The sequence below is a fragment of the Achromobacter sp. KK8 genome (assembly GCF_054188005.1).
This window is the reverse complement of record NZ_CM135178.1, coordinates 1,341,497-2,246,822: the sequence shown is the minus strand read 5'-3', so window position 1 is coordinate 2,246,822 and position 905,326 is coordinate 1,341,497. Positions and strand designations below refer to the sequence as shown.

Here is a 905,326-nt window from a genome sequence, read left to right as displayed (position 1 = left end):
TTGGTTTCAAGCGACACTGCGACCACCGCGCGCGGCCTTGGCGCGCAGCATTTCCTCCATGCGCGCGGCGGCCGGCGACAGGTGGCGGCCAGCCAGCCGGGTGATGCCCAGCTCGCGCTCGATGCGCGGCCGGGCCAGCGGCACGAAAACCAGACCAGGCGAATCCGGCGGCACCCCCAACCGCGCCAGCACCGTCACGCCCACGCCGCGCTCCAGCATCGCCAACAGCGACATCATGTTCGACACGAACACCTGGCGCTCCATCATGAATGCGGCCTGCGGATGGTCCGCCAATTGGCGATGGGCCACCGTGCCCACCAGCGGCAGCCCGGCGATCTCGCGCCAGGTCACGGACTTGCGCCCCGCCAGGGGATGGCCGCGATGGCAGACCAGCCCGAATGCGTCGCGCAGCAGCGGCTCGAACGCCAGCCGCCGGTCGCGCAGCACCGGGCTGCACACCCCCAGTTCCACCTCGCCCGCCAGCACCATGCGTTCCACGCCCTCCGAGTTGTCGTCGAACAGGCGCAGCGCCACCGCCGGATAGCGCTCGCGATAGGCCGCCACCAGCTCGGGCAACCAGTGCATCGCGACCGTCGCCACCGAGGCCATGGTCAGGGTGCCGGCCTCGTTGCCGGCCAGCCCCGCCAACGTGCCGGCCACGCGATCATGGTGCTCGACCAGCTCGCGCGCCAGCGGCAGGCAGTCCTGGCCGAAACGCGTCAGCGCGTTGCCATTGCCGCGCTCGAACAGCGGCTGGCCCAGGCGTTGCTCCATTTCGCGGATCGACAGCGACAGCGCCGGCTGCGAGCGGAACGCGCGCGCGGCGGCGGCGCGAAAGCTGCGCAATTCGGCCACCAGCAGGAAGTGGCGGTAGTGCGCAATGGAAAGTTCGGGCAAGGCGGGCATCGGAACACCTGATTTGATGAACTTATCAAATCATAGGAAAAATAAAGTTTTCTCATCATAGGGCGGCACTTAACATGGCCGCAATGACTACCGCGACTCTCTCCCCCGCCCGCGCCCAGGCCGTCGATCCGCTCGACTTCAGCCTCGCCGACCGGCTGCCCGCCCGCGCTGCCGGCCAGGGCCGGCTGCTGACCGCCGCCGCGCCCAACGGCAGGCCCGGCCTGCTGCTCGTGCCCGGCGCCTATCACGGCGCCTGGTGCTACGCGCACTATCTGGACCATTTCGCCCGCGCCGGCCTGGCCTGCGCCGCCATCGACCTGCGCGGCCACGGCCCCTTGCCGCAGCCGCCCGGCTTCGTCGACACGGGCATCGCCGACCTGGCCGCCGACGTCGTCAGCGCGCTCGACCTGCTGGACGCGCCCACCGTCGTGGTGGGCCACAGCATGGGCGCCCTGCCCGCGCTGCTGGCCGCCAGCCAACGCCGCGTTGCCGGCGTGGTGCTGATGGCGCCGTCGCCGCCCGCCAACCTGCCCGGCGCGATGGGCCTGCCGCCGGTGCCCGCCGACGCCGTGCGCGCCGCGCCCGCCGCCAGCGAGATCCGCGCCCGCTTCCTGGCCACCACGCCAACACGCGACGTCAGCGCCGTCACCCAACGCCTGAATCCGGAAAGCCCGCGCGTGCTCAACGACCGCTACCTGCTGCGCGTGCCCGTCGACCCCGCCGCCATTGCCGCTCCCGGGCTGTGCCTGGAGGCAGGCCTGGACACCCACGACCGCCATCCCCCCGGCCAGGACCACGCCATCGCGCGCCTGTTCGGCTTTTCCCACGCCGTCCTCGCCGGACAACCCCATTGCATGATGTACGGCGACCAATGGCAGGTTGGCGCGGACGCGATCCTCGACTGGTATCGCCAGCAGTTCGGCTGACCCGCGACGGCCGCCCACGCCGGACACCATCGACATCCGCCAACGAACCCCAAGCAGATCCACCCGGCCCGCGCTCAGCGCGCCATGACACACCCCGCAAGCCATAGAACATGACGGCGCCACCGCCGCCCCAGGAGACAAGCATGACCCTCACCGCCCTCGCGCCCCGCGCCTTCCTGCGCCATGCGCTCGCCGCCGCCAGCCTGCTGCTGGCCGCCACCACGCACGCCGCCGGCTGGCCCGAGAAACCCATCACGCTGATCGTGCCATCCGCCGCCGGCGGCGCCGCCGACCTCACCGCCCGCACCTTCGCCCAGTTCCTGGGCAAGCAGACCGGCCAGACCGTCATCGTCGAAGACCGCCCCGGCGCCGGCGGCATCGTCGGCACCAACGCCGCCAGGAACGCCGCCGCCGACGGCTACACCTTCCTCTTGTCCACCAACTCGACCCACGCCGCCAACCAGTTCCTCTACAAGCGCCTGCCCTACGACGCGCAAAAGGACTTCGCGCAGGTCGGCATGCTCGGCACCTTCGGCACCGTCGGCATCGTCGCCCCCGACAGCCCCTATCGCACCGTGCCGGAACTGGTGGAGTACGCCAGGAAGCATCCCGGCGAAGTCTTCTTCGGCTACTACAGCTCGTCCTCGCAAGTGCCGTCCGAACTCTTCAAGCAACGCGCCGGCATCAACATCGGCGCCGCCGGCTACAAGAACATCACCCAGATCATCACCGACCTGCGCGGCAAGCAGATCGGCTTCGCCTTCGTCGACTACCTGACCGCCATGGGCCAGATCGACGGCAAGGGCCTCACCCCCCTGGCCGTCACCGCCGCCCAGCGCCACCCCGCCTGGCCCGACGTCCCCACCATGTCGACCTACTACCCCGACTTCGTCGTCGCCGGCTGGCTCGGCATCTCCGCCCCCGCCGGCACCCCGCCCGACATCGTCGCCAAGATGAACGCCGCCACCCAGGCCGCCGTCAACGACCCCGCCACCGCCGACAAACTCCGCGCCCTCGGCCTGACCCCCGAAGCCATGGACACCGCCCGCTTCGACACCTTCGTCAAGGAAGACACCGCCCGCTGGAAGGAATGGATCAAGATCTCCGGCATCCAGCCGCAGTAACCGCCCACTGCAAATAAAGAAACGCCCTCTATATATAGAGGGCGTCGCAATATAGAGACCATCAAAAGATCGCGCCCATCGAATCAAGCGCGATGACGCAGGATTCACCAGCCCCTCCCATCACGATCGCGCCGCGCCATTGCCCCCCGAGCAACGCCTCTCTCCAGCAGCGCGCAGCGTCCGCCGCCTCGACGCAAGACACCCAAATGCCAAAAAGCAGCCGCCCGCGCGGCCGCTTTTTTGGCGACCCCGCAAGATCCTCCCTCCCCCCCAGATTGACGGCAAAAACGCCAAGCACACAACTCGCCCCAAAGCCCGGCCGTTAAGTCTCATCAAAAGCGGGAGCCGGGGCAGGCGGGGGATGGCGGGGCGTGTAGATGCGCCCGACGGAATCTGAAGGAACAGCCGAAGGCTGTGACGAAGATGAGGAAGGGGCAGTCCGGAGCGAACGCTCCGGACCGCAATCGTAGCCCCGCCATCCCCCGCCTGCCCCGGCTCCCGCGACTAAAGAACCCCACCCCCCGCAAGCAAATAAAGAAGCCCCCTACAAAGGCAACTTCAACTCATGCTTGATCTCCCGCAACGCCACAATCGTCCGCGTCTGCCGAATCCCCGGCATATTGAACAAGAACCGATGCAGAAACCGGTCATAAGCCTCCGGACTCTCCACAAGAATCTTGAGCAGAAAATCCGAATCCCCCGTCACCGCATAGCATTCGAGAATCTCCGGCGCATCCCGCACCGACCGCTCGAAGTTCTCCACCGTATTCGCCGAATGCCGCTCCAGGCTGATCTGCGCAAACATGCAACCCAGCCCCACCTTGCTGCGATCCACCTGCGCGCTGTAACCCTGGATCACGCCGCTGGCCTCCAGCGCCTTCACCCGCCGCCACACCGGCGCCGCCGATAGCCCCACCTTGTCCGACAGCTGCTGTGCCGAGGCCCGGCCATCCTCCTGCAGGGCCTTGAGGATGCCGATATCGGTCTTGTCCATCGTCTTGTCTCCTTTTTGGGTCGAAATTCCGCGAACACGAAATATTCATTGCGAATTATAGGGATAGCACGATCCGAAAACGCAATAAACCCGATGCCTCGCGAACCTATCATGGTGCCGACTACAGGAGCATTCATGATGGACGGCACCCCCGCCCCCGAGCCCGCGCTGGACCTCGACTACCAGCTCGCCGACAACCTCACCCGCCAGACCGGCCGCATCTTCCTGACCGGCACCCAGGCCCTGGTGCGCATCATGCTGACCCAGCGCCGCGTCGATCGCGAGCGCGGGCTGAACACCGCCGGCTTCGTCTCCGGCTACCGCGGCTCGCCCCTGGGCGGCGTCGACATGGCGATGTGGAAGGCGCAGAAGGCGCTCGACGCCAACCAGATCTCGTTCCTGCCCGGCATCAACGAAGACATGGCCGCCACCGCCGTCATGGGCACACAGCAGGCCGGCATGCGCGCCGACCGCAACGTCGATGGCGTCTTCGCCATGTGGTACGGCAAGGGCCCCGGCGTGGATCGCGCCGGCGATGCCCTGCACCACGGCAACGCCGCCGGCGCCTCGCGCCATGGCGGCGTGCTGGTGGTGGTGGGCGACGACCACACCGCCGTCTCCTCCTCCATCCCGCACGCCAGCGAGGCCTCGCTGATCGGCTGGCAGATGCCCATCGTGCACCCGGCCTCGATCGACGAATACGAAACCTTCGCCCTGTGGGGCTGGGCCCTGTCGCGCCACTCCGGCACCTGGGTCGCCTTCAAGGCCGTGTCCGAGACCATCGAGAGCGGCCACTCCTTCACGCCCGCGCCGGTGCGCAGCTACGACATGCCGGCCGATCCGGACCTGCCGCCGGAAGCGCTGGAATACTCCGCCCGCGACTTCCTGTCGCTGGCGGTCGAAACCCGCATGAACCTGCGCATGAAGGCGGTCGCCGCCTTCGCCCGCCGCCACAGCATCGACCGCCTCACCTGTCCGGCGCCCAAGGCCACCGTCGGCATCGTCACCGTCGGCAAGGCCCACCTGGACGCCATGGAAGCGCTGGCGCGCCTGGGCGTGGACACCGTCACCGCCAACGCGCCGGTGCGCATCTACAAGCCCGGCCTGACTTGGCCGCTGGACGCCGAACGCATGCTCGAGTTCGCGCGCGGCCTGTCGCACATCCTCGTGATCGAGGAAAAAGGCGCCGTGGTCGAGACCCAGCTCAAGGACCTGCTGTTCAACCTGCCCGAGCGCGCCACCGTGGTCGGCAAGAAGGGTTTCGACGGCGAGACGCTGGTGCCGTCCGCCGGCCAGCTGCGCCCGTCGCTGCTGGCGCGGCCGCTGGCCCAATGGCTGTCGCGCAGCGCCGGCCTGCAGCCCGGCGTCGACCTGGCCACCTTCGACTGCCAGGACATGCTGTCCAACGACGCCGACGGCATGCGCCGCCGGCCCTATTTCTGTTCCGGCTGTCCGCACAGCACCTCGACCAAGGTGCCCGAAGGCAGCCAGGCGCTGTCGGGCGTGGGTTGCCACTACATGGCCGCCTGGATGGACCGCGACACCGGCGGCCTGACCCAGATGGGCGGCGAAGGGGTCGACTGGATCGGCCTGTCGCGCTACACCAAGATGCCGCACATCTTCCAGAACATGGGGGAAGGCACCTATTACCACTCCGGCTACCTGGCGATCCGCCAGGCCGTGGCCGCCAAGGCCAACATCACCTACAAGATCCTGTTCAACGACGCCGTCGCCATGACCGGCGGCCAGCCGGTGGATGGGCCGATCTCGGTGCCGCAGATCTGCCAGCAGCTGCGCGGCGAGAACGTCGCCCGCATCGTCGTCACCAGCGACGAACCCGAGAAATACCAGGGCGTGGACCTGGGCGCCGGCATCAAGGTACACCACCGCCGCGACCTCGACGCGCTGCAACGCGAGCTGCGCGAGATCCCCGGCGTCACCGTGCTGATCCACGACCAGACCTGCGCCGCCGAAAAGCGCCGCCGCAGGAAGAAGAACCAGTTCCCCGACCCGGCCCGCCGCATGCTGATCAACAGCGCCGTGTGCGAAGGCTGCGGCGACTGCGGCGTGAAATCGAACTGCCTGTCGGTGGTGCCGCTGGAAACGCCCTACGGCCGCAAGCGCGCCATCGACCAGTCCAGCTGCAACAAGGACTATTCCTGCGCCGAAGGCTTCTGCCCCAGCTTCGTCTCGGTCATGGGCGGCAAGCCCAGAAAGAGCGCGGCGCCCAAGGCCGACCAGGAACGCCTGCAGCGCCTGATCCAGCAACTGCCGCTGCCGCAACCGCCGGCGCTGGAACGCCCTTACCGCCTGCTGGTGGCGGGCATGGGCGGCACCGGCGTCATCACCATCGGCGCCATCGTCTCGATGGCCGCGCACCTGGAAGGCCTGTCGGCCGCGGTGCTGGACCTGACGGGCCTGGCGCAGAAGGGCGGCACGGTCGTCAGCCACATCCGCCTGGCGCCCGCGGGCGCGGCCGCCGGCCCGGTGCGCCTGGACTGGCAGCAGGCCGACGCCGCCATCCTGTGCGATCCGGTCGCCGCCGTGGCGCCCGACTCGCTCGGCGCGCTGCGCCGCGGCCACACGCAGGTCACCGTCAACACCTACGTCGCCCCGGTGTCCGATTTCACCCGCAACCCGGACGCCGCCATGCGGCCGGAAGCGCTGCTGGCCAAGATCAGCCACGCCGCCGGCGACGAGCACACCGCCGCCATCGATGCGCACGAGGCCGCGCTGGCGCTGTTCGGCGACAGCATCCTGTCGAACATGTTCATGCTGGGCTACGCCTGGCAGCGCGGCTGCGTGCCGCTGTCGCAGGCCGCCATCAACCGCGCCATCGAACTGAATGGCGTCGCCGTGGCCGCCAACCGCGCGGCCTTCGACAGCGGCCGCCTGGCCGCGCACCAACCCGAAGCGCTGGAAGGCGCGCTGCGCCCGCGCGCCCAGGTGGTGCAACTGCATGTGCCGGAAACCTTCGAGCGCGCCGTGGCGCGCCGCGTCGAAGACCTGACCGCTTACCAGGACGCCGCCTACGCGCAGGCCTACCGCGAGGTGGTCGAACGCGTCGCCGCGCGCGAGCGCGAGCTGGCGCCCGACGCCAGGACGCCGCGCCTGGCCATGGCGGTGGCGCGCGGACTGTTCAAGTTGATGGCCTACAAGGACGAATATGAAGTCGCCCGCCTCTATACGAGCGAGGCCTTCCAGGCCCAGCTCAAGGGCCAGTTCGAGGGCGACTACAGCCTGCGCTTCCACATGGCGCCGCCGATCTTCGCGCGCAAGGACCCGCGCACCGGCGTACCGCGCAAGGTGATGCTGGGCCCGCGCACCATGACCGCGCTCAAGCTGCTGACTCGCTTCAAGCGCCTGCGCGGCACCTGGTTCGATCCGTTCGGCCACACCGCCGAACGCAAGATGGAGCGCGCGCTGGTGGGCGAGTACCGCCAGACCATAGACCAGTTGCTCGCAGGGTTGAACCGCGACAACCTGGCGCAAGCGGCTACAATCGCCGCCCTTGCAGAAACCATCCGCGGCTTCGGCCACGTGAAGGCTGCGAACGTCGAGAAGTACAGGACGGAGCTGGCCCGCTTGATGCAAAGCTATACGGCGCCTGCCCCGCGCGATGTACCCCTGCGGAAAACCGCATAAACACTCGCGCTGAGCGGCATTCTCCTGGGCGCGCCTTGCTAGGCGCGCCCAGTGCATTTAGTAACAATGTTTTGGGAACCTGATCCTATCTTCTTCTTGTAGCTGTCGTACTCGATCACTAGAATTAGTGTCCAACGAGGGGTGCTACACTACATCTTGTGGTCGCCTAACCGCTGATACTCGTCGGCCACGCCATGCGGATTCGTCCGTCCAAGCGTTGCGACCCCCTCAATAAGATCCAATTTCGTACCTGACATGACGTCGTCATGTCGCTATCTACGCGCTTTTCGCACAGGAGCTTCCATGCAGACTACGATCGCCTCTGTGACCCGGCCCTCGGCCGTGCCGCCCTCGCAAACCGATTCCCCTGCCGACGCCAACGGCGGGCAATGGGCCAGCTACAACATCATCCGCCGCAATGGCTCGGTGGTCGGGTTCGAACCCGGCAAGATCGCCATCGCCATGACCAAGGCCTTCCTGGCCGTCAACGGCGGCCAGGGCGCGGCCTCGGCCCGCGTGCGCGAGCTGGTTGAACAACTGACGACCCAGGCCGTCAACGCGCTGGTGCGCAACCGCCCCGGTGGCGGCACCTTCCATATCGAAGACATCCAGGACCAGGTCGAACTGGCCCTGATGCGCTCGGGCCAGCACGACGTCGCCCGCGCCTACGTGCTCTACCGCGAGAAGCGCACCCAGGAACGCGCCGCCGCCGCGGCCGCCGAAGGCCAGCAGAAGGTCGACGCCGTGCCGCAGGAAAACGTGCTGCACGTCACGGATGCGGGTGTCCGCCGTCCGCTGGACATCGCCGAACTGCGCGCCACCATCGTCGCCGCCGGTGAAGGCCTGGCCGAATTCATCGACTCCGAAGCCATCCTGAAGGAAACGGTCAAGAACCTGTACGACGGCATCCCCGTCGACGAAGTGTTCAAGTCCGCCATCCTGTCGGCGCGCGCGCTGGTCGAGAAGGACCCGGCCTACAGCCAGGTCACCGCCCGCCTGCTGCTGCACACGATCCGCAAGGAAGTGCTGGGCGAGGAAGTCTCGCAGGACGGCATGGCCGCCCGCTACGCCGAGTACTTCCCCACCTTCATCGCCCGCGGCATCGAAGGCGGCCTGCTGTCGCCCGACCTGGCCGGCTACGACCTGACCAAGCTGGGCAAGGCGCTGAACGCCAAGCGCGACCTGCAGTTCGGCTACCTCGGCCTGCAGACCCTGTACGACCGCTACTTCCTGCACATCCGCGGCACCCGCATCGAACTGCCGCAGGTGTTCTTCATGCGCGTGGCCATGGGCCTGGCGCTGCGCGAGACCGATCGCGAAGCCCGCGCCATCGAGTTCTACGAGATCCTGTCGTCGTTCGACTTCATGAGCTCGACCCCGACGCTGTTCAACTCGGGCACCCTGCACTCGCAGCTGTCGTCGTGCTACCTGACCACCGTCTCCGACGACCTGGAAGGCATCTACGACGCCATCAAGGAAAACGCCCTGCTGGCCAAGTACGCCGGCGGCCTGGGCAACGACTGGACCCCGGTGCGCGCGCTGCGCAGCCACATCAAGGGCACCAACGGCGAAAGCCAGGGCGTGGTCCCGTTCCTGAAGGTCGTCAACGACACCGCCGTGGCGGTGAACCAGGGCGGCAAGCGCAAGGGCGCGGTCTGCACCTACCTGGAATCGTGGCACCTGGACATCGAGGAATTCCTCGAACTGCGCAAGAACACCGGCGACGAGCGTCGTCGCACCCACGACATGAACACGGCGAACTGGATTCCCGACCTGTTCATGAAGCGCGTCATGGAAGGCGGCGAATGGACCCTGTTCTCGCCGTCCGACTGCCCCGACCTGCACGACAAGTACGGCAAGGCCTTCGAAGAAGCCTACGTCGGCTATGAAGCGCGCGTCGCCAGCGGCGACCTGAAGCTGTTCAAGAAGATGCCGGCGCTGACCCTGTGGCGCAAGATGCTGTCGATGCTGTTCGAAACCGGCCACCCGTGGATCACGTTCAAGGATCCGTGCAACATCCGTTCGCCGCAGCAGCACGTCGGTGTGGTCCACAGCTCGAACCTGTGCACCGAGATCACGCTGAACACCAACGAATCGGAAATCGCGGTTTGCAACCTGGGGTCGGTGAACCTGGTCGCGCACATGAAGCCGGCCGCTGGCGGCGGTTTCGAACTCGACCACGAGAAGATCAAGCGCACCGTCAGCATCGCCATGCGCATGCTCGACAACGTCATCGACATCAACTATTACGCCGTCGACAAGGCCCGCAACTCCAACGCGCGCCATCGCCCGGTGGGCATGGGCATCATGGGCTTCCAGGACTGCCTGCAGATGATGCGCGTGCCGTACGCATCGCAAGCCGCCGTTGAATTCGCCGACCGCTCGATGGAAGCGGTGTGCTATCACGCCTACTGGGCCTCGAGCCTGCTGGCCGAAGAACGTGGCCGCTATCAATCGTACGAAGGCTCGCTGTGGTCGCGTGGCATCCTGCCGCAAGACACGTTGAAGATGCTGCGTGACGAACGCGGTGGTCATGTCGAGGTCGATGAATCGAGCACCCTCGATTGGGATGCGTTGCGCGCGCGCATCAAACAACATGGCATGCGCAACTCCAATTGCATCGCAATCGCCCCAACCGCGACTATTTCCAATATCATTGGTGTATCTGCGTGCATCGAACCCACTTTCCAGAACTTGTACGTCAAATCGAATCTCTCCGGCGAGTTCACGGTCGTTAACGATTACCTCGTGCGTGACCTGAAGAAACTCGGTCTCTGGGACGAAGTCATGGTCGCCGACCTCAAGTACTTCGACGGCAGCCTGTCCCGCATCGATCGCGTACCTTCCGAACTCCGCGAACTCTACGCCACCGCGTTCGAAGTCGAACCGAGCTGGCTGGTGGAATGCGCCTCGCGTCGCCAGAAGTGGATCGATCAAGCCCAGTCGCTGAACATCTACATGGCCGGCGCCTCCGGCAAGAAGCTGGACGACACCTACAAGCTGGCCTGGAAGCGTGGCCTGAAGACGACCTATTACCTGCGTACCCTTGGCGCCACCAGCGCCGAGAAGTCGACGGGACGCGGCGGCGAACTGAACGCCGTCAGCGCTGGTGGCACTTCCGCCGCCGCCCCCGTGTCCGCTGCACCTGTTTTGCCGGAACCCGAAGTTCTCGGGGCGGTTTGCACCATGCGGCCGGGCGACCCCGGCTTCGAAGAGTGCGAAGCCTGCCAATAACCGCCTCCGGAGAATGAATCATGATTAATTGGGAAGACGACACCCTCGCCACGCAACCTGCACAAGCCCCCGCGCCCGCGGCGGGCGGGCAGGCTGCGCCCGAAGTCCGGGCGGCGACCGGCGTGTTCGGCGACACCGCCATGCCGACCCCGGCCGCGCCGCAGCATGCGGCCGGCCTGACGGCCAGCGGCAACGCCACCTCGCAACGCGTGAAGGTCGCCGACAAGCGCATCATCAACGGCCAGACCGACGTCAACCAGCTGGTGCCGTTCAAGTACAAGTGGGCATGGGAGAAATACCTGGCCACGTGCGCGAACCACTGGATGCCGCAAGAAATCAACATGTCGCGCGACATCGCCCTCTGGAAGAACCCGAACGGGCTCACCGAGGACGAACGCCGCATCGTCAAGCGCAACCTGGGTTTCTTCGTCACGGCCGACTCGCTGGCCGCGAACAACATCGTGCTGGGCACCTACCGCCACATCACGGCCCCCGAATGCCGCCAGTTCCTGCTGCGCCAGGCCTTCGAAGAAGCCATCCACACGCACGCCTATCAATACATCGTCGAAAGCCTGGATCTGGACGAAGCGGAGATCTTCAACGCTTACAACGAAGTGCCGTCCATCCGCGCCAAGGACGAGTTCCTGATTCCGTTCATCGACGCGATCGCGGACCCCAACTTCAAGACGGGCACGCCCGAAGCCGACCAGACGCTGCTGAAGTCGCTGATCGTCTTCGCTTGCCTGATGGAAGGCCTGTTCTTCTACGTTGGCTTCACGCAGATCCTGGCGCTGGGTCGCCAGAACAAGATGACCGGCGCGGCCGAGCAGTACATGTACATCCTGCGCGATGAATCCATGCACTGCAATTTCGGCATCGACCTGATCAACACCGTCAAACTGGAAAATCCGCATCTGTGGACGCCGGAATTCCGCGAAGAAATTCGAGAACTCTTCCGCAAAGCGGTCGAACTCGAATACGCTTACGCCGAAGACACGATGCCGCGCGGTGTGTTGGGCTTGAACGCTCCCATGTTCAAATCCTACCTGCGCTTCATCGCCAACCGTCGTTGCCAGCAAATCGGTATCGAACCGCTGTACCCGCAGGAAGAGAATCCCTTCCCGTGGATGGCGGAAATGATCGACCTTAAGAAGGAACGCAACTTTTTTGAAACTCGCGTGATCGAATACCAAACCGGTGGCACGCTGAGCTGGGAGTAACGCAGTTCGCCTTCGGGCCCGGCGCGGGCACGCTCTTGCAAGAGCGTCGCGTTCGCGCCAGGCCTTGAGGGCGATCTCCCAGGTCAGGGTGTTTTCGAACACGTAGAACAAGCGGTAGGCGGTCTGTGATCAGGCTGCCCACCGGCGCCATTTGAAATGGCTCGCGCCAAAGGAGCGGGGGCCATATCAAATGGCTGTGCCGAATTCATTAGCGCAAACCGTAGTAGCTGTTGCTCGCACAGAACAGCGGCATGCGCCGATGAATAGCCCGGGCACGGTTCGCCTTGTTGGCGGATCGGGGCACGGGTTTAAGTTCTGGGACCCCTGAACCTAAGGAGCATGACCATGGCAACAGCCAAGAAAGCCGTAAAGAAAGCGGTGAAGAAGCCCGCCGCCAAGAAGGCAGTAGCTAAGAAGGCCGCTCCGGCCAAGAAAGCTGCCGTCAAGAAGGTAGCCGTCAAGAAGGTCGCCGCCAAGAAGCCGGCGGTGAAGAAGGTTGCCGCCAAGAAGCCGGCCGCCAAGAAGGTCGCGAAGAAAGCGGTAGCCAAGAAGGCCGTCGCCAAGAAAGTCGCGGCCAAGAAGCCGGTAGCCAAGAAGGCAGCGGCCAAGAAGGTCGTCGCCAAGAAGGCGGTTGCCAAGAAGGCGGTTGCCAAGAAGGCCGTCGCCAAGAAAGCGGTAGCCAAGAAGGCCCCCGCCAAGAAAGCGGTTGCCAAGAAGGTCGTCGCCAAGAAAGCGGTAGCCAAGAAGGCCGTCGCCAAGAAGGCGGTTGCCAAGAAGGCCCCCGCCAAGAAGGCGGTTGCCAAGAAAGTCGTAGCCAAGAAGGCCCCGGCCGCCAAGAAGCCCGCTGCCAAGCCGGCTGCGAAGCCCGCCGCTGCCAAGAAGCCGGCTGCGAAGAAAGCCGCTCCGAAGAAGCCCGTCACGCCGCCGTCCACGGCAGCCGCTCCGGGCGCGAAGACCGCGCTGAACCCCGCCGCGTCGTGGCCGTTCCCGACGGGTGGCCGTCCGTAATCGGACCGGTCACAACGGCAGCAGTGCCTCAAACCGCCTGGCCTTGGCCAGGCGGTTTTTATTTCGGGCCGCCTGGCGCGCCTACCGCAAGAAAGAACGCCCGCTCGAGGGGCAGGACGCCACCGTTGCCGCATTGCCGTGAGACAATAAAAGCCGTCTTCATTAGGTAGATAGCGTCCATGCTCGGTGAAATCCTCCGCTTCCTGCTCGAAATCGCATTCACGCTGTTCGGCGCGGCCCTGATCGCCCGCGCCTGGATGCACGCGATACGGCTGCATCCCTTCAACCCGCTGGCGCGCGTCATCTACCAGGCCACCAATTGGCTGGTGCTGCCCCTGCGCAAGATCATTCCCGCGGGCAACAAGATCGACTGGACCAGCCTGGTGGCAACCTGGCTGTCGGCGCTGGTCTATCTGGTGTTGATCTGGCTGGTCGCCATCGGCGCGCTGATCCCGGCCGCATTGCTGCCTTCGGCCATGCTGTCGGCGCTGCTCATGGCGCTCAAGTGGGCCTTGAACCTGATCGTGTGGCTGACCCTGATCCAGGCAGTGCTGTCGTGGGTCAACCCGATGGCGCCCATGATGCCGCTGCTGCAGGCGCTGACGGCGCCGATGCTGGATCCCATCCGCCGGCTGCTGCCGCGCACCTCGATCGACTTTTCGCCCTTGGTACTGCTGATCGTGGCGCAGGTCCTCCTGATGGTCCTGGCGCGCCTGAGCTACGGCCTGATGGGCGTCTGAAAAAACGGAAACAGCCCGGCAATACCGCCCGGGCCATTTTCCGCCATGCGCCGCAACCGGCGCGCTACGCCGGAATCGCGGCGTAGATATCGATCAGCTTCTTGCGGTCGATCTTGTGGTTGTTCGACATGGGCAGCGCCACGCAGGCCACCAGCTCGGATGGAACCATGTAGGGCGGCAGGCGCTGCGCCAGCCGCTCCTTCCAACCCGACAGCGCATCCTGCTCAAGCAGGCAGGCATCATCCCGCCCCGCGGCCGTGCCGGCAACGAATCCAATCAGGCGCACCGCCGTGCCATCGGGCCGGCGCAGCACCGCGCAGGCGCCGCCCGCCACGCCCGGCAGACCATGCAAAGCCTCGTCGATCTCGGCCAGCTCGATGCGATAGCCGTTCAACTTGATCTGGTCATCCATGCGGCCACGGCAGAACAGCAGCCCGTCCGCGCCCAACTCACCCAGGTCACCGGTGCGAAAGCCGCGGCGGCCATCCTCGGCCACGAACAGCTTGGTCTCGTTCAGGTCCTGGCGGTTCAGGTAGCCGCGCATGACGTGGTCGCCGATGATGCAGATCTCGCCGTCCTGGATGCGCAGCTCGCAATCCGGCTTGGCATGGCCGACCGGCAACGGGTCGTGCATCGCCAGCACGGCATCGGTGATGGCGATCCAGGTGGTGGCAACGGTGGCCTCGGTCGGGCCATAGGTATTCAGGATGACCGCGTCCGGGAAACGCTGGCGCAGCTTCTTCGCCAGCGCGGCCGGCAGCGGCTCGCCGCAGAACAGGAAGGTGCGCAGCGTCGGCAGCGTGGCCGGCGAGAAGTCGCGGTTGGCCAGTTGCTGGTGCGCGAACGACGGCGTCGACACCCACACGCTTACGCCGTTCCGCGCCAGCCGGTCCATCCAGGTGGCGGCCGCGCCGATCTGTTCGCGGGAGTTCAGCACGCAAGTGCCGCCGGCGGCGAGCGTGGCGAACACCTCGTACATCGACAGGTCGAAGCTGAACGGCGCCTGGTTCATGAACACCGGCGCCTCGCCCAGGCCGAAGCTGCCCAGCATCCAGTCGCCCAGCAGGCCGACGCTTTCGCGGCCGATCTGCACGCCCTTGGGGTCGCCGGTGCTGCCGGACGTGAACATGACGTAGGCCAGGCCGCGCTCGGCCAGCTCGGCGCCCTCGCCCGGCTCGAAGCCCCCGGCCGCGGCGTCGTAGACGGCGGCGGCGCGCACGATCTCGACGATGCGGCGCAGGCGTTCCGGCGGGTAGATGGTATCGACCGGCACGAATGGCGCGCCGATCAGCAGCGCGCCAACCATGGCAACGAAGAACGACGCTTCCTTGTGGCCATAGATGGCCACCGGCACGTCCGGCGCGGCGCCGTGTTCGCGCGCCTGGGCGGCCCAGGCCTCGGCCTCCTCGCGCAGTTGCGCCCAGGTCAGGCTGCGGTCGGCGCCGACCACCGCGAGCGCGTCGGGCGCGCGCGCGGAGTCAATGAACTGGAAAGTCTTCAGGTCGAAACGCATGCCGAAACTCCCGGCGTCAGATGGGGCTGCGGCCGCTGAACACGTAGAGCGCCAGGGCGGCCAGGATCAGGGTGAGCACGCGTCCGAGGAAACGCATGACGGGCCGCGCCAGCGTGGCCTGCAGCGCCGGCCGGGTGCGGGCGGCGTTGATCAGCAGGTTGTGACCGACCGAATAGGCGCCGAACATCAGGCCGCTGACGATGTAGTGCACCGACAACCCGTTCCATACGCCCATGGCCAACAGCGTGGCGAAGATGCCGATGTTCTGCGCCGCCAGGCGGTGGCGCGAGAAGAACGAGGTCTTGCTCAGCGCCTTGTAGATCGGCATGAACACGACGTCGCGCAGCCATTCGGACAGGCTGATGTGCCAGCGGCGCCAGAAGTCCTGCGGATTCAGCGTCGCCAGCGGGTTGCGGAAGTTGATCGGCAGGGTGAAGCCGAACAGCATGCCGATGCCGATGGCCATGGTGGAATAGCCGGCGAAATCGAAGAACAGGTAGGCGCTGTAGAGCGAGGCGTTCAGCGCCACGCCGGTGAACGAATAATCGTGGGCGTCCAGGGTCGACAAGCCGTAGCGCCAGATCAGCTCGGCCAGGCCGAACTTCTGGATCACGCCCAGCATGATCAGTTCCAGGCCGGTCAGCCAGGTGTTCAGGTTGACGCCTTCATAGCCGCGCTTGAGGTCGGCCTGGAAATTGCGCCAGCGGTACATCGGGCCGGCCAGCAGCGTCAGGGGGAAGAACAGGTAGATGAAGTAGTCCAGTGGCGACACGCGCTCGTTGCGCGGCGCGAACAGCAGCACGTCGATGGCGCGGAAGGTGGCGAACGACAGGCCCAGCATCGCGCCCAGGTGCGACACGCCCGTCTTGACCAGCAGCAGCGGCGTCATGGTGATGACAACGGCCAGCCAGGTCGGGATGTAGTTGCGGCGCATGGCCCACAGCGCGCTGCCCGAGATGGCCAGCAGCGCGATGGGCTGGTAGGGACGCGCCCAGAACACCGCCATCCACACGCCCAGGCAGATCACGCCGATGATGTGGCGATAACCGATGCGCAGCGGCATGCCGACCGAACGGTATGCCAACAGGCCCAGCCCGCCGAACAAGGCGCCGCCGAAAAAGCTCAAACTTGCGAACAATTCCATGCTGCGGTCAGAACTGTTGATATTGGAATTCGACCTTGATAGGTCCGCCGCTGCCCGTGGTGGGCTGCGCCTGCAGCACGAACACCAGGATCACCCCGATATACAGGCACAGGTGCCAGAAGAAGCGCCGCCCCCAGGCCTTGGCCGCCTTGCGGGCGCCCTGCTTCTGGCCGGCTTCGCCTTGCGCCGCATCGGCGCCTGGAATGAGATTCATCGGGAAAAGTACTCCGCAATGCCCTGGTCCGCCATCGCCCAACCGAGTTCGGCCAGATGCATGTCATCGCGCACCATGCCCGGCTCGAAGGGAATGCTGTACATATCCAGGCAACCCATCTGGTAGCGCTGGCACATGCCGGTAATGGCGGCCACCACCGGATCGAAGCGTTCGACGTCGAGGATGAGCTTGGGATTGAACGGCTGGATCACGAAGTAGGCCTTGACCTTGCGCCGTTGCAACAGGGCCATGACACGCGACAGGTCGCCCAGCTCGGTGCGCGTGAGCGGATCGACGTCGGCGAACTCGTTTCGCGCCGGCGAATACAAGGGCGCCAGGTATTGCTTGTAGTAGTCGTCGCGCACGTCGTAGGGGTTGTTGCCGCCCAGCTGGTGTTCGACTTCGCGCGCTTCGTGCGTAAGGCGCGACCATTGGCCCGGGTTGAGCCGCGCCGACGAGGGCCATGTCACGAAGCGATGCGCGGGCACCGACAGCTTGCTGCGCGGACGATCTGGCGCGGGTTCCTTGCGCGCGTTCCACCACAGCGACAGCTTGTCCTTGAGCTCGGCAACCTGGCCGTTGGCGATCAGCCAGAGCAAGCCCCAGTTGGCGTTGTCGCTGATCCAGTTCTGCATCTGTTCGCGCGTGCTGGGCTTGTCCCAGAGACGATCCCAGACCGGGCCGGTGACGTGTTCGGCGAACGCGCTGCGAGGCAGCTGGCCGCCCGAGGCGAACCAGGCCGGCGACACCATGATCACCAGGCGCGTGTTGGGGGTCAGTGAATCCGCGACGGATTCCAGCACGCTGACGATGCCGTAGGACTGGAACATCGCGTGCCCATAGGCCAGCGTCGGTACCTTCAGTTCTTCGGGGAAGAAACGGTAGGGAACGAAGCGCAAGTCGTGGCTGGACAGCTCGGACGAACCCAGCACCACCAACGTGCCGTCGCTGAGCGCATTGCCCAGGCGATTCAGGTTGACGTGCTGCGTGCCCCAATCCGGCCCCAGGTTGGGCAGATAGTTGTTCTTGTCCGACGCCACCGTGGAAACGGGGCGGACAATCCGGGACAGTACGTCATCCGCGCCGCAAAAAGCCCCGTACGCCAGCGCCGCCGCCGTGATGGCGGCCGCGGCGTGGGACAGCAGGCGGGGATTACGAAAGATTGGCAGCGACATAGCCGGCGAGCGTGCGTACCGACTGCAGATGTTCGGCGATCTCGGGAGCCGGGATGCTGCAGCCGTACTCCGCCTCGACCGCCAGCGTGATATCCACGGCGGCGAGCGAATCGACCAGGCCGGTGGCAATCAGTTGCGTATCGGGAGTGACTTTCTTCATGACGATCGACTCGACGATCGCGCCGATCTTGGTGTGGAGTTCTTGCTCGGTGTGCATAGCTAGTACGGCGTTACATTGCCTCGTTGGCAAAAATCATCCCCGCCCCGAGTTTCTGGACGGCGAGTATATAGAAATCAGCTGAAAGTCGTCTGACAGATTTCAGCCTTCCGGAAGGAGTCGCCGATGCACTTGGTTACATCAAATTCACGCGGCGACTTCGTTCACGGGTGCCATCATGGCACTTCAACCGTTGAATCGCCATGAAACTTACAGACCAAATCGCTATAAATGGCTCGAAAAGGTAACGTCTTGGGGTAAATCCCGGGTGTTGCGTTGCAGCGGAGCGACAGAATCCCCTCCTCGCCTCGCTGACTGCCCTGTCCCCAGCCACCAAGGCGATTGTCCAGCCGCCCGCCGGAACGAAAAAAAGCCCGCATGCGCGGGCTTCGGGGGGTGGCAGGCGCCAGAAGGATTACATCGGCGTGACGCGGGTCGGACCGGCGCCGCTGATGACCTGCACACGCTGGCCGACGCTGATCGGCACATCGGCTTCCTGGGCCACGACGCGGGTTTCGCCGTTATCCAGGCGCACCGTGATTTCGTAGCCGGAATTCTTGCCAACCTGGTTTTCCACGGCATTGCCGGCCAGTGCGCCCAGGATGGCGCCGCCGACCGTGGCGATGGTACGGCCCGTGCCGCCACCGATGGCGTTACCTGCCACGCCACCCAGCGCGCCGCCAGCCAGCATGCCGACGCCGCTGGACTTGTCGTTCTGGATGACGATGGGGCGCACGCCCGTCACCGTGCCCGTGCGGACGATCTGTTCGCGCTGGGCTTGATCATAGCTATACACACCGCTGGACGCGCTGCGATTGGCGCAACCGCCCAGGACTGCCATCGAGGTCACGACGGCAGCCACGGCCAGCCACCGGCCGGTACGCGGCGTCAACAAGGAAAAGGTTTTGCTTTGGTTCATTTGGACTCCTCGATCGGGCACAGCCGACGATCTGATAATACTCCGCCCTACGGGGACGGCAGCCTAACGTGCAACACACTGAAACGCACCGCCACGGGCGGAAAACCAGCTTGCGAACCGGCCGCGGCGCTAAACCGCCACGGCCTGTTTTTGCCGGCTATTCGACCATTGCCACGCGGCCGGGTTCCCGCCGCAGCCGGATCGTCAACCCGAAACGGGCTCAGGCCGGCAGGTGGATGCCGTAGGTGGCGTGCAGCACGGCGTCGATCTCGGCGCGCGACGGGGCATGGTTCTGCGGACCGCGCGAGGCGATCTTGATGGCGCCCATGACGTTGCCCAGGCGGCAGCTGTCTTCCCAATTCCAGCCGCTGGTCAAGCCGTAGAGCAGGCCGCCCCGCTGGGCGTCGCCGCAGCCGGTGGGATCGACCACCTGGGTGGCGCGCACCGGTTCGATCTGGAAGCTCTTGCCTTCGGTCAGCAGCGTGGCGCCTTCGGCGCCGCGGGTGACGACCACCGCCTGCAAACCGGTGGCGATGTCCGCCATGCTGCGGCCCGTGCGCTGCTCGACCACGCCGGCCTCGTAATCGTTGACGGTCAGGGCCTGGGCCAGGCCGAGCATGCGTTCCAGGTCGGCGCCGTCGAACAGCGGCATGGCCTGGCCCAGGTCGAAGATGAAGGGGATGCCGCTGCGGTGCAGGCGTTCGGCGTGGGCGAACATGCCTTCCTTGGCATCCGGGGCGACGATGCCCCAGCTCGCCTTGGCATCGCTCAGGTCATTGCTGGCCGAGAACGACATGGCGCCCGGGTGGAACGCGGTGATCTGGTTGTCGTCCAGGTCCGTGGTGATGAAGCATTGCGCGGTGAACGTGCCCGGCACCACCTTGACGCGGCTCACGTCGATGCCCAGGCCGGTCAGGCGCTCGAGGTATTCACCGGCGTCCTCGCCCACGGTGGCCACCGGCACCGGCTTGCCGCCCAGCAGATTCATGTTGTAGGCAATGTTGCCGGAGCAACCGCCGTATTCCTTGCGCATGCTGGGCACCAGGAACGACACGCTCAGGGATTGGATGCGGTCGGCCAGGATGTGCTCTTTGAAGCGGCCTTCGAACACCGCGATGGTGTCGAACGCCATCGAACCGCAGACCAGAACGGGGGTCGCCATGAATGTCATCCTTCAAGGAAAGAACTTGTCGAGTTGATAGCCGTTGACTTGAACACCGGTCACTTCAATCGGCACGGAAATCTTCAGTTCGCCCGCCGGCCCGAAGGGGCCGCGCAGTTGTTCGGGCGTCAGGTAATTCTCGGGCATCAGCACGCGGCGCACCACCACCGTGTCCGACAAATCAGTCAGGTCCAGCACCAGCGCCGGCCAATGTTGCGGCTTGTCGTAGCGATTGCGCAGCACCAGGTTCAGCACCAGCCGCGTGCGGCCGTCATCGATGGCGGCCGCGCCCGTGGGCGGCTGTAACGACGACGAAGAGATGGCGATGCGCTCCAGGCGGCGCGCGTAACCGACCGTGCAGCCCAGCGGCTTGCAGGCGGCTTCGAGCGCCGGCCGCAGCACCGGCACGGAATTGGCAATGTCGATGCGGTACACGTACAGCAGCTGCAAGCCCAGCGCGAGCAGGCCGATCAGGCAGGCGTAGCCCCACAGCTTGCGCAGCAGGCCATGGCGCTCCTGGCGATCCTGGTCCAGGAATTCGGGCGGCGCGCGACCGACGTCGGTGGCGCTGGAATAGCGCGTGCGCGTGTCTCCCAGGATCGGCTCGGCGGCGCCGTCGAGGTCGCGCCTGTCGTCGGCGTCCTGGTCATCGTCATCGGGATGACGCAGGCCGATCTCATCGTCATCGCCGGGCGGCGTGGGCCGCGCGTCGTCACGCACCACGAATACCGGTTCGGCGGGCCGGGCATGGCGCGGCGCCTCGTGGTTCGCGCTGTCGCGCACCGCCACGATGGGCTCGTCGCGCGGCGCGGCCGGCGCCGGCCAGCGCGGCGGCGCATGGCTCAGGCGCGGTTCGTCGTCGTAGCGATCCAGGTCTTCATTTTCGTCTTCGTCATCGTCGCCCTCTTCCGCCAGCGCGGCGTCGGGTTCGATGCGGCGGCGGATGTCGTCGCGGCCGCGCAGCACGGCGGGCGGCACGGCGGACGCGAGAGGCCGGGGGGCCGGTTCATCGGTCGGCGCGACAGACGGGGTGGCGGCCGGGGACGCGCCGCTGGCTCCCGGATGAATGCCCGGCGAGGCGGGCTCATCGGGCAGGTCGTCCCAGGGCGCGACCTCGCGCGGTTCGACAGACGGACGCCGCACCGGCGGCGGCGCCCCGTCGGCGACAGGCGGCGCCGGCGGCGTCCCCAGGACCGGCGCGGCGATCGCCTGCGACGCGGCGGGCGCAGGCGCCGCGATTGGCGTGTTCGAAGCGGGAATGGCCGCGGCCGGCATGCCCGCGCCCGTCTCGGGCAGCAGGCAGGCGCGGCCGTCGAACACGGTGGCGCAGGCGCCGCAGCGCACCAGGCCGTTGCGGACCCGAAGCTGGTCGGGCACCACCTTGAACGATGTACCGCATTGCGGGCAGCGGGTGGTCAGGGCCATGGCGCGGGATCCTGCGGAACCGGGCTCAGGCCTTCTGGCCGTGCAGGCAGACCCAGCCATCACGGGCGCGCCAGACCGACATGGCGATCCAGGGCGCGTAGGCGGCGGCCACGTCCTCGGCCTGCCGTTCCAGCACGCCGGACAGCACCAGGTGGCCGCCGGCGGCCACGCGGCCGGCCAGCATGGGCGCCAGCACCTTGAGCGGGTTGGACAGGATGTTGGCCACCACGACCTCGAAGGTGCCGTCGGCCAGGCCGTCGGGCAGCATGGCCTGCAGCTCGACGTGGTTGACCTCGGCGTTGAAGACCGTGCTCTGCACCGCCTGGGCGTCGATATCGACGGCCTGGGTCGGGCCCGCGCCCAGCTTGCGCGCGGCAATCGCCAGGATGCCCGAGCCGCAGCCGTAGTCCAGCAGGGTCGCGCCCTTGGGCAGTTCGGCTTCCAGCCAGGCCAGGCACAGGTGCGTGGTCGGATGGCTGCCGGTGCCGAAGGCCAGGCCCGGATCGAGTTCGATGTGGATGGCGCCGTCCTCGGCGGCGGGCGTTTCCAGGCCCGGCACGTCCGGGCTGTCGCGGTGCCAGCTGGGTACGATCCAGAGGCGTTCGGCGATGTGGATGGGGCCGAACTGCGATTGCGTCAGGCGCACCCAGTCGGCGTCGGGCACGTCGCGCAGGCTCCAGCCGGCAAACAGCGCGGGATCGAGTTCGCCCGCCGCGGCGGCTTCTTCCATGATCTGCGCGGGATCGGCGCCGTCCGGCAGCAGGGCCACGACGCGGTTGCGTTCCCAGGCCTGCACGTCGGGTTCGGTGCCCGGCTCGCCGAACAGCGGACGCTCATCATCGGTGCCCAGGTCGGCATCCTCGACGGACACCGACAGCACGCCCGCCTCCAGCAACGCATCGGACAGGGCTTCGGCTTGCGCCTCCTGGCAGTGGAGCACGAGTTCACGCATGATGATTCTTCCATCTGGCCAACGGGCCGCGGCAAACGCCGCGGCCCGGTCAGCCGGTTAAGGCAGTAAAAGGGGGGCCTGAGCCCCCCTGCTATCGGCTGGTCAGGGACGCTGGGCCAGCTTGTTTTCCAGATAGTGGATGCTGGTGCCGCCTTCGACGAAGCGGGCATCCTGCAGCAGTTCGCGATGCAGCGGGATGTTGGTGGAAATGCCTTCCACCACCATTTCCGACAGCGCGGTGCGCATGCGCGCCAGCGCCTGGTCGCGCGTGTCGCCGTAGGTGATGACCTTGGCGATCATCGAATCATAGTTCGGCGGCACGAAGTAGCCGTTGAACGCGTGCGAATCGATGCGCACGCCCGGGCCGCCCGGCGTGTGCCAGTTGGTGATGCGGCCAGGGCTGGGCACGAAGCGGAACGGATCCTCGGCGTTGATGCGGCACTCGATCGCGTGGCCCTTGAAGGTGATGTCGCGCTGGCGCAGCGTGAACTTCTCGCCGGCGGCGATCAGGATCTGCTGCTGCACCAGGTCGACGCCGGTGATCAGCTCGGTGACCGGGTGTTCGACCTGGATGCGGGTGTTCATTTCAATGAAATAGAACTCGCCGTTTTCATACAGGAACTCGAACGTGCCCGCGCCACGGTAGCCCATCTTGCGGCAGGCGTCGGCGCAGCGGTCGCCGATGCGCTCGATCAGGCGGCGCGCGATGCCGGGGGCCGGCGCTTCCTCGATGACCTTCTGGTGGCGGCGCTGCATGGAGCAGTCGCGTTCGCCCAGCCACACGGCGTTGCGACCGCCGTCGGCCAGCACCTGGATTTCCACATGGCGCGGGTTCTCGAGGAACTTCTCCATATAGACTTCCGGGTTGTTGAACGCGGCGCCCGCTTCCGAACGCGTCATGGTGACGGCGTTCAGCAGCGCGGCCTCGGTGTACACCACGCGCATGCCACGGCCACCGCCGCCGCCGGCGGCCTTGATGATGACCGGATAACCGACTTCGCGCGCAACGCGGATGATTTCCTGCGGATCGTCGGGCAACGCGCCTTCGGAACCCGGCACCACCGGCACGCCGGCTTCGATCATGGCGCGCTTGGCGCTGACCTTGTCGCCCATCAGGCGGATCGTGTCGGGACGCGGGCCGATGAAGACGAAGCCGCTCTTTTCGACGCGATCGGCGAAGTCGGCATTTTCGGACAAGAACCCGTAACCCGGGTGGATTGCCTCGGAATCCGTGACTTCGGCCGCCGAAATGATGGCCGGCATGTTGAGGTAGCTTTCGCGCGACGGCGCGGGCCCGATGCACACGGATTCATCGGCCAGGCGCACGTACTTGGCTTCGCGGTCGGCCTCGGAGTGCACCACCACGGTCTTGATGCCCAGCTCGCGGCAGGCGCGCTGAATGCGCAGGGCGATTTCGCCCCGGTTGGCGATCAGGATTTTTTCGAACATTTTCAGCTATCAGCCAATGACGAACAGGGGTTGACCGTACTCGACGGGCTCGCCGTTTTCGACCAGGATTTCTTTGATGACGCCGGACTTGTCGGCTTCGATTTCATTGAGCAGCTTCATGGCTTCAATGATGCACAGCGGATCGCCTTCCTTGACCGACTGGCCCACGTCGATGAACGGCGCGGCGCCCGGGTTCGGCGAGCGGTAGAAGGTGCCGACCATCGGCGCCTTGACCACGTGGCCCTGGATCACCGGAGCGGCTTCGGCCGCGGCGGCGGCGGGCGCGGCCGGGGCGGCGGGCGCAACCGGGGCGACGGCGACGCCGGCTTCCGGCTGGTGGTAGGCCACCGGCTGCAGGGTCTGCGAGAACTTGACGATGCGAACCTTGCCTTCGCCTTCGGTGATTTCCAGCTCGGCGATGCCCGATTCAGCCACCAGGTCGATCAGGGTTTTGAGTTTTCGAAGGTCCATAGAAGCTGCTTCCCGAGATAGTGTCGGCAACGTCCCGGTCGTCGGGTCCGCGCCATATAAGATGTAAAAGCTGAGAGTTGGTGCGAGATCAATGCCGCACTGCGTAACGCAGAGCCGCTTCGTAACCGTCCGCGCCCAGGCCGCTGATGAGGCCTACCGCCAAGTCGGACAGGTATGAGTGATGCCTGAAGGGCTCTCGCTTATACAGGTTGGACAAATGTACTTCAATAAATGGGATCGCGACCCCGGCCAGCGCATCGCGGATCGCGACGCTGGTGTGCGTATATGCCGCCGCGTTGATGATGATGAAATCGGTGCCGTCTTGCCGGGCCGCCTGAATGCGGTCAACCAGCGCGCCTTCGTGATTGCCTTGCCACGCGCTCAGCGTGGCGCCCAAATCACCGGCCAGCCGCTCCAGGCCCTCGTTGATCTGGGACAGCGTGAGGCTGCCGTAGATGTGAGGTTCCCGGGTGCCGAGCAGGTTCAGATTCGGGCCATGCAATACCAGTATGTTTTGCGCCATGCGCTTGCCAATGAGTGGATTGCCAATTGTTGGCAAAACAGCCGATAAACCAGCTTTTTACGCCAATTCCTACTATTTGTCCAACAGACTTACGCCTTCAAACCAGAGAGCGTCCGGTCGAGGTCATCGGGCTGGATTTCACCCAATATCTTCCGGTTAATGCTGCCATCTGCGTTGAAAACAATGGTAAACGGCAGGCCGCCGCTCGGATTTCCCAGCTTGCGCAAGGTATCGATGGCGCCGGCGCCGATGACCCACAACGGATAGGAAACCTGTACTTTCTCGACAAATTTTTGCATGTTGGCGGCAGAATCCACGCCGATGCCGACAAACTTGATTTGCGGATATTTTTTCTGCAACGCGTCGAGTTCGGGCATTTCCTTGACGCAAGGCGCGCACCAGGTTGCCCAGAAATTGACCACGATGGGCTGGCCCTTCCAGGCGGCCAGCGACTGGGTCGCGCCGTTCAGGTCGGGCAATTGCAACTGCATCAGGGCGGCGACGGGATCCTCGGCGGCGGGCGCCGCGGGCTGGGGCTTGTTGCGGCCCAGCAGGGTGTAGCCACCCGCGACCGTGGCGGCCACGGCCACGGCGGCGGAAAGGAGTAGGCGTCGATTCATGGCGCGATCATAACCGTTGCGGCCGGTTTGCGCCGCCGCGGCCTGGACGACGCTTGACCGCTGCCTATATATACAATGCAGGCAGGAGATTTTTCAATGCATCTGCATATTCTTGGCATCTGCGGTACGTTCATGGGCGGCCTGGCGCTGATCGCGCGCGCCGCCGGCCACAAGGTCACGGGTTGCGACGCGGGCGTTTATCCGCCCATGAGCACCCAGTTGTCCGAACAGGGCATCGAGCTGATCGAGGGCTTCGGCCCCGAACAGATGGCCCTCAAGCCGGACCTGTACGTGATCGGCAACGTGGTCAGCCGCGGCAATCCGCTGATGGAAGCCATCCTGGAATCCGGCGCCCGCTACGTGTCGGGCCCGCAATGGCTGGGCGACAACATCCTGCCCGGCGCCCATGTGCTGGCGGTGGCCGGCACCCACGGCAAGACCACCACCAGTTCGATGCTGGCCTGGATCCTGGAAGTCGCGGGTCTCGCCCCCAACTTCCTGATCGGCGGCGTCGCGCCGGACCTGCACGTATCGGCGCGCTACGACCCCGCGCGCCGCCCCTTCGTGATCGAGGCGGATGAATACGACACGGCCTTCTTCGACAAGCGTTCGAAGTTCGTCCACTACCGCCCGCGCACCGCCGTCCTGAACAACCTGGAATACGATCACGCGGACATCTTCCCGGATCTGGCGGCCATCGAAACCCAATTCCACCACCTGGTACGCACCATCCCGGCTTCCGGCCGCATCATCCGCCCCGCCCACTCCGACGCGCTGGACCGGGTGATTGCGCGCGGATGCTGGTCCGAAACCGTCACGTTCGGCGCCGACGGCGCCTGGCAGGCCGACGCGCCCGATGCCGACGGCGCCTTCGAGGTGCGCTGCAATGGCGCCGCCGTGGGAACCGTGCGCTGGGCCCTGGGCGGCGAGCACAATCGCATGAACGCCCTGGCCGCGCTGGCCGCCGCCGAACACGCCGGCGTGCCGGCGGCCGAAGGCGTGGCGGCCCTGAGCCGTTTCGGCGGCGTGAAACGCCGCATGGAACTGCGCGGCACGGTCAACGGCGTCAAGGTCTACGACGACTTCGCCCACCACCCCACCGCCATCGCCACCACGGTGCAAGGCCTGCGTCGCCAGGTCGGCCCGGCCCGTATCCTGGCCGTGCTGGAACCGCGTTCCAACACCATGAAGCTGGGCGCCATGGCGGCCCGGCTGCCCGATTCCCTGCGCGACGCCGACCTGGTGTTCTGCTTCGGCGCCCGCGCCGGCAAGCACGCGCTGGGCTGGAACCCGGCCGAAGTGCTGGCGCCGCTGGGCGACCGCGCCTCCAGTTACGATGACATCGACGCCCTGGTGGCGGCCGTCGTGCAGGCCGCCCGGCCTGGCGACCAGGTGCTGGTGATGAGCAACGGCGGCTTCGGCGGCATCCACGGCAAGCTGTTGACGGCCCTGGAGGCGCGCGGCTGAAGGGCCGCGCCCCCGCCGCGCATCAGGCAGATCCCTCGGAAAGGCACGAAATGATCCTTTACCTGCACGGCTTTCGTTCCTCGCCGACGTCGTTCAAGGCCCGCATGATGGCCGACGCCATGGCCGCGCGCGGGAGGGAAGGCGATTGGGCCTGCCCGCAATTGCCGGCCAGCCCGCGCGAGGCCATCGATCTGGCGCTGGGCATCGCCCGCCAGCAACTGGCGCGTGCCACCGAGCCGCGCGCGCTGACCGTGGTCGGCTCGTCGCTGGGCGGTTTCTACGCGACCTGGCTGGCCGAGCAACTGGGTTGCAAGGCGGTGCTGCTCAACCCGGCGGTCGAGGCGGCGCGGGACCTGGCGACCCAGGTGGGCGAACACCGCATGTATCATTCCGACGCGCCATTCCAGTTCCTGCCCGAATACGTGGAGGAACTGGCCGCCCTGCACGTCAGCCGGATCAGCCAGCCGGACCGGTATTTCCTGGTGGCGGCGACCGGAGACGAGGTGCTGGACTGGCGCGAAATGCGTGACCGCTATGCGGGCTGCCGGCAGCGCATCGTGGCCGGCAGCGACCATGGCCTGTCGGATTTCGCCGACTGGATGCCCGAGGTGCTCGAATTCGCCCTTGGCTGCGCTCCAACCGACCCCAGATAACTCTCAACACTCTTTATATTGCTGCGCAAGGCGGCGCGTGCGCGCCGCCCAGGACGACCCTCACCATGTATGTGTTTTACGAAGACGACGGCAGCTTCAAGGCCGGCCATATCCTGTCCGAAACCGACGCCAGCCTCCAGGTGGAGTCGGAGTCGGGCAAGCGCAGCAAGATCAAGCGCGCCAATACGCTGTTCAATTTCGCCGCGCCCGAACCCGCCGCGCTGATGGCCCAGGCGGCCGCGCTGGCCGAAACCCTGGACCTGCAATTCCTGTGGGAATGCGCGCCCCAGGAGGAATTCGAGTCCCCGGCCCTGGCGGCCGACTATTTCGGCCACGCCCCCACCCCGGTCGAGCAGGCCGCCCTGTTGATGCGCCTGCATGGCGCGCCCGCCTATTTCCACCGCCGCGGCAAGGGCAGTTACCGCCCTGCCCCGCCCGACATCCTGGCCGCCGCCCTGGCCGCGCTGGAAAAGAAACAGCGCCAGGCCGAGCAGCAGCAGGAATGGGTGGACGAGATGGCCGCCGGCCGCCTGCCCGAGCCCATCGCCCAGGTCGCCGAATCGCTGTTGATCCGGCCCGACAAGAATTCGCAGCAATGGAAGGCGCTGGACGCCGCCTGCGCCAGGCTCGGCAAGAGCCCCGACCGCCTGTTGCTGGAACTGGGCGCCTGGCCGCACGCCCTGGCGCTGCACAAGCGCCGCTTCCTGGCGGTGAACTTTCCCCGGGGCCTGGCCTTTCCCGAGCTGGAACTGCCGCCGATCGACCGTGACCTGCCGCTGTCGGACGCCGAGATCTATTCGGTCGACGACGTCACCACCACCGAGATCGACGACGCCCTGTCGGTTTCCACCCTGCCCGACGGCAACCTGCGCGTCGGCATCCACGTGGCCGCGCCCGGCCTGACGGTGACGCGCGACAGCGAATTCGACAAGCTGGCGCGCGCGCGTCTGTCCACAGTCTACATGCCGGGCGACAAGATCCCGATGCAGCCCGACAACGTCATCAAGGCCTTCTCGCTGGACGCGGGCCGCGAGGTGCCGGTGCTGTCGCTGTACGTGGTGGCCAACCCGGAGACCGGCGAGGTCATCGAATCCGACACGCGCCTGGAGCGCGTGGTGGTGCGCGAAAACCTGCGCCACAACATGCTGGACGCCCAGGTCACCGAAGACAGCCTGAACGACACCTCCACTGACCTGCCCTACGGCCACTGGCTGCGCCCGCTGTGGAAGCTGGCGCAGGCCTTGTCGGCGCAGCGCGAGAACGTGCGCGGCAAGCCCGAGAACAATTCGCGGGTGGAGTACAGCTTCTACCTGGACGGCGACCCCGACGATCCCGACACCCCGGTGCGCCTGGTGCCGCGCCAGCGCAACGCGCCGCTGGACCGGATGGTGGCCGAGTACATGATCCTGGCCAACAACCTGTGGGGCGGCCTGCTGAACCAGCACGGCGTGCCGGGCATCTACCGCTCGCAACAGGCCGGCCGTGTGCGCATGAGCACCCAGGCGCTGCCGCACGAGGCCATCGGCGTGCCGCAGTACGCCTGGAGCACGTCGCCGCTGCGCCGCTATGTCGACCTGGTGAACCAGTGGCAACTGATCGCCGCCGTCGAGCACGGCGTCTCGGCGCGCCTGGTGGCTCCCTTCAAACCGCGCGACGCGGATCTGTTCGCGATCATCGGCGCGTTCGACGCGCAGTACGCGGCCTGGGCCGAGTTCCAGAGCGCGATGGAGCGCTACTGGTGCCTGCGCTGGCTCAAGCAGCACAACATCACCCGCACGGTCGCCCACGTGCTGCGCGAAGACCTGGTGCGCTTCGCCAACTGCCCGCTCGTCACCCGGATCGGGGGGATGCCCGAGCTGGAGCGCGGGACGGCGGTGGAGGTGGAGATTCTGGGGATGGATGAGTTGTCGCTGGAGCTGGATTGCCGGTATGTGGGGCAGGTGGGGCCGGCGGCTGAAGAGGCTGCTGCTTAGGGCGGCATTTGGCTTGTCGCTGGGTTGTTTCTGCTGGCGGCGGGGGGCTTTCTTAGGCCGCCCGTCTGGCAGGCGGCCCGGGCGGCGGGCGCCCACGATTGCGGTCCGGAGCGTTCGCTCCGGACTGGCCTCGGCGGCCCCCCCCTGCCTCATCCTCGTTGCCGCCTGCCGGCGGCTGCCTTCGGATTCCGTCGGGCGCATCGAGGTTGCCCGCCGCCCGGGCGGCCGCCCGCAACTTACGCGGTGTCTTGGCTTGGCGCGTTGGCGCTGCGCGCGGGTGACGGGTTGCTTGCTTGGGGTGCCGTCCAGTCGGGGGGAGGAGAGTGGCGGCGCGCGATGGGGGCTGGCGTGTGCGTGACGGGCTTGGCGCGCGCCTGATCTGAGGAAGAACGGCTGACGGGGAAGATGCTTGGCGATGCATCCCGGATTCCTCCAAGCGGAACACCTCTGGCATTGCCTCACCGATTCCTCCGCATCTCGCCCGACCTCCCCCTAAATGCCAAAACCGGCCGCCCGCGCGGCCGGTTTTGGCGGCCCCGCAAAATCTTCCGTCCCGACTAGATCTTCCACCAAAACGCCAAGCACACGATTCGCCCCCGCGCCGGTGAAGTGATCACGCTGTAGCCCGTGGCGTCGGCGGCCGGTGGGGCGCGGGGCGTGTAGATGCGCCCGAGGGAATCCGTAGGGAGCCGAAGGCGTACGAGGATGACGATGGGGCAGTCCGGAGCGAACGCTCCGGACCGCAATCGTAGCCCCGTGCCCCACCGGCCGCCGACGCCACGGGCGGCCAAAAGAACACCACTTCCCCCCCGACAGCGACAGCACCAAAGCCTCCCGTTAAACTCCCGAAAAAATCACAATCGATATCGGAGGACGGACATGCGCATTCTGCTGGTCGAGGACAACCTCGACCTGGGCGATGCCGTGGAGAGCAAACTGCGTTCGGCGGGCCATAGCGTACAGTGGGTGCGCGACGGCGTCGCCGCGCTGCGCTGGGGGCTGGACGAAACATGGGATGCGCTGGTGCTGGACATCAACCTGCCCGGCAAGGACGGCTTCAGCGTCATCCGCGAGTTACGCGCCGCCGGGCTGGAAGCGCCCGTGCTGGTCATGACCGCCCGTTCCGAAATCGAAGACAAGATCGACATGCTCGACCTGGGCGCCGACGACTATCTCGTCAAGCCCTTCGACCTGCGCGAACTCGAAGCGCGGCTGCGCGCCCTGCTGCGGCGCCCGGCCGGGCAGACCAGCAGCGTCACCGCCTACGGCAACCTGAGCCTGGATCTGGCCAATCGCCACGTCACGCTGGCCGGCGCGCCGCTGGAACTGGGCCGGCGCGAGTTCCGGCTGCTGGAGATCCTGCTGGGCAAGCTGGGCCAGACCGTGGCCAAGGAACGGCTCATGAACCAGCTGTTCGACCTGGACGACGGTTCCCTCAACGCGCTGGAACTGCTGATCTCGCGCCTGCGCAAGAAACTGGCCGGCGCCTCCATCGATATCGTCACCGTGCGCGGCGTCGGCTACCAGGCCCGCAGCCATGACCCTGCCTGACAGCTTCTCGATCCGCCGCCGCGTCTTCACGCTGGGCGCGGCATTGCTCGCCTGCGCGCTCATCGGGCTGGTGTTCTTCCTGCGCGACTATGCCCAACGCGCCGCCGAACAGGCCTTCGACCGGCTGCTGGCGGCGTCGGCGCTGACGATTGCCGGCTCCGTGCAGATCGAGGACAACGGCGTCACGGTCGAACCGCCGGTATCGTCGCTGGCCATGCTGTCGGGCAGCGAACGGGTGTTCTACGAAGCCCGCGCGTCCAACGGCCGGCTCATCACCGGCTATGCCGACCTGGCGCCCGGCCTGCCGCTGGCGCAGTCGGCCACGCCGGTGTTCGCCTATCTGCGCTATCACGATGAGCCGGTGCGCGTGGCCACGGTGGGACGGCTGGTGTCAGCCAGCCAGCACGCCGGCTGGGTCACCGTGCGCGTGGCCGAGACACTGGGCTCGCGCGAGGAGCTGGCCGACGAGATCCTGGGCCGCAGCGTGCTGCCGCTGATCGTGGTGTCGCTGGTCGCGCTGGGCTTGCTGTGGTTCGGCGTGCAGCGCGCCTTCGCGCCGCTGGCCGTGGTCGAAGGCGAATTGCGGCACCGGGCGCCGGATGACCTGGCGCCGCTGGTCACGCCGGTGCCGACCGAGGTGCGACGCCTGGTCGAGGCCCTGAACGCCTTCATGCAACGCCTGTCCGGCATCATGGACACTCTCAACACCCTGGTTGCCGATGCTGCGCACCAGGTGCGCACGCCGCTGGCCTCGCTGCGCGCCCAGGCCGAAGTGGCGCTGGACGAAACCGACCCCAAGCGCCTGCACGAGCGCCTGGGCCGCATCCACCAGAATGCCACCCACGCCAGCCAGCTCATCAACCAGCTGCTGATGGACGCCACCATCACGCACCGGCTGGGCAAGGGCGCGCGCGCGCCGGTGGGCGTGGCCGAGACCATCAACGAAACCCGGCGCCGCATCGGGCCGCTGGAGGCGCAGCGCCTGCGCATCGAGATCGCCCCCGAGGTGCGCCGTGCCCGCATCGCGGGCGATCGCGTGGCGCTGCGCGAGATGCTGCGCAACCTGGTGGACAATGCCCTGCGTTATGCGCCGCAGGGCAACGTCGACATCCAGGCGACGCCGGTGGCGGGGTATCGCGTGGCGCTGACGGTGTCCGACCGCGGCCCCGGCATCGCCGACGATGAAAAGGAAGCCGTGCAGCAACGCTTCACGCGCGGGCGCACCGGTGAATCGCAGCCTGGCTCCGGCCTCGGGCTGGCCATCGTGCGATCGGTCGCGGTAGCGCACGGCGGCTCGCTATGGCTGCAGGACCGGGCCGGCGGCGGCCTGTCGGCGCGCGTCATCCTGCCGCTGGCGCGCCCGCGGACGGGACGCGGGCTGGCGGGATGGATAGGCGTAGTCGGCGCGGCGTTCCTGCTGCTGTCCGCCGCGCCGGCAGACTTGCGCGCCGCCGAGGTCCCTGAGATCGTCACCCGCTATCCCGCGCCGCAGCCGTCATCGCGCGTGCTGACCATTGCCGGCCCCACCGACACACCAGTGGTGGCGCCGCTGATCCTCGGCTTCCAGGCGCAGCGGCCCGACGTCACCGTGGTCTACCGCGAGATGGGCAGCCGCGAACTGTACGAAGCGGCGATCGAGGACCGCCTCAAGGACGTGGACGTGCTGATGAGTTCGGCCTCGGACCTGCAGATCCGCCTGGCCAACGACGGCTACGCGCAGCGCTACACCTCTCCCTATGCCGCGCGGCTGCCATCGTGGGCGGTGTGGCGCAACGAGGTCTACGGCTTCACTTTCGAGCCGGCCGTGATCGTCTACAACCCCAAGCGCTACAGCGAAGCCACCGTGCCGCGCTCGCGCCAGGACCTGCTGCGCACGCTGGAGCAGGACCGCGCGCGCCTGCATGGCCGCGTCGGCACCTACGATATCTCGCGCAGCAGCGTGGGCTACCTGATGGCCGAGCAGGACGAGCTGGTGTCGTCGAACTTCTGGGGCCTGGCCAACGCCTTCGGCCAGGTCGGCGTGCGGCTGTCGGCCACCACCGCCGAACTGCTGGACGCCATCGAGAACGACGAGATGGACCTGGGCTACAACATCCTCGGATCGTACGCCCTGTCGCGCCAGGCGGCGGGCGCGAAGATCGGCGTGGTGTTCCCGCAGGACTACGTGCTGGTGCTGGCGCGCTCGGTGCTTATCGCGCGGCGCGCGCCCAACCCCGACCTGGGGCGCGCGCTGGTCGACTGGCTGCTGTCGCCTGCCGGCCAGCAGGTGGCGTCCAGCCACGCGGCGCTCGGCTCGATCATGGAGGACACGCCCGGCCGCTGGACTTCCGAGGCGGTGCTGGCGCGCTCGCAGGGCATCGTGCAGCCGGTGGTGCTGTCGCCGGCGTTGCTGGTGGGGCTGGACCAGCGGCGCCATTCGCGCTTCGTGCAGAACTGGATCCGGCTGGTCACCGACACGCCCGAACGGCCGTAGGACGCGGCGGCCCCGGACTCGCGCGCGGCAAGGCAGGCGAATGGCCGCCCCCAAAAGATCGGCCGCTTGCGCGAACACCGGGATTACCCCTACCCCGGCTGTCGCCCCATGACAGGACGACGACAGACGCCGAATCCTAAGATGGGCGCCAACAGGTCCATGCGCCTGTCGATACCAATTCCAAACGGAGACAAGACATGCTTGCCAAGTCCAGACTGGCGGCCGCCTGCGCCGCTGCATTCGTCATCGCCGCCGGCAGCGCCTACGCCCAGCAAGTGCCCGCGGGCTACCCGGCCGACTACCAGAAGATCCTCGACGGCGCCAAGAAGGAAGGCAAGGTCGTGATCTACTCGACCACCGACACCAAGGCGGCTGGCCCCATCATCAAGGGCTTCGAAGCGCTGTATCCCGGCGTCAAGGTCGAATACAACGACATGAACAGCACCGAGCTGTACAACCGCTACATCAGCGAGCAGGCGGCGGGCGGCAGCAGCGGCGACATCGTCTGGAGCTCGTCGATGGACTCGGCGCTCAAGCTGGCCACCGACTACGCGCTGCAGTACAAGTCGCCCGAGATCGGCAAGCTGCCGGCCTGGGCGGTGTGGAAGGATTCGGCCTACGGCACCACCTACGAACCGGCGGTGTTCATCTACAACAAGCGCCTGATCCCGGCCAACGAAGTGCCGACCACGCACGGCGCCCTGGCCAAGCTGATCGCCAGCCAGCCGGACAAGTTCAAGAACAAGGTCACCACCTACGACATCGAGAAGTCGGCCGTGGGCTTCATGCTGGCGGTGCAGGACAAAGCCAACGATCCCAAGTACTTCGAGACGCTCAAGGACATCGCCAAGGGCGGCCTGATCGTGCAGTCGTCCACCGGCACCATGATGGAACGCGTGTCGTCGGGCGAGAACCTGGTCGGCTACAACATCCTGGGCTCGTACGCCGAGACCCGCGCCAAGACCGATCCGTCGCTGGGCGTGGCCTACCCGACCGACTACGCGCTGGTGCTGTCGCGCGTGGCGTTCATCAGCAAGAAAGCCAAGAACCGCAACGCCGCCAAGCTGTGGATGGACTACCTGCTGTCGCAGAAGGGCCAGGAAATCATGGCCAACCAGGCCGACCTGGCGTCGGTCCGCGACGACATCGAAGGCGACAACGACGTTGACGGCATGACCAAGAAGCTGGGCGCCTCGCTCAAGCCGATCCCGGTCAACGAGACCCTGCTCGACTACCTGGAGCAGAACAAGCGCCTGCAGTTCATCAAGGACTGGCGCGCCGCCGCCGGCAAGTAAGGCTGTCGCCGGTACAGCCGGGGGCCGCGCGCCCCCGGCCGCAAGCACGCGGGCGGGCGCAGCACCGCCGCCCGCCAGGCCGCCCGCGGGCCGGGTGTTCATGGCCCACGGGCGCGGCCCGCGTCTATCGAGATAACAGGATTTCCCCATGCAGTCATTGCGCAGAAAATGGCAGTCCCTGCCACGCGGCGTGGTGGTGCTGATCACAGCCTTGGCCATCTACGTGCCGCTGTCGTTCATCATCATCCAGAGCTTTCTATCCGCGCCCTTCTTCACGCCGTCCAAGGTCTTCAGCCTGGACGCGTTCCGCTTCATCTTCGCGGACCCCGATTTCTACAAGGCGCTGAAAAGCGGCTTCATCCTGGCGTTCGGGCTGGCCATCATCGCCATTCCGCTGGGCGGCATGCTGGCGTTCCTGATGATCCGCACCGACCTGCCGGGCCGGCGCTGGATCGAACCGCTGATCCTGGTGCCGATCTTCGTGTCGCCAATGGTGCTGGGCTTCGGCTACGTGGTGGCGGCGGGCCCGGTCGGCTTCTTCTCGACCTGGGCGCAGAACATCCTGGGCTTCGTGCCCTGGAACGTCTATTCGCTGACCAGCATCGTCATCATCGCCGGCCTGACGCACGTGCCGCACGCCTACCTGTACATTTCGTCGGCGCTGCGCAGCATGGGCTCGGACGTCGAGGAGGCGGCCCGCGTCAGCGGCGCCTCGCCGCTGCGCGTGATGGTGTCGGTGAGCCTGCCGATGGTGCGGCCGGCCATGCTGTACGCCACCGTGCTGCTGTTCTTCCTGGGCCTGGAAGTGTTCGGCCTGGTGCTGGTGCTGGGTGACCCCGAAGGCAACCTGGTGCTGGCCACCTACCTGTACAAGTTGACCAACAAGCTCGGCATCCCCTCGTACCACCTGATGGCCGCGGTGGCCGTGGTGCTGATCTGCATGACGATTCCGCTGGTCATGCTGCAGCGCCGCCTGATGCGCACCGCCAACCGCTTCGTCACCGTCAAGGGCAAGGCCTCGCGCGCCCGTCCGCTGCCGCTGGGCAAGTGGCGCTGGGTGGCCGGCGGCGTGGTGGCGTTCTGGCTGCTGGTCACCATCGTGGTGCCGCTGCTGGGCGTGCTGCTGCGCGCCTTCGTGTCCAACTGGGGCATGGGCGTGTCGCTGTTCGACGTGCTGTCGCTGGACGCGTTCCGCACCGTGTTCTCGCAACCCAACCTGATGCGCGCGATCGTCAACTCGGTGGCCATCGGCGTGTTCGGCGGCGCGCTGGCGGTGATCTGCTACACCTTCGTCGGCCTGGCCATGCACCGCAAGCCGGACAACGTCACGCGCTTCATGGACTACAGCGTGCTGGTGCCGCGCGCCGTGCCCGGCCTGCTGGCGGGCCTGGCCTTCCTGTGGGTGTTCCTGTTCGTGCCGATGTGGCTGGACAACGCGCTGGACGCCGACCTGGGCGGCTGGCTGTCGGGACTGCCGTTCGCCGAGTGGGCGCGCGAGAACTTCGTCGAATGGCTGCGCGCCATGCGCAGCACCATTTTCAGCGTGTGGCTGGCCTACACGGTGGTGTGGATGGCCTACGGCCTGCGGCTGATCTCGTCGACGCTGCTGCAGGTCGGCCCCGAACTGGAAGAAGCCGCCCGCAGCGCCGGCGCGCGCCGCGGCCAGGTCACGCGCCACGTCACCGTGCCGCTGGCCAAGTACGGCCTGATCGGTTCGTGGCTGCTGATGTTCCTGATCTTCGAGCGTGAATACTCCACCGGCGTCTACCTGCTGTCGCCCGGCACCGAGACCATCGGCTCCATGCTGGTGTCGCTGTGGGCCTCGGGCGCCATCGACATCGTGGCCGCGCTTTCCTTCATCAATATCGTTCTGGTCGTGATCGGCCTGGGCATCGCCCTGCGATTCGGAGTCAAACTTCATGATTGAGCTTTCTGTAGAAGACCTGCACCTGGACTACGGCGACAACCCGGTGCTCAAGGGCGTGTCGATGCAACTGCGCCAGGGCGAAGTGGTGTCGCTGCTGGGCCCCTCGGGCAGCGGCAAGACCACCCTGCTGCGCGCCGTTGCCGGCCTGGAAGGCCCCAAGCGCGGCCGCATCACCATCGGCGATCGCACCGTCTACGACGGCGCGGCGCGCCAGGAGATCCCGGCCGAAGAGCGCAATCTCGGCCTGGTGTTCCAGTCGTATGCCCTGTGGCCGCACAAGACCGTGTTCGACAACGTCGCCTACCCGCTCAAGCTGCGCAAGGTGCCGTCGGGCGAAGTGCGCGAACGCGTGCAGGCGGTGCTGGACCAGCTCGGCCTGGGCAAACTGGGCCAGCGCCATCCGCACGCGCTGTCCGGCGGCCAGCAGCAGCGCGTGGCCATCGGCCGCGCCCTGGTGTACAGCCCGCCCGTGATCCTGCTGGACGAGCCGCTGTCCAACCTGGACGCCAAGCTGCGCGAGGAGGCCCGCGCCTTCCTGCGCGAGCTGATCATCCGCCTGGGCCTGTCGGCGTTGATGGTGACGCATGACCAGAGCGAAGCCATGGCGATTTCCGACCGCATCCTGCTGCTGAACAACGGCAAGATCGAGCAGCAGGGCACGCCGCAGGAGATGTACGGCGCGCCCAAGACCTTGTTCACCGCCGAGTTCATGGGCAGCAACAACCGCCTGGATGGCAAGGTCACCGAAGTGCGCGACGGCCGCGCCCGCATCGAGGGCCGCGGCTGGGCGCTGTGGGGCCAGGCCGGCGAAGGGGTGGCCGCGGGCCAGGACGCCACCGCCGTGATCCGGGTCGAACAGGTCCGCCTGGCGGACGATCCCGACGGCAACCACATCGACATGCCGCTGCTGACCAGCATGTACCTGGGCGACCGCTGGGAATACCTGTTCCGCACCCCCGACGCGGATCCGGCAAATACCCTGGCGCTGCGCGCCTACGGCCCCGAGGGCCGCGAACCCGGCCCCTGCCGCCTGGCGCTGCCGGCCGGCAAGGTGTGGGTGTTCCCGCGCCCGGCCAAGTAGGGTGACGGCGGCGGGCGGAGTGGCTCTACAATGCGTGCGTGCAACGCCTCGCTGACTCCCCCTTCCCGCTGAGCCGGCCGCTGCGGTGGCTGGGCGCGCCCGCCCAGCACTACCTGCGCATCGGCATCGCGATTTCGCTGTTGGTGCACGCCGGCGCGCTGGCGTGGCGCTTCGGCGCGCCCGCCCTGTCGCGCCCGCCGGCCACCAGCCTGGAAATCGTGCTGCTCAATGCGCGCAGCGAAACCCCGCCCGACACGCCGCGCGCCCAGGCGCAGAACCAGATGAGCGGCGGCGGCAACGCCGAACGCGGCCTGGCCACCACCCCGCTGCCCCAGACCGGCGCCTCGGCCGAGACCATCGTGCTCGAGGCCATGCGCAAGCGCCAGGTCCAGCTGGAGGCCGAGCAGACCCGCCTGATGACCCAGCTGCGGGCCGCCGACAAGGCCGGCGCCGAGCGCCAGGCCGTCAACCCCTGGCCAGACGGCAACGAGCGGGGCAAGGACGCCGAGGACCAGGCCAGCGTCATCCAGAACGCCCAGGTCGCCGCCTTGGCGGCCAAGGTCCAGCAATACAACGCCGAACCGCGCAAGCAGTTCGTGGCGCCCTCCGCCCAGGCCTCGCGCTACGCCGCCTACCTGGATGCCTGGCGCGCGCGCATCGAGGCGGTCGGCACCCAGCACTATCCCGACGAAGCCCGCGGCCGCATCTACGGTTCGCTGCGCATCACCGTATCGGTGCGGGCCGACGGCAGCATCGCCAATGTCGAGATCGACCAGCCGTCGCCGCACGCGGTGCTGAACCAGGCCGCCCGCCGCATCGTGCAACTGGCCGCGCCGTTTCCGCCGTTCCCGCCCGACATCGCGCGCGACACCGATGTGCTGGTCATCACCCGCACCTGGCATTTCGTCAACGACACCCTGGAAACCGAAGCCCCATGACCGAGGCGCCCCCTCTTGCCCGCTATGCCGTGATCGGCAACCCCATCGCGCACAGCCGTTCGCCCCAGATCCACGCCCTGTTTTCCCGCCAGACCGGCAAGCCGCTGCGCTATGAGCGCCTGCTGGCGCCGGTGGACGGCTTCACGGCGGCCGTGGCGGGGTTCGCCGCCGAGGGCGGCCTGGGGCTGAATGTAACGGTGCCGTTCAAGCAGGAAGCCTATGCCTTGGCATCGGGGCATCTGTCCAGCCGCGCGCGGCTGGCGGGCGCGGTCAATACCCTGTCCTGGCGCGACGGCGCCTGGCACGGGTGCAACACCGACGGCGTCGGCCTGGTTTCCGACCTGCTGCGCCTGGGCGTGCGCCTGAGCGGCGCCTCGGTGCTGCTGGTGGGCGCGGGCGGGGCCGCCCGCGGCGTGCTGCAACCGCTGGCGCAATCCGGTTGCGCCCGCATCCATATCGTCAACCGTACGGCTGCCCGCGCCCTGGAGCTGGCCGAAAGCTGGCGCGAGACGGGCGCCGAGCCGCAGACCCGCGTTACCGCCGGCGGCCTGCCCGATGCCGCCCTGCCCGGCGGCTGGAACCTGGTCGTCAACGCCACCGCGAGCGGGCTGCAGGACGCCGCCCCCGAGCTGCCCGCCGGCCTGTACGCCGAAGGCGCCGCCGCCTACGACATGATGTACGGCGCCCAGCCGACGGCGTTCATGCGCCAGGCGCGCCAGGATGGCGCCGCGCTGACGGCCGACGGCCTCGGCATGCTGGTCGGCCAGGCGGCCGAGAGTTTCTTCATCTGGCACGGGGTGCGGCCCGATCCCGCCCCGGTGCTGACGGCGCTGCGCGAGGCGCTCATGGCCGGGACCTGAGGGCATGGCCGCCCGCGGCAAGAGCGGCAAGCGCCGCTCCTGGTTCCGTATCATCACCGGCACGCTGATGGCGCTGGTGTGCGCGGTGCTGCTCTACCAGTTCTGGCTGTTCGGGCTGGTGGTCTGGTACAACTACCAGAACCCCGGCAGCAGCGCCATCATGCGCGAGGAACTGGCGCGCCTGCGCGACGGCAACCCCGATTTCCAGCTGAAGTACGAGTGGGTGCCCTATGACAAGATCAACCGCAACCTGAAGCGGGCGGTGGTGGCGTCCGAGGATTCCAACTTCACGGAACACGACGGCGTCGAGTGGGATGCCATCCGCAAGGCCTGGGAATACAACCAGAAACAGGAAGCGGCCGGACGCAGCAAGATGCGCGGCGGCTCGACCATCACCCAGCAGCTGGCCAAGAACCTGTTCCTGTCCAGCTCCCGCAGCTACCTGCGCAAGGGCCAGGAACTGGTGCTGACCTACATGATCGAACACGTCATGACCAAGGAACGCATCCTGGAGCTGTACCTGAATGTGGCGGAATGGGGCACCGGCGTGTTCGGCGCCCAGGCGGCCGCCAGGCATTATTTCAACGTGCCGGCGGCCAACCTGGGAGCCAGCCAGTCGGCCCGTCTGGCGGCCATGCTGCCCAATCCGCGCTTCTATGACAGCCACCGCAATTCCAACTACCTGAACTCGCGCGTGTACACCCTGACCCGGCGGATGCAGATGGTCGACATCCCCTGATACGGAAACCCGCCATCCGGACCGGTTCCCGCCCACCTTGGGCGGCCGGATTTGTTAAGCTTTCACGTTTACGCGCTCCTTCGTCCCTTACATGCGTACCGCCCGTCGCTACCTGGCCCGCGAGATCTATCGCTCTTGCGCAGTGGTCCTTATGGCCCTGCTGGGTCTTTTCACGTTCTTCGCACTGGTGGACGACCTGGACAACGTGGGTGACAAGTTCTCCATGATGGCCCTGCTGTACATGCAGGCGCTGGCCATCCCGACCCGACTTTACGACCTGCTGCCCATCGGCCTGCTGATCGGCGCCATCCTGGCCCTGGCCGGCCTGGCCCAGCGCAACGAGCTGGTGATCCTGCGGGTCTCGGGCGTCAGCGGCATGCGCCTGCTGCGCATGCTCTGGATCGTCACCATCCCGCTGATGATCGGGGCCGCCCTGCTGTCCGAGTACGTCACCCCCTGGGCCGAGATGAAATCCGGCGAGGCCAACCTGATGTTCCGCGGCAAGGCCGGCGGCGACCGCCTGAACAGCGGCTACTGGTTCAAGGAACCCACGGCCAACGGCGGCACCCGCATCATCAACATCGCCGCGCTGCAGGGCGACGGCCAGGTCACCGGCGTCACCCTCTACGAATTCAAGAAGGACCTGACGCTGTCGGTGCTGTCGACCGCGCCCAATGGCCTGTTCGCCCACGGCGACCTGGTCCTCAAGGACGTCTCGGAAACCCGCCTGGACGACAACGCCGCCGAAACGCTGGCCGACGCCCGTCCGCCCAAGAATCCCCCGGCGGTGGTGGTCAAGGTGCCCGAGCGCACGGTGGACACCACCCTGAGCGCGGAACGCCTGCTGGCGCGGGTCCTGACCCCCGAGCGCATGTCGATCGTGACGCTGCTGGACTATGTGGATTATTTGCGCAACAACCAGCTGCAATATGGTCGACAGGTGGTCGCCTTGTGGCGCAAACTGGCGTATCCGTTCACGTTGCTGGTGATGATCACCATCGCCGCCCCCATCGGCCTGATGCAGACGCGCCGTGGCGGCGTGGGCGCCAAGGTGTTCATCGGCATCCTGCTGGGCGTGGGCTTCTTCATGCTCAACCAGCTGGCGCTGAACGTAGGCATGCTGGGCAAGTGGCCGCCCTGGCTCACCGCCCTGGGGCCGAACATCGGCGCCATGGCCCTGGCGCTGGGCGCCATGAGCTACATGGAGTACCGCCACACCATCACCCGTATCGTCCAACAACGTTGGCCCTGGAGCAAGAGTCCCGCATGAACGGCAATATCTGGATGATCGGCGACGTGCAAGGTTGCTGCTCGCCGCTGGATCGCTTGCTGTCCCACCCCGAACTGGTCGGCGATCCGAAGTCGCGCTTCTGGTTCGCCGGAGACCTGGTCAACCGTGGCCCGCAATCGCTGGCGACCCTGCGCCGCATCATCGACCTGGGCGACCGCGCCACGGTGGTGCTGGGCAACCATGACCTGCACCTGCTGGCGGCCGCCGCGGGCGTGCGCAAGCCGTCCAAGTCGGACACGCTGGACGAGATCCTGCGGGCGCCGGATTCGGCCGACCTGATCGACTGGCTGCGCTCGCGGCCGCTGGCGCATTTCGAGCAGGACCACCTGATGGTGCACGCGGGCACGCTGGCCAAGTGGGACGTGGCCAAGACGCTGTCGCTGGCGGCCGAGGTGCAGGATGCGCTGCGCGGCCCGAACTGGCAGAAGGCGCTGCAGAAGATGTACGGCAACGAGCCGGCCACGTGGAAGGAAGACCACAAGGGCGGCAAGCGGATGCGGGTGATCATCAATGCGCTGACGCGCATCCGCCTGTGCACGCCGAATGGCCATATGGAGTTCGCGACCAAGGTGACGCCGGGCGCCTGGCCGGCGGGGCTGGTGCCGTGGTTCGACGTGCCGAACCGCGCGACGCGCAACGTGACGACGGTGTTCGGCCATTGGTCGACGCTGGGGCTGATGGTGCGGCCGGATGTGATCTGCCTGGATACGGGATGCGTATGGGGCGGGGCGTTGACGGCGTTGCGGTTGCAGGATCGGAAGCTGGTGCAGGTGAAGTGTTCGCAGTTTCAGGATCCGTTGGCTGAGTGATTGTGCTTGGTGGCGGTTTTTTTCTGCTGCTGCTTTGGGGTTTGGTGTTTTTTTGGCGTCGTCGTTGTGCTTCGTAGGTCGCCCCTCGGGCGGGCGGACCCGGTGGCGGGCGCCCACGATTGCGGTCCGGAGCGTTCGCTCCGGACTTGCCTAGGCGGCCCCCCCCTTCGTCATCCTCGTTGCCGCCTGCCGGCGGCTGCCTTCGGATTCCCTCGGGCGCATCGAGGTTGCCCGCCACCGGGTCCGCCCGCCCGAGGGGCTACGTGCGTCTAGGCTTGTCGCGCTGCTAGACCTGTGTGCAGGGAATGGAATCTGCGGGGCTGCCCATCGCGGCCGCGCGGGCGGCCACGATGGGCGTCTGTGCATTTGAAAGTGTTGCGGGTGCGCTGCGCGCTGGCGGCGAGCGGTTTTCTAATGATTCCGCACGTCAGGGGGAGGGGCGGTGGTGGTCGGCGCGGCATCAGGCATGTTGCGCGGGACGACCTCTCGCGCCGACCACAAACCGTCGTGATGCCAACAGGCTTTCAATAGCAAGCGATTCGGCCTCTCCCACACGCGAGAGCGCCATCACCCCGACGCAAGACGCCGTGTAAGCCGCAAAAGGCCGCCCGCGCGGCCGGCTTGCGGCGGGCCCCGCAAGACCCTCCTCTCCAGCTCCGACGTGCGCCAACACGCCAAGCACACCGCTCGCCCCAGAGACCGCCATTACGTCTCATCGCGAGCGCGTGGCGGGGTCGGTGGGGGATGGCGGGGCGTGTAGATGCGCCCGGCGGAAACCGTAGGGAGCCGAAGGCGGACGAGGTTGAGCCCGGGGTAGTCCGGAGCGAACGCTCCGGACCGCAATCGTAGCCCCGCCATCCCCCACCGACCCCGCCACGCGCGACTCAAGAACCCAACCCCAAGCGCAACACCCCATTCACCTCCGAATCTCAGCCAGAAACTTCCGCGCCCGCTCCGTCTCCGGCCGACCGAAAAACGCCTCCGGCCCAGCCACCTCCACAATCCGCCCCGCATCCATGAACCAGACCGTATCGGCCACCTCCCGCGCAAACCCCATCTCGTGCGTCACGCACACCATGGTCATGCCGTCGCGAGCCAGGCCCTTCATCACCTGCAGCACCTCGCCCACCATCTCGGGATCCAGCGCGCTGGTCGGCTCGTCGAACAGCATCACCGGCGGAATCATCGCCAGCGCCCGCGCGATCGCCACGCGTTGCTGCTGCCCGCCGGACAACTGCGCCGGATAGGCCTCGGCCTTGTGCGCCAGGCCAACGCGGTCGAGCAATTGCATCGCCCGTTCGCGCGCCTCTGGACGGCGGGCGCGTTTCAGTTGCAGCGGCGCCAGCATCAGGTTCTCCAGCACCGACAGGTGCGGAAACAGGTTGAACTGCTGGAATACGAAACCGATGTGGCTGCGCAGCGTGTCCAGGTGCACCTTGCCGCCGTAGATGTCCTGGCCATCGACCTCGATCACGCCCTTCTGGATAGGCTCCAATCGGTTCACGGTGCGAATCAGTGTCGACTTGCCCGATCCGGACGGGCCGCACACCACCACCACCTCGCCGCGGCGCACCTGCGCGGTCACGTCGGCCAGCGCCTGATAGTCGCCGTACCACTTCTGCACTTCGGAAAATCGGATCATGTCGGGACCACCTTGGGAACGGGTGCGCGGCCGGCGCGGCGGCTGCCGATGCGCTTTTCGGTCAGGTGCACCAGGGCGCTCAGGCCGAAATTCAGGATGAAATAAGTCAGCGCCAGCAACGCGAACACTTCGAACGGTTTGGTCAGCAGCACGCTGTTGATCTGGTTGGCGGCGTACGTCAGTTCCTGCACGCTGATCACGTAGGCCAGCGAGGTTTCCTTCACGGTCGAGACGAACTGGCTCAGCATGCTGGGCAGCATGTTGTAGAGCGCCTGCGGCAGAATCACCCGGCGCATGGTCTGCATGTACGACAGGCCGAGCGCGCGGCCGGCCTCCTGCTGGCCGGGGGGCAGCGCCTGGATGCCGGCGCGGATGATCTCGGCCAGGTAGGCGCTTTCGTAGCACACCAGCGCCACCACCATCGTCGTGGTGCCCGCCACCGGCCGGCCGATGATGAGCGGCACGAAGAAGTAGGCCCAGAAGATGAACATCAGCAGCGGCAGGCCGCGCACCAGGTACACCATGGCCGAGGCCGGCCAGCGCAGCGCCCGGTATGGGCTGATGCGGCCCAGCGCCAGCAGCACGCCGCAAGGCAGGGCCAGCGCCAGGCTGACGGCGGCCAGGCCCAGCGTCGCGGCCAGGCCGCCGATCGGGCCATGCGGGTACTGGCCGATGAGCAGCAGCAGCCAGTTGTCTTTGAGGATATCCCACATTCAATGGCCTCCCAGCGGACGGTAGCGCCGCTGCAGCAGCGCGCCGCCGCCCATGATCAGGAACGACAGCAGCAGGTAGATCGCCGTCACCACCGCGTAGGCCTCGAAGGTGCGGAACGTGTAGTTCTCGATCTCGCGGCCGGCGGCGGTCAGCTCGGCCACGCCGATGGCCATGGCCAGGCTGGTGTTCTTGACCAGCAGCAGCGTCTGGTTCAAGAGCGGCGGGATGGCGATGCGGAAGGCCTGCGGCAGCACCACGCAGCGCATGGTGCGCAGAAAACCGAGGCCCAGCGCGCGCGCCGCCTCGACCTGGCCCGGCGGGATGCCGCGCACCGCGCTGCGCAGGTCTTCGCAGACATAGGCCGACATCACCAGGCCGATGGCGATGCACGACAGGATGAACTCGCTGCCATGCGTGTTGAGCCAGTCGGTGGCGGCCTGTGGCAACAGGGCCGGCACGCCGAAATACCAGAACAGGATGTGCACCAGCATCGGCACGTTGCGATGGAAGGCCACGTACAGCGCGATCAACGCGTTGGCCACGGGCGAGCCCGTCAGGCGGATGACCGCCAGCAGGCTGCCCACCAGGAACGCCAGAATCCAGGCCAGTCCGGCCAGCGCCAGGGTGGTGACGAGCCCCCTGAGCAGCCAGGCCGGGTACTCCCCCTGGAAGATGGCGGAGAAGTCGAAGACGTAATGCATCGGCGAAGGCTCCGGCGCGCGCGGCGCGTCAACCCTTGATCGCTTCGATGCGGAAGTCGCGCTTCATGTTGAACGGGGTGCCGGCGCCGAACCACTTGTCGAAGATCTGCGTCGCCTTGCCCGAGGCTTCCAGGCCGTCCAGCACCTTGTTCACCTGGTTCAGCATCGCGGTATCGCCGCGGCGCACGCCCATGCCCCACGGCTCCACGAACAGCGCGGGTTCGAGGATCTTGGCCGGCACTGCGCTGCTCGCGGCCTGCTGCTTGAGCTTGACCAGCATCAGCTCGGAGCCGACAAAGCCGCTGACCTTGCCCTGCTGCAACGCCAGGAAGGCGCCGCTGGGGTCCTTGAAGGTCACCGGCTCGACGTTGGGGATGAACTTGCGCGCGCCTTGTTCCGACGACGAGCCGCGCACCGCGCTGACGCGCTTGCCGGCCAGGTCGGCGGGCGCCTTCAGGTCCTTGTCCGATTCACGCGCCAGCACCTTCTGCAGGCTCACGAAATGCTGGTGCGAATAGTCGATCTGCTGCGCCCGCTCGGGGCTCCAGCCCAGGTTGGCCGCGACCACGTCGACGCGGCCGGCGATCAGTTCGGTAATGCGGGCCTCGACCGCGATCAGCTTGAGTTCCAGCGGCACGCCCAGGCTGTCGGCCACCGCCTGGCACATGTCGACCTCGTAGCCGACGATGGCGCGGGTCTTGGGGTCCTGGAAGCTGAACGGTTCGGCCGTGCCCATGGTGCCGCAGATGAATTTGCCGCGCGCCTTGATGTCCTGCAACGTGTCCGCGTGGGCCGCGGGCGCCAGGGTGGCGGCCAGGCCGATGGCGGCCGCGCAGGTGATGATCCAGTGCTTCATGTCGATTCCCTTGAAATATAGGTATGGGTACTGCCAACAATGGCGGCCCCTGCGCGGGGCCGTCGGATTCAGGTCAGCCGGCCGCAGGCCTGGGCGATGCGGCGACAGCCTTCCTCGATGTTGTCCATCGAAGTGGCGAAGCTCAGGCGCAGGTAGGGCGACAGGCCGTAGGCCGTGCCGTCCAGCACCGCGACGCCGGCCTCGTCCAGCAGGAACATGACCACGTCCAGGTCGGTGCGCATCAACGCGCCGGCCGGCGTGCGTCGTCCCAACAGGCCCTCGACGTTGGGGTAGACGTAGAACGCGCCCTGCGGCCGCGGACAGCGGATGCCCGGCACCGCGTCCAGCAGCGTCACGATGCGGTCGCGGCGGGCGTGGAACACGGCGGCGGCCTCGCCAACGCAGGCCTGGTCGGCGCTCAATGCCACGCGCGCGGCGGCCTGGCTGATGGCGCTGACGCAGCTGGTGCTCTGCGAGATCAGCGTGGCCATGGCCTTGACCAGCGTCTTGGGGCCGCCGGCATAGCCCAGGCGCCAGCCGGTCATGGCGTAGGCCTTGGAAACGCCGTTGATCGTCAGCGTGCGGCTTGCCAGTTCCGGCGCGACGGCGGCCGGCGACGCATGGCGCGCGTCGCCGTAGGCCAGGTGTTCGTAGATTTCGTCGGTCATCAGCCAGACCTGGGGATGGCGCGCCAGCACGTCGGCCAGCGCGCGCAGTTCCGCCGCGCTGTACATCGCGCCGGTCGGATTGGATGGCGTATTCAACAGCAACCACTTGGTGCGCGGCGTGATGGCGCGTTCCAGCGCCTCGGGCGTGAGCTTGAAGCCGTCGGCCTCCGGGCACGCCACCACCACCGGCGTGCCGTCATTGACCAACACCATGTCGGGATACGAGACCCAGTACGGCGCGGGAATGATGACCTCGTCGCCGGCCTGCACGGTGGCGGCCAGCGCGGTATAGAGCAGTTGCTTGGCGCCCACGCCGACGATCAGTTCGTCAAGCGCGTAATCCAGCCCGTTCTCGCGCTGGAACTTGGCGCGCGCCGCTTCCAGCAGCGGCCGCGAGCCGGCCGACGCGGTGTAGCGGATGTCGCCGCTGTTCAGCGCATCGATGCCGGCCTGCACGATGTGCGGCGGTGTCGGCAGGTCTGGCTCGCCCACGGTGAAGTCGATGATGTCGCGCCCCTGCGCCCGCAATTGGTCCACCCGGGTCTTGGCCGCCATGCTGGGCGAAGGCTTGATGGCGCGGGCGCGCGCCGCCAGGAACTCCGTATCGGCGCCGTTCATGCCAGCCCCTTGGCGGCGAAGGCAGCCTGCATCCAGCTTTGCGTACGCGCGCCGGCGTCGATCTCGGCCATGATGCGCGCCTCCTTGTCGGCATGCGCGCGCGCCGCCGCGATCAGCGCAGGCGCCTCGTCGGCCGCGAAACTCACCAGGCCGTCCTCGTCGCCCACGACGATGTCGCCGGGGTGGATCACCTGGCCGCCGATGGACACGGGCACGTTGACCTCGCCCGGGCCGTCCTTGTAGGGGCCGCGGTGGATGTGGCCGCGCGCATAGCAGGGAAACGCGTCGGCCTCGAACGCACCGACGTCGCGAATGGCGCCGTCCACCACCACGCCGGCGCAGCCGTGCGCCTGCAGGTAGCGTTTCATGATCTCGCCCAGCACGGCGTTGGACAGGTCGCCGCCGGCGTCCACCACCAGCACGTGGCCGGGCTGCACCTGCATCATGGCCTTGTAGATCATCAGGTTATCGCCCGGCCGGGTCTTGACGGTGAGGGCGGTGCCGACCAGCTTGCCGGCGCGGTTGTAGCGATGCAGCCCGGCGATGCCTTCGCGGCGCGCCAGGTTGTCGCTGAGATGCGGCGTGACGATGCCGGCCAGCGCCTGCAGGATGGAGTCGGGGGCAACGGGAGCGGCCGGCAATATGCGCGTGCCGGTGATGAGGGTGGCCATGGCGGTCTGCGTAGTCCTGAATCGAATGAGTCAGACCGAATGGTCGGCGCTTTCGGCAATCCGAAAAAGGGATTAAATTTCCACGAACTTCATCCCTTTTAGGAATATAGGGGTTAGCCCTTATCGGAAATTTCGGAATGAATCAGACTGTCTCGCGGAACCCCGCATGCTGACCTTCAAACAGATCGAGGCGCTCTACTGGACCGTGCGCCTGGGCACGTTCTCGGCGTCGGCGCAGAAGCTGCACACCACCCAGTCGGCCATCACCAAGCGCATCCAGGAGCTGGAGGCGGACTTCGACGTGGCCCTGTTCGACCGCTCCGGGCACCGCGCCGAACTGACCGCGCGCGGCCACGAGGTCTATGCGCTGGCCGAGGAAATGCTGGGCCACCGCGACCGGCTGCTGGTGCGCCTGAAGGGCCAGCACACGCTGACCGGCACGTTCCGCTTCGGCATCACCGAGATCACCGCGATGACCTGGCTGCCGGCCCTGATCCGCCTGCTGCGCGCGCACTATCCGCGCATCACGCTGGAGCCGCATATCGACCTGGGCGCGGACCTGCAGAAGCGATTGCAGGCCGGGCAATTGGACATGGCATTCCTGCACGGCGAATTCGCCGAGCCCGGGCTGCAGGTCGTGGCGCTGCAGCGGCTGGAGTTCGCCTGGATGGGCAGCCCCGACATGATCGACCCGAGCCGTGTCTACACCCCCGCCGACATCGCCGCCCTGCCGCTGTTGCGGCAAAGCCGCGAGTCGGGCCTGAACATGATCTACGACGGCTGGCTCAAGCCCCATACGCCGGCCAGCAACATGTTCACCATCAACAGCCTGATCGCCATGGCGGGCCTGACCGCGGCCGGCTTCGGGGTGAGCTGCCTGCCGCGGGATTATTTCGCGGAGATGGTGAGCGCCAGGCAACTGGTGATAGCGCGGACCAGCACCGCGGCGCCGCAATCGGTGTACTGCGCGATGTACCGGAAGGGGGCTGATGATGCGTTTTGTGAGAGTGTGGCGGAGGTGGCGCGTAGTTGTTGTGATTTTTCTTCTAATGGGCGGCATTAAGGCGGGGGTTTTTTGTGTCGCGGGGTTGGGTTCTTGAGGCGCGCGTGGCGGGGTCGGTGGGGGATGGCGGGGCTACGATTGCGGTCCGGAGCGTTCGCTCCGGACTTCCCCGGGCTCAACCTCGTACGCCTTCGGCTCCCTACGGTTTCCGCCGGGCGCATCTACACGCCCCGCCATCCCCCACCGACCCCGCCACGCGCTCGCGATGAGACGTAATGGCGGTCTCTGGGGCGAGCGGTGTGCTTGGCGTGTTGGCGCACGTCGGAGCTGGAGAGGAGGGTCTTGCGGGGCCCGCCGCAAGCCGGCCGCGCGGGCGGCCTTTTGCGGCTTACGCGATGTCTTGCGTCGGGGTGATGGCGCTCTCGCGTGTGGGAGAGACCAAATCGTTTGCTAGTGAAAGCCCGTTGGCATCACAACGGTTTGTGGTCGGCGCGAGAGGTCGTCCCGCGCAACATGCCTTATGCCGCGCCGACCACCACCGCCCCTCCCCTTGACGTGCGGAATCATTAGAAAACTGCTCGTCACCGGCGCGCAGCGCACCCGCAACACTTTCAAATGCACAGACGCCCATCGTGGCCGCCCGCGCGGCCGCGATGGGCAGCCCTGTAGATTCCATTCCCTGCACACAGGTCTAGCAGCGCGACAAGCCTAGATACGCGTAGCCCCTCGGGCGGGCGGACCCGGTGGCGGGCAACCTCGATGCGCCCGACGGAATCCGAAGGAGTCGCCGAAGGCGAGGACGAGGATGAGGATGGGGCAGTCCGGAGCGAACGCTCCGGACCGCAATCGTGGGCGCCCGCCACCGGGTCCGCCCGACCGAGGGGCGACCTACGAAGCACAACGCCGACGCCAAGAAAAACACACAACCCGCCACAAGCAAGAATCACCCCCCCCAAGCCCGCAGCAACAAAAACCTCAAAGCACCGCCTGAATCGCATCCCGAGCCTGATGCGACAGTTCCAACCGCGTCGGCAACGTCCCATCGGCATGCTTCGCCGCCAATACCGGCAAGAACACCACCTCCACCGACAGCCCCGTCGTCCCCATCACCCGCCACAGATTCGCCACCAGCGTTTCCTCCCCCACGAACGCCGCGAAACCGCTGCGTTCGCCGTGTTGCAGGAAGCGCAGCGCCACCGGCTGGATCTCGACCGCCGCCGCGCGGGCCGGTTCGAACAGGCTGGCGTGGAACGGGCGCAGCGTGAAACCCTCGCTGGTCGTGCCTTCCGGGAACAGGCCCACCGCGTCGCCCAGCTTGAAGCGCGCCTGCATCGACTCGCCCATCGCGTGCACCGCGTGGCGTTGGCCGCGTTCGATGAACAGCGTGCCCGCGCCCGCCACCAGCCAGCCGATCACCGGCCAGCTGCGGATCTCGCTCTTGGCCACGAACGACGTTGCCCGCGCCGAATTCAGCACGAAGATGTCGATCCAGGAAACGTGGTTCGCCACCAGCAGTACTGGACCCGTCATGCGCGGCTCGCCCTTGAAGACGACCCGCAGGCCACAGGCCGCCATCAGGCAGCGCGACCAGGTTCGATTGAGCCAGGCCCGCGACTTCGGGCGCAGCAGCGGATACACCAGGCCCACGCACAGCAGGCCGAAGACGATCAACGGCACCACCAGCATCAGGCGAAGGACAAAGCGCAGCAGCTTCAAGCAGGGGTCTCCCAGGCCGGGTTGCCACCCACCAGGGTGGCGCGGACACGGCCGGGCAGCATCATACCCGCGAACGGCGTATGGCGGCTGTGGCTTTGCAGGGCGCCGGGCGCCACCAGCCATTCGGCCTCCAGGTCCACCAGGCACAGATCCGCGGGCGCGCCCACGCCCAGCTCGCCCAGGCCGGACAAGCCCGGCGACAGGCCACGCAGCACCGCTGCCGGCCCCGCGGTCACCCGGGCCAGCGCCTGCGTCAGCGGCAGGCGGCTGTCGCGGGCCCATTTCAGCGCCAGCGACAGCAGCAATTCCAGGCCCGTGGCGCCGGGTTGCGAATAGGGAAACGGCAGGGCCTTGCCCGCATCGTCCACCAGCGCGTGATCCGAGCACAGCGCCTCCACCAGCCCCTCGCGCAACGCCGCCTGGATCGCATCGCGGTCGCGCTGGCCGCGCAGCGGCGGGCGCAGGTGGAAATCGGTATTGAAATAACCGATGTCCACATCGGTCAGGTGCAGGCTGTTGGCCGAAACGTCCGCGCTGACCGGCAGTCCCTCGCGGCGCGCGGCGCGCAACAGTTCCAGGCCGCCGGCGGTCGACAGGCGCGACAGATGCACACGCGCGCCCGTGGCGCGTTGCAGCTCGAAAATCGTTTGCAGGGCCAGCACCTCGGCCTGCGGCGGCAGGCCCGGCAGGCCGAGACGGTCGGCGTAGGCGCCGGCGGCGACCACGGCGCCCTGCGCCAGCCATGGGTCCTGCGGCCGCAGCCACAATGCCAGGCCCAGCCCCGCGGCGTAGCGCATGGCGCCCCACAGCACCCGCGTATCGGCGATGCCGCACTCGCCCGGCGAGAACGCCAGGCAGCCCGCCTGCGCCAGCAGGCCCATTTCCGCCAGGGTTTCGCCGCGCAGGCCGACTGTCAACGCGCCGATCGGCAGCACCCGGCCGTGGCCGGACGGCGCTTCGCGCAGCAGCGCCTCGATCTTGGCCGGCTCGTCCAGCGGCGCGTCGGCATCCGGGGGGATGGCCAGCGTGGTTACGCCACCAGCCAGGGCGGCGCGCAACTCGGCGCTGGACAGGCGCGAGTCCGCCGGCGCGCCGCTGTCCTGGCGCAGCAGGCGCGCCGACAGGTCCACCAGGCCTGGCAACACGGCCAGGCCGGCCGCGTCGATGCGCCGGTCGGCCTGGAAGCCGTCCGGCGCCTGGCCGCTCGCGACCACGCGGCCGTGGGCAATGAACAGGTCTTGCTGGCCGTCGCGGCCGTGGGCCGGATCGATCAGGCGGCCGTTGGCGATGTGCAGCCTCATGCGGCGCCTCCTGCCAACACGCTCAGGGCGGCCAGGCGCAGATCGCGTTCGGATCGCGCCAGGCTGGCCTCGGTGTCGGGCAGGCCGGCGCCGATGTCGCCGTCGATCTCGATGCCGGGCGTCAAGCCGCCGGCGGGCAGCAGCAGGACGTCCGCTTTCGCCCCGGCCAGGCGGGCCGGCGTCAGTCCGCAGGCGGCCGTGTAGTCCCGGGCCGACGGCAGCAGCGCGCCGCTCATGCGTTCGGCGCGCAGCGGCAGCACGATCACGACATCGGCGTCGGTCAGGCATTCGCGCAGCGTGCCGCAGGCCCGTACGCCCAGTTGCGGCAGGCCATCGGGCAGCAGGGTGCGCGGCGCGGTGGCGCGCACTTCCGGCACGCCCAGCGTGGTCATGGCATGGATCAGGCTGCGAGCCACGGCGCTATGGCGAATGTCGCCCACCAGCGCCACGGCCAGGTTGGTCAGGTCGCGCTTGGCGCGCAGCATTACCTGCACCCGGGCAAGGGCCGGCAGCGGGTCGGCATGGGCGCCGTCGCCAGCGTTGATGATGCGCAGGCCCGGCGCCTGGGCGCCGGCGGCACAGACGGCCGCGCCGCTGGCGGGATGCCGCAGCACCAGGATGCCAGCCGGCAGGCCGGCGGCAACGGCGGCGGGCGACGGCGCGGCGGGAGCATGCGTCGAGGGCGGGTCCCCGGCGCCCACGCCATGGCCTCGATCCACGCCCGCATCGACGCCCGCGCTGCCCGCGAGTGGCACCGGCCGCAGGCCCAACTGGCCGGCGGCAGCCTCGAAACCCTGGCGCAGGTCGATGTCGCTGGCCGGCAGGCTCAGGAACAATGGCAAGTCGGCGGCGGGCGCGGCGGGCTGCGAGCCATCGGCAAAACGCGCCGCCATGTCGAGCAGCCGCTCGACATGGCGGCGCGGCAACCCTTCCGTGGTCAGCAGATGAATCAGTTCGCCACGGCGGTCGAGTTGCGGATTGAGCATGGGCGGGCCGGCGTCGGCGTCAAGGCGCCGGCGGCTTGTCCAGGTAGCGTTGCAGGATGACGGCCGCGGCCATGGCGTCGTCGGCCGCGTGCGTGCCAAGCAGGCGTTGCGCCTCCATGCTGGAGCCGCGCTCGTCGACCAGTTCCACCGCGACGCCGAAGCGGCCGTGCAGCTGATTGGCGAAGCGGCGGCAGCGCGCGGTGGCGGGCTGCTCGCCGCCATCGGCATCGAGCGCCAGGCCGACCACCACGCGATGCGGTTGCCATTCCCGCAGCAGCGCCTCGATGCGCGCGAAACGCACATCACGCACTTCGCTGAAGATGATTTCCAGCGGCCGCGCGTGGCGCGTCAGCGTATTGCCGATGGCCACGCCGATCTTCTTCTCGCCGAAGTCGAACGCCAGCAGGGTTTCTTCAGGCATGGCCCGCGTCGCCGGCCAGCATCACGGGATCGATGCCCAGCAGCTTGAGCGCGGCGGGGTAGCGATCCTCGGGCGGCACGTCGAAGATGATGTGGTCGTCGGCGCCGACCGACAGCCAGGCGTTCTGGCCCATCTCGCTTTCGAGCTGGCCGGCGCCCCAGCCGGCGTAGCCCAGCGTGACCAGCATGCGGGCCGGGCCGTTGCCGTCGGCCACGGCCTGCAGCACGTCGCGCGAGGTGGTCAGGGCCATGGCGCCCAGCTTGATGCTGGAGCTGTAGTCGCCGGCCGGCGCGTGCAGCACGAAGCCGCGGTCGGTCTGCACCGGGCCGCCGAAGAACACCAGCGTGTCCTTGACCGGGCCGATTTCCAGCGCCAGGTCGATGCGCTCGAACAGCGTGCCGAGCGTCAGGTCCGTGGGCCGGTTGATGACCAGGCCCAACGCGCCGCGTTCGGAGTGTTCGCAGATATAGATGACCGAGCCGGCCAGGCTGCCCTCGACCATGCCGGGCATGGCGATCAGGAACTGGTTGGCGAAGTTGGCGGCCTGCGTGGTGGTTTCTTCGTGGTGTTTTTCCGTCATGGCAACCCCTCTGTGGGTAGTCTGATAGAACCGGGGGCCCGCCGCACTGGCGTGGCCCGTCGGGAGCGCGGGGTGGACATGGCCTCCCCTCGTTGCAAGCCTTGGCGGAATACGTCGGCGCTGCGGATCAGATTTCCATCAGTTCGAAGTCCTCTTTGCGGGCGCCGCATTCAGGACAGACCCAGTTCGGCGGCACGTCTTCCCAGCGGGTGCCGGGCGCGATGCCTTCGTCGGGCAGGCCTGCCTCTTCGTCGTAGACCCAGCCACAAATCAGACACATCCAAGTACGCATAGTTCTCTCTTACATCAAATCCCTGCCGTCGTCCCCCCTACGGGGCAAAGGCGGGAGGCATCCATTAGAATGGGGACAATCTTACCGAAACCCAATAGGGGTTCCCCTGATTCTTCGCAATTGAGTCCGGGCACCCTTACTCTAGCGCTGTCCACGTGGCCCCCGTTACTCCCCCTCTCGTTTTGGTCTTCGGCCCGCTCGATCCTTCGGGCGCCGACGGCTTGCCCGCGGATGCCGTCACCTGCGCCCGCCTGGGCTGTCATGGCTTGGCGGCCGTCACGGCGCTGACCGTGCAGGATACCGCCGGCATCGAAGAAATCCATCCCGTGTCGCCCGACCTGCTCGACGACCAGGCCCGCTGCCTGCTCGAAGACATGTCGGTACAGGCGATCAAGGTGGGCGGACTATACACCGCCGAAACGGCAAGCGTGGCCGCCCAGGTAGCGGCCGATTACAGCCAGGTGCCGCTGGTGCTGCACCTGGGCCAGCGCGCCCAGGTGCCGGCCGACGCCGCCGACGAGGACGAGGCCGACGATCTGCTGGCAGCCGTTCTTGAGCTGGTGCTGCCGCAGACCGACCTGTTGATCGTCGAACACCTGCGCCTGGCGCAATGGCATGCCGACGGCGACATCGATATCGGGGACGCACCGTCGCCGATGCACGCCCTGGTGGCGGCCGGCGCCGAATGGGTGCTGGTGCTGGGCAGCCCGCAGCGGCCCGGCCACCATGCCAACGTGCTGCTCGGCCCCAACGGCCAGACCACCACCCTGCCGTGGCAGGCGCCCCCGGACCGCAACGGCGATGCCGGCGGCCTGGCGGCCACCGCCATCACCGCCCTGCTGGCGCGCGGCCTGGAAATGCCCGAGGCGGTGCGCCAGGGCCTGGCCCACGCCGACGCGGCGGTCGCCGCCAGCTTCCTGCCGGGCATGGGCCGGCGCATTCCCAACCGGATCCAACCGCAATGAAAGCCCTGCGTTTTCCCGCCGGCCTGTACGGCGTCACCCCCGAATGGGACGACACCGAGCGCCTGATGCGCGCGGTGCGCCAGGCCGCCGAGGGCGGCATGCGGGCGCTGCAACTGCGCCGCAAGGACGTGCCCGACGCGGTGCGCGCCGAGCAGGCGCGCGCCCTGGCGCCGCTGTGCCGCGAGCTGGGCGTGGTGTTCCTCATCAATGACGACTGGCGCCTGGCGCTGGAAGTCGGCGCCGACGGCGCCCATGTCGGCCGCGACGACGACAGCCTGGCCCGCATCCGCGCCGAGGCCGGCCCCGACCTGATCCTGGGCGGCTCCAGCTACGATGACCTGGCCCGCGCCCGCGAGCTGCTCGACGCCGGCGCCGACTACATCGCGTTCGGCGCCATGTTCGCCTCGCGCGTCAAGCCGGACACCGTGCGCGCGCCGCTGTCGGTCCTGACCGAGGCCCGCGCGCTGGTCGAGGAACGCGACGCGCCGCGCCCCGCGGTGGTCGCCATCGGCGGCATCACGCCCGAGAACGCGGCGCAGGTGGCCGCGGCCGGCGCCGACTCGATCGCCGTCATCACCGGCCTGTTCGAGGCGCCCGCCATCCGCGCCGCCGCCGCGGCCTGCGCCGCGCCCTACTCCATCAACCGCAACCTGAAGCCTTGATCGCCATGTCCCGTAACGCTCAGCTTTTCGAACGCGCCAGCCGCAGCATCCCCGGCGGCGTCAACTCGCCCGTGCGCGCCTTCCGCTCCGTGGGCGGCACGCCGCGCTTCATCAAGCGCGCGCAAGGCCCGTACGTGTGGGACGCGGAAGACAAGCAGTACATCGACTACGTCGGCTCGTGGGGCCCGGCCATCCTGGGCCATTCGCATCCGGACGTGGTGCGCGCGGTGCAGGAAGCGGCCGTCAATGGCCTGTCGTTCGGCGCCCCCACCGAGGCCGAGATCGAGCTGGCCGAGGTGCTGATCGCGCGCCTGCCGTCGCTGGAACAGGTGCGCCTGGTCAGCTCCGGCACCGAGGCCACCATGACGGCCATCCGCCTGGCGCGCGGCGCCACCGGCCGCAACAAGATCGTCAAATTCGAAGGCTGCTACCACGGCCACTCCGACAGCCTGCTGGTCAAGGCCGGCTCGGGCCTGCTGACCTTCGGCAACCCCAGCTCGGCGGGCGTGCCGCCCGAGTTCGTCTCGCACACGCTGACCCTGGAATACAACAACCTCGAAGCGGTGCGCGAGGCCTTCGCCCAGCACGGCGCCGACATCGCCTGCATCATCGTCGAGCCGATCGCCGGCAACATGAACCTGATCAAGCCGGCCGCCGGCTTCCTGGAAGGGCTGCGCGAGGTCTGCACGCAGCACGGCGCGCTGCTGATCTTCGACGAAGTCATGACCGGTTTCCGCGTCGGCCCGCAGGGCGTGCAGGGCCTGTCGGGCGTCAAGCCCGACCTGACCACGCTGGCCAAGGTGATCGGCGGCGGCATGCCGGTGGGCGCCTTCGGCGGCAGCGCCGAGATCATGAAACACATCGCGCCGCTGGGCGGCGTCTACCAGGCGGGCACGCTGTCGGGCAACCCGGTGGCCGTGGCCGCCGGCCTGGCCACGCTGCGCCTGATCGCCGCGCCCGGCTTCTACGACAAGCTGGCGGCGCAGACCGCCAAGCTGGCCCGGGGACTGCAGGAACGCGCCCGCGCCGCCGGCCTGGCGTTTTCGGCCGATTCGGTCGGCGGCATGTTCGGCATCTACTTCAGCGACAAGGTGCCGGCCACGTTCGCCGAGGTCTCGGCCTGCGATACGGCGCGCTTCAACCGCTTTTTCCACGCCATGCTGGACCACGGCGTGCATTTCGCGCCGTCGGCGTTCGAGGCCGGCTTCGTCTCGGCCACCCACGACGACGCCGTCATCCAGGCCACCCTGGATATCGCCGAGAAGGTCTTCGCGACGGTCTGAGCGCGGCGCGAAGCGCGCCGGCGGGTCCCGGCCTGCCGAACGCGCTGCAACACGCCCTGGCGGCCCTGGAAGGGCTTGCGGGGCGTTTTTGTATCCAGCCCTAGGGTGTCTTGTATTGCTGGTACAGCGCCGTGACGTTGCGCACGTACTGCTGGGTCTCGGCATAGGGCGGCACCGCGTCGTACTTGCGCACCGCGCCCTCGCCCGCGTTGTAGGCCGCCAGCGCCAGGTCCAGGCGGTTGGGATACTGGTCGATCAGGCGCCGCAGCAGGCTTGAACCCGCCTTCACGTTGGTGGCCGGATCCACCAGCGCCCGCTCGATGTCGTCCGACACCAGCAGGGTCGCCGCCGTCGCCGGCATCAGTTGCATCAGGCCCAGCGCCCCCTTGGGCGAGCGCGCATCGCTGCGGAACCCGGATTCCACCGCGATGACGGCGGTCAGCAAAGCCCGGTCCACGCCTGAATCCCTGGCTGCCTGCGCGATCAGTTCGTCATGCGCGGTGGACGGCGGCGCCGCCCGCCAACGGGCGGCGCGATCGCCCAGGGTCAGCAGGCTCGCGCCGTCACCCGCACGCGGTTCGCAGTCCAGGCAGACTTTGAGGCGGGAGCCGCGCAGCGCGGTGCGGACCTGGGCGCGCTTGTAATACTTGGCATAGCCATTGGGCACCTTCATGGCGCGCCAGACGCCGAACGGATCTTTGTAACGATAAATTTCTGCGGCGCTGGCGCCGCCGGCGGGCGCCAGCGCCGCCACCCCGGCCACCAGGGCCGCGATCACCAGGCCGGCCACGCGCCCACGACAGCGGCGCGGCCTGGCCGACGGGAAGGAAAAGGGGGATGACATGGCATCGAGGCTCCGGCGGCGTCCGGGGACGCGGGATCGAACGCCTATGCTGAGCCGCTGCGCGCGCTTTGTCGCTCCTGCCTATGGACTAGGACGCGCTGGCGTTGCGGTTCGAGCGCGCCCCGTGCCCCCAGCGACTCGAGCGGCAATCCGTCTGAAATAAGGGCCGGACCTACATCTTTTTATGCCCTCCAGCCCCCTTCTACTGCGCAGTAGCCCCGGATTCATGGGTTAACATGTCGCAATATTTCGTTTAATTACTAAATGAATGGAACCCGGCGCAGACCGCCGGGCGGGAGGCGGAGATGGGCGCAGACAACACGCTCCAGCTGGTGCTGGATGCCACTACCAACGTCCTGACGGCGATCTACACGCCGCCATCCGCCCCGGAGGGCGCCAACGCGCCCCCGGCCGCGCCGTCCGAAGGCGAATCGGCCGAAGCCTCGGACACCGTCATCGCCGCTCCGCTGGCCGCCACCCTGCCCAGCTGGGATGCCCTGGCCGCCCTGGCCACTGCCCAGGGCTGGTCGACGGAGGCGCTGGACAACCACGCCGTCATCGCCTTCATCGACCTGTGCCGCCACGCCGCCGAACCGGTCCAGGTGCCGGTGGGCAAGCTGATCGACGGTTCGTTCGACCTGGAAGTGGACGCGACCTGCATGTCCGCCTTGGTCACGCTGCATCCGCCCAAGGGCGGCAAGCCGGTGGCCCTGGCCGTGCTGCGCCAGGCCATCGCCGACCAGGGCATCGTCCACGGCGTGCTGGAAAAGGAACTGGCCGAAGCCGTCGAGCGCGGCGGCGCGCAGACCGTGCTGATCGCGCAAGGCACGCCGCCCACGCGCGGCACCCCGACCCGCTTCGAGAGCCTGCTGGACCGCCTGAAGCCGCGCGCGCAGGAAATCGACGAACTGGCCCAGATCGACTACCGCGACCTCGGCAGCCTGTTGCTGGTGACCCCGGGCATGCCGCTGATGCGCCGCATTCCGCCGCTGCCCGGCATCGACGGCTGCAACGTGCTGGGCCAGCCGGTGCTGCCGGATGAACTGCCCGACACGCCGTTCAATGCCGAGATGTCCGGCGTCGAGATCGATCCGGAAGACCCCAACCTGCTGCGCGCCGCCATCGCCGGCTCGCCCAAGCTGATCCACCAGGGCGCGCAGGTCAATCCGGTGGTCGAGGTCGACGCGGTCGACCTGTCCACCGGCAACATCAACTTCCAGGGTTCGCTGCAGGTGCGCGGCGACATCAGCGCCACCATGGAAGTGCGGGTGACCGGCGACGTGGTCGTCAACGGCACCATGGAGGCCGCGCTGGTCGAGGCCGGCGGCAACGTCACGGTCAAGGGCGGCATCATCGGCATGGCCGAGGCCGTGGCGGACGGCGCCGGTGGCGGGGCCGCCAACACTGCCGCGCGCACCGCCCACATCGTCTGTGGCGGCGAAGTGCGGGCCCGCTTCATCACCAACGCCATCATCAGCGCCGGCCAGAACGTGGAAGTGGAACGCGAGATCCGCCAGAGCAGCATCGCCGCCGGCGGCAGCGTCAACGTCGGCCCGCCCAATACCCAGCAGACCGCCATCACCGGCGGCCAGACCCGCGCCCTGCAATCGGTGCGCGCCGGCACCATCGGTTCGCCGGCGGGCGTGCCCACGCTGGTGCAGGCCGGCCTGGATCCGCATGCCGACATCAAGCGTTCGGCGCTGACGCGCAAGCGCCTGAAGATGAACGAGGAAAAGGCCAAGCTCGAACAGCTGCTGCTGTTCCTGCACGCCAACCCCGGACGCGCCGCCGGCGACGTGGTCGAGCGCGCCCGCAACACCCACACCAAGCTGGGCCGCGACCTGATCGAACTGGACGAGGAAGAAGCCCAGCTGATCCGCGACCTGCAGCCGCTGCATACGGCCACCATCATTGCCGCGCGGCGCTTTTGCGGCGGCACCAAGATCCAGGTGGGCAACCGCATGCAGGAATTCCTGGAAGACCAGGTGGGAGGCAAGGCCGCCCTGGAAGAAGGCGAGATCGTCATCCGCTGACGCGCGCCCCGCGGCCTGGCCGGCCCCCGGCATCACGCCCCGGCATCACGCCCCGGCGCCGCCCGGCCCGCGCCGGGATCGCGGCGCGATGCCGGCCATGCCCGCGCGGTCCGATCCCGCGTCCCTCCGGCCGGCAGCCCGCCTCAGGGCGCCAACTGCTTGAACCAGGCGCGCGGCGAAATGCCGCGGTCCGGCCCCAGGATCGAGAAACCGCCGTCCACCGGGATATCCACGCCCGTCATCCACGAGGCCGCGTCGGAGCAGGCGAAACACACCGCCGCTGCGATCTCCTCGCCCGAGCCGACCCGGCCCAGCGGATGGAAGTGCGCGCCGACCGCGTCGGCGGCTTCGCGCGAGCCGCCGGCCAGTTGTTCGACCGACGGCGACCAAGTCCAGGCCGGCGACACCGCCAGCACGCGGATGCCGGCCGGCGCCAGTTCCACGGCGAAGTTCTTGGTGATCTGCAGCAAGGCCGCCTTGGAGGCCGGATACAGCGCGCGCCCGGCCGCGCCGAACTTGCCGCCGGTGCTGCCCAGGTTGACCACCACGCCGCCGCGCGGCAGCAGCGGCGCCGCCATCTGCGTGAAGATCGCGGCCGACACCAGGTTGGTGTCGAGCGTGGCGTGCCATTCCTCGCGGCTGGAGGCCAGCCCGCGATCGTTGTACTGGCAGGCGTTGTTCACCAGGATGTCGACGCGGCCGAAGCGCGCCAGCGCGGCATTCAGGCAATGGCGGATCTGGTCGTCCTGGCCGATGTCGGTTTCGTGGAACAACGCGCGGTCGCCGATCTCGCCCGCCAGCGCCTGGCCGGCCTGGGCGTTGCGTCCCACCAGCACCACGTTGGAGCCGGCCGCCGCCAGCCCGCGCGCGATGTCGGCGCCCAGCCCCTGGGTGCTGCCGGTGACGATGGAGGTCTTGCCGGCCAAGCCGGGAAAGCCTGAGAAATCCATGAACAGTCCTTGATCAATGAGGCGAGGCAGCCCAGTGCATGGCCTGCGCCACCGAGCCGGTCTGCGCGATCAGCCGCATGCTGGCCAGCGAAGCGTCATGCACCGCCGGATCGGCCGAAGCGCAGGCGTCTTCGGCCACCATGACATTGAAACCGATATCCGCCGCATGCCGCACGGTGCCCTCGACCACCGAGTGGGTGGCCACGCCCGCCACCACCAGCCGGCGCGCGCCCAGCAGCCGCAGCGTCTCTTCCAGCGGCGTGCCGTAGAAGGCGCTGATGCGGGTGTGCTTGACCACGAATTCGCGCGGGCTGCCCGCCAGCGGTTGCAGGCCGTCGTAGAAGGCGCTGCCCCATTGCCCCTCGGCCACGGCGCCGATGCTGGCGACGTTGCGGAAGATATCGCAGTTGGGCAGCAGGTCGGCATAGTCGGGCCTGAAGGCGATGCGCACATGCACGATCGGCAGGCCATGGCTACGGGCGCCGTCGAGCAGGTCGGCGGCGCCGCGCAGCAGGCGCTGGCGCTCCGCGCCATCGGCGTCCAGCCCGACGCGGATCTTGCCTTCGGGATGCAGCACGTCGTTCTGGTAGTGCAGCGCCAGCACCGCGGCGTCGATCGCGCTCACACGAACACCTCGAACACGTCGTGCGCGTCGTCGCAGTTCACCAGGTCCACGCGCTTCATGCGGATGCGCCAGCCGTCGCCATCGGCGGCCAGCTTGTGGGTGTAGCGGCCGGCCAGCTGGCGCGGCTGGCGCTTGCGCCATTCGGTCATCTGGAACGCCGAGTGCACCACCAGGTTGCCGCCGGCGTCCATGCCCTCGACCTGCACCCCGCCCACCAGCCGCGCGCTGCGCGTGGGCGGCTGCTGCGACCAGTTGCGCGGGTGTTGCAGCCGGCGGATGCGCACGTCGCGCAGCATGCGGTCTTCCCAGAACAGCGAGATGTGGTCGTAGGGGCTGGACTGGCCCGGCTCGCGCGGCATCCAGTACATGCCGTCGTCGGTCCACAGCGACTGCCAGTCGTCGTAGCGGCGCTCGTCCAGCAGCCGCGCCTCGCGGTACAGGAACTGGGCGATGCGGTGATAGGCCTCGGCCGGCACGTCGGCCGGCGCCAGGTTGGCGGTGGATACGTCGAATTCCAGGTCTAGCAGCATGCGCCTTCTCCTTGGCCGTGGGCGGGCGCCACGGGACCGGCCTCCATGTAGTTTTTCCAGGCGCGGAACTGGTTGCGCATCGGCAGCTCGCTGGTGCCGTTGACCGACACCATGCCGTCGGCGTCGCTGCGGTCGGTGCCATGGTAGCGGTGCATGCTGACCCACTCGCCGCCACGGGTGGCGTTGCCTTCCTGGCAGCGGTTGTAGAGCTCGATGTCGTCCGGCATGACGTTGGACGACGGCGAATTGATGACGTTGGCGTACAGCATGGCGCGTTTGAACACGCCGTCCGGCGCGCCCTTGCAGCGGAACGTCTGGATCTCGATCAGGGTACGGTCGACGGCGATCGGCCGGATCACGCGGAACTGCTGGAACACCGTGTGCGGCGAGCCGCTGCCGTAGATGACGGTGTTGTGGCGGTTCATGCCGAGGATCTCGCGGGCGCGGTCGGCGCCGTAGGCCGCGGTCAGCGCTTCGAAATGGGCGCGCGACACCGGGTCGCGTTCAGCCGCGCCCGGGTTGAAGATGCCTTCCATGTAGCCGTGGCCGTTGTCGTAGGCGCGCAGCTCCAGCTTTTCCCAGAACTCGTAGGGCTCGCCGTTGCCGTCCATGATGTGCAGCTCGAACGGCATCTCGCCGATCTCCTTGGCTTCGTCGCGGGCGGCGGCGAAGGACGATTCGTGCGTCACGCGGGCGTGCATGGTGTCGTGCAGGTTCTCGTAGAACACCTTCCAGTTCGAGCGCTGCATCACGCGGAAGATGCCGCCGGCCACTTCCACTTCGCCCACCGGCGAGCGGTCGCACAGGTTGTCGATCGACGAGCGCACGCCGCCCAGGAATTCCGCCAGGCCCTGGCCGTCGCGCGCCTGGCTGGCGAAGACGAAGCCGCGATAGCTTTCCACGCGCGGCAGGCGGCGCATGGAGAAGCTGGGGTCGGTGGGATCGTAGGCGGTGCCTTCCAGCCCCTGCTTGAGCGGCACGCCGAGATGGCTGCCGTCGAGCTTGAAGGTCCAGGCGTGGTACGGGCAGCGGAAGAACTTGCCGACGCAGCCGTCGCCGTCGGCCACCACCTTGGCGCCCTTGTGCGGGCAGCGGTTGTACAGGACGTGCACGCGGCCGTCGCTGGCGCGCACCATCAGCACGTCCTGGTCGCCCAGGCGCGTGGTGTGATAGTCGCCCGTCTTGGGCACCTGGCTTTCGTGGCCGACGTAGACCCAGGCGCGGCCGTAGATGCGCTGCATCTCCAGTTCGAAGATCGCCGGGTCGGTGTACAGGGCGCGGTGCACGCTGTCGCCGCGCACCATCTCGCCCAATTGTTGATCGCTATACGGCATGGCGGTCTCCTACTTGTTCTCGCTGTCTTTCCAGCGCGCCATCAGGGTGTTGGAAGGCAGGGTCTCGTCCAGCAGCTTCTGCGCGGTCTCGCGGCCGGCCACCGGCAGGCCCTTGGGATCGAGCACGCCAATCTGCACCAGCACGCTGGCCTGGTCCCAGTAGATGTGTTCGTGGCAGAGCTTGTCGCCGCGGAACTTGACGATGGCCACCAGCGGGATCTCGACGTACTTGCCCGTGGGCGCGACGCCGGGCAGCAGCCAGTCGATCTCGGTGGTGTGAGTGAAGCAGAACAGCAGTTCGTCGACGATCTGCGTCGCGCCCACGGTGCGCGACAACGGCACCAGCCGGGTGTCGGGCGGATTGCTGTTGACGAAGTGGTGCTGATAGAAGCGCGACAGCTCGCGGTAGCCCACGCCGCCGGTCATGGTGGGGATGTGGTTGACGTACGGCTCGGCCACCATGGTGGCCATGGTCGCGGCCACGTCACGGGTGCCGAACTCGTACTCGCAGTGCTTGTCCCACAGATACGAATAATCGAACTGCGGCCCGATCACGCGTTGCAGCGCGGCCATGCTGCGCTGGTGCGCCATCAGCGCCGACGGCTTGTCATAGTGCGCGCCGCCGGTGCGGGCGAAGGCGTGGTCCATGCCGGGATACACGTACAGCTCGACGTTCGACTTGCCGCCCAGCGCCTCCAGGATGCGCTGGCGCGCCGGCGGCGGACAGAAGCCGTCCTTTTCGGCGATGTGCAGCACCAGCCGGCCGCGCAGGTTGGCGGCTTCTTCCAGGCTGTCCTCGATGCCCACGCCGTAGTAGCCGATGGCCACGTCGGCATCGGTGCGGCAGGCGGCCAGGTAGGCCAGCTTGCCGCCCAGGCAATAGCCCAGCACGCCGGCGCCGCCCTGCTGCTCGGGCAGGGCGCGCAGCGCCGCCAGGGTCGCGGCAATGTCCTTGACGCCCAGCTCGACATCGAAACGCTGATACAGCTCGAAGGCGCGCGGCATGTCGGCCGGGCCGTCGGTCAGCTGGATGCCGGGCTGCTGGCGCCAGAACAGGTCCGGCGCCAGCACCACGTAGCCCTCCTCGGCCAGCGCCTGCGCGGTGCGGCGCATGAAGTCGTTGATGCCGAATATCTCCTGGCACAGCACCAGCCCGGGTCCGTGGCCCGAGGCCGGCACGGCCAGGTAGGCGCTGAATGATTTGCCGTCGTGCGAGGCGATGGTCACCTCGCGCGTCGTGATGGTTGCGGTCATGCGTCTCTCCTTGATGCGTGCTGATGCGTGCGTCGCCTGCCTTACTTCATCTGGCAGGCGGCGGCGAACGGGTCGTGATACTGCGTCAGCACCGTGCCCGACAGCTTGTTGGCCAGCTTGCCGTCCGCGCCCTTGACGATGGTGCGCAGGTAGTAGTTCTGGATCGGGTACTGATTGCGATTGAACTTGAATTCGCCGCGCACCGACTTGAAATCAGCGCGGCGCAGGGCCGGGCGCAGCGCATCGGCGCCCAGCTTGCCGCCGGTCTGCCTGACCGCGCTGTCCAGCAGCATGGCGGCGTCGTAGCCCTGCGAGGCGTACAGCGTGGGGGTGCGGTTGTAGGTTTTCCTGAAGTCCTCGACGAACTTGCGGTTGGCCGGGTTGTCCAGGTCGGCCGCCCATTGCGACGAGTTATGCAGGCCTTCGATCGGCGCGCCCACCGCCGCGATCGTATCCTCGTCGCCCGAGAAGCCCGGCGCCAGCAGCGCGATCTCCTTGCCCAGGCCGGCGCCGTTGAACTGCTTGATGAAATTCACGCCCATGCCGCCGGGCAGAAAGAAAAACACGGCATCCGGCTTGCTGGCGCGCAGCCGCGTGATCTCGACGCCGTAGTCGAGCTGGCCGAGCTGGGTATAGATCTCTTCCGACAGACCGCCCTTGTACAGGCGCTTGAAGCCATTGAGCGACTCACGCCCGCCCGGATAATCCGGCGCGATCAGCGCCACCCGCTTGAAGCCCTGGTCGGCGGCGTACTTGCCCACCGCCGCCGGGATGTCCTCGTTCTGCCAGGCCACCGCGAAGAAATTCGGATTGCAACCCGCGCCGGCATAGTTCTCGGGCCCGGTATTGGTGCTGAGGTAGATAGTGCCCGACTGCAGGATGGCCGGCATCACCGGCAGCAGCACGTTGGAAAACACGATCCCCGTCATGACGTCGACCTTGTCGCGCTTGAGCAGCCGCTCGACCGCCTGGCGCCCGGCATCGGCCTTCTGCTGGTCATCGGCCACCACCACCTCGGCCGGCAGGCCGCCCAGCTTGCCGCCGGTATGCTGCAGCGCAAGATTGAAGCCGTCGCGGATCTCATTGCCCAGCGCCGCGCCCGGTCCAGACAGCGTGGTCAGCAGGCCGACCTTGATCTTGTCCGCCGCCGACGCGCCGCCGGCCGCCGTCATACAGCCCACCGCGACCAGCGCCGCCAGCGCGCGCCGGCGCCATAGTTTTCCGTTCATGAGCCACCCCGCAGGTATCCGCCGGCGCCGCCGGCGCAATGCTGACAGAATCCGTCTGCCGTCGGTACACCCAGCCACCGATGAAAACTGCCAGCTTACGCGCCACGGCGCCGCCTTCCAACAACCCCCAGCTTAGGACGGCCGGGCGCGCGGCTCTATCCGAATCGGCGCACGCCTATCCGGGATTCACTTAATTCCAAACGCTTGACGATTGCATTACGCTCGACGGCGATACGGGAGCGTTCCCGTCCCGGAGGCATCCATGCACGGCTGGTCCCGCATCGAGCTGGCGCCATTGCTCAAACGACGCGTCTTCAGTTCCACCCAGCCCGCCGAAACGCGCGAACGCGTCTCCGAAGCGCTCAAGGAACACCGCCTGACCTGGAAAGGCGGCCGCGTCGACGCCGAACTGAACCGCGCCCGCTTCGGCGCCCTGAGCGTCTGTACGCTGCGCTACGGCGCCGAAGTCCACATCGAACCCGACCGCCTGCAGGACTTCATGCTGGTGCAGGTGCCGCTGCGCGGCCGCGCCCGCATCGAATGCGGCACCGACTGCGTCGACGCCCACCCCGACTGCGCCGCCGTCATCGCCCCCAACCGCGCCCTGAAACTGCACTGGGAAGCCGGCTGCGAACAACTGCTGCTGAAGATCCCGCGCGGCAAGCTCGAAGCCATCGGCCACCGCATCTTCGGCGACGCCGCCGCCCGCCCCCTGGACTTCAGCCCCGCGCTACGCCTGGACACCCCCGTCGGCGCCGCCTGGCGCAGCATGATGACCAGCCTGATCCACCTGCTCCCCACCCTGGACGACGGCGCCCCAAGGCCCCCCGCCGCCTGGCTCGAACACCTGGAAGACACGCTCGTCCTGCACCTGCTCTACAACCAGCCCAACACCTGGCAACGCCACGCCGGACTGGCCCCCGCCCTGCCCCGCCGCATCACCCAGGCCGAAGCCTACATGCGCGCCCACCTGGCCGCCCCCCTGACCCTGACCGACATCGCCCGCGGCGCCGGCGCCAGCCCCAGCGCCCTCACCCGCCTGTTCCAGCAACATCGCGAAACCACCCCCATGCAGGCGCTACGCGTCCTGCGCCTGGACGCCGCCCGCGAAAAACTGCGACAAGGCGCCTGCGAAAGCGTGACCGAGGTCGCCGTCTCCGTAGGCATCAGCCACCTGGGCCGCTTCTCCGAGTATTACCGCGACCGCTTCGGCGAACTCCCCCGCGAAACTTTCCAGGCCCGCAGATGGGCCTGAAAATTCTGGCGCCATGCGCCAACCCTGCAGCCACAAGCGAAGAGTCACAAACGTAGTTAAACCAACACATATGTGATAAAGCGCCCCGCCCGCGAGCGCGCAGCGTCATCCGCCCCCGCAAGACACCACGTAAGCTTCAAAAGGCCGCCCGCGCGGCCGCCTTGAAGCGGGCCCCGCAAATCGCTCTGAACAAGAATTACCGCCGCTAAGATCGCCAAGAAACGCGTCCTCCCCGGCATCCGCCATTAATTCTTATCGTGAGCGGGTGACGGGGCAGGCGGGGGATGGCGGGGCGTGTAGATGCGCCCGACGGAATCTGAAGGAACAGCCGAAGGCTGTGACGAAGATGACGAAGGGGCAGTCCGGAGCGAAGGCTCCGGACCGCAATCGTAGCCCCGCCATCCCCCGCCTGCCCCGTCACCCGCGGCTAAAGAACCCCAACCCGGCGAAAATCCCCGCCAGGCTGGTCCACATTCAGCCCGGCACCACCGCAGTAACTTCAATCTCCACCTTGGCCCGATCCTCCACCAGATCCGCCACCTCCACCGCCGTCATCGCCGGAAAATGCCTCCCGATCAATTCACGATAATGCTTCCCGATCTCCGGATAAGCCGCCACATACGCATCCTTGTCCGTCACATACCACGTCATGCGCACGATATGCTCCGGCCTGGCCCCACCCTCGGCGAGAATCGCCACGATGTTCGCCAACGTCTGCCGCACCTGATCGGCCAGATCATCCGACTCGAACTGCTGCTGCCCGTTCCAGCCCACCTGCCCGCCCACGAACACCAGCTTGCTCCCCACCGTCATCTCGGTCAGGATCCCATTCGAATAGCCCCGCGGCGCCATCCAATCCGGCGGTTGCAGAATCTTCATAACGTCTCATCCTATTTTCAAAAAACAAACACCAGGGCGGCCCCCGCCGAACTCACTCGGCGGCAACCAGATAATCCTGCATGCGCTCGCGCAGATCCGCCGGCAACGGCATCGACTTCATCGTGCGCAGATCCACCGTCACGATCGTCAACGTCGCCGACAGCCGCAACTGCCCGTCCGGCCCCTCGAAGCGCACCAGCGCCTTGAACGACGCGCCGCCGATGCGCTGCACCTGCAGCGTCTGCCGCAGCTTCTCGTGCCAGCGGCTCGGCGCGCTGAAATCGCACGTCACCGACGCCATCGGCGTGCCGATATGGCGCTCCACGTGCAGCGCGTGGAATGGCAAGCCCATGCCCTTGTCGAACCACTCCTCGACAAAATCATTGATCATCTCGAAATAGCGCGGGTAGAAAACGATGCCCGCCGGATCGCAATGACGGAAGCGGACTTCAACCTGGCTGACGAACGGAGCTGCCATGGAATTTCCTTGATGCGGAATCAGGCCATCTTGCGCAGCGCGAAACGCTGCAGCTTGCCCGTCTCGGTGCGCGGCAGCGCGGAGACGAACTCGATGGCACGGGGATACTTGTAGGGCGCGATGTTGGCCTTGACGAACTGCTGCAGCGCCGCCACCAGCGCCTCGCTCGGCTCGAAGCCGGGCTTGAGCACCACGAACGCCTTGACCACCTGGCCGCGCTCGTCGTCGGGCGCGCCGACCACGCCGCATTCGGCCACCGCCTCGTGGCGCAGCAGCGCGTCCTCGACCTCCGGCCCGGCGATGTTGTAGCCGGCCGAGACAATCATGTCGTCGTTGCGCGCCTGGTAGAACAGATAGCCGTCATCGTCCTGCACGAACGTATCGCCCGGCAGGTTCCAACCCTTCTGCACGAAACGCCGCTGGCGCTCGTCGGCCAGGTAGCGGCAGCCGGTCGGCCCCTTGATCGCCAGGCGCCCCACCGTGCCATTGGGCACCGGGTTCATGTCGTCGTCCACGATCTGCGCGATGTAACCGGGCACCACGCGGCCGATGGCGCCGCGGCGCACCGACTCGGGCGGGCTGGACACGAACACGTGGATCATCTCGGTGCCGCCGATGCCGTCGATCATCTCGATGCCGCTGGCCTCCTTCCACAACTGGCGCGTCGCGTCGGGCAGGGCCTCGCCGGCCGACACGCTCTTCTTGAGCGAGGACAGGTCGAACTTGCCCACCAGCGCCGCCATCTGGCGGTAGAAAGTCGGAGCGGTGAAGACGATGGTGGCGCGAAAGTCCTGGATCAGCTGCAGCAGGCTTTCCGGCGTCAGGCGCTCGGCCAGCACGGTGCTGGCGCCGACCCGCAGCGGAAAGCACAGCAGGCCACCCAGGCCGAAGGTGAACGCCAGCGGCGGCGTGCCGCAGAAAATGTCGTCCGGACCCGGCTTGATGACATGCTTGGGAAACAGGTCGCACATCGCCAGCACATCGCGATGGAAATGCATGCAGCCCTTGGGCGCGCCGGTGGTGCCGCTGGTGAAGGCGATCAGGCAGACGTCATCGGCGGCGGTATCGCAGGCCGCAAAGTCGTCGGGCTTGGCCGCTGCCAGCGTGTCCAGCGCCTCGGGCGCCGTGTCGTTGAAATACACGATCTGCGCCAGCCCCGGACAATGGTGTTCGTGATCCGGCTGGGCGCAGAACTGCGCCTCGTCCTTCAGGCGCACGTCGCACAGCACCGCCTGGATCTGCGCCTTGTCGATGATCTGCTTGAGCTCCTTGGCGCGCAGCAGCGGCATGGTCGGCACCGTCACCAGACCGGCCTTGATGGCGGCCAGCCACGAAGCGGCCATCATCGGGTTGTTGGGACCGCGCAGCAGCAGGCGGTTGCCCGGCACCAGCTTCATGTCCTCGACCAGCACGCGCGCGATGCGGTTGGTCAGCGCGGCCAGCTCGCGGTAGGTCATGGTGGCCGGCTTGCCGTCCTGCGCCCAGCGCAGCGCGACGCGCTCGCCGTGGCCACGGCCGACCATGGCGTCCACCAGCTCCACCGCGCAATTGAAGCGCTTGGGATAGGCCACGTCGGGGCCGTCCAGCAGGAACTCGGGCCATTGTTCGCCCGGGGGCAGATTGTCCCGGGCGAAAGTGTCGATGTGGGCGGATACTTCCATGAAATTCCCCTTGCTGATGCGGTGTAGTTGACTGCCGAAAGCGGAAACTCGATGGTTTCTTCAGGCCTTCAGCAGTTCCCGGGCGATGATCAACTTCTGCACTTCGGTGGCGCCTTCGTAGATACGCAGCGCTCTGATTTCCCTGTAAAGCTTCTCCACCGGCATCCCCGACACCACGCCCGCGCCGCCGAACATCTGCAGCGCGCGGTCGATCACGCTCTGCGCCGATTCGGTGGCCGTCATCTTGGCCATGGCCGCTTCGCGCGTGGTGCGTTGTTTCTGCACGTCGCGCATCCACGCGGCGCGATACGTCAGCAGCGCCGAGGCGTCGATGGCCGTGGCCATGTCGCCCAGCGCCGCCTGCGTCAGTTGCAGGTCGGCCAGGGTCTGGCCGAACATGCGGCGCGACCTGGCGCGCGCCAGGCCTTCGTCCAGCGCGCGGCGCGCAAAGCCCAGCGCGGCGGCCGCCACCGAGGCGCGGAAGATGTCCAGCGTCATCATCGCCAGCTTGAAGCCCTGCCCCGCCTCGCCCAGCCGCTGCGACACCGGGATGCGGCAGTTGTCGAAGGTGATGGTGGCCAGCGGGTGCGGCGCGATCAGCTCGATGCGCTCCGAGATCTCGAAGCCCGGGGTGTCGGCATCCACCACGAAGGCGCTGATGCCGCGCGCGCCCGCCGCCTCGCCGGTGCGGGCGAACACGCAATAGAAGTCGGCGATGCCGCCATTGGAAATCCAGGTCTTGGCGCCGTTGAGCACGTAGTGATCGCCCTCCAGCCGGGCCTCGCAGGCCAGCGCGGCCACGTCCGAGCCGGCATCCGGCTCCGACAGCGCGAAGGCGGCGATCGCCTCGCCGCGGGCCACGCGCGGCAGGTAGCGCTGGCGCAGCGCGTCCGAACCCATCAGCGAGATCGCGCCGCTGCCCAGGCCCTGCATGGCGAAGGCGAAGTCGGCCAGGCCCTCGTGGCGCGCGAAGGTCTCGCGCAGGATGCAGACCGAACGCGAATCGACCTCGGGCAGCGCGCCGCCCCAGGCGCCGCCGGGGCCGCCCGCGACCGCGTAGCGCAGCCAGCCGGCCTGGCCCATGGCCTTGACCAGCTTGCGGCAGGCCGCATCGGCGTCGTGGTGGTCGACGTCTCCCAGGGCGCTTTCGCACCAGCCGTCCACCTCATGCGCCAGCTTGCGGTGGGCGTCGTCGAAAAAGGGCCAGTCCAGCCAGCTTGCGTCGCGCATCATCAGTTCCCCTCGAAGACCGGCTTCTGTTTGGCCACGAAGGCCTCGTAGGCGCGATGGAAATCGCGCGTCTGCATGCAGATGGCCTGGGCCTCGGCTTCGGCCTCGATGGCCTCGTCCACGCCCATGTTCCATTCCTGGTGCAGCAGTTTCTTGGTCACGCCGTGGGCGAAGGTGGGGCCCGCAGCCAACTGCGCGGCCAGCTTGGCGGCGGCCTCCATCAGCGCGTCGGACTCGTGCAGGGCGTTGAAGAAGCCCCAGCTGGCGCCTTCCTCGGCCGTCATGGCGCGGCCGGTGTACAGCAGTTCCGAGGCACGGCCCTGGCCGATCATGCGCGGCAGCAGCGTGCAGGCGCCCATGTCGGCGCCCGCCAGGCCCACCCGCGTGAACAGGAAGGCGGTGCGCGCGGCCGGCGTGCCCAGGCGCATGTCGGAGGCCAGCGCCACCATCGCGCCGGCGCCGGCGCAGACGCCGTCCACCGCCGCCACGATCGGCTGCGGGCAGGCGCGCATGGCCTTGACCAGGTCGCCCGTCATGCGGGTGAAGTCCAGCAGCTCGGGCATGCTCATCTTGGTCAGCGGCCCGATGATTTCATGCACGTCGCCGCCGGAGCAGAAGTTGCCGCCGGCGCCCGTCACCACCACCACCTTGATGTCGGTCGCGTACACCAGCGCGCGGAACAGGTCGCGCAGCTCGGCGTAGGAATCGAAGGTCAGCGGATTCTTGCGCTCGGGCCGGTTGAGCGTGATGGTGGCGACCTTGCCGTCGGCCGACACCTGCCACAGGAACGTCCGGGCCTGGTAGCCGGCCAGCGGGCGCTTGTGGTGCTTCATGGTGTGCTCTTCGGGCTGCGTGCTCATGGTGTCTCCGTTCTGGAATCTTAGGGGTGGGCGGGGGCTCAGCCGGTCATCACTTCGCCGCCGTCGACGGCGATGGCCTGGCCGTTGATGGACGACGAGGCCGGCAGCGCCAGCCAGGCGACCGTCTCGGCCACTTCCTCGGGCTGCACCAGGCGGCCCTGCGGATTGCGCTCGGCCAGCTTGGCGCGGGCGGCGTCCGGCGTCATGCCGGTCTTCTCGACGATATTGGCGACCGCGCCGCGCACGATGTCGGTCTCGGTATAGCCGGGGCAGACGGCGTTGACGGTGACGCCCTTCTGCGCCGTCTCCAGCGCCAGCGAGCGGGTCAGGCCGATCACGCCGTGCTTGGCCGCGCAGTAGGCGCTGACGTAGGCGTAGCCGATCAGGCCGGCGGTGCTGGCCACGTTGATGACGCGGCCCCACTTGGTGGCCAGCATGCCGGGCAAGGCCGCCTGGATGCAGTGGAAGGTGCCGGTCAGGTTGACCGCCAGCATCGACTGCCACAGCGCCGCGTCGGTGCGGTCGAAGCGCTGGCTGACGGCCTGGCCGGCGTTATTGACCAGCACCAGCACCGGACCCAGTTCGGCCTCGGCCTGGACAAAGGCCTGGCGCACCGAGGCCTCGTCGGCGATGTCGGCGCTGACCGCCTGCACCTGGCCCAGGCTGGCCAGGCTGTCGACGGCCGCCTCCAGCGCGCCGCCGTCGCGGCCCAGCAGCGTGACGCGGGCGCCGCGCGCCAGCAGCGCGCGGGCGCTGGCCAGGCCGATGCCGCGGGCGCCGCCCGTCACCAGCGCGTGGCGTCCGGCCAAGGGAAGGGAGGACGTGCTCATTTGATGTCCAGTTGCGCCATGGCGGCGGCGCGTTCGAAATTGGTTTCCAGCTGGCGCTTGCCGGCGAAGTACTGGCTCGGCCAGCTCACGTCACGATAGCCCACGCGGGCCGATTCGCGCAGCGTCCAGGAGGCGTCCGCCAGATGGGGACGGGCCAGCGCGCAGAGGTCGGCGCGGCCCGAGGCGATGATGCCGTTGGCGTGGTCGGCCTCGAAGATGGCGCCCACCGCGATGGTGGGGATGCCGGCCTCGTTGCGCACGCGGTCGGCGAACGGCGTCTGGAACATGCGGCCGTAGACCGGCTTTTCTTCCTTGCTGACCTGGCCCGACGAGCAGTCGATCATGTCGGCGCCAGCGGCCTTGAAGTGACGCGCGATCTCGACGGCGTCGTCGGGCGTGATGCCGCCCTCGACCCAGTCGCTGGCCGAGATCCGCACCGACATCGGCTTGTCCTCGGGCCAGACGGCGCGCACCGCGCGGAACACTTCCAGCGGGAAGCGCAGGCGGTTTTCCAGGCTGCCGCCGTATTCGTCGTCGCGCCGGTTGGTCAGCGGCGAGATGAAGCTGGACAGCAGGTAGCCGTGGGCGCAGTGCAGTTCGAGCCAGTCGAAACCGGCGGCCTGGGCGCGGCGCGCGGCGGCCACGAAGTTGTCGCGCACGTCGTCCATGTCGGCGCGCGTCATGGCGCGCGGCGTCTGCGACACGCCTTCGATGTACGGCAGGGCCGAGGCCGACAGCAGCGGCCAGTTGCCTTCGGCCAGCGGATGGTCGATCTTCTGCCAGCCCAACTGCGTCGAGCCCTTGCGGCCGGCATGGCCCAGCTGCACGCCGATGCGGGCGTCGCTGTTGCCGTGGACGAAGCCGACGATGCGGGCAAAGGCCTGCTGCTGCTCGTCGTTCCACAGCCCCGGGCACCCCGGGGTGATGCGGCCATCGGGCGAGACGCAGGTCATTTCCACCATCACCAGCCCGGCGCCGCCCATGGCGCGGGCGCCCAGGTGCACCAGGTGGAAGTCGCCCGGCACGCCGTCGGTGCAGGAATACATGGCCATCGGCGACACCAGGATGCGGTTCTTGAGCTTGACGCCGCGCGCCTGGTACGGCGTCAGCATGGGCAGCGGCGGCCGCTGGCCGGCCGGCGCCTGCGCGCCGGCGTGCTCGGCGATCCAGCGCTCGAAGCCTTCCAGCCAAGCCGGGTCGCGCAGCCGCAGGTTTTCGTGCGAAATGCGCTGCGAACGGGTCAACAGCGAATAGGCGAATTGTTCGGGTTCGAGTTCGGCGTAGCGCGCCACGTTCTCGAACCACTCGGTGGAGTTGCGGGCGGCATTCTGGATCTTCAGCACTTCGACGCTGCGCACTTCCTCGTAATGCTTCAGGCCGCGCTCGACGCTGCCTTCGGCGCCGCTCAGGCAGCGCGCCAGTTCGATGGCGTCTTCCAGCGCCAGCTTGGTGCCCGAGCCGATGGAGAAGTGCGCGGTATGCGCCGCGTCGCCCATCAGCACCACGGGCACGGCGCGCTTGCCGCGGCTGGTTTCCAGCTGGTTCCAGTGGACCCAGGTGTTGCAGATGACGCGCGGGAAGCGGATCCAGATGGCCGAGCCGCGCAGATGCGAAGCGTTGCTGACCAGGGGATTGCCGTCCAGCCAGGGCGCAAACAGTTTTTCGCAGTAGGCGATGCCTTCTTCCTGGCTCATCTGCTCGATGCCGGCGGCCTGCCAGGTTTCCTCGGGCGTTTCGACGATGAAGGTCGACATGCCGTCTTCGTAGCGGTAGGCATGCGCCTGGAACCAGCCATGCTCGGTCTGCACGAAGGCGAAAGTGAAGGCATCGAACACCTTCTTGGTGCCGAGCCAGACGAAGCGGCAGCGGCGCTGGTCGATATCGGGATGGAAGGTGTCGGCGTAGCGGGTGCGGACCTGGCTGTTGATGCCGTCGGAAGCGATGACCAGATCGGCGTCGTATTCGCGGGCGATGGCCTGGTCGTCCTGGACGAAGTTCTCGAATACCAGTTTGACGCCAACGTCTTCGCAACGCGCCTGCAGGATGTTGAGCAGCTTCTTGCGGCCGATGCCGATGAAGCCATGGCCGCCGCTGCGGATACTGCGGCCTTTGAAATGGATGTCGATGTCGTCCCAGTGGTTGAAGGCGTCACCGATGGTCTGGGCCGAAACCGGATCGGCTTCGCGCAGGTTCTGCATGGTGGCATCCGAGAACACCACGCCCCAGCCGAAGGTGTCATAGGGCCGGTTGCGCTCGATCACGGTGACTTCGTTGGCCGGGTCTTGCAGCTTCATGAGCAGACCGAAATAAAGGCCGGCGGGACCACCACCAATGCATACGATTTTCATTGCCGTAACGCTCCAAGAAGTGCGGCCCGGAAGCTTGGGGCGGGTCGCTGCTATTTTTAGGCCTTGATAGTTTAGGCTTGAAATATATACCTGGAATGGGAGGATCGCAAATGGGGGAAACGTGGGGGTGGATTTTGGGGACGGGCTTGGGGTGCTGGGGGGATTGGCAGTGGGGGTTGGCGTCGGTTGATCTTCGTAGGTCGCCCCTCGGTCGGGCGGACCCGATGGCGGGCGCCCACGATTGCGGTCCGGAGCGTTCGCTCCGGACTTCCCCTTCGTCATCCTCGTTGCCGCCTGCCGGCGGCTGCCTTCGGATTCCCTCGGGCGCATCGAGGTTGCCCGCCATCGGGTCCGCCCGCCCGAGGGGCTACGTGCGTCTAAGCTTGTCGCGCTGCTAGACCTGTGTGCGGGGAATGGAATCTGCGGGGCTGCCCATCGCGGCCGCGCGGGCGGCCACGATGGGCGTCTGTGCATTTGAACGTGTTGCGGGTGCGCTGCGCGCTGGCGGCGAGCGGTTTTCTAATGATTCCGCACGTCAGGGGGAGGGGCGGTGGTGGTCGGCGCGGCATAAGACATGTTGCGCGTGAAGACCTCTCGCGCCGACCAAAAACAGGCGTGGTGCGGGCGGTGTTTCATTGGCGCATGATTGCGATGTGCCCACGCAGCCAGGCTGCTCGTGCTGACTCGGCGGCATGTTACGCATGACGCGCCCTCCCGCCGACCACAAGCCGTCGGGATGCCAACAGACTATCAATAGCAAACGGTTCCGCCGTCCCCACACGCGAGAGCGTCATCATTCCGACGCAAGACATCGCGTAAGCCGCAAAAGGCCGCCCGCGCGGCCGGCTTGCGGTGGGCCCCGCAAGACCCTCCTCTCCAGCCCCGATGTGCGCCAACACGCCAAGCACACCGCTCGCCCCAGAGACCGTCATTACGTCTCATCGCGAGCGCGTGGCGGGGTCGGTGGGGGATGGCGGGGCGTGTAGATGCGCCCGGCGGAAACCGTAGGGAGCCGAAGGCGGACGAGGTTGAGCCCGGGGAAGTCCGGAGCGAACGCTCCGGACCGCAATCGTAGCCCCGCCATCCCCCAGCGACCCCGCCACGCGCGCCTTAAGAACTCCCCCCGCGAAAAAAGCAAACCGCTCACCCCCTAGCCCGCAGCCACTCCTCAAGATCCCCCGCCGGCAACGGCGGCGAAAACAGAAACCCCTGCCCCGCCGCGCACCCCTGCTCGATCAGGAAGCGCCGCTGCTCCTCATTCTCGATCCCCTCTGCCACCACCGGCAGGCTGAGGCTCTCCCCGATCCGGATCACCGCGCTCGTCAGCGCCCGGGCCGCGTCATCGCTCTCCAGCCCCTGGACGAAACTGCGGTCCAGCTTCAGTTCGTCCACGATCAAGCGCCGCAAATGCCCCAGGCTGGAATAGCCCGTGCCGAAATCGTCCATCGACAGGCGCACCCCCAGGCGGTGCAGCTCCGCGATCGTGCGCAGCGTGCCCGCCGTGGCGTCGAGCACCACGCCCTCGGTGATCTCCAGCATCAGGTCCGACGCCGCCAGCCCGAACTCGGCCAGCGTCGCCGCGATCATCCGCGGCAGGTTCAGGTTGTGGAAATTGGTCGCCGACAGGTTCACCGACACCGATGGCACCCGCAACCCGTTGTTGCGCCAGATCGACAGCTGCGAGCAAGCCTCGCGCACCGCCCAGTCGCCCAGGTCGCCGATCAGCCCGCACTCCTCGGCCAGCGGCACGAACCGGGCCGGCGAAATATCGCCCAGCGTCGGATGGCGCCAGCGGGCCAGCGCCTCCACGCCATACAGGCTGCCATTCTTCAGCCCCACCTGCGGCTGGTAGTGCAGCCGCAACGCGCGGCCCTCGAGCGCATCGCGCAATGCCGCTTCCAGCGCCAGGCGTTCCTGGGCCTGGCGGTTCATCTCGGCGCTGAAGAACGAAATGCGGTTGCGCCCGGCCGTCTTGGCCTGGTACATCGCCATGTCGGCGTGGCGCAGCAGCGTGTCCATGTCGCGGCCGTTCTCCGGGAACACGCTGATGCCGATGCTCACCGACGGATTGAGCGTGATGCCGCCCGCCACGAAGGGATGCGACAGCGACACCAGGATGTGCTCGGCGGCGGCCGTCAGGCGGCCATGCTCGAAATCGGGCATCAGCATCACGAACTCGTCGCCCGACAGGCGGCCGACAATATCCGTGGCGCGCGCCAGGCGGCGCAGGCGCTGGGCGATGTCGCGCAGCAGCGCGTCGCCGATGGGATGGCCGAGCGTGTCGTTGACCTGCTTGAAGCGGTCCAGGTCCAGGAACAGCACCGCCACGCGCTTGCGCTCGGGCTCGGCGCGGGCGATGGCCTGTTCGGCCTGGGCCAGCAGCAGGTTGCGGTTCGGCAGGCCGGTCAGTTCGTCGTAGAACGCCAGCTGGCGGATGCGGGCGCGGGCCTCTTCGCGCTCCAGCGCCAGCGCGCACAGGTACACGCATACGTCGACCAGGCGATGATGGAAATCGTCCGGCAGGCGGCGTTCGCGGAAGTAGAAGCCGAACGTGCCGATCACGCGACCGTCGCTCGACTTGATCGGCGAGGACCAGCAGGCCTTGATGTCCTCCGGCAGCGGCAAGTGGCGGTAGTTGTCCCACAGCGGGTCGGTGGCGATGTCGGGCACGATCACCGGGCGCCCCAGGAAGGCCGACGTGCCGCAGGCGCCCGCCTGCGGCCCGATGGCCTCGCCGTCCAGGGCGTCGGCGTAGGCGGGCGGCATGCTGGGCGCGGCCAGCGGGCGCAGCTTGCCGGCCTCGTCGACCCGCAGCACCGTGGCCGCGACCTCGGGCGCCAGGCGCTCGACCTCGCGACAGACCATGTTCATCACTTCCACCACCGAGGCCTCGTTGACCATGGCCTGCAGCACCCGCCGTTGCAGCACCTCGTGCACCTTGGTGGGCGTGATGTCGGTCAACACGTCGACGATGTTGACCAGCGATCCGCGTTCGTCGAACACGGAATTGGCCATGACCGACACCCATAGCGGCTTGCCGCCCCGGTCATACACCAGCACGTCCTTGTGATAGCCCTCGCGGCAGGCGATGCGGCGGTCCAGTTCCTCGCGCGTGCCGCCGTCGGGCCGGCCGCCGGCCAGCAGTTCGCCCAGCTCCTGCTCCAGCGCGTCGGCGCGCGAGAAGCCCAGCATGCGCTGGAAGCCGTCGTTGACGTAGACAATGCGGCCATCGCGGCCCGACACGGCCACGGCGTTGCCGGTTTCGTTGATGCCCAGCAGCAGCAGGCGGATTTCCTCCTGGCGCTCGGCGTCGGCGATGGACTTGCGCGAGATGACCGCGATGCGGCGGACCTCGCCGCTTTCGTCGCGCATCGGCAGATAAGTGGCCTCGATCCACACCGAGGTCCCGCTGCGCTTGCGATAGCGGCAGGTGCCCGAGAAGAACTCGCCACGACGCAGCCGCGCCCAGATCTGCTCGGCGCTGGCGATGCCCTTGCCTTCGTCCATGCTGTCGCACAGCAGGTCGTGGCGCAATCCGGCCACATCGGCGCGGGAATAGTCGAGCGCGGCCAGGAAGTTGTCGTTCGCGTTCAGGAGGGAGCCGGCGGCATCGAAGTCGAACAGCAGCAGTGCCCGGTCCATCGTCGCCAGATAGTTGCCCACCTGCCACGCGGCGCCCTGCGGGGCCACGCTCGAACCGCCTGGATGAGAATCAAGCATAAGGGGCTCCATACCGGAAGACAGCGGCTCCGGGTTCATTCAGCGCCGGGGGAATCCAAGTGCGACGCGGTCGCGTCCGTCCTGCTTGGCCAGGTACAAGGCCTGGTCCGCCCGGCTGAGCGTTTCTGAAAAGGTTTCTCCGAGCTGGTGATAGGCCATGCCGATGCTGACCGTCAGGCGCAGCACGTCGGCGCCGACATCGATGGCCAGGGCGCGCACCGCGCCGACCAGCCGGTCCATCACGCCCTGCGCCGTTTCCGGCGGCGTGGCCGGCAGCAGCACCAGGAATTCCTCGCCGCCCCAACGGCCGCACAGGTCGTATTCACGCACGCTGTGGCGCATCGCGCCGGCCAGCTCGACCAGGGCGCGGTCGCCGACTTCGTGGCCGTAGCGGTCGTTGACCGCCTTGAAGTGGTCGACGTCGAGCATGGCGACCACGAAAGCCTGGCCGCCGCGGGCCGCGCGCTGCACTTCCTGCTTGATCAGCTCCATCAGGGCGCGGCGGTTCAGCAATCCGGTCAGCGGATCGCGGCGCGACGTTTCTTCCAGCGTCGCGTTCAGGTCGCGCATCATGTTCTGGTAGTGGTCGGAGATGCGCGCAATCCGCGCCAGTCGCCGCAGCTGGCGGTCGAACTGCTCGCACAGCCCCATTTCGCGCTGGTGCGCCATGGACTGGTAGGCGTCCGACAGGTGCGTGATGCGTTCGATCCGCGACATCTGCTCGGCGGTGTGGCGCCACAGGTCCTGCAAGGCCTCGCGCAACGGATGCCCGGCGTAGGCAGGATCCGCCAGCAAGGCGGCGATGCGTTCGTCCAGCTCGGCGTTGCCGGGCTTCATTGGCGGCCGACGACCGAGAATGGGAAGGTGCAGTCTTCCTTGAATTCCTCGGCCAGCTCGCCGACGCGCTCGTTGCGCATGTCGTAGAACCAGGTCACGCTGACGCCGCGGCCCTTGGCGTGGGCGGCTTCCAGCAGGTCGAAGATGTCCATCACGGACTTGATGCTGCTGGTGTTCAGGTACAGCAGCTCCAGTTCCAGGTTGAGCGGCGCCGTGCCGTTGAGCAGGTAGGCTTCCACCCACTCGATGACGGGGCCGAACAGTTCGAAGGAATTCTCCGGGTAGGAGTCGCCGCGCATCGCCAGCACGCCGGCGGCGGCGTCGGCGGTGATGGCGGGCGTGGACTGGGTCCCGGGAATGTTCAGGTCTTTCATCAATAACTCCGAAAAGGGTCTATGGCTCGCGGGCGCGGTCAGATCACGACGCTCAGGCTGAAGAAGGCCCGGCCCTCGCCCGCCGCGGGCGTCAGGCTGGCTTCCAGCGGCGCGCCGGCGCGGCGGGCGATATCGATCAGGCCCAGCCCGGCGCCCGAGGCCACGCCGGGCGTGCGCGGCTTGTGCAGCTGGGCCTTGTATTCGGCCTTCAGGGCGGCCTTGTCCAGCGCGGCCAGCTGCTGGATGCGGGCCACCAGGTTGTGGCCGTCCTCGGCCTTGACCAGGTTGCCGGCGGAGACCACGTAGCGGCTCTCGTCGCGGCGGCCGATGACCACGGTGGCGGCGGCGTCGGCGTCGCCGTTCTGCGCGGCGTACTGGCGGATGTTCTGGATCATCTCGATATACACCGAGAACACGTCCATGGCTTCGGCCGGCCGCGCATGCTCGGCGTTCAGGTAGTTCTTCAGCGCATTGCCAATTTCCTCGATCAGGCTGCGGGAGATCGGCCCGTTGAAGCACAACAGCGTGCGATTCTGGTCGAACCGCTCGCCCAATGCGTAGAGATCGGAGGCATTCATGGGAGTTACCGCCCTGATAACGATTATTCGAAACGGAAAGACAGCAAGGTAATGTCGTCGCGCTGCGGCATCTCGCCCTGGTACCGGGCCAGGGCCTCGGTAAAGGCCGCCGCCTGGTCGGTTAACGGCTGCCGCGCGTGTCTCTTGAGCATTTCGGCGAAACGCGTGTTGCCGAAGCCGAAGCCATGCTCGCCGCCGGCCTGGTCCAGGAAGCCGTCGGTCGCCAGGTAATAGGTCCAACCCGGCTCCATGCGCAATTCGATGTTCTGGTAAGTCCCGATCCGCTTGTCGCCCAGCGCGCGCTTGCCCCCGGGCACTTCGCGCAGGGTCTCGCCGTCGCTGGCGTACAGGCTGATCTTGGCGCCGGCATACCGCAAGCTGCCGGATTGGCGGTCAATATATACCAGCCCCGCGTCCGTGTTGGTGGCCAGCGCCCGCGGCAGCTGGGCGTCGGCCAGCATGGCGCGGATGGCGCTGTCGGTGCGCGTCAGGATGCCGGCCGGATCGGCCGGGCCGGCCTCGGTGATCGCCAGGTCGATGGCGGCGCGCGCCAGCATGGTCATCAGCGCGCCCGGCACGCCGTGGCCGGCGCAGTCCATGATGCCCAGCAGGCAGTTGGCGCCGTCCGAGCGGAACACGTAGAAGTCGCCGCCGACCACGTCGCGCGGCTTCCACAGCACGAAGTGGTGGGCGCCAAGCGACTGCGTCAGCTGGCGGTCGGGCAGGATGGCGCGCTGGATCAGGCTGGCGTAGTCGATGGAATCGCCGATCTTCTTGTGCGCGGCGGCCATGGCGCGGTTGGCATCCTCCAGCTCGGAGGTGCGCTCGCGCACCTTGCTTTCGAGCTCGGCGGTGTGCTGGCGCACCTTGTCGGCCATGACGCCGAAGGCGCGGCTCAGGTCGCCGATCTCGTCCTGTCCGCCCGGCGGCAGGCGCACGTCGTAGCTGCCGTTGGCGATGGCGCGGGCCGATTGCTGCAGGCGGCGCAGCGGCCGCAGCATCAGGCGCTCGATGGCATAGCCGAAGCACAGCAGCAGGGCCGCGAACAGCAGCACCAGGCCGATGGCGGCCGGCCACAGCCAATCGGTGTCCAGCACCCGGGCCGCGCCCAGGTCGACCACCGTCAGCACGTGCCAGTGCAGCTCGGGCATGTAGGCCACCGACACCAGCTGGCGCACGCCGTCGATCGAGACCCAGGCCGACTGCACCGATTGCGGGTCCGCCTGGGCCGCATGCAATGCCGAGCGCAGTTCGTCGCGGCCGCTGCCGGGGTCGAGCAGGTTGAACACCATGCCGCGGCCGCTGGCCCCTTGCGTACCGCTGGCGCCCGAGTTGTAGGCGATCAGCGTCGGATCCATGTGCGCCTGAATCGCGCCATCCTCGTCGACGATGATGGGCGTCACGCCGGGCTGGCCGCTATTGACGAAGTCGCGCAGGAAGCCGCCCACGTCCAGGCCGGCGCCGGTCAGGCCGATGACCTTTTCGCCGTCGCGCACCTGCACGTTGATCCAGACCCGCGTGGTCTTGAGCTTGAGGTCCGGATTGACGTTGATGTTGTAGCGCGCGCCCGCCTTGAGCGAGTTGTAGAACCAGCCGTCGTCGGCCGCCTGGCGACTGAGCGTGTAGCGCGGCGCTTCCGACAGCGGCTGGTCGTCGTTGAAGTAGTAATGGCCGGTGGCGGCGCTGGCGATGAAATAGGCGCGGCCCAGCAGGTCGCGGCGGTAGCCGTCGGCCTCGCGGAAGAACAGTTCGCGCGCGGCCGGGTCGCTTTCATTGCGCAGCCAGCGGCGCGTGACCTCGCTGTCGGCCAGCCGCTGCGACAGCGCCAGCTCGCGCGACACCGGCGCCAGGATGCGCTGGCGGTTCAGCTGCGTGAAGTTGTCGGCGAAGGCGCGGCCGAAGTGATCGCGCACGCCGTCCAGCACCTGCCAGCCGATCAGCGCGGCCGGCGCCAGCGCGACCAGGCAGGCCAGCAACAGCGCCATCAATGATTTTTTGCGCAAACCCCATTTCGCCATGCGAAGTCTTCCCTGACAGCTTGTTAAGACGTGACGCATCCACGCGGTACGCACGGCGCGCTAAGTGTAGAGAACCACGGGATGAATGGAAACAGGCGTAAACACGCGGATTTGCCAAAGGTCAGCCTATTTCCGGCCGATCCGGACGAACCTCGCGTTTATTGCGTTTTATATCGAAAGAAACACCGCGGCCCGCGCCGCATTTGCGGCTTTCGCGCTACACGCCCAGGTAGCGTTCCCACAGGCCGCGGTCGGCATCGAGCGCCGCGGAGTCGCCCGTCCAGACCACCTTGCCGCGTTCCAGGATGACGTGGCGGTCGGCCAGGCTCAACAGGCGCTCGACGTACTTGTCGATCACCAGGATGGTCTGGCCGGCCTGGCGCAGGCGCGCCAGGCAGTTCCAGATCTCTTCGCGGATCTTGGGCGCCAGGCCCTCAGTGGCCTCGTCCAGGATCAAGAGGCGCGGGTTGGTGACCAGCGCGCGGCCGATGGCCAGCATCTGCTGCTCGCCGCCCGAGAGCTGGTTGCCCATGTTGCGGGCGCGCTCGCCCAGTCGCGGGAACAGTTCGAACACGCGCTCGGGCGTCCACGGCTCGCCGATGGCGGGATTGCGCGCGGCCACGAAGGCCGTCAGGTGCTCGCGCACCGTCAGGTTGGGAAAGCACTGGCGCCCCTCGGGCACGATGGCCATGCCGGTGCGGGCGATGCGGTCCGGGCTCCAGCCGCTGATGTCCTGGTCGGCGAAATGGATCCTGCCGCCGCGCAGCGGCAGCTGGCCGAACAGGGTGCGCAGCAGCGTGGTCTTGCCCATGCCGTTGCGGCCCAGCAGCGTCACCACCTGGCCCGCGCCGATCTGCAGGTCCACGCCGAAGAGCACCTGGCTGGCGCCGTAGCCGCTCTGGGCCGATTCAATGCTGAGCATCAGGCAGTCTCCTGGCGCGCGGGCGCCGTCTCGTCGTCACCCAGATAGGCCTGGCGCACGTCCGGGTTGGCGCGGATCTCGTCCGGCGTGCCGGTGGCGATCACGCGGCCGTAGACCAGCACCGAGATGCGGTCGGCCAGCCGGAACACCGCCTGCATGTCGTGCTCGACCAGCAGCATGGCGGCGCGGCCGCGCAGGGATTCGATCAGGTCGGTCAGGCGCAGGGTCTCGTCGGGCCCCATGCCGGCCATGGGTTCGTCCAGCAGCAGCACGCGCGGCCGCGCGGCCAGGGCCAGCGCGAACTCCACCTTGCGCTGTTCGCCATGCGGCAGGGTGCCGGCGGCGCGACCCAGCAGGCTGGCGTCGATGGCGCATTCGCGCGCCAGTTCGCGGGCCTGCTCGTACAGGGCCGACTCGGCGGCGCGCGGCTTCCAGAAGCGGAAACTGCTGCCGGCGTGGGCCTGCGCCGCCAGCACCAGGTTGTCGAGCACGCTGGACTGCTTGAAGATGTTGGTGATCTGGTACGAGCGCGACAGGCCCGCCGCCACGCGCTGGTGCGCGTTCATGGCGGTGACGTCGCGGCCGTCCACGGCCAGCGAACCGGAATCAGCCGCCAGCGTGCCGGACAGCAGGTGGATCAGGGTCGACTTGCCGGCGCCGTTGGGGCCGATCAGGGCGTGGATCTCGCCCGGGTTCAACGAAATCGAGACGTTGTCGGTGGCCACCAGCGCGCCGAAGCGGCGCACCAGGTTGCTGGCCTGCAGGGCGGGCGCCTGCGTGGGGGTATGCGTCTGGTTCATGATCCCGCCTTGCCGGTTTGCGTGGCGGCGCGACCGCCGAACAGCGGGCCGAGCAGGCCCACCAGGCCGCGCGGCGCGCCGAACACCACGCACAGCAGCAGCACGCCCAGGGGCAGGTGCCAGTATTCGGTCCACTGGCGCAGCACTTCCTCCAGCACCAGCATCACCACCGCGCCGGCCACGCCGCCGTAGCGCAGGCCGATGCCGCCCACCAGCACCATGATCAGCAGATTGGCCGACTGGGTCCAGTGCATCAGGCTGGGCGAGATGAACAGGTTGTGGTTGGCCAGCAGCGCGCCGGCCAGCCCGGCCACCGCGCCGCTGAGCGTGAAGGCCGTGAGCTTGATGCGGTAGACCGGATAGCCCATGGATTCCATGCGCGACTCGTTTTCACGGATGCCCTGCAGCGCGGTGCCGAAGCGCGACAGCGTCACCCGCCCGAACAGCCACATCATCACGGCGAAGATCACCAGCACCAGGTAGTAGAACGCCACGTCGTTGGCCAGGTCGATGCCCGGCAGCGACGAGTAGCCCGGCAGGTTCAGGCCGTCCTCGCCGCCGTACTGGCGCAGCGAGATGAAGATGTAGAACAGCATCTGCGCGAACGCCAGCGTGATCATGATGAAGTACACGCCACGGGTGCGCAGCGAGATCGCGCCGGTGATGAAGGCCAGCAGCGCCGCCAGCAGCATCGCCACCGGCCACGACACCAACGCCGAGGTCACGCCCGACATCGCCAGGATGCCGACCGCATAGGCGCCGGCGCCGAAGAAGGCCGCGTGGCCCAGCGCCACCATGCCGCCGTAGCCCAGGATCAGGTTCAGGCTGGTGGCGGCCAGCGCGTAGATCAGCACGCGGCGCACGAAGGAGATATAGAAATCCAGGCCCAGGGCCGGCGCCACCAGCGGGAACGCCGCCAGCACGGCCAGCAGGGCCAGGGTCCAGAGGATCGAAGCAGTCCGCATCATCAGCCTCGCGCCGGAAACAGGCCGGAAGGCCGGAACACCAGGACCGCCGCCATCAGCACGTAGATGGCGATGGCGGCCAGCGTCGGGCCGACGCTGGAGGCGACCGCGGGCGAGAACACCTGGCGCAGCAGCATCGGCAGGAAAGCGCGCCCGGCGGTGTCGACCATGCCCACCAGCAGCGCGCCGACGAAGGCGCCGCGGATCGAGCCGATGCCGCCGATGACGATGCACACCAGCACCAGGATCAGGATTTCCTCGCCCATGCCGACCTGCACCGAGGTGATCGGGCCCAGCAGCGCGCCGGCCACGGCCGCCAGCATGGCGCCCAGCACGAACACGCCCAGGAACAGCAGCGGCACGCGCACGCCCATCAGGGTGGCCATCTGGCGGTTCGAGGCGCCGGCACGCACCAGCACGCCGGCGCGGGTGCGCGTCACGAACCAGTACAGCCCGACGGCCGAGGCCACGCCGAAGACGATGATCATCAGGCGGTAGGCGGGATACAGCAGGTCGGGCAGCAGGCGCACCGGCCCGGACAGCAGCGCCGGCATGTTCAGCATGACCGGGGCCGGGCCCCAGATCATCTTGACCAGGTCATTGGCGATGAGGATGACGGCGTAGGTGCCCAGCACCTGCGCCAGGTGGTCGCGCAGCGCCAGGCGGCGGATCAGCGTCAGTTCCAGCGCCACCCCGACCAGGCCGGTGGCGACGGCGGCCACCAGCACGGCGGCGGTGAAGGACCCCGTGCGCTGCATGGTTTCGGCGGCGACATAGGCGCCTGCCATATAGAGCGAGCCGTGCGCCAGATTCATGATGTCCATGATGCCGAACACCAGGGTCAGCCCGGCCGCGATCAGAAACAACATCAACCCAAACTGCAGACCGTTCAGCAATTGCTCGACGATGAGCGTGAACGTCATGAAAAATCCCCTCTGCTGTAGACCCGCCCCCGCAGCGCTGCGCGCTTGCCCCTCAAGGGAGCGTCGCGACGGACCGGCGAAGCCGGATCCGCGCGACCCCGCGGGGCCGGGCTACATCGTGTAGCCGCGGCGCTTACGCGTCCCGCCGCCTTTTATAGTTTGCAGTCGCCGACGTAGACGTCCTGGTACTTGTCGAACACCTTGCCCACCAGCTTGTTGGTGATGCGGCCGTTGGCGTCCTTGTCGACCACGCGCAGGTAGTAGGCCTGGATCGGGTAGTGGTTCTTGCCGTAGGTGTAGCTGCCGCGCACCGAGGGGTAGTCGGCCTTGGCCAGCGCCTTGACGATGGCGTCGCGGTCGGAGGCCTTGCCGCCGGCCTGCTTGACGGCGGCGTCCATGGCCATGATGACGTCATACGCCTGGGCGGCGTACACCGACGGGTAGCGGCCGTTGTATTCCTTGCGGAAGGCCTCGACGAACGCCTTGTTCTGCGGCACGTCCAGGTCATGCGCCCACTGCGCCGTGTTGTACATGCCCAGCATCGGCTCGCCCACGGCCTGGATCACGTCCTCGTCGGCCGAGAAGCCCGGGCCGATCAGCTTGACGCTCTGCGACAGGCCGGCCGACACGAACTGCTTGACGAAGTTGATGCCCATGCCGCCCGGCAGGAAGATGTAGACCGCGTCCGGCTTGGCGGCGCGGATCTGGGCGATTTCGGCGGCGTAGTCGATCTGGCCCAGCTTGGTGTAGACCTCGTCGCCCGGGGCGGTCTTGTAGCCGCGCTTGAAGCCGGCCAGCGCGTCCTTGCCGGCCGGGTAGTCCGGGGCCATGATGAACATCTTCTTGAAGCCGCGGTCGGCCGCGACCTTGCCGGCGGCTTCGTGGAAGGCGTCGTTCTGGTAGGACGAACCGAACCAGTAGTTGTTGCACTGGGCGCCGGCGAACTGGCTAGGGCCCGGGTTGTTGGACAGGTACGGCACCTTGGCGGCGAACAGCGCGGGGCCGACGGCCAGCGCCACGTTCGAGCCGATCGGGCCGGTGAAGAAATCGACCTTGTCGCGCTGGATGTAGCGCGTCACCAGCTGGCGCGCCTGGTCCGGGTTGCCGCCCATGTCGGTCTGCAGGAATTCGGCGGGCTGGCCGCCCAGCTTGCTGCCCAGTTGCTTGATGGCCAGGTTGAAGCCGTCGCGGGCTTCGGCGCCCAGGGCCGAGAACGGGCCGGAAATGTCATTCGCGATGCCGACCTTGACCGGATCGGCATGCGCCAGTGCCGGAACCAACGCGGCGGCGGCAACGAGGGAAGTGATGAAACGCATGGTGGTGTGCTCCGTGCGCGAGCCGCGCAGAGGGTGTTTTTCTGGGATTGCGATTCGAAGGACTTCTATGCCCGGCCTGCCGGCCCGTTCAGGCGGCGCGTCAGACCGGCGCCCGCAGCAGCCGATCCCGTGGTACGGCAAGGGGAGAACTGGCGTGGTTCATAGTTTAGGTTTAAAGTATCCGGCAAAACAAGTCTAGGGTTTTTACCAGTGACTCACGAATACAGACCTCTCCACGCATTCCCGGTAACCTCCCGACCATGACAGACGCCCCCGACCTGGAATCCCGCGCCGCCCCCGACGATCACCACGCGCTGCGCCTGTGGCTGCGCATGCTGACCTGCGCCAATCTCATCGAAGGCGAGATCCGCAGCCGGCTGCGCAACGAATTCGACACCACCCTGCCCCGTTTCGACCTGATGGCGCAATTGCAGCGCGCCCCCAAGGGCATGAAGATGGGCGAATTGTCGCGCCACATGATGGTCACCAACGGCAATATTACCGGTATCACCGACCAACTCGAAAAAGAAGGCCTGGTGGTGCGCACCAAGGTCGAGTCCGATCGCCGCAGTTCGCTCATCAAGCTGACGCCGCAGGGCAGGAAGAGCTTCGCCAGGATGGCCCGGGCGCACGAGTCGTGGGTCAAGTCCATGTTCGGCGAACTGCCCGAAGGCAGCCGCAACGCGCTGTTCCAGGCGCTTGGCGAACTGAAGCTGCAGGTCATCGCCACCCGCTCGGCCAACGCCAAGGACTGAGCGGGTCCGAGCCGTGCCCGGCGCCGCAGGCCGACCGACGGCGCACCGGCGTCGCCCGGACGCGGCGCCAGCCTCAAAAAACGGCAACGCTTTGGCGCATAATTGCCGCCATGATTCCGGTATCTCTCCCTGGCGGTAATTATTACGTGCTGATGGCGGTCTCGCTGGCCTGCCTGTCCACGCTGCTGACCTGGCTGGCCGTCCTGGCCACCAGCCGCGGCGCCCGCCTCTGGCTGGGCGACCATCGCCGCGGCGGCACGATCCTGATGGCGCTGCTGGCCCTGGTCGGCGGCATCTTTCCCTACCAGCAACTGGGCCAGTGGCTGGCCGCCCAGCGCGACGCGCGCCTGGGCGCCAGCCTGAACCTGGTGCTGGCCCAGCCCACCCGGCTGGCCGGCGTCGACATGCCGACCGGCACGGCGCTGCGGCTGGCCACGCCCGGCGACCCGGCCTCGTTCGACCGCGCCACCTTCCCGGACGGCCAGCCGGCGACCGTGCAGGGCGTGCGCGCCACCCGCCTGTTCCATTACCCGGCCACCAGCCGCCAGCCCGAGAGCCTGTCCGTCGAGATCGACCGCGACCAGGCCCTGGACGGCTGGCTCTGCGCCCACGGGCACCGGGTCGAATTCGTCATGCAAGGCGGCCAGCCGCGCTTTTCCAGCTGCCACCTGGCCATCGGCAACAGCTTGAACCAGCAGCCGGTTCCGCCCGGCGCCTGGCTCAAGGTCGACGAGGCGGCGCGCGGCAGCGCCCCCGATCCCGCCAGCCCCGCGCCCCGCTGGCTGCTGCGCGCCGAAGGCAGCGAACCGCTGACGGTGGCCGGCATGCCGCTATTGAAAGTCGACATGACCCTGGATGCCCAGCGCCGCCTGCTGGCGTTCGAGGGCCTGCTGGGCCGCGAAAGCGCGCTGGGCGGCATCACCTACCCCACCGGCACCCGCATGCTGACGGCCGGCCCGCGGGTGCCCGGCGTGCAGCCCGGCGACCTGCTGTTCTCGCCCTCGCGCGGGCGCTCGGCGCGCCAGGCCGACGGCAAGGAAATCGCGGCCGGCATGTCGGTGCTGCAGGCGCCGGACGGCCGCGTGCGCGCCATCCTGTCCAACCGCGAGGCCGGCGTGCTGGACGTGGCCGCCATGCGCACCGCCCCCTGACAGCCGGCTTTCGGGCGGCCGCGGCCGGCTGTCGCAAAGCAGTGGGATAATACGAAGCTTTCCCCCGCGCGCCGCCTTGCCCTGGCGGCGATTCCGTCCTGCTCATTCATGAGACGAAGTCATGGCCGTTAACCTGCAGATCCCCTCCGAGTCCGAAATTTTCCCTGTTGCCGGCGTTGAAATCGGCGTCACCGAGGCCGGCATCCGCAAAGCCAACCGACGCGACCTGACCGTATTCCGCCTGGCCGAAGGCAGCAGCGTGGCCGGCGTGTTCACCCGCAACCGCTTCTGCGCCGCCCCCGTGCAGGTCTGCCAGGCCCACCTGGCCGACGGCGGCCCGATCCGCGCGCTGGTCATCAACACCGGCAACGCCAACGCCGGCACCGGCGCCGAGGGCCTGAAGAAGGCCCAGGACACCTGCGCCGAACTCGGCCGCCTGCTGGGCGTGCCCGCCGCCCAGGTGCTGCCGTTCTCGACCGGCGTGATCCTGGAGCCGCTGCCGCTGGACCGCCTGTTCGCCGGCCTGCCGGGCGCCATCGCCAACCTGGGCGCCGACCATTGGTCCAGCGCCGCGCACGGCATCATGACCACCGACACGCTGCCCAAGATCTCGTCGCGCCGCGTCCAGATCGGCGGCAAGACCGTCACCTTCACCGGCATCAGCAAGGGCGCCGGCATGATCCGCCCCAACATGGCGACCATGCTGAGCTTCCTGGCCACCGACGCCGGCATCGCCCAGCCGCTCTTGCGCAAGCTGGCGGTCGAGATCGCCGACGCCTCGTTCAACCGCATCACCGTGGACGGCGACACCTCCACCAATGACTCGTTCATCATCGTCGCCACCGGCAAGTCGGGCGTCGAGGTCAATGCCGAATCCGACGCCGCCTACGCCGCCGTGCGCGAGGCCCTGACCGCCGCCGCGCTGGAACTGGCGCAGAAGATCGTGCGCGACGCCGAAGGCGCCACCAAGTTCATGACCATCCGCGTGGAAGAGGCCGGCAACACCGAGGAAGCCCTCAAGGTGGCCTACGCCGTGGCCCATTCGCCGCTGGTCAAGACCGCCTTCTTCGCCTCGGACCCCAACCTGGGCCGCATCCTGGCCGCCGTGGGCTATGCCGGCATCGACGACCTGGACGTGTCGAAGATCCGCCTGTGGCTCGACGACGTGCTGGTGGCCAAGGACGGCGGCCGCAACCCGGCCTACCAGGAGGCCGATGGCCAGCGCGTGATGAAGCAGGCCGAGATCACCGTGCGCATCGCGCTGGGCCGCGGCCAGGTCAGCGACACCGTCTACACCTGCGATTTCTCGCACGAGTACGTGTCGATCAACGCCGACTACCGTTCCTGATCAAGACCCGCCATCCGCCCGGCTGACCCCGGGCGCGAAGCGACGGCGTTCAGTTGCGCGCCGGGCCTCGCGGGATGGCGGCAGCAATGAAATCCAGTGGCTGCGCCTTACCCATCGCCGGTCACTGCCCCCGGGGAATCCGTGGCACCACCGCGGTCCCCGGCAGGTGACAACCGTTGAGCGGCGCGCGTCCCCACGACGCCTTGCGGCGGGATACGCGCCCTCTTCTTCCGACGATGCCCGCGAATGCGACGCGGGCCCGGTGCCGGGCCCGCCCGTTCGCTCTTCCAGGATCACACCGTGACCGCGACCGAATTCACCACCCTCATCCAGCGCGCCGAGCGCGTCCTGGCCCAGCTCGAAGCCTGGCTGCCGCCCGCCCCTCCCGACATCGACTGGAACGCCCACGCGTTCCGCTGGCGCAAGCGCGGTTCGCGCGGCTGGCTCGACGCCGTGCGCCACGTGGCCCGCATCGAACTCGAAGACCTGCAGCACATCGAGCGCCAGAAGGGCATCATCGACCGCAACACCGTGCAGTTCATCGAGAAGAAGCCCGCCAACAACGTGCTCATGACCGGCGCCCGCGGCACCGGCAAGAGCTCGCTGGTCAAGGCCATGCTGGCGGCCTACGGCGACCGCGGCCTGCGCCTGATCGAGGTCGACAAGTCCGACCTGGGCGACCTGGCCGACATCGTCGAACTGGTGGCCGCGCGCCCCGAGCGCTTCATCGTGTTCTGCGACGACCTGTCGTTCGAGGAAGGCGAGGCCGGCTACAAGGCGCTCAAGTCCGTGCTGGACGGCTCGGTGGCCGCCTCGGGCGACAACGTGCTGATCTACGCCACCTCCAACCGGCGCCACCTGATGCCGGAATACATGAGCGAAAACCTGCAGGCCAAACACCAGCCCGACGGCGAGATCCACCCCGGCGAAACCGTCGAGGAGAAGATCTCGCTGTCCGAGCGCTTCGGCCTGTGGCTGTCGTTCTATCCCTTCAAGCAGGACGACTACCTCGATATCGTCTACCACTGGCTGCGCGAGCTGGGCTGCCCCGAAGCGCAGATCGAGCCCTCGCGCACCGAGGCCTTGCAGTGGACGATCGAGCGCGGTTCGCGCTCGGGACGCGTCGCCTATCAATTCGCCCGTGACTGGGCTGCCCGCCATGTCTGACAAAATCATCGATGTCGCCGCCGGCCTGATCCTGCGTCCGGACGGCATGCTGTTGCTGGGGCAACGCCCCGAAGGCAAGCCCTGGTCGGGCTGGTGGGAGCTGCCCGGCGGCAAGCTCGAACCCGGCGAGACCGTGCTGCAGGCGCTGGCGCGCGAGCTGCAGGAAGAGATCGGCATCCGCGTGACGCAATCTCGCCCGTGGGTGACCTACGTGCACGCCTACCCGCACACCACGGTGCGCCTGGCGTTCTGCCACGTCACCGGCTGGGAAGGCGAGCCGCGCAGCCTGGAGAACCAGCGCCTGGAATGGGTCGACCCGGCCAACGCCGCGTCCGTCGGCGACCTGCTGCCCGCCACCCTGCCGCCGCTGCGCTGGCTGCAGCTGCCGACCGCCTATGGCATCAGTTCGATCGGCTCGCGCGCCGGCCTGTCGGCGTTCCTGGGCCGGCTGGACGCGGCGCTGGCGCGGGGCGTCAGGCTGGTGCAACTGCGTGAACCGCAGTGGCCCGACGGCCCGGCCTCGGCCTCGCTGCACGAGGCGCTGCAGCAGATCGTCAAGCGCTGCCGTGCCGCCGGCGCCCGCGTGCTGGTCAACAGCGCCCATCCGGCCGCCTGGTGGCGCGAGGCCGACGGCGTGCACCTGCGCAGCGCCGACGCCGCAAGGCTGACCTCGCGCCCCGAATTGCGGGCAGGCGCCCTGGTCGGCGTCTCGGCGCACGACAACGCCCAGGTGGTGCATGCGCGCGAGCTGGGCGCGGACTTCGCCGTGCTCGGCCCGGTGCTGGACACGCCCTCTCACCCCGGCGCGCCGACGCTGGGCTGGGACGGCTTCGTCGCCGGCAACCGCGACGCCGGCATCCCGGTCTTCGCGCTCGGCGGGCAATCCACTCAGACCGTCTCGCAGGCCCTGCGCCACGGCGCGCACGGCATCGCCGGCATTCGCGGCCTGATCTGACGCGGACGGCGCAGGCAGGATCGCCGGTCCGCCGCCCTGCCCATGACCGGCGCGCCGCGCCGGTTTTTTACGTCCTAGGGAAACTCCCCCCTTGCCGCGAAAGGTGGCCAGGTCCTATCTTCGCTACTGATGTGACCACATGGTCACTTCGGATGGCCAGCTCGTCGAACGCGAGGCGGAGCAACGGGTTCAACATCCCGACGCCCGCTCGCTGGCGCCATCGCGCCGCCATCCCGCTTCATCGCTTTTGCTGCACCGTTTCTTTGTCGTCGATCCCACCACAAGGAAGTCCAGCATGCCCCAGCCCCTCCATCCCGATGGCCGCCCCAACCCGGTTCCGGCCGACGCCCAGCGTCGCGACTTCATCCTGCGCGGCGCCGCGGGCCTGGCCGGCGCGGCCGGGCTGGCGGCCGGCGGCTGGCCCCTGCGGGCGCTGGCACAGGCCGCCTCGCCGCTGACCTTCGCCTTCTGGCCCTGGGGCAGCGAGATCGTGCAACAGGGCGCCGCCCGCTTCACGCAGGAAAGCGGCGTGCCGGTGAATCTGTCGCCGATTCCCGGCGACTACGCCGCCGTGCTGGAAACCCAACTGGCCGCCAAGGCGCCGCTGGACATGTTCTATGCGCAGCGCGGCCAGGCCTCGCGCTGGTACGCGGCCGGCTGGATCCGCCCGATCGACGACATGCCCGGGCTGGCGGACATCCAGAAGCAGATGTTCCCCGGCATCGTCGAGGACGCCAAGGCCACCGACGGCCGCTACCTCGGCCTGACCTATTACAACGGCGGCCCCTACGCGCTGTTCCGCAACGAGAAGATGCTGGGCGAGGCGGGCTACGGGGGCACCGCCAACGCCGCCGACTACCCGCGGGACTGGGCCACGGTCGAAAAGCAGGCGCGCGAAATCAAGCAAAAAGGGTTGGCGCAGCACCCGATGCTGATGCCCTGGTACAACGCCTGGACCGGCCTGCCATGGGCCCTGATCGCGCAATGCTTCGCCGAGGGCGAGCGCTTCGTCGACGGCGAGCTGCGCGCGACCTTCGGCCCCGACACGCCGCTGACCAAGGTGCTGAGCGACTGGAAGCGCTGGTGGGACGATGAACTGGTGCAGCGCGCCGTGCTGACGTGGTCGGGCACCGAGACCTCCAGCTCCTGGATGAAGGGCCAGCACGCCTTCCACCTGAACATCGATTACTACAGCTTCAACTACAACGATCCCGCCAAGAGCCAGATCGCCGAATACTCCAGCTACAACCCGGTGGTGCCGGGCGCCACCCACGACACCGTGCTGGTGGGGCATGCGCTGTTGTGCATGTCGACACGCAAGCGCAGCGACGCCGAGCAGGCCGCGCTGTGGGAACTGGTGAAGTACTTCGGCTACCGCGACCGCGCCGGGCAACTGACCACGCACAAGAACTGGATCGCCAAGGCCAACCTGGAAGTGCCCTTTCCCGAGCTTTACCGCGATCCCGAAAGCCGCGCCGCCATCATGAAATGGATGTACCCGGCGCATCGGGAGCAGGTCTACCAATGGCTGTTCGAGGGGCGCGAGAAGGCCGTGGCCGCCAATATCCTGAAGGCCCCCTGGTACCAGGAATGGGATACCGGCATGCATGAGATGATCGCGCAGGACATGCTGATCAAGGGCACCCGCACGCCCGCGCAAGTGGCCACCGAGCTGCGCGCGCGCTGGGACGGCCTGTACAAGAAGTACGCCAAGATCCTCAAGCGGAGCTGATGACATGGCCAGCGTCTCCCTGCAAGGCATCGAGAAGTCATACACCCACTTCCAGGCGGTGCGCTCGCTCGACCTGGACATCCGCGACGGCGAATTCGTGGTGCTGCTGGGGCCGTCGGGCTGCGGCAAGACCACCACGCTGAACATGATCGCCGGCCTGGACACGCCCACCGGCGGCCAGATCCGCATCGACGACCGGCGCGTGGACCAGGTGCCGCCGCACCGGCGCAACGTGGCCATGGTGTTCCAGAGCATCGCGCTGTATCCGCACATGACGGTGCGCGAGAACATCGGCTTTCCGCTGCGCATGCAGAAGCTGCCGGCCGCCGAAGTGCGCGGCAAGGTCGAGCGGGCGGCCGCGCTGCTGCGGGTCGAATCGATGCTGGACCGCAAGCCCTACCAGCTGTCGGGCGGGCAGCGCCAGCGCGTGGCCATCGGCCGCGCGGTGGTGCGCGACCCCGACCTGTTCCTGTTCGACGAGCCGCTGTCCAGCCTGGACGCCAAGCTGCGCACCGACATGCGGGTCGAGCTCAAGCGCCTGCATCGCAGCCTGAACGCGACCTTCATCTACGTCACCCACGACCAGGTCGAGGCCATGACGCTGGCGGACCGCATCGCCGTCATGTCGGGCGGCAACCTGCTGCAGTTCGCCGACCCGGACACCATCTACCGTCGCCCCGCGACCATGGAAGTGGCGGACTTCATCGGCAACCCCGGCATGAACTTCCTGCGCGGCACGCTGGAAGCGCAAGACGGCGCGCCGGCGCTGCGCACCGCGGGCGGCGCCTATCCGCTGCCCGCCGCGCTGGCGGCCGCCGCGCGCCGGCTGCCGGCGGGCAGCCAGGCGGCGATCGGCATCCGCCCCGAGGCCATGGCGCCGGCGCCGCTGGCCGGCGACGGCTTGCTGCTGCAAGGCCAGGTGTGGGCGGTGGAGCCGGTCGGATCGGACCAGTTCGTCGACGTCATCACCGCCGGCGAGGACGGCCCGCGCCTGCGCGCCCGCCTGTCGCCGGAACGGCGCTACGAAGTCGGCGCGCCGATCGCGCTGGCGCTGCCCGCGGCCCGCCTCTACCTGTTCGACGCCGCCGGCCTGCGGGTCCATGGCGGCGAGGAGCCGCGCGCATGAGCGCCGCCAGCCTGCCGCGCGCGTCCCTGCCGCTGCCCGCGCGCGGCGGCAAGGAGATGTCGGACCTGGGCTTCGCGCTCACGGTGATCATCGCGGTGTACGCGCTCAACACCCTCATCATCGGCGTGCCGCTGGGCTATTCATTCTGGCTCAGCCTGCACGACACCAACGCGATACTGCGGACCCAGGAATTCGTCGGCGCCGACCTGTATGCCGAGGTGCTGTCCGACAGCGCCGTCACCGACGCCATCTGGCGCAGCCTGGGCTTCGTGGCGATGTGCGTGGCCGGCTCGTTCGTGGCAGCGCTGGGCATCGCCCTGGTACTGAACGAGGACATGCCGCTGCGCGGCCTGGTGCGCGGCCTGGCGTTGCTGCCGTGGGCCATGTCGCAGGTGGTGACGGCGACGGTGTTCTCGTTCCTGCTCAACCCCAGCTTCGGCGCGCTCACGGGACTGCTGGCGCCGCTCGGACTGGCCGGGCCGGGCACGGTGTGGCTGAGCAGCGACTGGGCCCTGTTCTGGGTGGCGCTGGCCTTCGTCTGGCACGTCGCGCCGCTGGGCAGCTTCTTCTACCTGGCGGCGCTGCAGACCATTCCGCGCGACCTGTACCGCGCCGCGCGGGTGGACGGCGCCGGTCCGCTGGCGCGCTTTCGCCACATCACGCTGCCGCACCTGAAGCACACCACGCTGATCGTGCTGGTGGTGATGACGGTGGAGGCCGTGCGCCAGTTCGACCTGCTGTTCTCGCTGACGCGCGGCGGGCCCGGCACGTCCACGCAGATCCTGCCGCTGCTGATCTTCCGCTACAACTTCGAGTTCTCGAAGTACGGCCTGGCCTCGGCCGCCGCGTTCCTGCTGACGGTGCTGTCGCTGCTGCTGGCCACCGCCTACTTCATGCTGATCCGCAAGAAGCGCCCGCAAGGAGGCAACCATGCGCAATGACGCGGCCCGCGTGGCCGGCGAAGGCTGGCGCCCCTGGCTGGTGGGCGCGGGCGTGGCCCTGGTGGCGTTCTGGTGCCTGTTCCCGCTGTACTGGACGCTGAAGGCCTCGTTCATGGACGAGTCGGCCATCATCATGGGCGTGGCGCACCATGCGGGCGGCTACACCTTCGAGAACTACCTGCGGGTGCTGGGCCTGTCCAGTTCCGATTCGATCTTCGGCGGCCAGACCCGCGCCATCATGGCCGGCTTCGTCAACAGCGCGCTGGTGGCGCTGCCGGCCGCGGCCGCCGGCACCGCCATCGCCACGCTGGCCGGCTATGTGCTGGGGCGCTTCGAGTTTCCGTTCAAGGGACCGCTGCTGTACGTGCTGCTGGCCTCGCGCACGCTGCCGCCGATCGCGCTGCTGATTCCTTACTACGTGTTCTTCGCCGCCATCGGCCTGGCCGGCAGCCTGTTCGGGCTGTGGATCGTCTACCTGACCGCCGTGATCCCGCTGCTGTCGTGGGTGCTGATGGGCTATTTCGCCTCGCTGCCGGTCGAGATCGAACGGGCCGCGCGCATGGACGGCTGCACCCGCTGGCAGATGCTGCGGCACGTGACGCTGCCGATGGCGCTGCCGGGCATCGCGGCGGCCTTCATCATCGCCTTCCTGGTGGGCTGGAACGACCTGCTGTTCGCCATCGTGCTGACCGGCGGCACCTCGGCGCAGACGCTGTCGGCGGCGCTGCTGGGCCTGTCGCCGCTGATGCCGGGCTTTCGCGCCGACCTGGGGCTGTTCGCCGCCGCCAGCATGCTGGCCGCCCTGCCGCCGCTGGCGCTGGCCATGCTGTTCCAGCGCTTCATCACCAACCTGAACATCGTCGATCCCGTGACGAGCAACACGGACTAGGAACCAGGCATGACCATCGGCATCGCGGCTTACGGACCGAACGCCGGCGCGGCGGTACGCGCCGCCGCCCTGGGCGCCGAGCTGCTGGGGCACGGCGCCATCGGCGGCTTCGCCGTGTTCGCGGTGCTGGACGAGCAGGGCCGCGCGCGGCACGCGACCGTCCAGCGCGGCGGCGTGACCGCGCTGGACCTGCCGCCGGATTGGCTGCGGGCGCGCCATGCCGCCCTGATCGAAAGCGGCCCCGACCGCCCCGAACCGCTGGCGCAGTTCCTGCCCGGCGCCGACGGGGTCGGCCTGGTGACCGGCCACCGCCTGCCCAACCGGCCCGGCGCCGACGGCGTGCCGCTGAACCAGGCCGTGCTGCGACGCCTGGCGGCGGGCGAGGCCGCGGGGGTCGCCGTGGCCGAGGTGCTGCGGGCCCATCCGGAAGTCGACGCCGGCCTGATCGCGCTGTCCGCGGCGGGCCAACTGGCCTGGGGCAACAGCGCCCGCGTGGCGCGCCGGCCCGACCAGGGACAGGCCTGGCGCGACGACGGCGCCTGCCGGCTGGCGGTCCTGCACAATTCGATCTTCCCCTGCCCGCCCCTGGCCGAGGCCATGGCCGATCTGGCCTGGCACCTGCTGGCCGGCGGCGTCGGCGCCTACCGCGCCCTGAGCCTGCGCGCGCCCGTGGCCATCAGCGCCGGCCCGCGCGACCGGGTGCTGGTGGACGACCGCCTGCGCGTCACCGGCATCGAACAGGCCGACCCGTCGCTGCCGGCGACGCGGCGGCGCGCCAATGCCGTCTACCTGGGCAGCGAAGTCTGGCAAGATGGCAGGCATATCGGCCATACCGTCAGCGAACTGGTTGTGGACATGGCCGACGGTCGGGTGTCCGGTCTGCCGGACCCCGCCCGCTCCCTCCTCATCATGAAGGAACCGGCCAATGTCCCGACGTGAGAATACCGAGCGCCAGATACTGCAGGCCCTGGAAGACCAGATCAAGGAAACCGGCATGGGCGGCGTGGGCATCAACGCCATCGCCAAGCGCGCCGGCGTCAGCAAGGAACTGATCTACCGCTATTTCGACGGCATGCCCGGCCTGATGCTGGCCTGGATGCAGGAACAGGACTTCTGGACCCGCAACCCCGGCCTGCTGGCGGCCGACGAATCCAGCCAGCGCAGCCCCGGCGAACTGGTGCTGTCGATGCTGCGCGCGCAGATCGACGCGCTGGCCGGCAACGAGACGCTGCGCGAGGTGCGGCGCTGGGAACTGATCGAACGCAACGAGGTATCCGCGCCGCTGGCCGAACGCCGCGAACGCGCCGCGCGCGGCTTCATCGACCGCGTCGACGGCCTGACCGACGACATGGACGCGCCCGCCGTGGTCAGCGTGATGCTGGCGGGCGTGCTGTACCTGATGCTGCGCGCCAAGACCGAAAGCCACTTCCTGGGCGTGCCGCTGCGCACGCAGGAAGGCTGGGACCGCATCAATGGCGCGCTCGAACACCTGGTCAAGCACGGCTTTCCCGACTCGCTCAACCAAGAATCCCTGGCCAACCTGGAAGCGCGCCGCAAGAAACCCCGGCCGCCCGCCGACACCGAGACCTGACACCCCCATGCCCGCGCAACCCGACCCGCAGGAATACGACCTCATCATCAGCGGCGGCCTGATCGCCGACGGCCTGGGCGGCCCCGCGCGCCGCGCCGACGTGGCGATCAACGGCGAACGCATCGCCGCCATCGGCGACGGCTCGGGCTGGCGGGCGCGGCGCCGCATCGACGCGAGCGGCCGGGTGGTGGCGCCGGGCTTCATCGACTGCCACACCCACGATGACCGCGCCCTGCTCGGCTCGCCGCTGATGCGGCCCAAGGTCAGCCAGGGCGTCACCACCGTGATCACCGGCAACTGCGGCATCAGCCTGGCGCCGGTGCACGCGCCCGGCGATACGGTGCCGCCCCCATTGAACCTGCTGGCGCAGCACACCGGCGAACTGTACGCCCGCATGCAAGACTACGCCGCGGCCCTCGACGCCAGCCCGGCGGCGGTCAACAGCCTGGCGCTGGTGGGCCATTCCAGCCTGCGGGTGTCGGCCATGGAGCGCCTGGACCGCCCCGCCGACAAGCGCGAGATCGCCGCCATGCGCCATGCGCTGGACCAGGCCATGGCCGCCGGCGCGGCGGGCCTGTCCACCGGCCTGTACTACCCCACCGCGATGCACGCCAGCACCGAAGAGGTGATCGGGGTGGCCGAGCCGCTGGCGTCCTGGCAGGGCCTGTACACCACCCACCTGCGCGACGAGGCCGACCACGTCTGCGATGCCATGGAAGAAGCCTTCCTGATCGGCCGCGCCGCCGACGTGCCGGCGATCCTGTCGCACCACAAGGTCACCGGCAAGCACAACCACGGCCGCACCGCCGAAACGCTGGCGCTGTTCGACCGCGCCCGCGCCGACCAGCCGCTGGGCATGGACGTCTACCCCTACGCCGCCTCGTCCACCATCCTGGAGCCGCGCCGCGTGCCGGCCGGCGAAAAGATCATCGTCACCTGGTCGCAGACGCGGCCCGAGATCCAGGGCGTGGACCTGCGCGAACTGGCGGCGCGCGAGGGCAAGGATCCGCAGCGCCTGGCCGAGGAACTGTCGCCCGGCGGCGCCATCTACTTCTCGATGGACGAGGACGACGTCAAGCGCGTCATCGGCCATGGCAGCGTGATGATCGGCTCCGACGGCCTGCCCCACGACCAGCGGCCGCATCCGCGCCTGTGGGGCGCGTTCTCGCGGGTGCTGGGGCGCTACGTGCGCGAGATGCGGGTGCTGGGCATGGAAGAGGCGATCCGCCGCATGACCAGCCTGACGGCGGCCCAGTTCGGCCTGCGCGACCGCGGCGTGCTGCGCGCCGGCTGTTATGCCGACGTGGTGGTGTTCGACCCGGCCGTGGTGGCCGACCTGGCCACCTTCGCCGAACCGCTGCAACCGTCCGCCGGCATCCAGGCGGTGCTGGTCAACGGCCAATTGGTGGAAGAAGGCGGCGCGGCCACCGGCGCCCGGCCCGGCCGCCTGCTGCGCGGCGCGGAACGCGCCGCGCCCGGTTTCGAGACGCCCGCCTGGGCTGCCTGAACCCCGCCATCCGGCGTCGTCGGCGCGCGCCGCCCCTTTTCCGGAGCATCATGCACACAATCGTCATCGGCGCGGGCGTGGTCGGCATGGCCACCGCCTACTACCTGCACCACGAAGGCCATCGGGTCAGCGTGGTCGACGCCAGCCCGGGCCCGGGCCTGGCCACCAGCCGGGCCAACGGCGCCCAGCTCAGCTACAGCTTCGTCGCGCCGCTGGCCGACCCCGCCGTGCTGCCCAAGCTGCCGGCCTGGCTGCTGGGGCGCGACACGCCGCTGCGCTGGCGGCCGCGGCTGGATCCGGCGCAATGGCGCTGGTGCCTGGACTTCCTGCGCGCCTGCACCCGCGGCAAGAGCCGCGCCACCACGCGCGAACTGCTGGCGCTGGGCCTCTACAGCCGTCAGTGCGTGCACGAGCTGGTCGGCCGCGAGCGGCCCGATTTCGATTTCAGTTCGCGCGGCAAGCTGCTGGTGTACCAGGACGCCGCCGCCTATGGCCGCGCGCTGGCGCAGATGGACTACCAGGCCACGCTCGGTTGCGAGCAGCGCGCGCTGGACCGCCAGGCCTGCCTGGACCTGGAGCCGGCGCTGGCCGACATCGGCGCCAGCATCGCCGGCGCCATCTACACGCCGACCGAGGATGCCGGCGACTGCCTGCGCCTGTGCACGGAACTGGAGCGGCTGCTGCGCGCCACGCCCGGCCCGGTGGACTTTCACTTCGACACGCCGGTCACGGCGCTGCGCGGCGAGAACGGCCGCATCGTCGCGCTGGACACGCCGCGGGGCGAGCTGCGGGCCGACAACTACGTGCTGGCCGGCGGCATCGGCGCCCAGGCGCTGGCGCGCCGCATCGGACTGGACCTGCGCATCTATCCGCTCAAGGGCTACAGCCTGACCTACACTCTGACGCCCGACAGCGTCGCGCCGATGTCGAGCATCAGCGATATCGGCCGCAAGGTCGTCTATGCGCGGCTGGGGCAGCGGCTGCGGGTCGCGGGCATGGTCGATATCGGCGCCGCCGATGCGGCCATCGACCGGCTGCGCACCGGCAGCCTGGAGGCGGACGTGGCGCGCTTCTTCCCGCGCCTGAATCCCGCTGGCGCGCCGCAGCCCTGGGCCGGCCTGCGCCCCGCGCGTCCCGATGGCAAGCCGCTGATCGGCGCCACGCCGTGGCGCAATCTGTGGCTGAACGCCGGGCATGGCGGCCTGGGTTTCACGCTGGCAGCGGGCAGCGCTCGGATGCTGGTGGACCTGATGCGCGGGCGCCGCCCCGCCGTCGATCCGGCGGCATTCGCGCTGGCCGCCTGAAGGCCCGTCCCGGCCTCGCACCGCCGGCGCTTCAGGCCGGCGCTTGCGGAAGATCGCGGCCGGCCTGGCCGCCTCAGTCCGCCTTGATGCCGCGGCTCTGGATCAGCTTGCCCCACTTGTCACGCTCCTTCACCTCGAAGGCCGCCAGATCCGCGCCGAACAGGTTGCCCGGGGTGGCGCCGCCTTGCGCCAGCGACTGCTTCAGGGCCGGCGATTGCAGCGCCTGCTTCATCGCCGCGATCAGCTTGTCGACCACCGGCGCCGGCGTGCCGCGCGGCGCATACAGGCCCGACCATGCGGTGACTTCGAAACCGGGCAGGCCGGCTTCGGCCATGGTGGGCAGGTCGGGCGCGGCGGGGCTGCGCTCGGCCGACGTGACCGCGATGCCCCGCAGGCGGTCGCCCGACTTGAGCGCGGCCATCGAGCTGGGCAGGTTGTCCATCAGGATGTCGACCTGGCCGCCGATCACCGCGGGAATCGCCGCCGACGAGCCCTTGAATGGCACGTGCAGCATCTGCAGGCCGGCCATCGACTCGAAATAGGCGCCGGTCAGGTGCACCGACGAACCGATGCCGGGCGAGGCGTAGGAATACTTGCCCGGGTCTTTCTTCACCGCGGCCATGACGTCCTGCAGCGTGCGCCACGGCGAGCCGGCCGCGACCGCCATCACGTTGGGCGTGGACGCGATCATGCCCAGCGGCACCAGGTCGGTGGCGGGATTGAAGCCGATGTTGCCGTAGAGGAACTGGTTGACGCTCTGGGTGCCGACCGAACCCAGCACGATGGTGTAGCCGTCCGGCTGGGCGCGGGCCGCGGCGGCCACGCCCAGGTTGCCGGCGGCGCCCGGCTTGTTCTCGACCACGATGGACTGGCCCAGCGCCGGCCGCATGTGCTCGGCGATGGTGCGCGCGAAGATATCGGTGGTGCCGCCGGGCGGGAACGGCACGATCAGCGTAATGGGCCGCTGCGGCCACGTTGCCGCGGCCGCCGGCGCGGCCATGCCTGCCGCCATCGCGATCACGCCGGCGCACGCCGCGGCTGCGCCGGTCCCTGCACGAAACAACCTGCCCATCCTCTTTCCCCTTCGTGTGAAGTGTTCGATTGATCAAACGGAATCGGGTGCATCGGTACTTCGCGGTTCGACGCGGCCGGCCTCGCCATGGGCGGGGTGTCGCATCGTGGGCTGACGCCCGACGTGACCGCACGGTCACTTTTTCCGCATTAGGAACCCGGGGCCCCGGCTTGTCAATCGGGAGAAGGAGGAGTCGGGCGTTATCCCTACTAAGGTTGGCTGGCCGGCTGCGCGCCGGCCCGCGCCACGCTCTGCCAGCCTCCGCCCAGCGCGACGATCAGGTTGACGCTGGCAATCAGGCGGTTGCCGTACAGGCTGAGCGCGCTGCGCTCATTGCTGAGCGCGGTGGCGTCGACCACCGCCACGCTCAAGTAATCGACCAGCCCGGCCTTGTACTGGTTCTGCATCAGCCGCAGCGATTCGCGCGCCGATTCCAATGCGCGGCGCTGCACCGTCTGTTCGTTTTCCATCACCCGCAGCTGGATCAGATAGTCCTCGACCTCGCGCAATCCTGTCAGCGCCGCCTGCCGGTACGCGGCCGCCTGCGCATCGTAGGATGCGCGCGCCTGCTCGACCTGCGCCTGGCGCGCGCCGCCATCGAAAATCGTCAACGCCAGCGCCGGCCCCAGCGACCAGAAGCGCGCCGGCGCGGTCAGCAGCTCGGCGAACTGGCCGTTGCGAAAGCCCCCGTCGGCGGACAGGGTCAGGCTGGGGAACCAGGCCGCCTGCGCCACGCCGATCTGCGCATTGGCGGCGGCGGCGCGGCGCTCGGCGGCAGCCACGTCGGGACGGCGCTCCAGCAGCTCGGACGGCAGGCCCACCGGAATCTGCGGCAGTTGCAGCGAGAACGGCGCCGGCGGCAGGCTGAAGCGCGACGGCGCCTGTCCCATCAGCACCGCGATGGCATGTTCGTACTGGCCGCGCTGCCAGTCCAGGTCGATCGACTGCGCGCGCGTGCTTTCGACCTGGGTGCGCGCCACCGCCACGTCCGACTGCCCCGCCACGCCAACGTTGTAGCGGTTCTGCGTCAGCTGCAGCGACTTCTCGTAGGCCGCCACGGTGGCGTCCAGCAGGCGCTTCTGCTCATCCAGCACGCGCAATTGCAGATAGGCCTGCACCAGGGCGGCCTGCGCGCTCAGGCGCGTGGCGGCCAGATCAGCCAGGCTGGCCGCGGCGCTGGCCTCGGAAGACTCGACGCTGCGGCGCACCCGCCCCCACACATCCAGTTCCCAACTGACGTTGCCGGTCAGCGAGTACTGGTTGGACACATTGCCGCCGCCGGCCGACGAGGACGACGAACCGTTGCCGCCGCCGCTGCCCGAGCGCGTCAGGCCGGCGCCCGCGCCCACCGTGGGGAAGAACCCGGCGCGCGCGCCACGCACCAGCCCCAACGCCTGCCGGTAGTTGGCCTCGGCCTGGGCGATGGTCTGGTTGGACGCATTCAGGTTGTCCACCAGTCCGTTGAGCGTGGCGTCGTCGTAGACGCGCCACCATTGTCCGCGGTCGACGTCGTCGCGCGGTTCGGCCCGCTTCCAGCCTGGCACCTCGACCTGTCCTTCCTTGTAGGCCGCGCCCACGTCCAGCGCGGGGCGCTGGTAGTCGGGGCCGACGGCGCAGGCGGCCAGCGCCGCGCACAGCGCCAGCGTCAGGCCGGCGCGCGGCAGGAATGCATGGGGGAAAAGCTTGGCGTTGCGGATCATGGTTGTTCTATCGAAGCGGCCCCGCCGCGCCGGGCGCGCCCGCGCGCGGCCCAGAGGCGGAAGCGGTCAAGGTAAAGATAGACCACGGGCGTGGTGTACAGCGTGAGAATCTGGCTCAGCACCAGCCCGCCCACGATGGTGATGCCCAGCGGCTGGCGCATCTCGACGCCGGCGCCGGTGGCCAGCACCAGCGGCAAGGCGCCGAATATGGCGGCCATGGTGGTCATCATGATGGGGCGGAACCGTGTCAGGCAGGCCTGGAAGATGGCTTCGCGCGGCGCCATGTGCTGGTTGCGCTCGGCCTCCAGCGCGAAGTCCACCATCATGATGGCGTTTTTCTTGACGATGCCGATCAGCAGGAACACCCCGATCAGCGCGATCAGCGTGAAATCGGTGCGCACCAGCAGCAGGGCCAGCAGCGCGCCCAGCCCGGCCGACGGCAGCGTCGACAGGATCGTCAGCGGATGCACGAAGCTCTCGTACAGGATGCCCAGCACGATGTACATCGTGACCAGCGCCGCCAGGATCAGCCAGGGCTGCTGCGCCAGCGTCTGCTGCAGCACCGCCGCCGTGCCCTGGAAGCCGGCCTGGATCTGATCCGACGGCAGGCCGATGCGCGCCACCGCCGCGTCGATGGCGGCGGTGGCCTGGCCCAGCGACACGCCCGGCGCCAGGCTGAACGACACCGTGTCGGCCACGAACAGGCCCTGATGCTGCACGCTCAGCGGCGCGTTGGCGTTCTCGAAGCGGGCGAAGGCCGCCATCGGCACCCGCGCGCCGGTCGAGGTGATGACCTCGACCTGCTTGAGCGACTCGATGTCCTGCGCGAACCTCTGGTCCACCCCCAGCACCACGTGGTACTGGTTCAGCGGTCCGTACATCACCGACACCTGCCGCTGGCTGAAGGAATTGTTCAGCACCGTGGAAATGGTGGCCATGCTCACGCCCAGCCGCGTGGCGGCATCGCGGTCGATCACCAGGTTGATCTCGCGGCCCTTGTCCTCGACGTCGGTATCGACGTCGGTGATCTCGGGAACCTTCGCCATGGCCTGCTGCACCTTGGGCATCCAGGCGCGCAGCAATTGCAGGTCGCCGGACATCAGGGTGTAGTCATACGAGCCCTGGCTCTGGCGGCCGCCGACCCGGATGTCCTGCTGCGCCACCAGGAACATGCGCGCGCCCGGCATGTTCTGCAACCGCGCCCGCAGCCGGTTGATGACCTGGTCGGCCGATACCTTGCGTTCCCCCAGCGGCTTGAGCTGGATCTGCATGAAGCTGCTATTGCTGCCGCCGCGGCCGCCCGCGTAACCGGTCATGCTCTGCACCGCCGGATCGGCCAGCACCACCTTGCGCAAAGCCTCCAGCTTGGGCACCGTGGCCTGGAACGAGGTGCCCTGGTCCACCCGGAAAAAGCCCAGCAGCTGGCCGGTGTCCTGCTGCGGGAAGAAGCCCTTGGGCACGACGGTGTACAGGTACACGTTCAGGCCGACCGCCGCCGCCAGCACCAGCATCATCAGGCGGCCATGCGCCAGCGCCCAGGCCAGGCTGCGGCGGTAACCGTCCTGCATCCAGTCGAAGCCGCGTTCCGCCCAGCGCGCCAGGCGGCCGGGCGGCTTCGGTTCCTTGGGCTCGGCCTTGAGCAGGCGCGCGCACATCATCGGCGTCAGCGTCAGCGACACCACCAGCGACACCATGATGGAGGCCGACAGCGTCACCGCGAATTCCCGGAACAGGCGTCCCGCCACCCCGCCCATCAGCAGGATCGGGATAAATACCGCCACCAGCGACAGGCTCATCGACAGCACCGTGAAGCCCACCTCGCGCGAGCCGCGCAGCGCCGCCCGCATCGGCGACATGCCGTTCTCGACGTGGCGCATGATGTTCTCCAGCACCACGATGGCGTCGTCCACCACGAAGCCGGTGGCCACGATCAGCGCCATCAGCGAAATGGTGTTGAGCGTGAACCCGCACAGATACATGATGCAGAAGGTGCCGATCAGCGACACCGGCACCGCGACGCTGGGAATGATGGCCGCGCGCCAGCGCCGCAGGAACAGCAACACCACCAGCACCACCAGGCCCACCGCGATGATCAGCGTCAGCTCGGCCTCGTGCAGCGAGGCGCGGATGCTGGGCGTGCGGTCCTGCGCCACGGTCAGCTGCACGTCGGCCGGCATCAGCGCCAGCAGCGTCGGCAGTTGCGCGCGCACCGCGTCCACGGTCTCGATGATGTTGGCGTCGGCCTGGCGCCGCACGATCATCAGGATCGCGTTGCGCTGGTTGTAGAAGCCGGTCTGGAACAGGTCCTCGACGGAGTCCTCGACCTTGGCCACGTCCGACACCCGCACCGGCGCGCCGTCGCGCCAGGCCACGATCAGCGGCCGGTATTGTTCGGCGCGGCTGAGCTGGTCGTTGACCATGATCTGCCAGTGGTACTGGTCATTCTCCAGCACGCCCTTGGGCCGGTTGGCGTTGGCATTGGCCAGCGCCGTGCGCACCTCGTCCAGCGACACGCCGCGATTGGCCAGCGCGCCCGGCAGCACGGTCACGCGCACCGCCGGCAGCGAACTGCCGCCCACCGTGACCTCGCCGACCCCGTCCACCTGCGACAGTTTCTGCGCCACGATGGTCGAGGCCAGGTCGTACATCTGGCCCTGGCTGAGCGTATCGGACGTCATCGCCAGCGTCATGATCGGCGCGTCCGACGGATTGGACTTGTGGTACGTGGGGTTGCTGCGCAGGCTGGTGGGCAGCAGCGAGCGGGCGGCATTGATGGCCGCCTGCACGTCGCGCGCGGCGCCGTTGATGTCGCGCGACAGGTCGAACTGCAGCGTCACGCGGGTCGAGCCCTGCGAGCTGCTGGAGGTCATCTCGGTCACGCCGGCGATGCTGCCCAGCGAACGCTCCAGCGGCGTGGCGACGCTGGACGCCATGGTCTCGGGGCTGGCGCCCGGCAGGCTGGCCGACACCGAGATGGTGGGAATGTCCATCTGCGGCAGCGGCGCCACCGGCAACAGGAAGAACGACAGCATGCCCGCCAGCACGACCGCCAGCGACAACAGCGTGGTCGCCACCGGCCGGACGATGAAGGGCGCCGACAGGATCACGGCGCGCTCCCGGCGCGCGCCTCGCGCATGCCGCGCCAGCGCCGCGACATGCGGTCGAACATCAGGTAGATCACGGGCGTGGTGAACAGCGTCAGCACCTGGCTCAGCAGCAGGCCGCCCACCATCACCAGGCCCAGCGGCTGGCGCAGCTCGGCGCCGGTGCCCGTGGACAGCATCAGCGGCAGCGCGCCGAACAACGCCGCCAGCGTGGTCATCAGGATCGGCCGGAAGCGCAGCAGCGCCGCCTCATGGATCGCCGCGCGCGGCGACAGGCCGCGCTTGCGCTCGGCGTCGAGCGCGAAGTCGATCATCATGATGGCGTTCTTCTTGACGATGCCGATCAGCAGGATGATGCCGATGATGCCGATCATGTCCAGCTCGGTGCCGCTGATCAGCAGCGCCAGCAGTGCCCCCACCCCGGCCGACGGCAGCGTCGACAGGATAGTGATCGGGTGGATATAGCTTTCGTACAGCACGCCCAGCACGATGTACATGGTGACGATGGCCGCCAGGATCAGCCACAGCGTGCTCGACAGCGAATTCTGGAACGCCAGCGCCGCCCCCTGGAAGCGCGTCTCGACGCTGGCCGGCATGCCGATCTCGGCCTCGGCCGCGGTGATTGCCTCGACCGCGGCCGACAGCGACGCGCCCGGCGCCAGGTTGAACGACACCGTCACCATCGGGAACTGGTCCAGCCGGTTCACCGCCAGCACCGTCTTGCCCTCGGTGATGCGGGCGATGGACGACAGCGGCACCTGCGCGCCGGTCGAGGTCGGCACGTGGATCTGCCCCAGCGCGGCCGGGTTCATCTGGAACTGCGGCTGCACCTCCAGCACCACGCGGTACTGGTTCGACTGGGTGAAGATGGTCGAAATCAGGCGCTGGCCGAACGCGTCGTACAGCGCCTCGTCCACCACGGAGGCGGTGATGCCCAGGCGCGAGGCGGCGTCGCGGTCGATCTCGACCCAGGTCTGCAGGCCGTCGTCCTGCAGGTCATCGGTCACGTCCTTCAGGCCCGGCACCTGGCGCAGCCGGTCGATCAGCTTGGGCGTCCATTCGCTCAGCACCTTCAGGTCCGGGTTGGACAGCGTCATCTGGTACTGCGTGCGGCTGACCCGGTCCTCGATGGTCAGGTCCTGCACCGGCTGCATGTAGACGGTCAGGCCGTCCTGCTTGCCGAAGGCTTGCTGCAGCCGCGCCATGACCGTGCGCAGGTCGCCGTTGCGCTCGGCCTGCGGCTTGAGCGCGATCTGCATGCGGCCGGCGCTGAGGGTGGCGTTGCTGCCGTCCACGCCGATGAAGGACGACACCGCCTGCACGTCCGGATCCTCCAGCGCCAGCCGCGCCGCCGCCTGCTGGCGCTCGGCCATGGCGGTGAACGAAATGGACTGCGGCGCCTGCGTGATGGCCTGGATCAGCCCGGTATCCTGCTGCGGGAAAAAGCCCTTGGGAACCAGGATGTACAACAGCACCGTCAGCGCGAAAGTGGCCAGGGCCACCAGCAACGTCAGCGGCTGGTGGCGCAGCACCTTCTGCAGCATGCGGTCGTAGGCGGCGATGGTGCGGTCGATGAAGGCGCCGGTGACCTGGTGAAAGCGCCCGTGCTTCTGCTCGGATTCGGCGCGCAGCAGGCGCGCGCACATCATCGGCGTCAGCGTCAGCGACACCACCAGCGAAATCAGGATCGACACCGCCAGCGTGATGGCGAATTCGCGGAACAGCCGCCCCACCACCTCGGTCATGAACAGCAGCGGGATCAGCACCGCGATCAGCGAGAAGGTCAGCGAGATCAACGTGAAGCCGATCTGCTGCGCGCCCTTGAGCGCGGCCTGCAGCGGCGTCTCGCCCTCTTCGATGTGGCGGGCGATGTTCTCGATCATGACGATGGCGTCGTCCACCACGAAGCCGGTGGCGATGGTCAGCGCCATCAGCGTCAGGTTGTTGATGGAGAAGCCGGCCAGGTACATGATGCCGAAGGTGCCCACCAGCGACAGCGGCACCACCACGCTGGGAATCAGCGTCGCGGTCAGGCTGCGCAGGAACACGAAGGTCACCATCACCACCAGCGCCACGGCCAGCAGCATCTCGAACTGCACGTCGGCCACCGAATCGCGGATGGTCTGCGTGCGGTCGGACACCACCGCCACGTCCAGCGTGGCCGGCAGCGCCGCGCGCAGCTGCGGCAGCAGCGCCTGGATGCGGTTGACCACGTCGATGACGTTGGCGCCGGGCTGGCGCTGGATGTTCAGCAGGATGGCCGGCTTGTCGCCGGCCCAGGCGGCCTGGCGCGTGTCCTCGGCGCCCTCGACCGCGCGCGCCACGTCCGACAGGCGCAGCGGCGCGTTGTTCTTGTAGGCGATGATCAGGTCGTTGTAGTCGGTGGGCGACTTGAGCTGGTCATTGGCGTTGATGGTGGTCGAGCGCAGCGGCCCGTCCAGGTTGCCCTTGGGCTGGTTGACGTTGGCGCCCACCACGGCGGCGCGCAGGTCGGTCAGCCCCAGGCCATTGGCCGCCAGCGCCTGCGGATTGACCTGCACCCGCACGGCCGGACGCTGCCCGCCCGCCACGCTCACCAGGCCCACGCCGGGGATCTGCGACAGCTTCTGCGCCACCCGCGTATCGACCAGGTCGCGCACCTGCGGCAGCGGCATGGTGGGCGAGGTGATGGCCAGCGTCAGCACCGCCGCGTCGGCCGGGTTGACCTTGTTGTAGGTCGGCGGCACCGGCAGGTCGCTTGGCAGCAGGTTGGATGCCGCGTTGATGGCGGCCTGCACCTGCTGCTCGGCCACGTCCAGCGGCAGCGTCAAGTTGAACTGCATGGTGATGACCGAGGCGCCGCCCGAACTGGTCGACGACATCTGGTTCAGGCCCGGCATCTGGCCAAACTGCCGTTCCAGCGGCGAGGTCACCAGCGACGTCATCACGTCCGGGCTGGCGCCCGGATACAGCGTGGTCACCTGGATGGTGGGGTAGTCGACTTCGGGCAGCGCCGACACCGGCAGCATGCGGTAAGCGATGAAGCCCGCGATCAGGATGGCCACCATCGACAGCGTGGTGGCCACGGGCCGCAGGATGAACAGGCGCGACGGGCTCACGGGGCGGCCCCTCGATCAGCGCGTGGCGGGCGTGGTGCCCGCCGGCGCGCCCCCGCCCAGCGACTTGTCCTTGGCGGCGGGGATCACCTCGTCGCCGCCCACCACCTCGACCTTGGCGCCGGCGCGCAGGCGGTCGGTACCCTCGGTGACGACGCGGTCGCCCGGCTGCAGGCCTTCGTTGACGGCCACCATGCCATTGTTGATGGCGCCCAGCTTGACCTGCCTGACCTGCACCGTGTTGTCCGGCTGCACCTGGAACACGAAGGCCCCGGCCGAACCCTGCTGCACCGCCGCCGTCGGGATCGCGGTCACGCCCTTGCGCGTCAGCACGTGCAGGCGCACGTTGACGAACTGGTTGGGAAACAGGGCGTCGTCCTGGTTGTCGAACCTGGCCTTGAGCTTGAGGGTGCCGGTGGTGACATCGATCTGGTTGTCCAGCGTCTCCAGCATGCCGGATGCGATGCGGCGGGTGTCGGCGCGGTCATAGGCTTCCACCGCCAGCGTGCGGCCCTCTGCCAGTTCGGCGCGCACTTCCGGCAATTGCGTCTCGGGCAGCGTGAACACCACCGAGATCGGCTGGGTCTGCGTGATCACCACCAGGCCGTTGGTGTCCGAACTGGACACCAGGTTGCCGCGGTCGACCTGGCGCAGGCCGAGGCGGCCGCTGATCGGCGCGGTGATGCGGGCGTAGTCCAGCTGCAGGCGGGCATTGTCGACATTGGCCTGGTCGCTCTTGATGGTGCCTTCGTATTGCCGCACCAGCGCGGCCTGGGTGTCGACCTGCTGCTTGGCGATCGAGTCCTGCTTGAACAGGGCCTGGTAGCGTTGCAGGTCGCGGCGCGCGTTTTCCAGCAGCGCCAGGTTCTGCATCTGGGTGCCGCGGGCCTGGTCCAGCGCCACCTGGAAGGCGCGCGGGTCGACCTGGGCAAGCAGGTCGCCGGCCTTGACCCGCTGCCCTTCCTGGAACGGCACGTCCACCAGTTCGCCGCTGACGCGGCTGCGCACCGTGACGGTGTTGTAGGCGGTGACGGTGCCGAGCGACTTGAGATAGATGTCGATGTCCTGCGTGACGGCGCTGGCCACCCGCACCGGCACCGCCATATTGGCCATCGCCGCGGCCATGTTGGGCCGCCCGCCCGCGCCCGGCCGTCCGCCGCCGGCGTTGCCTGGCGCGGTCGCGGGCCGCAGCGCCCACCAGGCGATGCCGGCCGCCACCAGCAAAAGCACCGCCAGCCCGATGATTCTGCGGCGGGTCCAGCGGGAAGGCGACGAAACGGGGCGGCTATCGGACATGGGAAACGGTTCCGGCACTGACGGAGAAAGCCGTATTGTGACCTAGACGGCCGACATTTCCGTCATTGACCGTTGCCGCTGAAATAGGCCGCAACAGGAATCGGGGCGGTATCGCCCCCCTGGCATTGCGCCAGGGTCAGGAGTTGCAGAGGGTCATCTGGAACGGGATGCTGCGGGCCACCTGCTGGGGCTTGAACTCGCCGTCCTGGGTCGAAAAGCGGATCCAGATCATGTACTTGTTGGCGCTGATCTCGGGGAACACGCCCTGGTCGGGGTCGATCCAGACGCGCAGCAGCTGGTATTGCTTGCCGCCCAGCATCTGCTGGTAAGCGCCCTGCTCGGCCACGATGTCGGCCTTGCGGCCGGATTCGCGCAACAGGCGCAGGGCCAGGGTCAGGCCGTCGTGCAGGGCAATGAAGGGCGCCAGCCAGGCCTGCAGGTCGGCGCAGCGCGCGGCCTCCGGCTTGTGCTGCCAGGCGTAGTACGACGGCATGTCGACCTGGGTGGCGCCGCCCGGCACCGACAGGCGGCCCCGCAGGCTGGTGAGCCATTCGTTCTCGCGCAGCGACTGGCCGGTCTTGCCGGGCGCCGCCAGGGCCGCCACCACTTTCTCGAGTTCGCGCAGCATGCCTTCGAGCGCGTCCTGCGCCACCCCGGGATGATCGCGCAACCCCACCAGCGCCACGCGCTGGCGTTCGAGATCCTGCAGCACCGCGCCTTTCACGTCGGTGCGTTCGCACACGTCGAGCAGATCGAACAGCGAACTGACCGCGACCTGGTGCTGCCGTGAATCCCCCTCGCGGGCAAAGAAGAACAACCTGTCGAACAGGTATTCAAGCCGCAGGTAAGCGCGAATGCGCTCATTGAAGGGATATTCGAAAACGATCACGCTGGTAAACAGGCCCATCGGAGGTCGGCCCGCGGGCCGAGATTATTCAGGGGTGCCGGCCAAGCCCGGGGCTTGCCGGCCCGTCGTGGCCGCCAGCGCCAGCCAGCGGTCATGCAGGGTCTTCGCCTGCGCGCGCAATTGTTCGGGTGATGTCGCGCCGCCATTGTCGATGACGTCGTCCGCGACTTCGAGCCGACTCGCCCGCGCAGCCTGTGCCGCCATGATACGCCGGATGGCTGAGTCCGTCAGCCCGCTGCGCGAACGCACGCGCGCCACCTGCGTTTCCGGATCGCAGTCGACCACGCAGATGCGGTCGACCCGGTCGCGCCAACGCGCGATCGACTCCACCAGCAGCGGCACCACGAATACCAGGTAATGCCCGTGAGCGGCCTCGGCCTGGCGCTCGGTTTCCTGGCCGATGACCGGGTGCAGCACGGCTTCGAGGCGCTGGCGCACCCGTGGATCGGCAAAGGCGCGTTCACGCATCCAGTCGCGGTCGAGCGCGCCGGCAGGCGTCAGGGCGCCGGGCCCGAACTCGCGCTCGATGGCCGGCATCGCGGCGCCGCCGGCCGCCGTCAGCGCGCGCGCAATCTCGTCGGTGTCGACGACCGCCGCGCCCCATTCGCCCAGCATGTCGGCCACGCGCGACTTGCCGGAGCCGATGCCGCCGGTCAAACCAATCTTGAACATAGTCTTCATCCCTCCGCGGCCCTGCCTCGGCCGGTTCCGCGCATCGCCTCCTGCCGGGCGGCGCTTCGCGCGCTCAGTGCAGCAACCATCCCAGGCCCTGCTCCCCGCCCAGCAGCAGCACGGCCACGCCCGCCAGCGCCAGATAGGGGCCGAACGGCAGCGCCTGTCCCCGGCTGGCGCGGCCAGTGAGCGTCAATGCGCCGCCGACCACCACCCCCGCCACCGACGCGGCGAGCAGCAGCATCGGCAAGGCGCCGACGCCGAACCACGCGCCCAGCGCCGCCAGCAGCTTGAAATCGCCAAAGCCCATGCCCTCGCGTCCGGTCAGCAGGCGGAATGCATGAAAGATAACCCACAGGAACACGTAGCCAGCCACCGCGCCCACCACCGCCATCGACAACGGCGTGAACGCGTCGAACAGATTCACCAGCAGCCCGGCCCAGGCCAGCGGCAGGGTGATCGCGTCGGGCAGCAGGGTCGTCTCCAGGTCTATCCAGGCCAGCGCCACCAGCGCCGCCGACAAGCCCATGGCGCACAGCGCGATCGGCGTGGCGCCGAAGCGCCAGGCGCAGGCGGCGAACAGGATGCAGGTCATCGACTCGATGGCCGGATAGCGCCAGCCGATCGGCGCGTGGCAGGCGGCGCAATGGCCCCGCAGCGCCAGCCAGCCCAGCAGCGGCAGGCGCCGCCAACCGGTGACCGGCGCCTGGCAGGCGGGGCAGTGGGCCGCGGGCGCCAGCAGGCCGTAAGCGGCGGCGGACCGCGGCTTGCCGGCCGCCTCCTGGCATTGCGCCTGCCACTCGTGCTCCATCATGCGCGGCAGACGATGGGTCAGGCGCGTCAGCCAGCCACCCGCGAACAGGCCGGCCAGCGCGGCCAGCGCGACGAACGGCGCCAGCGGCACGGGAAAGACGTGCCACAAGGTCGTCATCGGCGGTCCCTCGGCGGCCGTTGTCCGGCCTCGACGCCGGGGCGGCGGGCATGAGGCCAGGGGCCGTGTCGTAATTTGTGCATAAAGTGCCGGCAACGCCTTTCTGGGTGAGGGGGGATCGTATCGAATCTTCGCATAAGTGCGTAAAATCGGAGACAGACTCAACTTACGGATCAGCTGCCATGGCCGCGCGCGTCGAAATCCTTACCCGCCCCCGCAAACTCAGCATCATGGGGCTGCTGCTAGCGGGCACGGCGCTGGGGGCCGCGGGGTGTGCCCAGCAGCGCACCGAAGGCTATTACGATCCTCCCGTCGAAAGCACGGTCACGGACGCCCAGTACCAGGGGTCCGGCGCCGGCTACCGCACGGTGCTGCGGGCGCCGTCGCAGGTGCAGATCGCGCTCAAGCCCGACCAGAAAAAGACGCCGAGCCAGGCGGCCGCCGCGGCCCAGGGCGCCGCCACCACCGAAGACGGCCAGGCCGTGCCGGAAGGCGCCGACAGCGGCTCGGGTTCCTCCGGCGCGGCGCCGGCCCCCGTGGCGCCGGCCTCTGCCCAGAGCGCCGCGGCCAACAGCCTGGTGCCGCAACCGCAGACCTACATGGGCACCCTGCCGTGTTTCTCCCCCGCCATGCAGTGCACGGCGCAGCGCGTCACGCTGACGCTGGCACCCAATGGCCGCTGGCGCGGTCGCACGGCCTACCTGGAAAACGACCCCAAGAAGGCCGCGCCGGTGGTCGAGCAAGGTTGCTGGGACGCCACCGACGAACGCCCGCCCCGCGTCATCCTGCTCGACGGCCAGGGCAACGTGCGGGTCGAATTCGTCGTCGCCGCCAATAACGTGCTGCGCGTGCGCTCCGTCGCCGGCCAGACGCCGAACCTGAACTACAACCTGACCCGCCAGCCGGACCTCGATCCCATCGACGAGCTGGCCAAGGCCAAGGCGCCCCAGTGCCCCTGAACCCGGCCGGGCGGATCCGCCCGGCCTGAATCGAAGACCTGCCACCACAGGGCCCGCCGGACACTCCGTCCCCCGGGCCCTGTGCTTTTCGGTTGGCAGGAACGCCGCGCGCATGCTCCAGTCGAATGTAAGCGCCTACTTACTCCAAAACCCTTTGTTTATGAGATTCGCCGAGCAATCGGAGATGATCACATCGATCGGCGTGGCCGCCACCGCGTAGCCCGCGCCGGTTCGCGCCGGCTCCGCCGACGCCGCCGGCCCGGCCGGCGCCTGCCCCTCGCCCGGCGCGCCGCAGCCCGCCACCGGGGACAGGCCCTGCCGCGCGTAGGCGCACAGGCGGCACGCCAGCTGCATGGCGTTGCGCACCCCCAGCTTGGCGAAGATGCGGGCGCGATGCGCTTCGACGGTGCGCAATGAAATGGCCAGGTCGATCGCGATGACCTTGTTGGGCTCCCCCGCCGCGACGTAGGCGACGATCTCGCGCTCGCGCGGCGTCAGGGTGGCCAGGATGACAGGGAGATCGGGATGGGGGACGGGCATGGGACTCTATGTTCTGCAATGAAGACTTGCAGAGAGTCTGCCGTGCCGAGGCGGGCGGCGTAAGCTGGCAATTTTGCCAGGGGGCCGGGCGCGGCCCGGCGCAGCCAGCCCGGCGCGGCCTCAGGCCGTGTAGGACAGCTCCAGGTTGTCGATCAGGCGCGTCGCGCCCAGCTTGGCGGCGGCCAGCACCACCACCGGCTCGCCGGCCTGCAGGTCGGCGGCTTCCGGGCGCTTGAGGTCGCGCTGGCGGCGCAGGGCGATGTAATCCACCTTCCAGCCCCGATCGGCCAGGTGCCGGGCGGCATCGCGCTCCAGCGCGATGGCGTCGCGCTCGCCGGCCGCCAGGCGCTGGCCCACGTTCCGCAGCGCGGCATAGAGAGCCGGGGCCTCGGCGCGCTCGGCGTCGCTCAGGTAGCGGTTGCGCGAGGACAGCGCCAGGCCGTCGTCGGCGCGCACAGTCTCGTGCGCCAGCACTTCCACCGGCAGCTGGAACTGGCGGCACATGTTGCGCACCACCATCAACTGCTGGTAGTCCTTCTTGCCGAACACCGCCACCTTGGGCTGGACACAGGAGAACAGCTTGAGCACCACGGTGCTGACGCCGGCGAAGAAGCCGGGGCGGAACTCGCCTTCGAGGATGTCACCCAGGTCGTCCGGCGGCTGCACGCGGTAATTCTGCGGCTCGGGGTACATCTCGCGTTCGTTGGGCGCGAACAGCACGTAGACGTCGCGCTCGCGCTCGAGCTTCTCGATGTCGGCGGCCAGGGTGCGCGGGTATTGGTCGAAATCCTCGTTCGGCCCGAACTGCAGGCGGTTCACGAAGATGCTGGCGACCACCGGATCGCCGTGCTGGCGCGCCAGCTTCATCAGCGCCAGGTGGCCTTCGTGCAGGTTGCCCATGGTGGGCACGAACGAGACGCGGTTCTGGCCGCGCAGGTGATCGCGCAGTTCCTGGATGGTGTGGACGACTTTCAAGGGGAATCTCCGGGGTTGGGCGCACAGCCCGGGGGGAATCGGATCAGGCCGCGACCGCCGCGACGCTGGTGTAGGCCAGGCGCACGTAGATGGGCGCGTAGGGCTCGGCCTGGGTGATTTCCAGCAGCGACTCGCGCGCCAGTTCCAGCATGGCGATGAAGTGCACCACCACCACCGCGGCCGGCGCGCCTTCGCGCACCCGTTCCATGAACAGGTCGCCGAACTCCATGAAGCGCACGTCGTTCAGGCGCCGCAGGATATGCGTCATGTGATCGCGCACCGACAGCTGTTCGCGGGTGATGTGATGGTGCTGGTTGAGCTTGGCCCGCTTCATGATGTCGGCCCACGCGGCGCGCAGGTCGTCCACGCTGACGTCGGGCAGCATGCGCTCGACGCTCAGGTCGGCGACCGCGTGGCTGCTGACGAAGTCGCGGCCCAGCTGCGGCATGGCGTCGAGCTTCTGCGCGGCCAGCTTCATCTGTTCGTACTCGAGCAGGCGGCGCACCAGTTCGGCGCGCGGATCCTCGGGCTCTTCGCCGGTGTCGGTCTTCTTGACCGGCAGCAGCATGCGCGACTTGATCTCGATCAGCATGGCCGCCATCAGCAGGTATTCGGCGGCCAGTTCCAGGTTGTGGATGCGGATCTGCTCCACGTACGACAGGTACTGCCGGGTGACATCCGCCATGGGGATGTCCAGCACGTTGAAGTTCTGCTTGCGGATCAGGTACAGCAGCAGGTCCAGCGGCCCCTCGAAGGCCTCCAGGAACACCTCGAGCGCGTCCGGCGGGATGTACAGGTCCGTCGGCATCTGGAACAGCGGCTCGCCGTACAGGCGCGCGAAGGCGACGCTGTCAACGGTATCGGGCGTGCTGTCGACGGGCGGTTCCACTAGCGCGGCCAGGGCGTCGCCCGGGACGGAGGGGTTGTGGGCCATGGCTGCCGCAACGGTATCAGTCGGCCTGATACACGTACGGCTTTTGCGGCACGCGGGCCGCGCGGAAGCCTTCCAGCAGTTCCGCGTCCTGCGGCTTGTCCCAGAGACGGGCGCGGCCTTCACGCTGGCGCTCTTCGGTGCCAGGATGCGACTGCTTGTAGTCTTTCAGGAACTTGGTGATCTCGGATTCGTAGTTGGTCGCCATGGCACCAATTTCAGTGGGTTTCGGATGCCGCCAGTTTACTGCACCCGGGGCCGAGACCCGGCGTTACAATCTTCCAGGTCCCTCCGCCCTCCTCCGCCATGTCCGCAGAATCAGCAGCCGCAGCCAATCCCGCTCCTCCCTCGACCCCGGACGCGGCACGCGCGGCGCGCATGATTCCCTTCATCGTCGGCTGCGCGCTGTTCATGCAGATGCTGGACGCGACCGTGGTGGCGACCGCCCTGCCGGCCATGGCCCGGGCCCTGGGATCGACCCCGGTGCGGCTGAACGTGGCCATCACCTCCTACCTGCTGTCGGTGGCCGTGTTCGTGCCCGTCAGCGGCTGGGCCGCCGACCGCTACGGCGCGCGCCGCGTCTTCATCGCCGCCATCGGCCTGTTCACACTCAGTTCCGTGGCCTGCGCCCTGTCGCAGGACCTGCCGCAACTGGTCATCTCCCGCGTGGTGCAGGGCATGGCCGGGGCCATGATGGTGCCGGTGGGCCGCATCATCCTGCTGCGCACCGTGCCCAAGCAGGACCTGCTCAAAGCCATGTCGTTCCTGTCGATCCCGGCACTGCTGGGGCCGGTGATCGGGCCGCCGCTGGGCGGTTTCATGGTCACCTACATGTCGTGGCACTGGATCTTCCTGATCAACATCCCCATCGGCGTGCTCGGCATCGCGCTGGTGCTGCGCTACGTGGCCGAGATCAAGGAAGAATCGGCGCCGCGACTGGACTGGCTCGGCTTCCTGCTCAGCGCCGTGTGCCTGGCGACCCTGGTCAGCGGCTTCGAGGCCATCGGCCGCGACGTGATGCCGCTGCCGCTGCTGCTGGGCCTGATCGCGGTCGGCATCGCCTGCGGCCTGCTCTATGGCTGGCACGCGCGCCGCACCGAGCATCCCATCATCGACCTGGCGCTGATGCGCATCCCGACCTTCGCCATCTCGACGCTGGGCGGCAACCTGTGCCGCTTCGCGGTCGGCGCCACGCCCTTCCTGCTGGCCATGCTGCTGCAGGTGGGCTTCGGCCTGTCGCCGTTCTCGGCCGGCCTGATCACCTTCGCCAGCGCCGCCGGCGCGCTGCTGATGAAATTCGTCGCCACGCCCATCGTCAGGCATTTCGGCTTTCGCCGCGTGCTGACGGTGAACGCGGTGCTGACCGGCGCCTTCATCGTGGTCTGCGCCACGTTCACGCCGTCCACCCCGGTCTGGCTGATGATCGCCATCCTGCTGATCGGCGGCTTCTTCCGCTCGCTGCAGTTCACCGGCGTAAATACGCTAACCTATGCCGACATACCCCCGGCCAGGATGAGCCGCGCCAGCAGCTTCGCCGCCATGGCGCAGCAACTGGGCATCAGCCTGGGCGTGGGCGTGGCCGCGGTGACCCTGAACATCAGCATGACCCTGCGCGGGGCCGAAACGCTGGCGGTCGGCGACGTGATCGCCGGCTTCATCGTCATCGGCCTGATGTGCGCGGCTTCGGTCTTCTCCTTTAGACGCCTCGACCCGCTGGCCGGGGCACACCTGAACGGCGCCAAGAACAGTGACGACGAATGAATTTATCCTGGCCCTGGACCAGGGCACGACCAGCTCCCGCGCCATCGTGTTCGATCGCGACGGCGTGGTGCGCGGCATCGGCCAACGTGAATTCCGCCAGCACTACCCGCGGCCGGGCTGGGTCGAGCACGACCCCGGCGAAATCTGGCACAGCCAGCTGGACGTGGCGCGCGAGGCCTTGCGCAACGCCGCCGCCAGCGCCGCCGACGTAGCCGCCATCGGCATCACCAACCAGCGCGAAACCACCCTGATCTGGGAGCGCGCCAGCGGCCGCCCGCTGGCCCGCGCCATCGTCTGGCAGGACCGCCGCACCGCGCCCATGTGCGACCAGCTGCGCCAGGACGGCCACGCCGACTTCCTGCAATCGCGCACCGGGCTGGTGCTGGACGCCTATTTCTCGGGCACCAAGCTGGCCTGGCTGCTGGATCACGTGCCCGGCGCGCGCCAGAAGGCCGAGCGCGGCGAACTGGCCTTCGGCACCGTCGACACCTGGCTGATCTGGCAGTTGACCGGCGGCGCGGTGCACAGCACCGACCCCAGCAACGCCTCGCGCACCATGCTGTTCGACCTGCATACGCAGGACTGGAACGACGAAATCCTGGCGCTGCTCAACATCCCGCGTAGCGTGCTGCCATCCATCGCGCCCAGCAGCGCGGTGGTGGGCGAAGCCCTGCCCGAATGGCTGGGCGGCTCCATTCCCATCGCCGGCGTGGCCGGCGACCAGCAGGCCGCCACCTTCGGCCAGGCCTGCTTTGCGCCCGGCATGGCCAAGAACACCTACGGCACCGGCTGCTTCATGCTGATGAACGTGGGCGACAAACCGGTGCAGTCGCGCAACCACCTGCTGTCCACCGTCGGCTGGGGCATGCCCACCGCGGGCCAGGACGGTTGGCGTGCGGCCTACATGCTGGAAGGCGGCGTGTTTGTCGCCGGCGCCGCGGTGCAATGGCTGCGCGACGGCCTGGGCATCATCCAGCGCTCCGAGGAAATCGAATCGCTGGCCGCCAGCGTGGCCGACACCGACGACGTCTTCATGGTGCCGGCCTTCGCCGGCCTGGGCGCGCCGCACTGGGACCCCTACGCCCGCGGCACATTGGTCGGCCTGACGCGCGGCACCACCCGCGCCCACATCGCCCGCGCCACGCTCGAATCCATCGCGCTGCAGAGCGCCGAACTGCTGACCTGCATGAACGGCGACAGCGGCATCGCGCTGACCGAGCTTCGCGTGGACGGCGGCGCCGCCCGCAACGACCTGCTGATGCAGATGCAGGCCGACCTGCTGGGCGTGCCGGTGGTGCGCCCGCGGGTGCCGGAATCGACCGCGCTGGGCGCGGCCGGGCTGGCCGGCCTGGCGGTCGGCTTCTGGTCGGGGCAGGACGAGTTCGCCTCCAAGTGGCAGGCCGAGCGCACCTTCGAACCGGCCTGGCCGGACTCGGTGCGCGAGGCCCGCATGCGGCGCTGGCGCCAGGCGGTGGAACTGTCCAAGGGCTGGTCCAACACGGCCAAGTGATGGCCGGCCGGGCGGTCCTCGCCTCGCCCGCGCCAACGGCGGCTCACGGCCGCCGCGCCTGCGCCTGCATCACCCGCAACGCCATGCGATAGCCGGCGAACAGATAGAACGCATTGCTGTTCATCAGCAGCCACGCGCCGGCGCCGCCCAGCAGCGCGACCACCGGGCCGACCGCGCGCATGTCGCCCTGCGACCAGGCGATCAGGCCCAGCGCGCCGGCAGTGGCCAACGCCAGCGCGGTGCGCTTGAGCAGCACCAGCCCCAGGCTGTAGCCGCCCATGAACGCCACCACGCCGATCGCCAGCGCCAAGGCCGTGACGGCGCAGGCCAGCACCAGCGCGAAGGCGGCCAGGGCCGGCCCGGCCGGCCGCAGCAGCAGGCTCAACAGGCCGATGCCGACACCGATGCCGCCGACCATCGTCAATACGGCCAGCGCCAGCGGCGACCACAGCCCCGGCGGCGCGGCGCGCGCATCCATCTCGGCGACGAAGCGGTGCATGGCCGCTGACGTGTCCGGCGCGCCCGCCTCGTCCCGCAGCGCCGCCTCCAGCCGGCGGCATTGCGCGATCAGCGCATTCAGTCCGGGCCCGGATGGCGCCATTACAGCCTCGTCACGCCCGGCGCGTGTTCCGCCACCGTGTTGCGCAGCGCGGCCATCGCCTCCTGCACGGCGGTCGGCCTGAATGCGTCCTCGCGCCAGTACATGGCCACCGAGCCGAAGCCCGACAGGCGCACCGGGATGATGCGCATCGCCTTCATCTGCGTGAAGCGCAGCGCGGCGCGATGCGAGGCCACGCCGATCATGTCGCTGTTGTTGATCAGGGTGAGGTTGATGGTGACCGAATTGGATTCGACGTGATCGGCCGGCGGCGCCTGGCCGGCCGCCGCCAGCGCGGCGTCGACCGCGTTGCGGATCGGCGTGCCCTTGGGCCACAGGATCCAGCGGTACGACAGCAGTTCGGGCCAGCCAGGCTGCTCCAGCGCGAACAGGGGATGGCGCGGCCGCGCCACCAGGTGGATCGGCTCCAGGTACAGGGCCTCGAAGCGGATGGCCGGATCATGATGCTCGGGCGCCGAGCGGCCCACCACGATGTCCAGGTCGCCCTGCGCCAGTTGCGCCAGCAGGCGGTCGGTGGTGCCCTCCACCAGCTTCACGCGGGCCTGCGGCATGCGTTCGAGCAGCTTCATCACCGCCAGCGGCACCGTGTCCGACGCGGACGCGCCCGAGGCGCCGATCACCACCCGTCCGCCGCCGCCCTCGCGCAGCGCGGCCATGTCGGCGCTGGCGCGGTCCAGTTGCGCCTCGACCCGCTGCGCGTGCGCGATCAGCACGTCGCCATGCGGCGTGGGCCGCAGGCCGCGCGCATGGCGCTCGAACAGCGGCAGGCCGATGTCGTCCTCCAGATCCTTCAGCCATTTCGACAACCCCGGCTGGGTCGTGTTGAGCATCGCGGCCGAGTGGCTGATGTTGCGGGTCTGGGCCAGGCTGAGCAGCATTTTCAGGTTGCGCAGGCGCAACCGGTGAGTCCAGTCCATGGAGTCCCCTTTGGTCTCTTATCCATATAGTTATTGGTATGGATAATAAGATAATTTCATTTCAAAACACATAGCTCGTTACGCATAATCGTCTCCATATCAGGCCCCGCCGCGCCCGCCGCGTCGGGCCCACAGAAGCCGGCCCCGACGCTGGCCCCAGGAGACAGACATGCCCGACGGTCATCCCCCCGGCGCGGATCGCGCCGCCTATTACGCGCGCATCGCCCAGAAGCACATGGCCCCGCTGTGGGAGTCGCTGCACAACCTGGTGCCGCGCCAGCCCGCGCCGCGCTGCGTGCCAGCGATCTGGAAATACGACGAGGTGCGCGACGACGTGCTGGCCTCGGGCTCGCTCATCACCGCCGAGGAAGCCGTGCGGCGCGTGCTGATCCTGGAGAACCCGGGCCTGCCCGGCCAGGCCAGCATCACGCAGAGCCTGTACGCCGGCCTGCAACTGATCCTGCCGGGCGAGATCGCGCCCAGCCACCGCCACACCCAGTCGGCCCTGCGTTTCATCGTCGAAGGCCGCGGCGCCTACACCGCCGTCAACGGCGAGCGCACCACCATGCATCCGGGCGACTTCATCATCACGCCGTCCTGGACCTGGCACGACCACGGCAACGCCGAGACCGTCGACGGCGGCGAACCGGTGGTCTGGCTGGATGGCCTGGACATCCCGCTGCTGCGCTTCCTGGACGCCGGCTTCGCCGAGAACTATCCGTCCGCCACCCAGCCGGTCACGCGTCCCGAAGGCGACAGCATGGCGCGCTACGGCCACAACATGGCGCCGGTGCGCCACCGCGCCACCAGCGGCACCTCGCCGATCTTCAACTATCCCTACGAGCGCAGCCGCGAGGCGCTGGACGCGCTCTACCGCCATGGCGAGCTGGACCCCTGGGACGGCGTCAAGCTGCGCTACCTGAACCCGGCCACGGGCGGCTACCCCATGCCCACCATGGCCACCTTCATGCAGCTGCTGCCGGCCGGCTTCCAGGGCAAGGTCTATCGCAGCACCGATTCCACCGTCTACAGCGTGGTGGAAGGCCGCGGCATCGCCCGCGTCGGCGACGCCGAATTCCATTTCGGCCCGCGCGACGTGTTCGTGGCGCCGTCGTGGCAGCCGGTGCAGCTGGCGGCGCTGGAAGACGCCACTCTGTTCAGCTATTCCGACCGCCCGGTGCAGGACGCGCTGGGCCTGTGGCGCGAAGAACGCACCGCCTGAAGCGGGCGGGCCGCGGCGCCCGCCCTCCCCCTTTCCGTTCCGCCTTCAAAGGTTGATTCATGTCTTACGTGTTTGCTCCCGCCGACCCCGTCGCCGTGCCCGTCGCCGGCAGCCCGGATCGCTTCCCCGTGCGCCGCGTCTATTGCGTCGGCCGCAACTACGCCGCCCACGCCCGCGAGATGGGCTTCGATCCCGACCGCGAACCGCCCTTCTTCTTCTGCAAGCCGGCCGACGCCGTGGTGCCGGTGGCGCCGGACGCCACGCTGACGCTGCCCTATCCGTCCGAGACCGCCAACTTCCACTATGAAATCGAACTGGTGGCGGCCATCGGCAAGGGCGGCGCCAACATCGCGGTCGACGCCGCGCTGGAACACGTGTGGGGCTACGCCGTCGGCCTGGACATGACGCGCCGCGACCTGCAGATGAAGATGCGCGAAGCCGGCCGCCCGTGGGAACTGGGCAAGGCCTTCGACCAGAGCGCGCCGATCGGCCCGCTGGTGCCCGCCGCGCAGGCCGGCGACATCCACCGCGCCGGCATCTGGCTGCAGGTCAACGGCGCCGACAAGCAGCGCAGCGACATCGGCAAGCTGATCTGGTCGGTGGCCGAGACCATCGCCTACCTGTCCCGGTACTTCCGCCTGGAAGCCGGCGATCTGATCTATACCGGCACGCCCGAAGGCGTGGGCCCGGTGGTGCGCGGCGACACGATGGTCGGCGGCGTCGACGGCCTGGGCACGCTGAGCGTGCGGATCGCCTGAGGAAGCCCGCCCATGCAACTGCACAGCTTCTTCAACAGCTCCACCTCGTATCGCGTGCGCATCGCGCTGGCGCTCAAGGGCCTGCCGGTCGACATCGTGCCGGTGAACCTGCGCAAACAGGAGCAGCGCGCCGCCGACTACGTGGCGCGGAACCCGTCGGCCGGCGTGCCGCTGCTCACGGAAGGCGATTTCCAGCTGTCGCAATCGCTCGCCATCATCGACTACCTGGACGCTACGCACCCCGAGCCGCGCCTGATCCCGGCCGCGCCGCGCGAACGCGCGCGGGTGCTGGAACTGGCCAACGCCATCGCCTGCGACATCCACCCGGTCAACAACATGCGCATCCTGCGCTACCTGCAGGAAGAACTGGGCGCCACCGAGGCGCAGAAGAACGCCTGGTACCACCACTGGATCCGCGAAGGCCTGACCGCGGTCGAGGCGCTGCTGGCGCGCCATGGCGGCGGCGCCTATTGCTTCGGCGACGCGCCGACGCTGGCGGACTGCTGCGTGGTGCCGCAGGTGGCAAATGCCCAGCGCATGGGCTGCGACCTGTCGGCCTATCCGCGCCTGCTCGGCGTGTACGACCACTGCCTTGCGCAGCCGGCCTTCCAGCAGGCCGCGCCCGGCAACCAACCGGACTACATCAAGTGACCTCGCAAGCATCCCCGGGCCAGGAGCCCGACACCCAGGGCGCGCCGCTGCGCGAATACACCGATCCGGCCTACCGCCCGCTGTGCGCCAACCTGGCCGAGGTGCGCGCCAACATCGACCGCCTGGACGACCAGATCGTGCGCCTGATGGCCGAACGCGCCATGTACGTGAAGGATGCCGCGCGCTTCAAGCGCGACGCCTTCCAGGTCAGCGCGCCGGCGCGCCAGGCCGAGGTGTTCGAAAAAGTGCGGCGCCTGGCCGAGCGCCACAACCAGGGCTTCGAGAACCTGGACCAGGTGGTGGACGCGGCCTACCGCGCCATGGTGGCGGCCTTCATCGCCAACGAACAGACCTATTTCAACAATATGAAGATCGCGGGAGACAAGCATGCATAAGTCCTCAACCCTGGCGCGGGCGCGCACCGTCGCGGCGCGCGCGCTGGCGCTGGGGCTGATCGCGCTGGCGCCGTTGGGCCCGGCGCAGGCCGCCGACGCCTGGCCGTCGCAGCCGCTCAAGGCGCTGGTGCCGTTCGGTCCGGGATCCAGCCCCGACCAGGTGGCGCGCATCGTCGGCGAGAAGGCCGGCGCCATCCTCGGCCAGACCGTGGTGGTGGAGAACAAGCCGGGCGCCAGCGGCAACATCGGCACCTTCGCCATCGCCAACGCCAAGCCCGACGGCTACACCTTCGGCGTCTCGATCACCGGCCCGCTGGTGAACAACACGCTGCTGTTCGACAAGCTGCCCTACGCCCCCGCCACCGACCTGTCGCCGCTGACGCTGGCGGTGCACCAGCCGAACGTGCTGGTGGTGCCGGCCAACTCCGGCATCGACAACGTCGGCCAGTTGCTGGAAGCCCTCAAGAAGAACCCCGACAAGTACAACTTCCCCTCGCCCGGCGCCGGCACCGTTTCGCACCTGGCGGTGGAACTGCTGCTGCAGCGGATCGGCGCGCGCGCCACGCACGTGCCGTATCCGTCGTCGCCGGCCGCGCTGACCTCGCTGCTGTCGGGCGACACGCAGTTCGCCGCGCTGCCGCCGATCGCCGTCATGAGCATGGTCAAGGACGGCCGGCTGAAGGCGCTGGCCGTGACCTCGTCCAGGCGCTCCACGCTGCTGCCCGAGATCCCCACGCTGGCTGAAGTCGGCGTGCCCGGCATCGAGGGCTCGGCCTGGATCGGTTTCGTGATCTCGTCCAAGGTGCCTGCCGACATCCAGAAGAAGCTGTCGGACGCCTTGATCCAGGCGATCCGCGACCCCGAGGTGGTCAAGCGCCTACAGGCACAGTTCATGGACCCGGTCGGCGGCACGCCGGCCGAGTTCCGCGCCTACATGGACGATGAGCTCAAGCGCTGGGAACCGCTGATCACCAAGCTCGGCATCAAGGGCCAATAAGAAGGCCTGTGAACGGGCGGCCTCGCCGCCCGGCATTTCGCAACACAGCACGCAGTCAAGCAGGACAAGCAAGGAGACAAGGCATGACCCTCACCGAACCCGCCCGCCAGGTGCCGCTCTACGGCGAATACGACGTCGTCGTGCTGGGCGGCGGCCCCGCCGGCATCCTGGCGGCCGCCAGCGCCGCCCGCAACGGCGCCAGCGTGCTGCTGGTGGAACGCTATGGCTTTCTCGGCGGCATGGGCACGGCGGCGGGCGTCTCCAACTTCTGCGGCCTGCACGCCAATGTGCGCGGCGCCATCCGCCAGGTGGTGCATGGCATGACCGATGAACTGCTGGACCGCATGCGCGCGCTGGACGGCCTGAACGACCCGCACCTGATCCTGGGCAAGATCCACGCCCAGGCCTACGACATCGCCGCCTTCAAGTGCGCGGCCGACGGCATGGTGCAGGACAGCGGCGCACAAATCCTGTTCCACGCATTGGCCACCGGCCTGGCGCGCGACGCCGCCGGCAACGTCGACGCACTGTTCCTGGAGACCAAGTCCGGCCGCTTCGCGGTGCGCGGCAAGGTCTTCATCGACTGCTCGGGCGACGCCGACATCGCGCAATGGGGCGGCCTGCCGTTCGAAAAGGGCGACGCGCAGGGCCACATGCTCTACCCCACGCTGATGTTCAAGGTCGGCAACGTCGATGGCGCCCGCGCCCAGGAGGCCTGGAAGACCATCCCGCAGTTGATGGACCAGGCCGCCGCCAGCGGCGAATTCACCTTCCCGCGGCGCGGCGCCATCGTGCGGCCGCAAAAGCATGACTACGAATGGCGCGTCAACGTCACCCAGCTGGCCAACGCCGACGGCAGCGCGGCCGACGGCACCGACGCCGCCTCGCTCTCGGCCGGCGAGCTGGAAGGCCGCCGCCAGATCACCGAATACCTGAAGTTCCTGCGCGCCAAGGTGCCGGGCTTTGAGAACGCCTATGTGCTCGACATCGCGCCGCAGCTGGGCATCCGCGAGACCCGCCGCATCATCGGCGAGGCCATGCTGACCAAGGAAGACGTGCTGGGCTGCGCCGACTTCGAGGACAGCATCGGCGTGAACGGCTGGCCGCTGGAAATGCACACCGCCGGGGACGTGCAATGGCTGTGGCCGCCGATTCCGGAATCGCGCGGCTACAACCAGCTGCCGTTCCGCATGATGGTGCCGCGCCGCGGCCCGGGCGTGGCCGCCAACGTGCTGGTGGCCGGACGCTGCGCGTCGATGACGCACGAAGGCCAGTCGGCCGCGCGCGTCAGCGGCAGCTGCTTCGTCATGGGCGAGGCCGCCGGCACCGCGGCCGCCATGGCGCTGCGCGACGGCCACGCGCCTGCCGACGTGCCCGTGGCGGCGCTGCAGGCGCAACTGCAACGGCAAGGCGCCTTCCTCGGCCGCCAAGAGTGAACACGCAAGGAACCACGCAATGAACGCAACCCCCGCAAAGAACCCGCCCCAATCCGTCATCGTCGTGGGCGGCGGCATCGGCGGCCTGGCCGCGGCGCTGGCGCTGACGCGCCAGGGCATCGCGGTGCAGTTGCTGGAGCAGGCCGCGCACATCGGCGAGATCGGCGCCGGCATCCAGCTCGGCCCCAACGCCTTCGCCGCGCTCGATGCGCTGGGCGTGGGCCCCACGGCGCGCCAGCGCGCGGTCTTCACCGACCACATCATCATGATGGACGCGGTCGACGCGCGCGAAGTGGTGCGCATCGACACCGGCGCCGCCTTCCGCGAGCGTTTCGGCGGCCCCTACGCCGTGATCCACCGCGCCGACATCCACCTGTCCATCCTGGAAGCGGTGCAGCAGAACCCGCTGATCCGCTTTCGCACCTCGACCCAGATCGCCAGCGTCAAGCAGGACGAAAAACGCGTCGAGGTCACCGACACCGAAGGCAACCGCTACCAGGCCGACGCGGTGATCGGCGCCGACGGCGTCAAGTCGGTGATCCGCGAGCACCTGATCGGCGATCCGCCGCGCGTGACCGGCCACGTGGTCTACCGCGCCGTGGTCGAGCGCGACAACATGCCCGAGGAACTGCGCATCAACGCGCCGGTGCTGTGGGCCGGCCCGCACTGCCACCTGGTGCACTACCCGTTGCGCGGCGGCCAGCAATACAACCTGGTGGTGACCTTCCACAGCCGCGAACAGGAACAATGGGGCGTGCGCGAAGGCAGCAAGGAAGAGGTGCTGTCGTACTTCCAGGGCATCCACCCGCGCCCGCACCAGATGCTGGACCGCCCCACCTCCTGGAAGCGCTGGGCCACCGCCGACCGCGAGCCGGTCGAACAGTGGGGCCAGGGGCGCGTCACGATCCTGGGCGACGCCGCCCATCCCATGACGCAGTACATGGCCCAGGGCGCCTGCATGGCGCTGGAAGACGCGGTGACCTTGGGCGAGGCCGTCAAGCGCTGCGACCACGACCTGCAAGCCGCCTTCCGGCTGTACGAATCGGTGCGCATCCCGCGCAGCGCGCGCGTGGTCTGGTCGACCCGCGAAATGGGCAGGCTCTATCACGCGCGCGGTGTCGAACGCACCGTGCGCAACATGCTGTGGACCGGCCGCGGCCAGTCCCAGTTCTACGACGCGTTGCAGTGGCTCTACGGCTGGAAGGTGGAGAACTGTCTCGCGGGACCCATCCAGCCATAAAAAAAGCAGGCACAGGAGGAGACAACCATGACGACACGCATCACCCGCGGCGGCGCCGCGCTGCTGCTGGCACTGGCCGCCGGCGGCGTCCAGGCGCAGCAGAAACCCGTGGACATCGGCTTCATCGGCACGCTGTCCACCCCCGCCGGCTACATCGGCGAGGACGAACGCGACGCCTTCATGCTGGCGGTCAAGGAAGGCGGCGGCAAGCTGGGCGGGGTGCCGGTCAACGTGCGGGTCGAGGACGACGCGCTCAAGCCCGCCAACGCCAAGCAGATCGCCGACAAGATGGTGCAGGGCGGCGTGCGCCTCTTTACCGGCATCAATTTCTCCAACGTCATGGCCGCGGTCGGGCCGACCGTGCTCAACGCCGGCGGCTTCTACGTCAGCCTGAACGCCGGCCCCTCCAACTATGCCGGCAAGGCCTGCAACCCCAACTATTTCTCGGTGGCGTTCCAGAACGACTCGTACGCCGACACCGCCGGCATCGCCGCCAACGAACTGGGCGCCAAGCGCATCGTCGTCATGGCGCCCAACTACCAGGCCGGGCGCGACGCCGTGGCCGGCTTCAAGCGCACCTACAAGGGCGAGATCGCCGACGAGATCTACACCAAGCTCGAACAGGCCGACTTCTCGGTCGAGCTGGCGCGCATCCGCTCGCTCAACCCGGACGCCATCTTCCAGTTCCATCCGGGTGGCGCCGGCATCAACCTGACCAAGCAGTTCGCCAACTCCGGCCTGGCCGACAAGATCAAGATGATCACGCCCATCTACTCGATGGACGAACGCATGCTGGCCGCCACCGGCAACGCCGGCAAGGGCTTCTACCTGAGTTCGCTGTGGAGCGCCGACCTGGACAATCCGCAGAACAAGCACTTCGTCGAAGCCTTCACCAAGGCCTACAACCGCGCGCCCACCGCCTATGCGGCCCAGGCCTACGACACCGCCAACCTGATCGGCTCGGGCCTGAAGGCCGTGGGCGGCGATATCACCGGCAAGGCCGACGCCTTCCGCGAGGCGCTGCGCCGCGCCGATTTCCCCAGCGTGCGCGGCAAGTTCAAGTTCGGCCCCAACCAGCACCCGGTCCAGGACTGGTACCTGCTGCACATCGAGTCCGGGCCCGATGGCAAGCTGGTCTACAAGAACCTCAAGGTGATCGCCCGCGACCATACCGACGTGCACGCGGCCGACTGCAAGATGTAGCCTCCGGAGCCCGCCATGCTGATGTTCCTGGAACAGGTCCTGAACGGCCTGCAGTACAGCGCGCTGCTGTTCCTGTTGTCGGCCGGCCTGACGCTGGTGTTCGGCATCATGAACGTCATCAACCTGACGCACGGCTCGTTCTACATGGTGGGCGCGTTCTGCGCCGCCAGCGCGGCGGCGGCCACCGGCTCGTTCTTCGCGGCGTTGCTGGCCGCGTTGGCCGGCGCCGCGCTGTACGGGCTGGTGGTGGAGCTGCTGGTGATCCGCCATCTCTACCGCCGCGACCACCTGGACCAGGTGCTGGCCACGCTCGGGCTGACGCTGTTCACCAACGAGCTGGTCACGGTGCTGTTCGGCCGCAGCCCGCCGTTCATGGACATCCCGCCGTTCCTGGCCGGCTCGGTGGCGCTGCTGCCCGGCCTGAACTATCCGGTGATGCGGCTGGCCTTCATCGGCGCCGGCGTGCTGGTGGCGCTGGGCCTGTGGCTGCTGATCTCGCGCACCCGCGTCGGCATGCTGGTGCGCGCCGGCGCCGACGACGGCGAGATGGTGGACGCGCTGGGCGTGAACATCCAGCGTCTGTTCACCCTGATCTTCACGCTCGGCGCGCTGCTGTGCGGCTTCGCCGGCGTCATGGCGGCGCCGCTGCTGGCGGTGGAGATCGGCATGGGCGAACGCATCCTCATCACCACTTTCGTCGTCATCGTGGTCGGCGGCGTGGGCTCGGTGCGCGGCGCGCTGGCCGGTTCGCTGATGATCGGCATGACCGACGCGCTGGGCCGCGCCTACATCCCCTTCTGGATGTCGCGCCTGCTGCCGCCGCAGCTGTCGGACTCGGCCAGTTCCAGCCTGGTCTCGGCCAGCATCTACATCCTGATGGCCATCGTGCTGCTGTTCAAGCCGCGCGGCCTCGTGCCGGCGACTCGCTAGGAAACCCATGAGCCGAAAAACCCTCGTAAACCTGGCCGGGCTGGCGCTGTTCGCGCTGGTGCCGGCGCTGGCCTCGGCCACCGGCGAAGCCTTCCTGGTCAACCTGATGACCCGCTTCCTGATCTACGCCATCGCCGCCGTCAGCCTCGACCTGATCCTGGGCTACGGCGCCATGGTCAGCTTCGGCCACGCGGCCTTCTTCGGCCTGGGCGGCTACGTGATCGGCATCGCCGGCTACCACTTCGCGCAGGGCGACACGCTGTTCGGCTGGAGCGGCAGCCAGGCCGCGCTGGTCATGTGGCCGCTGGCCGTGGCTTGCGCCGCGCTGGCCGGGCTGGTGGTGGGCTTCCTGTCGCTGCGCACCGCGGGCGTGCAGTTCATCATGATCACGCTGGCCTTCGGCCAGATGCTGTACTTCATCCTGGTGGGGCTGGTGGTCTACGGCGGCGACGACGGCCTGTCGATCGACGCGCGCAACACGCTGCCCGGCCTGGATCTGAACGGACCGGTCACGTTCTACTACGTCTGCCTGGCGCTGCTGGCGGCATGGGTATTCCTGTGCCGGCGCATCGTCAACTCGCCCTTCGGCATGGCGCTGCAGAGCCTGCGGCAGAATCCGCGCCGCAGCACCGGGCTGGGCCTGGCGCCGCTGCGCTACCGCCTGACCGCCTTCGTGCTGTCGGCCGCCGGCGCCGGCCTGGCCGGCGCGCTGTGGGCCAACTACGCGCTGTTCGTCAGCCCCGACATGGCCGGCTGGCAGAAGTCCGGCGAGCTGATGGCCATGGTGATCCTGGGCGGCATGGGCTCGATCTTCGGGCCGGTGCTGGGCGTGGCCGTCTACCTGGGGCTGGAGCAACTGGCCACCGCCTGGACCGAGCACTGGATGCTGATCCTCGGCCCCGTGCTGGTGCTGGTGGTGCTGTTCGGCAAGCGCGGGGTCTATGGCTGGCTGACGGGAGGCGCGCACCATGACTGAACCGGCCAAGCTCGCCATCGAGGGCCTGCGGAAAGCCTTTGGCGCGGTCCGCGCCACCCAGGGCGTCGACCTGCAACTGCGGCCCGGCGAACTGCATGCATTGATCGGCCCCAACGGCGCCGGCAAGACCACGCTGCTGTCGCAGATCAGCGGCGAGATCCTGCCCGACGCCGGCCGCATCCTGCTCGACGGCCGCGACATCACCCGCCTGCCCGCGCACAAGCGGCCGGCGGCCGGGCTGGCGCGCTCGTTCCAGATCAGCCAGCTGTACCCGCAGTTCACCGCCGAAGACAACGTCGCCATGGCGGTGCAGGCGCGCAGCCCCGGCGGCTTCAACCTGTGGCGCAATGCGCGCCGCATGGCGCGCCTGCGCGAGCCGGCGCGCGCGGCCTTGGCTCGCGTGGGCCTGGCCGACCGCGCCGGCGTGCGCGTGTCGGCCCTGGCCCATGGCGAAAAACGGCAGCTGGAACTGGCCATGGCGCTATCGCTGGACGCCTCCGTGCTGTTGCTGGACGAACCCATGGCGGGCTTGGGCGCCGAGGAATCGCAGCGCATGACCGACCTGCTGCGCGAACTGAAAGGCCAGTACGCCATCCTGCTTGTCGAACACGACATGGACGCGGTGTTCGCGCTGGCCGACCGCATCACCGTGCTGGTCTACGGCAAGACCATCTTCACCGGCACGCCCGACGAGGTGCGCCGCCACCCCGACGTGCGCGCCGCCTATCTGGGCGAGGAGGAAGACTGATGCTGCAAGTCGCGCAACTGCAGGCCGGCTACGGCGCCAGCAAGGTGCTGTTCGGCGTCGACCTGGACATCGCGCCGCGCCAGGTGGTGTCGCTGATCGGCCGCAACGGCATGGGCAAGACCACCACCGTCAAGACGCTGATGGGCATGCTGCCGGCGCAGGGCGGCCAGGTGCTGCTGGACGGCCAGCCCATCACAGGCCTGGCGCCGCACCGCATTGCCCGGCTCGGCATCGGCCTGGTGCCCGAGGGCCGGCGTGTGTTCGGTTCGCTGTCGGTCGAGGAGAACCTGGTCGCCACCGCGCGCCAGGCCCGCCCCGGCTGGCACATCGATCGCGTGTTCGAGCTGTTTCCGCGCCTGAAGGAACGGCGCGGCCAGTCGGCCCGCACCCTGTCGGGCGGGGAACAGCAGATGCTAGCGGTGGGCCGCGCGCTGTTGATCAACCCGCGCCTGCTGATCCTGGACGAAGCCACCGAGGGCCTGGCGCCGCTGATCCGCCACGAGATCTGGAACTGCCTGCGGCGCCTGAAGGACGAAGGCCAGACCATCCTGGTGATCGACAAGAATCTGAAGGAAATGGCCACGCTGGTCGACCGCCACCACGTGCTGGAAAAAGGCCGGGTGGCCTGGCAGGGCACGCCCGCCGAACTGGCCGCGCAACCCGAACTGGCCCAGCGCTACCTGGGCGTGTGAGGCGCGCGGCCCTGGCCGCGGGGTTGACGGGCTCAGTCGCTCGATTCGCAGAAGGTCAGGCGGTTGCCGAACGGGTCGGTCACCTTCAGCAGCCGGCCCCAGGGCGCGTCCTCGACGCCGGGCCGCGCGTAGCCGTATTGCTTGCCGATCAGCTCGGCCTGGTAATCGTCGACGCCGGTGGCGCGCACGAAGATGGCCGCGCCCGGCGTGGCATCGCCGTAGTGCTCGCTCAGGTGCAGCACCAGCTCGCCGCGATGCACCTGCGCGTACAGCGGCAGGCCCGGTTCGAAGCGGTGTTCCCAGTCCCACTCGAAGCCGAGGAAATCCAGGTAGAACTCGCGCGCCTTGTCGACCGAAAAGATGCGCAGGATGGGAATGGCGGGGGACAAATGCATGATTCTGGCCTTAGTATGCGAGGGGTCGCGCCCGCGGACTTCCGAGCGTGCGCGCATCCCGCCAGCATAGATCAAACCGGTTGCCATGCCCGACGCCCAAGCCGCATCCTGGAAACACCTGCCTGCGCCGAAGAAGCGCGCCGCGCTGCCCTTTGAGGCCACCTACACGGCCGACCAGTACGCCCGTCTGCGGCAGGGCCGCATCCCGCGGGAAATGGAAGACAAGTGGTTCATCTATCTCGACGATGGCGTGCTGCGCTTTCATCGCAGCTGGACCGGCATCTGGATCTACGCGCTGCGGCTGGACGCCGCGGGCGACCAATGGCGCGCGCATGACGCCTGGGTCAACCGCGAGGCCGACCAGTACGGCTGCACCGACCTGGAAACCGACCGCAAGCTGCTGGCGCGGCTGGTGGACGGCCTGCTGGCCGCGCCGCGCGAATGATCGAACCGCGCGAATGAAGCGTGGATGCCGCCATCGCGCCGCCCAAAGGATACGCAGGGGGATGCGCCGCCCGACGGACAGGGGCGGCGTCAGGCCTGGCGCGTGCCCGACGGGACGCGCCAGACACGCCCGCCTCAGTTCAGGCTGGCGCCGGAGATCTTCACGATCTCCTGGTACTTGGCCTTTTCGTTCTTGACGAACTCGGCGAAGGCTTCGGGCGTCATGGGAGGCGCTTCCGAACCCATCGTCAGCAGGCGCTGCTTGACGTCGGGCTGCTGCATCGCTTCCGAGTAGGCCTTGTTCAGCTTGGCCACCACCGGCGCCGGCGTGCCACCGGTCGTGAAGACGCCGAACCAGGTGCCCAGGTCGAAGCCCTTGATGCCCGACTCTTCCACCGTCGGCACGTCGGCCAGCAGCGACGAACGCTTGGCGGTGGTCACGGCCAGCGCCTTCACCTTGCCGTCCTTGATCAGCGGCGCCGAGGCCGCCAGGTTGTCGAACATGAAGTCCGACTGGCCCGACAGCAGCGCCAATTGCGCCGGGGCCGCGCCCTGGTAGGGAATGTGCTCGACGTTGATGCCGGCGCGCGCCTTGAGCAGCTCGCCCGACAGGTGGCCAGCGCTGCCGTTGCCGCCCGAACCGTAGTTCAGCTTGCCCGGATTCTTCTTGGCGTACTCGATCAGGTCCGACAGCTTCTCGATCTTGTTCTTGGCGGCAAATTCGACGTTCATCACCAGCACGTTCGGCACCGACGCCACGATGGTGACCGGGGCGAAATCCTTCACCGGGTCATAGGGCAGGTTGGCGAACAGCCAGGGGTTGATGGCGTGGGTCGCGACGGCGCCCATCACCAGCGTGTAGCCGTCGGCCGGGGCCTTGGCCACCAGGTCGGCGCCAATGTTGCCGCCGGCGCCCGAGCGGTTTTCCACCACGACGGGTTGGCCGAGCGAGCCGCGCACCTTCTCGGCCAGCATGCGGGCCATGGTGTCGAGCGGGCCGCCGGGCGGGTAAGGCACCACGAAGCGCAGCGGCTTGGTGGGGAAATCGGTGGTCTGGGCCAGCGCGGGCGCGCCCAGGGTCAGCGTGGCGGCCAGGGCCGCGGCGCCGCCCAGCAGGACGCGGCGCATGGCGCCGCGGGGGGTCTGTTTCATCTGGTTTGCTCCTCTCATTGCATCGATGGCGGTCGGTAGCATACCGCAGCGGGGTGAACGGCGTAACAAAGGGATACCAGGAGAACCGAGCGCTTTTCCCGTGAACGGCGCGCCCCGGCCGACTGGAAACAACGTGCGCCGGCCACCCCGGCGTGCTCGGCGCCTTCCCTTTCGCGCCGCCTCGCCAACGGCCGGCGCCCAAAGAAAAGCCGCCTTCCAGGGAAGGCGGCTTCGGATCCGGGCGCGGCGGGCCGGAGCCCGCCCGGCCTCAATGCAGGATCTGGCTCAGGAACAGCTTGGTGCGCTCGTTCTGCGGATTGTCGAAGAACTCGTCCGGGCTGTTCTGTTCGATGATCTCGCCGCGGTCCATGAAGATGACGCGGTTGGCGACCTTGCGCGCGAAGCCCATTTCATGGGTCACGCACAGCATCGTCATGCCGCTCTCCTGGGCCAGGTTGACCATCACGTCCAGCACTTCCTTGACCATTTCCGGGTCCAGCGCCGAGGTCGGCTCATCGAACAGCATGATCTTGGGGCTCATGCACAGCGAACGGGCGATGGCCACGCGCTGCTGCTGGCCGCCCGAGAGCTGGCCGGGGAATTTCTTGGCCTGGTCCGGGATGCGCACGCGCTCCAGGTATTTCATGGCCGTGGCCTCGGCTTCGGCGCGCGGCTTCTTCAAGACCCACATCGGGCCCAGCGTCAGGTTCTCCAGCACCGTCAGGTGCGGGAACAGGTTGAAGTGCTGGAACACCATGCCGACGTCCTTGCGGATGGTCTCGATGTGCTTGAGGTCGTTGGTGAGCTCAGTGCCGTCCACGATGATGTGGCCTTTCTGGTGCTCTTCGAGCCGGTTGATGCAGCGGATCATGGTGGACTTGCCCGAGCCCGACGGCCCGCACACCACGATGCGCTCACCCGGCGCCACGTCCAGGTTGATGTTGCGCAGCACGTGGAACTGGCCGTACCACTTGTTCACGTCCTGCAGTCGAATGATGGCATCAGACATGCCTGTACTCCCGTAAATATCGCATTGCGGGTCCGCCGGTGGCGGACCCGCGGCAAGGTTCTAGCGTGCGTGGCCCGTGGCCAGGCGTTTTTCCAGCGCCTGGCTGTATTTGGACATGGAGAAGCAGAAGACGAAGTAGATCAGCGAGATGAACAGATACGCCTCCACCCCGAATCCGCGCCATGCCGCGTCGGACAGGGCCGCCTTGGCCGCCAGCGTCAGGTCGAAGATGCCGATGATCACCACCAGCGACGTGTCCTTGAACAGCGCGATGAAGATGCTGACCAGCGGCGGGATCACGATCTTGAGCGCCTGCGGCAGGATGATCTTGCGCATCTGCTGCCAGTAGTTCAGGCCGAGCGAGTCGGCGCCTTCGTACTGGCCCTTGGGGATCGCCTGCAGGCCGCCGCGCACCGTTTCGGCGATGTACGCGGCCGCGAACATGATGATCGCGATCTGCGCGCGCAGCAGCTTGTCGATGGAGAACCCTTCCGGCAGGAACAGCGGCAGCATCACCGACGACATGAACAGCAGGCTGATCAGCGGCACGCCGCGGATCAGCTCGATGTACACGACGCACAGCGCCTTGATGGCCGGCATCTTCGAGCGCCGGCCCAGGGCCAGCAGCACGCCGATCGGGAAGGCGAAGGCGATGCCGAACGTCGACAGGATCAACGTCAGCGGCAGGCCGCCCCAGCGCGCGTTCTCGACGTAGGTCAGGCCCAGCACGCCGCCCCACATCAGGATCGCCACGGCGGTCAGGCCGACGGTCCAGATGATGGCGAGCTTCCAGTTCCAGAAACGGCGGATGCCGCTGCACACGATCACCGCGACCAGGATGATGGTCGCGATCAGCGGCCGCCATTGCTCGTCGTACGGATAGGTGCCGAACAGGATCAGCCGGTGCTTTTCGATGATGAAGGCCCAGCAGGCCCCGCCCACCGAGGCGCGGCATTCCTGCGCGTTGGCGGCGGTGAAGTTGGCCTTGATGAAGGCCCACTCGACCAGCGCCGGCACCGACATCAACAGGAACCACGCCAGCAGCACCGTGATCAGGATGTTCAGCGGCGAGGAAAACAGGCGCGAGCGCAGCCACGCCCACGCGCCGACATGGGTCTTGGGCGGCGGCAGCCCTTCGCTGGGGGTATGCGTAGTGCTGCTCATATCAACGCTCCACCAGCGCAATGCGCTTGTTGTACCAGTTCATGAAGATCGAGATCGACAGGCTGACCGTGAGGTACGCGCCCATGATGATGAGAATGCCCTCGATGGCCTGCCCGGTCTGGTTCAGCGTGGTGTTGACCACCGACACGATGTCCGGATAGCCGATGGCCACGGCCAGCGAGCTGTTCTTGGTGAGGTTGAGGAACTGGCTGGTCATCGGCGGGATGATCACGCGCAGCGCCTGCGGCAGCACCACCAGGCGCAGCACCTGCTTGCGGCGCAGGCCCAGAGCCCCGGCCGCTTCCCATTGGCCATTGTTGACCGCCTGGATGCCCGAGCGCACCACTTCGGCGATGAAGGCCGAGGTGTAGATCACCAGGCCCGCCAGCAGCGCGGCGAACTCCGGCGACAGCGTCAGGCCGCCGCTGAAGTTGAAGCCCTTCAGTTCCGGCATGTCCAGCGTCAGCGAAGCGCCGCTGACCAGCCAGCCCACGATCGGCAAGCCGATCAGCAGGCCGATGGCGGCGCGGCCCAGCGGGAACACGTGGCCGGTGGCTTCCTGACGCTTCTTGCCCCAGTGGCCCAGGAACAGGATGGCGACGATGGCCAGGCCCAGGCCGGCCAGCATCCAGTCGAGCGAGTTGCCCTCCAGCGCCGGCACCTTCAGGCCGCGGTTGGAGATGAACACGCCCGGCAGCGGGTTGTGCGCCTGGCGCGGGCCGGGCATGTTCTCGGTGATCAGCGCATACCAGAAGAACAGCTGCAGCAGCAGCGGCACGTTGCGCATCACTTCGACGTAGACCGAGGTGATTTTGGCGACGAGCCAGTTCTTGGACAGCCGGCCGACGCCGATCAGCGTGCCGAGGATGGTCGCCAGCACGATGCCGAGCACGGCCACGCGCAGCGTGTTGAGCAGGCCCACCCAGATGGCGCGGCCATACGTGTCGGCGGGGGTATACGCGATGGGCGTTTCGCCGATGGCGAAGCCGGCCTCGCGTTGCAGGAAACCGAAGCCCGTGGCGATGTTGCGCACGGACAGGTTGTGAAGCGTGTTTGAAACCAGGAACCACACCGCCAGGGCGACGGCGGCCAGTGCGATCACTTGATAGACCACGGCGCGCACGCCGGGATCGTTCCAGTTCAGACGCCGGGGGGGTGCCGAAATCGGGGCGTTTTTATTGGGAGTCGTCATGAATGAATCTACAGAAGTCGGACACCGGGCAGCGGGGGCCTTGCGGCCCGCGCCGTCCACTCCTGCCGCCCGCTCGAAGGCGGGCTAGGCATGGCACGCGTCGCGCGCCATGCCGGGCAGCCGTGTGTTAGCGCACCGGCCAGCCGTACATCAAGCCACCTTGCTTGTAGCTGGCGTTCAGGCCGCGGTCCAGCTTCATCGCGCTGCTCTTGCCGAGCGTGGCTTCGAAGCTTTCGCCGTAGTTGCCGACCTGCTTGATGATGTTATAGCCCCACTTGTCGTCCACGCCCAGGTTCTTGCCCATGCCGGGGGTCACGCCCAGGATGCGCTGGATGTTGGGGTTGGTGCTCTTGGTCATTTCATCGACGTTCTTGGACGTGATGCCGTATTCCTCGGCTTCCAGCATCGCGTTCAGCGACCAGCGGACCACGTTGAACCACTGCTCGTCGCCCTGGCGCACCATGGGGCCCAGCGGCTCCTTGGAGAAGTCTTCCGGCAGGATGATGTACTTGTCCGGATTCTCCAGCGTGGTGCGGGTCGAGGCCAGCTGCGACTTGTCGGTCGTGAAGGCATCGCAACGGCCGGCCGAGAAGGCGCGGATGATTTCGTCGTACTTGTCGATCACGACGGGCTTGAATTCGATCTTCTGGCCACGGAACCAGTCGGCCAGGTTCAGCTCGGTGGTGGTGCCCGGCTGCACGCAGATGGTGGCGCCGTTCAGTTCCTTGGCGCTCTTGACGTTCAGGTCCTTGGAGACCATGACGCCCTGGCTGTCGTAGTAGTTCACGCCCACGCCGATCAGGCCCAGGGTGGTGTCGCGCGTCAGCGTGACGGTGGTATTGCGGGTCAGCACGTCCACCTCGCCCGATTGCAGGGCGGTGAAGCGCTGCTGCGTGTTCAGCGGCGTGACCTTGAACTTGCTGGCGTCGCCGAACATGGTGGCGGCGACGGCGCGGCACAGGTCCACGTCCAGGCCCTTGTATTCACCCTTGCTGTCCGCGATCGAGAATCCCGGAATGCCGGTCGAAACGCCGCATTGGACAAACCCTTTTTTCTTGACGTTATCGAAGGTCGCACCCGCATTGGCAGCCGCGGATGCAGCGAACAGGGCGGCGCCAATGGCAGCGAGTTTCAGTACTTTCATCGTGATCTCCGTAGGGGTGTAGCGAAGCCGAACGCAAGGCCGGGTTGGGCTTTACGCATGGGGCGGATGGTAGCGTCCGCAAAGCGGCCTCCGCATCCGGGAATTCCCTTGAAATATAGGGACACTGGATGAAATCAAACGGGGTTTTGAGATAAAAACGGGGACACTATTCCTGCCCTATAAACGTGTCCGGGCGGTCACTTCGTCCGATTCATTTCCGTCACATCGGGACACTTTTTCCGTCGCCGGCGCCACGCCGTTTTAGGCCAGCTTACTGTCCCCGAGTTACTATTGCGGCTTCATCCGACAGCCGCCATGATCGAATTCCAGCACGTCTTCAAATCGTATGGCCGCGGCCGCAATATCCTGGCCGACATCAACTTCCGCGTGAGCGCGGGAGAGTTCGTTTTCGTGTCGGGGCCGTCCGGCGCCGGCAAGTCCACCCTGCTCAAGCTGATCGGCGGCCTCGAGCCCGCCAGCCGCGGTTCGATCCAGGTCAACGGCCAGCGGCTCGACAAGCTGCCCGCCCGCGCCCGGCCCTACCTGCGCCGCGCCGTCGGCGTGATCCTGCAGGACACCCACCTGCTGTTCGACCGCAGCGCCTTTGAAAACGTGATGCTGCCGCTGGCGGTCACCGGCCATCCCTGGAATTCGGCCGCCTCGCGGGCCCGCGCGGCGCTGGACAAGGTCGGCCTGTCGGGCAAGGAAGACCTCAATCCCATCGAATTGTCGGGCGGCGAGCAGCAGCGCCTGGCGATCGCGCGCGCCATCGTCAACCGGCCCGCCATCCTGATCGCCGACGAACCCACCGCCAACCTCGACCACGACAACGCGCAGCGCATCATGAACGTGTTCCGCGACTTCAACCGCGTCGGCGTCACCACGCTGATCGCCTCGCACGACCAGGAACTCATGGCGCGCTACGCCACCCGCACCCTGCGCATCGACCCGGGACGGTTCGCCGACTCGCACGGCGCCGCCACGCCCCCGGCCGACGCCGGCCACGGCATCGCGGGAGAACCGGCATGAACGCCTGGCTGCGGCAGCATCGCTATGCCCTCATGGTCACCCTGCGCCGGCTGGTCAAGCAGCCGTTCTCGTCGCTCGCCAACCTGCTGGTGATGGCGCTGGCGCTGGCCCTGCCGCTGTTGGGCAGCGCCATCCTGGTGTCGGTGCAGCCGGTGGCGCGGCAGATGTCCGTCACCCCCGAGGTCACCGTCTTCATGCGGGTCGATGCGCCCGCCGGCGCCGCCGCCGACATCGCCAGGCGCATCCAGGGCGAATACGCCAGCGACGTGCGCGCGGTGCGCGTGGTCGGCCGCGACGACGCCCTGGCCGACCTGCGCGCCAATCCTGCCTGGCAACAGGCGCTGGCCGTGCTGCCCGGCAATCCGCTGCCCGACGCGGTGGTGGTGACGCTGGCCGACGGCGAAGACCTGGCCGGCCGCGCCGACAGGCTGGCGCAGGCCTGGAAACAATGGGACCAGGTCGACCTGGTGCAGCTGGACAGCGCCTGGGTCCAACGGCTCGAAGCCATCCTGCGCTTCGCCCGCATCGGCCTGGGCTTCCTGGCCGCCTGCGTGGCGGTGGTGGTGCTGGCCACGGTGTTCAACACGGTGCGCATGCAGGCCCTGTCGCAACGCGAGGAAATCGCCGTGGCGCGCCTGGTGGGCGCCACCGAGTCGTTCGTGCGGCGGCCCTTCCTGTACCTGGGCGCGCTGTCCGGCGCCCTGGCCTCGCTGTTGGCCATCGGCGTGGCGGCGGTGGCGCTGTCGCCGCTGAACAACGCCCTCCTCGGCCTGGCGCGCAGCTACGGGGCGGAATTCGCCCTGCATCTGCCCGGCGCGCCGGTGCTGCTGGCGGCCATCGTCGCCTCGGCCGCCCTGGGCGCGCTGTCGGCGCGCTGGTCCGTCACGCGCAGCACGCGATTCTGAAAAGGGCACCGGTCTTCGTCCGATTTTCCTGAAGACCGGCCTGCCTAAAGCCACGTATAGCCCCCCTTCGTCCCCGTGATCCGGGGAACGGCCGCGCCCGCCGTGGGTACGATGGCATCACCTGCTCGCCGCGGCCTTCTCTGGCCAGTGTTCGCATGGCGTCTGTCCCGTGTCACGGGCCGCCCTGCGGTCCCCGGGGGGCCGCGCCAGGAATGGCGCCGAAACGCCAGGCCGGCGGATAAACGGCCATATTTTCAGGGACATAACAAAGTTGCGGTTACACAGGTTTTCCCCCCATTACAGGCCAGATGTGCAAGAATAAAGCGACATTTTTCTACATATTTTGAAACGTTTATTGTTCCACCGAGCCCTGTCTTCGTGTCCCAATCGTTGTTCCTGCCCTTGATTACGCCCCATGGTCGCCCGTCTTGAAGCCCGCGCGACGCGCCATTATTTCGATAGCGCGTTCCAGTCCCAGGCGGTGAAAGTACTCCCCAACGAGTACTACGTCACCGACGAAGACATCATGATCTCGACCGTGCTGGGGTCGTGTGTGGCCGCCTGCATCCACGACCCCGTCACCGGGGTCGGCGGCATGAACCATTTCATGCTGCCCGAAGGCGACATGCAGTCGCCGGCCTCGGCCACCATGCGCTACGGCGCCTTCGCCATGGAAGTGCTGATCAACGAACTGCTCAAGGCCGGCGCGGTGCGCGACCGCCTCGAAGCCAAGGTGTTCGGCGGCGGCGCGGTGCTGTCGGCCATGCAGCAGATGAACATCGGCGAGCGCAACGGCCAGTTCGTGCTGAACTACCTGCGCACCGAAGGCATCCCGGTCAAGGCGCAGGACCTGGGCGACGTGCATGCGCGCCGCATCAACTATTTCCCGCGCGACGGCCGCGTGATGGTGCGCAAGATGGCGCCGCACCACCAGCGCGCCGAAGAAATCATCGCCAAGCGCGAACAGGCCGCCGCCGAGAGCGTGCAGGCCAAGACCCACAGCCCGCCGCGCGTTGAACGCTTCGCGCGGCCCGGCGTCGAACGCTTCGACCGGCCCGCGGCGCGCCCGGGCGTGGAGCGTTTCGATCGTCCCGGCGTCGAGCGTTTCGATCGTCCCGCCGCGCGTCCCGGCGTGGAACGGTTCGACACCGGCGTCACCCGCCGCCGCAAGCCGGAAACCGCCGGCGGCTGAGGCCGCGCCGCCTCAGCCCGCGCCGCCCGGGCGGCCGAAGCTGGCGCGGTATTGGCTGGGCGACACGCCCAGCCGCCGCTGGAACACCTCGCGCAGGTGGCGGGCATCGCGAAAGCCGCAATGAAAGGCCACGGTCTTGAGCGGCGCGGACTCGCGCTCCAGCCGCGCGCGGGCCGCATCCAGCCGCGCGCTCTCGACGAACTCCGCCGGCGTGACGCCGGCATCGCGCAGGAACACGCGCGCGAAATTGCGGCGGCTCATGTTGGCCACCGCCGCCAGCGCCGCCACGCCCAGGTCGTCGGCCAGATGGCCCAGCACGTGCTGCTGCACCTGCGCCACCGCCGACGTCTCTTCGACGAACGGCGTGAGGAAGGGGCTGAACTGCGACTGGCCGCCGGCGCGCTGCATGAACACCACCAGCCGCTTGGCCACGTTCAGCGCCACGTCGGGCCCGTGGTCCTGCGCCACCAGGGACAGCGCCAGGTCAATGCCGGCGGTCACGCCCGCCGAGGTGTGCAGCCGGCCATCCCGCACGTAGAGCCGGTCGGGCTCGACCCGCAGCTCCGGATAGCGCGCCGCCAGCGCCTGCGCATCGTTCCAGTGCGTGGTCACGATGGCGCCGGCAGGCAGGCCTGCCCGAGCCAACAGGAAGATACCGTTGCAGATCGCGCCGTAACGGCCGGCGCGCGCGCAGGCCGCGCGCAGCCAGGCCAGGCCTTCGTCCGGTTCGCGCGCCGCCGGCAGGTCCGGCCCGCCCGCAACCAGCAGCAGGTCGGGCGCCTCGTCGACCTCCGCGTAGTGACGCTGCGGGACCAGCAGCATGCCGTTGGAGCAGGGCACCGCGCCACGCGTCAGGCCGATCAGTTCCATCCGGTACTGGCTGGCGGGCAACAGGAAGCGGTTGGCCTCGGCGAACACGTCCAGCGGCCCGCTGACGTCCAGCGACTGCACGCCGGGAAAAACGAGAATGGCGACGGATTTCATGGGATCGGATAACCGGGAAGCCGACGCCGCGCGGCCGCGCGGCGCAGGCATGGCGACGGCGCGCCGCCAACACACGCTACCTTAGCGCAACGACAGCGGTGTCCACCGCGCTGTCCTTGCCTTGGCCGCAATCCGCGCCAGCGCGGCCGCCATCCGCCGCCACCGCCCGGGTTGGCCGCCGCGCGCGCCACCCTGGCCGCAATCCGCCCCATCCGCCGCTGGTCCGTGACCGCGGGCGCGCCCAGACTTTCCGTACCGCCCTTCCCGGGCTTGCCACGCAAGGAAACCGCCTCATGCACCCCCCTCATTCCGATCCCAGCGAACGCGTCGGCCCGGCCTTCTCGGTCGACGGCATGCTGCTGGCCCGCAACAAGACGCGCCAGGCCATCGAGGACATCGCCGCCCGCATCCGGCCCGGCATGATCGAGGAAGACGCCGTCGCCCTCGCCAAACAGACGTTGATCGACGCCGGAATGGCGCTCAGCTGGCATCCCACGCGGGTGCGCTTCGGCGCCAACACCATGAAGGCCATGCGCCAGGCCTCCACGCCCGGCGCGGTGCTGGGCGAACACGACATCTTCTTCCTCGACATCGCGCCGCGCCTGGACGCCTGGGAAGGCGATGGCGGCAAGAGCTATGTAGTGGGCGACGACGCGCGGCAGGCGCGCTGCGCCCGCGACGCCGAGGCGCTGTTCCATGACGTGCGCGGCGTCTGGCTGCGCCAGCGGCTGAGCGGCCAGGCGCTGTACGCCTACGCCGACCGCCAGGCGCGCGCCATGGGCTGGGAACTGAACTTCGACCTGCCCGGCCACCGCGTGTCCGACTTCCCGCACGCGGCGATCCACACCGGCTCTCTCGCCGACCTGGCCATCAGCCCGTCGGAGATGCGCTGGATCCTGGAAATCCACCTGCGCGACCCGCAGGGCCGCTATGGCGCGTTCTTCGAGGACATGCTGCTGGACGACGCCCACTATCCCGCGTGAAGGCCGCGCGGGGCACCGGCGCGCATGCGCCCGGCACCCGCGCGGCGGGCCCGACCGGCCGTCATGCGCCGCGCCGGCCGCCGTCCCGCCCCCCCGCCGTCCCACCCCGTTAGGCCGCCCGCGCGCCGCCGATCGACAGCACGCTGGCGGTGAAATCCTTGAGCAGGGCCTCGCGCCGCGCCGCGGCCTTTTCCATCGCCGCCTCCTTCACGTGGCCATAGCCGCGGATCTCCTCCGGCACGCTGGCCAGCGCCACGGCGCGATCCAGGTTGCCGCGATTGAGCTTGGACAGGATGGCGCTCAACGTCTCGCGGTACTCGCGCGCCAGCTCGCGCTCGGCGCGGCGCTCGCGGGTGTAGCCGAACGGATCGAAACGCGTGCCGCGCAGGCGCTTCATGCGCGCCAGCAGGCGGAACACCCGCAGCATGCCGGGGCCATAGGCCTTCTTGACCAGGTGGCCGTCGGCGCCGCGACGCGCGAACAGCGGCGGCGCCAGATGGAAGCGCAGCTTCCAGTCGCCCTCGAACTGCTCGCCGATGCGCTTGAGGAATTCCCCGTCCGTGTACAGGCGCGCCACCTCGTATTCGTCCTTGTAGGCCAGCAGCTTGAAGTAGTAGCGCGCCACCGCCAGCGCCAGGCGCTGGGTGCCGGTGGCCTCGTGCTCGGCGTGCGCCACCTTGTCCACCAGGTCGGTGTACAGCCTGGCGTAGGCGGCGTCCTGGTACTGCGTCAGGAACGCGCGGCGCGCCTCGACCACGCGCTCCAGTTCGCCGGCCGGTTTCTTCAGTTCCACCACCGGACTGGCCGCGCGCGGACGGCGGATCTCGATGATGCCGTCCGGATGCGCCGGCACGCCGCCATTGGCCAGAAGACGCGTGACGCCGGCCAGGTCATGCGCGGCGCGGCGCCCCCAGGCGAAGGCGGCCAGGTTGTTGGGCACCTGCTGGCCGTTCAGCTCGATGGCGCGCAGCAACGACTCGCGCGACAGCGGCAGCCAGCCCTTCTGGTAGGCGTAGCCCATCATCAGCGGATTGGAATAGATGGCGTCGCCCAGCAGCCCCACCGCCAGCGCCGACGCATCCACCGTGTGCAGGTTGTCCTTGCCGCAGGCGGCCTGCAGGTCGGCCGTCAGGTTGGCGCCTGGCAGCGTCCAGTCGGGGTTGGTCACGAACGCCGCGGTAGGCGCGGTGTCGCTGTTGAGCAGCGCGCGCGAGCGGCCCGGCCGCAGCCGCGCCATGGCGTCGGCGCTGGTGGCCACCACCAGGTCGCCGGCCAGCATCAGGTCGGCCTCGCCCATCGCCACGCGGGTGTTCATCAGGTGGTCCGGCGTCTGCGCCAGCACCACGTGCGAATACACCGCGCCGCCCTTCTGCGCCAGGCCGGCCATGTCCAGCACCGAACAGCCCTTGCCTTCCAGGTGCGCGGCCATGCCCAGCAACTGGCCGATGGTGACCACGCCGGTGCCGCCCACGCCGGCGATGAAGACGCCATAGGCCTGCGCCAACGCCGGCAACGCCGGTTGCGGCACGTCGTCGTCGACCGCGCCTTCCGGCGCCAGCGCGCGCGGCTTGCGCAGCTTGCCACCCTCCACCGTGACGAAGCTGGGGCAGAAGCCCTTCAGACAGGAGAAGTCCTTGTTGCAGCTGGACTGGTTGATGGCGCGCTTGCGCCCGAACTCGGTCTCCAGCGGCTCCACCGACAGGCAATGCGATTTCTGCGAACAGTCGCCACAGCCTTCGCACACGCGTTCGTTGATGACCACGCGCCGCGCCGGGTCGGGATAGGCGCCGCGCTTGCGGCGGCGGCGCTTCTCGGTGGCACAGGTCTGGTCGTAGATCAGTACCGACACGCCGGGGTGTTCGCGCAGTTCGCGCATCACCGCGTCCAGCTCGTCGCGATGCCTGACCGGCACGCCCGGCGCCATGCCGGCCATGCCCTGGTATTTCTCCGGCTCGTCGGTCACCACCACGATCTTGTCGATGCCCTCGGCCGCCACCTGGCGGCTGATCATCGGCACGCTGATGGGGCCGTCGACCGGCTGCCCGCCGGTCATGGCCACCGCGTCGTTGAACAGGATCTTGTAGGTGATCGGCGCCTTGGCCGCCACCGCCGCGCGGATCGCCAGCAGGCCCGAATGGAAGTAGGTGCCGTCGCCGAGGTTGGCGAACACGTGCTTTTCCTCGGTGAACGGCGCCTGCCCCAGCCACGGCACGCCCTCTCCGCCCATCTGCGTGTACACCTGCGTGTTGCGGCCCATCCAGGTCACCATGTAGTGGCAGCCGATGCCGGCCATGCCGCGCGAGCCTTCCGGCACCCGCGTCGAGGTATTGTGCGGACAGCCCGAACAGAACCACGGCTTGCGGTCTTCCACCACGCGCGGGCGCGCCAGCGCCTGTTCGCGATCGGCGATGAAGGCCAGCCGCGCCTCGATGCCGGCGCGCACGTCGGCCGGCAATTCGAAGCGCAACAGGCGCGCGGCGATGGCCTTGGCCACCATCGCCGGCGAAAACTCGTAGTGCGCCGGCAGCAACCAGTTGCCCTGCGGCACCGCCCATTCGCCGCCATCCTTGTCGTCGAACTTGCCGACCACGCGCGGGATCTTCTTGCCGCTGCCGATCCAGCTGAACAGTTCCTCCTTCAACTGGTATTCGAGCACCTGGCGCTTTTCCTCGACCACCAGGATCTCGTCCAGGCCATCGGCGAAGCGCGCCATGCCGGTGGACTCCAGCGGCCACACCATGCCAACCTTGAACAGCCGCAGGCCGATGCGCTGGCACACCGCCTCGCTCAGCCCCAGGTCGGACAGCGCCTGGCGCGTATCCAGGTAGGCCTTGCCCGAGGTCATGATGCCGAAGCGCGCGTCGCGCGCCGGCACCTGCCAGAGTTCGCGGTTCAGATTGTTGGCGCGGGCGTAGGCCAGCGCCGCGTACAGCTTGTAGTCCAGCAGCCGCGCCTCCTGCTGCAGGGGCGTGTCCGGGATGCGGATGTTAAGGCCGTCCGGCGGCAGCCGGAAATCCTCGGGCAGCACGATCTGCACGCGGTAGGGATCCACGTCCACCGAGGCCGACACCTCGACGATGTCGGTGATGCACTTCATGCCGACCCAGACGCCGGCATAGCGGCTCATGGCCCAGCCATGCAGGCCGTAGTCCAGCACCTCCTGCACGCTGGAGGGGAACAGCGCCGGGATCATGCAGGCCTTGAGAATGTGGTCGCTCTGGTGCGGCAGCGTCGACGACTTGGCCGGATGGTCGTCGCCGGCCACCACCAGCACGCCGCCGTGCGGCGAGGTGCCGGCGGCGTTGGCGTGCTTGAACACGTCGCCGCAGCGGTCCACGCCCGGCCCCTTGCCGTACCACATGCCGAACACACCGTCGTACTTGGCGCCGGGGAACAGGTTGACCTGCTGGGTGCCCCACACCGCGGTGGCCGCCAGGTCCTCGTTGATACCCGGCTGGAACTCGACATGGTGCGCCTTCAGGTACTTGGCCGCCTTCCACATGTTCTGGTCGACCCCGCCCAGCGGCGAGCCCCGGTAGCCCGACACGAACCCGGCCGTGTTCAGCCCCGCGCGCAGGTCGCGCAGCCGCTGCATCATCGGCAGGCGCACCAGGGCATGGATGCCGCTCATCCAGGCGCGGCCGCTTTCCAGGGTGTATTTGTCGTCCAGCTGGACAGATTCGAGCGCCGCGCGCAGCGCGGGCGTGAGGGGGGCATTCATGTCTACTCCGAGGGTCGTGGAACGCCCGCGGCGGCCAACGCACCACGCCCTCTTGAAGCGCATGCGGGCAAGCGGCGGGAGGTGAATTCCGGGCGCTCGATGCGCCTCTGTCCTACGGTTGTAACCGCTCGCCCCACCCCCGGCAATAGGGCGATGCGATAATTGTGGGCATGGACTTCGCCCCTCGCATCGTCGCCTGGCAGCGCCAGCACGGCCGCCACGATCTCCCCTGGCAGAACACCCGGGATCCCTACCGCATCTGGCTCTCCGAGATCATGCTGCAGCAGACGCAGGTGGCCACGGTGATCCCCTACTACGAGCGCTTCCTGCAGCGCTTTCCCGACGTGGCCGCGCTGGCCGCCGCCGCCCAGGAAGACGTGATGCCCTACTGGGCCGGCCTGGGCTACTACGCCCGCGCCCGCAACCTGCACCGCTGCGCCCAGGAGATCGCGCGCGACTGGAACGGCCGCTTCCCGCCCAGCGCCGAAGCCATCGCCACCCTGCCCGGCATCGGCCGCTCGACCGCCGCCGCCATCGCCGCCTTCGCCTATGGCGAGCGCTCGCCCATCCTGGACGGCAACGTCAAGCGCGTCTTCACCCGTCACTTCGGCATCGCCGGCGACCCCGCCAGGCGCGAGATCGAGCAGCGCCTGTGGGCCCTGGCCGACGCCCAGGTCGAGGCCGCGCCCGGCCTGGACATGGCCGCCTACACGCAGGGCCTGATGGACCTGGGCGCCACCCTCTGTACGCGCGGCAAGCCGGCCTGCGAGCGCTGCCCGGTCGCCGATACCTGTGTTGCCCGGCGCGAAGGCCGCCAGGCCGAACTGCCCACGCCCAAGGCGCGCAAGGCGATTCCGGAACGCGAGACCGCGATGCTGGTGCTGCAGCACCAGGGCGCGTTCCTGCTGCAGCAACGCCCCGAACCCGGTATCTGGGGCGGCCTCTGGAGCCTGCCCGAATTCGACGCCGCCGGCGACCCCCTGGCCGCCTCGCGCGCCCTCGGCCTGGACCCCGAACAGCGCTTCGAACTCGCCGCCTTCGCCCACACCTTCACCCACTACCGCCTGCACATCCGCCCCTGGTACGTGCCCGTGCGCAGCGCCTCGCTGCGCCAACCCACGCAATCCGAACGCTGGGTCACCCAGGCCGAACTCCCCGACACCGCCCTGCCCGCCCCCGTCAAGAAACTCCTGCTGGGCCTGATCGACGCCGGCCTCCCCGGCGACCTGCTGGCCAACAGCAAGTAGCGCCCTCCAACCGCCCCCCCCCCCCCGCGCGCAGCGTCACCACCCCGACGCCAGACACCCAAACGCCAAAGAAGGCCGCCCGCGCGGCCGCCTTTGGCGACCCCGCAAATCCTTTCCGCCCCGAAGATTGCTGGCAAGAACGCCAAGCACACCACCCGCCCCAACAGCCGCCGTTAAGTCACTCGCGCCTCAAGAACCCACTCGTCACGCATCCCCCAGCAGCATCACCAGCTTCAGGTCCAGGTGCGTCGCCAGGCGAAAGGTGATCTGCTGGAACGCCATCCGCCCGCGCCGCGGATGCGCGAACTCGCGCAGGCCGCCTTCGCGTTCGACGACGGCGTGCCGGTTCCACCAATGCGCGAACACGGGACTCTGCCGGTTCAGGGCGTCGATCAGCGCCAGCACCGCCGGCTCGTCCAGATGCGCGCCCGCGTCGGCCCGGAACTCGGCCACCACGCGCCGCGCGCGCTGCTCCCAGTCCACCACCAGTTCGCGCGCCGCCGGATCGAGAAAGATGTAGCGCAGCAGGTTCGGCTCCGGATCCCGGGTCGGCCAATCGTCGAATAGCTCGCGCAGCGGTTCATTACAGGCCAGCACGTTCCAGGCCCGGTCCAGTACGTAGGCCGGCGCGGTGATGGCGTCCACGCACTCGCGCAACGACCCGGGCGCCCCCATCGCATCGTCGCGCGCATGCTGCGGATCGGCACAGTCGGCCAGGTCGAACAGATAGGCCCGCTCGGCCCGCGCCAGCTGCAGCACCCCCGCGATGCGCGACCAGACCGACGGCGATACCGACACCTCGCGCCCCTGCTCGATCCAGGTGTACCAGGTGACGCTGATGCCGCACAGCTGCGCCACCTCTTCGCGCCTCAGCCCGGGCGTGCGGCGCCGCATGCCTTCGGGCAGGCCGGCCATCTGCGGCGTGATGCGCGAGCGGGCGCTGCGCACGAACTCGCCCAGCGCCTGGCGGCGCAGGCGGGAGCCTTCATGGCCGGCGGCGCCGGCTTGGGGGGAAGTGTTCATACCAGGATAAGAGAGGAACTTGTACGTGTATAAGCTGCGCCTATCTTACGCCCGTCCGCTGCAATGGCGCTCCGCTACGCCGGCAGGCGACCATGGGTCGGACCGGCATATCGACGAACGGCCCGGGCCGCGCTACGGTCGACCCTGTACAGAACGGCATCGAACCGACGACACCGCATCAACACGAAGGAGACACCCCCCATGCCCGCCCCCCAGACGTCCCCAAGCTGCCCGACCGTGACCGAAGCCGCGGCGCTTTTTCGCGATGGCCAGGTCACCAGCGAAGCCCTCACCCGGGCCTGCCTGGACCGCATCGCGGCCCGCCAGGACCTCAATGCCTTCATCACGGTGGACGCGGACGGCGCGCTGGCGCAGGCGCGGGCCGCCGATGCCGCGCGCGCCGGCGGACACACCGCCCGGCCGCTGGAAGGCGTGCCCGTGGCGATCAAGGACAACATCCACGTCGCGGGGCTGCCCAACACCGCCGGCACCCCGGCCCTGCGTGACTTCATCCCGGCCGAGGACGCCCCGATCGTGCGGCGCCTGCGCGAAGCCGGCGCCATCATCGTCGGCAAGACCCACATGCATGAACTGGCGTTCGGCGTTTCCGGCTACAACACGGCCTATCCCGGCCCGCGGGGCGCGGGCACGCGCAACGCCTATGACCCCGAACGCATCGCCGGGGGCTCGTCCTCGGGCAGCGGCGCGGCGGTGGGCGCGCGCCTGGTGCCGGCCGCGCTCGGCACCGACACGGGCGCCTCCGTTCGCCTGCCTGCCGCGCTCAATGGCGCCGTGGGCTTTCGGCCTTCGGTGGGCCGCTATGACGGTTCGGGCATCACGCCGATTTCGCATACCCGCGACACGCCCGGGCCCATCGCCAACGGCATGGCCGACATCGCGCTTCTGGATGCCGTGCTGACTGGCGACGACAGGCCGTTGCCAGCGCTGGACGCCGCCAGCCTGCGGCTGGGACTGCCCGGCTATTTCTGGCAGGACCTGGACCCGCAGGTGCAAGCCGTCGCCCAGGCCGCACTTGAGCGCCTGCGCGCGGCCGGCGTGACGCTGCTGCCGTTGGACATGCCCGGCCTGGAGGCCAGTAACGCCGCGACCGGCATGCCGCTGTGCCTGTACGAACAGAAGCCAGATCTCACCGCCTACCTGGCGCGCCACGAGGTCGGCGTCAGCTTCGAGGAATTGGTGGCGCGGATCTCCAGCCCCGACGTCAAGGCCATCTTCAACGACCTGGTCGTGCCGGGCGTGCTGCCCACGCCATCGGGCGAACTGCTGCCGCTGCAGCCACTGTACGACAGCGCCATCGCGGTCCATCGCGGCGCGCTCATCGACGTCTACCGCCGCGCGTTCGAGCAGCATGCGCTGCACGGGCTGCTGTTCCCCACGGTGCCGGTGCCGCCGCCGCTCGCCGCGCCCGAGGCCAGCAGCCTGGAGTCGTTCCTGCGGCTGGCGCGCAACGTCGACCCCGGCAGCAACGCGGGCCTGCCCGGCCTGAGCCTGCCCGCCGGCCTGTCGGACGACGGCCTGCCGATCGGATTGGAGGTGGATGGCCTGCCGGGCGAGGACCGCAAGATCCTCGCGGTCGGCGTGGCGCTGGAACCGTTGCTGGGCCGCCTGGCGCCGCCGCCAGCCTGATGCGCCTTTCGGCGCGGACGGCGGCCGCGTATCAGTCCTGGCCCGCGAGCATCGCGGCCAGGGTCGCCTCCAGCGCGCCGGCCACGCCCAGCGTGCGCAACGACTGCGCCGCCTGCGCCACCTCGCGCACGAAACGCTCGTCGCGGCCCAGGTCGCCGAACACGGCGGCCAGGGCTGTCATCTCGCGCGCCCAGGCCAGCGCGGCGGCCGGCCCCGGCGGCGCCTCGCGCGCCGCCTGCTCCGCCTGCGCCAACCGCTGCGCCAGCGTCTCGGCCAGCGGGTCATCGATGGGATAACGCCGTCCTGCCTGATCCACCCCGCGCAGGAAATGCAGCCAGCCGGCCAGCGCCAGCGCCAGCCCGGCGATCGGCCGGTCCGCCGCCAGCCGCGCCCGCACCGTGCCCAGCAGGCGCTGCGGCATCTTCTGCGACCCGTCCATGGCGATCTGCCGCGTCTGGTGCCTTAGCGCCGGATTGGCGTAGCGTTGCAACAGCCGCTCCTGGTAAGCCGCCAGGTCCAGGCCCGGCAGGGCCGGCAGGGTCGGCGCGATCTCGTTGCGCATCAGGTCGGCCAGATAGCGCCGCAACGCCGGCTGCGCCACGGCCTGGTCCACCGTGGCCCAGCCCGCCATCACCGACAGGTAGGCCAGCGCCGAATGCGCGCCGTTCACCATGCGCAGCTTGAGCGTCTCGAAAGGCGCCGCCTCCGTGGCGAAGCGCGCCCCGCCCGCGGCCCAGTCCGGCCGGCCGGCGGCAAAGCGATCTTCCACCACCCATTCCAGGAATGGCTCGGCCTGCACCGGCCAGGCGTCCATCATGCCCAGCGCCTGCGCCACGGCGGCGCGATCCTCATCGGTGGTGCGCGGCACGATGCGGTCCACCATCGCGCAGGGAAAGGCGCAGGCCTGGTCGATCCATTCCGCCAGCCTCGCGTCCACCTGCGAGGCGAAGGCCAGCACCAGGCCGCGCAGCAGGTGACCGTTGCCGGGCAGGTTGTCCAGCGACAGCAGCGTCACCGGTCCCAGGCCCGCCGCGCGCCGGCGCTGCAGCCCCCACACCAGGAAGCCGATAGTGCTGCGCGGCGCCAGGGGCTGCGCCAGATCGTGCGCGATGTCGGGGTGCGCCAGGTTCAGCGCGCCGCTGGCCGGATCGTGGCAATAGCCTTTTTCGGTCACGGTCAGGCTGACGATGCGCGTATACGGACTGGCGATGCGCGCCAGCACCGCCTGCGGATCCTCGGGCGCCACCAGCGTTTCCAGCAGGCAGCCGATCACGGCCAGCCGCGCTTGCGGCCGGCCCTCGGCGTCGGCGCTGCGCAGCGCCAGCGTGTACAGCCCGTCCTGCGGCGCCAGCGCGTCGCGGGTATCGGCCTGCCGCAGCGACACGCCGCAGATGCCCCAGCGCGGGTCGCCGCTGGCATGCAGGGCCGCCTCATTCACCGCCGCCAGGTGGCCGCGCGCGAACGCGCCCAGCCCCAGATGCACGATGCCGGCGCGCAGGGCGCCGCGGTCGTAGGCCGGCCGCGCCACGCCGGGCGCCAGCGCCTGCAGGCGCGCCGGATGCAGCCGGACGGCCGCCGGGGCTACCAGTTCCATAACGTGCCGTCCTGCTGCAGCCGGTTCACCGGCAGGTAAGCGCGCTTGTACGGATACTTGGCGGCCAGCTTCTCGTCGATGTCCACGCCGTGACCCGGCACATCGCCCGGATACAGCATGCCCTGCGAGAAGGTGTAGGCGTGCGGGAACACCGCGTCCGTCTCCTCGGTGTGGCGCATGTATTCCTGGATGCCGAAGTTCGGCACCCACAGGTCGAAATGCAGCGCCGCGCCCATGCACACCGGCGACAGGTCGGTGGCGCCATGGCAGCCGGTGCGCACCTGGTACAGCGAGGCCAGGTCGGCGATGCGGCGCAGGTGGGTGATGCCGCCGGCGTGCACCACGGTGGTCCGGATGTAGTCGATCAGCTGGTTCTGCACCAGGTCCTTGCAGTCCCAGATCGAGTTGAAGATCTCGCCCACCGCCAGCGGCGTGGTGGTGTGCTGGCGGATCAGGCGGAAGGCCTCCTGGTTCTCGGCCGGCGTGGCGTCCTCCATCCAGAACAGGCTGTACGGCTCCAGCGACTTGCCCAGGCGGCCGGCCTCGATCGGCGTCAGGCGGTGGTGCACGTCGTGCAGCAGGTGATGCTCGAAGCCGAGCTTTTCGCGGATGCGCTCGAACAGCTTGGGCGCATGTCGCAGGTACTTCTCGGTGGACCAGTCGTGCTCGCTGGGCAGATCGGCGTCGGCGGGTTCGTAGAACAGGTTGCCGCGGCCCACGCCGTAGACCTTGTCCAGCCCCGGCACGCCGCTCTGCGCGCGGATCGCGCGGTAGCCCATGTCGGCGTAGCGCAGCACTTCGTCGACGGTGTGCTCGATGTCGCTGCCGTTGGCGTGGCCGTAGACCATCACCCCGGTGCGGCTCTTGCCGCCCAGCAGCTGGTACAGCGGCAGGCCGGCGGCCTTGGCCTTCAGGTCCCACAGCGCGGTGTCGACCGCGGCGATGGCGGTCATGGTGACCGGGCCCCGGCGCCAGTAGGCGCCCTTGTACAGGTATTGCCAGATGTCCTCGATCTGGTGCGCGTCGCGGCCGATCAGGCAAGGCACCACGTGTTCGGTCAGGTAGGCCGCCACGGCCAGCTCGCGCCCGTTCAGGGTGGCATCGCCGATGCCGGTCAGGCCCTGGTCGGTCTCGATCTTCAGGGTCACGAAATTGCGGCCCGGCGAACAAACAATGACGCGTGCGTTCGTAATTTTCATCATGGATTCCGTGAAACGGGGGGGTGTTCAGCCTTCCCAGCCCAGGTGGCTGAGGAAGTCGCGGGTACGGGCGACCTGCGGGTTGTCGAAAATCTGCGCGGGCGGGCCCTGTTCCAGGATGGCGCCGTTCTCGAACACCACCACCCAGTTGGCCACGCGCCGCGCGAAACTCATTTCATGCGTGACCACGATCATGGTCATGCCTTCCTGCGCCAGCTTCTTCATGACGTTCAGCACCTCGCCCACGGTCTCGGGATCGAGCGCCGAGGTCGGCTCGTCGAACAGCATCACTTCCGGCTCCATCGCCAGCGCGCGGGCGATCGCCACGCGCTGCTGCTGGCCGCCGGACAGGTTGGCGGGGAAGTTGCCGGCCTTGTTGGCCAGGCCCACCTTCTCCAGCAGCGCCATGGCGCGGGCCCGCGCCTGCTCCGGCGCCATGCCGAGCACGGTGATCGGCCCCATGGCGACGTTGTCCAGCGCCGACTTGTGCGGGAACAGCTCGAAGCTCTGGAACACCATGCCCATGCGCTGGCGCACCTTGCGCACCTCGGACTCGGCCTCCGGCACCGCCACGCCGTCCAGCAGCACGCGGCCGCCGTCGATCTTCTCCAATGCGTTGGTGCAGCGCAGGAGCGTGGACTTGCCCGAGCCGGACGGGCCGATCAGGCACATCACCTCGCCCTTGTTGACCTGCAGCGAGACGTCGTTCAACGCCACGAAGTCGCCAAAGACCTTGCGCACGTGCTCGTACACCAGCACCGGCGGCTGGTCGGCGCCCTTGCGGGTGGCGGCCGATGCCGCGGCAGCGGTCGCTGCGGCAGGCGTTGCTGCGGCGGCCACCGCCGCGCCGGCCGTGTCGGCCGTTTGTTCCAGGATCATCTCGTTCACTCCTTGACTCCGTATTTGCGGTGGATCCAGTCGACCAGCTTGGCCTGCGGATAGCCCATCAGCCAATAGATCACCGCCATCGCGGTCAGCATTTCCAGCACGCGGAAGCTCTGCGCGCGCACCTGCATCGAGGCATAGGCCAGCTCGCTGACGGCGATCACCGACACCAGCGAGGTGTCCTTGAACAGCGAGATCCAGGTGCTGGCCAGCACCGGCAGGATGCGCCGCGCCGCCTGCGGCACCAGCACCTTGAACATGGCCTGGCGGCGCGACATGCCCATCGCCAGCGCCGCCTCCATCTGGCCCTTGCGGATCGAATTGATGCCGGCGCGGAAGGTCTCGGAGTTGTAGGCCGACACGTTCAGCACCAGCGCCACCAGCGCCGTGGTCACCGCCGAGAACTGCACGTCCAGCGCCATCGGCATGACGTAGAACGCCCAATAGATCACCAGGATCAGCGGCAGGTTGCGGAAGAACTCGACGATCGCCACCGCGACGCCGTTGGCCACGCGGTTCGACGACAGCCGCATCAGTGCCAGCACCATGCCGCCGGGTACCGCCAGCGCCATCGTCACCACCGTCAGCATCACGGTCATGGCCGCGCCCTGCAGCAGCACCTGGCGCGAGTCCCAGATAATTCCCCAGTCCAGATTCATGAGCGCCCCAGGTGTGCGTAGCGTTGGTACAGCCGGTCCACGCCGCGCGTCACCGGAAACAGGATCACGAAGTACGCCACGATCACCGCGGTGAACACCTCGATCGGCCGGTAGCTCTGCCCGGCGATGGTCTCGGCCTTGTGCATCAGCTCGGGCACCGCGATCACCGTGGCGATGGCGGTGTCCTTGATCGCCACCGTCAGCACCGAGCCGAAGGCCGGCAGCATGCGGATGGTGGCCTGCGGCAGGATGATCTTGCGCAGCGCCTGGGCCCGCGACATGCCGAGCGCCAGGCCGGCGCGCATCTGCCCCGGCCGCACCGACTCGATGCCGGCGCGGATCACCTCGGCCGAATAGGCCGCGATGTGCAGCGTCAACGCCACCAGCGCCGCCCAGAACGGCGCGAAGGTCACCCCGGCCAGCAGCGGGAAGGCGAAGTAGATCCACACCAGCACCACCAGCACCGGGATGGCGCGCATGCTGTCGATGTAGAACACCAGCAGCACCCGCAGCCAGCGCGGCCCGTACAGGCGCAGCAGCGCGATCACCAGGCCCAGCAGGATGCTGGAGACGGCCGTGACGGCGCTCAGCGCCACCGTGATGCCCAGGCCGCTGGCGAAGAAGCGCCAGTTATCGACGATGGGGGAAAAATCGAAGTCCATGCAATCTCCGTGCGATTCGCGAGCGCCGGGCTCAGAACGTCACCATCACTTTCATGGCCTGGCGCCGGTCCGCCGCCAGCGCGAAGGCCTCGTGCGCCTGGCGCGCCGGCACGGCGGCCGTCAGCAGCGGCGCCACGTCCACCAGGCCGCGGCCCAGGTAGTCGACCGCCCAGGCGTATTCATCGACGAAGCGGAAGCTGCCGATGACGTTCAGGCTCTTGACCATGATCTGGTTGAACGGGCACTGCTCGCTGCTGCCATTGAGCGTGCCCACCGTGACGATGGTGCCGCGCGGCCGCGTGGCGCGGATGCAGTTGGCCAGCCCGGCGTAGTTGCCGGAGGCCTCGAAGCACACATCGACCGTGCCCTTGCCCGCCGCCAGCTCGTCCAGCGCGCCCGGCTCGGCGGCGGCGTTGATGGTGCGCGTGGCGCCGACCTTGGCGCAGGTCGCCAGGGTCTGGTCCACGATGTCGACCACGATGACCTGGCTGGCGCCGGCCAGGCGCGCCGCCATCAGCACCAGCGCGCCGATCGGCCCGGCGCCCACCACCATCACCGTCTTGCCCAGCAGCGTGCCGGCGCTGCGCACCGCGTGCAGCGCCACCGCCAGCGGCTCGCCAAAGGCGGCCAGCTCGAACGACAGGCTGTCCGGCACAGGCACGCACTGTTTTTCCTGCACCACCACCTGCTCGCGCATCGCGCCCTGCATGTGCGGATAACGGCTGGCGCTGCCGAAGAAGAACACCGCCTCGCAGTGGTTGGAATCGCCCTGGCGGCAATAGCGGCACACGCCGCAGGTGCGCGCCGGATCCAGCGCCACGCGGTCGCCGGGCTTGACGGCGGTGACGGCCGAACCGACCTCCAGCACCTGGCCCGAGGCCTCGTGGCCCGGCGTCAGCGGTTCGCGGATGACGAAATCGCCGACCCGGCCGTGGCGGTAGTAATGCAGGTCCGAACCGCAGATGCCGACCGCCTTGACGCCGACGCGCACCTGCGTCGGGCCCAGCGGCTCGGGCGCCTGTTCCACCAGCCGCAGGTCCTCGGCCCCATGAATCGCGCAATTGAGCATGGTGTGTCCGCCTTACTTCAGGTTCTGCGTCATGCGGCGCTCTTCGGCCACCAGTTCGGGATGCATGCGCGCTTCCACCTTGCGCAGCCACTCCAGGTACACCGGCTGGTTCTTGGCCACGCCCATGCCCGCGTCGATCGCGAAGATCTTGCTGTCCTGGCAGTCGTTTTCCTTGGGGAACACGGCCAGGCCCTTGACCTTCCTGCTGATGTTCGGCCACAGCATGCGGTTCAGCGGCGCCACGTCGGAGCGGCCCGCCAGCACTTCCTCGATCGGCGCCACCGAACCCGAGTTGGTCACGCCGCGCAGCTTGGCCTTGGGGAAGTTCTCCAGCACCAGCGGCTCTTCGCCCGCGCCCGAGAAGTAGGCCATGGTGATGCCGGGCTGGTTGAAGTCCTCGACCTTGGTGGCGCTGGTGAACTTGGGGTTGGACGCCAGGCCGAACATGCAGACGCTGGTGTTCGAGAACGTGACGAAGTCGATGATCTTGGCGCGCTCGGCGTTCTGGTTCAGCGGCCCGATCATGATGTCCATCTGGTTGGCGATCAGCGCCGGCACCTTGGTCTCGTGGCTGACCTGCACCGGCACGATCTTCACGTCCAGCAGGCGCGCGAATTCCTTGCCCAGCAGCCATGACGAGCCCATCCAGGGCTCGCCCGAGCCGGTGGTGTTCTGCACCAGCCACGGCGGGTTGTTGACCACGCCCACGCGCAGCACGCCAGCCTTGCGGATGGCGTCGATGCGCGGGCTCTCGCCGGGCGCGGGCGGCGTCTGCGCCTGGGCGGTGGCGGCGCCGGCCAGCAGCAGAGCGGTGGCGGCGAAACGGGTGAGGAAGGACGGTTGCATTGCGGTCTCCTTGGAGGCAAGCCCGGCGGCGGACGCCGGATGCGGGCGCGCGAGGCCGCGGGCAGTCGCCCGGGCCGCGCGCCTTGCGCGGGTCGGTGAATCCAGTGGGGTGGGGAAAGGCCGGAGCGGCCTACGGGGTCTGTTCGATGATGCGCATTTCGTCGGCGTCCAGGCGCGTCTTCATGCCGGCGGCCACCTGCCGCAGCCAGGCCAGGTATTCGGGTTGGTTCTTGTCGATCGCCAGGCCCACCGGCGAGGCCTTTTCGGTGCTCTGCTGGCAGTTGGCCTCGGCGGGCAGCACGGCCAGGCCGCGCACCTTGCGGCTCAGGCCGACCCACGGCACGCGATTGATCGGCGCCGCGTCGGCGCGCTTGGCCATGATTTCCTCGATCGGCGCGGTGGCGCCCGAGTTGGCCACGGCGCGCAGCGTGGCGTTGGGAAAGCGCTGCTTGACCCAGGCTTCCTCGGCGCCGCCAGTGAAGTATGCGATGGTGACGCCGGGCCGGTTCAGGTCATCGACCGACCTGGCCGCGGCCAGTTTGGGATTGGAAGCCAGGCCGAACATGCAGACGCTGGTGGAGGAATACAGCACGAAGTCCACCACCTTCAAGCGTTCCGGCGTTTCGGCCAGCGGGCTGATGGTCATGTCGACCTGGTTGGCCGCCAGCACCGGCACCTTGGTTTCATGCGAGACCTGCACCGGCGTCAGCTTCACCCCCAGCAGGCGGGCGTATTCCTTGGCCAGCAGCCAGGCCGGGCCGCTCCAGCCCTCGCCGCCCTTGCCGGATACGTCCTGCAGCAGCCAGGGTGCGTTCTGCAGCACGCCGACGCGCAGCTCGCCGGCCTTGCGGATGGCATCGATACGCGCGCTCTGGCCCGCCGCGGGCGCTTCCTGCGCCATCGCCGGCGCCGCCAGCGCATAGGCCGCCAGCGCGCACGCCGACAGCATCGCCGCCGCCCTGTGCCAGGCGCGGCTCCCCTTGTTCCTTTGCTGCATCCTGTTGTCTCCTGATGTGTGTCGCCCGGTTCCGGGGCGCGGTATCTTCCGCGCTCAGCCGGGGGCCGCCTGCCGGTCCTGCCTTAAAGCCTGTTCACCGCCACCCCTGCGCGAACTCGCCGATCACGCGTTCGAGGTGATTGCGCATCGCCTGCCGCGCCCCATCCGCATCGCGCGCCACCAGCGCGCTGAAGATGCGCTGGTGATCTTCCTGCGAGGCCTGGCGCAATTCCTGCGTATGGAAATGCTGTTCGATCTTTTCCCAGATGGGGCCTTGCGCCTGGTCCCACATCGCCGTCACCGTGCCCAGCAGCACGCTGTTGCCGGTGGACTGCGCGATGTAGAGGTGGAAACGGCGGTCGGCCTCCTGGTTTTCTTCCTTGTGCATCATCTGCTCGCGCATGGTGGTCAGCGCCTCGAAGATGCGATCCAGGTCGGCATCGTTGCGGGTGCTGGCCGCCAGCGCGGCGATTTCCGATTCGACCAGGCAGCGCGCGCGCAGCAGTTCGAACGGCCCCGCGCCCGGCTCCTGCGCGGCCGGCAGCCGCGCCACGCCCGGACGCGGTTCACAGACATAGATGCCCGAGCCGCCGCGCACTTCCACCACGCCCTGCAGTTCCAGCGCGATGATGGCCTCGCGCAGCGAGGTGCGGCTGACGTCGAAGCGCTCGGCCAGCGCGCGCTCGGCCGGCAGGCGCTTGCCCACCGCGAACTCGCCCTGCGCGACCAGGGCCTGGATCTGCGCGGCCAGCCGCAGGTAGGCGCGGTCGGCCACCGGCTTGCTGGCGGGTTCCTCGGGCTTGGGGATCAGTTGTAGTGTCATGGCGTTGAAAGTGGTTGGACCAAATATTATGTGGTTTACCAATTTGGCACATCATGGTTTACCACTATCCATTTGGTAAACCGTCCGAATAAAACAAAGCGCCGCGCCGGACGAGCCGGGGCGGCGCTGGGGTGGCGCTGGGATGCCGGGCGGGCCCGGCGCGGCGACGGAAACCGCCTCAGCCCAGGTTCGGCGCCAGCGTGCGCTTCAGATCCTCGATGCTGCGGCCGCTGCGCGCGGCGTAGTCCTGCAACTGGTCTTCGCCGATGATGCCGACGTTGAAGTACTGCGACTGCGGATGGCTGAAGTAGAAGCCCGACACGCTCGAGGCCGGGAACATGGCGTAGCTGTCGGTCAGCATCATGCCGATGTCGGCGCCGTCCAGCACGCGGAACATGTCGGTCTTGACCACGTGTTCCGGGCAGGCCGGATAGCCCGGCGCCGGGCGGATGCCGACGTACTTCTCGGCGATCATGTCGTCGTTGGACAGCGCCTCGTGCGGCGCGTAGCCCCACAGGTCCTGGCGCACGCGGGCGTGCAGGCATTCGGCGAAGGCCTCGGCCAGGCGGTCGGCCAGCGACTTGAGCATGATGCCGGAATAGTCGTCCAGCGCCTTCTCGAACTCGGCTTCCTTTTTCTCGATGCCCAGGCCCGCCGTCACCGCGAACATGCCGATGTAGTCGAGCTTGCCGCTGGATTTGGGCGCGATGAAGTCCGACAGCGACTTGTTGCTGACGCCCTCGCGCTTGGCGCCCTGCTGGCGCAGGTTGCGGTAGGTGAACAGCACCTCGCTGCGGCTCTCGTCCTTGTAGACCTCGATGTCCTCGTCGTTGACGCTGTTGGCCGGGTAGAAACCGACCACGCCGTTCGCGGTCAGCCAGCGGCCCTCGACGATGCGCTTCATCATGGCCTGGCCGTCAGCGTAGACCTTGCGCGCCTGTTCGCCCACCACCTTGTCCTCCAGGATGGCCGGATACGGGCCGAACAGGCTCCAGGTCTGGAAGAACGGGCCCCAGTCCACGTACTTCGCGATCTCGGCCAGGTCGTAGCTCTTGAAGGTGCGGCGGCCGATGAACTTGGGGCGCGGCGGCGTGTAGCTGTCCCAGTCGATCCGCGGGCGCGAGGCGCGCGCCTCGGCCAGCGGCAGGATCGGCGTGGCCTTGCGGTTGGCGTGGCGGCGGCGCACGTCCTCGTATTCCTCGGCCAGCTCCGCCAGGTAGGCGTCCGCCTGGTCGGACATCAGGCTGGTGGCCACGCCCACCGAACGGCTGGCGTCCGGCACGTAGATCACCGGGCCTTCGTAGTTGGGCGCGATCTTCACGGCCGTGTGCACGCGGCTGGTGGTGGCGCCACCGATCATCAGCGGCACCTTGCGGCTGCGGAAATACTCGTCGCGCTGCATTTCCGAGGCGACGTAGGCCATCTCTTCCAGGCTGGGCGTGATCAGGCCGGACAGGCCGACGATGTCGGCGTTCTCTTCCTTGGCTTTCTCCAGGATCTGGGCGCAGGGCACCATCACGCCCATGTTCACCACTTCGAAGTTGTTGCACTGCAGGACCACCGAGACGATGTTCTTGCCGATGTCGTGCACGTCGCCCTTGACGGTGGCGATAACGATCTTGCCCTTGGCGCGCACGTCGCCGCCGGCGGCCGCGATCTGGCGCTTTTCCTCTTCGATGAAGGGGATCAGGTGGGCCACGGCCTGCTTCATCACGCGCGCCGACTTCACCACCTGCGGCAGGAACATCTTGCCGGCGCCGAACAGGTCGCCGACCACGTTCATGCCGTCCATCAGCGGGCCTTCGATCACCTCGATCGGACGGCCGCCGCGCGCGGCGATCTTCTGGCGCACCTCTTCGGTGTCCTCGACGATGAAGGCGGTGATACCGTGCACCAGCGCGTGCGACAGGCGCGCCTCGACTTCGGCATTGCGCCAGGCCAGGTCTTCTTCCTTCTTGGCGCCCGAGCCTTTCACGCTGTCGGCGAACTGCACCAGGCGCTCGGTCGGCGTGCGTTCGTCGGCCGGGTCGGTCTTGCCGACCGGCTCGGCGCGATCCAGCACCACGTCCTCGACCAGGTCGCGCAGCTTGGGATCCAGGTCGGCGTACACGCCCAACTGGCCGGCGTTGACGATGCCCATCGTCATGCCTTCCTTGACCGCGTAATACAGGAACACGGTGTGGATGGCCTCGCGCATCGGCTCGTTGCCGCGGAACGAGAAGCTCACGTTCGACACCCCGCCCGAAATGCGGGCGTGCGGCAGGTTCTCGCGGATCCAGCGCGTGCCTTCGATGAAATCGACGGCATAGTGGTTGTGCTCGTCGATGCCGGTGGCGACCGCGAACACGTTGGGATCGAAAATGATGTCTTCCGGCGGGAAGCCCTCTTCCTCGACCAGGATCTTGTAGGCGCGGCCGCAGATTTCCTTGCGGCGCTCCAGCGTGTCGGCCTGGCCCTGCTCGTCGAACGCCATCACCACCACCGCCGCGCCGTAGCGGCGGCACAGGCGGGCGTGGTGGCGGAACGGCTCCAGGCCTTCCTTCATGGAGATCGAGTTGACCACCGGCTTGCCCTGCACGCACTTCAGGCCGGTCTCGATCACGTCCCACTTGGAGCTGTCGATCATCACCGGCACGCGCGCGATGTCGGGCTCGGAGGCAATCAGGTTCAGGAAGCGGTGCATGCACGCCACCGAATCCAGCATGGCCTCGTCCATGTTGATGTCGATGATCTGCGCGCCGTTCTCGACCTGCTGGCGGGCCACCGCCAGCGCCTCGTCGTATTTCTCTTCGCGGATCAGGCGCGCGAACATCTTGCTGCCGGTGACGTTGGTGCGTTCGCCCACGTTCACGAACAGCGTGTCCTCGTCGATGTTCAGCGGCTCCAGGCCCGACAGGCGGGTCTTGACCGGGATCTCCGGCACCACCCGCGGCGTCAGCGCCGCGACCTTGTCGGCAATCGCGCGGATGTGGTCGGGCGTGGTGCCGCAGCAGCCACCGGACATGTTCACCAGCCCGGCGCGGGCGAATTCCTCCAGCAGCGCGGAAGTATCGGCCGGGGTCTCGTCGAAGCCGGTCTCGGCCATCGGGTTGGGCAGGCCGGCGTTGGGGTAGACGCAGACGTAGGTGTCGCAGATCTTGGACAGCTCGGCCACGTACGGGCGCATCAGCGCCGCGCCCAGCGCGCAGTTCAGGCCGATGGTGACCGGGCGCGCGTGGCGCACCGAGTTCCAGAAGGCCTCGACGGTCTGGCCCGACAGGATGCGGCCGGAGGCGTCGGTGACCGTGCCCGATATCATCACCGGCAGGCGGATGCCGCGCTGCTCGAACACTTCCTCGGCGGCGAAGATCGCCGCCTTGGCGTTGAGCGTGTCGAAGATGGTCTCGATCAGGACGATGTCGATGCCGCCGTCCAGCAGGCCATTGAGCTGTTCAACGTAGGCCACGCGCAGCTCTTCGAAGGTGACGTTGCGCGCGCCCGGGTCGTTCACGTCGGGCGAGATAGACGCCGTCTTGGGCTGCGGGCCGAGCGCGCCGGCCACGAAGCGCGGTTTGTCCGGCGTGCTGTACTGGTCACAGGCCTCGCGCGCCAGTTGCGCGGACACCAGGTTCAGTTCGTAGGCCAGTTCCGGCAGGTCGTAGTCGCCCTGCGCGATCGAGGTGGCGCCGAAGGTGTTGGTCTCGATGACGTCGGCGCCGGCCTCCAGGTACTGGCGGTGGATCTCGGAGATCACCTCCGGCCGCACCAGCGACAGCAGCTCGTTGTCGCCCTTGAGGTCCTTGCCATGGCCGGCGAAGCGCTCGCCGCGGAAATCGGCCTCGCCCAGCTTGTAGCGCTGGATCATCGTGCCCATGGCGCCGTCCAGGATCAGGATGCGCTGACCCAGCTGGCGGGCGAATTCGCCGCCGCGGGTGAAGCTCTCGGGCGGGTAAGGCAGGCGAGGATACGACACGTTCAGGTCCGAAAGGAGGAGGTTGGGCAACGAAGGCGGCCGGGCAAATGTCGCTAAAAAGCGATAAAGGCCTAAAAATCAACCCCTGATCGTAACAAAACGGGCCCTGTCTCGCCCTCCGGTGATACAGTTTCGGCCCCGAACCGGTGCTTTCGGCGCATCGGGACAGGCAAGAACGCAACACTTGCCGGTCCGCGTGCGAAAGGTAAACGGGAAACAGGAAGACGCCCACCGCGCCGCCCACGAGGCTGGCCGGCCGGGGCATCCAGCCTGTGCTGCCCCCGCAACGGTCCCCATGCGCGCGATGCGCCCATGGCAGCCCGATACCGGCCAGTTCGATCGCCAGGACACCCGTCCGGCGCCCGCTCCCCAGGGACGCGGCGTGGCCCCGGGCATCCTCCCCATCGTGATTGACCTGCGGGGTCGCGGGTCGCATCGAGGTCTTGTAGATGAAATCCCGCTCCATCCGGCGCTACGCCGGCGCCCTGCTCTGCTCCGCCCCGGCCCTGTCGGCCGCCCAGCAAGCCGCCACCCCCGCTCCCGAACTCGACACCGTCACCGTCACCGCCCAGCGCGTGCCCAGCGACGGCCGCACCTTGCCGGTGTCGATCTCGGTCATCACCGCCGAAGACATCGCCGCCAGCAGCGCCCGCACCATGCAGGACCTGCTGTCGACGCAGGCCGGCATCCACCTGATCAACAGCTCCGGCTCGGCGGACGGCGCCATGGTCGACCTGCGCGGCTTCGGCGTGACCGGCGCCAGCAACACGCTGATCATGATCGACGGCGTCAAGCAGAACCCCAACGACCTGTCCGCCCCCAACCTGGGCGTGGTGCCGCTGGACCAGGTCGAGCGCGTCGAGATCGTGCGCGGCAGCGGTTCGGTGCAATACGGCGGCGGCACCACCGGCGGCGTGATCAACATCATCACCCGCAAGGACTTCGCCAAGGAGCCGGTCACGGCTCGCGCCACCGCCACCTTCGGCAGCTACGGCCTGCGCCAGTACGACGCCGCCGTGGCCCTGAACAACCAGAAGGTCGGCGTCGACGCCTACATGCAGTCGCTGCACAGCGATGGCTACCGCGACAACAACGCCGAAACCCGCGAGGGCGGCGGCGGCGGCATCACCTTCCGCCATGCCGACGGTTCGATCCGCCTGTACGGCAACACCACCACGCAGCGCCTGGAACTGCCCGGCCCGCGCCAGATCAATCCGCTCACCGGCCTGAACCAGTACCAGGACGACCGCCGCGGCTCCAAGAACGACGCCGACTTCATCAAGTCCACGTCCACCACCATCGGTCTGCAACTCGAACAGGCGCTGGGCGTCGGCACACTCTACGCCGACCTGGCCAGCCGCAACAAAAAGCTGCACGGCCTGACCTATGCCTCGCCGAGCATGTTCGACAGCGGCGGCGACACGCTGCGCGACCAGAAGCTGGTGGAAAACAGCGCCAGCCTGCGCTACCGCCTGCCGATCAGCGGCGGCCACAGCGTCGTCTTCGGCGCCGACGCGCTGGAGTCCCGGACCACGGTCACGCAGGACGCGTACTACGACCCGATCCAATCCAGGATGCAGTCGCGCCAGCATCAGTACGGACTGTTCGCCGAAGGCCAGATCCGCGCCACCGAGAGCACCAACGTCACCATGGGCGTGCGGCGCCAGTATGCGTCGGACAAGCTGGAAATCCTGGCCGGCTCGGGCGGCAACCCCTCGGACAGCGGCCACCACCTGACTGCCTGGCAGTTGGGCGTGCGCCAGGATCTGAGCGACGGCTTCGGCGTGTACGGCAAGGTCGGCCGCAGCTTCCGCCTGGCCAACAGCGACGAATTGCTGTGGGTGCAGAACCCGCTGGCGCCGCAGACCTCCACCGACAAGGAACTGGGCGTGACCTGGCAATCGGAGCGCAGCAGCGCCCGCCTGTCGTGGTTCCGCTATGACCTGACCAACGAAATCCAGTACAACCCGCTGGCCGACATGTTCGGCGCCAACGTCAACCTGGACCCGACCCGGCGCCAGGGCATCGAACTGGAAGGCCATCACGAAATCGTCCGCGGCGTGACGCTGGACGCCAACGTGACCTGGATGGAGGCGCAATTCCGCTCGGGCACCTACAACGGCGTCGACCTGGCCGGCAAGACCGTGCCGATGGCGCCGAAGTGGCTGGCCAATGCCGGCGTGACCTGGCGTCCCACCGATGCGTTCCTGTGGAACGTGGCCGCGCAATACGTCGGCAAGTCGCGCCTGGACAACGACCAGGCCAACGAGTTCGACAAACAGCTGGACGCCTACGTGCTGTTCAACACCAAGGTCGCGTACAAATTCACCCGCAATATCGAAGGCGCGGTGGGCGTGAACAACATCCTGGACCGCAAGTACGCCACCTACGGCATCCGCAGCGGCAGCATGGGCGAAACGGGTCCGTACAACCTGTACCCCGCGCCCGGCCGCAACTTCTACGCTTCCCTCACGCTGCGCTACTGAGCGGCGATCCGATATAGTCGGCGTTGTTCCACGCCGACCGTATCGATGCCTCGCATGACCTTCGTCCGCGCCCTTCCGTTCGCCGTCCTGGGGCTGCTGTCCGGCCCCGGTCCGGCGGCGGCCGACACCCCTGCCGGCCCCCCTGCGGCGATCCACGCGCGCGACGATCGCGGCCGCGACCTGACCCTGGCGGCCCCGGCGCGGCGCGCGGTGACCCTCGCGCCGCACGCCACCGAGCTGGTCTACGCGGCCGGCGCCGGCGCCTACCTGGTCGCCACTATCCGGGGCAGCGACTATCCGCCCGCGGCCCGCGCCCTGCCGGTCATCGGCGACGGCACCCAGCCCGATCCCGAGCGCGTGGCCGCCGCCCGTCCCGACCTGGTCATCGCCTGGCAACCATCGGCCGCCGCGCCGCTGGCGCGCGTGATGGACAAGCTGGGCGTGCCGCTCTACTACAGCGACCCGCAGACGCTGGCGGCCATCCCCGACGCGGTCGAACGCCTGGGCGTGCTGTTCGGCACCGAGGCCCAGGCGGCGCCCGCCGCCCAGGCCCTGCGCGCGCGGCTCGACGCGCTGGCCGCGCGCTACGCCGGCCGCGCGCCGGTGCGCGTCTTCGTGCAGGCGGGCCTGGACCCGATCTACACCCTGAACCACGCCAGCATCGTCAGCGACGCGCTGCGCCTGTGCGGTGGCGTCAACGTCTTCGAGCAGGCGCCGGTCGTGGCCCCGCAGGTCGGCCTGGAAAGCGTGTTGGCGGCGCGGCCCGACGCGGTGCTGGCCGGCGTCACCACGCCCGCGGACACCGCCCGCAACCTGGCGGCCTGGCGCGCCATGGGCCTGCCGGCGGCGCTGGCCGGCCACGTCTACGGCATCGACGCCGACGCGCTGTACCGCCCCGGCCCGCGCCTGATCGACGCGGCCGAGCAGTTGTGCGCGGACCTGGACGGCCTGCGGGCGCGCTAGGGCCGGCGGCGCGAAAGCCCCCGCCCGGCGCGGGGCCGGCGCCATACCCCTGTCCGCGACCCGGTCATTCGCGCCCGTCCGTCGTGCGCGGCAAGCGCGATTTGTGGAACGCGCCAGCGTGGCCTTGGTCGCAGCCGCGCCGCGCCGTGCTTTATGATTCGCCTAACCGTGATCAACCCGTTGATCCCCGATGATCAGCCAGCCCCCGCGGGTCCCGCTGCGCGCGCCCGCTCTTTGAAGCACCGCCATGACCACTCAAGACACTCTCACCATCGCCGGCCGCGCCTATTCGTCGCGCCTGCTCGTCGGCACCGGCAAGTACAAGGATTTCGAACAGACCCGCGCGGCGCTGGACGCCAGCGGCACCGAGATCGTCACGGTCGCCATCCGCCGCACCAACATCGGCCAGAACCCGGGCGAGCCCAACCTGCTCGACTACGTGCCGATGTCCAAGTTCACGCTGCTGCCCAACACCGCCGGCTGCTACTCGGCCGACGACGCCGTGCGCACGCTGCGCCTGGCGCGCGAACTGCTGGACGGCCACGCCCTGGTCAAGCTGGAAGTGCTGGGCGACCCGCACACGCTGTTCCCCAACATGCCCGAGACCCTGAAGGCCACCAAGACCCTGGTCGACGAGGGCTTTCAGGTCATGGTCTATTGCACCGACGATCCCATCCAGTGCCGCATGCTCGAAGACATGGGCGCCGTGGCCGTGATGCCGCTGGCCTCGCTGATCGGCTCCGGCATGGGCATCCTGAATCCCTGGAACCTGCGCCTGATCATCGACCAGGCGCGCGTGCCGGTGGTGGTGGACGCCGGCGTGGGCACCGCCTCGGACGCCGCCATCGCCATGGAACTGGGTTGCGACGCCGTGCTGATGAACACCGCCATCGCCGCCGCGCGCGACCCGGTGCTGATGGCCAGCGCCATGAAGAAGGGCGTCGAGTCCGGCCGCGAGGCCTTCCTGGCCGGCCGCATGCCGAAAAAGCTCTACAGCGGCGCGCCCAGCTCGCCCACCGAGGGCTTGATCACCGCCGCGCCCGGCGCCGCCAAATGAGCAGCCGCCAGCCGGCCGCCAACGGCCGCCCGATCCCCAACGCGCTGACCATCGCCGGCGTCGACCCGTCCGGCGGCGCCGGCATCCTGGCCGACGTCAAGGCCATGAGCGCCCTGGGCGCCTATGGCTGCGCCGTCATCGCCGCGCTCACCGCGCAGAACACCCAGGGCGTCAGCGGCATCTCGCCGGTGCCGCCGGCCTTCGTCGGCCAGCAGATCGACACCCTGTTCGCCGACGTGCGCATCGACGCGGTCAAGATCGGCATGCTGGGCCAGCAGCCGGTGATCCAGGTGGTGGCCGAGAAGCTGGCCAAGTGGACCCCGGCCCACGTGGTGCTGGACCCGGTCATGGTGGCCAAGAGCGGCGACCTGCTGCTGGAACGCGACGCCGTCGGCGCCATGCGCGAAGCGCTGCTGCCGCAGGCCACGCTGCTCACCCCCAACCTGCCCGAGGCCGGCGTGCTGCTGGAAGAACGTCCGGTGGAAACGGTCAAGGAAATGCGACGGGTGGCCGAACGCCTGCGCAACAAGCTGGCGCATTCGGGCCAGCGCTGGGTCATGGTCAAGGGCGGCCACCTGCCCGGCAACGACACCATCGACCTGCTGCACGACGGCGACCGCATGATCGAGCTGCCCGGCCACCGCATCGAGACCGCCAACACCCATGGCACCGGCTGCACCCTGTCGGCCGCCCTGGCCGCGCTGCTGCCCCAGGTCGAGGACGTGCCCGAGGCCGCGCGCCGCGCCAAGGCCTACCTGACCGAAGCCATCCGCCACGCCGAGCGCCTGTCGGTCGGCTCCGGCCACGGTCCGGTGCATCACTTCCACGCCTGGTGGTGATACCGGCCGTCATTACGTCCGAAAGCGCCGCCCCGGCTGACGGTTTCCCGGGCCTGTAACCAGGCCGCGGGCCCGGCGGCGTCACAGGACGCTACGAATCGGTACAATGGTCAGTTGATTCCTCTGTTTTTTCTGACCGTCATGAACGCTTCGACCCTGCCCGACGTAGAACAAGCCCGCTTCAACATGGTGGAACAGCAGATCCGCCCCTGGGACGTCCTGGACGCCAACGTGCTGCAGGCGCTGTTCGATGTGCGCCGCGAACAGTTCGTTCCGCCGGCCCTGCGCGCCCTGGCGTTTTCCGACCTGGAACTGCCGCTGGAAATCAACGCGGTCAACACCCGCCAGACCATGCTCGCGCCCAAGGTCGAAGCCCGCCTGGCCCAGGACCTGCAACTGAGCAAGTCCGACTGCGTGCTGGAAATCGGCACCGGCTCCGGCTATCAGGCCGCGCTGCTGGGCTACCTGGCGCAACAGGTCACCTCGGTCGAGATCGACAGCCGCCTGGTCACGTTCGCGCAGCAGAACCTGCAGATGAACAACGTCACCAACGTCAAGGTCGAAACCGGCGACGGCCGCAACGGCTGGGGCTCCACCGAATACGACGCGATCCTGGTGACGGGTTCCGTGCCGGTCGTGCCGGACGCGCTCAAGTACCAGCTGCGCGTGGGCGGCCGCCTGGTCGTCGTCGTCGGCCAGGCCCCCGTCATGACGGCCTGTCGCATCACCCGCACCACCGCCGCCAGCTTCGAGACCGTCAATCTGTTCGAAACGGTCATCAAGCCCCTGCGCGGCGCCACGGTGTCGCAGTTCAAGTTCTGAGTTCCCAGGCGGGGCCCTTCGGCCCCGCCACGCCGGCCCGCCCGGCCACGGGCTCCCGCCCTGGATTCCCTGGAGCAGCACCCCTCCCCCTGACAGATCATGCGCGTCCGACTGCTTACGGCTTTACTGGTTTTTACCTCCGCCGCAAGTGTCGGCCCGTCTGCCGCGTGCGCGCAGAACCTGCTGCAGGTATGGCAATCCGCCCTGGGCAATGACCCGATCTACGCCGCGGCGCGCGCCAGCTACCGCGCCGGCCTCGAAAAAGAGCCGCAGGCGCGCGCCCTGCTGCTGCCCGAGGTCTCGGCCGGCGTCGGCGGCGCCTACCAGGAAACCCGCAGCACCCGCGGCCTGAGCATGGCCTACAGCGGCGGCCGCGGCGTCTGGGACCTGGCGCTGACCCAGCCGCTGTTCGACTGGGGCCGCTGGCAGAACTACGAGCAGTCCAAGCTCATCGTCGCCGACGTCGAAGTGCAATTGCAGCAGGCCTACCAGGACCTGCTGCTGCGCGTGGCCGACGCCTATTTCAACGTGCTGTACGCCCAGGACGCCCTGACCGCGACCGAGGCCGAGAAGGCCGCCGTGGCCGGCCAGCTGGAGTCGGCCAAGCGCAATTTCGAGCTGGGCAACGCCACCATCACCGACACCTACGAAGCGCAGGCGCGCTACGACCTGGTGGTGGCGCAGGAACTACGCCTGCAGAACGACCTGGACGTGCGCCGCGAGGAACTGGCCAAGATCATCGGCACGGCCCCTGGCGCGCTGGCCGAACTGCCGCCCGGGGTGCAATTGCCCGCGCCGCAGCCGGCTCGCGTGGCGGACTGGAGCAACCAGGCCGAATCCTCCAGTCTGGAGGTGCTGCGGGCGCAACTGATGACCCGCATCGCCGGACGCGAAATCCAGATCGCCAGGAGCGGCCACTACCCCACCCTGAACCTGCGCGCCACCAGCGGCAGCGCCAGCGATGCGGTGATGCGCAACGCCGCGCCGGGCAAGCCGATCGACAGCACCATCGGCGTGGTGCTGTCGATTCCGCTGTATTCGGGGGGTGGCGTGTCCTCGCAGGTCACGGAAAAAGTGCAGCTGGAACAGAAGGCGCGCCACGATTTCGAGGCGGCGCGGCGCCAGGCGGTGCAGGCCGCGCGCCAGTACTACACCGGCGTCACCAGCGGCCTGGCGCGCATCCAGGCGCTGGAGGCGGGCGAGAAATCCAGCCGCGCCGCGGTCGAAGCCAACCGCACGGGCTACGAAGTGGGCGTGCGCATCAACCTGGACGTGCTCAACGCCCAGCAGCAGCTCTACGCCACCCAGCGCGACCTGGCGCTGGCGCGCTACAGCACGGTGCTGTCGGGGCTGCGCCTGAAGGCCACCAGCGGCATCCTGGCCGAGTCCGACCTGGACGCCATCAACCGCCTGCTGCGCGAGCCGCGCTGAGCGCGGGCGCGGTCAGCTGCCCTGGATCTTCCTGACCAGCGCCGTGGTGGACCGCTCGAACTCGAACGGAATGGCCACCGCGCGGCCGCCCCAGGACTTGACCAGGGCGGTCTCGGGCAGTTTTTCCATGTCGTAGTCGCCGCCCTTGACGATCAGGTCCGGCTTGAGCTGGCCGATCAGGGCCTCGGGCGTGTCCTCGTGGAACGAGGTCACTACGGTGACGAAGCCCAGCGCCGCCAGCAGCGCGGCGCGGTCTTCCATGCGGTTCAGCGGGCGCTCGGCGCCCTTGCCCAGGCGGCGCACCGACTCATCGGTATTGACCGCCACGACCAGCGTCGCGCCCAGCTGGGCGGCCTGGTCCAGGTAGGTGGCGTGGCCCCGATGCAGGATGTCGAAGACGCCATTGGTGAACACCAGCGGCCGCGGCAGGCGGCCGGCGGCAACGGCGGCGACGCAGTCGTCGCGGGACAGGACTTTGGATTCGAAACGGGCGGCTGGCATGGCGCGATTGTACGACGGCGGCCGCGGCCGCCGTCATCGGTCATCGAACGCGCCCGGCCGGGGCCGGCGCGCGCCGCCGTGGCGCCCGATCAGGCGCCGGCCAGCACGATTTCCTTTTCCTTGGGCACCACCAGCGCCGTCATTTCCTTGCGGTAGCGGTTCAGGTCCTTGACCGTCTCGAAGCTGCGGTCCATCAGCTTGGACAGGATGTGCAGGATACGGGTGGCGACCTTCTGTTCCCAGATGCCGTCGAAGCGGATCTGGCTGTCCAGCCAATGCTCCAGCCAGCCCGGCTCGGGCAGGCGCGACTGCACCGTGTCGTTGGGGAACAGGTCCTTGTTGACGTGCAGGTTGGTCGGATGCAGCGCCTGCTGGGTGCGGCCGGCCGAGGCCATCAGCACGCCGATCTTGGAGAACGCCAGGCGCGCCTGGACGCTGGTGTCCTCGCCGCGGTTGTGCAGCGCGCGGCGCATGTATTGCAGGTAGGCGCCGGCATGGCGGGCCTCGTCCTGCGCCACGGTCTTGTAGATGGCCTTGATGACCGGCTCGGTGTGCCATTCGGCGGCGCGGCGGTACCAGTGGTTCAGGCGCACCTCGCCGCAGAAGTGCAGCATCAGCGTTTCCAGCTCGGGCGCGACGTCGAATTCGAAGCGCACGTTGTGCAGCTCTTCTTCCGTGGGCACCAGATCGGGACGGAAGCGGCGCAGGTATTCGATCAGCACCAGGGAATGCTTCTGTTCTTCGAAGAACCACACCGACATGAAGGCGCAGAAATCGCTGTCGCCGCGATTGTCGCGCAGGAACATCTCGGTGGCCGGCAGCGCGGCCCACTCGGTGATGGCGTTCATCTTGATCGTGTGCGCCTGCTCGTCCGAGAGCTTGCTGCGATCGAAGTCGCCCCAGGGAATATCGTGCGCCATGTTCCAGCGCACCGCTTCCATGGTCTTGAAGAGTTCAGGATAAAGCATGTTCTGCCCTTGTTTTCGTCCCGCCAGTGGGGCTATAGAAATTGATGAATGGCGCACGCACTTGCCGGCGTGACGCTGCACAAGTCTGCCCAGCGCTATTTTTCGCCGTCTCCCGCGAAGCTATGATGACCGTTTCATGAATGAAACATGACAGGGGATCGCACTTACACCATCGCGCCGCCTATCGGGTCAATGCCCACAACGCCACCCCGATCCCCAGGGCCAGCACGCCAACCAGCGCCGCGACCAGCCGGTTGCTCTGCTCCTGGGCCCGCCGCAACTGCGCCATCTCGGCCAGCAGGGCCGGCGAGAGATTCGGGCGGTTCAGGTGGTCGTGGACCAGCCTGGGAAGCGCGGGCAGCATCTGCGACCACTGCGCGGCTTCTTTCTCCAGGCTCTGCCGCAAGCCCTTGATTCCGACACGCTGGCGCATCCAGCGTTCCAGGTAGGGCTTGGCGGTCTTCCAGAGATCCAGGTTGGGGTCGAGCTGCCGCCCCAGGCCTTCGACGTTCAGCAACGTCTTCTGCAGCAGCACCAGCTGCGGCTGGATCTCCACATTGAACCGGCGCGAGGTCTGGAACAGGCGCAACAGCACCTGGCCCAGCGAAATCTCGGACAACGGCCGGTCAAAATAGGGTTCGCAGACGGCGCGCACCGCGCCCTCCAGTTCTTCCTCGCGCGTATCGGGCGGCACCCAGCCGGACTCGATGTGCAATTGCGCCACGCGGCGGTAGTCGCGGTGGAAGAAGGCCAGGAAGTTCTGCGCCAGGTAGTTCTTGTCGAATTCCGACAGCGAGCCGACGATGCCGAAGTCCAGGGCGATGTAGCTGCCCAGCGTCTCGGGCCGGTCGGACACGTAGATGTTGCCCGGGTGCATGTCGGCATGGAAGAAGCCGTCGGTGAACACCTGGGTGAAGAAGATCTCGACGCCGGTGCGCGCCAGGGTCGGGATGTCGATGCCGGCGGCGCGCATGCGCTCGACCTGGCCCACCGGCACGCCATACATGCGCTGCATGGTGAACACGGTGGACGCGGTGTATTCCCAGATCACCTCGGGCACCATCAGCATGTCGCCGCGGCCGGATTCCGGGCCGAAATTGCGGCGCAGCTGGCTGCAGTTGGAGGCCTCGCGCACCAGGTCGAGTTCGTCATGCAGGTACTTGTCGAACTCGGCCACCACCTCGCGCGGCTTGAGCCGGCGGCCATCGGCGCCCAGGCGCTCGATGATGCGGGCCACGATCTTGAGCAGCGACAGGTCTTTCTCGATGATGCTGAGCATGCCCGGGCGCAGCACCTTGACCGCCACCTCGCGGCCGTCGTGCAGCACCGCGAAGTGCACCTGGGCGATGGAGGCCGACGCCACCGGGTCGACCTGGAACTGCGCGAACAGCTTTTCGGGCGGCGCGCCCAGCGCGGCCTCGATGCAGGCGGCGGCCTGGGCCGACGGGAATGGCGGCACGCGGTCCTGCAGCAGCGCCAGCTCGTTGGCGATGTCGGCCGGGATCAGGTCGCGGCGGGTCGACAGCACCTGGCCGAACTTCACGAAGATCGGCCCCAGCGATTCCAGCGCCAGGCGCAGCCGCAGGCCGCGCGGCTTGCGCGGCCGGGTGCCCAGGCGGATGACGCGCAACAGGCAGGTGGCCAGCGGATGGTTCAGGCTGGAGAGCACCAGCTCGTCCAGGCCATAGCGCAGCGAAACCAGGATGATGCGGAACAGGCGCAGCAACGGGAACATGGGTCAGGCGCCCCGCTTGCCGGCGGCCGTGGCCAACCGCGATTGCAGGGCGGCGGCCGAGCGCGCCAGCGCGTCGGCGCGGGCGTTCAGCTCGGCCAGGTCCAGGCGCCATTGCTCCAGCGCCGGCCGGCCCAGCAACATGCCGTTTTCCTCGGCCAGGTATTCGGACACATTCTCGGCCAGGCGCTGGCCGGCCTGGCGCGCGCCGCCGGTCGCCGCGCGCAGGCCGCCGACGATGCGCAGCGCCGGAATGTCGCCGACCAGGCGGGCCAGGCTGTCCTCGGGGTCCCAGCGCAACTGCTTGGACAGGTCCGCCACCACCTGCGCCAGGGCCGCGTCACCGGAGATGTGCGTGGCCTCGGCGAAATCGGGGGTTTCGCCCCCCGCGCCCAGGCGCGGCAGCGGCAGCCTCTCGGGCGCCACCGTCAGGGTCACGTCGGGCACCACCGCCGCGTCGGCCTGGGCCGCCAGGCCCTCGCTGTCGATGGTCAGGCCCAGGGTGAATCCGCCCAGCGCGAAACGCACCGTCTTGCCGGCATGGCGGGCCAGGCGTTCGCGCGCCCAGTCTTCGCGCTTCAACAGGGCGTTGAGCGCGCCGACGGCCAGCCGTGCAGGAGTAGGCAGAAACGAAAAAGGCGACATGACGGTCCGCGGCCCCGCGGGCGGGGGTGACGAAGTTGATGGGTAAATCGGGAGTGTACCGGGTTGGATGGGGGTCTGTTACGGGAAGTCCGGGCGCCGTTTGCGCCGACGCATGGAAAAACCGGCCCTGAAGGGCCGGTTGTGGCGGACGGCCGCCTGGCCGCCCCGCTATCGGAAGAGAGACGCCGCCGCGATCAGCTGGCGTATTCGACCGGGATCTGCTGGATGCCGGCCAGCAGCCAGCCGCCGTTGGCGGGCTTGAACAGGTTCCAGACTTCCTCGAAGCGGAAGGCTTCGGCGCCCGGGGTCTCGCGCAGCATGCCCGAGAAGCGCACGCTGGCCAGGTGGCCGTCGGAAACCGTTTCGATGCCCAGCAGCTCGGCGTTCAGCAGCACCACTTCGGTCTTGTTGGGCGCGGCGCCGCGCTCGGCCAACTGCGGCTTGAGCTCGGTGATCAGGTCGTCGGTCAGGTAGTCGCGCAGGCGATCGGTGCTGCCGCTGTCCCACACGGCCTGGATGCGCACGAACTGCTCCTTGGCCTGCTTCAGGAAGTTGGGCGTATCGAAGTCGCCGGGCACGAACCAGTTGTTGTCGTCGCCTGCCTTGGGCAGCACCGCGGCCGGGGCGGCAGCGGCGGCTGCGACCGGCGCCGCGGCCGGGGCGGTCGGCTTCAGCGCTTCACGCCACATGGGCTGTTGCTGCGGCTGGCCGGGCGCGTTGTTGGCGCCACCGAAGGCACCCTGGGTGGCCGGACGCGGCGCGGCGCCGCGCAGGCGGCGGATGATGAACATCACGGCAAACACGACCAGGGCGATCAGCAGCGCGGACGACAGGAATTCGGCGAAAGCGCCCGACAGGCCCATGCTCGACAGCAGGGCGGCGATGCCCAGGCCGGCGGCGATGCCGGCGATGGGGCCCAGCCAGCGCGATGCGCCGCTCTTGGCGGCGGCACCCGCGGCACCGGCCGTGGCCGCGCCGGCGGCCGCCGGCGCCGCGGTGGCGCCCGCGGTGTTGCTGGCGGCGGTCGGCGGCGTGGTGGCCTGGCGCTGCTGGGTCACATTGGAGGATTGGCGGCCGACGCTGCTGCCGCCGCCGGCGCGGCGGGCTTCGGCGTCGAACGACGCCGTTACCAGCGCGGCGCCGGAAATGGCGATGAGCGCCGCGGCGACAAACCGCGAGAAACAGAATTTGGTCATGGATGTGCTCCCTCGTACCCGCGCCCCGCTGCCCCCGAGCAGCGGAAGGCCGCACGGATCGTGCGGTCCTTCAGCGCGACTTCCTTACAGTAATCTGAATGACGTAAGAATAACGGACAAGCCGCCGCCCCACAAGTTCCCCCGGGGCAACGGCAAGCCGAATCGGACCCAGCGCAATCAGGCCAGGCGCACGCCCTCGTGCAGGGCCGCGATGCCGGCCGTCAGGTTGAAGTACTGCACCCGCTCCAGGCCGGCGGTGCGCAGCATGTCGGCCAGGGTTTCCTGGTCGGGATGCATGCGGATGGATTCGGCCAGGTAGCGGTAGCTGGCCTCGTCCTTGGCCACCGTCTTGCCCAGCCAGGGCAGCACGTTGAAGGAATACCAGTCGTAGGCCGGCGCCAGCGGCTTGGCGATGCGGGAGAACTCCAGCACCAGCAGCTTGCCGCCCGGCTTGAGCACGCGGGTCATCTCGGCCAGGGCGCGATCCTTGTGGGTCATGTTGCGCAGCCCGAAAGCCACGCTGACGCGGTCGAAATAGCCCGTCGGGAACGGCAGGCGCTCGGCGTCACAGACGGCGGTGGGCACCAGCTGGCCGGCGTCGGCCAGGCGGTCGCGGCCGACGCGCAGCATGGAATCGTTGATATCGGTCAGCCAGACCTCGCCGGTGGGGCCGGCGCGCTTGGCGAAAGCCTTGGCCAGGTCGCCGGTGCCGCCCGCGATGTCCAGCACCTTCATGCCGGGGCGGATGGCGGCGCGGCCGATGGTGAAGGCCTTCCAGACGCGGTGCAGGCCGGCCGACATGAAATCGTTCATGATGTCGTAGCGCTGCGCCACCGAGTGGAAGACTTCGGCGACCTTGCGGGCTTTTTCGCTTTCCGGCACCGATTGGAAGCCGAAATGCGTCGATTGGGACGCGGAATCCGCGGAATGTTGCGATTCGGAGGGGTTTTGCATGGTGAATTCCCGATATATCGTCCAATGGTAGCCTATCGGGGCCCGCCGGATGCCGCCCGCGGGCGCGGGAAGGCGCCGTGCGGTCACATACCTGAAATATTGCGGCCATACTATCGCAATGTTCGCGCCGCGCCGGCGCTCCGAAGCGTGCCCTATCCGCCATGTCCAGCACCATCCTCGTCGTCGAAGACGAACCCGCCATCCAGGAACTGATCGCCGTCAACCTGTCCTTCGCCGGCCACAAAGTGCTGCGCGCCTTCGACGCCGACCAGGCCCAGACGCTGATCCGCGCCGAGCTGCCCGACCTGATCCTGCTGGACTGGATGCTGCCCGGCACCTCCGGCCTGGCCATGGCGCGCAAGCTGCGCAACGACGAGCGCACCCGCGCCGTCCCGGTCATCATGCTGACCGCCAAGGGTTCCGAGCAGGACAAGGTCGATGGCCTCGAAGCCGGGGCCGACGACTACATCACCAAGCCCTTCTCACCCAAGGAGCTGATGGCCCGCATCAAGGCCGTGCTGCGCCGCCGCGCGCCGCAACTGACCGACGACGTGATCGACGTCGGCGGCCTCAAGCTCGATCCAGTGACGCACCGCCTGTCGGGCAACAGCCAGTCGCTGCAGATCGGCCCCACCGAATTCCGTCTGCTGCATTTCTTCATGACCCATCCGGAACGCGTGTTCTCGCGTTCGCAACTGCTGGACCAGGTCTGGGGCGATCACGTCTTCGTCGAGGAACGCACCGTCGACGTGCACATCCGCCGCCTGCGCAAGGCCCTGGAGCCCAGCGGCCACGATGCGCACGTGGAAACGGTGCGCGGCAGCGGCTACCGGTTTACGGCACAGGTCCCGGCGCGGTAAAACTCCCGCACGATGATCTGGCTGCGCACCCTTATCCTGGTCGCCCTGTGGGCGGCGATCGCGCTATTGGCGCAATGGCTCATTGGAGATCCCGCCGGCTGGGTGCTGTTCAGCGCCGCCCTGGTCGTCATGCTGCTGTGGCGCAGCTGGCGCCTGCACCTGGTTTCCCACTGGGCCAGGCATCCCGACACCTCGCCGCCCGCCTCGGTCGGCCCCTGGGACGATATCCTCGCCCCCCTCTACCGCTACACCCGCGCCCGGGCCCGCGAGCTGGCCGAAACCCGCGACACCATGCAGGGCATGCTGGCGGCGGCCCAGGCCCTGCCCGACGGCGCGGTCACGCTCAATGAAGACTTCCAGATCGACTGGTGCAACCGCATGGCGCGCCAGCACCTGGGCCTGCGCCTGCCGGCCGACCGCGGCCACAACCTGCTGAACCTGCTGCGCGCGCCGGAATTCGTCGAATACGCGCACCGCGCCTCCTGGCCCGATCCCATCCTGGTGCGCCTGGGCCAGAACGGCCAGGAGCGGCTGATGATGATGCAGCTGACGGCCTACGCCAGCAACCAGCGCCTGCTCATCACCCGCGACGTGACCCAGATCGAGCGCCTGGAAACCACGCGCCGCGATTTCGTCGCCAACGTCTCGCACGAGCTGCGCACGCCGCTGACGGTGCTGGCGGGTTTCCTGGAAACGCTGCGCGACATGCCCGCCGACGCCCTGCCCCCCGAGCAGCGGGCGCAGTACCTGGACATGATGCACGAGCAGGCCCAGCGCATGCAGGCCATCGTCGAGGACCTGCTGACGCTGTCGACGCTGGAATCGTCGCCGGGCAGCGACCCGCGCGCGGTCAACATGGGCGCGCTGCTGCAAAAGGCGCGCCAGCAGATCGAGGCGCTGTCGGGCGGACGCCATGTGATCGAATGGCACATCGACGAAACCGTCGACGTGCTCGGCGCCGAGACCGAACTGACCTCGGCCCTGTCGAACCTGCTGACCAACGCCGTACGCTACACGCCCGACGGCGGCACCATCACCGTGCGCTGGGAACGCGAGGCCGACGGCGGCGGGCGCTACAGCGTGCAGGACACCGGCATCGGCATCCCCGCGCGCCACATCCCGCGCCTGACCGAACGCTTCTACCGCGTCGACCGCGGCCGCTCGCGCGCGGTCGGCGGCACCGGCCTGGGCCTGGCCATCACCAAGCACATCGCCATGCGCCACGATGCCGAGCTGCTCATCAGCAGCGAGCCCGGCAAGGGCAGCCTGTTCGCGCTGCGCTTCCCGCCGGATCGCATCGCGGTCGACCCATCCGCCTGACACGCCGGCGCGCCACGCGCATGATCCGCGCCGCAACCGCGGCGCGGATGGTAAATTCCCGGCCATGCGCATCCTGGTCATCGAAGACGAACCCAAGCTGGCCGACTACCTCAAGAAAGGCCTGTCGGAGCAGAGCCATGTGGTCGACCTGGCGCGCGACGGCGTCAACGGCCTGCACCTGGCGCTGGAAGGCGCCTACGACCTGATCGTGCTGGACGTGATGCTGCCCGGCGTGGATGGCTTCGGCATCCTGGCCGCGGTGCGCGCCAACAAGGACACGCCGATCCTGATGCTGACCGCGCGCGACGCCGTCGAGGACCGCGTGCGCGGGCTGGAAGGCGGCGCCGACGATTACCTGATCAAGCCCTTCGCCTTCTCCGAGCTGCTGGCCCGCGTGCAGGCGCTGCTGCGGCGCGGCCGCTCGCAGGAACCCACCGTGTTCCGCCTGGCCGACCTGGAACTGGACCTGGCGCGGCGCAAGGTCGCGCGCGGCGGCCGCCGCCTGGACCTGACCGCCAAGGAATTCAACCTGCTGGCCCTGCTGCTGCGGCGCCAGGGCCAGGTGCTGTCGCGCACCACCCTGGCCGAACAGGTCTGGGACATGAATTTCGACAGCGACACCAACGTCATCGACGTGGCCGTGCGGCGCCTGCGCAGCAAGCTGGACGACCCGTTCGAGGCCAAGCTGCTGCACACCGTGCGCGGCATGGGCTACGTGCTCGAATCGCGGCCGGAGCCCGCGCGCGGATGAAGCCGCCGCGCGTGCGCTCGATGCAGGCGCGCCTGACCCTGCTGCTGGGCGCGATCGCGCTGCTGGTTTCCAGCCTGGCCGGCGCCACCCTGTTCTGGGCCCTCAAGCGCGAAGTCGAACGCCAGGAGATCACCGAGGTCAGCGGCAAGCTGGAACTGATCAACCACCTGATCGACATGCAGAACAACGCGCGCGGCCTGCACGACCTGGCCGCCACCTTCGACGACATGCGCGCAGGCCAGAGCCAGCTCGGCATCTGGATCGTCGACGCGCAGGGCCATCCAGTCTATGGCGGCGCCATCCCCGAAACCCTGCAGGTCCTGCCGGACCGGCAGGTGCTGTTGCAGCAGGCCGACGGCAGCCGCCTGCGCGGTCTGCGCGTCGCGGTCGACGACCGCATCCTGCCAGGCGCGCAGTTGACGGTGGCGGTCAGCACCCGCACCAGTTCGCAGTTCCTTTACGCCTACGGCACCGCGCTGGCGCTGATCTGCGCGCTGTGGGTGGGCGCCACCGTGGTGCTGGCGGCCTGGGCCGTGCGCCGCAGCATGGCGCCCACGCGGCGGCTGTCGGAACAGGCGGCCCGCATCCAGCCCGACAACCTGGCCGTGCGCCTGCCGCTGCGCGACACCGACCGCGAGCTGCATGAGCTGGTGCTGTCGTTCAACCGCACGCTGGAACGGCTGCAGGCCGCCTACCAGCAGATGGAAGGATTCAACGCCGACGTGGCGCACGAACTGCGCACGCCGCTGGCCACGCTGATCAACGGCACCCAGGTGACCCTGTCCAGCGGCCGCGACGCGGCCGAGTTGCGCGACGCGCTCGAATCCAACCTGGAAACGCTGGAAGACCTGAAGACGCTGGTCAACGACATGCTGTTCCTGGCCCGCGCCGACCGCGGCGAGCGCGCCGCCGACCTGGCACCGGTATCGCTGGCCGCCGAGGCCCGGCGCGTCGCCGACTTCTACGAGGCGGCGCTGGAAGACCGCGGCGTCACGCTGCGCTGCGACGGCGACGCCATCGTCGCCGCCAACCCCGGACTGGTGCGCCGCGCGCTGGCGAACCTGATCTCCAACGCCATCAAGGCCACGCCGCGCGGCGGCGAGATCGTGCTGGCCTGCCAGCCTCGCCCGGCCGGCGCGCGGGTCGAAGTGCGCAACCCCGGCGCGCCGATCCCGGCGGCCGACCTGCCGCGCATCTTCGACCGCTTCTTCCGCTCCGGCCAGGCGCGCGCGCCGCGCAGCGAGGGCCACGGCCTGGGCCTGGCGATCGTGCGCGCCATCGCCCGCATGCATGGCGGCGAGGTCGACGCGGCCTCCGGCGCCGAGGGCACGGTGGTCGGCATCACCCTGCGCGGGTCGGGCCCGGACACCGCCGGCGGCCACATTACAAAGAAGTAATCTTCGCGACAGAACCGGGTCACCCCGGTTTTCCTAAAGTGCCTCCCATGGTCAACCCCCATCAAGGGAACAGCATGAAAGGCACTTTGCTCCGCATCACCCAGATCACGGCCCTGGCCGCGCTGCTCGGCACCGGCGCCGCCTTCGCGGCCGGCGCCCATGGCGAACACGCCGGCCACGCCATGCCGGCGGCCTCCGCCCCCATCGGCACGCCCGGCGACGCCGCCCGCGTCACCCGCAGCATCGACATCGACATGACCGACGCCATGCGCTTCACGCCGGCGCAGGTGCAGGTCAAGGCCGGCGAGACCGTGCGCTTCAACGTGCGCAACTCGGGCCGCATCCGCCATGAAATGGTGCTGGGCACCGACGCCGACCTGCAGGCCCACTACGCCATGATGATGAAGGACCCCGGCATGCGCCACGAAGAGGCCAACGCGATCTCGCTGGAGGGGGGCAAGAGCGGCCAGATCGTCTGGAAGTTCGACCGCGCCGGCACCGTTTCTTTCGGCTGCCTGGAACTTGGCCACTACACCGCCGGCATGAAGGGCGCGGTGTCGGTGCAATAACGCCGCCGCGGATCCCTCATGAAAACCTTCCCTATTCCCACCCGCCGCCGCTTCGTGCAGGGGCTGGCCGCCGGCGGCGCGCTGGCGGCGCTGGGCGGCTGGCGCGCCGCCAGCGCGGGCCCGCGCGCGGCGCAGGCCACGGCCGCGCCCGCCGAACTGCGCGGCACCGAATTCCACCTGGAGATCGGCGAAACGCCGGTCAACTACACCGGCGCCGCCCGCATCGCCACCACCGTCAATGGCCAGGTGCCGGCCCCGCTGCTGCGCTGGCGCGAGGGCGACACGGTCACGCTGCGCGTGACCAACCGCCTGCGCGAACAGACCTCGATCCACTGGCACGGTATCCTGCTGCCCACGGAAATGGACGGCGTGCCGGGCCTGAGTTTCCCGGGCATCGATCCGGGCCAGACCTTCACCTACCGCTTCGACGTGCGCCAGAGCGGCACCTACTGGTATCACAGCCACTCGGGGTTCCAGGAGCAGACCGGCCTGTACGGCGCCATCGTCATCGACCCGAAGCGGCCCGATCCCATCGCCGCGGACCGTGACTACACCGTGCTGCTGTCGGACTGGACGGACGAAGACCCGATGCGGGTCTTCGACAAGCTCAAGGCCATGCCCGACTACTACAACCGCAACCAGCCCAGCGTCGAGAGCCTGATCCGCGAGGCCGGCGAGAAGGGATGGCGGGCGGCGCTGTCCGAGCGCCTGATGTGGGAACAGATGCGCATGAACCCGTCCGACCTGGCGGACGTCTCCGGCGCCACGTACACCTTCCTGACCAACGGCGCGACGCCGGCCGGCAACTGGACCGGCCTGTTCAAGCCGGGCGAACGCGTGCGGCTGCGCTTCATCAACGGCTCGGCCATGACGTACTTCGACGTGCGCATCCCCGGCCTGAAGATGACGGTGGTGGCGGCCGACGGCCAGGACGTGCGGCCGGTCGACGTGGAGGAATTCCGCATCGCCGTGGCCGAGACCTACGACGTGATCGTCGAGCCCGCCGAAGACCGCGCCTACACCATCTTCTCGCAGGCCATGGACCGTTCCGGCTACGCCCGCGCCACCCTGGCGCCGCGCCCCGGCATGCAGGCCGAGGTGCCCGCGGTCGACCGGGTGCAGCTGCTCGGCATGATGGACATGGGCATGAAGCACGACATGGGCGGCATGGATCATGGCGCCGCGCCCGAGGCGACCGCCGGCGCGATGGCCGGCATGAACCATGGCGCCATGCCCGGCATGGACCACGGCAGCTCCCACGGCGGCGGCGCGGATCAGGGCGGCATCGTCGAGGTCAGGCACCCCTATCCCGAGGAACGCGGCCCGGGCAATTCGATGCTGCCCGACGTGGTCTCCACCCGCCTGGACGACCCCGGCATCGGCCTGCGCGACAACGGCCGCCGCGTGCTGACCTACGCCGACCTGCGCTCGATCCGCGAACCCGACGACAACCGCGCGCCAACCCGCGAGATCGAGCTGCACCTGACCGGCAACATGGAACGCTACATGTGGTCGTTCAACGGCGTGAAGTTCTCCGACGCCAAGCCCATCGTGCTGCGCTACGGCGAGCGCGTGCGCTTCGTGCTGGTCAACGACACCATGATGACCCACCCCATCCACCTGCACGGCCTGTGGAGCGACCTGGAATCGCCCGACGGCGCCTTCCAGGTCCGCAAGCACACCCTGTCGCTCAATCCGGCGCAGCGCCTGAGCTACCGCGTCAGCGCCGATGCCCGCGGCAACTGGGCCTACCACTGCCACCTGCTGTACCACATGGAGGCCGGCATGTTCAGGGCGGTCGTGGTGGAGTAGGCGATGAGAAACCGGAATATGCGCACTTCCTTTCCCCCGTTCCGCCACGCCGCGCTGGCCGCCGCCCTGCTGGCGGCCCTGGCCGGCCAGCCGGCCCTCGGCCAGGCCATGAACGACCATTCCGGCATGGATCATGGTTCGATGCCGGACATGAACCACGGCGCCGCCAAGCCACAGCCCGCGATGCCGCCCGTCATGGACCATTCCTCCATGCCCGGCATGGACCACGGCAGCGCCAAGCCAAAGCCCGCGATGCCGCCCGCCATGGATCATTCCTCCATGCCCGGCATGAACCACGGCGCGCCGGCCGCCGCGCCGCCCGTCGGCAGCCTGCCGTCCAGCGACGGCGCCGGCGAGCGTGGCTATGACAGCTACGGCCTGCACCCGCACATGATGGACAGGGACGCCTCGTCGCGGCTGCTGTTCGACAAGTTCGGCTGGTCGCGCAACCGCGACGGCCAGAACGCGCTGGAATGGGACGGCCGCTTCTGGTGGGGCACCGCCACCGACCGGCTGGTGATCAAGAGCGAAGGCGAACGCGAAAGCGGCGGCGGTTCCGGCGCCAAGGTCGAGGCCCTCTGGAGTCACGCCATCTCGCCTTTCTGGGACCTGCAACTGGGCGCGCGGCGCGACTTCGGCACCGGTCCCAAGCGCAACTGGGCCGCGCTCGGCCTCGAGGGCGTGCTGCCCTACAACATCGAGTTCGAGACCACCGCCTACGCCGGCCCATCGGGCCGCACCGCGCTGGCCCTGAAGGCCGAGTACGATCTGCTGCTTACCCAGCGTCTGATTTTCACGCCGGAGATCGAGGCCAGCGCCTACGGCCGCAACGACCCGGAGCGCGGCATCGGCTCGGGCCTGTCCGACGCTTCGCTGTCGCTGCGCCTGCGCTACGAGATCACGCGCCAGTTCGCGCCCTACGTCGGGGTATCCTTCGAACGTAAGTTCGGCCGCACCGCGGACTATGCGTCCGCCGCCGGCCAAGGTCGCTCGCAGGCCGCCGTGCTGGCCGGCGTGAGCTTCTGGTTCTGATCTTTCTCGCGGAGACCCATGAAAACACCTCTCATCCCCGCCCGTCGCCTGCTGCTGGCGGCCGCACTGTCCCTGCCCCTGTACGCCGCGCCGATCCTCGCGCAGGCCCAATCCGCCCCCAAGGTCCAGGTGTGGAAGACGCCCACCTGCGGCTGCTGCGAGGACTGGGTCAAGCACATGCGCGACAACGGCTTCGAGGTCACCACCCACGACGTCCAGGACACCGGCCCGGTGCGCCGCAATGCCGGCATGGCCGACTATGGCTCGTGCCATACGGCCGTGGTGGACGGCTATGCCATCGAAGGCCACGTGCCGGCCAGCGACGTGCGCCGCCTGCTGCTCGAAAAGCCCGATGCCGCCGGCCTTGCCGCGCCTGGCATGCCGCTGGGTTCGCCCGGCATGGACGGCCCCGAATACGGGGGCCGCAAGACGCCACATGATGTCCTGCTGGTGGACAAGCGCGGCGGCGCCAAGGTGTTCCAGGCGTATCGTTAGGAGATGCCCCGGGGATGCTCCCGGCCGGGCGGCGCCCGGCCGTTCTGAAACAATTCATCCCCACCCGGGCAATGGGTACCTCTTGCACCGCAGCAAAAATGCGCCACAATAAATAAAACGCATTTCTCACCCGACCCCTGGCAGTCATGGCACACATCGTCCTGTTCGAGAACATCCACCCGAGCGCCCGCGCCGTCTTCGAAGCCGCCGGCTACACCGACATCGTCACGCACGCCGCGGCCCTGCCGCCGGCGCAGCTGCAGGACGCCCTGCGCGGCGCCCAGGTCGCGGGCATCCGTTCTCGTACCCACCTGGATGCCGCCCTGCTGTCCGGCAACCCCGACCTGCGCGTGGTCGGCTGCTTCTGCATCGGCACCAACCAGGTCGACCTCGACACCGCCATGCAGCGCGGCATCCCGGTGTTCAATGCGCCCTTCTCCAACACCCGCTCGGTCGCCGAGCTGGTGCTGGGCGAAGCCATCCTGCTGTTGCGCCGCATCCCCGAGAAGAACGCCCGCGTCCATCTCGGCCACTGGGACAAGAGCGCCGCCGGCGCCTTCGAGACCCGCGGCAAGACGCTCGGCATCGTCGGCTACGGCAACATCGGCTCGCAGATCAGCACCCTGGCCGAAGGCCTCGGCATGCGCGTCATCTACCACGACGTCGAAGCCAAGCTGCCGCTGGGCAACGCCCGCCCGGCCGGCTCGCTCAACGACCTGCTGGAGCAGGCCGACGTGGTCACCCTGCACGTGCCCGGCGGCAAGTCCACCGAGAACATCATGAATGCGGAGACCATTGCCCGCATGCGCCGCGGCGCCATCCTCATCAACGCCTCGCGCGGCACCGTGGTCGACATCGACGCCCTGCACGCCGCGCTCAAGTCCGGCCATCTGGCGGGCGCCGCGCTCGACGTGTTCCCCACCGAACCCAAGGGCGCCGACGAACCGCTGGCCAGCCCGCTGATCGGCCTGCCCAACGTCATCCTCACCCCGCACATCGGCGGCAGCACGCAGGAATCGCAAGAGAACATCGGCCGCGAAGTGGCCGAGAAGCTGGTGCGCTTCCTGCAGGCCGGCACCACCAAGGGCGCGGTCAACTTCCCCGAACTGCCCTACCTGGAACAGGCCGGCGCCACCCGCATCCTGCACGTGCACCGCAACGCCCCCGGCGCGCTGGGCACGCTGGACAACCTGATGGCGCAGCACGGCCTGAACATCGTCAGCCAGACCCTGCAGACCAAGGGCCAGATCGGCTACGTGATCACCGACGTCGATGGCGAGGTCGATGATTTGGTCATGACGACGCTGCGCGATCATCCGATCACGGTGCGCTGCGACCGGCTGTAAAGGAAAGGCGCTCAAGAGAAAGGCCCGCGCGAGCGGGCCTTTTCCATGCGCGTGGCACGGGCGGATGCGGACGCAGGACGGCCGCGGCTGGACGGGAACGTGAGCCCCCAGACGCGGATCACATCATGCCCGGCCCTCGAAATGCGCCGCCACCCAGCGCTCACAGACGTCCCACAATTTCGGCGCCCCGCGCTGGATCACCGGCCCGTAGCGGGCCAGCACCTGCTCGCGCGACACGCCGTTCTCGGTCCAGGTGCCGCCACCCGTGAACACGTTGATCAGCAGCGGCTGGAAGCGGTCCAGCGCCTTGGCGAAGCGCGCGTCCTCGCTCTCGGCCTGCTCGAATTCCCGCCACAGCGCCAGGAACTCATCGCCCTGCGGCGAGGGCAGCAAGCCGAACAGCCGCTGCGCCGCCTTGTCCTCGTGCTCGGCCTGCCAGGCCGCCGACGATCCGCCGTGGATCGGGAAATCGCCGACGTCGATCTCGACCACGTCGTGCAGCAGCAGCATCCGCATGACCCGCTGGGTATCCACCGGACCGCTGGCGTATTCGCTCAGCACCAGCGCGTACAGCGCCAGGTGCCAGGAATGCTCGGCGGAATTCTCCTTGCGGCTGCGGTCCAGCAGCGGCGATTGCCGGACGACGGTCTTGAGCCGGTCGATTTCGCGGAGGAATTGCAGCTGTTTTTCCAGTGAGGTCGATGCCATGGTGTCCTGCGTGGGTGGCGGTCTTGGCGCGAATGCCGATCGCATCCCCGACACTGTACCGCCCTGGCTGGCTCAGGGCGCCAACGCGGCCCCCGCCGCCCGCGCCAGGCACTCGGCCATCTTGCCGCGGACGCTGCCGGCGTCGAACGGCAACCGCCCGATGAGGCCGATCTCGCGATGAAACGCCGCATCGCCCAGCGACACCAGCCGCAGGCCGTCCGTATCCAGGCCGCGCAAGCGCGGCAGCAGCGCCACGCCCAGTCCGTGGCGCACCATGTTGGCGATGGCCTCGATCTCGTCCAGCTCCACGGCCTCGTGCACCGTGATGCGCTGCTTCTTCAGGAACAGGTCCACCACGCGCCCGCCGAACGACGCGCGGTCGTAGCGGATGAAGGGCTGCGCCGCCAGCACCTCGCGCCACGGCGCCAACGCCATCGCGGCCGGCATGGCCAGCACCACTTCCTCGCGCAGCAACGGCTGCCAGCCCAATTCCGGCGGCAGCGCGAACGGCGGCCGGATCAGCAGCGCCATGTCGACCTCGCCGGCGTCCACCTGCCCCAGCAGCGACAGCGACACCCCCGGCACGATCCGCACCCGCACGTCGGGGTAGCCGGCGCGGAACTCGCCCAGCGCCCGCACCAGCAGGTCCTGCTGCACCGAGGCGATGGCGCCGATGCGCAGCGATCCGCTGACGTGGCCGGCGCCGGCCGTGGACGCCATGCGCTCGGCCATGGCCACCAGTTCCTCGGCCTGCGGCAGCATCTCGCGGCCATGGTCGTTGAGCACGGCGGCGCGCGCGCTGCGGTCGAACAGCGCCACGCCCAGATAGTCTTCCAGGCGCTTGATCTGCGCGCTGACGGCCGACTGGGTCAGGCCCAGCTGGGCGCCCGCCCCGGTGAAGGTGCCGTCGCGCGCCACGGCGATGAAGGTCTTGAATTCTTTGATCACAATCAATATTTTCGATGCTAAGACACAAAAAATATCGTTTTTCAATCAAAAAAACAATTCATAAACTATCAGCTCAGGACACGACCCGATAGCGATCGTCCGCATTCTGAATTACCTTTTCCGCCTCATCCGGAGCTTTTCATGACCGCTCAAACCAACCTGCCGCCGTTCCACCTGGCCTTCCCGGTCCGCGACCTGGCCGAAGCCCGCGCCTTCTACGGCGAAAAGCTGGGCTGTCCGGAGGGCCGCAGCTCGCCCGAATGGATCGACTTCAACTTCTACGGCCACCAGATCGTCGCCCACCTGGCCCCCAGCGAGTGCGGCCACAAGGCCACCAGCGCGGTCGATTCGCACAATGTGCCCGTGCGCCATTTCGGCGCGGTGCTTTCCATGGAACAATGGGAAGCCATGGCCAAGCGCCTGACCGATGCCGGCACCGAGTTCGTCATCGAGCCCTACATCCGCTTCAAGGGCGAAGTCGGCGAACAGGCCACCATGTTCTTCCTGGATCCGTCGGGCAACGCGCTGGAATTCAAGGCGTTCAAGAACCTGGATTCGTTGTTCGCCAAGTAATCCGTCTCTACAGGTTTCGTGCCGTTGAACGCAACACCAGACCCATCTTCTTCGGCCGAAGCCACCTGGCGCATCCAGCCCCAGGGTGACCGCTGCCTCATCGTTTCTTTCGGCGACCGGATCGACGCCGCCGTGGGCCGCACCTGTCTGGCGGCGGCGCGCAAGCTGCGCGACGCCGGCCTGCCGGGGGTGACCGACGTGGTGCCGTCGTTCGTGGCGGTGGCCGTGCATTACCGACCCGACGGGCTGGGCCACGGCCCCACCTACGCCGACCTGGCCGAGCGCATCGAAGCGCTGCTGGCCGACGGCATCGCGGCCGACAATGCCGCCGGCCGCGAGGTCGACGTACCGGTCTGCTACGGCGGCGAGCACGGGCCCGACCTCGACGAGGTCGCCCGCGCCGCCGGCCTGACGCCCGACGAAGTCATCGCCCTGCACAGCGGACCGCGCAGCATGGTGTTCATGCTGGGCTTCGCCCCCGGCCACGCCTACCTGGGCGTGCACGACGAAAAACTAAACCTGCCGCGGCGCCCCTCGCCGCGCACCGCCGTGCCGGCCGGCGCGGTGGCCATCGCCAACCGCCAGACGGTGATCTACCCCAACCGCCTGCCCGGCGGCTGGCACATCATCGGCACCACGCCGCTGACCATGTTCGACCCCGCGCGCGAGCCGGCCGCCTACCTGCAGCCGGGCGACTCGGTGCGCTTCGTGCCGATCAGCGCCGACGAATTCGCGCGCCTGCGGGGGAACCGGCCGTGAGCATCACCATCATCAAGCCGGGCATGCTGTCCAGCTTCCAGGACCGCGGCCGCGAGGGCTACCAGCACCAGGGCATCCCGGCCGCCGGCGCCATGGACGAACGCGCCCACCGCCTGGCCAACGCGCTCGCCGGCAACAGCGGCGACCCCGCCACGCTCGAAATGACCCTGACCGGCCCGACCCTGCGCTTCGACGCGCCGGCCTGCTTCGCGCTGGCCGGGGCCGACCTGGGCGCCACGCTCAACGGCCAGGAGATCCCGCAGCACCGGCCGCTGGTGGCCCGCGCCGGCGACACGCTGGCCTTCGGCGCGCGGCCCGCCAACGGCGTGCGCGCCTACCTGGCGGTGCACGGCGGCTTCGCGCTGGCGGCGGTGATGGGCAGCGAAACCACCTACCTGCGCAGCGGCTTCGGCGGCTTCGAGGGCCGCGCGCTGGCCAAGGGCGACCAGGTCGGCTTGCGCCAGGCGCTCGATGGCCACGGCCTGGACGCGCTGCAAAAGGCCCTGTGGGACCTGCGCATCTACCTGCCCGGCACGCTCGGCCACAAGCGGCGCGACGCCATCCGCTTCCTGCCCGGCATGCAGTGGCAGGAATTCTCCGAAGCCAGCCGCCACGCCTTCGGCGGCTCGGAATTCCGCATCAGCCCGCAGTCCGACCGCATGGGCTACCGCCTGCAGGGTCCGGCGCTGTCCATGAGCCAGCCGCGCCAGATGCTGTCCGAGGCGGCCTGCTTCGGCACCGTGCAGGTGCCGTCGGGCGGCGAGGCCATCATCCTCATGGCCGACCGGCAGACCACCGGCGGCTATCCCAAGATCGCGCAGATCGCCAGCGTCGACCTGCCCTTGCTGGCGCAGTACGCGCCGGGACGCGCGCTGCGGTTCGCCATGATCGAACTCGACGAGGCGCAACGCCTGGACGGCGAGCGCGAACGCGCCTTCGCCCAGTTGCTGGACGCGCTGGCGCCGCTGCGCGCGCTGCTGGGGCCTGGCCACCCTTGAAGCCAGCTCGCAAGCGCCCCCGAATAACCGCCCGAACCTCCACAGGAACCCCATCATGAGCACAAGCATCGACCTGAACTGCGACATGGGCGAAAGCTACGGCGCCTGGAGCATGGGCAACGACGCCGCGGTGCTGGCCTTCGTCAGCTCGGCCAACATCGCCTGCGGTTTCCACGGCGGCGATCCCGCCACCATGCGCAAGACCGTGGCCGCCGCCCTCAAGCAGGGCGTGGCGCTGGGCGCGCATCCCAGCCTGCAGGACCTGGTGGGCTTCGGCCGCCGCGCGATCCCGATCACGCCGGACGAAGCCTACGACATCACGGTCTACCAGATCGGCGCGCTGGCCGGCGTGGCCGCCTCGCAAGGCGCGCGGCTGCACCACGTCAAGGCGCACGGCGCGCTCTACAACATGGCCGCCAAGGACGAAGGCCTGGCGCGCGCCATCTGCCAGGCGGTCAAGGATGTGGATGCCACGCTGCTGCTTTACGGGCTGGCGGGCAGCAAGCTGATCGACGCCGCGCGCGCCATCGGGCTGGCCGCGGCCAACGAGGTCTTCGCCGATCGTTCCTACCAGGACGACGGCTCGCTCACGCCACGCACCCGCGCCGGCGCCATGATCGAGGACGTCGACCAGGCCGTGGCGCAGGTGGTGCGCATGGTCCGGGAGGGCAAGGTGCGCTCGGTCGACGGCAAGGACGTGCCGGTGCAGGCCGACACGCTCTGTATCCACGGCGACCAGCCCAACGCGCTGGTGTTCGCGCGCGCCATCCGCGAGGCGCTGGAACGGGCCGGCATCGCCGTGCGCACGCCGTCCGCGCGCGCCTGACGCCGCCATTCGCGGGCGACGGGCGGCACTGTTTCGATGACGCAGCAAGGACGCGCCGGCGCCTCGGGCGCCGGACGCGGTCCCGCGGTTACGCGCGGCCGTAGCGCGGCGCGGGTTCCTCGGCGTCCTGCAGCGAGGCCTCGTGGTAGGCCCGCAGGATACCCGGCAGCACATCCAGCACGTAGCCGCGGGTCAGTTCCGCGGCGCGGTCGAAATCGCGGCTGGCGAGCGCCTGCGTGATGCCCTGCGTATAGGTCTGCAGCCGGTTCGATTCCATGGTCTGCCGCGCCAGCAGGTAGCGCAGCGGCTCGACCTGCTCGTACAGCTTGGTCAGCACCTCGGCCAGCGGGGCGTTGCCGGTGAAGCGGGCGCCGGCCAGGTAGAACTCGCGCAACGCCGCGATATAGGCGCGCACGTCGCGCTTGGCCATGGCGGCGGCGATCGCCTCGTCATAGGCGCGCAGTTCGGCCACCAGCGGCGAAATGTCGTCGATCTCGGCGACCTGGCGGATGCAATAGGCTTCCAGCTCCGCGCGCAGCTTGTACAGGTGGCGGATCTGGGTTTCGGAATACAGGGTGACCCGGAAGCCTTTGCGCTGGACATGCGTCACCAGGCCGCTCAGTTCCAGCAGACGCAGCGCTTCCCGGATGGGACTGCGGCTGGTGCCGAAACGCTGCTCCAGTTCCTGTTCCCGCAATGGCTGCCCGGGCCTGATAGTGCCATCCACTATCAACTCACGAATCTGTTCCTGTAGGAAGTACGGAATCGTGGCGGGCGCTTTGACGTCCAATCGGCTCCCCTTGTACTGCTGATGCAAGTATTGCGACAGCGACAAGATACTAGAAATTTATTGAAACACAAATAGGAAAATTGTTGCAGGAATGAGGTCCGGCGCGAACCTCAATGCCAGTCGTCGCGGTACACGAACTTCGGCATCTGCCAATTGAAGCGCAGGGCCAGCAGGCGCAGCGCCAAGCCGACCGCCAGCGCGATGGGCACGGCAGCGTTGGCCGGCAGGCCCAGGGCCTGCGCGCCCAGGTACAGCGCCCCGGTCACCACCGACACGCTGGCGTACAGCTCCTTGCGGAACAGCAGCGGCACCTCGTTGCAGAGCACGTCGCGCAGCACCCCGCCGGCGCAGCCGGTGATCATGCCGCTGATCAGCACCACCGTGATCGGCAGTTGCATCAGTTGCGCAACCTGGCAGCCGATGACCGTGAACGCCACCAGGCCGAGCGCGTCCGCCAGCAGGAAGACGCTGCGCAGGCGCCGCATGACCGGCGCGATCAGGGCGGTCAGCAGCGCCGCGCCCGCCGTCATCCACAGGTATTCGGGATGGACCACCCAGGTCAGCGGATAGTGCCCCAGCAGCACGTCGCGCAGCGAGCCGCCGCCCAGCGCGGTGACGCAGGCGATGATGCAGACGCCCATCCAGTCCATGTCGCGCCGGCCGGCCGACAGCGCCGCGGTCATGGCTTCGGCCACGATGGCGACCAGGTAGAGCGTGTGCAGCAGGGCGGGCGAAAGGTCGTAGAACATGGAACGGCAAGGGATGGGGACGAAACCCGCGGGCGCGACGGCTTCCCGGCACGGGCGACAGGCCCCATTGTATTGACACGGCATCGCCCCCCGCCATTGCCGCCGCCCCCCATCCTCCCTTACGCTGGAAGTGCGTTGATATCGGTCAAGCCCCTGTCCGCGCCCTGGCGGGACAATGGGGGTGTGCCCGCAAGGGCGGATATCGGCCGGCCGGCGGGCTAGCGGGAGCCACCGGCCCGGCCCCATCTCGGGAGAAACGTATGTCGCAACAACCTGGCCCCATCCTACTGGCCACGGATCTCAGCGCGCGGGGTGATCGCGCCCTGGATCGCGCGCTGCAACTGGCCAAGGAACTCGATACCAAGCTGGTCGTGCTGCACGTCATGGAAAACCACGGCGTGTCGGCGCGCCTGACCACGCCGGTCTGGCGCCGGCTGGCCGCCGACCACAAGGCGGTGGCCGAGCGCGAACTGGCCGAGGACCTGGCCAACGCCGGCGTGGCCACCGAAGTGGTGGTGGTCACGGGCGATCCCCTGGTCCGCATCATGGAAACCGCCGACAGCTTCGGCTGCTCGCTGATCATCGCCGGCATCGCGCGCGACGAGACGCTGGGCCGCCTGCTGCTGGGCACCACGGTGGAAAAACTGGTGCGCCAGGCGCGCCAGCCGGTGCTGGTGGTCAAGAACCGTCCGCGCAAGCCGTACCGCGACGTGCTGGTCGCCACCGACTTCTCGGCCGGTTCGCGCCAGGCGCTGCGCGCCGCGCTGCAACTGGTGCCCAACGCCGACCTGACGCTGTTCCATGCCTATGACGTGCCGTTCCAGGGCAAGAACGTGCCGGACGACGCCGTGACCCGCAGCTTCTACCACGCGGCCGAGCAGAGTTCGCGCGAGTTCATCGCCGAAACGCCGGAACTGGCCAACGTGGCGCCGCCCAAGGTCGTGATGGAATGCGGCCAGCCGGAAACGGTGCTGTCGGAATATTCCTTCAACCATCGTTCCGACCTGGTCGTCACCGGCACCCATGGCCGCACCGGCCTGTTGCGCACGGCCATCGGCAGCGTTGCCGAACGGCTGCTCGAAGCGCTGCCCAGCGACGTGCTGATCGTGCGCCTGGCCGGCGAGGAGTGACGCGCCGCGCTGACGCCGGGGCCCCCCGGGCCCCGGCGTCAGGCGTCGCCGTCCTGCATCATGGCTTCGATGCGGCCGCGCAGCAGGTGCAGCAGCACCAGGCCCGGCAGCGCGATCACCACCGTCACCAGGAAGAACCCGGGCCACCCCAGGTGCTCGACCAGCGGCGGCGTCAAGGGTCCGGCCAGGTAGGTGCGACCCACCGCCGACAGCGCGGACAGCAGCGCGAACTGCGTGGCCGAGAAGCGCTGGCGACACAGGGCCATCAAGAGCCCGACGAACGCCGCCGTGCCCAGGCCGCCGCACAGGTTTTCCAGCCCGACCGCGGCGCCCATGAGCCAAATGCTCTTGGGGCTGACCGCGATCACCCAGTAGCCCAGGTTGGACACCGCCTGCAGCAGCCCGAACACCATCAGCGACCGGTACAGCGTCCAGCGCGACATGACGAGGCCGCCGGCAAGGGCGCCGACGACGGTCGCGGCCATGCCCATGACCTTGTTGACCGCGCCCACCTCGGTAGGGGTATAGCCCGCGCCGCGGATCAGGAACGTGGTCGAAAGCGCGCCGGCAAAGGCGTCGCCCAGCTTGTACAGCACGATCAGCAACAGCACCGCCAACGCGCCGCGCCGGGTGAAGAATTCCTGCAGGGGCGCCGACACGGCCTCGCCCAGGCTGCGCGGCGGCTTGGCCACGTGCTCCGGCTCGGGCGCCCACAGTGTCGCCAGCGCGCACAGCAGCATCAGGCCGCCCATCACCACATAGGTATTGCCCCAGCCGATCCACTGGTCGGCCAGGATCAGCGCCAGCCCGCCCGAGACGATCATCGCCACCCGGTAGCCCATGACCTTGATGGCCGCGCCCGCGCCGCGCTCTTCCTTGCGCAACACGTCGGTGCAGTAGGCGTCGAAGGCGATGTCCTGGGTGGCCGACAGGAAGGCCACCAGCACCGCCAGCAGGGCCAGCGCCTGCAAGGCCGACGACGGCGACAGCGTGCCCATGACCATGATCGCCAGCCCCAGCAGCACCTGCGTCACCAGCATCCAGCCGCGGCGCCGGCCCAGCAGCGGCGGCGCATAGCGGTCCACCAGCGGCGCCCACAGGAACTTGAGCGTGTAGGCCGTGCCCACCAGGGTCAGGAAACCGATCTGCTGCAAGGGCACGCCGGCCACCGTGGCCCACGCCTGCAGGGTGCCGCTGGTCAGGGCCAGCGGCAATCCGCTGGCGAACCCCAGGACCAGCAGGGGCGCGACGCGGGGACTGGTGTAGACGTTGGATACAGCGGTAATGACGGTCTCCTGAAACGGGCCGGCCGGGCGCACGGACGGGCGCGGCGGGCTTGCGGCATTTTAGGCGCTGGCGCCTGGGCCGTCAGCCGGCGTTTCAGAATGTCAGGGCGAGGCGAAGCGGTACACCGCCAGGGTGCTGCGCCAGCTGGGGAAGGTCTTGATCTCGCGCCCTTCGTTGAAAGTGGCGCGCTCCAGGATGCGCAGGCCCAGCTCGCCGGCCAGCTGTTCGAAGTCGCGCAGCGTGCACAGGTGGATGTTGGGCGTGTTGTACCACTGGTAGGGCATCTGGCCCGTCACCGGCATGCGCCCGCGCAGGATGGCCCAGCCATGCGGCCAGTAGCCGAAGTTGGGAAACGACACCACGCCGTGGCGCGCCACCCGCGCCATCTCGCGCAGGATGTGCTCGGTGCGGTGCATGGACTGCAGCGTCTGCGACAGCACCACGGTGTCGAACTGCTTGTCGTCGAACAGGGCCAGGCCGTCTTCCAGGTTCTGCTGGATCACCTCGACCCCGCGCCGCACGCAGGCGATGACGCAGGTGTCGTCCAGCTCGACGCCCGCGCCGCGCACCTGGCGGTGATCGCGCAGGTGCGCCAGCAGCGCGCCGTCGCCGCAACCCAGGTCCAGCACCCGGCTGCCGGGTTCGATCCAGCTCGCGATGCGCGCCAGGTCGGGGCGCAGCGTATTGACGGCGGGACGGGGAGTCACGGGATTCATGCGGAGCGTCCTTCGGTCTGAGCGGCGTCGGTCAGTCCCAATTCGCGGGCGATGCGCTCGTAATAGCCGCGTACCACGGCATGGTAGCGCGCGTCGTCCAGCAGGAAGGCATCGTGCCCGTGCGGCGCGTCGATCTCGGCGTACGTGACGGGGCTGGAATTCTTGAGCAGGGCCCGCACGATCTCGCGCGAGCGTTCCGGCGGGAAGCGCCAGTCCGTGGTGAACGACACCAGCAGGAAATCCGCCTGGGCCGGCGCCAGCGCGCGCGCCAGGTCGCCGCCGGTCTTGCGCGCCGGATCGAAATAATCCAGCGCGCGGGTGATCAGCAGGTAGGTATTGGCGTCGAAATAGCGGGTGAACTTCTCGCCCTGGTAACGCAGGTACGACTCGACCTCGAACTCGACGTCGTAGCCGTAGCGGTAGGCGCCGTTGGCGGCCGGTTCGCGCTGGGCGCGGCCGAATTTCTCGGCCATGTCGTCGTCGGACAGGTAGGTGATGTGGCCGATCATGCGCGCCACCGACAGGCCGCGGCGCGGCACGGTTTCCTGCGCGTAGTAGTCGCCGCCATGGAAATCCGGATCGGTGATGATGGCGCGCCGCGCCACTTCGTTGAAGCCGATGTTCTGCGCCGACAGGCGCGGCGTGCTGGCGATGACCACGCAGTGGGCCACGCGCTCGGGCAGCGTGATGGCCCAGCTCAGGGCCTGCATGCCGCCCAGCGAACCGCCCATCACGGCGGCGAAGCGCTCGATGCCGAAGTGGTCCGCGACCCGCGCCTGCGCCTGCACCCAGTCCTCCACCGTCAGCACCGGGAAGGCGGCGCCCCAGGGCTTGCCGGTCTCGGGATTGATGCTGGCCGGGCCGGTCGAGCCGAAGCACGAGCCCAGGTTGTTGACGCCAATGACGAAGAACACGTTGGTGTCGACCGGCTTGCCGGGGCCCACCATGTTGTCCCACCAGCCGACGTCGCTGGGGCTGTCCGCGGCCTGGCCGGCCACGTGGTGCGAGGCGTTCAGGGCATGGCAGATCAGCACCGCATTGCTGCGCGTGGCGTTGAGCGTGCCATAGGTCTCGACCGCCAGCTCGTAGCTGGCCAGCGACTGGCCGCTGAGCAACGGCAGCGGCTCGTCGAAACGCAGGAAAACGGGAGCAACCAGTCCGACGGAACCGGGATCAGCGGCATCGGACTGCGTGAGGGTGGCGGCGGGCAGGGTCGCGAACGCGGCACTGGCCGAATCACCGGCCAAATTCTGGGCAGGAGTGGTCATACGGACCTCTTTAGCTGGATTTATTGGAAGGCGCCCGCAAGCGGATCAGGCAAATCGGCGCCGAAAATTGGATAGTGCGGCAGGAATTCTAGCACTGCTGGTGGCGGGGACGGCAAGCGGCCAGGAACGGCCATGGCCGTCAGCGCCGTGATCGCGGGAAGGCCCGCATCGGAATGCCAGCCCCCTTCCCCGCCGGCCGCATGCTCCCGCTCCGAGGCGGCAGGCGCCTCAGGCCCCCGCCTCCCAGGGCTCGTGCCCCAGGTATTCGTAGCGTTCGGTATTGACGCGCGAGATGCGCCATTCCACCGGCTGGCGGTTGTACGAATAAGCCACGCGCCGGATCTCCAGCAACGCCGCGCCCTCGGCCACGCCCAGCCAGCGCGCATGGGCGCGGTCCGCCAGGCAGGTGCGCAGGCGTTCGTCGGTGGCGATGACGTTGACGCCGAACACGTCCTGGTACAGCGCATACAGCGTGCTGGCGCGCTCGCGCAGGTGCGCCTCGGTCATGCCCGGAAAGCGCGATTCCGGCAGGCAGATGTCATCGACCATGACCACGTCGCCATTCAGCGACAGCATGTTGAGGAACTCGAACACGTAGGCGCCGGCCGGCAGCCCCAGCTTGTCGCGCGCCTCGGCCGAGGCCTTGACGCGGCGAAAGCGCAGCAGCTCGGTGGCCGGATACGACTTGTGGCCGTCCTGGCGCAGGATGCGGAAGAACTTGAAGAAGTGGTGGTTGCGGGTGTGCACCGCGACGTAGGTGCCGCGGCCCTGGTGGCGCACCAGGATGTTTTCGGCCGCCAGTTCGTCGATCGCCTTGCGCAAGGTGCCGATCGACACGCCGAAGCGCTCGGCCAGGTTCTTTTCCGGCGGAATCGCCTCGCCCTGCTTCCATTCGCCTTGGGCCAGCGCGGCAAGCACGGCCTGCTTGACCTGCTCGTACAAGGGACTGCCCAAAGGCACAGTCGATGACAGGCTGGTGTTCATGGGTGCATCGCAATAAATCCGGGGCTCCAGTGTAGCGGCGCGAGGCGCCTCTCCTCAAGTCATACAATTCATATATATGATTTAGTTGACATGCTGAAAAACGAGCCATAAGATTTGCCGGACGTTGTGATCCGAAGCGCCCGCGGCACTCCGCCGCGGCGCTCACCCAGGAGGGAAAGACGATGATTCACGCCGTATTGCACGATGCCAAGGACACGGTGGCGGTCGCCGTGGTGGAAGGCCTGACCGCCGGAACGGAGCTCAATGCCTGGATCATGGACGAGGACAAGATCATCCATGTGCGGGCCGCGCAGGACATTCCCATCGGCCACAAGGTCGCGATGAAGGACATGGCCGTGGGCGACACGGTCTACAAGTACGGCGTGGACATCGGCCGCGTGGTCGCGCCGATCCAGGCCGGCCAGCACGCCCACGTGCACAACATCAAGACCAAGCGCTGGTAAGCCGATCCTTCGCCCACACAGGAAACCATCATGTCCGTCATCAATGCTCAGACCACCTTCCAGGGCTACCGTCGCGACAACGGCCGGGTCGGCGTGCGCAACCACGTCATCGTGCTGCCCGTGGACGACATCTCCAACGCCGCGGCCGAGGCCGTCGCCAACAACATCAAGGGCACGCTGGCCCTGCCCCACCCCTACGGCCGCCTGCAATTCGGCGAAGACCTGGAACTGCACTTCCGCACCCTCATCGGCACCGGCTGCAACCCGAACGTGGCGGCGGTGGTGGTGATCGGCATCGAGGAAGGCTGGACCAAGCGCGTGGTCGACGGCATCGCCGCCACCGGCAAGCCGGTCATGGGCTTCAGCATCGAACTGCACGGCGACCACGACACCATCATGCGGGCCTCGCGCTGCGCCAAGGAATTCGTGCATTACGCCACCGCGCTCACCCGCAGCACGTGTCCCATCTCCGACCTGTGGGTCTCGACCAAGTGCGGCGAGTCCGACACCACCTCGGGCTGTGGCGCCAACCCCACCGTGGGCAACGCCTTCGACAAGCTCTATGCGCTGGGCTCGACGCTGGTGTTCGGCGAGACCTCGGAACTGACGGGCGGCGAGCACATCGTGGCCGAGCGCTGCGCCAACGACGCCGTGCGCGAACGCTTCATGTTCATGTTCGACCGCTACCAGGCCATGATCGACCGCTGGAAGACCAGCGACCTGTCCGAATCGCAGCCCACCAAGGGCAACATCGCCGGCGGCCTGACCACCATCGAGGAAAAAGCGCTGGGCAACATCCAGAAGATCGGCAAGCAGTGCCGGGTCGACGGCGTGATCGACAAGGCCGAGATCCCCGACGGCCCGGGCCTGTGGTTCATGGACTCGTCCTCGGCCGCGGCCGAGATGGTGACGCTATGCGCGGCCTCGGGCTACGCGGTGCATTTCTTTCCCACCGGCCAGGGCAACGTCATCGGCAACCCGATCCTGCCGGTCATCAAGATCTGCGCCAACCCGCGCACGGTGCGGACCATGTCGGAGCACATCGACGTCGACACCAGCGGCCTGCTGCAGCGCGAGATCGACCTGAACCAGGCCGGCGACAAGCTGCTCGAGTGCATGCTGGCCACCGCCAACGGCCGCTGGACCGCGGCCGAGGCCCTGGGCCACCGCGAGTTCGTCCTGACCCGTATCTTCGAAAGCGCCTGACGGCGCCCCGATGCGGCGCGCCGGCCGTCCGCGCCATCGCGCGGGCGGGAGCGACGCGGCGGCGGCCCTGTCGCCGCCGCGTCGCCGCCCCACCGCAAACCGCAGTCCTTGCAACACCTCGCTCTCGCGCAGCACCCGCAGTCCCTCGCAGCACACGCAAAAAATGCATGCAGACCCGGGCGCAAGCCGCCACGGCAGCACAGGCGCAAGCATTCCTACCCGGGCGCCAACCCCCAAGGAGGAAGACCGATGAACCGCGAGCAACACCCCCCCATCGACGACGCGCAACGCCGGCGCGTGCTCGGCGCGCTGGGCGCCGCCGGCCTCTGTGCGCTGGCGCCGTGGCAGCAGGCGCTGGCGCAGAAGGGCAACTGGCCCGATCGCCCCATCAACTACGTCGTGCCCTTCCCGCCCGGCGGCCTGACCGACGTGGCCGCCCGCCAGGTGGGCAAGGCGCTTGGCGACGCCGAACGCTGGAACGTGGTCGTGGAAAACAAGCCCGGCGGCAGCGCCAACATCGGCGCGGCGCATGTTTCGCACGCCGCGCCGGATGGCTACACCTGGCTGGCCATCACCCTGTCGCATGCCGCCAACGCCACCTTGTTCGCCGGCAAGGCCGGCTACGACCTGACCCGCGACCTGGCGCCAGTGGCCGGCCTGGCGTCCTCGCCCATCATGGTGGTGGTCAATGCCAAGAGCCCCATCAAGAGCATGGCCGACCTGGCCCGCGCGGCCGCCGCCAAGCCGCTGGCGGCCGGCTCCAGCGGCAACGGCACGCCGCCGCACCTGACGTTGGCGCTGTACCAGAAGCTGACCGGCGCCCCGCTGATGCACGTGCCCTACAAGGGCGGCGCGCCGTCGCTGACCGACCTCATCGGCGGCCACCTGGACGTGGTGTTCTCGAACTATCCCGAGTCGCTGTCGCACGTGAAGAACGGCTCGCTGCGGGCGCTGGCCATCACGACCCGGGATCGCAGCCGGGACCTGCCCGACGTGCCCACCGTGGCGCAGGCCGGCCTGCCGGACCTGATCGTGGAGAATTTCACCGGCGTCATGGCGCCCGCCAACACGCCGCCGGCGCTGGTGCAGCGCATCGGCGATGCCATCGTCAAGCAGATTTCGCAGCCCGCCATGCAGCAGGCCCTGCAACAACTGGGCTTCGTGCCGCAGCCGCGCGGGCCGGCGGAATTCGGCAGCTATCTGCGATCCGAGGTCGACCGCTGGGCCAGGATCATCCGCGACGCCAACATCCAGATCGCCTGACGCCGGAGCCGCCATGCACGTGCTTATCTCGGAATTCATGGACGCGCCCGCGGTCGACGCGCTGCGCCAGCGCTTCGACGTGCGCTACGCCCCCGACCTGGTGGAGCAGCGCGACGCCCTGCTGCGCGCCGCCGGCCAGGCCGATGCCCTCATCGTGCGCAACCGCAGCCAGGTGGACGCGGCGCTGCTGGCGGCCGCGCCGCGGCTGCGGGCGGTCGGCCGGCTGGGCGTGGGGCTGGACAACATCGACCTGCCCGGCTGCGCGGCGCGCGGCATCCAGGTGGTGCCGGCCACCGGCGCCAATGCGCGCGCGGTGGCCGAATACGTCATCGGCACGCTGCTGGCGCTGCTGCGCGGCGCCTATGCCGCCAGCGCCGAGGTGGCGGGCGGACAGTGGCCGCGCGCGGCCTTGTCGCAAGGCCTGGAGGCGCATGGCCGCACCCTGGGCGTGGTCGGCTTCGGCGGCATCGGCCAGTTGACCGCGCGGCTCGCGGCCGGGCTGGGCATGCGCGTCGTGGCGTGCGACGCCGCCTTGCCGGCAGATCATCCCGCCTGGGCCGAAACCGGCGCCACGCGGCTGGACCTGGACGACCTGCTGGCCCAGGCCGACGCCGTCACCCTGCACGTGCCGCTGACCGCCGGCACCCGCCACCTGCTGGACGCCGCCCGCATCGCCCGCATGCGGCCGGGCGCGGTGCTGATCAACACGTCGCGCGGCGGCATCGTCGACGAAACCGCGTTGGCGGTGGCGTTGCGTGGCGGCCACCTGGGCGGCGCGGCGCTGGACGTGTTCGAACAGGAACCGTTGCCCGCCGGCGGCCCGCTGGCCGGCGCGCCCAACCTGATCCTGACCCCGCACATCGCCGGCCTGACGCGGGAAGCCAACACCCGCGTTTCCGACATGGTGGCCGCCGGTGTGACAATAGCGCTTACCGGCGGTGCCCGATGAAGCGCGGCGCGCCTCCCTGACAGGAAGGATATGGCTCACATCTATCTGGACGAACTCCAACACCTGGCCGCGGCCAGCCTGGCCGCCGCGGGCGCCAACCCGGCCATGGCCGACAGCACCGCCCGCGCGCTGGTCTTCGCCGAAAGCCAGGGACTCAGTTCCCACGGCCTGTCGCGCGTGCCGTTCTACGCCGGCCACTTGCGCACCGGCCGCGCCCTCGGCGCCGCCGTGCCGCGCATCCTGCACGAGCGCGGCGGCGCGGCGCTGATCGATGCCGGTTCGGGCCTGGCATTTCCCGCCTGCGCGCTGGCGGTCGAGGAAGCCACCCGCCGCGCCCGTGAACATGGCGTGGCCTTCATCGGCGTGGCCAACAGCCACCACTTCGGCGAGGCCGGCTATCACCTGGAAGCCCTGGCCGACGCCGGCCTGGTGGCCCTGGCGCTGAGCAACTCGCCGGCCGCCATGCCGGCCTGGGGCGGCAAGCGCCCCTTGTTCGGCACCAACCCCATCGCCGCCGTGTTCCCGCGCCGCGGCGGCGGCCGCATCGTCATCGACCTGTCCTTGTCGCAGGTGGCGCGCGGCAAGCTCATGATCGCCGCGCGCGACAACCAGCCGATCCCGCTGGGCTGGGCGCTGGATGCCGACGGCCAGCCCACCACCGATCCCAAGGCCGGCCTGGCCGGCAGCATGCTGCCGGCAGGCGGCGTCAAGGGCGCGATGCTGGCGCTGATCATCGAACTGCTTGCCTGCGCCCTGACCGGCTCGCACTTCGGCTTCGAGACCGAATCGTTCTTCGTCGACGAGGGCGGCCCGGCGCGCCTGGGCCAGGCCTTCATGGCGATAGACCCGGGCGCGCTGGCGGGCAACGAGGCCTATCTGGAGCGCGTCGAAACGCTGGTGGAGGCCATGCTGGCAGACGACGGCGTGCGCCTGCCCGGCGACCGCCGCCGCAAACTGCGCGACGAAGCGCTCAAGCACGGCGTGGAGATCCCCGAGGCGCTGATGGCGCAGTTGCGCGCCATGTCGGGCGTGGCCTGAATCCGCCGCGCCTTGCCCGCTCAACCACCGAAACCCACCGCGCCCGCCCCGACGACGGGCGCGCGCCCCGATCACATGAACCACGACGAGCTGGCCGGCCTCTATGCCGGCGGCGCCACCCGCCTGGCGCCCGACACATTGGCCGGCGCCGGGCTGGACGCCCACGCCTGCGCCTGGCTGCTCGACCCCGGTCTGCCGATGCGTCCCGACCCCGCCGTGGCATTGGTCGAGTTCGTGCCGCCGGCCATACACCGCTCGCCGGGCGGCGCGATGCTGGTGTTCGCGCGCGAACCCTGGGCCGACGCGCTATGGCTTGCAATCGCGGCCGATGGCCGGGTGGTGACGGCCGGCGAGGATGCGGCCACTCTGTTCGTCAACACGCGGGTCGAACACTTCCTGCATTTCCTCGCGGCCCTGCAACGGTTCCAGGCCGAGGCGAGCCGCCACGATGCCGGCCCGCGCGTCTACAGCCAGTCTGAAATGCAGGCCCGGCTCGACGCCCTGCGACGCGGTGAATTCGTGCGACGGCATCAGCCTGCGGCGGGATCCGAGCCGCCGTCGTTCGATCGCCCCGCCGCGCTGCGCCAGCTCGATCTGACCTGGCAGCAGCACGATGCCAAGGCGCTGCGGCGCGGCGGCTGGTGGTGCCGGATCCGCGAACAACTGCGCGACGGGCTGCTGTAACGCCGGACGCCGGCCCGCCCGCTACGTCCCCGCGTGGCTGAACCACAGCATCAACGGCGCCAGCAGCAGGAACACCACGGTCGACACCAGCACCGCGCCGGCGGCGGTATCGCCCATGTCGGTATAGCGCTTGGCATACATGTAGCTGACCACTGCGCAGGGCATGGCCATCTGCAATGTCAGCGCGCCGGCCAGCACCGGCTCCAGGTCGAGCGCCCAGACGATCGCCAGGCCCGCGGCCAGGCCGGTCGCCAGGCGCATCGCCGCCACCTTGGCGCCATCGCGCAGGCCGTTGGCCGGGATCAGCGCCAGCGCGTGGCCCAGGCTCAGCAGCATCAGCGGCACCGTCACGGCGCCCAGCATGCGGGTGGTCTCGATCAGCCAGGCCGGCACCGGAACGTTCAGCAGCCGCATCGCGACGGCCAGCACCGAAGCCAGCAGGATGGGGCTTTTCCAGCTGCCCCGGGTGTTGACGCCCGGCAGCAGCCGCACCGCGATGGTGTGCATGACGAAGGAATTGACGGCGAAGAACGCCACCGCCACCGACAGCCCGGCATCGCCGAAGGCCAGCTGCGAAATCGGCAGGCCGAGGTTGCCGGCGTTGGGCAGGAAGGCGGTCGGCAGCAGCGTGCGCACCGGCAGCCGGCCCAGCTTGAGCAGCAAGGCGCAGGCCAGCGCGCACAGCAGCAGCGCCAGCAGCGTGGCGGCGGCCACGTCGGCCAGCGCCCGATCGTCCAGGCGGGTGGTGACGAAGGTGTGGAACACCAGCGCGGGGGTGGTCACCGAGGTGACCAGGGTGGTGATGAAGGCGCCGCCGAACGGCAGGTCGCGCTTGCCCCAGAAGATGCCGATGCCCACGCACGACAACAGGGGCAACATCAGCACGATGGCCGACAAATAGAACTGCGCGATGGCCAGCATGCGTTTATTCCGTCAGAGATTCAAAGTGAGATACGTGGCGGCATCGCCGCTTGTCCGGTGGCCATCGGGGGTCGGAGCATGGGTTGTCTTTTTCCAGGCTATCAGCGCCCTATCCGTCATGTCCGCCAAACCCGCTTCCGCCATCCCGCGGGCGCCCGCCCCCGTCCGGCTTTCGCCTCGAGAATCCGCCTCGCTGCACTGGAGCGCCATCGGCAAGACCAGCTGGGAAACCGCCCGCATCCTCGACATCAGCGAAAGCACCGTCAATTTCCATCTGCGCAACGCCTGCCGCAAGCTGCAGGTGCGCGGCCGGCGCGCCGCGGTGGCCACGGCCATCCGGCGCGGACTGCTGAACACGGTCACGGCTTGACCACGACCGACCTCAGGAATTCGCGCGCCCGCTCCTCGGGCAGGCTGGCTTCGGTGCCCGCCGCCACGGCCTCGATCAGCATGGTGTCGGTCACCCACACCCGCGCGCGCAGCCAGCCGGGCTTGCCCATGGCCTTGCCCTGCACGTCGATGTCCTGCCCATAGGGCGGCCACTCGGTGGGCGGCGGCGCCTGCATGTTGACATACAGCGAGCGCATCAGCGCCATGCCCAGCGCCTGCCGCGCCACAGGATCGGCCGCGATCTCCCGCGGCAGCGGCGCCGAGCCGATGGCGAACACCGCCTCGCCCACGGTGGCGCTGGCCAGCGTGAAATCCAGCGTATGGGTATCCAGCCGCAACTGGCGGGTCTCGGTCTGCACGCGGTTCGGGAAAGCCGCCCGCACGCGGCCGTCGGCCACGTCGACCTCGCGCCAGTTGTAACGGGGCGAACAGGCGCTGGCCAGCAGGGCCACCACAAGAATCAGGCCGGCTTTCTTGAACATGAAACGAAACAGCGATGAAATCGTCATTACCGTAAAGACCCCACGGTCTTTTCATTTCGAGGACAGCCCCAAATTGTCGCCGATTTCCATGACCCCAGCGCCCGACGGCACGCTCCTGGCCAATCATGCCTGGCCCGCCGCCCCGAATGTGCCTTCGCCGATAGTCGGCCCGGGCACGCCCAGCATCTACCTGCTGCATGGGCTGAGCGAGCACGCCGGGCGCTACGACCGGCTGGCGCGCTGGCTGGCGGCCCGCGGCTGGACGGTGGGCGCCCATGACCACCGCGGCCATGGCCGCTCGGGCGGACGCCCCGCCACCCTGGCGCACCAGCAAGACCTGGTGACCGATGCCGTGGCCCGCCTGGCCGACTGGACCGCCGCCCAGGGCCGCCCGCCGATCCTGCTGGGCCACAGCCTGGGCGCCCTGGTGGCGGTGCGGATCGCGCTGCAACGGCTGGCGCCGATCGACGCCCTGGTGCTCAGTTCGCCGCCCTTCGTGGTCAACGTCCCGCTGTGGGTGCGCCGCACCCTGACCTGGATGTCGCTGCACGCGCCCGACCTGCGGGTGCCCCATGGGCTGGCGCCGGCGCGGATCTCGCACGACCGGGCGGTGGTCAAGGCCTATCGGTCCGACCCGCTGGTGCGGCGCAGCATGACCGGCCGGCTGGCGCGCTTCGTCGATGACGGCGGACGCGATTCGCTGCGCGAAGCCCATCTGCTGCCATGCCGCACCCTGCTGATGGTGGCGGGCGACGACTCCATCGTGGCCGCCGAGGGCAGCCGCCAGTTCGCCCAGCGGGCGCCCGCCGAGCTGCTGACCTTGCGCTGGTACGACAGCGCCTGGCACGAGATTTTCAACGAAACCGCCCCCATCGCCGACCCGGTCTATGCCGACCTGGACGAGTGGCTGGCGCGCACCGCCGCGCAATTGTCCCTGTCCCCGGTATTGACTCCCTCGGCAGAGGAGGCCAGCACCCCGTAAAATCCGGCGACAGACCCCACCGAGAAGATTCCGTGACTGATACCGCCGCCCAACGCCTCTCCCGCCTGGAAGCCAACCGCTCGCTACTGGCCCAGACCCTGCGAGGCATCGAAAAAGAAGGCCTGCGCGTCGACGAGCAGGGCATCCTGGCCCGCACGCCGCACCCGGCCGGGCTCGGCTCCGCGCTGACCAACGAACACGTCACCACCGACTATTCGGAATCGCTGCTCGAACTGATCACCGGCACCCACGCCAATGTCGACGCCCTGCTGGCCGAGCTGACCGCCACGCACCGCCACGTCTACAGCGTGCTGGATCATGAGCTGATCTGGAACCAGTCGATGCCGGCCACCCTGCCCGCCGAGGCCGACATTCCCATCGCCTGGTACGGCACGTCCAATACCGGCATGCTCAAGCACGTCTACCGCCGTGGCCTGGCCGAGCGCTACGGCAAGACCATGCAGTGCATCGCCGGCGTCCACTACAACTTCTCGCTGCCCGAAGCGCTGTGGTCGGTGCTCGACACCCAGCCCGGCACCGACCAGGACCGGCGTTCGCGCGGCTACATCGGCCTGATCCGCAACTTCACGCGCTATTCCTGGCTGCTGATGTACCTGTTCGGCGCCGCGCCGGCGCTGGCGCGTGATTTCCTGCGCGATGGCGAGCACGGCCTGCAGCGCCTGGGCGACCATACCCTGTACCTGCCCTACGCCACCAGCCTGCGCATGAGCGACCTGGGCTACCAGAACAAGGCGCAGTCGCAGCTCAAGCTCTGCTACAACGATCTCGACACCTTCCTCGGCCGCCTGTACGACGCGGTCACCCAGCCCTGGCCCGACTACCAGAAGCTCGGCACGCATCGCAACGGCGAATGGATCCAGCTCAACACCAACGTGCTGCAGATCGAAAACGAGTACTACTCCAGCATCCGCCCCAAGCGCGCCACCGGCCGCTGCGAACGCCCCATCACCGCGCTCGCCGAACGCGGCGTGCAGTACGTGGAAGTGCGCTGCCTGGACATCAACCCCGAATCACCGGTGGGCATCGACGCCGACACCAGCCGTTTCGTGGATGCCTTCCTGCTGTTCTGCGCTGCCTCCGACAGCCCCTTCTTCCCCGCCAACGGCTACTGTCAGCGCAGCGCCGACAACTTTTCCACCGTGGTCAAGGAAGGCCGCAAGCCCGGCCTGCAGCTGGACCGTGAAGGCAAGGCGGTCGAGCTGGCGCAGTGGGGCCGGGAACTGCTGGACCAGATCGCGCCCTACGCCGCGCTGTACGACGCCGCGCTGGGCGGCAGCGCCTACGCCGACAGCCTGGCCGCGCAACGGGCCAAGCTGGGCCGCCCTGACGACACGCCCTCCGCGCGCCTGCTCGCGGCGCTCACCGACAGCGGCGAATCGTTCCACGACTATTCCCTGCACCAGAGCCGCGAACATGCCCAGGCCCTGCGCGCCGAGCCCCTGCCGGCGGACGTCGCCGCCGAATACCGCCAGGCCGCGCTCGACTCCAGCGCCGAACAGCGCCGTATCGAGCAATCCGATGACGTCGATTTCGACACCTACGTCGCCCGCTACCACGCCGCGCTGAAAGCGCCTCGCAAATAAGGCGTATCGTTAAGGTTTTGGATCAGGAGGCTTACCCCATGCGCCGCATTGCAACATTACTGCTGGCCCTGGCCGCCGGCGCGGCCGGGATCTCCTACGCCGCGCCGCCGCCCATGCAGACCGTGGAATCGGTCGACCTCAAGCGCTATGCCGGCATGTGGTACGAGATCGCCAATTTCCCGATGTTCTTCCAGCGCAACTGCGTTGGCGACACCACCGCGGAGTACACGCTGCACCCCGACGGCACCGTCGGCGTCAACAACCGCTGCCGCACCAAGGATGGCGACATCGACTCGGCCTCGGGCACCGCCACGGTGGTCGAAGGCAGCAACAACGCCAAGCTCGAGGTCTCGTTCTTCAAGCCGATCAAGGGCGACTACTGGGTCATCGGGCTGGACCCGGACTACCGCTGGGCCGTGGTCGGCACGCCCGACCGCAAATACCTGTGGATCCTGTCGCGCTCGCCGCAACTGCCCAAGGAAGACCTGGACCGCGCGCTGGCGGCCGCTACGGCGCAGGGCTACCAGCTCGACGAACTGCGCTACACGCCGCAGAAGTAACGGCGGCCTGGACCGCCCCGGGGCGTGACGCCTCGCGCGCCATGGCCCTGGGGCGGAGGGCGGACTCGGCGCGCGCCACGTCCGCCCTCCTCGTCATTCGACCGCCGTCATCGCGCCGGAGCCATTCAATCCGCGTAATCGCGCGCCAATCGCACCACCGTCACGCCCGGCTTGAGCTGGCGCAGCGACGGCATCACCAGCGTGCAGCGGTCATAGGGCGACACGATCGCGCGGCCGTCGGCCCAGCCGATCACCGATCCCGCCTTCTCCAGTGTCTCCAGGCCCTGCCAGGGCTGCGCGAAGCTCACGTCCATCGACGGCGCCACCACCGCGTCGGTCACTTCCAGCACGCGCTGCGCCACGGCATCCGGTTGCAGCCAGTCGGCCGGGATGTCAGCCGCGTCCATCACCTCCGATGCGACCAGCATGCGCGCCACCATGTCGCGCGCAACATCGCGCGCCGCCGGGTCGCCGTGAAAGCCGCACTCGATCAGCAGCGCGCAGGCCGTGTCGCGCGCCGGATCGCCGAACTGCGCGAAGTCGCGCATGCGCACGCCGTCCTTGTGGCCGGCATCCACGATGACATGCTGCGGCGCCTTCAAGCGTCGCGCCAGCGCGATATTGCGCGGCAGCACGCCTGTCAGCAGCAGCGGCGCGCCCGGCTCGTGCATCGAATGCAGGTCCAGCAGCCAGTCGGCGCGCTCGACCCACGGCCGCAACTGGGCGGCGCGCCGGCGGTCGCTGCTGATGGGATTGTCCAGGCGCTCGGCACTCCAGACCCGGTTCATGTCCTCGTCGACGAAACGCGAGGCGTCGTGCCGCGCCAGGTCGAAACGGTCGAAGGCCGGCAGGTTGCAGAACGCCAGCGTCAGGCTGCCGCGGCGCGGCCGCAGGCCCGCCGCCAGCAGATCCTTCAGCGCCCAGGCGCCGCACAGTTCGTTGCCGTGCACCAGCGCGGACAGCATGAGGGCGCGGCCGGGCTGGCCCGAGTCGAAATGCCAGACGCCCGGCGTATCGGTATTGCCCAGGCGCTCGGCGGCGAGGTCGGGAACGGGAAGGGTGAAATCCATGAAATAGCCTGCGTTGATGCGGTGTGGGGATCTGGATGCGCCGACGGCCGCGCTGGGCGGCCGCCGGCATGGAAACGGGTCGCGCTTATTGCGCCTCGATCTTGGCCGCCTTGACCAGCTCGCCATACTTGCGCGTCTCGGCCGCCTGCGAGGCCACCGGATCCACGCCCGGCTGCGCCAGCACGCCGCCGGCTTCCAGCATCTTGGCGCGGAACTGTTCCGACTTGAGCGTATCGGCCAGCGCCTCGCGCAGCTTGGCGGCCACCGGCTCGGGCAGGCCGGCCGGGCCGTACAGCGAGAACGTGATGCCGAGGTCGACCGCCTCGAATCCCGGCGTCTCGGCCAGCGCGGGAATCTCCGGCGCCACCGGCGAGCGCTTGGGCTGCGTCACCCCCAGCGCCACGATCTTGTCGGCGCGGACCTGCGGCAGGCCCGAGGACAGCACCAGAATGCCGAAATCCAGCTGGCCGCTCATCAGGTCGGTCACCAGCGGCGAGACGCCGCGATACGGCACGTGCTCGGCGCGCGTCTTGGTCTCCTGGTTGATCATCTCGCCGGCCAGGTGCAGCGTGGTGCCGACGCCCGACGAGCCGTAGTTGAAACTGCCCGGCGCGGTGGCGCGCAGCTTCTGCAGGTATTCGGAAGCGGTCTTCACGCCGGAATTCTTGCTGGCCGCCAACACCATGGGCTGAGAGGAGATCACGCCGAGCGCGGTGAAGTCCTTGGCGCCGTCGTACTTGACGGCGCTGTTGATCATGCGGGCGACCACCATTTCGTTGGTCGATCCCAGCAGCAGCGTGTAGCCGTCCGGCGTGGCGCGGGCCACGCGTTGCGCGCCGATGGTGCCGCCGGCCCCGCCCGCATTCTCGACCACCACGCTCTGGCCGATGCGCTTGGCCAGCTCCTCGCCGAACAGGCGCGCGGTCAGGTCGACGCTGCCGCCGGCGGGATAGCCGACGACCAGCGAAATGGGATGATCGGGGTAGCCGGCGGCAATGGCCGGGGCGGCCACGGCCAGCGTGGACGCGGCACAGAGCGCGGCCAGCGCGCCGCGCAGCGGATGCGTGATCGAAATCATGGGTTTCTCCCTGGGGTGCTGTGGTGGACGGCGGCGCCGCCTCGTTTGGAATATCGGGAGACATTCTGCGGCGCGCATCGCGCCCACTTCGTGCCAAATCAGCACATTTACGTGCTGATTTGGTTGCAAGCGGCCGCCTCGCCGGTGCCGGGCACCCTTGGCGGGCGACGCCCCCTAGGCCTTGCGATTCGCCGTGGCTTCCCAGGCGGCCTCGGCCAGGTCCGCCAGGCGCGCGCGGGAGCGGTACAGCCGCACTTCGAATGCGATCTCGTCGCTGCGCCCGCCCAGCGACACCAACGTGCCGCGGCGGCAATCGGCCGCCACCATCGACCACGGCAGCCAGGCCACGCCCAGGCCCTTGAGCGCGGCCCCATGCGCGGCATCGAGCGAATCGATGCGCACGAACGGCGTCAGCGCGTAGGGCGTGGCTTCGAGCCGGTCGCCAAGGATGCGCTCCATCGACAGGCCGCCGGCATAGGTGATAAGCGGCGCCGCCTGGCCGCCTTCACTCAACGCGTAGCGGGCGCGGCCGCGGCCGTCGGCCTGGCTGACCGGCACCAGCTTGTCGGTGCCCAGCGTCATGTAGCGATAGCGCACCGGATTCAGTTGCATCGACAGCGCCGGATGTTCGTAGCAGCACAGCAGGTCGACCTTGCCCTGCTCCAGCCGCATCGCCATGTCTTCCATCTTGCCGGTGGAGATTTCCAGCTGCGTGCCTTCGACCAGGACCTTTGGCGCGCGGTGGCGCAGCCGCGCGATCCAGTCGCCCACCACGGTGCGCGACAGGCTGCGGCCGGTGGCGATGCGCAGCACCGCCTCGCCGCCCGCGCCCGAACTGCGGATGCGATGGCGCACCAGGCCCATCTGCTCGACCACCTGGGTGGCGGTCTTGAGCAGCGCCTCGCCCTCGGCGGTCAACGTCACGGGCACGCGCTGGCGCTCCACCAGCGGCGCGCCGGCCCAGGCCTCGAGCGCGCGGATGCGGCGCCCGAAGGCGGGATGCGTGACGTGCCGCGCCTCGGCGGCGCGCACGAAACTGCCGCTCTGCGCCAGCGCGATCAGGTCTTCGAGCAGTTTCAGGTCGGCCATCGCGCGCCCGTCTCCGTCAACCCGCTCAGGCTTGCGCCAGGCCCATCATCGCCAGGGTGGCGCGGGTCAGCTCGCTGGCCGGGTCTTCCAGCTCGTTCACCAGGTCGAAGTGGTTGCAATGGTCCGTGGGGATGCGCGTGGCCTGCAGGCCCGCGCCGGTCCAGGCGCGCTCGAAGGCTTCGGTCTGGTTCTTGAAACCCTGCGTCTCCAGGCCGCCGACAGCCAGCAACATGGGGCCGGCGCGCTCGGGCAGGTTGAAGATCGGGCTGTGGCGCGCCGCCTGCTCCGGCGTCAGTTGCAGCCAGGTATTGGGGAGGACGTCGCACAGCGGCCGCAGGTCGAACAGGCCGCTCAGCGCCAGCGTGCCCTTGATCACGTCGTCCGGCACGCCGTAGCGCGCCGGCCAGGCGGGCGCGGCCAGCATCGCCGCCAGATGCCCCCCGGCCGAACTGCCTCCGACGTAGATACGCTCGGGATCGACACCGTACGTCGCCGCGTTGTGGTACAGCCAGGCCAGCGCCGAGCGCATCTCGCGCACGATTTCCGGCAGCGTCGCTTCGGGCGCCAGGGTGTATTCCGGCACCGCCACCGCCGCGCCGGCCGCGTTGAAGGCCTCGGCCATCACCGGCGCGTCTTCCTTGCGCTGCGCGCGCCAGTAGCCGCCGTGGATGAACACGAACAGCGGCGCCGGGCCGCGGTTCGCCGCCGGCAGGAACAGGTCCAGCCGCTCGTCCTGGCCCATGCCGTAACGCAGGTTCAGCAGACCGGGGCGGCGCGACTTCACCGCGGCGGCCGACTCGGCATAGCGGCGCACGCAGGCGTCGAAGTCGGCCACCGACTCGCGGGCGTTGTATTGCACCTCGCGCTCGGCGATGGTGGGGAAAAAGAGATCGATGTCCGCGTCACGCATGAATGGCCTGCCTGTCTTCCTGGGAAATGATGTGTTCGATGAACTGCGCCGTCTTGCGGTAATGCGCCGCCAGCATTTCCACCGACCGCTCGACGTCGCGCGACAGCGCCGCCTCCAGCAGCTGGCGGTGTTCGTCGTCGACATTGCGTTCGGGGCCGTAGGCGGTGGCGCCGGCGCGCGCCGGGCGCCGGTAGCGCTCGGTCTGCGCGTACAGCTGCGTGGACAGGTCCAGCAGCCAGTGCGAGCGGCAGGCGCCGATCAGCGCATGGTGGAAGTCCAGATGGCGCGCCTCGAGCGATTCCTCCAGTTCCTGGCTGGGCGGCACGGCCTCGCCGGCGCGCTGCGCGGCCCGCGTCAGCGCGTGGTAGGCGCCGACCAGCCGCGCCTCCCAGGCGTCGTCGGCATTGGCCAGCGAGCGCCGCAGCGCGTCGCAGTCGATCAGGATGCGGGTTTCGCAGGCATCCCACATTTCCTCGACCGAGAGCGGCGCGATGCGAAAGCCGCGCGAGGTGGTGGTGATCACCATGCGTTCGCTACGCAGCCGGTTCAGGGCCTCGCGAATCGGGGAAAAGCTGCTGCCGTAGCGTTGCTTGAGCAATTCCAGGCGCAGCGACTGGCCCGGCGCGAACGCGCCGCTCATGATGTCGCGCCGGAGCAGGCGGTAGACCTGCTCGGACAGCGTGATTTCCTCTACCTCGGCGCTCCCGTCGGCGCCGGGCTCGTCCTGGCGGGACGCTTTGATTCTTGGCTTCAACGTGCTCTCCAGATGTCAGCTGGCGTTCGGCGGCGCGGCCGGTGGGCGCTCAGGCGGCCCATTCTACCCGCGGCGCGGCCGCCCTTACCCCCGCGCCTCGCGTGGCGAGTCGGGCAGCGGTTCGAAGTCGCCATCCAGGTCGGCGGCGCCCGCTTCGGCCAGGTCGTCGTAGCGCGCCGCCTGCAGCGGGCGCCGGTTCACCCGCAGGTCGAACACGTCGAAACGGTTGTAGTGACCCACGATGTCGTGCATCTGGCGCGGCTGGATGCAGCGCGACAGGTCGATATCGGCGTAGACGATGCCTTCGTCGTCGATCAGCGGCTCGCCGATCACGCGCCCGTCCGGCCCCAATATTCCCGAAAAGGCGCTGTTGCGGCGCGCCAGCATCTCGCGCGCCTCCGGATGGCTGGCGCTGATGGCGTCCTGGATCTCGGTGGAGATGGTCGAGCACGACACCACCGTGAACACCTTGCCCTCGAACGAATGCGCCGCCGCCCGCAGCCGGATGGCCTCGGCCATGTCGTAATCGGGCGGCGCCACCGGCAGCGAGATATAGCTGGCGACGTGCACCATCTCGCCCTGCGCCAGCAGCGAGAAGCGCGCCAGCGTGTTGGTGTTCTCGCCGCAGGCCAGGCCGCCGAGCTTGCCGACGGATGTGTCGTACACGCGCAGCGATTCGCCATCGCCATGGGCCCAGGTCAGCTTTTCGGCCCAGGTCGGCACCAGCTTGCGATGGCGGCCCAGGATGCGGCCTTCGTCGTTGATGAAGACCATGGTGTTGTAGATCGTGCCGACGCCGTAGCGGCTGCGCTCGTTCACGCCCACCACCACGTTGACGCGGTGCTGGCGCGCGGCCTGCGCAATGCGGCGGATCTCGGGCCCGGGCAGCTCGATCGCGCTCTTGCAGAGCTTTTCGAACCACGGGCTGCCCTGCACCGGGTTCATCACCCAGCTCCAGTAGGGATAGGCCGAGACGAACACCTCGGGAAAGGCCACCAGGCTGGCGCCGTTGCCGGCGGCCTCGGCGATCAGCGCGCAGGTCTTGTCGACGGTGGCGTCGGTGTCCAGGAACACGGGGGCCGCCTGGACGGCGGCGGCCTTGAAGACGGGCAGGTTCAACATGCGTGTGGCTCCTTTAGCGGTCAGATGCCGAGATAGCGTTGCGCCAGTTCGGGCTGCGCGGACAGTTCCGCGGGCGCGCCCGACCAGGCCACGCGGCCCTTGTCGACGATGTAGTGGCGGTCCACCAGCGTCGCCATCTCGGGCAGGTTCTTGTCGATCACCAGGATGGTCTGGCCTTCGGCCTTCAGCGCCCGCAGGCAGCGCCAGATTTCCTGGCGGATCAGCGGCGCCAGCCCTTCGGTGGCTTCGTCCAGGATCAGCAGCTTGGGATTGGTCATGAGCGCGCGGCCGACCACCAGCATCTGCTGCTCGCCGCCCGACAGCGTGCGCGACGATTGCGCGCGGCGCTCCTTCAGGCGCGGGAACAGCGCGTAGACGCGCGCCAGGTCCCAGCCACCCGGCGCGGCGCGCGAGGTCGCCACCAGGTTTTCTTCCACCGTCAGCGAGCCGAACACGCGCCGCCCTTCCGGCACCAGCCCCACGCCCAGCCGCGCCACCGCGCTGGGCGCGGGCCGCGCCAGCGTCTGGCCGCGGAACTGGACCTGTCCGCCGGTGGCCGGCAGCATGCCCATCAGCGTCTTGATGGTGGTGGTCTTGCCCATGCCGTTGCGGCCGATCAGCGAGATCACCTCGCCCTCGGCGGCCTCGAAGGCCATGCCGAACAGCACCTTGCTCGACCCGTAGCCGCCGGTCAGGCCCTCAACCTTCAACATGTTCTTCTCCCAGGTAGGCGGCGCGCACTTCCGGATGGCGCCGCACCTCGTCGGGCGCGCCGCTGAACACCACCTTGCCGTAGACCAGCACGCTGATGCGGTCGGCCAGCGCGAACACCGCATCCATGTCGTGTTCCACCAGCAGGATGCCGTAGTCGCCCTTCATGCCCAGCAGCAGGCGCGTCATGCGCGCGGATTCTTCCGGCCCCATGCCGGCCATGGGCTCGTCCAGCAGCAACAGGCGCGGCGAACGCGCCAGCGCCACCGCCAGTTCGAGCTGGCGCTTCTCGCCGTGCGCCAGGTCGGCGGTGCGCACGTGGCGGCGCTCCGCCAGCCCGACGTGCGTCAGCCATTGCATCGCCTGCGCCTTCAGGCCGGCATCGCGGCGCGGATCGGACCATGCGCCAAAGGCGCGGCCGCCCTTGAGCATGCTGGACAGGATCACGTTTTCCAGCGCGGTGTATTCCTGGCACAGCTCGGTGATCTGGAACGAGCGGCCCAGTCCCAGGCGGGCGCGCTCGAAGGCGCGCAGCGCCGTCACATCGCGCCCGTCCAGCTCGATGGTGCCCGAGTCCGGCCGGATCTCGCCGCAGATCTGCGCGATCAGCGTCGACTTGCCGGCGCCGTTCGGGCCGATGATGGCGTGGATCTCGCCGGCGCGCACGTCCAGGTCCACGCCGTTGGTGGCGACGACCGCGTCGAAGGCCTTGCGCAGCCCGGATAGACGCAACAGCGTCTGCATGTTCGATGCCTCATCGGGATGCCACGGAGCCGGCTCCGCCGGGCCGTCGGCATGCCCCCTTGAGGGGGGAGCGCGCAGCGCTTCGGGGGTGGGTTCAATCCGCATGGCGCGTCTCCAGCAAGCGACCGAACAGCCCTTTCTGCCCCCACAGCACGACCAGCACCAGCACCGGCCCCATGTACAGCAGCCAATGCTCGGTCAGCGACGACAGCATCTGCTCCAGTCCCAGGAACACCGCCGCGCCCGCGATCGGACCCAGCAGCGTGCCCACGCCGCCGAGGATGACGATGGCCATCAGCTCGCCCGACTTGGTCCAGGCCGCCATGTCGGGCGTCACCAGCCCCGCATAGTTGGCCCACAGCACGCCCGCCAGCCCGGTGCCCACCGCCGACAGCACGAAGGCGCTCAGGCGATACGGCGTGGGCGCCACGCCCAGGTTGATGGCGCGCCGCTCGCTCTGGCGCAGCGCCTGCAGCACCATGCCGAAGCGCGAGTTGGTGACGCGGATGCACAGCAGCGTCCACACCGTCAGCAGCGCCAGGCAGACGTAGTAGAACGTCAGCGGGTTCTCCAGGTTCAGGCCCGGCAGCACATTGCGCTGCGAGATCATCAGCCCGTCGTCGCCGCCATAGAACTGCAGCGACACCAGGATGAAATACACCATCTGCCCGAACGCCAGCGTGATCATGATGAACTGCACGCCGCGCGTGCGCAGCGCCAGATAGCCGAACAGCCAGCCCGCCAGCGCGCACACGGCCAGCGCGATCGGCCACACCACCAGCGCGGCGTTGCTGCCGGCCCAGCCGAACAGCGGCCCGGCTTCGGTGGTGTGGAAGGCGATGATGCCCACCGCATAGCCGCCCAGCCCGAAGAACATCGCATGGCCGAAGCTGACCATGGCGCCGTAGCCGATCACCAGGTCCAGGCTGACCGCGGCCAGGCCGTAGATCAGGAAGCGCGTCACCACGCCGATCAGGAACGGCGTGTCCGAGGCCGCCGCCGCGCCCGGCAGCGCCAGCAGCAGGATCAGTCCCGCCAGGCCCCAGCGCGCGCGATTGGAAAGCGTTTTTGTCATTGTCATCCCCGCGCCGGGAACAGGCCGCCCGGCTTGGCGATCAGCACGATCGCCATCAACACATAGATACTGGCCGACGCCAGGCCCGCGGCCAGCGGATCCGCCGTGGCCGGCGAGAACACCGCGCCCAGCAGCTGCGGCAGGAAGGCCCGCCCCATGCTGTCGACCATGCCCACCAGCAGCGCCCCCGCCAGCGCGCCGCGCACCGAGCCCACGCCACCGATCACGATGACCACGAAGGTAGTGATGAGGATGCGCTCGCCCATGCCGATCTCCACCGCCAGCAGCGGCGCCGCCATCACGCCCGCCAGCCCGCACAGCAGCGCGCCCAAACCAAACACCAGGGTGTAGAGCTTCTTGATGTCGATCCCCAGCGCGTCGACCATTTCGCGGTCATCGGCGCCGGCGCGGATCAGCATGCCGATGCGGGTGCGGTTCACCAGCCACCACAGCCCCACCGCCACCAGCGCGCCGACGGCGATGAACGACAGCCGGATCAGTGGATACTGGAACCCCGGCGCCAGCGTCACCGCGCCTTCCAGGAAGGACGGAATGCCCACCAGCGGCGGGCGCCGGCCGAAGATCAGGCTGACGGCCTCGTTCGAGAACAGCAGCAGGCCGAAGGTGGCCAGCACCTGGTAGAGGTGGTCGCGCTTGTACAGCTTGCGGATCACCACCACCTCGACCGACAGCCCGTACAGCCCCGCCCCCAGCAGCGCCGCCAGCACGCCCGCCAGGAACGAGCCGGTGCTGCCGATGGCGTAGGCCGCGCAGTACGCGCCCACCATGTAGAACGAGCCGTGGGTCAGGTTCACCACGCCCATGATCCCGAAGATCAGGGTCAGTCCGGCGGCCAGCAGGAACAGCATCGCGCCGAACTGCAGCCCGTTGAGCAACTGTTCGAAGAGCAAGGTCATGACGGCATCTTGCAGAATTGGGCATAGGCGTCCTTGTCATCGGACACCAGCTTGCGTACCAGGTGCGGCGACAGGCCGCCGTCGGCGTCCTTGTCGATGCGCATCAGGTACAGGTCCTGCACCGGATGCTGGTTAGTGTTCATGCTGAACTTGCCGCGCAGCGAGGCAAACTCCGGCTTGCGCAGCGCGGCGCGGAACTCGGCCTGGCGCGACAGGTCGCCGCCGGTGGCCTTCAGGCCCGCGCCGATCAGTTGCGCCGTGTCGTAGGCCTGCATGGCATAGTCGGTGGGCACGCGGCCGTAGGCCTCCTTGAAGGCCTGCACGAAGGCCTTGGACTGCGGGTTGTCGAAATCCTGCGACCAGATGCCGGTGGTGTACGCGCCCAGCGCCGCGTCGCCGGTGGCCTTGATCATGCGCGCGTCCATCGAGAAGCTCGGCATCAGCATCGGCACGGTCTTGTTCAGGCCCGCCGCGGCGTACTGCTTGACGAAGTTGATGCCGGTGCCGCCCGGATGGAACTGGTAGACGGCGTCGGGCGCCAGCGACCGCACCCGCGCCAGTTCGACCGAGAAGTCCGACTGGTCCAGCTTGGTGTAGATCTCGGCGACCACTTCGCCCTTGTAGGTGCGCTTGAAGCCCTCGATGGCGTCGCGCCCGGCCTGGTAGTTGGGCGCCAGCAGCGCCACCCGCTTGTAGCCCAGTTCATTGGCGGCCACGCCGCCCGCCGTATGGAAGGCGTCGTTCTGGTACGAGGCGACGAAATAATTCTGGTCGCACTTCTCGCCGGCGAAGCTCGACGGGCCCGGGTTCAGGCTGACGTAGAACGCGCCCGACTTGACCACGCCCGGCGCCACCGCCGCCAGCACATTCGAAAAGTTCACGCCGGTGAACAGCTTGATGCCCGACTGCAGCATCCGGTCGGCCGCCTGCTTGGCGTTGGCCGGTTTCAGGCCATCGTCCTCGATCACCAGTTGCACCGGCACCCCGCCCAGCTTGCCGCCGCCCTGCTTGATCGCCAGGTTGAACGCGTCGCGCTCATCCTCGCCGATGTAGCCGGCCGGCGTCGACAGCGTGGCGATGAAGCCGATCCTGACCGGCTCGGCCGCATGCGCCACGCCACCCAGCGTCCAGGCCAGGCCCGCCGCCAACATTGTTTGCTTGATCATTGTTTTCCCCTTGGAGACCGCCGCGCGCGCCGCCCCGCGACGCGCGCCGGAATTTCACCTAGACCGCCACCACCGGATGCCGCAGCGTGCCGATGCCTTCCACGCACGCCACCACCACGTCGCCCGGCCACAGCCACTCCTGCGGCTTGCGGCCCGCGCCCACGCCCTCGGGCGTGCCGGTGGCGATGATGTCGCCCGGCTCCAGCGTGATGCCGGCGCTGATGTCCGAAATCAGGAACGGCACCTTGAACAGCATGTGGCGCGTGTTCGAGCCCTGCTTCTTCTCGCCGTTGACCGTCAGCCACAGGTCCAGCACCTGCGGATCGGGGATCTCGTCGGCCGTGACGATGCAGGGGCCGAACGGCGCGTAGGTGTCCTGGCCCTTGGAATAGATCCACTGGCCGGCGCGGCGGCAGTCGCGCGCGCTCATGTCCAGCATCACGCTGTAGCCGAACACGTACGACAGCGCGTCGGCCTCGGCCACGCGCGTGGCGCGGCGGCCCATGATCACCGCCAGTTCGACTTCCCAGTCCAGTTGCTGGGTGATCTTGGCGTTGTGCTCGATGGCGTCGCCCGGGCCGATCACGGTGGTGGGCGGCTTGGAGAAGATCACCGGCTGCTTGGGCAGGTCGGCCGAGGTATCGAGCGTGCGGCTCGATTCGGCAACGTGCTCGACGTAGTTCAGGCCGATACCGAAGATGTTCTTGCGCGGACGCGGAATCGGCGCCAGCAGCTTGACGTTCTCCTGCGGCAGCGCGGTGCCCACGGGCCAGGCGCCGCGGTACGACTCCATCAGCTTCGAGGCCTGCGCCACGGCTACCGGGCCCAGGTCGATGAAGGCCAGCATGTCATCCGGCAGCGCGACGCCGCCGGCTTGCCCCAGCAGGGCCAGGTCGATCACATAGCCTTCGGCCAGCGCGCCCAGGCGGGCGGCGGCGGTGGGATGGGCGCGAAAAGTTACCAAGCGCATAGGAACTCCAGGAAATTCAAGACGAGTTGAGACAGGCGCCCGGCTTGCGCCGGGCGGCGGATGAAAATTCAGTGGGGTTGGCGCAGCCGCTAGATCAGTTTCTGGTGGCCGTCGTTGTCCTTGACCGCTTCCTCGCGGTACAGCGCCAGCGCGCGCATCACCGGCAGGTCGTTGAAGCAGAACAGGCACGCGTCGTCGTTGGACGACAGGTTGGCGTGCTCGTGCACGGCCCACGACGGCACACAGAAGATGTCGCGCTCGGTCCAGTCGTAGCGCTTGCCGTCGATGACCGAAAAGCCGCTGCCCTTGGCCACCTGGTAAAGGAAGCTGCCGGTGTGGCGGTGGGCCTTGGTGTGCTCGCCCGGACGCAGCAGCTGCATGCTGGCGCCGATGGTCGGCATGACCGGACCGCCGGTGGCCGGGTTGGTGTATTCCATCAGGATGCCGTCGTAGGGGCTGCCCGCCGATACCCGCGCGTGGCGGCGCAGCGCTTCGTAGGTGGGCTCCCATTCGTACTTGAAGAGCGGCGAATACGGCTTGGTCCAGCCCGCCGTCTGCGGCCGCAGCGCCGCGCTGCCCCACAGCGCGCTGGTGTCGTCCACCGGGTGCGTCACGGTCTGGTTCAGGTCTGGATGCACGGCGTAGAAGCCGGCCTCGAAGGCGTTGACCAGCGGGATGTCCAGGCCGTCCTGCCAGATGCAGGTGGTGCCGTCATCGGCCACGCCGTGCTCGTGCCAGGTGCCGTTGGGCGTGAGCACGAAGTCGTTCGCGCCCAGCGTCATCTTGTGGCCGTCCACCACCGTGAAGGCGCCCTTGCCTTCCATGATGAAGCGCAGCGCCGAATGCGAATGCTTGTGCGCCGATGCCAGTTCGCCCGGCCGCATCACCTGCAGGCCCGAATACAGCCAGCCGACCGCGGCGGCAACGTCGCGCCGGCCCGGGTTGTTCAGGTAGATCACGCGGCGGCCGGCCTCTTCCGGAGAAACCAGCTCGGCCGAGCGCAGCACGTGGCCGCGCAGTTCCTGGTAGCGCCAGACCACCGGCACCGACGCCGAGCGCGGCGCCCACGGCTCGATCTTGTTGGCCACCGTCCAGAGCGCGCCGGTCTCGAGTCGCGCCAGGTCCTGGTAATAGGCGATGCGCTCCGGCGAGTCCGCCACGTTGGCGCGGCCGGCGGTGTCTTCCCGATAGGCGTCGTACCTGTTCGCTTCCATCCCTTGCCTCTTTTTTATAAAAATCAAAAGATTTTCGAAAATATTAGATGCAGCAAAGGAATCGGGCAATGATTGCGCGCTAGGGGTTTTCCTGGGGCCATCGCCCGCCTCAAAAAAAACCGGCGACGAATCCGAAAATACTGTACAAAAACACAGTGTGACGTGCTACATTGCGCTCGCCCGAAAAACGTCTTCCAGGAGACTCCTGTGTCCGAAGCCGCTCAAATCGCCCAGACTCACGTCGTCCAGTACATCGTCGTTCCCTACCGCACCGCCGCCAATGGCGTGGCCCCCGGCGAAATCCGGCCCGCCAGCAGCGAGTTCGGCGCCATCCGCATCGCCAACTCCATGGCCGGCAAGTTCGCCGGCGTCGCCGCCTACGAGGTCATGATCGACAAGGAAACCGGCGACATGGAATCGCCGCGCATCCTGACGCAGATCGGCACCGTGCCGTCGCTCGACGACTGACCTGGCCGCAACCGCCGCGCCAATGCAAACGCCGCCGGCGCCGCATCGCGGTGCCGGCGGCGCATGGACCGCTGAGCATGTGCCCATCCCGCCGAAGTTGGGGTGAGCGGACTGAGAGTGGAGCTAGGGAGGTGGCCGCTTTTTTCGCGTCTGTGGCCGGGTAAGACGCCCAGTCCGCTCAATGCAACCGCGGCGTCCGGCGACGCGCAACCCGCGCGCGCCGCCGGATCGCTGGCCGCCGCTTAGAAGCGGTGACGCACGCCCACCATGCCGACGGTGCTCTTGAGGCCGTCGATGAACGCGAAGTTCGTGGCATACGAACCCAGCGCGTACAGGTTGGTGCGCTTGGACAGGTTGTAGGTGTAGCCCAGGCTGTAGATGTTCATCGTGTCGTCGCCGCCGGTCAACGAGGTGTTGTTGGCGTCGGCGCGCTGCCACGAGAACAGGACATTGCCGGCGCCGCCGACCGGGGCCGACAGGCCGACCAGGTACGAGTTCGACTTGAAGTCCTTGGCCACGACGTTGGAGCTGAAGCTCTTGCCCGACGGATTGACGGCGCTGCTGAAGGCGTTGAGCGACTGGCCGGTGAACCAGCCGTTGCGCGTCTGGCCGTAGGCCAGCGCCAGCTTGATCACTTCGAAGTCGTACGAACCGCCGATGATCCACTGCTTCGGCTTCTCGTCGGTGCCGAGCTGGTTGGCCATGTTCAGCTGGTCGTACGTCAGGGCCACGTTCAGCGGGCCGTTGACGTAACGCAGGCCGGTGGTGATGGCACGGGTGTTGTCGGCCGTCTTGAAGCCGGTTTGCGCGGCGGTCGTGTCGGCCACGTTGAACGAGTAGCCCAGGCCGAACTGGAAGCCGCTGAACGACGGGGTCTGGTACATGACCATGTTGTCGTGGCGGACCGTGTTGGCGGCGCCGAAGGCGGCGCCAACGTTGGCCTGGCCGTAGCTGGCGCCGAACGGATCGATCGCGCCGAGGTACTTCGAGGCGATGTTGGTCTGGCGGCCAAATTCCAGCAGGCCCCACGAATCGCCCTTCAGGCCGACGGTGGCCTGACGGCCGAACAGGCGGCTGCTCTGGCCCGACTGGCCGTTGGCCGAGTTGAAGCCGCTTTCCAGCGTGAACACGGCGCTCAGGCCGTCGCCCAGGTCTTCGGCGCCGCGCAGGCCCCAGCGCGAACCGCTGGACACGCCGTTGGACATGCCGACCTTCGATTCTTTGTAGCCGTCATTGCCCTTGATGCGCTGGAAGCCCACGCCGGTGTCGATCAGGCCGTACAGGGTCACCGAGGTTTCAGCATGCGCCACGCCGGACAGCGCGGCGAACAGAGCGGTGACGAACAGAGTCTTTTTCATTACAGATTCCCGTTGATTGAACAGACATGCGCATGCGGGTCGGCACGCAACACGAGCGGCGATTCCGCGCATGACCGGAACGAATTCTAGGAACGCTGTATGTCAGTTTTTGGGACCTCGGCACACGCGGATCATCATCGATGAAAATCGGACGAATTTGTGGCGCGAGCCCGACACCCAAGCCACATCGGGGCTCGCGCCCCGGTGTGTCACAACGGTGTGCTATTTAAAGAGCAGCGCCGGCGCGGTCAGTAGTCCCAGATGACCGGCACCCAGCGAAAGGCGTCGCCATCGATCGCCACCCGGCCGACGGAGGGGAACGGCAGATGAGCGGCCACCAGCAGCCCGCGGTTCTGCGCCAGTTCCTGGAAAAGGCGGAGCCGCACGCGGGCGGATTCCTCGGGGTCGTGCTCGAAGCCATTGTGCCAGTCGGGATGATCGAAGCCCACGGGGAATATCGCGTCGCCGGCAAAGGTCAGCCGCTCATCGCCGCCGATCAGGTCGACCACGCTGTGTCCCGGGGTATGTCCGCCGGTGATGCGCACGACCACGCCGGGCGCCACTTCGTGCCGGTCCTGGAAGATCCGCAGCCGGTCGCGGTATTCGTTGTAGAAACTGGTCGCGGTCGACCTGAGCACGGCAGGCACCGGCTTGGGCATGACCGTATGGGAGAAGTCCGGCGACGTCCAGAACGCGACCTCGGTCGCGGACACGTGGATGCGCACGTCGGGCCGCAGGCGTTCCTTCACGCCATCGACCAGCAGGCCGCCGACATGGTCCATGTGCATGTGCGTGATGATCACGTCCGTCACCGACTCCAGCGCGATGCCGGCGTCCTCCAGGCGCTGGGGCAATTGGCCGGCGCGCGGAAAGCCCGGGAACTGCCCGCCGAGGCCGGCGTCGATCAGGATCGTCTGGTCGCCGCTGCGGGCCACCATCACGTTCAGCGGCCAATCGAAGGCGTCCGGCGGCATGAACATGTATTGCAGCCACCGCGCCAGATCGGCGGGATCGGCATTGGTGGCCATGGTCGCGGTGGGCAACGGCAGCACGCCATCGCTGATCACCAGCGCATCGATCTCGCCCACCCGCAGCGCATAACGCGAGGGCACCAGATCGTGGGGAGGCCGGACGCCCGGATCGGACAGGCTGCTGAACGGCAGGGTTTGGGTTGCGGATGGCATGACGGGATCTCCAGAGAGGCGGTTGGATCAGGCTCGCGACAGCGCGGGCAGGTCGGCATTGACGCGATCCTGCGGGGTGGCGGCAAAGCCTTGCGGCGTGCCGGAAAGGCGATGGAGGCATCCTAGGGGTGGCGCGTCCCTGGCGGTAGGCTCGCGGCGGGAAGCATGCTGTTGTGCGCGACGCACCACTGCGCATCGCCAGGCGTTCGCATCGGCGTTTTCCGCTTGTCGCGGCGCGTCTCGCTGCGGCAAAATAGCCGCCTGCCACATCCCCTTCCCTTCGCGTCCACCCCTGCCATGACCGACTCGGTGACCCTGTTCGACAGTCATCGCCCGCGCCTGTATGCGATCGCGTACCGCATGCTGGGCGAAGTGGCCGAGGCCGAAGACGTGGTGCAGGACGCATGGCTGCGTTGGCATGGCGCCGACCGCGGCGCCATCGAAAATCCCGAAGCATGGCTGGTCACCGTCGCCACCCGCCTGTCCATCGACCGCCTGCGCCTGGCCAAGGCCGAGCGCGCCCATTACGTGGGAGTCTGGCTGCCCGAACCCATGTTGATGGCCGCGCCGTCCACGCCGGAGCAGCTGCACGAACTGGCCGACGACGTGTCGGTGGCGTTTCTGTTCATGCTGGAGCGCCTGTCGCCGGACGCCCGCGCGGCCTTCCTGATGCGCGACGTGTTCGACGCCGACTATGAAGACATCGCGCAGACGCTAGACAAGAGCCAGGCCGCGGTGCGCCAGCTCGTCCGAAGGGCGCGGCAGCAGTTGCGCCAGGGCACCCCGCGCGAAGCCGTGCCAAGGGCGACGCTGCAGCGCCTGCTGCAAGCCTTCGCCGACGCGATGCAGCGCAGCGATTTCCATGGCCTGCATGCGCTGCTCAGCGACGATGCCGAACTCATTGGCGACGGCGGCGGCAAGGTCGGCAGCTTTGCCAGCCTGGTGGGAGGCAAGCGCCTGGCACAGCTGTTCTACGCGGGCAAGCGCCGGTTCCGCGATGCGTTGCGCACCGAGGTGGTCCTGGTGAACGGGCAATGGGCCCTGCTGCGCTTCATCGATGGCCAACTGGAATCCGTGCAGTCCTATGAGACCGATGGCGAACGCCTGACGCGGGTGCTGGTGCAACGCAACCCGGACAAGCTGGCGCGCATCGCGGCGGCGCTGGCCCGGGGCTGACCACTGCCCGCCGCCCGCCGCCCGCGTTGGTGCGCGGCGGGCAACACGGTGATCCCCTGCGCGGACCTACCGCCGGGCCTGCCGCACTTCTACGATCGACCTGTCACCTTTCAACCAAGGACAGGCCATGTCGAGAATCGCGAAGTTCGCACTCCCCCTTATAGCCGCCGGCGCATTGCTGGCCTCGCCGGCCCACGCCGCCTCCCACCACGCAGCCACCGCCGGGCCGGCCAATCCGGTGGTCACGGAATTGACGACCAGGAACCTGCCGGACATTCCCGGCAAGGACGCCCTGATGCTGCTCGTCGACTACCCTCCTGGCGGCGCCGACCCGGTCCATCGCCACGACGCCCATGCTTTCGTCTATGTGCTCGAGGGCAGCATCGTCATGCAGGTCAAGGGAGGCAGGGAAGTGACGCTGACCGCCGGCCAGACGTTCTACGAAGGGCCGGACGATATTCACACCGTAGGCCGCAACGCCAGCCAGACCAGGCCGGCCAGGTTCCTGGTGGTCCTGATCAAGAAGCAGGGCGCCCCCGCCCTGACACCCGTCGAATAGGCGGTCGGCGGCTCGGAGCGGACCCACGCGCACGCGGGCCTTGCCTCTAGGGAAAGCCCGTATTTTTTGCGGACGATGTCACAAAGTTGCCCGGTGTGCCGTCTTGAGGGGTAGGACCCACCCAAGGGGTAGGACCCACCCACTCACCGAGCCACCACCATGTCGACACTCTCATCCGCCTCGTCGGCCGCGCCCCGCTCCACCGCGCCGGACTCCCTGGCCGACAGCTTTGCAACCAGCTACGCGGGCGTCGTGGCCTTCATCGCCGTCGCCGCGGAAGGCAACTTCGCCAAGGCCGGCGACCGCCTGGGCATCGGTCGCTCGGCGGTCAGCCGCAGCGTGCAAAAACTGGAAGACCAGTTGGGCACCCGCCTGTTCGTCCGCACCACGCGCAGCACCTCGCTGACCCTCGAGGGCGAGCGCTTCTACGAACAATGCCATCCCGGTGTGGAACGCATCGTCCAGGCCCTGGACGACATGCGGGAACTGCGCGAGGGCCCGCCCGCGGGTCAATTGCGCGTGTGTTCCACCGTGGGTTTCGGCCGCAAGGTCGTCGCGCCGCTGCTGCAAGGGTTCCGCCACGCCAATCCTGATATTTCGGTGGAACTGTTGCTGGACGACGGCCCCACCGACTTCACCACCGACCGCGTCGACCTCTCGTTCCGCAACGGCCGCATGGAAGACAGCCAGGTGATCGCCAAGAAAGTGATACCCATGCAGATGATGCTGTGCGCCGCCCCCGCCTACGTCGCCCGCCATGGCCTGCCGGACAGCGTCGACGACATCGCCGGCCACCGCTGCGTGAACTTCCGGCTCGCCTCCGGACGCGTATATGAGTGGGAATTCAAGGTCGGCGGCCAGCTGCGCAAAGTCGCTCCGCCCGCCATGCTCACCTTCAATGACGCCGACCTGGTCTTGCAAGCGGTGCTGGACGGCCATGGCATCGCGCAGATGGCCGGCTATCAGGTCTGTGACCACCTGCGCGCCGGCACGCTGGTGGCGTGCCTGCCGCAGTACGCGCCCGACGACCGCGGACACTACCTGTGTTTCCTGAGCCGCCAACACCTGCCGGCGCGCATGCGGGTCTTCATCGACTACATGACCGAGCGCATCCGCGCGCTGGACCTGCAGATCCTCGACAGCCTGCTGTCGGCGCCGGCCTGAATCGCTATTGCGTCAACGCCACCACGCATTCGATGCCGCCCTGCGCCATCTTGGCGTAAGGACACAGGCGTTCCGTATTGCGCACCAGCTCCTCGGCCACCGCCCTGGCCACGCCGGGCAGGTGGATGTTGATGTCCGCGGACAGCGCGAACAGGCCGTCGACGGGATCGCGGCCAAAGGCGATGATGGCCGTCACCGAGGCATCGGCAATGGCCAGGCCGGCGCGCTCTGCCAGCATGCTGAGCGCACCGTGAAAACAAGCCGCATAGCCCGCGGCGAACAGTTGCTCAGGGTTGGTTCCTCCGCCCGGGCCGCCCAGTTCGACAGGCAGGCGCAGCTCGACCTGCAACGCGCCGTCATCCGACATGGCGATGCCGGAGGCGCGGCCATGCGCGGCCTCGCCGCCCCGCACCGTCACGCTGGTGGCGTACAGGGGTTGGAAATCACCGCCCCGGTACTTGTCCAGGAGCGCCTGTGCAGGCGGCCGCGGTCTGCTCATGGAAGTCCCCGCGCGCGCCGCTACTTGCCCGAACCGGAACGGCTGAACCAGGTTTCAAAATCGATCGCGCCCAGGCGCGGGCCGGGGCCGGGCACCAGCGTCGTATCGTCGAGCAGCGCCCCGAAATAGCGCGCGCCCGCGTCCGCCCGCAGCGTGCGTGAGTCGCCGATCCTGTCCATGTAGCGCCGCGCCAGTTCGGCCAGGCGCAGGCGCTCGGGCCCGGCGATTTCCACGATGCCGTTCACCGGCGGCGCCAGCGTGGCGTCGGCCATGGCCAGCGCCACGTCGTCGGACGCGATCGGCTGGACGTAGGCGGGCGACAGGCGCACATCGCCATCCTGGGTGCCCGACTGCACGATGCCGCCCAGGAATTCGAAGAACTGCGTGCTGTGAACGATGGTGTAGGGAATGCCGGCCGCCTGGATCAATTGTTCCTGCGCGATCTTGCCGCGGAAGTAACCGCTTTCGGCCAGGCGGTGCGTGCCCACCACCGACAGCGCGACATGGTGGCGCACGCCGGCGCGAGCCTCGGCGGCCAGCAGGTTGCGCCCCGAGGTCTGGAAGAATTCCAGCACGGCCCTGTCTTCGAACGACGGCGAGTTGGCCACGTCGACCACCGTCTCGACCCCGACCAGCGCCGCGTCCAGGCCCGCGCCGGTGATCGTGTCGACGCCGGTCGCGGGCGACGCGGCGACAGCGTCATGGCCCCGTTCGATGAGCAATTTGACGAGCTTGGAGCCGATCAGGCCCGTGCCGCCGATGACCAGGATTTTCATGGCGCGCTCCTCAGTTGAACTTGGCCTTGTCCAGGCCATAGGCCTTGTCGGCCGAGCCGGGCACGGTCCGGAAGCCGACGTTCAGGCGATTCCAGCCGTTGATGGACATGATGGCGAAGCTGAGGTCGCTGATCTCCTTTTCGGACAGTTGCGTGCGCACGCGCTCGTAGACCTCGTCGGGCACGCCCTGCGCGCCCAGCGTGGTCAGCGCCTCGGTCCAGGCCAGGCAGGCGCGCTCCCGCGGCGAGAACTCGGTGGATTCGCGCCAGATCGCCACATGGTGCAGGCGCAGCTCGCGCTCGCCACGGATCTTGGCTTCCTTCACGTGCATGTCCAGGCAGAAGCCGCAGCCATTGAGCTGCGATGCCCGGATCTCCACCAGCGACAGGATGGACTGCTCGATCGCGCCGGACTTCAAGAGCATGCCGAACTCGACGAATTTCTTGAACAGTTCGGGCGATTGGGCGAAAGCGTTCAGGCGTTGACTCATGGTGACTCCTTCAGGGGGTTGGGCAGGTCCAGGCAGCGTGGCGCGGGAAGGTGCGCGCGCTGGAACGACACCCGGATCGTAGGTCGGCCTGAACCGCGGCAGAAGGCCCGGCCAGGGGATCATGGTGTTGCCTCGGCGGCAACAATCAGCGGATGGACGCCATGGCCTCGCTTGGTCGGTTGAACGCGCACAACCAAGCCGGTATCATGACGTCGGTTGCCTGATCCACGGATCAGCGCCGCTTGTAGCCCGGCTCCCGCGGCTGCTCCCCCGCCTCGCGCACTCCGACGCCCCGCCTCCTCGCGGCATTCCCCAGCGTCGCCACTTTTCCCCGTTTTTCCCCTTTTTCCTTCCATTTCCCTCCACTCGCATTTGCACGGGAGAAGGCATGTCCTGTTCCAGAACCATTGCCGACGTCGGCAACGGACGCCACTTGCTGTCCGCACTTTCCCTGTCCGTGTTTTTCGTCGGCGCGAGCGAGTTCATGCTCGCGCCGATGTTGAACCCGCTGGCCGACGCCTTTCGCGCCAGTCCGGCCCAGGCCGCGTGGCTGGTTTCCAGCTACGCGTTCGCCTACGCCATCGCGGCGCCGATCCTTGGCCACCTATCGGATCGCGTCGATCGGCGCCGGCTGTTGCTGGCCGGCCTGCTGTCATTCGCGATCGACGGCGTCGGCGTCGCGTTGGCGCCAACCCTGGAGGTCGCGATGGCGCTGCGGATTTTCGGCGGCCTCGCCTCCGCCGTCATCATTCCGAATGCGTTCGCGCTGGTCGCCGACATCATGCCGCGCGACCGCCAGGCCGCGGCCATGGGCGTCGTCATGCTGGGCATGACGGCGGGCATCGCGATGGGGCCCGCGCTGGCCGGCCTGCTGACCGACTGGATCGGCTGGCGCGCACCGTTCCTGCTGACGTCGGCGGGCTGCCTTGTCGCCTGCGTTGTCAGCGGCATGTCGATACCGCGCCGGCACGCCGCGCGCGCGCCGCGCCAGCGCAGCGCAATACATTGGCTGCGCGCGCGGACCATCGTGCGTCCGCTGTTGGCCAAAGGGCTCTGGAACGGCGCGGGCGTGGCCGCCTTCCTGCTTTCGGGGGAAATCCTGCGCGCGCGCTATCAGCTGGACGTGGCGCAGGTCGGCCTGAGCGCAACGGCGTTCGGCATCGGGCTGGGGGTCGGCAACCTTTCCACCGGCGCGCTGCGCCGGCTGGGCTGCGGAGAAGAAGGCGCTTTGGTCATCACCACCACGCTGCTCGGGGGTTGCGTGGCGGCGTTCTATCTTCTGCCGTTGCCACTGCCCGGCGCGCTGGCTTGCCTGGCGGCGTGGGGCGCCGCGCTGGGCGCGGGCGCGCCGCTATCCACAGCCGTATTGGCGAAACGATCGGATCGGGACAAGGGCGCGGTGCTGGCCGCGGCGGAGACGCTGAACAACGTGTCCATTCTGTCGCTGGTGCCGCTGGCGGCGCCGCTGCTTGCGTCCGGAACGGCCCATCAGGCCGCCGGCGTGCTGTTGGCCGGCCTGGGCATCGGCATCGCATTGGCCATCCGCGACGCCGTTGCGGCAACGCGATGATGGGCCAGCGGCGATGATTGGCCATTTGGTCGATGGCGCGCCCGACAGGAATCGAACCTGTATCAAGAGCTTCGGAAACTCTCATTCTATCCATTGAACTACGGGCGCAGCGCAAGGAGGCGGTATTGTACCCAGTTTTGCGCAATCTGCATGAAGTGGATCAATTCGCCGGGCAAACTGCGTGAAAACCCCGTCCGGACGTTGGACGCGTGTCCGTGACACCGTTATATAATCCAGCGTTTGCTTGCAAGGCGGTCTGCTTTTGCCGCCCTTTGTGCAGTACTGATTTTCTGTTGCCGCCGCCAGGCGCCCCGGTACCCGTTAGCAGGATTTGGTCATGAGCAACGAGCAGGAACACATAGAAGAGCACTCCTCCCCCATCAAGACCCCGAAGCAACTGATCGTCACGGTCATACTGGCCTTCGTGGTGCCTATCGCCATCATCATCCTACTGGTGAACATGGTCGCCTCGGGCTCCAAGGTCGGCGCCGGCTCGGATACGCTATCCACCGAAGCCGTCACCAAACGCATTGCCCCCGTCGCCGGATTCGCGCTGGTCGACGCCAACGCGCCCAAGGTCTTCAAGACCGGCGAACAAGTCTTCCAAGCTGTCTGTACGGCCTGTCATACTGCCGGCGTGGCCGGCGCCCCCAAGGTGGGCGACAACGCCGCCTGGGCGCCCTTCATTCAGTCCGGTTTCGACGCGATGATGAACGTCGCGCTGCATGGCAAGGGCGGCATGCCCGCCAAGGGCGGCAACCCGACGCTGTCCGACTTCGAGGTCGCGCGCGCCGTGGTCTACATGGCCAACAAGTCGGGCGGTTCGCTGCCGGAACCGGCCGCGCCGGCTGAGGAAGGCGCCAAGAAGGAAGGCGACGCCGCGCCGGCCGCTGCGGCTCCGGCTGCCGCGCCCGCCCCGGCCGCCGCTGCCCCCGCTGCTGCTGCCCCGGCCCCCGCTGCTGCCGCGCCTGCCGCCGCACCGGCACCGGCCGCCGCGCCGCAACAGGCCGCCACGGTCAATCCCGCTGGTGAAAAGCTCTACAAGAGCGTCTGTTTCGCCTGTCACGCCACCGGCGTGGCCAACGCCCCCAAGTTCGGCGACAAGGCCGCCTGGGAGCCCTACATCAAGACCGGCATGGACGCCATGGTCAAGGTCGCGATGCAGGGCAAGCCGCCCATGCCGCCCAAGGGCGGCGCGGCCAACGCTTCGGAAGACGACATCCGCGCGGCGGTCCAGTACATGGTGGATGCGGCCAAGTAAGCGCTACCCTTCGCGCCGCGCGACCGCGAGTCCCGCGGGCCCGAAAAAAAGCCCCTCGATGCATCGAGGGGCTTTTTTGTTTCCGGCGGCGCTTCGCGTCAGTCGGCGGCCGAGGTCTTGAGCAGCGACATGCCCAACTGCACGCGGCGCTGCAGCCACAGGCTGGGACGGTAGCGCGGGTCGCCCGTGACGCGCTGCATGCTCTTGAGGATCTCCAGGATGCGCTCCGCGCCCAGCGCATCGCCCAGGGCCAGCGGACCCACCGGATAACCCAGGCCCAGGGTCACGGCGCGGTCGATGTCTTCCGGCGTGGCGATCTGCTGTTGCGCGATATCGGCGGCGATGTTGACGATCATGGCCACGATGCGCTGCGCGACGAAGCCCGGCGAATCCTCGACCACCGACACCGGCACGCCGTCGCCGGCCAGCAGCGCGTGCGCGGCATCGCGCCATTTGGCCTCGGTTGCCGGCGACGCCATCAGGGTGCGGCGCTTGGCCTTGTCGAACGCGTGCAGGGTATCGAGGCCGACGCAGCGCGCCGGATCCAGCCCTTGCGCCGACGCCGTGGTGGACACGTCTTCACCGAACGGCGTGACGATGATGAGCGCATCGGCCGCCGGCGTGGAACCGGACACCAGCGGCGCGCCCAGCTTTTCCAGCAGCGCGGTGGCGCGCGCGTAACCTTCCGCGTGGCGCGGGCTGACCCAGACCTTCAGGCCTTGCGGCAGCGCCGGCACGGGCGGCTCGGCGGGCACTTGCTTCTGGCCATCGACGTACTTGTAGAAGCCCTCGCCGGCCTTGCGGCCGATCAGGCCGCCGGCCAGGCGCACGGTGGTGATGGGCGACGGGCGAAAGCGCGGCTCGTCGAAGAACTGGCGGTAGATGGATTCCATCACCGGATGCGAAACGTCCAGCGCGGTCAGGTCCAGCAGCTCGAACGGGCCCATGCGGAAGCCGGCCTGCTCGCGCATGATGGCATCCACCTGCGCGAAGCTCGCCACCGATTCCTGCGCCACGCGCAGGCCTTCGGTGTTCATGCCGCGACCGGCGTGGTTGACGATGAAGCCGGGCATGTCCTTGGCGCGCACCGGCGTGTGGCCCATGCGGCGCGCCAGTTCGGCCAGCGCGTCGCCGGTCTCGGGCGCGCTGCGCAGGCCGTCGATGACCTCGACTACCTTCATCAGCGCCACCGGGTTGAAGAAGTGGTAGCCCGCGACGCGCTGCGGCAGCTTGCAAGCGGCGGCGATGGCGGTGATCGACAGCGACGAGGTGTTGGAGGCCAGGATGCAGTCATCGGCCACCACGCCTTCCAGCGCCGCGAACAGGTCGCGCTTGACGTCCAGGCGCTCGACGATGGCTTCGACCACCAGCTGGCATTGCGACATGTCGGTCAGCGCGGTGGCGGACTCGACCCGCTCCAGCGCGGCCTGCGCGTCGGCGGCGGTCAGCTTGCCCTTCTGGGCCAGCTTGTCCCAGGTCTGGCGCAGCGACTCGCGCGCGGCGGCCACGGCGTCGGCGCTGGTGTCGTACAAGCGCACCCGCAAGCCGGCCTGCGCCGCGATCTGGGCGATGCCACGCCCCATGGCCCCGGCGCCCACGACGCCGATGGTTTGAATCTCCGTCATCAACTTCTCCTGCCTGTCATTGGAATGGTGTGTGCGCCGTGCGGGGGTATCAGGACGGGCTTTGCGCCAGCGCCTGGATCTCCGCGTCCGACAGCCCGAGCTTTTCGGACAGCACCTGCGCGGTGTGCTCGCCCAGCATGGGCGGGGCGCGACGGTATTCGACCGGGCTGCCCGAGAACTTCAGCGGACTGGCGGCCATGGGCACGGTGCCCGCGGTCGGATGCGGCAGTTCGCGCTTCATGCCGCGCGCCAGCACCTGCGGGTCTTCGTAGACCTGGTCGAGCGTATTGATCGGGCCGGCCGGCACGCCCACGGCCTCGAGCGAGGCGAGCCAGTGGTCGCGCGCGCCGGTGGCCATGCGTTCGGCCAGCAGCGGCACCAGCGCCTCGCGGTTCTTGACGCGCTGCGGGTTGGTGGAAAAACGCGGGTCGGCCGAGAGTTCGGGCAGGCCGATGGCGCCGCAATAGTTGCGGAACTGGCTGTCGTTGCCCACGGCGACGATCAGGTGGCCGTCGCTGGCGGCGAAGACCTGGTACGGCACCAGATTCTGGTGCGCGTTGCCGGCGCGGCGCGGGGCGTTGCCGGAGGTCATGAAGTTCAGGTTCTGGTTCGCCAGCATGGCGACCTGGCAATCCAGCAGCGCCATGTCGATGTGCTGGCCCAGGCCGCTGACCGAGCGCTCGTGCAGCGCGGCCAGGATGCCGACGGTGGAGTACATGCCGGTCATCAGGTCGGCCACGGCCACGCCCGCCTTCTGCGGACCGCCGCCGGGCAGGTCGTCGCGCTCGCCGGTGATGCTCATCAGGCCGCCCATGCCCTGGATCATGAAGTCGTAGCCGGGGCGGCTGGCGTAGGGACCGGTCTGGCCGAAGCCGGTGATGGAGCAGTAGATCAGGCGCGGGTTCGCTTCCTTCAGGCTGGCGTAGTCCAGGCCGTACTTGGCCAGGCCGCCGACCTTGAAGTTCTCGACCAGGATGTCGCTCTGCAAGGCCAGTTCACGCACCAGTTCGGCGCCGCGCGGCGAGGCGATATCGAGGGCGACGGAGAATTTGTTGCGGTTGGCCGAGAGGTAGTAGGCGGCTTCGGTGGTGTCGTTGCCGGCCGCGTCCTTCAGGTACGGGGGGCCCCAGGCGCGGGTGTCGTCACCGGCGCCGGGGCGCTCGATCTTGATGACTTCGGCGCCAAGGTCGGCCAGGTTCTGGGTGCACCAGGGGCCGGCGAGAACGCGGGTCAGGTCCAGGACGCGGATGCCTGTCAGGGGAGCGGGACGTTGCGACATCTTTTATCTTTTCGCCAGAGAGGATTGGGTCAGTGGGGATATTAGCCGGTGGGGGCTTGGGTGTGTTGGGGTGGTCGTTTTGGGGGGACGCGGGTGGGTTCTTTAGACGCCCTTTGCGGTGTGGCGTGGGGAATGGGGGGCTACGATTGCGGTCCGGAGCGTTCGCTCCGGACTGCCCCTTACTCATCCTCGTCCTCGCCTGCGGCGACTCCTTCGGATTCCGTCGGGCGCATCTACACGCCCCCCATTCCCCACGCCACACCGCAAAGGGCTGCGCTGAAGGCTCATCGCGGGTGCTGGGACGGACGGTGTGCTTGGCATTCTGGTGACGCTGCGCGGGGGTGGAGGACCTTCACGTTGCATGGGCGCCTGGCGGCAGACGATGCATGGCGACCTGCCCTATTGCTCCAGTGTTGAGGTGTCGGCATCGGGGGGTGGCGGGTGGATGCCCGCCACGCCTTCGCACGGCTTAACTGTTGGCCTTGATGACCTCGCGGGCGATGACCAGTTGCTGGATTTGCGAGGTGCCTTCGAAGATGCGGAAGAGGCGCACGTCACGGTAGAAGCGTTCCACGGCGTATTCGGACATGTAGCCGGCGCCGCCGTGGATCTGGACCGCGCGGTCGGCGACGCGGCCGACCATTTCGGTGGCGTAGAGTTTGCAGCAGGCGGCCTGCATGGTGGTGTTCTCGCCGCGGTCGCGCAGGCGGGCGGCGTCCAGCACCATGCAGCGGGCGGCGTAGAGTTCGGCCTGGCTGTCGGCGATCATGGCCTGGATCAGCTGGAACTCGGCGATGGGCTGGCCGAACTGCTTGCGTTCGGTGGCGTATTTGACGGCGTCGCGCAGCAGGCGGTCGGCGATGCCGACGCACAGGGCCGAGATGTGCAGGCGGCCCTTGTCCAGCACGCGCATCGAGGTGCGGAAACCGTTGCCTTCCTCGCCGCCCAGCAGGGCCGAGGCGGGGACGCGGCAGTTGTCGAAGACCACGTCGCTGGTGAGCGCGCCGGCCTGGCCCATTTTCTTGTCGGGCTTGCCGATGATGAGGCCAGGCGTGCCGGCTTCGACCAGGAAGCACGAAATGGAATTGGCGCGGCGTTCGGGCGCGGTGCGCGCCATCACCGAGAACAGGCCGGCGATGGGCGCGTTGGTGATGTAGCGCTTGGTGCCGTTGAGCACGTAGTGGTCGCCGTCGCGTTCGGCCGACAGGCGCAGCGCCATGGCGTCGGAGCCGGCGTCGGGTTCGGTCAACGCGAACGAGCCGATCAGTTCGCCGCTGGCCAGGCGCGGCAGGTAACGGGCGCGCTGTTCGTCGGTGCCGGCCAGCACGATGGCCTGCGAGCCGATGCCGATGTTGGTGCCGGCCAGCGAACGGAACGCGGGCGAGGTCTGGCCCAGTTCGAACACCACCTTCACTTCTTCTTCCATCGTCAGGCCCAGGCCGCCGTGGTCGGGCGAGATCGACAGGCCGAACAGGCCCAGCTCGCGCATTTCGGCGACGATGTCCGGCGGCACCTGGCCGCTGGCGGCCAGTTCGTCCTCGGCGGGAATCAGGCGTTCGTGCACGAAGCGGCGCACGGCGTCCAGCAACAGGGTCAGGGTTTCGGTGTCCAGGGCCATGATGTCAGTCTCTCGGGAGTGCGGGGCGGCGGCGCTCAGGGGCGCATGCCGCCAACCAGTAAATCGAAATAGCCGGCGGCGATGGTCTCGGCGCTGTCGCCCTGGCCGGGCTTGTACCAGCGCACCATCCAGTTCAGCATCGACAGCACGGCGCGGCCGGTGGCGGGCACGTCCAGCGGCCGGAACGCGCCTTCGGCCACGCCCTGCGCGATCAGGTCGCGCAGGCGCTTCTCGTAGCCGTCGCGCAGCCGGGCGGCGTCCTCGCGCTCGGGCAGCGCCATGCCGGAATAGCCGATCAGCATGGTGACGAACTCGGCGTGGTGCTGCTCGAAGTAGCGGGCGTGGCCGACCATGAAGGCGCGCAGGCGGGCGGCGCCGCCCTCGGCGCGCGCCACGTCCTGGCCGACGCTCTGGTTCAGGCCATTGAGCACCGCCAGGATGATGGCGTCGTAGATGTCCTGCTTGGTGGTGAAGTAGTGATAGATGGCGGCCTTGGACACGCCAATGGCGGCGGCCAGGTCCGACACCGAACTGCCGTCGTAGCCGCTGCGCGCGAACAGCTTGGCGGCTTCGGCCAGGATGCGTTCGCGCGGCGCCGCCAGGGTCGGCGGGCGGCCGGCGCGGGCGCGTTTGGTGGCGGGGGCTGCGGAAGTCGCCATGAGGGAACCTGGTGAGGCGGCGTCGAGGCAGGCAATGCCGGACCGCGGGCGGTCCCGTTCCATTGACAGCGGTTCGGCGCTTGCCGTTAAATAAAGATTAATTAATTACCGGACGGTCGGTAGGTAATTGTAGGCACATCCCTTTCCGCCATGCAAGCGCGGCTTGGGCGCTCAACCCGAAACCACACGTGACGCCGTTATGCCCCACTCCCTCGTGACAGATCTGTATGGCCAGATGTCCCTGCCGGTCATCAGCGCCCCCATGTTCATCGTGTCCAACCCGAAGCTGGTCGTCGCGCAATGCACGAGCGGCATCGTCGGTTCGTTTCCGGCGCTCAACGCGCGTCCGCAGAGCCTGCTGACCGACTGGCTGGACGAGATCCAGGCGGGGCTGGCCTCGTACCGCGAGGCCAATCCGGGCGCCACCGTCGCGCCCTACGCCGTCAACCAGATCATCCACCAGTCCAACGACCGGCTCGAACAGGACCTGGCGGTGTGCGCCAGCCACCGCGTGCCGCTGATCATCACCAGCCTGCGCGCGCCCGGCGACCTGGTCAAGGGCATCCACGACTGGGGCGGCAAGGTGTTCCACGACGTCACCACCATCCGCCACGCCGAAAAGGCGCTGGAAGCGGGCGTGGACGGGCTGATCCTGGTGTGCGCGGGCGCGGGCGGCCATGCCGGCACGCTCAGCCCGTTCGCGCTGGTGTCCGAAGTGCGCCGCTTCTACGACGGCCCGCTGATCCTGTCGGGCGCCATCACCTCGGGCGCCCAGGTGCTGGCCGCGCTCGCCATGGGCGTGGACTTCGCCTACATGGGCACGCGCTTCATCGCCAGCGAGGAAGCCAACGCCAGCGAAGGCTACAAGTCCGCCATCGTCGAGGCCAGCGCCTCGGACATTCTCTACACCCCGTTCTTCACCGGCATCCCCGGCAACTACCTGAAGGCCAGCATCGCCGCCGCCGGCCTCGATCCGGCCAACCTGCCGCAGCCGGACAGCGGCGCCTCCAATTTCGGCTCCAGCCGCGTCAAGCCTTGGAAGGACATCTGGGGCGCGGGCCAGGGCGTGGGCAACATCGGCAGCGTGCAGCCGACGCGCCAGATCGTCGACACGCTGCGCCGCGAGTACGCCGAGGCCAAGACCCAGCTGGCCGCCAGGACCTTCGCATGAGCGCCGGGCTGCGGGTCACGCGCGACGGCGCGGTGCTGACGCTGGTGATCGACCGCCAGGACCGCCGCAACGCGCTCGACACGGCCACCTACGCCGCGCTGACCGAACAGCTCGCGCTGGCCAGCGCCGACACCAGCGTGTCGGCGGTGATCCTGGCCGGCGCCGGCGAACACTTCACCGCCGGCAATGACCTGCGCGACTTCCAGGCCGAGCGCGGCGCCGGCGACAGCGCCGGACTGACCTTCCTGCGCGCCCTGACGCAGGCCGACGTGCCGGTCATCGCCGCCGTAGAGGGCTACGCCATCGGCATCGGCGTGACGCTGCTGCAGCATTGCGACTTCGTCTACATCGGCGAAGGCGCCACGCTGCGCATGCCGTTCGTGGCGCTGGGCCTGTGCCCGGAGGGCGCGTCCAGCCTGCTGATGCCGCGCCTGGCCGGCGCCCGCCGCGCCGCCGAATGGCTGTTGCAGGGCAAGGCGTTCTCGGCGCGGGAAGCCTGCGAGGCCGGCCTGGCCACCGCGGTCACCGCCAAGGGCGGCGCCCTGGCGGCCGCGCAGGCCACCGCCGCCAGCCTGGCCAAGCAACCGCCGGCCGCCTTGCGGCTGACCAAGGCCATGCTCAAGCGCCCGGAGCGGCAGGCGATCCAAGACACGCTCGATTACGAGGCGCAGCAGTTCCGCGCCCGTTTGCAGACGGAAGAGGCGCAGGCCGCGTTCGCGGCGTTCTTCAAGAAGTGAATCCGGCACGGCCGGGCGCCTTGCGCGCCCGCCGCGCCGCATGCGGTGCCTGGGCCGGCGCGCTTGGCCAGATCCCGCCCGGCGCGGGGCCGGACGCGGCCGGCAACCGCTCTTGTCAGAACGGCGAGTCGGGCCGGAAGTTCGGCGCCCGCCGCTCGCGCAGCGACTGCACGCCTTCGCGCACGTCGGGGCCGCCGAACCCCATGAATTCCAGCGCCAGCGACGTATCGAAGGTCGGGCCGGCCATGCGCAGCCAGTTGTTCAGCGAATACTTGGTCCAGCGGATCGCGGTCTGCGAGCCGGCCGCCAGGCGGTTGGCGACCTCGAAGGCGCGGCCGATCAACTCGGCCTCGTCCACGCACAGCGACACCAGGCCGATACGCTCGGCCTCTTCGCCGCTCACGGTTTCGCACAGCATCAGGTAGTACTTGGCGCGCGCCATGCCGCACAGCAGCGGCCAGACGATGGCGGCATGGTCGCCAGCGGTGACGCCCAGGCGGGTGTGGCCGTCGATGATGCGGGCATCGCGCGCGGCGATCGAGATGTCGGCCAGCAAGCCGGCCACCAGCCCCGCACCCACGGCGGCGCCGTGCATCGCCGACACGATCGGCTTGCTGCAGTTGATGATGTTGTAGACCAGATCGCGCGCCTCGCGCCAGACGCGGGTGCGCACGTCGAAGTCCTCGGCCATCTGCTGCACCAGGTCCAGGTCGCCACCGCCCGAGAAGCCCTTGCCCTCTCCGCGGATCACCACCACCCGGGTGTCCGGGTCGGTATCGATATCGCGCCAGATGTCGGCCAGCTCGCGGTGCATGCGGTCGTCGGCGGTGGACAGCTTGCCCGGCTTGCCGTCCTTGGAGCCCATGATCAGCTCCAGCACGCCGTTGGGATGGCGGCGCAGCTTGAGGGACTCGTAGGCGGAATAGTGTTCCAGCGTGATATCGGTCATCGTCGTCTCCGGTGGCGCGGGCGGAAGGCCGCGCGTTTTGGGGCACTATAGTGGATAGCCCCTGCCCCGACGATCCCGGAGCCTCAGCCCATGAACACCCCCGACTCCTCCTTTGCCGCCGAGATCCGCCGCGACGATCTGCCCGCCCTGTTCACCGCGCGCGGCCCGGACACCCACAAAGGCAGTTTCGGCACCGTCGGCGTGGTAGGAGGCGGGCGCGGCATGGAAGGCGCGGCGCTGCTGGCCGCGCGCGCCGCGCTCAAGACCGGCGCCGGCAAGGTGCTGGTGGGCTTCGCCCAGGACGCCGCGCCGCTGCCCTGCGATCCGCTGCAACCCGAACTGATGCTGCGCGACGCCCGCTCGCTGCTGGACGCGGACTGGGGCGTGACCGCCTGGGTCGCCGGGTGTGGCATCGGCACCGGCGCGACGGCCGCCAACGCCCTGTCGGAACTGTTCGTGCTACGCCACGGCGCGCCGCTGGTGCTGGATGCCGACGGCCTGAACCTGCTGGCCAACGGCGGCATCCGGCCCAACTGGGGCGACGGCCCGGTGGTCCTGACCCCGCACCCGGCCGAGGCCGGCCGCCTGCTGGGCCAGGACACCGCCCGCATCCAGGCCGACCGCGGCGCCGCCGCCCAGGCGCTGGCGCGGCGCTTCGGCGCCTGGGTGGTCCTGAAGGGCGCCGGCACGCTGATCTGCGCCCCCGACGGCACGTGGCGCCGCAACACCAGCGGCAACCCGGGGCTGGCCACGGCCGGAACCGGGGACGTATTGGCCGGCATGCTGGGCTCGTTGTTGGCTCAGCGCCTGCCCCTCGAGCAGGCCGTGGCCGGCGCGGTCTGGCTGCATGGCGCGGCCGCCGACGCCCTGGTGGCCCGGGGCATCGGGCCGATCGGGCTGACCGCGGGCGAGCTGGCGGATGCCGCCCGGGGCCTGCGCAACGGTGGACCGACAGCCTAAGTCCCCGGCGGCAAATACATTTTTACAACATACTAGGGTTTTCCCCTAAAAACGCGTTGCTTTTGATTTAGGGTTATCCCTATAATGGTTTACCCCAAGACGAAACGGACTGGAGAAAACCATGAGCGAACTGACCCTGAACCACACTGCCCGCCTGACCGACGCGCTGGAGCGCGACCTGCTCCGCGGCGCCCTCGAGAACCAACCGAATTCCCACCCGCTGACCAACCTGAAGAAGGCCGGCAAGTCGATCGCCGCCGCTGTCGCCGCCGTGTTCGCCTTCATCGACGAAGTGAACGAGTCGATGAACAAGGCCCGCGCCGCCAGCTCGCGCTTCTCCGGTTCGCAGTGGTAAGAACAGCCGTGCCGGACTGAGTCGCGACCGATCTCCCGCGATTCAGCCTGGCGCGCTGCCGCTGTGACGCCCGCCGCCGATGCGGCGCCCGTTGCATCGGACCCGGCGTCCGGGGCCTTTGGCCTTTCCCCTCACCGGGCGCCATCGCGCCGCGCCGGCCCCACTTGCGGGGCCCCGCGACGCCCTCCACGACGCAATTCCCCCGTCGCCCCAGTGCGAAGCCGTCCCGAAGCGGGACCGCCTCGAACTGGGGCGATTGGCATTTTTCGCGCGGCTTCGCCGGCTATTCCCCCTCTCGGCGTTTACCCTGACGTCGGCCCGGCGCGCATTGACAGCGCGCGAAGCCCCTACCGATAATCGGCCCCTTGCCGTCGTGCCTGGCGCCAAAAACACCGCAAGCCCCCCGGCCGACGTTGCGTTTCCCCGGTAGGCCCGCCCCTGTTCCGCGCCGCCAGCACGATCCGGTTCGTTCCCCATCCGGAGTTGTCACCATGAAGTTGCGCACCACCCTGGCCCTCGTGGCCGCCGCCATTCCCTTGGCCGCTGCCCAGGCCCAGACGCTGAAGATCGGCCTGTCCGCCGAACCCACCTCGGCCGACCCCCACTACCACAAGATGACGCAGAACGACGCGTTCTCCGCGCACGTCTACAGTTCGCTGGTAGGCCGCAGTGCCGACATGAAGCTGGTGCCCGCGCTGGCCACGTCCTGGAAGAACCTGGACGACCTGACCTGGGAATTCAAGCTGCGCGACGACGTCAAGTTCTCCAACGGCAAGCCGTTCACGTCCGAAGACGTGCTGTTCACGATCTGCCGCACGCTGAACAACGAGACCAACGTGTCGCAGTCCTACATGGACACGACCAAGCTGATCACCGACGTGCAAACGCCGGATGCGCACACCGTCATCATCAAGACCGGCGCCCCCTTCCCGCTGATGCCCGCCGAAATGGCGCGCTCGCTGCCGATCATCTGGAACGGCATCGTCGAGCACGGCAAGCTGACCTTCGACCCGAAGAAGGGTTGCGGCGTGACCGGCCCGTGGCCCACGGTGGCCGACTTCAACAACGGCAAGGACGCCATCGGCACCGGCCCGTACACCCTGAAGTCGTACGTCAAGGGCACCGGCATCGAACTGGTGCGCAACGAGAACTACTGGGGCCCGAAGCCCTACTGGAAGGAAGTGAAGTTCGTGCCGGTGCCGGCCGCCGGCCCGCGCCTGACCGGCCTGCTGTCGGGCGACTTCGACATGATCGAAAACCCCGCCGCGCGCGACCTGCAACGCCTGAAGGACAACCCCAAGTTCGGCTTCGTGGCCACGCCCTCGACCCGCCTGGTGTTCTTCCAGCCCGACGTGGCGCGCAACCCGAGCCCGTTCGTCAAGAGCGCCGACGGCAAGAACCCGCTGCAGGACCTGCGAGTGCGCAAGGCGATCTCGATGGCCATCGACCGCAAGACCATCACCGCCCGCATCATGGACGGCATGGCCACCCCGGCCTACCAGTTCATGCCCGACGGCATGTTCGGCGCGCTGCCCAAGGCCCCGGAAATCAAGTACGACCCGGAAGGCGCCAAGAAGCTGCTGGCCGAAGCCGGCTACCCCAACGGCTTCGAGCTGACCCTCTCGTCCACCAACGACCGCTACGTCAATGACGGCCAGGTGGCGCAGGCCGTGGCCCAGTACCTGGCCCGCGTCGGCATCAAGACCAACGTCGACGCCATGACCGCCTCGATCTACTTCCCCAAGCGCGCCAAGCGCGAGTTCAGCTTCTCGATGGGCGGCTGGCCGGCGGAAACGGGCGAAGCCTCGGCGCTGTTCCAGCTGTGGGTCGCCTCGCTCGACTCGCCCAAGAGCCTGGGCACCAGCAACTACGGCGGCTTCACCAACGCCGATTTCGACAAGGTCTACAAGCAGGCCATCGTCACGGTCGACGCGCCCAAGCGCGAGAAGCTGCTGCAGGAAGCCACCCAGATCGCGCTGGACAACGTGCCGCTGATCCCGCTGCACTTCGAAAGCAGCATCTGGGCCTTCCGCAAGGGCATCTCCTACGAAGGCCGCCGCGACCAGTTCACGCTGGCCACCTCGGTCAAGCCCGACGCCAAGTAATCCGGCGCGCGACATGAAAATGAAAACGGCTGCCCTCGGGGCAGCCGTTTTTGTTTGTGCCGGCGTCCGCGCGTCTTGCCTCAAGCGCCCGGGCCGTCCTCCAGCAGCACATCCAGCTCGCGCGACAGCAGGGCAATGAAGGCCTCCGTCTTGGACGGCAGCTGGCGCCCCTGCATGACGTGCAGCTGCAAGGTGCGCGACTGCAACTGCGCGTTGGAGATCGGCACCGCCACCAGTTCGTCGCGCTTCAGGCTCCAGGCCACCGAGATGTAGCCGCTGAGCATGATGGCGTCGGAGCCGAACACGAAGCCGTGCAGCGGCGACGAGTCGTTGCAGGTGAAGGTCGGTTCAAGCTGCACCGACTCCAGCAGGCAGCCCATCTCGAACAGATGCCGGGTGGTGGTGCCGGGGCCGGTCAGCGCCAGCGGGTAGCGGCCCAGTTCCTGCAGGCTGACGCTTTTGCGGCCGGCCAGCGGATGGCCCGCGGCCATGACGGCGTGTACCGGCGCGCGCCGCGAATAACGCACGCTGACGCCGCTGAGCCGCTCGACGTTGAAGGTCATGCCCAGCTCGACGCTGCCCTCGGCAACGCGGCGCGCGACGTCGGCCGGCGTGCCCACGTGCAGGTCGAAACGCACATCGGGCCAATCACGGCGGAACCGCGCCATGGCCGACGGCAGGAAAATGCGCGCCACGCCCTCCACCGCCGCCATGCGGATCTCGTTGCGCGCCATGCCCTTGAGCGCGGCGATCTCCTGCAGCACCGAGTCCGATTCAAGCAATGTGCGGCGCGCGTGGGCCAGCAGCAGTCGGCCGGCCTCGCTCAGCACCATGCCGCGCGCGGCGCGCTCGAACAAGGGCGCGCCCGCCTCTTCCTCCAGCTTGGCGATCTGCCGGCTGATGGCCGACACCGCCACGTGCAGGCGCTCGGACGCGCCGCTCAGGCTGCCCGCCTGGGCCACTTCGACAAAGTACCGCAGGGCGATGCCGTGCATGTTCGCGCCTCGTTGGGGGTGAATCCATGAAGGAGGAAGCTTTGCCTTTTTTGCAAGGCTTCCGATAAATATTCTAATTGTAGAGAAAGCTTCCCTGATCCTAGAATTTGCGCAACGATCCAGCCGGACGCCCCCCTGACGCGTCCGGCCAGAAAAGGGGAAGTCCGTGTCAGCAGCAATCCCGAGCGCCAGCCGCGCCGCGGCCATCGGCCGCGCGACCGCCTATGCCGAGAGCGGCGCCTTGCAGCGCGACCTGGCAACGCTGGTCGCCCATCGCACCGAAAGCCAGAAGCCCGACCAGCGCGAGGCGCTGTACGACTACCTGCGCGCGGCGATCGCGCCGCGCCTGGAAAGCCTGGGCTGTGCCTGGCGCGTCGAGGACAACCCGGTCGCAGGCGGCCCGCCGTTCCTGCTGGCGGAACGCATCGAGAACCCGGCCCTGCCCACCGTGCTGATGTACGCCCATGGCGACGTGGTGCGCGGCTACGACGAACAGTGGCGCGCCGGCCTGGCGCCGTGGCGCCTGACGGCCGAGGGCGATCGCTGGTACGGCCGCGGCACCGCCGACAACAAAGGACAGTACTGCGTCAACATGACCGCGCTGGAACAGGTGCGGGCCGAACGCGGCGGGCGCCTGGGCTTCAACCTGCGCATGCTGGTGGAATGCGGCGAGGAAGTCGGCTCGCCCGGCCTGCACCAGGCCTGCGCCGCCTGGCGCGAAGCGCTGGCGGCGGACGTCTTCATCGCCTCCGACGGACCGCGGCTGGCGGCAGACCTGCCGACGCTGTTCCTGGGATCGCGCGGCACGCTGCTGTTCGACCTGACGGTTGACCTGCGCGGCCACGCCCACCACTCTGGCAACTGGGGCGGCGTGCTGCCCAATCCCGGCATCATCCTGGCGAACGCGCTGGCCAGCCTGGTGGATTCGCGCGGCCGCTTGCTGGTTGATGGCCTGCGCCCCCCGGCCATTCCGGCCGCGGTGCGCCAGGCGCTGGCGGACATCCAGGTGGGCCAGGACGACGACGCGCCCGACGTCGACCCGGACTGGGGCGAGCCCGGCCTGTCGCTGGCCGAACGCCTGTTCGGCTGGAACACGCTGGAAGTGCTGGCCTACAAGACCGGCAACCCCGACAACCCGGTGGGCGCGATCCCGCCACGCGCCAGCGCCACCTGCAACCTGCGCTTCGTGGTCGGCACCGACTGGCGCCAGGCCGAGGGCATCCTGCGGCGGCACCTGGACGCGCGGGGCTTGCAGCAGGTCAATGTCCGCGTGCGGCGCGGCACGCCGGCCACCCGGCTGGACCCGGATGATCCGTGGGCGCGCTGGGCCGTGGCCTCGCTGGCCGCCACCACCGGCAAGACTCCAGCGCTGCTGCCCAACCTGGGCGGCACGGTGCCCAACGACGCTTTCTCGGAAGTGCTGGGGCTGCCCACCATCTGGGTGCCGCATTCCTATCCCGCCTGTTGCCAGCACGGCCCCGACGAACACCTGCTCGCCTCCGTGGCGCGCGAAGGCGCGGCGGTGATGGCCGGCCTGTTCTGGGACCTGGGCGAACAGGGCGCGGCCGTGGCCGCGCAACGCGAGCGCCTGACCGCCACCTGACCGCCTTCGGGCGCCATCCCTTATACAATCCCCCTCGCTTGATCGGAGTTCCCATGTCCTCGTCCCCTACCGCGTCCCGTCCGCGCCCCTTTTTGCTCGCCTGTCCGGATCTGGCGGCCGAGCGCGTGGGCAACACGGATACCCCCGGCGTCTGGCATTTCGACTCCGGCGTGCCGGGCAAGCGCGTGATGCTCAGCGCCCTGGTCCACGGCAACGAGCTGTGCGGCGCCTGGGCCCTGAAGGACGCGCTGGGCGCCGGCCTGCGCCCGCGCCGCGGTTCGCTGACGCTGGCGTTCTGCAACCTGGCCGCGTTCGACCGCTTCGATCCGGCCAACTACGCGCCGGCGCGCTTCGTCGACGAAGACATGAACCGGGTCTGGAGCGACGACAAGCTGGCCCAGCCCATCAGCCAGGAACGCCGCCGCGCCGCCGCCATCCAGCCCTGGGTGGCGCAGGCCGACTGGCTGCTGGACTTCCACTCGATGAGCAATTCCGACGTGCCGCTGCAACTGACCGGCATGGAACAGCGCAACATCGACCTGGCCCTGTCGCTGGGCAACCCCGCCACCATCATCGCCGACGCCGGCCATGCCGCCGGCGTGCGCATGCGTGACTACGGCCGCTTCGGCGAGGCCGGCGACAACGGCACCCGCTCGCTGCTGATCGAATGCGGCTTCCATGGCGCGCCCGAGGCGCGCGGCGTGGCGCTCGACCAGATGGCGCGTTTCCTGGTGGCGGCCGGCACGGTGGACGAGGCCGACCTGCCCGCCGCCTGGTTCGCCCCCCAGGCCAGCGCCCAGCGCGCGCTGCGCGTGACCCACGCGATCGCCGCCAAGAGCGCCGACTTCCGTTTCGCCGAGCCCTGGAAGGGCCTGGAGACGCTGGCGCGCGCCGGCAGCGTAATCGGCTGGTCCGAGGGCGAGGCCGTGACCACGCCCTACGATGATTGCGTGCTGATCATGCCGTCGACCGCCAACCTGCGGGCCGGCGTCACCGTGGTCCGGCTGGCCCAGCCCATCGTCTGATTCTTCGCGCGGCGCGCCCTCGATGGCGCGGCGCCTCATATAAAAAAACACCAAGGGAAGCAGCATGTCCGCAAACGTTTTCATTCGCAGCGCGTTATCGACCTGTACGCTGGCGGCCGCCCTGGCCGCTGGCGCCATGGCCCAGGCCCAGTCGGCCCCGCAGACGCTGCGCATCGGCCTGTCGTCCGAACCCACGGCGATGGACCCGCACTACCACCAGGTCACGCCTAACGACGCGATGACCTCGCATATCTTCGAGACCCTGGTCGGCCAGGACGCCAAGATGAACCTGGTGCCGCGGCTGGCGACCGCCTGGAAGGCGGTGGACGACACCACCTGGGAATTCACCCTGCGCGACGGCGTGAAGTTCTCCAACGGCCAGCCGTTCACGCCCGATGACGTGATCTTCACGCTGTGCCGCGCGCTGCACAACGAACAATCGATCGGCGGCTCGTATGCCAGCGTGGTGCAGAAGCTGGCCAGCATCGACGTGCGCGACGGCAACGTGCTGGTCATCAAGACCCACCTGCCCTACCCGCTGCTGCCCAACGACCTGACCCGCAACGCCATGCTGTGGAGCGGCATCGTCGAGCATGGCCCGATTCGCTTCGATCCCAAGAATGGTTGCGGCGTGACCGGCCCCTGGCCCACCATCAGCGACTTCAACAGCGGCAAGTCCGCCATCGGCACCGGCCCGTACACGCTCAAGTCGTACGTCAAGGGCAGCGCCATCGAGCTGGCGCGCAACGACGCCTACTGGGGCGACAAGCCGGCCTGGCCGAACGTGCGGCTGATTCCGGTGCCGGCCGCCGGCCCGCGCCTGACCGGCCTCCTGGCCGGCGACTTCGACCTGATCGAGAACCCCGCCGCGCGCGACGTCAAGCGCATTTCGGAAACGCCGGGCTTCGGCTACGTCATCACGCCGTCGGTGCGGGTGGTGTACTTCCAGTTCGACGTGGCGCGCAGCCCCAGCCCGATGGTGCGCGCCGCCGACGGCAAGAACCCGCTGCAGGACGTGCGCGTGCGCCGCGCCATTTCGATGGCGATCGACCGCAAGGCCATCGCCGCCCGCATCATGGACGGCGCCGCCACGCCGGCCAACCAGTTCCTGCCCGATGGCATGTTCGGCACGCTGCAACCGCCGCCAGAACTGAAGTACGATCCGGCCGCCGCCAAGAAGCTGCTGGCCGAGGCCGGCTACCCGGACGGCTTCGAGCTGACCATCTCGTCCACCAACGACCGCTACATCAACGACGCGCAGATCTCGCAGGCCGTGGCCCAGTACCTGTCGCGCGTGGGCATCAAGACGACCGTGGACGCCATGACGCGCTCGGTCTACTTCCCCAAGCGCGCCAAGCGCGAGTTCAGCTTCGCCATGGGCGGCTGGTCGTCGGAAACCGGCGAAGCCTCGTCGTTCCTGCAGTACTGGGTCAGCGCCTTCGACAAGGAGCACGGCCTGGGCACCAGCAACTACGGCGGCTATGACAATCCGGCCTTCGACAAGGTCTTCAAGCGCGCGCTGACCACCGTCGATCCGGCGGTGCGTGAGAAGCTGCTGCAGGAATCCCTGACGCTGGCGCTGGCCGACCTGCCCAGCATTCCGCTGCATTTCGAAAGCAGCATCTGGGCATTCCGCAAGGGCCTGGCGTACGAAGGCCGCGCCGACCAATACACCCTGGCCATGTCGGCCAAGCCCGCCAATTAAGATCGCCGTTTGCGGCGCCTGCAACCCCGAGCCCACCAAGGAAATATCACGTGGCCCTTTTCATCCTACGCAGACTGATCCAGAGTCTGTTCGTGCTGCTGGCCGTCTCGGTCGTGGTCTTCTTCGCGGTGTATGCCGTGGGCGACCCGATCGAGCTGCTGGTCAGCCCCGAAGCCAGCCAGGCGGCGCGCGAGGCGATGATCGCCCGCCTCGGCCTGGACCTGCCCGTGTGGCAGCAATACACAGGGTTCCTGTGGCGCGCGCTGCACGGCGACCTGGGCACCTCGTTCGTGCACGGCATCCCGGCCATCGAGTTGATCGTGCAGCGCATCCCCGCCACCTTCGAACTGGTGATCGTGGCCATCGGCCTGACCTGTGTGATCGGCATTCCGCTGGGCCTGGTGGCCGGCCTGTACCGCGATGAGCCCCTGGGCCGCGGCATCATGGCCTCGTCGGTGCTGGGCTTCTCGCTGCCCAACTTCTGGCAGGGCATGATGCTGATCCTGCTGTTCGCGGTGTGGCTCGGCTGGCTGCCCGCCACCGGCCGCGGCGACACCGTGACGGTGCTGGGCGTGCGCCTGTCGATCCTGACGGCCGACGGCTGGTCGCACCTGATCATGCCGGCCATCAACCTGGCGCTGGCCAACATCGCGCTGGTGCTGCGCCTGACCGCCTCAGGCGTGGTCGAGGCCCGCAGCCAGGACTACGTGAAGTTCGCGCGCGCCAAGGGCATCAAGCCCGGCCGCATCGTGCGCCGCCACATCCTGCGCAACATCCTGATCCCGGTGGTCACCGTCATCGGCATGGAATTCGGCAGCCTGATCGCCTATTCCACCATCACCGAAACCGTGTTCGCGTGGCCCGGCATGGGCAAGCTGCTCATCGACAGCGTCTACCAGCTCGACCGGCCCGTGGTGGTCGCGTACGTGATGCTGGTCACCCTGATCTTCGTGGTCATCAACCTGGTTGTGGACATCCTGTACGCCGCGCTCGATCCGCGCGTGCAGCTCGTGACCCCCGCTCAATAATCGCCATGGCTCAATCTCCCAATACCGGCCGCACCCGTACCGTCCAGCCCCTGGCCGATACGCCCAAGCGCGCCTCGATCCTGAAGAAACTGCGGGCCCGCCCGACCGTGCGCGGCTCGGTCATCGCGCTGGCCATCCTGGTGCTGCTGGTGGTGTTCGCGCCCTACTTCGCGCCGCAGAACCCCTATGACCTGGCCAACCTGTCGCTGATGGACGGCCGCCTGGCGCCGCGCCAGGCGCTGATGGACGGCAGCATCGCCTGGCTCGGCACCGACGACCAGGGCCGCGACATGCTCAGCGCCATCCTGTACGGCCTGCGCATCAGCCTGATGGTGGGCCTGTCGGCCGTGATGCTGGCCACCGCCGTGGGCGGCGCGGTCGGCCTGGTGGCCGCCTATGTCGGCGGCCTGGTCGATACCGTGCTGATGCGCATCGTCGACTTCATCCTGGGTTTCCCGACCATCCTGGTGGCGCTGGTGCTGCTGGTGGTGCTGGGGCGCGGGGTCGACAAGGTGATCCTGGCGCTGGTGCTGGTGCAGTGGGGCCACTATGCCCGCATCATGCGCAGCCGCGCGCTGCAGGAACGGCGCAAGGAATACGTCGAGGCCGCCGCCAACCTGGGCTTCCCGGCCTGGCGCATCATGGTGTTCCACCTGCTGCCCAACTGCCTGGGCCCCGTCATGGTGTTCGCCACCATCCAGATCGCCACCGCCATCGCGCTGGAAGCGACGCTGTCGTTCCTGGGCGTCGGCGTGCCGATCACCGAACCCTCGCTGGGCCTGCTGATCTCCAACGGCTTCCAGTACCTGCTGTCGGGCGACTATTGGATCAGCCTGTTCCCGGGCATTGCGCTGCTGTTGCTGATTCTCTCCATCAACATCGTGGGCGACCGCCTGCGCGAAAGCCTGGACCCGAGGAAATGACCCACCCCCGAAGCGCTTCGCGCTCCCCCCTCAAGGGGGCATGCCAGCGGACCGGCGGAGCCGGCTCCGCGGCATCCCGATTGGGCAAGGCCTCTGCATGCTTGGCGGCCGGTGCAATGGACAAATGATATGAATGACACGCTTCTAGAAGTGCGCGGCCTGCGCACCGCATTCCATACCGAGGCCGGCGCCTGGCTGGCGGTCGACGGCGTCGACCTGACCGTGCGCCGCGGCGAGATCGTGGGCCTGGTCGGCGAGTCCGGCTCGGGCAAGTCGGTCACCGGCTTTTCACTGCTGGGGCTGATCGATCCGCCCGGGGAAGTCGTCGACGGCGAAGTGAAGTTCAAGGGCAACGACTTGCGCAAGCTCTCCGAAGAGCAGATGCGCCAGTTGCGCGGCAACCGCATCGCCATGATATTCCAGGACCCGCTGATGACGCTCAATCCGGTGCTGCGCATCGGCGAGCAGATGATGGAGGCCATCCTGACGCACGAGGACGTGCCGCGCGCCGAAGCGCTGGAGCGCTGCCGCGAGGCGCTGGCCATGGTCGGCATCCCGTCGCCGGAAAAGCGCCTGAAGAGCTACCCGCACGAATTCTCGGGCGGCATGCGCCAGCGCGTGGCGATCGCCATCGCCATGCTCAACAAGCCCGACCTGATCATCTGCGACGAACCGACCACGGCGCTGGACGTGACCATCCAGGGCCAGATCCTGTACCGCATGCAGGAGATCTGCCGCGAGCACAACACGGCGCTGATCTGGATCACCCACGACCTGGGCGTGGTGGCCGAGCTGGCCGACCGCGTCGCGGTCATGTACGCCGGCCGCATCGTCGAGAGCGGCCCGGTCGAACAGGTGCTGGACGCGCCGCGCCATCCTTATACCCGCGGCCTGCTGGACTCGATGCCTGGCGCCACCACGCCGGGCGCGCGCCTGCACCAGATCAACGGCATGGCGCCCAGCCTGGCCGGCCGCCCGTCGGGCTGTGCCTTCCGGCCGCGCTGCACCCACGCGGTCACGCGCTGCACCGAGCAAGCCCCCACCGTTACCACCGAAGGTTCGCGCAGCTATCGCTGTTACGTCCCGATCGCCCGCGAGGCCGAGCAAGCATGAGTCAAGCCGATACCCCTGTCATCGAGCTCAGGAACGTCCACAAGCGCTTCGAACAGCGTCCCGACCTGGCCCAGCGCATCCTGGCCCTGGGCGGCCGCCCGATCGACCGCCGCACCGTGTATGCCGTCAACGGCGTCGACCTGCGCATCGGCCGCGGCGAAGTCGTCGGCCTGGTGGGCGAGTCCGGCTGCGGCAAGTCCACCCTGGGCCGCGTCGTCGCCGGCCTGCACCGCCAGACCGAAGGCGACCTGCTCTATCAAGGCCAGGATGCCCGCCGCCTGCGCGGCGCCGACAGGCTGGCCTACACGCTGGGCGTGCAGATGATCTTCCAGGACCCACAGGCCTCGCTCAATCCGCGCCAGCGCCTGCGCCAGATCCTGGGCGAATCGCTCAAGGTGCACAAGCTGGCGCCGCCGGCCGAGATTCCCGCGCGCATCGACCAGGCCCTGAAGGAAGTGGGCCTGGACACGGAATACCGCGATCGCTTCCCGCATCAGATCTCCGGCGGCCAGCGCCAGCGCATCGGCATCGCCCGCGCGCTGATGGTGGCGCCCAAGTTCCTGGTGTGCGACGAACCGGTGGCGGCGCTGGACGTGTCGATCCAGGCGCAGGTGATCAACCTGTTCATGGACCTGCGCGAGCAGCACGGTTTCACCTACCTCTTCATCAGCCACGACCTGGGCGTGGTGCGCCACATCTCGGATCGCGTGGCTATCATGTACCTGGGCAAGATCGTCGAGATCTCCACCTCGGCCGAGATCTTCGCGCGCGCCAACCATCCGTACACCCAGGCCCTGATGGCCGAGGTGCCGGACGTGGCCCGCCGCGGCCGCAAGTTCACGCCGATCAAGGGCGAGATCCCGTCGCCGCTGAACCCGCCGTCGGGCTGTACCTTCAACCCGCGCTGCCCGCACGCCATGCCGCGCTGCCGCGAGCAGGCGCCGACGCTGAAGGAAATCTCTCCGGGCCACTGGTCGGCCTGCCACCTGAACGAAGCCACCGCCTGAACGCCATGAAACCCTCTGACATGTCCAACGTGGACCGCATCGCCATCGAAATGGGCCATGCCGGCCGCAACGCCATCACCTATATCGACGAGGATCGCAATTCCGATCGCCCGTTCAAGCTGCAGACCTACCGCCCCTACGGCTACACCCCGGACCGCCCGGTGGTGATCGTGCAGCACGGCGTGCTGCGCAACGGCGACGAATACCGCGACTTCTGGGTCGAGGCCGCCGACAAGCACAAGCTGCTGATCGTGGCGCTGACCTTCTCCAACGAGATCTGGCCGGGCGTGGAAAGCTACAACAACGGCCGCGTGTTCTCGGCCGGCGGCAACCCGCGCCACATCGACGGCTGGACCTATGCGCTGGTCGGCAACGTGATCCGCGACATGATCGCGGCCGAGATCACCGATGGCGAGAACGTCTACCTGTTCGGCCACTCGGCCGGCGGCCAGTTCGTGCACCGCCTGATGAGCAGCCAGTCGCACGCGCCGTTCAAGGCGGTGACCGCGGGCAACCCCGGCTGGTACACCCTGCCGACATTCGATTATCCGTTCCCCGAAGGCATGGACGGCGTCGGCCTGACCGAAGACCACCTGGTCAAGCTGCTGGCCTATCCGATGACCATCCTGGCCGGCGACCAGGACATCGCCACCGACGACCCCAACCTGCCGTCGGAACCGGCCGCCATGCGCCAAGGCCCGCACCGCTTCGCCCGCGCCCACAACTACTTCGAGGCCGGCCGCAAGGAAGCCGAGCGCCGCGGCGTGCCGTTCAACTGGACGCTGCAGGTGGTGCCCGGCATCGGCCACGACGGCCGCGCCATGTCCGCGGTCTGCGCCAGCCTTTGGTTCGAGGGCGGCATGCCGAGCGACGCCGAGCTGGCGCGCCTGGCCGGCCAGCAGGTCGCTTGAACGTTCCCTTTCATTCCCGCTAGCAGAATCGCCATGTCCACTTCCCGCACTGAACAACTCGTCGCCGGCATCCAGAGCTGGCTGCAATGCGAATCGCCCTCGAACTTCCCCGACGGCATCGCCGCCATGGCCCGCATCATCGCCGACTACGCCGCCGCGGCCGGCCTGACGGTGGAACTGTCGTCGCTCGGCCCCGCCACCGGCCCGCTGCTGTACGCCACCAACCGCGCCGCTAGCGACACCCGCCCCGGCATCCTGATCCTGGCGCACATGGACACGGTGCACCCGGTCGGCACGCTGCTGGAGAACCCGGTGCGCATCGACGGCGACCGCCTCTACGGCCCCGGCAGCTATGACATGAAGGCCGGCATCTACCTGGCGCTGACCGCCCTGGCCGGGGTCGCCCGCCCCGGCGCGACGCAACTGCCGGTGGACTTCCTGGTGGTGCCCGACGAGGAAACCGGCAGCCACGCCTCGCGCGCGCACATCGAGCGTTTCGCCGCCAACGCCAAGTACGCGCTGGTGTGCGAACCGGCCCGCCCGAACGGCGGCAAGTGCGTGACGGCGCGCAAGGGCACCGGCATGCTGAACCTGAACGTCAAGGGCCGCCCGGCCCATGCCGGCATGCAGCACGAGAAGGGCCGCAGCGCGATCCGCGAAATGGCGCACCAGGTGCTGGCGCTGGAAGCGATGACGGACTACGAGCGCGGCATCACCGTGAGCGTGGGCACCATCGCCGGCGGCACCGTGACCAACACCGTGCCGGCGCTGTGCCGCTGCGTGGTGGACTTCCGCGTGCCCGACATGGGCGCGGCCGAAGACGTGCTGCGCCGCATGCGCGAGCTGTGCGCGGTGGGCCCGGACGTGGAACTGGACATCGACGTGGAACTGAACCGCCCGCCGATGGTGAAGACCGAGGAAGCCGCCGCGCTGCTGGCGCTGGTGCAGGGCTACGCGGAACGCGCCGGTTTCCTGCTGGAAGACGCGCCGATGACCGGCGGCGGCAGCGACGCCAACTTCACTTCGGCCATGGGGATTCCGACGCTGGACGGCCTGGGCGCCGATGGCGACGGCGCGCACACGCTGAACGAGTACATCCTGGTATCGACGCTGGAACAGCGCCTGAAGTTCTGGGAGCTGCTGTTGAAGGAACTGGCGTAACGCCGGTCCGATGAAGCGGCGGGCCGTGGCCACGGCCCGCCCGCATCACGCGCCCGCGCGGTGCGCAGCGCGGGCGGCGCCCGCCTAGTACTTCTCCGGCACGAACATCTCTTCGGGCACCGGATGGCGCAGGTAGTCCTCGTGATGGACGCGTTCGGGCAGCACCACGTCGGCATGTGACACCGCCTGGTAGGGCACCTGTTCCAGCAGGTGGCTGATGCAGTTCAGCCGCGCCTTCTTCTTGTCGTCGGCGCGCACTACCCACCAGGGCGATTCCGGAATGTGCGAGCGCTCCAGCATGACTTCCTTGGCCTGCGTGTAGGCCTCCCAGCGGCGCCGGCTTTCCAGGTCCATCGGGCTGAGCTTCCATTGCTTGAGCGGATCGTCGATACGGCTCTGGAAGCGCGATTCCTGTTCATTGTCCGACACCGAGAACCAGTACTTGATGATCTGGATCCCGCTGCGCACCAGCATCTTCTCGAATTCGGGCACCGAACGGAAGAATTCCTCGTACTCGGCATCGCTGCAGAACCCCATCACGCGCTCCACCCCGGCCCGGTTGTACCAGCTGCGGTCGAACAGGACGATCTCGCCGGCGGCGGGCAGGTGCGCGGCATAGCGCTGGAAATACCATTGCGTGCGTTCGCGCGAGGTCGGCGCGGGCAGCGCGGCCACCCGGCACACCCGCGGATTCAGGCGCTGCGTGATACGCTTGATGACGCCGCCCTTGCCGGCCGCGTCGCGCCCTTCGAACAGCACCACCAGGCGGTGGCCGCCATGCATCACCCAATCCTGCAGCTTGACCAGCTCGCCCTGCAGCCGCAACAGCTCGCGAAAGTACAGCCGCCGCTGCGCGTGCCAGCTGTCGCCGCCGGCGGCGCCATTGCCCACCCGCCAGTCGTCCAGTTCCATCTCCAGCTCTTCGTCCAGGCTATCGATCAGGTCTTCCTGCAGGCGCATTTGGCGCTGCAACGCATCCGTATCGCGTTCGAGCCCATTCTCCATGGCGGCCTCCCATTGTCGTTTCAGTCGTCGGCGCACGCGCCGTGCGCCCGGATCTGCGCTAGGGTGGCTGGCGAATGTGACAGGCGATCAAGGCCCCTGCCCGCGGTCAACTGGCCCTAAAATGTTCGCCGAGAGAGGCCCAGCAGAAAAACACGCCATGCAAGAAAACCCCGCAAGCAGCGCCATCGCCTACGGCCTGGCCACGATCGCCGCCGACGGCGCCATCCTGGACACCTGGTATCCGCGCCCGTCCCTGGCCGACCACACGCCGGCGGGCGGAACCCGGCACCTGACGCCGGAGGAAGCCCGCGCGGCGCTGGGCGAGTACGTGCCCACCTCGCTCGGGCGCGACACGCGGCGCAAGGTCGACATCGTCGCCGTGCGCACCGCCATCGCCTCGCTCGACGCCCCGCCCGCCGACGCGCATGACGCCTACCTGCGGCTGCACCTGCTCAGCCATCGGCTGGTCCGGCCGCATGGCGTCAACCTGGACGGGCTGTTCAACGTGCTCGCCAACGTCGCGTGGACTTCGGCCGGGCCGTGCGCCGTCGACCAGGTCGAGGCGCTGCGCTGGCAACTGCGCGCCACCGGGCAGGTCCTGGAAATCCGCGGCGTCGACAAGATCCCGCGCATGACCGACTACGTCGTGCCCGCCGGCGTGCGCATCGCCGACACCGCCCGCGTGCGGCTCGGCGCGCACCTGGCGGCCGGCACCACCGTGCTGCACGAAGGCTTCTGCAACTTCAACGCCGGCACCCTGGGCGCGTCGATGGTCGAAGGCCGCATCAGCGCCGGCGTCATCGTCGACGACGGCACCGACATCGGCGGCGGCGCCTCCATCATGGGCACCATGTCCGGCGGCGGCAAACAGGTCGTGGCGATCGGCAAGCGCTGCCTGCTGGGCGCCAACTCCGGCATCGGCATTTCGCTGGGCGACGACTGCGTGGTTGAGGCCGGCTGCTACATCACCGCCGGCACGCGCGTGCTGACGCCGGAAGGCGCGGTGGTGAAGGCCGTGGAGCTGGCCGGCCAGCACGGGCTGCTGTTCCGCCGCAACTCGCAGACCGGCGCGGTCGAGACGCTGGTGCGCACGGCGGCCTGGGGCACCTTGAACCCGGCGCTGCACACGGGGCACTGATCGGGCGGGCCCGCGGCGCGGCGCCGTCGTCAGGCGTGCAGCAACCGCCGCATCGCCTGCGGCGACTGGCCGAACGCGCGCAGAAAAGCCTTGCGCATGCGGTCGCGGTCGCCAAAGCCGGTTTCGCGCGCCACCACCCCGGCCGCGTGGCGGCCGGACTGCATCATGTCCTGCGCCGCTTCCAGCCGCAGATGTTCCACCGCCTTGGCCGGAGACTGGCCCGTTTCCTGGCGGAACACGCGGCTGAACTGGCGCGGGCTCAAATGCGCGGCGCGGGCCAGTTCCTCCACCGACAATTCCGCCTTCAGGTTGGCCTTGGCGTAGGCCAGCGCCGTCTGCACCCGGTCGGACTTGGCATCCAGCTCCAGCAACGCCGAATACTGCGACTGCCCGCCCGCGCGGCGTTGCGTCAGCACCAGCTTGCGCGCCACGGCGCGCGCCATTTCCGCCCCCAGGTCCGCTTCCACCATGGCCAGCGCCAGGTCGATGCCCGCGCTCATGCCCGCTGACGTCCAGATCGGGCCGTCGGCCACGAAGATGCGGTCCTCGTCCACCTTGACGCGCGGGTACTCGCGTTGCAGGCGGCGCGCATAGAACCAGTGGGTGGTGGCGCGCCGGCCATCGAGCAGGCCGGCCTGCGCCAGCACGAATGCGCCGGTGCACATCGAGGCGCAGCGGCGCACCCGCCGGCTGGCGCCGCGCAGCGCGCGCAACAGGCTGTCGGAAGCGCCTTCGGCAGTGTTGTCGCCTGCGACGATCAAGGTGTCGAAGGTGCGTCGCCCCAGCCCGATGGTGTCCTGCGCGAACCCCAGCGAACTGGCCACGGGGCCGCCATGCTCGGACACCAGGACGACCCGATAGGCCGGCTCGCCGGTCTGCCGGTTGGCCATCTCGAAGACGGCGCTGGCCGCCAGGCTCATGAGCTGGAACCCAGGGTGCAACAGGATCGCGATGGTTTTCATGGCGGCGCCGTCCGTTCTTGCCGTATGTCTGAAAAAGACGTTTCTATGTCATTGAGGATATTCCATCCCGACTCTACTCTGCAAGCGTACCGGCACAACCCGCCGTCCCTCTTTTCGGAGCACATCTCATGAGCAACACCCCGCTTGGCAACATTCCCGGCCGCGCCCTGGTCACCGGCGCCTCATCCGGCATCGGCGCGCGCTACGCCCATCATCTGGCCCTGCGCGGCCACGATCTGACGCTGGTGGCGCGCAACGTCGAACGCCTGGAAACCCTGGCCGCGCGCCTGCGCGCCGAGACCGGCCGCGACGTGCGCGTGCTGCCGGCCGACCTGTCCCGGGCCGACGGCGTGCAACGCGTGGCGCAGGCGCTGCGCGAGGACGACACGCTGACCCTGCTGGTGAACAACGCCGGCATCGGCGCGGTGGCGCCGCTGCTGCAATCCGAGCCCGGCCAGATGCAGGCCATGATCGACCTGAACATCAGCGCCCTCACCCACCTGACCATGGCCGCGGCGCCCGCCTTCGTGGCGCGCGGTGGCGGCACCATCATCAACATTGCGTCGATCGTCGGTCTGCACCCCGAGCTGCTGAACGGCGTCTACGGCGCCAGCAAGGCCTATGTGCTGGCCTACTCGCAGTCGCTGCGCCACGAACTGGCGGACAAGGGCCTGCGCGTCCAGGCGGTGCTGCCCGGCGCCACCGGCACCGAGTTCTGGGACCTGGCAGGCAGGCCGGCCAGCGAGTTGCCGGCCGCCATCGTGATGAGCGCGGACGACATGGTGCGCAGCGCCCTGGCGGGCCTGGACCAAGGTGAGTTCATCACCATTCCTTCGCTGACCGATCCGGCCCTGCTGGAACGCCTGGAAGCCGCGCGCCAGGCCCTGGGGCCGGAGCTGTCACGCAACACGCCAGCGCCGCGCTACGGGCTTCAGGCGCCCGGCGGCACCGGCACGAACGGATAGTGATCCACCCGGCCGCGGCCGGCGATGATGGCGGTGGATTCGGGCACCTCTTCCCAGGCGCCCGGCATCTCGCTCAGCGGCTCGGACAGCAGCAGGAAGGCGTCGTCGTCCAGCGCCGCGACCTTCGGGTCGTCGGGATAAAGCTCGCGCAGGTGCCGCACGCAGGTGTTGTGGAACAGCGTGCGCGAATCGCGCTCGCTGGAATAGCGCACCGCGATCAGGCGCTCGCCGTCCAGGGCGCAGACCGTCATGTTGATCGGCCGTGCCACGCCGTGGCGCCGGCCGGTTTCCTCGACCGCCCCCACCATGCGCGCCAGCGCCGGCAGCGGATCTTCTTCCAGGCCGAAGGTCAGCGCCAGCAGGAACATCACCTCGGAATCGGTCGAACCCTCCAATGAACCGAAATACGCGGGCGCGATCATCAGCATCAGATCGCGCCGCAGCAGCGGATAGTCGCGGATCACGCCGTTGTGCACGAACAGCCAGTTGCCATGGCGGAACGGATGGCAATTGGTTTCCTGCGCCGGCGTGTCGGTGGCGGCGCGGATGTGGGCCACGAACAGCGGCGAATGGATGGCGCGCGCCGCCTCGCGCAGGTTGCGGTCGTTCCAGGCCGGATGCACGCTGCGGTAGCGGAACGGCGGTTCGGGCGGCCGGCCGTACCAGCCCAGGCCGAAACCGTCGCCGTTGGTGGTGGTGGCGCCCATGCGCGCATGCAGGCTCTGGTCGATCAGCGAGTGCGTGGCCTTGAACAGCACGCTCTCCATTTGCAGGGGACTCCCGGTATAAGCCAACCAGCGGCACATGATGCGCTCCTTGGAAACCGGCCCGGCCAGTGGCGGCGGGCCGGTCCCAGTGTAGGAGCGGGGCGCAATTTTCTACAAGTCGGCGCCGTCCGGGCCGGGCATAGTCCGAGGCTTGTCTGTATCGCCGGAGCATCCGCCTTGGACACCCCCGCCTCACCTTCGCCACAGCTGGGCTTCGCCAGTGACAACACCGCCGGCGCCAGCCCGCAGATACTGGCCGCGCTGCTGCACGCCAATGAGGGACAGGCTCCCGCCTACGGCGCCGACGACATCACCCTGCGGGTCGAACGCCGCCTGGCCGAGATCTTCGAGCACGAGGTCGACGTGCTGCTGGTGCCCACCGGCACCGCCGCCAATTCGCTGTCGCTGGCGGCGCTGACGCCGCCCTGGGGCAGCGTGCTGTGCCATGCGCACAGCCACATCGCCAACGATGAATGCGGCGCGCCCCAGTTCTACAGCGGCGGCGCGCGCCTGGCGCTGCTCGATGGCGCCGCCTCCAAGCTCGACCCCGGGCAGCTGGCGCATGAAGCGCACCGCAAGGCCGGCGACGTGCATTCGATGCCGCCCGCCTGCGTCAGCATCACCCAGGCCACCGAGACCGGCAGCGTCTACTCGCTGGACGAGATCCAGGCCATCGGCGCCATCTGCCGCGACGCCGGGCTGCCCCTGCACATGGATGGCGCGCGCTTCGCCAATGCGCTGGTCAGCCTGGGCTGCACGCCCGCGGAAATGACCTGGAAGGCAGGCGTCGCGGCGCTGTCGTTCGGCGCCACCAAGAACGGCGTGCTGGGCGCCGAGGCCATCGTGCTGTTCGAGCCGGGGCGCGCCACGGAACTGGCCTACCGGCGCAAGCGCGGCGGCCACCTGTTCTCGAAGATGCGGCTGCTGTCGGCGCAGATGGAAGCGTATCTGGCGGACGACCTGTGGCTGGACAATGCGCGCCAGGCCAACGCCATGGCGGCGCGGTTGGCGGCCGGCATGGACGGCCTGCCCGGCGTGGCCTTGCAGGGACCTGTCCAGGCCAACATCCTGTTCTGCCAGTTGCCGGCCGCGGCCATCGACGGCCTGCTGGCGCAGGGCTTTCGCTTCTACCATGACCGCTGGGGCCCGGGCGTGGCGCGGCTGGTCACCTCGTTCAGCACCCGCGAGCAGGATGTCGATCATTTCCTGGCGGCATTGCGGGCGCTGGCGCGGTAGGGATGCCCCGGGGCTGCGCCCCGCTCAAGCCGCGCGCCGGTAGGCCGAGGGAGGCACCCCGTAGGCGGCGCGGAAGGCCCGATTGAAATGGCTTTGGTCGTAGAAGCCGACATCGGCCGCGACCTGCGCGATCGTGGCTGGCGCGCGCGCCAGCGCGGCGCAGGCCCGTTCCAGGCGCAACCGCGTCAGCCAGGCGTGCGGCGTCAGGCCCACCGACAGCGCGAAGCGGCGTAGGAACTGGTAGCGGCTCAGCCCGCACAGCCGGGCCAGGTCTTCCAGCCCGATCTTGTCGCCCAGATGGCCCTGGCAGTAGTCCAGCACCGTCCGCTGGTGCGCGGGCGACAGGCCGCCGCGCACCGCCTGCGGCGCCACCGTGCCGGTGCGCGCGAACAGCGCGCCCATCAACGCCAGCGACGCGGCCTCGTGCGCCAGCGGTCCGGCGGCCGCGTCCGCCATCCAGGATGCGTGCAGCGCCACGAAGCGGGCCGCCAGCGCGCGATCCTCGATCAGGGTGCCCAGGAAGCGTTCGTCCGGCGCGCCGCCCGATACCTCGGCGATGAAATCGCGCATCAGCTCGGGCGCGATGCGGAAGGTCTTCAGGGTATACGACTGGCCATAGTCGGCCACGCCAGCACCGTCATGCACCTCGCCGGGAGGCATCAGGGCGATACCGCCCGGCCCCAGCAGCGTGCTGCGGCCACGGAAGGTCTGGCGCTGCACGCCCTGGGTCACCAGGCCGACGTGATAGTCGACGTGGTAGTGCCGGTCAAACTGGAAGTCGACCAGGCGCGCCACGCCCAGCACCAGGCCGGGCGTGCCGGACACCGCTTGGTAACGCACATCGTCCTTCATCGTTGGCGCCATGATGCAAAGCGGCAGGTATAGGTCCTGGACGCGCCTCCCGTCATGTAATTTATTGCGGCGCTATTTCTTCAGCAAGGCCTTGAGCATGGCCATGCGCTCCTTGGGATTCATGGCCGCGGTGGCCTCGTCTTCCTGGATGCCCGGGGCGTCCAGGCCCATTTCCTCGATGAAACGCGACGGCTCGCGCACCAGGTCCTCGCGCGCGCGGCGGCGGCGCTTGCACCAGCTCAGGTTGAGGCTGCGCTGGGCGCGGGTGATCCCCACGTACATCAGCCGCCGTTCTTCCTGGATGCGGGTGGCCAGATTCTCGGCGGCGCGCGCCGGGTCGCCGACTTCGTCGTCCTTGCCCAGGTGCGGCAGCAGGCCTTCTTCGACGCCCGCCAGGTACACGTGCGGATACTCCAGGCCCTTGGAGGCATGCAGCGTCGACATCTTGACCGCGTCCGGTTCCTCTTCCTCGCCCCGCTCGAGCATGGTCACCAGCGCCACGTGCTGCACCAGCTCGAACAGCGACATGTTGTCCTCTTCGGCCTTGCGCTTGAGCCAACCGGTCAGTTCCAGCACGTTCTGCCAGCGGGTCTGCGCCGGCCGCTCATCGAACAGCTCGAACAGATGGCGTTCGTACTGGATCGCCTGCACCAGGTCGTCCAGGATCACGCCGGCGGGTTCGGCCGGCGCGCCATCGGCGCCGGCGGTGGCGCCACGGCCGGCGCGCCACTGCATGCGGCGGATGAATTCGGTGAAGGTGCGCAGCGGTTCGAGCTGGCGCGGCGCCAGCAGGCTTTCCAGCCCGGTCTCGTCGACCGCCGCCAGCAGCGACAGCTCGCGGCTGGCGGCATACTGGCCCAGCGTCTGCAGCGTGGCCTGGCCGATGCCGCGCTTGGGCGTGGTGGCGGCGCGGATGAAGGCCGGATCGTCCTCGTCGTTGGCCAGCAGCCGCAGATAGGCCAGGATGTCGCGCACCTCGGCCTTGTCGAAAAAGCTCTGGCCGCCCGCGATCGTGTACGGGATCTTCAGGTTGCGCAGCGCCTGCTCCAGGATGCGCGACTGGTGGTTGCCGCGATACAGGATGGCGAAGTCCTTCCACTGCGCCTGGCGCTCGAAGCGCGAGGCCGAGATTTTCATGGCGATGGACTCGGCCTCGTGTTCCTCGCCGTCCATCGCCGACACCAGGATCGGCTCGCCCACGCCCAGGTCCGACCACAGCTTCTTCTCGAACAGCTTGGGGTTCTTCTCGATCACCTGGTTGGCCGCGGCCAGGATGCGCTGCACCGAACGGTAGTTCTGCTCCAGCTTGATGAGCTTGAGGTTCGGATAGTCGGTGGTCAGCTTGGCCAGGTTCTCGATGGTGGCGCCGCGCCAGGCGTAGATGGCCTGGTCATCGTCTCCCACCGCGGTGAACATGGCGCGCGGGCCGGTCAACAGCTGCACCAGGCGGTACTGGCAGACGTTGGTGTCCTGGTACTCGTCGACCAGCAGGTAGCGCACGCGGTTCTGCCAGCGCGTGCGCACTTCTTCGTTGTTGGCCAGCAGGATGGCCGGGATGCGGATCAGGTCGTCGAAGTCCACCGCCTGGTAGGCGGCCAGCGTGGCGGCGTAGCTGCGGTAGACGTTGGCTGCCTCGACGTCGCCCGGCGTGATGGCTTCACGCGCGGCATCGTCGGGCTCCATCAGCGCGTTCTTCCACAGCGAGATGATGCCCTGCACGTGGCGCAGGCGGCCCTTGTCGGTGGTGGCCAGCAATTCCTGGATGATCGCCATGGCGTCATCGGCGTCGAGGATCGAGAACGTCGGCTTGAGACCCGCGTTGCGCGCCTCTTCGCGCAGGAGCTTCACGCCCAGCGAGTGGAAGGTACTGATGGTCAGGCCCTTGCCCAGCTTGCGGTCCACCAGCGTCCTGACGCGCTCGTCCATTTCGCGCGCGGCCTTGTTGGTGAAGGTCAGCGCCACCACGTTGCGGCCCATGTAGCCGCATTCGCGCAGCAGGTAGGCGATCTTCTGCGTGATGACGCGCGTCTTGCCACTGCCGGCGCCGGCCAGCACCAGGCAGGGACCGTCCAGGTACAGCACCGCCTCTTTCTGCGCGGGGTTCAGGCCGTGGCCGATGGGTTCGTGTGCGGACATGGGATTCGGGGAAAGGGGAACGACATAGAGTAATCGGACGGGCGCGGCGCGCGGGTCAGATTTCCAGCGGGTCGACCTCCAGCTGCCAGCGCACCCGGGCCTCGTTGGCCAGGTACGGCAGGTGGTGCGACCACGACGCCAGGAAGGCCTGCAACGCCGGGCGGCTGGTGCTCTCCACCAGCAGCTGGGCGCGCTCGATATTGGCCACCCGCACCACGCGCAACGGCACCGGGTCGTACAGCATGATCGCGTCCAGCCCCGGAAAATCGGCGGCCCACTCGCCTTCGGGCAGGGCGCGCGCCTGTTGCAGGAAAGCCTGCGCCACCGCCAGCTCGCGCGCCTCGGCCGTCAGCAGGGCCTGGTAGGCGAACGGCGGCAGGCCGGTGCTTTCGCGCTCTTGCAGCGCATGGCGCGCAAAGCCCGCGTAGTCGTGGCGCAGCAGCGCCTGGTACACCGGCTGCTCGGGATAGCCGGTCTGGATGATGACCTGGCCGTTGCCCTGGTGGCGGCCGGCGCGGCCCGCCACCTGCATCAACTGGGCGAACAGGCGTTCGGGCGCGCGGAAATCATGCGCGAACAATGCCGAATCGGGGTTGAGCACGCCGACCAGCCCGAGCCGCGCGAAGTCGTGGCCCTTGGACACCATCTGCGTGCCGACCAGGATGTCGACCTCGCCCGCATGCACCGATGCGAACAACGCCTCGGCGCTGCCTTTCTTGCGGGTGCTGTCGGCGTCGATGCGCAGGATGCGCGCCTCGGGGAACAGTTCGGCCAGGTGTTCCTCGACCCGCTGCGTGCCGCGCCCCATCGGCGCCAGGTCCTGGTCGCCGCATTCGGGGCAGGCATGCGGCACCGGCGCCTGGTAGCCGCAGTGGTGGCATTGCAGGCGGTGGCCGCGGCCGGCGGCGCGGTGCAGCACCGTGAAGGCGGTGCAGCGCGGGCAATTGCTGACCCAGCCGCAGGACTGGCAATGCAGCACCGGCGCGTAACCGCGGCGGTTCAGGAAGATCAGCGACTGTTCCTTGCGCGCCAGCCGTTCGCCCAGGGCCTCCAGCAACTGCGGCGACATGCCGTGCTTCATCTGCAGGCGGCGGGTGTCGACCAGCTTCATGGCCGGCAGCGAACTGGCGCGGGCGCGCGCCGGCAGCGCCAGCCGCAGGTAGCGGCCGCGCTCGGCATGCTGCCAGGTTTCCAGCGACGGCGTGGCCGAGCCCAGCACCACCGGAATGTCGAGATCATGGGCGCGCCACACCGCCAGGTCGCGCGCGGAATAGCGCAGGCCGTCCTGCTGCTTGTACGAGGCGTCGTGCTCTTCGTCGACCACGATCAGGCCCAGCTCGCTCATGGGCGCGAAGATCGCCATGCGCGTGCCCAGCAGCATGCGCGCCTGGCCACGCTGCGCGCGCGCCCAGGCCTGCAGTCGTTCGCCATCGGACAGGCCGCTGTGCAGCACCGCCAGGCCGTCCGGCCCCAGCAGGCCTTCCAGCCGGGCGCGCAACGCGCCTTCCAGCTGCGGCGTCAGGTTGATTTCCGGCACCAGCAGCAGCACCTGGCGGCCCGTGGCCAGCACTTTTTCGGCGGCGCGCAGGTAGACCTCGGTCTTGCCGCTGCCAGTCACGCCATACAACAGCACGGGCTTGAACCTGGCGAGCCCCGCGATGGTGTCCACCGCTTGGCGCTGCGCATCGTTCAGCTCGGGCGGCTGGTCGGCCGTGGCCGGGTCGCGGACCGCCTTGCGCTTGCGTCCGTCCAGCCGCGCCACCGGGCCGCCGGCCGAGCGCTTGCCCTGGTAGGCGGTCGGCTTGCGCAGCGGCGGCGGCAGCGTCGGCAGCATCACCTCGCCCAGCGGCCGCTGGTAGTACTCGGCGGCAAAGCGCGCCAGGCGCAGCCAGCCTTCGTCAAAGGGCGGCAGGTCGCGCAGCACTTCCTCGATCGGCTTGATCTGCCTGGGCTCGTAGGACGGCTCGGCCGGGTTGTCCACCACCACGCCGATCAGCTTGCGGCGGCCGAACGGCACGATCACCCGCAGGCCGGCGGCGATCGGCTCGTGGTGGCGGTAATCGAATGGGCCGGGCAAGGGCACGTCCAGCGCGACGCGCACCCAGCAGACCGCCGCGGGCGCGGCCGGCGTGGATTCGACCAGCGCGAAGACTTCAGACATGGAGGAGAAAACGGAACATGGACGGTGCGGGCCCGCAAGTCGGGAAAACGGTGTCGGGAAAATGGGCCGGGCCGGCCAGAGGGGATTGTCGCCTCAACCCCTTCCAGAACGCCAGGGGAAGCCTGTGGATAACTTTGGGGAAAAGGCCGGGGCAACGTTAAATATTGGAATAAGGCAAGATTGCATCAAGTCTTGCAATCCTGTTGAAAACTTATTTTATTCCATTAAAAACAACGACTTGTACAAACTTCCAAGATTGTAAAATAGCTTATAAAGGGTTTTCCCCGAGCGCAATCTTGCTGTGCACAACTGCGCTCGGGAGGCCTCGACGCCCGGCCCTGCGGGCCGAAGCGTTCACTCACTTACCCTCTGAGCGAACGGCTGTGACGGTGGACTTCATCCACCAATTCCGCTACCGCGTCTGGGGGAGTGAAGCGCGAAATGCCATGCCCCAGGTTGAACACATGCCCACCTTTGCCCACCGGCCCGAAAGCGTCCAGCACGCGGCGAGCCTCGGCGCGGATGGCGTCGGCGCCGCCGAACAGGGCCATCGGGTCGAGGTTGCCCTGGAACGCGACGCAGTCGCCGGTGCGGCGCCGCGCCGCCGCCAGGTCGACGGTCCAGTCCAGGCCCACGGCGTCGCAGCCGCAGGCGGCGATGTCTTCCAGCCACTGGCCGCCGCCCTTGGTGAAGACAATGGCCGGCACGCGGCGGCCTTCGTGTTCGCGCGTCAGGCCGGCCACCACCTTGCGGGTGTAGGCCAGCGAAAACTGCTGGAACAGACCGTCGGCCAGCACACCGCCCCAGCTGTCGAACAGCATGACGGCCTGCGCGCCCGCCGTGATCTGGGCGTTCAGGTATTGCAGCGTGGCTTCGGCGTTGATTTCCAGGATGCGGTGCAGCAGGTCCGGACGCGAATACAGCATGGTCTTGATCAGCCGGTAATCGTCGCTGCCCTGCCCTTCGACCATGTAGCAGGCGATGGTCCAGGGACTGCCGGCAAAGCCGATCAGCGGCACCTTGCCGTCCAGGTCGCGGCGGATGGTGCCGACGGCATCGAACACATAGCGCAGCTTGTCCATGTCGGGCACCGCCAGGCGCGCCACGTCGTCCTCGGTACGCACCGGACGGGCAAAGCGCGGCCCCTCGCCTTCGGCGAAGTCCAGGCCCAGGCCCATGGCGTGCGGCACGGTCAGGATGTCGGAAAACAGGATGGCCGCGTCCAGGTCGAAACGCTCCAGCGGCTGCAGCGTGACTTCCGAGGCGTAGTCCGGATTCTGAGCCAGGCCCATGAAGGAACCGGCCCGGGCCCGCGTCTCGCGGTATTCGGGCAGGTAGCGGCCCGCCTGGCGCATCAGCCAGATCGGGGTGTAGGGCACGGGCTCGCGCAGCAGCGCGCGCAAGAACACATCGTTCTTCAAGACGGAAGCGGACACGACTATCCTCGATGATCGGAAGCCGTGATTTTACTGCCCCAAGCTGACAGGGTGCGGCGCGCACGCGATCCGGGCTTGCCGTGACGCAAGCCGCCGCGCTTTCGTCACGGGTTGGCGACACGCGGCGCCGCGACCGCCGCGCAACCGCTGCCGGGCAGGGCCGCCGGCGCTAGTCTCGCGCCTGCTCGGCCTGCCGGCGGTAGGGTCCGGCATCGATGCCATGCTTGCGCATCAGCGCCCAGAAAGCCCGCCGATGCTTGCTGGAGGCGCGCGCGGCGCGCGCCACGTTGCCCTGGTGGCGGGACAGCGCCAGGCGGATATAGTCGGATTCGAAACCATCGACCACGCGCGCCTTGGCCTGCCGGAAGGGTTCCTGGGCTTCGCGGCCCGGCTGGTAGCGCATCCCCGCCAGCCCCTGTTGCAACACCTGCCGAGGCACCCGCGGCCGGACGTCGGCCGCGCCAACGGCGCGTGGCGCGGCGGCGGCGTATATCACGCCGGGTTCTTCCACCAGGCCGCCCGGCAAGGGCGCGCGCCGCGCCAGCCGGCCGAGCCGCACGCGCAGGCTTTCCAGGCAGTACGGCGACGCGATGAAATCGGCGGCGCCCAGGCGCAGCAGGTCTTCGATGGCGGGCGCGGTCATGTCGTGCACCAGCAGCAGGATGGGCGTGGCAAGCGTGCCGCGGGCCTGCTGCAAGGACATGCGGGTCCACGCCAGCGAAGCCGGCGCGACCGGCAGGACGCAGTGATCGTAGCGGCGCAACCCCACCGCCAGCCCCGCCAGCGCGTGCGTATCCGGACCACCCGGACCGCTGCCCGGCAGCCGCAGGTGCACCAGATGCAAACGCACCCGCGCCAGCCGCGGCTGGTCGCGCGCGACCCAGTCGCCCATGGCGGTTTCGTGGCCGGGCGCCAGCAGCACCCCGCAATCCATGGTTTCTCGCACGCCACCCTCCAGCTTCGAATTGCAATGCCTGAAGGCTACCGGCGCGCCAGCCGGGCCGCCATTCGTAGCGAACGCAGGCCGGCCTGCGGCTGACCGAGGGGTTGCGCAGCCGTGGCCGCGCAAATGAAAAAAGCGGCCCATGGCCGCTTTTCCCGGATCCGGGGCGAACCCCGGCAGGTCATGCTTGCACTCAGTGCGAGCGACCGCCTTGACGCAGCTTGCGCGCGGCGACGGCTTGCGCCGCCAGCATCGCCAGCTCGGCTTCGACAACCGCGATGTCCGCCTTGTCCTTGGCGTTGGCCAGGGCCTCTTCGGCGCGCTTGCGCGCTTCCAGGGCACGGGCCTCGTCCAGGTCGGCGGCGCGGATGGCGGTGTCGGCCAGGACCGTCACGCTGCCCGGCTGCACTTCCAGAATGCCCCCGGCGACGAAGATGTTCTCCTCGCCTTGGTCGGCACGGACGATCTTGACCGTCCCGGGGCGTACGCGCGAGATCAGCGGGGTGTGGCCGGGCAGGATGCCCAGCTCACCCGCCTCGCCAGGCAGCACCACGAACTTCGCCTCACCGGAGAAGATCGCTTCCTCTGCGCTGACGACATCCACATGCAGGGTAGCCATATCGGTTCCTTATTGCAGTTTCTTGGCCTTCTCGAAGGCCTCGTCGATCGAGCCGACCATGTAGAAGGCCTGTTCCGGCAGCGCATCGCACTCGCCGTTCACGATCATCTTGAAACCACGGATGGTTTCGGCCAGCGGCACGTACTTGCCGGGCGAACCGGTGAACACTTCGGCCACGTGGAACGGCTGCGACAGGAAACGCTGGATCTTGCGGGCGCGGGCCACGGCCTGCTTGTCTTCCGGCGACAGTTCGTCCATGCCCAGAATCGCGATGATGTCGCGCAGTTCCTTGTAGCGCTGCAGCGTCTGCTGCACGCCACGGGCCACGGCGTAGTGCTCTTCGCCGACGACTTGCGGGTCGAGCTGGCGGCTGGACGAGTCCAGCGGGTCCACGGCCGGGTAGATACCCAGGGCGGCGATGTCACGCGACAGCACGACGGTCGAGTCCAAGTGCTGGAAGGTGGTGGCGGGCGACGGGTCGGTCAAGTCGTCAGCGGGCACGTACACGGCCTGGATCGAGGTGATCGAGCCGGTCTTGGTGGACGTGATGCGCTCTTGCAGCTTGCCCATTTCCTCGGCCAGCGTGGGCTGGTAGCCCACCGCCGACGGCATACGGCCCAGCAGCGCCGACACTTCGGTACCGGCCAGGGTGTAGCGGTAGATGTTGTCCACGAAGAACAGGATGTCGCGGCCTTCGTCGCGGAACTTCTCGGCCATCGTCAGGCCGGTCAGCGCCACGCGCAGACGGTTGCCCGGGGGTTCGTTCATCTGACCGAACACCATGGCGACCTTGTCCAGAACGTTCGACTCTTCCATTTCGTGGTAGAAGTCGTTGCCTTCACGGGTACGCTCACCCACGCCGGCGAACACCGACAAGCCGCTGTGCTGCTTGGCGATGTTGTTGATCAGTTCCATCATGTTGACGGTCTTGCCCACGCCGGCGCCGCCGAACAGGCCGACCTTGCCGCCCTTGGCGAACGGGCACACCAGGTCGATAACCTTGATGCCGGTTTCCAGCAGTTCCACCGACGGCGACAGCTCGTCGAAACGGGGAGCCGGTTGGTGAATGCCACGCTTTTCGTCGTGCTGGATTTCGCCAGCTTCGTCGATCGGGCGGCCCAGCACGTCCATGATGCGGCCGAGCGTGCCGGTGCCGACCGGCACCGAGATCGGGGCGCCGGTGCCGGCGACCTTCATGCCGCGGCGCAGGCCGTCGCTGGAGCCCAGGGCGATGGTACGCACCACGCCGTCACCCAGCTGTTGCTGCACTTCCAGCGTCAGACCCTTTTCGGCGAACGAGGAACCCTCGTCGACCAGAGTAAGCGCTTCGTAGATCTTGGGCATGTGATCGCGGGGGAACTGAATATCCACCACGGCGCCGATGCACTGAACGATGGTTCCGTTGCTCATGTCGATTCCTTGCTTGATAGCTTTTGACGGGATGCTGCCTGCCTCAGACGGCGGCAGCGCCCCCTACGATTTCCGAAATTTCCTTGGTGATCGCGGCCTGGCGGGTCTTGTTGTAGACCAGCTGCAGATCGCCGATGACCTTCTTGGCGTTGTCCGACGCCGCCTTCATGGCGACCATCCGGGCCGACTGCTCCGAAGCCATGTTCTCGGCCACGGCTTGGTACAGCAGGCCTTCCACGTAACGCTGCAGCAGGTCGTCGATCACGCTACGAGCGTCGGGTTCGTAGATGTAATCCCAGCTGTAATCCGATTTCACTTCCGAAGTCTTGGCCAGGCTTTCGGCGCCCGTCTGGTACGGATCTTCCAAACCGCTGGCCAGGGGCAGCAGACGCAGGAACAGCGGCTCCTGCTTCATCGTGTTGACGAAGCGGGTCGAAGCCACGTACAGCGCGTCGATGCGGCCTTCCAGGTAGGCGTCCAGCTGCACCTTGATCGCGCCCAGCAGGCGATCCAGTTGCGGCTTGTCGCCCAGTTGCACTTCCTGGGAAACCAGCTTGGCGCCGATACGGGACAGCACGCCCACGCCCTTGTTGCCGAAAGCGGTCGCTTGAACGGCGATGCCGTTTTTCTCGAACTCTTTCAGCTTCGACAGCACCACGCGGGTGATGTTGGTGTTCAAGCCGCCGCACAGACCCTTGTCCGTCGTCACCATGACCACGCCGACCGCCTTGACTTCGCGCTCGACCAGGTACGGGTGGCTGTACTCGGGGTTGGCCTGCATCAGGTGCGCGGCGATCTCGCGCACCTTGGTGGCGTACGGACGGCCCGCGCGCATCCGCTCCTGCGCCTTGCGCATCTTGGATGCGGCGACCATTTCCATCGCCTTGGTGATCTTGCGCGTGTTTTGCACGCTCTTGATCTTGGTTCGGATTTCCTTAATTCCGGGCATTGCGCTTTCCTGTGAAGACTGGCCGATGGGTTGGCGCTTGCGCCTCAACCATCCGATAAGGATGGGTGAGGCGCAGCTGACGCCTAACCCATCACTTTCTTAAAAAGCACCGTGCTTCTTGAATTCCTGGATGGCGGCGGCGAGTTCGCCTTCGTCGTCCTTGGACAGTTCCTTGGTGTCTTCGACGCGCTGGATCAGGGCGGCGTGCTTGGCCTTGAGCTGGTCCTTGAGCGCCTTTTCGAACGACAGCACCTGGGCCACGTCCACGTCATCCAGGTAGCCGTTGTTGACCGTGTACAGCGTGACGGCCAGTTCCCACACCTGCAGCGGCTGGTATTGCGGCTGCTTGAGCAGTTCGACCACGCGCTTGCCGCGCTCGAGCTGGCGACGGGTGGCGTCGTCCAGGTCCGAGGCGAACTGCGCGAAGGCGGCCAGTTCACGGTACTGCGCCAGGTCGGTACGGATACCGCCGGACAGCTTCTTGACGACCTTGGTCTGGGCGGCGCCGCCCACGCGCGACACCGAGATACCGGCGTTGATGGCGGGACGCACACCAGCGTTGAACAGGTCGGTTTCCAGGAAGATCTGGCCGTCGGTGATCGAGATCACGTTGGTCGGAACGAAGGCCGACACGTCGCCCGCCTGGGTTTCGATGATCGGCAGCGCGGTCAGCGAGCCGGTCTTGCCCTTGACGGCGCCATCGGTGAACTTCTCGACGTAGTCTTCGTTCACGCGGGCGGCACGTTCCAGCAGGCGCGAGTGCAGGTAGAACACGTCGCCCGGGTAGGCTTCGCGGCCCGGCGGACGGCGCAGCAGCAGCGAGACCTGGCGGTAGGCCCAGGCTTGCTTGGTCAGGTCGTCATAGACGATCAGGGCGTCTTCGCCGCGATCGCGGAAGTATTCGCCCATCGTGCAGCCGGCGTAGGCGGCCAGGTACTGCATGGCGGCGGAGTCCGAAGCCGAGGCGGCCACGACGATGGTGTATTCCATCGCGCCGTGCTCTTCCAGCTTGCGCACCACGTTGTTGATCGTCGAAGCCTTCTGGCCGATGGCGACGTACACGCAGGTGACGCCCTTGCCCTTCTGGCTGATGATGGTGTCGACGGCCACGGCGGTCTTGCCGGTCTGGCGGTCGCCAATGATCAGTTCGCGCTGGCCACGGCCGATGGGAACCATCGAGTCGATAGCCTTGATGCCGGTTTGCAGCGGCTGCGACACCGAGCGGCGGGCGATAACGCCGGGGGCCACTTTTTCGATGATGTCGGTGGCCTTGGCGTTCACGGGGCCCTTGCCGTCGATCGGCTCGCCCAGCGTGTTGACCACGCGGCCTTTCAGCTCGGGGCCGACCGGCACTTCCAGAATGCGGCCGGTCGTCTTGACCGCGTCGCCTTCGGACACGCCGGTGTAGTCACCGAGAATAACGGCGCCGACGGAATCACGCTCGAGGTTGAGCGCCAGACCGAAGACGTTGTTGGGGAATTCGAGCATTTCGCCCTGCATCACGTCGGACAGGCCGTGGATGCGGGTAATACCGTCGGTCACGGACACGACGGTGCCCTGAGTACGGACATCAGCCGAAGCGCCCAGGCCCTCGATGCGGCTCTTGAGCAGTTCGCTGATCTCGGAGGGATTGAGTTGCATATTGACTCCTGGAATCCTGTTAGTGCTGCCTTTAAGCGGCGAGCGTATCGCGCATGCGGGCCAATTGGGCTTGTACGGAAGTATCGAGCACCTGGTCCCCGACGGCCACGCGCACGCCGCCGATCAACGACTGGTCGACGGTGACGACGGGCTTGAGCTTCAGGCCGAATTTCTTCTCGAGGGCGGCGACCAGTTCTTGGACCTGGGCGTCGCTCAGCTCGAACGCGCTGGTGATTTCCGCCTGCGCCGTGCCGTCGTGACGGTTCCGCAGCACCACGAATTGCGTGGCGATCTCGGGCAGCAGCAGCAACCGGTCGTTTTCGACCAGCAGCTCGATGAAATTGCGGGCGGCCTGGGGCAGTTCGGCCTTCACCAGGCCGGTGAACAGCTCGACGCGCTGCTTGTCACCCAGACGCGGATCGGCCATGGCCTCGCGCACGTCGGGGTTGGAGGCGACCTGCGACAGCTCGCTGACCAGGTCGGCCCAAGCCTGCAGGCCCGCCTTGTCGTCGCGCGCGGCGGCGAACAGGGCTTCGGCGTACGGCCTGGCAACAGTGGAAAGTTCAGCCATGACGGTCCCGGATTAAAGCTGCGCGCGAAGCTGGTTCAGCAGCTCGGCGTGGGCGCGGGCGTCAACCTCGCGCTTGAGGATCTGCTCAGCACCCTTGACGGCCAGCGCGGCGACGTCGTCGCGCAGCGAATCACGGGCGCGCTGGACTTCCTGCGCGGCATCCTGTGCAGCTTGCGCCACGATGCGGGCACGCTCGGCTTCCGCTTCACGGCGGGCCTGCTCGATCAGGGAGGCGGCTTGCTTCTCGGCCTCGATGATGCGGGCGTGGTTTTCGGACTTGGCAGAAGCCTCGATCAGACTGACACGCGCCTGGGCCTGGGCCAGATCGGCCTTGCCCTTCTCCGCGGCGGCAAGGCCGTCGGCGATTTTTTGGCGGCGCTCGTCCATCGCCTTCGTCAGAGGAGGCCACACGAATTTCATCGTGAACCAGCCCAGAACGAAGAACACGAGCATCTGGAAAATGATCGTCGCGTTCAGATTCACGGTCGTTCCTTTAACACCTTGCGGCTCCGACGGCGCCCGGGACGGGCAACGCGGAGCACTCGATACTTTGCCGGCCGGCGACGGGGCTCAAGCCCGCATCGCCGCCAGCGTCATGACCCGCCTTTTCGCCGGCGGGCGTGCCTTAGCCGACGAACGGGTTGGCGAAGGCGAACAGCATGGCGATACCCACGCCGATCAGGAATGCCGCGTCGATCAGGCCAGCCAGCAGGAACATCTTGGTTTGCAGAGCGTTCATCAGTTCAGGCTGACGAGCCGAAGCTTCCAGGTATTTGCCGCCCATCAGTGCGATGCCGATGCAAGCGCCGATAGCGCCCAGACCGATGATAAGACCGCAAGCGAGAGCAACGAAAGCGACGTTGGTCATGACAACTCCTTGGTTAGAAATCTGAAGTCAAAAAATAAAAAGATTGGGGTACTGCTCAATGCAAGATGATCTTGCTATCCAGCGCCGGCCGGGTGGCCGGCGCCGGAAATTCGGGGGATCAGTGGCCTTCGTGCGCCTGGCCGAGGTACACCAGGGTCAGCATCATGAAGATGAAGGCCTGGAGCAACACGATCAGGATGTGGAAGATGGCCCAGATCGAGCCGGCCAGCACGTGGCCGATTCCCAAGCCGATGCTGGCGCCGTTGAAACCGGTCCAGGCACCGCCCAGCAGGGCGATCAGCATGAAAATCAATTCGCCGGCGAACATGTTGCCGAACAACCGCATGCCCAGCGACACGGACTTGGCGGCGTATTCGATCAGGTTCAGCAGCAGGTTGAACGGAGCCAGGACGAGCGCGCCCAGGCCATGCGCATGGAACGGCGCGGTGAACAGTTCCTTGACGAAGCCGCCCGGGTGCTTGATCTTGATGCCGTAGTAGAACATCAGCAGCAGCACGCCCAGCGACATGCCCATCGGCACGTTCAGGTCGGCGGTCGGCAGCACGCGGTGGTAGTAGAGGGGGTCGCCATGGTGCGCGCCCAGGCCGGTCAGGCGCCAGATCGACGGCATCAGGTCGACGGGCAGCAGGTCCAGCGCGTTCATCAGGATGATCCAGAGGAACACGGTGAGGGCGAGCGGAGCGATGAAGAGGCGGCTCTTGGCATTGTGGACGATGCCCTTGGCCTGGTCGTCGACCATGTCGACGATCATTTCCACGAAGGCCTGGAAGCGGCCCGGAACGCCGGCGGTCGCACGGCGGGCGGCGCGCCACAGGAAGAAGATGACGATCAGGCCCGTCAGGCCGGACCAGAACAACGAGTCGTAGTTGATGATGTCAAACTGAGCAATTGCAGTCTGTTTTTCGCCCGTATTGTTCAGGTGCACCAGGTGGTGCTGAATATAAGCGGACTGAGGCGACACGTCGCTGGCAGCAGCCATTTGAATCCTACCCTATTTGCTGTATGCCCGAGCCCTTGCGAGCCGGACGATTCCACGATTCCGTTTGCCGTAACCTACCCGGCAGCGCTATGACAACTTGCGGAACATCAAAAGCAGGAGATATCCCTTCAGGGTGAGTATCAGACCCAGCAGCGCGGCGGGCCAGACGAGGCTGTCCTGCGCCACACGCGAAAGCAGCCACAACAGCAATGCCGTTGCGAACAGCTTGATCAACTCACCAGAGAGAAAGGTAAAGGGACTGGCTTTACCGGCCCGAACACTGACAGCCAGGCGCAATGCGAACAACGCATTGGGTATGAAATACGCTCCTGCCCCCGCCAGCGCCGACCAACCTGCCGCCGCCCCTCCGACAACCCCCGCTATTACTGCTGCTGCGAGCCCCATGGCGCCTTGCGCCGCCAGTGCCAACAGGAGACCGCGGCCCGCCTGAGCATTCAGCGCCGCGCGATCCGCGTCACTGAGAACCAGCACCCGGTCCACCGGATCCTGACCCGCCAGAACCTGGCGTGCCTCGCCCCGTTGCGCAACGGACTGGTTCATTCCACAGGACTCGTCCCGGGCCTTTCCACCCCAACCGCGCGCAGGTTCGTGCCGCACTGTGTTCTGCTGCATCAAACTTCCCCGCCTAAAGCCGTCGTACTAAAAGCCGTATCAGTAGCCGCGATCACTAACCACGCATTGCCGCTAGCCACGCATGCATTACCAGCCGCGCATTACCAGCCGCGCACACTAGCCGTCCTACAGCCGTTCATACGACCTTTGCCCCTGTCAGAACCGGCGAAATCATCGCCCTGTGTTCTTATCCCGCAAGCGTCAAACCCGCAGAGTATAGCGTGTTTTTTTTTACCCGAGCAAATGAACTTTAGGGGGTTTGTAAGGCGACAACAGGCCCGGCCGGACCGCGCGTCGCGACGGAAATTGGGGACGTGAATGACGCCGGCCAACGCGCCAAAGCGCGGGCGCTCGGGACAAGAAAAAGCGGCTCCCGCAGGAGCCGCGCGGAGCTGCCCGGCCGGTGGCGCCCACACGCCGCCCGGCCGCGCGCAGCGCGTCAGTCTTCCTTGACCGGCGGCGGCGCCCACAGCCCGTCCAGCGCCACGTCCTGCGGCCAGTACAGGCGCATGCTGAGCAGGAACGGGCCATCGGCGGCCGGCGTGGCCAGCCAGTTGGAACGCTTGCGCTCGCCCGGATCGCGGCGCTGGATGTAGATGTCGAGCGAACCGTCGGCGTTGTACTTCAGGTCGTCGGTACTGCGCAGCGCGTAGCGATTGGCGGGGTTGTCCGGGAAGCCGTGCTTGTCGTTATAGACATGCAGCGACCAGAAGGCATTGGCCGGCGGCAGCTGGCCCTTCTCGAAGTGCAGCACGTAGTCTTCGTTCGAGTTGAGCGCGCGGCCCTTGTTGTCGGCCACCGTGACCGGATAGAGCACGTCTTCCGGCGTCGGCGCGCCCAGGCCGGCGTAGGCGATGGCGGCGCGGCGCGTGTAGTCGGTGCCGTAGGTGCCGATGCCGGTGAGCACGGTGTTCCAGCCATTGATCGGCGTGGCCAGGCGCGACACGCCGTCGGCGATGCGGCGGCCGGCCAGCGGCTGCGCGTCGGCCAGGGCCTGCTGCACGGTGGGACTCAGGCGGCCATACGAAAACGGCTGGCGGCCATCCAGGCCGATGCGGCGCATGCGATCGAGCATGGGCGTGTCGTTGGCATGCGGCGGGTTGTTGCGCAGCACGTCGAAGAACAAGGTGAAGAACGACGCGGCGTCCATGCTGGCGGCCTGCTCGGCCGGCGTACCTTCCGGCAGGTTCACCGGCATCGGCATGGGCACGTCGCTGCCGATCGGGGCCGAGCCGACGCCCGGGCCGGTCTGCGGATAAGGCGAGGCGCTGCCGGCGCCACGATGACGGCCGGGCACCGGCGCCGCCGCCGCCACCATCGGACTGGCCGTCATGTTGGCCTGGATCTGGTTGACCCCGGCGTAGTCCTGCGGACCGCTGGTCTGGGTCCAGCCGATCAGCCAGCCGGTCGAGGTCGGGCTGTGGATCACGTCCATGCCCGGCGGCAGCGCGCCCTGCCAGTTCGGGCCGACGATGGCGAACGACTGGGCGCCGGGGCCGTTGGTGCGCGTGCCGCGCGAGGCGAACACGTCGCTCCACATGTCCAGCGCCGACAGCACCGTGTAGCGCTTGCCGGTATCCGGCAAGCGCACGATCAGCGGCGCGCGCGACACGTCGAACCACAGGCTGGAATACAGCGCGTCGGCGCTGGGCCACGGCGTATCGGCGGCGCGCGGGTCGGGGAACGCGGCCTTGTGCCCGAACTGGTTCATCGGCGCCTTGCCATCCAGCGGCGACTGCACGGCGGTGGCCTTGCGGCGCGCCAGTTCCATCAGCACCATGGGATAGGCGTAGACGTACGCATCGATCGCGGTGTCGCGCAATTCCTGCGCGCTCATCTGCGGCGCGGGCGCGGCGGCGGCGGGATACGGCGTTTCGGACACCAGGCGCAGCGTCGACCGCGGCGATTGGGCTTGCGTAGCGGTCACGAAGCAGACGCTCAGCGCGCCCGCGAGCGCGGCGGCGGACCACCGGCGATTGAAGGGGGAAGTACGCATGCAAGGCTCCTTGTTGCTATTGTTTGCAGACGAGCCGCCGCGCATGAGGCTTACCAGTTCGGGCAAGCCTCTCTGGCGCGGCACCTCGTTTTCAGAGTGACGCCTTTTCAGGATAGGGCCGATCCCTGCAACAAGGTGCTGTCCAAAAGTTTCAAGGCGCAACGCCCGCGCGGAATCGCGCAGCCATGAAAAACGCGCCCGGGGTGGGCGCGTGTCGGAAACAGGGCGTCGAACGCGGATGCCCTGGTCCTGGCATGCCCGGCCCGGGGGGCCGGAACGGGCGTAACAAGAATTAACGGTGTTTGAAGTCGGGTTTGCGCTTCTCGGTGAAGGCGGCCATGCCCTCCTTCTGGTCCTCGGTGGCGAACAGGGAATGGAACACGCGGCGCTCGAACAGCAGGCCTTCGTTGAGCGAACCCTCGAAGGCGCGGTTGACGCATTCCTTGGCCATCATGACCGACGGCAGCGACATCGACGCGATCACGGTGGCCGCGTCCATGGCTTCTTCCATCAACTTGTCGGCCGCAACGACGCGCGACACCAGGCCGGCGCGCTCGGCTTCCTCGGCGCCCATCATGCGGGCGGTCAGGGCCAGGTCCATGGCCTTGGCCTTGCCCACCGCGCGCGGCAGGCGCTGCGTGCCGCCGGCGCCGGGGATGACGCCCAGCTTGATTTCCGGCTGGCCGAACTTGGCGGTGTCGGCGGCGATGATGATGTCGCACATCATGGCCAGTTCGCAGCCGCCGCCCAGGGCGTAGCCGGCGACCGCGGCGATCACGGGCTTGCGGATGCGCTTGAGGGTTTCCCAGTTGCGGGTGATGTATTCGCTGCCGTACACGTCCATGTACGACCAGTCTTTCATGGCGCCGATGTCGGCGCCCGCGGCAAAGGCCTTTTCACTGCCGGTGATGACCACGGCGCCGATGTCCGCGTCCGCCTCGAAAGCCAGCAGCGCCGCCCCGAGTTCGTTCATCAGTTGATCGTTGAGCGCGTTGAGCGCCTTGGGGCGGTTCAGCGTCAGCAGACCGACGCGGCCGCGGGTTTCGACCAGCACAAACGACTCGCTCATTACCTGTCTCCAGAGGATGGGATGAAATAAGATATACGCATGGAAAAAACCGATGCTTTCCCCATACTTTACCGCCTCGCGCCCCACGACCCCGCGGGGCACCGCTACCGGATAACCCTAACCGTCCAGGCGCCCTCGCCGGATGGCCAGCGCCTGTCGCTGCCGGCCTGGATTCCGGGCAGCTACCTGATCCGCGATTTTTCGCGCCAGATCGAGTCGCTGACGGCCCATGCGGGCAGCCGCCGCGTGCCTGTCGACAAAATAGATAATCACACCTGGCAGGCCGCGCCTTGCGACGGTCCGTTGCGGGTGGAGTACACGGTGTATGCCTGGGACCTGTCGGTGCGCGGCGCGCACCTGGACGAAACGCACGGCTTCTTCAACGGCACCAGCGTGTTCCTGCGGGTGCATGGGCAGGACCACCTGCCCTGCCTGGTGGACCTGGCACCGCCGCGCGGCATCGACGGCTGGAAGGTCTACACCAGCCTGCCCGAGGCCCGCGGCCACAAGAGCGCGGCGCGCCGCCATGGCTTCGGCCTGTACCTGGCGCCGGACTACGACGCGCTGATCGATCATCCCGTTGAAATGGGCACGCCGCAGGTGGCGAGCTTCACGGCGCATGGCGCCGAGCACGAACTGGTGTTCACGGGCGTGGCGCCCAACCTGGACCTGGCCCGCATCACCGACGACGTGCGCAGGATCTGCGAAACGCAGATCGCCTTCTTCGAACCGCGCGGCAAGCGCGCGCCATTCCTGGACAGCAGCGATCGCTATGTCTTCATGACCATGGTGACGGGCGACGGCTACGGCGGCCTGGAGCACCGCGCCAGCACGGCGCTGATGACGGCGCGCAAGGACCTGCCGGTGCTGGGCCAGCAGGGCCAGGGCGAAGGCTATCGCGGTTTCCTGGGACTGGTCAGCCACGAGTATTTCCACACCTGGAACGTCAAGCGCATCAAGCCGCAGGCGTTCGTTCCCTACGACCTGGCGCAGCCGGACCTGACGCGGCTGTTGTGGGTGTTCGAAGGCTTCACGTCCTACTACGACGATCTGCTGCTGCTGCGTTCCAACGTGATCACGCAGAACGATTACCTGCGCCTGCTGGCCAAGACCATCACCAGCGTGGCGCGCACGCCGGGGCGGCACAAGCAGTCGGTGGCGGAAAGTTCGTTCGACGCGTGGACGCGCTATTACAAGCAGGACGAGAATTCGCCCAATGCGCTGGTCAGCTATTACACCAAGGGCGCGCTGGTGGCGCTGGGGCTGGACCTGCTGATCCGCCAGGAGTCGGCGGGCGTGCATTCGCTGGACGATGTGATGCGGCTGTTGTGGCAGCGGTATGGGCGCGATTTCTATCGCGGCAAGGCGCAGGGGTTGGCGGAGGATGGCCTGCCGGCGCTGATCAAGGAGGCGACCGGGGTGGATGCGCGGCGCTTCATTGCGCGACATGCCTACGGGACGGCGGATGTGCCGCTGGCGGAGCTGCTGGCCGCTCAAGGCGTCAAGCTGCAATGGAAAGCCTCGGTCAATATTCCTTCGCTGGATGTGCGCACGCGCAAGCAGGGGGATTCACTGGTGCTGGCGACCGTGCTGGAGGGCGGCGCCGGGCACAGGGGCGGGCTGTCGGCCGGGGATGTGCTGGTGGCGATCGATGGCTTGAAGGTCGAGGGGGCCGCGGGCGTCGAAGTGTTGCTGGGGCAGTATCGGGTGGGTGATCGCGTTAGCGTGCATGTGTTCAGGCGGGATGAGTTGCGGATGTTTCAGGTTCGGTTGAGTGGGCCTGAGGCGTTGGATTGTGTGTTGTCGGTTGGGTGAGTATTTTTTTTGGCCTTCTTTATTGGAAGGCCTTTTTTGCATTGGGGCGGTGGGGTTCTTTAGGCGCGTGTGGCGGGGCAGGCGGGGGAGGACGGGGCTACGATTGCGGTCCGGAGCGTTCGCTCCGGACTGCCCCTGCGTCAACCTCGTACGCCTTCGGCTCCCTACGGTTTCCCTTGGGCGCATCTACACGCCCCGCCCTCCCCCGCCTGCCCCGCCACACGCTCGCATTGAAACTTAACGGCCGTTGCTGGGGCGGGCTTTTTGCTTGGCGTTTTTGCCGTCTAGGTGTGGGGTGGGAGGGTCTTGCGGGGCCCGCCGCAAGCGGCCGCGCGGGCGGCCTTTTGCGGCTTACGCGGTGTCTTGCGTCGCGATGAGGGCGCTGTCGCGTATGCGAGGATTTGCGTCTTGCGCGAGCGTTTTCTCGGGTATGCGGGTCTTGAGGGGGCTGTCTCGCTTGAACCTACAGTGACTTTTCCGGTTGCACACGGTGGGCGCGAAGCGCCCTGCCGGGTCAGTTCAACTTCGCGCCGGAGACTTCGACGGCTTGTTTCCAGGTGTCGAGTTCCTTGTTGATGTGGTCGGCGAAGGCGGCGGGAGTGGAGCCTACGGTTTCGTAGCCGTAGCTGTTCAGCTGGGCCTTCAGGTCGGGGGTGTTGATGGCGGCGGCGATGGCGCTGCTGAGGGTGTCGAGGATGGCGGGTGGCGTGTTGGCAGGGGCCAGGATGCCGTACCAGCCGTTGATGACGAAGCCGGGGACGGCTTCGGCGACGGTGGGGACGTTGGGCAGCAAGGGGGAGCGCTGGTCGCCGGTGACGGCCAGGGCCTTGAGCTTGCCGGACTGCACTTGGGGGATCGAGGTGGAGATGCTGTCGAACATCAGCGAGACCTCGCCGCCCAGCAACGCGACGACAGCAGGGCCGCTGCCTTTGTAGGGAACGTGCAGCATGTCGGCGCCGGTGCGGTGCTTGAAGATCTCGGCGGCCAGGTGGCTGGTGTTGCCGTTGCCGGCGGAGGCGAAGCTGAGCTTGCCGGGGTGCTGCCTAGCGTAGGCGATGAGTTCGGGGATGTTGTTCGCCGGCGTGGACAGCGGCGCCGAGACCAGCATGGGCAGGGTCGCGACCAGCGAGACCGGGGCGAAGTCGCGCCGGGTGTCGTAGGGCAGCGAGGGATAGAGGCTGGGGTTGATGGTGTGGGCGGCCAGGACCATCAGCAGGGTGTAGCCGTCGGGCCTGGCGCGGGCCAACTGGGCCGAGGCGATGGCGCCGCCGGCGCCCGGCTTGTACTCCAGCACCACGGGCTGGTTCCACTTCTTTTGCAGGGCCGCGCCCAGCGGGCGGGCCAGCATGTCGGCGCTGCCGCCGGGCGGGTACGGGATCAGCAGCGTAATCGGCTTGTCGGGATAGGCGCCGGCGGGTGCCGCCGCCGCGGGCTGTGCGCGGACGGTGGTCGCCGCGGCAAACAACAGGCTGGCGGTTGCCAGGACGGCTAGGACGGGACGGTGCATGGCGGACTCCGGGATGGCTCGGACAGGGCGGGTTGCCTCAGCCCCTGACGTAGCGCGGCGCGCCGGCGGCATCGAGCGCGATGACCGATGGCGTGTCGGTAAACCGCAGGGGCGCTTCGGTGGCGGCCTGCAGCGCCTCGGCGCTGACGCCTTGCAGCATGGCGTGCACGCGCAGGCCCGCGGACGTGACGTCGATCACGGCCAGGTCGGTGTAGATGCGCGTGACCACGCCGGCGCCGGTAAGCGGGTAGCGGCATTGGCGCAGGATCTTGGGCGCGCCGTCGCGGCCGCGGTGTTCCATCATGGCCAGCACCTGGCGCGCGCCGACGGCCAGGTCCATGGCGCCGCCCACGGCGGGGATGGCGTCGGCGGCATCGGTCTTCCAGTTGGCCAGGTCGCCGCGTTCCGACACCTGGAAGGCGCCGAGCACGGCGTAGTCCAGGTGGCCGCCGCGCATCATGGCGAACGACACGGTGTGTTCGGTGATGGAGGCGCCGGGCAGCAGCGTGATGGGCTGGCGGCTGGCGTTGATGAGGTCCGGATCGACGGCGTCGCCGGCCGCGGCGGGCCCCATGCCGGTGATGCCGTTCTCGCTGTGCAAGAGGATGTCCTTGTCGGGCGGCAGGTAGTCGCCGACCAGGGTCGGCATGCCGATGCCGAGGTTGACCACCGAGCCATCCGGGATGTCGCCGGCCAGCAATTGCGCGACCTGCTGGCGGGTCATGGGCGTGATCGTCGGCATTTCAGGTCTCCACCCGCACCACGGTTTTCACGAACAGGCCGGGCGTCATGATGTGCTCGGGCGCGAAGGCGCCCAGCGGCACGACCTCGTCGACCTGGGCGATGGCGTGGCCGGCGGCCATGCACATCACGGGGTTGAAATTGCGCGCGGCGTGGCGGTACATCAGGTTGCCCCAGCGGTCGCCCTGGTGCGCGCGGATCAGCGCGTAGTCGCCGCGCAGCGGCTGTTCCAGCACGTAGCCGACGCCGTCGATCACCTCCTGGCGGCGTCCTTGCGCCAGCTCGGTGCCGTAGCCGGTGGGCGTGTAGAACGGCCCCAGGCCCGCGCCGGCCGCGCGCAGGCGTTCGGCCAGCGTGCCTTGCGGCACGCATTCCAGTTCCACTTCGCCGGCGCGGAAGGCGCGGGCGAAGGCCTCGGAATTGGGCGGGCGCGGATGCGAGCAGATGATCTTGCGCACCTGGCGGCGATCGAGCAGCGCGGCGATGCCGCGGTCAAAGGTGCCGGCGTTGTTGGCAATAATGGTCAGGTCGCGCCGGCCCAGTTCCGCCAGGCAGTGCAGCAGCTCGTATGGCACGCCGGCTTCGCCGAAGCCGCCCACCAGCACGCTGGCGCCATCGGGAATGATGGCCACGGCGTCCATCATGCAGGCCTGAATCTTGTCGATCACTTATTGCTCCTGGACGATGCCGGCGGCGTCCACGATCCGCTTCCAGCGGACGCGTTCCTGGTCGATGAAGGTGGCGAACTCGGCCGGCGTGTCGCCGCCGGCCTGCCCGCCCATGGCGCGAAAACGCTCGGCGACGTCGGGGCTGCGCACCACGTCGCGGGTGGCGGCATAAAGCGCGTCGATGACGGCGGCGGGCGTGCCGGCCGGCGCCACCAGGCCGAACCAGGCGGTGACCACCATGTCGGGCACGCCAGCTTCGGCCATGGTGGGCACGTCGGGCAATTCCGCCAGGCGCCGGTCGCTGGTGACGGCCAATGCGCGCAGCTTGCCCGACTGGATGTAGGGCATGGAGCTGGGCAGGTTGTCGATCATGAAAGTGAACTGCTGCCCAAGCAGCGCGGCCACCGCGGGGCCCGCGCCCTTGTAGGGCACGTGAGTGCCGCCGATGCCGGCGCGCTGCTTGAACAGTTCCGCCGACAGGTGCGGCGACTGGCCGCTGCCCGAGCTGCCGAACGACACCTGGCCCGGATCCTTCTTCGCCAGCGCCAGCAGGTCGGCCACGCTGCGCGCGGGCGAGGCCTCGTTGACCACCAGCACGTTGGGCACGGAAATCACCCGCGTCACCGGCGCGAAGTCGGCCGGCTTGTAGGGCAAGGTCTTGTAGAGCGCGTAGTTGATGGCATTGGGGCCGATGTTGCCCATCAGCAGCGTGTAGCCGTCGGGCCTGGCGCGCGCCAGGGTCTGCGCGCCGATGATGCCGGCGGCGCCGGCGCGGTTCTCGACGATGACCTGCTGGCCCAGCTTCGCGGCCAGCTTGTCGGCGATCAGGCGCGCCGCGATGTCGGTGGTGCCGCCGGGAGAGGCCGGCACGATGAGGGTGAGAGGCCGTTCGGGCCACGCCGCCACGGCGGGCCCCGCCATGGCGAACAACAGCGCGCCGGCGGCCAGCCAGCGTTGCGGGTGCGGCATGCTTGTCTCCCTGCGAGATCCTGGTGCGGATCGTCTTGTGCGAAAGAGTGTGGCCGCGACGCCGCGAAATGCCTATTCCGGAATCTGGAGGAGCGGCTTCGCCTGCGCAAAAGAGCGCGCCGCGCTCGCCGTGTCAGCGGGCCGCCATCTGCGCCGCCGTGCGCAGGAACGCCCGCAGCGCGCGGTTGCCGTCGTCGCGCCGCGTGACCGCGTAGACCGTGCCGCTGCCCACCGCGGCCGGCAGCGCGCACACCGCGATGCGCGCGCCGAAGTGACCGCAGGTCGACTGCGGCACCAGCGCCACGCCCAGCCCTGCCGCCACCAGCGCCAGTTGCGCCGGCACTTCGGCCACGCGCTGCGCCACCGACTGCGCCAGGCCGGCGCGGGCGCAGGTGTCGGCCAGCTCGCGGGCGAACGCCGAGGTGTCCGTGCGCAGCATCACGAATGCGTCGCGCGCCAGGTCGGCCAGGGCCAGGCGCTTGCGTCTCGCCAGGCGATGACCGGCGGGCAGCGCCGCCACCACCGGATCGGACCACAGCGCCAACGATTGCAGTTCGTCGTCGTCGACCGCGGTGCGCGAGATGCTGACGTCGATGCGGTGGCCGCGCAGCGCCTCCAGCTGCGCCGCCGGGTTCATCTCGTTGAGCAGCACCGAGACCTGTGGATGGCTGGCGGCATGGCGCGCGATCAGCGCCGGCACCGGCCCCATGAAATGCGAACCGGACAGGCCGATCTCGACCCGCCCCGCCCTGCCCTGGTCCACCGCGCGCACCCGCACCGTGGCGTCCTTCAGGCCCGCGAGCGTGGCGCGCACGTCATTCAGGAACGCCGCGCCGGCCTCGGTCAAGGCCACCCGGCGGTTGGTGCGGTCGAACAGCTTGACCTCCAGCTCGCGTTCGAGCTGGGCGATCTGCAGGCTCAGCGGCGGCTGCGAGATATGCAGCCGGGCGGCAGCGCGGGTGAAGTTGAGTTCTTCGGCCAGCACGGCGAAATAACGGAGTTGGCGGATTTCCATGGCGGCCAATGATTTGCAAAAGATATGAAACCAGACAAAAACTATATTGGAAACTATCGTTCGCGGCGAGCAGAATCGGCTTCTCGCGCCCTCCCGGGCGCAGACAACGCTTACCGGAGACCCGCCATGACCCAGTCGCCCCGCGTCCTGCGCATCGGCCAGATCGTTCCCAGTTCCAACACCACCATGGAAACGGAGATCCCCGCCATGCTGCGCCGGCGCGAGACCATCGCGCCCGAACGCTTCACCTTCCACTCCAGCCGCATGCGCATGAAGCAGGTGACGGCGGCCGAGCTGGCCTCGATGGACCGCGAATCCGACCGCTGCGCGCAGGAACTGTCGGACGCCCGCGTCGACGTGCTGGGCTATGCCTGCCTGGTGGCCATCATGGCGCAGGGCCTGGGCTACCACCGCGCCTCGCAGGAACGGCTGCATCAGGCCACCGTGGACAACGGCGCGCCCGCGCCCATCGTCTCCAGCGCCGGCGCGCTGGTCGAAGGCCTGCATGCCATCGGCGCGCGCAAGGTCGCCATCCTGACCCCCTACATGAAGCCGCTGACCAAGCTGGTGGTGGACTACATCGAGCACGAAGGCGTCGAAGTGCACGACAGCCTGTCGCTGGAGATCGCCGACAACCTGAAGGTGGGCGCGCAGGATCCGATGGCGCCCGCAAGCCATGTCGAGCGCCTGGATACGCGCGGCGTCGACGCCGTGGTGCTGTCGGCCTGCGTGCAGATGCCGTCGCTGGCGTCGATCCAGCCGGTGCAGGACCGCCTGGGTCTGCCGGTGGTGACGGCCGCCGCGGCCACGGTCTACCGCATGCTCAAGGTGCTGGACCTGGAGACGCGCGTGCCCGACGCCGGCGAACTGCTGACCGGCAAGTACTGAACGGTGCGGCCGCTCCCTGTGTAGCGGGCAGGGCAAGCGGCTTTCGGATGCGGGATCAGGGCTTGCGCTTTTTTGCCGGCGACACGGCCTGGCGGATGGCGGGCGCGTGCGCGCGCAACGTGTCCCACAGGCGCGTCATGACCGGCCCCTGCGGCCGGTCGGCGCGGCGCGCGGCCGCCAACGTCTCGGTGCTGCCCGGCAGGTGACGATTCGCCAGCGACCACAGCCGGCCGTCTCTCAATTCGTCTTCCACCAGGAAGCGCGGCATGTGCCCCCATGCCAGTCCTTGCAGGATGATTTCTTTCTTCATCACCTGGTCCGCGACCGTGCACTGGCGCGCCCCCTCGATCATGAAGAAGTCGCGCGCCGGCGCATGGCGGGCGGTGTCGCGCATCACGCACTGGGTGTAGTCGCGCAGGTCCTCGGGCCGCAGGGCGCGCCTGGCCGGCGCCAGGTAGCCGGGCGCGGCAACGGGCACGAACGGCACCCTGCCCAGGTCGAGCCATTCGACGCGCGCGTCTCCCGCTTCCATACGATGCAGAATCAGGTCGGCATCGCCTTCCAGCAAGCGTTCCCAAGGCCCGGTCACGGCTTCGAAATGCAGGTTCAGTCGCGTGGCCGGCCACTGCGCAAAGAACTTTCCCAACAGGCCCAGCAGCAGCGGGCGCGGGCAGAAGTCGCCGATCACCACGTTCAGTTCGCTTTCCTGGCCCATGGACAACTGCTCGGCATGCGCGCGCAGGCCGGCCAGTTCGCGCAGCAAGGTCTGGGCGCGCCGATGAAACGATTGGCCCGCCGGGGTCGCCTTCACCCTGTAGCCGCCCCGGTCGAGCAGTTGCAGGTCGAGCTGGCGCTCCAGCTTGGCGACCGCCGCGAAGACCGCGGGATGCGAGCGATGCAGTGTTTCCGCCGCCGCCTGGAAGCCGCCCTCGCGCACCACCGCGTCAAAGCACTGCAGGTCGTGCAAGGTAAATTCGCTCATGTCGGAAATTCCTACAATGTCTGTGCGAACTTTGTAATTTCTTTGGCGCCTGGCCGCAACTACGATCCCGTTCACGTTGTTCCAACGTAGCCGGCCCGGCAGATGAGCGCGACATCCGCCCCGAGGCCCTCTCCCTCACACAGGACGCTCATCATGCAAGACGACATTCCCTTCATCACCACGGGCGACGGCGCCCGCATCGCCTACCGCTGGGACGGCGACGCCGGTCTGCCGGTGCTGGCCTTGTCCAATTCCATCGGCACCACGCTGCACATGTGGGACGACCTGGCGCCGGCGCTCGCGCGCCACTTCCGCGTACTGCGCTTCGACACCCGCGGCCACGGCGCTTCCAGCGTGCCGGCAGGCCCCTACTCGCTGGACCGACTCGGCCGCGACGTGCTCGAACTGTTCGACGCGCTGGGCGTGGCGCGGGCTCACTTCCTCGGCCTGTCGCTGGGCGGCATCATGGGCCAATGGCTGGGCGTGCATGCGCCAGAACGCATCGACCGCCTGATCCTGGCCAACACGTCGCCCTATCTCGGCCCCGCGCCGCAATGGGACGAGCGTATCGCCACCACGCTGCGGGCGCCGGACATGAAGGACACCGCCGAGACCTTTCTGGCGAACTGGTTCCCGGCCGAGATGCTGCGCGCCGGCGGGCCGGTGATCGACACCTTCCGCGACATGCTGCTCAATACCGACCGGCACGGCCTGGCGGGCGCGTTCGCGGCCGTGCGCGACACCGACCTGCGCCGCACCATTGCGCTGATCCCGCGACCGACGCTGGTGATCGCGGGCCGCGACGACACCGTCACCGCCGCCAGCCATGGCGAGCAGATCGCCGCGACCGTGCCGGGCGCGCAATGGCTGCTGCTGGACGCCGTGCACCTGTCCAACATCGAGCGGCCCGATGAATTCCGCGAGGCGGTGCTGGGCTTCCTGCTGTCGCGCTGAAGAAAAGACAGGTCGGTGCCGGGGACGAAACGCGCCGGGGACCGAGGGCTGGCCTGCAAGGGCCGGGGGAACGCGAAGCTACTCCCCTGCCCGTTCCCAGCGCCGCTGGATCGCCTTGGCCGCCACCACGCCATCGGCCATCGACGTGACCACGCAGGGATGCATGCGATGGGCCACCTCGCCGATGGCGTAGATGTCCGGCACGCTGGTCTCGGCGGTGGCGAAATCGGTGCGGATGTAGCCGCGCTCGTCGCGCGCCAGTTGCAGGCCGTCGGCGAACGCGGCCTGCGGCTCCCAGCCGTAGAACACCAGGATCAGGTCGTAGCGCTGGCCGTCCACGCTGCGGGTGGCCGGATCCACCTGGTACGGGCCGATGCGCACGCCTTCCTTGCCGGCGCGCAGCACCCATTGCTGCTGCGCCCGCACGCTGCGGGCGTACAGGTGCACGGCGCGGGCGCCGCGGTTGCGCACGTAGACGTAGTTTTCGAAGGCGTTGTCGCCCCCGCCCAGCACCGCCACCGACAGGCCGGAGTAATCCTGCGCCACGATGGGCGAACCCGGCCCGATCAGCACGCCGGGCCAGCTGGCGCCCGGCGGATGTTCCGGTAAGCCCTTGGCGCGCACGCCAGAGGCGATCACCAGGGTGCGGCCGCGCGTCTGCGATACGTCCCCATTGGCGTCGACCAGGGTCGCCTCGATGCCGCCCTTGCAGGGCCGCACCGCCGTCACGCGGGTGTCCAGGCGCAGCGGCACGCCGGCGGCGCGCACGCTGGTATCGATATTGGCGGCCACCTGCTGGCCGGTCATGCCGGGCAACACCGCGATCCAGTCGTCGGCGAAGGGGTTGTCCACGCTCAGGCCGCCCAGGCGGCCGCTGGCCTCGACCAGCAGCGGCGCCAGGCCCAGCCGGGCCAGCCAGAGGGCGCAGGAGGCGCCGGCCGGGCCGCCCCCTACAATGACCGCATCGTGCATCTGTTGCATTTCATCCCTTGTTTGCCGTCGCCGCCCCCGCGCGGGCGCCCGGCCATGGCCGGATTGTAGCCAGCGCGCCGGCCCGGTCCGCCGCCGCCTTACAATTCCGGGATTCCACCCAGGTTTTCATCATGCCCACACGCCGCATCATCCTTTCCGGGCTCGCGCTCGACGCCCGCATCGGCATCCTCGAACACGAACGCCGCGCCACCCAGCCGCTGCACGTCGACGCCGAGTTCGACGTCGACATCCAGCGCGCGGTCGACGACCACGATATCCACAGCGTGCTGGACTATCGCCGCCTGCGCGAGGCCATCGTCGAGGAATGCACCCAGGCGCACGTGAACCTGATCGAAACCCTGGTGGAACAAGTCGCCGCGCGCCTGTTGGCCGACTTCCATGAAATCCGCTCGCTGCGCCTGCGCATCAGCAAGCCCATGGCCTTCTCCGACTGTGCGGCGGTGGGCGTGGAAATCCAGATCTCGCGTTGACCATGAACGATATCGCCTCCCCCGACATCCGCGCCGTGGCGGACTCCACTGATGCGGTGGCGCCGACCGGCGCCGTCTCCGTGGCCGGCCCCGACGACAAGAAGGCCCGCCACGAAGGCAACAAGCTCACCAAGCGCCTGGCGCGCGAGACCACCCGCGCCATTTCCGACTACAACATGATCGAGTCGGGCGACCGCGTCATGGTGTGCCTGTCGGGCGGCAAGGACTCGTACGCCATGCTGGACATTCTGCTCCAGCTGCAAAAGCGCGCGCCGTTCCCGTTCGAGCTGGTCGCGGTCAACCTCGACCAGAAGCAGCCCGGCTTCCCGGCCGACATCCTGCCGCGCTACCTGACCGAGCTGGGCGTGAAGTTCCACATCGAGACGCAGGACACCTATTCGATCGTCACCCGCGTGCTCGAAGAGGGCAAGACGATGTGCTCGCTCTGTTCGCGCCTGCGCCGCGGCATCCTGTACCGCGTGGCCTCGGAACTGGGCGCCACCAAGATCGCGCTCGGCCACCACCGCGACGACATCCTGGGCACCTTCTTCCTGAACCTGTTCTACGGCGGCAAGGCCAAGGGCATGCCGCCCAAGCTGGTGTCCGACGACGGCCGCCACACGGTCATCCGCCCGCTCGCCTACGTGCCGGAAACCGACCTGATCGCCTACGCCGAACTCAAGCAGTTCCCGATCATTCCCTGCAACCTGTGCGGCTCCCAGGAAAACCTGAAGCGCAAGGAAGTCGGCCGCATGATCAAGGAATGGGACAGGCAGCACCCGGGCCGCTCGTGGAACGTCTTCAACGCCCTGTCGCGCGTGGTGCCGTCGCACCTGATGGACCGCGACCTGTTCGACTTCGTCGGCCTCAAGCCGACCGGCGTGCCGGACGCCAACGGCGACACCGCCTTTGACGCGGTCGATCCGTCGGATGACGCGGACGAGGCCTGTGGCGACACGCCCGCCACGCCCGACGCGGCCGGCATCGTCGAAAAGAAAGTGACCTTCACGCGCGGCTGAACGCGGCGTGGGGGCCCTTTTCATCGCCGAGCCGCCTCAAGATGAAAACGCCCCCTTGGGGGGGCAGCAAGCCGAAGGCGCCGCGTGGGGGCCCTTTTTCATCGCCGAGCCGCCTCAAGATGAAAACGCCCCCTTGGGGGGCAGCAAGCCGAAGGCGCGGCGTGGGGGCCTCCCCCCCTGGCGCTCAGCCGTTCAGCACCCGCACCGGCTGGCCATCGCGCCAGGCCTTCACGGCCTCCAGCGCGTTGCGGTAGAAGGCCTCGAAGTTCTCGCGGCTGACGTAGCCCAGGTGCGGCGTCAGGATGACGTTGTCCAGGTCGCGCACGCTGTCGGTGGGCGACAGCGGCTCGTCGGGAAACACGTCCAGCCCGGCGCCGGCGATGCGGAACTTCACCAGCGCGTCCATCAGCGCCGCCTGGTCCACCAGGCCGGCGCGCGACGTGTTCACCAGGTAGGCCGTCGGCTTCATCGCGGCCAGCGCGGCGGCGTCGACGATGTGGCGGCTGCGATCGGACAGGATCAGGTGCAGGCTGACGACGTCGGACGTCGCGAACAACCCGTGCTTGTCGACCCGCGTGACGCCCGCCTCGGCGGCGCGCTCGTCGGTCAGGTTGGGGCTCCAGGCCACCACGTCCATGCCGAACGCCAGCCCGACCTTGGCCACCGCCGCGCCCAGCTTGCCCAGTCCCAGCACGCCCAGCCGCTTGCCGGCCAGGGGCTCGGGCATGCCGGTCTGCCACATGCCCCGACGCATGGCGGCGTCTTCGGCGGGCAGGTGCTTGAACAGCCCCAGGATGTGGGCCCAGGCCAGTTCGGCGGTGGCGGTGTTGGCGTCGGCGCTGCCGGGCGCGCCGCTGACCACGATGCCCTGCGCGGCGCAGGCCTGCATGTCGATGGCGTTGTTGCGCATGCCGGTGGTGACCAGCAGGCGCAGGTTCGGCAGCGCGCGGATGCGGCCGGCGGGGAACGGCGTGCGTTCGCGCATGGCCACGATCACCTCGAAGGGTGCGAGCGTGGCCTCGACCTGCTCGTCGGGAATGAAGTTGTTGAAGATCCGCACTTCGGCGTCGCCGCCGAGGGATCCCCAGTCCGCGTAGCGCTTGGCGACGTCGTGGTAATCGTCGAGTATTGCGATTTTCAAGTTAGTCTCCGGGTGGCGTGGCGCTCGCTGCGCCAGCCGCCCGGCCGGCGCGACCCGCGCCGGTCAGTTCAGTCGTGCCTTGAGTTGGTCCAGCGGCAACGCGCCGCTGGTGCGCGAGCCGTCGGCGAAGAACATCGTGGGCGTGCCGCGCACCATCAGTTGCTTGCCCAGCGCCAACAACTTGTCCTCGGGCACGCTGCAATTGGCGGTGGCCGGCTTCTGGCCGCGCAGCATCCAGTCGTCCCACGCCTTGCCCGGGTCCGCCGAGCACCAGACGTCACGCACCTTGACGTTGGAGTCGGGCGACAGGATCGGGTACAGGAAGGTGTAGACGGTGATGTTGTCGACGTCTTCGAGCGTCTTGCGCAACTGCTTGCAGTAACCGCAGTTGGGGTCCTCGAAGATCGCGACCTTGCGCGAGCCGTCGCCCTTGACCTGCTTGATGGCCAGGTCCAGCGGCAACTGGTCGAACGGGATGGAACCGAGCTTTTCCTGCGCCTCGCGGGTGACGTCGCGGCGCGTCATGGCGTCGATCAGCGGACCTTCCATCACCCAGGTCACTTTTTCATCGGTGTAGATCAGGTCCATGCCCAATTGCACCTCGAACAGCCCGTAGGGCGTGCGGCGCACGGCGGTCACGTCCATGCCGGTGAAGCGCTGCTTGAAACGTTCCTTGACCGCATCCGCCACGGGATCGACGGGCGCCACCTGGGTGGTGGAATAGCTCTTGCTGCCCTTGCCCGCCTGGCCGACCGTGCTGGTGGAAACGGCCTTGTCGCCCGTTGCCTGCGCTTGAGCGCTGGCGAACAGGCCCAGGCCCGCGGCCATGAGGCAGGCGGCCAGCGTGGCGGAAAAACGGAAATTCATGGGGACTCCTGTATTTAGCGTGACGTATCGCCCTCGTTGGCCGAAAGCGTAACCGATCCGACGAAAGGGGCTGGCCGGGGGCTTGCCGGAATCAGACCCCCCGGCGCCCTGCGGGTTCCGTGCCGGGCCGGCGGCGTCAGTGCATCGACCGGCGCGGGCCGGTGCGATTCAGTTCGTCGAGGCCCCGGCGATCAGGCGCCGCTTGACCAGCGGGACCCGCTCGACCCAATGCATGCCGGCATTGCGCAACCACACCAGCGGCGTGGCATGCGAACCGAACAGCTTGTGCAGCCCGTCGGTGGCCAGCCGCAAGGCCAGCACCGGCTCGGCGCGGGCGCGCTGGTAGCGATGCAGCACCCGCAGGTCGCCCGCCTGGCGGTAGGGTTCGCGTCCGGCCACGGTGCGGGCCAGCGCCTCGACGTCGCCCAGCCCCAGGTTCAGGCCCTGCCCGGCCAGCGGGTGCAGGCGGTGGGCGGCGTCGCCGGCCAGCGCGATGCCGGGCGCCACCATCTGGGCACGCTCCAGCGTCAGCGGAAAGCCATGCAGCTTGCTGCGCACCTTCAGGCGTCCCAGGCGGCCCTGGGCCGCATGTTCCAACAGCGATTCCAGGCGGGCCGCCTGCGCATCCGCGGGCAAGGCCAGCAATTCCCGCGCCTGCGCGTCGCGCATGGACCAGACCATCGATACCTGCGGGCCGTCGGCCGTGTCCGGCAGCGGCAGCAGCGCCAGCACGCCGTCGTCGCGGAACCACTGGAAGGCGGTGCCCTGGTGGGCGCGCTCGGCGTCCAGGTTCACCACCAGCCCGGTGTCGTGGTAGGAAACGGCGTCATGCTTGAGGCCGGCGGCGGTGCGCAGCGGCGACGCGGCGCCATCGGCGCCGACGAACAGCTCGGCCTGGATGCGGGCGCCGCTCTCGGTTTCGATGGCGCCGGCCTGGTAGCCGGTGCAGCGGTCTTCCAACCACGGGATGCCGAACATGCGCACCGCCTGGATCAGCACCCGCTCGATCTCGCCGGACTCGACGATCCAGGCCAGTTGCGGCAGGGCCGCCTGCCAGGCGTTCAGGTGCACCAGGCCGTCGGCGTCGCCATGGATCTCCATGGCCTGCACCGGCGTCAGCCGCGCGGACGGCATCGCGTCCCACACGCCCAGCTCGGCCAGGAAACGCTGGCTGGCGGGCGAGATGGCGTAGACGCGCGCGTGGTAATGGTTGGGATCGGCCGGTGGCACGGTCGTGCGCGGCGCCAGCAGGGCCACGCGCTGGCCGCGGCGGGCCAGCGCCAGGGCCGAGGACAGGCCGACGATGCCGGCCCCGCAAACCACGATCTGGTGTGTCATCTTGCGCTCGGCTCCCCGGCCTGCTTCGGCCACAGCAGCCACATCTGGCCGCGTTGCTTCATGCGCCCGGCCTGCTGGCCGGCCTCGTCGCCGTAGCCCCAGTAGAAGTCTGCGCGCGCCGCGCCGCGGATGGCGGTGCCGGTGTCCTGGGCGAACACCAGGCGTTGCAACGGCCGGTCGGAGGCCGGGAAGGTGGTGGCCAGGAACACCGGCGTGCCCAGCGGCACGAAACCGGCATCCACCGCGATCGCCCGCCGCGGGGCCAGGTTGACGCCATAGGCGCCCTTGGGGCCGAGCTCGGGATCGATCACCGGCTCTTCGCGGAAGAACACCACGGCCGGGTTGGCGTTGAGCATCTCGGGCACGCGCTTGGGATTGCGCTGCGCCCACGCGCGGATGTTCTGCATCGAGGCCTGGTCGGCCGACAGCTCGCCGCGGTCCGCCAGCCAGCGGCCGATGGACACGTAGGGCTGGCCGTTGTGGTCGGCGTAGGCCACGCGGATGGTCTTGCCGCTGTCGGGGCCGTCGGTCAGCAGTACGCGGCCCGAGCCCTGCACCTGCAGGAAGAAGTTGTCGACCGGGTCGTCGACCCACACCACCACCGGCGGGCGGCGGCCGGTCGACTCGATGGCCGCGCGGGTGTCATAGGGCACCACGCGCTTGCCGTCGAGCTTGCCGCGCACGCGCTTGCCGGCCAGTTCCGGATAGACCGAGCCCAGGTCGATCGTCAGCAGGTCGGCCGGCACCGCGTACAGCGGCCATTGGTAGTTGCCGCCCTGGCGGCGCGAGCCGCGCACCAGCGGCTCGTAATAGCCGGTGACGGTATTGGCGGCCGGCTTGCCGTCGGCCGCGTTCAGGCGCCAGGGTTGCAGGTAGGTCTGCAGGAAGCGGCGCACGCCCTCGGGATCGTTGGCGGCGGGCGCCCGGGCCGGATCGGCCGCGGCGGCACAGACGGGCTGCCAGGCGCGCGGGGTGGCGCGGGCGGGCGCGGCCAGGTTGCCGCTGGTCGGGCGCATCAGCCCCTTGCAGTTGCGCAGGAACAGGGGCCAGAACTGGGCCAGGTCGTCGCTGCTCCAGCCCGGCATCTCGGCCCAGGTGCCGGCCTTGTATTTGCCGGCCAGGGCGCGCGGCGGCGTATCGGGCAGGGCCGACAGCGCCGGCACCACCAGCGGACCGTCGACGGCCGCCGGGCGGGCGCCGGAAACGCCGGGTTCACCGGATTCGGGCGGGATCTCTGAGGTGGTGGTACATGCCGCCAGCAGGACCGACAGCACGGACAGGCTAAGAATGCGCTTCATGAGCAGATGGAAAACCGTACAACGTATGGCCGCGCCCCGCGTCAGTGCAGGGTGCGCGGCATGGCCAGGACGAATTCGGAAATCGGCACTTCGAACGGAATGCCGTTCTCGCCGACGCAATGATAGGTGCCGCGCATCGTGCCGACCGGCGTGGGCAGGGGGCAGCCGCTGGTGTATTCGAAGGTCTCGCCGGGCGCCAGCAGGGGCTGCTGGCCCACGACGCCCAGCCCGCGCACTTCCTGCACGCGCTGGTTGCCATCGGTGATAATCCAGTGGCGGCTGATCACCTGGGCCGGATGCTCCCCGGTATTGGTGATGCGCACGGTATAGGCGAACACGTATTGCTGTTCGCCGGGATCGGACTGTTCAGGCACGAAGCGCGGAGTGACAGAGACGCTCAGGTCGTAGGGTTTCACAGTCCTTTCCTGTGTGGCACGAGCAAGCTGCAATAATGGCACATTATGCCTTCACCCACCCCGAACGCCATGTCTACCACCACCCGCATCACCCCCAGCATCCTGTCCGCCGACTTCGCCCGCCTGGGCGAGGAAGTGCGTGACGTCGTCGCCGCCGGCGCCGACTGGATCCATTTCGATGTGATGGACAACCACTACGTGCCCAACCTGACCATCGGCCCGATGGTCTGCGCGGCGATCCGTCCCCATGTTTCCGTGCCGATCGACGTGCACCTGATGGTGGAGCCGGTGGACGCCCTGGTGCCGATGTTCGCCAAGGCCGGCGCCAACTACATCAGCTTCCACCCCGAAGCCAGCCGCCACGTCGACCGCACCCTGTCGCTGATCCGCGAGAACGGCTGTAAGGCCGGCCTGGTGTTCAACCCCGCCACGCCCCTGTCGTACCTGGACCACGTCATGGACAAGGTCGACCTGGTGCTGATCATGTCGGTCAACCCCGGCTTCGGCGGCCAGAGCTTCATCCCGGGCGCGCTGGCCAAGCTGCGCGAGGCCCGCGCCCGCATCGACGCCTGGACCCAGGCCGGCGGCCACGAAATCGTGCTGCAGGTGGACGGCGGCGTGAAGATCGACAACATCGCCGAAATCCGCCGCGCCGGCGCCGACACCTTCGTGGCCGGCTCGGCCATCTTCGGCAAGCCCGACTACCCCGGCATCATCAAGTCCATGCGCGAGCAGATCGCCATCGGCGAAACCACCGCCGTCTGAGGAATACCCGCCATGACTCCCTTTCGCGCCGCGCTGCTGGACCTGGACGGCACCCTGCTCGACTCCATCCCCGACCTGGCCTTCGCGGCCAACGCCATGCGCGTGGAACTCGGCATGATCGCGCTGCGCGAGGATGTCGTGGCCACCTTCGTCGGCAAGGGGGTGGACAACCTGGTGCGCCGCAGCCTGGCCGGCAGCCTGGACGCCGCCGCCCCGTCGCCCGAGGACTTCGCCCGGGCGCGCGAGGCCTTCTACCGGCACTACCACCTGGTCAACGGCGAACGCGCCCAGGTCTACCCGGGCGTCATCGAGGGCCTCAAGCACATGCGCGAGCAGGGCCTGAAACTGGCCGTGGTCACCAACAAGCCCACCGAATTCACCCTGCCGCTGCTGCAACGCACCGGCCTGGCCGGGTTTTTCGACGCGGTGGTGTGCGGCGACACCTGCTCGCGCCGCAAGCCCGACCCCGACCAGGTGCTGCACGCCTGCGAACTGCTGGGCGTGACGGTGGCCGAGGCCGTCACCATCGGCGATTCCATCAACGACGCCCAGGCCGGCCGCAGCGCCGGCACCCAGGTGCTGGTGGTGCCGTATGGTTACAACGAAGGCCGTGACGTGCGCGAGCTCGATGTCGATGGTATAGTGGACACGCTCGTCAACGCCGCCCAGTGGGTGGAGCTCTGGAATCAAAACCAGAACGCCGCGAAAGCCCAGGCCTGAAGCCGGGGTCCGCGCCCTTGACGGCACACTTGAACATCGAACCGCTATCACCTGATGAACGTTTCCATCCAGAACCAAATGCTCGGCGCCTCGTGGCGCTGGTGGCGTTTGTCTTCCGGGTGGCGATGATTCCCTTCCCGGCCCTGGACGCGTCCCCGCCTCCCAGCGCCGATACTGTGTAGAACACAGAGCCAAGCCCGGAACCAGTAACCTGGACCGGGCTTTTTGTTGTGTGCCCGGTCCCCAGCAGATACCCATCGCCCCGAGACCGACATGACCGAAATCGAATTCAAAGCCCTCGCCGCCCAAGGCTACAACCGCATCCCGCTGGTGGCCGAGACCTACGCCGACCTGGACACCCCGCTGGGCATCTACCTGAAGCTGGCCCATGCCGGCCCGCAGGCCGGCCGCATGACCTGCCTGATGGAGTCGGTGGTGGGCGGCGAGCGCTTCGGCCGCTATTCCTTCATCGGCCTGCCGGCCCGCACCGTGATCCGCGCCAGCGGCACCCGCACCGAGGTGCTGCACGACGGCAAGGTGGTCGAGACCCACGACGGCGACCCGCTGGCCTTCATCGAGCAGTACCAGGCCCGTTTCAAGGTGGCCCTGCGCCCCGGCATGCCGCGCTTCTGCGGCGGCCTGGCCGGCTACTTCGGCTACGACACCGTGCGCCACATCGAACCGTGCCTGGGCCCCGCCGTGAAGCCGTTCCCGGCCGGCATGGAAGGCGGCACGCCCGACCTGATGCTGATGCACGTGGACGAGCTGGTCATCGTCGACAACCTGGCCGGCCGCATCTACCTGATGGTCTACGCCGACCCGGGCCAACCCGAAAGCTACAGCCGCGCCCAGCAGCGCCTGCACGACCTGCGCGCGCGCCTGCGACGCCCGGTGGAAATCCCCTACAGCCACGCCAGCATGCAGACCGAAGAGCGGCGTGACTTCAAGAAGGAAGACTACCTGGCGGCCGTGCACCGCGCCAAGGAACACATCGCCGCCGGCGACCTGATGCAGGTGCAGATCGGCCAGGTCATCGCCAAGCCGTTCCGCGACTCCCCCCTCTCCCTCTACCGCGCCCTGCGGTCGCTCAACCCCTCCCCCTACATGTACTTCTGGAACTTCGGTGACTTCCAGGTGGTGGGCGCCTCGCCCGAGATCCTGGTGCGCCAGGAGCGCGTGGTGGTGGACGGCGCGCCCAAGTCGCAGGTCACCATCCGCCCGCTGGCCGGCACCCGCAAGCGCGGCGCCACGCCCGAGGAGGACGCCGCCCTGGCCGCCGAGCTCAAGGCCGACCCCAAGGAAGTGGCCGAGCACGTGATGCTGATCGACCTGGCCCGCAACGACGTCGGCCGCGTCGCCGAGGTGGGTTCGGTCAAGGTCAGCGACACCATGGTGATCGAGCGCTATTCGCACGTCATGCACCTGGTGTCCAACGTCACCGGCAACCTGAATCCCGGCATGAGCAGCATGGACGTGCTGCGCGCCTCGTTCCCGGCCGGCACCCTGACCGGCGCGCCCAAGGTCGAGGCCATGAAGATCATCGACGAGCTCGAGCCCGTGCGCCGCGGCATCTACGGCGGCGCGGCCGGCTACCTCAGCTACGGCGGCGAAATGGACGTGGCCATCGCCATCCGCACCGGCGTCATCAAGGACGGCACGCTGTACGTGCAGGCCGCCGCCGGCATCGTCGCCGACTCCAACCCCGAAGCCGAATGGGCCGAGACCGAGGCCAAGGCCCGCGCCGTGCTGCGCGCGGCCGAGCAGGTCCAGCACGGCCTGGACGAGCCCATCTGAGACGCCCGCCGCCCCCCATGACCGCCCCGGGCCGCGAATCGGCCCGCCTGGAGAAAAAAATGCTGTTGATGATCGACAACTACGACTCGTTTACCTACAACCTGGTCCAGTACTTCGGTGAACTGGGCGAGGATGTGCGCGTGGCGCGCAACGACCAGATCACCCTGGAAGAGATCGCCGCGCTCAACCCCGACCGCATCTGCGTGTCGCCCGGCCCGTGCTCGCCGGCCGAGGCCGGCATCTCGGTGCCCGTCATCCAGGCCTTCGCCGGCAAGAAGCCGATCCTGGGCGTGTGCCTGGGCCACCAGGCCATCGGCGCCGCCTATGGCGGCAACATCGTCCGCGCCCAGCAGATCATGCACGGCAAGACCGTGCGCATCTCGCATACCGGGACGGACATCTTCACCGGCCTGCCGACGCCGTACACTGTCATCCGCTACAACTCGCTGACCATCGACCCGGCGACGCTGCCCGAGTGCCTGGCCGTGACCGCCACGGCGCCGGACGGCGACATCATGGGCGTGCGCCACAAGACGCTGCCCCTGTACGGAGTACAGTTCCACCCCGAATCCGTGCTCAGCGAACACGGCCACGCCCTGCTGCGCAATTTCCTGAACCTCGCCTAAGAAGGACGCACCGTGACGATCTCCCCCTCTGAAGCGCTGACGCGCTGTATCGAACACCGCGAAATTTTCCACGACGAAATGCTGCATCTGATGCGCATGCTGATGCGCGGCGAGATGTCGCCGCAGATCGCAAGCGCCTTGCTGATGGGCCTGCGCGTGAAAAAGGAAACGGTGGGTGAAATCACCGCGGCCGCGCAGGTCATGCGCGAATTCGCCACGCCGGTGGTCACGCCCAACCCCGAAGACCTGCTGGACATGTGCGGCACCGGCGGCGACGGCAGCCACACCTTCAACATCTCCACCACCGCCATGTTCGTGGCGGCGGCGGCCGGCGTGCCGATCGCCAAGCACGGCAACCGCAGCGCGTCCTCGTCGAGCGGCAGCGCCGACGTGCTGGAAGCGCTGGGCGCCAACCTGGTGCTGACCCCCGAACAGGTGGCGGAATGCATCCAGGCCACTGGCATCGGCTTCATGTTCGCGCCGGCGCACCACGGCGCCATGAAGAACGTGGCCGCGGTGCGCAAGGAACTGGCGGTGCGCACCATCTTCAACATCCTCGGCCCGCTGACCAACCCGGCCGGCGCCGCCAACCAGTTGATGGGCGTGTTCCACCCCGACTTGGTCGGCATCCAGGTGCGCGTGCTGGAACGCCTGGGCTCGCGCCACGTGCTGGTGGTGCATGGCAAGGACGGCATGGACGAAGCCTCGCTGGGCGGCGCCACCATGGTGGGCGAGCTCAAGGACGGCAAGGTCAGCGAGTACGAAATCCACCCCGAGGACTACGGGCTATCCATGATGTCCAACCGCGGCATCAAGGTGTCCAATCGCGAACAGTCGCGCGAGCTTGTCATAGAGGCGCTGGACAATGTCGAGGGCACCGCCCGCGACATCGTCGCGCTCAATGCGGGCCTCGCCATCTACGCCGGCAATAAAGCCGATTCCATTCCCGCAGCGTTAGCGCTAGCATTTGAACTGATTTCCACCGGCGCGGCGCGAGCCAAGCTGGAAGATTTCTGCGCATATACCCGGAAATTCCAGAAATGAACGATATTCTCGCGAAGATCCTCGCCGTCAAGGTCGAGGAAGTCGCCGCCGCGCGCCAGATGCGCAGCGAAGCCGAAGTCCTGCGCGAGGCGCAGGCGCGCCAGGACGTGCGCGGCTTCGCCCAGGCCATCGAAGACAAGATCTCGCAGGGCAAGGCCGGCGTGATCGCCGAGATCAAGAAAGCCTCGCCGTCCAAGGGCGTGTTGCGCGAGACCTTTCAGCCCGCTGAAATCGCCTCCACGTATGCCGTGCATGGCGCGGCCTGCCTGTCGGTGCTGACCGACGTGCAGTTCTTCCAGGGCTCGCACGACCACCTGCGCCAGGCGCGCGCCGCGTGCTCGCTGCCGGTGCTGCGCAAGGACTTCGTGATCGACCCCTACCAGATCATCGCCGCCCGCGCGATGGGCGCCGACTGCGTGCTGCTGATCGTGGCCGCGTTGACGCCCACGCAATTGCGCGAGATGGAAACCCTGGCGATGGAACTCGGCATGGACGTGCTGGTGGAAGTGCATGACGCCCAGGAACTGGACGTGGCGCTGACGCTCAAGACGCCGCTGCTGGGCATCAACAACCGCAACCTGCGCACCTTCGAGACCAGCCTGCAGAACACGCTGGACCTGCTGCCGCGCATCCCGGCCGGCAAGCGCGTCGTCACCGAAAGCGGCATCCTCACGCCGCAGGACGTGCGGCGCATGCGCGAACACAAGGTCGATGCCTTCCTGGTGGGCGAGGCCTTCATGCGCGCCCCGGACCCGGGCGCCGAACTGGCGCGCCTGGTGGGCTGAGCCGCACCGCGGCGTGTTCAGCGTGGACGCGCCAGCCCCAGCGCCGCCGCGCGCCGGTACAAGGTGCTGCGATGCACGCCGAGCGCGCGCGCCGCGGCGCTGACATTGCCCCCGTGCGCGGCCAGCGCCGCGCGGATCGCGTCGTCGGCCATCGCCTGCAGGCTGGCCACCGGCGGCGCGGACGGCTGTGCGGGTGCGCCACGGATGTCCGCCGGCAGCATGTCGTGTTCGACCACGCCTGACGCGCCCGCCAGCACATGCAAGGTGCGCAGCACCGCCGCCAGCTGCCGATAGTTGCCCGGCCAGGCATAGCGCACCAGCGTTTCCTCGATCCCGGCCGGCAACACCGGGCCCGCGCCCTGCGCGGCCCATTGCGCGCGCAGCAATTCGCGCAGGTCGGCGCGTTGGCGCAGCGGCGCCAGGGTCACGGTGTATTCGGCAATGCGGAAATACAGGTCGGCGCGTACCGGGGCATCCACGCCTTCATGCGCCAGCGGCCGATGGGTGGCGCACACCAAGGTGAAATCCACCGGCACCGGCCGGGCCGCGCCCAGCGGCGACACCTCGCGCGATTGCAGCACGCGCAGCAGGCGCGACTGCAGCGCCAGCGGCATGTCGCCGATCTCGTCCAGGAACAGCACGCCGCCGTGCGCCTGCCGCAGCAGGCCCTTGCTGCCCTGGCGGCGCGCGCCGGTGAAGGCGCCGTCCTCGTAGCCGAACAATTCCGATTCGATCAGGCTTTCGGGCAGCGCGGCGCAATTGACCGCCACGAACGGGCCGGCGGCGCGGCGGCTGCGCGCATGCAGCTGGCGCGCGAAGACCTCCTTGCCGGCGCCGGTCTCGCCCTGCAACAGGATCGACACGCCCGCATCCGACAGGTGCACCGCCCGCGCCAGCGCGCCCAAGGTGGCGGCGTCGAAGCTGGCGGTATCACCGCGCGCGATCGGCGCCGGTAACGCCGACGGGGCCGACGGGGCCGACGGGGCCGGCAGGCGCAGCGACGGCGGCGGCGCGACCGGCGCGCGAGAACGGGGCAGGCGCAGCCGGGCGTGGTAGGCAGCGCCGCCACGGGCATGCACGCGCCCGGCCGCGTCGGGCGCATGGTCCAGGTCGCCGTCGAACAGGTCGGCGTAGCGATAGACGCCCAGCGCCGTGGCCGCCAGGCCCAGCGCCTGCATGGCGCGACGGTTGGCGCCCACCAGCAGGTCGCCATGAAAGGCCAGCAGGGCTTCGGCCGGCGTGCCCAGCCCGGACCGGTCGGGGTGCAGGCGCAGCACGGCGCAGGGCTCATGGGCGGCATCGAACAGCTGGTGTTCGATCAGGTCGACCGCCGCGCGCACCAGCGCCAGCACGTCCGGCCGCACTTCGCGCGCGGGGCTGGACAGATCCAGCACGCCCAGCATGCGGCCTTCGCTGTCGGTGATGGGCACCGCGGCGCAGGTCAGGATGCGATTCGGCTCGAAGTAGTGTTCGGCGCCGTCGACGATGATGGGCCGGCCTTCCACCAGCGCGGTGCCGATGGCGTTGGTGCCGGCGGCCGCCTCGTCCCACGGCGCGCCGGGCATCAGGGCGACCCGCGAGGCGCGCTGCGCGAAATCGATGTCGCCGTCGCTGTCCAGCACCAGGCCTTGCGCATCCGACAGGATCACCAGCCCGTCGCTGCCGCCTTCGCGGCGCAGCAAGGACATGGCCGGCTCGGACATCCGCCGCAAGGCTTCATTGCGCTGGCGCGCCTCGCGCAATTCGGCGGCGGTCATGGGTTCCGCGCGGCGCGCGCCGCGCATGTCGATACCCAGGTCGGCGCAGCGGCGCCAGGAGCGCAGGATGGGCTCGGCGACCAGCCCGCCAGGCACGACGCCTTGCTGGTTGAACAGCTGGCGCGCGTGCGTCAGCGACTGCCAACGGGATTGAGTGGCCATGCGTGTCTCCTTGGACGGTGTTCTGCGACACCTGTTCCGCGACAGTGTCGCGAAACGCGACACCCGGTGGCGGCGAACCGCCGCCCACGCCCCTTGCCGGCGCGTGGAAAGGTACTTTCGCACGCGGCAAGCGCGCTTGTCCAGCCGCGTCCCCACACATGGCACGCGGTTTGCTTGATCTGGAACAGGCACCCGACTGCCGTTACACCGACCTATACGGAGACAAGCATGGACATCGCGACCCGCGTCACCCCCGAATCCTATGGCACGCGCCTGGACCTCAGGACGCAGTACGACAACTTCATCGACGGCAAATGGCAGGCGCCCGCCGACGGCGAATACTTCGACAACGTCACGCCGGTCACCGGCCAGGTGCTGACCCGCAACGCCCGCTCGAAAGAGCGCGACATCGAGCTGGCGCTGGACGCCGCGCACCGCGCCGCGCCCAAATGGGGAGCGAGCCCCGCCGCCGAACGCGCGCAGATCCTGATGCGCATCGCCGACGTGATGGAAGCCAATCTCGAACGCCTGGCCACCGCGGAAACCTGGGACAACGGCAAACCGATCCGCGAGGCCCGCGCCGCCGACATCCCGCTGGCGATCGACCACTTCCGCTACTTCGCCTCGTGCATCCGCAGCCAGGAAGGCGGGCTGTCGGAGATCGACCACGACACCGTGGCGTATCACTTCAATGAACCGCTGGGCGTGGTCGGCCAGATCATCCCGTGGAACTTCCCCATCCTAATGGCGGCATGGAAACTGGCGCCGGCGCTGGCCGCGGGCAACTGCGTGGTGCTCAAGCCGGCCGAGCAGACGCCGCTGGGCATCCTGCTGCTGATGGAACTGATCGGCGACCTGCTGCCGCCGGGCGTGGTCAACGTGGTCACCGGCTTCGGCCTGGAAGCGGGCAAGCCGCTGGCCTCCAGCAAGCGCATCGCCAAGATCGCCTTCACCGGCGAGACCACCACCGGCCGCCTGATCATGCAGTACGCCTCGCAGAACATCATCCCGGTGACGCTGGAACTGGGCGGCAAGTCGCCCAACATCTTCTTTGCCGACGTGGCGGCGCAGGACGACGACTTCCTCGACAAGGCCATCGAGGGCTTCGTCATGTTCGCGCTGAACCAGGGCGAGGTCTGCACCTGCCCCAGCCGCGCGCTGATCCAGGAATCGCTCTACGACAGGTTCATGGAACGCGCGCTCAAGCGCGTTGCCGAGATCAAGCAGGGCAACCCGCTGGACGGCGACACCATGCTGGGCGCGCAGGCGTCCACCGAGCAGTTGGAAAAGATCCTGTCGTACCTGGACATCGGCAAGCAGGAGGGCGCGGCGGTGCTGGCCGGCGGCGCGCGCGCGCAGTTGCCGGGCGCGCTCGAAGGCGGCTATTACGTGCAGCCCACCGTCTTCAAGGGCCACAACAAGATGCGCGTGTTCCAGGAAGAGATCTTCGGCCCGGTGGTGGCGGTGACCACGTTCAAGGACGCCGACGACGCGCTGGCGCTGGCCAACGACACGCTCTATGGCCTGGGCGCGGGCGTCTGGTCGCGCGACGCCAACACCTGCTATCGCATGGGCCGCGCCATCAAGGCCGGCCGGGTCTGGACCAACTGCTACCACGCCTATCCCGCGCATGCGGCGTTCGGCGGCTACAAGCAGTCGGGCATCGGCCGCGAGAACCACAAGATGATGCTCAACCACTACCAGCAGACCAAGAACCTGCTGGTGAGCTACTCGCCCAAGAAACTGGGTTTCTTCTGACCCACGGGCGGCGCCCGCCGGTCCGTGCCGCGCCGGCCCATACCGGGCCGGCCCGTCGCGGGCCAGGGTGGCGTCGCGGGAGCTGCATCATGCCAGGACCCACCCCGCGCGTGGTCGCTACCGACACGGCGCGCGCGCTGATCGACACCCTGCGCGCCAAGCATGGCCCGCTGATGTTCCACCAGTCGGGCGGCTGCTGCGACGGCAGTTCCCCCATGTGCTACGCGCAGGGCGAGTTCATGGTCGGCGGCTCGGACGTGCTGCTGGGCGAACTGGAGGGCTGCCCGTTCTACATGGGCGAAGACCAGTTCGCGTATTGGGAGCACACCCAACTCATCATCGACGCCGTGCCCGGACGCGGCGGCGCGTTCTCGCTCGACAGCGCCGAGGGCAAGCGCTTCCTGCTGCGCTCGCGGCTGTATTCGGACGAGGAATGGGCCGCCGTGGCGCCGGTCACGCGCGGTTGAGACCGGCGCTTCGCGCGGCCTCACCCGGGCGGGGCGTCAGGAACGCCGCGGCCCGCCGCCCTTGGCGGCCGGCTCGGCGCCAGCGGTCTCCTGTTGTCGCCACTGGAACGACACGCGGCGGATGCGCGCGGCGCGGAATTGCGTGAACGAACGGCCACCCGGCATGGGTGCGCCGCGTAGCGGGCTGCTGCTGTTTTTCATTGCGGGAAAAGCGTTGGCGGAAAAAACTCTGCGGTGCCGGCGCGCGGCGCCGGCAACCATGATCGAAAGGTGGGCGCCGGGTTCAGCCGGCCGCGGCGGCCCAGGCGCCGACAGGGGCGCGGCGGGTCCAGTCCAGGGCGTCCTCGAGGCGGTCGTTGCCCCAGAACATCTCGCCGTCCACCAGGAAGGTCGGGGCGCCGAACAGCCCCAGGTGGCGGGCCTCGTCGACCCGACGCCGCAGCGCTTCCTTGGCGGCTTCCGACTTGCCGCGCGCGATCAGCGCGTCGGCGTCGAGCGACAGGTCGGTCAGCAGCGTGTGCACCACGTCCTCGGCCTGGATGTCCTGGTCGTGCTGGAAATTGGCGCGGAACACCGACAGGCAGAAATCACGGCCCCAGGGCTCGTCCTGCCCCAGCAGCGCGATCCGGGCGGGCAGCACGCTCATGCGCGGAAACAGGCGCGGCCGGTTGTAGGGCACGCCGTATTTTTCGGCCAGGCGGGCGATGTCGCGCATCATGTAGGCGCCCTTGCCGGGGAACAGGCGGAACGGCGTGTCGTTCCAGCCCTGGGCCTGGAAGATGGGGCCGAGCAGGAACGGCCGCAGGTCGACCCGCACGTCCGCCTGCGCCGCCAGGGCGCCGATGCGCTCGATCGCCAGGTAGCTGTAGGGGCTGGCGAAATCGAACCACATCTCGAGGCGGGGCGTGGCGGGCAGGGGCGCATTCATGACAAAAGCTCCAACGGCTGGGGAACCTGGGAAACCAGGGCGACCTGCGCATCCGGCAGGCCGCTGAGGACGACGTCGCGATCGCTGCCCACGATGATGGACTGGCCGGCTTGCAATACGCTGTCGTCCGGACGGCGGTACTCGGACAGCCAGAGCGCGCCGGCGTGGCACTCGATGCGCAGGCCCGAGGCCCGTCTGAGCAGCATAGTCGAACCCCGGGTCAGGCGAAATGACATTCCCGCAGTGCAACATAACCGGATCATGGCGCATCCCCCCGCCGCAACGGCGGCCATCATGGCGGGCGTGGGCGGCTGGCCACCGCATCACCCGTCGCCTGAGTCATATTGGACGCCGCAGGCGTTATATTGCACAAGCGACATTTCCGCCGCACACGCATGAGTTTTAAGAATGTCATACCCGCTGGCCAAACTTCCCCCGCTTGATCTGGTCCGAGGCTTCGTCGCCGTGGGCCGCCGCATGAGCATCACGCTGGCGGCGCAGGACCTGCACGTGACGCAGTCGGCGGTCAGCCGCCAGATCCGGGCGCTGGAGGCCCACCTGGGGGTGCCGCTGCTGGTGCGCGGTTTTCGCAGCGTGTCGTTCACGTCGGAAGGCGCGCAGCTGTTCCGCATGGCCGACACCTGGCTGAGCCAGTTGGGCGACCTGACCGAGCAATTGCGCGCTCCGGAACGCCGCACGCCAGTCACCGTCACCACCACCATCGGCGTGGCCTCGCTGTGGTTGCTGCCGCGCCTGGGCGACTTCCAGGCCGCCCATCCGCACATCGACGTGCGGGTGGCGGCCGACAACCGGGTCATCGACATCGACCGCGAAAGCGTCGACATCGCCATCCGCTACAGCCTGCGCGACACCGTGCCGGACGGAGCCGTCTGGCTGTTCGGCGAGTCGGTGGTGCCGGTGGCCCATCCCTCGCTGCAGGCGCGCGCCCTGGATGCGCGTGAACTGCAGCGCCACGTGCTGCTGGAGTTCGACGACCCCACCCGGCCCTGGCTGCAATGGTCGGAGTGGCTCAACGCGCGCGGCCTGGGGCGAGTGCGGCCCAAGGGCATGCTGCGCTTCAACCAGTACGACCAGATCGTGCACGCGGCGCTGGCCGGCCATGGCATCGCGCTGGGGCGGCTGGCGCTGATCGCGCCCATGCTGGCGGACAAGCGCCTGGCGACGGTCGGCGGCCAGCCGGCGGACGCCACCGAGCACGCCTACTGGCTGGTGCGCAACGCGCGCCGCAGCACCCCCGACGCCGAGATCGTGACGCGCTGGCTGGTGCAGCAGGCCGCCACCACGGCGCGCCTGCTGGCTCCGGAATAAGGCCTCCCCCGCGAGGCCGAATCCCCCGCCATGCCGGCGCCTGGCGATCGCCAGGCGCTTTTGCGGCTTGGGCGACCGGCTTGGGCGACCGGTTTGTGCGACCCGCTTGGGCGACTCACTACAAGTTCTATACAAACCTTCATAGATTTGCGTTCCCCCTCCTGTAGATTGCGGCCTGCATAGCACGCACGGACCCGAGCTCCCCCCCTGCGAATGAACCCGCGCGCCCCGTTCCCCCGGCGGTCGCGCGGGCCCGTTGCCGCCGTTTCACGGCGCAATGCCCCGCCCTCCTTTCATGGCGCAGATGAAGCTCTTCCGTTCCACCGACGCCTGGCAATCCTGGTTCATCAACTTCCAGCGTTCCTTCCTGATCCTGCTGGCGCCATGGCTGGTGTCCGTGCTGGCGCAGGGCGCCGGCCGCGCCTATCTGCTGGCCGCCTACGCGCCCCCCGGCGCCTACGCGGCGCTGCCGCAGGACGTCAAACGCATGCTGGCGACCGGCCTGCTGTTTGACATCAAGGTCGCGGCGATCGCGTTCTCGGTGCCGCTGCTGGCCGCGCTGGTGCTGGCCGCGCGGCCGGCGGCGCACGCCCTGTGGCTGCGCTGCCTGCCAGGCCTGGGCGCAGTGCTGGCCACCCTGTTCGCCGCCAGCACGGTGGTGAGCGTGTACTACTTCGCCACGTTCTCGCGCTCGATCGACATCTTCGTATTCGGCCTGATGGACGACGACACCCGCGCCATCCTGGCGACGCTATGGCACGGCTATCCGGTGCTGCGGACGCTGGCGCTGCTGGCGGCGGTGCTGGGCGCGACGTACTGGCTGGCGCAGCGCTGGGGCTCGGGCATCATGCGGGCGCGGCTGGCGCGGCGCGCGCTGGTTCCCAGCGCGCTGCGGCTGTTCCTGATCATCGGCGTCACGGTGCTGGCCTGTCGCGGCTCGCTGGGCACCTTTCCGCTCAACAAGGACGACACCGGCATCTCGTCGCTGCGCCTGCTCAACGACATCACGCCCAACGGCATTTCGGCGTTCTTCTGGGCGTTGTCCGAGCGCGACAACGACAAGCGCTTCAGCCCCGTCACCGCTGACGAAGGCGCGCGGCTATATCGGCGTTTCCTGGGACGACCCGGCCGCGATCTGCAACCCTTCATGGCCAGCACCGGCGCCAATCCGCCAGCCCGCGCCCGGCCGCCGCACGTCGTGCTGCAGGTAATGGAAAGCATGGGGCACCACATGAACACCCACGACCGCCCCGGCCGCGACCTGTTGGGCGCGCTGCGGCCGCACTGGCGGCAGGACTGGCGCTTCGACCGCTTCCTGTCCGAAGGCAATGGCACCATCGATTCGCTCAGCCGACTGCTGGTGCGCAGTCCGGTGCTGGCCATCAGCCAATCGTCGGCGGCCAATGCCACCTTCGCCAGCAATGCCTTCACGCCATTCCTGGCGCGCGGCTATCGGGTGGTGTTCGTCACCTCGGGCACGGCCACCTGGCGCAACCTGGGCCGATTCGCCACGCATCTGGGCGCGCATGAGTTCGCCGACCAGCTGACGCTCAAGCACCGCTATCCCGAGGCGCAGGCGGGCGCCTGGGGCGTGCCCGACGAATACATGTTCCGCTACATCGCCGAGCGCCTGGCGCGGGCCGACCGTGACGGTGAACACCTTTTCATCGTCGGCCTGTCCACCACCCACCACCCGCCGTTCCTGGTTCCCGAAGGCGGCCAGCGCGGCGGCCTGGACCTGGGCGATGTCGAACGCCTGCCCTACTACGAAAACTGGACAGGCCTGGAAGACGCCTTCGACACGCTGCGCTACGCCAACGACCAGCTTGGGCGCTTCCTGAGCGGCCTGAAAGGCTCCGCCCAAGGCGCCCGCACCATCGTCGCGGCCACCGGCGACCACAACATCCTGGGGGTCGCCTATTCCGCCGACACCGACGCCGTCCTGGCGCGCGCGGTGCCGTTCTACCTGTATGTGCCACCGGCCTATCGTGGGCAATCGACCTACGATCCGTCACGCCCGGGCAGCCACAAGGACATCCTGCCCACGCTGTACCACCTGAGCCTGCCGGACACTCCCTATTTCCGCAGCGGCTGCGATCTGCTGGCCGCGCGGCCCGATCCGCAATGGTGCTTTGGCTTCAACAACCCGCGCCTGCTGATCACGCGCGACGGCGCCTACCGGCGCGATCATCCCGGACGCATCCTGCCCTGGGCCGGCGCCAGCGGCCTGGCGCTGGCGCCCGAGCGGGTCGCGTCGGCAGCGCAAGCGGCCGAGCAGGAACGGCTGGAAGCGTATGCCCCGCTGCTGCAATGGCAGATCAATCACCAGGTGCAGCACCAGGTGCCATTGCGGCCGGATCGCCCCTGAACCGGCCCGCCGCGCATGCGCGGCGCGCGGCGCGCCGCTCCCGGACCCGAGGCGGCCCGCGCCCGCTAGTCGACGCGCACCAGCGCGTCGCCCGCGACCATGTCGCCGACCACCGAGGCGTCCGCGAAGCCCTGCTCGCGGAACAGCTCCAGCACCGCCTGGGCCGCCTGGGGATCGCAGGCGACCAACAGGCCGCCAGCGGTCTGCGGGTCGGTCAGCAACGCCCGTTCGACATCGGATACGTCCCCGCCCAGCCGCACCGATTCGCCATACGACGCCCAGTTGCGGCCCGACGCGCCGGTGACCACGCCTTCGGCGGCGAAGGCCTGCACGCCTGGCAGCCAGGGCAAGGCCTCGCGCCGCAGCCTGGCGGTCAGCCCCGCGCCGCGAGCCATCTCCAGCGTATGTCCCAGCAGGCCGAAACCGGTGACGTCGGTGATCGCATGGACCCCGTCCATCGCGGCCAGCGCCGCGCCGGGGCGGTTCAGGCGGGTGGTGGTGTCGATCATCACCCGGTACCCGTCGGCGTCCAGCCGGTTCTTCTTCAGCGCCGCCGACAGGATGCCCACGCCCAGCCCCTTGCCCAGCACCAGCACGTCGCCGGCACGCGCATCGGCGTTGCGCTTGATGCGGTCCGGATGCACCAGCCCCATGGCCGCCAGGCCGTAGATCGGTTCGACCGAGTCGATGCTGTGGCCGCCCGCCACCGGAATGCCGGCCTCCTTGCAGACCGACTCGCCGCCGCGCAGGATGTCGGCGATGACGCCGTGCGGCAGCACGTTGATCGGCATGCCGACGATGGCCAGCGCCATGATCGGCGTGCCGCCCATGGCGTACACGTCCGACAGCGCATTGGTGGCCGCGATGCGGCCGAAGTCGTAGGGATCGTCGACGATCGGCATGAAGAAGTCGGTGGTCGCGATCAGCGCCTGCTCGTCGTTGAGCCGGTAGACGGCGGCATCGTCGGCCGTCTCGGTGCCCACCAGCAGGTTGGGGTAGCTGGCGGCCGGCCCGAAGCGCGCCAGCAGCTGCGACAGCACACCGGGCGCGATCTTGCAGCCACAGCCGCCGCCGTGCGACAGCGAGGTCAAGCGCGGCACCGCCGCGGACGCTGCATCCTGGGTCATGTGAATCTCTCCGTAGGTGATGGGGAAAAGGATAGCATCGCGCCCCCGAATGGCCCTATGATGATCCGGCAGCAGGCAGCAACGGACGGCCGCCCGCCATCGGGCGCACCGACAGCCAAACTTCACCGTGCGTGAGGGCTATATGGATCGCCGACACTTCCTCCGTTTCTCGAGCGCCCTGTGCGCCACCCAGGCCGCGGCCCTGCCCCTGGCCGCGCGCGCCGGCCAGGCGCCCGTCAGCGCCGACTGGCGCAGCTTCGAACTGACCACCCACATCCAGGTCCGCGACCCCGGCGCCCATGCGCGCCTCTGGATCCCCCTGCCCTACGCCACCGACACCGGGTACCAGCGCGGCGCGCAGAGCGCCTGGCTGGTCAGCGGCGGCGGCAGCGCGCGGCTGGCGCAGGCGCCCGGCTACGACGTGCGCATGCTGGCGGTGCAATGGCCCGACGCCCAGGCGCCGCGCGAAGTCACCGTGACCAGCCGCTTCCAGACCCGCAACCGCCGCGTCGACCTGACCCAGCCGCCGCCACCCGGCGCCTCGCGCGAAAGCGCCGCCACCCTGCGCGAATACCTCCAGCCCACCGAGCTTTTGCCCACCGACGGCATCGTCAAGACCACCGCGGACCGCATCACCCGCGGCCACCAGGGCACGCTGGCGCGGGCCCGGGCCCTCTACGACTGGGTGGTCGACAACACCTGCCGCACCGCCTCGACCCGCGGCTGCGGCACCGGCGACGTGCGCTACATGCTTGCCGCCAACGACCTGAACGGCAAATGCGCCGACATCAACGCGCTGTTCGTCGCCCTGGCGCGCGCCGCCGGCATTCCCGCCCGCGACGCCTACGGGCTGCGCGTGGCCGATTCGCAGCTCGGCTTCAAGAGCCTGGGCAAGGCCGGCGACGTCACCCGCGCGCAACATTGCCGCGCCGAGTTCTACGCCGACGGCTACGGCTGGGTCCCGGTCGACCCCGCCGACGTGCGCAAGGTCATGCTGGAGGAGCCGCCCGGCGATCTGCCCGCCACGGACGCCCGCGTGCGCAGCGCCCGTGTCATGCTGTTCGGCGCGTGGGAAATGAACTGGGTTGCCTACAACCATGGCCACGACGTCGTCCTGCCCGGCTCCGCCCACGGCGCCGTGCCGTTCCTGATGTACCCCAACGGCGAAACCGCCGACGGCCGCCTGGACAGCCTCGACCCCGACAGTTTCCGCTACACCCTGACCGCCCGTTCGCTGTCCACCTGAACCGGCGCGCGCCCATGGTCAGCCGCCGCCACCTGCTGCAATCCGCCCTGTCGCTGGCGGCGCTGCCCGGCTGGGCCCGCGCCGCCGCCAGTGACAGCGCCCTCAAGGCCGCCACGGGTCCCGACTGGGCCGCCTGGACCGCCGCGACGCCGCCGCTGGTCCTGCCCGACCTTGCGGGCCGCGAGCAGAAACTTGCCGCCTGGCGCGGCAGCGTGGTCATTGTCAGCTTCTGGGCCACCTGGTGCGACCCCTGCCGCGACGAAATCCCGCTGATGTCCGCCATGGCCAGGCGCCACCGCGAAGAAGGCCTGCGTCTGGTCGCCGTGAACGTCGGCGAAGCGCTGGGCAAGATCACCACCTTCCTGGCCAAGTGGCCGGTCGCCGGCACCGTCCTGCACGATCGCAACAGCAGCGCCGCCAGGCAATGGGATGCCATCGGCCTGCCCGCCAACTACCTCGTCGACCGCGGCGGCCGCATCCGCCACTGGCACCTGGGCGCGCTGGACTGGCAGGCCGCGAACGTCAACGGCGTCGTCACCAGGATGCTACGCGCGTGATTGTGCTTGCGGGGCTGCTACCGCGTGACGGCCATATCCGGCGTGAAAGCGCCCTTGCCTCGCGCCATTCGTCTCAGGCGCCGGTATGCCTTGAACACCCGCCGCAAGTCGGTGACGCCGCGCGCATGGCGGACCAGCCGCGGCCAGGCGCGCAGGTCGAGCATCGACCGCGCCAGCTGGGCGCGCGCTTGCGGGTTTTCGACGTCCTTGCGAAGCAGGTCGACAAAGCACAGGAGTTCATGCAGGACGTGGCGCACGATCGAGACGCGGGTTCTCTGGCCGAGGTCCTGCCGCCTGGACAGCGCCAGCAGCGTCTCGATGATGTGAACGTAGCTGACGCCGCGCCACTGGCGTATCCGGGCTGACGGCGAAAGGGTTATCGAGTCGGGGTTGCGGCGATAGCCGTACACCGGCTCGGACGCGAAGCCCATGCGCCTGGCGACCAGCGCAAGTTGGGTGGTCCACAGGATGTCCTCGTGAAATATCGAGGGATCGAACGCCAGGCCGTGTCGGGTGATGAGTTCGCGCTTGACCAATTGCAGGCAAACATAGTGCGGCCATTCGCCGATGGCGACGCAGTGCGCGATCCAATCCTCGCCCGTCATGGCGCCGGCGGTCGGTTGTCGGGTGAGGACGGGGGACCGGGGCAGGGGCGCAGGCGCGTGCGTGAACCGGTACGCGTTTCCGACCAGCACCTCCAGCCCCTGCGAAACGGCCTGTTCGTGCCACCGGGCGAGTCCGGCCGAGGGCAGGAGATCGTCGGCGTCGGCGAAGGCGACCCAGGCGCCGCGCGCGGCCCGCAGGCCCGCATTGCGCGCGGCGCCGAGTCCCTGATGGGGTTGCCTGAGGATGCGAAGGCGCGCGTCCGTGGCGCCGCGCGCCTGCAGGATCGCCACGCTGCCATCGGTGGAACCGTCGTCGACCGCGATCACTTCCAGGCTCAAGGCGGCGTCGGCCAATAGCGCGTCCAGTTGGTCGGACAGATACCGTTCACAGTTATATACCGGCACGATCAGGCTGACCTGCGGCGCAGTGGGTTCGACGTGGCTCATGTTCTGTTCAGGCGTGGGCTTACGGGAGCGCCGCGCCTTGAACCCCATGCGGTGGCATGGGTTTACGAGCAGGATGTCTTGTCCGATGGGCGCGGGCGGATCGGTAAGCTACGCCGGATTCAGCGGGCCGGGGAACAAGACGGACAAATGCAGGACCGATCCGGATACTTGCGATCCGGCAGCCACGAATTGGCGGAAGGCAGCAGGAGTCGAACCTACCTGGGAACGTCTGACGTCCCCAACCGGGTTTGAAGCCCGGCCGTGCCACCGGGCACGGATGCCTTCCAGAGAAAACCGCCGATGAAAGACCGCCTATGATACCGCCTGGCCCGCCCCGAGATACGCGCTGTCGTTGCGCAGCACGTGGGTATCGCGCAGCCGCCGCGTCAAGCCGGTCCGATCGAAGAACTCCAGGATCTGGATCGCGCGCTTGCGGCCCAGCCCCGTCGCATCCCTGAAGGCCGCCGCGTTCAATCCTTCGGGCCTTGCCGCGAGATCGATCGCCAGCGCCACCAGCTCGGCCACCCGCTCGCGATGGTAGAACAGATCCTTCACCACCTGCGCCACCTCGCCGCGCCGCAGCAGCTTGCGCAGCACCTGCCGCACCCGCTCTTCCGGCTCGCCCTGCGCGCGCGCCAGGTCGCGCACCCAGGGGGGATCGTAGGCCCCGGCGGCCAGCAGCGGCAGCAGGCGCAGCGCGAGTTCCGCCTCGGCCTCGGCCAGCGCCGCGGTGTGGCCCGGCAGATGCAGCCAGGGTCCGTTGCGCAGCACCCGGCCCTGCTGCCGCAGGTCTTCCAGCAACCCCTGCCACAACGCCTCGGAGGCGGCCGGCAAGGCCATGCGGCGCAGGCGGGAGCCGTCGGGGCCCGGTTCGTCCGGCGCGCCCTGGTGGAAGGTCGCCAGCGCCTGCTCCACCCGTGTCCGCAGCGCTTCCCAGTGCGTGGCCAGGATCAGCGTGCGCGCGCCCTGCGGCGTGCGCGGCTCGATCCAGATCGCCCCCTCGGGCGCCGCCAGGTCGCGCACCGGCCAGCCTGCCAGGCGTTGCAGCGTCGTTTCGTCCAGGCCCAGCGCGGCCTGCGCCAGCAGCGGTTGCAGCCCGCCGCCGTCCAGCATGTCCGCCACGCCTTGCAGCCACTGCATCCGCGCCGGCGCGCGGCGCTTGCGGTCCGGCGCGTTCGGATCGAGCACCCGGCCGCCGCCCACGGTGCGCGTGGCCTGGGCGTTGCGCACGATGTAGCGGTCGCCCGGCATCGCGCACACCGGCTCATCGAACACCAGCTGCACCCAGCCCGACTGGCCCGGGGCCAGCGCGTCGGCCGACAGCGGCACCACGTGCGCCACCTGCCGCGCCGCGCCGATGTGCACGTGCAGCGGCGTCCAGGCCCGCAGCGGCGCATCGGCCGAAGGCAGCAGCGTCAAGGCCACATCGACGTGGCGCGACGGCAGGAAGCAGCGCGCATCGGCGATCCAGTCGCCGCGCGTGATCGCGCTCTTGTCGATCCCCGCCAGGTTCAGGGCGCAGCGCTGGCCGGCCGCGCCGGTCTCGCTGGGCTGGTTCTGCGCGTGGATGCCGCGCACCCGCACCCGCGTGCCCGCCGGCATCAGGCGCAGGTCGGCATCGTCGTCGCCGGCGCGCGCGCGGCCGCCATGCGCGGTGCCGGTCACCACGGTGCCGTGGCCGGCCAGCGTGAAGACGCGGTCCACCGCCAACCGGAACAGGCCGGCGCCATCGCGCGCGCCCAGCGCCTGCGCAACCTCGTCCAGATGCTGCTTGAGCCGCGCCACGCCTGCGTCGCCGGCGCGCGCCGCGCATACCTCGAACAGGGGCGCGTCCTGCAGGAACGTATCCGCCGCCAGTGCCGCGATCTCGCCGCGCACCGCCGCCAGCCGGGCGGCGTCGGCGCGATCGGCCTTGGTCAATGCCACCGCCCCGCGCGCCACGCCCAGCAGCGCCAGGATCGCCAGGTGTTCGCGGGTCTGTGGCATGACGCCGTCATCGGCCGCCACAACCAGCAGGCCGAAGTCGATGCCGCTGGCGCCGGCAGCCATGGTGTGCACCAGCTTTTCGTGGCCCGGCACGTCGATGAAGCCCAGCACGTCGCCGTTGGGCAGGGGCGTGTAGGCGTAGCCCAGCTCGATCGAGATGCCGCGCGCCTTTTCTTCCTTGAGGCGGTCGGTATCGACGCCCGTCAGCGCCCGCACCAGCGTGGTCTTGCCATGGTCGATATGGCCGGCGGTGCCGACGATCATGCCCGCGGCTCCGTGGATTGCGCCGCGAGTCCGGCGAGCTGCTCGGTGAAGGCGGCCTCGTCGCGCGCCTCCAGGCAGCGCAGGTCGAGCCACAGCGCGTCATCGGCGATGCGGCCGATCACCGGCACCGGCAGGTGGCGCAAGCGGGTTTCCAGCCGGTCCAGATGGCGCCCGGGACGGCCCTTGCCACGGTAGCGCACCGCCAGCCCGTGGCTGGGCAACTGATCCACCGGCAACGCGCCGCTGCCGATCTGGCTGTACATCGGCACCGCCTCGACCTCGTAGTCGGCGCCCGCCGCGTGCGCCAGCACGCCGCGCAGGCGCTCGGCCATGGGCTGGATCTCGCGCTGCGGCCGGGTCAGCAGGCGCAGCGTGGTCAGGCGCTGCGCCAGGAATTCCGGCGCGCGGTACAGCTGCAATACCGGTTCCAGGGCCGCCAGCGTCAGCTTGCCCACGCGCAGGGCGCGCTTGAGCGGGTTCTTCTTGATCTTGCGGATCAGGTCGGCGCGCCCCACCAGCAGGCCGGCCTGCGGACCGCCCAACAGCTTGTCGCCGCTGAAGGTGACCAGGTCGGCGCCGGCGGCGATGGTCTCGCGCACCGTGTCCTCGCGCGGCAGGCCGAACTGGGTCAGGTCCACCAGCGTGCCGCTGCCCAGGTCCACCGTGGCCGGCAGGCCGCGCGCATGCGCCAGCGCCGCCACCTCGGCCACGCCGACGCTCTTGGTGAAGCCGGTGACGGCGTAGTTGCTGCAATGCACCTTCATCAGCATCGCGGTGCGCGGGCCGATGGCGTTCTCGTAGTCGGCGGCATGGGTGCGGTTGGTGGTGCCCACCTCGACCAGCCTGGCGCCGGCGCGCTTCATGATGTCGGGGATGCGGAAGGCGCCGCCGATCTCGACCAGTTCGCCACGCGACACCACCACCTCGCGGCGATCGGCCAGCGCGTTCAGCATCAGCAGCACGGCGGCGGCGTTGTTGTTGACCACGGTGGCGGCCTCGGCCCCGGTCAGTTCGCACAGCAGGTCGTCGATCAGGTCGTCGCGGTCGCCGCGGCCGCCGCTGTCCAGGTCGAACTCCAAATTGGCCGGCGTGGTCAATGCGCGCAGCACCGAGGCCACCGCCTCGTCGGGCAGCAGCGCGCGGCCGAGGTTGGTGTGCAGCACGGTGCCGGTCAGGTTGTAGACGGCGCGCAGGCGCGGCCCGGCGGCGCGCGCCAGGGCGCCGTCGACGGCGGCGGCCACGGCGGTCTCGGCCAGCTCGGCGCGCGGCAGTTCACCCGCCAGGGCGCGCTGCCGCAGCCCGTCCAGGTGCCGGCGCAAGGCGGCCACCACCTGCGTGCGGCCATGCGTGTCCAGCGCCGCGGCCAGCGCCGGCGCGTTCAGCAGCCGGTCGAGCGCGGGAATGTCGGCGGCGGCGGCGAACCCGGTCATGGCTATTCCTCCTCGGCGCCGTGCCACAGCAGCGGGTTGCCGCTGGCGCGCGAATAGCCGGCCTCGCCCACCAGCACGTCCAGCATCAGGCTGGCGAGGTCGTCGGCCACCGGCTCCACGTGCAGGTCCTTGTCCTGATAGAAGATCTTGCGGTAGGTGTGGCAGCGGTCGCAGGTCTCGGCCTTGATGGCGGGCGCGCGGCCCTCGATGGCCTGGTAGGCCACGGATTCGACGTCCTCGCAGTGCGAGCACTTGACGCGCACCATGTGCCACTGGGTCGCGCACAGGCTGCAACACAGGTAGCGGTAGCCTTCGAACTGCCCGCCCACCCGCACCACGCTGGCCACCGGCAGGCTGGCGCAGACCGGGCAGACGCCGAAGGGCGAGGCCACCGGCAGCTGCTTTTCGTCGAAGCGGCTGGCCAGGTCGGTCCAATACACCTGCAAGGCGGCCATGACGAACGGCGCGGCGGCGCCGTCGACGCCGCGATGCTGCTCCGACAGCACCGCCTCGGCCAGGTCTTCGAGCGATTCGGTGTCTTCGTCGAGCGCTCGGCGCAGCGCCGAGCAGACTTCCAGCGCCTCGGCCGGCACGTCCTGGCCGCCGGCGACCTCGTCGACCAGCTGGCGCAGGATGTCGCGCCACAGCGGGTCGCGCGGCCATCCCACCGCCTGCAGCGGCGGCATGCCATGAGCCTGCGCCAGGGCGATGCGGTCTTCCGAGGCCGGCGGCGCGTTGCAGCCGCGCAGGGCGTTCTGCTGGGCGTCGACCAGCCGCGCCATCAGCAGCAGGTAGTCGGCCACCGGGCTATCCACGGCCAGTTGCCGCAAGCGCGCCGCGCGCGTCGCGAAGACCGAATCGCGCGCCGGCAGCTGGATGCGGGGGATGGTGTTGTGGTCTAGCGCTTCGATCTCGCCGCGCGGAAGAATTCGCTGCAATTGCGTCTCCAGATAAACAAACACGGCTGCCGCCCCGACAGGGGGAGGCAGCCGTGCGGTGGGATCGGGCGGGATCCACCCGGCGGAGCCGCCACCGCCTGGTGGCGCCCGCCGCGCGGGGCCCGCTTACTTCGTCGTGGACTGCTTGCCGATTTGTTCCCGGAACCAGGCGCGGTGGTGCTTCCATGCCCAGCCCGCGGTCACGTAGCCACGCAGCATCGCCGTGAGCGAGCCCTTGACCCAGATCGCCGCATAAATATGCACAATGATCGCGCAAATCAGCACCAATGCACAAACGGCATGCAGCACCGAGGCGGCGCGCACCACCCAGATCGGGAAGTAGAAGGCGAAGAACTCGCGCCAGATCACGATGCCGCTGGCGAACAGCCCCAGCATGCACAGGATCAGCACGTAGAACAGCAGCTTCTGGCCGGCGTTGTACTTGCCGACCTCGGGCAGCTTGTCCTCGCGGTTCTCGACCACGTCGTTGAGCTGGCTCAGCCATTGGCGGTCGGCCTTCGTCATCAGGTTGTGGCGCCACATGTGGCCGGCGAACACCACGAAGCAGAAGAACATCACCAGTCCGATGAACGGATGCAGGATGCGGGTCCAGGGACCGCCGCCGAACAGGTTGGTGAGCCAGAACATCGACGGGTGGAACAGCGCCAGCCCGGACAGCGCCAGCAGGATGAAGGTGAAGGCGATGATCCAGTGGTTGGTGCGCTCGCCGGGCGAATAGCGCTTGATCCGGCGGTGATGGCGGTCGTCACTCATGGCGGATCTCCTGTTCGGCACGGCGTTCGTCTTCCTCGTCGACCTCGTTGCGGCCGACGCGGGCGTAGTGGAAGAAGCCGGCCAGCGCCGTCAGCGCCATGGCGGCCACCCCCAGCGGCTTGGCGATGCCCTTCCACAGCGAGACCATCGGGCTGATCTGCGGCTCCTTGGGCAGCCCGTGGTACAGCCCGGGCTGGTCGGCGTGATGCAGCACGTACATCACATGGGTGCCGCCCACGCCTTGCGGATCGTACAGGCCGGCCTGCTCGAAGCCGCGCGACTTCAGGTCCTCGATGCGCTCGGCGGCGTGCTGCTTCATGTCGTCCTTGGTGCCGAACACGATGGCGCCGGTGGGGCAGGCCTTGACGCAGGCCGGCTCCTGGCCGACAGCCACGCGATCGGAACACAGGGTGCACTTGTACGCCTTGTGGTCCTTCTTGCTGATGCGCGGCACATTGAACGGGCAGCCGGTGATGCAGTAGCCGCAACCGATGCAGTTCTCTTCGTGGAAATCGACGATGCCGTTGGTGTACTGGATGATGGCGCCCGGCGAGGGACAGGCCTTCAGGCAGCCCGGGTCCTCGCAGTGCATGCAGCCGTCCTTGCGGATCAGCCACTCCAGGTCGCCTTGCGGGTTCTCGTATTCCGAGAAGCGCATGACGGTCCAGGAATGCTCGGTCAGGTCGGCCGGGTTGTCGTAGACGCCGACATTGGTGCCGATCTCGTCGCGCAGATCGTTCCACTCCATGCACGCGCTCTGGCAGGCCTTGCAGCCGATGCACTTGGAGACGTCGATCAGCTTGGCCACGGACCCGGTGACGGGCTCGCGGATGCCGGGCGGCGGCGTGGTGGTGGCCGAGCGCCGTTTGATGTCGAGGGATTGCATAGACATGAGCGCTCTCCTAGATCTTCTCGACCTGCACCAGGAACGACTTGAATTCCGGTGTCTGCGAATTGCCGTCGCCCACGAACGGGGTCAGGGTGTTGGTCAGGAAGCCCGGTTTGGCAATGCCGACGAAGCCCCAGTGGATCGGGATGCCGACGTGATAGACGGTCTTGCCCTCGATGGTCAGCGGCCGCAGGCGCTTGGTGACCAGCGCCACCGCCTTGATGTAGCCGCGGTTGGACGACACCTTCACGCGCGAACCGTTGGCGATGCCCAGTTCCTTGGCCATGACTTCGCTGATCTCGACGAACTGCTCGGGTTGCAGGATCGCGTTGATGCGGACGTTCTTGGTCCAGTAGTGGAAGTGCTCGGTCAGGCGGTAGGTGGTGGCCACGTAGGGGAACTTGTCCACCGTGCCCATCGCCGCCAGGTCGTCCTTGAACACGCGCGCCGCCGGGTTGCTGGTGACGCCCTTGGCCTTCGGATACAGCGGGTTGTAGCCCAGCGGCGTCTCGAACGGCTCGTAGTGTTCCGGGAACGGCCCTTCGGCCATGCCGGCGCGCGCGAAGAAGCGCGCCACGCCCTCGGGGTTCATGATGAACGGGCCCATGCCGCCGTCGGGGTTTTCATCGCCCTTGAAGTCGGGGATGTCGGCGCCGACCCAGGCCTTGCCGTTCCACGAGATCAGGCTGCGGCGCGGGTTGAAGGGCTTGCCCGCCACGTCACAGGAGGCGCGGTTGTACAGGATGCGGCGGTTGGCCGGCCAGGCCCAGGCCCAGTTCAGGGTCTGGCCGATGCCGGTCGGATCGCTGTTGTCGCGGCGCGCCATCAGGTTGCCGCCGGGCCCCCAGGCGCCGGCGAAGATCCAGCAGCCGCTGGCGGTGGAACCGTCGTCGCGCAGTTCGGCAAAGCCGGCCAGCTGCTCGCCGCCCTTGCGCGTGACCTTGGTCGGGTCCTTGGGGTCGACCAGGTCCACCAGCGCCTTGCCCGAGTATTCCTTGGCCAGTTCTTCCGCGGTCGGGCTCTGCGGGTTGGAGTACGGCCAGGACAGGTTGACGATGGGGTCGGGGTACTTGCCGCCCTCTTCCTGGTACATCTTGCGCAGGCGCGTGAAGATCAGCGACATGATCTCGATGTCGCTCTTGGCCTCGCCCGGAGGCTCGGCGCCCTTCCAGTGCCATTGCAGCCAGCGCCCGGAGTTCACCAGCGCGCCGTCTTCCTCGGCAAAGCAGGTGGTGGGCAGGCGGAACACCTCGGTCTGGATCTGCTTGGGATCGACGTCGTTGGCCTCGCCGGCATTGCGCCAGAATTCCGAGGTCTCGGTGACCAGCGGGTCCATGATGACCAGGAACTTGAGCTTGGCGAAGCCCGCGTTCAGCTTGGCCTTGTTGGGCGCGGCCGCCAGCGGGTTGAAGCCCTGCGCCAGGTAGCCGTTCATCTTGCCCTGGTTCATCAGCTCGTAGACCTGCAGCATGTCGTAGAGCTTGTCGAGCTTGGGCAGGTAGTCGAACGCCCAGTTGTTCTCGGCGGTCGCGGCCTTGCCCCACCAGGCCTTCATCAGGCTCACGTGGAACTTGCCGTAGTTCTGCCAGTAGCTGAGCTGGTTCGGCCGCAGCGGCTTGAGCGCGCGCGTGGCGATGTACTTGCCGTAGTCCTGCTCCGGCTCGTTGGGCAGCGTCATGTAGCCGGGCAGCAGGTTCGACATCAGGCCCAGGTCGGTCAGGCCCTGGATGTTCGAGTGCCCGCGCAGCGCGTTCATGCCGCCGCCGGCGATGCCGATATTGCCCAGCAGCAGCTGCACCATGGCGCCGGTGCGGATGATCTGCGAACCGATCGAGTGCTGCGTCCAGCCCAACGCGTACAGGATGGTGGCGGCCCGGTCGGTGGTGGCGGTGGACGCCAGCATCTCGCAGACCTTCAGGAACTTGTCGCGCGGCGTGCCGCAGACGCGTTCGACCATCTCTTCGGTATAGCGCGAGTAGTGCTTCTTGAGCAGCTGGTAGACCGAACGCGGATGCTCCAGCGTCGGGTCGGTCTTGACGTAGCCGTCATCGCCGCGCTCGTAGTCCCAACTGGCCTTGTCGTAGGTCCGCTTGTCGGCGTTGTAGCCGGAGTACAGGCCCGCGTCGAACGCGAAGTCCTCGCGCACGATGTAGGAAAAGTCGGTGTAGTTGCGCACGTACTCGTGCTGGATCTTGTCGTGATCCAACAGGTACTTGATGACGCCACCCAGGAAGATGATGTCGGTGCCGGTGCGTATGGGCGCGTAGAAGTCCGCCACGGATGCCGAGCGCGTGAAGCGCGGATCCACGACGATCAGCTTCGCCTTGTTATGGGCTTTCGCTTCCGTGACCCATTTGAACCCGCACGGGTGGGCCTCGGCGGCATTGCCGCCCATGATCAGTACTACGTCCGCGTTCTTGATGTCGACCCAATGGTTCGTCATCGCTCCACGGCCAAACGTCGGGGCAAGACCTGCCACCGTCGGGCCATGTCAGACACGGGCTTGGTTGTCGAACGCCAGCATCCCCATGCTACGCACGGTCTTGTGCGTGATGTAGCCCACCTCGTTGCTGCTTGCCGAGGCGGCCAGCATGCCGGTGGTCAGCCACCGGTTGACCGTCTTGCCGTCTTCGGTCTTTTCGACGAAGTTGGCGTCACGGTCGGCCTTCATGAGCTTGGTGATGCGCGTGAGCGCGTCGTCCCAGGAAATACGTTCCCACTTGTCCGAACCGGGCGCCCGGTATTCCGGGTACTTCAGGCGGTTGGGACTGTGGATGAAGTCGATCAGGGCCGCGCCCTTGGGACAGAGCGTGCCGCGGTTGACCGGGTGGTCGGGGTCGCCCTCGATGTGCATGATGCTGGCGCGGGCATTCTTGGCGCCATCGCCCAGGCCATACATCAGCAGACCACAGGCGACCGAACAGTAGGGACAGGTGTTGCGCGTTTCCGTCATGCGCGCAAGCTTGTACTGGCGCACTTCGGCCATGGCCGTGCCGGGGGCTGCCCCCAGCAATGCCAGGCTCGAGCCAGCCAGCGTGGTACCGGTCACCTTGAAGAACTGGCGGCGGTTCATGTTGACCATGAAGCACTCCTCTCCGGGTGAATAAGGGGAAAGCGCGGGCCGGTCCGGGGAAAAGCCCTACGAATTCCAAGGATTTGCAAGCAAGTATAGGCGCAGCGCGGGCGAGTTGCCATGCCTTGCGTCCCCCGAACGCGAAACCCGGCAATGAGAACGATTTACGGCCAGGATCGGGCTTTTTCGTGGATTTTGGATCATCGCGAGGCTGCTACCATTGCCGGCGGCGGGTTCCGACCCGTTTTTCCGCCCGTCCCGCATGCCTGTTGGAGCGCCGATGCGCCGTTTTGCCCCCCTGGCCCTGTCCCTGTCGCTGGCCGCGCCCGGCCTGGCGCCGGCGCCGGCCATCGCCGCGCCGGCGCTGACCCCGGCGGCGGCGGCCACCGAGTCCGCCCGCGAAGCGGCAATGGAAGGCTACCTGTACTTCTACCCGCTGCTCACGCTGGACCTGACCCGGCGCCAGTTCACGCATCCGTCGCAAAGCGAGCAGGGCGCGCCCGCCAATGCCTTCCTGCACACCCGCGCCCTGCCCCGCCCCGGGTCGGCCACGCCCTGGGCCAATCCCGACATGCTGCGCAGCAGCGCCTGGCTCGACCTGAGCGCCGGCCCGGTGGTGCTGTCGGTGCCGGACAGCCAGGGACGCCTGTATACGCTGACCCTGCTGGACCTGTGGAACGAGGCCTTCGCCACGATCGGCACGCGCAGCACCGGCACCGCCCGCGGCAATACCGCGATCGTGCCGCCGGGCTGGACCGGCACCCTGCCCTCGGGCATGCCGCGCATCGACGCCCCCACGGCGTACGTCTGGGCCCGCTCCCTGATCCAGGCCGACGGTCCGGCCGACTATCCGGCGGTGCACGCCCTGCAGGACGGCTTCACCCTGACGCCGCTGGCGCAGTGGAACCTGCCGGCGCAGTCGCAACGGGTCAAGGCCGACCCCTCGCTGGACCTGAAGACGCCGGTGCGCGAACAGGTCGAGTCGATGCCGACCGACGCCTTCTTCACCTACGCCGCCGAGCTGCTGCGCCGCAACCCGCCTCACGCCACCGACCAACCGGTGCTGGCCAAGCTGCGCCGGGTCGGGCTGATCCCCGGCCGCCCGTTCGACTTCGACAAGCTCGACCATCCGGTCAAGCAGGGCCTGCGGCGCGGCCTGCGCGAAGCGCGCGAACGCATGCAGGCCGCCGCCGGCGTCAGCCTGAGCAGCGTCAATGGCTGGCAGCGGGAGACGGCCAGCGTCGGCGTCTACGGCAACGCCTACCTGCGGCGCGCGCTGTCGGCCCAGGCCCAGCCGGGCGCGGGACTGCCCGAGGACCTGTCGGCGCTGCTGCTGGCCGCCGACAGCCAGGGCCGGCCGCTGGACGGCGCCCACCGCTATACGCTGCATTTCGACGGCGGCCAGTTGCCGCCGGCCGGCGCGCTGTGGTCGCTGGCCGCCTACGACGCGCAGGGCCTGCCCGTGGCCAACCCGATCGAGCGCTACACGCTGGGCGAGCGCGATCCGCTGCAATACAACGCCGACGGCTCGCTCGACCTGCTGATCAGCCACACCGCCCCCGAGCCCGGCGCCCAGGCCAACTGGCTGCCGGTGGCGGCCGGCGGGCCTGTGTACGTGCTGCTGCGCGTCTACGCCCCGGGCCCGGCCTTGCTGGACGGGCTGTGGACGCCGCCGCCCGCGGTGCGCGACGACCCGCAGCCCGAGCCGGAACCCGCGCCCGAGCCGGAACCCCGGGCGCAGGCCGCGACGGCGCCCGCCGCAACTCCCCCCGCCAAGGCGCCTCCCGGCGCTCCGGCCACGGCCCCAGGCCCCGCGAAGAAACCCTGACAAAGACGCCGGCGACGGCGCCATGACAGGGTTTCGCCACTACCATAGGCGTTTTGTCGCCGAGTAGAACGCCCGCCATGGACGAAGCCTTTAGCCACCAACTGTCGATGACCATCCTGATGACGCCCGATATGGCGAACTTTTCAGGCAATGTGCACGGCGGAACCATCCTCAAGTACCTGGACCAGGTCGCCTACGCCTGTGCCAGCCGCTACGCCGGCCAGTACGTCGTGACCCTGTCGGTCGACCAGGTCGTGTTCCGCGAACCGATCCACGTCGGCGAGCTGGTGACCTTCCTGGCGGCGGTGAACTACACCGGCCGCACCTCGATGGAAATCGGCATCAAGGTGGTCACCGAGGACATCCGCAGGAAGCTGGTGCGCCACACCAATAGCTGTTACTTCACGATGGTGGCGGTGGATGACAACGGCGCGCCCACCGCCGTGCCGCCGCTGGCGCCGCGCAACCTCGAGGAAACACAGCGCTTCGAGGCCGCCCGCCTGCGCCGCGAGCTGCGCCAGGAAATGGAACGTCGCCACGACGAAATCAAGCGCGAGACCACCCATGAAGGGTGAGAGCCCCCACGCCGCGCGCGCTTCGCGCGCTAGCTACCCCCAAAGGGGGCTGCCCGCCCTTGGGGGCGGCCCGGCGGGCGGGCGGAAGGAACGGACCCCCACGCCGCGCGCGCTTCGCGCGCTAGCTGCCCCCCAAGGGGGCTGCCCGCCCTTGGGGCGGCCCGGCGGGCGGGCGGTAGGAAAGGACCCCCACGCCGCGCGCTTCGCGCGCTAGCTGCCCCCCGAGGGGGCTGCCCGCCCTTGGGGCGGCCCGGCGGGCGGGCGGATATTCTTGCGACGAACGGCGTCCAGGTCACAGGTGACCGGACATGAAAAAACCGGGCCTCAAGGCCCGGTTCTTTTTGGCGACGGCGCAACGCTGCGCGTCACGCGCCTTCGGCCGCGCCCGGCGGGCGCGATGGCGGCGCCGTCACGGCCGGCTCGCGGTCGCGGCCGACCATGCGCTTGAGGCCCAGCCACTGTTGCGACCAGAAGCCCTGGCCGTAGTCGCGGCCGCCCAGTTCCGGCTGCTGGTCATGGATGCCGGTGGGGCCGTAGCCGACGCCGAAGCGGGCCGAGCGGAACAGCACGTCCCAGACCGGGAACAGCGCGGCAAAGTTGTAGCCGCCGGCCGGCCCCGGCGTCGACGCGTCATAGGCGATGGAATGGTGATGGCGGTGGAAACGCGGGCTGACCAGCAGGCGTTCGCCGATGGCGCCGAAGTGCATGCGCAGGTTGGCGTGCGAGAAGCTCTGCGCCAGCTGCGTGATGGCCACGATCGCCACGAATTGCGCGGGCGGCACGCCCACCAGCTGTGACACGAACACCACCACGACGTCGCGCAGCATGTCGTCCAGCAGGTGGTTGCGATCATCGCTCCACATGGTCATCTGGCGCTGGCTGTGGTGCACCGCGTGCAGCGCCCAGAGCCAGGCAAAGCGGTGCTGGGCGCGGTGGTACAGGTAGTCCACCAGGTCGAACAGCAGCAGGTAGATGATCAGGCTGACCCAGGCCTGGTCGGTCACGCCTGGCCAGTACTGGTCGAGCTGGAACGGCGCGAAGCCCCAGATGTGCAGCTGCCCGAAGACGCTGTCCCAGAACGGGTCGATGGTGAAGAACAGCGCCAGGCGGAACACGCCCAGGCGGTGGATCAGCGTGTAGAGCACGTCGATGCCGATCTGGCGGCGGTCGGTGACCGGCTCGACCGGGCGCAGGCGCTGCAGCGGGCCGAACACCAGCAGCAGCACGGCCACCTGCAACAGGCCGACCAGCAGCCACATGGTGGCGTCGTAGCCGTCCTCGATGAAATTGCTCAGGCCCAGGTGGAACAGCGCCGGCTGCACCAGGGTTTCGAACAGCCATTGCTGGCAGTTCCCGAACCATTGACTAAGCGTATCCATGATCAGTGATGCGTGGCGATCCAGTCGCGGTAGGCGGGATGCGTATCCAAGGTAGCAAAACAATAGCCCTTGCGCTGCAGGCCTTCAATCAGCGGCTCCAGCACGGCGGGGGCCCAGGGGTCCTGGCGCGACCAGATGCCCAGGTGCGCCAGCAGGATGTCGCCGGGCTTGATGGTGCGCAGCGCCTGGTCCAGCAGCTTGGCGTTGGGGTACTTGTCGCTGGGCAGTTCGTCGCCCAGGAAGCCGGCCGGCGCCCAGCCCACGTGCTCGAAGCCGCAGGCCTTGGCCGCGCGCAGCAGGGCCGGCGAGGTCTTGCCGCCCGGCGCGCGGTACAGCGGCAGCATCGGCTTGCCGGTCATCTGCGTGAAGCGGGTGGCGGAACGCTTGATCTCGGCGCAGTACTGCTCGGCGGTCCAGGTCTGGCGCTTGCCCGTGTCGGGGCCGGCGCTGGGCTTGACGCGGAACTTGCCGTCCGGCAGGTCGCCCTGCCAATAGACGTGGTCGTAGGTGTGCGAGCCGAACACGTGGCCCTCGGCGGCGCGCGCCTTCCACCACGGCGCCCACTGGTCGTCCAGGCTGCTGCCGTCGGTCAGGGTGCGCTCGTTGGCCAGGAAGAACGTGACCTTGACGTGGTGGCGCGCCAGCACGTCGGCGATCAGCGGCGCCACGCCCATGTGGCCGGTGTCGAAGGTCAGGTAGACCGGCTTGTCACAGGTCGCCGGGGCCGCGCCGGCGGCCTGCGCCGCCAGCGCCAGGCAGATGGCGGCGGCCAGTTGCCGTTTAGCGGGTCGACGCATGGTTCAGCGTCCAGACGCCGTGCGGCGACTTGCCGACGGTCACCTGCTTGACGACTTTCTTCTGCTCCAGGTCCACCACGGTGAGCTTGCGGGCCCAGCGCGAGGTGACCAGCAGCGTCTTGCCGTCGGCCAGCACGTCCATGCAGTCGGGGCCGCCCGGCACCGGGAAGGTGTCAACCACGGCCAGCGTCTGCAGGTCGATGCGGCTGATGGAGTTGGCGGTGCGGTTGCTGACGAACAAGTGGCGCTGGTCGCCCTGGGCGCGGAAGGCGTGCGCGCCGGCGGCGGTCTTGATGCGCGAGATCAGCTTGGCCGGGCCCTTGCTGACGTCATAGGCCTCGACGTAGGAATCGCCGGTCAGCGCCACCAGCAGCGTTTTCTGGTCGGGCGTGAGGAACACGTCGGCCGGGGTCTTGCCGACCGAGACGGTCCACTTGGGCGTCTGCGTGGCCAGGTCGATGGCGATGAGCTGGTCGCTGTCCTGCAGCGTGACGTACGCCGTGGTGCTCTTGGCGTCGATCATGATGTGGCTGGGCGTCTTGCCGGCCGGGATGCGCTTGACCAGCGTCAGGTCAAAGCCCTTTTCCAGCGGCTTCCAGGCGTAGATGTCGATGTGGTCCAGGCGGTTGGCGGCCGTGACGAACCACTTCATGTCCGGCGAGAACTGCAACTGGTAGGGATCGACGATGCCGGTCAGGGTGCGCTGCACCTCGCCGGTCTTGGGATCCATCAGCGTGATCGAGTCGCCGGTGGCGTTGGCCACCATCAGCGACTTCTTGTCAGGCGTGAGGTACAGGTGGTGCGGTTCCTTGCCCGTGGGGACGCGCCGCAGTTCCGTGTACGTGGCGGGATCGACGATGCTGACGTTGGCGTCCAGGGAGTTCAGGACGAAGATCGGGGCCGACGCCGCGGCGGCGCTGAGCGCCATCCCTGCGCCCAGGAGGGCGCAGCGGACAAAATGCAAGGGATTCAATTTCCAGGTCCGACAAAAGGGGATCGGGCACCGATCCCAGCGCTCGCCATTTTGGCATAGCCGCCTGTCAAAAAACCGTAAATCCGACCGTCCGGGCCATGCGACAGCCAGGTTGCGGCACGGCTACAACGCTCGCGCCGCCACACCTGCAACAATCGTAAAAAATCATTTGGCGCCAATGGGTTGCGGCGTGATGTTGTTCCAGGTTCCGAACGACACATCGGTGCCCTGGAGCGTGGCCGCGCGGCGCGCCGTGGCCGGCCCCAGGTCAGCCTCGCGCAGCTCGCCACGCGCGTCGATGACGAAGCTGCCGATGCCGGTATGGCCGTAGCGGGCCGGCCAGGCCAGGATCCAGTAGCCGTCGCCGCCGCGCGCCGGCAGCACCTTGTAACGGTAGCCGTAATAGGCATCCGCCACCGGCACCTCCGGCCCCATTGCCAGCGCGTCCGGGCCATAGGCCTGCGCCGGGTAACCGGGCAGTTCGGGCCAGTACAGTCCGTCCAGCGCGCCGGGCCGGCTCACCAGCCGGTCGGCGTAGCGGCCCTGGCCCACCCCGTCGCGGTAGCGGATCTGGGCCGCGTGCAGTTCGCGCAGGGTGTCGATGGCGTTGAGCTCGTTGCGCCCGATGGCGCGGCGCGCGATTTCCGCCTTGCCGGCGGCCGGGTCGAACCGCCAGCCCTGCGCCACGCGCACGATCGGCACCGGCATGGTCCAGCCGGAATCGCCCACGCTCAGCCAGGCGCGGCGTTCGCCGTCGGCCAGCACCTCGTGCTTGCGGGACCAGGCCGCCAGGAAACGATAGACATCGTCCTGCCCGACCCCGCCCGGCACGATCTGGCGATGGTCCGGCCCCAGCACCTTGGCCAGGGCCACGGGGTCGCTGGTGGCCAGCGCCTCGCCAAAGGCATCGGCCGCGGCCTCGGGCGTGGGATAGACGCTTTGCGCCGCGGCGGGCGTGGCCAGCAGCGCCAACGCCAGCCAAGCGACGCTGGCGGCCCGGCGCGACCACCGGCCGGGGGCACGGACGAGCGCATTCATCATCGAGACTCCGCTGATCATGGTGCCTACCTCCGTCCGCCGAAATGTCCGCCACCGCCGCCGATATGGCCGCCGCCTCCGCCATGCCAGCCTCCGCCCCCGCCGCGTGGCGCGACCCGGGACTCGCCGCCGCGCTGCACCTGTTGCCGCATGCGTTCGCCATTGCCGGCGTCGCGCAGGGCGCTGCCGCCGTTGTTGGCGCGGGCGCGGTCGCGGGCGGCGGCCGCGTCGGCGCGCTGCCGCTGCGCCGCCGCCTGCCGGTCCTGCGCCGAAAGGTGGCCCGGCCCCTGGGCCCGCGTGCCCGCGCCGCCCTGCCCCAGGTTGCCGTCGCGCGGTCCGGTGTGTCCTTCGATGGACTGGCCGGTGCGGCCCTGGAAGGATTGCGCGGCGCGCTCGCGGGCCGCGTCGCGCGAGCCCGGCGCGGGCGGGGTCCGCCCTTGCGCCCGGTTCTGCAACCCGGCCTGGCGCTGGCCGTCGAACTTCTGCCGGCTGGCCGCATCGGCATAGGGCGCGTTGCCGCGGTTGGCCGGGTTGTGCTGCCAGGCGACGTGGTTGCCGTTGATGTTGGCGGCGTTGATGCGCTGGTTGACGTTGATGTTGTTGTAGCGGTTGACGTTGATGTCCACGTCGTTGTGGCCCCAGTTGAAGCCACCCCACATGGAATCGACCGCGGCCACGCCCAGGCCGAAGCCGATGCCGGCCACCAGCGAGGTGGCGAACACCGAGCCCGGCGGCGGCGGGTAATAGGCGGGGGGATAGGCGGGATAGGGCCAGGCGCCGTAGACCACGGCGGGGTTGTAGCTGGGCACGTAGACCACCTGCGGATCAGCCGGCTCGATCACCACCACGGTCTTGCCGCCAGCGTCGGTCGAGGTGACCTTCTGCTGTGGCGTGCTCTTGAGGTTGCCGGCCTGCTTGGCCTGCGCCCGCAGCCGCTGCACCGAGTCCATGACGGCATCGGGCTGCGCCAGGAAAGCGTCGCCCACCGATTTCACCCACGCGGGCTGGCGCCCCATCATGTCCATGACCGATGGAAAGGCCACCAGGGACTTGACGCTGGGATCCCAGGATTCGCTCTCGACGGCCTTGACGGCGGCGTCGCCCGACTGGCCGGCATGCGCGGCCGACCATTGCGCCGCGGCGGCAATGTCGTCGGGATAGGTGGCCCCCATGAGGACCTGTGACAGAAGGGAGTCGGGGTAGAGCGCCACCGGCGCCAGCAGCTGGTCCAGCTGCCCCTTGTCCAGCTTGGTCTGCGCCGCGGCGGGCAGGCAGATCGCCAACCCGAGGCACAGGCAGCCGAGGAACCACGCTTGCAGTCGACGCATTTCCCGTTCTCCGTGATCGCAACGCAAAAGCCACAAACCTGGAGTGAACCGCCGGATACCGCGCAGACAATATATACCGAAACCGGCGCCGGACAAGCGCCGGTTTCGGGCGACGGACGCCTAGAGCTTGGCGACCGAGACCTCGGTGGCCTTGACGAAGGCCAGCACCTCGGTGCCCACCTGCAGGTCCAGCTCCTTGACCGAGCGGGTGGTGATGACCGACGTGACGATGCCGGCGGGCGTGTCCACGTCGACTTCCGAGACCACCGGGCCCAGGATGATTTCCTTGATCTTGCCGCGGAACTGGTTGCGGGCGTTGATGGATTGAATGCTCATGGTCCTGCTCCTGAAAAAAGAAAGGATTTCCGTTGGATCCCGCTCGCGCCGGGATGGCGCTTGCCGGGAAAACCGCACCGGCGGCCGCGGCCTAGACCGCGAGCCGCAGGTGCCGTATCTGTATGACCGGCGCCAGGGGCCTGTCCGCCGCCGCTGGCGCCTCCTGCTTCATCACCACCCGCAGCACCCGCGCCTCCAGCGCGGCGAAGGCCGCCGAGCCGCGCGCGCGCGGCCGCGCCAGTTCGACACGCTCATCCAGCACCACGCGGCCCTCGTCGATCACCAGGATGCGGTCGGCCAGCGCGACAGCCTCGCTGACGTCGTGCGTCACCAGCACCGCGGTGAAGCCGTCGCGGCGCCAGATGTCCTCGATCAGCTGCTGCATGCCGATGCGGGTCAGCGCGTCCAGCGCGCCCAGCGGCTCGTCCAGCAACAGCAGGCCCGGCCGGTGCACCAGCGCCCGGGCCAGCGCCACGCGCTGACGCTGGCCGCCCGACAGGCGCGCCGGCCAGTCGCCGCCACGGTCGCCCAGGCCCACCTGCCGCAGCACTTCGGCCGCCTGCGCCCGCGCCTGGCCGGGCAGGCCCAGGGCCACGTTCTGCACCACGCTTTTCCACGGCAGCAGGCGCGCGTCCTGGAACATCATCCGCACCCGGCTGTCGGCCGACCATTGCGGAAAATTGTCGAACAGCACCGGCGAACGCGCCGGCGCGCCACCCTGCGCGCCGCTCGGCGTCTCCAGCCCGGCCAGCAGGCGCAGCAGCGTGCTCTTGCCGCAGCCGCTCTGCCCCACCACCGCCACGAACTCGCCGGGCGCGATGTCCAGGTCCAGCCCCTTGAGCACCAGGCGCTCGCCATAGCGCTTGGACAACTGGCGCAGGGTCACGCGCAGCGCCGCCCGGGCCGGCACCGCCTCGTCGGCGGCCGGTTCGCGATCGGCGCGCCCGGGCACGTCCAGGTGCTGCAACAGCTCGAACTCGTTGGGGTTGATGAACATGGCGTGGCCTCCGCGCGCCGCGTCCTCAGCGGGACGCCGCCAGCTTCTGCTGATAGTCGGTCTTGACGAAGCCGGCGAACGATTTCTCGGTCACCGCCAGGAACTCGGGCGAGGCATAGGCCGCGGCGATGTCCTTGACGAAGGGCTTGTCCAGGTCTGCCGTGCGCACCGCCACCAGGTTCTGGTAGGTGGGCGTGGTCTTCTCCAGCGCCAGCGCCTCGGTCAGCTTCAGGCCCGAGGCCAGCGCGAAATTGCCGTTCACGAACGAGTAGTCGGTGTCCTCCAGCGAGCGCGGCAACTGCGCCGCCTCCAGCGGGATAAGCTTGATCTTCTTCGCGTTCACGGCCACGTCCTTCTCCGATACCCGCAACGGGTCGTAGCCTTCTCGCAGCTTGATCCAGCCCAGCTCCTGCAGCACCACCAGCGCGCGCGCCTGGTTGGTCGGATCGTTGGGCACCGCCACGCTCACGCCCTCGGGCGCGGCGTCCACGCTCTTGTACTTGCGGCTGTAGATGGCGATGGGCGCGGTCGGCACCTTGACCAGTTCCGACAGTTCGAGCTTGTTCTTGGCGGCGAAGTTCTGCAGGTACACGATGTGCTGGAACGCATTGGCGTCCAGCGCGCCTTGCGCCAGGGCGAAGTTCGGCTGCACGTAGTCGTTGAATTCGACGATGCGCACGGTGTAGCCCTGTTTTTCCAGGATCGGCTTGATGCCGAGCTTGATCTGGTCGCTGTAGGGGCCGGCGGTGGCGCCGAAGACGATTTCCTTCTTGGCCGGATCGGCCGCCAGCGCGGCGCCGGACAGCGACAGGAGAGTGGCGGCCAGCGCCAGGCTCAGGAGATTGCGTTTGACGGACATGGGATTCCTCTCGGGATCAGCGTTTGTCGATGCGTCGCGCGACGGTATTGCCGGCGAACTGGATGATCTGCACCAGCACCACGAGCAGCGCCACGGTCAGCACCATCACGTCGGTCTGGAAGCGGTAATAGCCATAGCGGATGGCCAGGTCGCCGATGCCGCCGCCGCCCACCACGCCGGCCACCGCGGAATACGACAGGAAGCTCACCGCCAGCACGGTCAGGGCCAGCACCAGCCCGGACCGCGCCTCCACCAGCAGCACGCGGCGCACGATCTGCAATTCCGAGGCGCCGGCGGCATGCGCGGCCTCGATGACGCCGCGCGGCACTTCGCGCAGGCATTGCTCGACCAGCCGCGCGAAATACGGGATGGCCGCGAACGACAGCGGCACCGCCGCCGCCACCGGGCCGATCGAGGTGCCGGCGATGACGCGGGTGAACGGCACCAGCGCCACCAGCAGGATGATGAAGGGGAATGAGCGCACGGTATTGACCGTCCAGCTCAGCAACCGGTGCGCCAGCGGACGGTCCAGGGACTGGCCCGGACCGGTCAGGAACACCAGCACGCCGAGCGGCCCGCCCAGCAGGATCGACGCGGCCAGCGCGATGCCCAGCATCAGGAAGGTCTGGCCGACCGCCACGCCCAGTTCGGGCAGCAATTGCACAAAGGTGTCCAGCATCAGGCGACCTCTTCATAGGGATGGGTGGCTTCGCGGATCAGCTCGCGGCCGAGCGCCGAGGTCAGGTGCACGCCGGCGCCGGAAATCTCGGCCTGCTCCAGCACCTGGCCGTTTTCCATCACCGCCACGTGGCGGCACAGCGCCCGCACCACCGCCAATTCGTGCGTGACGATGACGATGGTCACGCCCAGGCGTTTGTTGATGTCGCGCAGCACGCTCAGCACCGAGCGCGTGGTCTCGGGGTCGAGCGCCGAGGTCGGCTCGTCGCATAGCAGCACCGCCGGCTCGCTGGCCAGGGCGCGCGCGATCGCCACGCGCTGCTTCTGGCCGCCGGACAACTGCGCCGGATGGCTGGCGGTCTTGTCGGTCAGGCCGACGATCTCCAGGCATTCACGCACCCGCGCCGCGATCTGCTCGCGGCCGCGGCCGCCATGCACGCGCAGCGGGAAGGCCACGTTCTCGAACACGGTCTCGTTCTGCAGTAGGTTGAACTGCTGGAAGATCATGCCGATGTTCTGGCGCGCGGCGCGCAGCGCGGGCTTGCCGAGCGCGGTCAGCTCGGTGCCGCCGACCCGCACCGTGCCTTCGTCGGGACGTTCGAGCAGGTTGATCAGGCGCAGCAGGGTCGATTTTCCCGCGCCGCTCTTGCCGATGATGCCGAAGGTGTCGCCGGCGCGGATCGACAGCGACACGTTGCGCACCGCGTCGAAGCGGCCGGCGCGCGTGGCGAACGACTTGCTCACCGCGTCCAGCCGGATCAGCGGCTGCGGCAGCGAGGCCAGGTCGGGAAGGGAAGAAAGATCGGTCATCGGCGAATCTAGGTGAAGGTCATGCGCATCAGGAATACGCGGTGGGTTCGGGAATCTGGTCCAGCAGCGCGTAGCGGCCCAGGTCGCGGATCTTGTAGGCCACGGGGTCGTGCAGGGTGTGCACGCGCGCGTTGCGCCAGTAGCGGTCGTAGCCGTAGCGCGCCGCGGTGGACGAGGCACCGGTGACGTCGAACAGGCCGTTACCTACCTCCAGCGCGGCGCGGTGCGCCAGCACCTTGGCCTGGGCGCCGGCCACCGCCACCTCGCCACGTTCGTCGGCGGTCAACGACGGGCCGCGCGCCAGCGCCGCGTCGAGCCGCTGGCCCGCCAGGTCGGCCAGCGCCTGCGCCGCCTGCACCCGCAGCCAGAACTCGCCGAAGCGCTCCTGCACGTAGGGATCGTCGGCATGGCGCTGCACGCCCGACGCGAACCAGGGCCGGGCGTCCTCGCGCACATAGCGGCGCGCTTCCTGGAAGGCGCCGCGGGCGATGCCCAGGTACAGGTTGGTCATGATCAGCTGCGCCACCTGAGAGCGCAGCGTGGCGCGCGGCGTGGGCGCGACGCCAGGCGCCTGCAGCACCTGCACCGGCTCCAGCCACACATGATCGAAGCGCACCGTGCCGCTGTCGGTCTGGCGCTGGCCGAAGGCATCCCAGTCGGGATTGACGGTGATGCCATCGGCGCGCGTGGGCAGCGCGGCGATCAGCGCCGTGCCCGAAGGCTTGTGCCAGGCGGAGAAGGTCAGCAGGTCGGATCCGACCGAGCCGGAGCTGAAGTTCTTGACGCCGTCGATGCGGTAGCCGTCCAATTCGGCGCGCGCCACCACCCGGCGGTCGAGCGGATTGAGCGCATTGCCCCAGAACAGATTGCGTTCGACCGTGGGCGTCAGGAAATACGCGTGCTGTTCAGGCGTGCCATAGAGCAGCACGCCCGCCACTTGCAGATGATGGAAGCCGAACACGTGCGCCAGCGCGCTGTCGGCCTCGGCCAGCGTGCGCACCGCCGCCAGAACAGTCGACCAGCTTGCGCCGGCGCCGCCGTACTGCGTCGGCACCGACAGGCGCAGCAGGCCGCTGGCGCGGATCCGTTCGCGTTCGGCGGCGGCGTGGCCGCCCTGGCGGTCGCGTTCGACGGCGGTCGCCGCCAGTTGCTCGGCCAGGGCCTGGACAGCGCTGGCGGTATCGGCCGCGCGCGCCGGCGCGGCGCCGGTGGCGGGTGCACGGTCGGTATCGGGATGGGGATGGATCTTGGCCATGGCGTCTCGTCGCGAGGATGGCGTTCAGGCCGGCCGGTAGGCCGGGTTCCAGCGCAGCAGGCGATGCTCCAGCGCCCGCGCCAGGGTGTCGGCGGCCTTGCCCAGCAGCGCATACAGCAGGATGCCCAGCAGCACCACGTCGGTCTGCAGGAACTCACGCGCGTTCATGGTCATGTAGCCGATGCCGGATTGCGCCGATATCGTCTCGGTCACGATCAGGATCACCCACACCAACCCCAGCGCGAAACGCAGGCCCACCAGGATCGAAGGCAGCGCGCCCGGCAGGATGACGTCGCGATACAGCGGCCAGCCGGACAGGCCATAGGAACGCCCCATCTCGATCAACGCGGGATCGACCGAGCGGATGCCATGGAAGGTGTTGAGATACACGGGGAAGAACACGCCCAGCGACAGCAGCGCCAGCTTGGCGGTCTCTTCGATGCCGAACCACAGGATGACCAGCGGGATCAGCGCCAGCACCGGGATGTTGCGGATCATCTGCAAGGTGGTGTCCAGCAGGGTCTCGGCGGTGCGCGAGGAACCGTTCAGCAAGCCCAGCGCCAGGCCCAGCCCGCCGCCCAGCAGCAGGCCCCACAAGGCCCGCAGGGCGCTGATGCGCACGTGCTGCCAAAGCTCGCCCGACACCGCCAGCGACCAGGCTGCCGCCGCCACCGCCGACGGCGCCGGCAGGATGCGCGACGACAGCCAGCCGGCCTGCGCGGCCAGTTGCCACAGGCCCAGGATCAGGGCCGGGACCAGCCAGGGCGCCAGCGCCGCGCGCCAGCCGGGCTTGCGGCCGGCATCCATCAGCTGGCCGCTTCCTTGGGCACCAGTTCGGTGGCCATGACTTCGCCGAACGGCCCCGTGAGCACCGTGTTGCCGACCTGCCTGCCGCCCTTGCCGGGCAGCAGCGGAAACACCAGCTCGGCAAAGCGGTACGACTCTTCCAGGTGCGGATAGCCGGAGAAGATGAAGGTCTCAATGCCCAGGTCGGCATATTCCTGGATGCGCGCGGCCACGGTCTCGGGGTCGCCCACCAGGGCGGTGCCCGCGCCGCCGCGCACCAGGCCCACGCCGGCCCACAGGTTGGGCGAGATCTCCAGGTGCTTGCGGCCGCCATGCTCGTCGTTGAGCTTGCCGCCGTGCAGCGCCGCCATGCGGCGCTGGCCTTCGGAATCCATTTTCGAGAACGCCGTCTGCGCGGCGCGCACGGCGTCCTCGCTCAGGTGGCTGATGAGGGCATCGGCGGCGGCCCAGGCGGCCGCCTCGGTCTCGCGCACGATGACATGCAGGCGGATGCCGAAGCGCACCGTGCGGCCATGCCGCGCGGCGCGCGCCTTGATGTCGGCGATCTTTTTCGCCACGGCCTCGGGCGGTTCGCCCCAGGTCAGGTACACGTCGAGCTGTTCGGCGGCCAGCTCGTGCGCGGCCTCCGACGAACCGCCGAAATACAGCGGCGGATACGGCTTCTGCACCGGCGGGTAGATCACCTTGCCGCCCTTGGACACCAGTTGCTCGCCCTCGAAGCTATAGCCCTCGGCCTCGTGGCTGTTTGCCAGGATGCCGCGCCAGATGCGCAGGTAGTCAGCGGTGATGGCGTAGCGTTCGTCGTGGCTGACGAAGACGCCATCGCCCTCCAGCTCGCCGGGGTCGCCGCCGGTCACCACGTTGACCAGCAGCCGCCCTTCGGACAGGCGGTCGAAGGTGGCGGCCATGCGCGCCGAGAATTGCGGCGAGCTGACGCCGGGGCGGATCGCCACCAGGAACTTGAGCCGGCGCGTGGCGCCGATCAGGCTGGAGGCCACCACCCACGCATCCTCGCAGGAGCGGCCGGTGGGCAGCAGCACGCCGTCGTAGCCCAGCGTGTCGGCGGCCACCGCCACCTGGCGGAAGTAGTCATAGCCCGCCGCGCGCGCGCCGCGGCTGGTGCCGAGATAACGCGAATCGCCGTGGGTGGGAATGAACCAGAAGACGTCCATGGAATGCCTGCCCTTGTCTATTTCAGGCCCGACGGCGCGGCGTCGAACACGTTGAGGGGTTTGGGAATCAGCTTGAGCGCGTGGAACGCATCGGCCACCTGCTGCTGTTCCAGCAGCACTTCCCGGGTGATCGGCTGCACGCCGTAGGCCAGCCGCTCGGCCGCCAGTTCGACCACCGCCTTGTCCAGTCCCAGCACCGGCTGCAGCAGCGCCACGGCCTCGGCGCGATGATCGCGCGCCCACAGGTCGCCCTTGCGGATCTCTTCCAGCACGGTCTGGATCACTTCGGGATGCGCTTGCTGGTACGGCCGCGCGGCCAGGAAGAACTGGTAGTTCTTGACCACGCCGGTGCCATCGGCCAGCACGCGCGCGCCCAATTGCTTCTCGGCCGCGGCCTGGAACGGATCCCAGATCACCCAGGCGTCGACCGATCCGCGCTCGAAGGCGGCGCGGGCGTCGGCCGGTGTCAGGTAGGCAACGTTCACGTCGGCATAGGGCACGCCGGCGCGCTCGAGCTGCTTGACCAGCAGGTAGTGCACGTTGGAGCCCTTGTTCAACGCGACCTTCTTGCCCTTCAGGTCGGCCACGCGCTTGATCGGCGAATCCTTGGGCACCAGGATCGCCTCGCTGGTGGGCGACGGCGGTTCGTTGCCGACGTACACCAACGCAGCGCCGGCGGCCTGCGCGAACACCGGCGGCGCCTCGCCCACCGTGCCGAAGTCGATCGAGCCGACGTTCAGTCCTTCCAGCAGCTGCGGGCCGGCGGGAAACTCGGTCCATTTCACCGTGATGCCCTGCGCCGCCAGGCGCTTGTCCAGGTCGCCCAGGGCGCGCACGATGGTCAGCGTGCCGTACTTCTGGAAGCCGATGCGCAACGTCTTGGCGTCCTGCGCCTGCGCGGCGGGCCACAGCAACGCCGCGCACAGCAGCGCCGCCAGCCAGCGGAAGACGGAAAGACGCGATATCCAGATGATGCTGCGCATGGAAACCCCTTTTTGGTTCAGACGCTGAAGCCGCCCGCGAGCGCGAGCCGGCCGAGATCGAAGGCTTCATTGACGACCACCCCGCGCGGCCGCAGCTGCTCGGCCAGGCGCTCCACCGAGTCCTCCAGCCGCGTGCGCACGTCGTCATCGATATGGCTGGCGCCGTCATCATCGACGCGCACCTGCTTGTCCGTGGCGTAGACGCCGGCCAGGATGTGGCGCGCGCCCAGCGCCGACAGCACCGGCTTGAGCCCGTACTCCAGCGCCAGCAGATGGGCCGGGCTGCCCCCGGTGGCGATGGGCAGCACCACCTTGCCCGCCAGCGCCTTTTCATCCAGCAGGTCCAGCACCGCCTTCAAGCCTCCGGAAAACGACGCCTTGTAGACCGGCGTCGAGATCAGCACCGCGTCGACCGCCGCCACGCGGGCCCGCAGGGCGTTCGCGGCCGGACCGGCGTAATGACCTTCGATCAGGTCTTCGGCGGGCAGGTCGCGCAGTCCCAGTTCGGCGATGGCCAGCCCGCGCGCGCGCAACAGGTGCGCGGCATGGCGCAGCAAGGCGGAGGAACGGGAACGCTGCGACGGGCTGCCCGCCAGGGTAAGGATGCTCATGTTGGATGCCGGTGTTGCGTTGGAGAGTCGTGCGCGGCGCCTGCGCGGATCAGAAGGCGGGAATCAGCGAACCCTTGAATTCGCTTTCGATGAAGCTGCGCACTTCGGGCGATTGATAGGCGGCGACCAGCTTCCTGACCCAGGGCTGGTCGCGGTCCTTGGTGCGCACCGCGATCACGTTGGCATAAGGGCCGTCGGCGGCCTCGCGGCCGATGGCATCGCGCGCCGGCACCAGGCCGGCCTGGGTGGCGTAGTCGTTGTTGATCGAGGCGGCCGTCAGGTCATCGAGCGAACGCGGTAGCTGCGCCGCATCCAGCGCCACCAGCTTGAGCTTGCGCGGGTTGGACACCACGTCCAGCGGAGTGGCGTTGTTCTTCTGCTCGGCCTCCGGCTTGAGGGTGATGAGCTTGTAGGCGGCCAGCAGGCGCAGGGCGCGGTTGCCATTGGACGGATCGTTCTGGATGCCGACCGACGCGCCTTCGGGCAGGTCGTTGAGCGACTTGATCTTGCGCGAGTAGAAGCCCAGCGGCGCGGTGACGGTCAGGCCGACGGGAACGATGTCGAAGCCGCGCGCCTTGATCTGGTTGTCGAGGAACGGCTTGTGCTGGAAGGCATTGGCGTCGAGGTCGCCGGCGTTGAGGGCGGCATTCGGGAGTTGGTAGTCGTTGAACTTGACCAGCTTGATCTCCAGGCCTTCACGGGCGGCGACCTGCTTGACGACGTCGAAGATCTTTTCGGTGGTGCCGACGGAGATGCCGACGGTGATGGTCTTTTTCTCTTGCGCGTCGGCGTGGGCCGTACTGGTCAGGGCCAGGGCGAGGGTGGCGGCGGTGAGCAGGTGGCGGGTGAAGGACATCGTGTTTTTCCGACGGGATTCGAATGGGATGACTGGATTCTGTCATTGCGAAATCCTTGGGAAAAATACTTAGTGGGTATGAGGATATGTGTTGTGGGTTGATGGTTTGGGTTGCTTTGTCGTTTTGGAAATATGACGTTATTGCTGGGGGTTTTGGTTTTTTGGGGGATGGGGGGGATTTGAGTTCTTAAGGCGCGCGTGTCGGGGTCGGTGGGGGATGGCGGGGCTACGATTGCGGTCCGGAGCGTTCGCTCCGGACTGCCCCGGGCTCAACCTCGTACGCCTTCGGCTCCCTACGGTTTCCGCCGGGCGCATCTACACGCCCCGCCATCCCCCACCGACCCCGCCACGCGCTCGCGATGAGGCTTAGCCTCGGGCGTTGGGGCGGACGGTGTGCTTGGCGTTTTGGCGCACATCGGGGCTGGAGGGAGGGTCTTGCGGGGCCCGCCGCAAGCCGGCCGCGCGGGCGGCCTTTTGCGGCTTACGCGGCGTCTTGCGTCGGGGTGATGGCGCTCTCGCGTGTGGGAGAGACCAAATCGTTTGCTAGTGAAAGCCCGTTGGCATCACAACGGTTTGTGGTCGGCGCGAGAGGTCGTCCCGCGCAACATGCCTTATGCCGCGCCGACCACCACCGCCCTTCCCCCCTGACGTGCGGAACCATTAGAAAACCGCCCACCGCCAGCGCGCAGCGCACCCGCAGCACGCTCAAATGCACAGACGCCCATCGTGGCCGCCCGCGCGGCCGCGATGGGCAGCCCTGTAGATTCCCTTCCCCGCACACAGGTCTAACAGCGCGACAAGCCTAGACGCTCGCAGCCCCTCGGGCGGGCGGACCCGATGGCGGGCAACCTCGATGCGCCCGACGGAATCCGAAGGAGTCGCCGAAGGCGAGGACGAGGATGAGGATGGGGCAGTCCGGAGCGAACGCTCCGGACCGCAATCGTGGGCGCCCGCCATCGGGTCCGCCCGCCCGAGGGGCGACCTACGAAGCACAAACTCACCCGCCAACAAAAAAAACCTACGCCACCACCCGCCGATACTCCCCAGCAGCATGCCCCCCCGCCAGCAACGCCCGCCCCGCCCCGAACAACTTCTCCCGCAACGTCCCCTCCGCATAAGCCGTCTTGTACACGCCTCGCTCCTGCAACTCCGGCACCACCAGATCCACGAAATCCGCATAGCACTCCGGCGTCACCGTCCTCGCCAGGTTGAAGCCATCGATGTCCGTCTCTTCGACCCACGACGCCAGCTCATCGGCCACCTGCGACGCGCTGCCCACCAGCGCCGGATAGCGTCCGCCCAGCGCCATGTCGGCCAACAGATCCCGCACCGTGCGGTCGGTGCGCGCCACCGTCAGGTTCTTTACCGCCGACTCGATCGCGTTGTTCTTCACGTAGCGGATCGGTTCGTCCGCCGCGTAGCGCGAGAAGTCGATGCCGGTTGAGCTGGCGTAGTGGGCCAGGCCCGCTTCCGGATTGGCGTAGCGCAGGTACTCCGCGTGCTTCTCGCGCGCCTCGGCCTCCGTGCGTCCCACCACCGCCGTCACGCCCATGAAGAACTTGATGTCGCGCGGGTCGCGGCCCTCGCGCGCCACCGATTCGCGCACGCCCGCCACCAGTTTGCGCAGGCCTTCCTTGGTCTGGCTCGACACGAACACGCATTCGGCGTGGCGCGCCGCGAAGGCCTGGCCGCGGCCCGAGGAGCCGGCCTGGTACAGCACCGGCGTGCGCTGGCGCGACGGCTCCGAAAGATGGTAGCCCTGGACCTTGTAGTACTTGCCTTCGTGATCGATGCGCCGCACGGCGGCCGGGTCCGCGTAGACACGCGCGCGCCGGTCGGCGCGCACCGCGTCGTCGTCCCAACTGCCTTCCCACAGCTTGTAGGCCACCTCCAGGAACTCGTCGGCGCGGTCGTAGCGTTCGTCGTGCGCGATCTGTTCCGACAACCCCATGGCGCGCGCCGCGCTTTCCAGGTAGCCGGTGACGATGTTCCAGCCGATGCGACCGTCGGTCAGGTGGTCCAGCGTCGAGAAGCGGCGCGCCAGCAGGTAGGGCGACTCGTAGGTCAGGTTCACCGTCACGCCGAAGCCCAGGTGGCGGGTCGCGGCGGCCATGGCGGATACGGTCAGCAGCGGGTCGTTGACCGGCAGCTGGATCGACTCGCGCAGCGTCAGGTCGGCCGAGTCCTGGTATACGTCGTAGACGCCGACGATATCGGCCAGGAACAGGCCGTCGAACAGGCCGCGCTCCAGCAGGCGCGCCAGGTCGGTCCAGTAGTCCAGCGTCTTGTACTGCGTCGAGGTATCGCGCGGGTGGGTCCACAGGCCGTGGTTGATGTGGCCGACGCAGTTCATGTTGAACGCGTTCAGGAGGATCTGCTTCTTCGCCATGGCGTGCCGTTCCGAGGGAATCAGGTGGTGCCGACGCGGCCGGGCGCGGCGTCGTTCAGGTAGTAGTTGCCGACCGCGTGGCGCTTCCAGCGCACCGGATCGTGCAGCGTATGGGTGCGCGCATTGCGCCAGTGGCGGTCCAGGTTCAGCTGATCGAGCGTGGCTTGCGTGCCGGCCAGTTCGAACAGCTTGGTGCCGGCGGCCAGCGCCGATTCGGTGGTCAGGGCGCGGGCCTCGGCCACGGCGATGGCGGCGGCGGCCACCAGGTGAGGTTGCGGGTCGGCGGTGGCGGCGTCGAGGATGCGGCCGGCGCGCGCCACCAGCGCGCGGGCCGCGTCCAGGCGGATCGACAAGCGGCCGAACTCGCTGATGGTCAAGGGATCATCGGCGGCGTGCTCGACGCCGGCGTCGATCCACGGCCGCGAGCGGTTGCGCACGAAATCCAGCGCGTCCGCCAGCGCGGCCTGGCCGATGCCCAGGTCGATGGCGGCGTGGATGATCTGCGCCAGCGGCTTGATGGTGTTCGGCGGCGCGGCCGGATCGACCAGCACCATCACGTCCTCGGCCGGCACGGCCACGTCCTGGAACAGCACGGTGCCGCTGCCGGTCACGCGCTGGCCGAACCCCGACCAGTCGTCGATCACCTCCACGCCGGGGCTGTCGCGGCGCACGAAGGCCAGCCGCTGCAGGCCGTCCTCGCCCACGGTCGCGGTGGGAATCCATTGCGCATAGAGCGCGCCGGTGCAATAGAACTTGCTGCCGTTGATGCGCCAGCCGCCGCCGTCGGCCGACAGGCGGGTGCGGCGTTCGGCCGCCGTGCGCGTGCCGATTTCGGCCAGCGCGTTGCCAAAGCGTTCGCCCGCCAGGGCGCGGGCGTAGAAGCGGCGCTGCTGGTCGGCGTTGCCGTTCACCCGCAGCACTTCCAGCGCGTAGTAATGGTTCTGCGGGATCTGCCCGAGCGAGCCGTCGGCGCCGGAGATGATGGCCGTCACTTCGGCCAGCGTCACGCGCGACACGCCGGCGCCGCCGTGCTCGCGCGGCACGGTGATGCCCCACAGACCCGATTGCGAATAGCGCTCCAGCTCCGGCAGCGGCAGGCGGCGCTCGCGGTCGCGCTGCGCGGCTTCGCGGGCGAAGTCGGCGGCTAGCTCGCGCGCCACCGCGATTGCCTCGCCGTCGCTGCCGATGATGGCGGCGCGTCGCGGCGCCAGAGTGGAAATGGCTGTGTCGGTCATCGCTCAGATCCAGGAATGACGGTTGGGACGGCGGCCGTTCAGCAGATAGTCGCCGACCGCGTGGTACTTCCAGCGCACCGGATCGTGCAGGGTATGCGTGCGGGCGTTGCGCCAATGGCGGTCCAGGTTGAACTCCGCCAACGACGCACGGGCACCGGACAGCTCGAACAGCGTTTCGCTGGCCGCCAGCGCGATCTCGGTGGTCAGCGCCTTGGCCCGCGCCACCGCGATCGAGGCGGCGGCGACGTCGTCGGCACCGAGCGCGCGCGGCGTGGCTTCATCCAGGTGCGCCGCGGCCTCGGCCAGCACCGCCTGCGCCGCGTGCAGGTCGATGAACAGCCGGCCGACGTCGCCGATCACATAGGGGTCCTGCGTGGCGCGTTCGACGCCGGCCTCGGCCCAGGGACGGGCACGCTCGCGCAGGAATTTCACGGTGTCGTTCAGGGCCGCCTCGGCAATGCCGGCGTCGATGGCGGCCTGCATCAGTTGCGCGAACGGCCCCTGCAAGGCGGGAGTCTCCTGCAGTTTCCAGGCCGGCAACACACTGTTCGCCTCGACCCGCACGTTGTCCAACAGCACGGTGCCGCTGGCGGTGGTGCGCTGGCCGAAGCTGGACCAGTCGTCCACCACCGTCAGGCCGGCGGCGCCGCGTTCCAGCAGCACCGTCACCAGCCGGTCCTCGGTATCCAGCGCCTTGGTCGGGATCCAGTGCGCGTACAGCGCGCCGGTGGAATAGAACTTGCGGCCTGACAAGCGATAGCCGTCGCCATCGGCCACCAGCCGCGCCTGCACGTCACGCGCATGGCGGGTGTGGCGCTCGGGCCCGGCGTTGCCCAGCCTGCGGCCGGCCAGCACGCCCTCGTAGTAGCGCCGCTTCTGCGCCGGAGTGCCGACCTGCCGCAGCAGGTTGAGCGAACCGAAGTGGTTCTGCGGGATCTGGCCCAGCGACGGGTCGGCCGCGCTGAGGATGCGGAACACGTCCGCCAGTGTCACATGGGATACCTGGGCGCCGCCGTACTCGCGCGGCACGGTGATGCCGCCCAAGCCACTGGCCGAATAGCGCTCGATCTCGCGCCACGGCAGGCTGCGCGTCTGGTCGCGGTGCGCCGCGCCCTGGGCGAAATCCGCCGCCAGCGCCTGCGCGGCTTCGATAGCCTCGCCGTCGCTGCGGATGCGGGCGGCGGGCACCACGCGCGGAGCCTCGTCGTCATCGATCGGGAGGGAGGAACTCGCGGCTTGCGGCATGGGTGGGTGCGGACAGTTGGGAAAGAAGCAGCCTATCGGCCCGCCACGCCGCTTGGAAGGACGGATTTCTCATGCGGATATTTGGAATCGGTATATGCGCCGCCCTCCCTTTCGTCCCTACTGTTAGCAGCCCCGGCGCCGGCATATCCAAATCACGAAAGAGTGTTTGCGGCGCGCTTTGGCGCTTGCTTAGAGTCGAGCTTTTCCGTGACTACCCGCGCCGCCTTCATGCCCGTACTGGATCTGCCCATTGCCCTGGATTACGACGGCGCGCTGGAAACGCGCCTGTTCGACGACATCCGCCTTGCGGTCGCGCCGCACATTCCCGCCGCGCGCCTCGATCCGCCTCGCGACCTGGCCGCCGCCGCCGAGCGCCAGGCGGCCGGCGAATACGCGATCTGGAACACCGTGCACGATCTGTTCATCACCCAGGTGGCGGCACATGCCATCGCCGGCCTGTTCCGCGACGACACCGATTTCCAGTTCGCGCTGGCGCGCCAACTGGGCGATGACGCGGCCCACGCCGAATTCTCGCTGGCGCGCGCCAGCCTGCTGCTGGAGCGCGATGCCAGGCCCGAGGTCGAGCAGGGCGTGCGCGACGCCTGGGACCTGGTCGGCGGCTTCGCCCTGCGCAACTGGCAGAACTTCCTGGCCTGGCAGTTCCACTACGAGCACTACATCCTGGCGCGGCTGTTCGTGAATCGCCGCACCGCGAAGGTGCTGGACTTCGGCCACCGCGAGTTCGGCGAGAACCGCATCCTGCCCGACGAGGAAGCCCACCGCATCCGCATCACGCAATGGTGGCTGCGCAAGCTGGCCGGCGCCGACGAAAGCGAGCGCCACGAGTGGACCCAGGGCCTGATCCAGGCCGACGAGGACGTGCAGCGTCTGCTCGGCCCCTACCTGCGCGACTCCTGGCAACTGAACCTGCGCGCCACCGGCCTGGACACGCGCAACCACGTGGCGCTGTACGACGCCTGGCGGCGCGAACTGCTCGCCACCCTGCTGCGCGTGGCGCCCGACGACCTGCCTTCCCTGACCAGCCTGGCCGCCTGACGCGGCCGCTCCCCTTACGACCGAAGGAATCCGCATGACCCAGCCCTTGCCCCCGGCGCACGAGAACGACGCGCCGCAGGATACCGTCAACCCCCTGCGCCGCTGGCTGATGGGCGCCGGCGCGCTGATGGGCGTCGGCGCCCTCTTTCCCAACGTGATCATGGCGCCCGCCCATGCCGACACGCAGAGCCTGCCGAACACGCTGGACGGCGCGGTCAAGGGCGGCGTGCTGAACGCGGTGGTGCACCCCGAGCCGCCCACGCTGGCTTTCTACCTGAACTCCTCCACCCCTACCGGCGCGGTCGCGAGCAAGATCTTCGACGGCCTGGTGGAATACGGCCCCGACCTGAAGCCGCGGCCGGTCCTGGCGGAAAGCTGGAGCGTGTCGGAAGACGGCAAGACCCTCACCTTCAAGCTGCGCCAGGGCGTGCTATGGCACGACGGCAAGCCCTTCACCGCCGCCGACGTGAAATGGTCGGCCGAAGAGGTCTGGCTCAAGCACGCGCCCAGCGCGCGCCGCGTGTTCCAGTACCTGCAGCGGATCGAGACGCCCGACGACCACACCGTGGTGCTGCACCTGTCGCAGCCCACGCCGGTGGCGCTCAATGCCATCGACTCGCTGGGCGCGCCGATCCTGCCGCGCCACCTGTTCGAAGGCACCGACATCCAGAACAATCCCTACAACAACAAACCGGTGGGCACCGGGCCGTTCGTCTTCAAGGAATGGAACCGCGGCAACTACATCGTGCTCGAACGCAATGAGCACTACTGGCAGCCCGAGCGCCCGTTCCTGGACCGCATCGTCTGGAAGATCGTGCCCGACGTCTCCGGTCGCGCCACCGCGCTGGAGACGGGCGCGGTCTCGTATGGCGAGCGCAATCCGGTCGCCTTCACCGACGCCACCCGGCTCGCCAAACTGCCCAAGCTGGCGGTGGACACCGCCGGCTACAACGGCTTCGCGGCCTGGCTATGGCTGGAAACCAACCTGCGCGACCCGATCCTTTCGAACCTGAAGGTACGCCAGGCCATTGCGCACGCCGTCAACAAGCAGGCGCTGGTCAAGACCGTGTGGAACGGCTATGCCGAGCCCTTCGTCAGCCCGGTGCCGTCGCTGGTCAAGCCCTATCACAACCCCAACGTGCAGCAGTATCCCTACGACCCGGCGCTGGCCGAGAAACTGCTGGACGAAGCCGGCTACCCGCGCGGCGCCGGCGGCTGGCGCTTCGCGCTGACGCACGACTACATTCCGTTCGGCGACGACTACCGCCGCACCGGCGAGTTCGTGCGGCAGGCGCTGCGCAAGATCGGCATCGACGTGACGCTGCGCGGCCTGGACCTGGCCACCTGGACGCGCAACGTCTTCACCGACTACAACTTCCAGCTCATCAGTTCGTGGGGCACGGTGCTGATCGACCCGCAGCTGGGCGTGGAGACGCGCTACTGGAGCAAGGCGGAAGCGCGTGGCACGCCCTGGTACAACGTGTCCGGCTACAACAATCCTGAAATGGACCGCGTCATCGAGGCGGCCCAGGTCGAGACCGATCCGCAAAAACGCATCGAGCAGTACAACGAGCTGCAGCGGCTGGCGCAGCGCGACCTGCCGCTGATCGGCCTGTTCGAGTTCCGCTGGTTCGGCGTGTGGGACAAGCAGTTGCGCAACGTGACCGACGCGTCGTCGCACTCGCGCAACAACTTCGCCCACGTCTGGCTCGGCAAGGCCTGAGGGGCCGGCGATATGCTTGCGCGCCTGCCCCGTCCCGTCCGCTACCTGCTGCAGATCCTGTTCGTGGTGGCCGCCACCGGAGTGGCCAACTTCTTCCTGCTCAAGCTGGTGCCGGGCGACCTGGTGGACGTGATCGCCGCCGAAAACAGCGGCATCACTCCCGCCCACGTGGCCGAGCTGCGCCAGGCCTACGGGCTGGACCGGGGCCTGCTGGCGCAGCTCGGCTATTACCTCAAGAGCCTGGCTTCACTGGACCTGGGCTATTCGTTCCGCTATGGCGAACCGGTGGCCGACCTGATCTTCGGCCGTCTGCCGGCCACCCTGGCGCTGATCGGCACCGGCCTGGCCTTGTCGGTGGCATTGGGCGTGCTGCTGGGCGTGCTGGCGGCACGGCGGCCGCACGGGCTGCTGGACACGCTGCTGTCGGGCCTGGCCACGGCGGGCTATTCGGCGCCGATGTTCTGGACCGCGTTGATGCTGATCGTCGGCTTTGGCGTGCACCTGGACTGGCTGCCGGTCGGCGGCATCCGCGACGTCGGCGCCGCCCATACCGGCGGCGCGCTGTGGCTGGACTACGCGCGGCACCTGGTGCTGCCGGTGGCCACGGTGGCGATCTATTACGTCGCCATCTACGCGCGGCTGTCGCGCGCGTCCATGATCGAGACGCTGCAGGAAGACTACATCCGCACCGCCCGCGCCCGCGGCAACAGGGAGGGCCGGGTGGTCTGGCGCCACGCGCTGCGCAACGCCATCCTGCCGGTGGTCACCATGCTCGGCCTGCAGAGCAGCGCGCTGCTGGGCGGCAGCATCGTGGTCGAGACCGTGTTCGCCTGGCCCGGCCTGGGGCAACTGTCGTTCGAGGCCATCGCCAGCCGCGACGTCAACCTGCTGCTGGGCATCCTGCTGATGAGCGCGGCGCTGGTGGCGGTGATGAACATCGCCGTGGATGCCTGCTATGGCCTGCTCGACCCGCGCGTGAGGAAAGCATGAAGCACGCCTTGAAGTTCCTGGCGCGCCTGGTGCGGGCGCCTTCCGCCGCCATCGGCGCGGCTGTGCTGGTGTTGCTGGTGGCCGCCGCCGCCACGGCCGGCTGGCTGTATCCGGGCGACCCGCTGGAAATGGTCGGCGCGCCCTTCACCTGGCCCGGCACCGACGCGGAATTTCCGGCCGGCACCGACCTGATGGGCCGCGACATCCTGGCCGGCCTGTTCCACGGCGCCCGAGTCTCGCTGCTGGTGGGCGGCGCCTCCGCCGCCATCGCGCTGGCGCTGGGGCTGCTGGTGGGCGCCATTGCCGGCTACGCCGGGCCGCGCGTGGACGCGGTGCTGATGCGCCTGACCGAACTGTTCCAGACGGTGCCGTCTTTCCTGCTGGCGATCGTGCTGGTGGCGATTCTGGGGCCGTCGCTGTCGACCATCATCTTCGCGCTGGGCGTGACCTCCTGGACCGGCATCGCGCGCCTGACCCGCGGCGAGTTCATCACCCTGCGCCAACGCGAATTCGTGCGCGCCGCGCAGGCGCTGGGCGCCGGCCACGCCCGCATCATCTTCCGCGAAATCCTGCCCAACGCCCTGCCGCCCATCATCGTGACCACCGCCGTTCTGGTGGCCAACGCCATCCTGTCCGAGGCCGGCCTGTCGTTTCTGGGGCTGGGCGACCCCAACGTGGTCAGCTGGGGCAGCATGGTCGGGGCCGGGCGCGAGGCGCTGCGCACCGCCTGGTACATGACCGCCCTGCCGGGCCTGACCATCATGGCGGCCGTGCTTGCCCTGAACCTGTTGAGCGACGCCGTCAACGACGCGCTCAATCCCAAGCTGCGGCGGCGCGCCGCCGTGGCGCCCGCCGCCCCGCTACCGACTGCCTCCCCATGAGCACACTGATCGACATCCAAGGGCTGAACGTGACCTTCCCCGGCCATCAGGCCGTCAGCGCGCTGGACCTGCGCATCGCCGCCGGCGAGACCCTGGCGCTGGTGGGCGAATCCGGTTGCGGCAAGTCCACCACCGCGTTGGCGCTGCTGGGCCTGCTGCCGCGTCACGCCCGCGCCAGCGGCCGCATCCTGTTCGAGGGCCGCGACCTGCTGGCGCTGTCCGAGCGCCAACGCTGCGCCCTGCGCGGCGACCGCATCGCCATGATCTTCCAGGAACCGATGACCAGCCTGAACCCGGTGCTGACGCTGGGCCAGCAGATCGGCGAAGCCCTGCGCCTGCATCGCGGCGCCTCGGCCCGGGCCGCGCGGCAACGCGCGATCGAACTGCTGGACCTGGTGCGCGTGCCCGAGCCGCAGCGGCGCGTCGACGACTACCCCCACCTGCTGTCGGGCGGCCAGCGCCAGCGCGCCATGATCGCCGCCGCCATCGCCTGCGAACCCGCGCTGCTGGTGGCCGACGAACCCACCACTGCCCTCGATGTGACGGTGCAGGCGCAGATATTGCGGCTGCTGGACGACCTGCGATCGGAACTCGGCATGGGGCTGCTGCTGATTACTCACGACCTGGCGGTGGTGGGCGACTGGGCCGACCGAGTGGCGGTGATGGTGGGCGGCGAGAAAGTCGAGGAAGGCGCTGCCGCCACGTTGCTGTCGCGACCGCGCCACCCCTACACCCGCGGCCTGCTGGGCGCCTCCCTGCGGCTGGACGACGCTACCCACTATCGCCAGCGACGCCTGCCGGAAATCCGCTCGCGGCTCGATCCGGCCTCGGGGCGGCCCATATTCGGCCTGGTGACGCCCCCGCGCGTGGCCGCGGCCAATGACCCGACCGCCGGCGATCCTCATCCCCTGCCCTTGATGCAGGTGCGCGACCTGCGTGTCGACTACGCCACGTCCCAGGGCGCCAAGCACGCGGTGGACGGCGTGTCGTTCCAGATCGCGCCTGGCGAAACGCTGGGCCTGGTGGGGGAATCAGGCTGTGGCAAATCCACCCTGTCACGCACCCTGGTGCGGCTGCTGGCCCCCGCCGCCGGACAGGTCCTGCTGCGCGGCCAGGACACGTCGCGCCTGGACCGGCGCGGCCTGGCCGCCTACCGCCAGAGCGTGCAGATGATCTTCCAGGACCCCTACGCCTCGCTCAACCCGCGCCACACGGTCAACGACATCCTGGAATCGGCGCTGCGCATCCACCGCGTGGCCGATCGCCAGGAACGGCGCCGCCGCATCGCCCACATGCTGGACGCGGTCGGCCTGCCGCAGAGCGCCCTGGCGCGCTACCCCAGCGAGTTCTCGGGCGGCCAGCGCCAGCGCATCGGCATCGCCCGCGCCCTGGTGCTGCGGCCGTCGCTGGTGATCTGCGATGAACCGGTGTCGGCGCTGGACGTATCGGTGCAGGCGCAGATCCTGAACCTGCTGGTCGACCTGAAGGCCGAGTTCAACCTGTCGTACCTGTTCATCTCGCACGACCTGTCGGTGGTGCACTACCTGGCCGACCGGGTGCTGGTGATGCACGCCGGCCGCATCGTCGAGGAAGGCCCCAACGCCACCCTGTGGCGCGAGGCCCGCCATCCCTACACGCGCAGCCTGATCGAAGCGCTGCCGCGCGGCCTGGACGGGGAAGGGGAAACCCTGCGTCGCCGCGCCTGACAGGGCGGGCGCGGGCGGCGCCGGACAGTCATCCGAACGCGGTACTGGATTGCGGGCAGGGGCGGGCCTATACTGGATTCGCCCTTGCTGGACGTTCCTTTTCTCAAAGGAGACGCAACATGTACAGGCATCTGCTCATCGCCGTGGACGGCTCCCTGCTGTCCGAGTCGGCCTTCAAAAAGGCGCTCGTTTTCGCCAAGGAAATGAACGCCGCCATCACCCTGCTGCGCGCCATTCCGGAAGACCACCTGACGGTCTACCAGGCGGAAATGCTGGGCGCCCACCAACCCCAGCACACCGACCAGGCGCGCAAGAACGCCACCGGCTACCTGGAAGGCCTGGAGACCGAGGCGCGCCACGCGTTGGTGCCTTGCGAGACGGCCGTGGTGGTCAACGACCACCCGCACGAAGCCATCGTCGACACGGCGCAGCAACGCGGCTGCGACCTGATCGTGATGGGGTCGCACGGCCGCCACGGCATGACGGGCTTCCTGCTCGGCAGCGAGACCCAGCGCGTGCTGGCGCGCACCAGGCTGCCGGTGTTGGTGTTCCGCTAGGGATCGCCGCGCGAGCCCGCCCTACGGCATCGCCGCCGTGGCCGGCGCGTGCTGGAAGGTGAAGCTGTCGGCGTACATGTGATCGAGGCTGGCGCCACGCCCCGCCAGCAGCGTGGTCGCCTCGCTGACCATCGCCGGCGCGCCGCACAGGTAGAAGGCGTGTTCGGACAGGTCGCCGTGGTCCGCCAGCACCGCCTGTTGCACATGGCCGCGCCGGCCCCGCCAGTCGGCGCCCGCGCGCGACAGCACCGGCACGAAATTGAACTCGTACAGCCGGCCAGCCCAGCCTTCGATCTGCTCGCGCAGATACAGGTCGGCCTCGGTGCGCATGCCCCAGTAGAGCGTCACAGGCGGGCAGTCGTCATTGTCCAGCAGCGATTCCAGGATCGCCTTGATCGGCGCAATGCCGGTGCCCGTGGCCATCATGATCATCGGCCGCCAATCTTCCTCGTGATAGCTGAACACACCCAGCGGCGCCTCGATCTCCAGCGCCGCGCCCGGCCGCGCCTGCCCCAGCCACTGGTCGGTGTAGCGGCCGCCCGGAATGCGGCGCACGTGGAAATCCACCAGGTTGCCGGCGGGCGCCGAGGCCATCGAGAAGCTGCGGGTGGCGCCGTCGGGCAACACCACGTTCATGTACTGGCCCGGCGCGTAGTCCAGCGGCGTGTCCGGCGGCAGCGCCAGCGTCAGGTGGATGACGTCGTCGCACAGCGCGGCGATGCGGTGCACGGTGGCGTCCAGGCGCCGCGGCTCGGCGAATTGGCGCGGGTTGGCGACGCTGATGCACAGATCGCTGCGCGGCCGCGCCTGGCAGGCCAGCGCATAGCCCTGGGCCGCCTCTTCCGGCGTCAGCGCCATGGGGAATTCTTCGTAGTCGACCGCCCCTTCGGCCAGCTTGATACGGCAGGTGCCGCAGCCTCCGAAGGTACATTCGTGCGGCAGCCGCACCGAGGCGCGCTCGGCCGCCTGCAATACGGATTCATCCGGCGCGACCATGAAAGCCTGCCCGGTCTCGAGGATCTGGACACGGTATGCCATGACGACAGCGCCTATTTCTTGATGTCCGCCTGCACCAGCACCTTCAGGCCGCGCGGCTCCAGCATTTCGGCCAGCGCCCCCAACGCGGCCAGGCCAGCCTGGGTGTCCTGCTCGCCGTTGCCGCCGCTCAGGCCGACGCCGCCGATGACCTCGTCGTTGACCACGATGGGAAAGCCGCCCACGAATGCGGCGAACTTGCCCTCGAAGCTCCACTGGATGCCGAAGGCCTCATTGCCGGGCAGCGCCGGCCCATTGGGCGGCGTGGTGAACAGGTGCGTCGAGCGCTTGTGCCCGGATGCGGTGAAGGCCTTGTTCCAGGCGATCTGCGGGCCGGTGATGCGGGCGCCGTCCATGCGCTCCAGCGCGATCGGATAGCCGCCGTCGTCGACGATGCACACCGATTCCAGCACGCCGATCTGCTCCGAGCGGGCGATGGCCGCGCGCACCATGGCGCGGGCTTCTTCCAGTTCCAGGCGATAAATCTGCTTCATGTCTGTTCTCCGAAGGCGCCGTCAGCCGGCGCGGTAGACGGTCTTGATCTGCGTGTAGAACTCCAGCCCGACCCGGCCCGATTCACGGAACGTCGACGTGCTGGAGCTTTTCAGGCCGCCGAACGGCGCGTTGATGAGATTGCCCGTGGTGGTGCGGTTGATCTTGACGGTGCCGGCCTGGATGTCGCGGGCGAAGCGGTGGGCGTAGCGCGCGTCGCTGGTGGCGATGGCCGCGGACAGGCCGTATTCGGTGTCGTTGGCGCAAGCGATGGCCTCGTCGTAGCCGTCCACCGCGATCAGCGCCAGCACGGGGCCGAAGATTTCCTCGCGCGCGATCCGCATCTGCTGCGTCACGTCCGTGAACAGGGCCGGCGTCACGTAATAGCCGCGCTCGAAGCCCGGACCGTCCAGGCGCTCGCCGCCGATCAGGTGGGTGGCTTCCTGCTTGCCCACCGCGATGTAGCTCAGCACCGTGTCGAGTTGTTTACGCGTGGCCAGCGGTCCCAGGTCGAAATTGCCCTCCAGGCCGTTGCCGATGGTCAGCTTGCGCATGCGCGCCAGCAGTTTGTCGGTGAACGCCGCCAGCACCTTGCGATCGACCAGCAGGCGGCTGGTGCCGGTGCAGGCCTGGCCGCTGAGCGAAAAGCCGCCCTTGACCGCCAGGTCCACCGCGCGATCCAGGTCGGCGTCGGCCAGCACGATCAGCGGGTTCTTGCCGCCCAGCTCCATCTGCGTGCGCGTGGTCAGGCCGGCGCCACGATGGATCTGCTCGCCGGCCGCGGTCGAGCCGGTGAAGGAAATGGCGCGCACCGCCGCCGCCGTGGTGATGGCCTGGCCCACCTTCGAGGCCGGCCCGGTCACGAAATTCAGCACGCCCGGCGGCAGGCCCGCCTCGGCGAAGGCCTCGGTGAGCCGGTAGCCGGTCAGCGGCGCATCGGACGAGGGCTTGAACACCACCGTGTTGCCCGTGATGAGCGCCGGCGCGATCTTGCGGGCCGGGATCGAGATCGGGAAATTCCACGGCGAGATCACCGTCACCACCCCCAGCGGCTCGCGCTGGCTGTAGACCACCATGTCGGGATCGTCGTTGACGAAGGTCTCGCCGGTGAACGACTGGCCCTCCACCGCGTAGAAGCGGATGGTCTGGGCCGAACGCAGGACCTCGTCGCGCGCCAGCGCCAGGCCCTTGCCTTCCTCGCGGGTCAGCTCGCGCGCCACCTCGTCGGCGTGGTCTTCCAGGTGCTGGGCGGCACGGAACAGGATGGCGGCACGCTTGGAGATCGGCGTGTCGCGCCAGGCGGCGAAGGCATCCGCGGCGGCCTTCACGGCGCGGGCGGCGTCGTCCGCGTCCGATTGCTGGAAGCGCCCCACCACGTCGGACGTGTCGGCCGGGTTCAGGTTGGGCGCCGTGACGCCCGAAGCGCAGGCCACCCATTCCCCGCCGATGTAGTTGAGAAAAACCTGCTGCGAGAGATCGTCCACGGAAGTCCTTCCTCTGCCGGGCTGGCCGGGATGCCCGGGAATCGGCCGTCTTAGGTAATTTCTGAACATTGTATACTTTAATCAATATGGCGCGATGCGCGTAAACCCCAAGCCGGGCTCACCGCCAGATCAGGACGGCGCAGATGGTGGAGACAAACAGCGCCAGCACCACCGGCAGCAGCAGCGCCCGCACCAACGACAGCACGTGCACCCGCGCGAACCCGGCCACCGCGATCAGCGAGGACCAGGCGATCAGCGTGCCGCCGCCGGTCCACACCGCGCCCATCTGGCCCACTGCCGCCAGCGTCGCCGGATCCACCCCCACCACCGGCCCCAGCGCGCCCGACAGCGTGCCGGTCAGCGGCAGGCCGGCGAAGCCCGAGCCGTCGATGCCGGTGATCATCCCCACCAGCAGCACGCCGAACGCCACCAGGAAGTGGTTCTCGGGGATCAGGTGCTGGCCCGCCGAGATCACTTCGAACAGCAGGCCCGGCGCCTGCGCCTGCGGCACGCCCAGGATCTGCGCCGCGGTCTCGTTGGCGCCGACGAAGAAGAAGCCCGCGATCGGCAGCACCGAACCCATTGCCTTGAAAGCGAACACGAAGCCGTCGGTCACGTGCTCGGGACACACGTCCAGCATCCTGCGCGGCCCTTCGGCGGCCAGCGTCACCAGCATCATCACCACGAAGGCCACGCCGCCCACCAGCGCGGCCGCGTCGCCGCCGCGCAGCGCGGGCAGCGCCGGGAACAGGCGCGGCAGCACCATCACCGCGATCACGCCCAGGAACGCCAGCGGCGTCACCACCGCGAACACCCGCGACCAGCGCACCCGGCGCCGCTCCTCCTCGTCCAGCCCCGGCCCGCGCGGCAGCGCCGGATTGGCGCCCATGGTGCCGCGCGCCAGCTCGGCCTTGTCGAACGAGCCGGAATGCTCGATCTCGGCCAGGCTGCCATCCTGCGCCCGCGCCTGCCAGGCCGACAGCAGCGCCGCATCGGCCGGCACGATGTGCTTGCGGATCAGCAGGTAGGCGGCGGTCAGCGCCACCGCGCCGGTGATCAGCGACAGCACCAGCGCCCGGTCCGCCACCACCGCGGCGCTGACGGCGGCGCCGGCGGCCTTGGCGCTGATGCCCGGCGCCACGCCGATCACGTAATCCGAAGACAGCGCCATGCCCTGGCCGGCGATGGCGATCGCCATGGCGCCGGCCAGCGGCGGCAGTCCGGCCGCGATGGCCGCGGGCAGCAGGATCGCCGACACCAGCGGCACTGCCGGCGTTGGCCAGAAGAACAGCGAGATCACGTAGGTACAGAGGGCGATGATGAGAAACGACGAGTGCCCGCCGCGCATCACCCGCCGGAACGGCTGCACCATGCGCACGTCCGCCTGCAGCGTCTTGAGCGCGTTGAGCAAGGCCGTCATGAAGGTGATGACCAGGAAGATGTTGAAAAGCTCTTTGGCGGCCACGAAGCTGGCCGAGAAGATGCCGATCAGCGCGCTGATCGGGTTGCCGGTGATGGCCAGCACCACCAGGAAAGTGCCGATCACCGACGGCACCACCACGTTGGCGCGCAGGATCATCGTCAGGATGATCGCGGCGACGCTGATCAGGTACATCCAGTGAGCGGCGTTGAGCACGACGTCCGATTGCATGCGCTATTCCCCTTGTCGACGTGGCTGTTGGGTCGCCACTTCGGTATACTATATTTCGTTTGCTGCCATACCAACCGAAATATGCAGCGCCTAGGGAAAGCGATAATTCTGAAATTTCCATGAATATTCGAGAAAAATCAGTGCATTAAGTTGGGGTGCAAGCCCCGGTTTGGTGCATCGCCGATATTTCAATAGACTATCGTATACAAAAAGAGCGAATTCGGCATGATGGCTTCCCTACCCGATCTCTGGCATTACGCCGCCATGGCGGCGGTGGTGTTCGGCGCCGCGCTGGCGCAGGGCGTGGGCGGCATCGGCTTCGCCATGTTCGCCGCGCCGGTGGCGGCGCTGTGCTTTCCCCAGCTCGCCCCCGGCCCCCTGCTGACGCTGGGCGGCTTCATCTCGCTGCTGACCGCGCTGCGCGAACGCGCCGCCATCGACTGGCGGGCCGTCGCCTATGCGCTGACCGGGCGCGCCGCCGGCACCCTGATCGCCATCTACGCCATGGCCCGCTTCGCGCCGCAGACGCTGGGCCTGCTGTTCGCCGCGCTGATCCTGGCCGCGGTCGGGCTCAGCGCGGCCGGGCTGCGCTTTGCGGCCACGCCCGGCCGGGTCTCGGGCGCCGGCGTGGCGTCCGGCATCATGGGCACCATGACCTCGGTCGGCGCCCCGCCCATCGCCCTGGTGCTGCAACACGCCGAACCGCCGCGGCTACGCGCCACGCTGGGCATGGTGCTGTTCCTGGGGTCGCTCTTTTCGCTGGCCATGCTGGCCTGGGCGCGGCGCTACACCGGTTACCACGCCGGCCTGGCGCTCAGCCTGGCGCCGTTCCTGCTGGCCGGCTTCGCCGTGTCGGGCCGCCTGCGCCACCGGTTGCCGCCGCGCGCGGTGCGCGCCGTGCTGCTGGGCGCCTGCGCCGTGGGCGCGCTGGGAGTGATCGGCAAGGCGCTGTGGGCCGGTTGAACCCGCTTGCGTCCGCCACTGCCCATCCCGGTAATACAATGCAGACTGTATCCATTCCGCCAGACCTGCTCGCCATGACCACCACGCCCGTCAGCTCGCAAGCCGTAGACACGCCGCAATCTGCCCCGCTGAAGATCGGCGAGCAGCATCCGCAGTTGTTCGCGGTCATCCGCGACAAGCTGCGCGAGCGCATCCTCAGCGGCGAATTCACGCCCGGCGACCGCCTGGTCGAAGGCCGCCTGTCGGAGGAAATGGGCGTGTCGCGCATCCCGGTGCGCGAAGCGCTGCGGGCGCTGGCCGCCGAAGGGCTGGTCACCATCGAGCCGCGCCGCGGCGCCTCGGTGTCGGTGCTGTCGGACGCGGTCGCCTACGACATGGTCGAGGTACGCGCCACGCTGGAAGGCCTGAACGCCAAGCTGGCGGCGCAGCGGCGCGACGACAAGACCGTCGAGCGCCTGCAGGCCTTTCTGCGCGAAGGCACCGAGGCCGCGCGCGGCGAGCAGCTGGACAAGTTCCTGGCGCTGAATTCGCAGTTCCACGAGATGCTGGCCACCATCGGCGGCAACGTGGTGCTGACCGACCTGATGCGCTCGCTGCGCGACCGCACGGCGCTGCTGTTCGCGCCCAGCAACATGCACCGCGCCAAGCAGAACTGGGACGAGCACTCGCAGATCCTGCACGCCGTCATCGCCGGCAATGGCGACCTGGCCGCGCTGCTGGCGAGCCAGCACGTGCACAACGCCGCCAAGGCCTACACCGAGACGCGCCAGGCGCATTCGTCGGCCGCCTGAGCACGGCCCCCGGCCGCAACCCGCTCAGGGCGCCACGGGCGTCGCCTGGCCGGCGTCGTCCACCACCACGCCCTTGCCGTCGCGCACCACCCAAGACACCGCCACGTCGCCCAGCACGAAAGTCTGGCAGGCCATGCGGTAGCCGGCCTCGAAATCCTCGGGCCGCAGATGCTTGCGTTCCTTGGGCTTGATGGCGTCGGTGTTCTCCAGCCCCTGTTCGATGCGGCATTTGCAGGTGCCGCACAGGCCGCCGCCGCACTTGAACGGAATGCCGCCCTGTTCCTTCAGCGACACCCGCAGCAGATTGCTGTTCTCGGGCGCGCTGGCCACCTTGCCGCCATTCGATAGAAACGTGATGTTGACCATGCTGCTCAGTGCTCCGCGGCGACGGGGCCGGGACGCCGCGTCAGGGTGGTTTGCATGCTGCCGAAGCGGCTCAGATGCGCCAGCTCGCGGCGCGCCGCCGCCAGCGAGGCGAACGACTCCAGGAACTTGGACGGCACGCGGTTGACGATGTAGGGCGGGGTTTCCTCGGTGACCAGCAGTCGCGCCGGCCCTCGCAGGCGGGCAATGCTGAACACCGCGCGGGTCCTGCCGTCGCAGGCGTAGTCGTAGGTCTCGACGATCTCGGCCTGCGCGTCCACCTCGGTGCGGTACACGCCGGGCTTGGACGTCAGGATCACGAACACGGCGTCATTCGCGTCGCGGGTCATGCGCGGTTCCTTTGCATCGGGTTGGGCGCCGGGGCCAGGGCGTGTTGGCGCCGCGGGACGCCCGGCGCGGGCGTCAGGGTTGCTCGAGCGCGGCCGCGGGCTCGCGCGCTAGCGCCACCTCGACATCCTGCGCCAGCTCGATATCGTGGCCGAGCCACAACTGGCAGGCCAGGCGGTAGCCGGCGTCGATGCGCTCGCCCAGCTGCTTCTTTTCCTTCCAGTTCACCGGCGGCAGGTGCTCGGCCCCCGCCAGCACGCGGCAGGCGCACTTGGCGCACTTGCCCATGCCGCACTCGTAGCGCAGGTGCGGGAACGGAAACTGCCGGATGCCGGCGCGCACCACCAGGTTGGCGTTGTCCGGCACCTCGCCGGTGTAGGTCTGGCCGCCTTTGTGGAATGTGACGGTAGGCATGTATCGGTCATCCAGTGAAGCGCCGCGGCAGCCGCCCCGCGCCATGCGCGGGTGGCGCCGCAAGCGCGGGCTCGGGCGCTCAGGCCGCCAGACCCAGCTCGGGCAGCGCGATTTCCTGCTGCACGTAGTCGGTATAGAGCGCGGTGGTGTACAGCAGCCGCATCTGCGCGCCGATCTCGCAGATCTTCAGGCAGCGCTGCTGCAGCTCGACCGTGTTGGCGTGCTCCAGCACGATCTGGTAGCCGCGTTCGCCATGGATTTCGTCGGACACGATGTGCAGGTCGAAGAACTCGACCTCCTCGTCGGTGAAGCCGTATTTCTCGCGCAGGGTCGGGGTCTGCTTGCGATAGATCGACGGCACCTGCGATTCCAGGCCCACCACCAGGCCGGCCACCGCCACGATGGGGTCTTCGCGCATGGCCACCGCGTAGCACCAGCTTTGCAGGGCGCGGGTGGTGGGCGACATGTTGTCGGGGTTGGTGACCCGCTCGCGGGTGGTGCCGCAGGCCTCGGCGAAGCGGATCAGCAGGTCGGTATGGCGGTCGCCGCCGATCTCCTCTTCGTACATGTTGGCCAGCAGGAAGTCCTTGGCCTCGGTGTAGGTGTCGGGCGTGCGGGCGTACAGATAGCCCAGGTAGTCGGCGAACGGGCCGACGTAGTGATAGTGGTTCTCGGCCCAGCGCGACAGGTGCTCCCGGCTGAGCTTGCCTTCGGCCCAGGCAATGGAAAAAGGCGAGGCATTGGCGCTCTTGCCCTTGATCGCGTTTTCCAACGCGGTGCGGAATTCATCTCGGTTCATCAGTTCTGCCATGACGCGCTCCAGGTCTGTGAGGGAGGGGCCGGCCGAAAACCTCGACCGATGCAGAACATTGTATACCGTCTACCATTTTGATCGACTAGGGTATTCCCGTTGCCATCGAAGCCAAAAGGGACTGTCCCCCTGATATCAATGACTTGGATCGACCCGGACGGATTGGAGATCAGGGTTTACCCTGGTACAATGAATACACTTTCAATGCAATCCGGAAATACCATGAACACCCGCCATCCCCTGGGAGACGCCCCGATCGGCCAGCAGCTGCTGGCGCACTACGCCCGCCGCGATGCGGTGCGCCATGCCACCCCCTTGTTCCCTTCGTCATGGGCCGAATGCCTGGCCCCGTTCCGCAATGCGCGTCTGCGCCCGCAGGCGAAGCCTGCCGGGCAGGGCGGCGACAGCGCCCCGGTCGGCCAGGCTGGCTGAATCGGCATGCGCCGCGTTGCGGCGCGCCGTGCCGGGCGCGCGACAGAGCCGCGGCGCTCGCAATGATGGGCCGGGCGCCGCGCGTTTTCAGGTGTTTTGAATGGGGCCCGCGCCCGGGCTCCGCATGCGGCGCGCGCCGGCCAGCAACAGCACCAGCAGGAAACCCAGCGTGTAGGCCAGCATGTCCCACCAGTCGGGCACGCTGCCCAGGATCACGCGCAGCACCGGCTGCTCCAGGCGCCAGCCGTAGTGGCGCGCCAGATACTGGCCCAGTTCGACCGCGTAGCCGGTCAACAGCGCCGCGACGGCCAATGGCAGTACGCCGGCGCGGATGAAGCTGCGGTACACCAGATAGGCCCAGCCCACCGCCACCACGTCGCCCACGAAGCCGCGCAACAGCGGGCAGGGCTTGCCCAGGGTGGCGATCAGCGCCTCCACGGCGGTCACGGCCAGCAGCGCGGCGAAGGCCGGCCGGTTGAAAGTCAGTCTCATCGCGATGCCATGCGCCCGTGGCGCGGAAAACACGGTTATTGGAACGGTCGACGCAACTGTTAACGCATTTGTCAGGTCGACGGGCGTAGCCTGATTCGACCACGCGGCAAGCGAGGGTACTAGAAAACAAGAGGAGACAAGCATGAGCGCATTCGATCCGGATGGGCGCCGACGCTTCCTGCGCCAGGCCTGTACCCTGGGCGCGACCGGCACGCTGGCCGGCCACGCCCTCACCAGCCTGGCGGCCCCGGCCACCGTCACCCTGCCTTTCGCCAACGGCGAGCGCGACCTGATCGCCTATCCGCAGAAGCGCCCGCTGATCCGCCAGACCTCGCGGCCGCCGCAGCTGGAAACCCCGTTCGCGGTCTTCAACGAAGACCTGATCACGCCCAACGACGCCTTCTTCGTGCGCTACCACCTGGGCAACATCCCCACGGCCATCGACCCCGCCGCCTACCGGCTGCGCGTGGGCGGGCTGGTCTCCAAGCCGCTGGAATTGTCGCTGGCCGACCTGAAGCAGCGATTCGGCGCGCCGGTCGAACTGGTGGCGGTGACCCAATGTTCCGGCAACAGCCGCGGCTTCTTCGAGCCGCGGGTGGGCGGTGGCCAGCTGGGCAACGGCGCCATGGGCAACGCGCGCTGGCTCGGCATCCCGCTCAAGCGCGTGCTGGAAAAGGCCGGCATCCAGGCCGGCGCGCGCCAGGTGACGTTCGAGGGGCTGGACCGGCCGGTGCTGCAGGGCACGCCGGAGTTCGTCAAGGCGCTGGACGCGGCCCACGCGCTCGATGGCGAGGTGATGCTGGCCTACGCCATGAACGGCGCCGACCTGCCCATGCTCAACGGCTATCCGGTGCGGCTGGTGGTGCCCGGCTACTACGGCACCTACTGGGTCAAGCACCTGGCCGACATCAAGGTGCTGGACAAGGAGTTCGACGGCTTCTGGATGCAGAAGGCCTACCGCATTCCCGACAACGACTGCGCCTGCACGCCGGCGGGCAAGGCGCCGGAAAAGACCCGCCCGATCGGCCGCTACAACGTGCGCAGCTTCATCACCAGCCTGGCCGACGGCGCCCGCGTGGCCAAGGGCCGGCGAGTGCAGGTGCGCGGCATCGCCTTCGATGGCGGCCGCGGCATCCGCGACGTGCAATTCTCGGCCGACGGCGGCAAGACCTGGCGTGCCGCCACGCTGGGCCGCGACCTGGGCCGCTATTCCTTCCGCGAATGGCACGCCGACTTCACCCCCGCGCAGGCCGGCGCCTATCAGTTGAAGGCGCGCGCCACCAACATGGCCGGCGACACCCAACCGCTGGAGGCGCTGTGGAATCCGGCCGGCTACATGCGCAACGTGGTCGAAACCGTGTGCGTCGACGCCGCCTGAGGAGAGCGCCATGATCCGACTCGCCCGCCTCGTCCTGGCCCTGGCCGCCGCCGGCGCCTGCGTTCCCGCGCTGGCCCTGGACATCCAGCTGCCGCAGGAAACCGCCACCCTGCACCCCGGCGCCGGTCCCGGCGCCCAGGGCGCCACCCTGTGCCTGATGTGCCACTCGGTCGACTACATTTCGTCGCAACCGCCCATGCCGCCGGGCTTCTGGGACGCCGAGGTCAAGAAGATGGTCGGCACCTACGGCGCGCCGATCCCGGCCGAACAGGTGCCGCTGATCGTCGAGTACCTGAACCAGGCCTACCCGCCCCCGGCCCGGCCCAAGCCCTAGTTCCCGCCGCGGCGCGCAGGCCGCGCGCCGCGGCTGCCTCGTCCCGCGGCTGCCTCGTCTTAACCCGGACCCCTAATAGGCGTACCATTGGACGGCCCCCGCCCGCCGTGTCCGGGTGATCACAGAGGCCTCCATGCTCCAGCCCGTTTCGGCCAACAACGATCTTCCCCCCACATCGCCGGGCACGTCCGCCGCGCCCCCTCAACCCGTCCTGCGGGTCAGCACGCTCTCCCCCTTCGCGTTCCCGGCGTTCCGCATCATCTGGATCGCCAACCTGTTCGCCAACCTCGGCACCTGGGCGCAATCGGTGGCCGCCGCCTGGGTCATCACCACCGAACAGAGCAGCCCGCTGATGGTCGCCATGATCCAGGTAGCCGCGGCCTTTCCGCTGGTGGCGCTGTCGATCCTGACCGGCGTGCTGGCGGACAACTACGACCGCCGCAAGGTCATGCTGGTCGGCATGCTGCTGGAACTGGCCGGCGGCATCTTCATCACGATACTGGCGTATATCGGCCTGCTGCATCCGATCACCCTGATCATCTCGGTCTTCTGCATCGCCATCGGCAGCGCCATCGTCACGCCCGCCTGGCAGGCGGCAGTGGGCGAGCAGGTGCCGCGCGAGCACATCGGCAGCGCGGTGCTGCTCAACAGCGTCAACTACAACGTGGCGCGCGCAGTCGGGCCGGCGATCGGCGGCCTGCTGCTGGGCGCCGCCGGCGCGCCCACCGTGTTTCTGCTGAACTGTGTCTGCTACGGCAGCCTGATCTGGGCCATCTGGCGCTGGCGCCGCGACGTGCCGGCGCGGCGGCTGCCGCCGGAGCGGCTGTTCGAGGGCGTGGTGGCGGCGCTGCGCTATACCCAGCATTCCACCGTGACGCGGGTGGTGATGCTGCGCGCCTTCGCCTTCGGCCTGTCGGCCAGCGCGCTGTGGGCGCTGCTGCCGCTGCTGGCCTACGCCCACGAGCAGGGCGACGCGCTGCTGTACGGCTACATGCTGGGCGCGCTGGGCGTGGGCGCCATCCTGGGTAGCGCCGTGGTGCGACGGCTGCAAGCAGCCTGGGGCGCCAGCGGCCTGGTGAGCGTCGCGGCCGGCCTGCTGGCCGCCTGCCTGCTGGTGCTGGGGCTGACCGACACGCTGTGGCTGGCGTTTCCGGCGCTGCTGCTGTCCGGCGCCTGCTGGATCGGCGTGCTGGCCACCTACAACACCACGGTGCAGATGCTGGTGCCCGACTGGGTCAAGGCGCGTTCGCTGGCGCTGTACCAGACCGCGATCTTCGGCGGCCTGGCGGCCGGCTCGTTCATGTGGGGCCATTTCGCCGGCACCATGGGCGTGTCCGGCGCGCTGTCGGCGGCCGGCGTGATGCTGGCCATCACCGTCGCGCTGCTGTACCGCTCGCGCCTGCCCGAACAGGTCAACACCCAATCGCTGGCGCGCGCCGACGCCACCGAACCGGCGCTGTCGGCGGCCGGCTTCAACACCAAGCACGGCGCGGTGCTGGTGGCGGTGGAATACCTGATCCCCAAGGAAAAGCTGACCGCCCTGATCGATGCGGCGCGGCCATTGCGCCTCCTGCGGCTGCGCAATGGGGCGCAGCAATGGCAGCTGTTCCGCGACCTGGAGCGCGAGGGCGTCTGGCGCGAAGTCTTCCTGGTGGAAAGCTGGATGCAGTACCTGCGCATGATCGACCGCATGACCCTGGCCGACAAGATGGTGCTGGACGAATTGCGCGCCCTGCATGCCGGCGACAAGCCGCCGGTGGTGTCGCGCAATGTCAGCTACCTGGCCATGAACGAAGCGCAGGGATTTTCGCTGCGCCGCGAACCCGAATCGCTCTGATCCGCGAGGTACGATCATGCTGCCCTCTCTCTGGCGTAAATGGCGCGCGTCGCGGCATGGCGGGCCCCAGCTGGACACGATCCTCGCCAGCGCCGACCCCGAGGCGCCGCTGGCGCAGCGCAACCTGTGGATGGTGGACCTGTGCCGCTGGATCGACCGCCCCGGGCGCGATCCGGCCGAGGACGGCCGCCACCCGCAGCACGCGCGGCTGCGCTATGTGCTGCAGGTGCTGGAGAACAACCCCGCCCTGGCCGCTCCCGTGGCCGCCACGCTGCGCTCGCTGGTCACCGACAACGACCCGACCTCGCTGCTGTGTGACACCGGCGTGGCCTCGCACCCCGGATTCTGGGGCGAGTTCTGGGAGCGCGCGCAGGCGCGGCTGCTGCCGCCTCCGCCCAACCGCGGCGACATGTTCGGACTTTTCGCGCTGATCTTCCGCAGGGCGCATGATGCCGCCTGGATCGAGGCGCTTGACGAGGAAACCCGCGCCCGCTTGCGGCGCCTCATGCGCCATGGCGACGGCATCGCCCACGCCGATCCCCTGGCGCCCGAGCCGCCCCCGCGACACCTGGTCGACGCCCTGACCACCAGCATCCAGGTGCTGGCCAGCCAGGTGCGCGCCACGGGCCTGAGCCAGGACATCCGCTCGCGCCTGCCCGGCCGGGTGCGGGAGAGCCCATTCTTTGCCCTGGCCGCCGCCGCGGCGGAACTCTGCGACAGCGCCCCCGACACCCCGCGCGACGTCTTCGTCAGACGCCTCAATGTGTTTCGCGCCTTGCTGGACGGCTGCCGCGATGGCGCCCGTGACGTCTATGCCGAACTGGAACAGAACGGCGTATCGGTCGAAGTGGTGTTCCAGATCGAACGCATGAAACTGCGGCTGGCGCGCATCGAACTGCTGCTGGGCGTATGGGTCGACCCGACCCAGCGCAACAAGTACGCGCACCTGATCGCCGAACTGGTGCGTTCGACGCAGGCGCGCAGCAGCATCCGCCATCTGGCCGCCACCTCGTTTGCGCAATTGGCGCGCCGCGTCATGGATCGTACCGCCGAGACGGGGGAACACTACATCGCGCGCGACGCCACGGAATACCTGTCGATGCTCAAGGCCTCGGCGGGCGGCGGCCTGGTGATGGTGCTGACGGTCTACCTGAAGTTCTTCATTGTCTCGCTGCATCTGGACAAGTTCATCGAAGGGCTGCTGGCCTCGCTCAATTACGCGGGCGGATTTCTGGCCATCCACTTCGCCCACTTCACGCTCGCCACCAAGCAGCCGGCGATGACTGGCCCGGCCCTGGCGCACCGACTTGACCAAGCCAACACGCCCGAGGGCCGCGAGGCCTTCCTGGACGACACCCTGTCTATGATCCGCTCGAACGCGGCCGCCATCCTCGGCAACCTTGCGGTGGTGTTCCCGCTGGCCTGGGCGGTGCAATGGACGGCGCAACACTGGCTGCAACGGCCGCTGATTGACGCGCAGAAGGCGCAGGCGACGCTGGACTCGTTCTCGGCATGGGGACCGACGCCCATCTACGCCGCCGCAACCGGTGTGCTGCTGTGGCTGTCCAGCCTGGTTGCCGGCTGGGCCGACAACTGGTTCGCGCTGCACCGCGTCCATGACGTGATGGCCTACGACCGACGCATCCGCCACCTGTTCGGCGCGCGAGGCGCGGCGCGCTGGGCCGGTTTCTGGCAACGCAATATATCCGGCATCGCGGGCAACGTCTCGCTGGGATTGATGCTGGGTCTGGGACCGGCCATCGTCAGTTTCTTCGGTCCGCACGTCGAGGTCCGCCACGTCACCCTGAGCGCCGGCCAGATTGGCGCGGCCATCGGCGCGCTGGGCTGGCAGGTCGTGCATACACACGCGTTCTGGATGGCCGTGGCGGGCACTGCGTTGACCGGCATCCTCAACGTGGGCGTGAGCTTCGCGCTGGCGTTCAACGTGGCGCTGCGTTCGCGCAACCTGCGCCGCGGCGACCGCAAGGCGCTGGCGCTGGGCGTGCGCCGGCGCATCTGGCAACGACCGGCCACATTGTTCTGGCCTGTCAAGCCGCGAGAGCCGCTCAAAACGTGATCGTGACCAGGACGGTATCGCTGTAGTTGCCCGGGCGCGGCGTGGCCTGCGCGGGCACGCGCCCATAGACCGTGAACGTTTGGTTGGCGCCCGTGCCGGTGCCATTGAGCGTCGTGCCGCCGGTCACCCCATCGCCCCAGACGGTCGCATAGTTGGCATCCTGGTACAGCTGGTAGCCGACCGTGTCGGCGGCGGTCGCATGTTTCATCTTGCGCGCCATCACGTTGTTGGCCACCGAACCGCCGTTGAGCGCCACGGCAAAGGCGTTGTTGTTGGTACAGCGCACCGTGACCTGCGCATTGGCTGTCACCGCCTGCTTCAACAGGCCCTGCGGTGGAAACGCCAGATTGGTCGCATTGATGGTGCAGTTCTTCTGCACCGTCGCCTGCACGGTCAGCGGGATGAACAACCGTTGCGTGAGCAGCGCGGCCGAGATCGGGCAGTTCACCAGCAGGGTGGACAACAGGCCGATCGAAATGTCCACATAGCCGCCGGTGGTATAGGTTTCGCTGTATAGCGTGTTGGCGTTGCCGATCGTGGAAACGCCGCTCTGGCCACCCGGCAACTTGGCGTAGTAGGAGAACCTGGCGGAGGCGTCGCCGCCCAGCGCGGGGCCAACCAGCAGTATCGACGTCGGCCCGGTGGTGGCGGCCGTGCTCCACACCTGCGTTCGGCTACTGTCGGTGTACAGGTTGTAGTTCATGCGGAACGAAGCCGCGCCCATGGCACGGGCGCCCGTGGACGGGCTGGTGTTGCCCACGCCCATGTTGAAACACAGGCGCGCCCCGAGCGCCAGTGCGGTGAAATTGCAGGAGACCTCAACGGTGTTGGAATCGGCAAACGTATCGGCAGGCAACAGGGGGTTGACCGTGCCGAAGTTGATTGTCGAGGTCGTACCTGCCGCCAGCGAGCAGGAGCTGGCCTGTGCGGGCGCCGCCGCGTCCAGGCCCAGCAACAGTCCCACCACGCACAATGCGTACCTCATGAGTCGGGCCCCCTCAATGGCTGGCAGACGAATGGCCCCAGCGTGGGCAACGGACGCGCGGGGTCGTGCCGGTACGGGAAATCGACCACGCATGACACTGCGCCGCCCGAGACCCGCAAATGGTTTTCGGCCTGCAGGTCTTCCACGAAGGCGATGCCGTCGTAGCCCACCACTGACTGCTTGCCGCTTTCGACATGCGCCACGCGCGCACCCACGGGCAGCATGCCGCCGTCTGGCAGATGCAGGATGACCGACGCCGCCGCATAGCGCTGCAACGCGAACTTGACCAGCACGCCGGAACCGGCCTGCGGCACCGCCACGGCCTTGGTCGTCTCCAGCTTCATGTCCACCGGCAGCTCGTCGGGGTCGATCGAAAGACGGTTGGTCTGGTAGGAATTCAGGTCTGGCACCAGCAGGTGACCGGCGCTGTTGGTGCGGCCCAGCTTGCGGTTCTCGTGCAGCACCGCCACGTCCGGCGTGCCGTCGGTGCTGACCAGCGCAAAGCCGTCGTTGATACGGCGCGATGGCGTCAGCGCACCGTCCATCAACACCAGCGCGCCGACCGCCTGCACCGCCGCCTGGCCGCGCCCGCCGTAGTCCTGGCCCAACGCGGTCAGCTGGCCGTAGCGGCCCAGGAATTGCAGCTTGCCCTGGTTGTACTGCGCACCGCCGCTGCGCCCATTCTCGACACCCCAGCCCCAGCCGCCGTCGTAGTCGACATTGCGCTGCGCGCCGACGCTGTAGATGCCCTGTTCGCCCTGCCGGCCGACCGAGGCGTTGACCTGGGTGGAGTCGCCCAGCAGGATGGACAAACCGATATAGACGCCATGCGAACCGGTCTGCGCGAAGTCGTTGTACGCACTGATGTTCATGGAAACGCGGCTGTGCAAGTTGGCGGTATAGGACGCCGACCCGATCCGGGCGGCCGGCGCCTGCGGCAGGCGGACACCGACATAGCTCAGCGCGACGCTTTGCGACTGCGTCAACGGCAGCGAGAAGGTGGCTCGGTCGGTCTGGCGCGGCACCGGCACGTCCTCACGCGAGCCCAGATCGCCGTAGTCGCCGAGCGCGCGCACGGCTTGCAGCTCGATACTGAATGCCGGCTCGATGTACTGGTAGCCCAGGCTGACCTGGGCGCCGTTGTACTGACCGGCGCTGCCGGACAGGGCGCCGTTGACAACGCCCGCCTGGCCCAGCCGCACCAGTGCGCCGGCGCCGGCGTTGTAGACGCCCGCGCTCAACTCGGTATGGCCTTCCAACGTCAACGCGTCGCTCATGCCGTAGCGCCCCGACGCCGTCACGGCGGGCCGCTTGTCATAGTCGGACGAACGCACACTGAACTGGCGCCTTGCGACGCCGGCCTCGATCGAGTAGCTGGACAGGCCGGTGGCCAGCATGCGCGTGTCGATATACAGCGGCACCGAGGTACTGACGCTGCGTCCCAGCGCGTCGCGCGTGACCAGCGTGGCCTGGCCCGAACCGGTGATACCGGGGATTTGATTGACCACGAACGGCCCGGCCGGCACATTGCCGGAATACTGCTGCACGCCATTGACGTACAGCGACACCGACGTCGGCACCACTGACGAGGCGCTCAACGACGACACGGGAAACGTCACCAAGTCGGGCCGCAGCGCGAAGTTGCGGCCCCACTGGATGCCCGCCACGCGCACAGAGCGCGACCAGTTCAGCGACGAGGTGATGGTATCGCCGATCCGCAGCGTGCGCAGGGTATCCTGGTCGGAGTGGGTCCAATAGGTGTCGTAGCGGACATAGCGGTCCGCGCGCCCGCCCAGGTATGCGGTCCCGGTATTGTTCAGCGTGCCTTGGGGATCGAAGTAGCGCTGCTCGCTGTACATCGATACCTTGTTGAATGCGTCGGTCTGGGCATACGCCTCATAGTTCAGGATCAGCCCTCGCCCCGAGGTGGCGCGCGGGGTCTGGGGCACGCCCCGCGTATCCACTTCGAAAGGACGGCGCAACGCGTCCGGCACCACCAGGTTCACCGTCTGCATCGCGGCGTTGTAGGTGTAGCGCAGCCCTGCGATGTCGTCGAGCGCAATCTCGCTGGCGCGGGAAGCGCCCAGCCTGCTCACATCCACGCCGACCGAGCCCAGCGCGCCGGCGCTGGCGGACAGCCGGCCCTGCGCGTCCCGGAAGCGCAACAGTTGCGTGGTGTTCACGCCGTTGATACTCACCTCCAAATAGACGTCGCGTTCGGTGATGTCACCGAACGACACCAGTTGGATGGGCAGGTCCGCCGCCGCCGCCGCCGCGCCGGACAACGCGAGCACGAGGCGGCAGGCACAGCGCCCGCCAGCACGGATCGCACGTACTGCCATGGGCTGCCTTCTCTTACCCCCGCCGGCCACCGGCACGGCGGCGCGGGACGCAATCGGTCAGTCGACTCGCGGTGTGATGGTGACGAAGCTGCCGTTCACCAGGGCCCGTATTCTGATCGGACCGGCCGCGTCATGCCTGGCGGGAAAGCGCCACAAGCGCTCGCGACCGGCCAGCGCATATCCCAACAGGCCGTCCACCTTCGCCAGCGGCGTGTCACCACTCGACAGCAACTGCAGCGACGCCACCTGGGCATAGCGGCTGCCGCTGTTGCCCAACCGAAGCACCCATTCCTTGCCCTGCCGGGCCAGGTGCCAGGCCAGTTCAGGCACCCGCTCCGGCGTGGCGCCCGCGACGAACACCGGCACGGAATAGCGCATGCGCAGCACCACGCCATTGACGCGCGATGTCGCGGGGTCGGGGATTTCGTCGATCACCAGCCGGTAGCTTTGCTCCATCGGAGCCAGTTCCTTGCTCACGCGCACCAGGCGCACCAGTTGCTCGCCGTTGGGCGGCACCTGGATGATCGGCGGACTGGCCTGGATCTCTTGCGTGGGAGTCAACACGTCATCGCCCTGCGCCTGGTCCCAGGCATACACGCGTACCTGGCCGTAGATCGGGGTTGCGCCCGGGTTGCGCAGCAGGATGCCGGAGGCGCCCTGCTGCGGCGCCAGGTCCACCAGCACCGGCGAAATCTGCAGGGTGGCGGCCTGGATCGGCATTGCCGCCAGGCTGATCCAGCCGGCCCATATCGCCACGGCCAGCCCGCGCAGGACGCGGGCCACTAGAAGTACACCGTCGCGGTGACAGTGGACGAATACGTGTCGGGCGCGGGCGTGGTCTGCGCCGGCACGGTGCCGTTCACGGTCAGCGCTTGCGACGAGCCGTTGCCGGTGCCGCCGACACGATCGGCGGTGCCGGTGTCGCCCCAGACCACCGTCTGGTTGGGCGCGGGCTGGTACAACTGGTAGGACACCACGGACGTCGTGTTGCCGGTAGTGGTGCCCTGCATGTAGCGCGTGGCGAAGGTGGAGCCGGTGCCGGTGCCAGCGCTCAGGCCCACCGTGTAGGGCGTGGTGTTGGTGCAGGTCACGTTGACCGTGGTGGTGTTGTTCAGCGCGGTATTGAGCACGCCGTGGCTGCCGAAACTGAGATTATTCGCACCGATGGTGCAGTTCGCGGTGATGGTCAGCGTCACCGCCATGTTGGCCGTGGTCTGGGCCCGCGCCGCTTCGGGCCAGGCCGCGGCCGTCGCCAGGGTGAAAGTCAGAGTCGTCGCGCACAAGGACAAGCGTTTCATGAATCACTCCCACGAAATACCGCTGCACTGTCAGACCTGCGTGAAGAATAATGGTACGGCCAATAAACCGGTTTCGCACAATTTGTTTAATTCAACATCCCCGACATTTACCACTTCTCACCAACCGGATTAAAAATCGGGGAAAAGAAATTGAAGTTCCCTATGAAAACACGATTGGATCGATGCCGGATAAATTGTTGTAATTCAGCACACTAGAGAATTTCAATTAGTAACCAATATTCAAATACGGGAGGATTTCCCGGGCTGGAAATTACGCACGGGAGATTATCTGGCCGCATGCGAAAGTCACTGCCCGGTCGCATTATCCGGACGCGGCCAGATAATCGGCCGTCAGCGCTGCCGAGGCGCGCCGGCGCCTGACGAAGCGTTGAATCGACATGTCGCACTAGAATCGACGCTTCCCCACAGCCGGCGCCCCCCTCGCCCCGGCGCCAGGCCACGGCATCCCATGTTCTCCTTCTCACGCAACACCATCCACCCCGCAGGCCAGGGCCTGCCGGCCTCCGAACGCCTGGGCGCCTTGCTGGCCGTGATGCTGGCGGTCTGCATGGCCAGCCTGGACACCGCCATCGCCAACACCGCGCTGCCCACCATTGCGCGCGACCTGCGGGCCAGCGACGCGGGTTCGATCTGGGTCATCAGCGGCTACCAGCTGGCGATGGTCGCCGGCCTGCTGCCGGCTGCCGCGCTCGGCGAGATCCTCGGGCATCGCCGCGTCTACATGGTCGGCATCGTGGTGTTCACGCTGGCGTCGCTGGCCTGTGGGCTGGCGCCCACCCTGCCTGTGCTGGTGGCCGCGCGCATCCTGCAGGGGCTGGGCGCGGCCGGCGTCATGAGCGTGAACGCGGCGCTGCTGCGCTTCATCTATCCCGCGCCGGTGCTGGGACGGGGCATGGGCCTGAACGCCATGGTGGTGGGACTGTCCTTCGCGGCCGGCCCGACGGCGGCCTCCACCATCCTGCTGCTGGGATCATGGCATTGGCTGTTCCTGGTCAACGTGCCTATCGGCCTGCTGGCCATGGTGCTGGGCCTGCGCGGCCTGCCCCCCACGACGCGCGCGCCGCACGGTTTCGACGGGCTGGCCGCCGCGCTGTGCGCGTTGACGCTGGGACTGTTCGTGCTGGGGTCGAACGAACTGGCGCACGGTGCGCCGTGGCAGCGCGTCACGCTGGAATGGGGCCTGGCGGCCGCCAGCCTGTGGCTGCTGATGCGGCGCCAGGCCGGCCATCCCGCGCCCATCCTGGCGGTGGACCTGTTGCGCCGGCCGCTGTTCGCGCTGTCGGCCGCCACCGCCGTATGCGCGTTCGCGGCGCAGGCGCTGGCCTTCGTGTCGCTGCCATTCCTGTTCCAGACCGTGCTCGGCTACACGCAGGTGCACACAGGCTTTCTCATCACGCCCTGGCCGGTCGTGGTGGCCTTCATGGCGCCCATCGCCGGCCGCCTGTCGGACCGCTATCCGGCCGGCATGCTGGGCGGCGTCGGCCTGGCCTTGCTGGCCCTGGGCATGGCATCGCTGGCCTTGCTGCCGGCCGCGCCATCCGCATGGGACATCTCGTGGCGCATGGCGTTGTGCGGCGCCGGCTTCGGGTTTTTCCAGTCGCCCAACCTGCGCGCCATCATGACCTCGGCGCCGCCATCGCGCGCGGGCGGCGCCAGCGGCATGATCGGAACGGTGCGCCTGCTGGGACAGGCCAGCGGCGCCGCGCTGGTGGCCGCCTGCTTCAATGTCTCGAGCACCCATGGCGCGGTGATGGCGCTGTGGCTGGGCGGCCTGTGCGCCGCGCTGGCCAGCCTGGCCAGCTTCGCGCGGCTGCGTTTCGGCGCGGTCGAGCCCGCTGATGCGCCGGCGGCGCGTTGAAATCGCCGTTTTATTGCGGTTAATGTCGTTATATATCGGTGATCGCCAGACACATACGTAAGATGTGCAACACGCGCTAAATATTCGTTCAGGGCGGGCCGTTGTCCGGGTGTAGTCCCGTACCTCCCTGAATGACGCGTATGACACAGTTCCTGAAAGACATCACCATCCGCCGCATGATCCTGTGCACGCTGCTCACGATCAGTGTCCTGCTAGCCGGCCAGTCGGCCATCAGCGTAAAAGGGTTGCAAAGCTCCGGTGAAGCGCTCGCCGCCAGCTATGAACTCCTGAACGAAGTCTCATCCCTCTCCCGCGTCAACGACCAGATCATGCGCGCCCGCCTGCGGTTGGCGCGCCAGATGGAATACGTCCGCGACGGTCTGGCCGCCCCCGCGGCGGAAGAAGGCCGAGCGATCGACGCCGCGTTGGAGGCCGCCCGCAAGAATCAGGCCGCTTTCCTCGAATCGGCCAAGGACAGCGCGCCCGCCTCGATACTCGAACCGCTGCAAGGCGGCTTCAATGCGCTGGTCAACGATGGCATCGCGATCCAGCGCGGCTTCCTGGCGGCCGAGGACCTCGAAAAGGCCCGCGCGCACGCCGCCGGCCCGGTCATCGCCGCCAGCCGCGCCTTCGGCAAGGCCATCGAGAACTACGAGGCCTATGCGCAGGAACGCCAGGACGCCCTGCGCAACAGCGCGCAGCGGGAACGCCAGCAGGCCTACACGGGCATCGGCGTGCTGCTCGGCATCTGCCTGCTGCTGCTGGTTCTGGGCGACCGCTACGTGGTGCGCTTCGTGCGCCAGCCGCTGGACCAGGTCAAGCGCCACTTCCAGCACATCGCCGCCGGGGACCTGACCGCGCCCATCGCGCCCTATGGCAGGAACTGCGTCGGCCAGCTGATTCCCTATCTGCAGGAAATGCAGGCCAGCCTGGTGCGCACGGTGCACGCGGTGCGCGACGGCGTGGCCGAGATCAACACCGGCTCCAGTGAAATCGCCGCTGGCAACCAGGACCTTTCCAGCCGCACCGAACAGCAGGCCGCCTCCCTCGAAGAGACCGCCGCCAGCATGGAGGAACTGCTGTCCACCGTCACCAGCAACGCCGACAACGCGCGCCAGGCCAACGCCATGGCCGCCGAGGCCTCGGAAGTGGCTCGTCGCGGCGGCGCGGCGGTGCAGAGCGCGGTCGCCACAATGCGCGAGATCGCCCAGGACTCGGGACGTATCGAGGATATCGTCGGCGTCATCGACGGAATCGCGTTCCAGACCAACATACTGGCGCTGAATGCCGCGGTCGAAGCCGCCCGCGCCGGCGAGCAGGGCAAGGGCTTCGCCGTGGTTGCCGGCGAAGTGCGTTCGCTGGCACAGCGCAGCGCCAGCGCCGCCAAGGAAATCAAACAGCTGCTCGGCGCGTCCGGCGCAACCGTGCAGGCCGGCGCGGCGCAGGTGGAAACCGCCGGCCGGACCATGCAAGAGATCCAGCTCGCCATCGAGCGCCTGACCGTGCTGGTGGGCGACATCGCCGCCGCCTCGCGTGAACAGGTCACCGGCATCGGGCAGGTCAATACCGCGGTCACGCAGATGGACCACGTCACGCAGCAGAACGCGGCGCTGGTCGAACAGGCCGCCGCCGCGGCCGCCTCGCTGGAATCACAGGCCCAGCGCCTGCAGCACTCGGTCAGCACCTTCCGCCTGCCCGCCGGCCAGCAGGACCCGGCGCCGCTGGCGTTGCCGGTGCGCGACACGCTGGCCCTGCCGGCCTGACCGGCCGCGGGCCGTTGATCTCCGGCGACCGCGCGGCCGCGCTATTGCAGCGTGGCCGCGTGGACGTCGACGCCGTGGCGGATGACCCGCTTGGGCAGGTCGCCGCCAATCCAATAGGCCAATTCGGCCGGATGAGCAACGTCCCAGGCGACGAAATCCGCCATCATGCCGGCGGCCAGCACGCCGTGCGTCGCCTGCAGGCCCAGGGCGCGGGCCGCATGCACGGTGGCGCCGGCCAGCGCCTCCTGCGGCGTCAGGCGGAACAATGTGCAGGCCATGCTCAGCATCAGCCGCAACGACAGCGCCGGCGAGGTGCCGGGGTTGAGATCGCTGGAAATCGCGATCGGCACCCCGTGGCGGCGCAACAGTTCGACCGGCGGCAATTGCGTTTCGCGCAGCGCGTAGAACGCGCCGGGCAGCAGCACCGCCACCGTGCCGGCTGCCGCCATGGCGCGCGCGTCCGCCTCGGTCAGGTATTCAAGGTGATCGGCCGACAGCGCGCCGTAGCGCGCGGCCAGGCTGGCGCCATGCAGCGACGACAACTGTTCTGCGTGCAGCTTCACCGGCAGGCCCAGCTGGACCGCGGCCTGGAATACGCGTTCGACTTGCGCGGGCGAGAATGCCAAGTGTTCGCAGAACGCATCGACCGCGTCCACCAACCCCTCGGCCGCCAGCACCGGCAGCATGCGGCGCGCGACCTCGTCGATGTAGTCGTCGGCGCGTCCGGCGAACTCCGGCGGCAGGGCATGCGCGGCCAGGCAGGTGGCGCGCACGGTCAACGGCAGCGTCTGTCCCAGGTGCCGCGCCACGCGCAGCATCTTGCGCTCGTTGGGCAGATCCAGGCCATAGCCCGACTTGATCTCCAGCGTGGTCACGCCATCGCGCAGCAGATGCAGCGCGCGGCGCCGCGCGCTGGCGTACAACTGCTGCTCCGAAGCGGCGCGGGTCGCCCGCACGGTGCTGGCGATGCCGCCGCCCTGCGCCGCGATCACGGCGTAGTCCACGCCCTGCAGGCGCTGCTCGAATTCCTGGCTGCGGTCGCCGCCGAACACCAGGTGGGTATGGCAATCGATCAGGCCGGGCGTCACCCAGGCGCCAGCCAGGTCGTGCACGGGCGCGTCCCCGTCCGGCGGCAGCGCCGCCTCGGGACCGATCCATTCGATACGATCGCCGCGGGTCACCAGCGCGGCCCGTTCGATCGTCGCGTATTCCCCGCCCGCCATGGTCGCGGCGTGGCAATTGCGCCAGACCTGTTTCATCGCGTCACTCCCGTCATCGACATGGTCAAAGGCTGGGCAACAGGCCCGGCGGCATCAGCGCGTTCAGGTGGCGGTCCGCGATCAATCGGCTGGCCGCCTCGATGTCGGGCGCGAAGAAGCGGTCCTTCTCGTAGTGCGCCACCTTCCCGCGCAGCAGGCCGCGCGCGCGTTCCAGCTTGGGCGATGTCTTCAAGCCGGCGCGGAAATCCAGGCCCTGGCACGCGCCCAGCCATTCGATCGCCAGGATGTCGCGCACATTGTCGGCCATCGGCCAGAGCCGCTTGCCGGCGTTGGGCGCCATCGATACGTGGTCTTCCTGGTTGGCCGACGTCGGCAGGCTGTCGACGCTGGCCGGATGGGCCAGGGCCTTGTTGTCGCTGGCCAGCGCGGCCGCGGTGACCTGCGCGATCATGAAGCCCGAGTTGACGCCGCCATTGCTCACCAGGAATGGCGGCAACTGCGACATGTGCTTGTCCATCATCAGCGAAATGCGGCGCTCGGACAGCGCCCCGATCTCGGCCAGCGCCAGGGCCAGGTTGTCGGCCACCAGCGCCACGGGCTCGGCATGGAAATTTCCGCCCGACAGCACGTCGCCCTGTTCGGCGAACACCAGGGGGTTGTCGGAGACGGCGTTGGCCTCGATCTGCAACACCTGCGCCACATGGCGGACCTGCGTCAGGCAGGCGCCCATCACCTGCGGTTGGCAACGCAGCGAATAGGGGTCCTGGACCTTGCCGCAATCGACGTGCGAATGGCCGACTTCGCTGTCTTCGGTCAGCAGGTCGCGGTATACCGCGGCCACGTCGATCTGGCCGGGCTGGCCGCGCGCTTCGTGGATGCGGGCGTCGAAGGGAACGCGCGAGCCGAGCATGGCCTCGACGCTGAGGCTGCCGCATACCAGGCCGGCCGCCAACAGGTCTTCGGCCTCGAACAGGCCGCGCAGCGCGTAGGCGGTCGACACCTGGGTGCCGTTCAGCAGCGCCAGGCCTTCCTTGGCCGCCAGCGTCAGGGGTTCCAGGCCGGCGCGCGCCAGCGCCGCCTTCGCGGGCAGCCATTCGCCGTCACAGCGCGCCCGGCTTTCGCCCAGCAACAACAGCGACATGTGCGCCAGCGGCGCCAGGTCGCCCGATGCTCCCACCGACCCCTTGAGAGGAATGTGCGGATAGACGCCCGCGTTGACCAGCGCGATCAGGCTGTCGATGACCTGGCGCCGGATGCCGGAACGGCCACGCGCCAGGCTGTTTATCTTGAGCACCATGATCAGCCGCACCATGTCGTCGCCCAGCGGCTCGCCCACGCCCGCCGCGTGCGACAGCACCAGCGAGCTTTGCAGCGCCTCCAGATCCTCGCGCGCGATCCGGGTGGAGGCCAGCAGGCCAAAGCCGGTGTTGATGCCATAGGCGGTGCGGCCGTGGGCAACGATGCGCTCGACGCAGGCGACGCTGGCGTCGATCGGCCCGTAGGCGGCCGGGTCCAGCGTCACGCGGCCCGGATGCTGGTAAACCTGGCGCAGTTGCGCCAGCGTCAGATGGCCGGGTTTGAGGTGCAGATCCATGTTGTTGTTCTCCAGGACGGGATGCGGTGTCAGGCGATGTCGGCGCCACGCCGCGCCGGGGCCGGACAGGGCGCGGGCCGGGGATCGCGGCGGGCGAAAACGTAATAGAGCAGCCCGGGCACGATCAGGCCGATGATCCACGAGATATCGACGCCGCCCAGGCGCGCGACCAGCGGACCCGTATAGAGCTTGGTCGAGATAAACGGCATCTGCACCAGCACGCCGAACACATACACCAGGATGCCGGGCCAGTTCCAGCGGCCGTAGCGGCCATCGGGATCGGACAGCGCTGCCACATCGTAGCGCTCGCGGTTGATGAAGTAATAGTCGACCAGGTTCACGGCGCTCCAGGGCGTGAAGAACGCCAGCAGGAACAGGATGAACGACTTGAAGGCATTCAGGAACGAATGCTGGCCCAGCCAGGCGACCAGCGTGGCCGCGCCCACGATCAACAGCACGAACACCAGCCGCTGGCGCCGCGAGATATCCACATGGCCGCGAAAGCCGCTGATGATGGTGGCGATGCACATGAAGCTGCCGTACGAGTTCAGCGTCGAGATGGTGACCTTGCCGAACGCGATGCTGAAGTACAGCGCCGCCGCGGTGGCGCCGGCGCCGCCCAGGCCGACGATGTAGGCCACCTCGCGGCCGGCGAACTGGCCCGCCGCCATGGCCGCCGCCAGCACCCCCAGCGTCATCGCGATCTGCGCGCCCAGCACGGAACCCAGGCCGACCGCCAGGAAGGTCCCGAACGAAGAGGTCCGGCTGGGCAGGTAGCGCGAGTAGTCCGCCACATACGGGCCATAGGCGATCTGCCAGGACGCCGCCAGCGACACCGCGAGCAGGAACGAGGCCCAGCTGAAATGACGGATCTGCAGCAATTGCCCCACGTCGCCCAGCGCGATCACGCGGCTGAACAGGTAGACGAAGGCGATCAGGCCCAGCACGCTGGCCACGCGGCCGATGATGTGGATCATGCGGTAGCCGAACACCGTCACCAGCACGATGACCGCCGCGAATATCAGAATGCCGGCGCTGTCGCTCACCCCCAGCAACTGGCCGATGGCCTGCCCCGAGAGCACCGTGCCGGTGGCGGTGAAGCCCAGGTACATCAGGCACACCAGCACGATCGGGATGGCGGCGCCATAGACCCCGAACTGCACCCGGCTCGAGATCATCTGCGGCAGGCCCAGTTTGGGGCCCTGCGCCGCGTGCAGCGCCATCACCGCGCCGCCGAACACCTGGCCGACGAACAGGCCGACCAGCGACCAGAATACGTCGCCGCCCAGCACCACCGCCAAGGCGCCCGTGACGATGGCGGTGATCTGCAGATTGGCGCCCAGCCACAGCGTGAACTGGCTGTAGAGCCGCCCGTGGCGCTCCGTTTCCGGGATGAAGTCGATCGAGCGCCGCTCGACCAGCGTTCCCTTTGGCACCGCGCTGTCCTGCTCCATGCATTGTCTCCTTGCGGACGCCGCCATGCGGCGCCCTGGTTCTTCTGGATGAGGCCGCCTGCGGGCGGTTCAGCGCGCGGCATCGACCATGGGCAGGTCCAGCCCTTGCTCGCGGGCGCAGTCGATGGCGATGTCGTAGCCGGCGTCGGCATGGCGCATCACGCCGGTGCCCGGGTCGTTGGTCAGCACCCGCGCGATGCGCTCGGCCGCCGCGTCGGTGCCGTCGCACACGATCACCATGCCCGCGTGCTGCGAGAAGCCCATGCCCACGCCGCCGCCGTGGTGCAGCGACACCCAGGTGGCGCCGCCGGCGGTATTCAAGAGCGCATTGAGCAATGGCCAGTCGGACACCGCGTCGGAACCGTCGCGCATGGCCTCCGTCTCGCGGTTGGGGCTGGCCACCGAGCCGGAATCCAGGTGATCGCGGCCGATCACCACGGGCGCCGACAGTTCGCCGCTGCGCACCATCTCGTTGAACGCCAGCCCGAGGCGGGCGCGCTGGCCCAGGCCAACCCAGCAGATCCGCGCCGGCAGGCCCTGGAAGCGGATGCGCTCGCGCGCCATGTCGAGCCAGCGATGCAGGTGCGCGTCGTCGGGAATCAGTTCCTTGACCTTGGCGTCGGTCTTGTAGATGTCCTGCGGATCGCCCGACAGCGCGGCCCAGCGGAACGGGCCCACGCCGCGGCAGAACAGCGGGCGGATGTAGGCCGGCACGAACCCTGGAAAATCGAAGGCATTGGCCACTCCCTCGTCCTTGGCCATCTGGCGGATGTTGTTGCCGTAGTCGAAGGTCGGGATACCCTGCTTCTGGAACGCGAGCATGGCCTTGACGTGCACGGCCATGGACTGCTTGGCGGCCTTCACCACCGCGGCCGGTTCGCTGCGGGCGCGCTCGCGGTACTCGGCCCAGGTCCAGCCGGCGGGCAGATAGCCATTGAGCGGGTCATGCGCGCTGGTCTGGTCGGTGACCATGTCCGGACGCACCCCGCGGCGCACCAGCTCGGGCAGCACTTCGGCGGCGTTGCCGCACAGCGCGATCGATACCGCGCGGCCTTCCCTGGTGTAGCGGGCGATGCGCGCCAGGGCGTCATCCAGGTCGGTGGCCTGCTCGTCCACATAGCGGGTGCGCAGGCGAAAGTCGATGCTGGCCTGCTGGCACTCGATGTTCAGCGAGCAGGCGCCGGCCAGCGTCGCGGCCAGCGGTTGCGCACCGCCCATGCCGCCCAGGCCGGCGGTGAGCACCCAGCGGCCGCCGAGATCGCCGCCGTAGTGCTGGCGGCCGGCCTCGACGAAGGTCTCGTAGGTGCCCTGCACGATGCCCTGGCTGCCGATGTAGATCCAGCTGCCGGCGGTCATCTGGCCATACATGGCCAGGCCCTTGGCGTCGAGTTCGTTGAAGTGTTCCCACGTGGCCCAGTGCGGCACCAGGTTGGAGTTGGCGATCAGCACGCGCGGCGCGTTGGCGTGGGTCTTGAACACACCCACCGGTTTGCCCGACTGCACCAGCAGGGTTTCGTCCGCTTCCAGGCGCTTGAGCGTTTCGACGATACGGTCATAGCAGTCCCAATCGCGCGCGGCGCGGCCGATGCCGCCATACACCACCAATTCCTTCGGGTTCTCGGCCACCTCCGGGTCGAGATTGTTCATCAGCATGCGCAGCGGCGCCTCGGTCAGCCAGCTCTTGGCCGTCAGCTGGTTGCCGCGCGGGGCGCGGATCTCGACATCGCGGTATCGGTTCGATTTTTCCAAGGCAGTCTCCATGATCCGGGGCCTGGCGCGTCGTGCATTGACGCGCGGCCTGTTGCCGGAATCATAGGATGCCTATGCTTGTATATACAAGCTCGCAAGACCAATTCACCGATCGGGGATTTCCCGCATTCCCGGCCGAAACCGGGCCGCAGCGTTCAGCCCCGGCGCGGCTGCAGTTCGATCAGGCAGGCGTCCAGCGCGCCTGGGGCTTCCAGCCGGAATTCGGCCAGGCCGTCGCGCTGCGCATCGAGCGCGGTACGCTCGATGTGCAGGCAGTCATAGCGCGCCGGCGCTGGCAGCGGCTGGCCGTCGCGCCACACCGTCAGCGGCCCGCCCGCGTTCAGCAGCAGCACGGTGCTGGCCGCGCTGTGGAAACGCCAGTGCCGCGCGGCGCCGATCCATTGCAGGCGGGCGCGGTAATGGCGCGGGGAGTAGATCAGGTTGAAATCGCGGATGGGGCCGTCCAGCAGCCGGCAATCGACGGCGGCATCGCCGGAAAAGGCGTAGGCCTCGCGCGGCCGCAGCGGCGGCTGCGCGCGGCCGTCGACGGTCAGCGCGATGCCGGCGCCTTCCAGCACCGTGATGATGCGCTGCAGGCCGCTGAACAGCGAAAAGCCGCCGTCCTGCGCCACGTCGGCGATAGACAGGCGCCATTCGAACGCGCTCGTGCTGCCGCCATCGTTGCAGGCCACTTCCTGGGTGGTGCCGCCGCCATTGCGCCAGGGCATGCGGGGATAGTCTTGTGCCCGGTACAGGCGCACGTCATGCGAAATCATGTGGTGAATTTTCCTTCGAGGCGGTGGCGCGATCCGGGATGGATCAGGCGCGCCAGCGTGACCGCGCGCTCGCCCGACCAGGTGCGGCGGCGGATCAGCAGGCAGGGTTCGCTACGGTCGATCTGCAGCAGCTGGCACTCGCGCGGCTTGGCGACGATGGCTTCCACCACGTGCTCGCCCTCGGTCAACGGCGCCACCCGCGTCAGATATTCATAGGGGGTGTGCTGGGTGAAGTCCTGCTTGAGATAGTCGGGCGCCAGCCGCACGTTGACGTAACGGTCTTCGAGCTGGATCGGCACATCGTCTTCGAAGTGCACGATGAGCGAATGGAACACCGGCTGGCCTTCGCGGATGTCGAGCGCCGCCGCCTGCTCGCTGCCCGCCGGCTCCTCGACCAGGCGCACCACGCGGCTGTGGTGCCGATGGCCGCGCGCCGTGATCTCGTCGGCGATGTTGTTGACGGAGAACAGCGCCGACCGGGCCTTGGGCTGGGCCACGAACGTGCCCACGCCCTGCATCCGTACCAGCAGGCCTTCGGCCGTCAGCTCGCGCAACGCCCGGTTGACGGTCATGCGGGAATAACCCAGTTCCTGCACCAGCTCGCTTTCCGACGGCACGCGGTAATGCGCCGGCCACGCGCCGGTACGGATCTGCTGCGCGATCATCTGCTTGAGCTGCGCATAAAGTGGCGCCGGCAGGGCGCTGGCCTGGGGCGGCAAGCGGGGCGGGTGAGAGGCCACGTGTAATCCTGTGTCGTGCCATTGGACGAATGGCGATTATAGGGCCCTAGACATGTACAGACAGGCGGCCCGCGCTGGACGCCCTGGCAATGTCCACGTATACTCCCCCCCTGTATCTACCGGAGCCCGCCGTGCCCCATTCCCCCGCAGAGAAAAAGCGCGTCACCACCCGCCTGCGCCGCATCCAGGGCCAGGCGCTGGCGCTGGAGCGCGCCGTCAACGAAGGCACGGAATGCGGCGCGCTGCTGCAACAGCTGGCCGCCCTGCGCGGCGCGGCCACGGGACTGATGGCCGAAGTGCTCGAAAGCCATCTGCGCGAGACATTCCTGCAATCCGCCCAGGGCGGACGACCCGGCGCCACGCTCGAACCCGAAGCGGAAATCGACCAGGTCATGCGCATCGTCCGCTCTTACCTCAAATAACCCCATCCGACCTTCTGGAGCCTCCCATGAAATCACGCGCCGCCGTCGCATTCGGCCCTGGCAAGCCGCTGGAAATCGTTGAAATCGACGTCGCGCCGCCCCAACGCGGCGAAGTGCTGGTGCAGATCACCCACACGGGCGTCTGTCACACCGACGCCTTCACCCTGAGCGGCGACGACCCCGAAGGCCTGTTCCCCGCCGTGCTGGGCCATGAAGGCGCGGGCGTGGTGGTCGAGGTCGGCGAAGGCGTGACCTCGCTCAAGCCGGGCGATCACGTCATTCCGCTCTACACGGCCGAATGCCGTGAGTGCAAGTTCTGCCTGTCGGGCAAGACCAACCTGTGCCAGAAAGTGCGCGCCACCCAGGGCAAGGGCGTGATGCCCGACGGCACCTCGCGCTTCAGCTACGAGGGCAAGCCGCTCTACCACTACATGGGCTGCTCGACCTTCAGCGAATACACCGTGGTCAACGAGATCTCGCTGGCCAAGATCAACCCGGCCGCGCCGCACGAGAAGGTCTGCCTGCTGGGCTGCGGCGTCACCACCGGCCTGGGCGCGGTGCACAACACCGCCAAGGTCAAGGAAGGCGACACCGTGGCCGTGTTCGGCCTGGGCGGCATCGGCCTGGCGGTGATCCAGGGCGCGGTGCAGGCCAAGGCCGGCCGCATCATCGCGGTCGACACCAACCCCAACAAGTTCGTGCTGGCCAGCGCCATGGGCGCCACCGACTGCATCAACCCCAAGGACCACGACAAGCCGATCCAGGAGGTCATCGTCGAACTCACCGACGGCGGCGTGGACTTCTCGTTCGAATGCATCGGCAACGTGCACGTGATGCGCGCCGCGCTCGAATGCTGCCACAAGGGCTGGGGCGAGAGCATCATCATCGGCGTGGCCGGCGCCGGCCAGGAAATCAGCACGCGCCCCTTCCAGCTGGTCACCGGCCGCGTCTGGCGCGGTTCGGCCTTCGGCGGCGTCAAGGGCCGCACCCAGCTGCCCGGCATGGTCGAGGACGCGATGAGCGGCAAGATCGACCTGGACCCGTTCGTCACGCACACGCTGCCGCTGGACCGCATCAACGAGGCCTTCGACCTGATGCATGAAGGCAAGTCGATCCGTACCGTGATCCATTACTGACGCGCCGACCGACGTCCCCGCGGGCCCGGCGTTTGCGCGCCGGGCCCGCTTCTTTTGCATGACAGATCCGCGACAGCCGCCACGATCGATGTGACAGGCCTGTCATTCATCTTCACGTCATCTCGGCCCGCGACCATGCGCCCTCCGAAGACAGAGGGATGCTCGCGAATGATCACGTGGAAGAGGACGGCCGGCGCGGCCGCATTGAGCCTGGTGGCGCTGCTGGCCGGTTGCGGGGGCAGCGACGATGACGACACGCCGGCCGGCCCGGCGCCGAATCCCGCGCCGCTCGCCAGCCGGCCGATGGAACTGACGATCCTGCACATCAACGATCATCATTCCAACCTGGACAGCAAGAAAAAAGACCTGAAGCTGCTGAACGCCGCGGGTTCGCGCGTCACGGTCAATGCCGAGATCGGCGGCTTCCCGCGCGTGACGGCCGCCTTCCAGGCGCTGTCCGCTCAGGCGCCCAACGTGCTCAAGCTGCATGCCGGCGACGCCACCACCGGCACGCTCTACTTCAATCGCGCTGGCGAACCGGGCGAGGCCGACGCCGCCCTGATGAACACGGTCTGCTTCGATGCCATGACGCTGGGCAACCATGAGTTCGACAAGGGCGACAGCGGCCTGAAGCGCTTCGTCGAACTGCTGCACTCCGGCACATGCCAGACGCCCGTGCTCAGCGCCAACGTCACCTTCGGCGCCAACTCGGCCTTGAATCCGTCGCGCGCGCCTGGCATGGTCAAGCCATCCATCATGCTGCAACGCGACGGCCAGCCCATCGGCTTGGTCGGCCTGACCATCGCCAACAAGACGCAGCAGTCGTCCAGCCCCGACCCCGACACGCTGTTCTCCGACGAAACCGCCGCCGCGCAGCAGCAGATCGACGCCCTGCGCGCGCAAGGCGTCAACAAGATCGTGGTGATGAGCCACATCGGCTATGACTACGACAAGCGGATCATTCCCAACCTCAGCGGCGTGGATGTGGTGGTCGGCGGCGACTCGCACACCCTGCTGGGCCCGGCCGCGCTGTCCACCTATGGCGTCGGCTCGCCCGCCGGCGCGTACCCCACCGAACTGCGCAACAAGGACGGCAAGCTCGTCTGCCTGGTGCAGGCCTGGGAATACTCGCAGGTGGTCGGCGAACTGAAGGTGAGCTTCGACGCGAATGGCGATGTGACCGCCTGCGCCGGCACGCCCCACGTGCTGATGGGCGACACCTTCAAGATCGGCGGGGCCGCGCCCGCCTCGGCCGACCAGGCCGCCATCGTGGCCGACGCGGCCGCCAGCGGCTTCCTGCGCGTGCAGGCCCCGGACGCGCAGGCCACGGCCGTGCTGCAGCCTTTCAAGGCCAAGGTCGACGCGTTCAGCGCCAGCCTGGTGGCGACGGTGCCGCAGGAGCTGTGCTCGCGGCGCGTCCCCGGCGGCCCCGGCTCGCGCGACTACGGCCGTTCCAGCGTCGCCTGCAACACGCTCGGCAACGTCAGTCTGCACGGTGGCGACATCCAGCAACTCGTCGCGCAGGCCTACCTGGAAGTGGCCAATGCCAACTATGGCGGCGCCGATATCTCGCTGCAAAGCGGCGGCGGCGTGCGCGTGCCGCTGCTGGGCAACGTGACCGCGGCCAACGTGATCGAGGTGGTTCCGTTCGGCAACATGCTGTGGCGCCTGGATGTCACCGGCGCCGAGGTCAAGAACATGCTGGAAGACGGGATGCAGGCGGTCTACGGCCCCGGCGGCTCCACCGGCCCCTACCCGTACGCGGGCGGCCTGCGCTGGGATGTGAATGCGGCCCTGGCCCAGGGCAGCCGCGTGTCGAACATCGAGGTGCGCGACAACGCCAGCGGCAACTGGCTGCCGCTGGACCTGAACCGCACCTACAAGCTGTTCGTCCTGAGCTTCAACGCCACCGGCGGCGACGGCTACAAGACTCTCGCCAACGTGCCGGCGGCGCGGCGCCAGGACATCGGCGTGCTGGATGCCGACGTGCTGCAGGCCTACATCGACAAGCAGGCCAGGGACCCCGTGTCCGGCCTGCCGGTGCTGAACCTGCTGCCGATCGACCTCTACAGCACCAAGACCTACAGCGAATGAGCCTGCGGGCCTGGCCCCCTCCAAGCGGGGGCCAGGTCCTGGCGCGGCAGCGCGGCGCGCCCGCTTTCAGCGTAGACCAACTCGGTGCCGCGCACGAAGGTCTCCAGCGAGAAATCCCTGACCGCCTTGCGCCGCGCCGCCGCCGCCATCCAGTCCAGCAGAATCCGGTTTTCCAGGACATCGGCCAGTATCTCCGCCACGCGCGCCACCGCGCCGGCCGGAACGATCCAGCCGCTGCTGCCGTTGACGACATTCTCGGCCAGCCCGCCCGTGTCGCTGACGATGACGGGCTTGCCGGCCGCCATCATTTCGCGGCAGGCAAACGAGATCGTCTCCAGACTGGATGACAGCACGAAGCCCAGGTCCGTCGCCGCCAGCAGCGGCCGCACGTCCTGCAGCAAACCCGTGAAGACCACCGCGTCGCGCATGCCCATCTCGTCGACCCGCTGCAGGTCGGCCGCGCTGGGCGGCTGGCCGGCAATCAGGACGGCGATCTGGCGCCGCTGCGCCTCGGGCAGCATTGCCACGGCCGCGACCATATCCAGCCAATTCTTGTAGGCGGCGGTGCCCGCCTGGCTTCCCACCACCAGCCGGTCCCTCAGCGCCGCCGGCAACAACTGCTCGCGCGCCAGGGCCGCCTCATGCGGCGACGCGGGACGAAAGCGCCGGGTATCCACGCCGTTGCGCACCAGCCGCAGGTCCGCCGGCCGGAACGCCGAACGACGCATGCCGTCGAAGGTATGCTGGCTGACGCAGATGACCCGGTCGGTCGCCAGCCCGGCCCGCAGCCGCGTGCCAAGACTGCGCGGATGGCGGCCGTTGTGCTGGGTATAGACCATGAACGGACGCAACGGCCCCATGCCCATCGACGCCAGCATGCACAGACGGTGGTCCGCCGAACCATTGACGTGGACCACGTCGAATGCCTCGGCCCGCAGCAGCGCGCGCAACTGCCGCAGCGCGCGCCATTGCCGGGCGGGCGCGCCCTTGAACTGCAGCGCGATCGCGCGCACGCCGGGCAGAGCGCCGGCTTCATCCAGCAGGCGGCTGCCGCATGGCGCGGCAATGGTGATGTCGGCCTTTCCGCTGAGCATGCGCGCCAGCGAAATGACGTAGGTCGTATGGCCGCCGCCGTCGCCCTGGTGGAAATTGGTATAGAGGATCTTCATCAATCGGATTCCGCAAACGTTCCCGTGGCCGTCCCGGGTGGCAGCAGGCAGCGCCAGTGCCGCTTCTCGAATACGTCCGGCCCCAGGCGGCTGGCCTCGGACAGGTTGTAGACCTTGACGCCGCGCGCCGCGAGCAGGGCGGCCGCGCGGCGAAATGCCGGCTCGATGTGCCCGTCGAATTGCCGGTCCAGCGCCGTCGCCAGCGCCGCGCCGCCATGCTCATAGAAGCGCGGCCCCGCCGCGCTCGTCAGGTCCAGGCCATGCAGATACACCGTGGGCGCGCCCAGCCAGGCAAGCAGCTGCAGCGCGGTGTACGCCACCGTGCCTCCGCCGAACAGCCCGCGAGGCGGGTCGAGGCTGAAGCCGTGCGCATGTTCCGGATGGTGGGCATCGAACAGCACCAGCCCGGCATCGCCTTCCAGTTCACGCGCCAGCGCATCCGGGTCGGCGCGCGGTTGTTGGGCCCGCTGGTGCACCTCCTCGAACAGCGCGATGGAACACCGTATCCGCCGCGCATCGAACAGGAACGCGATCCAGCGATAGACCTCGGGGGTGACGAACAACAGCAGGTCCTGCGACAGCACCTGCGCCACCAGATCACGGCGGCGACGCACGAATCCCGCATCCAGCATGGCGTAGTAGTCGAAGCGCAAGCCGGGGTGCCTCTGGCGCAGCGCGATCGAGCCATTCACGCCCATCACCGTCTCCAGCACGCATTGGTCGTAGTCGATGCGGGCCACCGACGGGCCGCTGAGGATCAGGTGCGCCGCGGCCGTGATACGCCGCGCCACCATGGCCAGCGGCAACAGGCCCGGGCCGGTCGCGCCCCGCAACGCGCAGCCCGACAGGCGGCCGGCCGGATCGCGTTGCACCCGCACAAAGGGCCACAGCACGGCGTTGTGGCGCTGGGCCGGTGGCCGCGTGTGGCGATAGAGCATCCGCAACCCCTTGGCGAGGGGCCGGCTCGACAACAGTCGCGATAGCAGCGGGCGTTTCATGGTCGGCGCGCGCCGTGACAAGGGCCGCGCTCACTCATTGCCCAGCTCCTGGCACAACGCCTGCGCGTAGGCCGGACCGTTTCGCATCCGCGCATAGGCCGCATAGTGCTGGCGATAGCGTTCGCTGTAGACGTCGGGCAACGGCCGCGCGCGAGACAGCTGCGCCATGCCGGATGCGCGCCACACCTCGACCTGCGCCCGCACCTGGGCGCGCGTGACCTCGCCCCGCGCCTGGCGCGCGGCGTATGCCTCGCGCGTCGAGTCCGGCAGTTCGCATTCGCCCGCCGGCGCCGTCGGCGCGCGTGGGCTGGCCGCTGGCTGCGCCGCCGCCACCGGCATCGCGACCGCCAGGCCGGCCACCAATATGGCGGCCCACGCCGCCCGATTCGATCGCTGCATGAGCGCTCCCAGGCGTCCACCCGGCGCCGCCAACCGGCGCGGCGGGGAACAGGAGCAGTCTAGGCAACGCGTTGCGACAGAATCCGCACGGGAAGATTAGTTTTCTGTAATGTTGCGGTCCGCGATCCAGAATCCGATGGTGATGACGCCACCCTCGGAACACGCGAACGGCCTGCCGCCATGCATGCGCGCGATGGCCGCAACGATGGCCAGGCCCAACCCATGGTGGTTGGCATCGAACACGCGCGCGGCTTCCATGCGATAGAAGCGGTAGAACAGCCGCGGCAGATGCTCCTGGCCGATGGGATCACCGTGATTGCGCACCGCGATGCGGATGCCTTCATCACCACGATCGATCAGCAGGTCGATGCGCGTGCCGCGGTGCGCATAGCGCACGGCGTTGGACACCAGGTTGGATACCGCCCGCTGCAGCAGCGGCCGGTCGACATGCGCCGCGGCTTCGCCCGATACCGCGAACGACAGATCGGCATCCATGGCCTCGGCCTCGTGGTAGTCCGCCACTTCCGACAGCACCTGCGCCAGGCTTGCCGTCCAGCTGCCGCGCGCCTGCGCGCCGCGGTCCGCCTGCGACAGGAACAGCATGTCGTTGACGATGCCCGACAGGCGCTGCAATTCCTCCAGGTTCGATCCCAGGATATCGCGCAGCACCGCCTCCGGCCGCTTGCCGCTGAGCGCCAGCTCGGTCTCGCCGATCAGCGTGGCCAGCGGCGTGCGCAATTCGTGCGCGACGTCGGCGTTGAACCCCTCCATCTGCACGTAGGCCCGCTCCAGCCGCTGCAGCACTGCGTTGAACTGGTGCACCAATGGCCGGATCTCTTCGGCCTGGTGGCTTTCGTCGAGCCGCTCGCCGATGCGGTCGGGCGAAAGGCGGGCAGCCTGCCGGCCCAGCTCGTCGATCGGCGCCAGCGCCCGCCGCACCAATCGCGTGCCAATCGCCGACACGACGATGGCGCCGGCCAAGGCGCAGGCGAGCAGCGTCCACGCCAGGGCCGCGCGCAGATGCAGGTCCGACGTGATGTCCAGCACCAGTTCGGCATTCGTCGAACCGCCCGGCGATCCGGGCACCGGCAACGCGAAATTGATATGGCGGCCATGGCCGGCCTCGCCATCGCCCGGCCCGCCATAGACCACCCTGGCGCCATCGATCTCCAGCGCCAGCGAAAAATCGGGCCGGCCGTAGAAGAAATCCTCGAGCTTGTGGCGCAGCGAGGCCGAATCGCCCTTGGCCGCGTTCTCCTCGACCAGGTGCCTGATCACCTCCATCTTCTGCGCCAGCAGCGCTTCCTGGCGGATCGACAGGTTGCGGTTGGTGGCCCAATAGACCGCGACGCACACCAGCCCCAGGCCGGCGAACGTCAGGATCGCCAACCAGCGCGTGAGCCAGCGGCGCAATGATCTGGGGCGCGGCGCCGGCATCAGTCGTCCCGCGTTTCCAGCACGTAGCCCATGCCGCGCACGGTGTGCAGCAGCTTCTTCTCGAAGGGGTCGTCGACCTTGCCGCGCAGGCGCCGCACCGCCACTTCCACCACATTGGTATTGCTGTTGAAATTGATGTCCCAGACCTGCTCGGCCAGTTCCAGCCGCGACAGCACTTCGCCCTGCTTGCGCATCAGCAGCGCCAGCAAGGTGAATTCCTTGGCCGTCAGGTCCAGCCGCGTGCCGGCGCGGTAGGCGCGCCGGCGCAGCAGGTCGAGTTCCAGGTCGCCGATGCGCAGCACGTTCTGGCCGCCGGCCTCGGCCACGTTGTGGCCGCTGCGGCGTCCCAGCGCCAGCACCCGCGCCAGCAGTTCGGACAGGGCGAACGGCTTGGCCAGGTAATCGTCGGCGCCGTCACGCAGGCCCTTGACGCGGTCCTCCAGCTTGTCGCGCGCGGTCAGCATCAGCACCGGCACGCGGTCGGTCTTGCGCAGTTCGTGCAGGACGGAAAAGCCATCCATGCCCGGCAGCATCACGTCCAGCAGGATCAGGTCGTACTGGCTTTCGCGCGCCAGGTGCAGGCCGCTGACGCCGTCCATCGCCACATCGACCACATAGCTGTGTTCGGTCAGCGCGCGGCGCAGGTACTCAGCGAGTTTTTTTTCGTCTTCAATGACCAGTATTTTCATGGGGCCCCGAATGGAAAGAGGGACGAACCGCGACGCGTCGCCACCCTATTCTACGTGCGCGACGGCGGGCAACGGCGTCCGCCGTCCTGGCGCCAGGGCGCGGGACGGCGGGTCGCGGTCGGCGGTCGCCTGGCCGGCTCTGCCGCCGATGGCGGCAGGCAAGGGCAAGGGTCCGATCAACCCGGCGTGTAGATCGCGTCCAGGCGGGCGCGCTCGGCTGGCGTCATCGCCTCGACTTCCGCCAGCGCATCGGCGCGGGTGCGCGACGTGCCCTGCTTGGCCCAGCCCGGCTTGGCCAGGTTGTTGTAGGTCAGGAAGAACCACTGCCGCTTGTCGGCCTTGGCGGCGGCCAGTTCGTTGGCCACCTGTTCGCCGGTCTTGCCACCGGTGGCGTGATCCGGCGCGATGCTGTAGCCGATCTCGGTATTGGTCTGGTGCCAGGTGCTGTTGGCGCTGGCCAGGGCCGGCACGGCCAGGGCGCCGCACAGGGCGAGGGTGGTGACAATGCGTTGCTTCATGAGGGTCTCCCAGTTTCAGTGACTTGCCGGGGCAGCTGGAGCGCCGCGCCTGCACGCTTCTGTCAAGCGGTGAAGACACTTTAAGGACGCGACCGCGTCAATTCGCCAACACGCCGATTACGAATTCGTAAGGCGCGCGAACCTTACGGAAATGTCATTTTTCTGTCGAGGATCTGACGAGGACCGTTGGATAGAGTGCCCACCAATGCCTGCCTCAGCCCGAGTCCGTGGCGCTCTCCCTTGGTTGACCTCATGCGTTTATCCCCGATACCGCTCGCCCTGGCGGCGGCCCTGTGCCTCACGCCGGCCTGGGCCCAGCCCGGCCCCGCCAGCCCCACGCCTTCCCCGCGCGCCACGCCGGCGGGCCAGGTGTTGACGCTGGAACAGGCGCTGGCGACCGCCTATGAACGCAGCCCGCTGCTGGCTGCCGCCCGCAACGAAGCCGCGTCCAGCGAAGGCCAGCTCACACAGGCCGGCGTCATTCCGAATCCCAGCGTCGAGGTCGGCATCGACGACAACCGCCGCACCACGCGCACCACCACCACGACCTTGAGCATGCCGGTCGAACTGGGCGGCAAGCGCGCCGCGCGCGTCAAGGCCGCCGGCCTGGCGCGCGACATTGCCCAGCGCGACCTGTCGAGCGCGCGCGCCGACCTGCGCGCCGCCGTCATCGCCGCCTTCTTCGACGTGGCGGTGGCGCAGGAGACCGTGCGCGTCTCGCAGGGCGCCGTGGAGATCGCGCAGAACGCCCTGCGCCTGGCCGAACGGCGCGTCGCGGCCGGCAAGGCGCCGCCGCTGGAAAGCAGCAAGGCCCGCGTCGAACTGGCCAACTCGCGCATCGAGGCGCGCGCGGCCGACAGCGCGCTGCAGGCCGCGCGCCGCAAGCTGGGACAACTGTGGGGCGCGCCGCAGCCGGATTTCGCGCAGGTCGGCGCCGACCTGGGCACGCTGCCGCGGCGCGAGGCCATCGACGACCTGCGGGCCGCGCTGGCCACGTCGCCGCGCATGGAGGCAGGGCGCCTCTCGGTCGAAATGGGCCGGGCGCAGCTGGAGGTCGAGAAAAGCAAGCGCTATCCGGACATCACCCTGAGCGCCGGCGTGGCCCGCGACAACGAGCAGGGCCGCAACAAGGCGCAGTTCGGCGTGGCGATCCCGCTGCCGCTGTTCGACCGCAACCAGGGCAACGTCTACTCGGCCACGATGCAGTCGTACAAGGCGCAGGACATGTACCGCGAGCTGGAATCGCGCCTGACCGCCGACCTGCTGCAATCCGTATCGCAATTCGACCTGGCCGCCAACTCGGCGCGCGAGTACCGCGCCACCGTTCTGCCGGGCGCCGCCGAAGCCTACGACAGCGCCCGCAAAGGCTTCGAGGCCGGCAAGGTGAGCTTCCTGGAAGTGCTGGACGCGCAACGCACCCTGTCGCAAGGAAACATCGGCTACCTGAACGTCCTGGCCAGCGCCTATCAGGCTTCGGCGGACATCGATCGCATTCTCGGACGTTGAACCCTACCTTCCCATGACCATGCATACCGCGCTTTCCGCCTTTACCCGTCCGGCGCTGGCCGTCGCCCTGTCCACCGCCTGCCTGCTGGCGCTGGCCCTGCCAGGGCCGGCCCTGGCCGATGCCGGGCACGGCCAGGCCCCCGCCGGCTCCGATACGCGCGTTGCCGCCGACAGCACGGCCACGCCGCAAGACCATGATGAAGACAAGATCACGCTGAGTCCCGAGCAGATCGAGGCCGCCGATCTCGCGATTGAAACGGCCGGTCCCGCGCGCCTGGAGACGGCGGCGCAATTTCCCGGCGAGATCAAATTCAACGCCGACCGCACCGCGCACGTGGTGCCGCGGCTGGCCGGTGTGGTGCAGGAGGTGTCGGCGGACCTGGGCCAGCAGGTCCGGAAGGGCGATCTGCTGGCGGCGCTGTCGAGCACCGCGCTGTCGGAACTGCGCAGCGAATGGCTGGCCGCCAGCAAGCGCCGCGACCTGGCCGCCGCCACGCACCAGCGCGAACTCAAGCTGTGGCGCGAAAAGGTATCCGCCGAGCAGGACTACCAGCAGGCCCGCACCGCGCTGCAGGAGGCGCAGATCGCGGTGCAGAACGCCGCGCAGAAGCTGGCGGCCATCGGCGCGCCGCCGCAGTCCAAGGACCTGAGCCGGCTGGAGATCCGCGCGCCGTTCGATGGCGTGGTGGTCGAAAAACACATCGCCCTGGGCGAGGCGCTGGCCGACACCGCCAGCATCTTCACGCTGTCGGACCTGCGCACCGTCTGGGCCGAGTTCGTGATCGCGCCCAAGGACCTGCAGGACGTGCGCGTGGGCGAAGCCGCCAGCGTCGCCTCGGCGGCCTTCTCCGGCCAGGCCCGCGGCAAGGTGTCGTACATCGGCTCGCTGCTTGGCCAGCAGACCCGCACGGCCACGGCCCGGGTCACGCTCGACAACCCCGACATGGCCTGGCGTCCGGGGCTGTTCGTCTCCGTCAACGTGGTCACCAGCAGCGCCGACGTGCCGGTGGCGGTGACGGCCGACGCGGTCCAGACGGTCGAGAACGAATCGGTGGTGTACGTCGAAGCGCCGGGCGGCTTCCTGGCGCAGCCGGTCAAGCTCGGCCGCGCCTCCGGCGAGCAGGTCGAAGTGCTGTCGGGCCTGGCCGCCGGCACCCGCTATGTCGCGCGCAACGCCTTCGTGCTGAAGGCCGAGCAGGGCAAGGCCAGCGCCAGCCACGCGCACTGAGCCGGAGCATCCAGACATGTTCGAACGCCTGATCCGCTTCGCCATCGAGCAACGGTGGCTGGTCCTTTTCGTCACCCTGGGCGTTGCCGCCATCGGGGTCTACAACTACACCCGGCTGGCCATCGACGCCGTGCCGGACATCACCAATGTGCAGGTGCAGATCAACGTCGGCGCGCCCGGCTATTCGCCGCTCGAAACCGAACAGCGGATCACCTATCCGATCGAGACCGTCATGGCCGGCCTGCCCGGGTTGCAGCAGACGCGCTCGCTGTCGCGCTACGGCCTGTCGCAGGTGACGGTGATCTTCAAGGACGGCACCGACATCTATTTCGCGCGCCAGCTGGTCAACCAGCGGCTGCAGGAGGCCAAGGAAAGCCTGCCCGAGGGCATCACGCCGACCATGGGCCCGATCTCCACCGGCCTGGGCGAGATCTACCTGTGGACAGTGGAGGCCGAGCCAGGCGCGAAGAAGGACGACGGCAGCCCCTACACTCCCACGGACCTGCGCGAAATCCAGGACTGGGTCATCAAGCCGCAGCTGCGCAACATCACCGGCGTCACCGAGATCAACTCGATCGGCGGCTTCGCCAAGGAATACCAGGTGGCGCCCAACACCGAGCGGCTCGCGTCCTATGGCCTGTCCCTGACCGACATCATGGCGGCGCTGGACCGCAACAACGCCAACGTCGGCGCCGGCTACATCGAGCGCAAGGGCGAGCAGTACCTGATCCGCGCGCCGGGCCAGGTGCGTTCCATCGACGACATCCGCGACGTGGTGCTGACCGCCGTCGACGGCCAGGCCATCCGCATCCGCGACGTGGCCGACGTCAGCATCGGCCGCGAACTGCGCACCGGCGCTGCCACCGACAACGGCCAGGAAGTGGTGCTGGGCACGGTGTTCATGCTGATCGGCGAAAACAGCCGCTCGGTGTCGCAGGCGGTGTCGGCGCGCATCGACGCCATCAACAAGACCCTGCCGCCCGGCATCAAGGCCGTCACCGTGTACGACCGCAGCAACCTGATCGACAAGGCCATCGCCACGGTCAAGAAAAACCTGCTGGAAGGCGCGACGCTGGTGATCGTGATTCTGTTCCTGTTCCTGGGCAACATCCGCGCCGCGCTGATCACCGCCATGGTGATCCCGCTGTCGATGCTGTTCACCTTCACCGGCATGGTCACGTACAAGGTCAGCGCCAACCTGATGAGCCTGGGCGCGCTGGACTTCGGCATCATCGTCGACGGCGCCGTGGTGATCGTCGAGAACTGCGTGCGGCGCCTGAGCCACGCGCAGGAACACCAGGGCCGGCCCCTGAGCCGCAGCGAGCGCTTTCACGAGGTGTTCGCCGCCGCGCGCGAGGCTCGCCGGCCGCTGCTATTCGGCCAGCTCATCATCATGGTGGTGTACCTGCCGATCTTCGCGTTGACGGGGGTCGAAGGACGCATGTTCCACCCCATGGCGCTGACCGTGGTGCTGGCGCTGCTGGGCGCGATGATCCTGTCCGTCACCTTCGTGCCGGCGGCGGTGGCGCTGTTCATCGGCAAGAAGGTGTCGGAAAAGGAGAACCGCCTGATGCTGTGGGCCAAGCGCCGCTACGCGCCGCTGCTGGACCTGGCGCTGCGCCGCACGCCGCTGGTGCTGGCCGCCGCCACCCTGTTCGTGGCGCTGTGCGGCGTGATCGCCTCGCGCATGGGCAGCGAGTTCATCCCCAACCTGAACGAAGGCGACATCGCCATCCAGGCGCTGCGCATTCCCGGCACCAGCCTGAGCCAGTCGCTGGAGATGCAGAAGCAGCTGGAAACCCGGCTGAAGCAGAAATTCCCCGAGATCGAGCGCGTCTTCGCCCGCACCGGCACCGCCGAGATCGCCTCCGACCCGATGCCGCCCAACATCTCCGACGGCTACATCATGCTCAAGCCCAAGGATCAATGGCCCGCCCCGCGCAAGACCCAGGCCGAGCTGCTGCGCGCGATCCAGGAAGAGGCGGCGCGGATGCCGGGCAACAACTATGAGTTCTCGCAGCCGATCCAGCTGCGCTTCAACGAATTGATCTCCGGCGTGCGCAGCGACGTGGCCGTCAAGATCTTCGGCGACGACAACGACGTGCTGAACCGCTCCGCCGCCGAGGTCGCGCAGGTACTGCAGGCCATTCCCGGCGCCTCCGAAGTCAAGATCGAGCAGACCACCGGCCTGCCGGTGCTGACGGTCAACATCGACCGCGCCCGCGCCGCGCGCTACGGCTTGAGCCTGGCCGACGTGCAGGACACCCTGGGTATCGCCATCGGCGGCCGCGAAGCCGGCACCTTCTTCCAGGGCGACCGCCGCTTCGACATCGTGGTGCGCCTGCCGGAAACCGTGCGCGAGAGCATTCCGGCGCTGCGCAAGCTGCCCATCGCCCTGCCCAGGAGCGAGGGGCAGGCGCAGACCGCCTACATCCCGCTGTCCGAGGTGGCCAGCTTCGACCTGGCGCCCGGCCCCAACCAGATCTCGCGCGAGGACGGCAAGCGCCGCATCGTCGTCAGCGCCAACGTGCGCGGCCGCGACCTGGGCTCCTTCGTGGCCGACGCCGAGGCGGCGCTGGCCGAGAAGATCAAGGTCCCGGCCGGCTACTGGACCGCCTGGGGCGGCACCTTCGAACAGCTGCAGTCCGCGGCCCAGCGCCTGCGGATCGTGGTGCCGGCGGCGCTGCTGCTGGTGTTCGGCTTGCTGTTCGCCATGTTCGGCAACATCAAGGACGGCCTGATCGTGTTCACCGGCATTCCCTTCGCGCTGACCGGCGGCGTCATCTCGCTGTGGCTGCGCGGCATTCCGCTGTCGATCACCGCGGCGGTGGGCTTCATCGCGCTGTGCGGCGTGGCGGTGCTGAACGGCCTGGTGTTGCTGTCGTTCATCAGCTCGCTGCGCGAGTCCGGCAAGCCGCTCGACCAGGCGGTGCGCGAAGGCGCCCTGACGCGCCTGCGACCGGTGCTGATGACCGCGCTGGTGGCCTCGCTCGGCTTCGTGCCCATGGCGATCGCCACCGGCACCGGCGCCGAGGTGCAGCGGCCGCTGGCCACGGTGGTCATCGGCGGCATCATCTCCTCGACCATCCTGACGCTGCTGGTGCTGCCGGCGCTGTACCGGCTGATGCACCGCAAGGATGCCGAGGAGGCGGAGCTGGCGGAAAGCGAAGCGCAACGCCAGGAACGACCCGCCGCCGGATGAACCGACGGGGTCATGCCCACGGCCTCGACCCTTGCGCAAATGTAATGTCGCCGTCCGGAAGCTGTCGAAGACGGCCCAATAAAGTGGCGAAACGCCGGCGCTTCACGGCCGGCGTGGCCCGTCAGCTCCACCTGAAAGTACCCAGACAATGCGTCCCTATCCTGATCTGCCGACCTTGCCACGGACCCCGCCGCGTCCGGTGCAGGTCTCCATCATCATTCCCTTCCTGAACGAACGCGAGGTACTGCCCCTGTGCCACGCGCGGCTGCGGCAGGTGCTGGACGCCCTGGGCGAACCCTGGGAAATCGTGTTCGTCGACGACGGCAGCCAGGACGGCAGCGCCGAATACCTGGCGGGCCTCATGGCGCGCGAGCCCGGGCTGAAGCTGGTGCGCCTGAGCCGCAACTTCGGCAAAGAGGCCGCCATGACGGCGGGCCTGGAGCATGCCACGGGCGCGGCCGTTATCCTGCTGGACGCCGACCTGCAGGACCCGCCGGAACTGATTCCGGACATGGTGCGGGCCTGGCGCGAGGGCGCCGACGTGGTCTGCATGCGGCGCCGCAGCCGCGCGGGCGAAAGCTGGCTCAAGCGCGCCTCGGCCTATGCCTACTACCGGCTGCTCAGCCGCCTGAGCCGGGCCGCGATCCCGCCGGACACCGGCGATTTCCGCCTGATGAGCCGGCGCGCGGTCGACGCGCTGCTGCGGCTGCCCGAGAGATGCCGCTACATGAAGGGCCTGTACGCCTGGATCGGCATGCCCACCCGCGTCATCGACTACGACCGCGCTCCCCGCGCCGCCGGCGCCACCAAGTGGAACTATTTCGCGCTGCTGCGGCTGGCAATGGAAGGCATCACCTCGTTCTCCACCGCGCCGCTGCGCTGGGCCACGGCCGCCGGCGTGACGGCCGCCTTGCTCGGCGCGCTGTTTGGCCTGGCCATCATCTTCAAGACACTCATCTTCGGCGATCCCGTCGAGGGCTATCCCTCGCTGATGGCCATGATCACTTTCCTGAGCGGCATTCAGCTGATCACCATCGGCCTGCTGGGCGAATACATGGGCAAGACCTACATGGAAGCCAAGCAGCGGCCCGTCTACCTTGTGAGCGAGGTGCAGCACAGCGCCGCGGCGGTCCTGCCGCTGGCCGACACCGGCAAGGGTCCGCATGCGGTTAACTTCTAGGGGCCTGCTGCTGGGTCTGGGCGTCATCCTGGCGTTGCGGCTGGCCGCCATGGCCTCGATGCCGCTGGCGGACACCTCGGAGCCGCGCTATGCGGAGATCGCCCGGCTGATGGCGCAATCCGGCGACTGGATCACCCCGTGGTTCGAGCCGGGCGTGCCGTTCTGGGGCAAGCCGCCTCTGGCATTCTGGGCGCAGGCGCTCTCCATCCGCCTGTTCGGCCTGTCGGAACTGGCCGTGCGCCTGCCGTCATGGCTGGCCATGCTGGGCGTGCTGGCGCTGGTCCACGCCTGCGGCCGGCGGCTGCGCAGCGCCTCGGCCGCGCGCTGGGCCACGCTGTTGTTCGCCACCATGCTGCTGCCGTTCGCCAGCGCCGGGGCGGTGCTCACCGACGCCTTCCTGGCGCTGGGCGTGACGCTGTCGATGGTTGCGTTCTTCCTGGCGCCCACCGAGCCCAGGCCACTGTGGCGCTACGGCTTCTTCATCGGGCTGGCCATCGGCCTGTTGTCCAAGGGGCCGCTGGCGCTGGTGCTGACCGGCGGCGCGATCGTGCCCTGGATGCTGTGGCACCGCAATGCATCCCCCCCATTGCGGGCCCTGCCCTGGGCCAGCGGCGGGGCGTTGATGCTGGCATTGGCGCTGCCCTGGTATGTCGCCGCCGAACTGAAGACGCCCGGCTTCCTGCAGTATTTCATCGTCGGCGAACACTTCCTGCGCTTCGTCGATCCCGGCTGGGTCGGCGACCGCTACGGCTCGGCGCACCAGCGCCCCTACGGCAGTATCTGGCTGGACTGGCTCCTGGCAACCATGCCGTGGGGCGTGGTCCTGCTGGGCGCGATGCTGTGGCCGTGGCGCGGCGCGTCGCCGCGCCGACGCATCGCGACCGCCACCCGCGACCCCGGCCTGACCTACCTGTTGGCATGGGCGCTGGCCACGCCGCTGTTCTTCACGCTGTCCGGCAACATCCTGTGGACGTACGTGCTGCCGGCGTTGCCGCCCGTGGCGCTGGCGCTCGGCATCCAGGCCAGCCAATGGCGCCGCCGCCCTGCCCAGTTGCTGCTGGCCGGCATGGCGCTGGCGCCGGCCGCCGCCCTGGTGCTGGCGGTGCTGGCCTGGACCCAACCCGAACGCTACAAGACGGAGAAACAGTTGGTGCGGCAGGCGCAGGCAGCCATGCGGCCCGGCGACCGTCTCTATTTCATCGGCAGCCGGCCGTTCTCGGCCCGCTACTACTCGCGGGACAGCGCCGGCCTGGTCGGCCGGCAGGAACTGGCCACCGTACTGCCCACCGCCGGCCGCCAGGTGTTCCTGGCGCTGCCCAAGGACGAAGCCGCGGGGCTGCTGGCGGCCTGGCCCGGCCCGGTCACGCTGCTGTATTCGAGCCGGCGCTACCGCCTGCTGAAAGTAGAGAGCGGCGCGGCGCCTTGAGACCGCGGCGGACGCGGATTCAGCGCGGGCCGCGCAGCCGCATCAGGCTGAGGATCTCGAACAGGATCTGCGCCCCCGCATGCGCGGTGTTGGCGGTGGCGTCGTACGACGGCGCCACTTCCACCAGGTCGCCGCCAACGATGTCCAGGCCCGCCAGCCCCCGCAGCATGGCCTGGGCCTCGCGCACCGTCACGCCGCCAACCTCGGGCGTGCCGGTGCCGGGCGCGAAAGCGGGATCCAGGCAATCGATGTCGAACGACACATACACGGGCGCGTCGCCGACGATGGCTCGCGCCTGGGCGATGATGGCGTCCACCCCAAGCCGCGGAATGTCCTCCGCATGGATCACGGTCATGCCGGATTCATACGAGAACTCCCACAGGTATTCGGCCGATCCACGGATGCCGATCTGGATCGTGCGCGTCGGGTCGAGCACGCCTTCCAGCACCGCCTGGCGGAATGGCCCGCCGTGATGGAAGCGGCTGCCGTCGAAGGGGCCGCCGGTGTCGCAATGCGCATCGAAATGCACCAGCGCCACGGGCTGCCGGGCGCCCAGCGCCCGCAGGATGGGCAGTGTCACGGAATGGTCGCCGCCCACCGAGAGCGGCGCGACACCGGCTGCCACGAGTTTCTCGTAGGCCGCGTGGATGTCCTCGTGCGACTGTTCCAGGCTGTAGCGGCTGCGCATCGGCACGTCGCCGATGTCGGCCACGCGCAGCTCGCGCACCGGCGCGCACTTGAGCGCATGGTTGTAGGGGCCGACCCGCTCGATGGCGCGCAACGCGCGCGGCCCGAAGCGACAGCCGCTGCGGTTGCTGGCGCCCAGGTCCATCGGCACGCCGAGCAGCGCCACCTGCAGGTCGCCGAAATCCGGTTGGGTCCAGTCGACCTGCCGCGCCGGCGCGTCGAGCAATGTCGGCATGCCGGCGTAGGGCGCGCTGCGGGTGCCGCTGTCGTCGATGACGTTGGCCGCCACCGCCCGAAAGTGCGGATCGTGGATGACGGCTTCGTTGGCGCCGCCGAACCGGGCGCGCAACGCGGCCAGCTTCTCCGGGGTGAAACTCATGGGGTGCTCCTGGAAGATGAATCGCCGTGAACCGGCGCCGCCGCCTGTCCGATCAGGCTGACGATGATGAAACTGACGGCGCTGACGGCCAGGCTGGCGTAGATCGGCGTGTTGGCCGCCAGGCCGTCGCGGATCATGAAGCCGATCGCCGTGGCGCAGCCCAGCAGCATGCTGGCGATCGCGCCGGCGGTCGTTCCACGGCGCCACCAGATGGCGCCCAGGATCGGCACCAGCATGCCCCCGACCAGCAGGTTGTAGGCGCAGGTCAACGCGTCCAGCACGTCGTCGACCACCAGCGCGATGCCGAGCGTGGCCAGGCCGACCAGCAGCGTCATCAGGCGATGGCTGCGCACGTGGGTAAAGCCGCGGCCGCCGCGCAAGGCCGGCAGCAGGTCCTCGGCCAACACGGTGGAAGAGGCCAGCATCGCCGCGCTGGCGGTGGACATCATCGCCGCCAGCGCCGCCGCGATCACCAGGCCGCGAATGCCAGCCGGCAACTCGGCCTGGACGATGGCGGCAAAGGCGTTGTTGACGTTGTCCAGGTCGGGCAGCAAGACCCTGGCGGTCATGCCGATCAGCGCGCCCACCAGGCCATAGACGATGCAATACAGCCCCGCCGCCGCCCCCGCCAGCCTCGCCACCCGCTCGCTGCGGGCGGTAAAGACGCGTTGCCAGATGTCCTGGCCGATCAGGATGCCGAAGAAATAGATCAGGAAGTACGTCACGATGGTGGGCCAGCCGATCGCGGTCGGCTCGAAGCTGGCCGCCGGCAGTTTCGCCACCAGTTGGTCCCAGCCGCCGACCCGCGACAGGCAGATCGGCAGCAGCACGGCCATCAGGCCGACCGTCTTGATCAGGAACTGCACGATGTCGGTCAGGGTCAGCGACCACATGCCGCCCACCGCCGAATACACCACCACCACGCCGCCGCCCACCAGGATCGCCAGCCAGAATGGCATGTCGAACAGCACCTGCATCACCGTGCCGGTCGCGATCACCGAGGTCGCGGCCAGCATCAGCGCGTAGGCCATCATCACCAGCGCGCTGACATGCCGGGTGCGCGCGCTGTAGCGGAACTCCAGGATCTGCGTCACGGTGAAGATGCGCAGCTTCAGCAGCGGCCGGGCCAGGAACACGTTCAGCACGATGATGCCCAGGCCCAGCATGGCGCACAGCCAGAACCCCGAGATGCCATGCACATACCCCAGCCGCACCGTGCCGACGGTGCTGGCGCCGCCCAGCACCGTGGCCGCCATGGTGCCCATGTAGAAGGCCGGTCCGAGATTGCGCCCCGCCACCAGGAAATCCTCGTGCGTCCTGGACCGCCGCATCCCATACCACCCCAGCAACAGCATCGCGGCCAGGTAGGCCACGACTACACCGATGTCCAGAACCATGTTCTTCCCCTTGTTTCGTCACGTGCGGCACGGGCCATCGAGCGCCGCCGGCAAAACAGCTATTGAAATAGAAGTGAATCTGGAAAACGCATCCTTCCAGACCCCGGTTCGCGCGCTTGCCGGCGCCAGCGCCGGCCTTGCATCGAATCGACAACCCGGGTGGAATAATAGAAATCCGGGCTTTTTCCATCCATGCCTAGTTCGGAAAATTCACATCGATGCTCATCGATGTTTTGTCGGTGATTACCCTATGCTCTCGAACGTTTCCGACCTCGACCTGCGACTGATCCGCGTCTTCCTCACCATCGTCGACGCCGGCGGCGTCTCCGCCGCGCAGGCGCTGCTGGGGGTGGGCCAGTCCACCATCAGCAGCCAACTGGCCACGCTGGAGACCCGCCTGGGTTTCACCCTGTGCGAACGCGGCCGCGGCGGCTTTCGCCTGAGCGCCAAGGGGCAGCGCTTCGACAAGCTGGCGCGGCGCGCGCTAGCCTCGCTGGACGACTTCAGCGCGCAGGCGCGCAACATGCACCGGCAACTGGTCGGCAACCTCACGCTGGGCCTGATCGGCAACGCCACCATGGCGCAGAACGCGCGCATCGGCCACGCCATCGAGAAATTCCGCCGGCGCGACGAAGCGGTGCGCCTGTCGGTGCTGATCCGCAGCCCGCGCGAACTGGAGGAACTGATCCTGAAAGACGAAATGCAGGTGGCCATCGGCTATTTCCTGCACCGCGTGCCGATGCTGGACTACACGCCGCTGTTCCAGGAACGGCAGGTCGCCTACTGCGGCGCCAGCCATCCGCTGGCGGCGCGCGCCGGCCGCGTCACCGAAGCGGACATCGCCGACGCCGACTGGACCTGGCGCACCTATCCGCTGCCGGAATCGTCGTTCGCCGGCCGCCCGCGTCACATCACCTCGGAGGCCGACAACATGGAGGCCGCGCTGATCCTGATCCTGTCGGGCGCGCACCTGGGCTACCTGCCCGAGCACTACGCCGCGCCCTACGTGACGGCCGGCCTGCTGCACGCGCTGGATGCCGACGCCTATCACTACGACGTCGAAATCAGCATGGTGGCCAAGCGGCGCAGCCACCTGGATGACATCGCCGCGGCCTTCCTCGAAGACATGCGCGCGGCGCTGCTGGCTGCGCCGGACGCCACGCCGTGATATACCTGTGCCGCGCGCGGCGCCCGTCCACGGGCCTTGCGCGCCGCATACCAGGAGCCCGCATGTCCACTACCGCCACCCTGAATTCCGCCGCCGGCGCGCCGCGCCGCATGACCGTCCCGGCGTTTCGCGCCCGCAAGCGCGCCGAACCCCTGGTCATGCTCACCGCCTACACCGCGCGCATGGCCGAACTGCTGGATCCGCACTGCGACGCGCTGCTGGTGGGCGACAGCCTGGCGCAGACCATCTACGGCCTGCCGTCCACCGTGCCCGTCACGCTGGACATGATGGTCGCGCACGGCGCCGCGGTGGTGCGCGGCGCGCGCCAGGCCCTGGTGGTGGTCGACATGCCGTTCGGCAGCTACGAGGAAAGCCCGGAGCAGGCCTTCCGTTCGGCCGCCCGCGTCCTGAAGGAAACCGGCGCCAGCGCCGTAAAGCTGGAAGGCGGCCAGGCCATGGCGCCGGCGATCGCCTATCTGTCGGCGCGTGGCATTCCGGTCATGGCGCACATCGGCCTGACGCCGCAGGCGGTCAACATCCTTGGCGGCTATGGCGCCCGCGGCCGGGGCGATGCCGAATACGCCCGCATCGCCGCCGACGCCACGGCGGTTGCCGAGGCCGGCGCCTTCGCCGTGGTGATCGAAGGCGTGGTCGAGCCGCTGGCGCTGGCCATCACCGAGGCGATCGCCTGCCCCACGATCGGCATCGGCGCCTCCGCCGGCTGCGACGGCCAGGTGCTGGTGGTGGACGACATGCTCGGCATGTTCGAGCGCACCGCCCGCTTCGTCAAACGCTACGACACCCTGGCCGACCGCATCCAGGCGGCCGCGCGCGATTACGCCGCCGACGTGCGCGCGCGCCGCTTTCCCGAGTCGCAGCACCTGTACGGCTGAATCCGGCCCGCGCGCTTTTATCGCTAGAATCAAGCCATGCCTGTTTCCCGCGCCCGCCGCCTGCCATGAATCCGCCCCGCCACGACACGCCCCAATTGCAGGACGCCATCGCCGATGCGATCAGCACCGCCACGCGCGGCGCGGGACGCGTCAACATCCTGGTGGCCGGCAAGACCGGCGTGGGCAAGAGCACGCTCATCAACGCCGTGTTCCGCGGCGAGCTGGCCAAGACAGGCGCCGGCAAGCCGGTCACCCAGACCACGCAGGAATTCTCGCGGCCCGGCCACCCCCTGACCATCATCGACACCCGTGGCCTGGAAGTGGGCGACTACGCCCGCTCACGCCAGCAATTGGCCGACCTGATCCGCGAACGCTCCGCCGCGGATGACCAGGACCGGCACCTGCACGCCGCCTGGCTGTGCATCCAGGACAGCGGCCACCGCGTCGAAGACGCCGAAATCGAGCTGAGCGCCCTGCTGGCCGACGCCGGCATCCCGGTTATCGTCGTGCTCACCAAGGCGCGCAAGAACAGTCCTTTCCTGGAACAGGCGCGCGCCCTGTTGCCGCGCGCGCGCCAGGTGGTGGCGGTACGCGCGCTGCCCGAACGCATCGAGGAACTGGACGCGGACCTGCCGCCGATGGGACTGGACGCGCTGATCGAAGCCACCGCTCAGTACATCCCCGAATCACAGCAACGCGCTTATGCCAATGCGCTATCGACCCGCAACCAGAAAGCCCTGGAAGTAAAAAAAAAGCGGGCTGAAATAGAAGTGAACATCGCGGCCGGACTGGCCGCGTCCGCCGCCGCCGCGCCGATTCCGTTCTCCGATGCGGTGGCGCTGGTGCCGATCCAGGTCGGCATGATCGCCAAGATCGGCATCACCTTCGGCATGGAGCTGAACACCGCCGCCATCAGCACGCTCGTCACTTCCTCGCTGGGCGCGTCGGCGGCCACGCTGGTCGGGCGTTCGGTGGTGTCGGGCCTGCTCAAGTTCATCCCCGGCGCCGGCAGCGCCGTGGGCGGCACCATCGCCGCCACCACCGCCGGTGCCATCACCAAACTGCTGGGCAACGCCTATGTCGCGGTGCTGTACGACTTCTGCCAGAAGCATCCGGGCCAGGATCTCGACATCCCGATGATCACCCAGGCCTTGAAGCAGCGCATGAAACCGTGACAGCCCGCGCGCGGCGCGCCACGTCCCGCGTCAGTCCCTGAGCAGCGCCTGCGTGTCGCGGGCCACCCGGACGGTGGTCTGGCGGGCACGCACCAATCCGAACAGATCCTTCGGATCGGCCAGTTGCGGCGCCACTTCGACGCGCGTGCCGATGCCGTGCTTGAGCGCGCTGTCGCGCAGCCAGCGCAGCGCCGAAAAATCCTCCAGCGCAAAGCCGACCGAGTCGAACAGGGTGACGTCGCGGGCATCGCCACGCCCGGCGCACTGGCCCGTCAGCACGCGCCACAGTTCGGTCACGGCGAAGTCCGCCGGCATCTGCTGCAGATCGCCTTCGATGCGGGTCTGCGGCTCGTACTCGACGAACACCGGTCCAGCGCGCAGCACATCCGCGTGCAGCTCGGTCTTGCCGGGGCAGTCGCCACCCACCGCATTGATGTGCATGCCCGGCTCGATCATATCGGCCGTCAGGATGGTGGCGTAGGCCTTGTCGGCCGTGACGGTGGTCACGATATCGGTTCCCGCGACGGCCGCGGCAATGCTGTCGAAACGACGCAGGCGCAGCCCCGCCACGCCCGCCAGGTTGCGTGCCAGCTTGTCGGTGGCGGCGCCGTCAACGTCATACAGATGCAGGGTGTCGATACCCAGGATGTGATGGAATGCCAGGGCCTGGAACTCGCTTTGCGCGCCATTGCCGATCAAGGCCATGCGGCGCGATCCCGGACGCGCCAGGGCGCGCGCGGCCAGGGCGGAGGTGGCGGCGGTCCGCAGCGCGGTGGTCAACGTCAGTTCGCTGATCAGCAGCGGTTCGCCGGTGCTGACCCGCGCCAGCGCGCCAAAGGCCATCACCGTGCTCAGCCCGGCCAGCGGATTGCCCGGATGGCCGTTGACGTACTTGAAACTGTAGAGCTCGTGGTCGGCGGTGGGCATCAGTTCGATCACGCCGGTCGCCGAGTGGCTGGCGACGCGCGCGCTCTTGTCGAACTCCTGCCAGCGCAGGAAATCGGCCAGCAGATAATCCAGCAGGTCTTCGAATACCTTGCGCGGGCCCTGCGCGGCCACGATTTTCGCGACGTCGGTGGTGGTGAGCAGTGTCGTCATTATTTTCCCCTGATGTATCGGTAGGGAAATTCTGGCCGATGGGCCGGTCAATGCCTAGCGTCCACTTTCCACACAAAACGCGGCGAACTTGCCATTCTGGCAACGGCCGATGCCACTTGTCGCAATCCGGCCGCGGCGCCGCCGGATCCAGGCTGCCCGGATATAGAAATATGCATGGCGCCCATGCCTGCGCGTTATGCATGGCGGACGCGATTTCCTGCCGCAATGCGGCAAATACGTCGACATATCAAGCGCTTGGCGCGATGCCGCGGCCCCCGCGAGCCGCTTCGCGGCCGCCGCCGCCGGGTTTGTCGTTTCCCGCCCGCACATGCATGCTTGAGCCTGCGACGACGCGTCGGGACGGCTTCCGGCGCGCCCGCGCGCCCCCATAACGCACACACCGCCCGCATGCAGCATGCCCTGAGCGGACCTGGAGATCGATATCGTGAGCAATGCATCCCCCGCCCGCAAGATGGGCCTGGCCGTCGCCCAGATGGGCGCCGTCAATCTTGCCGACAGCCGCCAGGCCGTGGTCAAGCGCCTGGTCGAGATGCTGCGGGAGGCCGCCGGCCGCAAGGCCGAATTCGTGGTGTTCCCCGAACTGGCGCTGACCACGTTCTTTCCGCGCTATTGGATGGACGACGCCGAGGCGGTCGAGCGTTTCTTCGAGAAATCCATGCCCAACGCCGACGTGCAGCCGCTGTTCGACACGGCCCGGGAACTGGGCGTGGGCTTTTACCTTGGCTATGCCGAACTCACCCCCGAAGGCCGTCAGTTCAACAGCGCCATCCTGGTCGACCGCAACGCGCGCATCATCGGCAAATACCGCAAGATCCACCTGCCAGGCCATTCCGACCACAAGCCCGACGCCCCCTTCCAACATCTGGAGAAGAAGTTCTTCGAAGTCGGCGACCTGGGATTCGGTGTCTGGGAAATGGACCGCACCCGGATCGGCATGTGCCTGTGCAACGACCGCCGCTGGCCCGAAACCTACCGCGTCATGTCGCTGCAGAGCGCCGAGCTGATCGTGCTGGGCTACAACACGCCGTCACTCAATATCCATTGGGACGAGCCCGCGCACCTGCGCACCACCACGCACGAAATCGTGCTGCAGGCCAGCGCTTACCAGAACGCGGTCTGGATCGGCGCCGCGGCCAAGTGCGGCCACGAGGACGGCCATCACATGATCGGCAGTTCCATGATCGTGGCGCCGTCCGGTGAAATCGTGGCCCGCGCCAGCAGCGAGGAAGACGAGGTCATTACCGCCCGCATCGACCTCGGCCTGGGCCAGGCCTTCCGCGACCACGTCTTCAATTTCGCCAAGCACCGCAGCCCGCAGCATTACCGGCTGATCGTCGAACGCACCGGCGCCGGCGATCCCCTGCCCACGGCCCGGCCGGATTGACCGCCGTGGCGGCCGGCCCTAATCCTGCCCGGTCCCGGACCGCAGTTCGGCCGGCAGGTATTCGCGCATGACCTCGATGAAGCGGCGCAGGCGGGCCGGCTGCAATCGCGAAGGCGCATAGATCAGGTAGACGGGCAGGGGCGCGGCGCGCCAGGCCGGCGCCAGCTGCACCAGCCGCCCGCTGGCCAGTTCATCCCGCAAGGCCCACGCCGACGCGATGCCCACGCCCAGGCCCAGCAGCGCCGCGCGGCGCAAGGCATACAGCCCATCGGTGGACAGGCGCGGCTGGATCTCGAAGCGGGACACCTCGCCGGTCTCCACGTGGGTCAGGCTCACCTCGTTGCGGTAGAACGTGCGCAGCGCCAGCCATGGCAGGCGCGCCAGTTCCGACGGATGCTCGGGCACGGGTCCGCCGTCCAGCAATGACGGCGCCGCCATCACGCTGCGCGGCACCTCGCCCAGCTTGAGCGCGACCACGGAAGGGTCCTGCACCGCCCCGACCTTGATCGCGCAATCGATGTTCTCCGCGATGAAATCCGGCACGCGGTCATGCAGCAGCCATTCGACCCGCATGCGGGGATACTGGCGCAGGTATTGCGCCAAGGGCTCGACGAACTGGTTCTGGCCGAACGCGTGCGGCGCCACCACCCGCAGCGTGCCCGCCAGTTCCTCGCCAGCCCCGCGCACGTCATTCTCGAACGACTGCCAAGTCGCCAGCAGCTCCCGGGCACGCTCGTAGCAGCGCTGGCCATCCTCCGTCAGGCGGATGGCGTGGGTCGAGCGCTGCAACAGCCGCACCCCCAGGGTGCGCTCCAGCAGCTGCAGCCGACGGCTGACGGTCGGTTGCGTGCCGCCGAGCTGCAGCGCGGCGGCCGACAGACTGCCGGCCTCCACGATGCGCACGAAGGTTTCGATCAACAACATGCGGTCGGTGCCGGTCGCGACGGCAAGGGCAGGGGTGCTCATACGCGTATCGTATAACGGATCTACCCCCAAGCCGGCTACCCAAGGCCGCTCGGTGCGCTCAGAATCTGCGCCATACGCACATGACGGTGCGCCATTCTGAACGGATCCCCCCCATGACCTCCGATACCCGGGCGCACGCCGCCCCCGCTTTCCACGAGCTTTCCGCGCGGCTGGTGCTGCTGCTGGCGATAGGCGCCGGCCTCGCGGTCGCGTCCCTCTATTACAACCAGCCGATGCTTGGCATCCTCGGCGCGGACCTGCGCGCCGGCACCGGCGAACTGGGCTGGATTCCCACGCTGACTCAGCTCGGTTATGCGTTTGGCATATTGACGCTGGCGCCGCTGGGAGACCGCTATGACCGCAAGCGCATCGTCCTCATCAAGGCGGGCGCCCTCAGCGCCGCCTTGCTGCTGGCCGCGCTGGCGCAGGACATCGGCGTACTGCTGGCCGCCAGCTTCGCCATCGGCCTGTCCGCCACCCTGGCGCAGGACATCGTCCCCGCGGCCGCCACGCTGGCGCCGGCCGCCCACCGCGGCCGCATCGTGGGCACGGTGATGACGGGACTGCTGCTGGGCATCCTGCTGTCGCGCGTCGTCAGCGGGTTCGTCGCCGAACAGTTCGGTTGGCGCGCCATGTTCCTGGTCGCGGCGCTCTCGATCCTGGCGCTGGGCGCGGCCTTGTGGCGCGGCCTGCCGACGTTCGCGCCGACCACCGCGCTGCCTTACGTCGAATTGCTGCGCTCGCTGCCCCGACTCTGGCGCCAGCATGGCGAACTGCGCCGCGCCGCGCTCGCGCAGGGACTGCTGTCGCTCGGCTTCAGCGCTTTCTGGTCGACCCTGGCGGTGATGCTGCACGGAGCGCCCTTCCACCTGGGCGCCGCCGCCGCCGGAGCCTTCGGCCTGGCGGGCGCGGCGGGCGCATTGGCCGCGCCGCTGGCAGGCCGCTACGCCGACCGGCGCGGCCCCAACGCCGTCAGCCGCCTGGGCGCCGCGCTCACCGCGGTTTCGTTCGCGGCCATGGCACTGCTGCCGCTGCTGTCGACGCAAGCCGCGCTGTGGCTGATCGCCGCCAGCGCCATCGGCTTCGACCTCGGCATCCAGGTGGCGCTGATCGCGCACCAGAGCATCGTCTACGGCATCGATCCCGGCGCCCGCAGCCGGCTCAACGCGGTGCTGATGGTCAGCGTGTTCATCGGCATGGCCGCCGGCGGGGCGCTGGGCAGCCTGGCGCTGGCACACTGGGGCTGGATCGGTGTCACGGTGGTCGCCACGACCGCGGCGGTCGGCGCGTTGCTGCTACGCGTGTGGCCCGCCCGGCGCCCGCGCCGTGACCGTGCCGGTTGCCCGGCCTGAGGTTGCCGCTGCGCGGTGGGTCGTCCGGCCCGCCGCGCTCGCGCCCCCCGCCGTGCGAAGGCCGCCTCGGGAAAACACGGGTGAAAATCCTGGCGATCTGATTTATGCTCAAAAAAAACATAAGTCGCCTTTTTTTTAACCCATAAATGCTCATATTGAGTATTTATGCGCTATGGACCTTCGCCATGACCGCCGATCCCACGCATTTCGTCGAATTCGACCTGCCCGGCGCCGGCCAGCCCGGCATCGTCGGCCGGGCCTGGACCCGGGTGCCCGCCCCCCTTTCCGCCGCCGAACGCGCCGAGGCGGCAAGCCGCATCGGTGCGCTGCTGGCCCGCGAGAACGCCGTGCTGGTGGCGCATTACTACGTCGATGCCGACATCCAGGAACTTGCCGAAGCCACCGGCGGCTGCGTCGGCGACTCGCTGGAAATGGCCCGTTTCGGCCGCGACCACCCCGCCGGGACGCTGGTCGTGGCGGGCGTGCGCTTCATGGGCGACACCGCCAAGATCCTCAGCCCCGGCAAGCGCGTGCTGATGCCGGATCTCGCGGCCAGTTGCTCGCTCGACCTGGGCTGTCCCGCGCCGGACTTCGCGGCCTGGTGCGACGCGCATCCCGACCGTACCGTGGTGGTCTACGCCAACACCAGCGCCGCGGTGAAAGCGCGCGCCGATTGGGTCGTCACCTCGTCGATCGCGCTGGACCTGATCGCCGACCTGCATGCGCGCGGCGAGAAGATCCTGTGGGCGCCCGACAGGCACCTGGGCCACTATGTGCAGCAACAGACCGGCGCCGACATGTTGCTGTGGCAGGGCGCATGCCTGGTGCACGACGAATTCAAGGGCGCCGAACTGGCGCTGATGCGCGCCCAGTACCCCGATGCGCGCGTGCTGGCGCATCCCGAATCGCCTTCCCCGGTATTGGCGCAGGCCGACGTGATCGGCTCCACCACCCAGCTGATCGAGGCCGCGCGGACACTGGATACGCGGCGCCTGATCGTCGCCACCGACCAGGGCATCCTGCACAAGATGCGCCAACGGGCGCCCGGCAAGCATTTCCTGGCGGCGCCCACCGCGGGAGACAGCGCCACCTGCAAGAGCTGCGCCCTGTGCCCCTGGATGGCGATGAACGGACTGGCCGGTGTCGCGCACGTCCTGGAGCACGGCATCAACGAGATCGAGCTGGACCCGGCGCTGGCCCGACGCGCCAAAGCGCCGATCGATCGCATGCTGGACTTTGCCCAGGCGCGCAAGCGTCCGGTGCGGGCCAGCGGCGACCTGGCGCGCGATGGCGCGCTGTTCCAGCGGGTCGGCCCGGCCTGAAGCACGTGGCCATCGGCTTTTCCTGCGAGGTCCCGTCATGCATTTCGACGTCATCATCATCGGCAGCGGTCTGGCCGGCATGGCCGCCGCGCTCGAACTGGCGCCGCGCCGGCACGTTGCGCTGGTCAGCAAGGGTGCGCTGCATGCCGGCGCCAGCCCGCACGCGCAGGGCGGCATTGCCGCGCCGCTGGGGCCGGGCGACAGCGTGGCCGCGCACCTGCGCGACACGCTGGATGCCGGCGCCGGCCTGTGCGACGCGGCGGCCGCGCGCGCCATCCTCGACCAGGCGCGCGCGGCCATCGCCTGGTTGCAGGCGCAAGGCGTGGCGTTCACGACCGAGGGCCAGGCGCTGCACCTGACCCGCGAGGGCGGCCACGGCCAACGCCGCATCGCGCATGCGGCCGACGCCACCGGCCGCGCCATCATGACGGCGCTGGGCGAGCAGGTGACCCGGCTTACCGCCATCACGGTGCTGGAGCGCCACTGCGCCGTCGATCTGCTGTTGGACGCGCCCGGCGGCCGCTGCCGCGGCGTGCGCCTGCTGGACCTGGACCGGCACCTGCGCCGCGAGGTCTCCGCCGACCAGGTGGTGATCGCCAGCGGCGGCGCCGGCCAGGTCTACGCCACCACCACCGCGCCATCCGGCGCCACCGGCGACGGCATCGCCATCGCCGCGCGCGCCGGCGCCCGCACCGCCAACCTGGCGTTCATGCAGTTCCATCCCACCGGCCTGCATCACCCGCTCGCCGACGGCTTCCTGGTCTCCGAAGCCGTGCGCGGCGAGGGCGGACGGCTGTGCCTGCCAGACGGCAGCCGCTTCATGCCGGCCTACGATCCCCGCGCCGAACTGGCCCCGCGCGACATCGTCGCGCGCGCCATCCATGCCGAAATGCGGCGCCACGCGCTCGACTGCGTCTACCTGGATATCAGCCACCGCCCGCGCGCTTTCCTGCTGGCGCACTTTCCCGCCATCCACGCGCATTGCCTGGCGTTGGGGCTGGACATCGCCACCACGCCCATTCCCGTGGCGCCGACCGCCCACTACACCTGCGGCGGCATCGCCACCGACACCCGCGGCCGCAGCAGCGTGGCCGGCCTGTACGCGGTGGGCGAAGCGGCCTGCACCGGCCTGCACGGCGCCAATCGACTGGCCAGCAATTCACTGCTGGAATGCGTCGTCACGGGCCGCGCCGCGGCCCGCGACATCCTGGCGCGCCCCGCAAGGATACGGGTCGACACCCCGGCCTGCGCGGTGCCGGCCCGCGACACATCGGCGGCAGCCTTCGCCACCCCGCTGCGGCAATCGCTGCGCGCCTTGATGACCCTCGAAGCGGGGATCGTGCGCAGCGATGCCTCGCTGCGGCGCGCCGCCGACCACATCACCGCCTTGCGCCGCGTGCTCGATGCCCGCGACCATCTCGACGACAGCCTGGAAGGACTGGAACTGCGCAATCTGGCCCTGGTCGCCGATTTGACGGTGCGCGACGCGCGCGATCGCCGCGAAAGCCGCGGCGCGCATTTCAACCAGGACTGGCCTGACCGTTCGACCCCGCCGGCAAGCCGTGCCATGCCACGCCGCAACCATCGGCCATGATGATTGCGACACTGCCCTCGCGCCGTGGTCAAACGGGGCGAGGGCAGCGTGGTCCGGCAAGCTCTGGTCAGGGTTGGGCGGCGTAGCGCGGCGAGCGAGGGCCGTACAGAATGCCGCCGGAAGTACCGGCACTGAGCAGCATGTTGTTCGTCATGCCGGCGACGCCATAGCTGCGATCGGAGAGCGTATTGACGACCTGATCCACCACCGCCTGCACCAGCATGCCGATCAGGCCGCCGCTGCTGTTGCTGGCTTGCACGACCTCCTTGCTGCCATCCCACAGCTTGGCGCCCGTGCGCAGGTCCACCAGCGCGGCGTCGATCGAGACGGTGATCGAGCTGGACAGGACCGCATAGCTCGACCCGTACTGTTTGACGGTCATGTACAAGGCGGCATCCGCGCCAAAGATCTCGCGCAGGCGCGCGGCCGGCAACTCGTGGATTTCGTCCGCGTTGGTCAGGCCATTCTGCTTGAAGGTCTCTTCCATGACGGCCACGGGCACGACGTAGTAGCCCGATTCCGCCAGCGGCATGGTCGCCTGCGCCAGCACCGCCGCGCCCGCCGCCACGTCCACGGACGTGTTCAGCGGCGGCAGCACCAGGATCGATGCCGGCTTGCTTTCGCGAAAGGCGGCATAGTCCACATTGCGCTGCGGCGCGGCGCAACCCGCCAACAGCGCGACCAGCGCCAACACGGCAATACGCATGATCGTGTTCATCTCAGGCTCCTTTCTTGGCCGGCTGTGCGCTGGCGGGCGTGGGCGCGGCGGCGGGCGCGGCGGGCGCCGCCGACGGCGCGGCCGACGCGGGCTCGGACGGCGCGGCGTTGTCCGCCATCTTGCTGGCATTGCGCAGCAGGAAATCCATGAACGGCTTGGATTCGGGGAAGGCCGCCTTCTCGCCTTCCAGCTGTTCCAGGCCCTTGGCGCCATCACCCAGCTTCAGGTACAGCATGCCCAGATGCGCGCGGAAGCCCGGCGGCAATTGCGCGTTGCTCGCCCGCGCGGTTTCGATGTTCTTTTCCATCGCCAGGCTCTGCGCCGCGTAGTCGGCGCCGTCGTCCTTGAGATAGGCGTAGACCGAGGGTTGGTACGACTGCCAGCTGTACATGCTCTTGGGTTGCTGCGCGCACGCGCCCAGCAACCCCGCCACGGCAACCACCGCCATGGCACGCCCCATGCGCGCGAGCGCCCGCGGGCGCGCCTTCGCCAGATTGTTCGACATTGGGATACCTATCAGGGTTGTACCGGTTGCCAGGCGCCTTGCTCGATGCCATCGACCAGGCGATCGACGGCCTCGCGGATCGCCAGGTCCAGCACCTTGCCGTTCAGCGTGGAGTCATAGCCGGCGGTGCCGCCGAAGCCGATGACTTCGCGGTTGGACAGGCTGTATTCGCCCGCCCCCGACGCGGAATAGACCACCTCGGAGGTCGTCACGTCGACCACGTTGAGGTCGACCTTGGCGTAAGCCACCTGTTCCTTGCCGCGGCCGAGGATGCCGAACAGCTGATGGTCGCCCGTCACCTTGCGGCCGAACGCCGTCACGTCGCCCGTCACGACGTAACGCGCGCCCTTGATCTGGCTGGCCTTTTTGTTGAACGCCGCTTCCTGCGCGATTTCGGACAGGTTGTCGCGGTCCATCACCTGGAACCGGCCGCTGCGCTGCAGATGGCTGACCAGGATGGTCTTGGCCTGGCCGCCGAGGCGGTCCACGCCGTCGGAGAAGACGCCACGCAGGTAGTTGGTGCGGTTGTCGAACTTGCCAACCGAGATCGGACTGCGCACGCCCTGGTAGGGCTTGCTGGCCGCGGCGACCGCGGGTACCGCGACCGACTGGGAACGTTCGGTGGCGCAACCGGCCACCAGCAGTGACAGGACCGTCACCGCGCCAAGCGTTACTGCCTTGCTCAACATGCCTTACTCCTGCAGACCCGGCACTCGATCCGTGGCGGGCGAAGCGTGAAATGATGGAATCGGGCAGTGAGTATATACAATTACATACAGTCGTAATAATTAGAATTGATGTAGAAAAGCCGGTTATTTCGTCCTAAAAATCACCAACCTCGGCCATCTGCAACACTCCGCGTACGGACGAGTCAGATTTTTCGGGCATTGGCACCGTGCCGGCACTCTTTTTGCCGGGGCGCGCTCCCTCATGAGCGCCCCCTCTCGAACCGTTGCCCAAGAGCCGGCCGGTAGGTCCGTCAGTCGTCCTGGGCGTCGGCCGGCTTGTTGATCTGCGAGGCGTCGATGATCTCCGTCACCAGCACCGCCTGCGGGCCGTGCAGGAAATACTCGGCCTCCAGCGGTTCGCGCAGCTTCATGTAACGGTCCTCGCCGATCTGCATGGTGTGGCCGGCGGCCAGCTCGGCGCCGCTGTCGAGCAGGTACGCCATGATGTTGTTGAACATGTTCGAATACTGCTCGCCCTGGTGATGGCCCTCGGCCAGCACGGCGAAGTCCGGCAGCCCGAAGCGGCCGGCGCCATAGGTGCGCATCCACACGCCTTGCACGCCTTCCACCTCGTACTTCACGAAGCCGCAGTACAGCATGTTCAAGGGCAGCGAACGCAGCAGTTCCAGGCTCTCGTCGCCCATCGACTCGCGCGAGAACACCCCCGCCGGCAGTGACGTGTGGGCATCCTCGTTCAACACCGCGACGGCCTGCAATCCAGTCAGCGCCCCGGCCACCGCCGCCAGCGCCACGTACTGCTCCAGCGGGTCCGTCTCGAAGCCGGCGTAGTAGAGCAGCACATGGCTGACGTGGCCGCGCACCTGCTCCTTGACCTCGGCGGGATAGTGCGCCGGCGCCACGCACGCCTCCAGCGCATCCTGGGGGAAGGGCGCGTTGAAACCCACCAGGCGCACCACGTGCTTGCCCCAGCCGACCAGGGCCAGCAATTCCGGCATGTCCGGTTCGATCTCCGCGCGCGCCTCGCGCATCTCGGGGTGATAGGCGCGCAGCGCCGCCGCCAGCGCATCGGCCTGCGGCGCCAGCGGCGCGGCGAACACGACCTGCAGGCTCGGGCCATCCTTCATGTCGGGATTGGCCGTCAGGGCGACGGTGTCGGCGGACGATTCGGCGCGACCGAAAAAACGGGAGAAGATGCTCATGGAAAGGATCCTGGCGGTGCGGGAAAAGCGTGGATGCTAGCAAGGCGGCTACGGACGCAGGCTCGCCATGTGCAACAAAACCCCGCCGCGCGCTACCGGACGTTAGCGAACGCCGGAAAAACCACGCCGCGTCACTTCAGTTCGCGGGTCGCGCCGATGACGCGCAGGGTGGGCATCAACTGGCGCCAGGCGTCCTTGGGAATGACCGCCGGCCGCTTCAGGTCGGCCGCCGCCGGATCGTCCAGCAGGTCGCCCTTGCAGGCGAACACGATGCTGTTGGTCATGTCATCGTCCACCACCTCGAACATGGCGCCGCCGAACGCGGCGCGCACCCGGTCCAGGTAGGCGTGGTGCAGCGGATGGTTCACATGGAAGTTGATCACCAGGATGCCGTTGTCGCGCAGGGCGCGATGGCAATCCGCGTAGAAGTCCGCCGAGCACAGGGCGGGAGGGATGCCGGCGTCGTCGAAGCCGTCCAGCAGCAGCACGTCGGCGGCGTCCCGCAGCCCGCGCAGATGCTCGGCCGCGTCCGCCTGGACCACCCTGAAACGCTCGCCATCGGGCGGCACCATGAACGCATCGCGCAAGGCGATGACACCCGGATCGATCTCGACCACCTCGATGCGCGAATGCGCCAGGTAGCGATGGCAGAACTTGGCCAGCGACCCGCCTCCCAGCCCCACCATCAGGATGTCCGCGGGCGCCGGCGCGAACAGGACGAAACCCATCATCATCCGTGTGTACTCGAGGTCGAGCGCATCGGGGCTGAGGGTCGACATGCGGCTCTGGATGACCTTGTCGGAAAAATGCAGGGTGCGCGTCGTGCCCGCCACGTGCACATAGGGTTGGGCCGCGGGCAAGGCGGCGCTGGCGGCATCCGGCGCCACCGGCGCGCTGGACAGGGACAGGGAGGAATCACGGACGGACATGGGGCAGAAGATACCACCGCCGCAGGGCAGCGCGGCAGTGTCGGACGGATTCCTGCCGGCGCGGTTAAAGAATGCGCATCGGCCTGCCGTACATGTCGTGTCACCTCGCCGTCGCAGCGCCGGCCATCGGCCGGCCGCGACGCCATGTGTCCCGCCTTACCGGAATCCTCCATGCAGTCCCTGCTCACCGACACCCTCCTTCCGACCACAGCCACCGCCAGCAACGACGCCCCTGCCGCCGCCAGGCGCGACGCGGACGCGGCGCGGGACCGGGCCGCCGCGCAGCCCGCGGACAAACCCGTCTCGATCCGCGTGATCCTCAGCGACGATGCGCTCGAGCGCGCCGCCAAGGCGCGCAAGGCCGCCTTCCAGATGGCCACCGACGCGGCCCAGTCGCGCCACGACCTGGCACGCGCCCGCGTCGCGCAGATCAAGCAGCGCATCGACACGCTCAAGAAGATGCTGATGTTCCTGGGCAAGGCCGCGGCCAAGGCCATCCTGCGTGAACTGCGCCAGCTGGCCGGCGAGCTCGGCCAGGCCGCCAGCGCCCTCAAGGACAGCGGCGGCGTGCAGGCCGCCGGCGCGTCGCCGGGTGCGGCGGCCGCGCCCGTAGTGCATGGCGCGAGCGGCGTCCCGGCCACGGGTGACGCCAACGGCACGCCGGCCGGCACGGCCGAAGGCGCCGATGCCACGGGCGCCGGCGCGCCCACGCCGACGACCGCCGCCTCCCGCGCCCTGGCGGCCTATGCCGCCGCCAGCGACACGGCGCTGGACAGCGACGCCGATACGGCCGACACACCCGCGGCCGACACCGCGGCGCAAGGCGCCGCCGCCGCGGCCCGGGCGGACGCCGCCAAGGCCGCATCCGCGTCCGTCGACACCGACACGGCCGGCGACCGGAACGACAAGGCCGGCGCCCCCACCGAATCCCGCCACGAGCCGCAGGCCGCCCAGAAGCGCCGCGAGGGCGACGCCCAGGCCGTGCGCGATGCCATCCGGGCCATGAAGGAACTGCTCGCCATGCTCAAGAGCAAGCTGCGGCAGCACGACAAGGAAGCCCAGAAGCAGGTCGCCGAAGTCCGCGACGCCCTGGCCGAGGCCGAAAAAACGGCCCAGGCCATCGACGGCGGCGGCGCGGCAGTGGGCGTCGGCGGCATGGAAGGCGGCGACGCCACGACCGCCGCGGCCTGAACCAGACGGCGGCGCGGGCATGCCGAGCGGCATCGCCCGCGCCCCTGCGCGGCCGGGCGCAGCCGGCTTATGATGGCCCCTTTCCTCCCAGCCGCCGCGCCGGATGACGCGGCTACCGCAATGCCTCGCCTTCACCCGCTCTGCTTCGCTTTTCTGCTGTTGCCGCTCCTGGCCGCCGCGCAAACCCACGTCGACCCCGACGCCGAGCAAGCCCGGCAGACCTTGAAACAACGCGCCATCGAACCCGAGTGGATCGACGACTGCTTCGTGGCCGGCAACCCGTTTCGCTACTGCATCTACCTTGACAAACAAGCGGGTGGATTTCGCGTGGTCGACCAGCATTTGCAGGAGCCTTACCAGGTCTACCTGTTCGACAACGGGCCCGACTACCCCAAGGAAGGCCGCTATCGCATCCGCCTGAACGGCAAGATCGGCTTTGCGGACGAGGAAACCGGCGCCATCGTCGTCGCCCCGGTCTATGACTGCGCCTTTCCCTATGAAGACGGCAAGGCCAGCGTCGGTTTCGGCTGCAAGGAAGAAAGCGACGGTGAACATCGCTGGTGGTCAGGCGGCAAGTGGCAGGACATCGACCGGCAGGGCAAGGTCATCGACTAGGGAACCGCGCGGCCTGGCTCGCAGCAACTCCCGGCCAGCCCCAGGTTGCTCGCGAACGTGGTGCCGGCGTAGGCGCGCCGCGCCAATCCCATCGCCGCCAGCCGCGGCATCACCCCGTCCAGCAGCAGATCCAGCGACTGCATCGCCCCACCCGGCAGCGCAATGAACCCGTCCGCCGCGCCGGCCTCGGCCCGGCGCTGGATCTCGGCCACCGCGTCGTCGACCGTTCCCACCACGGTCCAATGCGCCGATGCCGCGGCCTCCGGCCGCGCCAGCAGCTCGCGCAGACAGGGTTGCTCGCGCTCGACCAGCCGACGCAGCAATTGCACGTGCGTGGGGCTGCGCATGTCGGGCCCGGGTTGCCCCAGCATGCGCACGGTGATGGGCTGGTCCGGATCAAGCCGTTCAAGATCCAGGCCCAGCGCCCTTCCCACGTACAGGCGCTGGCGTGCCCGGTCCTGGTCCGCGTGGGCCGCGCGATGCAAATCCCGGGCCTGGGCCCGCGACGCCGCCAGATACAGGCTCAACCCCGGCAGCACCCGTATGGCCGCGGGCTCGCGGCCATGGTCGAGCGCCCGCTGCCGCAGGTCCCGGCGCAACGCCACGCCGCATTCGATATCGGGCGTAGCGGCGAACACCGCATCCGCCACGCGGGCGGCGAAGTCGCGCCCCCAATCGGACGCGCCCGCCTGGAACAGGGGAATGCGGCCGTGGGCGCGACCAGGCACATTCAGGGGTCCCTGGACGCTGAAATACTCGCCGCGATGCGCGATCGGCGCGATACGCGTGACATCCGCGTACTGCCCGGACTCGCGGTCCGCCAGCACCGCCTCCTGCGGATAACTGCGCCATAACGCGCGCACGACTTCGGTGAACTCGAGCGCCTTGCGATAACGCTGCGCCGAAGGCGGCATTGGCGCATCGCCGAAATTCCGGCTGCCGTCCAACGCGGTGACGATGTTCCAACCCGCGCGCCCTTCGCTGATCCAGTCCAGCGATTGCAGCTGGCGCGCCACCACGTAGGGCGGATTGAACGAGGTCGCGGCTGTCGTCACCAGGCCGATATGCCGCGTATCCTGCGCCAGCGCCGCCATCAGCAGCGTCGGATCCAGGCTGCTGAAGCCCGGCCCGCGCGCCAGCGCCGGCACGTCCAGGAACAAGGCATCCGGCCGGAACACGAAGTCCAGGCACGCCTGCTCGGCGCGGCGTGCCACATCGCGGTAGAACGGAGCGCCGTGCAGTTGCTCGACCCGACTGTCCGGGCGTCGCCAGCCGGAGGCGGACAACCACGTGGCGGCCAGCGACAGGCCGATGCACAAAGGGGAAGATGACATGAGGCTAGATTCCTTGGAGTACCGGTTCAGTCGGTTTCGGCGCTGGAAACGGGCACCACCAGCGGCGTCCCGGACACGGGATCCGCCATCACGACGCAGCGGATGCCGAACAGGCGCCGCACCCGCTCCGGCGTGATGACCTCGGCCGGCGGGCCGCTGGCCTGCACCTTTCCGTCGCGCAGCGCCACGATGTGATCGGCATAGCGGGCGGCCTGGTTCAGGTCGTGCAGCACCATCACCAGGGTCTTGCCCTGCCGCTGGTTCAAACTGCGGCACAGATCCAGCACTTCCAGCTGGTGAGCGATATCCAGGTAGGTGGTGGGTTCGTCGAGCAGCATCACAGGCGCGTTCTGCGCCAGCGCGAATGCCAGCCAGGCGCGCTGGCGCTGGCCTCCGGACAAGGTGTCGACGGGCCGATCGGCCAGGGCCGTCAAGCGCGTCTGTTCCAGCGCGCGTTGTACCGCCTCGTCATCCTCCGCGCGCCACGGCTGCCAGAACGCCTGGTGCGGATAGCGGCCACGCGCCACCAGCTCCGCCACCCGTATGCCGTCGGGGGCTTGCGGCGCCTGCGGCAGGCAGCCCAGGCGAACGGCCAGCTCGCGCGCTCCAAAGCGCCGCAGGTCCTTGCCGTCGAGCAGCACCGTGCCGGCCTGCGGCACCAACAGACGCGCCAATCCCCGCAACAGCGTCGACTTGCCGCACCCATTCGGCCCGAGGATGACCGTAATGCGTCCGGCCGGAATATCGAGGTCCAACTGCTGGCACACCGCGCCCAGGTCATGCGCCAGTGTCAGCCCGCGCGCGCGCAGCGCCATCGCGCAAGGCGGGGATGCAGAGCAATCTTGCATGGGTAATCGTCCGCGAGAGGAAATCATCGGGCGCCCCGACGCAGCAGCAGCCAGATCAGGTACAGGCCGCCCAGCAAACCGGTCAGCTTGCCGATGGGCAGGTGCAACGGCCAGAACGTCTGCTGGCCGAGCAGGTCGGCCGCCACCACCAGACAGGCGCCCATGGCGGCCGCCCCGCCCACCGACGGTCCGGTGCTGCGCAGCAGGCGCCGGGCGAGCTGCGGCGCGGCCAACGCGATAAAGGCGATCGGCCCGGCTGCACCGGTGGCCAGGGATGCCAGCATCACCGCGCAGAACAGCATCGCCAGCCGTACCCGGGTTACCGGCAGGCCCAGCTGCCCGGCGACGTCGTCGCCCATTTCAAGCAGCGCCAGGCGGCGCACCGACAACCAGACGGGCGGCAGGAACAGGACGATGGCCACGCCGGCAAGCCAGGCATGCGCCCATGCGCGCGCATTGAGCGAACCGGACAACCACAGGTTCGCCAGCAATGCGTGATCGAGATCGCCCTTGACCAGCAACAGGCCATTGACGGCGTGCAGGATCGCGCCCACGCCAACGCCGACCAACACCAGGCGTCGCGTGCCCATCGCGCCCTGGCGCCGCGCAAGCAGCCAGACGGCGACCGCGGTCAAGGCGCCGCCAGCGACCGCGCCCATTGCCGCGCCGACGGTGGACGGACCGTAAACCACGATATGCAACAGCGCGCCGGTGGCCGCGCCCGTCGTGAACCCGATCAGATCCGGCGAGCCCAGCGGATTGCGCGACAATGACTGGAATACGGCCCCCGACACCCCCAGCGCGGCCCCCACGGACAGGCCGGTCAGCACCCGCGGCAGGCGAAAGCCCAGGATCAGGCGCTCACCGGGCGTGGCGGACGATCGTCCGATCGCGATGTCGAGAATGCGGCCCAGCGACAGTTCCGCGCTGCCGATCCCCAGGGCAATCAATGCCAGGATGACGGCGCACAGGGCGAGCGCCAGGCCACCGAGTAAAACCCGCCGCCGGGCCAGGAAGCCGAAGCGATGCACGTACCGCCGCGGCGGCATGGGAACGGAATCGCGCATGTCAGCAAGCACCGGCACGGCGCGCCAGCGCGACAAAAAGAGGTCCTCCGAGCAGCGCCGCCATGATTCCGGCGCTGATCTCGTCGGGCGGGACGATCATCCGGCCCAGCGTATCGGCAGCCAGCAGCAGGCAGGCTCCGACCAGCGCGGCGCAGGGGATCAGGCGCCGATGCGCGGACCCGCAGGCGTGGCGGGCCAGGTGCGGCGCGGCCAACCCGATGAAGGCGAGCGGCCCGGCGGCGGCGGTGGCCGCGCCGGCCAGCAACACGATAGCCGCCGCGGTGCCTGACCAGGCCAGGTACGGCCGCGTGCCCAGGGTCGTGCCAAGCTCACGTCCCAACGCCAATGCGTCCAGGGTTCGGCCCCATGCCAGCGCCAGGGCGACGCCCGTCACGGTTGCCGGCAGCACCACGGCCAGCACGGCGCCAGAGCGTCCTTGCAGCGAGCCGACCACCCAATGGCGGAATTGGTCGAAGACGCGATCGTCGCTGTTGACAGTGATGATCTGCGTAGCGGCAAACAGGATCGCCGACATGGCCGCGCCCGCCAGCACCAGCCGCAGGGGATCGCGCCCGCGATGCAGTCCGCCAATGGCATGGACCAGCGCGCCCGCCAGCGCCGCTCCGCCCAGGCCGGCCAGCAGTTGCGCGACCGGGCCGTGCACGACGCCCAGTGCCGTGGCCGCGGCGATGGCAAGCGCCGCGCCCGCATTGACGCCCAGCAGCCCTGGATCGGCCAGCGGGTTACGGGTCAAGGTCTGCATCAACGCCCCGGCGGCGCCCAGCGCCGCTCCGGCCGCCAGCGCCAGTAGCGTGCGCGGCAAGCGCAGGTGACGCACCATGAGGTGCGCGCTGTCGAGCGGATCGAAGGCGGCCAAGGCCTGCCTCACCGTCGTCAGCGACAGCGGACGCGCCCCCATCATCAGGCTCAGCGGCGCCAGCAAGGCAATCGCGAGGGCACAGGCCAGCAACAAGCACCAGGTATGGCGACGCGCAAGCGGCGTGCGCGCCCTTGGCATCGGCGTCATGTCCCGAACCGTTCGAGCAGCGCGTCGAGGATCTGGCCCGCGCTGTACGCATCTATGCGAAAAGCGTTCCGGCCCAGGCCATAGACCTGGCGCGCGCGTACCGAAGGCAGGTTGGCCAGCACCGGATCGCGCAACATCGCCTCGGCATCGTCGGCATCCGCGCGCAACACGAAGGTGGTTTGCGCGGTCAAGCGGGTCAGCGCTTCATACGGCGCCCAGACGAAGTCTCCGGGGCGGCCCAGCGCGACGTGCCAGGCCGGATCCGGCGCCTCGATCCGAAACCCCAGGGCCGCCAGCAGCCGCGCATGCGGGCTGGCCGGCGTGGCGATGGGATTGTTGGTGCCCGGGCCGTTATAGCTGATGATGTTCACCTTGCCCTGCGGTACGCGCAAGCGGGCACGCGCCGCGGCAACCCGGGCATCGAAACCGGCGACGGCGCGCGTCGCGGCGGCCTCCGTGCCCAGCGCCCGGCCCAGCTGCAGGGCCAGTTCCTGCCAGGTCTGGTGGCTGTAGTCCACCACGATGACCGGCGCGATCGCGCGCAAGGCGTCGAGTTGCTCGCGCGCCGAATCCGCGCCCGTGGCGGAAACAACGATCAGATCGGGCCGCGCCGCGTAGGCGGCCTCCAGGTCCACCTGCCCGGCCGGCCATGACGGCTTGAGACCGCGTGCGCGCGCCACTGCCGCCCATTGGTCGAAAAAACGGCCGTTGGCATTGCCGGCACTGGCGATCACCGGCGCTTCGATGGCCAGCAGCGTGCCGGTCACCGTGACCGACGTCGACAGGACGCGCCGCGGGGCGGCAGCCAGCATTGTCCGCGTGCCGTCGGCATTGTCGAAACGGCGCGGCCATCCATCATCGGCCAGCGCGGACGCCGGCAGGAAGACCGCCACCGTCAGCGACAACACCAGCAGCAGCCACGCAGTTATGGGCCGGCCCGCACTCACCACGTGAGCCTCGCGGTCGCCATGACCGTGCGGCCCGTGCCGTAATAGCACGAGGTGGCGGCCGAGCACGTGGCCACATACCGCTTGTCGGCCAGGTTGCTGCCATTGAGCGCCAGTTGCAGGTTCATGCCGCCGATCTTGCCGGCGTCATAGCGCAGCGCGGCGTCGAACAGCGTGTAGCCGGGAATATGCAGGTAGTTGGCCAGGTCGCCATAAGTCGGGCCGACGTAGCGCACGCCCGCGCCCATGCCCAGGCCGGCCAGCGGACCGCCATGGAAGGTGTAATCGACCCACATCGAGCCCATCCAGTCGGGCACGCGGATCATGCGGTTGCCGGTATTGCCATCGTTGCTGCGCACCACCTTGGAATCCATGCGGGTGACGGCGCCGATGAGGCTCAGCCCGCGCAGCGGCGTGACACGGCCTTCCAGCTCGATGCCGCGCACCCGCACCTTGCCGGTCTGCACCTGGTAGGCCTCGTCGGCTTCGTTGAGCGGGTCGGCCGTCAGCACGTTCTGCTGCGACAGCTCGTAGGCTGACAACGTGATCATGCCGTCAATGGCGCGCGGTTCGTACTTGATGCCCGCCTCCCACTGCTTGCCGGTGGTGGGCTTGAAGGCGCTGCCCGAACGCGTCGTTCCGCCGGTCGGCTGGAACGACTCCGAATAGCTGAAGTAGGGTGCCAGCCCATTGTCGAACAGATACGTGACGCCGGCGCGGCCGGTGAAGGCCTCGTCGCGGGTCACCTGGCGCGTCCCCGTCAGGCGATTGAGCGAATCCATGCGCGTCCAGTCCTGTCGGCCGCCCAGCGTGAAGCGCCAGCGGTCCAGCGCGATCTGGTCCTGCAGATACACGCCATACTGCGAATCGGTCTCGCGGGTGGACATCTGCGGCGCCAGTGTCGGTTCGAAATCGTAGTGGGTGTAGACGGGGTCATACACATTGATGGCGATGGCGGCGGGCGACACCGCCGCCGCTTGGCGCAGGAAGGTCCACTGCGTCTTCTGCCAGTCGAAACCGGCGACCATGGTATGGGCGACCGGCCCGGTCGCGAACTTGCCCTCCACGCGCGTATCGATGGTCTGCGCATCGGAGTCGCCCTCGCCCTGGACCGCGCGACGATTCAGGATGCGGCCGCCGATGAGCGTGCTCAGGTTGGTAAGCGCGGCGCCGCGCACGCCATTGCCAACCGTGGCGCGGTACAACGAGTCCACGTGCGTGTAGCGCGCGTTCTGGCTGACTTTCCAGGCGTCGTTGAACTGGTGTTCGAGCTGCCAGCCGGCGGTCCAGATATTGCGGTCGTAAGTGTTCCAGTCGGGTTCGCCCAGGAACGTCGTGTTCTTGATGTAGCCCTCGGCGGCCGGCACGACGGTGCCCTCGTAGGGCAGGAACTGGAAGGTGCTGCCGCCGCGATCCTGTTGGTACATCCCCAGCAGCGTCAGGCGCGTGGCATGGTCATTGAAGTACATGGTGGCGCTGGGCGCGATGAACCACTGCTCGTGGTCGGTGTGCTTGATCTGGGTGGACCCATCGCCATACAGGCCCACCAGCCGCCACAGCACGTTTTCGTCCCCATTGGCCCCGCCCAGGTCGAACGCCGTCTGCGCGCGCCCATGACTATCCAGCTGCAACTGCACCACCTGATCCTGCTCCGGCGTCGGCAGCTTGCTGACCTGGTTCACCATGCCGCCAGGGGCCAGTTGGCCGTACAACACGCTGGACGGGCCTTTCAGCACCTCGACGCGCTCCAGGTTCCAGGTGTTGAAGGACGTCCGGTTCCAGCTCAGGCTGGTGTCCGACGGCGCGCGCAAGCCGTCCAGCATCACGTTCGCGCCAAAGCTGCCGGCATCGAAACCGCGGATGTAGAGATCATCCACGCGGTTGTCGATGCCCTGGCTCTCGGGCAGCACGCCCGCGGTGTAGCGCGTGGCTTCGTTGAGATTCCTGACGCCGCGCAGATCCATCTCGCGCCGCTCGATCACCGACACCGACTGCGGCACTTCACGCAACGGCGTATCGGTCTTGGTCGACCCTCCGATCGTCTCCGCCGGGCGGTAGGCATTCACCGTCACCGCTTCCAGGCTCACCGCATCGTCGGCCGCCAGCGCGGTTCCCGCCTGGACGAGCAGCGCCGCCAACAAGGGATAAGCCAAGCGCCCGGTCGGACGCGCGACACGGCGGGAATGAGGACGCATCGGGACGACGGCGGGCACGGGACTTCTCCTGAAAGCAAATAAGATTCGTTCTCAGGCAAGTAGAGCATGGGAGCGCGGCACACGTCGTTTGTGGAAACGGCGGAATCGTTCGCGCAAACAGCAATCGCCGCGGCCGCGCGGGGATTTACAGGCGGGCGCGCACCTGGTTCGGCGTCAGCCCGAAGTGGCGGCGGAATGCCGTGGAGAAACTGCCCGGATTGGCATAGCCGGCCATGGCCGCGGCCTGCGTCACGCTCACCCCCTCGGATTCCAGGGCGTGGCGGGCCAGGCGCAGGCGTTCGTGCTGCAGGAAGTCGAACACCGTGATCCCCAGCGCCTGCCGGAAATGGCGTTGCAGCGTGGTGGCCGTGGTATTCATGTGGCGCGCGATCTGGTCGATGCTCAAGGGCTGGTCGGCGTGGCGGCGCAGCCAATGCGTAAGATCGACCATACGACGATGAACCGCCGCGGGCAACGGCATGGGATCGGTGCCATGGCAATCGCCCGCCCTGCCATGCGACAGCGCCTCGATGACCAGTTCGATGGCACGGCATTCAAGGTAGAGGCTGCCCAGCTGTCGCGGCATAGGCGGAGGACTCAGCAACTGCTCGGCCAGCAGCCGGATCCGCGTGGATGCGCTCCAGCAGCGCGTCGCCAGATGCGGGGCAATCACCGCGGTCTCGCCGAGCGACTGTTCCAGCCACTGCCGGCTCACGCCGATGCTGACACGCCGCGACGATTCTCCCCCTCGCACCACACGCCGGCATTCCTCGGGTTCGCGCAGCATCACCAGACCCGCGTCGGCCCCCTGGCCACGAACCAGATTCAGCGCGGCCCGGCCGTAGCTGACGTCGATCCTGCCGTCGAGCACCAGTACGATCCGCAGGGAATCGTCCACAGTCGCCAACCCCGTCGACGACTCGCCACCGGCCTCGCAAGCAAGCTGCAAGCTCAGGCCGGGTCGCAGGCGATGGAATTTCCGCAAGGGCGGCGCGCTGGCCAAGCCAGGCGCACCGGACTGGGTGCTTGCCATAAAAAAAAGCGGCCGCCGTTCGGGACGAGGATGGCCACGACACGTTTATGAAAACGATTCTCATTATATTTTTTGCAGTCCTGTGTGGCAAGAACCAGTTTCAGCGTGAGAATGTTGTCGCTGTGCTGACCGCGATGGAAGCGCGCGGCCTGGCTCACGGCATCCCCGGCCAGCCCCAGGTTATGTTCTCAAGGTGCCCGATTCCGGCGCGGCTACGTGCCCGGGGCCCGACCCGGCGCCGCTCGACTGCCCAGCTCTATCCGCGATCGGAGCCTTGGCGCCCTGTACTTCCAGACATCATGATGTAGCACATCGCAATTGCAGCCAGTGCCGCCCCGGCCCATAACGGATACGACCCGCCCAGGCCAATCAGCTGGCCGCCTATCATTGTCCCGATAGCGATCCCGATATAGATTCCCGAAGAGTTCAGCGCAATGACCAGGTTGGCTTCCTGCGGAGCCAGGCTGATCAGCCTTTGCTGCTGTGCGGGTGACTGGGCCCAGCTGCTGCCCCCCCAGCACGCTATCAGGAAAGAAATCGGATAGATCGCTTCAAGTCCTTTCCCGCCGGACATGAGGCCCAGGCCGCCAAGGGCCAAGGTCATGACAAGGTATGCGCAGGCAAGCGTCATGATCGGCCCGTGCCTGTCCGTAGCCCACCCGGAAAGATAGTTGCCGCAAAAGGCGCCAAGCCCATACATGAACAGCATCATGGTGAAATTGGCGGGCGGGATCTGAAAGCCTTCCAGGATGGAGATGATGAAGGCGTACGCCGAATAGGCCGCGGCCATCCCGAAAACCGTGAGCATCAGTATGCTCACGACGCCCGGCTTTGCAAGCACCGACAATCGTTGCCGCAAACCGATGGCGGCGCCTCCGGGCATGGGCTTCATCACGAGAAAGACCGTTGCCGCCGCCGCGAACGCAAGAACGCCGACAAAAGCCAATGAGGCGCGCCAGTTCATGAACACGCTGATCGCATGGCCAAGCGGAACGCCCAATGCAGTGGCGACGGTGAGCCCTCCGATCACGACGGAAAGCGCTCGCGCCCGCTGACCGGGATGCACCATGGCGGCAGCCGTCGCCCCCGCGTTCGGGGTGTAGGCCGCTGCCGATGCGGCGGCGGCGATCCGCGTCAGTATGAGAAGCCCCAATGTCGTACATGCCGCGGAAGCGATGTTGGCAAGGCCGAGCAAAACCAGCGACGACACAAGCAGCCTGCGCCGGGCCACCGTGGAAGTCATCGTCGCGATGATCGGGGCAAGCAATGCATAGGCAAGGGCGAACGCAGTGACCGACCAGCCGGCCATCGATGCGCTCACAGACAGGTCTTCCGCCATCTCCGGCAGAAATGCGGAAACGATAAATGCATCCATACCGACCGCAAACGTACCCAGGGCCAAAACCAGGGTTGAGCCCAGAGAGCGCTTTGATTGCTCGACGTTTTCCATTTTCATATCAGGATATTTGATATCTAGATTAACGAACCAAAAAAAGAGGGAAACCCTCTTTTCCGACGGCTAGCTTGAATAGCCCGCATACCATTGCTTCATTCGCTGGCTCCCTGATGGCGGAGATGCCTTTATCAGATCGGCAATGGTCTGCGCGGCCAGTTCCTTTCTCCATGCGGTCTCGGCTCGCTGCATGGCGGCGGCGATTCCACAGGGACGCGCGAAGTCGTTTGGCTTGGCAAGACATCCCGCGCCACGCTGCCTGATTTCGGTGCACCGGAATGCCCACTCATCTCCCTCGATGGCCATCACGACATCCAACAGGGAGATCGCCTCGGGAGACTTCGCGAGTTGAAAGCCCCCCTTGGCGCCCGCCGAAGAAGTGAAAATTCCGGCACGCACCAGACTCTGGAGAAACTTGTTCAGATAGTGCGAAGGCAGTTCGAATGCGGCGGCGAGCCTGGATGTCGGCACCGGCCCGTCATTGCCGACCCACGCCAGGGTCAGGCAACAGTGCAATGCCCATTCAACACCTTCGCTCATCTTCATGCTATTTACAATTTCCAGTGATCGATATGAAATTACGCAACGCATGCAGCGCTGTTGCCATCGATAGGCCAACATCCGCAACGACGGGCTGTTTCGCGCACCATCCAGCAGGTAGCTTCGCCGCTTTAATTTGGATAAATTATATCTAGATAAATTGCACCGTCAACCAACGACGCGGCACATCAATGAGGGTAGCGCAATGAAACCAGAGAAAGTGCACCTGACGCAGGAGAAGGAGACCCTGCTGATCACGCTGTTCGCGAAGGCCGGCGAATCCGAACTGGGCGACTCGCTCCTGAACGACCGCTATGCCGCGGAAGCGGTGAAACGCATCGATTATGACTTCGCCAGGCTCAAGGTCGGCCGCGACATGATGATCGGTCTGGCGATGCGCGCCCACCATCTTGACGAATGGGCGCGCCGCTTCATCGAATGCCATCCTCGATGCGTCGTACTTCACCTGGGTTGCGGGCTGGATACGCGCTACTTCCGCATCGCCCCAGCGCCGGGCGTGCGCTGGTACGACGTCGACTACCCCGAGGTGGTCGACCTTCGGCGTCGGCTTTTCGCGATGCAGGAAGGCTATTTCCTGATCGCATCCGCTGTCCAGGATGTCGCGTGGCTTGAGCAGGTTCCCGCCGACCTGCCAGTGCTCGTAATCGCGGAGGGCCTGCTGATGTACCTGTCGCGAGACGACGTCCGGGCGCTACTCGGGGGTATCGTTTCCAGGTTTCAACACGGGGAATTCATCTGTGACGCGCTCAGTTCCCTGGGCGTTCGCTTCGTCCAGCGCATTCCGTCGGTGCGCGCCACCGGCGCGCAGTTGAAGTGGGGGATCGACGACCCGCGTGAGCTGGAGGCACTCGCGCCGCCGCTGAAACTGGCCGAAGAGGCCGACTGCTATCGCCGCGATGACGTCGCGCGGTTTTCCCTGCTGTCGAGAATATCCATCGGCATCATGCTCGCGATCCCCGCCCTCCGGCGCATGAACCATCTTCTTCGCTACACCATTCAACGCGATCCACGCCCGACGCCGCGGTAGCGGATGGAGGCAATGTAAGTGGCAATGGCCTGGCGGGAGTTGGCGTGGCGACCTCACTGGTTCCTTGCAGGCAACATTGAAGGGAATACATGACGTCACTGGATAGCGCGGGTCCCGGATATCTTACGGGCACTGGGCCGCGCCGTGCGGCTCTCTGGAACCAAGACAGAGGACATCACCATGCAGGCATATCGGATCACCGCCGGCCAGGGTATCGGCTCGTTGCAACGCGGGGCGCTGGCAGCGCGCCCCCCCGGTCCCCATGAGGTGCGCGTGCGCGTCAAGGCCGTTTCGCTGAACTTCCGCGACCTGATGGTCGCGCGTGGCGGCTACCTGAAACCGGCGGACGCCCCCGTCATTCCAGCGTCCGACGCCGCTGGTGAAGTCGTGGACGTCGGCGCCGGGGTCACACGCTACCGGCCGGGCGACCGGGTGATGGGCGCCTTCTTTCCAGACTGGATCGATGGCGAGTCCGACCCCGTCAACACCGCGCGGGTGCCGGGCGCCGCCAGCGACGGCGTGCTGGCCAGCGAGGTCATTTTCTCCGAGCACTCCCTGGTCGCCATTCCCGATTCGCTCTCGGATGAACAGGCCGCGACCTTGCCATGCGCCGCCGTCACCGCCTGGAGCGCCCTGTTCGTCGCGGGACGCGCCAAAGCCGGCCAGACCGCCTTGCTGCTGGGCACCGGCGGGGTATCGATCTGGGGCCTGCAACTGGCCAAGGCTGCGGGCCTGCGCGCCATCATCACCTCGTCCAGCAACGAGAAACTGGCGCGGGCGCGCGAGTTGGGCGCGGACCACGTGATCAACTACCGCGACGCCCCCGAATGGCAGGACGAAGTGCTGCGCGTCACCGGCGGCGAAGGCGCCCACGTGGTGCTGGAAGTCGGCGGCGAGGGCACGCTGGAACGCTCGGTCGCGGCGGTCCGGCATGGCGGCGCGGTCGGCATCATCGGCGGTGTCAGCGGTTTCGACTCGGTGCCGGTCTCGCCCTTGGCGTTGATCGCCGGCCACAAGCGCCTGGAGGGCATTCTGGTGGGCAGCCGCAAGATGCTGGAAGATGTGACGCGGCTGGTCGACAGCGCCGGCATCGCGCCGGTGATAGACCGGGTCTACGGTTTCGACGAGGCGCCGGCCGCGTTCGAGCGCCTGGCCTCGGGCCGTCACTTCGGCAAGATCGTGATCCGCGTCGACCGCTGAACGGCACAAAGAAAAAGGCCGCCTTGATGGCGGCCCAGGTGTCGAGAGACAACGCTCTTCAAATGCGGAAAGTCGCGTCGGGCGTTGTCGAGACACCGACCTTATTTCTCGTTTTCAACATCGGGGCCACGCCCCGAGGCATCACTCCACCGTCACGCTCTTGGCCAGATTGCGCGGCTTGTCCACGTCGGTGCCACGGGCGCAGGCCGTGTGGTACGACAGCAGCTGCAGCGGCACCGTGTGCAGGATCGGCGACAGCTTGCCGTAGTGCTCGGGCATGCGGATCACGTGCATGCCTTCGGCGCTCTGGATCTTGCTGTCGGCGTCGGCGAACACGTACAGCTCGCCGCCGCGCGCGCGCACTTCCTGCATGTTGGATTTCAGCTTTTCCAGCAGCTCGTCCTTGGGCGCGATGGTGACCACGGGCATGTGCTCGGTCACCAGGGCCAGCGGGCCATGCTTGAGTTCGCCGGCCGGATAGGCTTCGGCGTGGATGTAGCTGATTTCCTTGAGCTTGAGCGCGCCTTCCAGCGCGATCGGGTAGTGCATGCCGCGGCCCAGGAACAGCGCGTTTTCCTTCGAGGCGAAACGGTCGGCCCAGGCCATGATCTGCGGTTCCAGCGCCAGCACCGAGCCGATGGCCACGGGCAGGTGGCGCAGCGCCTTCAGGTGCTCGGCCTCCTGCTCGTCGGTCAGGCGGCCGCGCACTTGCGCCAGCGCCAGCGTCAAGAGGAACAGCGCGGTCAGCTGCGTGGTGAAGGCCTTGGTCGAGGCCACGCCGATTTCGACGCCGGCGCGCGTGATGTACGACAGCTTGCATTCGCGCACCATGGCGCTGGTGGACACGTTGCAGATGGTCAGCGTGTTTTCCATGCCCAGCGAGCGGGCGTGCTTGAGCGCGGCCAGCGTGTCGGCGGTTTCGCCCGACTGCGAGATCGTGACGACCAGCGAGCGCGGGTTCGGCACGCTGTCGCGGTAGCGGTATTCGCTGGCGATTTCGACCGCCACGGGGATCTTGGCGATCGATTCGATCCAGTACTTGGCGGTCAGGCCGGCGTAGTAGCTGGTGCCGCAGGCCAGGATCAGCAGCGAGTCGATGTCCTTGAAGATCTTGTAGGCGTCGTCGCCGAACAGTTCGGGCGTGATGGCCTCGATGTCCTGCAGCGTGTCGCCGACGGCGCGCGGCTGCTCGAAGATCTCCTTCTGCATGTAGTGGCGGTAGGGGCCGAGTTCAGCCGCGCCGGTGTGCACCTGCACGGTATGCACCTGGCGTTCCACATTCTTGCCGTTGGCGTCCACGATCCAGACGCGCGCCAACTGCAGGTCGACGACGTCGCCGTCTTCCAGGTAGATGATCTGGTCGGTGGTGCCGGCCAGCGCCAGCGCGTCCGAGGCCAGGAAGTTCTCGTTCTGGCCCACGCCCACCACCAGCGGCGAACCCTGGCGCGCGCCGACCACGCGGTGCGGCTCGTCGCGGCAGAACACGGCGATGGCGTAGGCGCCATGCAGGCGGCGCACGGCGTTCTGCACGGCCTCGAACAGGTCGCCGGCATACAGGTGGTTGACCAGGTGCGCGATCACTTCGGTGTCGGTCTGGCTTTCGAAGACGTAGCCCACGGCCTGCAGCTCGGCGCGCAGTTCGTCGTGGTTCTCGATGATGCCGTTGTGCACCAGCGCGATGCGCGGCTCGTCGTTGCCCAGGTGCGAGAAATGCGGGTGGGCATTGTGCGTGGCCGGCACGCCGTGCGTGGCCCAGCGGGTGTGGGCGATGCCGGTGAAACCTTGCACCTTGTCCTGCGCGACCTGTTCGGCCAGCTCGGCCACGCGCTGGGTGCTGCGCGTGCGGCGCAGGTGGCCGTCGGCGTAGACGGCGACGCCGCAGGAGTCATAGCCGCGGTATTCCAGCCGCTTCAGGCCTTCGACCAGGATCGGGGTGATGTCGCGCTGGGCGACGGCGCCAACAATGCCGCACATAGGAGAGACTCCTGAAAGTTCGAGTACGGAACGCATTGTGCGCGTCCCGCCAAGAAATTTGATTTCTTTATCTGGTCATATTTGACAGTTTATTCACTTACATATTTGTGATTAAATAATATTTCACTAATCATGCATTCATGAATTAATCATGCAAAACCAGCCGGTCACCCTGCCTGAGTTGGACGATCTGGACCTGCGCATCCTGGAACAGTTGCAAGACGACAACTCGCTGACCAACCAGGAACTGGCCGCGCGCGTGCACGCCTCGCCGCCGACCTGCCTGCGACGGGTGCGGCGCCTGGTGGAAGAAGGCGTGATTGCGCGCCAGGTGGCCATCCTGGCGCCAGACAAGCTGGGCAGCACGCTGACGGCCATCGTCGAGATCACGCTGGACGTGCAGGCGGCCGAAAGCCTGGACGCCTTCGAACGGATCATGCTGGCCGAACCGGCGGTGCTGCAGTGCTACCGCGTGTCGCCGGGGCCGGACTTCGTGGTGATCGCGCAGGTCAAGGACATGCCGGCCTATCACGCGCTGGCGCACCGCGCCTTCACCGCGCACGCCAACGTGCGCAACGTGCGCACCTTCTTCTCGGTGCATCGCGCCAAGTTCGAGACCCGTATCGATCCGCGCGGATAGGAGCCGGGCGGTCGGGCCGCGATGCCGCTAGCGCGCCGCCAGCAGCCGCTCGAACTGCGCCAGATAGCGATTGCCCATCTTCTGCACGTCGTGCTCGTCGCGCACGTACTGATACGCGCGCTCGGTGATTTCCTGGCGGAACGCGGCGTCATCCAGGCAGCGCGCCATGCCCTGGGCCATGGCGTGGAAGTCGGCCACCGCGCACAGCACGCCGCGCCCGTCCGCCAGGCTTTCCTTCAGGCCGCCGGCATCGGTGGACACCACCGGCACCCGCTGCAGGAAGGCGTCCAGCACGCTGCTGCCCAGCGCCTCTTCCTCGGAGCTCATGACGAACACGTCGAGGATGCTGTAGAAATCCTCGACGCCCTTGCGAAAGCCCGCGAAACGGTAGACGTCCTCGACCCCCAGCGCCCGCGCCTCGTCGCGCGCCTGCTGCTCGCGATCGCCGCCGGCGCCGAAGTGCAGGAAGACGAAATCGCGCCGCGTCTTCGCCAGTTCGGCCACCGCCCGCACCAGCGTCACCGGATCCTTGTCGCGGATCAGCGCGGCCGACGTGGCCATGACCTTCTTGCCTTCCAGGCCAAATTCGCGCACCAGCGCGGCGACGTTTTCCTGGTTGATCCGGTGCGGCTCGACCGCGCTGCGGATGATGACCGGATCCAGCCCCAGGCGGCGCGGTTCGCTCGCGGCCATGTCGCTGATGGCTACGAACAGGTCGGTGTGGCGCCACTTGTAGCCGGTCTTCCATTCCTCGTTGGGCTTGACCACGAACGAAGTGCGGCGCGAGAACGCCACCGGGCGGCGGTGCAGCCACTTGGTCAGCACCGCCCAGGTGATGGTGTTGGCGGTCTGGGCGTGGATGATGTCGTAGCCGCTGCCCGCGCGCGCCAGGAATGCCAGCTGCGCCGGCACGTTGCGGACGGGGTGCGCCACGAAACCTTCCTGGCGCACGCGTTCGGCCAGCGGGCCGCCCTCGCGGCACAGCACCTCGACCTGGTGGCCGGCATTGCGGAACGCGCGCATGCAGTACAGCGTCTGGCGTTCGCCGCCGCGCCACCCCTTCTCGAAGTTGAGCTGCAGGATCTTCATGCGCGGCCGATGCCCGAATACTCGAAGCCCTGGGCGCGCACGTCGGCCGGCGTGTAGAGATTGCGGCCGTCGATGATGAGCGGCATCTTCAGCAAGGCCTTGACGCGGTCGAAGTCGGGCGCGCGGAAGACCTTCCATTCGGTGGCGATCAGCAGCGCGTCGGCGCCGTCGAGCGCATCGTACATGTCGGTGGCGAAGCTCACGCCGGGCTTGCCGTCGAGGACGCGGGCGGCCTCATGCATGGCCACCGGATCGTAGGCGCGCACGGTGGCGCCGCGGCGCGTCAGCTCGTCGATCACGGTCAGGCTGGGGGCCTCGCGCATGTCGTCGGTATTGGGCTTGAACGACAGGCCCCACAGCGCGATCTTGCGGCCGCTAAGGTCCTCGCCGTAGCGCGCCACCAGCTTTTCCGACAGGCGGAACTTCTGCGCATGGTTGGCGGCCTCGGCGGCCTCGATGACACGCATCGGCAGCGCATTCTCGGCGGCGGTGTTGACCAGCGCCTGCACGTCCTTGGGGAAGCACGAGCCGCCGTAGCCGGCGCCCGGATACAGGAAGTGGTAGCCGATGCGCGGATCGGCGCCGATGCCGCGGCGCACCTGCTCGATGTCGGCGCCCAGCGCTTCGGCCAGGTTGGCCATCTCGTTCATGAACGAGATGCGGGTCGCCAGCATGGCGTTGGCGGCGTATTTGGTCAGCTCGGCCGAGCGCACGTCCATCACCATCAGGCGGTCGTGGGTGCGCTGGAACGGCTCGTAGATGCGGCGCATGACGCCGATGGTGTAGTCGTCGTCGGCGCCGACGATGACGCGGTCCGGGCTCATGAAATCGTTGATCGCGGCGCCTTCCTTCAGGAATTCCGGATTCGAGGCGACGCTGAACGGCACCTCGACACCGCGCTTGGCCAATTCCTCGGCCACCGCGGCCCGCACCTTGTCGGCGGTGCCGACCGGGACGGTGGACTTGTCCACGATCAGCTTGCGGCTGGTCATATGCCGGGCAATGTTGCGGGCGGCGGCCAGCACGTATTTCAGGTCGGCCGAGCCGTCCTCGCCGGGCGGCGTGCCCACCGCGATGAACTGCACGTCGCCGAACGCCACGCTCTGGGCCACGTCGTCGGTGAAATGCAGGCGGCCGGCCTGCACGTTGCGCCGCACCAGGTCTTCCAGGCCCGGCTCGTAGATGGGGATACCCCCCTGGCGCAGCAGGGCGATCTTCGCCGCATCCACGTCCAGGCACATGACGTCGTTGCCCATGTCGGCCAGGCATGCCCCCGACACCAACCCTACGTAACCGGTACCCACGACCGTGATCTTCATGCCTGAACGCCTTAAAAATAGGTAATCGTCGCGCTCGGGCATCCTGCCCCAGCGCCGGTCGCCATTATAGAAGGGCCGCCAGCCCGCCCGGAACGCGGCGCCCGCGGCGATCGGCTGGCGCTAGGGCGCCCGCAGCTTGCTGAAGCGCACCGTGTTCACGACCACCGCCAGCGCCGCGCAGATCGTGCCCAGCACCAGGGCCAGCCCCGGTCCGTGCGCCGCGCTGACACTGAAAGCGATCGCCACCAGCGCCGTGCCGAAGCTCTGCCCGAACACCCGGGTGGTCGCCTGCAGGCCGCCGGCCGCGCCGCTGCGCACGCGCGGCGCGGCCGACAGCATGGCGCGGTTGTTCGGCGTCTGGAAGAAACCAAAGCCCACGCCCGCCACGAACATGCCGGCGATGATGGGCACGTTGCCCACGGAGGCGGGCAGCGCCGCCAGCCACAGCATGCCGATCACCATGGTCGCCGCGCCCACGCCGCTCAGGGTGGCGGCGGAGTAGCGGTCCGACAGGCGGCCGGCCAGCGGCGCGATCAACGCCGTGCCCACCGGCCAGGCGCCCATCAGCATGCCCACCTCGAGATACGGCCGCCCCAGCACCTGCTGGAAATAGAAAGGCAGCGACACATACGAGGCCATCTGCGCCGCAAAGGTGCAGGCCGACGCCCCCACCGCGAACGCCAGCGGCCGGATGCGCAGCAGGTCCACCGGCACCAGCGGCGCGGGCTGGCGGCTGGCGCGGCGCACCAGTACCAGGCCCGCCACGGCGGCAATCGCCACCAGGCCGATCCCGCGCAGCAGGTCCTCGCCCATCATGTCGATGCCGGAAATGAACACGCCCAGCGTCGCCATGCACAGCAGCGCGCTGATCCAGTCCAGCCGCACGTCGTTGCGCGGCACTTCCGGCAGGTGGCGCAGGCCGAACATGGCCAACACGCAGATGGGCAGGTTGACGGCGAAGATCCACGGCCAGGGCGCCACCGACAGGATCGCCGAGCCGATCGTCGGCCCCAGCACCGACATCACCGCCACCGTGGTGGCGTTGATGCTGATGCCGCGCCCCAGCATCTTGAGCGGATAGATGTTGCGCACCAGGCCGCCGAACAGGCACATCAGCGTCGCCGCGCCCACGCCCTGGAACACGCGCGCCGCCGTCAGTTGCGCCAGCGTGCCGGCCAGCGCGCAGCCCAGCGAGGCCAGGGTGAAAAGCACCAGCCCGAAGGTGAACATGCGCCGGAAACCGATGCGCTCGGCCAGGGCCGACAACGGCAGCAGCATCATCACCACCGCCAGGTTGTAGGCATTGACCACCCACACCGCCTGCGCCGGCGAGGCGTTCAGGTCGGCCGCGATGGTCGGCAGCGCGACGTTGGCGATGGTGGTATCCAGCACCGACAGGCTGATGCCCGTCATCACGGTCGCCGCCGCCCAGTAGCGGCGCGGCGCCGGCAAACCGTCCGGCGCGGCAGGCTTGGACTTGCCCGCCGGCGCCGGGGACGCCGGCGCGGTCACGACTTCTTGACCGGCCGTTGCCAACCGTCGACGGTGACCTGCTTGCCGCGCGATACCGTCAGCTTGTCGGCCGGCGCATCACGGGTCAGGGTGGTGCCGGCGCCCAGCGTGGCGCCGCGGCCGACGCGCACCGGCGCCACCAGTTGCGTGTCCGAGCCGATGAAGGCGTCGTCCTCGATGACGGTGCGGTGTTTGTTGACGCCGTCGTAGTTGCAGGTGATGGTGCCCGCGCCCACGTTCACGCGCGCGCCGATGTCGGCATCGCCGATGTAGGCCAGGTGGTTGGCCTTGCTGTCGGCGCCCAGCACGCTCTTCTTGATCTCGACGAAGTTGCCAACATGGGTGCGATCGCCGAGTTCGGCGCCCGGACGCAGGCGGGCGTACGGACCAATGCGCGCGTCGCCGCCGACCTGGGCCTGCTGCAGATGGCTGAAAGCCTCGATCTGCGTGCCCGCGCCGATGCTGACGTCGCGCAGCACGCAGTGCGGGCCCACGCGCACGCCGTCGGCCAGCGTCACCTGGCCCTCGAACACGCAGCCCACGTCGATGAACACGTCACGGCCGCAGGTCAGCGTGCCGCGCACGTCGAAACGGGCGGGGTCGGCCAGCGTCACGCCGGCCTCAAGCTGGCGACGCGCCTGCTCGCCCTGATAGCGGCGCTCCAGTTCGGCCTGCTGCACGCGGCTGTTCACGCCCAGCGTCTCCCACGATGCGTCCGGCTGGGCCGCGCCCACCGGCACGCCGTCGGCCACGGCCAGCCCGACCACATCGGTCAGGTAGTACTCGCCCTGGGCGTTGTTGTTGTCGATGCGCGAGAGCCAGTCCTTGAGCTGCGCGGTGGGCGCGGCCAGGATGCCGGTGTTGACTTCCTTGATGGCGCGCTCGGCCTCGGAGGCATCCTTGTGCTCGACGATGCGGCAGACGTTGCCGGCGGCGTCACGCACGATGCGGCCGTAGCCGGTCGAGTCGGCCAGCACTTCGGTCAGCACCGCGGCGCCGTTGCCGCGCGCCTGCAGCAGGCGGCGCAGCGTCTCGGGCTGCACCAACGGCACGTCGCCGTACAGCACCAGGGTCACGTCGTCCTTGCCGTCGCCTTCGCGCAGCAGCGGCACGGCCTGCTGGACCGCGTGGCCGGTGCCTTGCTGCGGCTGCTGCAGCGCGAATTGCAGATCGTCCTGCCCCGCGAAAGCCTGCTTGACGCGGTCGGCGCCATGGCCGACCACCACGATGACACGGGCCGGCTCGAGCTGGCGGGCGCTATCCAGCACGTGGGCCAGCATCGGTTTGCCGGCCAGGGTGTGCAGCACCTTGGGCAGGTCGGACTGCATGCGCTTGCCGAGTCCGGCAGCGAGAATCACTACATTGAGCATAGGTTCCGGTATTTGAATGCGCCCGCTACCGCCATGCGGCGGTCCGGGACGGGATTGAAAAAATCAGGGCTTGCCGTCGGCAGGCCCGCTGTTCTTGGTGGCCGCCTTGGCGGCCGGTTTGCGCGCGGTCTTGCGGGCGGGCTTGGCGACCGTCTTGGCAGCCTTGGCCGCCGGGGCGGCCGCGGCCTGCGGGCCGCCCGGCTTGGCCTTGGACTTGTCGGCCTCGGGCGCCGGCTGGCTGCCGGGCATCGATGCGGCCGTGGCCGCCGCGATCTGGTTGAATTGCTGTTGCAGCAGGTCCCACCAGGCCTTGGAGGCCGACTGCGCCGCCGCGCCCATCTGCTCGCTCATGGCGGGCTGGGCGCCGGCCGCGCCGCCGTCGGACTCGGGAGCCTTGGCCTCAGCCTTCGCGGCGCCCGCGGCCTCTTGCGACGCGCCTTGCGGCGCGCGCTTGGCGGCAGGGGCCGGCTTCAGGCCCAGCACCACTTCCAGCGGCGACGCCGCGCCGCTTTCGCGCACCGCGCCCAGGTCCAGGTTGGCGGCCGAATCGACAAAGGCGCGCAGCGTGCTGATGGTGGAGCGCTGCACTTCCATGCCCTGGATCGTGCTGGACAGCATCGACAGGTTCATGCGCAGCCAATTTTCCACCGAACGCAGTTCGGCGATACGGCGGTCCAGGTCTTCCAGGTTCATGGGCGGCGCCATCGGCAGGCTGCTCGCCAACCCGCCTGGGCCGGTCAGGCCAGCCCAGGCCTGGCGCATCATTTCCATGCTGGCCAGCAGGGGGTTGCCCGACAGGTCGGAATTCTGGCCCATGCCGGGCAGGACGAACGGGTTGCTGTGTTGGTCGCTCATTCCTGTCTTCCCATAGATCGCAAAACGCTGCCGGCCGGCGTGGTCATCCCGGCAGCAGCTGATTATTCTCCACCCGCACGTGGTCGCCGGACGCGAAGGCGAACGGCTGCGCGCTGCGGAATTGGCGCGAGCTGCCGTCGTTCATGCGTACCGTGAGCTCATAGTGCGTCACCGTTTGTTGCTGCCTGATATTACGCTCAACTTCACGGCCTGCCAAAGCGCCGCCCACCGCACCCAGCACGGTCAGCGCGGTCTTGCCGCTGCCGCCGCCGAACTGGTTGCCGACCACGCCGCCGGCCACGCCGCCAGCAATGGTGCCGACCAGGTGGTCGCTATTGTCCTTGACCGGCACCTGCACCTGGCGGATCGATTCAACCACGCCGCAATTGCGGCAGGCCTGCGCCGCCGGGGCTGGGGCCGGCGCAGGGCGGCCTTGCGCCTGGGGCTGCTGGGCCTGCGCCTGGGCTGGCGGCCGCGCGGCCGGCGCTTGCGGCTGGCCAGGCGTCGCGGCCTGGGCCGGCGCCAGATTGGCGGCCTCGGGCCCGGGCTGGGCCAGCGCCGGGTCCTCGGCGTGCGGGGTGGCCGACGGCGTCGGCAGCCAGCCCATCACGGCGGCCACGCCGACCGAGCACATGACGATCACCGCGATGGCGGCGGCCGCGACCAGCGGATGCAGGCCGCGGCGGGGAGATTCGGTTGGGGCGGGATAATTCATGACGATGCTCCATCGTTACTAACCGGCAGTGGTATAGCACCCGGATGCGGTTTCGGCATGTTGCGATGGTGACGCTTCATTGCTGCGCCGAAGCGGTTGGACAGCCCGCGGCATTCGTGGAAAATAGGACCATGAATGCCATCACCTTGCCTCAGATCGAAGCGGCCATCAACTATTGGCGCAATGTCTCGCCGTCCACCGGCGACGAATCGCGCCTGTGCCCGGAGGCGGCCGCGCTGGCCACCCCCTATGCCCTGATGATCATGTCGCACCGCCGCGAACTGCCCATGGCGGATATCGGCGACAAGGCGCGCGATGCGCTGGCCCGCTGGCGGGCCGCGGGCGGCGAATGACGCCATAGGCCGCACACCCGATCGCGCGGCAGCGCCTGCCGATGCCTGCCCGGCTGGCCGACCGCGGCGGCGGCATCAACCCTTGAGCAGGGCCTGGATGTCGTGCACCAGGGCATCGACCCCGATGTTGTTGTTGGCCAGCACGCGCGATTCACCCTTGCCGTCGAGCAGGTAGAAGGCCGCGGTGTGGTCCATGGTGTAGTTGCCGTCCTTGGTCGGCGCCTTGGCGTAATAGGCCTTGAACGAGGCCGCCGCCTTCTTCACCTGGTCGGGCGTGCCGGTCAAACCCAGAAAACGCGGGTCGAACGCGGTTACGTATTGCTTGAGCACTTCCGGCGTGTCGCGCTCGGGATCCACCGTGATCAGCAGCACCTGGACGCGCTCGGCGTCCGGGCCCAGCTTTTTCATGACCTCCGTCAGCTCGGCCAGCGAGGTCGGGCAGACATCCGGGCACTGCGTGAAGCCGAAGAACACCACCACCGCCTTGCCAGCGAAGTCCTGCAGCGTGCGCGTCTTGCCGTTGTAGTCCGACAGCTCCAACCCGCGGCCCAGCTGGGTGCCGCTGATGTCGCTGCCCTTGAACTGCGGCGCGTTGTCGCCGCAGGCGGCCAGGGCGACGGTGAAAGCGGCGGCCGTGGCCAGGCGCAGGGCCAGGCGCCGACTGGCGGAAAATACGGACATCGACATCTCCAGGGGGTCAGATCAGCGCGACCCAGTGGTCCACCAGCAGGGCGCCGAACAACAGCGCCAGGTAGAGAATGGAAAAACGGAACATGCTGCGCGCCAGCTCGTCGCTGTAGTTGCGGTACAGGCGCCAGGCATACGACACGAACATGCCGCCCAGCACCAGCGCCGACGCCAGGTACAGCGCGCCGCTCATGCGGATCGCGGTGGGCAGCAGCGTGGTGGCGACCAGCGCGATGCTGTAGAGCAGGATCTGCAGGCGCGTGAACTGCTGGCCGTGCGTCACCGGCAGCATGGGCAGGCCGGCCTTGACGTAGTCATGGTTGCGATACAGCGCCAGCGCCCAGAAATGCGGCGGCGTCCAGATGAAGATGATCAGCACCAGCAGCCAGGCCTCGGCCGGCACCGAATCGGCCACCGCCGCCCAGCCCAGCGCCGGCGGCATGGCGCCCGACAGGCCGCCGATGACGATATTCTGCGGCGTGCGCGGCTTGAGGATGACGGTGTAGATCACCGCGTAGCCGACGAAGGTGGCAAAGGTCAGCCACATGGTCAACGGGTTGACCAGCGTGTACAGCACGAACATGCCAGCCCCGCCCAGCAGGCCCGACAGGCCCAGCACCTGGTACGCGGAAATGGTGCCGCGCGCGGTGGCGCGCCGCGCCGTGCGCAGCATGCGGGCGTCGACTTCCTGCTCGATCAGGCAATTGATGGCGAAGGCGGCCGCGGCCAGCAACCAGATGCCCAGGGTGCCGAACAGCACGCGGCGCATGTCGGGTACGCCCGGCACGGCCAGGAACATGCCGATCACCGCGCAGAACACCGCCAACTGGGTGACGCGCGGCTTGGTGAGCACGAAATATTGGCGGAGCAATCCGGATTGGGGAGCGGCAAGACTGGTCATCATGCACCCTATTTTAAACGCGCACCGAATTGGGGCCGTAGCCCCCGGCCGGCGCGCCGCCCGCCGTGGACAGGCGCACCATGAGGACGACGGCGGCCAGCGTCAGGCCGGCCGCCCCGCCATTGTGCAGCACGGCGATCAATAATGGCCACTGGAAGAAAATGGTCGTCAGCCCGGTCAGCAGCTGGGCGGCCAGCAGCGCCAGCATCAGCGTGGCGGGGCCGCGCAGCCCCCGGTCGGCCCGCAGGCGCCAGGCCAGCACGCCCAGGTACGCGAACACGACGAAGGCGAAATTGCGGTGCACCCAGTGGATCGCCGTCAGCGCCGGTTGCGAGATCATCTCGCCGGACGGCAGCTCGCCCAGCGCGCGGATGATCGAATAGCCGCCATGGAAATCCATGTCAGGCACCCATTTGCCGTGGCACATGGGGAAATCCATGCAGGCAAGAGCCGCGTAATTGGTGCTGACCCAGCCGCCCAGCGTCACCTGAATCAGCAGCAGGATGAAGCCGCCGACCACCCAGGGCCTGAAACGCCGCGCCGCGGCTGCCACCGCATGGTGCGGCCGCTCACGGGCCGACAACCAGGTCATCAGCGCCAGCACCGACAGGCCGAACACCAGGTGCGCCGTGACCACGGCGGGCATCAGCTTGTGCGTCACGGTCCAGGCGCCGAACGCGCCCTGCACGCACACCGCCACCAGCGTGGTCACCGCCAGGGCCGGCGAGCGGCCCAGTTCGCGGCGGTAGCGCCAGGCCATGTAGACGATGCCGATGATCAGCATGCCCAGGATCGAGCCGACGTAGCGGTGGATCATCTCGATCCAGGCCTTGGACAAGGTCACCGGGCCGAACGGCATGGCCTGCGAGGCCTCGTGGATGTCGCCCATCGCGCCCAGCGGCGTGACGCTGCCGTAGCAGCCGGGCCAGTCCGGGCAGCCCAGGCCCGAGTCCGTCAGGCGCACGAAGGCGCCGAACATGATCAGGTCCAGCGTCAGGAACCAGGTGAAGAAGACGAGTTTGCGATACCGCGCTTTGATGCGTTCCATGGAAACCAACTGAATACCGATTCAACCGATGCGCGAGTTATAGACCAGCTTGCTGATGTCCTTGCGCACCTTCACGCCGTCGGCGTCGGCGGGATACTGCATCATCAGGTTGCCCAGGGGATCGATCACCCAGATCGGCTGCGCCAGGCCGGGCTGGCCGGCCGCGGCCTCGCGCGCCAGCAGGAAGCGCGCCAACTGGTCCGGATCGGCGCGCAGCATGATCGTGCCCTGGTAGGCCTGCAGCACCTTGTCCGGCACCGGGCCGTCGTCGGTGATGAACCAGACGCGCGCCAGGCGGTCGACGTTCTTGCCCTGGCTGGCATGGGTGTTGCGGGTGATGTAGAGCTTGCGGGCGCAGCTTTCCGGGCAGGCCGCGCCGTCGGCCGCCACCAGCAGCCACTTGCCCTTCAGGCTCTGCAGGTCGAACGGCTTGCCATCCAGCGTGGTCAGCTTGAGCGCCTCCGGCGCGGGCATCGGCCGCTGCGGCTCGACCAACTGGCCATAGTTGCTGGCGTCCGCCGGCCACCACTGCGGATTCATGTAGACCACGAAGGCCGCCACGATCGGCGCCAGCGTGCACAGGAACACCAGCACCATCGGTGTCAGCGAGCGCCGTACGGGTTTGGAAGCAGTCATGTCGCGAGCCGCGTGGGTCATGGATTCTGTTGTCGGAAAGGGCGGTCAGGCCGCCGGGTCGTTGGCCGCGCGTTGGCGCATGCGCTTGATGGCGCCCCCCAGCACCACCAGCCACGCAATGGCGGCAAACAAGGCGAAGGAAAACCATTCGACGGCATAGACCGTGTTCTGCTGGAAATTCACCGACGGCTGCGGCCAGTCGTGCACCAGGCCGTCGTCCTCGCCGGTGCCGAACTGGCTCACCACGGTGGGCAGCAGCGTCAGTCCGGTGGCCTTGGCGTAGGCATCCAGCGGCAGGTTCTGCACCTGTGGCACGGCGCCGCCGGCGAGCGGCAGGCGCTCCGGCAGGCTGGAGGCGTCCTGGCCCCCCAGCGACCACAGCTCGAACATGCGCGGCACGCGCGGCGACAGCTCGCCCTTGATGGTCTGCGCGCCGTCGGGCGTAGCCGGCAGCGCCGGCGCGCCCTGGCCCTGGATCACCCGCGGCAGCCAGCCGCGCAGCACCAGCACCGCGTGGCGGCTGCCGGCATCCAGCAGCAGCGGCGTGGCCAGCCAGTAGCCCGGCTTGCCTTCATGGTTGCGGTTGTCCAGCAGTACACTGAATTCGGGCAGCCAAGTGCCGCTGGCCTGCGCCACGCGCCACGGCTTCATGTCGGCCGGCGCGGTCGACGGCGCCAGCACCAGCGGCGCTTGCTTGCGGCCGGCCTCGATAGCCGCCAGAATGTCGCGTCGCTCGTCGGCCCGCCGCAATTGCCATTGGCCCAGCGACGCCAGGATCACCACGGCGATCCCCAGCAGGAGCAAGGCGGCTACCGTGTAGCGGGTTGAATGCGGTCGAGCCATCTGTATTGAATCAATCGATTTTGTCCGGAGACCATCATGCGCGTTTTCGTCGTTCTGGCCTTCATCGGTATCCTGGCCAGTCTGGCATCCGCCCTGGTCTACCTGATGCGGGACAAAGGCAGCACCAACCGCACGGTCAACGCGCTGACGGTGCGCATCGGCCTGTCGGTTGCCCTGTTCCTGTTCGTGCTGTTCGCCCATCACATGGGCTGGATCGAAAGCACCGGTTTTAGATAAGCCCGCGTCCGGCCGGTTCCCCGGCCACGCGACCCAGCCGTATTGGAACACGGACCGCCATCAAGCGAAGGGCGAGGCCGGCGGCGCCGGTTTCCCGGCGGCCCGCCGGCCTCGCCCCGTCCAGCCGATCGGCCCGGCAGCGCCGGGCCCACGCCTCAGAACCAGTAGACGAACAGGTACAGGCCCAGCCACACCACGTCCACGAAGTGCCAGTACCAAGCGGCGCCCTCGAAGCCGAAGTGGTGGTCGGGCCGGAAATGGCCGCGCATCAGGCGGATCAGGATGACCGTCAGCATGGTGGCGCCCAGGATCACGTGGAAGCCGTGAAAGCCCGTCAGCATGTAGAACAGCGAACCGTAGGCGCCCGAATTGAACTTGAGGTTCAGCTCGGTGTACGCGTGGTGGTATTCAGCGGCCTGGCAGGCCACGAAGATGAATCCGAGGATGACCGTGGCGGCCAGCCAGAACATGGTCTTGCCGCGATGGTTCTCGCGCAGCGCATGGTGGGCGATAGTCAGCGTCACGCCCGAGCTCAGCAGCAACGCGGTGTTGATGGTCGGCAGCCAGAAGGGGCCCACGGTCTGGAAGTGCTCGACCACGCCGGCCGGGCCGAAGTTGGGCCACACCGCCTGGAAGTCAGGCCACAGCATCAGGCGGTGGTCCATGTCGCCCAGCCACGGCGTGGTGATGGTGCGCACATACCAGAGCGCGCCGAAGAACGCCGCGAAGAACATCACTTCCGAGAAGATGAACCAGCTCATGCCCCAACGGTACGACCCGTCGATGCGCTTGCTGTTCATGCCGGCCTCGGATTCCTGGATGGCGTCGCCGAACCAGTAATACAGCACCACGATCAGCGCGATGAAGCCGATCAGCACCGACCACTTGGCCCAACTCACGCCGTTGATCCAGCCCGCGGCGCCCAGGCCCATGAGCAGCAGCGCCACGGCCGTGCGCACGGGATGCCCCGAATCGGCGGGCACGTAGTAATAGGGTGCCTCTTTACCTTGAACCGAGTGGCTTGCACTCATGGCTTTCTCCCTGGTACTGATTTATAGAATTAAGTGATTCAAGTCAGGCTGGATACCGCCCAACGCACAATTAACACCAGCACGGCCACGAAGATCGCCGCCGCCAGCAGCCCCGCCACGATCACATGGACGGGATTGAGCCTGGCGCTGTCCTCGCGATAGCCCGCGCCCTTGCGGACGCCGAAAAATCCCCACGCCACCGCCTTCATCGTCTGGAAGAAGCTCAGCTTGCGCTGGGCGGATTCGCGCAGGTCGTCGCTCATCTCGTGGCCCGCTAGCCGCCGATGGCCTTGCCCGCCAGCAGCGCCGAACCGCGGAACACGGTCCAGGCGAACACGGCGATGACGAATACCAGCAGAACCAGTCCTGCGATCTTGTTGCGTCGGCGCTGCTCGGGGGTCATGGCCATGCTGCCTGTTGCGGGTTTCGGATCGGCGCTCACTTGACTTCGGGCGGCGTCTCGAAGGTATGGAACGGGGCGGGCGACGGCACGGTCCATTCCAGTCCTTCGGCGCCTTCCCACGGCTTGGCCGCGGCCTGCTCGCCCTTGCCCATGTAGCAACGCAGCACGGCCCACAGGAAGATCAGCTGCGACAGGCCGAACCAGAAGGCGCCGATGGTGGCGATCTGGTGGAACGTCGTGAACTGCGCGGCGTAGTCGGCATAGCGGCGCGGCATGCCGGCCAGGCCCAGGAAGTGCATCGGGAAGAAGGTCACGTTGAACGAGATCAGCGTCGACCAGAAGTGCAGCTTGCCCAGCTTTTCGCTGTACATGCGGCCGGTCCACTTGGGCAGCCAGTAGTAGGTGCCGGCGAACAGCGCGAACAGCGAGCCGGCCACCAGCACGTAGTGGAAGTGGGCCACCACGTAATACGTGTCATGCACCTGGATGTCGATCGGCGCCACCGACAGGATCAGGCCGGTGAAGCCGCCCATCGTGAACACGAAGATGAAGCCGATCGAGAACAGCATCGGCGTCTCGAACGTCATCGAGCCGCGCCACATGGTGGCGACCCAGTTGAACACCTTCACCCCGGTCGGGATGGAGATGAGCATGGTGGCGTACATGAAGTACAGCTGGCCGGTCACCGGCATGCCCGTGGTGAACATGTGGTGCGCCCACACGATGAACGACAGCACGGCGATCGAGGCGGTCGCGTACACCATCGAGGCGTAGCCGAACAGCTTCTTGCGGGCGAACGCGGGCACGATGGCCGACACGATACCGAACGCCGGCAGGATCATGATGTAGACCTCGGGGTGCCCGAAGAACCAGAACACGTGCTGGTACAGCACCGGGTCGCCGCCGGCGGCGGCGTTGAAGAAGCCGGTGCCGAAGTGGCGGTCGGTCAGCACCATGGTGATGGCGGCGGCCAGCACCGGCATCACGGCCAGCAGCAGGAACGCGGTGATCAGCCAGGTCCAGCAGAACAGCGGCATCTTCATCAGCGTCATGCCGGGCGCGCGCATGTTCAGCACGGTCACGATGATGTTGATGGCGCCCATGATCGAGGACGCGCCCATGATGTGCATCGCGAAGATGGCCAGGTCCATGCCCGGGCCCATTTGCAGCGACAGCGGCGCATACAGCGTCCAGCCGGCGGCGGTGGCGCCGCCCGGCACGAAGAACGAGGCCGTCAGCATGATCGCGGCCACCGGCAGCAGCCAGAAGCTGAAGTTGTTCATGCGGGCGAAGGCCATATCGGACGCGCCGATCTGCATCGGGATCATCCAGTTCGCGAAACCCACGAACGCCGGCATGATGGCGCCGAACACCATGATCAGGCCGTGCATGGTGGTGAACTGGTTGAACAGTTCGGGGCGGAAGAACTGCAGGCCCGGCTCGAACAGCTCGGTACGCAGCAGCAGCGCCAGCGTGCCGCCTTCGAGCAGCATGACGAACGAGAAGATGAGATACATCGTCCCGATGTCTTTGTGGTTGGTGGCGAAAAGCCAGCGGCGCCAGCCGGTGGGGGTGGCGTGGTGGTGGTCATCGTGACCGTGGCCGTGGCCCGGCGACACGTGGTCTACAGTGACGCTGCTCATGATGGACTCCTTCCTGCTGAGTGCCGGCTCCGTTCCACGGAACCGGCAGGGTATCTCTGACTAAACGGAACCAGCTCTGCGATGGGAAAGCGGGGCGCGATCAACGCGCGGCCGCGACATCCTTCGGCATCACTGTCGGGTCCTGCCCCTTGCCGGCGTTGCTCCAGGCATGGCGCGTATAGCTGATGACCGCGGCGATCTCGACATCATTGAGCTGCGGGCCGAATGCCGCCATGGCGGTGTTCGGCTTGCCCTTGAGCACGGTGTTGATCTGTTCCGCTTTCGGGCCCAGAACAACCTTGTCTCCATCGAGGGCCGGGAAGCTGCCCGGGATGCCCTTGCCGTTGGCCTGGTGACAGGCCACGCAATTGGCGGCGAAGACCTTCTCGCCACGGGCAACCAGTTCGGCTTCCGTCCACTCTTTATTGGGATCGTCGGCGTTTGCCGCCATCTTCTTCTTTTGGTCTTCAACCCACTTATCGTAGTCCGCTTGCGCCAGGACTTCCACGACGATGGGCATGAAGGCGTGGTCCTTGCCGCACAATTCGGCGCACTGGCCACGGTAGATACCGGGTTTTTCGGCGCGGAACCAGGCGTCGCGCAGGAAACCGGGGATCGCATCCTGCTTGACGCCGAAGTCGGGAATCATCCACGAGTGGATGACGTCGGCGGCGGTCAGGACGACGCGTACCTTCTTGTCCACGGGCACCACCATGTGGTTGTCCGTTTCCATCAGGTAGAACTGGCCCTTGGCCTCGCGGCCTTCGATCTGGGCGCGCGGGGTCGACAGGGTGGAGAGGAATTTGACGCCGGCGGCGGGGCCGTCGAGATACTCGTAGCCCCACTTCCATTGATAGCCGGTGACCTTGATGGTCAGGTCGGCGCTGGAAGTGTCTTTCATGGCCACGACCGTCTTGGTGGCCGGCAGCGCCATGGCGATGACGATGATGAAGGGGATGACCGTCCAGGCCACTTCCACGCCGAGGTGTTCGTGGAAGGTCGCGGCCTTGTGTCCGCGGGATTTCCGGTGCGCCCAGATGGAGTAGAACATCACTCCGAAGACGCCCACGAAAATCACAATACAGATCGTGAGCAGCAGCCAGTGCAGCCACATGACATCACGCGTGATCTGTGTGACGCCTTCATGCAGGTTCAGCTGATTGACCTTCGGGCCGCCGGGCATGTCTTGCACCTGAGCGATGGCCGCGCTGCCAATCAGCAGCGCACAAGCGCCCAGTATCCCTCTCCACTTCTTCATGCTTACCTCGAAACACGGCGCGAAGGCCCTTGTCGCCTAGTGGCACGGATGTCACTGCAACAGGACTACGCGCAATTATTAGATGGCAGGGCTAGGCAGGGGGAGATAGAGCGGCCCCCGCATTCCCACTCGAAATCACAAAGAAACTGGCGGATTATAGCGGACGCGCAAACAGATGTAAGTTTGTGCCCTTGAATTCATGCGGCCCGCCCCCATCTGCCCGCGCCCCCTTGACGCGCCGGATAAACCGGGTGGCATAAAATCCCCGCAGTCCCATCACAACGGCCTCCCAATGCCCAAGCAGCTGTCCGATCTGTATGCCGCCTTGCGCGCTCGCGCCCAGGAGCCCGCTCCCGCGGGCGCGCACGCTCTCTATATAGCGGGACGACGCTGCGGCTGGGCCACGCATGCCGCCTGCGACGCCCTCCAGGGAGCCGCGCACATCGACGTGGATACCGACGCGCTGCGCATCGGCGCGGCGTTGCCCCCCGGCCCGGCGCTCGATGGCGTGCTCGAACAGACCGCGCAACTGTTGCGCCAAGCCAACTGCCTGAGGGGCTGGCGCGATGAATTGCTCGACGTCCTGGACGGCGACATTGCGCTGGGCGTGATCGAACGCGCGGCGGTGCGGCCGCTGGGTCTGTTGACCAAGGCGGTGCACCTGAACGCCTGGACCCCGGACGGCCGCATCTGGATCGCCCGCCGCGCGCTCAGCAAGTCCACCGACCCCGGCATGTGGGACACCCTGGTCGGCGGCCTGGCCGGCAGCGGCGAACCGCTGGAATCGGCGCTGCTGCGCGAATGCGGCGAAGAAGCCGGGCTGGACGCGCCCGACCTGACGCGGCGCTCGCCGCTACGCACCATCCTGCGCATCCACCGCCGCCTGCCCGAGGGCTACCAGGTCGAGGACGTGCTCACCAGCACCTGTGTGCTGGCGGCCGACGCCAGGCCCGCCAACCGTGACGGAGAAGTGATGGAGATTGCCGCGGCCGACGTCGACACGGTGGTCCGCCGCGTGGCGGAGGGCGAATTCACGTTGGAAGCCGCGCTGGTGATCATCGAAGACATCATGCAGCGCCGCGCCGCCGGCGAGATCTGAGCCGGCGACGCGGGCCGGGGGTCAGGCGCTGGCGCCGCCCGGCGCCGCGCCCGATTCACGCGCCTGGATTTCATCCGTTTCGACCGGCGGGTTTTCGACCCGGCGCGTCTCCACCTGTTGCGGCGCCACCGGCGTAGCCGTGGGCGCGGCCGGCGCGCCCGGCTCGGCCGCCCGCAGCGCCTGCACCGCGCGCGCGTCGAGTTCGTCGCCGGCAGCCACCCCGGCAGCTTCGGCGGCCGCCGCGGCCTGGGCCGGCGAAGGCACGGGCGCCTGCGCGGGCGCGGGAGCCACCGTCGCGTTGGCCTGCGAGAACTGCTTCCAGACCTCGATGGCGCGCAGGCGCTGCTTGGCCACCACCTGGATGCGTTCGCGCAGGTGCTCGTCGCGCGCCAGCAGGGCATGGAAATCGCGCGACGACAGCATCAGCAGCTTGCTGTAGCCCAGTGACGTCACCTCGGGCGCGATCTGCTGCTCACCCAGCAGGCCAAGTTCGCCGAAGAACTCGCCGCTGCCCAGTTCGATCATGGTGTTGTCCGGCAGGTGCACCGCCACCGCCCCCGACGCCACGAAGCACATCTCCTCGCCATGCCGGCCCTTGGTCAGCACCCGCTGGTCGGGCAGCGACAGGCGCGGCTTGAGCAGCTTGCTGATCGCGCGCAGCGAATCGGCCGACAGCCCCTCGAACAACGGCACGCGCTTGATCAGGTCGGCCGCGCTCATTTCGATGTCCAGCGGCGGGTGCGTATCGATGTGCGCCCAGCGGCTCTTCAATTGCGCCATCAGGTCGGCATAGACCTCGCCGCTGATCAGGAACTGCTCCAGCATGTCGCGATAGCGGATCCGTTCCAGTTCGCGCGCCACCCGGCCCAGATAGCTTTCCTGCAGCCATTGCGCGTACGACGGGTATTGCAGGTTCAGCGCCTGCATGGCGTTCTCTATCAGGTCCAGGCGGCGCTGGTGCAGCGCCACGATGCGCTGCGTGGCGGTCTCGCCCAGCAGCGGCGTAATCTGCTCGCGCGCGAACACGATCAGCCGCTGCGCCACCGACCGCTTGCTCATGAGATTGGCGAAACGCTGGCCCAGCTCGCGCGCCAGCCAGCCCTGGAAGCCGAACAGGTAGTGCAGCCGCAGGGCCAGCCGGAAACCGGTGGAATAGCGCACGTCGGCGATGATGGCGCGCTCGAAGCCCGGCACCCCGCCCATGCGGATCGCGTCCTCCAGCCGTTCGGCCCGCGCCAGCAGCGTTTCGGCCATGCGCCAGTCGACGATCTGCGCCTTGAGGATATCGAAGAACATTTCCTCCTCGCGCTGCGCCACGATCGCCAGGCCCACCGCCACCCGCTGCTCGTCGCTCATCTGGCTGACCTGGCCGTCGTGCACGCTGGTCAGGCTGGCGTCGAACACGGCGCGGATGCGGTCGCGCACTTCCGTGCCGATATGCTCGGTCTTGGCAACCTCGTCGGTCTTGCCCTGCAGGTCCTCCAACGCCACCGCCAGCGCCTGGTTGCGGATGGTGCGCTCGACCGGCGACAGCTGGTTCAGCCCCAGCATGCGGATCAGCGGCCGCAGGCTGATGCCGTTGACGAACAGCGTCAACAGCACGAAACCGGTGGTGGCCACGGCGATGAACTGGCGCGCCTCCTCGGGCACGCCGGTCTGCTCGGTCACGGCCAGGGCCAGGGCCAGCGACACCGCGCCGCGCAGTCCGCCCCACAGCATCACCACCTTGTAGGGATTGCTGACCTTGGTGCCCAGTTTGGTCAGCCCCAGCAACGGCAGCAGGCCGAACACCACGATGGCCCGCGCCACCAGCGTCGCCACGAACACCACCGCCACCAGCACCAGTTCCTGCCAGTCGGCCGCCGCCATCAGCTTGGGAATCAGCATGGCGGCGAACAGGAAGATGAGGGAATTGGCCCAGAAGCCGAATTGTTCCCACGCGCTCGACAGGTATTCGAAGGTCGTCGGCGACATGCGGGTGCGACCGGTCGACCCCACCACCAGCCCGGCGATCACCGTGGCGACCACGCCCGACACGTTCAGGTAATGTTCGGAGATGAAGAAGGACAGGTAGGCCAGCGTCAGCGTCAGCGTGATCTCGGCCGTGGGAAAGCCGCGCAGCCAGGCAAACAGGAAACAGGCCAGGCGCCCCATGGCGAAACCGGCGATGCCGCCGCCGATGAAGTGCACGATGAAGTCATTGAAGATGCCGCTGGCGGTCAGCTCGCCGTGCCCGCCCAGCACGGCCAGCAGCACCGAGTACAAGGCAATGGACGCGGCGTCGTTGAACAGGCTTTCGCCTTCCACCAGCGTGGTCAGGCGCTTGGGCGCGCCCACTTCGCGGAAGATGCCCACCACCGCCACCGGATCGGTGGTCGCCACGATGGCCCCCAGCAGCAGGCACACCACCAGGCCATAGGGCGAGATCGCGTCCAGCGTCACGCCCACCACCACGGTACACACCACCACCGCCACGATCGCCATCATCAGGATCGGGCCGATATCGTCCATCAGGCGCCGCACGTTCATCGACAGGGCGGTCTCGAACAGCAGCACCGGCAGGAACACCATCAGGAAAGTCTCGGAGGAAATCTCGAAGCGTTCCAGCGAATCCAGGAAGTCGCCGATCCAGCTCGGCGCCCAGCCATGGACGTGCACGATGATGCCCAGCAGGCAGCCGACGATTGCCAGCAGCACCGAATAGGGCAGCTTGAGGCGCCCGGCCAGCGGCGGCATGAAGCACACCAGGGTCAACAGCCCGGCCAGGCCGAATACGAGAAAACCTACATCCATGGATAGCGCCGCGTTCCGATCGTGAAGCTTGTGAGAAGTTTCACAAGAATAGCGGGTTTTCCTGTCGATTCCGGCGAACAGATCGTTCGGCCGCACGTTTCGTTACCCTGGCCGGCGCGGGCGATACGCGCCCGGGCGTGTTTTTTCGGTAAGGTAGGAGCCGTGCAGAAACTTCGCAGGAGCCGTACTTGGTACGCGTCCACTCCCTGGCACGGCGCAATGACGCGCCCGCCATGCTGGTCCAATTGACGGATTGCCATCTTTTCGGCGAGCCGGAAACCGTGATGCTTGGCGTCAATACCGACGCCAGCCTGCGCGCCGTGCTGCGGCAGATCGAGGCCGACGGCAAACGCCCCGACCTGCTGCTGGCCACCGGCGATTTGTCCCAGGACGGCGAGCCCGCCGCCTATCGACGCCTGGCCGCCATGCTCGGCGCCGCCCCGGCGCTGGACGGCGCCCGCATCCGTTGCCTGCCCGGCAACCACGACCTGCCATCCGCGCTGCGCCAGGAACTGCCCGAATGGTCGACGCCGGTGACCGACGTCGGCGCATGGCGCGTGATCTCGCTGGACACCACCGTGCCGGGCTCGAACGCCGGCCACCTGCCCGACAGCCAACTGGATCTGCTGGAGGCCGCGCTGGCCGAGGCGCCCGGGCGCCACACACTGCTGGCCATGCACCACAACCCGATGCAGATCGACAACCACTGGCACGACTCGATGATGATCGACAATCCCCAGGCGCTGTTCAAGTTGCTGACGCGCTGGCCGCAGGTGCGGGTACTGCTGTGGGGCCACGTGCATCACGAGTTCGACCGCCGCCGCCACAACCTGCGCATGCTGGCCACGCCTTCCACCTGCTTCCAGTTCAGCATCCGCGATGGCAAGCACGTGGTCGACAACCTCGCGCCCGGCTACCGCTGGATCAAACTCTACCAGGACGGCTCCATGGCCACCGGCGTGCGGCGCGTGCAGGACGCGCTGTGGCACACGGGCGCCCAGCCCGGTCCGGACAGCGCGCGGGCGGCCTGAGAGCCGGCGGCCTGACAACCCCACAACGCTTTGGCAGCGCGGCCGCCTGCTACGTCACGCGTTTGGCGCGCGCAATAAAAAACGGGGCACCATATGCGTGGTGCCCCGCAAGCATCCGTCTCATAGGGGAGGGGAAAGAGGAGAAGCCGAGACGGATGACAAGACTGCCAACCAAAGTTCGCGGTCTACGTGAAGTTAGGCGGGGCGAGCTTCATTAAGTTTCTGAAATCGCCCGTTATTTCGCAGCGAATTTGTATCAATTTATTGGTGCGCCGCGACCATCGCCGCGGCGTCCCCCTCCCGCCGGCGCGCACGACCGTCGACGCAAAGCAAAAGGGCCGCGAATCGCGGCCCTTTGCATGGGTACGGCGGGAAGCAGGCAGCAATCAGGCAGCCAGGTTGCCGCGCATCTTCTTCAACGCCGCGGCCTCGATCTGGCGGATGCGTTCGGCCGACACGCCGAATTCCTGCGCCAGTTCGTGCAACGTGGCGCCGCCGTCGTCCTGCAGCCAGCGGGCTTCGACGATGCGACGCGAACGCGGATCCAGCGCTTCCAGCGCGCTGGACAGCCCCGAGCTCTGCAACTGGTCGCGGGCGGCGCGTTCCAGCACGCGGGTCGGCTCCTGGCGGCCCTCGTCGGACAGGTAGGCGATGGGCGCGTAGCTGTCGTCATCGTCGTCCTGGTTCTCGAGCGACATGTCGCGGCCCGACAGGCGCACTTCCATTTCGCTGACGTCTTCGCGGCGCACGTTCAGTTCGCGGGCGATGTGATCGACCTGCTCGGGATCCAGCGTCTGTCCGTCCGGGCGCATGCTGCGCAGGTTGAAGAACAGCTTGCGCTGGGCCTTGGTGGTGGCCACCTTTACCAGGCGCCAGTTGCGGATGATGTATTCGTGGATCTCGGCCTTGATCCAGTGCACGGCGAACGACACCAGGCGCACGCCGCGCTCGGGGTCGAAACGCTTGACGGCCTTCATCAGGCCGACATTGCCTTCCTGGATCAGGTCGGCATGGGGCAAGCCATAACCCAGGTACTGGCGCGCCACCGACACCACCAGGCGCAGGTGCGACAGCACCAGCTCGCGCGCGGCGCCCAGGTCTTCGCTGTCGCGCAGGCGGCGGCCGAGTTCGGTTTCGCGTTCGGCCGACAGGACCGGCAGGCGGTTCACGGCCGAGATGTAGGCATCGATCGTGCCGAGTGCGCCCGGATTGGCGATGGCCAACGCCAGGGCGTTGCCGGACGTGGCCAACGAGGTACTGGGTTGCTTCATTGCGGCGGTCTCCGGAATGCAAAGGGGTAAAGACATGGATTCGATGTTAGCACTCTAGTAAAGGGAGTGCTAATTCGACTATTGCGGCGCGTCAAAGTTTCCCTTTTATAGGGCGTCCCCAATTTTAATTTGCCTGTCTTGCCCCCGGCGGCGGCCGGCTTTGTGTCATGGGGGCCGGGGCGCGCGTCGCGACCGGCGGGCCGGACGCCTACCAGCCCAGGCGCTTCAAGCCGGCGGCGGTGGCCTCGCCGTCCGGCCGCACGAACAAGGCGCCGCGCGGATCCATGTAGACCTGGTAGGTCGCGCCGTCGAACAACGGCATGTAGGCCGCGCTGCCGAATTGGACATCAACGAAGGGAAACCAGTTCGGAAAGCTCTGCTTGAGCGAACCCAGGTCCGGCGCAGGCCAGTCGTCCAGGGCGTGGACCGAGCGGGTGGCCGAGGCCTCGCGCGCCGCATCGCTATATCGGCCGGACAGGCGTTCCAGGCGATACAACGGCGGCAGGCCAGCCATCAGCGCCGGCAGTTTCCAGCGCACCACGCGGGCGTCGATCTGCCACTGGTCGCCATAGAGCACATACCGCTTGGCGCCCACGCCCGGCGCGGTGGCGCTGACCTGGAACTGGCCCTCGGCCTGCTGGCGCACCTCGATGCGCGCCACCGGCTCGTCGGTGGTCAGGCGGAAGAACTGCACCAGCGACAGGGCCAGCAGCCCCGAGACGCCACCCAGCAACAGCAGCATCAGGCCAAACAGGCGGCGCACGGGCCGGAACTGGAAGGCGCGCCGGCCGCGCTCATCGCGCGGACCGCCCCGGCCCAGCAGCATCGCCATGCCCGGCAGGAAAAGGACCACCGCGGCCAGCAGGATCCAGACGAAGGGAGCGATTCCGTTGATCAAATCAGGCGATCCTATGCATAGAGCGCCGCGGCCGGGCGTCGGATGCCGGGCGCCCCGGGCCTGTCTCGGCAGGCCGCCCAGTATAGAAGCGGGGCGTCAGGCCGCCGGTTTTCCAAGCCGCTCGACGTGAAACCGGATGTGATCCTCGATGAACGTGGAGATGAAGTAATAGCCGTGGTCGTAACCTTCCTGGCGGCGCAGTTCCAGCAGCTGCCCGGCGGTGGCGCAGGCGGCCTCGAATACCTCGGGATACAACTGCTCGGCCAGGAACTGGTCGGCCGTGCCCTGATCGATCAGGATGCCCGCGGGAAACGGCTGGCGCAAGCCGCGCATCAGCGCCGAGGCATCGTAGGCGGCCCAGTCGTCGGGATTCTCGCCCAGGTAGGCGCCGAACGCCTTCTTGCCCCAGGGGCACAGGCTGGGCGCCGCGATCGGGGCAAAGGCCGAGACCGAACGGAACTGACCAGGGTTGCGCAGCGCCAGCACCAGGGCGCCATGGCCGCCCATCGAGTGCCCGAAGATGCCGACGCGCGCGGCGTCGCCGGGCAGCGCGCTGGTGACGATGGCGTGCAATTCACGCGTCACGTAGCTGTCCATGCGGTAATGGGCGCGCCAGGGGCCGGTGGTGGCGTCCAGATAGAAGCCGGCGCCGGTGCCCAGGTCCCAGCTTTCGTCCTCGCCGGGCACGTTGGCGCCCCGCGGGCTGGTATCCGGTGCCACCAGCATCACGCCCAGCTCGGCGGCCAGGCGCTGGGCGCCGGCCTTGATCATGAAGGTTTCCTCGGTGCAGGTCAGGCCGGCCAGGTAGAACAGCACCGGCACCGGCCCCTGCTCGGCCTGGGGCGGGACGAAGACGGAAAAACGCATCGGCAGGCCGATCTCGGCCGACTCATGGCGGTAATAGCGCTGCGAACCGCCAAAACAGCGATGCTGGGAAATGAGTTCCAGGGCGGCGGGCATGGCAGCGGTCTCCGGGTCTGAGGCTGAACAAAATTCGGGCGGGATTAGGGTATATCCACGGTACGACGATCCGTCGCCGAATGTTAACCTGCCCGAAACACGGAGTCCTTCCCACAAAAAGTATCGATTCCGTGCCCATATTGTGATCGCGGGACTTGACCAGCGACCACCGTGGCACTATTTATATACGTGAGAGAAGACAACCCGTTCTTCTGGAAGCGCAAGCCCTGACACTATGGCCCGTCTGCCCCGTCTGTACGCCCCTGGGCTGCCCCAACTGGTGCAGGCCAACTTCATTCAGCCATTGGCGGCGCCGTCCCAGCCCGCCCCGGCCGATATCCTCAACCAGCTTGCCGCGTGGCTGGGCGAATCCGCCCAGCGTCATCGTGTGTCGGTGCACGGCTGGCTGCTTGCCAACGATCGCATCCTGCTGCTGGCCACGCCCGCCGACGAGGAAGGCCTGCCGCGCCTGATGCAGACGCTGGGCCGCAACCTGGCCGCGCGCCTGCGCGGCGGCCGGGTGTTCGCCGGCCGCTACCGCTCGGCCCTGCTCGAGCCCGGCGCCTGGGTGCTGCCGGCGCTGGTGTGGCTGGAAACCTATCCGGTGCGCAGCGGCGCCTCGCAAGATCCCGATTCCTGGCCGTGGTCGTCGGCTTCCAGCCACACCGGCAACACCACCGCCGCCCCGGCGCAGTGGCAGTCCGATCATGCCGACTACTGGGCCTGCGGCAACACGCCGTTCGACCGCCAGGCCAATTACCGCAAACGTCTGCAGGACGGCCTGTCGCGCGAGGAAACCCAGCGCATCGACCAGGCGGTCTCCGGCCAATGGGCGCTGGGCGGCCCGAGTTTCATCGCCAGCCTGGCGCATACCGCCAGCCGCCGCGTGGCGCCAGGCCAGCGCGGACGCCCGCGCAAGAAGCCGGCCGCGCCGGCCGCCGTCGATGCCGACCCGGCCGCGTCCACGCCACCGGCCTCGCCGCCGGCTCCCACCGGCCACGGACCGGGTTCCGGCAACGGCGGCGGTTCCACTTCCTGACACAGCGCCTTCGGGCGCTTTTTCATGGCCGTTTCGGGACGCACCGACCGACGGCGGCCTGCGCTTGCTCGCCACCGGTCGGTACGCGGCCAAAAAACATCACAATAAACAGGGACGTACCATCGCGGAAACAAGGGGTAATCCACCCTGGCGTCCCCCCTTGCGAAAGGTGCACCCTGGGAAGCCTTGTCTGACGCGCCTGTTGATGCGTCACCATATTAATGCTCTACGACGGTGCATCATTTTAATTGGGGTCGCTCCCCTTATATTCTTATTGCACCCTACTACGCGCGGGGGTATTGTCCGTTCCTGCACTGCAACATTGGAACGCAGTCTTTACTGCGGAGCGCGCCATGCCCCACACCACCCCGAACGATTCCTGTCCCACCCCCAAGGCGACCCCGATCGATGCCAGCCGCATCGGTCTGCCGCCCGCCCAGGGCCTGTACCACCCCAAGAACGAACATGACGCCTGTGGCGTGGGCTTCGTGGCGCACATCAAGGGCAAGAAAAGCCACGCCATCATCCAGCAGGGCCTGAAGATCCTGGAGAACCTCGATCACCGCGGCGCGGTGGGCGCGGACAAGCTGATGGGCGACGGCGCCGGCATCCTGATCCAGATTCCCGACACGCTCTACCGCGACGAGTTCGCCCAGCATGGCATCACCCTGCCGCCGCCCGGCGAATACGGCGTGGCCATGGTGTTCCTGCCCAAGGAAACCGCCTCGCGCCTAGCCTGCGAACAGGAACTGGAGCGCTCGGTGCGCGCCGAAGGCCAGGTCGTGCTGGGCTGGCGCAACGTGCCCGTGGACGTCGACATGCCGATGTCGCCCACCGTGCGCGACTGCGAACCCGTGATCCGCCAGCTGTTCATCGGCCGCGGCGCCGACGTGATGGTGCCCGACGCGCTGGAACGCAAGCTGTACGTGATCCGCAAGACCGCCAGCCACGCCATCCAGAACATGCACCTGGCGCATGGCAAGGAATATTTCGTGCCCTCGGCCTCGGTGCGCACCGTGGTCTACAAGGGCCTGCTGCTGGCCGACCAGGTCGGCCGCTACTACCGCGACCTGGCCGACCCGCGCACCGTGTCGGCGCTGGCGCTGGTGCACCAACGCTTCTCGACCAACACCTTCCCCGCCTGGCCGCTGGCCCACCCCTACCGCATGATCGCCCACAACGGCGAAATCAACACGGTCAAGGGCAACTTCAACTGGCTGCGCGCCCGCGAAGGCATGATGCAGTCGGCCGTGCTGGGCGACGACCTGAAAAAGCTCTACCCCATCGTCTACGAAGGCCAGTCGGACACCGCCACGTTCGACAACTGCCTGGAACTGCTGGTGAACTCGGGCTACTCGCTGGCCCACGCCATGATGATGATGATCCCGGAAGCCTGGGAACAGCACACGCAGATGGACGAAAGCCGCCGCGCTTTCTATGAGTACCACGCCGCCATGATGGAGCCGTGGGACGGCCCCGCCGCGGTCGCCTTCACCGACGGCCGCCAGATCGGCGCCACGCTCGACCGCAACGGCCTGCGCCCGGCGCGCTACCTGGTGACCGACGACGATATGGTCATCCTGGCCTCGGAAGCCGGCACCCTGTCGATCCCGGAAAACCGCATCATCAAGAAGTGGCGCCTGCAGCCGGGCAAGATGTTCCTGATCGACCTGGAGCAAGGTCGCATCATCGACGACGCCGAGATCAAGCTGCAACTGGCCAACAGCCGTCCGTACCGCCAGTGGATCGAGCGGCTGCAGATCAAGCTGGAATCGCTGCCGGCCCCGCGCCAGGCCGGCGTGCCGGCGCAATCGTCGGTGTCGCTGCTGGATCGCCAGCAGGCCTTCGGCTGGACCCAGGAAGACTACAAGTTCATCCTCGAGCCCATGGCCTCGACCGGCGAGGAAGTGATCGGCTCGATGGGCAACGACGCCCCGCTGGCCGTGCTGTCCGACCGCGCCAAGCCGTTCTACAACTATTTCCGCCAGCTGTTCGCCCAGGTCACCAACCCGCCGATCGACCCGATCCGCGAGCAGATGGTGATGTCGCTGGTGTCGTTCATCGGCCCCAAGCCCAATCTGCTGGACATCAACAACGTCAATCCGCCGCTGCGCCTGGAAGTGTCGCAGCCGGTGCTGGACTTCGCCGCCATGGCGCAGATCCGCGACATCGAGCAGGTCACCGGCAAGAAGTTCCGCAGCTTCGAGCTGGACATCACCTACCCGGCCGCCTGGGGTCCCGAGGGCATCGAAGCCCGCGTGGCCGCGCTGTGCGCGCGCGCCGTGGACGCGGTGCAGAGCGGCTACAACATCCTGATCGTGTCGGACCGCCTGGTCGACAGCGAACGCGTGGCCATCCCCGCCCTGCTGGCCACCTCGGCGGTGCACCAGCACCTGATCCGCGCCGGCCTGCGCACCAACACCGGCCTGGTGGTGGAAACCGGCTCGGCCCGCGAAGTGCATCACTTCGCGCTGCTGGGCGGCTACGGCGCCGAAGCCATCCATCCCTACCTGGCGCTGGAATCGCTGGGCAAGATGAGCGACCCGGAAAAGGCCGTCAAGAACTTCATCAAGGCAATCGGCAAGGGCCTGAACAAGGTGATGTCCAAGATGGGCATCTCCACCTACATGTCCTACACCGGCGCCCAGATCTTCGAAGCCGTGGGCCTGCAGAGCAGCCTGGTGAACAAGTACTTCACCGGCACCGCCTCCAACATCGAAGGCATCGGCATCTTCCAGGTGGCCGAAGAGGCGCTGCGCCAGCACCGGGCCGCGTTCAGCACCGATCCGGTCCTGGCCAACGACCTCGACGCGGGCGGCGAGTACGCCTATCGCGTGCGCGGCGAAGAGCACATGTGGACGCCCGATTCCATCGCCAAGCTGCAGCACGCCTCGCGCGCCAACAACTACCGCACGTACAAGGAATACGCGCAGATCATCAACGACCAGAGCCGCCGCCACATGACGCTGCGCGGCCTGTTCGAGTTCCGCTTCGACCCGTCGCGCGCCATTCCGCTCGATGACGTCGAGCCGGCCAAGGAAATCGTCAAGCGCTTCGCCACCGGCGCCATGTCGCTCGGCTCGATCTCCACCGAGGCCCACTCGGTGCTGGCCGTGGCCATGAACCGCATCGGCGGCAAGTCCAACACCGGCGAAGGCGGCGAGGACGAGCTGCGCTATCGCGCCGAAATGCGCCAGGGCAAGAGCACCATCAAGGACGGCGACACGCTGGCCTCGCTGCTCGGCTCCGACCGCATCGAAGCCGACGTCGCGCTCAAGAAGGGCGATTCGCTGCGCTCGAAGATCAAGCAGGTCGCCTCCGGCCGCTTCGGCGTCACCGCCGAGTACCTGTCATCGGCCGACCAGATCCAGATCAAGATGGCGCAGGGCGCCAAGCCCGGCGAAGGCGGCCAGCTGCCCGGCCACAAGGTGTCCGAGTACATCGCCAAGCTGCGCTACTCGGTGCCGGGCGTGGGCCTGATCTCGCCGCCGCCGCACCACGACATCTACTCGATCGAGGACCTGGCGCAGCTGATCCACGACCTGAAGAACGTCAACACCAAGGCCTCGATCTCGGTCAAGCTGGTGTCGGAAGTCGGCGTCGGCACGGTCGCCGCCGGCGTGGCCAAGGCCAAGGCCGACCACGTCGTGATCGCCGGCCATGACGGCGGCACGGGCGCCTCGCCGGTGTCGTCCATCAAGCACGTCGGCACGCCGTGGGAACTCGGCCTGGCCGAAACCCAGCAGACGCTGGTGCTGAACCGCCTGCGCAGCCGCATCCGCGTGCAGGCCGACGGCCAGATGAAGACCGGCCGCGACGTCGTCATCGGCGCGCTGCTGGGCGCCGACGAATTCGGCTTCGCCACGGCCCCGCTGGTCGTGGAAGGCTGCATCATGATGCGCAAGTGCCACCTGAACACCTGCCCGGTGGGCGTGGCCACGCAGGATCCGGAGCTGCGCAAGAAGTTCCAGGGCAAGCCCGAGCACGTCGTCAACTTCTTCTTCTTCATCGCCGAGGAAGTGCGCGAGATCATGGCCCAGCTGGGCATCCGCAAGTTCGACGACCTGATCGGCCGCGCCGACCTGCTGGACATGCGCTCGGGTGTCGAGCACTGGAAGGCGCAGGGCCTGGACTTCGCCCGCGTGTTCCACCAGACCCAATCCGACGCCGACGTGCGCCAGACCGAAGAGCAGGACCACGGCCTGGCCGGCGCGCTGGACCACCAGCTGATCGAGCGCAGCAAGCCCGCGCTGGAGCGCGGCGAGAAGGTCTCGTTCATCGTGCCGGTGCGCAACCGCAACCGCACCATCGGCGCCATGCTGTCCGGCGCGGTGGCGGCGCGCTACGGCCACGACGGTCTCCCGGACGACACCATCCACATCCAGTGCAACGGCACCGCCGGCCAGAGCTTCGGCGCGTTCCTGGCCCATGGCATCACCATGGACCTGGTGGGCGAAGGCAACGACTATGTCGGCAAGGGCCTGTCGGGCGGTCGCATCATCGTGCGCTCGCCCAATGACTTCCGCGGCTTCGGCCCCGACCACATCATCGCCGGCAACACCGTCCTGTACGGCGCGCTGGCCGGCGAAGCCTTCTTCAACGGCGTGGCCGGCGAACGCTTCGCGGTGCGCAACTCGGGCGCCGCCACGGTCGTGGAAGGCACCGGCGACCACGGCTGCGAATACATGACGGGCGGCACCGTGGTGGTGCTGGGCGCCACCGGCCGCAACTTCGCCGCCGGCATGTCGGGCGGCGTGGCGTACGTGTGGGATCCGGAGCGCACGCTCAAGCATCGCGCCAACCTGTCGATGGTCGAACTGGAAGCCGTGCTGCCGCATGCCGAGCAGCAGGCCCAGAACAACATCGACGTCTGGCACAGCGCGCAGCGCGGCGGCGAACGCGAAACGGATGAAGCCATCCTGCGCCGCCTGGTGGAAGACCACTTCCGCTACACCGGCAGCTTCCGCGCCCGCGAGATCCTGGGCGACTGGGAAGCCTCGCGCGGCAAATTCGTAAAGGTCATGCCGACGGACTACCGCCGCGCATTGGGTGAAATGTGGCGTGCAGCCAACCCGCAACAACTGGCTGCGTGAGGGATACCATGGGAAAGATTACCGGCTTTATGGAATACCAGCGCCTGCAGGAGGCCTCCGAGGCCCCGCAGAAGCGGCTGAAGAACTGGCGCGAATTCGTGCTGCACCTGACCGACGACCAGGCCAAGCAGCAGGCGGCGCGCTGCATGGACTGCGGCATCCCGTTCTGCAACAACGGGTGCCCGGTCAACAACATCATCCCCGACTGGAATGACCTGGTGTACAAGCAGGACTGGCGCCGCGCGCTGGATGTGCTGCATTCCACCAACAACTTCCCGGAATTCACCGGCCGCATCTGCCCGGCGCCGTGCGAGGCCGCCTGTACCTTGAACATCAACAGCGACGCCGTGGGCATCAAGTCCATCGAGCACGCCATCATCGACAAGGGTTGGGCCGAGGGCTGGGTCGCGCCGCAAGTGCCGGCGCGCAAGACCGGCAAGAAGGTCGCCGTGGTGGGCTCCGGCCCGGCCGGCCTGGCCTGCTCGCAGCAGTTGGCGCGCGCCGGCCACTCGGTCACGCTGTTCGAGAAGAGCGACCGCATCGGCGGCCTGCTGCGCTACGGCATTCCCGACTTCAAGCTGGAAAAGCACCAAATCGACCGCCGCATTTCCCAGATGGAAGCCGAAGGCGTGGAGTTCGCGCCCTCGACCTACATCGGCAACCCGTCCGACCCGGTGGCCGACGGCCTGACCGTGCGCACGCCGGAATCGCTGCTGGCCGAATTCGACGCCGTGGTGATGAGCGGCGGCTCGGAAACCCCGCGCGACCTGCCGGTGCCGGGCCGCGAGCTGTCGGGCGTGTACTTCGCCATGGACTTCCTGCGCCAGCAGAACAAGGCCGTGGCCGGCGACCGCCTGACCAACCAGACGCTGGCCAAGGGCAAGCACGTGGTGGTGATCGGCGGCGGCGACACCGGTTCCGACTGCGTGGGCACCAGCAACCGCCACGGCGCCGCCTCGGTCACGCAGTTCGAGCTGCTGCCGCAGCCGCCCGAATCCGAGAACAAGGCCATGACCTGGCCCTACTGGCCGCTGAAGATGCGCACCTCGTCCTCGCACGAGGAAGGCTGCCAACGCGACTGGTCGGTGACCACCAAGCTGCTCAAGGGCAGCAACGGCAAGGTCGAGAAGCTGGTCGGCTCGCGTGTCGAGTGGTTCAAGGACGAGTCGACGGGCCAGATGAAAATGCGCGAGGTCGAAGGCTCGGAATTCGAGATCAAGGCCGACCTGGTGCTGCTGGCCATGGGCTTCGTGTCACCGGTGCAGACCGTGCTGGACGCCTTCGGCGTGGACCGCGACGCGCGCGGCAACGTGCGCGCCAACACCGACGACTACCGCACCAACGTTGAAAAGGTCTTCACCGCCGGCGACATGCGCCGCGGCCAGTCGCTGGTGGTCTGGGCCATCCGCGAAGGCCGCCAGTGCGCCCGCTCGGTCGATGCCTACCTGATGGGCAGTTCCGAACTGCCGCGCTGACCGGCGCCCGCCAGACGGCAACGGCCGGCTTCCTTGCGGGAGCCGGCCGTTTTGCTTTTTGTCGCGCCGGGTCGCCGACGACCCGGTGCCTCGCGCCTTTGAACGCGGTACGCCCTAGGCACCGCCGCGCTGCATGCGCGGGCCCGATACCGCCGCCTGCCCCAGCCAGTAGGCCGCGGCCGCCACCACGAAACTGGCCGGCGCGGCGAAGCTCGCGGCCAGGCCGCTCATGTGCATCAGCACCAGCCCGCTGGCCGCGCCCGCGAACCAGGCGCCCAGCCCGCGCCGGTTGTAGGCGCTGCCGCCGCCCGGCGCCGGCGCGGTCTCGCCCACCGCCAGGATGTGCACCAGCGCCACCGCGACCCACGCCACCACGAAGATGCCCTGGTAGGCCAGCGCCTGCAGCAGATAGGCGAACACGTCGAACAGCATCAGCGCGTACGACACCAGGCCCACCAACACCGCCCATGCCGCCTTCGGCCAGCGGCCCAGGCCGAAGCGCGCGAAGAAGGCCTGCATGTTGATGGTGGCCAGGTAGTAGTTGGCGGTGTTGATGCGGGTCTGCGTCACCCACACGAAGAACAGGCCGCCCAGGCCCATCAGCTTGAGCAGCGCCAGCACCACCGACACCTCGCTCAAGGCGCCGTCGCCGGGAATGATCGCAACCAGGTAGATGCCGGCCACGCCGTTGAGCAGGAAGGTGACCAGGTAGAACGGCATGCCGAAGTTGTAGCGGCCGTGGTAGCGCGCGTCCTCGCGGCGGCCGAAGCGCGCGTAGTCGAAGGTGAACATCATCAGGATCCAGACGCCCATGTAGTACACATAGGCATCCCACCAGCCGCCCGCCACCGGCCCGCCGCCCGGGCCGAACGCCAGCCAGGCGTCGCTGTAGCCGTATTCGCGCGTGGCCAGCGCCACGGCCAGCAGCAGGCCGCCCAGGTAGAACGGCAACAGCACGCCGTTGAACTTGTCGAGCCAGCGCTGCACGCTGCCGAAGATCAGCAGCACGCTGTAGACGACCACCAGCAGCGCGAAGGCCCAATAGGGCACGGACGGGAACATGTGGTGCGCGGCGACCGCCATCACCGAGCCCTCGAACACGGCGTAGTAGATGGCGGTGGCGAAGAAGATCAGGGTGGCCAGCGCCGCGCCCGAGGTGCCGAACACCGCGCGCGAGAACAGCGCCACCGATTGGCCGGTGCGGATGGCGTAGCGCGAGATCACGGCGTTGATCAGGCCATAGGAAATCACCGACAGCACCATGCCGATGATGGCGTTGCGGGCGCCGTAGTTGAGCGCCAGCGTGGCGCCGACCACGATGTAGAAAATTGCGCTGCACACGGCCCACCAGGCCATGGTGAGCGGGAATCGGCCCATGCGATCGGCATCGGCCACGGTGGCGAGGGAAGTGTCCCGGTCGGAGGACGTGGAGCTGGAAGCAAGGTTGGCCATGGAGGCTCTCCTGACGTGCTGAAGAACCGCGGAATGCGGACGGGTACGGCGTGCAGCGTGTGAAACTCGAATGCACAGGCGCGAGCGCGCCCGTCCGGCCCGTCGGAACGGGCCGGAAGGAAAGCAGCAATCAAGGGGAAAGCGCGGCGCGGATCAGCCCAGGGCGGCGCGCAGCCGCTCGAGGCGGGCGCGGTAGTCCTTGCGGGCCTGCAAGGCCGTCTCCAGCGTGACCCGCTCGAAGCGGGCCTGCTGGTTGGGCTGCATCTGGCCGACCTTGTCGAGGTCGGCGCTGATCACGGTGCCGATCATGGCGTAGCCGCCGCCGGACACGGCGTCGCGGTGCAGGATGATGGGCTCGACCCCGGCCGGCACCTGGATCGATCCGATCGGGTAGCAGGCGTCGACGATGTTGGACGGATCGGCGCCCGCGCCGAACGGTTGCTCGCGCGGCTGGAACTTCAGGGCGCGGCCTTTCTTGTAGCGGTAGCCGATGCGGTCGGCCTCCGAGGTCACGCTCCAGGCGTCCTCGTAGAACGAGGCGGCCGATTCCGGCATCAGGCGATGGTCGTACAGGCCCGGCACCACGCGCAGCACCTGTGCCTTGGGACACTCACCGGCGAGCGCCGCCGGTAGCGCGCGGCCGACCCGCGTCCCGGGGCGCGGCGCGCCCACGCGCAGGCGGTCGCCGGCCTGCAGGCGGCGGCCCTCGAAACCGCCGATGGCGCCCAGCGTGTAGGTCGAGCGGCTGCCCAGCACCTCGGGCACGTCGATGCCACCGGCGATCGCCAGGCAGGCGCGCGCGCCGGCCTGCACGAAATCAAACGACAGCCTGGCGCCGGCCGGCACCGCCAGCGCGGTGTTGCAGGCCTGCGCCTGGCCATCGATCTTCGGCGTCATGGCGGCGCCGGTGACGGCGATCACCGCCGCGCGCGTAAAGCGCAGTTCGGGCCCCATCAGCGTGCATTCCAGCACCGCCGCGTCCTCGGGGTTGCCCACCAGCAGGTTGGCCGCGGCCAGCGCGTACTGGTCCAACGCGCCCGAAGGCGGAATGCCCAGATGGTAGTAGCCCTGGCGGCCACGATCCTGGACCGACGTCGCCAGCCCGGGCTTGATCACTTCGATGAGCGGTTCGTCATGCGACATGGAGCGTCTCCAGAAGGCGGGCGTTGTACTGTTCGGGCGCCGCCATGAATTCGGACAGCGAGAACGACACGGGACGGATGTCGAGCTGGAAGGTGCCGGCCTCGACCTCGGCCACCGCGGCGTCGTACTCGGCGCGGCTGATCGGCTTGAACTTGACGATGTCCCCGGGACGGAAGAACACCATCGAGTCGCGCAGGTGCGCCTGGCGCTGCGCGGGCTCGAAGATCGGCGCGGGCGTCACGCCGAACATCTGGTAGCCGCCCGCGCCGCGCACGGAATAGATGCAGGCGAAGCAACCGCCATGTCCCACCGTGTGCCTGGGCGTGTCGGTGCGCGGCCGCAGGTACTTGGGCACTTCGAGCTGGCGTTCGCGCTCGACCATCTGGAACATGAACGGCAGCCCGGCCACGAAGCCGACCATCGACACGAACCACGGCGCGCTGGAATGCGCGGCGATGAATGCATCGGTATCGGCAAAGCCGTTGATGCGCGCGGCGTATTCCAGGTCGGTCGATTCCGGGTCCTGGTGGCGCTCGCGAAAGCGCATCAGCGTCTCGTGGGTCCAGGGATCGTTGTAGAGCACCGGCACCTCGATGACGCGGGTGTCGAGCCGCAGGTTGTCCAGGTCGATGCCGGCCTCGATCTCGCGCAGGATGGCCAGCATGGATTCGGGCGCGACCAGCTCGGGGTCGTAGCGGATCTGGTACGAGGCGTTGGCCGGGCAGATCTCGGTGACGCCGGGCACGGCGCGTTCGCGCAGCGCGCGCGTGATCGCCATGCCCTTGAAGAACGCGGCCAGCGACATCGATTCGCTGATCTCGGCGAAGATGAATTCATCGCCGCCATGGGTGTAGCGCACCGTCATTGGGTTCCCTCCCGCTGCTGCATCCAGCTTTCCAGATAGTTGGTGTGATAGTCGCCCGCCAGCACGCCCGCATCGGCCACCAGGGCGCGATGCAGGGCCAGCGTCGACGGCACGCCTTCGAATTCGGTTTCGTCCAGCGCGCGCGCCATGCGCGCCAGCGCGGCGTCGCGGCCCTCGTCCCACACGATCAGCTTGGCCAGCAGCGAATCGTAGTAGGGCGGCACCACGCTGCCGGCATACACCATCGAGTCGATGCGCACGCCTGGCCCGGCCGGCCAGCGCACGTGCGACACGGTGCCGGGACCGGGCGCGAAGTTGCGCGCCGGATCTTCGGCGTTCAGGCGGCACTCGATCGCGGCGCCGCGCATGACGATGTCGGATTGCTTCAAGCGCAGCGGTTCGCCGTCGGCGATGCGCAGCATCTCGCGCACCAGGTCGATGCCGGTGATCGCCTCGGTGATCGGATGTTCGACCTGGATGCGCGTGTTCATCTCGATGAAGTAGAACTCGCCGCGGGTCTCGTCGTACAGGTATTCCAGGGTGCCGGCGCCGCGATAGCCCACCGATTCGGTCAGGCGCAGCGCGGATTCGCACAGCGCCTGGCGTAGCGCGGGGCTCAGCGCCGGTGACGGCGCTTCCTCGAACACCTTCTGGCGGCGGCGCTGCAGCGAGCACTCGCGCTCGAACAAATGCACCGCGCGTTCGCCGTCGCCCAATACCTGCACCTCGATATGGCGGGCGCGCGGCAGGTAGCGTTCCAGGTAGACGCCGCCGTCGCCGAATGCGGCGCGCGCCTCGGCCTGCGCCATCGGGATGGCCTCGCGCAACTGCGCTTCGTCGGCCGCCACGCGGATGCCACGGCCGCCGCCGCCGGCGGACGCCTTGATCATCAACGGATAGCCGATCTGCGCCGCGTGGCTCAGGGCCTCGTCCAGCGACCCGACCACGCCCTCGCTGCCCGGCACGGTGGGCACGCCCGCCGCCTTGGCGCAGGCGCGCGCCGCGGCCTTGTCGCCCATGCTGCGGATGGTGTGGGCGTCGGGTCCGACGAACACCAGGCCGGCGTCGGTCACGGCCTGCGAGAAGTCGGCGTTCTCGGCCAGGAAGCCATAGCCGGGATGGATCGCGTCGGCGCCGCTGTCGCGCGCCGCCGCCAACAGGGCGTCGGCATTGAGATAGCTGCGGGTGGCGTGGGCCGGACCGATATGCACCGCCGAGTCCGCCAGGCGCACCGCCAGGGCGTCGCGATCGGCGTCGCTGTAGACCGCCACCGTGCGCATGCCCAGCTCGCGCGCGGCGCGGATCACGCGCAGCGCGATCTCGCCGCGGTTGGCGACCAGCAGGGTGTGGATGCGGCGCGGCCGGTAGAAGGAATGCACGCCCATGCCTCAGCCCTCGATCCGCAGCAGGGCCTGGCCGGGTTCGACCGGGTCGCCATCGGCCACCAGGATCTCGGCGACCACGCCGCCGACCTCGGCCTCGATCTGGTTGAACTGCTTCATCACCTCGACGATGCCGACCACGTCGCCGGGCTGGATGGTGGCGCCCACTTCGACGAACGGCGCCGCATCAGGACTGGGACGGCGGTAGAAGGTGCCGGGCAGGGGGCTCTGGATCTCTTGCTGCGACATGGGGTTTTCTCCTTGGAATGTATAGGAATGATGGGCGGATCAGGACAACTGCGGCGGCGCGATGCGGATGCCGTGCGCCTCCAGGCGGGCGCGGGTGGCCTGCACCAGGCCGAGCGCGCCGGGCGTATCGCTGTGGATGCAGACGGAATCGAAGCCGATCGGGATGTCGCGGCCGTCGACGGTGCGCACCTTGCCGTCGGTACACGCCCGCAGCACCTTGTCGGCCACCTGCTCCGGATCCAGCGCCTGGGTGTAGCGCGTGAACACGATCGAGCCGCTGGCGTCGTAGTCGCGGTCGGCGTAGAACTCGCGCACCACCGGCAGGCCCAGCTCGCGCGCCACCTTGCAGGTCAGCGAGTTCTCCATGCAGTACAGCATCAGCGTCGGCTCCAGGTCGCGCAACGTCTGCACCAGCCGGCGCGACAGGGTTTCGTCGCGCGCGGCGCGCATGTACAGCGCGCCATGCGGCTTGACGTGCTGCAGGCGCAGGCCATAGAGGCGGGCGAATTCGCGCAGCGCGCCGACCTGGTAGACGATGTCGTTGACCAGGCCCTCGGCGTTCTCGTTCAGGTCGCGGCGGCCGAAGCCGACCAGGTCGCGAAAGCCGGGATGGGCGCCGATGCCGATGCCGTGCTCGCGCGCCATGACCACGGTGCGGTTCATGATGTTGGGGTCGCCGGCATGAAAGCCGGTGGCGATGTTGGCCGAGCTGATCAGCGGCATGATGGCGTCGTCCACGTCATCGCCGATTTTCCAGGAACCAAAGCCTTCGCCCATGTCGGAGTTCAGGTCTATCGTCGCCTTGCTCATGAAACAGGATCTCCTTCCATTCCCGGGCCGGTGGCCCGCGCAATGCCTGCACAGTAGCGAAGCGTCCAAGGGATAAAAAGTTCTTTTTTTGAATCAATGGTTATCTGAATTTTTGATGCCCCGCATTGCGCACCAAATCAGGACGGTTGCTGAATTCCCATGAAATTTCAGGGATTTCCCTGAGATTTCGCGCACCCCGATGGCGCAGATAAACAGATATTCTGGTGGCTTACTATCAATTAATCAGATATTGCCGCCATGTCGCTCACCCTCCGGCAGCTCAAATATTTCGTCGCGGCCGCCGAACTCGGACAGATCTCGCAGGCGGCGATCCAGTTGGCGATCTCGCAGTCGGCGGTCACCACCGCCATCCGTGAACTCGAAGAGATCGTCGGCTCGCCGCTGTTCCAGCGCAGCGCCAGCGGCGTGGCGCTGACCGAAACCGGACGCGGCTTTCTCAACCACGCCTACAACATCCTGTCGTCGGTCGACGAGGCGCTGCGCATGCCCAGCGCCGACGGGCGAGAGAGCGGCCGCCTGCTGCTGGCGGCGTCGTACACCGTGATCGGCTACTTCCTGCCCTACCACCTGCAGCGCCTGTCGCAGCTCTATCCCAACCTGGACATCCAGCTGCACGAGCTCAACCGCAACGCCATCGAGGAAGGCCTGATCGCGCACCGCTACGACATGGCGGTGCTGCTGACCTCGAACGTGGTGAACCCGGAATTGGCGGTCGAACACTTCTTCGGTTCGCCGCGGCGGCTGTGGGTGCCGGCGCGTCATCCGCTGCTGGCGCGCGATACCGTCACGCTGGAAGACGTGGCGCACGAGCCGTTCATCATGCTCACGGTCGACGAGGCCGCGCACACCGCGCTGCGCTACTGGAGCGAAACGCCATTCCGTCCCGACGTGCGCCTGCGCACCTCGTCGGTGGAGGCGGTGCGCAGCATGGTGGCCAATGGCGGCGGCGTGGCGGTGCTGTCGGACATGGTCTATCGCCCGTGGTCGCTGGAAGGGCGCCGCATCGAGACCATCCAGTTGAAGGATCCGATCCCGCCGATGAACGTGGGGTTGGCGTGGCGCAAGGGCGCGGACATCACGGGTCCGATGCGCGCGGTGCGCGACTATTTCCGCCACGCCTATGCGGTGCCGCGTGGCACCGATACCTTGCGTTGAGTCCGATTGACGCGTAACTGTGGCGCTGCAACCACGCGCCGTGTCGCGGCTTGATACACGTCAAGACCGGCTTTTCCCGCCTCTGCGAACCTGAATGCCTACATTCACGCAATACACGGAGAGAGGAAATGTTCGCGATGTATCGGCGCACCCGCGCTCTTGCCCTGGCCTCGGCCTGCGGCGCCACCCTGATGCTTGCCGCCCCCGCGCAGGCCCACGAAGCCGGCGACATCCTGTTCCGCGTCGGCGCGACGCAGGTTCGCCCCTCGTCCAACAACGGCTCCGTGCTCGATGGCAGCGTCAAGCTCGACGTCAACAACAACGTGCGTCCCAGCTTCACGCTGGCGTACATGGCCACGCGCAACATCGGCATCGAACTGCTGGGCGCCTGGCCCTTCGAGCACGACGTGCGCGGCAGCGGCCTGGGCAAGATCGGCTCCAGCAAGCAATTGCCGCCCACGCTCAGCCTGCAATGGCACATCCTGCCCGACAGCATGGTACAGCCCTACATCGGCGTCGGCATCAACTACACCAAGTTCTTCGACACCAAGGCCGAAGGCGCGCTCAAGGGCTCCGACCTGAAGCTGGGCGATTCCTGGGGCGTGGCCGCGCAACTGGGCGCGGACATCAAGATCAGCGAACGCTGGTTCATGAACGCCGACATCCGCTACATCGACATCAAGTCCAAGGTGAAGCTGAACGGCGAACACATCGGCACCGCGCGCATCAATCCCTGGGTCGCCACGCTGGGCGTCGGCTACCGCTTCTGATCTTGCCGCGCCACCGGCTACTGGCGCCGCTGCGCCAGTAGCTGCTGCAACGCCTGCAATGCAGGCGTTTCGTCGTCCGCGCGCCAGACCAATCGCGTCTGCGCCCGGCCATGCTTGCCGGACAGCGGCGTCACGCGCAACGACGGCTCCGCCCCCAGCAGCGCCAGCACCGAACGCGGCACGATCGCCACGCCCGACCCCGCGGCCACGCACGCGACGATGGCGTGGTACGACGCGAATTCCATCACCTTGTCCGGGGCCACGCCTTCCTGGCCGAACCAGGCCTCCAGGATGCGGCGGTACGAACAGCCCGCCGCGAACGCAATGACGCTGCGATCGCCGACGTCCTTGGGGCCGTGGATTTCCGGCCAGGCCAGCGGCGAGATCAGCGCCAGCTCTTCGTCGAACGCCGGCTGCTGCGCCAGCCCCTGGGCCTCGAAAGGCTGCGCCACGAAAGCGGCCTCGATCTCATAGTTGCGCACCTTGGCGGCCAGCGCGCCGGACGTGCCCGTCACCAGTTCGATGCGCACCTGCGGCCAGGCCGCGTGATACGCCGCCAGGATCGGCGGCAGCCGCGCCGCGGCCGTGCTTTCCATGGTGCCGATGCGCAGCAGGCCTTGCGGCGCGCCATCGCGCACGGCCGCCTGGGCCTCGGCCGACAGGCGCAGCAACCGGTCCGCATACGACAACAGCACGCGTCCCTGCTCGGACAGCACCAGGCGGCGGTTCTGGCGCCGGAACAACGGCGCCTCCAGCGTGGCTTCCAGCTGCTTCAGGCGCGTCGAGACATTGGACTGCACCCGGTTCAGGTGGACCGCCGCGCGCGCCACGCCGCCATGGTCCGCCACCGCCTTGAAGATCTGCAGCGCGTCGAGATCCAAGTTTCTCATTTCAAGAACTCATATTCTTAATAATTCACTATTCAAGATATTAGTACAGCCGTAGAGTGGGAGCCATGTCAATAGCCACCCACCCCGATACCGCCCGTCCCCGCGGCGCCCTCGGCCTGGCCCTGCCGGCCGCGCTGGCGCTGGCCGCGGCGATGGGCATCGGCCGCTTCGCCTTCACGCCCGTGTGGCCGTTGATGGCGCAGGAGGCCGGGCTGTCGCTGGCGCAGGGCAGTTGGCTGGCCTCGGCCAATTACGCCGGCTACCTGCTGGGCGCGTTGGCCGCGGCCCTGCGGCCGCCGCGCCATCCGCGCGCCATGCTGGCCGTGAGCCTGCTCGCCGTGGCGCTGCTGACGCTGGCGATGCCGTGGTTCCACGGCGTCCTGGCCTGGAGCCTGCTGCGGCTGGCGGCGGGGTACGGCAGCGCCAGCGCCTTCATCTGCGTGGCCGCTTCACGCGCCGTCGGACCGGGCGATCCCCGCGCGCCGGCGGTGTCGGCCATTACCTACGCGGGCGTCGGCGCCGGCATCGCGCTGACCGGGCTGGCGTGCCTGGTATTGATGGCCGCGGGCGCGGACGCCAATGCCAACTGGACCGCGCTGGGCGCGCTGACCCTGGCGCTGGCGGTACTGGCCTGGCCGGGGCTGAATCGCCCCGGGCCGGCCCGCCACCTGGCCTCGGCGCCCGCGCCCGGCCGCCTGCCGCCCGGCATCGGCCGGCTGGCGCTGCACTATGGCATTTTCGGCGCGGGCTACATCATCCCGGCCACGTTCCTGCCCGCCATGGCGCGCGAGATCATCCCCGATCCGGCGGTGTTCGGCTGGGCCTGGCCGCTATTCGGCCTGGCGGCGGCGCTGTCGTGCCTGCTGGCCCCGCGCGTGGCGCAGGCACGCGACGACAAGACGGTGTGGCGCGGCGCGCAGGCGCTGATGGCGCTGGGCATGCTGGCGGTGGCGCTGTGGCACGACATCGCCGCGGTCATCGTCGCCGCGCTGCTGGTCGGTGGCACGTTCATGGTCATCACGCAGTCGGGCATGCTGGTGGCGCAGCGGCTGGCCGGCAGTGCCGCGCCACGCGCCGCGGCCGTCATGACCTCGGCCTTCGCCGCAGGCCAGATCGTGGGGCCGCTGCTGGCTTCCGGCGCCGCGCGCTGGGGCGCGACGCTGCCGCAGGTGCTGGCGGCAGGCGCGGCGCTGCTGGCGCTGTCGGCCTGGCGCTTGGGAAAAATCAGCACCGCGGGCACGAACGCTGGGCATAATGCGATCGGTTCCCAGGAACCGTCACATCAAGAATGAGGAGTCACCCAGCATGAAATCGCTACGTCCCCTGGTCGCCGCCCTGGCCGCCTTTGCCGCCCTGGGCGGTACCGCCCACGCCCAGGCCACCGACTGGCCCGCCAAGCCCATCACCATGATCGTGCCCTACGCGCCGGGCGGCTTTGCCGATACCCGCGTGCGCCTGCTGGCGCGCAAGCTGGGCGAATCGCTGGGCCAGCCGATCGTGGTCGAGAACAAGGCGGGCGCGGGCGGCGTGGTCGGCACCAACCTGATCGCCAAGGCGGCGCCCGACGGCTACACCATCGGCACGGGCAACCTGGCGCCGATGGCGGTCAACCCGTCGCTGATGAAGGACATGCCGTACAACCCGCAGAAGGACCTGGCGCCGGTCATCCTGATCGAGAACAGCCCGCTGGTGCTGAGCGTGAACAACGAACTGCCGGTCAAGACCCTGGCCGACCTGATCGCCATGGCCAAGAAGCAGCCGGGCAAGCTGTCGTTCGGCTCGTCGGGCGTGGGCGGCGCGCACCACCTGTCCGGCGAGATGTTCCGCGAGCAGGCCAAGATCGACATCGTGCACGTGCCCTACAAGGGCGGCAGCCTGGCCGCGACCGACCTGATGGGCGGCCATATCTCGATGATGTTCGAGATGGGCTACTCGGCGCTGCCGGCCATCCAGGGCCAGAAGATCCACCCGATCGCGGTGACCTCCGCCCAGCGCCTCGCGGTGCTGCCGGACGTGCCGACCATGGCCGAATCCGGCCTGCCGGGCTTCGAGTCGTACAACTGGCAGGGCATCGTCGCCCCCGCCGGCACCCCCGCGCCCATCATCGCCAAGCTCAATGCCGAGTTCAACCGCATCCTGAAGGAACCCGACGTGCAGAAGGCCATTGCCGACACCGGCAGCCAGGCCGGCGGCGGCACGCCCGAGGAATTCGGCGCGTTCATCAAGAGCGAAACGGCCAAGTGGGCGCAAGTCATCAAGGCTGGAAACATCCAGCTCCAGTAAGCCAACCAGGAGTATTCCCATGACATCCCGCCTTCTCGACCTGCTCAAGCTCGACCACCCCATCATCCAGGCGCCCATGGCCGGCGGCGCGACGACGGTGGAGCTGGTGTCGGAGGCCTCGAAGGCGGGCGTCCTGGGGTCGCTCGGGGCGGCCTACCTGAGCCCGGAACAGATCGAGGCGGCCGCCGGCGCCATCCGCGAACGCACCGACCGGCCATTCGCCATCAACCTGTTCGCCTCCGTGCCCGAGCAACCCTTCGATGGCGATGCCAGCCGCATGCTGGACCTGCTGGCGCGCTACCACGCCCAGCTGGGCCTGCCGGCGCCCGTGGCGCCCGGGCCGCAGCCCGATCCGCTGCCCGGCCAGATCGAGGCGGTGCTGCGCCTGCGGCCCGCGGTCTTCAGCTTCACCTTCGGCCGCATGCCGGCCGACGCCCTGGCGCGCTGCCGCGAACTGGGCATCCTGACGGTCGGCACCGCCACCACCGTGCGCGAGGCCGTGGCCCTGGAACAGGACGGGGTGGATGCCGTCGTGGCCCAGGGCGCCGAGGCGGGCGGGCACCGCGGCACCTTCCTGGACGATTTCGAGCATTCGCTGATCGGCACCATGGCGCTGGTGCCGCAGATGGCCGACGCGGTGTCGATCCCGGTGATCGCCTCCGGCGGCATCATGGACGGGCGCGGCATCGCCGCCGCGCTGGCCCTCGGCGCCAGCGCCGCACAAATGGGGACAGCCTTCCTGACCACCGACGAAGCGGGGATCGGCGACGCCTACAAGGCGGTGCTGCCGGCCTCCCGGTCGGAACAGTCGCGCGTCACCCGGGCGTTTTCCGGACGGCCGGCGCGCGGCATCGTCAATTCCTTCATGCGCGACGCCGACGAACTATCGGACGACATCCTGCCGTACCCGTTGCAGAACGCGCTGACGCGTCCCATGCGCACGGCCGGCGGCAAGGCCGGCAATATCGCCGTGCTGTCGCTGTGGGCGGGCCAGGGCGCGCCCCTCGCCCGGCGCGAAAGCACGGCCGCGCTGGTGGCGCGGCTGGCGCGCGAGACCGCCGCCGCCCGCGGTCGCGGCTGACGCCGTCCGAACGCCGGGCGCAATCCGAGGACGCGCCAAAGCGTCCCCGGATTGTTCCCGTGGGCGAAAACACTGTTCCACGGACAGTCATATCCCACTGCGGTGACAATTCGTCGGGCTACAATGGCCCCTCGCCGCCGGGTGCGACCGGACTTTCCCCGTCCCCGGCATATGAGTAACAGGGCGCTTCCCGACGCAGCCCGCCTCGCTCGCGCCGGCCGGCTCCCCGCCCGCGCATGAGCGCGGCGGCAGGGCATCCGCCACCGAAACACCCGCTTGTTGCCCATGCCCGATCAAACCCGCAGCACCCCGGAATTCGCCCTGCGCCTGCAGGATGTGGCGCTAGGCTACGGTGATTTCACCGTCTTGCGCGGCATTTCCATGGAAGTGCGCTCGGGCCAGGTGGTCGCCATCATGGGCGGCTCCGGCTCCGGCAAAACCACGCTGCTGCGGGCGGCCACCGGCCAGCTCGTCGCGCAACAAGGCACCGTGCTGGCGTTCGGCCAGGACATCGCCCGGGCCACTCGGGCCGAACTGCAGTCGCTGCGCAAGCGCATGGGCGTGCTGTTCCAGCAGGGCGCGCTGTTCACCGACCTGAACGTGTTCGAGAACGTCGCCTTCCCGCTGCGCGAGCACACCCGGCTGGCCGAACCCGAGATCACCGCCCGCGTGCTGGACAAGCTCGACGCCGTCGGCCTGCGCGCCGCCGCCCACCTGAAGGTGGCCGAAATCTCCGGCGGCATGGCCCGCCGGGTGGCGCTGGCCCGCGCGGTGGTGCTGGAACCCGAACTGATCCTGTACGACGAACCCTTCGCCGGCCTCGACCCGATCTCGCTGGGCATCACCGCCCGCCTGATCCGCAGCCTGGCCGACCGCCTGGGCTGCGCCTCGGTGCTGATCACCCACGACGTGCACGAATCGTTCGCGATCGCCGACCAGGTGTACCTGGTCGGCCAGGGCCAGCTCAAGGCGGCCGGCAGCCCCGACAGCCTGTCGGCCTCGCCGGACCCCTACGTGCAGCAATTCCTGAAGGGCGAACCCGACGGCCCGGTCGCGTTCCAGTACCCCGAAACGCCGGCTTTCCAGAAGTGGCTTTCGCAACAACAAGGGCGCAAGGCATGAGCGGATCCAACAACGCCATCGGCGCGCTGGGCGGCTGGGTGCGCACCCGCATCGCCGGCATCGGCCACTTCACCCGTTTCTTCGGCGCCATGCTGGCGCGCAGCGGCATCGCGCTGTCGCGGCCGCGGCTGGTGTCGCAGCAAATTCATTTCATCGGCAACTACTCGCTGCTGATCATCGCCGTGTCCGGCATGTTCGTGGGCTTCGTGCTGGGCCTGCAGGGCTACTACACGCTGAACCGCTACGGCGCCGAGGAATCGCTCGGCCTGCTGGTGGCGCTGTCGCTGGTGCGTGAGCTGGGCCCGGTGGTGACCGCGCTGCTGTTCGCCGGCCGCGCCGGCACCTCGCTGACCGCCGAGATCGGCCTGATGAAGGCCGGCGAACAACTGTCGGCCATGGAAGTGATGGCGGTCGACCCGATGCGCCGGGTGCTGGTGCCGCGCCTGTGGGGCGGCATCATCGCCATGCCGATCCTGGCCGCCGTGTTCTCCATGGTGGGCATCCTGGGCGGCTGGGTGGTCGGGGTGCTGATGATCGGCGTCGACGCCGGCGCCTTCTGGTCGCAGATGCAGGGCGGCGTGGACGTCTGGAACGACGTCGTCAACGGCGTCATCAAGAGCCTGGTATTCGGCGTCACGGTGACGCTGGTGGCGCTTTACGAAGGCTGGCAGGCCAAGCCCACCCCGGAAGGCGTCGCCCGCGCCACCACCCGCACGGTCGTGGTGGGGTCGCTGGCGGTGCTGGGGCTGGACTTCCTGCTGACCGCCTTGATGTTTGGAAACTGATTACGGATCGATCATGTCTCGCGAAAAAACCGATTTCTGGGTAGGCCTGTTCGTCTTGCTGGGCGCGGCCGCGCTGGCGTTCCTGGCGTTGCGCGCCGGCAACTTGAGCACCTTTTCTTTTGCCCCCACCTATACGCTGACGGCCAATTTCGATAACGTAGGCGGCCTCAAGGTGCGCGCCCCCGTGAAAAGCGCCGGTGTGGTGGTGGGCCGGGTCGCCGGAATCTCCTTTGACGACAAGACTTTCCAGGCCGTCGTGTCGATGAACCTGGAAACCGCCTACCAGTTCCCCAAGGACTCGTCCGCGGCCATCCTGACGTCCGGCCTGCTGGGTGAACAGTACCTGGGCCTGACCCCGGGCAGCGAAGAGGACAACTTTGCCGACGGCGGCAAAATCCGCTATACCCAAAGCGCCGTCGTGCTGGAACAGCTGATCAGCAAGTTCCTGTACGGCACGGCCGAGAAGGAAGGCTCGAACGCGGGTGGCTCGCCGGAAGCGAAAGCCCCGAATTAAAGAGGATCCGTCACGCGCGGCCACATCCGCGCGCGGCGCACGCTGCAATAAGAATAGATATCTGTTGATAGGGATGCCCTGATCATGAACAAGAAAGCTCTTTCCCGAATCGCCACCGTCGCCGCCGCCGGCGCACTGATGGCCGGTTGCGCCGCGCCGCAGCAGCCGGATCCGCGCGATCCCTGGGAAGGCTTCAACCGCGGCGTCTACAAGTTCAACGACACCGTCGACCGCGCCGTATTCAAGCCGGTGGCGCAGGCCTACACCTACGTCACGCCGGAGCCGGTGCGCAGCTGCGTGCACAACATCTTCAGCAACGTCGGCGACCTCTGGTCGGGCACCAACAGCTTCCTGCAGGGCCGCGGCCACGACTTCGTCAACACGCTCGGCCGCTTCCTGTTCAACACCACCATGGGCGTGGGCGGCTGCTTCGACGTCGCCTCGGCCAACGGCGCGCGCAAGATCCCCAACGACTTCGGCACCACGCTGGGCGTGTGGGGCTTCGGCCAGGGTCCGTACCTGGTGCTGCCGTTCTTCGGTTCGGCCAGCGTGCGCGACGGCGTCGGCCTGGTCGGCGACTGGCAGGGCCGCATGCACGGCTACATGGGCGTGAGCGCCATCGACAACGTGGCGCTGCGCAATTCGCTGTGGGGCCTGGAAGTGGTCGATACCCGCGCCAGCCTGCTCAACGCCACCGACACGGTCGACCGCGTGGCGCTCGATCCGTACAGCTTCGTGCGCGACGCCTACCTGCAGCGGCGCGCCGCCATGGTGGCCGGCCAGCGCGTGGACGACGAATCCAGCCTGCCGAACTACGAAGACGACGAGGACGAAGGCGCCGCCAGCAAGGGCAAGGGCGCCGCGGCGCCAGCGCCGGTTCCCGCAACCAAGTAAGCTGTTGGATTGCGTTATCAGTACAGCAAGGAGTTTTCATGCGGTTTTCCTTTTTTTCCCTGCTCCGGCGCGTCGCCTTCGCCGGCCTGCTGGGCCTGGCGGCATCAGCCGCCGCCCAGGCGCAACCGGACGCGCACGGCGCGCCTGACCAGTTCGTGCTGGGCGCGGCCAACGAAGCGCTGGACGTCCTGAAGGCCGACGGCGCCGTCAAGGCCGGCAACACCGCGCGCATCAACCAGGTCGTCAATGAGCACATCCTGCCGTACGTCAACTTCCAGAAGACCACGCGCCTGGCCGCCGGCCGCTACTGGCGCCAGGCCACGGAGCAACAGAAGACCGCCCTGGCCGACGCCTTCCGCGGCACCCTGGTGCGCACCTACAGCGGCGCGCTGACCCGCGTCACGTCCGGCACCAAGGTCACGGCGCTGCCGTTCCGCGGCGACCCCAAGGCCGACGACGTGGTCGTGCGCACGCTCATCAGCCAGGCCAACGGCCAACCCACGGGTGTCGACTACCGCCTGGAAAAAACGCCCCAGGGCTGGAAGATCTACGACATGAACGTCGAAGGCATCTGGCTGATCGAGAACTACCGCAACCAGTTCGCCCAGCAGATCAACCAGAACGGCATCGACGGCCTGATCAAGGCGCTGAACCAGCGCAATCAGTAGGATTCCGTCCGATCCGCCTCGGCCCGGCGCGCCCTTGCGGCCCGCCGGGCCGATTGTTTTGGGGACAAATCGGGCTGCAGCGCCCCCACGCGCCCCGGGGCTATCGGCGCCTTGCGTAGCGGGGCGCTTATATAATGATCAATTCGCTCTTTTCCGGGCACCCCTCGCCGCCGTCATGTCTGCCGTCAGTCTTGAGAACGTCTCCAAAATCTACTCGCCGCGCCGCAGCGGCTGGAGCAAGCTCACCGGGCGCGCGTCCGGCGCCGGTTTCCAGGCGCTCAACGATGTCAGCCTGAATATCGAGCACGGCGAGTTCTTCGGCCTGCTCGGTCCCAATGGCGCCGGCAAGACCACCCTGATTTCCATCCTGGCCGGGCTGGCGCACGCCACCAGCGGCCGCGCCACCGTCTGTGGCTACGACGTCGTGGCCGACTACAAGTCGGCGCGGCGGGCGCTGGGCGTGGTGCCGCAGGAACTGGTCTACGACCCGTTCTTCACCGTGCGCGAAACGCTGCGCATCCAGTCCGGCTATTTCGGCCTGCGCAAGAACGACGACTGGATCGACGAGATCCTGTTCAACCTGGGGCTGGCCGACAAGGCCAACTCGAACATGCGCGCGCTGTCCGGCGGCATGAAGCGCCGGGTGCTGGTGGCGCAGGCGCTGGTGCACCGCCCGCCCGTGATCGTGCTAGACGAGCCCACCGCGGGCGTGGACGTGGACCTGCGCCGCACCCTGTGGGAGTTCATCTCGCGCCTGAACAAGGCCGGCCACACCATCATGCTGACCACCCACTACCTGGAAGAAGCGGAGGCCCTGTGCGGCCGCATCGCCATGCTCAAGGGCGGCCGCATCGTGGCGCTGGACACCACCCAGGCACTGTTGGCGCGCGTCGGCGGCGTTGACCTCGAAGACGCCTTCGTGCGCATCATGCACCAGGACGACGCCTTGCAACCCGAAGAGATTTCGCAATGACGCAGCCCGCCGCCAATGCCAGCCAGCCGCTGGTGCAGCCCCGCCTGGACGCGGGTTCGGGCTTTCCGACCCTGCTGCGCAAGGAATTGCTGCGCTTCTGGAAGGTCAGCTTCCAGACCATCGCCGCGCCGGTCATCACCGCGCTGCTGTACCTGCTGGTGTTCGCCCACGTGCTGGAAGGGCGCGTCATGGTCTACGGCAGCGTGCCGTACACCGCGTTCCTGATCCCCGGGCTCATGATGATGAGCATGCTGCAGAACGCCTTCGCCAACCCGTCGTCGTCGCTGATCCAGAGCCGCATCACCGGCAACCTGGTGTTCATGCTGCTGCCGCCGCTGTCGCACCGCGACATCTTCGCCGCCTACGTGCTGGCGGCCGTGGTGCGCGGCCTGGCCGTGGGCCTGTGCGTATGGGTGGTGGCGCTGTTCTTCGTCTCGCTGGTGCCGTCCAACCCGCTGTGGCTGCTGGTGTTCGCGGTGCTGGCCTGCGGCATCATGGGCACGCTGGGCCTGATCGCCGGTCTGTGGTCGGAGAAATTCGACCAGCTGGCGGCGTTCCAGAATTTCCTCATCATGCCGGCCACCTTCCTGTCCGGCGTGTTCTATTCCATCCATACGCTCCCGCCCTTCTGGCAGGGCGTGTCGCACTGGAACCCCATCTTCTACACCATCGACGGTTTCCGCTACGGATTCTTCTCGGTGTCGGACGTCTCCCCCTGGCGCAGCCTGGCGGTGGTGACGGGGGTGTTCCTCGCGCTTTCGATCTATGCGCTGCGGCTCCTGGCCAGCGGCTACAAACTCAGGAACTGACGTCCATGCTTCCCACTCCCGCGCAAGTCCGCCAATACATCGCGGACGGCCTGCCCTGTGAACACCTCGACGTACAGGGCGACGGCTCGCATTTCGACGCGGTCATCGTCAGCGCCGCCTTCGAAGGCAAGCGCCTGATCCAGCGCCATCAACTGGTCTACGCGGCGCTGGGCGACCGCATGAAGGCCGAGATCCACGCCTTGTCGATGCGCACCCTGACCCCCGCCGAATACGCCCAGGCGGGCAAGTAACCATGGACAAACTCCGCATTACCGGCGGCGCGCGCCTGCACGGCGAAGTCACCATTTCCGGCGCCAAGAACTCGGCCCTGCCGATCCTGTGCGCCGGCCTGCTGACGGCCGATCCGCTGACCATCGCCAACGTGCCGCACCTGAACGACACCGCCACCATGCTGCGCCTGCTGGGCCGCATGGGCGTGCGCGCCGAGCGCGGCAGCGACGGCATCGTGACCCTGCAGGCCGACCGCGTCGACAGCCTCGAAGCGCCGTACGACCTGGTCAAGACCATGCGCGCCTCCATCCTGGTGCTGGGCCCGCTGGTGGCGCGCTTCGGCGAGGCCCGCGTCAGCCTGCCCGGCGGCTGCACCATCGGCCAGCGGCCGGTGGACCAGCACATCAAGGGCCTGGCGGCGCTTGGCGCCGAAATCAGCATCGAGCACGGCTTCGTGGTGGCGCGCGCCAAGCGCCTGAAGGGCGCCTCGATCCGCACCGACATGGTCACCGTCACCGGCACCGAGAACCTGCTGATGGCGGCGGTGCTGGCCGAAGGCCAGACCGTGCTGGAGAACGCCGCGCGCGAACCCGAGGTGGTGGACCTGGCCGAGCTGCTCATCAAGATGGGCGCCCGCATCCAGGGCCACGGCACCGACCGCATCGTGATCGACGGCGTCGAGCGCCTGCACGGCGCCGAGCACCGCGTGATCTCCGACCGCATCGAGGCCGGCACGTTCCTGTGCGCCGTCGGCGCGGCCGGCGGCGACATCGTGCTGCGCAACACCGACGCCGGCATCCTCGGCGCCACGCTCGACAAGTTGGCCGAGGCCGGCCTGGCCATCGAGACCGGCCCCGACTGGATTCGCGGCGCCATGTCCGCGCGCCCCAAGGCGGTGGGCTTTCGCACCCATGAGTACCCCGGCTTCGCCACCGACATGCAGGCCCAGTTGATGACGCTGAACACGGTGGCCGAAGGCACGTCGGTGATCGTCGAGAACATCTTCGAGAACCGCTACATGCACGTGCAGGAACTGCGCCGCATGGGCGCGGACATCGACATCGACGGCCACACCGCCATCGTCCGCGGCATTGCCCGCCTGTCGGGCGCGACGGTCATGGCCACCGACCTGCGGGCCTCGGCCAGCCTGGTCATCGCCGGCCTGGCCGCCGATGGCGACACGCTGGTCGACCGCATTTACCACCTGGACCGCGGCTACGACCGGATGGAAGTCAAGCTGCGCGCCCTGGGCGCCAATATCCAACGCGTTGTTGAACGCACTAGCGGCAAGGAATCGGCATGAGCGATGCCCCTCTCGCGCCCCTGACCCTGGCTCTGTCCAAGGGGCGGATCTTCGAAGAAACCATGCCTTTGCTGGCGGAAGCCGGCATCGAGGTGCCCGAGAACCCCGAAAGCTCGCGCAAGCTGATCCTGCCGACCAGCGACCCCGGTCTGCGCCTGATCATCGTGCGCGCCTCGGACGTGCCGACCTACGTGCAGTACGGCGCGGCCGACCTCGGCATCGCCGGCAAGGACGTGCTGATCGAGCACGCCGCGCAGCAGCCCGGCGGCCTGTACCAGCCGATCGACCTGAACATCGCCAAATGCCGCCTGGCCGTGGCGGTGCGCAACGGCTTCGACTACGAAGCCGCGGTGCACCAGGGCGCGCGCCTGCGCGTGGCCACCAAGTACGTGCAGTCAGCCCGTGAACACTTTGCGTCCAAGGGTGTGTACGTCGACATCATCAAGCTGTATGGTTCGATGGAACTGGCGCCGCTGGTGGGCCTGGCCGACTGCATCGTGGACCTGGTGTCCACCGGCGGCACGCTGCGCGCCAACGACCTGGTCGCGGTCGAGGACATCATGCCGATCTCCTCGCGCCTGATCGTCAACCAGGCCGCGCTCAAGACCCGCGGCGAACGCCTGCAACCGCTGCTGGACGCCTTCGAGCGCGCCGCTTCCCGCAACGCCTGACCCAGGCCGCCGCCCCACGCGGCGGCCGCCACCCGCCTGAACGCCATGGCCCTGATCAATCGTCTCGACTCCCGCGATCCCGGATTCGCGTCCGCCCTGTCCAAGCTGCTGGCCTTCGAGGCCACCGAGGACGAGTCCATCGACCGCGCCGCCGCCGGCATCCTGGCCGACGTGCGCGCCCGCGGCGACGCCGCGCTGGTGGAATACACCCAGCGCTTCGACCGCATGCCGCACGCGTCCGCGGACACGCTCGAAATCCCGAAGGCCGACTGGCATGCGGCCCTGGCCGCGCTGCCCGCCGCCCAGCGCGACGCGCTGCAGGCCGCCGCCGAGCGCGTGCGCCGCTACCACGAGCGCCAGCGCGCCGAGACCTGGGCCTACACCGAGGCCGACGGCACGGTGCTGGGCCAGCAGGTCACTCCGCTGGACCGCGTCGGCCTGTACGTGCCGGGCGGCAAGGCCGCGTATCCGTCGTCGGTCCTGATGAACGCCATCCCGGCCAAGGTCGCCGGCGTGCAGGAACTGGTCATGGTCACGCCCACGCCGGACGGCGCGCGCAACCCCATCGTGCTGGCCGCCGCCGCCATCAGCGGCGTCGACCGCGTGTTCGCCATCGGCGGCGCGCAGGCCGTGGGCGCGCTGGCCTACGGCACCGCCACCGTGCCGGCCGTGGACAAGATCGTCGGCCCGGGCAACGCCTACGTGGCCGCCGCCAAGCGTCGCGTGTTCGGCGTGGTCGGCATCGACATGATCGCCGGCCCCAGCGAAATCCTGGTGATTTGCGACGGCAAGACACCGGCCGACTGGATCGCCATGGACCTGTTCTCGCAGGCCGAACACGACGAACTGGCCCAATCCATCCTGCTGTGCCCGGACGCCGCCTTCATCGCCGAGGTCGAGGCCGCCATCGCCCGCCTGCTGCCGACCATGCCGCGCGCCGACATCCTGCGCACCAGCCTGGCCAACCGTGGCGCGCTGATCCAGGTGCGCGACCTGGACGAAGCCTGCCGCATCGCCAACGACATCGCCCCGGAGCACCTGGAGATCTCCACCGAGCAACCGGAAATCTGGACCGCCAGGATCCGCCACGCGGGCGCCATCTTCATGGGCCGCTTCAGCTCGGAAGCCCTGGGCGACTACTGCGCCGGCCCGAACCACGTGCTGCCCACTTCCCGCACGGCGCGCTTCTCGTCGCCGCTGGGCGTGTACGACTTCCAGAAGCGTTCCAGCCTGATCCAGGTCTCGCACCAGGGCGCCCAGACGCTCGGCCGCATCGCCGCCGAACTGGCGCTGGGCGAAGGCCTGCAGGCCCACGCCGCCAGCGCCCAATACCGGATCGACCAGCCATGAGCGAGGTCGCCGGCCGCATCGCCGGCACCATCCGGCCCGATATCCGTGAACTGAGCGCGTATCCGGTGGCGCACGCCGAAGGCTGCATCAAGCTGGACGCGATGGAATCGCCCTACGAACTGCCCGAGACGGTGCGCGACGACCTCGCCCGGGTGCTGCGCGATACGCCGCTGAACCGCTACCCGGCGGCCGACCTGTCCGAACTGCGCCAGGCCGTGAAGACGGCCTTCGGCGTGCCCGCCGACGCCGGCGTGCTGTTCGGCAACGGCTCGGACGAACTGATCCACATCGTGGTGCAGGCCTGCTGCAATCCCGGCGAGGTGGTGCTGGCGCCTTGGCCGTCGTTCGTCTATTTCGACATGGCGGCCCGCTTCGACCACGCCCGCTTCGTCGGCGTGCCGCTGACCGACGATCTGTCCCTTGATCTTCCCGCCATGCTGGCCGCGATCCGCGAACACCAGCCCAAGGTGGTGTTCCTGGCCGTGCCCAACAATCCCACCGGCGGCGTCTGGTCGGACGCGGACATGGCCGCCATCATCGCCGCCGCCCCCGGCCTGGTGGTGGTGGACGAGGCCTACCAGCCCTTCACCGACCGCAGCTGGATGCCGCGCCTGCTGGACGCGCCCAACGTGGTGGTGATGCGCACCGTGTCCAAGATCGGCCTGGCGGGCCTGCGTTTTGGCTATCTGGCCGGCCACCCCGACTGGATCGCCGAGTTCGACAAGGTGCGCCCGCCCTACAACCTGGACGTGCTGACCCAGGCAGCGCTGCTGACAGTGCTGCGCCACAAGCCGGTGCTGGACCAACAGGCCGCCCGCCTGCGCGCCGACCGCGAACCGCTGGCCGCGGCGCTGGCGGCGCTGCCCGGCGTCAGGGTATTCCCTTCCGCGGCCAACTTCGTACTCGCGCGCTTTTCCGGCAAGATGGATGGCAACGCCGTGCATCTTGCCCTGAAACAGCGCAAAATATTGGTTCGTAACTTCTCCAACGCCCATCCGCTCCTGGCCGGCTGCCTCCGCATCTCGGTGGGCGCGCCGTCCGAGAACGCCGCTTTGCTATCGGCACTGCAAGAAATACTGAGTGCCTAATCGAGTCCCTGACATGCGTACCGCAGAGATCACCCGCAACACCAACGAAACCCGCATCCGCGTGGCCATCAACCTGGATGGCACCGGCAAGCAGACGATCGACACGGGCGTGCCCTTCCTGGACCACATGCTGGACCAGATCGCGCGCCACGGCCTGATCGACCTCGACATCAAGGCCGAGGGCGACCTGCACATCGATGCGCATCACACGGTGGAAGACGTGGGCATCACGCTGGGCATGGCTATCGCCAAGGCGGTCGGCACCAAGGCCGGGCTGCGCCGCTACGGTCACGCCTACGTGCCGCTGGACGAGGCGCTGTCGCGCGTGGTGGTCGATTTCTCGGGCCGTCCCGGCCTGGAATACCACATCCCCTTCACCCGCTCGCACATCGGCGCCTTCGACGTCGACCTGACACGCGAATTCTTCCAGGGCCTGGTCAACCACGCGCTGATCACCCTGCACATCGACAACCTGCGCGGCACCAACGCCCACCACCAATGCGAGACGGTCTTCAAGGCCTGTGGCCGCGCGCTGCGCATGGCCATTGAAGTCGACCCGCGCATGGGCGACGTCGTGCCCTCGACCAAGGGCGTGCTGTAACCTCCGTGACCTTCCGCCACGCACCAGGTAAACCGAAGTGACCACTATCGCCATCGTCGACTACGGAATGGGCAACTTCCATTCCGTCGCGCGCGCGCTCAAGTACGCCGCCCCCGACGCGGACATCCGCATCTGCAACCAGCCCCATGAAATCGACGCGGCCGACCGCGTGGTGTTTCCCGGCCAGGGCGCCATGGCGGACTGCATGCGCACCCTGAATGAATCCGGCCTGCGCGAAGCGGTCGTCAAGGCCGCCCGCGCCAAGCCGCTGCTGGGCGTCTGCGTCGGCGAACAGATGCTGTTCGAGTCCAGCGAAGAGGGCGCGACCCCGTGCCTGGGGCTGTTCCCCGGCGTGGTGCGGCGCTTTGCCGGCCCGCGCTTCGCCGACCCGGTCGCGGCCGACGACGCGGCCTGCAAGGCCGACACCGGCACGGCCGGCCCGGTCGATGTCCGCCCGGAGCGGTTGAAAGTCCCGCACATGGGATGGAACAAAGTGCGCCAGACGCGCTCTCACCCTATCTGGGACGGCATTCCGGACGACACGCATTTCTATTTCGTCCATAGTTATTACGCCGACCCGGCCGATACGAGCCTGACCGTTGGTGAAACCGATTATGGCGTTGCCTTTACCTGCGCGGTGGCGGCAGCTAACATTTTCGCGGTGCAGTTCCACCCCGAGAAGAGCGCCGAGCACGGTTTGCGCCTGTATCGCAATTTTGTAGACTGGCAGCCGTAAGCCACGGGCACACCGCCCTGGCCCACGCGCTCCAGCCCATTCAACCCCATATTTTCCCGCTGCCCACCATGCTGCTGATCCCCGCCATCGATCTCAAAGACGGACGCTGCGTGCGTCTGCGCCAGGGCGACCTGGACGATGCAACGGTGTTCTCCGAAGACCCCGCCTCCATGGCCTCGCAATGGCTCGACCAGGGCGCCCGCCGCCTGCATCTGGTCGACCTGAACGGCGCCGTCGCCGGCAAACCGAAGAACGAAGCACCCATCAAGGCCATCCTGGACGCCGTCGGCGACGATATCCCGGTCCAGATCGGCGGCGGCATCCGCGATCTCGACACCATCGAACGCTATCTCGACGCTGGCATCTCCTACGTCATCATCGGCACCGCCGCGGTCAAGAACCCCGGCTTCCTGCAGGACGCCTGCGGCGCCTTCCCCGGCCAGATCATCGTCGGCCTGGATGCCCGTGACGGCAAGATCGCCACCGACGGCTGGAGCAAGCTGACCCGCCACGACGTGCTCGACCTGGCCAAGAAGTTCGAGGACTACGGCTGCGAAGCCATCATCTACACCGACATCGGCCGCGACGGCATGCTGTCGGGCGTGAACGTCGAGGCTACCGTGCGCCTGGCGCAACACGTGCGCATTCCCGTGTTCGCCTCGGGCGGCATCGCCGGCATCCAGGACATCGAGGCGCTGTGCGCCGTCGAGGAAGAGGGCGTCGAAGGCGCCATCCTGGGCCGCAGCATCTACGAAGGCACGCTCAACTTCCAAGCGGCACAGGCCCGCGCCGACGAATTGGCCAAATGACCACCTCCAGCAGTACCTCCGGGGCGGGCGCGCCCGCCCAGAGCGCGCTGACCCGCCGCATCATTCCCTGCCTTGACGTCACCGCCGGCCGAGTCGTCAAGGGCGTGAACTTCGTCAACCTCGCCGACGCCGGCGACCCCGTCGAGATCGCCCGCCGCTACAACGAGCAGGGCGCCGACGAACTCACCTTCCTGGACATCACCGCCACCAGCGATGGCCGCGACCTGATCCTGCCCATCATCGAGCAGGTCGCCTCGCAGGTCTTCATTCCGCTGACGGTGGGCGGCGGCGTGCGCCAGGTGTCCGACATCCAGCGCCTGCTCAACGCCGGCGCCGACAAGATCAGCATCAACAGCGCCGCCGTGGCCAATCCGGAACTGGTGCGCGCGGCCTCCGACTACCACGGCTCGCAGTGCGTGGTGGTGGCGATCGACGCGCGCCGGGTCTCGGCCGCGGGCGAAGCGCCGCGCTGGGAAGTCTTCACCCACGGCGGCCGCAAGGCCACCGGCCTGGACGCCGTGGCCTGGGCCCGCCGCATGGCCGCCTACGGCGCCGGCGAGATCCTGCTGACCAGCATGGACCGCGACGGCACCAAGTCGGGCTTCGACCTGGAACTGACCCGCACGGTGTCGGATGCCGTGCCGGTGCCGGTCATCGCCTCCGGCGGCGTCGGCACCCTGCAGCACCTGGCCGACGGCGTCACCACCGGCCGCGCCAGCGCGGTGCTGGCCGCCAGCATCTTCCACTTCGGCCAGCACACGGTCGGTGAATGCAAGCGCTTCATGGCCGAGCAGGGCATCGAAGTAAGGATATGACGATGAGCAACGAACCCAGCTGGATGGCCGACGTCGTCTTCGACGAGAACGGCCTGATCCCGGCCATCGCGCAGGACGCCGACAACGGCCAGATCATGATGGTGGCCTGGATGAACCGCGAATCGCTGGCCGAAACCGCCGCCACCGGCCGCGCCGTGTACTGGTCGCGCTCGCGCCAGCGCCTGTGGCGCAAGGGCGAGGAATCCGGCCACGTGCAGCAGGTGCACGAGCTGCGCCTGGACTGCGACGGCGACGTGGTGCTGCTCAAGGTGCACCAGGAAGGCGGCATCGCCTGCCACACGGGCCGCGCCAGCTGTTTCTACCGCCGCCTGGAAGGCCAGACCGACCAGGCCAGCTGGGTCACGGTGGACCCGGTGCTGAAAGACCCCGAACTGATCTACAAATGACCGATTCGCCCCTGAGCGCCCACGACGTGCTGGCCCGCATTGCCGCCACCCTGGAAACCCGCCGCCCCGAGAACGGCGGCGATCCCAAGGCTTCCTACGCGGCCAAGCTGCTGTCCAAGGGCCCCGACGCCTTCCTCAAGAAGATTGGCGAGGAAGCCACTGAACTGGTCATGGCGGCCAAGGACGGCGTGCCCGAGCGCATCGTCAGCGAAACCGCCGACCTGTGGTTTCATTGCCTGGTCGCGCTGACGCACTTCAATCTGCGGCCCGACGACGTGCTGGCCGAACTGGCCCGCCGCGAAGGGCTGTCGGGCCTGGCCGAGAAGGCCAGCCGTCCCCAGGACTGACACGGAACCGCAAAAATGAGCGCCAACTGTATTTTCTGCAAGATCGCCGCCGGCGAGATCCCGTCCAAGAAGGTCTACGAGGACGAGGACTTTGTTGCATTCCACGATATCAACCCGGCCGCGCCGGTGCATTTATTGCTGATCCCTCGACGTCATGTCATATCCATGCAGGATATTACGGCCGAGGACGCAGGTTGGTTGGGTAGAATGATGGCATTGGCGCCGCGGCTTGCCGCTGAAAACGGTTGCACCCCGGGCCCTGATGGCGGGTTTCGCATCATGATCAATTCTGGCGTCGAAGGCGGCCAGGAAGTCCCGCATCTGCATTTCCACATCATCGGCGGTCAGCGACCCTGGAAAGGGCGCGTGGCCCCCACTGCGTAATACGGAGAACCATCATGGGTAGCTTTAGCATTTGGCATTGGTTGGTCGTTCTGGTCATCGTGGCGCTGATCTTCGGCACCAAGAAACTGCGTAACATCGGCTCGGACCTGGGCGGCGCCGTCAAGGGCTTCAAGGAAGGCATGAAGGACGCCAACGGCGACAAGCCGGCCGAACCCATCGCCCAGCAACGCGTGGCCGGCGACACCATCGACGTGCAGGCCAAGGAAAAGTCCAACTCCTGAGCGCCTGCGCGCCCCCGGGCCCGGCCTGATCCGGCCGGCCCTCATTGCCTCAATTCCCGAGCGGCCGTCGAATGTTTGATGTCAGCCTCACTGAACTGATGGTGATCGGCGTCGTCGCGCTGATCGTCATTGGCCCCGAACGCCTGCCCAAGGTCGCCCGCACGGTCGGCCACCTGCTGGGCCGCGCGCAGCGTTACGTCAACGACGTGAAATCCGATATCCAGCGCGAGATCGAGCTGGACGAGCTGCGCAAGTTCAAGAGCGAAATGGAAACCGCGGCGCAGGACGTGCAGCAATCGCTGAACGACACCCACAACGCGCTGCAGGAGCCGGTGCAGCAATTCCGCGCCGAGCTCGACGAAGTGGCCCGCGAAGCCAGCGGCAAGCCCGCCATCACGGCCGGCGCCGAGACCGCCACGGCTTCCGCCGACCCGCACGCCGCCGCGCCGGCCGACCCGCTGATGACGCCGCAGGCCGGCCAGCCGGCCGAAGCGCCGCGCAGCATCGCGCCGCCCAACCCGAACCTGAGCCTGGACCTGGATTCGCCCGCCGCCGCGCCGGCCGCCCAGCCCGCTCCCGCCCCGCAATCCGCGCCGGCGCCCCACGCCCCGGCCGCCAGCGAGCCCCCGCCGGCCACCAAGCCCGCCACGCCCTCCGGAACGACAACGTGACCCAGGACGCCTCCCAAGAAGACGGCCAGCAGGAAAGCTTCATCTCCCACCTGGTCGAACTGCGCACCCGCCTGCTGCGCGCCGTCGGCGCGGTGGTGGGCGTGTTCATCATCCTGTTCATCTATCCCGGCGCGTCCGCCATCTACGACGTGCTGGCCCAGCCCATGCTGGCCTCGCTGCCCGAAGGCACCCGCATGATCGCCACCGGCGTCATCACACCCTTCATGGTGCCGGTCAAGGTCACCATGATGGCCGCCTTCATCGTGGCGCTGCCGGTGGTGCTGTACCAGGCCTGGGCCTTCGTCGCGCCGGGCCTCTACAAGCACGAAAAGCGCCTGGCGCTGCCGCTGATCATCTCCAGCACGCTGCTGTTCATCGCAGGCATGGCGTTCTGCTATTTCGTGGTGTTCCGCACGGTCTTCCATTTCATCGCCACCTTTGCGCCGCAGTCGATCACGCCGGCGCCGGACATCGAGGCCTACCTGAGCTTCGTCATGACCATGTTCATGGCATTCGGCATCACGTTCGAAGTGCCCGTGGCCGTGGTGCTGCTGGTGCGCATGGGCGTGGTGGAGCTGTCCAAGCTCAAGAGCGCGCGCGGCTACGTGGTGGTCGGCGCCTTCATCATCGCCGCCGTGGTGACGCCGCCCGACGTGGTCAGCCAGTTCATGCTGGCGGTGCCGCTGTGCCTGCTGTACGAACTGGGGTTGATCTGCGCGCGCATGGTCACGCCCAAGCCGGGCGCCGACGAAGCCGTCAACGACGGCTCGCTGACCGAACGCCACTGAGCCAGTGCCCGGACATGAAGGGGCCCCGATGCGGGCCCCTTTGTCATTCCATAAACGGACGGTTTCCGCTTGTCGCGCATCCGCTGCAAACATACATTGCAGCCATGTCGCTCGCCCTACGCCTGCGCACCCTGATGCGGTGGCGCGGCATCAAAAGCCAGAACCAGCTCGCCCGCATCTCCGGCGTGCCGCAGTCCTGCATCCACCGCATCCTCACCCGCGAAGAACGCTATGCGCCCACCCGCGCCACCCTGCAGCGGCTGGCCCGGGCCCTGGATACGCAGGTGCCGTGGCTGGCCGACGGCATGGTCGCGCAGGCCGCCGCCGCCCAGCCGCGCGAAGAAGAACAATCCGACGCCTACTGCGCCGAGATCTGCGCGCTGTTGCGCCACCAGCCCGAGGCCACGCGCAAGCGTGTGCTGCAGGTCGTGCGCCTGGTGCTCGACACGCCGTGCCGGCCGCGGCGGGCATCCGGCCGCCCGCCGCCCGTCTAGGGCCTGTTCACACTGAAAAGAGCCTCGCACAGGCCCTAGCGCGGCAATCCGGGCCGGGTCCCGACCACCACCGTCACCTCGGCCACCTTGCCGCCACGCAACACGCCCAGCGTCGCGCGCTGGCCCGGCGTCAACTGCGCAATGGCGGCCAGCAACCCCGACGTATCCATCATCGGCTTGCCGTTCACCGTCTGCACGATGTCACCCACCCGCAGGCCGCCCTTGGCGGCCGGACCGTCGCGCAACACGCCGGCGATGATCACGCCGCGGGCGTCGCGTTCCATCTGGAACGCCCGCGCCAGTTCGGGCGTCAGGTCCTGCGGCTCGACCCCCAGCCAGCCGCGCTTGACGCCACCGGTCTTGACGATCTCGTCCATCACCTTGCGCGCGATGTCGATCGGCGTGGCGAAGCCTATGCCCATCGATCCGCCCGACTCCGAATAGATCGCGGTGTTGATGCCCACCAGATTGCCCTGCGCGTCCACCAGCGCGCCGCCCGAATTGCCCGGATTGATGGCGGCATCGGTCTGGATGAAATTCTCGTAGGTATTCAGGCCCAGTCCGTTGCGGCCCAGCGCCGACACGATCCCCTGCGTGGTGGTCTGTCCCACGCCGAACGGATTGCCGATCGCCAGCACCACGTCGCCCACCCGCAGGCCGCGATCCGGCGCCAGCGTGGCCGCCGGCAGATTGCGCAGGGTGGCCAGCTTCAGCACCGCCAGATCGGTGTCGGGATCCGCGCCCACTACCTTGGCCGTGTCCTTGCGTCCATCGGCCAGCGCCACCTCGATCGCGTCGGCCGCCTGCACCACGTGGTAGTTGGTCAGCACGTAGCCGTCGTGGTTGACCACCACGCCCGACCCCAGGCTGGTGCTGGCCTGGCGGCGGCTCACCCCCGGCACCTGTCCGAACAGCTGGCGCAGGATGGGATCATCGGGCAACGGCACCAGCGGCACATTCACGTGCTTGGTGGTGTAGACATTCACCACCGAGGGCGCGGCCCGCGCGACCCCGTCGGCATAGGACACGGGCCCCACGGCCGGCCGCCCCGGTGCCATGACCGGTTGCGGCACGGCCGCGGGCATCGCCTCCGACCCGGCCAGGCGCAACAGATCCGGCCGCAAGGTGGTGACGACGAATAGAATACCCAGGCAGACCGTGACGGCCTGAGCGAAGATCAGCCAATATCGGCGCATGATTCTGATAGGACTAGCAATGAGTAAAGTGGACTCCCACGTCCTGGCCGCCTGGCTGGACGACACCCTGCAAGCCGCCCGTTTCAAGGACTACTGCCCCAACGGGCTGCAGGTGGAAGGCCGATCCGAAGTCGGACACATTATCACCGGTGTCACCGCCAGCGAAGCGCTGTTGCGCATCGCCGTCGAACGCGGCGCCGACGCGGTGCTGGTCCACCACGGCTGGATGTGGCGCAACGAGGACCGCCGCGTCATCGGCACCCGCCGTACCCGCATGGCGCTGGCGCTGAAGAACGACCTCAACCTCTACGCCTACCACCTGCCCCTGGACGCCCACCCCACGCTGGGCAACAACGCCCAACTGGCCCGCGTCCTCGGCCTGGAACCCGAACGGCGCGACGACGGCAGCCCACGCACCTGTGGCCCCGACAACCTGGTCTGGCTCGGCACCGCCCCCGACGTGGCCACCGTCGGCCAACTCGCCGCCCGCATCCAGCAACGCCTGGGCCGCCAGCCACTGGTCGTCGGCGACCCCGACCAGCCCGTCGCCCGCATCGCCTGGTGCACCGGCGGCGCCCAGGGCATGCTCGCCGACGCCATCGACGCCGGCGCCACCGCCTACATCACCGGCGAAGCCTCCGAATCCACCTTCCACCTGGCCCAGGAAACCGGCGTCGCCTTCCTGGGCGCCGGCCACCACGCCACCGAACGCTACGGCATCCAGGCCCTGGGCCAGGCCGTGGCCGAGCGCTTCGGCATCAAGGTCGAATTCGTGGACCTGGACAACCCGGTGTGACAGCAACGAAAGGGCATGGCTGCAACGCTGATCCCAGCGCGTACCCGTCCACCCGTAGCCACGCAGAGTCTGAACGCCGCCGGGCCACCCGCAACACTCACCGCCAGCGCGCAGCGCACACCCCCTCGCTCCCCAGAAGCACGTATGCCAAAACCGGCTGCCCGCGCAGCCGGTTTTGGCGGGCAACACAAGCCCCTCCCATGCCCCCTCGGTCCAGCAGCGCATGAAACCTCGAAACCGGTAGCCCGGCGCGGGTGGTCGCGGGCGGGGCGCGCCGTCAGATGCGCCCGGCGGAAACCGAAGGCAGCCGCCGACAGGCGGCCACGAGGTTGAGCTCGGGGCAGTCCGGAGCGAACGCTCCGGACCGCAATCGCAGGCGCGCCCCGCCCGCGACCACCCGCGCCGGGCGGCCTACGAAGCCCACACCCCCCGCAAGCAAACAACCACTGAACCAATAAAAAAGCGCCCCACAGGGCGCTCTTCCATTCACTTCAAGGCTGCTTCTTCAACAAATCCCGAATTTCACGCAACAACGCCACATCCTCGGGCGTCGCGGCAGGCGCCGCCGGCGCTTCCTCGGCCTTGGTGCGCGCCTTGTAGATCGCCTTCACCATCCAGAAGATCACAAACGCCAGCAACACGAAGTTGATGATGATCGTGATGAAGTTCCCCCAGGCGAAAACGTTGGCTCCCGCCTTGGTCAGGTCCGCATATGTCATCGGCCCGTTGTAACCGGCTGGCATCGACAGCACCAGGAACTTGTTCGAGAAATCGACGGATCCGCCCAGCACGAAGTTCACCAGCGGCATGACGATATCCTTGACCAGTGAGTCGACGATTCTGCCGAAAGCCGCCCCGATGATCACACCAACCGCCAAATCGACCGCATTGCCTTTGACGGCGAAATCTCGGAATTCTTTGACGAAACCAGTCGCTTTGCTCATAAAAGCACTCCCTTCGTGATACGCCCACCAGTAGGCTGGCGCTATAATACGCGGTTGCTATGTTGTTACATATTCCCGCGAAGCCGATGCCGCAGAAGTGATGCTACTCGTAGAGCGGGCGCATCAACAAGGATAGGAAGATGAGTCAGGATACGCTGGTGCATGATGATGACGGTGCGGTTGATCCAAATCTGCCGCCCGATCCTTCGCGACGTTTCTGGGTAACCACCGCCTGTGCTGTGGGTGGCGTAGCAGGTGTCGCAACGGCAATACCGCTTGTGAGCACGTTTTCCCCTTCTGAAAAAGCCCGCGCCGCCGGCGCCCCCGTTGAGGTCGACATCGGCGACATTCCAGTGGGCACCATGAAAACGGTGGAATGGCGGGGCAAGCCGGTCTGGATCATCCACCGGTCTCCTGAACAGATCGCCGGCCTCAAGACCCAGGACGCCCTCCTGGCGGACCCCCAGTCCAAGCGGCCCGGTTTCACGCCCAAATACGCGGAAAACGAAGGTCGCTCGCGCAAGCCCGAGATCTTCGTCTGTGTTGGCATCTGTACCCATCTGGGCTGCTCGCCCACCTCGCACTTCGAAACGGGCGGCGGTGGCGGCATGGGCGCCTCCTGGCAAGGCGGATTCCTCTGTCCGTGCCATGGCTCCACGTTCGACCTGGCAGGCCGGGTCTACAAGAACAAGCCCGCTCCCGACAATCTCGAAGTTCCGCCGTACCAGTATCTCACCGACTCCCGCATCATCGTGGGCGTCGATGAAGACAACAAGGCCTGACGCTCGCGTCGCGCTTTTTTCCCGAATTACGTAAGTAAAACAAATACGCCACGTATTAGAGAAGGAGCCGTTACATGGCTGGCGAGAAAACCGTCGAGACGACAGGCCTGTTGGGCTGGCTGGACCGGCGCTTCCCGGTGACCTCCACCTGGAAAGCGCATCTGTCCGAATACTACGCACCGAAAAACTTCAACTTCTGGTATTTCTTCGGCTCGCTGGCACTCCTGGTGCTGGTGCTGCAGATCGTGACCGGCATCTTCCTGGTCATGCACTACAAGCCGGACGCCGAGCGCGCGTTCCAATCCGTCGAATACATCATGCGCGAAGTCCCGTGGGGCTGGCTGGTGCGCTACATGCACTCGACCGGCGCCTCGATGTTCTTCGTCGTCGTCTACCTGCACATGCTGCGCGGCCTGCTCTATGGCTCGTACCGCAAGCCGCGTGAGCTGGTCTGGATCTTCGGCGTCGCGATCTTCCTCTGTCTGATGGCCGAAGCATTCTTCGGCTACCTCCTGCCGTGGGGCCAGATGTCCTACTGGGGCGCACAGGTGATCGTGAACCTGTTCGCGGCCATCCCGTTCATCGGCCCCGAGCTGTCGATCTGGATCCGCGGCGACTACGTCGTCTCCGACGCCACGCTGAACCGCTTCTTCGCCTTCCACGTCATCGCCATTCCGCTGGTGCTGGTGGGCCTGGTGGCGGCCCACCTGGTGGCGCTGCACGAAGTCGGCTCGAACAACCCGGACGGCATCGAGATCAAGGAAGGCCCGAAGGACAAGTACGGTCGCCCGAAGGACGGCATTCCGTTCCATCCGTTCTACACGGTGCACGACCTGGTCGGCGTCGCGGGCTTCCTGCTGGTGTTCGCCTTCATCGTGTTCTTCGCGCCGGAGATGGGCGGCTACTTCCTGGAGTTCAACAACTTCATCCCGGCCGACTCGCTCAAGACGCCGCCGCACATCGCCCCGGTGTGGTACTTCACGCCGTTCTACTCGATGCTGCGCGCCACCACCGACGAGTTCACATGGGTGCTGGCCGGCGCTTCGGTGCTGGGCGCCATCGCGCTGCTCGTCAAGAGCAACCTGAAGGGCTTCATGCGCATCGCCGTGCCCGGCATCCTGATCGTCGTGGCCGTGCTGCTGCGCGTGATCGACGCCAAGTTCTGGGGCGTGGTCGCCATGGGCGGCACCGTGGTCATCCTGTTCTTCCTGCCGTGGCTGGACCATTCGCCGGTCAAGTCGATCCGCTACCGCCCCACCTGGCACAAGTGGATCTACGGCATCTTCATGGTCAACTTCCTGGTGCTCGGCTACATCGGTACGCAGCCGCCCAGTCCGCCGTTGAACATCACGTCGCAGATCGGCACGCTGCTGTACCTGGCATTCTTCTTCCTGATGCCGGTCTGGAGCCGCCTGGGCACCTTCAAGCAAGTGCCTGACCGCGTGACGTTCCACGCCCACTGAGCCAACGAGAATAACGGACTGACCATGATCAAGAAGCTGATTGGTGCCGTGGCCTTGATGCTCACGTGTACCGCCGCCACTTTCGCCGCCGAAGGCGGCTTTCCGCTGGACAAGGCGCCTTACCGCGTCAACGACATGGCGTCGCTGCAAAACGGCGCCAAGCTGTTCGTCAACTACTGTCTGAACTGCCATAGCGCATCGTCGATGCGCTACAACAAGCTCAAGGACATTGGCCTGACCGACCAGCAAATCAAGGAAAGCCTGCTGTTCACCGGCGAGAAGGTCGGCGACATGATGAATGTCGCCATGACGCCCAAGGACGCCAAGAAGTGGTTTGGCACCACGCCCCCGGACCTGTCCGTGATCGCCCGCGCCAAATCCGTCAACGCCGGCCCCTCGGGTTCCGACTACATCTACACCTACCTGCGCACGTTCTACCGCGACACCTCGCGTGCCACGGGCTGGAACAACCTGGTCTTCCCGGCCGTCGGCATGCCGCACGCGCTGTGGGAACGCCAGGGTCCGCGCGAGCTGACGACGGTGGCGATGCACGAGGTCGAAGGCAAGGACGGCGCGCCGAAGTCGTGGGAACGGGTCACGACGGTGTACGATGCGCAAGGTTTTGCCACGGTCAAGGCCGAGCCGGTAGCCAGCTACCACGGCCATGCCACCTTCGAGGCCAAATTCAAGGCCGCCAACCCGGCCCAAACCGCAACATACGACAACGACGTCGCCGACCTGACCGCGTTCATGTCCTGGATGGCCGAGCCCGTCCAGACTTTCCGCGTGCAGCTGGGCGTCGGTGTCATGTTGTTCCTGCTCTTGTTCTTCCTGGTGATGTGGCGCCTGAACGCCTCTTACTGGAAACACGTGCGCTAACCGCAACGCCCCGCCAGGCTTATCCGCCCCCATTTTCGCCAGGGTGGATAATGGCGGGTTAGGGCTGTATGCCTACCCCCCGCCTGGCAATCGGGGCCAGCGCCTGCTAGATTAGGGCGCTGGCCTTTCGTTTTTCATAAAGGATTTTTCGCCATGATGGTGCTCTATTCCGGAACCACGTGTCCGTTTTCGCAACGCTGCCGCTTCGTGTTGTTCGAAAAGGGCATGGATTTCGAGATCCGCGACATCGACCTGTACAACAAGCCCGAAGACATCTCGGTGATGAACCCGTACGGTCAAGTGCCCATTCTGGTCGAGCGCGACCTGGTCCTGTACGAGTCGAACATCATCAACGAGTACATCGACGAGCGCTTCCCGCACCCGCAGCTCATGCCGGCCGATCCGGTCATGCGCGCCCGCACCCGCCTGTTCCTGTACAACTTCGAGAAAGAGCTGTTCGTCCACGTCTCGACGCTGGAAGACCGCAGCGCCAAGCCCGACGAGAAGAAGCTGGCCAACGCCCGCCAGAACATCCGCGACCGCCTGGCCCAGCTGGCCCCGATGCTGCTCAAGAACAAGTACATGCTGGGCGAGGAATTCTCCATGCTCGACGTGGCCGTGGCCCCGCTGCTGTGGCGCCTGGACCACTACGGCATCGAGCTGCCCAAGAACGCGGCTCCGCTGCAAAAGTACGCCGAACGCATCTTCTCGCGCCCGGCCTACATCGAAGCGCTGACGCCTTCGGAAAAAGTGATGCGTCGCTAAGGCTGTTGCGTGATGGGTGAAACTTCGACCAAACCGTATCTGATCCGCGCGCTGCACGAATGGTGCACCGATAACGGCTACACGCCGTACATCACCGTGCAGGTCGACGAGCACACCATGGTGCCCGTCGCCCACGTGCGCGACGGCCAGATCACCCTGAACGTCGGCACGCTGGCCACCAACCGCCTGGTGCTGGGCAACGAATTCATCGAATTCCAGGCCCGCTTCAGCGGCGTGACCGAAAATGTCTACGTGCCGGTGGGCGCCGTCAGCGCCATCTATGCGCGCGAAACCGGCGCCGGCATGGGCTTCGAAGTGCAGCCCTACGAACCGCCGGCGCCCGGCACGCCGGGCGCGTCCGACACCGCCTCTCCCGAAGCCGACGCCGATACCGCGCCCGGCGACGATGGCGGCGACGACGAACCCAAGCGCCCGCGCCTGACGATCGTCAAGTAACGCGCCAAACAGGCGGGGGCTGGCTTGGACCGCCCCCCTGCCGTGGCGTCCGGCCCGCCGACCCGGTGCGGAAGCCGATTCGCATTACCCCCCTTATGCGCCGCACCCCGCAAGAAGTTGACGGGGCGCGTGCGCTGCCTTGCGCGGACGCGCCGGCACGCGGCCAGCCACGTCAATCGACGCTGAAACCTGGAACGATAGTGCGTATCATTTGCAAACATCGCCGGAATCGCGTCTCATACGCCTGAACCGGGCCTTTTCCTGCGCGTCGCGCAATGCGCCGCCCGGCCCGCCAGGAGCCGCCACAGACCATGCCGTACCTGATCGGAATGCCGCCCGCCGGCGGACCGTCGACGCAATTCGTGCCGCAGATCGATCGCCAGTTGCTTGCCAAGCTGTGCCTGTTCGACGACGTGTCCGACGACGAACTCGCGCAGGTGCCGCGACAGATCCGCCTGACGCTGCGCGGCCCCAGCCGCGTGCCGGCGATCCTGGGATGGGAAGGCGGGCCGTTCGTGGTCAGCGCGCGGGTGCGCGATCTGATGCAAACGTTGGAACCCGACACGCACCGCTTCCTGCCGATCGACGTCGAGACCATGATGCCCGGCCGCAAGAGCCGGCCCTTCCGCACTTACCACCTGCTGCTGTGTCCGCCCCGGGTCGATGCCGTGATCATCGAAAAGACCGAATTCTCCAAAGGCATGGGCCAGGCCGGTTACGAAGCCAGCTGCGGCTTTTCCTTCCTGAAAGGCACGCCGCTGGTGCTGGACCAGGCCGCCATCGCGAACCGCTGCTTCTGGCGGCTACCGCGCCAATTCGGTGTCCGGCCGGCGTATCCGCACAGTGGCATCAGCGGCTATTTCTGCTCCGACGAACTCTGGCGGGCCCTGCGCGCCGAACGGCTGCAAGGCTGGGAAGCCAGGCGGCGCTGCGCAACGGCCCCGCGGCCGGCATGACCCACCCGCGCCCCGTCCTGCAAGCGCGCCGGATGCCGGAAAGAATCTCCTTTTTTCATTACAATGCAGTCCCTGCGCGTGCCCCAGGCACGCCACGCCGGTGTAGCTCAGTTGGTAGAGCAGCTCACTTGTAATGAGAAGGTCGAGGGTTCGATTCCTTTCACCGGCACCAATTCAACGCATCGACAACCCGCAGCTGCCCGGCGCCGCGCGGGTTTTTTATTGCCTGCGTGGCAACCATGCGGATCTGCCTCGCCGAATCCGACCGATTAACGAGTCCGCAAGCCCCGGCAACAGGCGCCAACCGCGCAACACGTCGCTACCATGGTCTCTTCCCACGCACCAAGGCAGCCCCGGCTACATGCATGCAATTCATCTCCCAGGCGCGCGGCGAAAGCGCTTCTGGCAAAAGAAGTGGCCCAGGGAGGTCCTGTTCAACGGACCGCCGATCATCGTGGCCGGTTCGGCCGCGGTGAAAAGCTGGCAAGAACTGGTGTTCGACCCGTGGACCTTCGGCCTCGCGACCACCGTGTGCCTCTGGCTGGCCGCGGCCGCCTGCGTTCGCGTCGCCGGCGCGCGAGCCGAAGACCGGAAAGACGGGCCGGAAGTGGTCCACGAAGGGTTGTACGCAGCGGTCTCCACCATGCACACCATGCTTTCCGAATGGTGCAACAAGCGCCAATGCGGCGCCGACATCCGCGCCACCTTCCACCGCGTGGTGCCGCCGGTTCATGAGCCGCGGGAACTCGAGCAGATCATCAACTATGCCGGTGCCACCGGCGAGGGCGTGGGCAGAACCTTCCCGGTCCACACAGGCATCACCGGCAGAGCTATCCGCAGCAAAAAACCCCTGGTGATGTCCAGCCAGGACGCAACGGAAGAACAGCTTCGTACCGAACTGGTGCGCGAGTGGGGCTACACGGAAGCCGAAGTTCGCAAGCTCGGCCCTGGCCGTTATTCGGCAATGGCGGTGCCTGTCCTGGACCGTTCTGGACAGCACCCGATCGGCGTGATTTACTTGGATTCAAGTGACCGCGCGCTCTTTGAACGCGACGATGTGGTGGAAATCGTTGGCATTGGCACCAAAGCCGTCAGCGACTTTGTCACGAAGAGGTACTGACATGCATACCATCCCCGGGAAGCCCGCCGAGGCTTTCGTGAAAGCGTCCAGGCTCATATCAAAGCCAGGAGCGGCCATCACCGTCCGCGAGCTGACCCTGACGGACTTTGGCGTACGCGCCATCACCAGCGGCAGCGAAGGCATCAGGCAGGGGGCCCGCGAAGAGGTCGGCCCCCCATCGCCACTGAGAAAACCGGTTACCGCATGAACCCAAAAAGGAGGTCTCTCGGCCTCCTTTCCTGCGGCGCGAATTGCCGTGCGCTCACCCCAGCGCGGGCAACATATCGAACAGCAACACCATCACCAGGCCGACCACCGACACGATGGACTGCACCACCGAAATCGTCTTGGTCGCCTCGCCCATCGTCATGCCGAAGGATTCCTTCACCATCCAGAACCCGGCGTGATTGGCGTAGTTGAAGAACAGCGAACCGCAGCCGATCGACAGCGCCAGCAACGGCAGGTTCAGCGAGGGGTCGGCGCCGGCCAGCGGCGCCAGCAGGCCGGCCGCGCCGACGATGCCGACCGTGGCCGAGCCGGTGGACACCGACAGCAGCATGGCGATCAGCCAGCCCAGCACCAGCGGCGGAAACGCGAACTGGTGGGTCAGGTGGACGATGGCGTCGCCGACCTTGGCGCTGGTCAGCACCTGCTGGAAGGCGCCGCCGCCAGCGATGATCAGCATGATGCCCGCGATGGGCTTGAGGCTCTTGCCCAGCGCGTCGCGCAGTTTCTCGGCGTCGCCGCCGCGCGCCAGCACCAGCGTCACGGCCGCAAACAGCACGCCCAGCAGCATGGCGACCAGCGGATTTCCCAGGAAAGCCGCCGCATGCATCAGGGGCGAGGTCTTGGGCAGCAGCATTTCGGCCACGGCGTGCAGCAGCATCAACAGGGCGGGCAGCAACGCGGCCACCACGCCCAGGCCGACGCCGGGCTGGCCATGGCCGGCATCGGCCGCCCGGGTGGCGGTGAACTGCTCAAGCAAGGCCTCGTCGGGGCGCGTGCTCATGCGCGGCGCGATGAAGGCGCCATACAGCGGGCCACCCAGGATCATGGCGGGCAGCGCCGCGAGAAAGCCATAGATCATGGTCGGGCCGACCGTGGTCTTGAGGCTGGCGATCGCCGTCAGCGGGCCGGGATGCGGCGGCACCATGCCGTGCATGGCCGCCAGCGCCGCGATCACCGGCACGCCCACGTAGACGTAGGCCGAGCCCTTGAAGCGCTCCTGGCCTTCCAGCTTGCGGGCCACGCTGAAGATCAGCGGCAGCATCACCACCAGGCCCACTTCGAAGAACATCGGGATGCCGATGATGAACGCCACCAGCGTCATGGTCCAGGGGATCATGCGCGGCGAGGTGCGGTTCAGGATGGCGTTGGCCAGGCGCTCGGTGGTGCCCGAATCCGCCAGGATCTTGCCCAGCATGGCGCCCAGCGCGATCACCACGCCCACCGCGCCCAGGGTCTTGCCGGCGCCGTCGGTCAGGCTCTTGACGATGGCGGTCGGTTGCATGCCGGTGGCGAACCCGACCCCGATCGACACGATCAGGAGCGCCAGCAGCGGATGCATGCGGATGCGCGAAACGATGAGAGCGACCAGCACCAGGACGCTCACCAGGGCGGTGAGCAACAATTGGATGTCGAACGAAGACATGTATGAAATCCGGAAAAAACGTGGGAGGTCGCGAACCTTCTGGTTGCCATGATAAGGGATCGCCCTGACGCCCAACCGTCATCGCCAGCGCGCCCGGAGGGACCGTTTTGCATTCCCCGCAAAATTTGTGCATAATTCGCCCCCTCTACCTGTTCCCCGATAGCTCAGTCGGTAGAGCGACGGACTGTTAATCCGCAGGTCGCTGGTTCGAGCCCAGCTCGGGGAGCCAAAGAATGCAGTACTGAAAGGCCCGCAACCTGGTTGCGGGCCTTTTGCATGGGCGCTTGTCCGGTCCCCGCCCAAACTCGGACGCTATCCCCCTTCAAAGTGGCGCTGCGCGGCGGGCGGCGGGCCGGAATGGTTTTACGATTGACGTCGAGTCATCCGTAACACCCTGGCCCTACCTCCCCATGCCCACCCAGACAAAATCCGTCGATTCAAAGGCCGCCTTTGAACTCGTGTTCGACCTGTTGCAGAAGATTCCCTGGATCGTTCGCGACGCATCCGCCGCGCTGCCGGACATCGCGGTCATGAAGGCGCACCAGGCCGAAGCCGTGAATGTGATCCTCTGGATCTGTGAAACCGGCGACCTGGCGGGCTGGCCCGCGAAAACGCACCAGGACACCCAGGCGACGGCCTCCTACCTGTTGACGGACCTGACCTTCAGGCTTCTCGATCCAGCCTCGCCGCTTTCCGGGAGCCGCTGGGAAGTCCCGGCGGACCAGCCGGCGCGCCTGCAAGCGTTGCAGATCGTGCGCCATGAAGTGCTGCGCAGCAAGCCGATCACCGCGGCCAATCTGACCCGATTCCGCGCCCGCCGTTGATCTGCGAGAATGAGGCGTGAACCGGGTACTCCCTCTCCGGCCCACCGTCCCCGCCGTCCCATGCGTTCCAACCGTTCCCTGCCCGCCCTGGTCTCGCTGCGCGCCTTCGAGGCGGCCGCCCGGCGCCTGAGCTTCAGCTTGGCGGGCGAAGAACTGTTCGTCACGCAAAGCGCCATCAGCCACCACATCCAGCGGCTGGAGGCGGAACTGGGCGTGACGCTGTTCGAGCGTCGCACCCGCGCCGTGGCCCTCACGCCGGCGGGACAGGCCTATTACGAGCGGGTCCACGCGGCGTTCGAACTGCTGCGCCAAGGCACCGACGAAGCGCGGGCGCCCGCGGCCGCCCGCCACACGCTCAAGGTCGGGCTGCTGGCCTCGTTCGCCACCCGCTGGCTGGCACCGCGCCTGCCGGGCTTCGCCAGCGCCCATCCGGACATTGACCTGCAATTGCTGCCCGCCATCGGCCTGGCCGACGTGGCAGGGGGTGAAGTGGACGTCGCGATCCGCTATGGCCGCGGCACCTGGCCCGGCCTGCGGGCGCGACGCCTGATGCCGGAACGGCTGTCGGTGGTGTGCGCGCCGTCATTGGTGGCGGGACGGCGACGGCCACGCGCGCCGGCCGACCTGCTGCGCTATCCCCTGCTGGTCTCGCACGCGCAATTGCCGTTCGAGTGGGATGCCTGGGCCCGGCAACATGACCTGGACCTGGGCCGCGCCCAGACCGTGCATCTGCATGACTACAACATCGTGGTGGAAGCGGCGCTGGCCGGACAGGGCATGGCCATGGGCCGGCATCGCCTGATCGCCGCGCAACTGGCCAGCGGCGCGCTGGTCGAGGCGCTGCCGGGCACCGCGCTGGACGATCCGCGTATCGGCTGGTGGTTCGTCAGTCCGCGCGGCCAGGCCGCACCCGCCGCCGTGGCATTCCAGGCGTGGCTGGCGCAGGCGGCGGCCGACGGTTGATGCATTACTTTTACTCATACGTGGTTCGCAATAATTGATTGGTCAGGCACGGCGCGCGCCGATAGCATGGGGGCCGTCTTTTCCCTTTTCCGTCTCACAGGTGATTCCATGACCCGTACGATCTCCGGCCGCGTGGCCGAACTCGGCCTTGTGCTCGAAGCCGCCGCCGCGCCCGCCGCCAATTACGTGCCCTTCGTGCAGGAGGGCAATCTGCTGTACATCTCCGGCCAGATCTCGCGCGAAGGCGGCAAGGCGGCGTTCCTGGGCCAGTTGGGCAACCAGATTTCCGAAGCGGACGGCGTCAGCGCGGCGCGCCTGTCGGCCCTGGGGATCCTGGCGCAGATCGCGGCCGCCACCGGCGACCGGCTCGATCGCGTGGCGCGCGTGGTGCGCCTGGGCGTGTTCGTCGCCAGCACGCCGGACTTCAATCGCCAGAGCGCGGTCGCCAACGGCGCCTCGGACCTGATGGTGGAAGTGTTCGGCGATGCCGGCCGCCACGCGCGCAGCGCGGTGGGCGTGGCCTCGCTGCCGCAGGGCGTGGCGGTCGAGGTGGAAGCCGTCGTCGCACTGACGCCCGCCTGATGCCCCGGCGCCGGGCGCAAGCCCGGCGCGTTTTTCCTGGAACCCTCATGCCCGCCGCCGTCCTCACCGCCGCCACCCTCGAAGCGTTGCGCGCCGCCACGCCCGGCACGCGCACCACCGTCCACTTCAACCATGCCGGCGCATCGTTGCCGTCGGCGGCCACGCTCGATGCCATCCAGGCCCACCTGCGGCGCGAAGCCGAACACGGGCCGATGGAGGCGGGCGTGGCCGCGCGCGCCCACACCGAGCAGGCGCGCCAGTTGGCCGCGCAACTGCTCAATGCCCAGCCAGGCGAGATCGCCCTGACCGGCGGCAATTCCCCAGGGTGGGGCGCCGCATTCGCCGCGCTGGGACCCTGGCGCCCCGGCGACCGCATCCTGGTGGGCCGCCATGAATGGGGCGGCAACCTTGCCGCCATGCGGCTGGCGGCACAACGCGCGGGCGCGAGCATCGAGACGATTCCATCCGATGACAGCGGCTGTGTCGACGCCGATGCGCTGCGCGCCATGCTGGACGAACGGGTGCGCCTGGTCGCGCTGACATGGTTGCCGGCCAACGGCGGCCTGATCAACCCGGCCGCCGCCATCGGCCGCGTCACACGCGCCGCGGGCGTGCCGTACTTCATCGATGCGGCGCAGGCGGTGGGACAGGTGCCGATCGACGTGGCCGAGGTCGGTTGCGACGTCCTCAGCGGCGCCGGCCGCAAGGCCCTGCGCGGCCCGCGCGGCACCGGCCTGCTGTATGTGCGGCGCGAATTCCTGCCGCGCCTGACGCCCGCGTTCGTCGACACCCATTCGGCGCCGCTGGGCGCCGACGGCGAGCCGCAACTGCGCGACGATGCCACGCGCTTCGAATCCGCCGAAGCTTCGATGGCGTTGCGCGCAAGCCTGGCCAATGCGTTGCAGGAAGCGCTCGATATCGGCCTGGAAGCCATCCGCGCCCGCATCGACCTGGTCGCCCAGGCCTTGCGGGCGGAGCTGCGCGCCATTGCCGGCATCGAGGTACTGGACCAGGGCCGCGAACTGTCCGGCCTGGTGTCGTTCAATCTCGCCGGGCACGCCCCTGCCGCCGTGCAGCGGACGCTGGCCGCGCAAGGCATCACCATCGGCAGCAACGGCGCGCCGTACACGCCGCTGGACATGAACGCGCGCGGCCTGGCGCACATCGCGCGCGCCTCGGTCAGCTACCTGACCCGCGACGAGGAGATCGACCGCCTGCTCGACGCGCTGCGCGCGTTGTCGCGCCAGGGCGCCTAGCACACTTGCGCCGCGCGCCCATGTCGATCAAGCCGCTACGCGGCGCGAGAACGGCGACCACCTGGTGAAGACCAGCAGGTTGCCGAACATCACCAGCGCCAGCCCGAGCAGGGCGGCGGGCGTCCACTGGTAGCCCTCGACGAAGGTCGACACGCTCAGCGCCACCACCGGGAACAACACGGTGCAATAGGCGGCGCGCGCCGGGCCCATGCGTCCCACCAGCGTCAGGTAGGCGGTGAAGCCGATCACCGACCCCGGAATCGCCAGGTAGAGCAGGGCGCCGACATAGGCCACGGAGGTGTCGAAACGGAACGGCACGCCCGCGGCCAGGCAGCCGGCCAGCAACACGGCGGCGCCGTACAGCATGCTGTAGGCGTTGCCGGTGAGCGGGCGGATGCCGGCGCGCTGCTGCAGCGACGACAGCATGTTGCCGGTGGAAAAGCAGAACGTGCCCAGCAGCGCGAAGCCCAGTCCGAGCAGCGTCTCGCGGCTGGCCTCCTGGCCCGCGAGCTCGGGCCAGAACAGCAGCACCAGGCCGGTGAAGCCGATCACCCCCGCCACCATCACGCGCGGCGCGATGCGGGTGCCGAACCACAGCCGCGCATTCAATGCGTTCCACAGCGTGGCGGCCGAGAACACCACCGACACCAGGCCGCTCGGAATCCACTGCGTGGCCGTGTAGAAGCACAGGAAGTTCAGGCAGAACAGGCACAGCCCCTGGCCCAGGCACAACGCATGCCCGCGGCGATCCAGGCGTTGCAATTTGCGGGTCAGCAGCAACGCGGCGAACAGCACCAGGCCGGCCAGCGCAAAGCGGTAGAAGATGGACACGGGAATCGCCACCACCCCAAGCTGCAGCTTGATGGCGATCCAGGTGGTGCCCCAGATGACGACGGTCAGGAAATACAGGAATAGATTCACTTTGGGACGCTCGGCAGGGCCAAAAAGGACATGACATCCGGCACCGCGAAAATCGCGGGCTCCGACGCCCAGTCTGCGCCCGCGGCGGACGAAAAAATTGCCGGTTCTTGCGGTTTTTCCGCACCCGCGCGTGCCACGCGCGCGGCGATCGCAGTAGCATTTCAGTTCCATGGGCACTACCGCTTCGGCACCGTCCGACTTCTCCGTCTTTCGCACGCTGTCCGCCTCCAGCGCGACACTGGCGCGTGCCGCCTCGCTGGGCGAGGGCATCGCCATTTCGCAATGGGGCCGCAGCGCCCACGAAACGCTGGGCTACGACATGCCTGGACACCACACGCTGTCGCTGTACCTGCACGGCGGCGAGAAGTCGTTCCGGGTCGGCAATCCGCTGCACGGCGGCGCGGGCAAATTCTGCGTGCTGCCGGCCGAGCACTATTCGCGCTGGTGCATGAACGACACGGTGCATTTCCTGCACCTGTACATCGCGCCGGAACGGCTGGCGCGCGAGGCCGTGATGCGGCTCGACTGCGAACCGCGCGCGCTGGAACTGCGCGACCGCACCTACATCCACGACGAGTCGCTGACCGACGTATGCCGGGCGCTGCTCGATAGCGACTGGACCGCGCCCGCCGAGCGCCTGGCTGCCAGCAGCGCGGCCGAGACCGTGCTGCATCACCTGCTGAACCAGGGCGTGTCGCGCAAGGCCGTGGCGCCGGCGCGCGGCGGGCTGGCGCCGGCGGTGCGGCGGCGGGTCATGGACTATGTCGATGCGCACCTCGCCGAGCCGCTGACGCTGGAGCAACTGGCCGGCGTGGCCGCGCTGTCCACCTATCACTTCGCGCGCATGTTCCACACCTCGTTCGGCGAGCCGCCGCATTCCTGGGTGCGCGCCCGCCGCCTGGCTCACGCGCGCCGCCTGCTGGCGGCCGGCAAGGGCGACCTGGCCGGCATCGCGCAGGCGGCCGGTTTCGGCAACGCCAGCCATCTGTCGCGCGTGTTCCGCGACGCCGTCGGCGTCACCCCGGGCCAATACCGCGCCGCCCACCGCAAGCACTGAGCCGGCCGCCGCGCGGTCTACAATGGCGCATCGCCCTTCGCGGCCTGATCGCCTGCCCCGCCCGCGATGCCATCGCCGACTTCCCGCGACATTTCCACCTCCCCCGAGGCCTTCGACCCGGCGCCGCTGCGCGCCCATTGGCTGGCCGAACTGATCCGGCTGCGCGAAGCGCACTGGGGCCCGCTGGAAGACGCCGCCGTGGTGCGCCGGGTACGACAACTCGACATCCCGCTGCCGGCCCGCATCCTGGCGCGCGCGCAAGCACTGGCGCAGCGCGAAAACCTGGTTCCGCTGGTGGACGGCTGGCGCCGCAGCGCATTCGCGGTGCTGGCGCTGCTGTTGCTGCTGGCGTTGCTGTCCGGCGCCGGCGTGGCGGCGGGCGCCCTGGGCGATGGCGGCCGCGCCGTCAACGTGCTGTGGGCGCTGGCCGCCTTGCTCGGCCTGCACCTGCTGACCTTCGTCCTGTGGCTGGCCAGCTTCCTGCTGCGGCCCGCGGCCATGACGCCGCTCGGGCGGTTGTGGCTCTGGGCCACCCGCAAGCTGGCGCGCGGCCCCGACAGCGCGCTGGTGCCGCAGGCCTTCCTCAACCTGCTGGCCCGCGCCGGCGCCCTGCGCGGCGTGTTCGGCGCGGTCAGCCACGGGCTCTGGCTGGCGGGCCTGGGCGCGGCGCTGGCGACCCTGCTGGCGCTGTTGTCCACCGCCAGCTACCGCTTCATCTGGGCCACCACCTTGCTGGCGCCGGACACTTTCGTTTGGTTGACCCAGGTCGTCGGCTGGCTGCCATCGCAACTGGGCTTTCCGCTGCCGGACGCCGCCATGGTGCGCGCCAGCGACGGCGTCCAGGCGTTGGGCGCCGATGCCCAGGTGCAATGGTCGTGGTGGCTGATCGGCGTGTTCGTGACCTACGGCATCGTGCCGCGCCTGCTGGCCTGGCTGGCCTGCCTGCTGGTCACCCGGCGCGCCCTGCGCGGCCTGGCCATCGACCCCGCGCTGGCGGGCTACGCCGCGCTGCGCGACCGGCTCGAACCGCCGGCCCAGTCCACTGGCATCGACCGGCCGGTCGACCCCTTGCACCAGCCGCGCGTGGCGGCGCCGCTGCCCGCCGCGCTGGGCGGCCAGCCGGTGCTGATGGGACTGGAACTGCCCGCCGACCTGCACTGGCCCCCCGCCGTCCCGGCCGCGTCCATCCGCCAGGCGGGCAACCTGGACACGCGCGAGCAGCGCAACCACCTGCTGGATGCCTTGTCTCAGGCCGCCGCCTCGCGCCTGCTGATCGCCTGCGATGCGCGCCAGACGCCCGACCGCGGCACGCTGGCCTTGATCGCCGAGCTGGCTGCGCACGCCGGCCAGACCCGCGTCTGGCTGCTGGCGCCGGCCGCGGCCGACACCCGCGAAGCGCTGTGGCGCGAACGCCTGGCCGCCCTGGGGCTGGCGGCCGGCGCCGTCTTCGGGCCCGGCGCCGCGGCGCTGGCCTGGCTGGAGCAGGGCCATGACTGAGCGCGTCATCAACGTCGCGGTGGTGGGACACACCAACACCGGCAAGACCTCGCTGCTGCGCACGCTGACCCGCGACACCACCTTCGGCGACGTCGCCGACCAGCCCGGCACCACCCGCCACGTGGAAGGCGCGCGCCTGCGCCTGGATGGACGCGCGGTGCTGGAGTGGTTCGACACGCCCGGCATGGAAGACAGCATCGCCCTGCTCGAATACCTGGAGCGCCTGGGCCAGCCCGGCGAACGGCTGGACGGGCCGGCGCGCGTGCGGCGCTTTCTCGACACGCCGGAAGCGCACGGGCGCTACGAGCAGGAAGCGCGCGTGCTCAAGAAGATGCTGGAATGCGATGCGGCGCTGTATGTGATCGATGCGCGCGACCCGGTGCTGGGCAAGCATCGCGACGAACTCGCCATCCTGGCCGCCTGCGGCCGGCCCCTGCTGCCGGTGCTCAATTTCGTCAATGCGCCCGCGCATCGCGCCGCCGAATGGCGCGACGCGCTGGCGCGGCTGGGCCTGCACGCGGCGGTGGAATTCGACACCGTGGCGCCGCCGCTCGATGGCGAGCAACAGCTGTACGCCAAGCTGGGCGTGCTGCTGGATCGCCACGCCGACACCCTGGCGCGCCTGGCCGATACGCTGGCGCGCCAACGGCGCGAACGCCACGCCGCGGCCTTCGAACTGCTGGCCGACCTGCTGATCGACGTGGCCGCGTTGCGCATCACCAGTCCCAGCGACGAAGCCGCATTGGCGGCCGCCGCCCAGCAGTTGCGTCAGCAGGTACGCCAGCGCGAACAGGCCTGCGTCACCGCCTTGCTGGCGCTCTACAACTTCCGTGCGTCCGATTTCGATGACGACGCGCTGCCGCTGCAAGGTGAGCGCTGGGGCATGGACCTGTTCCACCCGCAGGCGCTCAAGGACATGGGCGTGCAGGTCGGCATGGGCGCCGCCGCGGGCGCCATGGCCGGCGCGGCGGTGGACCTGCTCAGCGCGGGGCTGAGCCTGGGCACGGGCATGCTGATCGGCGCCGCCGCCGGCGGACTGTGGCAGGGCGTGGAGAAGCTCGGAAAGCGCGTTGCCGGCAAGCTGCGCGGCTGGCGCGAGATCAGCGTCGACGACGCGGTGCTGCGCCTGCTGGCGCTGCGCCAAAGACAACTGATCGACGCGCTCGAACGTCGTGGCCACGCAGCCCGCGCGCCGCTGCGGCTGGACCACCCCGGCGATGAGACGCTGCGCCGTGGCCCCTTGCCGGAGGCGCTGAAGGAAGCCCGCAGCCGGCCGGAGTGGTCGGCCCTGGCCAAGGGCCATGAAGACAGCGAACGGCGCAAGCAGGCGGTGCGTGAATTGGCGAAAGCAAGCAAGTACTAACCCCAATCCAAACCGATTGACGCTTAAACGAATCGCTCTATAAGATTCGTTCTGCATCGGTGCGGTCCATCCCGCCATGACAATCACAAGGGGTTGGATCTACCGTGAACCGCCTTTCCTCGTAGCAGCAACGCCATGCCCCGGCTCCCCGTGGGGCCAGGGCCCTATCACTTCTGTCGCGCTATCCGCGCATTACGGAGCATGAGGGCTATGCGTACTTTCCCCCACCTGAAACAAGCGGCGCTGGCGGCTGCACTGACGGCCTCGTTGGCGTTCAGCGCCGGCGCGGCCGCCAAGACTTTCCACTGGTCTTATCAAGGCGACGCCACGTCGATGGACCCGATGGCGTTGAACGAGACCTTCACGCTGGGCTTCCAGGGCAACATCTACGAAACGCTGGCCGGTTATGACGGCAACCTGAAACTGACGCCGCTGCTGGCCGAGAGCTGGGAAAACCCGGAGCCCACAAAATGGGTCTTCAAGCTGCGCAAGGGCGTGAAGTTCCACGACGGCTCGCCCTTCACCGCCGATGACGTGATCTTCTCCTGGAAGCGCAGCCTCACGCCGGGCTCCGACATGAAGGGCTACGGCGCCAAGGCCTCCGACATCAAGAAGGTCGACGACTACACCATCGAGGTCACCACCCCAACGCCCAACCCGATCCTGCCGCGCGAATGGGTGTTCCTCTACATCATGAGCAAGACGTGGTCGGAGAAGAACAAGACCACCGAGGCCACCAACGTCAAGGGCGACAACCAGGGCAACTACGCCAACCTCAACGCCAACGGCACCGGCCCCTTCATGCTGGTGTCGCGCCAGCCCGACGTGAAGACCGTGCTCAAACGCTACGACGGCTACTGGAACAAGAACATCAAGACCAACGTCGACGAGGTCATCTTCCAGCCGATCACGCAGGAAGCCACGCGCGTGGCCGCGCTGATCTCCGGCGAGATGGACCTGGTGCAGCCGGTGCCGGTGCAGGACTGGAAGCGCCTGGAAGACGCCAAGGGCGTCAAGCCGCTGACCGCGCCCGAAGCCCGCGCCATCTTCATCGGCATGGACCAGGATCGCGACGAACTGCTATTCTCGGACGTGAAGGGCAAGAACCCCTTCAAGGACCCGAAGGTGCGCGAAGCGGTGGTGCTGGCCGTGGACACCAAGGCCATCAATGAAAAGATCATGCGCAACGCTGCCAAGCCGCTGGGTTCGCTGATCGCCACCGCCATCAACGGCTACGACGAATCGTTCGGCGCGCCCTACAAGCCGGATCCGGAACGCGCCAAGAAGCTGCTGGCCGAGGCCGGCTATCCGAAGGGCTTCACCGTCACCATGGACTGCCCCAACGACCGCTACGTCAATGACGAAAAGGTCTGCCAGGCGGTGGCCGGCATGCTGGCGCGCGTCGGCATCAAGATCAACCTGCTGGCGCAGACCAAGTCCAAGTACTTCGGCAAGATCCTGCTGCAGGCCGGCAACCAGACCAGCATGTACATGCTCGGATGGACGCCCAGCTCCACCGACGCGCACAACACGCTGCTGAACCTGGCCGCGTGCCGCGACGCCAAGACGGCGGCGGGCCAGTTCAACCTGGGCGGCTACTGCAACAAGAAGGTCGACGAACTCACCGCCAAGATCGGCGTCGAGACCGACCAGGCCAAGCGCAACGCGATGATCAAGGAAGCCTTCGGCATCGTGCGCAGCGATTTCGGCTACCTGCCGCTGCACCAGCAGCCGATGTCGTGGGGCGTGAAGGACAACATCAAGGTCATCCAGCGCGCCGACGACGTGCTCGACCTGCGCGACGTGGTCCTGCCGTAGTCCCCGGGCGCCGCGCCACGCCGCAGGGCGTGCGCGGCGCCGTGTTGATGCGACCCCCGCGACGGCGCCCGCCGTCCGGGCGCGCCCGGCCCAGCCCCGCTTGCCACGACCGGCAACGCGCGGCCCGGCGTTATCCGACCAAGAGGGCATCCAACCATGCTTTCCTTTATTGCGCAGCGGCTGATCCAGTCGGTGCTGGTGATGTTGACGGTGGCGCTGATCGCGTTCTCCATGTTCCGCTATGTCGGCGATCCGATCGCCAGCATGGTCGGGCAGGACACCACGCCCGAACAGCGCGAGCAGCTGCGCGAACAGTTGGGATTGAACGATCCGTTCGTGGTGCAGTACGCGCATTTCGTCGCCAACGCGGTGCGTGGCGACTTCGGCATTTCCTACCGCCACCGGCGGCCGGTCAGCGAGCTGCTCGAAGAGCGCCTGCCAGCCACGCTGGAGCTGTCGTTCGTCTCCGCCGTGATGGCGCTGGCGCTCGGCATCCCCATGGGCATCTACACCGCGCTCAAGCGACACGGCGTGCTGTCCAAGACCTTCATGGCGATCTCGCTGGCCGGCATCTCGCTGCCCACCTTCCTGATCGGCATCCTGCTGATCCTGTTCTTCGGCGTGCAGTTGCGATGGCTGCCCAGCTTCGGGCGCGGCGACGTGGTCGGGCTGGGCTGGTGGACCACGGGCTTTTTGACCAAATCCGGCCTGCTGGCGCTGATCATGCCGGCCATCACGCTGGCGCTGTTCCAGATGACCCTGATCATGCGGCTGGTGCGCGCCGAGATGCTGGAAGTGCTGCGCGCCGACTTCATCAAGTTTGCCCGGGCCCGCGGCCTGCCGGAACGCCTGATCAATTTCCGCCATGCGCTCAAGAACACCATGGTGCCGGTCATCACCATCACCGGCCTGCAGCTCGGCTCCATCATCGCCTTCGCCATCATCACCGAAACGGTGTTCCAGTGGCCCGGCATGGGACTGCTGTTCATCCAGGCCATCAGCATGGTGGACATCCCGGTGATGGCCGCCTACCTGGTGCTGATCGCCTTCATGTTCGTCGTCATCAACCTCGTCGTCGACCTGCTGTACTTCGCCGTCGATCCGCGCCTGCGCGTGCAGAGCAAATAAGGGAACCGCCTCATGAACGCCCGCATCGCTCCCTTCTTCGCGCGCGCCGCCGACAGTGACCTGTGGCACAGCTTCAAGCGCTCGCCCGGCGCCATCATCGCCGCCGTGGTCACGCTGGCCATCCTGCTGGGCGCGCTGTTCGCGCCGGTGGTCGCGCCGCACAACCCGTTTGACCTGGCGTCGCTGAACATCATGGACGCCAACACCCCGCCCGCGTGGCAGGAGGGCGGCAGCCCCGACTTCCTGCTCGGCACCGACGACCAGGGCCGCGACATCCTCTCGGCCGTGCTGTATGGCTCGCGCGTGTCGCTGCTGGTGGGCTTCGCCTCGGTGCTGTTCTCGATGGTGCTGGGCGTGACGCTGGGCCTCATCAGCGGCTACGCCGGCGGCCGCGTCGACAGCTTCATCATGCGCATCGCCGACGTGCAGCTGTCGTTTCCCGCCATTCTGGTAGCGCTGCTGATCGACGGCGTGGCGCGCGGACTGCTGCCGCGCGACATGCACGACCAGCTGGCGCTGTACGTGCTGATCTTCGCCATCGGCATATCGGGCTGGGTGCAGTACGCGCGCACGGTGCGCGGCTCGACGCTGGTGGAACGCAACAAGGAATACGTGCAGGCGGCGCGCCTGATCGGCATCGGCCCGGTCACCATCCTGCGCCGCCACATCCTGCCCAACGTGATGGGACCGGTACTGGTGATCGCCACCATCCACCTGGCCATCGCCATCATCACCGAAGCCACGCTGTCGTTCCTGGGCGTGGGCGTGCCGCCGACCGCGCCGTCGCTGGGCACGCTGATCCGCATCGGCAACAGCTACCTGTTCTCGGGCATGTGGTGGATCTCGATCTTCCCCGGCATCGCGCTGGTCGCGCTGGTGCTGTCGGTCAACCTGCTGGGCGACTGGCTGCGCGACGCGCTCAACCCCAAGCTGCGCTGAGGATGCCATGGCCCTCTTGAACATCGAAGACATCCGCATTGAATTCCCCAGCCGCCGCGGCACGCTGGTGGCGGTGGACGGCGTGTCGCTGTCGCTGGAGAAAGGCGAGATCCTGGGTGTGGTCGGCGAGTCCGGCGCCGGCAAGTCGACCATCGGCAACGCCGTGATCGGCCTGCTCGAAGCGCCCGGCCGCCTGGCCGGCGGCGCGGTGCTGCTCGACGGCGAACGCATCGACACCCTTACCCCGGCGCAGAAGCGCAAGGTGCGCGGACGCCGCATCGGCATGATCTTCCAGGATCCGCTGACCTCGCTCGACCCGTTGCAGACCGTGGAAAGCCAGTTGGTCGAGACCATGCTGGTGCACCTGGACCTGACCCACGACCAGGCCAGGAAGCGCGCGGTGCAATTGCTGGCCCAGGTCGGCATCGACCAGCCCGAGCTGCGCGTGCAGCAGTATCCGCACCAGTTCTCGGGCGGCATGCGGCAGCGCGTGGTGATCGCGCTGGCGCTGTGCTGCGAGCCCGAAGTCATCATCGCCGATGAACCCACCACCGCGCTCGACGTGTCGATCCAGGCGCAGATCCTGGAACTGCTGAAAAAGCTCTGCCGCCAGGAACAGGTCGGCATGATCATCATCACCCACGACATGGGCGTGATCGCCGACGTCACCGACCGCGTCGCGGTGCTGTACCACGGCAAGCTGGTCGAGCAGGGGCCCACCGCCAAGATCCTGGGCGACCCCGACCATCCCTACACCCGCAGCCTGATCTCGGCCGTGCCGCGCCCGGACATCAAGCTCAAGCGCTTTCCGCTGGTCACCTACATCGAGGACGTCAGGACCCCCACCAAGCCACTCGACCTGGCCACCCACTGGCTGGGCCAGCGGCGCGACTTCGGGGCGCGCGGCGAGGGGCCGTTGGTGCAGGTCCGGGACCTGAGCATGCGCTTCGTGCTCAAGAGCGCCTTCCTCAAGCGCAACCAGCGCACGCTGGACGCGGTCAAGCGCGTCAATTTCACGATCGGCGAAGGCGAGGTGTTCGGCCTGGTGGGCGAATCCGGCTCGGGCAAGTCGACCGTGGCGCGGCTGATCTCGGGCCTGTATACGCCCAGCGCCGGCTCGGTCACGTTCGGCGGCACCGACCTGACCGCGCTCAAGGGCGAGAAGCAGCTCAACCCGTTCCGGCGCCAGATCCAGATGATCTTCCAGGATCCGTTCTCGTCGCTCAACCCGCGAATGCGGGTGCTGGACATCGTGGCCGAGCCGATCCGTTTCCACAAACTGGCAGCTAGCGAGGCCGAAACGCGCCGCGTGGTGGCTGACCTGCTCGACGTGGTCGGACTGGGCGAGCGCGCCGCCGAGCGCTTCCCGCACGAGTTCTCCGGCGGCCAGCGCCAGCGCATCTGCATCGCCCGGGCGTTGGCCACGCGGCCGCGCTTCCTGATCTGCGACGAACCCACATCGGCGCTGGACGTATCGATCCAGGCGCAGATCCTGAACCTGCTCAAGGACCTGCAGGAACAACTGGGCCTGACCATGCTGTTCATCAGCCACGACCTGCCCGTCATCCGCCAGATGTGCGACCGCGTCGGCGTGATGCGCTACGGCGAATTGCTGGAAGTGGCGGACACCGAAGCGTTGTTCGAGCATCCGCAGCATCCCTACAGCCAGCACCTGCTGGGGCTGATGCCCCGCTTGCAGTCCATGTCCCGCGAGGGCCTGGAGGTGGCCGGCTGACCCCCACCCACACGACAAGGAGCGAGACATGAGTGCGTTGCCACAGACCCTGTTCATCGGCGGCAAGGTGTTCGATGGACGTGGCGGGATCCTGCCGGGCCACGGCGTGCTGGTCGAGGGCAAGCAGATCACGCGGGTGGCACCGGCGGCCGAATTCAACGGCTTTGCCGGACGACGCGTCGATACCAGCGGCATGACGCTGATGCCCGGCATGGCCGACTGCCACGTGCACCTGGTCTACACCGGCGGCGCCGACCCGCAGACGCAGATGTCGAAACAGGGCCCGGCGCAGATCACCCTGACCGCGCTGGAGAACGCGCAGGCCGCGCTGCGCGGCGGCTTCACGGCGCTGCGCGATTGCGGCGGCAAGGACTACCTGGAATTCGGCGTGCGCGACGCCATCGCGCGCGGCGTGTTCCCCGGCCCGACCATCAAGGCCTCGGGCCGCATCATCTGCATGACGGGCGGCCACGGCAATCGCATCGGCCGCGTCGCCGACGGCTGCGAAGAAGTGGTCAAGGCGGTGCGCGAGCAAGTCCACGCCGGCTGCGACCTGGTCAAGATCATGGCCACCGGCGGCGTCATGACGCCGGGCGTGAGCCCGATGGACGCGCACTACAGCTTCGACGAGATGAAGGCGGGCGTGCACGAGGCCAAGCGCTTTCGCAAGAGCACCGCCAGCCACGCCCAGGGCACGCAGGGCATCCTGAACGCGGTGCGCGCCGGCATCGACTCGATCGAGCACGGCATCTTCATGGACGCGCAGTGCCTGGAAGAAATGCTGGCGGCCGAGACCTACCTGGTGCCGACCATCGCCGCGGTGCGCAACATCGTCGCCAACGCCGACAACGGGATTCCCGCCTATGCCGTGGAGAAGGCGCGCGCGGTGGAACAGCGCCATCGCGAATCCATCCAGATGTACTACAAGGCGGGCGGGCGCATCGCGCTGGGCACGGATGCCGGCACGCCCTTCAACCTGCATGGCGACAACGCGATGGAACTGGCCTACATGGTGGAGTTCGGCATGACGCCGGTGGACGCCCTGGTCGCGGCCACCTCGCGCGGCCATGACCTGATGGGCATGGCCGGCCACGGCGTGGTGGAACCGGGCTGCGCGGCCGACCTGCTGCTGGTGCGCGGCGACCCGACCGAGGACATCATGCAAGCCGCGGACAAGCGCTTCCACGTGGCGGTGCTGCGCAACGGCGAAGTCATGTCGGGCGCGTTGCCGTCCTGACAGGCAAGGCGGGAAGGCGGCGCTGGCGCGCCTTACTTCACGCCGCGCGCCATCAGCCAACCCAGGAAACTCTCGACCGGCATGCGTTCGCCATTGACGTCCACCTGGCCGCCCTCGTAGTTCAGGCTCGCGACCAGCTTGCCGTCCTCCAGGCGCCCCCACTGGCCGCGCAGGAAGCGGTCGCGCATCTCCTCGGCCCGACGGCCAGCCGCCTCGCGCGCGGCGGCCTCGGGCATGCCTTCGGCCCGCATCCGCACCGCGATCAGGTCGGCCAGGCTGACGACCGGCACCGACATCCGCGCATCGAGCTTGCGCACGGTTTCCTTGACCACTGCGCCCGGCGAGTGGTTCCACAGCGTGGGCGCGCTCAGATCCAGGTCCAGCCGCAGCGTCGCAGAACCGTTGGCGGTATCGACCTGCAGCGGCGACAGCGAAAAGCCCGGCTGGGCCAGCAGGAACTTCATCAGGTGGCCCGCGCCCACCATCTTGTCGCCCAGGCTGGCGCCGCCCCGGGCCGCCTCCACCGACGCCTGGAATGCGCGGAACGACGCCATGTCGAAGTTGCGCGCCTCGGCGGCCAGGCGCAGATTGGCCGCCTGTCCGGCTCGCGTGTCGATGCCCGCGACCTGCACGGCCAGCTTGGCGTTCATCGCGCTCTCGGCGCCCTTGGCATCGGTGCTCACGGCGACGTCGCGCAGCGTGACCGGTTCGCCGTCGATCTCGATGGTCCATTGCTTGAGGTTCGCGCGGGTGGCCGCAGTACCCGCCTCATCGGCGGCGCGGCTTGCGTCGTACCTGATCGCCAGGTCGCGCATGGCCAGGCGGCGCGTATGTCGCTCGCCGTCCTTGGTGTAGGGCTCGAACAGCTCGGCGCGGCCCGAGTGGATGTCCACCGTGGTGTGCTTGCCGCCGGCGGCCACGTCGGCCAGGAGCTTCAGGCCCGAGAAGCTGAAGCGCGACTCGTCGCGCACGCGCTCGACCGGCGCCAGCTCCAGCGTGCCGCTGATGTCGCGGCCATAGCCCGCCACGGCCTCGGCCGTCACGGGCACGGCGCCCCCGGCAGCCGCGAACCAGGTGTCGACCGAAGGCGTCTGCGCCAGGTCGGCCCGCGCGGCCGCCATGGCCGGGAACAGGTGCCCCCGCGCCAGGCGGTACAGGGGGAACGGCCCATGGTCCAGGCGCACCACCATCTCGTACTCGTGCCCCGCCGCGGCCGCGCCGTCCTCCGGCGAAGGCCCCGTCTTCAGCCGATAGCGCGCCTGCGACGTGAACACGCCTCGTTCATACGACAACGGCTCGAACGACAACGGTTCGCCCGTCTTCACGCCGATCTGCCGCGCCAACTGATCGGCGCTGTCGGCCAGTTGCGCCATGCCGGTCTCCAGCTGCTTGCCGGTGTACCAGGCCGTGCCCGTCCAGATCGCGCCCAGCGCCAGCACGGCGCAACCCACGGCTGCAAATTTCCTCATGGTGTCCTTCCCGCGTTCGTCGATGCCATCCGGCCTCGCGGACCGGATCCGTGACAGCATACGCCGCGCATGAAAAACGGGCTGCCGCGCCCGATGGCGCCGCAGCCCGCATGGGGCGCCGGCATCATGCCGGCGCCGAAGTCGTGTTCGCGCCTCAGCGCATGCCGCCCATCGCGCCGCTCATGACCATCATCACGAACTGTTGCAGCGGCATCTTCTTGCCATTGAAGTCGACCTGGCCGTCGGCGTAGTTCAGGTAGGAAACGATGTTGTCGTTTTCCGCCTTGGCCACGCCCATCGCCACCGCCATGGTGCCGACCATTTCGGCCTGGCCCTTGGCGGTCTGGGCGGCACGGTCGGCCGGCACGCCGCGCATCTGCGGCTCGATCGCCATCAGGTCGGCCACGTTGGCCTTGGACAGCACCAGCTTGGCGTTGAGCTTGCGGATGGCTTCCATGGCCAGGTCGCTGGCCGGCTTGTCGGTCGAGGCCGGCTTGGCCAGGTCCACGTCCAGGTTGAAGGTCGAGGTGCCGTTGGCGGTGCGCACCTGCAGCGGCGACACCGACAGGCTGGGGTTGCCGGCCAGCAGCAGTTCGACGTTGGTCTTCAGGATCTGCTGCTCTTCGGGCGTGAACTCGGGCTTGGCCTCGTCGTCGCCGCTTTGCATCATGCGGCGCGACGACGCTTCATAGACGTCGTTCAGGGCCTTGAGCGCCTTGGGATCCATGTTCTTCATGCCGATGGCCAGCTGCAGGCCCGCCATGTCCTTTTCCTTGACATTGATCATGCCGAAGTCCAGCACCATCTTGGCGTTCACGCCGGCATCGGCCTCGGCCAGGTCCACCGCGATGCTGGTGTCCTTGAGCAGCACCGGCGGCTGGGTCTTGGACGTGATGGTCCATTCCTTGAGGACCAGCTTCTGGCTGCCCATGGCCATGTCGTTCTTGCCCGGCGCCAGGTCGCTGTTGAGCGTGATGCCCTTGACCGCCATGCCGACGATATCGCTCTCGCCGGCCGGACCGGCCAGCGTCAGGCTGTCGCTCTTGAGCGCCAGGACGCCGTGCTTGCTCTTGGTGTCGAAGTCGACGTCGCCGGTCATGCCGGAGAAGGTCAGCTTGGTCTTGTCGGTCGAGGCTTCGGCCGGCGCCAGATTGAAGGTGCCGGTGACGTTCTTGCCGTAGCTGACGCTATAGGCGCCGGACAGCGGCGTGGCGCCCTTGGTGGCGGTGAACCAGCCCTTGATCGCCGGCGTTTCCTCGATCTGGAAGCGGCTGGCGACCATCGCCGGCGCGAGCTTGCCCGAAGCCAGGTTCGAGAACGGGAAGGGGCCGTGCGACAGGTGCTCGACGAACTGGATCTCGCGTTCCTCGGCCGGCTTGCCATCCTTGGCAGGCAGGGCGAACTTGACGCGGTAGCGCTCGGTGGACGAGAACACGCCGCGCTCGAACGACATCAGTTCGATCACGGGCGTCACGCCCCATTTTTCGCCGAGCTTGCGCAGTTCGACGTTGCCGTCTTCGATCGACTGCTTGACGAACGCCTCGGCCTTCTGGCCGGTGTACCAGGCCGTGCCGGTCCAGATTGCGCCCAGTGCAACGACCAGACCCGCTATTGCCGCCTTTTTCATAGCAACCCTTAATTCTTTTGGTGGAGGTAAGCCGACGGATTATAGGGAGCGTGGACTAGGGATTACACTAATTTCGTGCTTTTTATGTGCAAAATGTTACTTCGCTATACCGATAGCGCGCGTCCCTTATGCGGCAGCGCGGCATCGGCTACAATCGCCAGGCGTGCTTTGCCAATCCGCACGCGTCCGCTAGGCACTTCGCCGCCAAGCTTCGCCCTCAGGGGCGCTTCCCTTTTCTCCTTATTCGTCCGCCTGGATTGGAGTCTCTCAACTTGAGCGACGGGCTGCCGCTGGAGTTGTTTTGACTACCTCTTCCTCTTTCGCCGACCTCGGGCTGGCTGATTCCCTGTTGCGCGCCATTGCCGATACCGGCTACACCGCGCCCACCCCCATCCAGGCCCAGGCGATTCCGCAGGTCCTCAAGGGCGGCGACCTGCTGGCCGCCGCCCAGACCGGCACCGGCAAGACCGCCGGCTTCACGCTGCCCATCCTGCATCTGCTGATGCAGCGCAAGCCGGAAGCCCGCAAGGCCGGCCGCCCGCGCTGCCTGATCCTGACCCCGACGCGCGAACTGACCGCGCAGGTGGCCGAATCGGTGCAGACCTACGGCAAGCACACCTCGCTGACGTCCATGGTGATGTTCGGCGGCGTCAACATCAACCCCCAGATCTCCGCCCTGCGCAAGCCGCTGGACATCCTGGTGGCCACCCCCGGCCGCCTGCTGGACCACTGCGGCCAGAAGACGGTCGACCTGTCCGGCGTCGAGATCCTGGTGCTGGACGAAGCCGACCGCATGCTGGACATGGGCTTCATCCGCGACATCCGCAAGATCCTGGTCCTGCTGCCCAAGCAGCGCCAGAACCTGCTGTTCTCGGCCACCTTCTCCGATGAGATCCGCTCGCTGGCGCGCGGCGTGCTGAACGATCCGGGCGAAGTCTCGGTCACCCCGCGCAACACCGCCACCGAACTGGTCACCCAGACGGTGCACCTGGTCGAACAGCACCACAAGCGCGACCTGATCAGCCACATCATCCGCGAAAGCGGCTGGCACCAGGTGCTGGTGTTCACGCGCACCAAGCACGGCGCCAACCGCCTGGCCGAAAAGCTGGTCAAGGACGGCCTGACCGCCGCCGCGATCCACGGCAACAAGAGCCAGTCGGCCCGCACCCGCGCGCTGGCCGGCTTCAAGGACGGCACCGTGACGGTGCTGGTGGCCACCGACATCGCCGCGCGCGGCCTGGACATCGACCAGCTGCCCCAGGTGGTGAACTTCGAACTGCCCAACGTGCCGGAAGACTACGTGCACCGCATCGGCCGCACCGGCCGCGCTGGCGCCACCGGCGCCGCGGTCTCGCTGGTGGACAACAGCGAGATCAAGCTGCTCAAGGACATCGAGCGCCTGATCAAGAAGACCATCGAGCGCAAGCCGGTGGCCGACTGGACCCCGCCCGCCACCAGCGCCGCCGCCTTCGAACGCCAGGAACGCGACGAAGACTCGCGCCAGCCGCGTGGCGGCGGCCGTAACGGCGGCCGCGGCGGCAATGCCGGCGCGCCCCGTTCGCGCCCGGCCAACGCCGCGCCGCGCAACGCCAACGGCGGCCGCGCCCCGGCGCCGGCCCGCGCCGGCGGCGACAACCGCGGCAGCCAGGGCCAGCGCGACGGCAAGCCCTCCGACCGTCCGGCCCACGCCGGCCGCGGCGACGCCCGCCCGCAGCAGAACCATCGCCGTCCCGAAGGCAGCGCCCGTCCCGCCGGCAACGGCAACGGCGGCCGCCCGGCCGGCGGCCCGCGCGCGGCGCTGCTCTCCAAGTAATATCAGCGGCATACCTGTAACTGCGACCCACGGACCCGCGCCATCATGCCTCTTTCCACCTGGTTGACGTTCTTCCTGGCCTCCTGGGCCATTTCGTTCTCGCCCGGCGCGGGGGCCATCTCCGCGATGTCCTCCGGACTGAAGTACGGCTTTGCCCGCGGCTACTGGAACACGGCCGGCCTGATCATGGGCATCCTGTTCCAGTTCGTGGTGGTCGCGGTCGGCCTGGGCGCGGTGCTGGCCACTTCCGAGATGGCCTTCAACGTGGTCAAGTACCTGGGTGTGGCCTACCTGATCTACCTGGGGGTGCGCCAGATCCGCACCGACGCCGCGCCGGTCGCGGTCGATGCCGGCGATCCCAAGCAGGCCTCGATCCGCGAGCTGGTGATGCGCGGCTTCCTGATCAACACCATGAACCCCAAGGGCACGGTGTTCCTGCTGGCCGTGGTGCCGCAGTTCGTCGACACCGCCTTGCCGCTGACGCCGCAGTACGCGGCGCTGGCCGGCACGCTGGCGTTCACCGACCTGGTGGCGATGGGCGTGTACACGCTGCTGGCGGCGCGCGTGCTGCGCCTGCTGCGCGACGCCAAGCACATCCGCTGGATGAACCGCACCTTCGGTTCGCTGTTCATCCTGGCCGGCGTGTTCCTGGCTTCGTTCCGCCGCCATTCCTGAATTTCCACGCGCGGGGCACGCGCCGGCAACGGCGCGTGCCCCGCTTGTTTCGATGCACGATACCGGACCGCGCCGGGCCCAGGCCACGGCGTCAGGTTGAATCCTCCGATCATGAACATCCCACAAGAAGTAGCGCGGCGCCGTACCTTCGCCATCATTTCCCACCCCGACGCGGGCAAGACCACGCTGACCGAAAAGCTGCTGCTGTTCGCTGGCGCGATCCAGATCGCCGGCAGCGTCAAGGCGCGCAAGGCCTCGCGCCACGCGTCCTCCGACTGGATGGAAATCGAAAAGCAGCGCGGCATTTCGGTGGCCTCGTCGGTGATGCAGATGGAATACCGCGACTGCGTCATCAACCTGCTCGACACCCCGGGCCACCAGGACTTCTCGGAAGACACCTACCGCGTGCTGACGGCGGTCGACGCCGCGCTGATGGTGATCGACGCCGCCAACGGCGTCGAACCGCAGACCATCCGCCTGCTGCAGGTCTGCCGCGCGCGCAACACGCCCATCATCACGTTCATCAACAAGATGGACCGTGAAGTGCGCGAGCCGCTCGAGCTGCTGTCGGAAATCGAAGGCCACCTGGGCATGGACGCCGTGCCGTTCTCGTGGCCGGTGGGCATGGGCAAGGCCTTCGGCGGCGTGTTCGACATCCGCCGCGACCGCATGCGCGTGTTCCGCCCCGGACAGGAGCGCCGTTCGGACAACGACGACTTCATCGAAGGCCTGAGCAACCCCGAGATCGCGCGCCGCTTCGGTTCGGCCTTCGACCAGGCCAGCGGCGAGATCGAGCTGATCAATGAAGCCGCGCCCGCCTTCGACCGCGACCAGTTCCTGGCCGGCAAGCAGACCCCGGTGTTCTTCGGCTCGGCCATCAACAACTTCGGCGTGCAGGAAGTGCTGGACGCGCTGGTCGAGCAGGCCCCGCCTCCCGGCCCGCGCGTCGCGCTGCAACGCGAAGTGCAGCCCGAGGAACCCAAGTTCACCGGCGTCGTGTTCAAGGTGCAGGCCAACATGGATCCGGCTCACCGCGACCGCGTCGCCTTCGTGCGCGTCAGCTCCGGCCGCTTCGAGCGCGGCATGCGCCTGAAGGTCGCGCGCACCAACAAGGAAATGCGCCCCAACAACGTGGTGTCGTTCCTGTCGCAACGCCGCGAACTGCTGGACGAGGCCTATGCCGGCGACGTCATCGGCATCCCCAACCACGGCGTGCTGCAACTGGGCGACGTGCTGACCGAGGGCGAAACGCTGCAATTCACGGGCCTGCCGTTCTTCGCGCCCGAGCTGTTTCAGGCCGTCGAAGTGAAGGACCCGCTGCGCACCAAGCAATTGCGCACCGGCCTGACGCAGCTGGGCGAAGAGGGCGCCATCCAGGTGTTCCGCCCCGAGGCCGCCGGCGGTTCGCTGCTGCTGGGCGCGGTCGGCCAGCTGCAGTTCGAAGTGGTGGCCCACCGCCTCAAGACCGAGTACGGCGTGGACGCCCGGATGATGCCTTCGCGCTACACAATGGCACGTTGGATTACCTCTGATAACCCCAAGGCGCTGCGCAAGTTCATGGATGCCAATGCCGCCCATATCGCCTATGATGTGGTCGATGCGGCGGCGTTTTTGATCAGTTCCCCCGCGCAGTTGCGCGTGGCCGAGGAACTGTATCCGGATGTGAAATTCCACGCCATGCGCGAGCACGGCGGCAAGGTTTTCGGAGACAAGGCGTAGACCCGTTCGGGTACCGCACGGCAGATTGAGGGTAGCAATGTCTTGGCGTTTATTATTCGCAACGCTCCTGCTGGCGCTTGGCGCGTCGGCCTGGGGCGGTATTCAATTGGGTGACTGGCTGGTGGCGCATGCGCCGCAGGCCGCGCCCGCGCCCGGCCAGGATGCGGCCGCGTCGCAGCAGCCCGTGCTCGATGCCAACGGGCGCCCCTACGTGGCGCAGCCGCCGCAGCCGCGCATCGATGGCACGCTCGGCGTGCCCGACAAACCGGCCGACCGCGAGTGGGCCATCAATACCGTCTCGCTGTTCGACACCGTCAGCGATCCCGCCGTGAAGATCTCGCGCGAGCGCATCAGCCAGGACCAGGCCCGCGAAATCGCCGCCGCCTCGCAAGTGCCGCTGCCGCAAGGCACATCAGACGTCAGCACGCTCGACCTGCAGGCGCCCGGCACCGGCACCGCCGTCAATGGCGGGCAGGGCCAGGCCCCGGGGCAGCAGGCGGCTGGCTACGGCAATACGCAAATGGTGCAGGCGCCGCCCCCGCCCAATTCGTCGCCCGCCCCCGGCGCGCCCGGATGGCAGGATGCGCTCAAGCGCGAACTGGCCCACTGTGCCACGCAGGGCTTCTTCGAGCGCCCCTCGTGCTCGTGGGCGGCCCGCAACAAATACTGCGGTCCCAACCGGGCCTGGGGCACGATGGCCGAGTGCCCGGCGCGCCCGCAGTAAGCCGCATCGTCCAGATCGCGCCACGCGCGATCACGCAAAAAAATGGCGCCCCGAGGGGCGCCATTTTCATGCCGGGCCGATCGATCAGTCGGGCACGGACATCTGGCTTTGCAGGTAGTTCTGCAGGCCCACCTTGTCGATCAGGTCGATCTGGGTTTCCAGATAGTCGATGTGCTCTTCGGTGTCGTCCAGGATGTCCTGGAACAGGTCGCGCGAAACGTAGTCGCGCACCGATTCGCAATAGGCGATGGCTTCCTTCACGGTGGCCTGGGCGCCTTGCTCCAGCTTCAGGTCACAGGCCAGCAGTTCCGGCACATCTTCGCCGATCAACAGCTTGTGCAGGTCCTGCAGGTTGGGCAGGCCGTCGAGCATGAAGATGCGCGCGATCAGGCGATCCGCATGCTTCATTTCGCCGATGGATTCTTCGTACTCGTGCTTGCCCAGCTTGTCGAAACCCCAGTGGTTCAACATGCGCGCATGCAGGAAATACTGGTTGATCGCCGTCAGCTCGTTGGTCAGTTGCTTGTTCAGGAACTGGATGACGGTTTTATCGCCTTTCATGATGGACTCCTTGCAGTCAGGCGCGACGCGCACTGCATCGCGACAAGAAGCGCACGATGCCGCGAGTACGCAACCCCGGCAGACTAACATCGGCCGCGGGGCCGCGCCTAGCCTTGGCGCGCATTTGGTAAACCGCTTTACGAGCGCTACAAGAAAGCGACAGACGAATGAGAATGAGTATGCGTGCGCGATGTCCTGCGGGCAATGCATCGCGGTTTCGCGGGCTGGGCGGACACGGGCGTCCCATTTGCCGCGGCATTTCAAGCGCGCCGCACCGCGTGAATGGCGTGATGACGCCATGAATCTATCAGACCGTTCCGACCGCACGCCACGTTGTGCAAACCCAACCCTGGCGCGCTGCGCGGGGTCCCGCGCCACGCGCACGCCCCAGCCTCGGCCAGCTTGACGCGCGCGCTGCCCGCGCCTAGGCGGCGCGCCGCGTCGCCAGCCAGATGCCGAATGCGATCGGCACGATGCCCAGCAGGTCCAGCCACGACACCGATTCACGCAGCACCACCCAGCCGAACAGCAGGCCCAGCGGCGGCATCAGGAAATGCAGCGCGCTGGCCGCGGTGGCGCTGGCGCGGCCCAGGATCATGAACCAAAGGTAGTAGCCGCCAATGGACACCGCCACGATCATGTAGGCCATGCTCCAGAACAGGCTGGCCGTCATGCGCGCGTCGCCGAGGCTCTCGTGCATCAGCGCCACCGGCATCAGCGCCACCGCACCGGCCAGCGACTGGATGCCGGTCGCCATCCACAGTCCCGTCGACGGCTTGAGGCGTTTGTAGAGCAACGTGCCCGCCACCAGCGCCACCAGGCCGCCTGTCACCAGCAGGGTGCCATGCAGGTCCTCCTGCATACCCGACAGGCGTGAACGCAGCACCAGGGCCACCCCCGCCAGGCCCAGGCACAGCCCGAGCATCTTGCGCCAGCCGAGCCGCTCGCCCAGCACCGGACCGGCCAACACGCCGATCAACAGCGGATTGGTGCTGATCAGCACCGCCGTGAACGCGGACGACACCGTCGTCATGCCACTCCAGCTCAGGCCCAGGTAGGCCGCGTTGTTCAGCACGCCCAGCAACACCAGCGCCGCCAGGTCGCGGCCGGCGGGCCGAGCCCAACGGCCGCTGGCCGCGGCCACGCCGAGCATCAGGGCGCCAGCGATCAGGAAGCGAATGGTCAACAGGGTCAGCGGCGGACAGTCGCGCACCGCGATCTTGGCCGCCGCGAACGCCGAGCTCCACAGGAAGCAGAACGCCGCGATGGGCGCCCAGGCCACCCCCATCGGCGCGTCGGCGGGCAGGGCGGTGGCGGGCAAAGTCGATGACGCCTTCATGGCAGCAGGTCCGGGCAAAGGAAGATGAGCCCATTCTGGGCGCGGCCCTATCCATTGACAAACGCTTTATTTGGATCAAAAGTATTTGAAAAACCGATGCAAAGGCGCCTCCCATGCTCGATCTCGATCTACTGCACAGCTTTGTCTCCGTCGTCGACGCGGGCGGCTTCACCCGCGCCGGCGAACGGGTGCACCGCAGCCAGTCCACCGTGAGCCAGCAGATCCGCAAACTCGAGGAGACCCTCGAATGCACGCTGTTCGTGCGCGAAGGCCGCCAGGTCCACCTGACCGAGGACGGCGAACGCCTGCTCGGCTATGCGCGCCGCATGCTGGCGCTGTCCACCGAAGTGCGCGAGGCGGTCAGCGGCCGCAAGCGGGTCGAGGTGATCCGGCTGGGCATTCCCGACGATTTCGCCGCTGACACGCTCACGGCCATCGTGGCGCAGTTCGCCCGCGCCCGGCCGAGCGTCCGGCTGTCGGTGCGCTGCGACCTGACCGTGGCCCTGACCCGCGGCCTGGAACGGGGCGACCTGGATCTGGCGCTGCTCAAGCGCGAACCCGGCGCCGGGCCGGCCCTGGCGACCTGGCGGGAACACTTGCACTGGATCGCGGGCGCGCCAGCCCTGCCCGCCAGCACCGAACCGGTGCCCTTGGTGGCCTTTCCGCAGGGCTGCATCTACCGCAACCGCGCGATTCACGCGCTCGAACGCGCTGCACGCCGCTGGCGCATCGCTTACGAAAGCCCCAATCTGATGGGAATACAGGCCGCGCTGGCGGGAGGACTGGGGGTGGCATTGCTGGAGCGCCGCTGCATCGCCGCGGGGCATCGGCTGGTCGACGACGCGCTGCCGGCGGTACCGCCGTCCGAGCTGGCGCTATGCCTGTCCGAACCAGCGCGCGAGCCAGTGCGCCAGTTGGCGGGAATGATCAGGGATTTTTGTGAAACGGAAACACAACGGCTTGCAGGGCTGGGCCTGCAAGCCGTGGCAGGTGGCGGCGCCGCTCAGGCGACGGCGACCTGGATGACCGGATAGCTGCTGTTCGCCGCGGACGTGCCCGGTTCGGCCATGGTGGCCGGCGGGTTGACCGGAACGGCGATCGAGCGCACATCGCACACGCTGGAACAGCGGCCGCCCGGCAGGTATTCGGCGGCGGTGGCCGCGCAGCAGCCGCAGCACGTGGCCACGCCCAGCTCGAACTGCAGGTCGGAAAGCGACGTCGCGCCCGCGTCCACGCTGGCGCGGACTTGGCGTTCGGTGATGGCATTACATACGCAAATGTACATGAGAATAATTATCGGCATTTGTTCATGCAATGGCAAGTACTCAGCGTAAATAATTTGCAACCACGTGGTCATCTAACCTATTGAAATAAGGGACGTTTTCCGAAGATTCGTCCCTTATTTCACCGCGCCGCGGCCTGCGCCTTGCGCAGCGCGGCCGGCGCGATCCGCAGTGCCTCGCGGTATTTCGCGACCGTTCGGCGGGCGATGACGATGCCCTGGTCGGCCAGTTTTTCCATGATCTGGCTGTCGGACAGGGGCTTGGCCCGGTTCTCCTCGGCCACCATCTGGCGGATGAAAGTCTGCACCGCCGTGGCGGATGTGGCGTCGCCGCCATCGGTCGACACTCCCGCCCCGAAGAAGCGCTTGAGCTCCAGCGTACCGAAGGGAGTGAGCATGTACTTCTGTGTCGTGGCGCGTGAAATGGTGGACTCATGCAGGCCCAGCTCGCCGGCAATGTCCTTGAGGATGAGCGGGCGCATGGCCGCCGGCCCCTGGCTGAAGAAGGCGGTCTGGCGGTCGACAATGGCCTGGGCCACTCGCAGGATGGTGTCGAAGCGCTGCTCCACGTTGCGGATCATCCATTTCGCCTGTTGCAGCTGAGACTGCAAGCCGGCGTGGGCCGACTCCTTCTGGTTGGCCAGCATTTGGGCGTACAGGCCATTGATCTGCAGTCGCGGCACGGCGGCGCTGTTGAGCGTCACCTGCCAGCCGCGGCGCGTCTTGCGCACGATGACGTCGGGCACGGCGTAATCGGCCGCCGGGACCGTCCAGGCGCGGCCCGGACGGGGCTCCAGACGCAGGATCAGGGCGTGCGCCGCGCGCAGCGTGGCCTCGTCACAACCGACCGCGGCGCACAGCCTGGCATGGTTGCCGGTGGCCAACAGCGCCAGATGCTGGGCGCAGACCAGGCGGGCGCAGGCCAGCGCCTTGGGATCCGCGGCCTCGGGCAACCGGGCCGTGTCGGGATTGCGCAATTGCAACAGCAGGCACTCGGACATGTCGCGCGCGCCGATGCCGGCCGGGTCGAACGATTGCAGCAGCGACAGCGCGGCGCGCAGCTCGTCCAGGTCCGGCTCCATCTCGGCCGGCAGCCAGCCCAGGATTTCCTCCAGGGGCGAGCCCAGGTAGCCGTTCTCGTCCAGTTCGTCGATCAGCAGCGCCGCCAGCGCGGCGTCGCGCGGCGCGGCGCGGGTCAGCACCAGTTGCCCGAGCAGGTGCTCGCGCAGGGTATCGGGCCGGGCGGCCTCGGGCAGGCTGGAATCATCATCGGGGTAGACCCCGCCCGAACCCGGCATTTCCTCGACCGGGGTGTCGCGCTCGGGCGCGGGTTCGTCGTCCTGCACCGACGACTCGCGCTCGGATTCGGCCTGCGTCTCGACGGAGGCAGGCTCATCGTCGCGTTCCAGCAACGGATTGTCGGCGAGCACTTGCGAGATTTCCGCCTCGAGCTCGAGCGTGGACAGCTGCAGCAACCGGATCGATTGCTGCAGTTGAGGGGTCAGCGTCAGATGCTGGCCGGGCCGCAGTTCTAAAATAGGACGGGTCATAGGTACAATATTTTGCATGATGAATCAGACTTCGCCCGCACGCGTTCGCCAGGATTGCCGCCTGATCGGCCAGACCCTGCTCAAACTGGCGCTTCCCAGACTTCTCGTGCGCGCGATCGTGATCGCAGTGGCCTTGATCGTCTGGTATCTCGCCGCTTCCTGGATCCTGGATTTCGGCAAGCGCATCAACTACGACTTCCTGCACACCCTGGGCCAACCCACCATGGACATGGTGCAAAAGGTCAACCCGTACATCTGGTGGGTCGTGGCCGGCATCTGGACCCTGATCGTCTTCTTCATCCTGCGCGCCTGGCTGTCGGCCAGCCTGGCCTCCGGCCGCGCCACCCCGATCGGCACCGGCGTGCTGGCCGACCTGGCGCCCCAGTTGTCCGAGGAGTCCCTGGGCGTGCTGCGCTGGACCTGGGGCGGCCGTGAAGAACCGTTCACTGTCGGCGACCTGCATCGCTCGCTGTCGGAAATCCGCCACAACCGCATCGGCAAGATCGCCATGGTGGCCGAGCAGGCCGAGATCCTCGACGGCGCCACCGCCCGCCCGCCGCGCGACGGACGCGACGACGGCCGCCGCGATGCGCGCGATTCCCGTGACATTCGCGACGCCCGCGAACCGCGCTACGTCGAACCGCGCATCGGTGGCCCGGCCCGCTGAGCGGCGCGCCCCCCACCGTTCGACGACCCAGGCCGCCGCAAGGCGGCCTGCTTGTTTCAGTCCCCTGCCAGCCGGGCTCCCCTATACTGGCCCTCCAGGCTCGCGCAACCGCGGCCGCGCACTTTAAAACCAGACCAAGCCGATTGCAGAGACCAGTCGGATGCGCGGCCAGCCCCCCTGGAGTTGCTTTACATGTTCCGTACCCCCGTCCGGTATGCCGCCGGCCTTCTGCTGGCCTGCTCGGCCGCTTTCGTCGCCGCCCCGGCAGCCGCCGCCTGGCCCGACAAGCCCATCACCTTCGTCGCGCCCTTCAGCGCCGGCGGCGCCAACGATCTGGTCGCCCGCATCATCGCCAAGGCGGTGGGCACGACCCTGAACCAGCCCGTCATCGTCGAAAACCGCCCCGGCGCCGGCGGCGTGGTCGGCGCCGCGCACGTCGCGCGCAGCGCGGCCGACGGCTACACCTATCTGGTGGGCAGCAACGGCACCGTCACCAACAGCCTGATCCGCTCGGACCAGCCCTACAAGGACGAAGAACTGACCCCGGTCGCGCTGCTGTCGATCACGCCGTCGGTGATCGTGGCCAATCCGTCGAACCCCGCCAAGGACCTGAAGGACTTCGTCGAACGCGCCAAGCAGGCCAAGACCGACCGTATCACGTTCTCGACCGCCGGCAACGGCAGTACGCCGCACTTCGTGGCCGAGATGGTCAAGGAGGCCACCGGACTGCCGGTCGAGCCCATCGCCTACAAGAGCGGCTCGGAAGGCGTGACCGCGGTGATCGGCAAGCAGGTCGACGCCACCTCGGAAGCCAGCATCGTCACGCTGCCGCTGGTGCAGAGCGGCAAGCTCAAGGCGCTGGCGACCACCTGGGACAAGCGCATGGCCAGCGCGCCCGACATTCCCACCACCGCCGAGCAAGGCTTCCCGGCCATCCGCATCGGCCACTGGGCGGGCCTGTACGCGCCGGCCGGCACGCCCGCCGACGTGCTCGACAAGATGAACGCCGCCGTCGAGAAGTCGCTGCAGACCAAGGAAGTGCAGGACGCGCTGCGCCAGAGCAGCATCGAGCCGGGCGGCGGTTCGCGCGCCAGCTTCGTCGAGTTCGCCAGGAGCGAGCGCGAGCGCCTGGGCCAGGTGGTCAAGAACGGCCACATGCAAATGCAATAACGCGTGTGACGCCAGCCGGGGACGATCTGTCCCCGGCTTTTTTATCGCCTTCCCGATTGCGCTGCCCGCAAAAGTATGTTTGACTAGCAACCTATGGCCGCTTACCGCACCTCCCTCGCGATTGCCACCGGACGCTTTGCCGCTCCGGTTGCCGGCCTGCGCGCTCGTACCGCCTTCATCGCGCTATCGCTATACCTACCGATCGGTTGCCGGGCCTAGTGTCCCCGTGGTAGCTCGGCAGCCACGCTTGCCACACGCGATTTCCCCTTTTCAAAACTGAATCTTGCGCCGCGCGAATGCGGCCAACCCTGGCACCAGGCCGCCATCCGGCCGCATGCCGGCCGAGGAAACCGATCCCGGGATTCACAAGAAACCGATCGAGGTGTAGTGATGATGCTTGCCAACCCCGCCACCAAATACGTCCCCTTCACGCCGTTCGCCCGCGACTTTTCCGAGCGCACCTGGCCCAGCCGCCGCATCACGCAGCCGCCGATCTGGATGAGCACCGACCTGCGCGACGGCAACCAGGCCCTGATCGAGCCGATGAGCGTCGAGCGCAAGCTCCGCTTCTTCGAGCAACTGGTCAAGATCGGCTTCAAGGAAATCGAGGTGGGATTCCCGTCGGCCTCGCAGACCGACTTCGATTTCGTGCGCAAGCTCATCGACGAAAAGCGCATCCCCGACGACGTCACCATCATCGTGCTGACGCAGTCGCGTGAAGACCTGATCAGCCGCACCGTGGAATCCGCGGCCGGCGCCAAGCAGGCCATCGTCCACTTGTACAACGCCTGCGCCCCGGCGTTCCGCAAGGTCGTGTTCAACATGACCAAGGACGAGATCAAGAACATCGCCACGACCGGCACGCGCCTGGTCAAGCAGTACATGGCCAAGCACCCGGAAACCAAGTGGCGCTACCAGTACTCGCCCGAAGTCTTCAGCACGACCGAACCCGAATTCGCGCTGGAAGTCTCGAACGCCGTGGCCGACGTATGGGAGCCCACGCCGGACTGCAAGATGGTGCTGAACCTGCCCGCCACCATCGAGGCCACCACGCCGAACATGTACGCCGACCAGATCGAGTGGATGCACAAGAACCTGGCGCGCCGCGACAGCATCGTGCTGAGCGTGCACCCGCACAATGACCGCGGCACCGCCGTGGCCGCCGCCGAATTCGCCGTGATGGCCGGCGCCGACCGCATCGAAGGCTGCCTGTTCGGCAGCGGCGAGCGCACCGGCAACGTCGACCTGGTCACGCTGGCCCTGAACCTCTACACCCAGGGCGTGCACCCGGGCCTGGACTTCTCGGACATCGACGAAGTGCGCCGCTGCGCCGAGTACTGCAACCAGTTGCCCGTGCACCCGCGCCATCCGTATGCGGGCGACCTGGTCTTCACGGCCTTCTCCGGTTCACACCAGGACGCCATCAAGAAGGGCTTTGCGCAACAGCAGCCCGACGCCGTGTGGGAAGTGCCGTACCTGCCGATCGACCCGGCCGATCTCGGCCGCAGCTACGACGCCGTGATCCGCGTCAACAGCCAGTCGGGCAAGGGCGGGGTGTCGTACCTGCTCGAACAGGAACACGGCCTGGTGTTGCCGCGCCGCCTGCAGATCGAATTCAGCCGCGCCATCCAGCGCGTCACCGACGAGACCGGCCGCGAAGTCACGGCCGACGACGTGCACACCATCTTCAACCGCGAATACCTGGAGCAGAAGGCCCCGTGGAAGCTGGTGCGTCACCGCATCGACGGCAATCCGGCCGCCGGCGAAGGCCAGCACTTCAGCATCGAGGCCGAGCTCGAATACAACGGCGAGCGCCGCATCGTGACGGGCAAGGGCGATGGCGCCATCTCGGCCTTCGTGGCCGCGCTGGACGTGCCGGTGCGCATCATGGACTACCACGAGCACGCCATCGGCACCGGCACCGACACCCGCGCCGCCTCCTACGTGGAACTGCGCGTCGGAGATTCGAGCACGGGCTTCGGCGTGGGCATCGACCGCGACATCGTGACGGCCTCGTTCCAGGCCGTGCTGAGCGCGGTGAACCGCCACATCAACGCCGGCGCCGTCACCACCGAACAGGAAGCCGCCCAGGCCGCGTGATCCGCCGCCAGGCCGCGGGCGCGGCGGTTACCGCCGCCGCGTTCCCCGTGCGCTTCTTACGGTGAAGCCGCGCCGCACAAAAAAATAGCCCGCCTTTATCCGGCGGGCTTTCTTCTTGCGTGATGCGTTCGACCGCGACGGGCGCGCGGCGCGCCCCTCAACCGCGCGGCCACATATCGGATGCGCCGATGTCGGGCTCGCGCGCGGCCAGCAGCCGCTCGTGGACCCAGGCGGCGATCGCCAGGGTGCGGTGGTCATCGTGGCGCTTGCCGATCAGTTGCAGGCCGACCGGCAGGCCCTGCGGGCCGGTGGCGAACGGCAGGTTCAGGCACGGCAGGCCGAACAGCGTCCACGCGCGCGAGAACTGCGGGTCGCCCGTGCCAAGGTCGGCGAACGGCGCCTCGCCGCTGGCGGCGGGCGCGAGCAGCACGTCGTACTTGTCGAACCAGCCGTCCACGCGCGCGCGCGATTCCGCGGCGCGCGCCAGATTCTTGATGTGTTCCTCGGCGCTGATCTGGGCCCCGGCCTCGAGGATCGCCTGGATCTTGGGGCTGAGCTGCGCGGCGTGTTCCAGCCGTTCGTAGGCCAGCGCCTGCGACGACTCGAACGCCATGATGTCGGCATGCAGCTGCACCAGCATGCAGTGCTCGGGCGGCAACGGCACTTCCTCGACGTGGGCGCCGGCGCGCGACAACGTGGCGGCGGCCTGGGCAAAGGCTTCCTTGGTCTCGGACTGGGCATGGCGCCATTGCAGGCTGCGGTACATGCCGATGCGCGGCTTGGCGTCGTAGGCCAGGTCCAGCAGGCGCGGATCGCGCATCATGACGGAGGCGAACAGGGCCGCGTCCGGCACCGAGCGGGCGAAGCCGCCGACCGTGTCGAGCGATTCGGCCAGGCTCTTGACCCCGGCCCGCGGAATGGCCCCGAACGTAGGCTTGTAGCCGACGATGCCGCAGTACGACGCGGGGCGGATGATGGAGCCGGCGGTCTGCGAACCCAGCGCGAACGGAACCATGTCGTCGGCGACCGCGGCGGCCGAGCCGCTGGAGGAGCCGCCGGGCGTGTAGGCCTCGTTGCGGGGATTGCGCGTGGGGCCGGCCTGGTAGGTGGCGAATTCGGTGGTGACGGTCTTGCCGATCACGATGGCGCCGGCATGGCGGCACAACGCCACGGCGGCGGCGTCCAGCCCGGGATGGTGGCGTTCGTAGATGGGGGAACCGTAGCGGGTGGGCAGATCGACCGTGTCGAACAGGTCCTTGACGCCGATCGGCAGGCCATGCAGCGGGCCGCGCAGGGGGCCGCGATCCAGGGCTTCCGCGTGATCCAGGGCGGCCTGCTTCTGCAGCGCCGTCCAGGCATGGATGGTGTTTTCGCGTTGCTCGATGCGCGCAAAGCAGGCTCGCACCAATTGCACCGCGGTCAATTCGCGCCGTTGCAGCTTGCGCGCCGCTTCAAGCGCGCCAAGTCTGTTTAAGGCAGTAGACATGATCCTTTCCTCTATCCCGGTGCCGCGCGATATGCGCGGTACTGACTTCCGCACCCGGTCCCCTTGACCTGGGGTTTGTCCCGATACGGCACGCGGCATGATGCGTGCCCGTCATGACAAACCCAGCCATTGTGCGCGTCGCGTCAATTGGGAAAACCACTGAAAAAACCGTGTTTTCGCAGGGATTTTCGCGCCACGCCGCGCCTTGGCCTTATGTTGTTGCGTTGTTATCAGCATAGCGCAAACGGGTGCAACACAAAGGTCATATTTGTCTTGTAAGATGAAAACGTTTTCAGCAAACCGGCAGCAATGTAGCCATGGCGTCGCGCGTATCGCCCCGCTTTTCCATCATCGAAGTGGCCCGCAAGGCGGGGGTTTCCCCCGCCACGGTTTCGCGCGCGTTCAACCAGCCCGAAATCGTCCATCCGGATACGCTGGCGCACATCCGCGCCATCGCCAAGCGCGCGGGTTTCCGGCCCAATCGCGTCGGCCGCAGCCTGCGTTCCGGCAGCACCCGCACGATCGGATTGATTCTGCCGACGCTATCCAATCCGGTATTCGCCGAGTGCTTTGAAGGCGCCGAACGGCGCGCCCGCGAGTCCGGCTACAGCGTGATGCTGACCGCCACCGGCTATGACCCGGCGGTGGAATCGGCCGCGGTGCAGGGCCTGATCGACCACCAGGTCGACGGCCTGATCCTGACGGTGGCGGACGCGGCCCGCAGCGCCACGCTGGACGACCTGGACAGCGCCGGCATGCCCTACGTGCTGGTCTACAACGAATCCGCCGACCATCCCTATGCCTCGGTCGACAATCGCGCGGCCGCCATTGACATGGTCTCGCACCTGGCGGCGCTGGGGCATCGGCGCATCGCCATCGTGACCGGCCCGCTGACGGCCTCCGATCGCGCTCGCCGCCGCCTGTCGGGCGCGCGCGCCTGCGCCAAGAAGCTGGGCCTGGAACCGATCCAGCACATCGCCATGAATTCGCACACCGGCAGCGACGCCGAGGCGATCAAGTCCGCATTGCGCGGCAAACAGGCGCCGACGGCGCTGTTCTGTTCCAACGACCTGCTGGCCACGGCCGTGATTGCCGACCTGGTGGCGCTGGGCCTGTCGGTTCCGTCCGATATTTCCGTCTGCGGCTTCGACGGCATGCGCTTCGGCGCCTTGCTGACGCCGCCGCTGACCACGGTGGCGCAACCCAGTGACGGCATCGGCCAGGCGGCCTGCTCCAACCTGCTGGCGCAGATCCATGGCCAGCCGCCGCAATCGAACCGCCTGCCGCACTGCATCGTGGTGGGCGGCACCGCGGCGCCGGTGCGCCGCTGAACCCCTTCCAGAATAAATACCGATCGAGACACGTGTCATGCTCATCGCACAGATTACCGACCTGCACATGCGCACCCCGGGCGACAAGGCGTACGGCATCATCGACCCTGCCGCCTTCCTCGGCCCGGCGGTGCGCGCGCTCAACGCGCTGACGCCGCGGCCCGACTGCGTGCTGATCACGGGCGACCTGACCGACCTGGGCCGTCCGCATGAATACCAGGCGCTGCGCGAGCAGTTGCAGGCGCTTGAAATCCCTTATTTCCTGCTGCCCGGCAACCATGACGACCGCGCGCAATTGCGCGCCGCCTTCCCGGACCATGGCTATCTGCAAGGACAGGGGCCGTTCATCCAGTATGCCGTCGAAACCTATCCGCTGCGCCTGCTGGCGCTGGACACGGTGGTGCCGATGAAAAGCCACGGCGAGCTGTGCGACGAACGCCTGGGCTGGCTGGCCGCGCGCCTGGCCGAACAGCCCGACCGGCCGACGCTGGTGCTGATGCATCATCCGCCATTCCAGACCGGCATCGAGCACATGGACGACATCGGCCTGCTGGCCGGCGGCCCGGAACTTGAAAGCATCGTGGCGCGCTATCCGCGCGTCGAGCGCGTGCTGTGCGGCCACCTGCACCGCACCATCTTCCGCCGCTTCGGCGGCACCATTGCCTCGACCTGTCCGGGCACCGCGCACCAGCTGGCGCTGGAGCTGGGGCCGCGCCCGACCCTGCAATACATCATGGAGCCGCCGGGCTACCAGTTGCACTGGTGGCACGACGGCGCGCTGGTCACGCACCACGCCGTGATTGGGGAATACCCCGGGCCATATCCCTTCGCCTGAGCCCCGATCTCGATTACAAACACTATGCCCTGCCATATCTCCGTCATGTTTGCGCTGCACAATGAAAAGGTTTTCATCGCACGCGCCGCAGACGGATCAGAAAACTAGATCCAAGAGACAGCATGTCATCCATCGTTCTGGATAATCTCACCAAGCAATACGGCGGCGCGGCCGCGATCCACGGCGTCAGCTTCACCGTGCCGGCCGGCAGCTTCACCGTGCTGCTGGGCCCATCGGGTTGCGGCAAATCGACCACGCTGCGCATGATCGCCGGCCTGGACACGCCCACGTCCGGCACCATCCGCATCGGCGACCGCGACGTCACCCAATTGCCGCCGGCCAAGCGCCGCATTTCCATGGTGTTCCAGTCGTACGCGCTGTTCCCGCACCTGTCGGTGCGCGAGAACATCCTGTTCGGCCTGAAGGTGCGCAAGGAGCCGGCGCGCGACTACGACCGCCGCCTGCAACGCGTGGCTTCGCTGCTGGGCCTGGGCCATCTGCTGGACCGCAAGCCGTCGCAACTGTCGGGCGGCCAGCAGCAGCGCGTGGCGCTGGGTCGCGCGGTAATTTCCGAAGCGCCGGTGTGCCTGATGGACGAGCCGCTGTCCAACCTGGACGCGCAGCTTCGCCACGAGATGCGGCGCGAGATCCGCGCCTTGCAGCAGGACCTGGGCATCACCATGGTGTACGTCACGCACGACCAGACCGAGGCCATGAGCATGGCCGACCAGGTGGTGCTGCTGCGCGGCGGCCAGATCGAACAGCACGACACGCCCGACGGCCTGTATGCCCGTCCGGCCAGCGAATTCGCGGCGCGCTTCATCGGCACGCCGCCCATGAACCTGATCAAGCTGATGCCGCTGCAAGGCGCCACGGTGATCGCCGGTACCCATGGTCCGGCCATCGCCGGCGCGCCGGAGGGCGCCGCCAAGCTGGGCGTGCGCCCTGAACACATCCGCATCGACAGCGACGGCATCGCCGCCACGGTGGAAAGCGTGGAGTACTTCGGCGCCGATTCCATCGTGGTCTGCCGCATCGGCGACAGCGGCGGGATCGCGGTGCGCGTGGGTGGCCACCTGCGCGCCCGCGCCGGCGAAGCGCTACGCCTGTCGTGGCCGGCCGAACAACAGCATTTCTTTGCCGCCGATTCGGCGGTCATCAACACCGTCGGGCGCTGAAGACGCCCAATCCACAGGAAAGGAAACGCAATCATGCGACGCATCGTACTCAAGACCCTGGCCGCCAGCCTTGCCGCCGCCTGCCTGTCGCTGCCCGCGCAGGCGCAGCAAAAGCCCGTCGAAGTGGAGTTCTACTATCCGGTCGCCGTGGGCGGCCCGATCACCAAGATCGTCGATGACATGGTGACGGACTTCGAGAAGGAAAACCCCGGCATCAAGATCAAGCCGATCTACGCCGGCTCGTATCAGGATTCGATCGCCAAGGCGCTGACCGCCCTGAAGGGTGGCACGCCGCCGCAGCTGGCCGTGCTGCTGTCGACCGACATGTTCACGCTGATCGACGAAGACGCCATCGTGCCGATCGACTCGCTGGCCAAGAGCGACGCCGACAAGAAGTGGCTGGGCGGCTTCTACGACGCCTTCATGCAGAACAGCCGCACCGGCGGCCACACCTGGGGCGTGCCGTTCCAGCGTTCGACCATCGTGATGTACTACAACAAGGATCTGTTCAAGGCCGCCGGCCTGGATCCCGAGCGCGCGCCCGCCACCTGGGCCGAGCTGGTCGAGTACGGCAAGAAGCTGACCAAGCAGGACGCCAGCGGCAACACCACCCAGTGGGGCATCGAGATCCCGTCGGGCGGCGCCTTCGCCTACTGGCTGTTCCAGGCCCTGACCACGCCCAACGGCGCGATCCTGATGAACGAGGCCGGCAACGAGGTCTACCTGGACAAGCCCGCCGTGGTCGAGGCCGCGCAGTTCTGGCGCGACCTGTCGGCCAAGCACAAGGTCATGCCCACGGGCACGATCGACTGGGGCACCACGCCCAAGGACTTCCTGGAAAAGAAGGCCGCCATCATCTGGACCACCACCGGCAACCTGACCAACATCCGCAAGAACGCCGACTTCCCGTTCGGCGTGGCGATGATGCCGCAGCAAAAGCGCGGCGGCAGCCCGACCGGCGGCGGCAACTTCTACATCTTCAAGAGCGGCACGCCTGAGCAGCAGCAGGCCGCGCTCAAGTTCGCGCAGTGGGCCACCACGCCCGAGCGCGCCGCCGACTGGAGCATCGCCACTGGCTACGTGGCCGTGACGCCGGCCGCCTGGCAGACCGAGAAGATGAAGAAGTACGCGCAGGATGTGCCGGCCGCCGCCGTGGCGCGCGACCAGTTGCAGGTGAGCGTGGCCGAATTCTCGACCCACGAGAACCAGCGCGTCACCAAGACCCTGAACGACGCCCTGCAGGCGGCGCTGACGGGGTCGAAGACGCCGCAGCAGGCGCTGACCGACGCCCAGCGCGAAGCCGACCGCATACTGCGTTCCTACAAGTAAATCCGCAAGCACGATGAGCCGCTCTTTGAATGCGCTTTATGGCTGGCTGCTGTTGCTGCCAGCCATCGTGCTGCTCGCCGCGTTCACGCATTACCCGGCGCTGGCGACGCTCTGGCACAGCTTCTTTTCCACCCCCAAGGGCGCGCGCCCGGCCCGCTTCGTCGGGCTGGACAACTACGCCGTCATGCGCGACGACCCGGTGTTCTGGCAGTCGCTCTGGAACAACCTGTGGTTCGCCCTGGGCACCATCCCGACCTCGATCGGCATCGCGCTGGTCATGGCGCTGTGGGTCAACCGCAACCTGCGCGGGCGCGGTTTCCTGCGCATGGCGTACTTCACGCCGACGGTGCTGCCGATGGTGGCGGTGGCCAATATCTGGCTGTTCTTCTACACCCCGCAGTACGGCCTGATCGCGCAGGTGATGCAGCTGTTCGGCTCGCCCGGCCCCAACTGGCTCGGCAACCGCGAAACCGCGCTGCCGGCGTTGATGCTGGTGACGGTGTGGAAGGAATCCGGTTTCTTCATGATCTTCTACCTGGCCGCGTTGCAGACGGTGTCGCCGTCGCTGCGCGAGGCGGCGATGCTGGAAGGGGCCTCGCGCTGGCAGTACTTCCGGCGCGTGCTGTGGCCGCTGTTGATGCCGACCACGCTGTTCGTGCTGATCAATGCGCTGATCAATGCCTTCCGGCTGGTGGACCACGTGGTGGTCATGACCCGCGGCGGGCCCGACAACGCCAGCACGCTGCTGCTGTACTACATCTACCAGGTGGGCTTCAGTTTCTGGGACACCGCCTACGCCGCGACGCTGACCGTCGTGCTGCTGGTGGTGCTGGCGCTGACGGCGCTGGTCAAGTTCCGCTGGCTGGACCGCAGGACGCACTACCAATGAAAGACAAGCTCGATACCCTGGGCGCGTGGGCGCTTGGCCTGTTGTGGATCCTGCCGCTGGCGTACGCCGTGTGGGCGGCGTTTCACCCGCCGGCCTACGCCACCCGCTTCGACCTGTTCGCGCCGCTCACGCTCGACAACTTCGCGCGGGCCTGGCAGGCCGCGCCGTTCCCGCGCTACTTCGCCAACACCTTCCTGCTGGTGACGATGGTGCTGGCGGCGCAGCTGGTGCTGTCGACCCTGGCCGGCTACGCCTTCGCGCGCTTCGAGTTCCGCGGCCGCGACTTCGTCTTCATGCTGGTGCTGCTGCAGCTGATGATCATGCCGGACGTGCTGCTGGTGGAGAACTACCGCTCCATGAGCCAGCTCGGCATCCGCGACACGGTGTTCGCCATCGGCCTGCCGTACTTCGCATCGGCCTTCGGCATCTTCCTGCTGCGCCAGACCTTCAAGACGGTGCCGCGCGAATTGGAGGAGGCCGCGCGCATGGAAGGCGCCAACGCGCTGCAGGTGCTGTGGAAGGTCTACGTGCCGCTGGCCAAGCCGATCTACGTGGCCTATGGGCTGGTGTCGGTCAGCCACCACTGGAACAACTTCCTGTGGCCGCTGATCATCACCAACTCGGTGGAATCGCGGCCGCTGACGGTGGGCCTGCAGGTGTTCTCGTCGACCGACCAGGGCATCGACTGGTCGGTGATCACGGCCGCCACGCTGATGTCGGCGGCGCCGCTGCTGATTGCCTTCCTGCTGTTCCAGCGCCAGTTCGTGCAGTCGTTCATGCGGGCCGGCATCCGCTGAGCCTTCCCTGGAAAGCAAAAGACCCCGCGCCACGCGGGGTCTTTTCGTTGGCGCGGCCAGGCGGTCAGTAACCGACCGTCAGGCCGGGCAGGTCCACCGTGATGCGCGGGCGTTCCAGCGCCAGCGCCAGGTGCTCGGCGAACTCGCGGGCCTCCTTGGCGTCGGTGGACAGGATGTCGTAGCCCAGCGCGTCGGCCACGCCCAGCACCTTGTCCAGCAGCAGCACCTTGCCGCTGGGACGCAGGGGCTCGCAGCCCAGGGTTTCCCAGGCGCCGTCGAACCAGTCGCGGGCGTCGTTCTGGCGTTGCGGGCTGGGTTCGACGTTGGCCGACAGGTCCAGCGAGCGCCGGGTGTCGAAAACGATGGTGATGTCGCTGCGCATGGCAGGGATTCCTTGAAATGGCGTCAACCGCAAAGGGTAGGGAAAAATCGCCGGGCAGATTGTCCGTCCGGCGACATTGCCTACCAGCCGCGGGAGACTTCCCAGGTGACCTCGGCGCCGGCGGCCTGCGACTGGCGCATCATGTCCAGCAGCGGGAAGGCGCGTTCCTTCAGGCCGACCGCGCGCGCCATGGGCGCCACCGGCGGCTTGTCCTCGTCTTCCTCGTCCTCGTCGTGGGTGCCCTGGGCCTCTTCGATGGCCCGTTCGATGCCCTGGATGGCCGGACCGAGCTGGTCGACGGTGAACACGCCGCGCTCGGGGATCTTGTCGCCGAAGGACTTGCCCGCGGCCTGCAGCAGGGCGCCGGCATGGTCGGTAAGCATCAGGACTTCGGCCACGACCTTGGAGTGAAATGTAATCAGCATATTCCGGTCTCCTACGGATTGAATACCTTCAATACACTACCGCAACGCCCTGGGGATGCCAACTGGCGCTCCGCCCTACCCGCCGGGGGCGGCCCGTGGCCGGTGGCGGTCGCCAAATCAAGCTATGATTCAGGAGATTCCCGTGACGGCAGGATCCGCGGCGGCCCAGGTTGCCGGCGCCCGCGCGGCCGCGCCTCCCCAGACGCGCCGGCCGGCCGATCCCCGCCCCCGGCACCGCCGGTGGGCCAGCGCGCGGGCCCGCGGCCCGGCCGCGCCCGCAGCCACCCTCGTCACCCACCCGAACTTCTCCAGACGCCCATGCTCCCCGAGCAACAAAAACAGCTTATCTCCCTGATCCAGGCCGCCGTCGCGCAGAGCCTGCCCGACGCCCAGGCCGATACGGCCCGAGCCAACGTGCTGCTGGAGCGCCCCAAGGTCGCCGCCCACGGCGACGTCGCCACCAACGTGGCCATGCAGCTGGCCAAGCCGGCCAAGCGCAACCCGCGTGAACTGGCCCAGGCCATCGTCGAGGCGCTGCTGGCCCTGCCCGGCGCCCGCGACCTGGTCGAAAGCGCCGAGATCGCCGGTCCCGGCTTCATCAACCTGCGCGTCACCGCCGCCGCCCGCCAGGCCGTCATCACGGCCGTGGCCGAGCAGGGCGAGGCCTTTGGCCGCGCCGCCCGCAGCGGCGAGAAGATCCTGGTGGAATTCGTGTCCGCCAACCCGACCGGCCCGCTGCACGTCGGCCACGCCCGCCAGGCGGCCCTGGGCGACGCCCTGTGCCGCCTGTACGACGCCATCGGCTGGGATGTGACCCGCGAGTTCTATTACAACGACGCCGGCAACCAGATCGAGAACCTGGCCATCAGCGTGCAGGCGCGCGCCCGCGGCGTGGGCACCGACTCGCCCGACTGGCCCGCCGACGGCTACAAGGGCGACTACATCCTGGACATCGCCCGCGACTTCCAGGCCGGCAAGACCATCCAGGCCTCGGACGGCGAGCCCGTCACCGCCACCGGCAACATCGACAGCCTGGAAGACATCCGCGCCTTCGCCGTGGCCTACCTGCGCCGCGAGCAGGACCTGGACCTGCAGGCCTTCGGGCTGAAGTTCGACAACTATTACCTGGAAAGCTCGCTGTACACCTCGGGCCGGGTCGAGGCCACCGTCAAGGCGCTGATCGCCGGCGGCCATACCTATGAAGAAGGCGGCGCGCTGTGGCTGCGCACCACCGAACTGGGCACGGGCGACGACAAAGACCGCGTCATGCGCAAGAGCGAGGGCGGCTACACCTATTTCGTGCCGGACGTGGCCTACCACAAAGCCAAGTGGGAACGCGGTTTCCACCGCGCCGTGAACATCCAGGGCAGCGACCACCACGGCACCGTGGCGCGCGTGCGCGCCGGCCTGCAGGCGCTGGAAGAGGGGATTCCCAAGGACTACCCGTCGTACGTGCTGCACAAGATGGTCAAGGTGATGCGCGGCGGCCAGGAGGTCAAGATCTCCAAGCGCGCCGGCAGCTACGTCACCATGCGCGACCTGATCGACTGGGTCGGCCGCGACGCCGTGCGCTACTTCCTGATCCAGCGCCGCGCCGACACCGAATTCGTGTTCGACGTCGACCTGGCCCTGTCCAAGAGCGACGAGAACCCGGTCTACTACATCCAGTACGCCCACGCGCGCATCTGCTCGGTCATCAACAACGCCGGCATGCCGGCGGCGGAAGTGGCCGCGGCCGATGCGTCCCTGTTGACCGCGCCGAGCGAATTCGCGCTGATGCAGCGACTGGCCGAGTTCCCCCACGTGGTGGCGCTGGCCGCCCAGGAACTGGCCCCGCACCACATCGCTTTCTGGCTGCGCGACTGCGCCGCCGACTTCCACGGCTGGTACAACGCCGAGCGCGTGCTGGTCGACGACCCCGCGCTCAAGCTGGCGCGCCTGCGCCTGGCCGCGACCACGCGCCAGGTGCTGGCCAACGGCCTGGCGCTGTTGGGCGTGTCCGCCCCCGAGCGGATGTAACATCGGTACATGGCCACCAAGCGCAAATCCACCCGCCGGTCAGGCGAAAGCGGCAGCACCCTGTACGGGGCGCTGGCCGGTCTGCTCCTCGGCTTGATCGTCGCCGCCGTCGTGGCGTTCTACGTCACCAAGGCGCCCGTGCCCTTTGTCGATCGCGCCACCCGCCAGGGCGACGCCGGCAAGCTGCCCGATCCGCGCCAGGCGCCGGACCCCAACGCCGGCCTGTACGGCCGCGACGGCGCGGCGGGTTCCCCGCCCACCGGCCCGACCGCCACGGCGCCCGCGCCGCTGCCGGGCGCGGGCGGCACCGCGCCGGCGGGCAAGTCGGACGACCTGGGCGCGCTGATCGCCACCCTGCCGACCTCCAACAACACGCCCGCGGCCGCCCCCGCGCCGGCCGCCAGCGCGCCGCCCACGCCCATCGCCAAGGTGGCGCCGACCCCGGCCCCCGCGGCCAAGGCGCCGGTCGCCAGCGCCGCCCCGACCGCGTCGGCCAATGGCTCGTACTACCTGCAGGCCGGCGCCTTCCGCGGCCAGGACGACGCCGAATCGCTCAAGGCTCGCATCATCCTGCTGGGCCTGCCGGTGGCGGTGCAGAAGGCCGAAGTCAACGGCAAGCCGATCAACCGCGTGCGCGTCGGTCCGTTCGCCCGCCTGGACGACATGAACCGCGCCCGTGGCCGGCTGGGCGAGAACAAGATCGAAACGGCAGTGGTGCGCCAGTAACATGGCGCGCCCATCATGGTTTTTGATTGAACTAATCCAGGCCCGGCCCTGTCTGTAACCTCTTTGTTCAGGAACCTCACCCCATCATGCTGTCCCCCAAGCTCATCCGCATCCTGGCAGCCGCCGCGCTGACCGCCACCGCGTTCTTCAGCCCGGTCAGCCACGCCCAGGGCACCCAGGCCTATGTGCCGATCAATCCGCCGCTGCCGTCGGATACCCCGGGCAAGATCGAGGTCCTGGAATTCTTCGCCTATACCTGCCCGCACTGCGCCGCCATGGAACCCATGGTCGAGGACTGGGCCAAGACCAAGCCCGAAGACGTCGTGCTCAAGCAGGTGCCGATCGCCTTCAACGCCGGCATGAAGCCGCTGCAACAGCTGTACTACACCCTGGTGGCCCTGGATCGGCCGGACCTGCATGCCAAGGTCTTCACTGCCATCCACGGCGAGCACAAGCGCCTGATCGACAAGAAGGCCATGGGCGAGTGGGCCGCCGCGCAGGGCGTGGACCGCGCCAAGTTCGACTCGGTGTTCGATTCGTTCAGCGTGCAGACCCAGGTGCAGCGCGCCAACCAGCTGGCCGAAGCCTATCGCATCGAAGGCACGCCGTCGTTCGCCGTCGGCGGCAAGTTCATGACCTCGCCGGTCATGGCGGGCAACAGCTACGAAGGCGCCCTGCAGGAAGTGAACAAGCTGATCCCGATGGCCCGCGGCAAGTGATCCGCGCCTGAACCGCGTTCATGACGACGCCCCGCGCCGACCGGCCGGGGCGTTTTTCATGGGGTCATCCCCAAGGCGGGCGCAGGCGGCAAAGCGCCCGCCGCGAGCTACACTTCCTCCCATAATTATTCGCCGCCACGCGCGGCCTACAAGGGGTGGAAGATGAGACAGCAATTCCTGCGCCGCGCGGCGCTGGGCGTGAGCCTGGCGCTGGCCGGCCTTGCGGCGCAAGCCAATGACGCCGACGGCGTGAAGATCGGCGTCCTGACGGACATGGCCGGCGTCACCGCCGACGCCACCGGGCGCGGCTCGGTCGAAGCGGCCCGCCTGGCGATCGAGGAACTGGGCGGCAGCGTGCTCGGCAAGCCCGTGGCGCTGGTGTCCGGCGACCACCAACACCGGCCCGACATCGGCAGCGGCATGGTGCGCAAGTGGTACGACACCGATGGCGTCGACGTGGTGGTGGACGTGCCCAATTCGTCGGTGGCGCTGGCGGTGCAGGGCATCGCGCGCGAAAAGAAAAAGCTGGTGCTGTTCTCCAGCCCCGGCACCACCGCGCTGACGCAGGCCCAGTGCTCGCCGTATGGCGTGCAATGGACCTACACCACCTACGCGCTGTCGCGCGGCACCGCCACCGCCGTGGTCAAGGAAGGCAACAAGCGCTGGTTCATCCTGGCGTCCGATTACGCCTTCGGCAAGCAGTTGGCCGCCGACACCGAGACCGTGGTCAAGGCCAACGGCGGCGAAGTGGTGGGCACCGTGTTCCATCCGCTCAACGCCTCGGACTTCGCCTCGTTCCTGCTGCAGGCGCAGGCCTCCAAGGCGCAGATCATCGCCGTCGCCAACGCCGGCGGCGACACCATCTCGGCGATCAAGCAGGCGGCCGAATTCGGCATCGCCAGCGGCGGCCAGAAGCTGGCGGCGATGCTATTGCTGCTGACCGACGTGCACAGCCTGGGATTGCAGGCCGCGCAGCACACCTACCTGACGGTGCCGTCCTATTGGGACATGAACGACGGCACCCGCGCCTTCAGCAAGAAGTTCGAGGCCCGCCTGGGCCGCCCGCCCACCTTCCTGCAGGCCGGCGTCTACAGCTCGGTGCGCCACTACCTGCGCGCGGTGCAGGCGGCCGGCACCACCGATTCGGACGCGGTGATGGCCAAGATGAAGTCGATGCCGATCGACGACGCCTTCAGCCTGAACGCGCACATCCGCGAAGACGGCCTGGTGGTGCGCGACATGATGCTGGCGCAGGTGAAATCGCCCGACCAGTCCAAGGCGCCCTGGGACTACTACAACATCGTGCGCACCATTCCCGGCGACTCGCTCGCCTGGCCCCTGTCGGAAAGCCAATGTCCGCTGGTCAAGAAGTAGGCCCCCTGGCGCTGGCCGATTTCGGCAGCTTCTACGCGGGCGGGCGGCAGGCGCATATCAGCGGCCGCCCGGTGCGCGAGATCGCCTTCACCAAGACCGCCTCGCTGACGTACGACCCCAACGGGCTGTACCACGTCGAACAGGCCTACGTGCAGTACTTCATCCCGGCCGAACGCCGCCACCCGCTGCCGCTGGTGCTGCTGCACGGCGGCGGCATGACCGGCGCGATGTGGGAACAGACGCCGGACGGCCGGCATGGCTGGCTGCAGCATTTCCTGCGGCAGGGCCACGCGGTCTACGTGGTCGACAACGTCGAGCGCGGCCGCGCCGGCTGGACACCGTTCGAGGAGGTCTGGCCGGATGCACCCATCGTGCGCAACGCCGAGGAAAGCTGGTCGCTGTTCCGCTTGGGCCGCGCCGAGGACTACGCGCAGCGCCGCGCCTTCGACGGCCAGCGCTTTCCGCTGGCGGCCTTCGATGATTTCATCCGCCACGCCGTGCCGCGCTGGCTGGGCAACAACGATGCGGCGCTGGCGGGCTTGTGCGCCGCGCTGGAGCGCATCGGCCCGTGCCTGGTGCTGGCGCACAGCCATGGCGGCGAAGTGGCCTACCGCGCGCTGCAGGCGCGGCCGGATCTGGTGCGCGGCGTCATCGGCATCGAACCGTCGGGCTTCTCGCAGGAGGTGGACCCGGCCGCGGCGGCGGGCAAGCCCTTCCTGTTCGTCTACGGCGATTATCTGGACGCCACGCCGCTGTGGGCCAAGCTGGATGCGGCCGGGCAGGCCTACGCCGACCGCTTGGCCGCGCGCGGCGGCCGCGTCACCAGCTGGCGCCTGGCCGGCATGGGCATCCGTGGCAACTCGCACATGCCCATGATGGACGACAACAGCGACGACATCGCCGCGCGCATCGGCGCGTGGATCCGCGCCAACGCCTGAGACGTCAGCCCTTGACCGCCGCAGCCTTTTCCAGCGCCTGGGTCAGGTCGGCGATGATGTCCTGCGGCGACTCCAGGCCGATGTGCAGGCGCACCAGCGCGTTCTGGCCCTCGCCCCAATAGCGATGGTGCGACAGGTCCTTGGGCGACACCAGCTGCACCAGGCTTTCGTAGCCGCCCCACGAGAAGCCGATGCCGAACAGTTCCAGTTCGTCCACGAACACGCGCGCGGCCGCCGGCGACAGGCACAGTTCGACCGACAGCATGCCGTTGGAGCCCGTGCAGTCGCGCTGCCACAGTGCATGGCCCGGATCCTGCGGCCAGGCGGGGTGGAACAGGCGCACGGTCTCGGGACGGCTCTTGAAGAACTCGCACACTTGCAGCGCGTGGCGGGCGTGTTGCGCCATGCGGATCGGCATGGTGCGCACACCGCGCAGCGCCAGCCAGGCGTCGTCTGCGCTGATGGAGTAGCCCATCGCGTACTGGGTGCGGTTCAGCTTCTTGGCAATCGCCTCGTCATTGGTGACCACCGCGCCCAGCATCAGGTCGGAATGGCCGCCCACGTACTTGGTGCCGGCGATGACCGACACCTGCGCGCCCAGCGTCAACGGCCGGTAGATGTAGCCCGAGCCCCAGGTGTTGTCGGTGGCCAGCACCAGGCCGTGGCGCTGCGCAATGGCCGCCATGGCGCCCATGTCGAGCATCTCGAACAGCAGCGAGCCGGGCGATTCCACGTACAGCAGCCTGGTGTTGGGCTGCACCAACGCGTCCAGGTCTTCGCCGGCGGCGAAGTAGGTGACGGCGATGTTCATGCGCTTGAGCACGGCATCGTCCAGCTCTCGCATCGGGCCGTAGACGCAATCGGAGATCAGCGCGTGGTCGCCGGCCGAGCACAGCGCCAGCATCACCATGGTCATGGCCGACAGGCCCGACGGCGCCAGATACGCGTGGGTGCCGCCTTCGAGCTGCGCGAAAACCTGCTCCAGCGCCGCGTGCGTGTCCATGCCCATGCGGCCATAGGTGGTGGCGCGGCCGCCGGCGGCCTTGTTGCGCTGGGCCTTTTCCAGGGCCGCCAGGTTCTCGAAACGCACCGTGCTGGCCCGCATCGGCGGCAGCGGCACCGGCGCCGTGCCCGTCTCGGGGTTGAACGGGGCGGTGCCCGCGTGCTGCAAAACCGTATCGATGTGTTTGGTAGCCATCTTCAAGAGGGAATGCTTGCGTATTGGGAGAACCCGAACCGTAGCAGGAACGCGCGCGGATGTCGCGCCCCCGGGGTCGGGTGTCAGTCGATCCAGCGCACCGCCGCGTCCAGGTCGGCGCGGCTGGTGCGGTAGCTGTTGGCCGGATGCGCGGCGTCGGCATAGCCGAACGAAATGGCGCAAACCACGCGGCGGTCGGCACCGATGCCCAGCTGTTCGCGCAGCACCTCGGGATACATCGCCAGCGAGGCCTGCGCCACCGTGGCCACGCCGTTGGCCTGCGCCGCCAGCAGGAAATTGGCCACATAACCGCCGCAGTCGATGGCGCCGTATTCGCCCAGCGCCTCGTCAGTGGTGATGATGGCCACGTGCGGCGCATCGAACAACTGGAAGTTGCGCAGTTCCTGGCGGCGGTAGGCCTCGCGGTCGCCGCGCGCCACGCCCACGGCCCCATACAGCTGGAAGCCCGACTCGCGGCGCCGCGCCAGGTAGTCGCCCTGGTACTCGCGCGGGAACGGGAAATCGGGCGTGAAGCCCGCTTGCCCGGCGCGTTCCACCAGGGCCCGGCTGAGACGTCGCGCGCCATCGCCCGAGGCCACCGTCACCTGCCACGGCTGGCAGTTGCACCAGGACGCGGTGCGCTGCGCCAGCGTCAGGATGCGTTCGATGGTGGCGCGCGGCACCGGCTCGGGCAGGAAGGCGCGGCAACTGTGGCGCGCGCGCAGCCAGTCTTCGAGCGCGGCGTCGGGACGCGCGGCGGCGGATTCGGGTACGGCGGACATGGTGTCTCCTTGGTTTCCTCGTATGATGCCACTTGATTGCCGGCGCGCAAGGCGCCGCCCGACCCTGGCGAGACCCCATGTTGCCCCTCGATTCCCTGATCGCGTTCTTCGGCATTGCCGTATTGCTGGCCCTCACGCCCGGGCCCGACAACCTGTTCGTGCTGATGCAATCGGCCATCTGGGGCCGCAAGGCCGGGCTGTTCGTGGTGCTGGGGCTGTGCACCGGGCTGCTGGGCCACACCGCCGCCGTGGCGCTCGGGCTGGCCGCCGTGTTCGCGGCTTCCCCTGTGGCCTTCACGGTGCTGAAACTGGCGGGCGCGGCGTATCTGGCCTACCTGGCGTGGCAGATCCTGCGGGCGCCGGTGCATGCCGAGGACGGCCAGCGGCCCGAGCCGATGAAGACCTCCGCGCTGTACCGGCGCGGCATCGTCATGAACCTGACCAATCCCAAGGTGCTGCTGTTCTTCTTCGCCTTCCTGCCGCAGTTCACCTCGCCCAAACTGGGTTCGGTGGGCTGGCAGACGGTGCAACTGGGCGCGGTGTTCATGCTGGCCACGCTGCTGGTGTTCGGCGCGATCGCCTTCTTTTCGGGCGCGTTCGGCGAACTGCTGCAGCGCTCGGTCACGGCCAAGCGCTGGCTCAACCGCGTCGCGGCGCTGGTGTTCGTGGGGCTGGCCGTGCGGCTGGCGACGGCCACGCGCTGAGGCCGCCGGCCGGCGCGAGCCTGGCGAAGGCCGGCCCGGCGAAGCCACGCGCGCCGGTTCGCGCCCGCGGGACGCCACCGCGCAACGTGGCTGGGAGCGGCGTCAGGCTGCCTTGAAGCGCACGATGCCGTCCGCGCCTGTGCTGCGCGTCAGCTTGCCTTCGAAGTACAGCGCATGCAGGTGCGCCAGCGCCTCGCCCATGGCAAAGGTGAGCTGGTGCAGGTCGAGCTTGCGCTTGAACAGCACCGGCACGATGTCCGAGGTCGATTGCGGTCCGGCCTTACAGGCTTCCAGCACCTCGGCCAGGCGGTCGCGATGGTGCTCGTGCTGCTGCGCGATGCGTTCGTGCAGGCCCTTGAACGGCCGGCCGTGCGAGGGCAGCACCAGCGTGTCGCGCGGCACGTCGGCGTAGCCGTCGAGCGAGCGCAGGTACAGCGGCAGCGGGTTGGCGTCGGGCTCGTAGTCGAACACACTGACGTTGGTGGAGATGCGCGGCAGCACCATGTCGCCGGAGATCAGCACGCCCAGGCCGGGCGAATGCAGCGAGGCGTGCTCGGGCGCGTGGCCGTAGCCGACGATGACGCGCCAGTCGTGCGCGCCGATGCGCACCGCGTCGCCATGCATGATGCGGGTGTAGCGCGACGGCACGGCCGGCACCAGGTTGGGAAAGTAGTTGGCGCGCTGGCGGATCTGTTCCTGCGCGTCCGGATCGGTCAGGCCGTGGCGGGCGAAATGGTCGACCGCCGATTGGCCGCCGGGACCGGCGCCGGCGTCATTGCGGCGCGACGACCACAGCGACGCGACCATGAAGTCGGTCATGGTCATCCACAGCCGCGCGTCCCAGCGTTCACAGAGCCAGTAGGCCAGGCCGATGTGGTCGGGGTGCATGTGGGTGACGATGACGCGCAGCACCGGCAGGCCTTCCAGTTCGTTCTCGAACACCTGTTCCCACAGCGTCTTGACCTCGTCGCGCGAGATGCCGCAGTCGACGATGGTCCAGCCGTCGCGGCCGTCGATGCGATCGCGCAGCAGCCAGAGATTGATATGATCCAGCGCGAACGGCAGCGGCATGCGGATCCACTTGACGCCCTCGGCCACCTGATGGGCGCGGCCGGCTTCGGGCTGGAAATCGGCCCAGGGATACTGCAGCTTCTGTTCGTTGGGGTTCATTGCCTCGCTCTCCACGCTTGACGATCGCGTCAAGTCATCATAATTTACGTTTACGTAAACTGCCACACGTCGCATGTCCCCGTCAACCTGGACCATCTCCGAGCTCGCCCGCGAGTTCGACGTCACGCCCCGCACGATCCGCTTCTATGAAGACCAGGGGATCGTCAGCCCGGCGCGCGAGGGCCGCAACCGCATCTTCGGGCCGCGCGACCGCACGCGCCTGAAGCTGGCCCTGCGCGGCAAGCGCCTGGGCCTGCAGTTGTCGGAGATCCTGACGCTGATTGACATGTACGACGGCCCTGGCGACACCGAGGTGCAGTTGCGCCAGTACCTGGCGGTGCTGGCCCAGCACCGCGCCACGCTGGAACAGCAGCGCCGCGACATCGAGGATACGCTGCAGGAGATCGCGGTGCAGGAACGCCAGTGCCACGAGCTGCTGGCGCAGCAACGATCCTGAAGCGCCTGCCATGGCGATGCTGCAAACCTTCGCGCTGTTCGTCCTGACCGCGCTGGCCGAGATCATCGGCTGCTACCTGCCTTACCTGTGGCTGCGCCGCGGTCATTCCATCTGGCTGCTGGCGCCGGCCGCCGTCAGCCTGGCCCTGTTCGCCTGGCTGTTGACGCTGCACCCGACCGCGTCGGGGCGCGTGTATGCGGCCTATGGCGGCGTGTACATCGGCATGGCGCTGCTGTGGCTGTGGGCGGTCGATGGCGTGCGGCCCAGCGTCAGCGATTACGTCGGCGTGGGGCTGTGCCTGGCCGGCATGCTGGTGATCATGTTCGGGCCGAAGACGGCCTGACCGATTGCCGCGAAGGCGCGTGGGCACACGACGGGCCAGCACGCGCCGGCCCGTCCCAATGACGCGGCGCGACGCCGGTCCGCCTCTCCGAAAATGAAAAAGCGCGCTCCCCGTGGAGCGCGCTTTGCATTGCTCGCGCGGCGTCCCGGCGGGGACGCGCGCCCCGGCGTCATTCCGCCTTGATGTTGCCTTCCTTGATGATGCGGGCGTTGTTGGCGAACTCGGCCTGCACCTGCTTGGCGAAAGCGTCGCCGGACGCGGTGCCGGGCTGCAGGTAGGACTTGGCCAGGAGGTCCTTGAACTCGGGGCTGGCCACGGCCTTGGCCAGTGCGGCCTGCAGCGGACCCGACACGGCCGGCGGCAGGTTGGCCGGGGCGAAGATGCCGAAGTTCGAGTAGTACTGCGCCTGCGGCAGCTTCAGTTCGGCCATGGTGGGCACGTCGGGCCAGGCGGCCAGGCGCTCGGGCGCCATCACCGCCAGCGGCTTGAGCGCGCCGCTGGCCACGTGCGGCAGCACCACGTCGGTGTTGACCACCAGCAGTTCGACCACGCCGCCCAGGCCGTCGGTCAGCGCCTGGCTGTTGCCGCGGTAGGGCACGTGCAGCATCCTGGTGCCGGTCTGCGTGGTCAGCGCCGCCATGCCGATGTGGGCCACGGTGCCCTGGCCCGGCGTGCCGTAGCGCACGCCGTCCGGGTGCGACTTGGCGTAGTCGATCAGGCCGGCGAAGTCCTTCACCGGCAGGGCCTTGGTGGCGACGATGGCCACGGGCGCCACGGCCACGCTGGCCACCGGCGTCAGGTCCTTCATCGGGTCGTAGTTGGTCTTGGCCAGGTGCGGGAAGATGGTCAGCGGGCTGGTGGAAGCCAGCAGCAGGGTGGCGCCGTCCGGCTGGGCGCGCGCCACGAAGTCGGTGCCCACCGAGGCGCCCGCGCCGGGCTTGTTTTCGACGATGACGGTGGCGTTGGCCTCCTTGCGCAGCACGTCGCCCAGGCGGCGCCCGATCGCGTCGGCGCTGCCGCCGGCGGTGTAGGGCACGACCAGCGTGATGGGCTTGGCGGGCCAGCCCTGCGCCAGCGCGGCGCCGCCCGTCATGATCGCCAGGGCCGCCCCCGCGGCCGTGAACAACATCTTCTTTTTCATAGCTTCCTTGTGGTGTTGCGTAGCACTGCGTGAGGTAATGCGTGAAACGGGTAAGGCAAAAGGAAAACTTGTGGTGGCGACAAAGGCAGTGACCGCGAAGGCGACACGCGCGTCGCGACGGCCGCGCGTGAATCAGCCAGCCAGATAGCGCTGCGTCAGCCGCACCCAGTAGCTCGCGCCCGGCGCGATCAGGGCGTCGTTGAAGTCGTAGCTGGTGTTGTGCAGCATGCAGGGGCCCAGGCCATGGCCGGCCATGCGGTGATCGCCGTCGCCGTTGCCCAGGAACACGTAGCAGCCGGGCTTGGCCTGCAACAGAAAGGCGAAGTCCTCCGAGGCCATCACCGGCTCGATCACGCGGGCGTGGTCGGCGCCGGCCACCTCGCGCATGACCTGCATGCAGAACTCGGTTTCGGCGGGCGTGTTGATCAGCGCCGGGTAGCGGCGTTCGAAGTAGACCTCGGCCTCGCAGCCGTGGGCGGCGGCGATGCTGCCGGCGATCTCGTGCATGCGGCGCTCGATCAGGTCGACCACGTCGGTGCTGTAGGCGCGCACCGAGCCGCCCAGCCAGGCGCTGCCCGGGATCACGTTGATGACGCTGCCGCCGGCCTGCACCTGCGTGATGGACAGCACGGCGGCGTCCAGCGGGCGCTTGCTGCGCGTCAGGATGGTCTGCAGCGACTGGCCGATGGCGAACAGCGCCGGCACCGGGTCGGCGCAGTCGTGCGGCGCGGCGGCATGGCCGCCCTTGCCGCGCACGGTGATCTTGAAACCGTTGGCGGACGCCATCATCGGCCCGGCGCAGACGCCGAACGAGCCGGCTTCCAGGCCCGGCCAGTTGTGCATGCCGAACACGGCTTCGCAGGGGAAGCGCTCGAACAGGCCGTCCTGGATCATGGCGCGGCCCCCGGCGCCGCCTTCCTCGGCCGGCTGGAAACAGAAATAGACGGTGCCGTCGAAGCCGCCTTCCTGTTGCAGGTGGCGCGCGGCGGCCAGCAGCATGGCGGTGTGGCCGTCATGGCCGCAGCCATGCATCTTGCCGTCGTGGCGCGAACGGTGTTCGAACTGGTTCTCTTCCTGCATCGGCAGGGCGTCCATGTCGGCGCGCAACATGATGGCGCGGTCGGAAGTGCCGCGCTTGATGACGCCGACCACGCCGGTCTTGGCGATGCCGGTGTGGGTCTCGATGCCCCAGCCGCGCAGGGCGTCGGCCACCACCTTGGCGGTGCGGTGCTCCTCGTAGCAGAGCTCGGGATGGGCGTGCAGGTCGCGCCGCAGCGCCACAATATCGTCGAGATTGGCCAGGTCGGACACCGCTGACTCCGTAACAAAATTTCAAGTTTCAAGGATCCGGGGAATAGTACCCAGGGGCGCCGCCGGCGACGCAAACATTTGCCTAGGGAAAACCCGACTCTTATTTACGTTTACGTAAACGTAATATTTGCGGTGCATCATTGCGTAGCCAGCGTCGATCAGCGCATCATGGGGCCACGCGGCGAGATCCGGCGCGATCGCAGGCGCCCATAAAAATGTAAGTACCCACTATCACGGAGACAGCGATGAACCTTCCTGGCCTGAACTTCGATCTGGGCGAAGACCTGGACATGCTGCGCGACGCCGTGCGCACTTTCGCGCAGGCCGAGATCGCGCCGCGCGCCGCCGAAGTCGACCGCAGCGACCAGTTCCCCATGGACCTGTGGCGCAAGTTCGGCGACCTGGGCGTCCTGGGCATGACGGCCAGCGAGGAATACGGCGGCGCCAACATGGGCTACCTGGCCCACATGGTGGCGATGGAGGAAATCTCCCGCGCCAGCGCGTCCATCGGCCTGTCCTATGGCGCCCACTCGAACCTGTGCGTCAACCAGATCAACCGCAACGGCACCCCGGCGCAGAAGGCCAAGTACCTGCCCAAGCTGATTTCCGGCGAGCACGTCGGCGCGCTGGCCATGAGCGAACCGGGCGCCGGCTCGGACGTGGTCAGCATGAAGCTGCGCGCCGACAAGAAGGGCGACCGCTACGTGCTGAACGGCTCCAAGATGTGGATCACCAACGGCCCCGACGCCGACACCCTGGTGGTCTATGCCAAGACCGACCCCGAGGCGCACCAGCGCGGCATCACCGCGTTCCTGGTGGAAAAGGGCTTCAAGGGTTTCTCGGTGGCGCAGAAGCTGGACAAGCTCGGCATGCGCGGCAGCCACACCGGCGAACTGGTGTTCCAGGATTGCGAGATCCCCGAGGAAAACGTGCTGGGCCAGGTCAACGGCGGCGTCAAGGTGCTGATGAGCGGCCTGGACTACGAACGCGCCGTGCTGTCCGGCGGCCCGGTCGGCATCATGCAGGCCGTGATGGACGTGGTGGTGCCGTACATCCATGACCGCAAGCAGTTCGGCCAGGCCATCGGCGAATTCCAGCTGATCCAGGGCAAGGTGGCCGACCTCTACACCACGCTGCAGGCCAGCCGCGCCTTCTGCTACCAGGTCGGCAAGAACCTCGACCGCCTGGGCGCCGAGCACGTGCGCCAGGTGCGCAAGGACTGCGCCGCGCTGATCCTGTACACCGCCGAGAAGGCCACCTGGATGGCCGGCGAGGGCGTGCAGATCCTGGGCGGCAATGGCTACATCAATGAATACCCGGTGGGCCGCCTGTGGCGCGACGCCAAGCTGTATGAAATCGGCGCCGGCACCAGCGAGATCCGCCGCATGCTGATCGGCCGCGAGCTGTTCGCCGAGACGGCCTGATTCGGCCCGAGTCCGCCATGATCCGCACGTCCGACGTCCAGCACATCGAGCAGGCGCCCGCGCAGGGCCCCTCGCCGCTGGACGTCGCGCATCGCATCCTGGCCGGCTTCGACCGCCACTACGCGCTGTTCCGCTACAGCGCGCAGCGCGCCAAGGCGCTGTTCGAATCGGGCGACTGGCACGGCATCCAGCGCCTGTCGCGCGAACGCATCGAGTACTACGACATGCGCGTGCGCGAGTGCGCCAGCCAGCTCGAAGGCGTGCTGCGCGGGCGGCCCGAGGGCGCGGTCGGCGCCCATGGCACCAACGGCGCGAACGGCGCCGCGGGCGCCGCGCTGACTGAAACGCAGACCGCCTACTGGCAACAGATCAAGCAGGAATTCGTCGGCCTGCTGGGCGAGCATCGCCAGCCCGAATGCGCCGAGACCTTCTTCAACTCGGTGTCGTGCCGGCTGCTGCACCGCGACTACTTCCACAACGATTTCCTGTTCGTGCGGCCGGCCGTGGCCACCGACTACCTGGACAGTCGCATGCCGTCGTACCGGGTCTACTACCCGGTGACCGAGGGCCTGCACAAAAGCCTGATCCGCATGGTGGCCGACTTCGGCCTGGCGCTGCCGTTCGAGGACCTGCCACGCGACACCCGCCTGCTGGCGCGCGCTGCCATCGGCCAGCTGCGACGGCAGTTGCCGCGCCACGTCGGCCGCCGCATCGCCAGCGACTGCCAGGTGCATGCGCTGGGCTCGCTGTTCTTTCGCAACAAGGGCGCCTACATCGTCGGCCGCCTGATCAACCAGGGCACCGTCTATCCCTTCGCCGTGGCGTTGACGCGCAACCCGGCCGGACAGGTGAACCTGGACGCGCTGCTGCTGGGCGCGGACGACCTGAGCACGCTGTTCAGCTTCACGCGCGCGTATTTCCTGGTGGACATGGAGACGCCCGCCGCGGTGGTCAACTTCCTGGCCAGCCTCTTGCCGCGCAAGCCCAAGGCCGAGCTGTACACCATGATCGGCCTGCAGAAGCAGGGCAAGACGCTGTTCTACCGCGACTTCCTGCACCACCTGGCGCATTCGCGCGACGCCTTCGACATCGCGCCCGGCATCAAGGGCATGGTGATGTGCGTGTTCACGCTGCCGTCCTATCCCTACGTGTTCAAGCTGATCAAGGACCATATCGACAAGGACGGCATGGACCACGCCACCGTGCGGCGCAAGTACCAGATGGTCAAGCTGCACGATCGCGTCGGCCGCATGGCCGATACCTGGGAATATTCGCAGGTGGCGCTGCCGCGCGCCCGCTTCGCGCCGCAGCTGCTCGACGAACTGCGGCGCCTGGTGCCCAGCCTGATCGAGGAAACCGGCGACACGGTGGTCATCCGCCACGTCTACATCGAACGGCGCATGACGCCGCTGAACCTGTACCTGAGCCAGGCGCCGGACGCGCTGCTGGAGCCGGCCGTGCGCGAATATGGCGACGCGATCCGCCAGCTGGCCGCCGCCAACATTTTCCCCGGCGACATGCTCTACAAGAACTTCGGCGTGACGCGGCTGGGCCGGGTCGTGTTCTACGACTACGACGAAATCCAGCGCATGACCGAAATGAACTTCCGGCGGATCCCGCCGGCCCCCAACGAAGAGGCGGAAATGGCCTCCGAACCCTGGTATGCCGTCGGGCCCAACGACGTCTTTCCGGAAGAGTTCGGCCGTTTCCTGCTGGGCGACGCGCGTGTGCGCGGCGCCTTCCTGCGCCACCATGCCGACCTGCTGGAACCGGAGTGGTGGCAGGCCTGTCGCGCCCACGTGGCGCAAGGCCGGATCGAAGAATTTTTCCCTTACGATACGGACAGGCGACTGCGTCCGGCACCCGCCGGCGCGGCCGCATAAAACACGCTGTCCCGACCCACACAGGAGCTAGTCATGTCAGATCCCATCGTTATCGTTTCCGTCGCCCGCACGCCCATGGGCGGCATGCTCGGCAGCCTGTCAGGCCTGGCCGCGCACGAACTGGGCTCGGTCGCCATCAAGGCTGCCGTCGAACGCGCCGGCCTCAAGCCCGAGCAGGTCGAAGAAGTCATCATGGGCAACGTGCTGCAGGCCGGCCAGGGCCAGGCCCCGGCGCGCCAGGCCGCGCTGGGCGCGGGCCTGCCGCTGGGCGTGGCGTGCACCACCATCCACAAGGTGTGCGGTTCGGGCCTGAAGGCCGCCATGTTCGGCCACGACCTGCTGGCCGCGGGTTCGGCCAACATCGTCGTCGCCGGCGGCCAGGAAAGCATGAGCAACGCGCCCTACCTGATGCTCAAGGGCCGCCAGGGCTATCGCTACGGCCACAGCACCATCTATGACCACATGGCCCTGGACGGCCTGGAAGACGCCTACGACAAGGGCAAGGCCATGGGCGTGTTCGCCGAGGATTGCGCCGCCAAGTATTCGTTCACGCGCGAGCAGCAGGATGCGTTCTCGCTGGAATCGCTGCGCCGCGCCCGCGCCGCCACGGAAGACGGCAGCTTCAAGTGGGAAATCACTCCGGTCACGGTCGCCGGCCGCAAGGGCGACACCGTGATCGACACCGACGAGGCCCCCACCAAGGCCATGCCGGAAAAGATCCCCACGCTCAAGCCCGCGTTCAAGAAGGACGGCACCGTCACCGCCGCCAACTCGTCGTCGATCTCCGACGGCGCCGCCGCCATGGTGCTGATGCGCGCCTCCACCGCCGAGAAGCTCGGCATCAAGCCGCTGGCCCGCATCGTGGCGCACAGCCAGCACTCGCAGGAACCGAACTGGTTCACCACCGCGCCCGTCGGCGCGCTCAAGAACCTGTTCGCCAAGACCGGCTGGAAGGCCGAGGACGTGGACCTGTACGAGATCAACGAAGCGTTCGCCGTGGTCGCCATGGCCGCCATGACCGACTTCAAGCTGCCGCACGACAAGGTCAACATCCACGGCGGCGCCACCGCCCTGGGCCACCCCATCGGCGCCTCCGGCGCGCGCCTGATGACCACGCTGATCGGCGCGCTGCGCAAGACCGGCGGCAAGCGCGGCGTGGCCACGCTGTGCATCGGCGGCGGCGAAGCCGTGGCGATGGCGATCGAAATGGTCTAAGGCGGTATTTCTCCCGAGGCGCGCTTTTTCCCTGGATGTCCCTGGGAAAAAGCGCCGCCTCGGGAGGCCGCAAGCCCGCGCAGCGGGCACACCGAGGGGCATCATTTCGCTGCGCCTTTTCCGCAAGGCGAAGTCCGCGACGGGTCGGTCGCGGGCCGTGCGGGAGAGGCGCAACGAAATGCAGCTGAGTTAATCCATGACAAGAATGCCCGGCTCAGCGGGCAGCGAGACAAACCGCTCGACCCCGAGCGCCTTCAACATCCCATTAAGCAGGACGGGTGGTACCCCATGCCCATCATCGAATCCCGCATCAATCCGCGGTCGCAGGACTACACCGACAACGCGCGCGCCATGCAGGCGCAACTGGACGACCTGAGCCAGCAACTGGCGCGGACCGCGCTGGGCGGCAGCGAATCGTCGCGCGCCAAGCACGTGGCGCGCGGCAAGCTGCTGCCGCGCGACCGCGTCGAACAACTGATCGATCCGGGTTCGCCGTTCCTGGAACTGTCGCCGATGGCGGCGCACGGCATGTACGACGGCGACGCGCCGGGCGCGGGCGTCATCACCGGCATCGGCCGCATCGCCGGCACCGAATGCGTGATCGTCTGCAACGACGCCACCGTCAAGGGCGGCACCTACTACCCGATGACGGTCAAGAAGCACCTGCGGGCGCAGGAGATCGCCGCGCAGAACCGCCTGCCGTGCGTCTACCTGGTCGATTCCGGCGGCGCCAACCTGCCGCAGCAGGACGAGGTCTTTCCCGACCGCGAACACTTCGGCCGCATCTTCTACAACCAGGCGCAGATGTCGGCGCAGGGCATCGCGCAGATCGCGGTGGTGATGGGGTCCTGCACCGCCGGCGGCGCCTACGTGCCCGCCATGAGCGACGAGTCCATCATCGTCAAGAACCAGGGCACCATCTTCCTGGGCGGCCCGCCCTTGGTGAAGGCCGCCACCGGCGAGGAAGTCAGCGCCGAGGACCTGGGCGGCGGCGACGTGCACACGCGCCTGTCGGGCGTGGCCGACCACCTGGCCGCCAACGACATGCGCGCGCTGCAACTGGCGCGCGGCGCCGTGGCGCGCCTGAACCGCAAGAAGCCGGCGCCGCTGGCCACCGTGCCGGTGCGCGAGCCGCGCTACGATCCGGCCGAACTGAACGGCATCATCCCCGCCGACACGCGCAAGCCGTACGACGTGCGCGAGGTCATCGCGCGCATCGTCGATGGCTCCGAGTTCGACGAATTCAAGGCGCGCTTCGGCCCCACGCTGGTGACGGGCTTTGCCCACATCCACGGCATGCCGGTGGGCATCGTCGCCAACAACGGCATCCTGTTCTCGGAATCGGCGCAGAAGGGCGCGCACTTCATCGAGCTGTGCGCGCAGCGCAAGATCCCGCTGGTGTTCCTGCAGAACATCACCGGCTTCATGGTCGGCCGCAAGTACGAAAACGAAGGCATCGCGCGCCACGGCGCCAAGATGGTGACGGCGGTGGCCACCGCCAACGTGCCCAAGTTCACCGTGCTGATCGGTGGCTCGTTCGGCGCCGGCAACTACGGCATGTGCGGCCGCGCCTACTCGCCGCGCCTGCTGTTCATGTGGCCCAACGCGCGCATCTCGGTGATGGGCGGCGAGCAGGCCGCCAGCGTGCTGGCCACCGTCAAGCGCGACGGCATCGAGGCGCGCGGCGGCCAGTGGTCGGCGGCCGAGGAAGACGCCTTCAAGGCGCCGATCCGCGAGCAGTACGAACGCGAGGGCCATCCGTACTACGCCACCGCGCGGCTGTGGGACGACGGCATCATCGCGCCGGCCGACACGCGCCGCGTGCTGGGGCTGGCGCTGTCGGCGGCGCTGAACGCGCCGATCGAAGACACGCGCTTCGGCGTCTTCCGGATGTAGAAGAAAGCCCACCCCCTACGCGCTGCGCGCGCCCCCTCAAGGGGGCGACACCGGCGGACCGGCGAAGCCGGATCCGCGGTGTCCCCGATAAGGTCGGCGTGATGCGACGTGTGAGGGTTTTGGATGCAACGCGCTCGCCGCTGCAACGTAGTCAACGAATCATCCCAGTCTGGATAACGCCATGTTCGATACCCTGCTGATTGCCAACCGCGGCGAAATCGCCTGCCGCGTCGCCGCCACCGCCCGCCGCCTGGGCATCCGCACCGTCGCCGTCTATTCCGACGCCGACGCCAACGCCCGCCACGTCGCCGCCTGCGACGTCGCGGTGCACATCGGCGGCCCCGAGCCGCGCGCCAGCTACCTGCGCGCCGACGCCATCCTGCAGGCCGCGCGCGACACCGGCGCCCAAGCCATCCACCCCGGCTACGGCTTCCTGTCGGAAAACGAAGCCTTCGCCGAAGCCGCCGAACAGGCCGGCATCGCCTTCGTCGGCCCGCCGGCATCGGCCATCGCCGCCATGGGCAGCAAGTCCGCGGCCAAGTCGCTGATGGAGAAGGCCGGCGTGCCGCTGGTGCCCGGCTACCACGGCGACAACCAGGACCCGCAATTCCTGAAGGAACAGGCCGACGCCATCGGCTACCCGGTGCTGATCAAGGCCAGCGCCGGCGGCGGCGGCAAGGGCATGCGCGTGGTCGAATCGACGGGCGCGTTCCTCGATGCGCTGGCCTCGTGCCAGCGCGAGGCCGCCTCCAGCTTCGGCGACGACCGCGTGCTGATCGAACGCTATCTGCAGAAGCCGCGCCATATCGAGATCCAGGTGTTCGCCGACACCCACGGCAACTGCGTCTACCTGTTCGAGCGCGACTGCTCGGTGCAGCGCCGCCACCAGAAGGTGATCGAGGAAGCGCCCGCGCCCGGCATGACCGAGGAACGCCGCCGCGCCATGGGCCAAGCCGCCGTGGCCGCCGCGCGCGCGGTGGGCTATGTGGGCGCCGGCACGGTGGAATTCATCGCCGAGCCCGACGGCCGCTTCTACTTCATGGAAATGAACACGCGCCTGCAGGTCGAGCATCCGGTCACCGAGATGATCACCGGCCACGACCTGGTCGAATGGCAGCTGCGCGTGGCCGCCGGCCAGCCGCTGCCGGCGCGCCAGGAAGACCTGCGCATCCACGGCCACGCCATCGAGGCCCGCATCTACGCCGAGAACCCCGAGAAAGGCTTCCTGCCTTCCATCGGCACGCTGGCCTACCTGGGCCTGCCGGCCCACGTCGCCTTCGCCAACGGCGACATCCGCGTCGATGGCGGGGTGCGCACCGGCGACACCATCACGCCGTTCTACGACCCCATGATCGCCAAGCTGATCGTGCACGGCGCCGACCGCGACCAGGCCCGCGCCCGCATGCTGCAGGCGCTGGCGCAGACGCAGGCGGTGGGGGTGCAGACCAACGTCGCCTTCCTGTCGCGCCTGATGCGCGACAGCGCCTTTGCCGCCGCCGACCTCGACACCGGCCTGATCGAACGCCAGCGCGCCACGCTGCTGCCCGAGCCGACGCCGGCCGACGCCGCCACGCTGGCGCTGGCCACGGCCGCCGTGCTGGCCAGCCAGGGCCAGGCGCAATCGGCGCCGCAGGCCGCCGCCCCGGCCGATCCGTGGGACACGCGCGATGGCTGGCGCCTGGGCGGCCGCTACCAGCGCACGCTGCAGTGGATCGACAACGGCGAAACCCGTCACGTCACCGTCGTACGCCAGGGCGCCGACTGGACGCTGGACGGCGGCGACGGCGCCCGGCCCTTCGCCTGGCGCGCCGAGAACGTCAATGGCCCGGCGCGCGTGCTGCGCATCACGCTGGACGACCGCGAGCGCGCCGGCACGGTGGTGCTGCACGCCGACAAGGCCCACGTCTTTGGCGACGGCGGCGCGCGCGTGCTGGACCTGTACGACCCGCTGGCGCATGCCCAGGACACCCAGGGCGACCACGGCGGCGGCCTGACCGCCCCCATGCCGGGCAAGATCATCTCCATTGCCGTCAAGGCCGGCGACAGCGTCACCAAGGGCCAGCCGCTGCTGGTGATGGAGGCGATGAAGATGGAGCACACCATCTCCGCGCCGGCCGACGGCAAGGTCGAGGAACTGTTCTACGCCGTGGGCGACCAGGTGACGGAAGGCGCCGAACTGGTGGCGATCGGCGCCTGAACGCGCGCGCCATCGCCGGCGTCCGCGGCGATGGCGTGTCTTTCCACAAGGGGCACGCATGGCCAGCCAGACGTCCTGCGCGTTGATCCAGGTCCCGCCGTCGGCACGGCTGGCCGGCATCGTGTCGCACCTGACCGGCTACCGCGAAAGCGGCCAAGGCGCCGGTATGCAGTGGCTCGAAGGCGCCCCGCTGACCGTGCCGCTGGTGATCAGCTTCGGCAACCCTTTCGGCATCGGACTGGGCCGCGCGGACGCCGCGGCGCCCTGGTCCAGCTTCGCGTCCGGCCTGTATGCCGGCCCGGTGTTCGTCGCCTCCGACGGCGCCGCCGAATGCCTGCAGGTCGACTTCACGCTGCCCGGCGCGTACCGCTTCTTCGGCGGCATGGTCGCGGACCTGGCGAACCGCCTGGTCGACCTGGGCGACGCGCTGGGCCGCGATGGCCCGGCGCTGCGCGAGCGGCTGGGCAACCTGCCGGACTGGCCGCGGCGCTTCGCCCTGGTCGAGGCATTCATCCTCCGCCGCCTCGGCCGCGCCCCATCGGAACCGGTGACGCATGCCTACCGGCTGCTGCTGCGCGACCACGGCACGTTGCGCATCGGCGCGCTGGCCGCCGAAATCGGCTGGAGCCGCAAGCACCTGCTGCACCGCTTCCGGGCCGAGATGGGCCTGGGCCCGAAAGCCCTGGCGCGCATGCTGCGCTTTCACCAGGCCTGCCGGCTGGCGCAGCAACCCGGCAGCGAATGGGCCCAGGTGGCCGCCGCCGGCGGCTATGCCGACCAGGCGCATCTGGCGCGTGAATTCATAGACCTGGCGGGTGAATCGCCGCAGGCCTGGGCGCGGCGCCAGGCCGGGTAACAAATCTTCAAGACCGCGGCCCGCGCATCGGTTCATCATGAAGGCTCCCTCTTGCCCCAGGAGCTTGCCGATGAACCCGACCTCCAAAGAACCGCCCCGCCTGTTTCCCACGCTGCGCTGTCACGATCCGGACGCCATGATGCGCTGGCTGACCGCCATGCTGGGCTTCACGGAACTGGCCGTCTACCGCGACGGCGCCGTCGTGCAACACGCCGAAATGGCCTGTGGCAGTTCCATCCTGATGCTGGGACAGCATCGCGACGATGAGTACGGCAAACAGGTCGGCGACCCTCAAGGCCGCCGCACCGACGCGCTGTATCTGGCGGTGGACGATCCCGACGCCCTGCACGCCAGGCTGAAAGCCGACGGCACGACCATCGTGGCCGAGCCCTATGACTCGCCGCACGGCAGCCGTGATTTCGCCTGCCGCGACCCCGAGGGCAATCTCTGGTATTTCGGCACCTACTGGCCCAAGGCCTAGCGCTCGCCCATCCCGCGCACGCGCCGCGTCTTCCGCCTCGATGCGCGGCCCGACCTACCCGGCCATGCGACGGGCCTGGCCGGGGGTATAGCCGAAACGCCGCTTGAACAGTCGCGAGAAATGCGACTGATCCGAGAACCCCCATTGCTGCGCCACCCCGGCCACCGACACCGGCCGCGCCGGGCCACGCAGCGTCTGCTCCGCCCGGTCCAAGCGCTGTTCATGCAGCCATTGCATGAAGGTCTGGCCCACGTCGCGGTACAGCGCGTGCAGATAGCGCACGGAAATGCCACAGGCCCGCGCCACTCGCTCCGGCCCCAGGTCGCAGTCGGCCAGGTGGCGCCGCGCATAGGCCTCGATGCGGCACAGGTGCGCCGCCCGCACGGCGGAATCTCCCGGATCCAGCGCCCGCGCATCCTGCTGCACGGAACAGACCAGCAGATCCACCAGTTGCTGCGCCAGCAGCTCGCGCATCGTGTCTTCGCCACGGTCGAGCTGGCGGCCGATCAGGTCGACGTAGGACGCGAACAGCCAGCCCGGCCCCTGCGTCGCGTCGAACGATAGCGCACAATAGCGGCCAGGTTCACGCAGGTGCCCGCGCATCATCGCGCCCGGCACCTTGAGCACCCACAAGGCGTTGTCGCGCCCATACGAGAATTCATACGGGCTGTGGCCATGCTCGAGCAGGAACGCGCCCGGATGGCAAAGCGTCTCGCGCCCGGCCTGCAGGAAGCGGATGTCGCTCTGGCGCGGCACCGTAATCAGATAGTGTTCGTCGGAGCCATCCCGCAGATGCGTCGCCAACCGGCGATAGCACAGCGGCGAGGATGCCAGCCGCGACAGTGAAAGCTCGCCCAGGTTCCACGAATGCAGCGCTCCGTCGAAACGCCCTTCATCCTGGAATTGCAATTGCAGACTGAAATAGGTGCGGCCAACCGCGGTGCTCCAGTAGCGGGCGCGGTCGACAGCAGCCAGGGAAGCGGTATCGTAGCGGGCATCCACGGTGCTATTCCTCGTACAGAGCCTGGCGCTCCCTGTGCCAGGCCCTCTGATCTCAACAGGCCCTAATCTGGATCAGCCGCCATCGCGGGTCAATAAGTAAGTACCCGAGCGGTGCAGGACGGCGTTCCAGCCAGGACGCACCACGATGGTCGTCGTGGGCTCCTCGATCACGGCGGGCCCCTCGATCCGATCATCCGCAAGCAGGCGCGACCCGTCGTACACCGGCGTGTCGACCCAGGCGCCATCAGCCTCGAACAACATCTCGCGCCGGCTTTCGAGCGCGGCCTCGGGATGGCCGTTGCCGGGCGGCAGGCTCGGCAGCGCGGGCTTGTCCACCTCGCCCACCGCCATGACTTCCAGGTTCACCAGCTCCACCAGGTTATGCGGCTCGGCGTAGGTGTAGAGCTGCTCGTGGCGGGCATGGAAATCCGCGAGTACGGTCTGCAGGGTCTCGCGGGTGAAGCTCCCCGCGGGCACGTCGACCTGGCACTCGTGGATCTGGCCCTGATAGCGCATCTCCACCTTGCGGGACAGGGAGATCCGCGATGGCGCGAAGCCATCGGCCGCAAGCAATTCATGACCGCGCCGCTCCATGTCGCGGAACAATCCATCCAGCCGCGCAATGTCGGCATGCTCGTCCAGCCGCATCACGGCACTGGCCAGGAAATGGTATTTGACGTCGGAGATCACCTGGCCGAAAGCGCACAGGCAAGAGGCGATCTTGGGCACGAGGACGGTACGGCTGCCGATCTCCTCGGCCAGGGCGACGATGTGCATGCCGGCCGCGCCACCCGCGCAGACCAGCGCGAAGTCGCGCGGATCGTAGCCGTTCTCGATCGAGATTCCACGAATGCCGTGCGCCATGTTCAGATTCACCAGCGTGCCGATGCCATGGGCCGCGCGCGCCAGGCCGAGGCCAAGAGGTTCAGCCACATGCCGCCGCACGGCCTCGCGGGCCAGTTCGCGATCCAGGCGGATGCTGCCGCCCAGCACCGCATCCGGGCGCAGATAGCCCAGCACCATGTTGGCATCGGTGACGGTGGGCGCTTCGCCGCCCAGGCCGTAGCAGGCCGGCCCCGGCATCGAGCCGGCGCTTTGCGGCCCCACTTCCAGCATGCCGAAGGCGTTCAGGTGGGCGATGGATCCCCCACCCGCGCCCAGGGTTTCCACATGGATCATCGGCACGCCGATGCGATGGCGTAGAAAGTCGATATTGCGGTTGAGGTTGGTCTGGCCCGCGCGGGCCATGGTGATGTCGAAGGACGTGCCGCCCATGTCCACCGTGATGATGTTGTCGATGCCGAACGGCGCCGCCACGTACAGGCCGGCCTGGGGCGCCGACGCCGGGCCCGAATTGATGGCGTTGACCGCCCGCCGCCGCATGACGTCACCCACCGCCGGGCCGCCGTTGGACTGGAAATAGCGCACCGCGCCACGCGCCCCGAGGCCGCGGAAGTAATCATCGATGCGCGCCACGTAGCGCCCCATGACGGGGCTCAGATAGGCATTGACGATGGTGGTGGAGGTGCGCGTGTACTCCCGCACCTGCGGATAGACCTCATGGCCGGCGCAGACAAATGCTTCCGGCATGGCGGCCGCCACCATGTCGCGCGCGCGCCGTTCATGGGCGGGATTGGCCGGGGCCCAGACGAACGACACCGCCACCGCCTGCACGCCCTCGCGCTTGAAGACCTCGATCGCGGCGCGCACATCGTCTTCGTTCAACGGCGCGTGCACCGAACCGTCGGCCAGCACGCGTTCACGCACCGGCCTGCGCAGGTGGCGCGGCACCAGTTGCGGAGCGGGGGGATAGTCGGCATCGTAGCGATAGCCTTCCTCCTTGTGGCCCAGGCGGATTTCGATGCTGTCCTCATGGCCCGCGGTGCACAGCAGGCCGACCTTGACGCCCTTCAATTCGATCAACGCGTTCAGCGCCACGGTGGTGCCGTTGATGCACAGATCGCAATCGCGCACGATCTCTTGCACCGGTCTGCCGAGCGCCTCCGACATCTGCGCCAGGCCGGCGGCAATGGCCTTGGTGCCATCCTGCGGCGTCGATGCGCTCTTGAAAAGGCGGATTGCGCCATCGCGTCCGGCCAGGACGAAATCGGTGAACGTGCCGCCAGCGTCTACGCCGAGGCGATATTGTCCTTGCATGGTGTGCTCCTCAGCGGGGATCGCGGATGCGTTGCGTGCGGGTCGCGACGAAGTCGACATTGCCGTCGTTGCCGACCACCACGCCGTACTCGGCGCGGGCAGCCTCGGCAGAGACCAGCCCATTGCGGATGTCGCGCGCCACTTCCTCCGGTGCGCGGCAATACGGGTCGCCATAACCGCCGCCGCCCGGATTGACGTTGCGGGCCCGCTCCCCGGGCTTCAACGTCAGGATGGTGTTCTTGCGGTGCACGGTGACCTGGCCGTCGGCGTGATGCTGTTCCAGCCGTCCCAGCTTGCGCTCGGGTAGCGTGTTGTACGCGCCCGCCGCGCCGCCGGTCGGGATCTGGCGCCCCTCGCCAAACGCGACCACCGTCATTTCATGGCCGATGGGTTCCACTTCCCACACCGTGCCGCTGCCGCCGCGGCGCTGCCCGGCGCCGCCGCTGTCTTCCTGCAGGCCATAGCGGTGGATGATGATGGGATAGGCGTACTCCAGCAATTCGATGTCGCCCGAACTGAGCGCGCCGAAACAGCACAGCGGGCCGCAGGCGTGCCAGCCGTCCATCTGGCGCGTGGCGCCCGCGCCCGAGATGATGGAAGCCAGCACCATGGTCACGTACTGTTCCCCCGTCCTGGGATTGACGCCCGCAATGTTGACGCCGCTGGCGTGCCCCCAGGAGGCGGTCACCCGTTCCGGCGCCGCCGCCTCGAAGGCCTGGCGCACCGCGTCGGTCAGCGTCTCCATGGGTGTGGTTGTACAGTTGACGTGCGGCGCCGGCTCGCGCGCATTGCACAACGTGCCCTGCGGGCCCAGGTCCACGGTGACGCAGCGGTACAGCCCCGCGTTGTAGGGCGGAGGCACCTGCGCGAACATCATCAATCCCAGGTAGATGCCCGACAGCGAGTTGCCGGCATAGGAATTGATGAAGTACGGCACCTGGGGCGGGCTGTCGATGCGGATGTGGACCTGGTCGCCGGTCACCTGCACGCTGGCCGTGATGGTCATGTCGCCATGGCCATGGCCGGCATCCTCCAGGCGCGCCCGGCCTTCATAGCGCCCGTCGGGAATCGAGGCGATCAACGATCGCATATGCCGGTCCGCCATGTCCTTGAGCTCGGCGATGGCGGCCTGCACGGTGGCCAGGCCGTACTTGGCGAGCAGGGCGCGCAAATGGCGCTCGCCGACCCGGCAGGCGCCGAACTGGGCGTTGAGATCGCCCTCCTGGTCGCGCCGCGATCGCATGTTGCACAGCAGCAGGTTGACGACGTCGTCACGCCGCACGCCCCGGTCCCAGAGCTTCACCGGCGGGATCCGCAGGCCTTCGGCATAGAGATCGCGCGCGTCCGGGTTGTAGCCCGCCGGAACCGGCCCGCCGATGTCGGTCAGGTGGCCCTTGCACACCGCCCAGAAAACCAGCTGGCCCTCATGGAATACCGGCTTGTACATGCAGCAATCGAGAATATGGCTGCCCTGGTAGACCGGATCGTTGTGATAGATGATGTCGCCTTCGTGGATATCGTCGCCGAAGAAGTCGGCCACGGCCTTCATGGCGGGGATCAGCGATCCGAGGTGGATGGGGATATCCTGGCCCTGCAGGATCATTTCCGGATAGTGGTCGAACAGCGCGTTGCTGTAGTCGTGGGCCAGGTTGAAGACGCTGGAGCGGCCCGTTTTCTCCAGTGTCATTGTCATTTCACGCTGCGCGGTCTCGAGCGCGCCGCGCACCACGGCCAGCGTGATCGGGTCTACCTGCCCGGCGGCGGCAAATGGCTTGCCCATCATGTTCCCCTTGTATGGTCGCCACCTTCCGGATGGCTGCAGGAGCAACGTTAATCAGCGCCACGGCGGCTGGCTTGTACCAGAGCGCACGAAAACTTGCCTGTGAAAGCACAACGGCCCGGTGCTTTGCCGCATGCTCTTAGTTTCCCGTCAGGCGGTTTTCCCTAGAATGCGGGATTCCGATCCCCGCCCGCGCATACGCCGCGCGCCCCCGTCCCGATGCCCGCCCCAGACTCCCCCAGTCCGCTTTACCGTCCCGCCTTCCTGCACTTCCTGTTCGCGCGCATCGGCGCGTCGCTGGCCTTCCAGATCGTCTCGGTGGCGGTGGGCTGGCAGGTCTATGCGCTGTCGGGCAGCGCGCTCGACCTGGGCCTGATCGGGCTGGCGCAGTTCCTGCCGATGGCGGCGCTGACGCTGGTGGTAGGGCACGTGGCCGACCGCTACGACCGCCGCAAGATCGTCGCCATCTGCATGGCGGTCGAGACCCTGGCCACCTTGCTGCTGGCGATCGCCGCGCTGCACGGCGTCGGCGGCAAGACGCTGATCTACGCCACCCTCATCATCATGAGTTCGGCGCGCGCCTTCGAGGCGCCCACGCTGACCACGCTGATTCCCGCCATCGTGCCGCGCGAATGGCTGCCGCGCGCCACCGCGCTGTCGTCCTCCGGCGGCCAGATCGCGCAGATCGCCGGCCCGGCGCTGGGCGGCATCGGCTACGGGCTGGGGGCCGGGTGGGTCTACTGCGTGGCGGCGGCGCTGTACCTGTGCGGCTTCGCCTGCATCGCCAGCATGTCGATCGACCGCGCCCCGCCGCGCAGGGAACCCACCACCTGGCGCACGCTGTTCGCCGGCATCACCTTCATCTTCCAGCGCCGCATCCTGCTGGGCACGCTGTCGCTGGACCTGTTCGCGGTGCTGCTGGGCGGCGCCACGGCGCTGCTGCCGATCTTCGCCAAGGACATTCTCAACGCCGGTCCCTGGGCCCTGGGCGCGCTGCGCGCCGCGCCGGCCTGTGGCGCCATGCTGATGTCGCTGACGCTGGCGCGCCTCAGCCTGGGCGAGCACGTCGGCCGCCTGCTGTTCGGCGCGCTGATCCTGTTCGGCCTGGCCACCACCGTGTTCGGCCTGTCGACCTCGATCCCGCTGTCGGTGGGCGCGCTGGTGGTGCTGGGCGCGGCCGACGCCATCAGCGTGGTGGTGCGCTCGTCGCTGGTGCAGCTGAACACGCCCGACCACATGCTGGGCCGCGTCAGCGCGGTCAACACGCTGTTCGTCGGCGCCTCGAACCAGTTGGGGGAATTCGAGTCCGGCGTGATGGCGGCGCTGCTGGGCGCGGTGCCGGCGGTGGTGGTGGGCGGCCTGGGCACGATTGCGGTGGCGGGACTGTGGATGCACTGGTTCCCGGAGCTGCGCAGGCTGCGTTCGCTGCATCCCGAAACCGAACCGGCCTGACGCTGCCTGCATCGCCCGGCAAACCGCGATTGTTGCCGGGCGAAATTTTGTTGCGACGCAACTTTACCCTCGCGGCGGGCCTGCCTATCTTGTGACCATGTTCAGCCAACGGGTCCTGCCGCTGCCATGTCTACACCGGATACCAGCCTTGTTTCCGCGACGAAAAAGGTCTGCCGCGTCCTCGCCAGCCTGTCGAACCGGCGCGTCCAGCGCCTGACCGACATCGCTCAGGCGGCGCAGCTGGACGTATCCACGGCATTGCGCATCCTGAAGGACCTGGAGGCCGAGGGTTTCGTGGAGCGAGACCCGGTCAGCAAGCACTACATGCTCGGTCCGCAGGTCTATGCCATGCACCATGCCATGGTCGACGGCCTCGATCTGCGCGCCCAGGCGCGGCCGGCGCTGATCCGCCTGGCGCGCAAGTTCGGCGACACCGTCATCCTGTCGATGCCAACCGGCTGGGAATCGGTCTGCCTGGACCTGTGCTTCGGCGACTACCCGATCCGCGCCAACTACCTGGAGATCGGCAGCCGCCGTCCGCTCGGCATCGGCGCCGGCAGCCTGGCGCTGCTGGCGGCCATGGACGAGAACGAAACCCAGGCGGTGCTGCCGCCGGTGCACCAGCGGTTGCAGGAACGCTACCCGCGCTATCCGGTGCGGCTGCTGGAACAGATGACGGCGCGCGCCCGCAAGCTCGGCCACGCCATGCTGCTGGACGTGGTGGTGGAAAAGATGGGCGGCCTGGGCGTGGCCGTGCGCGGCCCCAGCGGCCGCGCCATCGCCGCGCTCAGCGTGGCGGCATTGAGCGAGCGCGTCGAATCGCGCGAACAGGAACTGGCCCAGGCGCTGGCCGCCGAAGCCCGCGCCATCGAACGCGCCTGGATGCCGCATGCCTGATCTCCACCACGCCTGCCTGCTGGCCGCGGCCACCACGCGCTTCGGCCGCCACGAGGGCCGCTCGGCCCTGGACCTGATGGCCGAGGCCGCCAACGCCGCGCTGGCGCAGTCCGGCCTGCGGCGCGCCGATATCGACGGCGTGCTGTGCGGCTACGCGACCACCTTTCCGCACCTGATGCTGGCCACGCTGCTCAGCGAAAAGCTGGGCCTGGACCCGCGCTACGCCCACGGCATGCAGATGGGCGGCGCCACCGGCGCGGCCATGGTGATGCTGGCGCGCGAACTGGTGCGCGCCGGCCGCTGCCGCCGCGTGCTGGTGGTGGCGGGCGAGAACCGCCTGACCGGCCAGGCCGTCGACGCCTCCATCCAGACACTGGCGCAGGTTGGCGAAGCCGATACCGAGGTGCCCAACGGCGCGTCGGTGCCAGCCTATTACGCGCTGCTGGCCTCCGCCTACATGCACCGGACCGGCACCCGCCGCGAAGACCTGGCCGAGCTCGCCGCGTTGATGCGCCGCCACGCCGCCAGCCACCCCCATGCGCACCTGAACGAAGCCATCAGCGTGGACCAGGTGCTGGCGTCCCGGCCCATCGCCACGCCGCTGCACCTGCTGGACTGCTGCCCGATTTCCGACGGCGCGGTGGCGCTGGTGGTCGGCGCCGACGAAGGGCCGGTGCGCATCAGCGGCGCGGGGCAGGCGCATCGCCACCAGCACCTGTCGGCGCTGCGCGACATTCTCGACACCGGCGCGGCGCGCGCGCTCGGCCAGGCCTATGCCGACGCCGGCATCGGCCCGGACCAGGTCGACTACCTGGGCATCTACGACTCCTTCACCATCACGCTGGCCATGCTGCTGGAAGAACTGGGCTTCGCGCCGCGCGGCGGCGCGGCGGATCGCGCGCGGCGCGGCGACTTCGACGCCGCCGGACCGCTGCCGCTCAACACCCACGGGGGCCTGCTGTCGTTCGGGCATTCCGGCGTGGCGGGCGGCATGGCGCACGTGGCCGAGGCCTGGACCCAGCTGGCGGGCCGGGCCGGATCGCGGCAGGCGGGCGCGCCGCGCTGCGCGCTGGTGCATGCTGACGGCGGCGTGCTGTCCGCCCACGTCAGCCTGGTGCTGCAGGCGGAGGGCCGTCGATGAACGCCCGCGATCCGCTGGAACTGCAACGCTGCGAGGATTGCGGCGCGTGGTGGGCGCTGCGCCCCTACGCCTGCGCCCATTGCGGCGGCAGCAACCTGCCATGGCGGCGCAGCAGCGGCGCGGGCGTAGTGCTGGCGCGCACCGAGATCCACCGCGCGCCCGACGCCTTCTGGCGCGCGCGCGTGCCCTACGTGCTGGTGCTGGTGCGCCTGGAAGAGGGCGCGGTGCTGATGGGCCATGCCGATGCCGGCATCGCCATCGGCCAGCAGGTCATGGGCCGCGCGATCACGATCGACGGCCGCGCATTGCTCGGTTTCGAGGCGCGCCGGCCGCCTTGAAGCGCCGCCGGCAACACCATCCCCAGCAAAACAACATATCCGCACGACGGAGGAGACAATCATGCGCGCAATCGCAGCATGCCGCACGGCCCTGGCCGCGCTTTCCCTGGTGGCAGCCGCCGCCTCGGCCGCCCAGGACTGGCCGACCAAACCCATCACCCTGGTGGTGCCGTACCCGCCGGGCGGTCCCACCGACATCGTGGCCCGCGTGGTCGCGCAGGGCCTGGGCGACGAACTCAAGCAGACCATCATCGTCGACAACCGCTCCGGCGCCGGCGGCAACATCGGCGCCGACATGGTGGCCAAGGCCGCGCCCGACGGCTACACGCTGCTGCTGGCGACCACGGCCCACGCCATCAACATGTCGCTGTTCAAGAACCTGAACTACGACACCCGCAAGAGCTTCGCGCCCGTGTCGCTGCTGACCGCCGGCCCGCTGGTGATCGTGACACGCCCCGACCTGCCGGCCAGCAACGTGCGCGAGCTGATCGCGCTGGCCAAGTCCACGCCGGGCAAGCTGACCTTCGCCTCGTCGGGCAACGGCCAGTCCACCCACCTGGCGGCCGAACTGTTCGGCGCCATGGCCGGCGTGCGCATGGTGCATGTTCCCTATCGCGGCAGCGCGCCGGCCCTGACAGACGTGATGGGCGGCCAGGCCGACATCATGTTCGACACCATGCTGTCGTCGATGCCCTACGTGAACGGCGGCAAGCTCAAGGCGCTGGCCGTGACCGGCGCGGCGCGCTCGCCCGCCGCGCCCAACGTGCCCACCGTGGCCGAGGCCGGGCTGCCGGGCTACGAAGCCACCGCCTGGAACGGGCTGCTGGCCCCGGCCGGCACGCCGGCATCGGTGGTGGACCGATTGAACGGCGCCTTGCAGAAGGTGCTGGGCCGCGCCGACATCCAGCAGAAATTCGCCGCCCAGGGCTTCGCCTCGGAATGGAAGACGCCCGCCGACACGGCGCGCTTCCTCGACACCGAGGTCGAGAAATGGGCCGGCGTGGTCAAGACTTCCGGCGCCACGGTCAACTGACCCCGCGCCCGCCTTCATCCTACCTTGGGGAGTTTCATGGCTTCTGTACCCATCGGCGACGCCAGCCTCGCGCGCCTGCTCGATCCGGCCTCGATCGCGATCGTCGGCGCCTCCGACAATCCCGACAAGATCGGCGGCCGGCCGATCCACTACATGCGGCGCCACGGCTATGCGGGCACGCTGTACCCGATCAACCCGCAACGCGCCGAAGTCCAGGGCGAACGCGCCTGGCCCAGCCTGGCCGCGTTGCCCGCCGCGCCGGACCTGGCGATCGTGGCGGTGGCGGGCGAGCAGGCGTTGCGGGCGGTGGATGAATGCGCCGCGCTGGGCGTGGCGGCGGCCATCGTCATCTCGGCCGGCTTCTCGGAAACCGGTGAAGCCGGGCGCGCCCTGCAGGATGCGATGACGGCGCGCGCCCGCGCCGCCGGCATGCGCATCGTCGGCCCCAACTCGCAGGGCCTGGCCAACTTCGGCAACGGCGCCATCGCCAGCTTCTCCACCATGTTCCTGGAGGTGGCGCCGGGCGACGGGCCGGTGGCGGTCATCAGCCAGAGCGGCGGCATGTGCGCCATGGTCTACGGCCTGCTGCGCCAGCGCGGCATCGGCGTGCGCCACGTGCATGCCACCGGTAACGAGGCCGACGTGTCGGTCGCCGAACTGGCCTGCGCGACGCTGCGCGATCCGGAAGTCGGCTGCGTGCTGCTGTACCTGGAATCGCTGCGCGAGGCAGGGCCGCTGGCCGAGGCGGCCGCGCTGGCGCGGGCGCGCGGCGTGCCGCTGATCGTGGTCAAGTCGGGCCGCTCCGAGGCCGGCGCGCGCGCCGCGGCCTCGCATACCGGCGCGCTGGCCAATGAGGACCGCGCGGTGGATGCGTTCTTCGAACACCACGGCATCCTGCGCGCGCGCGATCCGCAGGAACTGGTGCGCTACGCCGAACTGGCCCTGCGCAGCCCCTTGCCGCAAGGCCCGCGCGTGGTGGTGGTCAGCAACTCCGGCGCCAGCTGCGTGCTGGCCTCGGACGCGGCCGCCGAGCGCGGCCTGGAGATCGCGCCGCTGGCCGACGCCACCCAGCAGGCGCTGGCCGAGCGTCTGCCCGGCTATGCCACCACCGTCAACCCCGTGGACATCACCGCCGCGCTGCTGTCGAACAATGGCCTGTTCGGGCAAGTGCTGCCCGTAATCGGCGCCGACCCGGCGGCCGATATGTTCCTGCTCGATATTCCAGTGGCGGGGCGCGGCTACGACGTGACCTCGTTCGCGGCGGATGCGGCCGGCTTTGCACAGGCCGCTTCCAAGCCAGTCGTGGTGGTGGCGTGGCAGGACAACGTGGCCAGCGCATTCCGCGCGCGCGGCCTGCCCGTTTACGCCGACGAGATCCAGGCGATGGATGCCTTGTCGGCGCTGTTGCGCCTGCGGCGGTTGCGCGAACGCGGCCGCATGGCGTCGCCGCCAGCATCGCAAGGCATTGTGGCGGCCGATCCGGCGCCCGACGCGGCCGGCGGCTTCCTGTCCGAGGCGGCCAGCCTTGCGCTGCTGGCCGATAACGGGCTGGCGGTGATCGAACACGCCGTCTGCCGCACGGCCGACGAGGCCATTGCCGCGTGGCGCCGCATCGGCGCGCCGGTGGCGCTGAAGGCTTGCTCGGCACAATTGCCGCACAAGTCCGAACATGGACTGGTCGCGCTGGGCCTGGACGACGAAACCGCGCTGCGCGCCGCGTTTTCCCATCAAGCCCAAACCTTGGGTAAGCTGGACGTGCGCGATGGCGCCTGGCTGGTGGCGCGGATGCAGCGCGGCCTGCACGAATGCGCGCTGGGCGCGCGCGTCGATCCGGTGCTGGGGCCGGTCCTGATGATCGGCAGCGGCGGCAAGTACGTCGAGGCATTGCGCGACGTGGCGGTGCTGATGCCGCCGTTCGATGCCGCGCAGGTGGTCGAGAAGCTGCGCGGCCTGCGCATCGGCGCGCTGCTGCAAGGGGTGCGCGGCGATCCGCCCGCCGACGTCGCCGCCCTGGCGCAACAGGCGGTGGCGCTCGGCAACTACGCGCTGGCGGCCGGCCCGCGGCTGGCGTCGGTCGACATCAACCCGGTGATGGTCGGCGCCGTGGGGCAGGGCGCGGTGGCGGTGGACGCGCTGGTGGAACTTCATGCCGCCAGCCAGCCCGCCGCAAGGATGACGGCCTGAGGCCGCCGGCACACAAACAAAGGAGACGCACCGATGTTTGAAGACCTGAAATCCAAGACCGCGCTGGTCACCGGCGCCTACAGCGGACTGGGTCGCCACTTCGCGCTGCGCCTGGCCGAAGCCGGCACGCGCGTGGCGCTGTGCGGCCGCCGGACCGAACTGGGCGAAATCCTGGCTACGGAGATCCGCGCCCAGGGCAGCCAGGCCTGCGTCGCGGGCATGGACGTCACCCAACCCGACAGCGTGCAGGCGGCCTTCACCCAGGTCGAGCAGGCGCTCGGCCCGGTCGACATCGTCGTCAACAACGCCGGCATCGCCATGACGCGCCCCGCGCTGGAGATCAGCGAAGACGAGTGGACCGGCCTGATCGACGTCAACCTGAACGGCGCGTGGCGGGTGGCGCAATGCGCCGCGCGCCACTTCCACGGCCACGGCCGGCCCGGCGCCATCGTCAACATCGCCTCGATCCTGGGCCAGCGCGTGGCCTCGCACGTGGCCGCCTACACCGCCGCCAAGGCCGGCCTGCTGCACCTGACCCGCGCCCTGGCGCTGGAATGGGCCCGCCACGGCATCCGCGTGAACGCGCTGGCGCCCGGCTACATCGGCACCGACCTGAACCGAGAATTCTTCGCCACGCCCGCCGGCCAGGCCCTCGTCAAGCGCATCCCGCAGCGCCGCCTGGGCCGCCCGCAGGACCTGGACGGCCCCTTGCTGCTGCTGGCCTCCGATGCCTCGGCCTACATGACGGGCGCCGTCATCGACGTCGATGGCGGCCACCTGGCCAGCTCGCTCTGAACCCGCATCCCCATCCGGAGACCCCGCCATGGATTTTTCGCTGCCCCCCGAACTGGAAGACTACCGCCAGCGCGTGCGCGCCTTCGTCGACCGCGAGCTGATTCCGCTGGAAGCCGACCGCGCCAACTACGACGACCACGAGAACATCGACGCAGCCCTGCTGGACCGCGTGCGCGCCAAGGCCCGCGAGGCCGGCCTGTGGGCCCTGCAGATGCCGCGCAAGCGCGGCGGCCAGGGCCTGCCGATGGTGGGCCTGGCCGCCTGCTACGAAGAGATGAACCGATCCATTTTCGGCCCGGCCGCCTTCAACGCCGCCGCCCCCGACGACGGCAACATGCGGGTGCTGGCGCAGGTGGCGCGGCCCGACCAGCAGGACCGCTGGCTGCAACCCATCATCGACGGCAAGGTGCGCTCGTCCTTCGTGATGACCGAACCCAGCCCCGGCAGCGGCTCGGACCCGTCAATGATGCGCACCACCGCCACCCGCCAGGGCGACAAGTGGCTGATCCACGGCCGCAAGTGGTTCATCACCGGCGCCGGCGCCGCGCGGCATTTCATCCTGATTGCGCGCACTTCGGACGACGCCCGCAAGGGCCTGTCGGCCTTCCTGTTCGACGCCGACCAGCCCGGCTGGCGCATTGTCCGCCGCATCCCCATCATGGGCCCGGAAGAACACGGCGGCCATTGCGAGCTGGAATTCGACGGCCTCGAGATTCCCGACGAGAACCGCCTGATGGAAGTGGGCGACGGCCTCAAGCTGACGCAGATACGCCTGGGTCCGGCGCGCCTGACGCACTGCATGCGCTGGCTGGGCCTGGCGCGGCGCGCCATGGCGGTGGCGGTGGACTACGTCGGCGAACGCAGCAGCTTCGGCCAGAAGCTGGCCGACCGCGAGGGCGTGCAATGGCTGCTGGGCGACGCCGCCATGCAGATCGAAATCGGCCGCCTGCTCACCATGCGCGCCGCCGCGCGGCTGGACCAGGGCGACTTCGCGCGCAAGGAAATCTCCATGGCCAAGATCGTGGTGTCGGAAACCCTGCACAAGGTGGTCGACACCGCGCTGCAGCTGAACGGCGCGCGCGGCTATTCCAAGGACACGCCGCTGGAATGGATCTACCGCTACGCGCGCCAGGCGCGGCTGGTGGACGGCGCCTCCGAAGTGCACAAGATGGTGCTGGCGCGTTACCTGATGGACCAGGGCGATGCGTTCTGGCAGTGGGACGACGCGGACGCCCCGCGCAAGGCGCTGGTATGAGCGCGCCCGATCACGCCACCAACGGCGCCCCCGATTGGCTGCCCGCGCTGGCCGCCTACCTGTCGGCGCAGGGCCTGGGCAACGCCAGCGGCCTGCGCGCCCGGCCATTGACGGGCGGCCAATCCAACCCGACCTACCTGCTGGAAGACGCCAGCGGCGCGCGCGTGCTGCGCAAGCAGCCGCCCGGCACGCTGCTGCCCTCGGCCCACGCGATCGACCGCGAATACCGCGTCATGGCCGCGCTGGCCGGCACCGCCGTGCCCGTGCCGGCCATGCTGCACTACTGCGCCGACCCTTCCATCGTCGGCACGCCGTTCTACCTGATGAGCTATGCGCGTGGCCGCGTCTTCATGGACCCGGCGCTGCCGGGCCTGGCCCCCGCCGAGCGCGCCGCGCTGTATGCCGAGACCGGCCGCGTGCTGGCCGCGCTGCACGCGGTGGAACCGGCCGCCGTCGGGCTCGCGGACTACGGCAAGGCCGGCGACTACTTCGCGCGCCAGGTGGCGCGCTGGACCCGCCAGTATCGCGACACCGAAACCACGCCCATCCCCGCCATGGACGCGCTGATCGACTGGCTGCCGCAACATCTGCCGCATGACGACCAGACCCGCCTGGTGCACGGCGACTACCGCATCGACAACCTGGTGTTCGCGCCCGACGCACCGCGCGCCATCGCGCTGCTGGACTGGGAGCTGTCGACCCTGGGCCATCCGCTGGCGGACCTGGCCTATCACTGCATGTGCTGGCGCATCCCGCCGGCCCTGTGGCGCGGCATCGCCGGCCTGGACCTGGCGGCGCTGGGCATTCCGGACGAAGCGGAGTTCGTGCGCGCCTATTGCGAGGCGCGCGGCATCGCGCCGCCGCCCAACTGGGATTTCTACCTGGCCTACAGCTTCTTTCGCATCGCCGCCATTCTGCAGGGCGTGTACGCGCGCGCCCGCGCCGGCAACGCCGCCGCCACCGATGCGCTGGAGATGGGTGCGCGCGTCGAACCGCTGGCCGCGCTCGGCTGGCAGGCCGCGCAACGCGAATCCGCACGCCTGGCCACCGCAGGCCACTAGGAGCGCATCATGACCACATCGCCATCCGCGTCCGACGACACACTGCCCCGCAACGCCGCCAACCACCAGCCCCTGACGCCGCTGGGTTTCCTGGCGTGGGCGGCGGCCGTCTACCCGGAACGCGCCGCGCTGCTGCACGGCAACCATAGCCAGAGCTGGCGCGCCACCTACGACCGTTGCCGCCAGATGGCCGCGGCGCTGGCCGCCTGGGGCGTGCGCCGTGGCGACGTGGTGGCGGTGCTCGCGCCCAACACGCCGGCCCTGTACGAAGCGCACTTCGGCGTGCCGATGGCCGGCGCGGTGCTGAACGCGCTCAACACCCGGCTCGACGCGCGCACACTGGCGTTCATCCTGCAACACGGCGGCGCCACCGTGCTGCTGTACGACAGCGAATACGCGCCGCTGGTGCGCGAAGTGCTGGGCCACCTGCGCGCGCCGCCGCGCACCGTGCGCATCGAAGACAGCGAATACACCGGCCCGCACGGCGACCTGGGCGATGCGGAGTACGAAGCCTGGCTCGCCGCGCAACCGGCCGACGCTCCGTGGGAAGGGCCGCGAGACGAATGGGACAACCTCTGCCTGAACTACACCTCGGGCACCACCGGCAACCCCAAGGGCGTGCTCTATCACCATCGCGGCGCCTACCTGAACGCCACCGGCAACGTGCTGGCCTGCGGCATGCCGCCGCACGCGGTCTATCTGTGGACGCTGCCCATGTTCCACTGCAACGGCTGGTGCTTCCCGTGGACCATGGCGGCGCTGGCGGGCACCAACGTCTGCCTGCGGCGCGTGGAGCCGGCCGCCATCTTCGAGGCCATCCGCCGCCACCGGGTCGGCTTCTTCTGCGCCGCCCCGGTGGTGCTGAACATGCTGGTCAACGCCCCCGGGGACGCGCGCCACCGCGCCACGCACCGCGTGCAGGCCATGACCGGCGGCGCCGCGCCGCCCGCCGCCATCATCGAAGCGATGGAGCAACTGGGCGTGGGCGTCACCCACCTGTACGGCCTGACCGAAACCTACGGCCCGTCGATCAGCTGCGCCTGGCACGACGAATGGGACGACCGTCCCCTGGCCGAGCGCGCCGCGCTCAAGGCGCGCATCGGCGTGCGCAAGCTCAACGTCGAAGCGGTGCGGGTGATGGACGCCGCCATGCGGCCGGTGCCGGCCGACGGCGCCACGCTGGGGGAGATCATGCTGCGCGGCAATACGTTAATGAAGGGCTATCTGTACAACCTCGACGCCACCGCCGACGCCTTCGCCGGCGGCTGGTTCCATTCCGGCGACCTGGCCGTGGTGCATCCCGACGGCTACATCGAGATCAAGGACCGCGCCAAGGACATCATCATCTCGGGCGGCGAAAACATCTCGACCGTGGAAATCGAAAGCGTGCTGTACCGTCACCCCGACGTCCTGGAAGCCGCCGTGGTGGCGCGGCCCGACGCGGTGTGGGGCGAAACGCCGTGCGCCTTCGTCACGCTGAAAGACGGCGCGTCGCGCAGCGCCGACGACCTTATCGCCTACTGCCGCGAACACCTGGCGCGCTTCAAGACGCCGCGCACCGTGGTGTTCGGCGCCCTGCCCAAGACCTCCACCGGCAAGATCCAGAAGTTCGTGCTGCGCGAGCAGGCGGCGGCGCTGGCGGACAAGGCTGCCGACAATTGAAGCACCAGCCGGCCGACAGGCCGACACCGGGCCGCCTTCCCAGGCTCCGACCGTGACGTCTGGCGCCGCCTGGCAATGTTGATACAATACGAATCATTATCATTCTATCGACGCCAAGACAACGCGCCGGGTTCGCTGGCCGCGCGACGGACATCGGACTTAGGGGCACCATGGGGGAGCGGTTCTTCGGCGCGATCGCCGAGGCATACAAGGCATGGAACGCGGAGCTGGTCGGTTTCCTGAACCGCCAGCTCAAGCGCTCGCCCGACGCCGCCCAGGATCTGGCGCAGGAAACCTTCGCGCGCTGGCTGGCCGCCAGCCGCGGCGCCGAGCCGCCCGAAAAGCCGCGCGCCTATCTCTATGAAATCGCCCGCAACCTGCTGCGCGACCACTGGCGCCGCGAAGCCGTGCGCGACGAGCACATGGTGGCCAGCCTGGACGACCAGGCCTACACGCCGCCGTCCGGCAGCCTGGCAACCGCGGCCGGCTGGCAGCCCGACGCGCGCGCCGACGCCAATCAGCGCCTGCGCCTGCTGCAGGCCGCCATTGACGACATGCCGCCGCGCCAGCGCGAGGCCTTCCTGCTTTATCGGTATGATGAGCTGCGTTGCGAGGACATCGCCGCGCGCATGGGCATCTCCGTGCGCGCCGTCGAAAAGCACCTGCAACTGGCCCTGGCGCACTGCAAGCGCCGCGTCCACGGCGAATCGTCATGACCCCGTCCCGTTCCCTATCCGCAGTCGAAGAGGCCGCGAGCGCATGGTTCATGCGCCGCCGGGAACGCGCGTCCGATGCCAATGCCGAACAGGCGTTCCAGGCCTGGCTGGCGCAATCGCCGCTGCACCGGCAGGAATACGACAAGCTCGCGCAGGTGTGGGATGACCTGGCCGCGCTGCCGCGTCCGGCCAGCGCGCCGGATCGCGCATCTGCCGGCGCCGCCCACATTGCTCCCGCCGACGCTGCCCAGCCCATCGGCGTCGCCACCCGACGGCCGGCAGCCGCGCGGCAGCCACGGCCCGCCTTCCTGCGCTGGGGCGGCGCGCTGGCCGCGCTGGTCCTGCTGGCGGGCGCCGCCTACCAATATCTGCCGGTCAATTACGAATCGGTGGCCAACGCCTCCACCCAGACACGCAGCCTGGACCTGGCCGACGGCACCCGCATCCACGCCAACGTCGGCACCCGCGTCCATGTGCGCTACACCCTGGCCGAACGCCGCATCGACATCGAAAGCGGCGAGGTCTACATCGACGCCGCGCCCGACCGCCGGCCGCTGCTGGTGTCCGCCGGCGGCGCGCGACTGCGCGACATCGGCACCGAATTCAATGTGCTATTGCTGCCCGACCTGCTGCAGGTCGGCGTGCGCAGCGGCCAGGTGCGGCTGGATGCCGACGGCGCCGCCAGCCCCGGCCCGCAGATGCTCCACGCCGGCGACACGGTGCTGCTCGCGCGCGCCGACGCCCGGCTGCTGGCGCGCGCGCAGGTGCCGCCCGGCGAAGTCGGCGCCTGGCAGGACGGCGTGGCGGTGGTGCACGACGCCACCCTGCAACAGCTGGCCGGCTACCTGGCCCTGTACCGCGACGCGCCGCTGCGTTTCGCCGACGACCGCGCCCGCCGCCTGCGGCTCTCCGGCACGCTGGACCTGCGCCACCCCGAGGCTTTCCTCGACACGCTGCCCGGCCTGCTGCCGGTCACGCTGACCCGCCGGCCCGACGGCACCGCGGTGATCGCCAGCCGCTGAAGCGGCCAGGCGAAATTATTTTCATTCAGCAGGTACGGGTTATGGCAAGTCGCGCGTCTTCCCCCGTGTAGATCCACTTCCACACCGAGGAACGACCATGGCGCAACGCCATTTCCGCCGCCGGCAAAGCGCCGGCCGTTACGCGCTGCTGTGCGCGCTGTCGATGGGCGCCGCGCTGGCGGCACAGACCCTGGCGCCGTCCGCGGCCCACGCGCAGGGCCGCGCCGCCGCGCAGGCCTTCGACCTGCCGGCCGGCAACCTGGCCGACGCGCTGGTGGCGCTGGGCCGCCAGGCGCAGGTGCAGGTCCTGTTCAGCCCGGACAGCGTCGCCGGCCTGCGCGCGCCCGCCGTGTCCGGCAGCATGACCCCGCAAGCCGCGCTCGACCGTCTGCTTGCCCGCAGCGGCCTGGTGGCCGTGCCCAGCGGCAACGGCTTCATGGTGCGCTCGCCCGCCGGCGCGTCCGCCAGCGACGCCACCACGCTCGCGCCCGTCACGGTCACCGGCCGCGACCTCGCCACCACCGAGGGCACCGGTTCCTACACCCCCGCCGCCGTCACCCTGGGCAAAAACACGCAAAGCCTGCGCCAGATCCCGCAATCGGTCTCGGTGGTGACGCGCCAGCTGCTCGACGACCAGAACCTGGTGAACCTGGACGACGCCATGCGCACCGTCACCGGCATCACGGTCGAAGCCGGCAGCATCGGCGGCAACCACGGCAACTTCTATTCGCGCGGCTACGCGCTCGACACCATTCAGATCGATGGCGTGAACACGCCGGCCAGCACCGGCAACGACCTGAGCGCCGGCTTCGGCCTGGCCATCTACGACCGCATCGAGGTGCTGCGCGGACCATCGGGCCTGTATCAGGGCGCGGGCGACCCCGGCGGCACCGTCAACCTGGTGCGCAAGCGCGCGCAAAAGGAATTCGGTTTCAGCGGCCAGGTCATGACCGGCTCGTGGGACCGCTACTACACCGAGGCCGACCTGACCGGCCCGCTCGACAGCGACGGCCGCCTGCGCGGCCGCGTCGTGGCGTCCTATGACGACCGCGGCTCGTTCGTCGATGGCGTCTACACCAGGAAGCCACTGTTCTACGGCACCCTCAGCTTCGACCTCACCCCCGACACCACGCTGACCGCCGGCGCCACCTACCAGCAATACAAGGGCCGCCCCTTCTTTGGCCTGCCCGGCTACACCGACGGGCGCCTGCTCGACGTGCGCCGCTCCACCAACCTGGACCCCAGCTGGAACCACATCACCGAAGAAATCACCGAGTACTTCGCCGACGTCGACCACCGCCTGTCCAACGGCGGCCGCATCAAGGTCAGCGGCGTCTACCGTGAACAGGACGAGCCCAGCCGCCAGTTCGGCTGGTCGGACTGCGCGGTCGATCCGGTCACTGGCGACACCTGCCTGGTCACCTGGAAATACCGCAGCCACTGGAAGACCTACGGCCTGGACGCCTTCGTCGCCACGCCATTCCAGGCCTTCGGCCGCGAGCACGAGCTGACCGTGGGCGCCGACTACCGCAACGTGCACAAGAATTTCCGCTACGGCGGCGGCGACAACGCCGACATCAACCTGTTCCACCCCGACAACAACGTCCCCAGGCCGGACTACGAATACACCAACGGCAACGACAGCAAGACCGACCAATACGGCCTGTACGCGCGCGCCAACCTGCGCGTCACCGACGCCGCCACCGTCATCGCCGGCAGCCGCCTGACTTGGTGGGAAAACCGCACGCAGAACCGCAACGCCTACTTCAACCAGTTCACCAACACCAAGAGCAACATCAACGGCAAGTTCACGCCGTACCTGGGCCTGGTGGTGGACCTGAACGAGCAGTTGTCGGCCTACGCCAGCTACACCAGCATCTTCACGCCGCAGACCACCACCGACGCCAATGGCCAGCTGCTGGATCCGCGCACCGGCAAACAGGTCGAGATCGGCCTGAAGGGCGAATTCCTGGACAAGCGCCTGAACGGCCACGTGGCGCTGTTCCGCATGGAAGACGAGAACCGCGCCATGACGGACCCGGACAATCCGCTGTTCTCGATGGCGGCGGGCAAGATGCGCAACCAGGGCTTCGAGGCCGAGATCAGCGGCAGTCCGGCCCCCGGCTGGGACATCACCGCCGGCTATGCCTACACCACCACCAAGACGCTGAAAGGCACGGAAGACCAGAAGTCGCAGCAATACGTCTTCATCACGCCGCGCCACACCTTCAACCTGTGGACCAAGTACAGCTTCGCCACCGGCACGCTGGAAGGGTTGTCGCTGGGCGCCGGATTGCGCAGCGTCAGCAGCATGTATCGCCTGAATGGCCCGGTGAAGTTCGAGCAACGCCCGTACACCACGGTATCGGCGCAGGCCGGCTACCGCTTCAACAAGCACCTGGAAGCAACCCTGACGGTGAACAACCTGTTCGACAAGGTCTACTACCAGCGCGTGTGGGCGGCGTATGGCTCGAACTACTACGGCGAGCCGCGCAGCGTGATGCTGAACCTGAAGGCGACGTATTGAGCCTGGGCCGGACGCGCCGCAGCAAGCGCGCCCGGCCGACAATTCAATGGCAAGACGCCAGTCGCATTGATAGGTGACGCGCGCCAGATCGAAGCGGCGCGCCGCGATATCCTGCTCGCGCATCAGCACGTAGCTGGCGCCTGGCTGCGTAGGCATGCGCAAGTCGCGTTGCCGCGCCGTCCGCGCGCCGTCATTCCTGCGCAAGAATCCGTAGAAAACTCACGACACACGCGACACCGGCCAGCAGCGCGCCGATCCACAGCGCCACTTGCGCGCCCCCGGCACCCACCAGCGTGAAACACGCCGCCACCAGCGCCGCCCCCGAAGCCTGGCCGATCAGCCGGGCGGTGGGAATGATGCCGCTGGCCGCGCCGCTGCGTTCGGCCGGCGCGCTGGTCGTCAAGGCCTTGAGATTGGGCGACTGGAAAAAACCGAAGCCGGCCCCGCACACCGCCAGCCGCCAGATGATGTCGGCATCCGACGCCTGCGCCGGCAGCAGCGCCACCAGCACCATGCCGGCGCACAGCACCAGCAGCCCGCCGCCGCCCAGCAGCGCGACCGAATGGCGTTCCGACAGAAACCCCGCCAGCGGCGCGGCCACCGCCACCACCACCGGCCAGGCGGTCAGCAGCAGGCCCGTCTGCACATCGGAACGCCCCAGGCTCATCTGGAACAGGAACGGCAACGCCACCAGCGCCAGCCCCTGCGCCGCGTAAGACAGCACCGACGTGGCCACCGACATCGCGAACAGCGGCCGCCGGAACAGGTCGACCGGCAGCATCGGCGCGGGATGCGCGCGCTGGCGGCGCAGCAGCAGGGCGCAGCACAGCGCCGCGGCGGCGGCCTCGGGCAGGATGCGCGTCCAGCCGGCATGATGGGCCGCATCGCCCAGCGCCAGCACCGCCAGCGCGAAGGTCGCGCCCAGCAGCAACGCCGCCACGCCGTCGAAACGCGGCGGCGCCTTGCGCGGCGGATTGCGCGGCAGCGTGCGCCACGCCATCGCCATTGCCACGGCCCCCAGCGGAATGTTGATCAGGAACAGCCAGTGCCAGGTGCTGACCGCCAGCACCGCCGACGCCACCGACGGCCCCACCACGTAGAACACCGCCACGGTGAAGGCATTGATGCCCTGCGCGCGGCCGATCTGGCTGCTGGGAAACGTCAGCCGGATCAACGCGGTGCCGACCCCCAGGATGCCCGACGCGCCCACGCCCTGCAGCACGCGCGCCGCGGTCAGTAGCGCCAGCGAGTCGGCCACGCCACAGGCCAGCGACGCGAGCGTGAACACCAGCAGGCCATACAGATAGACGCGGCGATGGCCGACGATGTCGCCCAGCGCGGCGAACGGCAGCAGCGTGGCCACCATGGCGATCTGGTAGGCATTGATGATCCAGATCGAAGCGTCCGGCGTGGTGCGCAGATCCGCCGCGATGGTCGGCAGGGCGGTGTTGGCGATGGAGGTATCGAGCGTGGCGATCGCGCTGCCCAGGATGAGCGTGGAGACCGCCCAGAGCCTTTGCCGGCCCGGCAGGCCGTCGCCGATCTGCGGCAAAGCCAGGGTGCTTTCTGAGGAGGACGGCATGCGGGACGGCTCCTGGGCGGCGTCCGTGGCGCACGGCGGATACGGCCATGGCGGGGCGCGGGAAAGGCGGATAGCTGTCAGGCTGTAAGACAGCATAGCAAGGCATAATCCACCATGCAACGGGCCTGCGCCGGGCTTTGGGCGAAGCGATATCATGGCGCCAGGGGCGGCGCCGGCCGGCATCGCGCAGCCTTTGTCTTCGCCATTGGATAGGAAGCAGACATGCAAGTTATCGAGCGTCCGCTGACGCTGGTGGACCAGGTCATCGCGGCCCTGCGCAAGGAGATCGCCGAAGGCCGCTTCGCGCCCGCCTCGCGCCTGCCGGCCGAACAGGAACTGGCGCGCACGCTGGGCTGCAGCCGCCCGGTCATCCGCGAAGCCGTCTCGCAACTGAAGGCCGACGGCGTCCTTGTCACCACCAAGGGCGTGGGCGCCTACGTCGCCGCCAACCCCGCCGGCAGCGTGTTCCGCCTGCCGCGCGGCGACACCTCGGCCAGGGACCTGGCGCAGTTGTTCGAACTGCGCTTCTGGATGGAAACCGCCGCCGCCGAAGCCGCCGCCCTGCGCCGCAAGACCGCCGACCTGGCACGCATGCGCGATGCGCTCAAGCGCATGGAGCGGCACGCAGGCGACTATCCCGCCGCGTCCAAGGCCGACGTCGACTTCCACGCCGCCATCGCCGGCTCGACCCGGAACGCCTACCTGGTGGCCTTCAGCGGCTTCATCGAAGGCCAGCTTCTCAAGGCGCGCGAAATGGGCTGGCAGAATTCGGCCCGGCTGGCCGGCGGGCCGCGCCCCGCGCAGCAGGAACACCTGCGCCTGTTCGACGCCATCCAGGCCAAGGACCCCGACGCCGCCCGCCAGGCCGCCGCCGCGCACCTGCTGGCCTCGGGCCGACGCATGGGGCTGGACGTGCAGAAGCTCGAACGCATGGCGCATCCCGACCGCCCCTGAGCACGCCACCACTTGCAGTCGGACACAATTGGCAAACCACTGTCCGACGCCCACCCCATCTACCCTCTAAGATGGCGCCGCACAATGCGCCTCGGTGCGCTTATCGAAGACCGACGAGAACAAGTCCGACATGAATACGCGTCTGCAAACCCGCCCGTTCCCGCGCCGTCCGCCGCTGCGCGCCACCGTCGCCGGCCTGTGCGCCGTCGCCCTGGCCACCCTGTTCAACCCCGCCAGCGCGGCCGAACCCGCGTCCAAGCCGCGCCTGGACGCCGTCCAGGACACGCAACCGGCCGCCGCCAAGGTCGCTCCGCCCGACGCCCCCACGGTGATGTACGCCATCTACCAGATCGACGGCAAGGGCGCCGATTCGTACGAAGTCGCCAACGGCAGCGTCGCCACCTACTGGTTCGGCCACGCCTTCGAACTGGGCGGCACGCAATACTTCACCGGCTTCACCTGGGACACCCGCGAAAAATACGGCAAGCCCGGCGAAGACGAAGCCGGCCCCGAAACCCAGGTCAACCTGGCCGAAGCCACCTTCACGCTGACCGGCTCCACCGCCGAGCGCCCCTGGAAGTTCCGCGGCATGGAGCACACCATCGGCATGTTCGGCGCCTACGAACGGGCCGAAGCCGTCGACACTGGCCGCAAGCCGCTCGACTACCGCACCCCGGAGGGCAAGCTGCTGCTGGCCGTGCCGACCCAGGGCTTTGACAACGGCACCAGCTTCGAAGGCTACGCCCTGTTCGTCTTCAATCCCGGCCCGCGCGACGAACTCAAGGACAAGGTCTGGACCTACCTGGGCAGCATCCTCACCGGCGACGACAACAGCGCCGCCTGCGCCGACGGCGACGTCATGCCCTGCGTCGCCAAAACCGGCAAGCTGACCTTCACCGCGCAGAACGGCAGCGACATGCCGCGCCTGACCGTCACCCCCAGCGGCACCGAGATCTCCGGCCCGGGCAAGACCCGCAAGCTGGGCCCGGCCGACGCCGTCAGCTACGTCTACGACGAAGCCGGCAAGAAGTACGCCGAAAAGTAGACGACAACGCGGCGAACCCGAAAAAACCGGGGCGCGACGTCCGGCAACCCGGCCCGTGCCCCGTCCCGCGACTGCCGCTAAACTGACTGGTCATGAAGAACGTCTTCACGGAGCGACCATGACCTCCCCGCCCCCGGCCATCACCCCCGCGCGCACCGCCTTGCTGGTCATGCACTACCAGACCGACATCATGGACCTGTTCCCGTCGGTCGCGCCCACGCTGCTGGCCAACACGCGGCAACTGTGCGATACCGCGCGCCGCGCCGGTGTGAGCGTCTACTTCGCCAAGATCCATTTCAGCCCTGGCTACCCGGAAGTCAGCCCGCTGAACAAGAACGGGCAGGGCATCCGCCAGCTGGGCCGCTTCGTGCATGACCGCGTCTCGCCCGAACTCGGCCGGCGCGACGACGAACCCATCATCCTGGCCCACCGCGCCAGCGTGTTCTTCGGCACCGACCTGCAACCGCGGCTGTCGGCCCAGGGCATCGACACCCTGATCATGGTGGGCGTTGCCTCCACCGGCGTCATGCTGTCGTCCATCGCCCACGCCAGCGACGCCGACTACCGCCTTTTGACCGTCAAGGACTGTTGCTACGACCCCGACCCGGTCGTGCACGACCACCTGTTCGCGACCGCCTTCGAGTCGCGCACCACAGTGCTGTCCCTGGACGAGGCCCTGTCCTTGCTGGGCGGTCTATCGAACGAATGAGTTGACCCATGCGTACCCTGATCATTGCCTCCCTTGCCATCGCCCTGAACTTTTCCCACGCCGCCGTGGCGCAAGCCGAACAAGGCTGCCCCGACGGCTACGCGCCCAGCGTCGGCACGCCCGGCCAGCAATGCGTGCCGATCCCCGTGGAGATCGCGCCTGCCGCGGGCGGCGCGTCCACCGCCTCGTCGCGCGACGCCCAGCGTTGGGGCGCCGTGGCCTATGACGCGCTGTCGGGTTCGATCGGCATCTCGGCCGACCGCGCCAGCAAGGCCCGCGCGGAAAAAGACGCGCTGGCCCAATGCGCCACCAAGGGCGGCGCCCGCTGCGTCATCAACACCACCTACCACGACCAGTGCGTGGCGGTCGCCTACGGCCCGTCGCCCAAGGGCAGCGGCGTGCTGGTCAATTCCGTCACCGCCGCCGGCGAAGAACTGGCCCGCATGCGTGCGCTGGAAACCTGCGAAAAGGACACCGGCGCCAGTTGCCAGGCGTTCTACACCGGTTGCAGCCTGCCCGTGCCGGCCCAATAATCGACCGCCACCGGCCGCCCCAAGGACTCGCCATGCTCGACCCCGCCACCCTCGTGCTCTTTGGCGGCGCCTGCGTCGCGCTGGCCATGACGCCCGGCCCCGACATGCTGCTGATCGCCTCGCGCAGCGCCGCGCAGGGCAGGGCCGCCGGCTTCGCCTCGCTGGCCGGCATCCAGGCCGGCACCTACTGCCACGCGCTGCTCGCGGCCTTCGGCCTGTCGCAGCTGTTCGTGGCGGTGCCCATGGCCTATGACGTGGTCCGCTTCGCCGGCGCGCTCTACCTGCTGTACCTGGCCGTGCGCGCGTTCCGCTCGCGCCCCGTGTCGCACATGCCCGATGCGGGCCGGGCCCGCTCGCCCGTGCGCGAAGTCTTCCTGCAAGGCCTGCTGACCAACCTGCTCAACCCCAAGATGGCGCTGTTCGTGCTGGCGCTGTTCCCGCAGTTCGTGCGCCCGCAGGACGGCTCGGTGGCCCTGCAGATCCTGGTGCTGGCCACCATCCTCAACGTCATCGGCCTGTTCATCAACGGCGCCGTCATCCTGGCCGCGCACCAGCTCAGCCGGCGCTGGGCGGGACGGCAGCGCGTGTCGCGCTGGCCGCAGTACGTGCTGGGATCGGTGTTCCTGGCGCTGGCGCTGCGCCTGGCCACCGCCAGCCGCAACTGACGCACGCGCTGCATGCAAAAAATCGAAAGCCAGCAATTCCGCATGGCCCTGGACAAGGGCAACACGCATTTCCACGACCTGCACCTGCACGACTGCGCCTTCGACAATTGCGGCCTGTCGATGGTCAAGTATCCGCAACGCATGTCACGCGTGCGGAACGTGACGCTGTCGCAATGTCGTGTCGTGAATTCAGAGATCAAGCCGTGCGTGTTCGAGGACGTGGTGGTCGAAGACCTGTCCACGAATCCCATCCTGCTGGTGTGGGCCTCGCTCTTTCGCCGCGTCACTCTCAAGGGCAAGATCGGCAAGATCAACTTGAACCTGACGCCCGAAGCGTTCTGCACGGATGCGGACCGGCTGCAGCAATTCGAGACCGCCCGCGCCGCGTTCTATGCCGAGACCGATTGGGCGCTGGACATCAGCCAAGCCAAGCTGTTGGGGCTGCGTTGCGAAGGCGTGCCGCTGCACCTGATCCGGCGCGATCCGCAAACGCAGGTGATCCTGGACAAGCGCGGGCGCTATCGTGGGCAGCAGGCGCTGGATGCCAGCTTCGCCAAGGCCTTTCCCGTTGCCGACAGCGTGCTGCGCGGCTTCGATGAATCCGACAAACCCGCCATGCTGCTGGCCGCATCGCTGGGCGCGCCCAAGAAACGGCGCGACGAGGAGCTGGGCGCGATCGCGGAATTGCGCACGCTGGGGTTCCTGGAAGATTGAACCGCGCGCCGCGTCAGCGCCATAGCCAGTAGCCGACCGCGAGCACCACCGCCACCCACAACGCCACGATCACCACCGCGCCCACCCGGCTGCGCGGCTTTTCGCGCTTGGCCTGGATCCACACGTCCGCCTGGTTGCGGCATTCCTGCAGCACATCTGGCGGCAACAGCTTGATGGCCAGCCAGATCAGGCCCGGCAGCAACAGCACGTCATCCAGATAACCCAGCACCGGGATGAAGTCGGGAATCAGGTCGATGGGACTGAGGGCGTAGGCCACCACGAACACGCCCAGCGCCTTGGCGTGCCAGGGCGTGCGGGGGTGCTTGCCGGCGAACCAGAGGGTCAGGCCATCGCGCTTAATGCGCCGGGCCCAGGTTTTTAGGCGGTCGCGGGTTGGCATGGGATGGGCTCTGCGGCTCGGGGAACGGCGATGAATTCCAGGTTGATAACCCGAAGGATAAAACGTGATCGGGCGATCCATGAAAGAATCGTGTGGCTCCCCATCGCGCAGGACATCGCCATGCCGCTTTCCGCCTTGCTGCACACCACCGATCTCGCCGCAACCCGCGACTTTTACGGGTCTGTGCTTGGCTTCACCGTCACCGACTCCGCCGAAGGCACGCTCACGGTGGAGCAACACGGGGGGCGGCTGATCTTCACCACGCTCGATCTGTGGAAGCGGGCGCCAGGATTCAGCGGCACCCTGTATTTCTCGCTTCCCGATGTCGAAGCGTTCTACCGACAGGTCAAGGACAAGACACCCATCGCCTGGCCATTGCAACGCATGGCCTATGGCTCCCATGAGTTCGGGCTGGTGGATGGCGACGGATATACGCTGGCGTTTGTGCAGAGCGTTTGACGCAGACCCGTGGCAAATCAGACCGACGGCTTATTCAGCCCTGGCCTTCACCGAATGCTTCGGCGCCCGGTAATGCGTCGGCACCTTCGGCACCCTGCGCGTGATGGCCGCTGGCGCGCCTCTCGGCGCCGCCAGCGCCTGCGCCAGCAACTTGGCGAACATCTTGCGGATGGCGGAATTGCTGTCGTTCACATCCTGTTTGCCATACAACCGGAACAGCCAGAATTGCCGCTCGGCGTCGCACCAGTAATAGATGACTCGCAAGCCGCTACGCTTGCCCCGGCTGCGCTGCGGGTCGACGTAACGCAGCTTGCGCAGTCCGCCGGTGCCTTCGATGACAACGCCGGCCTCGGGCAGTTTCAACATCAGGCATTGCAGCGCGCGAAATTCGTCGTCGGCCAGGAATTCCTCGCGATGGCGAGAGAATTCGGGCAGCTCGACAAACAGGGCATTCATGGCAACGCACGCGTATCGCGTCTGGGGATCGACTGAAGCCCATTTTGACGGGCTTCATGTCGTCCATGCGTGTGCCGAGCGTGGGTTTCGGACGAAGCGAATGACGCGGCTTTGTGCCTGCGCGGCGTGCCGTGCACTTACACGACCGCCCTCAGAACGGCTTCACCACCACCAGCAGAATGATCAGCACCGGCGCGGCCAGCACCACCGGCATCAGCCGCGCACGGCCCGCCTCGGAGGCATCACCCGCCGCCTCCGCCAGCCGCCGCAGCCGTCCCGCCTGCATCCCGTGCACCGCCGCCAGCAACAGCACCAACGCCAGCTTCACCGACAGCCACCCGCTGCCAAACCAGCCCGCGCTCGTCGCCAGATACACGCCGCTGGCCAACGCACCCATCATCGCCGGCGTGGTCAACAGCCGTTCCCACTTGCGCAGCAGCCGCAGGCGCGCCAGCTCCTGCGGCAAGGCCGGCCCCGGCAGCTTGTCGGCCGCGGCCAGCACGAACGCCTGCACCACCATCCCCGCCACCCAGAACAGCACCAGCGCCAGGTGCAGCGACTTGATCAGCAGATACGCCATCGCTCACGCCTACCGCGCGCGGCGCAGCGAACGCGCGATCACAAAGCCGCCAAACGGCACCAGCGTCGCCACCAACGTCCACACCAGCCGCTGGCGCGGCCAGCCCTGCGCCGACGCCACATTGCACGCCAGCGCGATATAGACCATGAACGCCACCCCATGTACCGGCCCCACCCACGACACCCCTTGCGGCATCCCGGCCAGATGCTTCAACGGCACCGCGATGCCCAGCAGCGCCAACAGCGTCACGCCTTCCAGCATGGCCGCCCACTTGAACAGGGCAGGGGTCGAAGCATCGGAGTCTTTCAGGGGCATGGCAGCGTCTCGCAACAGGATGAGCGGCATTGTCCGGGCTGGCGCAATCGTCAGCCATTGGCCAAAATGCCAATCTTCGAAAGAAATCCGCCAACCGTGCTCCGCCGTCCGCCCGACCTGTCCCAAGGCCCAGCCCCATGCCCCCGCCCACCCCGCACCGCGTCGCCGTGCTCGCCTTCGACGGCCTCGTCGCGGGTGACCTGTCCATCCCCTGCGAGATCTTCCAGCTCGCCGAAACCCTCGACGGCCGCCGCCCCTACGCCGTGCAGGTCCACGCCAGCAAACCCCGCGTCCGCACCCACGCCTACGACCTGCACATCCGCCACCGCCTGGACGCCGCTCGCGGCGCCGACACCCTCGTCATCCCCGGCCTGGCCGACCCGGCCGACAGCGTCCCGGACGACATCCTCGACCTGATCCGCCACGCCCACGCCCGGGGCGCCCGCATCGCCTCCATCTGCACCGGCGCCTTCGTCCTCGCCGCCAGCGGCATCCTCGACGGCCTCAAAGCCACCACCCACTGGAAAGCCGCCGGCCTGCTCGCGCGCCGCTACCCCGCCATCGACGTCAACCCCAACGTCCTTTTCGTCGACAACGGCCAGGTCCTGACCTCCGCCGGCGCCGCCGCCGGCATGGACCTGTGCCTGCACATGATCAAGCGCGACCACGGCGCAGCCGTCGCCGCCAACAGCGCCCGTCTGGCCGTCGTGCCGCTGGAACGCGCCGGCGGCCAGGCGCAATTCATTGTCCGGCCCACACCGGCCTCGCACACCGACCTGACGCCGCTGCTGCACTGGATCGAACACCGGCTGGCCGAGAACCTGACCGTCGCCGCGCTAGCCGCCCAGGCCGCGGTCAGCGTGCGCACCTTGAACCGGCGGTTTCAGGAACTGCTGGGGGTGAGTCCGCTGCAATGGGTGATCCAGGCCCGCGTGAATCGTGCGCGCGGGATGCTGGAGACGACGGACCTGCCGGTGGAGCGGGTGGCGATGGAGGTGGGGTTCGGGTCAGCGGTGTCGCTGCGCGAGCATTTCACGGGGATCGTGGGGACGAGCCCGATGGGGTATCGACGGGCGTTTCGGCGGGCGGCGTGAGGGTGGCTTGATGCTTGGGGGATGGGACGGCCTGACGCTTGGTGGTCTGGAACTGGCCTGACGCGTTGCGCGGCAGGCCGTTGGTCTTTTTCTGGTTACTGGATCGAGCGCGGCGCGTTGTGCGTGGCGGCGTCGAACGCGGCGTCATCGGCGTAGGCGCGGGCCGATTCCAGCATGGCGTCGGTCAGGGTGCCGAGGTGATCGCACAGGCCTTCCACGCCGCCCATCAACGCGGCCACCGTCCATGCGTCCAGCGGCTGGTTGCCGGTGGCGGCGGGCTCCGACGCGCTATTGCCGACCAGGCGGGCGATGGTCTGGATGGCGTAGCGGGCGCGTTCGATGTTGTAGAGGTGGGAGAGGGGGACCGGGCCGTGCTCGGGGTCGGTGTCGACCAGCCAGGGGTTTTGGGTGAGGGGGTGGGATTGCATGGACTTCCTCCGACGATGTGGAAACCCCGCTGCCCCACTTCCAAATGGGGCGGGCGGGCACAGGACAAGGTTGGAAGACCGGATCGTCGGAACCGGCGTGCGGCTAGCGCACCCCTGCCAAGGCCCGCCCATTGGGCGTGCGGAGGCTTGCTGACCCTAAGGGGTTGGCATCGACGAATTTTCCGGCTTCCACACCGGGGTACCGTTGGTGGCGGTAGTGGAGTAAGTATACGGTGACGACTGCTGTGCCTTCTGCCAAGTAGTCAGTTTGGCCATAGCGAGTGTCGGAACAATCATCACATGGTGTCTGGTTTCGACCCGTTGAGCTTTTCAAACGCTGCCTAGGAACGGCTGCAAAGCAACGATTTACGCCGGTCACAGTCATGCAAGCAGCTGCTGCTCTCAACGTACAGCGTCGCTGCCATTCAAAATCACTGCAGTCGGATAGCGCGACTAGCCACTACCGTCAATGTAAGCTCTACTCAGCGTATATACCCATCACATCTTTCGCGGCGACACTGCCAAGACGGCATCGATTGTTTCCGCCGCCCTTCGGGCTGAAGCGCCTTGAACGTAGAAGCCCAGCTCAAGTGAATAGTTGAAGGACCAAGTCGTCATGTTGGAAGACCCCAGGTAGCACTGATTGTTGTCTGCGACAACCACTTTCGCGTGAAACGTTTCATACTGCCCGGCACCTTTGGCGAGGCGGAATTCGAATACCGAAACGCTTAGTCCCGCGAGGCGCTGCTTGGCCGCAATAATAGCTTGCGCATGGGCCTGTCTGACCACAAGACACCGCTCAACTTTCGGGTGCGTCATCTCGAAAAGGGATAGAACACGATCAAGTCCATCAGCGTCAAGAAAGGGCGTCATCACAAGGAACCGCCGATCTGCCGAAACAGCCATCCGCTGGAAAGTGTCCCCAGTCTCTTGTAAGCCCCAATCGCCCCGAAGGGATTGAGCCAGAGCAGAACTAAATATACTTGGCGAGGGTGGTCTTGATAGCACCACGGACACCCGATCCGCATCTTCGTGCACTTTCGTGCGATATACCGCTATTCCTAGTAGCATCAGCGAAAGTTCGTAGCAGACAGCCGGAGATAACGTCAATCTCCAGGTAGTTTCGCTCTCTTTAACAGCAGCGCCGGCCCTACAAACGGATGCTAGCGCCTCCCGCACCGTCTCGAGACGCGCGGTGGAGACACCAGCAATTTTTGCAAGCTCCTTAACGCTCGACGGAGTTCGGAGTCGACCTTTTGATCCCTGCACGAAGATCGGAGCCAAGAGTTCGGCAAAGCGAGCCACCTCAAGGAGGACAGCAATCGCCTCATTTTTCATTGCGGGCAATCACCTCGAGATATCCTGGAATTCGCATGCCGGCATGCGTTGCATCTTCGCGAGGAGCAAGCCCTCCTCCCAGCACGGAACGCGAAAGCAGTCGGTTAGACGCAATACAAGACGTTTCTGGCACAACAATGCAATCGGGGCAAGCCCCTCCCTTCGTTTCGCATAAGCTGCCCGAACCGCACAGTAGAGACTCTTGCGCGCCTAGGTGCTTAAGAAATTCAGTATTGGAATTTCGCCAAAGGGCCGACATGTATCCTAGGTCCATCGTAGTGGCATTGCGATACACGACGAAGGCCATATCGCATGGAAAAAGGTACTCACTAAGAGAGCCAAGGTCGAGACCCGAAAACTCTGAAACCGCCTTCATGACCACATGTGCATAAGTATGAAGTAGGGTATAGCAGTATCGGTAGGTGGAGGCATCCGCCGGAATCAAGTCGGAGAAAAATCGCCCAAACGGCTGAGCTCGTTCCAGCAAATGCGCGTTCAGCTTGGCCGTCTCGTGGGGATTCCAGTCGGGCAAATCTGCAACGTTCACCTCTCTCAACCAAGCCAAAACCTGCTCTGGAGAAAGTTGAACGTAGATGGCCTCATTCTTCTGCGTTACAGTGTAGATAGGCCGCTTACGGGAATCCCTAAAGGGATCGAACAGATTCAATCTAACCGGCAGGCGTAGAGTTCCAGAGTCCTTCTTTTCAATGATGGGTTCATTGGACATTCTTGTATACCCATGGGTAAAGCGACACAGCTCGAACTCGCGGATCAGTCCAATCTTCTCTATACCCAGTCTCGCAGCAACCCTCTTAGTAGTGCTCATCTGAGACAACATCTGTTCGTCGTCACGAGGTCCTATGATTCTGTCTGGTGCCGTGAAAAGAACGAAGGGTGCACGTTCACCTGGCAGCGTTGACGCTTCGAGCGTTCCTCGCTTGAGAGCCTCGTGCTCGACTGCTAGAAGCACCGGATCATAGCGGCTCCCATAGCTTTGACGTTGCATAACCTGCGCCAAGAACGAAGGCGGAGCCTCCGTGCGTTCGGGTATGAGGCCGGGTATTTCTCGCCAACTCTCAACCATCTTCGAGAGTACTCCACGCAAGTCTTCCTTGTTTGACTCCGCCATCGGTCCGCTCAACATTTCCTCGAGAGCTCGGTATGGCGTCAACTGTGCTGCAGCGCCTTTCTGTTCCATAACCTGCAGAATTTCTTCTGTGGTCAAGGGCGCTGAACCAATTCCATACCAGCCCGCCAAACTATTAGCCAGGTCAGACCTTCGCTCCTCTCTCAACAACTCCAGAAGTTTCTGCTGCTCCTTTCCAAACACAATGAACTGATCACTGTGCGGATAGAACGATGCCGTTGCACGATAGCTAATAGGCTCCATCCGTCGCCACCTGGGGGGGCGATTGAAGCACTCGTCGCCAAGAATCTCCGTAGTCTCCTTATCGTTTTGCAACCAAGAGTCGCCGGCCTTGTGGCCAGCTTCACATGTGAAAAACCATTGACCTATTCTTGGCGACTTGTCATTTAGGAAAAACTTACTGCTACCGCACTGTCGGCACCCGACCGGTCGATATGAATCTTGCTCAGCTTGGCTCCACTCCCAACGGCCAGGGTGCGGGGCGCTCCATCCACCAGACCAGTGAACGAAAATGACATCGAGCTGCCTCCAAGTGCATCGACTCCCATCAGTCTTGCAGGGTTCGCCTGTTAGTCTTGGAAGTGACGCTGCCGCCTCTTTCACAGTATCAAATTGATGAAATCGGCCGCATTTGTTGCAAACAAAAGAAGCCGGGCCAGGGATATATCCAACAAGAGTTGGGTTAACCAGTTGGAACTGATTGGGCGAAAGCGCCTTGTAGTTCCCCTCCGGCAGGAGCGCCTTATCGATGCACTGCCTAGGCAAGGGACGATGCTTATCGTCACCTGCTTCCTGCGCTCTGGCGTACCAACTTCTCCAAGTCTCTTGAAGTCGCTCAAAGAGTTGTCGCTGTGCCTCTGTCGGCAACTGCACCTCCTTAGCATTCACATCTTCCAAAGGTACTGCCACACATGCTCCCAGTCCGCCCTCGAAGGTGAAAATCGAACCAGGTGCGTAAGATGATGCGAGTTGGCCTCGTGACCTGCTCATGGCTTGCGGTGCGGGCTTAGCGGGGCCCTCTCTGAAGTAGCTTCCCGAGCGCGCCATCATTGCTCTCCCAAGACATCGTCATTTGCAGAGCCGAACCGAGTGAATCGCATGATTGTGCGAGCATCGTCGGAGTCAAGTCCTTTACCGTTGAAATCGCGATACGCGAACCTGATAGATCCAGCTTCGTCAACATCTCGAAGCGAGGTCATCGGACGCTGAAGCGAGCTTGGGCGTTCCTTATAGAATTCGCCGATGGACTGCTCCGCCATCGACCTATCTGAAGCCCAATCAGAGAGCTGCTGAACGACGCGTTGGCGTATATCTTCAAGGTAGTGCTCCTTGTGATATGGCGCGAACGTGTCATTGTCTAGTCCCAGTGCCTTGTAGATGAACGAGCATGCGCCATCAACCAAGACCGCACCCTGTTTCTCGAAGAGAGAGTTCGTATTGGGTATCCAAGAAAGGTCTCGCACGGACTTTTTGCTTTCTGGAGGTTCAAGAGTGACCTCCTTCACGAAGCGAATGCCTGCCAGATAGGTCTGCAAGAGACTAGGCAGTACTCGTTCGATGGCTTTGTCAGCCCAGCGGTCTATAGCTGCTGGCGCAACCATGCGCTCGAGGAATCGGTGGTAGCTGTCGAAAACCTGAATCACATACCTATCTCGTCGGCGTTGAGGCGTCGGCAACAACACCACGAATCCAACATGTGTTCGTCCAACGCGAGATGAGGCCTGTATATACTCTGCCACGTCAGAAGGCATACCTGCAAAGAACATCGAATTGAACTCCTCAACGTCAACACCATGGGAGATGGCAGACGTCGCAATTACAGATCGCAGCTCACTTGTAAGTGGGCCGAAAGGCTGACCTGGATCCGGCCGCCGTTGAGCTTCCCGCACAGTGGCTTGAATCTCCCCTTGGGCCACCGAGCCAGTTATCAGGCGAGTTTGCAGATCGGAGATGTCAAGTCCGAGGTCCTCATGCTTTTTGCGAGTCTCTTCGAACTCCGCAGCCATGATTTGGTCGCCGCCCTTTTTGTTCGTCACATACGTCAGTGAGATGCGATGCAAGTCGACCAATGTCGCGAGCGCGTCAGGAGTTGCAGTTTCGATATGCTGCAGGTAGATGGAGTGGAGTGGACCGTCGGATATGCCATCTTTTAGTAGCGCTCTGGCCTTTGACACCTCCGCTTCATCTGTCGAGGTGAGACCAAGCATCAGGCGAGATACAAGAGCATGAAAACTCGCAAGTACGGCAACGGTAGTTGCCGTATGTGGCCGACCGTTGGTTAAGAAGGCTGCATAGACTCGGCTCCAAGATGCCCAAGCTTCGGTATTCACATCTCGCAATACGTCCCGAACAGGACCGTCTTTGGAGGCTGCTGGGTTGGCGTAGAAGGACTCGTACAAACTCTCCCCTGGATAGGGAAACTGCATCGCTGGAACTTCTCTTTGGTAGAGGTGCTCCATCTGCCGCTCGGGGTCGGAAACCGTAGCGGAAGCAGCAATCACCTTGGCTCTTCGGCGCTTGATTCCATCAGGCTCTCTAATGACGAGCCCCCTGAGTACCTTACCCAATTCCTCGAAGATGGCGTCTAGCGAAGATTCGAAGATGCCCGCAAATGTGCCCAACGATTCGTCTAGCAAGTGCGCTTCGTCCTGGATCAGCAGACTCGGAAATGGGTCAAAGAACCCTGAAGCACCGCGTGGGTACGAGGGCGAGAGGAGCTCGTAGCCCAAAGACTCGGGGTCACCATCGAACTCTTTTGGGGACTTCGGCATCTTCAAACGTCCCGTTTCACGATGCCTCCACGGGGCCGCGCCGAACATGCCATAGATGTTTCGGAGGGTACTGGTTGACTGCCCGATAAGCGCGAGCTTGTCGACCGTCCCTAACACGACGCTTGGAGCGATTGCATAGATATCCGTGTCGCAGATATAGAACGGAAGCGGACTCCACCCACCCTCGTTCGAAGCGCATTGGAGATTTGTGCAGACGTGACCAAGTAAGCTATCTAGCTCCCCAAATACCCGAAGTGCGGTCGGTTGACCACAGAATGGGCAAGCAGGAATTTTGTTCCAAGCATCGAACTGGAGGCGATAGCGACTCGAATCAGCATTGAGTAACTTGCGCTCGTTTTTCTCGGTAGGAAGACTGTCCTTAAGCAGTGGAATGTCATCAAACCCTGGCGCTTTGGGGTGGTTTGGAGAACCACCACTACCGACCCAGAACCCAATCGAGAACGGAGCCCCAACAACACCTCTACGCTTACGAACCAGTTCTGCTTTGGCGAGCACCACGGCGCATCGCTGCGCCTGTTGAATTGTCAGCAAACGAAGGGGATAACGCATCATCGCGGTCACCCCGAAGGCTTTACCGCGCAAGCGGTCGAAGAATAGGGTGAATGCAAGAAGTCCAAAAAAGGCCTCTGACTTGCCCCCCCCGGTTGCAAAGTAGAGCAACGTGACCGTGTCATCTCGGAATTTGTCGTAGTGCTGATGGAATGACTTCAGCCTGGTGGCCATGGCTGGAATGTGCGCCACGATGAATGCTAGCTGGAATAGCCGCCACTCCCCCTTATCATTTTTGAGCTTCTCTCGCAGGAGGTCAGCCATCGCCTCGTTCATGCACAACCATGCCTCGAACACGATCGCAGCCTCATCGACTTGCGGCCCCCGCGTTGAGTTCTTTTCCCAAGCGGTACGAGACTCTTGAAGAATCTTCAATCCTGCCTTTATAGCTGCGATTTCTTTTTCCCAAGCAACACAGTCTTTCTCAAATCCGTTCTTCTCGCGCTCACGTCCATTGATATCCGTCGCCTCCAGGCCTGCATCAAGTTGAACCGAATCACTCAGGCTCGAGAACCATCTATCAATCGCAATTCCAAGCGGCAAGACACCGTCCAGCCCCTCGGGTCGGCTCAGAGCAAGAATATTCCGATCGATTCCTGCATGCTCTTTCGGGATAATTCGAGGTTGGGTGTATCTCGGCGACCAGGTGGTACGGAGCACCATCTCTCGCTCTGTTTTCTGAATTACCTTCACACCACCATTGAAGCCTGTCGCCGGATAAGCCAAATATCGGTTGTACCGGTATGAAGGTTTTACCCGACCTAGTTTTAATTCCTTGAGCTGTTCGTTGGAAATCAAAGTCTCAAGCGACACTTGAAAAACGCTTGTTTCAGTGAAGTCATCCGATGAATCTTGAGACCGGTTCTCCAGAAGAACCTGAACTGTTGTTTCATCTGGATTGAGCCAGTTAGGAATCAGAGTGACGTCCCACTCAAGCTTGAATGCAGGCAGCTCTATCTTGGGCTCCTTTCGCATATCGACCAAAAAAGCATCCCAACCCTTATATTGAGAAGGAAAGACTTTTCTCCCCTTGCGTATTCCCCAATCCTTCCCCTGCGTTGATTGCGCCCACTCCGCGATCGCAAAATGCACAGCTCCGTTCAGCTCCGCTGAGCAGACATCAAGCTCCCGCTTCAATCGTTCAGGAGACCATGAAGCATCGACGACAAGGGCCGGCAGTTTCCCCACATCCAAAGGAATGCGGAACCACTTTTGTGGAATATCGAGTGGCTGTGCATGGTCATCTTTTAGTTCGACGGCAACTGCCTCTGAACTTACTGTGGCTCCCTCAACCTCTGCTGTCAGCTCCCTGTCGATCAACTCACTAACTGAAGAGGTGGACGTTGCCGTAGTGGTGTAATCAAGTAGTGCATCCGGATTCTTCACACTTTGCAAATTGATGGGGAGCCCCATCACCCTATGAATCTCTTCGCGGACGCGTTTTTCTGTTTCTTTCCATTTCGGATGTTTGTTTCGGCTCTGCTCCCCTTCTTCAGTCTTGAGTTTGCGCCACGATGCCTCGAGTGCTGCTTTCGTTTGGTCTTGAAGCGCCTTTCGGGTCTCGTCGTTTACGCGAAAGGAGAGTTGCATATTGGATCGGCGAAGGTCCTCGCTCGTTGGAAGAACGCGTACATACACCTGAAAAGATGGCTTGACCGTGAACTTGACCGCGTGGCCACTCTTGACGTGAAAATTCAGCCCATGGGAATAAATCTGAATTGGCTGCGTGACTTCGTCTCCATCGCCCAGCTCGGCTGGTCTTGGCAGCAGGAAGGCAGAATTTAGGATGCTTCTTGGGCGGGCCCCAAAAAGCTCAGAACCTTCTGGCCCATGCCCCGAAATAGCGAAGAAGGTTTGATTTATGAGGCTGTCCACCACTGCCTCTTTCAGCCCAGTCGGGATTTCAGACGGATCAACTCTGGACACTGATTCAGCCATTTTTCACCCTCATGGATTCTTGAACCGCCTCTACGGTGTATACGTTATCCTGTGCCATCAAGAACAATCGATGGACAACAGCCGGGTCCAGCCTCTGATGTACGGCAAACGACTCTTGCGCCATGAGGAGGTCTGTATATGCATCTGAAACACGACGTCCGTCTGCTCTTCTTGTTCCCCGCATTGGTTGAATGACGGTTTTCCAGAAGAGGAGCATTTCGACGGGTGACAGACCGACGGCCTCCGCAAAGTACTTAAAGTGAGCCTCCTTTTGAGGCGCGTGAGGTTGGTTTTCTTCAAATGCCACGGTGAGCCATCTACTAGCGTCTATCCACGCTCGAATAGTGTTGACCGTCGGGAAGTCGTGAGGGCACCCGGGCATATTCTGAATCACCTCCCTCAGCCGCTCCGCCTTGTCGGTCAGCGTTTTTCCAAAGAGACGTTCTTCGACCAGTCCGGCAATGCGAGTGTGGTACTGATGAAGCAGCGATTCGAAACGCTTGTCGTTGGATATGGAGACGCCTGCAGACTTCAGTGCACCTTCTGTTAGCTCTCGAAGTTCGCCAGACATTACAAGAACTTGATCGCCGGGCTTGAGACTCTTGACCTGCACAGCTCTGAAGCCTCGCGTTAGAGGTTGCCCCTCTATGGGATCATAGAGATAGATTGTTGTCGCGGGACTACGAACAAGAACTTTTCCACTATCGAGAACTAGTTTCCAAGCATCTGGGTCGTCCGGCTCGCTCTCGTTGATATGCCCAGAGAGACCCGCTTCAAACGAAAAGGCCGGAAGAACAAAGTCTTCTCGAGAGAGCTTTGTGTCTTCGATGTCAGGATACGCACTAAGCTGAGATAGCAGCTTGGCCATGCGAGGTTTAAGGCCTTGCATGCCTGCAATGCCCTCAATAGCATGCAGTGAAGATTTCAGGTATGCCGCGTTTCTGGCTGTGAGAAGTAAGTAGGCACGCCCATAAATACGCTCATCCGAAATCAACAGACGAAGTCCTTCTTCATCCAGTCCAGCAAAGACTACGGTCGAATCGCTGTTGCACTTGAGCACTTCATCCAATGTCGCGCTTGGAACGAGACGAAGCCTGTCTTTTAGAATGCCGTAGCCCTCACCAGGAGCAAATCCATCATAACTGTAGGTTTCAAAGAAGCGCTCTGCGAGCTTTCGCGCAGTCGGGTGAGTGAAGACGAGGACGCATTTTTCCTCCCCACGTGTGTGCTCTTCGATCAGTCGCGCCAGCAGCTGGACGAACGGCGTTCCGTTTTCATAGGCGCGCCACATGTCGTCCGCTTGGTTGACTAGCGCCTTCAGTTTCGCAGCATCAGGATAGGTCGATGAGTTGATGAGCTCAGTAAGAGGCACTCTCCGGCTTGGCCATAAGAAGTCCTTACGCACATTCATTGGCAAATCAGCCTCGCTAAGCCAGTTAGTCAAGACCTTGACGCTTGAAGGCATCGATGCCAGTCGGTTCAAGAAGGTGATTGCCTGCGACAGCAGTTCCCTCTCTTGTTCGGCTTGAGCGCGTTTTTTAAGCGCCTCGAAGCCAAGTACCACAGATGCCGCTGTCCTGTCGGTCTCTGTGACCACATAGTCCAGCGCAGATGGAGGACGGAATCGAGAAAGCTCTGGAGGGGTAACCCCTTCACCAGTCGTGGTGAAGGGTATTCCCAGGGGGCTCACCCGCAGAATTGGATTGAGACGACTTGCTAATCCGTTGGCACTCTTGGACCTTTTGTCCAGTTCCCTCAGTAGTTGCATACGAACGTGCGGGTCATCTGAAACCACGACGACGCTTGGCAAATCGCTTCCAAATACCGCTGTCAGAATGTCCAAGAAACGAATGATCATCGGACGCCAGTTGGTAATCGACTTCCTTGTACCCTTCATGAGGTCTAGGACGATTACGTCTGGGCGTCCCCCACGCCTAAGCTTGCGGAGGATTAACTCTACAGCCTCTCCCGACGAACGCCACCCCAGCGCCATCAATGCATCAGGGGCTGAAGAAAAATCGCTCACCGCCCGAATAAGGTCGTTTAGAGCTCGGGTCCAACTCCGGTTTCCCAGTTGACCCTTCACTCGCCTTAGCAAGTCGCCGTCGCTAGCCGACCAATTGCCAGAATCATCCCCGCTATAAAAATGAGGTAGCAACTCGGAAAGTGTCGGGTCGATGCCACCACCTTCGTCCAAATGCTCATTATTAAGGCACGTTAGGAATGGGTCCTTCTCATGCATCGAGACGGTAACTAGCGGGTTGGGCATTCCTCCAGGGGACTCACACTGGCTAGCGGCGAGGGAAGCGATCTCCTTCCTGTCAGCGACGATATGGTTAAGACCGTGCAGAAAGTTTGCTTTTGCGGGATAAATGAGCGTCCTAATTCCCCTCTTGTTCCCGGCGTGCCACTCAGATAAGGTGGCTGTGGCATGAACGAGTGCGAGCCGCTTTAGAGATCCAGGCCATAGGAGAATGCTCTTATGGGCCCTAGTTTTTGCAGCTTGAACGAGAGCGGCGGCAAGTCTCTCCACTCCCTCGTGAACGGCAACGGGTAACCCACTTTCAAGTCTCTTAAGGCTAAATCCTGGTGAGCGGCATTCCTCGGCCAATGGCGTGTCGTACGGTGGCGCGCTCGTCTCTTCACTCTCTCTTGGCATGGGCTCGACCGAGTACGGGCCGGCTTGTGCTGGCGGTTTGCCAATCTTTAAAAGCCGTGCGGCAATAGCCTTTTTCTTTTCAAGCGCCTCGGCCCTGTCCAATCGACTTAAAGTCAACGAAGATCTGATCATCTCAGGCCCATCCCGACTGTGCCTTCATACCTACTCTCCGGTCATTTATTTAAATGCTTTCCGTATGGCGCTCTCCAGGTCGTGCCCCTTGGCCAGGTGCGCCCTTAGCTTGCGCGGACACGGGAGAGGTAACTCGCGCAGTTCATACGCGCCGACGTTCGATGAACCTGAAAGCGCCCGATATAATCTGTCGACCAAGTTTGTCTGCAGGATGGCGGCCATTTCCTGAGGAGTCCAACTACTGTTTTGCGCTTGGAGAAGCGCAATGACATGGTTCTCACACACATATGCCATGTGCTTGGCGAGTAACGCTTCTGGCAGAGCTGCTGCGACCAGTCGTCTAGTTTGATCTGTAGAGGTCAGCCGTTGAAGCAGCACTGCAGGCCGAGTTAGTACTCCCGCGCCTTCTTTGGAGGGCACTTCAATGAAGACTTCCCCGGATCGGTGGCTTCGGTGATGGCGGCGGCCGTGCACAAAAGCGCCTTGGGGGGTGATATCCGTGGCCCATATCAGGGGTACGACTAAGCCATCACCACTCCCCCTATATGTCTCATATGTAATTCGTTCGCTGCGATAGGCCACCATAGAGCCGATTCTTGGCGTGTATCCATAATCCTTCAAGCGATGGGGAGACTTAGCGGAGAGACTTAGTAGTGACTTGTCTTTTACCGACCGAGGGAAGACCCAAGGACCTCCGTCATTCCTAAGGCGAATGACACCAATTTCCTCAAAGCCAGTTTCTGTCCAAACCGATACTCTAGACTCTTGCCCTTTTCTAGGGGGCGTTGCCCGCATTGTGGCAATCGCTGTCTCTTGCTCGACATTCAAGAAGGTTGCCGAACGATTGCCGAGGAGGTCTACAGAGTGGACCTTTGCGACCGCACACATGTGTTTCCGCAGACTTGAGAAATATGGACCTGTTAGGTAGCTGGTCGGCGTAAGGAGGCCGACAAGGCCACCAGGTGCGACAAGCTGTAGAGATTGCTCCATGAACAGCGCATAGATGTTGGGCTGCCCCTGAAGTGCATGTTCATAGCAGCCTCGATACGGCGCGGCCTCCTTAGCGCTGAGCTTGCGATACGGTGGGTTGCAGATGACAACGGCTGGGCGAGAAGCGCCTCGCCATTTGCGCAAACCATCGCCCTCCGTAATCCGGACTTTCAGCGGCTGTCCGGCTGCATGCAGCAACGGTGCCAGGGCAAGGTTTAAGAAGACCTTGGACAGCCGAATAAGGGCATTGCTGGTGTCGTTGCCGCTAAGGTTCTTGCTGATTTGGTCGACGATTTCCCGAGCCGGTAAGCCCCGCTCTTGCAGGGCTTTTGACATTCGAAGCGCGACTGGAACCAAAAAGGCGGCTCCTCCACAGGCAGGGTCGTGCCAGTGGTCGTCCGTTAAACTTGCGCCCTGCGCAAGCAGGGCGTCAATGACCCGCCCTGCCAATACCGGATGCGTGAAATAGAGAGCTCTCTGCTTTCTGACTTTGTCCCCGACTAAGGTTGCGTATGCGGTAGCTATCCAATAAGCGGCTTCTTCAAATTTCTCAAGCGTCGCAAGCCAGTCTACAAATGTGATTACGCGGGGGTCGACAACAAGTTCGGCAGCTTTATTGGGTGTTCTCTTCGGTGTCAGATTGGGCTGCACACGCTGTGTCCAGACATATAGCAATGCCGATGCAACAACTTCGGCCGACCCTTGATCACAGGCGACCAGTCGTTTAAGCGCAGCAATCCTTCTTCCGAACTGGACCCGAGCCTCAGCCGGTATTACCATTGAACCGCCCCCCTAATTTCGTCGGTTGCATAGTTATCTCTTTATACTCTTTTTGTACTTTCGTTACACAACGCTCAGGAATTTAGCCGTTAACGGTGCCGGCTGCGATACCGCACCGTTCTTCAAATTAACATCCCGTGACGGACAACCTAACTTTCCATCCGCAATTTCTTCAGAACGATTCCCATCATCCACTGTAGATAATCGCTAATGCTGTCCTTAGCGAGGGAATCCAGCCGCAAGCAGTCATTCACTGGGGTGCGTACAAGAGCTGCTTATGATTAAAAACGGCCCTTGACTTGTTGTCTACGCTCTATAAGTAAGTAGCCAAGCAAATAAGACAAGGGCCGCAAAAGCGACCCTTGTTTCACCCACCATCAGACTCTAATCAAGCCTTACGCACCTGCGCAATCAACCCATCCAACTGCGTAAGCATCGTATCGATTTCTTCCGCCGTCACATTCAACGCCGGCATGAAGCGCAGCAGATTGCCACGCGGCGCATTCAGCAGCAGACCATTGGGCGACAGGTTGCGCGCGGCTTCGACGATGGCCGGACCATCATCCCGATCCATCACCAGCGCGCGCAGCAGGCCCATCCCACGCTCGCCCTTCATACCGTACTTGGCCGACAGCGCCAGCAGGCCTTCGGACAATTGCTTGGCACGGGCATTCACCGCTTCCATAAAGCCAGGCGCAGCCAGCGCATCAAACACCGCCACCCCCACAGCCGCCATCAACGGATTCCCGTTATACGTGCCCCCCTGGTCCCCATGCGAGAACACGCAAACTTCCTGACGCGCCAAGAGAGCAGCCAACGGCACCCCACCACCAATCCCCTTGGCCAGCGTCATGATGTCCGGCACCACGTCGGATTGCTGGTAGGCGAACAGGGTACCGGTGCGCCCCATCCCCGTCTGCACTTCATCAACAATGAACAGCAGCTTGTGCTCATCCGCCAGCTTGCGCAGGCCCTGCATGAATTCCTTCGTCGCCGGGATGACGCCAGCTTCGCCCTGCACAGGTTCGAGCATGATGGCGACGGTCTGATCATCGATCAGCTTGCGCACCGATTCCAGATCATTGATCTCGGCCTTCGGGAAACCTTCCACCTGCGGCGCGAACATCTTGTCCCAGCCCGGCTTGCCGGACGCGGACATCGTGGCCAGGGTGCGGCCGTGGAAGCCGTGGTTCATGGTGATGATCTTGTAGGCGCCCTTCTTGTTGACCTGGCCCCATTTGCGCGCCAGCTTGATGGCGCCTTCGTTGGCTTCGCCGCCGCTGTTGGCGAAGAAGACGCGGTCGAAGACCGAGGCGCTGGTCAGGCGGGTGGCCAGTTCGATGGAGGGCAGGTTGTAGAACGCCGGCGACGGGTTCATCAGCAGCTTGGACTGGTCCAGCAGGGCCTTCTGCATTTCTGGGGCGCTGTGGCCCAGGGTGTTGACGGCCCAGCCCTGGACGAAGTCCAGGTATCGCTTGCCCGCGTGATCCTCCAGCCAGGACCCCTGGCCGCGCACGAACACGAGGTCCGGACGGGAGGTGATCTCCATGAGGGCGTTGACGTTGTACTGGCTGAATTCCATGGCGGTTCCTGCTGAAAGGAGAGAACAGGGGTTGAAAAAGAAGGGGAAACGCTAAATGCCGAATTTAGCACCGGCGGGGGAATGCTATCGTGACGCACCCCCAGCCGATCCGCCCCACGGCCGCCCCAAAAGGGCCGCTTGCGCGGGGCTCTCTATTTTATGCAACAGGGCCGGCGCCGGACGCCGCGCTTTGTCGCTTTTTACTGACCGATCATGACACGAATTCTTTCCAGTCTTGCCGCCGGCCTGGTGCTGGCGGCGGCCGCGACGGCCGCGCATGCCGAGTATCCCGACCGTCCCATCCGCCTGATCGTGCCGTTCCCGCCGGGGCAGGCCACCGATATCTTCGCCCGCGCGCTGGCCGAGAAGCTGGGCACCGCCGTCAAACAACCGATCGTGGTGGAGAACCGCGCCGGCGCCGGCAGCAATATCGGCATGGAGCAGGCCGCGCGCGCGACGCCGGACGGTTACACGCTGGTGATCGCGGGCTCGGCCGCGGCGGTGAACCAGACGCTGTACAAGACCATCAACTACAGCCTGACCAAGGATTTCGCGCCGGTGTCGGGGGTGTTCTCGGTGCCGCTGATGTTCCTGGCGACGCCGGCCTCGGGCATCACATCGCTGCAACAGTTGGTCAAGCAGGCGCGCGCCAATCCGGGCGAGCTGGCGTATGCCAGCGCCGGCATCGGCGGCACGCAGCATCTGTCGGCCGAGATGTTCAAGGCGGCGGCCAATATCGACATCCGCCATATTCCGTACAAGGGCAGCGGCCCGGCGCAGGCGGATTTCCTGGGGCACCAGGTGCCGCTGATGGTGGATTCGGTGACGGCGGGGCTGCCGCACGTGCAGAGCAAGAAGGCGGTGGCGCTGGCGGTGACGACGGCCAAGCGCCTGCCGCAGTTGCCGGACGTGCCGACGGTGGCCGAGAGCGGTTATCCGGGTTTCGAGGCGATCGGCTGGGCGGCGGTGCTGGCGCCCCGTGATACGCCGCCGGCCATTACCAACTACCTGAGCCAGCAGATCGGCCACGTGCTGGGCACGCCGGAGATGCAGAAGTTCTTCCGCGACTGCGGCGCGGAGCCGATGCCGATGAAGCCCGAGGCCACCGGCGCGTTCATCGCTGGCGAGGTCGACAAGTGGGGCAAGGCGGTCAAGCAGTCGGGCGCGCAGGTGGACTGACGGCGCCTTGACGAGGACGCGGGCGGCGCGGGGCGCGGGATGCCTTGCGATAGGCCCGCCGTGAAATTCGTCGAAAGAGGGGCATGGCGCACGCGTGCGCCATGCCCAGGCAATGAAGCGGAGGCGGTGGCAGCAATGCCACCGCCTCCGTTCGCGTTCAGGTGTTGTCTTTCACCGTCTGGGTCGGCCCGTTGGTCTTGACGGAGGCGATACCGTTGTCGCGGGCGCTGGTGCTGGAATACATCTCGCTGCGCCCGATGGTCTGGCCGTTGGTGGCGGTCAGGGTGAAGTAGGGCGAGCCGTTAGTGGCCGTCTTGCGCTCGTAGCGCGCGTCGGTCGGCGAATTCTGCCGGACCGAGGCGATGCCGTCCTGGGCGCTGGCCTTGCTGGTGTAGCGCTCGCTGGTGAGGATGACTTCATGGTTCGCGGCTTTCAGGTTGAACATGAACTGATCGCCGCTGCGCTTCAACTCGTAGTAACCACTCATGGAAATCTCCGTTGTCGGGATGGCTTCAAGGATTGGCTGATACTGCGATGCGTGCACGTGAACGCCGGTCGATAGTAACGGATGTTTACAGGCGGTGGATGCCGTAGGGCCATCGCCATGCGCCGGATGCGTGGCCCCGTGCCACGGCCCGCCGCGATCGGCATCCCCGCGAGATAGGGACGCGGCCCATTCCGGTGCCGGCAATGCGCCGCCATGGCGCGCCGCGCACCACCGCGGTGCGGCCGCGGGTCGCTCGCCGGGGCCGTCCGCGGTACCGCCCGCAGTGCTACCCAATGGCACGGAACTTGCTTTTCCAGTTTTGTATACCGAATTGGTGTGCAACGCTCGACCCCGCTCCCGGGGCGGCGCGCCCTGGAGAGTTCCTCATGAACCGTAGAACCCTGTTGCTGTCCCTCTGCACTGCCGCCACGCTGCTGGCCGCGCCGCTCACGCATGCCGACACCCTGGACGACATCGTCAAGCGCGGCACCCTCAAGGTCGCGGTGCCGCAGGACTTCCCGCCGTTCGGCTCGGTCGGCGCCGACATGAAGCCGCTGGGCTATGACATCGACACGGCCGCGCTGATCGCCAAGCAGCTGGGCGTGAAGCTGGAGCTGGTGCCGGTGACCAGCGCCAACCGCGTGCCGTACCTGCAGACCCGCAAGGTGGACCTGGTGATTTCCAGCCTGGGCAAGAATCCGGAGCGCGAGAAGGCGATCGATTTCTCCGACGCGTATGCGCCGTTCTTCAACGGCGTGTTCGGCCCGGCCGACCTGAAGGTGGCGTCGGCCGCCGACCTGGCGGGCAAGACCATCGGCGTGACGCGCGGCGCGGTCGAGGACATCGAGCTGACCAAGATCGCCCCGCCCACGGCCACGCTCAAGCGCTATGAAGACAACAACGGCACCATCACCGCCTTCCTGTCGGGCCAGGTGCCGCTGATCGCCACGGGCAACGTGGTGGCGGCCGCGATCCTGGCGCGCAACCCGCCGAAGAAGCCCGAGACCAAGTTCCTGATCAAGGATTCGCCCTGCTACATCGGCCTGAACAAGGACGAGCCGAAGCTGCGCGCCAAGGTCAACGAGATCCTGGCCAACGCCAAGCGCGACGGCTCGCTGACGGCGATCTCCAGGAAGTGGCTGGGCGCCGATCTGCCCAAGGATCTGTAAGGCTGGCGCGCGCGCCGGGGCGCTGTTCATGGCTTATCAATTCGACTTCGCTTCCGTGTTCGACTACACGCCGGTGCTCATCAAGGGCATTGGCGTGACGGTCGAGCTGATCGCGTTTGGCGCGGTGGCGGGCGTGGCGCTGGGCATCGCCTGCGCCTGGGCCCGCACGCAGGGGCCGCGCTGGCTGCGCGCGCCGGTCACCGCCTATGTGGAGGTGGTGCGCAACACGCCGTTCCTGATCCAGTTGTTTTTCGTGTTTTTCGGGCTGCCGTCGCTGGGCGTGCAGTTCAGCGAGATGCAGGCGGCCTGCCTGGCTATGGCGCTGAACCTGGGCGCCTACAGCGCCGAGATCATCCGCGCCGGCATCGACGCCACGCCCAAGGGCCAGTACGAGGCCGGCGCCAGCCTGGCGATGACGCGCTTGCAGGTGTTCCGCCATGTCGTGCTGAAACCCGCATTGGCGCGCATCTGGCCGGCGCTGTCGTCGCAGATCGTGATCGTGATGCTGGGGTCCGCGGTGTGTTCGCAGATCGCGGCCGAGGACCTGACGTTCGCGGCCAATTTCATCCAGTCGCGCAATTTCCGCGCGTTCGAGGTGTATTTCGTGACCACCGGCATCTATCTGGTGCTGGCGGTGTTGTTGCGCCAGTTGCTGCGCATGACGGGCAGGCGGTTGTTCCGCAAGGCGGCGCGATGATCGAGTTCACCACCTGGGACATTGTCCGCAACCTGCTGCTGGCGGCGCGCTGGACCGTCGTGCTGTCGCTGGTGGCATTTGCCGGCGGCGCGCTGGTGGGCATGCTGGCGCTGATGATGCGGACCTCGCGCGTGGCGCTGCTGCGGCGCGTGAGCTGGGCGTATATCGAACTGTTCCAGGGCACGCCGCTGCTGATGCAGTTGTTCCTGGCGTTCTTCGGCTTGTCGCTGGCCGGGGTCGAGGTGCCGCCGTGGCTGGCCGCGGGCGCGGCGCTGACGCTGTGGTCGGGCGCGTTCCTGGCCGAGATCTGGCGCGGCTGCGTGGAAGCGATTCCGAAAGGTCAGTGGGAAGCCTCGGCCAGCCTGGCGTTGGGCTACGTGCAGCAGATGCGCTACGTGGTGCTGCCGCAGGCGCTGCGCATCGCGGTGGCGCCGACCGTCGGCTTCGCGGTGCAGATCGTCAAGAGCACGGCGCTGACCTCCATCATTGGTTTCACCGAGCTGTCCAAGGCCAGCACGGTGATCACCAACGCCACCTTCAGCCCCTTCACCGTCTATGCCTGCGCCGCGCTGATCTATTTCGCGCTGTGCTGGCCCCTGTCGCGCCTCAGCCTGCTGCTGGAAAGGAAGTTGCATGCCCCTCATCGCCCTTGAAGACGTCCGCAAGAAGTTCGGCGACAACGAAGTCCTGAAAGGGGTGACGTTGCGCGTCGAGCCCGGCGAGGTCATCGCCATCATCGGCAAAAGCGGTTCCGGCAAGAGCACGCTGCTGCGCTGCGTGAACGGGCTGGAGCAGATCGACAGCGGCGCCATCATGGTGGCGGACGCGCAACTGGGCGACGACGAGTTGCGGCTGCGCGCGCTGCGGCTGAAGGTGGGCATGATCTTCCAGCAGTTCAACCTGTTCCCGCACCTGACGGTGGGGCGCAACGTGATGCTGTCGCCGATGGTGGCCAAGCGCATGCCGCAGGACCAGGCCGCCGACCTGGCGCGGGCGATGCTGACGCGGGTGGGGCTGGCACATAAGTTCGACGCGTGGCCCGAGGAATTGTCGGGCGGGCAGCAGCAGCGCGTGGCGATCGCGCGCGCCCTGGCGATGCAGCCGCTGGCGCTGCTGTGCGACGAGATCACGTCGGCGTTGGACCCGGAGCTGGTCAACGAGGTGCTGGCGGTGGTGCGCGAGCTGGCCGCCGACGGCATGACGCTGCTGATGGTGACGCACGAGATGCGCTTTGCGCGCGAGGTGTGCGACCGCGTGGTGTTCATGCACCAGGGGCGCGTGCACGAGATCGGGCCGCCGGAGGAATTGTTCACCGCGCCGGCCACGCCGGAGCTGCGGCAGTTCCTGGGGATGACGGATCTGGCCGGATAGGGCGTGGATCCTGGCGGCGGCCATGGCCCGGCCGCCGAAGGTCAAGCGGCTGACAGCCGGCCCAACAATGCGTCGAAGCGACCCAGGCGCACATGACGCAGTTGTCCCCCAACGACCACCTCGCCATCCGGCAAAATCCACGCGCGCTGGATGCCGCTGTCCAGATCGAGCGCGCCGTGGCGGATGCGCAGGACCTGGCCGGAATCGGGATGCCACAACTGGCCCAGGTCCAGGCTGCGGTGCGGCGCATGCCAGTGGCCCAGCAGCAGCCAGCCTTGCGGCAGGGACTGCAGGATCATGCCGCCGGCGGGCATCTGTTGCGGCGCATGGCGGCTGACGGCAAGGGCGTCCAGGTCCGCGTGGCAAAGCGCATCGTCTTCGAGCCAGGCGACGGCGCCGTTGCCGCAGGCGACGGGATGCGAGAGATCCCCCGATGCCGCCTCGGCAGGGCCCAATGCCAGGGGATGCAACTGGCCGTCGCGCCACCGCAGCAGCTGGCCACGGCACAGCACGCAGGCGCGGCCATCGTGCGTCTGGATCACCGCCGAGCGGTCGCTGACGGGGCGGCGCTGCGGCGGCGCGGTGTACAGCAGTGCCGGCTCGATGGCGGCCGCTTCGTCCTGCGCGGCAAAGCCCCGGTACACGAACACCATGCCGCGATCCACCAGCAGCAGGTCGTCGCCCGCGAAGCCCAGGCTGAATTCGGGCGTGCGGCGCTGCGCCTGCGCCGCGCGCGGCGGCAGCGCAAGGCCGGGACGGCTGGGCGGCGCGGCCTCGACCCGGGGCGCGCGCAGCAGGTGGGCATAGGGCGTGCTGGCGATGCCGTCTGGGCCTTGCTCGATCCAGGCATGGACGCCGTTGGCGGCAACGGCCGACGCCAGCAGGCCGCGATGCGGCTGGAACTTGCCGCCAACCTCGCGCAGGGCCGGCCAATCATGCAGGTCCACCAGTTGCGGCGCCGCCGTGTCTCGGTTGGCCATGCATGCCCAGCCCGGGGCCAGCGGCACGCACTGCGTCATGTCCAGATAATCGCCAGGCTGCGCCAGCGGACCGGAAGCGGGGCGCGGCAATGCCGCCGGCGCGCCTTGCGGGGCGCCGGCCTGCCGATGCCGCGTACCTTGTTGGCCCCGTGCCCCGATCTGTGCCAGCGCGTCGCCGGCATCGGCCCGCGGCACGATCAGCAGATGGATGGCGTCGTCGTCTTCGTCCTGCTCGATCAGCGCCAGCCCCAGCGCTTCCAGTTCCTGGCCCAGCGGCGGCAGGAAGTCGTCGGCGCGGTCATCGCGCAACGCCGCGCGCAGCGCATCGAGCCGCGCGGCGGTCAGGGCCGGGTAGCGCGCCGCATACGCCTGCCGCAACCCGTCCAGCAGTTCCGGCAGCGGCGTCTTCCAATCGAAGGACAACGGCTCCATCGCGATCGGCGCGGCCGCCATCAGCGCGAGAACCCGCGCGCCGAGATCTCCCAGATGTCCTGCACGATGCCGTCGCGATACACCACCAGCCCGTCGTGCAGGTTGAAGGTGGGATCGACGTGCGACGGCACCAGCAGCAGCGTGTCGCCCAGCGCGGGCGGCTGCGCGCCGGATGCGACGCGCACCACGCCGTGTTCGTCGTTGATGGCGGCGTATTGCAGGCCCTGGGCGCCGTGGATCGCGGGCGGGCCGCATTCGGCGGTGGTGGATTTCAGGCCGGCGTCGAGGATGACGCGATCGGGCGCCGGCGTGCTCATCACGGCGGACAGCACGAACAGGCTGTTCTGGAAGGCGAGCGCGCCGTCCCATTCGTTGGCGCCGTAGTCGCCGTCCATGAAGGCGTAGGAACCGGCCTGCAGTTCGGTGTAGACGCCGCTGGCGGCATCGAATTCGGCGCTGCCTGTGCCGCCGCCGGTGATGATGTCGCAGGCGATGCCGCTCTCGCGCAGCAGCAGTTGATACGACGCGGCGATGCGCGCGGCCTGACGGCAGACGGCGGCGCGTTCGTCCCGGGTGCGCAAGTGCTGCACCGAGCCGTGGTAGGCCTGCAGGCCGACGAAGGTCACGCCCGGCAGGTCGCGCGCCTGCTGCGCCAGCGCCAGCACGGTGGCGTCGTCGGACACGCCGCAGCGGCCCTGGCCCACGTCCACTTCCACCAGCACGTCGATCTCGGCGCCGGCCGCGGCCATGGCCTGCGAGATCCGCGCCAGGTTGGCGGCGTTGTCGACACAGACGCTGAGCTTGGCGGCGCGCGCCAGCTGGGCCAAGAGGCGCAGCTTGACCGGGCCGACCACTTCGTTGCTGATGTGGATGTCGGTGATGCCGGCGGCCACGAACGGCACGGCCTCGCTGACCTTCTGGCAACAGATGCCGCGCGCACCCAGCGCCAGCTGGCGGCGCGCGATCTCGGGGCACTTGTGGGCCTTGGCGTGCGGCCGCAGCGCGACCTCGTGGCGGTCGGCCCAGGCCTGCATGGCGCGCAGGTTGGCCTCGAACGCGGCCAGGTCCAGCACCAGGCTGGGCGTGTCGACGCTGGCCAGGGGATCGCCGGCCTGGGCGGGCGGGGGCAGCACAATGCCGCGTATGACTTCTTGGGACATCGAATAGCTCCGTGATCAAACCTGCGGCGTAACCGTGAACCGCCGCCGCGCGCGATGGCCCACGCCGGACCGTTGACGTTTCCGCACTGCGGCAACCCCTGGTAAACGATAGCTTCCAGGCCATTGGCGCAGGGCGGGTGGCGTGCCAGAATTTCAACACAACAATAGGTTACTTCCACTCATAACGGAGAAGCTCGCATGAAACTCAGGAATTGGATCGCCACCCTGGCCATGGCCGCCGCCGCTGTCGGCGCGACCGGGGCCGCGCAAGCCCAGCAGTTCTTCCGTATCGGCACCGGCGGCACCGCCGGCACCTACTACCCCATCGGCGGCATCATCGCCAACGCCGTGTCCCAACCCGGCAAGCTGATCGCCACCGCGGTCGCCTCCAACGGTTCGGTGGCCAACATCAACGGCATCATGGGCGGTTCGTTCGAGGCCGGCTTCACGCAGTCGGACGTGGCCTTCTGGGCCTACAGCGGCACCGGCACCTTCGAAGGCAAGCCCAAGGCGCAGGACCTGCGCCTGATCGCCACGCTGTATCCGGAAAGCATCCACCTGGTGACGCGCAAGGGCGCGGGCATCAAGAGCGTGGCCGACCTGAAGGGCAAGCGCGTCTCGATGGACGAGCCGGGTTCCGGCACGCTGGTGGACGTGCGCCTGATCCTGGGCGCCTATGGCATGACCGACAAGGACGTCAAGGCCGAGTACCTCAAGCCCAACCAGGCCGGCGACAAGCTCAAGGACGGCGGCCTGGACGCGTTCTTCTTCGTGGGCGGCGCGCCGGCTGGCGCCATCGCCGAACTGGCGTCCTCCGGCAACATCGAACTGGTGTCGCTGGTCGGCCCGGAAATCGACGCATTGCGCGCCAAGCAGGAATTCTTCACGCCCGACACCATCGCGGCCAACACCTACCAGAATCTGCCCGAGGTCAAGACCATCTCGGTCAACGCGCAGATGGTGACGTCGGCCAAGCTGTCCGAACAGGTGGTGTACGACGTCACCAAGGCGCTGTACAGCGACGCCACCCGCAAGACGCTGGACAACGGCCACGCCAAGGGCAAGCTCATCACCCGCGACAACGCGGTCAAGGGCGCGGGCATCCCGTTCCATCCGGGCGCCGAGAAGTTCTATAAGGAAATCGGCCTGCTGAAGTAAGCACCGACCCCGTCCCTTCCGGGGAAGCGCGGCGCCCATCGCCGCGCCAGCGCAGGGCCGCCTCGGGCGGCCCTGTTCGCGCAATCACCTGAGAAACCTGGCTATGGAAATAGACCACGAGAAAACACAGCAGCTGGCGGAAAAGTACGATTCCGAGATCCGCTTCCGGCCGCTGCACAAGAGCGCCACCTGGATCGTCTCGGGCCTGCTGGTGGCGCTGTCTCTGTTCCACTACTACACCGCCGGCTTCGGCCTCTTGCGCGAAGCCACGCACCGCGGCGTGCACCTGGCCTTCGTGCTGAGCCTGATCTTCCTGGTGTTCGGCTTTTCCAAGTCGCACTACCAGCGCGAGCCGAAGTCCACCTGGTACGCGCCGGGCGGCGTGCCGCTGTATGACTGGATCATCGCCATCGCGCTGGCGCTGTCGGTGCTGTACATCCCCTACATCTTCGAGGACCTGGCGTTCCGCGTCGGCAATCCGCTGCCGATCGACGTGCTGATGGGCTCGATCCTGCTGATCGGGTTGCTGGAGGCCACGCGCCGCGCCATGGGTTGGCCGCTGCCGATCATCGCGCTGGTGTTCATGGCCTATGCCGCCTTCGGGCCGTATTTCCCCGGGCTGCTGCAGCACGCGGGCAATACGTGGTCGCAGATCGTCAACCACATGTACCTGACCAGCCAGGGCGTGTACGGCGTGGCGGTGGGCGTGGTGGCCACCTATGTGTTCCACTTCGTGCTGTTCGGCGTGCTGGCCACGCGCATCGGGCTGGGGCAGCTGTTCCTGGACGTGGCCTCCACCGTCGCCGGCCGCTACGCCGGCGGGCCGGCCAAGGTGTCGGTGTTCGGCTCGGCCATGTTCGGCATGCTGTCGGGGTCGTCGGTGGCCAACGCCGTGACGGTGGGCTCGCTGACCATTCCGGCGATGATCCGCATCGGCTATCCGCGGCATTTCGCGGCGGGGGTGGAGGCGGCCAGCAGCACCGGCGGCCAGATCACGCCGCCGATCATGGGCGCGGCGGCGTTCCTGATGATCGAGTTCCTGGGCATCCCGTACCAGCAGATCGCGATTGCGGGCATCTTCCCGGCCTTTCTGTATTTCTTCGGCATGTTCATGCAGGTGCACTTCGAGGCCAAGCGCGAGGGCCTGCGCGGCCTGACGGCCGAGGAAATGCCCAAGCTGAAGCAGTCGTTCAAGATGCGCTGGCCGACGCTGATTCCGTTGATCCTGCTGATCGGCGTGCTGGCCAGCGGCCGCACGCCGTACCTGGCGGCCTTCGCCGGCATCACGGGCTGCATCATCGTGGGCCTGCTCAATCCGTTCCAGCGGCTGCATTGGCGCGATCTGTACGAAGCCTTCGAGACCGGCGCCAAGTACGCGCTGGCGGTGGGCGCGGCGGCCGGCACGGTGGGCATCGTGATCGGCGTGGTGACGCTGACGGGGGTGGGCTTCAAGATCTCGTACATCGTGATCTCGGCGGCGCAATCGATCGCCGGCGTGGCGGGCGCGATCATTCCCGAGACCATCGCCAATGCCCAGTCGCTGACGCTGGTCGCGGCGCTGATCATGACGGGCGTCGTCTGCATCCTGATGGGTTGCGGCATTCCCACCACCGCCAACTACCTGATCATGGTGGCGGTGGCCGCGCCGACGCTGGTGCAGCTGGGGGTGCAGCCGATCGCGGCGCACTTCTTCGTGTTCTATTTCGGCATCCTGGCCGACATCACGCCGCCGGTGGCGCTGGCGGCCTACGCGGCGGCGGGCATGGCGGGCAGCGACCCATTCAAGACCGGCAATACCGCGTTCCGGCTGGGCATCACCAAGCTGATCGTGCCGTTCGTGTTCGTGTTCTCGCCGTCGCTGCTGATCTCGGTGCAGGGCTTCACGTGGTACGACTTCTTCGTGACGCTGTTCGGCTGCATGGTGGGGCTGGTGCTGCTGTCGGCGGCGTTCTCGCGCTACATGCTGGTGGGCATGAAAAGCTGGGAACGCTGGCTGTGCACGCTGGGCGCGCTGCTGACCATCCTGCCGGGGCTGACCAGCGGGCTGATCGGACTGGCCATCTGCATCCCGGTGTTCATCCGCCAGCTGGCGCAGCTCAAGCTGGAGTCGGCGCCGAAGACCGCATGAACTGTGGGGGTATTAAAGAGGGGCGGACCCCAAAAGGGCCGCCCCCGCCTGGAAAGCCCCTTATTCTGGCAGCATATGGGCGTCGATTTCGTGACTGTCGCAAGGCGACGACGCCCCGCCACACTCCGCCTTGCGGTCGGTTGCCCGGGCAAATAAATCAGCGTAAAGTAAAATTCATGTTTGCTGGTCTGCCGATATGCGGGCCGACTGTGCAAACAGGCACAAGACTGCGCCATATGTTCGATATCCTGGTTTATCTGTACGAGAATTACTACACGCCGCAAGCCTGTCCCGCCGCTGACGTGCTGGCCAAACGGCTGGCCGCCGCCGGGTTCGAGCACGAGGACATCGACGACGCGCTCGGCTGGCTCTACGGCCTGGCCGAAACCACCGAACGCTGCGTCGATCTCGCCCAGGCGCCCACCACCGGTACCCGGATCTACACCGATAACGAATACCAGCAACTCGGCTCCGAATCCATCGGCTTCATCGCCTTCCTGGAATCGGCCGGCGTGCTGCCCGCGCCCTTGCGCGAGATCGTTATCGACCGGGGCCTGGCGGCGCCGGAATCGCCCGTGCCGCTGTCCAAGATCAAGATCATCGCCCTCATGGTTCTCTGGAGCCAGGAAGCCGAGATCGACAACCTGGTCCTGGAAGAGCTGCTGGACGAAGACGGCACGCGCTTGCTGCACTGACGGCGCCGGCTCCGGCCGACGCCCGTTTCCCCGCGACCCGCGCGCATCGAGCGCGCGGCGCCGTTTCGCCGTAACCCCGCTGCTTTGCTGCTTCATCCCGTGACCTACACCGGCCGCTTCGCCCCCAGCCCCAGCGGCCCGTTGCACGCGGGTTCGCTGGTGGCCGCGCTGGCCAGCTGGCTGGACGCGCGCGCCAACCGCGGCCGCTGGCTGCTGCGCATCGAGGACGTGGACACGCCGCGCACCGTGTCCGGCGCGGCCGAGACCATCATGGGCCAACTGGAGGCCCTGGGCCTGCGCTGGGACGGCGACATCATCTGGCAATCGCAACGCGGCGACGCTTATCAGGCGGCCTTCGACGCGCTGGCCGCGCGCGGGCTGGTCTATGGCTGCGGCTGCACCCGCCGCGAGATCGCCGATTCGGCGCTGCGCGGCCAGGCGGCGCCGGGCGCGGACGGCGAACGCCCATACCCCGGCACCTGCCGCCACGGCCTGGCGCCGGGGCGCGAGGCGCGCGCCTGGCGCGTGGTCATGCCGGAAGGGGTGGAACGCTTCGAGGACCGCTGGCTCGGGCCGCAGGAGCAGGACGTGGCGCGGGCGGTGGGCGACATCGCCGTGAAGCGCGCGGATGGCCTGTGGGCCTATCAACTGGCGGTGGTGGTGGACGATGGCGCGCAGGGCGTGACCGACGTGGTGCGCGGCGCCGACCTGCTCAGTTCGACCGCGCGCCAGCGCGTGCTGGGCCGGCTGCTGGGTCTGCCGCCGGTGCGCTACCTGCACGTGCCGCTGATCCTGGACCCCGCCAGCGGCCTGAAACTGTCCAAGCAGAATGGCGCCCCCGCCATCGACACGGGCGCGCCGCTGGCGTCGCTGCAAGGCGCCTGGCGGGCATTGGGCTTCGCGCCGCTGGACGCGCCGGACCCGGCGGCCTTCCTGCGCGAGGCGACCGCGCGCTGGGCCGCGCGCTTTCCGCTGCCCTGAGCCGGCCTGCCATTCCCATTCCTATAACGGCTGCAAATCCTCGCCCAGCATGCGCACCAACAGGGCCTCGCCGTTCTCGGCCACGCGCAGTTCACCGAACTTGGCGACTTCATAGCGCTTGGCCTGGCCCTCGGGGAAGAAATAGGCGTTGGTGACGATGCGCACCTGGTTGTCGCGCACTCGGTAGCGCAGCGGCACTTCGTCGTCGGCATGCGGCGTGGCGTCGGTCTGGATGCGCACGGGCTGGTACACGCCGCGCGAATCGACCGTCAGCATCACGTAGCCATCGGATGCTTCGCCCATGACGGAATCCTCCGTGTCCGGGCGCTCGCCGCCCAGCCGCAGCCGCGTGACCTCGCGCCCGGCGGCGAAGTTGAGCGCCATGTAGTCGCCCTGCATCAGGGAACGCGGGTCGACCGGCGCCAGTTCCAGGATCACCGGCTTGCCGCTGGCCAGCAGCTTTTCGCGCTGCCAGATACTGCCGTTGGCCACCACCAGCACCAGTGCCAGGCCGCCCAGGATCGCCAGGGTGCGCCAGCGCAGGGCCGGCGAGACCGGCGGCAGCGGCGCGCGGCGCGACGGGTCCTGGGTGCGCATCAAGCGCGGCACCAGCCACACCAGCACCCGCAGCACGAACAGCAGCACGGCGCCGCCGCCCAGCCACAGCGCCTTCTGCAACAGCGGCACGTCGAGCTGGTAGTAATAGACGCCCAGATAGGCCAGCAGGCTCAGCACGCCGAACAAGGTCACGCCCAACTGGTTCAGGCCGAAGCCCAGCAGCAGCCAGGCCAGCGCGAAACCGACCCCGGGGCTGGGCAGCCAGAACAGCGCCAGCAACAGCAGGGCGATGGGCACGCCCCAGGTGACGCCGCCCGTCAGCACATGGCGGCGCGGCCACAGCACCGCCATCGCCGCCGCCGCTGGCAGCAACGCGCCCGCGCATACCAGCACGGCGGTCTGCGCGTGCAGTTGCCACATGGCCGGCAGTTGCAGCACCGACAGTCCGCTGGCCAGCCACACCATGCCCTGCACCGACAGCAGGAAGGCCCAGGCCAGCGGTTGCAGCGCATGGCCGCGCTTGCCGCCCCACCGGTGCGCCAGGGTCAGGATCACCGCCGTGGCCCACGCGCCGGTCACCGCGATCGGCAGCCAGACGAAGGCGGCGCGGGCCATGTCGAAGTCCAGCAGGGCGTCCAGCAGATCGTCGCGCAGCAGCTCGGGCGCCAGGACGCGCCAGATCAGGCCGGCGCCGGCCAGGGCGATCAGGCCGCCGCTCAGGAAGCGCAGGATCACGTCCGGCCCCAGCACGTAGACCGCCGTGGCCATCAGCAGCACGAACAGGCAGGCGCTGGCGAATGAGGTCGAACTGGACATGCCGTAGATGATGAGGATCTGGCCGGCAAAGGCCATGGCCGTGCCGCACTGGCGCCAGAACGGGCCGGCGTCGCTGCGCAGCACCGCCACGCCGGCGGCGCACAGCACCAGGCCGGCCACCAGCGCGCCTTCCTCTGAATTGATCATGCCGGAGAAAGCCACGAACGCCAGCAGCAACAGCGTCGACAGCCAGGCGCTCAGCGCCAGGATGCACTGCACGTACCAGGGCGGCTCGGTGTGCGGCACGGCGGGCGGCGCCAGTTGCGCCACGGGTTCGCCGGCCTCGCCGGGATCGACCGCGTTGCCGGCCGAGGCGGCGGCCGGCTCGGCATCGGCCGGGGCCGCGACGGCCGCCTTCGGCCCCGCGGCCAGTCCGCGCAGCCAGCGCGCGGCCCAGACGGCCTCGGCCATCAGCAGCGCCGCCAGCGGCAGGGCCGCCCAGATGCCGGGTTCCAGCCGCAGCAGCCATTCGCCTACTATCCGCAGCGACACGCAGATGACGCCGGCCACCAGCATCGCCAGGATGACCAGGTCGCGGCGGCCGCGCTGGTAATAGAAACCCAGGCCCAGCGTCACCGCGATCCAGGCCAGGCTGTTGATGGAGCCCAGGCCGCGCGACATGGCGTCGCCGATCACCAGCACCGTCACCATCGGGCCGAACACCAGCGCCGTCACCAGCGGGCTGATCACCAGCGCCGCCAGGACCCGCGGTCCGACCAAGGTGCTGGCGCGCCAGCGGCGCGCCGCCAGTTCCCAGCCCAGCAACAACAGCAGGTTCCAGGCGGCCACGATCAGGCTGGCGACCTGGGGGCCGCCGAAGATCAGCCACCAGGTGAAGGCGCGCTCGCCCAGCCACAGGACCAGGGCGACGTTGGTCACCAGCGCCCACAGCAGCCAGACGGCCTGGCTGGCCGCCACCAATGCCCACGGCAGCAGCAGGACCGCCCACCAGGCGAACAATTCCCAGGTATCGGCGCCAGTCTGGTAAGTTTGGCCTAATAACGCGAGCAGGGCGCCGAGCAGGATGCCGGCCAGGGCCAGCAGCGCGCCGGGAATGCTGCGGCGCACGCCAGGGGTGGCGCGCAGGCGCAAACCGGTCCAGGCGGCCGCCAGCGCGGTCAGGGCCAGCAGGCCCTGCGTGCCGGCGAAACGCTGGATTTTTGTCATGTCCTGCCAGTTCGCCGCGACCCAGCAGATGGCGGCGCTGCCGAGCAGCAGGACCCCCAGCCAGAGGGTGCTGCGCGCCAGGAATTGACGCCATGCGTGAAGTTCCGATCCCACTTGCCGTTCAATGCCGACTTGCATCTCGCGAAACTCCGATCTTATTATCCGCGCTACTACGGCGGGACTGCCGCCACTGGATACACATGAATAAAACGCTGATTATTGCCGAGAAGCCCTCGGTGGCCCTTGATATATCACGCGCCTTGGGAGGCTTTGCGCGCGAGGGCGACTATTTTGAAAGCGAACGTTACGTACTGGCGTCCAGCATCGGGCATTTGCTTAGCTTGGTCGCGCCCAACGATCCGGTCAAGGGGAAATGGAGCTTCACGCACCTGCCCGTAATTCCGCCTGAATTCGAGCTGGGGCCGACCGACAAGAAATCCGCCGAGCGCCTCAAGCTGCTGGTGCGCCTGGCCAAGCGCAAGGACGTCGATGCCATCATCAACGCCTGTGACGCGGGGCGCGAGGGCGAACTGATCTTCCGCTACATCATTCAGTATGCGGGCGTGAAAAAGCCGATCCAGCGCCTGTGGCTGCAATCCATGACGCAGGCCGCCATCCGCGAGGCCTTCGCCAACCTGCGCGACGACAGCCAGCTCAAGCCGCTGGAGGCCGCCGCCCGCTCGCGCGCCGAGGCCGACTGGCTGGTGGGCATCAACGGCACCCGCGCCATGACCGCCTTCAACAGCAAGGACGGCGGCTTCTTCAAGACGCCGGTGGGCCGGGTGCAGACCCCCACGCTGGCCATCGTGGCCGAGCGCGAGGAACGCATCCGCCGCTTCGTGCCGCGCGATTACTGGGAAGTGCGCGCCACTTTCGTGGCCGCCGCCGGCCTGTACGAAGGCCGCTGGATCGATCCGGACTTCAAGAAGGACGAGCGCGACCCCGAGAAGCGCGAGTCGCGCCTGTGGTCGCAGGCCGCCGCCCAGAGCGTGGTGGCCGCCTGCCGCGACCAGCCGGGCAGCGTCACCGAGGAATCCAAGCCGTCGACCCAGATGTCGCCGGCCCTGTACGACCTGACCTCGCTGCAACGCGAGGCCAACGGCCGCTTCGGCTTCTCGGCCAAGACCACCCTGGCGCTGGCCCAGACCCTGTACGAACGCCACAAGGCGCTGACCTATCCGCGTACCGATTCGCGCTACCTGCCCGAGGACTACATCGGCACGGTGCAGGAAACCATGCGCGCGCTGGCCAAGGGCGGCTCGAACGCCGTCGGCGGGCTGTCGCGCCATGCCGAGACCGTGGTCAGCCAGCACTGGGTCAAGCCGAACCGCCGCATCTTCGACAACAAGAAGGTGTCGGACCACTTTGCCATCATCCCGACGCTGCAGATCCCGCACGACCTGAGCGAGGCCGAGGCCAAGCTCTACGACCTGGTGCTCAAGCGCTTCCTGGCCGTGTTCTTCCCGGCCGCCGAATACCGCGTCACCACCCGCATGACCGAGGTGCAGGGGCATCGCTTCCGCACCGACGGCAAGGTGCTGGTCAATCCGGGCTGGCTGGCCGTGTACGGCAAGGAGGCCCAGGGCGAGGACGCCAACCTGGTGCCGGTGGGCGACGGCGAGACCGTGCGCACCGAGGACGTCGAAGCCGTGGGCCTGACCACCAAGCCGCCGGCGCGCTTTAACGAAGGCACGCTGCTGTCGGCCATGGAAGGCGCCGGCAAGCTGGTGGACGACGAGGAACTGCGCGAGGCCATGTCCGAGCGCGGCCTGGGCACGCCGGCCACGCGCGCGGCCATCATCGAAGGCCTGCTCAACGAGGTCTACCTGCGCCGCGAGGGCCGCGACCTGGTGCCGACCGCCAAGGCGCGCCAGCTGATGACGCTGCTGTCGGGCCTGGACGTGTCGGAACTGACCTCGCCCGAGCTGACCGGCGAATGGGAACACAAGCTCAAGCAGATCGAGCAGGGCGCGCTGGACCGCCAGGCCTTCATGCGCGAGATCGCCCAGATGACGCAGGTGATCGTCAAGCGCGCCAAGGAATACGAGCGCGACACGGTGCCCGGCGACTACGCCACGCTGCAGACGCCGTGCCCCAAGTGCGGCGGGGTGGTCAAGGAAAACTACCGCCGCTACGCCTGCACCAACTGCGACTTCTCGATCGGCAAGCATCCGGGCGGCCGCACCTTCGAGCTGCCGGAAGTCGAGGAACTGCTGGCCAAGCGCGAGATCGGTCCGCTGCAGGGCTTCATCAGCAAGATGGGCCGGCCGTTCGCCGCCATCCTGCGCATCAGCGACGAGTACAAGCTGGAATTCGACTTCGGCCAGAACGACGAGGACGACAACGAGGCGGTGGACTTCTCCGGCCACACGCCGGTGGGGACCTGCCCCAAGTGCCAGTCGCGCGTGTTCGAGCACGGCATGAGCTACGTCTGCGAGAAGTCGGTGGGCCCTGAAAAGAGCTGCGACTTCCGCTCGGGCAAGGTCATCCTGCAGCAGGAAATCTCGCGCGAGCAGATGGAAAAGCTGCTGACCGACGGCCGCACCGACCTGCTCGACGGCTTCGTGTCCAGCCGCACCAACCGCAAGTTCAAGGCTTTCCTGGTGCGCCAGCCCGACGGCAAGATCGGCTTCGAGTTCGAACCGCGTCCGGAGAAACCCGGCCGCGGCCGTGCCCCGGCCAAGACCGCCGGCGCCGCCACCAAGACGGCGGCGAAGAAGGCGCCGGCCAAGAAGGCCGCGGTGAAGAAGACCGCCACCAAGACCGCCACGAAAACGGCCACCAAGACGGCGACCAAGACCGCCGCCAAGAAAGCCGTGAAGAAGGCCGCGCCCAAGAAGACCGCGGCATAAGCCGCCACGGTCTACACTTGCGTGGCACGACGAGAACGCCCGGGCAACCGGGCGTTTTCCATTGTTGGACGGCAGGCGCCGCTGCGGTATTGTTGACGCCAAACAACCACACCCGATCGAGACCGAGGAAGACATGAGCACGAGCCCCCACTTCACCACCCGCCGCCGCATGCTGGCCGCTACCGGGGCGCTGGCCGGCGTCACCCTGATCGGCGGCCGTGTCGCCTTCGCGCAGCCCAAGCTGGGCCGCGTGGTCTACGGGCAGGGCAGCATCGACCCGTTCTTCGCGGCCGGCTACGTGGCGCTCAAAAAGGGCTATTTCGGCGAAGCGGGGCTGGAGGTCGAGTACCTGAATTCGCAGAGCGGCCCGCGCACCAACCAGCTGCTGGCGGCCGGCCAGATCGTCTTCGGCGCCACCGCGGCCACCGCCGCGCCGGCCCTGACGCTGGCCGGCAAGCCGGCCACGCTGGTGTTCGGCTTCGACCGCAAGCTGACCTACGCCAACGTCATCGTGCGGCGCGAGGACTTCGACAGCGGCAAGATCAAGTCGCTCAAGGACCTGGCCGGCAAGCGCGTGGGCGCGACCCAGCCGCAGTCCAGCACCTGGCTGATGGCGCTGTACCTGATGCAGAAGGCCGGCGTGGCCGACAAGGTCGACATCCGCCCCCTGGGCGACCTGGCCACCATGCTGGGCGCGCTCAAGACCGGCTCGGTGGCCGCCAGCATGGCCACCATGTCGATGATGGAACAGGCAAAGCAGGAAGGCTGGGGCGTGCCCATCTTCGACGCCACCACCGAGGCCTCGTGGAACGAATTCATGGGCGGCGACGTGCCGGGCATCGCCGCGTTGACGCTGCAAGACACCATCCAGAAGCGGCCGGAGACCGTGCAGGCCTTCGTCACCGGCCTGGTGAAGGCACAGGACTTCATCACGGCCCACAGCGCCGCCGAGATCGCCGACGCGATCTACGACGACTATCTGAACGCCTTCCCGCGCGCCGCCATCGAGAAAACGCTGGGCGTGTACAAGGAAACCGTGTTCCTGAAGGACAACCTCATCACCCAGGACGCCTACGATCGCATGACCGCCATCATGGGCGACGGCCGCCAGTTCTCGAACGACGAGATCAAGACGGTGCCGTACGCCAAGTGCGTCGACATGAGCTTCGTGCGCAAGGCGCGAGGCCTGTGATGATCACGCTGGACCGGGTGGGCAAGGCCTACCAGACGCGCCAGGGCACCACCCACGCGGTGGGCGAGGTCAGCCTGGAGATCGCGGCGGGCGAGTTCGTGTCGATCGTCGGCCCCTCGGGCTGCGGCAAGAGCACGCTGCTGAACATGATCGCCGGCTTCCTGCCGCCCACCACCGGCCGCATCGTGGTGGACGGACGGGGGGTCGACGGCCAGGTGCCGCCGGCGCTGGGCTACATCTTCCAGAAGGACACGCTGCTGCCCTGGTTCAGCGTCAGGAAGAACGTGGCGCTGGGCCTGAAATTCCAGGGCGTGCCGGCCGCGCGCATCGCCAGCCGGGTGGCCGAGCTGCTGGAGCTGGGCCACCTGACGGCCTTTGCCGACGCCTTTCCGCACCAGCTCTCGGGCGGCATGCGGCGGCGCGTGGCGCTGCTGATGAGCCTGGCAGTGGAGCCGCGCATCCTGCTGCTGGATGAGCCGTTCGGCGCGCTCGATACGCACACCAAGACCCACCTGCACCGCGAACTGATGGAGATCTGGCGCAAGCTGGGCCAGACCGTGGTGCTGGTCACGCACGACCTGGACGAGGCGATCCTGCTGTCGGACCGGGTGGTGGTGCTGTCCGGGCCGCCCAGCCGCGTGCTGCTGGACGAGCGCATCGCCATCCCGCATCCGCGCGACGTCTTCACCCTGCGCGAGACGCCGCAGTTCGTCACCCACGTGCAAAGCCTCTGGAGCGTGCTGGGCCAGCAGTTCCGCGCCGCCGCCTGATGCCATCATGACCGCTCCCGAATTGACCGATACCCTGCAGGACCAGCTGCGGCTGGACCGCCGCGCCAGCACCTTGCGGCGCGTGCGCATCACCTTGTGGCAGGTACTGATCCTGGCCATCATCCTGGGCTCCTGGGAAACGCTGACGCGCATCCCGTGGTTCACCCAGAACACGCTGTTCGATCCGTTCTTCATCAGCCAGCCGTCGCGCGTGGCGGTGCGGCTGTGGGAATGGCTGCAGCCCGGGCCGCGCTCGGTCTGGCCGCATCTGTGGCTGACGCTGCAGGCCACGTTGGTCGGGCTGGTGGTGGGCGTGGGCAGCGGCTTCCTGGTGGGCATGACGCTCAGCCGCAGCCGCTTCCTGGCGGACGTGTTCAACCCGTTCATCGTGGCCTTCAACTCGATGCCGCGCATCGCCTTCGTGCCGCTCATCACCATGTTCTTCGGGCTGGGGCTGGCGTCCAAGGTGGTGACGTCATGGTTCGTGGTGTTCTTCCTGGTGTTCTTCAACACCTACAAGGGCGGGCGCAGCGTCGAGCGCGAACTGGTGGACTTCTGCCGCACGCTGGGCGGCTCGCCGCGCCAGATCCTGTGGCGCGTGCGCATCCCGACCGCCGCCGCCTGGACCTTTGCCGCGCTGCCCAACGCCATCAGCTTCGCGTTGATCGGCGTGGTGCTGGCCGAGTTCGTCGGCTCCACCACCGGCATGGGCTACCTGATGATCACCGCGCTGGCTACACTGAACGCCACCGACATGTTCGCGGCGGTCACGCTGCTGTCCATCGTCGGCATCGCGCTGGTGTACTGCGTCACCTGGCTGGAACGGCGGCTGCTGCACTGGGCGCCCGAATTCCGCGAATGAACCGAGCCGCAACCATGACGACTTCCTTGCCCTATCTGCGCAACTTCGACCTGAGCGGCCAGGTCGCGCTGGTGACCGGCTCGGCCCGCGGGCTGGGCTTCTGTATCGCCCGCGCGCTGGCCGGCAGCGGCGCGCGCGTGCTGATCAACGGCCGCAACGAGCAGGCCGCGGCAAGCGCCGCCGCCGCGCTGCGCGCCGATGGCCTGGACGCGCATGCGCTGGCCTTCGACGTCAGCGACGACGCCGCCATGGCGCGGGCCTTCGAGCGCATCGACCGCGAGCACGGCCGCCTGGACATCCTGGTGAACAACGTCGGCGCGCGCAATCGCAAGACGCTGGCCGACACCAGCGCCGCCGAGATCCGCGAGCTAATCGACACCGACCTGGTGGCAGGCATCCTGCTGGCCAAGCATGCCGCCGAACGCATGGTGCGCCAGGGCGGCGGCCGCCTGATCGCCATCACCTCCGTGGTGGGCGAGCTGGCGCGAGCCGGCGACGCGGTCTATCCGGCCGCCAAACAGGGCCTGACCGGCATGGTGCGGGCGCTGGCGGCGGAATTCGGCGGGCGCGGCATCACCAGCAACGCCATCGCGCCGGGCACCTTTGCCACCGAGACCAACGCGCAGATGGTGGCCGACCCCGCGGTCGGCCCGCGCATCGCGGCACGCAACCCGACCGGGCGCTGGGGCGAGCCGGAGGAGATCGCCGGCGCCGCGGTGTTCCTGGCGTCCAAGGCGGCGTCGTACGTGAACGGGCACGTGCTGGTGGTGGACGGCGGCCTGTCGATCCAGTTCTGACGGCGCGCTGGCCGTGCGGCAAAAACGAAGGGGCCCGCAAAGGGCCCCTTCATCATTCCGGCGGTCCCGGGAGGGATGTCCGCCTGCCCGGCGATCACCGCCGGCTCAGGTCGTCTCGTCCTGGTACCAGACGCCCTCGGCCAGCATCATCTTGTGGTGGCCATGGCCGGCCGGCATCATCGGGAAGCAGTTCTCCTGCGCCGTCACCGCCACGTCGAGGAAGTAGGGGCCGTCGTGCGCCAGGCATTCGGCCAGCGCCGCGTCCAGCTGCGCCGGGTCCTCGACCCGCGCCGCGCCCCAGCCAAAGGCCCGCGCCAGCGCCACGAAGTCGGGCAGCGAGGCGTTGTAGCTGTGGCTGTAGCGGCCGCCGTGGATCAGTTCCTGCCACTGGCGCACCATGCCCATGTAGCCGTTGTTGCACAGCACGACCTTGACCGGCGCCTGGTGCTGCATGGCGGTGGACAGTTCCTGGATGTTCATCAGCACCGAGGCGTCGCCGCTGACGCACACCACGGTCTTGTCCGGATGCGCGACCTGCGCGCCGATGGCGGCCGGCACGCCGTAGCCCATGGTGCCGGCGCCGCCGGACGTCAGCCAGCGGTACGGCTGGTCGAAGCGCAGGTACTGCGCGGCCCACATCTGGTGCTGGCCGACGTCGGTCGAGACGATGGCGTCGCGCCCGGCCAGCGCCGCGTTCAGGCGCGACATCAGGTGCTGCGGCAGAATGGCATCGGCCGCCGGGGTGTAGCCCAGGCAGTCCTGCGCGCGCCAGGCCTGCACCCGCGCCCACCAGGGCGCCAGCCGCGCCGGGTCCAGCGGCTCGGTCAGCTCGGCCTGCAGGGCGCGCACCAGCGGCAGGCAGTCGCCCACCAGGGCCACGTCCACCCGCACCACCTTGTTGATGGAAGCGGGGTCGATGTCGATGTGGATCTTGCGCGCATGCGGGCAGAACTCGGACAGCTTGCCGGTGATGCGGTCGTCGAAGCGGGCGCCGATGCAGACCACCAGGTCGGCGTTGTGCATGGCCAGGTTGGCCTCGACGGTGCCGTGCATGCCCAGCATGCCGACGAATTGCGGGTCGGAGGCGGGGAACGCCCCCAGGCCCATCAGCGTCAGGGTGCAGGGCGCGCCGCTGGCGCGCACCAGCTCGGTGAAGGCGGCGCAGGCCTCGGGGCCGGCGTTCACCAGCCCGCCGCCGCCGTAGAAGATGGGTCGCTTGGCCTGGGCGATCAGCGCGGCGGCGCGGCGCACCGCCGACTGCGGCAGCTTGGGCGCCAGCTTGCCCGACTGGCGCCGCGCGCGCAGCGCCGCCAGCTTCTGCTGCGACGGGGTGTAGTCGTCGCCGTCCGCGTCGCGCGGCACGGCCAGCTGCACGTCCTTGGGAAAGTCCAGCAGCACCGGGCCGGGCCGGCCCTGGCGCGTCAGTTCGAAGGCGCGGGCGGTGACGGCGGCGACGTCGTCCACCGAGCGCACCTGGGTGTTCCACTTGGTCACGGAGCGCGAAATGCCGATGGCGTCGCATTCCTGGAAGGCGTCGGTGCCGATGGCGCTGGTGGCGACCTGGCCGCTGATGCACAGCACCGGGATCGAGTCGCACATGGCGTCCAGCAGGCCCGAGGTGGTGTTGGCCATGCCCGGGCCGGAGGTCACGAACACCACGCCGGTGCGGCCGGTGGTGCGGGCGTAGCCCTCGGCGGCATGCACCGCGGCCTGCTCGTGGCGCACCAGCACGTGGCGCAGGCGCGGCTCGGCATAGAGCGCGTCGTACAGCGGCAGCACGGCGCCGCCGGGATAGCCGAACACGGTGTCCACGCCGTGCGCAATCAGCGTTTCCAGCAGAATCCTGGCCCCATTGGCGGGGGGAGTTTCAGGGGCGGCAAGCGCGGCGGCGACGGAGGGGTGCAGGCGATCGTTCATGCTATCCATCTTATTGGGAATCCGGGAGAATATTTATCTTCTTTTCCACGCATTGCCGGCAAACGCAGTAAATTTATCTTTGGATCGGAGGAATCAAAGAAAATGAACCTGGACAAGTTTGACTTGGCGATTTTGCGCGTGCTGCAAGAGAACGCCCGCGCCAGCCTCAACGACATTGGCGCGGCGGTCGGCCTGTCGTCCACGCCCTGCTGGAACCGGATCAAGCGCATGGAGGCGGCCGGCGTGATCCGTGGCTACACGGTCGACATCGACCCGGCCAGCCTGGGCTTCATGGACACGGTCATCGTCCACGTCACGCTGGAGAGCCACAGCGAAGAAACGCTGTATGAATTCGGGCGGGCGCTGGCGCAGATCCCGGAAGTACTGGAAGCCTTCCTGGTGTCGGGCGACTACGACTACTACATCCGCATCGCCGTGCGCGACACCCGCGACTACGAGCGGCTGCTGCGCGAGCAGCTGTACCGCATCCCCGGCATCCGCCACAGCAAATCCTGCTTCGTCCTGCGCCGCCTGAAGGAGACCATGCTGCCGCTGAACGGGCCGACGACCTGAACGGGCGCGGCCGGGCGGCGCCGTGGCGATGTCAGCGCAGCACGAAGTCCACCGGCTGCGGCGCCTCGGGCAACGGGCGCACGCCCAGCCCGTCGAGCAGGTCGATCTCGATCACCCGCGCCAGCGCCGACAGCGGCAGGTCGTTTTCCTCCAGGCCGAACGGGTCTTCCAGCTCGTCGCCCAGCGCGTCCAGCCCGAAGAAGGTATAGGCGATGATGGTGACCGCCACCGGCATCAGGTATTCCAGCGTGCCCACCAGCCCGAACGGCAGCAGCAGGCAGAACAGCCAGGCCGTGCGATGCAGCAGCAGCGAATAGGCAAACGGCGTCGGCGTGTACTTGATGCGCTCACAGGCCGCCTGGATCGCCGCGCACTGCGCGACGCGCTGGGTCAGCGCCTGATAGAGAATATCGGTCAGCTCCCCGCGCCGCAGGCAGGCCGCCAGGTCGCGGTTGACCGCCAGCAGCAGCGCGTCCGGCACGTTGCGATTGCCCGCCAGCGTATCCAGTTCCTCCGGCTGCACCCAGGGCCGCACGGCCGCCAGCACATCCTGGTCGCGCAGCCGCGCCGCCAGCGCATAACCGAAGCCGATGCAGCGCCGCACCAGCCTTTCCTGCACCGGATTGGCGGTACTGGCCGCCAGCAGCACCGCGCTCTCGCGCGCCAGGCTGCGGGCCTGCACGATCAGGTCGCCCCATTGCTTGCGCGCTTCCCACCAGCGGTCGTAGCAGACGTTGTTGCGAAACCCCATGAACACCGACAGCGCCAGCCCGAACAGCGAGAATGGCACCGCCGACAGGTGCGTGGGCGAGAACCATTGGCGGTGGTACATCCACACCACCACGCACGACAGCAGCGTAATGACCAGGATGCGGCTGAAGATGCGGGGAATGATCGAACCGCGCAAAACAAAGAACAAACCCAGCGCGGAAGGACGCGGACGGACAATCATGGTGCGGGTAAACAAAGAAACGAGGCGGCGCCCACTATACGCCTGTCATCGTGTCACAAGCGCGCCGATATAATTCTGTTTCGTCTCACCGCCACACTGCCGCCACTCAATGACCTCCGAAGACACCCCCATCAAGCCCTGGTACGTCGTGCGCCGCTCCAAGCTGCACGGCAACGGCGTCTTCGCCGCCCGCAAGATCCCCGCGGGCACCCGCATCATCGAGTACGGCGGCGCCCGCATCAGCGCCAAGGAAGCCGACCGTCGCCACCCCACCAACCCCGACGATCCCTTCCACACCTTCTTCTTCGCCCTCAGCTCCGGCCGCGTCATCGACGGCGGCGACCAGGGCAACGACGCCCGCTGGATCAACCACTCCTGTGAGCCCAACTGCGAGGCCCAGGAAGGCAAGCACGGCAAGCGCGTCTACATCGTCGCGCTGCAGGACATCCCGCGCGGCACCGAACTCTCCTACGACTACGGCCTGGTCCTGGACGGCCGCATCACCAAGGCCCTGAAGGAAGGCTACAAGTGCCTCTGCGGCACCCCGCCGTGCCGCGGCACCATGCTGGCGCTGCCCGAAAAGAAGAAGAAAAAGAAAAAAGCTGAAGCGCCCGCGGAAACGGAAACCACGAAGTAAGCAAGCGGCGAGGGCGCCAGCAGCGCAGCCACAAGGGCCGCGCTCGCCCAACACCCGGCCGCCAGCCCGGCAGCCAACCCGGCACCGCCCCGACGCAAGACACCCAAACGCCAAAGAAGGCCGCCCGCGCGGCCGCCTTTGGCGACCCCGCAAGCCCCTCCGACCCAGCCCGGCTCTTGGCCAAAACGCCACGCAAGCCACCCGCCCCCACGCCCGTGAAGTGACAACCGACCGAGCCGGGGGTGGCGGGGCTTGGGGGGAGCGGGGCGTGTAGATGCGCCCAACGGAAACCGAAGGGAGCCGAAGGCGGACGAGGTTGAGGCAGGGGCAGTCCGGAGCGAACGCTCCGGACCGCAATCGTAGCCCCGCTCCCCCCAAGCCCCGCCACCCCCGGCGTCTTAAGAACCCACCCCCACCCCCACCCAAAACCCCACTCGCAATAAGCATATTCAGCCCCACCCCCAAGACCAGCGTAAAATCCCCGATGTCGTTAACACGACAAACAAGCAGTACGTCTTCAGGGCGGGGCGAAATTCCCCACCGGCGGTATGCCAAGCAACTTGGCGAGCCCGCGAGCGCCCGGCGTCCTGTACGGACACCGGGGTCAGCAGATCTGGTGAGATGCCAGGGCCGACGGTCACAGTCCGGATGAGAGAAGATGTGCCGTCACACGCCCCCTGTCCGCGCCCCACACGCGCGGGCAATCGGTTTGCGTTCGGCTGTCGATTAGCCCTGAAACGTTTTTCGCCCACTTTTTCGCGAGAGCGTTTCAATGTCCAACGTTACCCTTACCCCGCAGTCCCCCCTCCCCAGCCTGGCCGCCCAGCCCTTCGCCGCGCGCCTGCAACGCGCCCTGCATCACCTGCGCCTGGGCCGCCCCGTCATCCTCATGGATGACTTCGACCGCGAAAACGAAGCCGACCTCATCGTCGCCGCCGACAAGCTGACCGTGCCCGTCATGGCCCAGCTGATCCGCGACGGCAGCGGCATCGTCTGCCTGTGCCTGCCCGGCGAAACCCTCGACCGCCTTGACCTGGCCCCCATGGTCCAGCGCAACCAGAGCCGCTTCGCCACCGCCTTCACCGTCTCGATCGAAGCGCGCGAAGGCGTCAGCACCGGCGTGTCGGCCGTGGATCGCGTCACCACCATCCGCGCCGCCATCTCGCCCACCGCCCAGGCCGACGACATCGTCAGCCCCGGCCACGTCTTCCCGCTGCGGGCCCAGCCCGGCGGCGTGCTGACCCGCCGCGGCCACACCGAAGGCTCGGTCGACCTGGCCACGCTGGCCGGCCTGCGTCCGGCCGGCGTGCTGTGCGAACTGATGAACGCCGACGGCACCATGATGCGCGGCGCCGCGCTGGAGCGCTATGCCGCCCAGCACGGCCTGGTCGCCCTGACCATCGCCGAACTGGCCGACCACCTGCAGCAACTGCGCGACGGCCAGGCCCAGCCGGTCGATGACGAAGTGCTGGAAATGGCCGCCACGGTCTGAACGAAAAAGGCGCCCGCAATAGCGGGCGCCTCGATCGTCAAACCAGTCTTCGGACGCTTAGGCGGCGGCCACCCGGCCCCGCAGCGCCATCGCCACGAACACCGCGCCCAGCGCGCACGCACCGCCCAGCGCATAGACCGCCCCATAGCCCCGCATCCCGGCCAACCAGCCGGCCGCGGGACTGGCAATGCCCAGCGCCACGTCCAGGAACGCCACATACGCCCCCATGGCCGCGCCGCGGCTGGCCGGCGGCACGCGCCGCACCGCCTCCACGCCGAAGGCCGGGAACGCCAGCGAATAGCCCGCGCCGCTCAACAACGCGCCGGCAAAGGCCCACGCCGGCGTCGGGCCCATCCAGATCAGCCACTGGCCGGCCGCCTCGATCAACACGCACACCAGCGCCACCCGCGCGCCGCCCAGCTTGTCGGGCAGCCCCGCGAAGAACAGCCGCGCCACGATGAAGCCGACGCCGAACAGGCTGAACATCCACGCCGCGCCATCCCAGCCGCGCTGGGCGAACAGCAGGCTGATGAAGGCAGTGATGACGCCGAAGCCGACGCTGGTCAGCGCCAGGCCCAGGCCAGGCAGCATCACCAGGCCCAGCACGCGGTAGAACGGCGTGCGCACGCCGCCGGCCGCCGGCACGCCGCGCTGCGGCAGCACCAGCGCCAACGCCAGCACCGGGATGAATACCGTGGCCCAGGCGATGCCGTCGAAACCGGCCGCGCCGTACAGCTGCATGCCGGCGGGCGCGCCCAGCCCGAACGCGGCGTAGATCGCCACGCCGATCCAGGCCATCACGCGCCCCGCGTTCTGCGGCCCGACGCGGCCCACGCCCCAGCTCAGCGCGCCGGTGACGATCAGGCTTTCGGCGCAGCCCATGAGGGCGCGGCCAGCCATCAACGCGGCCAGCGCCGCGCGCGGTTGCTCCGCCTGCGCGTCGGCCAGCAGGTAGAGCAGGCCCGCCCCCGAACCGAGCAGGAAGCCGGTGACCACGGCGCGCTTGGCGCCGCGACGATCGGCCAGCGAACCGGACCAGGCGCGCGACAGCAGCGCCGCCGCGAACTGCAGGCCGGCCACGATGCCGACCACCAGCGCGCCCTGCGCCAGCACGCCGTCGACGTAGAGCGGCAGCACCGGCATGGGCAGGCCGACCATGAAAAAACCGACGAAGACCGCCAGCGCCAGGGGCAATATCTGCATGGAAACGGGACGCGCGGTCCCGCCGGCCGCGGGCAGCGCCGCGGCCGAGGATGAAGTCGACATGAGGATTCCTTGGAAGAGGGGAACGCTTCCGGCAAGCCCGCTCGCCGCAATCGACGATGGCATAATCGGCCGGTGCTCGACGCGATTCCAGTTGCGTATCGAAATTTTATGAACCGATGCTCAGGTTTGAAACTCGCTTTCCCCGAACCCAATGACGGCCATCCCGCAGCCCCGTAAATCGCCGCGCCAGCAGCGTTCGCAACAGACCGTGGACACCATTCTGCAGGCAACAGCTCGCGTTCTGGCCGAGTACGGCTACGCCGGCACCAACACCAACCGGATCGCCGAGACAGCCGGGGTCAGCGTCGGTTCGCTGTACCAGTACTTCCCGAACAAGAACGCGCTGATCGCGGCGCTGCACGACCGCCACGACAAGCAGATGCTGGCGCTGATCGACGAGGTGCTGGACGGCAACCCCGCGGCCACGCTGCGCGAGCGGGTCGCGGCCATCGTCGCTGCCTCGCTGCATGCGCACCTGCTGGAGCCGGCGCTGCACCGCGTGCTGGAACGCGAATTCCCGCTGTTCGACCAGCCGCGCGATCACAGCCGCGCCGACCAGGACATCCACCGCCGCATGCGCCACCTGCTGGAGCTGCATCGCGAAGAGATCGCGCAGCAGGATCGCGAGCTGGCGACCTATGTGGTGTTGCGCATCATGGAGTCGCTGGTCCACGCGGTGGCGCTGGAACCGCCAGCCGGGTTCGATCCACGGCAACTGGAAGGGGCGGTGGTGGATGCGGTGATGGGATACCTGGGCACGCCGACCGCCAGCGTCAAGGCCCGGCCCCGCGCCACGGCGCGCAAGCCCGGCCGCGCAAGCGCGGCCTGAGGCCCGGGACGACGGCCAGCGCCGACGGGGCGCCGCTGGCGCCCTAGCCGCGCGCCATGCGGGCCAGGCAGTCGGCCGCGTCGCCCACCACGATGCGGGCGCTGCAGGCCAGCATCAGGTTCAGGTTCAAGCCGAAGTCCTCGACCGTGTAGCCCTGCGCGTCCACCGCGCGCGCCGCGTCGTCGGCGGCCACGCCCACGGCGACCTGCTCGCGCACGCTGCCGGCCTGCGACGTATAGCCCCACACCGGCTTGCCCAGGGCGATGGCGTAGCCGACCTCGAAGGCCGTGCCCGAATCGGGCTCGGCGCCACGGAATGGATTGAGATTCGCCATCACCAGGTCGGCGCGCTGGATCATCGCCACGTTGGCCTGGTAGATCCATTGCGCCAGCGCCACGCCGGACAGGCCGGCCGGCGGCGTGTTGTCCAGCGGGTAGAGTCCCTCGAAACCGTGCGCGGCCGCCAGCGCCTTGAGCCGCTCGCCATGCGCCACCGCGTCGGGCAGGAACACGTCGAAGCCGGCAAGGTAGACGCGGCGCATGGGCTTACTCCGGATCGGCGACTGAAAACGCTTCGCCGGTGGCGAAGAACGAGCCGCCCGCGACGTAGTGCACCGAGCGGCGCGCGTCGTCGTTGAAATGCCAGCGGTTGCCGGAGAACACGTCGGGCGCGGCCCAGGCGGCCACCACCTCGCCGATGAACAGGTCGTAGGCCTGCTGGTTATGCGGCTCGGGCACCACCTTGCATTCGAGCCAGCCGAGGCAGCCTTCGATCAGCGGCGCGCCGATCCTGCGGGCGGGAAAGGTGGCCAGGCCGCTGGCCTGGAACTTGTCTTCGTCGCGTCCCGAGTGCGAGCCGACCTGCAAGGTGGCCTGGGCCTGCGCGCGCGACGGAATGCACAGCGCGAATTCGCCGGAGGCCTCGATCAGCGCGCGGGTGTAGGTGTTCTTGTCCACCACCACCAGCATCTTGGGCGGGCTGAAATCCAGCGGCATGGCCCAGGCCGCGGCCATGACGTTGCGCTCGGCGCCGTGGGCGCTGGTGACCAGCACGGTGGGGCCGTGGTTCAGCAGCAGGTAGGCGCGTGGCAGGTCGACGGGTTCGATGGCGGACATGATTTACCGGTCTCAGAACATGCCGTTCTTGTTGGCGGGGTTTTCCGGGATTTCCTGGCTGACGTCCCAGTGCTCGACGATCTTGCCGTTCTCGACCCGGAAGATGTCGACCACGGCCTGGCCGCGGTCTTCGGGGGATTCGCGCCACAGGTTGTGGATCATCACCAGGTCGCCCTCGGCAATGACACGCTTGATGTCGACGCTGGCCTGCGGATGCTGCTCGAAGTAATGGGGGAAGAAGTCCACCATCGGCTCGACGCCATCGCGCATGTAGGGGTTGTGCTGGATGTAGTTCTTGCCGACATACAGGCGCACCGCCTCGTCGATGTCGCGGTCCTGGAACATCATGCGGAAAAACGCCACCACGATGTCCTTGTTGGACTGCGGCGCGGCGGCCTGGGCCGGCGCCACACAGCTGGCGGCCAGCAGCAGGCAAAGGGCCAACGATTTGAACTTCATGCTCATACTGACTACTCGGGGGATCGTGACGCCGGCTGGCGGTTTGCCAGTTTACAAACAAAACCGGCCGATTCGACCCTGCCGCCATTGCGGCTTTCGCCTGAAAAATGACGCGGCCCCTTGTGTCCAAGGAGCCGCGTCGGGCGATCCGGAGCGGGCGGGATCAGTAGCCCACGGTAAAGCGGCGGCGCGAGTGCTTGGGGGTCTCGATCTCGTCGGCCAGGGCGATGGCGTAGTCTTCCATCGAGATCCAGCTCTTGCCGCCGGCATCGACCAGCAGGCTGTCGTCGCCGAGGCGGAAGGCGCCGGTGCGTTCGCCCGGCTCGAACAGCGCCGACGGCGACAGGAAGGTCCAGTTCAGCACCTTTTCCTGACGCAAGACGTCCAGGAATACCACGCCGGCGCGCGCCTCGGGCTTGTAGGCATCGGGGAATTCCGGCGTGTCGATCAGCATCTTGCCGGGGGCCACTTCCAGGCTGCCGGCGCCGCCGACCACCAGCAGGCGCGGCACGCCGGCGTCCTTGACGGCGGCCAGCAGCGGCTTGGCGTCGGCCGACACGAAGCGCGAGGCGCTGACTACGGCGTCATGGCCCTTGAGCAGCGGCGTCAGCGCCTGCGGATCGGTGGCATCGCCCTGTTCGATGGTCAGGCCGGGCTGGGCGTTGACGTCACCCAGGTTACGGGCGATGCCCGTGACCTGGTGGCCGCGCTTGAGCAGCTCGTCCGCCACGCGCGAGCCGACACGGCCCGTGATTCCGATCAATGCGATTTTCATGGTCTTGCTCCTGGAAGGTGGGCCCCGGACGGTGGCCGCGACGTGCGGCGCTGTGCGGTCCGGAGCGCAGGCAAACCCATACTATTCGGCCGGATCGGATCCAGGAACCCACGGGCGTGGAAGAGTTTTTTGCAATCCATGCACCAATGGGCCCGGGTCACCGCCATCAGGCCGCCGCGCGCTGCGCCTGGTAGACCTGCAGATGCGCGTAGGCCGTGCGCAGCGTGGTGGCATCCACCCCCAGCGTGCGCGCGCGCCGCACCATGTCGCCGACGATGTGATCGGCCTCGACCGGCAGGCCCTGGCGCAGGTCGCGGAACATCGAGGCGGTCATGGCCTGGGACGGGTCGGTCAGGATCTTGAGCGCGTTGGCATCGGCCTCGGGCCGCACCGCGTGGCCGCTGGCGGCGGCGACCGCCTGCGATTCGCGCAGCAGGCCGCGCACGATGTCGGCGCCGTCGTCGGTGGCGGCGATCTGGCCGACCGTGCCGCGCATCAGGCAGGTGGCGGCGGCCAGCGTCGTCAGGAACACGTATTTTTCCCAGATGTCCTGGTAGATGTTTTCGCTCAGGCGGCTGACGTATTCGCCGCCGGCCAGGGCCTCGGCCAATGCCTCGCAGCGGGCGCTGCGCGCCGGGCCGGCGCGTTCGCCGAAGACGATGCTGGCGTGCTTGCCCAGGTGGATCACCTGGCCTTCGGGGCCGAGCGTGGCGTTGATCTGGCACAGGCCGCCCAGCACGCGGTGCGGCTCGAATTCGCGGTCCAGCACGTCGTACTGCAGCACGCCGTTCATGATGGGCAGCACCGCGGTGTCTGGGCCGACGGCGGGACGGATGGCGTCGATGGCGCTTTGCAGGTCATAGGCCTTGCAGCTGAGCACCACCACGTCGTAGAAGCCCTTCAGCGTGTCGGCGGTGGCCAGTTGCGGTTGCAGCGTGGCGTCGCCGAACGGGCTTTCGATGCGCAGCCCCTGCTCGCGCAGGCGCGCGGCGCGGGCCTCGCGCACCAGGAAGGTCACGTCCGCGCCCGCCTGGGCGGCGCGGCCGCCGAAATAGCCGCCGGTACCGCCGGCGCCCAAGAACAACAACTTCATGCCTGTCTCCCTGGCCCGTCAAAGGCGCGGGCCGATGGAGCCATTATGCGCCCGTGGCGGCGCCGGGCGCGGGCCGCAACCGCGCGGGCGCCCATGGCCCGGACAGACGCCGCCGCGGCACGTCGTCAGGCCGGATGCGCGTGCCGCGCCCAGGCCTCGTAGCCGCCGCGCAGGGCCCAGGTGTTGGGATAGCCGGCGGCGCGCAGGCGCGCGGCCAGCATCGCGGCCGAGACCTCGTTGGGGCAGGCGCAATAGACCACGATGTCGGCCTCCTCGCTGCCCGCTTCCAGGGCCGGCAGCGGCGCGCGCAGGTCGACGGCGATGGCGCCGGGAATGCGGTCTTCCTCGCGCACCGCCTCGGGGCGCACGTCGAACACCAGCGCCTGGCGGCCGTCCTGGCGCCACTGCATCAGCTCGTCCACCGACAGCCGCGGAATCACGCGCAGGTTGCGCTTGAGGATCCAGCGCCGCAGGGCGCGCGCAATGATGTACAGCGCCAGCACCGCGGCCAGCAGGGCCAGGCCCATCGGCCCGTAGGTGCCCAGCACGTCCAGCACGTCGTTGACCACGCTGTGGAACAGCCCGCCCAGCAGCAGCGCCGAACCGGCCCAGATCATGGCGCCCACCAGGTCATACGCCAGGAAGCGGCGGTACGGCGTGCCGGTCAGGCCGGCCATCACGGTGGACAGGGCGCCGGCGCCGGGCAGGAACTTGCACACCAGCAGGGCGCGCACGCCGATGCGCAGATACAGCCGCTGGGTCTGGCGGATGCAGGAATCCTGCGACAGCGACATCTTGCAGATCACGCCCAGCAGGCGCGAGCCGTAGCGCTGGCCGGCCGCGTACCAGAGCGAGTCGGCCAGCAGACAGGCGACGGTGGCCGCCAGCCACGGCACCAGCCAGCCGGCCGCGCCGGCCAGGGCGCCAGCGGCGATCAGCATGGGATAGGCGGGCACGGGCAGGCCCGCCTGCTCGACCAGCACGTTGGCGAAGACGAGCCAGCCGCCGTACTGCTCGAGCAGCAATTGAATGTCTTGCATGATGGATTCCGGCTTGCCGCGCAAGGACGCGGCGCTATGCAGGGAATTTTAGGCCCGCGGCCGCGCCGATGGCCGCATGGCGATAGGCTTCCAGGGCCTTTCGGGCCCTTTTCAGCCGCAACAGGCTGTTCCACGCCGAAAAGTGTCCACGCACCGCGACGGTGCGCACCATACTGGTGCCACGTTTCCCCGCCGGGGTGCCTATAATTCCGCCCGGCCATCAGGATTCCCCCGACTTGTCGCGGGATTGCCCCATGGCATACAACTTGCTTCGCCAGGACTGGCCGCGAACCCGCCCATTCGGATGGGGCGCGCCGCCCCGGCGCTCCCCCCATCCGATGACCGATCCCACGCCTTCGACCCCGCCCGCCCACGCGTGCCGCACCGCGACGTCCGGACATCGCCGCCATCCCTCCCATTTCCTATCCCTCTTCGCGAAGGAGACTTGCGCATGAAATCCCTTTCCCTCCCGGCCGCCGGCGGCATCGCCCGCCGTGGCCTGCTGAAGCTGGCCGCGGCCGCCGCCGGCGCGCTGCTGCTGTCGGCCGGCGCCCAGGCCCAGGCGCCCGCCAAGACCAAGGTTGCCGCCATCTACACGGTGCCGGTGGAACAGCAATGGGTGTCGCGCATCCACAAGGCGCTGACCGCCGCGCGCGACCGGGGTGAAATCGAATACACGTTCTCGGAAAACGTCACCAACGCCGACTACGAGCGCGTCATGCGCCAGTACGCCGAGCAGGGCAACAAGCTGGTGGTGGGCGAGGCCTTCGCGGTCGAGGCCGCCGCCCGCAAGGTGGCCAAGGACTACCCGCAGACCGCCTTCCTGATGGGTTCCTCGGGCAAGCCGCAGCAGCCCAACTTCTCGGTGTTCGACAACTACATCCAGGAACCGGCCTACCTGACCGGCATGATCGCCGCCGGCATGAGCAAGACCGGCAAGATCGGCCTGGTGGGCGGCTACCCCATCCCCGAAGTGAACCGCCTGATGCAGGCCTTCATCGAGGGCGCCAAGGAAATCAACCCCAAGACCGAATTCACCGTGACCTTCATCGGTTCGTGGTTCGATCCCCCGAAGGCCAAGGAAGCCGCCTTCGCCATGATCGACAAGGGCGCGGACGTGCTGTACGCCGAGCGCTTCGGCGTGTCGGACGCCGCCAAGGAACGCGGCAAGCTGGCCATCGGCAACGTCATCGACACCCAGCCGCAGTACCCCGAGACCGTGGTGGCCTCGGCGCTGTGGAGCATGGAGCCGACCATTGACGAGGCGCTCAAGCAGGTCAAGGCCGGCACCTTCAAGGCCGCCGACTTCGGCCAGTACTCGCTGATGAAATACAAGGGTTCGTCGCTGGCGCCGCTGGGCACCTTCGAAAGCAAGATCCCGGCCGACCTGATCGCCAAGGTGCAGGCCAGGCAGAAGGCCATCCTGGACGGCAGCTTCAGCGTGCAGGTCAACGACAAAGAACCCAAGTCGTCGGCACGATGAATCAAGCGCCTCTCGCCCTGCGGCTGGCAGGGATCACCAAACGCTTCGGCAGCCTGACGGCCAATGACGATGTCTCGCTGACGCTGGCGCAAGGCGAAGTGCTGGCCCTGCTGGGCGAGAACGGCGCCGGCAAATCGACCCTGGTGTCGATCCTGTTCGGCCACTACGTGGCCGACGCCGGCAGCATCGAAGTCTTCGGCCAACCCTTGCCGCCGGGCCGGCCCGACGCCGCGCTGGCGGCGGGGGTCGGCATGGTGCACCAGCACTTCACGCTGGCCGACAACCTGACCGTGCTGGACAACATCATGGTCGGCACCGAATCGCTGTGGAAGCTGGCCTCGGGCCGCGGCCCGGCGCGCCGCCGCCTGGTGGAACTGGGCCAGCGCTTCGGCCTGGGGGTGGATCCGGACGCGCGCGTCGGCAGCCTGTCGGTGGGCGAAAAGCAGCGCGTCGAGATCCTCAAGGCGCTGTACCGCGGCGCCAAGGTGCTGATCCTGGACGAGCCCACCGCCGTCCTCACGCCGCAGGAAGTGCAGGACCTGTTCGCCACGCTGCGCGGCTTCGTCGACGAGGGCCTGGCCGTCATCTTCATTTCGCACAAACTGGACGAGGTGATGGCCGTGTCGCGCCGCGTCGCGGTGCTGCGCCAGGGCAAGCTGGTGGCCGAGCGCGAGACCGCCGCCACCACGCCGGCCGAGCTGGCCGAGCTGATGGTGGGCCGCAAGGTCGCCATGCCGCACGCCGAAGCCATGGCGGCGGCCGGCCAGGCCGCGCCGGTGGTGACGCTGTCGCAGGTCACCGTGCGCGACCCGCGCGGCGGCGCGCCGCGCCTGGACAGCCTGGACCTGGTGGTGCACAAGCATGAGATCGTGGCCATCGCCGGCGTCGCCGGCAACGGCCAGCAGGCGCTGGTGTCGGTGCTGACCGGCCTGCGCCAGCCCGCCGACGGCACCATCCGCCTGGGCCCCGAACACGCCGCCGCGCCCACCACGCCGGCCGGCTGGACCGCCGCGCACGTGGGCCGCATCCCCGAGGACCGCCACGGCGAAGGCATGATCGGCGACAGCCCGCTGTGGGAAAACGCCATCGTCGAAGATCTGAAGGACCCGCGCTTCTCGCGCTTCGGGCTGATCCGCGCCAAGGCCGGCCGCGCCTATGCGGCGGCGCTGGCCAGGCAGTTCGACGTGCGCGCCGCTTCGCTGGACGTGCGCACCCGCAGCCTGTCGGGCGGCAACATGCAGAAGCTGATCCTGGGCCGCACCCTGGCGCGCGAACCGCGCTTCATCGTCGCCGACCAGCCCACCTGGGGCCTGGACATCGGCGCGGTGGCCTACGTGCGCGAACAGTTGCTGGCCGCGCGCCGGCGCGGCGCCGGCATCCTGCTGGTGTCGGAAGACCTGGAAGAGATCTTCGAGCTGGCCGACCGCATCGCGGTGCTGTGCGGCGGCAAGCTGGTCGCCGACAAGCCGGTCGCGCAATGGACGCCCGCCACCGTCGGGCTGGCCATGACGGGCACGCGCGCCTGACGCCGCGCCCCCTCTACTGAGCATTTCTCGAATGAAACTGATCCTGGAACGCCGCCCCGAGCCCAGCCGCGCCGCGCTGGCCCTGGCCCCGATCGCGGCCATCCTCTTTACGCTGGCGGTGTGCACGCTGCTGGTGGCCTGGGCCGGCGCGCCGGTGGGCCGCACCTACGCGCTGCTGTTCGAAGGCGCGTTCGGCTCCAAGTTCGCGCTGTCCGAAACCCTGACGCGCGCCACGCCGCTGATGCTGACCGGCCTGGCCTGCGCCGTGGCCTTTCGCGCGCGCTTCTACAACATCGGCGCCGAAGGCCAGCTGTACCTGGGCGCGCTGGCCGCCGTGGCGGTGGGCGGCCTGCACGACGGCACCGGCTTCGACCTGCCCCTGCCGGCGCTGTTCGGCGGCATGATGCTGGCGGCGGCGCTGGCCGGCGCCTTGCTGCTGCTGATCCCGGCGCTGCTCAAGACGCGCCTGGGCGTGGACGAGGTGGTGACCACGCTGCTGGGCAACTTCATCGTGCTGCTGTTCGTCTCGATGATGCTGGACGGCCCCATGAAGGACCCGATGGCGATGGGCTGGCCGCAATCGGTGGCGCTCAACCCCGACCTGGAGCTGGGCAAGCTGATCGAGCGCACCCGCGCCCACACCGGCCTGCTATGGGCCGCCGGCCTGGCGCTGGGCCTGTGGCTGCTGAACCGCTACACCGTGTTCGGCTTCCAGATGCGCGCGGTCGGCGCCAACGCGCACGCCTCGCGCTTCCTGGGCCTGCCGGTCAACCGCGTGATGCTGGGCACGGCCATGCTGTCGGGCGCGCTGGCCGGACTGGCCGGCGCCATCGAGGTGGCAGGCCGCACCGGCTACGTCACGCTCGACATGTCGCCGGGCTACGGCTACACCGGCGTGGTGGTGGCCATGCTGGCCGGCCTGCATCCGCTGGGCGTGATCCTGGCCAGCATTTTCGTGGCCGGCATGCTGGTGGGCGCGGACAGCATGAGCCGCGCCATCGCGGTGCCGAACTACATCGCCGACGTCATCGTCGCCACGTCGTTGCTCGCCATGCTGGTCGCGACGCTGTTCGCGCAGTACCGCCTGCGCCGCAACCGGGCTTGAGGAGCACGCCATGGAATGGATGGACCTGTTGAGTTCCGCGGCCTTCTGGGTCGCGGTGTTGCGGCTGGCGACGCCGCTGATCCTGGGCACGCTGGGCGTGCTGCTGTGCGAGCGCGCCGGCGTGCTGAACCTGGGCATCGAAGGCATCATGGCCGCCGGCGCCTTCACCGGCTGGCTGGTGGTGTACCTGGGCGCGCCGCTGTACGTGGGCGTGCTGGCGGCCGCGCTGGCGGGCGCCGTGTTCGGCCTGCTGCACGCGGTGCTGACGGTGCCGCTGGGCCTGTCGCAGCACGTCTCGGGGCTGGGCGTGACACTGCTGGCCACCAGCCTGAGCTACTTCGCCTACCGCGTCACCTTCCCCAGCGTGAACACGCCGCCGACGATCACGCCGTTCGCCGAGATGAAGTTCCTGGACGGCATTCCGCTGATCGGCCCGGTGCTGGCCGGGCAGACGCCGATGACGCTGCTGGCGCTGGCCGCGGTGCCGATCCTGGCGTGGGTGCTGAACCGCACCCCGGTCGGCCTGGCGATCCGCATGGTGGGCGAGAACCCCGCCGCCGCCGAGGGCCAGGGCCTGTCGGTGACCAGGCTGCGCATGGGCGCCATCGTCGCCGGCTCGGCGCTGATGGGCGTGGCCGGCAGCTTCCTCACGCTGGCGGCCTTCAACGCCTTCTTCTTCAACATGGTCAACGGCCGCGGCTGGGTCTGCGTGGCGCTGGTGGTGTTCGCCTCGTGGCGGCCCGGCAAGGCGCTGCTGGGCGCGTTGATCTTCGCTTTCTTCGACGCGCTGCAACTGCGGCTGCAGCAGGGCGGGGCGGCGCTGCCGGGCCTGCCCGAGCTGCCCTATCAGGTCTACCTGATGCTGCCCTATATTCTGTCCATCCTGGCCCTGGTGGTGATGGCGCGCCGCGCCGCCTACCCGCAGGCCCTGATGAAGCCCTACCGCAAGGGCGAACGGTAATCCACAAGGTTTGACTATGCTCGATCTGATCCTCAAGAACTGCACGCTGCCGGACGGCCGCCAGCACATCGACATCGGCGTGGCCCAGGGCCGCATCGCGGCGCTCGAACCGGCGCTGAAGGCCGAGGCCGCGCAGACCATCGACGCCGCCGGCCAGCTGGTGACTTCGCCGTTCGTCGACGCCCACTTCCACATGGACTCGACCCTGTCGTTCGGCCTGCCGCGCGTGAACCAGTCGGGCACGTTGCTCGAAGGCATCGCGCTGTGGGGCGAACTCAAGCCGCTGCTGACGCAGGAAGCGCTGGTCGAGCGCGCGCTGGCCTATTGCGACTGGGCGGTGGCGCGCGGCCTGCTGGCGATCCGCTCGCACGTCGACGTTTGCGACCCGCGCCTGCTGGCGGTGGAAGCGCTGCTGCACGTGCGCGCGAAGGTCAAGCCGTACCTGGACCTGCAACTGGTCGCCTTCCCGCAGGACGGCGTGCTGCGCGCGCCGGGCGCGCTCGACAACCTGAAACGCGCGCTGGACATGGGCGTGGACGTGGTCGGCGGCATTCCGCACTTCGAGCGCACCATGCAGGACGGCGCCGAATCGGTGCGCATCCTGTGCGAACTGGCCGCCGAACGCGGCCTGCGCGTGGACATGCACTGCGACGAAAGCGACGACCCGCTGTCGCGCCACATCGAGACGCTGGCCTATCACACGCAGCGCCTGGGCTTGCAGGGCCGCGTCACGGGCTCGCACCTGACCTCGATGCACTCGATGGACAACTACTACGTGTCCAAGCTGATCCCGCTGATGCGCGAGGCCGGCGTGTCGGCCATCGCCAACCCGCTCATCAACATCACGCTGCAAGGCCGCCACGACACCTACCCGAAGCGCCGCGGCATGACGCGCGTGCCCGAGCTGCTGGCCGCCGGCGTGCCGGTGGCGTTCGGCCACGACTGCGTGATGGACCCCTGGTACAGCCTGGGTTCGGGCGACATGCTGGAAGTGGCGCACATGGGCCTGCACGTGGCGCAGATGACCGGCCAGGACGCCATGCGCGCCTGTTTCCAGGCCGTCACGGCCACGCCGGCGAAGATCCTGGGCCTGGACGAGACCGGGCTGGAAGTGGGCAAGCGCGCCGACCTGGTGCTGCTGCAGGCGCGCGACCCGGTCGAAGCGCTGCGCCTGCGCGCCACGCGCCTGATGGTGTTGCGCGCCGGGGAGGTGGTGGCGACGACGCCGCCGGCCACCGCCACGCTCAACCTGCCCGGCCGTCCGGGTCAAGTCAGCTTCCAGACGCCGGCCCGCTGACTCGCCCGGCGGGGTCAGGCTTCCGACATCGGCCCGCCGACGTAACCCGGCCGCTTGGCGGCCGTGACGATGATCTCCACCAGCAGGTCGGGCGAGGCCAGCTTGGCCTCGCAGGTCGCGCGCGTCGGCAGCGCATTGGCCGGCGCCCACTCGGCCCACACCGCGTTCATGCCGGCGAAGTCGCGTTCGATGTCCTTGAGCCAGATCTGCACCGACAGCAGGCGCGTCTTGTCGGTGTCGGCCCGCTTCAGGTGGCCGTCGATCTTGGCCAGCACGTCGCGCGTCTGCGCGGTGATGCCGCCTTCGGCAGACGAGGTCACGCCCGCCACGTACACGGTGTCACCGTGGATCACGATGCGGCTCAGGCGTTCGTTGGAATCCTTGCGCACGATATCAGTCATGGGTGCTGCTCCTTGGGGGTGGATGCCGGCGCGCCCGTGGCGCCGGTGAAACGGTCGATGGCGAACGGCGCGATCGGCAGGTCGGTCGCGCCGGTGGTGATCAGATCGGCCATGATACGGCCGACGATCGGACCCAGCTCGAAGCCGTGGGCCGAGAAGCCGAAGGCGTGGAAGGCGCTGTCATGGCGCCGGCTGCGGCCGATCACCGGAATCTCGTCGGGCATGGCGGCCTCGATGCCGGCCCAGCCGCGGTTCACGATGGCGTGCCGCATGTGCGGAAACAGGTCGCAGACGGTGCGCGCGCCCTCGGCCAGCGAACGGAAATCCAGTTCGGTCCATTCCGCGTCGCGATCGACCCAGGCGCGGCGGCCGCCACCGATCAGCACCGTGCCGTTGGCGCGCTGCTTGAACGACAGCGGCCGGCCGGTGCCCAGCACCACCGCGTCCAGGAAATGATCCATGCGCAGCGTCACCAGCATCATCGGGCTGATGGCGGTCAGCGGCACCGGCTCACCCCATTCGGCGGCGATGCGGTCGGCCCAGGCGCCGGCGCAGTTGAGCACCTGCGGCGCGGTGTAGGTGCCGGCGTCGGTCTCGATCCGCCACTGGCCATTTTCGTGCGCGCTGCGCAGGACCCGCACGCCTTCCAGGAAGCGCGCGCCCAGGCTGGCGGCCTTGCGGCGGAACGCCAGCGTGGTGCGGTAGGGGTCGGCGGCCGCGTCGTCGCGCGCGATCAGGCCGCCGCGCACCGTGGGCGCCAGCGCGGGAATCATCGCCAGCAATTCGTCACGATCGATCCATTGCTCGTGCGTGTAGCCATGCTGTTGCATGGTAGCCAGGCGCGCGCGCAGCGCCGCCACGTCGGCCTCGTTCTCGGCCACGCGCACCTGCCCGTGCTGCTCGAAACCGCAATCGTCATCGACCAGCTCGCCAATGCGATACCAGAGCTCGCGCGAGGCCAGCGCCAGCGGCACCTCGGCCAGGTGCCGCGCCAGGGTGCGCACGCCGCCGGCGTTCACGCCCGAGGCATGGCGGCCGACGTAGTTCTTCTCGATCACCAGCGCCGGCACGCCGGCGCGCGCCAGGTGCAGCGCCGCCGAACTGCCGTGCAGGCCGCCGCCGATGATGATGACGGCGGCCGAGCGCGAAGCGTCCGTCATGGCGGGCTCCTATTTCTTCAGCCGCACCACCGCCTGGCGCGACTCGTCGGTCTGCGGCAGCGACGCCAGCTCGCCCAGCGTCAGCGGCTTGGTCGGAAAGCGCAGGCGGTAGTAGCCCACTTCCGGCACCGGCACGCCGCGTTCCTCGGCGATGATCTCCGACACCGTCAGGCCGCAGAAGCGTCCCTGGCACGGCCCCATGCCGCAGCGCAGGAAGGCCTTCATCTGGTTCGGGCCGCTGCAACCGAGCTTGACGGTGTCGCGCACCTGCGCCGCCGTCACTTCCTCGCAACGGCAGACGATGGTGTCGCCAGTGGGGCGGCGGAAGGTCTCGGGCGCCTTGTACAAGGCATCGAAGAACTCGCGTCCGCGCACCGACCGCGCCAGCGCGGCACGTGGCGCGGCGGCCTCGCTGTCGCGCCGCGCCGCATCGATGCGGCCCAGCAGGTGCGCGGCCTGCAACGCCGCCAGCCGGCCGCGCTGTTCAGCCGCCAGCGCGCCGGCGATGCCGGCGCCGTCGCCCGCCATGCCTACGCCATCCACCGAGGTCAGGCCCCACTCGTCCACGTCTGGCTCCCAACAGTCCAGCGCCGTGTTCCAGCGATGCTCGGCGCCGATGGCGCGCGACAGGTTGACGTTGGGCACCACACCCTGGTGCAGCATCAGCTGCTGTGCAGGCAGCGTCCTGGTTTCTCCCGCCGCGGTGGTGTAGCGCACGCTCTCCAGCTTGTCCTGACCCAGCGCTTCCAGCGCCGTCACGCCCTTGATGATGGGTACCGCCGCCTTGACCGCGCGCAGCAGCGACAGCCCCTTGCCCAGATACGGCGAACGCAGGAAGTCCCACACCTTGGGCAGGGCCTGGCGCAGACGGCCGGGCGGCGTGGTTTCGAGCAGCGCGTCGATCTTGACGCCGGCGTTCAGGTACTGCCACGCCACCAGGTACAGCAGCGGGCCGCAGCCGGCCAGCACCGTGCGGTCGGCCGGCACCATGCCGGCCGACTTCAACAGGATCTGCGCGGCGCCGGCGGTGATGACGCCGGGCAAGGTCCAGCCGGGAATCGGGAACGGCCGCTCCTGCGCGCCGGTAGCCAGCAGCAGGCGCCGCGCATGCAGGATGCGCGCTTCGCCGGCCACCGAGTACGCCACCTCGAAGCCGCGCTGCGGCTCGGGCGCGGTGCGCTCGGCCACCGCCCACACGGTCGCGCCCGGCTCATAGCGCGCGCCCGACTGCCTGAATGGCTCGACCAGTGAAGCGCCATGCCAGTAGTCCGGCCCCAGCACGGCGCGGTCGGTGACCGGCGTGGTGGTGATGGCGCGGTAGATCTGGCCGCCCGGCGCCGCCTGTTCATCCAGCAACACCGTGTCCACGCCCAGGCGCGCGGCCGTGGTGGCGGCAGCCAACCCGGCGGGACCCGCGCCCACCACCAGCAAATCGCATTGCGTCGTCTCGATCATGCCTGCACCTTGCGCGCGCCAAGCTGGCGCTCGATCTTCATGCCGTCACGCACGGCCGTCATGCAGCCCTGCTGGTTGGCCTGGCCGTCGATCGTGACCAGGCAGTCGTAGCACACGCCCATCATGCAATAGGGGCCGCGCGGCACTTCGCCCACCGCGGTGTCGCGACAGGCCTGCATGCCGCCGGCAAAGAGCGCCGCGGCCACGCTGTCGCCGGCGCGGCACTGCAGTTCGGCGCCGTTCACCGTCACCCGCACCGGCGCGCCCTGCGCCTGGCGCTGCGCCTCGTCAAGCCTCTTGAACATGGAACCTCCGGGTCGAGAAGGGCGCCATGTCGTCGGCCAGTTGGCCGGCGGCGATCATGGGCGCCAGTTTGAGCGCGTGCGCGGCCGCCAGGGTGACGCCGCTGTGACAGGTGGCGACGAAGGCGCCGGGGCACGTCTCGGATTGTTGATAGATGGGGAAACCGTCCTTGGACATCACGCGCAGCGCGGCCCAGCTGCGCACCACGCGCACCTCGCGCAAGGCGGGCAGCGTGCGCACGGCGCGGTCGGCCAGCGTGCCCAGGATCGGCAAGCCCACCTGGTTGTCCACATAGCCGGCCTCTTCCTGCGAATCGCCGATCAGCCAGGTGCCTTCGTCGGTCTGGCGCAGCGTCGATAGCGGCGTTTCCAGCAGGCGGCGGGTGCGCTCCAGCACCACGATCTGGCCGCGCTGCGGCCGCACCGGCACCGCCAGGCCGACCTGTTCGCCCAGCGCCTTGTTCGACAGGCCGCTGGCCAGCACCAGCTTGCGCGCCCGCACCGTGCCGGTGGGCGTGGTCACCTCGAACACGCCGTCGCGCTGGCGGACCTGCTGCGCCGGGCAGCGCGGCAGGTAATCCACAGCCCGCTGTGCAAAACTCATGTGCAGCGCCCGTAGCAGCTTGAGCGGATTGGCGATGCCGTCGACCGGCGTCCAGGTGGCGCCGCGCACCTCCGGGCCGATGCCGGGCACCATGTCGGCAAGCTCGTGGCGGTCCAGCATTTTCCAGTCGTACTGCGCCATGCCGGGCTGCGCCAGCAGCGTGCGCATGAAGGTGGCGCGCGCTTCCATTTCCTCGTCGCTCAACAACGCGTGCAGGCCGCCGCGCTGCTCCAGGTGCACGTCCACCCCGGTCTGCTCCCGCAGCTCGGCCGCCAGCTGCGGCCAGGCGCCGGCCGAGGTCATGGTCCACACGCCGTAGCGCGGCAGGCCCATGCCCTTGCTCTGCACCCAGACCAGGCCGAAGTTGCCGCGCGAGGCGCGGTAGGCCACGTCGCCTTCGTCCAATACCGCGACGTGGTCCAGTTCGCGCCGCAGCCCGTAGGCCACGGCCGAGCCGACCAGGCCGCCGCCGATCACCACGGCGTCGTAGACGCCGCGATGCGCCGGCGCGCGCGGCGCCTGTTGTATTTCTTCCGTCATTAGCGTCCCTTTCCGACAAACAGCTTTTCCAGGCCGACCAGGCGGTCCAGAATGAAGATGGCGATGATGGTCACATAGATCAGCACGGCCGACACCGCCGTCACCAGCGGGTCGATGGTGTCTTCGATGTGCAGGAAGATGCGCACCGGCAGCGTGGTGGTGGAGGGCGAGGCGATGAAGATCGACATGGTCAGCTCGTCGAAGCTGGTGATGAAGGCGATCACCCAGCCGCTGACCACGCCCGGCAGCAACAGCGGCAGCACCACGCGCCGGAACGCCGTCCAGTGGGAGGCGCCCAGCGACTGCGCCGCGCGCTCCAGCGCCGGGTCGATGCCGGTGGCCGAGGCCAGCACCAGCCGCAGCGCGTAGGGCATCACCAGGATCACGTGGGCCACCACCAGTCCCACGTAGGTGCCGGCCAGGTCCACCGTGGTGAAGAATTTCAGGAAGGCCAGGCCCAGCACCACGTGCGGAATCATCAGCGGCGACAGGAAGAACGCCACCAGCGCCTCGCGGCCGCGGAAGCGGTTGCGCGCCAGCGCCAGCGCGCTGGGCACCGCCAGCGCGATCGCCAGCGTCGCCGACAGCGTGCCCAGCCCCAGGCTGAACCAGAACGCCTCGATGAAGCGCGGGTTGTCCAGGATGGCGCGGAACCAGCGCAGCGACAGCCCCCCGCTGGGCAGCGAGATGAAGCCCTCCGAGGTGAACGCCACCGCGCACACCATCACGATCGGCGCCAGGATGAACAGGATGAAGAGGGTGTGGAACAGCAGGCCGATGGGGCCGTTGCGAAAGTTCATGTCAGGCCCCCGACGGATTGAAGACCGCGCCATAGCGGCGCTCGATCAGCCGGTTGGCCGACAGCAGCACCACCACGGTCGCCACCAGCAGCACCACCGCCAGCGCCGCGCCCAGCGGCCAGTTGAGCGTGTTGAGGAACTCGTCGTAGGCGGCGGTGGCCACGTTCTTCAGGCGCCGGCCGCCGATGATGGCCGGCGTGGCGAAGGAACTGGCGGCCATCGCGAACACCATGATCGAACCCGACAGGATGCCCGGCATGACCTGCGGCACGATCACGCGACGGATCACGGTGAACTGGCTGGCGCCCAGCGACAGCGCGGCGGCCTCGGTCGACGGATTGATCCGCTGCAACGACGCCCACACCGCGATCACCATGAACGGCACCAGCACGTGCGTCAGCGCGATGCCCACGCCCAGGTTGCTGTACATCAGGTCGATCGGCGTGGACACCAGGCCGATGCCCATGAGCGCCTTGTTGATGAGACCGGTGGACCCGAACAGCAGCGCCCAGCCCAGCGTGCGCACCACCACCGAGATCAGCAGCGGCCCCAGCACCACCATCAGGAACAGGCCCTTCCACGGATTGGCCATGCGCGACAGCACGTAGGCCTCGGCCGTGCCGAGCACGAGGCATGCCAGCGTCACCAGCGCCGCCACGCCGAAGGTGCGGGCGTAGATCTCGTAGTAATAGCCGTCGCTGAAAATCTCGATGTAGTTCTTCCAGGTGAAGGTGGCCTGCATGCCGCCGTAGAACTGGAAGTCGAAGAAGCTGATCAGCAGCACCAGCGCCATCGGCACCACCAGGAAGGTGGCGTACACCGCCAGCGCCGGCGCGCTCAGCAGCCAGGGGTTGGTGCGCGCGCTCATTTTGCCGGCTCCTGGCCGGCCACCGCGCACATGTCCTGCGCGCGCCAGCGCAGGTGCACGATCTCGCCCTCGGCGGGCACCGGCACGCCATCGTTCTGGCGGATCACCATGACTTCGCCCACCGAGGTCTCGACCTGGCACAGCCAGTGGTTGCCCTGGAACACGCGCGTCTTCATGCGGCCGGGCAGGGCACAGGCGCCGGCCTCGGCGAACAGGATTTTTTCCGGCCGCACGATCACCGCACCCTGCGGCACGGGCTGCCCGTCCATGGCGATGTGGGCCTCGCCGATGCGCGCCCGCACCTCGCCGTCATAAGACTGCGGCGAGGGCGTGAATACATTGGCCTTGCCCAGGAAGCCGCCGACGAAGCGGTTCGACGGCCCTTCATACGCGGCGAACGGCTCGGCCACCTGCTCGACCCGGCCCTGGTTCATCACCACGATGCGGTCGGACAGCGCCAGGGCTTCGGACTGGTCGTGCGTCACCAGGATGGTGGTGGTGCCGACGGTGCGCTGGATGCTGCGTAGTTCCAGCTGCATTTCCTCGCGCAGCTTGGCGTCCAGGTTAGACAGCGGCTCGTCCAGCAGCAGCACGCTGGGGCGGATCACCAGCGCCCGCGCCAGCGCCACGCGCTGCTGCTGGCCGCCCGACATGCGCGCCGGGTGGCGGTCGGCCAGATGCGACAGGCCCACCAGCTTGAGCGCCTCGGCCACCCGCGCCTGCCGCTCGTCCTTGCCGACCCGCTGCATCTCCAGGCCGAACGACACGTTCTCGGCCGCGGTCATGTGCGGGAACAGCGCGTAGTTCTGGAACACCATGCCCAGCCCGCGCTTGTTCGCGGGCGTCCTGCTGACGTCCTTGCCGTCCAGCACGATGCTGCCGCCGCTGGGCTCGACGAACCCGGCGATCATCTGCAGCGTGGTGGTCTTGCCGCAACCCGACGGCCCCAGCAGCGATATGAATTCGCCGCGTTCGACCGACAGGCTCAGGTCCTCGACCGCCGTCAGGTCGCCGTAGCGCTTGGACAGGCGGTTCAATACGAGATAACTCATGGATGCTCCCGCTGGCGGCACGCCCGCGCCGCCGTTGCGTCCTGGTGTACGAAACGTCAACGCTCGATTTCACGCGTCCAGCGCTTGTTCCAGTCGTCCCGGTTCTGGTTGACCGTGTCCCAGTCGATCACGATCAGGTCGGCGGCGCGCTTGCCGATCGGCAGCGGCACGCGCGGATCGTCGGCCACCTTGGCCTGCTTGTTGACCGGGCCATAGCCGTAGGCGCTGGCCAGCTGCTCCTGCACCTTCGGGCTCACCAGGTAGTTGACGAAGGCCTGCGCCAGCGGATTGGCGTTGGCCTTGGCCACCGGGCACACCGACGACAGCAGCGCGTAGGCGCCTTCCTGCGGATAGACGAAGCCCACCGGGAAGCCGGTGTCGGCGAAGGCCTTGACGCGGCCGCTGCCCCACACCGCGATGGTGGCCTGGCCGCTGGAGAACAGCTCGGTCATCTTGCCCGGCGACGGCTCGTACACCAGCACGTTGGGGCCGACCTCGTCCTTGAAGGTCTTGAAGCCGGCGTCGATCTTCTTCTCGCCGCCGCCGCCTTCGCGGGCGTATTCGACCAGCGCGTGCAGGCCGTAAGTGTTGTTCAGCGGCGGCACCACCAGCTGCTTCTTGTACTTGGGATCCTTCAGGTCCTTCCACGAGGTGGGCGCGGCCCACTTGCGCTCGTCGAAGACCTTCTTGTTGTACATGATGCCGGTGGCGACGATGCCGATGGCCACGGCCTTGTCGTCCTTGTAGCGCGCGGTGCCGTAGATGTCGTCGGCCGGCAGGCCCTGGATCGGCGCGCAGAAGCCCAGCGCGATGGCCTGGTACATCGGGCCGTCGTCGATGATGGCGACGTCGATCTGCTGGTTGCTTTTCTGCGCCTGCAGGCGCGCCACCGTGTTGGTGGAGTTGCCGGCCACGTAATCCAGCTCGACGCCGTGCTGCTTGGCGAAGGGCGGGAAGATGTCCTTGCGCATGATGTCTTCGAACGAGCCGCCGTAGCCGGCCACCACCAACTTCTGCTGCGCCTGCGCGTTGGCGCACACACCGACGGCCATTGTGGCCGCCGCCAGGACTGCGAGTACCTTGCCCATGAAAACCCCCGTTATTGGAAGAGAACTGCAAGAACTGCCGGTGCTGCCTGAATCCGGGGATGGACTCGCCGCAGAAAAAAATGCGGACCCGCTTGCCCCGCGACCTCATGTCCGCCGTACAATTTGTCCGTACATGAATGTCCGGACAAATAATGGATCCGCAAGGCGGGGCCTGTCAATCGGTTATTGTCCGTACAAACCCCGATAGAACGAGAAAAGGAGCCACCCCCATGACCCGATCCTCCGAACGCGCGCCCGACCCGGCCGCCGCGCGCGAGGCCCGCGGCCAGGCCACGGGGCCGGACGACGAGGCTGGCGGCCCGCGCTACAAGAGCATCTACCAGCAGCTGGCGCGCGACATCGGCAGCGGCCGCTATCCGGTCATGACGCTGCTGCCGACCGAACACGAACTGTGCGAACAATTCGGCGCCAGCCGCCACACCATCCGCGAGGCCATCCGCATGCTGACGGTGGCCGGCATGGTGTCGCGCCGCCCCGGCGTCGGCACGCGCGTCGAGACCGCCCACGCCAGCACCCGCTTCACCCAACGCATCTCGCAGTTCCCGGACCTGCTGCAATACGCGCGCAACGCCGCGCTGCTGGTGCAGGACGTGCGCACCATCAAGCTCACCAAGCGGCTGGCCGAGAGCCTGGGCGCCGAGCCCGGCCAGCCGTGGCTGCACATCAACTCCATCAAGACGCTGGGCGACCAGGACACGCCGGTGGCGTGCACGCTGATCTACGCCGATCCGGCGCATTCCGACCTGCGCGCCGACATTCAGCCGCGCATTTCGCTGCTGCGGCTGATCGAGGACCACTTCGGCAACCGCATCCACGAGGTCAACCAGGAGTTCTCGGCCACGCCCATCGCGGCGGGGATCGCCAGACAGCTCCAGGTCGAACCGCAGACGGCGGGCTTCGTCATCACCCGCCGCTACTACGGCAGCGGCGGGGTGCTGCTGCTGGCCACGATCACCACTTTTCCGCATGACAAGATGAAGTACTCGATGTCGCTCAACGTGGCGTAGTGGGGGCTTCGTAGCCATAGGCCGCGCGCGCCGCTTCCGGACTGATCTTGCCGTCGGCCAGGTCGCGCTCGATGCGGTTGCGGGTCCGCTCGGCCACGGGGCCATAGCCGCCCGCGCCCGGGGTCTCGATGCGCACGCTCTCGCCTGGCGCCAGCGCGATGTTGGCGGTCTTGGAGAACAATTCCTCTTCGGCCGGCGTGCCGAAATTGCGCACCAGCCGAGCTCGACGGCCATCGGCGCCACCCGCCACTCCCGCGGCCACGCCCACGGTATGGCTGTCGGAACGCGCCGAGAACACGATGCCGGGCCCGACCGCGCGGATCTGCTTGGCGATGCCCATGCCGCCGCGGGTGCGGCCGGCGCCGCCGGAATCCTGGATCATGGCGTACTCGTCCATCAGCAGTGGATACTCGTTTTCCAGCGCCTCCACCGGCAGGTTGGACGTATTGGTCATGTGCACGTGCACCGCGTCCATGCCGTCGGCATCGAAGCGCGCGCCGGCGCCGCCGCCCAGCGTTTCCAGGTACACGAAGTGGCCGGCGCGCTCGCGCCAGCGGCCCGAGAACACGATGGCCGGGCAGCAGTCGTTGCTGGACGCCATGGTCTTTTCCGCCGGCAGCAGGCCGCGGAACGCGCCGAAGATGGCGCCCGCCACTTTCTGCGCGGTGATCGAGCGCGCGCCCACCGCCGCCGGATGCTCGGGGTTGGTGATGGTGCCCACCGGCGCCGACACGCTGATCGGATCGAACAGGCCGGCGTTGGGCGCCAGGTCCGGATCCAGCAGCGCCTTGACCGCGTAGTACACGCAGGCCCGCAGCGCGTTGAACGGCAGGTTCATGGCGCCGCGCGCCTGCTTGCCGGAGCCCTCGAAATCGAAATGCAGGCGGTCGCGACTGACCGTCAGCGTCACCTGGATCGGCACCGGATCGCCGCCCATGCCGTCGTCGTCCAGGTCGCTGCGGAAGGTGTAGCTGCCCTGCGCCAGCTCGCCGATGCGGTTGAGCAGGCGGCGGCGGGTGTAGGTGATGACGTCCTCGACCGAGCGCAGCACCGCCTCCAGCCCCATCTGCCGGATCAGGCCCTGCACGGCGGCCGCGCCGCGGCGGTTGGTGGCCATCTGCACGCGCAGGTCCAGCACCCGTTCCTCCGGGTCGCGGGTGTTGGCGCAGATCAGGCGCAGCAGATCTTCGTCCACCTCGCCGGCGCGCGCGATACGGCTGGCGGGAATGCGGATGCCTTCCTCGAAGATCGACTTCAGGCCGCCGGCGATCGAGCCGGGCACCGCGCCGCCCACGTCCGAATGGTGGGCGATGTTGGCGGCGAAAAAGCGCAGCGTGCCTTCCCAAAACACTGGCGTGACGATGTTGATGTCGGGCAGGTGGCTGCCATCGGCCAGGTAGGGGTCGTTGCAGATGAACACGTCGCCGTCACGGATCTGGTCGGCCCCAAAGGTACGCAGGATCGCGCCCATGGCGCCGTCCAGCGAGCCCAGGTGCAGCGGAATCTGCGTGCCCTGCGCCACCAGCCGGCCGGCGGCGTCGAACAGCGCCACCGAGCAGTCCTTGCGTTCCTTGATGTTGGTCGAGAACGAGGCCCGCACCAGCGTGTTGTTCATGTCTTCGGTGATCGATAGCAGGCGGTTGCAGAACACCTCCATGCCGACCGGATCGGCCAGGGCAACGCCGCTGTCTTGATTGGCTTGATGGGCTTCACGCATGGGAGCCTCCTTGCAAACGGATGATCAGGTTGCCGTAGGCGTCGACCTCGACGTCCTGGCCGGCGCCGACCACGGTGGTCGAGCTCATTTCCTCCAGCAGCGCCGGGCCGCTGAAGCGCACTCCGGTGGGCACGCGGTCGCGGTCATAGACCGGCGTATCCAGCCAGCCGTGGCGCTCGCCGAAGTAAGCGCGGCGTTCGCCGATGCGTGCGCCGTCCAGCGTGCCATCGACCTGGCGCGGCGCCAGCGGCGCCTTCACCACCTGGCCCACCGCCTGCATGCGGCAGTTGATGATCTGCACCTTGCGGTCGTCGACGGTGTAGCCGTATTCGCGCTCGTGCGCCTCGGCGAAGCGGCGCGCGAACTCGGCGTAGCCGCCGGCGCCGGTATCGTCCAGCGCCACCTGCACTTCGAAGTTCTGGCCCTCGTAGCGCGCGTCGATGGCGCTGCGGTACAGGCGCAGCGCCGGTTCCACGCGTTCTTCTTCCAGCCAGCGTTCGGCCTGATCGCGCAGCCCGTCGAAGATCGTCGATACGCCGTCCCAGCTTTCCGCGCTGGCCAGCGCGATCTCGCTGCGCACGAAGTCGAACGAGATGTCGCTGAGCAGGATGCCGCGCGCGCACATGGTGCCCGGCTCCTGCGGCACGATCACCGTGGGGATGCCGCATTCCTCGGCCACCTCGACCGCGTGCAGCGGCCCCGCGCCGCCATAGGCATACAGGGCGAATTGCGACAGGTCGTAGCCGCGCTCGGTCGACACGGCGCGGATGGCGCGGCTCATGTTGGCCGCCGCGATGCGCAGGATGCCTTCGGCCGCGGCCTCGCGCGTCAGCCCCAGCGGCCGCGCCACGCGTTCGTCGATCACCTGGCGCGCGGCCTCGGCATGCACCGGCATGCGGCCGTTGAGCAGCGCCACCGGATTCAGGCGCTGCAGCGCGATCTCGGCATCGGTGATGGTCGGCTCGGTGCCGCCCCGGCCATAGCCCACCGGTCCCGGCACCGCGCCGGCGCTGTGCGGCCCGACCTTCAACGCGCCCGCGTCGTCGAGCCAGGCAATGCTGCCGCCGCCCGCGCCGATCACGTGGATGTCCACCATCGGCGTCTTCACCGGATAGCCCGCCACCTGGCGATGCGAGGTGAACAGCGGCCGGCCATCGCAGATCAGCGACACGTCGGTGCTGGTGCCGCCGACGTCGAACGTCACCAGGTTCAGGCTGCCGATGGCGCGGCCCACCGCGGCCGCGCCCACCACGCCGGCGGCCGGCCCCGACAGGCAGGTGCGCACCGGATACTGGCGCACCGTGGCGATCGACATCAGGCCGCCATTGGAATGGATGGTGTGCGGCTCGTGGCCGATATCCAGCTCGCGCACGCGCTGCAGGAAGCGTTCCAGGTAGCGCGCCATCTTCGGCCCCACAGCGGCGTTCAGCACCGTGGTCGACAGGCGCTCGTATTCGCGGAATTCCGGCAGCACGTCAGACGACAGGCTGATATACGCATCGGGCATCTCCTCGGCCACGATGCGCGCGGCCTGTTGCTCGTGCGCCGGGTTGCGGTAGGCATGCAGAAAGCAGATGGTCACGGCGTCGATGCCGGCGGCGGCAAAGCGCCGCGCTGCCGCCCGCACCGCGTCCCCATCCAGCGGTGTCAGCACCTCGCCTTGCGCGTTGACGCGCTCGGCCACTTCGGCGCGGAACTCGCGCGGCACCGCCACCGGCGGCTTGCCGACGCTGTAGTCGTACAGGTGCGGCCGCGTCTGCCGGCCGATCTCCAGCACGTCGCGAAACCCCTGCGTGGTGATCAGGCCGACGCGCGCGCCCTTGCGCTCGATGATGAGGTTGGTCGCCACCGTGGTGCCATGGCCCACGTGCGACACCTGCGACGGCGCCACGCCGTGACTGGCCAGCATCTGCCCGATGCCGGTGGCGATGGCTTCCGATGGGTCCGACGGCGTCGACGGCACCTTGTGAAAATGCACGATGCCTTGATCTTCGTCGATCATCGTGAAGTCGGTAAACGTGCCTCCGACGTCTATCCCTATGCGATACATGCTTGTGCTTCCCTGAAAGAAAAGAAGGGCGCGGCCGCGCTCAGTCCAGCTTGATGCCGGCCTGCTTGACCACGCCGCACCATTTGTCGATTTCGCTCTTGATCATGGTGCCGAAGGCCGGCCCGGCCACGTCCGAGACCTGCGCGCCCTGTTGTTCCAGATAGGCCTTCATGGCGGGCGCGTGCAGCGTCTGCGCCAGCGCATCGGTCAACTTGACGCGCAGCGGCTCGGGCAGCTTGGCCGGGGCCAGCATGCCGAACCACACCATCGCCTCGTAACCGGGGTAGCCGGACTCGGCCACCGTCGGCACGTCGGGCAGCATCGGCGAGCGTTGCGGCGAGGTCACCGCCAGCGCCTTGATCTTGCCGTCCTTGATATACGGATAGGACGTCATCACCACGTCCATCATCATGTTGATCTGGCCGCCCACCAGGTCGATCAACGCCGGGCCCGAACCGCGGTAGGGCACGTGCACCATCGACACGCCGGCCGTGCTCTTGAACAGTTCGGCGGCCAGGTGGTTGGAGGTGCCCTGGCCGTTGGAGGCGAACGAGTATTTCTCGGGCTCTTTCTTGAGCAGCGCCACGAACTCCCGCAGGTTGTTGGCGGGCACCGACTGGTTCACGGACATGACGTTGGGAATGGTGGCGACGACGGTCAGCGGCGTGAAGTCCTTGAGCGCGTCGTACGGCAGCTTCGAATACACGCAGGGCGCGCTGCCGTGCGTGCTGACCGAACCCATCAGGATGGTGTAGCCGTCGGCCGGCTGGCGCGCCACGTATTCGGTGCCGACGGTGCCGCCGGCGCCGGGCCGGTTCTCGACGATGACGTTGGCCGACAGGCGCTGGCCCAGGCCTTCGGCGATCTTGCGCGCGATCAGGTCGGTCGAGCCGCCCGCCGCGAACGGCACCACGATGCGGATCACCTTGTCGGGCCACTCGGCGCGGGCCGGTAGCGCGGCGGCGGCCAGCGCGGCCGCCCCGAATGCAAGACAGCAACTGCGAATGAACGCTGCGTTCATGACTTCCCCTTGTTGATAGAACTTCCTTGCGGCCCGATCATGGATGCCGAGCCTGAGAGGCATTGCCCCGGGTTCACTGCAACAACGGGAACATCCTAGGCCTGTGCGGCGCGCGCCAGCAGTCCTTGCGGTTTATATTGATATAGATGCCATTTATAGGTGGGCGGCGGTGAAGCATCCGGACCTGAATCTGCTTGTGCATTTCGACGCATTGATGACCTGCCGCAATGTGTCGCGCGCGGCCGAGCAACTCGGCATCAGCCAACCCGCCATGAGCGCCGCGATGAACCGTCTGCGGCAACTGTTCGGCGATCCGCTGCTGGTGCGCGAAGGCGGCGCGTGGCAGCCGACGCAGCGCGCGCACGAACTGCACCAGGGCTTTCTGCCGCTGTTGGAAGGTTGGCGCCGCGCCACCCGCACGCGCGAGGTGTTCGACCCGGCGCACTCGGCCCGCAGCCTGTCGTTCTATGCCACCGACTATGTGCAATACACGCTGCTGCCCAAGCTGATTCCGCGCCTGGCGGTGGATGCGCCGCACTTCCAGCTGTTGATCGTGCCGGCGCGGCCGCAGCACGGCCTGAGCATGCTGGACACCAATCATGTGGAACTGATCGCCGGCTACTTTCCGGACCCGGCGCCGGACCTGCGCACGCGCTTCCTGTACCAGGAACCGGCAGTGTGCATCGTGCGCGAAGGCCATCCCTGTCTGCGCAAGCGCTGGAACCTGGATGCCTACCTGAGCTACGGGCACCTGGACCTGGCGGCCCACACGCGCTACTTCAGCAAGGCCATCGACCGCATCCTGATGGGACAGAACCGCAGCCGCCGCATCGTGGCGACGCTGTCGAGCTACATGGTGTGCCCGTTCATCGTCGAGGCCTCGGATCTGATCGCGACGATGCCGGTGAGCATCGCCAAGGCCATGTCGGGCAGCGCGCGCATCGTCACGCTCAAGGCGCCGCTGAGCCTGCCGGCGATCACGGTGTCGCTGTACTGGCACGAGCGCTACCAGGACGATCCGGCGCATGCGTGGCTGCGGCAATATCTGGCGGGCGTGCTGGGCTAACGGCGGCGCGAAGCCGCGCCCGTGCCGCGCGCGACGGCCGCGTCAACGCAGGCCATCGCGCGGCTTGCGGCGCTTACTTCAACGGCATGCAGATACGCGTCTGCAATTGCGCGGGCGGCGTGCTGCGCGGGTCGTTCAGGTACTGCTCGAACATGGGGAAGTCCGCCGGCACCATGCCGCTGGCGGGCAGCCATTCCGAGAACATCCAGTTGTAGGGCTTGTCCATCTCGTTGTACGGGCCGGTGTAGGTCAGCACCGCGCAGCGGATGGCGGGGATCTCGAAGCGTTCCAGTTCGTCGCCCAGCTCGGCGTCGGGCGCGACCGATACGCCTGCCATCGAGCGCAACTGGGCCGGCGGCACCTGCTCGGGGTCGTCGAAGTAGACGCCGAAGCCGATGGCCTCGGGACGCGCCAGGCCGCGGCTGGCCGCGAGCATGAAGGCGCGGGTGAAGACCGGGCCGATTTCCTGGTAGCTGCCATGGTGCGGCAGGGCGGCCAGCACGGCGCCGGGGAAGGTTTCGATGGTGATGGGGTACATGCCTAGCTCCTTGGGGTCGAAGGGTCGGGAGCGGGTCGCGCGGTAGCGCCCCGGCGGGATGCCGAAGGTCGCGCCGAACGCGCGGTTGAAGGCGGCGTCCGACTCATAGCCGGCGCGCTGCGCCACGTCACGCAAGGAATCCCCGGTGCTGCCCAGCGAGACGGCCGCGCGATGCATGCGGATGCGTTGCACGGTGGCGTTCACGGTTTCGCCCATCACGGCGCGGTAGACGCGGTGGAAGTGATAGGGCGAGAGGCAAGCCAGGTCGGCCAACTGGTAGAGGTCGGGGTCGGCGTCGGGGTGGCTTGCCAGCCAGCGCAGGACGGGGTCCAGGCGGTGGGCGTAGGTGGCGCGAGTTTGGGGTTTCAATTGCGTGGCTCCTTGGGGAGCAAATGTAGGCGGCCTTGGTTTGCAGATTTTGCGGTTTTTTTGTTGGGTGGATGGAGTTTTTTTGCTGGTGGAGGGCGGCGTTCTTTAGACGCCAGGAGCGCCGTGCCGAGGGGTGGGCGGGGCTACGACTGCGGTCCGGAGCGTTTGCTCCGGACTGCCCCATCCTCATCCTCGTCGCCTGCGGCTCCTTCGGATTCCGTCGGGCGCGTCTACACGCCCCGCCCACCCCTCGGTACGGCGCTCCTGGCTCTTGTTGATTTCACTTTACGGGCGCTGGGGGAGGAAAGCGGGTTTTCCACAGGCCTTGGTTTTCTCGCGCAACGCGCCGGCTGTGGATAAGTGCTTGGCGGGGTTTTCAGTAGCCGCGGGCGGGGTCGTAGATGTTGGGCAAGGCCTCGCCGCGTTCGTTGGCGGTGATGAGCCAGGCGGTGTGGCGGGCGCGTTCCTGGCGGTCGGGGATGGCGGCGCAGTGGGGGGTGATGATGATGTTGGGGTGGGTCCAGAGGGGGGACTCGGGCGGCAGGGGTTCGGGGTCGAAGACGTCCAGCAAGGCCTGGTGCAGGTGACCGCTGTCCAGGGCATCGAGAAGGTCCCGCGTGACCATGTGGCTGCCGCGGCCGGCGTTGATGAGGCTGGCGCCGCGCGGCAGGTGGGCGAAGGTGTCGCGGTTGAGGATGCCGCGGGTGGCTTCGGTGGCGGGGAGCAGGCAGACCAGCAGGTCGGTGCGGGACAGGAATTCGGGGAACTGGTCGGGGCCGGCGTAGGACGGCAGGCCGTCGGGCAAGGTGGTGGCGCCGCGCGACCAGCCGCTGACGGGGAAACCGACCTTGGCCAGCAGGCGGGCGGCGGCGATGCCGAGGTGGCCCAGGCCCATGATGCCGACGCGCACGTCGGCGGCCACGCGCAGCGAGTCGTACAGTTCCCAGTGGCGGCGGGCCTGCTGGTCGATGGCGCGCTTGAGGTCGCGCGTCAGCATCAGGGCGCTGGTCAGCACGAACTCGGCCATCTCGGTTTCGGTGCGCGGCGTGACCATGCGGGCGATGCGCAGGTGGCGCGGCCAGGCAGGGTCGGAGACGATGTGGTCGACGCCGGCGCCGGCGCTGATGATGAGCTTGAGGTTGGGGAAGGTGGCCAGGCGGCCGGGGTCGGGGGCCCAGACCAGGGCGTAGTCGATCGAGGCGGGGTCGACGTCGTCGAACCAGCTGACGATCTCCAGATCGGGCGCGTGGCGCTTGAACTGCTCGCGCCATTCTTCCATGGCCGATTCGCCGCCGGACCTGATGATGAGCCGCATGCCTGGCCTCCTGCGTTGCGGGCGCGCGCGCCCTGGGTGTGATCGGCGCCGAGCCGCCCGCGATGCGCGGACGGCGCGGCGCGCCTGACGTCAGCGTTCGACCGTGCGGTTCCAGCGCGCGTTGAAGGCGGGACGGGTGGCGTTGATCTGGTCCCAGTCCAGGATCTTGGCGTTGGCCATGTAGCCCTGGAAGCGCTTGAGCGCTTCTTCGGTGCCGGCCGGCGGTTGAACGTTCTTATTGGACGGGAAATGGCCGCCCATTTCCAGTGCCTTGGCCTGCGCCTGCGGCGACAGCAGATACAGCGCCAGCTTCTGCGCCAGTTCCGGCTCGCTGTTCTTGGCGATGACGCATTCGGCCACCATCAGGATCACCGAGCCTTCCTTGGGCTGGGCGTATTCCACCGGGATGTCGCGCTTTTTCAGGCGGGCGATGGCGGTGGGCGTGAGCGGGAAGATGGCGGCTTCGTTGGACTGGATCATCTCGGCCAGCTTGGCCGAGTTGGGGATGTATTCCAGCACGTTGGTGCCGATGGTGGACGGCCACTGCTTGAAGCCGGGCTCGGTGTTCTGGTCGTTGCCGCCCTGGATGCGGTTGAACATCAGGAAGCCGTGCAGGCCGAAGGTGCTGCCCGAGGCCGACTGGAACACCACCTTGCCCTTGAACTTGGGATCGGCCAGGTCCATCCACGAGGTCGGCGGCGCCCAGCCCTTGTCCTTGAACAGGCGGGTGTTGTAGCCCAGGCCGGTCATGCCGATGTCGATGCCGGCGGCCATGCGGTCCTTCATGACGGCGGTGGGGTAGAGATCCTTGAGCACCGGGTCGTCATTGAGCGGCTCGCACAGGCCCATGGAAATGGCGCGCGCCATGATGCCGTCGTCCAGGAACATGACGTGCATCTGCGGCTTGTCCTTGAACGCCTGGGCCTTGGCCAGCACGTCGGTGGAGGTGCCGGGCACCACCACGATCTTGACGTTGTTGGCCTTCTCGAAATCCGGGAACACGTACTGCGTGAAGGCGCGTTCCATGTCGCCGCCGTTCATGCCGACGTACAGCGTCTTCTGCTGCGCCATGGCGCCCGCCGACAGCGCGGCCAGCGCCAGGCCCAGCAGCCACTTCCCCTTGGACGGGCGGCGAACGCCCTGTTTGTTGTGCTTCATGGTGACTCCAGCGTTTGCTCACGAACAGGCCCCAACCGAGCCACGGCGCCGTGAGCGGCCCCCGTGTATCGTCCGATGCCGAAGGCGTCGATGGGAATGGAAGACCGGCCGTTAACGACCAGTTCGGAAAGCACTTCGCCCACGGCGGGGCCGATCTGGAAGCCCGCGCCCGACAGGCCGAAGGCATGGAACAGACCCGGCACGGTGGCGCTGGAGCCCAGCACGGGATTGTGGTCGGGCATGTTGCCCTCGACCCCGGTCCAGAAGCGGATGACCTGCGCGCCGCGCAATGGCGGCAGCAGGCGCGCGGCGTTGGCCATCAGCGGGCCCAGCGCCTCGCGGCCGGGACGGGCGTAATCGGGGCCGGCGGACACGGCGCGGCCGCCGCCGATGACGCAATTGCCGCGCGCCACCTGCCGCGCATAGATGCCGCCACCCTGCATGCCCAGGCTGACGTCCATGAACAGCGGCAACGGCTCGGTCACCATCATCAGCGGATGGATGGAAGTCTCGGGCACGGTCTCGCCGAAGTCCTGCGCGAAGCGTCCGGCCCACGCTCCGGCGCAATTGAGCAGGAAGCGCGAACGCACCTCCAGCGCATCGCCGACGCGCAGGATGAAGCGGTCGCCGTCATGGACCGCTTCGGTGACGCGGGTCGATTCGCGCACGTCTGCGCCCAGCGCGCGGGCCGCGCGCCCAAAGGCGGGCGAGACCAGGCGCGGGTTGGCGTGGCCGTCCTCGGGACAGAACGAGCCGCCCACCACGTGCGCGCCCAGCCAGCCGAAGCGCCGCGCCAGCGCGGCGCGGTCCAGCATTTCCAGGTTCATGCCGAAGCCACGGGTCTGCGCGCGATAGGCGTGCAAGGCGTCCAGGTCCGCGTCCGAGCACGCCAACTTCAAGTGGCCCGAGCGCACGTATTCGCCGTCGATGCCGATCAGTTGCGGCAGTTGGCCCCACAATTCGTGCGCGCGGCGCGCCAGCGGCATCTGCTCCAGGCCACGGCCCTGGCGGCGCACGCCGCCGTAGTTGACGCCGCTGGCGCGGGCGCCGCACAGCGCGGCCTCCAGCAGCACCACCGGCACGCCCAGCCGGCGCAGGAACAGCGCGGCGCTGCCGCCGACGATGCCGCCGCCGAGAATGGCGACTTCGGTGTCGATGCGTTCGGTCATGGCGCGGCCTTCTCCGTGCGATCGAGACAGACGATATCCACTGGAATCGGCTTGACCGGCGGCTGGCCGCGCAGGCGGCCGACGCCGTCCAGTCCGGCGCCGCAGGCGTGCGCCAGCACTTCGGCCGCGCCGGCGCCGCACATGCGGCCCTGGCAGCGTCCCATGCCGACGCGCGTCAGCGCCTTCAGGCGGTTCAGCTCGCGCGCGCCGGTGCCATGGATCACGGCGCGCAGTGTGCCGGCGGTGACTTCCTCGCAGCGGCACACCACGGTGTCGTCGGCGATGGCGGCGGCCCAATCCTCGGGAAACGGAAAGGCGCGTTCGAGCGCGTCGCGCACGCGGCCGTTGGCGGCCAGGCAGGCTTCGAGTTCGCGCGCCCGCTGCGCCGGCTGCGCATGGCCCGCATCCTCCAGCAAGGCGAGCGCGGCGCGCTCGCCGGCCAGCTCGGCCGCGTCGGCGCCGCCGATGCCGGCGCCGTCGCCAGCCACGTACACGCCGGCCACGCTGCTGCGTCCGGCCGCGTCCAGGCGCGGCGTCCAGGCACGGTCACGCGCGTTGAAAATGAACTGGCAGCCCACCAGGCTCGCCAGCTGCGTTTCGGAACGCAGCGACAGGCCGTAGCCCAAGGCATCGCAATCCACCCGCCGCTGGCGCGATCCCTGACGGTAGACCAGCCCGGTGACGCGCGCCTCGCCCTCGGCCCGCACCGGCCGCACGCCGCTGGCCATCGGCACGCCATGCGCGCGCAGCCAGGCCATGTAGTACAGCCCCTTGGCCAGCAGGCCCGGCGCGCGCAGCATGGCGGGCAAGGCGGCCAGGCGGTTGGCGAAGCGCGAGGTATCCAGCACCGCCACAACACGGGCGCCGGCCTTGGCGTACTGGTAGGCGACCAGATAGAGCAGGGGGCCGGTGCCCAGGAACGCGACCCGCTCGCCGATGGCGCAGCCCTGGTGCTTCAACGCCACCTGCGAACCGCCCAGGGTGTACACGCCCGGCGTCAGCCAGCCCGGGAACGGCAGCACGCGGTCGGTGGCGCCGGTGGCCAGGATCAAGTGGGTATAGGGCACGGGCTCGCTCTTGCCGTCGCGCAGCACGTCCAGCGTCTTGCCCTCGGCGTTCCACACCAGGCTGCCGGGGCGATAGTCCAGCTGCGGCGCCAGCTCGTCCATCTTGCGATGCAGCGCGTCGGCCTTGCGATGCTCGAAGCCGTACAACGCCGCCTTGGGCCGCGCGAAGCCCGGCGGCGGCTGGCGGTAGATCTGGCCGCCGGCGCGCGGCGCCTCGTCCAGCACCACCGGCCGCAGGCCCTGCGCCGCCAGCGTCTGCGCGGCGCGGATGCCGGCCGGACCGGCCCCCACGATCACGGGCAGGATCATGATGCGTCGCCCCCCGCCGCCAGCGTGCCCGGCACGTGTTCCGCGCGCAGCGGCGCGCTGCGCAGGCGCATGCCGGCTTCGATGTAGGTGGAACAGGCGCGCAGCCGCGTGCCATCCTCGCGCTGCATCCAGCAGTCCTGGCAGGCGCCCATCATGCAGAAACCGGCGCGCGGGCCGCCGCCGAATTCCGACACGCGCAGGCGTTCGGCCTGCGTCAGCACCGCCGTCAGCACGGTATCGCCGGCCAGCGCGGTGCAGGGTTTGCCGTCCAGCGTGAAGGCGACGGCGGGCCGGGCCGTTTCGGCCAGGCGTTTCAGTATTGCCATGATGGCGGGGTCTCCTGTTGCGTACCCGGCTTGATCGTCATTTCTGTCCCACCAGCACGCGGTCCAGGCCGTAGACGCGGTCCAGCAGCAGCATGGTCACCGCGGTCAGGCCGATCACCAGCGCCGACACGGCGGCCATCATCGGATCGATCGACTCGGTGGCGTACATGTACATGCGCACCGGCAGCGTGATGGTCGAGGGCGCGGTGATGAACACCGACATGGTCAACTCGTCGAAACTGTTGATGAAGGCCAGCAGCCAGCCGCCCGACACGCCCGGAACGATGAGTGGCAGCGTCACCTGGAAAAACACCGTGGCGCGGCTCGCGCCCAGCGACAGCGCGGCGTGCTCGACCGAGCGGTCAAAGCCCACCAGCGCGCCGATCACCAGCCGCATCACATACGGCGTGATCACCACCACGTGGCTGAACACCAGCCAGCCGAAGCTGCCGGTGGTGCCCATCAGCGCGAAAAAGCGCAGCAGCGCCACGCCCAGCACCAGGTGCGGGATCATCAGCGGCGACAGAAACAGGCCGTTGAGCGCATCGCGCCCCGGAAAGCGGTAGCGCGTAATGGCGATGGCCGCCGGCAACGCCAGGCACACGGCGATGCTGGCCGACAGGAACGCCAGCCACAGGCTGTTCTTGAACGCCTGCATGAAATTGGGATGCTCGAACACCGCGTGGAACCAGCGCAGCGAAAACTGCGTGGTCGGCACCGTCAGCGTCGACTCGGGGGTGAACGCCACCAGGCACACGATGGCCAGCGGCGCCAGCACGAACAGCACCACCAGGGCATTGAAGAGCAGGGCGAAGGGACCGTTTTTCTGCATGATCGCTGTCCTCGCTCAACCCAGGCTGCGCCGGTAGGAACGTTCCACCACGCGGTTGTACGCCATCATGATGACGACGTTGACCACCAGCAGCACGATGGCGATGGCCGCGCCCAGTGGCCAGTTCAGTTCGGTCAGGAATTCGTCGTAGACCACCGTGGCCACCATCTTCAGGCGGCGTCCGCCCAGCAGCGCGGGAATCGCGAACGAACTGGCCGACAGCCCGAACACGATCAGGCTGCCCGACAGGATGCCCGGCATGGCCTGCGGCAGCACGATGCGCAGCAGCGTCTGCAAGCGCGACGCATTGAGCGACAGCGCCGCATGCTCCACGGTCGGGTCCAGCTTCTGCAGCGAGGTCCACACCGGGATCACCATGAACGGCAGCATCACATGCACCAGGCCGATGATGACCGCGGTGGGCGTGTACAGCAGCGGCCCCAGGCCCAGCGCCGCGGCCGCGCGGCCGATGGCCCCGCCCGGCCCCAGCAGCATGCTCCAGCCGAAGGCGCGCACCACCAGCGAGATCAAGAGCGGCGACAGCACCACCAGCAGGAAGATCGAACGCCACGGCTTGCCCATGCGCGACAGGATGTAGGCCTCGGGCGCGCCGATCAGCACGCAGATCAGCGTGGTCACGCCCGCGATCCAGAACGTGCGCCAGAAGATCTCCAGGAAATAGCCGTCGGTCACCACCGCCAGGTAGTGTTCGAAGGTGTGCCCGGGCAGGATGCCCGCGCTGTAGTCGAACGGGCGGAACGACAGCACCAGCGTCAACGCCAGCGGCGTCAGCACCAGCGTCAGGAACACGATCGCCAGCGGAATCGAACCGAGGATGGCCAGCAGGCCGTCGGTGCGCGGCTTGGGCGCGCTGGCGGCGCCGGGTTGGGTCAGCGTCGCCATGTCAGGCCTCTTCGGCAACGGCCGCGACGGGCAGCACGCGCAGCACGCCCTCGGCCCAGTCCAGGCCGATCTGTTCGCCATCGTCGTGCGGCCGGCGGCCGTCGTTGGGCGTGAGCACCGTCAGCGCCCCCACCGGCGAATCCAGCCCGTACATCCACTGGCTGCCCAGGAAGTAGCGGGTGCTGACCACACAGGACAGCTTGCCCTGGCCCGCCGGCACCGGCACCAGCTTCTCCGGTCGCAGCGACAACTGCACACTGTCGCCGTGGCGCAGGCCCGCGCCGTCGACCAGCACGCGCAGCGCACCGGTCTCCACCTCGGCCTGCGTGCCGCAGCGCGTCACGCGGCCCGGCAGCAGGTTGGTCTTGCCGACGAAACGCGAGATGAACTCGCTCTGCGGATGCTCGTACATGCGGTAGGGCGCATCCACCTGCGTGGCGCGGCCGTCCTGCATCACCACCACGCGGTCGCTGATCGACAGCGCCTCGGCCTGGTCGTGCGTCACCATCACGGTGGTGGTGCCGATCTGCTTCTGGATGCTGCGCAGCTCGAACTGCATGTCCTCGCGCAGCTTGGCGTCCAGGTTCGACAGCGGTTCGTCCAGCAGCAGCACCGGCGGCCGGATCACCAGCGCGCGCGCCAGCGCCACCCGCTGGCGCTGCCCGCCCGACAGTTCACGCGGAAAGCGGTCGGCATGCTTGTCCAGCTTCACCAGCGCCAGCGCCTCGCGCACCCGCGCCTGGCGCTCGGCGCGCTCGACCTTGCGCATCTTCAGGCCAAATGCGACGTTGTCCGCCACCGTCAGGTGCGGAAACAGCGCATAGCTCTGGAACACGATGCCCAGCCCGCGCGTGTTCGGCTTGGCATGGGTGATGTCGCGGCCATCGAGCGTGATGCTGCCGCGCGTCACATCGGCAAAGCCCGCGATCATCTGCAGCGTGGTGGTCTTGCCGCAGCCCGAGGGTCCCAGCAAGGACACGAATTCCCCTTTCTCGACCGCCAGGTTCAGGTCCGAGACCACCCGCAGGTCGCCGTAGTTCTTGGAGACGTTGTCCAGCCGCAGAAATGACATATTCCAAACCCCGTGCCCGGTGAGGAGCGCTGCGCGGGACCAGCCCGCGTTGCAATCGATGCAGGGCAGTCTAGGAGCGGCCGAAAAGGCCGGTCAATTAGGGTTTTCCGAATAATCGAATTTTCTACTTATTATTTCCGTCTGACTGAATTTCCTGATAAAAATACAGCCGTATATTTTGATTATCGGAATTGATCAATGAAGAAATCAGAAGCCGCCGACGACGCCGGCGCCCAGGGCGTCCTGCAACGCGCCTTCGCCGTGCTGCGCGCCCTGTCCGACGCCAAGGGTGAAAAACTGCGCCTGACCGACATCGCCGCCCGCACCGGCCAGGCCCAGGCCACCGTCCACCGCGTATTGCAAGGCCTGGTGCAGGAAGGCATGGTCGAACAGCCCGCGCAGAGCAAGGGCTACCAGCTCAGCGTCGCCTTCTTCTCGCTCGCCGCCAACGCCGGCAACCACCAATCGACCCTACGCGCGATCTACCGCCCCGCCATGCTGCGCCTGAGCGGCATGCTCAACGACACCCTCTTCCTGCTGGTGCGCAGCGGCTTCGACGCCGTCTGCCTGGACCGCATCGACGGCGCCTTCCCGGTCCGCTCGCACACCGGCGACATCGGCGGCCGCGTCCCGCTCGGCCTGGGCCAGGGCGGCCTGCTGCTGCTGGCCAACCTGCCCGAAGCCGAACGCGAGGAAGTCCTGCGCTTCAACATCCCGCGCCTGCACCACCTCGGTTTCGTCGACGAAATCACCATGCGCGCCGGCATCAAGGAATGCCAGGAACTCCAATACGCCCGCAGCAAGGGCCAGGGCATCTTCCCCAACATCGCCGGCCTGGCCGTTCCCGTGCACGATCCCAACGGCGTCACCGTCGCCGCCCTCAGCATCGCCGCCCCCGTCGAACGCATCAGCGACGAACGCCTGCCCCTGATCGTCGAAATCCTGCGCCGCGAAGCCGCCGGCATCAGCGCCCAACTCAACCCCTTCGACCCGGCGCTAAGGCGCCCCAGCCAATTCCTCGGCACCGGCAACCGCGACTGAAACGACCAGCCACACCGCCCCTCTTCCCACCCAAGGCCGGGCCGGGCCAACCCAGCCCCGCGTCAACGTCGCGCAGCGCACATCGCGCCACTACAAGACATCGCGTAAGTCATGGCCGGCTGCCCGCGCAGCCGACCATGACGGGCAACACACACTCTTCATGCCCCCTCCGCTCCAACAACGCCTCAACTCTCGACATATGCAGGCCGGCGCGGCGAGGGGCGGGCGGGGCGCGCCGTGTAGATGCGCCCGAGGGAATCCGTAGGCAGCCGCCGCAGGCGGCAACGAGGATGACGATGGGGCAGTCCGGAGCGAAGGCTCCGGACCGCAATCGTAGGCGCGCCCCGCCCGCCCCTCGCCGCGCCGGCCGACCTACGAAGCACAACCCCCGCAAGCAAAAAGCAAAAAGCCGGCAAGCCGCAACAGCGACCCACCGGCTTCCAGCCGATCAGAGAAACCCTCAAACGGGATAAGTCCCTGGCAGCAGAATGCTCCGATCCCCGACTTCGATATTGCGCCGCCCGCAAAGCGCCATTGTCGTATCCATTTCCTTGTACAGGATCTCCAGCACGCGCTTGACGCCCGCCTGCCCATATGCGCCCAGGCCGTAAAGGAACGCCCGCCCGATCATCGCGCCGCGCGCGCCCAGCGCCACCGCCTTGAGGATGTCCTGCCCCGAGCGCACGCCCCCATCCATCCACACTTCGATCTTCGACCCCACCGCATCCGCGATCGACGGCAGCGCCGCGATCGAGGACATCGCGCCATCGAGCTGGCGCCCGCCGTGGTTGCTGACGATCAGCGCATCCGCGCCGCTGTTGGCCGCCAGCTGCGCATCCTCGACATCCAGGATGCCCTTGATGATCAGCTTGCCGCCCCAACGCTGCTTGATCCATTCCACATCGTCCCAGCTCAACCGCGGATCGAACTGCTCGGCCGTCCACGACGACAGCGACGACAGGTCGCTCACGCCCTTGGCGTGGCCGACGATGTTGCCGAACGTGCGGCGCTTGGTGCCCAGCATGCCCAGGCACCAGCGCGGCTTGGTCGCCAGGTTGATCAGATTGCGGATCGTCGGCTTGGGCGGCGTCGACAGCCCGTTCTTGATGTCCTTGTGGCGCTGCCCCAGGATCTGCAGGTCCAGCGTCAGCACCAGTGCCGAGCAGCCAGCGGCCTTGGCGCGGTCGATCAGGTCGCCGACGAATTCGCGGTCGCGCATCACGTAGAGCTGGAACCAGAACGGCTTGCCGGTGGCCGCGGCCACGTCTTCCAGCGAGCAGATGCTCATGGTCGACAGCGTGAACGGCACGCCGAAATCGGCCGCCGCCTTGGCCGCCAGGATCTCGCCATCGGCGTGCTGCATGCCGGTCAGGCCCGTCGGCGAAATCGCCAGCGGCATCACCGCCTCCTGGCCCACCAGCGTGGTGCGCAGCGAGCGGCCTTCCATGTTCACCGCCACGCGCTGGCGCAGCTTGATCTTCTGGAAATCGCTTTCGTTGGCGCGGTACGTGCCTTCCGTCCAGGCGCCCGAATCGGCGTAGTCGTAGAACATGCGCGGCACGCGCTTGCGCGCAATCGCGCGCAGGTCTTCGATGCAGGTGATCGTGGAGAGGTCAGCGGTCATGGTTGTTTTTCTGGGGAAAGTGGAACGCGATTGCGCGGCGACCGGCCCCGCGCGAACCCGCTGCGCCGACCAGGGCGCCCGCCGTCCACGCCGGGCGCCAGGGCCCCGCGGCGCCGCCCAGTATACGCGCCGGGGCCGGCAAGCGCCCCTTGCCGGCCCCGTGTCCCCCATTCGTCGCGACCGCTTTCACGGCCACTGTGTGCCGACCGCTACCTCGGCCAGACCTTGCTTACCGCCCTTATCGTGGCCCACGCCACCCAGCGCGGGCTGGTCAGGCGCGCCCCCGGCAGGCGCCGCATCACGTCCACCGCCAGGCCGCCGCGGCGATGCCATTCCTTCTTGCGGGTCTGGCTGTCGGTCCAGCGGCCTTCGAGCCACGGAAATTCGCGCCGCCCCGGCTTGTAGACCGGCGGCGTGTTGTAGATCAGGATGTACGCCAGGCGCGGCTGCGGCGAGGTGTTTGCGCCGGTGAAATGCAGCGTGCGCGCATCGTGCACGGTGCAGCCGCCGGGTTGCAGCGGCTCGGGCACCGCCTGGTCGCGCGGAAAGTCAGCGCAGCATTCCAGCGGATGCAGCGTCTTGTCGCCGCCGGGCGACCGATGCTCCAGCACCTCGCCCTTGTTCGATCCCGGAATGAACTGCATGCAGCCGTTCTCCAGCGTCGCCGGTTGCAGCGCCAGCCAGATGCTCAACTCGTTGTAGACGAAATCCGGCGAACGGAATGCCTCGTCCTGGTGCCACGGCGTCTCGGGCCCGACCAGCGCCGGCTTGAGCAACGCGTGCTCGCCATACAGCGCGGCGTCCTCGCCCAGCAACTGGCGCGCCAGCTCCAGCGTGCGCTCGTGATAGGCGGTCTTCAGCAGGCCCGGGGCATAATGGCGCGGATCGTGCAGACTGGGAAACTTGGCCGGCTTGGACGGGTCGTCGCGGCTGATGAAGTCGTATTGCGCCCCCTCGTTGTAGCCGGTCTTGTTCGCGAACAATTCCAGCAGCGTGCGCCGGATATAGCCCACCTCGTCCTGTGGGCACATATCTTGCAGAGCCAGGTAGCCCTGTTCCCTGTAGCGCGCTGTTTCTGCTTCCGACAACAAACTGGTCTCTTCCATAATGGCTTCTCCAAGCTTTGCTTGCGGGCGTTCCCGTTGGCACGTTTTGACATGTGCTCTAACGTATCGCTTCGATGCCCGGGGGGCCTATCGATCATCCGCTGTAGCCGGAAGCGTCTAATGCACCGGCGCGCCGCGGCGCATCATCCGAAGGAATTTCAATGCAAGACACCCATATAGAAACCGTCCATGTCACCGTCAGCGGCACCGTGCAAGGCGTGGGCTATCGCCACGCGGCCGTCAGGCGCGCGCACCTGCTGGGCGCGCGCGGCTGGGTGCAGAACATGCTGGATGGCACGGTCGAAGCCCTGGTGCAGGGCACGCCCGACCAGGTGGACCACATGCTGGAATGGTTGCGGCGCGGCCCGCCAGGGGCCGAGGTCACCGAAATGGTCACGCGCCGCGAATACACCGACAAGCGCTACGCGCATTTCGAACAGCTGTAGCGCGCCGCGACGGACGCGCCGCTCATCCAAATGACGGAGCGAGAAAGAATGAGGACCGCCGCGTGGGGCGCGGCAGGGGACCCGCGCAACGCCGTCAGCGGTTGCGCAGCCAGCGCCCGCCGACCTGGTTGATGACCAGGCCCGCCAGCACGCAGCCCGCGCCCGCCCATTGCAGCGGCCGCAGGTGCTCGTCGAAGGCCGCCGACGCGGCCCACAGGCCCACCACCGGCACCAGCAGCGAGAATGGCGCGATCTTGGCGGCCGGATGGCGCGTCAGCAGCTGCGTCCACAGCGTATACGCCAGCAAGGTGGCCAGCACCGCCAGGTACAGCACCGACAGCGCCTCGCCCCAGCCGATGCCCAGGATCATGGCCGCCACCGCGTCCCAGCCGTCGGCCATCACCGCCAGCGCCAGGAAGGGCAGCACCGGCGCGGCGCTGCTCCAGGCGATGAAGGCGAATGGATCGTAGCCGGGCGCCTTGCGGCTGGCCAGCCGCACGATGATATTGGACACCGCCCACATGAACGCGGCGCCCAGCGTCAGCACGAAACCCACCATGGTCATCTGCCCCGGCCCTTCGCCCCGGCCGGCGGCAATCACCGCCAGGCCCAGCGCGGCCACCGCCAGCCCGGCCCAGTGATGCGGCCGGGCGCGCTCGCGCAGCATCGGCGCGGCCAGCAACAAGGTGAAGAACGCCTGGGTCTGGATCACCAGCGAGGCCATGCCCGCCGGCATGCCGAACTTGAGGGCCGTGAACAGCAGGCCGAACTGGCCCAGGCCCTGCACCAGCCCGTAGGCCGCGATCCAGCGCCACGGCAGGCGCGGCGGCCGTACGAAGAGGATGAGGGGGAACGCCGCCAGGGCGAATCGCAAGGCCCCCAGCATCATGGGCGAGAGGCCTTTGAGGCCGATCTTCATGACGACGAAGTTCAGGCCCCAGATCACCACTACCGCCAGCGCGCAGAGATAATCTTTCTTGGAGAGGTGGGTAGCGGACATCCCTGCATTATCGCATCGCCCGCCCCCGAAAACCGCCGATTCAGCGGCTTGCCAGCACCTTTTTGAAGGCCTCGATGGCGCGGTCGATATCCTCGTCGTCGATATGGCGGTGAGTCACGCAGCGCAACCGCGTGCGGCCCCACGGACGCGTCAGCAGCCCCGCGCTTTCCAGCGCCGTGACCCAATGGGCATTGGTCATGCCGGTATCGGCGGTTTCGACCTGCACGATGTTGGTCTGCGGCACCGTCGCCGACAAGGACGGGTCCAGGCGGTTCAGGCCGTCGCTCAGGCGACGGGCGCGCGCGTGGTCTTCGACCAGCCGGTCGCCCATGGTCTGCACGCCTTCCAGCCCGGCCGCGGCCATGATGCCGGCCTGCCGCTGGGTGCCGCCCAACATGCGGCGCAGCATGCGGGCGCGCGCCATCACCGGGCGCGTGCCGGTCAGCACCGCGCCCACCGGCGCGCTCAGCCCTTTGGACAGGCACAGCGACACCGTGTCGGCGTGGCGTGTTATCTCGGCCGGCGCCACGCCCAGCGCGACGGCTGCGTTGAACAGACGCGCGCCGTCCAGGTGTACCGGCACGCCGCAGGCCTGCGCCATGCCATGGACCGCCTGCATGTGGTCCAGCGGCAGCACCGCGCCACCGGCGTTGTTGTGCGAGGTTTCCATCGCCACCAGCGCGGTCTTGAGCTTATGGCCGCCGGATTGCATCGCGTCTTCCAGGCGGTTCAGGTCCATGGCGCCATCGGTGCCCGGCACGCCCTGGTAGAACAGGCCGGTGAAGGTGGCGGCGCCGCGCTCGGACGTGTACATGTGCGCGGCGGACTCCAGCACCACCTGCTCGTTGCGCTGGGTCTGCGCCAGCACGGCCAGCAGGTTGGCCATGGTGCAGCTGGGCACGAACAGTCCGGCTTCCTTGCCCAGGCGCGCCGCCACGTGGGCCTCCAGCGCGCGCACGCTGGGGTCGCCGTCGAGCCCGTCGTCACCGATCGGGGCGGTGCGCATGCGCTCGTACATGGCGGCGGTGGGGTGGGTCACCGTGTCGCTGCGCAGGTCGACGAGTGCGCTGGAAGAGTCGACGGAAATCCGCTGGGTCATAACGATCAGTGCTGCAGAATTTTGGAAAGAAACTGGCGCGTGCGCGGCGCGCGCGCCTCGACATCGTCGAAGAACGCCGCCTTCGGGCAGTCCTCGACGATCTTGCCGCCGTCCATGAAAATCACCCGGTCGGCGACGCGGCGGGCGAATCCCATTTCATGGGTCACCACCATCATGGTCATGCCTTCGCCGGCCAGGTCGGTCATCACGTCCAGCACTTCGTTGACCATCTCCGGGTCCAGCGCCGAGGTCGGTTCGTCGAACAGCATCACCACCGGGTCCATCGACAGGGCGCGGGCGATCGCCACGCGCTGCTGCTGGCCGCCGGACAACTCGCCCGGATGCTTGTCCTTGTGCGCCGACAGGCCGACCCGCTCCAGCAGTGCCAGCGCGCGGGCGCGGGCCTCGTCCTTGCCGCGCTTGAGCACCTTGACCTGGCCCAGGCACAGGTTCTCGGTCACCGACAGGTGCGGGAACAGCTCGAAGTGCTGGAACACCATGCCGGCCACCGAACGCAGCTTGGGCAGGTTGGTGCGCGGATCGCCCACCTGGATGCCGTTGACCACGATCTCGCCCTTCTGGAAGGGTTCGAGCGCGTTGACGGTCTTGATCAAGGTCGATTTGCCCGAGCCTGACGGACCGCACACCACCACGACCTCGCCCCGGCCAACGGTGGTGGAGCAGTCATCCAGCACCTGGAAGTCGCCATACCACTTGCTGACCTGCTTGATCTCGATCATCGGGGGTTTCGAAGAGAGTTGCATCGTTGGACCTGTGGATAACCTGGGCGCCTAGCGCAGCACCCGCACGCGCTTTTCCAGCCGTTTGACCAGACGGGATGCCGTGAAGCAGATCACGAAATACACCACCGCCACGAAGAGATAGAGTTCCACCAGCCGGCCGTCGCGCTGGCCGATCTTGGACGCCGCGCCCAGGAAGTCGGTCAGCGACAGCACGTACACCAGCGAAGTGTCCTGGAACAGGATGATGACCCGCGTCAGCAGCGCCGGCACCATGTTGCGGATGGCCTGCGGCAGGATCACGTAGCGCATGCCCTGCCAGTGGTTCAGGCCCAGCGCCATGCTGGCCGAGACCTGGCCGCGCGAGATCGACTGGATGCCGGCGCGCATGATCTCGCAGAAGTACGCGGCCTCGAACAGCGTGAAGGTCACCACCGCCGAATTGAAGGCCCCCACCCGCAGCGGCGTGGGCGAACCCACGATCCAGGCGGCGATATAGGGCACCAGGAAGTAGAACCAGAAGATCACCAGCAGCAGCGGCACCGAACGCATCACGTTCACGTAGATGCCCGCCGGCACCGACAGGATCCGGAAGCGCGACAGCCGCATCATGGCCAGCACCGTGCCCAGCGCCAGCCCCATCACCGCCGCCAGCAGCGTCAGGGTCAGCGTGAACGTCATGCCGGTCTGGAACAGGTACGGCAGCGCGCTGCCGATGACGTCGAAATCGAATTTGCCCATGTCGATTCCTAGCGCCCGTTCTTGGCCGCCGCGCCGATCAGGCCGGGGACCGCCACATGGCGTTCAAGCAGGCGCATGCCCAGCACCACGATGCCGTTCAGGATCAGGTAGATCACGGTCGCGGCCGTGAAGGCTTCGAAGATATGGAAGCTGAACTCCGCCATCGAGCGGGTCTGCCCGGTCAGCTCCAGCAGGCCGATGGTCAGCGCCACCGACGAATACTTGATCGTGCCCATGAACTCCGAAGTCAGGGGCGGCAGCACAATGCGATAGGCCTCGGGCAGGATGATGTAGCGGTACACCTGCGTCTCGGTCAGGCCCAGCGCCGTGCCCGCCTGGAACTGGCCGCGCGGCAGTGACTGGATGCCCGCGCGCAGCTGCTCGGCCACCCGCGCCGAGCCATAGAAGCCCAGGCACAGCACCGCCGGCAGGAATTGGCCCCAGGGCTGCGGCATCTGCTTCATCGCCAGGCCCCAGGCGTGCGGCAACAGCTCGGGCAGCACGAAATACCACAGGAACATCTGCACCAGCAGCGGCACATTGCGGAAAATCTCGACATAGGTCGCGCCGATGGCATTGGCCAGGCGCGACGAGGCGGTGCGCATCACGCCCAGGCACGACCCCAGCAACAGCGAAAACACCCATGCCGTCAGGGCCAGCGCCAGGGTCCAGCCCACGCCGATCAGGATCGTCTCCAGGAAGGTATGCACGCCGTCGGGCGACATCTCCAGGAAGATGCTCCAGCTCCAGTTGTAGTTCATGCTTCAGGACCTGTGGACAACGAAAGAAAAAGGCGCCGGCGGGCGGCGCCCTGGATCGCGCGGCGCCGCGGCGGCCCCGTCATGGAGCGCCGCGGCATGCCGGCTTACTCGTAGGCCTTGGGATCGCCGGAGTCGGTCGGATGCGCCAGCGCGCGCTTGAGCGCGTCGCTCATCGGGTACTTCAGGTTGATCTGCTTGGGCGGGATCGGCGAATTGAAGTACTTGTCGTAGATCGCGGCGACGCGGCCGCTCTTCATCATGTCGAGCACGGCGTCGTCCACCACCTTCTTGAAGGCCGGGTCGTCCTTGGGCTGCATGATGCCGTAGGGCGCCAGTTCCAGGCCCTTGGTGCCGATCACGAAGGCGTCGGGATTCTTGGACGAGGCCACCACGCCATAGGCGATGCCGTCATCGTTGGCCGACCCGGCGGCGCGTCCGGATTCCACCATCAGCAGCGTTTCCGCCGTATCCTTGGTGGGCGCCATGGTGATGCCCAGGTTGCCCTCGGCGTTCAGGCGCGAGATCAGCTTGAAGGTCTGGCCGCCGGCCTGCGCGGCGATGGTCTTGCCACGGAACGACGCCAGGTTGTTGGGATCGACGCCGCCATCCTTGCGCGCCACCAGCACCACCTGCGCCACGAACGTGGTGGGCGCGAACGACACCAGCTTGTGGCGTTCCAGGTTGTTGGTGGTGTTGCCACACTCCAGGTCGATGGTGCCGTTGGCCAGCAGCGGGATGCGCGTGGCCGACGTGGTCGGGTTGTAGCGCACGTCCAGCTTGGGCAGCTTGAGGGCGGTCTTGATGTGCTGGGCGATTTCCTGGCAGATCTCGACCGTATAGCCGATCGGCTTCTGGTTGCCGTCCAGGTAGGCGAACGGCACCGAGGTCTCGGGATGGCCGATGGTGATCACGCCGGTATCGCGGATCTTGTCCAGGCGGCTGGGGCCTTCGGCGTGGGCGGCGGCGCTGCCGAACAGGGCGGCGGCGACCGAAATCGCGGCAAGTGCTTTCATCGTATTCCCTTGGCGCCGATCGTGCGGCGCGTGTTTATGTTCACGAACAGCGGTGCCGGATTGCAGGCGGCCCGCCGCGTCCCGCGATGAGCCCCGCGGCTGGCAAAAAGTATCAACTAGCGTTATGGTTTTATCCAGTTCCAATCGGGTATTCCTCTATACGGATTTGATATGGCCATTACACGAATGGGCTTGCGACACATCGAGGCTTTCCGGGCCGTCATGATGACCGGATCCATGACGGCGGCGGCGCGCCGAGTGCATACCTCGCAGCCGCACGTTAGCCGCTTAATCGCGCAATTGGAAGCAATCACCCAGTTTCCCCTGTTCGATCGCAATGGCAGCCGCCTGACCCCCACGCAGGATGGGTCGCGCTTCTTTCAAGAGGTTGAAAAAACCTTCATCGGCCTGGCCGGCCTGGAATCGGCGGCGGCCAGCATCCGCTCGTTCAGCGCCAGCCGCCTGAGCGTGGCGGCCATGCCGCGCCTGGCCGGCGGCCTGCTGGCGCGCATCGTGGCCGCGTTCAAGACCGAATACCCGGACGTCATGGTCTCGATCCATTCCGGCAACGCCAGCGCCGTGCACAACTGGATCAGCTCGGGCTTCTGCGACACCGGCCTGGCCATGCTGTCGGGCGACAGCCCCGGCATCCAGGTCGAGCCGGTGCTGACCATGAACTGCGTGGCGGTGCTGCCCAAGGGCCACCGGCTGACCAAGCTGAAAAAGCTCAAGCCCGCCGATTTCGCCGGCGAACCCTTCATCGCCTTCCCCAGCGCCACGCCGCTGCGCGAAAAGATCGACGCGGTCTTCAAGGCCGCCAAGGTCGAGCGCCAGACGGTGGCCGAGGCCGGCCTGGGTTCATCCGTCTGTGCTCTGGTCGGCGCCGGCCTGGGCGTGGCGCTGATCAATCCGCTGGCCGCGCGCGAGGAATACGAGGCCAACGGCGTCGAGGTCCGCCCCTTCAGCCCGGCGGTGCCGGTCACGGTGGCGCTGCTGTACCCGCCGTACCATACCCGCACCCGGCTGGTGAGCGTGTTCTCGCGCTATGCGCACCAGTTGATGCAGGAGGAAATGGCGGACCTGAAGGCGCGGCCGGGGCGGTAAAGAGGCTGGCAAGGCAGAGGGGGGCCCCCCTGCCTTGCCACGACCCGGTCAGTAGCGCCAGCGCACGCCCAGGGAGCCGCTGTGATCGCGGTTGCCCGCGCCGAATTGGCCGCTGTAGGCGAGCGTCACGCTCGCCGACCGCGAAACGGCCAGATCCAGGCTCACCTCGCCAAATCCGACGTTACGGGCAATCGGCGTGCCGGCCACGGTGAAAACCTGGCCACCATCGAACGCCAGACGAGCATCGGGGTTCAGATCGCCGAAGGCGCGGCGCCATCCGCCGGCCGCCACCAACCTGCCCTCGGCCTTGCCCAGCGAAAAATCCGTCATGCCACGTAGCCCGAGAGAGCTTGTGGTCAACGTGGTGCTGTCCTTCTGCCCGGTCAGGGCAGCCGACCCGCCGGACTCCGTAAAGCCTTTCGTGCGCAGATTGCTCCACGCCAGCCCCACGAACGGTTCGATCTGGCTGCGTTGACCGGCGGCCATGGCATAGCCCAGTTCGGTAAACAATTGGCTATTGCCCGCGCCATAGTCGGCGGTAAGCTTCTGGCCGGCGCCGGCCACGACGACCTGGCGTTCCGTGCCGATATCGTTCCACGTATACGCAGCGCCCAGCAGCAGGTTCAGTTTTCCAGCGCCGGCGGCCACGCTACGCCCGCCGTAGAGCAGGGCGGTGTAACCGCTTACACTGGCCTTGGATGCACGGTCGTCCACCTTGATGCGGCCATCGGTGAAGCCCAGTGCGCCCCCCACCCGCCATCCGCCACCGACGGCGCCATCCGCGCCGACGAAGACACCACCCGTATTCTGCGTGACCCGGCTTGCATTGCCATCGCCGTTGAAGGTTTGCCAACTGCCGACCACCTCCGCCCAGGCGGGCCGGGCGGCTGATGACGGCAAGGCCGACATAGGCAGATCCGACCCTGCCTGCGCCGTCGGTGCCCCGGGCAGCAGGCCCGCGCCCATATTGGCGCGCAGATGCTTGAACGAGACGTTGCGCACTCCGGTGCCGGAGGCTGCCAGGCTGGACACCACGCTGGCATGGGCCTCGCCCGACAGATTGTCGAAGACCCCGGCCGGCGCGCCGGTCGGCAAGGTCAATACGTACTGACGCAACGGATTGGCGTCCGGCAGCCGCTCCAGCGCTTCAGCGACATTGCGCTGGTTGCCGGTCTGGGCCGCACTGGCGAAGCCGCCAGCGCGCCGCTCCAGGCGCAGCGTTACGGCCTTGTCCGTGTAGCCCAGCGTCGGATCGAGATACGCGTAATCCGAAGTCGCTTGCTCGAAGGTGCCATTGATCCGGTCAGCGGTCAGGATCGTATAGACCTGGGCCGGCAAGAAATTGCCCGCAGGCCCGACGTGCACCACCGAACCGCCGAGATTGGCGGTTCCCCGGACTACGATACGGTCGCTGGTGGTGGACGTGGGCGCCGGATAGGCCTTCACGCGAAATATCGAGCCGGGCTGCATGGTCAGGTCGCCTTGCACGGTCAGGGTGCGATATTGCCAACCCGTTTCAACCGCACCACCCGCGGCGATGGTTGTCGTGCCCACGGTGCCCTGTCCTTCCAGCGTGGCGCCGTTGGCGATCTCGAGCGTGCCGCCCAGAAAGGCTTCCCGCATGACCACCAGTCTGCCGGCCTCCACGCGTGTGTGGCCCGCGAAGGCGGAGCTGTCGCCATACAGCAGCACCTCTCCGGATCCCCGCTTGCTGAACAGGCCGCTGCCGCTCAATGGGCCGTGATAGGCACCCAGGTCATTGGTGTCATAGACCATGGTCGCGCCAGCGTCGATCTCTATCGGCAACAAGCCAATGTAATTGGCCGAGAAGATGACCCCCCCTTGCTGTATCTTCCACTGTTGCGCGGAGTTCTGGTTGCTCAAGCGCAACATGCCGGCGCCCGTTTTGACGATCCTTCCGGAGCCGGTGATATTGCCAGCGAAGGTTCCGTCGCCATGTTGGTCGAACACCACCGTCGCGGTATTCAGGATATCGCCACGGAGCGTCTCGGTACTGCCCTCCAGCGTGCCGCCCCAGACGTACGTATCGCGATAGCTATTGCCACTGTTGGCAAGCACGAGCGTGCCCGCGCCGGTCTTGGCCAGACTCCCAGTCCCGCTGACGGCGCCGGTAAGAGCAAGGCGATTGGCGGCATCCACTATCTCGATAACGCCCCCAAGGGGGCCCAGCTGAATGCTGCGCCCGGTCTGCGTAAAAGTCGTCCCGGTTACCTGGAGTTTTGACGTTTCCCCGTTGATGTAGACACTGCCGCTGGCATTCCCCAGATTGGCATCACGGGAAACGCTCAGCACGCCGCCCTGATCGATGCGCGTACCCCCCGTATAGGTATTGATTCCGCTGAGCACCAGCGTGCCAGTGCCGGTTTTCTCCAACTGCCGGGAGCCGCCAATCGCGCCAGAGAAATTGCCCTCGAGCACCATGACAGACAGAGCTCCCGAGCCCATCTCGAGTTGGCCGGCGCCCTGCAGATTCCGGAATGTCGCTGAACCACCGTTCAGATCCAGCGTGGCCCCCGCGGCAATCGAAACCGTCTGGGCGCCGTACAGGAGCGGGCCTATGCCATATGTGCCGGCGGTATTTCTCACCGTGCCGGCGTCGAAATGGATTTCCGATGTGCGAGATACTTGGGCCCAAGGCAGGTTACCCACCACAATCGTTCCGGCATTGGCAGCATTGCCAAAGCGAAAAACACCATCCTGCACGCGAATGCCCGTATTCAATTCCAGCGTCTTGCCGTTCGCGACCGCCAGCGTGCCGCCGGCAGATCCCACCAACAACTGCTGATCATCATAGGAGGGCATGAAGGCGGAGTCGGCCGTAACCTCGAGCGTGCCGCCTTGAAACTCGATATCCCCCGGGCCAAAGGACGCCGGATCGGGGACGGCAATCGTCGCGCCGCTGGGTCCGATAATGATCGCGCTCGCCAGCAGGGGGTTGAGCAATAATGTGCCGCCAATGCCGCAGGCAAACAAGGCCGCGGTCAACTGACGCAGCTTGGCCGGTATCGCGCGTGACGAGCGCAAAACGCGTGATGTCGTAAAAGTGAATCCGGGGAATTGCGCCGTTCTTTTCATCGTTATCATGTCTTTGTTGAGGGCAGGGCCGAATATCCCCTTGGGATTCCCGGCGAGGCGTTCAGAAAGATGGTCGGTATTTAACGAGCGAACGAATGCTACCGCAGATGCACGGTCCATAAATGAATACGCCCTCGAGACGAGGGCGTTATAGGATTTCCGATATCAGTCTGCTTGCTGGCTCAATGCAGCGAGTCGTCCGTATGCGGCTCGCGCAAATCCAGCCACGCCACCAGCAGCAATCCCCCCGCCAGCCCCAGATGCTCATAGAACGCATTGGCGGCCATGAAGCGCTCCTGGCCGACCGGCATTTCCCAATAGCGCAGCGCAATGCCCGTGGCCACCAGCGTGAAGGCGGCCAGCGCCAGCGCCCCCAGCCAGCGCAACCGCCCCACCAGGATCATGGCGGATGCCAGCAGTTCCAATACGATCACCAACACCGCGAACACCGGCCCCGGCGCCAGCCCAAAATGCGCCATCTCCGCCAACGCGCCGGGAAAGTCGGTCAGCTTGACCAGCCCGCCCTGTAGATAGGCGGCGCACAGGCCCAGGTAGGCCAGGAACCGCACGGCGGGGGAACCGAACAACGGCCGGGCCAGGCCGGCCAGCCGCTGTTCCCATTGGAAGGTCGCGTTCATGGCCGGCCTCCTCAGACTGCCCAGCAGGAACAACCCAGGGCGCCGAAAAAGCCCTGCAGGTCGGAACTGGGCGCGTTCGAGGCCCAGGCCTTGGCGTGGTCATGCCCATGCAGCCCGCAGCTGCTGGCGCAAGCGCAGGCCGCCATGTTGCGGTAGCCCAGCGAATTGCGGCCGGCGCCGTCGGGATCGCCCCAGGCGGCATAGCCGCCGAACAGGCGCGTGGGCGACCAGTCCGGCATGGCGGGCGGCAGCGGGTTGTCATCGAGCGGCCCGAATTCGCCCGCGCCGTAGACCACGCGGCCGCCGACCACGGTCAGCTCCGACGTCAGGAACGATATCTCATCCTCGCTGCAACGGAAATAGTCCTTGCTCGGCACGATGAAATCGGCCAACTGGCCCGGCTGGATGCGGCCGCGCTTGCCTTCCTCGTTGGCGAACCAGGCCACGTTCTCGGTCCACATGCGCAGCGCGGTCTCGCGGTCCAGGCAGTTGCGCGCCGGATAGAGGCGGGTGCCGCCCACGGTCTTGCCCGTCACCATCCACGACAGTGACACCCACGGGTTGTAGGAGGCGACCCGGGTGGCGTCGGTGCCGGCCGAGACCTTCACGCCCCGATCCAGCATCTTGGCGATGGGGGGCGTGGCCTCGGCCGCGGCCGCGCCGTAGCGCTCGATGAAGTACTCGCCCTGGTAGGCCATGCGGTGCTGCACGGCGATGCCGCCGCCCAGCGCGGCGATGCGGTCGATCGACTTGTCCGAGATCGTCTCCGCATGGTCGAAGAACCAGTTCAGGCCGGTCAGCGGCGTGTCCTGGTTGACCTTCTCGAACACATCCAGCGCGCGCGAAATGGTCTCGTCATAGGTGGCATGCAGCCGCCACGGCCACTTGTTCTGCACCAGCACGCGCACCACTTCCTCCAGCTCGCCTTCCATCTCCGGCGGCATGTCCGGGCGTTCGACGCGGAAGTCCTCGAAGTCGGCGGCCGAAAACACCAGCATTTCGCCGGCGCCGTTGTGGCGGAAGTAGTCGGTGCCCTGCTTGTACTTCACGCTCGAGGTCCACTTGAGGAAGTCTTCCTTCTCCTGCTTGGGCTTCTGCGTGAACAGGTTGTAGGCCAGCCGCACCGTCATCTGGCCTTCGTCGGCCAGCTTCTGGATCACGGCATAGTCGTCAGGGTAGTTCTGGAAACCGCCCCCCGCGTCGATCACGCCGGTCACGCCCAGGCGGTTCAGCTCGCGCATGAAATGACGCGTGGAATTGACCTGGTAGTCGAACGGCAGTTTGGGGCCCTTGGCCAGCGTGGCGTACAGGATGGTCGCGTTCGGCTTGGCCAGCAGCAGCCCGGTCGGGTTGCCCTGCGCGTCGCGGATGATCTCGCCGCCCGGCGGGTTGGGCGTGGTCTTGGTGTACCCCACCGCGCGCAGCGCGGCGCCGTTGAGCAGGGCACGGTCGTACAGGTGCAGCAGGAACACCGGCGTGTCGGGCGCGATGGCGTTGATCTCCTCGATCGTCGGCAGGCGCTTCTCGGCGAACTGGTGCTCGGTGAACCCGCCCACCACCCGCACCCATTGCGGCGCCGGCGTGATGGCGACCTGGCGCTTGAGCATCGCCATGGCGTCGGCCAGCGAGCGCACGCCGTCCCAGCGCAGCTCCATGTTGTAGTTCAGGCCGCCGCGCACCACGTGCGTGTGGTTGTCGAACAGGCCGGGCAGGGCGCCGCGCTGCTTGAGATCGACGCGCCGGGTGGCCGGCCCGGCCAGCGCCATGACCTCGGCGTCAGTGCCGACCGCGACGAAGCGGCCGTCTTTGATCGCCACGGCGCTGGCCAGCGGCTTGGCGCGGTCCAGGGTCGTGATGCGGCCATTGTGGAAAATGATGTCGGGCGTGGTGTTTGAGGCGTTTGACATGGGGGGTTCTCCTTTGGAACGGGCAGGGGCGCATCCGCCCAAGAGGCTGCTCAGTGCAAGCGTGGAGGCAGCACCGATAAGGTCGCGGCGAGTCGGCATGCGATTATCTCCTTTGGTGACGGGAAGGAATCAGCTTTGGTCTTTGCCCTGCGCCTGGCGGCCGGGCAGCTGGCCGAACACGTGGCTGACCGCCTTCTCCTTGTCGCAGGCGGCGGCGAAGGCGGTGCCGTTCAGCAGTTGCTTGCCCACCGGCACGATCTGTTCGCCGACCAGGATGCCGAGCAGGCCGATCAGCGCCACCAGCGGCGGCGCGGGCGAACGCACCTGCAGCAGGCTGTACACCACGCCGACCAGCAGGCCGGCGCCCAGGGAAAGTAGATAGATCTTCATGTGCGTCCTCGTGTGTGATGGGGTCATGCATGGGTATCGGCCAACAGCAGCTCGGCATCATCCAGCGCGGTGATGCGCAGGTCGGTTTCGTCCAGGATGGCGGCGCCGTCGCCGCTGCCGATCTCGATATCGTTGACGGTCAGCCGTCCCTTGGAAGACACCAGGTAGCCACGGCGCCGTCCGTGCGCAAAGCGATATGTGGCGGCTTCGCCGGCCTTGAGCGCCACGGCCAGCAGCCGCGCGTCGCTGCGGATCGGCAGGGCGTCGTCGTCGCCCTCGATGCCACTGGCCAGCGTGACGAAGCGGCCGTTGCAGGCCTCGCGGGCGAACGACTTGCGGCCCCAGCTAGGCGGCACGCCGCGGCGGTCCGGCTCCAGCCAGATCTGGAACACCCGTGCGGGCCCGCCTTCCATATTGAATTCCGCGTGCGTCAAGCCCTTGCCCGCGCTCATGACCTGCACGTCGCCGGCGCGCGTGCGGCCGCGGTTGCCCAGGTCATCCTCGTGCGTCAGCGCGCCTTCGCGCACGCAGGTAATGATTTCCACATCGGTATGCAGCAGCGGCGGAAAGCCCGCGCCCGGCGCGATGGTCTCGTCGTTCCAGGCTCGTAGCGCCCCCCAGCGCATGCGCGCGGGATCCTGGTAATTGGCGAACGAGAAATGATGCTTCACGTCGAGCCAGCCGCGGCGGGCATGGCCCAGGGTGGTAAGGGGACGGCGCTCGATCATGGGCAGACTCCAGGTCGGGTTATCGAATCGTCAGTGCGGTCAGCGCTTCAACGCCAGGAAGTGATGCACTTCGGGCTTGTCCGGGCCGATATGGAAGCGCAGCGCCTCGGCCTGCAGGTCGGCGTCGGCATGCGAGACGCGGTGATGCTGGCGCAGATGCTCGGCCCACGACTCCACGAAGAACCACTCCATCACGCGCTCCGGATCGCCGGTATGCTCAACCACGCCCCAGGCGTAGGCGCCGTCGCGCAGCCGCTCCTGCGACAGGCGCTGCATCGCTTCCAGGAAGGCGGGACGATCCTCCTGCCGAACGCGATACTCGACCTGAATCAGCACCGGACCGCGGTCATTGGCCACCGGCGCGGACACCAGCGGCTCGGGCCAGTGGTTCGACGCCTGCAGGTCGGCCTCGCCCACCGGCAGCCGCGCCCGGTGGAACAGCAGCGCCACGGCCACCAGGCCGACCGCGCTGACCACCAGCGCATACGGCACGCCGATCTCCCGCGCCACCAGGCCCCAGCCCAGGCTGCCGGCCGCCATCGCGCCGTTGAACACCATCAGGTACACCGCCAGGCCGCGGCCGCGCACCCAGTTCGGCAGGATCGCCTGGGCCACGCCGTTGAACGTCGTCAACGCGGTGATCCAGCCCATGCCCAGCAGCACCAGCATCAGCACCGCCAGCCACTTGGGCGGCGCGAACACCAGCACGCCCATCACCACCGCGCTGACCACCGAGGCCAGCAGCACCAAGCCGTCCGCATTGAGCTTGGCGCCCAGTTTCGGCATGACCAGGGCGCCAACGATGGCCCCTGCGCCCACCGCGCCGAGCAGCACGCCGTAGAAGCCGGAAGAGCTGCCCAGCATCTGCCGCGCCACCAGCGGCAGCAATGCCCAGACCGCGCTGGCGAACAGGAAGAACACGGCGGCGCGCAGCAGCACGCGATGCAGTTCCTTGCTGGCCCGCGTGTAGCGCAGGCCGGCACGGAACGCGCCGAAGAAGTTCTCCGACAGGGCGCTATCGACCTTGGCGGGCCGCTTCCACCACAGCAGGGCCGCGATCACGAACACATAGCTCAAGACGTCCATGCCGTAGGTCACCGCCGCGCCGAAGCTGGCCAGGATCAGGCCGCCCGCCGCCGGGCCGATGGCGCGCGCGATATTGATGCCCAGGGAATTGAGCGCCACCGCGCCCTTGAGGTCCTCGCGCGGCACCAGCTCGGGCACGATCGATTGCCAGGTCGGCCCCATCAGCGCCGCGCCGATGCCGCCGACGAACGTCAGCGCGATCAGGTAGTCCACCGTCAAAGCGCCAAAGTGCGACAACAGCAGCAACGTGCCGCTGACCGACGCCAACAGCAACTGCACGAAAATCAGGAAACGCCGGCGGTCCAGGATGTCCGACAGCACGCCGGCAGGAATCGCCAGCAGGAAGATGGGCAGCGTCGCCGCTGTCTGGATCAGCGCCACCGCCGCCGGACTGGCCGACAGGTCGGTCACCAGCCACGAGCTGGCGACATCGCGCATGAAGCTGCCGACGTTGCCCAGCACGGTGGCCGCCCACAGCACGGCAAAGACGGGTTGGCGCAGCGGCGCGAAGCCGCTGCCCGGAGAACGGGTGTTGTTGTTCGGCATGGAACGCTCCTGGATCGCTCGGGGTCGCCAGGGGCGTTCAGCATGCCGCCTGCCGTGATCGGAAAATGGCGACCTGGCCGGCCGTGGCAGCGCCACCGCCGGCCAGGCACGCGGCTTACTTGGCCGGGTTGGGGCCGATGCGTTCGCCGTGCGTCACGCGCTCGGCCAGCTTGTGCACGTGGGTGACGGCGTAGTCGATGCCCATGCCGTAGGCGCCCGAGTGCTCCTTGGCGATGCCGGTCACGGCGTCATAGGTTTCCTGGCGAGCCCAATCGCGCTGCCATTCCAGCATTACCTGCTGCCAGGTCACCGGCACCACGCCGGCCTGGATCATGCGGTCCATCGCGTACTTGTGCGCGTCGGCCGAGGTGCCGCCCGAGGCGTCGGCCACCATGTAGATCTCGTAGTCGCCTTCCAGCATGGCGCACAGGGCGAAGGTGGTGTTGCAGACTTCGGTCCACAGGCCCGCCACCACGATTTTCTTGCGGCCGTTGGCAGCCAGCGCATCGCGCACGTTCTGGTCGTCCCACGAGTTCATCGAGGTGCGCTCCAGGATCTTGTTCTCGGGGAACACGGCCAGCAGTTCGGGGTAGGTGTTGCCCGAGAAGCCATCGGTTTCGACGGTGGTGATGGTGGTCGGGATGTTGAAAGTGCGCGCGGCCTTGGCCAGGCCCACCACGTTGTTCTTGAGCGTCTGGCGGTCGATCGACTGCACGCCAAACGCCATCTGCGGCTGCTGGTCGATGAAGATGATCTGGCTGTTTTGCGGGGTCAGGACTTCGAGGTACTTGTTGGCGGACATGGTGGCTCTCTCTTTCAAGGAATCGTTCAAGGAAATGCGGCTAGGTGAATTCGGGCACTGCGCAAACCGTTCCGGCCTGCCCCGCTGCCGTCGTGTCCGAATGCCGCTTGAGGGGTTTCGTTCACGTCGTCTGTCGGTATGGGCATATTAGGGATCCGCCCTTCGCCTGAGAATCCGCAACGGGGAATTGCATCCTTTCCATTTTTTGCATGATCCCCATGGCCCGGGTGTTTCCGGCCCGGCCGTCCCCGGGCGTTCTTGTTCGTCACATAGCCAGCCGCTATCATCGACGCCACTTTCTTTGCGAGAATCATCATGAACAAACTGCCGGATCTGGAAGGCTGGGCGATCTTCGCCAAGGTCGCCGACACGGGCTCGTTCGCCAAGGCGGCGGCCGAACTGTCCCTGTCCCAGGCCACGGTGTCCAAGACCATCACGCGTCTGGAAACCAAGATGAAGACCATGCTGTTCCACCGCACCTCGCGCAGCATGTCCCTGACCGAATCCGGCTACGCGGCGCTCGAGCGCGCCGCCCGCATCCTGGAAGAAGGCGAGGCGGTCGAGGCCGAGGTCACGGAAAAGTCCACCAGCCTGCGCGGCAAGATCCGCCTGGCCGCGCCCATGTCGTTCGGCGTCACGCACCTGGCGCCCATGCTGCCGCCCTTCATGCAGGCCCATCCCGACGTCGACCTGGAGATCGAATTCAACGACAAGCAATCGGACCTGGTGTCCGAACGCTTCGACCTGGCGCTGCGCATCTCCAATCTGGTGGACTCGACGCTGCTGGCGCGGCGCCTGTGTTCGGTGCGCATCCTGCTGGTGGGCGCGCCCGGCTACTTCAAGCGCGCCGGCCGGCCCAAGCACCCGCGCGACCTGGCCCAGCACACCGCGCTGCAATACATGTATGCGCGCACCGGGTCGAGCTGGCGCTTTCGCCACGACAAGCACGGCGAGTTCTCGCAGTCGTTGCCGGTGCAGTTGAACGTCAACAACGCCGAAGCCCTGTCACCCGCGCTGCAGGCCGGCCTGGGCCTGGCGCTGCAACCGGAGTTCCTGGCCTGGGAAGACCTGCAATCGGGCGCGCTGGAAACCGCCATGGACGACTGGCAGGTCGACCCGATCGCGCTGCACATCGTCACGCCGCCGGGGCGCCGGCGGCCGGCGCGGGTGCAGGCGCTGATCGAGTACCTGGCGGAACGGTTGACGGCGGAACCTTGGGCCAACGACGTGCAGGGATAGGCAACGCGCCGCGGCATTGGCGCGAGCAGGCCCGCAGGGGCATGGCAGCGACTACGTAGCCTTGCCGCTGCCCGGCGCGCAATCGGCGAAAGCTGACGTGATTGCCTCCACCACGACACGGACTCTGGCCGTGCGCGCCAGATCTTGGTGCAGCACCAGCCACGCCTCGTAAGGCTTGGCCCGATGGCGTTCCGGCCATAGCCGCACCAGCGCGGAATCACGCCGAGCCACGTACTCAGGTAACTCACCAATGGCCAAGCCGGCGCGCACGAAAGTCGCGAGCATCAGGCTCGAATCCAATTCGGCGACCACGCGCCCCTGCGCTCTTGATTCCCCCGCCAACGTGTCGTCCTGCCGGCCGGTCACCCCCTGCTGGTACAGCGCAATATCGTGATTCGCGAGGCCTTGCCCGGGCTGCGGTTCACCATGTTTCGCCAGATAGCCTCGGGTCGCGTACAAGCCAACTTCCCAGCAGCCGAGTTGGCGAACGATCAAATCCGGCTGCTCCGGCCGCAGGGTACGCACGGCGATGTCCGCCTCCCGCCGCGCCAGATCGAGCAACCGCGTCGTCGTGCTCAGGATCACCCGCAGTTCGGGATGGCTGGCACGCAGGTTTTCGATGGCAGGAACCACGAAGTCCATCGCCAGCGCATCGGTAGTGGTCAAACGCACCTCACCGGCCACGCGCGCATCGGCGCCTTCGCCGCGGCGCTCGAAGGAGACCGCCATGCGTTCCATGTCCTCGGCCATGTGCAGCACGTTCTGGCCGATGTCCGTCAGCGCCAAGCCCCCCGTGGTGCGCAAGAACAGTCGACTGCCCAGCGCCCGCTCCAACCCCGTCAGGCGGCGGCTCACCGTGGTCTGGTCTATGACCAGCTCCTGCGCCGCCCCGCGCAAGGTGCCGGCGCGCTGAATCGCCAGAAATATCCGCACGTCGTCCCAATTCATCACGGCCTCGTCGCATGTGTATGCAAATACGCAGCCATGGGCTGCTTTTTTGTGCATTTTCACATGGAAGGCATCTCCGTAGCATGGGAACTCGCCTCTTCTGAACCTTGACGCGCAGCCAGCTCGCCTGGCTGCCGGGAACCACTATGCCTCGCTTATCGTTCATTCTGACCGTCGCCATGCTGAGCGCCTTCGGGCTGATCGCGTCGGACGTCTATCTGCCCGCCATGCCAAGCATGGCCAGGGAATTCGGCGTCGCCGACTGGCAGATGCCGCAGACCATCTCGTTCTACCTGCTGGCTCTGGCAATTGCCCAATTGACCTACGGGCCGCTGTCGGATCGCAATGGCCGCAGGCCCGTGCTGCTAGCCGGCATCGGCCTCTACATCGTCGGGTCGGTGGGCTGTGCCCTTTCCGACAGCTACAACGGGTTCCTGGCTTGGCGCATGCTGGAAGCGATCGGCGCGGCTGCGGGCCTTGTCGTTGGCCGCGCGCTGATCGCTGACACCTGCGACAAGCGCGCCTGCGCCAAGGTCTATGCGGTCATCTACCCTCTGGTGTCGCTGTCGCCTGCGCTGGCGCCGGCCCTAGGCGGGCACCTGGCCGCGGCTTTCGGCTGGCGGGCTGATTTCCTTTTCGTCGTCGCGTTCGGTGTCGTCGCGTTGCTGATGGTGATGACGCTGCTACCGGAAACGCTCCCCGTCGCCGCCCGCACCCGGACCTCTCCCTTTGCGGGCTTCAGCCATGTTCTGCGCGACCGCACTTTTCGCCGCTATACCTTGGTGGTCTGCGCGATCTATTGCGCCTGGTTCGTCTACTTGACCCAATCGCCGTTTCTTTTCGCGCGCCAAGGCTTGAGCGAGGAGCAAAGCGGTTGGCTGTACCTGCCGCTGACGGCCGGCATCATCAGTGCCAACCTGCTGGCCAGGCGGCTGCTCGATCGCTGGCCCTACGATCGCATCCTCGCCGCCGGCATCATGTGCTTCGTGCTTGGCGGAATGGCATTCCTGGCCGTGATGGCATTGGGACTCCATGGCGCGGCCGCGGTAGTGATGCCGATGTGCCTGGTCAGTCTCGCCAATGGCTCGTCACTGTCACTGGCCGTGTCCGGCGCCATTGCCAGCGAGCATGGGCATGCGGCGACCGCGTCCGGACTGGTGGGATTCTGCCAGATCGGCAGCGCCGCACTGGTCGCTATGGGTGTCAGCGCAGCCTTCGGCACCGGCTTTGGCGTGCTCGGCGGCACGGTGCTGGCGCTCGGCCTGATCGCGCTGTCCACCTGCCTGCCACGGCCTGGGCGCCAAACGGAAGTGGCCTGACAGGCTCCCTCGCACGGCCCGATGCGGAAACGCCCGGCAATGCCGGGCGTTTCCATTCATGCTTGCGAGCAGCGAGAATACTTGCAAGGTCAATGAGAACCTGCGCGATCAGACGTCGATATTCCCCGCCGACAGCGCGTGCGCCTCGATGAAGTTGCGGCGCGGCTCCACGTCGTCGCCCATCAGCGTGGTGAAGACCTCGTCGGCCGCGATGGCGTCCTCGATCTGCACGCGCAGCAGGCGGCGCACCTTCGGGTCCATGGTGGTTTCCCACAGCTGGTCCGGGTTCATTTCGCCCAGGCCCTTGTAGCGCTGCTTGGAGATGCCGCGGTCGGCTTCGCTACGCAGCCACTGCATGGCTTCGCGGAAGTCGGACACGGTCTGTTCCTTGCGCTTGTCGCCTTCGCCACGCGCCACCAGCGACTGCGGGCCGACCTTGCCGGAGAAGCTCTTGGCGGCCTTGGACAGGATGGCGTAATCCGAACCGCCAATGAAGTCGGCATCGATGATGCTGACGCGCACGTTGCCGTGGTGCATGCGCTGGATCGACAGGCGATGGCGTTCGGTGGCGGCGTCGAACTCGGGCACCACTTCCACGCCGTTGCCGCTGATCGGATCGCGCATGGCATCGGCCAGGCGCTTGGCCGAATCGGCGGCGGCCTCGGCCGTGTCCAGGTTGATCTCGACGCCCTCGGCCATGGCCGACAGCGCGGCCACGTCGAACACGCGCGACAGGCGCGCGATGACGCCGTCGGCGGCCACGTACTGGCGCGCCAGTTCGTTGAGCTCATCGCCGCGGATGATGTTGCCGCCAGCGATGATCTCGGCATCCTTCAGGGCCAGCTGCAGCATGAACTGCGCTTCTTCCTGGTCATCCTTCAGGTAGCGCTCTTCGCGGCCGACCTTGACCTTGTACAGCGGCGGCTGGGCGATGTACACATAGCCGCGCTGCACCAGCTCGGGCATCTGGCGGTACAGCAGCGTCAGCAGCAGCGTGCGGATGTGCGCGCCGTCGACGTCCGCGTCGGTCATGATGATGAGGCGGTGGTAGCGCAGCTTGTCGACGTTGAAGTCCGGGCCGATGCTGGTGCCCAGCGCGGTGATCAGCGTGGCGATCTGCTCGCTGGCGATAAGGCGGTCAAAGCGCGCCTTCTCGACGTTCAGCACCTTGCCGCGCAGCGGCAGGATGGCCTGGAACTTGCGGTCGCGGCCCTGCTTGGCCGAGCCGCCTGCGGAGTCACCCTCGACGATGTACAGCTCGCACAGCGCCGGGTCCTTCTCCTGGCAGTCGGCCAGCTTGCCGGGCAGGCCGGCGCCTTCCAGCACGCTCTTGCGGCGCGTCATTTCACGCGCCTTGCGGGCCGCTTCGCGCGCGCGGGCGGCTTCGACGATCTTGCCGCACAGCGCCTTGGCGTCGTTCGGATGCTCCAGCAGCCAGGTTTCCAGCGTGCGGGCCACGGCCTCTTCGACCGCCGGACGCACTTCGCTCGAGACCAGCTTGTCCTTGGTCTGGCTGCTGAACTTGGGTTCGGGCACCTTCACCGACAGCACGCAGGCCAGGCCTTCGCGCATGTCGTCGCCGGAGGTCTCGACCTTGGCCTTCTTGGCCAGTTCATTGTCGGTGATGTACTTGTTGATGATGCGGGTCATCGCCGCGCGCAGGCCGGTCAGGTGCGAGCCGCCGTCGCGCTGCGGGATGTTGTTGGTGAAGCACAGCACGCTTTCGCTGTAGCTGTCGTTCCACTGCATCGCCACTTCCACGCCCACCGGCACGCCGCCGGCGGTGGACTCGGTGGTGACCGAGAACACGTTCGGGTGCAGCACCGTCTTGGCGCGGTTGATGTATTCGACAAAGCCCTTCACGCCGCCGGAGAAGGCGAAGTTCTCTTCCTTGCCCTGGCGCTGGTCGATCAGGCGGATCTTGACGCCGTTGTTCAGGAACGAGAGCTCGCGCAGGCGCTTGGAGAGGATCTCGTAGTGGTATTCGACGTTAGTGAAGATGATCGGGTCGGCCAGGAAGCGCACTTCGGTGCCGCGCTTGTCGGTCGTGCCGGTCACGGCCAGGGGCGCGACGCGCTCGCCCTGGCGGAATTCCATCTGGTGCACTTCGCCGTTGCGGCGGATGGTCAGGCGCAGCCACTCGGACAGCGCGTTCACGCACGACACGCCCACGCCGTGCAGGCCGCCGGACACCTTGTACGAGTTCTGGTCGAACTTGCCGCCCGCGTGCAGTTCGGTCATGACGATTTCCGCCGCGCTGCGGTGGAATTCGTCGTCCTTGTGGATATCCGTGGGAATGCCCCGGCCGTTGTCGGTGACCGAGATCGAGTTGTCGGTGTGGATGGTGACGACGATGTCGTCGCAATAGCCAGCCAGCGCTTCGTCAATGGCGTTGTCGACGACTTCGAACACCATGTGGTGCAGACCGGTGCCGTCCGATGTGTCGCCGATGTACATGCCGGGGCGCTTGCGCACGGCCTCCAGCCCCTTGAGCATCTTGATCGAGTCGGCGCCGTAGCCGCCGTTCTCGGGAGTGGTGTTCTGCTGATCTGACATGTCTGTATCGATAACGCTTTAAAGAACGGCCTGGCGGCCGGACCGCCGGCGGGCCATCGGGCCCGCGGGCGGCACAAACCCACAGCTGCGCGGACTCAGATCCGCATGGGCATGACGACGTACTTGAACTGGTCGTCTTCGGGCAGGGTGATGAGCGCCGACGCGTTGGCATCGGGCATGACCGACCACTGGATGTTGTCCACCTTGACGTTGGACAGCACGTCGAGCAGGTAGCCAACGTTGAAGCCCACGTCCAGCGGCTCGTGGCCGTAGTCGATGTCGATTTCTTCCTGCGCTTCTTCCTGCTCGGCGTTGGAAGAAGAAATCTTCATCTGGTTCTGCGCCAGTTGCAGGCGCACGCCCTTGAACTTGTCGGTGGTCAGGATGGCGGCGCGCTGCAGGCTGCCCTGCAAGGCTTCGCGGCCCACCAGGAAGTGGCGCGTGTAGTTGGTCGGGATGACGCGGGTGAAGTCGGGGAACTTGCCTTCGACCAGCTTGGACACCAGCTCGACGTCGCCGAAGCGGAAACGGATCTGGCCCGGCGCCACGTCGATCGAGACGGGTTCGTCGGAGTCTTCCAGCAGGCGCTGCATTTCCAGCACGGTCTTGCGCGGCACGATCACTTCGTGGCGTTCGCTGATGCCGTCGGCTTCGGTGGAGCAGTGCGCCAGGCGGTGGCCGTCGGTGGCGACCGCGCGCACGCGGCCCGGTTCGAACACCAGCAGCATGCCGTTCAGGTAGTAACGGATGTCCTGTTGCGCCATGGCGAAGTGCACCATGTTGAACAGGTGGCGCAGCGTGCGTTGCGGCATGCTCAGCGACACGTCCCACTGCTCGGGCTGGGCCACGGTGGGGAATTCGCTGGCGGCCAGCGTCTGCAGCGCGAAGCGGCTCTTGGCCGACTGCACCGACAGCTTGTTGCTGGCCAGCGCCAGGCGCACGTCGCCGGTGTCCGGCAGGGCTTTCAGGATGTCCAGCAGCTTGCGCGCCGCGACCGTGGTGGACTCGTTGTCGTGACCCACGCCGAAGTCGGCGTGCGTGGTGATCTGCACTTCGAGGTCGGTCGCAATGAAGGCGACCTTGTTGCCTTCCTTGCGCATCAGGATGTTCGCCAGGATGGGCAGGGTATGGCGTCTTTCGACGATGCCCGCCACGGTCGACAGCGGTTTCAGCAATGCATCGCGTGTGGTTTGTACGAGTTGCATGGTCATCCTTTTAGAGTTTGTTCCAACACGTGCAGGGTATGGTTGAGCTCCGCTTGCTTGGCGCGGGCGTCGGAAATCTTGCGCACGGCGTGCAGCACGGTGGTGTGGTCACGGCCACCGAACAGATCGCCGATTTCCGGCAGGCTTTTCTGGGTCAGCTCCTTGGCCAGGTACATGGCGACCTGGCGCGGCAAAGCGATATTGGCCGGCCGGCGTTTCGAATACATGTCGGCGACCTTGATCTTGTAGAAATCCGCCACCGTCTTCTGGATGTTCTCGACGGTGATCTGGCCGTTGGACACGGACAGCAGATCCTTCAAGGCTTCCTTGCAGACGTCCACGGTGAGCACGTCGCGGCCGTGGAAGCGGGCGTAGGCCAGCACCTTGCGCAACGCGCCTTCGAGTTCACGCACGTTGCTGCGCAGGTGCTTGGCGATGAAGAACGCCACTTCCTCGGGCATCGGCACGCCTTCGGACTCGGCCTTGCGCAGCAGGATCGCCACGCGCATCTCGAGTTCGGGCGGCTCGATCGCGACCGTCAGGCCGGAATCGAAGCGCGAGATCAGGCGGCTGTCGATGCCCGACAGTTCCTTCGGATAGGTGTCGCTGGTGATGATGATCTGCTTGCGCTGCGCCACCATCGCTTCGAACGCATAGAAGAATTCTTCCTGCGTGCGGTTCTTGCCGGAGAAGAACTGGATATCGTCGATCAGCAGCAGGTCGAGCGAATGGTAGTAGCGCTTGAAGTCATCGAACGCCTTGCGCTGGTACGCCTTGACCACGTCGGACACGTACTGGTCGGCATGCACGTAGCGCACGCGCACCCCGGTGCCCGCCGCCACCATGGCGTTGCCGATGGCGTGGATCAGGTGGGTCTTGCCCAGGCCCACGCCGCCATACAGGAACAGCGGGTTGTACGACGTGCCCGGGTTCTCGGCCACCTGCAGCGCGGCGGCGCGCGCCAGCTGGTTGGCCTTACCCGTCACGAAGTTCTCGAACGTCAGGTCGGTGTTCAGGCGCGAGCGCTCGTACACGATGTTGGCGGCGTCCGCGTTCACGGCCGCGGCCGCCGCGGTGGTCGCGACGGGAGCGGGCGCGGCGGGCTGCGCCGGCATGCCGGGTGGCGGCGCGCCGCCCAGGGGCGCGGCGGCCGAAGGCGCGGTCTGCACGGGCGGCTGCGCGCGCACCGGCGCCACCGGCATGCGCGGGGTGGTGCCTTGCGTGGGCAATTCGAACAAAACCTGTACCGGACGCTCGAACCACTCCGCGGCCAACGCTTCGATCTGGTGGGAGAAGTTCTTGCGCACCCAGTCCAGCTTGAACCGGTTGGGGGCGGCAACGCGCAGCACCGCCTGCGTCTCGTCATACGCAAGCGGGACCAGCGGTCGTATCCACGCGCTGATTTGTTGGGGGGGGAGTTCCTGCTCAAGACGACTGACGCAGGTCTGCCAGAATTCTTTCATGTCGCTCTTATTCAAACCTCGATTCTACCTTGCCTGGGCACGGGTTATCCACAGGGTAGGGCATGGACGTGCACAATCCGCCCCCTTAACTGTTTGACAAGACAGGGAAAACTTGCTGAAATGGTGGGCTTTTCCGAATTCTGTCTGTCAGAAGGTTTCGCAGAAGGCCCAGATTCGCACGGGTAATAGGGTAATGGTTACACTTACCCCGTCCCCGGAACTGTGCCTTGCTGAATAGGTCGCCCGGGGATTACCCGGACCAGAGCCCCGTCTACAAGCCTGTCTTTGCCAGCGAATCCGCATATCACATGCGATTCGCAGCGAAACGCTTACTAGATACCCGCTACCGGATTTGCGACCAGGAACCCTCCGGGCAGGTCCCTTCTGACTTTTGTTCTTTTTGTGGATCGTCCATGAAACGCACCTACCAACCTTCCGTTACCCGCCGCAAGCGCACCCATGGTTTCCGCGTGCGCATGAAGACCCGCGCTGGCCGCGCCATCCTGAACGCTCGCCGCGCCAAGGGCCGCAAGCGTCTGGCCGTCTAAGTCTCGCTTTCTGCGCAGACACCCGACCCGCTGACCCGCAGTCCATGCCGCGCGCCACGCTTCCGCCGGAGGCGCGGCTGCATCGCCCCTCCGAGTTCGCCGCCGCCCTCAAAGGCCGGCGTCTGGCCCGAGGGGCGTTTTTCGTTGTGAGCGCCGCTTCCAACGATCTGCCTCCCGGCCAGGCTCCCTGTGCCCGGCTGGGCCTGGTGATCGCCAAGCGCTTCGCCGCCCACGCCACCACGCGCAACGCCCTCAAGCGGGTCATCCGCGAAGCGTTCCGCCACCGGCGGCTCGGATTGCCGGCGAAAGACTACGTCGTCCGGCTGCACAGCAAGGTGACGCCCGCCACGCTCACCGCGCTGAAACAGGCGGCCCGGGCCGAAGCGGACGCTCACTTCGAGCGGATCGCGCGATGAACGGGCCATCCCCCCGGCAGGCAGGCCGCGCGCAGCGCGGGCGTTCCGTGGGGGCCGCAATACTCATTGCCCCGATCCGGTTCTACAGGTTTTTCCTGAGCCCCTGGATCGGCCGGCAATGCCGCTTCACTCCGACCTGCTCGGCGTACGCGATCGAGGCGATCGAACGCCACGGGCCCTGGCGCGGCTTCTGGCTGATGCTGCGACGCATCGGCCGCTGCCACCCCTGGTCGCCCGGCGGCTGGGACCCGGTTCCCCCGGGCAAGGGAACCAATGGCGGTGCCTGCTGTTCCCATGGCCACCGCACCGAGCATGATTGACGCTAAACTGGCGGGCTTTGCTGGCCCGTATTCACTTCAGTAGGCACCATGGATATCCGACGAACCGTCCTCTGGATGATTTTCTCCTTCTCGCTGTTGCTCCTGTGGAACAACTGGCAGATCCATAACGGCAAACCGTCGTTGTTCGGGGCGCCCACGCCCACGGCCAGCACGAACGCCAACGGCACGCCGGCCGCCGCGAACAACGCGACGCCCTCGGTGCCCAATGCGCCGCCGGCGACCGCCGCCGCGCCCTCGGCCGTGCCGGGCGCCGCCGCGCCGGTGCCGACGCGCTCGGAAGAAGTCGTCATCACCACCGACGTGCTGCGCCTGACCTTCGACACACTGGGCGCCCAACTGGTGCGCGCCGAGCTGCTGAAGTACCCGTCCACCGGCCAGGCCGACAAGCCCACCGTGCTGCTCGACCGCACCGCGGGCCTGAACTACGTGGCCCAGACCGGCGTCGTCGGCGCCGCCAATGGCCAGAACTTCCCCACCCACCAGACGCCGTTCCGCGTGGTCTCGACCGACCGCCAGATGACGGGCGACAGCCTGGCGGTGGCGTTCGAAGCCGAATCGGGTGGCGTGAAGGTCACCAAGACCTTCACGCTGCACCGCGGCCGCTATGACATCGACGTGCGCCACGACCTGGCCAACGTCGGCGCCGCCCCCGTGACGCCGGCGCTGTACCTGCAGCTCGAGCGCGACGGCAACGACCCGGCCGACACCTCCAGCTTCTATCACACCTTCACCGGCATGGCCGTCTACTCGGAACAGGACAAGTTCCAGAAGATGACCTTCGCCGACATCGAGAAGAAGAAGGCCAACTACATCAAGCAGGCGGACAACGGCTGGATCGCCGTGGTGCAGCACTACTTCGCCACCGCCTGGGTGCCGCCGCAAGGCAAGCCGCGCAACAACGAAGTGCTGGAAGTGCAGAAGAACCTGTACGCCGCCCGCACCATCGAAGCCGTCGGCGAGATCGCCCCGGGCGCCGCCGCCCGCGTCGATTCGCACCTGTGGGTCGGCCCGCAGGACCAGAAGGCCATGGCGGCGCTCGCCCCCGGCCTGGAACTGGTGGTCGACTACGGCTGGCTGACCATCATCGCCAAGCCGCTGTTCACGCTGATGACCTGGCTGCATTCCATCCTGGGCAACTGGGGCTGGACCATCGTCGCCCTGACCGTGCTGATCAAGGCGCTGTTTTACCCCCTGGCCGCCGCCAGCTACCGCTCCATGGCCCGCATGAAGCAGGTCGCCCCGCGCCTGCAGGCCCTGAAGGAAAAGTACGGCGACGACAAGCAGAAGCTCAATGCGGCCATGATGGAGATGTACCGCACCGAGAAGATCAACCCGCTGGGCGGCTGCCTGCCGATGGTGGTGCAGATCCCGGTGTTCATCTCGCTGTACTGGGTGCTGCTGGCCAGCGTGGAAATGCGCGGCGCGCCGTGGATCCTGTGGGTGCACGACCTGTCGATCCGCGACCCGTACTTCATCCTGCCCGCCATCATGATGGCCACCATGTTCCTGCAGATCAAGCTGAACCCGACGCCCCCGGACCCCGTCCAGGCCAAGGTCATGATGATCATGCCGCTGGTGTTCGGCGGGATGATGTTCTTCTTCCCGGCCGGCCTGGTGCTCTACTGGTGCGTCAACAACACGCTGTCGATCGCGCAGCAGTGGTCGATCACCCGCGCCATGCAGCGCAAGACGGAAGCCGCGGCGAATCGCTGATTCCCGCTCGCGCCATGAAAAGCCGGCCCCCAGGGGCCGGTTTTTTTTCGTCCAGGTTGCACGCGGGTTTGGCGGCGATGCGCGTCAGGTCACGCCAGTGATAGTTATTTTCAATCAAATTTGATGGATCAATCAACTTCACACTGCAAACAATGACCCCTATGATGTGTCGGAGATATCCCCCCGGCCGGCAATGTTCCGGGACGGTATCCGATCACGTTGCGCGGCCCCGTCGCCGCGCATTCCAGGAATTACGTAGGGAGTGTGTGCCATGACCGACAAGAAGCATCTGACCACCGCCTCTGGCGCCCCGGTGGCCGACAACAACAACACCCTGACCGCCGGCCCGCGCGGCCCGGCGTTGTTGCAGGACTTCTGGCTGATAGAAAAGCTTGCCCATTTCGACCGTGAACGCATCCCCGAACGCGTGGTGCACGCCAAGGGCTCGGGCGCCTATGGCACCTTCACCGTCACCCACGACATCATCAAGTACACCCGCGCCAGCATCTTCTCCAAGGTCGGCAAGCAGACGCCGCTGTTCCTGCGCTTCTCGACCGTGGCCGGCGAGCGCGGCGCGGCCGACGCCGAGCGCGACGTGCGCGGCTTCGCCATCAAGTTCTACACCGACGAAGGCAACTGGGACCTGGTGGGCAACAACACCCCGGTGTTCTTCATCCGCGACCCGCTCAAGTTCCCCGACTTCATCCACACCCAGAAGCGCGACCCCAAGACCAACCTGCGCAGCGCCACCGCGGCCTGGGATTTCTGGTCGCTCAGCCCCGAATCGCTGCACCAGGTCACCATCCTGATGAGCGACCGCGGCATTCCGGCCAACCTGCGCCAGCAGCATGGCTTCGGCTCGCACACCTTCAGCTTCGTCAATGCCGAAGGCGAACGCTTCTACGTGAAGTTCCACTTCAAGTCGCAGCAGGGCATTGCCTGTCTGACGGACGAGGAAGCCGCGCAGGTCGTGGCGCACGACCGCGAAAGCTCGCAACGCGACCTGTTCGACAACATCGAGCAGGGCAACTTCCCGAAGTGGACGCTGAAGGTGCAGATCATGCCCGCGGCCGAAGCCGAGACCTATCACATCAATCCGTTCGACCTGACCAAGGTGTGGCCGCACGGCGATTACCCGCTGATCGAAGTGGGCGTGCTGGAACTGAACAAGAACCCGGAGAACTACTTCGCCGAGGTCGAGCAGGCCGCCTTCACGCCCGCCAACGTGGTGCCCGGCATCGACTTCTCGCCGGACAAGATGCTGCAGGGCCGCCTGTTCTCGTACGGCGACACGCACCGCTACCGCCTGGGCATCAACCACCACCAGATCCCGGTGAACGCGCCGCGCTGCCCGTTCCACAGCTATCACCGCGACGGCGCGGCGCGCGTGGATGGCAATGCCGGCGGCACGCTCAACTACGAGCCCAACAGCGCCGGCGAATGGAAGGAAACCCCGTCGGCCGGCGAGCCGCCGCTGCCGCTGGACGGCCAGGCCGCCGCCCGCTGGAACCACCGCGTCGACGATGACTACTACTCGCAGCCGGGCGCCTTGTTCCGCCTGATGACGCCGGCGCAGCAGGAATTGCTGTTCGGCAACATCGGCCGCCACATGGCCGGCGTGCCCGAGGAAATCCAGCGCCGTCAGCTGGAACACTTCCGCAAGGCCGATCCGGCCTACGCGGCGGGCGTGGCCAAGGCACTGGGCCTGAAGCTGTAAGGGCGGCGCCCCGGCGCGGCCAACGCGCCGCGCAACACGCATCGGGCGGCCCGCGGGCCGCCCGTTTTCTTGCCTGCCGTGCGCTTTCCGCCTGCGTTTTGCTCCAAAAACCGCCGCAAGCGACTTCTCCACAACTGGGCGGCGAAAAGTTATCCCCATTCGTCCACAGCCAATTCACAGGCAATCCACAGGAATTCCACAGGCGCTGGGGATAGCTTTCCCCGTGAATGCTGTGGAAAACCCGCTTTCCTAGTATTTCAGGCCGGTATCGCACAGCACCGTGGCCACCGCCGCATCCGGGCGCAGCCGTCCCGAACGCAACAGCTTGGCCGCCGCGCACACGTTGGCGGCAGCGGAATAACCCACGTACAGCCCCTCGCGCACGGCCAGCAGGCGCCGCCATTCCTGCGCCTCGTCATCGGTGACCGCAATGCTCAGGTCCATCAGGGACGGAACCCAGTGCGGCGGCACCGCGCCATAGCTGGTGCCCTGGATCAGGTGGCGCGCCTTGGTCACCGGCGCGCCGGCCAGCACTTCGCAGCCCAGCGGCTCGACCGCCGCGCAAACGGTGGCGGCGCTGGCCGCCTTGAGCGCGCGCGCCACGCCCATGAAGGTGCAGCCGGTGCCGACGGCCGCGGCCCAGCCATCCACGGGGGCGCCGAATTGTTCGAGGATTTCGCGGCCGGTGCCGGTCTCGTGCGCGGTGATGCATTCAACCGCGTTGAACTGGTCGACGTAGAAGCCGCCGCGCTCGCGCGCCAACTCGGCGGCGACACGGGCCGCCGCCTCGACGTCGGCGCCAGTGACCTGCCCCGCGGCGCCATCGACCTGCGGCACCAGCACCACCTCGGCGCCCAGTCCTTCCAGCATGCGGGCACGGGCGGGGCTGTTGCCGGCCGACATGGTGACGACCAGCGGATGCCCCAGCGCGGCGCAGGCCACGGCCAGGCCCGCCCCCATGTTGCCGCTGGTCATCTCGATCACCGGCATGCCGGGCCGGAGCCGGCCATCGGCGCGGGCGGCCAGCAGGATGGCCTTGGCGGCGCGGTCCTTGACGCTGCCGCCCGGCTGCAGGAATTCGGCCTTGGCCACGATGCGGCCAGGGCCATCGTGCGCGCGGCTCAGCGCGATCAGGGGGGTGTTGCCGATGAGTTCAATCGAGGAGGTTGCCAGCATGTCGAATCCGGTGGGCGCGCCCGCGCGCATCCGGCGGATGCGGAGACGCGGATGATGCGTACCGGACTATTTTAGGGATGCTGGAATATCCACAGGTCGGCGCGCACGCCGATCAACCGCGGCGGGGCGCGATGTCGGACGGCGCGACAGCCGCGGGCTGCGACGACGCGGCATGGGCGCCGCCGGCCGCCAGCGCGGGCGTGGGCGAGGCCAGGGCCACCAGGGCCAACGCCAATGCCACGCCGGCCGCGGTGGCGGTGCGAACCAGTCGTTCGCGCAGGTCAGGTGACAGCTTCATGGTGTTCCTTGTGGATAAGTCGCGCATCGGCCTAGAACGGCACGTCGCCCTCGATCGTGGTGCGGTACAGCTTGCGGCGCAGGTGGTCGGGCGTGCCGCCCGCCAGGTGGATGAGCGAGCGGTTGTCCCAGAACACCAGGTCGTGCGGCTGCCAGCGGTGGCGGTAGATGTGTTCGGGCCGCACGCTGTGCGCGAACAGTTCGTCCAGCAGTTGCCGGCTCTCGTCTTCCGGCAGGCCTTCGATGTGGGTGGTGAAGCCTTCGCTCACGAACAGGGCGCGGCGGCCATTCTCGGGATGGGTGCGCACCACCGGATGCGACACCGCCTGCACCTGCGCCACCTGCTGCGCGCTCAGGTTGGGCCGCCAGTTGCCTTCCTTCTGCAGCTGGCCGTACTTGGCCAGGTACGAATGCACCGCGCGCCTGCCTTGGACGGCGTTGCGCAGCGCGGCGGGCAAGGTGTCATAGGCCAGGTGCATGTTGGCGAACAGCGTGTCGCCGCCTTGCGCCGGCAATTCCTGCGCATGCAGCAGCGAGCCCAGGCTGGGCAGTTCCTTGTACGAGATGTCCGAATGCCAGTACTTGCCCGCATCGCCCAGGCCGACCGGCTTGCCGTTCTCGACGATGTTGGAGACGATCAGGATCTCGGGATGATTGGCCAGGTGGAACTGGTGCAGCACGTGGATCATCAGCGGCCCGAAGCGGCGGCTGAAGTCAATGTGCTGCCGCGGCGTGATGCGCTGGTCGCGGAACACCAGCAGGTGGTGGTCCAGATGCGCCTGGTGCACGCGCTTGAAGTCGGCGGGCGACAGTTCTTGTCCCAGGTCCAGGCCGATCAGTTCGGCGCCCACCGGGCCCGGCAGCGGCCGCAACTCGAACGCCTGCGCGGCCGGGCGCGGCGGGACGGGGGCGGCCTCTTCGCGCCGCACGGCGTTGCTCTGGGACATCGGTCACTCCGGTTGGCGTGGCGGCGTTGCCGCCGGCGCTGAGATCCATCCGCGGATGGATCAGGAATGATCGATTATGGAAAGCGCGCCTTGTATCTCAAACGAAGTTATCGGCGTTTGAACAAAGCCTGGCGTCATATAGAAAAACCGCCCGGAGAACCGGGCGGCTTGGGGCGGCATCACGCATAAGCAAATAACCGCAATGCCTGAAGCGCCGTGGCGCGCTACTTGTGCTTGGGCAGGTAGGCCTCGACCAGCTTGACCCAATACGTCGCGCCGACCGGCAGCAGCGCGTCATTGAAGTCGTAGTTCGGATTGTGCAGCTGGCACGGCCCCATGCCGTGATAGCTCTCCATGCGATGGTCGCCGTCGCCGTTGCCCAGGAACAGATAGGTGCCGGGCAGGGCTTCCAGGAAAAAGGAAAAGTCCTCGGCGCCCATGAAGGGCGGCATGTCGCGCACCACGTTCTCGGCGCCGAAGGTGTCCTCGGCCACCTGCGCGGCAAACGCGGTTTCCTTGTCCCAGTTCACCAGCGGCGGATAGGCGCGCACGAAGTCCAGCGTGCCGGTGCCGCCGTACACCTGCGGCAGCGTGGTGGCGATGCGGCGCATGTCTTCCTCGATCTTGTCGAGCACCTCCACCGAATAGGTGCGCACCGTGCCGCGCAGCACCGCCTCGCCGGGAATCACGTTGTAGGCGTCGCCGGCGTGGATCTGCGTGATCGACAGCACCGCTTGCTCCAGCGGATTCTTGCTGCGCGAGATCACCGTCTGCAGCGCGTGCACCATGTCGGCCGCGACGATGATCGGGTCGACCGACGCATGCGGCTGCGCGGCGTGGCCGCCCACGCCCTTGATGACGATGTCCCAGCGGTTGCTCGACGCCATGGTGGGACCGGCGCGAAAGCCGAACTGGTTGACCGGCATGCCGGGCATGTTGTGGATGCCGAACACCGCGTCACAGGGGAATTTCTCGAACAGTCCATCCTGCATCATGGCGCGCGCGCCGGCGTTGCCGCCTTCCTCGGCCGGCTGGAAGATGAACACCACGGTGCCGTCGAAATCGCGATGCGTGGACAGGTATTGCGCCGCGCCCAGCAGCATCGTGGTGTGGCCGTCGTGGCCGCAGCCGTGCATGCGGCCGCTGATGGTGGACTTGTGCGCGAAGCGGTTGTGCTCGGGCATGGGCAGCGCGTCCATGTCGGCGCGCAGGCCGATGGTCTTGCCGCCGCTGCCGCCGCGCAGGACGCCGACCACGCCGGTTTTCCCCAGCCCCGTGTGGACTTCCAGCCCCCATTGGCGCAGGCGCTCGGCCACCAGGCTGGAGGTGCGCGTTTCCTGGAAGGCCAGCTCGGGATGGGCGTGGATGTCACGGCGCAGTTCGGTCAGCTCACCGTGGGCGCGTTCGATTTCGGCTAGGGTTTTCATGGCGGTGGATAGGCGGAAGGGAATAGGGAGGAAAGGGCAGGACGCAAACGAGAGAACGGATGTCGTATGACAGCGTATCGGAAAATTCTCGCGCCCGTCGCCGGCCGCGTCCAGCGTTGTTACGGATTGGCGCTAGCGCGCGTCGTTCAGGTGGCAGGCGCTGAACTGCATCGGCGCCACCTCGCGCAGCAACGGCCGTTCGGTCTTGCAGCGCGGCATGGCGTGTGGACAGCGCGGATGGAAAGCGCAGCCCCCGGGCGGATCCAGCGGCGACGGCAGCTCGCCCTTGATCGGCTGGTAGCTGCGGCGCCCCGGTGTGAGCGTCGGCAGTTCCTTGAGCAGCGCCTGCGTGTACGGATGGTTGGCGCGCTGGAACACGGTATCGGTCGGCGCCAGTTCGACCACGCGGCCCAGGTACATGATGGCGACGCGATCCGAGATATGGCTCACCACGCTCAGGTTGTGGCTGATGAACAGGTACGTCAGGTCCAGCTCGTCGCGCAGTTGCTCGAACAGGTTCAGCACCTGCGCCTGGATCGACACGTCCAGCGCCGCCACGGCCTCGTCGCACACGATCACCGAGGGTTTCAGCGCCAGCGCGCGCGCGATGCCGATGCGCTGGCGCTGGCCGCCCGAGAACTGGTGTGGATAACGCTGCGCGAAGGCCGGGTCCAGCCCCACCTGGCGCATCAGGCCGGCGACGTACTCGGCCTTGTCGCGCGCGCGGATAAGGCCATGCGCCACCGGCGCCTCGCCGACGATCTCGCGCACCCGCATGCGCGGGTTGAGCGAGGCGTAAGGGTCCTGGAAGATCATCTGCACGCCCAGCTCGTAGGCGCGCCGCTGCGGGCCCGCCATGGCCTTCACCGCCTGGCCCTGGTAGTGCACCTCACCGGAAGAGGGCGGCAGGATGCCCGAGACGATGCGACCCAGCGTCGATTTGCCGCAGCCGGATTCGCCGACGATGCCAATGACCTCGCCCGGCTGCACGTCCAGGTCCACGCCGGCCACGGCGTGCACCACCTGCGTCTTCAAACCCGCGCCCAGCAGGTTGGCGATGCGGCCGGCCAGGTCCACGCGTTGCGTGAAGCGCAACTCCACGCCGCGCAGCGACAGGATGGGGGCGGCGTTGCGATCGGCGGCGCTCATTGGACCTCCGGCGCGCCGGCATGCCAGCAGCGCACCCATTGCGCCGGGCGCACCTCCACGGGCTGCGGTTCGGTCAGACAGGCCTCGCTGGCGCGCGGGCAGCGCCCGCGAAACGCACAGCCCTGCGGCAGGTTCAGCAGCGACGGCGTCATGCCGGGAATCGGCACCAGCGGCCGGCCGCGCGATTCCGGCGTGGGAATCGAGGCGATCAGGCCGTGCGTGTAGGGATGCATCGGATGGCTGATGACGTCGAGCGTGCTGCCGGTCTCGACCACGCGGCCGGCGTACATCACCGACACGCGGTCGGCCAGCCCCGCCACCACCGCCAGGTCGTGCGTGATCCACACCAGGCCGGTGCCGGTCTCGCGGCACAGCTTCTGCACTTCGAACAGGATCTGCCCCTGGATGGTCACGTCCAGCGCCGTGGTGGGTTCATCGGCGATGATGACGCGCGGCGAATTCAGCAGCGCGATCGCGATCGCCACGCGTTGCCGCATGCCGCCGGACAACTGGTGCGGATAGGCGCGCAGGCGTTCCTGCGGTGACGGGATGCCGACCATCGTCAGCGTCTGCAGGGCGCGTTCACGCGCCTGTTCGCGCGATACCTTGCGATGCGCCTGCACGGCTTCGATCATCTGCGTATCGACGCGCAGCACCGGGTTCAGCGTCATCATCGGGTCCTGGAAGATCATGGCGATCTCCTGGCCGCGCAACTGCCGCCATCGCGCGGGCGACGCGCCGCGCAGGTCTTCACCGTTCAGGCGCAGCTCGCCCTCGACGATGCGGCCCGGTTCATCCAGCAGGCCCATCAGCGAGAAACCGGTGATGCTCTTGCCCGAACCCGATTCGCCCACCAGCCCCAGGATCTCGCCTTCGGCCACCGTCAGGTCGACGCCATCGACTGCCTTGACCACGCCGTTGCGGGTGAAGAAATGCGTCTTCAGTCCGCGCACATCGAGGACCGGCGACTTTTCCACAGCTTGTATCTGCATCGCGTCCGCCCTCAGTTCGCGTGGCGCGGGTTGAGCACATCGCGCAGGTGGTCGCCCACCAGGTTGATGGCGATGATGGCCAGCGCCAGCGCGATGCCGGGGAAGAACGAGATCCAGTACTGGCCCGACAGCAGGTACTCGAAGCCGTTGTAGATCAGCATGCCGAGCGACGGCTCGGTCACCGGCACGCCCACGCCCAGGAACGACAGCGTGGCTTCCAGCGCGATGGCGTGCGCCAGGTCGATGGTGGCGATCACGATCAGCGGCGGCATGCAGTTGGGCAGCACGTGGCGGAACAATACCCGCCCCCACGACAGCGACATGCAGCGCGCCGCCTCGACGTATTCCTTGCCGCGCTCGACCAATGCGGCGCCGCGCGCGGCGCGGGCGAAATAGGCCCACTGCACCACGATCAGCGCGATGATCACCTTATCCACACCCTTGCCCAGGATCGCCAGCAGCATCAGCGCCACCAGGATCGCCGGGAACGACAACTGGATATCCACAATGCGCATCAGCAGCGCGTCGATGCGCCCGCCGAAGTACGCCGCGATCAGGCCCACGGTGGCGCCGATGCCGAACGCCGCCAGCACCGACACGGTGGCCACCAGCAGGCTGGTGCGCATGCCGTACAGGATCGCCGACAGCAGGTCGCGCGCCTGGCCATCGGTGCCCAGCCAGTAATGCATGCTGCCGTCGCCGCTTTCGCTGCCGGGCTTGAGTTTGGAATCCATGATGTCCAGCGATGCCAGGTCATACGGATTCTGCGGCGCGATCCACGGCGCCAACAAAGCGGCGCCGACGATCAGCACCAGCATCACCAGGCCCAGCGTGGCCAGCTTGCTGGCGAAGAAATCGCCCAGGAAGCGGCGCCACGGCGTCTGTTCCCTGGCGGCGGCGGGTACGGCTGCAGTCACGGGGGCGGTCATCGGCGGCTATCCAGGCGTACGCGGGGATCCAGCACCGTATAGATGATGTCCACCACGAGGTTCAGCATCACAAGGAAGAACACGATCAGCAGCAGGTACGCCACCACCACCGGCCGGTCCAGGTTGATGATGGAATCGATCAGCAGCTTGCCCATGCCGGGCCAAGAGAACACCGTCTCGGTCACCACCGCGAAGGCCATCACCTGGCCGAACTCCAGGCCCGCCACTGTCACCACGGGGATCAGGATGTTCTTGAGCAGGTGCACGCCCAGCACGCGCTTTTCCGACAGGCCCTTGGCGCGCGCGAACTTGATGTAGTCCATCGGCAGCGCCTCGCGCGTGGCGGCACGGGTCACGCGGATGATCATGGCACACTTGGCGAAGGCGATGGTGGCGGCCGGCAAGGCCAGGCTGAGCCAGCCATCCAGCGTCAGCACGCTCAACTGCAGCGAACCGATGCTGACGGTCTGGCCGCGTCCGCCGGCCGGCACCCAGCCCAGCATCACCGCGAACACCATGATGAGCATCAGGCCCACCCAGAAATTGGGCAGCGAGAACCCCAGCACCGATCCCGTCATGATGGCGCGCGAGCCGGCCGCCTTGGGCTTGAGGCCCGCGATGATGCCCAGCGGCACGCCGATCAGCACCGACAGCAGCATGGCCACACAGGCCAGCTCGACGGTGGCCGGCATGCGCTCCAGGATCAGGCGCATGGCTGGTTCGCCGGTCAGGAAGCTGTTGCCGAAATCACCGCGCACCGCCTGGCCCATGAAGATCAGGTACTGCCGCCACAGCGGCAGGTCCAGGCCCAGCGACGCGCGGATGGCGGCGCGCTGGGCCTCGGTGGCCTCCGGACTGGCCAGCATCGACACCGGATCGCCGACCATGTAGATGCCGGCGAAGACCAGCGCCGACATGACCAGCATGACGACGATGGTTTGCAGCAGCCTTCGTACGATTGTCGCTAGCACAGGATACCGCCCGCGACGCGCGTCACTTCTTCAGCGTAGCGAACTGCGCCAGCGTGACCTGGTCGGGACGGCCCTGGTAGCGGATGTCGTTCTTCATCGCCCACACCGACAACTCGAAGTGCACCGGCAGCATGGCGTAGTCATCCATCGCGATGTTGCTGGCCTTGGACAGCAGCTCGGCGCGCTTGGCGTCATCCATGGTGGACGAGGCTTCCTTGACCAGCTCGTCCATCTTGGGATTCGAGTAGCGGCTGCGGTTGGTGGTGCCCAGGCCGGCTTCCGGATTGCGCGTCACCAGGAGCGAAGTCAGCGCGTTCGACATCTCGCCGCTGGTCACCGACCAGCCGGCCAGATAGGCCGAGAACGCATAGCTGTCGCGGTTCTTGAAGAACACCGGCGGCGCCATGGCGTCGACGCTGGTCTTGACGCCCACGCGCGTCCACATCGAGGCGATGGCCTGCGCCACCTTGGAGTCGTTGACGTAGCGGCCCGAGGGCGAGCCCAGCGTGATCGAGAAACCGTTGGGATAACCGGCTTCCTTCAACAGCGCCTTGGCCTTTTCGACATCGGCCTTGGGCGCCTTGGAGTGTTCCTTGCTGGAACCGAACATGGGGTAGGGCAGCAGGTTGCCGGCGGGCAGCGCCACGCCCCCCATCACGCGCTCGACCAGCGCATCGCGGTTGATCGCCAGCGACAGCGCTTCGCGCACGCGCTTGTCTTTCAACGGATTCTTGTCGGTGCCCTGGATGCCGGGCGAGGGCTCGGCGTACTGGTCCAGCGCCACGTACACCACGCGCACCGACGGCGTCTCTTCGACGTACAGCTTCTTGTCGCCCTTGAGCTTGGGCAGGTCATCGGTCGGGGGATCCTCGATCATGTCGACATCGCCGGCCAGCAGGGCGGCCACACGCGCCGCGGCATTGCTGATCGGGCGATAGATCACCTTGTCCCACACGGGCTTCTTGCCCCAGTAGTTTTCATTGCGCGCCAGCACGAATTCGGCGCCGCGCTTCCACGACACGAACTTGTACGGGCCGGTACCGATGAGGCCGTCGCCGCTGTTCAATTCCGTGGTGGTCTTGCCTTCGGCCGCGGGGCCGGAGGCGGCCTTCTTCGACATGATGGGCAACTGCGCCAGGTTCACCAGCAGGTTCGGCGCCACTTCCTTGGTGGTGATGCGCAGGGTCATCGGATCCACCGCTTCGGCCTTGGCCACCGAGCCCAGGTACAGCGTGAACGGCGACGGGCTGTTCGGCACCTTGGGCACGCGGTCATAGGTGAAGACCACGTCCTCGGCGGTGAACGGCGACCCATCGGAGAACTTCACGCCGGGCCGCAGCTTGAAGGTCCACACCTTGCCATCGACGGTCCAGGATTCGGCCAGCGCTGGCACCGGCTTGAGCTGCGCGTCGGTGGCCACCAGCGTGTCGAAAATGGTCTGGGAGATCTGGGTGTTCGGCGTCAACGCGTGGTACTGCGGATCCATCGATGATGGCTCGGTCTTCAGCCCGATCACCAGGTCGCGCGCCAGCGCCGAATTGAGGGTGCCGAAGGCCAGCAGAACCGCTACCGAACCACAGGCCAACACACGCGAAAACCGAGATGCCATCATGATCTCCCAGGGTTGTTTCGGGTTTTAAACCTCTGGCGCACCTTAACCAGCAAACAAGGCCCCGCGCAACAGTTATATTCCCCTATTGTCCTTGCCTCGCGTTGTCCCCGATATGTCCGTCCATGCCCCCATTGCCGCCATTGCCACCGCCCCCGGAAGAGGTGGCATCGGTGTCGTGCGCGTTTCTGGTGCGGACCTGTCCGAATTGGTGCGTCGCCTGTTCCAGCGCGAACTCACGCCGCGTCACGCGCACTATCTGCCGTTCAAGGCGGTCGACGGCGAACTGCTCGACGAAGGCATCGCGCTGTACTTCAAGGGGCCGCATTCCTACACCGGCGAAGACGTGCTGGAACTGCAGGGCCACGGCGGACCCGCGGTCCTGCGCCGCGTGCTCGACAGCTGCCTGGCGGCGGGCCGCGACCTGGGCCTGCGCCTGGCCGAACCGGGTGAGTTCACCCGCCGCGCGTTCCTCAATGACCGCATGGATCTGGCGCAGGCCGAAGCGGTCGCCGACCTGATCGAAGCCTCTTCGGTGGCGGCCGCGCGCGGCGCCATGGCCTCGCTGTCGGGCGACTTCTCGGCGCGCGTCAACGACCTGTCCGACCGCATCATTCACCTGCGCATGCTGGTCGAGGCCACGCTCGATTTCCCCGAAGAGGAAATCGACTTCCTCGAGAAATACCAGGCGCGCCCCACGCTGGAAAAGCTGGCCGGCGACCTCGGTCATCTCATCGCCCAGGCGCGTCAGGGCGTGATCCTGCGCGAAGGCCTGCATGTGGTGCTGGCCGGCCAGCCCAACGTCGGCAAGTCCAGCCTGCTGAACGCGCTGGCCGGCGACGACGTCGCCATCGTCACACCGATCGCCGGCACCACGCGCGACAAAGTGGTGCAGCAGATCCATATCGACGGCGTGCCGCTGCACATCGTCGACACCGCCGGCCTGCGCGAAACCGAGGACACCGTGGAGAGCATCGGCATCGCCCGCAGCTGGCAGGAAATCGAGCGCGCCGACGTCATCCTGCACCTGCAGGACGCCACGCAGCCCGGCGACGAACTGGACGCGCAGATCACCGCTCGCCTGCCGCCGCGCACGCCAGTGCTGAAGGTTTTCAACAAGGTGGACCTGTTATCCACAGCCTTTGCGGCCGGCCCCGGCGAACTCGGCATCTCGGCCAAGCGCGGCGCGGGCCTGGACGCGCTGCGCGCCGAGCTGCTACGCATCGCCGGCTGGAATCCCGGCGCCGAGTCGCCCTGGCTGGCGCGCGAACGGCACCTGCACGCGCTGCAGGATGCCGCCGATCACCTGGCGCTGGCCGCGGAACACGCCGAACAGGACGACCGCGTGCTGGACCTGTTCGCCGAGGAACTGCGGCTGGCGCATGACAGCCTGTCGAGCATCACCGGGAAGTTCACCAGCGATGATTTGTTGGGCGAGATCTTCTCGAGCTTCTGCATCGGGAAGTAGCGCTCATGGCCGCTCCCGCCAGCACACCTCACCGGATCCGCCTGGCGACGGTCGATGACCTGGCGGCGGTCGAACGTATCGTCCACGACGCCTACCGTCATTACGTGGCGCGCATCGGCGCCACGCCGGGACCGATGCGCGACGATTACCGCGTGCGCATCGCGCAGGGACAGGCGCAGGTGCTGGAGGACGACACCGGTATCCAGGCCGTGCTGGTCCTGGTGCGCGAAGCGGATTGCCTGTTGCTCGACAATGTGGCGGTGTCGCCTGGCGCGCAAGGACGCGGCTATGGCCGCGAACTGATGCAATGGGCGGAAACCATCGCGCGGCAGGCGGGCTATCCGCGCATCCGGCTGTACACGCAGGAAGCGATGAGCGAGAACATCGCCATCTACCAGCGCTATGGTTATGTCGAGACGCATCGCGCCGAAGAGATCGGCCTGAAGCGCGTGTTCATGACGAAAAACCTGGATTGACCGATTCACAATAAATGAGCAATAGCTCACTTTTCGATTTCAGTGACAGCCAGGCAAGCCAGCTTCCTTAAAGGAACACCAATCGGCACGCTATTGAAAAACACCTCGGGAAAAATATGAGCTTTTGCTTACCCCTATTTTCAAGGGATTTTTGGCTAAAATTTCAGATCAAGAACCCCGCGGCCTATTCGTCGGAATCGCCGGCGCCGCTGTCAACGTCTCGCGCGCAATGCGATTGCTCGCCAGCGATTTCGCGTACACCGAATCCGGCCGGATGCGCTGCGCAATGACAAAACCCGTGATGCACGCCAGCATCAACGGCAACATCACCTCATAGCTCAACGTCATCTCGAAAATCATCAATATCGACATCAGCGGCGCGTAGGTCGTGGCCGCCAGCAACGCCCCCATGCCCACCACCGCGTAGCTCGATACCGCGGACAGGTCGCCGGCGGGAAACAGCGCATGCAAGCCGGAACCATACAGGGCGCCGACGGCAGCCCCCACGAACAGCGTCGGCGTGAATACCCCGCCGATCGCGCCGGAACCGACGCTGGCGCCGGTGGCCACGATCTTGAACAGCAGGATCGCCGCCACCGCCTGCCAGGCCCATTCGTCGGTATGCAGCATGCTGTTGACCACGCTGTAGCCGTTGCCCCAGACCTCGGGCTTGAACACCGACAGGGCGCCCACCACCAGTCCGCCGAGCGCCATCTTGGCCCACAACGGCAGCGTCAGCCGACGAAACAGGGCCTTCGATGCATCCAGGAACCGCAGGAATTGCGGCGCCACAATCCCTGCGATGAGGCCCAGCCCCAGGTAATTGGTCACTTCCCAGCCCGACACGAAATCGAACGGCGGCATATGGAACACCGCGTCGTAGTGCAGGATCTGGCGCGTCACGATGTTGGCGACCACCGATGACACCACCAGCGGCACCAGGGTGGCCGACGCTATGGCGCCATAGACGATCTCGGAAATGAACAGCGCGCCGGCAATCGGCGCGTTATAGGCGGCCGTGATCCCGGCGGTGGCGCCGCACGCCACCAGCAGCCGCAGATGCCGCGGCGGCAGCACCAGGTAGCGGCCCGACAACGACGAGAACATCGCCGCCAACTGCACCATCGGCCCTTCGCGGCCAATCGAAGCCCCGGAACCGATTGAAAACAAAGAAGAAATGCTACGCGCCACGGTCTGGCGAAAGCCGATCACGCCGCGGCCGATGGCAATGGCCTCCATATAGTCGGCGGCCCCGCGCGGCGGCAGCCGGCGAGCGGCCACCTGCAGGATCAACCCGGCGATCGCGCCGCCGGCCGCCGGCAGCAGCAGCCGTTCCCAGGACGACATGCCGCGCGCCAGCGACACCATGCCATGCGGCGAATCGACCCCGCCCAGCAGCATCTGGATCCAGCCCAGCAGTTCCCGAAAGATCACCGTTGCCAGCGCGCCGGCCAGTCCCATCAGGGCTGCCGCGCACAGCGTCGCAGGAAGATTGTCGGCCAGCAAACGGCCTCTCAGCCAGGTTGCCCAGGCCGGTTTCTTGATTCTGAGTTGTCTTGCCATGGGCGGATTCTACGGCGGAAACCTGCTCACTTTTTGTTCAGCCGGACGTCAACCCCGGCGGGACGCCACCCCTCACATGGCCAATTCCGGCAACGCCTCCAGGGGCCTTTACAGGCCTGCAAAGAGGCGAAAACCAGGGTAGGCAACTAGCGTTTTTTCGGGGTAAAAGTGCCGCTGCCCGACCCGGTTTGGCAGAAGAGGGCTGTGGATAACTCCTAAGGCGGCAGGTTGTGCACATTGTGTGGAGGCGAGTTGAACAAGCAGGGGTTTTGGACGAGGTCCGAAATCTTGTCCAACTTCGGCTCTTTTTCCACACAGAGTTCTTGCACAGCCAAAAACGCCCGCAAGTCGATGAAAAAAAACGGGTTTCCAAGGTTAAGGTAGTTATCCACAGGCCTTATTAATCATTAGTCTTTATATAAAGAGAAATACAGGGAAAAGACAAACATGCTTTCTCCTATCTCCCAGCCACGCCCCCCCGGACTCCGTCCATGCGCATCCTCCTGATAGAAGACGAAGCGGAACTTGCCCGCTGGCTGTCCAGAAGCCTGGCCCGACATGCGGGCTTCGTTGTCGAATGGGCTGACGACGGATTGGTCGCCGAAAGAAGGTTGGCCGTCGAAGAATTCGATGCGGTCATCCTCGACTTGGGACTTCCCGGCATGGATGGCCATACCTTGCTGGCGAAGATCCGCGCGCGGGACGACCGCACGCCGGTGCTGGTCCTGACCGCGCGCGATTCATTGGCCGAAAAAATCGGGACACTTCACGAAGGCGCGGACGATTTCCTGCCGAAACCGTTTGTTGTGGAAGAGTTGGAAGCGCGCCTGATCGCACTGGTGCGTCGCAGCCGTGGTCGTGAACACCCGCGACTCACCCTGGGAAACCTGGTTTTCGAGACTTCTGGGCAAAAATTCACGGTCTCGGGACAGGCTTTGCAGTTATCCCCACGTGAACACGCCGTACTGCGGGTGTTGATCCAGAAAAGCGGCGAACCCATCAACAAGCAGCAGATCCTCGACCGCATCGTGACCGACGATGCCGACATCAACCTCGAAGCCATCGAGGTGCTGGTGCACCGCCTGCGCAAGAAATTGGCGGAAACCGGCGTGCAGATCACCACCATGCGGGGCATGGGCTACTGCCTGGAGAACGCTGTTGACAACTAGTTTTCCGGAAAAAACCCCGGTTTCCAGGAAAAAAAACCGCAATCGCACCCTGAAAACGCAGTTGCTCTGGTGGTTGATCCCGACCCTGGTGCTGGTGATGATGGGCGCCCTGTGGCTGTCCAACCACCAGCTGCGCAACCAGGTCGACATTGCCTACGACCGTTCGCTTGCCGGCGCGCTGCGCGCGATCGACCACAACATATCCACAGCCAGCGGTGGATTAGCCATGGAGCAGCCGTACCTGATGCTGGAATTTTTCGAGCTGACGGCCAATGGCAGCGTGTTCTACCGCGTGGCCACCGAGGACGGCCTGGCCGAGATCGGCCATCCCGGGCTGCCGATGCCGGCCCAGCCGCTGGTTTCGGGCGAACCGCAGTTCTTCTACGCCACCTACCAGGGGGCTCCCGTACGCGTGGCCGCGCTGGCGCGGGCCATGGATCCGCCGCTGTACGCAAACAAAGGGGGACGGGTTATCGTCCAGGTCGCCGAAGGGCTGGAAAGCCGCCAAGCCTTCCTGCACCAGGTGCTGGTGCGTTCGGTCGAACGCGACCTGGCCGTGATCCTGATCAGCGTGCTGGTGATCGTCCTGGGGGTTTTCATGGCCCTGCGCCCCCTGGAGCGCCTGCGCCAGGAAGTGGAAAGGCGCTCCGCGGACGATTTAAGCCCCGTCAGCGCGTCCGAGATGCCAGGGGAGGTCCTACCCCTGGTCGCCGCCGTAAACCTCCACATGGCCCGCTACGCGGCCCAGGCGAGGGTCCAGAGCCAGTTCCTGGACGACGCCTCGCACCAATTGCGCACGCCGCTGTCGGTTCTACGGACCCAGACCGCCTACGCCCTGCGTGAAACATGCCCCCAGGAGGTCCGTACAGCCCTTCTGGCGATGCAGGAGGGGTTGGACAGGGCGGTACGCACCACCAACCAGATGCTGGCCCTGGCGCGTGCTAAAGACGCCTCGCTGGCCGAAGGCGGCCTGGCGGCCGAACCGGTGGATCTGGCCGCGCTGGCCCACGGGGTCATCCGGACCCTGTTGCCGACCGCCCGGGCCCGCCAGATCGACATCGGGCTCGATGCCGGCGACGACCCGCTGGTGGTGCAGGGCGTGGACTGGCTGCTGCGCGAGGCCGCCAGCAACCTGGTCGACAACGCCATCCGCTACACCGCCCCGGGTGGCGTGGTGACCGTGGTGGTGCGCCGCCAAGCCGGTCAGGCCAGCCTGGCGGTGGAGGACAGCGGCCCGGGCATGTCGGCCGAGGACATTGCCCGCGCCGGCATCCGGTTCCGCCGGGGCGCGGCCGGCAAGAACAAGCCCGGCGCGGGATTGGGGCTGGCCATCGTCGATACCATCGCCGGATTGCTGGGCGCCCGCCTGGTGCTGGAGAACCGGACGCCGTTGGCCGGCCTGCGCGCGGCGCTGGTGTTTTCCCTGGAAACGGCCCCGTATGTTGCGCCGCACCAGGAAAATGGCGATTTTTGAAAGGTTCTGGAAAGCTTCGATTTTGTACGGTTGCATCCGCTGGAGTCCGATCAGGCGACAGACCGCCTCGATCGCCAGCCCTGACTAGACCTATAAATTCGGAGACGCAAGAATGCAGACCAGCCTCAAGCTGCGCCTGGCCGCCGTCGCGGCGCTCGGCGCGATCACCCTGTCCCTGGGCACCGCCCACGCCGCCGACGAACCGCGCCGGCCGGAATGCATCGCGCCGGCCCAACCCGGCGGCGGCTTCGACCTGACCTGCCGCCTGGCCACCGAGGGCCTGAAGCAGAGCGGGGCGCTCAAGAGCGCCATGCGCATCGTCTACATGCCGGGCGGCATCGGCGCGGTGGCCTACAACAACATCGTCGCCCAACACCCCAACGAGCCCGGCACCATCGTGGCGTTCTCGGGCGGTTCGCTGCTGAACCTGGCGCAAGGCAAGTTCGGCAAGTACAACGTCGACGACGTGCGCTGGCTGGCGGCCATCGGCACCGACTACGGTGTGGCCGTGGTGCGCAACGATTCGCCGTACACCGACCTGAAGGGCCTGATGGAAGCCTTCAAGCAGGACCCGACCAAGATCGTGCTGGGCGCCGGCGGCACCGTCGGCAGCCAGGACTGGATGAAAGCCGCGCTGACCGCCAAGGCGGCCGGCGTCGATTTCAAGAAGATGCGCTTCGTTGCCTTCGAAGGCGGCGGCGAGGCCGTGACCGCGCTGCGCGGTGGCCATATCCAGGCCTACATGGGTGATGCCGCCGAGGCCTTCACCATGCTCGAAGGCGGCGCTCCCATCCGCGTGCTGGCGGTCTTCAACGACCAGCGCCTGCCGGGCAAGCTGGGCACGGTGCCCACCGCGAAAGAGCAGGGCTACGACATCGTCTGGCCCATCATCCGCGGCTTCTACGTCGGTCCCAAGGTGTCCGATGCCGACTACCAGTTCTGGGTCAACGCCTTCAATCGCGTCGCCGCGGCGCCCGAGTTCGCCAAGCTGCGCGAACAGCAGGGACTGTTCCCCTTCAACAAGACCGGCGCCGACCTCGATGCCTACGTGAAGCAGCAGGTCAAGCAATACGCCGAACTGGCCGACTCTTTCGGCCTGGTCAAGAAATAAGCCGCAAGGCTTGCCTACCGACCGCGCGCGGGTTAACGCGCACCTTGCGCCGCCGGCTCCCAGCCGGAGGCCGGGGCGGGCTTGCGCCGCGCGGTCCTTCTACCAACGGAAAGCTGATCATGAACGATCGAATCCTGGGCATCGCGGCGCTTGCGCTGGCGGCCTTCATGACCTGGGCGGGGTGGGGCATCGAAGCGCCGTTCGCCTATGAACCGGTGGGCCCGCGCGCCTTCCCGTTGCTGCTGGCGCTGATCATCGGCCTGTGCGGTCTGCGCCTGGCCTACAAGGGCGGCAACGCGGTCGAGCCGAACCCCGCCGGCGCCAACGGCCGCATCGCGTTGATGGTGGTGTTCGCCGCCGCGTATGCGTTCCTGTTCCAGTGGCTGGGTTTCATCATCGCCACCGCGTTGATGACGGTCTTCGTCGGCCGCCTGTTCGGCGGCGGCTGGGTCAAGTGCGCGATTGGCGGCATCGTCATGAGCGCTTTCTTCTACGTGCTGTTCGACAAGGTGCTGGACGTGGTCCTGCCCGGCGGGCTGCTGGAGAACCTGATATGAGCGGAATCCTCGATCATCTGTCGATCGGCTTTGGCGTGGCGTTCTCGTGGACCAACATTCTGGTGGCCGCGATCGGCTCGTTCTTCGGCACCATGGTGGGCGTGCTGCCGGGCCTGGGGCCGATCAACGGCGTGGCAATGCTGATCCCGATTGCCTTCGCCATGAACCTGCCGCCCGAGACCGCGCTGATCCTGCTGGCGGCGGTGTACGTGGGCGCGGAATACGGCGGCCGCATCACCTCGATCCTGCTCAACGTGCCGGGCGAGGCAAGCGCCATCATGACGACGCTGGACGGTTATCCATTGGCGCGCCAGGGCCTGGCCAACGTCGCGTTGTCGCTGTCGGCGTGGTCCGCCTTCTTCGGCGCGATCGTGTCGGTGGTGGGCATCATCCTGCTGGCGCCGCTGCTGGCCAAATGGGCATTGGCGTTCGGTCCGGCCGAGTATTTCGTGCTGATGATCTTCGCCTTCTGCTGCCTCACCAGCCTGCTCGGCAAGCAACCCATCAAGGGCGTGCTGGCGGCAATGATCGGCCTGTCGATCTCGGTCATCGGCGTGGATGCGAACTCGGGCGTATACCGCTATACCTTCGACTCCGTGCACCTGGCCGATGGCATCGATTTCGTGGTCGTGGTCATCGCCTTGTTCGCGGTCAGCGAGATGCTGGAAATGCTCGAGAAGGTGATGGCGGGCCACAGCGTCGAGGTCAAACCCAGCGGCCGCAAGCTGTTCAATTTGAAGGAGCTGGCGTTCACCTGGTGGAGCGTGGTGCGCAGCGCATTGGTGGGCTTCGGTGTCGGCGTGTTGCCGGGCGCCGGCGCCAGCGTGGCCGCGGCCGTGGCGTACTCGCAGGAAAAGCGCATCATCGAAGCCAAGGACCCGGATGCCAAGTTCGGCAAGGGCGACATGCGCGGCCTGGTGGCGCCCGAAGCCGCCGCCACCTCGTCGGCCATCGGTTCGTTCGTGCCCATGCTGACGCTGGGCGTGCCGGGCTCGGGCACCACCGCGGTGATGATGGGGGCGCTGACGCTCTACAACATCACGCCGGGTCCAGTGCTGTTCGACTCCAAGCCGGAGCTGGTGTGGGGCCTGATCGCTTCGCTGTTCGTGGCCAACGTGCTGCTGTTCGTGATGAACGTGCCGATGGTGCGCCTGTTCTCGAAAGTGCTGTCGGTACCGGGCTGGCTGATGGTGCCGGGCATCCTGTGCATCAGCTACATCGGCGTGTATGCGATCAACGCGGGCACCTTCGATCTGCTGCTGGTGGCAGGCATCGGCACGTTGGGCTATTTCCTGCGCAAGTTCGGCGTGCCGATGGCGCCGCTGGTGCTCGGCGTGGTGCTGGGCGACATGATGGAACAGAACCTGCGCCGCGCCTTGTCGATGACCGACGGCAATGTGTCGGTGCTGTTCGCCAGCCCGGTCGCGATCGCCTTGTGGACCGCGGCCATCGCCGTGGTGATTGTCCCGCAGCTCCTGCGCCGTATGCGCAAGGCCAGGAAGGCAGTCGCCGAACCGGTGTGATGGATCCGCGCGCCGGCCTGTCCGCGAAGGCCGGCCAGCTGCGACCGAGGCACCGGTCATTGCAAGGGAGCGACGCGGCGCTCCTTTTTTTCATGGGCGACATGCGGAGCAGATGAAAAGAAAAACGCCCCGGGCTGAACTGACCCCCAGAAGTTGGACGGTCGGCTAAAGCCCGAAGGCCTGGACTCGGTATTGCACCGGGCTCAGGCCTTTTAGCTTGAGCTTGATGCGATCGTGATTGTAGTAACAAATGTATTGCCGGATACCGGTCTGCAACTGGTCGATGCTTTCGAAGCGGTTCAGGTGGAAGAACTCGGCCTTGAGCGTGCCGAAGAAGCTTTCCATGGCGGCATTGTCCAGGCAGTTTCCCTTGCGTGACATGCTTTGCGTCACCGATCTATCTGCCAGCATCCGCCTGTAGTTCTGCTGCTGGTACTGCCAGCCCTGATCGGAGTGCAGCACTGGACGCTCCGTCGGCAGCAGCCGCGCCAGCGCCTTCTTCAGCATGCTGCCCACGAGCTTGAACACCGGCCGGCGGCTGGTCTCGTAGGCCACGATCTCGCCGTTGTACAGGTCCATCACCGGCGACAGGTACAGCTTCTCGCCACGTACGTTGAACTCGGTCACATCGGTGACCCACTTTTGGTTCGGACGCGCCGCCTCGAAGTCGCGCGCCAACACGTTGGCCGCCACGTGGTGCGATTGGCCTCGGTAGGACCGGTACTTCTTGGCGCGCACCAGCGACTTCAAGCCTAGCGCCTGCATCAGCTTCTGCACGGTCTTGTGGTTCACTAGCTCGCCGGCCTGGCGCAAGACCGCCGTAATCCGGCGGTAGCCGTAGCGGCCCTTGTGACGGGCGTAGACCGCGCTGATGCGCTGCTTGAGCTCGGTGTACGGGTCCACGGCTCTGAACGACTTCAGGTGGTAATAAAACGTGCTGCGCGACAGCTTGGCTGCGCGTAGCAATAGCGCCAGCGGATGCTTGGGCCTTAATCCTTGGACCACTTGCGCTTTCCAACCAGCGCCCGGGTCTTCTCCGCTTCGATCAAGGCCTTCATTTTTTTTAGGTAATCGTTCTCCGCGCGCAGATACGCCAGTTCTTGCTCGAGTTCTTCCTTGGTCATGTCCTTGGACACCGGCTCTGGGGGGTACTTATGCGGCATGCTTGCTCCTGGGCGCTTGCGCGCCAGCGCCTCTATACCCCCAGCATCATACTGGGCGCGCCATTTCGTAATGTGCCCTGTATGACGAATCCCCAGCAACACCGCCGCCTGCGTGTCCGATAGACCTTCGCGCCGGATCTTGATCAGCACCGATTGTTTGAAGGCCGCACTGTACGAGCCAGATTGCCTGCGCAACCCATCAACGCCATGCGCTCGAAAGCTCTCGACCCACCGCCGAACCATGGAGTACGGCACATCGTGTCGGCGCCCCACCGATTTGAAGCCGCCTGTGCCTTGCAGGTATGCCTGCACCACCTTGATCTTGAATTGCTCTTCGTACTTCGCCATGCGAAAAACCCCCGAAGGTTGGATTGCGTCCAACTTTCGGGGGTCAGTTCAGGCGGGGCGTTTCCAGTCGGCGTGTGTCGCGTGGCGTCAGACTTGCGCCAAGCGCTCCAGCGCCGCGTCCAGCGTCGCGTCTTTCTTGGCGAAGCAGAAGCGCACGATGCGGTGGTTGGAATCGGCGGCGTCGGGCCGTTGATAGAAGGCGGAAACCGGGATCACCGTCACGCCATGCCGCACTGTCAGATCGCGCGCGAAGTCCGCTTCGTTCTGTTTGGATATCTCGCTGTAGTCCGCCAACAGGAAGAACGTGCCCGGGCTGGGCAGCGGCTTGAAGCGCGTCTTGGCCAGGCCTTGCGAGAGGCGATCGCGCTTGGCCTGGTAGAAGGCTGGCAAATCCAGGTAGGGCTTGGGATCGCGCATGAACTCGGCCAGCGCGAACTGCATCGGCGACGGCACGGTGAACACCATGAACTGGTGCACCTTGCGCAGCTCCGCGCTGAGCTGGCGCGGCGCGCAGCAATAGCCGATTTTCCAGCCGGTGGTGTGGTAGGTCTTGCCGAACGACGAGATCACGAAAGCGTGTTCAGCCAGCAGCGGACGGCGCGCAATGCTCGCATGCGGCTTGCCGTCGAACACGATGTGTTCGTAGACCTCGTCCGACACCAGCAGCACGCCGGTGTCGCGCACGATGGCTTCGAGCGCGTCCAGGTCGCTGTCGTCCAGCACCGCCCCGGTGGGGTTGTGCGGGAAGTTCAGCATCAGCAGGCGGGTCTTGGAAGTGATGGCGTCGCGCACGCGTTGCCAATCGATGCGGTAGTACGGATCGTCCGAGGTGGGCGCGCGCAGCGGCACCGGCACCGCGGTGCCGCCGGCAAGGCGGATGGCCGGCAGGTAGGAGTCATAGCAGGGCTCGATGACGACCACTTCGTCGCCGCTGCCGACCGCGGCCAGCACGGTGGCCATCAGCGCTTCGGTGGCGCCGCTGGTGACGGTGATCTCGGTTTCGGGATCGTAGGCGCGGCCGTACAGCGACTGCGTCTTGGCGGCGATGGCCTCGCGCAGCGGCGCCACGCCGGGCATGTAAGGGTACTGGTTGTGGCCGTCGGCCATGGCCTTGCTGACCAGCGCGCAGAGCGCGGGATCGGGATCGAAGTCCGGAAAGCCCTGGCCCAGGTTGATGGCCTTGTGCTCGATGGCCAGGCGGCTCATGACGGTGAAGATGGTGGTGCCGACGTCGGGAAGTTTGGATCGGATCATGGTGGACGCGAAAAGGAACGCTGGGTGTGCGCAAGAGTTTTCGTAAGTATCCCACTAACTCATAATTCGGGATTCTCATGAGCTTATGGCGTGGGCGGTATCGTGGTTCGGAACATGTTGTGGAGGGTGGCGGGTGGTTTGGCGATCGCACTGGCCGGCGCGTTGCTGGCGGTGTGGGCGCATCTGCCGCTGCCGTGGATGCTGGGCGCGTTGCTGCTTACCGCGGCGGTGCGGATCGCGGGCGGGGCAACGGTGTGCCCGCGGCCGGCGCGCAATGCCGGCCAATGGGTGATCGGCACTTCGCTGGGCCTGTATTTCACGCCGCAGGTGATCGGCCATATCGGCGCCAATGCCGGTCCCATCGTCGTGGGCATGCTGTTCGCATTGGGGCTGGCATTCATCGGCACCGCGCTGTTGCGGCGCTATACCGACGTCGATTTCAAGACCGCGTGGTTTGCTTCGGCTATCGGCGGCGCCAGCGAAATGGCCAGCCTGGCCGAACGCCACGGTGCCCGTATCGACCGCGTGGCGACCGCGCACAGTGTGCGCGTGCTGCTGGTGGTGGTGACCGTGCCGTTCATCTTCCAGTGGTGGGGCGTGGCCGGCCTGGATCCGACGGTGCCGGGTCCGCGTACGGTGCACGCTGGCGGGCTGGCCGCGCTGGTTGCGCTGACCTGCGTGGGTGGCCTGTGCTTCATGAAACTGCGCTGGCCCAATCCCTGGGTATTGGGACCGATGCTGGCGGCGATGACTCTGACTGCATGCGGCATCGAGCTTTCCGCCTTGCCCGATTACGTGCCGAAGGTCGGCCAGTTGCTTATCGGTTGGTCGCTGGGTGATCGTTATCGGCCGGACTTCTTTCGTGCCGCGCCGCGCTTCATCGCGGTGGTGGCGGCTTTCACCGTGGTGGCGCTGGCCTTGGCGTTCGGCCTGGGCGCCTTGTTGTCGCTATGGTCGGCGGCGCCGATACCGACGCTCATCCTGGGCACCACGCCGGGGGGAATCGCCGAGATGGCCATCACTGCCAAGGTGCTGCAGCTGGGCGTGCCCGTGGTGACTGCGTTCCATGTGACCCGCATGGTGTTCGTCGTGCTGGTCACCGGCCCGATGTACGCGTTCCTGGCGCGTCGCAACGCAAATTCCGCGTAGCGGTATTGGGTTCCAGTCAGAAAAATACGACATTGGGGAAAACAACTATATGAGTCTGTAATGCTGGATGAGTATGCTGGTTTCCGCAGTTGATTCAAGCAGCGCGCGGACTTGTCTGCCGCTTTTGCGGCAAGCGAGAACGCAGCAGCAACGCAGGTATCCCTACCGGTCGTTCAGTTCTCACGGCGTCCTTGATTCATTGCATCTCGTTAATTACAGGACGCTAGGAAAATGGCTCAGAAGGGCAAAGTTAAGTGGTTCAACGCTGACAAGGGTTACGGTTTCATTACGCCGGACGCCGGCGGTACCGATGTTTTCGCACACTTTTCCGCCATCCAGGGCCGCGGCTATCGCAGCCTGAACGAAGGCCAGGAAGTCGAATTCGAAGTCAAGGATGGTCCGAAAGGACCTCAAGCGGCCGAAATTCGCCCGCTCTAAATCGGGAAATCCCAATTTCCCGTGTGCCAGGCCAGGCCTGGCTACAACGCCCCAGAACCTCGCGGTCTGGGGCGTTGTTTCTTTGGGGCCGCGGCGCATTCTCACGCGCTGCATAGAGACAGTTAGTAATCACTAACATATTCTCGGCCTTTGGATAAGTTTGTGGATAATTATTTTCGGGCATGAGCAATTCGTTGCGCAGTAATGAAGCAACGGCGCGTTCGGAATAATGGTTTTGCACATTTTTGGGTTGAATCCATGGTGTTGTCCCACGGCCATCGGCCGCGGGCTGGCAGCACTCTTTCCCCAAGGGCATGCAGGGGGAAATAACGCATTTCCCCAGGAAAACCAGGCATTTACGCCTTTTTTTCAATGCCGCCGCCGGCCATTCTCCTGCAGCCCGACGAGACGGCTTTTCACCAGGAACGGCATTTTTGCCGTTTCCAGGCACGGTTGTTCACAAAGATATCCCCATCCCGGTTATGCACAGAATGATGCCTGGATTAGCCAAAAGGTGAGCGTTCAACCTGTGGATAGAAATGGGGATAGCGGCTCTTTGCCGAAGGAGGAAGGCGCCCGCCGCGCGACGTCTGATGTCATGGACACTGGATTGCCGTGCGTCTTGAAGGACCGCGGCGGACTTCATGTGAAGGAAGTTCACGGCGCGAATCGGCAAGCGACTTTTCCACAACCTGCGGTCCGCATTGCCCGCGGGCGTCCGTGCCTCGGCCGAAAGGATGATGGCGCAAAGGACCGGCGAGGAGCAAGATGATTGTCCGCCCATCCATTGGCTTTGGGAGTTATGCACAAAGGGCGGTGGCCGACCGACACGTAAGAGTCTGTGGACAAGGTGATGGTCAGGCGCGGCGGTTGGACTGGCGCAGAGAATCGAAGTTCCCGCGCTTGCGGTCGAGAGGTGGGCAGGTTTGACTGCCTGGGCCGGCCGATCTGGAATGTCGTGACCTGGCTGCGAGGCTTGCTTATCGGATCGATAGTCGAAGCTTATCCACATTTTTGTCCACCGGAATGCGCATGTCGCACATGGTTTGGATCTGGTAGGCGAAGCCAGGTCTTGTGGGAACGGAAGGGCGATGCCTGAAGCGCGGTTTTCCTCGCTTTCATTGCGGATTTGTGCGTTTTCCCGATTCTGGGTATTTGTTCTCCAACGCAAGAGTGCGCAGTCGCATGGCGCCCCTTCCGCATCTTTCCGCCGACTTTGCAGGCGACTTATCCCCAGAGTTGTTCCACGTGAAACCGCCGCGCTGATGTGGATGGCTTGGTGGATAAGTCGCCGTATGAGAGCCTGGGACTCCGCCGGCATCGCTTTTTTCTGCATTGAGTTCGCGACGATCTACTCGATATGGATTTCGGCGACGCAAACACGCATTGATCGCGGCGACAGAATCTCTTCGCCTCGAGTGTTTGTTTCTGATGCCGCTGCGAAGCGTGCCATACACTTTGTCGCTGCCCGGTGCCCCGTAAGTATTATCGAGCCGGTGTGACAAGTTGGTCCTAGGACTTCTATGTTTCAGCTGAATGACGGGTGACATTCATTTGATAGTCGACGGGGCAGGTTTGGGAAGGCATGGCTTGATGCTCCTACACTTGCCGCCGGGAAAGGACTTCACGTGAAACGGAAAAATTCTGTTTTCGCGGGGTAGGGGTAGGGTAAGGGCTAGTAAATCACTTTTTTTGCTGATTTGGTTTCACGTGAAACCGAAGTCAGGCTGTCATCCGTGGATATCGACGCATCCATCTGCAGGCGTCGGAAGTCGCCGGTCGACCGGCTGGGCAGGCGATGCCGTTGTTCGAGGGCGCACTAGGCAAGTGGCTTTGATGTTTCACGTGGAACACCCGCAGACGGAAAGCATAATTTGGCTTTCTATAGATGCGACACACAGTAGAAAAGATGGAGGTTTGCCCCATGCTCTCCGCATGTTGTGCGGCGCGTAGATGCAAAGAACGGGCGTCGGTGACTCCAGGAAAGGGACGACAGCCCGCCTCATAGTAGCGTTCCAGCTGCGGAGCTCGATGTTCCACGTGAAACAGTAAGGCCGAAGACATGGCAGGTCGATACGATGTGCCGATGAAAGGGCCGCGGTGAGGGAGCTTTTGCACGCGTGTTTGCAGATGTGGGGCATGCAATGTTCCACGTGAAACATCACCACGGCATCGAGACGACTGGTGAGTTCGACCGTAGACGGACCTCAGAGTGAGTTCCTAGAGGTATGACCGGAAAGGTGAACTGTATTGGACACTGCACGCGAATCTTCTATTCACCCTTTATGCGAGGCATAGCCTGCTCCTGCAGGAGTGGTGTTTCACGTGAAACATCGAACCGAAACACCGGCAAATGCCGACATATTCAAACGCCGTCAGCCTTAGGCGCGTTGCCAATTTGCAAAACCCAGTCCCTTCGCGGTTGGCTTTGCCCAGTCCAACCATGTTTCACGTGAAACATGCCCACCCTGCCTCTATAATGAGCACCGAACGCTCTCTTATCTCCCCATCATGGATTATCCCCGCGAATTCGATGTCATCGTCGTCGGTGGCGGTCACGCCGGTACCGAAGCGGCGCTGGCTGCGGCGCGTACTGGTGCCCAGACGCTGCTGCTGACCCACAACATCGAGACCCTAGGCCAAATGTCCTGCAATCCCTCCATCGGTGGGATCGGCAAGGGCCATCTCGTCAAAGAAGTCGATGCCCTAGGCGGCGCCATGGCGCTGGCGACGGACGAGGCGGGGATTCAATTCCGTATCTTGAACGGCTCGAAGGGGCCGGCTGTGCGCGCTACCCGCGCCCAGGCCGACCGGGTGCTGTACCGCAAGGCCATCCGTGGCCGCCTGGAAAACCAGCCGAACCTCTGGTTGTTCCAGCAAGCGGTGGAAGACCTGATGGTGGAGGGCGATCGCGTGGTTGGCGCCGTGACCCAGGTCGGATTGAAGTTCCGGGCAAAGACGGTGGTGCTGACAGCCGGTACGTTCCTGAATGGCTTGATCCATGTGGGCCTGCAGAACTATTCGGGCGGCCGAGCCGGTGATCCGCCCGCGATTTCGCTGGGCCAGCGCTTGAAGGAATTGCAGTTGCCGCAAGGTCGCTTGAAGACCGGCACGCCGCCGCGCATCGACGGTCGCAGCATCAACTACGGCATTCTGGAAGAACAGCCCGGTGACCTGGATCCGATTCCGGTGTTTTCGTACATGGGTAGTGTGGCCATGCATCCCCGGCAACTGCCGTGCTGGATCACGCATACCAATGCTCGGACCCATGACATCATCCGCGGCGGCCTGGATCGTTCCCCGATGTACAGCGGCGTGATCGAAGGCGTCGGCCCGCGCTACTGCCCGTCGATCGAAGACAAGATCCATCGCTTTGCGGACAAGGAATCGCACCAGGTCTTCCTGGAACCGGAAGGCCTGGACACGCACGAGGTCTATCCCAACGGCGTCTCCACCAGCCTGCCATTCGACGTGCAGCTCGCGCTGATCCATTCCTTGCCCGGCCTGGAGAACGCGCACATCCTGCGTCCCGGCTACGCCATCGAGTACGACTACTTCGATCCACGTGGATTGAAGAGCACCCTGGAAACCAAGGCGATTGCCGGCCTGTATTTCGCCGGCCAGATCAACGGCACGACCGGCTACGAAGAAGCCGCCGCCCAAGGCTTGCTCGCCGGAGTCAACGCCGCCTTGTCGGCACTGGACCGCGAGCAGTGGACGCCGCGTCGCGACGAAGCCTACCTGGGCGTGCTGGTGGACGACCTGGTCACGCGTGGCGTGACCGAACCGTACCGCATGTTCACCTCGCGCGCCGAATATCGCCTGAGCCTGCGTGAAGACAATGCCGATCTGCGCCTGACCGAAATCGGCCGCCAGCTCGGCATCGTCGACGATGCCCGCTGGGATGCTTTCAACCGCAAGCGCGACGCCGTCGCGGCTGAAGTCGAACGCTTGAAATCGTCGTGGGTCAATCCCCGCGTGTTGCCGCAGGAAGTGGCCGAGCCGCTGCTGGGCAAGGCAATTGAACGTGAGTACTCACTAGCGGACCTGCTGAAACGGCCCAATGTTTCCTATGAAGCCTTGATGGCCGCCCGCAATACCGACGGTACGCTACTGGCGGGCCCGGGTGTGGCCGCCGATGAGGTGCTGGCCGAACAGGTCGAGATCCAGGTGAAATACGCCGGCTACATCGCCCGCCAGCAGGACGAAGTCCAAAAGCAGATTGCCCACGAGCAACAGCCGATTCCGGCGGACGTCGATTACGACGCCGTCACCAGCCTGTCGTTCGAGGTGCGCCAGAAGCTCAAGACGCACCGTCCCGAGACCATCGGCCAGGCCGGCCGCATCTCGGGCGTGACACCGGCGGCGATCTCGCTGCTGCTCATCCACCTGAAGCGCCTGCACTACGGCTCGCGCAAGCAAGCCGCATGAGCGCCCACGCCAACCCGGCCGGCGCGGACATGGCCGGCCGCCTGTCCCATGCCTTCGGGCAGCTCGGGCTGCAGGCCGACGCCGCCGCGGCCGCCAAGCTGCTGAACTACTTGGCGCAAATGCAGCGCTGGAACCGCACCTATAACCTGACCGCCATCCGCGATCCGCAACAGATGCTGGTGCAGCACCTGTTCGACAGCCTGGCCGCCGTGGGGCCGTTCAGCGAAGCGCTGGGTGCGCCCGGCACGCCGGCAAAGATCTACGACGTCGGATCGGGCGGCGGCTTGCCCGGCGTGGTCCTGGCCGTCATGCGGCCCGAATGGTCGGTGACCTGCATCGACGCCGTTGAAAAGAAAACCGCATTCGTCCGACAGATGAGCGGCGCCCTGGCGCTGCCCAATCTGCAGGCGCGTCATGCGCGCATCGAGACGCTGGAACCCGCCGGTTGCAACATTGTGACGTCGCGGGCATTCGCATCCTTGGAGGATTTTGCGATGCTCGCAGGCAGACATGTGGACAACGATGGTACCCTCGTCGCCATGAAGGGCAAGGTCCCGGATGATGAAATCCAGGCGCTGCACGCGCGTGGGGAATGGCAAGTCGACCACATACAGCCGCTCCAGGTGCCGGAGCTGCAAGCGGAACGCTGCCTGATCTGGATGCGCCGCAGTCAAGGAACCCTATGAAGAACCTACCCCCCAGCTCGACCGCCCGCGTTTTCTGCATCGCCAACCAGAAGGGCGGTGTCGGCAAGACGACGACCGCCATCAACCTGGCGGCCGGGCTGGCCACGCACAAGCAACGCGTGCTGCTGGTGGACCTGGATCCCCAAGGCAACGCCACCATGGGCAGCGGCATCGACAAGAATTCGCTCGAGTCCAACCTGTACCAGGTGCTGATCGGCGAAGCCACCATCGAACAGGCCCGCGTGCGTTCGGAGTCGGGCGGCTACGACGTGTTGCCCGCCAACCGCGAACTGTCCGGCGCCGAGATCGACCTGGTGCAGATGGACGAGCGCGAGCGCCAGCTCAAGGCCGCCATCGACACCGTCGGCGGACAGTACGATTTCGTGCTGATCGATTGCCCGCCGACGCTGTCGTTGCTGACGCTGAATGGATTGGCCGCGGCGCATGGCGTCATCATTCCGATGCAGTGCGAGTACTTCGCGCTCGAAGGCCTGTCCGACCTGGTCAACACCATCAAGCGCGTGCACCGCAATATCAACGACGACCTGCGTGTCATCGGCCTGCTGCGCGTGATGTTCGACCCCCGCATGACGCTGCAGCAGCAGGTGTCGGCGCAACTCGAATCGCACTTCGGCGACAAGGTCTTCAAGACCGTCGTGCCGCGCAACGTGCGCCTGGCCGAAGCGCCCAGCTACGGCATGCCCGGCGTGGTCTACGACCGCGCTTCGCGGGGCGCGCAGGCCTACATCTCGTTCGGCGCCGAAATGATCGAGCGCGTGCGCGAGCTGAGCTGAAGCGCTGTATGTCCGCCGTCATGCACCTGTCCCCAGACGCCCGCACGCCGCCCGCCGATGCGCGCGACGCGCTGCGCGTGCGGCTGGAAGAGGCCGCGCTCAACGCCACGGCGGTGCGCGCGCAGGTGCTGTACGACGGCTGGCTGGTGCGCTATGCGCCATCGTCGGCCAAACGGGTACGCAGCATCAACGTGCTGGGGTTATCCACACGTCCGCTGGATGAGCGGCTGGCGTATTGTTCAACGTTGTACGCGCGCCATGGCCTGCCCATGGTGTTGCGCCTGACCTCCATCGGTCCGGATTTCACCCTGGATGCCGAACTGGCGTCGCGGGGTTACCTCCTTGGCGAAGAGACCCGAGTCATGAGCACGCCGCTCGCTCCCAGGCTGGCCGCCCGGGGCGATCTGGTTTTCAGGACAGTGGACGCCGCGCGCTTTGCGGCGGCGGTCGGTCGCATGCGCGAGTCCCGGCCCGAGCACATCGCCGAGCACCAGGCGCGCCTGGAGGGCCTGGCTGTGGATATCCTGCCGGTGCTGGCATTCGATACCGCCGGCGCGTGCGTGGCCGGCGGCATGGCCGTGCGCGACGGCGAACTGGCCGGCCTGTTCGACGTGGTGACGGATCCCGGCCAGCGGCGCAAGGGACATGCCGCGACGCTGGTCGACCATCTGCTGGCGTTGTGCGTCGAAGACGGCGCCACCACGGCCTACCTGCAGGTGGAACCGCAAAACACCGCCGCGCGCGCTTTGTATGGCCGCTACGGTTTCAAAGACTGTTACGCGTATTGGTACCGCCTGCCCGCCGAGCAGGCGGCCGCCTGAGCCCGGCTCGGGATACCAAAAACAGAAGGAAAGAGGATTTAACTATGGCCACCAAGAAACCCAAGGGATTGGGTCGCGGACTCGACGCCTTGCTGGGCGCCGACGCGCCTGCAATCGACAATATCGGCAAGGCTCCGGCCAAGCCCGAGGGTCTGCCGTCCACCTTGCCTGTTTCGAAGATGCGAGCCGGCAAGTACCAGCCGCGCACTCGCATGGACGAGGGCGCGTTGGGCGAGCTGGCCGAGTCGATCCGCACGCAAGGCATCATGCAGCCCATTCTGGTGCGCGCGCTCGGCGACGCGCCCGGCCATTACGAAATCATCGCGGGCGAACGCCGTTTCCGCGCCGCCCAGCTGGCCGGCCTGAAGGAAGTGCCGGTGCTGGTGCGCGAGGTCGCCGACGAAAACGCGGCGGTCATGGCGCTGATCGAAAACATCCAGCGCGAAGACCTGAATCCGCTCGAAGAGGCGCATGGCGTGCGCCGCCTGCTGGACGAATTCGGCCTGACCCACGAGCAGGCCGCCCAGGCCATCGGTCGTTCGCGTTCTGCCACCAGCAATCTGTTGCGCCTGTTGAACCTGGCGTCGGCGGTGCAGACCATGCTGCTGGCCGGCGACGTCGACATGGGCCATGCGCGCGCGCTGCTGGCGGTGGATGCCGCCACCCAGATCCAGCTGGCCAACCAGATCATCGCGCGCCGCCTGTCGGTGCGCGAAGCCGAAAAACTGGTCGCCAAGACCGCCAAGGAAGCCGAGAGCGCGGCGTCGCCCAAGAAAAAGGCCAACGGCGTATCGCGCGACCTGACGCGCCTGGAAGAAGCCCTGTCCGATCACCTGGGCACGCGCGTGGCGCTGAAGGTCGGAGCCAAGGAAAAGGGCCAGATCGTCATCGACTTCCACGGCTGGGAACACCTGAATTCGCTGCTCGAGCGCCAAGGCCTGTCTGGAGTGGTCGATGCCTGAGCAGGCGCTCCCCGTCATCGCGGTGCTGGCTACCGGCGGCACCATCGCCGGCGCCCAGGCCGATGCCACGTCCGCCGGCTACAAGGCGGGTTCGTTCTCGGTGGGCGACCTGTTGGCCGCGGTGCCGCAATTGGCGGGCCTGGCCGAGATCCGCGCCGAGCAGGTTGCCAACGTCGGCAGCCAGAACATGACACACGACGTGTGGCGCGCGCTGGCGCAGCGTGTCGAAGCCTTGTGCGCGGATCCTTCCGTTGCCGGCATCGTCATCACGCACGGCACCGACACGCTTGAGGAAACCGCCTACTTCCTCAGCCTGGTGATCCGCCACGACAAGCCCGTGGTGCTGGTGGGCGCGATGCGGCCGGCCACCGCGCTGGGCGCCGAAGGCCCGGCGAACCTGTACAACGCGGTGGCGCTGGCGCGCCATCCCGACGCGCGCGGCCGCGGGCCGCTGGTCGTCATGAACGAAGACGTGCACTACGCTCGCGAGATCCAGAAGATCGCCAGCGCAGGCATCAACGCCTTTGCCTCGCCCAACCGCGGCCGCGCCGGCGTGATGCATGGCGGCACGCCGTGCTTCTATTCGCGCAACACCACCACGCACGGCACGCAAAGCGAGTTTTCACTCGCATTGCTGGAGAAGGCCGGTTGGCCGCGCGTGGACATCGTCTATGCGCATGCCGACCTGCAAGGCGACGTCATCGATTTCATCGCGCGCCAGGCCGATGGCATCGTGCTGGCGGGCGTGGGCGACGGCAACGCCACGGACCTGGCCATCGACGCCCTGGCCCGCGCCGCCGCCGATGGCGTCGCGGTGCTGCGCTCCAGCCGCACCGGCAGCGGTTTCGTCGCGCGCGACGTCGAACTGGATGACGCGGTGCTGGGTTTCATCGCCGCCGGCGACCTGAATCCGCAGAAGGCCCGCATCCTGCTGATGCTGGCGCTGTGCGTCACGCGTGAACCCGCGGCGCTGCAGCGCTGCTTCGACCGCTACTGAGCGATGCGCACGGCGGCCTGTCTCGGGCCGCCGCGCTGCCTGCCGCGTCATGGATTGGGTGGCGCATCCGCGCCACGCGCCAATCCCAGGTTGCTGCGCAGCATGTCGTAGACCTGCCGTGTCAGCGGATTGATCAGGTCTCGCCTTATCCACAGGAAGTACGTCACGTCCGGTAGCGGTGGCAGGCCTTCCTTTTCCCCGAGCACCCGCATTTCCGGGGCCAGCAGTTCGACGCTGCGCGCGGTCACGCCCAGGCCTGCGCGCAAGGCGGCCTTGATGCTCACCAGGTTGGGCGCCACGTAGTTGGTGTGCCAGCGCACCTGCGCCTGTTCCAGCGCGGTCAGCGCCAGGCGGCGGAAGATGCTGGGTTCGTCGGCCAGCACCAGCGGCACCGGCGCGTTGAGGTCATGCACGTAGTCGGCCGAGGCCAGCCACACCGTGGGCGAGGTGCGCAGCGCCACGCCCTCGAACTCCTGGTCGAAGCGGGTCGAGATGGTCAGGTCCAGTTCTCCGGCGCGCAATGCGTCCATCAGGAATGGGCTGCGATCGGTGCGGATCTCCAGTTTCACGCGCGGCGCCGAGCGCGCGATATGGGTCAGCAGGGTCGGCAGGATGGTGTCGGCCACGTCCAGCGGCGCGCCCAGCCGCAGGTCGCCTTCCAGCGGGGCATCCTGCAGCGCGCGCAGCGCTTCATCGTTGATGGCCAGCATGTGGCGCGCGTATTCGACCAGGCGCCGTCCATGCGTGGATAAGGCCTTGTTGCGCCCCTGTTTCTCGAACAGCGGCAAACCGATGGCCGCTTCCAGCCGCTGCATCTGCTGCGTCACCGCCGATTGCGTCTTGTGCAACCGGTTGGCCGCTTCGGAAAACGTTTCGTAGCGCGCGATCGCGGTCAGCGTGCGCAGCAGGTCCAGGTCGAGATTGCGCATGGGAGCAGCGAGTCGAAAGTATTAGAGATGCTTATGGAATATTAAGGCAATTTAAATTGTTGGCGCTCGCGCGCGGCGATACAGTGACTGCAATAACTCATGAAACAAGAGGAAAAGTCATTGTGAGCACCACGCATCCCCAGCAACAAGGCATCGACAGCGCCATCGGAAATATTAAAAATACTTTAGGAAATAAGGGCCTGAACCGTGACAGCCTGAAGGTCGTGCTGGACGAGTTGATTGGCCTGGCCGGCCATACCGACTGGTGGGCCCAGGACCGCTACCCGGCGCCGGAAGAGGGCGAACGCCAGGCGCGCTACCTGATCGGCGAGGACGCCGACAAGAGCTACGCGCTCTACCTGAACGTGATGCGTCCCGGCAAGCAGATCGTGCCGCACAACCACACCACGTGGGCCTGTATCGCCGCCGTGGAAGGCGTGGAATACAACTACGTCTACGACCGCACCGACGATGGCTCCGTGCCCGGCGTGGGGCGCCTGGAAAAGACCGGGACCGTGGTGGTGGGGCCGGGCACCGGCATCGCGCTGATGCCCGACGATATCCATGCCGTCGAGATCCAGGGCGATAGCGTCATCCGCCACCTGCACATGTACGGCCGCGCCCTCGAAACGCTGACCGAGCGGCTGGCCTTCGACCTGGCCGCCGGCACCTGCAAGGTCATGCCGATCGGCGTGCAGACCCGCCGCTGACCATCATGAACAAGCCCCTGCGGTCCGCGACGCGCCTGCTGCGCGCCGGGCGTCCCCATGCCGGCTGGGTCAACACCCCGGTCACGCGTGCCAGCACCTATGTGTTCGACAGCGTCGCGGCCTGGCGCGACACCCGCGCCCGCCGCGAACAGGAACGCCTGCCGTCGTACGGCGCGCGCGGCACCGACAGCACGCACGCGCTGGAAGACGCGCTGGTCGAGCTGGAGCAGGGGCATCGCGCCCAGCTGTACCCCACCGGGCAGGCCGCCATCGCCATCGTGTTGCTGGCCTATCTGCGCGCCGGCGACCACGTGCTGGTGACCGATGCGGTCTACGAACCGGTGCGCCGCTTCTGCGCCGAGCACCTGTCGCGGCTGGGCATCGAATTCACTTTCTGTCCCCCGGACGGCGCCGGCCTGGCGCAGCTGCTGCGTCCCAATACGCGCATGATCTATGCCGAGTCGCCGGGTTCGCTCACCTACGAAATGCCGGACCTGCGGCAGCTGGCTGAGTTGGCGCAACGCCATGATTGCTGGCTGGCTGTGGACAACACCTGGGCGTCCGGCTTGCTGTGCCAGCCATTGGCGCTGGGCGCGGACATCTCGATTCTCGCCGCCACCAAATACCTGGGCGGCCACGCCGACGTGATGATGGGCGCGGTCGTGACCAATGCGCGCGCCTGGCGCGCGCTGGAACGCGCCAGCATCGATTTCGGCCAGACCGTTGGCGCCGACGATGCCTATCTGGTGCTGCGCGGCATGCGTTCGCTCCCGTTGCGCCTGGCGCAACATGCCCGCAGCGCATTGCGCGTGGCGCAGTGGTTGCAGGGCAGGGCGGAAGTGGCGCGCGTGCTGTGCCCGGCCCTGCCTGACGACCCCGCACACGCGGTCTGGCGTCGCGAGTGTACCGGCACCAACGGCCTGCTGACGCTGGAGTTCGCCGCCGGCATCGCCGATGCCGACATGGAACGCGTCATCGACGCGCTGCGCCTGTTCGGCATCGGCGCATCCTGGGGCGGATTCGAGAGCCTGGTGATACCCGTCAATCTGGCCAAGGCGCGATCCCTGCCCGTGGCCCCGCACGGCGCCATGCTGCGCCTGCATATCGGGCTGGAGGATCCGGACGACCTGATCGCCGATCTCGAACAGGCATTCGGCCAATTGCGGCCCGTCCTGGCGGCCCTGAATTCCCATTCCCCCGATTCCCTGCGGATTTAACGATGCATTCCCATTCCGACCTGAAACTGGCCGATATCGACTCGCACACCCTCAAGGGCTGGCTGCATGACGGCGGCGAGATTGCGCTGCTGGACGTGCGCGAGCATGGCCAATACGGCGAGTCCCACCTGTTCTATGCGGCGCCGGTGCCGTTCAGCCGGCTCGAGGCCGATATCGCGCGCCTGGCGCCGCGGCGCGATGCGCGCGTGGTGGTCTACGACGCGGGGGATGACGATGACGTCGCGGCGCGCGCGGCAGCGGCCTTGCGGGCCGTGGGCTACACGCAGGTCCACCGCCTCGCAGGCGGCATCGCGCAATGGCAACGCGATGGCTACGCCGCTTTCGCCGGGGTCAATGTCCCGAGCAAGACTTTCGGCGAGCTCGCCGAAGAAGTCTTCCACACGCCGCGCATCAGCGCGGCCGAACTGGCCGAGCGCCAGCGTCGTGGCGACGACCTGATCGTGCTCGACGGCCGGCCCTACGCCGAATACCAGAAGATGAGCATCCCCGGCGGCATCTGCTGCCCCAACGGCGAGCTCGCGCTGCGCGCGCACGGCCTGGCGCCCGATCCGAAGACCACCATCGTGGTCAACTGCGCCGGCCGTACCCGCAGCATCATCGGCGCGCAGACCCTCATCAACCTGGGCGTGCCCAATCCCGTCTACGCGCTGGAGAACGGCACCCAGGGCTGGTACCTGGCGGATTTCAAGCTCGATCATGGCGCCAGCCGTCGATATGAGGATGCCGTTGCCGCGGCCGATATACCGGCGCTGGCGCAACGCTCGGCCGGCCTGGCCGAACGCCATGGCGTGCCGTGGGTGAACGCCGCGCAGGTGCGCAGCTGGCTGGCCGACACGGGCCGCAGCACCTTCCTGTGCGACGTGCGCAGTGCCGAGGAGTACGCGCAAGGCTCGTTGCGCGGCGCGCAGCACACGCCCGGCGGCCAGTTGATCCAGGCCACCGACCAGTACGTGGCCGTGCGTGGCGCGCGCATCGTGGTGTTCGATGGCGAAGGCGTGCGCGCGCCGGTGGTGGCCAGCTGGTTGCGCCAGATGGGCTGGGACGCGAGCGTGCTGCAGGAGGGCGTGGGGGCCGACCTGCAAGCGGCTGTCGCCCCGATCGCCGAACCGCCGGTCAAGGTATTGGATGACGCGGCGCTGGCCGCCGCGCTGGACGCAGGCGCGCAACTCATCGACATCCGCCCCAGCATGCGCTATCGCGCCCAACACATCGCGGGAGCGCAATGGGCCATCCGGCCGCGCTTTGCCGGCCTGGCGCTGGACCCGGCACGTCCGTTGGTGCTGCTGGCCGAGGAACTCGCGGTGGCCGCCTGGGCCGCGGCGGACCTGCGGGCGCGCGGCGCGGGGGACGTTGCCGTCAATCTGGGCACGGCGGCCGGCTGGTCGGCGGCGGGCATCGCGCTGGAATCCACGCCGTCCACGCCCGCCGACCGCGATTGCATCGATTACCTGTTCTTCGTGCACGACCGCCACGACGGCAACAAGGCCGCGGCGCGTCAGTACCTCGCCTGGGAAACCAACCTGGTCAAGCAGATCGACGCGCACGAACGCGCCGCGTATCGCTTCCCGGCGGGGTGACCATCGGGGCGGACTGCCCCCGTGGCCACGCCACACGCTTCATCCGATCAGCACGCCCCGGCGCTTCGCCGACGGGGCGCGGACGGTTCATGGCGAACCGAAATGCAATGGACGGCCGAGCATCCGGCCGCCAATCACAAGGGGAAATATCGATGAACAAGTACCAGCTGCAACATGCCTGCAAGACCGCCGCCGCCCTGGCCTGCCTGGCGTGGGGGCTGAACGCCCACGCCCAGGCGCCCGCGCCCCTGGCCGACTACCCCAAGCAGGCCATCACCGTGGTCTCGCCGTTCCCGCCCGGGGGCGGCAACGATGGCGTGGCGCGCCTGATCGCGCAGGAACTCGGGGCGATCACCGGCCAGAGCGTGGTGGTGGAAAACCGTTCCGGCGCGGGCGGCAACGTCGGCACTTCGCAGGTGTCGCGCGCCAAGCCCGACGGCTATACGTTGGTGATGTCGCAGACCAGCGTCATGGCGGTCAACCCGCGCCTGTACAAGAACGTGGGCTTCGATCCGCTCAAGGACTTCGTGCCGATCTCGCAGATCACCTCGGCGCCGCTGGTGCTGGTGGCGCGCAGCGAAAGCGCCTACAAGTCGCTGGGCGACTACCTGGACGCCGCGCGCAAGCAGCCCGGCGTCATCACCTACGCCACGCCCGGCAACGGCACCATGAGCCATCTGATGGGCGCGCTGCTGTCGCAGAAGGCCAACGTGAAACTGGTGCACGTGCCGTATCGCGGCGCCGCGCCCGCCATCACCGACCTGATGGGCGGCACCGTCGACATGCTGATCACTTCGCCGGCCTCGGCCGAGCCGATGGTGGCGGCCGGCAAGCTGCGCATCCTTGCGCTGAGCCATGAGAACGGCATCGGCATCTTCAAGGGCGCGCCCACGCTTGGCCAATCCGGCATGGACGGCATCACGGCCGACGACTGGTACGGCCTGTTCGCGCCGGCCGGCACGCCGCCCGAGCGCATCGCCTACCTGGCGCAAGCGGTGGCGCAGGCCATGGAATCGCCCAACGTGATCGCCAAGATCCAGGCCGGCGGCAGCCAGCCCGTCGGCAGCGCGCCCGATGCGTTCGGCAAGCGCCTGCAACAGGACACCACGTACTGGGCCGACATGGTCAAGGTCGCGGGCGTGTCGGTGGATTGAAGCGGCGGCTAAGCCACCAGAACCTTGCCGACCGCGGCCTTCAGGGCCGCGAAGGCAGGCTGCTTCTGCGCGTTGGTGTTGGTGATGAGGTGATCGATGCGGTTCACTTCGCAGTACGACACCCGGCTGCACAGGCCGATCTTGCTGAAATCGGCCAGCAGGATGCGCTGTTTGGCGTTGGCGGCCATCGCGCGCGCCACTTCGGCTTCGCGCAGGTCGTAGCTGGTGGCGCCGCATTCGGCATCCACGCCCACCGGCGACAGCAACGCCACGTCGGCGCGGTAGCGGTGGATCTCGGCGATGGTGATGTCGCCGGCGGTGGCGCACACCGGCCCACCCACCGATCCGCCCAGCATGATGAGTTCATTGGCCCCGCTGCCGGCGGCGCCGACCTTGAGCGCCACGTCGAACGAATTGGTGATGAGGGTCAGCCCGCTCAGCTTGGCCAGCTCGTCCGCCAGCATGCTGGTGGTGCTGCCCGCATCCAGGAACAGCGTCTGCCCGCTCGTCACCAGGCCGGCCGCAGCGCGCGCGATGGCGCGCTTGTACTTGACGCGGGTGTGCACGCGTTCCGTGATCGGCGGCTCGCTGTGCACCGGCACCGCGCCGCCATGCACGCGGCGCAGCTCGCCCATCGCCTCCAGCTCCAGCAGATCGCGCCGGACGGTCTCCCGCGATACCCCCAGTTCGCCGACGATACGGTCGGTCGATACCTGCTGCAGGGAAGACAGCAGGGCGCGGATTCTCTGATACCGCTCTTCTTGCCACATATCGGATGCTTCCTAATCTCTATTTGCGGCGCCGCGCCGGCAACGCGATCAACGCGCGCATCGCCAGCAGCGAACCACCCACGACCAGCATGATAAGCGTCGAATAGGCCGCGGCCTGCGAGACGAACCCCGCTTCGTCCAGCCGCAGTACGGAAACCGGCGCGACACTGACCGACGGTGTGACCAGGAAGATCACCGCCGACAGCGTCACCATGGAACGCATGAACAGGAAAAAGAACACGCCCAGCACCGTTGGGGCGATCTGCGGCAGCACCGCATCGCGCACGATGTGCAACGTCCCGCCGCCCAGGCAGCTGACCGCTTCCTCCAGCGCCTGCGGCACCGCGCGCATGCCGGCCATCATCGTCAGGAAGCCTTGCGTGTGATAGTGGTAGAAGTTGCACAGCGCGATCAGTGCGGCGCTGCCGTATAGCGCGTACAGCGGCGTGGAAGGCGAGTTGAAGGCGAAGATGTAGGACAGCCCCAATACCAGCCCCGGCACGCCCACCGGCAGCACCGACACCAGGTAGACCAGCTTGGCCCACGCGCGGGGGATGCGGCATACGCCGAAGGTCAGGAAGAACAGCAGCAGCACGCCGCCGGCCGCGGCCGCCAGCGACAGGTACAGCGAAGTCCACAGCGGCGCATAGCCGCCGCTGACGGTGATGTCGTAGTGCTTCAGGGTCCATTCCATGCGATAGGGCCACAGCCGCATGAAGCTGGCGAACACCACCGTGCCCACCGTCACCACGATGGCGCTGGCGCACAGCAATACGCCGGCCGTGAACGCCAGGTCGCGGCCGCGCGCCGGCTGCGGCGTGACGCGCAGCCCGCTGGGCGAGGCGGCGCCGAACTGGCGCTGCGAGGCCACCCGTTCGATCTGCACCGAGATCAGCGACGGCAGCAGCAGCAAAATGCCCACCACCGAGCCCATGCCGAAATTCATCTGCCCCGATACCTGGCTGTAGATCTCGGTGGCCAGCACGCGGTAGTTGCCGCCGATCACCGCTGCGTTGCCGAAGTCGGTGATGGTGATGACGAACACCACGAACGCCGCGCTCAGCAGCCCGAACTTGCAGTTGGGCAGCGTGATGTCGAAGAACTGCCGCGCGCTCGACGCGCCCATCACCTCGGCCGCGTCGTAATAGCGCGCATCGGTGTTGCGCAGCGCCGCCTGCAGGATCAGCACGGCCTGGGGCAGGGCGTAGAACACGTTGGAGATCAGCAGGCCCCAGAACCCGTAGATGTCGAATTCCCAGCCCGTCCAGCGATGCACCAGGCCGTTGCGTCCAAGGATGAAGATCAGCCCCAGCCCCTGCACCAGCGACGGCGCCAGCAGCGGCAGCACCAGCGCCAGCTTGACCAGCGCCTTGCCGCGCATGCGGCTGCGGTCCAGCCCGAAAGCGATGGCAAAGCCCAGCAGCAGGCTGACGGCGGTGGTGGCCGCGCTCATCGTCAGGCTGTTGGCGGTGGCGGTCAGGATGCCGCGGGTGGCGAACACGTCGGCGTAGTTGCCCAGGCCGATAGCGCCGTCCTGTTCCACCAGACTGCGCCAGCCGACCGTGGCCAATGGATACAGGAAGAACAGCGCCAGGCCCGCCATCGGGATGCCGACGCAGGTCCATAGCAGCAGTCGATCCAGGGAGGCCGACGAGCGATTGGCCCGCGGCGAAGTGGCGGCGCCGATACGAACCGTGTTCATGCCATGACTCCCGCGCGTGCCGGCGTGGCGGACGCAGTCATACGCGAACCCAGGCGCATTGTTCCGGCGCCATGTCCAGCCGCACGGGCGCGCCCTGCGACAGGCCCGCCGCGCCCTGCTGTTCGACCAGCAACTCGCGGCCTCGCCAGTCCACCCGCACGCGCGTCAGGTTGCCCATGAAGGTCATTTCGCGCACCCGGCCCGGCCCGCGCTCGTCGGCGGCGACGCGCAGGTTTTCCGGCCGCAGGCAGGCCTCGAAACGCTCGCTGGCGCCATCGGGCCGAGTCGCCAGCAGCGCCGGCATGGCCTCGCGCACCCAGTCGGTCGGCAACAGGTTGCTCAGGCCGACGAAGTTGGCGACGAAGCGTGTGCTCGGCCGCAGATACAGGTCGGAAGGCGATCCCACCTGCTCGACGCGGCCGTCATTCATGCATACGATCTTATCGGCCAGCGTGAGCGCTTCCTCCTGGTCGTGCGTCACCATGATGGTCGGGATCCGCAGGCGTCGCTGCACGTCGTGGATCTCGGCGCGCATGTCGGTGCGCACGCGCGCATCCAGCGCCGACAGGGGTTCATCAAGCAGGATCAGCGCAGGGTCCACCGCCAGCGCGCGCGCCAGCGCCACGCGCTGCTGCTGGCCGCCGGACAACTGGTGGGGATAACGCTGTGCATAATCCGGCAGCTTGATCAGCGCCAGCAATTCGCGCACCCGCGCGTCGATGCGCTCGCGCGTCTCGCCGCGGATGCGCAACCCGTAGCCGACGTTCTCGGCCACCGTCATGTTGGGAAACAGCGAATACGACTGGAACACGATGCCGAAGCCGCGCTTGCGCGCCGGCAGCGCCGACAGGTCGCGTCCGCCCAGCGTGATGGTGCCGCTGTCGAATGGCAGCAGGCCGGCGACGATGCGCAGCAGGGTGGTCTTGCCGCAGCCGCTGGGCCCCAGCAGGCAGACGAATTCATGTTCGCCCACCGACAGGTCGATGCCTTCCAGCGCCACCGCGCCGTCGAAGGTCTTGCGGATCCCGCGCAATTCCAGGTACATGGCCACTCCAGGCGGTGGCGTGGCGGCCGGCGGCGCCGGCCGCGCGCGCCGTCAGCGTTTGATGGTGTCCTGCCAGGTCTTGATGGTAGCGTCGCGTTCCGCCGCCGATTTCTGGAAGTCCACCGGATACAGCACGGCGGTCAGGTCCTTGGGCAAGCCCGCGGCTTCGGCCGCCTTGTTGGGGGCGGCGCCGGGAATCGTCACCAGCTCCTTGTACTTGCTGTACAGCCCGCCGGCCTGCGCCGACAGCGTCCAGTCGAGGAAGCGCTTGGCGTCCGCGGGATTCTTGGCGGTCTTCATCAGGCCCGAGGCTTCCAGCTCATAGCCCACCCATTTCGACGGGATCACCATCTTCACCGGAAAGCCTTCCTCGATCGATTGCATCGCCGGGAACGCGAACGACACGCCGATCGCATACTCGCCGGCGCGCGCCATCTTGCAGGGGCGCGACCCCGACGGCGTGTACTGCGCCACGTTCTTGTCCAGATCCTTGAGCAGCGCCCAGCCTTTCTCGGCGCCCAGGCCCTGCAGCAGCGCGACGATCTGCAGATAACCGGTGCCGGATGCGGCCGGACTGGGGATGACGATCTCGCCCTTGTAGACCGGCTTGGTCAGGTCTTCCCACGAGGTCGGCATCGGCAGGTTCCTGGACTTGAGCCGGTCGGTGTTGACACAGAACGCGGCCACGTAGCCGGTGGCGGCGAACCATTTGTTGTCGGCGGCCTTGTATTGCGCGGGCAGGGCTTCGATGCCCTTGGCCGCATACGGTTCCAGCAGCTTCTGCAGGCGCGGATCCAGCATGTTGCTGACCGCGAAGCCCCAGATCACGTCCTGCTGCGGATTGCCGGCCTCGGCGATCAGGCGAGCGCCCAGGTCGCCGGTGGACAGGCGCAGCACATTGACCTTCACGTCGGGCAGGGCGGCGTTGGCGGCCTTCAGGTAGGCGGCAATCTCGTCTTCCTCCAGCGCCGTGTAGACGGTGATCGCGCCGGCGTGGACGGCCTGGGCAAAACCTAGGGAAATTACTGCAACCACAAGACCAAGCTTCTTCTTACATTGCATGATGGGACTCCGGAAAGGAATACACGGCAACGGCGATGAGCTGCTTTTCTGCGGACGGCGACCTGCGGGCGGGGCGGTAGGGTTGCGCGAGGAAACGTTGCGTTTCCCGGGTTGTGTTTTTAGGTATATTTGCAAATTTGTGGCAACGTGTCTAGACTGGAAAAACCCGAATCGCATGGGTCTTTCCGCGCCGCGTTACGCCTCGGAGCTCGTCATGCAAACTTCGCCGCTGCCCACCGCGCAGCAATTGGCCGCGTTTTCCTCGTTCGCCCAGACGCTGGCGGATCAGGTCCGGCCCCTGTCGCGCCGGTGGTTCCGCCACCCCCTGATGGTGGAGACCAAGGCGGATGAAAGTCCCGTCACCCGCGCCGACCGCGAGGTCGAGCAAGCGCTGCGCGAAGCCATCGCCCGCCAGTATCCGGATCACGGCATCTTCGGCGAGGAATACGGCGCCAGCCATGCCGAGGCCGAGTGGGTGTGGTCGCTCGACCCCATCGACGGCACCCGCGCGTTCATTTCCGGCAATCCCCTGTGGGGCACGCTGCTGGGCCTGCTGCACCGCGGCCGCCCGGTGCTGGGCCTGATCGACATTCCCATGATGGCCGAGCGCTGGCTCGGCGCCGCCGGTTCGCCCGCGCGCCTGAATGGCGAGCCCTGCCGCACCCGTCAATGCACCGAACTGGACCAGGCGATTCTCTACGCCACCTCGCCCGACATCTTCGAAGGCGCCGATCTGGCCGCATTCGACGCGCTGGCGCGCTCGGTGCGCATGCGCCGCTATGGCGGCGATTGCTACAGCTATGGCCTGCTGGCCAGCGGTCACGTCGACCTGGTGGTCGAGGCCGGCCTGCAGCCGTATGACTACCTGGCGCTGATGCCCGTGATCGAAGGCGCGGGCGGCGTCATTACCGATTGGTCGGGGCAGCCGTTAGGCCTCGCGTCGCAGGGCCGCGTGATCGCGGCCGCCACGCCGCAGCTGCATCGCGAGGCGATGCGGATGCTGGGGGCGGCCGTGACCTGAAACACCGCGCCCCGCGACCCCGCACGTCAACGCAACGCTTCAGCCACGACAAGGTGAACGAGCCATGCATGCACTAGGGGTAGCAACGGTGGAAGACGCGGAGCGGCTGGTCCAGGCCAGCACGCTCTCGCATATCAAGATCGGCCTGTCCGACGTCGATGGCGTCATGCTGGGCAAGTACGTCAGGCGCGACAAATTCCTGGCCGCGCTGCGCGGCGGGCTGGCTTTCTGCGACGTGGTGTTTGGCTGGGACCTGGACGACCAGCTCTACGACAACACCAAGTACACCGGCTGGCACACGGCCTATCCCGATGCCAAGCTGCGCATCGTGCCCAGCACCTGCCGCCGGCTGCCGCTGGAGCAGGGGCCCGGCGGCGAGGACATGCTGCTGTTCCTGGCCGAGTTCGAAGGCCCCGCCGCCGACATCTGCCCGCGCCGCCTGCTGCATCGCACGCTGGATCGCGCCGCCGGCATGGGCTTCGAGGTCTACGCCGCGCTCGAGTACGAGTTTTTCATGTTCCGCGAAACGCCGCATTCGGTGCGCGCCAAACACTACCGCGACATGGAGAACTGGACCCCCGGCAACTTCGGCTATTCGGTGCTGCGCAGCACGGTGCAGGGCGACTTCTATCGCAAGCTGCTCGACATGTGCGAGCGCATGGACATGCCGATCGAAGGCCTGCATACCGAGACCGGCCCCGGCGTGCTGGAGGCAGCCATCGCGGTCGACCAGGCCGCCGCCGCCGGCGACAAGGCCTTCCTCTTCAAGACCTTCACCAAGGCGTTGGCGCAGCAGAACGGCCTGATGGCCACCTTCATGGCGAAGTGGTCCCACGAGCATCCCGGCCAGAGCGGCCACATCCACCTGTCGCTGCGCGACCGCACCAGCGGCCGCTCGGCCTTCTACGACGAGTCGCGTCCGCACGGCATGAGCGCGACGCAGGCGGCCTTCATGGCTGGCGTGCAACGCTACCTGCCCGAATTCATGGCGCTGTACGCGCAGACCATCAACAGTTATTCGCGCCTGGTGCCGGGTTACTGGGCGCCGCTGGACGCCACCTGGGGCATGGAGAACCGCACCACCGCGCTGCGCCTCATCCCGGGCAGCGACAAGTCGCAGCGCGTCGAAGTGCGCATCGGCTCGGCCGACGCCAATCCCTATCTGGCGCTGTCCGCCGCGTTGGCCTCTGGCCTGCATGGCATCGAGCAGGGCCTGGAACCCGAACCAATGGTGCAGGGCAACGCCTACACGCAGCAGTTTCCCGACCGCCTGCACCTGCCCACCACGTTGTGGGAAGCGGCGCAGCGCCTGCGCCAGTCCGAAGCCGCGCGCGAGCTGTTCGGCGATGCCTTCGTCGAGCACTATGCCGCCACGCGCGAATGGGAAGAACGCCAGTTCCGCCGTCACGTCACCGATTGGGAATTGGCTCGCTATTTCGAGATCATCTGAACGCCGCCGCTTCATCTTTTCACCACGCATGCACAGGGTCGCCATGACGCAGGAACTCATCACCATCAGTCCCATCGACGGCCGCGAAGTCGTGCGCCGCCCCTACGCCAGCGAGGCGCAGGTCGCGCAGGCGCTGGCCGACGCGCAGGCCGCGCAGGGCGCGTGGCACGCGCTCGGCATCGAGCAGCGCGGCCGCATCCTGTCCGATGCGGTGACGCGCTTCGTCGCCGGCAAGGCCGAGATCGCGCGCGCGATTACGATCCAGATGGGCCGCCCCTTGCGCTACACGCCTGGCGAAGTGGATGGCTTCGAAGCGCGCGCGCGCCACATGATCGGCATCGCCGCCGAGGCGCTGGCGCCGATCCAGGTGCCGGAGATCGCGGGTTTCACGCGCTTCATCAGCCGCGAGCCGATCGGCGTGGCGCTCACCATCGCGCCGTGGAACTATCCGTTGCTGACGGCGGTGAACAGCATCGTGCCGGCGCTGATGGCTGGCAACACCGTGATCCTCAAGCACTCGGACCAGACGCCGCTGTGCGCCGAGCTTATCGGCCGCGCCTTCAGCGAGGCCGGCGTGCCGCATGGCGTGTTCCAGTACCTGCACGCGAACCATGACATCGCGCAGCGGCTGATCCGCGCGCCCGAGGTCGGCTACGTGTCCTTCACCGGTTCGGTGCGTGGCGGCCGGAGCGTGGAGCAGGCCGCCGCCGGCCGCTTCATCGGCGTGGGCCTGGAGCTGGGCGGCAACGACCCCGCGTATGTGCGCGCCGACGCCAACCTGGCGCACGCGGTCGAGACGCTGGTGGACGGCGCCTTCTTCAATTCCGGCCAGTCCTGCTGCGGCATCCAGCGCATCTACGTGGCGCGCGACCGCTACCAGGACTTCATCGACCGCGCCGCGGCGCTGACCGGCGAATACGTGCTGGGCGACCCCTTGCAGCCAGACACCACGCTCGGCCCGGTGGTGCGCACGCGCGCGGCCGACGAGGTGCGCGAAGTGGTCGCCGAAGCCGAATCGCGCGGCGCCCGCAACCTGGTCGATGCCACGCGTTTCGCCGCCGCGCGCGCCGGCACGCCGTACGTGGCGCCGGCACTGCTGACGCAGGTGGATCACCGCATGCGCGTGATGAACGATGAATGCTTCGGCCCCGTGGTCGGCGTGATGCCGGTCGACAGCGACGAAGAGGCCGTCGCTTTGATGAACGACAGCCCCTACGGCCTGACCGCCGCCCTCTTCACGCAGGATGAAGAGGCCGCATTGCATCTCGGCCGCCAGTTGCGCACGGGCACCGTCTTCATGAACCGCTGCGACTACCTCGATCCCGCGCTGGCGTGGACCGGCGTCAAGCAAACCGGCCGCGGCGTTTCGCTGTCTCGCGTCGGCTACGAACAGCTCACCCAAGCCAAATCCTTCCATCTGCGCCGCAACGCCTGAGCGCGCGACCAGGAGCCGACATGACCGTCCCCAGCGTCAACTGGAACTATCCCACCGCCATCAAGGCGGGCCCCGGCCGCATCAAGGAGTTGCCCGACTGGTGCCGCGAACTCGGCATGGCGCGCCCCTTGCTGGTCACCGATCCCGGCCTGGCCGCGCTGCCCATGATCGCCGATGCGGTGCGCGGCTGCCGCCAGGCCGGACTCGAATGCGGCCTGTTCCACGAAGTGAAGGGCAACCCCACCGGCAGGAACGTGGACGACGGCGTGGCGCGCTATCGCGAAGGCCGCCACGATGGCGTCATCGCGTTCGGCGGCGGCTCGGCGCTGGACGCGGCCAAGGCCATCGCGTTGATGGCCGGCCAGAAGCGTCCGCTGTGGGACTTCGAAGACGTGGGCGACAACTACCTGCGCGTGAACGTGGCCGGCATGGCGCCAGTGGTGGCGGTGCCGACCACCGCGGGCACGGGCTCGGAAGTGGGGCGCGCCTCCGTCATCACCGACGAGGCGGCGCAGGTCAAGCGCATCATCTTCCACGCGCGCATGCTGCCCGCCATCGTCATCCTCGATCCCGAGCTCACCGTCGGCCTGCCGCCGCGCATCACCGCGGCCACCGGCATGGATGCGCTGTCGCACAACCTCGAAGCCTACTGTTCGCCGTTCTTCCATCCGATGGCCGCCGGCATCGCGCTGGAAGGCATGCGCATGATCAAGGAATACCTGCCGCAGGCCGTGGCCGATGGCGCCGACCTGCAGGCGCGCCAGCAGATGCTGGTGGCCTCCAGCATGGGCGCCACCGCATTCCAGCGCGGCCTGGGCGCGATGCACGCGCTGGCGCATCCGCTGGGGGCGTTGTACGACGCCCATCATGGCATGCTCAACGCCATCCTCATGCCCTACGTGCTCAAGGCCAACCAGCACGCGGTGGCGCCGCGGCTGCAGGCGCTGGCGCGCTATCTGGCATTGCCGGATGACGGCCCCGGCGCCGTGCTCGACTGGGTGCTGGGCCTGCGCGAGACCGTCGGCATCCCGCACACCCTGGCCGACATCGGCATCGACGCCGCGCAAGCCGAGCGGGTAGGGCGCATGGCAAGCGAGGATCCGTCGGGCGGCACCAACCCCGTCGCCTACACGCCAGACCAGTACGCCGAACTTTTTCGTGCAGCCGTTCGCGGAATCTTGTAAGCTTCGCCCCCTCTGCGCGGAAACGCGGCAGGCAGAACGAAAGTTTTGAATATTTTTCGTCCCAGGCGTTTGACAGCGGATTTGAAAGTGTTCATAATCTCAAGTTCTCCGCTGGAGGGGTGCCCGAGTGGTTAAAGGGGGCAGACTGTAAATCTGTTGGCCTTGCGCCTACGTTGGTTCGAATCCAACCTCCTCCACCAGAGACCCAAACCTGAATCCAGGCGATGTTTGCCTGGATTTTAAAATGTAGGCCTAGGGAACTGGGCGGCCTTCGCAACGAAGGAGGCTGGTTCTCCAAGGCCTTAGTTTTGAAAGTCTGGGATAGATAGTGAGGTGGTGAAAGGACAGCCGCGGGTGTAGCTCAATGGTAGAGCAGAAGCCTTCCAAGCTTACGACGAGGGTTCGATTCCCTTCACCCGCTCCAAGCAGTACACATGCCCATGTGGCTCAGTGGTAGAGCACTCCCTTGGTAAGGGAGAGGTCGCGCGTTCGATCCGCGCCATGGGCACCACAAATTCCAAAGTCTTTTCTTCAGTCAGCAGCTTCAGTCAAAAGCGCAATCCAGGTCAGGAGTCAGCCATGGCAAAAGGCAAGTTTGAACGTACCAAGCCGCACGTGAACGTGGGTACGATTGGTCACGTTGACCACGGCAAAACGACGTTGACGGCGGCGATCACGACCGTTCTGTCGACCAAGTTCGGCGGCGAAGCCAAGGGCTACGACCAGATCGACGCGGCACCTGAAGAAAAGGCACGCGGCATCACGATCAACACGGCCCACGTCGAGTACGAAACGGAAACGCGCCACTACGCGCACGTTGACTGCCCGGGCCACGCTGACTACGTCAAGAACATGATCACGGGCGCTGCCCAGATGGACGGCGCGATCCTGGTCGTGTCGGCCGCTGACGGCCCGATGCCGCAAACGCGTGAACACATCCTGCTGAGCCGCCAGGTTGGCGTGCCGTACATCATCGTCTTCCTGAACAAGGCCGACATGGTTGACGACGCCGAGCTGCTCGAGCTGGTGGAAATGGAAGTCCGCGAACTGCTGAGCAAGTACGACTTCCCGGGCGACGACACCCCGATCGTGAAGGGTTCGGCCAAGCTGGCGCTGGAAGGCGACAAGGGCGAACTGGGCGAGCAAGCGATTCTGTCGCTGGCCCAAGCCCTGGACACCTACATCCCGACGCCCGAGCGTGCCGTTGACGGCGCGTTCCTGATGCCGGTCGAAGACGTGTTCTCGATCTCGGGTCGCGGCACCGTGGTGACCGGCCGTATCGAACGCGGTGTGATCAAGGTCGGCGAAGAAATCGAAATCGTCGGTATCACCCCGACGGTCAAGACGACCTGCACCGGCGTGGAAATGTTCCGCAAGCTGCTGGACCAAGGTCAAGCCGGCGACAACGTGGGCATCCTGCTGCGCGGCACCAAGCGTGAAGACGTCCAGCGCGGCCAGGTTCTGGCCAAGCCGGGCTCGATCACCCCGCACACGGACTTCACCTCCGAGGTGTACATCCTGTCCAAGGAAGAAGGCGGCCGCCACACCCCGTTCTTCAACGGCTATCGTCCCCAGTTCTACTTCCGCACGACGGACGTGACCGGCACGATCGACCTGCCGGCCGACAAGGAAATGGTCCTGCCGGGCGACAACGTGACGATGACCGTCAAGCTGCTGGCCCCGATCGCCATGGAAGAAGGCCTGCGTTTCGCCATCCGTGAAGGCGGTCGTACCGTCGGCGCCGGCGTCGTCGCCAAGATCCTGAAGTAAGCAATACCCGGATGGGTAGAGTGGGCTCTCAAGCCCCTCTATCCATCTTTGCTGTAAAAGTAGTATGATGTTTGGTTCCGCAAGCCGCTACGCGTGGCGGCCTGGCTGGAACGGCGAAAGTGTAGTGCACGTGTAGTGATGTGTGAGTTTTAGGGGCATAGCTCAATTGGCAGAGCGTCGGTCTCCAAAACCGAAGGTTGTAGGTTCGATTCCTACTGCCCCTGCCACCGCCAGGATAAACCCGCGGGAGATCATCGCGAGTTACGCATTCACGGCGGCTCGCGTCGCAATATGTCTAATACCAGCGTAGAAACCGTAACCAGTACCGCCGACCGGGTCAAGCTCGGGCTGGCGGTTCTTGTCGTTATTGCTGGCATCGTCGGGTTTTCCGTGCTCAGCGCGCAACCGATGCCTGCCCGTATCGGCGTCTTTGTCGGCGGCCTCGTGATCGCAGCCGTGATCGCGTGGTTCAGTGAACCCGGCCGTCGCACCCTGAGCTTTGCCAGCGAGTCCTACAACGAAGTCAAGCGTGTGTCGTGGCCGACCCGCAAGGAAACGACCCAGATGACGGGCATCGTTTTCGCGTTCGTGGCGGTCATGGGCATTTTCATGTGGGTGCTCGACAAGGGCATCGAATGGATTCTCTACGGCCTGTTGTTGGGCTGGAAATAAGGACGGCGAATGAGTAAGCGTTGGTATGTCGTCCATGTGTACTCCGGCATGGAAAAAAGCGTACACAAGGCCCTGAACGAGCGCATCGAGCGCGCGGGCCTGCAAACGTCTTTCGGCCGCATTCTTGTGCCCTCCGAGGAAGTCGTCGAGGTCAAGGGTGGCCAGAAGTCGATCACCGAGCGCCGCATTTTCCCCGGTTATGTCCTGGTTGAAATGGACCTGACCGACGAAACGTGGCACCTGGTCAAGAATACCAACCGCGTCACCGGCTTTTTGGGTGGCTCGGGCAATCGTCCGACCCCGATTTCCGAAAAGGAAGTCGAAAAGATCCTCTCCCAGATGGAAGAGGGCGTCGAGAAACCCCGCCCCAAGATCCTGTTCGAAGTGGGCGAGATGGTTCGGGTCAAGGAAGGTCCGTTTGCGGACTTCAACGGCAACGTCGAAGAAGTCAACTACGAAAAGAGCAAGGTTCGCGTGTCTGTCACGATTTTCGGTCGTGCCACCCCCGTCGAACTGGATTTCAGCCAGGTCGAAAAGACCTGATTTCAACCCCCGGGGAGCCCTGGCCGCGCGCTAGGGCGATATAACCCGCAAGGAGCAAAGCATGGCGAAGAAGATCGTCGGCTTTATCAAGCTGCAAGTGCCGGCTGGTAAGGCTAACCCCTCCCCCCCGATTGGCCCGGCCCTGGGTCAGCGTGGCCTGAACATCATGGAATTCTGCAAGGCGTTCAACGCCAAGACCCAAGGCATGGAGCCTGGTCTGCCGATTCCGGTGGTGATCACCGCTTTCGCCGACAAGAGCTTCACCTTCATCATGAAGACCCCGCCCGCGACGGTCCTCATCAAGAAGGCCGCCGGCGTGCAAAAGGGTTCGTCCAAGCCGCATACCGACAAGGTCGGCACGCTGACCCGCGCGCAAGCTGAAGAAATCGCCAAGGCCAAGGGCCCCGATCTGACCGCCGCCGATCTGGACGCCGCCGTCCGCACGATCGCTGGCAGCGCCCGCAGCATGGGCATCACGGTTGAGGGGATCTAATCATGGCAAAACTGAGCAAGCGCGCCGCCGCCATTGCGCAAAAGATCGACCGCACCAAGCTGTACCCGGTCGCCGAAGCCCTGACCCTGGTCAAGGAAACCGCTGTCGCCAAGTTCAACGAATCGATTGACGTGGCCGTGCAGCTGGGCATCGACCCGAAGAAGTCGGACCAACTGGTCCGCGGCTCGGTCGTGCTGCCCGCCGGCACCGGCAAGACGGTCCGTGTCGCCGTGTTCGCCCAAGGCGACAAGGCCGAGGCCGCCAAGGCCGCCGGCGCCGACATCGTCGGCCTGGACGACCTGGCTGACCAGATCAAGGCCGGTCAGATGGACTTCGACGTGGTCATCGCCTCGCCCGACACGATGCGTGTCGTCGGCGCCCTGGGTCAGATCCTGGGCCCGCGTGGCCTGATGCCGAACCCGAAGGTCGGCACCGTGACCCCCGACGTCGCCACCGCCGTCAAGAACGCCAAGGCCGGTCAGGTTCAGTACCGCACCGACAAGGCCGGCATCATCCACGCCACGATCGGCCGCGCGTCGTTCGGCGTGGAACAGCTGCAAACCAACCTGGCCGCTCTGGTCGACGCCCTGCAAAAGGCTCGTCCCGCCGCTGCCAAGGGCATTTACCTGCGCAAGCTGGCCGTTTCGTCCACGATGGGCGGCGGTGCGCGCGTGGAAATTGCCTCGCTGTCGGCTACCAACTAAGCCAACAGCTGTAAACGTACTTTGGGCCGCATCCGGATTCCTCCGGATGCTGCTGTCAAAGACCGCTGGAGCAGGTCGGTGGAAGCACTATCCCGCCGCCCCGCTTAATCCCGAAGCTCGCAAAGTTCGGATCCAGCGTAGACGGCGTCCCCAGGAAGATTTCTTTACCCGAAGAACTCGACCAGGCGCCGCATTCGGTTGACGCGCAAGGCTCCGGCCCCAGGCGTCTTTTGATGGAGTGTTCAAACCGTGAGTCTCAATCGTCAAGAGAAAGCGGTGGTAATCGAGGAAGTCTCGGCCGAAGTGGCCAAGGCGCAATCGATTGTTATCGCCGAGTACCGTGGTCTGGACGTCGCCTCTGTCACCGTACTGCGCAAAACTGCGCGTGAATCGGGCGTGTATCTGCGTGTTCTGAAGAACTCGCTGGCCCGTCGTGCTGTTGCCGGCACGGCTTTCGAGCCGTTGGCCGAGCAACTGACCGGCCCGCTGATCTATGGCATCAGCGCTGATCCGGTTACGGCGGCCAAGGTCCTCGCAGGTTTCGCGAAAAGCAACGACAAGCTGGTCATCAAGGCGGGCGCTCTGCCCAACAGCCTGCTGAACCAAGAAGGCGTGAAGGCCCTGGCCACCATGCCCTCGCGCGAAGAGTTGCTGTCGAAACTGCTGGGCACCATGCAAGCCCCCATCGCGCAATTCGTGCGTACGCTCAACGAAGTTCCGACCAAGTTCGCCCGTGGCCTCGCCGCCGTGCGCGACCAGAAGGCCGCGGCTTAATCCCCGCCCTTCACGGAAATTCGCTGAACGACCGAGCGACACCCAAACCCTGGCATTACCCAATATTTGGAGTTCTTAAAAATGGCACTTAACAAAGCTGAAATCCTTGACGCCATCGCTGGCATGACCGTGCTCGAACTGTCCGAGCTGATCAAGGAAATGGAAGAGAAGTTCGGCGTGTCGGCTGCTGCCGCCGCTGTCGCTGTCGCTGCTCCCGCCGCTGGTGGCGCCGCCGCCGCTGCTGAAGAGCAGACCGAGTTCACCGTTGTCCTGGCTGAAGCCGGCGCCAACAAGGTTTCCGTCATCAAGGCCGTGCGCGAGCTGACCGGTCTGGGCCTGAAGGAAGCCAAGGACCTGGTCGACGGCGCTCCGAAGCCCGTCAAGGAAGGCGTTGCCAAGGCTGACGCCGAAGCCGCCAAGAAGAAGCTGGAAGAAGCTGGCGCCAAGGTCGAAGTCAAGTAAGACCTGCGTCAACTTGCCCGGGGACAGCGCAATTTGCCGTCCCCGGGCTTTTGCGTTTCCAGGAAACCCCTGCTGGGGTCATGCCCTTTCCAGAGGGGTTTCCTGGAGTCGTATCACCTGGGGCCGTGGTTGACGGCCCATGCAACCTCGAGTCGGAGTGCTCATGCCTTACTCGTACACCGAAAAAAAGCGCATCCGCAAAAGCTTCGCCAAGCGTGAAGACGTTCAAAACGTTCCCTTCCTTTTGGCGACTCAGCTTCAATCCTACCTAACTTTCCTGCAGGCGGATACCGCCCCGTCCGATCGCGTAGCCGACGGTTTGCAGGCGGCGTTTTCGTCGATTTTCCCGATCGTTAGTCACAACGGTATGGCGCGCTTGGAGTTCGTGAGCTATGTGCTCGGCGAACCGGTGTTCGATGTCAAGGAATGTCAGCAACGTGGCCTGACCTATGCCTCGCCCCTGCGAGCCAAGGTCCGCCTGGTGCTGCTTGACCGCGAAGTCAGCAAGCCCACCGTCAAGGAAGTGAAGGAACAGGAAGTCTACATGGGCGAGATTCCGCTCATGACCGGCACCGGTTCGTTCGTCATCAACGGCACCGAACGTGTCATCGTCTCGCAGCTGCACCGCTCGCCTGGCGTGTTCTTCGAGCACGACCGCGGCAAGACGCACAGCTCGGGCAAGCTGCTGTTCTCGGCCCGCGTGATTCCCTACCGCGGTTCGTGGCTGGATTTCGAATTCGACCCTAAGGACATCCTGTTCTTCCGCGTCGACCGTCGCCGCAAGATGCCTGTCACGATCCTGTGCAAGGCCATCGGCATGACGCCGGAATCGATCCTGGCCAACTTCTTCGACTTCGACAACTTCGAGTTGAAGAGCGAAGGCGCCATGATGGAATTCGTGCCCGAGCGCTGGAAGGGCGAAATGGCCCGCTTCGACATCGCGGACCGTTCGGGCAAGGTCATCGTCGAGAAAGACAAGCGTATCAACGCCAAGCACCTGCGCGACCTGGCTGCCGGCGGCATCCAGCGCATCTCCGTGCCGGAAGACTTCCTGTACGGCCGCGTGCTGGCCAAGAACATCGTTGACGCCGATACCGGCGAAGTCATCGCCAACGCCAACGACGAGATCACCGAAAGCGTGCTGGGCGCCCTGCGCGCCGCCAACGTGCACGACATCCAGACGCTCTACACGAACGACCTGGATCGCGGCCCGTACATCTCGCAGACGCTGCGCACCGATGAAACCGCCGACCAGATGGCCGCGCGCGTTGCCATCTACCGCATGATGCGTCCTGGCGAACCGCCCACCGAAGAAGCGGTGGAAGCGCTGTTCCAGCGCCTGTTCTACAGCGAAGAAACGTACGACCTGTCGCGCGTCGGCCGCATGAAGGTCAACAGCCGCCTGGGCCGTGGTGAGGACATCACCGGCCCGATGACGCTGACCAACGAAGACATCCTTGAAACCATCAAGGTGCTGGTCGAGCTGCGTAACGGCCGTGGCCAGATCGACGACATCGATCACCTGGGCAACCGCCGCGTGCGTTGCGTCGGCGAACTTGCCGAGAACCAGTTCCGCGCCGGCCTCGTGCGCGTCGAACGCGCCGTCAAGGAACGTCTGGGCCAGGCCGAGACCGAAAACCTGATGCCGCACGACCTGATCAACTCCAAGCCGATCTCGGCCGCCATCAAGGAGTTCTTCGGTTCGAGCCAGCTGTCGCAGTTCATGGACCAGACCAACCCGCTGTCGGAAATCACGCACAAGCGTCGTGTTTCGGCACTGGGCCCGGGCGGTCTGACCCGCGAGCGCGCCGGCTTCGAAGTGCGTGACGTGCACCCGACCCACTACGGCCGCGTGTGCCCGATCGAAACGCCGGAAGGCCCGAACATCGGCCTGATCAACTCCATGGCGCTGTACGCTCGCCTGAACGAGTACGGCTTCCTGGAAACGCCTTACCGCAAGATCGTCGACGGCCGCGTCAGCGACCAGATCGACTACCTGTCGGCCATCGAAGAAAGCCACTACGTCATCGCGCAGGCCAACGCCGCGCTGGACGAGGAAGGCAAGTTCGTGGACGACCTGGTGGCTTGCCGTGAAGCCGGCGAAACCATGCTGACCGCCCCGGCCAACGTGCACTACATGGACGTGGCCCCGTCGCAGATCGTGTCGGTCGCCGCCTCGCTGATTCCGTTCCTGGAGCACGACGACGCGAACCGCGCGCTGATGGGTGCCAACATGCAACGTCAGGCCGTGCCTTGCCTGCGTCCGGAAAAGCCGGTCGTGGGCACGGGTATCGAGCGCACCGTGGCCGTTGACTCGGGCACCACCGTGCAGGCGCTGCGTGGCGGCCTGGTCGACCACGTCGACGCCGAACGCGTGGTGATCCGCGTGAACGACGAAGAAAACGTCGCCGGCGAAGTCGGTGTCGACATCTACAACCTGATCAAGTACACGCGTTCCAACCAGAACACGAACATCAACCAGCGTCCCATCGTCAAGCGTGGCGACCGTGTCGCCAAGGGTGACGTGCTGGCCGACGGCGCATCGACGGACCTGGGCGAACTCGCCCTGGGCCAGAACATGCTGATCGCGTTCATGCCCTGGAACGGCTACAACTTCGAAGACTCGATCCTGATCTCCGAAAAGGTCGTGGCCGATGACCGCTACACCTCGGTGCACATCGAGGAACTGACGGTTGTCGCTCGCGATACCAAGCTGGGTCCGGAAGAAATCACGCGCGACATCAGCAACCTGGCCGAGACGCAACTGAACCGCCTGGACGATTCGGGCATCACGTACATCGGCGCCGAAGTCAGCGCCGACGACGTGCTGGTCGGCAAGGTCACGCCCAAGGGCGAGACCCAGCTGACGCCGGAAGAAAAGCTGCTGCGCGCCATCTTCGGTGAAAAGGCGTCCGACGTTAAGGACACGTCGCTGCGCGTGCCTTCGGGCATGACCGGCACCGTGATCGACGTGCAGGTGTTCACGCGCGAAGGCATCGTGCGCGACAAGCGCGCCCAGTCCATCATCGACGATGAACTGCGCCGCTATCGCCAGGACCTGAACGACCAGCTGCGCATCGTTGAAAACGACCAGTTCGACCGTATCGAGAAGATGCTGGTCGGCAAGACCGTCAACGGCGGCCCGCGCAAGCTGGCCAAGGGCGCGACGATCACCAAGGCTTACCTGGCTGATCTGGACCGCTGGCAGTGGTTCGACATCCGCCTGGCCGACGAGCCCCACGCCGTGGTGCTGGAGCAGGCCAAGGAATCGCTCGAGCAGAAGCGTCACCAGTTCGACCTGGCCTTCGAAGAGAAGCGCAAGAAGTTGACGCAGGGCGACGAGCTGCCCCCGGGCGTGCTGAAGATGATCAAGGTCTACCTGGCCGTGAAGCGTCGTCTGCAGCCTGGCGACAAGATGGCAGGCCGTCACGGCAACAAGGGCGTGGTCTCGCGCATCACCCCGGTGGAAGACATGCCGCACATGGCTGACGGCACGCCGGCCGACATCGTTCTGAACCCGCTGGGCGTGCCCTCGCGGATGAACGTGGGCCAGGTGCTGGAAGTGCACTTGGGCTGGGCTGCCAAGGGCGTGGGTCACCGCATCGCCGACATGCTGCGCGACGAGCGCACCGCGCAGGTCAAGAACGTCCGCGCTTACCTGGACAAGGTCTACAACACGACCGGCACCGGCGCGCGCATCGACGAGCTGACCGACGAAGAAGTCATGGAAATGGCCCAGAACCTCAAGAACGGCGTGCCGTTCGCGACGCCCGTCTTCGACGGCGCGACCGAAGAGGAAATCACCAAGATGCTGGAACTGGCCTATCCGGACGACGTCGCCAAGCGCATGGCGCTGACGCCCTCGCGCACGCAGGCGTGGCTGTACGACGGCCGCACCGGCGAGAAGTTCGAGCGTCCGGTCACCGTCGGCTACATGCACTACCTGAAGCTGCACCACTTGGTCGACGACAAGATGCACGCGCGTTCGACCGGCCCGTACTCGCTCGTGACCCAGCAGCCGCTGGGCGGCAAGGCGCAGTTCGGTGGCCAGCGTTTCGGGGAAATGGAAGTGTGGGCGCTGGAAGCCTACGGCGCCGCCTACACCCTGCAGGAAATGCTGACGGTGAAGTCCGACGATATCACCGGCCGCACCAAGGTATACGAAAACATCGTCAAGGGCGATCACGTCATCGATGCCGGCATGCCGGAATCGTTCAACGTGCTGGTCAAGGAAATCCGCTCGTTGGCCCTGGACATGGATTTGGAGCGTAACTAATGAAAGCGCTACTCGACCTCTTTAAGCAAGTCTCGCAAGACGAGCAATTCGATGCCATCAAGATCGGCATCGCCTCGCCCGAGAAGATCCGTTCGTGGTCCTACGGCGAAGTTCGCAAGCCCGAGACCATCAACTACCGCACGTTCAAGCCCGAGCGTGATGGTCTGTTCTGCTCCAAGATCTTCGGCCCGATCAAGGACTACGAGTGCCTGTGCGGCAAGTACAAGCGCCTGAAGCACCGTGGCGTGATCTGCGAGAAGTGCGGCGTTGAAGTTACCGTTGCCAAGGTTCGCCGTGAACGCATGGGCCACATCGAGCTGGCCAGCCCCGTCGCGCACATCTGGTTCCTGAAGAGCCTGCCGTCGCGTCTGGGCATGGTGCTCGACATGACCCTGCGCGACATCGAACGCGTCCTGTACTTCGAAGCCTGGTGCGTGATCGAACCCGGCATGACGCCGCTCAAGCGCGGCCAGATCATGTCGGATGACGATTTCCTGGCCAAGACCGAGGAATACGGCGACGACTTCCGTGCCCTGATGGGCGCCGAGGCCGTGCGCGAACTGCTGCGCACCATCGACATCGACCGCGAAGTGGAAACGCTGCGCGGCGAACTGAAGGCCACCAGCTCGGAAGCCAAGATCAAGAAGATCTCCAAGCGCCTGAAGGTGCTGGAAGGCTTCCAGAAGTCCGGCATCAAGGCCGAGTGGATGGTCATGGAAGTGCTGCCCGTGCTGCCGCCGGACCTGCGTCCGCTGGTGCCGCTGGACGGCGGCCGCTTCGCGACCTCCGACCTGAACGACCTGTACCGCCGCGTCATCAACCGCAACAACCGTCTGAAGCGCCTGCTGGAGCTGAAGGCTCCTGAAATCATCCTGCGCAACGAAAAGCGCATGCTGCAGGAAGCGGTCGACTCGCTGCTGGACAACGGTCGCCGCGGCAAGGCCATGACCGGCGCCAACAAGCGCCAGCTCAAGTCCCTGGCCGACATGATCAAGGGCAAGAGCGGTCGTTTCCGTCAGAACCTGCTGGGCAAGCGCGTCGACTACTCGGGCCGTTCGGTCATCGTGGTGGGTCCGCAGCTCAAGCTGCACCAGTGCGGCCTGCCCAAGCTGATGGCCCTGGAACTGTTCAAGCCGTTCATCTTCAATCGCCTGGAGATGATGGGCCTGGCCACGACCATCAAGGCCGCCAAGAAGCTGGTGGAAAGCCAGGAACCGGTGGTCTGGGACATCCTGGAAGAAGTCATCCGCGAACACCCGGTCATGCTGAACCGTGCGCCCACGCTGCACCGTTTGGGCATCCAGGCGTTCGAGCCGGTCCTGATCGAAGGCAAGGCCATCCAGCTGCACCCGCTGGTCTGCGCGGCGTTCAACGCCGACTTCGACGGTGACCAGATGGCCGTCCACGTGCCGCTGTCGCTGGAAGCCCAGCTCGAAGCGCGCACGCTGATGCTGGCTTCGAACAACGTGCTGTTCCCGGCCAACGGCGAACCGTCGATCGTGCCGTCCCAGGACATCGTGCTGGGCCTGTACTACACGACGCGCGAGCGCATCAACGGCAAGGGCGAGGGCATCTTCTTCACCGACGTGGCCGAAGTGCAACGCGCCTACGACAACGGCGAAGTCGAGCTGCAAAGCCGCATCACCGTGCGCTTGAAGGAACACGAGCGTGACGAGAATGGCGAATGGCAGCCGGTGATCCGCCGCCACGAAACCACCGTCGGCCGCGCGCTGCTGTCCGAGATCCTGCCCAAGGGCCTGCCCTTCACCGTCCTGAACAAGGCGCTGAAGAAGAAGGAAATCTCGCGCCTGATCAACCAGTCGTTCCGCCGCTGCGGCCTGCGCGACACGGTGATCTTCGCCGACAAGCTGATGCAGTCGGGCTTCCGCCTGGCCACCCGCGGCGGTATCTCGATCGCCATGGGCGACATGCTGATCCCGTCGGCCAAGGAAGGCATCCTGGCCGAAGCCAGCCGTGAAGTGAAGGAAATCGACAAGCAGTACTCGTCGGGTCTGGTCACGTCCCAGGAACGCTACAACAACGTGGTGGACATCTGGGGCAAGGCCGGCGACAAGGTCGGCAAGGCGATGATGGAACAACTGGCCACCGAACCCGTGATCAACCGTCACGGCGAGGAAGTGCGCCAGGAGTCGTTCAACTCCATCTACATGATGGCTGACTCGGGCGCCCGCGGTTCGGCCGCCCAGATCCGCCAGCTGGCCGGCATGCGCGGCCTGATGGCCAAGCCGGACGGCTCGATCATCGAGACGCCCATTACCGCGAACTTCCGTGAAGGCCTGAACGTGCTTCAGTACTTCATCTCGACTCACGGCGCGCGTAAGGGTCTGGCCGACACGGCACTGAAGACCGCGAACTCGGGCTACCTGACCCGTCGTCTGGTCGATGTGACGCAGGACCTGGTGATCACCGAGGACGATTGCGGCACGTCGCAGGGCTACAACATGAAGGCCCTGGTGGAAGGCGGTGAAGTCATCGAGCCGCTGCGCGACCGTATCCTGGGCCGCGTGGCTGCCATCGACATCGTCAACCCGGACACGCAGGAAACGGCCATCACCGCCGGCACCCTGCTGGACGAAGACATGGTCGACATGATCGACCGCATCGGCGTGGACGAAGTCAAGGTCCGCACGCCGCTGACCTGCGAAACGCGCCACGGCCTGTGCGCGCACTGCTATGGCCGTGACCTCGGCCGCGGCACTTCGGTGAACCAGGGCGAAGCGGTTGGCGTCATCGCCGCCCAGTCCATCGGTGAACCGGGCACGCAGCTGACGATGCGTACGTTCCACATCGGTGGCGCGGCGTCGCGTTCGGCCCTGGCCAGCGCGGTGGAAACCAAGTCCAGCGGCGTGGTCGGCTTTGCCAGCACCATGCGCTACGTCACCAACGCCAAGGGCGAACGCGTCGCGATCTCGCGCTCGGGCGAACTGGCGATCTTCGACGACAACGGCCGCGAACGCGAACGCCACAAGATCCCGTACGGCGCGACCGTGCTGGTGGGCGACGGCGAGGCCGTGAAGGCCGGCGCGCGCCTGGCGACGTGGGATCCGCTGACCCGTCCGATCGTGTCGGAATATGGTGGCGCCGTCCGCTTCGAGAACATCGAGGAAGGCGTGACCGTGGCCAAGCAGGTGGACGAAGTCACCGGCCTGTCGACGCTCGTCGTCATCACGCCCAAGACCCGTGGCGGCAAGATCGTCATGCGTCCGCAGATCAAGCTGGTCAACGAGAACGGCGAAGACGTCAAGATCGCCGGCACCGATCACTCGGTGAACATCTCGTTCCCGGTCGGCGCGCTGATCACCGTGCGTGACGGCCAGCAGGTTGCCGTGGGTGAAGTCCTGGCGCGTATTCCGCAGGAATCGCAAAAGACCCGCGACATTACCGGCGGTCTGCCGCGCGTGGCCGAGCTGTTCGAAGCCCGTTCGCCCAAGGATGCCGGCATGCTCGCCGACGTCACCGGCACGGTCTCGTTCGGCAAGGACACCAAGGGCAAGCAGCGCCTGGTCATCACCGACCTGGAAGGCGTCAGCCACGAGTTCCTGATTCCGAAGGAAAAGCAGGTGCTGGTGCACGACGGCCAGGTGGTGAACAAGGGCGAAATGATCGTGGACGGCCCGGCCGATCCCCACGACATCCTGCGCCTCCAGGGCATCGAGAAGCTGGCGACCTACATCGTCGACGAAGTGCAGGACGTGTACCGTCTGCAGGGCGTGAAGATCAACGACAAGCACATCGAAGTGATTGTTCGTCAGATGCTGCGCCGTGTGAACATCGTCGATGCGGGCGATACCGAGTTCATCCCGGGCGAGCAGGTCGAGCGCTCCGAGCTGTTGAACGAGAACGACCGCGTCAACGCTGAAGACAAGCGTCCGGCCACCTACGAAAACGTGCTGCTGGGTATCACCAAGGCCTCGCTGTCGACCGACTCGTTCATCTCGGCCGCCTCGTTCCAGGAAACCACGCGTGTCCTGACCGAAGCCGCCATCATGGGCAAGCGCGACGACCTGCGTGGCCTGAAGGAAAACGTCATCGTCGGCCGCCTGATCCCGGCCGGTACCGGCCTGGCGTACCACCACGCCCGCAAGGACAAGGAAGCCCTGGAGGCCGCGGAACGCGAAGCCGCCCGCCAGCTGGCCAACCCGTTCGAAGACTCGCCGGTCACGGTGGGCTCGGACGCCGATGTCCCGTCGTCCGACCTGGGCAGCGAGGACGCCGCCGAATAAGGGCGACGTCCGGTGCACCCCCCGCGCAGGTCCGGCGGGGAGGCCAGAAGCAAAAAGGCCGCTGATTCGCATCAGCGGCCTTTTTTTTGCCCGCGCGGGGCATGGCGGCGCTATTTGGCGGCCTGGCTCTTGGCGCGCTGGAACACCGGGCCCCAGACCGGATGGCCGGCCTCGTTGGGCGCCAGTTCGAAGTTGGGATCGATCTGCAGGATGCGGCTGAAGCTGTCCTCGCACAACTGCGCGTAGCGGCTGACGCAATAGCTGAACGCCTGCAGTTTGTAGGCCTCGATGCGCACGGCCTTGCTGGACGCGGCCAGCTCATCGGAACGGGCGACGCCGCGGATCACTTCACCGTAGTGGCCGGCGCTGTACTGGTCGCGCACCTGTTGTAGCTGCTCCAGCGCTTGCGGCGTGGGCGCGCGGTCGGGGGCGCTGGCGGGCAGGCCGGCACAGCCGGCCAGCACAAACGAGGATCCGAGCACATTGCAGAGAAGGCGAATTTTCATAGGCTTTCAGCGAAGGGAGGAATTTGGCGATACGCTATCGTGCCACAGCCTGATGCGCTCGGACATTTTCGGCAATGTCCTTGCGTAACGGATTGGATAATATTCCGCCTATCAGCCGTTAACCCGTTTTCGCGCCCGTTGCGCAGTATTTTGAATATGTCTTCATCCGCCGGCCTGCATACGCCGCGCAGCCCTTTCTCAGGCGCCGCGCCGCTTGCCCTGCGCCCCTTGAGCGCCATCGCCGCCAGCGCGGCGGGCGGGGTGCCGGAGGCGCGCATCAAGCGGCTGCTGTCGGACCTGCTGCCCTCCCTGATGGGCCTGCATGCGCAGGGCGAAATATGTGGCGACATTTCGCTCGATACCGTCGGCATGGACGAAGGCGCGCGTGCTCACCTGCTGCCGGAATTGGCATTGCCGCGATCGCGCCGGACCGGGTTGACGCCGATCCCGGGCTTCGCGCCGTTCGAGCTGTATACGGACTCCGCCGAATGGCCGCGCGGCCCCTGGACCGACGTCTATGCGCTCTGTGCGGTGATGCACGCGCTGGTGATCGGCCTGCGGCCACCACCCGCGCCGGAACGCCGCGCCACCGACAGTTATGAGCCGTTGCTGTCCCTTGGCCTGACGAAGTACAGCCCGGCCTTTCTTGGCGCGATCGATCGCGGCCTGGCCATGCTGCCGGCCGACCGGCCGCAGACCCTGGCCGAGCTGGCCGCCATGCTCGACATCCCGGCCTATGCCGAGGCCGCGCCCGTCGCCCGCGAAGCGTCCCGGGCCGATGTCGCCGCGTCGGTCGCGCCTGCGGCACAAGAGGTGCGCAAGCCGCGCAATGCCGGCCGGCCGTTGCTGGTGCTGTTGCTCTTGGTGGCGCTGATCGGGGTGGGTATCTATGCCTGGGTCCGCCTGGGTATCGGAACGACGAATTCGCTCATCACCCGGTCCGAAGTGGTACAGCCCAATCCGCCTGCCGTGCCGCCCGTGCCGACCACGGCGCCGGCCGACCCGCCGGCTTCAACGGCGGCGCCAACTTCGACGCCGGCGCCCCAGCCCGCGCCGCCTGTCCCGGTGGCAGGCACGGCGCAGGGCAGCGCGCCGGAGGCGGCCCCCACAGGCGAACGTGGAGCCGCGGCCGCGACGTCCGCCGAGGCGCCCGTTGGCTCAGCCCCGCCAGCCTCGGCCAGTCCCGCCATGCCCACCGAGCCAGCCGCCGCCGCGGCGCCGATCCCGGAAGCCGCCGCGCCGGCGCAGGACGAAGCACCCAAGCCCAAGCCGGTTCCCGTGCTGGTCCGCCTCGATATCCGGCCCTGGGGCGAGGTATGGATCAATGGCGTGGCCCGCGGCATCAGTCCGCCGGTCAAGGAACTGCGATTGATTCCCGGCAAGTATCAGGTGGTGCTGCGCAATGCCGATCTGCCGCCATACCGGACCACGCTGGAAGTCAGGCCGGGCAAGCCTGCCGTCATTTCCCACGTCTTTGAATAGCGCCCCGGGGCGGGGCGCCCTTGGCCTCAAGTCGCCGGCGCGTCCTCGGGCGCAACGGGCAACCGCAGCGTGAACACCGAACCTTTGCCGGCTTCGCTGGTGACTTCGACTTCGCCGCCATGGCGTTGCGCCACCGTGCGCACGAAGGCCAGTCCCAGGCCCGCTCCGCCGACGTCGCCACGCGAGGCCACCCCCACGCGTGAAAACGGCTCGAACAATCGCGCCAGGTCGTGTGCCGCGATGCCTTGCCCCTGGTCGCGCACGTGGATCCGCCAGAATCCCGCCGCCTGGTCGATGGCGCATTCGATGCGCGTCCCGGCCGGGCTGTACTTGATGGCGTTGTCGATCAGGTTGCACAGGGCCCGCATCAGCAGTGTCTGGTCGCCGCGCGCATAGGCGGCGGGCAGCGGCGCAGCCACCTCCAGCCGGATGCCGCGCTTGTGCGCCGCCGCCCAGAACTCGTCGACGCCGTCCTGCAGCAGGCTGCCCAGGTCCAGCTCCACCGCGTTGATGGCCATCGACTCGGCCCGCGTCAAATGCACGAAATCATCGACCAGGTGCAGCGTGCGGTTGGCCAGCGCGGCGATCCGGGTAAGCGTTTCATCCCCGCCATCCGTTGTCCCGCCGTCCTGCTTCATCTCCACCAGCGCCAGGATCGAACTCTGCGGCGCCCGCATGTCATGCGAGATGAAGCGCAGCGTTTCCTCGCGCTGGCGCTCGGCCTGGCGGATGCCGGAGATATCGGTCAACGTGGCGACGGTGCCGGCGAAATTGCCTTCGGCCGTATGGATCGGCGCGCATTTCAGGATCAGGTCGCGGCCGGCGTGATCGCGCACCTCCAGATCGGCAGTCCAGGGGGATTGCTCGGCGATCGGTCCCTGGCCGCTCAGTACTTGGGCGACGCGCTGGCGTGTCGATTTGTCGCCGATGGTCTTCTCGAGCAGGTGGACCGCCGGGTGCCCGACCCGCGGTGGCCGCATGCCCAGCCGCTGGAAATACATCACCGCTGCCTGGTTGCGGAATTGCATGCGGCCATCCTGGTCGAACACCAGCGTGGCGTCGGGCATGCCGTCCAGGCCGTCGGCCAGGAACCGCCGCAGGTTGCGCACGCGCGCGAGCGCGCGCCGCAATTCACCGACCCGGCTTTCGAGCGATGCGCTGGGGCCGCCGGATTGCGCCCGCGCTTCGTTAAGCACCGGCGGGTATTCGCGCTGCAGCCGGCGCAGTTCGTTGTCCATGTAGCGCAGCGCGGCTTCCTGGCTGCGCCAGCTCCACAGCGGGTAGCACAACGCCACGCCCACCAGCGCGGCGGTGGGCGCGAACCACAGATAGGTGTGGCCCAGCAGCAACAGGCTGACGAGCAGCACCAGGGCGAGCAGGGCGATGTTCACCAACAGCGCCAGGTTGGGCGACAAGCGCCATAGTGCCAGGCACGCCAGCAGCACGGGCAGGGCCGAATACAGCGCGTTCAGCCACGGGGCGGGCGGCTGGAAGGCGATGTCGTCGTTGGCCGCCTGCAGCAAATTGGCGATGATCTCCACGCCCGGCATGCCACTGACCTCGTGGGATACCGGCGTGGTGTACGCGTCGCCCAGGCCGGTGGCCCAAGCGCCCACCAGCACGTATTTGCCGCGCAGCTGCTCCGCTGGCACGTCGCCGCGCAGGACCGATAGATAGGACACGGCGCGGGTATGCGCCGCCGGGCCCGCATACGGAATCAGGATGCTGCCGTCCGCCCGGGCGCGCCGTAGCAGGCGTTGCGCCAGGTCCGCCTGCCCGCCCACGTCCAGCATGGTCAGCGCGAAATGCTGCCAGCGCTGGCCGGCGAAACGCGCCGTCAGGACCGCTGATCGCAGCACGCCATCGGCATCGAGGTTGGCGTTGATGAAGCCGCTGCCGGCTGCCGCCTGGGCCAGGGCGGGGATGGGGGCGCTGATCGACGTGGGATAGATCAGCCGGTCCAGTACCACCGGCAGCACCGTGTGGCCATTGCGCCGGATACTGTCGGCAAGGATGACGTCGTCGCCGGGGTGGGTGGTGTCGGGTTCGGCGAAGATCAGGTCCAGTCCCACCGCGCGCGCGCCTTGCAGCCGGTCCAGCAGCGCCGCATGCACCGCCCGGCGCCAGGGCCAGCGCCCCAGCGCATCGATGCTGCTGTCGTCGATCGCCACGATTACGATGTCGGGCGAGATATCGCGCCCCGTCAAGGCGACGGCGCGGTCATACAGGATCTGATCGACGCGCCCCAGTCCATTGAACCAGCCGAGCAAAGCCGCCAGCAGCGCCAGCGCCACCGTCAACCACAGGCCTGATCGCGAGGCCCGGTCGATGGGATCGGTGGCGTCTGCCATGGGCCCTAGTACTCGGTCAGGGTCACCAGTCCGCCGGTGCCGGTGGCGACCCCGAGGCCGCTGCTGGTCATGAGCTGGTTCACCCCGGTGAAAGTGGCCATGGCGTCGCGGCCGCCCAGGCCCAGTTCATCGACCGCGCGCACCGTCACGTAGAAGGTGCCCGGCCCGGGGGCGCTGAAGCGGATGTCGGCAGTGGGAAAGCGGGTCGAGGACACCAGCTGCGTGCCGTCGGCATCGCGCGCGACGCGCACCAGGTAGCTTTGCGCGCCGGGCACCGGTTCGAATGCGCTGGTCCAGGCGCCGCCGCCGGCACGCACGGGCTGGCCGAGTTGCGGCGCGGCCAGCAACTGCCGCACGCCCGAGACGTTGCCGTCCGCGCCGATGGCTGCGCCATAGCCCTTGGCCACCGATACAGGTTGCGCCGGCGTGGCGCCGGGCGCGTGCGGCTGCAGCCGCACACTGCCTTCCAGCACTTCGCTGTGGACACCATGGCTGCCGCTTTGCACGCGGAAACGCGTGCCGCGCACTCCCGTGACGGCGACCGGCGTGCGCACTTCGAAACGGCCAACGCCCTGGCCGGCCGGCGCGACGCTCGATTCGACGCTGCCGCGCTCGACATGGATGACTGAATCGGTCAGGTTGGTGCCTTCGAACTGGCGCAGGCGCGTCAATTCGACCGCGCCGTCGGCCGGCAGCGTGAGCTTGGAGCCGTCGGCCAATTCCAGCGTCACGAAACCATTGGGCGCGGTCACGACCTTGCTGCCTTCGCTCACGCTCGCGCCGGGTTTGAGCGACTGTCCGTCGATGTTCGCCTGGCCACTGACATGCACCACGCGCGCGTCGGCGGCGCGTTCGGGGATCATCGACAACGGGATGCGCAGCTCCAGGCCGATGGGCAGGCGCTCGGGCGTGGTGACGCTGTTGAGCGTCTGCAGCGGACTCCAGTTGGCCTGATTGCGCGTGTAGGTGGAAGCGATGTCGATCAGCGTGTCGCCTTGGCGCACGCGATAGATGAAATTGTCTCCCAGCGCGCCAGCGGGCTGGCCATGCGAGGAAGTGGCGAGCAGCAGGCCGGAAAGCAGGGCAAGCAAAGAAAGCGCGCGGCAGCGGCTCATGACTTTCAAATCTCCAGGTAATGCCGCCAGGCGCTAACGCGTGGGGGGCGGGCTATCTTCAGGCGGACTCAGCAACTCCAGCCGGTAGCCGAGCGCGTAGGAAGAACTCAGGCGCACGCCATGTTCCGGGCGCAGCTGGAGCTTTTGCCGGATGTTCGACAGGTGGGTGTCGAGCGTGCGGGAGGTGGCTGGGATCTCGCGATTCCAGACGCATTCGGCCAGCACATCGCGCGACATGAGCCGGCCCAGGTTGCGAAAGAACAGCAACGCGAGCTCGAACTCCTTGGGCGCCAGCGCGACCTGCGCGCCATCGAGCGAGATCGCGCGCGCAGCGGGGTCGACGCGATAGCTGGCGACGTCGAACGGTTCATCGGCGGGCTCGGCGATCTGGCTGCGGCGCAGCAACGCCGCGACGCGGGCCAGCAGTTCCAGCGGCCGCAGCGGCTTGACGATGTAGTCGTCGGCGCCGGCGCGCAGGCCTTCCACCAGGTCGTCCTCGCTGGACCGGTTGGTCAGGAAGATGACGGGAACGCGCGGGCCGATGTTGGCGCGCAACCAGCGCACCACATCGTCGCCGTCGATATCGGGCAGGTGCCAGTCCAGCAGCACCAGGTCAAACGTTTCATTGCGCAAAGCGGCAAGCAGGTCACGGCTTTGCTGATAACTGGTGCAGGTGTATCCGGCGGCAGTCAGGACTTGCTGGATACGTTTCGCCTGGTCCAGGTCGTCTTCCAGCGACGCGATTTTCATCAGACGTGGTCTCGCGAAGGTTGGCTGCGCAAGCGCGCCCTGTGGCGCCCTACTGCAAGAAGAAGAAAGGATTGTGTAATGGAATGATAACTCGCGTCGCGTCACTGTTGGCTACGTTGTGCCAAGAACTGTCAAACATTGCAAACTTGACGAATCTTGACTGGAGTTGTTGCACAACAACGGGTCAAACTGTCCTCAACCTTCCTCCAACCGGCGCGGTCTGCCGGGCAAGGGGAGGCAGAAGGGATGGAAAGAACCTATGAATCAATTGCGCGTACTGATGATGTCGCCGGACGAGGCCGCACGTAACACCGCTGTGTCCGCACTGCTTCAAGCTGGAATTTCGGCCCGTGGCTGCTCGACTTCTCTGGAATTGTTCGGCCTGCTCAGCAATGGCACCTATGATGCCGTGGTGCTGAATGTAGGGACGCTTGGCGAGATCGGCTATGCCCTGGTCGCCCGCCTGCACGGCTCCTCGTCCCTGGGTATCGTGGTGATGGGGAACAATCTGTCCCTGGAAACCCGCCTGCGCTGTCTGCAGAGCGGCGCCGACGCCTGCCTGCCGCCGCCGCATGACCCAAGAGAGCTGGCCTGCATCCTGCTGGCGCTGGCCCGCCGCCTGCCGGCCGGCCAGGACGCCGCCGCGGCCGATGAACCCCTGCCTGGCCAATGGGAGCTGCGCGATCAGGGCTGGACCCTGGCGGCGCCCTCCGGCACCACGATTTCCCTGTCCGCCAACGAGCGGCTGATCGTGCGTTCGCTGCTGGAAGTGGCGGGCAGGGCGGTGGGCCGCAACGAGCTGGGTGACGAGCTGCGGGTGGAAGGGGGCGGTTCGCGCTCCAGCGGCACGCGCAGCATCGACGTCATCGTCAGCCGCCTGCGCCGCAAGGCCGAGCTGGCCGGTGTGATGTTGCCGATCCGCACGGTCTACGGCAGCGGATACCTGTTCGCCGATCAGTAAGCCGCCCGCATCGTCCGCCACCGGCTACCATTGCCGCCTGGCTCCCTGGACCCCGCGCTCGCGCCACGCGTCGCGTGAGGTTCGCGACCCCGTGCTATCCCGCACCGGCCGTTCCCGTCGGCGGTTGGTAATTTGGCCCCATTTTTGCCGACCTGGGCGCGAGTTGCGCCTATCTGGCCGTCTTTTGCCGGCAACACGCCCACGCGCCATGCGCGCAAAAGTTTTTGACAGTGCGCCAAGTTCTAAGCTATGCTAAAGGGCTTACTGCTTTATTCGCGCGCAAAGTTTGATGCCAGGGGCGGCGACCATGTGTGGTCAAAGACGTGTGGTCAAAGCGCCAGGAAGACAGGTCCGGCCCTTCGTGCTAGCGAAGCGCCCAAGGCCAAAGGGGTGCGTCACGAGCCTCCGTCGACCGACGCTGCCGTCTCCCGAACATCAGGTTTGTGCGTTTGTCATGGTTTGTTGGCAAGCCCGCTCTTTTACGTATTTGAACGTTTGAGGCGGTTTTGCGCGAGCCGCCTTCTCCAAGAGTCCATTGCTCGAGGAGACGAGTACGTAAGTACTTACCCAGTGGTACGTAAAAGGGATTTCAAAGGTCATGCCTACCATTAGCCAACTCGTGCGCAAGCCGCGCGAAGTCAGCATCATCAAAAGCAAGAGCCCCGCGCTCGAAAACTGCCCGCAACGCCGCGGCGTGTGCACTCGCGTGTACACCACCACCCCCAAGAAGCCGAACTCCGCTCTGCGTAAGGTTGCCAAAGTGCGTCTGACCAACGGTTACGAAGTCATTTCGTACATCGGCGGTGAAGGCCACAACCTGCAAGAGCACTCGGTGGTTCTGGTGCGTGGCGGTCGTGTGAAGGACTTGCCCGGTGTGCGTTATCACATCGTGCGCGGTTCCCTCGACCTGCAAGGCGTCAAGGATCGCAAGCAAGCCCGCTCGAAGTACGGCGCCAAGCGCCCGAAGAAGGCCTAAGGGCTCGCAACGCGAGTCAGCAGTACCCCCGAGTGACGGCCATCCGTCATCAGGGAAGTGCAACCGCGCCAACCGCAATACAGGAAGGTGCGCGGCACGTAAGGGGTCGTCTTATTGGACGGCCATGGCCGTGTAATGAAACACGGTTCAACTGAACAGACACAAGGAAGCAACAATGCCCCGTCGTCGCGAAGTACCCAAGCGCGAGATTCTGCCCGATCCCAAGTTCGGCAGCGTCGAACTCGCCAAGTTCATGAACGTCGTCATGCTGGACGGCAAGAAGGCCGTCGCCGAGCGCATCGTCTACGGTGCCCTCGAGCAAGTCGCCACCAAGACCGGCAAGGAGCCGATCGAGGTGTTCAGCCTGGCGATCAACAACATCAAGCCGATCGTCGAAGTCAAGAGCCGCCGCGTTGGCGGTGCCAACTACCAAGTGCCGGTTGAAGTGCGCCCCGTGCGCCGCCTGGCCCTGGCTATGCGTTGGCTCCGTGAAGCCGCCAAGAAGCGTGGCGAGAAGTCGATGGATCTGCGCCTTGCTGGCGAACTGATCGACGCCTCCGAAGGTCGTGGCGCCGCGATGAAGAAGCGCGAAGACACGCACAAGATGGCCGAGGCCAACAAGGCCTTCAGCCATTTCCGCTGGTAATTTAAGGACTAACCCACCATGGCCCGCAAAACCCCGATCGAGCGCTATCGCAACATTGGCATCTCTGCGCACATCGATGCAGGGAAAACCACCACGACCGAACGTATCCTGTTCTACACCGGCGTCAATCACAAGATTGGCGAAGTGCATGATGGCGCCGCCACCATGGACTGGATGGAACAAGAGCAAGAGCGTGGCATCACCATTACGTCGGCTGCTACGACGGCGTTTTGGCGTGGCATGGCCGGCAACTACCCCGAGCACCGCATCAACATCATCGACACCCCGGGGCACGTGGACTTCACCATCGAGGTGGAACGTTCCATGCGCGTCCTGGACGGTGCCTGCATGGTCTACTGCGCGGTGGGTGGTGTTCAGCCCCAGTCCGAAACCGTGTGGCGCCAAGCCAACAAGTACGGCGTGCCGCGTCTGGCGTTCGTCAACAAGATGGACCGTACCGGCGCGAACTTCTTCAAGGTCTATGACCAGCTGAAGACGCGTCTGCGCGCGAACCCCGTGCCCATCGTGATCCCCATCGGCGCCGAAGACACGTTCCAAGGCGTGATCGACCTGGTCAAGATGAAGGCGATCATCTGGGACGAAGCCAGCCAAGGCACCAAGTTCGACTACAAGGACATTCCGGCCGAGCTGGAAGGTACCGCTGCCGAATGGCGTGAAAAGCTGGTTGAAGCCGCCGCCGAGTCGTCGGAAGAGCTGATGAACAAGTACCTGGAAACGGGTTCCTTGGACGAAGCCGAAATCAACCTGGCCATCCGTCAACGCACCATCGCTGGCGAAATCCAGCCGATGCTGTGCGGCACCGCCTTCAAGAACAAGGGCGTGCAGCGCATGCTGGACGCGGTCATCGACTACCTGCCTTCGCCCGTGGACATTCCCCCGGTCGACGGCCAGGACGACGATGGCAACGCCATCAACCGCAAGGCTGACGACAACGAGAAGTTCTCGGCGCTGGCGTTCAAGCTGATGAGCGATCCGTTCGTGGGTCAGTTGACCTTCGTGCGCGTCTACTCGGGCGTCCTGAAGTCGGGCGATACGGTCTACAACCCCATCAAGGGCAAGAAGGAACGTATCGGCCGCATCCTGCAGATGCACGCGAACAACCGCGAGGAAATCAAGGAAGTTCTGGCCGGCGACATCGCCGCCGTGGTGGGTCTGAAGGACGTGACGACCGGCGAAACGCTGTGCGATGTCGATTCGCACATCCTGCTGGAGCGCATGGAGTTCCCCGAGCCCGTGATTTCGCAGGCCGTCGAACCCAAGTCGAAGGCCGACCAGGAAAAGATGGGCCTGGCGCTGTCGCGCCTGGCGCAGGAAGATCCGTCGTTCCGCGTGCGCAGCGACGAAGAATCCGGCCAGACCATCATTTCGGGCATGGGCGAGCTGCACCTGGAAATTCTGGTCGACCGCATGAAGCGCGAATTCGGCGTGGAAGCGAACGTCGGCAAGCCCCAGGTGGCCTACCGCGAAACGATCCGCAAGACCTGCGAAGAAGTCGAAGGCAAGTTCGTCAAGCAGTCGGGCGGTCGTGGTCAGTACGGTCACGTGGTCCTGAAGGTCGAACCGCTCCAGCCGGGCGGCGGCTACGAGTTCGTGGACGCCATCAAGGGCGGTGTGGTTCCTCGCGAATTCATCCCCGCGGTGGACAAGGGCATCCAGGAAACGCTGCCTGCCGGCATCCTGGCCGGTTACCCGGTCGTGGACGTCAAGGTCACGCTGTTCTTCGGTTCGTACCACGATGTGGACTCGAACGAAAACGCGTTCAAGATGGCCGGCTCGATGGCGTTCAAGGAAGGCATGCGCAAGGCCAGCCCCGTGCTGCTCGAACCGATGATGGCCGTTGAAGTCGAAACGCCCGAAGACTACGCCGGTACCGTGATGGGCGATCTGTCCTCGCGTCGCGGCATGGTCCAGGGCATGGACGACATGGTCGGTGGTGGCAAGACCATCAAGGCTGAAGTTCCGCTGGCCGAGATGTTCGGTTACGCCACGAACCTGCGTTCGCTGACGCAAGGTCGTGCCACGTACACGATGGAATTCAAGCATTACTCCGAGGCCCCCAAGAACGTCGCTGACGAAGTCATCGCCGCTCGGGCCAAGTAAATAACCCTCGCCGCGACCGCCCACAAGGCGGCGCGGCAAATATCGAAATTTCCTTGAAAGTCAAAGGATAGAGATCATGGCAAAAGGCAAGTTTGAACGCACCAAGCCGCACGTGAACGTCGGCACCATCGGTCACGTCGACCACGGCAAGACCACCCTGACGGCGGCGATCACGACCGTTCTGTCGACCAAGTTCGGTGGCGAAGCCAAGGGCTACGACCAGATCGACGCGGCTCCTGAAGAAAAGGCGCGCGGCATCACGATCAACACGGCCCACGTCGAGTACGAAACGGAAACGCGCCACTACGCGCACGTTGACTGCCCGGGCCACGCTGACTACGTCAAGAACATGATCACGGGCGCCGCCCAGATGGACGGCGCGATCCTGGTCGTGTCGGCCGCTGACGGCCCGATGCCGCAAACGCGTGAACACATCCTGCTGAGCCGCCAGGTTGGCGTGCCGTACATCATCGTCTTCCTGAACAAGGCCGACATGGTTGACGACGCCGAGCTGCTCGAGCTGGTGGAAATGGAAGTCCGCGAACTGCTGAGCAAGTACGACTTCCCGGGCGACGACACCCCGATCGTGAAGGGTTCGGCCAAGCTGGCGCTGGAAGGCGACAAGGGCGAACTGGGCGAGCAAGCGATCCTGTCGCTGGCCCAAGCCCTGGACACCTACATCCCGACGCCCGAGCGTGCCGTTGACGGCGCGTTCCTGATGCCGGTCGAAGACGTGTTCTCGATCTCGGGTCGCGGCACCGTGGTGACCGGCCGTATCGAACGCGGCGTGATCAAGGTCGGCGAAGAAATCGAAATCGTCGGTATCACCCCGACGGTCAAGACGACCTGCACCGGCGTGGAAATGTTCCGCAAGCTGCTGGACCAAGGTCAAGCCGGCGACAACGTGGGCATCCTGCTGCGCGGCACCAAGCGTGAAGACGTCCAGCGCGGCCAGGTTCTGGCCAAGCCGGGCTCGATCACCCCGCACACGGACTTCACCTCCGAGGTGTACATCCTGTCCAAGGAAGAAGGCGGCCGCCACACCCCGTTCTTCAACGGCTATCGTCCCCAGTTCTACTTCCGCACGACGGACGTGACCGGCACGATCGACCTGCCGGCCGACAAGGAAATGGTTCTGCCGGGCGACAACGTGACGATGACCGTCAAGCTGCTGGCCCCGATCGCCATGGAAGAAGGCCTGCGTTTCGCCATCCGTGAAGGTGGTCGTACCGTCGGCGCCGGCGTCGTCGCCAAGATCCTGAAGTAATCCGGATCACTTAAGCAGCACACAACCAGCGAGGGCCCATCAAAGCCCTCGCCTCTCGTTCTTTAGGAAACGCCATGAAAAACCAAAAGATCCGTATCCGCTTGAAGGCTTTCGATTACAAGCTGATCGATCAATCGGCCGCTGAAATCGTCGACACCGCCAAGCGTACGGGCGCCGTTGTCCGCGGCCCGGTGCCGCTGCCCACGCGTATCCGCCGTTACGACGTGCTGCGTTCGCCGCACGTCAACAAGACGTCGCGTGACCAGTTCGAAATCCGTACCCATCAGCGCCTGATGGACATCGTTGATCCCACCGACAAGACCGTTGACGCCCTGATGCGTCTGGACCTGCCGGCCGGCGTCGACGTCGAAATCGCGCTGCAGTAAGGCGCTGCCGGGTCCGCTACCTTCGCCGGTGGACTCGTGAAGAATGGCCGCAATCCCTCGGGACTGCGGCCATTTTGTTTTTGCGCCACAACTAGGCGCGCCGGCAGCGGGCAGGGGCCCTTTTACGCTAAGTGCTTGTGCTGCCTGAAAAAAACGTGCTAATATGCCAAGCTTGCCATTTTGTGGCAGGTCTAACTATGGTGAAGGCGCGTGCAAACCCGGTTCCGGGGGTGTGCAACCCCGAGCCAGGTTGAACATAGTCGTAGGGCAAAGGCCGTTACCTTTTGCCTGATTAGCCCCGACCAATCGCAGTCGGGAATGGAGAAAACGATGTCGAATTCGACACCCACGCCCGCCGCTCACCGGCTGGGGCTGGTGGGTCGCAAGGTCGGCATGACCCGCATTTTTACCGAGGAAGGTGAATCCATCCCGGTGACCGTGCTGGACGTGTCGAACAACCGCGTGACCCAAGTTAAGTCGCTGGAAACCGACGGCTACGCCGCGATCCAGGTGGCTTATGGCACTCGTCGTGCCTCGCGCGTGCCGCAAGCACAGACGGGCCACTACGCCAAGGCCGGCGCTGAAGCCGGTAGCATCCTCAAGGAATTCCGCCTCGATCCCGCCCGCGCTGCCGAATTTTCGGCCGGTGCCGTGATCGCCGTGGAATCGGTGTTCGAAGCCGGCCAACAGGTCGACGTCACGGGCACCACGATTGGTAAGGGCTTTGCCGGTACCATCAAGCGCCACAACTTCGGCTCGCAACGCGCCTCGCACGGTAACTCCCGTTCGCACCGCGTTCCCGGCTCGATCGGTCAAGCTCAGGATCCGGGCCGTATTTTCCCGGGTAAGCGCATGGCGGGTCACCTGGGTGATGTCACCCGCACCGTTCAAAACCTCGACGTCGTTCGCGTTGACGTGGAGCGCGGCCTGCTGCTGGTCAAGGGCGCTGTCCCCGGCCACGCTGGCGCCGATATCGTCGTGCGTCCGGCCATCAAGGCCCCGGCCAAGAAGGGAGCGTAAGTAAATGGATCTCAAGCTCCTGAACGACCAAGGTCAGGCCGCGACTTTCAGCGCGCCCGACACGATCTTCGGCCGTGACTTCAACGAAGCGCTGATTCACCAGATCGTGGTGGCTTTCCAAGCCAACGCCCGTGCCGGCAACCGCGCTCAGAAGGATCGCTCGGAAGTCAAGCACTCGACCAAGAAGCCCTGGCGCCAGAAGGGTACCGGCCGCGCTCGCGCCGGTATGACCTCGTCGCCGCTGTGGCGTGGCGGTGGTCGGATTTTCCCGAACTCGCCGGAAGAGAACTTCAGCCAGAAGGTCAACAAGAAGATGTACCGTGCCGGGATCCGCTCGATCCTGTCGCAGCTGGCTCGCGAAGACCGCATCGCCGTCGTCGAATCGTTCGATCTGGAATCGCCCAAGACCAAGGCCGCCGCTGCAAAGCTGAAGAGCCTGGGCCTGGACTCGGTCCTGATCATCACCGACAACGTTGATGAAAATGTTTACCTCGCCACCCGCAACCTGCCGCACGTTGCCGTTGTCGAGCCCCGTTATGCCGATCCGTTGTCGCTGGTCCACTACAAGAAAGTGCTGATCACCAAGCCGGCCATCGCTCAACTCGAGGAGATGCTGGGATGAACGCTGAACGCTTGATGCAAGTCATTCTGGCTCCGATCGTGACCGAAAAGGCCACGTTCGTCGCTGAGAAGAATCAGCAAGTCGCTTTCCGTGTCGTGGCTGACGCTACCAAGCCGGAAATCAAGGCTGCCGTCGAACTGCTCTTCAAGGTGCAGGTCGAGTCCGTGCAGGTCCTCAACCGTAAGGGCAAAGTCAAGCGCTTTGGCCGATTCGTTGGCCGTCGTCGCGACGAGCGCAAGGCCTACGTTTCGCTCAAGGACGGCCAGGAAATCGACTTTGCGGAGGTGAAGTAAATGGCCCTCGTGAAAGTTAAGCCGACTTCGGCTGGCCGCCGTGGCATGGTGAAGGTCGTCAGCCCGAACCTGCACAAGGGTGAGCCCTACGCGCCGCTGCTGGAAAAGAAGACCCGTGGTTCGGGCCGTAACAACAACGGTCACATCACGATCCGCCACCGTGGCGGCGGTCACAAGCAACACTACCGTGTCGTCGACTTCCGTCGCGACAAGGATGGCATCCCCGCGAAGGTCGAGCGTCTGGAATACGACCCGAACCGTACGGCGCACATCGCTCTGCTGTGCTACGCCGACGGCGAGCGTCGCTACATCATCGCTCCGCGCGGCCTGGAAGTGGGCGCCACGCTGATCTCGGGCATCGAAGCCCCGATCCGCGCCGGCAACACGCTGCCGATCCGCAACATCCCGGTGGGTACGACGATTCACTGCGTCGAAATGCTGCCCGGCAAGGGTGCCCAGATGGTCCGTTCGGCCGGCGCTTCCGCCGTCCTGCTGGCCCGCGAAGGCACCTACGCTCAAGTGCGTCTGCGCTCGGGTGAAGTCCGCCGTGTGCACATCGAATGCCGTGCCACCATCGGTGAAGTCGGTAACGAAGAACACAGCCTGCGCCAAATCGGCAAGGCCGGTGCAATGCGTTGGCGCGGTGTCCGCCCGACGGTTCGTGGCGTGGCCATGAACCCGGTCGACCACCCGCACGGTGGCGGTGAAGGCCGTACCGGTGAAGCACGCGAACCGGTCAGCCCGTGGGGCACTCCGGCGAAGGGTTACAAGACCCGTCGCAACAAGCGGACGAACAATATGATCGTCCAACGGCGCAAGCGCAAGTAAGAGGCGAACACTATGTCACGTTCGATCAAGAAAGGCCCGTTTGTCGATGCTCACCTGATCAAAAAGGTGGACACGGCCGTCGCGGGCAAAGACAAGAAGCCGATCAAGACCTGGTCGCGTCGCTCGACGATCCTGCCCGAGTTCATCGGTCTGACGATCGCTGTGCACAACGGCAAGCAGCATGTTCCCGTTTACATCAACGAGAACATGGTCGGTCACAAGCTGGGCGAGTTCGCGCTGACCCGTACGTTCAAGGGTCACGCCGCGGACAAGAAGGCGAAGAGGTAAGCGATGGAAACTACTGCCATTATCCGTGGGGTTCACATCTCCGCTCAAAAGACGCGTCTGGTTGCGGATCTGATCCGCGGCCAGAAGGTCGGCCGTGCGCTCGAGATCCTCACCTTCTCGCCGAAGAAGGCCGCCGCCATCCTGAAGAAGGCTGTCGAGTCCGCCATCGCCAACGCCGAGCACAACGACGGCGCCGATATCGACGAACTGAAAGTCACCACGATCTTCGTGGACAAGGCTCAGTCGATGAAGCGCTTCTCCGCTCGCGCCAAGGGCCGCGGCAACCGTATCGAGAAGCAGACCTGCCACATCACGGTCAAGGTCGGAGCTTAAGGAGTCACGATGGGTCAGAAAATTCACCCCACTGGGTTCCGTCTCGCGGTCACCCGTAATTGGTCCTCGCGTTGGTTCGCCGACGACAAGGCCTTCGGCAGCATGCTGGCCGAAGACATCCGCGTCCGCGAGTACCTGAAGAAGAAGCTCAAGAGCGCCTCCGTTGGTCGCGTGATCATCGAGCGTCCCGCCAAGAATGCCCGCATCACCGTCTACTCGGCTCGTCCGGGCGTGGTGATCGGCAAGCGCGGCGAAGACATCGAAAGCCTGAAGGCTGATCTGCAGCGCCTGATGGGCGTGCCCGTGCACGTCAACATCGAAGAAATCCGCAAGCCGGAAACCGATGCTCAACTGATCGCCGACTCGATCTCGCAACAGCTCGAGAAGCGCATCATGTTCCGCCGCGCCATGAAGCGCGCGATGCAGAACGCCATGCGTCTGGGTGCCCAAGGCATCAAGATCATGAGCTCGGGCCGTCTGAACGGTATCGAAATTGCTCGTACCGAGTGGTATCGCGAAGGCCGTGTGCCGCTGCACACCCTCAAGGCCAACATCGACTACGGCACCTCCGAAGCCCACACCACGTACGGCGCGATCGGCATCAAGGTCTGGGTCTACAAGGGCGACATGCTGGCCAACGGCGAACTGCCGCCGGAAACCGCCGCCCCGCGTGAAGAAGAACGTCGTCCGCGCCGCGCTCCGCGTGGTGATCGTCCGGACGGTGCTCGCACCGGTCGTCCGGGTGGTCGTGGCCGTGGTCCCCGCAAGGCGGACGCTGCTCCGGCGCCTGAAGGAGAATAACCATGCTGCAACCCTCTCGCAGAAAGTATCGCAAAGAGCAGAAGGGCCGCAACACCGGTCTGGCGACCCGTGGCACCCACGTGTCGTTCGGCGAATTCGGTCTGAAGGCCACCGGCCGTGGCCGTCTGACCGCTCGCCAGATCGAAGCCGCTCGTCGTGCCATCAACCGTCACATCAAGCGCGGCGGCCGCATCTGGATTCGCATTTTCCCGGACAAGCCCATCTCGCAAAAGCCTGCCGAAGTCCGTATGGGTAACGGTAAGGGCAACCCGGAGTACTGGGTCGCCGAGATTCAGCCCGGCAAGGTGCTCTACGAAATGGAAGGGGTTAGCGAAGAGCTCGCGCGTGAAGCTTTCCGCCTGGCCGCTGCCAAGCTGCCGATTTCGACCACGTTCGTCGCGCGTCATATCGGTGCTTAAGGAGTACTAAGACATGAAAGCCAGCGAACTCCGTTCGAAAGACGCCGCCGAGCTCGGCAAAGAGCTCGAAAGCCTGCTGAAGGCGCAATTCGGTCTGCGTATGCAGAAGGCCACGCAGCAGCTTGCCAACACCAGCCAGCTGCGTAACGTGCGCCGCGACATCGCGCGCGTGCGTACCTTGCTGACCGAGAAGGCAGGGAAATAAAGATGAGCGAAACCCAAAACACCCAAGTGGCCAAGCGCCAGCGTACGCTGGTCGGCAAGGTCGTCAGCAACAAGATGGACAAGACTGTCGTCGTTCTGGTTGAGCGCCGCGTCAAGCACCCCATCTTCGGCAAGATCATCATGCGTTCCGCGAAGTACAAGGCGCACGATGAGTCGAACCAGTACAACGAAGGCGATACGGTTGAAATCGCTGAAGGCCGTCCCATCTCGCGCTCGAAGTCGTGGCGCGTGGTGCGTCTGGTTGAAGCCGCACGTATCATCTAAGTGAAGGTTTCGGAACGGTTCGCCGTTCTGAGGTAAAACGGCAAGGGTTCAGGCCCTTGCCGTTTTTTTTCGTCTTGCGGCTTTTCTTTGTTTCGGGAATCCGGGAACGTCATGCGCGCTTTCAGGAAAGCGATTTTGTTCGGATGGTTGATTGCCGCGGCATTGCCCGCAGCGGTCGCGCGGGCGCAATCGGCGGAGTCCGGGCAGGGCCGCCCGGCAGTGCCAGCGACGGTTCCCGCCGTGGGGACCCAAGCCAGGTCGCCGGGCGTGGTGGTGCCCAGCACCGATCCCGCCGCCATCGGCCGCAATGTGCTGAACGCGGGACCCGATCCGCGCGTACGCCTCGATGGCCTGTCGCGTGATCATGCCGCCATCTTCGGCACACAGGACGAAGATGAACAGGCACTGCTGGATAACGAACGCGCGCTGCAGGCGCAGCAAGAGCAATTGCACATCCTCGAGCGCCTGCTGACGCAGAAGCCGGCCGCCCAGGATCCGTTTCCCCCGGCCACGATTCCCTTGAAACCCGGTACGCCCATGAATATGGCGCCCCTCGCGCCAACGCCGTCTGGCTCGCAATTGAGCGGCGGCGAGGCCCAGCGCGGCGTGGACCAGATGCAGCGGCGGGTCAATGAGATGCGACGCGGCGGCGAGGCCTTGAGACAAGCGCCGCGCTGAGCGCGGCATGACGTCGTGCGCAATCGACGTGTCCGGGCCGGAACGGGTTCAACGGCGCCTGGCCACTTCCCGCAACCGTCCGGCGACCCCGGTGGGAAAGTAATACACCGACAGCACGAACAGGATGCCCAGCCACAGCAGCCAGCGGTCCGGCTCGAACAGCAAGGCCAACGGCGCAATGCTGCCGACGGCATCGTGGATCACGTGCAGGCCGTCCTGCAGGTAGCTCTGTGCGAACACGAACAGGCTGGCGCCGATGACCGCGCCATACATCGTGCCCATGCCACCGATCACCACCATCAGCAGGATGTTCAGCATGATCTCGAACGACAGCGAGGTATCCGGGCCGTTGTAGCGCAGCCAGAGCGCATACAGCGCGCCGGCGAGCGTGGCGAATGCCGCCGCCAGCAGGTTCGAGAGGCTGCGGTACAGCACTGTGCGATAGCCGATGGCTTCGGCGCGGAAGGGATTCTCGCGGATCGCCTGCAGCACGCGGCCGAACGGCGAATTGACGATGCGCAGCAACATCAGGAACAGCACGACGCAGGCCGCGGCAATGAGGTAGTAGGTGATGATGCGACCGTCGACGGTGACGCCGAACAGCGGCTCGGACAGGGGCCGGAAAGCCGGGCGCAATGCCTGCGGCACCTTGAAGTTCAGTCCGTCCTCGCCGCCGGTCAGGTCGGACAGCTGTGACACCAGCGTCTGGAACGCCGCCGCCACCGCCAGCGTGATCATGGCGTAGAAGATGGCGCGAACCCGCAGGCTGGCCAGGCCGATGATGAGCGCGAACACCAGCGATACCGTCAGGCCCGCGGCGGTGCCCGTCAGCACCGCCAGCCAGCCGGCCTCCATGCGCACGCTGGCGATGGCCACGCCGTAGGCGCCGATGCCAAAGAACATGGTGTGGGCGAAGCTGACGATGCCGGTGTAACCCAGCAGCAGGTCGTAGCTGGCGACCAGGATCACGAACACCAGGATCTTGGCCGCCACGGCCAGCGACTTGGGGCCGGGAAACAGGAAGGGCGCGGCGGCGAGCGTGAGGACGATGGCGACCAGCATGACCGCCAGCAGGGTGCTGCGCGGAGGATCGCCGGATAGCAGGCGGATGGGCATGGGGCGATTCCTAGCGATTCGTGACCGGGTACACGCCCTGTGGGCGCCACAGCAGGATGGCGACCATCAGCGCGATGTTCGAGAACAGCGCCGCCTTGGGCATCAGGAAACCGGTGTAGTTGGCCATCAACCCGACCAGCAGCGCGCCGATCAGGCAGCCCACGGTCGAGCCCAATCCACCGATCATGATGACGATAAAGATCAGCACGTTCACCTGCGCGCCCAGCTGCGGCACGATGGATTGCTGGTACAGGCCCCACAGCACGCCGCCCAGGCCGGCCAGCATCGAACCGGCCACGAACACGCCGACGAACAGATGGCGGATGCGGTAGCCCAGGCTTTCGACCATCTCGCGGTCCTCGACCCCGGCGCGGATCAACAGGCCGAGCTTGGTGCGGTTGAGCAGCCACAGCATGCCGCCCAGCACCGCCACGCCGACCACCAGCGCGACGAGGCGGAATTTCTCGATGGCAGCGTCGCCGACCAGCAGCGCGCCGCGCAACGCGTCCGGCAACGGCAGCGACAGCGTCTGCGGCCCCCACAGCATCTTGATGATCTCTTCGCCGATGATCATGCCGCCCATGGTGATGAGGATCTGCTTGAGGTGCTGGCCATAGACCGGCCGCACGATCACGCGCTCGAACGCCACGCCCACCGCGCCGGCCACCAGCATGCCGACGATCATGGCGGGCAGCACCGCGGCCAGGTTCAGCCACAGGCTGCCGGACTGGGTCCAGTCGGACATCGCGCCGAGCACCGTGGCCGCCATGTAGGCGCCGATGGCAATGAACAGGCCGTGGCCGAAATTCAGCACGTCCATCAGGCCGAACACCAGCGTCATGCCGGAGGCCACGATGAAGATGATCATGCCCATCGCCAGCCCGGCGAAGGTCAGCGTCACCCAGGTCGAGAACGAACCGACCAGCGGCAGCGCGATGGCGGCCAGCGCCAGCACCAGCAGCACCGGGCGCAGGTCGGCGCGGGTCTGGGGCAGCGGCGTATCGATGTCGGCGGCGCTCATTGATGGGCTCCCAGCGACAGGCCCAGCAGGCGGGTCTGCAACGCGTCGTCCTGCGCCAGCTCGGCCATGCCGCCGGCGTGCACCACGCGGCCGTTGTCCATGACCGCGACGTGGTCGCCCACCTGGCGCGCGAAATTGAAGTTCTGCTCCACCAGCAGGATGGTGGTGGAGGCCTGCTTGAGTTCGATGAAGGCGTCGATCATGTTCTGGATGATGGCGGGCGCCAGGCCCTTGCTGGGCTCGTCGACCAGCAGCAGGCGGCGCGGCTCGATGATGGCGCGCGCGACCGCCAGCATCTGCTTCTGGCCGCCCGACAGCTTGCCGGCGGGGTACAGCCAGAATTTGCGCAGCGCGGGGAAGAAGCCGAAGATCCATTCCAGCCGCGCGGTGTCCAGTTGGGCGGCGCTGCGCGCCTGGCGCGCGGCCAGCAGGATGTTCTCTTTCACAGACAGGTCGGCGAAGATGCCCATGTTCTCCGGCACATAGGCGATGCCCTGGCGCGCCATGTCGGGCGGCGAGGTGCGCACGCCCGGGCCGCCGACCGCGGCGCCGTCAAAGCCGATGTGGCCCTGCGTCGCCTTCCACAGGCCCATGATGGTGCGCAGCGTGGTGGTCTTGCCGGCGCCGTTGCGGCCCAACAGCATGGTGACGCCCGCGGCCGGCACCGACAGGTTCACGCCATGCAGGATGTGGTACGCGCCGATGTGCGTGTGCACGTCCTTCAGTTCCAGCAAGGTTGCCGCACTCATGGCGTCTTCTCCGGCAGGGCGGCGCCCAGGTAGGCCTGCTGCACGATCGGCGAGGCGATCACCTCGGCGGGCTCGCCGTCGGCCATCAATTCGCCGTTGTGCAGCACCACGATGCGGTCCGCCAGCTCGCGAACCACGTCCATCTTGTGTTCCACCAGCAGGATCGTCTTGGCTGCGTCAGCCTTGATTTCGCGGATCAGGTCCAGCACCACGGGCACGTCGTCCACGCTCATGCCGGCGGTGGGCTCGTCGAACATGAACACCTGCGGCTCCAGCGCGATCAGCATGGCGATCTCGAGCTTGCGCTGGTCGCCGTGCGGCAGGTCGGCCGCCGCCTGGTCGCGGCGGGCCGTCAGCCGGGTGCGTTCGAGCAGCGCGTCGGCGCGCGCCAGCAGCGCGTGGTCATCGTCCCAGGTGCGCCAGAAGCGGATCTGGCGCCAGCCCAGGCCCTGCTGGCGCGACTGCAGCGCCAGCCGCACGTTCTCGCGCACCGTCAGGCGCGGGAACAGCTGCGTCAGCTGGAAGGCGCGTCCCAGGCCGGCGTGCATGCGCGCCGGCGCCGACAGCCCGGTCAGGTCGCGGCCATTCAGGTGCACCGATCCGGCGCTGGCGCGCAGCTGTCCCGAGATCAGGTTGAAATAGGTGGTCTTGCCCGCGCCGTTGGGCCCGACGATGGCCGTCAGGCTGCCCGGCGCGAAGCGGCAGCTCACCGCGTTGACGGCCACGTGGCCGCCGAAGCGGATCGTGAGCGATTGGGTTTCCAGCATGAAGGGCAGGGCTCAGCGTTTGTTCTGGATCGGCACCGCCATCTGGTCGGGCGTGATTTCCTTGACCAGGTCCTGCACCGCCCACGGCACCGAGGCGTCGTTCTTGATGCGGAAGTGGTACATCGACTGCATGGCCTGGTGGTCCTCGGGACGGAAGGTCATCTTGCCCTTGGGCGTATCGAAGCTCATGCCTTCCATTGTCTTGATGAGCGTGTCGGTGTCGCTCTTGCCGGCGCTCTTGTTCAGCGCGGTGACGATGGCGATGCCGGCGGACATGCCGCCCGCGGTGAAGAAGTCCGGCGGCTGGCCGTAGCGCTTCTGGTGCTCGGCCACCAGCCAGTCGTTGATCGGGTTCCTGGGGATGCCGTAGTAGTAATAGGTCGCGCCTTCCATGCCGGCCAGCGACTTGAGCGGCGTCATCGCGGCCAGCGTGTTGCCGCCGGTGGCGATCTCGATGCCGAAGCGCTTCGGATCCAGGTCGGCGATCTTGAACGGATTGCCGGCGCCGGCCCACAGGATGAAGATGATCTTGCGGCCCGGCTTGTCCTTGAGCGCGTCGAACAGGCGCTGCGCGCCGGCGGTGAAGTCGGTGGCGTTGGCCGGCAGGTATTCCTCGTGCACGATCCTGGCCTGCTTGAGCGCGCCCTTGAAGGCCTTGACGCCGTCGCGGCCGAACGCGTAGTCCTGCGCCAGCATGGCGATGGAGGTATCCGGCTGGTCGAAGGCGACGGCGTTGGCGATGGCGTCCTGCGACGAATTGCGGCCGGTGCGGAAGATGTACTTGTTCCACTTGTCGCCGGTGATCGAGTCGGCCACCGCCGGTTCCACCAGCAGGATCTTCTCGTATTCCTCGGCGATCGGCAGCATCGCCAGCGCCACGCCCGACGAGGTCGGGCCCACCGCGATGTCGGCGTTGTCGTCGGCATAGGCCGAGGCAAGTTGGGCGCGGGCGACGTCGGGCTTGCCCTGGTTGTCCTTCTCGATCACGCGGATCTTGCGGCCGGCCACCGTCATGGTGCCTTGCGTGGCGTATTCCAGGCCCAGCATCAGGCCGTTGTGGGTCTGCTTGGCATAGGCCTCCAGCGGCCCGGTCTTGTCGTAGACGTGCGCCACGACGAAGTCCTTGGCCATGGCGGTGGAACTCAGGCACAGGCCAGCCAGCGTGGCGAGCAGGATGCGTTTCATGGGAGTCTCCTTGATTCTAGTAGGCGCCGGCGGCTGCGGCGGCGGCCGGCGTGGCGAGAAACTGGCGGACGGCCTCGATCTGCGGCGCGACGTTCAGCGCCGGCGCGTGGCCGCAGTCCGGAAAGTCGATGCGCCGCGCGCGCGGGCCGCGGCGGGTCATGGCGTCGGCGACCTCGGGCAGCAGCAGGTCGGAATCGGCGCCGCGCAGCAGCAGCAGCGGCATGCGCAGCGTGTCGTATTCCGCCCAGCGTTCATAGTCCGTCGGGTGGTGGTGGAACTGGCCGACGATGGCCGGATCGTAGTGCGCCGTGACCCGGCCGTCGGTCAGGCGCCGCATCGAAGTCTCTGCCATGCGGCGCCATTGCTCGTCGCTCTGCCAGCCATATGGCTTGTAGGCGGCGCGCAGCCAGGTTTCCAGTGCGGTGACGGTGTCGAAGGCCGGCGGGTTGCCGGCATAGGCCAGGATGCGGTCAATCGCCGGCTGCGGCAGCGACGGCCCGATGTCATTGACCACCAGGTGCGAGATCCGATCCTTGAGCGTGGTGGCGGCGGCGTACATGCCGGTGGCGCCGCCCATCGAGGTGCCGACCCAGCGCACGCAGTCCAGGGCCAGGCCGTCGAGCAGGGCGCGCGCCAGCCGGGCGTAGAAATCCAGCCGGTATTCGGCCACCGGATCGGGACTCCATTGCGACAGGCCACGGCCGATCGTGTCCGGGCAGATGATGCGGTAGTCGCCGGCGAGCGCCTGCGCCAGCTCGTCGAAGTCGCGGCCGGTGCGGGCCAGGCCGTGCCACATGATGAGCGCGGGGGCGTCCGGACGGCCCCATTCGGTGTAATGCAGCTCGCGGCCCTCGCAGCGCAGATAGCGCGAAGCCGGCGTATGGCGAGCGGCCTGTGCGGGCGCGTTGGCCATGGGTCTCCTCCCGGGTGGTCCAGGTTGTATGCTTGTGGCGCTGACTATAGACTTGCGCCAGGCGCGGCCACAATGCGCCGGACCGCCCGCGGCAGGGTGAGTCAAGAATATGTAGACGCAGGGTCACGAGCACCCCGACCCCCGCGAACCAGGAGACCGCGCCATGCCCGATACGGAATTCGCCACTTCGGCCATCGCCGGCGCCGATCGGTACGAGCAATGGCGCGCGGCGCTGTCGGACGCCTTCGGGCCGTTCGAGGTGCATCACGGCCAGGCCGGCCAGTTCGCCGGCCACGTACGCTACGTGCGGCGCGCCAGCCTGCAATTCAACGACCTGCATTACCAGGGACAGAAGCTCGAACGCACCGCCGGCAACGTCTCGCGGCTGGACCAGGAGTTCTACACCTTCGGCCTGCCGTTGGCAGGGCCGCTGGCCGTGGTGCAGCAGGGGCGCGAATTCCAGGTCGAGCCTGGTTGCGTCTATCTGATGAACCAGAGCCTGCCGTACCAGGCCACCGCGCTCGGCGCCGGCGGCTATCGCAGCCTGAGCGTGTCGTTTCCGCGCAGCGCGTTGTCGCAGCGGGATTCGCGCATCGGCCCCTTCTACAAGTTGCGCGTCGACGACGGCTCGCCACGCGGCGCGATGCTGGCCAGCTACATGGATCATCTGTTCAAGGGATTGGACGGCTGGTCGCCGGCCGAGACAGCGGAGCTGGGCGAACGGCTGATCGACCTGATCGTGTTGTTCCTGGTGCAGCCGGGGCAGGGGCACGCCTCGGAAGCGGACAGCAGTGTGACGCTGGCGCATCGCCAGCGGGTGCTCGCATACATCCGTCAGCACCTGGCGGATCCGGCGCTGTCCCCGGCACGGGTGGCGCAAGGCTGCGGCGTGTCCGTGGCCTATCTGCATCGCATCATGCGCGGGGGCGGCATGTCGGTCGAATCGTTCATCTTTGACGAGCGGCTGGAGCGCTGCCGGGTTCTACTGCTGGATCCGCGCCATCGGCATCGCGGTATCGCCGAGCTGGCCTATCAGGTCGGGTTTTCGCATCCGGCCCATTTCAGCCGCTTGTTCAAGCGACGCTTCGGCATATCCGCGCGCGAGTTGCGCGCGCGGACGTAGCGGGGGCGTCAGTCGGCTGCCGCGAGCGCGGTATCCAGATCGTCGATGATTGCGGCAGGGCTCTCGAAACCCACTCCCAGCCGGATCAGACCTGGCGGCAGCCCGGAGGCCGCCAACTGTTCCGGTGTCATCATGCCGGCCCACATCGCCGCCGGATGCACCACCAGCGTCGAGAACGACCCGAAGCTTGCCGAACGATGGGCCAGCGCAAGCGCGCCCACGACTCGCTCGGCCTGAGCCATGCCTCCAGCCACCTCGAAACTGAGAACGCCGCCGTGACCGCTCATCTGCGTTTGTGCCAGCGCCCGCTGCGGGTGGCTTTCCAGGCCGGGGTAGTGAACCGCGCAGACCGACGCGTGTGCTTCCAGGTGCCGCGCCACCTTCAGCGCCGTTTCATTCTGGCGCGCGACCCGCATGGGCAGCGTACGCAGGCCCCGCAGCACCAGCCAGGCCGCGAACGGGTCCAGCGTGGCGCCGAGCAGGTAAGCCTTTTCCCAGACGGCCTTGATGCGCCTCTCGTCTCCAACGAGCACGCCTGCCGACACGTCGCCGTGGCCGCACAGGTATTTGGTGGCGCTGTGCATGACGAGGTCGATGCCGAATTCAAGGGGGCGCTGGTTGATGGGCGACGCGATCGTATTGTCCACCAGCGTCGTGATGCCGCGTGCCCGCGCGATTTCCGCCAGCCGCGCCAGGTCGGTCAGTCGCAGCATTGGATTGGACGGGCTTTCCAGCATGAAAAGGCGGGTATTGGGCCGCACGGCCGCCGCGAACCCGGCCACGTCCGCCTGGTCCACGAAAGTCACGTCGATTCCCAGCTGCGGGGCGATGTTCTGCAATAGTCCTGTGGTGCCACCGTATAGCACGCGCTGCGCGACCACATGGTCGCCCCGCGCCGCGAACGCGAAGAGCGCCGCTGTGATGGCGCCCATGCCCGAGGCGGTCGCCAGCGCGCACTCGCCGCCTTCCAGGTCGGCCACCGCGGACTCGAACGCGCGGGTCGTCGGGTTGCCGTAGCGTGTATAGAATCCCGAATGCAGGGGCCGCGTCGCCATGTCGAGGAAGACGCTGGCCTCGTCCGTGGCGAAGCTGGCCGTCTGGTACAGCGGCGGGGCCACGGGATACGAACTTTCCGGCGGCGAAACGGCCGCCTGCGCCAAGCGGGTGTAGGAGTCGGAGTAGGGAGACATCGTCAATGACCTCGTCGGGTGATTTCAGGTCCTACGATCTTAGTGACGGCAACGCAGCTGTCTTGTCTGATCCTGCTGCGGTCGAGGGTGGCAGCCTCTATGCCGGCCTGCGCGACGGTGTGCGCGTGTGGCGCCTGGACGGCTGCGGCGCCGTGGCGACCGCGGCGCGTTTCGTGCGGCACGCGTTCCGGCCGCATACCCACGATACGTTCATGTTCGGTCTCATCGAACGTGGCGCCAAGACGTTCCAGCGCGAACGGGCCACGTATCTCGCCGCGCCGTATTCGGTATCGGTGGTCAATCCCGGCGACCTGCACACTGGGCAGCGGGCGGCCGGGGAAGAACTGCGATACCGCGCGCTGTACGTGCCGGCGCAGACCCTGTCGGATGCGGTCGGCATGGCGACGGCCGTCGGGTTCCAGTCGGGCGTGATCGAGGATGCCGGCGTTTTTCGCGCGATGGTGCATGCACATGACGCGCTGGTAGGCGGCGGAACGCGCCTGGCCCGGGACAGCCTGGTCCTGGGCGCGCTGGGCTTGCTGGCGTCGCGCCATGGCGGCGTGGCCACCGGCGACCGGACGGGCGCCGCCCGGCCCGAGATCGGGCGGGCAAGGGCATTGATCGAGGATCGCTATGCCGACGCGCTGTCGATCGCTTCGATCGCGCAGGAGGTCGCGCTGAGTCCATACCATCTGATGCGGCAATTCCGCAGGCAGGTGGGGATGCCCATGCATGCGTATCAGCTGCAGGTCCGGATAGAGCGCGCGCGGCATCTCCTGGCCAGGGGGGAGGCGCCTGCCCACGTGGCGTTGAGCGTCGGCTTCGCGGACCAGGCCCACTTTTCGAAACGGTTCAAGAGTCTGGTTGGCGCATCGCCCGGCTCGTACCAACGCGACGTGCGTCGCGATCTGTCGGGCCGTTGAGAAGGCGCGAGGCAAGAAAAAGGGCTCCCCTTGGGGAGCCCGTTCATCATCGCCGTATGGCGGTCAAATGTGCGTGATGAATTTCGTCACCAGGTAGCCGTCGAAGGTTTCGAGGCCGCCTTCGCTGCCGATGCCGCTGTCCTTGATGCCGCCGAACGGCGTCTCGGCCAGCGCGCTGCCGAAATGGTTGATGTTGACCATGCCGGCTTCCAGGCCGTTGGAGACCTTGGTGGCGGTTTGCAGCGAATTGGTGAAGACGTAGGAAGACAGGCCGAACGGCAGGCTGTTGGCGCGCGCCAGCACTTCATCGGTGTCGGTGAAGCGGACCACCGGCGCCACCGGGCCGAAGGGCTCTTCGGTCATCAGCATGGAGTTGTCGGGCAGGTCGGTCACCACCGTGGGGGCAAAGAAGAAGCCCTTGCGGTCCAGCGGGCCGCCGCCGACCACCACCTTGCCGCCATGCTTCTTGGCGTCGTCGATGAAGGCGCTCATGGCGGGCACGCGGCGCTCGTGCGCCAGCGGGCCCATGTCTGTGCCGGCTTCCAGGCCGTCGCCGACCTTGATGTTCTTGAGCACGTCGGAGAAACGCGCCAGGAATTGCTCGTAGGCGCCGTTCTGCACGTAGAAGCGGGTCGGCGAGACGCACACCTGACCGGCGTTGCGGACCTTGAACTTGGCCAGCATGGTCGCGGCGCGATCGATGTCGGCGTCGTCGAACACCAGCACCGGCGAATGGCCGCCCAGTTCCATGGTGACGCGCTTCATGTGCGCGCCGGCCAGCGCGGCCAGCTGCTTGCCCACCGGCACGGAACCGGTGAACGACACTTTGCGCACGATCGGCGAACGGATCAGGTAGTCGGAAATCTTGGCCGGTTCGCCCCAGACGATGTTCAGGCAGCCCTTGGGCAGCCCGGCGTCATGGAACATGCGCGCGATCGCCATGACGGCGCTGGGCGAATCTTCCGGGCCCTTGAGCACGACCGTGCAGCCGGCGCCGAGCGCGGCGGCGATCTTGCGGATGGCCTGGTTGTAGGGGAAGTTCCAGGGCGTGAAGGCGGCGCAGACGCCGATCGGCTCGCGCACCACGATCTGGCGCACGTCCGGGTTGCGCGGCGGGATCACGCGGCCGTAGATGCGGCGGCATTCCTCGGCGTGCCAGTCGGCGTGCTCGGCGCAGGAGGTGACTTCGCCGATGGCCTCGGCCAGCGGCTTGCCCTGGTCCAGCGTCATGTTGCGGCCGATTTCCTTGGCGCGCTCGCGCGACAGGGTGGCGACCTTGCGCAGGATGGCCGAACGATCCATGGGAGAAGACTTCTTCCAGGATTCGAACGCGCGCTGGGCGGCGGCTAGCGCACGGTCCAGATCCGCTTCGGTGGCGTGAGGCAGCTGGCCGAGCACTTCCAGCGTGGCCGGGTTGATGACGTCCTGGGTGCGCCTGCCCTCGCCGGCGACGAATTCGCCGTCGATATACAGCGCCAACTGTTCATACATGCCTGTCTTTCCTTGCGAAATAGGAGTGGGTAGCGATCGCAATCGCCCATGCCAGTCTAAACCAGCTTGTCCGCCACGGGGAGGGCCAATCTCCGCCGGCGCCTAGGAGCCAATGGCGGGCACTTGCACGCGCGGGGGCGCGTGGACAAAATGGTGCATCTTTGGCTGTCTATATAGATCCCTATTGTGCAACCCGTCGATACGCGTCCGCCCAGCCAGCCCAGTGCCTATTCCCGCTTCTTCTTCCGTTTCATCGACTGGCTGCGCCACCGCATCGCGCAGGCGTCCCTCGTGGGCGACCATCCCATCTTCCGGAACGACCAGTTCCCGTGGGTGGCGCGCCTGGAGGCGCAGGCGCCGGCCATCCGCGCCGAACTGATGGCATTGCTGGCCGAGCGCGAGCGGCTGCCTTCCTTCCATGAACTGTCCCCGGATGTCGGGATGATCACTTCCGACGACCAGTGGAAGACTTTCGTCTTCATGGGCTACGGCCTGCGCTCGGACCGCAACCTGGCGCGCTGCCCGGCCACCGCCCGGGCGCTGCACGAGATTCCGGGCCTGCGCACCGCCTTCTATTCGATCCTGGAGCCGGGCAAGCGCATTCCCCTGCACACCGGCCCCTACAATGGGGTGCTGCGCCTGCACCTGGGCCTCGTGGTGCCCGAGCCGGCCGAGCGCTGCTGGATCGAGGTGGGCGGCGAGCGCTACCACTGGAAGGAGGGCGAGGCCGTGGTGTTCGACGACCTCTATCCGCACCAGGTGCATAACGACACGGACGGCACCCGCGCGGTGCTGTTCATCGACTTCGAGCGTCCCTGTCGGGCGCCGATCCGTTGGCTGAACCGGCTGGTGCTGATGGCTGCGCCCTTCACCGACGAGATCCGGCGCGGCAAGGCCAACCACGACGCCTGGGAACGCAACTACTATCGGAATAAAACGGGGTCGGATTAAACGGACCTACCGAACGGCGGCCAAGTGGCAGTTGTCCACAGGCACTGTCGTGTATTTGCTCTCTCTTTCACAAAGGGCTTGCGCTCAAAATCTAACCAGGATAGAATGGTCAGCTTTCCCAGATTGTCGATTGGCCTGGAACTAGCCGGGCCAACGTGTTGGGGGAATACCCGCAGGATTTCAACCCAGGGTCGTTGCGTTGCCACCAGCTGATGGTTTCAGGGCGAAAGCTCAAGACCAGCCAGCAACAAAGCAGGGCGGCTGACCTGACGGGACCAAAACTGGCAGGAATTGCAGTGTTCCCTTTTTTGGGGAAAACCGTATTTCCAGTTAAGTTGGAACAGGAAAAATCATGATCCAAATGCAGACCACGCTGGACGTGGCCGATAACACTGGTGCGCGTCATGTCATGTGCATTAAGGTGCTCGGTGGCTCCAAGCGCCGTTATGCCGGTATCGGCGACATCATCAAGGTGAGCGTCAAAGATGCGGCTCCGCGCGGACGCGTCAAGAAAGGCGAAATTTACAATGCCGTGGTGGTTCGTACCGCCAAGGGCGTGCGCCGTAAGGACGGTTCGCTGATTCGTTTCGGTGGCAATGCCGCCGTGTTGCTCAATGCCAAGCTGGAGCCCATCGGCACCCGCATCTTCGGACCCGTTACGCGTGAACTGCGTACCGAGAAGTTCATGAAGATCGTGTCGCTGGCCCCGGAAGTGCTGTAAGGAGCCCTACGATGAACAACATTCGTAAAGGCGACGAAGTCATCGTCCTGACCGGCCGCGACAAGAAGCGTCGCGGTACCGTGCTGGCGCGCGTCGATGCCGACCACGTCCTGGTCGAAGGCGTCAACGTCGTCAAGAAGCACGTGAAAGCCAACCCGATGGCCAACAACCCGGGTGGCATCGTCGAAAAGACCATGCCGATCCACATCTCGAATGTGGCGCTCTTCAACCCCGCCACCGGTCGTGGCGACCGCGTCGGCGTGCAAGAAGTCGAAGGCCGCAAGGTTCGCGTGTTCCGTTCCAATGGTGCCGTTGTCGGCGCCAAGGCGTAAGGGGCGATAGACATGTCTCGTTTGCAAGATTTCTACAAGAGCAAGGTCGCTGGCGACCTGCAGGCCAAGTTCGGCTACAAGAGCGCCATGGAAGTGCCGCGCATCACCAAGATCACCCTGAACATGGGTGTCTCGGAAGCCGTCGCCGACAAGAAGGTCATCGAGCACGCTGTCTCGGACCTGACCAAGATCGCTGGCCAAAAGCCTGTCGTGACCAAGACCAAGAAGGCTATCGCCGGTTTCAAGATCCGCGAAAACTACCCGATCGGTTGCATGGTCACGCTGCGTGGTCAACGCATGTACGAATTCCTGGATCGCCTGGTGGCGGTTGCGCTGCCTCGCGTGCGCGACTTCCGCGGCATCTCGGGTCGTGCTTTCGACGGCCGTGGCAACTACAACATCGGGGTGAAAGAGCAGATCATTTTCCCCGAAATCGAGTACGACAAGATCGACGCGCTGCGTGGGCTGAACATCAGCATCACCACCACCGCGAAGACCGACGAAGAAGCCAAGGCGCTGTTGACGGCCTTCAGCTTCCCGTTCCGTAACTAAGGGGCTGATGACGTGGCTAAACTTTCCCTCATCAATCGCGACATCAAGCGCGCCAAGCTGGCTGACAAGTTCGCCGCCAAGCGCGCTGAGTTGAAGTCGATCATCGACGACCAGTCGAAGACCGACGAAGAACGTTACCAAGCTCGGCTCAAGCTGCAACAGCTGCCGCGCAATGCCAACCCGACGCGTCAACGTAACCGTTGCGTGGTCACCGGTCGTCCGCGCGGTGTGTTCCGCAAGTTCGGCCTGACGCGCCACAAACTGCGTGAAATGGCGATGAAGGGTGAAATCCCCGGCATCACCAAGGCCAGCTGGTAGGAGAAAGAATATGAGCATGAGCGATCCCATCGCCGATATGCTGACCCGCATTCGCAATGCGCAGCAAGTGGACAAAGTTACGGTGAGCATGCCCTCCTCGAAGCTGAAGGCGGCCATTGCCGCCGTGCTGAAGGACGAAGGCTACATCGACAGCTTTGAAATCAAGGGCACCCAGGCCAAGCCTGAGCTCGAGATCACCCTGAAGTACTACGCTGGTCGTCCGGTCATCGAGCGCATCGAACGCGTTTCGCGCCCCGGTCTGCGTATCTACAAGGGCCGTACCAGCATTCCTCAGGTCATGAACGGCCTGGGCGTGGCTATCGTGTCGACCTCGCGCGGCGTCATGACCGACCGTAAGGCTCGCGCCAACGGCGTCGGCGGCGAAGTGCTGTGCTACGTGGCCTAAGGAGAAATTCGAATGTCACGTATCGCTAAGTATCCGGTCGACCTGCCCAAGGGTGTCGAAGCCGACATCAAGCAGGATCAGATCACCGTCAAGGGCCCGCTGGGTTCCCTGACCCAGGCCCTGACTGGCGACGTCACGGTTCAGTTGGACAACGGCAAGCTGACGTTTGTCGCCGCCAACGAAACCCGTCACGCCAACGCCATGTCGGGTACCGTGCGCGCGCTGGTGGCCAACATGGTCAACGGCGTGAGCAAGGGTTTCGAGCGCAAGCTGAACCTGGTTGGCGTGGGTTACCGCGCCTCGGTTCAAGGCGACGCCGTTAAGCTGCAGCTCGGTTTCTCGCACGACGTTTTGCACAAGTTGCCGGCCGGCATCAAGGCCGAATGCCCCACCCAGACGGAAATCGTCATCAAGGGCTCCAACAAGCAAGTCGTCGGCCAGGTGGCCGCTGAAATCCGCGCGTACCGCGAACCCGAACCCTACAAGGGCAAGGGCGTGCGTTACTCGGACGAACGCGTCGTCATCAAAGAAACCAAGAAGAAATAACGGCGCACGCAAGGACGAATCATGGACAAAAAAGTTTCCCGTTTGCGTCGTGCGGTTCCGACCCGCCGGAAGATCAACGAGCTGCGCGTTCATCGCCTCTCGGTTTTCCGCTCGAACCAGCACATCTACGCCAATATCATTTCGCCGGAAGGCGATCGCGTTCTGGTCAGCGCCTCGACGGTGGAAGCCGAAGTGCGCGCCCAGCTGGCTGGCCAGACCGGCCAAGGTGGCAACAAGGCCGCCGCTTCGCTGGTTGGCAAGCGCGTGGCCGAAAAGGCCAAGGCTGCCGGTATCGAACTGGTCGCTTTCGATCGCTCGGGCTTTCGTTACCATGGCCGCGTGAAAGCGCTGGCCGACGCCGCGCGTGAAGCCGGCCTGAAGTTCTAAGCGAGGATCTGTCAAATGGCTAAAGTACAAGGCAAGAACGCCGCGGAAAAAGAGAACGATGACGGCCTCCGCGAAAAGATGATCGCGGTCAACCGCGTGAGCAAAGTGGTCAAGGGTGGTCGCACCATGAGCTTTGCCGCGCTGACCGTGGTTGGCGATGGCGATGGCCGCGTCGGCATGGGCAAGGGCAAGGCGCGTGAAGTGCCGGTGTCGGTTCAGAAGGCTATGGAACAGGCCCGTCGCGGCATGTTCAAGGTGGCCCTGAAGAACGGCACGCTGCATCACACCGTGGTCGGCAAGCATGGCGCCGCCACCGTGCTGATTTCGCCCGCTGCTGAAGGTACCGGCGTCATCGCCGGCGGCCCGATGCGCGCTATTTTCGAAGTGATGGGTGTGCGTAACGTGGTTGCCAAGAGCCTGGGCTCGAGCAACCCCTACAACATGGTTCGCGCCACGTTGAATGGCCTGCGCGCCTCCCTGACCCCGGCGGATGTTGCTGCCAAGCGCGGCAAGACCGTCGAAGAGATCCTGGGGTAAATCATGGCTCAGAAGCAGATCAAAGTGACCCTCGTGCGCTCCGTGATCGGTACCAAGCAATCGCACCGTGACACGGTTCGCGGTCTGGGCTTGGGCCGTATCAACAGCAGCCGCGTGCTGGTCGATACGCCCGAGGTGCGTGGGATGATCCGTAAGGTGGATTATCTCGTTTCCGTCTCGGAAGCCTAAGGAATCACCATGTCGGATATGCAACTTAATTCGCTGAAGCCCGCCGAGGGCAGCAAGCACGCCAAGCGCCGCGTCGGCCGTGGCATCGGTTCGGGTCTGGGTAAGACCGCCGGCCGTGGTCACAAGGGTCAGAAGTCGCGCTCGGGCGGTTTCCATAAGGTTGGCTTCGAAGGCGGTCAAATGCCGCTGCAGCGTCGCCTGCCCAAGCGTGGCTTCACCCCGCTGGGTCAGCACCTGTACGCCGAAGTCCGTCTGTCGGACCTGCAAGCCGTGCCCGTCGACGAAATCGACGTGCAAGTGCTGAAGGCGGCTGGCGTGATTGGCCAGGCGGTTCGTTACGCCAAGGTCATCAAGTCGGGTGAACTCTCGCGCAAGGTCGTGCTCAAGGGCATTACCGCGACGGCTGGCGCTCGCGCCGCCATCGAAGCCGCGGGCGGCTCGCTTGCTTGATCACGAGGTGACGAGTGGCTAACGCGCAGGCATTGGGTAAAACCGGAACGCGGTACGGCGACCTCAAGCGCCGCCTCGTGTTCCTGGTGCTCGCCCTGGTGGTTTACCGTTTGGGTACACACATCCCCGTTCCGGGTATCAACCCGGACGCGCTGGCGGACCTGTTCCGCCAGAACCAGGGCGGGATCCTGGGCCTGTTCAACATGTTCTCGGGCGGGGCGCTCTCGCGCTTCTCGATTTTTGCCCTGGGGATCATGCCGTACATTTCGGCATCCATCATCATGCAGTTGATGTCGGTGGTGGTGCCGTCGCTGGAAGCGCTCAAGAAAGAGGGCGAGGCCGGTCGTCGGAAGATTACCCAATACACCCGCTACGGCACGGTCGTGCTGGCGCTGGTGCAGGCTGTGGGCATTTCGGTGGCGCTTGAGTCCCAGCAGGGACTGGTGATCGATCCGGGCATGCTGTTTCGCTTCACGACCGTCGTGACCCTGGTCACCGGCACCATGTTCGTCATGTGGCTGGGTGAGCAGATCACGGAACGCGGTCTCGGCAACGGGATTTCCATCCTGATCTTCGCAGGTATCGTGGCGGGTCTGCCCGCGGCGCTGGCTGCACTGTTGGACCTGGTCCGCACCAACGCGATGTCCGTGCTGTCGGCACTGTTCATCGTGGCTCTGGTGGTGCTGGTTACCGCTTTTGTGGTGTTCGTGGAACGCGGACAGCGCAAGATCACGGTGAACTACGCCAAGCGTCAGGTCGGCAACAAGGTCTACGGTGGTCAGAGCTCGCACCTGCCGCTGAAGCTGAACATGGCCGGGGTGATTCCGCCGATCTTCGCGTCGTCGATCATCCTGTTCCCGGCAACGATCACGAGCTGGTTCTCCAGCAGTGAGAACATGCGTTGGCTCAGCGACCTGGCCGCGGCCCTGTCGCCTCGTCAACCGCTCTACATCACGCTGTACTCGGTCGCGATCATTTTCTTCTGCTTTTTCTACACGGCTCTGGTGTTCAACAGCCGCGAAACGGCGGACAACCTGAAGAAGAGTGGTGCGTTTGTTCCGGGCATCCGTCCGGGCGAGCAAACGGCGCGCTACATCGACAAGATCCTGATGCGTTTGACGCTCGCAGGTGCCATCTACATCACGTTGGTGTGCCTGTTGCCGGAATTCTTGGTGATGCGCTGGAACGTTCCCTTCTACTTCGGTGGTACGTCTCTGTTGATTATTGTGGTGGTGACGATGGATTTCATGGCGCAGGTCCAGGCCTACATGATGTCTCACCAGTACGATTCGCTGCTCAAGAAGGCCAACTTCAAGGGCGCGGGTTTGCCGATGCGGTAAGAGAAAATGCCCAAGGACGAAGTCATTCCGATGGAAGGCGAGGTTCTTGAGAACCTCCCGAACGCGACATTTCGCGTCAAGCTTGAAAGCGGCCACGTGGTGTTGGGCCATATTTCCGGCAAGATGCGTATGCATTACATCCGGATCCTGCCGGGTGACAAGGTCAAAGTGGAGCTCACGCCCTATGACCTGACGCGAGCCAGGATAGTTTTCCGCTCCAAATGAGCGGAACCGGATTACGGAAAATTAGGAGTCAACCATGAAAGTAATGGCATCGGTTAAGCGGATCTGCCGCAACTGCAAAGTTATCAAACGTCACGGCGTGGTGCGCGTTATCTGCACCGACCCGCGTCACAAGCAGCGTCAAGGCTAACTCGGGTTAGCGACTACGCAACGGATTTATTCAAGGAACAGTCATGGCCCGTATTGCTGGCATTAACATTCCGCCGCATCAGCACGCCGAGATCGGCCTGACCGCCATTTTTGGCATCGGTCGTACGCGCGCTCGCAAGATCTGCGAAGCGGCTAACGTCCCGTTTGACAAAAAGGTCAAGGATCTGAGCGACGCTGAGCTGGAACGCGTCCGTGAACACGTTGGTGTGTTCACGGTCGAAGGTGACCTGCGTCGTGAAGTGCAGCTCTCGATCAAGCGTTTGATCGACCTGGGAACCTACCGCGGCATGCGCCACAAGCGCGGCCTGCCCGTGCGCGGCCAGCGCACTCGCACCAACGCTCGCACCCGCAAGGGCCCGCGTCGTGCTGCTGCGTCCCTGAAGAAATAATCGAGGAACTGGATTATGGCGAAAGCTTCCACCAGCGGCGCTTCGCGCGTGCGCAAAAAGGTCAAGAAGAACGTCTCGGACGGCATCGCGCACGTTCACGCTTCGTTCAACAACACCATCATCACCATCACCGACCGTCAGGGCAACGCTTTGTCGTGGGCCACGTCGGGCGGTGCCGGCTTCAAGGGTTCGCGCAAGTCGACTCCGTTCGCCGCGCAGGTTGCCGCTGAAACGGCTGGCCGCGTTGCGCTGGAATACGGCATCAAGACGCTGGAAGTGCGTATCAAGGGCCCCGGCCCCGGCCGTGAATCGTCGGTCCGCGCGCTGAACGCGCTGGGCATCAAGATCTCGTCCATCGCCGACATCACGCCCGTTCCGCACAACGGCTGCCGTCCGCCGAAGCGTCGTCGTATCTAAAGGGAATCCACATGGCACGTTATATTGGACCCAAATGCAAGCTCTCGCGCCGCGAGGGTACTGACCTGTTCCTGAAGAGCGCCCGCCGCTCGCTGGATTCCAAGTGCAAGCTGGATTCCAAGCCTGGCCAACACGGCCGCACTTCGGGTGCCCGCACTTCCGACTACGGCCTGCAGCTGCGCGAAAAGCAAAAGCTCAAGCGCATGTACGGCGTGCTGGAAAAGCAATTCCGCAAGTACTTCGCTGAAGCCGAGCGTCGCCGTGGCAACACCGGCGAAACGCTGATCCAGCTGCTGGAATCGCGCCTGGACAACGTCGTCTACCGCATGGGCTTCGGCTCGACCCGCGCCGAAGCTCGCCAGCTGGTGAGCCACCGCGCCATCGAACTGAACGGCCACACCGCCGACATCGCTTCGATGCTGGTAAAGGCTGGCGACGTCATCTCGATCCGCGAAAAGGCCAAGAAGCAAGGCCGCATCAAGGAATCGCTCGACCTGGCCACCAGCATCGGCATCCCCCAGTGGGTGGAAGTCGACACGACCAAGCTGACCGGCACGTTCAAGTCGGCCCCCGATCGCGCTGACGTCGCTCGCGACATCAACGAATCGATGGTCGTCGAACTGTACTCGCGTTAATCACGCCTGCCGGCGCCTCCTTCGCAAGGTGCTGGGACGCTGGTTTCGCGACCGGTTTGCAAGTCTCGCAGCAGCCCGCTTTCCGCCGTTTGGCGGGGCGGGCTTTGCGGTAAGTATCGGGCGGCTTTTTCGTCGCCCGCGTTTCACGTTTCAACCTGTCCATCAGCCTTATCGGTGTAACGAGCCGAGGGTATTGAAAAGGAACACAGTACATGTCCACTCAAGGTTTCCTGAAGCCGCGCTCCATTGAAGTCGAACCGGTCGGCACCCACCATGCCAAGATCGTGATGGAGCCGTTCGAGCGCGGCTACGGCCATACGCTGGGCAACGCCCTGCGCCGCATCCTGCTGTCTTCGATGACCGGCTACGCGCCGACCGAAGTCCAGATGACGGGCGTGGTGCACGAATACTCGACCATCCCGGGCGTTCGCGAAGATGTCGTCGACATCCTGCTGAACCTGAAGGGCGTGGTCTTCAAGCTGCACAACCGTGACGAAGTCACCCTGGTCCTGCGCAAGACCGGCGCCGGCACCGTGCTGGCCAGCGACATCGAGCTGCCGCACGACGTCGAGATCATCAACCCCGGCCACGCCATCTGCAACCTGACGGACGCGGGCAAGCTGGAAATGCAGATCAAGGTCGAAAAGGGCCGTGGCTACGTGCCGGGCAACGTGCGCGCGCTGTCGGAAGACCGCACCCACACCATCGGCCGCATCGTCCTGGACGCCTCGTTCAGCCCGGTCCGCCGCGTCAGCTACGCGGTTGAAAGCGCCCGCGTGGAACAGCGCACCGACCTGGACAAGCTGGTGCTGGACATCGAAACCAACGGCGTCATCTCGCCCGAGGAAGCGGTGCGCCAGTCGGCCCGCATCCTGATGGACCAGATCTCGGTCTTCGCCGCCCTGGAAGGCGCCGGCGATTCGTACGAAGCCCCGGTCCGCGGCACGCCGCAGATCGACCCGGTCCTGCTGCGTCCGGTCGACGACCTGGAACTGACCGTGCGTTCGGCCAACTGCCTGAAGGCCGAAAACATCTACTACATCGGCGACCTGATCCAGCGTACCGAGAACGAACTGCTCAAGACCCCGAACCTGGGTCGCAAGTCGCTCAACGAGATCAAGGAAGTGCTGGCCGCACGCGGCCTGACGCTGGGCATGAAGCTCGAAAACTGGCCCCCGCTGGGCCTGGAGCGTCCGTAAGTCTTGAAGGGTGGCGCCCCTGTCGCGGGGGCGCTTCCCGCGGCGCCCGGCCTTGCCGCCGGGCGGTTTGCGAAACCGTCGTAAAATGCACCGTTTTCCACCGGACCGCGGCCTGGTTGCAGGTCGATAGAAGAGCCGGATAACCCGATGGCGGAAACGCCTTCACTAGATTCAAAGGATACTTATCATGCGTCACGGTAATGGCTTGCGTAAGCTCAACCGCACCAGCAGTCACCGTCTTGCCATGTTCCGCAACATGGCCGTTTCGTTGATCACCCACGAAGCCATCAAGACCACGCTGCCCAAGGCGAAAGAACTGCGCCGCGTCATCGAACCCCTGATCACGCTGGGTAAAGAACCCACCCTCGCGAACAAGCGTCTGGCTTTTGCCCGTCTGCGCGATCGCGACGCCGTGGTGAAGCTGTTCGCCGAAATCGGCCCGCGCTACGCGGCCCGCAACGGCGGCTACACCCGCGTGCTGAAGATGGGTTTCCGTCAAGGCGACAATGCTCCCATGGCTTTCATGGAGCTGGTTGACCGTCCGGAAGTCGATGAGGCCGCTGAGGACAGCGCCGAATAAGTTTCGGTGTCTAGATAAGCGACAAGGGCGGGTCTTCGGACCCGCCCTTGTTTTTTGCGCGGCGCGCGCGGGGCGCCCTGGCGGCGCAGGCGCGCCGATCGCTACGAAGCGTGCAGTTCGCCCCGCAACTGCGCGGCGGTGGCCGCCAGCGCCTCCTGGGGCGCTTGGGGCGGCATGCGGAAGGTCAGGTCCTGCTGCTCGATGTACTGCGTCGAGGTCACGTCCTGCGGATGGTGCATGGGGATCACGTGCGCATGGGTATGCGCGACGTGGATGCCGGTGAAGGCGAAGCCGACGCGGTCCACGCCATACAGCCGCTTCATGTGGCGGCCCAGCTTCTGCCCCAGGTTGACGATGTGGCCGGCCAGGTCGGCGGGCATGTCTTCGTAGTACGGATAGTGCTGCTTGGGGATGATGAGCGTGTGTCCGGGGCGCACCGGCTGGATGTCCAGGAACGCCATCAGGCGGTCGTCTTCGTGGATGATGTGGGCCGGTATCTCGTGGCGGGCGATGCGGCAGAACAGGCAGTTATCGGACATGCTTGCCTCGGAGGGGGATGGGTGCGCGGTGGCCGCGGGTCCGATTGTGGGCGGACGCGGGCGGCAATATCGATAAAATACCCCGAGTTACATCCGACACGGGTATTCCCAGGAGGCTCCATGTTGCGCGATGACGACGTCGTGCTGGTCATCAGCAACGCGCCGGATCTGTTGCTGGCCAAGCGTATCGCCCACGTGCTGGTCGAAGATGGCCTGGCGGCCTGCGTGAACCTTGGCGCGCCGGGCCTGTCCATCTACCAGTGGCAAGGCGAGGTGGAAGGGGCCGAGGAAATCCCCATCCACATCAAGACCACCTACGCGCGCCACCAGGCCGTGGTCCAGGCCCTGGCGCAGATGCATCCCTACGACGTGCCCGAAATCATCGTGCTGCCGGTCATCGGCGGCGCCGCGCCCTATCTCGACTGGGTGCGCCAGCAGACGGCCGCCGTGCAGAACAAGAGAGACTGATGTTGCAACCCGCGGTCCGGCTCCACGCGCCGATGCGTGCCTTTTTTCCCAAGTTGCTGGCGGCGCTGGCCATGGCGCTGCTGTGGCTGGCCTGGAACGCGCCGGCGCGCGCCGAGGCCGAGTTCCTCGAGCCGGAAAAGGCCTTCGTCTTCAGCGCGGCGATGGCCACGCCGGATACCGTCGAGCTGCGCTTCCGGGTGGCGCCGGGTTATTACATGTACCGCGAGCGCTTCGGCATCAGCATCAGCCCCCTGGGCGCGGTTACCCTGGGCGAGCCGGTATACCCCAAGGGCGAGGTCAAGTACGACCCGACCTTCGAGAAGGACATGGAGGTCTATCACCAGGACGTGGTGATCCGGGTGCCGGTGACGCCCGGTGGCCAGCCGTTCACGCTGACGCTGACCGGGCAGGGCTGCGCCGATGCCGGCCTGTGCTATCCGCCGATGGACAGCAGTGTGAAGCTGACGCCGGTGGCGGGCGGCTACGCGCTGGCGGGCGGCGGTGGCGCCTCGGCCGCGCCGGCGGCATCGGGCGGCGGCCTGAGCGCGCTGGTGAACGCGGGCGACACCGGCCTGGCCGATGCCCTGGGCGGGCTGGGCTGGATCAAGACGGCCGGCGTGTTCCTGGTGCTGGGCCTGTTGCTGGCGTTCACGCCCTGCGTGCTGCCCATGATTCCCATCCTGTCGTCGATCGTGCTGGGCGGCGCCAGCCAGGAACGCCCGACGCGCGGCCGTGGCCTGGCGTTGGCGGCGACCTACGTGCTGGGCATGTCGGTGGTCTACACCGCGCTGGGCGTGGCCGCCGGCCTGAGCGGCGCGGGCCTGGCCGCGTGGCTGCAGACGCCGTGGATCCTGACGCTGTTCGCGATCCTGCTGGCGGTGCTGGCGCTGGCGATGTTCGATGCCTTCACCTTCCAGATGCCGTCCGGCATTCAGGCGCGGCTGGCCGAGCGCTCGTCGCGCATTCGCGGCGGCCGTTACACCGGCGCGTTGCTGATGGGCGCGCTGTCGGCGCTGATCGTCGGGCCGTGCGTGGCCGCGCCGCTGGCCGGCGCGTTGCTGTACATCTCGCAGACCGGCGACGTGGTGCTGGGGGGCTCGGCCCTGTTCGCGATGGCGTGGGGCATGGGCGTGCCGCTGCTGATCGTCGGCGCCTCGTCGGGCGCGTTGCTGCCCAAGGCCGGGCCGTGGATGGATGGCGTCAAGCGGCTGTTCGGCATGCTGCTGCTGGCGACCGCGTGGTGGATGCTGATTCCGGTGGTGCCGACCTGGGTGCAGATGACCGGCTGGGCCTTCCTGGCGATCGTCGGCGCCGTGATGCTGCGCGCGTTCGACGCGTTGCCGGCGGGCGCCGGCTCGGCGCGCATGTTCGGCAAGGGCGTCGGCCTGTTGCTGGCCCTGGCCGCGGCCGCGTGGCTGGTCGGCGCGGCCAGCGGCGGCCGCGACGTGCTGCAGCCGCTGTCGCACTTTGCTTCCGGCGGCCCGGCGGCCTCGGGCGCCGCCGCGCATGCCGGCGAGGTGCAATTCAAGCGCGTGCGCAACAACGCCGAGCTGGACGCGCTGCTGGCCGCGAGCACGCAGCCGGTGATGCTGGACTTCTACGCCGACTGGTGCGTGTCGTGCCGCGAGATGGAGCGCTTCACCTTCACCGATCCGGGCGTGGCGCAACGCATGGCCGGCATGCTGCTGGTGCAGGCCGACGTCACCGCCAACAATGCCGATGACCGTGCGCTGCTCAAGCGTTTCCGCCTGTTCGGCCCGCCGGGGATCATGTTCTTCGCGCCCGGCGGCAAGGAGCTGCCGGACGCCCGTGTCGTGGGCTTCCAGGACGCCAAGCGTTTCACCGAATCGCTGGATCGCGTGCTATTGCGCTGAGCGGCGGCCGGCCGCTACCATGAGGGTTCGCGCCGCGTGGGCGGCGCCTCCAACCCCTCAGGCCGGCGCCCGTGACGTCTTCGACAGTCGATGCAAGCCAGGACCGCACCGGTCTGATCTATCTGCAACTGATGTTCGTCATGGCCACCTGGGGCCTGAACATCGTCTCCATCAAGTACCTGACGCAGCACATGGATATCCGCGCCCTGGCGGCCTTGCGGATCGTGGTGGCGTTCGTTGCCGTCACCCTCATCGTCAAGGCGCGTCGCGGCCGCATTCCGAGGCTGGGGCGCGTGGAACTGGCCTGGGTCGCGCTGGCCGGCTTCCTGGTGGTGTATGCGCACCAGACCGCGCTGGTGTACGGGCTGCAGTTCTCGTCGGCCGCCAACGGCACGCTGCTGATGGCCACCAGTCCCTTGCTGTCGGCGCTGCTGGCGGCGCTGTTCTATCGCGAGCGGCTGACATGGCTGCGGATCGCCGGCGCCTTGCTGGGGCTGGCGGGCGTGGCCATGGTGGTGGTGGGCAGCGGCGCGCAAATCGGCCTGACCGGTTGGGGCGACGCCATCGTGTTCCTGGCGGTGGCGGTGTTCGTGTTCGGCGGGCTGGTGATCCAGCGCATCTCGCGCACGCTCGATCCGCTGGCGATGCTCTGGTACATGTACTTGGCCGGCGGCCTGATGTTGATGGCGCATGCGGCCATGACGCCGTCGTCCTATGACGCGGACAACTGGAGCATGACGTGGTGGCCGTGGCTGGTGCTGCTGTTCTCGGCCGTGATCGCCTCGGGCGTCAGCAACATCCTGTGGAACGCGGGCATTGCCAGGCTGGGGATCAGCCGCGCCGCGCTGTTCGTGAACTGGCTGCCGATCTTCGGCCTGCTGTTCGCCGCGCTGTTCCTGGACGAGCACGTCACGCTGGTGCACGTGGCGGGGCTGGCCTGCATTCTCAGCGGCACCTGGCTGGGCCTGCGCCGCGGCGCGCTGGCGTCGCGTTGAAACCGCGGCGGCCGCAAGGGCCCGCCGGTAGTTGGCGCGTTGCATGGGCGCGTTTCATGCCGGGGCGCGCGGATGACGAGCGGGGCTGGGCCGAGCAGGCCCCCGCCAGCCGCGATCAGCGCTGCTGCTTGAGCAGCCGCGCCGCTTCGATCGCGAAGTACGTCAGGATGCCGTCGGCGCCGGCGCGCTTGAATGCCAGGAGCGCTTCCATCATGACCTTGTCATGATCCAGCCAGCCATTGGCCGAGGCCGCCTTGATCATCGCGTATTCACCGCTCACCTGGTAGGCGAAGGTCGGCACGCGGAAGGTGTCCTTGACGCGGCGCAGCACGTCCAGGTAGGGCATGCCGGGCTTGACCATGACCATGTCGGCGCCTTCCTGCAGGTCGGCGGCCACTTCACGCAGCGCTTCGTCCAGGTTGCCCGGGTCCATCTGGTAGGCCATCTTGTTGGACTTGCCCAGGTTGGTGGCGGAACCGACGGCATCGCGGAACGGGCCGTAGAAGGCGCTGGCGTACTTGGCCGAGTAGGCCATGATCTGGGTGTGGATGTAGCCGTTGGCCTCGAGCGCGCGGCGCACGGCGCCGATGCGGCCGTCCATCATGTCGCTGGGGGCGACCATGTCGACGCCGGCCGCGGCCTGCGTCAGGGCCTGCTTGACGAGGATCTCGACGGTCGGCTCGTTGACGACGTAGCCGTTTTCATCGATGACGCCGTCCTGGCCGTGGCTGGTGTACGGGTCCAGCGCCACGTCGCACAGCACGCCGAGGTCGGGGAAGTGCTTCTTGAGTTCGCGCACCACGCGCGGGATCAGGCCGTCGGGGTTGGTGGCCTCGATGCCGTCGGGCGTCTTGAGCGCCGGGTCGATGGCGGGAAACAGCGACAGCACCGGGATGCCCAGGGCCACGCATTCCTCGGCCACCGGCAGCAGCGTGTCCAGCGAATAGCGCACCACGCCCGGCAGCGACGCAACAGGCTGCTTCAGGCCATTGCCCTCGGCCACGAAGACCGGATAGATCAGGTCGTTGACGGTGAGGGCGTTCTCGCGCACCAGGCGGCGGGTGTAGTCGTCGCGGCGCAGGCGGCGGGGGCGGGAAACCGGGAAGTCGGGGGTGATGATCTGCGGGTTCATGGTACGACCTTGGGAGAAATCCAGTTTTCTATGTGCGCGCCAGCTTCTTCCAGGCCGATGCGCTCCGGCGCCGAGAAGGGGATGGTGTGCAGGGCGCCGATGTCCGCCAGGTCTTTGCGCACCGAGAACACGGTGCGCACGCGCTGGCCGTAAGGCAGCTTGTCGGCTTTGGTGAGCAGCGCCAGCACCGGACGGCCGGTGGGGGCGATGAAGTTGGCCAGGCGGCGGTCCAGTTCGGTGACGCCGCGGCGGATGTCGATGAGCAGCACGATGCCGGCCAGCGATTCGCGGTCGCGCAGGTAGCCGCCCAGGATGTCGGCCCACTTTTCCTTTTCGTCGCGGGCCACGGACGCGTAGCCGTAGCCGGGCAGGTCGACGAGGTAGCCGATGTGGCCTTCCGGATCCAGCGGGTCGGGCAGGCCGAACATGTTGATGAGCCGCGTGCGGCCCGGCGTCTTGCTCGAGAAGGCGAGACGGCGCTGGTTGCACAGCACGTTGATGGCCGTGGACTTGCCGGCGTTGGAGCGGCCGACGAAGCAAACCTCGGGCGCGTCAGGAGGCGGCAACTGGTCGAGGCGAGCGGCCGACGTAAGGAAAGAGGCGCGATGTAGGAGGGACACGGGTGGCTTTGGATACGGTTGGTTTCGAGCCCTATTGTATAATCCGGCGTTTGCAACAGTGGTCCCCGTGCGCGGAGCCGTCTCTTTTGCTTACCGTTGAGGGTATTTCGTACCAGCCGGACATCCGGTTTCCCAGGTACTTGCGCCTTTGACGAGCAGGCAATCGGGCAAATCAGGTTCGATACGGTTTTCCAGATGTGCGGGCAGGCGTGGGCGCCTTTTTGCGCCTTGATCGATGTGATCGTCGAGGTCTTCATGAAGCGTGTGCTGTCCCGGATGTTGGTTGCGAGCGGGCTGTTGCTCGGCGCCTCCGCCTTTTCTACTACGAGTCTCGCCGCCGAAGGCGCCGCGGGTCCGGCCAAGCCAGATGCCGCCAAGGGCGGGCAGCTGTTTGACCAGGGCGACGCCTCGCGCGGCATCATCGCCTGTGCGTCCTGTCATGGCGCGGCGGGTAACAGCACCATCCCGGTGAATCCCAACCTGGCCGCGCAACCCCACGAATACCTGGTCAAGCAGCTGACCGACTTCCAGGTCAAGCAGGGCGCCAAGCTGCCTGTGCGCAACGGGCCCGGCGGCAATCCCACTCCCATGACCGCCATGGCGCAGAACCTGACGCCGGCCGACATGCAGAACATCGCGCTGTACCTGGCGCAGCAGCCGCTGAAAGAGCCGGCCACCGCCGGCCAGGAGAAGTTGGTTGATCTGGGTCAAAAGATCTGGCGCGGCGGTTTGCCCGAGCGCAATGTTCCGGCTTGTGCCGCATGCCATTCTGCCAATGGCGCGGGCATTCCGGGCCAGTACCCCCGGCTGTCGGGTCAGTTTCCCATGTACATCGAAGAGCAGCTCAAGCTGTTCCGCAGCGGCGATCGCGCCAACGACGTGATGCACGCCGTGGCCGACCGGATGTCGGATGCCGACATCAAGGCCGTGGCGGACTACGCGGCCGGCTTGCGGTAACCACCTGCCGGCAATGCGCGCGGCTGGTCCGCGTTCACGCAAACCTGAGCATGGCGGAACCTGGTCCCGCCACGCGCTGTCTACGAGGGGGGTAGCCGATTGCGCGGCCCCCCTTTTTTCATGAATTCGACTCAGACACACTCCCGTCCCTCCCTGCGCAGCCTGCCCCGCGATCTGTTCGAATTGCTGGGCTCGATGCGGTTCGCCGTCAGCCTGCTGATGTTCATCTGCGTGGCCAGCCTGGTGGGGACGGTCCTGCAGCAGAACCGGTCGTCCAATAACTACATCGACCAGTTCGGCCCGTTCTGGTTCGAGGTGTTCGACAAGTTCTCGATCTGGCACGTCTACAACAGCTGGTGGTTCCTGCTGATCATGGCGTTCCTGGTGATCTCGACTTCGGTCTGCCTGATCCGCAACGCGCCCAAGATGCTGCGTGATGCGCGTTCGTTCCGCGAACACGTGCGCGGCGGCAGCCTGCGGGCCTTCCCGCACCGCGTCGAGACCGACGCGCCCAGCGACGTGCCGCAGACCGCGGCCGGCCTGACGGCGCTGCTCAAGCGCATGGGCTATGCGGTGCGCGAGCGCCAGGACAGCACCGGCGTGCTGCTGGCGGCCAAGAAGGGCAGCGCAAACCGGCTGGGCTACGTATTCGCCCACGCCGCCATGGTCATCATCTGTGTCGGCGGCCTGCTCGACAGCGAGCTGCCGGTGCGCCTGCAGGTCATGTTCGGCGGCAAGAAGCCGATCGTCGAGAACATGCTGATCTCGGAAGTGCCGGAAAGCGGCCGCCTGTCGGTCAACAATCCCAGCTTCCGCGCCAGCGTGCTGGTCCCGGAGAACGGCCAGGCCAGCACGGCGGTGGTGATGGTGGGCGACGGCGCCCTGGTGCAGCCCATGCCCTTCACGTTGAAGTTGAAGAAATTCATCGTCGATTACTACTCGACCGGTATGCCCAGCCGCTTCGCCAGCGAAGTGGAAGTGACGGATCCCGATACCGGCAAGTCGTTCGACTCGACCATCGAAGTCAATGAGCCGCTGCGCTTCAAGGGCATGACGGTCTACCAGTCCAGCTTCGACGATGGCGGCAGCACGGTGGTGCTCAAGGGCTACCCGCTGGTGGGCGCGGACAGCGCCACGTTCAATGTCGACGGCACCGTGGGCAAGACCGCCGGAGTAACCGCTCACACTGCGCGCGGCCCGCGCAGCATGAACGTGGAAATCACGGCCCTGCGTCCGATCAACGTCGAGGACCTGACCGGTGGCGAGCCCAAGGGGGGCAACCAGAGCTTCGCCGAGCACGTCGCCTCGGTGGCCGGCAGCGCGGCGGGCAAGAAGAACGAAAACCTGCGCAACGTGGGCCCCAGCGTCGAATACAAGCTGATCGACGACGCGGGCCAGGCGCATGAATTCCAGAATTACATGTTGCCGGTGCAGCTGGACGGCGCCAGCGTGTTCCTGGCTGGTGTGCGCAACAACGCGTCCGAGCCCTTCCGTTACCTGCGGATTCCGGCCGACGACGACAGTTCGGTGGCGGAGTTCATGCGTTTGCGCGCCACGCTGGCCGATCCGGCGGCGCGGCAGGAGGCGGCGCGCCGCTTCGCCGAACGCAACAGCCCGAGCGGCGCGGACCGCCAGCCCTTGCAGACGGCCGCCGAGCGCGCCCTGGAAACCTATGCTTCCGGCGGCCTGCAGGCCGTCGCCGCGTTCCTGCAGGCCAACACGCCGGCCGCCGACCTGGAGCGCGCCGCGGACGTGGTCATCCGACTGATCGGCGCCAGCATGAACGAATTGCGGGCGGTCGAGCGCGAGCGCGCCGGATTGCCGCCGGTCCCGACCGAGGGCCCCGAGGCCGAGCGCGCGGCAGTGTGGTCGCGCCTGGCGGTGGCGGCGCTGTCCGACCTGACCGTCTATCCGGCGCCGGTGTTCTTCTCTCTGGCTGATTTCAACCACGTGCAGGCCAGCGTGTTCCAGGTCAGCCGCACGCCGGGCAAGAATACGGTCTACCTGGGCAGCCTGTTGCTGGTCCTGGGGGTGTTTTCGATGTTCTATATTCGGGATCGCCGCGTCTGGATCTGGATCAAGCCGCAGGAAGGCGGCAGCGGCATCCTGGCGGCGATGACGTCGCAGAAGCGTACACTCGACTTCAATCAGGAGTTCGATCGCTTCAAGCAGGCGCTGCTGCGCCAGAAAGGGTCTTAAGGTTTCCTATGTCCACGACGACCACTACGCATTCCCCCACGCCTGAAAACCTCTGGCAGGAAAGCCTGTCGGAAACCGGCGACGGCCGCGCGCAACGCGGTCGGCCCGACTGGACCGACATCGTCTTCTTCCTGCTGTTGGCGGCGGGCGCCGGTTTCGCGCTGACGCGCTTCAGCGGCGCCATGGACTATTACGAGAAGATCATCCTGTGCGGCACGGTGCCCGTGCTGGCCTGGATGGGCTGGCTCTGGCGCCCGTTGCGCCGCCTGATGGTGGCCTGTGCCATCGCGGCCGGCCTGGCGCTGATGCTTTACGGCAACGACCTGGCGCGGGCCGAGCAGGTGTTCTTCCTGAAATACCTGTTCTCGTCGCAGTCGGCCATCCTGTGGATGAGCGCGCTGTTCGCGCTGGCCATGGTCTGCTACTGGATCGGTTTCTTCAGCCCGACCGCGGCCTGGCTGGGTACCGCCCTGACCTGGGGCGCGGTGTTCGCCGGCGTGACCGGCCTGCTGGTGCGCTGGCGCGAAGGCCACCTCATGGGCCCCGACCTGGGCCACATTCCGGTCAGCAACCTGTACGAAGTGTTCGTGCTGTTCGCGCTGATCACGGCGTTGTTCTACCTGTACTACGAGCGCAAGTACGCCACGCGCGCGCTGGGTGGCTTCGTGCTGCTGGTGGTGACGTCGGCGGTCGTATTCCTGCTGTGGTATTCGTTCACGCGCGATGCCGGCCAGATCCAGCCGCTGGTGCCGGCGCTCAAGAGCTGGTGGATGAAGCTGCACGTGCCTGCCAACTTCATCGGCTACGGCACCTTCTCGCTGGCGGCCATGGTCGGTTTCGCCTACCTGATCAAGCAGCACGGCCAGACCTCGTCGTGGCTCAAGCTGGCGCCGCTGTTCGTGCTGGGCGTGCTGCTGTGCGCCGAGCCCATGGTGTTCCGCACCGACGGCCTGTCGGCCACCTGGATGCTGTATTTCGGCATCGGCGCGGTGATCGTCGGCGCCATCCTGCTGGGCCGGCGCCGCATCGCCGCCGCGCTGCCGCCGCTGGAGGTGCTGGACGATATCATGTACCGCGCCATCGCCATCGGCTTCGCCTTCTTCACCGTGGCGACCATCCTGGGCGCGCTGTGGGCCGCGGACGCCTGGGGCGCCTACTGGCAGTGGGACCCCAAGGAAACCTGGGCGCTGATCGTCTGGCTAAACTACGCGGCCTGGCTGCACATGCGGCTGATCAAGGGCCTGCGCGGCACGATGGCGGCCTACTGGGCGCTGACGGGGCTGCTGATCACCGGCTTCGCCTTCCTGGGAGTGAACATGTTCCTGTCCGGGCTGCACTCGTACGGCCAGCTCTGATTGTTCCATCCATGTGAAAAGGCCCCATTCGGGGCCTTTTCACATGGCGCAGGGCAGGGATCAGGGCAACGTCGACTCGCCGCGCAGCAGGTCGTCGAGGGTCTCGCGCTGGCGCACCACATGGTAGTGGCCGCCGTCGACCATGATTTCGGCCGCACGGGGGCGCGTGTTGTAGTTGCCTGCCATCGTCATGCCATAGGCGCCGGCCGATTCCAGCGCCAGCACGTCACCTTGCTCGAGCACCAACGCGCGTTGGCGTGCCAGCCAGTCGGCGCTTTCGCAGACCGGGCCGACGACGTCGTAGTCGATCGTGTCGCCGGCGCGCGGGCGCAGGGGCTGCAGGCCATGCCAGGCGTCATACAGCGCCGGCCGCAGCAGGTCGTTCATGGCCGCGTCGACGACGGCAAAATTGCGCGCCTCGCCGTGCTTGAGGTACTGAACCGTGGTCAACAACACGCCGGCGTTGCCGACCAGCGAGCGGCCCGGTTCCAGTACCAGCCGCAAATGATCCTGGCCGCGGGCCTGCACGCGTTGGAACACGTGATCCAGCAGCGCCTTGGGCGAAGGCGGCATTTCGTCGTTGTAGCGGATGCCCAGGCCGCCGCCCAGGTCCAGGTGCGACAGGCGGATGCCGATGCCCTCGAGGTCGGCGACCAGATCGAGGAGTTTTTCCAATGCGTCGAAATAGGGACTGATGTCGGTCAGCTGCGAACCGATATGGCAATCCAGGCCCGTGATTTCCAGGCCAGGCAGCAGGCGGGCGCTGCGATATGCGTCCAGCGCCGCGCCGATGGGAATGCCGAACTTGTTTTCCTTCAGGCCGGTGGAAATGTAGGGGTGGGTCTGCGCATCGACGTCCGGGTTGACGCGCAGCGATACCCGGGCACGCTGCCCGGCTTCCTGGGCCACGTCGGACAGCCGCTGCAGTTCGGCCTCGGATTCGACGTTGAAGCACATGACGCCGGCAGCCAGGGCGGCGCGCATTTCCCAGACCTGCTTGCCGACGCCGGAAAAGACGATTTTGGCGGGATCCGCGCCCGCGGCCAGGGCGCGCTTGAGTTCGCCGCCGGACACAATGTCGAACCCCGCGCCCAGGCGGGCGAATTCCTTCAGGATGGCCAGGTTGGAATTGGCCTTCATGCCGTAGCAGACCAGGACGGGGCGCTGGCCAACGGCGCTGCGATAGGTGTCCCAGGCGGCGCGTAGCGCGGCGCGCGAGTATACGTACAGGGGCGTTCCCAGTTGTCCGGCCAGATGGTCCAGCGGCACGTCTTCGGCGTACAGCACGTTGTTGCGGTACTGGAAGTAGGGGTGCCCGGCCAGTTCGGGCGGAACCGGGAACGCGGCGGTCATGGCAGTGTGGGGGTGGCCGGTATCTGAGGCACCTGGGGCGTGGACTGGCGCTGCCCGGGTGGGGGCGGCTTGCCATCAGGCGTGGGCATGTACAAAGGACCCTTGTAGCCGCAGGCCGCAACCATGCCGGTCGCCACGAGCGTGGCTACAATGCGAAGAGACATGCGGCTGAATGCCAATTGGAACACTGGGAACTCCGTAATTCTTGCAGGCTCGATTATGACCGAATCCGAATTTCTTGCGTTGATCGACCAGGTGCTGGACAGCATCGAAAGCCAGGCCGATGACTGGGCGGCTTCGCTCGACGTCGACGTCGAAACCAGCCGCAGCGGCAATGTGCTGACCATGGTGTTCGAGGACAATACCCACGTGGTGGTGAACAGCCAGGCCGCCATGCAGGAACTGTGGGTGGCCGCGCGCAGCGGCGGCTTCCATTACCGCTACGACGGCCAGAACTGGAACGATACCCGAGGCGGCCCGAATCTGCCGGACGCGCTATCGCAGATCTGTTCGGCGGCGGCGGGCGTGCCCGTCACGATCCGCCTGTAGTCTCCAACGAAAAGGCCGGCGAATCGCCGGCCTTTTTCTTTCCGTTCAGAACGGGATCTTCTGCGACCAGGGCTGCGCGTTCTGCGTGCCCACGCCCGGCGCGACCCGGATGCGGTTGTCCTCGCCGCTGTCGCTGTTCAGGCCGTTCAGGAACTCACCCAGCGTGTCAGCCTGCGGCAGCCCCAGCCGCGCTACCGCCTGGCCGGGCGGGAATTCCGAGAAGTAGTACTCGCCGTTCTCGACGATGATGCCGTCGGGACGGGGGCGCGGCTTTTCTTCCGGCACGCCCTTGAGCACGTCCTGCATGTAGTCGACCCAGATCGGCATGGCCACGCCGCCGCCGGTTTCGCGCGAACCCAGCGACTTGGGCTGGTCGAAGCCGAGCCAGGCGGTGGCCACCAGCGAGGGCGTGTAGCCCGAGAACCAGGCGTCCACGGATTCGTTGGTGGTGCCGGTCTTGCCGGCGATGTCGTTGCGCTTGAGCAGCACGCGGGCGCGGGCGGCGGTGCCGTAGGTGGCCACGCCGCGCAGCACGTCGTCCATGATCCAGGCGGTGCGCGGGTCGATGGCGCGGGCCGCGGCGTCGCCGGCCACGGTGGGCTTGGCCTGCATCACGATCTTGCCGCTGCTGTCGGTCACACGGTCGATCAGGTAGGGCGTGACGCGGTAGCCGCCGTTGGCGAACACCGAGAACGCGCCGGCCAGTTGCAGCGGGGTCACCGAGCCGGCGCCGAGCGCCAGCGGCAGCACCGCGGGCTGGCGCGCCTTGTCAAAGCCGAAGCGGGTCAGGTAGTCCTGCGCGTACTGCGGGCCGATGGCCTGCAGGATGCGGATCGAGACCATGTTCTTGGACTTGTACAGGCCCTGGCGCAGCGTCAGCATGGGCTCGTACTGGTTGCCGTAGTTCTTCGGGTTCCAGGCCTTGGAGCCGGTCTGCGCCGCGGTCAGTTCGAACGGCTGGTCGGAGATCTGCGTGGCCGGCGTCAGGCCGCGCTCGAGCGACGCGGCGTAGATGAACGGCTTGATGTTCGAGCCCGGCTGGCGCCAGGCCTGCGTCACGCGGTTGAAGTTGCCGCGATAGAAGTCGAAGCCGCCAACCATGGCGCGGATCGCGCCGTCCTGCGGCGACAGCGCGACGAAGGCCGCCTGCACCGACGGCAGGTTGATGATTTCCCAGTTGTCGCCCAGCTTGCGGATATAGACCACGGAGCCGCGCTTGATGCGCTGCTCGGGCTTGGCCTTGTCGTTGAGCGCGCGCGCCACCACGCCCAGCACCTTCTTGTCGGTGACGGTGATGATCTCGCGCGAGCTGCGCGCCAGCTTCACTTCGGTGGGGCTGGCCGACAACACCACCGCGGTCAGCAGGTCGCCGCTGTCGCTGAACTTGTCGAAGACGCCATCCAGGAATTCGTCCAGGGCCTGGGGGTTGTTCTCGGTGCCCGCGGGCAGGTCGAGCTGTTCTTCGGGGCCAGGGTAGGGCGCGCGGCGGGTGTATTCGAGCACGCCTTCGCGCACGGCGCGGTAGGCCGCTTCCTGGTCCTTGGACTGGACCGTGGTGTAGATGTTGATGCCGCGCGAATAGACGTTGTCCTGGTACACGTTGAACAGCAGCTGGCGCGCCAGTTCGGCCACGTACTCGCCGTGGATGCTGTAGCCGCCGGCGGGCGTGCCTTCGGCGGACTTCATGACGATCTGCTGCGCCATCGCCGTCTTGTACTCGGGCTCGGTCAGGTAGCCCAGCGACAGCATGCGGCCCAGCACGTAGCGCTGGCGCAGCTCGGCGCGGGGGCGGTTGGAGATCGGGTTGAAACGCGAAGGCGCCTTGGGGATGCCGGCCAGCATCGCGGCCTCGGCCGGTGTCACTTCCGACAGCGGCTTGCCGAAGTAGGTGCGCGAGGCGGCGGCGAAGCCGTAGGCGCGGTGGCCCAGGTAGATCTGGTTCATGTAGAGCTCGAGGATCTGGTCCTTGGTGAGCTCCGATTCGATCTTGAACGTCAGCAGCAGTTCGTAGAACTTGCGCGAATAGGTCTTTTCGGACGACAGGTAGAAATTGCGCGCCACCTGCATGGTGATCGTGCTCGCGCCCTGCGTCTTGGACATGTTGATCAGGTTGGTCAGGCCGGCGCGCACCACGCCGGTCCAGTCGATCCCGCCGTGCTGGTAGAAGCGGTCGTCTTCGGCCGCCAGCACCGCGGACTTCATCACGTCCGGGATTTCATTGAAGCGCAGCACATTGCGGCGCTCTTCGCCGAACTCGCCGATCAGCACCTTGTCCGCCGTATAGACGCGCAGCGGCACCCTGGGGCGGTAGTCCGTCATGGCGTGCAGGTCGGGCAGGTTGGGCCAGGCCAGGGCCAGCGCCATGCCCGCCAGCAGCACGCCGCACAGGAACAGGCCGGCAAAGAAAATGCCGGTCTTGACGAAAAAACGCAATATCGGGGAACCGTTATTGGCGGACTTGTCTTTTTTGGAGGAATTCTGCGGCTTGCTCATCGCGGCGATTTTACGGGTATCTCCGGCCCCACCTCAGCGTGGCGGATCGGTTTCTGTAACAAGATAGTTCAGTGTGGCGCGCGGGCAACTTGGCGGCAGATGTGATAATGCCGTCATGAACTTTTCCGCTCACTCATGTCCGGAGGCCGATCCGGACCTGGCGCCCACTGGCGAGGCGCCCGAAAACCCGCCCTGCGCTTCGGAGTGCGCAGGCAGGGCCGTGTCGTTGCCGCACGACCTGCCCATTTTCCTGGTGGGCATGATGGGGGCGGGCAAGACCACGATCGGCCGTGGCCTGGCGCGTGCCCTGGGGCGCGATTTTATCGATCTGGACCATGAGCTCGAGGCGCGTTGTGGCGTGCGGGTGCCGGTAATCTTCGAAATCGAGGGCGAGACCGGTTTCCGTCGCCGGGAATCCGCGGCCCTGGAAGAGTGTACCCAACGGCGCAACATAATTCTCGCCACCGGTGGCGGCGCCATCCTGGCGGCCGAGAACCGGGCGCGCCTGCGCGAGCGTGGCATCGTGGTCTATTTGCGGGCCAGCGTGGACGAATTGTTCCGCCGCACCTGCCGCGATCGCAACCGGCCCCTGCTGGCCACCGCCGATCCGCGCGGCACGCTGCGGGACCTGATGACCCTGCGCGAACCGCTCTACAAGGAAGTCGCCGATCTGGTGGTGGAAACCGGCTCCATGCCCATCCACACCCTGGTCAAGGCGCTGTTGCCGCAATTACAAGCCTTCGAGAAGCAGATATGAACGTTGTTGAGGTCGACACCCCGGGCGGACAGTACCCCATCCGCATCGCGCCGGGGCGCCTGGATGCCCTGGACGAGAGCATTCCCGCCGACGCCACCGCCATCGCGGTGGTGACCAATCCGACCGTGGCGGCGCTGTACGGCGAACGCGCCGAAGCCGCGCTGGCGCGCACCGGCAAGCGGGTGCTGCGCATCGAATTGCCCGACGGCGAGTCGTACAAGGATTGGCAGTCCCTCAACCTGATCTTCGACGCGCTGCTGGGCAATCGCCTGGACCGCCGCTGCGTGCTGGTGGCGCTGGGCGGCGGCGTGATCGGCGACATGACCGGCTTTGCCGCCGCGGTGTACATGCGCGGCGTGCGTTTCGTGCAGGTGCCGACCACCCTGCTGGCCCAGGTCGACTCGTCGGTAGGCGGCAAGACCGCCGTCAACCATCCGCTGGGCAAGAACATGATCGGCGCGTTCTACCAGCCGCTGGCGGTCGAGATCGACACCGCCGTCCTGGCCACGCTGCCGGCGCGCGAGGTATCCGCGGGCCTGGCCGAGGTCATCAAGTACGGCCTGATCCTGGACCCGGTGTTCTGGGAGTGGTGCGAACAGAATGCGCAGAAATTGCGCAGCCTGGATCCGCAGGCCGTTGCCTACGCCATCCGCCGCTCCTGCGAGCTGAAGGCGCAGGTGGTGGGCAAGGACGAACGCGAATCCGGCCTGCGCGCCATCCTCAATCTGGGCCATACCTTCGGCCACGCCATCGAGGCCGGCCTGGGCTATGGCGCCTGGCTGCATGGCGAGGCGGTGGGCTGTGGCATGGTGCAGGCTGCGGAATTGTCGGCGGATGTGGCGGACTTTCCGCGCGCCGACGTGGCCCGTGTACGCGGCCTGGTCGAGGCCATCGGCTGCCCCGTGGTCGCGCCCGACCTGGGGGCCGACCGCTGGCTGGACCTGATGCAGGTCGACAAGAAGACCGAGGGCGGCGAGATCCGCTACGTGCTCATGAGCCGCATCGGGGCAGCGATGATGCGGGCGGCGCCGGCCGATGCCGTGCGCGCCGTATTGGCCCGAACCACGCAGTAAATACCGCAGGAGAGACGGTGTCGCAGATGAAAGAACTGGCTTCCTATGCATCCGACCCGTCCCGATCGCGCGGCCGGACCTATGCTGAACCCGCGCCGGAGAACCGCAGCGAATTCCAGCGCGACCGCGACCGTATCGTCCACTCGAGCGCATTCCGGCGATTGGAGTACAAGACCCAGGTCTTCGTGAACCACGAAGGGGATCTGTTCCGCACCCGGCTGACACACAGCCTGGAAGTGGCGCAGATCGCGCGCACCCTGGCGCGCAGCCTGGGGCTGTCCGAAGACCTGACCGAAGCCATTTCGCTGGCGCACGACCTGGGCCATACGCCGTTCGGCCATGCCGGCCAGGACGAGCTCAACGCCTGCATGCGCGAGCTGGCGCCCGAGGCTGGCGGCTTTGAGCACAACCTGCAGAGCCTGCGGGTGGTCGACGAGCTTGAAGAACGCTATGCCGACTTCAACGGACTGAACCTGTGCTTCGAGACCCGCGAGGGCATCCTCAAGCACTGCTCGGCGGCCCATGCGCGGCAGCTGGGCGCGGTGGGCGAGCGCTTCCTGGCGCGCACCCAGCCTTCGTTGGAGGCGCAGATCGCCAACCTGGCGGACGAAGTGGCCTACAACAATCACGATATCGACGATGGGCTGCGCTCCGGGTTGATCACGCTGGAGCAGCTGCAGGGCGTGTCCATCTTCCAGCGCCATTACGCCGAGGTGCTGGCGCGTTATCCCGATCTGGCTTCGCGCCGCGCGGTGGCCGAGACCATCCGTCGCATGATCAACACGCTGATCGGCGACCTGACGCGCACGTCGCTGGCGCGCATTCGCGACGCGGCGCCTGCCAGCGCCGACGACGTGCGCCGCGCGCCGCCGCTGGCCGGGTTTTCGGACGGCATACGGCGCGAGGCCGATGAACTGAAGAAATTCCTGTTCGACAATCTTTATCGGCATTACCGCGTGCTGCGCATGACCACCAAGGCGCGCCGTATCGTGCGCGAGCTGTTCGCCGCGTTCCTGGACGATCCGCGCCTGCTGCCGCCCGACTATCGCCGCGCGACATTCAATGACCAGGCGCGTGCCATCGCCGACTACATCGCCGGCATGACCGACCGCTATGCCATCCGCGAACACAAACGCTTGTTCGACATGGTGTAGGGCCTGTTGACGTTAAAAGGAGCCGCGCACAGGCCCCAGCCCGCGAGCCGGCCGGCCGCTGACGGCCCCACACGATGACGTCGGCGTCAGCGGTGCTTGCGGTAAGGCTCGTCGGCCTCGACGAAGGTGGCTTCGGCGCGCGCGTCGCGCATCCATTCCTGCATCGCCGGCAAGGCCAGGACCGCGTCCATGTAGTCGCGCACCGGGCCGGCCGCGGCAATGCCATAGGTGACGAAGCGCGACACCACCGGCGCGAAGAACGCATCGGCGATCGAGAAGGCGCCGAACAGGAACGGGCCGCCCTTGCCGAACTCGGCGCGCGTGTCTTGCCAGATGGCATGCATGCGGGAAATGTCCTGGCGCGCGGCCTCGGGGATGTCAAGGCCGGGCAGGTGCGCCTCGATGTTCATCGGCAACGCCTGGCGCAATGCGCCGAAACCGCTGTGCATCTGCGCGGCCAGCGAGCGGGCGCGGGCACGGGCGCGCGCATGCTGCGGCCACAGGCCGGCTTCGGGACGCTGCTCGGCCACGTATTCGCAGATCGCCAGCGAATCCCAGACCGCCAAGTCGCCGTCCAGCAGCACCGGCACCAGGCCGGCGGGCGTGATCGTCTCCAGGTGGCGGGCGAAGGCCTCGGTGAACAGGCCGAGCTTCTGTTCGGTAAAGGCGACGCCGGTGGCGCGCAGCGCGAGCCAGGGACGCAGCGACCAGGAGGAGTAATTCTTGTTGCCGATGATCAAGGTGTACATGCCGATCCCCTAAAGTGATGCCGCGCCGCCTATCCGCCTGGCGTGCGGCGCAGCAGTTTGCCGAGATAGTGTCCGGTATGGCTTTCCGGCGCGGCCGCCACGTCTTCCGGCGTGCCTTGCGCCACCACGCGCCCGCCGCCGTCGCCGCCTTCCGGACCCATGTCGACGAGCCAGTCCGCGGTCTTGATGACGTCCAGGTTGTGTTCGATGATGAGCACGGTGTTGCCGCTGTCGACCAACTGGTTGAGCACTTGCAGCAGCAGCTCGATGTCGCGGAAATGCAGGCCGGTGGTGGGCTCGTCCAGGATGTACAGGGTGCGCCCGGTGCTGCGCCGCGACAGTTCCTGCGACAGCTTCACGCGTTGCGCTTCGCCGCCCGACAGGGTGGTGGCGCTCTGGCCCAGCCGGATGTACGACAGGCCGACGTCGATCAGCGTGTGCAGCTTGCGCGCGATCGCCGGCACCGATTCGAAATACTCCAGCGCCTGCTCGACCGTCAGGTCCAGCACTTCGCTGATGTTGCGGCCGCGATAGCGGATCTCGAGCGTTTCGCGGTTGTAGCGCTTGCCGTGGCAGACGTCGCAGGGCACGTACATGTCGGGCAGGAAGTGCATCTCGACCTTGACCACGCCGTCGCCCTGGCAGGCCTCGCAGCGCCCGCCCTTGACGTTGAAGCTGAAGCGGCCGGGGTCGTAGCCGCGGGTGCGGGCCTCGGGCACGCCCGCGAACAGCTCGCGGATCGGCGTGAACAGGCCGGTGTAGGTGGCCGGATTGCTGCGCGGGGTGCGACCGATCGGGCTCTGGTCGACGCTGATGATCTTGTCGAAGTTCTCCAGGCCCTGCATCGCGACATAAGGGGCGGGTTCGCTCTGGGCGTGATGCAACTGGCGCGACACCGCCACCGCCAGCGTGTCGTTGACCAGGGTCGACTTGCCCGAGCCGGACACGCCGGTGACGCAGATCAGCCGGCCGGCGGGCAGGCGCAGGTCGACGTTCTTGAGGTTGTTGCCGCTGGCGCCCGTGAGCGTCAGCCAGGGCAGGTCGTCGGTGACCGGGCGGCGCTTGGGGATGGCGATGGCGCGCTGGCCGCTCAGGTACTGGCCGGTGAGCGAGTTGGGGTCGCGCTGCACGGTCTCGGGATCGCCCTGGGCCACCACTTCGCCGCCATGCTCGCCCGCGCCCGGTCCCATGTCCACGACCCAGTCGGCCATGCGGATCATGTCTTCGTCGTGCTCGACCACGATGACGCTGTTGCCCAGGTCGCGCAGGTGCTGCAGCGTGCCGATGAGGCGGTCGTTGTCGCGTTGGTGCAGGCCGATGGAGGGTTCGTCCAGCACGTACATCACGCCCGTCAGGCCGGAGCCGATCTGGCTGGCCAGGCGGATGCGCTGGGCCTCGCCGCCGGAGATGGTGTCGGCGCTGCGGTCCAGCGACAGGTAGTTCAGGCCGACGTTGTTCAGGAAGCTCAGGCGCGCCTCGATCTCGCGCACGATGCGCTGCGCGATCTCCTGCTTGGCGCCGGCCAGCGTCAGGTCGCGGAACCACGCCAGGCAGGTCGACAGCGGCATCGCCTCGACTTCATAGATGGCCTGGCCATGGCGTTCGCCGCCACGCGGATCCTGGCCGATCAGCACGTTGCGCGCTTCCGGCCGCAGGCGCGAGCCGCCGCAGTCGGGGCAGGTCTTGATGTTGCGGTACTTGCCCAGCTCCTCGCGCACGGTGGCCGAATCGGTTTCGCGCCAGCGGCGCTCCAGGTTCGGGATCACGCCTTCGAAGGTGTGGCGCTTGACGGTGCTGCGGCCCTTTTCGTTCAGGTACAGGAACGAGATTTCCTCGTCGCCCGAGCCGTACAGCACCTTGTCGCGCAGCGCCTCTGGCAGGTCCTCGAAGGGCGCCTCGATGTCGAATTCGTAGTGCGCCGCCAGGCTGGTCAGCAGCGAATGGGTGAAGGCGTTGCGGCGGTCCCAGCCGCGGATGGCGCCGGCCGCCAGGCTCAGTTCGGGGAAGGCGACCACGCGCTTGGGGTCGAAAAACCCCACCTGGCCGATGCCGTCGCAACTGGGGCAGGCGCCCATCGGATTGTTGAAGCTGAACAGGCGTGGCTCCAGTTCCGGCAGGCTGTGGCTGCAGACCGGGCAGGCGTAGCGGCTGGAGAACACCTGTTCGCGGCCGCCGTCCATGTCCAGCGCCAGGGCGCGGCCATCGGCCAGCTGCAACGCCGTCTCGAAGCTCTCGGCCAGGCGCTGCTTGCTTTCGGGCTTGATGCGCAGGCGGTCGATGACCACGTCGATGTCGTGCTTCTCGGTTTTCTTCAGCGGCGCCATGCCGTCGATTTCGACCATCTGGCCGTCCACGCGCAGGCGCACATAGCCCTGTGCCTGCAGGCTGGCGCATTCGTCCTCGAAGCTGCCCTTCTTGCCGCGGGCGATGGGCGCCAGCACCGCCAGCCGTGTTTCGGCCGGCCAGGACAGCACCGCGTCCACCATTTGGCTGACGCTCTGCGCCTGCAGCGGCAGGCCATGGTCCGGGCAATAGGGCGTGCCGACCCGCGCATACAAAAGGCGCAGGTAATCGTGGATTTCGGTGATGGTGCCGACGGTGGAGCGGGGGTTGTGGCCCGCCGCCTTTTGCTCGATCGAGATGGCCGGCGACAGGCCCTCGATCAGATCGACGTCGGGCTTGTCCATCAGTTGCAGGAACTGGCGGGCATACGCGGACAGGCTTTCGACGTAGCGCCGCTGCCCTTCCGCATAAAGCGTATCGAACGCCAGCGACGACTTGCCCGAGCCGGACAGGCCCGTGACCACCACCAGCTTGTGGCGCGGCAGGTCCAGCGAGACGTTCTTGAGATTGTGGGTGCGGGCACCCCGAATGCGTATGGTCACGTCTATCGGGCTCTTTTAAGCGGTTGCAAAGGCCAACTTGGTACTATAGCGCGCCGAGTCCTCAGGCCATAGATCAGACCGTAAGCGCATGACAATCACGCGCGGACGGCCCACGTCATCGTTGAACATTCCGCATGCCGGCAGACACGAAACTGAAATTGACCCCCTCCGAGCGCCGCGCCAGCGTGGCGCTGGCCGGTTTGTTCGCCGCCCGGATGCTGGGGTTGTTCCTGTTGCTGCCGGTGTTCGCCGTGGCCGCCCGTGGCCTGCCCGGGGGCGACGACCCCGCCCGGGTCGGGCTGGCGCTGGGCATGTACGGTTTGACCCAGGCGTTCATGCAGATTCCTTTCGGGCTGGCGTCGGACCGTTGGGGGCGCCGGCCCGTGGTGTTGTTCGGCCTGCTGCTGTTCGTGGCGGGCAGCGTGGTCTGTGCGCAGGCCGACGACGTGTTCTGGATCACCATCGGCCGGGCCATCCAGGGCGCCGGGGCCATTTCGGCCGCCGTGACCGCCTGGCTGGCCGACGCCACGCGGGACGAAGTGCGCACCCGCGCCATGGCCATGGTGGGCGGGTCGATCGGCCTGTCGTTTGCCGCTTCGCTGGTGCTGTCGCCGGTGCTGGTGGGCTGGTGGGGGCTGTCGGGCCTGTTCTGGACCATCGCCTGCCTGGGCGTGGTCTGCCTGGCGGTGGCGCGCTGGGTGGTGCCGGTGGTGCCGCGCACACAGGCCCGCAGCCTGCAGGCCGCCAGTCCGCGCCAGGTGCTGACCCACACCGACCTGCTGCGGCTGAATTTCGGCGTGTTCGTGCTGCACATGATTCAGGTGTCGCTGTTCGTGGTGGTGCCGGCGCTGCTGGCCAAGGTCGGCGGCCTGGATGCGCGCGAGTTGTGGAAGGTCTACCTGCCGGTGATCCTGGTGTCGTTCGTACTGATGGTGCCGGTGGTGTTCGTCGCCGAAAAGCGCCGCGCCCACCGGGGCGCCCTGCGCGCCGCCGTGGCCGGGCTGGTGCTGGTGTGCGCGCTGTTGCCGGCGGCCAGCCACGGTTTCTACACGCTGGCGGCGGCCCTGACCGGCTTCTTCGTGGCCTTCAACGTGCTCGAGGCATTGCAGCCTTCGCTGGTGTCGCGCGTGGCGCCGCAGGCCTACAAGGGCCTGGCGCTGGGGTTCTATAACACTGCCCAGGCCGCGGGCCTGTTCACGGGCGGCGCGCTGGGCGGCTGGGTGGCGTCGCATTCCGGCGCTGGCGCGGTGTTCATCGGCGCCGCCGTGTTGGCCGCCGTGTGGCTGGCCGTGACCTGGGCCCTCAAGCCGCTGGCCTGATCTGGCGCCATCGGCGAAAGTCGCGGATCGCGTCGCCAACGGTGTCCAACAGCGGTGAAATCGTTTTCCTGGGTGGACGGCTTTGTCACCATTCCTGTTTGGCGTGGCAAGCGCTTTTCGTCGATAATAGAAGGCAAACTAGGGCTTCACCGGCGTCGCCGGTCATCATGGCGGTGACCGGCGAGTTTCATGAAGCCGGTCTTCAACATTGCTATTTATGTTGTTGCCGGCGCGCTCGCGGCAACGCGTGGCACAGGCTGTCAACAACAGAGGGACAACGGCATGGCATCGGTTAACAAAGTCATTCTCGTGGGCAACCTGGGTCGCGACCCGGAAGTCCGCTACAGCCCCGACGGGGCCGCAATCTGCAACATGTCCATCGCCACCACCTCCACCTGGAAGGACAAGGCCTCGGGCGAGCGCCGCGAAGAAACCGAATGGCACCGCGTGGTCATGTACAACCGCCTGGCCGAGATCGCCGGCGAATACCTGAAGAAGGGCCGCTCGGTGTACATCGAAGGCCGCCTGAAGACCCGCAAGTGGCAGGACAAGGACACCGGCGCTGACCGCTACAGCACCGAAATCGTAGCCGACCAGATGCAGATGCTGGGCGGCCGCGAAGATGGCGGCGGCGGTGGCGGCAGCTATGGCGGAGGCGGCGGTTACGACGACGCGCCGGCACGCCAGCCGCAGCAACGCGCCCCGGCCCAGCGCCCGGCGCCGCAACAGCGTCCGGCACCGCAGGCCGCGCCCGCCGGTGGCGGCGCCAACCTGGCCGACATGGACGACGACATTCCGTTCTGATCGCGCGTTCGCGGCAGTCAACAACAAAGCCCGGCAAGCCTTGCGCTTGCCGGGCTTTGTGCCGTCTGGGCCCTGTCTTGGCGCGATCCAGCCCGGTTTCCCTGGGGAATCGCCGAGGCTGTCCACAGGCTGTGCACAGCATGTCAACAGCTTGCCCACCGATATTCAGGCCTTTTCCACAGCTTGTACACAAGTCCCTGCCAGGACGGCTTCGCGTCGCCGCGGCGGCGATAGTGCGCCACCACCTGCCGGGATCACTTTTTTCAAACCACCGCCTGTCCCGGAACCGCGTGCAGACTCGATCCACGCGTATCCCGGGTCCAATCTATCCACAGGCTGCGCACAGCATCTTCACAGCTTGTCCACCGCTATCCGGGGCTTTTCCACAGCTTTTCAACAGGGTCGAAGAGGCCTGCGGCTCGCGTTAGGATGATCGCTGTCCGTTCGCGGTGGTCGTGTCCACCGGCAACCCAGGAGCCCTCCATGACCCAGAATATCTACGACACGCCTGAATTCTTCGACGGCTACAGCCGCCTGGCCCGCTCGGTGCATGGCCTGGACGGGGCGCCGGAATGGCCCGCGCTGCGGGCGTTGCTGGCCGATGTCAGGGGCTGCGACGTGGTCGACCTGGGCTGCGGTTTCGGCTGGTTCTGCCGCTGGGCCGATGAGCAGGGCGCGGCCAGTGTCCTGGGGCTGGACGTGTCCCGGAACATGCTGGCGCGGGCACGCGCCACCACCATCAGTGCCACCATCCGCTACGAACGGTCGGACCTGGAACGTCTGCAGTTGCCGCCGCAAAGCGTCGACCTGGCCTACAGTTCATTGACCCTGCATTACCTTGAGCGCCTGCCAGCCCTGCTCGCCACTGTGCGCCAGGCGCTCAGGCCCGGCGGCCGCTTCGTGTTTTCCTGTGAACATCCCATCTACACCGCGCCGGCGCAGCCCGGCTTTATCCAGGATGACGACGGGCGACGGATCTGGCCGTTGAATCAATACGCCGTGCGCGGCGAGCGGCGCACAGATTGGCTGGCCAAAGGGGTGATCAAGCAGCATCGCACCGTGGCGGATTACGTGAACCTGCTGATAGGCGCCGGATTCACGCTGGCACACCTGGATGAATGGGCGCCGAGTCCAACCCAGCTTGTCCGCCAGCCAGCGCTGGCGGAGGAACAGGATCGGCCCATGATGCTGTTGGTCTCGGCCAACCGGTGAGGGAGCCTCAACGGCGGCTGGTCACGAGGAAAAACATGGAGAAAGCGTAGAATGGCGCTATGAAACATTTAGTTTCACAAAACCCACTTGCGCTATCTATCTAGTAGTAGGTAAGATTCATCCATCGACGCAGCACTCAGACAACAACGCGGCGCCGCCCCAAACCAGAAATACAGTAGCACCCCTTTTTATTTGCCTTGTTATCTACCTATAAGTAGATAGTTTAACCGAAACAACCTCACCATCGTTATCTGGAGATCCATCATGAAGACCCTCGTATCCGCCCTGATCCTGTCCGCTTCCTTCATCGGTGCCGCCCAAGCCGGCGAGCTCGACTACCCGCCCGCTCTGGACACCCACAGCACCGTGACCCGTGCCCAGGTGCAGCAAGAACTGGCCGCCGCCCGCGCCAACGGTGAACTGGTCAGCACCGAAGAGGGTTCGGCCGCCACCGCCTTTGCCAGCGCCGGCGACAAGAGCCGCGCCCAGGTCAAGCAGGAGCTGGCTGCCGCCCGCGCCCAAGGCCTGACCGACAGCGGTGAACTGGACTATCCGCCCGTTCAAGGCTGATTTTTTTCGGCATCAAACCTATCTACAGATAGATAGCATCTTCCCCATCGTGCAGTACCGATCCTTACTGGAGATCAACCATGAAGACCCTCGTATCCGCCCTGATCCTGACCGCTTCGTTCCTCGGCGCCGCCCATGCCGGCGAACTGGACTATCCGCCCGCCGCCGACACCCACAGCACGGTGACCCGCGCCCAGGTGCAGCAAGAACTGGCCGCCGCCCGCGCCAACGGTGAACTGGTCAGCACCGAAGATGGCTCCGCCGCCACCGCTTTCGCCAGCGCCGGCGACAAGAGCCGCGCCCAGGTCAAGCAGGAACTGGCCGCCGCCCGCGCCCAGGGCCTGACCGACAGCGGCGAACTGGACTACCCGCCCGTGCAAGGCTGAGTCCGATGCCGGCCACTGCGAACCCCGGGGGGCGGGAACATTCCCGGCCGGGGTTCGCACGGTTGCACCGGAGCGCCGCATAGGGATTACCGCCGATGACGTATCGACCTATTAGTAGGTAATATTCAGCCATGGACACTCCGACCCCCAACACCACCCGCGACCAGCTGCTGGCCCATGCCGAGAAGCTGATCCGTACCCGCGGCTGCAACGGCTTCAGCTATCGTGACCTGGCCGAGCATGTGGGCGTGAAGACGTCCAGCATCCACTATTACTTTCCCGGCAAGGACGACCTGCTCTACGAGGCCGTCGAAGCCTATAGCGCCCGCGCCCTGGCTTCGGTGCGCAGCATCGATACCGCGCAGCCGGCCCACGCCCAGCTCGACGCCTATCTGTCGATGATGGAATCGAAGGCCTGTGGCCACGGCGAACTGTGCCTGGGCGGCATGCTGGCCGCCGAAATGATGAGCTTGCCCGACCGCGTGCGCGGCGCGTTGCAGGGGTTTTTCCGCGCGCACGAAGCCTGGTTGGCCCGTGTGCTGGCGCAAGGCGCCGAAGAAGGCACCCTGAAGTTCTCGGGCAGCGCCGAAGCGGCCGGCCGGGCGGTGTTCGCCACGGTGCAGGGCTGCATGCTGGTGTCGCGCCTGTTCCAGGCGCCGCCGGCGTTGTGCGAGGCGATCAGCGCCTTGTACGTCGAATGCCAGGACAAGCCCGCCGCCTGACCCGCTTTCTCTGTCGTCCACCAACCCGGCCGCAACGCGTCAGCTTGCGGCCGTTGTGTTTGCGGCGTTGATCAAGGGAGCCTTGCGAATCGCCTGCCGGCTTTCGTTGCTCAAGGGAGCGTCTGGCCTTCCGCGTCAGACGGTCAGTGCGCGCGCCATGTCGACGCTGGTCCGTGCCTGCATACCCAGGTCGCGCATGCGTTGCAGGAAATTGGCCTGGGCATCGCCAAAACCCGTGACCGGACTGATGCAATCCGTCAGCAACACCACGCGCGACAGGTTGCCGCCCGGCAGGTATTCGGCGATGTGTTCGACCGTAGCCTTGACGCAGTGGCTGCCGGCCTCGCCGGCCACGATGATGAGATCGGCGCGGTCCAGGGAATCGAGCAGCCGGCGGTTGAGCTGGCTGCGTGGATCGTCGGCGTCGGGCACCTCGGCCATGAGCGCGCTGTAGTGTTCCGTCCAGGGGTTGGCGCCCTTGGGCACCTTGCGCACGATGAACTGGCGCTCGTCTTCCCACCTGGCATAAGCCGCGCGCACGTCGGCGTGGACGTTGTGGCCCCAGGTGCCGATCTCGCAATGCACCGGCCATACCATCAGGGTGTAGCGGCCACGCGCTTCCAGTTCGTCCAGGTAGGTCAGCGTGCGCGGCAGGTCGTCGGCATGGCGCGGCAGGAAGGCGCCCGAGCGTACCTGGCCAGCGGTGATGGGGGTGAAGGGAGCGACCGCACGGTCATCGCCGGTGCGCCAGAACGTCGGATGGGCGATGTCCAGCCGGTGGTGCGAATCCAGCGTGACGGTAATGGCCGAAAGAGCCGGCGCGGCGGCGTCGATGAAGCGCGCCAGTCGCTGCATATCGGCGTGCGCGCCGGGCACCGGCAGCGCGGGCGCGATGGCCTGGCCGGTCAGGGGATCGGCGGGCAGGTGGCTGGCGGGCAGGTCGCAGAAATCATTCTGCGGATCGATGATCAGGAGATGAACGGAACGCGACATGGAGGCACGGGCGGGGAGTGAGTACGAAATATAGACCGGGACGTGCGCTCCACGCGAGCATCTTGCCGGCATCCGTCCGCGCCTGCCCCGGCGCGCGCTTTTTTCAGAACAGCACGAGGTGGCACGACAGATCAGGTAACTGGCGCAGCAGCGCGCGCCACAGGAACCATATGCGGGCCAGCCCCGCCACTGCCAGTGCTGCGCCGATGTAGAAAACCATGATCCGCTCCATGCTCCTAAAAATCGCACGATCGTGCGAAATTTGTCGAAAACAATGCCGGCTGGCGCCGGCTCCCGTGGTGACGACTACTCGATGTACTTGAAACTGCGATAGGTCGAAATCAGGCGCTCGTAGGCGGCCCGCACCCGTTCGCGCGCCTTCGGATCGCGCAGGAAGCGGGCATCGTGCATCAGCCCGATCATCAGGCTGTAGACCTCGAACACGAGCTGTTCGGGATCGGTATCCGGGCGCAGATGGCCTTCGTCCAGCGCCTGTCGCACCGTGCGCACCATCACTCCACGCCAGCGGCGCAGGTTGTTTTCCAGGATCTCGCGCAGAGGGGATTCGACATCGTCGAACTCGAAGGCGCCGGCGATGTAGATACAGCCGGTCAGCAGCTCGACATTGCACGCGCGCTCGATCCACAGGTTCATCAACGCGTTCAGGCGCGGCAGGCCGCGAGGCCGGGCCATCGCGGGCGTGAAGACCGCGGCGACGAAGCGGCGCTCGTACTCGTCCAGAACGGCCTGCTGCAAGGCCTCGCGCGATCCGACCCGCGAAAACACACCGCTCTTGCTAATGTCCAGGCGTTTGGCCACCTGGCCGAGCGACAGGCTCTCGAGCCCCTGGGCGGCGGCCATGTCCAGGGCCGCGTCCACGATGGCCGCGAAAGTCAGCTCGCTTTTTTCGGTCTTGGCAGTCATGCGATCGAATTTAGCACGACTGTGCGAAAAAAGGCGACCTCTTGCAGATGCCGGCCAAAAAAACGGACAGCCGAGGCTGTCCGGTAGGGGGTATGCGTCGCCGTGGCCGGCGGCAATCAGGCCTGGGCGGCCTTGAACTCCAGGCGGAACTTGTGCAGCAGTGGCTCGGTGTAGCCGTTGGGCTGGGTCAGGCCTTCGAACACCAGCGCGCAAGCCGCCTTGAACGCCAGCGAGCCGTCGAAGTTGCCGGCCATCGGCAGGTAATGGGGATCGCCGGCGTTCTGGCCGTCCACCACCTTGGCCATGCGCTGGAAGGTTTCCATGACCTGGTCGCGGTTGGTGACGCCGTGGCGCAGCCAGTTGGCGATGTGCTGGCTGGAGATGCGCAGCGTGGCGCGGTCTTCCATCAGACCGACGTTGTGGATGTCCGGCACCTTGGAGCAGCCCACGCCCTGGTCGATCCATCGCACCACGTAGCCCAGGATGCCCTGGACGTTGTTGTCCAGTTCCTGCTGGATGTCGGCGGCGGACCACTTGGAGCGATCACCCACGGGCACCGTCAGCAGGCCCGCCAGCAACTCGTCGCGCACGCTGTCGAGCCGGGTGCGTTCGAGTTCCTGCTGGACCGCCTGCACGTCCACCTGGTGGTAGTGCAGCGCGTGCAGCGTCGCCGCGGTCGGCGAAGGCACCCAGGCAGTGTTGGCGCCGGCCTTGGGATGCCCGATCTTCTGTTCGAGCATGGCTGCCATCAGGTCGGGCATGGCCCACATGCCCTTGCCGATCTGGGCGCGGCCGCGCAGGCCGGCGTCCAGGCCGACCAGCACGTTGTTGCGTTCGTAGGCGGTGATCCAGGCGGTGGACTTCATGTCGCCCTTGCGCAGCATGGGGCCGGCCTCCATGCTGGAATGCATTTCGTCGCCCGTGCGATCGAGGAACCCGGTGTTGATGAACGCCACGCGCGACGCCGCGGCCGCGATGCAGGCCTTGAGGTTGATGCTGGTGCGGCGCTCTTCGTCCATGATGCCCATTTTCAGGGTATTGCGCGGCAGGCCCAGCAGGTCTTCGACGCGGTCGAACAGCTCGCTGGCGAACGCGGCCTCCGCGGGGCCGTGCATCTTGGGTTTGACGATGTAGACCGAACCGGTGCGCGAGTTCAGCTTGCGATCGCGGTCCTGCAGCGCCGCCAGGCTGGTGACCACGGCGTCGAGGATACCCTCCGGGATCTCCTGGCCGTCGCGGTCGAGCACGGCCGGGTTGGTCATGAGGTGGCCGACGTTGCGCACGAACATCAGCGAACGGCCGTGCAGCGTCAGGGCCGAGCCGTCCGGACGCGTGTACTGGCGGTCGGGATTGAGCTTGCGGGTGAAGGTCTTGCCGCCCTTGGTGACGGCTTCGGTCAGGTCGCCCTTCATCAGGCCGAGCCAGTTGCGGTAGATGTGGACCTTGTCGTCGGCGTCGACCGCGGCGACCGAGTCTTCGCAATCCATGATGGTGGTCAGCGCGGCCTCGACCAGCACGTCCTTGACGCCGGCCGCGTCGGTGGCACCGATGGTATGGGCGCGGTCGATCTGGATCTCGAAATGCAGGCCGTTGTTCTTGAGCAGGATGGCGCCGGGAGCCGCCGCGTCGCCCTGGTAGCCGGTGAACTGGGCCGGGTTCTTGAGCGTGGTGGCACCATTGGCCAGCGCCACCTTGAGCTGGCCATTCTCGACCGTGTAGCCGCGGGCGTCGGTGTGCGAGCCCTGCGCCAGCGGCGCGGCCTCATCCAGGAAGGCGCGGGCGCGGGCGATGACGGCGCGACCGCGTTCGGGGTTGTAGCCGGCGCCGCCGTCGCCGGGCGTGGCGGGAATCGCGTCGGTGCCGTACAGCGCGTCGTACAGGCTGCCCCAGCGCGCGTTGGCGGCATTCAGGGCGTAGCGGGAGTTGGACACCGGCACCACCAGTTGCGGGCCGGCCTGCTGCGAAATCTCGGTGTCGACATTGTCGGTGGTGGCGCGCACGCTGGCCGGTTGGGGCAACAGGTAGCCGATGCCTTCCAGAAACTGGCGGTAGGCGGCCGGATCGGCGATGGGACCGGGATGGGCGCGATGCCAGGCGTCGAGTTCGGCCTGCAGGCGATCGCGTTCGGCCAGCAGGGCGCGGTTCTTGGGCGCCAGGTCATGCACCAGGGCAGCGAACCCCTTCCAGAACGCGTCAGCGGCCAGCCCGGAGCCGGGCAGCGCCTCTTGTTCGATGAACTGGCTGAGATTGGCCGCCACTTGCAGGCCGTGGTGCTGGATGCGTTGAGTCATGCGGATCTCTGACGGTAGGAGGTCTGGACGGCGCGCGCGCCGGGCGAATCTGTCCACACATCATCGTTCGCGCCCGCCGCAAAGTCCATATCAAAACCTGCTGGTCATACCAGTTTGTTTTCGCCAAGCTCGGCAAACATCGTTTTTTTATGGTTTTATATCAGTTACTTACGCAGGTGGCAGGTGGCAGGCGGTTTGCTGTTGGCGCTTGGTCATACCACTGGTCCGGAGAACGCATGCACGCGGAAACTGAAGCGAAACCCCGCCAGGTGGCGGATGAAGTGGCGGAGCGCATCGAGCGCCTGATCCTGGACGGCGTCCTGAAGGCTGGCCAGGCGCTACCGTCGGAGCGGCGGCTGACGGAAAAGCTGGGCGTGTCGCGCACCGCGCTGCGCGAAGGCCTGAAACTGCTGCGCGCGCGTGAAATCATCCACACTTCGCAGGGCAAGGGTTCGTTCGTGGCGCGCATCTCGAAGGTCGACGCCGGGCCGCTGATGCACCTGTTCAATTCGCAACCGCGCACGCTGTACGACCTGCTCGAAGTGCGCTCCCTGCTGGAGGCCGATTCGGCACGGCTGGCGGCCCTGCGTGGCACGCAGGCCGACTTCATCATGATCCGCCGCCGTTACGACGAGATGGTGAACGCGCAATCGGCCGACACCGCCACCCATGCGCACCTGGATCACGCGTTCCACCTGGCCATCTGCGAGGCCTCGCACAACCCGGTGCTGGTGCATACGCTGCAGTCGCTCAACGACCTGATGCTCGGGTCGGTGTTCGCCTGTGTCAACAACCTGTATCACCGTGAACCCGAGAAGCGCCAGATCGACAAGCAGCACGCGCGGCTGTTCAATGCCGTGATCGCGCGCCAGCCGGAGCAGGCGCGCCGCGCCGCGGCCGACCATGTCGACAGCGTGCGGCAGAACCTGGCGGAAATCGAGCAGGAAGAACAGCGGCTGGTGCGGGCGACACTGCGCCTGGAAGGCTGGGCCTAGCCGCGTTGCGCGCGCCAACGGTAACGACGGCCGCGCGTTGCGACGGCTCGCGGCCTACCGTCAGCGACCATCGCCGCCCTCAGCGGTCCTCGGTCATGGCGCCCGCCAATGCCAGCGGCTTGCCGGCATAGACGCGGCCAAAGCGGTTGCCCAGCAAGGCTTCCAGCGGGATCTGTTCCTGGCCCACGAAACCGCGTTGCGGCAGCGTGCCCTGTGCCACCAGGTCCAGCGCCGCGCAGATGCCGGCGGCCGTGGACAGCTGGATGGCGCTGAGTCGGTGGCCGTCGACGTCCGCGCCGAATACGCGGATGGGGTATGACTCTTCTTCCAGCCGGCCGTGGCGATGGCCCGAGGCCTGCGCCTGGATCACGATCACGTCCTGCTCGGTGGTGGGAATGGCGGTTTCGAAAATGTCCTTGAGCAGGTCGCGGCGATCGCGCAACCGCAGATCGTTGAGCAGCAGCTTCATCAGGTTGCAGTGGCCGGGATAGCGCACCGACTTGTAATCGACATTGCGCGCGCGGCCCAGCAGCGTTGCAGGCAGCGTGCCCAGGCCGCCCGAGGTGTTGAAGGCTTCGTACTCGACGCCGTCCAGCGCGAAGGTCTCGTAGCCCTCCAGCGCCGGCACGCTGGTCAATTGGCCGTCGACGATCGCCTCGCATGGGTTGCAGTATTCGTTGATGAGCCCCTCGGTGCTCCAAGTCAGGTTGTAGCGCAGGCTGTTGGACGGATAGCGCGGCAGCGCGCCCACGCGCATGCGCAGGTCCAGCAGCGTGTCGAAGCGTCGCGCCAGCGCATTGCCGACGATACCGATGAAGCCCGGAGCCAGGCCGCACTGCGGCATCAGCACGGCGCGGGCGTCTGCGGCCAGCGCCTGGATGGCATGGGTGCTGGCGACGTCTTCGGTCAGGTCGAAATAATGTACGCCGGCCCGCGCGCACATCTGCGCGACGGCGATGGCGCGGTGGAATGGCAGGGCGTTGACGACCGCATAGCGGCCCTCGATGCAGCGGGCCAGGGACGCGTCGTCCGAGATCTGGCGGGTGTCGCAGCCCAGTTCCGCGACGAGGTTCAGTCGTGCCGGGTCCTGGTCGGCAACCAGGACCGAATAGTCGCCGCTGCGTTCGAGCATCAAGGCAATGGCGAACCCGATTTTGCCGGCGCCCAGGAGGAGGACGGGCTTGGTGGAGGTGGACATGGTGCGGCTCCTGCATAGAGGGGGAGGGATTGGCCTCATCCTATGCGCGGGCGCTGTCGATTTGTAGATAGCAAAGCGTCGTAACGGCTATGAGTGGCGTCGTTATGACTTAATTGAATGTCGAATCGTCAAAAGAAAAGCCCTCCGGGTGAGGCCGGAGGGCTTTGCGGGTGGATTGCGGGGCCTGGAGACCAGGCCGTGCAATCAGCTGCCCATGGGGGGGTAGTCCATATTGCCGAAGGTGACCAGGCCTTCCGCCTTGGCCTGGGCCAGTTCGGTTTGCACCTGGCTGCGGCTCAGCGACGTGGCAGCCGCGTGCGGGGCGGGCGGGTAGTCCATGTTGCCGAAGGTGACTTCACCGGCGTTCTTGGCCTGGGCCAGCTGTTCCTGCACTTGCTGCGAGGTCAGGCTGGACTTCTGGGCGATGGCGGCGGGGTAGCCTTCTTCGCCGAAGGTGTATTGGCCCGAAACCTTGGCTTGTTGCAGTTCGGCCTGGACCTGGGCGCGGGTGGCGCCTTGGTCGGCTTCAGCGGCTTGGGCGCCGGCGGCCAGAACGGACATGGACAGCATCAAAGCGGTAGCAAGGGTTTTCATAGCAGACCTCCATATGTCTTGAGCTTGGGATCCGATCCTCTGGCCTGATTGCCGGGGGTCGCTTGCTGTGTCCCGATGAGATGCATTCTCGGCCTAAATAACCTTGGGATAAACCCTTATTCTCTGAAAACATCTTTCCAAAATAAGTACTAATCGCCCGATAACTTACCAAATGGCACCATAGGTGGCGATATTTCCATTTGATGACGCAATAGGTAGTGGTTGGCGGACGAGCGACCCCCATCGGCGCCGTGCGTGCGGCCGTTGTGGGGGCGGCAAGGCGCGCCGGCGGCCGGCGGGCGGGCGAGTGACGAAGTGGGAGGGGGCGAGGCGGGATACGCCGCCCCGAGGTCGAGGCCACGGGGCGGGTAGGGGGAAACCGGGTCAGCGGTTCAGGTCGGCCAGCGCGGCGTCGTATTCGGCGCGGGCTTCATCCAGCTTGCGCTGGGCCTTGTCGATCTTTTCCTGCTTGCCCTTGGCGCGGGCGGCCTTGAGCTCGTCTTCGCGCTCGGAAACCTTGTTTTGCTTGTCGCGCACGTCGGCTTCGCGCTGCGATTGCAGGCGGCTGTCGGTGCAGTACGCCTTGGCTTCGGCCAGCGCCTTCTGCAAGCCGGCCACCCGGTGCGTGTTGCCGTGGGCGCGCGCATAGGTGATTTCGTTTTCCAGATGGCAGAACTTCGCGGCGCAGCCACGCTGGGCGGAGCAATCGGTGGTGGCCTGGGCGTGGGCGGGCAGGGCGCCGAGCAAGGCGCTGGCCGAAGCCAGGGCCAGCAGGGTTTTGGTCAATGCGGACATGCGTGGTCTCCGTAAAGCGTGTCGGAGCGGCCATCATCCCTCAAGCGGGGGGTGTCCGCAATGCGCCGGATCAGGCGATCAGGGTGCCGGCAAGCGCCGCCGCGACCAGGATCGCGCCCAGCCAGAGGTTGGCGCGGAACAGCATGAAATTGCGGTCGGGACGCTGGATGTCGAACACCTTCAACTGCCACGCCAGGTGCACGGCGATGGCCGCCATGCCGACGTAATAGGCCCATGACATGCCGATGGCATGGCCGCCCCAGGCCCACAGGATCACGGTGGCCAGATAGAAGCCGCCGATCCACAGCTTGCCCTGGTCACCGAAGCGCATGGCCGTGGAATGCAGGCCCAGGCTGCGGTCGTCGCGCACATCGACGTAGGCGTAGATGCTGTCGTAACCCACCTGCCACAGCACCGCGCCGAACCACATCGCGATGGCGGCCAGGGGCACGTGGTTCTGCGTATCCGACCAGGCCATCAGCATGCCCCAGTTGAAGCAGATGCCCAGGACGACCTGCGGCCAGTAGGTGACGCGCTTGCACAGCGGATAGATGAAAACGAACGGCAGGACGGCCACGGCGAGCCAGCGGCTCATGCCATTCAGGAAGAAAAGCAGTGAACCGCAGACCAGCAATTGGCCGATCAAGAACCAGACCGCATTACGCATGCTGAGCTGGCCGCTGGTGAGCGGACGGAAGCGGGTGCGTTCGACGTGCTTGTCGAAGTTGCGGTCGCACATGTCGTTGACGGTGCAGCCGATACCGCGCATGAGCAGCGCGCCCAGCGAGAACACCACCAGGCGTTGCAGGTCGGGCAGGCCACCGGCCGCCTGGACCAGGGCGGCGATACAGGGCAGCAGCGTCAGCCAGGTGCCGATGGGGCGGTCGAGCCGGCACAGCCGGGCGTAGGGCCGCCACGATTTGGGCAGCCAACGTTCGACCCAGTCGGTGAAAACAATGTCGCTGAGGTCGACGGGAGAGGATTGCGGAGCGCTCACTGTCACGGCGAAAGAAATGGGAGGAAAGCCGACAGCATAAAACAACGGCCGGGCAATGCGCCCGGCCGCGGAACCGTCAAGGGTGTTCAGGACCCGGTTTTCAGGCCGTGTATTCCTTGAGCAGCTTGCCCAGGATGGCGATGCCGGTGCGGATCTTGTCCTCCGGCACGGTGGCGAAGCTCAGGCGCAGCGTGTTGGCGCGGCCGGTGCCGCAATAGAACGGCGCGCCCGGCACGAAGGCGACGTTCTGGGCGATGGCCTTTTCCAGCAGCTTGGTGCTGTCGATGTGTTCGGGCAGCGTGAGCCAGATGAACATGCCGCCTTCGGGCTTGGTCCAGCTGACGGTGGACGGGAATTCGCGGGCGATGGCTTCGAGCATGCAGCTGCCCTGGGCGCGGTAGATTTCGCGCACGTTGGGCAGGTGTTCTTCCAGGAAGCCGTCCTTGACGATTTCGTACACGGCCATCTGGGTCAGCGTGGGCGTGTGCAGGTCGGTGGCCTGCTTGGCCTGCACCAGCTTGTTGATCAGCGGGCGGGCGGCGGCGATGTAGCCCAGGCGCAGGCCGGGGGCCAGCACCTTGGAGAACGTGCCCAGGCGCACCACGTTGGCGCCGTACTCGGCGGCCAGCGCGATCAGGCCCGGTTGCGGTTCGCCGGCGTAGCGCAGTTCACCGTAGGGATCGTCCTCGATGATGGTCAGGCCCAGTTCGGCGGCGCGCTTGACCAGCGCGATGCGGCGTTCCAGGCTGAGGGTGCGGCCGGTGGGATTCTGGAAGTTGGGCAGCGCGTACAGGAAGCGCGCGCCGGCGGCCAGTTCGGGGGTGATGGCTTCCGGGATCAGGCCGCCATCGTCGGTGGGCACCGGCACGAACTTGGGCTGGTACAGGCTGAACGATTGCAGCGCGCCGAGGTAGCTGGGGTCTTCGACCAGCACCTTGCTGTCCTTGTCGATCAGCACCTTGCCCAGCAGGTCCAGGGCCTGCTGCGAGCCGGACACGATCAGGGTCTGGTCGGCGGCGATGTTGGCGCCGGCGCGGTTCAGGTCGTCGGCGACCCATTGGCGCAGCGGCGCATAGCCTTCGGTGGGGCCGTATTGCAGGGCCGCGCGGCCGTTGGTGGACAGTACCTTGTCGAATGCCGCACGCACTACTTCCACCGGGAAGCCGCCGGGCGCCGGCAGGCCGCCTGCGAACGAAATGACTTCGGGACGCTCGGTGACCTTGAGGATCTCGCGGATGGCGGAGCTGGTGAGTTGCTGGGCGCGTTCGGAAAAGGCGAACGTCGGTTCGAGAGGCTTGTCCATGGCTTGCTTCTTAATCAAGAAGGGGGGTGACGGGGTGATGACAACGGAGCGGTAAAGACGTTGCTGCGTAAACTATTGTCCCACAGCGTAGCAAGGCGGCCCCTTTATCGCGGGCTGCCCCTAAAATCACTTGCATCGATAATCGCCTGTACAGTTACATTTATACATATGTTTGAAGCCGCCCCGATCGCCGCCGACTCCAAGGCCGCGCTGTACGCCGAACTGGCCAAGCAGGCCCGCGCCCTGCTCGACGGCGAGCACGACCGCATCGCCAACGCCGCCAACCTGAGCGCGCTCGCCTACCAGGCGCTGCCCGACCTGAATTGGGTGGGCTTCTACCTATTTGACGGCACGGAACTGGTGCTGGGGCCGTTCCAGGGCAAGCCGGCCTGCGTGCGCATTCCGCTCGATCGCGGCGTGTGCGGCGCGGCCGCCAGCCAGCGCCAGACGCAGCTCGTGCCCGACGTGCATGCCTTCCCCGGCCACATCGCCTGCGACGCGGCCTCGCGTTCCGAGATCGTGGTGCCGCTGGTGCACCAGGGCGAGTTGATCGGCGTGTGGGACGTGGACAGCCCGGTGCCGGACCGTTTCGACGAAGACGATCGCCAGGGCATGGAAGCGTTGTGCGCGGTCTTCCTGGCCAGCCTGCGTTGACAGCGTGGCGGCGGCCCGGTAGATTTGCGCATCGGCCGCCCGCGGCCGGTTTCAACCCTTTATTCCATTCATGATTCCTCAGGCCATCTCGTCCGTTTTTCCGTTCCGCGCCCTCGGCGTGGCGACGGTTTGCGCCGGCCTGAAATCCAAAAAACAGCCGCTCATCTGACCGGAGCATGCTGTTCCGTCAGATGGGCGACGGAACAGCGGCCTCACGGCGGCGCCATGGCGCCTTCGCGCGCACCCCCAGTATCCCGAGCACTTCTGTACGGTCCAACCGCGGTCCGCTTACACCGAAGGAGTGTTCATGCAAACTCATCAATCCCCGTTCCAAGGCGTCTGGATTCCCCTGGTGACGCCGTTCTCCGGCGGCGCTGTCGATGGCGGGGCCCTGCGCCGCCTGGTGCGCCATTTCGCGGCGGCGGGCGTCGACGGGCTGGTCGTGTGCGGCAGCACCGGCGAAGCCGCGGCGCTCGATGACGCCGAGCAACTGGCGGTGCTGGATGCCGTGCTCGCCGAGGCCGGCGCCATGCCGGTGGTGATGGGCCTGGCCGGCAACCACCAGGGCCACGTGCTGCAACGCCTGGCCGCGTTCGGCACCCGGCCGTTGGCCGGCATCCTGGCGCCGGCCCCGTACTACGTGCGGCCCGGCCAGGAAGGCGCCGCCGCCTACTTCCGCAGCCTGGCCGATGCCTCGCGCTTTCCCCTGGTGCTGTACGACATTCCATACCGCACAGGAACGACGCTGGAAACCTCGACTCTGTTATCGCTGGCCGCGCATCCGAACATCGCGGCCATCAAGGACTGCGGCGGTTCGCTCGACAAGACCCTGGCGCTGATCGCCGACGGCAACATGAACGTGCTGGCGGGCGAGGACCTGCAATCGCTGTCGCTGCTGTGCCTGGGCGGCAGCGGCCTGATCGCGGCGGCGGCGCACATCCGGCCCGACCTGTTCGTGGCCATGTACCAGGCGGTGCGGGCGCAGCAGCTGGACCTGGCGCGCAAGCTGTTCCAGGCGCTGGCGCCGGTGATCCAGCTGGCGTTCGCCGAACCCAATCCGGGGCCGGTGAAGGCGCAACTGGGGCGCCAGGGACTGCTCAGCGACGAGCTGCGAGAGCCCATGCCGGCGGCCAGCGCGGCCCTGGCCCGGCGCATGGATGCGGTGGTCGCGGGCCTGAACCGGCAGTTTCCCTGCCAATAGCGGCAAGCCGCGGCATGGACTGCTTCTTTGTGGCGCCCGGATTCATTTGGTAATAAATGTCTCCCCGCGAGGCTGGCGGATTGCTTATGATGCGGCCATTCTCCGGGGTGAAACAAAACGTTCATGGCCCAAGCTTTTGTCGCGTTGTCCGCCTGGCAGGTCATGCTGGCGGGCCTGCTGTTCTTCGGCGGCATCTACCTGCTGTTCGGCGCGGCCACCTGGCTGCTGACCCAGCGCATCCTGCCGGCGCTGGGCATCGGCCGGCCGCTCGATCCGCGGCCGCTGGCGCCGGGCCAGTTGCGCCGTGAGTTCACGCAGTCGGGCGTGTCGATCCTGCTGTTCGGCACCGGCATGATCTTTCCGTGGGGCCTGCTGCAATTGGGTTGGGCGCACCTGGACCCCGACGCCAGCTGGCAGAAGATCACGCTGGAGATCCTGGCGCTGGTGGCCTGGAACGACGTGCATTTCTGGATCAATCACCGGCTGCTGCACACCAAGCTGCTGCGCCGTTTCCACCTGCCGCACCACCGTTCGGTGGTGACCACCCCGTTCTCGACCTACAGCTTCCATCCGATCGAGGCGCTGATGCTGGGCAACGTCATCATGCTGCCGATGGTGCTGCATGATTTCAGCTTCTGGTCGTTGGCGTCGGTGCCGCTGTTCAGCCTGTTCTTCAATTGCATCGGCCACGCCAACTACGACTTCTTTCCCAACGTGTCGTATGCGCACTGGTTTGCGGCGAGCCGCCGGCATCACCTGCACCACGCCTGCTACAACGGCAATTTTGGTTTCCAGTTCACGTTCATGGACCGCCTGTTCCGCACCCGGCTGAAGGCCGAGGCGGCCGCGCCCCAGCTGGAGGCTTTCCGGCAGCGAGAATCGCTTGGCGGACGGGCTTAGCAAGACGCGCCGGCTGCCCGCGCTGCGCAACCGGCGCGATTGGCAGAGCCTGGCCTACCTGGCCGCGCTGCCCGCCCTGGCGGCGTGGCAGTGGCTGCACGGCTTCTGGTGGCCGTTGTACGCGCTGATGCTGTTCCTGACGCTGGGCATTGGCGTGATTCATCACAACCACACGCACATCCGCATGTGGCATGGCCGCTGGGCCAACCGCGCCACTGATTTCTGGATCACGCTGCTGCAGGGGCATCCGACCTTCGTGTTCTATCCGGCGCACGTGGCCAACCATCATCGCTACAAGCATGGCGCGCGCGACGTGGCGCGCACCTATCGCTTTGGCGGCGACACCAATCATCTATGGGGCTACCTGATCCATCCGGTGCAGGCGGTGTGGGTGCTGTATCCGCTGTTCTTTGCCTGGCTGGGACGGCTGCGCCGGCACTGGCCGGGCGCGTGGCGCTACTGCATGTGCCAGTACGGCGCCTGGCTGGGGCTGTGGGGCGGCCTGCTGGCCATCAATCCGGTCAAGGCGCTGGTGTTCGTCATCCTCCCGCAACTGCACGGCCTGCATTGGCTGCTGGCCACCAACTACCTGCAACACGCGCACGCCGATGGCGGGCCGCGCGCCGTCGCCGGCTTGAACTACGCCCGCAATTTCGAAGGACTGGTCAATCCGCTGCTGTTCAACATCGGCCTGCATACCGCGCACCACGAGAACCCGCGCGCGCACTGGTCGGAACTGACCACGCTGCATCGCGACCACTACCGGGCCCGCGTGACACCCGCGCTGAACGAAGGCGGCCTGACGCCGTACATGTTCCGCGTGTTCGTGCTGGGCACCTTCCTGCCGCGCTTTCGCAGCCGTTCGTGTATGGCGCCCGAGCACGTGCGCTAGCGCCGCAACCCCATACCTGCCACTAGAGACCCGCCATGCCTATCGCGTTCAATCGTGTCTACCTGGAAAGCGCCGGCTATTTCATGCCGGGCGAACCCGTGTCCAACGAGGCCATGGACAGCTACATCGCGCCGCTGAACCGCATGTCCAGCCGCATCAAGAGCCGCATCCTGGCCGAGAACGGCATCAAGCAGCGCTACTACGCGATCGATGCCGAGGGCGCCACCGTCTTCACCAACGCGCAGCTGGCCGCCAACGCCATCCGCGATTGCCTGCGGCGCAATGATGGCGACCTGGCGGACGTGTCGCTGCTGACCAGCGGCTCGTCCGGGGGCGACGCGCTGATGCCGGGCTTTGCCAACATGATCCAGGGCGAGCTGGCCGCGCATCCGATGGAGACGCTGTCGGTGCACGGCATCTGCGCCGCGGGCGTGTCGGCGATCCAGGTGGCGGCGCAGGGTGTCGAGATGGGCGGCCATGCCAGCGCGCTGGCGGTCGCGGCCGAGCTGCCGTCGCGCCTGTTCAAGCGTTCGCGCTTTGCCGCGCGCGGCTACGACGCCGACTTCGACGCGCATTTCCTGCGCTGGATGCTGTCCGATGGCGCCGGCGCGTTGCTGCTGGGACGCGGCGGCCGGCCGCTGCCGGGCGCGTCCAAGGGCGTGCGGCTGCGCCTGAAGTGGGTGCACCAGCGTTCGTTCTCGGGCGACTATCCGGTGTGCATGCAGCTGGGCCTGTCGGCCGACCGGCAGAAGGGCCACCTGGACTATCCGTCGTGGAACGAGGCCGAGGCCGACGGCGCGCTGTCGCTGCGCCAGGACATCCGCCTGCTGCCGCACCTGTTCGACATCGGCATCCACGAGTACGCCAAGCTGGTGCGCGACGGCTGGCTGGATCCGGACCAGGTCGATCATTTCCTGTGCCATTACTCGTCCGAGAAATTCATTCCGGTGGTCGAGGACCTGATGGAGAAGGCCGGCCTGGTGATTCCGCGCGAGCGCTGGTTCAGCAACCTGGCCTGGCGCGGCAACACCGGCGCGGCGTCGATCCTGATCATGCTGGCCGAGTTCCTCGAAACCCGTGAGATCAAGCCGGGCGAGCAGATCTTCTGCTACATCCCCGAGTCGGGCCGGTTCATGGCGGCCTACATGCTGCTGGAGGCCGAGGCCGCGCATGACGCCGCGCCGTCGGTGGCCGTGGGCGCCACGCCGGCCGCGGCCGGGCGCGAGGACGCCCACAGCGCCGATGCCGACGCCATCGCGCCGCCGCACGATCCGGACATGGCGCCGCAGGGACTGGGCCAGTTGCTGACCGAACTGGCGGCGATCTGGCACGACTACCGCTCGCGCGTCTGGCGCACGCCGGTGGTGCGGCGCCTGCGCAACCGCCGCTTCCAGACCGCCGATTACCTGAACTGGATGGAGAACTGGATTCCGCAGGTGCGCGAGGGCAGCAAGTGGATGCGCGAAGGCGCGGCTTCGCTGACCGAGCAATACCAGCCGCTGGCCGCGCTGATCGACATGCACGCCGGCGAGGAGCAGAACGACTTCCAGATCCTGTTCCAGGACTACCGCACGGCCGGCGGCAGCATCGACAACATCGATGCGCTGCGCCGCAATCCCGGCGGCGAGGCGCTCAACGCCTATCTGCACAGCCTGGCCGCCACGCGCGATCCGATCGGCCTCCTGGGCGCGATCTACATCATCGAGGGCACGGGCCAGCGCATCGTGCCGGCCCTGCTGCCGCTGCTCAAGGCCAGCCTGAAGCTGCCACCGGACGCCTTCCGCTTCCTGGAATACCATGGCCACAACGACGAGAACCACCTGGCGCGCTGGCTGACCGCGGTGGAACTGGCGCTGGACTGCGACGAAGACGGCCGCGCCGAGCGGCGCATCGTCGACACCGCGCGCCGCACCGCCGCGCTGTACCTGATGCAGTTTCATCACGTGATGGAGGACGAGGCCGCATGAACAGGGAACCCGAATTCCTTGCCAAGGGGCACGATCCCGCCGATCCGAGCCCGTGGCTGGCGCTGTACCTGGATCGCAGCACGCCCCTGCCGGACAAGGTCAAGAAGGCCTGGCTGACCGATTCGAGCTGCGGCTCGCGCCAGTACCTGCTGCCGTTCCTGCGGCCGCTGGCGCGCGCCTGCATCATCCTGATCCAGGTCATCAAGACTTTCCTGCCGCGCCGCTGGTCGCATTCGCGGCTGCTGCACCGCATCCTGGCGTGGGGCCTGAAGCGCTTCGTGTCGCCCGAGGCCAACTGGCTGATCCTGCGGCATTTCCATCTGGGCGCGCAGATCCTGGCGTTCATCGCCGCCAATTCGCCCGTGCGCGTGGCCACCACGCCGCTCGAGCCGATGGAGATCGACGATCTCAAGGACGAGCTGTTCGTCAAGCACGACCTGAACCTGTTCAACTTCGTGATCCGGCTGAACCAGGCGTTGCGCGACGCGGGCGTCGAGATGCATGCGCCCGAGCGCGTCGACTTCTCGATGATCCGCGATCCTGATCTGAAGCTTGAGGATATGCCGCAGGGCAAACTGAATTTCCTCGACCTGCAGAGCGCCATCGAGCTATTCACGCCGCTGTATCAATTGATGCTGACCGACAACGACTTCTGGCGCGCAGCCAATTCGCTGCAGCTGGACGAGACCATCGGCATCTACGCGGCCAAGCTGCTGGGCGCGCCGCAGCACCTGATCCTGGTCAACAACAGCCATCCGCTGGTGCCGATGTCGACCCTGCGCGCCGGCTATCGCCTGGTGCTGCACGGCCTGTCGACCGAGATGCTGCACAGCCTGCTAATGGAGATGCGCGACGCGCAGCAGGGCGGCGAGCCGCCCGCGCCGATCGCCTGAAAAGTGGGCGAATCCTAGCGTTGTCCCTGTAGGGCGGGGCGGGTTCGCTACGCTATAGTGCGACCCTTGTCCGCCGATTCCGGGTCGCGTGCGCGCGGCCCGGGCCTTCATACCGGAAGCGCTTCAGATGCCTCAGCCCATAGAACTCATCGCCACCGTCCTGTTCGGCGTGGCGGTGCTGCATACCTTCTCCGTTCCCATGTTCGCCCGCCTGGCCCATCGCGGCGGGCCCCATGCCGGTTTCTGGCACCTGCTGGCCGAGGTCGAGGCGGTGTTCGGCGTGTGGGCGTTTGCCCTGATCGTGGCGATGGCGGCGCTGACCGGGCCGTCATCGGCCATCGGCTACATGGACACGCGCAATTTCACCGAGCCGCTGTTCGTCTTCACCATCATGGTGGTGGCGGCCAGCCGGCCGATCCTGGAACTGGTGGGACTGCTGGTGCGCGCCACGGCGCGCGTGTTGCCGCTGCCGCGTGAACTGGCCACGTTCTTCGTGGTGATGTCGCTGGTGCCGCTCGGCGGTTCGTTCATCACCGAGCCGGCGGCCATGACGCTGGCGGCGATTCTGCTGCGCGATGCCTATTTCCGCAGCAGCGGCCGCGCCGGCTTCAAGTACCTGACGCTGGGCGTGCTGTTCGTCAACGTGTCGATCGGCGGCGTGTTGACCTCCTACGCGGCGCCGCCGGTATTGATGGTGGCGTCCACCTTCGGCTGGGATTCGACTTTCATGGCGCAGCATTTCGGCTGGCGCGCGGCGGTGGCGGTGTGCCTGAACGCGGGCCTCTTGACCTTCATCTGCCGCAAGGCGCTGCTGGAACGTTCGGTGGGCACGGGCGGCGGCGTCGATGCGCCGGAAGGCAAGGACAACCGCCCGCCGGTGCCGGCGCTGGTGATGCTGATCCACCTGGTGTTCCTGGTGGCGGTGGTGCTGAGCGCGCACCACCCGGCGATCTTCCTGGGCCTGTTGATGATGTTCATCGGCTTTGCCGAGGCCTACAAGCGCCACCAGAACCGCCTGCTGATCAAGGAGGGGCTGATGGTGGGCTTCTTCCTGGCGGGCCTGGTGGTGCTGGGCGGGCTGCAGAAGTGGTGGCTGCAGGACCTGCTGGGCGGGCTGGAGCCGTTCGTGCTGTTCTGGGGCGCCACCGCGCTGACGGCCATCACCGACAACGCCGCGCTGACCTACCTCGGTTCGCTGGTGGAAGGCACCAGCGAAGCCTGGCGCTACATGCTGGTGGCGGGCGCCGTGACCGGAGGCGGCCTGACCGTGATCGCCAACGCGCCGAACCCGGCCGGTTTCGCCATCCTGAAGAACCATTTCCCCGATGGCAGCATTTCGTCCGGGCGGCTGTTTTTGTCTGCCCTGGGGCCGACGGCGGTGGCTGCCCTGATGTTCCTGCTGCCTGTCTGACGGAGCAGGGCGCGCACCTCTGACGGAGCCCCCGGGCGCCCCGCCGTGAGGGTGCCGCCGGCCTTTCACGAAAAACCGCTAAAATTCAAGACTTTCCCGTATTTTTCCGGCCGTGCCCGGCCGTTGTCCGGTCCAGCGCCAGCTCCGGCCCCGGGGCCTCCTCTTGGAGGACTCCTCGCGCCCCTGGTTTTGCGCCACGTCCGGCCGACGGTCACTGATACACCGGGCCCGCGCCTGGGAGCCCTCGATGCCCATCTACGCCTACAAGTGCAGCGCCTGTGGCCATGCCAAAGACGTTCTGCAGAAGATTTCCGACGCGCCGCTTTCGGTTTGCCCCGAATGCGGCCAGAGCACGTTTTCCAAGCAAGTGACCGCGGCTGGCTTCCAGCTCAAGGGCTCGGGCTGGTACGTCACCGATTTCCGCGGCAACGGCAGCGGCGGCCAGCAGGCCACCGGCGCCAGCGCCCCGTCGGCGCCCGCTGACAGCGCCGCGCCGGCCGCCAGCGCACCGGCTCCGGCCGCTGCCCCCGCGCCCGCCGCGGGACCGGCCAGCGCCTCCTGAGTACCCGCGCGATGCGTATGCGCGTCATCAAAAAGTACTTCATCACCGGCCTGCTGATCTGGGTTCCCCTGGTCATCACGGTGTGGGTGCTGGGTCTGCTGGTCGCCACCCTCGAAGGGTTCGTGCCTGGCTTCCTGTCGTCCGAATCGCTGTTCGGCGTCGACATCCCCGGCTTCCGCTTCGTCCTGGTCATCGTGGTGGTGCTGCTGACGGGCATTTTCGCGGCCAACCTGATCGGCCGCACCATGGTGGACCAGTGGGAAAACCTGCTGGGCCGCATTCCCCTGGTGCGTTCGATCTACAACTCGGTCAAGCAGGTCAGCGATACCGTGCTGGCGCCGAACGGCCAGGCGTTTCGCCGCGCCGTGCTGGTGCAGTATCCGCGCGCCGGCAGCTGGACCATCGCGTTCGTCACGGGCACGCCCAGCGGCGAAGTGGCCGAACGGCTGCCCGGCGACCACATCAGCGTGTACGTGCCGACCACGCCGAATCCCACGTCCGGCTTCTTCCTGATGGTGCCCCGTGCCGACACGGTGGACCTGCAGATGAGCGTGGACGCGGCCTTGAAGTACATCGTTTCCATGGGCGTCGTCGCCCCGGGTCCGGCCGCGCCGGGCGCCCGGCCGGCGCCGTCCTCCCCGACGCCGGACGCGCAGCGCGCGCCGGGCGTCGACCTGTAACCCTTTACGCTACTACCAAGCACACAACGGAGTTATCCCGATGCGTACCTGCTACACCGGCCAGGTTTGCCGCGACCATCTCGGCCAGACCGTCACCCTGTATGGCTGGGTGAACCGCCGCCGCGACCACGGCGGGGTCATCTTCATCGACTTGCGCGACCGCGCGGGCCTGGCGCAGATCGTGTTCGATCCGGATAACGCCGCCTTCGCCACCGCCGAGCGCCTGCGCAACGAATTCTGCATCCGCGTCACCGGCCTGGTGCGCGAGCGTCCGGCGGGCACCGCCAACGCCGAGCTGGCCTCGGGCGAGATCGAGGTGCTGTGCAAGGAAGTCGAGATCCTGAACGCGTCGGTCACGCCGCCGTTCCAGCTGGACGACGACAACCTGTCGGAAACCACCCGCCTGACGCACCGCGTGCTGGACCTGCGCCGCCCGCAGATGCAGCGCAACCTGATGCTGCGCTACCGCGTCTCGATCGAAACCCGCAAGTTCCTGGACCAGCTGGGCTTCATCGATATCGAAACCCCGATGCTGGCCAAGAGCACGCCCGAAGGCGCGCGCGACTACCTGGTGCCCTCGCGCGTCAACGCCGGCCACTTCTTCGCGCTGCCGCAGTCGCCGCAGCTGTTCAAGCAGATGCTGATGGTGTCGGGCTTTGACCGCTACTACCAGATCACCAAGTGCTTCCGCGACGAAGACCTGCGCGCCGACCGCCAGCCTGAATTCACCCAGATCGACTGCGAAACCTCGTTCCTGAACGAGCTCGAGATCCGCGAGATCTTCGAGAACATGATCCGCCACGTGTTCAAGGTGGTGCAGGGCGTCGACCTGGCCGAGCCGTTCCCCATCATGACCTGGACCGAAGCGATGCGTCGCTACGGTTCTGACAAGCCCGACCTGCGCGTGCAGCTCGAATTCACCGACATGACCGACGTCATGCGCGACGTGGACTTCAAGGTGTTCGCCGCCGCCGCCACGGCGCCCGGCAGCCGCGTGGTCGCCCTGCGCGTGCCCGGCGGCGCCGAGATGTCGCGCAGCGAGATCGACGCCTACACCCAGTTCGTCGGCATCTACGGCGCCAAGGGCCTGGCCTACATCAAGGTCAACGAAGTGGCCAAGGGCCGCGACGGCCTGCAATCGCCCATCGTCAAGAACCTGCATGACGCCGCCCTGGCCGAACTGGTCAAGCGCACCGGCGCGCAGGACGGCGACATCATCTTCTTCGGCGCCGACCGCGAGAAGGTCGTCAACGACGCCATCGGCGCGCTGCGCGTGAAGATCGGCCACAGCGAATTCGGCAAGAAGACCGGCCTGTTCACCGCCGGCTGGATGCCGCTGTGGGTGGTCGACTTCCCGATGTTCGAATACGACGAGGAAGACGGCCGCTACACCGCCGCGCATCACCCCTTCACCAGCCCCAAGGACGGCCACGAGGACTTCCTCGAGACCGATCCCAGCAAGGCGTTCGCCAAGGCCTACGACATGGTCCTGAACGGCTGGGAAATCGGCGGCGGCTCGGTCCGTATCCACCGCGAGGAAGTGCAGAGCAAGGTGTTCCGCGCGCTCAAGATCGGCGCCGAGGAAGCCCGCGAGAAGTTCGGCTACCTGCTGGACGCGCTGCAGTACGGCGCGCCTCCGCACGGCGGCATCGCCTTCGGCCTGGACCGCATCGTTACGATGATGACCGGCGCCGAATCGATCCGTGACGTGATCGCTTTCCCGAAGACCCAGCGCGCCCAGGATCTGCTGACCCAGGCGCCGTCGGAAGTCGACGAGAAGCAACTGCGCGAGCTGCACATCCGCCTGCGCAACGCTGAGCCGAAGTGAACCCACCCCCGAGCGCCTGCGGCGCTCCCCCTCAAGGGGGCGCCGCGCGGGACCGGCGGAGCCGGATCCCGGCGGCCTGGCTTGGCGGGTTATCTCGGGTTTGGGGCTTTTTTCCCTGCATGGTGTGTGTACGGCGGGGGAGGCATCCCGAGTGTGGGGCTTTGGCAGAACTGATGCGCCTCTGAGCCGCCGTTGGGCCCCGGTCACTGCCGTTTCAGGGTGTCTCCGAGGTGGGAAGGGTTCATGGAATTGGAGTAATCTGGCAAACGCCGCCTGGGTTGGCGGTGCTTGCCGGGGCTCTTCTTTTTTGTGGGCCTCGGTTGGCGGTTTCACTGTCTTGAGAAGGCGCCATCTCCTCCATGTCGCTCATCCGTGTCGTCAGCTACAACATCCATAAAGGTCGCTCGGCGTTGGGCCGCCGCGACTCGTTGAACGAACTGCGCCTGGGCCTGTATGGCCTGCGCCCCGACCTGGTCTTCCTGCAGGAAGTGCAGGGCCGCAACGAGCAGAAATCGCTGCTCGACGCCCAGCATGAATCGCTGGCCGCCGCGCTCAAGCTGGACGTGGCCTATGGCCGCAATGCGATTCGCCACGAAACCGACCACGGCAACGCGCTGTTGTCGCGCTTTCCCATCCTCGATCACGAAAACCAGGATATCTCCGACCATCGCCTGGAGCAGCGCGGCCTGCTGCACGCGACCATCGAACTCGACGGGCGCTCGGTGCACTGCTTCGTGGTGCACCTGGGCCTGTTCGCCGGCAGCCGCAGCCGCCAGATCCTGGCGCTGACCGAGCGCATCCGGCGCATGGTGCCCGACGGCGAACCGATACTGATCGCCGGTGATTTCAACGACTGGGGCGACCGCCTGGCGCCTTTGTTCGTGCAGCAGCTGGGCCTGTACGAAGTGTTCTCGCACGCGCCGCGCAGCCATGGCGGCGAATTGCCGCGCCTGCGTGATTCGGTCAAGCGCCTGAGCAACGCCCTGCGTGGCCTGCCCAACAGCGGCGTTTCGGTGCTGGAGCGCACCAACCAGCTCGGCATGGACGGCAGCTCGCGCCTGTTGCTGCCGCCGCCGCGCACCTTTCCGGCCGTGTTCCCCTGGTTCCGCCTGGACCGCATCTACCAGCGCGGCTTCGCCGTGCGCAGCGCGCGCGTGCTGCGCGGCCGCGAATGGGCGCGGCTGTCCGATCATTCCCCCTTGCTGGCCGAGCTGGAACTCCCGTGAAGGCCGAGCAGGTCAGGCTGGAGTGGACCGACGGCAACGACATCCGGCTGCTGCAGAACGGCACCGACTTCTTTCCGGCGCTGTGCCAGGCGATCGACGCGGCGCAATCCAGCGTGCATCTGGAAACCTATATCTTCATGCTGGACCGCACCGGCGTGAAGGTGCTGGATTGCCTGATGGCGGCGGCCGCGCGCGGCGTCAAGGTGCGCGTGGTGCTCGACGGTTTCGGCGCGGCCGAGACCGCCGAGACCCTGCGCGAACGCCTGACCGGCGCCGGCGCGCAATGCCGCATCTTCCGCCCCGAGCCGCGCTGGTTCGCGAAGTTCATTCCCTCGCGCAGCCGCCTGCGGCGCCTGCACCGCAAGGTCACCATCGTTGATGGCAACGTGGCCTTCATCGGCGGCATCAACATCATCGACGACTACGACGACCTTGATCCCACCGATGGCATTTCGGCGCCGCGCTTCGATTTTGCGGTGCAGGTGCGCGGCCCGTTGGTGACCGAGGCGGCCTACGCGCAGGACCTGCTGTGGGTACGCCTGAACTGGGCCCGCCTGCGGCGCCATCCGCGCGATTGGAGCCGCATGCGGCTGACCAAGCCCAGCCATGCGCCGGTGGCGCCCTGTGGCGAGCTGCGCGCCGCACTGGTGCTGCGCGACAACCTGCGTTTCCGCCAGACCTTCGAACGCGCCTATCTCTACGGCATCACCCAGGCACGCCGCGACATCCTCATCGCCAACGCCTATTTTTTCCCCGGCCGCCAGTTCCGCCGCGCCCTAGCCAAGGCCGCCGCGCGCGGCGTGCGCGTGCGCCTGCTGTTGCAGGGCAAGATCGAATACCGCATGCAGTACCACGCTACCCGCTCGCTCTACGACCAGCTGCTGCGCGACGGCATCGAGATCTACGAATACATGCCGAGCTACCTGCACGCCAAGGTGGCGGTGATCGACAATGTCGCCACGGTGGGTTCGTCCAACCTGGATCCCTTCAGCCTGCTGCTGGCGCGGGAGGCCAACGTGGTGATCGATGACCAGCCGTTCGCCTGGGACCTGCAGGAGCGCCTGGAGACGGCGATCCAGGAAGGCGGGCGTTTCATCCGGCCCCTGGATTACCAGCGGCGTGGATGGGTGCGGCGCTGGGTGGACGCGGTGTCTTATACGTTGTTGCGGATCGGGGTGGCGCTGACGGGGACGTCGGACAAGTACTGAAGTCGGCGGCCACGGCGCTAAACTGCCGGATTGGGAGGCGGCGCCTTCATTCGGGCACTACGCAATGAGCATTCTCGTCACCGGCGGCGCCGGATTCATCGGTTCCAACTTTGTGCTGGATTGGCTGGCGCAGGGGGGGGAGCCCGTGATCAATCTGGACAAGCTGACCTATGCCGGCAATCGGCGCAACCTCGACGGGTTGAAAGACGACGCGCGCCACGAATTGGTGGTCGGCGACGTCGGCGACACCGCTTTGGTGGCCAGTTTGCTGCGGACCCACCAACCGCGCGCGATCCTGCACTTCGCTGCGGAGTCGCACGTGGATCGCTCCATTGCCGGGGCGGGTGATTTCATCCAGAGCAATATCTGCGGCACCTACGGCTTGCTGGAGGCGGCCCGGAGCTATTGGGCCGGCCTGGTCGGCAAGGCACGCGAGGACTTTCGCTTCCTGCATGTTTCGACCGACGAGGTCTACGGATCGCTGGCGCCGGATGCGCCGGCATTCACCGAGGCCAGCGCCTATCAGCCCAACAATCCCTATTCGGCCAGCAAGGCGGCCAGCGATCACCTGGTGCGAGCCTGCGGCCGTACCCATGGCCTGCCCGTGCTGACGACACACTGCTCCAACAATTTCGGACCGCGGCAGTTTCCGGAAAAGCTGATACCGGTTGTGATCCACAATGCGCTGGCGGGCAAGCCGTTGCCTGTGTATGGCGACGGCCTTCATGTGCGCGATTGGTTGTATGTGGCGGATCATTGCAGTGGCCTGCGCAAGGTGCTCGAACGCGGCTGCCCCGGAGAAACCTATAACCTGGGCGGCGACAGCGAGCGCACCAACCTGGACGTGGTGCTGGCCGTCTGTCGGCTGCTCGACCAGCTGCGTCCCCGTGCCGACGGTGCGTCGTACAAGACGCAGATCGCCATGGTCGCGGATCGCGCCGGGCACGATCGCCGCTATGCCATCGACACGACCCGAGCCCGACGCGAATTGGGATGGCGCGCGGTCGAGACGTTTCAGTCGGGACTCGAGAAAACGCTGGGCTGGTATCTCGACAATCCCCAATGGGTGACCGATATCGTGTCGGGCGCCTATCGCCAGGAAGCGCCGTCGCCATGACCTCGCTCGCGCCACGCAAGGGCATCATACTGGCCGGCGGCTCCGGGACCCGGTTGCATCCGGCCACGCTGGCCATCAGCAAACAGCTGATGCCGGTGTATGACAAGCCGATGATCTATTACCCGCTCAGTACGTTGATGCTCGCGGGCATACGCGACATCCTCGTGATCGCCACGCCTGATGATGCGCCGCGCTTCGCCCATTTGCTGGGGGATGGCGGGCGCTGGGGCTTGAATCTGCAATACGCGGTGCAGCCATCCCCGGATGGACTGGCCCAGGCATTCCTGATCGGGGCCGGTTTCATCGGCGACACGCCCTGCGCCCTGGTGCTGGGCGACAACCTTTTCTACGGGCATGACCTGCCGCAGCTGCTGGCGCGTGCCGACGCCCGGCGGGAAGGCGCGACCGTGTTCGCCTACCATGTGCAGGATCCGCAGCGCTATGGCGTGGTCCAGTTCGATGCCGCCGGACAGGCATTGCGGATCGAAGAGAAGCCCGTCGTGCCGCAGTCCAGCTATGCGGTCACCGGTTTGTACTTCTACGATGGCCAGGTGGTGGACCTGGCGCGTGGAATACGTCCTTCCGCTCGCAACGAATTGGAGATCACCGACCTGAACCAGCTTTATCTGCGGCAGGGGAGGCTCAACGTCGAGATCATGGGGCGCGGCCATGCCTGGCTGGATACCGGCACCCACGACAGCCTGCTCGAGGCCAGCCAGTTCATTGCCACATTGGAGCGCCGCCAGGGCTTGAAGGTGGCCTGCCCCGAGGAGATCGCTTTCCGCAAGCAATGGATCGACGCCACGCAGCTGGAAGCGCTGGCCCGTCCGCTGCAAAAGAGCGGTTATGGCGATTATCTGATGAGTCTGCTAAAGCGCAGGGCTTTCTGATGACCATCACCCCCCTGGCCTTGCCTGATGTCCTGCTGATCGAGCCGGAAGTCCATCGCGACGAGCGCGGCTGTTTTCTCGAGACCTATCGACAGTCCGTGCTGGACGCGGCGGTGGGACGGGAGTTGCGTTTCGTGCAGGACAACCAATCGGAATCCCATCGCAACGTACTGCGCGGCCTGCACTATCAGACAGTGGATCCCCAAGGCAAATTACTGCGTGTGACCCAGGGAGAAATCTACGATGTTGCTGTGGACATGCGCCAGGGTTCCCCTACGTTCGGACAATGGGTGGCGCAGCGCCTCTCGGCCGCCAACCACCGGCAGATGTGGATTCCCGAGGGCTTCGCCCATGGGTTTCTGGTGTTGTCCGCGCGCGCCGTCGTTTCCTACAAGGCGACGAGCTACTACCAGCCCATGCACCAGCAATGCGTGCTCTGGAATGACCCCGTGCTGGGAATCGAATGGCCGCTGGGGCAAGAAGCTCCGCTGTTGTCGGCCGCCGATCGGAACGGCCGGCTCCTTGCCGAAGCCGACCAGGTCCGGATTGCCTAACTTGCTGGGCCGCGGCGCTTTCTCTCGCCGACCAAGCCCAGCGCCAGTGCCGTGCCCACCAGGATGATACCGGCGCCGGTCAGGATGGAAACGGTGATGGCTTCATCCAGGAACCAGGCTCCCCAGACTACGCCAAAGACAGGCACCAGGAACGTGACGCTGACCGCCCCGGTGGGGCCGACGTTGGCGATCAGGCGAAAGAAGATGATGTAGGCGGCGCCGGTACAGACCACGGCCAGCAGGATGGTGGCGCCCCAGGCCCGCATCGATACAGGCGTCTGCGGCCAGGTGGCCAAGGCCAGCGGCAACAGCACCAATGCCGCGGCGATCATGCTGCCGGTCGCGTTGGAAAGGGCGTCGACCCCGGTCAGGAAGCGCTTGGTCCAATTGGCCGCGATGCCATAGAAGACCGGCGCCGACACCGCCGCGAGCACGGCCGGGCCCGTGCCCCCCGATTTGAAGTCCAGCTTGTCCCAGACCAGCACCACGATTCCCAGCAGGCCAATCATGAGTCCGAGCGATCGCGACCAGGGCAGTCTGTCCTTGAGCCAGAGCCAGCCGACCACGGCGCCCCAGACCGGCGTCACCGCGTTGGCCACAGACAGGAATCCGGCGCCCAGCGATTGCGCGGCGTAGGCGTACAGCAGGAACGGCAGGGCGGCGTTCAGCGTTCCCACAACCAGGATGGCTTTCCAGTGCTTGCCGATGGTCGGCAACCTGTTGCGCCATAGCGCGGCGGGCAGCAGGAACAGGGCCGCCAGGCCGACGCGCAGTTCGATCAACGCCACCGGCCCGAATTCCCCCACGGCCAGGCGCATGAATAGAAACGAGCCGCCCCAGACGGCGGCCAGAAGTAGAAGGTCCAGCAAATCGCGGCGGCGCATGGTCGATCCCGAATCAGGCCTGGTTCCGATTGGTGGCCAGGTTTTTCATCTTGACCCGATGCGCGAGTACCGCGCAGGTCAGGCACAGGACGATACACAACACCAGACCCGTGCGCACTCCGTTTAGTACCGTGCCGTGCGAGATCAGGATTCCGACCACGGCCGTGCCCAAGGCGCTGCCGATCGCGCGAGTGGTCTGGACCAGGGCCGAAGCCACGCCCACATCGCGCCGTTCGCTGAGCATCTGCATGAACAAGGTCAGGTTGGGTAACAGGAAGCCCAGCGCACAGCCGTTGACGAAGAACGCCGCCAGGATCCACCAGGCCGATGTGCCGGGGGAGATCAATAGCACCATCAACGTCCCCACCGCCAGCAGGCCGGCACCGAACACCATCAGGCGCTGCGGTTCCGTCTGGCGGGGGAACAGCCGGCCGTTGATGATGCTGCCCACCGAGATGGCCGCCACCAGCGGCGTCAGCAACAGACCGGCTTCGCTTGGCGTGTAGCCCAGTACCTGCTGCAGCAGCAAGGGGCTATAGAAAATCAGCACGAACATCACGGCGCCGACCGTCATGGCGGCGAGATTCAGCAACTGCGGTTCCCGACCCGCCAGCACGCGCAAGGGAAAGATCGGCGAGGCGACGCGGCGCTCGATGGGAATCAGCAGGGCGATGGCGGCGATCCCAGCCACTGCCAGTCCCAAGCCCATCGCCGGGTGGGCATGCTCCCCCTTTGCAAAACCCAGTTCCAACGCAGCCAGGGGCGCGCCCACCGCGACGACCAGCAGTACCGCGCCCAGCCAATCGATGCGCCGTTCGCCCGTGTGGATTGGCCGGATCCGCGGGAAATACTTGGCCAGCAGGAACAAGGCCACCGCCGCGGCAATCGGGGAAATGAAAAAAGCGGCACGCCAGCCCAGCGCCTGCGTTGCGGCGCCGCCCAGCACCGGGCCGATACCGCTGGCCATGGCAAAGGCGGCCGAGACCAGCGCCATCCACTTCACCCGTTGCTTGGCGTCGGGGAACAGATCCGCCGGGGCCGCGAAGGCCGTGGCGATCATCATGCCTCCGCCGATCCCTTGCAGGGTACGGAACAGGATCAGCTGGCCCATGCTCTGCGACAGGCCACAGGCGATGGAACCGAGCGCGATGATCAGCACCGACACCAGCATCAGGGGCTTGCGGCCGAACATATCGCCCAGACGGCCGAAGATCATGATGGATGCTGCGGTGGCCAGCAGGTAGCCGGTACCCACCCAGGCATACAGGGCCATGCCGTTCAGGGCCTCGGCCACGCGCGGCAGGGTGGTGCTGATGATGGTGGAATCGAAGGCCGCCAGCACGACGGTGGCGGCCACCCCGGCCATGCCCATCAGCAGGTCGCGGCGGGAGTGGGCGGGCTCTGGCGGGGGCGATGGAGGGGGCGGGGCGGTCATGCCGCCAAGGATATCACCGGCCCCAGCGGGTTTTTACTTATAGAACGCGTGATAGCTCCAGAACACGGCAATCACCAGCACCACCAGCGCCCAGGACCAGCGGGAGTTTGACAGGCCGCGCGGCTCGGGCTCGGGCGGCGGCGGGGGGGGCGCCAGACGCGGCTGGGCCGCCATGTAGTCGATGAAGGCGGTGAAGAATTTCTCGATGATCTTCTCGCCGGCCTTCAGGATGAGGCCTTCGCCGCATTCGGCCAGTTTGCCGCCTGTCATGCCGGCGACCGTGTAGGCGACCCGCGTGCCTTCGTCTTTGGTCGACAAGTTGACCTGTGCGGTGCCGATGGCCAGGCAGGCGGCGCGGCCCTTGCCTTCGAACACCAAGGTGCAACTGTTGGGCGGATCGACGTCCGAGAGCAGGATCTCGCCTTCGTAGTCGGTATCCAGGCCGGCGACCTTGGCCCGCAGCGTGACGGCGTACTCGGTGGGACTGCGCTGGGTGACTTCGACGCAGCCGGGGATGCACCGCTGCAGCACGGCGGGATCGGTCAACGCATCCCAAGTCTGGTGCTGGGTTGAAGGAATCCACTGGGCATCTGCAATGCGCATGGTTGTCTCCTTTTGGAAGCGTTATGACCCATTCTTGCGCTGATTGAGCTGTTTGGCTAGCCCATGTCGCCGGGAGCGTGGCGCAATATGTGGTTTTGTTGGTCCGCCGGATGTCGGTGCGACAAATGATTGCTATTGATTCTTCTTCGCGAAAACGCACCGAACTCGCGGGTGAGATAACGTCGTGCGGCGCGGTTGCAACGATCAACGGTATTCGGGTCGGGATGACGGCGAAAGGGGGCGGCGGTGGGCGGACGTTACGCTACTATAGCTGGTTGAACAGGAAAGCGATTCGAGGCAACTGCCTTGGCAGGCCGGCAGACGGCCGCGTTCAAGTTCATTGCCAATTGTCTCGTGGTTGGTGCCGATGTAAGCAGCGCTGGTTTGAGAGCGGCCAAAGTACTACGCCGTTACCAGAATTGTTATGCATAAAATCGTGCCACTTTATTGCTGGTGTACTCCATGCTTTATGTTTTAGTCGCATTCCTTATATCACTGGCCGTAACTCTATTACTCGTCCGATTCAATTCGCTGCATGGAAAGTATACAGCTGATCACGACGTAACCAGTGTCCAGAAATATCATGCACGACCCGTGCCACGGGTCGGCGGGATTTCCGTCGTCATCGCAATGTTCGGAATTTGGCTGCTGGCTGCTTTGCGCGAACCCACGCAAAGTACGGAATTGTTGACCTTGCTGGCAGTTGCCATGCCTGCGTTCCTGGGAGGACTGGCGGAAGATGTCACCAAACGCGTGCGCGTGTTGATCCGCCTCGGGCTTGCCATGCTTTCGGGGGCGGCGGCATATTATTTTTGTGGAGCGACGTTGACCCGGCTTGACATCATCGGTGTTGACTGGCTGCTGCAATTCGGCGCAATTTCATTGATCTGTACCATGATCGCGATTGCGGGTGCTGCAAACGCGATCAATATCATCGATGGCTATAACGGCTTGGCCGCTGTTATCAGCGCCATGATTTTTGCCGGATTCGCATACGTTTCTTATTATCTGGGTGATCGACTGCTGTTGATTGCCGCGGTTGGCATGATCGGTGCGATAGTAGGGTTTCTGGTCTGGAACTACCCTAGAGGGCTGATTTTTCTGGGCGATGGAGGCGCATATTTCATCGGGTTCATGATCGGGGTGATTTCGGTGCTGATGCTGGCGCGGCACCCGAACGTGTCCGCTTGGTTCCCGCTACTGCTCTGCATCTACCCGGTATTCGAAACGCTCTTCTCCATTTATCGCAAGAAATTTCTAAGAGGGCAGTCGCCCGGCATGCCGGATGGCGTGCATCTGCATATGCTCATCTACAAGCGCTTGGTGCGTTGGGCCGTGGGCTCCAGCGATGCTCGTCATAAAGTTCAGCGTAATGCAATGACCTCGCCCTATCTCTGGTTATTGACTTCGTTTGCGGTGATTCCGGCGGTGCTGTTCTGGCAAAACGAATATCTGCTGATGTTCTTCGTGGCTGCTTTTTCGGCGACCTATGTAATTCTTTATCGAAAACTCGTTTTGTTTCGCATGCCGAAATGGTTGGTCATAAAAAAACGGGCAGAGATTGTACGGCGGGGAATCAAGGACAAATGATTGTCTTCGCACGCTCGTACGTTGCCGATTTCGATGCCAGACTGGGTAAATATTTCAAGGCACTGGCGGATGCCGGTCTACCTTGCCACTTCATCGGGTGGAACAAAGATGGTTCAGTACGTGCCGAGGATGGTAGGCAGACCTTGTTTCCCCTTCGGGCGATGCTGGGTGGGGGCTGGCGTAATGCGCTCGCGCTGGTGCGCTGGAACATATTTCTGTTCCGCCAGCTTTGGCGCGTACGCCATGACTTGAAGATCGTGCATGCTGTTGATCTGGATTCCGCGTTCTGTAGTTGGTTGTTTTGTGCAATCGCTCGCAAACGATTGGTTTTCGATATTTACGACCAATACTCGGCGGTACGCAACATTTCCGGCGTGACCGGTCGTCTACTGGACATGCTGGAAGTATATATTGCTAAATCGGCGGATCTGACGCTGATCGTCAGCGAGGAGCGCTATGCCCAGCATGGCCTGTCCGCCGCGCAGGCCAACGTGCTGGTCCTGGAAAACGTGCCGGGCGAATTTGCGGGAGCGCAGCCGCTGGGGGAACGGGGGCGTCCGTGGAGAATCGGCTACTTTGGCGTGTTGGAGCCGCGAAATCGTGGGTTGGAGGACCTGCTCCATGTTTGCGGCGGACGCGATGATGTCGAGTTGCATGTGGCGGGATATGGCGGGCTGGAACAGGCCTTTGCCAAGGCCGCCGCGCAGCCCTCGACGAATGTCTGCTTCCACGGCGCGGTGTCAAGCGCGGATGGGCTGGCCTTGATGGCTGGTATGGATGTCGTTGTAGGGATGTACTACCTGACCGTGCCGAATCACTTGTATGCGTCGCCTAACAAATACTATGAACATCTGATGCTAGGGCGGGGTATGCTCACCACTGCCGGGACCCCCCCGGGCGTGAAGGTGGCGAATCAGGGGAGCGGCTGGGCAATATCGGAAGGTGCGCCGGCCATTGCGGCTTGGCTGGACGGTCTGGATGAAATCCAGATCCGCGAGGCCGCGCGTCAGGCGCGTCGCATATGGCAGGAAAAATATTCATCCTATTATGCCGGGCATTATAAGGGAGAGTATGTTCGCCGTATCGGTAAATTGCTCGGGAGTAAGAATTGATTTGTCGAGGGGAGGCGCCGTCGGTATCGATTGTGATGCCGGCCTATAATGCGCAGAGTTACATCAAGAGCGCCATTGACTCCGTCTTGGGACAGACTTTCCAGGATTGGGAGTTGCTTGTGGTTGACGATTCGTCGGTCGACGATACCGCGGAATATGTATTGTCCTACAAGGATGATCGAATCCGGTATTTGAAAAATCCGCGAAATCTCGGGGCGGCACAAACGCGCAATCGGGCGATCGATGCCGCGCGCGGCAGATATATCGCTTTCCTTGATAGCGACGATATCTGGCTGCCGTACAAGCTTGCCGCTCAGGTTGCGTTGCTCGACAGTGGCATGGCGATCAGCTATGGCGATTATGTGCGCATTTCGGAGGATGGCAGGCTGTTGGCGGGTGTCTCCGTCCCAGCCGTGCTGCGGTATGACGACATGCTCAAATCCAATTTCATTGGACACTTGACGGGCATATACAGCAAGGAGCGTCTGCCCGATCTGCGTTTCGAGGCGGGGGGGCACGAGGATTATGTGTTCTGGCTACGCGCAGTTAAAATCGCCGGCGAGATTCACGCCACTTTGCCGGGGACCCCGTTGGCGCAATACCGGGTTGTGAAGAATTCCCTGTCATCGAATAAAGGGAAGGCAATGCGGTGGCAGTGGAACATATATAGGAATGTTCTGAAACTCCCGGTTTTGCAGAGTTTTTATTATTTTTTGTTTTATATCTTCAATGCGCTCCGCAAGCGTTATTAATACAGGTTGGCCGTTGAATGAAAAAAGGTTCCGGTTATCGTGAGTAGTTCCCACAGACATCCCGCCTCACCCCTCTCTCTGTTCAAATCCCTGTTCAGGTACCGTACCTTGATCTGGGACCTGGTCAAGCGTGAGGTGGTTGGCCGCTACCGGGGCTCCGCTTTTGGTTTGTTGTGGTCATTCTTCAACCCGGTATTCATGCTGCTTGTATATACGTTCGTTTTCAGCGTTGTATTCAAGGCGCGTTGGCCTGGCGGCACGGAGTCGAAGACGGAGTTTGCTCTAGTTTTGTTCGCGGGGTTGATGCTCTTCAATTTTTTCGCCGAATGCATCAACCGCTCGCCATCGCTGATATTGGCGAACGTGAACTACGTGAAGAAGGTCGTGTTTCCGCTGGAGATTCTGCCCTGCGTCGCGCTTGGTTCGGCCCTCTTCCATTTGCTGATCAGCCTGGCGGTCTGGGTCACCTTTTATCTGATTTTCTATGGCATGCCTCATGCCACAATCTTGTTGTTTCCGGTCGTCGTTTTTCCGCTGATTATCCTGGTGCTGGGGGTCAGCTGGTTCCTGTCCGCGCTAGGGGTATTTCTGCGCGACGTGTCTCAATTCATAGGTATCGTAACGACCGTGCTGATGTTCATGTCGCCGATTTTCTATTCGGCAACGTCGCTGCCCGAGCGGTATCGGGATTTTCTGCATCTGAGCCCGCTGACCGCCGTTGTCGAACAGGCGCGTAATGTACTTTTCTGGGGAGTCGGGATCGACTGGCGCATCTGGTCGCTCTACACCATCGCCGCATGCCTGATCGCTATTCTTGGCTATGCGTGGTTCCAACGTACCCGGAAGGGGTTCGCCGATGTCCTCTGATTCTCTCGCGATCTCGGTCAAAAACCTGAGCAAGTGCTTCCATTTGTACGACAAACCACGTGACCGCCTGCTACAGATGTGCTCGTTCGGCCGTCGGCAGTATTATCGGGAGTTCTGGGCGCTGCGTGACTTGTCGTTCGATGTGATGCGCGGCGAAACGGTGGGCATCATCGGTCGCAACGGGTCTGGCAAATCCACGTTGCTGCAGATGATCTGCGGCACGTTGACACCGACGACCGGAAGCATCTGGACCAGTGGTCGCATCGCGGCGCTTCTGGAGCTGGGTGCAGGCTTCAATCCCGAGTTTACCGGCCGAGAGAATGTCTACCTAAACGCGTCCATCCTCGGGCTGACGAGGCGCGAGACCGACGAGCGCTTCGATGATATCGCCGCGTTCGCCGACATCGGTGCCTTCATCGACCAGCCCGTGAAGGTTTACTCCAGCGGTATGTATGTCCGGTTGGCGTTCGCGGTGGCGATCAACGCGACCCCGGAAGTGCTCATCGTCGACGAAGCGCTTGCGGTCGGTGACGCCCGCTTCCAGTACAAGTGCATGCGGCGCATCAAGGATATACAGAACGCAGGCGCGGCGGTATTGTTTGTCAGCCACGATGTCGGTTCGGTGCGCACGCTCTGCCAACGCGCCATCTGGTTGGACAAGGGCAACGTGCGCATGGCTGGGGAAGTGGCCAGTGTCACCAGCAAGTACGCCGAATTCATGTATCAGGGAGAGGACGGCGCTCCGGTGGAGGTCGAACCTCCCGTCGAAGAGGAAGTAGGAGAGGTTCTGTCCGATGGGATGGAGCCTGCCCAGGTAGCTTCGCATCTGGATGACAAACCTGCATCGCACTGGGGGTCGCAGATTGGGTTGATCAGTCACGCTGCGGTTCATACCGCAACCGGGGCGCGGAAGGATGTATTCGATTGGGGCGAGCGCCTGCGCGTGAAAATCGCGTTCCAGCCGCCAGCCGGGGTGGACCGCGACAAGGTCAGCGTCGCGTTTTCGATAAAGAACGAGAAGAGTGTTGATTTGTTCGTGGCCAGCACTCAGGAAAATCCGGCCCATGTCATTCCAGGCGATTGTTCCATGGTCGAGGTGGAGTTTGATTTCGACAATTACCTCGTACCCGGAAAATATGTGCTGGTTGCAGCATTGGAAGATACCAGTTCCGGTGCCATGGGATATTTCGAGTACATGGAGGGCGCGCACTATTTTTCAGTCGTCGCTTCGAGCAGGTACATGGGAGTTTTTCGTCCCAATGTGATTATTAAAATCGCTGGAGGGGAGCGATGAGCGATACCGATATCAATAGCCATGACTATTGGAATGGCCGGTTTGAAAAGGACTGGGAATCCAATATGGGCAAGGAGCAGTCCCGCTTTTTTGCAAAGGTCGCTTTGGAAAACTTGCCGCCCTGGATGCGCTCGACGGCGGGAAAGGGGGGGTGGACGATATGCGATTGGGGGTGTGCCCAGGGAGATGGTACCGATGTAATCGCCAGCTATTTTTCGCGTGAGCGCGTAATCGGTATTGATTTTGCAGAGTCTGCAGTGAAGAAGGCGCGGGATGCCTATCCGGGCATCCGCTTCGATGCGCAGGATTGGCTCGCTTCCGAAGCGGTGGGCGAGAAATTCAATTGCATTTTCTCTTCCAATACTCTGGAGCATTTTGAGGATCCGTTCAAGGTGTTGGCGACACTGTTCCAACGGGCCGAGCAATGCGTGGCGTTGGCGCTACCCTACCGCGAACTGGATCGCATACCCGAACATTTCTTTTCGTTTACGCCAGAGAATATCCCTCTGATCGCCCATCCGGACTGGATTCTGGTGCATGCACGCGCCGTGGACTGTCGTGAGATGAGTCCGACCTACTGGCATGGTGACCAGATCATTCTGGTCTACGCAAACCGGGCCTGGATTGAGTCGAGCAATCTGGTATTGGCCGACTGTTTTCTGAATGCGGGTATCGCAGATACTGTTGAGTCTCGGAACGCGAGAACGCTGGACTCCCTGCAGCAGGAAAATTCAAAGCTCAGTGATTTGATGATCGAAATCAAGGCGCGGCTGGACGAGCAGTCGAGGTTGCATGTTGATCTGCTGGACAAGCAGTCGAGATTGCAGGTCGAACTGCGGGATGAGAATCGGCAACTTGAGGCAGCCAACAAGGAACTGCTTGCCGAGTTGACAAAAATAAAGACCAGCAGTTCGTGGCGTATTACGAGTCCTCTCCGGCTGTTGGTCGGGGGGGTGCGCAAGATACTCAAAAATTGAGTATCGGGGAAAACGGTTCTGGTCGGGCGCGCCTTTGCAGGATGCGACACCTAGTAATTGGTTTGGTTAAATAAAAAATGTGCCGGCAGATTTCATGAAAAAGCTTAACGCATTCGGCGTATCTTGGTTTTTTGCGCCCTACGTGGGTTCGGCGGATATTGATTTTTTCAAGAGAATCAAGAATACCGATATTTCGTATGTGATCGTACAGGTGGCTCGCGACAAGCGCGATGAGCAAATCATGCGTTACTCGGGACCCGCGCATATTGAACGTATCGAGATCGACGCCGATCACAACAATCCCCGCACATCCGCGGCGCGCAGGGCGTTCGTGGAGGGTGTGCTGGCCGCATTCGAGAAATCGGATCGCGCTTTCGATTTCATCATTTCCCATTCGAATGAACTGATCAGCCACGAAGCTGCCGCGCGGATCAAGAAGAAACATCCTAACTTGCCTTGGATCGCCTATTTCGGGGATTTGTTTTCCCGGAATCCTTATATTTCCCACATGCCTGGCTATCCATTGGTGCAAGAGGATACGTTGATCGAACAGCAGACACTGAGAGACGCTGATATGATCATGCTCAACAATGAATATCAACGTGACTTGATGTTTGCTGGCGATATGGCAAAGCATGTAGGCAAGTCGATGGTGATACCGCATTGTTTCGATCCGGCGATGTATCAGAGCGATGTGAAAGGCGATAATGGGAAATTCATTTTTGCCCACCTCGGCACGCTTTATCACGTGAAACGTACGGCGACTCCCGTGTTGCAGGCGGTCGACCGGCTGCTGGAGATCTATCCGGAATACCGGGACAGGTTCGAAGTCCGCTTCTACGGTGGTTCGCCGTATCCGGCGGATCTTGAAATGCACAGGAATATGAGGTTTCGCGAGCACGTACGCTTCGAATCTCCTGTTTCCTATATGAGCAGCCTGCAGTTGATGCAACAAGCCGATGTGCTGTTGTTGATAGACGGAATGTTCAATGAGCAGGAGGACTCCCTCAGCGTCAATCCGTTCTTTCCCGGAAAGCTTGCAGACTACATGGGGGCAGGTAAACCGATTACCGCCGTGACCATGGCCGCGGGACCCACGGCGGATATCCTGTCCAGAAGCCGAAATCTGATCGCCGATCTGAGGACTGACCGCATTGCATACGTCATGAAACGGTATCTCGATGGCAAGGTTCAACCCGATTTCGCGGTTTACAAAGACTATTCGATCGATGTGATTGCGCCAAAGATGGAGCAAGCCATTCGGTCTATTGTGAAGAGCTAGAAGATCATGGATAAATACGATTTCATTATTGTTGGCGCCGGCTTTGCCGGTTCTATCCTGGCGGAGCGCCTGGCTTCGCAGAGAAAGAAGCGGATATTACTCATTGAACAGCGCGATCATATCGCTGGCAATATGTATGACTATGAGGATGAGCACGGCGTGCTCGTTCATAAGTACGGTCCGCATCTGTTCCGCACCAATAGCCCGCGCGTCCTGCAGTACATATCCCAATTCACGGATTGGCATCCGTACCAACACCGGGTATTGGCCAATGTCCAGGATCAGCTGGTGCCCGTGCCGTTCAATCTGACATCCCTGGAGCGTCTGCAGCCGGAAAAAGCCGAAGAACTCAAGGCGTTGCTAGTTGCGGAGTTTGGGATGGACGTGAAGGTTCCGGTATCGATCCTGCGCAAGCATGCGGATGCCCGCATCCGCGAATTCGGTGAGTTCGTGTTCGAGAACGTCTACCTTAATTACACGACCAAGCAGTGGGGCGACAAGCCGGAAAACCTGGATTTTGAGACCATTACTGCTCGAGTGCCGGTACATATTTCGTACGACGACCGCTATTTCCAGGAGACGCATCAGGCGCTTCCCAAGGATGGCTATACGAAAATGTTCGAGCGTATGCTGGCCAACCCGTTGATCGATATCAAGCTTGAAACCAAGGCGCGCGACGTCCTGTCGTTTGTCCCGGAAACTGGCGAAATCCTCTTCATGGGCGAGCCTTATGGTGGTGGAGTGATCTACACCGGGCCGATCGACGAGCTGTTCGACTATCGTTTCGGGGAATTGCCTTATCGTTCGCTGCGGTTCGATCTGGAAACTCACGATATGGATCTGTACCAGCCTTGTGCAACGGTAAATTATCCCAATACGCAGCTGTATACCCGGATCACGGAATACAAGCATTTGATGGCGCGGCCACCGAAGAAGACGACCATCATGAAGGAATACCCTCAGGCCTATGACCGGTTGGTGCCGGTGCAGAGTATCCCGTATTACCCCATTCCGAAAGACACAAATGCGGAGTTGTATGCAAAGTACTCGGAAGCCGCGAAGAATTATCCTGGCTTGAGGCTTGTGGGAAGATTGGCCGAATATCGTTACTATGATATGAATAATATCATCGAGCGGGCGCTGGATGTATTCGAAACGGAATTCAAGGGCGACGTCTAGAAATGAACCCCAAGGTAAGCATAGTTGTTCCGGTATACAACCTGGAGTTCTATATCGACCGTTGCCTGCGTTCCCTGGAAATGCAGACCCTGGACAATATAGAAGTGCTGGTGGTCAATGACGGTGGCACCGATGACAGCCAGTTGATCATTGACGAGTACGTGGCGCGGCGTCCAGACATATTCAAGCCCTTCATCAAGCCCAATGGCGGTCATGGAGCCGCCTGCAATTATGGGATCGACAGGGCCACCGGCGAATACATCACCATTGTCGATGGGGATGACTTCCTGGATCCGGATGCCGTTGAGTTCATGTATCACAAGGCGCAGGCCACCGGTGCCGACTTGCTGATAGGCAATCTGCTTTACTGTTATACCGGCAGCACAGCACCTTTCAAACCGCTGCCTTTCGATACCGATCGGGAGCTGAACGGGAGCGACCGTGACCTGTTGTACAAGAATTGGGCAACGCCGTGTGGCCGCTTGTACCACCGCTCCATCTTTGCTGATCCCGATGTCCGGTTGCTTGCCGGCGTGATATTCGCCGACGCGAATTTCGTGCCCAAGAGTTATCTGGTTGCCAAGAAAATATATTATGTCAATAAAGAACTGTACAACTACGATATTACGCGTCCAACCCAATCGATGAAGCAGACGGATAAGCGTATCCTGAATATCGTTCCGGTGCTCGAGGATATGTTAGCGTTCTATCGAAAGAAGGGGGCGTTCGAAAGCTATCGAACACAATTGATGTGGTACGTTTCGAGGCACTGTGCCGCTTGGATTACCAAGGTCAAGACTCTCCAGGGATACAGCCGCAGCCAGGCCCTACGAGAGATTTTCGCGGTCGTCGACAAAAACTTCGGTTCGGATTGGATCGAGAGCGGAATCATCAAAGAGTCGTTTGGTGTTCGACCTCAAAAAGGAATCACACTGGCGCGCAGGTTTCGCTACTACCCGATCGTCTGGTTCTGGAAGCTCGTTTCGGCATTGCAGCGGACTGATGGATTGATTGAACGCGCGCTCGGATTTCCGCTGAAGGTGTACCGCTATTCGAAGCGCCGTGCGCGCCGGTTCGTTGGGGGCTGACGCGGCTTCTTGCGTATGAGTTCCAAAATGAAAAAAACCATTTTCGTGACCGGCGGTGCGGGCTACATCGGGGTACATACTCTTGTGTGCCTCGTCGAAGCCGGATATCACGTCGTCGTTCTCGACAATTTCTCAAACAGCAGTCCGTTGGCGTTGGCTAGGGTCGAAAAGCTCACGGGCGCAAAAGTGAGGTTGCTGGAAGGTGACGTTCGCAACACCGAGATGCTGGAGCGATTCTTTGTGGAGCGCGCTGAGGCAGGGGAGCCCGTTAGCTGCGTGCTGCATCTGGCGGCTCTGAAGGCGGTGGGCGAGTCCGTCCGCCTGCCGCTGGAATACTACGACGTTAACGTCACGGGTACGCTGAGCCTGCTTGCCGCAATGCGGGCGGCAGGCATAGAAAAAATCGTTTTTAGTTCGTCGGCTACCGTTTATCAGCCTGGTGCGGACCTGCCTTACACGGAACGCCATCCCCTTGGCCCGTCCAACCCGTACGGACACAGCAAGGCCATGGTGGAGCAGGTACTCCAGGATTTCTGCGTGGCGAACGACGGATGTGCTGCGGTTGCGTTGCGATATTTCAATCCGATCGGAGCCCATCCTAGCGGCGAGATCGGAGACTACCCCCTCGGTGTACCCAACAATCTCTTTCCGTACATCACGCGCACCGCAATAGGCAGCCTCCCCGTTCTTCCAGTGTTCGGCGCGGATTACCCCACAGTGGATGGCACCGGCGTTCGCGACTACATACATGTGTCCGATCTGGCCACGGGTCATGTCAAGGCGATTGACTGGTTGTGCAATGGGGAGAACCGCGGCTTTCATTTGTTCAACCTGGGAACGGGGCGTGGGACTTCCGTGCTGGAATTGATCAAGGCCTTCGAGGCGGTGAATGGTATCGCGGTACCCTATGAAATCCGCGGTCGGCGAGTCGGCGACACCGCCGCAGCTTGGGCGGATGTGTCCGCGGCCAGACAGGTCCTGCAGTGGCATGCGGTGCATACCATCGAAGATATGTGCCGGGATGGCTGGCGCTGGCAGAGCAGCAATCCCACCGGATACACCTCGTAGCGCGCCGAGGATAGCGCTTGGCGCCGAACATGGCGTTACCGCAGATACCTAGAGGTTTTCCGGTCTGTGGCGGCCCAGGGAGGTATGCCGTCATTCCATACGGGTACATAGACTTCTCGATGGGAGGATGTAGGACGCTTCTCGCCCTGTCGTCAAAAAGCCAAGAGGTACAATCGCGCCGCCAGGCGGGTCCGCCAACCGCCTCGGCGCAGTATTTGTCACTATTTCCATTCATCTCCCTCTTAGATCGGTATCCAATTGAGCATTCGAGACCAGAACCCGGCCGGTAGCCCTACGGCGCCAGATGAGATAGTGGACTCCTCCGAGTCCGAAGGCGCGAACGCGGCGGCAATCCCGCGGGACCCGGGCACTGCCGGGGTCGAGGATGCACTGCGAGTTGAACTGGGCCGTGCTCGGGTCAGGATTTCGGAACTGGAAGGCCGCCTGCAGCAAGTCGAAGCGAAGCAGGTCAGGAAAGTCGTGTCCGAGCTTAGCGCTATCCAGAAACTCAAGCGGCGGGTACTGTCCATGCGGGGTGGCTGGCGACTACAGGCCGCTTGGTGGCGCTTGCAGCGGGTCAGGCGAGCATTCAAGGGAAGAAATGTCTTGCGTTCGGCCCATGCGGACGCAGAACGCGCGGCCGTGGAGGCTGCGACGAGGGATCAAAACGCATATCGGGACCACACTCGGGGGCAGGCCGGTTTCGTTCGCTATCACATGCAAAACCCGTCCAGGCAGAACCGGCGTGAGATTCTTAGCCTGCTGGCCAGGCATCCCGGTAGAAAGGGAGTTGTGCTGTGTCCGGTAGCGTACGATCTGGCGCTGAAGCAGCGGCCGGATCATATCGTGGCAGAGTTCGAGAAGGATGGTTATCTATGCATCCAGCTCGTAATCAACAACGATCCGCCTGTGCTGCGCAGAATCAGCGATAGGCGCTACGTCTCGAACATGATCGGCGAATTTTTTGCGGTGATGCAGGACAAGGCATACGTCTTGTATCTGCACTGGCCAGGATTCCAACATTGCGTCGAACTGGCTCCCAAGGCGCTCGTCGTCTATGACGTTCTCGACAATCTGGACGTATTCGCAAATCCGTCGGAACTCATGCGAGTTGATCATCGGGCGTTGCTGGGGAGGGCGGATATCACGCTGTTCTCGGCTCAGAGGTTGCTGGATATCAATAAGCAGTTCACCTCGCATAGCCTGCTTTACGAAAACGGAGTCTATGTCGAGGATTTCACCAACGGTGTACGTGAGCGATGCCCGGTACCTGCCGGCTCGCGCATCAAGGATCCTGGAATCACTGTTGTCGGCTATCACGGAGTGATTTCTGAACTTATCGATTTCGATCTGTTGGATCGCCTTATCGCCCTGCCGGACCTTGTGCTGCTGTTTGTGGGGCCGATTGCAGCGTTTGTGCCGGAGAATCTGGAGGAAGTGAAGCGGCGCATGGCACGCCTGCAGGAGTCGAGCGATCGATTCATCCATCTTGGTCCGAAAAACTATGCCGACTTGAAGCATTACCTGGCATGGGTCGATGTCGGTATCGTTCCCTTCATCGTGAACGAGAAGACGGATTCCGTTTCTCCCCTCAAGCTGTTCGAGTATCTGGCAGCGGGTAAACCGGTGGTAGGCACGCCGACGCGCACGATGCTCACCTACAAGGAAGCAATCATTGTTGCCGAGGGCGACGAGTATGTGCGGGCGATCGCCAGCGGCTTATGGAAGACGGCTTATACAGATGCCTCGGCCCGATTGGCAAAAGCCCACGGCTGGGGCGAACTGCATCGGCCGTTGCGCGAATTCGTGGCTGACAGTGCCGTGGCGTCAAAGCCACTGGCCGCGCCCAGGCGCCGACCCAAAGTCGATATCGTCAACATGAATTTCTACGACTGGCATGGCGAGGTGCTATTCAAGGGTGGTGCCGAGCGCTATGTATACGACCTGGCTGTTCTGTTGAACGAGATGGGCTGCGACGTGCGCATTCTTCAAAATTCATACGAATTCTTCCGCCGCACATTCAAGGGCATCACGGTCGTCGGAATCGCCGCCACCCCCGACTTCAACTTCGAAGTGTTGTCCCAGGCGTATGCGAATTTCTGCGAAGAAAGTGATGTGATCATTGCCTCGCCAGCGGAACTCGCGTGTCGCCTGCCGCAGGGCAAGAAGGTGCTTTCGATCAACCATGGCATCCACTGGGATTCGCGACTCAATCGTCTTGAGAATTTCGACCGCTCTCGTTACAACCTTATCTTGGATGCCGTGCGGAACAGTGATGGCTGCGTGTGCGTGGATACGAATTTCATCAATTGGATGAGAACATACGATTGGCAATTGGCCAATTCGCTGTCCTACGTGCCTAATTACGTGGACCTGACGCAATTCAAACCGTACGAAAAAGACTTCGAGACCGAACCGCTTTGCTTTCTCTATCCGCGGCGTCTGTATGAGCCCCGCGGACTGTACGTGACGATCGACGCATTCGACGCACTGTTCGACCGCCATGACAATATCCGCTTGGTCTTCTGCGGCCAGGCGGTAGGTGACGACGCCGTGGCGACCGAGGCTTTCCTGGCTCGTCATCCGGACCGGGTGACTTGGATAGAGCATGACATGGAACACATGCATCTGGCGTATGTCGACAGCCATGTCGTGCTGGTGCCTACCACTGCATCCGAGGGTACGTCGCTGTCATGCATCGAGGCGCTTGCGACGAACAATGCCGTGATCTCCACCAATGTCGGCGGTTTGCCCAATCTGATCGTCGATGGGTACAACGGTTTGTTGATCCGGCCCAGTGTCTGGGATCTGGTACAGGCGGTGGAGCGTTTGATCTGTGATCGCAGCCTCGTCGCAAGACTGGCCGCGAACGGGCAGCTCACGGCCAAGGCATTTTCCAAGGACGAGTGGGATCGTCGGTGGAGGGAAGTCATAGACACTGTTGTGTTCGCCGACTGAATCTTCTCGGTGGCCGAAGACACCGCGCCCAGATCCGGGGCGGTGTCATTTTCTTGAAACTGTCCTAGGCGCCGGGACCATCAGACCGTTCCGGCCGACCTCTAGTGTTAAAAAAACAATCATTTTCGCCAAGATCCACTCTGGTGGAGATTGCGTCGTTCCTCGCATATCTCCTGCTCTTGTTGTGGCTGTTGTGCGCATATGCCGAATTTGGCCTGTACCGTTCGGAACTACGCATGGCGGCGCTTGCCGTCGCGCTATCGCCGGCGGCCATGGTGTATCTGCTGCTTCGATTGCTGGTCGGGGTAGCGGCAGCGTTCGCGGGCGGCGTCGGATTGGCGGCTTTGTTGGTGGGTATCAATCACACCAAAACGGCATTTACCGGCATGCCGCTGTCATGGGGGGACCTCGCTACGACACAGAACGTATCGATCGTTCTGGCATATCTGAGCTGGTGGCAGATCGTTCTGGTCGTGGTGGCGGGACTGGCTGTTGTCTTGCTGGTCGGGCTGGCGATAAGGCATGCGCAAGCGAGAGCAACTTGGTTTGGCCGCCTGGCAACGATAGGATTGCTGGTGGTGATCGCACCCGTCGCATTGCAACCTTATCTTCCCGAAACTCCATGGAACGCCAATTACAGGGTGGGTGCGTTGCTTGAGCGGGAGGGCATTGCCTATTCCCCTGGAGATTGGCGCGGCAACGTCAGCGCCAACGGCCTGTTTGTCCATCTGGTGCAAACCAGTCGCAGGCCGGTTCCCGCACAGTTGTCCGATAGTGAATGGGCGATGCTGGAATCCATACCGGAAGCGCCTCCCGTGGAGCGTCGGCCCCAGCATATTTTTTTCATCCTGTGCGAGGCCTGTTGGCACGATGGCAACAATTTCCAGGATGCGTTCGAGCCAATGCGGAGGCTGGGATTTCTGCCTTTGCGGGGTATTTCTCCCGCGTACGGCGGCGGGACTGTGAACGCATCGTTTGAAATGCTGACCGCCATGCCTTCGCGCGGCGCGCTGACGGGAGTCGTGTATCAGGAGTACGGTCTGGTCATGTCTTCCAAAGCGCGTACGCTGGCGTCTGCGCTGAAGGAGAAGGGCTACGATACCTATGCGCTTCACAACTTCACGAGAACATTCTGGCTGAGGAATATCGTCCTGCGTAAATTTGGATTTGACGAGTTCATCGGCCTGGAGGACATGGGGTATGACGGTCCGGGGCCTTTTCCCAAGGACAAGATCCTGTACAACCGCGTGTTGGATATCCTGAAGAAAGATGCCGATAAGAAGGCGTTTTTTAACCTGGAGACCGTATACACGCACTGGCCGTATCCATTCAAGGGCGATTCTGGTGAAGGTGATTACCATCGACGCCTGACGAAAGCGATCGCTGATTTGGCGAAATTCGTCGAGGCCGTACGCGAGATTTCCCCCGATGCGATGTTCGTTGTATATGGCGATCACAAACCCGCCCTGACGAAGTTCTTTTACGAGAAAGGCGTGCTGCCGGCTGACATGTTTGCCCACACCGGCGCGGATGCCGAAGATTTCGTCTTCAAGCGATTCCTGGACCAAAACGTGTTGGGCGATGTCCCTGTATGGGTTGGCGGTGGCAGCCGGGACGGCGAGGAATTGAAGAAGATGCAGCGGCTGGCCGACCACAAGCCTTTCTACTGCATTTCAGCGATCTTTGACCAGTTGTTCCTGGACTCGCAGAATCCCGCGTCACGGTATGCGCAGCATTACATCTGCGACGCGTATGACACTGATTATCTGTTGAGCACCGCCAAGATGCCGGCCTGGATATATTCGGCGATGCTGTTTCATCCCCTGCAGGGGGAATAGACGGAGGGCCCGTCGAAGGGCGCTTAAACCCCCCGACGGTACGCCGCGATCAGTGGCGCGCTAGCAGCGACTGCACGATGCGTTCGCTGGACTTGCCATCGCCGTAGGGGTTATGCGAGAAGCTCATCTTCTCGTATTCCTTGACGTCGGAAAGCAACAGTCTGAGCTGGCTAGTGATAAGGGCTACGTCCGTACCGACCAGGCGCACCGTACCGGCCGCGACCGCCTCGGGCCGCTCAGTCGTGTCACGCATTACCAGAACGGGTTTGCCTAGTGAAGGCGCTTCCTCCTGGATGCCGCCGGAGTCCGTCAGGATGATATAGGACCGCGTCATGAGATAGACAAAGGGCAGGTAGTCCAATGGCTCGACCAGGAAAACATTCTTGAGGTGGCTGAGGAGGCGTGTGACTGGTTCGCGGACGTTCGGGTTCAAGTGCACGGGGTACACAAAATCCTCATTCGGGAACTCTTTTGCGGCTGCGGCGATGGCCTCACAGATACGCTCGAATCCGGCGCCGAAGCTTTCACGCCGATGACCCGTAATTAAGACTACGCGGCGGTCGGTTTGCAGGTAGGGGAAACCAGCAGCGAGGTTTTGCTTCAAGGCGGCATCGTTGTTCACCTTGTGCGTGATAGCCAGCAACGCGTCGATCACGGTATTGCCGGTCACCAGGACGTTGCTTTCCGGCACTCCTTCACGCAGCAGATTGGCCTTGGAGGTTTCAGTGGGCGCGAAATGGAGTTGCGCCAGCGCGCCGGTCAGTTTGCGGTTGGCTTCTTCGGGCCACGGCGAATAGATATCGCCGGTACGCAGCCCGGCCTCCACGTGGCCGACGGGGATCTTCTGGTAGTAGGCGGCCAGCGTGGCGGCGAAGGTGGTTGCGGTGTCGCCATGGACCAGCACGTAGTCAGGCTGGAACTGCTGCAATACGCCTTGCATGCCAGTGAGGATGCCGGTCGTCACGGCGGTCATGTCCTGGCCCGGCTTCATGATGTTCAGGTCGAAGTCCGGCGTGATCTCGAATAGCGCCAGCACCTGGTCAAGCATTTCGCGATGCTGGGCCGTGACGCACACCTTGGATTCGATCGCCGCATTGCTCGCGAGTGCATGAACCAGCGGCGCCATCTTGATGGCTTCGGGACGAGTACCGAAAACGGTGAGGATTTTCATTGTTCAGCAGAATAAGTAACGGAGGTATATGCCACGGATGGAAAACGTGATGCGCTCGGTCACCCCGGGGGGCGAGCGGCATATGGCATGCAGCATGTAACGATAGCAAGAAATACCGTAAAATTGCGCCGCTTCGCCGCTGCGTCTTCGGACGCTTCATGGCCGCGCTTGCCAGCGGCGTACTGGTCTGGGAATAGCTGATATGCGCTTGCCGCAAGTGGGAGTCGGTCGAATTGCTGCTGCGTTTCTGGCGATTGCGGCTTTTTTTGGCATTGCCGCGATGTTCCGCCCGGAACCGGTGTCTGACTTCCTGTACTACTGGATGGTCGCCGACGCTCCCGCCCTGTACCACAAAGGTGGCGTGGTGGGCGAGTTGTTCGGCCCCATCAAGGGCGCGGCGATTGCGCCTTACTGGGGCGCCGCCTTGCTTAATGCGTGTTTTGCCGTTGCCGCGATCTTTGCGGTGGTGCCCGCGACCAAGGCGGCGGGATCGCGCGCGAACATGGCTTCCGTGCTCGGCGCCCTTGTCGTGGTGCTCGCCATCTTGGCGGCCGCGCCAGCGGCTGCGCTTGTCGCCACTGATCTGATGGCATTCAATACTTTTGTAGTGGGTATGAGCCTGCTGGTACGCGCCGCGCCTATGGCGCAGCGGTGGCCCGTGGCTGTCGCGGCAATGCTGATTCTAGCGGTGAGCGCATCGCTACGGCCGATCTACGCGCCCGTCATGCTGATTTCGGCGGTCGTTCTTGCGTCGATGCGGTATGCCCTGGTCGGGGCCTTTGCAGGGCGGAGTCGCTGGAAAGACTGGCTGTACGCCGCGGGATTGGGTGTCATGCTGGTGATCGGAGGATTGCTCGTGGCCAATCTGGTCGAGCGTGGCCTGCTGGGCCAATCCCGCATGAGCCAATATGCGCCTGGGGTAGTCCGCGCCGTGGTGGCTATTGGTCATGACATCGGTGACGGCAGGGAGACTTGCGCCAGTTGGTCGGAGACGCGGGCCCGGTTTGGCCTGGAGCGCAGGGCGGAGCCCCTGATTCCCTTCATCCTCGAGCGCCAGCGCGAAGTGGGGTGGAGAAATCTGCCGGCGCTTTATCTCTGCAAGGTTTCTCGCCTGTTGCAATTTCGGGATTGGTTCGCTGCCTGGTTGAAGGGGTCGCGGTTATATAGCCAGGACCAGATATTGGCTGACAGCATGGGCGTCGATGTCGCGGTAGTAAACGAGGCGGCGCGTCGGAGTCATGTCGTCAGAACTGATGCCGCGCAGCAGGCTTATGATCTGCGCGCAGGGCGGCTTGCCCAGCTCTCAGCCTGGATCGGCGGCGTGCTGCAGGTCGCGATGCTGTCGTTCCTTATGACGGCCGCGGTGGCGCTCGGTCGTGCTCGATCGCCAAGGCTTGGCTGGTGCGCGCTGGGGGCGTCGTTGGTGCCAGCTCTTGCATTGATCGGCCTGCATGGCGTGTTTTTCGAGGTGCAGGCGCGCTACGCGTTTCCGATCTGGTTGCTGCCGCCGGTGTTCATGATGCTGATCCTTCGGCTTGCGGATGAGGGATCGGATGCCGCGTTGGCTCTCGATCCCGCTGCGGCGGATGTAGTGTAAATTCGCGAATTACCCGTTCCCGCTCAGCTTTTCACGTCTTTTGATGCCGACCCGGATTCTTATCGTTCGCACTTCGTCCCTGGGCGACCTTGTCCACATGCTGCCGGCAATCACCGATATTGCCAGGCATGTGCCCGACGCACAGATTGATTGGGTGGTCGAGGAAGCTTTCGCGGAGATCCCCTCGTGGCATCCCGCGGTCAACGAGATAATCAAGGTTGCGCACCGTCGTTGGCGCAAGTCGTGGTGGTCGGCGCAGGTCCGGGCGGAAAGACGGGCCTTGCGTGAACACTTGCGTGCGGTGCAATACGACGTCGTGCTGGATATGCAGGCGTTGCTGAAGTCGGCCTGGCTGGTACGCCAGGCCCGGGGTGAGCGTCACGGACTGGATTGGCGCTCCGCGCGCGAACCTCTGGCTTCCCTTTTTTATGACGTGCGTCACCGCGTGGAATTCTGGCAGCCGGCCGTTATTCGGCAGCGCAAGCTCGCCGGCCTGACTTTTGGATATCAGCACGCAGGGTTGCCCGATTTCGGTTTGCAGTCGTTTGTCCGACAGGAAGGACAAGTTGCCGATCCCGTGCACGAAGTACCCAGCGAGGGGGGGGGCGCCGCCGAAATACCGCGCCTGCACCACTTGGATACCGATCGCGGCTACGCGGTGATCATGCCGTCGGCCAGCCGCGACGACAAGCTGTGGCCCGAGGATGATTGGCGCGCCGTCTTCCGCCGGCTGCGCGACGCTGGCTGTGCGCTCAAGCTCCTGGCCGGCAACGAGCAGGAGGCCGAGCGCGCCCGGCTGCTGGTCGCCGGTATGGAGGACGTAGAAGTCATGCCGCGCATGGACCTGACCTCGGTCGCCCGGCTGCTGGCCGGCTCGCGTCTGATGATTGGCCTGGACAGCGGCCTGACCCACTTGTCGGCCGCGCTGGGCCGCCCCACCATCGGCATCTACCGCGCGTCCACTCCCGTGCGCACGCCGCTGGTCGGCTCGAACTACACCGCCAGCCTGGGCGATCGTGGCGCCTCGCCGTCGCGCGAGGCCGTCATGGCTTCGGTGGAGCAGGCGCTGGCCGCGCGCTGATGAACCGCGCCGTCTATACCCTCGGGTTGCGGGCGCTGGCGCCCCTGGTGTGGTTGTGGATGGCGCATCGCGCCAGGCGGGCCGGAGGTGAATGGGGCATTTTCTCTCCCGAGCGATTCGGCCGGGCCGTCTCGGGCGAGACCACCCCGAACAAAACCGGGACCGCCGGGGCGGGCGCGGCCCCGGTCTGGGTCCATGCCGTCAGCCTGGGTGAGACGCGCGCCGCGCTGCCGTTGCTGCAGGCCTTGCTGGCTCGCGGCCTGCCGGTGCTGCTGACCCACATTACCGCCACCGGCCGGGCCGAGGGCGCGCGGCTGTTCGCGGACGCAATCGCCCGAGGTCAATTGCGGCAAGCCTGGCTGCCCTACGATTTCCCCGGCGCCACGCGACGCTTCCTGGATGGCGCTACGCCGCGCTGCGGCATCCTGATCGAGCGTGAGATCTGGCCCAACCTGCTGGCGGCGGCGCGGCGCGCGAAGCTGCCGATGGCGCTGGTGAGCGCTCGGTTCTCGGAATCGTCGCTGCGGCAGGCTGGTCGTCTGGGGGGGGTCATGCGCGAGGCGCTGGCGGGGCTGGACCTGGTGCTGGCACAGACGGCGCCGGATGCCGAGCGGCTGGCTCGGGCCGGCGCGCCGCGTCCGGTGGTGTCCGGCAATCTGAAGTTCGACCTGACCCTGCCCGCGGCCCAGGTCGAGGCCGGACAGGGCTGGCGCGCCCGGCTGGGTCGTCCCGTGATCGCGCTGGCAAGCACGCGCGAAGGCGAGGATGCGCCGTTTATCGATGCCCTCAGGCGCCACGCCGCCACGCCCGGCGGGCCGCTGTTCCTGTTGATTCCACGCCATCCGCAGCGTTTCGACGAGGCCGCCGCGCTGTTGGAACAGGCCGGCCTGGACTACGTCCGGCGGTCGACGGGCCAGGAGCCGGCATTGCGCACCACGGTGTTGCTGGGCGACACGCTCGGCGAAATGGCGTTTTATTACGCGGCAGCCGATGTCGCTGTGGTGGCCGGCAGTTTTGCGCCGTTGGGGGGCCAGAACCTCATCGAAGCCTGCGCCGCCGGCGTGCCCGTCATCGTCGGGCCGCACACTTTCAACTTCCAGCAGGCCGCCAGCGACGCCATAGACGCCGGCGCGGCACAGCGCCAGCCCGATCCGGAGCAGGCCGTGGCGGCCGCGCTGGCACTGGTGGCCGATCCCGTTGCCAGACAGGCGGCCGGGGGCGCGGCGCGCGCGTGGTTTGCCAGCCATGCCGGCGCCACGGCGCGCACGATGGAGGCGCTGTCGCCCTGGTTGCGCTGAGACGCGCCGTCCTTCAGGCCGTCAGGCAGGATTGCGCGGCACCAGCGTAACCGCGCCCGGGTTCAATTCCTGGCTGAAACGCCGCGTGTCGCGCCCTTCGTCTTCGGGCCGAGCGCCCAGCCACCCCTGGCCCAGCGCATAGACGCCGAGATTGGCCAGCAGGATCAGGATGAAGAGCACGCGCATGCCGTGGCCTTTGGATCAGGCGCCCGTGGCCGGGTTGGCGCGCGCCATGGCCGCCAATCCGTCGAGGACGGGATGGTTCAGGTAGGTCGGCACCGGCGCGGCGCCGAATGCGCCGCCGGCATCCGCCAGCAGGCGTTCGATTTCCTGGTGGACTTCCGGCCAACCGCCGCCCGCGGCGAAGATCTGCGGCACCTGTCCATAGCGTTGCCGGCCGGCGAGCCACTGGCGCACCACCGCGCCGGCCTGGGCGGCGGCGATGCCGGAGGCGATGGCTTCGTGGGTATCGGTGGGATAGGGTACGACCTGGCCTTCCGCGATCGGCAGGTTGGCGGTGCCGTGCGCCAACGCGTTGCGCATCATGGCCGGGCCCGGCAGGATCAGGCCGCCGGCGAAAACGTTGTCCGGCCCCACGGTGTCGATGGTGGTGGCGGTGCCGAAGCTGGCCAGCAGGAAGGGCGGATGGGCGCCAGGCAGATGCGACAGCACGCCCAACAACGAGGCCCAGCGGTCCGCGCCCAGTTGCGACGGTGTTTTGTAGCGGTTGACCAATCCCAGCGTGGTTGCCTGCGACGTGGCCCAGGTGACCGGGCAGCCATGGCGTTGCAGCACGGCGGCGATGGCGGCGCCGCGTTCTGCACCCGCCACGTTCACGCCCAGCGCCCGTGACGGCCGTCGCGGCAGGGCGCCGAGCCAGCGGTCCAGCGCGTCCAGGTCCAGGCCATCGAAGGCGACCGCGGCCGGTTCGCGCGGCATGTCGGGGCTGCCGGGATCCAGCCAACCCACTTTGAGACGGCTGTTGCCTGAGTCGATGAGGATGATCATGCTTGGCGTCGAATCGAGATTTCACCGACCGAGATCGGCATGGCGCCCTGGGGCGTTTGCACCAGCAGGCGGCCCTGGCCGTCGACGCCACAGGCGGTGCCGCTGAGGATCACGTCGCCCTTGTCGAGCACGTTGATCGCGCGGCCGGCGAGCGCGTCGACCTTGTCGAAGCGCCGCGCGAAGGCGTCGAAGCCGTCGCGTTCGAGGGTGCGGACGGCTTCATGCCAGGCCGTTGCCGCGGCGCAGACCAGGTCGGCGGCGGTGGCGGCGTGGCCGGGGGCGTGGCCCGTGACACAGGTCCAGTCGGCGACCTGGCGGCCCAGCGCCTGCGACAAGGCGTCGGCGTCGACCAGGTTGACGCCCATGCCGATGACGACGGTATAGCCGGTTTCGCGGCTTCCGAGGTTGCGGGTGGTCTCGACCAGCACGCCGGCCAGCTTGGCGTCGTGCCACTGCACGTCGTTGGGCCATTTCATGCACAGGCCGTCGGCGCCGGGTCCGGCCACGGCGCGCAGCGCCTCGCAGGCGGCCAGGCCAGCCAGCGGCGACAGGGCCGGCAATTGCGCGGCCGGCAGGTGCACATCGAATGCACACGAGAACATCAGCGCCGCGCCCACGCGATTCTGCCAGGGACGGCCGGCCCGGCCGCGCCCGGTTTCCTGCAGATGGGTGCCCAGCAGCCAGGGTTTGCCGACGCCGGCGCCCGTGCGGGCGCGCGCCAGCAGGTCGGCATTGGTCGAGCCGGTGCTGGCGGTCCAGGCGATGTCTTGGAAGGCGGGCAGGCGCGAACCCAGCATCCGGGCCAGATCGTCTGGCGCGGGCAGGTCGGTGGGGCGGACGTGAACGGGCATGGCGGCGATTGTAGGGCACGCGCGGGCCGCGCTCGCGGCCTGTCGTCCCCAGCGTATATGATTGTGGATACATTTTGCATCGGTATTCCGCTACATGCCGCATTCCGCCCCGTCCGCACTCCGCGCCGCGCCGCCCTTCCGCCAGGAAGCCGGCGTGTGCCATGTCGGGGGCGACTGGAGCGTGCTGGCGCTGGCCGAGCCGGGCGAAGTCGAGCGCCGCCGCGCCGCAATGGCGAAGGCCGCCGACGCCGGGGCGCGCTGGGACCTGCAGGGCATCAGCCGGCTCGATACCATCGGCGCGCTGCTGATCTGGCAGGCCTGGGGCGAGAAATTGCCCGAACGCGTGCGGTGGTCCGCCGGCCAGCAGGACGTGTTCACCGCCCTGGCGACGAACAAAGGCGGCAAGCAGGCGTCGCCGCGTCCCGAGCCGGCCTGGGGCTGGCTGCGCGCCCTGGGCGGCGCTGTGCTGCAGGCGGGCGAGAACGGCCGCGCCCTGCTGACCATGCTGGGGCAGCTGGTCCTGGATCTCTTTGGCATGTTGAGCCGGCCGTCGCGCGGGCCGTGGCGCGAGATCTCGGCCCAGGTCTACCGCACCGGCGCGCAGGCGCTGGGCATTACGGCGCTAGTGGGCTTTCTGATCGGCGTCGTGCTGTCGTACCTGTCCGCGCAGCAATTGCAGATGATCGGCGCCGACCGCTTCATCGTCCGGCTGCTGGGCGTGTCGATCGTGCGCGAGCTGGGGCCGGTGCTCGCCGCCATCCTGGTGGCCGGGCGCTCCGGGTCGGCCATCACTGCGCAGATCGGCGTCATGCGAGTCACGCAGGAACTGGATGCGATGCTGGTGATGGGTATCTCGCACGGCCAGCGGTTGATCCTGCCGCGGGTGGTGGCGCTGGCCGTGACCATGCCGCTGTTGGTGCTGTGGACCGACGCCATGGCGATCCTGGGCGGGATGCTGGCGGCGCAGGTGCAGCTGGGCGTATCGGCGCAGTGGTTCCTGCAGTCCCTGCCGGACGCCATTTCCCTGACCAACTACTGGATCGGCATCCTCAAGGGCGTGACCTTCGGCATCCTGATCGCGCTGATCGCCTGCCATTTCGGCCTGCGCATCCAGCCCAACACGGAAAGCCTGGGGCGCGGCACCACGACCTCGGTGGTCACTTCGATCACCGGCGTGATCCTGCTGGACGCGCTGTACGCCGTTATTTTCAGTTCGGTGGGCATCTGATGGCCGGCGCCGAACAGCATCGCCTGTTTACCGAGGAGAACATCACGGTCGCGCCCGTGATCACCGTGCGCGGGCTGCGCACGGCCTTCGGCGACCACGTGGTGCACGACAACCTGGACCTGACCGTCTTTCCCGGCGAGATCCTGGTGCTGGTAGGCGGCTCGGGCACGGGCAAGACGGTGCTGTTGCGGCAGATCATCGGGCTGGACCAGCCGGCCGCCGGTACCATCCAGGTGTTGGGCAATACCTTGTCCGAACTGACGCCAGGCGAGCGCCGGCGCCTGTCCTACCGCTGGGGCATGCTGTTCCAGGCGGGCGCGTTGTTCTCGGCGCTGTCGGTGTACGACAACGTCGCGCTGCCGCTGCGGGAGTTGCGCACGGTGCCGGAGGACCTGGTGCACGACGTGGTGATGTGCCGCCTGGCCATGGTCGGCCTGTCGGCGCAGGATGCCGGCAAGCGGCCGTCGGATCTTTCCGGCGGCATGGTCAAGCGCGTGGCGCTGGCGCGCGCGCTGTCGCTGGACCCGGAGCTGGTGTTCCTGGACGAACCCACGGCGGGCCTGGACCCGCTGCGTTCGGATGAATTCGTGGACCTGGTGCGCAGCCTGCACCGGCAGTTGGGATTTACCGTTGTCATGGTGACGCACGATCTGGACACGCTGCTTGCGCTGGCCACGCGTGTCGCCGTGCTGGCGGACAAGCGGGTGATCGTGTGCGACACGGTGCCGGAAGTGCTGAAGGTCGATCACCCGTTCATTCATACATTCTTCCTGGGCGAGCGCGGCTTGCGCGCGCTCGGGGACATGGCGCCGAAGGGAACGCATCATGGAAAACCGTAGTCACGCGCTCATGGCCGGCATCTTCACGCTGGTGCTGCTGGCCGCCGCTGCGCTGGTGGCCGTCTGGATCGGCCGCGACCGGACCAAACTGCAAACCTATGAAATCATCTCGGCAACGGCCGTCAGCGGGCTCAATCCGCAGTCGACCGTGCGCTACCAGGGCGTGCCGGTGGGCAAGGTGCAGTCGCTGGCGCTGAACCCCGACAAGCCCGGCCAGGTGCGTATCCGCATCGGTGTCGCGCCGAACACGCCCATCACCGAGTCGACCTGGGCCGAGCTGGGTGTGCAGGGCGTCACGGGCATGGCCAACGTGGAACTGCGCGACGACGGCAGTTCGTTCAAGCGGCTGGCGTCGAGCGCCGCCAACCCGGCCGCGATCCCGCTGCGCCCGGGTTTCCTGGACCGCATCGAGCAGCGCGGCGGGCGTCTCATTTCCAACGTCGAGGACGCCACCGAGCAGCTGCGGCGCCTCTTGAGCGAGCAGAACGTGCAGGCGCTGACCGCCAGCCTGCAGAACGCCACCGACATCACCCACTCGCTCAAGGAAGCCAGCCGCGACCTCGGGCCGGCGCTGGCCAAGCTGGGGCCCCTGGTCGATTCGCTGGGCAGCACCTCGCGGCAGGCGGATCGCGCGGCGCGCGAGGTGGCCGACCTGGCCCAGCAGGCGCGCCAGTCGCTGGCGCGCCTGAATGCGCCGGACGGCGCGCTGGCCGCGGCCACGCGCAGCTTGAACGACATTGCCTTTGCCGCCTCACGCCTGGATGGCGAGACGTTGCCGGCCGTCACCAGCATGGCGGCCAGCGTCAGCGAGGCCGCGCGCGGGGCCACCTTCACATTGCGTCGCGTGGACAACACGCCACAATCGCTATTGTTCGGACCGCCGCCGGCCGCGCCCGGTCCCGGCGAGGCCGGGTTCGCCGGATTTGGGAGACAGCAGAAATGAAGATGCGCAGTGCGATTCAGGCCCTGGCCCTGGCTTTGACGCTGGCGTTGGCCGGCTGCGGCGTGGGCCGCGTGGGCGCGCCACCCGCCGTGTTCGACCTGGGGCTGGATGCCCGCCCGGCGCCGCAACTGCCGGCCCGCGAGCCGATGGCGCTGGTGTTCTCGGCGGTGCCGGCGTTGTCCGGCACCGGCGTCATCTGGCGCGTTGGCGATAGCGCCGCGCCGCAATCCTATGCCACTTATCGCTGGGCCTCGTCGCCGTCCGACCTGGTGCGCCAGCGCCTGATCGAGCGGCTGTCGCGCCAGGGGCCGGTGCTGGCCGAGCGCGCCAGCGGCCAGACGCCGCAGTTGCAGGTCTACCTGTCGCAGTTCGAGCAGGTGTTCACGCCGGATGGTTCCGCCAGCGAAGGCCGCGTGCTGCTGCAGGCGGTATTGCTGAATGGCCGCAACGTGATCGGCCAGGTGCGCATCGCGACACAGGCGCCGGCGCCCACGCAGGACGCCGCCGGCGGCGTGGCCGCGTTGCGCCAGGCCACCGACGATGCCGCCGACCAGCTGGCGCAATGGCTGGCCAGCCAGCCCAAGGCCGCGGCCCGGCCCGCCGGTTAACATTCTTCCTTTTCAAGCAGCACGAGTCCGATATGCCCGCAAGCACAGAAACCCACGCCTTTACCGGAGCCGCCGGCCGCATCGACTGCGCCGTGGATTGGCCTGACGGCACGCCGCGGGGCTGGGCCCTGGTGCTGCATCCGCACCCGTTGCAGGGCGGCGCGCGCGAAAACAAGGTGGTGACCACGCTGTCGCGCGCCTGCGTCCAGCACGGCCTGGTGGCGGTGCGCCCCAATTTCCGCGGCGTCGGGCTGTCCGAAGGCGAATTCGACAAGTCCGTGGGCGAGACCCAGGACATGCTGGCGGTGGTCGCGCAAATGCGCGAGCGTCATCCGGAACTGGCGGACGCGCCGTGGGTGCTGGCCGGCTTTTCCTTCGGCACCGCGGTTGCCGCGCAGACCTACGCCGCGCTGGCCGACCAGGGCGACACGGTACTGCCCAGCGCGCTGATGCTGATGGGGCCGGCCGTCAACCGCTTCCAGTCGCATGAGGTCCAGGTGCCCGGCGACACGCTGATGGTGCATGGCGAAGAGGACGAAGTCGTGCCGCTGTCCGAGGCCATGGACTGGGCCCGTCCGCGTTCGATCCCGGTGGTGGTGATCCCCGGCGCCTCGCATTTTTTCCACGGCAAGCTGCTGGTGCTGCGCCAGCTGGTGCAGGCGCACCTGAAGGTCAAGCTTGACTGAATGGCGCGCCGCGCAATGCGGCGCGTTGCATCAGGTTGCATGTTTTAGCTGCCCGAGGAACCCATCGCGGGCCGGACGGGTCTCATCGACTGCCTATAATTGTCAGCCACTTGCCCCGCGCCAGCGGGCGTCTTTCCTGGACCCACGTTGCCGATGAAGAATTTGCCTCACTCCGTTCACTCCCCCGTTGTCTTTGCTCGTCGCGCCCTCGCCGGCGCGGTGCTGTCGGCGATGCTCGCGGCCTCGCTGCCGGCCTGGGCCCAGCAGGCGCCCGCCGCGGCGCCGGCAGCCGCGGGCGCCACGGCCCCCGCGCCGACGGCGACGGGCGTGGTGCCGGTGGGCGACGTGTCGGCGGTGCCCGCGCCGACCATCGCGGCCAAGGCCTGGATCGTGATCGACGTGAACAGCGGCCAGACCCTGGCGGCGTCGAACCCCGACATGAAGGTCGAGCCGGCCTCGCTCACCAAGATCATGACGGCCTACGTCGTGTTCAATGCGCTCGAGGAAAAGCGCCTGACGCTGGAGCAGACCGTGCCCGTGTCCGAGCACGCCTGGCGCACCGGCGGTTCGCGCATGTTCATCGAGCCGCGCAAGCCGGTCACTGTCGATGAGCTGAACCAGGGCATGATCGTGCAGTCGGGCAACGACGCCTCGGTGGCGCTGGCCGAAGCGGTCGGCGGCAGCGAAGCCGCCTTCGCCACGCTCATGAACCAGGAGGCCGAGCGCCTGGGCATGCGCAACACCCACTTCATGAACGCCACCGGGCTGCCCGATCCGCAGCACATGACGTCCACGCGCGATCTGGCCACGCTGTCGGCGCACCTGATCACCGATCATCCGCAGTTCTTCCACTACTACAAGCAGAAGAGCTTCACCTACAACAAGATCACCCAGCCCAACCGCAACCGCCTGCTGTGGGCCGACCCGTCGGTCGACGGCATGAAGACCGGCCACACCGATTCGGCCGGCTACTGCCTGGTGTCGACCGCGGTGCGCGGCGACCGCCGCATCCTGGTGGTGGTGGTGGGCACCGACAGCGAAGCCACCCGCGCCGAGGAAAGCCTGAAGCTGCTGAACTGGAGCTTCCAGAACTTCGACACGGTCAAGCTGTTCGACAAGAGCCAGCCCGGCATCGACGCCCGCGTCTGGGAAGGCACGGCCGAGAACGTCAAGCTCGGCCCGCCCAACCCGGTCTCGATCGCGGTGCCGCGCGGCAAGGCCGGCGACCTCAAGCCGGTGGCGCAGCGCACCGATCCCCTGATCGCCCCGCTGACCAAGGGCCAGCAGGTCGGCACGCTGCAGTTCACGCTCGACGGCAAGGTGCTGCGCACCGAGCCGCTGGTGGTGCAGGACGCCGTCGAACGCGCCGGCTTCTTCGGTCGCATGGTCGACACCGTCAAGCGCTGGTTCCAGTAAGCGGACCCGCCGCGGCCGCGGCCGCGGGTGTAAGCTAGCAACGGGCGTTTCGTGCGCGAAACGCCCGTTTTGCATTCTTCCGGGGCGGGCCGGCGGCGCGCCCCTGTTCCATTTCAAATTCAGGAGTGCGTCATGATTCCGGGCGTGCCGGGCGAAAGCCAGGTGTATCTCAACGGTGAGTTTCTGCGCGTGGACGAGGCCAAGGTCTCCGTCCTGGATCGCGGCTTCATTTTCGGCGACGGCGTCTACGAAGTCGTCCCGGTGTACCAGGGCAATGCCTTCCGCATGGCCGAACACCTCGACCGCCTCGATCGCAGCCTGGCCGCCTTGCGCATCGCGCAACCGTTCGACCGCAGCGGCTGGATCAACCTGATCCAGCAATTGCTGGAGCGGACCAACCTGGACACCTGCATCGTCTATCTCCAGGTGACGCGCGGCGTGGCCAAGCGTGACCACCAGTTCCCGGCCGAGCCGGTCAAGCCGACGGTGTTCGGCATGATCTCGGCGTGGGCGCCGCCCGGGGCCGCGGCGCGCGCGCAGGGGCTGTCCGCCATTTCCATCCCCGACGAACGCTGGCTGCACTGCGAGATCAAGTCGGTGTCGCTGCTGGGCAACGTGCTGGCCAAGCAGCAGGCGGTCGACGCCCATGTCGACGAGGTGCTGCAGTTCCGCGATGGCTTCCTCACCGAGGGTTCGTCCACCAACATCTGGGTGGTCTCCGGTGGCAAGCTGCTGGCGCCGCCCAAGAACAACCTGATCCTGGAAGGCATCCGCTACGGCCTGATGGGCGAATTGGCGGCCGAGGCCGGCATTGCGTTCGAGGCGCGCCGCCTGACCCAGGACGAGGTGGCGCAGGCCGACGAGCTGATGCTGTCCTCGGCCACCAAGGAAGTGCTGCCGATCGTTTCGCTGGACGGCCGTCCGGTGGGAGCCGGCAAGCCCGGCCCCGTTTATGAGCAATTGCGTGCGGGTTATGATGCCCGCATCGCCGCGCTCTAGGCCCCGCGGGGCGGCCCTGGCGGCCGCCCGCGCCGCGCGCCCCGGCGGCGGGCCTTGCCTGCTCGATGCCTGCCCCCATATAGATGTATTGACGCCCCAGGCCATCCATCATGCATATTCCGCCCGAAGAATCCCTCATCGAGTATCCCAGCGACTTCCCCATCAAGGTCATGGGCAAGCATCATCCCGACTTCGCGCAGACGCTGACCGAAGTCGTGCTGCGCTTCGATCCGGGCTTCGATGCCGCCACGGTCGAGATGCGGCCCAGCAAGGGTGGCAATTACATGGGCCTGACCTTCACGGTGCGCGCCACCTCGCGCGAACAGCTCGACGGCCTTTACCAGGCCCTGCACGGCCACCCGATGGTGTCGATCGTCCTGTAAGGCCAGCGGTTGTGATCAAGTGGCTCGCGCGGCCGGCGGACTACCTGTCCGTGTGGCGGGACATGCAGGCGTACACCGACCAGCGGTCGGCCGAGACGCCCGATGAAATCTGGCTGTGCGAGCATGCGCCGGTCTATACCCTGGGGCAGGCGGGCCTGCCCGAGCACGTGCTCAACCCGGGCGCCATCCCCCTGGTCCAGTGCGATCGCGGCGGCCAGGTCACCTATCATGGCCCGGGCCAGGTGATGGCGTATGCGCTGTTCGACCTGCGCCGCGTCGACATGTACGTGAAGGAATACGTGGCCCTGCTGGAAACGGCGGTGATCGATACGCTCGATGCGATGGGCGTGGCCGGCGCCTGCCGCAAGCCCGGCGCGCCGGGCGTCTATGTGCCCGACCCCGACGGCGGCCGCGAATTGGCCAAGATCGCCGCGCTGGGCATCAAGATCCGCAATGGCCGCGCCTATCACGGCGTGTCGCTCAACGTGGCGATGGACCTGGCGCCGTTCCTGGGCATCAATCCCTGCGGCTATGCCGGCCTGCGCACGGTCGACATGGCGTCCTGTAGCGTGCGGCGCGATCCCACCGAGGTGGGCGACGCGCTGGCCCGCAACCTGGCCCGCTTGTGGCGCCAGGCAAGGACAACACCCGCATGAAGACAAGCTTTACGCCGGCCGAAGTGGCCGCGACCACGCCCGAGCAACTGGCTGCCCTGCGCGCCGGGCCGGCGCCGCAGTATGCCGCCTGGATCCGCGCGGCGGCCGAAATGGGCCTGGTCGAGGCGCAGACCATCTTCGGCCAGATGCTGCTCGATGGCGTTGGCGTGCCACAGGATCAGGCCGAAGGGTTGGCCTGGTTCAAGCGCGCCGCCAATGCCGACCATCTCATGGCCATCAACATGATCGGCCGCTGCTATGAAAACGGCTGGGGCGTGCCCGCGGACGATACCGTGGCGGCGTACTGGTTCCGGCTGGCCGCCGACCGTGGGTTGGACTGGGGCATGTACAACTACGCCCACATGCTCAAGAGCGGCCGCGGCGGCGTGACGCAGAACCGCGCGGCGGCGCTGGCGCTGTACCAGCAGGCCGCGCAGGGCGGTCACGTCAAATCCATCGGTGTGGTCGGTCGCTTCTACGAAACGGGCGACGTGGTCGAACAGGACCTGGAACGCGCGTTCGACTGCTACCGGCGCTGCGCCGAAGGCGGCGATTTCCGCGGCATGTTCCACCTGGGCCGCATGCTGTTGCTGCGCGGCCGCAAGGAAGAGGCGGTGCAATGGCTGGTGCGCGTGCCGGAGACGTCCACGCCGGCCTTCCTGCGCGAGGCCGACGCCATGCTGCGCGACTGCGGCTTTCCTGCGTTGTACGAGACTGGCGCCTGAGCGGCGTCCGGGGCCGCGCCGCACGCCCGACCCCATCGATTCCTGGCCCGGCCGCGCGCGCCGGTCAGGTACTCAAGCGTGCCTCGAACACCGTATCCAGCGTCAGCCGCGTGCCGGCCGGCTGCTCGCCATCGAGCCGGTCCAGCAGCAGTTGCCCCGCACGCCGGCCCAGCTCGGCCGCGTCCACGCCCAGCGTCGTCAGTCCCTGGACCCATTGCGGCGCGCTGCCGTCCTCGGTGAAGCCCAGCACCGCCAGGTCCTGCGGCACGTGCAGGTCGCGGTTGTGGGCCTCCGACACCGTGGCGGCGGCCAGCAAGTCCGAGGTACAGAACACCGCATCGAAGATCGTATTAGTGGCCAGCAGGCGCAGGAACGCCATGCGGCCATCGTTCAGTTGCTGCGCCTCGGGATGCACGATGTCGGCGACCACGGCCAGCTCCAGCGCGGCCGCGCTGCCGAGAAAGCCTTCGCGGCGGGCCCGTTCCCACGGGGTGTCGGCGCTGACACAGGCCACCCGCGCATGGCCCTTTTCGGCCAGATGGCGGGCGGCCAGGCGGCCCGCCTCGGCATTGTCGATCGTCACCAGGCTGTCCAGCGGGGTGGCGGGCAGGCTCCACGTCTCCACCACCGGGATTTCCAGCGCCGTTACGGCGGCGCGCAGTTGCGGGTCGTCGAGCGGGCCGATGACCAGCGCCGCGGCCGGCGCCAGTTGGGCCAGTAGCGGTAGCAGGGACGCATCACGCCACGGGCCGGCGGCCAGGTAGTAGCCGGCGGGCGCCAGCCGTTCGGCGCATGCCTGCACGGCACGGGTGGCTGGCGCAAGATCCAGCCGGGGGGCGATCAGGACGATGGGGCGGAGCGGGGACAGGGTGGACATGAGGGGGGGGGCGGCGCGAATTCGTCAGGCGTGACGATAACCCGGCGCGGCCCGGTGCCGGGCCTTTCGGGGTGGATTCGGGCACAGGGGGTAAAATGTCCTCTTTTGTCTCAGACCGCAACGCCCTGCGCGCCGGTCGTGAAGGTGTTCCATGTCCACGCTTGCCGAGTCGTCTGTGCCCTCGAACGAAGCCGCCGCCGCGCCCGCGGAAACGGCGTACGATCCGACGCAGAAACAGAAATCCCAGGCCAAGACGGCGCGCATCCCGATCAAGATCATTCCCGCCGAGCGCCTGAAGAAGCCGGAATGGATCCGCGTCAAGGCGGCCCAGCCGGGGTCGCGCTTCTACGACATCAAGCGCATCCTGCGCGAGCACAATCTGCACACGGTGTGCGAGGAAGCGTCCTGCCCGAACATCGGCGAA

834 protein-coding genes, 8 tRNA genes and 2 riboswitches (1 of these 844 only partly in view) are annotated in these 905,326 nt (G+C 67.3%); of the genes, 443 read left to right on the top strand and 399 right to left on the bottom strand.

Features of this window, described 5'->3' with window-relative positions; translation table 11 throughout:
* Positions 1-6: 6 nt before the first annotated feature.
* On the bottom strand, positions 7-906 hold the full coding sequence (locus ACVN9Z_RS10380) for a LysR family transcriptional regulator (protein ID WP_020925264.1): 900 nt from the start codon (positions 904-906) through the stop codon (positions 7-9).
* 83 nt (positions 907-989) lie between these two features.
* On the opposite strand from ACVN9Z_RS10380, the gene ACVN9Z_RS10375 reads away from it, so the two are divergent.
* Both ACVN9Z_RS10375 and ACVN9Z_RS10370 read left to right on the top strand, forming a co-directional pair.
* Positions 990-1,832, top strand: coding sequence for an alpha/beta hydrolase (locus ACVN9Z_RS10375; RefSeq protein ID WP_223203286.1), 843 nt, complete (start codon positions 990-992; stop codon positions 1,830-1,832).
* A 143-nt stretch (positions 1,833-1,975) separates the two neighbouring features.
* Positions 1,976-2,956, top strand: a complete 981-nt coding sequence (locus tag ACVN9Z_RS10370; RefSeq protein ID WP_020925266.1) for a Bug family tripartite tricarboxylate transporter substrate binding protein — start codon at positions 1,976-1,978, stop codon at positions 2,954-2,956.
* A 544-nt stretch (positions 2,957-3,500) separates the two neighbouring features.
* Here ACVN9Z_RS10370 and ACVN9Z_RS10365 read toward each other — a convergent pair.
* Positions 3,501-3,950, bottom strand: coding sequence for an Lrp/AsnC family transcriptional regulator (locus tag ACVN9Z_RS10365; RefSeq protein ID WP_006388620.1), 450 nt, complete (start codon positions 3,948-3,950; stop codon positions 3,501-3,503).
* A 138-nt stretch (positions 3,951-4,088) separates the two neighbouring features.
* On the opposite strand from ACVN9Z_RS10365, the gene ACVN9Z_RS10360 reads away from it, so the two are divergent.
* The 5 genes from ACVN9Z_RS10360 (at position 4,089) to ACVN9Z_RS10340 (ending at position 13,797) form a co-directional block, all read left to right on the top strand.
* Positions 4,089-7,595, top strand: coding sequence for an indolepyruvate ferredoxin oxidoreductase family protein (locus ACVN9Z_RS10360; RefSeq protein ID WP_458213510.1), 3,507 nt, complete (start codon positions 4,089-4,091; stop codon positions 7,593-7,595).
* 303 nt (positions 7,596-7,898) lie between these two features.
* Positions 7,899-10,829: a ribonucleoside-diphosphate reductase subunit alpha gene (locus ACVN9Z_RS10355; RefSeq protein WP_024067687.1), complete on the top strand. Its 2,931-nt coding sequence runs from the start codon at positions 7,899-7,901 to the stop codon at positions 10,827-10,829.
* A 20-nt stretch (positions 10,830-10,849) separates the two neighbouring features.
* Positions 10,850-12,049, top strand: coding sequence for a ribonucleotide-diphosphate reductase subunit beta (locus tag ACVN9Z_RS10350; protein WP_006388616.1), 1,200 nt, complete (start codon positions 10,850-10,852; stop codon positions 12,047-12,049).
* A gap of 345 nt (positions 12,050-12,394) precedes the next feature.
* On the top strand, positions 12,395-13,057 hold the full coding sequence (locus ACVN9Z_RS10345) for a histone H1-like DNA-binding protein (protein WP_458213370.1): 663 nt from the start codon (positions 12,395-12,397) through the stop codon (positions 13,055-13,057).
* Positions 13,058-13,236: 179 nt separating this feature from the next.
* On the top strand, positions 13,237-13,797 hold the full coding sequence (locus ACVN9Z_RS10340; RefSeq protein ID WP_006388614.1) for a YggT family protein: 561 nt from the start codon (positions 13,237-13,239) through the stop codon (positions 13,795-13,797).
* Between the two features lie 64 nt (positions 13,798-13,861).
* On the opposite strand, the gene ACVN9Z_RS10335 is transcribed toward ACVN9Z_RS10340, so the two are convergent.
* The 13 genes from ACVN9Z_RS10335 to ACVN9Z_RS10275 all read right to left on the bottom strand — a co-directional run bounded on the left by ACVN9Z_RS10335 (position 13,862) and on the right by ACVN9Z_RS10275 (position 25,581).
* Positions 13,862-15,310: a D-alanine--poly(phosphoribitol) ligase gene (locus ACVN9Z_RS10335; RefSeq protein WP_149894808.1), complete on the bottom strand. Its 1,449-nt coding sequence runs from the start codon at positions 15,308-15,310 to the stop codon at positions 13,862-13,864.
* A 16-nt stretch (positions 15,311-15,326) separates the two neighbouring features.
* Entirely contained in the window at positions 15,327-16,454 is a 1,128-nt protein-coding gene (locus ACVN9Z_RS10330; RefSeq protein ID WP_006388612.1) for a membrane-bound O-acyltransferase, read from the bottom strand.
* A gap of 7 nt (positions 16,455-16,461) precedes the next feature.
* Positions 16,462-16,668, bottom strand: a complete 207-nt coding sequence (locus ACVN9Z_RS10325; protein WP_053498818.1) for a hypothetical protein — start codon at positions 16,666-16,668, stop codon at positions 16,462-16,464.
* Entirely contained in the window at positions 16,665-17,843 is a 1,179-nt protein-coding gene (locus tag ACVN9Z_RS10320; protein WP_006388610.1) for a D-alanyl-lipoteichoic acid biosynthesis protein DltD, read from the bottom strand. Before ACVN9Z_RS10320 ends, ACVN9Z_RS10325 begins: the two co-directional genes overlap by 4 nt.
* Positions 17,821-18,060 (bottom strand): acyl carrier protein, encoded by a 240-nt coding sequence (locus tag ACVN9Z_RS10315; protein ID WP_006388609.1) that lies wholly within the window; start codon positions 18,058-18,060, stop codon positions 17,821-17,823. Before ACVN9Z_RS10315 ends, ACVN9Z_RS10320 begins: the two co-directional genes overlap by 23 nt.
* 415 nt (positions 18,061-18,475) lie before the next feature.
* Positions 18,476-18,979, bottom strand: coding sequence for an outer membrane lipoprotein (locus ACVN9Z_RS10310; protein WP_006388608.1), 504 nt, complete (start codon positions 18,977-18,979; stop codon positions 18,476-18,478).
* Between the two features lie 220 nt (positions 18,980-19,199).
* Entirely contained in the window at positions 19,200-20,141 is a 942-nt protein-coding gene (locus tag ACVN9Z_RS10305; RefSeq protein ID WP_024067683.1) for a carbohydrate kinase family protein, read from the bottom strand.
* A gap of 12 nt (positions 20,142-20,153) precedes the next feature.
* Positions 20,154-21,566, bottom strand: coding sequence for a DUF3426 domain-containing protein (locus ACVN9Z_RS10300; RefSeq protein ID WP_149894807.1), 1,413 nt, complete (start codon positions 21,564-21,566; stop codon positions 20,154-20,156).
* Positions 21,567-21,591: 25 nt separating this feature from the next.
* Positions 21,592-22,518: a 50S ribosomal protein L11 methyltransferase gene (gene prmA, locus ACVN9Z_RS10295; RefSeq protein WP_458213369.1), complete on the bottom strand. Its 927-nt coding sequence runs from the start codon at positions 22,516-22,518 to the stop codon at positions 21,592-21,594.
* Between the two features lie 102 nt (positions 22,519-22,620).
* The gene (gene accC, locus ACVN9Z_RS10290; RefSeq protein WP_006388604.1) at positions 22,621-23,967 is read right to left on the bottom strand and encodes an acetyl-CoA carboxylase biotin carboxylase subunit; all 1,347 of its coding nucleotides are present in this window, start codon (positions 23,965-23,967) and stop codon (positions 22,621-22,623) included.
* 9 nt (positions 23,968-23,976) lie between these two features.
* Complete coding sequence (accB, locus tag ACVN9Z_RS10285) at positions 23,977-24,438, bottom strand: acetyl-CoA carboxylase biotin carboxyl carrier protein (protein ID WP_006388603.1); 462 nt, start codon at positions 24,436-24,438, stop codon at positions 23,977-23,979.
* An 88-nt stretch (positions 24,439-24,526) separates the two neighbouring features.
* Positions 24,527-24,961, bottom strand: a complete 435-nt coding sequence (gene aroQ / locus ACVN9Z_RS10280) for a type II 3-dehydroquinate dehydratase (protein ID WP_006388602.1) — start codon at positions 24,959-24,961, stop codon at positions 24,527-24,529.
* 89 nt (positions 24,962-25,050) lie between these two features.
* A complete protein-coding gene (locus ACVN9Z_RS10275; protein ID WP_006388601.1) occupies positions 25,051-25,581 on the bottom strand; it encodes a TlpA family protein disulfide reductase in 531 nt (176 codons plus the stop codon).
* Between the two features lie 96 nt (positions 25,582-25,677).
* Here ACVN9Z_RS10275 and mpl point away from each other — a divergent pair, with 96 nt between their 5' ends.
* From mpl to ACVN9Z_RS10210, 13 genes are all read left to right on the top strand, one after another.
* Positions 25,678-27,048, top strand: a complete 1,371-nt coding sequence (gene mpl, locus ACVN9Z_RS10270) for a UDP-N-acetylmuramate:L-alanyl-gamma-D-glutamyl-meso-diaminopimelate ligase (RefSeq protein WP_054443806.1) — start codon at positions 25,678-25,680, stop codon at positions 27,046-27,048.
* A 50-nt stretch (positions 27,049-27,098) separates the two neighbouring features.
* The gene (locus tag ACVN9Z_RS10265; protein ID WP_024067679.1) at positions 27,099-27,701 is read left to right on the top strand and encodes a YqiA/YcfP family alpha/beta fold hydrolase; all 603 of its coding nucleotides are present in this window, start codon (positions 27,099-27,101) and stop codon (positions 27,699-27,701) included.
* Between the two features lie 65 nt (positions 27,702-27,766).
* A complete protein-coding gene (locus ACVN9Z_RS10260; protein WP_149894806.1) occupies positions 27,767-29,674 on the top strand; it encodes a ribonuclease catalytic domain-containing protein in 1,908 nt (635 codons plus the stop codon).
* Between the two features lie 879 nt (positions 29,675-30,553).
* Entirely contained in the window at positions 30,554-31,225 is a 672-nt protein-coding gene (locus ACVN9Z_RS10255) for a response regulator transcription factor (protein ID WP_006388597.1), read from the top strand.
* Positions 31,212-33,698, top strand: a complete 2,487-nt coding sequence (locus ACVN9Z_RS10250; protein WP_149894805.1) for a sensor histidine kinase — start codon at positions 31,212-31,214, stop codon at positions 33,696-33,698. Before ACVN9Z_RS10255 ends, ACVN9Z_RS10250 begins: the two co-directional genes overlap by 14 nt.
* A 197-nt stretch (positions 33,699-33,895) precedes the next feature.
* Positions 33,896-34,993 (top strand): ABC transporter substrate-binding protein, encoded by a 1,098-nt coding sequence (locus tag ACVN9Z_RS10245; RefSeq protein WP_054448726.1) that lies wholly within the window; start codon positions 33,896-33,898, stop codon positions 34,991-34,993.
* Between the two features lie 148 nt (positions 34,994-35,141).
* On the top strand, positions 35,142-36,920 hold the full coding sequence (locus tag ACVN9Z_RS10240) for an ABC transporter permease (protein ID WP_024067677.1): 1,779 nt from the start codon (positions 35,142-35,144) through the stop codon (positions 36,918-36,920).
* Positions 36,913-38,001: an ABC transporter ATP-binding protein gene (locus ACVN9Z_RS10235; RefSeq protein ID WP_024067676.1), complete on the top strand. Its 1,089-nt coding sequence runs from the start codon at positions 36,913-36,915 to the stop codon at positions 37,999-38,001. Before ACVN9Z_RS10240 ends, ACVN9Z_RS10235 begins: the two co-directional genes overlap by 8 nt.
* 38 nt (positions 38,002-38,039) lie before the next feature.
* Entirely contained in the window at positions 38,040-38,939 is a 900-nt protein-coding gene (locus ACVN9Z_RS10230) for a TonB family protein (protein ID WP_080981541.1), read from the top strand.
* Positions 38,936-39,799, top strand: a complete 864-nt coding sequence (gene aroE / locus ACVN9Z_RS10225; RefSeq protein ID WP_006388591.1) for a shikimate dehydrogenase — start codon at positions 38,936-38,938, stop codon at positions 39,797-39,799. The genes ACVN9Z_RS10230 and aroE overlap by 4 nt, the downstream gene beginning before the upstream one ends.
* A gap of 4 nt (positions 39,800-39,803) precedes the next feature.
* A complete protein-coding gene (gene mtgA / locus ACVN9Z_RS10220) occupies positions 39,804-40,538 on the top strand; it encodes a monofunctional biosynthetic peptidoglycan transglycosylase (protein ID WP_006388590.1) in 735 nt (244 codons plus the stop codon).
* A 91-nt stretch (positions 40,539-40,629) separates the two neighbouring features.
* Positions 40,630-41,808, top strand: a complete 1,179-nt coding sequence (gene lptG / locus ACVN9Z_RS10215; protein WP_006388589.1) for an LPS export ABC transporter permease LptG — start codon at positions 40,630-40,632, stop codon at positions 41,806-41,808.
* A complete protein-coding gene (locus tag ACVN9Z_RS10210; protein WP_458213368.1) occupies positions 41,805-42,638 on the top strand; it encodes a symmetrical bis(5'-nucleosyl)-tetraphosphatase in 834 nt (277 codons plus the stop codon). The genes lptG and ACVN9Z_RS10210 overlap by 4 nt, the downstream gene beginning before the upstream one ends.
* 916 nt (positions 42,639-43,554) lie before the next feature.
* Here ACVN9Z_RS10210 and ACVN9Z_RS10205 read toward each other — a convergent pair.
* The 6 genes from ACVN9Z_RS10205 to ACVN9Z_RS10180 form a co-directional block, all read right to left on the bottom strand.
* A complete protein-coding gene (locus ACVN9Z_RS10205; protein WP_458213367.1) occupies positions 43,555-44,280 on the bottom strand; it encodes an amino acid ABC transporter ATP-binding protein in 726 nt (241 codons plus the stop codon).
* Positions 44,277-44,993 (bottom strand): amino acid ABC transporter permease, encoded by a 717-nt coding sequence (locus ACVN9Z_RS10200; RefSeq protein ID WP_020925283.1) that lies wholly within the window; start codon positions 44,991-44,993, stop codon positions 44,277-44,279. Before ACVN9Z_RS10200 ends, ACVN9Z_RS10205 begins: the two co-directional genes overlap by 4 nt.
* Positions 44,994-45,695 (bottom strand): amino acid ABC transporter permease, encoded by a 702-nt coding sequence (locus ACVN9Z_RS10195; RefSeq protein ID WP_020925284.1) that lies wholly within the window; start codon positions 45,693-45,695, stop codon positions 44,994-44,996. It abuts the gene before it with no gap.
* 28 nt (positions 45,696-45,723) lie between these two features.
* A complete protein-coding gene (locus ACVN9Z_RS10190; protein ID WP_458213366.1) occupies positions 45,724-46,551 on the bottom strand; it encodes an ABC transporter substrate-binding protein in 828 nt (275 codons plus the stop codon).
* Positions 46,552-46,619: 68 nt separating this feature from the next.
* Complete coding sequence (locus ACVN9Z_RS10185) at positions 46,620-47,837, bottom strand: aminotransferase class I/II-fold pyridoxal phosphate-dependent enzyme (RefSeq protein ID WP_054449451.1); 1,218 nt, start codon at positions 47,835-47,837, stop codon at positions 46,620-46,622.
* Complete coding sequence (locus ACVN9Z_RS10180) at positions 47,834-48,508, bottom strand: RraA family protein (RefSeq protein WP_006388581.1); 675 nt, start codon at positions 48,506-48,508, stop codon at positions 47,834-47,836. The genes ACVN9Z_RS10185 and ACVN9Z_RS10180 overlap by 4 nt, the downstream gene beginning before the upstream one ends.
* 166 nt (positions 48,509-48,674) lie before the next feature.
* Here ACVN9Z_RS10180 and ACVN9Z_RS10175 point away from each other — a divergent pair, with 166 nt between their 5' ends.
* Positions 48,675-49,571 (top strand): LysR family transcriptional regulator, encoded by an 897-nt coding sequence (locus tag ACVN9Z_RS10175; protein ID WP_006388580.1) that lies wholly within the window; start codon positions 48,675-48,677, stop codon positions 49,569-49,571.
* A gap of 915 nt (positions 49,572-50,486) precedes the next feature.
* Here ACVN9Z_RS10175 and ACVN9Z_RS10170 read toward each other — a convergent pair.
* The 6 genes from ACVN9Z_RS10170 to ACVN9Z_RS10145 form a co-directional block, all read right to left on the bottom strand.
* The gene (locus ACVN9Z_RS10170; RefSeq protein WP_006388579.1) at positions 50,487-51,227 is read right to left on the bottom strand and encodes a lysophospholipid acyltransferase family protein; all 741 of its coding nucleotides are present in this window, start codon (positions 51,225-51,227) and stop codon (positions 50,487-50,489) included.
* A complete protein-coding gene (locus tag ACVN9Z_RS10165; protein ID WP_458213365.1) occupies positions 51,224-52,528 on the bottom strand; it encodes a dihydroorotase in 1,305 nt (434 codons plus the stop codon). Before ACVN9Z_RS10165 ends, ACVN9Z_RS10170 begins: the two co-directional genes overlap by 4 nt.
* The gene (locus ACVN9Z_RS10160; protein WP_238878912.1) at positions 52,525-53,514 is read right to left on the bottom strand and encodes an aspartate carbamoyltransferase; all 990 of its coding nucleotides are present in this window, start codon (positions 53,512-53,514) and stop codon (positions 52,525-52,527) included. Before ACVN9Z_RS10160 ends, ACVN9Z_RS10165 begins: the two co-directional genes overlap by 4 nt.
* Before the next feature lie 19 nt (positions 53,515-53,533).
* Positions 53,534-53,935: a Holliday junction resolvase RuvX gene (gene ruvX / locus ACVN9Z_RS10155; protein ID WP_006388576.1), complete on the bottom strand. Its 402-nt coding sequence runs from the start codon at positions 53,933-53,935 to the stop codon at positions 53,534-53,536.
* Positions 53,928-54,515 (bottom strand): YqgE/AlgH family protein, encoded by a 588-nt coding sequence (locus tag ACVN9Z_RS10150; protein WP_006388575.1) that lies wholly within the window; start codon positions 54,513-54,515, stop codon positions 53,928-53,930. The genes ruvX and ACVN9Z_RS10150 overlap by 8 nt, the downstream gene beginning before the upstream one ends.
* Positions 54,516-54,642: 127 nt before the next feature.
* On the bottom strand, positions 54,643-54,807 hold the full coding sequence (locus tag ACVN9Z_RS10145) for a rubredoxin (protein WP_003814980.1): 165 nt from the start codon (positions 54,805-54,807) through the stop codon (positions 54,643-54,645).
* Between the two features lie 119 nt (positions 54,808-54,926).
* Here ACVN9Z_RS10145 and ACVN9Z_RS10140 point away from each other — a divergent pair, with 119 nt between their 5' ends.
* Genes ACVN9Z_RS10140 through hemL form a run of 3 tightly spaced genes read left to right on the top strand, consistent with a single transcriptional unit; the run spans position 54,927 to position 57,717 of the window.
* Positions 54,927-55,772 carry a bifunctional hydroxymethylpyrimidine kinase/phosphomethylpyrimidine kinase gene (locus tag ACVN9Z_RS10140; protein WP_349675236.1) on the top strand — a complete coding sequence of 282 codons (846 nt, stop codon included), beginning with the start codon at positions 54,927-54,929 and terminating at the stop codon, positions 55,770-55,772.
* Positions 55,769-56,434 (top strand): thiamine phosphate synthase, encoded by a 666-nt coding sequence (thiE, locus tag ACVN9Z_RS10135; RefSeq protein ID WP_049053523.1) that lies wholly within the window; start codon positions 55,769-55,771, stop codon positions 56,432-56,434. Before ACVN9Z_RS10140 ends, thiE begins: the two co-directional genes overlap by 4 nt.
* Positions 56,435-56,439: 5 nt before the next feature.
* The gene (hemL, locus tag ACVN9Z_RS10130; protein ID WP_458213364.1) at positions 56,440-57,717 is read left to right on the top strand and encodes a glutamate-1-semialdehyde 2,1-aminomutase; all 1,278 of its coding nucleotides are present in this window, start codon (positions 56,440-56,442) and stop codon (positions 57,715-57,717) included.
* A 100-nt stretch (positions 57,718-57,817) separates the two neighbouring features.
* Here hemL and ACVN9Z_RS10125 read toward each other — a convergent pair whose 3' ends face one another.
* Entirely contained in the window at positions 57,818-58,561 is a 744-nt protein-coding gene (locus ACVN9Z_RS10125; RefSeq protein ID WP_020925294.1) for a lytic transglycosylase domain-containing protein, read from the bottom strand.
* A gap of 305 nt (positions 58,562-58,866) precedes the next feature.
* On the opposite strand from ACVN9Z_RS10125, the gene ACVN9Z_RS10120 reads away from it, so the two are divergent.
* Positions 58,867-60,594, top strand: coding sequence for a DUF342 domain-containing protein (locus ACVN9Z_RS10120; protein ID WP_054516762.1), 1,728 nt, complete (start codon positions 58,867-58,869; stop codon positions 60,592-60,594).
* 143 nt (positions 60,595-60,737) lie between these two features.
* Here the strand turns inward: ACVN9Z_RS10120 and ACVN9Z_RS10115 are convergent, their stop codons facing one another.
* From ACVN9Z_RS10115 to ACVN9Z_RS10090, 6 genes are read right to left on the bottom strand one after another with little or no spacing between them, the layout of a single operon-like run.
* A complete protein-coding gene (locus tag ACVN9Z_RS10115) occupies positions 60,738-61,544 on the bottom strand; it encodes an SDR family oxidoreductase (protein ID WP_458213363.1) in 807 nt (268 codons plus the stop codon).
* Positions 61,545-61,557: 13 nt separating this feature from the next.
* On the bottom strand, positions 61,558-62,169 hold the full coding sequence (locus tag ACVN9Z_RS10110; RefSeq protein ID WP_047993565.1) for a cysteine hydrolase family protein: 612 nt from the start codon (positions 62,167-62,169) through the stop codon (positions 61,558-61,560).
* A complete protein-coding gene (locus tag ACVN9Z_RS10105; RefSeq protein ID WP_458213362.1) occupies positions 62,166-62,699 on the bottom strand; it encodes an aromatic-ring-hydroxylating dioxygenase subunit beta in 534 nt (177 codons plus the stop codon). Before ACVN9Z_RS10105 ends, ACVN9Z_RS10110 begins: the two co-directional genes overlap by 4 nt.
* Complete coding sequence (locus ACVN9Z_RS10100; protein WP_006388566.1) at positions 62,690-64,033, bottom strand: aromatic ring-hydroxylating dioxygenase subunit alpha; 1,344 nt, start codon at positions 64,031-64,033, stop codon at positions 62,690-62,692. Before ACVN9Z_RS10100 ends, ACVN9Z_RS10105 begins: the two co-directional genes overlap by 10 nt.
* Before the next feature lie 9 nt (positions 64,034-64,042).
* The gene (locus tag ACVN9Z_RS10095; RefSeq protein ID WP_070541234.1) at positions 64,043-65,287 is read right to left on the bottom strand and encodes a dienelactone hydrolase family protein; all 1,245 of its coding nucleotides are present in this window, start codon (positions 65,285-65,287) and stop codon (positions 64,043-64,045) included.
* Positions 65,288-65,328: 41 nt separating this feature from the next.
* On the bottom strand, positions 65,329-66,516 hold the full coding sequence (locus ACVN9Z_RS10090) for an ABC transporter substrate-binding protein (protein WP_054500162.1): 1,188 nt from the start codon (positions 66,514-66,516) through the stop codon (positions 65,329-65,331).
* Between the two features lie 262 nt (positions 66,517-66,778).
* Here ACVN9Z_RS10090 and ACVN9Z_RS10085 point away from each other — a divergent pair, with 262 nt between their 5' ends.
* Complete coding sequence (locus ACVN9Z_RS10085; protein ID WP_458213361.1) at positions 66,779-67,771, top strand: AraC family transcriptional regulator; 993 nt, start codon at positions 66,779-66,781, stop codon at positions 67,769-67,771.
* A gap of 474 nt (positions 67,772-68,245) precedes the next feature.
* On the opposite strand, the gene ACVN9Z_RS10080 is transcribed toward ACVN9Z_RS10085, so the two are convergent.
* The 17 genes from ACVN9Z_RS10080 to ACVN9Z_RS10000 form a co-directional block, all read right to left on the bottom strand.
* Positions 68,246-68,650, bottom strand: coding sequence for a RidA family protein (locus tag ACVN9Z_RS10080; RefSeq protein WP_049055277.1), 405 nt, complete (start codon positions 68,648-68,650; stop codon positions 68,246-68,248).
* Between the two features lie 52 nt (positions 68,651-68,702).
* On the bottom strand, positions 68,703-69,128 hold the full coding sequence (locus ACVN9Z_RS10075; protein WP_020925303.1) for an acyl-CoA thioesterase: 426 nt from the start codon (positions 69,126-69,128) through the stop codon (positions 68,703-68,705).
* Between the two features lie 20 nt (positions 69,129-69,148).
* Positions 69,149-70,789, bottom strand: a complete 1,641-nt coding sequence (locus ACVN9Z_RS10070) for an AMP-binding protein (RefSeq protein ID WP_458213360.1) — start codon at positions 70,787-70,789, stop codon at positions 69,149-69,151.
* Positions 70,790-70,849: 60 nt separating this feature from the next.
* On the bottom strand, positions 70,850-72,019 hold the full coding sequence (locus tag ACVN9Z_RS10065) for an acyl-CoA dehydrogenase family protein (RefSeq protein ID WP_458213509.1): 1,170 nt from the start codon (positions 72,017-72,019) through the stop codon (positions 70,850-70,852).
* Between the two features lie 2 nt (positions 72,020-72,021).
* Positions 72,022-72,879: an enoyl-CoA hydratase family protein gene (locus ACVN9Z_RS10060; protein ID WP_020925306.1), complete on the bottom strand. Its 858-nt coding sequence runs from the start codon at positions 72,877-72,879 to the stop codon at positions 72,022-72,024.
* Between the two features lie 38 nt (positions 72,880-72,917).
* On the bottom strand, positions 72,918-73,709 hold the full coding sequence (locus tag ACVN9Z_RS10055) for an SDR family NAD(P)-dependent oxidoreductase (RefSeq protein ID WP_054448512.1): 792 nt from the start codon (positions 73,707-73,709) through the stop codon (positions 72,918-72,920).
* On the bottom strand, positions 73,706-76,057 hold the full coding sequence (locus ACVN9Z_RS10050) for a bifunctional salicylyl-CoA 5-hydroxylase/oxidoreductase (RefSeq protein WP_049055273.1): 2,352 nt from the start codon (positions 76,055-76,057) through the stop codon (positions 73,706-73,708). Before ACVN9Z_RS10050 ends, ACVN9Z_RS10055 begins: the two co-directional genes overlap by 4 nt.
* A gap of 1,143 nt (positions 76,058-77,200) precedes the next feature.
* Positions 77,201-79,777, bottom strand: a complete 2,577-nt coding sequence (locus ACVN9Z_RS10045) for a sensor domain-containing protein (RefSeq protein WP_006388555.1) — start codon at positions 79,775-79,777, stop codon at positions 77,201-77,203.
* Positions 79,778-79,816: 39 nt separating this feature from the next.
* Positions 79,817-80,614, bottom strand: coding sequence for a biofilm regulation diguanylate cyclase SiaD (gene siaD, locus ACVN9Z_RS10040; RefSeq protein ID WP_006388554.1), 798 nt, complete (start codon positions 80,612-80,614; stop codon positions 79,817-79,819).
* Positions 80,611-80,988: a biofilm regulation phosphoprotein SiaC gene (gene siaC / locus ACVN9Z_RS10035; protein ID WP_006388553.1), complete on the bottom strand. Its 378-nt coding sequence runs from the start codon at positions 80,986-80,988 to the stop codon at positions 80,611-80,613. Before siaC ends, siaD begins: the two co-directional genes overlap by 4 nt.
* A 38-nt stretch (positions 80,989-81,026) precedes the next feature.
* Positions 81,027-81,566, bottom strand: a complete 540-nt coding sequence (gene siaB, locus ACVN9Z_RS10030) for a biofilm regulation protein kinase SiaB (RefSeq protein ID WP_006388552.1) — start codon at positions 81,564-81,566, stop codon at positions 81,027-81,029.
* 23 nt (positions 81,567-81,589) lie between these two features.
* Positions 81,590-83,584, bottom strand: coding sequence for a biofilm regulation protein phosphatase SiaA (gene siaA / locus ACVN9Z_RS10025; protein ID WP_006388551.1), 1,995 nt, complete (start codon positions 83,582-83,584; stop codon positions 81,590-81,592).
* A 217-nt stretch (positions 83,585-83,801) separates the two neighbouring features.
* Positions 83,802-84,506 (bottom strand): ABC transporter ATP-binding protein, encoded by a 705-nt coding sequence (locus ACVN9Z_RS10020; protein WP_006388550.1) that lies wholly within the window; start codon positions 84,504-84,506, stop codon positions 83,802-83,804.
* Positions 84,506-85,306 (bottom strand): ABC transporter ATP-binding protein, encoded by an 801-nt coding sequence (locus tag ACVN9Z_RS10015; protein WP_020925311.1) that lies wholly within the window; start codon positions 85,304-85,306, stop codon positions 84,506-84,508. The genes ACVN9Z_RS10020 and ACVN9Z_RS10015 overlap by 1 nt, the downstream gene beginning before the upstream one ends.
* Positions 85,303-86,274 carry a branched-chain amino acid ABC transporter permease gene (locus ACVN9Z_RS10010; protein WP_372493671.1) on the bottom strand — a complete coding sequence of 324 codons (972 nt, stop codon included), beginning with the start codon at positions 86,272-86,274 and terminating at the stop codon, positions 85,303-85,305. Before ACVN9Z_RS10010 ends, ACVN9Z_RS10015 begins: the two co-directional genes overlap by 4 nt.
* On the bottom strand, positions 86,274-87,194 hold the full coding sequence (locus ACVN9Z_RS10005) for a branched-chain amino acid ABC transporter permease (protein WP_006388547.1): 921 nt from the start codon (positions 87,192-87,194) through the stop codon (positions 86,274-86,276). The genes ACVN9Z_RS10010 and ACVN9Z_RS10005 overlap by 1 nt, the downstream gene beginning before the upstream one ends.
* A gap of 152 nt (positions 87,195-87,346) precedes the next feature.
* Positions 87,347-88,510 (bottom strand): ABC transporter substrate-binding protein, encoded by a 1,164-nt coding sequence (locus ACVN9Z_RS10000; protein ID WP_054439253.1) that lies wholly within the window; start codon positions 88,508-88,510, stop codon positions 87,347-87,349.
* Between the two features lie 260 nt (positions 88,511-88,770).
* On the opposite strand from ACVN9Z_RS10000, the gene ACVN9Z_RS09995 reads away from it, so the two are divergent.
* From ACVN9Z_RS09995 to ACVN9Z_RS09935, 13 genes are all read left to right on the top strand, one after another.
* Positions 88,771-89,265 (top strand): MarR family winged helix-turn-helix transcriptional regulator, encoded by a 495-nt coding sequence (locus ACVN9Z_RS09995; RefSeq protein ID WP_006388545.1) that lies wholly within the window; start codon positions 88,771-88,773, stop codon positions 89,263-89,265.
* A gap of 110 nt (positions 89,266-89,375) precedes the next feature.
* Complete coding sequence (locus ACVN9Z_RS09990) at positions 89,376-90,416, top strand: hypothetical protein (RefSeq protein ID WP_053498939.1); 1,041 nt, start codon at positions 89,376-89,378, stop codon at positions 90,414-90,416.
* A 121-nt stretch (positions 90,417-90,537) separates the two neighbouring features.
* Positions 90,538-91,764, top strand: a complete 1,227-nt coding sequence (gene argJ / locus ACVN9Z_RS09985; protein ID WP_024067645.1) for a bifunctional glutamate N-acetyltransferase/amino-acid acetyltransferase ArgJ — start codon at positions 90,538-90,540, stop codon at positions 91,762-91,764.
* 300 nt (positions 91,765-92,064) lie between these two features.
* Entirely contained in the window at positions 92,065-92,931 is an 867-nt protein-coding gene (locus tag ACVN9Z_RS09980) for an ATP-binding protein (protein ID WP_006388541.1), read from the top strand.
* On the top strand, positions 92,924-93,886 hold the full coding sequence (locus ACVN9Z_RS09975) for a Nudix family hydrolase (protein ID WP_024067644.1): 963 nt from the start codon (positions 92,924-92,926) through the stop codon (positions 93,884-93,886). The genes ACVN9Z_RS09980 and ACVN9Z_RS09975 overlap by 8 nt, the downstream gene beginning before the upstream one ends.
* Positions 93,887-94,181: 295 nt before the next feature.
* Positions 94,182-95,618, top strand: a complete 1,437-nt coding sequence (locus ACVN9Z_RS09970) for an ABC transporter substrate-binding protein (protein ID WP_024067643.1) — start codon at positions 94,182-94,184, stop codon at positions 95,616-95,618.
* Between the two features lie 4 nt (positions 95,619-95,622).
* Positions 95,623-96,744, top strand: coding sequence for an ABC transporter ATP-binding protein (locus tag ACVN9Z_RS09965; RefSeq protein WP_038502784.1), 1,122 nt, complete (start codon positions 95,623-95,625; stop codon positions 96,742-96,744).
* Positions 96,741-97,685 carry a carbohydrate ABC transporter permease gene (locus ACVN9Z_RS09960; protein WP_024067641.1) on the top strand — a complete coding sequence of 315 codons (945 nt, stop codon included), beginning with the start codon at positions 96,741-96,743 and terminating at the stop codon, positions 97,683-97,685. Before ACVN9Z_RS09965 ends, ACVN9Z_RS09960 begins: the two co-directional genes overlap by 4 nt.
* The gene (locus tag ACVN9Z_RS09955; protein WP_006388536.1) at positions 97,675-98,574 is read left to right on the top strand and encodes a carbohydrate ABC transporter permease; all 900 of its coding nucleotides are present in this window, start codon (positions 97,675-97,677) and stop codon (positions 98,572-98,574) included. The genes ACVN9Z_RS09960 and ACVN9Z_RS09955 overlap by 11 nt, the downstream gene beginning before the upstream one ends.
* Positions 98,575-98,583: 9 nt before the next feature.
* Positions 98,584-99,513 carry a DUF6963 family protein gene (locus ACVN9Z_RS09950; protein WP_054483583.1) on the top strand — a complete coding sequence of 310 codons (930 nt, stop codon included), beginning with the start codon at positions 98,584-98,586 and terminating at the stop codon, positions 99,511-99,513.
* A complete protein-coding gene (locus tag ACVN9Z_RS09945; protein WP_024067639.1) occupies positions 99,500-100,165 on the top strand; it encodes a TetR/AcrR family transcriptional regulator in 666 nt (221 codons plus the stop codon). The genes ACVN9Z_RS09950 and ACVN9Z_RS09945 overlap by 14 nt, the downstream gene beginning before the upstream one ends.
* A 7-nt stretch (positions 100,166-100,172) precedes the next feature.
* Entirely contained in the window at positions 100,173-101,672 is a 1,500-nt protein-coding gene (locus ACVN9Z_RS09940; protein ID WP_054498461.1) for an N-acyl-D-amino-acid deacylase family protein, read from the top strand.
* Positions 101,673-101,722: 50 nt separating this feature from the next.
* Positions 101,723-102,976, top strand: coding sequence for a D-amino acid dehydrogenase (locus tag ACVN9Z_RS09935; protein WP_070541084.1), 1,254 nt, complete (start codon positions 101,723-101,725; stop codon positions 102,974-102,976).
* A 73-nt stretch (positions 102,977-103,049) separates the two neighbouring features.
* On the opposite strand, the gene ACVN9Z_RS09930 is transcribed toward ACVN9Z_RS09935, so the two are convergent.
* From ACVN9Z_RS09930 to ACVN9Z_RS09895, 8 genes are all read right to left on the bottom strand, one after another.
* Positions 103,050-104,048: a Bug family tripartite tricarboxylate transporter substrate binding protein gene (locus tag ACVN9Z_RS09930; protein WP_054483580.1), complete on the bottom strand. Its 999-nt coding sequence runs from the start codon at positions 104,046-104,048 to the stop codon at positions 103,050-103,052.
* A 209-nt stretch (positions 104,049-104,257) separates the two neighbouring features.
* A complete protein-coding gene (locus tag ACVN9Z_RS09925) occupies positions 104,258-105,748 on the bottom strand; it encodes an efflux transporter outer membrane subunit (RefSeq protein WP_458213359.1) in 1,491 nt (496 codons plus the stop codon).
* Positions 105,745-108,855: a multidrug efflux RND transporter permease subunit gene (locus ACVN9Z_RS09920; protein ID WP_024067634.1), complete on the bottom strand. Its 3,111-nt coding sequence runs from the start codon at positions 108,853-108,855 to the stop codon at positions 105,745-105,747. The genes ACVN9Z_RS09925 and ACVN9Z_RS09920 overlap by 4 nt, the downstream gene beginning before the upstream one ends.
* Complete coding sequence (locus tag ACVN9Z_RS09915; protein ID WP_006386943.1) at positions 108,852-111,950, bottom strand: MdtB/MuxB family multidrug efflux RND transporter permease subunit; 3,099 nt, start codon at positions 111,948-111,950, stop codon at positions 108,852-108,854. Before ACVN9Z_RS09915 ends, ACVN9Z_RS09920 begins: the two co-directional genes overlap by 4 nt.
* 15 nt (positions 111,951-111,965) lie before the next feature.
* The gene (locus tag ACVN9Z_RS09910) at positions 111,966-113,243 is read right to left on the bottom strand and encodes an MdtA/MuxA family multidrug efflux RND transporter periplasmic adaptor subunit (RefSeq protein ID WP_049054122.1); all 1,278 of its coding nucleotides are present in this window, start codon (positions 113,241-113,243) and stop codon (positions 111,966-111,968) included.
* Positions 113,244-113,379: 136 nt separating this feature from the next.
* A complete protein-coding gene (zapD, locus tag ACVN9Z_RS09905) occupies positions 113,380-114,132 on the bottom strand; it encodes a cell division protein ZapD (RefSeq protein ID WP_026383627.1) in 753 nt (250 codons plus the stop codon).
* Positions 114,133-114,174: 42 nt separating this feature from the next.
* Positions 114,175-114,822, bottom strand: a complete 648-nt coding sequence (coaE, locus tag ACVN9Z_RS09900) for a dephospho-CoA kinase (protein WP_006386940.1) — start codon at positions 114,820-114,822, stop codon at positions 114,175-114,177.
* Positions 114,823-114,895: 73 nt separating this feature from the next.
* Positions 114,896-115,753, bottom strand: a complete 858-nt coding sequence (locus tag ACVN9Z_RS09895; protein WP_173000727.1) for a prepilin peptidase — start codon at positions 115,751-115,753, stop codon at positions 114,896-114,898.
* A 182-nt stretch (positions 115,754-115,935) separates the two neighbouring features.
* On the opposite strand from ACVN9Z_RS09895, the gene ACVN9Z_RS09890 reads away from it, so the two are divergent.
* Positions 115,936-116,712 carry a copper resistance protein NlpE N-terminal domain-containing protein gene (locus ACVN9Z_RS09890; RefSeq protein WP_024067629.1) on the top strand — a complete coding sequence of 259 codons (777 nt, stop codon included), beginning with the start codon at positions 115,936-115,938 and terminating at the stop codon, positions 116,710-116,712.
* Positions 116,713-116,847: 135 nt separating this feature from the next.
* Here ACVN9Z_RS09890 and ACVN9Z_RS09885 read toward each other — a convergent pair whose 3' ends face one another.
* The 4 genes from ACVN9Z_RS09885 to ACVN9Z_RS09870 form a co-directional block, all read right to left on the bottom strand.
* Positions 116,848-117,252 carry a response regulator transcription factor gene (locus ACVN9Z_RS09885; protein ID WP_054443778.1) on the bottom strand — a complete coding sequence of 135 codons (405 nt, stop codon included), beginning with the start codon at positions 117,250-117,252 and terminating at the stop codon, positions 116,848-116,850.
* Between the two features lie 120 nt (positions 117,253-117,372).
* The gene (gene panC / locus ACVN9Z_RS09880) at positions 117,373-118,227 is read right to left on the bottom strand and encodes a pantoate--beta-alanine ligase (protein WP_006386937.1); all 855 of its coding nucleotides are present in this window, start codon (positions 118,225-118,227) and stop codon (positions 117,373-117,375) included.
* A gap of 43 nt (positions 118,228-118,270) precedes the next feature.
* Complete coding sequence (locus tag ACVN9Z_RS09875) at positions 118,271-119,161, bottom strand: segregation and condensation protein A (RefSeq protein WP_024067627.1); 891 nt, start codon at positions 119,159-119,161, stop codon at positions 118,271-118,273.
* A gap of 16 nt (positions 119,162-119,177) precedes the next feature.
* Positions 119,178-119,366 carry a DUF3460 family protein gene (locus tag ACVN9Z_RS09870; RefSeq protein ID WP_006386935.1) on the bottom strand — a complete coding sequence of 63 codons (189 nt, stop codon included), beginning with the start codon at positions 119,364-119,366 and terminating at the stop codon, positions 119,178-119,180.
* Positions 119,367-119,464: 98 nt separating this feature from the next.
* Here ACVN9Z_RS09870 and ACVN9Z_RS09865 point away from each other — a divergent pair, with 98 nt between their 5' ends.
* Together ACVN9Z_RS09865 and glpK are read left to right on the top strand one after the other, a co-directional pair.
* A complete protein-coding gene (locus ACVN9Z_RS09865; protein WP_006386933.1) occupies positions 119,465-120,919 on the top strand; it encodes a DHA2 family efflux MFS transporter permease subunit in 1,455 nt (484 codons plus the stop codon).
* On the top strand, positions 120,906-122,429 hold the full coding sequence (glpK, locus tag ACVN9Z_RS09860) for a glycerol kinase GlpK (protein ID WP_054498460.1): 1,524 nt from the start codon (positions 120,906-120,908) through the stop codon (positions 122,427-122,429). Before ACVN9Z_RS09865 ends, glpK begins: the two co-directional genes overlap by 14 nt.
* A gap of 43 nt (positions 122,430-122,472) precedes the next feature.
* On the opposite strand, the gene ACVN9Z_RS09855 is transcribed toward glpK, so the two are convergent.
* Both ACVN9Z_RS09855 and ACVN9Z_RS09850 read right to left on the bottom strand, forming a co-directional pair.
* Complete coding sequence (locus tag ACVN9Z_RS09855; protein ID WP_006386931.1) at positions 122,473-123,030, bottom strand: hypothetical protein; 558 nt, start codon at positions 123,028-123,030, stop codon at positions 122,473-122,475.
* A complete protein-coding gene (locus ACVN9Z_RS09850) occupies positions 123,030-123,965 on the bottom strand; it encodes a LysR family transcriptional regulator (RefSeq protein ID WP_006386930.1) in 936 nt (311 codons plus the stop codon). The genes ACVN9Z_RS09855 and ACVN9Z_RS09850 overlap by 1 nt, the downstream gene beginning before the upstream one ends.
* Positions 123,966-124,134: 169 nt before the next feature.
* On the opposite strand from ACVN9Z_RS09850, the gene gtdA reads away from it, so the two are divergent.
* The 12 genes from gtdA (at position 124,135) to ACVN9Z_RS09790 (ending at position 135,213) form a co-directional block, all read left to right on the top strand.
* Complete coding sequence (gene gtdA, locus ACVN9Z_RS09845; protein ID WP_024067625.1) at positions 124,135-125,187, top strand: gentisate 1,2-dioxygenase; 1,053 nt, start codon at positions 124,135-124,137, stop codon at positions 125,185-125,187.
* 59 nt (positions 125,188-125,246) lie between these two features.
* Positions 125,247-125,945, top strand: a complete 699-nt coding sequence (locus ACVN9Z_RS09840) for a fumarylacetoacetate hydrolase family protein (protein WP_251201316.1) — start codon at positions 125,247-125,249, stop codon at positions 125,943-125,945.
* 12 nt (positions 125,946-125,957) lie between these two features.
* The gene (gene maiA / locus ACVN9Z_RS09835) at positions 125,958-126,596 is read left to right on the top strand and encodes a maleylacetoacetate isomerase (protein WP_006386926.1); all 639 of its coding nucleotides are present in this window, start codon (positions 125,958-125,960) and stop codon (positions 126,594-126,596) included.
* Positions 126,593-126,991: a chorismate mutase gene (locus ACVN9Z_RS09830; protein WP_020925342.1), complete on the top strand. Its 399-nt coding sequence runs from the start codon at positions 126,593-126,595 to the stop codon at positions 126,989-126,991. Before maiA ends, ACVN9Z_RS09830 begins: the two co-directional genes overlap by 4 nt.
* Positions 126,984-127,988, top strand: a complete 1,005-nt coding sequence (locus ACVN9Z_RS09825; RefSeq protein WP_200220802.1) for a Bug family tripartite tricarboxylate transporter substrate binding protein — start codon at positions 126,984-126,986, stop codon at positions 127,986-127,988. The genes ACVN9Z_RS09830 and ACVN9Z_RS09825 overlap by 8 nt, the downstream gene beginning before the upstream one ends.
* Before the next feature lie 83 nt (positions 127,989-128,071).
* A complete protein-coding gene (locus ACVN9Z_RS09820) occupies positions 128,072-129,424 on the top strand; it encodes an FAD-dependent oxidoreductase (protein ID WP_458213358.1) in 1,353 nt (450 codons plus the stop codon).
* Between the two features lie 19 nt (positions 129,425-129,443).
* Positions 129,444-130,664 carry a 3-hydroxybenzoate 6-monooxygenase gene (locus tag ACVN9Z_RS09815; RefSeq protein ID WP_026383618.1) on the top strand — a complete coding sequence of 407 codons (1,221 nt, stop codon included), beginning with the start codon at positions 129,444-129,446 and terminating at the stop codon, positions 130,662-130,664.
* A gap of 27 nt (positions 130,665-130,691) precedes the next feature.
* Positions 130,692-131,867 (top strand): ABC transporter substrate-binding protein, encoded by a 1,176-nt coding sequence (locus tag ACVN9Z_RS09810; protein WP_006386919.1) that lies wholly within the window; start codon positions 130,692-130,694, stop codon positions 131,865-131,867.
* 15 nt (positions 131,868-131,882) lie between these two features.
* Positions 131,883-132,797, top strand: a complete 915-nt coding sequence (locus ACVN9Z_RS09805; protein WP_006386918.1) for a branched-chain amino acid ABC transporter permease — start codon at positions 131,883-131,885, stop codon at positions 132,795-132,797.
* Between the two features lie 7 nt (positions 132,798-132,804).
* Complete coding sequence (locus tag ACVN9Z_RS09800; RefSeq protein ID WP_006386917.1) at positions 132,805-133,773, top strand: branched-chain amino acid ABC transporter permease; 969 nt, start codon at positions 132,805-132,807, stop codon at positions 133,771-133,773.
* A complete protein-coding gene (locus ACVN9Z_RS09795) occupies positions 133,766-134,521 on the top strand; it encodes an ABC transporter ATP-binding protein (protein WP_458213357.1) in 756 nt (251 codons plus the stop codon). The genes ACVN9Z_RS09800 and ACVN9Z_RS09795 overlap by 8 nt, the downstream gene beginning before the upstream one ends.
* Positions 134,521-135,213 carry an ABC transporter ATP-binding protein gene (locus ACVN9Z_RS09790; RefSeq protein ID WP_006386914.1) on the top strand — a complete coding sequence of 231 codons (693 nt, stop codon included), beginning with the start codon at positions 134,521-134,523 and terminating at the stop codon, positions 135,211-135,213. The genes ACVN9Z_RS09795 and ACVN9Z_RS09790 overlap by 1 nt, the downstream gene beginning before the upstream one ends.
* 32 nt (positions 135,214-135,245) lie before the next feature.
* Here ACVN9Z_RS09790 and ACVN9Z_RS09785 read toward each other — a convergent pair whose 3' ends face one another.
* On the bottom strand, positions 135,246-135,608 hold the full coding sequence (locus ACVN9Z_RS09785) for a glyoxalase superfamily protein (protein WP_006386913.1): 363 nt from the start codon (positions 135,606-135,608) through the stop codon (positions 135,246-135,248).
* A gap of 85 nt (positions 135,609-135,693) precedes the next feature.
* On the opposite strand from ACVN9Z_RS09785, the gene ACVN9Z_RS09780 reads away from it, so the two are divergent.
* Positions 135,694-136,053, top strand: a complete 360-nt coding sequence (locus ACVN9Z_RS09780; RefSeq protein ID WP_006386912.1) for a hypothetical protein — start codon at positions 135,694-135,696, stop codon at positions 136,051-136,053.
* A 134-nt stretch (positions 136,054-136,187) separates the two neighbouring features.
* Here the strand turns inward: ACVN9Z_RS09780 and ACVN9Z_RS09775 are convergent, their stop codons facing one another.
* From ACVN9Z_RS09775 to ACVN9Z_RS09755, 5 genes are all read right to left on the bottom strand, one after another.
* Positions 136,188-137,204, bottom strand: coding sequence for a Bug family tripartite tricarboxylate transporter substrate binding protein (locus ACVN9Z_RS09775; RefSeq protein WP_006386911.1), 1,017 nt, complete (start codon positions 137,202-137,204; stop codon positions 136,188-136,190).
* Positions 137,205-137,472: 268 nt separating this feature from the next.
* The gene (locus tag ACVN9Z_RS09770; protein ID WP_006386910.1) at positions 137,473-138,213 is read right to left on the bottom strand and encodes an amino acid ABC transporter ATP-binding protein; all 741 of its coding nucleotides are present in this window, start codon (positions 138,211-138,213) and stop codon (positions 137,473-137,475) included.
* 60 nt (positions 138,214-138,273) lie between these two features.
* On the bottom strand, positions 138,274-139,377 hold the full coding sequence (locus tag ACVN9Z_RS09765) for an amino acid ABC transporter permease (RefSeq protein ID WP_006386909.1): 1,104 nt from the start codon (positions 139,375-139,377) through the stop codon (positions 138,274-138,276).
* A 1-nt stretch (position 139,378) separates the two neighbouring features.
* The gene (locus ACVN9Z_RS09760) at positions 139,379-140,569 is read right to left on the bottom strand and encodes an amino acid ABC transporter permease (protein WP_054483562.1); all 1,191 of its coding nucleotides are present in this window, start codon (positions 140,567-140,569) and stop codon (positions 139,379-139,381) included.
* Positions 140,570-140,696: 127 nt separating this feature from the next.
* On the bottom strand, positions 140,697-141,713 hold the full coding sequence (locus ACVN9Z_RS09755) for an amino acid ABC transporter substrate-binding protein (RefSeq protein ID WP_054448530.1): 1,017 nt from the start codon (positions 141,711-141,713) through the stop codon (positions 140,697-140,699).
* 315 nt (positions 141,714-142,028) lie between these two features.
* On the opposite strand from ACVN9Z_RS09755, the gene ACVN9Z_RS09750 reads away from it, so the two are divergent.
* The 3 genes from ACVN9Z_RS09750 (at position 142,029) to cheD (ending at position 144,839) form a co-directional block, all read left to right on the top strand.
* On the top strand, positions 142,029-142,742 hold the full coding sequence (locus tag ACVN9Z_RS09750; RefSeq protein WP_238876159.1) for a cell division ATP-binding protein FtsE: 714 nt from the start codon (positions 142,029-142,031) through the stop codon (positions 142,740-142,742).
* Positions 142,739-143,647 (top strand): cell division protein FtsX, encoded by a 909-nt coding sequence (locus ACVN9Z_RS09745; protein ID WP_020925351.1) that lies wholly within the window; start codon positions 142,739-142,741, stop codon positions 143,645-143,647. The genes ACVN9Z_RS09750 and ACVN9Z_RS09745 overlap by 4 nt, the downstream gene beginning before the upstream one ends.
* 415 nt (positions 143,648-144,062) lie before the next feature.
* Positions 144,063-144,839: a chemoreceptor glutamine deamidase CheD gene (gene cheD, locus ACVN9Z_RS09740; protein WP_006386899.1), complete on the top strand. Its 777-nt coding sequence runs from the start codon at positions 144,063-144,065 to the stop codon at positions 144,837-144,839.
* A gap of 12 nt (positions 144,840-144,851) precedes the next feature.
* Here the strand turns inward: cheD and ACVN9Z_RS09735 are convergent, their stop codons facing one another.
* The gene (locus ACVN9Z_RS09735; protein ID WP_020925353.1) at positions 144,852-145,823 is read right to left on the bottom strand and encodes a GlxA family transcriptional regulator; all 972 of its coding nucleotides are present in this window, start codon (positions 145,821-145,823) and stop codon (positions 144,852-144,854) included.
* A gap of 293 nt (positions 145,824-146,116) precedes the next feature.
* Between ACVN9Z_RS09735 and ACVN9Z_RS09730 the strand changes: the two genes are divergently transcribed.
* The gene (locus tag ACVN9Z_RS09730; RefSeq protein ID WP_049055611.1) at positions 146,117-146,806 is read left to right on the top strand and encodes a M24 family metallopeptidase; all 690 of its coding nucleotides are present in this window, start codon (positions 146,117-146,119) and stop codon (positions 146,804-146,806) included.
* A 109-nt stretch (positions 146,807-146,915) separates the two neighbouring features.
* Here ACVN9Z_RS09730 and ACVN9Z_RS09725 read toward each other — a convergent pair whose 3' ends face one another.
* Positions 146,916-150,527, bottom strand: coding sequence for an indolepyruvate ferredoxin oxidoreductase family protein (locus ACVN9Z_RS09725; protein WP_104413806.1), 3,612 nt, complete (start codon positions 150,525-150,527; stop codon positions 146,916-146,918).
* A 170-nt stretch (positions 150,528-150,697) separates the two neighbouring features.
* On the opposite strand from ACVN9Z_RS09725, the gene mutY reads away from it, so the two are divergent.
* Entirely contained in the window at positions 150,698-151,774 is a 1,077-nt protein-coding gene (gene mutY / locus ACVN9Z_RS09720) for an A/G-specific adenine glycosylase (RefSeq protein WP_070781064.1), read from the top strand.
* Positions 151,775-151,978: 204 nt separating this feature from the next.
* On the opposite strand, the gene ACVN9Z_RS09715 is transcribed toward mutY, so the two are convergent.
* Positions 151,979-152,797 (bottom strand): helix-turn-helix transcriptional regulator, encoded by an 819-nt coding sequence (locus ACVN9Z_RS09715; RefSeq protein WP_026383609.1) that lies wholly within the window; start codon positions 152,795-152,797, stop codon positions 151,979-151,981.
* Between the two features lie 201 nt (positions 152,798-152,998).
* On the opposite strand from ACVN9Z_RS09715, the gene iaaH reads away from it, so the two are divergent.
* Positions 152,999-154,444 (top strand): indoleacetamide hydrolase, encoded by a 1,446-nt coding sequence (iaaH, locus tag ACVN9Z_RS09710; protein ID WP_395501182.1) that lies wholly within the window; start codon positions 152,999-153,001, stop codon positions 154,442-154,444.
* Positions 154,445-154,475: 31 nt separating this feature from the next.
* Here the strand turns inward: iaaH and ACVN9Z_RS09705 are convergent, their stop codons facing one another.
* The 10 genes from ACVN9Z_RS09705 to metH form a co-directional block, all read right to left on the bottom strand.
* Complete coding sequence (locus ACVN9Z_RS09705) at positions 154,476-156,038, bottom strand: mannitol dehydrogenase family protein (RefSeq protein WP_049050908.1); 1,563 nt, start codon at positions 156,036-156,038, stop codon at positions 154,476-154,478.
* On the bottom strand, positions 156,026-157,237 hold the full coding sequence (manD, locus tag ACVN9Z_RS09700; protein ID WP_238927527.1) for a D-mannonate dehydratase ManD: 1,212 nt from the start codon (positions 157,235-157,237) through the stop codon (positions 156,026-156,028). The genes ACVN9Z_RS09705 and manD overlap by 13 nt, the downstream gene beginning before the upstream one ends.
* Before the next feature lie 27 nt (positions 157,238-157,264).
* Positions 157,265-157,996 carry an amino acid ABC transporter ATP-binding protein gene (locus ACVN9Z_RS09695; protein WP_035182674.1) on the bottom strand — a complete coding sequence of 244 codons (732 nt, stop codon included), beginning with the start codon at positions 157,994-157,996 and terminating at the stop codon, positions 157,265-157,267.
* A 125-nt stretch (positions 157,997-158,121) separates the two neighbouring features.
* Positions 158,122-158,781 (bottom strand): amino acid ABC transporter permease, encoded by a 660-nt coding sequence (locus ACVN9Z_RS09690; protein WP_006392648.1) that lies wholly within the window; start codon positions 158,779-158,781, stop codon positions 158,122-158,124.
* A complete protein-coding gene (locus ACVN9Z_RS09685; RefSeq protein ID WP_006392647.1) occupies positions 158,778-159,443 on the bottom strand; it encodes an amino acid ABC transporter permease in 666 nt (221 codons plus the stop codon). Before ACVN9Z_RS09685 ends, ACVN9Z_RS09690 begins: the two co-directional genes overlap by 4 nt.
* A gap of 31 nt (positions 159,444-159,474) precedes the next feature.
* Positions 159,475-160,512, bottom strand: coding sequence for an L-idonate 5-dehydrogenase (locus ACVN9Z_RS09680; RefSeq protein WP_006386878.1), 1,038 nt, complete (start codon positions 160,510-160,512; stop codon positions 159,475-159,477).
* Positions 160,513-160,524: 12 nt separating this feature from the next.
* On the bottom strand, positions 160,525-161,358 hold the full coding sequence (locus ACVN9Z_RS09675; protein ID WP_024067608.1) for a substrate-binding periplasmic protein: 834 nt from the start codon (positions 161,356-161,358) through the stop codon (positions 160,525-160,527).
* A 130-nt stretch (positions 161,359-161,488) separates the two neighbouring features.
* Complete coding sequence (locus ACVN9Z_RS09670) at positions 161,489-162,355, bottom strand: substrate-binding periplasmic protein (RefSeq protein WP_054443771.1); 867 nt, start codon at positions 162,353-162,355, stop codon at positions 161,489-161,491.
* A gap of 94 nt (positions 162,356-162,449) precedes the next feature.
* Positions 162,450-163,178 (bottom strand): FadR/GntR family transcriptional regulator, encoded by a 729-nt coding sequence (locus ACVN9Z_RS09665; protein ID WP_020925365.1) that lies wholly within the window; start codon positions 163,176-163,178, stop codon positions 162,450-162,452.
* 178 nt (positions 163,179-163,356) lie between these two features.
* The gene (metH, locus tag ACVN9Z_RS09660) at positions 163,357-167,130 is read right to left on the bottom strand and encodes a methionine synthase (protein WP_458213356.1); all 3,774 of its coding nucleotides are present in this window, start codon (positions 167,128-167,130) and stop codon (positions 163,357-163,359) included.
* Positions 167,131-167,579: 449 nt separating this feature from the next.
* Here metH and ACVN9Z_RS09655 point away from each other — a divergent pair, with 449 nt between their 5' ends.
* From ACVN9Z_RS09655 to ACVN9Z_RS09630, 6 genes are all read left to right on the top strand, one after another.
* Positions 167,580-169,616, top strand: a complete 2,037-nt coding sequence (locus ACVN9Z_RS09655) for a TonB-dependent receptor (protein ID WP_024067605.1) — start codon at positions 167,580-167,582, stop codon at positions 169,614-169,616.
* A gap of 54 nt (positions 169,617-169,670) precedes the next feature.
* Entirely contained in the window at positions 169,671-170,579 is a 909-nt protein-coding gene (locus tag ACVN9Z_RS09650) for a cobalamin-binding protein (RefSeq protein WP_053501223.1), read from the top strand.
* A 247-nt stretch (positions 170,580-170,826) separates the two neighbouring features.
* Positions 170,827-171,636, top strand: coding sequence for a thiazole synthase (locus tag ACVN9Z_RS09645; RefSeq protein WP_006386872.1), 810 nt, complete (start codon positions 170,827-170,829; stop codon positions 171,634-171,636).
* On the top strand, positions 171,633-172,475 hold the full coding sequence (gene thiD / locus ACVN9Z_RS09640; protein WP_020925371.1) for a bifunctional hydroxymethylpyrimidine kinase/phosphomethylpyrimidine kinase: 843 nt from the start codon (positions 171,633-171,635) through the stop codon (positions 172,473-172,475). The genes ACVN9Z_RS09645 and thiD overlap by 4 nt, the downstream gene beginning before the upstream one ends.
* Before the next feature lie 141 nt (positions 172,476-172,616).
* Positions 172,617-173,297 (top strand): protein-L-isoaspartate O-methyltransferase family protein, encoded by a 681-nt coding sequence (locus ACVN9Z_RS09635; RefSeq protein ID WP_024067603.1) that lies wholly within the window; start codon positions 172,617-172,619, stop codon positions 173,295-173,297.
* Positions 173,298-173,396: 99 nt separating this feature from the next.
* Entirely contained in the window at positions 173,397-174,728 is a 1,332-nt protein-coding gene (locus tag ACVN9Z_RS09630) for a TolC family outer membrane protein (RefSeq protein WP_110134850.1), read from the top strand.
* A 12-nt stretch (positions 174,729-174,740) separates the two neighbouring features.
* Here the strand turns inward: ACVN9Z_RS09630 and ACVN9Z_RS09625 are convergent, their stop codons facing one another.
* The 6 genes from ACVN9Z_RS09625 to ubiE all read right to left on the bottom strand — a co-directional run bounded on the left by ACVN9Z_RS09625 (position 174,741) and on the right by ubiE (position 180,724).
* The gene (locus tag ACVN9Z_RS09625) at positions 174,741-175,229 is read right to left on the bottom strand and encodes an adenylyltransferase/cytidyltransferase family protein (RefSeq protein WP_006386868.1); all 489 of its coding nucleotides are present in this window, start codon (positions 175,227-175,229) and stop codon (positions 174,741-174,743) included.
* An 89-nt stretch (positions 175,230-175,318) separates the two neighbouring features.
* Complete coding sequence (locus tag ACVN9Z_RS09620) at positions 175,319-176,197, bottom strand: ferritin family protein (RefSeq protein ID WP_006386867.1); 879 nt, start codon at positions 176,195-176,197, stop codon at positions 175,319-175,321.
* A 181-nt stretch (positions 176,198-176,378) separates the two neighbouring features.
* Entirely contained in the window at positions 176,379-177,932 is a 1,554-nt protein-coding gene (ubiB, locus tag ACVN9Z_RS09615) for a ubiquinone biosynthesis regulatory protein kinase UbiB (RefSeq protein ID WP_006386866.1), read from the bottom strand.
* 3 nt (positions 177,933-177,935) lie between these two features.
* On the bottom strand, positions 177,936-178,574 hold the full coding sequence (locus ACVN9Z_RS09610) for a ubiquinone biosynthesis accessory factor UbiJ (protein WP_024067599.1): 639 nt from the start codon (positions 178,572-178,574) through the stop codon (positions 177,936-177,938).
* Positions 178,575-178,768: 194 nt separating this feature from the next.
* Positions 178,769-179,770 carry a Tim44 domain-containing protein gene (locus ACVN9Z_RS09605; RefSeq protein ID WP_038502736.1) on the bottom strand — a complete coding sequence of 334 codons (1,002 nt, stop codon included), beginning with the start codon at positions 179,768-179,770 and terminating at the stop codon, positions 178,769-178,771.
* Between the two features lie 177 nt (positions 179,771-179,947).
* Positions 179,948-180,724 (bottom strand): bifunctional demethylmenaquinone methyltransferase/2-methoxy-6-polyprenyl-1,4-benzoquinol methylase UbiE, encoded by a 777-nt coding sequence (gene ubiE, locus ACVN9Z_RS09600; protein ID WP_006386863.1) that lies wholly within the window; start codon positions 180,722-180,724, stop codon positions 179,948-179,950.
* A 161-nt stretch (positions 180,725-180,885) separates the two neighbouring features.
* Between ubiE and phoB the strand changes: the two genes are divergently transcribed.
* From phoB to serA, 9 genes are all read left to right on the top strand, one after another.
* A complete protein-coding gene (gene phoB, locus ACVN9Z_RS09595; protein ID WP_006386862.1) occupies positions 180,886-181,584 on the top strand; it encodes a phosphate regulon transcriptional regulator PhoB in 699 nt (232 codons plus the stop codon).
* A 12-nt stretch (positions 181,585-181,596) separates the two neighbouring features.
* Complete coding sequence (phoR, locus tag ACVN9Z_RS09590) at positions 181,597-182,904, top strand: phosphate regulon sensor histidine kinase PhoR (RefSeq protein ID WP_006386861.1); 1,308 nt, start codon at positions 181,597-181,599, stop codon at positions 182,902-182,904.
* Positions 182,905-182,968: 64 nt separating this feature from the next.
* Complete coding sequence (locus tag ACVN9Z_RS09585) at positions 182,969-183,655, top strand: heavy metal response regulator transcription factor (protein ID WP_006386860.1); 687 nt, start codon at positions 182,969-182,971, stop codon at positions 183,653-183,655.
* The gene (locus tag ACVN9Z_RS09580; protein ID WP_024067597.1) at positions 183,652-185,052 is read left to right on the top strand and encodes a heavy metal sensor histidine kinase; all 1,401 of its coding nucleotides are present in this window, start codon (positions 183,652-183,654) and stop codon (positions 185,050-185,052) included. Before ACVN9Z_RS09585 ends, ACVN9Z_RS09580 begins: the two co-directional genes overlap by 4 nt.
* A 74-nt stretch (positions 185,053-185,126) precedes the next feature.
* A complete protein-coding gene (locus tag ACVN9Z_RS09575) occupies positions 185,127-185,621 on the top strand; it encodes a cupredoxin domain-containing protein (protein ID WP_112957249.1) in 495 nt (164 codons plus the stop codon).
* Positions 185,622-185,639: 18 nt separating this feature from the next.
* Positions 185,640-187,433: a copper resistance system multicopper oxidase gene (locus ACVN9Z_RS09570; protein ID WP_458213355.1), complete on the top strand. Its 1,794-nt coding sequence runs from the start codon at positions 185,640-185,642 to the stop codon at positions 187,431-187,433.
* Positions 187,434-187,451: 18 nt separating this feature from the next.
* The gene (locus tag ACVN9Z_RS09565; protein WP_082370889.1) at positions 187,452-188,465 is read left to right on the top strand and encodes a copper resistance protein B; all 1,014 of its coding nucleotides are present in this window, start codon (positions 187,452-187,454) and stop codon (positions 188,463-188,465) included.
* Between the two features lie 18 nt (positions 188,466-188,483).
* Positions 188,484-188,960, top strand: a complete 477-nt coding sequence (locus tag ACVN9Z_RS09560) for a DUF411 domain-containing protein (protein ID WP_006386856.1) — start codon at positions 188,484-188,486, stop codon at positions 188,958-188,960.
* 146 nt (positions 188,961-189,106) lie between these two features.
* A complete protein-coding gene (gene serA / locus ACVN9Z_RS09555) occupies positions 189,107-190,306 on the top strand; it encodes a phosphoglycerate dehydrogenase (protein ID WP_006386855.1) in 1,200 nt (399 codons plus the stop codon).
* Between the two features lie 123 nt (positions 190,307-190,429).
* On the opposite strand, the gene ACVN9Z_RS09550 is transcribed toward serA, so the two are convergent.
* Together ACVN9Z_RS09550 and ACVN9Z_RS09545 are read right to left on the bottom strand one after the other, a co-directional pair.
* Positions 190,430-191,014: an HD domain-containing protein gene (locus ACVN9Z_RS09550; protein WP_054470847.1), complete on the bottom strand. Its 585-nt coding sequence runs from the start codon at positions 191,012-191,014 to the stop codon at positions 190,430-190,432.
* 72 nt (positions 191,015-191,086) lie between these two features.
* Positions 191,087-191,962, bottom strand: coding sequence for a LysR substrate-binding domain-containing protein (locus tag ACVN9Z_RS09545; RefSeq protein ID WP_006386853.1), 876 nt, complete (start codon positions 191,960-191,962; stop codon positions 191,087-191,089).
* Between the two features lie 141 nt (positions 191,963-192,103).
* Between ACVN9Z_RS09545 and ACVN9Z_RS09540 the strand changes: the two genes are divergently transcribed.
* Genes ACVN9Z_RS09540 through ACVN9Z_RS09525 form a run of 4 tightly spaced genes read left to right on the top strand, consistent with a single transcriptional unit; the run spans position 192,104 to position 195,118 of the window.
* Positions 192,104-192,535 carry a VOC family protein gene (locus ACVN9Z_RS09540; RefSeq protein ID WP_006386852.1) on the top strand — a complete coding sequence of 144 codons (432 nt, stop codon included), beginning with the start codon at positions 192,104-192,106 and terminating at the stop codon, positions 192,533-192,535.
* Between the two features lie 24 nt (positions 192,536-192,559).
* Entirely contained in the window at positions 192,560-193,294 is a 735-nt protein-coding gene (pxpB, locus tag ACVN9Z_RS09535) for a 5-oxoprolinase subunit PxpB (RefSeq protein ID WP_049053064.1), read from the top strand.
* Complete coding sequence (locus ACVN9Z_RS09530) at positions 193,291-194,292, top strand: 5-oxoprolinase subunit C family protein (protein WP_458213354.1); 1,002 nt, start codon at positions 193,291-193,293, stop codon at positions 194,290-194,292. The genes pxpB and ACVN9Z_RS09530 overlap by 4 nt, the downstream gene beginning before the upstream one ends.
* A gap of 55 nt (positions 194,293-194,347) precedes the next feature.
* Complete coding sequence (locus tag ACVN9Z_RS09525) at positions 194,348-195,118, top strand: LamB/YcsF family protein (protein WP_006386846.1); 771 nt, start codon at positions 194,348-194,350, stop codon at positions 195,116-195,118.
* A gap of 88 nt (positions 195,119-195,206) precedes the next feature.
* Here the strand turns inward: ACVN9Z_RS09525 and ACVN9Z_RS09520 are convergent, their stop codons facing one another.
* Together ACVN9Z_RS09520 and ACVN9Z_RS09515 are read right to left on the bottom strand one after the other, a co-directional pair.
* Positions 195,207-195,908, bottom strand: coding sequence for a GntR family transcriptional regulator (locus ACVN9Z_RS09520; RefSeq protein ID WP_024067588.1), 702 nt, complete (start codon positions 195,906-195,908; stop codon positions 195,207-195,209).
* A 110-nt stretch (positions 195,909-196,018) separates the two neighbouring features.
* Positions 196,019-196,657 carry a trimeric intracellular cation channel family protein gene (locus tag ACVN9Z_RS09515; protein ID WP_006386844.1) on the bottom strand — a complete coding sequence of 213 codons (639 nt, stop codon included), beginning with the start codon at positions 196,655-196,657 and terminating at the stop codon, positions 196,019-196,021.
* A 260-nt stretch (positions 196,658-196,917) separates the two neighbouring features.
* Between ACVN9Z_RS09515 and ACVN9Z_RS09510 the strand changes: the two genes are divergently transcribed.
* On the top strand, positions 196,918-197,787 hold the full coding sequence (locus ACVN9Z_RS09510) for a universal stress protein (RefSeq protein ID WP_006386843.1): 870 nt from the start codon (positions 196,918-196,920) through the stop codon (positions 197,785-197,787).
* Between the two features lie 38 nt (positions 197,788-197,825).
* Here ACVN9Z_RS09510 and ACVN9Z_RS09505 read toward each other — a convergent pair whose 3' ends face one another.
* The 4 genes from ACVN9Z_RS09505 to ACVN9Z_RS09490 all read right to left on the bottom strand — a co-directional run bounded on the left by ACVN9Z_RS09505 (position 197,826) and on the right by ACVN9Z_RS09490 (position 202,042).
* The gene (locus tag ACVN9Z_RS09505; protein ID WP_024067587.1) at positions 197,826-199,106 is read right to left on the bottom strand and encodes a muropeptide transporter; all 1,281 of its coding nucleotides are present in this window, start codon (positions 199,104-199,106) and stop codon (positions 197,826-197,828) included.
* A gap of 69 nt (positions 199,107-199,175) precedes the next feature.
* Complete coding sequence (metW, locus tag ACVN9Z_RS09500) at positions 199,176-199,790, bottom strand: methionine biosynthesis protein MetW (RefSeq protein ID WP_006386841.1); 615 nt, start codon at positions 199,788-199,790, stop codon at positions 199,176-199,178.
* Entirely contained in the window at positions 199,787-201,058 is a 1,272-nt protein-coding gene (gene metX, locus ACVN9Z_RS09495; RefSeq protein ID WP_035182644.1) for a homoserine O-succinyltransferase MetX, read from the bottom strand. Before metX ends, metW begins: the two co-directional genes overlap by 4 nt.
* Positions 201,048-201,129, bottom strand: a riboswitch (SAM riboswitch). (Overlaps the previous gene by 11 nt.)
* 157 nt (positions 201,130-201,286) lie before the next feature.
* On the bottom strand, positions 201,287-202,042 hold the full coding sequence (locus ACVN9Z_RS09490; protein WP_006386839.1) for a GntR family transcriptional regulator: 756 nt from the start codon (positions 202,040-202,042) through the stop codon (positions 201,287-201,289).
* 182 nt (positions 202,043-202,224) lie between these two features.
* Between ACVN9Z_RS09490 and ACVN9Z_RS09485 the strand changes: the two genes are divergently transcribed.
* The 6 genes from ACVN9Z_RS09485 (at position 202,225) to ACVN9Z_RS09460 (ending at position 207,646) form a co-directional block, all read left to right on the top strand.
* Positions 202,225-202,506: a UxaA family hydrolase gene (locus ACVN9Z_RS09485; RefSeq protein ID WP_006386838.1), complete on the top strand. Its 282-nt coding sequence runs from the start codon at positions 202,225-202,227 to the stop codon at positions 202,504-202,506.
* A 30-nt stretch (positions 202,507-202,536) separates the two neighbouring features.
* Complete coding sequence (locus ACVN9Z_RS09480; protein WP_006386837.1) at positions 202,537-203,712, top strand: UxaA family hydrolase; 1,176 nt, start codon at positions 202,537-202,539, stop codon at positions 203,710-203,712.
* A 249-nt stretch (positions 203,713-203,961) separates the two neighbouring features.
* Entirely contained in the window at positions 203,962-204,975 is a 1,014-nt protein-coding gene (locus tag ACVN9Z_RS09475) for a Bug family tripartite tricarboxylate transporter substrate binding protein (RefSeq protein WP_429941521.1), read from the top strand.
* Between the two features lie 13 nt (positions 204,976-204,988).
* Positions 204,989-205,924, top strand: a complete 936-nt coding sequence (locus ACVN9Z_RS09470) for a hydroxyacid dehydrogenase (protein WP_070668645.1) — start codon at positions 204,989-204,991, stop codon at positions 205,922-205,924.
* Positions 205,925-205,954: 30 nt separating this feature from the next.
* Complete coding sequence (locus ACVN9Z_RS09465; protein WP_458213353.1) at positions 205,955-206,962, top strand: Ldh family oxidoreductase; 1,008 nt, start codon at positions 205,955-205,957, stop codon at positions 206,960-206,962.
* A gap of 75 nt (positions 206,963-207,037) precedes the next feature.
* On the top strand, positions 207,038-207,646 hold the full coding sequence (locus tag ACVN9Z_RS09460; protein WP_054472704.1) for an SUKH-4 family immunity protein: 609 nt from the start codon (positions 207,038-207,040) through the stop codon (positions 207,644-207,646).
* A 21-nt stretch (positions 207,647-207,667) separates the two neighbouring features.
* On the opposite strand, the gene ACVN9Z_RS09455 is transcribed toward ACVN9Z_RS09460, so the two are convergent.
* Positions 207,668-208,567, bottom strand: a complete 900-nt coding sequence (locus ACVN9Z_RS09455; protein WP_006386833.1) for an AEC family transporter — start codon at positions 208,565-208,567, stop codon at positions 207,668-207,670.
* Between the two features lie 118 nt (positions 208,568-208,685).
* Here ACVN9Z_RS09455 and ACVN9Z_RS09450 point away from each other — a divergent pair, with 118 nt between their 5' ends.
* Complete coding sequence (locus ACVN9Z_RS09450) at positions 208,686-208,937, top strand: helix-turn-helix domain-containing protein (RefSeq protein ID WP_006386832.1); 252 nt, start codon at positions 208,686-208,688, stop codon at positions 208,935-208,937.
* Here the strand turns inward: ACVN9Z_RS09450 and ACVN9Z_RS09445 are convergent.
* Positions 208,927-209,466 (bottom strand): hypothetical protein, encoded by a 540-nt coding sequence (locus ACVN9Z_RS09445; protein WP_006386831.1) that lies wholly within the window; start codon positions 209,464-209,466, stop codon positions 208,927-208,929. The genes ACVN9Z_RS09450 and ACVN9Z_RS09445 overlap by 11 nt on opposite strands.
* A 61-nt stretch (positions 209,467-209,527) precedes the next feature.
* Here ACVN9Z_RS09445 and ACVN9Z_RS09440 point away from each other — a divergent pair, with 61 nt between their 5' ends.
* From ACVN9Z_RS09440 to ACVN9Z_RS09430, 3 genes are read left to right on the top strand one after another with little or no spacing between them, the layout of a single operon-like run.
* A complete protein-coding gene (locus ACVN9Z_RS09440) occupies positions 209,528-210,421 on the top strand; it encodes an alpha/beta hydrolase (protein WP_045952884.1) in 894 nt (297 codons plus the stop codon).
* A 32-nt stretch (positions 210,422-210,453) separates the two neighbouring features.
* Positions 210,454-212,025: a glutamate--cysteine ligase gene (gene gshA, locus ACVN9Z_RS09435; protein WP_241076742.1), complete on the top strand. Its 1,572-nt coding sequence runs from the start codon at positions 210,454-210,456 to the stop codon at positions 212,023-212,025.
* Between the two features lie 38 nt (positions 212,026-212,063).
* Positions 212,064-212,585 (top strand): lipocalin family protein, encoded by a 522-nt coding sequence (locus ACVN9Z_RS09430; RefSeq protein WP_006386828.1) that lies wholly within the window; start codon positions 212,064-212,066, stop codon positions 212,583-212,585.
* A gap of 125 nt (positions 212,586-212,710) precedes the next feature.
* On the opposite strand, the gene ACVN9Z_RS09425 is transcribed toward ACVN9Z_RS09430, so the two are convergent.
* The 13 genes from ACVN9Z_RS09425 to ACVN9Z_RS09365 all read right to left on the bottom strand — a co-directional run bounded on the left by ACVN9Z_RS09425 (position 212,711) and on the right by ACVN9Z_RS09365 (position 225,405).
* Complete coding sequence (locus ACVN9Z_RS09425) at positions 212,711-213,655, bottom strand: M14 family metallopeptidase (protein ID WP_006386827.1); 945 nt, start codon at positions 213,653-213,655, stop codon at positions 212,711-212,713.
* A gap of 85 nt (positions 213,656-213,740) precedes the next feature.
* Positions 213,741-214,733, bottom strand: a complete 993-nt coding sequence (locus ACVN9Z_RS09420; RefSeq protein ID WP_070540447.1) for a Bug family tripartite tricarboxylate transporter substrate binding protein — start codon at positions 214,731-214,733, stop codon at positions 213,741-213,743.
* A gap of 174 nt (positions 214,734-214,907) precedes the next feature.
* Positions 214,908-215,822, bottom strand: coding sequence for a LysR family transcriptional regulator (locus ACVN9Z_RS09415; RefSeq protein WP_006386825.1), 915 nt, complete (start codon positions 215,820-215,822; stop codon positions 214,908-214,910).
* 25 nt (positions 215,823-215,847) lie between these two features.
* Positions 215,848-216,732 carry an alpha/beta hydrolase gene (locus tag ACVN9Z_RS09410; RefSeq protein ID WP_054472707.1) on the bottom strand — a complete coding sequence of 295 codons (885 nt, stop codon included), beginning with the start codon at positions 216,730-216,732 and terminating at the stop codon, positions 215,848-215,850.
* Complete coding sequence (locus ACVN9Z_RS09405; protein WP_006386821.1) at positions 216,725-217,486, bottom strand: GntR family transcriptional regulator; 762 nt, start codon at positions 217,484-217,486, stop codon at positions 216,725-216,727. Before ACVN9Z_RS09405 ends, ACVN9Z_RS09410 begins: the two co-directional genes overlap by 8 nt.
* Before the next feature lie 84 nt (positions 217,487-217,570).
* A complete protein-coding gene (locus ACVN9Z_RS09400; protein ID WP_054443760.1) occupies positions 217,571-218,608 on the bottom strand; it encodes a carbon-nitrogen hydrolase family protein in 1,038 nt (345 codons plus the stop codon).
* Between the two features lie 20 nt (positions 218,609-218,628).
* Complete coding sequence (locus tag ACVN9Z_RS09395) at positions 218,629-219,321, bottom strand: ABC transporter ATP-binding protein (protein WP_006386818.1); 693 nt, start codon at positions 219,319-219,321, stop codon at positions 218,629-218,631.
* Complete coding sequence (locus tag ACVN9Z_RS09390) at positions 219,308-220,063, bottom strand: ABC transporter ATP-binding protein (RefSeq protein ID WP_006386817.1); 756 nt, start codon at positions 220,061-220,063, stop codon at positions 219,308-219,310. The genes ACVN9Z_RS09395 and ACVN9Z_RS09390 overlap by 14 nt, the downstream gene beginning before the upstream one ends.
* 94 nt (positions 220,064-220,157) lie before the next feature.
* Complete coding sequence (locus tag ACVN9Z_RS09385; protein ID WP_006386816.1) at positions 220,158-221,144, bottom strand: branched-chain amino acid ABC transporter permease; 987 nt, start codon at positions 221,142-221,144, stop codon at positions 220,158-220,160.
* Positions 221,141-222,055 (bottom strand): branched-chain amino acid ABC transporter permease, encoded by a 915-nt coding sequence (locus ACVN9Z_RS09380; RefSeq protein WP_006386815.1) that lies wholly within the window; start codon positions 222,053-222,055, stop codon positions 221,141-221,143. Before ACVN9Z_RS09380 ends, ACVN9Z_RS09385 begins: the two co-directional genes overlap by 4 nt.
* A complete protein-coding gene (locus ACVN9Z_RS09375; protein WP_024067572.1) occupies positions 222,052-223,221 on the bottom strand; it encodes an ABC transporter substrate-binding protein in 1,170 nt (389 codons plus the stop codon). The genes ACVN9Z_RS09380 and ACVN9Z_RS09375 overlap by 4 nt, the downstream gene beginning before the upstream one ends.
* A 58-nt stretch (positions 223,222-223,279) precedes the next feature.
* A complete protein-coding gene (locus ACVN9Z_RS09370; RefSeq protein ID WP_020925409.1) occupies positions 223,280-224,191 on the bottom strand; it encodes a fumarylacetoacetate hydrolase family protein in 912 nt (303 codons plus the stop codon).
* Between the two features lie 89 nt (positions 224,192-224,280).
* Complete coding sequence (locus ACVN9Z_RS09365) at positions 224,281-225,405, bottom strand: cupin domain-containing protein (protein WP_054470839.1); 1,125 nt, start codon at positions 225,403-225,405, stop codon at positions 224,281-224,283.
* Between the two features lie 207 nt (positions 225,406-225,612).
* Between ACVN9Z_RS09365 and ACVN9Z_RS09360 the strand changes: the two genes are divergently transcribed.
* Positions 225,613-225,873 carry a hypothetical protein gene (locus ACVN9Z_RS09360; RefSeq protein ID WP_024067569.1) on the top strand — a complete coding sequence of 87 codons (261 nt, stop codon included), beginning with the start codon at positions 225,613-225,615 and terminating at the stop codon, positions 225,871-225,873.
* A gap of 242 nt (positions 225,874-226,115) precedes the next feature.
* Here ACVN9Z_RS09360 and ACVN9Z_RS09355 read toward each other — a convergent pair whose 3' ends face one another.
* Together ACVN9Z_RS09355 and ACVN9Z_RS09350 are read right to left on the bottom strand one after the other, a co-directional pair.
* Positions 226,116-227,231, bottom strand: coding sequence for a porin (locus ACVN9Z_RS09355; RefSeq protein WP_024067568.1), 1,116 nt, complete (start codon positions 227,229-227,231; stop codon positions 226,116-226,118).
* A gap of 248 nt (positions 227,232-227,479) precedes the next feature.
* Entirely contained in the window at positions 227,480-228,415 is a 936-nt protein-coding gene (locus tag ACVN9Z_RS09350) for an MBL fold metallo-hydrolase (RefSeq protein ID WP_054470838.1), read from the bottom strand.
* A gap of 297 nt (positions 228,416-228,712) precedes the next feature.
* Here ACVN9Z_RS09350 and ACVN9Z_RS09345 point away from each other — a divergent pair, with 297 nt between their 5' ends.
* From ACVN9Z_RS09345 to ACVN9Z_RS09335, 3 genes are all read left to right on the top strand, one after another.
* Complete coding sequence (locus tag ACVN9Z_RS09345) at positions 228,713-229,591, top strand: RNA polymerase sigma-70 factor (RefSeq protein ID WP_054483615.1); 879 nt, start codon at positions 228,713-228,715, stop codon at positions 229,589-229,591.
* A gap of 127 nt (positions 229,592-229,718) precedes the next feature.
* The gene (locus ACVN9Z_RS09340; protein ID WP_049053329.1) at positions 229,719-230,150 is read left to right on the top strand and encodes a cupin domain-containing protein; all 432 of its coding nucleotides are present in this window, start codon (positions 229,719-229,721) and stop codon (positions 230,148-230,150) included.
* Positions 230,151-230,309: 159 nt separating this feature from the next.
* Positions 230,310-231,314 (top strand): LysR family transcriptional regulator, encoded by a 1,005-nt coding sequence (locus ACVN9Z_RS09335; protein ID WP_024067564.1) that lies wholly within the window; start codon positions 230,310-230,312, stop codon positions 231,312-231,314.
* 4 nt (positions 231,315-231,318) lie between these two features.
* On the opposite strand, the gene ACVN9Z_RS09330 is transcribed toward ACVN9Z_RS09335, so the two are convergent.
* Genes ACVN9Z_RS09330 through ACVN9Z_RS09320 form a run of 3 tightly spaced genes read right to left on the bottom strand, consistent with a single transcriptional unit; the run spans position 231,319 to position 233,079 of the window.
* On the bottom strand, positions 231,319-231,813 hold the full coding sequence (locus tag ACVN9Z_RS09330) for an Ohr family peroxiredoxin (RefSeq protein WP_006386805.1): 495 nt from the start codon (positions 231,811-231,813) through the stop codon (positions 231,319-231,321).
* A gap of 20 nt (positions 231,814-231,833) precedes the next feature.
* Complete coding sequence (locus tag ACVN9Z_RS09325) at positions 231,834-232,589, bottom strand: SDR family oxidoreductase (protein WP_458213352.1); 756 nt, start codon at positions 232,587-232,589, stop codon at positions 231,834-231,836.
* 10 nt (positions 232,590-232,599) lie between these two features.
* The gene (locus tag ACVN9Z_RS09320) at positions 232,600-233,079 is read right to left on the bottom strand and encodes a carboxymuconolactone decarboxylase family protein (RefSeq protein WP_006386803.1); all 480 of its coding nucleotides are present in this window, start codon (positions 233,077-233,079) and stop codon (positions 232,600-232,602) included.
* 433 nt (positions 233,080-233,512) lie between these two features.
* On the opposite strand from ACVN9Z_RS09320, the gene ACVN9Z_RS09315 reads away from it, so the two are divergent.
* Positions 233,513-234,649 carry an MFS transporter gene (locus ACVN9Z_RS09315; RefSeq protein WP_232254243.1) on the top strand — a complete coding sequence of 379 codons (1,137 nt, stop codon included), beginning with the start codon at positions 233,513-233,515 and terminating at the stop codon, positions 234,647-234,649.
* A gap of 33 nt (positions 234,650-234,682) precedes the next feature.
* Here ACVN9Z_RS09315 and ACVN9Z_RS09310 read toward each other — a convergent pair.
* Positions 234,683-234,757 (bottom strand) — tRNA-Arg (locus ACVN9Z_RS09310).
* Positions 234,758-234,986: 229 nt separating this feature from the next.
* Between ACVN9Z_RS09310 and ACVN9Z_RS09305 the strand changes: the two genes are divergently transcribed.
* Entirely contained in the window at positions 234,987-235,910 is a 924-nt protein-coding gene (locus ACVN9Z_RS09305) for a c-type cytochrome (protein ID WP_054439351.1), read from the top strand.
* 98 nt (positions 235,911-236,008) lie between these two features.
* On the opposite strand, the gene ACVN9Z_RS09300 is transcribed toward ACVN9Z_RS09305, so the two are convergent.
* The 4 genes from ACVN9Z_RS09300 to ACVN9Z_RS09285 form a co-directional block, all read right to left on the bottom strand.
* Entirely contained in the window at positions 236,009-237,535 is a 1,527-nt protein-coding gene (locus tag ACVN9Z_RS09300) for a 3-hydroxyacyl-CoA dehydrogenase (RefSeq protein ID WP_006386799.1), read from the bottom strand.
* Between the two features lie 49 nt (positions 237,536-237,584).
* Positions 237,585-238,814 carry a CaiB/BaiF CoA transferase family protein gene (locus ACVN9Z_RS09295; protein WP_006386798.1) on the bottom strand — a complete coding sequence of 410 codons (1,230 nt, stop codon included), beginning with the start codon at positions 238,812-238,814 and terminating at the stop codon, positions 237,585-237,587.
* A 469-nt stretch (positions 238,815-239,283) separates the two neighbouring features.
* The gene (locus tag ACVN9Z_RS09290; RefSeq protein WP_006386797.1) at positions 239,284-240,432 is read right to left on the bottom strand and encodes an acyl-CoA dehydrogenase family protein; all 1,149 of its coding nucleotides are present in this window, start codon (positions 240,430-240,432) and stop codon (positions 239,284-239,286) included.
* Positions 240,433-240,467: 35 nt separating this feature from the next.
* Positions 240,468-241,091: a TetR/AcrR family transcriptional regulator gene (locus tag ACVN9Z_RS09285; RefSeq protein WP_020925435.1), complete on the bottom strand. Its 624-nt coding sequence runs from the start codon at positions 241,089-241,091 to the stop codon at positions 240,468-240,470.
* A 199-nt stretch (positions 241,092-241,290) separates the two neighbouring features.
* On the opposite strand from ACVN9Z_RS09285, the gene ACVN9Z_RS09280 reads away from it, so the two are divergent.
* Both ACVN9Z_RS09280 and ACVN9Z_RS09275 read left to right on the top strand, forming a co-directional pair.
* Positions 241,291-242,262 (top strand): NAD(P)H-dependent flavin oxidoreductase, encoded by a 972-nt coding sequence (locus tag ACVN9Z_RS09280; RefSeq protein ID WP_049055011.1) that lies wholly within the window; start codon positions 241,291-241,293, stop codon positions 242,260-242,262.
* The gene (locus ACVN9Z_RS09275; RefSeq protein ID WP_024067558.1) at positions 242,259-242,999 is read left to right on the top strand and encodes an enoyl-CoA hydratase-related protein; all 741 of its coding nucleotides are present in this window, start codon (positions 242,259-242,261) and stop codon (positions 242,997-242,999) included. The genes ACVN9Z_RS09280 and ACVN9Z_RS09275 overlap by 4 nt, the downstream gene beginning before the upstream one ends.
* 115 nt (positions 243,000-243,114) lie before the next feature.
* Here the strand turns inward: ACVN9Z_RS09275 and ACVN9Z_RS09270 are convergent, their stop codons facing one another.
* Complete coding sequence (locus ACVN9Z_RS09270; protein ID WP_020925438.1) at positions 243,115-243,948, bottom strand: enoyl-CoA hydratase/isomerase family protein; 834 nt, start codon at positions 243,946-243,948, stop codon at positions 243,115-243,117.
* Positions 243,949-244,038: 90 nt separating this feature from the next.
* Between ACVN9Z_RS09270 and ACVN9Z_RS09265 the strand changes: the two genes are divergently transcribed.
* The 3 genes from ACVN9Z_RS09265 to ACVN9Z_RS09255 all read left to right on the top strand — a co-directional run bounded on the left by ACVN9Z_RS09265 (position 244,039) and on the right by ACVN9Z_RS09255 (position 247,368).
* Positions 244,039-244,908, top strand: coding sequence for an NAD(P)H-hydrate dehydratase (locus ACVN9Z_RS09265; RefSeq protein WP_353630928.1), 870 nt, complete (start codon positions 244,039-244,041; stop codon positions 244,906-244,908).
* A gap of 121 nt (positions 244,909-245,029) precedes the next feature.
* Entirely contained in the window at positions 245,030-245,263 is a 234-nt protein-coding gene (locus tag ACVN9Z_RS09260) for a hypothetical protein (RefSeq protein ID WP_006386792.1), read from the top strand.
* Between the two features lie 491 nt (positions 245,264-245,754).
* Positions 245,755-247,368 (top strand): ABC transporter substrate-binding protein, encoded by a 1,614-nt coding sequence (locus ACVN9Z_RS09255; protein ID WP_006386791.1) that lies wholly within the window; start codon positions 245,755-245,757, stop codon positions 247,366-247,368.
* Positions 247,369-247,448: 80 nt separating this feature from the next.
* Here ACVN9Z_RS09255 and ACVN9Z_RS09250 read toward each other — a convergent pair whose 3' ends face one another.
* Positions 247,449-248,363 carry a LysR family transcriptional regulator gene (locus tag ACVN9Z_RS09250; RefSeq protein WP_024067556.1) on the bottom strand — a complete coding sequence of 305 codons (915 nt, stop codon included), beginning with the start codon at positions 248,361-248,363 and terminating at the stop codon, positions 247,449-247,451.
* A 166-nt stretch (positions 248,364-248,529) separates the two neighbouring features.
* Here ACVN9Z_RS09250 and ACVN9Z_RS09245 point away from each other — a divergent pair, with 166 nt between their 5' ends.
* The 9 genes from ACVN9Z_RS09245 (at position 248,530) to ACVN9Z_RS09205 (ending at position 258,839) form a co-directional block, all read left to right on the top strand.
* Positions 248,530-249,966 (top strand): M20 family metallopeptidase, encoded by a 1,437-nt coding sequence (locus ACVN9Z_RS09245; protein WP_421721649.1) that lies wholly within the window; start codon positions 248,530-248,532, stop codon positions 249,964-249,966.
* Positions 249,967-250,019: 53 nt separating this feature from the next.
* Positions 250,020-250,991, top strand: a complete 972-nt coding sequence (locus ACVN9Z_RS09240; protein WP_060720791.1) for a M14 family metallopeptidase — start codon at positions 250,020-250,022, stop codon at positions 250,989-250,991.
* Between the two features lie 64 nt (positions 250,992-251,055).
* The gene (locus ACVN9Z_RS09235) at positions 251,056-252,696 is read left to right on the top strand and encodes an ABC transporter substrate-binding protein (protein WP_053499006.1); all 1,641 of its coding nucleotides are present in this window, start codon (positions 251,056-251,058) and stop codon (positions 252,694-252,696) included.
* 50 nt (positions 252,697-252,746) lie between these two features.
* Complete coding sequence (locus ACVN9Z_RS09230) at positions 252,747-253,724, top strand: ABC transporter permease (protein ID WP_006392551.1); 978 nt, start codon at positions 252,747-252,749, stop codon at positions 253,722-253,724.
* Between the two features lie 5 nt (positions 253,725-253,729).
* Positions 253,730-254,647, top strand: a complete 918-nt coding sequence (locus ACVN9Z_RS09225) for an ABC transporter permease (RefSeq protein ID WP_006386785.1) — start codon at positions 253,730-253,732, stop codon at positions 254,645-254,647.
* Positions 254,648-254,776: 129 nt separating this feature from the next.
* Entirely contained in the window at positions 254,777-255,760 is a 984-nt protein-coding gene (locus ACVN9Z_RS09220; RefSeq protein ID WP_006386784.1) for an ABC transporter ATP-binding protein, read from the top strand.
* Complete coding sequence (locus tag ACVN9Z_RS09215) at positions 255,757-256,767, top strand: ABC transporter ATP-binding protein (protein WP_053499008.1); 1,011 nt, start codon at positions 255,757-255,759, stop codon at positions 256,765-256,767. The genes ACVN9Z_RS09220 and ACVN9Z_RS09215 overlap by 4 nt, the downstream gene beginning before the upstream one ends.
* 5 nt (positions 256,768-256,772) lie before the next feature.
* Complete coding sequence (locus ACVN9Z_RS09210) at positions 256,773-257,678, top strand: prolyl oligopeptidase family serine peptidase (RefSeq protein WP_026385153.1); 906 nt, start codon at positions 256,773-256,775, stop codon at positions 257,676-257,678.
* Positions 257,679-257,711: 33 nt separating this feature from the next.
* Entirely contained in the window at positions 257,712-258,839 is a 1,128-nt protein-coding gene (locus ACVN9Z_RS09205; RefSeq protein WP_458213351.1) for a M20 family metallopeptidase, read from the top strand.
* 84 nt (positions 258,840-258,923) lie between these two features.
* Here ACVN9Z_RS09205 and ppk2 read toward each other — a convergent pair whose 3' ends face one another.
* Positions 258,924-259,844, bottom strand: coding sequence for a polyphosphate kinase 2 (gene ppk2 / locus ACVN9Z_RS09200; RefSeq protein WP_006386780.1), 921 nt, complete (start codon positions 259,842-259,844; stop codon positions 258,924-258,926).
* 157 nt (positions 259,845-260,001) lie between these two features.
* Here ppk2 and dapD point away from each other — a divergent pair, with 157 nt between their 5' ends.
* Positions 260,002-260,982 carry a 2,3,4,5-tetrahydropyridine-2,6-dicarboxylate N-succinyltransferase gene (gene dapD, locus ACVN9Z_RS09195; protein WP_006386779.1) on the top strand — a complete coding sequence of 327 codons (981 nt, stop codon included), beginning with the start codon at positions 260,002-260,004 and terminating at the stop codon, positions 260,980-260,982.
* 29 nt (positions 260,983-261,011) lie between these two features.
* Here dapD and ACVN9Z_RS09190 read toward each other — a convergent pair whose 3' ends face one another.
* The gene (locus tag ACVN9Z_RS09190) at positions 261,012-261,944 is read right to left on the bottom strand and encodes a GlxA family transcriptional regulator (protein ID WP_346507125.1); all 933 of its coding nucleotides are present in this window, start codon (positions 261,942-261,944) and stop codon (positions 261,012-261,014) included.
* A 128-nt stretch (positions 261,945-262,072) separates the two neighbouring features.
* Between ACVN9Z_RS09190 and ACVN9Z_RS09185 the strand changes: the two genes are divergently transcribed.
* Entirely contained in the window at positions 262,073-262,909 is an 837-nt protein-coding gene (locus tag ACVN9Z_RS09185; RefSeq protein ID WP_006386777.1) for an SDR family NAD(P)-dependent oxidoreductase, read from the top strand.
* Here ACVN9Z_RS09185 and ACVN9Z_RS09180 read toward each other — a convergent pair.
* Positions 262,876-263,715 carry a class II glutamine amidotransferase gene (locus tag ACVN9Z_RS09180; protein ID WP_006386776.1) on the bottom strand — a complete coding sequence of 280 codons (840 nt, stop codon included), beginning with the start codon at positions 263,713-263,715 and terminating at the stop codon, positions 262,876-262,878. The two genes, ACVN9Z_RS09185 and ACVN9Z_RS09180, sit on opposite strands and share 34 nt — an antisense overlap.
* A gap of 138 nt (positions 263,716-263,853) precedes the next feature.
* On the opposite strand from ACVN9Z_RS09180, the gene ACVN9Z_RS09175 reads away from it, so the two are divergent.
* Complete coding sequence (locus ACVN9Z_RS09175; protein ID WP_026385151.1) at positions 263,854-264,912, top strand: threonine aldolase family protein; 1,059 nt, start codon at positions 263,854-263,856, stop codon at positions 264,910-264,912.
* Positions 264,913-264,936: 24 nt separating this feature from the next.
* Here ACVN9Z_RS09175 and ACVN9Z_RS09170 read toward each other — a convergent pair whose 3' ends face one another.
* The 16 genes from ACVN9Z_RS09170 to ACVN9Z_RS09095 form a co-directional block, all read right to left on the bottom strand.
* Positions 264,937-265,764 carry an AraC family transcriptional regulator gene (locus ACVN9Z_RS09170; protein ID WP_024067549.1) on the bottom strand — a complete coding sequence of 276 codons (828 nt, stop codon included), beginning with the start codon at positions 265,762-265,764 and terminating at the stop codon, positions 264,937-264,939.
* 72 nt (positions 265,765-265,836) lie between these two features.
* Entirely contained in the window at positions 265,837-267,900 is a 2,064-nt protein-coding gene (locus ACVN9Z_RS09165) for a UvrD-helicase domain-containing protein (RefSeq protein ID WP_006386773.1), read from the bottom strand.
* 55 nt (positions 267,901-267,955) lie between these two features.
* A complete protein-coding gene (locus ACVN9Z_RS09160) occupies positions 267,956-270,061 on the bottom strand; it encodes a primosomal protein N' (RefSeq protein WP_024067548.1) in 2,106 nt (701 codons plus the stop codon).
* Between the two features lie 362 nt (positions 270,062-270,423).
* Entirely contained in the window at positions 270,424-271,497 is a 1,074-nt protein-coding gene (hemE, locus tag ACVN9Z_RS09155; RefSeq protein ID WP_054443749.1) for a uroporphyrinogen decarboxylase, read from the bottom strand.
* A gap of 169 nt (positions 271,498-271,666) precedes the next feature.
* Positions 271,667-272,443 (bottom strand): hypothetical protein, encoded by a 777-nt coding sequence (locus ACVN9Z_RS09150; RefSeq protein ID WP_026385149.1) that lies wholly within the window; start codon positions 272,441-272,443, stop codon positions 271,667-271,669.
* Between the two features lie 190 nt (positions 272,444-272,633).
* Entirely contained in the window at positions 272,634-273,059 is a 426-nt protein-coding gene (locus ACVN9Z_RS09145; protein WP_020925456.1) for a F0F1 ATP synthase subunit epsilon, read from the bottom strand.
* Positions 273,060-273,068: 9 nt separating this feature from the next.
* Positions 273,069-274,469, bottom strand: a complete 1,401-nt coding sequence (atpD, locus tag ACVN9Z_RS09140; protein WP_006386768.1) for a F0F1 ATP synthase subunit beta — start codon at positions 274,467-274,469, stop codon at positions 273,069-273,071.
* Between the two features lie 43 nt (positions 274,470-274,512).
* On the bottom strand, positions 274,513-275,418 hold the full coding sequence (atpG, locus tag ACVN9Z_RS09135; RefSeq protein ID WP_006386767.1) for a F0F1 ATP synthase subunit gamma: 906 nt from the start codon (positions 275,416-275,418) through the stop codon (positions 274,513-274,515).
* 99 nt (positions 275,419-275,517) lie between these two features.
* Positions 275,518-277,059 carry a F0F1 ATP synthase subunit alpha gene (gene atpA, locus ACVN9Z_RS09130; RefSeq protein ID WP_006386766.1) on the bottom strand — a complete coding sequence of 514 codons (1,542 nt, stop codon included), beginning with the start codon at positions 277,057-277,059 and terminating at the stop codon, positions 275,518-275,520.
* A gap of 31 nt (positions 277,060-277,090) precedes the next feature.
* Entirely contained in the window at positions 277,091-277,630 is a 540-nt protein-coding gene (locus tag ACVN9Z_RS09125) for a F0F1 ATP synthase subunit delta (protein WP_006386765.1), read from the bottom strand.
* 12 nt (positions 277,631-277,642) lie between these two features.
* On the bottom strand, positions 277,643-278,113 hold the full coding sequence (locus ACVN9Z_RS09120) for a F0F1 ATP synthase subunit B (RefSeq protein WP_006227275.1): 471 nt from the start codon (positions 278,111-278,113) through the stop codon (positions 277,643-277,645).
* A gap of 142 nt (positions 278,114-278,255) precedes the next feature.
* Positions 278,256-278,498, bottom strand: a complete 243-nt coding sequence (gene atpE, locus ACVN9Z_RS09115; RefSeq protein WP_003815363.1) for a F0F1 ATP synthase subunit C — start codon at positions 278,496-278,498, stop codon at positions 278,256-278,258.
* A 118-nt stretch (positions 278,499-278,616) separates the two neighbouring features.
* On the bottom strand, positions 278,617-279,498 hold the full coding sequence (gene atpB / locus ACVN9Z_RS09110) for a F0F1 ATP synthase subunit A (RefSeq protein WP_006386764.1): 882 nt from the start codon (positions 279,496-279,498) through the stop codon (positions 278,617-278,619).
* A gap of 87 nt (positions 279,499-279,585) precedes the next feature.
* Positions 279,586-279,999 carry an ATP synthase subunit I gene (locus ACVN9Z_RS09105; RefSeq protein ID WP_026385148.1) on the bottom strand — a complete coding sequence of 138 codons (414 nt, stop codon included), beginning with the start codon at positions 279,997-279,999 and terminating at the stop codon, positions 279,586-279,588.
* A 571-nt stretch (positions 280,000-280,570) separates the two neighbouring features.
* Positions 280,571-282,127, bottom strand: a complete 1,557-nt coding sequence (locus tag ACVN9Z_RS09100) for a DUF1254 domain-containing protein (RefSeq protein WP_006386762.1) — start codon at positions 282,125-282,127, stop codon at positions 280,571-280,573.
* A 292-nt stretch (positions 282,128-282,419) separates the two neighbouring features.
* Positions 282,420-283,196: an enoyl-CoA hydratase gene (locus ACVN9Z_RS09095; RefSeq protein WP_006386761.1), complete on the bottom strand. Its 777-nt coding sequence runs from the start codon at positions 283,194-283,196 to the stop codon at positions 282,420-282,422.
* 39 nt (positions 283,197-283,235) lie between these two features.
* On the opposite strand from ACVN9Z_RS09095, the gene ACVN9Z_RS09090 reads away from it, so the two are divergent.
* Positions 283,236-285,011 (top strand): M61 family metallopeptidase, encoded by a 1,776-nt coding sequence (locus ACVN9Z_RS09090; protein ID WP_458213350.1) that lies wholly within the window; start codon positions 283,236-283,238, stop codon positions 285,009-285,011.
* A 514-nt stretch (positions 285,012-285,525) separates the two neighbouring features.
* On the opposite strand, the gene ACVN9Z_RS09085 is transcribed toward ACVN9Z_RS09090, so the two are convergent.
* From ACVN9Z_RS09085 to ACVN9Z_RS09065, 5 genes are all read right to left on the bottom strand, one after another.
* On the bottom strand, positions 285,526-286,518 hold the full coding sequence (locus tag ACVN9Z_RS09085) for a tripartite tricarboxylate transporter substrate binding protein (RefSeq protein WP_458213349.1): 993 nt from the start codon (positions 286,516-286,518) through the stop codon (positions 285,526-285,528).
* 37 nt (positions 286,519-286,555) lie between these two features.
* Positions 286,556-287,260, bottom strand: a complete 705-nt coding sequence (locus ACVN9Z_RS09080; protein ID WP_006386758.1) for a 3-oxoacid CoA-transferase subunit B — start codon at positions 287,258-287,260, stop codon at positions 286,556-286,558.
* A gap of 1 nt (position 287,261) precedes the next feature.
* On the bottom strand, positions 287,262-287,927 hold the full coding sequence (locus tag ACVN9Z_RS09075; RefSeq protein WP_006386757.1) for a 3-oxoacid CoA-transferase subunit A: 666 nt from the start codon (positions 287,925-287,927) through the stop codon (positions 287,262-287,264).
* Positions 287,928-288,896 (bottom strand): Bug family tripartite tricarboxylate transporter substrate binding protein, encoded by a 969-nt coding sequence (locus ACVN9Z_RS09070; protein ID WP_024067540.1) that lies wholly within the window; start codon positions 288,894-288,896, stop codon positions 287,928-287,930.
* Between the two features lie 133 nt (positions 288,897-289,029).
* Positions 289,030-289,911 (bottom strand): LysR substrate-binding domain-containing protein, encoded by an 882-nt coding sequence (locus tag ACVN9Z_RS09065; protein WP_020925464.1) that lies wholly within the window; start codon positions 289,909-289,911, stop codon positions 289,030-289,032.
* A gap of 126 nt (positions 289,912-290,037) precedes the next feature.
* Here ACVN9Z_RS09065 and ACVN9Z_RS09060 point away from each other — a divergent pair, with 126 nt between their 5' ends.
* Positions 290,038-290,799, top strand: coding sequence for a maleate cis-trans isomerase family protein (locus ACVN9Z_RS09060; RefSeq protein ID WP_277402758.1), 762 nt, complete (start codon positions 290,038-290,040; stop codon positions 290,797-290,799).
* 55 nt (positions 290,800-290,854) lie between these two features.
* Here ACVN9Z_RS09060 and ACVN9Z_RS09055 read toward each other — a convergent pair whose 3' ends face one another.
* Positions 290,855-291,781, bottom strand: a complete 927-nt coding sequence (locus ACVN9Z_RS09055; RefSeq protein WP_458213348.1) for a LysR family transcriptional regulator — start codon at positions 291,779-291,781, stop codon at positions 290,855-290,857.
* Positions 291,782-291,934: 153 nt separating this feature from the next.
* Here ACVN9Z_RS09055 and pcaD point away from each other — a divergent pair, with 153 nt between their 5' ends.
* Complete coding sequence (gene pcaD / locus ACVN9Z_RS09050; RefSeq protein WP_049051503.1) at positions 291,935-292,735, top strand: 3-oxoadipate enol-lactonase; 801 nt, start codon at positions 291,935-291,937, stop codon at positions 292,733-292,735.
* Positions 292,736-292,813: 78 nt separating this feature from the next.
* Here the strand turns inward: pcaD and ACVN9Z_RS09045 are convergent, their stop codons facing one another.
* Positions 292,814-293,716, bottom strand: a complete 903-nt coding sequence (locus ACVN9Z_RS09045; protein ID WP_458213347.1) for an NAD(P)/FAD-dependent oxidoreductase — start codon at positions 293,714-293,716, stop codon at positions 292,814-292,816.
* A gap of 122 nt (positions 293,717-293,838) precedes the next feature.
* On the opposite strand from ACVN9Z_RS09045, the gene folB reads away from it, so the two are divergent.
* Positions 293,839-294,198: a dihydroneopterin aldolase gene (folB, locus tag ACVN9Z_RS09040; protein WP_006386740.1), complete on the top strand. Its 360-nt coding sequence runs from the start codon at positions 293,839-293,841 to the stop codon at positions 294,196-294,198.
* 2 nt (positions 294,199-294,200) lie between these two features.
* On the top strand, positions 294,201-295,217 hold the full coding sequence (ttcA, locus tag ACVN9Z_RS09035; RefSeq protein ID WP_054506450.1) for a tRNA 2-thiocytidine(32) synthetase TtcA: 1,017 nt from the start codon (positions 294,201-294,203) through the stop codon (positions 295,215-295,217).
* Between the two features lie 184 nt (positions 295,218-295,401).
* Here the strand turns inward: ttcA and ACVN9Z_RS09030 are convergent, their stop codons facing one another.
* From ACVN9Z_RS09030 to apaG, 5 genes are all read right to left on the bottom strand, one after another.
* The gene (locus ACVN9Z_RS09030; RefSeq protein ID WP_437262798.1) at positions 295,402-296,358 is read right to left on the bottom strand and encodes a D-2-hydroxyacid dehydrogenase family protein; all 957 of its coding nucleotides are present in this window, start codon (positions 296,356-296,358) and stop codon (positions 295,402-295,404) included.
* 63 nt (positions 296,359-296,421) lie between these two features.
* On the bottom strand, positions 296,422-297,186 hold the full coding sequence (locus ACVN9Z_RS09025; RefSeq protein WP_458213508.1) for a DsbC family protein: 765 nt from the start codon (positions 297,184-297,186) through the stop codon (positions 296,422-296,424).
* 207 nt (positions 297,187-297,393) lie between these two features.
* Positions 297,394-298,563, bottom strand: coding sequence for a UbiH/UbiF family hydroxylase (locus ACVN9Z_RS09020; protein ID WP_054439385.1), 1,170 nt, complete (start codon positions 298,561-298,563; stop codon positions 297,394-297,396).
* Complete coding sequence (gene mltA, locus ACVN9Z_RS09015; RefSeq protein ID WP_054485785.1) at positions 298,560-299,861, bottom strand: murein transglycosylase A; 1,302 nt, start codon at positions 299,859-299,861, stop codon at positions 298,560-298,562. The genes ACVN9Z_RS09020 and mltA overlap by 4 nt, the downstream gene beginning before the upstream one ends.
* A 41-nt stretch (positions 299,862-299,902) precedes the next feature.
* Positions 299,903-300,277 (bottom strand): Co2+/Mg2+ efflux protein ApaG, encoded by a 375-nt coding sequence (gene apaG, locus ACVN9Z_RS09010; RefSeq protein ID WP_006386734.1) that lies wholly within the window; start codon positions 300,275-300,277, stop codon positions 299,903-299,905.
* 45 nt (positions 300,278-300,322) lie between these two features.
* On the opposite strand from apaG, the gene rpe reads away from it, so the two are divergent.
* The 6 genes from rpe (at position 300,323) to trpC (ending at position 306,011) form a co-directional block, all read left to right on the top strand.
* Positions 300,323-301,042, top strand: a complete 720-nt coding sequence (gene rpe / locus ACVN9Z_RS09005; protein ID WP_006386733.1) for a ribulose-phosphate 3-epimerase — start codon at positions 300,323-300,325, stop codon at positions 301,040-301,042.
* 12 nt (positions 301,043-301,054) lie between these two features.
* Positions 301,055-301,762: a phosphoglycolate phosphatase gene (locus ACVN9Z_RS09000; protein WP_049051908.1), complete on the top strand. Its 708-nt coding sequence runs from the start codon at positions 301,055-301,057 to the stop codon at positions 301,760-301,762.
* 273 nt (positions 301,763-302,035) lie between these two features.
* Complete coding sequence (gene trpE, locus ACVN9Z_RS08995) at positions 302,036-303,556, top strand: anthranilate synthase component I (RefSeq protein ID WP_024067527.1); 1,521 nt, start codon at positions 302,036-302,038, stop codon at positions 303,554-303,556.
* Positions 303,557-303,615: 59 nt separating this feature from the next.
* Complete coding sequence (locus ACVN9Z_RS08990; RefSeq protein ID WP_006392505.1) at positions 303,616-304,182, top strand: aminodeoxychorismate/anthranilate synthase component II; 567 nt, start codon at positions 303,616-303,618, stop codon at positions 304,180-304,182.
* A 12-nt stretch (positions 304,183-304,194) separates the two neighbouring features.
* A complete protein-coding gene (gene trpD, locus ACVN9Z_RS08985) occupies positions 304,195-305,226 on the top strand; it encodes an anthranilate phosphoribosyltransferase (protein WP_006386729.1) in 1,032 nt (343 codons plus the stop codon).
* A complete protein-coding gene (gene trpC, locus ACVN9Z_RS08980; protein WP_020925475.1) occupies positions 305,223-306,011 on the top strand; it encodes an indole-3-glycerol phosphate synthase TrpC in 789 nt (262 codons plus the stop codon). Before trpD ends, trpC begins: the two co-directional genes overlap by 4 nt.
* Positions 306,012-306,028: 17 nt before the next feature.
* Here the strand turns inward: trpC and ACVN9Z_RS08975 are convergent, their stop codons facing one another.
* Positions 306,029-307,930 (bottom strand): sigma-54-dependent Fis family transcriptional regulator, encoded by a 1,902-nt coding sequence (locus ACVN9Z_RS08975; protein ID WP_458213346.1) that lies wholly within the window; start codon positions 307,928-307,930, stop codon positions 306,029-306,031.
* Between the two features lie 228 nt (positions 307,931-308,158).
* Here ACVN9Z_RS08975 and adh point away from each other — a divergent pair, with 228 nt between their 5' ends.
* Together adh and ACVN9Z_RS08965 are read left to right on the top strand one after the other, a co-directional pair.
* A complete protein-coding gene (adh, locus tag ACVN9Z_RS08970) occupies positions 308,159-309,688 on the top strand; it encodes an aldehyde dehydrogenase (protein WP_110059322.1) in 1,530 nt (509 codons plus the stop codon).
* A gap of 89 nt (positions 309,689-309,777) precedes the next feature.
* On the top strand, positions 309,778-310,155 hold the full coding sequence (locus tag ACVN9Z_RS08965; RefSeq protein WP_327761091.1) for a DUF779 domain-containing protein: 378 nt from the start codon (positions 309,778-309,780) through the stop codon (positions 310,153-310,155).
* A gap of 36 nt (positions 310,156-310,191) precedes the next feature.
* Here ACVN9Z_RS08965 and ACVN9Z_RS08960 read toward each other — a convergent pair whose 3' ends face one another.
* The 3 genes from ACVN9Z_RS08960 to ACVN9Z_RS08950 form a co-directional block, all read right to left on the bottom strand.
* Positions 310,192-310,356: a hypothetical protein gene (locus tag ACVN9Z_RS08960; RefSeq protein WP_162838332.1), complete on the bottom strand. Its 165-nt coding sequence runs from the start codon at positions 310,354-310,356 to the stop codon at positions 310,192-310,194.
* An 82-nt stretch (positions 310,357-310,438) separates the two neighbouring features.
* Entirely contained in the window at positions 310,439-311,083 is a 645-nt protein-coding gene (locus ACVN9Z_RS08955; protein ID WP_053501003.1) for a 2-hydroxychromene-2-carboxylate isomerase, read from the bottom strand.
* Entirely contained in the window at positions 311,080-311,289 is a 210-nt protein-coding gene (locus ACVN9Z_RS08950; RefSeq protein WP_006384403.1) for a DUF2917 domain-containing protein, read from the bottom strand. The genes ACVN9Z_RS08955 and ACVN9Z_RS08950 overlap by 4 nt, the downstream gene beginning before the upstream one ends.
* A gap of 202 nt (positions 311,290-311,491) precedes the next feature.
* Here ACVN9Z_RS08950 and ACVN9Z_RS08945 point away from each other — a divergent pair, with 202 nt between their 5' ends.
* Together ACVN9Z_RS08945 and ACVN9Z_RS08940 are read left to right on the top strand one after the other, a co-directional pair.
* A complete protein-coding gene (locus tag ACVN9Z_RS08945) occupies positions 311,492-312,412 on the top strand; it encodes a LysR substrate-binding domain-containing protein (RefSeq protein WP_047993076.1) in 921 nt (306 codons plus the stop codon).
* Between the two features lie 277 nt (positions 312,413-312,689).
* A complete protein-coding gene (locus ACVN9Z_RS08940) occupies positions 312,690-314,780 on the top strand; it encodes an LTA synthase family protein (RefSeq protein WP_227740116.1) in 2,091 nt (696 codons plus the stop codon).
* A 65-nt stretch (positions 314,781-314,845) separates the two neighbouring features.
* Here the strand turns inward: ACVN9Z_RS08940 and selD are convergent, their stop codons facing one another.
* The gene (selD, locus tag ACVN9Z_RS08935; protein ID WP_047993077.1) at positions 314,846-315,907 is read right to left on the bottom strand and encodes a selenide, water dikinase SelD; all 1,062 of its coding nucleotides are present in this window, start codon (positions 315,905-315,907) and stop codon (positions 314,846-314,848) included.
* 142 nt (positions 315,908-316,049) lie between these two features.
* Between selD and ACVN9Z_RS08930 the strand changes: the two genes are divergently transcribed.
* Positions 316,050-317,153 carry a transglutaminase-like domain-containing protein gene (locus tag ACVN9Z_RS08930; protein ID WP_053514652.1) on the top strand — a complete coding sequence of 368 codons (1,104 nt, stop codon included), beginning with the start codon at positions 316,050-316,052 and terminating at the stop codon, positions 317,151-317,153.
* A 14-nt stretch (positions 317,154-317,167) separates the two neighbouring features.
* Positions 317,168-317,710, top strand: a complete 543-nt coding sequence (locus ACVN9Z_RS08925; protein WP_047993079.1) for a TlpA disulfide reductase family protein — start codon at positions 317,168-317,170, stop codon at positions 317,708-317,710.
* Positions 317,711-317,727: 17 nt separating this feature from the next.
* Here the strand turns inward: ACVN9Z_RS08925 and ACVN9Z_RS08920 are convergent, their stop codons facing one another.
* The 8 genes from ACVN9Z_RS08920 to fdnG form a co-directional block, all read right to left on the bottom strand.
* Positions 317,728-318,762, bottom strand: coding sequence for a glycosyltransferase (locus ACVN9Z_RS08920; protein WP_047993080.1), 1,035 nt, complete (start codon positions 318,760-318,762; stop codon positions 317,728-317,730).
* 190 nt (positions 318,763-318,952) lie between these two features.
* Positions 318,953-319,048 (bottom strand) — tRNA-Sec (locus tag ACVN9Z_RS08915).
* Positions 319,049-319,074: 26 nt separating this feature from the next.
* Entirely contained in the window at positions 319,075-321,012 is a 1,938-nt protein-coding gene (gene selB / locus ACVN9Z_RS08910) for a selenocysteine-specific translation elongation factor (protein ID WP_104413763.1), read from the bottom strand.
* The gene (gene selA, locus ACVN9Z_RS08905; RefSeq protein ID WP_458213345.1) at positions 321,009-322,442 is read right to left on the bottom strand and encodes an L-seryl-tRNA(Sec) selenium transferase; all 1,434 of its coding nucleotides are present in this window, start codon (positions 322,440-322,442) and stop codon (positions 321,009-321,011) included. The genes selB and selA overlap by 4 nt, the downstream gene beginning before the upstream one ends.
* 2 nt (positions 322,443-322,444) lie before the next feature.
* Complete coding sequence (gene fdhE, locus ACVN9Z_RS08900; protein ID WP_035182973.1) at positions 322,445-323,380, bottom strand: formate dehydrogenase accessory protein FdhE; 936 nt, start codon at positions 323,378-323,380, stop codon at positions 322,445-322,447.
* Between the two features lie 126 nt (positions 323,381-323,506).
* Positions 323,507-324,154, bottom strand: coding sequence for a formate dehydrogenase subunit gamma (locus ACVN9Z_RS08895; protein ID WP_006387324.1), 648 nt, complete (start codon positions 324,152-324,154; stop codon positions 323,507-323,509).
* Complete coding sequence (fdxH, locus tag ACVN9Z_RS08890; RefSeq protein ID WP_020925488.1) at positions 324,147-325,046, bottom strand: formate dehydrogenase subunit beta; 900 nt, start codon at positions 325,044-325,046, stop codon at positions 324,147-324,149. Before fdxH ends, ACVN9Z_RS08895 begins: the two co-directional genes overlap by 8 nt.
* Before the next feature lie 10 nt (positions 325,047-325,056).
* On the bottom strand, positions 325,057-328,125 hold the full coding sequence (fdnG, locus tag ACVN9Z_RS08885; RefSeq protein WP_146221885.1) for a formate dehydrogenase-N subunit alpha: 3,069 nt from the start codon (positions 328,123-328,125) through the stop codon (positions 325,057-325,059).
* 271 nt (positions 328,126-328,396) lie between these two features.
* On the opposite strand from fdnG, the gene ACVN9Z_RS08880 reads away from it, so the two are divergent.
* Both ACVN9Z_RS08880 and ACVN9Z_RS08875 read left to right on the top strand, forming a co-directional pair.
* Complete coding sequence (locus ACVN9Z_RS08880) at positions 328,397-329,944, top strand: DUF1254 domain-containing protein (protein ID WP_054443736.1); 1,548 nt, start codon at positions 328,397-328,399, stop codon at positions 329,942-329,944.
* Positions 329,945-330,021: 77 nt separating this feature from the next.
* Complete coding sequence (locus ACVN9Z_RS08875; protein WP_006387319.1) at positions 330,022-330,519, top strand: acyl-CoA thioesterase; 498 nt, start codon at positions 330,022-330,024, stop codon at positions 330,517-330,519.
* A 365-nt stretch (positions 330,520-330,884) separates the two neighbouring features.
* On the opposite strand, the gene ACVN9Z_RS08870 is transcribed toward ACVN9Z_RS08875, so the two are convergent.
* The 19 genes from ACVN9Z_RS08870 to ACVN9Z_RS08780 form a co-directional block, all read right to left on the bottom strand.
* Complete coding sequence (locus tag ACVN9Z_RS08870) at positions 330,885-331,898, bottom strand: sterol desaturase family protein (RefSeq protein ID WP_006387318.1); 1,014 nt, start codon at positions 331,896-331,898, stop codon at positions 330,885-330,887.
* A gap of 2 nt (positions 331,899-331,900) precedes the next feature.
* Positions 331,901-332,695 carry a polysaccharide deacetylase family protein gene (locus ACVN9Z_RS08865; protein WP_020925491.1) on the bottom strand — a complete coding sequence of 265 codons (795 nt, stop codon included), beginning with the start codon at positions 332,693-332,695 and terminating at the stop codon, positions 331,901-331,903.
* Positions 332,679-333,623, bottom strand: a complete 945-nt coding sequence (locus ACVN9Z_RS08860) for a YVTN family beta-propeller repeat protein (RefSeq protein ID WP_047993088.1) — start codon at positions 333,621-333,623, stop codon at positions 332,679-332,681. The genes ACVN9Z_RS08865 and ACVN9Z_RS08860 overlap by 17 nt, the downstream gene beginning before the upstream one ends.
* A gap of 210 nt (positions 333,624-333,833) precedes the next feature.
* Positions 333,834-334,709 (bottom strand): DUF2950 family protein, encoded by an 876-nt coding sequence (locus ACVN9Z_RS08855; protein WP_149895631.1) that lies wholly within the window; start codon positions 334,707-334,709, stop codon positions 333,834-333,836.
* 23 nt (positions 334,710-334,732) lie between these two features.
* Positions 334,733-336,034, bottom strand: coding sequence for a DUF3300 domain-containing protein (locus ACVN9Z_RS08850; RefSeq protein WP_437257206.1), 1,302 nt, complete (start codon positions 336,032-336,034; stop codon positions 334,733-334,735).
* Between the two features lie 120 nt (positions 336,035-336,154).
* Complete coding sequence (locus ACVN9Z_RS08845; RefSeq protein WP_006227327.1) at positions 336,155-336,370, bottom strand: TOBE domain-containing protein; 216 nt, start codon at positions 336,368-336,370, stop codon at positions 336,155-336,157.
* Between the two features lie 91 nt (positions 336,371-336,461).
* Positions 336,462-337,367, bottom strand: a complete 906-nt coding sequence (locus tag ACVN9Z_RS08840; protein WP_053499990.1) for an ATP-binding cassette domain-containing protein — start codon at positions 337,365-337,367, stop codon at positions 336,462-336,464.
* Positions 337,368-337,392: 25 nt separating this feature from the next.
* Positions 337,393-338,226, bottom strand: a complete 834-nt coding sequence (locus tag ACVN9Z_RS08835) for a MetQ/NlpA family ABC transporter substrate-binding protein (protein ID WP_053499988.1) — start codon at positions 338,224-338,226, stop codon at positions 337,393-337,395.
* A gap of 16 nt (positions 338,227-338,242) precedes the next feature.
* A complete protein-coding gene (locus tag ACVN9Z_RS08830; RefSeq protein WP_006387310.1) occupies positions 338,243-338,905 on the bottom strand; it encodes a methionine ABC transporter permease in 663 nt (220 codons plus the stop codon).
* Positions 338,905-339,714, bottom strand: coding sequence for a methionine ABC transporter ATP-binding protein (locus ACVN9Z_RS08825; protein WP_006387309.1), 810 nt, complete (start codon positions 339,712-339,714; stop codon positions 338,905-338,907). Before ACVN9Z_RS08825 ends, ACVN9Z_RS08830 begins: the two co-directional genes overlap by 1 nt.
* Before the next feature lie 28 nt (positions 339,715-339,742).
* The gene (locus ACVN9Z_RS08820) at positions 339,743-340,969 is read right to left on the bottom strand and encodes an acyl-CoA dehydrogenase family protein (protein WP_024067508.1); all 1,227 of its coding nucleotides are present in this window, start codon (positions 340,967-340,969) and stop codon (positions 339,743-339,745) included.
* A 24-nt stretch (positions 340,970-340,993) separates the two neighbouring features.
* Positions 340,994-341,776 (bottom strand): aliphatic sulfonate ABC transporter permease SsuC, encoded by a 783-nt coding sequence (gene ssuC / locus ACVN9Z_RS08815; protein ID WP_241060875.1) that lies wholly within the window; start codon positions 341,774-341,776, stop codon positions 340,994-340,996.
* Entirely contained in the window at positions 341,776-342,948 is a 1,173-nt protein-coding gene (gene ssuD / locus ACVN9Z_RS08810) for an FMNH2-dependent alkanesulfonate monooxygenase (RefSeq protein ID WP_024067506.1), read from the bottom strand. The genes ssuC and ssuD overlap by 1 nt, the downstream gene beginning before the upstream one ends.
* A gap of 17 nt (positions 342,949-342,965) precedes the next feature.
* Positions 342,966-343,931 carry a sulfonate ABC transporter substrate-binding protein gene (locus tag ACVN9Z_RS08805; protein WP_054443731.1) on the bottom strand — a complete coding sequence of 322 codons (966 nt, stop codon included), beginning with the start codon at positions 343,929-343,931 and terminating at the stop codon, positions 342,966-342,968.
* 17 nt (positions 343,932-343,948) lie between these two features.
* On the bottom strand, positions 343,949-344,542 hold the full coding sequence (gene ssuE / locus ACVN9Z_RS08800; protein ID WP_006387304.1) for an NADPH-dependent FMN reductase: 594 nt from the start codon (positions 344,540-344,542) through the stop codon (positions 343,949-343,951).
* 49 nt (positions 344,543-344,591) lie between these two features.
* On the bottom strand, positions 344,592-345,398 hold the full coding sequence (locus ACVN9Z_RS08795; RefSeq protein ID WP_006387303.1) for a MetQ/NlpA family ABC transporter substrate-binding protein: 807 nt from the start codon (positions 345,396-345,398) through the stop codon (positions 344,592-344,594).
* A gap of 1,018 nt (positions 345,399-346,416) precedes the next feature.
* The gene (locus ACVN9Z_RS08790) at positions 346,417-347,787 is read right to left on the bottom strand and encodes an LLM class flavin-dependent oxidoreductase (RefSeq protein ID WP_054442573.1); all 1,371 of its coding nucleotides are present in this window, start codon (positions 347,785-347,787) and stop codon (positions 346,417-346,419) included.
* Between the two features lie 20 nt (positions 347,788-347,807).
* Positions 347,808-349,022 carry an SfnB family sulfur acquisition oxidoreductase gene (locus tag ACVN9Z_RS08785; RefSeq protein ID WP_054482312.1) on the bottom strand — a complete coding sequence of 405 codons (1,215 nt, stop codon included), beginning with the start codon at positions 349,020-349,022 and terminating at the stop codon, positions 347,808-347,810.
* 3 nt (positions 349,023-349,025) lie between these two features.
* The gene (locus ACVN9Z_RS08780) at positions 349,026-350,267 is read right to left on the bottom strand and encodes an SfnB family sulfur acquisition oxidoreductase (protein ID WP_346507401.1); all 1,242 of its coding nucleotides are present in this window, start codon (positions 350,265-350,267) and stop codon (positions 349,026-349,028) included.
* 207 nt (positions 350,268-350,474) lie between these two features.
* Between ACVN9Z_RS08780 and ACVN9Z_RS08775 the strand changes: the two genes are divergently transcribed.
* The 6 genes from ACVN9Z_RS08775 to ACVN9Z_RS08750 all read left to right on the top strand — a co-directional run bounded on the left by ACVN9Z_RS08775 (position 350,475) and on the right by ACVN9Z_RS08750 (position 357,180).
* The gene (locus ACVN9Z_RS08775; RefSeq protein WP_024067501.1) at positions 350,475-351,323 is read left to right on the top strand and encodes a hypothetical protein; all 849 of its coding nucleotides are present in this window, start codon (positions 350,475-350,477) and stop codon (positions 351,321-351,323) included.
* A gap of 34 nt (positions 351,324-351,357) precedes the next feature.
* Entirely contained in the window at positions 351,358-353,046 is a 1,689-nt protein-coding gene (locus tag ACVN9Z_RS08770; protein WP_054442571.1) for an ABC transporter substrate-binding protein, read from the top strand.
* A gap of 12 nt (positions 353,047-353,058) precedes the next feature.
* Positions 353,059-354,036 (top strand): ABC transporter permease, encoded by a 978-nt coding sequence (locus ACVN9Z_RS08765; RefSeq protein ID WP_006387297.1) that lies wholly within the window; start codon positions 353,059-353,061, stop codon positions 354,034-354,036.
* Positions 354,033-354,917 (top strand): ABC transporter permease, encoded by an 885-nt coding sequence (locus tag ACVN9Z_RS08760; RefSeq protein ID WP_109421466.1) that lies wholly within the window; start codon positions 354,033-354,035, stop codon positions 354,915-354,917. Before ACVN9Z_RS08765 ends, ACVN9Z_RS08760 begins: the two co-directional genes overlap by 4 nt.
* A complete protein-coding gene (locus ACVN9Z_RS08755) occupies positions 354,914-356,623 on the top strand; it encodes an ABC transporter ATP-binding protein (RefSeq protein ID WP_054499321.1) in 1,710 nt (569 codons plus the stop codon). Before ACVN9Z_RS08760 ends, ACVN9Z_RS08755 begins: the two co-directional genes overlap by 4 nt.
* Positions 356,624-356,742: 119 nt before the next feature.
* Positions 356,743-357,180, top strand: coding sequence for a universal stress protein (locus ACVN9Z_RS08750; protein ID WP_024067497.1), 438 nt, complete (start codon positions 356,743-356,745; stop codon positions 357,178-357,180).
* 21 nt (positions 357,181-357,201) lie between these two features.
* On the opposite strand, the gene ACVN9Z_RS08745 is transcribed toward ACVN9Z_RS08750, so the two are convergent.
* The 4 genes from ACVN9Z_RS08745 to ACVN9Z_RS08730 all read right to left on the bottom strand — a co-directional run bounded on the left by ACVN9Z_RS08745 (position 357,202) and on the right by ACVN9Z_RS08730 (position 361,842).
* On the bottom strand, positions 357,202-358,218 hold the full coding sequence (locus ACVN9Z_RS08745; RefSeq protein ID WP_054482317.1) for a 2Fe-2S iron-sulfur cluster-binding protein: 1,017 nt from the start codon (positions 358,216-358,218) through the stop codon (positions 357,202-357,204).
* An 11-nt stretch (positions 358,219-358,229) separates the two neighbouring features.
* Positions 358,230-358,709, bottom strand: coding sequence for a GlcG/HbpS family heme-binding protein (locus ACVN9Z_RS08740; protein ID WP_006387292.1), 480 nt, complete (start codon positions 358,707-358,709; stop codon positions 358,230-358,232).
* A 21-nt stretch (positions 358,710-358,730) separates the two neighbouring features.
* The gene (locus tag ACVN9Z_RS08735; protein WP_054448876.1) at positions 358,731-360,191 is read right to left on the bottom strand and encodes an aldehyde dehydrogenase family protein; all 1,461 of its coding nucleotides are present in this window, start codon (positions 360,189-360,191) and stop codon (positions 358,731-358,733) included.
* A 118-nt stretch (positions 360,192-360,309) separates the two neighbouring features.
* Positions 360,310-361,842 carry a hypothetical protein gene (locus ACVN9Z_RS08730; protein WP_006387290.1) on the bottom strand — a complete coding sequence of 511 codons (1,533 nt, stop codon included), beginning with the start codon at positions 361,840-361,842 and terminating at the stop codon, positions 360,310-360,312.
* A gap of 225 nt (positions 361,843-362,067) precedes the next feature.
* On the opposite strand from ACVN9Z_RS08730, the gene ACVN9Z_RS08725 reads away from it, so the two are divergent.
* Positions 362,068-362,805: a sulfite exporter TauE/SafE family protein gene (locus ACVN9Z_RS08725; protein WP_006387289.1), complete on the top strand. Its 738-nt coding sequence runs from the start codon at positions 362,068-362,070 to the stop codon at positions 362,803-362,805.
* A 74-nt stretch (positions 362,806-362,879) separates the two neighbouring features.
* On the top strand, positions 362,880-363,596 hold the full coding sequence (locus ACVN9Z_RS08720; protein ID WP_054515560.1) for a GntR family transcriptional regulator: 717 nt from the start codon (positions 362,880-362,882) through the stop codon (positions 363,594-363,596).
* Positions 363,597-363,620: 24 nt separating this feature from the next.
* Here ACVN9Z_RS08720 and ACVN9Z_RS08715 read toward each other — a convergent pair whose 3' ends face one another.
* The 4 genes from ACVN9Z_RS08715 to ACVN9Z_RS08700 all read right to left on the bottom strand — a co-directional run bounded on the left by ACVN9Z_RS08715 (position 363,621) and on the right by ACVN9Z_RS08700 (position 365,532).
* On the bottom strand, positions 363,621-363,971 hold the full coding sequence (locus ACVN9Z_RS08715; RefSeq protein WP_026383712.1) for a 2Fe-2S iron-sulfur cluster-binding protein: 351 nt from the start codon (positions 363,969-363,971) through the stop codon (positions 363,621-363,623).
* Entirely contained in the window at positions 363,968-364,309 is a 342-nt protein-coding gene (locus tag ACVN9Z_RS08710) for a hypothetical protein (RefSeq protein WP_006387286.1), read from the bottom strand. Before ACVN9Z_RS08710 ends, ACVN9Z_RS08715 begins: the two co-directional genes overlap by 4 nt.
* 73 nt (positions 364,310-364,382) lie before the next feature.
* Positions 364,383-364,721, bottom strand: a complete 339-nt coding sequence (locus ACVN9Z_RS08705; protein ID WP_458213344.1) for a 2Fe-2S iron-sulfur cluster-binding protein — start codon at positions 364,719-364,721, stop codon at positions 364,383-364,385.
* Positions 364,722-364,800: 79 nt separating this feature from the next.
* Positions 364,801-365,532, bottom strand: a complete 732-nt coding sequence (locus tag ACVN9Z_RS08700) for a TenA family transcriptional regulator (RefSeq protein ID WP_006387284.1) — start codon at positions 365,530-365,532, stop codon at positions 364,801-364,803.
* Between the two features lie 222 nt (positions 365,533-365,754).
* On the opposite strand from ACVN9Z_RS08700, the gene ACVN9Z_RS08695 reads away from it, so the two are divergent.
* Complete coding sequence (locus ACVN9Z_RS08695; protein WP_006387283.1) at positions 365,755-365,964, top strand: hypothetical protein; 210 nt, start codon at positions 365,755-365,757, stop codon at positions 365,962-365,964.
* Between the two features lie 87 nt (positions 365,965-366,051).
* Here the strand turns inward: ACVN9Z_RS08695 and ACVN9Z_RS08690 are convergent, their stop codons facing one another.
* Entirely contained in the window at positions 366,052-366,456 is a 405-nt protein-coding gene (locus tag ACVN9Z_RS08690; protein ID WP_024067492.1) for a DUF2809 domain-containing protein, read from the bottom strand.
* A 142-nt stretch (positions 366,457-366,598) separates the two neighbouring features.
* On the opposite strand from ACVN9Z_RS08690, the gene sorA reads away from it, so the two are divergent.
* The 4 genes from sorA (at position 366,599) to ACVN9Z_RS08670 (ending at position 372,082) form a co-directional block, all read left to right on the top strand.
* Positions 366,599-367,834: a SorA family sulfite dehydrogenase catalytic subunit gene (gene sorA, locus ACVN9Z_RS08685; RefSeq protein WP_458213343.1), complete on the top strand. Its 1,236-nt coding sequence runs from the start codon at positions 366,599-366,601 to the stop codon at positions 367,832-367,834.
* 10 nt (positions 367,835-367,844) lie between these two features.
* Complete coding sequence (sorB, locus tag ACVN9Z_RS08680; RefSeq protein ID WP_024067490.1) at positions 367,845-368,168, top strand: SorB family sulfite dehydrogenase c-type cytochrome subunit; 324 nt, start codon at positions 367,845-367,847, stop codon at positions 368,166-368,168.
* A gap of 133 nt (positions 368,169-368,301) precedes the next feature.
* Positions 368,302-370,005: an MFS transporter gene (locus ACVN9Z_RS08675; RefSeq protein ID WP_458213342.1), complete on the top strand. Its 1,704-nt coding sequence runs from the start codon at positions 368,302-368,304 to the stop codon at positions 370,003-370,005.
* A 16-nt stretch (positions 370,006-370,021) separates the two neighbouring features.
* A complete protein-coding gene (locus ACVN9Z_RS08670; RefSeq protein WP_070782231.1) occupies positions 370,022-372,082 on the top strand; it encodes a site-specific recombinase in 2,061 nt (686 codons plus the stop codon).
* Here the strand turns inward: ACVN9Z_RS08670 and ACVN9Z_RS08665 are convergent.
* The 4 genes from ACVN9Z_RS08665 to ACVN9Z_RS08650 are packed head-to-tail and all read right to left on the bottom strand — an operon-like array spanning position 372,072 to position 376,707.
* A complete protein-coding gene (locus ACVN9Z_RS08665; RefSeq protein WP_053498797.1) occupies positions 372,072-373,067 on the bottom strand; it encodes a Csu type fimbrial protein in 996 nt (331 codons plus the stop codon). The two genes, ACVN9Z_RS08670 and ACVN9Z_RS08665, sit on opposite strands and share 11 nt — an antisense overlap.
* A complete protein-coding gene (locus tag ACVN9Z_RS08660; protein WP_458213341.1) occupies positions 373,064-375,409 on the bottom strand; it encodes a fimbria/pilus outer membrane usher protein in 2,346 nt (781 codons plus the stop codon). The genes ACVN9Z_RS08665 and ACVN9Z_RS08660 overlap by 4 nt, the downstream gene beginning before the upstream one ends.
* 57 nt (positions 375,410-375,466) lie before the next feature.
* Complete coding sequence (locus ACVN9Z_RS08655) at positions 375,467-376,192, bottom strand: fimbrial biogenesis chaperone (protein WP_080684455.1); 726 nt, start codon at positions 376,190-376,192, stop codon at positions 375,467-375,469.
* Positions 376,192-376,707 carry a Csu type fimbrial protein gene (locus ACVN9Z_RS08650; RefSeq protein WP_006387274.1) on the bottom strand — a complete coding sequence of 172 codons (516 nt, stop codon included), beginning with the start codon at positions 376,705-376,707 and terminating at the stop codon, positions 376,192-376,194. The genes ACVN9Z_RS08655 and ACVN9Z_RS08650 overlap by 1 nt, the downstream gene beginning before the upstream one ends.
* A gap of 469 nt (positions 376,708-377,176) precedes the next feature.
* Here ACVN9Z_RS08650 and ACVN9Z_RS08645 point away from each other — a divergent pair, with 469 nt between their 5' ends.
* Positions 377,177-378,586 carry an MFS transporter gene (locus ACVN9Z_RS08645; protein ID WP_458213340.1) on the top strand — a complete coding sequence of 470 codons (1,410 nt, stop codon included), beginning with the start codon at positions 377,177-377,179 and terminating at the stop codon, positions 378,584-378,586.
* A gap of 140 nt (positions 378,587-378,726) precedes the next feature.
* Positions 378,727-380,349, top strand: a complete 1,623-nt coding sequence (locus ACVN9Z_RS08640; RefSeq protein ID WP_457955394.1) for a methyl-accepting chemotaxis protein — start codon at positions 378,727-378,729, stop codon at positions 380,347-380,349.
* Positions 380,350-380,390: 41 nt separating this feature from the next.
* On the opposite strand, the gene hutI is transcribed toward ACVN9Z_RS08640, so the two are convergent.
* From hutI to hutC, 6 genes are all read right to left on the bottom strand, one after another.
* Complete coding sequence (gene hutI / locus ACVN9Z_RS08635) at positions 380,391-381,608, bottom strand: imidazolonepropionase (RefSeq protein ID WP_006387270.1); 1,218 nt, start codon at positions 381,606-381,608, stop codon at positions 380,391-380,393.
* Between the two features lie 25 nt (positions 381,609-381,633).
* Positions 381,634-383,163, bottom strand: coding sequence for a histidine ammonia-lyase (hutH, locus tag ACVN9Z_RS08630; RefSeq protein ID WP_458213339.1), 1,530 nt, complete (start codon positions 383,161-383,163; stop codon positions 381,634-381,636).
* A 29-nt stretch (positions 383,164-383,192) separates the two neighbouring features.
* Complete coding sequence (locus ACVN9Z_RS08625) at positions 383,193-384,617, bottom strand: purine-cytosine permease family protein (RefSeq protein WP_006387268.1); 1,425 nt, start codon at positions 384,615-384,617, stop codon at positions 383,193-383,195.
* Between the two features lie 69 nt (positions 384,618-384,686).
* A complete protein-coding gene (gene hutU, locus ACVN9Z_RS08620; protein ID WP_006387267.1) occupies positions 384,687-386,378 on the bottom strand; it encodes a urocanate hydratase in 1,692 nt (563 codons plus the stop codon).
* Positions 386,379-386,521: 143 nt separating this feature from the next.
* Complete coding sequence (locus ACVN9Z_RS08615) at positions 386,522-387,142, bottom strand: HutD/Ves family protein (RefSeq protein WP_054441369.1); 621 nt, start codon at positions 387,140-387,142, stop codon at positions 386,522-386,524.
* On the bottom strand, positions 387,139-387,882 hold the full coding sequence (gene hutC, locus ACVN9Z_RS08610; RefSeq protein ID WP_172965872.1) for a histidine utilization repressor: 744 nt from the start codon (positions 387,880-387,882) through the stop codon (positions 387,139-387,141). The genes ACVN9Z_RS08615 and hutC overlap by 4 nt, the downstream gene beginning before the upstream one ends.
* A gap of 131 nt (positions 387,883-388,013) precedes the next feature.
* On the opposite strand from hutC, the gene ACVN9Z_RS08605 reads away from it, so the two are divergent.
* The 3 genes from ACVN9Z_RS08605 (at position 388,014) to ACVN9Z_RS08595 (ending at position 391,534) form a co-directional block, all read left to right on the top strand.
* Complete coding sequence (locus ACVN9Z_RS08605; protein ID WP_025139862.1) at positions 388,014-388,304, top strand: metal/formaldehyde-sensitive transcriptional repressor; 291 nt, start codon at positions 388,014-388,016, stop codon at positions 388,302-388,304.
* 26 nt (positions 388,305-388,330) lie between these two features.
* Complete coding sequence (locus ACVN9Z_RS08600) at positions 388,331-389,440, top strand: S-(hydroxymethyl)glutathione dehydrogenase/class III alcohol dehydrogenase (RefSeq protein WP_006387263.1); 1,110 nt, start codon at positions 388,331-388,333, stop codon at positions 389,438-389,440.
* Positions 389,441-389,608: 168 nt separating this feature from the next.
* Positions 389,609-391,534, top strand: a complete 1,926-nt coding sequence (locus tag ACVN9Z_RS08595; RefSeq protein ID WP_458213338.1) for a bifunctional metallophosphatase/5'-nucleotidase — start codon at positions 389,609-389,611, stop codon at positions 391,532-391,534.
* Here the strand turns inward: ACVN9Z_RS08595 and ACVN9Z_RS08590 are convergent.
* The 6 genes from ACVN9Z_RS08590 to ACVN9Z_RS08565 form a co-directional block, all read right to left on the bottom strand.
* Positions 391,522-392,703 (bottom strand): glycosyltransferase family 4 protein, encoded by a 1,182-nt coding sequence (locus ACVN9Z_RS08590; protein ID WP_054498149.1) that lies wholly within the window; start codon positions 392,701-392,703, stop codon positions 391,522-391,524. The genes ACVN9Z_RS08595 and ACVN9Z_RS08590 overlap by 13 nt on opposite strands.
* Positions 392,703-393,701, bottom strand: a complete 999-nt coding sequence (locus tag ACVN9Z_RS08585) for a putative lipopolysaccharide glycosyltransferase (protein ID WP_024067478.1) — start codon at positions 393,699-393,701, stop codon at positions 392,703-392,705. Before ACVN9Z_RS08585 ends, ACVN9Z_RS08590 begins: the two co-directional genes overlap by 1 nt.
* A gap of 30 nt (positions 393,702-393,731) precedes the next feature.
* Positions 393,732-394,100, bottom strand: coding sequence for a hypothetical protein (locus ACVN9Z_RS08580; protein ID WP_223308562.1), 369 nt, complete (start codon positions 394,098-394,100; stop codon positions 393,732-393,734).
* 96 nt (positions 394,101-394,196) lie between these two features.
* On the bottom strand, positions 394,197-395,537 hold the full coding sequence (locus ACVN9Z_RS08575) for a heavy metal sensor histidine kinase (protein WP_020925542.1): 1,341 nt from the start codon (positions 395,535-395,537) through the stop codon (positions 394,197-394,199).
* The gene (locus ACVN9Z_RS08570) at positions 395,537-396,226 is read right to left on the bottom strand and encodes a heavy metal response regulator transcription factor (RefSeq protein ID WP_020925543.1); all 690 of its coding nucleotides are present in this window, start codon (positions 396,224-396,226) and stop codon (positions 395,537-395,539) included. The genes ACVN9Z_RS08575 and ACVN9Z_RS08570 overlap by 1 nt, the downstream gene beginning before the upstream one ends.
* 176 nt (positions 396,227-396,402) lie before the next feature.
* Positions 396,403-396,744: a DUF4148 domain-containing protein gene (locus ACVN9Z_RS08565; RefSeq protein ID WP_006387256.1), complete on the bottom strand. Its 342-nt coding sequence runs from the start codon at positions 396,742-396,744 to the stop codon at positions 396,403-396,405.
* A 252-nt stretch (positions 396,745-396,996) separates the two neighbouring features.
* Here ACVN9Z_RS08565 and ACVN9Z_RS08560 point away from each other — a divergent pair, with 252 nt between their 5' ends.
* The 5 genes from ACVN9Z_RS08560 (at position 396,997) to ACVN9Z_RS08540 (ending at position 405,286) form a co-directional block, all read left to right on the top strand.
* A complete protein-coding gene (locus ACVN9Z_RS08560; RefSeq protein ID WP_458213337.1) occupies positions 396,997-398,250 on the top strand; it encodes a TolC family protein in 1,254 nt (417 codons plus the stop codon).
* Between the two features lie 13 nt (positions 398,251-398,263).
* A complete protein-coding gene (locus ACVN9Z_RS08555; protein WP_458213336.1) occupies positions 398,264-399,478 on the top strand; it encodes an efflux RND transporter periplasmic adaptor subunit in 1,215 nt (404 codons plus the stop codon).
* Between the two features lie 16 nt (positions 399,479-399,494).
* Complete coding sequence (locus ACVN9Z_RS08550) at positions 399,495-402,680, top strand: CusA/CzcA family heavy metal efflux RND transporter (protein ID WP_054514265.1); 3,186 nt, start codon at positions 399,495-399,497, stop codon at positions 402,678-402,680.
* Between the two features lie 148 nt (positions 402,681-402,828).
* Entirely contained in the window at positions 402,829-403,860 is a 1,032-nt protein-coding gene (locus ACVN9Z_RS08545) for a glycosyltransferase family 2 protein (RefSeq protein WP_006387251.1), read from the top strand.
* The gene (locus ACVN9Z_RS08540; protein WP_006387250.1) at positions 403,844-405,286 is read left to right on the top strand and encodes an ArnT family glycosyltransferase; all 1,443 of its coding nucleotides are present in this window, start codon (positions 403,844-403,846) and stop codon (positions 405,284-405,286) included. Before ACVN9Z_RS08545 ends, ACVN9Z_RS08540 begins: the two co-directional genes overlap by 17 nt.
* 19 nt (positions 405,287-405,305) lie before the next feature.
* On the opposite strand, the gene speB is transcribed toward ACVN9Z_RS08540, so the two are convergent.
* A complete protein-coding gene (gene speB, locus ACVN9Z_RS08535; protein WP_006387249.1) occupies positions 405,306-406,352 on the bottom strand; it encodes an agmatinase in 1,047 nt (348 codons plus the stop codon).
* Positions 406,349-407,749, bottom strand: coding sequence for a sodium:solute symporter family protein (locus ACVN9Z_RS08530; RefSeq protein WP_054446010.1), 1,401 nt, complete (start codon positions 407,747-407,749; stop codon positions 406,349-406,351). Before ACVN9Z_RS08530 ends, speB begins: the two co-directional genes overlap by 4 nt.
* A 250-nt stretch (positions 407,750-407,999) precedes the next feature.
* On the opposite strand from ACVN9Z_RS08530, the gene ACVN9Z_RS08525 reads away from it, so the two are divergent.
* The 3 genes from ACVN9Z_RS08525 (at position 408,000) to ACVN9Z_RS08515 (ending at position 410,985) form a co-directional block, all read left to right on the top strand.
* Positions 408,000-408,917, top strand: coding sequence for a LysR family transcriptional regulator (locus ACVN9Z_RS08525; RefSeq protein WP_006387247.1), 918 nt, complete (start codon positions 408,000-408,002; stop codon positions 408,915-408,917).
* A 62-nt stretch (positions 408,918-408,979) separates the two neighbouring features.
* Positions 408,980-409,810 carry a 3-methyl-2-oxobutanoate hydroxymethyltransferase gene (panB, locus tag ACVN9Z_RS08520; RefSeq protein ID WP_060720825.1) on the top strand — a complete coding sequence of 277 codons (831 nt, stop codon included), beginning with the start codon at positions 408,980-408,982 and terminating at the stop codon, positions 409,808-409,810.
* A gap of 65 nt (positions 409,811-409,875) precedes the next feature.
* On the top strand, positions 409,876-410,985 hold the full coding sequence (locus tag ACVN9Z_RS08515) for a YcjF family protein (RefSeq protein ID WP_006387245.1): 1,110 nt from the start codon (positions 409,876-409,878) through the stop codon (positions 410,983-410,985).
* A 30-nt stretch (positions 410,986-411,015) separates the two neighbouring features.
* On the opposite strand, the gene ACVN9Z_RS08510 is transcribed toward ACVN9Z_RS08515, so the two are convergent.
* Positions 411,016-412,083: an ornithine cyclodeaminase gene (locus ACVN9Z_RS08510; protein WP_458213335.1), complete on the bottom strand. Its 1,068-nt coding sequence runs from the start codon at positions 412,081-412,083 to the stop codon at positions 411,016-411,018.
* A gap of 472 nt (positions 412,084-412,555) precedes the next feature.
* Here ACVN9Z_RS08510 and ACVN9Z_RS08505 point away from each other — a divergent pair, with 472 nt between their 5' ends.
* Positions 412,556-413,488 (top strand): N-carbamoyl-D-amino-acid hydrolase, encoded by a 933-nt coding sequence (locus tag ACVN9Z_RS08505; protein WP_172561415.1) that lies wholly within the window; start codon positions 412,556-412,558, stop codon positions 413,486-413,488.
* 18 nt (positions 413,489-413,506) lie between these two features.
* On the opposite strand, the gene ACVN9Z_RS08500 is transcribed toward ACVN9Z_RS08505, so the two are convergent.
* On the bottom strand, positions 413,507-414,454 hold the full coding sequence (locus tag ACVN9Z_RS08500) for a LysR family transcriptional regulator (RefSeq protein WP_049055319.1): 948 nt from the start codon (positions 414,452-414,454) through the stop codon (positions 413,507-413,509).
* Positions 414,455-414,567: 113 nt separating this feature from the next.
* Here ACVN9Z_RS08500 and ACVN9Z_RS08495 point away from each other — a divergent pair, with 113 nt between their 5' ends.
* The 3 genes from ACVN9Z_RS08495 to nadB all read left to right on the top strand — a co-directional run bounded on the left by ACVN9Z_RS08495 (position 414,568) and on the right by nadB (position 418,722).
* Positions 414,568-415,806, top strand: a complete 1,239-nt coding sequence (locus ACVN9Z_RS08495; RefSeq protein WP_238876365.1) for an MFS transporter — start codon at positions 414,568-414,570, stop codon at positions 415,804-415,806.
* Positions 415,807-415,991: 185 nt separating this feature from the next.
* Positions 415,992-417,128 carry a quinolinate synthase NadA gene (gene nadA / locus ACVN9Z_RS08490; RefSeq protein ID WP_458213334.1) on the top strand — a complete coding sequence of 379 codons (1,137 nt, stop codon included), beginning with the start codon at positions 415,992-415,994 and terminating at the stop codon, positions 417,126-417,128.
* Positions 417,129-417,165: 37 nt separating this feature from the next.
* Positions 417,166-418,722: an L-aspartate oxidase gene (nadB, locus tag ACVN9Z_RS08485; RefSeq protein WP_458213333.1), complete on the top strand. Its 1,557-nt coding sequence runs from the start codon at positions 417,166-417,168 to the stop codon at positions 418,720-418,722.
* A 67-nt stretch (positions 418,723-418,789) separates the two neighbouring features.
* Here the strand turns inward: nadB and ACVN9Z_RS08480 are convergent, their stop codons facing one another.
* The 5 genes from ACVN9Z_RS08480 to ACVN9Z_RS08460 all read right to left on the bottom strand — a co-directional run bounded on the left by ACVN9Z_RS08480 (position 418,790) and on the right by ACVN9Z_RS08460 (position 422,762).
* The gene (locus ACVN9Z_RS08480; protein ID WP_006388126.1) at positions 418,790-419,440 is read right to left on the bottom strand and encodes a DUF799 domain-containing protein; all 651 of its coding nucleotides are present in this window, start codon (positions 419,438-419,440) and stop codon (positions 418,790-418,792) included.
* 1 nt (position 419,441) lies between these two features.
* Positions 419,442-419,945 (bottom strand): DUF4810 domain-containing protein, encoded by a 504-nt coding sequence (locus ACVN9Z_RS08475; RefSeq protein WP_038502624.1) that lies wholly within the window; start codon positions 419,943-419,945, stop codon positions 419,442-419,444.
* Positions 419,946-419,956: 11 nt separating this feature from the next.
* Positions 419,957-420,634 carry a CsgG/HfaB family protein gene (locus tag ACVN9Z_RS08470; RefSeq protein ID WP_020925561.1) on the bottom strand — a complete coding sequence of 226 codons (678 nt, stop codon included), beginning with the start codon at positions 420,632-420,634 and terminating at the stop codon, positions 419,957-419,959.
* Positions 420,635-420,924: 290 nt separating this feature from the next.
* Entirely contained in the window at positions 420,925-421,833 is a 909-nt protein-coding gene (locus ACVN9Z_RS08465) for a DUF4261 domain-containing protein (RefSeq protein ID WP_054498158.1), read from the bottom strand.
* 131 nt (positions 421,834-421,964) lie between these two features.
* The gene (locus tag ACVN9Z_RS08460) at positions 421,965-422,762 is read right to left on the bottom strand and encodes a fused MFS/spermidine synthase (RefSeq protein WP_006388122.1); all 798 of its coding nucleotides are present in this window, start codon (positions 422,760-422,762) and stop codon (positions 421,965-421,967) included.
* A 171-nt stretch (positions 422,763-422,933) separates the two neighbouring features.
* Between ACVN9Z_RS08460 and ACVN9Z_RS08455 the strand changes: the two genes are divergently transcribed.
* Positions 422,934-423,953: a hypothetical protein gene (locus ACVN9Z_RS08455; protein WP_054446016.1), complete on the top strand. Its 1,020-nt coding sequence runs from the start codon at positions 422,934-422,936 to the stop codon at positions 423,951-423,953.
* Positions 423,954-424,073: 120 nt separating this feature from the next.
* Complete coding sequence (locus ACVN9Z_RS08450) at positions 424,074-424,568, top strand: hypothetical protein (protein ID WP_024067459.1); 495 nt, start codon at positions 424,074-424,076, stop codon at positions 424,566-424,568.
* Here the strand turns inward: ACVN9Z_RS08450 and ACVN9Z_RS08445 are convergent.
* The 10 genes from ACVN9Z_RS08445 to ACVN9Z_RS08400 all read right to left on the bottom strand — a co-directional run bounded on the left by ACVN9Z_RS08445 (position 424,565) and on the right by ACVN9Z_RS08400 (position 435,018).
* A complete protein-coding gene (locus tag ACVN9Z_RS08445; RefSeq protein WP_070782195.1) occupies positions 424,565-425,902 on the bottom strand; it encodes an NtaA/DmoA family FMN-dependent monooxygenase in 1,338 nt (445 codons plus the stop codon). The two genes, ACVN9Z_RS08450 and ACVN9Z_RS08445, sit on opposite strands and share 4 nt — an antisense overlap.
* A 26-nt stretch (positions 425,903-425,928) precedes the next feature.
* The gene (locus ACVN9Z_RS08440; protein WP_415270483.1) at positions 425,929-426,750 is read right to left on the bottom strand and encodes an ABC transporter ATP-binding protein; all 822 of its coding nucleotides are present in this window, start codon (positions 426,748-426,750) and stop codon (positions 425,929-425,931) included.
* Between the two features lie 23 nt (positions 426,751-426,773).
* Positions 426,774-427,817 carry a FecCD family ABC transporter permease gene (locus tag ACVN9Z_RS08435; protein WP_052719220.1) on the bottom strand — a complete coding sequence of 348 codons (1,044 nt, stop codon included), beginning with the start codon at positions 427,815-427,817 and terminating at the stop codon, positions 426,774-426,776.
* Position 427,818: 1 nt separating this feature from the next.
* A complete protein-coding gene (locus ACVN9Z_RS08430; RefSeq protein ID WP_026384869.1) occupies positions 427,819-428,844 on the bottom strand; it encodes a FecCD family ABC transporter permease in 1,026 nt (341 codons plus the stop codon).
* Positions 428,841-429,860: a Fe2+-enterobactin ABC transporter substrate-binding protein gene (gene fepB, locus ACVN9Z_RS08425; protein WP_233256872.1), complete on the bottom strand. Its 1,020-nt coding sequence runs from the start codon at positions 429,858-429,860 to the stop codon at positions 428,841-428,843. Before fepB ends, ACVN9Z_RS08430 begins: the two co-directional genes overlap by 4 nt.
* Positions 429,788-431,944, bottom strand: coding sequence for a TonB-dependent siderophore receptor (locus ACVN9Z_RS08420; protein WP_006388114.1), 2,157 nt, complete (start codon positions 431,942-431,944; stop codon positions 429,788-429,790). The genes fepB and ACVN9Z_RS08420 overlap by 73 nt, the downstream gene beginning before the upstream one ends.
* Positions 431,945-432,131: 187 nt before the next feature.
* The gene (locus ACVN9Z_RS08415; protein WP_049055328.1) at positions 432,132-432,884 is read right to left on the bottom strand and encodes a helix-turn-helix domain-containing protein; all 753 of its coding nucleotides are present in this window, start codon (positions 432,882-432,884) and stop codon (positions 432,132-432,134) included.
* 53 nt (positions 432,885-432,937) lie between these two features.
* Complete coding sequence (locus tag ACVN9Z_RS08410) at positions 432,938-433,177, bottom strand: hypothetical protein (protein WP_157140538.1); 240 nt, start codon at positions 433,175-433,177, stop codon at positions 432,938-432,940.
* Positions 433,178-433,275: 98 nt separating this feature from the next.
* Positions 433,276-434,469 carry an MFS transporter gene (locus tag ACVN9Z_RS08405; RefSeq protein WP_238927438.1) on the bottom strand — a complete coding sequence of 398 codons (1,194 nt, stop codon included), beginning with the start codon at positions 434,467-434,469 and terminating at the stop codon, positions 433,276-433,278.
* 69 nt (positions 434,470-434,538) lie between these two features.
* Positions 434,539-435,018 carry an RrF2 family transcriptional regulator gene (locus tag ACVN9Z_RS08400; protein WP_024067452.1) on the bottom strand — a complete coding sequence of 160 codons (480 nt, stop codon included), beginning with the start codon at positions 435,016-435,018 and terminating at the stop codon, positions 434,539-434,541.
* A 199-nt stretch (positions 435,019-435,217) separates the two neighbouring features.
* Between ACVN9Z_RS08400 and ACVN9Z_RS08395 the strand changes: the two genes are divergently transcribed.
* Positions 435,218-436,060, top strand: coding sequence for a class I SAM-dependent methyltransferase (locus ACVN9Z_RS08395; RefSeq protein ID WP_150101857.1), 843 nt, complete (start codon positions 435,218-435,220; stop codon positions 436,058-436,060).
* 180 nt (positions 436,061-436,240) lie between these two features.
* A complete protein-coding gene (locus ACVN9Z_RS08390) occupies positions 436,241-437,260 on the top strand; it encodes a zinc-dependent alcohol dehydrogenase family protein (RefSeq protein ID WP_458213332.1) in 1,020 nt (339 codons plus the stop codon).
* 141 nt (positions 437,261-437,401) lie between these two features.
* Here the strand turns inward: ACVN9Z_RS08390 and glmS are convergent, their stop codons facing one another.
* Complete coding sequence (gene glmS, locus ACVN9Z_RS08385; protein ID WP_020925581.1) at positions 437,402-439,234, bottom strand: glutamine--fructose-6-phosphate transaminase (isomerizing); 1,833 nt, start codon at positions 439,232-439,234, stop codon at positions 437,402-437,404.
* Positions 439,235-439,385: 151 nt separating this feature from the next.
* Between glmS and ACVN9Z_RS08380 the strand changes: the two genes are divergently transcribed.
* Positions 439,386-439,874: an Lrp/AsnC family transcriptional regulator gene (locus tag ACVN9Z_RS08380; protein WP_006388107.1), complete on the top strand. Its 489-nt coding sequence runs from the start codon at positions 439,386-439,388 to the stop codon at positions 439,872-439,874.
* A 27-nt stretch (positions 439,875-439,901) separates the two neighbouring features.
* Here ACVN9Z_RS08380 and ACVN9Z_RS08375 read toward each other — a convergent pair whose 3' ends face one another.
* The 6 genes from ACVN9Z_RS08375 to ACVN9Z_RS08350 form a co-directional block, all read right to left on the bottom strand.
* A complete protein-coding gene (locus ACVN9Z_RS08375) occupies positions 439,902-440,963 on the bottom strand; it encodes a glycosyltransferase family 4 protein (protein WP_049052877.1) in 1,062 nt (353 codons plus the stop codon).
* Complete coding sequence (locus tag ACVN9Z_RS08370) at positions 440,960-442,282, bottom strand: UDP-glucose dehydrogenase family protein (RefSeq protein WP_047992465.1); 1,323 nt, start codon at positions 442,280-442,282, stop codon at positions 440,960-440,962. The genes ACVN9Z_RS08375 and ACVN9Z_RS08370 overlap by 4 nt, the downstream gene beginning before the upstream one ends.
* A gap of 120 nt (positions 442,283-442,402) precedes the next feature.
* The gene (locus tag ACVN9Z_RS08365; RefSeq protein WP_006388104.1) at positions 442,403-443,794 is read right to left on the bottom strand and encodes an MFS transporter; all 1,392 of its coding nucleotides are present in this window, start codon (positions 443,792-443,794) and stop codon (positions 442,403-442,405) included.
* Entirely contained in the window at positions 443,791-445,164 is a 1,374-nt protein-coding gene (gene glmU / locus ACVN9Z_RS08360; RefSeq protein WP_006388103.1) for a bifunctional UDP-N-acetylglucosamine diphosphorylase/glucosamine-1-phosphate N-acetyltransferase GlmU, read from the bottom strand. The genes ACVN9Z_RS08365 and glmU overlap by 4 nt, the downstream gene beginning before the upstream one ends.
* 63 nt (positions 445,165-445,227) lie before the next feature.
* Complete coding sequence (locus ACVN9Z_RS08355; protein WP_024067447.1) at positions 445,228-446,019, bottom strand: PhaM family polyhydroxyalkanoate granule multifunctional regulatory protein; 792 nt, start codon at positions 446,017-446,019, stop codon at positions 445,228-445,230.
* A gap of 43 nt (positions 446,020-446,062) precedes the next feature.
* Positions 446,063-446,734, bottom strand: coding sequence for an outer membrane lipoprotein (locus ACVN9Z_RS08350; RefSeq protein ID WP_053499225.1), 672 nt, complete (start codon positions 446,732-446,734; stop codon positions 446,063-446,065).
* Between the two features lie 131 nt (positions 446,735-446,865).
* Between ACVN9Z_RS08350 and ACVN9Z_RS08345 the strand changes: the two genes are divergently transcribed.
* Positions 446,866-447,087, top strand: a complete 222-nt coding sequence (locus tag ACVN9Z_RS08345) for a DUF3717 domain-containing protein (protein WP_006388102.1) — start codon at positions 446,866-446,868, stop codon at positions 447,085-447,087.
* A gap of 75 nt (positions 447,088-447,162) precedes the next feature.
* Here the strand turns inward: ACVN9Z_RS08345 and ACVN9Z_RS08340 are convergent, their stop codons facing one another.
* From ACVN9Z_RS08340 to ACVN9Z_RS08320, 5 genes are read right to left on the bottom strand one after another with little or no spacing between them, the layout of a single operon-like run.
* On the bottom strand, positions 447,163-447,768 hold the full coding sequence (locus ACVN9Z_RS08340) for an SCO family protein (RefSeq protein ID WP_006388101.1): 606 nt from the start codon (positions 447,766-447,768) through the stop codon (positions 447,163-447,165).
* Between the two features lie 16 nt (positions 447,769-447,784).
* Positions 447,785-448,675, bottom strand: coding sequence for a heme o synthase (gene cyoE, locus ACVN9Z_RS08335; protein ID WP_026383355.1), 891 nt, complete (start codon positions 448,673-448,675; stop codon positions 447,785-447,787).
* 13 nt (positions 448,676-448,688) lie between these two features.
* Positions 448,689-449,723, bottom strand: a complete 1,035-nt coding sequence (locus ACVN9Z_RS08330; RefSeq protein WP_070782183.1) for a COX15/CtaA family protein — start codon at positions 449,721-449,723, stop codon at positions 448,689-448,691.
* Between the two features lie 21 nt (positions 449,724-449,744).
* Complete coding sequence (locus tag ACVN9Z_RS08325) at positions 449,745-450,359, bottom strand: SCO family protein (protein ID WP_223203271.1); 615 nt, start codon at positions 450,357-450,359, stop codon at positions 449,745-449,747.
* 45 nt (positions 450,360-450,404) lie between these two features.
* Positions 450,405-451,202: an SURF1 family protein gene (locus ACVN9Z_RS08320; RefSeq protein ID WP_049052883.1), complete on the bottom strand. Its 798-nt coding sequence runs from the start codon at positions 451,200-451,202 to the stop codon at positions 450,405-450,407.
* A gap of 36 nt (positions 451,203-451,238) precedes the next feature.
* On the opposite strand from ACVN9Z_RS08320, the gene ACVN9Z_RS08315 reads away from it, so the two are divergent.
* Positions 451,239-451,439 (top strand): twin transmembrane helix small protein, encoded by a 201-nt coding sequence (locus ACVN9Z_RS08315; protein WP_006388096.1) that lies wholly within the window; start codon positions 451,239-451,241, stop codon positions 451,437-451,439.
* A 155-nt stretch (positions 451,440-451,594) separates the two neighbouring features.
* On the opposite strand, the gene ACVN9Z_RS08310 is transcribed toward ACVN9Z_RS08315, so the two are convergent.
* From ACVN9Z_RS08310 to coxB, 5 genes are all read right to left on the bottom strand, one after another.
* Positions 451,595-452,470, bottom strand: coding sequence for a cytochrome c oxidase subunit 3 (locus tag ACVN9Z_RS08310; protein ID WP_006388095.1), 876 nt, complete (start codon positions 452,468-452,470; stop codon positions 451,595-451,597).
* 38 nt (positions 452,471-452,508) lie between these two features.
* On the bottom strand, positions 452,509-452,733 hold the full coding sequence (locus ACVN9Z_RS08305) for a DUF2970 domain-containing protein (RefSeq protein ID WP_006388094.1): 225 nt from the start codon (positions 452,731-452,733) through the stop codon (positions 452,509-452,511).
* A gap of 11 nt (positions 452,734-452,744) precedes the next feature.
* Positions 452,745-452,873, bottom strand: a complete 129-nt coding sequence (locus ACVN9Z_RS08300) for a cytochrome oxidase small assembly protein (RefSeq protein WP_020925592.1) — start codon at positions 452,871-452,873, stop codon at positions 452,745-452,747.
* Positions 452,874-452,908: 35 nt separating this feature from the next.
* The gene (ctaD, locus tag ACVN9Z_RS08295; RefSeq protein WP_006388093.1) at positions 452,909-454,516 is read right to left on the bottom strand and encodes a cytochrome c oxidase subunit I; all 1,608 of its coding nucleotides are present in this window, start codon (positions 454,514-454,516) and stop codon (positions 452,909-452,911) included.
* A gap of 100 nt (positions 454,517-454,616) precedes the next feature.
* Positions 454,617-455,774, bottom strand: a complete 1,158-nt coding sequence (gene coxB, locus ACVN9Z_RS08290) for a cytochrome c oxidase subunit II (protein ID WP_006388092.1) — start codon at positions 455,772-455,774, stop codon at positions 454,617-454,619.
* 292 nt (positions 455,775-456,066) lie between these two features.
* Here coxB and ACVN9Z_RS08285 point away from each other — a divergent pair, with 292 nt between their 5' ends.
* Positions 456,067-456,873, top strand: coding sequence for an NUDIX hydrolase (locus ACVN9Z_RS08285; protein WP_054498169.1), 807 nt, complete (start codon positions 456,067-456,069; stop codon positions 456,871-456,873).
* Between the two features lie 21 nt (positions 456,874-456,894).
* On the opposite strand, the gene ACVN9Z_RS08280 is transcribed toward ACVN9Z_RS08285, so the two are convergent.
* Positions 456,895-459,666, bottom strand: a complete 2,772-nt coding sequence (locus ACVN9Z_RS08280) for a cation:proton antiporter (RefSeq protein ID WP_238912379.1) — start codon at positions 459,664-459,666, stop codon at positions 456,895-456,897.
* Between the two features lie 188 nt (positions 459,667-459,854).
* Between ACVN9Z_RS08280 and ACVN9Z_RS08275 the strand changes: the two genes are divergently transcribed.
* Positions 459,855-460,697, top strand: a complete 843-nt coding sequence (locus ACVN9Z_RS08275; RefSeq protein WP_035183399.1) for a phosphodiesterase — start codon at positions 459,855-459,857, stop codon at positions 460,695-460,697.
* Positions 460,698-461,083: 386 nt separating this feature from the next.
* Here ACVN9Z_RS08275 and rpoH read toward each other — a convergent pair whose 3' ends face one another.
* The 3 genes from rpoH to fghA all read right to left on the bottom strand — a co-directional run bounded on the left by rpoH (position 461,084) and on the right by fghA (position 463,826).
* The gene (gene rpoH, locus ACVN9Z_RS08270) at positions 461,084-461,968 is read right to left on the bottom strand and encodes an RNA polymerase sigma factor RpoH (protein ID WP_006388088.1); all 885 of its coding nucleotides are present in this window, start codon (positions 461,966-461,968) and stop codon (positions 461,084-461,086) included.
* Between the two features lie 208 nt (positions 461,969-462,176).
* Complete coding sequence (locus tag ACVN9Z_RS08265) at positions 462,177-462,866, bottom strand: hypothetical protein (protein ID WP_049052889.1); 690 nt, start codon at positions 462,864-462,866, stop codon at positions 462,177-462,179.
* Between the two features lie 96 nt (positions 462,867-462,962).
* A complete protein-coding gene (fghA, locus tag ACVN9Z_RS08260; protein WP_173010665.1) occupies positions 462,963-463,826 on the bottom strand; it encodes an S-formylglutathione hydrolase in 864 nt (287 codons plus the stop codon).
* A 235-nt stretch (positions 463,827-464,061) separates the two neighbouring features.
* On the opposite strand from fghA, the gene ACVN9Z_RS08255 reads away from it, so the two are divergent.
* The 3 genes from ACVN9Z_RS08255 (at position 464,062) to ACVN9Z_RS08245 (ending at position 471,433) form a co-directional block, all read left to right on the top strand.
* Positions 464,062-464,865, top strand: coding sequence for a hypothetical protein (locus ACVN9Z_RS08255; RefSeq protein ID WP_060720838.1), 804 nt, complete (start codon positions 464,062-464,064; stop codon positions 464,863-464,865).
* A gap of 353 nt (positions 464,866-465,218) precedes the next feature.
* Positions 465,219-469,958: a glutamate synthase-related protein gene (locus ACVN9Z_RS08250; protein WP_006388084.1), complete on the top strand. Its 4,740-nt coding sequence runs from the start codon at positions 465,219-465,221 to the stop codon at positions 469,956-469,958.
* A gap of 8 nt (positions 469,959-469,966) precedes the next feature.
* Positions 469,967-471,433 (top strand): glutamate synthase subunit beta, encoded by a 1,467-nt coding sequence (locus tag ACVN9Z_RS08245; protein WP_024067435.1) that lies wholly within the window; start codon positions 469,967-469,969, stop codon positions 471,431-471,433.
* 114 nt (positions 471,434-471,547) lie between these two features.
* On the opposite strand, the gene ACVN9Z_RS08240 is transcribed toward ACVN9Z_RS08245, so the two are convergent.
* The 6 genes from ACVN9Z_RS08240 to ACVN9Z_RS08215 all read right to left on the bottom strand — a co-directional run bounded on the left by ACVN9Z_RS08240 (position 471,548) and on the right by ACVN9Z_RS08215 (position 477,334).
* The gene (locus tag ACVN9Z_RS08240; protein WP_458213331.1) at positions 471,548-472,885 is read right to left on the bottom strand and encodes a purine-cytosine permease family protein; all 1,338 of its coding nucleotides are present in this window, start codon (positions 472,883-472,885) and stop codon (positions 471,548-471,550) included.
* 153 nt (positions 472,886-473,038) lie between these two features.
* Positions 473,039-474,028 (bottom strand): 5-oxoprolinase subunit C family protein, encoded by a 990-nt coding sequence (locus ACVN9Z_RS08235; RefSeq protein WP_054440175.1) that lies wholly within the window; start codon positions 474,026-474,028, stop codon positions 473,039-473,041.
* Positions 474,018-474,893, bottom strand: coding sequence for a 5-oxoprolinase subunit B family protein (locus ACVN9Z_RS08230; protein WP_458213330.1), 876 nt, complete (start codon positions 474,891-474,893; stop codon positions 474,018-474,020). Before ACVN9Z_RS08230 ends, ACVN9Z_RS08235 begins: the two co-directional genes overlap by 11 nt.
* On the bottom strand, positions 474,890-476,278 hold the full coding sequence (locus tag ACVN9Z_RS08225) for an acetyl-CoA carboxylase biotin carboxylase subunit (protein WP_054448904.1): 1,389 nt from the start codon (positions 476,276-476,278) through the stop codon (positions 474,890-474,892). The genes ACVN9Z_RS08230 and ACVN9Z_RS08225 overlap by 4 nt, the downstream gene beginning before the upstream one ends.
* A 3-nt stretch (positions 476,279-476,281) precedes the next feature.
* Entirely contained in the window at positions 476,282-476,524 is a 243-nt protein-coding gene (locus ACVN9Z_RS08220) for an acetyl-CoA carboxylase (protein ID WP_024067431.1), read from the bottom strand.
* A gap of 39 nt (positions 476,525-476,563) precedes the next feature.
* The gene (locus ACVN9Z_RS08215) at positions 476,564-477,334 is read right to left on the bottom strand and encodes a 5-oxoprolinase subunit PxpA (RefSeq protein ID WP_006388077.1); all 771 of its coding nucleotides are present in this window, start codon (positions 477,332-477,334) and stop codon (positions 476,564-476,566) included.
* Positions 477,335-477,592: 258 nt separating this feature from the next.
* Here ACVN9Z_RS08215 and ACVN9Z_RS08210 point away from each other — a divergent pair, with 258 nt between their 5' ends.
* Both ACVN9Z_RS08210 and ACVN9Z_RS08205 read left to right on the top strand, forming a co-directional pair.
* Positions 477,593-478,510, top strand: coding sequence for a LysR family transcriptional regulator (locus ACVN9Z_RS08210; protein ID WP_006388076.1), 918 nt, complete (start codon positions 477,593-477,595; stop codon positions 478,508-478,510).
* A gap of 128 nt (positions 478,511-478,638) precedes the next feature.
* Positions 478,639-479,280: an OmpW/AlkL family protein gene (locus ACVN9Z_RS08205; RefSeq protein WP_006388075.1), complete on the top strand. Its 642-nt coding sequence runs from the start codon at positions 478,639-478,641 to the stop codon at positions 479,278-479,280.
* A 17-nt stretch (positions 479,281-479,297) separates the two neighbouring features.
* On the opposite strand, the gene ACVN9Z_RS08200 is transcribed toward ACVN9Z_RS08205, so the two are convergent.
* Positions 479,298-480,170 carry a LysR family transcriptional regulator gene (locus tag ACVN9Z_RS08200; RefSeq protein WP_054448905.1) on the bottom strand — a complete coding sequence of 291 codons (873 nt, stop codon included), beginning with the start codon at positions 480,168-480,170 and terminating at the stop codon, positions 479,298-479,300.
* 65 nt (positions 480,171-480,235) lie between these two features.
* Between ACVN9Z_RS08200 and ACVN9Z_RS08195 the strand changes: the two genes are divergently transcribed.
* The 26 genes from ACVN9Z_RS08195 (at position 480,236) to ACVN9Z_RS08070 (ending at position 500,236) form a co-directional block, all read left to right on the top strand.
* Positions 480,236-481,462 (top strand): YbfB/YjiJ family MFS transporter, encoded by a 1,227-nt coding sequence (locus ACVN9Z_RS08195; protein WP_024067429.1) that lies wholly within the window; start codon positions 480,236-480,238, stop codon positions 481,460-481,462.
* A gap of 13 nt (positions 481,463-481,475) precedes the next feature.
* The gene (locus ACVN9Z_RS08190) at positions 481,476-482,453 is read left to right on the top strand and encodes a Bug family tripartite tricarboxylate transporter substrate binding protein (RefSeq protein ID WP_026383371.1); all 978 of its coding nucleotides are present in this window, start codon (positions 481,476-481,478) and stop codon (positions 482,451-482,453) included.
* A gap of 19 nt (positions 482,454-482,472) precedes the next feature.
* Positions 482,473-483,534 carry an NAD(P)H-dependent flavin oxidoreductase gene (locus ACVN9Z_RS08185; protein ID WP_458213329.1) on the top strand — a complete coding sequence of 354 codons (1,062 nt, stop codon included), beginning with the start codon at positions 482,473-482,475 and terminating at the stop codon, positions 483,532-483,534.
* 285 nt (positions 483,535-483,819) lie between these two features.
* Positions 483,820-484,656 carry an ABC transporter ATP-binding protein gene (locus ACVN9Z_RS08180; protein ID WP_006388069.1) on the top strand — a complete coding sequence of 279 codons (837 nt, stop codon included), beginning with the start codon at positions 483,820-483,822 and terminating at the stop codon, positions 484,654-484,656.
* Positions 484,653-485,441: a lipid asymmetry maintenance ABC transporter permease subunit MlaE gene (mlaE, locus tag ACVN9Z_RS08175; protein ID WP_458213328.1), complete on the top strand. Its 789-nt coding sequence runs from the start codon at positions 484,653-484,655 to the stop codon at positions 485,439-485,441. Before ACVN9Z_RS08180 ends, mlaE begins: the two co-directional genes overlap by 4 nt.
* A 13-nt stretch (positions 485,442-485,454) precedes the next feature.
* Positions 485,455-485,955 carry an outer membrane lipid asymmetry maintenance protein MlaD gene (gene mlaD, locus ACVN9Z_RS08170; RefSeq protein WP_006388067.1) on the top strand — a complete coding sequence of 167 codons (501 nt, stop codon included), beginning with the start codon at positions 485,455-485,457 and terminating at the stop codon, positions 485,953-485,955.
* Positions 485,956-486,039: 84 nt separating this feature from the next.
* Positions 486,040-486,849 (top strand): MlaA family lipoprotein, encoded by an 810-nt coding sequence (locus ACVN9Z_RS08165; protein WP_047992452.1) that lies wholly within the window; start codon positions 486,040-486,042, stop codon positions 486,847-486,849.
* Positions 486,850-486,887: 38 nt separating this feature from the next.
* Entirely contained in the window at positions 486,888-487,517 is a 630-nt protein-coding gene (locus ACVN9Z_RS08160) for an MlaC/ttg2D family ABC transporter substrate-binding protein (RefSeq protein ID WP_458213327.1), read from the top strand.
* A 175-nt stretch (positions 487,518-487,692) separates the two neighbouring features.
* Complete coding sequence (locus ACVN9Z_RS08155; protein WP_020925613.1) at positions 487,693-488,490, top strand: ABC transporter ATP-binding protein; 798 nt, start codon at positions 487,693-487,695, stop codon at positions 488,488-488,490.
* Positions 488,487-489,299, top strand: a complete 813-nt coding sequence (locus ACVN9Z_RS08150; RefSeq protein WP_020925614.1) for an ABC transporter permease — start codon at positions 488,487-488,489, stop codon at positions 489,297-489,299. The genes ACVN9Z_RS08155 and ACVN9Z_RS08150 overlap by 4 nt, the downstream gene beginning before the upstream one ends.
* Positions 489,300-489,304: 5 nt before the next feature.
* Positions 489,305-489,550, top strand: a complete 246-nt coding sequence (locus ACVN9Z_RS08145) for a BolA family protein (RefSeq protein ID WP_006388061.1) — start codon at positions 489,305-489,307, stop codon at positions 489,548-489,550.
* Between the two features lie 2 nt (positions 489,551-489,552).
* A complete protein-coding gene (gene murA, locus ACVN9Z_RS08140) occupies positions 489,553-490,833 on the top strand; it encodes a UDP-N-acetylglucosamine 1-carboxyvinyltransferase (RefSeq protein WP_053497790.1) in 1,281 nt (426 codons plus the stop codon).
* Positions 490,830-491,504 (top strand): ATP phosphoribosyltransferase, encoded by a 675-nt coding sequence (gene hisG, locus ACVN9Z_RS08135; RefSeq protein ID WP_006388059.1) that lies wholly within the window; start codon positions 490,830-490,832, stop codon positions 491,502-491,504. Before murA ends, hisG begins: the two co-directional genes overlap by 4 nt.
* Positions 491,505-491,549: 45 nt before the next feature.
* A complete protein-coding gene (hisD, locus tag ACVN9Z_RS08130) occupies positions 491,550-492,854 on the top strand; it encodes a histidinol dehydrogenase (RefSeq protein WP_458213326.1) in 1,305 nt (434 codons plus the stop codon).
* Complete coding sequence (gene hisC, locus ACVN9Z_RS08125) at positions 492,851-493,942, top strand: histidinol-phosphate transaminase (RefSeq protein WP_241071965.1); 1,092 nt, start codon at positions 492,851-492,853, stop codon at positions 493,940-493,942. Before hisD ends, hisC begins: the two co-directional genes overlap by 4 nt.
* A gap of 13 nt (positions 493,943-493,955) precedes the next feature.
* On the top strand, positions 493,956-494,543 hold the full coding sequence (gene hisB / locus ACVN9Z_RS08120; RefSeq protein WP_006388056.1) for an imidazoleglycerol-phosphate dehydratase HisB: 588 nt from the start codon (positions 493,956-493,958) through the stop codon (positions 494,541-494,543).
* A gap of 37 nt (positions 494,544-494,580) precedes the next feature.
* The gene (gene hisH, locus ACVN9Z_RS08115; protein WP_054446036.1) at positions 494,581-495,279 is read left to right on the top strand and encodes an imidazole glycerol phosphate synthase subunit HisH; all 699 of its coding nucleotides are present in this window, start codon (positions 494,581-494,583) and stop codon (positions 495,277-495,279) included.
* A gap of 68 nt (positions 495,280-495,347) precedes the next feature.
* A complete protein-coding gene (gene hisA / locus ACVN9Z_RS08110; protein ID WP_006388054.1) occupies positions 495,348-496,088 on the top strand; it encodes a 1-(5-phosphoribosyl)-5-[(5-phosphoribosylamino)methylideneamino]imidazole-4-carboxamide isomerase in 741 nt (246 codons plus the stop codon).
* Positions 496,085-496,903: an imidazole glycerol phosphate synthase subunit HisF gene (gene hisF, locus ACVN9Z_RS08105; protein WP_006388053.1), complete on the top strand. Its 819-nt coding sequence runs from the start codon at positions 496,085-496,087 to the stop codon at positions 496,901-496,903. The genes hisA and hisF overlap by 4 nt, the downstream gene beginning before the upstream one ends.
* Positions 496,904-496,905: 2 nt before the next feature.
* On the top strand, positions 496,906-497,310 hold the full coding sequence (hisI, locus tag ACVN9Z_RS08100; protein WP_006388052.1) for a phosphoribosyl-AMP cyclohydrolase: 405 nt from the start codon (positions 496,906-496,908) through the stop codon (positions 497,308-497,310).
* Entirely contained in the window at positions 497,307-497,657 is a 351-nt protein-coding gene (locus ACVN9Z_RS08095; protein WP_006388051.1) for a phosphoribosyl-ATP diphosphatase, read from the top strand. The genes hisI and ACVN9Z_RS08095 overlap by 4 nt, the downstream gene beginning before the upstream one ends.
* 15 nt (positions 497,658-497,672) lie before the next feature.
* Positions 497,673-498,041 carry a histidine triad nucleotide-binding protein gene (locus tag ACVN9Z_RS08090; protein ID WP_020925620.1) on the top strand — a complete coding sequence of 123 codons (369 nt, stop codon included), beginning with the start codon at positions 497,673-497,675 and terminating at the stop codon, positions 498,039-498,041.
* Positions 498,042-498,055: 14 nt separating this feature from the next.
* Complete coding sequence (gene tatA / locus ACVN9Z_RS08085) at positions 498,056-498,283, top strand: Sec-independent protein translocase subunit TatA (RefSeq protein ID WP_006388049.1); 228 nt, start codon at positions 498,056-498,058, stop codon at positions 498,281-498,283.
* Positions 498,284-498,354: 71 nt separating this feature from the next.
* Positions 498,355-498,954 (top strand): Sec-independent protein translocase protein TatB, encoded by a 600-nt coding sequence (tatB, locus tag ACVN9Z_RS08080; RefSeq protein WP_026383377.1) that lies wholly within the window; start codon positions 498,355-498,357, stop codon positions 498,952-498,954.
* Positions 498,951-499,742: a twin-arginine translocase subunit TatC gene (tatC, locus tag ACVN9Z_RS08075; protein WP_006388047.1), complete on the top strand. Its 792-nt coding sequence runs from the start codon at positions 498,951-498,953 to the stop codon at positions 499,740-499,742. Before tatB ends, tatC begins: the two co-directional genes overlap by 4 nt.
* Positions 499,743-499,846: 104 nt before the next feature.
* Positions 499,847-500,236, top strand: coding sequence for a helix-turn-helix domain-containing protein (locus tag ACVN9Z_RS08070; RefSeq protein WP_006388046.1), 390 nt, complete (start codon positions 499,847-499,849; stop codon positions 500,234-500,236).
* Between the two features lie 35 nt (positions 500,237-500,271).
* On the opposite strand, the gene ACVN9Z_RS08065 is transcribed toward ACVN9Z_RS08070, so the two are convergent.
* Positions 500,272-501,432 (bottom strand): trypsin-like peptidase domain-containing protein, encoded by a 1,161-nt coding sequence (locus ACVN9Z_RS08065; RefSeq protein ID WP_458213325.1) that lies wholly within the window; start codon positions 501,430-501,432, stop codon positions 500,272-500,274.
* A gap of 19 nt (positions 501,433-501,451) precedes the next feature.
* Here ACVN9Z_RS08065 and ACVN9Z_RS08060 point away from each other — a divergent pair, with 19 nt between their 5' ends.
* Positions 501,452-502,228 (top strand): Nif3-like dinuclear metal center hexameric protein, encoded by a 777-nt coding sequence (locus ACVN9Z_RS08060; RefSeq protein ID WP_458213324.1) that lies wholly within the window; start codon positions 501,452-501,454, stop codon positions 502,226-502,228.
* Between the two features lie 491 nt (positions 502,229-502,719).
* On the opposite strand, the gene mscL is transcribed toward ACVN9Z_RS08060, so the two are convergent.
* Positions 502,720-503,172 carry a large conductance mechanosensitive channel protein MscL gene (mscL, locus tag ACVN9Z_RS08055; protein ID WP_006388043.1) on the bottom strand — a complete coding sequence of 151 codons (453 nt, stop codon included), beginning with the start codon at positions 503,170-503,172 and terminating at the stop codon, positions 502,720-502,722.
* Positions 503,173-503,312: 140 nt separating this feature from the next.
* On the opposite strand from mscL, the gene petA reads away from it, so the two are divergent.
* The 8 genes from petA (at position 503,313) to ACVN9Z_RS08015 (ending at position 509,593) form a co-directional block, all read left to right on the top strand.
* Positions 503,313-503,954, top strand: coding sequence for a ubiquinol-cytochrome c reductase iron-sulfur subunit (petA, locus tag ACVN9Z_RS08050; RefSeq protein WP_006388042.1), 642 nt, complete (start codon positions 503,313-503,315; stop codon positions 503,952-503,954).
* A 74-nt stretch (positions 503,955-504,028) separates the two neighbouring features.
* Positions 504,029-505,417, top strand: a complete 1,389-nt coding sequence (locus ACVN9Z_RS08045) for a cytochrome b (protein WP_020925626.1) — start codon at positions 504,029-504,031, stop codon at positions 505,415-505,417.
* 24 nt (positions 505,418-505,441) lie between these two features.
* Positions 505,442-506,296, top strand: coding sequence for a cytochrome c1 (locus ACVN9Z_RS08040; RefSeq protein ID WP_006388040.1), 855 nt, complete (start codon positions 505,442-505,444; stop codon positions 506,294-506,296).
* A gap of 153 nt (positions 506,297-506,449) precedes the next feature.
* Positions 506,450-507,061 (top strand): glutathione S-transferase N-terminal domain-containing protein, encoded by a 612-nt coding sequence (locus ACVN9Z_RS08035; protein ID WP_006388039.1) that lies wholly within the window; start codon positions 506,450-506,452, stop codon positions 507,059-507,061.
* 12 nt (positions 507,062-507,073) lie between these two features.
* Complete coding sequence (locus ACVN9Z_RS08030) at positions 507,074-507,517, top strand: ClpXP protease specificity-enhancing factor (RefSeq protein ID WP_006388038.1); 444 nt, start codon at positions 507,074-507,076, stop codon at positions 507,515-507,517.
* A 311-nt stretch (positions 507,518-507,828) separates the two neighbouring features.
* Positions 507,829-508,473 (top strand): imm11 family protein, encoded by a 645-nt coding sequence (locus ACVN9Z_RS08025; RefSeq protein ID WP_458213323.1) that lies wholly within the window; start codon positions 507,829-507,831, stop codon positions 508,471-508,473.
* Positions 508,474-508,569: 96 nt separating this feature from the next.
* Positions 508,570-508,645, top strand: a tRNA-Thr gene (locus tag ACVN9Z_RS08020).
* Positions 508,646-508,834: 189 nt separating this feature from the next.
* Entirely contained in the window at positions 508,835-509,593 is a 759-nt protein-coding gene (locus ACVN9Z_RS08015) for a GAF domain-containing protein (RefSeq protein ID WP_458213322.1), read from the top strand.
* A gap of 262 nt (positions 509,594-509,855) precedes the next feature.
* Here ACVN9Z_RS08015 and ACVN9Z_RS08010 read toward each other — a convergent pair whose 3' ends face one another.
* Positions 509,856-511,244: a GntP family permease gene (locus ACVN9Z_RS08010; protein ID WP_006388036.1), complete on the bottom strand. Its 1,389-nt coding sequence runs from the start codon at positions 511,242-511,244 to the stop codon at positions 509,856-509,858.
* Positions 511,245-511,397: 153 nt separating this feature from the next.
* On the opposite strand from ACVN9Z_RS08010, the gene ACVN9Z_RS08005 reads away from it, so the two are divergent.
* From ACVN9Z_RS08005 to ACVN9Z_RS07985, 5 genes are all read left to right on the top strand, one after another.
* Positions 511,398-511,473, top strand: a tRNA-Asn gene (locus tag ACVN9Z_RS08005).
* A gap of 181 nt (positions 511,474-511,654) precedes the next feature.
* A complete protein-coding gene (locus ACVN9Z_RS08000) occupies positions 511,655-512,068 on the top strand; it encodes a hypothetical protein (protein ID WP_006388035.1) in 414 nt (137 codons plus the stop codon).
* Positions 512,069-512,128: 60 nt separating this feature from the next.
* On the top strand, positions 512,129-513,031 hold the full coding sequence (gcvA, locus tag ACVN9Z_RS07995; protein ID WP_458213321.1) for a transcriptional regulator GcvA: 903 nt from the start codon (positions 512,129-512,131) through the stop codon (positions 513,029-513,031).
* Positions 513,032-513,139: 108 nt separating this feature from the next.
* A complete protein-coding gene (locus ACVN9Z_RS07990) occupies positions 513,140-513,613 on the top strand; it encodes a RidA family protein (RefSeq protein WP_020925631.1) in 474 nt (157 codons plus the stop codon).
* Between the two features lie 47 nt (positions 513,614-513,660).
* On the top strand, positions 513,661-514,869 hold the full coding sequence (locus tag ACVN9Z_RS07985) for an aminotransferase class V-fold PLP-dependent enzyme (protein WP_458213320.1): 1,209 nt from the start codon (positions 513,661-513,663) through the stop codon (positions 514,867-514,869).
* Positions 514,870-514,896: 27 nt separating this feature from the next.
* Here the strand turns inward: ACVN9Z_RS07985 and ACVN9Z_RS07980 are convergent, their stop codons facing one another.
* Positions 514,897-515,790, bottom strand: coding sequence for a DMT family transporter (locus tag ACVN9Z_RS07980; RefSeq protein ID WP_053497319.1), 894 nt, complete (start codon positions 515,788-515,790; stop codon positions 514,897-514,899).
* A 169-nt stretch (positions 515,791-515,959) separates the two neighbouring features.
* On the opposite strand from ACVN9Z_RS07980, the gene ACVN9Z_RS07975 reads away from it, so the two are divergent.
* From ACVN9Z_RS07975 to ACVN9Z_RS07940, 8 genes are all read left to right on the top strand, one after another.
* On the top strand, positions 515,960-516,847 hold the full coding sequence (locus tag ACVN9Z_RS07975; protein ID WP_054514244.1) for a helix-turn-helix domain-containing protein: 888 nt from the start codon (positions 515,960-515,962) through the stop codon (positions 516,845-516,847).
* Between the two features lie 66 nt (positions 516,848-516,913).
* Positions 516,914-518,344, top strand: a complete 1,431-nt coding sequence (locus ACVN9Z_RS07970) for a DUF2868 domain-containing protein (RefSeq protein WP_148317795.1) — start codon at positions 516,914-516,916, stop codon at positions 518,342-518,344.
* Positions 518,337-519,707 carry a GTPase/DUF3482 domain-containing protein gene (locus tag ACVN9Z_RS07965; protein ID WP_148317797.1) on the top strand — a complete coding sequence of 457 codons (1,371 nt, stop codon included), beginning with the start codon at positions 518,337-518,339 and terminating at the stop codon, positions 519,705-519,707. The genes ACVN9Z_RS07970 and ACVN9Z_RS07965 overlap by 8 nt, the downstream gene beginning before the upstream one ends.
* Positions 519,708-519,917: 210 nt before the next feature.
* Positions 519,918-521,525 (top strand): ABC transporter substrate-binding protein, encoded by a 1,608-nt coding sequence (locus tag ACVN9Z_RS07960; protein ID WP_024067409.1) that lies wholly within the window; start codon positions 519,918-519,920, stop codon positions 521,523-521,525.
* A 156-nt stretch (positions 521,526-521,681) separates the two neighbouring features.
* Complete coding sequence (locus ACVN9Z_RS07955; protein WP_024067408.1) at positions 521,682-522,653, top strand: ABC transporter permease; 972 nt, start codon at positions 521,682-521,684, stop codon at positions 522,651-522,653.
* Between the two features lie 12 nt (positions 522,654-522,665).
* On the top strand, positions 522,666-523,592 hold the full coding sequence (locus ACVN9Z_RS07950) for an ABC transporter permease (RefSeq protein WP_006387004.1): 927 nt from the start codon (positions 522,666-522,668) through the stop codon (positions 523,590-523,592).
* A gap of 7 nt (positions 523,593-523,599) precedes the next feature.
* On the top strand, positions 523,600-525,327 hold the full coding sequence (locus tag ACVN9Z_RS07945) for a dipeptide ABC transporter ATP-binding protein (RefSeq protein WP_006387003.1): 1,728 nt from the start codon (positions 523,600-523,602) through the stop codon (positions 525,325-525,327).
* 28 nt (positions 525,328-525,355) lie between these two features.
* On the top strand, positions 525,356-526,564 hold the full coding sequence (locus ACVN9Z_RS07940; RefSeq protein ID WP_054473092.1) for a metal-dependent hydrolase family protein: 1,209 nt from the start codon (positions 525,356-525,358) through the stop codon (positions 526,562-526,564).
* 32 nt (positions 526,565-526,596) lie between these two features.
* Here ACVN9Z_RS07940 and ACVN9Z_RS07935 read toward each other — a convergent pair whose 3' ends face one another.
* Together ACVN9Z_RS07935 and ACVN9Z_RS07930 are read right to left on the bottom strand one after the other, a co-directional pair.
* Positions 526,597-528,033: a YdgA family protein gene (locus ACVN9Z_RS07935; protein ID WP_232066980.1), complete on the bottom strand. Its 1,437-nt coding sequence runs from the start codon at positions 528,031-528,033 to the stop codon at positions 526,597-526,599.
* Between the two features lie 154 nt (positions 528,034-528,187).
* Complete coding sequence (locus ACVN9Z_RS07930; protein WP_006386998.1) at positions 528,188-529,660, bottom strand: YdgA family protein; 1,473 nt, start codon at positions 529,658-529,660, stop codon at positions 528,188-528,190.
* Between the two features lie 301 nt (positions 529,661-529,961).
* Here ACVN9Z_RS07930 and ACVN9Z_RS07925 point away from each other — a divergent pair, with 301 nt between their 5' ends.
* The 4 genes from ACVN9Z_RS07925 (at position 529,962) to ACVN9Z_RS07910 (ending at position 534,591) form a co-directional block, all read left to right on the top strand.
* Entirely contained in the window at positions 529,962-531,473 is a 1,512-nt protein-coding gene (locus ACVN9Z_RS07925; RefSeq protein ID WP_173361331.1) for a DEAD/DEAH box helicase, read from the top strand.
* Between the two features lie 45 nt (positions 531,474-531,518).
* The gene (locus ACVN9Z_RS07920; RefSeq protein ID WP_006386996.1) at positions 531,519-532,148 is read left to right on the top strand and encodes a LysE family translocator; all 630 of its coding nucleotides are present in this window, start codon (positions 531,519-531,521) and stop codon (positions 532,146-532,148) included.
* 111 nt (positions 532,149-532,259) lie between these two features.
* The gene (locus tag ACVN9Z_RS07915; protein ID WP_020925644.1) at positions 532,260-533,867 is read left to right on the top strand and encodes a peptide chain release factor 3; all 1,608 of its coding nucleotides are present in this window, start codon (positions 532,260-532,262) and stop codon (positions 533,865-533,867) included.
* 37 nt (positions 533,868-533,904) lie between these two features.
* Entirely contained in the window at positions 533,905-534,591 is a 687-nt protein-coding gene (locus ACVN9Z_RS07910) for a hypothetical protein (RefSeq protein WP_006386994.1), read from the top strand.
* Positions 534,592-534,675: 84 nt separating this feature from the next.
* Here ACVN9Z_RS07910 and bfr read toward each other — a convergent pair whose 3' ends face one another.
* The gene (bfr, locus tag ACVN9Z_RS07905) at positions 534,676-535,152 is read right to left on the bottom strand and encodes a bacterioferritin (protein ID WP_006386993.1); all 477 of its coding nucleotides are present in this window, start codon (positions 535,150-535,152) and stop codon (positions 534,676-534,678) included.
* A 424-nt stretch (positions 535,153-535,576) separates the two neighbouring features.
* The gene (locus ACVN9Z_RS07900; protein ID WP_054498188.1) at positions 535,577-536,491 is read right to left on the bottom strand and encodes a DMT family transporter; all 915 of its coding nucleotides are present in this window, start codon (positions 536,489-536,491) and stop codon (positions 535,577-535,579) included.
* Positions 536,492-536,604: 113 nt separating this feature from the next.
* On the opposite strand from ACVN9Z_RS07900, the gene ACVN9Z_RS07895 reads away from it, so the two are divergent.
* Positions 536,605-537,525: a LysR substrate-binding domain-containing protein gene (locus ACVN9Z_RS07895; RefSeq protein ID WP_006386991.1), complete on the top strand. Its 921-nt coding sequence runs from the start codon at positions 536,605-536,607 to the stop codon at positions 537,523-537,525.
* On the opposite strand, the gene ACVN9Z_RS07890 is transcribed toward ACVN9Z_RS07895, so the two are convergent.
* A complete protein-coding gene (locus tag ACVN9Z_RS07890; RefSeq protein WP_006386990.1) occupies positions 537,495-537,794 on the bottom strand; it encodes a (2Fe-2S)-binding protein in 300 nt (99 codons plus the stop codon). The genes ACVN9Z_RS07895 and ACVN9Z_RS07890 overlap by 31 nt on opposite strands.
* A gap of 101 nt (positions 537,795-537,895) precedes the next feature.
* Positions 537,896-539,323, bottom strand: coding sequence for an RNA polymerase factor sigma-54 (gene rpoN / locus ACVN9Z_RS07885; RefSeq protein ID WP_442867415.1), 1,428 nt, complete (start codon positions 539,321-539,323; stop codon positions 537,896-537,898).
* Between the two features lie 16 nt (positions 539,324-539,339).
* Here rpoN and ACVN9Z_RS07880 point away from each other — a divergent pair, with 16 nt between their 5' ends.
* The 3 genes from ACVN9Z_RS07880 to leuA all read left to right on the top strand — a co-directional run bounded on the left by ACVN9Z_RS07880 (position 539,340) and on the right by leuA (position 543,260).
* Positions 539,340-539,990 (top strand): hypothetical protein, encoded by a 651-nt coding sequence (locus tag ACVN9Z_RS07880; protein ID WP_070782163.1) that lies wholly within the window; start codon positions 539,340-539,342, stop codon positions 539,988-539,990.
* 192 nt (positions 539,991-540,182) lie between these two features.
* On the top strand, positions 540,183-541,160 hold the full coding sequence (locus ACVN9Z_RS07875) for a tripartite tricarboxylate transporter substrate binding protein (RefSeq protein WP_006386985.1): 978 nt from the start codon (positions 540,183-540,185) through the stop codon (positions 541,158-541,160).
* A 390-nt stretch (positions 541,161-541,550) separates the two neighbouring features.
* Positions 541,551-543,260, top strand: coding sequence for a 2-isopropylmalate synthase (gene leuA, locus ACVN9Z_RS07870; RefSeq protein ID WP_054446051.1), 1,710 nt, complete (start codon positions 541,551-541,553; stop codon positions 543,258-543,260).
* Positions 543,261-543,417: 157 nt separating this feature from the next.
* Here leuA and ACVN9Z_RS07865 read toward each other — a convergent pair whose 3' ends face one another.
* Complete coding sequence (locus tag ACVN9Z_RS07865; protein WP_026384935.1) at positions 543,418-544,746, bottom strand: amidase; 1,329 nt, start codon at positions 544,744-544,746, stop codon at positions 543,418-543,420.
* 317 nt (positions 544,747-545,063) lie between these two features.
* On the opposite strand from ACVN9Z_RS07865, the gene ACVN9Z_RS07860 reads away from it, so the two are divergent.
* From ACVN9Z_RS07860 to ACVN9Z_RS07835, 6 genes are all read left to right on the top strand, one after another.
* On the top strand, positions 545,064-546,077 hold the full coding sequence (locus ACVN9Z_RS07860) for a LacI family DNA-binding transcriptional regulator (RefSeq protein WP_458213319.1): 1,014 nt from the start codon (positions 545,064-545,066) through the stop codon (positions 546,075-546,077).
* Positions 546,078-546,114: 37 nt separating this feature from the next.
* On the top strand, positions 546,115-546,912 hold the full coding sequence (locus ACVN9Z_RS07855; protein ID WP_006386981.1) for a phosphodiesterase: 798 nt from the start codon (positions 546,115-546,117) through the stop codon (positions 546,910-546,912).
* Between the two features lie 122 nt (positions 546,913-547,034).
* Entirely contained in the window at positions 547,035-548,090 is a 1,056-nt protein-coding gene (locus ACVN9Z_RS07850) for an ABC transporter ATP-binding protein (protein ID WP_006386980.1), read from the top strand.
* Positions 548,091-548,123: 33 nt separating this feature from the next.
* The gene (locus ACVN9Z_RS07845; protein WP_047992427.1) at positions 548,124-549,419 is read left to right on the top strand and encodes an ABC transporter substrate-binding protein; all 1,296 of its coding nucleotides are present in this window, start codon (positions 548,124-548,126) and stop codon (positions 549,417-549,419) included.
* 13 nt (positions 549,420-549,432) lie between these two features.
* The gene (locus tag ACVN9Z_RS07840; RefSeq protein ID WP_006386978.1) at positions 549,433-550,308 is read left to right on the top strand and encodes a carbohydrate ABC transporter permease; all 876 of its coding nucleotides are present in this window, start codon (positions 549,433-549,435) and stop codon (positions 550,306-550,308) included.
* The gene (locus tag ACVN9Z_RS07835) at positions 550,305-551,105 is read left to right on the top strand and encodes a carbohydrate ABC transporter permease (RefSeq protein WP_006386977.1); all 801 of its coding nucleotides are present in this window, start codon (positions 550,305-550,307) and stop codon (positions 551,103-551,105) included. The genes ACVN9Z_RS07840 and ACVN9Z_RS07835 overlap by 4 nt, the downstream gene beginning before the upstream one ends.
* 64 nt (positions 551,106-551,169) lie before the next feature.
* Here the strand turns inward: ACVN9Z_RS07835 and ACVN9Z_RS07830 are convergent, their stop codons facing one another.
* Together ACVN9Z_RS07830 and ACVN9Z_RS07825 are read right to left on the bottom strand one after the other, a co-directional pair.
* The gene (locus ACVN9Z_RS07830) at positions 551,170-551,487 is read right to left on the bottom strand and encodes a hypothetical protein (RefSeq protein WP_006386976.1); all 318 of its coding nucleotides are present in this window, start codon (positions 551,485-551,487) and stop codon (positions 551,170-551,172) included.
* Between the two features lie 80 nt (positions 551,488-551,567).
* A complete protein-coding gene (locus ACVN9Z_RS07825) occupies positions 551,568-551,912 on the bottom strand; it encodes a DUF1840 domain-containing protein (RefSeq protein WP_020925654.1) in 345 nt (114 codons plus the stop codon).
* 318 nt (positions 551,913-552,230) lie between these two features.
* Here ACVN9Z_RS07825 and argS point away from each other — a divergent pair, with 318 nt between their 5' ends.
* The 5 genes from argS (at position 552,231) to ACVN9Z_RS07800 (ending at position 557,688) form a co-directional block, all read left to right on the top strand.
* The gene (gene argS / locus ACVN9Z_RS07820) at positions 552,231-553,931 is read left to right on the top strand and encodes an arginine--tRNA ligase (protein WP_458213318.1); all 1,701 of its coding nucleotides are present in this window, start codon (positions 552,231-552,233) and stop codon (positions 553,929-553,931) included.
* A 9-nt stretch (positions 553,932-553,940) separates the two neighbouring features.
* Positions 553,941-554,657, top strand: a complete 717-nt coding sequence (locus tag ACVN9Z_RS07815) for an SPOR domain-containing protein (RefSeq protein WP_020925656.1) — start codon at positions 553,941-553,943, stop codon at positions 554,655-554,657.
* Between the two features lie 86 nt (positions 554,658-554,743).
* A complete protein-coding gene (locus ACVN9Z_RS07810; RefSeq protein ID WP_049052571.1) occupies positions 554,744-555,376 on the top strand; it encodes a thiol:disulfide interchange protein DsbA/DsbL in 633 nt (210 codons plus the stop codon).
* A 162-nt stretch (positions 555,377-555,538) separates the two neighbouring features.
* Positions 555,539-556,750: an ABC transporter substrate-binding protein gene (locus ACVN9Z_RS07805; RefSeq protein ID WP_006386971.1), complete on the top strand. Its 1,212-nt coding sequence runs from the start codon at positions 555,539-555,541 to the stop codon at positions 556,748-556,750.
* A complete protein-coding gene (locus tag ACVN9Z_RS07800) occupies positions 556,729-557,688 on the top strand; it encodes a hypothetical protein (RefSeq protein WP_458213317.1) in 960 nt (319 codons plus the stop codon). The genes ACVN9Z_RS07805 and ACVN9Z_RS07800 overlap by 22 nt, the downstream gene beginning before the upstream one ends.
* A gap of 4 nt (positions 557,689-557,692) precedes the next feature.
* Here ACVN9Z_RS07800 and metC (ACVN9Z_RS07795) read toward each other — a convergent pair whose 3' ends face one another.
* Both metC (ACVN9Z_RS07795) and ACVN9Z_RS07790 read right to left on the bottom strand, forming a co-directional pair.
* Positions 557,693-558,886: a cystathionine beta-lyase gene (gene metC / locus ACVN9Z_RS07795; RefSeq protein ID WP_458213316.1), complete on the bottom strand. Its 1,194-nt coding sequence runs from the start codon at positions 558,884-558,886 to the stop codon at positions 557,693-557,695.
* Positions 558,887-558,969: 83 nt separating this feature from the next.
* Positions 558,970-559,668, bottom strand: coding sequence for a nitroreductase (locus ACVN9Z_RS07790; protein ID WP_026383978.1), 699 nt, complete (start codon positions 559,666-559,668; stop codon positions 558,970-558,972).
* 77 nt (positions 559,669-559,745) lie between these two features.
* On the opposite strand from ACVN9Z_RS07790, the gene ACVN9Z_RS07785 reads away from it, so the two are divergent.
* Positions 559,746-560,372 (top strand): LysE family translocator, encoded by a 627-nt coding sequence (locus tag ACVN9Z_RS07785; protein WP_020925662.1) that lies wholly within the window; start codon positions 559,746-559,748, stop codon positions 560,370-560,372.
* Positions 560,373-560,474: 102 nt separating this feature from the next.
* Here ACVN9Z_RS07785 and ACVN9Z_RS07780 read toward each other — a convergent pair whose 3' ends face one another.
* A complete protein-coding gene (locus ACVN9Z_RS07780) occupies positions 560,475-561,542 on the bottom strand; it encodes an MBL fold metallo-hydrolase (protein WP_448684578.1) in 1,068 nt (355 codons plus the stop codon).
* Positions 561,543-561,615: 73 nt separating this feature from the next.
* Here ACVN9Z_RS07780 and ACVN9Z_RS07775 point away from each other — a divergent pair, with 73 nt between their 5' ends.
* Positions 561,616-561,999 (top strand): MerR family transcriptional regulator, encoded by a 384-nt coding sequence (locus tag ACVN9Z_RS07775; RefSeq protein ID WP_006386965.1) that lies wholly within the window; start codon positions 561,616-561,618, stop codon positions 561,997-561,999.
* Between the two features lie 10 nt (positions 562,000-562,009).
* Positions 562,010-562,342 (top strand): YnfA family protein, encoded by a 333-nt coding sequence (locus ACVN9Z_RS07770; RefSeq protein WP_006386964.1) that lies wholly within the window; start codon positions 562,010-562,012, stop codon positions 562,340-562,342.
* 169 nt (positions 562,343-562,511) lie between these two features.
* Here the strand turns inward: ACVN9Z_RS07770 and ACVN9Z_RS07765 are convergent, their stop codons facing one another.
* Together ACVN9Z_RS07765 and ACVN9Z_RS07760 are read right to left on the bottom strand one after the other, a co-directional pair.
* A complete protein-coding gene (locus tag ACVN9Z_RS07765; protein WP_047992421.1) occupies positions 562,512-563,483 on the bottom strand; it encodes a Bug family tripartite tricarboxylate transporter substrate binding protein in 972 nt (323 codons plus the stop codon).
* Between the two features lie 132 nt (positions 563,484-563,615).
* The gene (locus ACVN9Z_RS07760) at positions 563,616-564,794 is read right to left on the bottom strand and encodes a M20 aminoacylase family protein (RefSeq protein ID WP_024067385.1); all 1,179 of its coding nucleotides are present in this window, start codon (positions 564,792-564,794) and stop codon (positions 563,616-563,618) included.
* Between the two features lie 245 nt (positions 564,795-565,039).
* On the opposite strand from ACVN9Z_RS07760, the gene ACVN9Z_RS07755 reads away from it, so the two are divergent.
* The 7 genes from ACVN9Z_RS07755 to ACVN9Z_RS07725 all read left to right on the top strand — a co-directional run bounded on the left by ACVN9Z_RS07755 (position 565,040) and on the right by ACVN9Z_RS07725 (position 574,746).
* The gene (locus ACVN9Z_RS07755) at positions 565,040-566,218 is read left to right on the top strand and encodes an isovaleryl-CoA dehydrogenase (RefSeq protein WP_006386961.1); all 1,179 of its coding nucleotides are present in this window, start codon (positions 565,040-565,042) and stop codon (positions 566,216-566,218) included.
* A 17-nt stretch (positions 566,219-566,235) separates the two neighbouring features.
* On the top strand, positions 566,236-568,101 hold the full coding sequence (gene aceK, locus ACVN9Z_RS07750; RefSeq protein WP_458213315.1) for a bifunctional isocitrate dehydrogenase kinase/phosphatase: 1,866 nt from the start codon (positions 566,236-566,238) through the stop codon (positions 568,099-568,101).
* Positions 568,102-568,134: 33 nt separating this feature from the next.
* Positions 568,135-569,316 (top strand): acetyl-CoA C-acetyltransferase, encoded by a 1,182-nt coding sequence (locus ACVN9Z_RS07745; protein ID WP_458213314.1) that lies wholly within the window; start codon positions 568,135-568,137, stop codon positions 569,314-569,316.
* A gap of 288 nt (positions 569,317-569,604) precedes the next feature.
* Positions 569,605-571,212, top strand: coding sequence for a carboxyl transferase domain-containing protein (locus ACVN9Z_RS07740; RefSeq protein ID WP_458213313.1), 1,608 nt, complete (start codon positions 569,605-569,607; stop codon positions 571,210-571,212).
* A 181-nt stretch (positions 571,213-571,393) separates the two neighbouring features.
* A complete protein-coding gene (locus ACVN9Z_RS07735) occupies positions 571,394-573,409 on the top strand; it encodes an acetyl/propionyl/methylcrotonyl-CoA carboxylase subunit alpha (RefSeq protein WP_458213312.1) in 2,016 nt (671 codons plus the stop codon).
* A 58-nt stretch (positions 573,410-573,467) separates the two neighbouring features.
* Positions 573,468-574,265: a helix-turn-helix domain-containing protein gene (locus tag ACVN9Z_RS07730; protein WP_155871900.1), complete on the top strand. Its 798-nt coding sequence runs from the start codon at positions 573,468-573,470 to the stop codon at positions 574,263-574,265.
* 70 nt (positions 574,266-574,335) lie between these two features.
* The gene (locus ACVN9Z_RS07725) at positions 574,336-574,746 is read left to right on the top strand and encodes a VOC family protein (RefSeq protein ID WP_173000354.1); all 411 of its coding nucleotides are present in this window, start codon (positions 574,336-574,338) and stop codon (positions 574,744-574,746) included.
* 54 nt (positions 574,747-574,800) lie between these two features.
* On the opposite strand, the gene ACVN9Z_RS07720 is transcribed toward ACVN9Z_RS07725, so the two are convergent.
* The 3 genes from ACVN9Z_RS07720 to capB form a co-directional block, all read right to left on the bottom strand.
* Positions 574,801-575,748, bottom strand: coding sequence for an AraC-like ligand-binding domain-containing protein (locus ACVN9Z_RS07720; RefSeq protein WP_173000335.1), 948 nt, complete (start codon positions 575,746-575,748; stop codon positions 574,801-574,803).
* A gap of 72 nt (positions 575,749-575,820) precedes the next feature.
* Positions 575,821-577,905: a caprolactamase subunit alpha gene (gene capA, locus ACVN9Z_RS07715; protein ID WP_458213311.1), complete on the bottom strand. Its 2,085-nt coding sequence runs from the start codon at positions 577,903-577,905 to the stop codon at positions 575,821-575,823.
* A gap of 10 nt (positions 577,906-577,915) precedes the next feature.
* Positions 577,916-579,685: a caprolactamase subunit beta gene (capB, locus tag ACVN9Z_RS07710; RefSeq protein WP_020925675.1), complete on the bottom strand. Its 1,770-nt coding sequence runs from the start codon at positions 579,683-579,685 to the stop codon at positions 577,916-577,918.
* A gap of 219 nt (positions 579,686-579,904) precedes the next feature.
* Between capB and ACVN9Z_RS07705 the strand changes: the two genes are divergently transcribed.
* From ACVN9Z_RS07705 to ACVN9Z_RS07645, 13 genes are all read left to right on the top strand, one after another.
* The gene (locus ACVN9Z_RS07705; protein WP_020925676.1) at positions 579,905-581,137 is read left to right on the top strand and encodes an MFS transporter; all 1,233 of its coding nucleotides are present in this window, start codon (positions 579,905-579,907) and stop codon (positions 581,135-581,137) included.
* Positions 581,138-581,263: 126 nt separating this feature from the next.
* Positions 581,264-582,034 (top strand): IclR family transcriptional regulator, encoded by a 771-nt coding sequence (locus ACVN9Z_RS07700; RefSeq protein WP_155871902.1) that lies wholly within the window; start codon positions 581,264-581,266, stop codon positions 582,032-582,034.
* Entirely contained in the window at positions 582,027-583,175 is a 1,149-nt protein-coding gene (locus tag ACVN9Z_RS07695) for a thiolase family protein (RefSeq protein WP_458213310.1), read from the top strand. Before ACVN9Z_RS07700 ends, ACVN9Z_RS07695 begins: the two co-directional genes overlap by 8 nt.
* Positions 583,172-583,513 carry a Zn-ribbon domain-containing OB-fold protein gene (locus ACVN9Z_RS07690; protein WP_457955257.1) on the top strand — a complete coding sequence of 114 codons (342 nt, stop codon included), beginning with the start codon at positions 583,172-583,174 and terminating at the stop codon, positions 583,511-583,513. The genes ACVN9Z_RS07695 and ACVN9Z_RS07690 overlap by 4 nt, the downstream gene beginning before the upstream one ends.
* A gap of 61 nt (positions 583,514-583,574) precedes the next feature.
* Positions 583,575-584,546, top strand: coding sequence for a tripartite tricarboxylate transporter substrate binding protein (locus ACVN9Z_RS07685; RefSeq protein ID WP_458213309.1), 972 nt, complete (start codon positions 583,575-583,577; stop codon positions 584,544-584,546).
* Positions 584,547-584,582: 36 nt separating this feature from the next.
* Entirely contained in the window at positions 584,583-586,730 is a 2,148-nt protein-coding gene (locus ACVN9Z_RS07680; RefSeq protein ID WP_458213308.1) for an acetate--CoA ligase family protein, read from the top strand.
* Positions 586,731-586,763: 33 nt separating this feature from the next.
* Complete coding sequence (locus ACVN9Z_RS07675; RefSeq protein WP_458213307.1) at positions 586,764-587,525, top strand: SDR family NAD(P)-dependent oxidoreductase; 762 nt, start codon at positions 586,764-586,766, stop codon at positions 587,523-587,525.
* Between the two features lie 28 nt (positions 587,526-587,553).
* Positions 587,554-588,780 carry an acyl-CoA dehydrogenase family protein gene (locus ACVN9Z_RS07670; RefSeq protein WP_054504359.1) on the top strand — a complete coding sequence of 409 codons (1,227 nt, stop codon included), beginning with the start codon at positions 587,554-587,556 and terminating at the stop codon, positions 588,778-588,780.
* A complete protein-coding gene (locus ACVN9Z_RS07665; RefSeq protein ID WP_458213306.1) occupies positions 588,777-589,841 on the top strand; it encodes a phosphotransferase family protein in 1,065 nt (354 codons plus the stop codon). The genes ACVN9Z_RS07670 and ACVN9Z_RS07665 overlap by 4 nt, the downstream gene beginning before the upstream one ends.
* A 9-nt stretch (positions 589,842-589,850) precedes the next feature.
* Complete coding sequence (locus ACVN9Z_RS07660; RefSeq protein ID WP_458213305.1) at positions 589,851-591,503, top strand: acyl-CoA synthetase; 1,653 nt, start codon at positions 589,851-589,853, stop codon at positions 591,501-591,503.
* Between the two features lie 170 nt (positions 591,504-591,673).
* A complete protein-coding gene (locus tag ACVN9Z_RS07655) occupies positions 591,674-592,219 on the top strand; it encodes an RNA polymerase sigma factor (RefSeq protein WP_327761137.1) in 546 nt (181 codons plus the stop codon).
* Positions 592,216-593,241 carry a FecR family protein gene (locus ACVN9Z_RS07650; protein WP_082402012.1) on the top strand — a complete coding sequence of 342 codons (1,026 nt, stop codon included), beginning with the start codon at positions 592,216-592,218 and terminating at the stop codon, positions 593,239-593,241. Before ACVN9Z_RS07655 ends, ACVN9Z_RS07650 begins: the two co-directional genes overlap by 4 nt.
* A 97-nt stretch (positions 593,242-593,338) precedes the next feature.
* Complete coding sequence (locus tag ACVN9Z_RS07645) at positions 593,339-595,768, top strand: TonB-dependent siderophore receptor (protein WP_458213304.1); 2,430 nt, start codon at positions 593,339-593,341, stop codon at positions 595,766-595,768.
* A gap of 190 nt (positions 595,769-595,958) precedes the next feature.
* Here ACVN9Z_RS07645 and ACVN9Z_RS07640 read toward each other — a convergent pair whose 3' ends face one another.
* On the bottom strand, positions 595,959-597,350 hold the full coding sequence (locus tag ACVN9Z_RS07640) for an MFS transporter (protein ID WP_024067371.1): 1,392 nt from the start codon (positions 597,348-597,350) through the stop codon (positions 595,959-595,961).
* Positions 597,351-597,572: 222 nt separating this feature from the next.
* On the opposite strand from ACVN9Z_RS07640, the gene ACVN9Z_RS07635 reads away from it, so the two are divergent.
* The 6 genes from ACVN9Z_RS07635 to ACVN9Z_RS07610 all read left to right on the top strand — a co-directional run bounded on the left by ACVN9Z_RS07635 (position 597,573) and on the right by ACVN9Z_RS07610 (position 601,970).
* On the top strand, positions 597,573-598,304 hold the full coding sequence (locus ACVN9Z_RS07635) for a FadR/GntR family transcriptional regulator (RefSeq protein ID WP_458213303.1): 732 nt from the start codon (positions 597,573-597,575) through the stop codon (positions 598,302-598,304).
* Positions 598,305-598,434: 130 nt separating this feature from the next.
* Positions 598,435-599,349 (top strand): hypothetical protein, encoded by a 915-nt coding sequence (locus tag ACVN9Z_RS07630; protein ID WP_181398537.1) that lies wholly within the window; start codon positions 598,435-598,437, stop codon positions 599,347-599,349.
* Between the two features lie 118 nt (positions 599,350-599,467).
* Positions 599,468-600,058 (top strand): cysteine hydrolase family protein, encoded by a 591-nt coding sequence (locus ACVN9Z_RS07625; RefSeq protein ID WP_006389441.1) that lies wholly within the window; start codon positions 599,468-599,470, stop codon positions 600,056-600,058.
* A gap of 8 nt (positions 600,059-600,066) precedes the next feature.
* Positions 600,067-600,591 carry a DUF4189 domain-containing protein gene (locus tag ACVN9Z_RS07620; protein ID WP_006389442.1) on the top strand — a complete coding sequence of 175 codons (525 nt, stop codon included), beginning with the start codon at positions 600,067-600,069 and terminating at the stop codon, positions 600,589-600,591.
* A gap of 32 nt (positions 600,592-600,623) precedes the next feature.
* Positions 600,624-601,256, top strand: coding sequence for a LysE family translocator (locus ACVN9Z_RS07615; protein WP_054440073.1), 633 nt, complete (start codon positions 600,624-600,626; stop codon positions 601,254-601,256).
* Positions 601,257-601,268: 12 nt separating this feature from the next.
* Positions 601,269-601,970, top strand: coding sequence for a hypothetical protein (locus tag ACVN9Z_RS07610; RefSeq protein ID WP_458213302.1), 702 nt, complete (start codon positions 601,269-601,271; stop codon positions 601,968-601,970).
* A gap of 13 nt (positions 601,971-601,983) precedes the next feature.
* Here the strand turns inward: ACVN9Z_RS07610 and ACVN9Z_RS07605 are convergent, their stop codons facing one another.
* On the bottom strand, positions 601,984-602,370 hold the full coding sequence (locus ACVN9Z_RS07605) for a YkvA family protein (protein WP_458213301.1): 387 nt from the start codon (positions 602,368-602,370) through the stop codon (positions 601,984-601,986).
* Between the two features lie 90 nt (positions 602,371-602,460).
* On the opposite strand from ACVN9Z_RS07605, the gene ACVN9Z_RS07600 reads away from it, so the two are divergent.
* Positions 602,461-602,829, top strand: coding sequence for a VOC family protein (locus ACVN9Z_RS07600; RefSeq protein ID WP_458213300.1), 369 nt, complete (start codon positions 602,461-602,463; stop codon positions 602,827-602,829).
* Between the two features lie 30 nt (positions 602,830-602,859).
* Here the strand turns inward: ACVN9Z_RS07600 and ACVN9Z_RS07595 are convergent, their stop codons facing one another.
* From ACVN9Z_RS07595 to ACVN9Z_RS07585, 3 genes are all read right to left on the bottom strand, one after another.
* Positions 602,860-603,285, bottom strand: a complete 426-nt coding sequence (locus tag ACVN9Z_RS07595; protein WP_047992402.1) for a hypothetical protein — start codon at positions 603,283-603,285, stop codon at positions 602,860-602,862.
* A 151-nt stretch (positions 603,286-603,436) separates the two neighbouring features.
* On the bottom strand, positions 603,437-603,865 hold the full coding sequence (locus tag ACVN9Z_RS07590; RefSeq protein WP_458213299.1) for a CopD family protein: 429 nt from the start codon (positions 603,863-603,865) through the stop codon (positions 603,437-603,439).
* Positions 603,866-603,874: 9 nt separating this feature from the next.
* Positions 603,875-604,180, bottom strand: a complete 306-nt coding sequence (locus ACVN9Z_RS07585; protein ID WP_458213298.1) for a DUF3817 domain-containing protein — start codon at positions 604,178-604,180, stop codon at positions 603,875-603,877.
* A 137-nt stretch (positions 604,181-604,317) separates the two neighbouring features.
* Between ACVN9Z_RS07585 and ACVN9Z_RS07580 the strand changes: the two genes are divergently transcribed.
* Positions 604,318-605,274: a GlxA family transcriptional regulator gene (locus ACVN9Z_RS07580; protein WP_458213297.1), complete on the top strand. Its 957-nt coding sequence runs from the start codon at positions 604,318-604,320 to the stop codon at positions 605,272-605,274.
* 95 nt (positions 605,275-605,369) lie between these two features.
* On the opposite strand, the gene ACVN9Z_RS07575 is transcribed toward ACVN9Z_RS07580, so the two are convergent.
* From ACVN9Z_RS07575 to ACVN9Z_RS07545, 7 genes are all read right to left on the bottom strand, one after another.
* A complete protein-coding gene (locus ACVN9Z_RS07575; protein WP_458213296.1) occupies positions 605,370-605,702 on the bottom strand; it encodes a hypothetical protein in 333 nt (110 codons plus the stop codon).
* A gap of 498 nt (positions 605,703-606,200) precedes the next feature.
* Entirely contained in the window at positions 606,201-607,040 is an 840-nt protein-coding gene (locus ACVN9Z_RS07570; RefSeq protein ID WP_081335563.1) for a phospholipase D-like domain-containing protein, read from the bottom strand.
* Complete coding sequence (locus ACVN9Z_RS07565; RefSeq protein WP_458213295.1) at positions 607,030-608,430, bottom strand: hypothetical protein; 1,401 nt, start codon at positions 608,428-608,430, stop codon at positions 607,030-607,032. The genes ACVN9Z_RS07570 and ACVN9Z_RS07565 overlap by 11 nt, the downstream gene beginning before the upstream one ends.
* Positions 608,431-609,233: 803 nt before the next feature.
* On the bottom strand, positions 609,234-613,466 hold the full coding sequence (locus ACVN9Z_RS07560) for a helicase-related protein (RefSeq protein ID WP_458213294.1): 4,233 nt from the start codon (positions 613,464-613,466) through the stop codon (positions 609,234-609,236).
* Positions 613,459-616,257: a hypothetical protein gene (locus ACVN9Z_RS07555; RefSeq protein WP_458213293.1), complete on the bottom strand. Its 2,799-nt coding sequence runs from the start codon at positions 616,255-616,257 to the stop codon at positions 613,459-613,461. Before ACVN9Z_RS07555 ends, ACVN9Z_RS07560 begins: the two co-directional genes overlap by 8 nt.
* A 45-nt stretch (positions 616,258-616,302) precedes the next feature.
* Entirely contained in the window at positions 616,303-617,898 is a 1,596-nt protein-coding gene (locus ACVN9Z_RS07550) for an Eco57I restriction-modification methylase domain-containing protein (protein WP_458213292.1), read from the bottom strand.
* A 517-nt stretch (positions 617,899-618,415) separates the two neighbouring features.
* Positions 618,416-619,609 carry an acetylornithine transaminase gene (locus tag ACVN9Z_RS07545; protein WP_458213291.1) on the bottom strand — a complete coding sequence of 398 codons (1,194 nt, stop codon included), beginning with the start codon at positions 619,607-619,609 and terminating at the stop codon, positions 618,416-618,418.
* A gap of 213 nt (positions 619,610-619,822) precedes the next feature.
* On the opposite strand from ACVN9Z_RS07545, the gene ACVN9Z_RS07540 reads away from it, so the two are divergent.
* Positions 619,823-620,788, top strand: a complete 966-nt coding sequence (locus ACVN9Z_RS07540) for a Bug family tripartite tricarboxylate transporter substrate binding protein (protein WP_458213290.1) — start codon at positions 619,823-619,825, stop codon at positions 620,786-620,788.
* A gap of 157 nt (positions 620,789-620,945) precedes the next feature.
* Here the strand turns inward: ACVN9Z_RS07540 and ACVN9Z_RS07535 are convergent, their stop codons facing one another.
* Positions 620,946-621,275, bottom strand: coding sequence for a YegP family protein (locus ACVN9Z_RS07535; RefSeq protein WP_047992394.1), 330 nt, complete (start codon positions 621,273-621,275; stop codon positions 620,946-620,948).
* Between the two features lie 386 nt (positions 621,276-621,661).
* Here ACVN9Z_RS07535 and ACVN9Z_RS07530 point away from each other — a divergent pair, with 386 nt between their 5' ends.
* Genes ACVN9Z_RS07530 through ACVN9Z_RS07515 form a run of 4 tightly spaced genes read left to right on the top strand, consistent with a single transcriptional unit; the run spans position 621,662 to position 624,512 of the window.
* Positions 621,662-622,444: a transporter substrate-binding domain-containing protein gene (locus ACVN9Z_RS07530; RefSeq protein WP_020925705.1), complete on the top strand. Its 783-nt coding sequence runs from the start codon at positions 621,662-621,664 to the stop codon at positions 622,442-622,444.
* A 28-nt stretch (positions 622,445-622,472) separates the two neighbouring features.
* A complete protein-coding gene (locus tag ACVN9Z_RS07525) occupies positions 622,473-623,141 on the top strand; it encodes an amino acid ABC transporter permease (protein ID WP_006389456.1) in 669 nt (222 codons plus the stop codon).
* The gene (locus ACVN9Z_RS07520) at positions 623,138-623,794 is read left to right on the top strand and encodes an amino acid ABC transporter permease (protein ID WP_049052736.1); all 657 of its coding nucleotides are present in this window, start codon (positions 623,138-623,140) and stop codon (positions 623,792-623,794) included. Before ACVN9Z_RS07525 ends, ACVN9Z_RS07520 begins: the two co-directional genes overlap by 4 nt.
* A complete protein-coding gene (locus ACVN9Z_RS07515; RefSeq protein ID WP_006389458.1) occupies positions 623,775-624,512 on the top strand; it encodes an amino acid ABC transporter ATP-binding protein in 738 nt (245 codons plus the stop codon). The genes ACVN9Z_RS07520 and ACVN9Z_RS07515 overlap by 20 nt, the downstream gene beginning before the upstream one ends.
* A gap of 41 nt (positions 624,513-624,553) precedes the next feature.
* On the opposite strand, the gene ACVN9Z_RS07510 is transcribed toward ACVN9Z_RS07515, so the two are convergent.
* On the bottom strand, positions 624,554-625,945 hold the full coding sequence (locus ACVN9Z_RS07510; protein WP_458213289.1) for a DUF6630 family protein: 1,392 nt from the start codon (positions 625,943-625,945) through the stop codon (positions 624,554-624,556).
* On the bottom strand, positions 625,945-627,084 hold the full coding sequence (locus tag ACVN9Z_RS07505) for a DSD1 family PLP-dependent enzyme (RefSeq protein WP_458213288.1): 1,140 nt from the start codon (positions 627,082-627,084) through the stop codon (positions 625,945-625,947). The genes ACVN9Z_RS07510 and ACVN9Z_RS07505 overlap by 1 nt, the downstream gene beginning before the upstream one ends.
* Positions 627,085-627,282: 198 nt before the next feature.
* Between ACVN9Z_RS07505 and ACVN9Z_RS07500 the strand changes: the two genes are divergently transcribed.
* The 4 genes from ACVN9Z_RS07500 to gluQRS all read left to right on the top strand — a co-directional run bounded on the left by ACVN9Z_RS07500 (position 627,283) and on the right by gluQRS (position 632,046).
* The gene (locus tag ACVN9Z_RS07500) at positions 627,283-628,242 is read left to right on the top strand and encodes a TAXI family TRAP transporter solute-binding subunit (protein ID WP_006389462.1); all 960 of its coding nucleotides are present in this window, start codon (positions 627,283-627,285) and stop codon (positions 628,240-628,242) included.
* 103 nt (positions 628,243-628,345) lie between these two features.
* A complete protein-coding gene (locus tag ACVN9Z_RS07495; RefSeq protein ID WP_024067350.1) occupies positions 628,346-630,370 on the top strand; it encodes a TRAP transporter permease in 2,025 nt (674 codons plus the stop codon).
* Between the two features lie 236 nt (positions 630,371-630,606).
* Positions 630,607-631,065, top strand: a complete 459-nt coding sequence (locus tag ACVN9Z_RS07490; protein ID WP_006389464.1) for a Smg family protein — start codon at positions 630,607-630,609, stop codon at positions 631,063-631,065.
* Positions 631,066-631,164: 99 nt separating this feature from the next.
* Entirely contained in the window at positions 631,165-632,046 is an 882-nt protein-coding gene (gene gluQRS / locus ACVN9Z_RS07485; RefSeq protein WP_054482389.1) for a tRNA glutamyl-Q(34) synthetase GluQRS, read from the top strand.
* A gap of 21 nt (positions 632,047-632,067) precedes the next feature.
* Here gluQRS and ACVN9Z_RS07480 read toward each other — a convergent pair whose 3' ends face one another.
* Positions 632,068-634,725: a GDYXXLXY domain-containing protein gene (locus tag ACVN9Z_RS07480; RefSeq protein ID WP_024067347.1), complete on the bottom strand. Its 2,658-nt coding sequence runs from the start codon at positions 634,723-634,725 to the stop codon at positions 632,068-632,070.
* A 62-nt stretch (positions 634,726-634,787) separates the two neighbouring features.
* Between ACVN9Z_RS07480 and ACVN9Z_RS07475 the strand changes: the two genes are divergently transcribed.
* The 5 genes from ACVN9Z_RS07475 to ACVN9Z_RS07455 all read left to right on the top strand — a co-directional run bounded on the left by ACVN9Z_RS07475 (position 634,788) and on the right by ACVN9Z_RS07455 (position 641,060).
* On the top strand, positions 634,788-637,439 hold the full coding sequence (locus ACVN9Z_RS07475) for a DNA topoisomerase III (protein ID WP_006389468.1): 2,652 nt from the start codon (positions 634,788-634,790) through the stop codon (positions 637,437-637,439).
* Positions 637,440-637,572: 133 nt separating this feature from the next.
* Complete coding sequence (locus ACVN9Z_RS07470) at positions 637,573-638,631, top strand: ABC transporter substrate-binding protein (protein WP_458213287.1); 1,059 nt, start codon at positions 637,573-637,575, stop codon at positions 638,629-638,631.
* Positions 638,631-639,401, top strand: a complete 771-nt coding sequence (locus tag ACVN9Z_RS07465; protein ID WP_006389470.1) for an ABC transporter ATP-binding protein — start codon at positions 638,631-638,633, stop codon at positions 639,399-639,401. The genes ACVN9Z_RS07470 and ACVN9Z_RS07465 overlap by 1 nt, the downstream gene beginning before the upstream one ends.
* Positions 639,402-639,408: 7 nt before the next feature.
* Complete coding sequence (locus ACVN9Z_RS07460; RefSeq protein ID WP_006389471.1) at positions 639,409-640,263, top strand: ABC transporter permease; 855 nt, start codon at positions 639,409-639,411, stop codon at positions 640,261-640,263.
* A 14-nt stretch (positions 640,264-640,277) separates the two neighbouring features.
* The gene (locus tag ACVN9Z_RS07455; protein ID WP_458213286.1) at positions 640,278-641,060 is read left to right on the top strand and encodes an SDR family oxidoreductase; all 783 of its coding nucleotides are present in this window, start codon (positions 640,278-640,280) and stop codon (positions 641,058-641,060) included.
* Positions 641,061-641,165: 105 nt separating this feature from the next.
* Here ACVN9Z_RS07455 and ilvB read toward each other — a convergent pair whose 3' ends face one another.
* Positions 641,166-642,986 carry a biosynthetic-type acetolactate synthase large subunit gene (gene ilvB / locus ACVN9Z_RS07450; protein ID WP_102949835.1) on the bottom strand — a complete coding sequence of 607 codons (1,821 nt, stop codon included), beginning with the start codon at positions 642,984-642,986 and terminating at the stop codon, positions 641,166-641,168.
* A 93-nt stretch (positions 642,987-643,079) separates the two neighbouring features.
* Here ilvB and ACVN9Z_RS07445 point away from each other — a divergent pair, with 93 nt between their 5' ends.
* Positions 643,080-643,550, top strand: coding sequence for an Lrp/AsnC family transcriptional regulator (locus ACVN9Z_RS07445; protein ID WP_006389474.1), 471 nt, complete (start codon positions 643,080-643,082; stop codon positions 643,548-643,550).
* Positions 643,551-643,581: 31 nt separating this feature from the next.
* On the opposite strand, the gene ACVN9Z_RS07440 is transcribed toward ACVN9Z_RS07445, so the two are convergent.
* The gene (locus tag ACVN9Z_RS07440) at positions 643,582-644,502 is read right to left on the bottom strand and encodes a bestrophin family protein (RefSeq protein WP_006389475.1); all 921 of its coding nucleotides are present in this window, start codon (positions 644,500-644,502) and stop codon (positions 643,582-643,584) included.
* 109 nt (positions 644,503-644,611) lie between these two features.
* Here ACVN9Z_RS07440 and ACVN9Z_RS07435 point away from each other — a divergent pair, with 109 nt between their 5' ends.
* Together ACVN9Z_RS07435 and ribB are read left to right on the top strand one after the other, a co-directional pair.
* Positions 644,612-645,139 carry an SET domain-containing protein gene (locus ACVN9Z_RS07435; protein WP_020925722.1) on the top strand — a complete coding sequence of 176 codons (528 nt, stop codon included), beginning with the start codon at positions 644,612-644,614 and terminating at the stop codon, positions 645,137-645,139.
* Positions 645,140-645,648: 509 nt separating this feature from the next.
* Positions 645,649-645,803, top strand: a riboswitch (FMN riboswitch).
* A gap of 108 nt (positions 645,804-645,911) precedes the next feature.
* Positions 645,912-646,631, top strand: a complete 720-nt coding sequence (gene ribB / locus ACVN9Z_RS07430; protein ID WP_053499765.1) for a 3,4-dihydroxy-2-butanone-4-phosphate synthase — start codon at positions 645,912-645,914, stop codon at positions 646,629-646,631.
* Positions 646,632-646,688: 57 nt separating this feature from the next.
* Here the strand turns inward: ribB and ACVN9Z_RS07425 are convergent, their stop codons facing one another.
* Positions 646,689-647,897, bottom strand: a complete 1,209-nt coding sequence (locus ACVN9Z_RS07425) for an MFS transporter (RefSeq protein WP_458213285.1) — start codon at positions 647,895-647,897, stop codon at positions 646,689-646,691.
* Positions 647,898-648,048: 151 nt separating this feature from the next.
* On the opposite strand from ACVN9Z_RS07425, the gene ACVN9Z_RS07420 reads away from it, so the two are divergent.
* Positions 648,049-648,726: a TetR/AcrR family transcriptional regulator gene (locus ACVN9Z_RS07420; protein ID WP_458213284.1), complete on the top strand. Its 678-nt coding sequence runs from the start codon at positions 648,049-648,051 to the stop codon at positions 648,724-648,726.
* 43 nt (positions 648,727-648,769) lie between these two features.
* Here the strand turns inward: ACVN9Z_RS07420 and ACVN9Z_RS07415 are convergent, their stop codons facing one another.
* The 6 genes from ACVN9Z_RS07415 to ACVN9Z_RS07390 form a co-directional block, all read right to left on the bottom strand.
* Positions 648,770-649,267, bottom strand: coding sequence for a nucleoside 2-deoxyribosyltransferase (locus ACVN9Z_RS07415; protein ID WP_038502533.1), 498 nt, complete (start codon positions 649,265-649,267; stop codon positions 648,770-648,772).
* A gap of 4 nt (positions 649,268-649,271) precedes the next feature.
* Positions 649,272-649,841 (bottom strand): flavin reductase family protein, encoded by a 570-nt coding sequence (locus tag ACVN9Z_RS07410; RefSeq protein ID WP_006389481.1) that lies wholly within the window; start codon positions 649,839-649,841, stop codon positions 649,272-649,274.
* Between the two features lie 12 nt (positions 649,842-649,853).
* On the bottom strand, positions 649,854-650,306 hold the full coding sequence (locus tag ACVN9Z_RS07405) for a nuclear transport factor 2 family protein (protein ID WP_006389482.1): 453 nt from the start codon (positions 650,304-650,306) through the stop codon (positions 649,854-649,856).
* 157 nt (positions 650,307-650,463) lie between these two features.
* Positions 650,464-651,075 carry an NAD(P)-dependent oxidoreductase gene (locus ACVN9Z_RS07400; RefSeq protein WP_006389483.1) on the bottom strand — a complete coding sequence of 204 codons (612 nt, stop codon included), beginning with the start codon at positions 651,073-651,075 and terminating at the stop codon, positions 650,464-650,466.
* Positions 651,076-651,241: 166 nt separating this feature from the next.
* Positions 651,242-652,168 (bottom strand): 2-dehydropantoate 2-reductase, encoded by a 927-nt coding sequence (gene panE / locus ACVN9Z_RS07395; RefSeq protein ID WP_024067336.1) that lies wholly within the window; start codon positions 652,166-652,168, stop codon positions 651,242-651,244.
* Between the two features lie 125 nt (positions 652,169-652,293).
* Entirely contained in the window at positions 652,294-653,208 is a 915-nt protein-coding gene (locus tag ACVN9Z_RS07390) for a VTT domain-containing protein (RefSeq protein WP_024067335.1), read from the bottom strand.
* Between the two features lie 451 nt (positions 653,209-653,659).
* Here ACVN9Z_RS07390 and ACVN9Z_RS07385 point away from each other — a divergent pair, with 451 nt between their 5' ends.
* Genes ACVN9Z_RS07385 through ACVN9Z_RS07365 form a run of 5 tightly spaced genes read left to right on the top strand, consistent with a single transcriptional unit; the run spans position 653,660 to position 659,580 of the window.
* Entirely contained in the window at positions 653,660-654,691 is a 1,032-nt protein-coding gene (locus tag ACVN9Z_RS07385) for a BMP family protein (RefSeq protein ID WP_024067333.1), read from the top strand.
* A complete protein-coding gene (locus ACVN9Z_RS07380) occupies positions 654,688-656,217 on the top strand; it encodes an ABC transporter ATP-binding protein (protein WP_458213283.1) in 1,530 nt (509 codons plus the stop codon). Before ACVN9Z_RS07385 ends, ACVN9Z_RS07380 begins: the two co-directional genes overlap by 4 nt.
* Positions 656,218-656,248: 31 nt before the next feature.
* Positions 656,249-657,322 (top strand): ABC transporter permease, encoded by a 1,074-nt coding sequence (locus tag ACVN9Z_RS07375; RefSeq protein WP_006389488.1) that lies wholly within the window; start codon positions 656,249-656,251, stop codon positions 657,320-657,322.
* Positions 657,323-657,332: 10 nt separating this feature from the next.
* Positions 657,333-658,283 carry an ABC transporter permease gene (locus tag ACVN9Z_RS07370; RefSeq protein ID WP_006389489.1) on the top strand — a complete coding sequence of 317 codons (951 nt, stop codon included), beginning with the start codon at positions 657,333-657,335 and terminating at the stop codon, positions 658,281-658,283.
* A gap of 16 nt (positions 658,284-658,299) precedes the next feature.
* Entirely contained in the window at positions 658,300-659,580 is a 1,281-nt protein-coding gene (locus ACVN9Z_RS07365; protein ID WP_054506727.1) for an amidohydrolase family protein, read from the top strand.
* Between the two features lie 14 nt (positions 659,581-659,594).
* Here the strand turns inward: ACVN9Z_RS07365 and ACVN9Z_RS07360 are convergent, their stop codons facing one another.
* From ACVN9Z_RS07360 to ACVN9Z_RS07320, 9 genes are read right to left on the bottom strand one after another with little or no spacing between them, the layout of a single operon-like run.
* On the bottom strand, positions 659,595-659,981 hold the full coding sequence (locus tag ACVN9Z_RS07360; protein ID WP_458213282.1) for a RidA family protein: 387 nt from the start codon (positions 659,979-659,981) through the stop codon (positions 659,595-659,597).
* Positions 659,978-661,141, bottom strand: a complete 1,164-nt coding sequence (locus tag ACVN9Z_RS07355) for an NAD(P)/FAD-dependent oxidoreductase (protein ID WP_054506728.1) — start codon at positions 661,139-661,141, stop codon at positions 659,978-659,980. The genes ACVN9Z_RS07360 and ACVN9Z_RS07355 overlap by 4 nt, the downstream gene beginning before the upstream one ends.
* A 9-nt stretch (positions 661,142-661,150) precedes the next feature.
* Positions 661,151-662,596 (bottom strand): FAD/NAD(P)-dependent oxidoreductase, encoded by a 1,446-nt coding sequence (locus tag ACVN9Z_RS07350; RefSeq protein WP_054473268.1) that lies wholly within the window; start codon positions 662,594-662,596, stop codon positions 661,151-661,153.
* Positions 662,593-662,901: a (2Fe-2S)-binding protein gene (locus ACVN9Z_RS07345; protein WP_006389495.1), complete on the bottom strand. Its 309-nt coding sequence runs from the start codon at positions 662,899-662,901 to the stop codon at positions 662,593-662,595. Before ACVN9Z_RS07345 ends, ACVN9Z_RS07350 begins: the two co-directional genes overlap by 4 nt.
* Positions 662,885-664,042: an NAD(P)/FAD-dependent oxidoreductase gene (locus ACVN9Z_RS07340; protein ID WP_006389496.1), complete on the bottom strand. Its 1,158-nt coding sequence runs from the start codon at positions 664,040-664,042 to the stop codon at positions 662,885-662,887. The genes ACVN9Z_RS07345 and ACVN9Z_RS07340 overlap by 17 nt, the downstream gene beginning before the upstream one ends.
* Positions 664,042-664,842, bottom strand: a complete 801-nt coding sequence (locus ACVN9Z_RS07335; protein ID WP_006389497.1) for an ABC transporter permease — start codon at positions 664,840-664,842, stop codon at positions 664,042-664,044. The genes ACVN9Z_RS07340 and ACVN9Z_RS07335 overlap by 1 nt, the downstream gene beginning before the upstream one ends.
* Position 664,843: 1 nt before the next feature.
* The gene (locus ACVN9Z_RS07330) at positions 664,844-665,710 is read right to left on the bottom strand and encodes an ABC transporter permease (protein WP_054485417.1); all 867 of its coding nucleotides are present in this window, start codon (positions 665,708-665,710) and stop codon (positions 664,844-664,846) included.
* Positions 665,707-666,762: an ABC transporter ATP-binding protein gene (locus ACVN9Z_RS07325; protein ID WP_458213281.1), complete on the bottom strand. Its 1,056-nt coding sequence runs from the start codon at positions 666,760-666,762 to the stop codon at positions 665,707-665,709. Before ACVN9Z_RS07325 ends, ACVN9Z_RS07330 begins: the two co-directional genes overlap by 4 nt.
* A gap of 56 nt (positions 666,763-666,818) precedes the next feature.
* Positions 666,819-667,850 carry an ABC transporter substrate-binding protein gene (locus ACVN9Z_RS07320; protein ID WP_458213280.1) on the bottom strand — a complete coding sequence of 344 codons (1,032 nt, stop codon included), beginning with the start codon at positions 667,848-667,850 and terminating at the stop codon, positions 666,819-666,821.
* 230 nt (positions 667,851-668,080) lie between these two features.
* Between ACVN9Z_RS07320 and ACVN9Z_RS07315 the strand changes: the two genes are divergently transcribed.
* Positions 668,081-668,878 (top strand): GntR family transcriptional regulator, encoded by a 798-nt coding sequence (locus tag ACVN9Z_RS07315; protein WP_049070371.1) that lies wholly within the window; start codon positions 668,081-668,083, stop codon positions 668,876-668,878.
* Here the strand turns inward: ACVN9Z_RS07315 and ACVN9Z_RS07310 are convergent.
* From ACVN9Z_RS07310 to ACVN9Z_RS07300, 3 genes are read right to left on the bottom strand one after another with little or no spacing between them, the layout of a single operon-like run.
* Positions 668,865-670,595 carry a hydantoinase B/oxoprolinase family protein gene (locus ACVN9Z_RS07310; RefSeq protein ID WP_458213279.1) on the bottom strand — a complete coding sequence of 577 codons (1,731 nt, stop codon included), beginning with the start codon at positions 670,593-670,595 and terminating at the stop codon, positions 668,865-668,867. The two genes, ACVN9Z_RS07315 and ACVN9Z_RS07310, sit on opposite strands and share 14 nt — an antisense overlap.
* Positions 670,588-672,645, bottom strand: a complete 2,058-nt coding sequence (locus ACVN9Z_RS07305) for a hydantoinase/oxoprolinase family protein (protein ID WP_024067322.1) — start codon at positions 672,643-672,645, stop codon at positions 670,588-670,590. The genes ACVN9Z_RS07310 and ACVN9Z_RS07305 overlap by 8 nt, the downstream gene beginning before the upstream one ends.
* A gap of 40 nt (positions 672,646-672,685) precedes the next feature.
* Positions 672,686-673,666 (bottom strand): Bug family tripartite tricarboxylate transporter substrate binding protein, encoded by a 981-nt coding sequence (locus tag ACVN9Z_RS07300; protein WP_047992369.1) that lies wholly within the window; start codon positions 673,664-673,666, stop codon positions 672,686-672,688.
* 169 nt (positions 673,667-673,835) lie between these two features.
* On the opposite strand from ACVN9Z_RS07300, the gene ACVN9Z_RS07295 reads away from it, so the two are divergent.
* The gene (locus tag ACVN9Z_RS07295; RefSeq protein ID WP_006389505.1) at positions 673,836-674,732 is read left to right on the top strand and encodes a LysR family transcriptional regulator; all 897 of its coding nucleotides are present in this window, start codon (positions 673,836-673,838) and stop codon (positions 674,730-674,732) included.
* Between the two features lie 73 nt (positions 674,733-674,805).
* Here the strand turns inward: ACVN9Z_RS07295 and ACVN9Z_RS07290 are convergent, their stop codons facing one another.
* The 9 genes from ACVN9Z_RS07290 to ACVN9Z_RS07250 form a co-directional block, all read right to left on the bottom strand.
* Complete coding sequence (locus tag ACVN9Z_RS07290) at positions 674,806-675,639, bottom strand: AraC family transcriptional regulator (protein WP_006389506.1); 834 nt, start codon at positions 675,637-675,639, stop codon at positions 674,806-674,808.
* Between the two features lie 376 nt (positions 675,640-676,015).
* A complete protein-coding gene (locus ACVN9Z_RS07285; RefSeq protein WP_458213278.1) occupies positions 676,016-676,954 on the bottom strand; it encodes a 2-hydroxyacid dehydrogenase in 939 nt (312 codons plus the stop codon).
* 90 nt (positions 676,955-677,044) lie between these two features.
* The gene (locus ACVN9Z_RS07280; protein ID WP_458213277.1) at positions 677,045-678,112 is read right to left on the bottom strand and encodes an ABC transporter substrate-binding protein; all 1,068 of its coding nucleotides are present in this window, start codon (positions 678,110-678,112) and stop codon (positions 677,045-677,047) included.
* The gene (locus tag ACVN9Z_RS07275) at positions 678,109-679,281 is read right to left on the bottom strand and encodes an NAD(P)/FAD-dependent oxidoreductase (protein ID WP_054485422.1); all 1,173 of its coding nucleotides are present in this window, start codon (positions 679,279-679,281) and stop codon (positions 678,109-678,111) included. Before ACVN9Z_RS07275 ends, ACVN9Z_RS07280 begins: the two co-directional genes overlap by 4 nt.
* On the bottom strand, positions 679,278-680,657 hold the full coding sequence (locus tag ACVN9Z_RS07270) for an FAD/NAD(P)-dependent oxidoreductase (protein WP_429941576.1): 1,380 nt from the start codon (positions 680,655-680,657) through the stop codon (positions 679,278-679,280). Before ACVN9Z_RS07270 ends, ACVN9Z_RS07275 begins: the two co-directional genes overlap by 4 nt.
* Positions 680,654-680,983: a (2Fe-2S)-binding protein gene (locus tag ACVN9Z_RS07265; protein ID WP_054442484.1), complete on the bottom strand. Its 330-nt coding sequence runs from the start codon at positions 680,981-680,983 to the stop codon at positions 680,654-680,656. Before ACVN9Z_RS07265 ends, ACVN9Z_RS07270 begins: the two co-directional genes overlap by 4 nt.
* 37 nt (positions 680,984-681,020) lie before the next feature.
* Positions 681,021-681,815 carry an ABC transporter permease gene (locus ACVN9Z_RS07260; RefSeq protein WP_049053182.1) on the bottom strand — a complete coding sequence of 265 codons (795 nt, stop codon included), beginning with the start codon at positions 681,813-681,815 and terminating at the stop codon, positions 681,021-681,023.
* A gap of 15 nt (positions 681,816-681,830) precedes the next feature.
* The gene (locus ACVN9Z_RS07255) at positions 681,831-682,718 is read right to left on the bottom strand and encodes an ABC transporter permease (protein ID WP_049070352.1); all 888 of its coding nucleotides are present in this window, start codon (positions 682,716-682,718) and stop codon (positions 681,831-681,833) included.
* 1 nt (position 682,719) lies between these two features.
* On the bottom strand, positions 682,720-683,790 hold the full coding sequence (locus tag ACVN9Z_RS07250; protein ID WP_006389515.1) for an ABC transporter ATP-binding protein: 1,071 nt from the start codon (positions 683,788-683,790) through the stop codon (positions 682,720-682,722).
* A gap of 198 nt (positions 683,791-683,988) precedes the next feature.
* Between ACVN9Z_RS07250 and ACVN9Z_RS07245 the strand changes: the two genes are divergently transcribed.
* Positions 683,989-684,831, top strand: a complete 843-nt coding sequence (locus ACVN9Z_RS07245) for an IclR family transcriptional regulator (RefSeq protein WP_458213276.1) — start codon at positions 683,989-683,991, stop codon at positions 684,829-684,831.
* 460 nt (positions 684,832-685,291) lie between these two features.
* On the opposite strand, the gene ACVN9Z_RS07240 is transcribed toward ACVN9Z_RS07245, so the two are convergent.
* Positions 685,292-686,455 carry an alpha-hydroxy acid oxidase gene (locus tag ACVN9Z_RS07240; RefSeq protein ID WP_006389517.1) on the bottom strand — a complete coding sequence of 388 codons (1,164 nt, stop codon included), beginning with the start codon at positions 686,453-686,455 and terminating at the stop codon, positions 685,292-685,294.
* Positions 686,456-686,664: 209 nt separating this feature from the next.
* Complete coding sequence (locus ACVN9Z_RS07235) at positions 686,665-687,561, bottom strand: phytanoyl-CoA dioxygenase family protein (RefSeq protein ID WP_047992363.1); 897 nt, start codon at positions 687,559-687,561, stop codon at positions 686,665-686,667.
* Between the two features lie 161 nt (positions 687,562-687,722).
* On the opposite strand from ACVN9Z_RS07235, the gene ACVN9Z_RS07230 reads away from it, so the two are divergent.
* Positions 687,723-688,007 (top strand): acylphosphatase, encoded by a 285-nt coding sequence (locus ACVN9Z_RS07230; RefSeq protein WP_006389519.1) that lies wholly within the window; start codon positions 687,723-687,725, stop codon positions 688,005-688,007.
* Between the two features lie 94 nt (positions 688,008-688,101).
* Here ACVN9Z_RS07230 and ACVN9Z_RS07225 read toward each other — a convergent pair whose 3' ends face one another.
* The 6 genes from ACVN9Z_RS07225 to ACVN9Z_RS07200 form a co-directional block, all read right to left on the bottom strand.
* Positions 688,102-689,007 carry an EamA family transporter gene (locus ACVN9Z_RS07225; protein WP_006389520.1) on the bottom strand — a complete coding sequence of 302 codons (906 nt, stop codon included), beginning with the start codon at positions 689,005-689,007 and terminating at the stop codon, positions 688,102-688,104.
* Between the two features lie 40 nt (positions 689,008-689,047).
* Positions 689,048-690,106: a threonine aldolase family protein gene (locus tag ACVN9Z_RS07220; protein ID WP_006389521.1), complete on the bottom strand. Its 1,059-nt coding sequence runs from the start codon at positions 690,104-690,106 to the stop codon at positions 689,048-689,050.
* A gap of 5 nt (positions 690,107-690,111) precedes the next feature.
* The gene (locus tag ACVN9Z_RS07215) at positions 690,112-690,846 is read right to left on the bottom strand and encodes an amino acid ABC transporter ATP-binding protein (protein ID WP_006389522.1); all 735 of its coding nucleotides are present in this window, start codon (positions 690,844-690,846) and stop codon (positions 690,112-690,114) included.
* Positions 690,847-690,897: 51 nt separating this feature from the next.
* The gene (locus ACVN9Z_RS07210) at positions 690,898-691,587 is read right to left on the bottom strand and encodes an amino acid ABC transporter permease (RefSeq protein WP_049070337.1); all 690 of its coding nucleotides are present in this window, start codon (positions 691,585-691,587) and stop codon (positions 690,898-690,900) included.
* 8 nt (positions 691,588-691,595) lie between these two features.
* The gene (locus ACVN9Z_RS07205) at positions 691,596-692,348 is read right to left on the bottom strand and encodes an amino acid ABC transporter permease (protein ID WP_020925762.1); all 753 of its coding nucleotides are present in this window, start codon (positions 692,346-692,348) and stop codon (positions 691,596-691,598) included.
* A 104-nt stretch (positions 692,349-692,452) separates the two neighbouring features.
* A complete protein-coding gene (locus ACVN9Z_RS07200; protein ID WP_458213275.1) occupies positions 692,453-693,361 on the bottom strand; it encodes an amino acid ABC transporter substrate-binding protein in 909 nt (302 codons plus the stop codon).
* Between the two features lie 171 nt (positions 693,362-693,532).
* Between ACVN9Z_RS07200 and ACVN9Z_RS07195 the strand changes: the two genes are divergently transcribed.
* Positions 693,533-694,465, top strand: a complete 933-nt coding sequence (locus ACVN9Z_RS07195; RefSeq protein ID WP_006389526.1) for a LysR substrate-binding domain-containing protein — start codon at positions 693,533-693,535, stop codon at positions 694,463-694,465.
* 48 nt (positions 694,466-694,513) lie between these two features.
* Here the strand turns inward: ACVN9Z_RS07195 and ACVN9Z_RS07190 are convergent, their stop codons facing one another.
* The 7 genes from ACVN9Z_RS07190 to ACVN9Z_RS07160 all read right to left on the bottom strand — a co-directional run bounded on the left by ACVN9Z_RS07190 (position 694,514) and on the right by ACVN9Z_RS07160 (position 703,658).
* Positions 694,514-697,681 carry an autotransporter domain-containing protein gene (locus ACVN9Z_RS07190; RefSeq protein ID WP_458213274.1) on the bottom strand — a complete coding sequence of 1,056 codons (3,168 nt, stop codon included), beginning with the start codon at positions 697,679-697,681 and terminating at the stop codon, positions 694,514-694,516.
* A 62-nt stretch (positions 697,682-697,743) separates the two neighbouring features.
* Complete coding sequence (locus tag ACVN9Z_RS07185; RefSeq protein WP_053499064.1) at positions 697,744-698,199, bottom strand: DoxX family protein; 456 nt, start codon at positions 698,197-698,199, stop codon at positions 697,744-697,746.
* An 11-nt stretch (positions 698,200-698,210) separates the two neighbouring features.
* Positions 698,211-700,106, bottom strand: coding sequence for an amidohydrolase (locus tag ACVN9Z_RS07180; RefSeq protein WP_054441285.1), 1,896 nt, complete (start codon positions 700,104-700,106; stop codon positions 698,211-698,213).
* 129 nt (positions 700,107-700,235) lie between these two features.
* Complete coding sequence (locus ACVN9Z_RS07175; protein ID WP_054498119.1) at positions 700,236-700,496, bottom strand: XapX domain-containing protein; 261 nt, start codon at positions 700,494-700,496, stop codon at positions 700,236-700,238.
* A gap of 23 nt (positions 700,497-700,519) precedes the next feature.
* The gene (locus tag ACVN9Z_RS07170) at positions 700,520-701,224 is read right to left on the bottom strand and encodes a pirin family protein (protein ID WP_458213273.1); all 705 of its coding nucleotides are present in this window, start codon (positions 701,222-701,224) and stop codon (positions 700,520-700,522) included.
* A gap of 39 nt (positions 701,225-701,263) precedes the next feature.
* Positions 701,264-702,856, bottom strand: coding sequence for an MFS transporter (locus tag ACVN9Z_RS07165; protein ID WP_458213272.1), 1,593 nt, complete (start codon positions 702,854-702,856; stop codon positions 701,264-701,266).
* A gap of 115 nt (positions 702,857-702,971) precedes the next feature.
* The gene (locus tag ACVN9Z_RS07160; RefSeq protein ID WP_006389532.1) at positions 702,972-703,658 is read right to left on the bottom strand and encodes a hydrolase; all 687 of its coding nucleotides are present in this window, start codon (positions 703,656-703,658) and stop codon (positions 702,972-702,974) included.
* 315 nt (positions 703,659-703,973) lie between these two features.
* Between ACVN9Z_RS07160 and ACVN9Z_RS07155 the strand changes: the two genes are divergently transcribed.
* Positions 703,974-704,897, top strand: a complete 924-nt coding sequence (locus ACVN9Z_RS07155) for a LysR family transcriptional regulator (protein WP_054441291.1) — start codon at positions 703,974-703,976, stop codon at positions 704,895-704,897.
* 51 nt (positions 704,898-704,948) lie between these two features.
* On the opposite strand, the gene ACVN9Z_RS07150 is transcribed toward ACVN9Z_RS07155, so the two are convergent.
* Positions 704,949-705,845: a LysR family transcriptional regulator gene (locus ACVN9Z_RS07150; RefSeq protein WP_054485518.1), complete on the bottom strand. Its 897-nt coding sequence runs from the start codon at positions 705,843-705,845 to the stop codon at positions 704,949-704,951.
* A gap of 179 nt (positions 705,846-706,024) precedes the next feature.
* On the opposite strand from ACVN9Z_RS07150, the gene ACVN9Z_RS07145 reads away from it, so the two are divergent.
* Positions 706,025-707,164: a multidrug effflux MFS transporter gene (locus ACVN9Z_RS07145; RefSeq protein WP_234353062.1), complete on the top strand. Its 1,140-nt coding sequence runs from the start codon at positions 706,025-706,027 to the stop codon at positions 707,162-707,164.
* 108 nt (positions 707,165-707,272) lie between these two features.
* Here ACVN9Z_RS07145 and gyrB read toward each other — a convergent pair whose 3' ends face one another.
* The 3 genes from gyrB to dnaA form a co-directional block, all read right to left on the bottom strand.
* A complete protein-coding gene (gene gyrB / locus ACVN9Z_RS07140) occupies positions 707,273-709,720 on the bottom strand; it encodes a DNA topoisomerase (ATP-hydrolyzing) subunit B (RefSeq protein ID WP_006389534.1) in 2,448 nt (815 codons plus the stop codon).
* Between the two features lie 95 nt (positions 709,721-709,815).
* Positions 709,816-710,925: a DNA polymerase III subunit beta gene (gene dnaN / locus ACVN9Z_RS07135; RefSeq protein WP_045953395.1), complete on the bottom strand. Its 1,110-nt coding sequence runs from the start codon at positions 710,923-710,925 to the stop codon at positions 709,816-709,818.
* Positions 710,926-710,927: 2 nt separating this feature from the next.
* A complete protein-coding gene (gene dnaA / locus ACVN9Z_RS07130; protein WP_024067305.1) occupies positions 710,928-712,388 on the bottom strand; it encodes a chromosomal replication initiator protein DnaA in 1,461 nt (486 codons plus the stop codon).
* A 413-nt stretch (positions 712,389-712,801) separates the two neighbouring features.
* On the opposite strand from dnaA, the gene rpmH reads away from it, so the two are divergent.
* The 5 genes from rpmH to ACVN9Z_RS07105 all read left to right on the top strand — a co-directional run bounded on the left by rpmH (position 712,802) and on the right by ACVN9Z_RS07105 (position 717,123).
* Positions 712,802-712,936, top strand: coding sequence for a 50S ribosomal protein L34 (rpmH, locus tag ACVN9Z_RS07125; protein ID WP_003816025.1), 135 nt, complete (start codon positions 712,802-712,804; stop codon positions 712,934-712,936).
* A gap of 44 nt (positions 712,937-712,980) precedes the next feature.
* The gene (locus ACVN9Z_RS07120; RefSeq protein WP_026382422.1) at positions 712,981-713,352 is read left to right on the top strand and encodes a ribonuclease P protein component; all 372 of its coding nucleotides are present in this window, start codon (positions 712,981-712,983) and stop codon (positions 713,350-713,352) included.
* Positions 713,349-713,672 carry a membrane protein insertion efficiency factor YidD gene (gene yidD / locus ACVN9Z_RS07115; RefSeq protein ID WP_006389538.1) on the top strand — a complete coding sequence of 108 codons (324 nt, stop codon included), beginning with the start codon at positions 713,349-713,351 and terminating at the stop codon, positions 713,670-713,672. The genes ACVN9Z_RS07120 and yidD overlap by 4 nt, the downstream gene beginning before the upstream one ends.
* A 48-nt stretch (positions 713,673-713,720) precedes the next feature.
* Positions 713,721-715,406, top strand: coding sequence for a membrane protein insertase YidC (gene yidC, locus ACVN9Z_RS07110; RefSeq protein ID WP_458213271.1), 1,686 nt, complete (start codon positions 713,721-713,723; stop codon positions 715,404-715,406).
* A 271-nt stretch (positions 715,407-715,677) separates the two neighbouring features.
* On the top strand, positions 715,678-717,123 hold the full coding sequence (locus ACVN9Z_RS07105) for a catalase (RefSeq protein ID WP_458213270.1): 1,446 nt from the start codon (positions 715,678-715,680) through the stop codon (positions 717,121-717,123).
* 249 nt (positions 717,124-717,372) lie between these two features.
* On the opposite strand, the gene ACVN9Z_RS07100 is transcribed toward ACVN9Z_RS07105, so the two are convergent.
* The 9 genes from ACVN9Z_RS07100 to ACVN9Z_RS07060 form a co-directional block, all read right to left on the bottom strand.
* Entirely contained in the window at positions 717,373-718,299 is a 927-nt protein-coding gene (locus ACVN9Z_RS07100) for a PLP-dependent cysteine synthase family protein (RefSeq protein WP_054514186.1), read from the bottom strand.
* A gap of 112 nt (positions 718,300-718,411) precedes the next feature.
* Positions 718,412-718,597: a hypothetical protein gene (locus ACVN9Z_RS07095; protein ID WP_242608411.1), complete on the bottom strand. Its 186-nt coding sequence runs from the start codon at positions 718,595-718,597 to the stop codon at positions 718,412-718,414.
* A gap of 31 nt (positions 718,598-718,628) precedes the next feature.
* Positions 718,629-719,543, bottom strand: a complete 915-nt coding sequence (locus tag ACVN9Z_RS07090) for a TauD/TfdA dioxygenase family protein (protein WP_054449003.1) — start codon at positions 719,541-719,543, stop codon at positions 718,629-718,631.
* 224 nt (positions 719,544-719,767) lie between these two features.
* Positions 719,768-720,970 carry a M20 aminoacylase family protein gene (locus ACVN9Z_RS07085; RefSeq protein WP_054507917.1) on the bottom strand — a complete coding sequence of 401 codons (1,203 nt, stop codon included), beginning with the start codon at positions 720,968-720,970 and terminating at the stop codon, positions 719,768-719,770.
* Between the two features lie 132 nt (positions 720,971-721,102).
* Positions 721,103-722,119, bottom strand: coding sequence for an ABC transporter ATP-binding protein (locus ACVN9Z_RS07080; protein ID WP_155867364.1), 1,017 nt, complete (start codon positions 722,117-722,119; stop codon positions 721,103-721,105).
* Positions 722,116-723,111, bottom strand: a complete 996-nt coding sequence (locus tag ACVN9Z_RS07075; protein ID WP_054507916.1) for an ABC transporter ATP-binding protein — start codon at positions 723,109-723,111, stop codon at positions 722,116-722,118. Before ACVN9Z_RS07075 ends, ACVN9Z_RS07080 begins: the two co-directional genes overlap by 4 nt.
* An 11-nt stretch (positions 723,112-723,122) precedes the next feature.
* Positions 723,123-724,040, bottom strand: a complete 918-nt coding sequence (locus tag ACVN9Z_RS07070; protein WP_024070809.1) for an ABC transporter permease — start codon at positions 724,038-724,040, stop codon at positions 723,123-723,125.
* Entirely contained in the window at positions 724,037-725,011 is a 975-nt protein-coding gene (locus ACVN9Z_RS07065; RefSeq protein ID WP_006389548.1) for an ABC transporter permease, read from the bottom strand. Before ACVN9Z_RS07065 ends, ACVN9Z_RS07070 begins: the two co-directional genes overlap by 4 nt.
* A gap of 22 nt (positions 725,012-725,033) precedes the next feature.
* The gene (locus tag ACVN9Z_RS07060) at positions 725,034-726,620 is read right to left on the bottom strand and encodes an ABC transporter substrate-binding protein (RefSeq protein WP_049052304.1); all 1,587 of its coding nucleotides are present in this window, start codon (positions 726,618-726,620) and stop codon (positions 725,034-725,036) included.
* 115 nt (positions 726,621-726,735) lie between these two features.
* Between ACVN9Z_RS07060 and mnmE the strand changes: the two genes are divergently transcribed.
* Together mnmE and ACVN9Z_RS07050 are read left to right on the top strand one after the other, a co-directional pair.
* Positions 726,736-728,088, top strand: a complete 1,353-nt coding sequence (gene mnmE, locus ACVN9Z_RS07055) for a tRNA uridine-5-carboxymethylaminomethyl(34) synthesis GTPase MnmE (protein ID WP_006389550.1) — start codon at positions 726,736-726,738, stop codon at positions 728,086-728,088.
* Positions 728,089-728,093: 5 nt separating this feature from the next.
* A complete protein-coding gene (locus ACVN9Z_RS07050; protein ID WP_054441305.1) occupies positions 728,094-728,564 on the top strand; it encodes a GNAT family N-acetyltransferase in 471 nt (156 codons plus the stop codon).
* Between the two features lie 168 nt (positions 728,565-728,732).
* Here the strand turns inward: ACVN9Z_RS07050 and ACVN9Z_RS07045 are convergent, their stop codons facing one another.
* Positions 728,733-730,127, bottom strand: a complete 1,395-nt coding sequence (locus tag ACVN9Z_RS07045; protein WP_054441308.1) for a ClcB-like voltage-gated chloride channel protein — start codon at positions 730,125-730,127, stop codon at positions 728,733-728,735.
* Positions 730,128-730,618: 491 nt separating this feature from the next.
* Between ACVN9Z_RS07045 and ACVN9Z_RS07040 the strand changes: the two genes are divergently transcribed.
* The 5 genes from ACVN9Z_RS07040 (at position 730,619) to ACVN9Z_RS07020 (ending at position 735,961) form a co-directional block, all read left to right on the top strand.
* Positions 730,619-731,296, top strand: a complete 678-nt coding sequence (locus ACVN9Z_RS07040; protein WP_006389554.1) for a response regulator — start codon at positions 730,619-730,621, stop codon at positions 731,294-731,296.
* A 97-nt stretch (positions 731,297-731,393) separates the two neighbouring features.
* On the top strand, positions 731,394-732,770 hold the full coding sequence (locus ACVN9Z_RS07035; protein WP_047992496.1) for a sensor histidine kinase: 1,377 nt from the start codon (positions 731,394-731,396) through the stop codon (positions 732,768-732,770).
* Positions 732,771-732,882: 112 nt separating this feature from the next.
* Positions 732,883-733,881, top strand: coding sequence for a Bug family tripartite tricarboxylate transporter substrate binding protein (locus ACVN9Z_RS07030; protein WP_006389556.1), 999 nt, complete (start codon positions 732,883-732,885; stop codon positions 733,879-733,881).
* A gap of 119 nt (positions 733,882-734,000) precedes the next feature.
* Positions 734,001-734,438, top strand: coding sequence for a tripartite tricarboxylate transporter TctB family protein (locus ACVN9Z_RS07025; protein WP_006389557.1), 438 nt, complete (start codon positions 734,001-734,003; stop codon positions 734,436-734,438).
* The gene (locus ACVN9Z_RS07020) at positions 734,435-735,961 is read left to right on the top strand and encodes a tripartite tricarboxylate transporter permease (RefSeq protein WP_006389558.1); all 1,527 of its coding nucleotides are present in this window, start codon (positions 734,435-734,437) and stop codon (positions 735,959-735,961) included. Before ACVN9Z_RS07025 ends, ACVN9Z_RS07020 begins: the two co-directional genes overlap by 4 nt.
* A gap of 165 nt (positions 735,962-736,126) precedes the next feature.
* Here ACVN9Z_RS07020 and ACVN9Z_RS07015 read toward each other — a convergent pair.
* Positions 736,127-737,472, bottom strand: a protein-coding gene (locus ACVN9Z_RS07015) for an IS3 family transposase (protein WP_458212536.1) whose coding sequence is annotated in 2 segments (ribosomal slippage) — positions 736,127-737,005 and positions 737,008-737,472 — 1,344 coding nt in all. Because the reading frame shifts where the segments join, the coding sequence is not laid out codon by codon here.
* An 87-nt stretch (positions 737,473-737,559) separates the two neighbouring features.
* Complete coding sequence (locus ACVN9Z_RS07010; RefSeq protein ID WP_006389559.1) at positions 737,560-738,726, bottom strand: pyridoxal phosphate-dependent aminotransferase; 1,167 nt, start codon at positions 738,724-738,726, stop codon at positions 737,560-737,562.
* Between the two features lie 114 nt (positions 738,727-738,840).
* Between ACVN9Z_RS07010 and ACVN9Z_RS07005 the strand changes: the two genes are divergently transcribed.
* From ACVN9Z_RS07005 to ACVN9Z_RS06970, 8 genes are all read left to right on the top strand, one after another.
* Complete coding sequence (locus tag ACVN9Z_RS07005; protein ID WP_035184325.1) at positions 738,841-739,875, top strand: AbrB family transcriptional regulator; 1,035 nt, start codon at positions 738,841-738,843, stop codon at positions 739,873-739,875.
* 231 nt (positions 739,876-740,106) lie between these two features.
* Positions 740,107-740,313 carry a cold-shock protein gene (locus ACVN9Z_RS07000; RefSeq protein ID WP_006389561.1) on the top strand — a complete coding sequence of 69 codons (207 nt, stop codon included), beginning with the start codon at positions 740,107-740,109 and terminating at the stop codon, positions 740,311-740,313.
* Between the two features lie 2,511 nt (positions 740,314-742,824).
* Complete coding sequence (gene mnmG, locus ACVN9Z_RS06995) at positions 742,825-744,744, top strand: tRNA uridine-5-carboxymethylaminomethyl(34) synthesis enzyme MnmG (RefSeq protein WP_006389562.1); 1,920 nt, start codon at positions 742,825-742,827, stop codon at positions 744,742-744,744.
* Positions 744,741-745,430 (top strand): 16S rRNA (guanine(527)-N(7))-methyltransferase RsmG, encoded by a 690-nt coding sequence (gene rsmG / locus ACVN9Z_RS06990; protein ID WP_054449007.1) that lies wholly within the window; start codon positions 744,741-744,743, stop codon positions 745,428-745,430. The genes mnmG and rsmG overlap by 4 nt, the downstream gene beginning before the upstream one ends.
* Entirely contained in the window at positions 745,427-746,224 is a 798-nt protein-coding gene (locus ACVN9Z_RS06985) for a ParA family protein (RefSeq protein WP_020925790.1), read from the top strand. The genes rsmG and ACVN9Z_RS06985 overlap by 4 nt, the downstream gene beginning before the upstream one ends.
* Before the next feature lie 8 nt (positions 746,225-746,232).
* Entirely contained in the window at positions 746,233-747,045 is an 813-nt protein-coding gene (locus ACVN9Z_RS06980) for a GNAT family N-acetyltransferase (protein WP_458213269.1), read from the top strand.
* A 44-nt stretch (positions 747,046-747,089) separates the two neighbouring features.
* Entirely contained in the window at positions 747,090-748,007 is a 918-nt protein-coding gene (locus tag ACVN9Z_RS06975) for a ParB/RepB/Spo0J family partition protein (protein WP_006389566.1), read from the top strand.
* Entirely contained in the window at positions 748,000-749,004 is a 1,005-nt protein-coding gene (locus ACVN9Z_RS06970; protein WP_053498929.1) for an asparaginase, read from the top strand. Before ACVN9Z_RS06975 ends, ACVN9Z_RS06970 begins: the two co-directional genes overlap by 8 nt.
* Before the next feature lie 47 nt (positions 749,005-749,051).
* Here the strand turns inward: ACVN9Z_RS06970 and ACVN9Z_RS06965 are convergent, their stop codons facing one another.
* The gene (locus ACVN9Z_RS06965) at positions 749,052-749,933 is read right to left on the bottom strand and encodes a LysR substrate-binding domain-containing protein (protein WP_006389568.1); all 882 of its coding nucleotides are present in this window, start codon (positions 749,931-749,933) and stop codon (positions 749,052-749,054) included.
* Between the two features lie 122 nt (positions 749,934-750,055).
* On the opposite strand from ACVN9Z_RS06965, the gene ACVN9Z_RS06960 reads away from it, so the two are divergent.
* The 4 genes from ACVN9Z_RS06960 to ACVN9Z_RS06945 all read left to right on the top strand — a co-directional run bounded on the left by ACVN9Z_RS06960 (position 750,056) and on the right by ACVN9Z_RS06945 (position 754,612).
* On the top strand, positions 750,056-750,643 hold the full coding sequence (locus tag ACVN9Z_RS06960) for a cysteine dioxygenase family protein (protein WP_020925794.1): 588 nt from the start codon (positions 750,056-750,058) through the stop codon (positions 750,641-750,643).
* Between the two features lie 5 nt (positions 750,644-750,648).
* Complete coding sequence (metC, locus tag ACVN9Z_RS06955; RefSeq protein ID WP_053498930.1) at positions 750,649-751,860, top strand: cystathionine beta-lyase; 1,212 nt, start codon at positions 750,649-750,651, stop codon at positions 751,858-751,860.
* Between the two features lie 2 nt (positions 751,861-751,862).
* Entirely contained in the window at positions 751,863-753,458 is a 1,596-nt protein-coding gene (locus ACVN9Z_RS06950) for a rhodanese-like domain-containing protein (protein WP_054449009.1), read from the top strand.
* 152 nt (positions 753,459-753,610) lie between these two features.
* A complete protein-coding gene (locus ACVN9Z_RS06945) occupies positions 753,611-754,612 on the top strand; it encodes a Bug family tripartite tricarboxylate transporter substrate binding protein (RefSeq protein WP_458213268.1) in 1,002 nt (333 codons plus the stop codon).
* Between the two features lie 8 nt (positions 754,613-754,620).
* Here ACVN9Z_RS06945 and ACVN9Z_RS06940 read toward each other — a convergent pair whose 3' ends face one another.
* From ACVN9Z_RS06940 to ACVN9Z_RS06925, 4 genes are read right to left on the bottom strand one after another with little or no spacing between them, the layout of a single operon-like run.
* Positions 754,621-755,382 (bottom strand): DeoR/GlpR family DNA-binding transcription regulator, encoded by a 762-nt coding sequence (locus tag ACVN9Z_RS06940; protein WP_006389573.1) that lies wholly within the window; start codon positions 755,380-755,382, stop codon positions 754,621-754,623.
* A gap of 19 nt (positions 755,383-755,401) precedes the next feature.
* Positions 755,402-757,084 carry an ABC transporter permease subunit gene (locus tag ACVN9Z_RS06935; RefSeq protein WP_054471457.1) on the bottom strand — a complete coding sequence of 561 codons (1,683 nt, stop codon included), beginning with the start codon at positions 757,082-757,084 and terminating at the stop codon, positions 755,402-755,404.
* 37 nt (positions 757,085-757,121) lie between these two features.
* Positions 757,122-758,129: an ABC transporter ATP-binding protein gene (locus ACVN9Z_RS06930; RefSeq protein WP_458213267.1), complete on the bottom strand. Its 1,008-nt coding sequence runs from the start codon at positions 758,127-758,129 to the stop codon at positions 757,122-757,124.
* 51 nt (positions 758,130-758,180) lie between these two features.
* Complete coding sequence (locus tag ACVN9Z_RS06925) at positions 758,181-759,191, bottom strand: ABC transporter substrate-binding protein (RefSeq protein WP_020925801.1); 1,011 nt, start codon at positions 759,189-759,191, stop codon at positions 758,181-758,183.
* A 214-nt stretch (positions 759,192-759,405) separates the two neighbouring features.
* Between ACVN9Z_RS06925 and hisN the strand changes: the two genes are divergently transcribed.
* From hisN to rpoC, 17 genes are all read left to right on the top strand, one after another.
* Positions 759,406-760,212, top strand: coding sequence for a histidinol-phosphatase (gene hisN / locus ACVN9Z_RS06920; RefSeq protein WP_054481979.1), 807 nt, complete (start codon positions 759,406-759,408; stop codon positions 760,210-760,212).
* Between the two features lie 64 nt (positions 760,213-760,276).
* On the top strand, positions 760,277-761,662 hold the full coding sequence (locus tag ACVN9Z_RS06915; RefSeq protein WP_035184163.1) for a glutamine synthetase family protein: 1,386 nt from the start codon (positions 760,277-760,279) through the stop codon (positions 761,660-761,662).
* Positions 761,663-761,705: 43 nt separating this feature from the next.
* The gene (locus ACVN9Z_RS06910; protein ID WP_458213266.1) at positions 761,706-763,097 is read left to right on the top strand and encodes an aldehyde dehydrogenase family protein; all 1,392 of its coding nucleotides are present in this window, start codon (positions 761,706-761,708) and stop codon (positions 763,095-763,097) included.
* A 20-nt stretch (positions 763,098-763,117) separates the two neighbouring features.
* Positions 763,118-764,281: an iron-containing alcohol dehydrogenase gene (locus tag ACVN9Z_RS06905; protein ID WP_458213265.1), complete on the top strand. Its 1,164-nt coding sequence runs from the start codon at positions 763,118-763,120 to the stop codon at positions 764,279-764,281.
* Between the two features lie 113 nt (positions 764,282-764,394).
* Positions 764,395-764,481: transfer RNA gene (locus ACVN9Z_RS06900), tRNA-Tyr, on the top strand.
* A 150-nt stretch (positions 764,482-764,631) separates the two neighbouring features.
* A tRNA-Gly gene (locus ACVN9Z_RS06895) sits at positions 764,632-764,705 on the top strand.
* A 12-nt stretch (positions 764,706-764,717) separates the two neighbouring features.
* Positions 764,718-764,792: transfer RNA gene (locus ACVN9Z_RS06890), tRNA-Thr, on the top strand.
* Between the two features lie 68 nt (positions 764,793-764,860).
* Complete coding sequence (gene tuf, locus ACVN9Z_RS06885) at positions 764,861-766,051, top strand: elongation factor Tu (protein WP_020925806.1); 1,191 nt, start codon at positions 764,861-764,863, stop codon at positions 766,049-766,051.
* Between the two features lie 151 nt (positions 766,052-766,202).
* Positions 766,203-766,278: transfer RNA gene (locus tag ACVN9Z_RS06880), tRNA-Trp, on the top strand.
* A 64-nt stretch (positions 766,279-766,342) separates the two neighbouring features.
* The gene (secE, locus tag ACVN9Z_RS06875) at positions 766,343-766,723 is read left to right on the top strand and encodes a preprotein translocase subunit SecE (protein ID WP_006389585.1); all 381 of its coding nucleotides are present in this window, start codon (positions 766,343-766,345) and stop codon (positions 766,721-766,723) included.
* A gap of 9 nt (positions 766,724-766,732) precedes the next feature.
* Positions 766,733-767,266 (top strand): transcription termination/antitermination protein NusG, encoded by a 534-nt coding sequence (nusG, locus tag ACVN9Z_RS06870; RefSeq protein ID WP_006389586.1) that lies wholly within the window; start codon positions 766,733-766,735, stop codon positions 767,264-767,266.
* A gap of 61 nt (positions 767,267-767,327) precedes the next feature.
* Positions 767,328-767,759, top strand: coding sequence for a 50S ribosomal protein L11 (rplK, locus tag ACVN9Z_RS06865; protein WP_006389587.1), 432 nt, complete (start codon positions 767,328-767,330; stop codon positions 767,757-767,759).
* 2 nt (positions 767,760-767,761) lie between these two features.
* Positions 767,762-768,463 (top strand): 50S ribosomal protein L1, encoded by a 702-nt coding sequence (gene rplA / locus ACVN9Z_RS06860; RefSeq protein ID WP_024070788.1) that lies wholly within the window; start codon positions 767,762-767,764, stop codon positions 768,461-768,463.
* A 249-nt stretch (positions 768,464-768,712) separates the two neighbouring features.
* Complete coding sequence (gene rplJ / locus ACVN9Z_RS06855; RefSeq protein ID WP_006389589.1) at positions 768,713-769,237, top strand: 50S ribosomal protein L10; 525 nt, start codon at positions 768,713-768,715, stop codon at positions 769,235-769,237.
* Positions 769,238-769,318: 81 nt separating this feature from the next.
* Entirely contained in the window at positions 769,319-769,699 is a 381-nt protein-coding gene (gene rplL, locus ACVN9Z_RS06850; protein ID WP_006389590.1) for a 50S ribosomal protein L7/L12, read from the top strand.
* Between the two features lie 163 nt (positions 769,700-769,862).
* Entirely contained in the window at positions 769,863-773,975 is a 4,113-nt protein-coding gene (gene rpoB, locus ACVN9Z_RS06845) for a DNA-directed RNA polymerase subunit beta (RefSeq protein ID WP_006389591.1), read from the top strand.
* Positions 773,975-778,219: a DNA-directed RNA polymerase subunit beta' gene (rpoC, locus tag ACVN9Z_RS06840; RefSeq protein ID WP_006389592.1), complete on the top strand. Its 4,245-nt coding sequence runs from the start codon at positions 773,975-773,977 to the stop codon at positions 778,217-778,219. The genes rpoB and rpoC overlap by 1 nt, the downstream gene beginning before the upstream one ends.
* A gap of 110 nt (positions 778,220-778,329) precedes the next feature.
* On the opposite strand, the gene ACVN9Z_RS06835 is transcribed toward rpoC, so the two are convergent.
* Entirely contained in the window at positions 778,330-778,725 is a 396-nt protein-coding gene (locus ACVN9Z_RS06835; protein ID WP_006389593.1) for a TssQ family T6SS-associated lipoprotein, read from the bottom strand.
* Between the two features lie 156 nt (positions 778,726-778,881).
* Between ACVN9Z_RS06835 and ACVN9Z_RS06830 the strand changes: the two genes are divergently transcribed.
* The gene (locus ACVN9Z_RS06830) at positions 778,882-780,207 is read left to right on the top strand and encodes a serine/threonine protein kinase (protein ID WP_458213264.1); all 1,326 of its coding nucleotides are present in this window, start codon (positions 778,882-778,884) and stop codon (positions 780,205-780,207) included.
* Between the two features lie 26 nt (positions 780,208-780,233).
* Here ACVN9Z_RS06830 and ACVN9Z_RS06825 read toward each other — a convergent pair whose 3' ends face one another.
* From ACVN9Z_RS06825 to ACVN9Z_RS06815, 3 genes are read right to left on the bottom strand one after another with little or no spacing between them, the layout of a single operon-like run.
* Entirely contained in the window at positions 780,234-782,558 is a 2,325-nt protein-coding gene (locus ACVN9Z_RS06825; RefSeq protein ID WP_173000141.1) for a CHASE2 domain-containing protein, read from the bottom strand.
* Positions 782,559-782,563: 5 nt separating this feature from the next.
* Entirely contained in the window at positions 782,564-783,673 is a 1,110-nt protein-coding gene (locus tag ACVN9Z_RS06820; RefSeq protein WP_054449415.1) for a FecR domain-containing protein, read from the bottom strand.
* 33 nt (positions 783,674-783,706) lie between these two features.
* The gene (locus ACVN9Z_RS06815; RefSeq protein ID WP_006389598.1) at positions 783,707-784,423 is read right to left on the bottom strand and encodes a response regulator transcription factor; all 717 of its coding nucleotides are present in this window, start codon (positions 784,421-784,423) and stop codon (positions 783,707-783,709) included.
* Positions 784,424-784,682: 259 nt separating this feature from the next.
* Here ACVN9Z_RS06815 and ACVN9Z_RS06810 point away from each other — a divergent pair, with 259 nt between their 5' ends.
* The 17 genes from ACVN9Z_RS06810 (at position 784,683) to ACVN9Z_RS06730 (ending at position 796,551) form a co-directional block, all read left to right on the top strand.
* Complete coding sequence (locus tag ACVN9Z_RS06810; RefSeq protein ID WP_006389599.1) at positions 784,683-785,384, top strand: response regulator transcription factor; 702 nt, start codon at positions 784,683-784,685, stop codon at positions 785,382-785,384.
* A gap of 598 nt (positions 785,385-785,982) precedes the next feature.
* The gene (gene rpsL, locus ACVN9Z_RS06805; RefSeq protein WP_005017264.1) at positions 785,983-786,360 is read left to right on the top strand and encodes a 30S ribosomal protein S12; all 378 of its coding nucleotides are present in this window, start codon (positions 785,983-785,985) and stop codon (positions 786,358-786,360) included.
* A 175-nt stretch (positions 786,361-786,535) separates the two neighbouring features.
* Positions 786,536-787,006 (top strand): 30S ribosomal protein S7, encoded by a 471-nt coding sequence (rpsG, locus tag ACVN9Z_RS06800; protein ID WP_006389600.1) that lies wholly within the window; start codon positions 786,536-786,538, stop codon positions 787,004-787,006.
* Between the two features lie 18 nt (positions 787,007-787,024).
* On the top strand, positions 787,025-789,127 hold the full coding sequence (gene fusA / locus ACVN9Z_RS06795; protein ID WP_020925816.1) for an elongation factor G: 2,103 nt from the start codon (positions 787,025-787,027) through the stop codon (positions 789,125-789,127).
* Positions 789,128-789,203: 76 nt separating this feature from the next.
* Entirely contained in the window at positions 789,204-790,394 is a 1,191-nt protein-coding gene (gene tuf / locus ACVN9Z_RS06790; RefSeq protein WP_020925806.1) for an elongation factor Tu, read from the top strand.
* 74 nt (positions 790,395-790,468) lie between these two features.
* Positions 790,469-790,780, top strand: coding sequence for a 30S ribosomal protein S10 (rpsJ, locus tag ACVN9Z_RS06785; RefSeq protein WP_003806903.1), 312 nt, complete (start codon positions 790,469-790,471; stop codon positions 790,778-790,780).
* Positions 790,781-791,110: 330 nt separating this feature from the next.
* On the top strand, positions 791,111-791,800 hold the full coding sequence (gene rplC / locus ACVN9Z_RS06780; RefSeq protein WP_006389604.1) for a 50S ribosomal protein L3: 690 nt from the start codon (positions 791,111-791,113) through the stop codon (positions 791,798-791,800).
* A gap of 4 nt (positions 791,801-791,804) precedes the next feature.
* The gene (gene rplD / locus ACVN9Z_RS06775) at positions 791,805-792,422 is read left to right on the top strand and encodes a 50S ribosomal protein L4 (protein ID WP_006389605.1); all 618 of its coding nucleotides are present in this window, start codon (positions 791,805-791,807) and stop codon (positions 792,420-792,422) included.
* A complete protein-coding gene (gene rplW / locus ACVN9Z_RS06770) occupies positions 792,419-792,715 on the top strand; it encodes a 50S ribosomal protein L23 (RefSeq protein ID WP_006389606.1) in 297 nt (98 codons plus the stop codon). Before rplD ends, rplW begins: the two co-directional genes overlap by 4 nt.
* Positions 792,716-793,543, top strand: coding sequence for a 50S ribosomal protein L2 (rplB, locus tag ACVN9Z_RS06765; RefSeq protein ID WP_006389607.1), 828 nt, complete (start codon positions 792,716-792,718; stop codon positions 793,541-793,543).
* Positions 793,544-793,555: 12 nt separating this feature from the next.
* The gene (gene rpsS, locus ACVN9Z_RS06760; RefSeq protein WP_006216555.1) at positions 793,556-793,831 is read left to right on the top strand and encodes a 30S ribosomal protein S19; all 276 of its coding nucleotides are present in this window, start codon (positions 793,556-793,558) and stop codon (positions 793,829-793,831) included.
* 3 nt (positions 793,832-793,834) lie between these two features.
* A complete protein-coding gene (gene rplV / locus ACVN9Z_RS06755; RefSeq protein WP_006389608.1) occupies positions 793,835-794,164 on the top strand; it encodes a 50S ribosomal protein L22 in 330 nt (109 codons plus the stop codon).
* A gap of 9 nt (positions 794,165-794,173) precedes the next feature.
* Complete coding sequence (rpsC, locus tag ACVN9Z_RS06750) at positions 794,174-794,965, top strand: 30S ribosomal protein S3 (RefSeq protein ID WP_458213263.1); 792 nt, start codon at positions 794,174-794,176, stop codon at positions 794,963-794,965.
* 2 nt (positions 794,966-794,967) lie between these two features.
* Positions 794,968-795,384, top strand: a complete 417-nt coding sequence (rplP, locus tag ACVN9Z_RS06745) for a 50S ribosomal protein L16 (protein WP_006389610.1) — start codon at positions 794,968-794,970, stop codon at positions 795,382-795,384.
* A gap of 13 nt (positions 795,385-795,397) precedes the next feature.
* Entirely contained in the window at positions 795,398-795,589 is a 192-nt protein-coding gene (rpmC, locus tag ACVN9Z_RS06740; protein ID WP_003806912.1) for a 50S ribosomal protein L29, read from the top strand.
* A gap of 2 nt (positions 795,590-795,591) precedes the next feature.
* Positions 795,592-795,873, top strand: a complete 282-nt coding sequence (gene rpsQ, locus ACVN9Z_RS06735; RefSeq protein ID WP_006216549.1) for a 30S ribosomal protein S17 — start codon at positions 795,592-795,594, stop codon at positions 795,871-795,873.
* A gap of 111 nt (positions 795,874-795,984) precedes the next feature.
* Positions 795,985-796,551: a hypothetical protein gene (locus ACVN9Z_RS06730; RefSeq protein WP_223821490.1), complete on the top strand. Its 567-nt coding sequence runs from the start codon at positions 795,985-795,987 to the stop codon at positions 796,549-796,551.
* Positions 796,552-796,599: 48 nt separating this feature from the next.
* Here the strand turns inward: ACVN9Z_RS06730 and ACVN9Z_RS06725 are convergent, their stop codons facing one another.
* From ACVN9Z_RS06725 to ACVN9Z_RS06700, 6 genes are read right to left on the bottom strand one after another with little or no spacing between them, the layout of a single operon-like run.
* A complete protein-coding gene (locus ACVN9Z_RS06725) occupies positions 796,600-797,667 on the bottom strand; it encodes a branched-chain amino acid ABC transporter permease (RefSeq protein ID WP_190277712.1) in 1,068 nt (355 codons plus the stop codon).
* A gap of 10 nt (positions 797,668-797,677) precedes the next feature.
* The gene (locus ACVN9Z_RS06720) at positions 797,678-798,688 is read right to left on the bottom strand and encodes a branched-chain amino acid ABC transporter permease (RefSeq protein ID WP_006389613.1); all 1,011 of its coding nucleotides are present in this window, start codon (positions 798,686-798,688) and stop codon (positions 797,678-797,680) included.
* Entirely contained in the window at positions 798,685-799,437 is a 753-nt protein-coding gene (locus ACVN9Z_RS06715) for an ABC transporter ATP-binding protein (RefSeq protein ID WP_155867381.1), read from the bottom strand. Before ACVN9Z_RS06715 ends, ACVN9Z_RS06720 begins: the two co-directional genes overlap by 4 nt.
* Entirely contained in the window at positions 799,434-800,204 is a 771-nt protein-coding gene (locus tag ACVN9Z_RS06710) for an ABC transporter ATP-binding protein (RefSeq protein WP_047993108.1), read from the bottom strand. Before ACVN9Z_RS06710 ends, ACVN9Z_RS06715 begins: the two co-directional genes overlap by 4 nt.
* 12 nt (positions 800,205-800,216) lie before the next feature.
* Positions 800,217-801,389, bottom strand: coding sequence for a substrate-binding domain-containing protein (locus ACVN9Z_RS06705; protein ID WP_458213262.1), 1,173 nt, complete (start codon positions 801,387-801,389; stop codon positions 800,217-800,219).
* Between the two features lie 16 nt (positions 801,390-801,405).
* Entirely contained in the window at positions 801,406-802,302 is an 897-nt protein-coding gene (locus ACVN9Z_RS06700; protein WP_054485537.1) for an alpha/beta fold hydrolase, read from the bottom strand.
* A 163-nt stretch (positions 802,303-802,465) separates the two neighbouring features.
* On the opposite strand from ACVN9Z_RS06700, the gene ACVN9Z_RS06695 reads away from it, so the two are divergent.
* Positions 802,466-803,425 carry an AraC-like ligand-binding domain-containing protein gene (locus tag ACVN9Z_RS06695; RefSeq protein ID WP_238920436.1) on the top strand — a complete coding sequence of 320 codons (960 nt, stop codon included), beginning with the start codon at positions 802,466-802,468 and terminating at the stop codon, positions 803,423-803,425.
* Positions 803,426-803,433: 8 nt separating this feature from the next.
* Here the strand turns inward: ACVN9Z_RS06695 and ACVN9Z_RS06690 are convergent, their stop codons facing one another.
* Positions 803,434-804,615: a trans-sulfuration enzyme family protein gene (locus tag ACVN9Z_RS06690; protein WP_047993110.1), complete on the bottom strand. Its 1,182-nt coding sequence runs from the start codon at positions 804,613-804,615 to the stop codon at positions 803,434-803,436.
* A 5-nt stretch (positions 804,616-804,620) separates the two neighbouring features.
* On the opposite strand from ACVN9Z_RS06690, the gene ACVN9Z_RS06685 reads away from it, so the two are divergent.
* Complete coding sequence (locus tag ACVN9Z_RS06685; RefSeq protein WP_238911674.1) at positions 804,621-805,538, top strand: AraC family transcriptional regulator; 918 nt, start codon at positions 804,621-804,623, stop codon at positions 805,536-805,538.
* A gap of 63 nt (positions 805,539-805,601) precedes the next feature.
* Here ACVN9Z_RS06685 and ACVN9Z_RS06680 read toward each other — a convergent pair whose 3' ends face one another.
* Positions 805,602-807,029, bottom strand: coding sequence for an NAD-dependent succinate-semialdehyde dehydrogenase (locus tag ACVN9Z_RS06680; protein ID WP_006389621.1), 1,428 nt, complete (start codon positions 807,027-807,029; stop codon positions 805,602-805,604).
* Positions 807,030-807,215: 186 nt separating this feature from the next.
* Here ACVN9Z_RS06680 and ACVN9Z_RS06675 point away from each other — a divergent pair, with 186 nt between their 5' ends.
* From ACVN9Z_RS06675 to rplQ, 19 genes are all read left to right on the top strand, one after another.
* Positions 807,216-807,980: an aspartyl/asparaginyl beta-hydroxylase domain-containing protein gene (locus ACVN9Z_RS06675; protein ID WP_054440639.1), complete on the top strand. Its 765-nt coding sequence runs from the start codon at positions 807,216-807,218 to the stop codon at positions 807,978-807,980.
* Positions 807,981-808,332: 352 nt separating this feature from the next.
* Entirely contained in the window at positions 808,333-808,701 is a 369-nt protein-coding gene (gene rplN / locus ACVN9Z_RS06670) for a 50S ribosomal protein L14 (protein WP_006216531.1), read from the top strand.
* Between the two features lie 11 nt (positions 808,702-808,712).
* Positions 808,713-809,033 (top strand): 50S ribosomal protein L24, encoded by a 321-nt coding sequence (gene rplX, locus ACVN9Z_RS06665; RefSeq protein WP_006389623.1) that lies wholly within the window; start codon positions 808,713-808,715, stop codon positions 809,031-809,033.
* Positions 809,034-809,045: 12 nt separating this feature from the next.
* Positions 809,046-809,585 carry a 50S ribosomal protein L5 gene (rplE, locus tag ACVN9Z_RS06660; protein ID WP_006389624.1) on the top strand — a complete coding sequence of 180 codons (540 nt, stop codon included), beginning with the start codon at positions 809,046-809,048 and terminating at the stop codon, positions 809,583-809,585.
* Positions 809,586-809,597: 12 nt separating this feature from the next.
* Complete coding sequence (rpsN, locus tag ACVN9Z_RS06655; protein WP_006227037.1) at positions 809,598-809,903, top strand: 30S ribosomal protein S14; 306 nt, start codon at positions 809,598-809,600, stop codon at positions 809,901-809,903.
* A gap of 10 nt (positions 809,904-809,913) precedes the next feature.
* The gene (rpsH, locus tag ACVN9Z_RS06650) at positions 809,914-810,309 is read left to right on the top strand and encodes a 30S ribosomal protein S8 (protein ID WP_006216525.1); all 396 of its coding nucleotides are present in this window, start codon (positions 809,914-809,916) and stop codon (positions 810,307-810,309) included.
* A 12-nt stretch (positions 810,310-810,321) separates the two neighbouring features.
* Positions 810,322-810,855 (top strand): 50S ribosomal protein L6, encoded by a 534-nt coding sequence (gene rplF / locus ACVN9Z_RS06645; RefSeq protein ID WP_006389626.1) that lies wholly within the window; start codon positions 810,322-810,324, stop codon positions 810,853-810,855.
* A gap of 21 nt (positions 810,856-810,876) precedes the next feature.
* Entirely contained in the window at positions 810,877-811,242 is a 366-nt protein-coding gene (gene rplR, locus ACVN9Z_RS06640) for a 50S ribosomal protein L18 (protein ID WP_006389627.1), read from the top strand.
* A 15-nt stretch (positions 811,243-811,257) separates the two neighbouring features.
* On the top strand, positions 811,258-811,779 hold the full coding sequence (rpsE, locus tag ACVN9Z_RS06635) for a 30S ribosomal protein S5 (protein WP_006389628.1): 522 nt from the start codon (positions 811,258-811,260) through the stop codon (positions 811,777-811,779).
* 3 nt (positions 811,780-811,782) lie between these two features.
* Positions 811,783-811,968 carry a 50S ribosomal protein L30 gene (rpmD, locus tag ACVN9Z_RS06630; RefSeq protein WP_006216520.1) on the top strand — a complete coding sequence of 62 codons (186 nt, stop codon included), beginning with the start codon at positions 811,783-811,785 and terminating at the stop codon, positions 811,966-811,968.
* 9 nt (positions 811,969-811,977) lie between these two features.
* Positions 811,978-812,418, top strand: coding sequence for a 50S ribosomal protein L15 (gene rplO / locus ACVN9Z_RS06625; protein WP_006389629.1), 441 nt, complete (start codon positions 811,978-811,980; stop codon positions 812,416-812,418).
* Between the two features lie 14 nt (positions 812,419-812,432).
* Positions 812,433-813,758 (top strand): preprotein translocase subunit SecY, encoded by a 1,326-nt coding sequence (gene secY / locus ACVN9Z_RS06620; RefSeq protein WP_006389630.1) that lies wholly within the window; start codon positions 812,433-812,435, stop codon positions 813,756-813,758.
* A gap of 6 nt (positions 813,759-813,764) precedes the next feature.
* Positions 813,765-813,983, top strand: a complete 219-nt coding sequence (infA, locus tag ACVN9Z_RS06615) for a translation initiation factor IF-1 (RefSeq protein WP_006389631.1) — start codon at positions 813,765-813,767, stop codon at positions 813,981-813,983.
* Between the two features lie 34 nt (positions 813,984-814,017).
* Entirely contained in the window at positions 814,018-814,131 is a 114-nt protein-coding gene (rpmJ, locus tag ACVN9Z_RS06610) for a 50S ribosomal protein L36 (protein ID WP_003806928.1), read from the top strand.
* Between the two features lie 43 nt (positions 814,132-814,174).
* A complete protein-coding gene (rpsM, locus tag ACVN9Z_RS06605; RefSeq protein WP_006389632.1) occupies positions 814,175-814,540 on the top strand; it encodes a 30S ribosomal protein S13 in 366 nt (121 codons plus the stop codon).
* Between the two features lie 15 nt (positions 814,541-814,555).
* On the top strand, positions 814,556-814,957 hold the full coding sequence (gene rpsK / locus ACVN9Z_RS06600) for a 30S ribosomal protein S11 (RefSeq protein ID WP_006216516.1): 402 nt from the start codon (positions 814,556-814,558) through the stop codon (positions 814,955-814,957).
* 11 nt (positions 814,958-814,968) lie between these two features.
* Positions 814,969-815,592, top strand: a complete 624-nt coding sequence (gene rpsD / locus ACVN9Z_RS06595) for a 30S ribosomal protein S4 (protein WP_006389633.1) — start codon at positions 814,969-814,971, stop codon at positions 815,590-815,592.
* Positions 815,593-815,804: 212 nt separating this feature from the next.
* Complete coding sequence (locus tag ACVN9Z_RS06590; RefSeq protein WP_006216514.1) at positions 815,805-816,791, top strand: DNA-directed RNA polymerase subunit alpha; 987 nt, start codon at positions 815,805-815,807, stop codon at positions 816,789-816,791.
* A gap of 187 nt (positions 816,792-816,978) precedes the next feature.
* The gene (gene rplQ / locus ACVN9Z_RS06585; protein WP_006389635.1) at positions 816,979-817,371 is read left to right on the top strand and encodes a 50S ribosomal protein L17; all 393 of its coding nucleotides are present in this window, start codon (positions 816,979-816,981) and stop codon (positions 817,369-817,371) included.
* Positions 817,372-817,472: 101 nt separating this feature from the next.
* On the opposite strand, the gene ACVN9Z_RS06580 is transcribed toward rplQ, so the two are convergent.
* Positions 817,473-817,910, bottom strand: coding sequence for an HIT family protein (locus ACVN9Z_RS06580; protein WP_006389638.1), 438 nt, complete (start codon positions 817,908-817,910; stop codon positions 817,473-817,475).
* Between the two features lie 120 nt (positions 817,911-818,030).
* Between ACVN9Z_RS06580 and cutA the strand changes: the two genes are divergently transcribed.
* From cutA to ACVN9Z_RS06565, 3 genes are all read left to right on the top strand, one after another.
* Positions 818,031-818,378, top strand: coding sequence for a divalent-cation tolerance protein CutA (cutA, locus tag ACVN9Z_RS06575; protein WP_020925825.1), 348 nt, complete (start codon positions 818,031-818,033; stop codon positions 818,376-818,378).
* Between the two features lie 32 nt (positions 818,379-818,410).
* Positions 818,411-820,252, top strand: coding sequence for a protein-disulfide reductase DsbD (dsbD, locus tag ACVN9Z_RS06570; protein ID WP_458213507.1), 1,842 nt, complete (start codon positions 818,411-818,413; stop codon positions 820,250-820,252).
* A 131-nt stretch (positions 820,253-820,383) separates the two neighbouring features.
* Positions 820,384-821,247 (top strand): DMT family transporter, encoded by an 864-nt coding sequence (locus ACVN9Z_RS06565; RefSeq protein ID WP_458213506.1) that lies wholly within the window; start codon positions 820,384-820,386, stop codon positions 821,245-821,247.
* A 115-nt stretch (positions 821,248-821,362) separates the two neighbouring features.
* Here the strand turns inward: ACVN9Z_RS06565 and hemB are convergent, their stop codons facing one another.
* Complete coding sequence (gene hemB / locus ACVN9Z_RS06560) at positions 821,363-822,379, bottom strand: porphobilinogen synthase (protein WP_006389646.1); 1,017 nt, start codon at positions 822,377-822,379, stop codon at positions 821,363-821,365.
* Positions 822,376-822,999 carry a ribosome biogenesis GTP-binding protein YihA/YsxC gene (gene yihA, locus ACVN9Z_RS06555; RefSeq protein ID WP_006389648.1) on the bottom strand — a complete coding sequence of 208 codons (624 nt, stop codon included), beginning with the start codon at positions 822,997-822,999 and terminating at the stop codon, positions 822,376-822,378. The genes hemB and yihA overlap by 4 nt, the downstream gene beginning before the upstream one ends.
* A 255-nt stretch (positions 823,000-823,254) precedes the next feature.
* Between yihA and ACVN9Z_RS06550 the strand changes: the two genes are divergently transcribed.
* The 3 genes from ACVN9Z_RS06550 (at position 823,255) to ccsB (ending at position 827,510) form a co-directional block, all read left to right on the top strand.
* The gene (locus ACVN9Z_RS06550) at positions 823,255-823,956 is read left to right on the top strand and encodes a c-type cytochrome (protein ID WP_026382019.1); all 702 of its coding nucleotides are present in this window, start codon (positions 823,255-823,257) and stop codon (positions 823,954-823,956) included.
* A gap of 120 nt (positions 823,957-824,076) precedes the next feature.
* The gene (locus tag ACVN9Z_RS06545; protein ID WP_458213261.1) at positions 824,077-826,155 is read left to right on the top strand and encodes a cytochrome c biogenesis protein ResB; all 2,079 of its coding nucleotides are present in this window, start codon (positions 824,077-824,079) and stop codon (positions 826,153-826,155) included.
* Positions 826,156-826,163: 8 nt separating this feature from the next.
* A complete protein-coding gene (ccsB, locus tag ACVN9Z_RS06540; RefSeq protein WP_006389653.1) occupies positions 826,164-827,510 on the top strand; it encodes a c-type cytochrome biogenesis protein CcsB in 1,347 nt (448 codons plus the stop codon).
* Positions 827,511-827,570: 60 nt separating this feature from the next.
* Here the strand turns inward: ccsB and lysA are convergent, their stop codons facing one another.
* Together lysA and lptM are read right to left on the bottom strand one after the other, a co-directional pair.
* On the bottom strand, positions 827,571-828,863 hold the full coding sequence (gene lysA, locus ACVN9Z_RS06535) for a diaminopimelate decarboxylase (RefSeq protein WP_054515670.1): 1,293 nt from the start codon (positions 828,861-828,863) through the stop codon (positions 827,571-827,573).
* Positions 828,860-828,988 carry an LPS translocon maturation chaperone LptM gene (gene lptM / locus ACVN9Z_RS06530; protein WP_230846584.1) on the bottom strand — a complete coding sequence of 43 codons (129 nt, stop codon included), beginning with the start codon at positions 828,986-828,988 and terminating at the stop codon, positions 828,860-828,862. Before lptM ends, lysA begins: the two co-directional genes overlap by 4 nt.
* A gap of 94 nt (positions 828,989-829,082) precedes the next feature.
* On the opposite strand from lptM, the gene cyaY reads away from it, so the two are divergent.
* Entirely contained in the window at positions 829,083-829,412 is a 330-nt protein-coding gene (cyaY, locus tag ACVN9Z_RS06525; protein WP_006389656.1) for an iron donor protein CyaY, read from the top strand.
* A 45-nt stretch (positions 829,413-829,457) separates the two neighbouring features.
* Here cyaY and ACVN9Z_RS06520 read toward each other — a convergent pair whose 3' ends face one another.
* The gene (locus tag ACVN9Z_RS06520) at positions 829,458-831,905 is read right to left on the bottom strand and encodes a penicillin-binding protein 1A (RefSeq protein WP_054440649.1); all 2,448 of its coding nucleotides are present in this window, start codon (positions 831,903-831,905) and stop codon (positions 829,458-829,460) included.
* A gap of 115 nt (positions 831,906-832,020) precedes the next feature.
* Between ACVN9Z_RS06520 and ACVN9Z_RS06515 the strand changes: the two genes are divergently transcribed.
* The 3 genes from ACVN9Z_RS06515 to ACVN9Z_RS06505 are packed head-to-tail and all read left to right on the top strand — an operon-like array spanning position 832,021 to position 834,889.
* Positions 832,021-832,662 carry a shikimate kinase gene (locus ACVN9Z_RS06515; RefSeq protein ID WP_006389658.1) on the top strand — a complete coding sequence of 214 codons (642 nt, stop codon included), beginning with the start codon at positions 832,021-832,023 and terminating at the stop codon, positions 832,660-832,662.
* Positions 832,659-833,735 carry a 3-dehydroquinate synthase gene (gene aroB, locus ACVN9Z_RS06510; RefSeq protein WP_020925833.1) on the top strand — a complete coding sequence of 359 codons (1,077 nt, stop codon included), beginning with the start codon at positions 832,659-832,661 and terminating at the stop codon, positions 833,733-833,735. The genes ACVN9Z_RS06515 and aroB overlap by 4 nt, the downstream gene beginning before the upstream one ends.
* Positions 833,736-833,761: 26 nt before the next feature.
* Entirely contained in the window at positions 833,762-834,889 is a 1,128-nt protein-coding gene (locus tag ACVN9Z_RS06505; protein WP_006389660.1) for a deoxyguanosinetriphosphate triphosphohydrolase, read from the top strand.
* Between the two features lie 86 nt (positions 834,890-834,975).
* Here the strand turns inward: ACVN9Z_RS06505 and ACVN9Z_RS06500 are convergent, their stop codons facing one another.
* Complete coding sequence (locus ACVN9Z_RS06500; protein ID WP_070780607.1) at positions 834,976-835,638, bottom strand: glutathione S-transferase family protein; 663 nt, start codon at positions 835,636-835,638, stop codon at positions 834,976-834,978.
* Positions 835,639-835,667: 29 nt separating this feature from the next.
* On the bottom strand, positions 835,668-838,523 hold the full coding sequence (gene uvrA / locus ACVN9Z_RS06495) for an excinuclease ABC subunit UvrA (protein WP_020925836.1): 2,856 nt from the start codon (positions 838,521-838,523) through the stop codon (positions 835,668-835,670).
* Between the two features lie 134 nt (positions 838,524-838,657).
* Between uvrA and ACVN9Z_RS06490 the strand changes: the two genes are divergently transcribed.
* From ACVN9Z_RS06490 to ACVN9Z_RS06465, 6 genes are all read left to right on the top strand, one after another.
* A complete protein-coding gene (locus ACVN9Z_RS06490) occupies positions 838,658-839,842 on the top strand; it encodes an MFS transporter (RefSeq protein WP_024070768.1) in 1,185 nt (394 codons plus the stop codon).
* A 282-nt stretch (positions 839,843-840,124) separates the two neighbouring features.
* Positions 840,125-840,646: a single-stranded DNA-binding protein gene (gene ssb, locus ACVN9Z_RS06485; protein ID WP_026382027.1), complete on the top strand. Its 522-nt coding sequence runs from the start codon at positions 840,125-840,127 to the stop codon at positions 840,644-840,646.
* 483 nt (positions 840,647-841,129) lie between these two features.
* Positions 841,130-841,858, top strand: coding sequence for a class I SAM-dependent methyltransferase (locus tag ACVN9Z_RS06480; protein WP_053496942.1), 729 nt, complete (start codon positions 841,130-841,132; stop codon positions 841,856-841,858).
* Positions 841,859-842,122: 264 nt separating this feature from the next.
* Complete coding sequence (locus tag ACVN9Z_RS06475) at positions 842,123-842,428, top strand: DUF4148 domain-containing protein (protein ID WP_006389666.1); 306 nt, start codon at positions 842,123-842,125, stop codon at positions 842,426-842,428.
* Positions 842,429-842,508: 80 nt separating this feature from the next.
* Positions 842,509-842,814 carry a DUF4148 domain-containing protein gene (locus tag ACVN9Z_RS06470; protein ID WP_020925844.1) on the top strand — a complete coding sequence of 102 codons (306 nt, stop codon included), beginning with the start codon at positions 842,509-842,511 and terminating at the stop codon, positions 842,812-842,814.
* 131 nt (positions 842,815-842,945) lie between these two features.
* Positions 842,946-843,536: a TetR/AcrR family transcriptional regulator gene (locus ACVN9Z_RS06465; protein ID WP_006389668.1), complete on the top strand. Its 591-nt coding sequence runs from the start codon at positions 842,946-842,948 to the stop codon at positions 843,534-843,536.
* Between the two features lie 135 nt (positions 843,537-843,671).
* On the opposite strand, the gene ACVN9Z_RS06460 is transcribed toward ACVN9Z_RS06465, so the two are convergent.
* From ACVN9Z_RS06460 to ACVN9Z_RS06450, 3 genes are all read right to left on the bottom strand, one after another.
* Positions 843,672-844,529 carry a cysteine hydrolase family protein gene (locus ACVN9Z_RS06460; protein WP_026382030.1) on the bottom strand — a complete coding sequence of 286 codons (858 nt, stop codon included), beginning with the start codon at positions 844,527-844,529 and terminating at the stop codon, positions 843,672-843,674.
* A gap of 306 nt (positions 844,530-844,835) precedes the next feature.
* Positions 844,836-845,453, bottom strand: a complete 618-nt coding sequence (locus ACVN9Z_RS06455; protein ID WP_020925847.1) for a TetR/AcrR family transcriptional regulator — start codon at positions 845,451-845,453, stop codon at positions 844,836-844,838.
* A 116-nt stretch (positions 845,454-845,569) separates the two neighbouring features.
* On the bottom strand, positions 845,570-847,744 hold the full coding sequence (locus ACVN9Z_RS06450) for a malate synthase G (protein ID WP_054440671.1): 2,175 nt from the start codon (positions 847,742-847,744) through the stop codon (positions 845,570-845,572).
* A 236-nt stretch (positions 847,745-847,980) separates the two neighbouring features.
* Here ACVN9Z_RS06450 and glcC point away from each other — a divergent pair, with 236 nt between their 5' ends.
* The gene (gene glcC / locus ACVN9Z_RS06445) at positions 847,981-848,739 is read left to right on the top strand and encodes a transcriptional regulator GlcC (protein ID WP_020925849.1); all 759 of its coding nucleotides are present in this window, start codon (positions 847,981-847,983) and stop codon (positions 848,737-848,739) included.
* Between the two features lie 79 nt (positions 848,740-848,818).
* Here the strand turns inward: glcC and ACVN9Z_RS06440 are convergent, their stop codons facing one another.
* From ACVN9Z_RS06440 to ACVN9Z_RS06420, 5 genes are all read right to left on the bottom strand, one after another.
* Positions 848,819-849,937 carry a saccharopine dehydrogenase family protein gene (locus ACVN9Z_RS06440; RefSeq protein WP_006389674.1) on the bottom strand — a complete coding sequence of 373 codons (1,119 nt, stop codon included), beginning with the start codon at positions 849,935-849,937 and terminating at the stop codon, positions 848,819-848,821.
* Positions 849,938-850,141: 204 nt separating this feature from the next.
* Positions 850,142-850,531, bottom strand: a complete 390-nt coding sequence (locus tag ACVN9Z_RS06435) for a DUF4148 domain-containing protein (protein ID WP_006389675.1) — start codon at positions 850,529-850,531, stop codon at positions 850,142-850,144.
* A gap of 384 nt (positions 850,532-850,915) precedes the next feature.
* Positions 850,916-851,326, bottom strand: a complete 411-nt coding sequence (locus ACVN9Z_RS06430) for a DUF1090 domain-containing protein (protein ID WP_006389676.1) — start codon at positions 851,324-851,326, stop codon at positions 850,916-850,918.
* Positions 851,327-851,396: 70 nt separating this feature from the next.
* Complete coding sequence (ubiA, locus tag ACVN9Z_RS06425) at positions 851,397-852,323, bottom strand: 4-hydroxybenzoate octaprenyltransferase (RefSeq protein WP_006389677.1); 927 nt, start codon at positions 852,321-852,323, stop codon at positions 851,397-851,399.
* A 100-nt stretch (positions 852,324-852,423) separates the two neighbouring features.
* Positions 852,424-853,626 (bottom strand): aminotransferase-like domain-containing protein, encoded by a 1,203-nt coding sequence (locus ACVN9Z_RS06420; protein ID WP_006389678.1) that lies wholly within the window; start codon positions 853,624-853,626, stop codon positions 852,424-852,426.
* A gap of 168 nt (positions 853,627-853,794) precedes the next feature.
* Here ACVN9Z_RS06420 and ACVN9Z_RS06415 point away from each other — a divergent pair, with 168 nt between their 5' ends.
* The 15 genes from ACVN9Z_RS06415 to rfbC all read left to right on the top strand — a co-directional run bounded on the left by ACVN9Z_RS06415 (position 853,795) and on the right by rfbC (position 869,609).
* A complete protein-coding gene (locus ACVN9Z_RS06415; RefSeq protein WP_049051970.1) occupies positions 853,795-854,280 on the top strand; it encodes a GAF domain-containing protein in 486 nt (161 codons plus the stop codon).
* A gap of 307 nt (positions 854,281-854,587) precedes the next feature.
* Entirely contained in the window at positions 854,588-855,481 is an 894-nt protein-coding gene (gene dapA, locus ACVN9Z_RS06410) for a 4-hydroxy-tetrahydrodipicolinate synthase (RefSeq protein ID WP_020925853.1), read from the top strand.
* A gap of 123 nt (positions 855,482-855,604) precedes the next feature.
* Positions 855,605-856,381: a sterol desaturase family protein gene (locus tag ACVN9Z_RS06405; protein ID WP_024070755.1), complete on the top strand. Its 777-nt coding sequence runs from the start codon at positions 855,605-855,607 to the stop codon at positions 856,379-856,381.
* Positions 856,365-857,273 (top strand): fatty acid desaturase, encoded by a 909-nt coding sequence (locus ACVN9Z_RS06400; RefSeq protein ID WP_458213260.1) that lies wholly within the window; start codon positions 856,365-856,367, stop codon positions 857,271-857,273. The genes ACVN9Z_RS06405 and ACVN9Z_RS06400 overlap by 17 nt, the downstream gene beginning before the upstream one ends.
* Before the next feature lie 35 nt (positions 857,274-857,308).
* Complete coding sequence (locus tag ACVN9Z_RS06395) at positions 857,309-859,240, top strand: StlD/DarB family beta-ketosynthase (protein WP_006389683.1); 1,932 nt, start codon at positions 857,309-857,311, stop codon at positions 859,238-859,240.
* The gene (locus ACVN9Z_RS06390) at positions 859,237-860,133 is read left to right on the top strand and encodes a DUF6999 family protein (protein WP_020925856.1); all 897 of its coding nucleotides are present in this window, start codon (positions 859,237-859,239) and stop codon (positions 860,131-860,133) included. Before ACVN9Z_RS06395 ends, ACVN9Z_RS06390 begins: the two co-directional genes overlap by 4 nt.
* A 127-nt stretch (positions 860,134-860,260) precedes the next feature.
* A complete protein-coding gene (locus tag ACVN9Z_RS06385) occupies positions 860,261-861,544 on the top strand; it encodes a putative Na+/H+ antiporter (protein WP_006389685.1) in 1,284 nt (427 codons plus the stop codon).
* A 247-nt stretch (positions 861,545-861,791) separates the two neighbouring features.
* The gene (locus tag ACVN9Z_RS06380) at positions 861,792-862,106 is read left to right on the top strand and encodes an FmdB family zinc ribbon protein (protein WP_020925857.1); all 315 of its coding nucleotides are present in this window, start codon (positions 861,792-861,794) and stop codon (positions 862,104-862,106) included.
* A 17-nt stretch (positions 862,107-862,123) separates the two neighbouring features.
* Entirely contained in the window at positions 862,124-862,786 is a 663-nt protein-coding gene (locus tag ACVN9Z_RS06375; RefSeq protein WP_020925858.1) for a DUF502 domain-containing protein, read from the top strand.
* A gap of 40 nt (positions 862,787-862,826) precedes the next feature.
* Positions 862,827-864,614: an aspartate--tRNA ligase gene (gene aspS / locus ACVN9Z_RS06370; protein WP_006389687.1), complete on the top strand. Its 1,788-nt coding sequence runs from the start codon at positions 862,827-862,829 to the stop codon at positions 864,612-864,614.
* A 359-nt stretch (positions 864,615-864,973) separates the two neighbouring features.
* Positions 864,974-865,840 (top strand): endonuclease/exonuclease/phosphatase family protein, encoded by an 867-nt coding sequence (locus tag ACVN9Z_RS06365; RefSeq protein WP_006389688.1) that lies wholly within the window; start codon positions 864,974-864,976, stop codon positions 865,838-865,840.
* Positions 865,837-867,048: a cardiolipin synthase ClsB gene (clsB, locus tag ACVN9Z_RS06360; protein ID WP_054505720.1), complete on the top strand. Its 1,212-nt coding sequence runs from the start codon at positions 865,837-865,839 to the stop codon at positions 867,046-867,048. The genes ACVN9Z_RS06365 and clsB overlap by 4 nt, the downstream gene beginning before the upstream one ends.
* 64 nt (positions 867,049-867,112) lie before the next feature.
* A complete protein-coding gene (rfbB, locus tag ACVN9Z_RS06355) occupies positions 867,113-868,165 on the top strand; it encodes a dTDP-glucose 4,6-dehydratase (protein ID WP_006389690.1) in 1,053 nt (350 codons plus the stop codon).
* The gene (gene rfbA / locus ACVN9Z_RS06350; RefSeq protein WP_458213259.1) at positions 868,162-869,055 is read left to right on the top strand and encodes a glucose-1-phosphate thymidylyltransferase RfbA; all 894 of its coding nucleotides are present in this window, start codon (positions 868,162-868,164) and stop codon (positions 869,053-869,055) included. Before rfbB ends, rfbA begins: the two co-directional genes overlap by 4 nt.
* Positions 869,055-869,609, top strand: a complete 555-nt coding sequence (rfbC, locus tag ACVN9Z_RS06345) for a dTDP-4-dehydrorhamnose 3,5-epimerase (RefSeq protein WP_006389692.1) — start codon at positions 869,055-869,057, stop codon at positions 869,607-869,609. Before rfbA ends, rfbC begins: the two co-directional genes overlap by 1 nt.
* On the opposite strand, the gene ACVN9Z_RS06340 is transcribed toward rfbC, so the two are convergent.
* Genes ACVN9Z_RS06340 through ACVN9Z_RS06330 form a run of 3 tightly spaced genes read right to left on the bottom strand, consistent with a single transcriptional unit; the run spans position 869,606 to position 872,531 of the window.
* The gene (locus ACVN9Z_RS06340) at positions 869,606-870,493 is read right to left on the bottom strand and encodes a DMT family transporter (protein ID WP_006389693.1); all 888 of its coding nucleotides are present in this window, start codon (positions 870,491-870,493) and stop codon (positions 869,606-869,608) included. The two genes, rfbC and ACVN9Z_RS06340, sit on opposite strands and share 4 nt — an antisense overlap.
* A gap of 13 nt (positions 870,494-870,506) precedes the next feature.
* Entirely contained in the window at positions 870,507-871,928 is a 1,422-nt protein-coding gene (locus ACVN9Z_RS06335; RefSeq protein ID WP_006389694.1) for an MFS transporter, read from the bottom strand.
* A 33-nt stretch (positions 871,929-871,961) separates the two neighbouring features.
* Positions 871,962-872,531: an SRPBCC family protein gene (locus ACVN9Z_RS06330; RefSeq protein ID WP_006389695.1), complete on the bottom strand. Its 570-nt coding sequence runs from the start codon at positions 872,529-872,531 to the stop codon at positions 871,962-871,964.
* Positions 872,532-872,993: 462 nt separating this feature from the next.
* Here ACVN9Z_RS06330 and ACVN9Z_RS06325 point away from each other — a divergent pair, with 462 nt between their 5' ends.
* The 12 genes from ACVN9Z_RS06325 to ACVN9Z_RS06270 all read left to right on the top strand — a co-directional run bounded on the left by ACVN9Z_RS06325 (position 872,994) and on the right by ACVN9Z_RS06270 (position 888,536).
* Positions 872,994-874,121 (top strand): MraY family glycosyltransferase, encoded by a 1,128-nt coding sequence (locus ACVN9Z_RS06325; RefSeq protein ID WP_458213258.1) that lies wholly within the window; start codon positions 872,994-872,996, stop codon positions 874,119-874,121.
* Positions 874,118-875,233, top strand: coding sequence for a hypothetical protein (locus tag ACVN9Z_RS06320; RefSeq protein WP_458213257.1), 1,116 nt, complete (start codon positions 874,118-874,120; stop codon positions 875,231-875,233). Before ACVN9Z_RS06325 ends, ACVN9Z_RS06320 begins: the two co-directional genes overlap by 4 nt.
* A gap of 35 nt (positions 875,234-875,268) precedes the next feature.
* Positions 875,269-875,985, top strand: coding sequence for a glycosyltransferase family 2 protein (locus ACVN9Z_RS06315; RefSeq protein WP_458213256.1), 717 nt, complete (start codon positions 875,269-875,271; stop codon positions 875,983-875,985).
* A 108-nt stretch (positions 875,986-876,093) separates the two neighbouring features.
* Positions 876,094-876,852, top strand: a complete 759-nt coding sequence (locus ACVN9Z_RS06310; RefSeq protein WP_458213255.1) for an ABC transporter permease — start codon at positions 876,094-876,096, stop codon at positions 876,850-876,852.
* The gene (locus ACVN9Z_RS06305) at positions 876,842-878,146 is read left to right on the top strand and encodes an ABC transporter ATP-binding protein (protein ID WP_458213254.1); all 1,305 of its coding nucleotides are present in this window, start codon (positions 876,842-876,844) and stop codon (positions 878,144-878,146) included. The genes ACVN9Z_RS06310 and ACVN9Z_RS06305 overlap by 11 nt, the downstream gene beginning before the upstream one ends.
* Entirely contained in the window at positions 878,143-879,123 is a 981-nt protein-coding gene (locus ACVN9Z_RS06300) for a methyltransferase domain-containing protein (protein ID WP_458213253.1), read from the top strand. The genes ACVN9Z_RS06305 and ACVN9Z_RS06300 overlap by 4 nt, the downstream gene beginning before the upstream one ends.
* A 94-nt stretch (positions 879,124-879,217) precedes the next feature.
* Positions 879,218-880,405 carry a glycosyltransferase gene (locus ACVN9Z_RS06295; RefSeq protein ID WP_458213252.1) on the top strand — a complete coding sequence of 396 codons (1,188 nt, stop codon included), beginning with the start codon at positions 879,218-879,220 and terminating at the stop codon, positions 880,403-880,405.
* Between the two features lie 6 nt (positions 880,406-880,411).
* Positions 880,412-881,584 carry a UDP-galactopyranose mutase gene (gene glf / locus ACVN9Z_RS06290; protein ID WP_458213251.1) on the top strand — a complete coding sequence of 391 codons (1,173 nt, stop codon included), beginning with the start codon at positions 880,412-880,414 and terminating at the stop codon, positions 881,582-881,584.
* A 2-nt stretch (positions 881,585-881,586) separates the two neighbouring features.
* The gene (locus tag ACVN9Z_RS06285; RefSeq protein ID WP_458213250.1) at positions 881,587-882,672 is read left to right on the top strand and encodes a glycosyltransferase family 2 protein; all 1,086 of its coding nucleotides are present in this window, start codon (positions 881,587-881,589) and stop codon (positions 882,670-882,672) included.
* A gap of 27 nt (positions 882,673-882,699) precedes the next feature.
* Positions 882,700-883,740 (top strand): UDP-glucose 4-epimerase GalE, encoded by a 1,041-nt coding sequence (gene galE, locus ACVN9Z_RS06280; RefSeq protein ID WP_458213249.1) that lies wholly within the window; start codon positions 882,700-882,702, stop codon positions 883,738-883,740.
* A gap of 258 nt (positions 883,741-883,998) precedes the next feature.
* On the top strand, positions 883,999-886,698 hold the full coding sequence (locus ACVN9Z_RS06275; protein ID WP_458213248.1) for a glycosyltransferase: 2,700 nt from the start codon (positions 883,999-884,001) through the stop codon (positions 886,696-886,698).
* A 236-nt stretch (positions 886,699-886,934) separates the two neighbouring features.
* Positions 886,935-888,536, top strand: a complete 1,602-nt coding sequence (locus tag ACVN9Z_RS06270) for an LTA synthase family protein (protein ID WP_458213247.1) — start codon at positions 886,935-886,937, stop codon at positions 888,534-888,536.
* Between the two features lie 49 nt (positions 888,537-888,585).
* On the opposite strand, the gene wecB is transcribed toward ACVN9Z_RS06270, so the two are convergent.
* Positions 888,586-889,707, bottom strand: coding sequence for a non-hydrolyzing UDP-N-acetylglucosamine 2-epimerase (gene wecB / locus ACVN9Z_RS06265; protein ID WP_458213246.1), 1,122 nt, complete (start codon positions 889,705-889,707; stop codon positions 888,586-888,588).
* Between the two features lie 202 nt (positions 889,708-889,909).
* Between wecB and ACVN9Z_RS06260 the strand changes: the two genes are divergently transcribed.
* From ACVN9Z_RS06260 to ACVN9Z_RS06250, 3 genes are read left to right on the top strand one after another with little or no spacing between them, the layout of a single operon-like run.
* Complete coding sequence (locus ACVN9Z_RS06260) at positions 889,910-891,304, top strand: hypothetical protein (RefSeq protein ID WP_458213245.1); 1,395 nt, start codon at positions 889,910-889,912, stop codon at positions 891,302-891,304.
* 43 nt (positions 891,305-891,347) lie between these two features.
* Positions 891,348-892,385 carry a lipopolysaccharide heptosyltransferase I gene (gene waaC / locus ACVN9Z_RS06255; RefSeq protein ID WP_458213244.1) on the top strand — a complete coding sequence of 346 codons (1,038 nt, stop codon included), beginning with the start codon at positions 891,348-891,350 and terminating at the stop codon, positions 892,383-892,385.
* The gene (locus ACVN9Z_RS06250; protein WP_110059247.1) at positions 892,385-893,683 is read left to right on the top strand and encodes a 3-deoxy-D-manno-octulosonic acid transferase; all 1,299 of its coding nucleotides are present in this window, start codon (positions 892,385-892,387) and stop codon (positions 893,681-893,683) included. The genes waaC and ACVN9Z_RS06250 overlap by 1 nt, the downstream gene beginning before the upstream one ends.
* Before the next feature lie 21 nt (positions 893,684-893,704).
* Here ACVN9Z_RS06250 and ACVN9Z_RS06245 read toward each other — a convergent pair whose 3' ends face one another.
* From ACVN9Z_RS06245 to ACVN9Z_RS06235, 3 genes are read right to left on the bottom strand one after another with little or no spacing between them, the layout of a single operon-like run.
* Positions 893,705-893,869 (bottom strand): hypothetical protein, encoded by a 165-nt coding sequence (locus tag ACVN9Z_RS06245; protein WP_006389733.1) that lies wholly within the window; start codon positions 893,867-893,869, stop codon positions 893,705-893,707.
* A 15-nt stretch (positions 893,870-893,884) separates the two neighbouring features.
* Positions 893,885-894,691 (bottom strand): type III pantothenate kinase, encoded by an 807-nt coding sequence (locus tag ACVN9Z_RS06240; protein WP_006389734.1) that lies wholly within the window; start codon positions 894,689-894,691, stop codon positions 893,885-893,887.
* On the bottom strand, positions 894,688-895,542 hold the full coding sequence (locus ACVN9Z_RS06235; protein ID WP_049051992.1) for a biotin--[acetyl-CoA-carboxylase] ligase: 855 nt from the start codon (positions 895,540-895,542) through the stop codon (positions 894,688-894,690). Before ACVN9Z_RS06235 ends, ACVN9Z_RS06240 begins: the two co-directional genes overlap by 4 nt.
* Before the next feature lie 94 nt (positions 895,543-895,636).
* Between ACVN9Z_RS06235 and ACVN9Z_RS06230 the strand changes: the two genes are divergently transcribed.
* The 10 genes from ACVN9Z_RS06230 (at position 895,637) to ACVN9Z_RS06185 (ending at position 904,025) form a co-directional block, all read left to right on the top strand.
* Positions 895,637-896,770: an MlaE family ABC transporter permease gene (locus ACVN9Z_RS06230; protein ID WP_458213243.1), complete on the top strand. Its 1,134-nt coding sequence runs from the start codon at positions 895,637-895,639 to the stop codon at positions 896,768-896,770.
* Complete coding sequence (locus ACVN9Z_RS06225) at positions 896,770-897,609, top strand: ABC transporter ATP-binding protein (protein ID WP_020925885.1); 840 nt, start codon at positions 896,770-896,772, stop codon at positions 897,607-897,609. The genes ACVN9Z_RS06230 and ACVN9Z_RS06225 overlap by 1 nt, the downstream gene beginning before the upstream one ends.
* Entirely contained in the window at positions 897,596-898,552 is a 957-nt protein-coding gene (locus ACVN9Z_RS06220; protein ID WP_026382054.1) for an MlaD family protein, read from the top strand. The genes ACVN9Z_RS06225 and ACVN9Z_RS06220 overlap by 14 nt, the downstream gene beginning before the upstream one ends.
* A complete protein-coding gene (locus ACVN9Z_RS06215; RefSeq protein WP_458213242.1) occupies positions 898,549-899,160 on the top strand; it encodes an ABC-type transport auxiliary lipoprotein family protein in 612 nt (203 codons plus the stop codon). The genes ACVN9Z_RS06220 and ACVN9Z_RS06215 overlap by 4 nt, the downstream gene beginning before the upstream one ends.
* Positions 899,161-899,192: 32 nt before the next feature.
* Positions 899,193-899,846, top strand: a complete 654-nt coding sequence (locus tag ACVN9Z_RS06210; RefSeq protein ID WP_006389740.1) for an alpha/beta hydrolase — start codon at positions 899,193-899,195, stop codon at positions 899,844-899,846.
* 153 nt (positions 899,847-899,999) lie between these two features.
* Positions 900,000-901,262 carry a D-alanyl-D-alanine carboxypeptidase family protein gene (locus tag ACVN9Z_RS06205; protein ID WP_102949840.1) on the top strand — a complete coding sequence of 421 codons (1,263 nt, stop codon included), beginning with the start codon at positions 900,000-900,002 and terminating at the stop codon, positions 901,260-901,262.
* A 132-nt stretch (positions 901,263-901,394) separates the two neighbouring features.
* Positions 901,395-902,261: a D-amino acid aminotransferase gene (locus tag ACVN9Z_RS06200; protein ID WP_458213241.1), complete on the top strand. Its 867-nt coding sequence runs from the start codon at positions 901,395-901,397 to the stop codon at positions 902,259-902,261.
* 110 nt (positions 902,262-902,371) lie between these two features.
* Positions 902,372-902,644, top strand: coding sequence for a DUF493 family protein (locus ACVN9Z_RS06195; protein ID WP_006389743.1), 273 nt, complete (start codon positions 902,372-902,374; stop codon positions 902,642-902,644).
* 11 nt (positions 902,645-902,655) lie between these two features.
* A complete protein-coding gene (gene lipB, locus ACVN9Z_RS06190; RefSeq protein WP_024070725.1) occupies positions 902,656-903,300 on the top strand; it encodes a lipoyl(octanoyl) transferase LipB in 645 nt (214 codons plus the stop codon).
* Complete coding sequence (locus ACVN9Z_RS06185) at positions 903,297-904,025, top strand: tetratricopeptide repeat protein (protein ID WP_049052006.1); 729 nt, start codon at positions 903,297-903,299, stop codon at positions 904,023-904,025. Before lipB ends, ACVN9Z_RS06185 begins: the two co-directional genes overlap by 4 nt.
* 64 nt (positions 904,026-904,089) lie before the next feature.
* Here ACVN9Z_RS06185 and ACVN9Z_RS06180 read toward each other — a convergent pair whose 3' ends face one another.
* Positions 904,090-904,902, bottom strand: a complete 813-nt coding sequence (locus ACVN9Z_RS06180) for a substrate-binding domain-containing protein (protein ID WP_458213240.1) — start codon at positions 904,900-904,902, stop codon at positions 904,090-904,092.
* A gap of 151 nt (positions 904,903-905,053) precedes the next feature.
* Between ACVN9Z_RS06180 and lipA the strand changes: the two genes are divergently transcribed.
* Positions 905,054-905,326 carry the 5' end (the start) of a lipoyl synthase gene (lipA, locus tag ACVN9Z_RS06175; RefSeq protein WP_006391921.1) on the top strand. 735 nt of this gene lie beyond the right edge of the window, so the window shows 273 of its 1,008 coding nt (coding positions 1-273); the start codon lies at positions 905,054-905,056; the stop codon falls past the right edge of the window.

Bases quoted from the DNA above. Each gene is read 5' to 3' on its own strand.
- ACVN9Z_RS08045 (WP_020925626.1), top strand. From the start codon at position 504,029: ATGGCTGGCGAGAAAACCGTCGAGACGACAGGCCTGTTGGGCTGGCTG.
- ACVN9Z_RS08010 (WP_006388036.1), bottom strand. From the start codon at position 511,244: ATGTCTTCGTTCGACATCCAATTGTTGCTCACCGCCCTGGTGAGCGTC.
- ACVN9Z_RS09675 (WP_024067608.1), bottom strand. From the start codon at position 161,358: ATGCAACCGTCCTTCCTCACCCGTTTCGCCGCCACCGCTCTGCTGCTG.
- ACVN9Z_RS08955 (WP_053501003.1), bottom strand. From the start codon at position 311,083: ATGAATGCGCCCCTGCCCGCCACGCCCCGCCTCGAGATGTGGTTCGAT.
- ACVN9Z_RS06405 (WP_024070755.1), top strand. From the start codon at position 855,605: ATGGCCCAAGCTTTTGTCGCGTTGTCCGCCTGGCAGGTCATGCTGGCG.
- waaC (WP_458213244.1), top strand. From the start codon at position 891,348: ATGCCGACCCGGATTCTTATCGTTCGCACTTCGTCCCTGGGCGACCTT.
- ACVN9Z_RS08720 (WP_054515560.1), top strand. From the start codon at position 362,880: ATGACCACCACGCCCGTCAGCTCGCAAGCCGTAGACACGCCGCAATCT.
- cheD (WP_006386899.1), top strand. From the start codon at position 144,063: ATGGTCGCCCGTCTTGAAGCCCGCGCGACGCGCCATTATTTCGATAGC.
- ACVN9Z_RS08645 (WP_458213340.1), top strand. From the start codon at position 377,177: ATGTTCTCCTTCTCACGCAACACCATCCACCCCGCAGGCCAGGGCCTG.
- ACVN9Z_RS08305 (WP_006388094.1), bottom strand. From the start codon at position 452,733: ATGAGCGACGACCTGCGCGAATCCGCCCAGCGCAAGCTGAGCTTCTTC.
- rfbB (WP_006389690.1), top strand. From the start codon at position 867,113: ATGAGCATTCTCGTCACCGGCGGCGCCGGATTCATCGGTTCCAACTTT.
- ACVN9Z_RS07775 (WP_006386965.1), top strand. From the start codon at position 561,616: ATGTCCCCGTCAACCTGGACCATCTCCGAGCTCGCCCGCGAGTTCGAC.
- ACVN9Z_RS09760 (WP_054483562.1), bottom strand. From the start codon at position 140,569: ATGACGACTCCCAATAAAAACGCCCCGATTTCGGCACCCCCCCGGCGT.
- hemL (WP_458213364.1), top strand. From the start codon at position 56,440: ATGTCCCGTAACGCTCAGCTTTTCGAACGCGCCAGCCGCAGCATCCCC.
- ACVN9Z_RS09550 (WP_054470847.1), bottom strand. From the start codon at position 191,014: ATGGCATCGACCTCACTGGAAAAACAGCTGCAATTCCTCCGCGAAATC.
- ACVN9Z_RS10300 (WP_149894807.1), bottom strand. From the start codon at position 21,566: ATGGCCCTGACCACCCGCTGCCCGCAATGCGGTACATCGTTCAAGGTG.
- hutI (WP_006387270.1), bottom strand. From the start codon at position 381,608: ATGAAACAGGTCTGGCGCAATTGCCACGCCGCGACCATGGCGGGCGGG.
- ACVN9Z_RS07235 (WP_047992363.1), bottom strand. From the start codon at position 687,561: ATGGAAGAGACCAGTTTGTTGTCGGAAGCAGAAACAGCGCGCTACAGG.
- ACVN9Z_RS07585 (WP_458213298.1), bottom strand. From the start codon at position 604,180: ATGCCCCTGAAAGACTCCGATGCTTCGACCCCTGCCCTGTTCAAGTGG.
- ACVN9Z_RS09270 (WP_020925438.1), bottom strand. From the start codon at position 243,948: ATGACCGATATCACGCTGGAACACTATTCCGCCTACGAGTCCCTCAAG.
- ACVN9Z_RS08255 (WP_060720838.1), top strand. From the start codon at position 464,062: ATGGCCCGTCTGCCCCGTCTGTACGCCCCTGGGCTGCCCCAACTGGTG.
- ACVN9Z_RS06475 (WP_006389666.1), top strand. From the start codon at position 842,123: ATGAAGACCCTCGTATCCGCCCTGATCCTGTCCGCTTCCTTCATCGGT.
- rpsM (WP_006389632.1), top strand. From the start codon at position 814,175: ATGGCCCGTATTGCTGGCATTAACATTCCGCCGCATCAGCACGCCGAG.
- nadB (WP_458213333.1), top strand. From the start codon at position 417,166: ATGCATTTCGACGTCATCATCATCGGCAGCGGTCTGGCCGGCATGGCC.
- ACVN9Z_RS08745 (WP_054482317.1), bottom strand. From the start codon at position 358,218: ATGGCATACCGTGTCCAGATCCTCGAGACCGGGCAGGCTTTCATGGTC.
- ACVN9Z_RS08640 (WP_457955394.1), top strand. From the start codon at position 378,727: ATGACACAGTTCCTGAAAGACATCACCATCCGCCGCATGATCCTGTGC.
- fusA (WP_020925816.1), top strand. From the start codon at position 787,025: ATGGCCCGCAAAACCCCGATCGAGCGCTATCGCAACATTGGCATCTCT.
- ACVN9Z_RS07575 (WP_458213296.1), bottom strand. From the start codon at position 605,702: ATGCAATCCCACCCCCTCACCCAAAACCCCTGGCTGGTCGACACCGAC.
- ACVN9Z_RS09655 (WP_024067605.1), top strand. From the start codon at position 167,580: ATGAAATCCCGCTCCATCCGGCGCTACGCCGGCGCCCTGCTCTGCTCC.
- aceK (WP_458213315.1), top strand. From the start codon at position 566,236: ATGATCCGCACGTCCGACGTCCAGCACATCGAGCAGGCGCCCGCGCAG.
- ACVN9Z_RS06450 (WP_054440671.1), bottom strand. From the start codon at position 847,744: ATGACTCAACGCATCCAGCACCACGGCCTGCAAGTGGCGGCCAATCTC.
- ubiB (WP_006386866.1), bottom strand. From the start codon at position 177,932: ATGTTCCCGTTGCTGCGCCTGTTCCGCATCATCCTGGTTTCGCTGCGC.
- capB (WP_020925675.1), bottom strand. From the start codon at position 579,685: ATGGGCAAGCCATTTGCCGCCGCCGGGCAGGTAGACCCGATCACGCTG.
- ACVN9Z_RS07145 (WP_234353062.1), top strand. From the start codon at position 706,025: ATGCTGAGCGCCTTCGGGCTGATCGCGTCGGACGTCTATCTGCCCGCC.
- ACVN9Z_RS09775 (WP_006386911.1), bottom strand. From the start codon at position 137,204: ATGAAACAGACCCCCCGCGGCGCCATGCGCCGCGTCCTGCTGGGCGGC.
- ACVN9Z_RS07505 (WP_458213288.1), bottom strand. From the start codon at position 627,084: ATGTCCCAAGAAGTCATACGCGGCATTGTGCTGCCCCCGCCCGCCCAG.
- trpC (WP_020925475.1), top strand. From the start codon at position 305,223: ATGAACGATATTCTCGCGAAGATCCTCGCCGTCAAGGTCGAGGAAGTC.
- ACVN9Z_RS07970 (WP_148317795.1), top strand. From the start codon at position 516,914: ATGCCATCGCCGACTTCCCGCGACATTTCCACCTCCCCCGAGGCCTTC.
- ACVN9Z_RS08660 (WP_458213341.1), bottom strand. From the start codon at position 375,409: ATGGCAGTACGTGCGATCCGTGCTGGCGGGCGCTGTGCCTGCCGCCTC.
- ACVN9Z_RS06545 (WP_458213261.1), top strand. From the start codon at position 824,077: ATGAATTCGACTCAGACACACTCCCGTCCCTCCCTGCGCAGCCTGCCC.
- ACVN9Z_RS09795 (WP_458213357.1), top strand. From the start codon at position 133,766: ATGACTGAACCGGCCAAGCTCGCCATCGAGGGCCTGCGGAAAGCCTTT.
- cyaY (WP_006389656.1), top strand. From the start codon at position 829,083: ATGACCGAATCCGAATTTCTTGCGTTGATCGACCAGGTGCTGGACAGC.
- ACVN9Z_RS10055 (WP_054448512.1), bottom strand. From the start codon at position 73,709: ATGAGCACGTCCTCCCTTCCCTTGGCCGGACGCCACGCGCTGGTGACG.
- murA (WP_053497790.1), top strand. From the start codon at position 489,553: ATGGACAAACTCCGCATTACCGGCGGCGCGCGCCTGCACGGCGAAGTC.
- fdxH (WP_020925488.1), bottom strand. From the start codon at position 325,046: ATGTCTATGCAATCCCTCGACATCAAACGGCGCTCGGCCACCACCACG.
- ACVN9Z_RS08230 (WP_458213330.1), bottom strand. From the start codon at position 474,893: ATGACGGTGCGCTACACCCATGGCGGCGATGAATTCATCTTCGCCGAG.
- ACVN9Z_RS09840 (WP_251201316.1), top strand. From the start codon at position 125,247: ATGTCTTACGTGTTTGCTCCCGCCGACCCCGTCGCCGTGCCCGTCGCC.
- ACVN9Z_RS06315 (WP_458213256.1), top strand. From the start codon at position 875,269: ATGCCGGCCTATAATGCGCAGAGTTACATCAAGAGCGCCATTGACTCC.
- ACVN9Z_RS07800 (WP_458213317.1), top strand. From the start codon at position 556,729: ATGTCCGCTGGTCAAGAAGTAGGCCCCCTGGCGCTGGCCGATTTCGGC.
- ACVN9Z_RS08190 (WP_026383371.1), top strand. From the start codon at position 481,476: ATGAAATCGCTACGTCCCCTGGTCGCCGCCCTGGCCGCCTTTGCCGCC.
- metC (WP_053498930.1), top strand. From the start codon at position 750,649: ATGAACAAGCCCCTGCGGTCCGCGACGCGCCTGCTGCGCGCCGGGCGT.
- ACVN9Z_RS08920 (WP_047993080.1), bottom strand. From the start codon at position 318,762: ATGAGCCACGTCGAACCCACTGCGCCGCAGGTCAGCCTGATCGTGCCG.
- ACVN9Z_RS10145 (WP_003814980.1), bottom strand. From the start codon at position 54,807: ATGCGTACTTGGATGTGTCTGATTTGTGGCTGGGTCTACGACGAAGAG.
- ACVN9Z_RS10305 (WP_024067683.1), bottom strand. From the start codon at position 20,141: ATGGCGACCCCCGTTCTGGTCTGCGGTTCGATGGCGTTCGACACCATC.
- ACVN9Z_RS09180 (WP_006386776.1), bottom strand. From the start codon at position 263,715: ATGTGCCGCTGGTTGGCTTATACCGGGAGTCCCCTGCAAATGGAGAGC.
- ACVN9Z_RS08750 (WP_024067497.1), top strand. From the start codon at position 356,743: ATGTACAGGCATCTGCTCATCGCCGTGGACGGCTCCCTGCTGTCCGAG.
- ACVN9Z_RS06980 (WP_458213269.1), top strand. From the start codon at position 746,233: ATGTCCGCCGTCATGCACCTGTCCCCAGACGCCCGCACGCCGCCCGCC.
- ACVN9Z_RS07945 (WP_006387003.1), top strand. From the start codon at position 523,600: ATGGCCCTCTTGAACATCGAAGACATCCGCATTGAATTCCCCAGCCGC.
- ACVN9Z_RS08440 (WP_415270483.1), bottom strand. From the start codon at position 426,750: ATGCAAGATTGCTCTGCATCCCCGCCTTGCGCGATGGCGCTGCGCGCG.
- ACVN9Z_RS07005 (WP_035184325.1), top strand. From the start codon at position 738,841: ATGTTGTGGAGGGTGGCGGGTGGTTTGGCGATCGCACTGGCCGGCGCG.
- ACVN9Z_RS07860 (WP_458213319.1), top strand. From the start codon at position 545,064: ATGGCGTCGCGCGTATCGCCCCGCTTTTCCATCATCGAAGTGGCCCGC.
- ACVN9Z_RS09960 (WP_024067641.1), top strand. From the start codon at position 96,741: ATGAGCGCCGCCAGCCTGCCGCGCGCGTCCCTGCCGCTGCCCGCGCGC.
- ACVN9Z_RS07815 (WP_020925656.1), top strand. From the start codon at position 553,941: ATGGCCACCAAGCGCAAATCCACCCGCCGGTCAGGCGAAAGCGGCAGC.
- wecB (WP_458213246.1), bottom strand. From the start codon at position 889,707: ATGAAAATCCTCACCGTTTTCGGTACTCGTCCCGAAGCCATCAAGATG.
- ACVN9Z_RS09465 (WP_458213353.1), top strand. From the start codon at position 205,955: ATGGCTCACATCTATCTGGACGAACTCCAACACCTGGCCGCGGCCAGC.
- ACVN9Z_RS06385 (WP_006389685.1), top strand. From the start codon at position 860,261: ATGCCTCAGCCCATAGAACTCATCGCCACCGTCCTGTTCGGCGTGGCG.
- ACVN9Z_RS10075 (WP_020925303.1), bottom strand. From the start codon at position 69,128: ATGGCAGCTCCGTTCGTCAGCCAGGTTGAAGTCCGCTTCCGTCATTGC.
- ACVN9Z_RS07825 (WP_020925654.1), bottom strand. From the start codon at position 551,912: ATGCTGATTACATTTCACTCCAAGGTCGTGGCCGAAGTCCTGATGCTT.
- ACVN9Z_RS08545 (WP_006387251.1), top strand. From the start codon at position 402,829: ATGCGTCCCTATCCTGATCTGCCGACCTTGCCACGGACCCCGCCGCGT.
- ACVN9Z_RS09380 (WP_006386815.1), bottom strand. From the start codon at position 222,055: ATGACCTTGCTCTTCGAACAGTTGCTCAACGGGCTGCAGTTCGGCGCG.
- ruvX (WP_006388576.1), bottom strand. From the start codon at position 53,935: ATGCCTGAAGAAACCCTGCTGGCGTTCGACTTCGGCGAGAAGAAGATC.
- ACVN9Z_RS08850 (WP_437257206.1), bottom strand. From the start codon at position 336,034: ATGCGTCGACTGCAAGCGTGGTTCCTCGGCTGCCTGTGCCTCGGGTTG.
- pcaD (WP_049051503.1), top strand. From the start codon at position 291,935: ATGCAAGACGACATTCCCTTCATCACCACGGGCGACGGCGCCCGCATC.
- ribB (WP_053499765.1), top strand. From the start codon at position 645,912: ATGTCCAACGTTACCCTTACCCCGCAGTCCCCCCTCCCCAGCCTGGCC.
- ACVN9Z_RS08755 (WP_054499321.1), top strand. From the start codon at position 354,914: ATGAGCACACTGATCGACATCCAAGGGCTGAACGTGACCTTCCCCGGC.
- ACVN9Z_RS07595 (WP_047992402.1), bottom strand. From the start codon at position 603,285: ATGAATGCCCTGTTTGTCGAGCTGCCCGAATTCTCTCGCCATCGCGAG.
- ACVN9Z_RS08615 (WP_054441369.1), bottom strand. From the start codon at position 387,142: ATGATTTCGCATGACGTGCGCCTGTACCGGGCACAAGACTATCCCCGC.
- thiE (WP_049053523.1), top strand. From the start codon at position 55,769: ATGAAAGCCCTGCGTTTTCCCGCCGGCCTGTACGGCGTCACCCCCGAA.
- ACVN9Z_RS07725 (WP_173000354.1), top strand. From the start codon at position 574,336: ATGAACCCGACCTCCAAAGAACCGCCCCGCCTGTTTCCCACGCTGCGC.
- ACVN9Z_RS07625 (WP_006389441.1), top strand. From the start codon at position 599,468: ATGACCTCCCCGCCCCCGGCCATCACCCCCGCGCGCACCGCCTTGCTG.
- rplL (WP_006389590.1), top strand. From the start codon at position 769,319: ATGGCACTTAACAAAGCTGAAATCCTTGACGCCATCGCTGGCATGACC.
- rplW (WP_006389606.1), top strand. From the start codon at position 792,419: ATGAACGCTGAACGCTTGATGCAAGTCATTCTGGCTCCGATCGTGACC.
- ACVN9Z_RS08015 (WP_458213322.1), top strand. From the start codon at position 508,835: ATGCATGCAATTCATCTCCCAGGCGCGCGGCGAAAGCGCTTCTGGCAA.
- ACVN9Z_RS09525 (WP_006386846.1), top strand. From the start codon at position 194,348: ATGAGCACAAGCATCGACCTGAACTGCGACATGGGCGAAAGCTACGGC.
- ACVN9Z_RS07835 (WP_006386977.1), top strand. From the start codon at position 550,305: ATGAAAGACAAGCTCGATACCCTGGGCGCGTGGGCGCTTGGCCTGTTG.
- ACVN9Z_RS10320 (WP_006388610.1), bottom strand. From the start codon at position 17,843: ATGTCGCTGCCAATCTTTCGTAATCCCCGCCTGCTGTCCCACGCCGCG.
- ACVN9Z_RS07630 (WP_181398537.1), top strand. From the start codon at position 598,435: ATGAATACGCGTCTGCAAACCCGCCCGTTCCCGCGCCGTCCGCCGCTG.
- ACVN9Z_RS10360 (WP_458213510.1), top strand. From the start codon at position 4,089: ATGGACGGCACCCCCGCCCCCGAGCCCGCGCTGGACCTCGACTACCAG.
- ACVN9Z_RS08155 (WP_020925613.1), top strand. From the start codon at position 487,693: ATGTCTGCCGTCAGTCTTGAGAACGTCTCCAAAATCTACTCGCCGCGC.
- ACVN9Z_RS09805 (WP_006386918.1), top strand. From the start codon at position 131,883: ATGCTGATGTTCCTGGAACAGGTCCTGAACGGCCTGCAGTACAGCGCG.
- ACVN9Z_RS07095 (WP_242608411.1), bottom strand. From the start codon at position 718,597: ATGAAGCTGTCACCTGACCTGCGCGAACGACTGGTTCGCACCGCCACC.
- ACVN9Z_RS06260 (WP_458213245.1), top strand. From the start codon at position 889,910: ATGCGCTTGCCGCAAGTGGGAGTCGGTCGAATTGCTGCTGCGTTTCTG.
- ACVN9Z_RS08315 (WP_006388096.1), top strand. From the start codon at position 451,239: ATGCGCGTTTTCGTCGTTCTGGCCTTCATCGGTATCCTGGCCAGTCTG.
- rpoH (WP_006388088.1), bottom strand. From the start codon at position 461,968: ATGAAGCAACCCAGTACCTCGTTGGCCACGTCCGGCAACGCCCTGGCG.
- ACVN9Z_RS09585 (WP_006386860.1), top strand. From the start codon at position 182,969: ATGCGCATCCTGGTCATCGAAGACGAACCCAAGCTGGCCGACTACCTC.
- ACVN9Z_RS08405 (WP_238927438.1), bottom strand. From the start codon at position 434,469: ATGGAAAACGTCGAGCAATCAAAGCGCTCTCTGGGCTCAACCCTGGTT.
- ACVN9Z_RS09725 (WP_104413806.1), bottom strand. From the start codon at position 150,527: ATGAATGCCCCCCTCACGCCCGCGCTGCGCGCGGCGCTCGAATCTGTC.
- coxB (WP_006388092.1), bottom strand. From the start codon at position 455,774: ATGAAGAAGTGGAGAGGGATACTGGGCGCTTGTGCGCTGCTGATTGGC.
- yidC (WP_458213271.1), top strand. From the start codon at position 713,721: ATGGATATCCGACGAACCGTCCTCTGGATGATTTTCTCCTTCTCGCTG.
- nadA (WP_458213334.1), top strand. From the start codon at position 415,992: ATGACCGCCGATCCCACGCATTTCGTCGAATTCGACCTGCCCGGCGCC.
- glf (WP_458213251.1), top strand. From the start codon at position 880,412: ATGGATAAATACGATTTCATTATTGTTGGCGCCGGCTTTGCCGGTTCT.
- ACVN9Z_RS09225 (WP_006386785.1), top strand. From the start codon at position 253,730: ATGGCTCAATCTCCCAATACCGGCCGCACCCGTACCGTCCAGCCCCTG.
- ACVN9Z_RS07580 (WP_458213297.1), top strand. From the start codon at position 604,318: ATGCCCCCGCCCACCCCGCACCGCGTCGCCGTGCTCGCCTTCGACGGC.
- ACVN9Z_RS07745 (WP_458213314.1), top strand. From the start codon at position 568,135: ATGTCAGATCCCATCGTTATCGTTTCCGTCGCCCGCACGCCCATGGGC.
- ACVN9Z_RS07120 (WP_026382422.1), top strand. From the start codon at position 712,981: ATGCCGCGCGCCACGCTTCCGCCGGAGGCGCGGCTGCATCGCCCCTCC.
- ACVN9Z_RS09370 (WP_020925409.1), bottom strand. From the start codon at position 224,191: ATGCGCTTGGTAACTTTTCGCGCCCATCCCACCGCCGCCGCCCGCCTG.
- mnmG (WP_006389562.1), top strand. From the start codon at position 742,825: ATGGATTATCCCCGCGAATTCGATGTCATCGTCGTCGGTGGCGGTCAC.
- ACVN9Z_RS06950 (WP_054449009.1), top strand. From the start codon at position 751,863: ATGCATTCCCATTCCGACCTGAAACTGGCCGATATCGACTCGCACACC.
- glcC (WP_020925849.1), top strand. From the start codon at position 847,981: ATGCACGCGGAAACTGAAGCGAAACCCCGCCAGGTGGCGGATGAAGTG.
- ACVN9Z_RS06590 (WP_006216514.1), top strand. From the start codon at position 815,805: ATGTCCACTCAAGGTTTCCTGAAGCCGCGCTCCATTGAAGTCGAACCG.
- ACVN9Z_RS07250 (WP_006389515.1), bottom strand. From the start codon at position 683,790: ATGTCATTTCTGCGGCTGGACAACGTCTCCAAGAACTACGGCGACCTG.
- ccsB (WP_006389653.1), top strand. From the start codon at position 826,164: ATGTCCACGACGACCACTACGCATTCCCCCACGCCTGAAAACCTCTGG.
- atpD (WP_006386768.1), bottom strand. From the start codon at position 274,469: ATGAGCAACGGAACCATCGTTCAGTGCATCGGCGCCGTGGTGGATATT.
- ACVN9Z_RS06685 (WP_238911674.1), top strand. From the start codon at position 804,621: ATGACCTCGTCGGGTGATTTCAGGTCCTACGATCTTAGTGACGGCAAC.
- siaB (WP_006388552.1), bottom strand. From the start codon at position 81,566: ATGAATGCCTCCGATCTCTACGCATTGGGCGAGCGGTTCGACCAGAAT.
- ACVN9Z_RS06710 (WP_047993108.1), bottom strand. From the start codon at position 800,204: ATGCTGGAAACCCAATCGCTCACGATCCGCTTCGGCGGCCACGTGGCC.
- ACVN9Z_RS08250 (WP_006388084.1), top strand. From the start codon at position 465,219: ATGCCCCACACCACCCCGAACGATTCCTGTCCCACCCCCAAGGCGACC.
- ACVN9Z_RS09990 (WP_053498939.1), top strand. From the start codon at position 89,376: ATGATTCCGGTATCTCTCCCTGGCGGTAATTATTACGTGCTGATGGCG.
- ACVN9Z_RS07865 (WP_026384935.1), bottom strand. From the start codon at position 544,746: ATGTCTACTGCCTTAAACAGACTTGGCGCGCTTGAAGCGGCGCGCAAG.
- ACVN9Z_RS07805 (WP_006386971.1), top strand. From the start codon at position 555,539: ATGAGACAGCAATTCCTGCGCCGCGCGGCGCTGGGCGTGAGCCTGGCG.
- panB (WP_060720825.1), top strand. From the start codon at position 408,980: ATGTCCACTACCGCCACCCTGAATTCCGCCGCCGGCGCGCCGCGCCGC.
- ACVN9Z_RS09485 (WP_006386838.1), top strand. From the start codon at position 202,225: ATGATTCACGCCGTATTGCACGATGCCAAGGACACGGTGGCGGTCGCC.
- ACVN9Z_RS07935 (WP_232066980.1), bottom strand. From the start codon at position 528,033: ATGAGGAAATTTGCAGCCGTGGGTTGCGCCGTGCTGGCGCTGGGCGCG.
- ACVN9Z_RS08220 (WP_024067431.1), bottom strand. From the start codon at position 476,524: ATGTCGCAGCAAGAGATCCAGAGCCCCCTGCCCGGCACCTTCTACCGC.
- trpE (WP_024067527.1), top strand. From the start codon at position 302,036: ATGACCGAAATCGAATTCAAAGCCCTCGCCGCCCAAGGCTACAACCGC.
- ACVN9Z_RS07690 (WP_457955257.1), top strand. From the start codon at position 583,172: ATGAACGCCCGCGATCCGCTGGAACTGCAACGCTGCGAGGATTGCGGC.
- ACVN9Z_RS10020 (WP_006388550.1), bottom strand. From the start codon at position 84,506: ATGCTCAGCATTGAATCGGCCCAGAGCGGCTACGGCGCCAGCCAGGTG.
- argJ (WP_024067645.1), top strand. From the start codon at position 90,538: ATGGCCGTTAACCTGCAGATCCCCTCCGAGTCCGAAATTTTCCCTGTT.
- ACVN9Z_RS08065 (WP_458213325.1), bottom strand. From the start codon at position 501,432: ATGCGCCGATATTGGCTGATCTTCGCTCAGGCCGTCACGGTCTGCCTG.
- ACVN9Z_RS08095 (WP_006388051.1), top strand. From the start codon at position 497,307: ATGACCGATTCGCCCCTGAGCGCCCACGACGTGCTGGCCCGCATTGCC.
- ilvB (WP_102949835.1), bottom strand. From the start codon at position 642,986: ATGGATAGCATGAACGATCGCCTGCACCCCTCCGTCGCCGCCGCGCTT.
- ACVN9Z_RS10210 (WP_458213368.1), top strand. From the start codon at position 41,805: ATGAACGGCAATATCTGGATGATCGGCGACGTGCAAGGTTGCTGCTCG.
- ACVN9Z_RS07000 (WP_006389561.1), top strand. From the start codon at position 740,107: ATGGCTCAGAAGGGCAAAGTTAAGTGGTTCAACGCTGACAAGGGTTAC.
- ACVN9Z_RS07375 (WP_006389488.1), top strand. From the start codon at position 656,249: ATGAAACTGATCCTGGAACGCCGCCCCGAGCCCAGCCGCGCCGCGCTG.
- ACVN9Z_RS07275 (WP_054485422.1), bottom strand. From the start codon at position 679,281: ATGACCGAACGCATCGACACCGAAGTCGCCATTCTCGGCGGCGGCATC.
- ACVN9Z_RS08380 (WP_006388107.1), top strand. From the start codon at position 439,386: ATGCAAAACCAGCCGGTCACCCTGCCTGAGTTGGACGATCTGGACCTG.
- ACVN9Z_RS09280 (WP_049055011.1), top strand. From the start codon at position 241,291: ATGCCCCACTCCCTCGTGACAGATCTGTATGGCCAGATGTCCCTGCCG.
- selB (WP_104413763.1), bottom strand. From the start codon at position 321,012: ATGATCGTCGGCACCGCCGGCCATATCGACCATGGCAAGACCACGCTG.
- ACVN9Z_RS09060 (WP_277402758.1), top strand. From the start codon at position 290,038: ATGACCCAGTCGCCCCGCGTCCTGCGCATCGGCCAGATCGTTCCCAGT.
- ACVN9Z_RS08370 (WP_047992465.1), bottom strand. From the start codon at position 442,282: ATGAAGATCACGGTCGTGGGTACCGGTTACGTAGGGTTGGTGTCGGGG.
- ACVN9Z_RS06300 (WP_458213253.1), top strand. From the start codon at position 878,143: ATGAGCGATACCGATATCAATAGCCATGACTATTGGAATGGCCGGTTT.
- ACVN9Z_RS09430 (WP_006386828.1), top strand. From the start codon at position 212,064: ATGCGCCGCATTGCAACATTACTGCTGGCCCTGGCCGCCGGCGCGGCC.
- ACVN9Z_RS09565 (WP_082370889.1), top strand. From the start codon at position 187,452: ATGCGCACTTCCTTTCCCCCGTTCCGCCACGCCGCGCTGGCCGCCGCC.
- ACVN9Z_RS06480 (WP_053496942.1), top strand. From the start codon at position 841,130: ATGACCCAGAATATCTACGACACGCCTGAATTCTTCGACGGCTACAGC.
- ACVN9Z_RS07545 (WP_458213291.1), bottom strand. From the start codon at position 619,609: ATGGAATTCAGCCAGTACAACGTCAACGCCCTCATGGAGATCACCTCC.
- ACVN9Z_RS06965 (WP_006389568.1), bottom strand. From the start codon at position 749,933: ATGCGCAATCTCGACCTGGACCTGCTGCGCACGCTGACCGCGATCGCG.
- ACVN9Z_RS06515 (WP_006389658.1), top strand. From the start codon at position 832,021: ATGAACTTTTCCGCTCACTCATGTCCGGAGGCCGATCCGGACCTGGCG.
- ACVN9Z_RS08925 (WP_047993079.1), top strand. From the start codon at position 317,168: ATGGTCAGCCGCCGCCACCTGCTGCAATCCGCCCTGTCGCTGGCGGCG.
- ACVN9Z_RS10245 (WP_054448726.1), top strand. From the start codon at position 33,896: ATGCTTGCCAAGTCCAGACTGGCGGCCGCCTGCGCCGCTGCATTCGTC.
- ACVN9Z_RS07300 (WP_047992369.1), bottom strand. From the start codon at position 673,666: ATGAACGCAGCGTTCATTCGCAGTTGCTGTCTTGCATTCGGGGCGGCC.
- ACVN9Z_RS06490 (WP_024070768.1), top strand. From the start codon at position 838,658: ATGCCGGCAGACACGAAACTGAAATTGACCCCCTCCGAGCGCCGCGCC.
- ACVN9Z_RS07100 (WP_054514186.1), bottom strand. From the start codon at position 718,299: ATGCTGGCAACCTCCTCGATTGAACTCATCGGCAACACCCCCCTGATC.
- ACVN9Z_RS07010 (WP_006389559.1), bottom strand. From the start codon at position 738,726: ATGATCCGATCCAAACTTCCCGACGTCGGCACCACCATCTTCACCGTC.
- ACVN9Z_RS09635 (WP_024067603.1), top strand. From the start codon at position 172,617: ATGAACGCTTCGACCCTGCCCGACGTAGAACAAGCCCGCTTCAACATG.
- ACVN9Z_RS08550 (WP_054514265.1), top strand. From the start codon at position 399,495: ATGTTCGAACGCCTGATCCGCTTCGCCATCGAGCAACGGTGGCTGGTC.
- ACVN9Z_RS07565 (WP_458213295.1), bottom strand. From the start codon at position 608,430: ATGGAGCCTATTAGCTATCGTGCAACGGCATCGTTCTATCCGCACAGT.
- ACVN9Z_RS07245 (WP_458213276.1), top strand. From the start codon at position 683,989: ATGAAGAAATCAGAAGCCGCCGACGACGCCGGCGCCCAGGGCGTCCTG.
- ACVN9Z_RS09825 (WP_200220802.1), top strand. From the start codon at position 126,984: ATGCATAAGTCCTCAACCCTGGCGCGGGCGCGCACCGTCGCGGCGCGC.
- ACVN9Z_RS09570 (WP_458213355.1), top strand. From the start codon at position 185,640: ATGAAAACCTTCCCTATTCCCACCCGCCGCCGCTTCGTGCAGGGGCTG.
- ACVN9Z_RS10375 (WP_223203286.1), top strand. From the start codon at position 990: ATGACTACCGCGACTCTCTCCCCCGCCCGCGCCCAGGCCGTCGATCCG.
- dsbD (WP_458213507.1), top strand. From the start codon at position 818,411: ATGCGTGCCTTTTTTCCCAAGTTGCTGGCGGCGCTGGCCATGGCGCTG.
- ACVN9Z_RS06695 (WP_238920436.1), top strand. From the start codon at position 802,466: ATGCCCGATACGGAATTCGCCACTTCGGCCATCGCCGGCGCCGATCGG.
- hisN (WP_054481979.1), top strand. From the start codon at position 759,406: ATGCAAACTTCGCCGCTGCCCACCGCGCAGCAATTGGCCGCGTTTTCC.
- ACVN9Z_RS08000 (WP_006388035.1), top strand. From the start codon at position 511,655: ATGCCCACCCAGACAAAATCCGTCGATTCAAAGGCCGCCTTTGAACTC.
- ACVN9Z_RS07880 (WP_070782163.1), top strand. From the start codon at position 539,340: ATGATGAATCAGACTTCGCCCGCACGCGTTCGCCAGGATTGCCGCCTG.
- ACVN9Z_RS08165 (WP_047992452.1), top strand. From the start codon at position 486,040: ATGAACAAGAAAGCTCTTTCCCGAATCGCCACCGTCGCCGCCGCCGGC.
- ACVN9Z_RS10250 (WP_149894805.1), top strand. From the start codon at position 31,212: ATGACCCTGCCTGACAGCTTCTCGATCCGCCGCCGCGTCTTCACGCTG.
- ACVN9Z_RS07185 (WP_053499064.1), bottom strand. From the start codon at position 698,199: ATGAACGCGACCTTCCAATGGGAACAGCGGCTGGCCGGCCTGGCCCGG.
- ACVN9Z_RS06390 (WP_020925856.1), top strand. From the start codon at position 859,237: ATGAACAGGGAACCCGAATTCCTTGCCAAGGGGCACGATCCCGCCGAT.
- ACVN9Z_RS10310 (WP_006388608.1), bottom strand. From the start codon at position 18,979: ATGAACCAAAGCAAAACCTTTTCCTTGTTGACGCCGCGTACCGGCCGG.
- ACVN9Z_RS08670 (WP_070782231.1), top strand. From the start codon at position 370,022: ATGCTGCCCTCTCTCTGGCGTAAATGGCGCGCGTCGCGGCATGGCGGG.
- ACVN9Z_RS06210 (WP_006389740.1), top strand. From the start codon at position 899,193: ATGCCCGCAAGCACAGAAACCCACGCCTTTACCGGAGCCGCCGGCCGC.
- ACVN9Z_RS07635 (WP_458213303.1), top strand. From the start codon at position 597,573: ATGCAAGTTATCGAGCGTCCGCTGACGCTGGTGGACCAGGTCATCGCG.
- hisC (WP_241071965.1), top strand. From the start codon at position 492,851: ATGAGCGAGGTCGCCGGCCGCATCGCCGGCACCATCCGGCCCGATATC.
- ACVN9Z_RS10255 (WP_006388597.1), top strand. From the start codon at position 30,554: ATGCGCATTCTGCTGGTCGAGGACAACCTCGACCTGGGCGATGCCGTG.
- ACVN9Z_RS09455 (WP_006386833.1), bottom strand. From the start codon at position 208,567: ATGCTGGCCATCGCGCAGTTCTATTTGTCGGCCATCGTGCTGATGTTG.
- ACVN9Z_RS08025 (WP_458213323.1), top strand. From the start codon at position 507,829: ATGCCGTACCTGATCGGAATGCCGCCCGCCGGCGGACCGTCGACGCAA.
- ACVN9Z_RS09750 (WP_238876159.1), top strand. From the start codon at position 142,029: ATGATCGAATTCCAGCACGTCTTCAAATCGTATGGCCGCGGCCGCAAT.
- ACVN9Z_RS07780 (WP_448684578.1), bottom strand. From the start codon at position 561,542: ATGAACCCCAACGAACAGAAGCTGCAGTATCCCTGGGCCGATTTCCAG.
- ACVN9Z_RS09395 (WP_006386818.1), bottom strand. From the start codon at position 219,321: ATGTTGAAGGTTGAGGGCCTGACCGGCGGCTACGGGTCGAGCAAGGTG.
- ACVN9Z_RS06550 (WP_026382019.1), top strand. From the start codon at position 823,255: ATGAAGCGTGTGCTGTCCCGGATGTTGGTTGCGAGCGGGCTGTTGCTC.
- ttcA (WP_054506450.1), top strand. From the start codon at position 294,201: ATGAACGATATCGCCTCCCCCGACATCCGCGCCGTGGCGGACTCCACT.
- ACVN9Z_RS07560 (WP_458213294.1), bottom strand. From the start codon at position 613,466: ATGGCTGAATCAGTGTCCAGAGTTGATCCGTCTGAAATCCCGACTGGG.
- aroQ (WP_006388602.1), bottom strand. From the start codon at position 24,961: ATGGCGCAAAACATACTGGTATTGCATGGCCCGAATCTGAACCTGCTC.
- ACVN9Z_RS09290 (WP_006386797.1), bottom strand. From the start codon at position 240,432: ATGGCCCTGGACACCGAAACCCTGACCCTGTTGCTGGACGCCGTGCGC.
- ACVN9Z_RS09945 (WP_024067639.1), top strand. From the start codon at position 99,500: ATGTCCCGACGTGAGAATACCGAGCGCCAGATACTGCAGGCCCTGGAA.
- ACVN9Z_RS10315 (WP_006388609.1), bottom strand. From the start codon at position 18,060: ATGCACACCGAGCAAGAACTCCACACCAAGATCGGCGCGATCGTCGAG.
- ACVN9Z_RS09705 (WP_049050908.1), bottom strand. From the start codon at position 156,038: ATGGAACTGGTAGCCCCGGCGGCCGTCCGGCTGCATCCGGCGCGCCTG.
- ACVN9Z_RS08830 (WP_006387310.1), bottom strand. From the start codon at position 338,905: ATGCTGGACACCTTTGTGCAATTGCTGCCCGAACTGGGCGTGGCGGTC.
- ACVN9Z_RS09425 (WP_006386827.1), bottom strand. From the start codon at position 213,655: ATGGATTTCACCCTTCCCGTTCCCGACCTCGCCGCCGAGCGCCTGGGC.
- ACVN9Z_RS09800 (WP_006386917.1), top strand. From the start codon at position 132,805: ATGAGCCGAAAAACCCTCGTAAACCTGGCCGGGCTGGCGCTGTTCGCG.
- ACVN9Z_RS07155 (WP_054441291.1), top strand. From the start codon at position 703,974: ATGAACAAACTGCCGGATCTGGAAGGCTGGGCGATCTTCGCCAAGGTC.
- rplV (WP_006389608.1), top strand. From the start codon at position 793,835: ATGGAAACTACTGCCATTATCCGTGGGGTTCACATCTCCGCTCAAAAG.
- ACVN9Z_RS08400 (WP_024067452.1), bottom strand. From the start codon at position 435,018: ATGAAGATGAGCGAAGGTGTTGAATGGGCATTGCACTGTTGCCTGACC.
- bfr (WP_006386993.1), bottom strand. From the start codon at position 535,152: ATGAAAGGCGATAAAACCGTCATCCAGTTCCTGAACAAGCAACTGACC.
- ACVN9Z_RS06435 (WP_006389675.1), bottom strand. From the start codon at position 850,531: ATGAAAACCCTTGCTACCGCTTTGATGCTGTCCATGTCCGTTCTGGCC.
- ACVN9Z_RS09235 (WP_053499006.1), top strand. From the start codon at position 251,056: ATGTCCGCAAACGTTTTCATTCGCAGCGCGTTATCGACCTGTACGCTG.
- ACVN9Z_RS09440 (WP_045952884.1), top strand. From the start codon at position 209,528: ATGACCCCAGCGCCCGACGGCACGCTCCTGGCCAATCATGCCTGGCCC.
- rpsJ (WP_003806903.1), top strand. From the start codon at position 790,469: ATGAAAAACCAAAAGATCCGTATCCGCTTGAAGGCTTTCGATTACAAG.
- ppk2 (WP_006386780.1), bottom strand. From the start codon at position 259,844: ATGGAGAATGGGCTCGAACGCGATACGGATGCGTTGCAGCGCCAAATG.
- ACVN9Z_RS06240 (WP_006389734.1), bottom strand. From the start codon at position 894,691: ATGATCATCCTCATCGACTCAGGCAACAGCCGTCTCAAAGTGGGTTGG.
- gtdA (WP_024067625.1), top strand. From the start codon at position 124,135: ATGCCCGACGGTCATCCCCCCGGCGCGGATCGCGCCGCCTATTACGCG.
- ACVN9Z_RS08350 (WP_053499225.1), bottom strand. From the start codon at position 446,734: ATGAATTATCCCGCCCCAACCGAATCTCCCCGCCGCGGCCTGCATCCG.
- ACVN9Z_RS09925 (WP_458213359.1), bottom strand. From the start codon at position 105,748: ATGATCCGCAACGCCAAGCTTTTCCCCCATGCATTCCTGCCGCGCGCC.
- ACVN9Z_RS10175 (WP_006388580.1), top strand. From the start codon at position 48,675: ATGCTGACCTTCAAACAGATCGAGGCGCTCTACTGGACCGTGCGCCTG.
- rplE (WP_006389624.1), top strand. From the start codon at position 809,046: ATGTCTCGTTTGCAAGATTTCTACAAGAGCAAGGTCGCTGGCGACCTG.
- ACVN9Z_RS06395 (WP_006389683.1), top strand. From the start codon at position 857,309: ATGCCTATCGCGTTCAATCGTGTCTACCTGGAAAGCGCCGGCTATTTC.
- ACVN9Z_RS06420 (WP_006389678.1), bottom strand. From the start codon at position 853,626: ATGGACAAGCCTCTCGAACCGACGTTCGCCTTTTCCGAACGCGCCCAG.
- ACVN9Z_RS10070 (WP_458213360.1), bottom strand. From the start codon at position 70,789: ATGGAAGTATCCGCCCACATCGACACTTTCGCCCGGGACAATCTGCCC.
- argS (WP_458213318.1), top strand. From the start codon at position 552,231: ATGCTCCCCGAGCAACAAAAACAGCTTATCTCCCTGATCCAGGCCGCC.
- ACVN9Z_RS07640 (WP_024067371.1), bottom strand. From the start codon at position 597,350: ATGCCGTCCTCCTCAGAAAGCACCCTGGCTTTGCCGCAGATCGGCGAC.
- ACVN9Z_RS08950 (WP_006384403.1), bottom strand. From the start codon at position 311,289: ATGCTGCTCAGACGGGCCTCGGGCCTGCGCATCGAGTGCCACGCCGGC.
- ACVN9Z_RS08525 (WP_006387247.1), top strand. From the start codon at position 408,000: ATGCTCTCGAACGTTTCCGACCTCGACCTGCGACTGATCCGCGTCTTC.
- ACVN9Z_RS10260 (WP_149894806.1), top strand. From the start codon at position 27,767: ATGTATGTGTTTTACGAAGACGACGGCAGCTTCAAGGCCGGCCATATC.
- hutU (WP_006387267.1), bottom strand. From the start codon at position 386,378: ATGGAGACTGCCTTGGAAAAATCGAACCGATACCGCGATGTCGAGATC.
- ACVN9Z_RS06905 (WP_458213265.1), top strand. From the start codon at position 763,118: ATGACCGTCCCCAGCGTCAACTGGAACTATCCCACCGCCATCAAGGCG.
- ACVN9Z_RS07985 (WP_458213320.1), top strand. From the start codon at position 513,661: ATGCCCGCCGCCGTCCTCACCGCCGCCACCCTCGAAGCGTTGCGCGCC.
- ACVN9Z_RS07160 (WP_006389532.1), bottom strand. From the start codon at position 703,658: ATGTCCGCCAACAAGTACCTCGAAGTCCTGACCCCGCAAAACAGCCAG.
- ACVN9Z_RS09940 (WP_054498461.1), top strand. From the start codon at position 100,173: ATGCCCGCGCAACCCGACCCGCAGGAATACGACCTCATCATCAGCGGC.
- ACVN9Z_RS06935 (WP_054471457.1), bottom strand. From the start codon at position 757,084: ATGAACACGGTTCGTATCGGCGCCGCCACTTCGCCGCGGGCCAATCGC.
- ACVN9Z_RS08770 (WP_054442571.1), top strand. From the start codon at position 351,358: ATGACCCAGCCCTTGCCCCCGGCGCACGAGAACGACGCGCCGCAGGAT.
- ACVN9Z_RS08875 (WP_006387319.1), top strand. From the start codon at position 330,022: ATGGACGAAGCCTTTAGCCACCAACTGTCGATGACCATCCTGATGACG.
- ACVN9Z_RS09020 (WP_054439385.1), bottom strand. From the start codon at position 298,563: ATGACACACCAGATCGTGGTTTGCGGGGCCGGCATCGTCGGCCTGTCC.
- ACVN9Z_RS08505 (WP_172561415.1), top strand. From the start codon at position 412,556: ATGGGCCTGGCCGTCGCCCAGATGGGCGCCGTCAATCTTGCCGACAGC.
- ACVN9Z_RS09875 (WP_024067627.1), bottom strand. From the start codon at position 119,161: ATGGCCCACAACCCCTCCGTCCCGGGCGACGCCCTGGCCGCGCTAGTG.
- rplB (WP_006389607.1), top strand. From the start codon at position 792,716: ATGGCCCTCGTGAAAGTTAAGCCGACTTCGGCTGGCCGCCGTGGCATG.
- metW (WP_006386841.1), bottom strand. From the start codon at position 199,790: ATGAATCCCGTGACTCCCCGTCCCGCCGTCAATACGCTGCGCCCCGAC.
- ACVN9Z_RS07355 (WP_054506728.1), bottom strand. From the start codon at position 661,141: ATGACGGACGCTTCGCGCTCGGCCGCCGTCATCATCATCGGCGGCGGC.
- iaaH (WP_395501182.1), top strand. From the start codon at position 152,999: ATGCCCGCCCCCCAGACGTCCCCAAGCTGCCCGACCGTGACCGAAGCC.
- rpsH (WP_006216525.1), top strand. From the start codon at position 809,914: ATGAGCATGAGCGATCCCATCGCCGATATGCTGACCCGCATTCGCAAT.
- ACVN9Z_RS07075 (WP_054507916.1), bottom strand. From the start codon at position 723,111: ATGCAGATACAAGCTGTGGAAAAGTCGCCGGTCCTCGATGTGCGCGGA.
- ACVN9Z_RS08390 (WP_458213332.1), top strand. From the start codon at position 436,241: ATGCAGGCATATCGGATCACCGCCGGCCAGGGTATCGGCTCGTTGCAA.
- ACVN9Z_RS09025 (WP_458213508.1), bottom strand. From the start codon at position 297,186: ATGGCCGCGGGCCTGGGCCTGTTCGCCAGCGCTCAAGCGCAGGCAACG.
- ACVN9Z_RS10200 (WP_020925283.1), bottom strand. From the start codon at position 44,993: ATGTGGGATATCCTCAAAGACAACTGGCTGCTGCTGCTCATCGGCCAG.
- hisI (WP_006388052.1), top strand. From the start codon at position 496,906: ATGAGCAACGAACCCAGCTGGATGGCCGACGTCGTCTTCGACGAGAAC.
- ACVN9Z_RS10265 (WP_024067679.1), top strand. From the start codon at position 27,099: ATGATCCTTTACCTGCACGGCTTTCGTTCCTCGCCGACGTCGTTCAAG.
- ACVN9Z_RS06505 (WP_006389660.1), top strand. From the start codon at position 833,762: ATGAAAGAACTGGCTTCCTATGCATCCGACCCGTCCCGATCGCGCGGC.
- aroE (WP_006388591.1), top strand. From the start codon at position 38,936: ATGACCGAGGCGCCCCCTCTTGCCCGCTATGCCGTGATCGGCAACCCC.
- ACVN9Z_RS09470 (WP_070668645.1), top strand. From the start codon at position 204,989: ATGCACGTGCTTATCTCGGAATTCATGGACGCGCCCGCGGTCGACGCG.
- mltA (WP_054485785.1), bottom strand. From the start codon at position 299,861: ATGAAGCGCATTCTTAGCCTGTCCGTGCTGTCGGTCCTGCTGGCGGCA.
- ACVN9Z_RS07105 (WP_458213270.1), top strand. From the start codon at position 715,678: ATGACCGACAAGAAGCATCTGACCACCGCCTCTGGCGCCCCGGTGGCC.
- lptG (WP_006388589.1), top strand. From the start codon at position 40,630: ATGCGTACCGCCCGTCGCTACCTGGCCCGCGAGATCTATCGCTCTTGC.
- ACVN9Z_RS09730 (WP_049055611.1), top strand. From the start codon at position 146,117: ATGCACCCCCCTCATTCCGATCCCAGCGAACGCGTCGGCCCGGCCTTC.
- ACVN9Z_RS06380 (WP_020925857.1), top strand. From the start codon at position 861,792: ATGCCCATCTACGCCTACAAGTGCAGCGCCTGTGGCCATGCCAAAGAC.
- ACVN9Z_RS07475 (WP_006389468.1), top strand. From the start codon at position 634,788: ATGAATAAAACGCTGATTATTGCCGAGAAGCCCTCGGTGGCCCTTGAT.
- ACVN9Z_RS09335 (WP_024067564.1), top strand. From the start codon at position 230,310: ATGTCGACACTCTCATCCGCCTCGTCGGCCGCGCCCCGCTCCACCGCG.
- rplA (WP_024070788.1), top strand. From the start codon at position 767,762: ATGGCAAAACTGAGCAAGCGCGCCGCCGCCATTGCGCAAAAGATCGAC.
- ACVN9Z_RS08395 (WP_150101857.1), top strand. From the start codon at position 435,218: ATGAAACCAGAGAAAGTGCACCTGACGCAGGAGAAGGAGACCCTGCTG.
- ACVN9Z_RS07195 (WP_006389526.1), top strand. From the start codon at position 693,533: ATGGCCATTACACGAATGGGCTTGCGACACATCGAGGCTTTCCGGGCC.
- rpoN (WP_442867415.1), bottom strand. From the start codon at position 539,323: ATGACCCGTCCTATTTTAGAACTGCGGCCCGGCCAGCATCTGACGCTG.
- lysA (WP_054515670.1), bottom strand. From the start codon at position 828,863: ATGACCGCCGCGTTCCCGGTTCCGCCCGAACTGGCCGGGCACCCCTAC.
- ACVN9Z_RS08790 (WP_054442573.1), bottom strand. From the start codon at position 347,787: ATGGCGAAGAAGCAGATCCTCCTGAACGCGTTCAACATGAACTGCGTC.
- ACVN9Z_RS08435 (WP_052719220.1), bottom strand. From the start codon at position 427,817: ATGCGCGATTCCGTTCCCATGCCGCCGCGGCGGTACGTGCATCGCTTC.
- ACVN9Z_RS08465 (WP_054498158.1), bottom strand. From the start codon at position 421,833: ATGAGCATCTTCTCCCGTTTTTTCGGTCGCGCCGAATCGTCCGCCGAC.
- ACVN9Z_RS09510 (WP_006386843.1), top strand. From the start codon at position 196,918: ATGTCGCAACAACCTGGCCCCATCCTACTGGCCACGGATCTCAGCGCG.
- ACVN9Z_RS10015 (WP_020925311.1), bottom strand. From the start codon at position 85,306: ATGAACCAGACGCATACCCCCACGCAGGCGCCCGCCCTGCAGGCCAGC.
- ACVN9Z_RS07675 (WP_458213307.1), top strand. From the start codon at position 586,764: ATGTTTGAAGACCTGAAATCCAAGACCGCGCTGGTCACCGGCGCCTAC.
- ACVN9Z_RS10150 (WP_006388575.1), bottom strand. From the start codon at position 54,515: ATGACGGAAAAACACCACGAAGAAACCACCACGCAGGCCGCCAACTTC.
- ACVN9Z_RS09340 (WP_049053329.1), top strand. From the start codon at position 229,719: ATGTCGAGAATCGCGAAGTTCGCACTCCCCCTTATAGCCGCCGGCGCA.
- ACVN9Z_RS07175 (WP_054498119.1), bottom strand. From the start codon at position 700,496: ATGAAGATCTATCTACTTTCCCTGGGCGCCGGCCTGCTGGTCGGCGTG.
- ACVN9Z_RS07020 (WP_006389558.1), top strand. From the start codon at position 734,435: ATGAGCGGAATCCTCGATCATCTGTCGATCGGCTTTGGCGTGGCGTTC.
- ACVN9Z_RS07920 (WP_006386996.1), top strand. From the start codon at position 531,519: ATGCCTCTTTCCACCTGGTTGACGTTCTTCCTGGCCTCCTGGGCCATT.
- ACVN9Z_RS09055 (WP_458213348.1), bottom strand. From the start codon at position 291,781: ATGAGCGAATTTACCTTGCACGACCTGCAGTGCTTTGACGCGGTGGTG.
- ACVN9Z_RS09330 (WP_006386805.1), bottom strand. From the start codon at position 231,813: ATGAGCAGACCGCGGCCGCCTGCACAGGCGCTCCTGGACAAGTACCGG.
- ACVN9Z_RS06200 (WP_458213241.1), top strand. From the start codon at position 901,395: ATGATTCCGGGCGTGCCGGGCGAAAGCCAGGTGTATCTCAACGGTGAG.
- ACVN9Z_RS08495 (WP_238876365.1), top strand. From the start codon at position 414,568: ATGACCTCCGATACCCGGGCGCACGCCGCCCCCGCTTTCCACGAGCTT.
- lptM (WP_230846584.1), bottom strand. From the start codon at position 828,988: ATGGTTGCGGCCTGCGGCTACAAGGGTCCTTTGTACATGCCCACGCCT.
- ACVN9Z_RS07180 (WP_054441285.1), bottom strand. From the start codon at position 700,106: ATGTCAAACGCCTCAAACACCACGCCCGACATCATTTTCCACAATGGC.
- ACVN9Z_RS06325 (WP_458213258.1), top strand. From the start codon at position 872,994: ATGCTTTATGTTTTAGTCGCATTCCTTATATCACTGGCCGTAACTCTA.
- ACVN9Z_RS09630 (WP_110134850.1), top strand. From the start codon at position 173,397: ATGCGCGTCCGACTGCTTACGGCTTTACTGGTTTTTACCTCCGCCGCA.
- ACVN9Z_RS09540 (WP_006386852.1), top strand. From the start codon at position 192,104: ATGACCGCTCAAACCAACCTGCCGCCGTTCCACCTGGCCTTCCCGGTC.
- ACVN9Z_RS06565 (WP_458213506.1), top strand. From the start codon at position 820,384: ATGTTCGTCATGGCCACCTGGGGCCTGAACATCGTCTCCATCAAGTAC.
- ACVN9Z_RS08145 (WP_006388061.1), top strand. From the start codon at position 489,305: ATGCTTCCCACTCCCGCGCAAGTCCGCCAATACATCGCGGACGGCCTG.
- ACVN9Z_RS09260 (WP_006386792.1), top strand. From the start codon at position 245,030: ATGAGCGAACTGACCCTGAACCACACTGCCCGCCTGACCGACGCGCTG.
- dapD (WP_006386779.1), top strand. From the start codon at position 260,002: ATGCAAGAAAACCCCGCAAGCAGCGCCATCGCCTACGGCCTGGCCACG.
- thiD (WP_020925371.1), top strand. From the start codon at position 171,633: ATGAGCAGCCGCCAGCCGGCCGCCAACGGCCGCCCGATCCCCAACGCG.
- ACVN9Z_RS06460 (WP_026382030.1), bottom strand. From the start codon at position 844,529: ATGTCGCGTTCCGTTCATCTCCTGATCATCGATCCGCAGAATGATTTC.
- ACVN9Z_RS07415 (WP_038502533.1), bottom strand. From the start codon at position 649,267: ATGCGCCGCGTCTACCTTGCCGGCTTCGACGTGTTCCTGCCCGACGCG.
- ACVN9Z_RS09145 (WP_020925456.1), bottom strand. From the start codon at position 273,059: ATGGCTACCCTGCATGTGGATGTCGTCAGCGCAGAGGAAGCGATCTTC.
- ACVN9Z_RS09885 (WP_054443778.1), bottom strand. From the start codon at position 117,252: ATGCCCGTCCCCCATCCCGATCTCCCTGTCATCCTGGCCACCCTGACG.
- ACVN9Z_RS06225 (WP_020925885.1), top strand. From the start codon at position 896,770: ATGGCCGGCGCCGAACAGCATCGCCTGTTTACCGAGGAGAACATCACG.
- metC (WP_458213316.1), bottom strand. From the start codon at position 558,886: ATGGCTACCAAACACATCGATACGGTTTTGCAGCACGCGGGCACCGCC.
- ACVN9Z_RS10060 (WP_020925306.1), bottom strand. From the start codon at position 72,879: ATGAGCACGCAGCCCGAAGAGCACACCATGAAGCACCACAAGCGCCCG.
- ACVN9Z_RS07360 (WP_458213282.1), bottom strand. From the start codon at position 659,981: ATGACTGATATCGTGCGCAAGGATTCCAACGAACGCCTGAGCCGCATC.
- rplO (WP_006389629.1), top strand. From the start codon at position 811,978: ATGTCGGATATGCAACTTAATTCGCTGAAGCCCGCCGAGGGCAGCAAG.
- ACVN9Z_RS09950 (WP_054483583.1), top strand. From the start codon at position 98,584: ATGACCATCGGCATCGCGGCTTACGGACCGAACGCCGGCGCGGCGGTA.
- ACVN9Z_RS09460 (WP_054472704.1), top strand. From the start codon at position 207,038: ATGAACCACGACGAGCTGGCCGGCCTCTATGCCGGCGGCGCCACCCGC.
- phoR (WP_006386861.1), top strand. From the start codon at position 181,597: ATGATCTGGCTGCGCACCCTTATCCTGGTCGCCCTGTGGGCGGCGATC.
- ACVN9Z_RS07435 (WP_020925722.1), top strand. From the start codon at position 644,612: ATGACCTCCGAAGACACCCCCATCAAGCCCTGGTACGTCGTGCGCCGC.
- ACVN9Z_RS06245 (WP_006389733.1), bottom strand. From the start codon at position 893,869: ATGCGCGTGCTCTTCATCCTGATCCTGCTGGCCAATCTCGGCGTCTAT.
- ACVN9Z_RS07765 (WP_047992421.1), bottom strand. From the start codon at position 563,483: ATGAAAAAGAAGATGTTGTTCACGGCCGCGGGGGCGGCCCTGGCGATC.
- ACVN9Z_RS06910 (WP_458213266.1), top strand. From the start codon at position 761,706: ATGACGCAGGAACTCATCACCATCAGTCCCATCGACGGCCGCGAAGTC.
- ACVN9Z_RS10165 (WP_458213365.1), bottom strand. From the start codon at position 52,528: ATGAGGCTGCACATCGCCAACGGCCGCCTGATCGATCCGGCCCACGGC.
- ACVN9Z_RS07480 (WP_024067347.1), bottom strand. From the start codon at position 634,725: ATGCAAGTCGGCATTGAACGGCAAGTGGGATCGGAACTTCACGCATGG.
- rfbA (WP_458213259.1), top strand. From the start codon at position 868,162: ATGACCTCGCTCGCGCCACGCAAGGGCATCATACTGGCCGGCGGCTCC.
- ACVN9Z_RS10355 (WP_024067687.1), top strand. From the start codon at position 7,899: ATGCAGACTACGATCGCCTCTGTGACCCGGCCCTCGGCCGTGCCGCCC.
- ACVN9Z_RS10195 (WP_020925284.1), bottom strand. From the start codon at position 45,695: ATGCATTACGTCTTCGACTTCTCCGCCATCTTCCAGGGGGAGTACCCG.
- ACVN9Z_RS09350 (WP_054470838.1), bottom strand. From the start codon at position 228,415: ATGCCATCCGCAACCCAAACCCTGCCGTTCAGCAGCCTGTCCGATCCG.
- ACVN9Z_RS06915 (WP_035184163.1), top strand. From the start codon at position 760,277: ATGCATGCACTAGGGGTAGCAACGGTGGAAGACGCGGAGCGGCTGGTC.
- ACVN9Z_RS08205 (WP_006388075.1), top strand. From the start codon at position 478,639: ATGTTCGCGATGTATCGGCGCACCCGCGCTCTTGCCCTGGCCTCGGCC.
- rpsG (WP_006389600.1), top strand. From the start codon at position 786,536: ATGCCCCGTCGTCGCGAAGTACCCAAGCGCGAGATTCTGCCCGATCCC.
- ACVN9Z_RS10335 (WP_149894808.1), bottom strand. From the start codon at position 15,310: ATGCGTTTCGACCTGAAGACTTTCCAGTTCATTGACTCCGCGCGCGCG.
- ACVN9Z_RS07900 (WP_054498188.1), bottom strand. From the start codon at position 536,491: ATGAAGGCGTCATCGACTTTGCCCGCCACCGCCCTGCCCGCCGACGCG.
- ACVN9Z_RS08450 (WP_024067459.1), top strand. From the start codon at position 424,074: ATGCCTCGCCTTCACCCGCTCTGCTTCGCTTTTCTGCTGTTGCCGCTC.
- ACVN9Z_RS07740 (WP_458213313.1), top strand. From the start codon at position 569,605: ATGCCCATCATCGAATCCCGCATCAATCCGCGGTCGCAGGACTACACC.
- ACVN9Z_RS09815 (WP_026383618.1), top strand. From the start codon at position 129,444: ATGAACGCAACCCCCGCAAAGAACCCGCCCCAATCCGTCATCGTCGTG.
- ACVN9Z_RS10380 (WP_020925264.1), bottom strand. From the start codon at position 906: ATGCCCGCCTTGCCCGAACTTTCCATTGCGCACTACCGCCACTTCCTG.
- ACVN9Z_RS07620 (WP_006389442.1), top strand. From the start codon at position 600,067: ATGCGTACCCTGATCATTGCCTCCCTTGCCATCGCCCTGAACTTTTCC.
- ACVN9Z_RS06250 (WP_110059247.1), top strand. From the start codon at position 892,385: ATGAACCGCGCCGTCTATACCCTCGGGTTGCGGGCGCTGGCGCCCCTG.
- ACVN9Z_RS06465 (WP_006389668.1), top strand. From the start codon at position 842,946: ATGGACACTCCGACCCCCAACACCACCCGCGACCAGCTGCTGGCCCAT.
- ACVN9Z_RS09185 (WP_006386777.1), top strand. From the start codon at position 262,073: ATGAGCAACACCCCGCTTGGCAACATTCCCGGCCGCGCCCTGGTCACC.
- ACVN9Z_RS07525 (WP_006389456.1), top strand. From the start codon at position 622,473: ATGGCTTATCAATTCGACTTCGCTTCCGTGTTCGACTACACGCCGGTG.
- ACVN9Z_RS07685 (WP_458213309.1), top strand. From the start codon at position 583,575: ATGCGCGCAATCGCAGCATGCCGCACGGCCCTGGCCGCGCTTTCCCTG.
- ACVN9Z_RS09065 (WP_020925464.1), bottom strand. From the start codon at position 289,911: ATGGAAATCCGCCAACTCCGTTATTTCGCCGTGCTGGCCGAAGAACTC.
- ACVN9Z_RS07465 (WP_006389470.1), top strand. From the start codon at position 638,631: ATGATCACGCTGGACCGGGTGGGCAAGGCCTACCAGACGCGCCAGGGC.
- ACVN9Z_RS08930 (WP_053514652.1), top strand. From the start codon at position 316,050: ATGGATCGCCGACACTTCCTCCGTTTCTCGAGCGCCCTGTGCGCCACC.
- ACVN9Z_RS07060 (WP_049052304.1), bottom strand. From the start codon at position 726,620: ATGGCATCTCGGTTTTCGCGTGTGTTGGCCTGTGGTTCGGTAGCGGTT.
- ACVN9Z_RS08285 (WP_054498169.1), top strand. From the start codon at position 456,067: ATGCCCAAGCAGCTGTCCGATCTGTATGCCGCCTTGCGCGCTCGCGCC.
- ACVN9Z_RS07990 (WP_020925631.1), top strand. From the start codon at position 513,140: ATGACCCGTACGATCTCCGGCCGCGTGGCCGAACTCGGCCTTGTGCTC.
- prmA (WP_458213369.1), bottom strand. From the start codon at position 22,518: ATGCGTGAACTCGTGCTCCACTGCCAGGAGGCGCAAGCCGAAGCCCTG.
- ACVN9Z_RS08035 (WP_006388039.1), top strand. From the start codon at position 506,450: ATGATGGTGCTCTATTCCGGAACCACGTGTCCGTTTTCGCAACGCTGC.
- ACVN9Z_RS10370 (WP_020925266.1), top strand. From the start codon at position 1,976: ATGACCCTCACCGCCCTCGCGCCCCGCGCCTTCCTGCGCCATGCGCTC.
- ACVN9Z_RS09125 (WP_006386765.1), bottom strand. From the start codon at position 277,630: ATGGCTGAACTTTCCACTGTTGCCAGGCCGTACGCCGAAGCCCTGTTC.
- ACVN9Z_RS09375 (WP_024067572.1), bottom strand. From the start codon at position 223,221: ATGATCAAGCAAACAATGTTGGCGGCGGGCCTGGCCTGGACGCTGGGT.
- ACVN9Z_RS07265 (WP_054442484.1), bottom strand. From the start codon at position 680,983: ATGGCAATACTGAAACGCCTGGCCGAAACGGCCCGGCCCGCCGTCGCC.
- ACVN9Z_RS07470 (WP_458213287.1), top strand. From the start codon at position 637,573: ATGAGCACGAGCCCCCACTTCACCACCCGCCGCCGCATGCTGGCCGCT.
- ACVN9Z_RS10115 (WP_458213363.1), bottom strand. From the start codon at position 61,544: ATGGATTTCTCAGGCTTTCCCGGCTTGGCCGGCAAGACCTCCATCGTC.
- ACVN9Z_RS06810 (WP_006389599.1), top strand. From the start codon at position 784,683: ATGAATCAATTGCGCGTACTGATGATGTCGCCGGACGAGGCCGCACGT.
- glmS (WP_020925581.1), bottom strand. From the start codon at position 439,234: ATGTGCGGCATTGTTGGCGCCGTCGCCCAGCGCGACATCACCCCGATC.
- ACVN9Z_RS07700 (WP_155871902.1), top strand. From the start codon at position 581,264: ATGTCTACACCGGATACCAGCCTTGTTTCCGCGACGAAAAAGGTCTGC.
- ACVN9Z_RS08700 (WP_006387284.1), bottom strand. From the start codon at position 365,532: ATGGCAGAACTGATGAACCGAGATGAATTCCGCACCGCGTTGGAAAAC.
- ACVN9Z_RS07385 (WP_024067333.1), top strand. From the start codon at position 653,660: ATGAAATCCCTTTCCCTCCCGGCCGCCGGCGGCATCGCCCGCCGTGGC.
- dnaN (WP_045953395.1), bottom strand. From the start codon at position 710,925: ATGCAACTCGTACAAACCACACGCGATGCATTGCTGAAACCGCTGTCG.
- ACVN9Z_RS09975 (WP_024067644.1), top strand. From the start codon at position 92,924: ATGTCTGACAAAATCATCGATGTCGCCGCCGGCCTGATCCTGCGTCCG.
- ACVN9Z_RS10120 (WP_054516762.1), top strand. From the start codon at position 58,867: ATGGGCGCAGACAACACGCTCCAGCTGGTGCTGGATGCCACTACCAAC.
- ACVN9Z_RS07540 (WP_458213290.1), top strand. From the start codon at position 619,823: ATGACACGAATTCTTTCCAGTCTTGCCGCCGGCCTGGTGCTGGCGGCG.
- ACVN9Z_RS07455 (WP_458213286.1), top strand. From the start codon at position 640,278: ATGACGACTTCCTTGCCCTATCTGCGCAACTTCGACCTGAGCGGCCAG.
- selA (WP_458213345.1), bottom strand. From the start codon at position 322,442: ATGACCGGGTTCGCCGCCGCCGCCGACATTCCCGCGCTCGACCGGCTG.
- ACVN9Z_RS06825 (WP_173000141.1), bottom strand. From the start codon at position 782,558: ATGGCAGACGCCACCGATCCCATCGACCGGGCCTCGCGATCAGGCCTG.
- ACVN9Z_RS09965 (WP_038502784.1), top strand. From the start codon at position 95,623: ATGGCCAGCGTCTCCCTGCAAGGCATCGAGAAGTCATACACCCACTTC.
- ACVN9Z_RS09250 (WP_024067556.1), bottom strand. From the start codon at position 248,363: ATGCACGGCATCGCCCTGCGGTACTTTGTCGAAGTGGCCCAGGCGGGC.
- ACVN9Z_RS07770 (WP_006386964.1), top strand. From the start codon at position 562,010: ATGGCGATGCTGCAAACCTTCGCGCTGTTCGTCCTGACCGCGCTGGCC.
- ACVN9Z_RS09190 (WP_346507125.1), bottom strand. From the start codon at position 261,944: ATGAAAACCATCGCGATCCTGTTGCACCCTGGGTTCCAGCTCATGAGC.
- accC (WP_006388604.1), bottom strand. From the start codon at position 23,967: ATGTTCGAAAAAATCCTGATCGCCAACCGGGGCGAAATCGCCCTGCGC.
- ACVN9Z_RS07490 (WP_006389464.1), top strand. From the start codon at position 630,607: ATGTTCGATATCCTGGTTTATCTGTACGAGAATTACTACACGCCGCAA.
- ACVN9Z_RS08245 (WP_024067435.1), top strand. From the start codon at position 469,967: ATGGGAAAGATTACCGGCTTTATGGAATACCAGCGCCTGCAGGAGGCC.
- ACVN9Z_RS07875 (WP_006386985.1), top strand. From the start codon at position 540,183: ATGTTCCGTACCCCCGTCCGGTATGCCGCCGGCCTTCTGCTGGCCTGC.
- ACVN9Z_RS07090 (WP_054449003.1), bottom strand. From the start codon at position 719,543: ATGTCCCAGAGCAACGCCGTGCGGCGCGAAGAGGCCGCCCCCGTCCCG.
- ACVN9Z_RS07670 (WP_054504359.1), top strand. From the start codon at position 587,554: ATGGATTTTTCGCTGCCCCCCGAACTGGAAGACTACCGCCAGCGCGTG.
- ACVN9Z_RS07425 (WP_458213285.1), bottom strand. From the start codon at position 647,897: ATGTCGACTTCATCCTCGGCCGCGGCGCTGCCCGCGGCCGGCGGGACC.
- ACVN9Z_RS07830 (WP_006386976.1), bottom strand. From the start codon at position 551,487: ATGCGCAGCGACATCACCATCGTTTTCGACACCCGGCGCTCGCTGGAC.
- ACVN9Z_RS06730 (WP_223821490.1), top strand. From the start codon at position 795,985: ATGCGCGCTTTCAGGAAAGCGATTTTGTTCGGATGGTTGATTGCCGCG.
- ACVN9Z_RS08690 (WP_024067492.1), bottom strand. From the start codon at position 366,456: ATGAGACTGACTTTCAACCGGCCGGCCTTCGCCGCGCTGCTGGCCGTG.
- ACVN9Z_RS09645 (WP_006386872.1), top strand. From the start codon at position 170,827: ATGACCACTCAAGACACTCTCACCATCGCCGGCCGCGCCTATTCGTCG.
- ACVN9Z_RS09670 (WP_054443771.1), bottom strand. From the start codon at position 162,355: ATGCAGCAAAGGAACAAGGGGAGCCGCGCCTGGCACAGGGCGGCGGCG.
- sorB (WP_024067490.1), top strand. From the start codon at position 367,845: ATGATCCGACTCGCCCGCCTCGTCCTGGCCCTGGCCGCCGCCGGCGCC.
- ACVN9Z_RS09665 (WP_020925365.1), bottom strand. From the start codon at position 163,178: ATGACACTACAACTGATCCCCAAGCCCGAGGAACCCGCCAGCAAGCCG.
- ACVN9Z_RS09625 (WP_006386868.1), bottom strand. From the start codon at position 175,229: ATGCCAGCCGCCCGTTTCGAATCCAAAGTCCTGTCCCGCGACGACTGC.
- ACVN9Z_RS06500 (WP_070780607.1), bottom strand. From the start codon at position 835,638: ATGTACACCTTGATCATCGGCAACAAGAATTACTCCTCCTGGTCGCTG.
- ACVN9Z_RS09325 (WP_458213352.1), bottom strand. From the start codon at position 232,589: ATGAAAATCCTGGTCATCGGCGGCACGGGCCTGATCGGCTCCAAGCTC.
- ACVN9Z_RS08455 (WP_054446016.1), top strand. From the start codon at position 422,934: ATGCAGTCCCTGCTCACCGACACCCTCCTTCCGACCACAGCCACCGCC.
- ACVN9Z_RS08320 (WP_049052883.1), bottom strand. From the start codon at position 451,202: ATGGCTCGACCGCATTCAACCCGCTACACGGTAGCCGCCTTGCTCCTG.
- ssuE (WP_006387304.1), bottom strand. From the start codon at position 344,542: ATGAGCATCCTTACCCTGGCGGGCAGCCCGTCGCAGCGTTCCCGTTCC.
- ACVN9Z_RS09070 (WP_024067540.1), bottom strand. From the start codon at position 288,896: ATGCCGCACCCGCAACGCTGGCTGGCCGCCGGCGCGCTGTTGTTCGCC.
- manD (WP_238927527.1), bottom strand. From the start codon at position 157,237: ATGAAAATTACGAACGCACGCGTCATTGTTTGTTCGCCGGGCCGCAAT.
- ACVN9Z_RS07785 (WP_020925662.1), top strand. From the start codon at position 559,746: ATGTTGCCCCTCGATTCCCTGATCGCGTTCTTCGGCATTGCCGTATTG.
- rpmD (WP_006216520.1), top strand. From the start codon at position 811,783: ATGGCTCAGAAGCAGATCAAAGTGACCCTCGTGCGCTCCGTGATCGGT.
- ACVN9Z_RS07405 (WP_006389482.1), bottom strand. From the start codon at position 650,306: ATGAGCATGAAGTTCAAATCGTTGGCCCTTTGCCTGCTGCTGGCCGCC.
- ACVN9Z_RS07400 (WP_006389483.1), bottom strand. From the start codon at position 651,075: ATGAAAATCGCATTGATCGGAATCACGGGCCGTGTCGGCTCGCGCGTG.
- ACVN9Z_RS08940 (WP_227740116.1), top strand. From the start codon at position 312,690: ATGCCCCGCCCTCCTTTCATGGCGCAGATGAAGCTCTTCCGTTCCACC.
- ACVN9Z_RS06185 (WP_049052006.1), top strand. From the start codon at position 903,297: ATGAAGACAAGCTTTACGCCGGCCGAAGTGGCCGCGACCACGCCCGAG.
- ACVN9Z_RS06230 (WP_458213243.1), top strand. From the start codon at position 895,637: ATGCCGCATTCCGCCCCGTCCGCACTCCGCGCCGCGCCGCCCTTCCGC.
- ACVN9Z_RS08625 (WP_006387268.1), bottom strand. From the start codon at position 384,617: ATGGAGCAGGACAGCGCGGTGCCAAAGGGAACGCTGGTCGAGCGGCGC.
- ACVN9Z_RS08310 (WP_006388095.1), bottom strand. From the start codon at position 452,470: ATGAGTGCAAGCCACTCGGTTCAAGGTAAAGAGGCACCCTATTACTAC.
- ACVN9Z_RS09085 (WP_458213349.1), bottom strand. From the start codon at position 286,518: ATGCACCGTCCCGTCCTAGCCGTCCTGGCAACCGCCAGCCTGTTGTTT.
- rplP (WP_006389610.1), top strand. From the start codon at position 794,968: ATGCTGCAACCCTCTCGCAGAAAGTATCGCAAAGAGCAGAAGGGCCGC.
- rplF (WP_006389626.1), top strand. From the start codon at position 810,322: ATGTCACGTATCGCTAAGTATCCGGTCGACCTGCCCAAGGGTGTCGAA.
- ACVN9Z_RS07645 (WP_458213304.1), top strand. From the start codon at position 593,339: ATGGCGCAACGCCATTTCCGCCGCCGGCAAAGCGCCGGCCGTTACGCG.
- ACVN9Z_RS08760 (WP_109421466.1), top strand. From the start codon at position 354,033: ATGAAGCACGCCTTGAAGTTCCTGGCGCGCCTGGTGCGGGCGCCTTCC.
- ACVN9Z_RS10000 (WP_054439253.1), bottom strand. From the start codon at position 88,510: ATGCGTTTCATCACTTCCCTCGTTGCCGCCGCCGCGTTGGTTCCGGCA.
- ACVN9Z_RS07255 (WP_049070352.1), bottom strand. From the start codon at position 682,718: ATGGCGACGCTGACCCAACCCGGCGCCGCCAGCGCGCCCAAGCCGCGC.
- fghA (WP_173010665.1), bottom strand. From the start codon at position 463,826: ATGCCCGCCGCCCTGGAACTCATTTCCCAGCATCGCTGTTTTGGCGGT.
- ACVN9Z_RS07320 (WP_458213280.1), bottom strand. From the start codon at position 667,850: ATGGGCAAGGTACTCGCAGTCCTGGCGGCGGCCACAATGGCCGTCGGT.
- ACVN9Z_RS09080 (WP_006386758.1), bottom strand. From the start codon at position 287,260: ATGCCGACGATCACGCCCATGACCCGCCAGCAGGTCGCGCAATTGCTG.
- tatB (WP_026383377.1), top strand. From the start codon at position 498,355: ATGTTTGATGTCAGCCTCACTGAACTGATGGTGATCGGCGTCGTCGCG.
- ACVN9Z_RS09785 (WP_006386913.1), bottom strand. From the start codon at position 135,608: ATGCATTTGTCCCCCGCCATTCCCATCCTGCGCATCTTTTCGGTCGAC.
- ACVN9Z_RS10105 (WP_458213362.1), bottom strand. From the start codon at position 62,699: ATGCTGCTAGACCTGGAATTCGACGTATCCACCGCCAACCTGGCGCCG.
- ACVN9Z_RS09605 (WP_038502736.1), bottom strand. From the start codon at position 179,770: ATGACCAAATTCTGTTTCTCGCGGTTTGTCGCCGCGGCGCTCATCGCC.
- ACVN9Z_RS07350 (WP_054473268.1), bottom strand. From the start codon at position 662,596: ATGATCGAGACGACGCAATGCGATTTGCTGGTGGTGGGCGCGGGTCCC.
- ACVN9Z_RS07335 (WP_006389497.1), bottom strand. From the start codon at position 664,842: ATGAACTTTCGCAACGGCCCCATCGGCCTGCTGTTCCACACCCTCTTC.
- ACVN9Z_RS07165 (WP_458213272.1), bottom strand. From the start codon at position 702,856: ATGCCGAACAACAACACCCGTTCTCCGGGCAGCGGCTTCGCGCCGCTG.
- ACVN9Z_RS08730 (WP_006387290.1), bottom strand. From the start codon at position 361,842: ATGCAATCGGACGTCGTGCTCAACGCCGCTCACTGGATGTACCTGATC.
- ACVN9Z_RS09210 (WP_026385153.1), top strand. From the start codon at position 256,773: ATGAAACCCTCTGACATGTCCAACGTGGACCGCATCGCCATCGAAATG.
- nusG (WP_006389586.1), top strand. From the start codon at position 766,733: ATGAGTAAGCGTTGGTATGTCGTCCATGTGTACTCCGGCATGGAAAAA.
- ACVN9Z_RS08345 (WP_006388102.1), top strand. From the start codon at position 446,866: ATGAATGCCATCACCTTGCCTCAGATCGAAGCGGCCATCAACTATTGG.
- ACVN9Z_RS07660 (WP_458213305.1), top strand. From the start codon at position 589,851: ATGACCACATCGCCATCCGCGTCCGACGACACACTGCCCCGCAACGCC.
- ACVN9Z_RS08725 (WP_006387289.1), top strand. From the start codon at position 362,068: ATGATGGCTTCCCTACCCGATCTCTGGCATTACGCCGCCATGGCGGCG.
- ACVN9Z_RS07510 (WP_458213289.1), bottom strand. From the start codon at position 625,945: ATGGCGGCCGCGCCGATCGCGATGGAGCCGTTGTCCTTCGATTGGAAG.
- ACVN9Z_RS08030 (WP_006388038.1), top strand. From the start codon at position 507,074: ATGGGTGAAACTTCGACCAAACCGTATCTGATCCGCGCGCTGCACGAA.
- rfbC (WP_006389692.1), top strand. From the start codon at position 869,055: ATGACCATCACCCCCCTGGCCTTGCCTGATGTCCTGCTGATCGAGCCG.
- siaD (WP_006388554.1), bottom strand. From the start codon at position 80,614: ATGAAGCCCGGCAACGCCGAGCTGGACGAACGCATCGCCGCCTTGCTG.
- accB (WP_006388603.1), bottom strand. From the start codon at position 24,438: ATGGACCTTCGAAAACTCAAAACCCTGATCGACCTGGTGGCTGAATCG.
- ACVN9Z_RS07695 (WP_458213310.1), top strand. From the start codon at position 582,027: ATGCCTGATCTCCACCACGCCTGCCTGCTGGCCGCGGCCACCACGCGC.
- ACVN9Z_RS07930 (WP_006386998.1), bottom strand. From the start codon at position 529,660: ATGAAAAAGGCGGCAATAGCGGGTCTGGTCGTTGCACTGGGCGCAATC.
- ACVN9Z_RS06270 (WP_458213247.1), top strand. From the start codon at position 886,935: ATGGCGGCGCTTGCCGTCGCGCTATCGCCGGCGGCCATGGTGTATCTG.
- ACVN9Z_RS06195 (WP_006389743.1), top strand. From the start codon at position 902,372: ATGCATATTCCGCCCGAAGAATCCCTCATCGAGTATCCCAGCGACTTC.
- rpmC (WP_003806912.1), top strand. From the start codon at position 795,398: ATGAAAGCCAGCGAACTCCGTTCGAAAGACGCCGCCGAGCTCGGCAAA.
- ACVN9Z_RS07515 (WP_006389458.1), top strand. From the start codon at position 623,775: ATGCCCCTCATCGCCCTTGAAGACGTCCGCAAGAAGTTCGGCGACAAC.
- ACVN9Z_RS09480 (WP_006386837.1), top strand. From the start codon at position 202,537: ATGTCCGTCATCAATGCTCAGACCACCTTCCAGGGCTACCGTCGCGAC.
- ACVN9Z_RS09400 (WP_054443760.1), bottom strand. From the start codon at position 218,608: ATGTTGAACCTGCCCGTCTTCAAGGCCGCCGCCGTCCAGGCGGCCCCC.
- ACVN9Z_RS09205 (WP_458213351.1), top strand. From the start codon at position 257,712: ATGTCCACTTCCCGCACTGAACAACTCGTCGCCGGCATCCAGAGCTGG.
- ACVN9Z_RS09165 (WP_006386773.1), bottom strand. From the start codon at position 267,900: ATGTCCGCACACGAACCCATCGGCCACGGCCTGAACCCCGCGCAGAAA.
- coaE (WP_006386940.1), bottom strand. From the start codon at position 114,822: ATGTTCAAGATTGGTTTGACCGGCGGCATCGGCTCCGGCAAGTCGCGC.
- ACVN9Z_RS08570 (WP_020925543.1), bottom strand. From the start codon at position 396,226: ATGAAAATACTGGTCATTGAAGACGAAAAAAAACTCGCTGAGTACCTG.
- hisA (WP_006388054.1), top strand. From the start codon at position 495,348: ATGCTGCTGATCCCCGCCATCGATCTCAAAGACGGACGCTGCGTGCGT.
- ACVN9Z_RS09620 (WP_006386867.1), bottom strand. From the start codon at position 176,197: ATGCTTTATCCTGAACTCTTCAAGACCATGGAAGCGGTGCGCTGGAAC.
- ACVN9Z_RS09970 (WP_024067643.1), top strand. From the start codon at position 94,182: ATGCCCCAGCCCCTCCATCCCGATGGCCGCCCCAACCCGGTTCCGGCC.
- mlaD (WP_006388067.1), top strand. From the start codon at position 485,455: ATGTCTCGCGAAAAAACCGATTTCTGGGTAGGCCTGTTCGTCTTGCTG.
- ACVN9Z_RS08180 (WP_006388069.1), top strand. From the start codon at position 483,820: ATGCCCGATCAAACCCGCAGCACCCCGGAATTCGCCCTGCGCCTGCAG.
- rpoB (WP_006389591.1), top strand. From the start codon at position 769,863: ATGCCTTACTCGTACACCGAAAAAAAGCGCATCCGCAAAAGCTTCGCC.
- ACVN9Z_RS08895 (WP_006387324.1), bottom strand. From the start codon at position 324,154: ATGAGTGACGACCGCCATCACCGCCGGATCAAGCGCTATTCGCCCGGC.
- ACVN9Z_RS08740 (WP_006387292.1), bottom strand. From the start codon at position 358,709: ATGAAGCAGATTTATCGCCTGGAACTGGAAGAAGCCCGCGCCATGGTG.
- rpe (WP_006386733.1), top strand. From the start codon at position 300,323: ATGCCTTCACCCACCCCGAACGCCATGTCTACCACCACCCGCATCACC.
- ACVN9Z_RS10095 (WP_070541234.1), bottom strand. From the start codon at position 65,287: ATGACCGCAACCATCACGACGCGCGAGGTGACCATCGCCTCGCACGAC.
- ACVN9Z_RS09850 (WP_006386930.1), bottom strand. From the start codon at position 123,965: ATGGACTGGACTCACCGGTTGCGCCTGCGCAACCTGAAAATGCTGCTC.
- ACVN9Z_RS09715 (WP_026383609.1), bottom strand. From the start codon at position 152,797: ATGAACACTTCCCCCCAAGCCGGCGCCGCCGGCCATGAAGGCTCCCGC.
- ACVN9Z_RS09735 (WP_020925353.1), bottom strand. From the start codon at position 145,823: ATGAAATCCGTCGCCATTCTCGTTTTTCCCGGCGTGCAGTCGCTGGAC.
- ACVN9Z_RS07220 (WP_006389521.1), bottom strand. From the start codon at position 690,106: ATGACCCAGCGGATTTCCGTCGACTCTTCCAGCGCACTCGTCGACCTG.
- ACVN9Z_RS06715 (WP_155867381.1), bottom strand. From the start codon at position 799,437: ATGAGTGCGGCAACCTTGCTGGAACTGAAGGACGTGCACACGCACATC.
- ACVN9Z_RS07280 (WP_458213277.1), bottom strand. From the start codon at position 678,112: ATGAAGCACAACAAACAGGGCGTTCGCCGCCCGTCCAAGGGGAAGTGG.
- ACVN9Z_RS07915 (WP_020925644.1), top strand. From the start codon at position 532,260: ATGAACATCCCACAAGAAGTAGCGCGGCGCCGTACCTTCGCCATCATT.
- ACVN9Z_RS09745 (WP_020925351.1), top strand. From the start codon at position 142,739: ATGAACGCCTGGCTGCGGCAGCATCGCTATGCCCTCATGGTCACCCTG.
- ACVN9Z_RS07190 (WP_458213274.1), bottom strand. From the start codon at position 697,681: ATGGACCGTGCATCTGCGGTAGCATTCGTTCGCTCGTTAAATACCGAC.
- ACVN9Z_RS07200 (WP_458213275.1), bottom strand. From the start codon at position 693,361: ATGAAAGCACTTGCCGCGATTTCGGTCGCCGCCGCCCTGTTCGGCAGC.
- ACVN9Z_RS06375 (WP_020925858.1), top strand. From the start codon at position 862,124: ATGCGCGTCATCAAAAAGTACTTCATCACCGGCCTGCTGATCTGGGTT.
- ACVN9Z_RS08585 (WP_024067478.1), bottom strand. From the start codon at position 393,701: ATGAAACGCCCGCTGCTATCGCGACTGTTGTCGAGCCGGCCCCTCGCC.
- ACVN9Z_RS08200 (WP_054448905.1), bottom strand. From the start codon at position 480,170: ATGAGAAACTTGGATCTCGACGCGCTGCAGATCTTCAAGGCGGTGGCG.
- ACVN9Z_RS08575 (WP_020925542.1), bottom strand. From the start codon at position 395,537: ATGCCGGCGCCGCGCCCCAGATCATTGCGCCGCTGGCTCACGCGCTGG.
- ACVN9Z_RS09820 (WP_458213358.1), top strand. From the start codon at position 128,072: ATGACCCTCACCGAACCCGCCCGCCAGGTGCCGCTCTACGGCGAATAC.
- ACVN9Z_RS08805 (WP_054443731.1), bottom strand. From the start codon at position 343,931: ATGCGCAGCATCATCTGGATATCGCGTCTTTCCGTCTTCCGCTGGCTG.
- ACVN9Z_RS07325 (WP_458213281.1), bottom strand. From the start codon at position 666,762: ATGAGTTATCTCGTATTGAACCGCCTGTCCAAGCGCTACGGCGACCTG.
- ACVN9Z_RS08795 (WP_006387303.1), bottom strand. From the start codon at position 345,398: ATGTCCTTCACCCGCCACCTGCTCACCGCCGCCACCCTCGCCCTGGCC.
- ACVN9Z_RS07240 (WP_006389517.1), bottom strand. From the start codon at position 686,455: ATGACCGCTGACCTCTCCACGATCACCTGCATCGAAGACCTGCGCGCG.
- ACVN9Z_RS08215 (WP_006388077.1), bottom strand. From the start codon at position 477,334: ATGAGCAAGGCGACGATAGACCTGAACTCCGACATGGGCGAAGGCTTT.
- ACVN9Z_RS07040 (WP_006389554.1), top strand. From the start codon at position 730,619: ATGCGCATCCTCCTGATAGAAGACGAAGCGGAACTTGCCCGCTGGCTG.
- ACVN9Z_RS07315 (WP_049070371.1), top strand. From the start codon at position 668,081: ATGACCCGATCCTCCGAACGCGCGCCCGACCCGGCCGCCGCGCGCGAG.
- ACVN9Z_RS10240 (WP_024067677.1), top strand. From the start codon at position 35,142: ATGCAGTCATTGCGCAGAAAATGGCAGTCCCTGCCACGCGGCGTGGTG.
- ubiE (WP_006386863.1), bottom strand. From the start codon at position 180,724: ATGCAAAACCCCTCCGAATCGCAACATTCCGCGGATTCCGCGTCCCAA.
- ACVN9Z_RS09255 (WP_006386791.1), top strand. From the start codon at position 245,755: ATGAAGTTGCGCACCACCCTGGCCCTCGTGGCCGCCGCCATTCCCTTG.
- siaA (WP_006388551.1), bottom strand. From the start codon at position 83,584: ATGGCGAAATGGGGTTTGCGCAAAAAATCATTGATGGCGCTGTTGCTG.
- rplC (WP_006389604.1), top strand. From the start codon at position 791,111: ATGTCGAATTCGACACCCACGCCCGCCGCTCACCGGCTGGGGCTGGTG.
- ACVN9Z_RS09365 (WP_054470839.1), bottom strand. From the start codon at position 225,405: ATGGAAGCGAACAGGTACGACGCCTATCGGGAAGACACCGCCGGCCGC.
- gyrB (WP_006389534.1), bottom strand. From the start codon at position 709,720: ATGTCAGATCAGCAGAACACCACTCCCGAGAACGGCGGCTACGGCGCC.
- gcvA (WP_458213321.1), top strand. From the start codon at position 512,129: ATGCGTTCCAACCGTTCCCTGCCCGCCCTGGTCTCGCTGCGCGCCTTC.
- rsmG (WP_054449007.1), top strand. From the start codon at position 744,741: ATGAGCGCCCACGCCAACCCGGCCGGCGCGGACATGGCCGGCCGCCTG.
- ACVN9Z_RS07460 (WP_006389471.1), top strand. From the start codon at position 639,409: ATGACCGCTCCCGAATTGACCGATACCCTGCAGGACCAGCTGCGGCTG.
- mlaE (WP_458213328.1), top strand. From the start codon at position 484,653: ATGAGCGGATCCAACAACGCCATCGGCGCGCTGGGCGGCTGGGTGCGC.
- ACVN9Z_RS08195 (WP_024067429.1), top strand. From the start codon at position 480,236: ATGTCAATAGCCACCCACCCCGATACCGCCCGTCCCCGCGGCGCCCTC.
- ACVN9Z_RS06835 (WP_006389593.1), bottom strand. From the start codon at position 778,725: ATGAAAATTCGCCTTCTCTGCAATGTGCTCGGATCCTCGTTTGTGCTG.
- rpsE (WP_006389628.1), top strand. From the start codon at position 811,258: ATGGCTAAAGTACAAGGCAAGAACGCCGCGGAAAAAGAGAACGATGAC.
- ACVN9Z_RS09275 (WP_024067558.1), top strand. From the start codon at position 242,259: ATGAGCGCCGGGCTGCGGGTCACGCGCGACGGCGCGGTGCTGACGCTG.
- ACVN9Z_RS08475 (WP_038502624.1), bottom strand. From the start codon at position 419,945: ATGTCGAACAATCTGGCGAAGGCGCGCCCGCGGGCGCTCGCGCGCATG.
- ACVN9Z_RS07680 (WP_458213308.1), top strand. From the start codon at position 584,583: ATGGCTTCTGTACCCATCGGCGACGCCAGCCTCGCGCGCCTGCTCGAT.
- ACVN9Z_RS07030 (WP_006389556.1), top strand. From the start codon at position 732,883: ATGCAGACCAGCCTCAAGCTGCGCCTGGCCGCCGTCGCGGCGCTCGGC.
- ACVN9Z_RS10340 (WP_006388614.1), top strand. From the start codon at position 13,237: ATGCTCGGTGAAATCCTCCGCTTCCTGCTCGAAATCGCATTCACGCTG.
- ACVN9Z_RS09265 (WP_353630928.1), top strand. From the start codon at position 244,039: ATGAACACCCCCGACTCCTCCTTTGCCGCCGAGATCCGCCGCGACGAT.
- ACVN9Z_RS08820 (WP_024067508.1), bottom strand. From the start codon at position 340,969: ATGGCCAAGATCCATCCCCATCCCGATACCGACCGTGCACCCGCCACC.
- ACVN9Z_RS06940 (WP_006389573.1), bottom strand. From the start codon at position 755,382: ATGTGGCAAGAAGAGCGGTATCAGAGAATCCGCGCCCTGCTGTCTTCC.
- aspS (WP_006389687.1), top strand. From the start codon at position 862,827: ATGCGTACCTGCTACACCGGCCAGGTTTGCCGCGACCATCTCGGCCAG.
- ACVN9Z_RS09650 (WP_053501223.1), top strand. From the start codon at position 169,671: ATGACCTTCGTCCGCGCCCTTCCGTTCGCCGTCCTGGGGCTGCTGTCC.
- ACVN9Z_RS09865 (WP_006386933.1), top strand. From the start codon at position 119,465: ATGTCCGCAGAATCAGCAGCCGCAGCCAATCCCGCTCCTCCCTCGACC.
- ACVN9Z_RS08870 (WP_006387318.1), bottom strand. From the start codon at position 331,898: ATGGATACGCTTAGTCAATGGTTCGGGAACTGCCAGCAATGGCTGTTC.
- ACVN9Z_RS08960 (WP_162838332.1), bottom strand. From the start codon at position 310,356: ATGAAAAACAGCAGCAGCCCGCTACGCGGCGCACCCATGCCGGGTGGC.
- tatA (WP_006388049.1), top strand. From the start codon at position 498,056: ATGGGTAGCTTTAGCATTTGGCATTGGTTGGTCGTTCTGGTCATCGTG.
- ACVN9Z_RS06340 (WP_006389693.1), bottom strand. From the start codon at position 870,493: ATGCGCCGCCGCGATTTGCTGGACCTTCTACTTCTGGCCGCCGTCTGG.
- hutH (WP_458213339.1), bottom strand. From the start codon at position 383,163: ATGGATCTGCACCTCAAACCCGGCCATCTGACGCTGGCGCAACTGCGC.
- adh (WP_110059322.1), top strand. From the start codon at position 308,159: ATGGACATCGCGACCCGCGTCACCCCCGAATCCTATGGCACGCGCCTG.
- ACVN9Z_RS08565 (WP_006387256.1), bottom strand. From the start codon at position 396,744: ATGAAGCAACGCATTGTCACCACCCTCGCCCTGTGCGGCGCCCTGGCC.
- ACVN9Z_RS09515 (WP_006386844.1), bottom strand. From the start codon at position 196,657: ATGTTCTACGACCTTTCGCCCGCCCTGCTGCACACGCTCTACCTGGTC.
- ACVN9Z_RS08515 (WP_006387245.1), top strand. From the start codon at position 409,876: ATGAATCCGCCCCGCCACGACACGCCCCAATTGCAGGACGCCATCGCC.
- ACVN9Z_RS08225 (WP_054448904.1), bottom strand. From the start codon at position 476,278: ATGGGCGTGCATTCCTTCTACCGGCCGCGCCGCATCCACACCCTGCTG.
- ACVN9Z_RS06700 (WP_054485537.1), bottom strand. From the start codon at position 802,302: ATGGCCAACGCGCCCGCACAGGCCGCTCGCCATACGCCGGCTTCGCGC.
- ACVN9Z_RS08580 (WP_223308562.1), bottom strand. From the start codon at position 394,100: ATGCAGCGATCGAATCGGGCGGCGTGGGCCGCCATATTGGTGGCCGGC.
- ACVN9Z_RS06580 (WP_006389638.1), bottom strand. From the start codon at position 817,910: ATGTCCGATAACTGCCTGTTCTGCCGCATCGCCCGCCACGAGATACCG.
- ACVN9Z_RS10180 (WP_006388581.1), bottom strand. From the start codon at position 48,508: ATGGCCACCCTCATCACCGGCACGCGCATATTGCCGGCCGCTCCCGTT.
- rpmJ (WP_003806928.1), top strand. From the start codon at position 814,018: ATGAAAGTAATGGCATCGGTTAAGCGGATCTGCCGCAACTGCAAAGTT.
- ACVN9Z_RS08355 (WP_024067447.1), bottom strand. From the start codon at position 446,019: ATGAGCGACCAACACAGCAACCCGTTCGTCCTGCCCGGCATGGGCCAG.
- ACVN9Z_RS07340 (WP_006389496.1), bottom strand. From the start codon at position 664,042: ATGACGGAAGAAATACAACAGGCGCCGCGCGCGCCGGCGCATCGCGGC.
- ACVN9Z_RS07890 (WP_006386990.1), bottom strand. From the start codon at position 537,794: ATGCCGATAATTATTCTCATGTACATTTGCGTATGTAATGCCATCACC.
- ACVN9Z_RS06820 (WP_054449415.1), bottom strand. From the start codon at position 783,673: ATGAGCCGCTGCCGCGCGCTTTCTTTGCTTGCCCTGCTTTCCGGCCTG.
- ACVN9Z_RS09410 (WP_054472707.1), bottom strand. From the start codon at position 216,732: ATGCGTGACGCGGACATCGATCTCTTTTTCCCCACCATCGCCGAGCGC.
- ACVN9Z_RS09680 (WP_006386878.1), bottom strand. From the start codon at position 160,512: ATGCTCAATTGCGCGATTCATGGGGCCGAGGACCTGCGGCTGGTGGAA.
- ACVN9Z_RS08210 (WP_006388076.1), top strand. From the start codon at position 477,593: ATGTCGCTCACCCTCCGGCAGCTCAAATATTTCGTCGCGGCCGCCGAA.
- siaC (WP_006388553.1), bottom strand. From the start codon at position 80,988: ATGAAAGACCTGAACATTCCCGGGACCCAGTCCACGCCCGCCATCACC.
- ACVN9Z_RS06330 (WP_006389695.1), bottom strand. From the start codon at position 872,531: ATGCGCATTGCAGATGCCCAGTGGATTCCTTCAACCCAGCACCAGACT.
- ACVN9Z_RS07840 (WP_006386978.1), top strand. From the start codon at position 549,433: ATGAGCCGCTCTTTGAATGCGCTTTATGGCTGGCTGCTGTTGCTGCCA.
- ACVN9Z_RS08710 (WP_006387286.1), bottom strand. From the start codon at position 364,309: ATGACCCGCGACGCGAATGACGCCGTGTTCGTGATCCTGACGTCCAAG.
- ACVN9Z_RS08160 (WP_458213327.1), top strand. From the start codon at position 486,888: ATGCGGTTTTCCTTTTTTTCCCTGCTCCGGCGCGTCGCCTTCGCCGGC.
- rplN (WP_006216531.1), top strand. From the start codon at position 808,333: ATGATCCAAATGCAGACCACGCTGGACGTGGCCGATAACACTGGTGCG.
- ACVN9Z_RS08235 (WP_054440175.1), bottom strand. From the start codon at position 474,028: ATGTCGCATGACGAACCGCTCATCGAAGTGATCAAGCCCGGGCTGGCG.
- ACVN9Z_RS06985 (WP_020925790.1), top strand. From the start codon at position 745,427: ATGAAGAACCTACCCCCCAGCTCGACCGCCCGCGTTTTCTGCATCGCC.
- ACVN9Z_RS06205 (WP_102949840.1), top strand. From the start codon at position 900,000: ATGAAGAATTTGCCTCACTCCGTTCACTCCCCCGTTGTCTTTGCTCGT.
- capA (WP_458213311.1), bottom strand. From the start codon at position 577,905: ATGCAAGGACAATATCGCCTCGGCGTAGACGCTGGCGGCACGTTCACC.
- ACVN9Z_RS07170 (WP_458213273.1), bottom strand. From the start codon at position 701,224: ATGATCGAGCGCCGTCCCCTTACCACCCTGGGCCATGCCCGCCGCGGC.
- ACVN9Z_RS07850 (WP_006386980.1), top strand. From the start codon at position 547,035: ATGTCATCCATCGTTCTGGATAATCTCACCAAGCAATACGGCGGCGCG.
- ACVN9Z_RS06365 (WP_006389688.1), top strand. From the start codon at position 864,974: ATGTCGCTCATCCGTGTCGTCAGCTACAACATCCATAAAGGTCGCTCG.
- ACVN9Z_RS09390 (WP_006386817.1), bottom strand. From the start codon at position 220,063: ATGCAGACGCTGTTGCGTCTATCCGGGCTGCGCAAGGCCTTCGACGCG.
- ACVN9Z_RS06180 (WP_458213240.1), bottom strand. From the start codon at position 904,902: ATGTCCACCCTGTCCCCGCTCCGCCCCATCGTCCTGATCGCCCCCCGG.
- rpsD (WP_006389633.1), top strand. From the start codon at position 814,969: ATGGCACGTTATATTGGACCCAAATGCAAGCTCTCGCGCCGCGAGGGT.
- ACVN9Z_RS09870 (WP_006386935.1), bottom strand. From the start codon at position 119,366: ATGGCGACCAACTACGAATCCGAGATCACCAAGTTCCTGAAAGACTAC.
- ACVN9Z_RS07215 (WP_006389522.1), bottom strand. From the start codon at position 690,846: ATGATCGAGATCAAGCAGGTCAGCAAGTGGTATGGCGACTTCCAGGTG.
- ACVN9Z_RS06725 (WP_190277712.1), bottom strand. From the start codon at position 797,667: ATGCCCATCCGCCTGCTATCCGGCGATCCTCCGCGCAGCACCCTGCTG.
- ACVN9Z_RS08500 (WP_049055319.1), bottom strand. From the start codon at position 414,454: ATGAGCACCCCTGCCCTTGCCGTCGCGACCGGCACCGACCGCATGTTG.
- ACVN9Z_RS09765 (WP_006386909.1), bottom strand. From the start codon at position 139,377: ATGAGCAGCACTACGCATACCCCCAGCGAAGGGCTGCCGCCGCCCAAG.
- ACVN9Z_RS06235 (WP_049051992.1), bottom strand. From the start codon at position 895,542: ATGCCCGTTCACGTCCGCCCCACCGACCTGCCCGCGCCAGACGATCTG.
- ACVN9Z_RS07735 (WP_458213312.1), top strand. From the start codon at position 571,394: ATGTTCGATACCCTGCTGATTGCCAACCGCGGCGAAATCGCCTGCCGC.
- ACVN9Z_RS09305 (WP_054439351.1), top strand. From the start codon at position 234,987: ATGAGCAACGAGCAGGAACACATAGAAGAGCACTCCTCCCCCATCAAG.
- ACVN9Z_RS06415 (WP_049051970.1), top strand. From the start codon at position 853,795: ATGTTTGAAGCCGCCCCGATCGCCGCCGACTCCAAGGCCGCGCTGTAC.
- ACVN9Z_RS10125 (WP_020925294.1), bottom strand. From the start codon at position 58,561: ATGTCATCCCCCTTTTCCTTCCCGTCGGCCAGGCCGCGCCGCTGTCGT.
- ACVN9Z_RS07410 (WP_006389481.1), bottom strand. From the start codon at position 649,841: ATGTCCGCCATCGAACCCGTCGACCTGCCACGCGCCTACCTGCTGCTG.
- ACVN9Z_RS08300 (WP_020925592.1), bottom strand. From the start codon at position 452,873: ATGACCCCCGAGCAGCGCCGACGCAACAAGATCGCAGGACTGGTTCTG.
- rplR (WP_006389627.1), top strand. From the start codon at position 810,877: ATGGACAAAAAAGTTTCCCGTTTGCGTCGTGCGGTTCCGACCCGCCGG.
- ACVN9Z_RS08880 (WP_054443736.1), top strand. From the start codon at position 328,397: ATGCGCCGTTTTGCCCCCCTGGCCCTGTCCCTGTCGCTGGCCGCGCCC.
- ACVN9Z_RS07845 (WP_047992427.1), top strand. From the start codon at position 548,124: ATGCGACGCATCGTACTCAAGACCCTGGCCGCCAGCCTTGCCGCCGCC.
- dnaA (WP_024067305.1), bottom strand. From the start codon at position 712,388: ATGAAAGAATTCTGGCAGACCTGCGTCAGTCGTCTTGAGCAGGAACTC.
- ACVN9Z_RS10185 (WP_054449451.1), bottom strand. From the start codon at position 47,837: ATGAACGGCGCCGATACGGAGTTCCTGGCGGCGCGCGCCCGCGCCATC.
- ACVN9Z_RS06285 (WP_458213250.1), top strand. From the start codon at position 881,587: ATGAACCCCAAGGTAAGCATAGTTGTTCCGGTATACAACCTGGAGTTC.
- tuf (WP_020925806.1), top strand. From the start codon at position 764,861: ATGGCAAAAGGCAAGTTTGAACGTACCAAGCCGCACGTGAACGTGGGT.
- ACVN9Z_RS08945 (WP_047993076.1), top strand. From the start codon at position 311,492: ATGTCATACCCGCTGGCCAAACTTCCCCCGCTTGATCTGGTCCGAGGC.
- ACVN9Z_RS07555 (WP_458213293.1), bottom strand. From the start codon at position 616,257: ATGATCAGATCTTCGTTGACTTTAAGTCGATTGGACAGGGCCGAGGCG.
- ACVN9Z_RS06295 (WP_458213252.1), top strand. From the start codon at position 879,218: ATGAAAAAGCTTAACGCATTCGGCGTATCTTGGTTTTTTGCGCCCTAC.
- ACVN9Z_RS06215 (WP_458213242.1), top strand. From the start codon at position 898,549: ATGAAGATGCGCAGTGCGATTCAGGCCCTGGCCCTGGCTTTGACGCTG.
- ACVN9Z_RS07605 (WP_458213301.1), bottom strand. From the start codon at position 602,370: ATGCCAACCCGCGACCGCCTAAAAACCTGGGCCCGGCGCATTAAGCGC.
- ACVN9Z_RS09160 (WP_024067548.1), bottom strand. From the start codon at position 270,061: ATGTCTGAAGTCTTCGCGCTGGTCGAATCCACGCCGGCCGCGCCCGCG.
- ACVN9Z_RS09575 (WP_112957249.1), top strand. From the start codon at position 185,127: ATGAAAGGCACTTTGCTCCGCATCACCCAGATCACGGCCCTGGCCGCG.
- ACVN9Z_RS10345 (WP_458213370.1), top strand. From the start codon at position 12,395: ATGGCAACAGCCAAGAAAGCCGTAAAGAAAGCGGTGAAGAAGCCCGCC.
- ACVN9Z_RS07225 (WP_006389520.1), bottom strand. From the start codon at position 689,007: ATGTCCGCTACCCACCTCTCCAAGAAAGATTATCTCTGCGCGCTGGCG.
- ACVN9Z_RS09995 (WP_006388545.1), top strand. From the start codon at position 88,771: ATGACAGACGCCCCCGACCTGGAATCCCGCGCCGCCCCCGACGATCAC.
- ACVN9Z_RS06830 (WP_458213264.1), top strand. From the start codon at position 778,882: ATGTCTTCATCCGCCGGCCTGCATACGCCGCGCAGCCCTTTCTCAGGC.
- ACVN9Z_RS09170 (WP_024067549.1), bottom strand. From the start codon at position 265,764: ATGAAGGACGATGTGCGTTACCAAGCGGTGTCCGGCACGCCCGGCCTG.
- rpoC (WP_006389592.1), top strand. From the start codon at position 773,975: ATGAAAGCGCTACTCGACCTCTTTAAGCAAGTCTCGCAAGACGAGCAA.
- ACVN9Z_RS07260 (WP_049053182.1), bottom strand. From the start codon at position 681,815: ATGCAGAAAAACGGTCCCTTCGCCCTGCTCTTCAATGCCCTGGTGGTG.
- ACVN9Z_RS09475 (WP_429941521.1), top strand. From the start codon at position 203,962: ATGAACCGCGAGCAACACCCCCCCATCGACGACGCGCAACGCCGGCGC.
- ssuC (WP_241060875.1), bottom strand. From the start codon at position 341,776: ATGGATGCCGGCCGCAAGCCCGGCTGGCGCGCGGCGCTGGCGCCCTGG.
- hisF (WP_006388053.1), top strand. From the start codon at position 496,085: ATGACCACCTCCAGCAGTACCTCCGGGGCGGGCGCGCCCGCCCAGAGC.
- ACVN9Z_RS07440 (WP_006389475.1), bottom strand. From the start codon at position 644,502: ATGATTGTCCGTCCGCGTCCTTCCGCGCTGGGTTTGTTCTTTGTTTTG.
- ACVN9Z_RS08975 (WP_458213346.1), bottom strand. From the start codon at position 307,930: ATGGCCACTCAATCCCGTTGGCAGTCGCTGACGCACGCGCGCCAGCTG.
- ACVN9Z_RS09490 (WP_006386839.1), bottom strand. From the start codon at position 202,042: ATGAACACCAGCCTGTCATCGACTGTGCCTTTGGGCAGTCCCTTGTAC.
- ACVN9Z_RS07570 (WP_081335563.1), bottom strand. From the start codon at position 607,040: ATGAAAAATGAGGCGATTGCTGTCCTCCTTGAGGTGGCTCGCTTTGCC.
- ACVN9Z_RS06320 (WP_458213257.1), top strand. From the start codon at position 874,118: ATGATTGTCTTCGCACGCTCGTACGTTGCCGATTTCGATGCCAGACTG.
- ACVN9Z_RS08280 (WP_238912379.1), bottom strand. From the start codon at position 459,666: ATGGATGTAGGTTTTCTCGTATTCGGCCTGGCCGGGCTGTTGACCCTG.
- ACVN9Z_RS08185 (WP_458213329.1), top strand. From the start codon at position 482,473: ATGACATCCCGCCTTCTCGACCTGCTCAAGCTCGACCACCCCATCATC.
- ACVN9Z_RS07755 (WP_006386961.1), top strand. From the start codon at position 565,040: ATGAACCTTCCTGGCCTGAACTTCGATCTGGGCGAAGACCTGGACATG.
- metX (WP_035182644.1), bottom strand. From the start codon at position 201,058: ATGACCACTCCTGCCCAGAATTTGGCCGGTGATTCGGCCAGTGCCGCG.
- ACVN9Z_RS08445 (WP_070782195.1), bottom strand. From the start codon at position 425,902: ATGTCATCTTCCCCTTTGTGCATCGGCCTGTCGCTGGCCGCCACGTGG.
- hisG (WP_006388059.1), top strand. From the start codon at position 490,830: ATGAGCGATGCCCCTCTCGCGCCCCTGACCCTGGCTCTGTCCAAGGGG.
- ACVN9Z_RS07650 (WP_082402012.1), top strand. From the start codon at position 592,216: ATGACCCCGTCCCGTTCCCTATCCGCAGTCGAAGAGGCCGCGAGCGCA.
- cyoE (WP_026383355.1), bottom strand. From the start codon at position 448,675: ATGACCAGTCTTGCCGCTCCCCAATCCGGATTGCTCCGCCAATATTTC.
- ACVN9Z_RS10365 (WP_006388620.1), bottom strand. From the start codon at position 3,950: ATGGACAAGACCGATATCGGCATCCTCAAGGCCCTGCAGGAGGATGGC.
- ACVN9Z_RS09895 (WP_173000727.1), bottom strand. From the start codon at position 115,753: ATGACGACCTTGTGGCACGTCTTTCCCGTGCCGCTGGCGCCGTTCGTC.
- ACVN9Z_RS07210 (WP_049070337.1), bottom strand. From the start codon at position 691,587: ATGGGCAAATTCGATTTCGACGTCATCGGCAGCGCGCTGCCGTACCTG.
- ACVN9Z_RS08665 (WP_053498797.1), bottom strand. From the start codon at position 373,067: ATGAGGTACGCATTGTGCGTGGTGGGACTGTTGCTGGGCCTGGACGCG.
- ACVN9Z_RS08560 (WP_458213337.1), top strand. From the start codon at position 396,997: ATGCGTTTATCCCCGATACCGCTCGCCCTGGCGGCGGCCCTGTGCCTC.
- ACVN9Z_RS09355 (WP_024067568.1), bottom strand. From the start codon at position 227,231: ATGAAAAAGACTCTGTTCGTCACCGCTCTGTTCGCCGCGCTGTCCGGC.
- ACVN9Z_RS08430 (WP_026384869.1), bottom strand. From the start codon at position 428,844: ATGACGCCGATGCCAAGGGCGCGCACGCCGCTTGCGCGTCGCCATACC.
- leuA (WP_054446051.1), top strand. From the start codon at position 541,551: ATGATGCTTGCCAACCCCGCCACCAAATACGTCCCCTTCACGCCGTTC.
- ACVN9Z_RS09610 (WP_024067599.1), bottom strand. From the start codon at position 178,574: ATGTCGCCTTTTTCGTTTCTGCCTACTCCTGCACGGCTGGCCGTCGGC.
- ACVN9Z_RS06970 (WP_053498929.1), top strand. From the start codon at position 748,000: ATGCCTGAGCAGGCGCTCCCCGTCATCGCGGTGCTGGCTACCGGCGGC.
- rpmH (WP_003816025.1), top strand. From the start codon at position 712,802: ATGAAACGCACCTACCAACCTTCCGTTACCCGCCGCAAGCGCACCCAT.
- mtgA (WP_006388590.1), top strand. From the start codon at position 39,804: ATGGCCGCCCGCGGCAAGAGCGGCAAGCGCCGCTCCTGGTTCCGTATC.
- ACVN9Z_RS10065 (WP_458213509.1), bottom strand. From the start codon at position 72,019: ATGCGCGACGCAAGCTGGCTGGACTGGCCCTTTTTCGACGACGCCCAC.
- ACVN9Z_RS09910 (WP_049054122.1), bottom strand. From the start codon at position 113,243: ATGTCCGATAGCCGCCCCGTTTCGTCGCCTTCCCGCTGGACCCGCCGC.
- ssb (WP_026382027.1), top strand. From the start codon at position 840,125: ATGGCATCGGTTAACAAAGTCATTCTCGTGGGCAACCTGGGTCGCGAC.
- ACVN9Z_RS09420 (WP_070540447.1), bottom strand. From the start codon at position 214,733: ATGATTTCGATCACGCATCCGCTGCGCGGCGCGCTGGCCGCGCTCTGT.
- ACVN9Z_RS09285 (WP_020925435.1), bottom strand. From the start codon at position 241,091: ATGGCGACTTCCGCAGCCCCCGCCACCAAACGCGCCCGCGCCGGCCGC.
- ACVN9Z_RS09385 (WP_006386816.1), bottom strand. From the start codon at position 221,144: ATGACAATGACAAAAACGCTTTCCAATCGCGCGCGCTGGGGCCTGGCG.
- ACVN9Z_RS10205 (WP_458213367.1), bottom strand. From the start codon at position 44,280: ATGATCCGATTTTCCGAAGTGCAGAAGTGGTACGGCGACTATCAGGCG.
- tuf (WP_020925806.1), top strand. From the start codon at position 789,204: ATGGCAAAAGGCAAGTTTGAACGCACCAAGCCGCACGTGAACGTCGGC.
- rplQ (WP_006389635.1), top strand. From the start codon at position 816,979: ATGCGTCACGGTAATGGCTTGCGTAAGCTCAACCGCACCAGCAGTCAC.
- ACVN9Z_RS07855 (WP_006386981.1), top strand. From the start codon at position 546,115: ATGCTCATCGCACAGATTACCGACCTGCACATGCGCACCCCGGGCGAC.
- panE (WP_024067336.1), bottom strand. From the start codon at position 652,168: ATGAAGTTGTTGTTCTTGGGCGCCGGCGGTACCGGCGGCTATTTCGGC.
- ACVN9Z_RS08040 (WP_006388040.1), top strand. From the start codon at position 505,442: ATGATCAAGAAGCTGATTGGTGCCGTGGCCTTGATGCTCACGTGTACC.
- ACVN9Z_RS06455 (WP_020925847.1), bottom strand. From the start codon at position 845,453: ATGACTGCCAAGACCGAAAAAAGCGAGCTGACTTTCGCGGCCATCGTG.
- ACVN9Z_RS08530 (WP_054446010.1), bottom strand. From the start codon at position 407,749: ATGGTTCTGGACATCGGTGTAGTCGTGGCCTACCTGGCCGCGATGCTG.
- ACVN9Z_RS07730 (WP_155871900.1), top strand. From the start codon at position 573,468: ATGGCCAGCCAGACGTCCTGCGCGTTGATCCAGGTCCCGCCGTCGGCA.
- ACVN9Z_RS07330 (WP_054485417.1), bottom strand. From the start codon at position 665,710: ATGAGCGCGCGCACCAACCCCTGGCTGCTGAGCGCGCCGGCGCTGGCG.
- ACVN9Z_RS07895 (WP_006386991.1), top strand. From the start codon at position 536,605: ATGCTCGATCTCGATCTACTGCACAGCTTTGTCTCCGTCGTCGACGCG.
- ACVN9Z_RS09890 (WP_024067629.1), top strand. From the start codon at position 115,936: ATGGCCGCGCGCGTCGAAATCCTTACCCGCCCCCGCAAACTCAGCATC.
- ACVN9Z_RS09450 (WP_006386832.1), top strand. From the start codon at position 208,686: ATGTCCGCCAAACCCGCTTCCGCCATCCCGCGGGCGCCCGCCCCCGTC.
- ACVN9Z_RS07310 (WP_458213279.1), bottom strand. From the start codon at position 670,595: ATGCGTGAAGCCCATCAAGCCAATCAAGACAGCGGCGTTGCCCTGGCC.
- ACVN9Z_RS09755 (WP_054448530.1), bottom strand. From the start codon at position 141,713: ATGAAAGTACTGAAACTCGCTGCCATTGGCGCCGCCCTGTTCGCTGCA.
- ACVN9Z_RS09685 (WP_006392647.1), bottom strand. From the start codon at position 159,443: ATGGACTTCGATTTTTCCCCCATCGTCGATAACTGGCGCTTCTTCGCC.
- mpl (WP_054443806.1), top strand. From the start codon at position 25,678: ATGCATCTGCATATTCTTGGCATCTGCGGTACGTTCATGGGCGGCCTG.
- ACVN9Z_RS09790 (WP_006386914.1), top strand. From the start codon at position 134,521: ATGCTGCAAGTCGCGCAACTGCAGGCCGGCTACGGCGCCAGCAAGGTG.
- ACVN9Z_RS10350 (WP_006388616.1), top strand. From the start codon at position 10,850: ATGATTAATTGGGAAGACGACACCCTCGCCACGCAACCTGCACAAGCC.
- ACVN9Z_RS08460 (WP_006388122.1), bottom strand. From the start codon at position 422,762: ATGTCCGTCCGTGATTCCTCCCTGTCCCTGTCCAGCGCGCCGGTGGCG.
- ACVN9Z_RS08840 (WP_053499990.1), bottom strand. From the start codon at position 337,367: ATGTTCATCAACCCCAACGAGTTCGAGCTGTTGCAGCACCTGGACGTG.
- ssuD (WP_024067506.1), bottom strand. From the start codon at position 342,948: ATGGACGTCTTCTGGTTCATTCCCACCCACGGCGATTCGCGTTATCTC.
- ACVN9Z_RS10080 (WP_049055277.1), bottom strand. From the start codon at position 68,650: ATGAAGATTCTGCAACCGCCGGATTGGATGGCGCCGCGGGGCTATTCG.
- ACVN9Z_RS09855 (WP_006386931.1), bottom strand. From the start codon at position 123,030: ATGGCGCCATCCGGGCCCGGACTGAATGCGCTGATCGCGCAATGCCGC.
- ACVN9Z_RS08510 (WP_458213335.1), bottom strand. From the start codon at position 412,083: ATGACGACACTGCTCACCACCACCGACGTCGCGAAAATCGTGGCCGCG.
- ACVN9Z_RS10090 (WP_054500162.1), bottom strand. From the start codon at position 66,516: ATGAACGGAAAACTATGGCGCCGGCGCGCGCTGGCGGCGCTGGTCGCG.
- ACVN9Z_RS08480 (WP_006388126.1), bottom strand. From the start codon at position 419,440: ATGAACACGATCATGCGTATTGCCGTGTTGGCGCTGGTCGCGCTGTTG.
- ACVN9Z_RS07305 (WP_024067322.1), bottom strand. From the start codon at position 672,645: ATGTATCGCATAGGGATAGACGTCGGAGGCACGTTTACCGACTTCACG.
- ACVN9Z_RS07535 (WP_047992394.1), bottom strand. From the start codon at position 621,275: ATGAGTGGTTACTACGAGTTGAAGCGCAGCGGCGATCAGTTCATGTTC.
- ACVN9Z_RS09445 (WP_006386831.1), bottom strand. From the start codon at position 209,466: ATGACGATTTCATCGCTGTTTCGTTTCATGTTCAAGAAAGCCGGCCTG.
- ACVN9Z_RS08555 (WP_458213336.1), top strand. From the start codon at position 398,264: ATGACCATGCATACCGCGCTTTCCGCCTTTACCCGTCCGGCGCTGGCC.
- speB (WP_006387249.1), bottom strand. From the start codon at position 406,352: ATGAGTTTCACCCCGGAGAAGCTGGCCGCGTTGCGCGCCCGGTTCGGC.
- ACVN9Z_RS08340 (WP_006388101.1), bottom strand. From the start codon at position 447,768: ATGTCCGTATTTTCCGCCAGTCGGCGCCTGGCCCTGCGCCTGGCCACG.
- ACVN9Z_RS09770 (WP_006386910.1), bottom strand. From the start codon at position 138,213: ATGTCTGATGCCATCATTCGACTGCAGGACGTGAACAAGTGGTACGGC.
- ACVN9Z_RS06430 (WP_006389676.1), bottom strand. From the start codon at position 851,326: ATGTCCGCATTGACCAAAACCCTGCTGGCCCTGGCTTCGGCCAGCGCC.
- ACVN9Z_RS10190 (WP_458213366.1), bottom strand. From the start codon at position 46,551: ATGAAGCACTGGATCATCACCTGCGCGGCCGCCATCGGCCTGGCCGCC.
- secE (WP_006389585.1), top strand. From the start codon at position 766,343: ATGTCTAATACCAGCGTAGAAACCGTAACCAGTACCGCCGACCGGGTC.
- ACVN9Z_RS08090 (WP_020925620.1), top strand. From the start codon at position 497,673: ATGAGCGCCAACTGTATTTTCTGCAAGATCGCCGCCGGCGAGATCCCG.
- ACVN9Z_RS07950 (WP_006387004.1), top strand. From the start codon at position 522,666: ATGAACGCCCGCATCGCTCCCTTCTTCGCGCGCGCCGCCGACAGTGAC.
- ACVN9Z_RS08650 (WP_006387274.1), bottom strand. From the start codon at position 376,707: ATGAAACGCTTGTCCTTGTGCGCGACGACTCTGACTTTCACCCTGGCG.
- ACVN9Z_RS10160 (WP_238878912.1), bottom strand. From the start codon at position 53,514: ATGCTCAATCCGCAACTCGACCGCCGTGGCGAACTGATTCATCTGCTG.
- ACVN9Z_RS07590 (WP_458213299.1), bottom strand. From the start codon at position 603,865: ATGGCGTATCTGCTGATCAAGTCGCTGCACCTGGCGCTGGTGCTGTTC.
- atpE (WP_003815363.1), bottom strand. From the start codon at position 278,498: ATGACCAACGTCGCTTTCGTTGCTCTCGCTTGCGGTCTTATCATCGGT.
- ACVN9Z_RS09320 (WP_006386803.1), bottom strand. From the start codon at position 233,079: ATGAGTCAACGCCTGAACGCTTTCGCCCAATCGCCCGAACTGTTCAAG.
- ACVN9Z_RS07085 (WP_054507917.1), bottom strand. From the start codon at position 720,970: ATGAAAACCCTAGCCGAAATCGAACGCGCCCACGGTGAGCTGACCGAA.
- sorA (WP_458213343.1), top strand. From the start codon at position 366,599: ATGAGCGCATTCGATCCGGATGGGCGCCGACGCTTCCTGCGCCAGGCC.
- rpsL (WP_005017264.1), top strand. From the start codon at position 785,983: ATGCCTACCATTAGCCAACTCGTGCGCAAGCCGCGCGAAGTCAGCATC.
- ACVN9Z_RS06440 (WP_006389674.1), bottom strand. From the start codon at position 849,937: ATGTCCACCTCCACCAAGCCCGTCCTCCTCCTGGGCGCCGGCAAAATC.
- ACVN9Z_RS06470 (WP_020925844.1), top strand. From the start codon at position 842,509: ATGAAGACCCTCGTATCCGCCCTGATCCTGACCGCTTCGTTCCTCGGC.
- ACVN9Z_RS06680 (WP_006389621.1), bottom strand. From the start codon at position 807,029: ATGTATGAACAGTTGGCGCTGTATATCGACGGCGAATTCGTCGCCGGC.
- ACVN9Z_RS07205 (WP_020925762.1), bottom strand. From the start codon at position 692,348: ATGAACTACAACTGGAGCTGGAGCATCTTCCTGGAGATGTCGCCCGAC.
- ACVN9Z_RS10330 (WP_006388612.1), bottom strand. From the start codon at position 16,454: ATGGAATTGTTCGCAAGTTTGAGCTTTTTCGGCGGCGCCTTGTTCGGC.
- ACVN9Z_RS07390 (WP_024067335.1), bottom strand. From the start codon at position 653,208: ATGCAAGACATTCAATTGCTGCTCGAGCAGTACGGCGGCTGGCTCGTC.
- ACVN9Z_RS07520 (WP_049052736.1), top strand. From the start codon at position 623,138: ATGATCGAGTTCACCACCTGGGACATTGTCCGCAACCTGCTGCTGGCG.
- ACVN9Z_RS08600 (WP_006387263.1), top strand. From the start codon at position 388,331: ATGAAATCACGCGCCGCCGTCGCATTCGGCCCTGGCAAGCCGCTGGAA.
- ACVN9Z_RS07975 (WP_054514244.1), top strand. From the start codon at position 515,960: ATGGGCACTACCGCTTCGGCACCGTCCGACTTCTCCGTCTTTCGCACG.
- rplD (WP_006389605.1), top strand. From the start codon at position 791,805: ATGGATCTCAAGCTCCTGAACGACCAAGGTCAGGCCGCGACTTTCAGC.
- ACVN9Z_RS07955 (WP_024067408.1), top strand. From the start codon at position 521,682: ATGCTTTCCTTTATTGCGCAGCGGCTGATCCAGTCGGTGCTGGTGATG.
- atpA (WP_006386766.1), bottom strand. From the start codon at position 277,059: ATGCAACTCAATCCCTCCGAGATCAGCGAACTGCTCAAGAGCCGCATC.
- ACVN9Z_RS09690 (WP_006392648.1), bottom strand. From the start codon at position 158,781: ATGAATCTGGACTGGGGAATTATCTGGGACTCGCGCCAGGTGCTGCTG.
- ACVN9Z_RS07965 (WP_148317797.1), top strand. From the start codon at position 518,337: ATGACTGAGCGCGTCATCAACGTCGCGGTGGTGGGACACACCAACACC.
- ACVN9Z_RS08070 (WP_006388046.1), top strand. From the start codon at position 499,847: ATGTCGCTCGCCCTACGCCTGCGCACCCTGATGCGGTGGCGCGGCATC.
- ACVN9Z_RS09095 (WP_006386761.1), bottom strand. From the start codon at position 283,196: ATGAGCGAGTCGTTTGTGCTGGTCGAAACCCGCGGCCGCGTCGGTCTG.
- ACVN9Z_RS06305 (WP_458213254.1), top strand. From the start codon at position 876,842: ATGTCCTCTGATTCTCTCGCGATCTCGGTCAAAAACCTGAGCAAGTGC.
- ACVN9Z_RS10005 (WP_006388547.1), bottom strand. From the start codon at position 87,194: ATGACGTTCACGCTCATCGTCGAGCAATTGCTGAACGGTCTGCAGTTT.
- ACVN9Z_RS09045 (WP_458213347.1), bottom strand. From the start codon at position 293,716: ATGCAACAGATGCACGATGCGGTCATTGTAGGGGGCGGCCCGGCCGGC.
- ACVN9Z_RS08060 (WP_458213324.1), top strand. From the start codon at position 501,452: ATGAGTAAAGTGGACTCCCACGTCCTGGCCGCCTGGCTGGACGACACC.
- cutA (WP_020925825.1), top strand. From the start codon at position 818,031: ATGTTGCGCGATGACGACGTCGTGCTGGTCATCAGCAACGCGCCGGAT.
- ACVN9Z_RS08965 (WP_327761091.1), top strand. From the start codon at position 309,778: ATGCCAGGACCCACCCCGCGCGTGGTCGCTACCGACACGGCGCGCGCG.
- ACVN9Z_RS10050 (WP_049055273.1), bottom strand. From the start codon at position 76,057: ATGAAAATCGTATGCATTGGTGGTGGTCCCGCCGGCCTTTATTTCGGT.
- ACVN9Z_RS09090 (WP_458213350.1), top strand. From the start codon at position 283,236: ATGGAAAAAACCGATGCTTTCCCCATACTTTACCGCCTCGCGCCCCAC.
- aroB (WP_020925833.1), top strand. From the start codon at position 832,659: ATGAACGTTGTTGAGGTCGACACCCCGGGCGGACAGTACCCCATCCGC.
- ctaD (WP_006388093.1), bottom strand. From the start codon at position 454,516: ATGAGCAGCGTCACTGTAGACCACGTGTCGCCGGGCCACGGCCACGGT.
- mnmE (WP_006389550.1), top strand. From the start codon at position 726,736: ATGTCCGTCCATGCCCCCATTGCCGCCATTGCCACCGCCCCCGGAAGA.
- ACVN9Z_RS07420 (WP_458213284.1), top strand. From the start codon at position 648,049: ATGACGGCCATCCCGCAGCCCCGTAAATCGCCGCGCCAGCAGCGTTCG.
- ACVN9Z_RS06520 (WP_054440649.1), bottom strand. From the start codon at position 831,905: ATGAGCAAGCCGCAGAATTCCTCCAAAAAAGACAAGTCCGCCAATAAC.
- ACVN9Z_RS09415 (WP_006386825.1), bottom strand. From the start codon at position 215,822: ATGGCCGACCTGAAACTGCTCGAAGACCTGATCGCGCTGGCGCAGAGC.
- ACVN9Z_RS10010 (WP_372493671.1), bottom strand. From the start codon at position 86,274: ATGATGCGGACTGCTTCGATCCTCTGGACCCTGGCCCTGCTGGCCGTG.
- ACVN9Z_RS10325 (WP_053498818.1), bottom strand. From the start codon at position 16,668: ATGAATCTCATTCCAGGCGCCGATGCGGCGCAAGGCGAAGCCGGCCAG.
- ACVN9Z_RS08595 (WP_458213338.1), top strand. From the start codon at position 389,609: ATGATCACGTGGAAGAGGACGGCCGGCGCGGCCGCATTGAGCCTGGTG.
- ACVN9Z_RS08785 (WP_054482312.1), bottom strand. From the start codon at position 349,022: ATGACCGACACAGCCATTTCCACTCTGGCGCCGCGACGCGCCGCCATC.
- ACVN9Z_RS07285 (WP_458213278.1), bottom strand. From the start codon at position 676,954: ATGCGGCTCATCATCAGGTCCGGCGGCGAATCGGCCATGGAAGAATGG.
- ACVN9Z_RS08470 (WP_020925561.1), bottom strand. From the start codon at position 420,634: ATGTTGAGCAAGGCAGTAACGCTTGGCGCGGTGACGGTCCTGTCACTG.
- ACVN9Z_RS09560 (WP_006386856.1), top strand. From the start codon at position 188,484: ATGAAAACACCTCTCATCCCCGCCCGTCGCCTGCTGCTGGCGGCCGCA.
- ACVN9Z_RS07080 (WP_155867364.1), bottom strand. From the start codon at position 722,119: ATGAGCGCCGCCGATCGCAACGCCGCCCCCATCCTGTCGCTGCGCGGC.
- folB (WP_006386740.1), top strand. From the start codon at position 293,839: ATGCCCACACGCCGCATCATCCTTTCCGGGCTCGCGCTCGACGCCCGC.
- atpB (WP_006386764.1), bottom strand. From the start codon at position 279,498: ATGGCTGCTGCCAGCGACGTGTCGCCTCAGTCCGCTTATATTCAGCAC.
- ACVN9Z_RS06945 (WP_458213268.1), top strand. From the start codon at position 753,611: ATGAACAAGTACCAGCTGCAACATGCCTGCAAGACCGCCGCCGCCCTG.
- galE (WP_458213249.1), top strand. From the start codon at position 882,700: ATGAAAAAAACCATTTTCGTGACCGGCGGTGCGGGCTACATCGGGGTA.
- ACVN9Z_RS07910 (WP_006386994.1), top strand. From the start codon at position 533,905: ATGTCTTGGCGTTTATTATTCGCAACGCTCCTGCTGGCGCTTGGCGCG.
- ACVN9Z_RS07940 (WP_054473092.1), top strand. From the start codon at position 525,356: ATGAGTGCGTTGCCACAGACCCTGTTCATCGGCGGCAAGGTGTTCGAT.
- ACVN9Z_RS09240 (WP_060720791.1), top strand. From the start codon at position 250,020: ATGTCCTCGTCCCCTACCGCGTCCCGTCCGCGCCCCTTTTTGCTCGCC.
- ACVN9Z_RS08330 (WP_070782183.1), bottom strand. From the start codon at position 449,723: ATGGAACGCATCAAAGCGCGGTATCGCAAACTCGTCTTCTTCACCTGG.
- hisB (WP_006388056.1), top strand. From the start codon at position 493,956: ATGCGTACCGCAGAGATCACCCGCAACACCAACGAAACCCGCATCCGC.
- ACVN9Z_RS10100 (WP_006388566.1), bottom strand. From the start codon at position 64,033: ATGCCGTATAGCGATCAACAATTGGGCGAGATGGTGCGCGGCGACAGC.
- ACVN9Z_RS07035 (WP_047992496.1), top strand. From the start codon at position 731,394: ATGATGGGCGCCCTGTGGCTGTCCAACCACCAGCTGCGCAACCAGGTC.
- ACVN9Z_RS10045 (WP_006388555.1), bottom strand. From the start codon at position 79,777: ATGCTTGATTCTCATCCAGGCGGTTCGAGCGTGGCCCCGCAGGGCGCC.
- ACVN9Z_RS08695 (WP_006387283.1), top strand. From the start codon at position 365,755: ATGAACACCCGCCATCCCCTGGGAGACGCCCCGATCGGCCAGCAGCTG.
- ACVN9Z_RS08765 (WP_006387297.1), top strand. From the start codon at position 353,059: ATGCTTGCGCGCCTGCCCCGTCCCGTCCGCTACCTGCTGCAGATCCTG.
- ACVN9Z_RS10275 (WP_006388601.1), bottom strand. From the start codon at position 25,581: ATGAATCGACGCCTACTCCTTTCCGCCGCCGTGGCCGTGGCCGCCACG.
- ACVN9Z_RS07230 (WP_006389519.1), top strand. From the start codon at position 687,723: ATGCAAGACACCCATATAGAAACCGTCCATGTCACCGTCAGCGGCACC.
- ACVN9Z_RS09780 (WP_006386912.1), top strand. From the start codon at position 135,694: ATGCCCGACGCCCAAGCCGCATCCTGGAAACACCTGCCTGCGCCGAAG.
- rplK (WP_006389587.1), top strand. From the start codon at position 767,328: ATGGCGAAGAAGATCGTCGGCTTTATCAAGCTGCAAGTGCCGGCTGGT.
- ACVN9Z_RS09930 (WP_054483580.1), bottom strand. From the start codon at position 104,048: ATGGGCAGGTTGTTTCGTGCAGGGACCGGCGCAGCCGCGGCGTGCGCC.
- ACVN9Z_RS06925 (WP_020925801.1), bottom strand. From the start codon at position 759,191: ATGCAATGTAAGAAGAAGCTTGGTCTTGTGGTTGCAGTAATTTCCCTA.
- serA (WP_006386855.1), top strand. From the start codon at position 189,107: ATGGCACACATCGTCCTGTTCGAGAACATCCACCCGAGCGCCCGCGCC.
- ACVN9Z_RS09580 (WP_024067597.1), top strand. From the start codon at position 183,652: ATGAAGCCGCCGCGCGTGCGCTCGATGCAGGCGCGCCTGACCCTGCTG.
- ACVN9Z_RS08990 (WP_006392505.1), top strand. From the start codon at position 303,616: ATGCTGTTGATGATCGACAACTACGACTCGTTTACCTACAACCTGGTC.
- ACVN9Z_RS09300 (WP_006386799.1), bottom strand. From the start codon at position 237,535: ATGACGGAGATTCAAACCATCGGCGTCGTGGGCGCCGGGGCCATGGGG.
- ACVN9Z_RS08705 (WP_458213344.1), bottom strand. From the start codon at position 364,721: ATGCCTACCGTCACATTCCACAAAGGCGGCCAGACCTACACCGGCGAG.
- ACVN9Z_RS07960 (WP_024067409.1), top strand. From the start codon at position 519,918: ATGCGTACTTTCCCCCACCTGAAACAAGCGGCGCTGGCGGCTGCACTG.
- ACVN9Z_RS07070 (WP_024070809.1), bottom strand. From the start codon at position 724,040: ATGACCGCCCCCGTGACTGCAGCCGTACCCGCCGCCGCCAGGGAACAG.
- phoB (WP_006386862.1), top strand. From the start codon at position 180,886: ATGTCCAGCACCATCCTCGTCGTCGAAGACGAACCCGCCATCCAGGAA.
- rpsS (WP_006216555.1), top strand. From the start codon at position 793,556: ATGTCACGTTCGATCAAGAAAGGCCCGTTTGTCGATGCTCACCTGATC.
- ACVN9Z_RS07655 (WP_327761137.1), top strand. From the start codon at position 591,674: ATGGGGGAGCGGTTCTTCGGCGCGATCGCCGAGGCATACAAGGCATGG.
- ACVN9Z_RS07610 (WP_458213302.1), top strand. From the start codon at position 601,269: ATGCAAAAAATCGAAAGCCAGCAATTCCGCATGGCCCTGGACAAGGGC.
- ACVN9Z_RS07705 (WP_020925676.1), top strand. From the start codon at position 579,905: ATGCCCGCCCCAGACTCCCCCAGTCCGCTTTACCGTCCCGCCTTCCTG.
- ACVN9Z_RS07270 (WP_429941576.1), bottom strand. From the start codon at position 680,657: ATGATCCTGCCCGTGATCGTGGGGGCCGGTCCGGCCGGCATCCGCGCC.
- hisD (WP_458213326.1), top strand. From the start codon at position 491,550: ATGGCCCTGATCAATCGTCTCGACTCCCGCGATCCCGGATTCGCGTCC.
- ACVN9Z_RS07345 (WP_006389495.1), bottom strand. From the start codon at position 662,901: ATGTTCAAGAGGCTTGACGAGGCGCAGCGCCAGGCGCAGGGCGCGCCG.
- ACVN9Z_RS07495 (WP_024067350.1), top strand. From the start codon at position 628,346: ATGGAAATAGACCACGAGAAAACACAGCAGCTGGCGGAAAAGTACGAT.
- ACVN9Z_RS07530 (WP_020925705.1), top strand. From the start codon at position 621,662: ATGAACCGTAGAACCCTGTTGCTGTCCCTCTGCACTGCCGCCACGCTG.
- ACVN9Z_RS08590 (WP_054498149.1), bottom strand. From the start codon at position 392,703: ATGAAGATCCTCTATACCAATTTCCACCAGGGCGACGGCGGCGGCCAT.
- dapA (WP_020925853.1), top strand. From the start codon at position 854,588: ATGCAAACTCATCAATCCCCGTTCCAAGGCGTCTGGATTCCCCTGGTG.
- ACVN9Z_RS06220 (WP_026382054.1), top strand. From the start codon at position 897,596: ATGGAAAACCGTAGTCACGCGCTCATGGCCGGCATCTTCACGCTGGTG.
- ACVN9Z_RS08855 (WP_149895631.1), bottom strand. From the start codon at position 334,709: ATGATGAATGCGCTCGTCCGTGCCCCCGGCCGGTGGTCGCGCCGGGCC.
- ACVN9Z_RS08825 (WP_006387309.1), bottom strand. From the start codon at position 339,714: ATGACCGATCTTTCTTCCCTTCCCGACCTGGCCTCGCTGCCGCAGCCG.
- glmU (WP_006388103.1), bottom strand. From the start codon at position 445,164: ATGCTCAATGTAGTGATTCTCGCTGCCGGACTCGGCAAGCGCATGCAG.
- rpsK (WP_006216516.1), top strand. From the start codon at position 814,556: ATGGCGAAAGCTTCCACCAGCGGCGCTTCGCGCGTGCGCAAAAAGGTC.
- ACVN9Z_RS08835 (WP_053499988.1), bottom strand. From the start codon at position 338,226: ATGTCCGTCAAACGCAATCTCCTGAGCCTGGCGCTGGCCGCCACTCTC.
- ACVN9Z_RS07500 (WP_006389462.1), top strand. From the start codon at position 627,283: ATGAAACTCAGGAATTGGATCGCCACCCTGGCCATGGCCGCCGCCGCT.
- ACVN9Z_RS08150 (WP_020925614.1), top strand. From the start codon at position 488,487: ATGACGCAGCCCGCCGCCAATGCCAGCCAGCCGCTGGTGCAGCCCCGC.
- ACVN9Z_RS06975 (WP_006389566.1), top strand. From the start codon at position 747,090: ATGGCCACCAAGAAACCCAAGGGATTGGGTCGCGGACTCGACGCCTTG.
- ACVN9Z_RS08860 (WP_047993088.1), bottom strand. From the start codon at position 333,623: ATGGCGCTCAGCGCCGCCGCGGCGTCGGCCCCGATCTTCGTCCTGAAC.
- rplX (WP_006389623.1), top strand. From the start codon at position 808,713: ATGAACAACATTCGTAAAGGCGACGAAGTCATCGTCCTGACCGGCCGC.
- ACVN9Z_RS08675 (WP_458213342.1), top strand. From the start codon at position 368,302: ATGCTCCAGCCCGTTTCGGCCAACAACGATCTTCCCCCCACATCGCCG.
- ACVN9Z_RS07810 (WP_049052571.1), top strand. From the start codon at position 554,744: ATGCTGTCCCCCAAGCTCATCCGCATCCTGGCAGCCGCCGCGCTGACC.
- ACVN9Z_RS09935 (WP_070541084.1), top strand. From the start codon at position 101,723: ATGCACACAATCGTCATCGGCGCGGGCGTGGTCGGCATGGCCACCGCC.
- petA (WP_006388042.1), top strand. From the start codon at position 503,313: ATGAGTCAGGATACGCTGGTGCATGATGATGACGGTGCGGTTGATCCA.
- ACVN9Z_RS09345 (WP_054483615.1), top strand. From the start codon at position 228,713: ATGACCGACTCGGTGACCCTGTTCGACAGTCATCGCCCGCGCCTGTAT.
- rpsQ (WP_006216549.1), top strand. From the start codon at position 795,592: ATGAGCGAAACCCAAAACACCCAAGTGGCCAAGCGCCAGCGTACGCTG.
- maiA (WP_006386926.1), top strand. From the start codon at position 125,958: ATGCAACTGCACAGCTTCTTCAACAGCTCCACCTCGTATCGCGTGCGC.
- ACVN9Z_RS08540 (WP_006387250.1), top strand. From the start codon at position 403,844: ATGCGGTTAACTTCTAGGGGCCTGCTGCTGGGTCTGGGCGTCATCCTG.
- ACVN9Z_RS08240 (WP_458213331.1), bottom strand. From the start codon at position 472,885: ATGGCCAACCTTGCTTCCAGCTCCACGTCCTCCGACCGGGACACTTCC.
- ACVN9Z_RS07790 (WP_026383978.1), bottom strand. From the start codon at position 559,668: ATGTCCGCCGTACCCGAATCCGCCGCCGCGCGTCCCGACGCCGCGCTC.
- ACVN9Z_RS06720 (WP_006389613.1), bottom strand. From the start codon at position 798,688: ATGAGCGCCGCCGACATCGATACGCCGCTGCCCCAGACCCGCGCCGAC.
- ACVN9Z_RS09215 (WP_053499008.1), top strand. From the start codon at position 255,757: ATGAGTCAAGCCGATACCCCTGTCATCGAGCTCAGGAACGTCCACAAG.
- infA (WP_006389631.1), top strand. From the start codon at position 813,765: ATGCCCAAGGACGAAGTCATTCCGATGGAAGGCGAGGTTCTTGAGAAC.
- mscL (WP_006388043.1), bottom strand. From the start codon at position 503,172: ATGAGCAAAGCGACTGGTTTCGTCAAAGAATTCCGAGATTTCGCCGTC.
- ACVN9Z_RS07050 (WP_054441305.1), top strand. From the start codon at position 728,094: ATGGCCGCTCCCGCCAGCACACCTCACCGGATCCGCCTGGCGACGGTC.
- ACVN9Z_RS07365 (WP_054506727.1), top strand. From the start codon at position 658,300: ATGCTCGATCTGATCCTCAAGAACTGCACGCTGCCGGACGGCCGCCAG.
- ACVN9Z_RS06705 (WP_458213262.1), bottom strand. From the start codon at position 801,389: ATGAAACGCATCCTGCTCGCCACGCTGGCTGGCCTGTGCCTGAGTTCC.
- ACVN9Z_RS09100 (WP_006386762.1), bottom strand. From the start codon at position 282,127: ATGCGTACTTCCCCCTTCAATCGCCGGTGGTCCGCCGCCGCGCTCGCG.
- atpG (WP_006386767.1), bottom strand. From the start codon at position 275,418: ATGCCCGGAATTAAGGAAATCCGAACCAAGATCAAGAGCGTGCAAAAC.
- ACVN9Z_RS10235 (WP_024067676.1), top strand. From the start codon at position 36,913: ATGATTGAGCTTTCTGTAGAAGACCTGCACCTGGACTACGGCGACAAC.
- ACVN9Z_RS06815 (WP_006389598.1), bottom strand. From the start codon at position 784,423: ATGAAAATCGCGTCGCTGGAAGACGACCTGGACCAGGCGAAACGTATC.
- ACVN9Z_RS07615 (WP_054440073.1), top strand. From the start codon at position 600,624: ATGCTCGACCCCGCCACCCTCGTGCTCTTTGGCGGCGCCTGCGTCGCG.
- ACVN9Z_RS08325 (WP_223203271.1), bottom strand. From the start codon at position 450,359: ATGACTGCTTCCAAACCCGTACGGCGCTCGCTGACACCGATGGTGCTG.
- ACVN9Z_RS07380 (WP_458213283.1), top strand. From the start codon at position 654,688: ATGAATCAAGCGCCTCTCGCCCTGCGGCTGGCAGGGATCACCAAACGC.
- ACVN9Z_RS06335 (WP_006389694.1), bottom strand. From the start codon at position 871,928: ATGACCGCCCCGCCCCCTCCATCGCCCCCGCCAGAGCCCGCCCACTCC.
- ACVN9Z_RS07025 (WP_006389557.1), top strand. From the start codon at position 734,001: ATGAACGATCGAATCCTGGGCATCGCGGCGCTTGCGCTGGCGGCCTTC.
- ACVN9Z_RS09220 (WP_006386784.1), top strand. From the start codon at position 254,777: ATGAATGACACGCTTCTAGAAGTGCGCGGCCTGCGCACCGCATTCCAT.
- ACVN9Z_RS07045 (WP_054441308.1), bottom strand. From the start codon at position 730,127: ATGGCAAGACAACTCAGAATCAAGAAACCGGCCTGGGCAACCTGGCTG.
- ACVN9Z_RS07665 (WP_458213306.1), top strand. From the start codon at position 588,777: ATGAGCGCGCCCGATCACGCCACCAACGGCGCCCCCGATTGGCTGCCC.
- ACVN9Z_RS08780 (WP_346507401.1), bottom strand. From the start codon at position 350,267: ATGCCGCAAGCCGCGAGTTCCTCCCTCCCGATCGATGACGACGAGGCT.
- selD (WP_047993077.1), bottom strand. From the start codon at position 315,907: ATGACCCAGGATGCAGCGTCCGCGGCGGTGCCGCGCTTGACCTCGCTG.
- ACVN9Z_RS06930 (WP_458213267.1), bottom strand. From the start codon at position 758,129: ATGTACCTGGAATTGCGCGGGATCCGCAAGACCTTCGACGGCGCGGTG.
- ACVN9Z_RS09000 (WP_049051908.1), top strand. From the start codon at position 301,055: ATGACTCCCTTTCGCGCCGCGCTGCTGGACCTGGACGGCACCCTGCTC.
- ACVN9Z_RS08375 (WP_049052877.1), bottom strand. From the start codon at position 440,963: ATGAAGATCCTGCAGCTCAACTTCGAGAAGGGGTGGCGCGGCGGCGAA.
- rpsC (WP_458213263.1), top strand. From the start codon at position 794,174: ATGGGTCAGAAAATTCACCCCACTGGGTTCCGTCTCGCGGTCACCCGT.
- ACVN9Z_RS07150 (WP_054485518.1), bottom strand. From the start codon at position 705,845: ATGAATTGGGACGACGTGCGGATATTTCTGGCGATTCAGCGCGCCGGC.
- ACVN9Z_RS09810 (WP_006386919.1), top strand. From the start codon at position 130,692: ATGACGACACGCATCACCCGCGGCGGCGCCGCGCTGCTGCTGGCACTG.
- ACVN9Z_RS10085 (WP_458213361.1), top strand. From the start codon at position 66,779: ATGCACGGCTGGTCCCGCATCGAGCTGGCGCCATTGCTCAAACGACGC.
- ACVN9Z_RS08865 (WP_020925491.1), bottom strand. From the start codon at position 332,695: ATGCGTCGACCCGCTAAACGGCAACTGGCCGCCGCCATCTGCCTGGCG.
- ACVN9Z_RS07370 (WP_006389489.1), top strand. From the start codon at position 657,333: ATGGAATGGATGGACCTGTTGAGTTCCGCGGCCTTCTGGGTCGCGGTG.
- ACVN9Z_RS08845 (WP_006227327.1), bottom strand. From the start codon at position 336,370: ATGAGCATTCAATCCATCAACGCCCGCAACCAGTTCCGCGGCAAGATC.
- ACVN9Z_RS09295 (WP_006386798.1), bottom strand. From the start codon at position 238,814: ATGTCGCAACGTCCCGCTCCCCTGACAGGCATCCGCGTCCTGGACCTG.
- ACVN9Z_RS06690 (WP_047993110.1), bottom strand. From the start codon at position 804,615: ATGTCTCCCTACTCCGACTCCTACACCCGCTTGGCGCAGGCGGCCGTT.
- ACVN9Z_RS07445 (WP_006389474.1), top strand. From the start codon at position 643,080: ATGAACCTGGACAAGTTTGACTTGGCGATTTTGCGCGTGCTGCAAGAG.
- hemB (WP_006389646.1), bottom strand. From the start codon at position 822,379: ATGAACCCGCAGATCATCACCCCCGACTTCCCGGTTTCCCGCCCCCGC.
- yidD (WP_006389538.1), top strand. From the start codon at position 713,349: ATGAACGGGCCATCCCCCCGGCAGGCAGGCCGCGCGCAGCGCGGGCGT.
- ACVN9Z_RS09955 (WP_006388536.1), top strand. From the start codon at position 97,675: ATGCGCAATGACGCGGCCCGCGTGGCCGGCGAAGGCTGGCGCCCCTGG.
- mutY (WP_070781064.1), top strand. From the start codon at position 150,698: ATGGACTTCGCCCCTCGCATCGTCGCCTGGCAGCGCCAGCACGGCCGC.